The sequence below is a fragment of the Geobacter sp. SVR genome, from assembly GCF_016865365.1.
In the GTDB taxonomy this organism is placed as follows: Bacteria; Desulfobacterota; Desulfuromonadia; order Geobacterales; family Pseudopelobacteraceae; genus Pelotalea.
Window position 1 is genome coordinate 3961256 of sequence record NZ_AP024469.1, and the last position, 756105, is coordinate 4717360.

General features: G+C 58.2%; 676 protein-coding genes, 7 tRNA genes, 2 pseudogenes, 4 riboswitches and 1 other annotated feature (1 of these 690 running past the window's edge). Of the genes and pseudogenes, 263 read left to right on the forward strand and 422 right to left on the reverse strand.

The annotated features are described in order from the left end of the window. Positions 1–1279, forward strand: partial view of a biosynthetic peptidoglycan transglycosylase gene (locus GSVR_RS18565; RefSeq protein WP_173195300.1) — the 3' portion only. Its footprint begins 626 nt before the window's first position; only the last 1279 of its 1905 coding nucleotides appear in the window; its start codon lies off the left edge, out of view; its stop codon occupies positions 1277–1279. A 120-nt stretch (positions 1280–1399) separates the two neighbouring features. On the opposite strand, the gene GSVR_RS18570 is transcribed toward GSVR_RS18565, so the two are convergent. From GSVR_RS18570 to GSVR_RS18640, 15 genes are all read right to left on the reverse strand, one after another. Then, on the reverse strand, positions 1400–2356 hold the full coding sequence (locus tag GSVR_RS18570) for a tRNA-dihydrouridine synthase (RefSeq protein WP_239077384.1): 957 nt from the start codon (positions 2354–2356) through the stop codon (positions 1400–1402). 115 nt (positions 2357–2471) lie between these two features. Further along, a complete protein-coding gene (locus GSVR_RS18575) occupies positions 2472–2807 on the reverse strand; it encodes a toxin (protein ID WP_173195301.1) in 336 nt (111 codons plus the stop codon). A gap of 41 nt (positions 2808–2848) precedes the next feature. Next, positions 2849–3268 (reverse strand): type II toxin-antitoxin system VapC family toxin, encoded by a 420-nt coding sequence (locus GSVR_RS18580; protein ID WP_173195302.1) that lies wholly within the window; start codon positions 3266–3268, stop codon positions 2849–2851. Beyond that, the gene (locus GSVR_RS18585) at positions 3265–3546 is read right to left on the reverse strand and encodes a type II toxin-antitoxin system Phd/YefM family antitoxin (protein ID WP_173195303.1); all 282 of its coding nucleotides are present in this window, start codon (positions 3544–3546) and stop codon (positions 3265–3267) included. Before GSVR_RS18585 ends, GSVR_RS18580 begins: the two co-directional genes overlap by 4 nt. 97 nt (positions 3547–3643) lie before the next feature. After that, complete coding sequence (locus GSVR_RS18590; protein WP_173195304.1) at positions 3644–3952, reverse strand: BrnA antitoxin family protein; 309 nt, start codon at positions 3950–3952, stop codon at positions 3644–3646. Further along, positions 3933–4205 carry a BrnT family toxin gene (locus GSVR_RS18595; RefSeq protein ID WP_173195892.1) on the reverse strand — a complete coding sequence of 91 codons (273 nt, stop codon included), beginning with the start codon at positions 4203–4205 and terminating at the stop codon, positions 3933–3935. The genes GSVR_RS18590 and GSVR_RS18595 overlap by 20 nt, the downstream gene beginning before the upstream one ends. Before the next feature lie 92 nt (positions 4206–4297). Then, positions 4298–5530, reverse strand: a complete 1233-nt coding sequence (locus GSVR_RS18600) for an LL-diaminopimelate aminotransferase (protein WP_173195305.1) — start codon at positions 5528–5530, stop codon at positions 4298–4300. A gap of 46 nt (positions 5531–5576) precedes the next feature. Beyond that, entirely contained in the window at positions 5577–7154 is a 1578-nt protein-coding gene (locus GSVR_RS18605) for a GGDEF domain-containing protein (RefSeq protein WP_173195306.1), read from the reverse strand. Between the two features lie 89 nt (positions 7155–7243). Beyond that, complete coding sequence (locus GSVR_RS18610; protein WP_173195894.1) at positions 7244–8014, reverse strand: MetQ/NlpA family ABC transporter substrate-binding protein; 771 nt, start codon at positions 8012–8014, stop codon at positions 7244–7246. Positions 8015–8065: 51 nt separating this feature from the next. Further along, a complete protein-coding gene (locus GSVR_RS18615) occupies positions 8066–8722 on the reverse strand; it encodes a methionine ABC transporter permease (RefSeq protein ID WP_173195307.1) in 657 nt (218 codons plus the stop codon). Beyond that, on the reverse strand, positions 8715–9725 hold the full coding sequence (locus GSVR_RS18620) for a methionine ABC transporter ATP-binding protein (protein ID WP_173195308.1): 1011 nt from the start codon (positions 9723–9725) through the stop codon (positions 8715–8717). The genes GSVR_RS18615 and GSVR_RS18620 overlap by 8 nt, the downstream gene beginning before the upstream one ends. Before the next feature lie 47 nt (positions 9726–9772). Continuing rightward, entirely contained in the window at positions 9773–10576 is an 804-nt protein-coding gene (gene dapB / locus GSVR_RS18625) for a 4-hydroxy-tetrahydrodipicolinate reductase (RefSeq protein ID WP_173195309.1), read from the reverse strand. A gap of 124 nt (positions 10577–10700) precedes the next feature. After that, the gene (gene dapA, locus GSVR_RS18630; protein ID WP_173195310.1) at positions 10701–11573 is read right to left on the reverse strand and encodes a 4-hydroxy-tetrahydrodipicolinate synthase; all 873 of its coding nucleotides are present in this window, start codon (positions 11571–11573) and stop codon (positions 10701–10703) included. 37 nt (positions 11574–11610) lie between these two features. Beyond that, the gene (locus GSVR_RS18635; protein WP_173195311.1) at positions 11611–12027 is read right to left on the reverse strand and encodes a CAP domain-containing protein; all 417 of its coding nucleotides are present in this window, start codon (positions 12025–12027) and stop codon (positions 11611–11613) included. Positions 12028–12306: 279 nt separating this feature from the next. Then, on the reverse strand, positions 12307–13335 hold the full coding sequence (locus tag GSVR_RS18640; RefSeq protein ID WP_173195312.1) for a TIGR00730 family Rossman fold protein: 1029 nt from the start codon (positions 13333–13335) through the stop codon (positions 12307–12309). Positions 13336–13577: 242 nt separating this feature from the next. On the opposite strand from GSVR_RS18640, the gene GSVR_RS18645 reads away from it, so the two are divergent. From GSVR_RS18645 to GSVR_RS18655, 3 genes are all read left to right on the forward strand, one after another. Continuing rightward, positions 13578–15164: a peptidylprolyl isomerase gene (locus tag GSVR_RS18645; RefSeq protein WP_173195313.1), complete on the forward strand. Its 1587-nt coding sequence runs from the start codon at positions 13578–13580 to the stop codon at positions 15162–15164. A 76-nt stretch (positions 15165–15240) separates the two neighbouring features. Beyond that, positions 15241–16131 (forward strand): phosphoribosylaminoimidazolesuccinocarboxamide synthase, encoded by an 891-nt coding sequence (locus GSVR_RS18650; protein WP_173195314.1) that lies wholly within the window; start codon positions 15241–15243, stop codon positions 16129–16131. Positions 16132–16271: 140 nt separating this feature from the next. Beyond that, on the forward strand, positions 16272–16451 hold the full coding sequence (locus GSVR_RS18655; RefSeq protein WP_173195315.1) for a Rho termination factor N-terminal domain-containing protein: 180 nt from the start codon (positions 16272–16274) through the stop codon (positions 16449–16451). Between the two features lie 25 nt (positions 16452–16476). Here the strand turns inward: GSVR_RS18655 and GSVR_RS18660 are convergent, their stop codons facing one another. From GSVR_RS18660 to GSVR_RS18670, 3 genes are all read right to left on the reverse strand, one after another. Further along, positions 16477–16884 (reverse strand): bacteriohemerythrin, encoded by a 408-nt coding sequence (locus GSVR_RS18660; RefSeq protein WP_173195316.1) that lies wholly within the window; start codon positions 16882–16884, stop codon positions 16477–16479. A gap of 4 nt (positions 16885–16888) precedes the next feature. Next, positions 16889–19345 carry a Lon protease family protein gene (locus GSVR_RS18665; protein ID WP_173195317.1) on the reverse strand — a complete coding sequence of 819 codons (2457 nt, stop codon included), beginning with the start codon at positions 19343–19345 and terminating at the stop codon, positions 16889–16891. Positions 19346–19500: 155 nt separating this feature from the next. Further along, the gene (locus GSVR_RS18670; RefSeq protein WP_173195318.1) at positions 19501–20346 is read right to left on the reverse strand and encodes an HD domain-containing protein; all 846 of its coding nucleotides are present in this window, start codon (positions 20344–20346) and stop codon (positions 19501–19503) included. A gap of 87 nt (positions 20347–20433) precedes the next feature. On the opposite strand from GSVR_RS18670, the gene ligA reads away from it, so the two are divergent. The 4 genes from ligA to GSVR_RS18690 all read left to right on the forward strand — a co-directional run bounded on the left by ligA (position 20434) and on the right by GSVR_RS18690 (position 24358). Beyond that, positions 20434–22488, forward strand: a complete 2055-nt coding sequence (gene ligA, locus GSVR_RS18675) for an NAD-dependent DNA ligase LigA (protein WP_203978724.1) — start codon at positions 20434–20436, stop codon at positions 22486–22488. Between the two features lie 5 nt (positions 22489–22493). Then, positions 22494–23024 (forward strand): metalloprotease family protein, encoded by a 531-nt coding sequence (locus GSVR_RS18680; RefSeq protein ID WP_173195320.1) that lies wholly within the window; start codon positions 22494–22496, stop codon positions 23022–23024. A gap of 78 nt (positions 23025–23102) precedes the next feature. Beyond that, a complete protein-coding gene (locus GSVR_RS18685; RefSeq protein ID WP_173195321.1) occupies positions 23103–23837 on the forward strand; it encodes a DUF1847 domain-containing protein in 735 nt (244 codons plus the stop codon). 74 nt (positions 23838–23911) lie between these two features. Next, on the forward strand, positions 23912–24358 hold the full coding sequence (locus tag GSVR_RS18690) for an Hsp20/alpha crystallin family protein (protein ID WP_173195322.1): 447 nt from the start codon (positions 23912–23914) through the stop codon (positions 24356–24358). A gap of 168 nt (positions 24359–24526) precedes the next feature. On the opposite strand, the gene tatA is transcribed toward GSVR_RS18690, so the two are convergent. Then, positions 24527–24829: a twin-arginine translocase TatA/TatE family subunit gene (gene tatA, locus GSVR_RS18695; RefSeq protein ID WP_173195323.1), complete on the reverse strand. Its 303-nt coding sequence runs from the start codon at positions 24827–24829 to the stop codon at positions 24527–24529. A gap of 231 nt (positions 24830–25060) precedes the next feature. Here tatA and dusB point away from each other — a divergent pair, with 231 nt between their 5' ends. From dusB to GSVR_RS18715, 4 genes are all read left to right on the forward strand, one after another. Next, complete coding sequence (dusB, locus tag GSVR_RS18700) at positions 25061–26035, forward strand: tRNA dihydrouridine synthase DusB (protein ID WP_173195324.1); 975 nt, start codon at positions 25061–25063, stop codon at positions 26033–26035. Then, positions 26032–27144 carry a nitrogen regulation protein NR(II) gene (locus GSVR_RS18705; RefSeq protein WP_173195325.1) on the forward strand — a complete coding sequence of 371 codons (1113 nt, stop codon included), beginning with the start codon at positions 26032–26034 and terminating at the stop codon, positions 27142–27144. The genes dusB and GSVR_RS18705 overlap by 4 nt, the downstream gene beginning before the upstream one ends. A gap of 119 nt (positions 27145–27263) precedes the next feature. After that, a complete protein-coding gene (locus GSVR_RS18710; RefSeq protein WP_173195326.1) occupies positions 27264–28706 on the forward strand; it encodes a sigma-54 dependent transcriptional regulator in 1443 nt (480 codons plus the stop codon). Between the two features lie 29 nt (positions 28707–28735). Next, positions 28736–29302: a hydrolase gene (locus GSVR_RS18715; protein WP_173195327.1), complete on the forward strand. Its 567-nt coding sequence runs from the start codon at positions 28736–28738 to the stop codon at positions 29300–29302. A 110-nt stretch (positions 29303–29412) separates the two neighbouring features. On the opposite strand, the gene GSVR_RS18720 is transcribed toward GSVR_RS18715, so the two are convergent. From GSVR_RS18720 to GSVR_RS18735, 4 genes are read right to left on the reverse strand one after another with little or no spacing between them, the layout of a single operon-like run. Then, positions 29413–29910, reverse strand: coding sequence for a hypothetical protein (locus tag GSVR_RS18720; protein ID WP_173195328.1), 498 nt, complete (start codon positions 29908–29910; stop codon positions 29413–29415). 25 nt (positions 29911–29935) lie between these two features. Next, the gene (locus GSVR_RS18725; protein ID WP_173195329.1) at positions 29936–35290 is read right to left on the reverse strand and encodes a chitobiase/beta-hexosaminidase C-terminal domain-containing protein; all 5355 of its coding nucleotides are present in this window, start codon (positions 35288–35290) and stop codon (positions 29936–29938) included. A gap of 57 nt (positions 35291–35347) precedes the next feature. Next, entirely contained in the window at positions 35348–36226 is an 879-nt protein-coding gene (locus tag GSVR_RS18730; RefSeq protein WP_173195330.1) for a FecR domain-containing protein, read from the reverse strand. Positions 36227–36236: 10 nt separating this feature from the next. After that, on the reverse strand, positions 36237–37754 hold the full coding sequence (locus GSVR_RS18735) for a tol-pal system YbgF family protein (protein ID WP_173195331.1): 1518 nt from the start codon (positions 37752–37754) through the stop codon (positions 36237–36239). Between the two features lie 350 nt (positions 37755–38104). Here GSVR_RS18735 and GSVR_RS18740 point away from each other — a divergent pair, with 350 nt between their 5' ends. Further along, complete coding sequence (locus GSVR_RS18740) at positions 38105–39721, forward strand: ammonia-forming cytochrome c nitrite reductase subunit c552 (RefSeq protein ID WP_173195332.1); 1617 nt, start codon at positions 38105–38107, stop codon at positions 39719–39721. A 45-nt stretch (positions 39722–39766) separates the two neighbouring features. On the opposite strand, the gene GSVR_RS18745 is transcribed toward GSVR_RS18740, so the two are convergent. The 7 genes from GSVR_RS18745 to GSVR_RS18775 form a co-directional block, all read right to left on the reverse strand. Then, a complete protein-coding gene (locus GSVR_RS18745; protein WP_173195333.1) occupies positions 39767–41743 on the reverse strand; it encodes a CHASE2 domain-containing protein in 1977 nt (658 codons plus the stop codon). Positions 41744–41749: 6 nt separating this feature from the next. Further along, positions 41750–42388, reverse strand: coding sequence for an HAD family hydrolase (locus GSVR_RS18750; RefSeq protein ID WP_173195334.1), 639 nt, complete (start codon positions 42386–42388; stop codon positions 41750–41752). Further along, positions 42372–42692 carry an HNH endonuclease gene (locus tag GSVR_RS18755; protein ID WP_173195335.1) on the reverse strand — a complete coding sequence of 107 codons (321 nt, stop codon included), beginning with the start codon at positions 42690–42692 and terminating at the stop codon, positions 42372–42374. The genes GSVR_RS18750 and GSVR_RS18755 overlap by 17 nt, the downstream gene beginning before the upstream one ends. Before the next feature lie 81 nt (positions 42693–42773). Further along, a complete protein-coding gene (locus GSVR_RS18760) occupies positions 42774–45146 on the reverse strand; it encodes an endonuclease MutS2 (protein WP_173195336.1) in 2373 nt (790 codons plus the stop codon). Further along, positions 45143–45496, reverse strand: a complete 354-nt coding sequence (locus GSVR_RS18765) for a peptide chain release factor-like protein (protein WP_173195337.1) — start codon at positions 45494–45496, stop codon at positions 45143–45145. The genes GSVR_RS18760 and GSVR_RS18765 overlap by 4 nt, the downstream gene beginning before the upstream one ends. Before the next feature lie 2 nt (positions 45497–45498). Further along, positions 45499–46731: an EAL and HDOD domain-containing protein gene (locus GSVR_RS18770; RefSeq protein WP_173195338.1), complete on the reverse strand. Its 1233-nt coding sequence runs from the start codon at positions 46729–46731 to the stop codon at positions 45499–45501. Continuing rightward, the gene (locus tag GSVR_RS18775) at positions 46719–47243 is read right to left on the reverse strand and encodes an NUDIX hydrolase (RefSeq protein WP_173195339.1); all 525 of its coding nucleotides are present in this window, start codon (positions 47241–47243) and stop codon (positions 46719–46721) included. The genes GSVR_RS18770 and GSVR_RS18775 overlap by 13 nt, the downstream gene beginning before the upstream one ends. Positions 47244–47395: 152 nt before the next feature. On the opposite strand from GSVR_RS18775, the gene GSVR_RS18780 reads away from it, so the two are divergent. Both GSVR_RS18780 and rnhA read left to right on the forward strand, forming a co-directional pair. Beyond that, a complete protein-coding gene (locus GSVR_RS18780) occupies positions 47396–48049 on the forward strand; it encodes a 1-acyl-sn-glycerol-3-phosphate acyltransferase (protein WP_173195340.1) in 654 nt (217 codons plus the stop codon). Then, on the forward strand, positions 48033–48521 hold the full coding sequence (gene rnhA / locus GSVR_RS18785) for a ribonuclease HI (protein WP_370552049.1): 489 nt from the start codon (positions 48033–48035) through the stop codon (positions 48519–48521). Before GSVR_RS18780 ends, rnhA begins: the two co-directional genes overlap by 17 nt. Positions 48522–48525: 4 nt before the next feature. Here rnhA and GSVR_RS18790 read toward each other — a convergent pair whose 3' ends face one another. From GSVR_RS18790 to GSVR_RS18810, 5 genes are all read right to left on the reverse strand, one after another. Further along, the gene (locus GSVR_RS18790; RefSeq protein WP_239077386.1) at positions 48526–48984 is read right to left on the reverse strand and encodes a DUF2155 domain-containing protein; all 459 of its coding nucleotides are present in this window, start codon (positions 48982–48984) and stop codon (positions 48526–48528) included. Between the two features lie 45 nt (positions 48985–49029). Further along, positions 49030–49122 (reverse strand) — tRNA-Ser (locus GSVR_RS18795). A gap of 100 nt (positions 49123–49222) precedes the next feature. Further along, positions 49223–49555, reverse strand: a complete 333-nt coding sequence (locus GSVR_RS18800; protein ID WP_173195341.1) for a hypothetical protein — start codon at positions 49553–49555, stop codon at positions 49223–49225. A 74-nt stretch (positions 49556–49629) separates the two neighbouring features. Next, entirely contained in the window at positions 49630–50217 is a 588-nt protein-coding gene (locus GSVR_RS18805) for an ATP/GTP-binding protein (protein WP_173195342.1), read from the reverse strand. Between the two features lie 20 nt (positions 50218–50237). Beyond that, positions 50238–50729 (reverse strand): roadblock/LC7 domain-containing protein, encoded by a 492-nt coding sequence (locus tag GSVR_RS18810; protein WP_173195343.1) that lies wholly within the window; start codon positions 50727–50729, stop codon positions 50238–50240. 206 nt (positions 50730–50935) lie between these two features. Between GSVR_RS18810 and GSVR_RS18815 the strand changes: the two genes are divergently transcribed. Next, positions 50936–52024, forward strand: coding sequence for a radical SAM/SPASM domain-containing protein (locus tag GSVR_RS18815; protein WP_173195344.1), 1089 nt, complete (start codon positions 50936–50938; stop codon positions 52022–52024). Between the two features lie 65 nt (positions 52025–52089). Next, positions 52090–52165 (forward strand) — tRNA-Phe (locus GSVR_RS18820). A gap of 175 nt (positions 52166–52340) precedes the next feature. On the opposite strand, the gene GSVR_RS18825 is transcribed toward GSVR_RS18820, so the two are convergent. After that, positions 52341–53000: a flavodoxin family protein gene (locus GSVR_RS18825; RefSeq protein WP_173195345.1), complete on the reverse strand. Its 660-nt coding sequence runs from the start codon at positions 52998–53000 to the stop codon at positions 52341–52343. Positions 53001–53141: 141 nt separating this feature from the next. Here GSVR_RS18825 and GSVR_RS18830 point away from each other — a divergent pair, with 141 nt between their 5' ends. After that, the gene (locus GSVR_RS18830; protein ID WP_239077387.1) at positions 53142–53495 is read left to right on the forward strand and encodes a helix-turn-helix transcriptional regulator; all 354 of its coding nucleotides are present in this window, start codon (positions 53142–53144) and stop codon (positions 53493–53495) included. Positions 53496–53700: 205 nt separating this feature from the next. Here GSVR_RS18830 and GSVR_RS18835 read toward each other — a convergent pair whose 3' ends face one another. The 11 genes from GSVR_RS18835 to GSVR_RS18885 form a co-directional block, all read right to left on the reverse strand. Further along, a complete protein-coding gene (locus GSVR_RS18835; RefSeq protein ID WP_173195346.1) occupies positions 53701–54546 on the reverse strand; it encodes an FAD/NAD(P)-binding protein in 846 nt (281 codons plus the stop codon). 67 nt (positions 54547–54613) lie between these two features. After that, positions 54614–54982 (reverse strand): hypothetical protein, encoded by a 369-nt coding sequence (locus GSVR_RS18840; protein ID WP_173195347.1) that lies wholly within the window; start codon positions 54980–54982, stop codon positions 54614–54616. A 44-nt stretch (positions 54983–55026) separates the two neighbouring features. Then, positions 55027–56037, reverse strand: a complete 1011-nt coding sequence (locus GSVR_RS18845) for a 4Fe-4S dicluster domain-containing protein (RefSeq protein ID WP_173195348.1) — start codon at positions 56035–56037, stop codon at positions 55027–55029. Positions 56038–56202: 165 nt separating this feature from the next. Continuing rightward, positions 56203–57123, reverse strand: coding sequence for a 4Fe-4S dicluster domain-containing protein (locus GSVR_RS18850; protein ID WP_173195349.1), 921 nt, complete (start codon positions 57121–57123; stop codon positions 56203–56205). Positions 57124–57307: 184 nt separating this feature from the next. Then, positions 57308–57808 carry a hydrogenase iron-sulfur subunit gene (locus tag GSVR_RS18855; RefSeq protein ID WP_173195350.1) on the reverse strand — a complete coding sequence of 167 codons (501 nt, stop codon included), beginning with the start codon at positions 57806–57808 and terminating at the stop codon, positions 57308–57310. A gap of 130 nt (positions 57809–57938) precedes the next feature. After that, entirely contained in the window at positions 57939–59936 is a 1998-nt protein-coding gene (locus GSVR_RS18860) for a CoB--CoM heterodisulfide reductase iron-sulfur subunit A family protein (protein WP_173195351.1), read from the reverse strand. 134 nt (positions 59937–60070) lie between these two features. Next, on the reverse strand, positions 60071–60955 hold the full coding sequence (locus GSVR_RS18865; RefSeq protein ID WP_173195352.1) for a CoB--CoM heterodisulfide reductase iron-sulfur subunit B family protein: 885 nt from the start codon (positions 60953–60955) through the stop codon (positions 60071–60073). A 161-nt stretch (positions 60956–61116) separates the two neighbouring features. Beyond that, positions 61117–61701 carry a 4Fe-4S dicluster domain-containing protein gene (locus GSVR_RS18870; protein ID WP_173195353.1) on the reverse strand — a complete coding sequence of 195 codons (585 nt, stop codon included), beginning with the start codon at positions 61699–61701 and terminating at the stop codon, positions 61117–61119. A 276-nt stretch (positions 61702–61977) separates the two neighbouring features. Next, complete coding sequence (locus tag GSVR_RS18875) at positions 61978–62346, reverse strand: response regulator (RefSeq protein WP_173195354.1); 369 nt, start codon at positions 62344–62346, stop codon at positions 61978–61980. Next, the gene (locus GSVR_RS18880; RefSeq protein ID WP_173195355.1) at positions 62343–64340 is read right to left on the reverse strand and encodes a PAS domain S-box protein; all 1998 of its coding nucleotides are present in this window, start codon (positions 64338–64340) and stop codon (positions 62343–62345) included. The genes GSVR_RS18875 and GSVR_RS18880 overlap by 4 nt, the downstream gene beginning before the upstream one ends. A 12-nt stretch (positions 64341–64352) precedes the next feature. Beyond that, complete coding sequence (locus GSVR_RS18885) at positions 64353–65972, reverse strand: response regulator (RefSeq protein WP_173195356.1); 1620 nt, start codon at positions 65970–65972, stop codon at positions 64353–64355. A gap of 413 nt (positions 65973–66385) precedes the next feature. Between GSVR_RS18885 and GSVR_RS18890 the strand changes: the two genes are divergently transcribed. From GSVR_RS18890 to GSVR_RS18900, 3 genes are all read left to right on the forward strand, one after another. Then, the gene (locus GSVR_RS18890) at positions 66386–66736 is read left to right on the forward strand and encodes a hypothetical protein (protein ID WP_173195357.1); all 351 of its coding nucleotides are present in this window, start codon (positions 66386–66388) and stop codon (positions 66734–66736) included. Between the two features lie 29 nt (positions 66737–66765). Continuing rightward, on the forward strand, positions 66766–67683 hold the full coding sequence (locus GSVR_RS18895; protein WP_173195358.1) for a L,D-transpeptidase family protein: 918 nt from the start codon (positions 66766–66768) through the stop codon (positions 67681–67683). 93 nt (positions 67684–67776) lie between these two features. Next, positions 67777–67853: transfer RNA gene (locus GSVR_RS18900), tRNA-Arg, on the forward strand. 59 nt (positions 67854–67912) lie between these two features. Here GSVR_RS18900 and GSVR_RS18905 read toward each other — a convergent pair. The 5 genes from GSVR_RS18905 to GSVR_RS18925 form a co-directional block, all read right to left on the reverse strand. Beyond that, positions 67913–68065 (reverse strand): hypothetical protein, encoded by a 153-nt coding sequence (locus GSVR_RS18905; protein ID WP_173195359.1) that lies wholly within the window; start codon positions 68063–68065, stop codon positions 67913–67915. Positions 68066–68388: 323 nt separating this feature from the next. Next, entirely contained in the window at positions 68389–69156 is a 768-nt protein-coding gene (locus GSVR_RS18910; protein ID WP_203978726.1) for a PEP-CTERM sorting domain-containing protein, read from the reverse strand. Between the two features lie 248 nt (positions 69157–69404). Next, positions 69405–69506 carry a hypothetical protein gene (locus tag GSVR_RS22465; protein ID WP_173195361.1) on the reverse strand — a complete coding sequence of 34 codons (102 nt, stop codon included), beginning with the start codon at positions 69504–69506 and terminating at the stop codon, positions 69405–69407. Beyond that, complete coding sequence (locus GSVR_RS18920; RefSeq protein WP_173195266.1) at positions 69472–69669, reverse strand: hypothetical protein; 198 nt, start codon at positions 69667–69669, stop codon at positions 69472–69474. Before GSVR_RS18920 ends, GSVR_RS22465 begins: the two co-directional genes overlap by 35 nt. A gap of 807 nt (positions 69670–70476) precedes the next feature. Continuing rightward, the gene (locus GSVR_RS18925; RefSeq protein WP_173195362.1) at positions 70477–71709 is read right to left on the reverse strand and encodes an MFS transporter; all 1233 of its coding nucleotides are present in this window, start codon (positions 71707–71709) and stop codon (positions 70477–70479) included. A 140-nt stretch (positions 71710–71849) separates the two neighbouring features. Between GSVR_RS18925 and GSVR_RS18930 the strand changes: the two genes are divergently transcribed. Beyond that, positions 71850–72173: a helix-turn-helix domain-containing protein gene (locus tag GSVR_RS18930; protein WP_173195363.1), complete on the forward strand. Its 324-nt coding sequence runs from the start codon at positions 71850–71852 to the stop codon at positions 72171–72173. Between the two features lie 179 nt (positions 72174–72352). On the opposite strand, the gene GSVR_RS18935 is transcribed toward GSVR_RS18930, so the two are convergent. Further along, on the reverse strand, positions 72353–73960 hold the full coding sequence (locus GSVR_RS18935; RefSeq protein WP_173195364.1) for a glycosyltransferase family 39 protein: 1608 nt from the start codon (positions 73958–73960) through the stop codon (positions 72353–72355). Between the two features lie 20 nt (positions 73961–73980). After that, positions 73981–74664, reverse strand: coding sequence for a glycosyltransferase family 2 protein (locus GSVR_RS18940; protein WP_173195365.1), 684 nt, complete (start codon positions 74662–74664; stop codon positions 73981–73983). A gap of 446 nt (positions 74665–75110) precedes the next feature. On the opposite strand from GSVR_RS18940, the gene GSVR_RS18945 reads away from it, so the two are divergent. The 8 genes from GSVR_RS18945 to GSVR_RS18980 all read left to right on the forward strand — a co-directional run bounded on the left by GSVR_RS18945 (position 75111) and on the right by GSVR_RS18980 (position 85927). Then, complete coding sequence (locus GSVR_RS18945) at positions 75111–77588, forward strand: hypothetical protein (protein WP_173195366.1); 2478 nt, start codon at positions 75111–75113, stop codon at positions 77586–77588. Positions 77589–77647: 59 nt separating this feature from the next. Next, positions 77648–79651 carry a PAS domain S-box protein gene (locus tag GSVR_RS18950; protein ID WP_173195367.1) on the forward strand — a complete coding sequence of 668 codons (2004 nt, stop codon included), beginning with the start codon at positions 77648–77650 and terminating at the stop codon, positions 79649–79651. A 1-nt stretch (position 79652) separates the two neighbouring features. After that, positions 79653–82124, forward strand: a complete 2472-nt coding sequence (locus GSVR_RS18955; protein WP_173195368.1) for an EAL domain-containing protein — start codon at positions 79653–79655, stop codon at positions 82122–82124. A gap of 384 nt (positions 82125–82508) precedes the next feature. Then, positions 82509–83447, forward strand: a complete 939-nt coding sequence (locus GSVR_RS18960) for a Tim44 domain-containing protein (protein ID WP_173195369.1) — start codon at positions 82509–82511, stop codon at positions 83445–83447. 57 nt (positions 83448–83504) lie between these two features. Next, positions 83505–84260, forward strand: a complete 756-nt coding sequence (locus GSVR_RS18965) for a TSUP family transporter (protein WP_173195370.1) — start codon at positions 83505–83507, stop codon at positions 84258–84260. Positions 84261–84322: 62 nt separating this feature from the next. Beyond that, a complete protein-coding gene (locus GSVR_RS18970; RefSeq protein ID WP_173195371.1) occupies positions 84323–84556 on the forward strand; it encodes a hypothetical protein in 234 nt (77 codons plus the stop codon). Continuing rightward, complete coding sequence (locus GSVR_RS18975) at positions 84556–85569, forward strand: glycosyltransferase (RefSeq protein ID WP_173195372.1); 1014 nt, start codon at positions 84556–84558, stop codon at positions 85567–85569. Before GSVR_RS18970 ends, GSVR_RS18975 begins: the two co-directional genes overlap by 1 nt. Positions 85570–85633: 64 nt before the next feature. Next, positions 85634–85927, forward strand: coding sequence for a DUF2288 domain-containing protein (locus GSVR_RS18980; protein ID WP_173195373.1), 294 nt, complete (start codon positions 85634–85636; stop codon positions 85925–85927). A gap of 81 nt (positions 85928–86008) precedes the next feature. Here the strand turns inward: GSVR_RS18980 and GSVR_RS18985 are convergent, their stop codons facing one another. The 14 genes from GSVR_RS18985 to GSVR_RS19050 are packed head-to-tail and all read right to left on the reverse strand — an operon-like array spanning position 86009 to position 101117. Continuing rightward, positions 86009–87466 (reverse strand): NADH-quinone oxidoreductase subunit N, encoded by a 1458-nt coding sequence (locus tag GSVR_RS18985; protein ID WP_173195374.1) that lies wholly within the window; start codon positions 87464–87466, stop codon positions 86009–86011. A gap of 39 nt (positions 87467–87505) precedes the next feature. Further along, positions 87506–89143 (reverse strand): NADH-quinone oxidoreductase subunit M, encoded by a 1638-nt coding sequence (locus GSVR_RS18990; protein ID WP_173195375.1) that lies wholly within the window; start codon positions 89141–89143, stop codon positions 87506–87508. A gap of 38 nt (positions 89144–89181) precedes the next feature. Beyond that, a complete protein-coding gene (nuoL, locus tag GSVR_RS18995) occupies positions 89182–91188 on the reverse strand; it encodes an NADH-quinone oxidoreductase subunit L (protein ID WP_173195376.1) in 2007 nt (668 codons plus the stop codon). 57 nt (positions 91189–91245) lie between these two features. Then, entirely contained in the window at positions 91246–91548 is a 303-nt protein-coding gene (nuoK, locus tag GSVR_RS19000) for an NADH-quinone oxidoreductase subunit NuoK (RefSeq protein ID WP_173195377.1), read from the reverse strand. Positions 91549–91565: 17 nt separating this feature from the next. Continuing rightward, positions 91566–92069, reverse strand: a complete 504-nt coding sequence (locus tag GSVR_RS19005; RefSeq protein ID WP_173195378.1) for an NADH-quinone oxidoreductase subunit J — start codon at positions 92067–92069, stop codon at positions 91566–91568. Between the two features lie 11 nt (positions 92070–92080). Beyond that, complete coding sequence (gene nuoI, locus GSVR_RS19010) at positions 92081–92485, reverse strand: NADH-quinone oxidoreductase subunit NuoI (protein WP_173195379.1); 405 nt, start codon at positions 92483–92485, stop codon at positions 92081–92083. Between the two features lie 36 nt (positions 92486–92521). Then, positions 92522–93577, reverse strand: coding sequence for an NADH-quinone oxidoreductase subunit NuoH (gene nuoH, locus GSVR_RS19015; protein WP_173195380.1), 1056 nt, complete (start codon positions 93575–93577; stop codon positions 92522–92524). Between the two features lie 52 nt (positions 93578–93629). Continuing rightward, positions 93630–96095: a molybdopterin-dependent oxidoreductase gene (locus GSVR_RS19020; protein WP_173195381.1), complete on the reverse strand. Its 2466-nt coding sequence runs from the start codon at positions 96093–96095 to the stop codon at positions 93630–93632. 45 nt (positions 96096–96140) lie between these two features. Then, the gene (gene nuoF, locus GSVR_RS19025; RefSeq protein WP_173195382.1) at positions 96141–97916 is read right to left on the reverse strand and encodes an NADH-quinone oxidoreductase subunit NuoF; all 1776 of its coding nucleotides are present in this window, start codon (positions 97914–97916) and stop codon (positions 96141–96143) included. 36 nt (positions 97917–97952) lie between these two features. Continuing rightward, positions 97953–98465: an NAD(P)H-dependent oxidoreductase subunit E gene (locus tag GSVR_RS19030; RefSeq protein ID WP_173195383.1), complete on the reverse strand. Its 513-nt coding sequence runs from the start codon at positions 98463–98465 to the stop codon at positions 97953–97955. A gap of 30 nt (positions 98466–98495) precedes the next feature. Further along, complete coding sequence (gene nuoD / locus GSVR_RS19035; RefSeq protein ID WP_173195384.1) at positions 98496–99668, reverse strand: NADH dehydrogenase (quinone) subunit D; 1173 nt, start codon at positions 99666–99668, stop codon at positions 98496–98498. A 48-nt stretch (positions 99669–99716) separates the two neighbouring features. Beyond that, a complete protein-coding gene (locus tag GSVR_RS19040; protein WP_173195385.1) occupies positions 99717–100205 on the reverse strand; it encodes an NADH-quinone oxidoreductase subunit C in 489 nt (162 codons plus the stop codon). A 52-nt stretch (positions 100206–100257) separates the two neighbouring features. After that, entirely contained in the window at positions 100258–100770 is a 513-nt protein-coding gene (locus GSVR_RS19045) for an NADH-quinone oxidoreductase subunit B (RefSeq protein WP_173195386.1), read from the reverse strand. Continuing rightward, on the reverse strand, positions 100761–101117 hold the full coding sequence (locus GSVR_RS19050; RefSeq protein ID WP_173195387.1) for an NADH-quinone oxidoreductase subunit A: 357 nt from the start codon (positions 101115–101117) through the stop codon (positions 100761–100763). Before GSVR_RS19050 ends, GSVR_RS19045 begins: the two co-directional genes overlap by 10 nt. Before the next feature lie 261 nt (positions 101118–101378). Here GSVR_RS19050 and hemL point away from each other — a divergent pair, with 261 nt between their 5' ends. The 5 genes from hemL (at position 101379) to atpE (ending at position 104418) form a co-directional block, all read left to right on the forward strand. Beyond that, entirely contained in the window at positions 101379–102665 is a 1287-nt protein-coding gene (gene hemL / locus GSVR_RS19055; RefSeq protein WP_173195388.1) for a glutamate-1-semialdehyde 2,1-aminomutase, read from the forward strand. Between the two features lie 71 nt (positions 102666–102736). After that, positions 102737–102973 (forward strand): AtpZ/AtpI family protein, encoded by a 237-nt coding sequence (locus tag GSVR_RS19060; protein ID WP_173195389.1) that lies wholly within the window; start codon positions 102737–102739, stop codon positions 102971–102973. Further along, entirely contained in the window at positions 102954–103337 is a 384-nt protein-coding gene (locus GSVR_RS19065; RefSeq protein ID WP_173195390.1) for an ATP synthase subunit I, read from the forward strand. The genes GSVR_RS19060 and GSVR_RS19065 overlap by 20 nt, the downstream gene beginning before the upstream one ends. A gap of 5 nt (positions 103338–103342) precedes the next feature. Further along, positions 103343–104032 carry a F0F1 ATP synthase subunit A gene (atpB, locus tag GSVR_RS19070; protein WP_173195391.1) on the forward strand — a complete coding sequence of 230 codons (690 nt, stop codon included), beginning with the start codon at positions 103343–103345 and terminating at the stop codon, positions 104030–104032. A gap of 110 nt (positions 104033–104142) precedes the next feature. Then, positions 104143–104418: an ATP synthase F0 subunit C gene (gene atpE, locus GSVR_RS19075; protein ID WP_173195392.1), complete on the forward strand. Its 276-nt coding sequence runs from the start codon at positions 104143–104145 to the stop codon at positions 104416–104418. 92 nt (positions 104419–104510) lie between these two features. On the opposite strand, the gene GSVR_RS19080 is transcribed toward atpE, so the two are convergent. The 18 genes from GSVR_RS19080 to larB all read right to left on the reverse strand — a co-directional run bounded on the left by GSVR_RS19080 (position 104511) and on the right by larB (position 124707). Then, a complete protein-coding gene (locus GSVR_RS19080; RefSeq protein WP_173195393.1) occupies positions 104511–105269 on the reverse strand; it encodes a hypothetical protein in 759 nt (252 codons plus the stop codon). Between the two features lie 24 nt (positions 105270–105293). Further along, a complete protein-coding gene (locus tag GSVR_RS19085) occupies positions 105294–106052 on the reverse strand; it encodes a hypothetical protein (protein ID WP_173195394.1) in 759 nt (252 codons plus the stop codon). A gap of 10 nt (positions 106053–106062) precedes the next feature. Then, the gene (locus GSVR_RS19090; protein ID WP_173195395.1) at positions 106063–106923 is read right to left on the reverse strand and encodes an ExeA family protein; all 861 of its coding nucleotides are present in this window, start codon (positions 106921–106923) and stop codon (positions 106063–106065) included. A gap of 5 nt (positions 106924–106928) precedes the next feature. Beyond that, entirely contained in the window at positions 106929–108305 is a 1377-nt protein-coding gene (gene argH, locus GSVR_RS19095) for an argininosuccinate lyase (RefSeq protein ID WP_173195396.1), read from the reverse strand. Positions 108306–108355: 50 nt separating this feature from the next. Further along, the gene (locus GSVR_RS19100) at positions 108356–109534 is read right to left on the reverse strand and encodes a hypothetical protein (protein WP_173195397.1); all 1179 of its coding nucleotides are present in this window, start codon (positions 109532–109534) and stop codon (positions 108356–108358) included. Between the two features lie 7 nt (positions 109535–109541). Further along, positions 109542–109988, reverse strand: a complete 447-nt coding sequence (locus GSVR_RS19105; RefSeq protein ID WP_173195398.1) for an NUDIX domain-containing protein — start codon at positions 109986–109988, stop codon at positions 109542–109544. Between the two features lie 64 nt (positions 109989–110052). Then, a complete protein-coding gene (locus GSVR_RS19110; protein WP_173195399.1) occupies positions 110053–111282 on the reverse strand; it encodes an argininosuccinate synthase in 1230 nt (409 codons plus the stop codon). Between the two features lie 275 nt (positions 111283–111557). After that, entirely contained in the window at positions 111558–112469 is a 912-nt protein-coding gene (argF, locus tag GSVR_RS19115; RefSeq protein WP_173195400.1) for an ornithine carbamoyltransferase, read from the reverse strand. A gap of 8 nt (positions 112470–112477) precedes the next feature. After that, complete coding sequence (locus GSVR_RS19120) at positions 112478–113674, reverse strand: acetylornithine transaminase (RefSeq protein WP_173195401.1); 1197 nt, start codon at positions 113672–113674, stop codon at positions 112478–112480. A gap of 87 nt (positions 113675–113761) precedes the next feature. Continuing rightward, on the reverse strand, positions 113762–114640 hold the full coding sequence (gene argB, locus GSVR_RS19125; RefSeq protein ID WP_173195402.1) for an acetylglutamate kinase: 879 nt from the start codon (positions 114638–114640) through the stop codon (positions 113762–113764). An 83-nt stretch (positions 114641–114723) separates the two neighbouring features. Beyond that, positions 114724–115836: a hybrid sensor histidine kinase/response regulator gene (locus tag GSVR_RS19130; protein WP_239077388.1), complete on the reverse strand. Its 1113-nt coding sequence runs from the start codon at positions 115834–115836 to the stop codon at positions 114724–114726. Then, positions 115823–118459: an alanine--tRNA ligase gene (gene alaS / locus GSVR_RS19135; RefSeq protein ID WP_173195403.1), complete on the reverse strand. Its 2637-nt coding sequence runs from the start codon at positions 118457–118459 to the stop codon at positions 115823–115825. Before alaS ends, GSVR_RS19130 begins: the two co-directional genes overlap by 14 nt. A 55-nt stretch (positions 118460–118514) precedes the next feature. Continuing rightward, complete coding sequence (locus GSVR_RS19140) at positions 118515–118994, reverse strand: regulatory protein RecX (RefSeq protein ID WP_173195404.1); 480 nt, start codon at positions 118992–118994, stop codon at positions 118515–118517. After that, the gene (locus GSVR_RS19145; RefSeq protein ID WP_173195405.1) at positions 118975–120129 is read right to left on the reverse strand and encodes a type IV pilus twitching motility protein PilT; all 1155 of its coding nucleotides are present in this window, start codon (positions 120127–120129) and stop codon (positions 118975–118977) included. Before GSVR_RS19145 ends, GSVR_RS19140 begins: the two co-directional genes overlap by 20 nt. Positions 120130–120142: 13 nt before the next feature. Beyond that, positions 120143–121165 (reverse strand): recombinase RecA, encoded by a 1023-nt coding sequence (recA, locus tag GSVR_RS19150; RefSeq protein WP_173195406.1) that lies wholly within the window; start codon positions 121163–121165, stop codon positions 120143–120145. 103 nt (positions 121166–121268) lie between these two features. Continuing rightward, positions 121269–122522, reverse strand: a complete 1254-nt coding sequence (locus GSVR_RS19155) for a CinA family nicotinamide mononucleotide deamidase-related protein (protein ID WP_173195407.1) — start codon at positions 122520–122522, stop codon at positions 121269–121271. Positions 122523–122585: 63 nt separating this feature from the next. Further along, the gene (larC, locus tag GSVR_RS19160) at positions 122586–123788 is read right to left on the reverse strand and encodes a nickel pincer cofactor biosynthesis protein LarC (RefSeq protein WP_173195408.1); all 1203 of its coding nucleotides are present in this window, start codon (positions 123786–123788) and stop codon (positions 122586–122588) included. Between the two features lie 169 nt (positions 123789–123957). Beyond that, positions 123958–124707 carry a nickel pincer cofactor biosynthesis protein LarB gene (gene larB / locus GSVR_RS19165; protein WP_173195409.1) on the reverse strand — a complete coding sequence of 250 codons (750 nt, stop codon included), beginning with the start codon at positions 124705–124707 and terminating at the stop codon, positions 123958–123960. Positions 124708–124894: 187 nt separating this feature from the next. On the opposite strand from larB, the gene GSVR_RS19170 reads away from it, so the two are divergent. The 3 genes from GSVR_RS19170 to GSVR_RS19180 all read left to right on the forward strand — a co-directional run bounded on the left by GSVR_RS19170 (position 124895) and on the right by GSVR_RS19180 (position 127847). Beyond that, on the forward strand, positions 124895–125785 hold the full coding sequence (locus GSVR_RS19170) for a LysR family transcriptional regulator (protein ID WP_173195410.1): 891 nt from the start codon (positions 124895–124897) through the stop codon (positions 125783–125785). A gap of 111 nt (positions 125786–125896) precedes the next feature. Next, the gene (locus tag GSVR_RS19175; protein WP_173195411.1) at positions 125897–127180 is read left to right on the forward strand and encodes a 3-isopropylmalate dehydratase large subunit; all 1284 of its coding nucleotides are present in this window, start codon (positions 125897–125899) and stop codon (positions 127178–127180) included. A gap of 139 nt (positions 127181–127319) precedes the next feature. Beyond that, positions 127320–127847, forward strand: a complete 528-nt coding sequence (locus GSVR_RS19180) for a 3-isopropylmalate dehydratase small subunit 2 (RefSeq protein ID WP_173195412.1) — start codon at positions 127320–127322, stop codon at positions 127845–127847. A 296-nt stretch (positions 127848–128143) separates the two neighbouring features. On the opposite strand, the gene GSVR_RS19185 is transcribed toward GSVR_RS19180, so the two are convergent. Further along, complete coding sequence (locus GSVR_RS19185; RefSeq protein ID WP_173195413.1) at positions 128144–129148, reverse strand: DUF3187 family protein; 1005 nt, start codon at positions 129146–129148, stop codon at positions 128144–128146. Continuing rightward, positions 129141–130838, reverse strand: coding sequence for a methyl-accepting chemotaxis protein (locus tag GSVR_RS19190; protein ID WP_173195414.1), 1698 nt, complete (start codon positions 130836–130838; stop codon positions 129141–129143). Before GSVR_RS19190 ends, GSVR_RS19185 begins: the two co-directional genes overlap by 8 nt. Before the next feature lie 231 nt (positions 130839–131069). Between GSVR_RS19190 and GSVR_RS19195 the strand changes: the two genes are divergently transcribed. Then, positions 131070–131258: a twin-arginine translocase TatA/TatE family subunit gene (locus GSVR_RS19195; protein WP_173195415.1), complete on the forward strand. Its 189-nt coding sequence runs from the start codon at positions 131070–131072 to the stop codon at positions 131256–131258. A gap of 82 nt (positions 131259–131340) precedes the next feature. Here the strand turns inward: GSVR_RS19195 and GSVR_RS19200 are convergent, their stop codons facing one another. The 9 genes from GSVR_RS19200 to serS form a co-directional block, all read right to left on the reverse strand. Next, entirely contained in the window at positions 131341–132645 is a 1305-nt protein-coding gene (locus tag GSVR_RS19200) for a pyridoxal phosphate-dependent aminotransferase (protein WP_173195416.1), read from the reverse strand. Between the two features lie 223 nt (positions 132646–132868). Next, a complete protein-coding gene (locus GSVR_RS19205; protein WP_173195417.1) occupies positions 132869–133480 on the reverse strand; it encodes a hypothetical protein in 612 nt (203 codons plus the stop codon). Between the two features lie 46 nt (positions 133481–133526). After that, entirely contained in the window at positions 133527–133994 is a 468-nt protein-coding gene (locus tag GSVR_RS19210) for a WbuC family cupin fold metalloprotein (protein ID WP_173195418.1), read from the reverse strand. Position 133995: 1 nt separating this feature from the next. Continuing rightward, a complete protein-coding gene (locus tag GSVR_RS19215) occupies positions 133996–134349 on the reverse strand; it encodes a VOC family protein (RefSeq protein ID WP_173195419.1) in 354 nt (117 codons plus the stop codon). Between the two features lie 92 nt (positions 134350–134441). Next, positions 134442–135464: a uroporphyrinogen decarboxylase gene (gene hemE, locus GSVR_RS19220; protein ID WP_173195420.1), complete on the reverse strand. Its 1023-nt coding sequence runs from the start codon at positions 135462–135464 to the stop codon at positions 134442–134444. A 167-nt stretch (positions 135465–135631) separates the two neighbouring features. After that, positions 135632–135844: an RNA-binding S4 domain-containing protein gene (locus GSVR_RS19225; RefSeq protein ID WP_173195421.1), complete on the reverse strand. Its 213-nt coding sequence runs from the start codon at positions 135842–135844 to the stop codon at positions 135632–135634. Between the two features lie 48 nt (positions 135845–135892). Beyond that, positions 135893–136237: a DUF3024 domain-containing protein gene (locus GSVR_RS19230; RefSeq protein ID WP_173195422.1), complete on the reverse strand. Its 345-nt coding sequence runs from the start codon at positions 136235–136237 to the stop codon at positions 135893–135895. A gap of 118 nt (positions 136238–136355) precedes the next feature. Then, positions 136356–136444, reverse strand: a tRNA-Ser gene (locus GSVR_RS19235). 117 nt (positions 136445–136561) lie between these two features. Next, positions 136562–137830 (reverse strand): serine--tRNA ligase, encoded by a 1269-nt coding sequence (gene serS / locus GSVR_RS19240; protein ID WP_173195423.1) that lies wholly within the window; start codon positions 137828–137830, stop codon positions 136562–136564. Between the two features lie 81 nt (positions 137831–137911). On the opposite strand from serS, the gene GSVR_RS19245 reads away from it, so the two are divergent. After that, on the forward strand, positions 137912–138934 hold the full coding sequence (locus GSVR_RS19245; protein ID WP_173195424.1) for a CapA family protein: 1023 nt from the start codon (positions 137912–137914) through the stop codon (positions 138932–138934). Between the two features lie 32 nt (positions 138935–138966). Then, positions 138967–140688 (forward strand): B12-binding domain-containing radical SAM protein, encoded by a 1722-nt coding sequence (locus tag GSVR_RS19250; RefSeq protein ID WP_173195425.1) that lies wholly within the window; start codon positions 138967–138969, stop codon positions 140686–140688. A 187-nt stretch (positions 140689–140875) separates the two neighbouring features. On the opposite strand, the gene GSVR_RS19255 is transcribed toward GSVR_RS19250, so the two are convergent. From GSVR_RS19255 to GSVR_RS19265, 3 genes are read right to left on the reverse strand one after another with little or no spacing between them, the layout of a single operon-like run. Further along, on the reverse strand, positions 140876–142183 hold the full coding sequence (locus GSVR_RS19255; RefSeq protein ID WP_203978728.1) for an exo-beta-N-acetylmuramidase NamZ domain-containing protein: 1308 nt from the start codon (positions 142181–142183) through the stop codon (positions 140876–140878). Then, complete coding sequence (locus GSVR_RS19260; protein WP_173195426.1) at positions 142159–142386, reverse strand: DUF4911 domain-containing protein; 228 nt, start codon at positions 142384–142386, stop codon at positions 142159–142161. The genes GSVR_RS19255 and GSVR_RS19260 overlap by 25 nt, the downstream gene beginning before the upstream one ends. A gap of 7 nt (positions 142387–142393) precedes the next feature. After that, entirely contained in the window at positions 142394–143296 is a 903-nt protein-coding gene (locus GSVR_RS19265) for a polysaccharide deacetylase family protein (RefSeq protein WP_173195427.1), read from the reverse strand. A gap of 211 nt (positions 143297–143507) precedes the next feature. Beyond that, positions 143508–143647, forward strand: a riboswitch (cyclic di-AMP (ydaO/yuaA leader). A 128-nt stretch (positions 143648–143775) separates the two neighbouring features. Here GSVR_RS19265 and GSVR_RS19270 point away from each other — a divergent pair. The 3 genes from GSVR_RS19270 (at position 143776) to GSVR_RS19280 (ending at position 148775) form a co-directional block, all read left to right on the forward strand. Then, the gene (locus GSVR_RS19270) at positions 143776–145596 is read left to right on the forward strand and encodes a KUP/HAK/KT family potassium transporter (protein WP_173195428.1); all 1821 of its coding nucleotides are present in this window, start codon (positions 143776–143778) and stop codon (positions 145594–145596) included. A gap of 260 nt (positions 145597–145856) precedes the next feature. Next, entirely contained in the window at positions 145857–147677 is a 1821-nt protein-coding gene (locus tag GSVR_RS19275) for a KUP/HAK/KT family potassium transporter (RefSeq protein WP_173195429.1), read from the forward strand. Between the two features lie 84 nt (positions 147678–147761). Beyond that, a complete protein-coding gene (locus tag GSVR_RS19280; protein ID WP_173195430.1) occupies positions 147762–148775 on the forward strand; it encodes a sodium:calcium antiporter in 1014 nt (337 codons plus the stop codon). Positions 148776–148817: 42 nt separating this feature from the next. On the opposite strand, the gene GSVR_RS19285 is transcribed toward GSVR_RS19280, so the two are convergent. From GSVR_RS19285 to GSVR_RS19335, 11 genes are all read right to left on the reverse strand, one after another. Beyond that, a complete protein-coding gene (locus tag GSVR_RS19285; protein ID WP_173195431.1) occupies positions 148818–149753 on the reverse strand; it encodes a TIGR01212 family radical SAM protein in 936 nt (311 codons plus the stop codon). A gap of 42 nt (positions 149754–149795) precedes the next feature. Further along, entirely contained in the window at positions 149796–150302 is a 507-nt protein-coding gene (locus tag GSVR_RS19290; RefSeq protein WP_173195432.1) for a hypothetical protein, read from the reverse strand. Between the two features lie 268 nt (positions 150303–150570). Then, entirely contained in the window at positions 150571–150984 is a 414-nt protein-coding gene (locus GSVR_RS19295) for a F0F1 ATP synthase subunit epsilon (RefSeq protein ID WP_173195433.1), read from the reverse strand. Between the two features lie 79 nt (positions 150985–151063). Further along, the gene (atpD, locus tag GSVR_RS19300) at positions 151064–152479 is read right to left on the reverse strand and encodes a F0F1 ATP synthase subunit beta (protein WP_173195434.1); all 1416 of its coding nucleotides are present in this window, start codon (positions 152477–152479) and stop codon (positions 151064–151066) included. A 50-nt stretch (positions 152480–152529) separates the two neighbouring features. Then, positions 152530–153396: an ATP synthase F1 subunit gamma gene (gene atpG / locus GSVR_RS19305; RefSeq protein ID WP_173195435.1), complete on the reverse strand. Its 867-nt coding sequence runs from the start codon at positions 153394–153396 to the stop codon at positions 152530–152532. A 19-nt stretch (positions 153397–153415) separates the two neighbouring features. Then, positions 153416–154924, reverse strand: a complete 1509-nt coding sequence (gene atpA, locus GSVR_RS19310; RefSeq protein ID WP_173195436.1) for a F0F1 ATP synthase subunit alpha — start codon at positions 154922–154924, stop codon at positions 153416–153418. A gap of 8 nt (positions 154925–154932) precedes the next feature. Continuing rightward, a complete protein-coding gene (gene atpH, locus GSVR_RS19315) occupies positions 154933–155475 on the reverse strand; it encodes an ATP synthase F1 subunit delta (protein ID WP_173195437.1) in 543 nt (180 codons plus the stop codon). Beyond that, the gene (locus GSVR_RS19320) at positions 155472–156077 is read right to left on the reverse strand and encodes an ATP synthase F0 subunit B (RefSeq protein ID WP_370552089.1); all 606 of its coding nucleotides are present in this window, start codon (positions 156075–156077) and stop codon (positions 155472–155474) included. The genes atpH and GSVR_RS19320 overlap by 4 nt, the downstream gene beginning before the upstream one ends. An 8-nt stretch (positions 156078–156085) precedes the next feature. Beyond that, on the reverse strand, positions 156086–156511 hold the full coding sequence (locus GSVR_RS19325; RefSeq protein WP_173195439.1) for an ATP synthase F0 subunit B: 426 nt from the start codon (positions 156509–156511) through the stop codon (positions 156086–156088). A gap of 153 nt (positions 156512–156664) precedes the next feature. After that, complete coding sequence (locus GSVR_RS19330; RefSeq protein ID WP_173195440.1) at positions 156665–157519, reverse strand: ParB/RepB/Spo0J family partition protein; 855 nt, start codon at positions 157517–157519, stop codon at positions 156665–156667. After that, positions 157512–158285: a ParA family protein gene (locus GSVR_RS19335; RefSeq protein ID WP_173195441.1), complete on the reverse strand. Its 774-nt coding sequence runs from the start codon at positions 158283–158285 to the stop codon at positions 157512–157514. Before GSVR_RS19335 ends, GSVR_RS19330 begins: the two co-directional genes overlap by 8 nt. 249 nt (positions 158286–158534) lie before the next feature. Between GSVR_RS19335 and GSVR_RS19340 the strand changes: the two genes are divergently transcribed. Further along, positions 158535–158798, forward strand: coding sequence for a cytochrome c3 family protein (locus GSVR_RS19340; protein ID WP_239077389.1), 264 nt, complete (start codon positions 158535–158537; stop codon positions 158796–158798). Here GSVR_RS19340 and GSVR_RS19345 read toward each other — a convergent pair. Further along, the gene (locus GSVR_RS19345) at positions 158783–159673 is read right to left on the reverse strand and encodes an RluA family pseudouridine synthase (protein WP_173195442.1); all 891 of its coding nucleotides are present in this window, start codon (positions 159671–159673) and stop codon (positions 158783–158785) included. The two genes, GSVR_RS19340 and GSVR_RS19345, sit on opposite strands and share 16 nt — an antisense overlap. 83 nt (positions 159674–159756) lie before the next feature. Here GSVR_RS19345 and GSVR_RS19350 point away from each other — a divergent pair, with 83 nt between their 5' ends. The 8 genes from GSVR_RS19350 to GSVR_RS19385 all read left to right on the forward strand — a co-directional run bounded on the left by GSVR_RS19350 (position 159757) and on the right by GSVR_RS19385 (position 166326). Beyond that, the gene (locus GSVR_RS19350) at positions 159757–160347 is read left to right on the forward strand and encodes a class I SAM-dependent methyltransferase (RefSeq protein WP_173195443.1); all 591 of its coding nucleotides are present in this window, start codon (positions 159757–159759) and stop codon (positions 160345–160347) included. 2 nt (positions 160348–160349) lie between these two features. Continuing rightward, positions 160350–161552 (forward strand): bacteriohopanetetrol glucosamine biosynthesis glycosyltransferase HpnI, encoded by a 1203-nt coding sequence (gene hpnI, locus GSVR_RS19355; protein ID WP_173195444.1) that lies wholly within the window; start codon positions 160350–160352, stop codon positions 161550–161552. A 97-nt stretch (positions 161553–161649) separates the two neighbouring features. After that, a complete protein-coding gene (locus GSVR_RS19360) occupies positions 161650–162420 on the forward strand; it encodes an ABC transporter permease (RefSeq protein WP_173195445.1) in 771 nt (256 codons plus the stop codon). Between the two features lie 214 nt (positions 162421–162634). Continuing rightward, positions 162635–163381 carry an ABC transporter ATP-binding protein gene (locus tag GSVR_RS19365; RefSeq protein WP_173195446.1) on the forward strand — a complete coding sequence of 249 codons (747 nt, stop codon included), beginning with the start codon at positions 162635–162637 and terminating at the stop codon, positions 163379–163381. Between the two features lie 69 nt (positions 163382–163450). Beyond that, positions 163451–163903 (forward strand): outer membrane lipid asymmetry maintenance protein MlaD, encoded by a 453-nt coding sequence (gene mlaD / locus GSVR_RS19370; protein WP_173195447.1) that lies wholly within the window; start codon positions 163451–163453, stop codon positions 163901–163903. Positions 163904–163912: 9 nt separating this feature from the next. Further along, complete coding sequence (locus GSVR_RS19375; RefSeq protein WP_173195448.1) at positions 163913–165286, forward strand: TolC family protein; 1374 nt, start codon at positions 163913–163915, stop codon at positions 165284–165286. Between the two features lie 53 nt (positions 165287–165339). Beyond that, entirely contained in the window at positions 165340–165930 is a 591-nt protein-coding gene (locus GSVR_RS19380) for a phospholipid-binding protein MlaC (protein ID WP_173195449.1), read from the forward strand. 192 nt (positions 165931–166122) lie between these two features. Next, positions 166123–166326 carry a cold-shock protein gene (locus GSVR_RS19385; protein WP_173195450.1) on the forward strand — a complete coding sequence of 68 codons (204 nt, stop codon included), beginning with the start codon at positions 166123–166125 and terminating at the stop codon, positions 166324–166326. A 39-nt stretch (positions 166327–166365) separates the two neighbouring features. Here GSVR_RS19385 and GSVR_RS19390 read toward each other — a convergent pair whose 3' ends face one another. Continuing rightward, positions 166366–168264, reverse strand: a complete 1899-nt coding sequence (locus tag GSVR_RS19390; protein ID WP_173195908.1) for a YgiQ family radical SAM protein — start codon at positions 168262–168264, stop codon at positions 166366–166368. Between the two features lie 304 nt (positions 168265–168568). Here GSVR_RS19390 and GSVR_RS19395 point away from each other — a divergent pair, with 304 nt between their 5' ends. Further along, entirely contained in the window at positions 168569–169870 is a 1302-nt protein-coding gene (locus tag GSVR_RS19395) for a B12-binding domain-containing radical SAM protein (RefSeq protein WP_173195451.1), read from the forward strand. A gap of 54 nt (positions 169871–169924) precedes the next feature. Here the strand turns inward: GSVR_RS19395 and argC are convergent, their stop codons facing one another. From argC to rplM, 3 genes are all read right to left on the reverse strand, one after another. After that, positions 169925–170965, reverse strand: coding sequence for an N-acetyl-gamma-glutamyl-phosphate reductase (gene argC, locus GSVR_RS19400; RefSeq protein ID WP_173195452.1), 1041 nt, complete (start codon positions 170963–170965; stop codon positions 169925–169927). 213 nt (positions 170966–171178) lie between these two features. Next, positions 171179–171571 carry a 30S ribosomal protein S9 gene (rpsI, locus tag GSVR_RS19405; protein ID WP_173195453.1) on the reverse strand — a complete coding sequence of 131 codons (393 nt, stop codon included), beginning with the start codon at positions 171569–171571 and terminating at the stop codon, positions 171179–171181. Between the two features lie 20 nt (positions 171572–171591). Next, positions 171592–172020: a 50S ribosomal protein L13 gene (rplM, locus tag GSVR_RS19410; protein ID WP_173195454.1), complete on the reverse strand. Its 429-nt coding sequence runs from the start codon at positions 172018–172020 to the stop codon at positions 171592–171594. Positions 172021–172218: 198 nt separating this feature from the next. On the opposite strand from rplM, the gene gatC reads away from it, so the two are divergent. The 7 genes from gatC to GSVR_RS19445 all read left to right on the forward strand — a co-directional run bounded on the left by gatC (position 172219) and on the right by GSVR_RS19445 (position 179121). Continuing rightward, positions 172219–172506 carry an Asp-tRNA(Asn)/Glu-tRNA(Gln) amidotransferase subunit GatC gene (gene gatC / locus GSVR_RS19415; RefSeq protein WP_173195455.1) on the forward strand — a complete coding sequence of 96 codons (288 nt, stop codon included), beginning with the start codon at positions 172219–172221 and terminating at the stop codon, positions 172504–172506. Positions 172507–172593: 87 nt separating this feature from the next. Next, entirely contained in the window at positions 172594–174051 is a 1458-nt protein-coding gene (gene gatA, locus GSVR_RS19420) for an Asp-tRNA(Asn)/Glu-tRNA(Gln) amidotransferase subunit GatA (RefSeq protein ID WP_173195456.1), read from the forward strand. Between the two features lie 143 nt (positions 174052–174194). Continuing rightward, entirely contained in the window at positions 174195–175637 is a 1443-nt protein-coding gene (gene gatB, locus GSVR_RS19425; RefSeq protein ID WP_173195457.1) for an Asp-tRNA(Asn)/Glu-tRNA(Gln) amidotransferase subunit GatB, read from the forward strand. Between the two features lie 127 nt (positions 175638–175764). Continuing rightward, entirely contained in the window at positions 175765–176559 is a 795-nt protein-coding gene (locus tag GSVR_RS19430) for an outer membrane lipoprotein carrier protein LolA (protein WP_239077390.1), read from the forward strand. 104 nt (positions 176560–176663) lie between these two features. Beyond that, positions 176664–177149, forward strand: coding sequence for a YajQ family cyclic di-GMP-binding protein (locus GSVR_RS19435; RefSeq protein WP_173195458.1), 486 nt, complete (start codon positions 176664–176666; stop codon positions 177147–177149). A 100-nt stretch (positions 177150–177249) separates the two neighbouring features. Beyond that, positions 177250–178566, forward strand: coding sequence for a 30S ribosomal protein S12 methylthiotransferase RimO (rimO, locus tag GSVR_RS19440; RefSeq protein ID WP_173195912.1), 1317 nt, complete (start codon positions 177250–177252; stop codon positions 178564–178566). 117 nt (positions 178567–178683) lie between these two features. Beyond that, positions 178684–179121 carry a TraR/DksA family transcriptional regulator gene (locus GSVR_RS19445; RefSeq protein WP_173195459.1) on the forward strand — a complete coding sequence of 146 codons (438 nt, stop codon included), beginning with the start codon at positions 178684–178686 and terminating at the stop codon, positions 179119–179121. Here the strand turns inward: GSVR_RS19445 and GSVR_RS19450 are convergent. After that, positions 179118–180251 carry a DUF362 domain-containing protein gene (locus GSVR_RS19450; RefSeq protein ID WP_173195460.1) on the reverse strand — a complete coding sequence of 378 codons (1134 nt, stop codon included), beginning with the start codon at positions 180249–180251 and terminating at the stop codon, positions 179118–179120. The two genes, GSVR_RS19445 and GSVR_RS19450, sit on opposite strands and share 4 nt — an antisense overlap. A gap of 262 nt (positions 180252–180513) precedes the next feature. Here GSVR_RS19450 and GSVR_RS19455 point away from each other — a divergent pair. Continuing rightward, positions 180514–180589: transfer RNA gene (locus GSVR_RS19455), tRNA-Lys, on the forward strand. Between the two features lie 134 nt (positions 180590–180723). Here GSVR_RS19455 and GSVR_RS19460 read toward each other — a convergent pair. The 4 genes from GSVR_RS19460 to GSVR_RS19475 form a co-directional block, all read right to left on the reverse strand. After that, a complete protein-coding gene (locus GSVR_RS19460) occupies positions 180724–181929 on the reverse strand; it encodes a site-specific integrase (protein ID WP_173195461.1) in 1206 nt (401 codons plus the stop codon). A gap of 96 nt (positions 181930–182025) precedes the next feature. Next, on the reverse strand, positions 182026–182400 hold the full coding sequence (locus GSVR_RS19465; protein ID WP_173195462.1) for a hypothetical protein: 375 nt from the start codon (positions 182398–182400) through the stop codon (positions 182026–182028). 473 nt (positions 182401–182873) lie between these two features. Beyond that, positions 182874–183125 carry a hypothetical protein gene (locus GSVR_RS19470; RefSeq protein ID WP_173195463.1) on the reverse strand — a complete coding sequence of 84 codons (252 nt, stop codon included), beginning with the start codon at positions 183123–183125 and terminating at the stop codon, positions 182874–182876. Positions 183126–183166: 41 nt separating this feature from the next. Then, the gene (locus GSVR_RS19475; RefSeq protein ID WP_173195464.1) at positions 183167–183538 is read right to left on the reverse strand and encodes a hypothetical protein; all 372 of its coding nucleotides are present in this window, start codon (positions 183536–183538) and stop codon (positions 183167–183169) included. A gap of 305 nt (positions 183539–183843) precedes the next feature. On the opposite strand from GSVR_RS19475, the gene GSVR_RS19480 reads away from it, so the two are divergent. Then, complete coding sequence (locus tag GSVR_RS19480) at positions 183844–184449, forward strand: hypothetical protein (RefSeq protein ID WP_173195465.1); 606 nt, start codon at positions 183844–183846, stop codon at positions 184447–184449. Then, a complete protein-coding gene (locus tag GSVR_RS19485) occupies positions 184449–185576 on the forward strand; it encodes an ImmA/IrrE family metallo-endopeptidase (RefSeq protein ID WP_173195466.1) in 1128 nt (375 codons plus the stop codon). Before GSVR_RS19480 ends, GSVR_RS19485 begins: the two co-directional genes overlap by 1 nt. A 278-nt stretch (positions 185577–185854) precedes the next feature. Here GSVR_RS19485 and GSVR_RS19490 read toward each other — a convergent pair whose 3' ends face one another. From GSVR_RS19490 to GSVR_RS19510, 5 genes are all read right to left on the reverse strand, one after another. Further along, positions 185855–186292: a hypothetical protein gene (locus tag GSVR_RS19490; protein ID WP_173195467.1), complete on the reverse strand. Its 438-nt coding sequence runs from the start codon at positions 186290–186292 to the stop codon at positions 185855–185857. Positions 186293–186396: 104 nt separating this feature from the next. Then, a complete protein-coding gene (locus tag GSVR_RS19495; protein WP_173195468.1) occupies positions 186397–188229 on the reverse strand; it encodes a DUF927 domain-containing protein in 1833 nt (610 codons plus the stop codon). A 256-nt stretch (positions 188230–188485) separates the two neighbouring features. After that, a complete protein-coding gene (locus tag GSVR_RS19500) occupies positions 188486–189355 on the reverse strand; it encodes a hypothetical protein (RefSeq protein ID WP_173195469.1) in 870 nt (289 codons plus the stop codon). 799 nt (positions 189356–190154) lie between these two features. Further along, positions 190155–190583: a hypothetical protein gene (locus GSVR_RS19505; RefSeq protein WP_173195470.1), complete on the reverse strand. Its 429-nt coding sequence runs from the start codon at positions 190581–190583 to the stop codon at positions 190155–190157. Positions 190584–190628: 45 nt separating this feature from the next. Next, on the reverse strand, positions 190629–190961 hold the full coding sequence (locus tag GSVR_RS19510) for a YkvA family protein (RefSeq protein ID WP_173195471.1): 333 nt from the start codon (positions 190959–190961) through the stop codon (positions 190629–190631). Positions 190962–191181: 220 nt separating this feature from the next. Here GSVR_RS19510 and GSVR_RS19515 point away from each other — a divergent pair, with 220 nt between their 5' ends. The 3 genes from GSVR_RS19515 to GSVR_RS19525 all read left to right on the forward strand — a co-directional run bounded on the left by GSVR_RS19515 (position 191182) and on the right by GSVR_RS19525 (position 192611). Beyond that, positions 191182–191502 carry a helix-turn-helix domain-containing protein gene (locus tag GSVR_RS19515; protein WP_173195472.1) on the forward strand — a complete coding sequence of 107 codons (321 nt, stop codon included), beginning with the start codon at positions 191182–191184 and terminating at the stop codon, positions 191500–191502. Between the two features lie 415 nt (positions 191503–191917). Then, positions 191918–192370, forward strand: coding sequence for a tetratricopeptide repeat protein (locus tag GSVR_RS19520; protein ID WP_173195473.1), 453 nt, complete (start codon positions 191918–191920; stop codon positions 192368–192370). Between the two features lie 163 nt (positions 192371–192533). Beyond that, a tRNA-Glu gene (locus tag GSVR_RS19525) sits at positions 192534–192611 on the forward strand. 184 nt (positions 192612–192795) lie between these two features. On the opposite strand, the gene GSVR_RS19530 is transcribed toward GSVR_RS19525, so the two are convergent. After that, on the reverse strand, positions 192796–192993 hold the full coding sequence (locus tag GSVR_RS19530) for a hypothetical protein (RefSeq protein ID WP_173195474.1): 198 nt from the start codon (positions 192991–192993) through the stop codon (positions 192796–192798). 226 nt (positions 192994–193219) lie between these two features. Between GSVR_RS19530 and GSVR_RS19535 the strand changes: the two genes are divergently transcribed. From GSVR_RS19535 to GSVR_RS19550, 4 genes are all read left to right on the forward strand, one after another. Continuing rightward, on the forward strand, positions 193220–195964 hold the full coding sequence (locus GSVR_RS19535) for an EAL domain-containing protein (protein WP_173195475.1): 2745 nt from the start codon (positions 193220–193222) through the stop codon (positions 195962–195964). A 135-nt stretch (positions 195965–196099) separates the two neighbouring features. Then, positions 196100–197407 (forward strand): diguanylate cyclase domain-containing protein, encoded by a 1308-nt coding sequence (locus tag GSVR_RS19540; RefSeq protein ID WP_173195476.1) that lies wholly within the window; start codon positions 196100–196102, stop codon positions 197405–197407. Then, the gene (locus tag GSVR_RS19545; protein ID WP_173195477.1) at positions 197404–200607 is read left to right on the forward strand and encodes an ATP-binding protein; all 3204 of its coding nucleotides are present in this window, start codon (positions 197404–197406) and stop codon (positions 200605–200607) included. Before GSVR_RS19540 ends, GSVR_RS19545 begins: the two co-directional genes overlap by 4 nt. Positions 200608–200877: 270 nt before the next feature. Continuing rightward, on the forward strand, positions 200878–201135 hold the full coding sequence (locus GSVR_RS19550; RefSeq protein ID WP_173195478.1) for a GlsB/YeaQ/YmgE family stress response membrane protein: 258 nt from the start codon (positions 200878–200880) through the stop codon (positions 201133–201135). A 296-nt stretch (positions 201136–201431) separates the two neighbouring features. On the opposite strand, the gene GSVR_RS19555 is transcribed toward GSVR_RS19550, so the two are convergent. After that, on the reverse strand, positions 201432–202844 hold the full coding sequence (locus tag GSVR_RS19555; RefSeq protein WP_173195479.1) for an alginate export family protein: 1413 nt from the start codon (positions 202842–202844) through the stop codon (positions 201432–201434). Positions 202845–202933: 89 nt separating this feature from the next. Beyond that, positions 202934–204484: an MFS transporter gene (locus tag GSVR_RS19560; protein WP_173195480.1), complete on the reverse strand. Its 1551-nt coding sequence runs from the start codon at positions 204482–204484 to the stop codon at positions 202934–202936. Between the two features lie 398 nt (positions 204485–204882). On the opposite strand from GSVR_RS19560, the gene GSVR_RS19565 reads away from it, so the two are divergent. Further along, positions 204883–205539, forward strand: coding sequence for a hemolysin III family protein (locus GSVR_RS19565; protein ID WP_173195481.1), 657 nt, complete (start codon positions 204883–204885; stop codon positions 205537–205539). A 265-nt stretch (positions 205540–205804) separates the two neighbouring features. On the opposite strand, the gene GSVR_RS19570 is transcribed toward GSVR_RS19565, so the two are convergent. From GSVR_RS19570 to GSVR_RS19620, 11 genes are all read right to left on the reverse strand, one after another. Beyond that, on the reverse strand, positions 205805–206359 hold the full coding sequence (locus GSVR_RS19570) for an NADPH-dependent FMN reductase (protein WP_173195482.1): 555 nt from the start codon (positions 206357–206359) through the stop codon (positions 205805–205807). 65 nt (positions 206360–206424) lie between these two features. Continuing rightward, complete coding sequence (locus GSVR_RS19575) at positions 206425–208311, reverse strand: glycoside hydrolase family 15 protein (protein WP_173195483.1); 1887 nt, start codon at positions 208309–208311, stop codon at positions 206425–206427. A 103-nt stretch (positions 208312–208414) separates the two neighbouring features. Further along, the gene (locus GSVR_RS19580; protein ID WP_173195484.1) at positions 208415–208801 is read right to left on the reverse strand and encodes a hypothetical protein; all 387 of its coding nucleotides are present in this window, start codon (positions 208799–208801) and stop codon (positions 208415–208417) included. Between the two features lie 146 nt (positions 208802–208947). After that, positions 208948–209226 carry a ubiquitin carboxyl-terminal hydrolase 14 gene (locus tag GSVR_RS19585; protein WP_173195485.1) on the reverse strand — a complete coding sequence of 93 codons (279 nt, stop codon included), beginning with the start codon at positions 209224–209226 and terminating at the stop codon, positions 208948–208950. Positions 209227–209348: 122 nt separating this feature from the next. Then, entirely contained in the window at positions 209349–210170 is an 822-nt protein-coding gene (locus GSVR_RS19590) for an alpha/beta fold hydrolase (RefSeq protein WP_173195486.1), read from the reverse strand. A 34-nt stretch (positions 210171–210204) separates the two neighbouring features. Beyond that, positions 210205–212010 (reverse strand): amidohydrolase, encoded by a 1806-nt coding sequence (locus tag GSVR_RS19595; RefSeq protein ID WP_173195487.1) that lies wholly within the window; start codon positions 212008–212010, stop codon positions 210205–210207. A gap of 91 nt (positions 212011–212101) precedes the next feature. Then, positions 212102–213241, reverse strand: a complete 1140-nt coding sequence (locus GSVR_RS19600; protein ID WP_173195488.1) for a potassium channel family protein — start codon at positions 213239–213241, stop codon at positions 212102–212104. 65 nt (positions 213242–213306) lie between these two features. After that, a complete protein-coding gene (locus tag GSVR_RS19605; RefSeq protein WP_173195489.1) occupies positions 213307–213882 on the reverse strand; it encodes an antibiotic biosynthesis monooxygenase in 576 nt (191 codons plus the stop codon). 22 nt (positions 213883–213904) lie between these two features. After that, complete coding sequence (locus tag GSVR_RS19610) at positions 213905–214849, reverse strand: alpha/beta fold hydrolase (RefSeq protein WP_173195490.1); 945 nt, start codon at positions 214847–214849, stop codon at positions 213905–213907. Between the two features lie 92 nt (positions 214850–214941). Further along, positions 214942–215622: a hydrolase gene (locus GSVR_RS19615; protein WP_173195491.1), complete on the reverse strand. Its 681-nt coding sequence runs from the start codon at positions 215620–215622 to the stop codon at positions 214942–214944. A 320-nt stretch (positions 215623–215942) separates the two neighbouring features. Next, complete coding sequence (locus GSVR_RS19620) at positions 215943–216650, reverse strand: PilZ domain-containing protein (protein ID WP_173195492.1); 708 nt, start codon at positions 216648–216650, stop codon at positions 215943–215945. Positions 216651–216916: 266 nt separating this feature from the next. Here GSVR_RS19620 and GSVR_RS19625 point away from each other — a divergent pair, with 266 nt between their 5' ends. Further along, positions 216917–217609: a type 1 glutamine amidotransferase domain-containing protein gene (locus GSVR_RS19625; protein WP_173195493.1), complete on the forward strand. Its 693-nt coding sequence runs from the start codon at positions 216917–216919 to the stop codon at positions 217607–217609. A gap of 495 nt (positions 217610–218104) precedes the next feature. Further along, complete coding sequence (locus tag GSVR_RS19630; RefSeq protein WP_173195494.1) at positions 218105–220576, forward strand: ATP-binding protein; 2472 nt, start codon at positions 218105–218107, stop codon at positions 220574–220576. Here the strand turns inward: GSVR_RS19630 and GSVR_RS19635 are convergent. The 3 genes from GSVR_RS19635 to GSVR_RS19645 all read right to left on the reverse strand — a co-directional run bounded on the left by GSVR_RS19635 (position 220565) and on the right by GSVR_RS19645 (position 223207). Continuing rightward, complete coding sequence (locus tag GSVR_RS19635; protein ID WP_173195495.1) at positions 220565–221653, reverse strand: hypothetical protein; 1089 nt, start codon at positions 221651–221653, stop codon at positions 220565–220567. The genes GSVR_RS19630 and GSVR_RS19635 overlap by 12 nt on opposite strands. Before the next feature lie 5 nt (positions 221654–221658). After that, positions 221659–222618 (reverse strand): tyrosine-type recombinase/integrase, encoded by a 960-nt coding sequence (locus GSVR_RS19640; RefSeq protein ID WP_203978730.1) that lies wholly within the window; start codon positions 222616–222618, stop codon positions 221659–221661. A gap of 283 nt (positions 222619–222901) precedes the next feature. Next, positions 222902–223207 (reverse strand): hypothetical protein, encoded by a 306-nt coding sequence (locus tag GSVR_RS19645; protein ID WP_173195496.1) that lies wholly within the window; start codon positions 223205–223207, stop codon positions 222902–222904. A 373-nt stretch (positions 223208–223580) separates the two neighbouring features. On the opposite strand from GSVR_RS19645, the gene GSVR_RS19650 reads away from it, so the two are divergent. Continuing rightward, the gene (locus tag GSVR_RS19650) at positions 223581–224936 is read left to right on the forward strand and encodes a sigma-54 dependent transcriptional regulator (RefSeq protein WP_173195497.1); all 1356 of its coding nucleotides are present in this window, start codon (positions 223581–223583) and stop codon (positions 224934–224936) included. A 40-nt stretch (positions 224937–224976) separates the two neighbouring features. On the opposite strand, the gene GSVR_RS19655 is transcribed toward GSVR_RS19650, so the two are convergent. The 9 genes from GSVR_RS19655 to GSVR_RS19695 all read right to left on the reverse strand — a co-directional run bounded on the left by GSVR_RS19655 (position 224977) and on the right by GSVR_RS19695 (position 233501). Beyond that, positions 224977–225474, reverse strand: a complete 498-nt coding sequence (locus GSVR_RS19655) for a molybdenum cofactor biosynthesis protein B (RefSeq protein WP_173195916.1) — start codon at positions 225472–225474, stop codon at positions 224977–224979. A gap of 5 nt (positions 225475–225479) precedes the next feature. Next, positions 225480–225977, reverse strand: coding sequence for a cyclic pyranopterin monophosphate synthase MoaC (gene moaC, locus GSVR_RS19660; RefSeq protein WP_173195498.1), 498 nt, complete (start codon positions 225975–225977; stop codon positions 225480–225482). A gap of 23 nt (positions 225978–226000) precedes the next feature. Next, a complete protein-coding gene (locus GSVR_RS19665) occupies positions 226001–227089 on the reverse strand; it encodes a type IV pilus twitching motility protein PilT (protein ID WP_173195499.1) in 1089 nt (362 codons plus the stop codon). Between the two features lie 232 nt (positions 227090–227321). Then, a complete protein-coding gene (dnaB, locus tag GSVR_RS19670) occupies positions 227322–228701 on the reverse strand; it encodes a replicative DNA helicase (protein ID WP_173195500.1) in 1380 nt (459 codons plus the stop codon). A 15-nt stretch (positions 228702–228716) separates the two neighbouring features. After that, positions 228717–229880 carry a DegT/DnrJ/EryC1/StrS aminotransferase family protein gene (locus GSVR_RS19675; RefSeq protein ID WP_173195501.1) on the reverse strand — a complete coding sequence of 388 codons (1164 nt, stop codon included), beginning with the start codon at positions 229878–229880 and terminating at the stop codon, positions 228717–228719. 35 nt (positions 229881–229915) lie between these two features. After that, a complete protein-coding gene (locus GSVR_RS19680; protein WP_173195502.1) occupies positions 229916–230212 on the reverse strand; it encodes a type II toxin-antitoxin system RelE/ParE family toxin in 297 nt (98 codons plus the stop codon). Next, positions 230209–230439 carry an addiction module protein gene (locus GSVR_RS19685; protein WP_173195503.1) on the reverse strand — a complete coding sequence of 77 codons (231 nt, stop codon included), beginning with the start codon at positions 230437–230439 and terminating at the stop codon, positions 230209–230211. Before GSVR_RS19685 ends, GSVR_RS19680 begins: the two co-directional genes overlap by 4 nt. Before the next feature lie 108 nt (positions 230440–230547). Continuing rightward, positions 230548–232275 (reverse strand): phospholipid carrier-dependent glycosyltransferase, encoded by a 1728-nt coding sequence (locus tag GSVR_RS19690; RefSeq protein ID WP_173195504.1) that lies wholly within the window; start codon positions 232273–232275, stop codon positions 230548–230550. After that, a complete protein-coding gene (locus GSVR_RS19695) occupies positions 232272–233501 on the reverse strand; it encodes a U32 family peptidase (protein WP_173195505.1) in 1230 nt (409 codons plus the stop codon). The genes GSVR_RS19690 and GSVR_RS19695 overlap by 4 nt, the downstream gene beginning before the upstream one ends. Positions 233502–233640: 139 nt before the next feature. Here GSVR_RS19695 and ybgF point away from each other — a divergent pair, with 139 nt between their 5' ends. The 15 genes from ybgF to GSVR_RS19770 all read left to right on the forward strand — a co-directional run bounded on the left by ybgF (position 233641) and on the right by GSVR_RS19770 (position 256062). After that, positions 233641–234369: a tol-pal system protein YbgF gene (gene ybgF, locus GSVR_RS19700; RefSeq protein WP_173195506.1), complete on the forward strand. Its 729-nt coding sequence runs from the start codon at positions 233641–233643 to the stop codon at positions 234367–234369. Between the two features lie 102 nt (positions 234370–234471). Next, positions 234472–235479 (forward strand): LysM peptidoglycan-binding domain-containing protein, encoded by a 1008-nt coding sequence (locus tag GSVR_RS19705; protein ID WP_173195918.1) that lies wholly within the window; start codon positions 234472–234474, stop codon positions 235477–235479. An 85-nt stretch (positions 235480–235564) separates the two neighbouring features. Continuing rightward, entirely contained in the window at positions 235565–236668 is a 1104-nt protein-coding gene (dprA, locus tag GSVR_RS19710; protein ID WP_173195507.1) for a DNA-processing protein DprA, read from the forward strand. 18 nt (positions 236669–236686) lie between these two features. Continuing rightward, positions 236687–239008, forward strand: coding sequence for a type I DNA topoisomerase (gene topA / locus GSVR_RS19715; protein WP_173195508.1), 2322 nt, complete (start codon positions 236687–236689; stop codon positions 239006–239008). Between the two features lie 56 nt (positions 239009–239064). Further along, positions 239065–240387, forward strand: a complete 1323-nt coding sequence (trmFO, locus tag GSVR_RS19720; RefSeq protein ID WP_239077391.1) for a methylenetetrahydrofolate--tRNA-(uracil(54)-C(5))-methyltransferase (FADH(2)-oxidizing) TrmFO — start codon at positions 239065–239067, stop codon at positions 240385–240387. A gap of 246 nt (positions 240388–240633) precedes the next feature. Then, positions 240634–241923, forward strand: a complete 1290-nt coding sequence (locus GSVR_RS19725) for a (Fe-S)-binding protein (RefSeq protein WP_173195510.1) — start codon at positions 240634–240636, stop codon at positions 241921–241923. A gap of 200 nt (positions 241924–242123) precedes the next feature. Next, complete coding sequence (locus tag GSVR_RS19730; protein WP_173195511.1) at positions 242124–242687, forward strand: helix-turn-helix domain-containing protein; 564 nt, start codon at positions 242124–242126, stop codon at positions 242685–242687. A gap of 132 nt (positions 242688–242819) precedes the next feature. After that, the gene (locus tag GSVR_RS19735; protein ID WP_173195512.1) at positions 242820–244544 is read left to right on the forward strand and encodes an acyl-CoA carboxylase subunit beta; all 1725 of its coding nucleotides are present in this window, start codon (positions 242820–242822) and stop codon (positions 244542–244544) included. Positions 244545–244659: 115 nt separating this feature from the next. Next, positions 244660–247539 (forward strand): biotin carboxylase N-terminal domain-containing protein, encoded by a 2880-nt coding sequence (locus GSVR_RS19740; RefSeq protein ID WP_173195513.1) that lies wholly within the window; start codon positions 244660–244662, stop codon positions 247537–247539. A gap of 135 nt (positions 247540–247674) precedes the next feature. After that, positions 247675–249330: a methylmalonyl-CoA mutase gene (locus tag GSVR_RS19745; RefSeq protein WP_173195514.1), complete on the forward strand. Its 1656-nt coding sequence runs from the start codon at positions 247675–247677 to the stop codon at positions 249328–249330. Positions 249331–249367: 37 nt separating this feature from the next. Then, positions 249368–249775 (forward strand): methylmalonyl-CoA epimerase, encoded by a 408-nt coding sequence (gene mce / locus GSVR_RS19750; RefSeq protein WP_173195515.1) that lies wholly within the window; start codon positions 249368–249370, stop codon positions 249773–249775. Positions 249776–250235: 460 nt separating this feature from the next. Continuing rightward, positions 250236–251789 carry a hypothetical protein gene (locus GSVR_RS19755; protein WP_173195516.1) on the forward strand — a complete coding sequence of 518 codons (1554 nt, stop codon included), beginning with the start codon at positions 250236–250238 and terminating at the stop codon, positions 251787–251789. 110 nt (positions 251790–251899) lie between these two features. Then, positions 251900–253384, forward strand: coding sequence for a VCBS repeat-containing protein (locus tag GSVR_RS19760; protein ID WP_173195517.1), 1485 nt, complete (start codon positions 251900–251902; stop codon positions 253382–253384). Between the two features lie 70 nt (positions 253385–253454). After that, a complete protein-coding gene (locus GSVR_RS19765) occupies positions 253455–254765 on the forward strand; it encodes an ATP phosphoribosyltransferase regulatory subunit (protein ID WP_173195518.1) in 1311 nt (436 codons plus the stop codon). A gap of 4 nt (positions 254766–254769) precedes the next feature. After that, positions 254770–256062: an adenylosuccinate synthase gene (locus GSVR_RS19770; protein ID WP_173195519.1), complete on the forward strand. Its 1293-nt coding sequence runs from the start codon at positions 254770–254772 to the stop codon at positions 256060–256062. Between the two features lie 187 nt (positions 256063–256249). Here the strand turns inward: GSVR_RS19770 and GSVR_RS19775 are convergent, their stop codons facing one another. Further along, on the reverse strand, positions 256250–259786 hold the full coding sequence (locus GSVR_RS19775) for an alpha-amylase family glycosyl hydrolase (protein WP_173195520.1): 3537 nt from the start codon (positions 259784–259786) through the stop codon (positions 256250–256252). 134 nt (positions 259787–259920) lie between these two features. Then, positions 259921–261807, reverse strand: coding sequence for a tetratricopeptide repeat protein (locus GSVR_RS19780; RefSeq protein ID WP_173195521.1), 1887 nt, complete (start codon positions 261805–261807; stop codon positions 259921–259923). Between the two features lie 150 nt (positions 261808–261957). On the opposite strand from GSVR_RS19780, the gene GSVR_RS19785 reads away from it, so the two are divergent. From GSVR_RS19785 to GSVR_RS19825, 9 genes are all read left to right on the forward strand, one after another. Further along, positions 261958–262806 carry an HDOD domain-containing protein gene (locus GSVR_RS19785; RefSeq protein ID WP_173195522.1) on the forward strand — a complete coding sequence of 283 codons (849 nt, stop codon included), beginning with the start codon at positions 261958–261960 and terminating at the stop codon, positions 262804–262806. A gap of 248 nt (positions 262807–263054) precedes the next feature. Continuing rightward, positions 263055–263570, forward strand: coding sequence for a peptide deformylase (gene def / locus GSVR_RS19790; RefSeq protein ID WP_173195523.1), 516 nt, complete (start codon positions 263055–263057; stop codon positions 263568–263570). Further along, positions 263567–264523: a methionyl-tRNA formyltransferase gene (fmt, locus tag GSVR_RS19795; RefSeq protein ID WP_173195524.1), complete on the forward strand. Its 957-nt coding sequence runs from the start codon at positions 263567–263569 to the stop codon at positions 264521–264523. The genes def (GSVR_RS19790) and fmt overlap by 4 nt, the downstream gene beginning before the upstream one ends. A gap of 53 nt (positions 264524–264576) precedes the next feature. Next, complete coding sequence (locus GSVR_RS19800; protein ID WP_173195920.1) at positions 264577–265314, forward strand: DUF116 domain-containing protein; 738 nt, start codon at positions 264577–264579, stop codon at positions 265312–265314. A 72-nt stretch (positions 265315–265386) separates the two neighbouring features. Continuing rightward, positions 265387–266985 (forward strand): response regulator, encoded by a 1599-nt coding sequence (locus tag GSVR_RS19805; protein ID WP_173195525.1) that lies wholly within the window; start codon positions 265387–265389, stop codon positions 266983–266985. Beyond that, positions 266982–268406 carry a sigma-54 dependent transcriptional regulator gene (locus tag GSVR_RS19810; protein ID WP_173195526.1) on the forward strand — a complete coding sequence of 475 codons (1425 nt, stop codon included), beginning with the start codon at positions 266982–266984 and terminating at the stop codon, positions 268404–268406. Before GSVR_RS19805 ends, GSVR_RS19810 begins: the two co-directional genes overlap by 4 nt. A 257-nt stretch (positions 268407–268663) precedes the next feature. Next, positions 268664–270358, forward strand: a complete 1695-nt coding sequence (locus GSVR_RS19815) for a methyl-accepting chemotaxis protein (protein ID WP_239077392.1) — start codon at positions 268664–268666, stop codon at positions 270356–270358. A gap of 5 nt (positions 270359–270363) precedes the next feature. Further along, the gene (locus tag GSVR_RS19820; protein ID WP_173195527.1) at positions 270364–271659 is read left to right on the forward strand and encodes a nitrogen regulation protein NR(II); all 1296 of its coding nucleotides are present in this window, start codon (positions 270364–270366) and stop codon (positions 271657–271659) included. A gap of 61 nt (positions 271660–271720) precedes the next feature. Next, a complete protein-coding gene (locus GSVR_RS19825) occupies positions 271721–273904 on the forward strand; it encodes an EAL domain-containing protein (RefSeq protein WP_173195528.1) in 2184 nt (727 codons plus the stop codon). Between the two features lie 59 nt (positions 273905–273963). Here GSVR_RS19825 and GSVR_RS22265 read toward each other — a convergent pair whose 3' ends face one another. From GSVR_RS22265 to mtnA, 3 genes are all read right to left on the reverse strand, one after another. After that, a complete protein-coding gene (locus GSVR_RS22265) occupies positions 273964–274212 on the reverse strand; it encodes a GSU3128 family (seleno)protein (protein ID WP_305040938.1) in 249 nt (82 codons plus the stop codon). Continuing rightward, complete coding sequence (gene glnE / locus GSVR_RS19835) at positions 274209–277397, reverse strand: bifunctional [glutamate--ammonia ligase]-adenylyl-L-tyrosine phosphorylase/[glutamate--ammonia-ligase] adenylyltransferase (RefSeq protein ID WP_173195529.1); 3189 nt, start codon at positions 277395–277397, stop codon at positions 274209–274211. Before glnE ends, GSVR_RS22265 begins: the two co-directional genes overlap by 4 nt. Before the next feature lie 121 nt (positions 277398–277518). Further along, positions 277519–278559, reverse strand: coding sequence for an S-methyl-5-thioribose-1-phosphate isomerase (mtnA, locus tag GSVR_RS19840; protein ID WP_173195530.1), 1041 nt, complete (start codon positions 278557–278559; stop codon positions 277519–277521). Positions 278560–278875: 316 nt separating this feature from the next. On the opposite strand from mtnA, the gene GSVR_RS19845 reads away from it, so the two are divergent. After that, positions 278876–281413, forward strand: a complete 2538-nt coding sequence (locus GSVR_RS19845; RefSeq protein ID WP_173195531.1) for a helicase C-terminal domain-containing protein — start codon at positions 278876–278878, stop codon at positions 281411–281413. A gap of 153 nt (positions 281414–281566) precedes the next feature. Here GSVR_RS19845 and GSVR_RS19850 read toward each other — a convergent pair whose 3' ends face one another. Then, positions 281567–282055, reverse strand: a complete 489-nt coding sequence (locus GSVR_RS19850; RefSeq protein ID WP_173195532.1) for a hypothetical protein — start codon at positions 282053–282055, stop codon at positions 281567–281569. Between the two features lie 147 nt (positions 282056–282202). On the opposite strand from GSVR_RS19850, the gene GSVR_RS19855 reads away from it, so the two are divergent. From GSVR_RS19855 to GSVR_RS19880, 6 genes are all read left to right on the forward strand, one after another. Further along, positions 282203–283138 (forward strand): sensor histidine kinase KdpD, encoded by a 936-nt coding sequence (locus tag GSVR_RS19855; RefSeq protein WP_173195533.1) that lies wholly within the window; start codon positions 282203–282205, stop codon positions 283136–283138. Positions 283139–283152: 14 nt separating this feature from the next. Continuing rightward, the gene (locus tag GSVR_RS19860; protein WP_173195534.1) at positions 283153–283857 is read left to right on the forward strand and encodes a response regulator transcription factor; all 705 of its coding nucleotides are present in this window, start codon (positions 283153–283155) and stop codon (positions 283855–283857) included. A gap of 44 nt (positions 283858–283901) precedes the next feature. Further along, a complete protein-coding gene (locus tag GSVR_RS19865) occupies positions 283902–284231 on the forward strand; it encodes a hypothetical protein (RefSeq protein WP_173195535.1) in 330 nt (109 codons plus the stop codon). Then, positions 284228–286138, forward strand: coding sequence for a selenocysteine-specific translation elongation factor (gene selB / locus GSVR_RS19870; protein ID WP_173195536.1), 1911 nt, complete (start codon positions 284228–284230; stop codon positions 286136–286138). Before GSVR_RS19865 ends, selB begins: the two co-directional genes overlap by 4 nt. A gap of 67 nt (positions 286139–286205) precedes the next feature. Continuing rightward, positions 286206–286361 carry a hypothetical protein gene (locus GSVR_RS19875; RefSeq protein ID WP_173195537.1) on the forward strand — a complete coding sequence of 52 codons (156 nt, stop codon included), beginning with the start codon at positions 286206–286208 and terminating at the stop codon, positions 286359–286361. Further along, the gene (locus GSVR_RS19880; protein WP_173195538.1) at positions 286361–287641 is read left to right on the forward strand and encodes a glycosyltransferase family 2 protein; all 1281 of its coding nucleotides are present in this window, start codon (positions 286361–286363) and stop codon (positions 287639–287641) included. The genes GSVR_RS19875 and GSVR_RS19880 overlap by 1 nt, the downstream gene beginning before the upstream one ends. Before the next feature lie 5 nt (positions 287642–287646). On the opposite strand, the gene GSVR_RS19885 is transcribed toward GSVR_RS19880, so the two are convergent. Beyond that, on the reverse strand, positions 287647–289659 hold the full coding sequence (locus GSVR_RS19885; protein ID WP_173195539.1) for a molybdopterin-dependent oxidoreductase: 2013 nt from the start codon (positions 289657–289659) through the stop codon (positions 287647–287649). 108 nt (positions 289660–289767) lie between these two features. Here GSVR_RS19885 and GSVR_RS19890 point away from each other — a divergent pair, with 108 nt between their 5' ends. Genes GSVR_RS19890 through GSVR_RS19905 form a run of 4 tightly spaced genes read left to right on the forward strand, consistent with a single transcriptional unit; the run spans position 289768 to position 292661 of the window. Next, positions 289768–290328 (forward strand): glycine cleavage system protein R, encoded by a 561-nt coding sequence (locus GSVR_RS19890; RefSeq protein WP_173195540.1) that lies wholly within the window; start codon positions 289768–289770, stop codon positions 290326–290328. A gap of 3 nt (positions 290329–290331) precedes the next feature. Continuing rightward, entirely contained in the window at positions 290332–290838 is a 507-nt protein-coding gene (def, locus tag GSVR_RS19895; protein WP_173195541.1) for a peptide deformylase, read from the forward strand. A 56-nt stretch (positions 290839–290894) separates the two neighbouring features. Next, positions 290895–291443, forward strand: a complete 549-nt coding sequence (gene amrA / locus GSVR_RS19900; protein WP_173195542.1) for an AmmeMemoRadiSam system protein A — start codon at positions 290895–290897, stop codon at positions 291441–291443. A gap of 45 nt (positions 291444–291488) precedes the next feature. Continuing rightward, on the forward strand, positions 291489–292661 hold the full coding sequence (locus GSVR_RS19905; protein WP_173195543.1) for a methyl-accepting chemotaxis protein: 1173 nt from the start codon (positions 291489–291491) through the stop codon (positions 292659–292661). A gap of 138 nt (positions 292662–292799) precedes the next feature. Here GSVR_RS19905 and ppdK read toward each other — a convergent pair whose 3' ends face one another. Together ppdK and gspG are read right to left on the reverse strand one after the other, a co-directional pair. Then, on the reverse strand, positions 292800–295460 hold the full coding sequence (ppdK, locus tag GSVR_RS19910) for a pyruvate, phosphate dikinase (RefSeq protein ID WP_173195544.1): 2661 nt from the start codon (positions 295458–295460) through the stop codon (positions 292800–292802). A gap of 244 nt (positions 295461–295704) precedes the next feature. Continuing rightward, a complete protein-coding gene (gene gspG / locus GSVR_RS19915; protein WP_173195545.1) occupies positions 295705–296145 on the reverse strand; it encodes a type II secretion system major pseudopilin GspG in 441 nt (146 codons plus the stop codon). Positions 296146–296448: 303 nt separating this feature from the next. On the opposite strand from gspG, the gene GSVR_RS19920 reads away from it, so the two are divergent. Then, the gene (locus GSVR_RS19920; RefSeq protein WP_173195546.1) at positions 296449–296721 is read left to right on the forward strand and encodes a cytochrome c7; all 273 of its coding nucleotides are present in this window, start codon (positions 296449–296451) and stop codon (positions 296719–296721) included. A gap of 55 nt (positions 296722–296776) precedes the next feature. Here GSVR_RS19920 and GSVR_RS19925 read toward each other — a convergent pair whose 3' ends face one another. From GSVR_RS19925 to thiS, 7 genes are all read right to left on the reverse strand, one after another. Beyond that, entirely contained in the window at positions 296777–297652 is an 876-nt protein-coding gene (locus tag GSVR_RS19925; RefSeq protein WP_173195548.1) for an A/G-specific adenine glycosylase, read from the reverse strand. A gap of 75 nt (positions 297653–297727) precedes the next feature. Next, positions 297728–299758 (reverse strand): excinuclease ABC subunit UvrB, encoded by a 2031-nt coding sequence (uvrB, locus tag GSVR_RS19930; protein WP_173195550.1) that lies wholly within the window; start codon positions 299756–299758, stop codon positions 297728–297730. Positions 299759–299980: 222 nt separating this feature from the next. After that, positions 299981–301384, reverse strand: a complete 1404-nt coding sequence (gene gltX / locus GSVR_RS19935; protein ID WP_173195552.1) for a glutamate--tRNA ligase — start codon at positions 301382–301384, stop codon at positions 299981–299983. Positions 301385–301547: 163 nt separating this feature from the next. Continuing rightward, positions 301548–302489: a TIGR01212 family radical SAM protein gene (locus GSVR_RS19940; RefSeq protein WP_173195553.1), complete on the reverse strand. Its 942-nt coding sequence runs from the start codon at positions 302487–302489 to the stop codon at positions 301548–301550. Beyond that, positions 302470–303114, reverse strand: coding sequence for a thiamine phosphate synthase (thiE, locus tag GSVR_RS19945; protein ID WP_173195555.1), 645 nt, complete (start codon positions 303112–303114; stop codon positions 302470–302472). Before thiE ends, GSVR_RS19940 begins: the two co-directional genes overlap by 20 nt. A gap of 55 nt (positions 303115–303169) precedes the next feature. Beyond that, complete coding sequence (locus tag GSVR_RS19950; protein ID WP_173195557.1) at positions 303170–303952, reverse strand: thiazole synthase; 783 nt, start codon at positions 303950–303952, stop codon at positions 303170–303172. A gap of 67 nt (positions 303953–304019) precedes the next feature. Continuing rightward, on the reverse strand, positions 304020–304223 hold the full coding sequence (gene thiS, locus GSVR_RS19955; protein ID WP_173195559.1) for a sulfur carrier protein ThiS: 204 nt from the start codon (positions 304221–304223) through the stop codon (positions 304020–304022). Between the two features lie 47 nt (positions 304224–304270). Then, positions 304271–304370: riboswitch (TPP riboswitch) on the reverse strand. A gap of 265 nt (positions 304371–304635) precedes the next feature. Here thiS and GSVR_RS19960 point away from each other — a divergent pair. The 5 genes from GSVR_RS19960 (at position 304636) to GSVR_RS19980 (ending at position 308119) form a co-directional block, all read left to right on the forward strand. After that, complete coding sequence (locus GSVR_RS19960) at positions 304636–305727, forward strand: AAA family ATPase (RefSeq protein ID WP_173195561.1); 1092 nt, start codon at positions 304636–304638, stop codon at positions 305725–305727. Between the two features lie 87 nt (positions 305728–305814). Beyond that, positions 305815–306138, forward strand: a complete 324-nt coding sequence (locus tag GSVR_RS19965) for a flagellar FlbD family protein (RefSeq protein ID WP_173195563.1) — start codon at positions 305815–305817, stop codon at positions 306136–306138. Positions 306139–306141: 3 nt separating this feature from the next. Next, positions 306142–306891, forward strand: a complete 750-nt coding sequence (locus GSVR_RS19970) for a flagellar motor protein (RefSeq protein ID WP_173195565.1) — start codon at positions 306142–306144, stop codon at positions 306889–306891. 7 nt (positions 306892–306898) lie between these two features. Continuing rightward, positions 306899–307684 (forward strand): OmpA family protein, encoded by a 786-nt coding sequence (locus GSVR_RS19975; protein WP_173195567.1) that lies wholly within the window; start codon positions 306899–306901, stop codon positions 307682–307684. A gap of 243 nt (positions 307685–307927) precedes the next feature. After that, positions 307928–308119, forward strand: coding sequence for a hypothetical protein (locus GSVR_RS19980; RefSeq protein WP_173195569.1), 192 nt, complete (start codon positions 307928–307930; stop codon positions 308117–308119). Here GSVR_RS19980 and ttcA read toward each other — a convergent pair. Then, positions 308069–308845, reverse strand: coding sequence for a tRNA 2-thiocytidine(32) synthetase TtcA (gene ttcA / locus GSVR_RS19985; protein ID WP_173195571.1), 777 nt, complete (start codon positions 308843–308845; stop codon positions 308069–308071). The genes GSVR_RS19980 and ttcA overlap by 51 nt on opposite strands. Before the next feature lie 8 nt (positions 308846–308853). Further along, positions 308854–309969: a homoserine O-acetyltransferase gene (locus GSVR_RS19990; RefSeq protein WP_173195573.1), complete on the reverse strand. Its 1116-nt coding sequence runs from the start codon at positions 309967–309969 to the stop codon at positions 308854–308856. A 58-nt stretch (positions 309970–310027) separates the two neighbouring features. Continuing rightward, a riboswitch (SAM riboswitch) is annotated at positions 310028–310125 on the reverse strand. 164 nt (positions 310126–310289) lie between these two features. Between GSVR_RS19990 and GSVR_RS19995 the strand changes: the two genes are divergently transcribed. Further along, positions 310290–311315 carry a hypothetical protein gene (locus GSVR_RS19995; RefSeq protein ID WP_203978732.1) on the forward strand — a complete coding sequence of 342 codons (1026 nt, stop codon included), beginning with the start codon at positions 310290–310292 and terminating at the stop codon, positions 311313–311315. A gap of 75 nt (positions 311316–311390) precedes the next feature. Here GSVR_RS19995 and cobI read toward each other — a convergent pair whose 3' ends face one another. Then, a complete protein-coding gene (gene cobI / locus GSVR_RS20000; protein ID WP_173195575.1) occupies positions 311391–312095 on the reverse strand; it encodes a precorrin-2 C(20)-methyltransferase in 705 nt (234 codons plus the stop codon). Further along, positions 312096–313313 (reverse strand): precorrin-6y C5,15-methyltransferase (decarboxylating) subunit CbiE, encoded by a 1218-nt coding sequence (gene cbiE, locus GSVR_RS20005; RefSeq protein ID WP_173195577.1) that lies wholly within the window; start codon positions 313311–313313, stop codon positions 312096–312098. A 347-nt stretch (positions 313314–313660) separates the two neighbouring features. On the opposite strand from cbiE, the gene GSVR_RS20010 reads away from it, so the two are divergent. Then, the gene (locus GSVR_RS20010; protein ID WP_173195578.1) at positions 313661–314107 is read left to right on the forward strand and encodes a hypothetical protein; all 447 of its coding nucleotides are present in this window, start codon (positions 313661–313663) and stop codon (positions 314105–314107) included. Between the two features lie 206 nt (positions 314108–314313). Continuing rightward, positions 314314–314390, forward strand: a riboswitch (cyclic di-GMP riboswitch). 429 nt (positions 314391–314819) lie between these two features. On the opposite strand, the gene def (GSVR_RS20015) is transcribed toward GSVR_RS20010, so the two are convergent. The 3 genes from def (GSVR_RS20015) to typA form a co-directional block, all read right to left on the reverse strand. Next, on the reverse strand, positions 314820–315350 hold the full coding sequence (def, locus tag GSVR_RS20015) for a peptide deformylase (RefSeq protein ID WP_173195580.1): 531 nt from the start codon (positions 315348–315350) through the stop codon (positions 314820–314822). A 58-nt stretch (positions 315351–315408) separates the two neighbouring features. Then, positions 315409–316554, reverse strand: coding sequence for a glycosyltransferase family 2 protein (locus GSVR_RS20020; RefSeq protein WP_173195582.1), 1146 nt, complete (start codon positions 316552–316554; stop codon positions 315409–315411). A 197-nt stretch (positions 316555–316751) separates the two neighbouring features. Next, positions 316752–318557 carry a translational GTPase TypA gene (gene typA / locus GSVR_RS20025; protein ID WP_173195584.1) on the reverse strand — a complete coding sequence of 602 codons (1806 nt, stop codon included), beginning with the start codon at positions 318555–318557 and terminating at the stop codon, positions 316752–316754. A gap of 266 nt (positions 318558–318823) precedes the next feature. On the opposite strand from typA, the gene GSVR_RS20030 reads away from it, so the two are divergent. From GSVR_RS20030 to GSVR_RS20045, 4 genes and pseudogenes are all read left to right on the forward strand, one after another. After that, on the forward strand, positions 318824–319027 hold the full coding sequence (locus GSVR_RS20030; RefSeq protein ID WP_173195586.1) for a DUF1059 domain-containing protein: 204 nt from the start codon (positions 318824–318826) through the stop codon (positions 319025–319027). 42 nt (positions 319028–319069) lie between these two features. Beyond that, positions 319070–319702 carry a UdgX family uracil-DNA binding protein gene (locus GSVR_RS20035; protein ID WP_203978734.1) on the forward strand — a complete coding sequence of 211 codons (633 nt, stop codon included), beginning with the start codon at positions 319070–319072 and terminating at the stop codon, positions 319700–319702. 19 nt (positions 319703–319721) lie between these two features. Beyond that, positions 319722–320039, forward strand: coding sequence for a hypothetical protein (locus tag GSVR_RS20040; RefSeq protein ID WP_173195588.1), 318 nt, complete (start codon positions 319722–319724; stop codon positions 320037–320039). Positions 320040–320419: 380 nt separating this feature from the next. Continuing rightward, positions 320420–320717: pseudogene (locus GSVR_RS20045) on the forward strand (integrase core domain-containing protein); the annotation flags it as partial. Positions 320718–320819: 102 nt separating this feature from the next. Here the strand turns inward: GSVR_RS20045 and GSVR_RS20050 are convergent. The 11 genes from GSVR_RS20050 to GSVR_RS20100 form a co-directional block, all read right to left on the reverse strand. Further along, positions 320820–321584: a pentapeptide repeat-containing protein gene (locus GSVR_RS20050; protein WP_173195590.1), complete on the reverse strand. Its 765-nt coding sequence runs from the start codon at positions 321582–321584 to the stop codon at positions 320820–320822. A 20-nt stretch (positions 321585–321604) separates the two neighbouring features. After that, positions 321605–322543, reverse strand: a complete 939-nt coding sequence (locus GSVR_RS20055; protein ID WP_173195592.1) for a M48 family metallopeptidase — start codon at positions 322541–322543, stop codon at positions 321605–321607. Between the two features lie 560 nt (positions 322544–323103). After that, entirely contained in the window at positions 323104–324357 is a 1254-nt protein-coding gene (locus tag GSVR_RS20060) for a uracil-xanthine permease family protein (RefSeq protein ID WP_173195594.1), read from the reverse strand. A gap of 219 nt (positions 324358–324576) precedes the next feature. Beyond that, entirely contained in the window at positions 324577–325203 is a 627-nt protein-coding gene (gene upp / locus GSVR_RS20065; RefSeq protein WP_173195596.1) for a uracil phosphoribosyltransferase, read from the reverse strand. 149 nt (positions 325204–325352) lie between these two features. After that, a complete protein-coding gene (locus tag GSVR_RS20070; RefSeq protein WP_173195598.1) occupies positions 325353–325934 on the reverse strand; it encodes an HD family hydrolase in 582 nt (193 codons plus the stop codon). 133 nt (positions 325935–326067) lie between these two features. Continuing rightward, positions 326068–327324 carry a glutamate-5-semialdehyde dehydrogenase gene (locus tag GSVR_RS20075; protein ID WP_173195600.1) on the reverse strand — a complete coding sequence of 419 codons (1257 nt, stop codon included), beginning with the start codon at positions 327322–327324 and terminating at the stop codon, positions 326068–326070. A 206-nt stretch (positions 327325–327530) separates the two neighbouring features. Continuing rightward, positions 327531–328331 carry an NAD(+)--dinitrogen-reductase ADP-D-ribosyltransferase gene (locus tag GSVR_RS20080; RefSeq protein ID WP_173195601.1) on the reverse strand — a complete coding sequence of 267 codons (801 nt, stop codon included), beginning with the start codon at positions 328329–328331 and terminating at the stop codon, positions 327531–327533. A gap of 66 nt (positions 328332–328397) precedes the next feature. Then, positions 328398–328727, reverse strand: a complete 330-nt coding sequence (locus tag GSVR_RS20085; protein ID WP_173195603.1) for a NifB/NifX family molybdenum-iron cluster-binding protein — start codon at positions 328725–328727, stop codon at positions 328398–328400. Positions 328728–328988: 261 nt separating this feature from the next. Continuing rightward, positions 328989–329252: a ferredoxin III, nif-specific gene (fdxB, locus tag GSVR_RS20090; protein WP_173195605.1), complete on the reverse strand. Its 264-nt coding sequence runs from the start codon at positions 329250–329252 to the stop codon at positions 328989–328991. Between the two features lie 71 nt (positions 329253–329323). Next, positions 329324–329710, reverse strand: a complete 387-nt coding sequence (gene nifX / locus GSVR_RS20095) for a nitrogen fixation protein NifX (protein ID WP_173195607.1) — start codon at positions 329708–329710, stop codon at positions 329324–329326. Between the two features lie 194 nt (positions 329711–329904). Continuing rightward, positions 329905–332691 (reverse strand): bifunctional nitrogenase iron-molybdenum cofactor biosynthesis protein NifEN, encoded by a 2787-nt coding sequence (locus GSVR_RS20100; RefSeq protein WP_173195609.1) that lies wholly within the window; start codon positions 332689–332691, stop codon positions 329905–329907. A gap of 455 nt (positions 332692–333146) precedes the next feature. Between GSVR_RS20100 and GSVR_RS20105 the strand changes: the two genes are divergently transcribed. Both GSVR_RS20105 and GSVR_RS20110 read left to right on the forward strand, forming a co-directional pair. After that, positions 333147–333602: a response regulator gene (locus tag GSVR_RS20105; protein WP_173195611.1), complete on the forward strand. Its 456-nt coding sequence runs from the start codon at positions 333147–333149 to the stop codon at positions 333600–333602. Continuing rightward, positions 333602–335227: a SpoIIE family protein phosphatase gene (locus GSVR_RS20110; protein WP_173195613.1), complete on the forward strand. Its 1626-nt coding sequence runs from the start codon at positions 333602–333604 to the stop codon at positions 335225–335227. The genes GSVR_RS20105 and GSVR_RS20110 overlap by 1 nt, the downstream gene beginning before the upstream one ends. A gap of 3 nt (positions 335228–335230) precedes the next feature. Here the strand turns inward: GSVR_RS20110 and GSVR_RS20115 are convergent, their stop codons facing one another. The 4 genes from GSVR_RS20115 to GSVR_RS20130 form a co-directional block, all read right to left on the reverse strand. Further along, a complete protein-coding gene (locus GSVR_RS20115) occupies positions 335231–336460 on the reverse strand; it encodes an MFS transporter (RefSeq protein ID WP_173195615.1) in 1230 nt (409 codons plus the stop codon). A 291-nt stretch (positions 336461–336751) separates the two neighbouring features. Then, a complete protein-coding gene (locus GSVR_RS20120) occupies positions 336752–337687 on the reverse strand; it encodes a DUF4382 domain-containing protein (RefSeq protein ID WP_239077393.1) in 936 nt (311 codons plus the stop codon). Between the two features lie 106 nt (positions 337688–337793). Continuing rightward, positions 337794–339068: a hypothetical protein gene (locus tag GSVR_RS20125; RefSeq protein ID WP_173195617.1), complete on the reverse strand. Its 1275-nt coding sequence runs from the start codon at positions 339066–339068 to the stop codon at positions 337794–337796. A 52-nt stretch (positions 339069–339120) separates the two neighbouring features. Further along, positions 339121–340086, reverse strand: a complete 966-nt coding sequence (locus GSVR_RS20130) for a rhomboid family intramembrane serine protease (RefSeq protein ID WP_173195626.1) — start codon at positions 340084–340086, stop codon at positions 339121–339123. A gap of 149 nt (positions 340087–340235) precedes the next feature. On the opposite strand from GSVR_RS20130, the gene GSVR_RS20135 reads away from it, so the two are divergent. From GSVR_RS20135 to GSVR_RS20150, 4 genes are all read left to right on the forward strand, one after another. Beyond that, a complete protein-coding gene (locus tag GSVR_RS20135; protein ID WP_173195628.1) occupies positions 340236–340679 on the forward strand; it encodes a Fur family transcriptional regulator in 444 nt (147 codons plus the stop codon). Positions 340680–340830: 151 nt separating this feature from the next. Next, on the forward strand, positions 340831–342285 hold the full coding sequence (locus tag GSVR_RS20140) for a catalase (protein WP_173195630.1): 1455 nt from the start codon (positions 340831–340833) through the stop codon (positions 342283–342285). A gap of 73 nt (positions 342286–342358) precedes the next feature. Beyond that, the gene (locus GSVR_RS20145; protein ID WP_173195632.1) at positions 342359–342859 is read left to right on the forward strand and encodes a rubrerythrin family protein; all 501 of its coding nucleotides are present in this window, start codon (positions 342359–342361) and stop codon (positions 342857–342859) included. A 242-nt stretch (positions 342860–343101) separates the two neighbouring features. Then, on the forward strand, positions 343102–343983 hold the full coding sequence (locus GSVR_RS20150; RefSeq protein WP_239077394.1) for a methyltransferase domain-containing protein: 882 nt from the start codon (positions 343102–343104) through the stop codon (positions 343981–343983). Positions 343984–344342: 359 nt separating this feature from the next. Here GSVR_RS20150 and nifK read toward each other — a convergent pair whose 3' ends face one another. From nifK to nifV, 21 genes are all read right to left on the reverse strand, one after another. After that, positions 344343–345812, reverse strand: coding sequence for a nitrogenase molybdenum-iron protein subunit beta (gene nifK, locus GSVR_RS20155; RefSeq protein ID WP_173195634.1), 1470 nt, complete (start codon positions 345810–345812; stop codon positions 344343–344345). An 82-nt stretch (positions 345813–345894) separates the two neighbouring features. Continuing rightward, positions 345895–347346, reverse strand: coding sequence for a nitrogenase molybdenum-iron protein alpha chain (gene nifD, locus GSVR_RS20160; protein WP_173195636.1), 1452 nt, complete (start codon positions 347344–347346; stop codon positions 345895–345897). 92 nt (positions 347347–347438) lie between these two features. Beyond that, a complete protein-coding gene (nifH, locus tag GSVR_RS20165) occupies positions 347439–348305 on the reverse strand; it encodes a nitrogenase iron protein (RefSeq protein WP_173195638.1) in 867 nt (288 codons plus the stop codon). Between the two features lie 514 nt (positions 348306–348819). Continuing rightward, complete coding sequence (locus GSVR_RS20170; RefSeq protein WP_173195640.1) at positions 348820–349068, reverse strand: hypothetical protein; 249 nt, start codon at positions 349066–349068, stop codon at positions 348820–348822. Between the two features lie 25 nt (positions 349069–349093). After that, entirely contained in the window at positions 349094–349561 is a 468-nt protein-coding gene (locus tag GSVR_RS20175) for a hypothetical protein (protein WP_173195642.1), read from the reverse strand. Positions 349562–349572: 11 nt separating this feature from the next. After that, positions 349573–351378: a hypothetical protein gene (locus GSVR_RS20180; protein ID WP_173195644.1), complete on the reverse strand. Its 1806-nt coding sequence runs from the start codon at positions 351376–351378 to the stop codon at positions 349573–349575. Positions 351379–351596: 218 nt separating this feature from the next. Continuing rightward, on the reverse strand, positions 351597–352331 hold the full coding sequence (locus tag GSVR_RS20185; RefSeq protein WP_173195646.1) for a hypothetical protein: 735 nt from the start codon (positions 352329–352331) through the stop codon (positions 351597–351599). Positions 352332–352339: 8 nt separating this feature from the next. After that, positions 352340–354103, reverse strand: a complete 1764-nt coding sequence (locus GSVR_RS20190) for a fibronectin type III domain-containing protein (RefSeq protein ID WP_173195648.1) — start codon at positions 354101–354103, stop codon at positions 352340–352342. Between the two features lie 159 nt (positions 354104–354262). Continuing rightward, complete coding sequence (locus GSVR_RS20195) at positions 354263–356389, reverse strand: TonB-dependent siderophore receptor (RefSeq protein WP_173195650.1); 2127 nt, start codon at positions 356387–356389, stop codon at positions 354263–354265. 20 nt (positions 356390–356409) lie between these two features. Then, positions 356410–357429 carry an ABC transporter substrate-binding protein gene (locus GSVR_RS20200; RefSeq protein WP_173195652.1) on the reverse strand — a complete coding sequence of 340 codons (1020 nt, stop codon included), beginning with the start codon at positions 357427–357429 and terminating at the stop codon, positions 356410–356412. Between the two features lie 12 nt (positions 357430–357441). After that, positions 357442–357852: a hypothetical protein gene (locus GSVR_RS20205; protein ID WP_173195654.1), complete on the reverse strand. Its 411-nt coding sequence runs from the start codon at positions 357850–357852 to the stop codon at positions 357442–357444. A 1-nt stretch (position 357853) separates the two neighbouring features. Beyond that, complete coding sequence (locus GSVR_RS20210) at positions 357854–359065, reverse strand: hypothetical protein (RefSeq protein ID WP_173195656.1); 1212 nt, start codon at positions 359063–359065, stop codon at positions 357854–357856. A 186-nt stretch (positions 359066–359251) separates the two neighbouring features. After that, positions 359252–367180 (reverse strand): S-layer family protein, encoded by a 7929-nt coding sequence (locus tag GSVR_RS20215; protein ID WP_173195658.1) that lies wholly within the window; start codon positions 367178–367180, stop codon positions 359252–359254. A gap of 82 nt (positions 367181–367262) precedes the next feature. After that, positions 367263–368084 (reverse strand): PEP-CTERM sorting domain-containing protein, encoded by an 822-nt coding sequence (locus GSVR_RS20220; RefSeq protein ID WP_173195660.1) that lies wholly within the window; start codon positions 368082–368084, stop codon positions 367263–367265. A gap of 474 nt (positions 368085–368558) precedes the next feature. Continuing rightward, the gene (locus GSVR_RS20225) at positions 368559–369326 is read right to left on the reverse strand and encodes an energy transducer TonB (protein WP_173195662.1); all 768 of its coding nucleotides are present in this window, start codon (positions 369324–369326) and stop codon (positions 368559–368561) included. A gap of 464 nt (positions 369327–369790) precedes the next feature. Continuing rightward, positions 369791–371068, reverse strand: a complete 1278-nt coding sequence (locus GSVR_RS20230) for a Ni/Fe hydrogenase subunit alpha (protein WP_173195663.1) — start codon at positions 371066–371068, stop codon at positions 369791–369793. Next, on the reverse strand, positions 371052–371807 hold the full coding sequence (locus GSVR_RS20235) for an NADH:ubiquinone oxidoreductase (protein ID WP_173195664.1): 756 nt from the start codon (positions 371805–371807) through the stop codon (positions 371052–371054). The genes GSVR_RS20230 and GSVR_RS20235 overlap by 17 nt, the downstream gene beginning before the upstream one ends. After that, entirely contained in the window at positions 371804–372652 is an 849-nt protein-coding gene (locus tag GSVR_RS20240; RefSeq protein ID WP_173195665.1) for an FAD/NAD(P)-binding protein, read from the reverse strand. The genes GSVR_RS20235 and GSVR_RS20240 overlap by 4 nt, the downstream gene beginning before the upstream one ends. Then, complete coding sequence (locus GSVR_RS20245) at positions 372636–373631, reverse strand: 4Fe-4S dicluster domain-containing protein (RefSeq protein ID WP_173195666.1); 996 nt, start codon at positions 373629–373631, stop codon at positions 372636–372638. The genes GSVR_RS20240 and GSVR_RS20245 overlap by 17 nt, the downstream gene beginning before the upstream one ends. A gap of 266 nt (positions 373632–373897) precedes the next feature. After that, positions 373898–374095, reverse strand: a complete 198-nt coding sequence (locus GSVR_RS20250; protein WP_173195667.1) for an ArsR family transcriptional regulator — start codon at positions 374093–374095, stop codon at positions 373898–373900. Positions 374096–374330: 235 nt separating this feature from the next. After that, a complete protein-coding gene (nifV, locus tag GSVR_RS20255) occupies positions 374331–375473 on the reverse strand; it encodes a homocitrate synthase (protein WP_173195668.1) in 1143 nt (380 codons plus the stop codon). Positions 375474–375952: 479 nt separating this feature from the next. On the opposite strand from nifV, the gene GSVR_RS20260 reads away from it, so the two are divergent. Further along, positions 375953–377122, forward strand: a complete 1170-nt coding sequence (locus tag GSVR_RS20260; protein ID WP_173195669.1) for a HAMP domain-containing sensor histidine kinase — start codon at positions 375953–375955, stop codon at positions 377120–377122. A 34-nt stretch (positions 377123–377156) separates the two neighbouring features. Further along, entirely contained in the window at positions 377157–377810 is a 654-nt protein-coding gene (locus GSVR_RS20265; protein WP_173195671.1) for a chemotaxis protein CheD, read from the forward strand. Here the strand turns inward: GSVR_RS20265 and GSVR_RS20270 are convergent. Together GSVR_RS20270 and GSVR_RS20275 are read right to left on the reverse strand one after the other, a co-directional pair. Further along, entirely contained in the window at positions 377759–378586 is an 828-nt protein-coding gene (locus GSVR_RS20270; RefSeq protein WP_173195673.1) for a GNAT family N-acetyltransferase, read from the reverse strand. The genes GSVR_RS20265 and GSVR_RS20270 overlap by 52 nt on opposite strands. Beyond that, positions 378583–379458, reverse strand: a complete 876-nt coding sequence (locus GSVR_RS20275) for a radical SAM protein (RefSeq protein ID WP_173195675.1) — start codon at positions 379456–379458, stop codon at positions 378583–378585. The genes GSVR_RS20270 and GSVR_RS20275 overlap by 4 nt, the downstream gene beginning before the upstream one ends. Before the next feature lie 368 nt (positions 379459–379826). On the opposite strand from GSVR_RS20275, the gene draG reads away from it, so the two are divergent. After that, entirely contained in the window at positions 379827–380732 is a 906-nt protein-coding gene (draG, locus tag GSVR_RS20280) for an ADP-ribosyl-[dinitrogen reductase] hydrolase (protein WP_173195677.1), read from the forward strand. Positions 380733–380765: 33 nt separating this feature from the next. Here draG and GSVR_RS20285 read toward each other — a convergent pair whose 3' ends face one another. After that, positions 380766–381329: an ANTAR domain-containing response regulator gene (locus tag GSVR_RS20285; protein ID WP_173195679.1), complete on the reverse strand. Its 564-nt coding sequence runs from the start codon at positions 381327–381329 to the stop codon at positions 380766–380768. A gap of 366 nt (positions 381330–381695) precedes the next feature. Between GSVR_RS20285 and GSVR_RS20290 the strand changes: the two genes are divergently transcribed. Beyond that, the gene (locus GSVR_RS20290; protein WP_173195681.1) at positions 381696–384125 is read left to right on the forward strand and encodes an ATP-binding protein; all 2430 of its coding nucleotides are present in this window, start codon (positions 381696–381698) and stop codon (positions 384123–384125) included. A 17-nt stretch (positions 384126–384142) separates the two neighbouring features. Here the strand turns inward: GSVR_RS20290 and GSVR_RS20295 are convergent, their stop codons facing one another. From GSVR_RS20295 to GSVR_RS20305, 3 genes are all read right to left on the reverse strand, one after another. Further along, a complete protein-coding gene (locus GSVR_RS20295) occupies positions 384143–386134 on the reverse strand; it encodes a (Fe-S)-binding protein (protein WP_173195683.1) in 1992 nt (663 codons plus the stop codon). Between the two features lie 70 nt (positions 386135–386204). Beyond that, complete coding sequence (locus GSVR_RS20300) at positions 386205–387533, reverse strand: electron transfer flavoprotein subunit alpha (RefSeq protein WP_173195685.1); 1329 nt, start codon at positions 387531–387533, stop codon at positions 386205–386207. A 109-nt stretch (positions 387534–387642) separates the two neighbouring features. Beyond that, a complete protein-coding gene (locus GSVR_RS20305) occupies positions 387643–388458 on the reverse strand; it encodes an electron transfer flavoprotein subunit beta/FixA family protein (RefSeq protein ID WP_173195687.1) in 816 nt (271 codons plus the stop codon). Here GSVR_RS20305 and GSVR_RS20310 point away from each other — a divergent pair. Next, complete coding sequence (locus GSVR_RS20310) at positions 388451–388645, forward strand: hypothetical protein (RefSeq protein ID WP_173195689.1); 195 nt, start codon at positions 388451–388453, stop codon at positions 388643–388645. The two genes, GSVR_RS20305 and GSVR_RS20310, sit on opposite strands and share 8 nt — an antisense overlap. A gap of 317 nt (positions 388646–388962) precedes the next feature. Next, positions 388963–390309, forward strand: coding sequence for an NADP-specific glutamate dehydrogenase (gene gdhA, locus GSVR_RS20315; RefSeq protein WP_173195691.1), 1347 nt, complete (start codon positions 388963–388965; stop codon positions 390307–390309). Positions 390310–390663: 354 nt separating this feature from the next. Here gdhA and GSVR_RS20320 read toward each other — a convergent pair whose 3' ends face one another. The 11 genes from GSVR_RS20320 to GSVR_RS20370 form a co-directional block, all read right to left on the reverse strand. Then, complete coding sequence (locus tag GSVR_RS20320) at positions 390664–391446, reverse strand: 3-hydroxybutyrate dehydrogenase (protein ID WP_173195693.1); 783 nt, start codon at positions 391444–391446, stop codon at positions 390664–390666. 187 nt (positions 391447–391633) lie between these two features. Further along, on the reverse strand, positions 391634–392818 hold the full coding sequence (locus tag GSVR_RS20325; RefSeq protein ID WP_173195694.1) for an acetyl-CoA C-acetyltransferase: 1185 nt from the start codon (positions 392816–392818) through the stop codon (positions 391634–391636). Positions 392819–392832: 14 nt separating this feature from the next. Then, positions 392833–393474: a CoA transferase subunit B gene (locus GSVR_RS20330; protein ID WP_173195696.1), complete on the reverse strand. Its 642-nt coding sequence runs from the start codon at positions 393472–393474 to the stop codon at positions 392833–392835. Between the two features lie 12 nt (positions 393475–393486). Next, positions 393487–394179: a CoA transferase subunit A gene (locus GSVR_RS20335; RefSeq protein WP_173195698.1), complete on the reverse strand. Its 693-nt coding sequence runs from the start codon at positions 394177–394179 to the stop codon at positions 393487–393489. 45 nt (positions 394180–394224) lie between these two features. After that, the gene (locus GSVR_RS20340) at positions 394225–395166 is read right to left on the reverse strand and encodes a branched-chain amino acid ABC transporter permease (RefSeq protein WP_173195700.1); all 942 of its coding nucleotides are present in this window, start codon (positions 395164–395166) and stop codon (positions 394225–394227) included. 10 nt (positions 395167–395176) lie between these two features. Continuing rightward, positions 395177–396082, reverse strand: a complete 906-nt coding sequence (locus GSVR_RS20345) for a branched-chain amino acid ABC transporter permease (RefSeq protein ID WP_173195702.1) — start codon at positions 396080–396082, stop codon at positions 395177–395179. Between the two features lie 94 nt (positions 396083–396176). Then, on the reverse strand, positions 396177–397394 hold the full coding sequence (locus tag GSVR_RS20350; RefSeq protein ID WP_173195704.1) for an ABC transporter substrate-binding protein: 1218 nt from the start codon (positions 397392–397394) through the stop codon (positions 396177–396179). Positions 397395–397425: 31 nt separating this feature from the next. Beyond that, entirely contained in the window at positions 397426–398157 is a 732-nt protein-coding gene (locus tag GSVR_RS20355; RefSeq protein WP_239077395.1) for an ABC transporter ATP-binding protein, read from the reverse strand. Beyond that, positions 398150–398902 (reverse strand): ABC transporter ATP-binding protein, encoded by a 753-nt coding sequence (locus tag GSVR_RS20360; RefSeq protein WP_173195706.1) that lies wholly within the window; start codon positions 398900–398902, stop codon positions 398150–398152. The genes GSVR_RS20355 and GSVR_RS20360 overlap by 8 nt, the downstream gene beginning before the upstream one ends. Before the next feature lie 208 nt (positions 398903–399110). After that, positions 399111–399905 (reverse strand): universal stress protein, encoded by a 795-nt coding sequence (locus GSVR_RS20365; RefSeq protein WP_173195708.1) that lies wholly within the window; start codon positions 399903–399905, stop codon positions 399111–399113. Between the two features lie 330 nt (positions 399906–400235). Next, positions 400236–401663, reverse strand: a complete 1428-nt coding sequence (locus tag GSVR_RS20370; RefSeq protein ID WP_203978736.1) for a sigma-54-dependent Fis family transcriptional regulator — start codon at positions 401661–401663, stop codon at positions 400236–400238. Positions 401664–401831: 168 nt separating this feature from the next. Between GSVR_RS20370 and pcrA the strand changes: the two genes are divergently transcribed. Continuing rightward, positions 401832–404090 carry a DNA helicase PcrA gene (gene pcrA / locus GSVR_RS20375; protein ID WP_173195934.1) on the forward strand — a complete coding sequence of 753 codons (2259 nt, stop codon included), beginning with the start codon at positions 401832–401834 and terminating at the stop codon, positions 404088–404090. Between the two features lie 10 nt (positions 404091–404100). Here the strand turns inward: pcrA and GSVR_RS20380 are convergent, their stop codons facing one another. The 51 genes from GSVR_RS20380 to dapF form a co-directional block, all read right to left on the reverse strand. Next, positions 404101–405513, reverse strand: a complete 1413-nt coding sequence (locus GSVR_RS20380; RefSeq protein WP_173195710.1) for a sigma-54 dependent transcriptional regulator — start codon at positions 405511–405513, stop codon at positions 404101–404103. An 87-nt stretch (positions 405514–405600) separates the two neighbouring features. Further along, on the reverse strand, positions 405601–405972 hold the full coding sequence (locus GSVR_RS20385) for a response regulator transcription factor (protein WP_173195711.1): 372 nt from the start codon (positions 405970–405972) through the stop codon (positions 405601–405603). A 62-nt stretch (positions 405973–406034) separates the two neighbouring features. Then, complete coding sequence (locus GSVR_RS20390) at positions 406035–406904, reverse strand: cell wall metabolism sensor histidine kinase WalK (RefSeq protein WP_173195713.1); 870 nt, start codon at positions 406902–406904, stop codon at positions 406035–406037. Between the two features lie 168 nt (positions 406905–407072). Next, entirely contained in the window at positions 407073–408419 is a 1347-nt protein-coding gene (locus tag GSVR_RS20395) for an MATE family efflux transporter (RefSeq protein ID WP_173195715.1), read from the reverse strand. A 94-nt stretch (positions 408420–408513) separates the two neighbouring features. After that, entirely contained in the window at positions 408514–409419 is a 906-nt protein-coding gene (gene flgL, locus GSVR_RS20400; protein ID WP_173195717.1) for a flagellar hook-associated protein FlgL, read from the reverse strand. 14 nt (positions 409420–409433) lie between these two features. Further along, positions 409434–410819 (reverse strand): flagellar hook-associated protein FlgK, encoded by a 1386-nt coding sequence (flgK, locus tag GSVR_RS20405; RefSeq protein WP_173195719.1) that lies wholly within the window; start codon positions 410817–410819, stop codon positions 409434–409436. Further along, on the reverse strand, positions 410820–411299 hold the full coding sequence (locus GSVR_RS20410; RefSeq protein WP_173195721.1) for a flagellar protein FlgN: 480 nt from the start codon (positions 411297–411299) through the stop codon (positions 410820–410822). 31 nt (positions 411300–411330) lie between these two features. Continuing rightward, a complete protein-coding gene (locus GSVR_RS20415; protein ID WP_239077396.1) occupies positions 411331–411702 on the reverse strand; it encodes a rod-binding protein in 372 nt (123 codons plus the stop codon). Positions 411703–411783: 81 nt separating this feature from the next. Continuing rightward, positions 411784–412878 (reverse strand): flagellar basal body P-ring protein FlgI, encoded by a 1095-nt coding sequence (locus GSVR_RS20420; protein WP_173195723.1) that lies wholly within the window; start codon positions 412876–412878, stop codon positions 411784–411786. 67 nt (positions 412879–412945) lie between these two features. After that, entirely contained in the window at positions 412946–413623 is a 678-nt protein-coding gene (locus tag GSVR_RS20425; protein ID WP_173195938.1) for a flagellar basal body L-ring protein FlgH, read from the reverse strand. 61 nt (positions 413624–413684) lie between these two features. Beyond that, positions 413685–414395, reverse strand: a complete 711-nt coding sequence (gene flgA / locus GSVR_RS20430) for a flagellar basal body P-ring formation chaperone FlgA (protein ID WP_173195725.1) — start codon at positions 414393–414395, stop codon at positions 413685–413687. A 19-nt stretch (positions 414396–414414) separates the two neighbouring features. Continuing rightward, positions 414415–415203 (reverse strand): flagellar basal-body rod protein FlgG, encoded by a 789-nt coding sequence (flgG, locus tag GSVR_RS20435; protein ID WP_173195727.1) that lies wholly within the window; start codon positions 415201–415203, stop codon positions 414415–414417. 46 nt (positions 415204–415249) lie between these two features. Then, positions 415250–415981, reverse strand: coding sequence for a flagellar basal-body rod protein FlgF (flgF, locus tag GSVR_RS20440; protein ID WP_173195729.1), 732 nt, complete (start codon positions 415979–415981; stop codon positions 415250–415252). An 11-nt stretch (positions 415982–415992) separates the two neighbouring features. Then, on the reverse strand, positions 415993–416724 hold the full coding sequence (locus GSVR_RS20445; protein ID WP_173195731.1) for a sigma-70 family RNA polymerase sigma factor: 732 nt from the start codon (positions 416722–416724) through the stop codon (positions 415993–415995). A 5-nt stretch (positions 416725–416729) separates the two neighbouring features. Next, the gene (locus tag GSVR_RS20450; protein WP_173195733.1) at positions 416730–417653 is read right to left on the reverse strand and encodes a MinD/ParA family protein; all 924 of its coding nucleotides are present in this window, start codon (positions 417651–417653) and stop codon (positions 416730–416732) included. After that, positions 417646–418980: a flagellar biosynthesis protein FlhF gene (gene flhF, locus GSVR_RS20455; RefSeq protein ID WP_173195735.1), complete on the reverse strand. Its 1335-nt coding sequence runs from the start codon at positions 418978–418980 to the stop codon at positions 417646–417648. Before flhF ends, GSVR_RS20450 begins: the two co-directional genes overlap by 8 nt. Further along, the gene (gene flhA, locus GSVR_RS20460) at positions 418970–421057 is read right to left on the reverse strand and encodes a flagellar biosynthesis protein FlhA (RefSeq protein WP_173195737.1); all 2088 of its coding nucleotides are present in this window, start codon (positions 421055–421057) and stop codon (positions 418970–418972) included. Before flhA ends, flhF begins: the two co-directional genes overlap by 11 nt. Before the next feature lie 229 nt (positions 421058–421286). Continuing rightward, positions 421287–422357 carry a flagellar biosynthesis protein FlhB gene (flhB, locus tag GSVR_RS20465; RefSeq protein WP_173195739.1) on the reverse strand — a complete coding sequence of 357 codons (1071 nt, stop codon included), beginning with the start codon at positions 422355–422357 and terminating at the stop codon, positions 421287–421289. Between the two features lie 3 nt (positions 422358–422360). Further along, positions 422361–423155 (reverse strand): flagellar biosynthetic protein FliR, encoded by a 795-nt coding sequence (gene fliR / locus GSVR_RS20470; protein ID WP_173195741.1) that lies wholly within the window; start codon positions 423153–423155, stop codon positions 422361–422363. A gap of 3 nt (positions 423156–423158) precedes the next feature. Next, complete coding sequence (fliQ, locus tag GSVR_RS20475) at positions 423159–423428, reverse strand: flagellar biosynthesis protein FliQ (protein WP_173195743.1); 270 nt, start codon at positions 423426–423428, stop codon at positions 423159–423161. Between the two features lie 21 nt (positions 423429–423449). Further along, positions 423450–424217 carry a flagellar type III secretion system pore protein FliP gene (gene fliP, locus GSVR_RS20480; RefSeq protein ID WP_173195744.1) on the reverse strand — a complete coding sequence of 256 codons (768 nt, stop codon included), beginning with the start codon at positions 424215–424217 and terminating at the stop codon, positions 423450–423452. A gap of 3 nt (positions 424218–424220) precedes the next feature. After that, entirely contained in the window at positions 424221–424640 is a 420-nt protein-coding gene (locus GSVR_RS20485; RefSeq protein ID WP_173195746.1) for a flagellar biosynthetic protein FliO, read from the reverse strand. After that, positions 424637–424936: a flagellar motor switch protein FliN gene (fliN, locus tag GSVR_RS20490; protein ID WP_173195748.1), complete on the reverse strand. Its 300-nt coding sequence runs from the start codon at positions 424934–424936 to the stop codon at positions 424637–424639. The genes GSVR_RS20485 and fliN overlap by 4 nt, the downstream gene beginning before the upstream one ends. Before the next feature lie 2 nt (positions 424937–424938). Continuing rightward, positions 424939–425919 (reverse strand): flagellar motor switch protein FliM, encoded by a 981-nt coding sequence (gene fliM, locus GSVR_RS20495; RefSeq protein ID WP_173195750.1) that lies wholly within the window; start codon positions 425917–425919, stop codon positions 424939–424941. 14 nt (positions 425920–425933) lie between these two features. Continuing rightward, positions 425934–426455, reverse strand: a complete 522-nt coding sequence (gene fliL / locus GSVR_RS20500) for a flagellar basal body-associated protein FliL (protein WP_173195752.1) — start codon at positions 426453–426455, stop codon at positions 425934–425936. 148 nt (positions 426456–426603) lie between these two features. Further along, a complete protein-coding gene (locus tag GSVR_RS20505; RefSeq protein ID WP_173195754.1) occupies positions 426604–427398 on the reverse strand; it encodes a flagellar hook-basal body protein in 795 nt (264 codons plus the stop codon). Positions 427399–427489: 91 nt separating this feature from the next. Beyond that, entirely contained in the window at positions 427490–427879 is a 390-nt protein-coding gene (locus GSVR_RS20510; protein ID WP_173195756.1) for a TIGR02530 family flagellar biosynthesis protein, read from the reverse strand. Between the two features lie 3 nt (positions 427880–427882). After that, positions 427883–428554 (reverse strand): flagellar hook assembly protein FlgD, encoded by a 672-nt coding sequence (locus GSVR_RS20515; RefSeq protein WP_370552054.1) that lies wholly within the window; start codon positions 428552–428554, stop codon positions 427883–427885. A gap of 8 nt (positions 428555–428562) precedes the next feature. Beyond that, positions 428563–430416 (reverse strand): flagellar hook-length control protein FliK, encoded by a 1854-nt coding sequence (locus tag GSVR_RS20520; protein ID WP_173195760.1) that lies wholly within the window; start codon positions 430414–430416, stop codon positions 428563–428565. 70 nt (positions 430417–430486) lie between these two features. Further along, on the reverse strand, positions 430487–430984 hold the full coding sequence (locus GSVR_RS20525; RefSeq protein WP_173195761.1) for a hypothetical protein: 498 nt from the start codon (positions 430982–430984) through the stop codon (positions 430487–430489). A gap of 53 nt (positions 430985–431037) precedes the next feature. Further along, positions 431038–431481, reverse strand: a complete 444-nt coding sequence (fliJ, locus tag GSVR_RS20530) for a flagellar export protein FliJ (protein WP_173195763.1) — start codon at positions 431479–431481, stop codon at positions 431038–431040. A gap of 25 nt (positions 431482–431506) precedes the next feature. Next, positions 431507–432826, reverse strand: a complete 1320-nt coding sequence (fliI, locus tag GSVR_RS20535; protein ID WP_173195765.1) for a flagellar protein export ATPase FliI — start codon at positions 432824–432826, stop codon at positions 431507–431509. A gap of 15 nt (positions 432827–432841) precedes the next feature. Continuing rightward, positions 432842–433600: a FliH/SctL family protein gene (locus GSVR_RS20540; RefSeq protein ID WP_173195767.1), complete on the reverse strand. Its 759-nt coding sequence runs from the start codon at positions 433598–433600 to the stop codon at positions 432842–432844. Beyond that, a complete protein-coding gene (gene fliG, locus GSVR_RS20545) occupies positions 433587–434579 on the reverse strand; it encodes a flagellar motor switch protein FliG (protein WP_173195940.1) in 993 nt (330 codons plus the stop codon). The genes GSVR_RS20540 and fliG overlap by 14 nt, the downstream gene beginning before the upstream one ends. Positions 434580–434646: 67 nt before the next feature. Beyond that, the gene (fliF, locus tag GSVR_RS20550; protein WP_173195942.1) at positions 434647–436227 is read right to left on the reverse strand and encodes a flagellar basal-body MS-ring/collar protein FliF; all 1581 of its coding nucleotides are present in this window, start codon (positions 436225–436227) and stop codon (positions 434647–434649) included. Between the two features lie 70 nt (positions 436228–436297). Continuing rightward, positions 436298–436600 carry a flagellar hook-basal body complex protein FliE gene (fliE, locus tag GSVR_RS20555; protein WP_173195769.1) on the reverse strand — a complete coding sequence of 101 codons (303 nt, stop codon included), beginning with the start codon at positions 436598–436600 and terminating at the stop codon, positions 436298–436300. A 47-nt stretch (positions 436601–436647) separates the two neighbouring features. Next, a complete protein-coding gene (gene flgC, locus GSVR_RS20560) occupies positions 436648–437085 on the reverse strand; it encodes a flagellar basal body rod protein FlgC (protein ID WP_173195771.1) in 438 nt (145 codons plus the stop codon). Then, a complete protein-coding gene (gene flgB / locus GSVR_RS20565) occupies positions 437085–437507 on the reverse strand; it encodes a flagellar basal body rod protein FlgB (RefSeq protein ID WP_173195773.1) in 423 nt (140 codons plus the stop codon). The genes flgC and flgB overlap by 1 nt, the downstream gene beginning before the upstream one ends. A gap of 182 nt (positions 437508–437689) precedes the next feature. Continuing rightward, positions 437690–439804 (reverse strand): tetratricopeptide repeat protein, encoded by a 2115-nt coding sequence (locus GSVR_RS20570; protein WP_173195774.1) that lies wholly within the window; start codon positions 439802–439804, stop codon positions 437690–437692. A gap of 71 nt (positions 439805–439875) precedes the next feature. Then, positions 439876–440895 carry a response regulator gene (locus GSVR_RS20575; RefSeq protein WP_239077399.1) on the reverse strand — a complete coding sequence of 340 codons (1020 nt, stop codon included), beginning with the start codon at positions 440893–440895 and terminating at the stop codon, positions 439876–439878. 121 nt (positions 440896–441016) lie between these two features. Beyond that, positions 441017–441523, reverse strand: a complete 507-nt coding sequence (locus tag GSVR_RS20580; protein WP_173195778.1) for a chemotaxis protein CheX — start codon at positions 441521–441523, stop codon at positions 441017–441019. Then, positions 441520–441885 (reverse strand): response regulator, encoded by a 366-nt coding sequence (locus GSVR_RS20585; protein ID WP_173195780.1) that lies wholly within the window; start codon positions 441883–441885, stop codon positions 441520–441522. Before GSVR_RS20585 ends, GSVR_RS20580 begins: the two co-directional genes overlap by 4 nt. A 166-nt stretch (positions 441886–442051) precedes the next feature. After that, entirely contained in the window at positions 442052–443461 is a 1410-nt protein-coding gene (locus GSVR_RS20590) for a phosphoglucomutase/phosphomannomutase family protein (protein WP_173195782.1), read from the reverse strand. 26 nt (positions 443462–443487) lie between these two features. Beyond that, the gene (locus GSVR_RS20595) at positions 443488–443760 is read right to left on the reverse strand and encodes an EscU/YscU/HrcU family type III secretion system export apparatus switch protein (protein ID WP_173195784.1); all 273 of its coding nucleotides are present in this window, start codon (positions 443758–443760) and stop codon (positions 443488–443490) included. Beyond that, positions 443747–445984, reverse strand: coding sequence for a flagellar hook-length control protein FliK (locus GSVR_RS20600; protein ID WP_173195786.1), 2238 nt, complete (start codon positions 445982–445984; stop codon positions 443747–443749). Before GSVR_RS20600 ends, GSVR_RS20595 begins: the two co-directional genes overlap by 14 nt. 164 nt (positions 445985–446148) lie before the next feature. Further along, entirely contained in the window at positions 446149–448713 is a 2565-nt protein-coding gene (locus GSVR_RS20605; protein ID WP_173195788.1) for a glycosyltransferase family 1 protein, read from the reverse strand. A 67-nt stretch (positions 448714–448780) separates the two neighbouring features. Continuing rightward, entirely contained in the window at positions 448781–449992 is a 1212-nt protein-coding gene (gene gspF, locus GSVR_RS20610) for a type II secretion system inner membrane protein GspF (protein WP_173195790.1), read from the reverse strand. Then, a complete protein-coding gene (gspE, locus tag GSVR_RS20615) occupies positions 449973–451544 on the reverse strand; it encodes a type II secretion system ATPase GspE (protein ID WP_173195792.1) in 1572 nt (523 codons plus the stop codon). Before gspE ends, gspF begins: the two co-directional genes overlap by 20 nt. Beyond that, positions 451541–453523, reverse strand: coding sequence for a type II secretion system secretin GspD (gspD, locus tag GSVR_RS20620; protein ID WP_239077400.1), 1983 nt, complete (start codon positions 453521–453523; stop codon positions 451541–451543). Before gspD ends, gspE begins: the two co-directional genes overlap by 4 nt. Before the next feature lie 113 nt (positions 453524–453636). Beyond that, complete coding sequence (gene gspC / locus GSVR_RS20625) at positions 453637–454518, reverse strand: type II secretion system protein GspC (RefSeq protein WP_173195794.1); 882 nt, start codon at positions 454516–454518, stop codon at positions 453637–453639. A gap of 33 nt (positions 454519–454551) precedes the next feature. Beyond that, the gene (gene dapF, locus GSVR_RS20630) at positions 454552–455388 is read right to left on the reverse strand and encodes a diaminopimelate epimerase (protein ID WP_173195795.1); all 837 of its coding nucleotides are present in this window, start codon (positions 455386–455388) and stop codon (positions 454552–454554) included. Between the two features lie 195 nt (positions 455389–455583). Between dapF and GSVR_RS20635 the strand changes: the two genes are divergently transcribed. The 5 genes from GSVR_RS20635 to GSVR_RS20655 all read left to right on the forward strand — a co-directional run bounded on the left by GSVR_RS20635 (position 455584) and on the right by GSVR_RS20655 (position 460100). Continuing rightward, complete coding sequence (locus GSVR_RS20635) at positions 455584–456123, forward strand: gamma carbonic anhydrase family protein (RefSeq protein WP_173195797.1); 540 nt, start codon at positions 455584–455586, stop codon at positions 456121–456123. A gap of 72 nt (positions 456124–456195) precedes the next feature. Continuing rightward, on the forward strand, positions 456196–457488 hold the full coding sequence (locus GSVR_RS20640; protein ID WP_173195800.1) for an Nramp family divalent metal transporter: 1293 nt from the start codon (positions 456196–456198) through the stop codon (positions 457486–457488). Positions 457489–457492: 4 nt separating this feature from the next. Beyond that, the gene (locus tag GSVR_RS20645; RefSeq protein WP_173195802.1) at positions 457493–458389 is read left to right on the forward strand and encodes a universal stress protein; all 897 of its coding nucleotides are present in this window, start codon (positions 457493–457495) and stop codon (positions 458387–458389) included. Between the two features lie 98 nt (positions 458390–458487). Beyond that, positions 458488–459249: a GPMC system MBL fold metallohydrolase gene (locus GSVR_RS20650; protein ID WP_173195804.1), complete on the forward strand. Its 762-nt coding sequence runs from the start codon at positions 458488–458490 to the stop codon at positions 459247–459249. Next, positions 459246–460100 (forward strand): carotenoid biosynthesis protein, encoded by an 855-nt coding sequence (locus tag GSVR_RS20655; RefSeq protein WP_173195806.1) that lies wholly within the window; start codon positions 459246–459248, stop codon positions 460098–460100. Before GSVR_RS20650 ends, GSVR_RS20655 begins: the two co-directional genes overlap by 4 nt. Before the next feature lie 167 nt (positions 460101–460267). Here GSVR_RS20655 and hemB read toward each other — a convergent pair whose 3' ends face one another. From hemB to GSVR_RS20675, 4 genes are all read right to left on the reverse strand, one after another. Further along, positions 460268–461242: a porphobilinogen synthase gene (gene hemB / locus GSVR_RS20660; protein ID WP_173195808.1), complete on the reverse strand. Its 975-nt coding sequence runs from the start codon at positions 461240–461242 to the stop codon at positions 460268–460270. Positions 461243–461355: 113 nt separating this feature from the next. Next, positions 461356–462615 (reverse strand): nickel-dependent lactate racemase, encoded by a 1260-nt coding sequence (gene larA / locus GSVR_RS20665; RefSeq protein WP_173195810.1) that lies wholly within the window; start codon positions 462613–462615, stop codon positions 461356–461358. Between the two features lie 191 nt (positions 462616–462806). After that, positions 462807–463052 (reverse strand): YtxH domain-containing protein, encoded by a 246-nt coding sequence (locus GSVR_RS20670; RefSeq protein WP_173195812.1) that lies wholly within the window; start codon positions 463050–463052, stop codon positions 462807–462809. 90 nt (positions 463053–463142) lie between these two features. Further along, positions 463143–466166, reverse strand: coding sequence for an NAD-glutamate dehydrogenase domain-containing protein (locus GSVR_RS20675; RefSeq protein WP_173195814.1), 3024 nt, complete (start codon positions 466164–466166; stop codon positions 463143–463145). 406 nt (positions 466167–466572) lie between these two features. Between GSVR_RS20675 and cobO the strand changes: the two genes are divergently transcribed. From cobO to GSVR_RS20735, 12 genes are all read left to right on the forward strand, one after another. Beyond that, a complete protein-coding gene (cobO, locus tag GSVR_RS20680; RefSeq protein ID WP_173195816.1) occupies positions 466573–467100 on the forward strand; it encodes a cob(I)yrinic acid a,c-diamide adenosyltransferase in 528 nt (175 codons plus the stop codon). A 101-nt stretch (positions 467101–467201) separates the two neighbouring features. Beyond that, positions 467202–467606 (forward strand): cobalamin B12-binding domain-containing protein, encoded by a 405-nt coding sequence (locus GSVR_RS20685; protein ID WP_173195818.1) that lies wholly within the window; start codon positions 467202–467204, stop codon positions 467604–467606. Positions 467607–467793: 187 nt separating this feature from the next. Then, on the forward strand, positions 467794–468741 hold the full coding sequence (gene meaB, locus GSVR_RS20690) for a methylmalonyl Co-A mutase-associated GTPase MeaB (RefSeq protein WP_173195820.1): 948 nt from the start codon (positions 467794–467796) through the stop codon (positions 468739–468741). Positions 468742–468798: 57 nt separating this feature from the next. Then, entirely contained in the window at positions 468799–469551 is a 753-nt protein-coding gene (gene cbiQ, locus GSVR_RS20695; RefSeq protein WP_239077401.1) for a cobalt ECF transporter T component CbiQ, read from the forward strand. A gap of 60 nt (positions 469552–469611) precedes the next feature. Continuing rightward, positions 469612–470463 carry an energy-coupling factor ABC transporter ATP-binding protein gene (locus GSVR_RS20700; protein ID WP_173195822.1) on the forward strand — a complete coding sequence of 284 codons (852 nt, stop codon included), beginning with the start codon at positions 469612–469614 and terminating at the stop codon, positions 470461–470463. 101 nt (positions 470464–470564) lie between these two features. After that, positions 470565–470960, forward strand: coding sequence for a DUF948 domain-containing protein (locus GSVR_RS20705; protein ID WP_173195823.1), 396 nt, complete (start codon positions 470565–470567; stop codon positions 470958–470960). A 2-nt stretch (positions 470961–470962) separates the two neighbouring features. Next, positions 470963–471274 (forward strand): YtxH domain-containing protein, encoded by a 312-nt coding sequence (locus GSVR_RS20710; protein ID WP_173195825.1) that lies wholly within the window; start codon positions 470963–470965, stop codon positions 471272–471274. 412 nt (positions 471275–471686) lie between these two features. Then, positions 471687–472577: a YihY/virulence factor BrkB family protein gene (locus tag GSVR_RS20715; RefSeq protein WP_173195827.1), complete on the forward strand. Its 891-nt coding sequence runs from the start codon at positions 471687–471689 to the stop codon at positions 472575–472577. 35 nt (positions 472578–472612) lie between these two features. Continuing rightward, complete coding sequence (locus GSVR_RS20720; RefSeq protein WP_173195829.1) at positions 472613–474100, forward strand: transglycosylase SLT domain-containing protein; 1488 nt, start codon at positions 472613–472615, stop codon at positions 474098–474100. Between the two features lie 74 nt (positions 474101–474174). Continuing rightward, positions 474175–474909, forward strand: coding sequence for a tetratricopeptide repeat protein (locus GSVR_RS20725; protein WP_173195831.1), 735 nt, complete (start codon positions 474175–474177; stop codon positions 474907–474909). Between the two features lie 154 nt (positions 474910–475063). Beyond that, positions 475064–475621, forward strand: coding sequence for a nitroreductase family protein (locus GSVR_RS20730; protein WP_173195833.1), 558 nt, complete (start codon positions 475064–475066; stop codon positions 475619–475621). Beyond that, entirely contained in the window at positions 475609–476394 is a 786-nt protein-coding gene (locus tag GSVR_RS20735) for a zinc-dependent peptidase (RefSeq protein ID WP_173195835.1), read from the forward strand. Before GSVR_RS20730 ends, GSVR_RS20735 begins: the two co-directional genes overlap by 13 nt. A 46-nt stretch (positions 476395–476440) precedes the next feature. Here GSVR_RS20735 and rocF read toward each other — a convergent pair whose 3' ends face one another. The 6 genes from rocF to GSVR_RS20765 all read right to left on the reverse strand — a co-directional run bounded on the left by rocF (position 476441) and on the right by GSVR_RS20765 (position 482879). After that, positions 476441–477331, reverse strand: a complete 891-nt coding sequence (rocF, locus tag GSVR_RS20740; RefSeq protein WP_173195837.1) for an arginase — start codon at positions 477329–477331, stop codon at positions 476441–476443. A 91-nt stretch (positions 477332–477422) separates the two neighbouring features. Next, on the reverse strand, positions 477423–478529 hold the full coding sequence (locus GSVR_RS20745) for a hypothetical protein (RefSeq protein WP_173195839.1): 1107 nt from the start codon (positions 478527–478529) through the stop codon (positions 477423–477425). Positions 478530–478643: 114 nt separating this feature from the next. After that, positions 478644–478937 carry a hypothetical protein gene (locus tag GSVR_RS20750; RefSeq protein ID WP_173195841.1) on the reverse strand — a complete coding sequence of 98 codons (294 nt, stop codon included), beginning with the start codon at positions 478935–478937 and terminating at the stop codon, positions 478644–478646. Further along, positions 478927–480627 (reverse strand): response regulator, encoded by a 1701-nt coding sequence (locus GSVR_RS20755; RefSeq protein ID WP_173195843.1) that lies wholly within the window; start codon positions 480625–480627, stop codon positions 478927–478929. Before GSVR_RS20755 ends, GSVR_RS20750 begins: the two co-directional genes overlap by 11 nt. Positions 480628–480630: 3 nt before the next feature. After that, on the reverse strand, positions 480631–482205 hold the full coding sequence (locus GSVR_RS20760) for a methyl-accepting chemotaxis protein (protein ID WP_173195845.1): 1575 nt from the start codon (positions 482203–482205) through the stop codon (positions 480631–480633). 212 nt (positions 482206–482417) lie between these two features. Beyond that, complete coding sequence (locus tag GSVR_RS20765; RefSeq protein WP_173195847.1) at positions 482418–482879, reverse strand: hypothetical protein; 462 nt, start codon at positions 482877–482879, stop codon at positions 482418–482420. Between the two features lie 329 nt (positions 482880–483208). Between GSVR_RS20765 and GSVR_RS20770 the strand changes: the two genes are divergently transcribed. From GSVR_RS20770 to GSVR_RS20785, 4 genes are all read left to right on the forward strand, one after another. Continuing rightward, positions 483209–485803 carry an ATP-binding protein gene (locus tag GSVR_RS20770; protein WP_173195849.1) on the forward strand — a complete coding sequence of 865 codons (2595 nt, stop codon included), beginning with the start codon at positions 483209–483211 and terminating at the stop codon, positions 485801–485803. Continuing rightward, positions 485767–486228, forward strand: coding sequence for a response regulator (locus tag GSVR_RS20775; protein ID WP_173195851.1), 462 nt, complete (start codon positions 485767–485769; stop codon positions 486226–486228). The genes GSVR_RS20770 and GSVR_RS20775 overlap by 37 nt, the downstream gene beginning before the upstream one ends. A 190-nt stretch (positions 486229–486418) precedes the next feature. Beyond that, on the forward strand, positions 486419–488248 hold the full coding sequence (gene glmS / locus GSVR_RS20780) for a glutamine--fructose-6-phosphate transaminase (isomerizing) (RefSeq protein ID WP_173195852.1): 1830 nt from the start codon (positions 486419–486421) through the stop codon (positions 488246–488248). Positions 488249–488563: 315 nt separating this feature from the next. Next, entirely contained in the window at positions 488564–489889 is a 1326-nt protein-coding gene (locus GSVR_RS20785) for an amidohydrolase family protein (RefSeq protein ID WP_173195859.1), read from the forward strand. Between the two features lie 248 nt (positions 489890–490137). Here the strand turns inward: GSVR_RS20785 and GSVR_RS20790 are convergent, their stop codons facing one another. From GSVR_RS20790 to GSVR_RS20800, 3 genes are all read right to left on the reverse strand, one after another. Beyond that, a complete protein-coding gene (locus GSVR_RS20790) occupies positions 490138–490626 on the reverse strand; it encodes a DUF456 domain-containing protein (RefSeq protein ID WP_173195861.1) in 489 nt (162 codons plus the stop codon). 118 nt (positions 490627–490744) lie between these two features. Continuing rightward, positions 490745–490996 carry a thioredoxin family protein gene (locus GSVR_RS20795; RefSeq protein WP_173195863.1) on the reverse strand — a complete coding sequence of 84 codons (252 nt, stop codon included), beginning with the start codon at positions 490994–490996 and terminating at the stop codon, positions 490745–490747. A gap of 1103 nt (positions 490997–492099) precedes the next feature. After that, positions 492100–492981, reverse strand: coding sequence for a L,D-transpeptidase (locus GSVR_RS20800; protein WP_173195865.1), 882 nt, complete (start codon positions 492979–492981; stop codon positions 492100–492102). 190 nt (positions 492982–493171) lie between these two features. Here GSVR_RS20800 and GSVR_RS20805 point away from each other — a divergent pair, with 190 nt between their 5' ends. From GSVR_RS20805 to pepN, 3 genes are all read left to right on the forward strand, one after another. Next, positions 493172–494242: a low specificity L-threonine aldolase gene (locus GSVR_RS20805; RefSeq protein ID WP_173195867.1), complete on the forward strand. Its 1071-nt coding sequence runs from the start codon at positions 493172–493174 to the stop codon at positions 494240–494242. Between the two features lie 14 nt (positions 494243–494256). Beyond that, the gene (locus GSVR_RS20810; protein WP_173195869.1) at positions 494257–494415 is read left to right on the forward strand and encodes a hypothetical protein; all 159 of its coding nucleotides are present in this window, start codon (positions 494257–494259) and stop codon (positions 494413–494415) included. A gap of 111 nt (positions 494416–494526) precedes the next feature. Next, on the forward strand, positions 494527–497169 hold the full coding sequence (gene pepN / locus GSVR_RS20815; RefSeq protein ID WP_173195871.1) for an aminopeptidase N: 2643 nt from the start codon (positions 494527–494529) through the stop codon (positions 497167–497169). 73 nt (positions 497170–497242) lie between these two features. Here the strand turns inward: pepN and GSVR_RS20820 are convergent. Further along, positions 497243–497329, reverse strand: a tRNA-Leu gene (locus tag GSVR_RS20820). A gap of 132 nt (positions 497330–497461) precedes the next feature. Between GSVR_RS20820 and GSVR_RS20825 the strand changes: the two genes are divergently transcribed. Continuing rightward, complete coding sequence (locus tag GSVR_RS20825) at positions 497462–499936, forward strand: TIGR03960 family B12-binding radical SAM protein (protein ID WP_173195873.1); 2475 nt, start codon at positions 497462–497464, stop codon at positions 499934–499936. Positions 499937–499979: 43 nt separating this feature from the next. Next, entirely contained in the window at positions 499980–501503 is a 1524-nt protein-coding gene (locus GSVR_RS20830) for an Rne/Rng family ribonuclease (protein WP_173195875.1), read from the forward strand. 125 nt (positions 501504–501628) lie between these two features. Here GSVR_RS20830 and GSVR_RS20835 read toward each other — a convergent pair whose 3' ends face one another. Further along, positions 501629–501814 carry a ribbon-helix-helix domain-containing protein gene (locus tag GSVR_RS20835; protein ID WP_173195876.1) on the reverse strand — a complete coding sequence of 62 codons (186 nt, stop codon included), beginning with the start codon at positions 501812–501814 and terminating at the stop codon, positions 501629–501631. A gap of 508 nt (positions 501815–502322) precedes the next feature. On the opposite strand from GSVR_RS20835, the gene GSVR_RS20840 reads away from it, so the two are divergent. Then, positions 502323–505730, forward strand: coding sequence for a PAS domain S-box protein (locus GSVR_RS20840; protein WP_173195878.1), 3408 nt, complete (start codon positions 502323–502325; stop codon positions 505728–505730). Between the two features lies 1 nt (position 505731). Continuing rightward, entirely contained in the window at positions 505732–506997 is a 1266-nt protein-coding gene (locus tag GSVR_RS20845; RefSeq protein ID WP_173195880.1) for a two-component system response regulator, read from the forward strand. 113 nt (positions 506998–507110) lie between these two features. On the opposite strand, the gene nifJ is transcribed toward GSVR_RS20845, so the two are convergent. The 5 genes and pseudogenes from nifJ to GSVR_RS20870 form a co-directional block, all read right to left on the reverse strand. After that, a complete protein-coding gene (gene nifJ, locus GSVR_RS20850) occupies positions 507111–510692 on the reverse strand; it encodes a pyruvate:ferredoxin (flavodoxin) oxidoreductase (RefSeq protein ID WP_173195882.1) in 3582 nt (1193 codons plus the stop codon). 117 nt (positions 510693–510809) lie between these two features. After that, the gene (locus tag GSVR_RS20855; protein ID WP_173195884.1) at positions 510810–510974 is read right to left on the reverse strand and encodes a ribbon-helix-helix protein, CopG family; all 165 of its coding nucleotides are present in this window, start codon (positions 510972–510974) and stop codon (positions 510810–510812) included. A 34-nt stretch (positions 510975–511008) separates the two neighbouring features. After that, positions 511009–511883 (reverse strand): annotated as a pseudogene (gene sucD, locus GSVR_RS20860) (succinate--CoA ligase subunit alpha). After that, a complete protein-coding gene (gene sucC, locus GSVR_RS20865) occupies positions 511883–513052 on the reverse strand; it encodes an ADP-forming succinate--CoA ligase subunit beta (protein ID WP_203978687.1) in 1170 nt (389 codons plus the stop codon). The pseudogene sucD and the gene sucC overlap by 1 nt, the downstream one beginning before the upstream one ends. A gap of 398 nt (positions 513053–513450) precedes the next feature. Next, positions 513451–515733: a sigma 54-interacting transcriptional regulator gene (locus GSVR_RS20870; protein WP_173197498.1), complete on the reverse strand. Its 2283-nt coding sequence runs from the start codon at positions 515731–515733 to the stop codon at positions 513451–513453. A gap of 299 nt (positions 515734–516032) precedes the next feature. On the opposite strand from GSVR_RS20870, the gene GSVR_RS20875 reads away from it, so the two are divergent. The 5 genes from GSVR_RS20875 (at position 516033) to GSVR_RS20895 (ending at position 521132) form a co-directional block, all read left to right on the forward strand. Next, positions 516033–516281 carry a hypothetical protein gene (locus GSVR_RS20875; protein WP_173197499.1) on the forward strand — a complete coding sequence of 83 codons (249 nt, stop codon included), beginning with the start codon at positions 516033–516035 and terminating at the stop codon, positions 516279–516281. Between the two features lie 112 nt (positions 516282–516393). Next, on the forward strand, positions 516394–516702 hold the full coding sequence (gene rplU, locus GSVR_RS20880; RefSeq protein ID WP_173198065.1) for a 50S ribosomal protein L21: 309 nt from the start codon (positions 516394–516396) through the stop codon (positions 516700–516702). 29 nt (positions 516703–516731) lie between these two features. Beyond that, positions 516732–516986, forward strand: a complete 255-nt coding sequence (gene rpmA / locus GSVR_RS20885) for a 50S ribosomal protein L27 (protein ID WP_173197500.1) — start codon at positions 516732–516734, stop codon at positions 516984–516986. 217 nt (positions 516987–517203) lie between these two features. Continuing rightward, complete coding sequence (locus GSVR_RS20890) at positions 517204–519294, forward strand: methyl-accepting chemotaxis protein (RefSeq protein WP_173197501.1); 2091 nt, start codon at positions 517204–517206, stop codon at positions 519292–519294. Positions 519295–519428: 134 nt separating this feature from the next. After that, positions 519429–521132, forward strand: a complete 1704-nt coding sequence (locus GSVR_RS20895) for a SulP family inorganic anion transporter (protein WP_173197502.1) — start codon at positions 519429–519431, stop codon at positions 521130–521132. 281 nt (positions 521133–521413) lie between these two features. On the opposite strand, the gene GSVR_RS20900 is transcribed toward GSVR_RS20895, so the two are convergent. The 5 genes from GSVR_RS20900 to metK all read right to left on the reverse strand — a co-directional run bounded on the left by GSVR_RS20900 (position 521414) and on the right by metK (position 528099). Further along, positions 521414–521941, reverse strand: a complete 528-nt coding sequence (locus GSVR_RS20900; RefSeq protein ID WP_173197503.1) for a thermonuclease family protein — start codon at positions 521939–521941, stop codon at positions 521414–521416. After that, on the reverse strand, positions 521941–524313 hold the full coding sequence (locus GSVR_RS20905) for a U32 family peptidase (protein ID WP_173197504.1): 2373 nt from the start codon (positions 524311–524313) through the stop codon (positions 521941–521943). The genes GSVR_RS20900 and GSVR_RS20905 overlap by 1 nt, the downstream gene beginning before the upstream one ends. A 156-nt stretch (positions 524314–524469) precedes the next feature. Beyond that, on the reverse strand, positions 524470–525570 hold the full coding sequence (gene asd / locus GSVR_RS20910; protein ID WP_173197505.1) for an aspartate-semialdehyde dehydrogenase: 1101 nt from the start codon (positions 525568–525570) through the stop codon (positions 524470–524472). Positions 525571–525689: 119 nt separating this feature from the next. Next, on the reverse strand, positions 525690–526778 hold the full coding sequence (gene leuB, locus GSVR_RS20915) for a 3-isopropylmalate dehydrogenase (RefSeq protein WP_173197506.1): 1089 nt from the start codon (positions 526776–526778) through the stop codon (positions 525690–525692). 154 nt (positions 526779–526932) lie between these two features. Further along, complete coding sequence (gene metK, locus GSVR_RS20920; protein WP_173197507.1) at positions 526933–528099, reverse strand: methionine adenosyltransferase; 1167 nt, start codon at positions 528097–528099, stop codon at positions 526933–526935. A gap of 366 nt (positions 528100–528465) precedes the next feature. Here metK and GSVR_RS20925 point away from each other — a divergent pair, with 366 nt between their 5' ends. Then, the gene (locus GSVR_RS20925; protein WP_173197508.1) at positions 528466–528981 is read left to right on the forward strand and encodes a hypothetical protein; all 516 of its coding nucleotides are present in this window, start codon (positions 528466–528468) and stop codon (positions 528979–528981) included. Beyond that, entirely contained in the window at positions 528981–530780 is a 1800-nt protein-coding gene (locus GSVR_RS20930; protein ID WP_203978738.1) for an MXAN_6640 family putative metalloprotease, read from the forward strand. Before GSVR_RS20925 ends, GSVR_RS20930 begins: the two co-directional genes overlap by 1 nt. A gap of 467 nt (positions 530781–531247) precedes the next feature. On the opposite strand, the gene GSVR_RS20935 is transcribed toward GSVR_RS20930, so the two are convergent. The 4 genes from GSVR_RS20935 to GSVR_RS20950 all read right to left on the reverse strand — a co-directional run bounded on the left by GSVR_RS20935 (position 531248) and on the right by GSVR_RS20950 (position 537829). Beyond that, positions 531248–533521 (reverse strand): hypothetical protein, encoded by a 2274-nt coding sequence (locus GSVR_RS20935; protein ID WP_173197510.1) that lies wholly within the window; start codon positions 533519–533521, stop codon positions 531248–531250. A 74-nt stretch (positions 533522–533595) separates the two neighbouring features. Next, positions 533596–534432: a cytochrome C gene (locus tag GSVR_RS20940; protein WP_173197512.1), complete on the reverse strand. Its 837-nt coding sequence runs from the start codon at positions 534430–534432 to the stop codon at positions 533596–533598. 13 nt (positions 534433–534445) lie between these two features. Next, on the reverse strand, positions 534446–535657 hold the full coding sequence (locus GSVR_RS20945) for a hypothetical protein (protein ID WP_173197513.1): 1212 nt from the start codon (positions 535655–535657) through the stop codon (positions 534446–534448). Positions 535658–536269: 612 nt separating this feature from the next. Then, positions 536270–537829, reverse strand: a complete 1560-nt coding sequence (locus GSVR_RS20950; protein WP_173197515.1) for a 2-isopropylmalate synthase — start codon at positions 537827–537829, stop codon at positions 536270–536272. Positions 537830–537913: 84 nt separating this feature from the next. After that, positions 537914–538173 (reverse strand) — a binding site (T-box leader). Between the two features lie 157 nt (positions 538174–538330). Here GSVR_RS20950 and GSVR_RS20955 point away from each other — a divergent pair. After that, positions 538331–538963 carry an OmpH family outer membrane protein gene (locus GSVR_RS20955; RefSeq protein WP_173197517.1) on the forward strand — a complete coding sequence of 211 codons (633 nt, stop codon included), beginning with the start codon at positions 538331–538333 and terminating at the stop codon, positions 538961–538963. A 38-nt stretch (positions 538964–539001) separates the two neighbouring features. Continuing rightward, positions 539002–539433, forward strand: coding sequence for an FKBP-type peptidyl-prolyl cis-trans isomerase (locus GSVR_RS20960; protein ID WP_173197519.1), 432 nt, complete (start codon positions 539002–539004; stop codon positions 539431–539433). A 76-nt stretch (positions 539434–539509) separates the two neighbouring features. On the opposite strand, the gene GSVR_RS20965 is transcribed toward GSVR_RS20960, so the two are convergent. Then, complete coding sequence (locus GSVR_RS20965) at positions 539510–541402, reverse strand: ATP-binding cassette domain-containing protein (RefSeq protein ID WP_173197529.1); 1893 nt, start codon at positions 541400–541402, stop codon at positions 539510–539512. Between the two features lie 294 nt (positions 541403–541696). On the opposite strand from GSVR_RS20965, the gene GSVR_RS20970 reads away from it, so the two are divergent. Then, complete coding sequence (locus GSVR_RS20970; protein ID WP_173197531.1) at positions 541697–541939, forward strand: hypothetical protein; 243 nt, start codon at positions 541697–541699, stop codon at positions 541937–541939. A 96-nt stretch (positions 541940–542035) separates the two neighbouring features. Here GSVR_RS20970 and GSVR_RS20975 read toward each other — a convergent pair whose 3' ends face one another. The 4 genes from GSVR_RS20975 to GSVR_RS20990 form a co-directional block, all read right to left on the reverse strand. Then, positions 542036–543709 carry a ribonuclease J gene (locus GSVR_RS20975; RefSeq protein WP_173197533.1) on the reverse strand — a complete coding sequence of 558 codons (1674 nt, stop codon included), beginning with the start codon at positions 543707–543709 and terminating at the stop codon, positions 542036–542038. 139 nt (positions 543710–543848) lie between these two features. Beyond that, the gene (locus GSVR_RS20980) at positions 543849–544250 is read right to left on the reverse strand and encodes a tol-pal system YbgF family protein (protein ID WP_173197535.1); all 402 of its coding nucleotides are present in this window, start codon (positions 544248–544250) and stop codon (positions 543849–543851) included. A 38-nt stretch (positions 544251–544288) separates the two neighbouring features. After that, on the reverse strand, positions 544289–544474 hold the full coding sequence (locus GSVR_RS20985) for a hypothetical protein (RefSeq protein WP_173197537.1): 186 nt from the start codon (positions 544472–544474) through the stop codon (positions 544289–544291). Then, on the reverse strand, positions 544474–545178 hold the full coding sequence (locus GSVR_RS20990) for a lysophospholipid acyltransferase family protein (protein WP_173197539.1): 705 nt from the start codon (positions 545176–545178) through the stop codon (positions 544474–544476). The genes GSVR_RS20985 and GSVR_RS20990 overlap by 1 nt, the downstream gene beginning before the upstream one ends. Before the next feature lie 178 nt (positions 545179–545356). Here GSVR_RS20990 and GSVR_RS20995 point away from each other — a divergent pair, with 178 nt between their 5' ends. The 4 genes from GSVR_RS20995 (at position 545357) to GSVR_RS21010 (ending at position 549547) form a co-directional block, all read left to right on the forward strand. Continuing rightward, positions 545357–545842: a ferritin family protein gene (locus GSVR_RS20995; RefSeq protein ID WP_173197541.1), complete on the forward strand. Its 486-nt coding sequence runs from the start codon at positions 545357–545359 to the stop codon at positions 545840–545842. Between the two features lie 82 nt (positions 545843–545924). After that, the gene (gene pdhA / locus GSVR_RS21000) at positions 545925–546902 is read left to right on the forward strand and encodes a pyruvate dehydrogenase (acetyl-transferring) E1 component subunit alpha (protein WP_173197543.1); all 978 of its coding nucleotides are present in this window, start codon (positions 545925–545927) and stop codon (positions 546900–546902) included. Positions 546903–547160: 258 nt separating this feature from the next. Next, a complete protein-coding gene (locus tag GSVR_RS21005) occupies positions 547161–548147 on the forward strand; it encodes an alpha-ketoacid dehydrogenase subunit beta (RefSeq protein ID WP_173197545.1) in 987 nt (328 codons plus the stop codon). Between the two features lie 122 nt (positions 548148–548269). Further along, entirely contained in the window at positions 548270–549547 is a 1278-nt protein-coding gene (locus GSVR_RS21010; RefSeq protein ID WP_173197547.1) for a dihydrolipoamide acetyltransferase family protein, read from the forward strand. Between the two features lie 194 nt (positions 549548–549741). Here GSVR_RS21010 and GSVR_RS21015 read toward each other — a convergent pair whose 3' ends face one another. Beyond that, entirely contained in the window at positions 549742–550701 is a 960-nt protein-coding gene (locus tag GSVR_RS21015; protein ID WP_173197549.1) for an EF-hand domain-containing protein, read from the reverse strand. Positions 550702–550920: 219 nt separating this feature from the next. On the opposite strand from GSVR_RS21015, the gene GSVR_RS21020 reads away from it, so the two are divergent. Then, the gene (locus tag GSVR_RS21020) at positions 550921–552366 is read left to right on the forward strand and encodes an ATP-binding protein (protein WP_173197551.1); all 1446 of its coding nucleotides are present in this window, start codon (positions 550921–550923) and stop codon (positions 552364–552366) included. Between the two features lie 2 nt (positions 552367–552368). Continuing rightward, positions 552369–553052: a response regulator gene (locus tag GSVR_RS21025; RefSeq protein WP_173197553.1), complete on the forward strand. Its 684-nt coding sequence runs from the start codon at positions 552369–552371 to the stop codon at positions 553050–553052. Between the two features lie 25 nt (positions 553053–553077). Here the strand turns inward: GSVR_RS21025 and phoU are convergent, their stop codons facing one another. The 7 genes from phoU to GSVR_RS21060 all read right to left on the reverse strand — a co-directional run bounded on the left by phoU (position 553078) and on the right by GSVR_RS21060 (position 562243). Next, positions 553078–553749, reverse strand: a complete 672-nt coding sequence (phoU, locus tag GSVR_RS21030; RefSeq protein ID WP_173197555.1) for a phosphate signaling complex protein PhoU — start codon at positions 553747–553749, stop codon at positions 553078–553080. Then, positions 553749–554531 carry a phosphate ABC transporter ATP-binding protein PstB gene (gene pstB, locus GSVR_RS21035; RefSeq protein WP_173197557.1) on the reverse strand — a complete coding sequence of 261 codons (783 nt, stop codon included), beginning with the start codon at positions 554529–554531 and terminating at the stop codon, positions 553749–553751. The genes phoU and pstB overlap by 1 nt, the downstream gene beginning before the upstream one ends. Before the next feature lie 34 nt (positions 554532–554565). Continuing rightward, positions 554566–556164 carry a phosphate ABC transporter permease PstA gene (gene pstA, locus GSVR_RS21040; RefSeq protein WP_173197559.1) on the reverse strand — a complete coding sequence of 533 codons (1599 nt, stop codon included), beginning with the start codon at positions 556162–556164 and terminating at the stop codon, positions 554566–554568. Positions 556165–556427: 263 nt separating this feature from the next. Further along, positions 556428–558653 (reverse strand): ABC transporter permease subunit, encoded by a 2226-nt coding sequence (locus tag GSVR_RS21045; RefSeq protein WP_173197561.1) that lies wholly within the window; start codon positions 558651–558653, stop codon positions 556428–556430. A gap of 69 nt (positions 558654–558722) precedes the next feature. Beyond that, positions 558723–559688 (reverse strand): PstS family phosphate ABC transporter substrate-binding protein, encoded by a 966-nt coding sequence (locus tag GSVR_RS21050; RefSeq protein ID WP_173197563.1) that lies wholly within the window; start codon positions 559686–559688, stop codon positions 558723–558725. Positions 559689–559814: 126 nt separating this feature from the next. Beyond that, entirely contained in the window at positions 559815–561560 is a 1746-nt protein-coding gene (locus GSVR_RS21055; RefSeq protein ID WP_173197565.1) for an ATP-binding protein, read from the reverse strand. Positions 561561–561562: 2 nt separating this feature from the next. Then, positions 561563–562243, reverse strand: coding sequence for a response regulator transcription factor (locus tag GSVR_RS21060; RefSeq protein WP_173197567.1), 681 nt, complete (start codon positions 562241–562243; stop codon positions 561563–561565). A 225-nt stretch (positions 562244–562468) separates the two neighbouring features. Here GSVR_RS21060 and GSVR_RS21065 point away from each other — a divergent pair, with 225 nt between their 5' ends. Beyond that, the gene (locus GSVR_RS21065; protein ID WP_173197569.1) at positions 562469–562672 is read left to right on the forward strand and encodes a hypothetical protein; all 204 of its coding nucleotides are present in this window, start codon (positions 562469–562471) and stop codon (positions 562670–562672) included. A gap of 151 nt (positions 562673–562823) precedes the next feature. Here GSVR_RS21065 and GSVR_RS21070 read toward each other — a convergent pair whose 3' ends face one another. From GSVR_RS21070 to GSVR_RS21085, 4 genes are all read right to left on the reverse strand, one after another. Next, complete coding sequence (locus GSVR_RS21070) at positions 562824–562994, reverse strand: twin-arginine translocase TatA/TatE family subunit (protein ID WP_173197571.1); 171 nt, start codon at positions 562992–562994, stop codon at positions 562824–562826. A 21-nt stretch (positions 562995–563015) separates the two neighbouring features. Beyond that, positions 563016–564947, reverse strand: a complete 1932-nt coding sequence (locus tag GSVR_RS21075; RefSeq protein WP_173197573.1) for a metallophosphoesterase — start codon at positions 564945–564947, stop codon at positions 563016–563018. A 423-nt stretch (positions 564948–565370) separates the two neighbouring features. Next, entirely contained in the window at positions 565371–565580 is a 210-nt protein-coding gene (locus GSVR_RS21080; RefSeq protein ID WP_173197575.1) for a hypothetical protein, read from the reverse strand. Positions 565581–565711: 131 nt separating this feature from the next. Next, the gene (locus GSVR_RS21085; protein WP_173197577.1) at positions 565712–567970 is read right to left on the reverse strand and encodes a methyl-accepting chemotaxis protein; all 2259 of its coding nucleotides are present in this window, start codon (positions 567968–567970) and stop codon (positions 565712–565714) included. 361 nt (positions 567971–568331) lie between these two features. Here GSVR_RS21085 and GSVR_RS22225 point away from each other — a divergent pair, with 361 nt between their 5' ends. Beyond that, entirely contained in the window at positions 568332–568466 is a 135-nt protein-coding gene (locus GSVR_RS22225) for a hypothetical protein (RefSeq protein ID WP_255569635.1), read from the forward strand. Positions 568467–568584: 118 nt separating this feature from the next. Here GSVR_RS22225 and GSVR_RS21090 read toward each other — a convergent pair whose 3' ends face one another. Together GSVR_RS21090 and GSVR_RS21095 are read right to left on the reverse strand one after the other, a co-directional pair. Next, a complete protein-coding gene (locus tag GSVR_RS21090) occupies positions 568585–568824 on the reverse strand; it encodes a hypothetical protein (protein WP_173197579.1) in 240 nt (79 codons plus the stop codon). Between the two features lie 257 nt (positions 568825–569081). Continuing rightward, complete coding sequence (locus GSVR_RS21095; protein ID WP_173197581.1) at positions 569082–569990, reverse strand: M28 family peptidase; 909 nt, start codon at positions 569988–569990, stop codon at positions 569082–569084. A 287-nt stretch (positions 569991–570277) separates the two neighbouring features. On the opposite strand from GSVR_RS21095, the gene GSVR_RS21100 reads away from it, so the two are divergent. From GSVR_RS21100 to GSVR_RS21115, 4 genes are read left to right on the forward strand one after another with little or no spacing between them, the layout of a single operon-like run. After that, on the forward strand, positions 570278–571471 hold the full coding sequence (locus GSVR_RS21100) for a PP2C family protein-serine/threonine phosphatase (RefSeq protein ID WP_173197583.1): 1194 nt from the start codon (positions 570278–570280) through the stop codon (positions 571469–571471). A gap of 23 nt (positions 571472–571494) precedes the next feature. Next, positions 571495–572070, forward strand: coding sequence for a hypothetical protein (locus GSVR_RS21105; protein ID WP_173197584.1), 576 nt, complete (start codon positions 571495–571497; stop codon positions 572068–572070). A gap of 23 nt (positions 572071–572093) precedes the next feature. After that, positions 572094–572417: an STAS domain-containing protein gene (locus GSVR_RS21110; RefSeq protein WP_173197586.1), complete on the forward strand. Its 324-nt coding sequence runs from the start codon at positions 572094–572096 to the stop codon at positions 572415–572417. 9 nt (positions 572418–572426) lie between these two features. Continuing rightward, entirely contained in the window at positions 572427–572576 is a 150-nt protein-coding gene (locus GSVR_RS21115) for a hypothetical protein (protein WP_173197588.1), read from the forward strand. Here GSVR_RS21115 and GSVR_RS21120 read toward each other — a convergent pair. The 7 genes from GSVR_RS21120 to sixA form a co-directional block, all read right to left on the reverse strand. Then, on the reverse strand, positions 572573–575266 hold the full coding sequence (locus GSVR_RS21120) for an EAL domain-containing protein (RefSeq protein WP_173197590.1): 2694 nt from the start codon (positions 575264–575266) through the stop codon (positions 572573–572575). The two genes, GSVR_RS21115 and GSVR_RS21120, sit on opposite strands and share 4 nt — an antisense overlap. Before the next feature lie 148 nt (positions 575267–575414). Next, on the reverse strand, positions 575415–576944 hold the full coding sequence (locus GSVR_RS21125) for a Ppx/GppA phosphatase family protein (RefSeq protein ID WP_173197592.1): 1530 nt from the start codon (positions 576942–576944) through the stop codon (positions 575415–575417). An 8-nt stretch (positions 576945–576952) separates the two neighbouring features. Continuing rightward, positions 576953–577822 (reverse strand): CHAD domain-containing protein, encoded by an 870-nt coding sequence (locus GSVR_RS21130; RefSeq protein ID WP_173197594.1) that lies wholly within the window; start codon positions 577820–577822, stop codon positions 576953–576955. Continuing rightward, the gene (locus GSVR_RS21135; protein WP_173197596.1) at positions 577791–578342 is read right to left on the reverse strand and encodes a histidine phosphatase family protein; all 552 of its coding nucleotides are present in this window, start codon (positions 578340–578342) and stop codon (positions 577791–577793) included. Before GSVR_RS21135 ends, GSVR_RS21130 begins: the two co-directional genes overlap by 32 nt. A gap of 145 nt (positions 578343–578487) precedes the next feature. Next, positions 578488–580098, reverse strand: coding sequence for a GH3 auxin-responsive promoter family protein (locus tag GSVR_RS21140; protein ID WP_173197598.1), 1611 nt, complete (start codon positions 580096–580098; stop codon positions 578488–578490). Further along, entirely contained in the window at positions 580099–581175 is a 1077-nt protein-coding gene (locus GSVR_RS21145) for an alpha/beta hydrolase (protein WP_173197600.1), read from the reverse strand. A gap of 91 nt (positions 581176–581266) precedes the next feature. Beyond that, the gene (gene sixA / locus GSVR_RS21150; protein WP_173197602.1) at positions 581267–581779 is read right to left on the reverse strand and encodes a phosphohistidine phosphatase SixA; all 513 of its coding nucleotides are present in this window, start codon (positions 581777–581779) and stop codon (positions 581267–581269) included. 281 nt (positions 581780–582060) lie between these two features. On the opposite strand from sixA, the gene GSVR_RS21155 reads away from it, so the two are divergent. The 4 genes from GSVR_RS21155 (at position 582061) to GSVR_RS21170 (ending at position 585985) form a co-directional block, all read left to right on the forward strand. After that, positions 582061–582480 (forward strand): single-stranded DNA-binding protein, encoded by a 420-nt coding sequence (locus GSVR_RS21155; RefSeq protein ID WP_173197604.1) that lies wholly within the window; start codon positions 582061–582063, stop codon positions 582478–582480. Between the two features lie 285 nt (positions 582481–582765). Next, positions 582766–583701 carry a glycine zipper family protein gene (locus GSVR_RS21160; protein WP_173197606.1) on the forward strand — a complete coding sequence of 312 codons (936 nt, stop codon included), beginning with the start codon at positions 582766–582768 and terminating at the stop codon, positions 583699–583701. A gap of 69 nt (positions 583702–583770) precedes the next feature. Next, a complete protein-coding gene (locus GSVR_RS21165) occupies positions 583771–584109 on the forward strand; it encodes a hypothetical protein (protein WP_173197608.1) in 339 nt (112 codons plus the stop codon). Positions 584110–584281: 172 nt separating this feature from the next. Then, positions 584282–585985, forward strand: coding sequence for an ABC transporter ATP-binding protein (locus GSVR_RS21170; protein ID WP_305040958.1), 1704 nt, complete (start codon positions 584282–584284; stop codon positions 585983–585985). A gap of 100 nt (positions 585986–586085) precedes the next feature. Here GSVR_RS21170 and GSVR_RS21175 read toward each other — a convergent pair whose 3' ends face one another. Next, complete coding sequence (locus GSVR_RS21175; RefSeq protein WP_305040939.1) at positions 586086–587264, reverse strand: BamA/TamA family outer membrane protein; 1179 nt, start codon at positions 587262–587264, stop codon at positions 586086–586088. A gap of 378 nt (positions 587265–587642) precedes the next feature. On the opposite strand from GSVR_RS21175, the gene GSVR_RS21180 reads away from it, so the two are divergent. From GSVR_RS21180 to GSVR_RS21305, 26 genes are all read left to right on the forward strand, one after another. Beyond that, on the forward strand, positions 587643–589061 hold the full coding sequence (locus GSVR_RS21180) for an ATP-binding protein (RefSeq protein ID WP_173197612.1): 1419 nt from the start codon (positions 587643–587645) through the stop codon (positions 589059–589061). Positions 589062–589076: 15 nt separating this feature from the next. Next, a complete protein-coding gene (locus GSVR_RS21185; protein ID WP_173197614.1) occupies positions 589077–590471 on the forward strand; it encodes a sigma-54 dependent transcriptional regulator in 1395 nt (464 codons plus the stop codon). A gap of 3 nt (positions 590472–590474) precedes the next feature. Then, positions 590475–591863 (forward strand): tetratricopeptide repeat protein, encoded by a 1389-nt coding sequence (locus GSVR_RS21190; protein ID WP_173197616.1) that lies wholly within the window; start codon positions 590475–590477, stop codon positions 591861–591863. Between the two features lie 186 nt (positions 591864–592049). Continuing rightward, positions 592050–595292 carry an FkbM family methyltransferase gene (locus GSVR_RS21195; RefSeq protein ID WP_203978740.1) on the forward strand — a complete coding sequence of 1081 codons (3243 nt, stop codon included), beginning with the start codon at positions 592050–592052 and terminating at the stop codon, positions 595290–595292. An 18-nt stretch (positions 595293–595310) separates the two neighbouring features. Beyond that, the gene (locus GSVR_RS21200) at positions 595311–595715 is read left to right on the forward strand and encodes a hypothetical protein (protein WP_173197618.1); all 405 of its coding nucleotides are present in this window, start codon (positions 595311–595313) and stop codon (positions 595713–595715) included. Then, on the forward strand, positions 595715–596821 hold the full coding sequence (locus tag GSVR_RS21205; RefSeq protein ID WP_173197620.1) for a DegT/DnrJ/EryC1/StrS aminotransferase family protein: 1107 nt from the start codon (positions 595715–595717) through the stop codon (positions 596819–596821). Before GSVR_RS21200 ends, GSVR_RS21205 begins: the two co-directional genes overlap by 1 nt. Further along, positions 596818–597594, forward strand: a complete 777-nt coding sequence (locus GSVR_RS21210) for a class I SAM-dependent methyltransferase (RefSeq protein ID WP_173197622.1) — start codon at positions 596818–596820, stop codon at positions 597592–597594. Before GSVR_RS21205 ends, GSVR_RS21210 begins: the two co-directional genes overlap by 4 nt. Further along, positions 597591–599087: a glycosyltransferase family 1 protein gene (locus GSVR_RS21215; RefSeq protein WP_173197624.1), complete on the forward strand. Its 1497-nt coding sequence runs from the start codon at positions 597591–597593 to the stop codon at positions 599085–599087. The genes GSVR_RS21210 and GSVR_RS21215 overlap by 4 nt, the downstream gene beginning before the upstream one ends. 10 nt (positions 599088–599097) lie before the next feature. Further along, positions 599098–600435 carry a glycosyltransferase family 2 protein gene (locus tag GSVR_RS21220; protein WP_173197626.1) on the forward strand — a complete coding sequence of 446 codons (1338 nt, stop codon included), beginning with the start codon at positions 599098–599100 and terminating at the stop codon, positions 600433–600435. A 331-nt stretch (positions 600436–600766) separates the two neighbouring features. Beyond that, positions 600767–601723 (forward strand): lipopolysaccharide assembly protein LapB, encoded by a 957-nt coding sequence (locus tag GSVR_RS21225; RefSeq protein ID WP_173197628.1) that lies wholly within the window; start codon positions 600767–600769, stop codon positions 601721–601723. Positions 601724–601775: 52 nt separating this feature from the next. After that, positions 601776–602552: a glucose-1-phosphate cytidylyltransferase gene (rfbF, locus tag GSVR_RS21230; RefSeq protein ID WP_173197630.1), complete on the forward strand. Its 777-nt coding sequence runs from the start codon at positions 601776–601778 to the stop codon at positions 602550–602552. Next, positions 602516–603643 carry a CDP-glucose 4,6-dehydratase gene (rfbG, locus tag GSVR_RS21235; protein WP_239077403.1) on the forward strand — a complete coding sequence of 376 codons (1128 nt, stop codon included), beginning with the start codon at positions 602516–602518 and terminating at the stop codon, positions 603641–603643. Before rfbF ends, rfbG begins: the two co-directional genes overlap by 37 nt. Positions 603644–603657: 14 nt before the next feature. Beyond that, a complete protein-coding gene (gene rfbH, locus GSVR_RS21240; RefSeq protein ID WP_173197632.1) occupies positions 603658–605025 on the forward strand; it encodes a lipopolysaccharide biosynthesis protein RfbH in 1368 nt (455 codons plus the stop codon). After that, entirely contained in the window at positions 605022–606530 is a 1509-nt protein-coding gene (locus GSVR_RS21245; RefSeq protein ID WP_173197634.1) for an N-acetylneuraminate synthase family protein, read from the forward strand. Before rfbH ends, GSVR_RS21245 begins: the two co-directional genes overlap by 4 nt. Further along, positions 606527–608353 carry a thiamine pyrophosphate-binding protein gene (locus GSVR_RS21250; protein WP_173197636.1) on the forward strand — a complete coding sequence of 609 codons (1827 nt, stop codon included), beginning with the start codon at positions 606527–606529 and terminating at the stop codon, positions 608351–608353. The genes GSVR_RS21245 and GSVR_RS21250 overlap by 4 nt, the downstream gene beginning before the upstream one ends. Further along, a complete protein-coding gene (locus tag GSVR_RS21255) occupies positions 608350–609036 on the forward strand; it encodes an HAD family hydrolase (protein ID WP_173197637.1) in 687 nt (228 codons plus the stop codon). The genes GSVR_RS21250 and GSVR_RS21255 overlap by 4 nt, the downstream gene beginning before the upstream one ends. Before the next feature lie 44 nt (positions 609037–609080). Then, a complete protein-coding gene (locus GSVR_RS21260; RefSeq protein ID WP_173197639.1) occupies positions 609081–610166 on the forward strand; it encodes a radical SAM/SPASM domain-containing protein in 1086 nt (361 codons plus the stop codon). Between the two features lie 2 nt (positions 610167–610168). Continuing rightward, positions 610169–611818: a B12-binding domain-containing radical SAM protein gene (locus GSVR_RS21265; protein WP_173197641.1), complete on the forward strand. Its 1650-nt coding sequence runs from the start codon at positions 610169–610171 to the stop codon at positions 611816–611818. Between the two features lie 10 nt (positions 611819–611828). After that, positions 611829–612323 carry an NUDIX domain-containing protein gene (locus GSVR_RS21270; protein WP_173197643.1) on the forward strand — a complete coding sequence of 165 codons (495 nt, stop codon included), beginning with the start codon at positions 611829–611831 and terminating at the stop codon, positions 612321–612323. After that, positions 612323–613372: a radical SAM/SPASM domain-containing protein gene (locus GSVR_RS21275; protein ID WP_173197644.1), complete on the forward strand. Its 1050-nt coding sequence runs from the start codon at positions 612323–612325 to the stop codon at positions 613370–613372. Before GSVR_RS21270 ends, GSVR_RS21275 begins: the two co-directional genes overlap by 1 nt. Beyond that, a complete protein-coding gene (locus GSVR_RS21280; RefSeq protein WP_173197646.1) occupies positions 613369–614538 on the forward strand; it encodes a class I SAM-dependent methyltransferase in 1170 nt (389 codons plus the stop codon). The genes GSVR_RS21275 and GSVR_RS21280 overlap by 4 nt, the downstream gene beginning before the upstream one ends. A gap of 51 nt (positions 614539–614589) precedes the next feature. Then, a complete protein-coding gene (locus GSVR_RS21285; RefSeq protein WP_239077565.1) occupies positions 614590–615603 on the forward strand; it encodes a glycosyltransferase in 1014 nt (337 codons plus the stop codon). Beyond that, the gene (locus GSVR_RS21290) at positions 615600–616661 is read left to right on the forward strand and encodes a glycosyltransferase family A protein (protein ID WP_173197650.1); all 1062 of its coding nucleotides are present in this window, start codon (positions 615600–615602) and stop codon (positions 616659–616661) included. Before GSVR_RS21285 ends, GSVR_RS21290 begins: the two co-directional genes overlap by 4 nt. Positions 616662–616852: 191 nt before the next feature. Further along, entirely contained in the window at positions 616853–617608 is a 756-nt protein-coding gene (locus tag GSVR_RS21295) for an NAD-dependent epimerase/dehydratase family protein (protein WP_203978742.1), read from the forward strand. After that, positions 617609–619399 carry a B12-binding domain-containing radical SAM protein gene (locus GSVR_RS21300; protein WP_173197654.1) on the forward strand — a complete coding sequence of 597 codons (1791 nt, stop codon included), beginning with the start codon at positions 617609–617611 and terminating at the stop codon, positions 619397–619399. It abuts the gene before it with no gap. Positions 619400–620114: 715 nt separating this feature from the next. After that, positions 620115–622778 carry a glycosyltransferase gene (locus tag GSVR_RS21305; RefSeq protein WP_173197656.1) on the forward strand — a complete coding sequence of 888 codons (2664 nt, stop codon included), beginning with the start codon at positions 620115–620117 and terminating at the stop codon, positions 622776–622778. Here the strand turns inward: GSVR_RS21305 and GSVR_RS21310 are convergent. The 3 genes from GSVR_RS21310 to GSVR_RS21320 all read right to left on the reverse strand — a co-directional run bounded on the left by GSVR_RS21310 (position 622775) and on the right by GSVR_RS21320 (position 624743). After that, positions 622775–623179: a flagellar biosynthesis repressor FlbT gene (locus tag GSVR_RS21310; protein ID WP_173197658.1), complete on the reverse strand. Its 405-nt coding sequence runs from the start codon at positions 623177–623179 to the stop codon at positions 622775–622777. The two genes, GSVR_RS21305 and GSVR_RS21310, sit on opposite strands and share 4 nt — an antisense overlap. Before the next feature lie 4 nt (positions 623180–623183). Then, entirely contained in the window at positions 623184–623816 is a 633-nt protein-coding gene (locus GSVR_RS21315) for a hypothetical protein (protein ID WP_173197660.1), read from the reverse strand. A gap of 105 nt (positions 623817–623921) precedes the next feature. After that, positions 623922–624743, reverse strand: coding sequence for a flagellin (locus GSVR_RS21320; protein ID WP_173197661.1), 822 nt, complete (start codon positions 624741–624743; stop codon positions 623922–623924). 119 nt (positions 624744–624862) lie between these two features. Between GSVR_RS21320 and GSVR_RS21325 the strand changes: the two genes are divergently transcribed. Then, positions 624863–626809, forward strand: coding sequence for a tetratricopeptide repeat protein (locus tag GSVR_RS21325; RefSeq protein ID WP_173197663.1), 1947 nt, complete (start codon positions 624863–624865; stop codon positions 626807–626809). Then, positions 626806–628491, forward strand: a complete 1686-nt coding sequence (locus GSVR_RS21330; RefSeq protein WP_173197665.1) for a tetratricopeptide repeat protein — start codon at positions 626806–626808, stop codon at positions 628489–628491. The genes GSVR_RS21325 and GSVR_RS21330 overlap by 4 nt, the downstream gene beginning before the upstream one ends. A 90-nt stretch (positions 628492–628581) precedes the next feature. On the opposite strand, the gene GSVR_RS21335 is transcribed toward GSVR_RS21330, so the two are convergent. The 10 genes from GSVR_RS21335 to GSVR_RS21380 form a co-directional block, all read right to left on the reverse strand. Continuing rightward, on the reverse strand, positions 628582–629628 hold the full coding sequence (locus GSVR_RS21335) for a glycosyltransferase family 4 protein (protein ID WP_173197667.1): 1047 nt from the start codon (positions 629626–629628) through the stop codon (positions 628582–628584). A 241-nt stretch (positions 629629–629869) separates the two neighbouring features. Beyond that, positions 629870–630571 carry a bifunctional 2-polyprenyl-6-hydroxyphenol methylase/3-demethylubiquinol 3-O-methyltransferase UbiG gene (locus GSVR_RS21340; protein WP_173197669.1) on the reverse strand — a complete coding sequence of 234 codons (702 nt, stop codon included), beginning with the start codon at positions 630569–630571 and terminating at the stop codon, positions 629870–629872. A 128-nt stretch (positions 630572–630699) separates the two neighbouring features. Next, positions 630700–631527: a glycosyltransferase family 2 protein gene (locus tag GSVR_RS21345; RefSeq protein WP_173197671.1), complete on the reverse strand. Its 828-nt coding sequence runs from the start codon at positions 631525–631527 to the stop codon at positions 630700–630702. Between the two features lie 74 nt (positions 631528–631601). After that, entirely contained in the window at positions 631602–633875 is a 2274-nt protein-coding gene (locus GSVR_RS21350) for a glycosyltransferase family 41 protein (RefSeq protein WP_173197673.1), read from the reverse strand. Next, positions 633876–635744: a glycosyltransferase gene (locus tag GSVR_RS21355; protein ID WP_173197675.1), complete on the reverse strand. Its 1869-nt coding sequence runs from the start codon at positions 635742–635744 to the stop codon at positions 633876–633878. Between the two features lie 79 nt (positions 635745–635823). Then, positions 635824–637866, reverse strand: a complete 2043-nt coding sequence (locus GSVR_RS21360) for a glycosyltransferase (RefSeq protein ID WP_173197677.1) — start codon at positions 637864–637866, stop codon at positions 635824–635826. Between the two features lie 116 nt (positions 637867–637982). After that, positions 637983–638618 (reverse strand): class I SAM-dependent methyltransferase, encoded by a 636-nt coding sequence (locus tag GSVR_RS21365; protein ID WP_173197679.1) that lies wholly within the window; start codon positions 638616–638618, stop codon positions 637983–637985. A gap of 23 nt (positions 638619–638641) precedes the next feature. Then, entirely contained in the window at positions 638642–639472 is an 831-nt protein-coding gene (locus GSVR_RS21370; RefSeq protein ID WP_173197681.1) for a class I SAM-dependent methyltransferase, read from the reverse strand. Continuing rightward, a complete protein-coding gene (locus GSVR_RS21375; protein ID WP_173197683.1) occupies positions 639469–640305 on the reverse strand; it encodes a hypothetical protein in 837 nt (278 codons plus the stop codon). Before GSVR_RS21375 ends, GSVR_RS21370 begins: the two co-directional genes overlap by 4 nt. Positions 640306–640328: 23 nt before the next feature. Beyond that, a complete protein-coding gene (locus tag GSVR_RS21380) occupies positions 640329–645557 on the reverse strand; it encodes a tetratricopeptide repeat protein (RefSeq protein WP_173197685.1) in 5229 nt (1742 codons plus the stop codon). 113 nt (positions 645558–645670) lie between these two features. Here GSVR_RS21380 and GSVR_RS21385 point away from each other — a divergent pair, with 113 nt between their 5' ends. Further along, positions 645671–646951: a tetratricopeptide repeat protein gene (locus GSVR_RS21385; protein ID WP_173197687.1), complete on the forward strand. Its 1281-nt coding sequence runs from the start codon at positions 645671–645673 to the stop codon at positions 646949–646951. 90 nt (positions 646952–647041) lie between these two features. Then, positions 647042–647419, forward strand: coding sequence for a flagellar biosynthesis regulator FlaF (gene flaF / locus GSVR_RS21390; protein ID WP_173197689.1), 378 nt, complete (start codon positions 647042–647044; stop codon positions 647417–647419). 6 nt (positions 647420–647425) lie between these two features. Here flaF and ilvA read toward each other — a convergent pair whose 3' ends face one another. Continuing rightward, the gene (gene ilvA / locus GSVR_RS21395) at positions 647426–648631 is read right to left on the reverse strand and encodes a threonine ammonia-lyase (RefSeq protein WP_173197691.1); all 1206 of its coding nucleotides are present in this window, start codon (positions 648629–648631) and stop codon (positions 647426–647428) included. Between the two features lie 134 nt (positions 648632–648765). On the opposite strand from ilvA, the gene trxB reads away from it, so the two are divergent. Continuing rightward, positions 648766–649719: a thioredoxin-disulfide reductase gene (gene trxB, locus GSVR_RS21400; RefSeq protein ID WP_173197693.1), complete on the forward strand. Its 954-nt coding sequence runs from the start codon at positions 648766–648768 to the stop codon at positions 649717–649719. 11 nt (positions 649720–649730) lie between these two features. Further along, on the forward strand, positions 649731–649904 hold the full coding sequence (locus GSVR_RS21405) for a hypothetical protein (RefSeq protein WP_173197695.1): 174 nt from the start codon (positions 649731–649733) through the stop codon (positions 649902–649904). Between the two features lie 152 nt (positions 649905–650056). Here the strand turns inward: GSVR_RS21405 and GSVR_RS21410 are convergent, their stop codons facing one another. Further along, entirely contained in the window at positions 650057–651577 is a 1521-nt protein-coding gene (locus GSVR_RS21410) for a NapC/NirT family cytochrome c (protein ID WP_173197697.1), read from the reverse strand. Between the two features lie 410 nt (positions 651578–651987). Between GSVR_RS21410 and GSVR_RS21415 the strand changes: the two genes are divergently transcribed. From GSVR_RS21415 to GSVR_RS21430, 4 genes are all read left to right on the forward strand, one after another. Beyond that, positions 651988–652476, forward strand: a complete 489-nt coding sequence (locus GSVR_RS21415) for a cytochrome c3 family protein (RefSeq protein ID WP_173197699.1) — start codon at positions 651988–651990, stop codon at positions 652474–652476. After that, positions 652473–653258 carry a 4Fe-4S dicluster domain-containing protein gene (locus GSVR_RS21420; protein WP_173197701.1) on the forward strand — a complete coding sequence of 262 codons (786 nt, stop codon included), beginning with the start codon at positions 652473–652475 and terminating at the stop codon, positions 653256–653258. Before GSVR_RS21415 ends, GSVR_RS21420 begins: the two co-directional genes overlap by 4 nt. A gap of 1 nt (position 653259) precedes the next feature. Then, positions 653260–654519 (forward strand): NrfD/PsrC family molybdoenzyme membrane anchor subunit, encoded by a 1260-nt coding sequence (nrfD, locus tag GSVR_RS21425; RefSeq protein ID WP_173197703.1) that lies wholly within the window; start codon positions 653260–653262, stop codon positions 654517–654519. A gap of 110 nt (positions 654520–654629) precedes the next feature. Next, on the forward strand, positions 654630–656489 hold the full coding sequence (locus GSVR_RS21430; protein ID WP_173197705.1) for a DUF2339 domain-containing protein: 1860 nt from the start codon (positions 654630–654632) through the stop codon (positions 656487–656489). Between the two features lie 136 nt (positions 656490–656625). Here GSVR_RS21430 and GSVR_RS21435 read toward each other — a convergent pair whose 3' ends face one another. Further along, positions 656626–658482 carry a cytochrome c3 family protein gene (locus GSVR_RS21435; RefSeq protein WP_173197707.1) on the reverse strand — a complete coding sequence of 619 codons (1857 nt, stop codon included), beginning with the start codon at positions 658480–658482 and terminating at the stop codon, positions 656626–656628. A 310-nt stretch (positions 658483–658792) separates the two neighbouring features. Here GSVR_RS21435 and GSVR_RS21440 point away from each other — a divergent pair, with 310 nt between their 5' ends. Further along, positions 658793–659866 carry an alanine--glyoxylate aminotransferase family protein gene (locus GSVR_RS21440; RefSeq protein WP_173197709.1) on the forward strand — a complete coding sequence of 358 codons (1074 nt, stop codon included), beginning with the start codon at positions 658793–658795 and terminating at the stop codon, positions 659864–659866. Between the two features lie 41 nt (positions 659867–659907). After that, positions 659908–660087, forward strand: a complete 180-nt coding sequence (locus GSVR_RS21445; RefSeq protein WP_173197711.1) for a hypothetical protein — start codon at positions 659908–659910, stop codon at positions 660085–660087. A gap of 51 nt (positions 660088–660138) precedes the next feature. Here the strand turns inward: GSVR_RS21445 and rd are convergent, their stop codons facing one another. Together rd and GSVR_RS21455 are read right to left on the reverse strand one after the other, a co-directional pair. Next, a complete protein-coding gene (gene rd / locus GSVR_RS21450) occupies positions 660139–660297 on the reverse strand; it encodes a rubredoxin (RefSeq protein WP_173197713.1) in 159 nt (52 codons plus the stop codon). Positions 660298–660314: 17 nt separating this feature from the next. After that, positions 660315–660506, reverse strand: coding sequence for a ferredoxin (locus GSVR_RS21455; RefSeq protein ID WP_173197715.1), 192 nt, complete (start codon positions 660504–660506; stop codon positions 660315–660317). Positions 660507–660603: 97 nt separating this feature from the next. On the opposite strand from GSVR_RS21455, the gene GSVR_RS21460 reads away from it, so the two are divergent. Both GSVR_RS21460 and coaBC read left to right on the forward strand, forming a co-directional pair. Beyond that, positions 660604–661227 carry an MBL fold metallo-hydrolase gene (locus GSVR_RS21460; RefSeq protein ID WP_173197716.1) on the forward strand — a complete coding sequence of 208 codons (624 nt, stop codon included), beginning with the start codon at positions 660604–660606 and terminating at the stop codon, positions 661225–661227. 54 nt (positions 661228–661281) lie between these two features. Further along, positions 661282–662472, forward strand: coding sequence for a bifunctional phosphopantothenoylcysteine decarboxylase/phosphopantothenate--cysteine ligase CoaBC (gene coaBC, locus GSVR_RS21465; RefSeq protein WP_173197719.1), 1191 nt, complete (start codon positions 661282–661284; stop codon positions 662470–662472). Between the two features lie 50 nt (positions 662473–662522). Here the strand turns inward: coaBC and GSVR_RS21470 are convergent, their stop codons facing one another. Then, a complete protein-coding gene (locus GSVR_RS21470) occupies positions 662523–663476 on the reverse strand; it encodes a zinc dependent phospholipase C family protein (protein WP_308936460.1) in 954 nt (317 codons plus the stop codon). Between the two features lie 75 nt (positions 663477–663551). On the opposite strand from GSVR_RS21470, the gene GSVR_RS21475 reads away from it, so the two are divergent. Further along, positions 663552–664319 (forward strand): uracil-DNA glycosylase, encoded by a 768-nt coding sequence (locus tag GSVR_RS21475; RefSeq protein ID WP_173198073.1) that lies wholly within the window; start codon positions 663552–663554, stop codon positions 664317–664319. 54 nt (positions 664320–664373) lie between these two features. Here GSVR_RS21475 and GSVR_RS21480 read toward each other — a convergent pair whose 3' ends face one another. Both GSVR_RS21480 and GSVR_RS21485 read right to left on the reverse strand, forming a co-directional pair. Next, a complete protein-coding gene (locus tag GSVR_RS21480) occupies positions 664374–665261 on the reverse strand; it encodes an NlpC/P60 family protein (protein WP_173197721.1) in 888 nt (295 codons plus the stop codon). 172 nt (positions 665262–665433) lie between these two features. Then, entirely contained in the window at positions 665434–666441 is a 1008-nt protein-coding gene (locus GSVR_RS21485) for an MBL fold metallo-hydrolase (protein WP_173198075.1), read from the reverse strand. A 194-nt stretch (positions 666442–666635) separates the two neighbouring features. Here GSVR_RS21485 and GSVR_RS21490 point away from each other — a divergent pair, with 194 nt between their 5' ends. Further along, positions 666636–667511, forward strand: a complete 876-nt coding sequence (locus GSVR_RS21490; RefSeq protein WP_173197723.1) for a GGDEF domain-containing protein — start codon at positions 666636–666638, stop codon at positions 667509–667511. A gap of 31 nt (positions 667512–667542) precedes the next feature. Here GSVR_RS21490 and GSVR_RS21495 read toward each other — a convergent pair whose 3' ends face one another. Both GSVR_RS21495 and GSVR_RS21500 read right to left on the reverse strand, forming a co-directional pair. Next, a complete protein-coding gene (locus tag GSVR_RS21495) occupies positions 667543–667848 on the reverse strand; it encodes a panthothenate synthetase (protein ID WP_173197725.1) in 306 nt (101 codons plus the stop codon). Between the two features lie 134 nt (positions 667849–667982). Then, on the reverse strand, positions 667983–668372 hold the full coding sequence (locus tag GSVR_RS21500; protein WP_173197727.1) for a DUF4124 domain-containing protein: 390 nt from the start codon (positions 668370–668372) through the stop codon (positions 667983–667985). Positions 668373–668555: 183 nt separating this feature from the next. Here GSVR_RS21500 and GSVR_RS21505 point away from each other — a divergent pair, with 183 nt between their 5' ends. Further along, a complete protein-coding gene (locus tag GSVR_RS21505) occupies positions 668556–668729 on the forward strand; it encodes a hypothetical protein (protein WP_173197729.1) in 174 nt (57 codons plus the stop codon). 96 nt (positions 668730–668825) lie between these two features. Here GSVR_RS21505 and GSVR_RS21510 read toward each other — a convergent pair whose 3' ends face one another. Further along, positions 668826–669044 (reverse strand): dodecin, encoded by a 219-nt coding sequence (locus GSVR_RS21510; RefSeq protein WP_173197731.1) that lies wholly within the window; start codon positions 669042–669044, stop codon positions 668826–668828. Between the two features lie 358 nt (positions 669045–669402). On the opposite strand from GSVR_RS21510, the gene GSVR_RS21515 reads away from it, so the two are divergent. The 8 genes from GSVR_RS21515 (at position 669403) to GSVR_RS21550 (ending at position 678181) form a co-directional block, all read left to right on the forward strand. Further along, entirely contained in the window at positions 669403–670605 is a 1203-nt protein-coding gene (locus GSVR_RS21515) for a class I SAM-dependent rRNA methyltransferase (protein WP_173198077.1), read from the forward strand. After that, positions 670602–671060: a YaiI/YqxD family protein gene (locus tag GSVR_RS21520; protein ID WP_173197733.1), complete on the forward strand. Its 459-nt coding sequence runs from the start codon at positions 670602–670604 to the stop codon at positions 671058–671060. The genes GSVR_RS21515 and GSVR_RS21520 overlap by 4 nt, the downstream gene beginning before the upstream one ends. Positions 671061–671103: 43 nt before the next feature. Next, positions 671104–671427: a peptide chain release factor-like protein gene (locus tag GSVR_RS21525; protein WP_173197735.1), complete on the forward strand. Its 324-nt coding sequence runs from the start codon at positions 671104–671106 to the stop codon at positions 671425–671427. Positions 671428–671524: 97 nt separating this feature from the next. After that, on the forward strand, positions 671525–671968 hold the full coding sequence (locus GSVR_RS21530; RefSeq protein WP_173197737.1) for a hypothetical protein: 444 nt from the start codon (positions 671525–671527) through the stop codon (positions 671966–671968). A gap of 141 nt (positions 671969–672109) precedes the next feature. Further along, positions 672110–672478 (forward strand): hypothetical protein, encoded by a 369-nt coding sequence (locus tag GSVR_RS21535; RefSeq protein ID WP_173197739.1) that lies wholly within the window; start codon positions 672110–672112, stop codon positions 672476–672478. A gap of 42 nt (positions 672479–672520) precedes the next feature. Further along, a complete protein-coding gene (locus tag GSVR_RS21540) occupies positions 672521–675028 on the forward strand; it encodes a glycogen/starch/alpha-glucan phosphorylase (RefSeq protein WP_173197741.1) in 2508 nt (835 codons plus the stop codon). 105 nt (positions 675029–675133) lie between these two features. Continuing rightward, on the forward strand, positions 675134–676312 hold the full coding sequence (locus GSVR_RS21545) for a methyl-accepting chemotaxis protein (protein ID WP_173197743.1): 1179 nt from the start codon (positions 675134–675136) through the stop codon (positions 676310–676312). Positions 676313–676543: 231 nt separating this feature from the next. After that, positions 676544–678181, forward strand: coding sequence for an ABC-F family ATP-binding cassette domain-containing protein (locus GSVR_RS21550; RefSeq protein WP_173197752.1), 1638 nt, complete (start codon positions 676544–676546; stop codon positions 678179–678181). Between the two features lie 78 nt (positions 678182–678259). Here the strand turns inward: GSVR_RS21550 and greB are convergent, their stop codons facing one another. Together greB and GSVR_RS21560 are read right to left on the reverse strand one after the other, a co-directional pair. Then, entirely contained in the window at positions 678260–678736 is a 477-nt protein-coding gene (gene greB / locus GSVR_RS21555; protein WP_173197754.1) for a transcription elongation factor GreB, read from the reverse strand. 88 nt (positions 678737–678824) lie between these two features. Continuing rightward, complete coding sequence (locus tag GSVR_RS21560) at positions 678825–679610, reverse strand: IclR family transcriptional regulator (protein WP_173197756.1); 786 nt, start codon at positions 679608–679610, stop codon at positions 678825–678827. A gap of 305 nt (positions 679611–679915) precedes the next feature. On the opposite strand from GSVR_RS21560, the gene GSVR_RS21565 reads away from it, so the two are divergent. Both GSVR_RS21565 and GSVR_RS21570 read left to right on the forward strand, forming a co-directional pair. Next, entirely contained in the window at positions 679916–680095 is a 180-nt protein-coding gene (locus GSVR_RS21565; RefSeq protein ID WP_173197758.1) for a ribbon-helix-helix protein, CopG family, read from the forward strand. A 47-nt stretch (positions 680096–680142) separates the two neighbouring features. Further along, a complete protein-coding gene (locus tag GSVR_RS21570; protein ID WP_173197760.1) occupies positions 680143–680499 on the forward strand; it encodes a helix-turn-helix domain-containing protein in 357 nt (118 codons plus the stop codon). Between the two features lie 34 nt (positions 680500–680533). Here the strand turns inward: GSVR_RS21570 and GSVR_RS21575 are convergent, their stop codons facing one another. The 13 genes from GSVR_RS21575 to GSVR_RS21635 all read right to left on the reverse strand — a co-directional run bounded on the left by GSVR_RS21575 (position 680534) and on the right by GSVR_RS21635 (position 694130). Then, positions 680534–681073 (reverse strand): YaeQ family protein, encoded by a 540-nt coding sequence (locus tag GSVR_RS21575; RefSeq protein ID WP_173197762.1) that lies wholly within the window; start codon positions 681071–681073, stop codon positions 680534–680536. An 87-nt stretch (positions 681074–681160) separates the two neighbouring features. Beyond that, positions 681161–681361: a cold-shock protein gene (locus GSVR_RS21580; RefSeq protein WP_173197764.1), complete on the reverse strand. Its 201-nt coding sequence runs from the start codon at positions 681359–681361 to the stop codon at positions 681161–681163. Positions 681362–681484: 123 nt separating this feature from the next. Next, positions 681485–683110 carry an ABC-F family ATP-binding cassette domain-containing protein gene (locus tag GSVR_RS21585; protein ID WP_173197766.1) on the reverse strand — a complete coding sequence of 542 codons (1626 nt, stop codon included), beginning with the start codon at positions 683108–683110 and terminating at the stop codon, positions 681485–681487. Between the two features lie 4 nt (positions 683111–683114). After that, complete coding sequence (tyrS, locus tag GSVR_RS21590) at positions 683115–684326, reverse strand: tyrosine--tRNA ligase (protein WP_173197768.1); 1212 nt, start codon at positions 684324–684326, stop codon at positions 683115–683117. 169 nt (positions 684327–684495) lie between these two features. Next, a complete protein-coding gene (locus tag GSVR_RS21595) occupies positions 684496–685281 on the reverse strand; it encodes a TIGR00282 family metallophosphoesterase (RefSeq protein ID WP_173197770.1) in 786 nt (261 codons plus the stop codon). Positions 685282–685356: 75 nt separating this feature from the next. Further along, a complete protein-coding gene (gene rny / locus GSVR_RS21600) occupies positions 685357–686919 on the reverse strand; it encodes a ribonuclease Y (protein ID WP_173197772.1) in 1563 nt (520 codons plus the stop codon). 61 nt (positions 686920–686980) lie between these two features. Then, a complete protein-coding gene (locus GSVR_RS21605) occupies positions 686981–687583 on the reverse strand; it encodes a 5-formyltetrahydrofolate cyclo-ligase (RefSeq protein WP_173197774.1) in 603 nt (200 codons plus the stop codon). A 412-nt stretch (positions 687584–687995) separates the two neighbouring features. Continuing rightward, entirely contained in the window at positions 687996–688268 is a 273-nt protein-coding gene (locus GSVR_RS21610; protein WP_173197776.1) for a cell division protein ZapA, read from the reverse strand. 74 nt (positions 688269–688342) lie between these two features. Continuing rightward, the gene (gene zapB, locus GSVR_RS21615; protein WP_173197778.1) at positions 688343–688519 is read right to left on the reverse strand and encodes a cell division protein ZapB; all 177 of its coding nucleotides are present in this window, start codon (positions 688517–688519) and stop codon (positions 688343–688345) included. Positions 688520–688637: 118 nt separating this feature from the next. Next, positions 688638–689729, reverse strand: a complete 1092-nt coding sequence (gene ftsY / locus GSVR_RS21620; RefSeq protein WP_239077405.1) for a signal recognition particle-docking protein FtsY — start codon at positions 689727–689729, stop codon at positions 688638–688640. Continuing rightward, entirely contained in the window at positions 689726–690076 is a 351-nt protein-coding gene (locus tag GSVR_RS21625) for a hypothetical protein (RefSeq protein ID WP_173197779.1), read from the reverse strand. Before GSVR_RS21625 ends, ftsY begins: the two co-directional genes overlap by 4 nt. 87 nt (positions 690077–690163) lie before the next feature. Further along, on the reverse strand, positions 690164–693694 hold the full coding sequence (gene smc, locus GSVR_RS21630) for a chromosome segregation protein SMC (RefSeq protein ID WP_173197787.1): 3531 nt from the start codon (positions 693692–693694) through the stop codon (positions 690164–690166). Between the two features lie 139 nt (positions 693695–693833). Next, positions 693834–694130, reverse strand: coding sequence for an MTH1187 family thiamine-binding protein (locus GSVR_RS21635; protein ID WP_173197789.1), 297 nt, complete (start codon positions 694128–694130; stop codon positions 693834–693836). A 220-nt stretch (positions 694131–694350) separates the two neighbouring features. On the opposite strand from GSVR_RS21635, the gene GSVR_RS21640 reads away from it, so the two are divergent. Continuing rightward, positions 694351–694848 carry a hypothetical protein gene (locus GSVR_RS21640; RefSeq protein ID WP_173197791.1) on the forward strand — a complete coding sequence of 166 codons (498 nt, stop codon included), beginning with the start codon at positions 694351–694353 and terminating at the stop codon, positions 694846–694848. A 103-nt stretch (positions 694849–694951) separates the two neighbouring features. Here the strand turns inward: GSVR_RS21640 and GSVR_RS21645 are convergent, their stop codons facing one another. The 5 genes from GSVR_RS21645 to GSVR_RS21660 all read right to left on the reverse strand — a co-directional run bounded on the left by GSVR_RS21645 (position 694952) and on the right by GSVR_RS21660 (position 699141). Next, positions 694952–695959, reverse strand: coding sequence for a queuosine salvage family protein (locus tag GSVR_RS21645; protein WP_173197793.1), 1008 nt, complete (start codon positions 695957–695959; stop codon positions 694952–694954). Between the two features lie 25 nt (positions 695960–695984). After that, positions 695985–696107 carry a hypothetical protein gene (locus GSVR_RS22230; RefSeq protein ID WP_255569636.1) on the reverse strand — a complete coding sequence of 41 codons (123 nt, stop codon included), beginning with the start codon at positions 696105–696107 and terminating at the stop codon, positions 695985–695987. A 188-nt stretch (positions 696108–696295) separates the two neighbouring features. Next, positions 696296–696517: a NifU family protein gene (locus tag GSVR_RS21650; protein WP_173197795.1), complete on the reverse strand. Its 222-nt coding sequence runs from the start codon at positions 696515–696517 to the stop codon at positions 696296–696298. A gap of 71 nt (positions 696518–696588) precedes the next feature. Then, complete coding sequence (locus GSVR_RS21655; RefSeq protein WP_173197797.1) at positions 696589–697989, reverse strand: aspartate ammonia-lyase; 1401 nt, start codon at positions 697987–697989, stop codon at positions 696589–696591. A 363-nt stretch (positions 697990–698352) separates the two neighbouring features. Continuing rightward, the gene (locus GSVR_RS21660; protein WP_173197799.1) at positions 698353–699141 is read right to left on the reverse strand and encodes a DNA-formamidopyrimidine glycosylase family protein; all 789 of its coding nucleotides are present in this window, start codon (positions 699139–699141) and stop codon (positions 698353–698355) included. 137 nt (positions 699142–699278) lie between these two features. Here GSVR_RS21660 and GSVR_RS21665 point away from each other — a divergent pair, with 137 nt between their 5' ends. The 3 genes from GSVR_RS21665 (at position 699279) to GSVR_RS21675 (ending at position 700953) form a co-directional block, all read left to right on the forward strand. Next, positions 699279–699710, forward strand: coding sequence for an FKBP-type peptidyl-prolyl cis-trans isomerase (locus GSVR_RS21665; protein ID WP_173197801.1), 432 nt, complete (start codon positions 699279–699281; stop codon positions 699708–699710). Between the two features lie 30 nt (positions 699711–699740). Next, the gene (locus tag GSVR_RS21670) at positions 699741–700382 is read left to right on the forward strand and encodes a haloacid dehalogenase type II (RefSeq protein ID WP_173197803.1); all 642 of its coding nucleotides are present in this window, start codon (positions 699741–699743) and stop codon (positions 700380–700382) included. A gap of 121 nt (positions 700383–700503) precedes the next feature. Beyond that, positions 700504–700953: a YbhB/YbcL family Raf kinase inhibitor-like protein gene (locus GSVR_RS21675; RefSeq protein ID WP_173197805.1), complete on the forward strand. Its 450-nt coding sequence runs from the start codon at positions 700504–700506 to the stop codon at positions 700951–700953. A gap of 70 nt (positions 700954–701023) precedes the next feature. Here GSVR_RS21675 and GSVR_RS21680 read toward each other — a convergent pair whose 3' ends face one another. Then, positions 701024–701293: a DUF2795 domain-containing protein gene (locus GSVR_RS21680; RefSeq protein ID WP_203978747.1), complete on the reverse strand. Its 270-nt coding sequence runs from the start codon at positions 701291–701293 to the stop codon at positions 701024–701026. 207 nt (positions 701294–701500) lie between these two features. On the opposite strand from GSVR_RS21680, the gene GSVR_RS21685 reads away from it, so the two are divergent. Continuing rightward, positions 701501–702718, forward strand: coding sequence for a zinc-dependent alcohol dehydrogenase (locus GSVR_RS21685; RefSeq protein WP_173197807.1), 1218 nt, complete (start codon positions 701501–701503; stop codon positions 702716–702718). Positions 702719–702877: 159 nt separating this feature from the next. Here the strand turns inward: GSVR_RS21685 and GSVR_RS21690 are convergent, their stop codons facing one another. From GSVR_RS21690 to GSVR_RS21705, 4 genes are all read right to left on the reverse strand, one after another. Further along, the gene (locus GSVR_RS21690; RefSeq protein WP_203978748.1) at positions 702878–703897 is read right to left on the reverse strand and encodes an SDR family oxidoreductase; all 1020 of its coding nucleotides are present in this window, start codon (positions 703895–703897) and stop codon (positions 702878–702880) included. A gap of 196 nt (positions 703898–704093) precedes the next feature. After that, the gene (locus GSVR_RS21695) at positions 704094–704897 is read right to left on the reverse strand and encodes a M23 family metallopeptidase (RefSeq protein WP_173197809.1); all 804 of its coding nucleotides are present in this window, start codon (positions 704895–704897) and stop codon (positions 704094–704096) included. A gap of 216 nt (positions 704898–705113) precedes the next feature. Further along, positions 705114–706358 carry a S1C family serine protease gene (locus tag GSVR_RS22270; RefSeq protein ID WP_173197811.1) on the reverse strand — a complete coding sequence of 415 codons (1245 nt, stop codon included), beginning with the start codon at positions 706356–706358 and terminating at the stop codon, positions 705114–705116. Between the two features lie 167 nt (positions 706359–706525). Continuing rightward, positions 706526–707011, reverse strand: a complete 486-nt coding sequence (locus GSVR_RS21705) for an Lrp/AsnC family transcriptional regulator (protein ID WP_173197813.1) — start codon at positions 707009–707011, stop codon at positions 706526–706528. A 204-nt stretch (positions 707012–707215) separates the two neighbouring features. On the opposite strand from GSVR_RS21705, the gene ald reads away from it, so the two are divergent. Beyond that, a complete protein-coding gene (gene ald, locus GSVR_RS21710) occupies positions 707216–708331 on the forward strand; it encodes an alanine dehydrogenase (RefSeq protein ID WP_173197815.1) in 1116 nt (371 codons plus the stop codon). Positions 708332–708479: 148 nt separating this feature from the next. Here ald and GSVR_RS21715 read toward each other — a convergent pair whose 3' ends face one another. From GSVR_RS21715 to GSVR_RS21725, 3 genes are all read right to left on the reverse strand, one after another. After that, positions 708480–709127: a hydrolase gene (locus GSVR_RS21715; RefSeq protein WP_173197816.1), complete on the reverse strand. Its 648-nt coding sequence runs from the start codon at positions 709125–709127 to the stop codon at positions 708480–708482. A gap of 267 nt (positions 709128–709394) precedes the next feature. Beyond that, positions 709395–711371 carry an ABC-F family ATP-binding cassette domain-containing protein gene (locus tag GSVR_RS21720; RefSeq protein WP_173197819.1) on the reverse strand — a complete coding sequence of 659 codons (1977 nt, stop codon included), beginning with the start codon at positions 711369–711371 and terminating at the stop codon, positions 709395–709397. A gap of 82 nt (positions 711372–711453) precedes the next feature. Continuing rightward, positions 711454–711978 carry an O-acetyl-ADP-ribose deacetylase gene (locus tag GSVR_RS21725; protein WP_173197835.1) on the reverse strand — a complete coding sequence of 175 codons (525 nt, stop codon included), beginning with the start codon at positions 711976–711978 and terminating at the stop codon, positions 711454–711456. A 264-nt stretch (positions 711979–712242) separates the two neighbouring features. Here GSVR_RS21725 and GSVR_RS21730 point away from each other — a divergent pair, with 264 nt between their 5' ends. Further along, a complete protein-coding gene (locus GSVR_RS21730; protein WP_173197837.1) occupies positions 712243–712638 on the forward strand; it encodes a YkgJ family cysteine cluster protein in 396 nt (131 codons plus the stop codon). Here the strand turns inward: GSVR_RS21730 and GSVR_RS21735 are convergent. From GSVR_RS21735 to GSVR_RS21745, 3 genes are all read right to left on the reverse strand, one after another. Further along, positions 712617–713369 carry an ATP-binding protein gene (locus GSVR_RS21735; RefSeq protein WP_173197838.1) on the reverse strand — a complete coding sequence of 251 codons (753 nt, stop codon included), beginning with the start codon at positions 713367–713369 and terminating at the stop codon, positions 712617–712619. The genes GSVR_RS21730 and GSVR_RS21735 overlap by 22 nt on opposite strands. Positions 713370–713449: 80 nt before the next feature. Next, on the reverse strand, positions 713450–713806 hold the full coding sequence (locus tag GSVR_RS21740; RefSeq protein WP_239077406.1) for a nitrous oxide-stimulated promoter family protein: 357 nt from the start codon (positions 713804–713806) through the stop codon (positions 713450–713452). A gap of 170 nt (positions 713807–713976) precedes the next feature. Then, the gene (locus tag GSVR_RS21745; protein WP_173197840.1) at positions 713977–714504 is read right to left on the reverse strand and encodes a TlpA disulfide reductase family protein; all 528 of its coding nucleotides are present in this window, start codon (positions 714502–714504) and stop codon (positions 713977–713979) included. Between the two features lie 356 nt (positions 714505–714860). Here GSVR_RS21745 and GSVR_RS21750 point away from each other — a divergent pair, with 356 nt between their 5' ends. From GSVR_RS21750 to pal, 8 genes are all read left to right on the forward strand, one after another. Then, complete coding sequence (locus GSVR_RS21750) at positions 714861–715289, forward strand: MOSC domain-containing protein (protein ID WP_173197842.1); 429 nt, start codon at positions 714861–714863, stop codon at positions 715287–715289. Between the two features lie 242 nt (positions 715290–715531). Beyond that, positions 715532–717877 (forward strand): DNA translocase FtsK, encoded by a 2346-nt coding sequence (locus GSVR_RS21755; RefSeq protein ID WP_173197850.1) that lies wholly within the window; start codon positions 715532–715534, stop codon positions 717875–717877. Positions 717878–717888: 11 nt separating this feature from the next. Further along, positions 717889–718665: a carbon-nitrogen family hydrolase gene (locus tag GSVR_RS21760; RefSeq protein WP_173197852.1), complete on the forward strand. Its 777-nt coding sequence runs from the start codon at positions 717889–717891 to the stop codon at positions 718663–718665. Between the two features lie 85 nt (positions 718666–718750). Then, positions 718751–719425, forward strand: a complete 675-nt coding sequence (tolQ, locus tag GSVR_RS21765; protein WP_173197854.1) for a protein TolQ — start codon at positions 718751–718753, stop codon at positions 719423–719425. A 2-nt stretch (positions 719426–719427) separates the two neighbouring features. Beyond that, complete coding sequence (gene tolR, locus GSVR_RS21770) at positions 719428–719841, forward strand: protein TolR (RefSeq protein ID WP_173197855.1); 414 nt, start codon at positions 719428–719430, stop codon at positions 719839–719841. 1 nt (position 719842) lies between these two features. Next, positions 719843–720640, forward strand: coding sequence for a cell envelope integrity protein TolA (locus tag GSVR_RS21775; RefSeq protein ID WP_173197857.1), 798 nt, complete (start codon positions 719843–719845; stop codon positions 720638–720640). Then, the gene (gene tolB / locus GSVR_RS21780) at positions 720637–721911 is read left to right on the forward strand and encodes a Tol-Pal system beta propeller repeat protein TolB (RefSeq protein ID WP_173197859.1); all 1275 of its coding nucleotides are present in this window, start codon (positions 720637–720639) and stop codon (positions 721909–721911) included. The genes GSVR_RS21775 and tolB overlap by 4 nt, the downstream gene beginning before the upstream one ends. 131 nt (positions 721912–722042) lie before the next feature. Then, positions 722043–722621, forward strand: a complete 579-nt coding sequence (gene pal, locus GSVR_RS21785) for a peptidoglycan-associated lipoprotein Pal (RefSeq protein ID WP_173197861.1) — start codon at positions 722043–722045, stop codon at positions 722619–722621. A gap of 116 nt (positions 722622–722737) precedes the next feature. On the opposite strand, the gene GSVR_RS21790 is transcribed toward pal, so the two are convergent. Continuing rightward, positions 722738–723010 carry a cytochrome c7 gene (locus tag GSVR_RS21790; protein ID WP_173197863.1) on the reverse strand — a complete coding sequence of 91 codons (273 nt, stop codon included), beginning with the start codon at positions 723008–723010 and terminating at the stop codon, positions 722738–722740. Between the two features lie 170 nt (positions 723011–723180). Continuing rightward, the gene (locus GSVR_RS21795) at positions 723181–724350 is read right to left on the reverse strand and encodes an IS4 family transposase (RefSeq protein WP_173202480.1); all 1170 of its coding nucleotides are present in this window, start codon (positions 724348–724350) and stop codon (positions 723181–723183) included. 147 nt (positions 724351–724497) lie between these two features. Between GSVR_RS21795 and GSVR_RS21800 the strand changes: the two genes are divergently transcribed. The 4 genes from GSVR_RS21800 (at position 724498) to pckA (ending at position 729850) form a co-directional block, all read left to right on the forward strand. Beyond that, positions 724498–724923 (forward strand): C-GCAxxG-C-C family protein, encoded by a 426-nt coding sequence (locus GSVR_RS21800; protein WP_173197865.1) that lies wholly within the window; start codon positions 724498–724500, stop codon positions 724921–724923. Positions 724924–724982: 59 nt separating this feature from the next. Beyond that, positions 724983–725816 (forward strand): MBL fold metallo-hydrolase, encoded by an 834-nt coding sequence (locus GSVR_RS21805; protein WP_173197867.1) that lies wholly within the window; start codon positions 724983–724985, stop codon positions 725814–725816. 412 nt (positions 725817–726228) lie between these two features. Beyond that, a complete protein-coding gene (locus tag GSVR_RS21810) occupies positions 726229–728082 on the forward strand; it encodes a phosphoenolpyruvate carboxykinase (GTP) (RefSeq protein ID WP_173197869.1) in 1854 nt (617 codons plus the stop codon). 175 nt (positions 728083–728257) lie between these two features. After that, positions 728258–729850 (forward strand): phosphoenolpyruvate carboxykinase (ATP), encoded by a 1593-nt coding sequence (gene pckA / locus GSVR_RS21815; protein WP_173197870.1) that lies wholly within the window; start codon positions 728258–728260, stop codon positions 729848–729850. A 94-nt stretch (positions 729851–729944) separates the two neighbouring features. Here pckA and GSVR_RS21820 read toward each other — a convergent pair whose 3' ends face one another. From GSVR_RS21820 to GSVR_RS21835, 4 genes are all read right to left on the reverse strand, one after another. Beyond that, the gene (locus GSVR_RS21820) at positions 729945–730277 is read right to left on the reverse strand and encodes a hydrogenase maturation nickel metallochaperone HypA (RefSeq protein ID WP_173197872.1); all 333 of its coding nucleotides are present in this window, start codon (positions 730275–730277) and stop codon (positions 729945–729947) included. Between the two features lie 85 nt (positions 730278–730362). Further along, entirely contained in the window at positions 730363–730563 is a 201-nt protein-coding gene (locus GSVR_RS21825) for a hypothetical protein (RefSeq protein WP_173197874.1), read from the reverse strand. 163 nt (positions 730564–730726) lie between these two features. After that, positions 730727–731056, reverse strand: a complete 330-nt coding sequence (locus GSVR_RS21830) for a cytochrome C (RefSeq protein ID WP_173197876.1) — start codon at positions 731054–731056, stop codon at positions 730727–730729. A gap of 61 nt (positions 731057–731117) precedes the next feature. Continuing rightward, positions 731118–731891 (reverse strand): TatD family hydrolase, encoded by a 774-nt coding sequence (locus GSVR_RS21835; protein WP_239077407.1) that lies wholly within the window; start codon positions 731889–731891, stop codon positions 731118–731120. A 68-nt stretch (positions 731892–731959) separates the two neighbouring features. Here GSVR_RS21835 and GSVR_RS21840 point away from each other — a divergent pair, with 68 nt between their 5' ends. Continuing rightward, positions 731960–733039, forward strand: a complete 1080-nt coding sequence (locus GSVR_RS21840; RefSeq protein WP_173197880.1) for a TIGR04283 family arsenosugar biosynthesis glycosyltransferase — start codon at positions 731960–731962, stop codon at positions 733037–733039. Here GSVR_RS21840 and GSVR_RS21845 read toward each other — a convergent pair. The 19 genes from GSVR_RS21845 to GSVR_RS21935 form a co-directional block, all read right to left on the reverse strand. Beyond that, complete coding sequence (locus GSVR_RS21845; RefSeq protein WP_239077408.1) at positions 733023–734222, reverse strand: phosphatidylserine/phosphatidylglycerophosphate/cardiolipin synthase family protein; 1200 nt, start codon at positions 734220–734222, stop codon at positions 733023–733025. The genes GSVR_RS21840 and GSVR_RS21845 overlap by 17 nt on opposite strands. Before the next feature lie 138 nt (positions 734223–734360). Continuing rightward, positions 734361–735023, reverse strand: a complete 663-nt coding sequence (locus tag GSVR_RS21850; protein ID WP_173197883.1) for a fumarylacetoacetate hydrolase family protein — start codon at positions 735021–735023, stop codon at positions 734361–734363. Further along, complete coding sequence (gene gpmI / locus GSVR_RS21855; RefSeq protein WP_173197885.1) at positions 735020–736555, reverse strand: 2,3-bisphosphoglycerate-independent phosphoglycerate mutase; 1536 nt, start codon at positions 736553–736555, stop codon at positions 735020–735022. Before gpmI ends, GSVR_RS21850 begins: the two co-directional genes overlap by 4 nt. Positions 736556–736658: 103 nt before the next feature. Then, the gene (locus GSVR_RS21860; RefSeq protein ID WP_173197887.1) at positions 736659–737117 is read right to left on the reverse strand and encodes a 23S rRNA (pseudouridine(1915)-N(3))-methyltransferase RlmH; all 459 of its coding nucleotides are present in this window, start codon (positions 737115–737117) and stop codon (positions 736659–736661) included. 26 nt (positions 737118–737143) lie between these two features. After that, positions 737144–737551 carry a ribosome silencing factor gene (gene rsfS / locus GSVR_RS21865; protein ID WP_173197895.1) on the reverse strand — a complete coding sequence of 136 codons (408 nt, stop codon included), beginning with the start codon at positions 737549–737551 and terminating at the stop codon, positions 737144–737146. Further along, a complete protein-coding gene (gene nadD, locus GSVR_RS21870; RefSeq protein WP_173197897.1) occupies positions 737548–738198 on the reverse strand; it encodes a nicotinate-nucleotide adenylyltransferase in 651 nt (216 codons plus the stop codon). Before nadD ends, rsfS begins: the two co-directional genes overlap by 4 nt. A 1-nt stretch (position 738199) precedes the next feature. Next, the gene (gene gspN, locus GSVR_RS21875) at positions 738200–739042 is read right to left on the reverse strand and encodes a type II secretion system protein GspN (protein ID WP_173197899.1); all 843 of its coding nucleotides are present in this window, start codon (positions 739040–739042) and stop codon (positions 738200–738202) included. Next, positions 739039–739587: a general secretion pathway protein GspM gene (locus GSVR_RS21880; RefSeq protein WP_173197901.1), complete on the reverse strand. Its 549-nt coding sequence runs from the start codon at positions 739585–739587 to the stop codon at positions 739039–739041. Before GSVR_RS21880 ends, gspN begins: the two co-directional genes overlap by 4 nt. Then, positions 739584–740897: a type II secretion system protein GspL gene (gspL, locus tag GSVR_RS21885; protein WP_173197903.1), complete on the reverse strand. Its 1314-nt coding sequence runs from the start codon at positions 740895–740897 to the stop codon at positions 739584–739586. Before gspL ends, GSVR_RS21880 begins: the two co-directional genes overlap by 4 nt. Positions 740898–740930: 33 nt before the next feature. Beyond that, on the reverse strand, positions 740931–741857 hold the full coding sequence (gene gspK, locus GSVR_RS21890; RefSeq protein ID WP_173197905.1) for a type II secretion system minor pseudopilin GspK: 927 nt from the start codon (positions 741855–741857) through the stop codon (positions 740931–740933). Continuing rightward, the gene (locus GSVR_RS21895; protein ID WP_173197907.1) at positions 741854–742480 is read right to left on the reverse strand and encodes a type II secretion system protein GspJ; all 627 of its coding nucleotides are present in this window, start codon (positions 742478–742480) and stop codon (positions 741854–741856) included. Before GSVR_RS21895 ends, gspK begins: the two co-directional genes overlap by 4 nt. Further along, complete coding sequence (locus tag GSVR_RS21900; protein WP_239077409.1) at positions 742455–742805, reverse strand: prepilin-type N-terminal cleavage/methylation domain-containing protein; 351 nt, start codon at positions 742803–742805, stop codon at positions 742455–742457. The genes GSVR_RS21895 and GSVR_RS21900 overlap by 26 nt, the downstream gene beginning before the upstream one ends. Next, positions 742802–743305, reverse strand: coding sequence for a Tfp pilus assembly protein FimT/FimU (locus GSVR_RS21905; protein WP_173197909.1), 504 nt, complete (start codon positions 743303–743305; stop codon positions 742802–742804). The genes GSVR_RS21900 and GSVR_RS21905 overlap by 4 nt, the downstream gene beginning before the upstream one ends. An 83-nt stretch (positions 743306–743388) precedes the next feature. Beyond that, on the reverse strand, positions 743389–744429 hold the full coding sequence (locus tag GSVR_RS21910; RefSeq protein WP_203978749.1) for a bifunctional UDP-4-keto-pentose/UDP-xylose synthase: 1041 nt from the start codon (positions 744427–744429) through the stop codon (positions 743389–743391). A gap of 105 nt (positions 744430–744534) precedes the next feature. Beyond that, complete coding sequence (locus GSVR_RS21915) at positions 744535–745446, reverse strand: formyltransferase (protein ID WP_203978750.1); 912 nt, start codon at positions 745444–745446, stop codon at positions 744535–744537. 66 nt (positions 745447–745512) lie between these two features. Then, a complete protein-coding gene (locus tag GSVR_RS21920; protein WP_173197911.1) occupies positions 745513–746448 on the reverse strand; it encodes a glycosyltransferase in 936 nt (311 codons plus the stop codon). A gap of 14 nt (positions 746449–746462) precedes the next feature. Continuing rightward, a complete protein-coding gene (locus GSVR_RS21925) occupies positions 746463–747626 on the reverse strand; it encodes a ribonuclease D (RefSeq protein WP_239077410.1) in 1164 nt (387 codons plus the stop codon). A gap of 2 nt (positions 747627–747628) precedes the next feature. Beyond that, the gene (gene mqnC / locus GSVR_RS21930) at positions 747629–748696 is read right to left on the reverse strand and encodes a cyclic dehypoxanthinyl futalosine synthase (protein WP_173197913.1); all 1068 of its coding nucleotides are present in this window, start codon (positions 748694–748696) and stop codon (positions 747629–747631) included. A gap of 15 nt (positions 748697–748711) precedes the next feature. Beyond that, positions 748712–749122 carry a YbgC/FadM family acyl-CoA thioesterase gene (locus GSVR_RS21935; RefSeq protein ID WP_173197915.1) on the reverse strand — a complete coding sequence of 137 codons (411 nt, stop codon included), beginning with the start codon at positions 749120–749122 and terminating at the stop codon, positions 748712–748714. Positions 749123–749154: 32 nt separating this feature from the next. On the opposite strand from GSVR_RS21935, the gene GSVR_RS21940 reads away from it, so the two are divergent. Next, entirely contained in the window at positions 749155–749355 is a 201-nt protein-coding gene (locus tag GSVR_RS21940; protein ID WP_173197917.1) for a hypothetical protein, read from the forward strand. 204 nt (positions 749356–749559) lie between these two features. Here GSVR_RS21940 and rsmG read toward each other — a convergent pair whose 3' ends face one another. From rsmG to rpmH, 7 genes are read right to left on the reverse strand one after another with little or no spacing between them, the layout of a single operon-like run. After that, positions 749560–750201: a 16S rRNA (guanine(527)-N(7))-methyltransferase RsmG gene (gene rsmG, locus GSVR_RS21945; RefSeq protein ID WP_173198098.1), complete on the reverse strand. Its 642-nt coding sequence runs from the start codon at positions 750199–750201 to the stop codon at positions 749560–749562. 8 nt (positions 750202–750209) lie between these two features. Further along, entirely contained in the window at positions 750210–752105 is a 1896-nt protein-coding gene (mnmG, locus tag GSVR_RS21950) for a tRNA uridine-5-carboxymethylaminomethyl(34) synthesis enzyme MnmG (protein WP_173197919.1), read from the reverse strand. Between the two features lie 31 nt (positions 752106–752136). After that, a complete protein-coding gene (gene mnmE, locus GSVR_RS21955) occupies positions 752137–753504 on the reverse strand; it encodes a tRNA uridine-5-carboxymethylaminomethyl(34) synthesis GTPase MnmE (RefSeq protein WP_173197921.1) in 1368 nt (455 codons plus the stop codon). Positions 753505–753526: 22 nt separating this feature from the next. Then, positions 753527–755107: a membrane protein insertase YidC gene (yidC, locus tag GSVR_RS21960; RefSeq protein ID WP_173197923.1), complete on the reverse strand. Its 1581-nt coding sequence runs from the start codon at positions 755105–755107 to the stop codon at positions 753527–753529. 23 nt (positions 755108–755130) lie between these two features. After that, a complete protein-coding gene (gene yidD / locus GSVR_RS21965) occupies positions 755131–755343 on the reverse strand; it encodes a membrane protein insertion efficiency factor YidD (RefSeq protein ID WP_173197925.1) in 213 nt (70 codons plus the stop codon). Continuing rightward, a complete protein-coding gene (rnpA, locus tag GSVR_RS21970; RefSeq protein ID WP_173197927.1) occupies positions 755316–755690 on the reverse strand; it encodes a ribonuclease P protein component in 375 nt (124 codons plus the stop codon). The genes yidD and rnpA overlap by 28 nt, the downstream gene beginning before the upstream one ends. A 14-nt stretch (positions 755691–755704) precedes the next feature. Further along, a complete protein-coding gene (gene rpmH, locus GSVR_RS21975) occupies positions 755705–755854 on the reverse strand; it encodes a 50S ribosomal protein L34 (protein WP_173197929.1) in 150 nt (49 codons plus the stop codon). Positions 755855–756105: the final 251 nt, after the last annotated feature.

Consider the following 756105-nt stretch of genomic DNA (forward strand, 5'->3'; position numbering starts at 1 on the left):
CGCACTACAGGCGGAGAACTTCTCGATGGCTCTCCTTGCGCCGGTGTCGTCGTTCCCTCTCCCCTTTGCAAACCTGACGCTAAACGGCATCTTGGGAGCGACCACAAGTGACGATCAGAACTTCGCCGTCCAAGGGAACGGCAGGCTAACGACACAAGGTCTCTGCAGCCGGGTGATATCTTCCAGAACGTTAGAGAGCTTCAGTCTGCCCTTTGCCCTGCAGGCCGTTCTTAACCGTTCCGGAATTGAAAACATGATCGCAAAGATCAGCCTGGCAGGTGAAACTGCCACCATTCAGGGGGATGTGAAGGGCTGGGAAAAGCCAGTCATAGATCTGAAAATGAACTTTTCCGGTTTCGCCTATGACGGCGCGATCTCCGCATTACCCCCGTCACTTCATCCCAGCCTGCCCGATATCAGGCTCTCCGGCAGCATGACCGGGACGTTCAGTTTGCATTTGGAAATGGAGAACCCCGACAGCCTGGATTACAGCTACACTGGCCACACGGATTCGGTGGAGATCCTGGACCTGGGACGGAAGATGGATATCAATCGTCTCAAGGGCCCTTTTCTCCACAAGGTAAAGATGGATCCGGAGAAGGACATCTCGGTACTGCTCAGCCCGGACAACCCCGATTTCACACCCTACCGAAAAATACCCTTTTCGCTCATAAGTGCAGTGATGGTGGCAGAGGATCTCGGTTTCTTCTCGCACAGGGGGTTCAGCAAAACAGGCATCAGGGACTCGTTGATCGAAAACCTGAAAGCTGGCAAGGTGGTGCGGGGGGCCAGCACCATCTCGATGCAACTGGCAAAGAATCTTTTCCTGTCGCCTGAAAGGACGTTAAGTCGGAAACTGGAGGAGGCGCTGATCACCGTCGCCATCGAGCAGAGCCTCGACAAGCGGCGGATACTGGAGATCTACCTGAATATTATCGAGTGGGGGAACGGCATTTACGGCATAGGCCCGGCTGCACGGTACTATTTCGGCAAAAGCCCCCAACAGCTATCACCGCGAGAGTCGGCCTTCCTGGCATCCATAATCGCCCGCCCGAAAGACTGGCGCCCCGATCCGTTTTCGAGGCTGGGCCAGGGGTGGCAGGAATACCTGCGGGTCATTCTCTGCAGGATGTATCGGATGGGTGCGGCCGACGTTGAAGATCTGCTTATCGCGGGTGTCTCTGGGGAGAGGATTGACAGTCTGACGGAAAAAGGAAGCGGGGAAGAGGATCGTGCGGATCCTCCCCCTCCAGTTCCCGATCCAGGGCGGGCTTTCTGACAGAACCTGAAAGGCCAACGGATTCAGCCCGTTGGCTGTTGCGGGAACAACAAAGGCGGCCGATTGGTCGCCTTTGATCTGACGAATGGGGTTTCCCCGGCTATTTCTCCGGTCCGCTTTTCAGCACAACCCGTCCAGGGCCGCTTCGAATGCCCGCAAGGTTTTAGCCCGCCTCAACTCCTTGAGCGGCTTTGCCAGTTCCGGATTATCCAAGTAGGCGATGATTTCCTTGATTTTATTCAGCACCTGTATATCGCCACAAAACAGCTGGCCATAACGGCTCAGCATCTCCCGCAAATAGCGGTCAAGCTCCGTGCTCCGTTCGTCCAGGCCGGGCTCGGGGCTCGCCTCACCTCGCAGGCGTCGAAACAGCAGCGGATCGGTAATCGCTCCCCGCCCCAGCATCAAACCGGCGACGCCGGTCTCCGCCAGCACCCGTTTGCCATCGGCAGTGGTGAGAATATCGCCGTTGGCAATCACCGGCAGCCGCGTCTCCCTCACCACCCGTGCGGTCACCCGATGATCGGCCTGTGCGTCATACTTCTGCACCACGGTGCGGGGATGCAGCACCAGGAAGTCCACGCCACTCGCCTCGAACAGCGGCAGCAGCGACAGGATCTGATCAGGATCGTCGTAGCCCGAACGGATCTTAACGGAGAATGAACCGCGGATCGCCTCCCGCAGGGCGGGGATGATCTCCGCTAGGTCGTCGGGGGAGCGCAGCATGCCCCCGCCGGTCAGGCCGCCACCCATGCGGCCATAGGGGCACCCCATGTTGAGGTTGATATGGCGGGCGCCGGCCTCCTGCGCGGTGCGGGCCGCCGCGACCAGCAGATCCCGGCCATGCCCCACCAGTTGCACCACCAGCGGCACGCCATCCTGCTCCGGGGAGATGTCCCGCACATCTGCCGGCAGGAGCGGACTTACCGCCCCAGCCTTGACCCGCATGAACTCGGTAAAGATGACGTCGGGCCGGACCTGTTCGATGAAATAGCCGCGCAGGGCGCGGTTGGTAAGGCCCTGCATCGGTGCCAGCATCAGCGGGGTCGTGCCGGGCTGCCAGGGGAGCATGGTCATGCCAGCACCCTGATCGCCGTCTCCAGCGTTTTCTCCTGGCAGGTTTCGGAGCAGCTGATGTCGGTCAATGGGGTCTTCGCTTGGTAGATAGTTGAGAGGAGGGGCATATGGAGGGTCAGAGCCGGTTGGCCTCGTTCTTGTGATACACGTCAAAGAAGATGACGCTGTTGTCCGCCACTTGGTCGCAGAAGCCGCAGGCGTTGACCAGCTTCCGCCCTTCCTTGCGGCACAGCGAGCACCAGTGATAAATCAGTCGGTAATCACGGCGGCCGACGTACTTCTTCAGCCGGCCATGGTATTCACCGTGCATCCAGCCGTCGGCATCGGACGGGTTGTCCAGAAGCCGGCCGATGACCTCGAGAATCCGGTCATGCCCGGGCGGATCGTGCTTTTCGATCTTGTGCAGCTTGCCGCTGAAATGCGGTGTGGGGAAATAGCAGAATTGGGACATGAATTACCTGCGCATAGGTAGTTTAAATCAAGGCTGTATCATTACTCCCACGGATTCCACACGCGTGCACCGCAACGTTCCATATCACTGACATTGCGCGTCACCACCACCAGGCCATGGGCTGCAGCCGTGGCAGCAATCAGTGCGTCCATGACCGGCAGCTTTTCGCCGTTTCGTTCCGCTTCCCCCTGCTGTCGTCCCCAGCATAGCGCTGTCGCCAGGTCGAGGTCCAGGATCCGCCCGGTAAAACGCTCCACCAAGTCGAGCGTGACCCATGCCTGCAGCTCATCCTTCTTGGCACCGTTCGGAAGTTTGCTGATACCCTTCTGCAACTCCCCCACGTTCAGCACACTCAGAAAGAGCTTTTGTTCGTCCTGCTCGTCCAGCCACCTGACTACCGACGGGTTTGGCTCTTTTTTTACCAGTTCTGAAATCAGACAGGTATCGAGCAGATATTTCACAGCTCAACCTCCCTGGAGAGGTCGGCGCTGCGGCTGACATCCAGCTCTACATCGTGCAAAGGGGATTGGCGGAAGAATTGCGACAGGCCCGTGTGCGGCCTGGTCAGGTTGCGGTACTCATCAAAAGAAAGCAGAACGGCTGCCGGTTTGCCCCGCAAGGTAATTGTCTGCGGACCATCATGTAGCGCCTGATCGACCACCTGGCTCAGACGATTTTTAGCTTCCTGGAGCTGCCATTCCCGGTCATGCGACGAACGGTCCTTTTTATTTGTTTTCATGGGCGACCCCCATCTAGCTAGACTGTCTAGCTATAAAAATAACATGACCGGGTAGCGCTGCAAACATAAATAATTCCGGTGGAGTTTAATTATTTGCTCACGCCGCCTTGCGATTTTTTTCCATCTCCCGCCGAAGGATGGCGTTGAGCCGCGTTTGATACCCCTTGCCACCACGCTTGAGCCAGCTGACAACATCCGCATCCAGCCTGACAGTAACCGACTCCTTGACAGGGCGGTAGAACTTGCCCACCTCAAAACCGCTGAAGTCGGTGATTTCCGGAATGTCTGAATAATCAATTTCATCGTCCGGGCGCTCGGCGAGCCTCTTCAGGTTTTCACACTGTGCCTCCGTCAATTTTGGGATACCTTTGACCCTGACAATATTTTCAGAAACTCCCTTTTTCATAGTGCTCCCTTTCCTGCCTGCTGGCCCTTCTCGCGGATATGATCCTGACAACGACTTCGTCTGCTTCATGGTAGGTGTGCGCCACAAACAGCAACAGTATGCGGCCCTCGGAATATCCTATGGACTGCCATCGACCATCTGCGTCAACCCGACTCTGCATCAACGGATCGTCAAAAACCGTGATTGCCGATTCAAAGTCGATTCCGTGCTTTGCCCTGTTGCTTCGGTTCTTGTTCTCATCCCACTCGAAGATCGTGGCATACCCACATTATGTACATACAATTGTGTAAATACAATACAAATTTCCGGCACGAAAAAGGGCGCCCTCACGGGCGCCCTTAGTGTTTACTTGAGGTTTTTCTTGATCCTCTCGACAGCCTCTATCACATTCTCGCGATGCCCGAAGGCCGACAAGCGGAAGAACCCTTCCCCGCTGGGGCCGAAGCCGCTACCGGGGGTGCCGACCACGTTGCATTCGGTCAGGAGCTTGTCGAAGAAGTCCCAGGAGCTCATGCCCCCCGGCGTCTTGAGCCAGATGTAGGGGGCGTCAACGCCGCCGTAGACCGTCAGACCGGCTTCCTTCAAGCCTTCGCGAATAATGCGGGCGTTCTCCATGTAGTAGTCGATGATCTCCCTGGTTTCCTTCCACCCCTCCTCCGAGTACACGGCAGCGGCAGCGCGCTGGACCGGGTAAGAGGCGCCGTTGAACTTGGTGGTGGTGCGGCGCAACCAGAGCTTATTGAAGCTGTAGCGCTCGCCCGTACTGGTGGTGCCCATCACCTCTTCCGGTACGACCACCAAGCCGCAGCGCACGCCGGTGAAGCCGGCGGTCTTGGAGAAGGAGCGGAACTCGATGGCGCACTTCTTGGCCCCTTCGATCTCGTAGATCGAATGCGGGATTTCCGGGTTGGTGATGAAGGCCTCGTAGGCGGCATCGAAGAAGATCACGGCGTCGTTGGCCAGGGCGTAGTCGACCCACTTCTTCAGCTCGGCTTTGGAAGCCACGGTGCCAGTGGGGTTGTTGGGGAAGCAGAGGTAGATGATGTCCACCTTCTGCGTGGGCAGCGACGGGATAAAGCCGTTGGCCTCATTGCAGGGCAGGTAGACGATGTTCTGGTAGTAGCCCTTCTCGTCCGCCTCGCCGGTGCGGCCGATCATCACGTTGGTGTCGTTGTAGACCGGGTAGACCGGGTCGCCGATGGCCACCACGTTGTCCATGGCAAAAATGTCCAGGATGTTGGCGCAGTCGCACTTGGAGCCGTCGGAGATGAACATCTCCTCGGTCTTGAGATCCACACCCAGCGGCTTGTAGGACTTCTCGATAATGGCGTTGATCAGCCAGTCATAGCCCTGCTCCGGGCCGTAGCCGGCAAATTTGTCGGTGGTGGCCAGGTCGTCCACGGCGGCGTGGAAGGCCTTCAGCACGGCCGGAGCCAGGGGGCGGGTCACGTCGCCGATGCCCAGGCGGATCACCTTGGCGCTGGGGTTGGCCTCGGCAAAGGCGCGCACGCGGCGGCCGATTTCGGGAAAGAGGTAGCCTGCTTTCAGTTTCAGGTAGTTGTCGTTGATCTTTGCCATGGTGCGGTGAATCCTCCTTGAATGGTCGTAGTGGTATTCGAAACAGCTAAAGCTGTGCTTCCTTTTCGGTCATCTTGCGGCTGACCTTGTCCAGGTACATCTGCTGGTCCGCATGCCGGATGGTCGCTTCCAGGTCGTCCGGGTTTTCGGCGGTGGAGCAGCCGAGCGAGATGGAGATGGGAAAGTCCTGCTCCTGGGAGTCGCAGCGGTCGGCAATGCTCCTGACTCGCTTCATGGCGATCTCCGCCTGGGCGGCATCCAGTCCCGGCAGGAGCACCGCGAATTCGTCGCCGCCGATGCGGGCCACCACATCCTCGGCCCGAAAGGCTTCCAGCAGTATCCAGGCGGTGGCCTTGATCAGTTTGTCCCCCACGGAATGACCGTGGGTGTCGTTGAACATCTTGAGATCGTCGATATCAGCCAGCACCACCGACACCGGCGCCATGCGCCCCGCGGAGAGCCGCTTCACTTCTGCATCGAAAAAACCGCGGTTGTAAAGCCCCGAAAGGGCGTCATGGGTGCTGAAATGCAGGAGCTGTTCACTCTTCCTGTCGTACTCCTGGATCATGCTGTTGAAGGTCTTGGCCAGCAACCCGATCTCGTCGCGGCTGTCCAGCCGGAAAAGCCGGTCCGCGCCATTCTTGAGAGAGATCTCCTTCACGTGCCGGGCAAACTGCACCAAGGCCTCGGTAAAGCTGCCCATCATCAGGCGGATCACCAGAATGCTCAGCAGGGCGCTGGTCAGGACCGCCCCGATGCAGTATTTCTCGGCACGGTAGATCGGCTGGTAGACCTCGGAGAGCGGGATGTTGGCCCCCAGCACCCAGTCGGTCGTCTTCAGTTTCTTGAAAAACGACAGAGCATGCATGCCGCGGGAGTTGACATTCTCTTCCCCTCCCTCAAACCCCTTCAACGCCCGGTCCAGCAGCTTGTTGGCGCCGGGGGGCACCTTGTCCGCCATGATCCGTGTCTGGTCCGGGTGCATGATCACGAAGCGCTCGGGGGAAAAGAGGAAAAGGTAGCCGCTGGTTCCGATGCGGGTGGTTGCCAGTTCACCGAGGAAATTGGGGCGCAGAAGGCTCACCCCGCCGCTCAGCACTGCCACCAGCCTGCCGCTTTTGTCACGCACCGGAGCGGTAAAGGCCACTACCGGCACATTGGGGGCCACCACCGGCAGAAAGGGAGACGAGATCACCGGCTTGCCGGTCTCGAGGGTCCGCCTGAAGTACTCCCGGAAGGAGAGATCCCTGCCGAGCAGGTCGAACCTGCCCACGGACTGGGCCAGAACACGCCCCTGGGGGGAAAGGAGGTACAGCCCGTTGTCGAACAGGGTCTCGATGCCCTGCAGGCGTTTGAAATCCGCATCCGGTGTCAGGGGGGTGTTGATCCGTGCGGCAGCGGCCACAATGGCCTGTTGGGTGTTGATCAGCTTGTCGTCCACATCCTGGGCAACCAGCCGCATCAGAGTCATCTGCTGGGTGGAAATGGTCTGCTTGAGTTCCCGCTTGAAGTAGAGCATGAAGAGCATCGCCAGAAGCGACAAAAGCAGGATGACAAAGGCGCAGACAGCCATTGTCATCCTGAAGGTGATGCTGTGTCGCCTGAGTGGAACGATGCTATTCATGCCCTGGTACATTTCTCGATCGAGGTAGGGGACGTTGCCCGAGGACAACGTCCCTGCCGATGGAAGTAGACCGTGTTGCGCGCCGAATGTCAGAAAACCGGTATTACGGAGCCTTTGTATTTGTCTTCGATAAACTTCTTAACCGCATCGCTCTTCAAGGCTTCAATCAGCGCTTTGATCTCAGGGCGGTTTTCATCGCCGGTCCGCACAGCGATGATGTTGGCAAAGGTGGATGCGGCCAGGGATTCTTTTTCTTCCTTTGCCAGGGCATTGGCGGCAACGCTCAGGTTGGCCAGCAGGGCGTAGTTGCCGTTGATTACCGCAAAATCGACATCAGGCAACGAACGGGTAAGCTGCGCTGCTTCCAGTTCCTTTATCTGGATATGCTTCGGATTCTCGACGATATCTGCTGCCGTGGCCTTGAGGCCCGCATCGGGCTTCAGCTTGATCAGTTTCAGGGTTTCCAGCAGCAGCAGGGCGCGGGCCTCGTTCGTCGTGTCGTTCGGCACGGCAATGACCGCCCCATCCTTCATGTCAGCCAGTGCTTTTGTTTTACCGGGGTAGATGCCCAGCGGCTCATAGTGGATCGCTGCAGCCGATGCGAGGCTGGTCTTGTTGTTTTTGTTGAAGTCGTCCAGATAGGGCTTATGCTGGAAATAGTTGGCATCCAGCTCCTTGTTCTGCAGCGCCAGATTGGGCTGGACATAATCGGTAAACTCTTTTATTTCCAGCTGGTATCCTTTTTCCTTAAGCGCCTTGCCGGCCACGCCGAGAATTTCGGCATGCGGTGCCGGAGAGGCTCCGACCACTATCTTCCCGGCGCTCTTCTGCTTGCATCCGGTCAAAACTACGAACGACATCAAAGAAATCAACACTACCGTCGCTACTTTTGTCACCTGTTTGTCTCCTTTTTATCTTCTTCTATCCTGCTTCCGGGAAATTTTCATCCCCATGTCCTGAAAAATCTGCACGACCACGATCAGCAAGACGACCGTGGCGATCATGATGTCGTTCTGATAGCGGTAATATCCGTACCGTATGGCAATGTCCCCAAGTCCTCCTCCACCGACAATACCTGCCATGGCGGAATAGCCGAGAATCGTTGTCGTGGCGATGGCGCCCCCCAGTATCAGCGACGGTTTCGCTTCGGGTATCATCACCTTGGTAATGATCTCGAAAGGGGTTGCGCCCATGGATAAGGCCGCCTCGATAATGCCCTTATCCACCTCTTTTATGGACGATTCCACCAGCCTGGCCACGAACGGAGCAGCCGCAATTATCAGCGGAACCACGGTGGCTGTCGAACCGATGGTCGTCCCGGTTATGAATCTGGTTATCGGCAGCACCGCGATCAGCAAAATCAGAAAGGGAACGGATCTGGTCAAATTTACCAGTATATTCAGGATCTTGTTCAGGACGGGACGGGGCAGAATGCTTCCTTCTGCCGAAACGACCAGGATTATGCCCAGCGGCAGGCCGAGGAGATATGCCGCACTTGTCGAAAACACCGTCATATAGAGTGTTTCCAGCAGGCCCTTGGCTATCATTGCGACAGTAGCACTATCCATCCAATTCCTCGACAAAGAGATTGTGGGTACGGAAATAACCGACAACCTTGCTGGCCAGGGTTCTGTCCTCCGGCAGTTGCAGGACAAGTTCCCCGAAGGCCACGCCATCGATGTCCTTCATGTCGGCGTACATGATATTGACCGGCGCCTTGCATTCCAGGATCATGCTGGCAACCGTGGGGGAATAGGAAGAACTGCCGTCGAAAACGATGCGGCAGCAACGTTTTCCTATGAAGCGCTCCATCATCTTGGCATCGGGGTAGACAAGCCGCTGTGCAGCCTGGGTCTTGGGGTGGGCGAAAATCTCCTGTACCTTGCCGACCTCTGCGATTTTGCTCTTATCGATGATGGCGACGTGCTGGCAGATCTCTTCGATGACGCTCATTTCATGGGTCACGACGACGATGGTTATGCCCAGGCGCTTGTTGATGTCTTTCAGCAGAGCCAATATGGAGCGGGTAGTGGCGGGGTCAAGGGCAGACGTGGCCTCGTCGCACAAGATCACCTTGGGATTGACGGCCAACGCCCTGGCAATGGCCACGCGCTGCTTCTGGCCGCCTGAGAGCTGCGACGGGTAATTGTCCGCCTTGTCCGACAGTCCCACAAGCTCCAACAGCTCTCTGGCCCGCGCCTTGGCCTCCTGTTTGGCAACCCCGGCGATTTCGAGAGGAAAGAGGATATTTTTTTCGGCCGTCCGCTGCATCAACAGATTGAACTGCTGAAATATCATGCAGATACCGCGCCTGGCGTCCCGCAACTGCTTTTCCGAAAGCTTCGACAGGTCCTGGCCGTCTACGATAATCCTGCCGCTGGTCGGCTTTTCGAGATAGTTCATGCAGCGCACCAATGTGCTTTTGCCTGCGCCGCTTTCGCCGATGATGCCGAAAATATCGCCTTTGCCGATCTCGAGATTGATATCGTCAAGGACCGTGATCGTTTCGCCGTTGAGAGAAAAGGTCTTGTGGAAGTGTTCTATTGTAATGATCGGGCTTGTTTCGTCCATGGCCTGGCTTGGGTGGTATTCCTGAATCTGAATGCTGGCATTTTTCCCTATTTCAGTCCCAGCACGTCTTGCATATCGTACAGCCCGGGCTGCTGCGACACCACCCATTTGGCGGCGCGGACAGAACCGCGGGAAAACATGTCGCGAGTCATGGCGCGGTGGGAGAGTTCGATGCGCTCACCCATGCCGATGAAGTAAACCGTGTGCTCGCCGATGATGTCGCCGCCGCGAATGGTCTGCATGCCGATCTCTTCCCTGGTGCGCTCGCCGGTGATCCCTTCGCGGTGGCAGTTGGCAACCGTGTTGTAGTCGCGCCCCAGGGCCTCGGCCACTACTTCCCCCATCCGCACGGCAGTGCCGGAGGGGGCATCCTTTTTCAGCCGATGATGGGCCTCGACGATCTCCACGTCGAAATCGTCTCCCAAAGTTTTGGCGATGTCTTTGAGGATCTTGAAGCAGACGTTGACCCCCACCGACATGTTGGGAGCCAGCACCACCGGGATATCCTTGGCCAGTTCCGCCGCCAGGGCCCGCTCCTCGGGGGTGAAACCGGTGGAGCCGATCACGATCGACTTCTTCTGCAGGCCGCAGGCCTCCAGGTTTTTGAGCGACACCTTGGGAGCGGTGAAGTCGATCATCACGTCGCAGCCGGCAATGACGGCATTCAGGTCGTCGGAGATGTTGACCCCCAGCGGACCGCAGCCGGCCACCAGCCCCACATCCTGTCCGGCCAGGGGATGGCCGGGGCGCTCCAGAGCGCCGGAGAGCTCGGCCCCTTCGGCCTCTATCACGGAATTGATGATGCGTTGTCCCATGCGGCCGGCAGCACCGCAAACGGCTATTTTTACCATTGCGAACCTCTTTAAATTCGATTTACCGCAGAGGACACGGAGGAAAAACCAGGAGAACTGTCTATTGGAGCCCAAAACGATTTCCTCTGTGTACCTCCGGGTCCTCCGTGGTGAGCTTTCAGTTTTAGATCAGCTTGTACTCTTTCATGATTGAAATGAGCTTGGCCTTGTTGGCTTCGCCCATTGGACACAGCGGCAGGCGCAGCTCGTCAGAGCACTTGCCCATCAGCCCCAGGGCGGTCTTGACCGGGATCGGGTTGGACTCGATGAACATGGCGTTGCCGATCTTGAGGGTCTGCAGGTGCAGTTCGCGGGCCTTTTCCATGTCTCCGGCAAAGAAGGCGTCGGTCAGGTCACCCACGGTTTTGGGCATGATGTTGGCCAGCACCGAGATGACCCCCTTGGCGCCGCAGGCCATCATGGGGAAGGTAATGAAGTCGTCGCCGGAAAGCACGTCGATCTTGTCGCCGGCCATGGCCAGGATCTCGGAAGCCTGCTGCAGCGAGCCGGTGGCCTCCTTGATGGCGACGATGTTGGCATGCTCTGCCAGACGGGCCACCGTTTCAGGCAGCATGTTGACGCCGGTGCGGCCGGGAACGTTGTACAGGATCTGCGGGATGGCCACCGCATCGGCCACCGCCTTGTAATGGCGATAAAGCCCCTCCTGGGTGGGCTTGTTGTAATAGGGGGTCACCAGCAGACAACCGTCCGCGCCCAACTCCTTGGCGTGCCGGGTGATCTCGATCGCCTCGCGGGTGGAATTGGAGCCGGTACCGGCAATGACCGGCACGCGCTTGTTGACCTGCTGGATCACGATCTCGATCACCCGATCGTGCTCTTCGTAATCTAGGGTGGAGGACTCGCCGGTGGTGCCGCAGGGGACGATCGCATCGGTGCCGTTCTCGATCTGGAATTCGACCAGCTGGCGCAGCTTCTCCTCGTCCACCCCCCCGTTTGCGAACGGCGTCACGATGGCGACAATGCTTCCCTTGAACATGGTACTACCTCCTTCAAAGCGTTTGGTATGTGAAGGTCTAGTTGCAGGCGAAAAAGGTGACGTAGGGACCTGTCTTGCCGATCCCGGCCCGGAGCAGGCCGGCTGCCAGCAGGTTCCTGTTGTGGCCGGGAGACTCCTTCCAGCCGTTGAACTGGGACAGCGGGGTCTGGTGGTTCCAGCCGACGTTTTCGACGCAGGAGGTGGCGCGGGCCCGCGCAAAACGCTGCTTGAAGCCGTCATGGCTCAACTGGTTCGCCTGCCGCATGGCCTGGCTGTGCTCGGCAGCCAGCCGGTCATAGTTCCGGGATGCGCCCAGGGGCGCAAGGCCGTTTTCCACCCGGTACTGGTTGATCTGGATCAGCAGATCCTCCTCGAAGGGGGCTGCCGTCACTATCACCGGCGTCAGCATCAGCAGCAACCCCGCGCCGAGCGCGGCGATGGTCCGTACTCCCATGGCTGTTCCTCCTGCCGCCGGAGACCGGTGCGAGCGGGAAACGCTGCAGAAACGAGGCGATGCAGGTAGCGGCGTCTCTTCAAAGTTATATTGTATGCCGAGGCCGCCGCCGATGTCGAAGCATTTCGGGCCGTGATCATCTCGCGAGCGCCGCGAGCACCATCCGGCAAACTGGGAAAAAAGTGCGCATTTATAGCATAGCAGGGGGGCAAAGTCAAAATGTATGAGGGGCCGGAAAACGGCAGGAGTCCCGGGGTTTGCCGGCCCCGGGACTCGCGCTCAGAAGGTGTTGATGCGGTGGATGAAGGCCAGCAGCAGGCCATAGTGGTGATGGTCGAAATGCAGGGAGAGACGCGGCAGGTGCGCCAGATCCGGTTCGTCGATCTCTTCGGGAAAGGCGTTGCAGGGGAAAATGCGCTCCCCTTCCCTTATCAGTTCGGGAAACTCCTCCTCCAGCGTAACGATCTGTTCCGGCAAAAGCTCCTTGTTCAAGCGGATGACCAGGCGGTGGTCGATGAAGCGCAGCGAGTGGTACACCCGGTAGAAGGTCTCGATCACTTCGGCCGCCTCCTGCTCGTCCTTGGTGATGGTGAAGATCGAGAAATCCTCGCCGGAGATGAAGCCCTTCACCAGCAGGCTCTGCTTGACGAACTCGAAGAAGCGCTCCCAGTAGCCTTCCTGGTCGTCCACCAGGATCAGCGGCTTTGGAGAGGTCTTACCGGTCTGCACCAGGGTGAAGACCTCCATGGCCTCATCCAGGGTGCCGAAGCCACCGGGGAAGACGGCCACGGCATCGGCCTCCTTGACGAAGGCCACCTTGCGGTTGAAAAAGTACTTGTAGGTGATCAGGCGCGGATTGCGCAGCATGACCGGATTAGGCGCCTGCTCGAAGGGAAGACGGATATTGACGGCAAAGGACTCCTCGCAGCCGGCCCCCTCGTTGCCGGCCTGCATGATGCCCGGGCCGCCGCCGGTGATGATCATGTACCCTTTCTCCACCAGCATCCGGCTGAAGCGGACGCACTTCTGGTACATCTCCTCATCCGGCGCAGTGCGGGCCGAACCGAAAATGGTGACCTTCTTCTTGTGGCGGTATGGCCCGAAAACCTTGGCGGTATAGCGCATCTCGCGCAAGGTGCGGTTGACCAGCTTGAGATCGGCCAGGTAGTCAATCTCCTGCCCCAGCTTGAGCGAGGAAAGCACCATCTCGCGAATGATCTTGGGATGATGGATACCACCTGTCAGCTCGAACAATCTGTCGATCAACCGGTCGATCTCTTCGTTCGGCCGGGAAAAACTCACTTCCATCGGGTTAACCTCTTTCCGTGCAGCAGTTTAGTGGAGCCCGTAGCCTAGCATAGGTCGCCACGGAAAGTAAATCGGGTTGGGATCCCCCCGGGAGCCGCTCCGGAACCGCCCGGACCCTGCGGATTCAGAGAAAACAACAGCTTGCAATCAATTGGGACGTGTTGTAATATTGCCCTTTTCGCGGGCTGCCCCCGGGGGCGGCTCATCAAGACAAAAACCACTCACCAAGGAGCACCTCGCCCATGCTGGACATCATGCGCAGGAAAAAGGAATCTATCGTCATCAAGAGCGTTTTTGTCGTGATCGTCCTTTCATTCATCGGCACGATGTTCCTGGTATGGGGCAAAGGCAGCGACGGGGCCGGCAGGTCGCTCGGCTACGCCGCCAAGGTGGACGGCAGCAGGATCAGCCTTGAGGAATACCAGGGGGCCTATCAGCGCATCAGGGACATCTACCAGCAGATCTACGGCCAGGCCTTCAACAGCGAGATGGAAAAAGTGCTGGGGCTCAAAAAGGCGGCCCTGGACAATCTGATCGACAACCGCCTGATCCTCAAGGAGGCCGGCAGCCTGGGAGTAAAGGTCACCAAGGACGAGGTCGCCAGCTCTATCGCGGCCATGCCGACCTTCCAGAAAGATGGCGCCTTCAGTTTCGATCTGTACCAGCAGATCCTTAAAAGCAGCCGCATGACCCCCAAAGATTTCGAGGCGGCCCAGAAAAATGACCTGACCCTCCAGAAGGCACGCCAGGCAATCATGAACAAGGCCGTTGTCAGCGATGAAGAGGCCCTGGCACAGTACCGGAAGGAACACGACAAGGTCGATCTGGAGTATGTCGCCTATGCTCCCGCCGATGTGGCCGGCGAGGTGAAGCTGACCGAGGCCGACCTGAACGACTATCTGCAGAAGCATGCCGATGAATTCAAGACCCCTGAAAAGGTGGCACTCTCCTACGCCGTGCTCGATCCGACCAGCCAGGCAGCCAAGCTGACCGTCAGCGACGATGAGATTCAGACCTACTACCAGAAGAACATCGACCGCTGGCAGGGCAAGGACGGCATTCTGCCGCTGCAGGAGGTCAAGGACAAGGTCAGGGCCGAGGCGCTCAGGCAGAAGGCCTCCAAGCAGGCCTTTGAACTGGCCGCCGACACCCTTTACAAGAACATCAAGTCCGGGGATCTCAACCAGATTGCCAGCCAGTTGCATCTCAAGGTTCAGGACACCCCCCTGTTCTCCGCCACTGCGCCTGCCGCAGCACTGGCCAACGAAGCTGCCGTGGTCAAAAAGGGCCTTGAGCTCAAACAGGGCGAGCTGGGAGGGCCGGTAGAAACCCCGAAGGGCATCTACATCATCAAGGCCAAGGAGCGCAAGCCAGCGGCAGTACCGCCGCTGGCCGAAATACGGGCAGCGGTGGAACAGAAGGCCAAGGCGGCCAAGGCGGCCGAACTGGCCAAAACCAAGGCCGAAGAAGCTGCTAAACAGCTTGCCGCAAAGACTCCCCTCAAAACCGCGACCACCGGCGTGTTCGGCTACTCGGCCAAAGGCGATGTTCCGGTCATCGGCGCTTCGCCCGACCTGATGGATGCGGCCTTCAAGCTGACAACTGCCGCCCCGGCCGCCGCCACCCCCTTCAAAGTGGGTAACCGCTGGTATGCCGTCCGCCTGAAGAGCCGGGCCGAGGCCCCGCGTGCCGATTTCGACAAGACCAAGGAGCAGATCAAGAAGGCGATGCTGCCCAAAAAGCAGGAAGAGGCCCTGGCAACCTGGATCAAGGAGCAGAGAGCCAAGACGAAGATCGAGCTGAACCAGACGCTGGTTGCCGAAAAATAGACCCCAAAAGCAATCCGGAAAGCCACAAACCTCGCTTCCGGCTCGTGAAACAGCTATATAACAAAGGAGTCCTGCTATGTCACAACCCGTAATGCAGACCGATTTTCCCGGCCTCAAGCTCTTGACCCGCGGCAAGGTGAGGGACATCTACGACCTGGGAGAAACCCTGCTGTTGGTCACTTCCGACAGGATTTCGGCCTTCGACGTGATCATGAACGAGCCGATCCCGGACAAGGGTTTCGTGCTGACGCAGATATCCGCCTTCTGGTTCCGCCAGATGGAGGATATCGTCAAGAATCACATCATCTCCACCGATGTGGCCGACTTCCCGGCCGAATGCCAGCCCTATGCAGAGGTGCTCAAGGGTCGTTCGATGCTGGTGAAGAAAGCCAAGCCGCTGCCGGCCGAATGCATTGTGCGTGGGTATGTGTCGGGGTCGGGCTGGAAGGACTACAAGGCGACCGGCGCCATCTGCGGCATCACCCTGCCGGCCGGACTGAAGGAATCGGACCGCCTGGCGGAACCGATCTTCACCCCTTCCACCAAAGCCGAGCTGGGAACCCACGACGAGAACATTTCGTTCGAAACGATGGCCGAGCTGTGCGGCCGGGAACTGGCCGAACAGGCACGCGACTACACCATCCGCATCTACAGCCGGGCCCGGGAACTGGCTGCCCAGAAAGGGATCATCATCGCCGACACCAAGTTCGAGTTCGGGGTGTTCGACGGAGAGCTGATCATCATCGACGAGTGCATGACTCCCGATTCAAGCCGGTTCTGGCCGAAGGACCAGTATGCACCGGGAGGGCCTCAGCCCAGCTTCGACAAGCAATTCCTACGCGACTACCTTGAGACGCTCGACTGGGGCAAGACCGCACCGGCTCCCTCGCTGCCGGCCGAGATCGTGGAAAAGACCGCGGAAAAATACCGCGAGGCGCTGTTCAGGATTGCCGGCATCCGCCTTTAGCGATCAAGCGCGACATGTCAGTAAAAAGGCAGGCCCCTCTTTTGGGGTCTGCCTTTTTTTGTCGCCTCCGGTTGAAGCCCGCCCTATTGACGGTATACTTTTCACACTGTCCCATCAACCACCGCTCGACGAGGCAACGCATGAGAATAGAGGAAATCAAGGAAATAGCGAAGCAGTACGGCATCAAGGCAGGCAGGATGAAAAAGGCCGACCTGGTGCGGTCCATTCAGGCGGCTGAAGGCAACAACACCTGTTTCGGAACGGGCCAGTCCGGCTGCTGCGGACAGGCGGACTGCCTGTGGCGCGAGGACTGCGACTGATACTCCGGGCCGGGCTGAAGCCCTTTCAGAGTTCGCTTTCCTGCAGAAATCTGCCCATTTTCTTGTCAACAACGGTGATATGGTTCAGGAGCCACTTCAGCAGCAGGCTGTTGGTTTCGATGATATTATGGACCGAAACCCCCTGAGTGCTGATTTCGCTCTCCAACTCGCCGATCTTTTTAATGAACGACTGGTGTTCGCTGCGGTGCGCTTCGTAGTCGGGATATCCCCGCACCTGCTGGAGCGACTCCTCGAAGTTGAAATGGGTGACGACATAGTCGTTCAGAAACTTCAGCAGCTTCTGCAGTTCGCTGGCCCCCTGGCCATCCTTGCATGCCGTCAGCATGCGGTCGAAATGCCGCAAAAGCTCCTTGTGCTGCTCGTCGATCTCCTCATTGCCGGTGGCCAGAGACTCTCTCCATTCGATTGCCATACCGCTAACTCTCCTCGTGTAGTGTAATTGCAGCAGGCACTGGCGGCGTGCTCCGCTGCTTACGCCGGGACCTGTCGGACTGCTTCAGCTTCAGCTCCATGGAACTCAGACGCTCCTCCACCAGACGGTACAGCGTGCCTTTGGGGAAACGCCGGTTCCTGCCCCTTGTGCCGGCGGCCATGCCGGTCAGTATCTCGATGCCCTGCTCGATGCTCTCGACGCTCCAGATGTGAAACATGCCGGCCGCAATGGCCGCTACGATCTCATCGCCCAGCATCAGGTGCTGCTCATTGGTCTTCGGAATCATGACACCCTGCCGGCCGGTCAGCCCCTGGGACTTGCAGACTGCATAGAATCCTTCGATTTTATAGTTGACCCCTCCGATCGGCTGGATCACTCCCCGCTGGTTGACGCTGCCGGTCACCGCGATGGACTGGCTGATCGGGACCCCGGCCAGGGCCGACAGCAGGGCATACAGTTCCGTGGACGAGGCGCTGTCTCCTTCGATGCCGTCGTAGGACTGCTCGAAACAGATCGAAGCAGACAGGGACAAGGGCTGATCAATGGCAAAGGTGCCCCCCAGATAGCCGGTCAGGATCAGCATCCCCTTATCGTGGATCGGGCCGGAAAGCTTGGCTTCGCGCTCGATATTGACCATGCCGGCCCGGCCGGTGTAGACCCGGGCGGTGATGCGCGAAGGCCGGCCGAAGGTATGGTCCCCCAGCCCGATCACCGACAGCCCGTTGATCTGACCGATCACCGCGCCGTCCGTATCCACCATGATCGTGCCTTCCTCGTACAGCTCGTGCAGGCGCTCCTCGATGCGGTCCACACGGTACAGCTTCTCGCGGGCCGCCCGCTGCACATCGTCGCCGCTGACCAGTGACTTGCCGTCCTTGCGGGCCCAGTAGCTTGCTTCTCGGATGAAGTCGGCGATCTCCATGAACTGGGCCGAGAGACGGTGCTGATCCTCCACCATCCGGGCGGTAAACTCCAAAAGTCGCGCGATGCCGCTGCGATCGAAGTGCAACAGATTTTCGTTGCGGCAATGGGTGGCGACGAACAGGGCGTAATCGCGCATGACTTCGGGGGTGCGTGGCACGCGGCTGTCGAATTCCGCCTTGACCTTGAAAAACTTGCGGTAATCGGGGTCCAGGTAGAACAACAGGTAATAGATCCAGGGGGTCCCGATCATGATGATCTTGGTCTGAAGCTGAACCGGTTCGGGCTTGAGCGTGACCATGGTCATGAAACGGTACTGCTCCAGCACATCCTCAATCCTGATCTCGCCGGTACGGATGCAGCGTTTGAGCGAATCCCACACGAACGGGTTGATCAGCACCTCGCGGGCATCGATCACCAAGTAGCCGCCATTGGCCCGATGCAATGCGCCCGGCCGGATCATGGTGAAATTGGTCACCGCCACGCCGCCGTACTGCATGACATGCTCGATGCGCCCGAACAGGTTATTGTACGTGGGATTTGCTTCGAACACAACCGGCGCGCCACAGGTATCTGCATTGTCAACCAGCACGTTGACGTCGTAGCGCTCGAAGGTCGGTTCCTGGCGGGGGATCCTGATGCCCGGGATCTGCGGCTGGGGTGCCTGGGGCTTGAAGTCGTCCAGGTTGATCAGGATATCCTCCTGAACCGCTTCCAGATAGGCCAGCACCTTTTCCAGGCCGGCATATTTCTCCCGCAGGGGATCGAGGCTGTGCCCGAGACAGGACATGCCCAGGTCCCGGTCAGCCTGCTGCAGGGCATCCTTGGTAGCCTTCTCGCTTTCCCGCACCTGGCGCAGCACATCGTTGAGCCTTTCGGTCAGCTCCTTACCGATCCGCTCCAGCCGCTCGCGTTCCTCATCGGCCAGCGCATCGTATTCTTCCTGGGTATAGTTGCGCCCCTCCTTCTGGGGCACGATCACCAGACCGGATACGGTGCGCTGCAGTGCGAAGCCATGCTCTTCGGTGCCCTTTTCCAGCTCCTGGAAGAGCTCGCTGTTGGCATGCTGATACTTCTCCAGGATCTCGGACCGGCGGAATTCGTACTCCTTGCTCTCCAGCGCCTTGGGAATGGCGTCCCGGACCGATTCCACCAACTCCTTCATGTCGGCGGCCAGTTCCCGGCCCCGGCCGGCAGGGAGCGACAGCGAAACGGCCGAGTCGCTGTCCTTGAAATTATTGACGTAGACCCAGTCCTGCGGTTTCGGCTCGTTTTTGGCGCGCCTGCGCAGGATGCTGCGAATGGTGGAATTCCGGCTGGTGCCGGTTTCGCCCGCAACATAGAGATTAAAACCGGCAGCCTCCATGCCCAGGCCGAATTCGATCGAGCGCAAGGCACGTTTCTGACCGATGGCGTCATCCAGATCAGGCAGTTCGGCGGTGGTTTCGAAATCGAAAAGAGCCGGATCGCAGCTCCAACGGAGACGATCGGCAGGTATCCGGCAGTCGTTTTGAGTCATGTCTGCTCCGGAATTGAATAGGATGGGAAGGACGGACCGGATCGGGGATCCCCGACCACAGGGCGAATGGGCGACCTTCGGCTGTGCCCCGCTCCGAAGTGCGGCTACCGCCACACTGCACCTGCCGGCCTCGTGATGCCGCGCATTCGGATTATTTAATAATGGGGCCGTTGGTGAAGGCTGTCAAGACATTCAGGATTCCCGTCTTTGCGGACAAGCTCCGGCTCAACTCTCAGGTGCACTTCGGCCACCGCCCGTGCCACCGCCTCGTGGACCCCTTCGACCGGGGGGAGCGTTTCCGCCAGCTGTTCGAGATATCCGCGCTCCTGCAGCAGCCGGAACGAGGTCGTAAAATTGAGGTCGAATGCCCACGATATCTGCAGCAGTTTGAAGTCGTTCAATGTTCGGGCCGTGTCCAGACGGACGATCTGACCGGCTGCCAGGGCAGCGACACAGGCCGGCGAAACCTCGGGCAGATCCGCAAAGCCGAGGCCGGCGGCCGAGGCCCGCTGGTTGGGGGGCTGTTGAAAGAACTCCAGGAACACCCGCCAGATATCAAGCTTGTCTGCGTCCCGAATGAGCCGGGCAAAAAGAGTGTCGGATTCCGAGCCGCGGGGCAGCTCCAGCAGGTTGTGAAAGCGCACCGCCTCTTCGATCAGCAGCGCCTCGGCCTGCGGTAACCCTTCCAGCAGGCGCTCCTCGCGCATCACCTCCACCGAGAGGCGGGCGTGATTATCGGAATCGCTGTCCCGGAACGTGCGCCAGCGGCGGTACTGCGGGAAACGCCCGACATCGTGCAGCAGTGCCACGGCAGCGGCGATACGGGCCTCTTCAGGCGCCAGCCCCTCGCCCGCGGCAAGAAGCTCCATAATTCCGCATACCCTGCGGGTATGTTCCACCTTGAGTCTGATATTCCTGAGGCCGTCGGGATCGGTGTCGCAGAAGGCCTGGACATAGCTGTCGAACCAGTGCTGCAGGGCATCCAGCCGGGATTGATCCATATCTAACTTTCCAAAAGCGGTTCGTTGAAATTACGACGATAATACTGTAGTCTGTTTTGATGTCAATCAGATCCGATGAGGAACCCGATGCAGCTGCCGTTACTTGATACCGCGGACCCCCGCGAAAATGCCCGGAAGAGGATCGAGGAGTTGCGCCGCCTGCTGGAGCACCACAACCGGCTGTATTACGTGCTCGATGCCCCTGTCATCACCGATGCCGAATACGACGAACTCTTCCGCGAACTGCAGCACCTGGAAAAGCAGTTTCCCGACCTGATCACCCCGGATTCCCCAACCCAGAGAGTCGGCGGAGCGCCCCTGGCCAAATTCTCGGCCATGGTCCACCGCCTGCCCATGCTCTCTTTGGAAAACGCCATCACCGAAGCGGACATCACCGACTTCGACCTGCGCATCAAACGGATGCTCGGCATCCCTCCCGGACATCCTATCGGCTACTTCTGCGAACCCAAAATGGATGGGGTGGCGGTCGAACTGGTCTACACCGACGGCCTGCTGACGGCAGCCTCCACCCGCGGAGACGGTTTCACCGGCGAAGAGGTGACCGAGAATGTCCGCACGATCCGCAGCCTGCCCCTGCGCCTGACCGGTGACAACATTCCGCGCCTGCTGGAGGTACGGGGCGAGGTGTTCCTGTCGCTGGAAGCCTTCCAGCGCATCAACCGCGAGAAAGAGGAAAACGGCGAGCCCCCCTTTGCCAATCCCCGTAACGCCGCCGCCGGATCGCTGCGACAGCTGGACCCGCGCATCACGGCCCGGCGCCCGCTTTCCATCTTCTGCTATGGTCCCGGCGTGATCGAAGGGACCGGATTCGATTCCCAGCAGGCCTTCTTCAGTGCCATCTCCGGCTGGGGCTTGCCGGTGAATCCCCTGGTGCGCGGCGAAACCGGCATTGAGGGGGCAGTGGATTTCTACCGCGAGATCCTGGCCCAGCGCGAATCGCTCCCCTACGAAATCGACGGCGCCGTGCTCAAGGTGGACAGCTTCGAATTGCAGCGCGAGTTGGGGGTCAAGAGCCGCTCACCACGCTGGGCCCTGGCCTGCAAGTTTCCGCCGCGCCAGGCCGTCACCCTGCTGGAGGACATCCAGTTGTCGGTGGGAAGGACCGGCGTGATCACCCCGGTGGCGCAGCTCAGGCCGGTGGAGGTTTCCGGCGTGACGGTCTCCCGCGCCACGCTGCACAACTGGGACGAGATCGCCCTGAAGGACATCCGTATCGGAGACCATGTCCTGGTCGAGCGGGCCGGCGACGTGATTCCAGCCGTGGTCAAGGTGCTCACTGAGAAACGGACCGGCCAGGAGCGGCAGTTGGATCCGCCCGAGAGCTGCCCGGAATGCGGGTCCGCCATCGTGAGAATTGCGGAGGAGGTGGCGGTACGCTGCCTGGGACTCTCCTGCCCCCCCCAGATCCGCGAGTCGATCCTGCATTTCGCTTCCCGCAATGCCATGGATATCGAAGGTCTGGGGGAAAAGTTCGTCGAACAGCTGCTGGCCCTGGGACTCGTGCAGAGCGTGGCCGACCTGTACACGCTCACGGTGCAGGATTTCATGCGCTTCGAGCGCATGGGGACCAAACTGGCCACCAAGCTGGTGGATGCGATCGAGCGGAGCAAACACCAGGAGCTGGGGCGCTTCATCTATGCACTCGGCATCCGCCACGTGGGAGAACGGACAGCCAAAACCCTGGCGCAGTCCTTCGGCAGCCTGGAACACCTCGAAGAGGCCACCCTGGAGGAGCTCACCAGCATCCGCGACATCGGCCTGACCGTGGCCCAGAGCATCCGGACCTTTTTCGACAACCGGAACAACCTCGACATCATTCGCCGCATGCTGCAGGCCGGCGTGACTCCCGCCATGGAACGCAAGCGGGTCGGGGGGCGCTTTACCGGCAAGAGCTTCGTCTTTACCGGGGCGCTGACACGGTTTACCCGTGACGAGGCCCGCCAGATGGTGGAGAATCAAGGGGGGCACGCCGTGGGTTCGGTATCGAAGAAAACCGATTACGTGGTTGCCGGCGCGGATGCCGGCAGCAAGCTGACCAAGGCCCGCGAGTTGAATGTCACGGTCCTGAGCGAGGATGAGTTCCTGGCGCTCCTGGAAACGCAGGGGGAAACCGAAGGGTGACAGGCATGCTGCGCCTGCTCCTTTCCTATGCCACCTTCCCGGGGGTAATTGCCCACGAGTTTTCCCATGCGTGGGTCTGCCGACGCCTCGGTATCCCCGTGGAGCGGGTATGCTACCTGCGCCTCGGCAACCCCATGGGGTACGTACTGCATGCCCGCCCCTCCTCGGCGATCCTGCACATCATGGTGGCCATGGCCCCCTTTTACGTTTCCACATTTCTGGCAGCGGCATTGGCCCTGGCCGCCAGCCTCATCGGCCGATACCTCTCCTTCTCGGGCCAGGATGCGGCAATCCTGCTGACCGTCTGGTGCAGCTTCTCCCTGGCGCTGCATGCATTTCCCAGCGAAGGGGATGCCCACTCTCTGTGGAACGATGTCAGGAATCCGGAGGTGGGCTGGCTGTCGAAAGGGCTGCTTGTGCCGGCCGTAGCCCTGATCCGCCTGGTCCGGCTGGGTGCCCGCTGCTGGCTGGATGTGCTGTTCGCCCTTGGCGTGGTGGCCTTGCCGCCGGCAGCGCTGCTGGTCCTGACCGGTTGAAGGTTTCTCTATCATCACTCTCCTTCGGAAAATTACTCGTAACATTGGTAGTTTGCAATCATTATCAAGGAGGCGAACATGTCCGACGAAACCCCGGTTTCCTGTTCCAAGTGCAGCGCAGTCTGGCACCAGCGCGGCACGACCAACTGCTGGAGCAACGATCCCCAGGCCGCCCCTCCCCGTCCCGGCAATTGCCCTTCGGGCAGTTATCGGGATATCGTGGACGAAACCGTCAGTGAATACCGCGGCGACAGCGAGGATGCCCGCATCGCCTTTGTGGCGGCCAGGGTGGAAGGACTCTGCTACCAGCCGGTCCCGGGCAGCGATGCGGTCAATGCCCGCTGGACAAGGGTGGAGGATACCATCGCCTTTGCCGGGCTGATGGGGTACAAAAAGATCGGCATAGCCACCTGCATCGGGCTGCTGGAGGAAACGGAACGGCTGTCGGCGATCCTGCGGGCCCAAGGGCTGGAACCGCTGAGCGTCTGCTGCAAGGCCGGCAGCATCGACAAGCTTGAACTGGGGCTGGCGGAGAGCAACAAGGTCAGGCCCGGCACCTTCGAACCGGCCTGCAACCCGATTGCTCAGGCCGAAATATGCAACCGCCTGGAAACCGATATGAACATCATCGTAGGCCTGTGCGTCGGCCATGACATGCTGTTCAACAAGCATTCCCGGGCACCGGTCACCACGCTGGTGGTCAAGGACCGCGTAACCGGCCACAATCCGGCGGCGGTGCTGTACGGACAGAATTTCTATTACAAGCGTCTGCAGAAGCAGCGTGTGTTGAAAGGGGACGAACAATCCCCTTGACAGGCGGGCATTCGGCATTATCTTTTGGAGGGGTGACAGGCCCCGGCATTCAAGACGCAAGGAGGAACATGATCATGGCACTCGTCAAATACAATCCTCTCAGGGAACTGCGCGGCATGCAGGAGCAGATGAACCGGCTTCTGAATCTCTCCTGGAATCACGAATTGACTAGTGAGGATCTGAAGGAAGGCATCTGGCAGCCGGCAGTCGATATTTACGAGACTGCCGATTCGATCGTGATCAAGGCCGAGCTTCCGGAGGTGGACCAGAAGGATATCGAGGTGCGCATCGAGGACAATACCCTGTTGCTCAAGGGTGAGCGCAGACATTCGGGCGAAGTGAAAAAGGAAAACTATCACCGCATCGAGCGGTACTTCGGGGCTTTTCAGCGCAGCTTCAGCCTGCCGGCCATGATCCAGCAGGAGAAGGTCAGCGCGACCTGCGACCGCGGCGTGCTTACCATAACGCTTCCCAAAAGGGAGGACGCCACGCCGAAGCAGATCAAGGTGGAAGTCAAGTAAACGACCGATAACGGCCCTGCTGTGCCGACGGCCCGGTTCCGGAGCGGTTCAGGCACGCGCAGGCATGGCATGCCAGCGGATCGACGCTCCGCACGGGCAGCAGGAAACGAAAAAGAGCCGGGGAATACCCGGCTCTTCTCGTTTCCTGCTGCCCCTTGCCCGAAAATCTCAAGCAGATTGCTGGCCACCCTCTTTTTTTTCGGCCGGCTCGGCCGGCTCGGCAGGCTTGGGTTGTCCCGGGACCTCCACGGCAGGCTGTTCGACACGGGCAGCCACCTGCTGCGGCGCAGGCGGTTCCGCCTCCTTGCGGCTCTCCTCATGCATGCTGCGCTGGAAATCATCGGATGCCTTCTTGAATTCCGCCAGCCCTTTCCCCAGAGACCTGGCCAGATCGGGCAGTTTATGCGGCCCGATCACGAGCAAAGCGATCACGAGAATGATAATGAGCTCCGGCATACCGATTCCAAACATTGTAACCTCACCTGAATAGTAATGTGTGTTGTTGGGTGTGTTCGCCGACACCGCGATACTATATTAAAACCTCAAACCGTCCGGTTGGCAACAACATTTTTCTGCATTTTCCGCTTGCCATTTTCAGTCTCCATTGATACCATGCACAAAAATTAGGCAACAGATCATCCCTTTTAGAGCCCCGGATGAGAAACCTTTTAACTACCCTCCCATCATTCATCCGTGTACATCATGCTGAAACCGCTTGAAATAGGAAGCCTGACCCTGCCGCACAACGTGCTGCTTGCGCCTCTGGCCGGGATCACCAATCTTCCCTTCCGGGTCGTCTGCCGGCGCCAGGGCGCCGCACTGGCATTCACCGAAATGGTCAGCGTCAACGGCTTGGTACGTGATGGCGCCAACACCCTGGCCCTGCTGAAAAGCAGCCCCGAGGACCAGCCCCTCGGCATCCAGCTCTTCGGCGACTCCCCTGGGGACCTGGCCGAAGCGGCCCGCCGGGTGGCTGGACACGGTCACCTGATCGACATCAACATGGGCTGCCCCGTACGCAAGGTTGTCGGCACCGGCGCCGGCAGCGCCCTGCTGCGGGAACCGCTCAAGGTAGCTGCCATCATCCGGGCGGTACGAAAGGCCACCGACCTGCCGCTGACGGTCAAGATACGTTCCGGCTGGCACTGCGGCGACGACAACTTCCCGGAGATCGCCGCCATAGCCCAGGAAGAGGGCTGCGACGCCATTACCCTGCACCCGCGCAGCCGCAGCCAGATGTTTGCCGGGCAGTCCGACTGGAACCATCTGCGGGAGTTGAAGTCCCGGTTGACCATTCCGGTCATAGGCAGCGGCGACCTGTTCACTGCCGAAGACTGCCTGCGGATGCTCGATGAAACCGGCTGCGACGGCATCATGGTGGCGCGCGGCTCGCTCGGCGCCCCCTGGATCTTCCGCCAGATCCTGGAACTGGTTCAAGGGGGATGCGCGGTTCCTGTCACCAACCGGGAGCGGGCGGAAACCATCCGGCAGCACCTGGCACTGTTCATCCGGGAACAGGGGGAGAGCGTGGCGGTGCGCGAGATGAAAAAACATATCGGCTGGTATGCCAAGGGTTTTCCCGGTGCGGCCGATATCCGCCGGGATGCCAACCAGGCCCGTTCACGGGCCGACCTCGATGCCATTACGGAAAGGATCGGCGTATTGCCCGATGCATGACCATGCCCTCTGATTCGTCCGAACAGATCCAGAACAGCCTGGGAGACTATTATGCCACGGTCATCGACAGTGTCGGCGACGGGGTAATAGTTGTCGGCCATGATGGCGTCATCACCCTGTTCAACCCGGCTGCCGAGGAGATCACCGGCTTTTCGCGGCGCCAGACAGTGGGAGCCTCGTTCGACAAGCTGTTTGCGAATGAAACGGCGCTGCTGGAGATCGTCACCAAGACCCTCCGCACCGGCATCACCATCTCCGACCACGAAAACGTGATGGTACGCTCCGCCGGCAGGATCGTCCCGGTGGCGGTCACCTGCTATCCGCTGGTACTGCCGAATGGCGAGCATATCGGCGCGATCCTAACCCTCAAGGACATCACCTATATCCGTGAATTGGAAGCGGCCGTACGCCAGGCGGATCGGCTTTCCACCCTGGGCACCCTGGCGGCCGGACTGGCCCACGAGGTCAAAAACCCGCTGGGGGGCATCAAGGGGGCCGCACAACTGCTTGAACGCGAGCTCGGTCAGGATGACGAGCAGCTCGAATACACCCGGGTCGTGATCCGCGAGTCGGAACGCATCGACCACATCATACGTGAGCTCCTGGAATTGGCGTCCCCGCGCGGCCTCAAGCTCTCTCCGGTCAACCTGCACGAGGTCCTGGGGCATATTCTACAGCTCCAGAAGCATGCTGTGGCAGATAAGGAAATAACCTTCACCGCCCAGTTCGATCCGAGCATTCCGGCTATCATGGCCGATGCCGAGATGCTGACGCGACTGTTCCTCAACCTGATACTGAATGCCATCGATGCCATGGGAGATGCCGGACGTCTGACAGTCACCAGCCGGGTGCTGTCGGATTATCGCATGTCCCAGAACGAACGCAGCTCACGGATGGTCGTGGTGGAGGTCAGCGACGACGGTCCGGGCATCCCGCGCGAAGATCTCGAAAATATCTGGTCCCCCTTTTTCAGTACCAAATCCGGGGGCACCGGTCTGGGGCTCACGATCTGCCACAAGATTGTGGCCGAGCACCGCGGTATGATCAAGGCGGACTCCCATCCCGGTCACGGCACCAAGTTCACGGTCCTGTTGCCGCTGATACAGTAAGGCAGTTCGATGAGTTGGTGAGTTCAGGAGTTCGAGTTAAAGACCCACCAACTCGATACCCGCACCCCCGCCAGCTCCAAAATTTCCATATATTCAATTAACTCGCAACCGAGGTTTTTATGCCGCTTACGCGAATACTGGTAGCCGATGACGAAGAGAGCATGCGCTGGGTCCTTTCCAAGGCGCTCAAACGCAAGGGATTCATGGTCGACCTGGCGGTTGACGGCCGTCAGGCCCTGACCATGATCCAGGAAGGCAATTACGACCTTGCCATCCTCGACATCAAGATGCCGGGCATCAATGGGCTTGATCTGCTTGACCGCATCCGCGAGATGAAGACCGATCTGCTGGTGGTGATCATGACCGCCGAAGCCAGCATGAAAAACGCCGTGGAGGCCATGAAACGGGGGGCCTACGACTATATTACCAAGCCTTTTGACCTGGATGTGATCGATGCGATCATCGAAAAGGTCGAGCGGGCGCGGGAAGTGGCAGGCCAGGTCACGATGCTCAAGCAGGAACTGAAGGACCGCTACCAGGTCGAAAAGAACATCATCGGCAATTCCGCCGCCATGCAGTACGTCTACAAGACGATCGGCAAGGTGGCCGGCAGCGATGTCACCATCCTGATCCAGGGGGAATCGGGCACCGGCAAGGAGCTGGTGGCGCGCGCCGTCCACTTCAACTCCAAACGGCTCGGAAAGCCCTTTGTGGCCATCAACTGCGCCGCCATTCCCCGCGATCTGCTGGAAAGCGAGCTGTTCGGCTCCGAAAAAGGGGCGTTCACCGGGGCCACCGAACGGAAACAGGGCAAATTCGAGCAGGCCCACCACGGCACCATCTTCCTGGACGAGATCGGCGACATGCCGCTCGACCTGCAGGCCAAGATCCTGCGCGTGCTGCAGGAGCAGGAGGTGACCAGGATCGGCAGCACCCAGAACATTGCGGTGGATGTCCGCATCGTGGCAGCCACCAACCAGGATCTGATGGAGCGGGTCCGCCGGAAGGAGTTTCGCGAGGACCTGTACTACCGGCTGAACGTGGTGCCGATCACCCTGGTGCCGCTCAGGGAACGGCGCGAGGACATCCCGGCCCTGGCACACTATTTCCTGGAGCGGATCGCCAATGAACTGTCGCTGCCACCCAAGCAGATTCCGGCCGAGGCCATGGCGGTACTGGCTGCCCATTCCTGGCCGGGCAACGTTCGCGAGCTGGAAAACACGATCAAGCGCGCCGTGATACTCTCCAATGACCCGCTGCTGACCCCGGCCGACTTCGACGGCCTGCTGCCCCAGACCGCGGGAACCGTTACCGCCAGCCAGGAGGCATCCCTCGAATCCCTGGTTGATGCGAAGCTGCGCACCTGTTTCCACGGCATCGAAAAGCTCGACAAGGGGGACATCCATGCCATGGTGCTGGAACAGGTCGAACGGCCGCTGATCCGCCACATCCTGGAAAAGACACGCTGGAACCAGGTCAAGGCGGCCGATATCCTGGGAATCAACCGCAACACCCTGCGCAAGAAGATCAGCGAATTGGGGATCGAATTGAAGCGGGGATAAAGACAGTTCATCTTAATGGAGGTTTCATCATGTCGGTACGAGACAGGTTTTTTCTGGAGCGTGACAAGGCTGTACTGGTGGTGATCGACGTGCAGGAGAAGCTGTGCGTGGCCATGGACCACAAGGTGCTGAGCAAACTGACGAAAAATATCGGGATCCTGCTGGAAAGTGCCGTGGAGCTGGGGGTGCCGGTGGCGTTCACCGAGCAGTACGTCAAAGGGCTCGGCCCCACCCTGCCGGAGTTGAAGAGCAAAGCGGCCGGGGCCGCCTGCTACGAGAAGATGGCCTTCAGTTGTTGCGGCAGCGCCGAATTCCTCACCTGGCTCAAGGCCACCGGCCGCACCCAGGTCATCATCACCGGCATGGAGACCCATGTATGCGTGCTCCAGACCGTGATCGAACTGCGCGATGCCGGCTTTGAGGCGCATCTGGCAAAGGATGCGGTCATGAGCCGTGACAAGCGCAACTGGGAGACCGCCATTGAGGCTATGACACTGACCGGCGCGGTCCCCACCTGCACCGAATCGGTCCTGTTTCAGCTTCTGAAGGTGGCCGGTACGGAGGAATTCAAGAAGCTCTCCAAGCTGGTGAGATAGCCTTTATTCGTGTTTGCACGAAGAGAGGGGCGAAATCCGACGATTTCGCCCCTCTCTTTTTTTGAGGATCATCCCCCCGCTGCTGACCTTCCCGCCTGCGGCGATCCCGGTTACCGCACCACCGCTGTCACGGTCGCCCCCGATGACTGGCTTGTTATATCGTTGCCACTGGTGTCCCACACCTTCAGGTCGGTATAGGTGAACTGGCCCGGGGAAGGAACCGGCTTCCCGGCCTCGACCACACAGGGAATGCTCAGGAAATCCCCCTCAATGAAGGGGGCGTCACCCCTGATGACGACGATTTTTATCCTGCCGCCGGCTGCACCCGATGCAGGGGTATAGGCAACATAGAGCAGACCGTTGCTACTGGTGACGTTGTTTGGAGAGAGCGCCGTCACCTTCGGGTTTCCCGTGGAGGGATCCATTTCCGGGGTGACCGTGGCGGGAAGAATCAACGTGATCTCAATCGATTTGACACCAGGGGCAGGTCCTGTCAGGGTGGTCTTCGCCACAACGGCACCACCGGCCTGCTCCCCACCGCCACATCCTCCCAGCAGTACCAGCACCACCAGCGCCAGTGAACACGTGAAACAGTTGAATATTCTCATCCTCGATCTCCTTATTCTTTTTCCGTTACCAGCTGTACGAACCCACCACTTTCTGCAGTATCACGAGTGCATCTCCGACATTGATGGTCCCGTTGGGAGCAGGTATGCCGTTTTCAAGAGGCGCGACGTCGCCGGCAAGCAGCTGCGCAGCGGTGGCCGGCTTCATTCCCACCGCAATCTGCAGTGCCAGGAGCGCATCAACAATATCCACGGTACCGTTGCCGTCGATATCGCCGGTCGGGCTGGTGACCGCCAGTGTCACGGCAACGGTCCGGCTGCTGTAGTTGACGTTGTCGGTGGGGGTGAACGTGACGGACAGGCTCTGGTTGCCCGGCTTGGGGACAGTTCCGGCAGCCGGCGTGTATGCAAAGGTGCCGGGAATATCAGCCGTGGCATTCAGCTGGGTCCCGGAGAGCGCCGTGCCGTAGGCAATGGTTATCGGCGCCGGCCAGGTGACTACCGGCACACCTCGGGCTATATCGACCGTAAATGCCCGGGTGGCGGACTGTGAAGCTGCCGCCGAGTCGGCCACCTGCACGGTGAAGGAGTATGATCCGGCCCGGGTGGGAATACCGCTTATTGCCCCATCGCTGGTGAGGTTCACTCCTGGCGGCAGGCTGCCGGAAGACACGCTCCAGACATAGGCTCCGGTGCCGCCGGTCGCCTGGAGCTGCCGGTTCCAGGGACTGCCGTAGATCCCCGGGCTGAGCTCCGTAGTCGCAATGGAGATTGTCCCGCTGGTTGGAGTCAGCACTATCCTTCCATCGCTCACTGCATCGCCATGGGTGAGGAACGTTCGGGACGCATTGTTCCAGCCCAGCTTGGCCGCAATCACCGTCACCGTGTCCCCCTCCTCCACGTTGCGGACCATGAATATGCCGTTGTCGTACGTGGCACTGCCGCCATAGCTGGTTCCATCGTAATAGACCACCTCGTAGGGGGTGCCGGGATGGTTCTGGCTCGTGGCGGTTATCACGACCCCTCCCAGGTAGCCGGTCGTTTGATTGGAGCTGTCCACCACCCTGCTCCTGATCGCCCCCTTGCCGGCCATGATCCCCCAGCCCGCCGCATCTGCCGGGGTATATAAGACGTAAGGGAATAGGGCGATGACATCGGAGGTCGATCTGAAGCTGTGGGTATACGTAGGCAGATACCCGCTCAGGCTGATCTCCAGGGTAAAGGGGCTCTCCGTCGGCAGCCCTGCCAGGGAAAACGTGCCGTTGGCATCCGAGAGGGTCGTCAGGGAGTGATTGCCGACCATTGCTATCGTGGCACCAGGTAGGGCAAAGCCGGACTGATCGACGATTGCCCCGCTGTAGGCGATGCCGGTCTGGTTACTCCGCGTAAAGGTGGCGTTGACCGTGCAGGCGGCGGTAATGGTGCCGGTGGTGTAGGTGGAACCGGTCAAGGTGCCGCCGCAGCCCGACACGCTGCCGATGGCGTGACCGCTGTCCGCTGCAATGGTAAAGGTGGTGGTCCCGTTCAGGGCAACATCGGCCGATGCCGGCGCAATACTGCCCCCGGTCCCGGCAATGGCGTTGACCGCAAAGGTGGTTGTTGTGACGGTCACCGCTGCCGTATCGCTGGACGTGCGGTTCGCCGTGAGAGTTACGTGTCCCGCAGAGGCGCCGGAAGCCGGAACAATGAAGATGACATTCACCTGCTGGGACAGGCCCGCTGCAAAGGTGATGGAGTTCGACCCCGGTGAAGGAGTCCATCCGGCCTGATCGCTTGAGGCGGCAAGCGAGATGGTCTGGATTGTGTTTCCGGTGTTGGTGACCCTGAAATTGAGATTGCAGGGGACGCCGGCGGCGCAGCTGGCGGTAACCGGGGCATTGACCGAAACGCCGCCGGTAATGGCGATATCGGAAAATTTCTCGGAGGCCAGGATGGTCCAGGTGGCGCCGGGGGCAAGATTGGCACCGGTCCAGCCGGTGAGATTCTTATACGGGGGATCCCCCGATCCCAGGCGCCATTCGAGGGCATACCCGTTGTCCGTGCCTTCAGCGGGATCAATGGCATCGGTCAGTGCGAACGCCTCCCCGTGGCTGCTCACCGAGGAGTAATACTGGCTTTCATAGGCAAAGGGCTGGGTCACCCCCTGGAGGTACATGCGCCTCAGAGACGAGCTGTAAGTCCTCTGGACGCCGACGGTGTTATTAAAGTTGTCCCAGAAACCGCCACCACGGTCGTTGCCGTCGAAGTAACTGTCCTGACCGTGAAAAAACCGCAGATCCACAAGCTCGGCCGGCCCGCTGTTGAGGATGTCCCACTGCAGCCTGTAGTACTGGTCCGCAGGCTGATAGGTGACGGTCTGGGTAACGGTCAGGGCCGGAGTGGTCCAGACACTGACATGACTCGTTCTGTCGCTGTTCATACCTGACCTGCTCTGGTCAAAGATCGGGATGGTCGAGCCGCCGAAATAGCCCAGGTTGATGCTGTCACTGCTCGAATGAAGCATGGAACCTTTGTTGTTCCAGCTATACACCTGGTTTATCCAGGCCCCTGAACTGAAACGCCGGATCCCGATTCTGCCGTCGTTTTCCAGGGTGATGCTGAGATTCCCCTCATTGGGTACCCCACCCAGTGTGTTGTTGTTGACGAACCCCGCATACGCCGGGGTACCGTCAGCCACATAGCTGCAGGTATCCCCGGTGGTGCCGGAGCAAGCTCCGCCCCACCCCGCCAGGAGGCTTCCGTTTCCGGGGATGGCCTTGACCGCCACGGTTGCCCCGTAGGTCAGCCCGGTTGTGCAGGAACCGCCATTGCAGGTCATGGTTCCGCTGTTTCCGGTGCTGCTGGTCGCGCTCACGTTCACATACGTATCGAACCTGCCGCTGATGCTGGTTGACGGCACGACCGTCATCGTGCAGGGATTGGTGGTGCCGGTGCAGGCGCCGGACCACCCGCTGAAAACGCTTCCGGCAGAGGGGGTGGCCAGAATGCTGACCTGCGTTCCCGCGGGATAGCTGGACAAGCACGAAACGCTGTTGCAGGTGAAGCTTCCGCTGCCGGAGCTGCCGGAGGTGGTCGATACCTGGAAACTTTCGTTGACCGAGAAGGTCCAGGTGTAGTCGCTGCCCATGGCATTACCCGCCAGGTCCTTGAGGGTACCGGGTATGGTCACCGTGTAGGTGCCGGAGACCAGGCCGCAGGTGCCGGTGTCGGAAAGGGTCACGCCGGTCGTGTTCTGATAGGTACTGTCTGAAAACGAGACGTACAGGTTACTCAGGGGTACACCGTCCTTAGTGACGGAAAAGCCCGCGGTGCCGATGGCGGTATGCTCGATCAGTTCGCTGAATTCGACGGATATCGTCGGGCAGCTACCCGCCACGAGAGTGGAATTGCTGGCCGGCAGGACGGTGGAGGGCTGGACCGCAGGGGGAGCGGTATCGGCGATGACGTAAGATGCCGTAACAACCGCAGAGGCATTGCCGACGGAATCAACGGCGTAGAACTTCACGTCGGTTGTCGTCTTCACCAGCAGGGGGGTGTAATAGTTGAATGCCTGGCGGGTGCCGCTGGGAACGGTCGGGTCGCTTCCGTCGGTGGTATACCATATCTTGTCCACGGAACTCCCCGAATCGGAGGCTGAAAGCGTCACGTACCGCGCCGAGGAGTAGCTGCCGCCGGCAGGGCTGGCTGAGACTGTCGGCGGTGTGTTGTCGAGATAATACGAAAGCCGTGTGCGGGTCTCGGCACTGTTGCCGTTGGAATCGACACTGACAACGCTCCAGGCGTAGGTATCGTTTGCCAGAATAGTTCCCGCCCTTGTCGCCAGGTTGTACGACAGCGTGTTCGGGGCAAGGCCGGTCACATCGATCGAGAATTGTGAGTACATGCTGCTGATATGGAAATCGACCGTATTCGTGCCGGTACCCGGCAGTGCCCAGGTAAAGGTGGGCAAGGCCGCCAGGTATAGCGTATTGGCAGGAGCAAGGTTGGCGGGCAGGCCGGCAACGAAGCCCGATATCGCGACCGGAATGGTCTCGGAAGTACCATCGGTGTAGGTAACGAGCACGCTATAGGCATCGGAAACGGCCGGAGCCAGCGGAACGGCAAAGGAGCCGCTCACGCCATTCCCCCCTTCCTGCACGATCGCAATGTTTCCTCCCGAGGTGAGCTGGGGCCCGGAAATTGCGGCGCTGGCAGGGATTTTTTGCATGCCGTGCAGCGCGAAATTGAGTTGGTAGCCCTGGCTTCCGTTATACAGATCCGACCAGTTGAGCGTGGTCAGATTGGCCTGGGACCCGTTCTGATAGCCGGTAAGGTCGATGGTGCAGCCGGCGCTGCAGGTCGCCGTCCCGCCGGCAACCGTGACCGGCAGGGTCCGCCATGGCGGCAGGTGGATATCCCCCTGGTCCAGCCTGTTGCTGTTGTTCTGGTCGATAAGAGCGAGGAGGCGGTACTGGCCGTCAGGCACACCGGCAAGGGCAAAGGGGATCGGATTCGGGGCGGTGGAGGATGCGAAAAATGAGACGGGATGACCGGTGACCGGATCCAACAGCACCACGTAGGCTGGCCGGCTGAGGGCGCCGGGTGGGGGGGTGACGAGGGTGCCCCCCACTGTTCCGTTGCCGCCGGCAACTGCCGGAGTGGCGCTTCTGATGCCCCCCGTGGGAGATATCCATGTTGTCGAGGTATCGGCGTACACGATCGCTTCCACGGCGAAATAATAGCTGGTACCGTTCGTGAGTCCCTGCACTATGTAATTGTTGTTGCCGTTGGCAGGCAGTTCCGGCGAATAGGTAACGCCGGTGCTGAAGCTGGGATCCGTTGTCCATCCCACCCGGAAGGCATCCGGGATCTCGACGCCGGCGGTGTTGCGTTGGCTGTCCCATGAGAGCAGCACGGCCCGGTCCCCGGCAACGACCGTCGGTGCGGCCGGAGCGGCCGGATGGGGAGGCGAATAAGCAATGATGTTCAGGTTGGCGGTATTTGCGCCGGAATATGCGTAGTAGGCCAGTTGCGGGGTGGAGGGATCGCTGAGATGGCGGTAGGCGGTACCGAGCCGGTCAACGAATGCCTCCAGCATGTAGGGGGAATAATAGCCCCCCGGGTTGATGCCGTTGATGGTGTACGGCACGCTCCGTCCGGGACCGGGACAGACAATGCTCGTTCCGGCTACCGTCTCGTCCCATTGGTTCCGGGCCGAAAGGTAGATCCGCATCCCGGAATAGTTGCCGAACGAGGGTGCGGTCACCGTGCCGGTGAAGGATGAGGTGCTAACAGAGGCTGCCTGGACCGGAGCGGGTAAGCATATTCCGATGGAGAGCGCAATGGTCACGGCCAGGAATACCACGGCAGCGGTCCCGCGATGATGTGCCGGGAGGCACCTGTCTATTGCAGCAGCAACAGCTGATTCAAACAGTGACCTCATCGATTTTTCCCTCCCGCGTTGCAAACCACGATGCGGCTACTCTGGCTGAAAGCCGTATCAGAATTTCACGTTAACATTCACATTAATGTTCGTCGACTGTGGTGGTGGCGGTGGTGGTGGTAGATAAGCAGGTTTTAACTCAGGTGGTTTTAAAGGCAGTGGATCAAAATGAGGTAATACACTTATCGGAGAGTATTTTCCTTCAGTTACTGGGTTGCCACCGGCTGCGGAGGTGCCGGAACTATTACTTTCACCTGTATCGCTCTGTTGCCCTCCTCCCGCTGGTCTCGTCATCCCCTGCTCCATCCGCTGGACCTCGTTTCCATGTGCCGGGCGCGGCCTGGATGGTGCGGCATTGCCCAGGATGGTGGTGACCATTCCGGAAGCGAGAGTAACGACCTGATTCGGCAATCTTGGGTTGAAGCTGTAGACCGAACCGGCTCGCACCAGTATGCCGGTGACTCCCTGCTGGTGGCTGACGATGAAATCCGTGCCCCGGACACCGGCAATGGCATTGGGAGTGCGTATTTCGAACTTCTTCGCTCCAGCGGCTCCCGGGGCCTTGGAAAGATCGACGATCGCCTGTACCTTGCCCCTGGCCAGCTTCACCTCGCTGCCGCTCTGATTGCTGCCCGAAAAATGCTCGCCGATATCGATTCTGGTGCGCGGCGCCACTTTCAGGACCGTACCGTCGTGATAGACAACTTCTGCAAAGGCGTTGCTTTTGGTTCTGACCAGGTCGCCGGAGGAGACCTGATCTCCCTCTTTGGCCGGAACGGCCGGAAGCGCCCCACCCCGCATGATGTCAACGGCACCGGTAACCCCGCGCAGCGTCGCAATGGAAGCGGCATGGCAGGCGAACCCCGGAAGCGGGACCGACATCAACGGCAGCACCAGCAGGCATGTTACCAACAACGTGCGCAGAAAGAATCTCATACCCGCCTCCTTAGAACCGTGCTTCGAAACCGGCCGAGACCAGGTTCCTCTGATTGTCGTAGACGCTGATGTTCGAGAACTGGCGCATGCAGGAGTACTGCAGATTCAGGTAGACCCGGGTCGTCAGCATCTGGTTCAGCGTGACGGTGGTGTTGAGGGTGGTGTCACGGCGTTTTGTCCCGTAAAGACTATTTTCGTATTCATAATTCTGGAAGAAAGCCTCGGAGGAGACAATCAGCCGGGTACGCTCCGCGAGCGGAAGAAGCAGGTCGGCCCCCAGCCGTTCCCCCAGGTTGACCCAGTTTTTGCCATGGGTGTCCTCGTAGACGACCTCCCCGCGCAGGTTGAACATGCCGGTCCCTCCCGAGAAAAGGCGGATGTACCCCATATGCACGCCAAACAGATTGCCGTCCCTGTTTTCCTCACTGATGGGTTCATCCTGGAACATCTGGCGGTTTGCATAGGAAACGCCCCCCTGGAGCAGGTTTTCCTGATTAAGGATGACGGTATCCGTGGGACGGAGGGCGGTCTGAACGGAGTAGTTTCTGTAGTTGAGGCTGGTGGTGCTCAAGGGTGTGGTGGTATCGAGATTGGTGGAGGCGATACTGAGCGGCAGGGTGATGACGTGATTGCCCCTGCGGTAGCCGGGTGTAATGGACAAACTCTGGGAAATCACCGATTTGCTGACCAACCTGAGATAATTGGTGTTGCTTATGGAATACTGGGCATTCAGTGACCACGGTTCCGATAGCAGCGCATCGTACTCGACCCGCAGACCTTCCGAAATGCCGCTGTCGGCCTGCTTGCCGGTATTGACACCGGCTACGTTGTCATCATACAGATAGTTGGCTCCGAGAAAAAAACTCCATCGTTTGGATGGCTTGGCCGTGCTCAATTTCTGGTCGTATTCCCTGGCAAAATTGGCTGCATCGCTGCTGGGGTTTCGGCTGATTACCGTCTGCAACGCCTCCCGCGCCTCCTCGTACCGATTACCCTGCACATAAGCCGAAGCGATCTGCAGTCCCACCTGCTGATCCATCTCTTGGTCATCACTTTTGACGGCTGTGAAGGCGACGATGGCTTCATCGTATCTCTTCTCCCGCACCAGCAGACGCCCTTTCAGGTACGCGATTTCTCCGGGACTTACTCCCTGCTGTTCTGACCACAGCACCCACTGCATGGCCTCTTGAAAACGCTCCAGGTTATAGAGCGAATTGACCAGGACCGCTGCCGCCTGGCTGAAGGGGGGCGTGCCGGTCAGAGCGGCCGTTAAATCGGCTACTGCTCCCGAATCATCGCCGGTTTCTTTCCTGCTCAATCCGGCGTAATAGCTGTTTATGGTGGAAGGCCCCTCCATGGTGCGAGCAGCCAGGAGCAGTTGCAGTGCCTCCTCGTAGTTTTCGCGGTTGTATTCCTCGATAGCCCGGCTTGTCGTGGCCGGAGCTTCCAGGGCAAAAGCGGCAGGTGTGAAGGGAATGGATAACAGGAGAACCGCGGAAGGCATCAGGAGAAGATTGAACCATTTCATTTTCGCCTCCAACTCATGACCATACCGGCCAAAAGCGGGAGACAACAATAACATCGTTATACAAAAATGTCTCGTGATAATATCTTACAAGCTATTGATTTACAGAGAAAAGAATTGATCTACCCGCCTACACTGAATCCGCACACATCCTCAACAATTCCAGTCTATGAATATCCATTTTTACAAAACAGGCCGCGTTGCGCCTGCTGCCTGTCTGCGTGCTCCGGCACGGGACGCCCTGGAGATGGAAACTTCTCCCCCAGGCGTGACTAATCGCATTTTAATAGTATTTTTTAAGTATCGAATACACGACAGGGCGTAAAACTACGGACAACGGAAAGGAGGAGACGATGATTCTCAGGAAACTGGCGTATGGTGCAACTATCGGTGGAGCGATAGCGGCTTTATCCCTGCCGCTGTTCACCGATGCTGCCAAGGCAAAACCGACAAAACCGGCCAAAGCTGCCAAGACGGAGAACAAGGAATCCTGCTACGGCTGTCACGCAGAAATCAAGGACCTCCACCAGGGCTCCAAGCACGCCGGACTGGCCTGCAGCACCTGCCATCAAAAACTTGATGAACATCTGGCCAATCCCGATACCAAACCGGTCACGATCATCGACCAGGCCTTGTGCGGTTCCTGCCACAAGGATGAATATGCCGGCTCAATGAAGGTGAATTACGAGTCTCAGGCCCACCGCGAGAAGGGCATTCCCGGCGGCCGCTCGCCGATGATGGACAAGCTGCTGGAACCTTACGGCTTCACCATCGAACACAATGAGCCGCGCGGCCATCCCTTCATGGTGATCGACCAGTTCGTGGTGGACCGCTTCGCCGGGGGGCGCTTTCAGCACAAACAGCGCTGGCTGGGAACCGATACGACCGGCAAGACCTGGGATGTGCTCGAGGACAGGGGACCGGACTTCAAGATGCCGGATACCGCCAAGGCAGGCAACCCGACCTGCATCCAATGCAAGACGTCGGACCATATCCTGAAATGGAAGTTCCTGGGGGACAAGGATCCCCGGGCCACCTGGGACCGCACCTCGGATGTGATAGCCGTGGCAAAGGACACCAATAACACGGTCGGGTGCATCCATTGCCATGATCCGCATGGAACGCAGCCGCGCGTCGTGCGCGACGAATTGATTCACCGTATCGAATCGGGAGCCACGATGTTCGCCGGCAAGGATGGCAAAACCGACCTGCAGGTGATCTCGTTCCGCGATGGTTTCCGCAAGATCGGCATCATGAAGAAGGCCGATTCCCGAATAATGTGCGCCCAATGCCATGTCGAGTACGCCTGCGGCAAGGGGTACGAGTTCGACAGCGGCAAGCCGATCGGCTTCGACGACCAGCGCACCAACCATATGCCGCTGACGCAGGTCAAGGAACTGCTCGCCCACTACCGGCAGCTCAATTTCTATGATTTCAAACACGCAGTGACCGGCGCGCGGCTGGTCAAGCTGCAGCACCCCGAGGCAGAGACCTTCTCCGGCAGCGCGCATGAGCGGGCCGGCGTGACCTGCGCCGATTGTCACATGCCGCAGATGAAGAACGCCCAGGGCAAGACCTACCGGTCGCACATGATGCTCAGGCCGCGCAATCATGTCAAGGAGGCCTGCTCGCGCTGCCATCCGCAATGGACGACCGAACAACAGCTCTACCAGATGGATGCGATCCAGAATTACATCCGGGGCAAGATCCGCAAGTCGGAATTCTGGCTGAGCCAGTTGATCGATACCTATGCCGTGGCAAAACGCCTGGGGGTGGACGAGGCGACCCTGGCCAAGGCCCGTGAAAAGCACGAAGAGGCGCATGTGCTGTGGGAGTGGTGGACTGCAGAGAACAGCGACGGTTTCCACAATCCCGACCTGGCCCGGGAGAGCCTGGGGATGTCTATTACCATCTCAAAGGAAGGAGTTGCTCTGCTCAACAAGGCCCTGAACGAACGCGGCAAAAAATAGGCGGGGTAACACCGGGGAGGACGCGGGGTGAAGGGATGGTTGTTCCTACTTCTCCGTCATCCTGATCACCTCCCCCTCGGGCACCTCCGTAAAGATGCAGTTTTCCGAAGGGGAGTCGGTGGGTTTCACCGTGTACAGGCCCACCGGCTCCTCCTTGCCCTTGACGATGACACGGCTGACCCCCCTGATCTCAAACCCTTTCAGCTCCTCCGCTTCGATGGCGGGTAGCAACTTCGAGATCGTGCCCTGGGTGACCAGCAGATCCGCATCGAACCTGCGGGTGAGAGATTCCACCCGGGCACCCAGGTTGACATGGTCTCCGATGACGGTGTAGTCCATCTTCTTGCCGTCAGCGCCAATGTTGCCCACTACCACCTCTCCGGTATTGATACCGATGCCGCACGAAAGCGGGGGTTTTCCTTCCCGCTGCCATTTACGGTGCAACTCTCCGAGCCGTACCTGCATCTCCAGGGCACAGCGCAGGGCGTATTCGGCGTGATTCTCCCGCGGCAGGGGCGCGTTCCAGAAGACCACGATGGCGTCGCCGACGAATTTGTCCAGCGTCCCTTCCCATTTAAGGATCACGTCAGTCATGGCCCCGAGATATTCGTTCAGGATGGCAACGACCTCTTCGGGCGAATGCTTTTCGGAAAAGGTGGTGAAGCCGCGCACATCGGAAAAGAGAACCGTTACCTCCCTTTTTTCTCCGCCGAGCCTGGCCATGTCCGGATTTTTGATGAGTTCGTTGACGATGGTCTGGGTGACGTAGCTGGAGAACATGGCCCTGATCCGGCGGGCATGGCGCTCCTCAAAGGCGTAGTTCCAGGCGGTGATCGATGTGAAGGAGAAGAAGATGGTGCCGAGCGGGGCCGCCAGATTTATCCATAGCCCCAATTGGGTAAAGAGCAGGTAGCCGGCCAGCCAGACCACTGCCAGACCTGCCAGCGATGCGGCAGTCCCCCATGCCAGCCTCAGCCGGCTCAGCGCCAATGCCATGGCCAGTCCGGGAATCAGAAGAAAGATCAGGTTTCCGGTTTGCGAAGCCTCTGTTATGAACCGTTTTTCAAGAATGGAGGCCGCCACGGAGGCATGCTTTTCGACTCCCGGCATTACGGTCGTGTAGGGGGTTACCCTGAGGTCGTAGATTCCGATGGCGGTCGGCCCGACAAAGACGATGCGGTTCTCCAATTCGGCGCGCCCGACGGTACCATCCAGAATGTCCGCAATGGAGATGTGGCGGAAGGTGCGGCCGGGACCGTAATAGTTGATCGGCATGCGGCCGTAGTGATCGGTGGGGATGAAAGTTTTGCCGACTCTGATCCCCCGCGTGGCGGATACGGTCAGCTTCTCGGGTGAGATCCCCAGGAAGGCGGCGGCACAGCGCAACCCCAGGGAGGGATACAGGGCATTATCGTACACCAGCAGCAGGTGTTCCCATCTCAGGGTACCGTCGAAGTCGTCGGGAAACATATTGATGTTGCCCAGCGCCATGGCGCTTTCTTCCAGGTGCCGCACCGGAACCGTAAGCACCCCTCCCGACATGATCGGCGGATGCTTCCTGAATAGCTCCTGGTCCTCCACGGACACTATGGCAGATTTCTCCAGGATCGCATCGGAGAGAGGAATGGCCTGCTGTTCGAAGTCGAGCGCCATGGGAAGCACCACGTTGCCGGCTTCCCTGATGGCACGGGCGAAATCGGGATCGTTCCTTTCCGATTCGGGAAAGATGACGTCATAGGCAATCACGGCCGCTTCGGCCCGGGCCAATTTTTCCACCAGCCGGGCATGCACATCCCTGCTCCAGGGCCAGCGGCCCAGCTTTGCCAGGCTTTTTTCGTCGATTGTGGCGATTATTACCGAATCGGGGGGAGTGAGAGGGCCGCGGGCCTTGAAACGGGCATCAAGGAGCTTTGCTTCCAGCATCGCGAAAAGGGTGGGATTCCAAACCAGGATCAAACAGAAACACAGCGTCACACCGGTACCGATCAAAAACCGCGCAACCCTGGTGTTCACTGTTTTCATGACCCGCTACCCCCCGAATACATGCGACAGGATCTCCCCATGCCGCTCTATGCGATGCGACGACGGAAGCCGGGACTTGTAGGCCACAAAAGGCACGCCCGCCCCCCGCGCCGACATCATGTCCACCTCGCCGTCGCCGACAAACAGCGCCTCTCCCGCTTCAATACCGAAATGGTCGAGGATCTTGAGCAACGGCTCCGGATGCGGTTTGGGATTGGTAACCTTGGCGGCAGTCATGACATATTCGAAATAGCCGCTCAGCCCGAAATCATCGATGATCATATCCATCGAGATGGCCCGGTTGGTGCAGACCGCCAGGGAAACCCTTCCCTTCAGGCGGTCGAGAGTTTCGATCAACCCATCCTCGATGCTCATGAACGGTGCCAGGTCCCGGTAATGGATCGTCTTTGCAAACGACCAGGCGCTATCGCGGCAGGGGTCGTTGCCGAAAAAATATTCCATGACATTCTCGAAAGAATAGGTATGAAGCACGGTGCGTGCCTTGAGGTCGGAACGGTCCAGAGGGGGCCTGCCAAGATGCTCCATTACGCGATTGTAGAAGATGTAATTCGACTCGAGAGTATCGAGCATGACCCCGTCGCAGTCATAGATCAAAAGCTTGCAGCGCTTATTCGTCTGTTTCATGCGGTGATTCCGCCTTCTCGAATTGGTTCAGGTAGTCCTGCCATTCCATCGGCAGCAGATACTTTTTCTTGGTGTTGCACTCTTTGCAGGCAGGCACCACGTTGTTGCGGGAGGCTTTGCCCCCCCGGGCGATGGGGATGACATGGTCCATGGTCAGTTCAGTCGGCGGGAATATGCCTCCGCACCAATGGCAGCGTCCCTGGGCGATGCGGTTCTGCCACCAGCGGCTCCGGCGCAATTCCCGGGACTTGTCCCGCTCGCGCCGGATCTCCTGCTCGCTTATTTCGATGATGAAAGGGTCCATTTATACTTTCCTGAATCGGTGACGACGTAACACCCACGTACCGTACGAAGACTTACGCCGCTCGACGAAACAAATCAGTTCCTAGCGGCGCAGCGTGACAACCGTTGCTCCGTCCCTGCCCTCGTGCGCTCCGCCGGGACGGTGTTCCTCCACCAGCGGATGACGGGCCAGATACTCGCGCACCGCGTCACGCAGGCGTCCGGTGCCGACGCCGTGAACGATGCGCACCTCCCGCAACCCGTCCAGCGCGGCACGATCGAGGAATGGCTCCAGCAAGCCCAGCGCTTCCTCAACCCGCATGCCGATCAGTTTCAGCTCATGTTCGCCGGCCTCTTGGGGCGCCTCGACGGTCCATCCCCCCGGGGACTTCCGGCCGGCTTTTTCCCTGTCCTTCTTCGCGGAAGAAACCAGATCGCTGACAGCAACATCCATCTCCATGCTGCCGGCCCTGACCCTGGCCTTGCCGTGCCGTTCGTCGCAACTGATCACCACTCCGTCGAATCCCAGCGAACGGATACGGACCGGATCTCCGACCCGTACCCGATCAAGGGGGGCCTGGCCGGCTTCATCCGTATCGTGCGGTTCGAGCTGTCCGCTCAATTCCGCTTCGCTTTTCCGCAGCTTCTCGGCAACATCGCTGCGCTTCTCGCGCTTGTACTCGTCCAGGAGTTCGTTCATGCGGCGACGGCTGGAGGAGATCAATTCGCGGGCCTCGACCCAGGCCTTGTCGCGTACCTCCCTGCGGGCCTGCTCGATGCCGGCGGCGCGCTCCTTCAACTGCTGCTGCGTCAGGCGAACCTGGGCCTGCTGCCGCTCCAGCTCTCTGGTGGCCTCGGCCAACTCCTCGCGCTTGCGGTGCAGTTCAGCCAGCAGCGAGGTAAATTCGGCGCCGGCGTGGCCCAGCATCTGGCGCGCAAATTCGATCACCCGCTCCGGCATCCCGAAACGCCGGGCTACTTCGATGGCATGCGAATGTCCCGGCTCACCGCTGATCAGCCGGTAAAGAGGGGTAAACTTTTCGGCATCGAACTCCATGCCGGCATTGATCATGCCCGGCGTCCGATGAACATAGCCGATGATCTCCGACAGATGGGTGGTGGCGATCACTGCGGCGCCCGCTTCCTGGAGGACTCTCAGCACGCCGCAAGCAATGGCCGCCCCCTGCTGCGGCTCGGTACCGGCCCCCAGTTCATCCAGCAATACCAGGGCTCGGGGCCCGGCTTGGTCGAGCATGGCAGCGATACGGGCCACATGGGCGGAAAAGGTCGAAAGGCTTTCCTCGATCGACTGGTCGTCACCGATATCAACCAGCAGCGTATCCAGCAGGGGAAAGGTGGAGCGGGCGCCGTCAACCGGCACCGGCAGGCCGCACAGGGCCATAAGCATCAGAATGCCGGCCGTTTTGAGGGCAATGGTCTTGCCGCCGGCATTGGGTCCGGTGATGACCATCACACGGCCTTCGTTCCCCAGTTCAAGGTCAAGCGCCTCCACCCGGGAGAGCCCCCCCTGGCGCTCCAGCATCAGCAGCAGCGGATGGCGCGCGCCGGCCAACCTCAAGGTCCCCTCGCCGTTGAACCGGGGCTCTTCCAGGCGGTAGGCATCGGCAAAACGCGCGATGGCATTCAGTTCATCCAGGGTCAGCAGGGTTTCGAAGCAGCCCCGTATATCAGCCGCATCCTCCCGGATCCAGGCCGAGAGTTGCCGCAGGATGCGGATCTCCTCGGCCTTTTCTTCGGCAGTCAGATTCTCCAGTTCGTTGACGAAGGGAATGATCTCCAGCGGCTCCATGAAGGCGGTTTCGCCCGAAGATGAGACGTCGTGCACGACCCCCTTGACCATGCCCTTGGAATCCATGCGTACCGGTATCACCCACCGCCCGGAGCGCTGGGTGATGAAGTCGTCCTGCAGGAAGATCTCGATATCGTTGTCCCTGACGATCTCTTCCATCTTCTTGCGTATGCGGGCGATCAGCGATCGTTTGGTGCGTCGGATCTCCCGCAATTGGGACGAGGCGCTGTCCATGATGCTGCCGTCGTGATCGATCGAGGCGGCCAGCGGTTCGAGAATATCGGAGAAAGGTCTCAAGGCAGGCGCCAGGGACATCAGCAGGGGGATATCGCTGCGCGGCGCGAATTGGCGGGCGATCTCCCCGAAAATCCGCAGGACCGGGATGAACAGCAGCAGCTCTCCGGGGGGGAGAAAAGCACCGGCAGGACGCACGGTTTCCAGCTGAGGCCGGATATCGCCGAAATTGGCGAGGCGGAGGGTGATGCTCAGGGAAGCCAGTGCGCGGATCTCCCGGACCCGCCCGGAAATGGCGCCGATTACCTCTGCGTCTGGCTGCGGCACCGTTTCCAGCAGCCTCTGACGCGTTACATCGCTGTGCACCTGGGTGGAAATTTCGGAAAGGATTTTGTCGAATTCGAGACGTTTCAGAGTTTCCCGCAGTATCATGGCACCTTCTTGGCAGTCCGCCGCCGTCGGCGGTCCTTCTGTTTGCGAAGTCGTTCGATGCGCTTTGCCTCCGGCGTCTGCAGCCCGCTGGAGGCTTCGATGCGCTCCAGCAGCTCCCTCCGGGCCAGAAAGCGGTTGATGGACTGGCTGCGCTCGCGGGAGACGCTCACGCTGATGCCGCTGGGAATATGCCGCAGTTGCACGCAGGTGGAGGTCTTGTTGACATGCTGGCCGCCGCTGCCAGAAGAACGGACGAACGTCTCCTCCAGGTCTTCCTCCCGCACCGCCAGTTCAGCCATCTTCATACGCAGCCAGCGGTTCTTCTCATCGCTTACGGCAAAGACGGACATGGTCAGTTCAACCCGCTGCGCCAGTTGTAGGCTCTCACCTGCGCCGCCAACAATTCCTCATGGGAAATCCCCATCGCCTCCAGCCGGTCGAAGGCCGCTTCGAAATGCATCCCTTCGATCATTTCAGCCAGATCCAACAGCTTTCCCAGCAGGCCGCTCCGCAGCGTCAAGGCTGCTCCGATCTCCTCGGAAAGATTGAGATTGGCAATCACTTCGTCCATCGAGATGCTGTAAATTGTTTCGAGCAGCGAGAGTATCCCAACCATGAAGGCCTTGTCGGCAGCTTCGCGGAATTCTTTCAGCTCCGGATGGCAACGGGCCAGCTGTTCCATCAGAGCAGCACGCACTGCCGCCATGTCCACCAGCGGATCTCTTTCAATCCCGCGGTTGTCGTCCGAGGCGAACAGGGCCAGTTGCGCCCAGCGCTTGATCTGCTGTCGTCCCAGGATCGCCACTGCGTGCTGTACCGTCCGGATCTTTTCGCGCAACCCCAGCGAGACCGAATTGACCAGCAAAAGCAGTTTGTAGGTCATACCGGGGCTGCTGCGGAAGGTCTGCACGATCTCGTCGATATCGGCATCGTCCTCCACCAGGCGCACCAGTTTCAACAGGTTGGCGCCGGCCTCATCGAAATGCCTCTTCTCGATGATCGAGGGAGTCGCAAAATAAAAACCCTGAAAATATTCGAAACCGAGGGCCAGGCATTGGCGGAATTCCTCGCGTGTCTCCACTTTTTCCGCCAGCAGTTTTACCGGGAACGGCTGCAAGTGCCGGACCATTTCAGCCAGACTCTCGACCGGCGTCTGCAGCAGGTCGATCTTGACGATCTCGACGATCCGGTACAGCTCCTCGTACTCGGCATCAAAGATATGGTCGTCCAGTGCCAGCACAAAACCGGCCTCTTTGAGAGCAAGGCAACGCTCAATCAATTCGGGCGTCACCCGCAGGTTTTCCAGCAGCTCCAGCACGACCCGTTCTCTGGGCAGCAGCTCGAGCGAGTCGCTCATCAACAACTCGAGATCCAGATTTATGAATCCTCTGTAGGCCCCCAGGATCCTTTCCAGACCGAACCCCGAGAGTGTGCCGATAATGACGCTGGCAGTTGCGTAGGAGGCGTCCCTGAAGCTGGCGGAGTTGTGGGAGCCGCTGGAACGAAACAGCAGTTCGTAGCCGACCACTTCTTCATTGCGGTTCAGGATCGGCTGGCGGCCGATCAGGTAGCTCATGTCCGGCATAACAGTTCCCAGCGCAGCAGTGCCGCCAATGTCTTGGCATCGCTGATGCGTCCATCCGCCGCCATCTTCAGTGCCTCGTCAAACGGCAGACGCAGCACCTCTATTTCCTCGTCGGCTTCGGGGCAGGCCGCACCGTCCGTAATGCCGGTGGCGGCAAACAGGTGAATGGCCTCGTCAAAAACTCCGGGAGAAGAATATATCATTCCAAGTGAAATCAGCGTTCCGCCGACCAGGCCGGTTTCCTCACGCAGTTCCCGGCTGGCGCATCGTATGGGAGGCTCAGAAGGATCAAGCCGGCCGGCCGGAATTTCCAGTTGGGCCGTCTCCACCGCGGGACGCACCTGCCTGATCAGGGAGATGGTTCCGTCGTCATGCACCGGCAACACCCCCGCCCCGCCGGGGTGACGCACAACCTGATAGATATGGCGGCCGCAGGCGCCGATCTCCACTTCCATCTGCTCTATGTCGATGATCAAACCGTTGAAGAGGATTTGACGATTGTGAATGATCATGGATGCTCCACAGGTGTCCAAAGGCAGGCTTCGGTTAACTATAGCAATACTCGCAGGAGTTTTCCATTTGAATTCTCGCGGCCGGAAATGCTATACACAGTGGCTGCATCAGGGGAATCAGCCGCTTCGGCGGTACGTCAGGACGGCACAACGTGAAGACATCATTTCTGCGGCGGCTATGGGTAACCTTCTCCGCCTTTGTCGTGGGATTCTACTCCTCGACCCTCAACCGCTTCGCATTCAAGGGGGCTGAACACATCCCCCGTTCCGGCGGCGTTCTGATAGTTTCCAACCACATCTCGGCCTACGAAACCATTTTCCTGCCATGGGCAATCATTCGGCACCACCCCCTCCAGATGGTATGGGCACCCGCCAAAGAGGAACTGTTCGAAAAACCGTTCCAGCGCCTGCTCTATTCGACCTGGGGTGCCTTTCCGGTCAAACGCCGGCGTGACATCAAGGCAGCGGTGGTACTCGAGGAACTGCTGCAGGACCAGAAGGTCATGCTTTTCCCCGAAGGAACCCGGCATCGCGACGGCAGACTGGGAAAAGGCAACCGCGGCGTCGGCAAGATCATTTACGATACCCGTCCGACGGTCATTCCGACCGCCTTGACCGGCTTCAATCGCTGGAAATTTCCCGGTTTCGGTCAGGATGCCACGGCAATTTTCGGCGCTCCGCTCGATTTTTCCGATCTTTATGCACTCGACAACTGCAAAGAAACCCATGTGTTGATCGTGGAGCGCGTCATGAACGCGATTGGCGAGCTTCTGAAGCGGGAGGGAGCCTATGTCGGCGAAGCGTGAAATCGCTGCGGGCGAAAACAGCGCCTCCGATGTGGGAAAAACCGTGGAAATTTTCTGCGACGGCGCCTGCAGCGGCAATCCCGGGCCCGGCGGCTACGGCGCCATACTGCGCTATAACGGACACGAAAAAGAGATCAGTGGCGGCGAGAGCCTGACCACCAATAACAGAATGGAGTTGACCGCCGCCATCGAGGCTCTCGCAAGACTTACCCGTCCCTGCCGGGTGATCGTCACCACCGATTCGCAGTATCTGGTAAAGGGCATCACCGAATGGATAAAGGGCTGGCAGAGCAAGGGATGGCAAAACAGCAAGAAGGAGCCTGTTGTCAACCGGGATCTATGGGAACGCCTGCTGGAACTCACCCGCCAACACACCATCACCTGGAAGTGGGTACGCGGACACAACGGCCATGACGAAAACGAACGCTGCGACGTGCTGGCGCGAGAGGCGATTTTGCGGCTGAAAAAGTAGCTAGCTACCGGACCGGAACAACATCGACGAGGGCGAAACCATAGCGGGGATGCATAAAGGCGTGAGTGTTGGGAAACTTCGAGAAGAGCCATCCGTCGAAGACAAGGTTATTGCCCTCACGAATTTTGACCTTCGCTCCCGGATTCTTCAACTCATTGGAGGCAGAGGTCATAACGGAGCCTTCCATGACAAAGGCCGGGAGAAAAGCTTCGACTTCTATGGTCATGGAGGATGAAGGGAGGTGGATTTTACCGCCGATGGGGATGGTGTGAACGATTTTCTTGACGCTTGCTTTGTCGGTAACGCATATCCTGACAGCCTTCCATTTGCTTCTGACGGCTTCAGGCACAGCCAGCGTCATGATCTTCTTTTCGTGCGAACGTGCGCTTTCTACCGGGGATGAAGCTTGCTGTTCCGTGCCTTGACAGCCTGCCAGCAGCATAATCGGCAGAACGAGCAGCACTGTGTATACACGCACTGGAGATACCTGCTACATCGATAATTTGAGTGGCGGAGAGAGAGGGATTCGAACCCTCGATACCGGTTTCCCAGTATACTCGCTTAGCAGGCGAGCGCCTTCGACCTACTCGGCCATCTCTCCTAAAAACCGGCCTACGTCCCTGAGGCACAGGAACTTTTATAGTTAACACGCTGTCCGCAAAAAATCAAGCTCTAAAGACTGCAGTCGTCAGGCCGGCAGTTCAGTAATCCTGCTTCCCCCAGCGATCGCTCATTTTCTTGCGGTGTATTGCATTTTCGCTTTCGACTTCGCTGATGATGCGTTCAGCCTCTTCCGGTGTCAGCCCGATGCTCGGCCGAACCCCCATCCAGTGCGAGTGCTGCTCCGAGGGAGTATCGAGCTCGTGAGGAATCGGCGGGCCCGGCTTGAACTTGTCGTTCAAAAACAGAGCCGCTTCGTACTGGCCGTTGTTGAGCACCAGAAACACCTCGGCAAAAAATCCGCTCTGCAACCGTTTGACAACGACGGATTTAATCACTTTCATCCCACGAGGGACATCGATAAGGTCTGCCATTTCATAAACCCCTTTACCGCACATGATAATGCCGACGGGAAGCACCCCTCGACTGGCAAAACAAGGACAATGTACTACCTGCTCTTTTTCAGATCCATCAGAATCAGCTTGGCTATTGCTTTGAGCGTTTCGAAGACCCCCTCGCCGGTAATGGCGGAAGCTTCGAGATCAAGGACATTCCCGGGATTCAGCTCACGGCGCAACTCTTCCACGGGAACGACATCCGGCAAATCGCGCTTATTGTACTGCACCACGAACGGAATCTTCTCCAGGTCATATCCCTGTTCACTGAGATTGATCCGCAGATTTTCCAGAGATTCGGCGTTGGCATCCATGCGCTCTTCCTGGGAGTCCGCCACAAACACCACGCCGTCGACCCCCTTCAGGATCAGTTTGCGCGAAGCATCGTAAAACACCTGACCAGGAACCGTATAGAGATGAAAACGCGTCTTGAACCCGCGTATTTCCCCCAGCGCCAGAGGTAAAAAATCAAAAAAAAGCGTCCGCTCTGTTTCCGTTGCCAGACTGATCATCTTGCCTTTGGCATCCGGCGCAGTCTTGTCGTAAATGTACTGAAGATTGGTGGTTTTACCGCAGAGTCCCGGACCATAATAAACTATTTTACAGTTTATTTCCCGCGAGGCGTAGTTGATGAAGGACATTCCGGCTTACCTCGCTACAGCTAACGAAACAGGTTGTCGATGTCATCATCGGTAATCTCCGCAAAAGGAAAACCGGAGCATCCCTGCCGTTCTTTTTCCTCCGCCTTCTTAAGCAATCTGCAGAAGATGACGGCAAGCTCATCCGATGCCTTCTTTACCCGCAGGCGGACAAGCCCCAGTGTAGAACGATTATCGTACAGCACCACCAGAATGACACGGCCACCGACGATGGAAATATGGAGATTGTCCTTTTCCCCTTCGTGGCACAGAACCGAAAATTCCTTTTCACCGATCAGCTTTGCAAGCCCACCCGTTGCCGCAATGTTTCCGGCAGCCAGTGAAGCCAGCGAGGTGGTGTCGAATCCATCCGTCTCACCGACGCCCGAAATCATCTGGCCATTTTTGTCGACCAGGAAGACAACCTTGGCATTCGCCTCCCTCAGCAGGCGTTCAATGACCTGATTGATCTCCCGAAATTCTTCGTCGTACATGACCATCTGCTGAGCAGACATGTGCCTCTCTCCTGCCTGCCGGCTGATAACTTCCAAGGAGAAACAAGAATCAAATTCTCGGTTTCTATAGCAGAAATACCCTGCCGTTTCAAGCTTATTACAATGCGGATTGCGCCGGCATGTGGGGAAATCACCTTGAGTTTATAGGGTATTTCCGGTATTATTTTTAAATATCTTTTATTCGCACTTCATCTGACGGGAGCACTATGCAACAGGAATTCGTCCCCAAATGGGTCGCGTGGGAAACCACACAGAAATGCAATCTGCGCTGCGTGCACTGCCGCTGCTCTTCCGATCTCACCTCATCCTCCGGCGATTTTACGACCGAAGAAGGCAAGAAACTGCTCAAAGAGATTGCCGACTTCTCCAAACCGGTCGTAGTTCTTTCCGGTGGTGAACCACTGCTGCGTCCGGATATTTTCGAACTGGCCCAATTCGGCACATCACTTGGGCTGCGCATGTGCATGGCCACCAATGGCGCCTTGGTGACCGATGAGATTTGCCAGAAGATGAAGCAGGCGGATATAAAGATGGTTTCCCTGTCGCTTGATGGCAGCAGCGCCGAGGTTCACGACAATTTTCGGCAATGCCCCGGCTCCTTCGAAGGGGTTGTCCGCGCGGCTGAGATATTCCGGCGCAACGGACAGAAGTTCCTGATCAACTCGTCATTTACGAAGCGCAACCAGCACGATATTGCCAACACCTTCAAAGTCGCAAAATCGCTGGGCGCCACTGCCTGGTACATGTTCATGATCGTCCCGACCGGCCGCGGCGAAGAGATCATGAGCGAACTGATTTCCAAAGAGGATTACGAAGAGATCCTCGACTGGCATTACCAGCAGGAAAAGCTGGAAGACGAGATCCTGATGCGTCCTACCTGTGCCCCGCACTACTATCGCATCGTGCCGCAGAAGGCCAAGGCCGAAGGTGTCAACTTCGAGCGCCGTTCCCTCACCTTCTCGACCGGCGGCGGCAAGGGCTGTATCGCTGCCCAGACGATCTGCCTGATCGACTGCTTCGGCAATGTCAAGCCCTGCTCATACTTCCACCGCACGGCCGGCAATGTCAAACAGGTTCCCTTCAAGGAGATATGGGAGAACTCGGACATTTTCCGCAGCCTGCGGGATTTCAAATCGTACAAGGGCAAATGCGGTCAATGCGAGTACCTGAACATCTGCGGAGGCTGCCGGGCCAGGGCCGATGCAGTCTATGGAGACTACCTGGAGGAGGAACCCTTCTGCAATTACGTCCCGATTCGTGTTCAGCGCCAGGAGGCTGCCGGGGACAACAAATAATCTGTTGCTGAGACAATTATCTATTGACAGTGCCTGATTCCTGAAGTATAAGGTTAGTTCCTTTCGCCCAGGTAGCTCAGTCGGTAGAGCAGAGGACTGAAAATCCTCGTGTCGGCGGTTCGATTCCGTCCCTGGGCACCACTTAATCGCATAAAAAGGCACTTACGAAAGCAATTCGTAAGTGCCTTTTTTGTTGACGCAGATATCGACGCAAGTAAGGCACATGAGCCTTGAGCCTCATTTTCTTGCCTCTGAGCAACCACGAATAGAAAGGCGAGGTAGCACTACCCCGCCTTTGACACACCGACCGCACACCTTATGCTGCAATACTTTCGGCTCCGGCCAATCGTTGTCCCAGTTCGAAAGCGCGACGGCACTCCAACGGCAATGCCTCCGCACGACGCCGGGCCTTGTGAACCGGATCGAAACTTTCGATCACCACCTTCGAATAGTCATCCACCTGGCAGGTATCATACGCGCACAATGATTCGGCTGCCCCAAGGAGCAACTGAACATAGCGCTCATTGGTCCTGAAGACCTGTTCATACCCGAATTCCTTGCTCCGTTCTTCCGGGACATTCATGGTGTATATGAAACCGGTCTTGATGTGCCTGGGAAACAGCGTGCCATACGGCACCGTGTACGTGAGGTACGGAAATAGCAGGCGCTCCAGAAAGCTGCGCGTCTCGCCGGTGACCGTGCCGAAGTAGATCGGCGAACCGATGACAAGCGCGTCGGCTGCCGCGATCTTTTCCAGCACCGGTGCCAGATCGTCGCTCAGAACGCATTTCCCGTAACTCTTCCCCCCTCTGGTCTTGCAGGCCAGACAACTCTTGCATCCCTTGAAATCGAGGTCATAGAGATGAACAAGCTCCGTCTCAGCCCCTTGCGCTGCGGCCCCTTCCAGCGCTTTGGACACCAGCGTGGCCGTGTTCCACTGTTTGCGCGGACTACCGTTGACTCCGATGACGACCATGATCGTTCCTCCTTGTATGACTGTTGGAATCCCTTGCCCCTTGTTCCTCAACATGCAAAGCAAGGGCTGTTCGAATAATATCGAACCAACTATTTCGAAAATAATCGAACAGCATTGCATTGTCAACTTCATTCCAGTATCATGAAGAAAAAAGCGAGCCAGGCCATGACCAGGAATAGCGAAATACAACAACCCTTGCGGGATGAAATTACTTTACCCAAAGTCCTTCACGCACTCAGCGACCCCATACGCATGGAAATCGTGCTCAAAATTGCCAGAGCGGGTCAGGTTGCCTGTGGAGCATTCGATATACCGATGCCCAAGTCCACGTTATCGCATCACTTCAAAGTCCTGAGGGAATCGGGGGTAGTCGCCAGCAGGCGGGAGGGTAACGAGCTGATAAACTCTTTGCGGACTGAAGATCTGGAAGCACGCTTTCCGGGAGTCATTGCGGCCATAATTGCTGCAGGAACAGCTGACAAAGGAAAAGCCTGACTCCGGCAGTCTCTCGCCCGTCCCCCCGATGGAAGTCGCCCCAGAAATTACGTTGCCAGGCTGCATTTCATACCATCGTTGCCAACAGAAAAGGCGTCCACATAAGCGAACGCCTTTTTCACCCCCCAGCTAACGGGTTTATCCTTCCTTAGTGGCACCCCGAACGCCGCCCACACTCTTGGGCGCTAAGGCATGCTCACCCCAATCAAAATTCTGCCGGCATGGCCTTGACCTGCTCCGCAGTGAAGACCGGCCCATCCTTGCAGACATAGACATTGCCGACATTGCAGCGGCCGCACTTACCCAGGCCGCACTTCATGCGGTTCTCCAAGGTAGTGTAGACCTGTTCGTCCGTAAAGCCCAGCTTCTCCAGCACCGGCAGGGTGAACTTGATCATGATCGGCGGGCCGCAGACCAGGGCAATGGTGTTGTCGGCCGCAGGAGCAGCCTCTTCCAGGATGGCCGGGACAAAGCCGACCTTGCCATCCCACGCAGGGCCATTGCCCCCCGGATCGACCGTCTTGACCAGCCGCACGTCACCGCGCTTTTCCCACTCCTCCAATTCGCGTTTGTAGACCAGGTCCGCCTCCGTGCGGGCGCCGTAGACGATGGTGATCTCCCCGAATTTATCACGCAGATCAAGGCAGTTCCAGATCAAGGTCCTGAGCGGCGGCAAGGCGATGCCGCCGGCAACGAAGACCAGGTTCCTGCCATAGAAGTCTTCAATGGGAAAGGAGTTGCCGTACGGGCCGCGCACCCCCATGCTGTCGCCGACCTCCAGCCTGCGCAGGGCCTCGGTCACCCGGCCCACTGACCGGAAACAGCATTCGATGTAGCCCTTCCTGGTAGGAGAGGAAGCGATGCAGAAGGTGGACTCCCCGGCCCCGAAAGCGGAATATTCGGCGAACTGGCCAGCCCGGAAGACGAAGCTGTCACGGACCTGCTCATCCTGAAAAACCAGGCGCAGGGTACGGACATCCGGGGTCTCGTCGATGACCTCCTCGACAGTGGCCAAGTAAGGGAGATAGATGTTCTTGTTATGATCGCACATGTAAACCTCAGGTTAAGGTTAAGGCCAAGGTTAAGCTTTTACTCAACCCTAACCTCAAGCTGCTTTTCTACTGCTCAATCAGTTTTGCCGCCAGCTCTCGAAACGCCGGGGCCTTGACTTTCAATTCGACCGCCCGGTTGTTGTCCCCGAATCCGATGGTGATCACGCCCCCCACCAGTTCATGCTCCATTTCGGCAAACAGCACAGCCCGGGGATTCACCAGCAGGTTGCCGGACTGCACGAAACCGCGGGACAGCAACTCCTGGATGAAGGCTTCCTGATCGGCCTTGGCAACCTTCTTGAAAAGCTGCTTTCTGACCACAGTAGCGCCGAACCAGACATCCATCATGCGGGTAGTGTCCGATACCAGCGGATTGTCTTCCGGGGTGGTCATCTGGGCCGCCACCACCAGCTCTCTATTGATGAACCGTTCCATGTGACACCTCAGGTTAAGATTGAGCTTGAGGTCAAGGAACTGCTTTATTCAACCTTGGCCTCAACCTGCTGTAATATCGCTGCAATGTCGATCCCCACCGGACAGAGCCGGATGCATCTGCCGCAGCCGGTGCAGAGCGTCTGGCCGAACTTGTCATCATAATACTTGAACTTGTGCATGATACGGTTGCGGTAGCGCTTGGGCTGCTGGTCGCGGGGATTATGGCCCGAGGCGTGGTGGGTGAATTTCCAGAAACCGCAGGCATCCCAGTTTTTGCGGCGCTTGCCCTTCTTCTCGGTTCCCTCGTCCACGATATCGAAGCAGTGGCAGGCCGGGCAGACAAAGGCACAGGCCCCGCACCCCACGCAGCGGGTGGCGATGGTATCCCAGGATGGATCTTCGAAGTGCTCGTCCAGCCACTGCTTGACCTTTTTCAGATCGAACGCGTCAGTCTGGGGCTCGGCCAGGGGCAGTGCTTTGGCGCCGTTGGGCTCAGCGAACAGCTCATGGTGGGCGCCGACCAGCGTTTCTCCTTTCTCGCTGAAGGCTTCGCAGGCATATCCGCCCCCCTCCAGCGGGGTCAGAAACAGGTCGGCCCCTTTGGGATCGCCGGGGGAGAGTCCCACTGCCGAGCAGAAGCAGGCATCATCCGCTTGTGTACAGGCCAGTCCAATGATGGTGGTCTTCCTGCGGCGCTCCAGGAAGAATTCATCCTTATAGTCCCAGGAAAAGACTGTATCCAATACCGGGATGGCTGCGGCATCGCAGGGGCGCACCCCCACCAGCACCGTTTCCGGAAAACGGACCGGATCGATATCCTGCAGTTCGACCCTTTGTCCCTCCTTCTCGTAGGACATGATGTCCTCGCACAGAGGAAAGAAGGCCTCCTTGCCGGAGCGGCGCGGCAATCGGTCAATGACCAGTTCAGCAGCGCTGGCGAGCGGCTCGTAGAGCGGCGTGCCGGCGTTCAGGCGAGGTGCCACCACTCGTTTGCCTTCGGCGATCAGCTTATCCAGGAGGGCGTTCAGGTTCTGTTCCGAGATGTATTTCTGCATGTATAAAACCTTTTTTTCACCACAGAGGATACGGAGGAAAGGCGGAGGAGAGACAAAATCAAAAACTAAAGATTCGGGGTTAAACAAAAAACAATGCTTTTGCTTTTCCTCGGTTTTTCTCCGTGTACCTTCGTGTTCTCCGTGGTGAATGCTTTTAATCGGTTCCTATTTGATAAACGACTGATCATCCTTTTCAGTGAACGTCGCCAGCGGCCCCTTCTCGTTGACCTCGAAGCCCGCCTCGTGGTCGAACAGTTCCTTCAGTTCCTTGGCCATCTTGCGGTTCAGGAGGTTGAGCGGGATGTCCATGGGGCAGACCCGTTCGCACTCGGCACAGCCGGCGCAGCGCCCGGCCAGGTGCATGGCCCGGACGATGTGCCAGGCAACATTACCGGCCGGCCGGGGGGTGCTCTCCACCATTTGCGGCTTGTTGCGGTCACACAGGCATTGCTCGCAGAAGCAGAACGGGCAGACCTGACGGCAGGCGTAGCATTTGATACATTTGGAAGACTGTTCCTTCCAATAGCTCCAGCGTTCGGCCGGGGTCAATGCCTCCAGCCGGGCGATCTCCGCCGCGTACTTTTTCTCCAGCTCGGGAGTTACCGGCTTCTGGGCCGGTACGTAATCGCAGCCTGCAGGCAGGTGAGCATCGCATTCCCGGCATTTGGGGGCGATGCTCTCGGAGGTCAGCTCCGTGTCGGGCTGCACCACCGAGGCCAGCACGCCGACGCAGGGAACACCAATCAGATAGAGCCGTTCGCGGGTCAGTTGCGATTCGCCCATCAAGCCCACCAGGGCTTTCAGGTCGCATCCCTTGACCACGACGCCGATCCTGCCTGCCTTGGGGACCTCTTTCTTGGCCTTAGTCAGGTAGACAGCCAGATTGTTGACGCAGGCAGGGGTAAAGATCAGTTTCGCCGCATCCTCGATTCTGGATACGACGATCGGCTGAGCCGAACCTCTTCTGCGGGCGGCGGTATAGCCGATAACCGCGCTGACGGTGCCATCGGAGAGTATGCGGGACGCCTCGTTTCTGATAGCGTCGGTAACAGCGGCGTAGAGAGATGTGTCGATTGCCTGGGTCATGAAAGAACCTTTATAGTCGAAAGCATCGTTATAAAATCCATCATGGTAATGGAACACGGATGACGCGGATTTAATGGTTTACGCGAATTTGGAGATTGGGGATGAACCTGAGATCTCCGGTTTTGGCGTATCCGCGCTAATCCGTCCAAATCCGGGTCTTTTCCGCGTTCCATTGTCTTTTATTTTAAATTTGTTTGAATGCCTCTTTCAGCTCCGGCGAAGCAAGAGCACCGGACCACTGTTCCTCCAGGGCCAGTTCCTTGAACTCACGCATCGGCCCCATGGCCCGCACCCGCTCGGTCAGGTCGGTGACAACCTCGACCCATTTGCCCCCTTCGGCAGCCGAGACCCAGGAGAACTGCAGACGATCGAGATGAACCCCCACGAACTCCAGCAGCTTGCGGAAGGCGGCGAAGCGGCGTCGGGCGTGGAAGTTGCCGGCGATGTAGTGACAATCGCCAGGATGGCAACCCGAAACCAGCACCCCGTCGGCCCCCTGCTGGAAAGCCTTGAGAATGAAGACGGGATCGATGCGGCCGGTGCAGGGAAACTTGAGCACCCGCACGTTGGCCGGGTACTGCATGCGCGAGGTCCCGGCCAGGTCGGCCCCGGCATAGGTGCACCAGGTGCAGACAAAGGCGATTATCTTCGGTTCGAAGTCGTGTTTCTGCTTTTCAGCGTGCATTGGAAAACCTTTGAAAGCGGATTGAAAGCATGGAACACGGAAAAATCGGAAAAGGCAGATAAAAACGGATCTTACTTCTGTTTAATCTGATGTTATCTGAAGTTTCCGCTTGTACCGTGTTCTATAGTGATTATAACGCCTCTATCATTGCCACGATCTGTTCATCGGTGTACCCATCAAGCTCCACCGACTTGGACGGGCAGGTGGCCTGGCAGGTACCGCAGCCGCCGCAGACTCCGGGGTTGACGTAGGCCACCACCTTGACCAGGTTGCCCTGGCGGTCGCGCATCTCCTTCTCCTCCACCGCGCCGTAAGGGCAAACCTTTTTGCAGTAAAAGCAGCCCACGCAGCCGGCATCCTTCACCTTTGCAACCACCGGTTCCCGCTCCAGCTTGTCCTTGGCAAACAGGGTCATCACCTTGGCGGCGGCGGCACTGGCCTGGCTGACGGTGTCGGGGATGTCCTTGGGCCCCTGGCAGGCGCCGGCCAGGTAGATGCCGGCCGTGGCGCATTCAACCGGCCTCAGCTTGGCGTGGGCTTCGGAGTAGAAGTTGTATTTGTCGTAGGAGATGCCCAGTTTCTGGGCCAGCAACTCCGCGCCGGCCTGGGGCTGGACAGCCGTGGCCAGCACAACCATGTCGGCCTCGATCTCCACTTGGACACCGACCGAAATGTCGCTACCCATGACCACGATCTTGTCATCTTTCTGATAGAGGCGCGAGACCATGCCGCGGATGTAGACCGCCTCCTCTTCCTCGATGGAGCGGCGCCAGAATTCGTCGTAGTTCTTGCCCGGCGTACGGGCATCCATGAAGAAGACATAGGCCTGGCCATCGTGGACCTTGTGGTGGTAGAGCATGGTATGCTTGGCAGTGTACATGCAGCAGATCTTGGAACAGTAGGAAATCCCTTTTTCCCTGGCCCTGCTGCCGACGCACTGGATGAAGACGATTTGTTTCGGTTCCTTGCCGTCCGAAGGGCGCAGGATCTTGCCACCAGTGGGGCCGGAAGCCGATGCCAGGCGCTCGAAGGTCATACCGTCGATGACATCCGGCAGCTTGCCGTGGCCGAATTCGCCGTAGCCCTTGATGGGGGAGCCCTTGGGTTTCTCGGCGATGGAGTAGAGGTCAAAGCCGGTGGCAACCACAATGGCGCCGACCGGTTCCACGATCAGCTGGTCTTCCTGCTCGTAGTCAACGGCGCCGGGGCCGCACACCTTCTGGCACAGGCCGCATTTACCGGTCCTGAATTTGGTGCAGTGTTCCCGGTCGATGACCGGGGTATTGGGTACCGCCTGGGGAAAGGGGACGTAGATGGCCGGGCGCATCCCCCGATTGCAATCGAATTTGTTGGGGATCTTTTTGATGGGACACTTTTCCATGCAGACGCCGCAGCCGGTGCACCTGTCCTCATCCACCGAACGGGCCTTCTTGCGGACCGTGACCTGAAAGTTACCGATATACCCCTCGACATGTTCTATTTCGGCGTAGGTGTAGAGCTTGATCTTGGGGTGGTTGGCGACATCGACCATTTTGGGGGTCATGATGCATTGGGAGCAGTCGAGGGTGGGAAACGTTTCGGAAAGTTGGGCCATGTGGCCGCCGATGGAGGGTTCCCGCTCCACCAGCACGACCTCGTGGCCCGCATCGGCAATGTCCAGGGCGGCCTGAATACCGGCGATGCCGCCGCCGATGACCAGCGAGCGCTTGGTGACCGGTACGGTGATGGTGGGCAGCACGCGGTTCTTCTTGACCCGCTCCACCATCATGCCGACAATCTCGATAGCCTTTTCCGTGGCCTCCTGCTTGTCTTCGTGGACCCAGGAGCAGTGTTCGCGGATATTTGCCATTTCGCACAGAAAGGGGTTCAGGCCGGCCGCCTCCACTGCCTTGCGGAAGGTTTTCTCGTGCATTCGGGGAGAGCAGGCCGCCACCACCACGTGGGAAAGCCGCTGCTCCTGGATGGCCCGCTTCAGCAGGGTCTGGCCGGGATCGGAGCACATGTACTTGTAGTCCGTCGAAAAGGCCACCCCCGGAAGCATTCCGACCTGGGCAGCCACCCGCTCCACATCCACCGTCCTCGATATGTTTTCGCCGCAGTGACAGACAAATACGCCGATTCTTGACATCTATTTATTCCTTTTCGTCACAGAGGTCACAGAGAAAAACCAGAGTCTTTTGAAACATAATCCTTTGGGGGTTAAATCCGAGCCTTGACCCATTGCATTTTTGAATTCCTCTGTGCTCTCTGTGTCCTCTGTGGCTACAGCAGTTGTTTTTCCTTCAGCAACGGCAGGGGATTGACGATCAACGCGTCCAGGCCCAGTTTTTCGGCCGGCAAGCCGGCTGCCAGCCCCACCAGCTGGGTCAGATAGAAGACCGGCAGACCGTAGCTGGTCTTGTAGACCCCTTCGATCTCTTTCTGACGGATATCGAGATTGCCGTGACAGAGGGGGCAGCCGACCATGATGCAATCGGCGCCGGCCGCCTTGGCCGATTCGAGGATGGCATTGCTGAGCTGGATCACCACGCCGGGGCGCGAGAGGGTGAAATTGGCGCCACAGCACTCCAGGCGATGGGTCCAGGCAACACTTTCCGCGCCCGTCGCTTCGATCACCCGCTCCATGATGGTCGGGGCCTCGGTGCAATCCAGGTTGGGCACTTCTGGGGGGCGGGTCAGGAGACAGCCGTAGTAGCAGGCCACCTTGAGCCCCTTGAGCGGTTTTTTGATCGACCGGGCCAGTTGCTCCAGCCCCAGGTCTTTTGCCAGGATCTCCAGCAGGTGCTTGACCTGCCCATCCAGTCTGACCGGCGCATCGATGGCCTTTTCCACCTGTTTGCGCTTGGTGTCGCTCTCTTCCAGGGTATGCTGAGTGAACTTGAGCCGCGAAAAGCAGGCGGCGCAGGCCACGGCCAGATCCCCCTCGACCTGCTCGGCCAGTTCCAGGTTTTTGGCGCACAGCGAGAGCGAGAGCAGTTCATCCACATTGTGGGCCGGAGTGGCGCCGCAGCAGAACCAGTCCGGCACCTCGGTCAGGCCGATGTTCAGTGCCTTGAACAGCTCACGGGTGGAAAGATCGTACTCGCCGGCCGAGGCATGCAGCGAACAGCCGGGGTAGTAGGCGTAGGAGAGTTTTGAATCAGTCATTGGTCACCATCAAACCAAAATCGATTATGGAACACGGAAAAATCGGTACCAGCGGATAAAGGCGGAAAGAGTAGGTTTAAATAAAAGCGCATTTAAGACTTTATCCGGATTTATCCGTCTTTTCCGCCGGTACCGCGCTCTATTGCCCTTAAATTTACTCTTTACAGCGCTTCGCCTTTTTTCCGCATCTCTTCGATCCGGGTGAAGATCTTTTCGATCTCATGCATGTTTTTGTTTTTGCTGTGGAACATCTTCAGCTTGCCCTTGCTGAGCAGCTTGGGGCCGAGCATCAAATCTTTCAGAAATTGCCCGCTCTTGACGTTAAAAACAGCGGCCAGGCGCATCTCGTACTGCCTGCCATAGGCACGGATGTTCTGCAGAAACAGTTTGTTGGCCAACTGGACGTAGCTCTCCTTGGAGGGGCCTTCCGCATCCCATGACAGCTTGCGCAGGGCGTCCATGATCGATGCCAGGTGCACCTTGTTGGGGCAGCGGGTCGAACAGGTTTCGCAGGAGGCGCAGTACCAGATCGAACGTCCTGCCAGGATACGCTGCCACTGGCCCAGCTGCAGAAGCCGCATCACCCGGTTGGGGGGATGCTCCATGAAGGTGGCCATCGGGCAGCCGGCCGAACATTTGCCGCACTGGAAACAGCGGCGCACCGAGGTGCCGGACAAGGCCTCGACCTTGCGGACGAAGTCAAGATCCATCGTCTCGGTAGAGATGATCATCTTTTTCTTTTTCACTGGAGCACCTTTTTACTAAGACTAAAACAAAGGCATGGCCCGCCTTATTATCGGACGGGTGATCGGGTGAGGAGTCACCGGTCGCAAGTAGCGCGGTTATACTACTGAGGTTTAAGTATATTTTTTACACAACGGGACTTGAAAAAGCAAGTTAAAAAGCCGCCATAGGGGCTTTCTCGATTTAGTTAAAATGAATTTGTATACTTTTTCAGGTTTCTGAAACAAGCAAGATGACGTTTGTTTGATGCAGGAGACTGGTGGTGTAGACGCACTCGATCATGCCCCCTTGATCACCGCTTCGATCTTCTCGACAATGGTAAGAGGATCGATAGGCTTTTCGAAATAGCCATTGCAGCCGGCCGATAAAATTCTTTCCATATCGCCGGCCATGGCATAGGCAGTGATTGCAATGATCGGCAGGCCGGCGCCGGCCGAGGCCTTCCTGACGCGCCTGGCAGCTTCCAACCCGTCTATTCCGGGCAGGTTGATATCGATAATCACAACATCGGGATGTTCTGCCAGCGCCAGATGTACCCCCTCTTCGCCTGTTTCGGCCGCGATCACCTCATACTCGGCGCGTTTCAGCGCATAGATCATAAGCCGGATGCTATCCCTGTTGTCCTCGATGATCAGGGCTTTTTTCATACGATCCTCACAGGGATCCTGATGCCGAAGGTACTCCCTCGGCCATAGCGGCTGCTGCAGCGCACATCGCCTTTCAGGACCTCCTTGACGAGCCGTGCCGTCAGGTAAAGACCGAGGCCGGTACCGGAAACCGCCGTTACATCCGGAGAAACAACCCGTACGAAGGGCTGAAAAAGCTTCGCCTGGTCTTCCGGCCGAATGCCGATACCGGTATCTTCAATTGAAATCTCCACTGTCTCGGGCGTCGGTACCGGACCTGAAAGCGGGAAAGCATCCTCGGTACATCGGCTCACGGTAATGAAAACGCCCCCCCTTTCCGTAAATTTTACCGCATTTGTCAGCAGATTGGCCAGACACTGCAGAAGCCTGCGCCTGTCGGTTCGCATGGTCAGGCGGATAGCTTTCACCGCGAGTTCAAGCCCCTTTTCCCGGGCCTCGACAGCCACCAGGTCCACCGCCTCATCAACCAGAGTGCCGATGTCGAACTCCTCGATTAACGGCTCCACCTTTCCCGACTCTATTCTGGACAGATCAATGACGTCGTTCAATAACGACATCAGGTGTTTTCCCGCGCGCAGAATGGCCGCCAGATTTTCCTTCTGCTCCGCATTGACCGGCCCCAACCATTCGTTCAGCAGGATGCTGGCGAATCCGATCACCGAGTTGAGCGGAGTTCGAATTTCATGGCTCATGGACGCTATGAACATCGATTTCAGCCGATCCATCTCCAGAAGCTTCTGATTGGCCTCTGCCAAAGCCTTCGTCCTTTCGGCGACCTTCTGCTCCAGCTCATTATGGGCCTTCCGCAACGCTTCTTCCGCCTCCCTGCTTGCGGTGACGTCACGACAGACTACCAGGACATTCGGGGAACCGTTCAGGTCGTATATGGCCTGCGCCAGTTCTTCCACCCACAACAGGCCGCCATCCTTGCGGATCTTGCGTAACTGCCAGTGATAGACTCGCCCCGGCTCCCGCAGGCATTTGCGTAACTGTTCGGCCACGGAACCTCTGTCTTCCCGATGAAAAATCTCCAGTACCGACGCCCCCTCCAACTCGTCGATAGCGTAGCCCAACTGGCTCGCTCCATAGGGATTGACCGAAAGGATCGTACCCGTGAGATCGAGTGTAAAGATCATGGTCGGAATCTCGTCATGCAGATTCCGGTAGCGCGCTTCGCTGTATCGCAAGGCTTCCTCTGCCCGTCTCCGCTCGGTTATATCGACCACAGCCCCGATGATCGCGGGACTTCCCTGATAGATGGTCCGTGAGTTGTAGGCCTCCAGACAGAGCACGACCCCATCCTTCCTGATGCCGCTGAAGGTGTAATGTCCATACTGCTCGTCCCCTTCCAGCCGCTTTTGCAGATGCTCATCCAGACGAGACAGATCCTCCGGCAGCACCAGCTCCCGGTAACCTCTGCTCACCAGTTCCCCGGCGGAATAACCGAAAATTTCAGCAAAAAAAGGATTGGCATAACAGAAGACACCATCGCGCATGAGGTAGAATCCTACCCGGGAATTTTCAGCCAAGTCTTTGAATTTATGTTCCGATTCCTGTAACTCCCTCTCGGTCCGCTGACGCTCCGAAATTTCCCTCACCAGAAACTCATTCGCCTCGGACAGCTCCCTGGTGCGCTCTTCCACGCGCCGCTCCAGGTCCCTGTACGACCGGGCAAGGTTTTCCTGGGCCTCCCTGCGCCTTTTGGTCATGTACGCCAGGCACCACAGCATGGCTATTCCCATGCCCCGGTTGACTATGGCAATCTTCTGTTCAAAGTTTTGGTGGGGAGACAGGAAAAAACCGAGCGCCGTGAGCAGTGATCCGGCAGCGGGAAGCCATGCAATGCTGGCAATAGGCACGACATTGGCGGCAATAAGCAGCGGGATGGCATAGAGCAGCCATTCGCCGTACGCGAGGGGCGTGAGCACATCGAGTACGAATATGGTAGCGGTCAAAGCCAGCGCAAACAGGATATGGATGGCACGAGTGGTCACACGATTCGCCCGTTACGGTTCCAGGGTAAAGTAAAAGGCCGCGCCTTTTCCCAGTTCCCCTTCGGCCCACACTTTTCCACCATGACGCTTGATGATTCGCTGCACGGTTGCCAACCCGATACCGACTCCCCCTCCCCCACCGATTCCGGCAGTTTCCTGTAGGCGCTCAAAGGGAATGAAAATCCTCTCGGCGTCCGCCATGCCGAAACCAGGGCCGTTATCCCTGACGAACAAGACCCCCCTGCCCTGAATGTGCACCAGTCCGAATTCGATGATCCCTTCCTCCCGCAGAGCAGTAAACTTCCAGGCGTTGCCAAAGAGATTGTCGATGACGACCCGCAGCAGACTGGAATCCCCGTTCACCACCACCCCCGGAGCTATGTGGAAAACGACCCGCCGCTCCGGCTCGCTCTTTTTTAGTTCCGCAGCTATCTCCCATGCAATAGCCGATATGTCGACCATCTCCCGCACCGGCTCCCGGCGCCCCAACTGGGAGAAATTGAGCAGTGCTTCGATCAGCTGGTTCATGCGAAGGGTTCCGTTATATACCTCCTGCAGATACCCGACGCACTCATTTCCCAGCTGATTACCGCAGATTTCGATCACAGCCTGGCAGTAACCGCTGATCACCGTGAGCGGCTTGCGCAGGTCGTGAGCAACAGTATAACCATATGTTTCCAGCTCTCGATTGGCCTCTTCCTGTTCGGCAGCGCGCGCGATCAGGCTGGCGTTGAGCGTCTCGACCTCCTGCTCCAACAGCTTCCGCTCGGTGATGTCCTGAACCATGGCCAGCATGTATTTTTCACCGCCGAATTCTATCAGTTCCGCTGACATCAGCCCCACAAAACGTGCACCCGACTTGCCTTTGAAGGTCAGCTCAAGGTCGCGGATGCCCCCCTGCTGCTGCAGGGTCCGAACCACCATGTCCCGATCGGCCGGATTGGCCCACAGCCCCAACTCCAGGGCTGTTCTTCCGATCACCTCGTGGCGTTCATATCCTGCGATCTTCAGAAAGCTTTCGTTTACCTCGACCAGCCTGCCGTCGGCCAGAACCGAGATGCCCAGTGAAGCGGGCACCGCCTTGAAGATGGTGATGAACTTCGCTTCGGACTCCCGCAGGGCCGCCTCGGCGCGCTCGCGTTCCTTCTGGCTCTCCTCCAGTTGCCTGACCTTTTCCTCGAGCTTGATCGCCACGATTTCGCAGTACCGCTCCAGGTGTTCTTCCTCTTCATCCGCCAAGCGCTCCGAGGAAATCTGTCCTGAGCGGTATTTTTCGAGGATGCTTTCCACCTCCTGCCAGATATTCACCGGGTCCTTGGGCTTGACAATATAACCTGCCGCCCCCAGCGAAAGACCGAGGTGCACATCCTTCTCTTCGGAGTAAGTGGCAGAGTAGAAGATGAACGGAATCATCCGGAATTGGACTTCTTTTTCGAGATTTCTCAATAGCTGGAACCCATCCATTACCGGCATCAACGTATCCGATATGATCAGATCGGGTCGGGAGAACTTCGCCAGCGTCAGCGCCTCCAGTCCGTTCTTGGCTTCAACCACCCGATGCCCGTGCTGTTCGGCAATGTAGCGGAGAAGCCTCCGGCTGTCGCTGCTGTCATCGACGATCAGTATCTTCACGCAAAGGCCTCCTGAGCTGCTGCTGTCGCCGTCGAGGATTCGGGTGCCATATAAGAAGTATAGCCCAAGTTACGGTTGAGGCTGCGCGAGCGGGAACGCCGGCATCCGATTTTGCGGATGGACACCCAAACGCGGGGATGGAAAAAGACCGTACTGCCCTGCTGCGCCGAGTGCCTGTTACTATATTTGCATCCCGGCAAAATATTCACCTGCCCCCACAATCCTCGTGATGCCGGCTACTTAGGATCATTTCTGACGATTTATCCGCCAAAAATTGCTATTGTCCCCGCCGGGGAACCCTTTTTACAACTACCTAACATGCTGGTGTTACTGAACAATTCTACTCCTTCCATCTGGCACAGTACCTGCTATTTTCAAGAAATGGCCGGCTACTCTCGGACAAGGGGAATGCCATGAAACCAATCAAAATAGCCGTAGCGATCGCCCTGTTGCCTCTGATGGCCGGCTGCGCCACCGAGGGATTCGTCAATCGACAGATCGATCCTCTGGCCGACAGACTGGGCAAAATTGAAGCGAAGCTTTCGGCGCTTGAAAAACAGGCCGCAGCAGCCAAGGCGGGGGCCAATGAACTATCCCCTGCAGATCAGGCTGCACTCAAGGAAGCCCGGGATCTTTCCAAGATGGCTTACGAGAAAGCCTGCCGACTGGAAGAACAGGTAAAACGGGCCGAGGAAGCCGCAGTTGATGCATCCAATTCCGCCCGTAAAAACCAGAAGATGTTCGAGCTACAGCAAAAGAAATAGTGCGTTTCGGACATCACGAGGCTGACACCGTGGCATCCCTGTGGTGCTGCCGAAATTACGGTTGGCTCAGCAGCGTATGCAGACTCCTGCTAATCATATGCTGCGGCGGCTGCCTGTCGGGACATTGCCCTGCCCCTGCCGGTGCGGCACAGTACAGCTATGCGACCGGCTTCAGCGGTAAGATCCGGGACTACACGATTCAGATGGGGGAATCGCTGTTCGAAATCGCCCGGCGTTTCGATCTCGGTATCAATTCGATTCATCGCGCCAATCCGGGCGCCGATCTATTCATCCCCGCAGCAGGCACCCGGATCATACTGCCCACCGCCTGGATCCTGCCCGATGTGCCGGAATACGAAGGAATCGTCATCAATCTCCCGGAACTGCGACTGTACCTTTTTTCCCGTGACGACTACAGGAGCTTTGCGACCTTTCCCCTCGGTGTCGGCGACCTGGGATACAACACTCCCGTCGGAGCTTTCACCATAATCGAAAAAATAACCGCCCCTGCCTGGTACGTACCGGCTTCGATCCGCCGGGAAGATCCGTCATTGCCCGCCGTGGTCCCCCCTGGACCGGACAATCCCCTAGGCAGTCACGCCCTGCGACTTTCGCTGCCTTCAGTCCTGATCCACGGCACGAACAGTCCCTGGGGTATCGGCATGCGGTCGAGCCATGGCTGCCTGCGTCTGTATCCGGAGGATATTCTTCAGCTCTACCGTCTCGTGCGTCCCGGAACCCGCGTCACCATCGTGCAGCAGGCGGTCAAAGCCTCGATGCGGGGGGGCAGGGTATTCATTCAGGTACACCAGTATGACGGAGTCGATTACCTGCGGGAGGCGCGCCGCGTACTCACCGGCAGAGACCTGTTTTGGCGTGTCGACTCGTCCAAGCTGAAGCTGGCCCTGCAGGAAAGGAGCGGGCTCCCGGTCGACATTACCAGGTAAAAAGCATGTTTTTCGGATCAAAAGAGGCTGTGGAAAAAATTTTTGTTGTATTTCGGACGAAATTTGGATATAAAAAACGTTCGATTCATCCAAGCGCTCGTAGCTCAGCTGGATAGAGCAACGGACTACGAATCCGTAGGTCGGGAGTTCGAATCTCTCCGAGCGCGCCAAAATTCAAGCCCTTACTTGCGTAAGGGCTTTTTCTTTTTGGTGTATCGTGGTGCACTCCCTAATGCACCATTACCGCGATCTCCGCCCGGCCATCCTCCAGGATTCTCCGCACACGCCCGACCGCTCGGCGATATTGCTCGAACGTCGGGGCTGCCACCGCAACGCCTTTGATCTCCTCACCGTCCTGCTCAGCGATGATGTCGTCGCCCACAGATGCCCCATAAACATTGCACGGGACTTTGCCCGTGTAGGCTATCCGCCCCCCCTACCCCGATTCCTGAGCCGTTTTACCAGAAGCACGTATTGGGAAGGTACAGACGACTAGATAGAGAGGATGGCATGGGACAACATTCATGTGCAAAAATAACCATCCATCCAGGGCGCGCCACATTTTTTGATGTCGTTAAGTGGCGATTGCCTATCAAGCAGCAGCATCTTCGTCCCCATGCGAGTCTGGATCGCCGCCGGGTGATCATTGAAATTCCGCAGCGGTCTGAAGGGACTCCGTTAACGCCCTCAAGCCGCTGCTACCATTCAGACAGGCTTACGTCCCAGACGCTTTCTCTTAGCATAAGCCCCAAGGCCCGCCAAGCCGCTGGCAAGCAGCAGACAGGAGGCCGGTTCGGGCACCGGGGCGGGTACGGGTACCGGAAGCAAGCCATTTTCGCCGCCGGTATACCATAGGTCAAACACCACGTCGTCGATCCCGACAATGGCGTCAAAGGCGTTGTTCGTGTTGTGAAAATCGAACTCCAGCGTGTACTTGGCGAAATCCGTACCCAAATTCTGGAAGTAGTCGGCCGGCAGGGTGATATGCCCCGTAGTGATCTCGGACTTCGGTCCCGTGGATGTTGTGGACCACTGTATATCCTTCTCCGCCAGCAACTTGCCATCCCCTCTCAACAGGGCCGAAACATAGCCGATGTCGCCCGTGTTGCCGCTCGGATTAACCAGCGTCCACGCAATACCGTAGTTGAATGACAGCGAGAAGGGTGTGGATCTAGACAATGGATTCATCTCATACGTCGTCATGGCCCCCACCATCTGACTGTCATGGTTCATCTGTGCAAGAGCGATGCCGCCGGTCAAACTCCTACCCCAGGATGACAGGTCGTACCGCCCCTGTTGGGCCTGGATAACCGAACTCACGGAGATGCCGACAGTATTCACGTTGCCCGTAGTGGTCCAGTTACTTGTAGGCGTTGAAAAACTGTCGACAAACAACACGAGGGCATGGGCCTGCCCCACCAGGACGCCGAACAACACCGCCAGAACTACCGTGAAACGCATGCCATGTCTCATAGCGCAGCCCTCCTTTTAGGTGATAAGAAGGTACTAGCAAGAGGCATTCCGTGCTGGTAACCGATTAAAAAACAAGCCATACAGCCGGATTTCTGTGAACATCGAAAAATACTTTGTAAAGAATTCCGACACTTCGTTGCTTTTTTTCGCCACAATCACGAATTGGGCCGGTGTAGCTCCTTACAGGCGCTAGGCATTATCGAAATCGTCTTCCCGGCCATACGCCGTTACCGCCCTTCAAGCCGCTGCTACCATTCAGGCAGACCGATGTCCCAGCCACTCCTTTCTACCCACGCCCCCAGGCCCGCCAATCCGCTAACAAGCAGGAGGCAGGTGGCCGGTTCGGGCACCGGGGCCGGTCCCGATCCGCCGGTCGGGGGTTACGTCAAACGGTACGCTATCGATCCCCACGATGTTGTCAAACGCGCCGCTCCCGCTGTGAAACAGGAATTTCAAGGAGTAGCTGTCAAAGTCCGCGGCGTACGTGAAGTAGCTGGCCGGCAAGGGTGACATGCCCAGTAAACATTCCCCGGGTCTCGTAGACACATTATTTCTTTATCCGCTAGAAAGTAGCTTGATCTCTGGCCATCCATATAGCCGTTCATCCTTACTGCGAAAGAGGCATCATCCCCGGGCCCCCGCTCGGATTGATCAGTTGCCACGCCACCGCATAATCGAACGACAGCGAGAGCGGAGCCGCCCCCCTGTGGGCATCCGTATCCTGGTGATCATTTGTCCTCCGCCCTGTACCAGGGCGAAATCCCCATCCACGACGCTGTTCCGGGAAGAAAGATCCCATCCTCCTTGAATGCGGGCGGACAGGTTGCCTCGACACTTAAATTTCCCATGGTGTTCAAGGTGCCAAAGCCAGATGTAAAATCGCTGTTGAGCACCGAGAGGGCATGGGCCTTGCCCCAGAACACTGAACAGCACCGTCAGAACCACCGGCGACGTTGATCGAGCAGACGAACAAAAGCTCCATTGCAATCCAGCCCAAACTCACTCAAATAGGGAATTGCCGAGGCACAGGTGATCTTCCGCCCGTTTCCGAGCGGAAGCCCCTAAATGCCAAAGAAAGGCCTGTTCAAAGCCTAAACCTCATTACTTCGATCACTACTCTTGCCGATTCTTGCCTCGCCTCCGACCTTCTCGACAAATTCAATCTCCTCCATCTTAAGAGCGGAAGATCCCGTCCTCGACATGCCCCCCCAATCTTCGCTCCTTGCGTAACATCTATCAACATCTTCGCACCTCCTGCCTGACTGGTATTTCGTCGTTCTGTAGGTAATCCAATCAGTTCAGTCGGCTTGCCTCCGTGTATCATGCATTTTGCTCGGATGCCGCATGCTCCACGTTCGCCAGTCGGCAGGTAGCAGTTTCACCCTCCTGCTCCCTGAGCAGCACGATGCAAAGCACCAGGGCAACGACCAATCCCGTGCCGTAGATCGCAAAAACCGAATCCATGCCGTACCCGGCAATCAACCGCCCGCCGATGGCGGTACCGATGCCGCCGCTCCCCATGAAGCAGAAGGCTACCAGCGACATCGCGGTCCCCCTTGCCTTTTCGGCAAAGCCGGTCGCCCTGGTCACCAGGGTGGAATGGGTAAAGATGAAGCCCAGCCCCAGGAAGGCGATGCCGATCATGAAGAGCGCGATGTTTGTCCCTTGTAGGTAGATAATCAAATCCCCCATGGCAGCGAACAGCAAACCACTCCTGAGCACCTTCAAGGAGCCAATGGCGTTGGCGAGCTTACCGCACACCCGGCCACCGAGCACCGACATGATACCGAAGCCTGTCATAACCAGGCCGATCTGCAGCGGGTTATAGTGATGGACGGTGGAGAGATATGAGCCGCCGTAAGAGAAACTGCCGATAATGAAGGTTCCCTCCAGCACTATGGCCATGTAGGTGAAGAGACACTCCGGGTTCGAGAGCAGCTTAAGATATGGCGCGATGATCGTGCTGTCGGGATTTTTCCGGGAGGGAATCCGCCGATAATTCTTGATCAGCATCGCGGTCGGCACTAACGACACTACGGCGTACACCAGGAACACCCCGCGCCAGTTGAAGAAATAGGAGATAATGCCCCCCATCGCCATGCTGAGCCCCTGCCCCAGGAAGGAGATGCCGATGAACGTGCCCAAGGCCTGTTGCCGCTCCTGCATCGGGAAGGAATCACCGATCAGCGCGAACGAGATCGGCATCACCGAGGCGGCAAAGACGCCGGTCAGCGCCCGGAACATCCCCACGCTGGCGAGTCCGGTACCGAAGGCACACAGGCCGGTCGCCACGGTGAACATGATCATGGAGAAGGTAATCACCTGTTTTTTGCCGTACCGGTCGGCAAGTGGCCCGAATATGATCTGGAAAATCCCGAATGGGATCATATAGGCCGTGATCAGAAGCCCGGCGGTCGGGATGCTGATATGCAGGCTCGCGGCAATGGACGGCAAGATGGGCGATACCACCCAGTTGTCCGCCACGACCATAAACCCGGCGAGGCCGAGAAGAAGAATGAGAGTGCTTCTGCCGACGTGTTGCTGTTCCACCATACATACCTCCGTGCGAAAATGGGACTTGCCAAATCCCTTACCTTGAGGAGACAATACAGCCGGCTACGGAAGTTTTGCAAGTAAGCACTATAAAGTTATATACTTACCAGAAAGTAACTATTGGTTAAAAACAGGGAGTTATGATGATCTGTCCGATCGAGGTAACCGTAAACCTGCTGGGTGACAAATGGAAGGTGCTGATCATGAGGAATCTGCTGTTGAGAGGCACTCAGCGCTTCGGGGAACTCAGCAGGGGGATCAACGGCGTGAGCCAGAAGATGCTGACGCAGCAGCTTCGCCAACTGGAAAAGGACGATCTCGTCACCCGGAAGGTTTACCCGGAAGTTCCGCCGCGCGTCGAGTACTCGCTCACTGATTTCGGTCGAAGCCTGAAGCCGATCTTTGAAGCCATGAACAGTTGGGGCACAAACTACCTCGGGTTGAAGGGGGAATACCCCCTATAAATCCGACCCAGCTGCAGTTCCTGAGTCAGATCTCTCCGGGTGCTCCAACTAAACAAACAGGCAGCTACAGTACTCACTGTAACTGCCTGTTTGTTTTTGTACGTCGGTAGAACCCTGCAAACGGACTCGGAGATGTGAAAGCCCTGGAGGCTCTGTCCTGATCCTGACCGGAGAAAACCTTACAGAATCTCGTACACCGCTACACCGACGCTCGCCGGATCCTTGTACAACAGCACCAGTCGCACCCCCGGGGGGAGATTCGGGACAGGCGGAAATGGCCCGGTAGACATCACTTTATCCTGCTGGATGAGCAGTGGAACGAGAAAGGGCTCCAGTTGCGGCCGCGCGCCGAACAGGGTTCCGTCGGCAACGAGATAACGCGCTTTGCCCGCTCTGGCGGCTTCCATGATTTCCGGAAGGGATGCCTGCGGGATGTCAACGTGCTGGAACTCACCGTAAAAGGCAATACGCCCTGATTTCACCATGACTCTGGATTGAGGCGGCAGACGGTCTCTCAGCATCAAACCGATGAGCTTGTGGTCATAGCGTGCACCATCCTGGCTGAAATCGTAGGAAGTAGTGCGATCAGCCAAGAGCGCAGGGGCAATCGCGAAGACGGCCGCAGCAACAGCGATCGCGGAAGCCCAGGAGAGGCTTTTGCCCCCCCTGGACAGAAACGGAAAGATCCTGCCGGCGGCCCTTTCCAGGGAGTCCAGTCCCCCTGCCGCGAGAATCAGCACGATCGGAATGTACGGGGAGAAGTAATGTGAATCTATCCAGAAGAAGACAATGATGACGCTCAATGGAAGAAGCGCCGCGGCAACCAACAGCATCGTGCGCCAGTTGCGGGCATAGGCGAGGCCGGAGAAACCGAGGCCTGCCAGCAGCCACAGATAGGTGGGCAGCTCTGCCCATGCCACAGGCAGATTTTTCGCGCTGTTTTTCCAGAGGAAATCAGGGTAGCGCCTCACCACATCGAGATAGGAGAGGCCGGCGAAACCATACTCGCGCTTCAAATCCGGACGGTTCAGATACCACCCCAGAGAATCCGCCAGGGTGACGCTCGACTTCCCGGTCAATTGCCACCCCCCATACACGCGGTGCAGCAGGAACATGTACGGCAGCGCCATCAGAACAAACCCGCCACACCCCGCCAGGATCAGAATACCATTGTCCTTTCTGCTGACGCCATCAGAACGCAGACAGAAGAACGCTGCAGACATTCCGGCGAACACGATGACCGCCTCGGGCCTGGTAAGATAAGAGGCGCCGAACAGGAGACCACCACCAAAGGCCAGAATTCTGGATTTCTCGGCAAACCCCTTCCAGTAGAGTAGAAGTGCTGTCACTAGCAAGGTGATGTACGTGGCTTGGCTGAGCACGATCCCGCTTATGGCGATGAGCGGCGGAGAAAGGGCAGCCAGAAGGGCGCCCACATAGCCGACCTTTTTGGAGAAAAGCTCCTTTCCCAACAGGTACAGGGGTATCACCAGGATGCTCCCCATGACGGCTGATGCTACTTTGCCGGCCATTTCGTCAGAGGGAGTCACATATTTGAACAGGCCGATCAGAATCGGGTACAACGGGGGAAAATGGGTGGCAGAGGTAAAATCAAAGGTACGAAAGATTTCTCGCGCTATGGTGACATACGATATTCCATCGGCAGCGATGACTTTGTCCTGCCAAAAAAGAATTATCCTCACCGTGACAGCAATACCCAACACTGCTGCCAGCGGCAGGAACCGAGAGAGCGACCTCGGCGGCACTGCTGAAGTTGTGGGTTCCACGAAGCCTCCTATGCGGGAGATCAGTTGAAGAGGTTGTACTTGAGGATGCATTTGATGGCTGAGATCCCATCCCTCCATCCTATTTTCTTTCCTTCCGCGTAGGTCCTGCCGTAATAGGAGATCCCCACTTCATAGACCCGGCAGTTGAGTTTCGCAATTTTTGCGGTGATCTCCGGCTCGAATCCGAAACGGTCTTCCCGGATTTCTATGGATTGGATGATTTCGCGACGGAAGGCCTTGTAACAGGTTTCCATATCGGTGAGGTTGAGATTGGTCATCATGTTGGAGAGCAAGGTAAGAAAGCCGTTGCCGATCCGATGCCAGAAATAGAGAACCCGGTGGGCCTCGCCCCCCATGAAGCGCGAGCCGTACACTACGTCGGCCTTGCCGGCAATGATGGGCTCGATCATTCGGGGATATTCCTTCGGATCATACTCCAGATCCGCATCCTGCACGATCACCACGTCGCCCGTGGCGTACAGAAAACCACTTCTCAGCGCAGCGCCCTTGCCCATGTTCCTGTCGTGGAACACCACTCGCGTGGAGCGGTCGGTGAATCCCGCGAGAATCTCTCGCGTACCGTCGGTCGAGAAATCATCAACCAGTATGATTTCCTTGTCGAGATCCACCGCCTTGACACTCTGATAGAGTTCCTCGATGGTCTCCCTCTCGTTGTATACCGGGATTACTACCGTCAATTTCACGCATTCTTCTCCATATAGATGACAATCATCTTGGAAGACCGGCCGAATACCAGTCATCTCCCAAGATTAACGCCGTGCATTATCATTGGATCACCCGGTATTGTCAACAAATGGAAGCTTGCCGGTATTTTCGACAGGCGCCCTGATTCCTGGTTTGACTGGTCCGGCACAACCTGGAGCTTTTACTCCTATTGCCGGCCCTGAACGTGATAACGCCCGGAATCGTCGTGTCCCGACCACCATATCTGTCAGGCCCCCTGGCCCGGTTGCCCTTCATCGGTTTTATGCTAACGTAATATTCATGCCCTGGGGCAAGAACAGAGCGGCATCTTGCCTGAGAAGGCGTACCTGGAAGATATCGCGCCCCATCACGGCGGATCGGCCGGGTAAGATGCTCCGCCTGCGCCTGCCTGCATCTCGCGCCATTTTCTCGCCACGAGGCGTCGATGGAACTGAGAGACCGGATCACCAGCTTCCTTCAGCTGTCGAACATCTTAGTCGATCCCTTTACCCTCCTCGAGGAACCGATCCGCTACGAAGTTTTCAGCGCAGACCGCCTGGAGCGGCATGCGCGCGAACTTGCCGCAAGACAGCATGTCGCGGTCCCGTCCCGCAAAAGGTGCCGGATACTGTCGCGCCTGCACGAGAATGAACGGGTGCTGCTGGCGTCGTACCATGCGATGTCGGCCTCGGTCGGGGCTGGACGCCCCCTTACCCCGGCCGCTGAATGGCTGTTCGACAACTTTGAGGTGGTTGCCCGGTATCTGCGGCATCTGCGTGATCATCCACCTTCAGGCTGCTACCGGACGCTCCCGATTCTCTCGGAAGGCGCTTTCAAAGCATTCCCGCGGATCTATCAGCTGATGTGGACGTATGTCGCCCACACCGACAGCAGGTACGAGCCGGAGACGCTGAGCCGCTTCATCGACGCCTATCGAAATGTACGGCAGCTTGACAGCGGCGAGCTGCAGGCGACGCCCATCAGCCTGCTGATCGTGCTGATCGAGAACCTCCGGCGCAGCGCGGTACGGATCGTCAGGGCGCAACTCCTGCGGGCCGATGCCGATCGTCTGGCCGATCACCTGCAGAATGCCGGTCCGGAAAAACTGCGGGGAATTGTCGACAGTCCGCCGCAGGTGGCGTTCATGGTACGGCTCATCCAGCGCCTGCGTGCCCAGGGGGGCGATCAGGCCGATGCCGTCGAATGGCTCCGGCAGCACCTGGCGACCCACGGCACCTCTCCGTACGAACTGGTACAGATGGAGCATGGCCTGCAGTCGCTGGCCCATACGACGATGCTTAACATCATAGCCAGCATCAGCCTGATCTCGGCACTGAATCCGTGGCTCTGCCCGCCGGTTGCGCAGAGGAATATCCGGGAAGGCAAGACCGGCAAGATCCGGCAGGAGGAGCAGCCGGCATTGCTGCGCTTTCATGCCATCAATCATGGATATCCCGCCGCTCACCTGCTTTCCAATGGGCGCTACGCCGTAACCATCACTGCCGATGGCTCAGGCAGCAGCCGCTGGCGTCAGTTTGCCGTCACCCGCGGTCACGGGAATGCCTCCGGAGAACGGTGTGGCAGTTATATCTTCCTGCGAGACAGGAGGAGCGGGGCACCATGGTCGGCCACCCCCTGTCCGGCCGGAACCGATGCAGGGTACCAAGACTCGATTTTTACCGAGGAGGGAGTCCGCATTGCCCAGAAGGGGCATGCCATTTCCACGGTTCTGGAGGTCGTCCTGTCGCCGGTGGATGATGTCGAGCTCCGCCGTATTTGCCTTTCGAATCACGGTTCCACCATGCGGGACATAGAAATCACCTCCTACTCCGAACTGGCACTGGTGCCACTGAATGCGGCGGACAGCCCAAATGCCCCGATCCGGGCCGAATATCGTCCCGAAATCAGGGGACTGGTGGCCGGCCGTCGGCCGCGCTCGGCCGGAGACTCTCCGGTATGGGCCGCCCATGTGGTCGCGGGCCAGGGGATCGCTGCCGGCGATATCGAGTATGAAACCGACCGCACTCGCTTCCCCGGCCGGAGGCAAGGAATCCGGCACCTTGCATCGGTCATGGAGGGGAGCCCCTTGTCCAACGAGGATGGGCTCGTGCTCGAGCCGGTCTTCTGCCTGAGGGTCAGGGTCCGGGTGGCTCCCGGTGCGGACGTTACCATCACCTTTTCCACCATGGCAGGTGCTTCGCGCAACGAGGTGGTCATGCTGGCAGGCAAATATGCCGATCCGGCCGCATTCGAACACACCTCCGCCATTGCCCGGACCTATGCCAGGGTCATGCTTGACCATCTCGGCATGGAGTCGGGCGAAGCCGCCCTGGCACGCCATCTGGCCAACCGCCTCGTGTACGCTTCCAAGCGCCCGGTATCGGGGGATCCTGGCTTCGGCGACCTGCAGGGGGACACGCTCCTGAGACATGGCATATCCGAAGATAACCCGATCATACTGATGCGGATCGGAGAGCCCGGTCACCAGGACATGCTCAGGCAACTGCTTCGCGCCCACGCTTACTGGCGCATGAAGCTGCTGGATGTTGACCTGGTCATCCTCAATGAAACCGTAACATTCCAGGCCCGGGCTCTGCAGAACTCTCTTGAAAGAGCGGTGGCGGCCCATCTCGCATTGGGAAGCACCTTGCCCCAAGGTGGAGGCAGGATCCTGGTGTTGCAGGCCGACCTGCTTTCGGCAGCCGAGATCAACCAATTGCAGCATGCAGCGGGTGTCGTACTGAATGCGTTCGATGGAAGTCTGGCTGATCAGATCACGAGAATCCGGCGCCGTGAACTGTGCATATCTTCACGATACGCCTCATCCGGGACAGCATCCTTACCCCGGGAGAGTGTCGGGATCATCAGGAAGAAGACGGTGAAACACGCGGCCGACATCCTCATGGCTCATCATTCACCATGAGACCGGGGCTGACACGAAAAACTTTCACCGTACCTTTATGTGAAAAAGGGTCGGCAACCATGGCCAAGGCGAAGAGGGATGTTCAAGGTGCGTGCACGCCGCCCATCGGCAGCGATCGGGAAATCCTGGAGCAACGGCTGCGGGAGAGCGAGGAGCGTTATCATGCCTTGGTGGATATGGCGCCGGAACCGGTCATCGTCCAACGCGACGGCAATTTTCTCTACACCAATTGCCTGGCACTGGGGATCTATGGCGCCGCCGAATTCGACCAGCTCCGCAACCGGGACTTCTTTGACCTGACCCATCCCGAAGACCGGGAGATCATACGGACCCTCTTCGGCCAGATGCTGCGTGGCGGGACTGTAACTTCGCAGGAATTCAGGTGGTTGAGACTGGATGGGCAGACCGTCTTTGTCGAAGTATCCGGCATCGCGGTCGATTATCAGGGCGCTCCCGCTATCCAGATGATTGCCCGTAATGTTTCGGAACGCAAGGAAGCCGAGCGTGAACGCGAAATGCTGCACCGGCAGTTGGAGGAGGAACGGCTGCGATTTGAAGGCGTCCTGAGGCAGATGCCGGTCGGCGTAATCATGATCGGAGCGGCTTCAGGCCGCCTGTTGTACCAGAATGAGGCTTCGACCCAGATTTTCCGGAGGCGGTTCGCTCCGAACGAGATGGTAGCTGCCTGCACCAACTGGAAGATACTGCTGCCGGACGGCTCGCAGATGGTCCCTGAGAAATGCCCCTTTGCCAGAGCGCTGACCAAGGGTGAAATTCTGATGGGAGAGAAGTACGCTGTCGAACGGGGCGACGGCAGCACCGGTTTTGTGAGCGTCAATGCCGCTCCGATCTACGATGCCTCAGGTCAGCTTGCCGCCGGCGTTGTCGCCTTCTCCGACATCACCGAGCGGCAGCTGGCCGAGGAAGCACTCAGGGACAGCACTGCCAGCTTGAAGCTGGCTGTCCTTTCCACCGGACTGGGCACCTTTGAATTCTACCCGTTGACCGGCAAACTGGATTGGTCTGACGCGGCCAAACGTCATTATGGCCTTTCGCCGCAGGTACCGGGTGACTATCAGCTGTTCCTGTCAGGGTTGCATCCGGACGATCGCGAGCGGGTCGAACAGACGCTCTACCGGGCGTTTCAGCCGGAAAGCGGAGGGGAGTTCAGCACCGAGTACCGCACGATCGGCATCGAGGATGGCAAGGAGCGCTGGCTTGCCGCACGAGGACAAGCCTTTTTTGATGAAAAGGGAAGGGCTGTACGGCTGATTGGCGTCTGCCTCGATATCACCGAAAGCCTGAAAGCGGAGCAGTCTCTCAAGGAAGAGGCCACCATGCGACTGGTGGCCGTAGAGGAGTTGCGGCGGCAGGAGCAACTCCTGATCCAGCAGGCCAGGTTGGCTGCCATGGGGGAGATGATAGGCAATATCGCACACCAGTGGAGACAGCCGCTCAACACACTCGGGTTGATCCTTCAGGAATTGCCGCTGTGCTACGAACAGAACATGCTCACCAGGGAGTATCTGGACGGTAGCGTTTCCAAGGCCATGCAACTGATCTATCATATGTCCCAAACCATTGACGGGTTCCGCAACTTCTTCAAACCCGACAAGCAGCAGAAGGTTTTCAGAATTCAGGAGGTCCTGGAAAAGACGATTTCCATTATCGAGGCAAGCCTGACAGCCCTGAAGATCAAGATTGAGACGATTGTGGAAGAGGATGCCGTTGTCGACGGTTCTCCCAACGAATTTTCCCAGGTTATCCTCAACATCCTGATCAATGCGAGGGATGCCTTTATTGCCCGCAAAGTTGAACAACCGAGGGTAATGGCGAAGATATTCAGGACCGAGGGCAGGTCGGTTCTCACCATCAGTGACAATGCCGGAGGAATACCCGAAAACATCATCGAGAAAATCTTCGATCCTTATTTCACCACCAAGGGACCCGATAAGGGAACCGGACTGGGGCTTTTCATGTCCAAAAACATCATGTCCAACATGAACGGTTCCCTGAGCGTGCGCAACAGCGGCGATGGCGCCGAGTTCCGCCTCGAGGCGTGATATGAACCATCAACCATACGAGCTGGGGGGAGTCTCGCTGCTCCTGGTGGAGGACGAAAACGACGCACGCCAGATGCTCACCAGGATGCTGGCGATGCGATATCCTGAGCTCAGGCTGCTCATGGCGGTGAACGGTGCCGAAGGGGTTGCCTTTTTCAGTGAGCATCGGCCGGATATAGTTCTGGCGGACATGAACATGCCGATCATGAACGGCATCCAGATGGCCCGCGAGATCAAGTCACTCAGCCCGGACACGACCATCATCGCCGTGACAGCCTATAACGACCCCTCCTATCTGATGGACGCAATCGAGATCGGCATCCGCCATTACGTGCTGAAGCCGGTAAATGGCCACGAGCTTTTTGCGGTCATCGACAAATCCATTGAAGAGATTACGCTGAAACGGCTGGTAAGGGAGCAGGACCGGAAAATCCGTCTGAACGAACGCCAGCTTTCCGAGGCCCAGAAGATAACGCACCTCGGGAGCTGGGAATGGGACATCACAAGCGGCAGAAACTGGTGGTCGGATGAAATGTATCGGATCCTCGGGGTCGAACCGGGGGCGATTCCGGCTGCGCTCGCAGAGTTCATGAAGATGCTTCACCCGGATGACCGGGAGGCGGTCGAAGACCTGTTCAAGCATTCCCTGAAAGAGCGCCAGTCCTTCAGCAATCATTACTGCCGCGTGGTATGGCCGGACGGTGCGGTGCGGATACTGCTCGTCAATGGAGAACTGACCCTGGACGCCGATGGCCGGCCGGCTGCTATGATCGGCACGGCCCTTGACGTTACCGAACGCAGATTGGCCGAAGAGGAGCGCATGCGGCTCGCCTCCATCGTCGAATCTTCCAATGATGCCATCCTCGGCCTGGACCTCAACGGCACCATAACCAGCTGGAACAGAGGCGCCGAAACCGTCTACGGTTATTCGGCAAAAGAGGCCACCGGCCGGCATGTCTCGATGATCATCCCTGTGGAGCACCAGGGCGAAATCGAGCAGATCCGCGAAACGATAGTCAATGGCAGGGATGTCATGCATTTCGAGACGGTCCGCATCAGGAAGGACGGCCGGCGGATCTACGTCTCGCTTACCGCTTCGCCAACCAGGGGGCTGAATGGCAGCGTAACCGGCATTTCCGCCATTGCCCGCGACGTGACCGAACGCCGGGAAATGGAAGAGCTCATAAACTACCGTGCCTACCACGACACCCTTACGGATCTGCCAAACCGGCAGCTTTTCATGGATTTCCTGACCCTGGAACTGGCCCAGGCACGGCGCAATGGCAAGAAACTGGCGCTGCTGTTTCTGGATCTGAATGATTTCAAACAGATCAACGACACACTCGGCCATGATGCCGGTGACCAGCTGCTGCAGGAAGTTGCCCGGCGGTTGCGTGCCTGCATCCGCGAATCCGATACGGTGTCCCGCCTGGGAGGCGACGAATTCACGGTCCTGATGCCGGACCTGGGGCAGACCAATGACGTGGGGATCGTGATCCGGAAGATACTCAGCGTGTTCATGGATCCTTTCATGCTGAACGATATCGCCACCGCCTCTTCCACCAGTATCGGCATCAGCATGTTTCCGGATGACGGCGACAGCGCCGAGGAACTGATCAAGAAGGCGGATATCGCCATGTACGAGGCAAAGGAACGGGGCAACAATGCCTACCAGTTCTTCAATGCCGAGATCAATGCGCGCACTCTCCAGCGGCAGGAACTGGAAAGTTTTCTGAGGCAGGCGGTCGAGAGGGGGGAGTTCGAACTTCTCTTTCAGCCCATGGTGCAGAGTGGCACGAGGCGCATCATGGGGGCTGAGATGCTCCTGCGGTGGCGGCATCCGCACAAAGGACTGCTGCTTCCCGAACAATTCCTGAGTGTGGCCGAAGACACCGGTGCGATCGTGCCGATCGGTGAATGGGCATTGCACTCCGCCTGCAGCCAGATGAATGTCTGGAATCGGAAAGGGTACCCCTTGTGCCTTTCGGTCAATCTCACCAGGCGCCAGTTCCACCAGCCCAATCTGGTGGAGAAGACCGCCCGCATCCTGTCGGAAACGGGCCTGAAGCCACAGTTGCTGGAGTTCGAGATCACCGAAGGCACCATTATGGGTGACATAGATTTTTCACTACGCTGCATGCAGCAACTGACCGACATGGGAATCAATTTGGCCATTGACAACTTCGGTACCGGTTCCTCCTCGCTTCGCTGGATAAAGAAGATGCCGATTAGTGCGGTCAAAATCGACAGAAGTTTCATAAAAAACATGCTGTCGGCACCCGACGATCTGGCGGTTGTCAATGCCGCCATTGCCATGTCCCATTGTCTGAGGATGAAGGTGGTGGTAAACGGGGTAGAAACGGAAAGTCAGCTCGCGGCCATTCGCACGAGCGGGTACGACGAAATTCAAGGCTACCTGATCAGCGAACCGCTGTTTCCCGGCCAGTTCGAGAGGCTGGTGGCCAGGGCATAAGGGGCTGCGGATATGCTGCCCGAAGTCCGACAGGCTGGTGATGCTTTCCTGCCTCGTCCTCCTGAATACTCCCGTTGGCTTTGGCGGCTGAAACTGTTTCTGCAGGTTCCGCAGGGTATCTGCAGAGGGGCGTCATTCGCAGCCAAAGGTGCCGTTCCCGTTTCTACCGTGGCATTCTCCGCCGTCCTGAGCCCCTGCCCCACCACCTGTCATTGCAGCCGCTTTCCCCAAACCTTTTTCAGGTACGCTTCAGCGTCCGTCCCGCAGCATCCCGTCCATGGCATCCGGCCTGCTGCACAAAAAATGCTTTGCCCAAAAAAAACTCCGATGGTACCCTTACCATTTATCTCAATGCTTGACCTCGTCACAGGGGAGGAATCGAAAATGAAAACACGATTTACCGGGATGATGGTGATGTTCCTGATCGCTTCAATGATTGGCATGACGACCATGGTCGCAAAAGCCGAGGCGCGTGCCGGAAGCAGCCGTTCAAGCGGAAGCCGGGGCTCCCGCAGCTATGCCCCTCCCCGCGCCCCTCAGCAGGCTGTTCCAAACCAGTCTCAGCGTCAGTACACGCCGCCCCCCCAAGTGCCGCAGCAAGCTCCTGGCGGCGGTTTCCTGCGCAGTATGGCAGGAGGCATCGCCGGAGGTCTGCTGGGTGGCATGCTGTTCCGCAGCCTGGGGTTCGGCGGAGGGTATGGCAGCGGTGGAGGCATTGGCCTGTTCGAAATCATCCTGCTCGGCGGTATTGCCTATCTGATCTACCGGATGGTCAAAAAAAGACGTGAGGAGGCCGCTCCCCAACGATCCGAATACACACCGGTCGATACCGCCTCCTACCAGCAGCCGGCTCAACCTTATGCGTTGCCGCAGGGTGACGTCGATACCGGGTTGACCCACATCCGCCAGATGGATCCTTATTTTGACGAGCAGCGCTTTAACGACGGCATGATGGACCTGTTCTTCAAGATTCAAGGGGCCTGGATGAATCGCGACCTGGGACCGGTGGCCGCCCTGCTGACTCCACAGATGCGGCAGGTATTCCAGGCCGATATCGACCGTTTGCTGCGCGAACGGCGTACCAACCGCCTGGAGAATATCGCTGTCCGGAATGTCGAGATTGTCGAGGTGTGGCAGGAGTCGGGCCAGGACTACATCACCACCCTGATCTATGCCAATCTGCTGGACTACACCACTGATGATGCATCCGGACAGGTTGTGGAGGGGAGTAAAACCGAACCGGTAAAATTCGAGGAGTACTGGACCGTTACCAGACCGGTGGGGAACAACCCCTGGCAGCTTTCCGCCATTGATCAGAAATAGTATGATCTTTCCGCCTGCAGATCGCTCTGGACAGCCGGAGAGGAGTTACGCCACGCCATGATTGCACCACTTGTTTTGCCGCTGCTCTTCATGGCCGGGCTGCTCGCCGGGCTGATCGATTCCATTGCCGGCGGAGGCGGACTGATCACCGTTCCGGTCCTGCTCGGAGTGGGCTTGCCGCCCCAGGTCGCGCTTGGTACCAACAAGCTTCAGGCCAGCTTCGGCTCGGGCAGTGCCATGCTGACCTTCATCCGTTCGGGCACGGTCAGCCTCGGCGACTGCCGCACCGGCATCCTTTTCACGGCAGTGGGTGCCATTCTTGGTACGGTAACCGTGCAGCTTCTGGATCCGGCACTCCTGCGCCTGGTCATCCCCTGGCTGCTGATGGGGATCGTCCTTTACACGGTGCTGACCCCCAGAATGGGCTTCGATGACATTCACCCCCGCATGTCGCGCGGCCCCTTCTTTCTGCTTGCCGGGCTGATCCTGGGCTTCTATGACGGCTTTCTGGGGCCAGGGACCGGTTCTTTCTGGGTCATATCCCTTATCTTCGCTCTCGGCTTCAACCTGATCAAGGCTACCGGGTACACCAAGGTGATGAATTTCACCAGCAATATCACCTCGCTGATCATGTTCATCCTGGGGGGCTCGGTATTGTGGCGCGAGGGCCTGATCATGGGGGTGGGCCAGTTCATCGGCGCACGCATAGGCGCCCGGCTGGTGGTTTTGCGCGGCGCGAGCTTCATCCGTCCCATTTTCATCACCATGGTGGTGGCCATAACGGCCCGCCTGATCTGGCAGAATTTCAAGTAGCTCTCCTGCGTGGACTGCCTCTCCCTTTTGCAGGATATCTCCTCAATCAAGGAGCCCCGGACATGAAAAAGCTCGCAGTCCTCATGGCATGCGCCGCCCTCACCCTGCTCTCTGCCGGCTGCTCCGGCGAAAAGAAGGCTGCCGAATTGCTGGATACGGCCCGCTTTGAAGAGAAGCAGAATAACCGGGAACATGCAGCTAAGCTCTATGAGGAGATCATACGGAAGTATCCCGGCTCTCCATCCGCCACTGCTGCCGTGCAACGCCTGGATGCTATGAGATCGACCAAACCGTAATGCCCGCACCGCCGCTTGTCTCGATCCTGATGCCGGTGCGCAATGAAGCCCGGTACCTGCAGGCCGCCTTATCCTCCCTGTTCAGGCAAACTCTTCCCCAATGGGAATTGATCGCTATCGATGACGGTTCCACCGACGCCACTCCCGAGATTCTGGCCGAAGCTGCCAGTGCCGACCCCCGGGTACGGGTGCTGCGGCTGCCGGGCAATGGCCTTGTGACCGCCCTCAATGCCGGCCTGGAAGTATGCCGGGCCACGCTGGTGGCCCGCATGGACGGTGACGACATCTGCCATCCTCAGCGTCTTGCGAGACAGATAGCCTTTCTTGATGCACATCCGGATGTCGGCCTGGTTGCCTGCGGGTTCCGCCACTTTCCCCGCTCGACTCTGAAACAGGGTATGATCGGGTATGAAACCTGGCAAAATGGTCTTGCCGATCATGATCTGATCATGCGCGACCGCTTCGTCGAGTCCCCCTTCGTTCACCCCAGTGTCATGATCCGCCGATCCCTGCTGGTACAGGCCGGCGGATACCGCGCTTCGGGCTGGGCTGAAGACTACGACCTCTGGCTGCGGCTGGCTGAAATGGGCACGCGCTTCGCCCGTCTGCACCTGCCGCTGTTTTTCTGGCGCGATCACCCCGAACGTGCTACCCGCACCCTCGACGACTATTCGGTATCCGCCTTCAGATCATGCAAAGCCCATTATCTGTTGCGTAGCTACCTTTCCGGCAGCGACAGCGTCATCATTGCCGGGGCCGGCCTGGAGGGACGGGCCTGGCAGCGCCTGCTGGAGATGCATGGCGTCCGGACCTCCTGCTGGCTGGATGTCGATCCCCGCAAGGTGGGACGGACGTTGCACGGTGCTCCAGTGGTGTCCCCCCATGACATGCCCAGGACAAACGGCCTTAGGATGATCGTAGCCATCGGCGTGCGTGGTGCCAGAGAGCAGTTCCGTGCACTCGGCGCGACTCTGGGACTGCGTGAAGGACTGGATTTTGTCTGCGTGGCCTGACGAGAGAGGCCTATGGAAATGAACGGAAACGTGGCGATAACAACTGATCCGGAGAGGGAACAACGTGACAACCAAAGAAGAGATATTGCAGACTATCGATGAGGCGGAATGGTCCTGGCTGCGTGCGCACCTTGAACGCGGCGGTCTGATCGCCGTGGATGGTTCGCTCGAACTGGCCGAGGTGGCGCTAAAAATCGCCGGGGACGATGCCGGAATCATCGGCAGGTGGATTGATGGAGGTCTGATCGGCAAACCGTCTGCAGCGCAGATCGAGGCGTGGGACACCGAAACGACAAAGCGTTTCGACGCAGTGATTGTCAGCCCTTATGTGCTGATTCAGGAGCGTAAGGTTTCATAGTGCAACGGGGTAATCATGAAAAAGGGGCGGTCTCCACGAGACCGCCCCTTTTTCATTACTGTGGACTGTAGTGTCCGGGCGTCAGATGAGTTTCGCGGCCTCTTGGGCAAACTGCAGCACCACCGAGGGAACGATGCCGGGGATCAGCGTGCCGGCAACGGAGATGATCAGACACAGGGCAATGGGAGTGGTAACATTGACCCAGCTGAACTCTTCGGTCGACTCCTTCATGTACATGTACACCATTACGCGAAGGTAGTAGTAAACCGATGCGGCGCTATTGAGAACACCGATCACGGCCAGCCAGATGTACCCCTTCTGGATGGCACCGGAGAACAGGTAGAACTTGCCGATGAAACCCGCGGTGGGCGGCATGCCGGCCAGCGAGAACAGGAAGATGGTCATGACCAGTGCAAGAATGGGGTGTTTGAAGCCAAGCCCGGCAAAATCCTGGACATTGCCGTTGGCCTCGCCTTTTTTGCCGATCAGTACCAGAACGGCGAAGGCGCCGATGTTCATGAAGGTGTAGGACAGCATGTAGAACAGAATGCCTGCAGTGGCGGTACCGTTGGCAGCAGTGAAACCGACCAGGGCGTAACCGGCGTGGGCAATCGAAGAGTAGGCCAGCATGCGCTTGATGTTGTCCTGGCGCAAGGCGGTAATGTTACCGACCGTCATGGTCAGTACGGCCAGAATCCAGAGCAGCTGGCTCCAGTCGGCCTGCATGGTGGGGAACGCGACCAGCAGGATTCTCAGGGCAGCCGCGAAACCGGCGGCCTTGGGTCCGGCAGACATGAAAGCGGTCATCGGTGTCGGCGCCCCTTCGTACACATCAGGGGTCCACATGTGAAACGGTGCAGCAGCTATTTTGAAGGCGAATCCGGTCAGCATCAGCAGCATGCCGGCCAGCAGCATGATGTTGGAGGAAGAAATGCCGATCTGTGCCGCCTTGGAGGCGATCACCGCAATACGGGTACTGCCGGTGGCACCGTAGGTGAGAGCCATGCCGTAGAGCAGGAATCCGGTCGAAAAGGCACCGAGCAGGAAGTATTTGAGACCGGCCTCGTTGGATTTGACATTGGCGCGGTTGAAACCGGCCAGTACGTACAGGGAGACCGACATGACCTCCAGGCCGAGGAAAATGGTCATCAGATCGGTGCCGGCAGCCATCAGCATCATACCGACTACCGTAAAGAGAATCAGCGGGTAAAGTTCCCCGTGATTGCAGTCTTCACGCTCCATGTACTGGTCGGCGATCAGGATGGCCAGGCCTGCGGCCAGCAGGAAAATCATCTTGAAAAAGGAGGCGAAGTTGTCCTGGACAACCGAGCCGTTGAAGCTCTCGACATGTCCGTTCCACCCTGCACCTACCAGCACGGCCGTAACAACGACGCCGACGAAGCTGATGTAACCCAGGTAGGACTTCTTGCCGCTGGGAGCAAACACATTGATCAGCAGCAGGGCCATGGCCAGCACGGAGAGCAGGATCTCCGGCAGGATCGGCGTCATGTTGACGGCTGGAATTGAAATCATGTCCATCTAAAATATCCTCCGGTCGGGGTAGACTCGTGTATTGATTTACTTCGCTTCGTGCGGGTTGGCAGCGGCAGGCGCTGCTGCACCATGGGGTTCGACTGGTGCTGCCGTCCCGGAATTACCCTCGGGCTGTTGTACGTTCACCTGGACGGCAGGTACGGCCGGCATGGCGGCTGCAGCATTCTGTGCCGTCATGGAAGCCGGGCGGATCTGGCTGACCAGCTTTTTAACTGCCGGATCCATCGTATCGATGAACGGTTTGGGGTAGAGCCCCATCACGAAGATCAGGACGATCAGAGGTACCATGATCGCGATCTCACGACCGTTGAGATCGGTCAGCTTCTGATTTTTGGGATTATCGAGCTCGCCGAACATGACGCGCTGGAACATCCACAGCATGTACACCGCGGAAAGGATCACACCGCTGGTAGCAATGATGGTCCACCAACGCAGCTCGCTCTCAAAGGCGCCGATCAGCACCAGGAACTCCCCGACGAATCCGTTGGTGCCGGGCAGGCCGACGGAGGAGAAGGTTACGATCATGAAGATGGTGGCGAAAATCGGCATCTGTTTCGAAAGACCGCCAAAGTCGGTAATGAGCCTGGTGTGCCGACGTTCGTAAATGAAGCCGACGATAAGGAACAATGCGCCGGTGGATACGCCGTGGTTCAGCATCTGCAGCATACCGCCGGTAATGCCCTGCTGATTGAAGGCGAATATTCCCAGCATGACGAAGCCCAAGTGAGCCACCGAGGAATAGGCAACCAGTTTTTTGACATCTTCCTGGACCATCGCCACCAGCGCGGCATAGATGATGCCGATCACGGCCAGAGTGGCAATGAGGGGCGCAAACTTGTGGGCTGCTTCAGGAAAAAGCGGGATGGCGAAGCGTACGTAACCATAGGTACCCATCTTCAGCAGGATGGCGGCCAGGATGACCGAGCCTGCGGTCGGTGCCTCGGTGTGTGCGTCGGGCAACCAGGTGTGCAGAGGGAACATCGGAACCTTGATGGCAAAAGCGAACGCAAAAGCCAGGAACAACCAGACCTGAGTTGCAAGGTCCAGGCGCAGATCAAAGAAGCGCAGCAGACTGAAATCGGTGAGGCCGGCCTGCTGTCCCTTGAAGTAAAGGAAGACCAGGGCTACCAGCATCAGCAGCGAACCTACCATGGTGAAGATGAAGAACTTGACCGCAGCGTAAATTCTGTTCTTGCCACCCCAGATGCCGATCATGAAGTACATCGGGATCAGCATGACTTCCCAGAAGATGTAGAACAGGAACAGATCCAGGGCGATGAAAGCGCCGAGCATGCCGGTTTCGAGCAGGAGCAGGCAGATCATGTATTCCTTGACCTTCTCTTCCACGGCCGTGTAGGTGGAAAGCACGGCCAGCGGCATGATGAAGGTGGTCAGGATGACCAGCCAGAGGCTGATACCGTCGATGCCGACATTGTAGCGCATGACGAAGGGGCCGGCCGCAATCCAGGGTACATTTTCGGTAAACTGGTATTCAGCGTTGGGCTGGAAGCCGAAGAGTACCGGCAACGAGACCAGGAAGGTCACGATGGTCACCCCGAGGGCAACGCCACGCAAGACCGACTTGCTGTCCTTGGGGATGAACAGCAGCAGCAGGACACCCAGTATCGGCAGGAATGTCGTCAGGCTCAGTAGGTTACTCATGAATTCATGCTCCTTTATTGCAAATTGCGTATGTCAGTTTACTTGAAAACGTAATAACCCAGGATCACCACCACGCCGAAAGCCATAGACCAGGCATAGTTGTAGATCAGACCGGACTGCATGTAGCGGAACACTCCACTGAATCCCATCACGACATTGGCAACACCGTTCACGATGCCGTCCACGATGACCACATCGAATCCCTTCCAGAGAAAGCGGCCCAGGGCCTTGCAGGGATTGACGAATACGAAGTCGTACAGTTCGTCGATATACCACTTGTTGTACACTGCGCGGTGAAGTGCAGGGAACGTGGAGGTGAACTTCTTGGGAAGTTCGGTGTTCTTGACGTACATCGTGAAGGCAATCGTAATGCCGATCAGAGCGATGACCACGGAACCGGCCATCAGGGCCCACTCGAGCGAGTGGCTGTGATGCGCCCCTTCGTGAGCATATTTGGCGCCGTAGTGGTTGGCCTGCTCGAAAACCGGCTCAAGCCAGTGTTCGAAATAGTTGGGAATTCCGCCGAACAGCTCGCCGATCAGCTTGGGCAGACCGATGTAGCCGCCGACAACTGCGAGGAATCCGAGTACCATCAGGGGGATGGTGATGACCAGCGGCGACTCGTGCAGGTGGCTCTTGACCTTGGGATTGATGCGGCACTCACCGTAGAAGGTCATGAAAACAAGGCGGAACATGTAGAATGCGGTAAAGCAGGCCGCAATGGCACCGATACCCCAGAGAATGGCATTGGTGGTCCCGTGGTACGGGTTGGAAAATGCCTGCCACAGGATTTCGTCCTTGGAAAAGAAGCCGGAGAAACCGGGGATGCCGGCGATGGCGATAGTCGAGACCAGGAAGGTCAGGAAGGTAATCGGCATCGGCTTTCTCAGGCCCCCCATGTTACGCATATCCTGGGCATCGTCGTGCAGATGACCGTGATGCAAGGCGTGGTGCATGGCGTGGATAACGGAACCGGAACCGAGGAACAGACAAGCTTTGAAGAAGGCATGCGTCATCAGATGGAAGATGCCGGCAGTGAAGGCGCCGACCCCCATGGCCAGGAACATGAAACCAAGCTGAGAAACAGTTGAGTAGGCCAGAACGCGCTTGATATCATTCTGGGCAGTACCGATAGTTGCAGCAAAGATAGCCGTGGCGGCACCGATCACAGCAATTACCAGCATGGTTTCCGGGGATTTGATGAACACGAAGCTCATACGACCGATCATGTAGACACCTGCGGTAACCATGGTAGCCGCGTGGATCAGGGCCGAAACAGGAGTCGGACCTTCCATGGCATCAGGCAACCAAGTGTAGAGCGGGATCTGTGCAGATTTACCGGTAGCCCCCAGGAAGAAGCACAGCCCGGCAACGGTAACGACGCCGCCGTAAGGAAGCAGATTAGAAGCTGCCTTGATCTCGGTGAAATTGATGGTCCAAACGTTGTGGTTGCTGCCGAGCCACCAGTAGAGGGTGAACAGGCCGATCAGGAAGCCGAAGTCACCGACGCGGTTCATGACGAAAGCCTTTTTGGCGGCGTCACCGGCCGATTTCTTATGGAAGTAGTAGCCGATCAGCAGGTAGGAGCACAGACCGACACCCTCCCAACCGATGAACATGACGAGCAGGTTGTTGCCCAGTACGAGCAGCAGCATGGACATGCAGAACAGGTTCAGATAGGCGAAGAACCGGTAGAAGCCCTCCTCGCCGTGCATGTAGCCAATCGAGTAGAGATGGATCAAAGAACCGACGCCGGTAACGACCATGATCATGATGCAGGAGAGCGGATCCAGCAGGAAGGCCATATCAGCCTTGAAATTGCCGGAGTGAATCCACGGAAAGACTACCTTCTCGAACACGCGCTGTTCGGGGGGCAGGCCGATCATTTGCATGAGGATCCCGCACGACACCAGGAACGACAGGAAAATCGCGAGGGTACCGATGCCACCGATGACCGCTTCATTCTTGATCTTTTTCCCGAAGAAACCGTTGATCAGGAATCCAACCAGCGGGAACAGCGGGATCAGCCATACGTAGTCAAACATGAAAGACTCCTTTATTGAATCGTTAAACGTAGTCTCTGAGCAGGTGCTGCCGAGCCTTTACCACTTCATCAAGCTGATGTCTTCAACGTCGATGGACTCCCTGTTGTTGAAGAAGGCGATCATCAGGGCCAGACCGACGGCAGCCTCTGCTGCCGCAACCGTCATGACGAAGAAGACGAAGATCTGTCCGTCCAGATTGCCGAGATAGCGGGAAAGTGCAACAAACGTAAGGTTAACGGCATTCAGCATCAGTTCGATGCACATGAAGATTACAATGGCATTTTTCCGGGTAAGGACACCGATGGTCCCGATAGAGAACAAAATCGCACTGACGAGGAGATAACTATTCAGGTTTTCCATTAGGCGTTCCTCTGTGTTTATAATTTTTTCTTGGCCAAGATGACGGCACCGATAATGGCAACCAGCAGCAGGATCGAAGTGATCTCGAACGGTAGCAGGAAGTTGGTGAACATCTCCTTGCCAATCAGTTCGGTGTGGCCGGTAGCCTTGATCACCTCGGCGCTATAAACCCCGGTGGGCGTGGCGGCACGACTCTTCAGGAGCAGAAAGACCGTATTGAGCAGCGTGAAGAAACCGATGATTGAGCCGAGCACGACCTTGTGCGAATGCTTCTTGGTGGCATCCACCCGGATATTAAGCAGCATGATGGTGAACACGATCAGCACCATGATGGCGCCGGCGTAAACCATCACCTGCACAGCGGCCATGAACGGTGCATCCAGCATGACATAGTACGTGGCAAGGCAGAAAAAGGTCATTACCAGAGACAACGCGCTGTTGATCGGGTTCTTGCAGGTGATCACCATGATCGCCGATATGATCGCCACCAGCGTGATGAATGCGAAGAAGAGGGTTTCCATGCACTGCTCCTTTATTTCTTTTCTAAAAGTCTTTCCTTGCCGAAGACGAAATCCTCGCGGCGGTAATTGGCCAGTTCGAATGTGGTCGTCATCCTAACGGCATCAACCGGGCAGGCTTCGACGCAGTAGCCGCAGAAAATGCAGCGCAGCATGTCGATTTCATACTTTGCGGCATATTTGTCGTGATTGGCATCCTCTGCTGCTTCAACAGTAATGCATTTGGCAGGACAAACCGTAGGGCAGAGGTAACAGGCCACACATTTGGCCTTGTTGTGGGAAACGTTCAGTGCATGCAGTCCTCTGAAGCGGGAAGCTACTTTGGGCCGTTCATCCGGATACTGCAGGGTGATCGGCTTCTTGAACATATGGCTCAGAGTGATCTTCAAACCATTTATTATCGGTGTAATCGGATTCATATTCCATCTCCGTCCTTGAAGTGCGTGTTGTTGAGCTTATTTAACGAAGTAACCGATGACGCCGGTGATCACGATGTTTACAAGAGACAACGGCAGCAGTACTTTCCAACCCAGATGCATGAGCTGGTCATAACGGTAGCGAGGCAGAGTGGCACGAATCCACATGCACACGAAGATCAGCGCGTAGACTTTCGCGATGAAATATACGGGTCCAAGCAGCGGAAAGGCTCCGACCAGCGGCCCCTGCCAACCGCCCAGGAACAGCGTGGCAGTCAGGGCGCAGACGGTGACCATGTTGGCATATTCAGCCATGAAGAACATGGCGTACTTCATACTCGAATACTCGGTACAGAAACCGGATACAAGCTCAGTTTCAGCTTCGGGAAGGTCGAAGGGCGTACGGTTGATCTCTGCCAGAGAGCAGATGAAGAACAGGAAGAACGCCAGCGGCTGTTTGAAGACGTACCACAGGCCTGCCTGCTGATTGACGATCTGGTTCAGCGAAAGGGTGCCGGACAGCATGAATACCGACACGATCGCCAGACCGGCGGAGAGTTCGTAGGAGATCATCTGGGCCGAGGCTCGCAGCCCCCCCATCAACGAGTATTTACTGTTGGAGGCCCAGCCAGCAAGGACGATGCCGTAAACGCCCAGGGAAGACATGGCAAGAATATACAGCGCGCCGACGTTGAGGTCATAAACCCTGCCGGTGGCCGTATCGATGTAGCTGGCAATCTGGAGCGGAATCGGGTAACCGGCGACTTCAATGACTCCGCCGAAGGGGATGACCGCAAAGGTGATGAAGGCCGGGATCAGCGCGATCAGTGGAGCCACCAGAAAGGCAAAGGTGCTGGAACTGGTCGGAATGATCTCTTCCTTGAAGAACAGCTTCACCCCATCGGCAATCGGCTGCAGCAAGCCGTGCCAGCCTACGCGCATGGGTCCCAGGCGTACCTGCATGTGACCTATGATCTTACGCTCGGCATAGGTGGCATAGGCCACTGTCAGCAGCACGAAGACAAATGCCACCAGCACCTTGGCAACCATTGCGATGTAGTACATCATCGGTAATCCTAAAATCTCGATTCCCATCTGACCCTCTTTCCTTGGATTATGAAATAGTCCGAGAACGTTTGGTTATTAGCTATTTGCCCACTGTGACCCAGGTAACGGCTGCGCCGCTCCAGATTGTGTTCACTTGTGCCGCTTCAAAGTGGTAAGGGGCAAAGACCACGCCAGCCGGCAGGCGCGGAGAAATTCTTGCTTTGAGCTGCGTGCTGCCGGTAGAAGAGGTCACCGTCAGCAGATCGCCTTCGGAAACCTTGTGCGCTGCAGCGTCAGCCCGCGAGATTTCGACATACCCTTCGGGGCAGACGTACATTGGGCCTTCGCCGTACTGGGACAATGTACCGCAGTGGTACAGTACGCTGCCCACCAGCAGAGCCAGTTTCCCTTGCTCGACAGTGGGGCGGACGACAGCGGGTGCCACCAGGGCAGGCTTGACGTCAACCGGTGCGAAAGCGCCCTCTTCTCCCAATTTCGCGTAGGACATGCCTGCGTAGCCGGGGGCGGAGGCAGCAATATCAGCGAATGCGGCTGCAGGAGATGCGGGGGCCTGTCCTCCGAGCAGATTAATCAATACGCTGAAGATTTCGAAGTCGGATTTGCTGAGACCAACCTTTTTAATGGCCGGCTTGAAATACTGGACGCGGCGATCCACGGAAGTGAAGGTACCTTCCTTTTCGGCGAACGAGCAGGCCGGCAGCACAACATCGGCCATGGCAGCGGTTTCGCTCAGGAACAGGTCAGAAACGATCAGGCAATCGACCTTGTCCAGGGCTGCGGAAACCTTGCTGCGGTCAGGATAGGACACCAGCGGATTTTCGCCGGCCACGAAGAGGGTCTTGACCGATCCCGACGCGCAATCCTCCAGGATCTGGCCTGCGTCCTTGCCGCCGTTGGCGGGATAGAAGCCCATATCGACAGCACCCTGGCTGTTGTTCTTCTCGGCCATGCAGAGCACGCCGCTGCCTTCCGTACCGAGCTTGCCGGTCAGGATGGCGAGGTTCGCAGCGGCACTTGCCAAGTCAGCATTGTGGCCGGGATAGGCCAAACCGGTCGGGAATATGATCAGCGCCTTTTCGGCAGAGGCATAGTCACGGGCAAACTGAACGATGCTGGCAGCATCGATCCCGGTCTGTCCTGCAACGGCTTCGGGAGTGAAATCGGACAGTGCTCGCTCGAGCTCTGCAAAACCGGCGACCGAGGCAGCGGTTCCGGCGGTGAGCTTCTCATCGAGAATGACCTTTGTGATGGCGTTCAGCAGGGCAATTTCAGTGCCGGGCGCGTGCACGAGGGTCTTTGCACCGGGAAGCTTGCCGAGCTTGCCGCGCTTGTCGGACAGGATACTGAGCTTAACCCCCTTGTTCTTGACAGCCTGGTTGATTTCGAAACCGACGACCGGGTGAGTTTCATAGGCATCGGTTTTGATCACCAGCAACAGGTCGCTTTTCTGGATGTCGAGGATGGTCGCGGTTGAGGCGGCTACCCCGAAGCTCCTGGAAAGACCTTTCGTCAGGGCCGAATGGGCGTAACCGGCGGAATGGTCGTAGCTGGCAGACCCGGCAAGTTTCATCAGGTCCTTGAACAGGACGAACTCTTCGTTGGTCAGACGGGCCGTGGAGAGTGCCGCCACATTGCCCCCCTTGAGCCGGCCGGCTACGAACTGCAGAGCTTCGTCCCAGCTGGCTTCCCTCAGGGCGCCGTCTTTGCGGACCATCGGTTTGGTCAGCCGCTTGTCGTTGTTGATGAACTGATAGCCGAAGCGGCCGCGTGCGCACAGCAATCCTTTGTGGAATCCCTGTTCGGCGTCGTAGATAGTGGTCAGGACCTTGTTGTCCTGAACGCCGAGAGTCAGATTGCAGCCGGTGCCGCAGTAACCGCAGACTGATTTCTGCTTGGTGAGCGCCCAGAAGCGGGCCTTGAATTTGAACGGGCGTGCCAGAAGGGACCCCACCGGGCAGACGGAAACGCAGGAACCGCAGAACTCACAGTTGAGAGCGCCTTCGAACTCGCAGCCGATCTTGGTTTCGATGCCGCGGTCGATGAAGGTCAGTGCACCGAAGGAAACCACCTCGTCGCAGATGCGGGCGCATTTGCCGCACAGGACACAGCGGTTCATGTCGCGCTCTATGAGCGGATTGTTGTAGTCGATTTCGTGCTGGAATTTCTCGTCGGTAAATCGATTGGCGCTGACCTGATACTCGTAGGTCAGGTTCTGCAGATCGCAGTCGCCGCCTTTGTCGCATACCGGACAGTCGATCGGATGGTTGAGCAGCAAAAGCTCCAGCACCATCTTGCGGGCCTTGACGATATCAGGGGTCGAGGTGCGGATGATCATGCCCTCGGTCACCGGGGTGGTACAGGCCGGAATCTGGCGTCCCTTCATCTGCTCGACTTCAACCAGGCACATGCGGCATGCGCCGAACGGCTTGAGTTTGCTATCATGGCACAGGATCGGGATGTTGATCCCGTTCAATTTGGCCGCTTCATAAATGGTCGCGGTTTTGGGCGCTGTGACCTGTTTGTCGTCTATCGTAAGATTTACCATCTCAACCCTCTTCCGTGAGTTTGACTGTTCGTTCGAGTATTCAGGCTATTCAATTGCCATGAACCGGCAGGCATCGTAGCAGGATTTGCACTTGGTGCATTTTTCCTTGTCAAGCCAGGCCAGCTGGCCTTTTTCCCATACGATGGCATCCACAGGGCAGGCCTTCTTGCAGGCACCGCACTTGACGCACTTGTCTTCCACTACCTGCCACAGCAGCAGTTCCTTGCAGCAGTTGGAGGGACAACGCTTGTTATTGATGTGCGCCTCGTATTCGTCGCGGAAATAATTGATGGTGGACAGAATCGGGTTCGGAGCCGTCTGGCCGAGTCCGCAGAGAGAGGCCTTTTTGATGGAGGCCCCCAGATCGAGCAGTGTGTCGATGTCACTCGGCTCGCCGCGCCCCTCGGTGATACGCTCGAGAATGTCGAGCATGACCTTGAGGCCGATCCTGCAGGGAACACACTTGCCGCAGGACTCCATCCTGGTGAAGGTAAGGAAGAAGCGAGACACGTCCACCATGCAGGTGGTCTCGTCCATGACGACCAGACCGCCGGAACCCATCATGGCGCCGGCTTTGATCAGGGAGTCGTAGTCGACCGGCGTGTCCAGGATCTCACCCGGAATACAGCCGCCGGAAGGGCCACCGGCCTGGACGGCCTTGAATTTGCGGTTGTTGAGGATACCGCCGCAGACGTCATAGATAACCGAACGGACAGTCATGCCTGCCGGAACCTCGACCAGACCGGTATGCTTGACCTTGCCGGTAACGGCGAAAATCTTGGTCCCCTTGGTGGTCTCTGTGCCCAGCGAAGCGTACCACTCGGCGCCCTTGTTGATGATGTGCCGAACGTTGCCGAAGGTCTCGACGTTATTGATGTTGGTCGGCTTGCCCCACAGGCCGCGTACGGCCGGGAACGGCGGGCGGGGACGGCTCATGCCGCGATGACCTTCGATGGAGGCCATCAGCGCGGTTTCCTCACCGCAGACGAAAGCGCCGGCACCCATCTTGATGCGCATGTCGAAATCGAAGCCCCAACCCTGGATGTTCTTGCCCAGATAGCCCTTTTCGTAGCAGACGTCAATGGCGTGCTGCAGACGCTGCACTGCCAGGGGGTATTCGGCGCGGACATAGACATAGCCGAAATCGCAGCCGATGGCGTAGGCGGCGATCATCATGCCTTCGATAATGCAGTAGGGGTCCCCTTCCAGCAGGGAGCGGTCCATGAACGCGCCCGGGTCGCCCTCGTCGGCGTTGCAGATCAGGTATTTGTGGTCACCGGGCGAGGCCTTGCAGAAGGACCACTTCATGCCGGTGGGAAAGCCACCGCCCCCACGGCCGCGAAGACCGGATTTCTTGACCTCTTCGATGACCTCTTCCGGCTTCATGGACTTGATGCATTTCTCGATCGCCTTGAAACCTTCTTCTTCTTTATAAGCCTCGATGCTGTCGGGGTTGATCTGACCGCAACCGGTCATGACCACGCGCATCTGGGCATCGACGAAAGTGTTGTAGTACGGCTTGGCCTTGCGTTTTTCAATGGTCGTCTTGGCGACGATATGCTCGTCGACGAGTTTCTCCACCTCTTCGGGCTGGACGAAGTCGTAGGTGATCCGCCCCTGTTCCTCGGTGATGATATCCACCAGAACGTCATTGGCGCACAGACCACGGCAACCGGTATGTATGACCTCGCACCGCTTGCCAACTACTGCGTCAACGCCCTTTTCCTGAAGCACCCGCCGGAACTCGGCCTCAACCTTTTTCGCCCCGGCCGAAATGCCGCCGGTTCCTTGACATATCAGAATCTTTATTGCTTCGCCCATAACGCTCTGTCCTCTGCTGGAGTGGTTGAGTCGGTCCTATTTCATCGGCCGCTGGTTGTATTCGGCAATTATCTCGTCAACCTTCTGGACCGTCATCTTGCCGAAGGTATCGTCGTTGACCATGGCCAGCGGCGCCATGCCGCAGGCACCCAGACAGGCGACCTTTTCAAAGGTATAGCGAAGGTCGGGGGTGGTTTCGGCATGACCGATGCCAAGCTTGTCAAAAAAGGTCTCAACGATGCGCGGAGCGCCCGAAACGTGACAGGCGGTTCCGACGCATACGCGAATGATGAAACGCCCTCTCGGCTTGAGGTGAAACTGGGCGTAAAAAGTAAGCACGCCATAGATCTGGCTGGGGTAAACATTCAGCCGCTCGGCAATATGGTCTGCCACCACGTGCGGAATATACCCGTATTCATCCTGTACACCTTGAAGAACCGGCATCAGGTTGCCAGGAATATCTATGTATTTATCGATTACCGCGTCGGCGATGGAAAGATCAATCTCCGGTTCCTGCTGTTCAGTCTGTTGCGCTACCGCGTCACTCATGCGCGCCATCTCCTTTGAATCGTACGGAAATTATCTGTCGATTTCGCCCAGAACGATGTCCAGGGTACCAATCACGGCCACCAAGTCTGCAACCATGGCTCCGGTAGACATCTGCTCCAGCGCCTGAAGATTTACGAATGAAGGTGGACGGATTCTCAGGCGGTACGGTCTGTTGCCACCTTCGCTGACGATGTAGTAGCCGAGTTCGCCCTTGGGAGCCTCAATTCCCTGGTAGACCTCTCCTTCCGGCACCGGATACCCTTCAGAAGCGATCTTGAAGTGGTGGATCAGGCCTTCGATGCTGTTGTAGACATTTTCCTTGGGCGGATAGCACACGTGGGGGCAGTCAGCCAGCACGGGACCGGGCTTGAGACGGTCGAGGGCCTGCTGGATGATCTTGCAGGATTCGCGCATTTCAACCAGACGCACCTTGTAACGGTCAAAAGTGTCACAGTTCTGGCCAACCGGCACCTTGAACTGGTAGGTTTCGTAACCACTGTAGGAGTTGTCGCGGCGCATATCCCAGTCAACGCCGGAACCCCTCAGTGCGGGACCGGTAAGGCCGATATCAATTGCGTTCTCGGCGGAAATGACGCCATTACCCACGGTACGCTTCAGCCAGATGGGGTTGGTAGTCAGCAGGCCTTCGTAGGTATCGAGGTTCGCCGGCATTTCGTTGACAAACGCGCGCACCTTGGCCTCGAATTCCGGCGGAACATCCATGGAAAGCCCACCGGCGCGGAAGAAGTTGGAGGTCATGCGAGCCCCGGAGATCAGCTCGTAGGTCTCCATGACAACTTCGCGCTCGCGGAAACAGTAGAGAAAGACCGTCATGGCGCCGATATCGAGGGCGTGGCAGGCCAGCCAGACCAGATGCGACTTGAGACGTGTCATTTCGGCCATGATCACCCGGATTGTCTGAGCACGTTCGGGCACCTGGATATCAAGCAGTTTTTCCACTGCCAGAATGTATCCGAGGTTGTTGCTCATGGGTGCCAGGTAGTCCAGGCGGTCGGTCAGCGGCAGAACCTGATGATAGGTCCGGTTTTCCGACAGTTTTTCCACGCCACGGTGCAGGTAACCGATATCAGGGGTTACCTTGGTGATCACCTCGCCATCCAGCTCGAGTACCAGCCTCAGAACCCCGTGGGTACTGGGATGCTGCGGGCCCATGTTCAATGTCATTTTTTCCGTAGTAGCCATTATCGCCTCTTCTTAAGTTCGAAATCCAAAAACGGAATTATTTCAACGCTACGACAGGCGCCCTTTGTACGGCTCACGGTCAGGCCCCTGGAGCGGATAATCCTTGCGCAGGGGGTATCCCTCCCAATCAGGCGTCATCAGGATGCGGGTCAGATTGGGATGATTTTCGAAGACGATGCCGAACAGGTCAAAGACTTCGCGTTCGAGCCAGTTGGCAGTCCCCCAAACCTGGGTAGCGCTCTGGATGCGCCCGTCGGCCTCGGCCACCGGTGCCTTGATGCGCAGCCGATCCTTGTTGGCTATGGAAAAGAGCTGGTAAACCAGCATAAAACGTTCATCCTTCTTTCCCAGGTAGTCAACCGCAGTCACGTCAGTGAGCATGTTGTACTGGAGAGACTGCTTGAGAAACGAGAGGATGGGCAGGATATCATCCTTCTTGACGGTGACAGTGACCTCGTCACGAAATTTTCTCACTTCGAGAATCGAGGAAGCGAACTGCTCCTTCAGCTTGATTACTGCGCGATTGTTTTCTGCCATGATTCCAACCCTTTTCTGGGATTTGATTTTATTCAACTACCACATGGATCAATCAGGCGGCGGAGGTGATCCTCTGCCCCAGACCGAGCGCGGATCCGAACGAGTTCTTCTCTTTCATGATCTTGTCCTGCAGCTTCATGATGCCGAACAGCAGCGCCTCGGGACGTGGCGGACAACCCGGAATGTAAACATCGACCGGCAGCGCCTCGTCGATACCCTGAACAACGCTATAGGTGTCAAACACACCACCGGAGCAGGCACAGGCCCCCATGGCGATCACCCACTTGGGCTCGGGCATCTGCTCGTACACGGTCTTGATTACCGGCAACATTTTCTTGGTAACCGTACCGGCAATGATGATGCAGTCGGCCTGACGCGGTGAGGCACGGAAAATGATACCGAAACGATCAAGGTCATGGGAGGATGCGCCGGTAGCCATCATCTCGATGGCACAGCACGCCAGACCAAAGGTCATCGGCCAGATGGACGACTTCCTCGACCAGTTCACCAGCGCATCAAGCGACGTGGTTATGATATTCTCGCCGAGCGGATTCTCTACTCCCATTCCAGTGCTCCTTTTTTCCAGACATAAATATAACCGACAAAGAGAATGACAATAAAGAGACCCATCTCTACCAAGCCGAACACACCGAGCTTCTTGTAAAGAATCGCCCAGGGATAGAGAAACACAGCCTCAATGTCGAACAGAATGAAAAGCATCGCAATCAGGTAGAACTTGATCGAGAAGCGCTCCCGCGCCGTTCCCACCGGCTCGCATCCGCACTCGTATGGAGCTTGCTTAATGGCAGAAAACTTCTTCGGTCCGATGATCGACGACATGACCAACGAGACAAGCCCGAAAGATATCGCCACGATCACAAGCAGAAGTATGGGTAAATAGGCACCAAGCATGAAAAATTCCTCCTCACGGCGTTACGGTATACTGTATACAAAACAGTTGAGAAAATAGGGTAATCAGGGTTCTTTGTCAAGATTATTTTTCCGGCGGGAAACGTACTGATAAACAGGCGCTGACGGCTCGGCTCGGCAAAGTTTTTTTGAATGAAATTGGCTCATTACCCTTGACACAGCTGCATACAGTATGCTACGCATTTCTGCTGGTCAGCATATTCCACGGCATCTGGTCCTTGCCGACAGAAGGGGATTAACGACATGAATCACCACCGTTCCAGCGTGCTTTTTCAACAGGCAAAAGCATCCATCCCCGGCGGCGTCAACAGTCCGGTACGGGCATTCAAATCGGTCGGAGCCGACCCCCTTTTCATAACCAGGGCGGCCGGCTGCACGATCAGCGACGAAGACGGCAATTCTTACACTGACTATGTAGGCTCCTGGGGACCCATGATCCTGGGGCACTGCCACCCGCAGGTGGTGGATGCCGTGAAATCCGCCCTAGAAAAGGGCGCGAGCTTCGGCGCACCGACGAAGCTCGAGATTACCCTGGCCGAAATGGTTATCGATGCGGTTCCCTCCATCGAAATGGTCCGCATGGTCAGCTCCGGCACCGAGGCGACCATGAGTGCCATACGCCTTGCCCGCGGCTTCACCGGACGCGACAAGATTCTCAAGTTTTCCGGATGCTACCACGGCCATGCCGACTCACTGCTCGTCAAGGCCGGGTCCGGCGCCGCAACGTTCGGCGTACCCGATTCGCCCGGTGTGCCTGCCGATTTTGCCAAACACACCCTCACCGGAGAATACAACTCCCTCGCCTCGGTAAAAACACTGGTCGCGGAAAATCCCGGGCAGATTGCCTGCATCATCGTGGAACCCGTAGCCGGCAATATGGGAACCGTGCCTCCCCGGGAAGGCTTTCTGGAAGGACTGCGTGAGATCTGCACCAACGAAGGGATCGTTCTGATCTTTGACGAAGTGATGTCCGGATTCCGCGTCGCCTACGGCGGTGCCCAGGAACTCTATGGAATCACCCCCGACATGACCACCCTGGGCAAAATCATCGGCGGCGGACTCCCGGTGGGCGCCTTCGGCGGTAAACGCGAGATCATGGAAAAACTGTCTCCCAACGGGGGCGTGTATCAGGCCGGCACCCTTTCCGGCAACCCGCTCGCCATGAGCGCCGGCATCGCCACGCTTTCGCTGCTGAAACAACCGGGCTTTTATTCGGCACTCGAGGAGAAGAGCCGGGCCGTTGCCGACGGGATCTCCGCCGCTGCCAAACAGGCAGGCTACCCCATTTATTCCACCCGGGTAGGCAGCATGTTCTGCGCCTTCTTTACGCCGGGCGAAGTATATGACTGGTCCACCGCTGCCGCTTGCGACACCAAGGCATTCTCCCGCTATTTTCTGGGCATGCTGGAGGAAGGCATCTATCTGGCACCGTCACAGTTTGAAACCGCCTTCGTCTCGGCTGCCCATACCGACGCGGACATCGAACGCACCATTGCTGCGGCAGCCAAATGCTTTAAAGCGCTCCGGTAAAGCCTTATTAATTTGACATGGTGATAGCCGCCGTGCTATTGAATACCGGTTTTAGTGTCGGATAAATACGCATGAACCGTGATAAAAAGGATATCTTCCGCAGCTTGGCGCTGGTATCCAGTATGGGGATATCGGTTGTACTCGCGATCGGCATCGGCGTCTGGTTCGGTCTGACTCTGGACCGTTGGCTTGGGACAAAACCCTGGTTCTTTTATATCTTTCTTTTTATCGGAATCGCGGCCGGCTTCAAAAACATCTACGTAATAGCCGGCAGGGAGATCCGCAGGAATGATGACGGCGATAAATGAGGAAAACCTCTTCGCGGTCATCCTCAAAGGAAGCGTTGGCCTCCTTCTGGTTCTGACCATCGGTGGATTCGTTTTCTTTTCCGTAAAAACCGGCTTGGGTATTCTGACGGGCGGGATAATTGCCCTGGTCAACTTCGTCTGGATGCGCAACGTTCTTCAGCGCATCCTGGGACTGCTGCCCTCCAGACCGGGCCTCTATGCCCAACTGAGGTTTGTCGCCCGTATTGTAGTTACCGGACTGATACTCTATTTTCTGATCGTGTCGGGCTGGGTTTCTTTGGCTGGACTTCTGACAGGATTGTCGGTCATCGTCGCAAACATCATCGCACTTTCAATATATCGTGCCGTGCGCACAGGAGGTTAGGTCTCATGGTTCACCCGTTACTGTTTCTCGAGTTCTTCCGCTCACTCTTGGCCCCGCTGCACATCAGCGAAGCCAGCGCCGATGCCATTGCCTATACCTGGCTGATCATCATACTGCTGCTGGTGCTGTCGGTGCTGGCAACCTCCGCCCTGAAGACGATTCCGAGCGGCCTGCAGAATTTCATGGAAGTGGTTGTCGGCGGCATCGAGAACATGATCGTCGAGACCATGGGCGAACATGGCCGTCCCTTTTTCCCGTTGATCGCCACCCTGGCCATTTTCGTGCTCGTTTCCAACCTGATCGGCCTGGTTCCCGGCTTCTTTCCGCCGACCGCCAACATCAATACGACTGCTGCCTGCGCCATCATCGTCTTTCTTTCAACCCACGTGGTGGGGATCAAGCACCATGGTTTCCACTATTTCAAGCACTTCTGCGGGCCGATCGCCTGGCTGGCTCCGATCATGTTCTTCATCGAAGTTATCGGCCACCTGAGCCGTCCTGTGTCGCTGACCCTGCGTCTCTTCGGCAACATGAACGGCCATGAGTTGGTGCTGATGATCTTCTTCGGCCTGGCTCCCTTCCTGGTTCCGCTGCCGATGATGCTGATGGGCGTACTGGTTTCCTTCATCCAGGCCTTCGTGTTCATGCTGCTGGCAATGATCTACATCCAGGGCTCCCTGGAAGAGGCACACTAACAATCTGGTAGAGGTTAAGGTTCAGCAATACCTTTCCTCAACCTTGACCTTAATCTGTTTTTCCAATCCTATACCATTTAGGATAATCACACCCCGAGAGGAGAAGTAAGATGAGCTTTTTCACGATGTGCGTTCTGGCAGCAGGTATTGGTATGGCACTGGGCACCGTCGGCACCGGCATTGGCCAGGGTCTGGCAGTCAAAAGCGCCGTAGAAGGCGTTTCCCGCAACCCCGGCGCTTCCGGCAAGATCCTGACCACCATGATGATCGGTCTGGCCATGATCGAGTCTCTGGCAATTTACGCCCTGGTTGTCTGCCTGATCATCCTGTTCGCCAACCCCTACAAGGATATCGCTGTCAAGCTGGCCGAGACCGTTGCCAAGTAATTCAAGAGTACCTGAAACAAGCAGAACAAAAAAGGCGCCCCCCGAGGGGCGCCTTTTTTGTTATTACATATTTAACAATGCAATCCGTCTTGTCACTCATCGAGCAATTGCACACTCACCTCGGCCGAAGCATCGCTTTCGACCAGCGCCCCCGACGGAAGCTTTAGCACCGTTCTTGCCACATAGCTGTAGATGACCCGCCGCTCCAGACCGACATCCACAAAGGTATCACCCGTGAGCAGTTCCTTGTTGTGCGGGAGGTAGGACATCGGCTCGCCCTTGACGACACGGTACAGATTGTGGCCGATGACGATACCCTGGCGGGGGGGGCGGGCCGTGAATTTCAACCGTATTTCCGTTGGTTCGGCGGTAGCGGTCAGCGCGGGGGACTCCGGTGCCGGCACCATGCTCACCGTCACCGGAGCCGCCGGTTCGCCGTCATGATCGTCCCCATTGTAGGCGACAACGATGTAACTGTAGTCGGAGCCGATTCTGACATCGGTGTCGAGCAGCATCATCAGGCTGCCGTAGCGCCGCACCGCTTGGTCGGGAAGATCCATGTAAAGCTTGTGAAAAAGGGCAAAGTCTGCGACGCAGGCGCTGCAGCTGTCACTCTGGCCGGTGATGGCCTCCCGCCGGAGCACCTTGATGCCTACCAGATCCCTCAGACTACGGCCGGCACGGTCCCGCTGCGGCGCAACGAACGAGAGTTTCACGATTGTGCCGGTCTGCTGTGTGCTGACGGCTGATGGTGCAGCCGGCACCAGCATCTCGGGATAGATCAGGGCACCCTTTTTTCCGCACGCGGCGAGAAACAGGGGAATGGTGAGCAGGCAGACAAGGACACGCATCAAAACCTCTGAGTGTGGATGGGATTACTTTCCGGCAGCCGAAGCCCCGGAAGCGACCAGGGGAACATCGAAGGATCTTCCGGACAGGGAAAACCGCACCCGATCCGGAAGGATTTCGGTAATCTTCGCCCCGGAGACGACATTCCCCTCCTGCAGGAGAAAGCCGTTGATGACGGCCCTGCTGGCACTGCGCGTGTCCTGCCAGGCGATCCCGGACACTCGGAGGTCGACCGGAGGGGGCGTTGGCTGCAGTTCCACCTGACCAGGTACAGCCGTTGCCATCTGATCCTTCGACGGCTCCGAGCGTTCCCTGACCGGCACTGCCGGCTTCCTGCGGGCTGTCCTGACCGGAACAGGCACGGCGGCCTTTTCAACCGGAGCCACGGTAGCTGCAGCTGTCGCTGTCACGGGGGCTGCCGTAGAGATAGGTGCGGGAACGGACACAGGAGGCTGTACCGGGGCAGAGGCTGAATGCGGCGCAGCAGCCAGCTGTGAGGGTACGGCAACGGGGGCGGGTTGGGATACTGCCGGGGCCGCAACGGACGGAGGCTTTACGTCCCGCTTAGGTGCCGGCCCATCGCCCCGGAGCAGAAACCATGTGGCGCCGAAGGTTGCCAGCGAGGCTACAGCCACAACAACAGCCACTTTCCATACGCCGCCACCACCGGTAGGACGGTGCTCATCCGCGAACAGCTCCCCAGAGATACAGGACATGCCTGTTCCCCGCTTTTTCCTGGCCTTCTCGTGTTCAAGCTTCTTCAGTGCATCGAGAATGTAACTCATGCGCGCAATCTCACTTTCCTGTCAGCCATGTTCTCAGTCGCGCAAAAACCCGGCTGCGTTTAGAAACGGGCATAACTCCGGCAATCACCTGGCTGGCCATCAGGGGAGTGACCGACAGGCTTTCCCTCGTCCAGGCCAGCACGAGGGCCTGTTCACAGACGATATTGATCAGCCGGGGAATACCGCCCGAAAAACGGTATATGCGCCTGATGGCGCCGCGGGAAAAGAGCCCCGGAATACGGCACCCGGACACCCGCAAGCGGTGATCGATATAATCGCCCGTGTCGGCCTGTCCCATCGGTACCAACCGGCAACGCACGGTAATGCGCTGGCGGAGTTGGCGAAGATCATGCCGCCCCAAGACATCGTCAAGCTCGGGCTGACCTGCCAGAATGATCTGGACCAGTTTGTCGCGCTCGGTCTCAAGGTTGGAAATCATGCGCACATGTTCCAGCACATCCGGCGCCAGGTTCTGGGCCTCGTCGATCACCAGCACAACGGTGCGCCCTTCGCGATGCTGGTCCAGCAGAAACTTGCCCAGGGCATCCAGATAGCCGGAATGGTTTTCCTGTGCCGCTTGGATTCCGAATTCGCGGCAAATGGCTGACAACAGCTGTTCGCCCGACAGGCAGGGATTGAAGATCAGTGCCGAGCGGTATTGCTCGTGGCTCAGTTCGGAGAGCAGGGTGCGCAGCAATGTGGTCTTGCCGGTACCAACCTCACCGGTCATGGCGATGAAACCGGCGTGGTTGTCGATGCCGTACACCAGGTGGGCAAAAGCCTCACGATGATTGCGGCTCAGAAAGATGAACTGCGGATTCGGCGTGATGGTAAACGGTTTTTCCTTGAAGCCGAAAAAGTCGCAGTACATTGGAGCTACTTGCCTTCCCTGCAGCGCATGATTTCACCCCACACCTGCTCCCGTGCGGTTCCGCCGGGAACGTTGCGCGCATCGGTGCTCGCTTCCACCGTGATGGCCGCAAAGATATCATCCGCGAAGTGGAGTGAAAACAGCTGCCATTCGGCCAGTGACAGTTCGTCCAGCTCCATCTCGTTTTCGATACAGTATTTGACCGCATTGCCGACCGCCTCGTGGGCATCCCGGAACGGCAGCCCCTTGCGCACCAGGTAATCGGCAACATCGGTGGCAGTGGAGAAGCCGTCTCCGGCTGCCTTGCGCATGTTGCCGGCATTGATGCGCATTTCCCTGATCATGTCGGCAAAGATCTTCAGGCTGCCCTTGACGGTGTCGATGGTATCGAACAACGGCTCTTTGTCCTCCTGCATGTCTTTGTTATAGGCCAGCGGCAGGGACTTCATCACCGTCAGAAGCGCCATCAGGTTGCCGTACACCCGCCCGGTTTTACCTCGCACCAGTTCGGGAACATCGGGATTTTTCTTCTGGGGCATGATCGAGGAGCCGGTGCAGAAACCATCCGACAGCTCGATGAACCGGAAGGAGCTGGTGGACCACAGGATCAACTCTTCGGAAAAGCGCGAGAGGTGCATCATCAGAATCGACCCGGCCGCCAGGAATTCCAGGGCGAAATCGCGGTCCGAAACGGCATCCAGGGAGTTGCGTGTGATTGCCGGGAAATCGAGCTGCTCGGCCACATACCCGCGGTCGATGGGGAAGGTCGTACCGGCCAGGGCGCCGGCCCCCAGGGGCAGCACGTTGACGCGCTTGAGGCAGTCTTCCAGACGGGCCCTGTCCCGCTTGAACATCTCGACGTAAGCCATCAGGTGGTGGGCGAACAGGATCGGCTGGGCGGTCTGCAGGTGGGTGAAACCGGGCATGACCACATCCAGGTTCTCTTCGGCCTGGGTCAGCAGCGCATCGATCAGCAGGTCGATGTAGGTAACGATTGCGGCGATTTCATCGCGCAGGTACAGGCGAATGTCCAGTGCCACCTGATCGTTGCGGGAACGGCCGGTATGAAGGCGCTTGCCCGCCTCTCCGATGCTGGCAGACAGGCGTGCCTCGATGTTCATGTGGATGTCTTCCAGGCTGATCGAGAAGTCGAAGGTGCCGGCTTCGATCTGCTGCAGGATCTGCTGCAGGCCATGGACGATGGCCTGCACGTCCTCCAGCGGAATGATGCCCTGCTGGCCCAACATGCGGGCGTGGGCAATCGAGCCGCGGATATCCTGATGATACAGACGCTTGTCGAATTCGATCGAAGCGGTGAACTCTTCAACGAACTTGTCGGTGGGCTGGGTGAAGCGGCCGCCCCACAGTTTGTCTTTTGACATGTACGTTCTCCCGGTCCCGATTCACGGGCCAAAATTTGAATACTGCGATGTTATTGCACTGCATCGGCTGTCTGCGCGATTTCATACCCGGCAAAAGCCTGTTCTTCAATCGGGACTTTCCGCCAGCCCCCTGTCCCGTCACTGCTCATGATGGCGTGCACCTTCAAGGGAACCCGCGTGGTCCGCGGATCGATCTCATGGTGCAGCGGCAGATTGAAATAGAGCAGGCGCGTACTCTGTCCGAACCGTAGCCGGCAGACCGGCGCCCCTCCGAAATCGTCGGTGGAAAATTCCGAGAACAGGACCCGGGCCAGTCGGTGATGTCGGTTGATCACCACCGAAGAATTGCCGAAACCATCTCCTTCGGGATGGTCATCGATCCTGGTCTCATCGGATGCATTGCCGAAAACCGTTACCGTTTCCCGCACACCCGGCGTGTCTTCCAGGTATTCCCCGTAGAAGCCGCTGATCACGTCCCGGTAGGCCGGATGCTCCGGCTTCGGGTTGCACTGGATCACGAACAGGGCGTCCAGTCCCTGGCGGGTCGAGAAGAACAGGCGATTGGCATGATCGACGATCTGCCGGATATTGGAGCTGTACAGGTCGCGGTACAGATAATCGAGGCAGATGATGGCCATGAAGTTGAAGCAGGACGGCCTGCTGCGGAAAAGGTAGAAGTGCCTGCCCCGGTAAAGGTCGTGGAAGGCGTCGATGTACTCCTCGCCGTGGAAGGGATGGCTCTTGGCTTCCAGGAAGACCCGCAGCCGGCCGTCGGCCTCCTTGATGGCGATGCAACACCAGTTGACCGGCATGTCCAGCACATCACCCGAATCAATATCCCGGTCCACCAGACCGATCGCTTCGGGATTATCGGACCGGAAGCGTTCCAGCAGGTCACGGTACTGCCGCAGACGGATGTGCTCAATGCCGAAAACGGTAATAGTGTTGGGGCGGAAACGTCGCTCGATCACCGCCAGCAGGTCATCGAACCGGGAGGCGGGCAAGCACGATTCCGGAAAGATCAGGAACTGCAGTTTCTTCAGATTTCCCTCGCCGGCGGCAACCAATTCCAGTACCGACCGGACCATGCGCCACTTCTCATCCGGGTCGACCAGACCGAAGCCCGCCGCCGCCCGCCTGAGGCGGTTGGGGATCTGGGCTACCATACAGTGCAGATGGTGCCCCAGAGCGAATTCCAGGTTTACCCTTTTGTCGATGATCTCTGGCATGGCCGTTTCACCGCGTATCACAGGAACAAAGCGCCGGAAAGAGTTGGGCCAGTATGTAGCGTGCACCGGTTGCCATGGCATAGCCGGAAAGCTCAGCGTTGGGGACCCATGCCGCCTCGGCCACTTCCAGCTCGTTGCGCACGATATCGCAATAGACCGGCCGGCAGCGGTAATACAGGATCACGAAATGGCAGTTTTCATCCCCCGGCGTAAGGTGTTCGAAGACATCGATCAGACCTTGGATCTCGATCTCCAGCCCCACCTCTTCGTGTACCTCCCGCTTCAAGGCCTCCCGGATCGACTCGCCCAGATCGATCTTCCCCCCCGGCATGACCCACTGATCGTTGAAAGGGGGCACACAGCGGCGGGTCAGCAGCACCCGCTGATCGTCGTCCACGATCACCGCCACCACCGAGGTGACGATATGTTCTTTCTTAAAACGTTTATTGGTCATGCAGGGCAACTTCATGATGTCTGCCACGGAAGATCATGGCGATCTCCGTGGCAGACGGCACAGGCTACTTCTTCCGGGCGGACTGCATCAGTGACCTGATCCGCAGCCGCAGCGAATTGATTTTGATGAATCCCTCGGCATCAGCCTGGTTGTAGACCTGATCCTTCTCGAAAGTGGCGAAGTCCAGATTGAAGAGGGAATCGGTTTCGGACTTGCGGCCGACAGTTCGGCAGAGCCCCTTGTACAGCTTGACGCGGGCCACGCCGTTGACGCACTTCTGCGACTCGTCGATCAGGGTCTGCAGCATCTGGCGCTCCGGGGAGAACCAGTAGCCGGCATAGACCTGCTTGGCGTACTCGGGGATCAGGCTGTCGCGGATACGCATCACCTCGCGGTCCATGGTGATCTGCTCCACGGCCGAGTGGGCTTCGCGCAGGATCGTGCCGCCCGGGGTCTCGTACACCCCGCGGGACTTCATCCCGACCGAGCGGTTCTCCAGCAGGTCGACCCGACCGACGCCATGCAGCCCCCCCAGTTCGTTCAGGTGGGCCAGCAGTTGGGCCGGGCTCATGGCAACGCCGTCCACGGCCACTGCATTGCCGTTTTTGAACTCGATCTCCACGTACTGCGGCTTGTTGGGTGCCTTCTCAGGGGACTTGGTCAGCACGTACATCTCTTCAGGTGCTTCGGCCCAGGTGTCCTCCAGAATGCCCCCTTCGAAGGAGATGTGCAACAGGTTGCGGTCCGAGGACCAAGGGCGCTTCTTGGTGACCGGGATAGGAATGCCGTTCTTCTTGGCGTACTCGATCAGCGCCTGGCGGCTGTTCAGGTCCCACTCACGCCAGGGGGCCACCACCTTGATGGCGGGATCGAAATGATAGTAGGCCAGCTCGAAGCGTACCTGGTCGTTGCCCTTGCCGGTGGCGCCGTGGGAAACGGCATCGCATTTCTCCCTGGCGGCGATCTCCATCTGCCGCTTGGCGATCAGCGGCCGTGCGATGGAGGTACCCAGCAGGTAGTGCCCCTCGTAGATGGCGTTGGCGCGGAACATAGGAAATACGAAGTCACGGACGAATTCCTCGCGCAGATCATCGATGTAGACCTTGTCCGCCCCGGTGGCCAGAGCCTTCTCACGAATCGGCGCCAGTTCGTCCCCCTGCCCCAGGTCGGCCGAAAAGGCGACCACCTTGCAGCCGTACTCGTTCTTCAGCCATTTGAGGATGATCGAGGTGTCCAACCCGCCGGAGTAGGCCAGCACGATCTTTTTGATTTCCTGCTTCTTGCCTGGTGCCATGGATATTCTCCTTTAACAAATTGGTATGACTATTAGGTTGTTGAAAAACAGCCATCTCGCCGCCGTCCTCGAAACTCACTTTGTGCGGCGTAGCGCTGTTTATGCCCTTGGGTACTACGCCTCCGCAGGGCTTTCTGCGGATGCGACGATCTGACAATTTTTGAACAACCTGAGTTTTCAACAGTCTGCTATACCAAGAAACGACACTTTTCGCCAGGCCGGGATGCCCGAGGGAACCCGTAGAGCAACGCCGGGATGGCGGAAAAGCGGCGCTTCTATTTCATCATGGTGGCCATGATGGCCTTTTGTATATGCAGCCGGTTTTCGGCCTCGTCCCAGACCACCGAGTGTTTTCCCTCGATCACGCTGTCGCTGATCTCCTCCCCGCGGTGGGCCGGCAGACAGTGCAACACGATGCAATCTGGTTTGGCCAGCGAGATCAGGGCGTCATCCAGGCAATACCCGGCAAAGGCCTGTTCGCGCTGTTTCTGTTCCGATTCCTGCCCCATGCTGGCCCAGACATCGGTGTTGAGCACATCGGCGTCCCTGACCGCCACCTGCGGATCCTTGGTCAGGGTGATCCGGCCGGGGGCCTGCAACTGTGCCCACGACATCACCCCCGCATCCGGCTCGTATCCCGCGGGACAGGCCAGGGCCAGGTCGAAACCGAAAATCGCGGCCGCCTCGATCCAGGTGTTGGCCATGTTGTTGCCGTCTCCCACCCAGGCGAACTTCAGTCCGTCATAGCCCCCCTTGTGCTCGATGACGGTCTGCAGGTCGGCCATGATCTGACAGGGGTGGTACAGGTCGGTCAGACCATTTATGACCGGCACCGAACAGTAGCGGGCGAACTCGTCGACAATTTCCTGGCCAAAGGTGCGGATCATGACGCCGTCACAGTAGCGCGCCATTACGCGGGCAGTATCCTTGATCGGCTCGCCCCGCCCCATCTGGGAATCCTTGTTGGAGATGAACAGTCCATGCCCCCCCAGCTGAAAGATCCCCACCTCGAAGGAGATGCGGGTGCGGGTTGAGGATTTCTCGAAGATCATCGCCAGGGTCTTGCCCTTGAGCAGATGATGCCCAACGCCCTGCCGCTGTTTTTCCTTCAGCTCCCGCGCCAGGCTCAGCAGTCCGTCCAGCTCGGTCTTGGTATAATCCCGCAATGCCAGAAAATGTCGCGCCATCTCTCCTCCTACGCTACCACTTCGGCAAAGATGCCGTCCAGGGTTGCGATCATCGTATCAATTTCCTGCTTGGTCACCACCAGAGGGGGCACGAAACGCAGCACCGTGTCGTGGGTCACATTGAGCAGCAAGCCCCGCTCATGGCCCTTCTTGACGATCTCCGCGCCGGGAATGTTCAGGCTCATGCCGATCATCAGGCCGATGCCGCGCACCTCGGTTACGAAAGGATATTTTTTCCCCAGTGTTTCCAGCTCTCCCAGAAGATACTCGCCGATCTCCTCCGTCCGGTTGAGGATGCCCTCCTCCAGGATGGTCCGTATTGTGGCGATGGCTGCCGCACAGACCAACGGGTTGCCGCCGAAGGTGGAACCGTGGGTGCCGGGGGTGAAGGCGGATGCGAATTCCTCACGGGCCAGCATGGTGCCGATCGGGGCGCCGCCGGCCAGGGCCTTTGCCAGGGTCATGATGTCGGGCACCACGCCGAAATGTTCGTAGGCGAACAGCGTGCCGGTGCGTCCCATGCCGACCTGCACTTCGTCGAAGATCAACAGCAGGCCGTGCTGGTCGCAGATACGCCGCACCTCCTGGAAATAGCCGGTTGAAGGGATGTTGACCCCCCCCTCCCCCTGGATCGGCTCCAGCATGATCGCGCAGGTATTGGGAGTGACAGCCGCTGCCAGGGCAGCCGCATCGTTGAAGGGCACGTGGGTGAAGCCATGCAGCAGCGGGTCGAAAAAGCGCTGCACCTTTTCCTGGCCGGTGGCGGATACGGTGGCCATGGTGCGGCCGTGGAACGACTCGGCCGCGGTAATGATCTCGTAACGCTGGGGGCCGAACTTGTCCCGGCTGTACTTGCGCGCCAGTTTGATGGCCGCCTCGTTTGCCTCGGCCCCGCTGTTGCAGAAAAAGGCCCTGTCGGCAAAGGAGTGGCTGCACAACAGCTCGGCCAGCTCGATCTGCTGGGGAACCTGATAGTAATTGGAGCAGTGGATCAGCTCGGCCGCCTGGTGCTGCAGGGCCGCAACCACCCGGGGATGGCAGTGTCCCAGGTTGTTGACCGCCACCCCTCCCAGGAAATCGAGGTATTCCCTGCCGTCCGCGTCCCACAGGCGGCAGCCCGCCCCTCTGACCGGCACGATCGGATAGCGGCCATAGGTTTTCATGATGTACTTGTCCGACTTTTCGATCCACTGCTGAGAATTCATAGGTATCTCCAAACTCGATTGGAACGTGTATTTTCCCGGGTCAAGGAGGCTCGCAGGCCAACGCCGAGATTGGGAGAATTCGCTCCGCTACTGTACTATTTCAGTGCCTATGCCGATGTCGGTAAATATCTCCAACAGCACCGCGTGCTCTACCCGGCCGTCGATGATATGGGCCTTCTTGACCCCGTCGCGGATGGCATCCGCGCAGCAGACCACCTTGGGAATCATACCGCCGGTGATGGCCTCCTCCTGGATCAAGCGGTGCATGTCAGCCACGGCAATGGTAGACAGGAGCGCCCCGGACTTGTCCTTGACCCCTTCGATGTCTGTCAGCAGGATCAGTTTCTCGGCATCCAACGCCGCCGCCACCCGGCCGGCCACCAGGTCGGCGTTGATGTTGTAGCTCTCCCCTTCCGGCCCGACACCTACCGGAGCGATCACCGGCAGATAGCTGCCCTGCTCGAGGGTTCTGATCAGATCGGTATTCACCTTGACCACGTCCCCCACGTAGCCGATGTCCACCTGCTCCACCCGGCCATCCTCACCCGGCACATCCTGGAGCAGTTTTTTGGACAACAGCAGCGTGCCATCCTTGCCCGACAACCCGACAGCCCGGCCGCCATGCTGGTTGAGATAGCCCACGACCTCCTTGTTGACCTGCCCCACCAGCACCATCTCCACCACCGACATGGTTTCCGCGTCGGTTACCCGCATACCCTTCACAAATTGGGAAACGATGCCGTAGCGCTTGAGGGTTTCGTTGATCTGCGGACCGCCGCCGTGGACGATGACGGCATTGATGCCCAGCGACCTGAGCATGATCACGTCCAGCGCGAAAGATTCCTTGAGTCGCTCGTCCGCCATGGCATGGCCGCCGTACTTGATCACAAAGGTCTTTCCCGAAAAACGGCGGATGTACGGCAGTGCTTCCATCAGCGTATTGGCTTTGTCGATCAGGTGTTTCATACCGGGTTCCCTCGATTTGAAAATAAAAATGCCAGCCGTGAAAGGTGGCAGCTCGGCACCCTGTAAACCGGGGTGTAACGGATTCAGCGTGCCGGCAGCATCATGGTGACGGTCGTTCCGCGCCCCGGCTCGCTGGCGATGGTGAGCGTGCCATCATGCTGACGGACGAATTCCCGCGCGTAGAACAGTCCCAGGCCGAAACCGCGCACCTGTCCGGTACAGTCCGGATCCACCTGGTAGAACTTCTCGAACACCTTCTCGGACGCCTCCCGCGGGATACCGATTCCTGAATCGCTCACCGTGATCGTGATCGAGCCATCGTTCTCGGCAGCACTGATGACCACCCGACCGGTGTCGTACGAGAACTTGTAGGCGTTCTCAACGATCTGCTGAAGCGCAAAGACGATTTTGGTACGATCAAGCTGCATGTCCGGCAGCGGCGACTCGTTGAATTCCGTTTCCACCCCCGGCTTGCCCTGTGCCTCCCGCGAACATTGCAAGACTTCGGATATGAGCAGGTTCAGATCGCAGGCCTCGAGGTCCAGCCCTCTGCCCCCTTCCATCACCTGGCTGAAGATCAGCAGGTCGTTCACCATGCGATCCAGATAGACCGTTTCCTCATGGGCAAGGGTAACATTCCGGCAAAGCCACTCGTCACTGTTTTCCCGTGCGCTGCGCTGGATGTTCTGGAGAAACAGCGAAATAGCGGTGATCGGCGTACGCAGCTTGTGAGAGATGAGCGAGAGGAAATGGCTTTTGAGCCGGTCGAGCTGTTTGAGGTTGGCCAGTTCCTCCTTGAGGTATTTCCGGCCAAGGGCCTTTGCCACAGCAGTCCTGAGCTGCAACAGGTTCAGCGGCTTGCTGATGAAGTCGTCGGCCCCCTCCCTGAGGGCTTTCAGCAGGACCTCCTTATGGGTAAAACCGGTCATGATGATGACTGCGGCAGTCGGATCGATCTCCTTGATCCGCCGGAGCAGGTCAATGCCATCCTCGCCCGGCATCATGACATCCGCAAGAACCAGGTCGTGGCGCTCCTTTTCGTACGCCTTGAGCGCTTCGTGACAGTTCCCGGCCTGCGCTACGCGGTATTCTCCCAGCGCGCGTGTGCAAAAATCACGAATGATCTTTTCATCATCGACAACCAGGACCGCCGCGTTGACGGCCGATGCCCCCGGTCCGGCGCTAGCCAACCGCAAGTACCTCTGCCGCCTTGGCCAGTGCCGTTTCCAGGTGTTCGGGCTGCGATCCCCCGGCTTGCGCCAGTTCCGGTTTTCCGCCGCCGCTGCCCCCCACCACCGGTGCCAGAGCTTTGATCACGTCGCCGGCCTTGACCCGTGCACTGAGCTCTTTGGTAACCGCCACCAGCAGGTTGGCCTTGCCGCCAATGGCTGCGCCGAGCACGATCACCCCTTCGCCGATCCTGTCCTTGAGCGTGTCCGAAAGATCACGCAGGGCCTTGACATCCTCGACCTGCACCTTGACAGCCAGCAGTTTGATGCCGTTGACCTCGCTGGCCTGTGCCAGCAGATCTCCGGAAGCGGCCGCGTTGAGCTTGCCCTGCAAGGATTCGATTTCGCGCTGCAGTTCCTTCTGACGGTTCAGCACCTTTTCCAGGCGATCCAGGGGATTGCCACCCTCGGCCTTGAGCAGAGAAGCCATGGCCCGCTGCTCATCCTCCATCTGCCTGATGGATGCCAGAGCTCCCGTGCCGGTCAGCGCCTCGATGCGCCGCACCCCGGCGGCGATACCAGCTTCGGATACGATCTTGAACAGACCGATGTCGCCGGCGGCGCGCACGTGGGTACCGCCGCACAGCTCCATGCTGACATCTCCCACCCGGACGACACGCACCGAATCCCCGTATTTTTCGTCGAACAGTGCCGTGGCTCCCGCCTCCATTGCCTCGTTGATCCCCATCTCTGACACGCTTACCGGGTCGTTTTCCATGACATAGGTGTTGACCAGGTCCTCCACCCGGCGGAGCTCTTCCGGGCTCATGGCGGAGAAATGGGTAAAGTCGAAGCGCAGGCGGTCGCTGGAGACCAGGGAGCCCGCCTGTTTGACGTGGTCTCCCAGCACCTTGCGCAAGGCGGTCTGCAGCAGATGGGTGGCGGTATGGTTCCTGGCGGTGGCATTCCGTTCCGGGCGCGCAACCTTCAGATCGGCGGCGTCCCCCTTTCTGAGCGTCCCTTCCTTGACCAGGGCGTGATGCACGATCAGATCGGGATAGGGACGGCTGGTGGAAAGCACCTCCAGGTGCGCGTTTCCGGTGGAGATGGTGCCGCAGTCCCCTTTCTGTCCGCCGGATTCGCCGTAAAAGGGGGTTGCTTCGGTCACCACCTCGACACTGTCGCCAGCCTGGGCACTTTCGACCTCCGCACTCTCCCGCACGATCGCCACGACAGCGGCATAGGTCGACATCTCCTCGTAGCCCGTGAAAGCTGTCCGCAGGCCGCGATTGTGGAGTTCCTTGTAGATCTGGGCGATGCCTTCCTCCCCCGACCCTTTCCAATGCTCGCGCGCCTGTTCGCGCTGCCGTTCCATGCAGCTCTCGAATCCGGCCTCGTCGATGCTGAAGCCTTCGCTCTCCACGATATCGGCGGTCAGGTCGGTCGGAAATCCGAAGGTGTCGTAGAGCCTGAAAAGCACATCACCGGGAATCTGGCGTTCCCCGGCCGCACGCAGGCGCGCCACTTCGTCATTGAGGATCGCCAGCCCCCGGTCGAGCGTTTCGGCAAAGCGCTGTTCCTCGGCCAGGATCACCTTCTTGATGTATGCCTCACGCTCCAGCAGTTCGGGATAGGCTTCGGCCATCATGTCGCGCACCGCATCCACGGTGTGATAGAGCATCGGCTCGGCAAAGCCGAGCATCTTGGCGTGGCGGGCCGCGCGGCGCATGATGCGGCGCAGGACATAACCGCGCCCTTCATTGCTGGGCAAGGCCCCGTCGCAGATCAGGAAGGTCGCGGCACGGGCATGGTCGGCGATGACCCGCATGGAGACATCGTCCTTGTCGACGGCTCCGTAACGCTTGCCGGAGAGCCGTTCCACATGGCGGATGATGCCCTGCAGCAGGTCCGTATCGTAATTGGAGAGGACCCCCTGCATGACCGCCGAAATGCGCTCCAGACCCATGCCGGTATCAACCGAGGGCTTGGGCAGCGGGGTCAGTACGCCGTCCGGGGAGCGGTCGAACTGCATGAACACGTTGTTCCAGATCTCCATGTAGCGGTCGCAGTCGCACCCCACGGTACAGTCCGGGCTGTTGCAACCAGCCTCGGGTCCCTGGTCGTAGAAGATTTCGGAGCAGGGGCCGCAGGGGCCGGTGTCGCCCATGGACCAGAAGTTGTCCTTCTCGCCGAAGCGGAAGATGCGCTCGCGCGGCACCCCTTCCTGCAGGTGCCAGATGTCGGCGGCCTCGTCGTCGTCCGTGTACACCGACACGTACAGGCGGTTTTTGTCCAGCCCCATATCCTTGGTCAGGAATTCCCAGGCATAGGCGATGGCTTCCTTTTTGAAATAATCGCCAAAGGAGAAGTTGCCGAGCATTTCGAAAAAGGTATGATGGCGAGCAGTGCGCCCCACGTTCTCCAGGTCGTTATGCTTGCCACCAGCCCGTACGCACTTCTGGGAGCTGCAGGCGCGGGTGTAGTCCCGTTTCTCCAGGCCGAGAAAGCAATCCTTGAACTGGTTCATGCCGGCATTCGCAAACATCAGGGTCGGATCGTTCTTGGGAATGATCCCCGAGCTGGACACAATCGTATGCCCCCGGTCGGCAAAAAATTTGAGAAAACGTGCGCGAATATCTTTTCCTGTCATTGGTATCCTCATGATTATAGTAGCGAAACCGGCAGCTTGTTTCCCAGCCTCGGCACTATCGCTCTTTCAAGACCCGCAGTATTGTCGCAATTCCGAATCCGCGCCGCTGCAGGAACCCTACTACCCTACGCTTTTCCCGGTCATCGGCCGAGGCGTTGGAAAAGGAGGGAAACCGTTTTTCCAGTGTGCACCGCACTTCGTCCGACTCGTCATGTTCCCCGGCGATACGCGCCGATACTTCGTCGATCATGTCAGCCGGCACGCCACACCGGCGCATTTCCAGCCTAAGACGCGGACCGAAGAAGCGCCCCGCAGAAACTGCCGACTCAGCGAAACGCTCGGCAAAACGGTGGTCGCTGATCAGCTTTTCGTTCTCCAGGCGATGAAGCGCCGCCTCGGCATCTTCTTCCGGAAAGCCCCTGACCAACAATTTCTCGTACAGTTTGGCCCTGGTATAGTCCCGTGCTGCCAGAAGCCTCAGCGCGTACTGCCAGGCCCGCTCGGGGGACGGGTTTTCAATACTTTTCGATCTCAAATGCTTCAGGCTCCGCCTGCTCCGCTTCCTTTTCCTCGAAACCGTCCCAGGAAGAATCGGAGGTGGACGAGATACCGGATACCTTCAGGGCGAAATCGTCCGGATTGGAACTCTGGCGCAGGGCCTCCTCGTAGGTGATCAGCTTGGAACTGAACAGCTTCATCAGGGATTGGTCGAAGGTCTGCATCCCGTACGTGATCGAGCCCTGAGCAATGGCATCGTTGATCTGCTTGGTCTTGTCCTTGTCGTCGATGCACTCGCGGATACGGGCAGTGCCCAGCATGACCTCAACTGCCGGTACGCGCCCCTTGCCGTCCGCCCGGGGAACCAGGCGCTGCGAAATGACCCCCTTGATGACCCCGGCCAGCTGAATCCGGACCTGGCGCTGGTGATAGGGGGGAAACACGCTGATGATGCGGTTGATGGTCTCGGCGGCATCCATGGTATGCAGCGTGGACATGACCAGATGTCCTGTTTCGGCGGCGGTCATGGCGGTTTCTATAGTTTCGAAATCGCGCATTTCCCCTACCAGGATCACGTCCGGGTCCTGACGCAGGGCCCCTTTCAGGGCGCCGGCAAAGGTAGGGGTATCGGACCCGACCTCGCGCTGGCTGATGATGCTCTTGTTGTCGCGGTGCAGAAACTCGACCGGGTCCTCGATGGTAATGATGTTGCAGGTACGGGTGTTGTTGATCTGGTCGATCATCGCCGCCAGCGTACTGGACTTGCCCGACCCGGTGGTGCCGGTCACCAGGATCAGGCCCCGCTCCTCCTGGCACATTTTCTTGATGATCGGTGGAAGGTTGAGCCCCTCCAGCGATGGTATCGCAATGGATATGGCGCGGAAAACCATCGCAATGGTTCCGCGCTGACGGTAGACGCTGGCACGGAATCGCCCCAGCCCCGGCACGGCATAGGCCAGATCGACCTCTGAATTTTCTTCGAAGATCCGCCGCTGGCGGTCGTTCATGATGGAATGCGCCATAGTGCCGACGATGTCGGGCGACAGGCGCTGTGCATTGGGGATCGGGTGCAGCCTGCCATCGATACGGACGATGGGAGGCAATCCGGTCTTGATATGGATGTCGGAACCCTTTGCCTTGACCGCTATGGCCAAAATTTCCTTCAGCTCCATCTGACGACTCCGATTAAGCCCTGCCTGCCACGGATGTTTTGAGCAGATCCATCAGCCTGCCTTCGATTTCGCCCAGGGTATCCGGGTGCTCGGACAGCCAGGTACGGGAATTCTCACGCCCCTGGCCGATACGCTCCTTGCCGTAGGAATACCAGGCCCCGCTCTTCTCGATGATGCCCTTTTCCACCGCCAGATCGAGCACGTCTCCGGTACGGGAGATGCCCTCGCCATAGAGAATGTCGAACTCCACTTCGCGGAAGGGGGGAGCCACCTTGTTCTTGACCACCTTGACGCGGGTGCGGGAGCCGATCACGGCATCCCCCTGCTTGAGCGTGGCGATCTTGCGGATGTCCATGCGGACCGAGGCGTAGAATTTGAGCGCGTTACCCCCCGTGGTGGTTTCCGGGTTGCCGAACATGACGCCGATCTTCATGCGGATCTGGTTGATGAAGATCACGCAGCAGTTGGACTTGGAGATGATCCCGGTCAGCTTGCGCAGCGCCTGGGACATGAGCCGGGCCTGCAGACCCATGTGCGAGTCACCCATCTCACCTTCGATTTCGGCCTTGGGCACCAGGGCCGCCACGGAGTCCACCACCAGCACGTCAATGGCGCCGCTGCGCACCAGCGTCTCGGCGATCTCCAGGGCCTGTTCGCCGGTATCGGGCTGCGACACCAGCAGATCGTCGGTCTTTACCCCCAGCTTGCGGGCATAGCCGATATCCAGGGCATGCTCGGCGTCGACGAATGCCGCAATGCCCCCCAGCTTCTGGGCCTCGGCCACGACGTGCAGCGCCAGCGTAGTCTTACCGGAGGATTCCGGCCCGTATATCTCCACGATCCTGCCGCGGGGCACTCCCCCCACCCCCAGCGCCATATCGAGGGAAATCGAACCGGTGGAAACCGCCTCCACGCCGGGCAGCACCTCATCGTTGCCCAGCCGCATGATGGCGCCCTTGCCGAACTGTTTCTCGATCTGGCTCAGGGCAAGGTCAATGGCCTTGTTTCTTTCTGGCGAGGTGTTTTTCTCCGACATGATATCTGCTCTCCTGAAGGTGTGATGTAGGAATAAAAAGGGATTCAAAGTAACATATCTTCCGGTTTTCCCGCAAGGTTTTATGCTTGAAAACGCCTTCCGGTCAAGGCTTCGCCTTATCCCCCAGATGCCGCCACAGCCAGTCCAGGGCGGTCCAGGCCGTGAGGGTGCGGATCTCGCCGCGGCCGCCGCCGAAAAGGAAACGTTCGGTCCGGCAGCCACCCGGACCGGCCAGGGAAATGTAGACCGTGCCTACCGGCTTGTCCGGCGTACCCCCCTCCGGGCCGGCAATGCCAGTCACCGCCAGCCCCAGATCGCTGTTAGCCGCGCTGCGCACGCCGCTCGCCATGGCAGCGGCGACCTCGGCGCTGACGGCACCCTTTTCCATCAGGAGCGCTGACGGCACCCCCAGCAGCCGTTCCTTGGCGGCATTGCTGTAGGTCACTACCCCCTCCAGAAAATAGGCCGAACTCCCGCCCACGTCGGTGATTCTCTTGGCGATCAGGCCACCGGTACAGGATTCGGCCAGGGCCAGGGTGAGCCCCTGCTGCCGGAACAGGGCTGCAACCGCCTCGTCCAGAGAGACCTCCCCTTCTGAAAATACATACTCTCCCAGCCGCTGGCCGACCAGGGCGGTCCCTTCCGCCAGGCAGGCCCGGGCCGCGCCTTCCGTCTCCGCCTCGGCCCTGAGGGTGACCCTGACCCATGGAAAGGTGACGCAAACGCTCATCTGCAGCCCGGGGCACAGGTCGGTGACGCCGTGCAGCAGGGTGTCGGTCTCCGGTTCGGATAGCCCGAAGACGTTCAGGAACGAGCAGAGGACGTATCTTCTTTCCTCCACCTGCTCCACGAGCACGGGAAGCACCGTCTCCCGCACCATGGCATCCATCTCCGCAGGCACACCGGGGAGGAAGAATACCAGGCAGCCGTGGTGACTGAGCCGGAAACCGCAGGCAGTGCCGTTAGGATTCGGAATGAGAGAAGAGTGGGCGGGAATCATGGCCTGCTTGTCTGAGGGGGGCTCACCGGCAAAGCGTCCCCGGGCGGCCAGAAAGGCACGGACATGTTTCCCGGCTTCCTCGTTGACCAGCAGCTCTCGGCCGGTGGCATGGGCAGCGGCCAGGGCGGTCACGTCATCGACAGTCGGCCCCAGTCCGCCGGTCACGATCAGGGCATCACACTTCGGCGCCAGATCGTTCAGGGCGTCGATGATGGCCGCTTCGTCGTCCCCCACCGTCACATGGCGCCGGACGCGCAATCCCTGCTCCAGCAGCAGCGTTGCAATACGGCCGGCATTGGTGTCCACCACCTCGCCGCTGATCAATTCGTCGCCGATACTCAGCGTCGCTATGCGCATGAGCGTCTTGCCTCCCCGTGCCCGTTGCTCCGTTTGAGCCGCAAAACTCCGCAATGCATACGCTCAATCCCCATCGTTACCGCTCAGGTTGCAGTGAACTTCGTTGACGGACATGGTCACAATCCGCATCACCTCCTGCAGGGGGATACCCCGCTCCCGGGCGACGCGGCGGCAGTCCTCGTACTCCGGGGCACAGCGCAGCAGGCGCCCCTCTTCGAAAACCTGCTTGAAGCGCACCGGACCCAGGGGGGTCTTCCGCTCTTCCACGCTCCGCTGCAGGGTTATGCGTGCGGCATGGTGGTACCGCAGGCCGATAGCCGAGGTTTCGGCCAGTGCCAGGTGCGCCAGTCCTTGGAGCTGTTCGGGACGGCACAGGAAGGAGAGCAGTGTGGCAGGCCGGTTTTTCTTCATCTGGATCGGGGTGAAGAACACATCCAGCGCCCCTTCCTCCAGCAGCCGCTCCATGGCGTATCCCAGCACCTCCGGTGTGGCATCGTCGATATTGGTCTCAACCACTACGACCTCATCTCCGGTCCGGCCATGCTCTGCGGTGCCGAGAAAAGCCCGTAGGATATTAGGGCAATCGTCAAAATCCCTGCCCCCTGCCCCGCAACCGATCCGCTCCAGCCGCAGGGGGGGCTGTTTGCCGGTGCCGACGGCCAGGGCCGCCACAATGGCTGCACCGGTGGGCGTGACCCGTTCGCCGCTCGTCAGGTCGCCATGCACCGCCAGCCCCTGCAGCAGCTCCGCCGTGGCCGGAGCCGGGACCGGCAGGCGGCCGTGGGCGGTTTCCACGAATCCGCCCCCCAAGGGCAGCGCCGAGGCATATACCTGATCCACCCTGAGGTAATCGAGACAGATGGCGGTCCCGACAACATCCACAATGGAATCGATTGCCCCTACCTCGTGGAAATGGACCTTCTCGATGGGCACGCCGTGTACCGTGGCCTCGGCCTCGGCCAGACGGCGGAAGATGGTGCGGGCTCGCTCCTTTGCGGAGGCGGAGAGGGTACTTGCGGCGATCATGGCGTCGATGCCGCCGTAGTGCCGGTGGGTGTGGTGGTCGTGCACTCCTACGTCGAACTTGAGCGCAGGGATATGACGGCGCTCGGTACGGCTGGCGGAGAGGATGTAGGAACCGGCCGGCAACCCCAGCTTCGCCAGCTCGGCTTCCAGATATGCCAGCGGCACCCCCAGGTCCAGGAGCGCTCCCACGGTCATGTCGCCGGAGATGCCGGCGTAGCAGTCGAGATAGAGGATATTCATCGGGGTCAGCTTTCGTATGTGTTGATTTGAACTCTAGCAGGAACCAAGAGCACAGAGAGGAAAGGCTTTACCGCAACGACCGCCTGCCGTTGCCTGCCAAGCCGTCACGCCTCCGGCCTCGCCTTGCAGGCCCCTGGCGAAGCCGTCCTGAAAAGTTGCCGGGAGAGGATCATCCCCGGTTGATCAGATTGGCCGCACAGGCTGCGCCGAAGCCGTTGTCGATATTGACTACCGTCACTCCGGCGGCGCAGGAGTTGAGCATGCCCAAAAGGGCGGCTATGCCGCCGAATGCCGCACCGTACCCTATGGAGGTCGGCACCGCGATCACCGGCCTGTTGACCAGCCCGCCGACCACCGACGGCAATGCCCCCTCCATGCCTGCCACCACGATGATCACCGCCGCCGAACAGAGCAGCTCGCGCCGGGCCAGCAGACGGTGAATCCCCGCCACACCCACGTCGTAGACATGGGTGGTTTCGTTGCCCAGAAAGGCAGCCGTTACCAGTGCCTCAGCCGCCACCGGGATATCGGAGGTGCCGGCCGAAACCACCATGACCGTACCGCGGCCGTTGCGCTGGATCGGGTGCTGCTCCAGGGTCAGGCAGCGGGCATCGGCATGGAATACGGCCAGCGGAAAGGCCTCCTGAAGCCGGCTGGCCTTTTCGCCGGTCAGCCGCGTGGCCAGGATGTTGCTCCCCTTGGCTGCCATGGCGGACATAACGCGCTCGGTCTGTTCCACGGTCTTGCCTTCGCCGAAGATCACCTCCGGCATGCCTTGGCGCAACTCCCGGTGATGGTCCACCTGGGCGCACCCCAGGTCCTGGAAAGGAAAATGGCGCAGGTGTTCCAGGGCATCGTCCACCGCGATGGTGCCGTTTCTGACTGAGTTCAGCAGTTCCGTGAGATGGTCGGGCGTCATGGCGTCTCCTCGCATGGGTATCACTGTTTTATACACCAGCCCCTGCACCCTTGCCACTCGAAATTTCGAGATCCAAGGCAATCGGAGATAGTGAGACAGGCATCAAATAACTGTTGCCGGATAGCGGAGGTTCGTGTAGTAGGCTTGAGATGAGAGGACATGACGCATGCAGAGCGTGAGGCCATCAATGATTATCGACCCTTTGTCACTCAAGCTGTTCGTCACGATTGTCGAGGAAGGGACCATCGCAGGAGCGGCCGAGCGGGAGCATATCGCCGCGTCGGCGGTCAGCAAGCGCATCAGCGAGCTGGAGGACAGCTTCGGGACCCAGCTCCTGCGACGCACCAACAAGGGGGTGGCGCCGACCGACGCCGGCATTACCCTGCTGCAATTGGCGCGCGGCATTCTGCACGACATGAACAATCTTTACGTGCAGATCAGCGAATATTCCAGCGGCGTGCGGGGCCATGTGCGGCTCTCCGCCAATATTTCCGCCATCAACCAGTTCCTGCCGACCGAGATCAGGGCGTTCGTGGACCAACACCCCCAGATCCACGTACACCTGGAAGGCACCATCAGCGAGTCCATCATGAATGCCGTGGCCGAAGGGGCGTCGGACGTGGGGATCATCACCATGGGTACGTTCCGTCCGGACCTGGAGTATTTCCCCTACCACACCGACCAGTTGATCGTCATCACCCCCAAGGGGCATCCCCTGGCGCGAAAAAAGACGGTTTCCTTCCAGGAAACCCTTGATTTCGACTTTGTGGGCCTGCCGGTGGGCAGCATGCTGCACAATCAGATACTGCGCACGGCCCAGGACCTGGGCAGGACCCTGAAGCTGCGCATTCAGGTGAACAGCTTCGATGCCCTCTGTCTGATGGTGGAAGCGGGGCTCGGCATCGGCATCGTTCCCAAGGGAGCCGCCAAGGCCTACTTCAAGGGGCTCCGCATCCGTCCGGTCATGCTGGACGAGCCCTGGGCCCACCGGGAACTGCAGATCTGCGTCCGCTCCTACGGTGCTCTGCATGCCGCGGCCCGGCTGCTGGTGGATCATCTCAGAAAACCAGGGGCATAGCAGTTTCTTGCCATCTCCATTCGCGATGGCAACCTCACCACATACTGCTTTTGTTGGTGCCGTGAATGGTGTATACGAAGATCAATATCGTTACTGAGCGAGGTATACAACATGGGCAAAACCACCGCGGAAAAGATTTTTGAGGCGCACCTGGTAGACGAGCCGTTCCCCGGCACCAAGGTGCTGAAACTGGACGCCGTCCTCTGTCACGAGATCACTACCCCGATCGCCATCGACGACTTGATCCGGCGCAACAAGGACAGGGTCTTCGATGCCAGCAAGATCAAGGCGGTGATCGATCACGTCACTCCCAGCAAGGATACCAAGACCGCCACCCAGGCCAAGATCCTGCGCGACTGGGCCCGGCGCCACGGCATCAAGGATTTCTTCGATGTCGGCGCCAACGGTGTCTGCCATGCCCTGTTTCCCGAGAAAGGCTTCATCCGCCCCGGCTACACGGTCATCATGGGCGACTCCCACACCTGTACCCACGGCGCTTTCGGCGCCTTTGCAGCCGGCATCGGCACCACCGACCTCGAAGTCGGCATCCTCAAGGGGGTCTGCGCTTTTCGCCAGCCCAAGACGATCAGATTCAACGTCAACGGCCAGCTGCCGGCCGGGGTCTACGCCAAAGACGTGATCCTGCACATCATCGGTAAGATCGGCGTCAACGGCGCCACCGACCGTGTCATGGAATTCCATGGTTCGACCATCGAAGCCATGAGCATGGAATCCCGCATGACGCTGTGCAACATGGCCATTGAGGCAGGGGGCACATCGGGCATCTGCCAGCCGGACATGACCACGGTCGAATACCTCTGGCCCTTCATCCAGGGTGAATTCGCCTCCAAGGAAGCGGCCCTGGCGGAGTACTCGCAATGGCGGGCCGATGTTGACGCGGAATACGAGCAGGTGATCGAGATCGACGTCACCGCGCTCCAGCCGGTTTCCACCTTCGGCTATAAGCCTGATCAGGTGAAATTCGTCAGCGAACTGCCCGACACGCCGGTGGACCAGATCTACCTTGGCTCCTGCACCAACGGCCGCTTGGAGGACCTGCGCATCGCCGCCCAGATCCTGAAGGGGCGCAAGCTGGCTCCCACCGTGCGCGGCATCCTTTCTCCCGCCACTCCGAAAATTCAGCAGGAAGCCACCCGCGAGGGGCTGATCGATATCTTCATGGAAGCCGGCTTCTGCGTGACCAATCCGACCTGCGGCGCCTGTCTCGGCATGAGCAACGGCGTGCTGGCCGAGGGAGAGGTCTGCGCCTCGACCACCAACCGTAACTTCATGGGGCGGATGGGCAAGGGGGGTATGGTACACCTGATGTCGCCGGCCACGGCGGCAGCCAGCGCCATTGAGGGCAAGATCGCCGATCCGCGCAAGTACCTCTAAGACCAACATCTGCCACAGAGACACGGAGACACAGAGGTTTCACAGAGAAGAGCCGTTAATTTCATCTATCTCACCTTTCCTCTGTGTCTCTGTGGCAGGTTTTCAGCTTCTAAACTTCAATATTTCAAGGAGTTGCCATATGAAAACCTTCGGAGGACCGGTCCTCTTCCTGGACCGCAGCGACATCAATACCGACGAGATCATTCCGGCCAAGTACCTGACCGAGATCACCAAGGAAGATCTCAAGCCTTATATCCTGGAAGACCTGAAGCTGCCAGGCTTCGAGGCCAAGGGGCCGAAGACGAAAAACGCCCGGGTGATCGTCACCCGGGCCAATTTCGGATGCGGTTCGTCCCGCGAGCATGCCCCCTGGGTGTTCGAGGTCAACGGCATCACCGCCGTGATCGCCGAGTCCTTTGCCCGCATTTTCCGCCAGAACATGTTCAATTGCGGCATGGCTGCCATTGAACTGCCCAAGGAGGATCTGGACCTGATCTTCTCCCATGCCGGTGACGACGATGCCGCCATGAGCATCGATATCGAAACGGGCGTGCTCACCATGAGCGGCGGCGGCAAACAGAAGAGCTTCAATTTTCACATCTCTCCCTTCGACAAGGCGCTGGTACTGGCCGGCGGCTGGGTGGACTACGCCGACCAGAAGTACTGACATACAACCGGAACACAAACACCAAAAGGGGCAACCATACACATGGTTGCCCCTTTTGGTGTTTCGTTCAGCAGTCAGCTTCCCGGTGAAACTCAGGTTGCTCAAAAATAGTCAGATCGTCGCCCCCGCAGAAAGCCTTGCGGAGGCGTGGTACCCAAGGGTGTAAACAGCGCTACTCCGCACAATTTCACGTGTGAAATTGGACCGCGGAGGCGCCCTAAGGGTGAGGCCGCAGGCCGAAGTCACAAGAGGGCTTTCGAGGACGGCGGCGAGATGGCTGTTTTTTAGCAACCTGCCTAGAACTGTTTGCTCAGCCCGAGATGAAAGGCAACATCCGGGGCAGTGGCCACGGCCACATCCTCGGAGACGCCGATGTCCAGCAGGTAATTGCCGGGCAGTTTCAGCGCGCCGCCACTCACGAGCATCAGTGAGCTGGTGGAAAGCTCCCTGAGGTCGCTGCCGTGATACATCGGCGTATGGGCGTTGAGCTGGAATTTGAAGGATATCCACTCCGTCGGACCCCAGCCGAGGCCGGCTGTGCCGAAGGCGACCAGGCTGTTTTGCTGGTCAGGCAGCACATCTCCTCTGGTCATGACCATCCCCCCCACTGATCCGAATACCCCCAGGCTGCCCCATTCCGTGAAGTTATTCATGCTGCCGCACAGGGCCACGTTAAAATCGGTGCTGCCGCTGCCCCGCAGGGAGCCGCTGTTGCCGGAAGGAAGCTTGATGCCCCCTCGCAGCGCCAGGTCATCCCGCGATTGGACATCGTCCGCATGGTACAGCTGATAGCCGCCAGTCAGCGAGATATCCCCAATGCCGGAGCCGGACCGATCCATCAGGAGTTTCTGCACCCCGTCCTTGGTATAGCTGTATTTGAGCTTATTCCTGGGTGCCGTGTCCCGCCCTCCCTGGGGGAGGCCGAAAGCATTGTGCCAGTCGACAATGAAGCCATCCAGGAAGCCGCCGCCATACAGAACGTAGGGGATCTCGGCCCCCACTTCGAAGCGCTCGGCAATACCGTGACGCACCGCCAGCGTCCATCGATAGGATTCCCCATCCAGAGTGATCCGCTCACGAGCGTTGGAGTTGACCGCAAAATCGCTGGCAACATCCTGGGTGAGGCTGACGGTGGTCCGGCCGGCCAGGGTTATGGTTGCCGACGATTCGGACGGCAGGCCGAAGATCTGCACCACAGGACTCTGATTGACGGTTCGAAAGGGGGTGATCGCCATATCCTCGGCCAGACAGGGGGCTGCCCAACACACAAGGGCCGCCAGCAGACCGCAGACCTTATTCATAATTGAGCTCCTCGAACTCCTGCGGTTCAACCACGGTGCCGGTCCGGTAGTGATCGATCAAACTGGTCAGGAACTTGACCTCCTGCAGGATTTTCCTGCTGTCCGCAGCATTGGAAGCGATCAGTTCGTTGACCTTGCGTACCGCCTCGACCGCCTGACCGACGATGGCAATCTGGCGCGTCGCCTCCTCCTTGAGTTCGCGCGTGCGCTGATTGTCCTCCATGACGCTTTTCAGATAGAGGCGGTTGCCTTTGGCCTGATCCTGGGCCGAGGCATTGATACGGTGGGCCAGATCGCGCATGTGCTCCAGGTTCTTCACCATCAGGGCTGTGCCCTCCTGCTGGTGCTCGGTGGCCAGTGTAATCTGCCGCACCCGCTCCAGATTGAGTTCGGCTTCCTGGGTTATGCGCTGGATCCCGACCGCCTGCTCGGTGGTTTCGGTGGCAATATGAACAACCATCTGCGACGCCTCTTCGGCACTGTTTTCGATCGTCACCAGCGCTTCGTTGGCAATGGCGGAGATCTTGACCCCCTCCTTGACCTTGTCCTTGCCCTGGGAGACCGACCTCTGCACGGCAGCGGTTTCCTTCTGGATATTGCGGACCAGGTCCTCGATTTCCTTGGTCGAGGCCGATGTACGATGAGCCAGTGAACGCACCTCTTCAGCCACCACGGCAAAGGCCCTGCCGCGATCTCCGGCCTGGGCGGCGATTATGGAGGCATTCAGCGACAGCAGGTTGGTCTGCTCGACCACCTCCTGAATGACGTTCAGGAATTCCCCCACCCGGGCCGAGTGCCGCGAAAGCCGGTTGATGGACTCGAAGGACTCATCGCTGGCCTTCACGATCTCCTGCATGGCCTTCATGGTGGCAGCCATGCTCCGCAGCCCCTGCTGGGCATGATCCCGCACGTTGCCCGAAGCAGTGGCGCCCCGCTCGGCATTTTCGCGCACCGCGGACTGGGAGGCGCTGATCTGGTTGATGGCCGATACGGTCTGTTCCGTTGAGGTAGCCAGGCCTCGGATATTGTCGGCAGTTTCCTTGGTGGCCCGGGCCATTTCCTCGATCGAGCTCGAGGTATCCAGCACAAAGGAAGAATACTGGTTGATGCTGGCGGCGATGGCATCGGTATTGGCACTCATCTCGGCCGAAATGGCTGCACGGTCCTCGGTGCGGCCCGACAGCTCGTCTATCTCGGTGATGACCCTGGCAAAGGCCCTGTTCATGCTTTCCATGGCAGTCACCGCATCCCGCACGTGCGCGACCTCCTGGTCGTCGCTGGTGATCAGGTTGTGGATGATCAGCTTGAGCTGGTCTTCCGCAGCGATGATCTGCTCCAGCAGGTGCTGGCGCTCCTTGCGCCTGCTCTCCACCACCTCGATGATAATCCGGTCAAAGGCATAAATCGCCCTGAGATCGTCCCGCTCGGCCTGGAGGGAGGATAAGTCTTCGGTCATTCGGAGACTGGCAACCACCTGGGCCTGGTCGGCACGAATGCCGGCAATGGCCCTGGTCATGTAAAACGAGCAGACAAGCCAGCAGAACAGCGCCGTGGAGGCCACTCCGATCACGGCTGCAGGGCCATTGCCGGCAGCAACGAGAATAGCGCCGGCCAGCACTGCGGCAACCAGCGAAAAAAGCGCCATCCGGTTCCGGATGGCTCTCATGTCTGCATGTTGAATATCGGACATTGATCGCCCCTGTGCATGAAATAGTCTCTGCTTGTATCATGGCGCCCGGATAGTGTCAACGAAACTGCCGGCAAAAGCGCCGATGCATCCATGCCTTAGAGCATTTCAGGTGTAGAACCCTGCGGTCGGCGTGCAGCTGCCATCTCACGAGCATACCGATTACCTCGCACTTGATTTTTTCAGGAGTCGATGAGATACTTCTTTGAACAAACGCTTTACAGGAGGGCTGAGATGTTTGGATTTGGAGTACCCGAGCTGCTGATCATACTTGCTATCGTCCTGGTGGTTTTCGGCGCAGGCAAATTGCCCGAAATCGGCGGCGCACTGGGTAAGAGCATCCGCAATTTCAAAAAGGCTGCTGATGGCAAGGATGAAATCGAAATCAAGCCCAAAAGGGAAGAGAGCGACAAGAAAGACTGATTCGGGGCGCATGCTTGCGAAATGAAAAAAGGGGGAATGGCCGAGCCATTCCCCCTTTTTCAGTTGCCGGAGTCCCGTTCCGTCAGGATGCCAGGTACTCTCCGATCTTCTCGGCCAGCGTGCCGTAGATCCGGCGGCATTCCGCTTCGTCCTTTTCAAGCAGAGTCACGCGGAAGCCCTGCAACGGCGTGGAGAACGAGGAGAGCGGCACGACGCAGATGCCGGTAGCTGCCAGTATGTGGTAGACAAAGCGCTTGTCCGGAGAAACGCCCGGTGCGCTGACCAAATCTTCCACCAATTCCTTCACCTCGGTATTGGCGATGGCAATCGACTGACGGCTGTTCAGGAGACCGTCCTTGAAGGCCACTGCCATGTAAAAGGCACCGTTGGTGCGATTGACCATCAATTCAGGCACCTGGCTCAGATAGTCGTAGGTGATGTTGCTCATCCGTTCGTAGCTGGCAATGCGCTCTGCCAGGTATCCCGCATATTCCGGATGCTGCACGATTGCCGGAATGACGGTCTGGGGCAGGGTGGTCGAACAGACCTCGTTCATCTTGCTGGTCAGGATCAGGTTGATGTACTTGCGGAACTGTTCGTCGGCATGGCCGTTGTAGACCTCGATCCAGCCGCAGCGCGAACCGGGCCAGGGAAATTCCTTCGAGATCCCCTTCAGGGAGATGGCCGGCACATCGCCGATCACGTCACTGATCGGCACCGCTGTCTCACCATTGTAGACGATGTTGGTGTAAACCTCGTCGGCGATGATGAAGAGATCGTTTTCCCGGGCAACCTGAACGATCTCTTCCAGCATCTCCCGCGTATAGACCATGCCGGTAGGGTTGTCCGGATTGATGATCATGATGGCGCAGATATTGGGATTGTAGCGGACATGCGTGCGCAGGTCGTCCATGTCCGGATACCACTTGTCTTCCGGCTTGAGCCGGAACAGGGAGGGAGCCGAATGGGCGTGCCCTATCTCCCCCAGGGTATGGGTGGTGTAGGAAGGGGACGGCATCAGCACCCGTGCCTCGGAACGCAGGCAGCCGTAAATCTTGGCGATGGCGTCGCCGAGACCGTTGAAGAAGATGATGTCGTCCGGTGTGATCTGAACACCGCCGCGACCATTGGTGCTGTCGCAGATGAACTCGCGGGTTTCCAGCACGCCGCGGGTATGGCAGTAACCCCAGCTGTGATTGTCCATGACCGCCTTGGCCACGATCTCCTTCATCCACTCCGGGATGAATTCACCCTTGACGATCGGGTCGCCGATGTTCTCCCAGTTGATCTTGACTCCGTGTTTCTGCAGCTTTTCGGCCACATTGACGATATTGCGGATCTCGTAGGTCAGCTCCCCAGCCCCCGGTGGCACCAGTGCGATTCTCATTGCTTTGCTCCTCCGTATGAAAATAATTATAGATTGGCCTGTGCAGATATAAAAAAAGCCGTGGGTATGCTTACCCACGGCTTCTGTTTCAACTTTTTAGAACGACCTCAGCGGGCAGCCGGCAAACGTGCGGCATTACGCGCCGCGGCGATGATAGCTCGTGCTGCAATGGCAAAGGTCGTGATTTCCATGGATATTTCCATAACACACCCCTGTACGTCCGTCAATGGTTTTGTGCTGCCCTGTCGAGCCCCACCAGCAGCCTGCCGTCCTCATCCCGCCAGCGTAACCATCCCGGGTTATTCTGATCCGTTATCACCTGCGCCCAGTCATCCTCGATCCTGATGATCCGGAAACCCGATTTCCCGGTAAGAGCGGCACCGCCTCCCCCACCCGGCTGCCGGAAAATCTGGTAGAACTGCTTGCGCAGTCCCGGCAGCAGACGGGCTGCCTGCCCTTTGAGGAACTCGTCCCAGGGGCGATAGCCTTTCCGGCTGGGCGCCATCAGCCACGCCTCGCGCCCTGCATCGTCATACACCACCCGCAGCCAGTTTCCCCGCCGTGCCGTAACGATCAACGGATAGGCTACCTCGGCAGAACCGAAAATCCATTCGTGGTCAGGGACCCGGCTGAAGTCCACCTCCCCCTGGCGCAGAATGGCCGGCTCCTGATAGAGACGCTGAGAAATACTCTCCGTGTCGCCGGGCTCGGATGCGGGAGAGAGCATCAGGATGCCGATTCCGGCGTATGGACGCATCGGCAAAGGCGCGGCTGCTGCGGCAGAAACGGATGACAGAAATGCCAGGATTATGAAGATGGCTGTAAGGGGTTTCATTTGATTCTATTGTAGGACAGGGGTGTCGGCAACGGTTGAGAACAGATTATTCGAACAGTTTCCTCAGACATGCCAGGTAGGGAGCTGCCGCAGCGTCGTCGTCGGCGGGAGCCCAGGACGCCTTTTCCTCTTCGGACAACGGCAGGTAGGGGCCGGCCTTTGCTTCATAGAAAACGGTGCCCGGTTCGAGGCTTACGGCGGTATGGTAGACCCCGTGAGGGATGTCGGCAGCCAAGTTGCCGTTTTCCCTGGACAGAACCACGAACTCCTCCACGGTGCCGTCAGCGGCGAACTGGATGACACCCAGCCGGCCGCTCATCAGTATGAAGGCCTCATCCTTTTCAGGATCGAGATGCCGGTGAGGGCGGATGTAAGAATCCGGCTCAATGGCGTTGAGCAGCCGATGGCAGCGGGAACCGTCGGAGGGATGGATGTTACGGTTCTTACGCAGACGCGGCGAAACGCGGGCCTCTGCCGTTACCTGGCGCAGCAGTTCGTCGGTAACCAGCTTCATGTCAACGGTCCACCAAGGCAAATTGATTGCCGTCGAAATCGGCCACTACCGCCATCTTGCCCCAGGGACTCGCCTCCAGATGCTCGATGAACCGCACCCCGCCGGCCTTCAGGTTTTCGCACAGCTGCTCGATCTTCTCGACCTTGAGGGTGATCCCGGTATGGCGCCCCACCAGCTTGCGGGCCTCATCCTGCAGAGCCAGCGCAACCCCCAGGGTGGTGGCTGCACCGGGGAGGAATTCGATCATCATCTCGGTCTGGCCGGCCACCGGCAATCCCAGCAGATCGGCATAAAAAGTCTTGGCCTTTGCAAGATCGGTAACGAATACCACGATATTTTTCATCGAAATAGACATGAGGACCTCAGAGGGACCAGGGATCAGGGACCGGTGACCAGGAGTTCTTCCCGACTTTACCGGCCCCTGATCCCTGGTCCCTGATCACCGATTTATTTCTGCGACAGACGGTGGACGCATTCCACCATGAATTTGGCGTTCTCGGGCGGTACCGTCGGCAGGATTCCATGCCCCAGGTTGAAGATGTGGCCGGGACGGCCGGCGTTCTCATCCAGCACCCGTTTGACCTCGCGTTCGATCACCGTCTGCGGCGCGAACAGAACCGTGGGGTCCAGGTTGCCCTGCACCGCCATCTGCGGCCCCAGCACATCCCGGGCCGTGCCAAGATTTACGTGCCAGTCGAGCCCCATCACGTCGCCACCCGCCTGCTGGACCGTCTCCAGCATGCACCCGGCGCCTTTGACAAAGTGAATCACCGGCGTTTCCATGCGGTTGAGGCCATTGATCAGCTTGGTGGTATAGGGCAGAACGTAGCTGGCATAATCGGCCGGCGACAGGATGCCGCCCCAGGTGTCGAAAATCTGGATGGCCTGGGCACCGGCTGCAATCTGCGCATTCAGGTACTCCATGTCCATCATGGTGATCTTTTCCATCAGTGCCGCGTAGACCTCGGGGGCGGTGTACATCATCTGCTTGATGCGGGCAAAATCCTTGGAGCCCTTGCCCTCGACCATGTAGCAGGCCAGCGTGAAGGGGGCCCCGCCGAACCCGATCAGCGGCACCTTGCTGGCCAATTCCCGGCGAAGGATGCGGATCGTTTCCAACACATAGGGCACATCCTGCTCCATCTGGGGAATACGCAGCTTTTCCACATCCGCCATGGTCCTGATCGGGTTTTCGAAAACCGGACCCGGTACGAAGTCCAGTTTCATTCCCATCGGCTCGACCGGCGTAAGAATGTCGGAAAAGAGGATTGCGGCATCCACCCCCAGGATATCGACAGGCTGGATGGTGACCTCGGCAGCCAGCTCCGGAGTCTTGCACAGTTCAAGAAAGGTGCACTTGGAACGAACCGCCATGTATTCGGGCAGATAGCGTCCCGCCTGTCGCATCAACCAGACCGGCGTGCGATCGACCGGTTTTCCCCAGCAGGCATCCAGAAATCTTGTATTCATAGCTTCCCTCCCCAATCAGAACCGGAATTCCGCGCGACCGCTGGTGCAGTGCGTGATTCCCGGTAAAAGTTATATGAGACGGCGCAACGTACACCAACAGGCGCACACATTGCGCCCAGAGCCCTTCCCGCCATCCGGAACCCATGGCCCATAAGGCGCTCGCCGCCTCAGGCGCCGCGTTCCACTACGATCTCGTACCCCTCCAGTACGACCCGGTCGCCGGGGTAGAGTTTGCGCCCCCGGCGCTGCTCGGTCTGGCCATTCACCTGTACCAGCCCGTCGGCAATAATGACTTTTGCTTCGCCGCCCGAGCCGACCATGTTGGCTCCCTTCAGGAGGCTGTCCAGCTTGATATGTTCGGTGGTGATCTCGAAAACCAATCAAAACTCTCCGTCAGGCTGCCGGCACGCGACAGACCGGATGAGGACCTACTCCCAGAAGATGCCGGTGGGATCCTTGCTTACCTCTGATATCAGCTTGTCGAGCAGGTCCCTGTTTCTTCCGGTCGGATAGGGCTGACGCCTGTTTTTGCGATCGTACCAGTACAGGGTCCAGACTTCCAGCACCGGATTGTATTCGAACTGCGCAACTTTAACGTGATTCCACTCCCGCGGATCGACGAAAAAGGGGCGCGACTCAATCAAGGTCACCTTGTTTCCGCTGACGGCATAGGTAAAGGATACCTGCTCGCCCTCATGCTGCGCCGCCTTCTGCTCGCACAACCGGCCAAGCAGCGTATCGGCCCTCTGCTTTTCCTCATCTGGCAATGCCATGCCCACCGACCGATCAGCTGGTACCTGGATAGAGCGATAAATACAAAGCCTTGATCCGGAAGCAAATGCGCTGAAGGAGTCAAGGCTCGTTACGTTGATTCATCAACGGGAATAATTCTGGCGGAAGAGGTGAGATTCGAACTCACGGAGGCTATTAACCTCGGCGGTTTTCAAGACCGCTGCCTTAAACCACTCGGCCACCCTTCCAGACAATCCTGGTTTATATACCACAATTTTTCTCAAAGTCCAAAGATTACCACCGCCCTTGACGTATCAAAGGCGAGCGACAATCCCTGACAAGACGTCACTGCATCCGGGAGGCACTCAGGCAATCCGCTCTAAACCACCCATATAGGGGCGCAAGGCGGCCGGCACGACAACCGAGCCATCCTCCTGCTGGTAGTTTTCGAGGATTGCCACCAGCGTCCGCCCCACGGCCAGACCGGAGCCGTTCAGGGTGTGCACGAATTCGGGCTTGGACTTGTCGTCCTCACGAAAACGGATACCGGACCGCCGCGCCTGGAAATCACCGAAGGTGCTGCAGGAGGAAATCTCGCGGAAACAGCTCTGGCCGGGCAGCCATACTTCGATATCATAGGTCTTGGCTGCGGAGAAGCCGATATCGCCGCTGCACAATGCCACCACCCGGTAGGGCAGTTCCAGCAGTTGCAGAACAGCTTCGGCATCCTGCGTCAACGCTTCCAGCTCCTGCTCCGATTCGCCGGGATGAACGAACTTGACCAGTTCCACCTTGTTGAACTGGTGCTGTCTGATCAGCCCGCGGGTATCCTTGCCGTAGGAGCCGGCTTCACGCCGGAAGCAGGGGGTATAGGCGGTATATCTGATCGGCAGGTCGCCGCGTTTGAGGATTTCGCCGCGATGTATATTGGTCACCGGCACTTCGGCGGTCGGAATCAGGAAATATTCCGGATCCACCAGCTTGAAGAGGTCTTCCTCGAACTTGGGGAGTTGCCCCGTGGCGGTCATGCTCTCGCGGTTGACCAGAAAGGGTGGCAGCACCTCCTGATAACCGTGCTTTTCGGTATGCAGGTCAAGCATGAAGTTGATCAGGGCACGTTCCAGCCTGGCGCCGGCACCACGATACAGCGTGAAGCGCGCTCCGGCGAGCTTGGCACCGCATTCGAAGTCGAGTATGCCCAGCTGCTCGCCGATTTCCCAGTGGGGCTTGGCGGTGAAGCTGAAGGAAGGGGGGCTGCCCCAACTCCTGAGTTCGACATTATCCTGCTCGGACGCCCCCACCGGCGTGGCGGGATCGGGCAGATTGGGTACCATCAGCAGGAGGCGGTTGAGCTCTTCATCCACCTGCGTCAGATCCTCGTCCATGGCCTTGATCCGCTGCGAAACCTCGCGCATTTCCAGAATCTTTCCCTGGGCCTGGCTCTTGTCCTTGATGCGCGCAATTTCTTCGGACACGGCATTGCGCAGCGCCTTGAGCGATTCGCTCTCCCGGAGCAGAGCCCGCCGTCGCTCATCCAGCTCCCGGAAGCCGTCCAGGTAGGAATCGCCGCCCCGGGTCCGCAGCCGCCGTTCCGCCTCGTCAAGGTTTTCGCGGATAAATCTCATGTCGAGCATCTGAAAACACCTTTATTTTTTATGATTAAGAGTGTATCTATTACCACCTGAACCCAGCTTCGTCAATCCAAAAGAGCCCCTATGAAACCCGTGGCAGCCTTGATCATAACCATTGCGCTGCACCTGTGTACTCCGGGACTTCCGGCAGCCGGAGAGCTTGTCGTCAACGCGGTTGGCGACATCATGCTGGCAGGGCGCTGGACTCCGGTCCTGAAACAGAAGGGATTCGACTATCCGTTTGGGGATACCCTGGCGGAACTGGCCACGGGGGACATAAATCTGGCCAACCTGGAAGCGCCCATTGCCTGCGGTGGCAGGGAATTCACCTCGAAGAAGTACCGTTTCCGGGCTGATCCGGATCTGGCCCCGGCGCTGCGGAAGGCCGGCTTTCACCTGGTCACCCTGTCCAACAATCACAGCATGGACTTTGGCGCTGAAGCGCTGCTGGAAACCATGCAGCACCTGGGAAAGGCCGGCATGGACTGGATCGGGGCGGGAAAAAACCTCTCCGAGGCCCGCACTGCTGTTATCTACACCGTGCACGGCAAACGGATCGCTTTCCTCGGGTACTCCCTGACCCAGCCCGCAGAATTCTTTGCCGGTCCGCAGCGCCCCGGCACCGCCCCCGGCCTGGAGCGCTTCTATGCCGCAGATATCGCCCGAGTCCGCAATCAAGCCGATTTCGTGATCGTGACCTTTCACTGGGGTACCGAAGGGAGCCCTCGTGCCCGCCCCCACCAGCGCGCGGCGGCACACAGGGCCATCGATGCCGGCGCCGATGCGGTAATCGGCCACCACCCTCACGTGCTCCAGGGCATCGAACGCTACAGGAAGGGTATCATCTTTTACAGCCTGGGCAACTTCGCCTTTGCCAGCGCCAGCAGGACCGCCCGATTCGGCGCTCTGGTACGGCTGCACCTGAATGACGCCGGCCGCCAGGCTGAAATCGTACCGCTGGATGTGCTGTTTTCCAGGGTACGCTTCCGCCCGCGGGTACTGAGTGGAGACCGGGCGGAAAGCGTGGTAAAAACTCTGAACGACCTTTCAAAACCCTTCGAAACCGTCATCCAAAACCAGGGGGGGCGCTATCTGATAGATTTTTAGCTGTCACGCCCCCGCCCGATAAAGATCCCGATATGAAAATCCTGCTGACCACACTCCATGCCAAGTACTCTCACGCCTCACTGGCCCTGCCGTGCCTGGCTGCCTACAGCCGGGACATGCCCGGCATTGAAACGGTAATCCGGGAATGGTCGGTCAACGACCCCCATGACCAGCTTCTGCGACAGATTATGTCGGAAAGAGCCGGCCTGGTCGGCTTTTCCTGCTATATCTGGAATATAGACCGCACTCTGCAGCTCATTTCCGACCTGCGCAAAATCGCTCCTGAAACGGTCATCGTTCTGGGGGGGCCGGAAGTATCCTTCGGGATCTTTGAGCTGATGTCCGAAAATCCTGCCATAGACTTTGTCGTCAAAGGAGAAGGAGAGATCCCCGTCCGACGGCTGCTTGAGGCCCTGTTGAAACATGGCGCCCCCCTTTCCGGCCATTTCTCTGCAGACCCCGGCGTGCTGGCCGAAATTCCCTGCCTGTTCTTCCGCGACTGCGAAGGCATCACATCCGGACCGGCCGCACCAGCCGTCCTGCCGCTGGACGACATCCCCTCCCCCTTTCCCTCTGGCCTGGTGGACCTGCGCCGTTCGTTGACCTACTATGAAACATCCCGCGGCTGCCCCTTCTCCTGTGCCTTCTGCCTCTCCTCGGTGGAGGGGCGCGTGCGTTCGTTTTCGCCCCGGCGCATCGAGAGCGACCTGGAATGGCTGATGCGCAGGAAAGTATCGCAGATCAAGCTGGTTGATCGAACGTTCAACTACGATGCCCGGAGAGCAAACCGCATCTGGGAGTTTATTCTGGAGCACAACCGCGGCAGCCACTTCCACTTCGAAATTGCGGCCGACCTGCTGACCGAGGAGAACCTGCGCCTGTTGCGCCGGGTCCCGCCGGATACGTTCCGATTCGAGATCGGCGTGCAATCCACATCGCAGGATACGCTGGAGCGGGTGAACCGCACGGCGGATCTGTCGGGTATCTTCGCACGTGTGCGCCGGCTGCGGGAGGAGACCGCGATCGAACTTCATCTCGACTTGGTGGCCGGCCTGCCGGGAGAGGATTACGCGGGTCTGCTGAATTCCCTGCAGCAGGTTTTCGAACTCGGCCCGGACGTGATACAGATCGAGCCGCTCAAGGTGCTCAAGGGATCCCCCATGCGTGAAATCGCCCACCGTGAAGGGTACCGCTTCAGCGACACCCCTCCCTACACCATTCTGCACACCCCCTGGCTCTCCTTCGAAGACATCGGAAGGATCGCGATCATCGGGCGCCTGCTGGACCTTTTCCATAATCAGGGGGGCTTCGGCACGGCGCTACGGTTCATGCTGCAGAGATCGACCCCGGCCGCGCTCTTCGATCGGATGGCCCGCCGGGCCGGAGAAGAGAGCCTTGCCGGCCATGCCACCCGGCGGCTCTACGAGCTGTTCGCGCGGCTGGCAGGCCCCCTGCTGAACAAAGCCGAACTGCACCTGCTGCACGATGCGCTGTTCTTCGACTATTGCCGGCGCGAGATGCCGCTGATGGGCAAACTACCCGGCTTTATGGCAGCACGGCAGCAATGGTGCGCCTGGCCCAGCCGCCGGGAGATCCCCGATGGGCTGAACCTGCCGGAGAATTGCCGGGTCAAGGTTTTCCGATATACCTTCGAGAGGGATTATCGCACTGATGAATGGCAGGAAGGGCCGGCGACGATCACGTTCGTCTATGCATCCGGCGCCGGGCAGGGGTTGCGGGTACTGGTAGCCTGAACAGGCATTCCGGTCGGTGACGGTGTAACTGCCGGGAGACATGAAAGAGCTGGGGCCAGAACGTCGCCGGGATGCGGCGCCCACCAGATCCGCTGGCTCTCCTCCGAAATGCCCCGCGCCGCAACCTGCAAAGGAAGAGGCCTTTCAGGTGCGCAGGCCGGGAGACGTTGGCGATCCGGGATACCCGTCAGTACAACAGATACCGCTCCCGCATCTTCCTGAAGCGCTCGATGCCCTCCCGCCAGCGCACCGCGACCTCTTCGGGCGTCTTGCCCTCCTGGGTCAGCATTTTCCAGGCTTCGCTGTCCCCCACTTCTATGGCAAATCCCTCTTTCGACCTGAGCTGTCCCGGCTGAGCCTGATAAAAGGCCTGCACCAGGTGCAGGCCGGCCACGACCGGGTCGAGGAGCTTGCGATCGATGGCAGTGATGCCGATGCCGTGACAGGTCTTGCCGCGGTAGGGATGGCCTACCGCAGTGGGCACGAAGTCGCAGACAGCGAAGCTGATGCCGGGTATTGCGCGGGCCGCCAGATTTCGGGCCACGGCCTGCGCATCCACCCAGGGAGCGCCGTACACCTCGAAAGGGCGTGCCGTGCCGCGACCCACCGAAAGGTTGGCGGTTTCCAGGGTTCCCAGGCCGGGGTACAGCAGGGCCGCATCGAGACTCTTCATGTTGGGGGAGGGATTGATCCAGGCCAGACCGGTTTCGTCATAGAACATGCCGCGCTGCCAGCCCTGCATCGGGATAACGGTCAGGTCGCAGTTGATCCCGAACTCCACGTTGAACAGCCGCGCCAGTTCTCCGATGGTCATCCCGTGGCGGGTGGGAATCGGATGGATGCTGGTCAGGGAGCTGCAATCGTTTTGCCCTCCGGATCCGGCAACCGGCACGGGTACGGCACCCGCGACCTCAACGCCGCCAATCGGATTGGGACGGTCGAGCACAGCGAAGGAAATGCCGGCCTCCCGCGCTGCGTGCATCGCCAGCGAAAGGGTGCCGATGTAGGTGTAGAAGCGGGTGCCGATATCCTGAATATCGAACACCAGCATGTCGATCCCCTGCAGCATGGCTGCTGTTGGCCGGCAACCGGCACCGTACAGGCTGTACACCGGCAGGCCGGTGATGCGGTCGACCGATGAGCCAACTTTTTGATCGAACTCCCCGCCGATGCCGTGCTCCGGGCTGAAGAGCGCCACCAGCCGCACCCCCGGCGCACTCGCGAGAACATCGATGGTGCTGGTCCCGGAGGCGCTGCGCCCGGTGTGGTTGGTTATCAGTCCGACCCGGCGTCCCTTGAGAATATCGAAATCATGCGCCGAAAGAACATCGATGCCAGGCAGGACGGCAGCGAAAACGGGCGTCACGGCCAGCAGCGCCAGCAGGCCGAGCACGCACACGAGGACCGGCTTCAGCGATGCCGCCGGAGACACCATGACGCACACCCGCCGCACAATGCACCTGATAGTGGTCATGGTGCCCCGGAACCATGCCACACGACAGGCTCCATGCCCACCCGGGTACCCAACTCGGCCAGCAGTGCATCCATGTCGCGTTCAAATCCGGGCATGATGGCAACGCGGATTATGCCGTTCGCATTATCGACGGTGCTCATGATATTCATCCCCTCGTAGGCCTCCAGGATGAATTTGAGGTACACCATGTCGCGGCGGTTTACGCGAAAAAAACGTTCAATCATCTCGACCTCACCCTACAACCTCTCCCTGAATGGCCACCCTGCCCGCTCGCCCCGGGATCTCTCCCATGTACAAGCGGCAGTCCGGGGCCGAAACAATGCCGGCAGCCACTTCACCCAGCGTCACGCAACGGACGCCTGCCGCGGCGAAGCGCTCCAGCAGCCGTACGAACGAGGCCCGGATCGCTCCCCCCTCGAGTTCGGCATGAATGGTCAGCACGTTGAGCCCTTGCTTGAGGCTATCGAGATAGTAGGAATCGATCGAATCGGCGGTGATGCCGTTTTCGCCCAGGATTTCGTCGGCGGTCGGCAAGGTGGTGGGGATCTGCAGGGTTCTGAAGCGGCGCCCCTCCATGACCGGGTAAAAGGGGCCACTGCCGCGGCCGTCGCTACAATAGGCCAGTCCCAGGGCATCCTGCACCTCCAGGGAATCGGGGGAGACTGTCCAGCCGGGCGCTGCGGTGGTGGCGGAGCGGTGACCGAGTATCTCTTCGAACAGCCCGGCGGCGCTTCCCATTTCCAGGGCCGTCAGGTGCTTGGGGAGCCAGGGGAGGTAATCGTGCCACTTGACATGGTCCCAGCAGTGGATACCGACTTCGTGCCCGCGGCGCTCGGTTTCGCGCAGCACCTCCGGGAACGAGGAGGCGATCATCGGCGCAGGGAGCAGCGTGCCGTACAGCATGGTCTTGAGGCCGTAGGCTGATGGAGCCTTGGTGCGCAACATCTTTTTGAGAAAGCCCTTGCGGGTGAAGATGCGCCGGATGGCCTTCCCGGAATTGTCCGGCCCCATAGAAAAATAAAAGGTGGCCTTGACGCCAAAGCGCTCCATGTCGGCCAGCAGGGCAGGCACTCCGTCCCGCGTTCCTGCGTACGTATCGACATCGACCTTCAGCGCAACCGTAATTTCGTCCATTTCCCTATCCTCGGCGGGATTCGAAAGCCGGATCTTAGCAGCTTTACCCCAAGAATCAAACATCAATTCCGACAGGCCGGAAAGGAGCCGACCATCCTTTCCGCAAACGGCGGTCCGCCCGGAAATTCCGTGGTGGCCACCGCTGCGGCAACGCCATTCACCGCCCGCACGACAGGGATTGCTTGACAAGATTAACAAGTGGAGTACCATGCCTGAAAAGCAGCCGAGATCCGTTCATCGTGGAACGGATGCGGGGGACCCGATCAACAGGGGCGAACTCCGGACTACCGGAGGGAGAACTTCCTATCTCCAGCCCGTCAGCTAACCTCGTAGGCACCAGGAAGAGCATCGAGCGTACAAACAGAGTCGCGGTTTCTTCCGGCGATTTTTTTGTCTGTTTCAGCTTCGTGTGTGCCCGGCCTTTGAAAACAATCTGGAACTGTCATGGATCTGGAATCAAAATGTTTTCCGGAGGTTGTATGAAACAGGGCGCGACCGGCTCGTACTGGGGCGGCATCGTCAAGTCAATGGGGCTGGTGTTCGGCGACATCGGCACCAGTCCGATCTATACCCTCACCGTCATAGTCACCCTTACCAAACCATCGCAACAGAGCATCTACGGCATCATCTCCCTGATCATCTGGACCTTGATCCTGCTGGTCATGGTGGAGTATGCCTGGCTGGCCATGAGCCTGGGACGCAAGGGAGAAGGGGGCACGATCGTTCTGCGGGAAATCTTGGTGCGAATGCTCAAACCGGGACGGCAGTTGGCATTCGTGACCTTTCTTTCCTACATCGGCATATGCCTGCTGATCGGTGACGGTGTCATCACCCCGGCCATCTCGATCCTCTCGGCCGTTGAAGGCCTGGAGTTGATACCCGGCCTGGAGCACACCCCCCAGGTGGTGCTGATCCTGATCGCCGCCACCATTGCCATAGCCCTGTTCTTTTTTCAGAACAAGGGCACCGACCGGATGGCCGGCGCCTTTGGCCCGATCATGGTGGTCTGGTTCGTGGCGCTGACCGGTTCCGGTCTCGTATCGATCAGCGATCATCCGGCGGTGCTCAAAGCGATCAACCCTTCGTATGCGGTCACCTTCCTCGTCCAGAACGGCCTTTCCGGGTTTTTCGTCCTCTCCGAGGTCATTCTGTGCGCTACCGGCGGCGAAGCGCTGTACGCAGACATGGGGCACCTTGGGCGCAAACCGATCGTGCGTGCCTGGTACTTTGTCTTTGCCGCCCTGGTAATCAACTACCTCGGCCAGGGGGCCTATATCATCTCCCATCCCGAGGCCACCAACATTCTCTTCGGCATGGTTCGCCACGAAGCCGGCGTGCTGTACATCCCATTCCTGATCCTGACCGTCATTGCCACCGTAATCGCCTCCCAGGCCCTGATCAGCGGGGTTTACTCCATCGTCTACCAGGGGATCACGACCCGCATCCTGCCGCTTTTGAAGGTGGACTACACCTCGACGCACCTGAAGTCTCAGATCTACATCAGTTCGGTCAACTGGCTGCTGATGATACTGGTGATCCTGATCATGCTGGTGTTCAGGAAATCCGAAAATCTCGCAGCAGCCTATGGCCTGGCCGTTACCGGCACCATGACCATTACCGGCATCATGATGACCATGATATTCGCCCATACCACCAAAAAGTGGAAGGTGCCGATCGCCTTGCTGGTGACGCTGGCCGACCTGGCCTTCCTGATCGCCAATCTGAACAAATTCCCCCATGGCGGCTATTGGTCGCTGATTCTGGCCTCGGTGCCGTTCATTACCATCATGGTCTGGACCAAGGGGCAACGGGCACTCTACCGGGCACTCAAGCCGCTCGATTTCGAAACCTTCGAACTGGCGTACGAACAGATCTATGCCAAGGGGCGCAACATCCCCGGCACCGGCCTGTTCTTCGTCAAGGAGTGGAGCGTCATCCCCCCCTATCTGGTGCACTGCATCATCCGCAGCAACATCATTTACGAACGCAACGTGCTGATCTCCATCCTGCGCACCGATGAGCCGTACGGACTTGAATCCCACCTGCAAAAGCACCTGGCCACCGGTCTCGATGCCATCGAGATACGTGCCGGTTACATGGTGATCCTGGACATAGAACAACTTTTAAAGGAAAACGGTATTTCCGAAAAAGTCATCTTCTACGGGATCGAGGACATATCAACCGCCAATCCGGTCTGGAAGCTGTTCTCCACCATCAAACGCCAGACTCCCAACTTCGTTCAGTTCAACAAGCTGCCCGCAGCCAAGCTTCAAGGGGTAGTGACGCGGGTGGAGATGTAGGCTCGCGCTCAACGGTGGCAAACAGAAGGGAAATAGTATATAAACTCCGAGCGGCAGAAATGCCGCTCTTTTCTTGCACGCACCATTCCTGCATCACTGATCCGTAAAGTCACATTGCCCGGAAGAACCAGGGCTGCAGTGCCGCATCAGGCCGTTCTTTACCGGGTTCTTTAGTAAGGGGCAGTCCGTCTTAAGACCGAGACAGCGACCGCTTTCGTGCGGAAAGCCATCAGACATCATGACGGAACAACGGGAGTTTCATGATTCGCAAACATGGGGATTCGTTCTGGGGGGGTATCGTCAAGGCCCTGGGACTTGTATTCGGTGACATCGGTACAAGTCCGATCTATACCCTGACCGTGGTCTTCACCCTGACCAAACCGACCACCGCCAATGTGTATGGCATCCTGTCCCTGGTTTTCTGGACCATGACCATTTTGGTGACGGCCGAGTACGCCTGGCTGGCCATGAGTCTGGGCAGAAAGGGCCAGGGGGGCGAGATCGTTCTGCGGGAAATCATCATCAAACTCTTCAAAAAGGGGCGGATGCTGGCATTTGCCGGCTTCCTCTCGTTTCTCGGGGTGTCGCTGCTGCTTGGTGACGGAGTCATTACTCCGGCCATCTCGATCCTCTCGGCTGTGGAGGGCCTGCTGCTGATACCGGGCCTGGAGACGACCCCCCAGAGTATCCTCGTGTGTATCGCAGCGATGATCGCCTTTACCCTCTTCTTCTTTCAGTCCCGCGGCACCGACAAGATGGCCGGCGTGTTCGGCCCCGTCATGATCCTGTACTTCCTCTCGCTACTGATATCGGGGGTGGTCTCGGTCGCAGAGACTCCCGACATTGTCACCGCCGTCAATCCCTGGCATGCCTTCGAATTCTTCCGGAACAACGGCATTGCCGGGTACTTCGTCCTTTCAGAGGTAATCCTCTGCTCCACCGGTGGGGAAGCCCTTTATGCCGACATGGGGCACCTGGGCAAAAAGCCGATCATCCGGGCCTGGTACTTTGTTTTCGCAGCCCTGTACATGAACTACCTCGGGCAGGGGGCCTTCCTGCTGCGCCATCCCGACACCCAGAACATCCTGTTCGGCATGATCAAGGGGCAGGCACCGCTATTGTACATCCCCTTCCTGCTCATAACGATCCTGGCCACCATCATCGCCTCCCAGTCCATTATCAGCGGCGTGTTCTCCATAGTCTACCAAGGCATCACCACCCGACTGATGCCCCTCTTCAAGGTCGATTACACCTCCAGCCAGATTCAGTCCCAGATCTATATCGGGGCTGTCAACTGGACCCTGATGGTGGCGGTCATCTTCGTGATGTTCTTTTTCCAGAAATCGGGCCACCTTGCGGCTGCCTACGGCATGGCGGTCACCGGTTCCATGACCATCACCGCCATCATGATGATCATGGTCTTTTCCAAGACCACCAAACGCTGGAAAGTGCCGATCGTGGTGGTGATCGCCCTGATCGACATCGTCTATTTCACCTCGACCTTCTCCAAGTTCCCGCACGGAGCCTACTGGTCCATCATCCTGGCCTCCATTCCCTTCTCAACCATACTGCTCTGGACCAATGGACAGAAGGCCCTCTACCGGGCCCTGCGCCCTCTGGAGATGGACATTTTCATGCTCTCTTACGAGCAGATCTATGCCAAAGGCAAGAATATCCCCGGCACCGGCCTCTTTTTTCTCAAGGGGCTGGACGTAATTCCCCCCTATATCGTCCATTGCGTCATCCGCTCCAACATCATCTATGAACGCAACATCTTTATCTCCATCGTGCGGACCGACGAACCGTTCGGCACATCCGTGTTCCACAAGCGGGATGTCGGCCCTGGGCTGGAGTTCTTCGAGATCAACGCCGGTTATATGGTCGTGCTTGATATCGAGGGGACTCTCAAGGAGCACGGTATCCAGGAAAAAGTCATTTTCTATGGCATCGAGGACATTGAAACCAGGAACCCCCTCTGGAAGCTGTTTGCGCTGCTCAAGAAACTGACTCCCAACTTCGTGCAATTCAACAAGCTGCCCGCTGCAAAATTGCAGGGGGTTGTCACCCGGGTGGAGATGTAGGGAGACTGTTAAAGTTAAGGTCAAGGTTGAGGGAAGGCAGGCATCTGATTTTCGAACACGCCTTGCCTGGAAAGCGAATCGTATATGACACATTGGATTCTGTTGCTGGTTTCGCTGGGGATCATCCTGCTGGGTGCCACGGTTTTCACCAATGGCCTGGAATGGTTCGGTAAGAAGATGAACCTGTCGGACGGCGCTGTCGGCAGCATTTTCGCCGCCGTGGGCACCGCCTTGCCGGAAACGCTGGTGCCGATTGTGGCAATCATGTTCGGATCTCCCGAGGCGGGCCACAAGATCGGCGTGGGCGCCATCATAGGCGCCCCCTTTATGCTGGGGACCCTGGCTCTGTTCATCAGCGGCATCGCTGTTGTACTCAACCGCAGAAAAAGGGAAGACTATCCCATCATGCGTGTCGATACGGCTGTCATGCGGCGCGATATGGAATATTTCCTGGTACTGTACGCAGTAGCCATCCTGGCTTCGTTTCTTAACGGACATCCGGTCATCAAGACCTTCTGCGGGCTGGCACTTTTCCTGACCTACGGCGGCTACGTGCTCAAGACGCTCCGCTGCGAGAACGATGCATGTCACACCGTCGAGGAGTCCGATCTGGATCCCTGCTACTTCGCACCCAAGTCCCATGATCCGCATATGAGCATCATCGGACTCCAGGTTTTCGGTTCGCTGCTGCTGATTGTGTGGGGTTCCTACATCTTCGTGGAAAAGGTCCAGATCCTTTCGCTGCAGATGGGCATTTCCCCCTTCATTCTGGCCATGATCATCGCGCCCATTGCAACCGAGCTGCCGGAAAAGTTCAACAGTGTGATCTGGATCAACAAGGGCAAGGATACTCTGGCAATCGGCAACATCACCGGCGCCATGGTCTTCCAAGGCTCGGTGATCACCGCGCTGGGCATCATGATGACCGAGTGGCAGCTGAATCCGGCCGCACTGCTGACCGTTGCCCTGACATTCGCTTCGGTCGGCATGGCATACGTTCAGATACGCTGGAAAAAGCACCTGACCCCCGGGACGCTGCTGGTGGGGGGGGGATTCTACCTGGCATTTGTGGTACTGGTTCTGCTGGGAAAAATCTGACGGAGAGGTTTTCCGTCTGAAAAGGAGAGAGATGAGGGGCGGTTATGAAGGGGACCGAAGAGTGGAGAGCAGGTCCCCTTGGCGCGTCCCCCGCCGCTCGAGTTCGGCATCGATCAGGTTGAGCACTTCGAACTTCTTCAACGACCAGAGTGGCGCCACGAGATTGTCATGCCCCCCGTCGCCGGTCAGGCGGTGGATCAGGATGGCCGGATCAAGCCGTTCCAGCACGTCGCAGACTAACCCGGCATACCCGTCCCTGTCGAGCAGTTCGACCCGGCCCTGCCCGTGCATCTCCGCCAGCCGCGTACCCTTCATGACATGCAGCAGGTGCAGCTTCACACCATCCACTCCCAGGCGATTCATCTCCGCAACGGACGCCAGAATATCTTCCCGCGTTTCCCCCGGCACCCCCAGGATCAGGTGAGCACAGACCCGCAGGCCCCGTTGCCTGGCGCGCTCAATCGCAGCTGCGGAACAGGCATGATCATGCCCCCGGTTGATCCTGGCCAGGCTGCCGTCATGCATGGTCTGAACCCCGAGCTCGAGCCACAGGTAGCAGCGCCGGTTCAATTCTCCAAGATAGTCCAGGACATCATCCGAAAGGCAGTCAGGTCTGGTCGCAATGATCAGGCCCACGACATCGGGCACTGCCAGGGCTTGCTCAAAGAGCGACCGCAGATGCGCGACAGGCGCGTAGGTGTTGGAGAAGGCTTGGAAGTAGGCCAGGAACCGTGCTGCCCGGTACTTGCGGATCATGACCTCCTTGCCGTCTTCAAGCTGGTCGGCAATTCCCAGGCCACGTTTGATGCCGTGGGACCCCGAGCCATGCCCGCCGCAAAAGATGCAGCCGTTCCTGCCGAGGGTGCCGTCCCGATTGGGGCAGGTAAAGCCCGCATCGACGGAGATGCGCTGGACCTTGCAGCCGAAGACGCGTTTCAGCTCGTCCGAGAAGGGATTATAACGCTTGGGAGATGACATGTGTTTGGAGTCGAGGGCACCCGCTGAACTGGTTCATGCAGGCTAATACTTTTTCTCGGGGCGCTCCAGCCAGCACTGTGCTGTGGCAAGAAACCGCAGGAACTCGGCGGCGAACAAAAACTTGGTCAGTGGTGTCGGCACGCTGATGAAGTCCTTGCCCCGCCCTACCGTCAACGCATATCCGCTTTTACCACCCCGCTCCCATTTTTCGACCGACAGAGTCGTGACCGTCTCCTCGCCCTGCGCGCCGGTGGAAAACTTGTGCGGGCTCAGCTTTTCCTTGCAGGGTACCGAGGAACCCGCGACCTGATCGATCATCAGTGCCAGACCAAAAGCCTCGTCCGGTTCGCAGATGAATCGGATCTGGGTCACCTCCTCAGGCTTGGAGCGGGGAGTGAGCTTGAAGAACCGGAGGCTGATGCGACCGGCTCGCTCCGTAGTCCGCCCCTGCTCCTCATGCACCTTGACGGCGGTTCCGATCTCCACTCCCGTGGACTGTGAAAATATCTGGTAGCAATGGTTGCGTTTCAGATCATCGGGCTGGGGCATACTGTCCTCCTTGTCCGTGAAAGCGACCGTCAGGGCAATGGTTCGAACCGTACTCTATAAGTACCACAGCACTGCAGTGCAACAAAACGATATCTTCCTCCGTTCATCCGGCTGTTATTGTTCCGGGAATCACGAGAGCGGGAAAGGTGCCCACAACGGCGAGCGATAGCGGGCGCGGCCAAAGCGGCGGCAGGAGGGGGGAAACCTGTCAATAAAAAAGGAGCGGCATGGCTGCCGCTCCTTTGATGATCTTTATAATGCGGTAGAATTATTTTCTGGCTCTACCGGCGACCTGTACCCTGATCATGGCCCGTTCAAGCGCCGCTTCGTAGATCTTGAACTGTTTGTCCTCGGGGCTCAGCTTCTTGAGAGCCTCCTCGGCCCTGCCCAAGGCGGCCTTGGCGCGTTCGACGTCGATTTCCTCAGCATATTCGGCAGTTTCCACCAGAACGATGATCTTGTCGTCCTTGACCTCGAAATATCCCCAGTTGAGCGCCATACAGACTCCGACGCCATCGTTCTTGTAGCACAGCTCACCGATGCTGAGGGAAGTCAGAAATGGAGCGTGACCAGGCAGAATGCCGAATTCGCCTACTTTACCCGTAGCAGTGACCTCATCCACCTCGGTGTCGACCACCTTCTTGTAAGGGGTGACTATTTCCAACTTCATCTTTTCAGCCATTATATGGTCCTTGCAGGGGGCAGATCAGGCATCTGCCCTGTCTCGGGCACCCGCAACGGGATGCCCCTACATGAAATTATTAGACAGCGGCCAGCTTGGCGGCCTTCTCGATGGCCTCTTCAATGGAACCGACCATGTAGAATGCCTGTTCCGGCAGACTGTCGTGCTTGCCGGCTACGATTTCCTGGAAACCCTTGATGGTGTCCTTCAGCTCGACGTACTTGCCGGGGGAGCCGGTGAAGGCTTCGGCAACGTGGAACGGCTGCGACAGGAAGCGCTGGATCTTGCGGGCACGGGCAACTACCTGTTTGTCTTCCTCTGAGAGTTCGTCCATACCCAGGATGGCGATGATGTCCTGCAGGTCCTTGTACTTCTGCAGCACGTATTGGACCGAACGGGCCACGGCGTAGTGCTCCTCACCGATGACCTGCGGATCGAGAATACGGGAAGTGGAGTCCAGCGGGTCAACGGCCGGGTAGATGCCGAGTTCGGCGATCTGACGGGAGAGAACCGTGGTGGCGTCCAAGTGGGCGAAGGCGGTGGCCGGTGCCGGGTCAGTCAAGTCGTCGGCCGGAACGTAGATGGCCTGAACCGAAGTAATGGAGCCCTTCTTGGTGGAGGTAATGCGCTCCTGCAGCTCACCCATCTCAGTTGCCAGCGTAGGCTGGTAACCGACGGCGGAAGGAATACGGCCGAGAAGTGCCGAAACCTCGGAGCCGGCCTGGGTGAAGCGGAATATGTTGTCGACGAACAGCAGAACGTCCTGGCCTTCTTCGTCACGGAAGTATTCGGCAACGGAAAGCGCGGTCAGGGCGACGCGGGCGCGGGCGCCGGGGGGCTCGTTCATCTGGCCGTAGACCAGGGCGGCCTTGTCGAGAACGCCGGACTCCTTCATTTCTTCCCACAGGTCGTTACCTTCGCGGGTACGCTCACCGACGCCGGCGAAAACGGAGAAACCGCCGTGCTGCTTGGCGATGTTGTTGATCAGTTCCATGATCAGAACGGTCTTGCCGACGCCGGCGCCGCCGAACAGGCCGATCTTGCCGCCGCGGGCGTAAGGGGCGAGGAGGTCAACGACCTTGATGCCGGTGGTGAAGGCCTCGACCTTGGTGGACTGGTCTTCGAAAGCCGGCGCCTCACGGTGGATGCCGTACTCTTTTTCGTTGCCGATCGGGCCCATCTCGTCAACCGGCTCGCCGATGACGTTCATGATGCGTCCCAGGGTCTTGTGACCGACCGGAGCACAGATCTGCTTGCCGGTATCGATAACAGCCTGGCCGCGCTTGAGACCATCGGTGGAGTCCATGGCGATGGTGCGAACCGAGTTCTCACCCAGGTGCTGGGCAACTTCCAGCACCAGATTGTTCTCGCGCTCATCAATGGCCGGATTGGTGACCCGGAGTGCGTGGTAGATCTCCGGCAGTTTGCCGGGTTCGAATTCGACGTCGACGACAGCGCCGATGACCTGCGATATTTTACCGATGTTCTGACTCATGGAACGGTGTCCTCCTGCGGCCGTGCGGCCTATATAGTGATTCGTTTCTGTTAGCCTTTGATAGATTCGGCGCCGGAGATGATTTCCATCAGCTCGGTCGTGATGGCAGCCTGGCGTGCACGGTTGTACTGCAGCGTCAGCTTGCCGATCATCTCGTTGGCGTTTTTGGATGCGCTGTCCATGGCGGTCATGCGGGCGCCGTGTTCGGCAGCCACCGACTCCAGCATGGCCTTGAAGATCTGCACTTCGATGTTCTTGGGCAGTATCTCGGCCAGAAGCTCGCTGACGGAAGGTTCGTAGATGTATTCAACGGGATTCTCTTCGGTAGCGGCCTGCTCTTCCTGCACCACCGGCAGCAGCTGCTGGAAGGTGATGTCCTGTGACATGACGGTACGGAAGGCGTTGAACAGCAGGACGACCTGATCGTACTCCTCGGCAAGGTACCCGTCGATCACCTCGTGTGCCAGCATGGCCGCGGTCTGGTAGCTCGGCTTGGCCAGGACGTTGGGGAAATTCTTGGCAACGCTGTGACGGTTTTTGAGGGTTTCGTACCCCTTGCGGCCGACGGTCATCAGGGAAATCTGATCGAATTCGCCCTGCTTTTCCTTTATGAAGCGTTCGGCGGCTTTGCAGAGGTTAGTGTTGAAACCGCCGCACAGACCACGGTCGGAGGTGACCGCAACCAGCAGAAGCTTCCTGCCCTCGCGCTTTTCCAGCAACGGGTGCAGATCGCCTTCAAGGTTGCCTGCCAGAGACTGCAGCACCTCGGCCAGCTTGCCGGCGTAAGGACGGGCAGCGACGACCGCCTCCTGGGCGCGGCGCAGCTTGGCGGCCGAGACCATTTTCATGGCCTTGGTGATCTGGCGCGTATTTTTAACGGATACAATCCGCTTCTTTATGCTTTTAAGGCTTGCCATGTGTCAAACCGTCCTTAGTCTAAGCGGTGAATTCTTTCTTGAACTGATCCAGGCTGGCGACCAGCTTGGCCTTGAGTTCGTCGTCGATCTGCTTCTTCTCGCGCAGTTCGGCCAGCACGTCGGCTTTGCGGTTTTCGAAGAAAGCCATCAGTTCGGATTCATATTTCTTGAGGGCCGAAACCGGATAGTCGTCCACATAGCCGTTGTTGGCGGCAAAGATAACGACAACCTGCTTTTCAAAGCCCAGCGGACGGTACTGGGGCTGCTTGAGGATTTCGACCAGACGCTCACCGCGTGCAAGCTGCATCTGGGTGGCCTTGTCCAGGTCGGAACCGAACTGGGCAAAGGCGGCCATTTCGCGGTACTGGGCCAGGTTGAGGCGCAGCGTACCGGCAACCTGCTTCATGGCCTTGGTCTGGGCGGCGCCACCGACGCGGGAAACCGAGAGACCGACGTTGATGGCCGGACGGACGCCGGAGTAGAACAGGTCGGACTCCAGATAGATCTGGCCGTCGGTGATGGAAATAACGTTGGTCGGGATATAGGCGGACACGTCGCCTGCCTGGGTTTCGATGACCGGCAGAGCGGTGAGCGAACCGGCGCCGCAGGCGTCGGACAGCTTGCACGCACGCTCCAGCAGACGGCTGTGGAGGTAGAAAACGTCGCCCGGGTATGCTTCACGTCCTGGCGGACGACGGAGCAGCAGGGAGAGCTGGCGATAGGCAACGGCCTGCTTGGAAAGGTCGTCGTAGATGATCAGGCCATGCTTGCCGCTGTCGCGGAAAAATTCGCCCATGGTAACGCCGGTGTAGGGGGCAATGAACTGCAGCGGAGCCGACTCGGAAGCGGTGGCGGCAACAACGATGGTGTAATCCATGGCGCCGTGTTCCTGCAGCTTGGAAACGACCTGGGCCACGGTGGAACGCTTCTGGCCGATCGCGACGTAGATACAGATAACATCGCCACCCTTCTGGTTGATGATGGTGTCGATGGCAACGGCGGTCTTGCCGGTCTGACGGTCGCCGATGATCAGCTCGCGCTGACCGCGCCCGATCGGAACCATGGAGTCGATCGCCTTGAGACCGGTGGCCATCGGCTGATGAACCGACTTACGGGCTACGATGCCGGGGGCCTTGATCTCGACCTTGCTGAAGGTATCGCTGTTGATCGGACCCTTGCCGTCGATGGGCTGGCCGATGGCGTTGACCACGCGGCCGACCAGGGCCGGACCGACCGGAACCTCGACGATGCGGCCGGTGCGCTTGACGGTGTCACCTTCCTTGATCTCGGAGAACTCACCGAGAATGGCGGCACCGACGTTGTCTTCTTCAAGGTTGAGAACCATGCCGCTCACGCCGCCGGGGAACTCCAGCAGCTCGCCGGCCATGGCGCCTGCCAGGCCGTGGATACGGGCAATACCGTCACCAAGGGAGATGATCGTGCCGGTCTCCGACACTTCAACTTCCTTGCCATACTCCTTGATTTGCTTTCTGATGATCTCGCTGATCTCTTCGGCTCTGATTTCCATAGAAGCTCCTACCCCTTCTGTAATATATCCTGAATCCGTTTTAACTGAGTCTTGACGCTGTTGTCGTAGGCAATGTCGCCGATCTGTGTCACTACCCCACCCAGCAGCGATGTATCCACTGCCACCTGCGGGACGACCTTCTTGCCGGTTTTCTTCTCCAAAGCCCCCTGAATCGAGGCCACCTGGCCGTCTTCCAGCGGGAAAGCGGTGGTGATGACCGGGCGGATCACGCCGGAGAAGTCATCAGCCAGTTTCTCGTAGGTTTGAACGATCTGCCCTAGAAAGGCGATACGATTCTTGTCCACCAGGAGCAGCAGGAAGTTGCCCACCAGCTCGGAACAACCGGCCTTGGCAACCAGTTCTTTCATGATGGCGCTCTTCTGCTCGAGAGTCAGCGCCGGATCGGCAAAGGCGGCCCGCAGTTCGGCATTTGCAGCGAACAGGCGGTCAACGGCGGCCAGCTCCTCGCGGAAGCGGTCGACCAGCCCCCCTTCGGCGCCAAGCTGCACCAGCGCCTTGGCATATCTTCTCGCAATCGTGTTGTTGATCACTGGATCTGTACCACCTTGTCAAGATATTCACCGACAAATCGGTCGTGGTCATTCTTCTGGATGGCGCCGGCCAGCTTGCCGCTGGCGATTTCAACGGCCAGACGGGCCGCTTCCGCCCGCAACTCGTTGCGCGCCTTGAGCGTTTCCTGCTCAGCCGACAGGGCAGCCTGGGCCACGATTTTCTCTGCAGCACTCCTGGCCTCGGCAATGATGCGGGCCTTTTCCTGCTCACCCTCACGAACAATGGCGGCATGCAGCTCATCAATCTCTTTGGAGGCCTGATCAAGCTTGCCGCTGTATTCGGCCAGCTTTGCTTCAGCAGCCTCGCGGGCGGCCCGGGCATCCTTGAGGTCCTTTTCGATCTGAGCCTGGCGATCGTTCAGCGAACCTTTGACATTGGCCTTCTTGAGCGCCCACACCAGGATCCCGACCAGCACGGCAAAGTTCAGCACACGCCAGCCAAAGTCTTTCATCTGGGCGGCCTTGTCAACGTGATGGGCACCTTCGCCCCCCTCGCTGGCAAAACCGGCTGTTGCAGCCAGGGCAACAACGGCAACACAGACCAGGGAGAACAGGATTTTCTTGCTGCGTTCGGAAAGCATCGGCATGACTACAGACTCCTCCCCAGGATTTTCTCACAGATATCGCCGGACAGGGCCTCGGCCTGCTTCTTCAGCAGTTCGCGCGCCTGGGCAGCCTCGGAAGCCACCCGGGTACGAATGGACGCAAGCGAATCGGAAGCTTCCTTGCGAGCCTTTTCCAATACAGCGGTTTCTTCGATCTGGGCCTGTTTGAGCGCCTCTGCACGCTGGTTGCCGGCTTCCAGCTTCGCTTCGTGCAAACGGGCTTCGTAACGGGCCATCTTTTCCTGAACCTCCGCATCGACCGCAACCGTTTTCTCGCGAGCCGACTCGACCACCTGACGCCGCTCCGCCAGCACCTTGCGGATCGGCTTGTACAGAAACAGGTTGAGAATCAGAACGAGGATGCCGAAGTTAACCATCTGAATGACAAATGCCAAATTTAATTCAATCACGACCTACCCCTTGCAGGTATCCTGAGTTGTATACTGTATCCCAGACAATCTGAGCCTAAAACAGAGGTTAGCTATCATACTTGTCGTTACTGTGTCAAGAAAATTAGAACCGGACACTTGCCAGACGCGAGATCCGTGGTAAGGCCCGAGGCCTCAGACATCCAGCAGATCTATGATGCGGGTCAGCTCGTCGGAGTCGCTGAAATGGATCTCCAGCCGCCCCCCCTTCGAGCCTGTTCTGCGGATTGCAACACGGGACTGGAAGCGCTTCTGCAGCTGCTCTTCCAGCGAACTCATCAGCAGGTCCGGTTGCTGCGGACGCTTGCTGACAGCCGGATGGGGATTGATCTTCAGACGCCGCACCAGGTCTTCGGTCGAACGGACGCTGAGCTGGCGCTGCAGAATCTCGCGGCGGGCCTTTTCGATCAGTTCTTCAGCTTCCAGGGCAAGCAGGGCGCGGGCATGTCCCATGCTCAGGCGCTCCTCGACGATATCCCGCTGCACCTCGTCCGGCAGCCGCAGCAACCGCAGTGAATTGGTGACGGTCGTACGGTTCTTGCCCACCCGCCTGGCAACATCCTCCTGCGAGATAGCCAGATGCTCGACCAGAGAGCGATAGGCCTGGGCCTCTTCGATTGCATTCAGGTCCTGACGCTGAATGTTCTCGATCAGCGCCAGCTCCAGCACAGCCTCTTCGCTGGCTTCGCGAATGACAACCGGCACCTCGCGCAGGCCGGCCTTTTGGGCCGCCCGCCAGCGGCGTTCACCGGCGATGATTTCGTAGAAACCGTTCTTCTGGGTCACCACCAGGGGCTGGATGATGCCCTGTTCTCGTATCGAGGCAGCCAGCTCTTCGAGCTTTTCGGGCGAAAAGTTCTTGCGGGGCTGATTCTTGTTGGGACGGATCTGCTCGATCGGGCAGATAAAATATGCCGCCTGATCGGCAACTGCATCGGAAGCCTGCAGCAGCGCAGCCATTCCCTTGCCGAGGCCACCTTTTTTAAGCACCTGGCGCCTCCCTCTGGATGATTTCACGGGCGAGCTGCAGATAGCTGGCTGCTCCGCGTGAACTGATATCGTAATAGATGACCGGTTTCCCGTGGCTGGGCGCCTCTGCCAGACGCACGTTGCGGGGAATGATAGACTCAAACACCTGGCCCGGGAAATGGGTGCGGATCTCCTCCGCCACTTCCTTGCTGAGGTTGCCGCGCCCATCGTACATGGTCAGCAGGACTCCTTCGATCTTCAGCGCGGGATTGATCATTTTCCGGATCAGCTTGATTGTATGCAATATCTGCGAGAACCCCTCCATGGCGAAAAATTCGCACTGCAGCGGAATTAGAACCGACTCAGCAGCGGTCATGGCATTGATGGTCAGAAGATTCAGCGACGGGGGGCAATCAATAATGATGTAACGATACTGTTCGACCAGCGGAGACAACACGAATTTGAGCTTATGCTCGCGGCCGATCTCCGACGCCAGTTCCAGTTCGGCACCGGCCAGATCGGCATTGGCCGGCATGAGATGCAGAAAGGGATGGCCGGTGTCGACAATCAGACCGCTTGGATCCGCCTCATTGATCAGAGCGTCGTAGATGGTTTGTTTCAGCCCAGCCTTATCCACCCCGACGCCACTGGTGGCATTGCCCTGCGGATCGATGTCCACGAGCAACGTCGGGCGTTCGGCAGCAGCCAGCGAGGCTGCCAGATTGACGGCAGTGGTAGTTTTGCCCACGCCCCCTTTCTGATTGGCGATGCAGATAATTCTGGACATGTGTGTGCTGGTTTCCCGCCTGGTGCGTTTGATGTTATACGTAGTTCAGATGCGCGGCGTGTCGGGGAAACGGGAAATTACCACACATCAACCGGTTTGAAAACGATTTTTTAAATGGCCGTCGGGACAGCACTTCGGGAAAGGGAGTCAAAGACAGTACGATCAGAATGGCTGTTTTTTGACTCAGGTCAAAGTCGCCGGACGGGAAACGCTTTAATAGTGAAGGCGACTCTATCCCAGGAGAAATCGATGAGATTCACGCACACGACGCTGCTGGGCAGCCTGCTCGCCCTGCTCACGATCCAGCCCGCATCCGCCTTCGAATGCAAGGTCTGCCACAGTAAAAACCCCAAAATGGTGGCAATGCACAAGGCGCTTCAGGGGCAGAATTGCTTCGGTTGTCACCGGCCGGGCGAAAAGCTGATGGGCAAAGGAACCCCGAAAGACAGGGAGAGTCTGCTGAAACGGCGGATAACTGCGGCGGAGTGCCTGCCGTGTCACGGCAAGCGGTAATCGAGGCCATACTCTTTCATCATGGCGGCGAAGAGCCCGTCCGGCAGGGCTGTCAGGCGTATCTCCGTCCCTTTCTCATTCCGGAACGCGAGCGCTGCACAATGCAGCATCATCCTTTCACCCGGTTCGCCTTCGTAGGTCTTGTCCCCCACAATCGGCAGCCCACAGGATGCCAGGTGGACCCGGATCTGGTGGGTGCGCCCGGTCAAGGGGCGTGCATTCACCAGTGAATGCCCGCCGGACGCCCCAACCAGACGGAACTCCGTAACAGCCGATCGCCCCTGGGACATGATACCGTAACGGGCGGACCCGATCTTGCCGATGGCCCCATCCACACGCCAGACTTCCTGCTGAGGCTGGCCGCTGACCAACGCCAGATAAAGCTTCTCCACCTGCCCGTCGTGAAAGCGCTTTGAAAGCCAGGCAGCGGCTTGACGGTGCTTCGGAAACACCATAACGCCGGAGGTGCCGCGATCGAGGCGATGAATAATCCGGGCTGGTTCCTTGCTCCCCTGTTGGCGGAAATATTCCGCCACCCAGTATTCCAGGGTGCCCTTAAGCTGATAAGGGGTACGCTGGGTATTGACGCCGGCTGGCTTGTTGAGCGCCACCAGATCGCGATCCTCATACAGCAGCGCCTCCTGGGGCAGCACCAGTTCGCGGAAGCGTCCCGGCTCCATTACTCCCACTTCGATGACATCGCCGACCACGACGGTGCGGGATGCAACCCGCACCATGCTGTTGTTGACGGCACAGCCCCCGCGGTCGATGATGCGACGGGCCTCGGATTTGCTGAGGCCGACGAAGAGCGCCGGGATGACGTCGTCCAAACGCCGCCCGCCGGTGGCCTCATTGACAGTTTCTCTGCGGATCATGCATTTGTACTACCCCGTTTCCGGACCTTAATGCAAACAATTTCAGGTGACGAACCAGTGCCACTCTGTTATTTTGTCCCGCTATGATTTTCGATACCGATGCCGATATCGTGGCGCTGCGCGGGCCGGTACCGCTGTCGCATCTGTTCCTCCGGCGCTTTGTGGGGCCGGGAAGCAACGCTGTCGACGCCACCTGCGGCAACGGCCACGACACCCGCCTGCTGGCCGAGCTGACGGGAGCGTCCGGCCGGGTATGGGCTTTCGACATTCAGGAAGAAGCGATCCGTGCGACAGGCGACCGTCTCGCCCAGGCAGGCTTGAGCGGAAGGGTCAGCCTGATCCAGGGCGGACACGAAACCATGGCCGAGCATGTCCCGGCCACCCAGACCGCGATCGTCTTCAACCTCGGCTATCGCCCGGGAGGAAACCGCAGTATCGTCACCCTCCCGGAAACGACCCTGGCCGCCTTTCGACAGGCGCTGCAACTGCTGCTGCCTGCCGGCATCCTGGCGGCAACCGTCTACCCCGGACATGCGTCGGGGGCACGGGAGCACGACATGATCGAGACCTGGGCCGGCCAACTGGAGCCACAGGCATTCCACGTCTGGCGCATGGGACAATTGAACGCCGCCACCGGCGCGCCCTATTTCATCCTGATTCAGAAGGCAGGCTGAACATGATCCGCTCACTGCTTCCCTTCATAGCTATCCTTCCGGCGCTGGTCTACAGCGTACTTTCATTGTTCTGCGCCCGACGGTTTTTCAAGAACCAGGGATCGGGGACCAGGAACCGGGAACCGGGAACGGCCACTGCAAAAACCGATTCTTCCCTGGTCCCTGGTCCCCGGTCCCCGATCCCCGGTGTCACCATTCTCAAACCGGTCAAGGGAATGGATGCAGAGAGTTTCGAGAACTTCAGCTCCTTCTGCCGCCAAGATTACCATGGCGAGTTGCAGCTGCTGTTTGCCGTGGCATCCGCCGACGACCCGGTCGTTCCGGTCATCCGGCAACTGATCGAGGCCTTTCCCGGGCACTCCATCTCCCTGGCCGTCAATCCGGCCATCCATGGCCCCAATTATAAGGTCTCCAATCTGATCAACGCCTATCCCAAGGCGTGCCACGACATCATCATTGTCTGCGACAGCGATATTCGTGTCGCGCCGGACTGGCTCTCCCGCGTGACCGCGCATTTCGACGACCCCCAGGTAGGCCTGGTGACGTCCCTCTACCGGACCTCGCGGGTACACGGCATCGCTACTGCAATCGAAGCCACCGGATTCACCACGGAGATGATCCCTAATGTGATGGTGGCGCTGCAACTGGAGGGGCTGTCGTTTGCACTCGGGGCATCGATGGCGGTCCGCCGTCAGGCACTGGCCGGCATCGGCGGCTTTCAGGCGCTGGCCGATTATCTGGCTGACGATTACCAGTTGGGCAACAAGCTGCACCGGGCTGGCTGGCGCATCGCCCTGGATGACTGCTTCGTCGAAAGCATGATGAAGACCGAGGATCTACCGGCAGTCCTGGCCAGACAGCTGCGCTGGGCACGCACCATGCGGGTCAGCCGTCCCGGTGGCTACCTGGCTTCGGGCATCACCCTGCCATTCCCCGCCGTTCTGCTGGCGGTATTCACTGCCGGCAGCGCCTCCACTGCCGTTGCGGCAGTCGGGCTGCTGTATGCCGTACGCATGGCCATCAGCCTCCACTTCAGCCGTTGCCTGGTCCGGGACTGCCTGCTCCCCCACTGGCTCTGGCTGATCCCGCTGCGTGACATGCTCTCCTTCTGCTCGTGGTTGCTTTCGTTCCTGGGCAACCGCGTCGAATGGCGCGGCAACCGCTTTCGCCTCAGGCCGGGGGGCAAGCTGGAGGAGCTGGTTTGAGCGCCAGTCAGCATTCGCACCGTGCTGTATACCGAATGTTCCTCCTTTACTTTTTCGATTAAAATATTGTATAAGTGACTTTTTTTCGAGGTGCTTGGTGTCAGCTCTGGTTCAGACCATAGGACAATGGACCATCGGTTCGGTACGCGAACTCGGCAGGATGGGATGGTTCATGATCTACTCCCTCTATGCCATCTTCCGCCGGCCGGGCCGGCCGGTGCAGATCCTCAAGCAGATCAGCTTCATCGGCGCAAAGTCCCTGTTCGTCATCTGCCTGACTGCGGCTTTTACCGGCATGGTACTGGGACTGCAGGGCTATTACACGCTGGCCAAGTTCGGATCGGAAGGCATGCTCGGTACCGCGGTGGCACTTTCGCTGATCCGGGAGTTGGGACCCGTCCTGACGGCCCTGATGGTCACCGGCCGGGCCGGCAGCGCCATTACCGCCGAAATCGGCATCATGCGCATCAGCGAACAGATCGACGCCCTTGAAACCATGGCGCTCGATCCCTTCAAGTACCTGATCACTCCCAAGTTCATCGCCGCCTTGATCGCCCTGCCCCTGTTGTGCGCCATCTTCGATGTCGTCGGCATTTACGGCGGTTGGCTGGTGGGGGTCAAGCTGCTGGGCGTCAACCCCGGAGCCTATTTTTACGAAATGGAAAAGTCGATTGTCTGGCGGGATATCTATTCCGGCATAGTCAAGTCGATATCATTCGGTCTTCTGATCGCCTGGGTGGGCTGTTACAAAGGCTATTATGCCGGGCACGGGGCCGAAGGAGTTTCCCGTGCCACCACCGAATCGGTCGTATTGACCTCGGTGCTGGTGCTGGTCTGGGACTACTTCCTGACATCGGTGCTGTTATGACGGCACAGCAAAAGGTCCATCTACGGCGTTGCAAAGCGCCTTCGTCACTGCGGCGTACGACCCTCATCCTATCCTTCTCCCAGCGGGAGAAGGCATACCATTACCCTCTCCCGCTGGGAGAGGGTGGCCAACGGCCGGGTGAGGGGCCTCATTCCTCAGTCGCTTCGCGCCTTGTATCTGGGGCCTTTTGCTGTGCCGTGGAGATAAATGCCACATGATCCGGCTGTACGACGTACATAAATCGTTCGGCGACCAGAAGGTGCTCAGGGGGCTGAACCTGGAGATTCCTGCCGGGCAGATCACCGCCATCATCGGCCCCAGCGGCGAAGGCAAGAGCGTGCTGATCAAGCATATGATCGGACTGCTGGAGCCTGACCGCGGGCGGATCGAAGTGGAAGGCGAAAGCATCCTGGGTGTCCGCCGCTCGACGCTGAACCGGATCCGCGAAAAATTCGGGATGCTTTTCCAGAATGCCGCGCTGTTCGACTCGATGACCGTCTTCGAGAACGTGGCTTTTCCCCTGCAGGAGAAGACCTCCCTGTCCAGGGACGAGATCAGCGCACGGGTATATTCCGCCCTGGAAGACGTGGGGCTGAAGAACGTCGGGCAGAAATACGCCGACGAATTGTCAGGGGGCATGAAGAAGCGGGTCGGGCTGGCCCGGGCGCTGCTGCTGAATCCGAAGATTATTCTGTTCGACGAGCCGACCACCGGCCTCGACCCGATCATCAAGCGCGCCATTCATCAGCTGATCAAGGAGACCCACGAGAAGTTCGGCTTTACGGCCGTAATCGTCTCCCACGAAATACCCGATATCTTCGATATCGCCCAGAACGTGGCCATGCTGTACCAGGGCACCATACTTCAGAACGGCAGTGCCGCCGAGATCATGAAGTCCGACCACCCGGTGGTGAAACAATTCATCAGCGGCAGCCTGGACGGACCGATCCGGTTGATATAGTCCCCGCACCGGCAGGCCATCCTGCCGTTGCCCGCTGATGCAGTACAACTTTGAAACAGGTGTGACGCTATGAACACGGCAAAACTTGAAACAACCGTCGGCATCTTCATGTTGGCCGGCATTCTCTGCCTCGGGTATATCTCCATCAAGCTCGGCAAGATGGAGCTGCTCGGCGGTGATTATTACAAACTGACCGCCGGTTTCGATTCGGTTTCGGGTTTGAAGGCGGGAGCGCGGGTCGAGCTGGCAGGGGTGGAAGTAGGGACCGTCGACCGGATCGCACTCGACCCGAAAGGCAATGACCGCGCGCTTGCCCAGCTGAAGATCAGAAGCGGCGTAAAGATTACCGACGACGTGATTGCCTCCATCAAAACCAGCGGCATCATCGGCGATAAGTTCATCATGCTCAAACCGGGGGGATCGGACCGTTTCCTGAAGGATAATGGCAAAATACAGGAGACGGAATCCGCGATCGATATCGAAGACCTGGTCAGCAAATTCATACACGGCAAGGTGGAATAGCAGGAAACTATGAAAGCGCTCGTTTTAACCGTTGTCAGCATCGGGATATGTTTGGCCCTTCCCTACGCCGGCCGAGCTGCCGATGCCCCCCCCGCGAACAAGCTGGTCCTCAGTGTCGAGGATTGCGTTCGCCTGGCTCTGAAGACCGCACCTGAGCTGGCAGAAGCCCAGGCCGACATCGAGCAGACCTCCAGCAAACTGGATGAGGCCAAATCCTACCGGTTTCCCCGCATAGAGGCGCTGGCGCTGCTCGGTCCCGCACCGCAGGCCAATAAATCGGACCTGTTCGGGCCGGACAGGCGCTTCAAGTTCGATGAGCTGACTTGGTTCACCAGTGCCGATGCCACCATCATCCAGCCGCTCTATACTTTCGGGAAGATCTCCGAAAACATGAAGGCAGCCACCCACGGCATCGAAGTGGACCGCGCCCGCAAACAGCAGCGCGCCAACGAGGTTGTGCTCAAAGTCAAAGAGTACTTCTACGGACTGCTGTTGGCCCGGGAAATGAAGGAGCTGGTGCAGGAGGTCAAGGAGAGCCTGGACAAGGCCCGCGACAAGGCCACCATGCTGATCGAGCAAGGTTCCGACAGCGCTGACCAAAGCGACATCTACAAGCTGGACGCGTTTTCCGGAGAGGTGGACAAGTACAAGGAAGAGGCGCTCAAGGGGGAGGCGCTGGCATTGGCGGCGATCAGGACGCGATTGGGTCTGTCACCTGACGCGGCTATCGATATCGATGTCGAGCGGCTGCTGCCTCCTGAAGAGGAAATCCCCCCTCTGGAGACTTTCATTGAACAGGCCCGCAACCGGCGCCCGGAATACCGTCAGATCTCGGAGGGGCTCCAGGCCCGTGCTGCCCTGGTCGAGGCCGCCAAGGCAGAGTATTATCCCGACATTTTCCTGGGAGGACTGCTTTCGTGGGCCTATGCCGATGAACGGGACCGCATCTACAACCCCTACATCACCGACCCCTTCCAGCATTTCAACGGCGGTATCGCACTGGGGGCGCGCTGGAAGCTTGATTTCGGCATAACCGGCGCAAAGGTAGCGGGAGAGCGAGCCCAATACAACCGCCTGCTCGGCACCAAGGAATACGCTGACGCCAATATTCCGCTCCAGATAAAGAAATACTATCTGGAGTTGAAAGAGGCCGAGAAGAGTACCACCGCCACCAGGCAGGCCTACTCCAATGCCAAGAAATGGGCGGTAACCGCCCTGGCCAATTTCGATTTCGGCGTCGGCCCTGCCAAGGACATCTTCGAAGCGTTGCAGGCCTATGCCCGCATGCGGGCCTCCTACTTCCAGTCAATCTACAACTACCGCATTGCCCAGGCGAACCTGGACTATGCCACCGGTCAGCAGCCGGCCATTCCCGCACGATAACAGACAACGGCTGCCGCTGAACATGCGGCATGCCATTCCGGAGGAACCGACTCATGTTGAAGAGAATCATCACCCTTGCAATGACCGGCGTTTTCCTTGCGTCCTACGCCTTTGCGACCCCCACCGATGATGTGAAGAAGACTGTGGACGAGGTAGTCCGCATCGTCGCCGACAAGGATATGAAGAAACAGGAGCAGAAGCGCCGCCAGGCGCTGAAGAAGTCCATCAGCCAGATCTTCGACTACGGCGAAATGGCCAAGCGTTCCCTGGGCAAGCATTGGAACCAGCGTACGCCGGCCGAGCGGAAACAATTTGTGGAGCTGTTCGCCTCGCTGCTGGAGAACTCCTATGCCGGCAAGATCGAATCCTACAACAACGAGAAGATCGCCTATATCAAGGAAACCACCGAAGACGACCACGCCGAAGTCAAATCAAAGGTCATCACCGCCAAACGTGACGAGTTCACTCTCGACTACCGCCTGCTCAAGGAAAACGGCAAGTGGATGGTCTATGACGTGGTGATCGAGGGGGTCAGCCTGGTATCAAACTACCGCAGCCAGTTCAACAGGATCATCACCTCCAACGGCTACAGCGAGCTTATTAAAAAACTGCAGACAAAAACCGAGGAATTGAAGGCTCCATAGCTCCATTAAATTCTTGACACACGCTTCAGGCCTGTGATAAACGACTTTTTCAGCAAGTTTCGGAAGTTCCTGCAGAACGTGGAAGAACCATGAGTTACCAGGCTTTGCGGTTTTCCTGCATCAGACTCCGGAAACTTAAGGCGGTATCCCACATGTCCGGCACAGGACCGGAGAAAAAAAGGAGGTAGGAAAATGGCACAGGGCAAGGTTAAATGGTTCAACGACACCAAAGGTTTCGGCTTCATCGAGCAGGAAGGCGGCGAAGATGTTTTCGTTCACTTCTCGGCGATTCAGTCTGAGGGCTTCAAATCCCTCGCTGAAGGCGACTCCGTGACCTTCGATATTACCCAGGGTCCTAAAGGCCTCCAGGCTTCCAACGTCATCAAGACGAAGTAATCCGGGTCCTATCCGTTACACCTGAAACCCGCTGAGCGATCAGCGGGTTTTTTTATGGCCGTTCCTGCCCCGGACGGGGGGCGCCTTCCGCGGTCCCCGCTCCGTCACCTTCCCTGCAGCAGGGGTCCGGGCGTGCGGAGAGTGTTGGGGGCGCCCCCCCGGCGACAGCACCTCACCCAGATCCTCACGTCCCAGCTCCCGCAGCGCTTCCTGCACCCGTCGGCGCTCATCCGATACATGCCACAGCAGCAACGACTTCTGCAGTCCCTTTTCCCGATCACTGCGCGCAACATATACAGCCTGTCCGCTGTCAGGGTCGATGCCGGTGTGATACATGCACGTGGCCAGCGTCCCGGGGGTGGGGGTGAAATCCTGCACCTGTTCCACCCGCAGCCCGAGCTCCCTGAGGGTTAAGGCGAGCTCCAGCATGTCCTCCAGCCGGCATCCTGGATGGCCTGATATCAGGTATGGCACGATCGCCTGGCGCCTGCCGAGGCGGCTGTTCTCTTCACGAAAGCGTTTCAGGAATCGTTCGAAAGACTTTTTGCCCGGCTTGCGCATGAGCTGCGTGACATGTTCGACCAGATGCTCAGGCGCCACCTTCAGAAGCCCGCTGACGTGCTGCCCGATCAATTCCCCGAAATACTCTGACTGGCGCTCCATCAGGTCGTAACGCACTCCGGAAGAGACCGCCACGTGCCGGATGCCGCGCCGGGCACGGGCTGCACGGAGCAGGCTGACGGCGCGTCTGTCGCTGGTGGTCAGGTGGGCACAAGGCTGCGGGAATAGACAGCTCGGACGCCGACAGGAGCGCCCTGCCTGTTCGTTGCCGCAAGCCAGTCCGTACATATTGGCGGTCGGACCGCCGATATCACTGATGCTGCCGCGAAACCAGGGTTTGGCAGCCAGGGCGTCTACCTCGGCCAGTACCGATCCCTGGCTGCGCGACTGGATCAGTTTGCCCTGGTGCATGGCGATCGAGCAGAAGGCACAGCCCCCGAAACAGCCGCGGTGGCTGGTGACCGAGGTTTTGATCTGCTCCCAGGCCGGAATCGGTTCCCGATAGCCGGGATGGGGCGACTTCACGAACGGCAGGGCGTAGATCGCGTCCATCTCGCGCTCGGAGAGCGGCAGGGCCGGCGGGTTGCAGACCAGCACACGCTGACCGTGGTACTGGATCAGAGGCCGTGCGCAGAAAGGATTCTGCTCCCGTGCCGCCAGCCGGAATGCCTCGGCAAACTTACTTTTGTCGCTGGAAACCTCCTCGAAAGAAGGGATTTCCAGGGGAGGATTCTTCTCATCCTCAAGGAGAGGGCCGGAATGAGGGAGATTGCCCATGATCCGACAGGTGCCCCGCAGGTCGCGGATATCGGCCATCCGTTCGCCATCCTGCATCCGCTGGGCCAGTTCCAGCAGCGGCCGCTCGGCCATCCCGTAGATCAAGAGATCAGCCTTGGCATCGAACAGCAGCGACCGGCGGACCTTGTTCTCCCAATAGTCGTAATGGACAAAGCGGCGGAGGCTGGCCTCGATGCCCCCAATCACCACCGGTACGTCTCGGTACGCCTCTTTCAGCCGGGATGTGTAAATGATGGTGGCGCGATTGGGACGGGCTCCATGGCGGTTGCCGGGTGTGTAGGCGTCATCGTGGCGCAGTTTGCGCGCCGGAGTGTAATGGGCCACCATGGAGTCCATGGCCCCGGCCGAGACGGCAAAGAACAGCCGCGGGCGCCCCAGGGACATGAAGGCCTCCTTGGAACGCCAGTCCGGCTGGGCCAGAATGCCGACCCGAAAGCCGTGCGCCTCCAGCCAGCGCGCCAGCAGCGGTACGCCGAAGGCGGGGTGGTCGATGTAGGCATCGCCGGATACGAATACCACGTCCAGCTCGGACCAGCCACGCTGAACAACTTCTGCTCGGGTTGTCGGTATGAATGTCATGGTGTCATAGTAGTCGGACGAAGGGGAATATGTCAACGCACAGCCCCCTGCCCCGCCCTCGAAGAAACCCGCTGCAGCCTTGGTCTGCGATCTCTCCTGCCTGACGATTCAGAGCGCCGTCTCTTCCACCCGTCGGCAGCCATCCTTTACCCCATGCACCATGAAAGCAGAGCACGCGGTTTTGAGGGGCAGAACCTTCCTTATTGAAAAAATGAGCTATACTTAATTCACTGTTGATCGGGGAAGAGGCCCCGGTCTCTTCGGCACCACACACCCTACTACAGAAACCAGGAGGTACCGGAACATGAAGCTCCTCATCATCCAACCCACTACGAGCTTTCAGGACGGAACCCCCTACCGGACCAAACGGCGCTGGATCATGGGACTGACCCTGCCCTACCTGGCGGGACTGACGCCGCCGTGGGTACAGGTGAGACTGCAGGACGACCGCTACATGGATATCGACTACGGCGGCGGCTACGACTTGGTGGCGCTCACCACCACCATTGCCACCGCGGCCAGAGCCTACGATATTGCAGCCGAGTTCCGCAAACGGGGAACGCCGGTTGTGATGGGGGGCTTCCACGCCTCCCTGCTTCCGGAGGAGTGCCTGGAGCACTGCGACGCGGTGGTGGAGGGGGAGGCCGAATACTCCTGGCCGGAGCTTCTGGAGGACTTCCGTGCCGGAAAAATGAAGCGGCGCTACAAGGCTGCCGAGTTGCACGACCTGAAGGGGCTTCCGGCACCGCGCTGGGACCTGCTCGACCGGCGAAAATACCTAGCCCCCTTTCTCCCGGTAATGACCACCCGCGGCTGCCCTTTCCGCTGCAGCTTCTGTGAAGTGCCGGTGGTGTACGGCACACGGTACCGGCATCGGCCAGTCGACGAGGTGATCGGAGACATGCGCCGGATTCCGACCCGCAAGATCCAGATCGTGGACGACAACATCGCCGCCAGCCGCGACTACGCCAAGGAACTCTTCAGCGCAATGATCCCGCTCGGCGTCCGCTGGAGCTGCCTGTGGACCATCAACACCTCCCGCGATACCGAATTGCTCGACCTGGCGGTAAAGGCTGGGGTATCCCATGTCAACATCGGGATCGAGTCGGTCTCGCAGTCAAGCCTCTCCAGCATCAACAAACGGCAGAACAAGGTCGGCGAGTACGTACAGATGCTGAAGGAGCTGGAAAGGCGGGGGATCTTCTACTCCCTCAACTTCATGTTCGGGCTGGATGAAGACATGCCCGGAATCTTCGCCGAGACAATGGATTTTTTAAAGCGGGTGAACGCCCCCATGGCATTCTTCAACACCGTGACCCCCCGTGAGGGTACGGTGATGCGTTCGCAGCTCATCGAGGAGGGAAGGATCGTCAACCCGCTGGGCGACCGTTACCTGGGCATGCAGTGTCTCTTTACGCCGAAAAACATGACTCCCCAGGCGGTGGAGGAAGGGGTCTGGCGCTGTTTCCGCGAGTTCTACTCCCTGCCGAAGATCGTGAAGCGTTTTCTGTTCCCCCCCAACTCGTACATCGGCCAGGGGCTCCCCTCCAATCTCATCTTCGCCTGGGCGGTACGTCGACGCCGCGACCCAGTCGATTTCTACTGATGCACGAAAAAAAGCCTGCCGAAGCAGGCTTTTTACCATAATCCCGAACGACTATTACGGAAATAGCGCCAGCCCTTCCAGCGCCATGGTTTCGGGCAGTCCGCAGGCGATGTTCATGTTTTGCACCGCCTGCCCCGAGGCCCCCTTGACCAGATTGTCGATGGCGGAGATGACGATGATGCGGCCGGTCCTGGCATCCACCAGCGGTGCAATGTCACAGAAGTTCGAGCCGCGCACGAAGGCTGTCGAGGGGAGGCTGCCCTGGGGCAACACCCGCACGAATGGCTCGCCCGAATAAAAGCGCTCGTACAGCTCGACCAGGTCGGCGGTTTTCATCTCATTTTTGGGCGCAGCATACACGGTGGAGAGGATGCCACGGTCCATCGGCACCAGGTGCGGCGTAAACGTGACGGTCACCTTCTCATCCGCCAGCAGCGACAGCTCCTGCTCGATCTCCGGGGTATGACGGTGAACGCCCCCCACGCCATAGGCCTTGAATCCTTCGTTGACTTCGCAGTACAGCGATTCAACCTTGGCCGAGCGGCCTGCTCCGGTGACCCCGGAGGCTGAGTCGGCAATAATGCTCTGCGGATGAATCAATGCCTCTTTCAGCAGCGGGGCCATGGCCAGAATGATGCTGGTGGGATAGCAGCCGGGGTTGGCCACCAGCTTGGCACCTTCGATCTTGCTCCGTCTGATTTCCGGCAGACCGTAGACCGCCTTTTTCAGATTGCCCGGGTTGAGATGCGGTTCGTACCAGGCCCCGTACACCTCCGGGTCGCTCAGACGGTAGTCGGCCGACAGATCGATCACCAGCTTGCCGAGTTCGAGGAATGTCGGCACCACCTCCATGGCAGCCTTGTGTGGCAGCGCCGTAAAGATGACGTCAGCCTTTTCTGCCACCCGCACCGGTTCCAGGTTTTCCAGCACCAGATCGCAGCGCCCTCTCAAGGTGGAGAAGACATCGGAAATACGCCTGCCAGCGCTCTGTTCGGAGGTCAGGCAGGTAACCGCCGCCTCGGGGTGACTATAGAGAATCCGGATCAATTCCAGCCCTGTATATCCGCTGGCTCCGACAATGGCAACCTTTAGCATACTTACCTCCTGATAGCGGCATTCTTCAACATGGAGAAACCAAAACCCATGGGGGTTACACCCGCAACGACCGTCTGAACCCGTACCGGTCATTGCCCAGTTTTAAACCTTCTGCGTCTCCTGTCTTGCAACGGATGGGCAGTGTAATATTAAAAAAGGGGAAACCCGTACGGATTTCCCCTTGAAGCAAGCTGCGGTGCGACAGTCCAGCGATTAACGCTTGGAGAACTGGAACCGGGCGCGTGCAGACTTGCGGCCGTACTTCTTACGCTCTTTCACGCGCGAATCGCGGGTGATGAAACCGGCCTTCTTGAGGGAACCGCGCAGTTCCGGATCCGTTTCGAGCAGCGCCTTGGTGATGCCGTGGCGGATGGCGCCGGCCTGTCCGGAGTCGCCGCCTCCCTGGACCGTAACATAGATGTCGAACTTGCCAACCGTTTCAGTCAGTTCGAGCGACTGACGAACGACCATTTTGGAGGTCTCGCGGCCGAAGTAGTCATCCAGTGATTTATTGTTGATCGTGATTGCGCCTGCACCCGGCTTGAGCCATACCCTGGCGACCGAACTCTTGCGCTTGCCTGTTCCGTAAAAGCTAACTGCTGCCATATCGTGCTCTCCTCAGAGTATTAAAGTGCCAGGTTCTTGGGCTGCTGTGCATCGTGGGGATGGCTTGCACCAGCATAGACCTTGAGCTTCTTGATCATGTGACGGGAAAGCTTGTTCTTGGGCAGCATGCCTTTGACAGCCTTCTTGATGACGTCAACTGGATTGATTTCCAGAAGCTTGCCAGCGGAAACTTCCTTGAGCCCACCGGGAAAACCGGAATGGCTGTAGTACACTTTGTCCGCCAGCTTGCGGCCGGTCAGCGCGATCTTGTCGGCATTAACCACGACAACGAAATCGCCGGTATCGACACTGGGCGTAAAGATCGCCTTGTTTTTGCCACGCAGCACCTTGGCCACCTCGGAGGCGAGCCTGCCGAGCACCATATCCTGTGCATCGACCAGGTACCAATCCCTCTTCACGTTTTCAGCTTTTGCGACTTCCGTTTTCATAGCATCCTCGCAGTATACTCAACCCGACGTATCAGGCCCTTTGTCTTTTCAAAGAGGTGTAAATTACTTCACTCAATAGATTCATGTCAAGAAAAAAATCTTGCTCCAATTTTGACAGGGGGAACACGGTTGTCAAGCACATCCGTTTCATGCTACAAATCCCCCTCGCACCCGCACCGCTTTCAAGGAGTTTACGCCATGAAGATCACCGTCGCCGAGGTAGAATATGTCGCCCGGCTGGCCCGCCTGGACCTGAGCGAAGAAGAGAAAGGCCTTTTTGCTGGACAGATGGATGCCATTCTAGGCTACGTGGAAAAACTCGGGGAACTCGACACCGACGGCATCCAGCCCACCTCGCACGCCGTGCCCATGGAAAATGCCTTCCGTCAGGATCGGGCCGAGCCGTCGATCGGGGTCGAAAAGGCTCTGGCCAACGCACCCAACCGGCTGGAGAGCTTCTACCGGGTACCCAAAGTCATAGAATAGAAAAAGAGGTCGAGGTTGAGGTTACGGTTGAGCATGCAGGCCTATTCTCAACCTTAGCCTCAACCTTAAGCCTTGGTCGGAGACCATATGGAACTTTTTGAATTAACCATACATGAATTGCATGAGAAACTGAAAGCGAAAGAGGTCTCCTCCGTCGAGGTGACCCGGGCCATGCTGACCCGGATCGAGGCGGTGGAACCGAAGATCGGATCGTTCATCACCGTTACGGCAGACCGGGCGCTCTCCGACGCAGCCGAGGCGGACCGCCGCATCGCCGCTGGAGAGATGGAACTGCTGACCGGTATTCCTCTGGCGCTCAAGGACATTTTCCTGACGGAAGGGATCAAAACCACCTGCGGATCGCGCATCCTGCACAACTTCGTGCCCCCTTACAGCGCCACCGCCTATGAGAAGCTGAAGCAGCAGGGGGTGGTGCTGCTCGGCAAGCTGAACCAGGACGAGTTTGCCATGGGGTCGTCCAATGAGTCCAGCGCCTACGGCAGCGTCCGCAATCCGTGGGATACCAGCCGTATTCCGGGGGGATCCTCCGGCGGCTCTGCCACGGCCATTGCCGCACGCCAGGCCGTCGCCACCCTTGGCACGGATACCGGCGGTTCCATCCGTCAGCCCGCCTCGCACTGCGGCTGTGTTGGACTGAAGCCTACTTACGGCCGCGTGTCGCGCTACGGAGTGATCGCCTATGCATCCTCCCTCGATCAGGTCGGACCAATGACCCGCGATGCCACGGACTGCGCGGTCATGCTGTCTGCGGTGGCAGGACACGATCCCAAGGACTCCACCAGCGTCGACACGCCGGTGCCCGACTACCGCGCAGGCCTGACCGGCGACATCAGGGGCATCCGCATCGGCTTGCCGCGTGAGTACTTCATTGCGGGGCTCGACCCGGACGTCAAGGCGAGCATGGATGCCGCCATCCAGACCTACCGCGCCCTGGGTGCCGAATTTGTCGATATCTCGCTGCCCCACACCGACTATGCCGTGGCAACCTACTATCTGATCGCCACTGCCGAGGCCAGCTCCAACCTGGCCCGTTACGACGGGGTCCGCTTCGGCCATCGCGCCGGTGGCGCCGAAAACCTGCTCGAAATGTATGTCAAAAGCCGCAGCGAGGGCTTCGGAGCCGAGGTCAAGCGTCGTATCATGCTCGGTACCTATGCGCTTTCGTCCGGTTATTACGATGCCTATTATGTAAAGGCTCAAAAAGTGCGTACCCTGATCATGAACGACTTCATCCAGGCGTTCCGGAATGTCGACGTGATGCTGACCCCGGTTGCCCCCACCCCTGCCTTCCGCCTGGGGGAGAAGCTCAACGATCCGCTTCAGATGTACCTGTCGGACATTTTCACCATTCCGGTCAACTTGGCCGGTACCTGTGCCATCTCGATACCGGCCGGCCTGAGCAGCGAGCGGCTGCCGATCGGCCTGCAGCTGATCGGCCGGCCATTCGGAGAAGAAACCATCCTGCGGGTGGCCCATGCCTTTGAGCAGGCTACCGAATGGCATACACAGAAGGCAGACATATAAAATCTGTCACAGAGACACCGAGAACTTCGAAATCTGATTTGATGATCTTTTGGTGAACCCGAACAGTTTTTATTCTCCTGCCTTTCCTCTGTGTCTCTGTGGCAGATTTATTGCTTTCAGCCTATTTCCCGGAGTCCACAACCATGAAATTTCAACCTGTCATCGGCCTCGAAGTCCATGTCCAGCTCAAGACCGATTCTAAAATATTCTGCGGATGCTCCACCGCTTTCGGTTCTGCCCCCAACTCCCAGACCTGCCCGGTCTGCCTTGGATTGCCGGGCGCGCTGCCGGTACTGAACGAAAAGGTGGTGGAATTCGCCATCAAGGCCGGCCTCTCCACCAACTGCACGATAGCTCCCCGCAACATCTTTGCCCGCAAGAACTATTTCTATCCCGATCTGCCCAAGGGATATCAGATCAGTCAGTTCGAGGAGCCTATCTGTCAGCGCGGCTGGCTCGATATTCAGGTCGAGGGACAGGAGCCCAAGCGGATCGGCATCACCCGCATCCACATGGAGGAGGACGCTGGCAAGCTGGTGCACGGCGAAATCCCGGGCCTAGAGGAAGGCTCCGGCGTGGATCTCAACCGGGCCTGCACACCGCTCCTGGAGGTGGTGTCCGAACCCGACCTGCGTTCGGCCGACGAGGCAGTCTCCTACCTGAAGCAGCTCCACCAGATCGTCACCTGGCTCGGCATCTGCGACGGCAACATGGAGGAGGGGAGCTTCCGCTGCGATGCCAATGTCTCGGTCATGCCGGTCGGGTCGTCCACCTTTGGCACGCGTGCTGAAATAAAGAACGTCAACTCCTTCCGTTTCGTGAAACAGGCCATCGAGTACGAAATCCAGCGCCAGATCGATCTGATCGAGGACGGTGGCAGGGTGGTCCAGGAAACGCGGCTGTTCGATCCGACCAGCGGCAAGACCCGCTCCATGCGCGGCAAGGAAGAGGCACACGACTACCGCTACTTCCCCGATCCCGACCTGGTGCCGCTGGTGATCGATGATGCCTGGGTGGACCGGGTTCGCTCCGAACTGCCGGAACTGCCGGACCGGATGCGGCAGCGCTTCCTCAGCGACTACGCTCTCCCGCCTTACGATGTCGAGGTGCTGACCGCCAATCGTGCCTTGGCCAGCTTCTTTGAGTCGTCCGTCGAACTGCACGGCAATCCCAAAGCGGTTTCAAACTGGGTCATGGGTGAGATCACCCGCGGCTTGAACGATTCCGGTATTCCGATCGAGCAGTGCCCGATTACGCCCCGCCTGCTGGCGGAACTGCTCAAACTGATCGACAACGGCACCATCTCCGGCAAGATCGCCAAGACGGTTTTCGACGAAATGTGGCAAAGCGGCAAAGAGCCACAGGTAATCGTCGAGGAAAAGGGGCTGGTTCAGGTTTCCGACAGCGGTGCCATCGAAGCGATCATCGACGAGATTCTCAACCGTGAAGCGGGGCAGGTAGCAGAGTACCGCAGCGGCAAGGACAAGCTGTTCGGCTTTTTCGTGGGACAGATAATGAAAGCCAGCAAAGGCAAGGCAAATCCCGCGGTGGTCAATGAACTGCTGCTGAAAAAGCTGAAGGGTTAGGCAAACTCTCCCGATCCATCGCAAACGATGCAGTGGCGGGGCTTGGCAAAAGCGGTTGCGGCCATGCCACTCTTGTGGCAAAATTTCAACTCGTTCGCGAAAACCTCTTCTGAACAAAAGGAGACTCATGAAGGTGCATACCACCCCTCTCAGGATGGTGATAAATCGATGCGTCCCTGGAGGACGCAGTTCCCTTCGGCCGATAATCCTGTTTTCCGCCCGTTTGCTGCTATGCATGATGCTGCTGTTGCCGGGATTCGCCGCCCGGGCGGCCGACAAACCGGCCGGACTGCAGGATGTCGTATCCGCCCTGGAAAGCAGTTATACCACCCTGCAGGATGTCCAGGCCGCGTTCAGCCAGAAGACCGTCATTGCCGCCGTCAAGAAGGAGCAACGCGGAAACGGCGAAGTGCTGCTGAAGCGCCCCGCCTCCTCCACGGCCATGTTCAGGTTCAATTACACCAAGCCGAACCAGCAGATCATTTCCAACGGCAAACAGGTCTGGTTCTACCTTCCCGAGAACAAGCAGGTCATGGTCTCCTCGGTATCGTCCATGTTCAAGGGGGGCAACGCCATCGCCCTCTCCTACCTGACCGGCCTGGGACACGTCTCGCGCGATTTCACGGTCAGTTTCGCCAGAGAGGCGCGCGACAGGGATGGCAACTACCAGCTCGAACTGGTGCCCAAAGCAGCGTCGCCCATGCTCTCCAAACTGCAACTGACCGTTGCGGCCGAGGCCGTTGACATCTACCTCCGGAAGGGCAGCGTCAAGGACATCTTTCCGATCGTTGCGTCGGTCGTCTTTGACGCGGGGGGCAACCAGACCCGCATCGACTATAGCCGCCCCAGGGTGAACAAAGGCATAGACAGCGCCCGATTCAACTTCAAAGTGCCGGAAGGTATCCAAGTCATCAAGCAATAGAATTAAGGTTAAGGCCGAGGTTAAGGATGGGGAACGCCATTGCACATGTTTTTCCTTAACCTTGACCTCGGCCTTAACCTGATTTTTTATCCGGAGGTTCCATCATGCCGTCGTTCGACATCGTATCAAAGGTAGATCTGCAGGAAGTCGACAATGCCGTCAACCAGGCCATCAAGGAGATCGGCCAGCGTTACGACTTCAAAGGGTCCAAAAGCGAGATCACCCAGGAGAAGGACGCCGTCAAGGTGCTGGCTGATGACGATTACAAGCTGAAGGCTGTGATCGACGTGCTGCAGTCGAAATTCCTCAAGCGCAACATCTCCATCAAAGCGCTGCAGTACGGCAAGGCCGAACCGGCCTCCGGCGGCATGGTGCGCCAGATCATCACTATCCAGCAGGGCATCTCCAAGGAGAAGGGCAAGGAAATCATTGCCGTTGTCAAGGAGTCCAAACTCAAGGTCCAGGCCCAGATTCAGGACGACCAAGTGCGGGTGACCGGCAAAAACCGCGACGATCTGCAGGATACCATCCAACTGCTGAAGGGGAAGGACCTGGACATCGAGATGCAGTTCACCAATTTCAGGGATTAAAAACTTGTACGGTGCGTTTTTCCGGTAACCGCACCGCTGCTGTACATCGAAAACCGGCGGGAGATCAATTTTGAACGAGCAGGTAAAACAGAAAGTCAGCATGGTCAGCCTGGGCTGTCCCAAAAATCTGGTCGATGCCGAGGTGATGCTCGGTGTAATGGCCCGGCAGAACTACGAGATCACCACCGATGAAAAAGAGGCCGACGTGATCATCGTCAACACCTGCTCCTTCATCAAGGAGGCCAAGCAGGAGAGTATCGACGCCATCCTCGACCTGGCCGAACGCAAACACGACGGCCGCTGTCACACCCTGATCGTGTCGGGCTGCCTGCCTCAGCGTTACCAAGAGGAACTGGCCCGGGAACTGCCGGAGGTCGACATATTCATCGGCACCGGCGACTATCCGCGCATAGCGGAGATTCTGGCGGAAAAGGGTGCAACCGACGAACAGTTGCGCTATGTGGGGGATCCCGACTACATCTACGACGAGTCCCTGCCGCGTCTGAACTCTTCTCCGGCCTGGTACTCCTACCTCAAGATCGGGGAAGGCTGCTCCAACTGCTGCTCCTACTGCATCATCCCGCAATTGCGGGGCGCCTACCGTTCCCGCCCTCTGGAAGCGCTGGTGGCCGAAGCGGAGGCCCTGGCCGCCCGTGGCGTCAAGGAACTGAACATCATCTCCCAGGATATCACCCGCTACGGCAGCGATCTTGAGGAGGAGATCACCCTGGAGACCCTGCTGCGCCGTCTGGTTGCCATTGACGGCATCCGGTGGGTACGGCTCCTCTACGCCTACCCCGACGGCATCGACGAGGGCCTTATCGCTCTTATCCGCGATGAGCCCAAAATCTGCAAATATCTGGACATCCCGATCCAGCACATCAGCGATCCGGTCCTGCAGCGCATGAAGCGCCGCAGCAGCGAGCAGCAGATCAGAGACCTGATTACCACGCTACGCAGGGAGATTCCGGGAATAGCCCTGCGTACCTCGCTGATCGTGGGCTTTCCCGGGGAGGCGATCGAAGATTTCAACAGCCTGATGGAATTCGTCGAGCAGACCCAGTTCGATCGCCTGGGGGTTTTCTGTTACTCCCGGGAAGAGGGCACCCCTGCTGCCCTGATGCCCAACCAGGTTTCGGAACGGATCAAGCGCGAACGCTACCGCAAGCTGATGCGGACGCAGGCCCGCCTCTCCTTCCGCCGCAACCGCGCCCTCATCGGCCGGACAGAACAGGTCATCGTGGAAGGCTACAGCGAGGAAACCGAACTGCTCCTCAAGGGACGCTCATCCCGGCAGGCCCCCGACATCGACGGGCAGGTCTACATCACTGCCGGCAATGCCGAGGTGGGGGACATCGTCACCCTGAAAATCACCGATTCCTCCGACTACGACCTGATCGGAGAGATCGTGGACTAACGAAAAATGGGGCGGTTCCGCCGCACATGGACACCCCCCTTTACGCTTGACAAGCGATATTTTTTACGTATTATCTTGCCGCCTGAGAAGGGCCACTGAACCTATACTGGAGTCGACATGGCAAACAAGCCGAAAAAAAAATGGAAAGAAATCAGGGACATCCTGCAGCAAATGAAGGAAGACACCCTGCGTGAAATACAGAAAACGCTGAAAAGCGGCACCGAAACCCCGGCCATCGGCGAACCGAGCGGCGATATCTATGACCAGGCCTCATCGGAGCGGGACCGCGAACTGGGACTCTTGCTGGGTGACCGTGATCGCGAGAAACTGCACGCCATTGACGAGGCGCTGCTGCGCATCGACGAGGACGAGTACGGGATCTGCGAAGAATGCGAGGAAGAGATTCCGCTCGGCCGCCTGAAGGCGATGCCCTTTGCCCGCCACTGCGTCAAGTGCAAATCGGACCTGGAAAAACTGCAGGCGCAGACCCGTCGCTTCGAAGAAGACCGCACGTATCGGGAAATCCCTCTCGGCTCCGAAGAGGAAGATGCCTAGCGTTTCACCTTGGAAATCAGCTTCAGCAGCAGTCCCCGCCTGACCTGCATTGCGTCGTAGGGGCACAGCTCGCGGCAGCACCAACAGCGAATACAGCGCCCCGTATCAATCGACAGGGCGCTGTTTTTCATGGTGATAACCCCTGGCGGACAGACATCCCGGCAGATGCCGCACAACCTGCAACGCTCACGATCGGCCTGCGGCCGGGCGGTCAGGTATCGGCGCAACCCCTTCTTCAGGAAAGAGGGCAGACCGAACTGCACGTCCATGCCGGCAGGCAGGCGAAAAGGCCGGATAGTCCAGGTTTCGAGGGGCTCCCCCGCAAACTCCAGCTCCTCCGGACAGACACCGGGCAGCCCCATCCGCTCCGCCTCGCGTTCCACGTGCAGCAGCTCCGGCGCTATACCGGCCAAACGCCCCGCCACCACGTCCACCGCCACGGGGTTCACGCCGGCGATCAGCGCATTCAGGGCGATCGGATCGCCATTGCCCGGCCCGTCCCCCTCCATGGCCATGATTCCATCCACTATGTTCAGCGCAGGCTTTTTCAACAGGTAGATCTCCAACAGCAACCGGGCGAACTGCTGCCGCGATACCCCCGCCTTGAGATGCCAGCCCGCCTTCTCCATGCCGACCACAGCGCCGAACAGATTCTTGACGGCGCAGGTCATGGTCATCATCTCATGGGTCTTGAGCTTGGGAAGATTGATGATCAGGTCCGCTTCCCAGTAAGCCCGCGCCAGACTGATCCGCCTGAAGGTGCCATCCCCCTTCACGTCTACGGTCTGATCGAAATGCACCAAGCCGGCGCCGCTCTCCCTGGCGGCCCGGGCAATACCGGTGCGCTCGGCGACCCGATCAAGCCCGCCGATACCGGGACTGTCGCCGATCAACACCTCTGCGCCAGATTCCCTTACCAAGTCCGCCACGACCTTCACCAGGGCCGGGTGCGTCGTTACCGCCGCTTCCGGCGCCTTGGCCGCCAGCATGTTCGGCTTGAGCAGCACCCGCTTGCCCGGCCCCGCAAAAGACTTCATCCCACCCAGCGGCTCCAGCAGAGCCGTCACCACGCCCCGCAAACGTCCGCTGTCGTAGGTATCACAATACGCCAGGCTGATCCTGTCCTTCATGCCGTCCTTCCTGCCTGCACACACCGGGCCCCAACGGGTTGTGACTCGACAATGCTGAGATAGAATAGTATAAAACGATACATACTCCATTCATGCCCGGAGTTCAACATCGCTCCCTGCCGAAGGGCCGGACGGTGGTGCACGAGGAGGCCGGTCAGTGTCTTTTTGCATGACGTTGCTCGATGGGATTCAAAAAAAACAGAGGCCTCCCAAAAAAATGTTGACTCTTCGTTCACTCGGTTGTATAAAGTATTTCTTCTTCGAGCCGCTAGCTCAGTCGGTAGAGCACCTGACTTTTAATCAGGTGGTCGTTGGTTCGACCCCAACGCGGCTCACCAAACATTACAGGGCGTTACGAGCAGATCGTAACGCCCTTTTTGTTGTCTTCTTTACCACGGCGGGCCAACGGCGGTCCACTGAATTATTCGGTCCGCCTTGACCCGTTTGCTGGCCGATTGCCACGGTTCCCAGTTCAAGCAGCCTTTTTCCAGGCATCTTCCACTGTTTTACCAACCACTTCACTTGCAGTCCTCAATGTATCTTGCTGTAGGTGGGCGTAAGCGCGTTGCGTCACTGCCACACTCGAATGTCCCAACAGGTCTTTGACTTGGTAGATATCAACTCCAGCGTTAACAGCAAGTGACGCAAACGACCGGCGGAGGTCATGCGGTCTGAGGTCGTTGAGTTCTGCCCTTGCCATCGCCCGCGCCAGAGGCTTGCGCACATCAACGAGATGACCGTTTCCTACACGAGCAGGAAAAACCCACGGACAACCGGGCACAGCTTCTGCGTGGATCTTTTTCAGCAATTCGTGTGCAACGCTATTGAGCGATACCATGCGTGAGCGCCCGTTCTTTGTGTACAGCAATCGGATACTCCCCTGATCGAGATCCACTTCCGACCAGGGAAGGCTGAACAACTCCATCTTGCGTACCCCTGTAAGCAGAAGGAGCTTCAGGGCATTCGCTGTAGTCTTGCCTGCCTCAACATCAAGAGCTTCCAAGAAGCGGGTTAACTCTTCTCCGGTGAGGTATCGGTGGCGAGGGTCGGCTTCTTTGTACTTTTTGACACCCTTGACAGGGTTTCGCTCCAAATACCCCCACTGAATCGCCAGAGAGAAAAGCCGGGACAGGAGAGCCAAGTACCGATTGGCCGTTGACGCCGAAAGCTTTTTGTTGATCGCCGCGTGCAGCTGCATCACGTCACGGGTTGTAATCTCGGGAAGAGGAATCTTTCCCATCGCCGCACCGATCTCGCGCCTCAGCTTTGACTCGTCGTCCTGCCAAGAGCGCTTGTGCTGCTGGGCATAGGGTAAGTAGTGCTCCTTGGCGAATTCGCCCAATGTGGGGACGCTACGCACTCGCTTGCGCTCGTCAGCCGGATTCTGGTCATGGGCAAGTTGGCGCTTGTTTTCGTGAACCATCTGCCGAGCATCTGCCACACTGAGACTTGGATATTCACCAAGCTTCATCATCCGCTTGACGCCGCGAAAGCGATAACGATGGTAAAAGTACTTGCGGCCCGACTTGCCGACCGCCAACTTGAGCCCAACAACCTCTGTATCGCTGTATTCCATAGTAGTAGAAGCCGCTCCCTGATCAAGTGGCGGGAGCGCATCAATCTGTCTATGCGAAAATCTGAACTGCCTGACTATGAGGTCTTTCTCCTCGTGCTGCATCCTATGTTTCCTCCTTCGTTGGGACAAAAATGGGCGGAGGTTCCCCTCCGCCCGGACGTGCACATTTAACGGTGGGGTTCCCCACACCGCTGGTTCTCAGTATATCGTGCCAATAAATTCTACATACCAGCCACGGTCCTCCAGACGGACTAACTGTGCACGGTAGAACACTGGCATACCTGTTGAGCACAGATCGTACTCAAACACTCCGTCCTCTAACAGATCAAGAATGCCGTCTTCGGGCATGCCATGGCGTTCAAACTGGCTCCGATCAAGGATAAAACTGCAGTTTCCTTTGAGAGCCTCAAAACATGATACAGATTGAATCAGCTCGAATACCGAATCACCGCACTCGGGGCATATACCAACAACTTTAGCCATACGGTATCGGGGATGCTCTACCTCTGATTCGCTACTTGCTAGGTTGCCAACCAGATTCTCGTTTGTTACTACTTCCTCGTTATTCTGCATTTTGTGTCTCCTTTTTTGTACGCCGCGATGGCGGAATGTGGATGGCTGCCTACACCCGTAAGCCCAATTTTCCGGACACCGGTCGTGTAGAAATGTGGTCAAACTGATTTGTGCCAGGTCCCATAAGGACTTGATCGTAGAATGCAGAAACTACGGTCCGTTGGCGGTCCTCTTGCGAGTTTTGAACTCAAAAACGAGCCCAAAACCACTTTATTGCCGACGAGTAAAAATTGTCTTGCCGGTCCATTTTTCAACGACCACTCCCCCTGTGCTGTGATATGTGACTCCAGCTACAAGCGGCCTGCACAGCAATGACGGGCAGGACTTACTCACAGCGTAGGGGTACTATTTCACAGATATTCAGAGGTCGATTGTCGTCAGCTTGTCGTCGTAAGCAGTGTCAGAATTGTGGATGGTGCCTTGCTGACAAACCGGAATGCTGGAGTGGGCAAATCGCGGAGTTGGTGCAGGTGCTAGAGGCTTCGGATTAGATCCCATTGGTCGAGAGCGAGATCGAACAACTCACGCTCGTCTAGGTAGTGGCCGAAGGTGGCGCGCAATTCATCGCGAGCCAGGAGCAGGTCGTCAGTGGTCAGTTGCAGGGACTCCTCCCGTAGCCTGCGGGCGATTGCTGCCAGGAGGTCACGCATGGTAACGGCGTAGACGACTTCGGTAGGATCGAGGAGCTTGCGGGATAACGTAGTAACAATTTCGTCAGGTGCCATGAAAGTCCTCCGAATAATGGTTATGAAACTTGGCATACCGGTCACGAGGCATCGCGCCTCCCTAACTCGTCAAGGAGCAAAGCGCGAAAGGCAGGGTCAAGCCATACCTCATTCGGCACGAGGAAAGTCAGGCCATATTGGTTGTTGGCCAGCCAGACTGTGAAAAAGCAGTTGGTTTCCCTGTCGAATGACACACCCTCCAAGCGGGCTTCCGCCCATGGCCGCCCCATCAGCTTCAGGGCGTCGGCATCGGTAGTGTGCTGGTTCAGAAGGACTACAAAACCACAGTCGTCGGGGTTGTAGTTGTTGCCGTACGCATCGAGAAGACTGCGCATGGCACGGGTGACGGCACGGCGGTGTTTCGGGGTGAGCTGAGCCTGCTCAACTTCGGTGAGAGAGCGGAAAGTAAGCATGGTTCCTCCTTTGGCGAGTGGTAGTAGCTACTGAGGAAGAATGTCTGCTTGAGATGGTGAGCAGATTCGGTTTTTTGGTACTCGTGAGCCCCAGTTGCCTTTTTGGTGGGGCGGGGTGGGATGTGGGGTCAGGCGGACATGGTTTTTTTTCACCTGTACCAAACCGGAATAGGGGTGGGCGGGAACCAGTTGTATCATTGAGGACAAATCACATGTAAGGCGACAAACTATTTTTTAGTTGACAAACATCGATTAAAATTGTTACTTTCCCTCTCAAGAACACCCTGATCTCCAAGGAGGGGAATATGCACGACTGTAAGCCCTGGGAAACTCACAATGAACTGCAAGAGGACCGCCTGGTCATCCTTGCCAACATGATTGCGCAAGTTCGTCACGAAGCAGTTCTTATGCATGAACCTTCAAAGGGCGACACAAATTGGGGGTTAGGCTGCCGCGCGCACGAAAGAACGTGCCACGCAATCAAAGAGGCCTCTGATTATCATCCGTGGCTTGATGTAATAGATCCCAGTCTGCATTTCGTTTTTTCCATAGGCGGAGTTCCCATAAGGTTCTACAAGGGCGAAGCAGAATCCCCTAATCCTCGTCATCTTAGCCGCAGGTATCCAGAGATAGAAGCACAGCAAACCGCTTTCGCGTTTTTTCATGAGGGCAAAGAATGGTTATGGCGGATGGCCATTGAAACAGACATTGACGGTGAGGTCATGCGCATAGTCATGGTTCAGGTATCCGAAAGTGGTGATATCAAGAGCACGTGGACGATCCCAATGTCTGGAAACGTGTCCATTATTACTCCAATCCATCAGAGGCAACGCGAAGGCGTCGATCTTGAGCCGCCTGTCATTGTTCCTCGCCGTGTAGACACAACAGAAACAAATGCAGGGAATGAATAATGAAACCAGACATGCCCTTTCAGGGCGCACGCTTACGCCTGGCAAGATTGTTCAGCGGATTTACTCTTGCCGATCTAGGAGATAAAGTCTCCGCAACACGTCAGTACATACAACGTCTTGAGGTCACGGCGGATCAGGCACCGAGTTCCGACCTTCTGGCCGCTTTGGCAGAGGTTTTACATGTAGATAGGGAGTTCTTCTTTCTGCCCCTTGTCGATGAGGTCAAAGAAGATCAGGGGCACTTCCGTAAGCTGCAAACGACGCCACAGAATGTTCGACATCGTGTGCTTTCCTATGGGACGATGTTCAATATGATTGTCAGCTATCTGGATACGGTCCTAACTCTTCCTGAAGTAAATATTCCGTCAATATCAGTAGATACTGCCGATGATATCGAGAAGGCTGCTGAAGCATGCCGCGAAAAATGGGGATTATACCTTGATGCACCTATAACTAATCTAACTCGCACGCTCGAACGAGCAGGAGTCGTGGTGACAACTTTCGAAGGAGTGTCAGAGAAAGTAGATGCATTCTCTCTTGTGCGCGGTCGGCCCGTAATTGTAAGAAACATGGACAAAGACAGTACCTCACGAGCCAGATTCGATCTGGCTCACGAGTGCGGCCACTTTGTTATGCATGAAGGCATCGAAACTGGCGATCCTGAGACCGAAACGCAAGCACATCGATTTGCCAGTGCATTCTTGCTCCCACGAGGCGCATTCTACCGGGAATTTCCAAGAACAAGCCAGATCGACTGGCGGGCAATGTTCAAGCTCAAGGAACGATGGGGCGTCAGCGTTCAAGCGATCGTGCGTCGTGCCTACGACTTGGGTATGATAACTGCCGTTCAATACAGGAATGCAAATGTCTACATAAGTAGAAAAGGCTGGAAACGAGGAGAGCCCTGCGAACCCAAGCCGGAATTTCCCGAGATCATTCCGTTAGCGATTCAAGCTCTCAAGGATACTCAAGGAATATCATGTGCCAACATGGCAAAACAGCTGTACATCAGTAAAGAAGTGCTATCGGTGTTTGGCATTGAGTGCTGCGATGAGCCAACTCAGCAACAGAACGTAATATCTCTTGCTGCTCGACGTGCAGCACGTAACGCGTCAACTGCTCACTAAGAGATTTCCCAAAACGATTGTCCAACAACATGATAAAAAACAACGGGCAAGAGCCGTTCAGCTCCTGCCCGTTGTTTTGCATCTGGTGTACAGTGGGGTACACCGGTCTAATCTTTTTCGTATGCTTCAGACATTATCTTCTCCAATTCGAGGTCGTCGGGGCATTCCGCCCCGACTTCTGATTGATTGAGCCCCTAGAGCTGGCATCCGCCAGCCCCAGGGAACCCGACACCGGATCAGGATAGCTCGGCCCGGATACATCTTTCCTACTTACTCTGTCAGATTTCAATTTTATCAAGAATGAGTTCGACGCAGTTGTTGTATTGATGCAGCGCAACACCAAAGCCAAACGCATAAACTTCGTATTCGTAATCTGACATTCCTTCTTTCTTCATTGGAACTATCACACGCCTATTCCCTTCAGCGCTGAGATATTCATTTTGGTAAGCCTCATCGATAATCTGAAGCCACATTTCAGTTTGAACTGATAAGTATGATTGCTTCAAGGCATCCCTTATCCCTTGGCAATAATGCTTATTGTAATTTTTCAGGAAGCCTGCCAGTATAGCCCTCCGCTTTTGCAAACCTTTAGCGGAGCTGTCGAAAACTTCCCCGTTTTTCCTTGCGGTATACTCCTCTTGTATATGCCGCATCATGATGCGCGAAGTGAATACCTTCGTGTCTTTGACGCTTATCATGCCCTTTTTGTTTTTCATTGATGACTCCTTGTTTTCTTTTGATGTTGGTTTAAGTTAGCCCAGTTCAATAAAAACGGAATTGGGACTGCGAGTTTGTCCAAGGGAGCCCCCGACGCAGAAGCTTACTCATTGAAAAAATCGTCTTCGGTAGAGTCAGCTTCAGTTTCCTCAGAAGAAGGTGGAATTGAGCTCGCATCCCCAGTTTCCTGAGACGATCTGGTTGCTTCTGTTTCCTCACCGTCAAGGTCAGCGTTAAGGATGTTGCCATTGACGCCATAAAATCTGACCCATTGATCGCCAGCCGATGCCAGCTTCTGCTTGATCTTCAAACGGCCAGCCTCATGAACGATGAGCAGCCTTTTGCTCCGCAGCTCTTTGACAACATCCTTGATGTTGCTGCCGCCGGTTGCAGCCATCAGTTGATCGTCAGTGAATAGAAACCAGTTGTTTTGCGGGTTTCTGAAGGCCCGTGCGTTGCTGATTCTGGCGTCAGTGTCTCGGATAGAAGGGAAAGACGAGTGATTACGGATCAGGAAGCTTTGCAGTTTAAGAAGTGCCCGGTCGGCGTCACCGATACTTTGGTTTTCGCGCAGCCAGAGGTCGCGGAAGTGGATAACGGCATCTTTAATGTCATCCACTTCAAATGACAGGACGCCAAACTCAATGGCCAGTTCACCTGCAATACGTAGTGCGGCGAAGCGCCTGAACGCCCTGGCTTGCTCTGGCCTGGCGTTTTCCGGAGTAAGTTCCTTTGCGTACTTCTCCAGATCGGCACGGAGTGATTCGATGTTTTCCTCAGGGTAGTCTGCTAAGGCTGCAACAAGGCCCTCCATAAATGCTGGGCCAGCAGTGCCGTAGTACGTCGAGCACATATGTTTCAGATGATTGGCAAACTCTGCTGTCGTCATGCCTTCGGGTGGGGAAGGGAAGATGTCATCTATACGGATGTCGATGATTCTTAGCATCTGTCCGGCTTTGACAGTGCGACCACCCTCCTCGATGGCCTGCCGCATCGACTTTTCGCCATTCGACAAAATGTTACCCCGCCAAGTTCGAACTTGACGGATCTTCCTGTTGGACGTCAGCGTTGACTTTCCTTGACCACCGGCAACGGTGTAGACATCAACACCCAAATCTGTGCCATTGTATGTCCCCAACTCATCGAGTGCGGTCAGCAGATCGGAATGCACGGCAGCGATTGCCTCCAGAGCGTTTGCTGTAGAGTTCCAACGTTGAGCGAAGGAGTTGACAGAATCAATCGCCGGGTCACTTCCGCAACCCCACACTGAAGCTGCAACCTGAAGAGCCGTAGTCTTTCCGCGTGAAGAATGACCATAGATGTGGAAACCACCGCCATCAAGGCCAAGGATCTTGAGCAGAGGCCCGGTCAATGCCAGCAGAATGCAGTTGAGAAGAATACTGTTGCCCTTGGTGTGTGCAGCGATATTCTCCTGCCATTCTTCAAGTGCCCCCTGGCGGGTGATGCTCCGCACGGTTTTGCTGTTCTGCTCGGGTTCATAAGCGATAGTTTCGCCGAGTGTCTTCCCGAAAACCTGACTGGGCAGAACAAACACGTGCATGCTGTCAACCCAGCCACTGTTTACAACGCGCAACAGCCTTGTTACCGGATGGCAACATTGCAGATACTTGACTAGCGATTTCTCCATTCCTGGGCACAGGCCCAGGCCGTTGTCAACCAGTTGCCTGACTGCGGTCAAGCCGCCGCCCAGCAACTCAGAGCTCGGGATGTTGATCTTGTGCGTCCGCCCGTCGCGGTCTTCGAACTTCACTACAAGGTTCCAGCTTGAGTTGTCAGCTGTGCGGGAAAAGGCTGTGACAATGATTGGTGTTGTTGTCACCTTGGCAGTCCCTCCCTCCTTGTCTGGGCCGATAAGGCATTCGCCATCAAAGCCGAAATCCTCCGGCATCGTGTAATCATCTTCTAAGATCGTCATTTCATCGCTCCTTTAGTGATTCTGATTGAGACTTGCTGCCGGTGGCTGATGACTCCATCTATGCGTCACCTCCTTTCTTATCATTCAGTCACATAGGCGGGCTTGTCGTGTACGGTCACTCTTTCACAGCGGGAGAGAGAGGGATTGTCGCCAGCTTGATTTTTTAAGAAGCGTCAGAAACAGAAGAGGGGTACCAATTTCTCGGTACCCCTCTCATCCCACCTTTACGGTGTAGTCTGCTACCTGTACTCTGATTTTAGAGCAACTCAGCCTCTGGTCCATTTACTCGACCCAAAAAGTTCTGCAAGTCCCGTTTCCTCAGCCAGCGATAGATAGTTTCTTGCGTCAGTGTGTCCGATTTCATGCGGTCTTCTTCAGTCTTTTCTGCTTTCTTGATTAGGCCAATCTCAACGCCAAAGTTGAAGAGCTCAGAATGAATCAATCCTGCGGCAGTAAAGTATCCTACCTGCACTTCACTCCTGCTTACAAGCCTGTCGTAAAGTTGAAAAGCTTTCTCGCGTAGCGGTTGGTATTTTGAGCTGTTACCAGCCCCACCCTTTGTCGCTCGAACCTGGAGATTTTCCCTTCTCCGTTCTTCGTGCTCTTCAGCAGTGAAGAATTCATGTGTACGCTTGAACTCAGCATAGCCGACAACCAGCGATTCAGCTGCCTCGATTGTCGCGTCGGAAGCCAGTGCGGTCGCAGCGACCTCCACTGAGCCGAATTTTTCCAGGTGTGCTGTTGTAATATTCCGTCCGGCCAGGAATTCAAAGGCATAGGAGGCCTTCGACGCAGCAAATGCAGCGAAGACCTGCAAGACGTCAAGGTCTTCTGGAACGATGTAACTCTCGAAGCTCGATTCGTCGGAGAACAATCTCATCGAATTGTAGATTCCTTTGAAAATATCCAGAGATGAATCCTTGCCGTATTCAGGCTTGATATTGACCAACGAGGAAAAAAAATCGATCCTTTCTTCGATCATGATGATCAAGTCAAAGACCTGGTCTTCATTCAGTCGTGCCAGCAGATCCCAGGCATGCTTGTTGATGGAGATTATTTTTTTAGCCAGAGCGCTTGCAGTAGGCTCAGGGGCCATCCAGTGGAATTTCAGTGAGGACGGTATCATTGCAGCTCCTTTCAGTTCTGTTTCATTGCTGTAGCCTTGGCCAAGGTCATCAGTGTCAGAACAGTAACAGTAGCAACACCGCCCGTCAATACAAAAAGTGCAATAAAAACAATAGCATAAGCATAAATCTCGGGGCGTTCCCCGATTTGTGCCCGCGCAGTGCCCAGTGCTCGGGGCTAAAAAAATCACCCCCATGAGTACGCAGCAATCTTGTTCATGACCTGATTGCAGACTGGTGTTGGTGGTGTTCGTGGCCGGACCAGCTGTAGCAAGCAAACACGCGTTCCCGGTCACGTTCCCGAAAGTTTGTAGTGGGATACGGTGTCGGGTGCGGGTGTCCTCGCCATCTCTTTCATCCTGGATGCCCCGGTTCCCAGTGGGAGAGAGCGTCTATTCCCGTTTCTGCGAGACGAACGCCTCCGTGACGCATAGCCCTTGGTCGCGAGAAAGCCGTTCCCGGCGCATTCCCGCTGCCATGTCCCTCTGTCACTGGGGTCGAAAACGGGGTTGGCAGGGGTGAGCTTACCCCGTTTTCCCGACAGCCCCGCTTACAATCGGAATCTCTCTGCGGGGATATTCCGGGGAGACAGTAAGACAATTCATTCGCCTAATATTGACAATGTCGTTTCTGGTGTCCCGAGGAACAGTGTGGTAGGCACACGCCGTAAAGGTGAGATCGGAGATGGAAAGGAAACACAGAGAGGAGATGCTGACGTTTGTGCTGGTGGTCTCGCTTCTTTGACAACATGAAGTCCTAATAATAAGAAACGAGGGAGTCTCGGAAGACCCCCTCTGTCGGTTACTCGAAGTCAGGACTGCAAGCGACTTCTGCAAGTGAACTCTCAATGCTGCCGGGTTTGTAACTGACGTAGTTCTCTTTGAGTTTGCCTTCGCTGATGTCTTTCTTGGCTGCAACGTGCTTTGCCCAGACAGTTTTCATTTTGCTGGAATTGCACTTGACGTGGGCGGTCGTGTGTGACAGCACGGGACGGTCTGCCTTCTTCATGTGACCGAACGCGGCCTTGCTCCCCGCCTCGCTGTACTGGATGAGAGCGTCAAATCCGATGCTGCCGTCTGCGTTGGTTGTCTTCGACTCCTTGACGACGTACAGTGTTACCTTGTCGTTACCACCTGCCGGGATGAGTTGGCTCTTGTTGAAAGATATCCCACCTGCATTTGCTGCTGTTGCGATCGTCAATAGTGCAATGGTGATGATTGTATGTCTCATTTTCTTCCTCCTTCGGGTATTGTGAGCAACTAATGAGTAATAAGATTAGAACCACTCAGAAATCTTGTTCTGAGCTTTACGTTTATGCTCGGAAGTAATGCAAGCTCCTACTGTAGCTATGGCCCCAGCCAATACAGTAAGATCATCAGTGAATCCGACAATCGGTACAACATCAGGAATTGCATCGACAGGAGATACAAAGTACCCGAGAGCCCCGACGATGACTGTTTTAGCCCATAATGGTGTCTCAGGGTCTTGCAACGTGTAGAACAGAATCAAGGCCTTCTCGATGAGTTCCTTGCCCGCCTTCTTGGCAAAGTTCCCAATCTTCTCCCAGAAACTACCCTCGTCATAACTTACAGAATAATCAGCTCCCATCGGCCAAACCTCCTCGATTAATTTGAATGTCAGCAATTACAACTGACAAACATCAAAAACTTGATCCCAAAAACAATCTCACAATGTGACTTTAAGCTATAAATCAATCTTATTGTCGGGCCAATCTATCTAATTGTGTGATTTTGTCAATATAATAGAAACCGCGTTTCGTTCTAATCCCTCTCAAAGAAGCTGATTATGAAGCCTTTAGGGAGGCGTCATGAAAACGACTCGGGAACTCCTTGGCGCACGAATCAAGGAACTGCGCAAGCGAAGAGGGCTTACGCAGGAACAGCTTGCGGAGAAAGTTGACTTAGCGACAAGGTATATCAGCTTGATAGAAGTGGGCCGCAGCTCTCCATCATTGGAAACCATCGAAAACATCGCCAATACGTTGGAAGTGGAGTTGAAGGATTTGTTCGACTACATGCACCTTGATCCGGAAAGGGTTGCACCGGTAGAACTGGGGAAGAGCTTGGATGAAATTGACGAGCCTAGCCGCAAGCTGCTCTACAGAATTGCACGACTGATGGCAAGGTAACGCACTGGTCAAAAACGAGGTCAAGCCCGAACGTCGGTCCATCGGCGGGCCAAGTGCGGTGGCTGGAAAGCGGAGACAAAAGGTAATTTGATGATTTTACAGAGGATTTCCACTCGTGCAAGCTGCAACGGCGGGAGGGCGTGAAACTCCTTGCTATTTAACGTTTTTGACGTTATTGTATCGAAAAACTGACTCAAGCAGAAACTGGCAACTACCAAAGATTACTAGTGTTTTGTACAGCAGGCAGGAATAGCGATGGCTTTTGTTCCTGGAACTTTTAATCAGGTGGTCGTTGGTTCGACCCCAACGCGGCTCACCAAGCATTCAAGGATCTGACAGTCACTGTCAGATCCTTTTTTGTTATCAGCTTTGCCCGCACCCAGCCCGGGCGGACGAAGCTGGACAGGAGGTGCAGATGGACCCACATACGGGCGTGATGGCCGAAAGGGATTTTGTCCGAGCCCTGAAGGAGCTCGATGACAGAAACGTCCTGACGGCATTGGCCTGCCTGGAACGCGCACTGGCGGTTCGCGACGATCCCCATTGGTATTCCCGCCTCGGCTTCTGCATCGCCAAGGAACGCGGCCATGTGACCCGGGGGATTGAACTGTGCAATGCAGCACTGGAACATGAACCGGAAGATGCGGTACACCACCTTTATCTTGGCAAGATCCACCTGCTGGCAGGACAAAAAAACGAGGCCCTTCAAGTTTTCAGGCAGGGAATGGCCGTGGGAGGCAACCCCGAGATAGAGGCGGCACTCAAGGCCATCGGCACCAGGAAGCGGCCGGTGATTTCCTTCCTGCCGCGCGACAACCCGCTAAACAAGCACCTGGGAATACTGCTGGCACGCCTTGGAATACGATAGTGCACAGGGGCGGCAGAAGCCTCCCTCTCTGCCCTCTCGAAAAAAACAACACCTCCAAAAAAAAGTGTTGACTCCGCCGCCAGCTTCCGGTATAAGTTGAGGTCTGTCGTGCCTGATTGGGCCCGGACCGCTTTAGCGGAACAGGTGCGATAATCAAAGAAACGTCCCCTTCGTCTAGCCCGGCCCAGGACACCGCCCTTTCACGGCGGCGACACCGGTTCAAATCCGGTAGGGGACGCCAACTTCAAGAAGGCCGCTTTTCATACGAGAAGCGGCCTTTTTTTTGATATCCGACATTTGATTCTGCAATGACATCAAGAGGCCAGCCCCCCCAGAATGGGTTCGAGTACAGCTTTTTGCGGTGTCGAGATATCCCTCTGCTTTACCCTCTCAGATGTTCCATCCTGACCTCCAGGTCCGTCAGCTCAGAACGGAGCGTATTGCTCATCCTCACTGATGGCCCCATCGAGCTTGTCATCCGCTCCTACCAGACCTCCAGGCGCTGCTTCTGTTGGACCAAGGCATTGACGCTGCTTCCTCTCTTCTGCTGTTGCCTGGCTCAAAACCTCCACGATCCATTCAACGACCTCGTTGTTGATCGTCAATTGTTTCAATGACTGCATGAGCTGATCATGGATCTTTTCTCTCTCGCACTTGTCCGGGAATATTTGCTGTTGTGTGGGCCTTTACGCTGATTCGCAAATGGCTTTCGCGTGGACTATCTAAAAAAGCGATGCAACGAATAACAACAGTGCGTGACGGGCGTGATTGATTTTGTGAAATGGGTTTCGTCGTGGTAAAATTTGCCGCAATCTTCATTAAGCTGATAAGACGTACCCGGAGACCCGATTGACTGAGAAACGGCGAAAACTGATCTACACCCTATCTCCCACGATTTTTCTGACACGCCTTGCGGGCACCGTAATCCTGGTGAATTCATTTGTAGTCCTGATCGTTGCCCTGTCTGCGCATCAGTCCAAAATTCACTATCAGGAGCAGGCTCGCATAGCGACCCGGAACATCTCGAGTGCGCTTGAACAAACCATTATCAGCAATTTCGAAAAAACCGACCTGGCGCTTACCTCATTGGTGGACGACATCGTTGGAATGAAATCCGCTTCGAGAATCGATGAACGAAGAATCAACAACCATTTGAAGAAGATGCATGTGCGCATGCCGTTTATCGATACCCTCAGATATGTGAACAGTAAGGGTGACGCCCTGTTGGACAGCCCCGATTCTACGGTGAATATCGGCGATCGCGATTATTTCGTCGAGTTGCGGGACAATCCCACTGCGCAGATGGTTATATCCAAACCGGTCAAAGGGCTGATCACCGGAAAATGGACCATCCATCTGGCCAGGCGCATCAATTTTCCGGACGGTACCTTCGGCGGCATCATAAGCGCCGGAATTTTTCTGGATTCCTACTACGCATTGTTCTCGACGATAACTCTGGGCGATCGTGGCGTCATATCCCTGCGGGACAAGGATAGAGGCATCGTTGCACACTATCCCACCCTGCCGGGCGGAGTCAGTGAGGTAGGCAGAACATCCATATCGAGCGAATTGAGGCGTCTCATGGATGCGGGGCAGACGGCGGCCGCCTATACCGCGATCGCAGGCACCGACCATCTGGAGCGAACCTACTATTACAGGAAGTTGTCGAAATATCCGTTCCATCTCCTCGTAGGATTGTCTACCGATGATTATCTGCTCGGCTGGAGGCACGCCCAGGTCAAGCATGGCTTGATCGTCGCGGTGTTCTTTCTTTTTACCCTGTATGCCTCGCGATTGATCTATCGCGACTGGAAAACCGGTAAAATGAACATGGCTGCGCTGGAGAATTCGAACACGATGCTCCTCAAGCAGCAGAACGAACTGGAGCTGGCCGCCCAGGTATTTGAGCAGAGCAGGCAGTGCATGGTGATAACTGATCCGGAAGGTGTCATTCTGAGGGTCAACAGATATTTCACCGAAGTAACCGGGTACACCCCTGAAGAGGCTATTGGCAAGACTCCGCGCGTGCTCAAATCCAACAGGCATGATGCTGCCTTCTACGAGTCTCTCTGGAAGAGGCTGATAGAAGAAGGCGAATGGATGGGAGAAATCTGGAACCGGAAGAAGAACGGCGACGGTTTCGCCTGTCTTCTGAACATATCCTCGGTTCGCAACACTGCAGGCACGATTGTGAATTACATCGGCATAAACGAGGATATAACCGAACAGAAGCTGTCATCGGAACGGATCTACAATCTCGCGCATTACGACATCCTGACCGGCCTGCCCAATCGCCGTCTGTTCAACGATCGTTTTTCCCATGCCATCCAGCAGGCCGACAGGCATAAACGGCAGCTCGCAATCCTGCTGCTCGATATCGACAATTTCAAAAACATCAACGACACGCTCGGGCATCAGGCGGGAGATCTCCTGTTGCAGATCGTGGCGGACCGGATAAAGGATTGTCTGCGCAATCTCGATACCGTTGCGCGGCTTGGGGGGGACGAGTTCGTCATACTGCTTGAGGAGATCAGCGGAGCACTCGGAGTGAAGCGGGTCGCCTGGAAGATTATCAATGCCGTATCGGAGCCGATCATGCTCCAGGGCTCGCGGGTCCACGTAGGGGTGAGCATCGGGGCGTGTACCTATCCCGATGACGGCCAAGATGCCGCCATCCTGTTCAAGAATGCCGATACGGCCATGTACCGCGCCAAGGCCGCCGGCAAGAATAATTGCCAGTTCTTTGACGCCGAGATGGCCCAGCAGGCGCTGAAGCGTCTCTCCGTGGAATCGGATCTCCGCATGGCCATTCCGAACGAGTTGTTCCTGCTGTACCAGCCGCAAGCGGAGATCGGCAGCGACAGGATCGTCGGGGTCGAAGCGCTTGTCCGATGGCGCCATCCGCAGAGGGGAATCATCGGACCGAACGAATTCATCCCGATTGCCGAAGAGATCAGCATGATCAATCAACTGGGAGAATGGGTGCTGCTCACGGCCTGCCGTCAGGCGGCTCGATGGTATCACGAAGAGTGCCTGTCGTTGCGCGTCGCGGTCAATATTTCAGCCCATCAGTTGATGCGGGACAATTTTGTGAGCATGCTCGAGAGCATTCTCTACGAATGCTGCCTGCCTCCATCGCTGCTGGAACTGGAACTTACCGAATCAGTGCTGATGTCGAATGTCGAGGGAATCATCGTCCTGCTGCAACGCCTGAAAAAATTGGGGCTCAGTATTGCGCTGGATGACTTTGGCACCGGCTATTCGTCACTTGCGTACCTGAAAAGGCTGCCGATCGATCGCCTCAAGATCGATCGTTCCTTTATTCAGGATCTCCCCGGGGACAAGGATGACGTTGCGATTACCCGTACGATCATTGCAATGGCGCGCAGCCTCAATCTCGGAGTAATCGCCGAAGGTGTCGAGCATGTATCCCAATTCGATTTCCTGAAAAAGGAGGGCTGCGAGGAGTTTCAGGGATATGCCCTGGCCAAACCGCTGCCTCCGGAAGACGTAGCACACCTGATCAAACAGACCCGGGCGGCCGGAGTGATGCGCGCATTGGAATACAATGCTCATGGAGCTGTCTTGTTGTGATTGTGAACCGGCTTGAAAATCCGTTTTCCGGGTTTCACCACGTTGCACGTGATCCGTATGAATTGGTGCATGAATGAAGTTCCACGTTGCTTTATGTGACAATTATCCCCTCCCTGCGAGCCCGCCACGAGCGACATGATGCATACTCAATTAACCGATAAACCCCTGATCCTGTTGGTCGATGATATCCCCTCCAACCTGCATGTCCTGATTGCCGGGCTGAAAGATGAATACCGCATCAAGACGGCGGTCAACGGACCAGCCGCTCTGGAGCTTGCCTCCCGGGCGGACAGGCCCGACCTGATCCTGCTCGACATGATGATGCCGGGCATGAGTGGCATCGAGGTGCTACAGCGGTTGCGCCGTCAGCCGGAAACATCATCGATTCCAGTAGTGTTCGTCACCGCCGACAGTTCCGAACAGAGCCAACTGGATGTGCTTGAATTGGGAGCCGACGACTACCTTACCAAGCCGGTGGTGACCAAGGTGCTGCTGGCCAAGGTTCGCAACATACTGCAACGCAAACGGGTTGAGCGCGAATTGCGGCTTGCCAGCCACGTCTTCAACTACAGCGGCGAGGCGATCATCATTACCGATCACGACAACCGGATCATCGAGGTGAATCCCTCCTTCATCCGCCTTACCGGCTATACGTTGGAAGAGGTACGGGGCAAAGATCCGGGCATGCTCTCCTCCGGCCGCACCAAGGCCGAGGAATATCGGACGATGTGGAAGAGCATCAATGAGCAGGACTTCTGGCAGGGAGAATTGTGGGACCGCCGCAAGGATGGCCATGTGTATCCCAAACTGCTGACAATCTCGGTGGTCCGCAATGCCCGGGGCGAGATCGACTTCTATATCGGGAGCTTTACCGACATCTCCAAGCAGAAGGCGGTGGAGGCGGAGGTGCGCTACATCGCCAATCACGATCACCTGACCGGCCTCCCCAACCGTCTGTACGTGCAGGCTGCCCTGGAGCGTGCCCTGGCGCTCGCACAACGCGAGCGGAGTGAAATCGCGGTGATGTTTATCGATCTCGACCGCTTCAAAAGTGTCAACGACACCCTGGGACACGCCGGTGGAGACGCCCTGTTGATGCAGGTGGCGGAACGCCTGCGAGGCAGCGTGCGGGCAAGCGACCTGGTGGCGCGGCTGGGGGGGGACGAGTTCATAGTGATCATGACCGACGTCAGGCTGCGCGCTGGCGCGGCCACCGTTGCCGAAAAGATCCTGGCCAGCCTCTCGGAGCCCTATCTGATCAACGAGCATACCCTTGAAAACAGGGCCAGTATAGGCATCAGCCTGTACCCGCATGATGGCGACAGCGTCGAGGACCTGATGAAATACGCCGACCGCGCCATGTACCGCGCCAAGGAGGCCGGCCGGGGGCGGTTCCGCTTCCATGACACCCCGGCTGCAATCGCGGAGGAGGACTCCGGATGAAAATCAACAGAAGACATCCGCTGTTTCATCAGTGGGTCATCCTCGGCATTGGCATGCTGCTTCTGGGATGCGGCATTGCGTTCAGCATCTATCTGGGTCATGTGAGGACAACCCGGATGGAGCAGGAACGTCTGCTCTCCCAGGCCAGGATCGTTCAGGAAAACCTGGCCTGGAACCTCGATGCCCTGAACAAGTCCCTGGTCAGCCTGCAACAGGATCGTTCCCTGCTGACCTTCAGCCCTGCCTATAACCAGCGCCTCAGGGACCTGACCGATGCCATGCCGGGAGTTCGCACCATGCTGGTCATGGATGCCGAGGGCACCATCCGCCTTGCCAACCACCCCGAACTGATCGGAAGAAACCTGAAGGAGCGCGACTATTTCAGGGCAGCTCAGCAGCATGCCGACACTGCCGTTCTCCATGTTTCGTCCCCCTACAAGTCGGTGCTGGGCACCTACGTCATCAGTGTGAGCCGCGCGCTGAAGAGAACAGACGGCACATTTGCCGGTATCGTGGCCGCTTCGCTGGACCCGGAGTACTTTTCGACACTGCTCTCATCGGTGCAGTATGAAAAGGATATGTGGACCTATCTCAGCCATGACAATGGAAAGCTGTTCCTGATCGTCCCGCATCGCGAGGGAGTGGTGGGCAAAAAGCTTTCCCACCCCGACAGCATGCTGCAGCGGCATCTTGCCAGTGGTGCGGGTGCCAACGTATTCACCGGGGAGGTCCAGGCCACCGGCGAGCAGCAGCGCATGATAGCGCTGCGCACCATCAAACCGTCAAATCTGAATATGGACAGGGCATTGGTTGTGGCTGCCAGCCGGGACCTTTCCGCCATTTACGCCATCTGGAGAGAAGATGCGTTCGTGTATAGCACTCTGTTCGCGGTCCTTGCTACCATCGCGTCGCTGGTGCTGTATCTGTACCAGGGGCGGCTTCTGGAGGCCGAGCGCCAGAAAGCCCTGGCAGCCGACAACATCAAGGCCTTGAACGAAGAGCTTGACCGTTTTTTCAGCATGTCTCTCGATTTGCTCTGCATTACCGACATGGAGGGCCATTTCAGGCGTTTGAACGCCTCCTGGGAAGGGGCGCTCGGTTATCTGCGAAGCGAACTGATCGGCAAGGCATTCATCGATTTCGTTCATGACGACGACCGCGCGGCAACTCTGGCAGTCATGGCCGACCTGAGTGCCGACAGGCCGATCATGAATTTCGTCAACCGTTACCGTTGCAAGGATGGTTCCCATCGCTGGCTGGAATGGTGCTCCACTCCGTACCAGAACCGGCTGATCTATGCCGTGGCCCGGGACATCACCGAACTGAAGCAAAACCAGCACGAACTGGCGCAGCGGACCGCCGAAGCCGAGGCGGCCAACCGCGCCAAATCTGAGTTCCTGGCCAACATGAGCCATGAAATCCGCACGCCGATGAACGCCATTCTGGGGCTTACCCGCCTGGTACTGGAGAGCGAGCTTGCTCCGCGCCAGAAGGAACTGCTGGGCAAGGTCCACAGCTCGTCCGGCGCATTGATGGGAATCCTGAACGATATTCTGGACTATTCCAAGATCGAGGCAGGCAGGCTCGATATCGAGCACCTGCCGATGGACATCGGGGAGATCGTGAAGGACTCTGCCGAACTTTTCAGAGTGCGGATCGATGAAAAGGGGCTCGGGGTCCTGATCGAGATAGACCCGGAACTGCCGGAGATGGTGCTGGGCGATCCGCTGCGCCTGGCCCAGGTATTCAACAACCTGATCGGTAATGCCGTTAAATTCACCGAACAGGGAGAGATCCATATCAAAGTCGAGCAGGCGCGGGTCGAGGGGGGGGCGGTCACCGTACGGTGTGCTGTTCGCGATACCGGCATCGGACTATGCAAGGAGCAGTCGGATCGTCTGTTCCAGGCTTTCACCCAGGCCGACGGGACCATCACCCGCAAATACGGCGGCACCGGGTTGGGGCTGGCCATCTGCCGTGACCTGGTACGGTTGATGGGGGGTGAGATCCAGGTTTCGAGCATCGAGGGGCAGGGGGCGACCTTTACCTTTGAAATTCAGGTGGAAAAGGTGCCGCCTGGTCCCCGGACATCAGGACGTCACCTGCCGGCGGCACGCGGGCAGATTTCCGCAGGCTCCGTGGCGGCTCCCGACGGCGCCGGCGCAGCGGAGTTACGCGGTATCAGAATCCTGCTGGTGGAGAACAATCGCATAAACCAGGAAGTGGCGGCGGAATTCCTGAAACGGCGCGGAGCGGCGGTGACGCTGGCGGAGCACGGCGCCGAGGCGTTGGAGCTGATCCGGACCCACGATTTCGACGGTGTGCTCATGGACCTCCATATGCCGATCATGGACGGCCTGGAGGCCACCCGCAGAATCCGGGCGCTACGCGGGGACGCCGCTCCACCCATCATTGCCATGACTGCCGCTGTGATGCAGGATGATCGCGAGCGTTGCGCCATGGCCGGCCTGGTGGATTTTGTCGCCAAACCGATCAATCCGGACGAGCTGATGGCAGTTTTGAAGAAATGGCTGAAACAGGCCGGCACTGCTGCCGCTGTTCACACCCCGGAACCGTTGCAGGACCAGGAACACGAAGAAGCGCCGCACAGCCTGCCCGATTTCGATCTGGCCGCCGCCCTCCGCCGCCTGGATGGCAACTCGCAATTGCTGTACAGCCTGCTTTCCCGATTTGCCGGGGATGATCTGCAGGTGGCTCACCTGAAGTCATTCCTGTGCGAGGGGAAGGTGAATGAGGCGCTGAACCTGGTGCATACCGTCAAGGGAATGGCCGCCACTCTGGGAGCTGTCGCGCTGGCCGAAAGCGCCGCAGCACTGGAGCGTGAGCTCCGTGCCGGTGCGGGGCTTCCGGGTATGGAGCGTTTCGAACGGGAATGGGCGGCGGCGGTATCCGCCATTATGACCATCCCTGCTCGGCCAACGAAACCGACGATCAGTGCCGGTCAGCCGGTCGTGGAAGCCGGGTCCATCGGAGAACTGCTGGCGGAATTGACGATCTACCTTCAGGAGCAGGAACTCGTTCCTGACGACCTGATGCAAAAGCTGCGGCGCCGGGCCGACAGCCCCCATTGTGAACGGGACGCCGCGCTGTTGAAGACCTTGTTGAAGCAGATGGATCTCTTTGACCACGCAGGGGCGCTGGATACCGTACGGCGCCTGAACGACGGCCACGCAGACTGATTTCGGGGCCACAGAGTGAGTGACATGCGGCCGTTCCGGAAAGACAGCCCCAATCTCCTGCCCCCCGTAATCCATTGACTGATCAGACAAACTCCTCTGACAAAGGCGCTGCATCCGTATCGCCGATCCACACTCCATCTGTACGTGCTGAGGCACCGTTTGCATGGAACCCGCCCCGGAGGTACACTAAAGATATGATGTACAAAGGCCACGACGACCGGCTGCCCCCGGCCCACGAACAGTGGAAATAATCGTGCATGGAGGTTGGTCATGGGAATTCTGTCATGGATAATAATGGGACTGATTGTCGGCGTGATTGCAAAATTGTTGATGCCCGGCAGGGACCCGGGCGGATTCATCATAACTATTCTGCTGGGGATAGCGGGCGCCATCGTAGGCGGATTTATCGCGTCCCTGGTCGGGTTGGGAAGCGTTACAGGGTTTAATTTTTCCAGCTTCCTGATAGCTATCGGAGGTGCCGCTCTTTTATTGATACTGTACCGGATGGTAAAACGAGAGAGAGCGTAACGGCACGGCATTAAAAGAAACCGGGGGCGTCAGCGGTTAGCACGAAAGGAATGGGCGGAAAACGGACAGAGGAAACAGCACTCCACCCGGACCGGTTGATTGAAAGGCACGGCATTACCTGAAAAAACTCGCAGGGTGTCCGCTTACGGACGCCACATTCAAGAAGGCTGCTTTTCGTGAGAAAAGCGGCCTTCTTCGCAGGTGCACACCCTGGAACGATCGGCCCCTCCGCCAGCCCATCACCTCCCCGGGACTTCGGGGGCCGTTCCTGAAGCAAAACACGCTGCACTGTCGTTTCAGAACTTGTAGGTCAGCCAACTGGTCACGTAGTCCACATCCTGCCCCGGTCCGGATTCACGGAGAAAAGGCCCGGCAAAGAAATGGGCGTAGATGAGGACATAGGTGACATGACGATCGATATTCCACTCCAGCTGTGCCTGGGGCTGACTGCCGATAAAGCGGGCAGTGCTGTTCCTGCCCGATCTGACCAGGGCCACCGCATTGTTGTAGATTCCGTCGTGCAGGCTCTCACGCCAGAAGAAGTCCCAATTGGCCGTGATGGTCAGCGCCCTGTGGAAATGCAGCTCGACGGACGGATTGACATTGATGAAGTTGGCAGGGCCGATCAGACCGTTTTCGCTGAAATATGCCCCCTTGGGAAAGAGGGGGTTAAAGGTCTGCAGATCGGGATTGGCCGGATCTTCGTCGCCACTGGCGATATCGGCCCTGAAGCCGATGCGCGGACGAAGCGGCATGCTTCCCACGGTGTATCCCGTGTCCGAGGCGACCGTCCAGGCACGGATGGCACCGTTTCCGAACCGTCCCCACTGGTACAGAAACTCGAAATTGTAATCGAGCGGCTTTTCCGTGCGCCATAACCGCGCTCCGATGGAATGGCGCGTTTCACGCTCTTTGCCCTGGTCAAACTGGGCCTGGCGGCGCAGCAGGCCCAGGTAGTAAAGGTCTGCGTGCGCTTCAGGCATCAGCGGCAGCGGCACCACGGAATACACGCCCCACAGTTTCGTATTGTGGTCGGAGCCGTCATCGAAGACGTACCGCTTGGTTTCGCTCGGCTGCGTGGCAAATCCGTCGATACTGACATCGCCCGTACGGTACATCGCCCGGACGCCGTCGAAACTCTGCCGCACGTTCGGTCCCTCCCGGACGGAGATGAGGCGCTGCGAGCCGTAAGCCAGCTCCTGGCGCCCGGTCCGCAGAGTAAAGGAGGAGTCCCCGCTCGGAGCGAACTTCAGATCCAGGAAAGCCTGATGCAGATCCAGTTCGTCCTTGTCGGTGGGGCGGGGGCCGCCGGTGCGGCCGTTTTCCAGGCTGCTCTGGAACTGGGAAAAGAGGCGGACAGCATCTCCGAAATGCAGGTCACCATGCAGAAAGTAGCGCTGGAGAAAATAGCCGTCCGGGTCCTGCGGACCGGCTCCCCAGTTGAAATGATTGAAATACTCGTACCGCTCCCGCGCCTCCCCCCCCAGCGAAAAAAAACGGTCGCCGGTCTCGTTCAGAGGCACATATTTGATCCCGTCCCACAGATCCGTCCGATTCGCCTCATCCCGTAGATAGCGATAGTCTTCGTCCGCCCGGTTGAGCTGGTACGCCGGAGAGGCCGGCTCCGTTTCAAGGCAGTATGCCGCCCGACCGGACAGCAAAACGAGGATCAAAACGAGCACGACACCAGCAGCATGAAATCTTTTCACCGTTCCCTCCGCTACCGACGAGGTAATCGAATTGAGCCACGGCCCTGCCTCTCACACAAAGCATAGCACCATTTACGAAACGGGCGCTGTCACCGGATCAGGAGCCAGGCGCAGACTGCACTGAGCATCGCAAGGATGGCCGATACGATCATGATTGTTCTGAATCCGGAGACATAGGCTTCCGCAACGGCGTGCCTGAACGGCTCGACCGCCTGCGCCGGCATGAGCGCAGGGATCTCGATGGCAGCCAGCTTCGTCCTCTGCGCCTCGATGGCATGGAGGACCGGAGGCTGAAGCCCGAGAGCCGGCAGGCTGCGGTCAAGACGCGCGCTGAAGACATGCACCAGTATGATGCCGAATGCCGCTACGGCCAGGAGCCCTGCCAGACGTGACACGGCATTGTTGACACCCGAGGCGGTGCCGGCCTGCCCTTGCGGCACAGCATTCATGACCGTCGTTGTCAGGGGCGCCACGCTGACCGCCATGCCGAAGCCGAGCACCACGACCCCCGGGAAAAAGGTAGTCCAATAACTGCCGCCAATACCAGCCCTGCCCAAAAGGACGTACCCGAGAGCGGCCAACAGCGGTCCGATCATCAGCGGCGTTTTTGCCCCGTGGCGCACGACCAGTCCGCCTGCCCAGCGTGACAGCAAAAACATGATCAGAATGAAGGGGAGCAGCGACGCGCCCGCTGCTGTCGGCGTATATCCCTGGACCTGGATCATATTGAAGGGGAGAAAGAACAGCGCGCCGCTCAACGCCGCATAGAGGAACAGCGTCAGCAGGTTGGCACCGCTGAAGGTGCGGGAACGGAAGAGCCGCAGCGGCAGCATCGGGTGCCTGGCGCACATCTCGACCAGCAGGAAGGCTGCCAGCAGGAGCAGGCCGGAAACTACCGCCCCGGTCACCCTGAGCCCCCAACCGCTGACGGACGATTCGATCAGGCCGTAGACAACACCGCCAAAGCCAAAGGCAGCCAACACCGCGCCCCCCCAGTCCAGAGCTGCTCCGCCCCCTTCACCGCGGTCCACCGGCACCCATCGCGTCACCAGCCCCACCACAATGAACACGATGGGTATGTTGATCCAGAAGATCGCGCGCCAGGAGACATGTTCGACCAGCCAGCCCCCCAGCACCGGACCGATGGCGGTCGTTATGGCGGTAAAGCCCGACCAAGTCCCGATGGCCCGGCCGCGCTCATGCTCGTTGAACGACGCACTGATGATGGCCAGACTGCCCGGTACGAGCAGTGCCGCCCCCACCCCCTGGATGGCCCGCGCCAGGACCAGCATCCGGATATCCGTTGCCAGGCCACAGCAGACCGAAGCCAGGGCAAAGATCGCGATGCCGGTCAGATACACGCGCCGGCGGCCGAAATGATCGCCGGCAGCGCCCCCCACCAGGAGCAACGACGAAAGCAACAGTGCGTATGACTCGACGATCCATTGGGCGTCGGCCACGGTGCCATGAAAGGCGTCCTGTAATACCGGGAGAGCGACCGTAACTACGGTTCCGTCGATAAAGGCCAGGCTCGATCCGAGGATTGTCGCCGTCAGTATCCACGGCCGGGCCCTCTTCGGGCACTCGCCCGCTGGAGGGGCCGCCAGCACCATGGTTTCGTCGCATGGCTGCCTGAACATCACTCACCTGCCTATTAATCGGTATTATGTTTCCCGAATTTTCTCATAGTCTTTCCTGAAAAACGGAAATGTGCTTATTCAAAGCTTACCAGATGCTGGCAGTCAGTCGATTCTGGCTTCAGCCTCTTTGTGTTGAGTGCTGCTACGCCAGGTCTTTGTGGGCCGGGGCTATCTGCAGTAGACTAAAGGAAAGGAGATGAGCAGCACAAGGAAGAGAGACCATGGCAACGTCACGTGGCAGTCTGTTGGCTCAAGAGAGATCCGGCAGAAAGTAGCAGCCCTGAAACAGGTATGCCCAGGAGTGGACGAGGACCTGGCTTCGCGCACTCCGACGGACAGGTGGTCACTCAAGCAGAAAACTTGTATTTCATGACCTGACGCCAAAGACTTTTAGGACCATGCCCATATCGCCTCCAGTACCAGAACGTGAACAGTCGCGAGGGGAAGAAATCGCCAACAGCATCAGCCATGGTGTCGGACTGGTGGCGGCACTCGTGGCCACCCCTATCCTTATCATGCAGGCCGCACGACAGGGATCTCCTGGATTCATCTTCGGCGCGACGCTTTTTGCTGGCACCATGGTGCTGCTTTACCTGGCGTCCACCATCTATCACGCCCTCCCGGCAGGCAAAGCCAAGCGGATGTTCAAGGTAATCGAGCATTCGGCGATTTTTCTCCTCATAGCCGGTACCTACACCCCTTTCACGCTCGGTGTACTTCGTGGCGTGTGGGGTTGGACGCTACTTGCACTGGTATGGACTATTGCCATAGCCGGGGTGGCGCTTAAGGTGTCCAACAGGATGTGCCATCCCTTTCTTTCCACCAGCCTCTATCTGGCCATGGGATGGCTCGTTCTGATCGCCATCAACCCATTAAGAGCCCACGTGGCGGCAACCGGCGTGATCTGGATTTTCGCGGGGGGCGGGGCTTACACGGCAGGCGTGTTTTTTTTCGCGGCCGGCTGCCGCTTCAGATATGCCCACTTCATCTGGCATCTGTTCGTTATGGCGGGGACGGCGTGCCATTACTACGCAGTGCTCCGGTATGCGGCCTGAAAGGCAATAAGAAGACAGGCCGCGAGATTCGCCGATCGGATCAGGCATGCCCATCTCCACGACAACAATGGGGAAGCGCCGACCTCCATCTCCCGCTCGGTGCCGGAACCATCGATGTGGCGAGCCACCTGCGGGGGCAAGCATGCCGACTACGACGGCACCATAACCCTGGAAGTCTTCACCCCCCATCCTTCCCTACCTCACCTTAAGCGTCGAGAAGCTGCGGGCCATGTGGGATTCAATCTGACTGCTGCACCGCAACCCTCTATTTCAGCCGCCGCGCCCAGACGATCAGCGCCTGGAGCAATTCCGCGATCTTATCCCTGGTCTTCGGGTCGGTCAGTCGGCCGTTGCCATCCACTTTCTCCTGTGCAACGGCCACCATCACCTCCGGAGAGTTCAAGGGGTACATATTCAAAAAGACGCAGCTCTGACGCAGATGATACTGGGCCCGCGCCGTACCGAGCATGCCCATGGAAGCACCCATGATCGCCACCGGTTTCCCGTCCAAGGCGTTGTCGCCGTAAGGCCGGGAAGCGCTATCCAGGGCATTCTTCAACACCCCGGGCATCGAGTAGTTGTATTCGGGGGTGGCGATCAACAGGGCATCGGCGGCGCGAATAGCCGCTTTGAACTCCTTAACCTTCTCTGCCGGCTCATTTTCCAGGTCCTGGTTGAACGGGGGAATCCCCGCCAGATCGAAGATCTTCAGTTCCGCCCCGGAGGGAACCATTTCCTGCGCAGCCCTCAAGATGATCCGGTTGTAAGAACCCTGGCGAAGGCTGCCGGCAAAGCCGAGGATAGACAGCTTCGTATCCATGATTTCTCCTTTATGCCTTGGTATGAGATCGTGAACCTTTGCGGCGTGTCTCGATCGCACTCGCCTCATCTGCCTCGCAGCGAGCCGAGTGCCCGGTCCAGATTGAAAGCGGCGCTAATCAGGGCCAGGTGCGTAAACGCCTGGGGGAAGTTGCCCAGGGCCTCACCGCTATTGCCGGTTTGCTCGGAGTAGAGGCCTAAGTGGTTTGCGTAGCCGAGCATTTGCTCGAAGAGCAGACGTGCGTCGTCAAGGCGCGCGCGATCGGTGTGACCGGCGCGGGTCAGCGCCTCGACAAGCCAGAAAGAGCACATGTTGAACGTCCCCTCGCGACCCGGCAGGCCGTCCGGGGTCACGGCGGGATTGTAACGGCGGACCAGGCCGTCGGCGGCCAGGCCGCCCGCGGTCATGGGTCGGCGGATCGCATCCACCGTGCTCACCATGCGCGGGTCAGCCGGCGCCATGAAGAACACCAGCGGCATCAGCAGGTTGGCTGCATCGAGAGCCTCGGAACCGTAGGCCTGGATAAAGGCGCCGCGGCGCTCATGCCAGCCCTTGGCCATGACCTCTTCGTAAATTTGATCGCGAACCTTGAACCAGTGTGCCCGGTCCGCAGGCAAGGAACGCTTGTCGGCCAACCGCAGACTGCGGTCCAGGGCGACCCAGCACATGAGTTTCGAGTAGACAAAGTGCTGCCGGCCGCCGCGCACCTCCCAGACCCCCTCATCCGGCTGTTTCCAGTTGTCGCACAGCCAGTCAACCAGCCCCCGCAGGTGCACCCAGTCATGATAGGAGACCGGCTCGACGTATTTATTGTGCAGGTAGACCGCATCCATCAACTCGCCGTAGATGTCGAGTTGCAGTTGCCGATGGGCGGCATTGCCGATCCGCACCGGACGCGAGCCCCGGTACCCCTCCAGATGGTCGAGTGTTTCCTCGGGAAGTTCGGTGCGGCCGTCAATGCCGTACATCAGCTGCAACGGGCCGTTATCTTTTCGGGACGGGGACCATCCCGTCTCGCCATGGACCTTCCAACGATGCTCCAGCCAGTCTCGGAAGCGGGCTGCCTCCTCGGTGAACCCGATGCGGAGCAGGCCGTACACCGTAAAAGCTGCGTCGCGGATCCAGGTATAGCGGTAGTCCCAATTGCGCTCTCCGCCGATCGCTTCGGGCAGGCTACAGGTCGGAGCCGCGACGATCGCCCCCGATGGTTCGAACGACAGCAGCTTGAGCGTGATGGCGGAACGAAGCACGACCTCGCGCCAGCGGCCGGCGTAGGTGCATTTGGCGGTCCAGCGCTGCCAGTAGGACACGGTTTCGCGGAACAAGTCTTCCGCTTCGCCCGTGCCGGGGCAGGGCCGCTGCCGATCATCAGGACGGAGGCGCCGCAACATGAAGGTGACCTTCTCCCCCTCGCCGAGCGTGAAGTCGGCGACCACCCCGGCTCCATCCCGGTGCGAGGCGGATGAAAGCTGGAGCGGCACGGGAGAGGCCAGAGCGAGGCTCAGCCCCGGCCCGTCGAAGCGGGCGCCATGCTCGCCTATGTGGGTTTGATGTCCGGCGCGGGCGTAGTCGAAGGCTGGTCGGCACTCCACATGAAAAGGGACGCGGCCGCGGACCACGCGGACACGCCGGATCACTTCCTCCCGCACGGCGCCAGCGCCGCCGACCGGCATGTAATCCTCGATTTCTCCCACCCCCTCATCGTGCAGAAAACGCGTGACAAGGATGGCGGTGTCCGGCCAGTAGAACTGCTTGTGCCGGAAATTATCCCCGGCCGGGGCAATCCAAAAGCGCCCCCCCTTGCGATGGTCGAGGATGGCGGCGAATACGCTCGGAGAATCGAAGTGCGGCAAACACAGCCAGTCAATGGAGCCATTCATTCCGACCAGCGCCGCGGTGCGCATGTTGCCGATCACTCCGTAATTCTCGATGGGTTGGTAGTGTGATGGCATGGGACGGTCCTCCGGCCTTCGTTCAAGGTGCGGAAAAGGCACGCAGTTCGTTAAGATTGGCTTCTTCGTGGGCCACAGAGGCGACCACGCCGGACAAGGGGCCTCACAGCCAGCGCAGTACCGCCTCGGCCGTATCGCCCGGTTTTGTGTTGAAGCACAGCTTGGCCTGGGGAGCATGCTCGTGCACCACGTTGATCAACGTCTCAAACAGCCTGAAGTTGCCGGGAATGGTTCTGATGCCTGCGGCAATGAGGACGCAGTCGAAGCGTTTCTGCTCGAGCCGGCTTTGCACAACTGTCGCCGCAGTTGCCCCGAAATCGGTCAAACACGTGTGCACACTGTAGCCGAGCCGGGTCAGTTCATCTTCGGATGCCCTGAGACCGGCCAGCACCTTTGCTGCATCCATACCGGTGGCCGCATATTCCGGGAGTGTGAAATCGATCAGTGTCGGGTCCAGGCCGATCACCAGCACGCTTTTCCCGTCTGTCATAGGGCCTCCTTGGATCTAACAGACTGTAGAAATTCCAAGGTTGTTCAAAAATGGGCAGATCATCGCACCCACAGGAAGCCCCGCGCGCTACGCCGCACAAAGGGCTTTCGAGGACGGCGGTGAGATACCCGTTTTTCAACAACCTTTTAACTTTCATCGGACTCCGGTTCCACCACCTGTTCGTCGATATAACAATACCGCCAGGTCTCGCCCGGCTGAAAAGATCTGATCACCGGGTGCTGCGTGGCGTGAAAGTGCCGGGTGGCATGTTTGTTCTTCGAACTGTCGCAGCACCCCACATGTCCGCAGGTTTCGCAGAGGCGCAGATGCACCCAGGTCTCGCCTGTCTTGAGACACTCTTCGCAGCCGCTGGTTCTCGGTTGAGGTCTTTTTACCTCTTCAAGATGTGAGCATTGTCCGGCCATACTTTTCCTCCTTTCCCAACCCACATAACCGTGCCAGCCTTGGGCCTTCACCCTCTCTCTTTCCTCTAGGTCCGTTCCAGGGGTTATGCTCCTGTCCGGCACAGCCTGTGAGACTTGAGCGCCTACGCCCTGCAGAACTCGAGCAGATCAGCGGTAACCCGTTCCTTGTGAGTCGAACAGAGACCGTGGGGGGCACCCGGGTAAATCTTCAGCACGGCCCCCTCAATGAGTTTGGACGAAAGTAGTGCAGACGCTTTGATCGGCACGATCTGGTCATCATCACCGTGAATGATCAGGGTCCGCAGGTGGAACCTCCTGAGATCCTGAGTGAAGTCGGTCTCGGAAAAGGCCTTGATACAGTCGTAGACCCCCTTGAAACCGGCCTGCATCCCCTGGAGCCAGAACGAGTCCCGCAGACCCTGCGAAACTGTGGCTCCCGCTCTGTTGGCTCCATAGAAAGGCGCGGAGAGATCTTTGAAAAACTGGGACCGGTCAGCCAGGACACCGGCACGGATCTGATCGAAGGCTTCCATCGGCAGCCCGCCGGGATTGGCCGGGGTCTGAAGCATCAGCGGCGGCACCGCGCTGATCAGAACGGCCCCTGCCATGCGTCTCGTGCCATGGCGACCGATATACCGGGCAACTTCGCCGCCCCCCGTGGAGTGGCCGACATGCACCGCGTTCGTGAGGTCAAGGGCCTCCACCAGTTGTGCGAGGTCGTCGGCGTAGGTGTCCATGTCATTGCCGTCCCATGGCTGGCTCGACCGGCCATGGCCGCGGCGGTCATGGGCAATGCAGCGATAGCCGCTGGCGGCGAGAAGCAGCATCTGGTCTTCCCAGGCATCCGCCGAGAGGGGCCAGCCATGGCTGAAGACCACCGGTTGCCCGCTCCCCCAATCCTTGTAATAAATCTGAGTGCCGTCTTTGGTCGTTAGAATCGGCATTGGATGCTCCTTTTACTGGTTGGGTTAAAACGTCTCAGAAGGCGAAGCAGTCGCAGCCGATTCCCCACAGCCGCGGCTCCTTCGGCGAACGAATCGTACGATGTCTGTGGCAGTTGCATGCACTGTGCGCCAGCGAGGCCGCGCCGGCTCGGTGGTAGCCGCCATAGCGCCCCACCGGCGACCAAGCCGGGCTGACCGGCACGGGAGGGGGGGCCAGACTGCCGAAAGTACCCGCTCCATGAACGACCTTACCGCCCACAACGGTAAGCAGTGCTTCGATACCCCTGATTTCCTCTTCCGGAACGGTCAGGTAATCGGCCGACAGTACTGCCAGATCGGCCAGCTGCCCTGGGACGAGCATGCCTTTCTTCCCCTCCTCGCCCGAGAACCAGGCGCTTCCGGCGGTGTACAGGCGCAGTGCCTCCAACCGGTCCAGCCGGTTGCTCTCGGGATAGAGCTGTAAGCCGCCGACGGTCCGGCCGGTTACGAGCCAGTACAGCGATATCCACGGATTGTAGCTGGCGACCCTGGTTGCATCGGTGCCGGCACCGACCGGTATCCCCATCCCGAGCATGCGCCTGAAGGGGGGAGACTGCTCGGTGGCCTGCCTGCCGTACCGTTCGCGGAAGTATTCCCCCTGGAAGGCCATTCGGTCCTGGATGGCGATGCCGCCCCCCAGCGCCTTCACCCGCTCCAGGTTTGCCGGGGTGATCGTCTCGGCATGGTCGAAAAACCAGCGCAGGCCATTGAAGGGAATCTCGCGGTTCACCGCTTCGAAGACATCCAAGAAACGGGAGATGGATTCGTTGTAAGTGGCATGGAGACGGAAAGGCCAACGGTGCTCTACCAGCAGGCCTATCACCCGGGACAACTCCTCCTCCATCACCGGCAGCAGGTCGGGCCGCGGTTCCAGGAAATCCTCGAAATCCGCCGCAGAGAACACCAGCATCTCGCCCGCGCCGTTCAGGCGATAGTAGTCGTCCCCCTTGCCCGGCGAGGTCATCTGCACCCACCTGGTGAAATCCTCATGCTCCCCTTTGGGATGCTGCGTGAACAGGTTGTAGGCCAGACGCAGGGACAACTCCCCCTTGGCTGCCAGCTCCTCGATCACCCGGTAATCCTCGGGGTAGTTCTGGAAGCCCCCTCCCGCATCGATGGCGCTGGTAAGCCCCAGCCGGTTCAGCTCGCGCATGAACAGGCGGCTGGAATTGAGCTGGTCCTCGTAGGAAAGCTTGGGCCCTTTGGCCAGGCTGGCATAGAGGAGCATGGCGTTCGGCTTGGCTATCAGCAGGCCGGTGGGATTCCCGCTCTTGTCCCGTTGAATCTCGCCCACCGGTGGATCGGGTGTCTGGCGGTCGTAGCCCAGGACCCGCAAAGCTGCGCGGTTCACGATGGCCCGGTCATAGAGATGCAGCACGAACACCGGCGTTTCCGGCGCAGCCTGGTTGATCTCCTCCAGGGTCGGCATCCGGCGCTCGGCGAACTGGAATTCGGTCCAGCCGCCGATTACCCGTACCCATTGGGGGGGCGGCGTGTGCCGTGCCTGCTCGCGCAGCATGGTCAGCGCGTCGGACAGCGAGGGTACACCGTCCCAGCGCAGCTCCATGTTAAAGTTGAGTCCTCCGCGAATGACATGGATATGCGAATCGTTGAGCCCAGGAATGACCCGGTGCCCTTTGAGATCGATCGTGCGGGTCTTTTCATTGCCGCCGGTTATAAGCTCTTCCCCCCCGATCGCCGCGATGCGCCCATCGGTGATGGTCAGGGCGGTGACTTCGGGATTGGCAGAGTCGAGCGTCGTGATCTTTCCGTTATGTATGATCAGGTCAGGTATGTTCATTTTTTCCTCCCCGAGCTCACCGGCAGCGTACTGATTTTTCCTTGTGACAGTCTTCTGGTGAGCCCGTGACGGTCCAAAGTCGTCTCTGCATCTAAAAATGCATCCCCTTGTTTGCTTCGGACGATACCGCACCGGGGGCGCCCATTGTCCAGGTGCTCGCCCGCCAGTTGTCCACCTTGCCTTCCTCGCCGATCCAGGGGGGAACGGGTATGCGGAAGTAGCCGGCCAGGGCCTCCACATACGGTTCATACAGCCAGCGTAGTTCGGTCAGTTTCAGATCGGAAGCCTCCTCCCCTTCAAGCCTGATTCCGGCAGTTGACAGGATGTCCCGCAAAACCACCAGCCTCTCGGGGGACAGGCGGTTCTCTTTCGGCTCGCGTGGCTTCGTCTTGAAGACCAGCGAGAGGTCCACCAAGGCGTGGCGGGCAATGGCGAAGGTGAGCTGCGCTTGCCGTTCGCAGGCCCCCTGCACGCCGGCCATGAGCAGAGCACAGGTGTCGAGGATGGCGGTCAGAGCCGCCAGCCACGATTGGTTATCGTGTTGGGAACGGAAATAGGCCAGGACCGGATATGACAGATGGCCCTCCAGAAATTCCGCCGACCATTGTTCCCACTCGTGGAGGAGCTGCCGCAGCGCATCCATCCCCTGCGCGTAGCTGTGACGCCGGAGCATTTCGGAGGCAGTGGGAGGGGAACCGGCGCGGGCATCCAGGAGCGAGACGCTTATCTCGCGGCTGGAGAAGGACTGGTTCAGGGCCGGCAGGTAACTTATGACGAGCGCGAGGAAAGCAAAGCCCATCCCCGATTCGATCACCACGAGCAAACGTGCCGTGGTACTCCCGGGAACGACATCCCCCAGTCCGAGGGTGAAGAACGTTGTACCGCTCAGGTAGAAATCGGTCAGGAGCCCGGTGCTGCCGCTGCCGTGGATGGGGACTGCCGAACCGGCTCCCCAGTGCAGGAGGGCAAAGCCGGTGATGAGCGCTGCCGCCCAGATACTGAGCAGCAGCAGGAGCGAGAGCGGTCCGAAGACGCTCAGCCAGGTTTCCTGCCGCCGGGCAGGGATGCACCTGCCGACCATGACGACCCAGGGGATCCAGGTGCTCCGGTAGAAAAGCCGCGTGAGACGGAACCGGCGGGTAATCCGCCGCGGAAGTATGATAGTTTCGAATACTTCCCACAGAACCACCATGATCAGAGCGATTCCGCTTAGGGTTGCAATAATCGCCACAATCGCACCTCCGCAACCTCGAGGTTGCCGGCCAGGGACCTGCCCCCCACGGATTCAGGTCCTATTCAAGGCGCACGCTGCAGCCACGGCCTCAGAAGCCTGGCCAGCAACGGCATGACGACCCACGTCAGCACAACCACTATGCCCACTGCTATCAAAAGGGCCTGAAGCCCGGGGTGGAGGCTTCCGACCACCGGCTGCAGCAGCCAGGACACAACCATGCTCACCGGCCAGACCCCCAGCACGGTCACCAAGGCCATTTTCCAGCGCGGTGGCGGTACTACTGACCGCTGACCGGGGAGCATGAACCAGGTTTCGAGTCCTGACAGATTCTGTCGTACCGGTCCCCCTTCGGTCAGTGGCTCTACCACCTGCTCCCATTCACTGAACAGCTTTGAGCTGTAAAATGCATCCCGCACCGCAGGGTCCGTAAATCTGCGTACGATGCCGTATTCCCGCGATCCACTCCCGAGCGCCGGACGGATCACGTGCACCCCCAGCTGCCCCTCGGCCAAAAAAGAGGCCGAGATGAAATCATGCAGGGCCGCCTCGAAGCGTCCCTCGCTCCCCCGTTTTACGGTGCGCAGCGTCAGGACCGCCACTGGTTCCGACGGTTTGTTCAGCGAATCACGATTGTCCATCGCTGCGTGTCCCTTACGCACATCATCCGACGAAATCCACGATCGTCGGTATCACGGTCGCCGGCGCCTCTTCCATCAGCCAGTGGCCGGAATCCGGTATGATCTGGCCGCGGACCTCGGAGGCAACTAGCCTGGTTTGCTCGATGAGGAAGCTGCCGCTGGCCTTCCCGCCGGTCAGGACCAGCACCGGCATGGGCAGGCGGGTCGCGCTCATCTGGGCAAAGTCCTGTGCATCACGCTCGAAGCTCCGGAAGTATTCAAAACCAGCGCGCATGCCTCCGGGCTGTGCGTAGGCCCTGGCATAGATTCGGCGATCTGGCTCGGGAACGGAATGATTTCGATCTGCGGCGAAATCGTTCCAGAAATGCTCCAGATAGATGCGCTCGCGTCCCTTAACCAGCGCCAGCGGCACCTCACCATAAAAATGGAAATGCCACAGGTCGCGCATCAGCCAGACCTCCTTCCAGTTACCGACGCCGGGCAGAAAGGCATCCATAAGCACCACGCGCTCGACAGCCTGCGGGAACTGCGCGGCATAGGCGTAGGCTACCATCAAACCGATGTCGTGGCCGACGATGCTCACCCGCTCAAAGCCCAGAAAAGTGGGCAGTTCGTGGATGTCCACAGCCATACTCTTCTTGTCGTAGCCTGATTCAGGCTTGCCCGATCCGCCGGCGCCCCGCAGGTCGGGAACTATGACCGTGTGACGCCGGGCGAGCGGCTGCATGAGGGGATGCCACATGTGACCGGTCTGGGCATAGCCGTGCAAGAGGATGACAGGGCTCCCCTTGCCACCGATAAGGTAGCGCAGCCGAACGCCGTTGACCTCGGCAAAACACTCTGCAAAACCGGCGGGGACCGTGTCCGTTGTCGCCTTGAGTCGGGAAATAGCCAGCAGCGACGTGGCGCCAAGGATTGCGGTGCCGGCAAGGAGGTTACGTCTGGATGGTTTTGATCTGTTGGTCATGCGGTCTCCTCTCAGACGCCATGATTTTCCCCCGTAGCAAAAAAGGGGCGTTGTTGCCATCGCCCCCCTTGCATCGGCCCTTGATATACGAGTTATTTCCCCAGTTCCCTCTGTGCCTCGCTGGCATGTTCCCCCAGCATCGACTTGGCATAGTTTATACCCAGGCCGTATCCGCCGGCATGCTCCTTAGCCACATTCATGACGGCATTGTAAGTCTCCTGGCGGGCCCAGTCGCGCTGCCATTCGAGCAGCACCTGTAGCCAGGTCACCGGCACAGCCCCGGCCTGGATCATCCTCTGGATCGCCATCTCGTGGGCCTCGGCCGTAACACCGGCCGAAGCATCGGTCACAATGTACACCTCGAAGCCGGCATCCAAGGCAGAAAGTGAGGCGGTCGCCAGGCAGACCTCGGTCCAGAGAGCAGCCATTACCAGCTTTTTCCTGTCTGTTTGCTTCACCGCTTCGACCAGTTTCTGATCTTCCCAGGAATTCATGGTTGTGCGGTCGATGGGCTCCTTGTCCGGAAAGACTTCCTGCACAGTGGCAAAAAGCGGTCCGCTGAAGCTTTTGGCGGCAACGGTGGTGAAAACGACCGGCACATTGAATATCTTCGCCGATTTTGCCAGGCCGGTGACATTGTTGATCAGGAGCTGGACATCGATGGAATGCGATGCAAAGGCCATCTGAGGCTGGTGGTCGATCAGAAGCAGCATCGAGTTCTGCGGAGTCAACAGGCGAGGACTCGGCTCGCCTTTTCCCGTGAAAGCGGCCATTGGTTCGTCTCCTTTCGGTTCTGTCCGCTGCCGCCGGTTCCTTTCAGTCCCGTATTTTCCGGCAGCTTCCTTATAAGTATATCCCTATCCATGAGCTTTTCCGTCCATGGGGACGAAATCACTATAGCGCCTGTAAGCACATGCAGGTCATCATGCGAGAGTCGCGGCCGGAAACACAGGCATAATGTGTGGAGTGACGATACGTGTCTCAGGGCGGGTTCTTAAATGGAAGGTTTTGCTTTGAAGGTTTTCTTTTCCGGGAATTTCTTTGCGGCTTACAGGAGTGATCTTCATTTTATCCCGAAATTGTCAAACAGTCCCTATTTTTGGGTCTTCAGCTCCCGGATGATTTCCAACTGGCGCTGGTAGATAAACATGGACAGGACCTTTTCGGTTTCAGCGGTATGCACAAACTGCAGGGCGCAGAAGAAAGGCGATCCACCCTCGACGCGCAGGGCATTGGCCGGGATATCCGCCTGCATGACCTGGTTGTTGTGAAGCAGCTTGAGGTGCAAGGTGATATTCCTTGCCCGCTCGAACGGCAAGCCGAGCGGCGTTGCGACACGGCAGCCGCCCAGGGAGATGTCATGGATCACCCCTGAGATCTTGTTGCCGTCCACGTTGAGGTTCACGTTCACCGGGATCTTCAGGCGTACGCGTACCGCGTTGCGTTTGTCGAAGTGGACATCTGCGTAGGAGAAACCCCGCAACGACACTATGTGATGCTGATAGTCGAGAGCGACCAGCTTTCCGATGATGCTCGCATTGAGGAGCGGTGCCTGGATGATTGTTTCAGCGCAGTGATTGATCGCTGAAAGCTGAGTTTGACAGGTCTTGAATTTCACATGGTTATGCTTGATGTCGATAAGTCTGCCTTCATTACTGACGGGAAGTTCCTTGTAGATGTTTATGAACATGAAATCCGTGTCGGGCACGTTCGTCATGATGTCGCTGAAGATACTCAGAATCGACGCCTCGTCGTCAGCCGGAGACGAAATGATCCGTTCGTGGTAGGCCTTGGCCCTCACAGGTGCTCCTCCTTGAAAATATCAATGCCAGACCTTTGGTCTTTGTCTCTACCACATGTTTTTGTAATTTGAGTTAACCCCGTGCAATGATTGCGTTACGTTAGTGATGCGTGGTTCCATGGCTTTTCCGTTTATAGGGACAAAATCGTCATCGCACGTGCAAGCAAACATGCGGTACATCACTCGAGAATCACGCTCGGATGAATGAGATGTGGAGTGGCGGTATACTTGTTTCAAGTGGGTTCTTACACGGAAGGAGGTTGGCTATGAAGATCCTGATGGTTCTTACGTCGCATGACCGGCTCGGCGATACTGGAAGGAAGACCGGCTTCTGGCTGGAAGAGTTTGCTGCTCCCTATTACCTGCTGAAGGACGCCGGAGCGGAAGTCGCGCTGGCCTCGCCCAAAGGGGGCCAACCACCGCTCGATCCGAAGAGCGAAGACCCCGATTTCCAGACCGAGGCAACCAAACGCTTTCGCACGGACAGCGCGGCTCAGGCAGAGCTTGCCGCCACGAGAAAGCTAGCCGACGCCTCCGCCGAAGATTTCGACGCGATCTTCTACCCCGGCGGACATGGCCCGATGTGGGACATGCCGGACAATGCGGCATCCATCGCGCTGATCGAAGCCTTTGTGAAAGCCGGCAAGCCGGTGGGTGCGGTATGTCACGCGCCTGTGGCGTTGGTCAATGTGCGCGGAAAGGATGGCGCGTACCTGATCAAAGGCAAGCGGGTGACCGGGTTCACCAACACGGAAGAAGAAGCAGTGGGCTTGACGACAGTCGTGCCTTTCCTGCTGGAAAACCGGCTCAAGGAGCGGGGCGGCGTTTTCAGCAAGGCTGCCGACTGGGCCCCCTATGTCCAGGTGGACGGGAAGCTTGTGACCGGCCAGAACCCGGCTTCTTCGGGGCCTGCGGCGGTGGAGTTGCTGAAGTTGTTGCGGTCTGTTGAGCCGATGTGAATGAAGGCAGATGATGGTTTAGTTCGTGGGTAGAGTTGCCGCGACACCGGGCGGAATTCCTTCAAATCCCAGCTTCTGTTCCAGCAGATAGGTTCATCTGCACGTCCAACATGGCTGGTCAGCAGGTGCAGTTTATTTTTGGCTATCCTGATTTCTTTCCACCGGCAGTTTCAGGGGAGTCAGTAGGGGGCAATTTGATAATTTGAAAATGGGAGGCACTGAGATGTTGCTTGTTATCTGTTGCTCGCCGATGCCCTGATTGCTGCCACTGCCCTGGCCACACGCGCGGCGGACATGCGTATTAAGAAGAGTGTATGAAAATGCTTTGAAATTGGTGTGTTCTCAAGTGTATAAGTGATGCATAGTTGGTTGTGATTGAATAGTCGAGGCAGGGAACTCTCATGCTACGGCTGGTTTCGTGCGACGAGGGCTTGGAACGAGCCGCGTTGGTTTGGGAGAGTTGAACATCTTAGGAACGAAGGATAACTAAAGATTATGTTGCAAGCTCTGCTGCCATGCCAGGCTCCCATTGCAGATGATATGCTGGCGCATTTAAAGGCATCTGACAAAAAAGTTGCGGTACTGAAAGGTTCTTCGGGAACTGGCAAGTCCTTTATAGCCAAGATGATAAGCGAGTACTGGACCAGGAACGGTAACAATTGCTGCCTGTACTTTACCGGCAACGTGATGTGCTCGACACGACCATTCGGGCTACTGGAAGATGTACTAAACTTCGAAATCAAAAACATGCAGACGATTGCTGAGGAAGGCGTTGTAGAAGCGGCAAAGGATGCTCCTTTTATAGGAAACACACTCTCGTTCCTTCTCAAAAAACGTGCTGAACAAGCTGGCGCGCAGTTTCCCACTGCCACAGGCTGCCCTGAGGCAGATATTGCAAGAAAAATGGCGTTCTTCATAGGACGGAAGAATCCACTTATAATCTTAGACAATTTTCATTGGACAGATCGCAGCACCATGGATTTCTTCGCGACTCTGGTTCGTATTGGTTTCACAGAAGGAGGACTTTCCCTCCAGCATGCTAAAATCATGATCGTTGCTACGCCCGCGCAGTCCGATGAGTTTGCCACAGATGCACTGCATGCTATTTCGTCCTATCCATCAGCTCAAACGTTTACCACCAATGATGTCGGTATCGCTGATTTTAACCTCGCACTACGACACTTTGGTATTGCCGCCATCCCTGATAACACAGCAAACGCGCTGTACGCCATTACATCAGGCCATTTAGAGATACTTAAGATGTTAGGCGAATATCTAAAAAACGGAGGACGTATAGAGCCTGCGGGATCAAAAAAGAACAGCTTCCTGGAATTTATGCTAAAGGAGCGTTTGAGGCGGGAAGGAGTCCCGGGGAGCTATGTCTACGAGGTGTTGAAGACCGCTTCGGTAATTGGACTCTCTTTCGACTATGCGGAGATAGATTGCCTCACGAGGAAAAAAGATTTCTCCCTGTCACCTATTATTAAAAAAGCAAATGACCTTTCACTGATAAAGGAGGAATCAGGGCGGTATTATTTCGCCCATGAAATCATCAAAGAAGTCTTCCAATGTAAGGCAGAAGGGAAAAGACATGAACTGATGCTGAGCTTCGTTAATTGCTTGCGCCTGTTGAAACCTGCAGACCTGCCACGACGTGCGGATTTTGCCTTTGAAGCCGGGGCCGATCGTGATGCGCTGCATTACTATATCCTCAGTTGTCTTCAACTGCTAAGGGATGGCAAGTCGATGTCACCCTTGGCGTCGAACCGGCTTTTGAGCTTGATAGAGCTTTACCCTGACGAGGCACTTTATTACCACTCGATGCGAAAGGGATACGAGCTGTTTATAAGGAAGGACTATCCTAGCGCAATGAGCGCAATAGCTGCAATTGAAGAGGTGTACAGTGGAGCATTGAACGCCGAGAAGGACTACCTCTTCGCCCTATGCTCCTCAAAGTCCGCTGAGCGATCCAAAAAGATTGAGTCCATTCAGTTGCTTGAGTATTGGAATCTCTCCTCGTTTCAGGAGAGCGAGGGAGAGTTATGGAGTAGGCTCGCTGCTACCTTGCTGTCACTCTACGTCCACGTCGGTGACAATACAAAAGCAAGGCTCATCGAGAAGCAGATCATGCATTTCCTATCGAAGAGGCTAAAGTTCGACACCAATGCCGAAGTACAGATAAATATCATCCGAAGGAAGGCTAATGCAATTCACTCCCCTGAGGTTGCAACGTCAAGGACGGAGAAGAGCGTCGCCTTCTTTAGCAAACGCAACACGGTGGGGATACCTTTGTATCCCGTTCAACTTTACATGTCTCTTTCGAATCATTCTGGCAATCTCACGACTCTCGGGCAGTTTACGGCAGCTTTTGAGACCGCAGGTAGAGCTTTGTCTCTTCTCACTACCATCCCGGAGGCAAACTTCCCGAGGGATGAGATTCCGGCGAATAATTACGCTGTTGCTGGTTTCTATAGCGGGTTACTGGGCGCTAAAGAAGGAACCCTCATTTTGAAGCAAACGCTTCATTCATGCAACTTTTGCGACAACTTCATTCTTCGCAACAATCTGGGGGTGCTTTTGGCACTTCAGGGGCAGTTGAAAGAGGCTAAGGACGAGCTTACGGCTGCTTATCAAGATCTCTGTTCGACTGATGGCGATGATTTTTTCGCGTATTACCTACTCAGTAATCTTGTCGGAGTAGAGGCAATAGGCGGAGATAAGATTTCTGCAAGAAAATATTTTCTCTCTCTGCAGAATTTGCAGCCGGGCATCCTGTCTTGGGAACTGCCCCATCTGGAACTCAGATGCAGGCTGCTGGACTGGGCCATCGATAACGTGGAACCAAAGACCGGGCAGGAATGGATGCATGCCCTTTTTGCCATTGATGAGGATGGTCTCGGTCCCTCGTGGAAGTATCTAGGCTTGGGATTTATTATGTCAGATCTCCAATTTTGGTCAGAGTCCTAGGATTCCGGCAGATGAAGCGGATAGTGCCAGCCACGTTCCCAAAAGATCTGCGTGGCGCAACGACAACTGACTAAAGAGGAAGGAACAGGAGCTAAAGGTTGTGAGATGGGGATTGGTGGACACATCAGTAATGTAACTATCTCCGCCTTCTGTAATTCTGAAATCGATGCGTCCTATTGCAGTAATGCCAAGTATTTTGGCAGCATCGACTGCTGTAGAAATGACAGTTTCAGCGGCTGGGCCCTCATATTTGTAGAACTCGTAACTGTCGTTATAGACCCTGTCGTAGGTGAGTATCTTCTCGCCCAGGAGAGGGTTGCCGTCCAGCTGTATTCCGACTGGGAAAAAGGACAAGTAGTTCCTGTGGCAAAAGACAGGCACCTCCACTTCAAACCCTTCAATAAACTGCTGGACGGTGACAGGCTGCTGAAAGAGACTGCTCAGTGACTTGATCTGGCTATCCAGGTCACGGCTATACTCGACTATAGAGGTCTCAGTGATCCCTATGCTGGCTGATTCATACGTTGGTTTTACTATGACCTTCATTCCTTCCCGAGGGGGGCTGGCGCCAGCCCAACCAGAGGTTTCGGAATAAAGCCAGCTTCCTGCAACTGAAAGGCCTAAAGCAGCGAGAATCTTGTTGTAGTGATACTTATGGCGGCAGAGGCTGACTACATACGGATTGGAGCCGGTGACTGAGATTCTATGGAGATTGCAGAAGGCCGGGATTAGTGACTTTCTTCCTGGACCAACCCCATTCTGAGCTGTGGTGTAGACAAGGTTAAATTTTTTCGCCTTGGACTTGAATCTTCCTGTTATGACGTCCATGATGAACTTGTCTTCATCGAGATATAGATCGGCGTAGATGCCCAAACTTCGTATAGCGTACAGAATTTCCTCGATCTCTCCTTCGGAGAAAAACTCGGTGTCGATGGAATGGGCGGCGTAATCGACGCCTTTCTCTGTCCCACTTTTGGTATTTGCTACAACAGCTACCCTGAGGTCGGAGCTTATATTCTGTAGTTCTCTTAGATACCGTCTTATCACCTCTGAACCTGCAGGCACGGAATCATCCATAATCTTTAGTTATCCACCATTCGCTCCCTCCCGAACCCCCTCCTCGGATGCCTGCTCTGCAAAGCCTGGCGCTGAAACTCCTCCGTCACCTGGGCATAGATCTGCGTGGTCGTGATTGAGCTATGGCCGAGAAAGGTCTGGATATAACGGATATCCACCCCGTTCTCCAGAAGCTGTGTAGCCACGGAATGGCGAAACATGTGGGGCGTGATCCTCTCCGGTATCTCTGCGTCCAGCACGTATTTCCTGAGCATGAACCTGACCGACTGTTCCGAGAAGCGTCGGCCGTCACGGTTGATGAAGAACCACCCCGCCGTTTCGATTTCCCGGCGGTACAGGCCCGCATAGCAGGTCAAGGCACTCACGGTTTCTTCGCTGCACAGGGGAATGATCCGCTCACGCGTCCCTTTACCCATGATCCGGACACTACCCCTCTGGAGATCGACGTCTTCTCCGCGCAGGCAGCATAGCTCAGCCACCCGCACCCCTGCTGAGAATAGCAGTTCGAGCACGGCGATATCACGCGCCAGGGTCCGTCTGTTGGGAACTCCAATTTTCAGGGTCTCATCTTGCAACGCATACATGGAGTCGAAGAGGTGGGCAATGTCGTGACGGGGTATGGTCCGGGGGAGGTGCTTGCCTTCCTTGATCCGGATCCGGATCTTGCGGAAGGGGTTGACGAGGATGATATCCTCAAATTCAAGCTGGTTGAAAAATGCCTTGAGGGTGGCGAGTTTGCGCTTGATGGTCTTGGGTTTGTTGCCGGTGGAGACGTGCTTGATGTAATCCCGCAGAATATGCTTGTCAATCAAGTCGATGCGGATGCCGGGGTATTCGCGGCCGAGGAATTCGGCGAACTGCCTGAGGTCGATCCGGTACGCCTTGATGGTCTTGTGATTCAGGTTCTTCTCGTATTGGCAGTGAAAGATGAACCCGTCAATATGCTCCTTCATGATATGCGTCACTCGCTCCTCCTGTCCAATGTGGTGAGACAAAGGAGCGAGTATATGCAGAAACGGTTGTTCCCTGCACCGCAGAAAGGACAGCGGTCAGATAATGTTAGCCCTTACTGTATAGAGACGACATAAGAACTCGAACACACGATACATGACAAAAAAACAAAGGCCGCTTCGCGTCAGAAGCAGCCTTGTTTTTCTGCAGCTCTTATTGTGAATCAAACAGAAATCATAGCCCTCCACAGAAAGATCAGAATCAGGCCTTAGAAGAGAATCCCCAGCTCTGGAGCCATTAGCTCCGGCTGCACGCAGGAATGCCGAACTTATCTGCCGATGATTCGATGGTATCTTTCAGTTCCTTGATTTCAGCCTCCAGCGCACTGATCTTCTGCATATCCGGCCTGTCGTAGCCATACAGATTCCTCACTTGAATGTCCTTCTCCCTGATGGCGGTAGCAAGTGGAGACACCTCCTGCCTGAACTGCTGCATCACCTGATTCTCGACACACTTGTCGCACGCCTCGGCGGCGGTTGCCGAAAATGCACCAAATGCCAACAACCCCATTGCCAGTGTTCCAACGATCATTTTCCTTTTCATTGTATTTCCTCCTGTCTGATCTTGAGCTTCTATGCATGCTCTTGCTGTTTGAATATCAACTCCTGTGCCAATCCGCATATCGCAGCACAAACACCCGAAATAATTGGCCTTTAAGAGCAACATCCATTTTCGCAGGCATGGATCATTACAGAAAATCCCACAACAGATCCTGAAGCGTTGCCCAATATGCTTCAATGCTGAATATCCTTCACATCCGACGAATATTCTCCACCCGACCTCCCCTTCCCGCATTCCCCTATCCCTCTTTGCGTGTAGAAACAAGAGGATACCATTTGGCATGTTTGTTGATGAAACAGGTCAACGTCTGGGTAACCGGAGACGAGTCATGGCGACGCCATAAAGCGGAGAAGAGATGAAACATAAGATCCTGATAATCGACGACGATTCTTCATTGCGGCGGGTGCTGGAGTACAACCTCCAGGAGGAGGGGTATGAGGTGCAGTCGGCCTCATCGGGTGAGGAGGGTCTTTACTGGCTGGGCCAATGCCAACCCGACCTCGTCATTACCGACATGAAAATGACCGGCATGGATGGGCTGATGGTGCTCAAGTCGATCAAGGAACGTTGGCCGGAGACATTGGTGATCATCATAACCGCCTTCGGGACGATCGATGTGGCGGTGGCAGCCATGAAAGCCGGTGCATTCGACTACATCACCAAACCCTTCAACAGAGACGAACTGAGGTTGACGGTCCAAAGAGCCCTTCAGTTCAACGGACTGGCTGAGGAAAACCGGCGGCTGAAACACGAACTGTCGGATAAGGCAGATCTTCGCAGCATGATCGGCTCATCGCGGGCAATGGAGAAGGTGTTCGAACTTATCCGCAAAGTGGCCGACACGGAGGCATCGATCCTGATTACCGGCGAATCCGGCACGGGGAAAGAACTGGTGGCGCGCTCCATTCATGCCAGCAGTTCCCGCAGGGATGCACCGTTCATCGCCGTCAATTGCGCTGCGATTCCCCACAATTTGCTGGAAAGCGAACTTTTCGGCCATACAAAGGGGGCATTCACCGGTGCGGTCAAGAACAAGCCCGGCAAGTTTCAGTTGGCAGAGGGGGGCACGCTTTTCCTGGATGAGGTGGGAGAACTACCGCTCGAACTGCAGCCAAAACTGCTCAGGGCGCTGCAGGAAAAGGAGGTAGAGCCGATCGGGGGTACACAGGTACAAAAAGTCGATGTCCGCGTGGTATCAGCCACAAACCTGGACACCGAGAAAGCCTTGATCGAAGGGACATTCCGCGAGGATCTCTATTATCGCTTATCCGTTATTCCCGTCAGCCTGCCGGCGCTCCGCGAACGGCGCAACGACATCCCGCTGCTGATCAGGCATTTCTGTCACAAGCTGGGGGGCCAAAAGGTCACCTTCGACAAAGAGGCCCTTGACGTATTATGCGCCTATGCATGGCCCGGTAACGTGCGTGAGCTGGAAAATACGGTCGAGCGGCTACTGATCATGCGAAACGAGGACAGGATCGAGCGTGCGGATCTGCCGGAAAAGTTCCATCAGAACGTTGCTGCCGGCGGTGCAGTCTTGACCCTGCCCGATGAGGGATATTCGCTCGAACAACTGGAGCGGGAAATCGTTGTTTCGGCCCTAGAACGGAACTCTTGGAACCAGTCGTCCGCAGCCCGTTTTTTACGGATCCCGCGGCATACCCTTATTTACCGGATCGAAAAGTACGGCATTGCCCTGCCGGGCAGATAGCGGAGGGTATTTGATGCGCCGTGTCCTTTGCCGTACCCTCTCAGCGGTCGAATCGTCCCCCGCAATCCCGTTGGTCGCCGCGGATCTTCTCCACCCCATGCCCGATTACCGGCCAGACCGCCTCCAGGTTTTCGACCGCCCCCTTGGGGCTGCCCGGCAGGTTGATGATCAAGGACTGGTTGCGGATGCCGGCCACGGCCCGCGACAGCGATGCCATCGGTGTTTTTTCCAGGCTCCGCAGACGCATCAACTCACCAAGACCAGGTACCAGCCTGCTGCAGACCTGCATGGTCGCCTCGGGAGTCACGTCACGCGGCGAGACGCCGGTGCCGCCGGTGGTCAGGATCAGGTCGGCGATGCCCCGGTCGGCCCAATCGCTCAGCACCTCCACGACCCGGTCATACTCGTCCGGGATGATATCTGTCTGCACCGTCTGCACTCCCCGCTCGGCCATCCAGGCGGCCAGCGCCGGTCCACTGGTATCCACCCGCTCCCCGCGCGACCCCTTATCCGATAGCGTCAAAATGGCTGCTCTGATCTCGCTCAAGGTTGATCCTCCCGCTTGTCTGCTTCCCGGCGATAAATGCCGCTCTTGCCCCCCTCTTTGTACAACAGCCTGATATGGCCAATGGCGATCGACTTGTCGCTCCCCTTGCACATATCGTAGATAGTCAGGGCCGCCAGGCTGGCGCCTGTCATGGCCTCCATCTCCACTCCGGTCCGCTCGAAAGCCCGCACCGTGCACTTCACCATGATGCGACCGGAGGCCGCATTCGGCTCGAAATCGACAAAAACGGCATGCAGGGCCAGCGGATGGGAAAGCGGGATCAGCTCCGGCGTGCGTTTGGCAGCCTGGATGCCTGCCAGCCGCGCCACGCCCAGCACATCCCCCTTGGCAACGCCCCCGGCCTGGATGGCGGCAACCAACTCCGAGCTCATCTGCACCAGTGCTTCGGCAACGGCGGTGCGCATGGTCGGCTGCTTGGCCGATACATCCACCATCACCGCATTGCCCCGCTCATCGAAATGATTGAAGTTCATATCGTTACCTCGTCGGATCGAAATCAATGCCCGCCTGCTGCCGGAGCAGCCGCTTCATGGGGCAGGAACTGTTCGAACTGCTTCTTGTCGATGGCACAGCGGTAGGCCTCTTCGGGATTGACTCGCTGGGCCTTGAGCAGTTCCATCAGGTGCGTGTCCATCAGCTGCATGCCCTCCTTCTTGCCAGTCTGCATGATGGAGGGGATCTGGAAGGTCTTGGCCTCCCGAATCAGGTTGGCGATGGCCGGTGTACCGAGCATAATCTCCAGGGCCGCTACCCGTCCCCTGCCGTCGGCGGTCTTGAGCAACTGCTGGCATACCACCCCTTTCAGCGACTCGGACAGCATGGCGCGCACCTGTTCCTGCTGATCGGTGGGGAAGACATCGATGATACGGTCGATGGTCTTGGCGGCCGTGTTGGTGTGCAGGGTGCCGAACACCAGATGGCCGGTCTCGGCGGCGCTCATGGCTAATTGGATGGTGGTCAGGTCGCGCATTTCCCCCACCATGATCACATCCGGGTCCTCACGCAGGGCCGCCCGCAGGGCCGAGGCGAAGCTCTCGGTGTGCTCGCCGATCTGGCGCTGGTTCACGAGCGAGAGCTTGTTCTCATGTATGAACTCCAGCGGGTCTTCCAGGGTCAGGATGTGTTCCTTGCGGGTGGAATTGATCAGGTCCACCATGGCCGCCAGGGTGGTGGACTTGCCCGAACCGGTCGGCCCGGTCACCACCACCAGTCCCTTCTTGAACCTGGTCATGCGCAGCACCCCTTCCGGAAGTGCCAGCTGCTCCGCCGACAGGATTTTGCTGGGGATCATACGGAAAACCGCGGCAATGCCACGGTGCTGCATGAGGATGTTGCCGCGGAAACGGGCCAGCCCCTCCACGGAATAGGCAAAGTCGAGATCCTTGCTGGCCTCGAACTGTGCGCGCTGCTTCTCTGACAGGATCTCGAACAGGATGGCCTTCAGATCCTCATGTCCCAGCGACTTGAAGTTGAGGCGCACCATTTCCCCATGCAGGCGGAAGATCGGAGGATTGCCGGTGGAGAGGTGCAGGTCCGAGGCACCCTCGTCCTTCATCATCTTGAACAACGCATCGATACGCGCCATAGGTTCTCCTGTTGGATTTCGTACTAGTACAGTCTGAATTCGTGACGCCGGACTACCGGAGTACCTGAAAGAGCCGGGGCCCCAACGTCGCCCGGATGCGGCTTTCGTTGTATCGGCAGGCCCTCCGCAGAAACGTTCCATACCATCACGCTGCAAAGGCAGAGGCCTTTCAGGCACTCCGGCAGGGAGGCGTTGCGGATTCAGGAATATATACAGCCACCGCTCGAGACTCCTACACGTCGCTGCGCTCGCTCAGGTTCTCGAAGCGGGTATGCTCGCCGTAGAAGGCCAGCGGTACCGTTCCCAAGGCGCCGTTCCTCTGCTTGCCGATGATCACCTCGGCATTGCGGTCGTGGTTCTGGGTGCAGGAGCCGTCCCGCTTGCGGCAACTGTCGCAGTAGACCGCCTCGCGGTACACGAACATGATCACGTCCGCATCCTGCTCGATGGCGCCCGATTCGCGCAAATCGCTCATCATTGGGCGCTTGTCGGCGCGCTTCTCCAGTTCGCGGTTGAGCTGGGACAGGGCAATCACCGGCACGTTCAGCTCTTTGGCAAGTGCCTTGAGCGAACGGGAGATGTCCGAGATCTCCTGCTGCCGCGATTCCACATTGGCGCCGCCGCGCATCAGCTGCAGGTAGTCGACGATGATCATGCCGATGTCGTGCTCGCTCTTCAGCCGGCGCGCCTTGGAACGCAGCTCCAGCACGGTGATGGCCGGCGTGTCGTCGATGAAGATCTTGGCATCGTGCAGGATACCGGCCGCCCGCGTCAGGCGGGGCCAGTCCGAATCCTGGAAATGGCCCGTGCGCATCTTGCCGAAGTCGATCCGGGCCAGGGAGGCGAACAGACGCATGACCAGCTGTTCCTTGCCCATCTCCAGCGAGAAGACCACCGACGGCACCCGGTTCTTGTTGCGCGGATCGGCGCTGGCATACTCGGCGATGTTGAGGGCCAGGGTGGTCTTGCCCATGGAGGGACGGGCCGCGATGATGATCAGGTCGCCCGGCTGGAAACCGGCGGTCATCAGGTCCAGGTCCACATATCCAGTCGGTGTACCGGTAACCAGTTCCTTCTTGGAGTGCAGGGTCTGCAGGATCTTGAAAGTTTCCTTAATGATCTCCTTGACCTGCACGTACTGGGGACGCATCTTGTTCTCGGAGATCTCGTAGATCTGCTTCTGGGCGATATCCAGCAGCTCATTGACGTCGGCCTGCTCCTCGTAGCCGCGGGTGGCGATCTCGGTGGCCACGCTGATCAGCCGCCGGTTGATCGACTTTTCCTTCACGAGCTTACAGTAATAGGAGATGTTGGCCGCAGTGGGAACGTAATCCACCAAAGTGGCCAGATAGGCCGCTCCCCCCACCTCCTCCAACTCTCCCTTTTTCTTCAGCGTGGCGCTCAGAGTGATCAGGTCGCACGGCTCACGCTGGTCCGAGAGCAGCATCATGGCCAGGAAGATCTTGCGGTGACTTTCGCGGTAGAAGTCATCCTGGGTCAGCACTTCCAGCACCCGGTTGATGGCATCGTTATCGATCAGAATGCCCCCCAGGATGGACATCTCGGCTTCCAGGCTCTGGGGGGGCAGTTTATGCAGTTCAGCGGTACTCATTGGTCATACTCCGGTTTATCGTCTATGTGCTGCAATGGCTTCCCTGACCGCCTCAACTACATCCGCGGCGTCCTGATCGGTCATCCGGGGAAAGAGGGGCAGGGAGAGAATGCGCTGCGAGGCGTAACTGGCATTAGGCAGTTCACTGTCCGGGACCGGCATGTTCTCGCGGTACCAGGCGTGATGATGGATGGCTTTGTAGTGCAGGCCGGTGCCGATATTGCGTTTTTTCAGCTCATCCATGAAACGGTCGCGGTCGATGGTCAAATGCTCGATCCTGACCAGCGGTGTATAGAGGTGCCAGGCATGGCGCTGCAGATAGGGGGCATAGGCGGGCAGGGCCAATTCCTCCAGACCGGCGAACTCCCGGTTGTAGTATTCGGCGATCTCCCGGCGGCGGTCGATGAATCCGTCCAGTTTCGGCAGCTGATGGATGCCGAGGGCGGCCTGGATGTCCATCATGTTGTATTTGTAGCCCGGCAGCAGAATATCGTAGTTGGGTGTGCCGCTGGCGGCAAAGCGTTTCCAGGCCTCGCGGCTCATACCGTGGAACTTGAGCAGCGAAATTTCCTCCGCCAGGCCCTCGTCGGCAGTGCAGACCATGCCCCCTTCGCCGGTAGTGATGTTCTTGTTGGGGTGAAAGGAGAAGATCGAGAGTGTGTCGAGGGAGCCGATCTTTCTGCCCTTGTACTCCGTGCCGGCCGCGTGGGCCGCGTCCTCGATCAGGGTCAGATCGTGTTCCCGCGCCAGCTCCAGGAGCGGGTCCATGTCGCAGGACTGACCGGCAAAGTGCACCGGAATGATGGCCCGGGTACGGGGGGTAATCTTTTTACGGATCTCTTCCACATCGATATTGAGGGTGCCGGGCTCGATATCGGCCAGGACCGGTGTCCCGCCACAGAGGATGATCAGACTGACGGTGGAGGCAAAGGTCATGGGAGTGGTAATGATCTCATCCCCCTCCGAGATCTTCAGTGCCAGCAGCGTCAGATGCAGGCCGGCTGTGGCAGAGCTGAGCGGCACGGCGAACGGGGCGCCCACATAGGCCTTGAACTCTTCTTCGAAGCGCTTGACCTTGGGGCCGGTGGTGATCCAGCCCGATCTGAGGGAATCCACCACTTCGTTGATTTCGGCGTCGTCGATGGTGGGGGTTGAAAAGGGAAGGAAGGTTTCGCGCATGGAGGTTAAAATTCCTTTCAATCAGTCTAGAACCTTCATTTTCTCAGCCTGCGTTTCCAATAGGTCGGACGGCGCTTTTGATGGGCAACCGCCACAATTACGAGTATTTCGCTTTCAACGGAATAGAGCACATTGAAGGGGAAACGGGGAAGCACCCACTTACGAATACTTTTTCGTACGGTTTGAGCTGCCAGCGGGTTATCAAGAATGGCTAAAATGGCCTTATGCAGTTCGACAACGAATGCGATTCCAACTCCCGGGGCTTCGCTTTCGTAATAGCGAGCAGCCTCCCGAAGCTCTTTTTCCGCTTCCGGCAGAAATTCCGCCTTCATGTCAATTCGGCGATTGTTCGACGGAACACGGACTCTGCAGGAATTCCGCGTACCTTTCCTTGACGGTACCCGCAAAGCCGACGTTCTGCCTCGTCAAGCCATAGCCGCTCAAGTTCGGAATCGGAAGGGGTATCCAGGCTCAGAAGGAGTCTTCCGGCCAGCTTTGCCCGTGCTTCAATTTCCAGCTCCATGACTGCCGCCTCGATCTGTTTCATGGCCTTTGGCATAGATTCTTCCTTTTTCAAAGTAGCTGATAGCGATCTGGGGTCCCTGCTCTATCTATACCTCAACTCACTCCTACGGCAAAGCGGCAAGAAAGCGCGTTAAATTAAACCCTAGCGGTTGCTGATCAACAGCCGCCTGCCCGACTCCCGCACGATCCGGGGAGGGGGGCTGAGCTGCGGCAGCAGTTCGTCCAGCTCCCTCTTTTTGAGAAACACCAGCAGCGGATCAGTGCCGCTCCACAGCTTCAGAAGGGCATTCCGATCGGGAAACCAGGCGGACTGGTCGCCCTGCTTGCTGCCGAACTCCAGTTCGTCCGGCTTTCCGGTAACCAGCACCCGCTGGCCGGTATACCACGAAATACCCTGCATGGGCCCAACGGTGACCATGCGGGTCTGCGGCGTGATCAGGGGCTTGGCGGCCTGCGCCAGCTCACGCGGCGATTCCGCTCCGGCAATGTACGGCATGATCAGCCGCGGCGCGAGGATATCCAGCAGAAAGCCCCCCAGGCACAACGCCAGCAGCATCCGCCCCGGTTTTCGGTCGCCGGAAACAAGGCTTACCACCCCCTGGAGCAGGAAGAGTATCCCGATCGCCAGGCAGGCATGGCTTGAAATCTGCGGTGCATGCCGGACAAACTGGTTCAGCGAGTCTGCCAGGCGGGGCGCGTACCCGCCCAGCAGGGAAGCCACCTCCGGCAGGTTTGCATAGCACAGGGCCGCGATTCCCAGCAGGCTCAGCGTACAGCCGAGCGCCAGGGCGGCCAGCCGCATGCCCCGGCCGCGCCCCTCCGGCAGCCCGCTGAAACGGTGTGCGATCAGGATGGCCAGGGGCGGGAATATCGGCAGAATGTAGGGAATCAGTTTCGAGTTGGACTTGGAGAAGAACAGGAAAATCACTGCTATCCAGATCAGCAGGTACAGACCGGCCCCGCCCCCCTGGTGGCCGCGCTCGCGCCAGGCCTTGGCCAGCGATCCCGGGATAAAGAAGGACCAGGGCAGCATGGTGGCTGCCAGCACCGGCACGAAAAACCAGAAGGGCTGATAGCGCCCATGTACGGCGCTGGTGAAACGCTCGAAATGTTCATGGATGAAAAAGAAATGGGCGAACTCGGGGTTGCGCAGCGAGACCGCAACGAACCAGGGGGCAGACACCGCCAGAAACAGCAGCAGGCCGCTGGCCAGGCGCATGCGCCCCAGCAGATGCAGGCGCCGGCCCAGCAGCAGATAGAGGAAAACGATACCGGCCGGAAAGACGATGCCGATCAATCCCTTGGACAGTACCGCCAGGGCGCAGAACAGGTAGAACAGATACCACAGCAAAGGGCTCGTACGCCTGGTTTCGCGCTGGGCCGCCAGGATGAAGGCGCCTAAAGCGGCGGTCAGACAGAAGGTCAGCAGCATGTCGGTCAGGATGATGCGCGACTGCAGCACGAAACCGGCCGAGGTGCCCAGCAGGACGCCCGCCAGCAGCGCCGTGCGGCGGTCGTAAAGCTTGCGGGCCACCAGATAGCAGGTCAGCACCGTAAAGAGCCCGCACAGGGCCGAGGGAAGGCGTGCGGCAAACTCGTTCAGGCCGAACAGCTTGAGCGAAGCGGTGTTGAGCCAGTATAACAGCGGAGGCTTTTCGAAATATTTGACGTAGTTGAGGGTCGGAGTGATCAGGTCGCCCCGCTCCAGCATCTCGCGCGGAATTTCGGCATAGCGCCCCTCGTCAGGATCGATCAGTGGCAATCCCCCCAGGAACTGCAGAAAGGGGATACCGAAAACCACTGCCAGGAGCAGCAGGTCGCGCAGCCAACCATCCCCCGCGCTGCGGGCATAACGCTTGAAATCTTTCATGGGTTCTTTTCGCGCCGGATCAGGTCAAAGGGCTCGACTTCGAAAGGGGGGCGCATCATGATGCGCTGATTGGGGTTGGCCGCCTCCGCCTCCACGGCGTCTCCCAGCGGGTCAAGCACCGTCAGGCTGTCGATGCGCAGGCGGGACGACCGCAGGCCGGGTCCGATGAACTCCAGTTCGTCCCCCACCTGGATGCGGTTGCGCACACCGATGACGGCAGCACCGTCGGAAAGCACCTCCTCCACCCGCCCCACGAATACATGGCTGCGAATATAGGCCGAGTGGTACTCCTGCCCCACGTTGCGGGGCGCCCCGAATAGAAAGCCGGTGGTGTAGCCGCGATGACTGAGCTTGGCCAGTTCCTCCAGCCACTCCGGCCGGCAGCGGTAGCCTTCCGGGTCGGCCCAGTACTCGTCCAGGGCCTGGCGATAGACCCGCAGCACCGAAGCGACGTAGTTGATGCCCTTCATGCGCCCTTCGATCTTGAGGGAAGCCGCTCCGCTGGCGACGATCTCGGGCAGGTGTTCCAACAGGCAGAGATCGCGGGAGTTGAAGATGAAGGTGCCGCTGTCGTTCTCCATGACCGGGTAATACTCGCCCGGCCGCTTTTCTTCCACCAGGCGATAGTTCCAGCGGCAGGGGTGGGCGCACTCCCCCTGGTTGGCATCGCGCCCGGCCATGACGCTGGAGAGCAGGCAACGGCCGGAATAGGAGATGCACAGGGCGCCGTGCACGAACACCTCGAACTCCATGTCAGGGCAGCGCGCCACGGTTTCGGTGATGGCCTCCAGGGTGGTCTCGCGGGCCAGGTTGACCCTGCTGACCCCCTGATTTCCCCAGAAACGGGCGCTACGCCAGTTGATGGTGTTGGCCTGGGTGGAGAGATGCAATTCGCGCTGCGGCGATATCTCGCGCACCAGGTCGATCACTCCCGGATCGGCCACAATATAGGCGTCGAACGGGAGCCGGGACACTTCGGCCAGATACCGCTCCAGCTCCTGCAGGGCCGCATTGTGGGGATAGCTGTTAACGGTCAGATAGGCCTTGACCCCGCGACTGTGGCAATAGTCCAGTGCAACTGCCATCTCAGCCACACTGAAATTGTCCGCCAGGTTGCGCAGACCAAAGGCGGTCCCTCCCAGGTACACGGCATCGGCGCCGTAATGAATGGCGGTTTCAAGCTTTTCCATATTGCCGGCCGGCGCCAGCAGTTCGGGTTTTCGCATCAGGAAGGTTCCGGTTCTGAAATCAAGAGTTTGCGGGGTAGAGATGGTACCATATTCACCCCCTATTTAAAAGCTTTCGCTTGACAAACCCCGGAGGAATGCTTTTACTATTTTGAAACATCCGTCATATGGAGGGATTATGCCATCAGGTACCAGATGGAGCACCTGCGTCGTTATCTGTCTCACGCTCGCCGGCTGCGCTGCAGATGAGCTGGTGATCAAGCGCCAGGCAGAGGCGGAGGCGAAGCTCGAGTACCTGATTCAGGCCGACAAGAAGAGCGGGCAACGCCTTAACGAGCTCTCCGGCCAGATTCTGTCCCTGGAGGATCAGCTCAAGGGGTCGTCGGAACAGATCAGGCAGCTCCAGAGCACCATCCTGGAAGTGCGCGGCGGGCAGGACGAATTGAAGGCCCGGGTTGTCCTGCTTGCTCAACAGGCGGCTCCCAAGGTTGCAGTGGTCAACCAGGCCACAGCGCACAAAACAAAAGACAACGGTCCCCCCGGCGAATACGTCAAAGCATTCGGCCTCTACAGCACCAACCACTTCACCGCCGCCATCGAGGCCTTCGAGGCGTTTCTCAAGAACTCTCCCGACAGCGAATACGCCGCCAATGCCTCTTACTGGATCGGCGAATGCTACTACAGTATGTCGGAATTGACCAAGGCGGCAGCAGCCTTCCAGAAAACGGTCGACGCATACCCTAAAAGTTCCAAGGCACCCGATGCCCTGCTGAAACTGGGCTACACACTGACTACCCTCAAAGAGGGGGACAAGGCCACTGCCGCGCTGGAAAGCCTGATCAAGGGCTACCCCGGCAGCCCCGCTGCCGACAAGGCCCGGCAAAGACTGACCGCTCCTGAGCGGTGACGCCGCCCCACGGTAGAAACGGGAACATGGCAGCGGAAGTAAACGCCATGCCGGGGCTGGCCCAAACGCGATGATTCAAGAGGAGTAACCGAAGTGCATACCATGACAAACAGGTTGATCGCACGGTGTCTGACTGCACTGCTTCTTGCTCTGCCCTGCCTTGCGGTGGGGGCTGACCAGGAGGAGCCGGCTGTCTACGTAATCAAAAAAGGGGACACGCTCTGGGGGCTTTCGGACCGGTTCATCAAAGATCCCGGCTATTGGCCTGAACTGTGGTCGAAAAACGGACAGATCACCAATCCGCACCGCGTCTATCCCGGCCAAAAGGTACGCGTCTTTCCCGACCGGCTCGAATTCGTGCAGGAAGGAGATCAGAAGTCAGTGGCCGCTGCCAGGCCCGAGGATGCCGTTCAGAACGTGACTGAAGAACAGCGATTCGCGATTCGCGGAAGCGAAGGCTATTTGATGGAAACCGGCATGAAGCCGTTCGGCTCCATCATCGGCGGCCATCATGACCGGATCATCATCGGCATGGATGACATCGTTTATACCGATATCGGCGCGGTCAACGGCGTCAAAGGGGGCGAAAAGTTCTCCATCTTCCGCGAGGAAGGGGCCATCAGCCACCCGGTGACCAACGAAATCATGGGCAGGAAGATCGTGCCTCTGGGCACGCTGCAACTGACCGATATCGAACAGACCGCCTCCCGGGCCATCATCACCAAGACCTTCAAGGAGATATCGCCGGGAGCCTATCTGCTCCCGTACCGCGATGAGCGGCGCCGGGAGGTGTCCCTCAAGATGCCGTCCCGCCAGTTGAAAGGCAATATCGTCGAGAGCTACAGCGGCACCACCACCATCGCCGCCGGTGATATCGTCTTTATCGACCTCGGCAGCGTCAATCTGGCGGAGCCGGGCAACATGCTCTACATCGTGCGGGATGTCGATCTTGACCGGCGCTATACCGAAGGACGCGGGGCCACCCTGCCCCAGGAACTGCTGGGGGCCCTGGTGATCCTGGAAACCGGGCGAAAAACCGCCACTGCTCTGGTCATCAAAAGCATCGACGCCATCTACAAGGGCGACAAGATCGTCAGCCACACGAAATAATACGTCCCAAGACAGCATCGACCGGCCTTACAGGGCCGGTCTTTTTTTTCAATCATCCGTTCGGCATCAGAAAGGCTTGCACCCCATGCCTTTATTCGACGAACACCCGGAAGCATTCTACTGGATCGGCCTCAAGGCGGTCGCCGGGGTTGGCAATGTGACGTTCCGGCGCCTGCTGGAGCGTTTCGACACCCCCCGGAATGCCCTGTACGCAAGCCGGGACGCTCTGACGGCGGTCAAGGGAGTGACCGACAGCGTGGCGGATGCGATCAGGGGCGACGCATGGCAACGGTTTGCCGAGCAGGAATGCCGGCAGCTCGCCACCAGCGGTGCACGCCTGCTGACCTTCACCTGCGGCGAATATCCGAAATCGCTGTTCGAGATTCCCGACCCGCCCCCGTTTCTGTACGTACGGGGCACCCTTCCGGCCGGCAAGCCCTGTATCGCCATGGTCGGTTCGCGCAGGGCCAGCACCTATGGCCTGCTGGCTACCGGCCGTCTGGCCGAGGCGCTTGCACAGCATGGTGTCGCAGTTGTCTCGGGCATGGCCCGCGGAGTCGACACCGCCGCACACAAAGGAGCCCTTTTGGCGGGTGGCAGTACGATAGGGGTGCTTGGCTGCGGCATCGACAGGATTTATCCCCCCGAGAACAATGCACTGTTCGGGGAGATGGCCGAAAAGGGCTGCCTGCTGTCCGAGTTCCCTCTTGGCTCGCTGCCGCTGGCCGAGAACTTTCCCCGCCGCAACCGGATCATCAGCGGGCTGTCGCAGGGGGTGCTGGTGGTCGAGGCGACCGAGAACAGCGGTTCGCTGATCACCGCCCGGTATGCCCTTGAGCAGGGCCGCGATGTCTTTGCCGTGCCGGGCAACATCAATACCGTCACCAGCCGCGGCAGCAACCGCTTGATCAAGGAAGGGGCCAAACTGGTGGACTGCGTTGAGGACATTCTGGAGGAGCTGCCCGGCTACAACACGCTATCCGGCGAAACATCCCCGGCGCCGCGCAGTTTCGCACTGACACCGCGCGAGGCAGCCATCTATGAAATACTGGCCCGTTCGCCGTTGCATATCGACGATATCATCAGCCAATCTGAATTGACAGCCGGGGACGTTTCCTCTATGTTACTTCACCTTGAACTCAAGGGCGCGGTAATTCCGCTGCCCGGCGCACATTACGCCATTTCCTGAATTAAGGATCATCACCTCATGTCCAAAAACCTCGTCATCGTCGAATCGCCCGCCAAGGCCAAAACCATCGAGAAGTTTCTCGGCCCCGATTACAAGGTGCTGGCCTCCTTCGGGCACGTCCGGGCGCTTCCCAGTAAACAGGGTTCGGTGGATATAGAAAACAATTTCGAGCCCAAGTACCACGTCCTGCCCGAAAGCAAGAAGCATATCGACGCCATCAAGAAGTCCCTCAAGGAGTCCGACCGGCTGCTCCTGGCAACTGACCCCGACCGCGAGGGAGAGGCGATTTCGTGGCACCTGCTGGCAGCCTTGGGCCTGGACAAGAAGAAACCGGCCGTGGACATCCAACGGGTGGTGTTCCATGAAATCACCAAGGATGCCATCATCCACGCCATTCAGAACCCGCGCTCCATTGCCGGCGAACTGGTCGATGCGCAGCAGGCCCGTTCGGTGCTTGATTACCTGGTCGGCTTCAATCTCTCCCCGTTCCTGTGGAAGAAGATCCGCTACGGCTTGTCGGCCGGCCGGGTCCAGTCGGTGGCTCTGCGCCTGATCTGCGAACGGGAAAAGGAGATCCAGGCCTTCAAGGAGCAGGAATACTGGACCATTGCCGCACGACTGGGGGTATCGCCGGGACAGGAATTCAAGGCCGGTCTGGTGGAGGTTGGCGGCAAAAAGCTCGGCAAATTCGACATCCCGGGCCAGGAGGTCGCGGAGGGCCTGAAGACGGCGCTCCAGTCCGGCAGCTATCAGGTGGCGAAGATCACCCGGACCGACCGAAAACGCAACCCTGCCCCCCCGTTCACCACCTCGACCCTGCAGCAGGAGGCCTCGCGCAAGCTCGGCTTCTCGGCCAAGAAGACCATGTCGACCGCCCAGAAGCTGTACGAAGGTATCGATATTGGCGAAGGGGGCACCGTCGGCCTGATCACCTATATGCGTACCGACAGCGTCAACCTCTCGGCCCAGGCGCTGGCCGAGGCCCGCGATGTCATTGCGGCCGCCTATGGTCAAGAGTATGCCCTGGCCAAGCCGCGCATCTTTAAAACCAAGACCAAAAACGCCCAGGAGGCCCACGAGGCCATCCGGCCGACCTATATCGCCAAAACTCCGGCGGAGCTGAAGCGGTTTCTGACCCCGGACCTGCATAAACTGTACGAACTGATCTGGAAACGCACCGTGGCTTGCCAGATGGCCGAGGCACAGCTGGAACAGACCTCGGTCGATATCGCGGCAGACCTGGCCGGAGCGATTCCGGACGGACCGTTTGCTGGTGCACGGGCCTGCGGCTTGCGGGCCGCCGGCACGGTCATCCGTTTTCCCGGTTTCATGAAGCTCTACATTGAAGGGCTGGACGATCAGGACGAGGAAAAGGAAGGACTGCTGCCCGCCATGAACGAGGGTGCCGCGCTCAAGCTGCACGAACTGCTGCCCGAGCAGCACTTTACCCAGCCCCCCCCCCGTTACACCGAAGCCACCCTGGTGAAGACCCTGGAAGAGTTCGGTATCGGCCGCCCCTCCACCTATGCCTCGATCATGAACACTCTGTTGGAACGCAAATACGCCCGGCTTGACAAGAAGCGCTTCTTCCCCGAGGACGTGGGTATGGTGGTCAACGACCTGCTGGTGGCCCATTTCTCGCGCTACGTGGACTACAACTTCACTGCCGGATTGGAAGAGGAACTGGACCAGGTATCGCGCGGCGAGAAACAGTGGAAGCCGTTGCTGCGTGAATTCTGGGACCCCTTCATGACGCTGCTCAAGCAGAAGGAGGGAGAAGTCCAGAAGTCGGACCTGACCACCGAAGCCACCGACGAGGCCTGCCCCGAGTGCGGCAAACCGCTGGTGGTCAAACTGGGCAAGCGCGGCAAGTTCATTGCCTGTTCCGGGTTCAAGGAGGGCTGTAAGTATACCCGCAACCTGGACGGCGACAAGGGAGCCGAGTCCGAGGAACCGGTGGTCTCGGAGGAAAAGTGCGACAAATGCGGCTCCCCCATGCTGGTCAAGGATGGTCGTTACGGCAAGTACCTGGCCTGCTCCGGCTATCCGGCCTGCAAGAATATCCAGCCCCTGGTGAAGCCGCGCGGCACCGGCGTGACCTGCCCGGAATGCAAGCAGGGGGAGCTGACCGAGAAGAAATCGCGCTATGGCAAGATGTTCTACTCCTGCAACCGCTACCCGCAGTGCAAGTTCGCCCTGTGGGACCTGCCGGTGGAGCGTCCCTGCCCTAAATGCGGATTTCCGCTGCTGGTCAAAAAGGTCTACAAGCGCGAGGGTGAATTCCTGAAATGTCCTAAGGAGGGCTGCGACTTCAAGGAGGGGGGTAACCCCAAGAAGTAGCACCGTGCAGACGACGCACACATCACCACCCACCAATCCAATCAAAGATGGTCCACGTGAATCCAGAAGCTCATTCCACACTTACTATCATAGGCGCCGGCCTGGCCGGCTGTGAGGCGGCCTGGCAGGCCGCCCAACGCGGCGTATCGGTCACGCTGCACGAAATGAAGCCGGAGAAATTCTCCCCTGCCCATCACCTGCCCGGCCTGGCCGAGCTGGTCTGCTCCAACTCCCTGCGCGGCGACTCGCTCGACAACGCGGTGGGGCTGCTCAAGGAGGAGTTGCGCCGCTGCGATTCGCTGATCATGAAGGCGGCCGAAGCCACCCGCGTGCCAGCCGGCGGAGCCCTGGCCGTTGACCGGCAACTGTTCTCGGCCTACGTGACCGGGAAGATCAACAGCCATCCCCTGATTCGCCTGGAACAGGGCGAGGTCACTGCGCTGCCCGCAACCGGTATGGTCATCATCGCCTCGGGACCTTTGACCAGCGACAGCCTGGCTGAGACCATCACCGGCCTGACCGGTGACCGGCTGTATTTCTACGATGCCATCGCCCCGATCGTGGCGGCCTCTTCGCTGGACATGACCAAGGTTTTCGCCGCCTCCCGCTATGGCAAAGGGGATGGCGACGATTACCTCAACTGTCCGCTCGACGAAGAGAAGTATCGCCGGTTGGTGGATGAGCTGCTGGCGGCAGACAAGGTCCCGTCCCGCGATTTCGAAAAGATCATCCATTTCGAAGGCTGCATGCCGGTAGAGGAGATGGCGGCACGGGGGGTGGAGACACTGCGCTTCGGTCCGCTGAAGCCGGTGGGGCTGTGCGACCCGCGCACCGGCACCGAGCCGCATGCCGTGATCCAACTGCGGGCCGAGAATCGCGAACGGACCATGTTCAACCTGGTCGGATTCCAGACCAAGCTGACCTGGCCGGAACAGCGCCGCGTCTTCAGAATGATCCCGGGGCTGGAGCAGGCCGAGTTCGTCCGGCTCGGTTCGATGCACCGCAACACATTCATCAATGCCCCGGCCCTGCTGCTGCCGACCCAGCAGCTCACGACGGATCCGCGCATCTTCTTTGCCGGACAGATCACCGGTGTGGAAGGATATGTCGAGTCCGCCGCCAGCGGTTTCCTGGCCGGACTTACGGCCGCGCGCCTGCTGCAGGACCAGCCGTCGCTGGTACCGCCCCCCGAAACGGCGCTGGGCGCCCTGATGGCGCACATCACCAATGCCGACGTGCGGCACTTCCAGCCGATGAACGTCAACTACGGGCTCTTTCTCGAACTGCCGGGGCGCATCAAAAAGAAGGAGCGGCGCCAGAAGCTGGCGGAACGGGCCCTGGTGGCGCTGGAGGAATGGCGGGCAAAGGTGGCTGCATAATGCCGAGAGAAGCAACACCTGCCCTTGTGATTGGCGCTCCAATTGTATAGTATTAAGCTTGAATCTGTAACCCCACCTGTCCTCCCCTTAATCTAAGGGGAGGAACGCTTCGGAGCGGCTGTAATGGTAGTTTCGCCTGCAATTCTGACCATGCGTTCCCCCTCTTAGGATAAGAGGCCCCATCGAGCCTAAAGGGGACAGGGGGGAGTTACGAAGAGTTGTTGTATTGTAAGAAAGGTTTTCCAAGTGGAAGAGCAAACACCCGACCCGATCAAACGGGTTGAAGACAAGTTGAAAAAATGCGTCAAATGTGGCGCCTGCCGGGCCAACTGCCCCGCCTTCACCGCCTTCGGACGCGAGCCGGCCGTGGCGCGGGGCAAGGTCGCCCTTGCCCAGCATCTGCTGAAAGACAACCTGGAACTGGACGACCAGACCTACCAGGCCATGTCCAAATGCCTGCTGTGCGGCAGCTGTGTCGAGAAATGCCCCAACGAAGTACCCACCGACGAGATCGTCATCGCAGCCCGCGAGGCCCTGGCGAAAAAACGTGGTCTGACCACCTTTCATCAGGCGGTCGGCCAGGTCATCAAGAACCGTACCCGGATGAAAATGGGGGCCAGGATGGCATCGCTGCTCGGCCCTCTCTTTTTCAAGAAAGTACCCGAAACCTCCGGTCTGCGGCTGCGCTTCCCGCTGCCCTTCGTGGGTAACCGGCGGCACATCCCGGCCATTGCCGCACAGCCCTTCATGGATCGTCACCCCGAAGTGATCCCCGGCGAGCCGGGAAAACCGCGTATCGTCTTTTTTGTCGGCTGCATGACCAATTTTGTCTATACCGAGGTAGGGGAAGCGGCCTTGGCGCTCTTCCGGCACCTGGGCTGCACGATCATCATCCCCAAGGGCCAGCAGTGCTGCGGCCTGCCCGGCATGTCCGGCGGTGACCTGAATACCGTGCGGGAACTGGCTGAAAAAAACCTGACCGAGATGGAGCGCTACGAGGCCGACTATGTCATGAGCGCCTGCGCTACCTGCGGAGGGGCCCTGCATCGGCTCTACCCGCTGGTAATCGGCAAACGAAATCCCGCACTGCGGACGCGCTTGGACGCACTGGCCGCTAAGACCGTGGATGCGGCGCAGCTGCTGCACAAGCTCGGTCTCGATCCGCAGCAGACCGGTGCGGGCGGGGACATCCGCATCACCTACCACGATCCCTGCCACCTGCGCACGCGCGGCATTACCAAACAGCCCCGCGAACTGCTGCGGGGAACACCCGGCACCGACCTGGCCGAGATGGAAGGGGCCGATCGCTGCTGTGGCTTGGGGGGCACCTTCAACGTCTATCACTACGGCTCCTCCATGACCATCAACGAAGCCAAAAGCCGTGCAATTATCGCCACCTCTTCCCAGGCGGTGGTCACCGGATGTCCGGGCTGCATGATGCAGCTCTCCGACGGCCTTAAACAGCACGGTTCTTCCATCGAGGTACTGCATACCCTGCAAATCCTGGCACGCAGGCTGACTGATTCCAAACATTGATGCGCCGGCCCCAGGTCTGAAACCCGGGGCTTTTTTCTTTTCCCCTCCCCTGCTCCAACCCCCTTTTTTATCTAAAATAAACTTTTTTTCGGGGCCTGTTTTGGCCTTTTTTATTCCCAATAAAATTATATTGACAACACCGGGCAAATTGTATACAAACGCCGCAATCAAAACTGGTTATATTCCAGACAGGTGGCGGCATGACGGATTTTAACATCGGGGCGAAAATCAAAAAACTCCGCTTGGCAAAGAAGCTTACCCTGCAGGCTGTCGCCAAGGAGACCGGTTTTTCCCCGGCTTTGATCTCCCAGATCGAAAACAACAACGTCTCTCCCCCCATTGCCACGCTTTCGAAAATCGCCAAATTCTTCGATGTAAAAATCGGTATGTTTTTCGCCGAGGATGAAGAGGAATGCCGCTTTGAAGTAGTGCGCGCCAACGAGCGCAAGGCCATTCCCCGGGTTATTTCCCGGGCCGGCACCAGCCAGGGCTATTCCTACGAATCCCTCTCCTTTCACAAGCAGAACAAAAAGATGGAGCCTTTTCTGCTGACGGTCGCGGAAAAGGTTTCGGAAGAAAACACATACAGCCACGACGGCGAGGAATTCCTTTTCATCATGAAGGGCACTGCGGAGCTGCTGCTGGATGACCGGCGCATCACCCTCGACGAAGGGGATTGCGTCTACTTCGACTCTGCCCTCAGGCACCGCCTGCTTTCCAAGGACGGCGAAGAGGTCAAGGTATTGGCAGTGGTTGCACGATAAGCTTCAGGCCCTCCCGCGGTTACCGGTCACTAATCCATCAAAAGAGCGCCTGCCTGGATGAAGTGGGCAGACTCGAAATATCCCGACAATCAGTGCAGTTGCAAAAATCCACGTAGCGGAAGGATGGCAGGCATGTCTCAAAAAGCGATTAAACCGTCATTGAAGAATCCTTTTGATCCCCCCGAACAGGTCGAGTTCACCATTCCCGGAGAAATCCCCGGCAAGAAGGGTGGCTATGAAGAGGCCATGAAAGAGGGCCACGAGCTGATCCAGCGTCCGATCAAGTCGGTCAAGATCGAGCAGATAGAAAAGCAGCACTTCAAGAAACGCATGACCGTGTGGGAACGCCTGCGGGTGCTCTCGGACAAGGCCCCCAATGTCCTGTACCAGAACTGGGGCAAGAACCTTGACGGCGCTTCGCTCGTCACTGCCATTCTCAACATCGGCGGCCGCGACGTGGCTGTTTACGGCCATGACTTCACCGTACGCGCCGGATCGATCGACGCCACCAATGGCAGCAAGCTGGCCAAGCTTTTCAACATGGCCGGCGAAAAAGGCATCCCGCTGATCGGCATGAACGATTCGGCCGGCGCCTTTGTACCGGCCGGCGTGGGGGGCCTGGACGGCTACGCCGAAGCCTTTACAGCCCTGCGCAAGATCAGCGGCGTGGTTCCCTCCATCATGTGCATGTTCGGCTTCAACGCCGGCGGCGGCAGCTATCTGCCGCGCCAGGGCAGCTTCGTCATCCAGCCCAACGAGACCTTCTTTGGCCTGACCGGCCCGGGGGTCGTAAAGTCTGTCCTGGGTGAAGACATCACTCCGGAAGAGCTGGGTGGCCCCAAGGTGCACGGCAGGTCCGGCGTGGCCGACCTGACTGTTACCGACGAAGTGGCTGCCTTGCGGACCGCCGTGCGGCTGCTCTCCTACATCCCGGACAACAACAGCATCGGAGCACCGTTCCAGGAGACCAGCGATCCGCTGGACCGCAAGACCTGGGAGATCAACACCCTGCTGAAAAAGGCCTTCAATTCACCCACCGGTTTCAATACGCCGTTCGATGTCTCCATCATTATTCAGCAGATCTGCGATCATGGCGATTATTTCGAACTGCAGCCAGAGCGTGCCAAGGAAGTCGTCACCGCCTTCGGGCGTCTGGGTGGCCAGGTGGTCGGTTTCGTGGCCAACAACTCCGCCGTGGCTTCGGGCCAGATCGACTGCGATTCAGCCGTCAAGATCGCCCGCTTCGTCCGTTTCTGCAATATATACAATATTCCGATCATCTTCATGGAAGACACCACCGGCTTTCTGCCGGGACGCGAGCAGGAATCGCGCGGGATCGTCCAGGCCGGACGTTCCATGCTCGACTCGATCGTGGACGTGCGCACCCCGCGCATCCTGCTGATCCTGCGCAATGCCTACGGTGGAGCCTATGCCTCCTATAACAACTATCCCACCGGTGCCGATCTGGTGCTGGCGCTTCCGACGACCCGTCTGGCAGTCATGGGGCCGGCCGGCAAGGAATTCGTTTACAAGGACGAATTGCGCAAGGTGCGCACTACGGCAGCCGAAATGATCAAGAGCGGTACCAACGAGCGCATCAAGGCCGGCATGGAGGGTGATTCAGCCAAACGGGACGCCGAGAAGGAAGCCGCGGAGTGGCTGAAAGCACAGGAAGGGGCCCTCAACCAGCGCTACGAAAAGGAGCTGATGAACCCCAAGGAGGGTCTGGCTCTGGGATCGATCTCCTCTATCGTCATGCCGACCGATCTGCGCAAGGTGCTGGGAGAGAACATGTCTTTCCTGATGCGCCACTACAAGCCGGGGCCGATGATGGGGCCACAGCGGGAGTTCCACTAAGTCAGACGGTAAGTCCCCTTTTGCAAATTGGGGATTCAGGGATTCCCTTCTGTTCGGACATCGGAAATCCCCCTGGAATGTGATTCAACTTCGAATGAATTGGAGATAAAGACCAATGAATGATCTTTACATGAACAACCCCCTGATTCACCGTGACCGCCGCCTCGGGAGATCCGCATCCGAGTGGGTCCGCTCCTTTGCCTGCGAAGATCTGAAACCTCTGATCGTCTGCCGCGGCCCGATCCGCAAGGAAGCCATGGATGTCTTCGAAGAAATGGGCATCGGGCACTACGGCATCCTGCTTTCGGAAAAGGATTCGATCGTATATGCGAATGCACTGGCCCCGGAACTGCGCCAGTTGACTGATTCCAACCGGGTTCACCGCGTACCCGATTACACCGGAGCCAGCAAGGAGGAGCGCGTCGAGCGCATCGGACAGATCATCCAGATCGCCAAGGACAACGGCTACGACTCCATCTTCGCCGGATACGGCTTCATGGCCGAGGACGAAGAGTTCGTGGCCGCCATCGAGAAGGCAGGGCTCAGCTTCATCGGCCCCAACTCGCGTACCCAGGCCGACGCGGGCAAGAAGGACGAAGCCAAGCGGACCGCACTGCAGGTCGGTGTCAGCGTCACCCCCGGCATCAACAACGTCACAGCCCGCACACTGGTTAAAAAATACGGCACTCGCGAGAAACTGCTTGGGCTGGTCAAAACGCATGATCTGGCGGTCGACGCCAAGGTGCTGAACGACAAGAAACTCGCGCTGGAGGACCTGGCGGACGAGATCCTGTATGTTTCCTATGAAAAGGGGCTTGATCTCTATACAATCGAGGAACTGTGCACCCAGGTGGAGGCCGAGGTGGTCGCCATGTTCAAGGAGTATCCGGGCAGCCGCATCCGCCTCAAAGCCATTGGCGGCGGCGGTGGTAAAGGGCAGCGCATCCTGGGTGGCGCACTGCTCACCCTGAAAAATCCGACCGACAGGCAGATCAAGGATGCAGCCGCCGAAACCCCGACGCTGGTGCGCGAGGTGCTTAACGAGGTCAAGGCCAATGGTGTGGGCGACAACAAGAACGTTCTGGTAGAGCTGAACATCGAGCAGACGCGCCACAACGAGATCCAGCTGCTGGGCAACGGCGAGTGGTGCGTTTCCTTGGGGGGGCGTGACTGTTCCTTGCAGATGCACGAGCAGAAGCTGCTGGAGATTTCGGTTACCCAGGAGAGTTTGGCTCTGGCGATCGATAAGGCCAAGAAAGCCGGGCGCAAAGCGGAAGTCAAGGCCCTGGAGAGCGACCTGAAAGTGCTCAAGCGGATGGAAGAGGATTCCACCAAGTTCGGCGTGGCCGTGGGACTCGATTCTGCCTCTACCTTCGAATGCATTGTCGACCGCGACCGCTATTACTTTATGGAGGTGAATACCCGTATTCAGGTTGAGCACCGCGTTTCCGAACTGTGCTACAGCCTGAAATTCACCAATCCCAAGGACAAAAACGACTTCTTCATTGTCGAATCATTGGTGGAGGCCATGGCCCTCCTGGCCCGCCACAAGAAGCGTCTCCCCAAGCCGGAGCGCATCGCACGCTTCGGCGCCGGCGCCGAGGCGCGTCTCAACGCTACCGACTGTTCGCTTTCACCCCATGCCGGCGGCATGATCCGCTACTGGTCAAAACCGATCGAAGGTGAAATCCGCGACGACCAGGGTATCAGTCTGGTCAACCCCGATACCGGCATGTTCATGCGCTACAAGGTGGCCGGCGCCTACGACTCGAACATCGCGCTGCTGCTCACCAAGGGTGAAGACCGCCTGGAAAGCTACCGCCACCTTTCCCGGGTCCTTGGCAAGACCACCCTGCGCGGCACCGACCTTGCCACCAACCTTGAATTTCACTACGGCCTGGTCAACTGGTTCCTCGGGCAGAACGTCATGGCCAAGCCGACCACACGCTTCGTGGTTCCCTACCTGACCCTGGTGGGGCAGCTCAAAGAGGAAGCCAACAAGATCGATACCGTTTCCGCCTTCTTTCAGATGAAAAAGGCCTATGCCAAGCGGATGGCCGTGCAGTTCCCGGACGATCCGGCCGCCGGCAAGGCCATGTCGCAGATTCTCGATCGCAAGGGCACTCTGGTGACCCGGCCGATGGACAAACTGCTGAACGATCCCCACCTGCTTTCCGGGTGGCTCTCGATCAATCGTTCCAACTTCAGTATCGTGAAGCACAAGGTCGTCTGGCACGACAATCCCTTCGTAATCCTGGCCGACACCTACGACTATCTCAACATGGCTTATGATTCCAAGGCCCCGGCCGCGGAAGTAATCTGGGATCACGACAACGACCTGCTGCAGAAAGGGCTGCGTTTCTACGGCACGCTGTCGGAGCGCTTCAAACTCGGCATGCACGAGTTCGACAAGCTTTCCGCCCTGCTGGCAAAGGACAAGCCGCAGGGAGGTTTCAGCGTCGAAGAGTGGGACCTGATCCGCTCCTCGCATGTCGGCTACGAAGCAGGCCTGGAACTGCTCGGTATGCTGTTCCTGATCGCCGAGAACGTCAAATTCTGGGACTTCAAGGTTGAGGACGATCTGGAAGTCACCATTCCGGCCTCCCTGCATGATACGGAACTTCAGGCGCGCATGAAGAAGGTCCTGGTGCCCCCTCCCGCTACCAAGGCCGACGAGATCGTGGCTGTCTGTGGCGGGATGTATTACGGCCAGGAGGCTCCGGGGCTGCCTACGTTCGTATCGGAGGGCATGCATTTCGAGAAGGGCCAGGCGCTCTACATCATCGAGGTCATGAAGATGTTCAACACCGTGCGCGCCAGCTTCTCCGGCACCATCGACAAGATCATCATGCAGGGCAGCGACGGCACCATCGTTCAGAAAGGGCAGCCGCTGTTCAAAATCACGCCTGACGAGAAGTTCATCGAAGTAGATCCGAAGATCGTTGAAAAGGAAAAACGCGAACGAACAGCCAAGTACCTCGAGGCGGTGCTGTAGCAGGCTGTGATGAGGGGCTCCGCGGCATGCGCCCGCGGGGCCCGATCGCAAAGCATCCCCAGGGATGCTTTTTTTTCATCTTCAGGAGGAGACGCAAATCCCTCCCGCATATGAGTCAAAAAAACGGAGGTTGTGATGAGCATTACAGACAAGACCAAAGAGTGGAACGAGACGGTCGTGGCCAAAAATATCGTGCGTTCTCCTGAGCGCAGGGAGAACTTCAGAACGACCTCGGACATCGAACTGGAGCGCTGCTTCACCCCTGATTTCGAGTACCCTGGTTACGAAGAAGACCTCGGTTTTCCCGGTGCCTATCCCTTCACCCGAGGCGTTCAGCCCACCATGTACCGCGGACGTTTCTGGACCATGCGCCAGTATGCCGGTTTCGGCACCGCCAAAGAATCCAACGAACGCTATAAATACCTGCTGTCAGCCGGGCAGACCGGTCTTTCGGTGGCCTTCGACCTGCCGACCCAGATGGGCTACGATTCCGATGCCGCCATGAGCCAAGGGGAAGTCGGCAAGGTAGGCGTTGCCATCGACTCCCTTGCGGACATGGAGATCCTGTTTGACGGCATCCCCCTCGATACTGTCTCGACCTCCATGACCATCAACTCCACCGCGGCCATCCTGCTCTGCATGTACATCGCCGTGGCCGAAAAACAGGGCGTTTCCGCCGACAAGATCTCCGGAACGATCCAGAACGACATCCTCAAGGAGTACATGGCGCGCGGCACCTACATCTATCCGCCCAAGGAGTCGATGCGCATCATCACCGACATCTTTGCCTACTGCAAGGACCACGTACCCAAGTGGAACACGATCTCCATCTCCGGTTACCACATCCGTGAGGCCGGCTCCAGCGCCGTACAGGAAGTGGCCTTCACCCTGGCCGACGGCATCGCTTATGTTGAAGCCGCCATCAAGGCGGGCTTGGCGGTGGATGAATTCGCTCCGCGCCTGGCCTTCTTCTTCAACGCCCACAACAACCTGTTCGAGGAGGTGGCCAAATTCCGCGCCGCCCGCCGCATCTGGGCCCGTATCATGAAGGAGCGCTTCGGCGCCAAGGATCCCAAATCCCAGATGCTGCGCTTCCATACACAGACTGCTGGCTGCACGCTGACAGCGCAGCAGCCGGACAACAACATCATGCGCGTCACCATCCAGGCCCTGGCCGCCGTACTGGGGGGTACCCAGTCGCTGCATACCAACTCCCGTGACGAGGCTCTGGCATTGCCCACGGAAGACTCGGTCCGCATCGCCCTGCGCACCCAGCAGGTCATCGCCTACGAGTCGGGAGCAGCCGATAGCATCGACCCCCTGGCAGGCTCGTTCCTGGTGGAGTCCCTCACCGATCAGATAGAAAAAGCCGCCCTGGAGTATATCGAGAAGATCGACCAACTGGGGGGTGCCGTGGAGGCCATCTCCCGCGGGTATCAGCAGAAAGAGATCCAGGATTCTGCCTATGCCTATCAGAAGGCCATCGAAAACAACGACATGGTCATCGTCGGCGTCAACAAATTCGCGGTCAAGGAGCCCGCCCCTTCCGGCCTGCTCAAGGTCAAGGAAGAGGTCGAAATTTCGCAGAAGACATCTCTGGCCCAGATGAAGGCAGGGCGGGACAACGCTGCGGTGGCGGCTGCTCTGACACAGCTCGAAAGTACTGCCAAAGGTACCGACAATCTGATGCCGCATATTCTGGCAGCGGTTAAAACCTACGCCACCTTGGGTGAGATCGCCGATGTGTTCAGGAAGGTGTTCGGAAAACATACCGAGACGGTGGTGTTGTAGACCGGGCAACTACGCTTTATCCAGAAAGGGCTCTCCCATGAAGCTTACGAAAGTCAATCATATCGGCATCGCGGTGAAATCTCTCGCGGAAGCGCTCCCCTTTTACCGGGACAACCTGCGGATGGCCCTGCAGGGCATCGAGGAAGTTGTGGAGCAAAAGGTCAAAGTGGCCATGCTGGAAATCGGTGAGTCAAAAATCGAGCTGCTCGAACCGATCACCCCGGACAGTCCCATCGCAAAGTTTCTGGAGAAGAATGGCACCGGCATTCACCATCTGGCCTATGAGGTGGAGGACATTGAAGCCGCCATTGCCGTGCTCAAGGCCGAAGGTTCACGAATGATCGATGAGACTCCGCGGAATGGTGCACACGGCACCCGCATCGCCTTTATCCACCCCAAAAGCAGTAACGGAGTATTAACCGAGCTCTGCCAGTGTTCTCATTAGCGGTGTTCTTTCGCCTAGATACCACACAAACAATGTTTCATATTTTAATTCAATCTTTCCGGAGAGTTATGATTTTAATGTATTTTTTCCGCTTGACAAACGTTTGATTTACTATATAGTGCGCATAACTTTTTAGAACAGACCCTGAAACAAACGACCCTAGCGAGTAGCTAACCCATTGTTACATAGGCATTTTTTATGCCGCCCCTGGGAGCGAAGTAACTGTGAAAGGTTTCAGAATGACACTGAAAGTTATCTGCACGTTTATACCCTTTGGCAGCCTTGATACATAAGGCTGCCAAAGGGTATTTGTGTTTTGGGCACCGCATTATCGGAAGTCGTCATAATCTGTGCGAGGCAGAATCTACAGGAAAGGTGGTGGGAAAAAAGAAATATATTTTTTTGAAGCTGTCCCGTTAGCCGAATATGCAAGCATCTTATACAATTGAAGGAGGCACACATGAAGTTGAAGAAAACAGTTGCAATCGCAGCAGCAGCCAGCGCCCTGGCAGCAGTTTCCGTCCCGGCCATGGCCTTTGAGAATGAGTTCCACGGCACCTCCCGTCTTCGCTACTTCCTGTCGAACTATGAAAACGCCAATAAAGGGGGCGTTCTGTTGCCGTTGACCTCCGGAGCAATCAGAGGTCCGAATACCTCCGACACCACCGAAAACCTGAAGATGAACAACTACTTCGAGCAGCGTACCCGTATTTTCTACACCGCTAAAGCCAGCGACGATCTCAAGCTGGTAACCGGTTTCGAGATCGACTCGGTGTTCGGCGACAAGGCGCAGGGTGCGACCACAGCTGCGGGTTCTACAGTAAACGGTTCCACAGTAGTCGGTACCGGCAGGAATCAAGGTGGCGCCCTCGAGTCCGACACCGTTAACCTGGAGACCAAGTGGGTCTACCTCGATTTCAAAATCCCTTCCACTCCGGTACAGGTCAAAGCAGGTATCCAGCCTATCAAGGACCAGCTCAAAGGTGTCTTCTTTGATGCCGATATCGCCGGTATCCTGACCACCTCCAAAATCGGCGCTGCCACCGTCAATGCCGGCTACTTCCGCGGCTATGACCAGTCCTTCTTCGGTACCAATCGTCCTTACGGCATGGACAACCTGAACCTCGGCCTCTTGGAAGGCAAGTTCGCCCTCTCCAAAGACCTGAATGTGGGTGCCGTCTACTACCTGTACGACGATTCCCGCGGTAGCGTAACTGGTGTTGCTGATGCTAACGGTACCAACACCAACCTTGGCAACGACTTCCAAGTGCACGTATTCGGTGTGAACGGCGACGCCAAGCTGGGCAAACTCTCCTTGAGCGGCTTTGCCGCCTATCAGTACGGCATCATAAAACAGTCCAATGCCAACAGCGCTCACCTGAACGCCTATGCCGCCAACGTGGCAGCCAAGGCTCCGATCGGCCCCGGTACCCTCAGAACCGCCCTGCTCGTGACCTCGGGCAATGGCCAGAGCGACACCCCTGCCAACGGCCACCTGAAAGGCTGGGTCAGCATCGATCAGAACCAGAATAATTCTTGGGCCGGCAATGCCAGCGCCGTCAACACCTACAACGAGTCCGGCATGCTCCTGCTCAACCGTAATGCCGCCGCCAGCACCGGCACGACCGATACTTCCATCGTTTACAACACCGGCAACGGCACCAATCCGCTCAACGCACAGGGCGTCTACCTGGCCACTGTGGGCTACGATCTCAACATCACCCCCAAGTTCTACACCAACTTCAATGCCGGTGCAGCTTGGGCTGCCCACACCAACAGCCTCAAGCCTGTTGACAAGGCAACTACCATGCAGAATGCCACCAACTACATGGCTACCGAGATCAATCTCGAGACCGGCTACAAGATGTACGACAACCTGACTGCTAGCCTGCAGGCAGCCTACGTATTCCTGGGCGGTTACTACAAGAACTCTTCCTTCTACGGGACCCAAGCATCTCCCAAAGATCCGGAGAACCCCTACACCATCCGTACCAGCCTGATCTACAACTTCTAATCCGATATTCATCGGATGCCTTGAGGGCGGGAGCAATCCCGCCCTTTTTTTTTGACATGTTCTGCTGTTTTTGCCATAATCCGCGGGCATTTTCCATTTCCGGAGGAACAATGTCCAGACTGACCGCCCTATCTGTCCTGCTGCCCGCCATATTGGCGGCGCAAATTTCGCACGCCGCCCCATTGCGGGTGTTTGTCGCCGAAATAAACGCGGTTGGCGTACAAAATCGCGATGAGATGAAGGCCACCCTGCAGACGCTACTGGCCTCGCGCCTGAACGGCGAGCACATCGCTGCAGTCGGCAGTGCTTCGGAGGCGGATGCTGTCGTTACCGGCACGTATGTTACCATCGGCAAAGTTTTCAGTATCGATGCAACTGCAAAAGCCGCTAACGGCAAAATACTCACCCGCTCGTTCATCCAAGGGGAAAGCCAGGACGAGCTCATCCCGTCAATCGGTAAACTGGCAGAGAAACTGTCCGGCGAGCTGGTAAAGACTGCCGCCCCTTCTCCAACCGCATGGGCCCCATCGGCGGCTCCCTCATCAACCTCGGCTGCTTTTATAAAAAGCGATCAGCAGGCAGTCCGTGTCTCCGGCGGGGACTTCATAAAACCGCAGGATACCGTCCAAAATACCGGTGGCTGGACCAGCAAGCGCCTGAATGGCGCTGCCAATCTGGTCGCGGTCGGTAGATCCCTGGCTGATGGCGGCCGGGAGTTGTTCCTGGCCGAAGAGCGCCGTCTCGGTTTCTACCGGCAGGGGGCCGACATAAAGCTGGTTACCGAGGTGGAGTTCTCCAATGCAGAGAAGATCATCTCCCTAGACACTATGGAAGGTAACGATGGTGCCACGGAAATCTACCTCACCGTCATCCGCGCCGATGAACCGGCTTCCAAAGTTTTTCGGCTTCAGGGAGACAAGCTGGTTCAGGTGGCAGAGAATCTGCCCTACTACTTCCGTGCCTTCAGTCCGGCCGGTGGCCAAAAGAAGCTTTATGCCCAGTCCGCCGGCCGTGACGACGATTTTTATGGCAGGGTTTACGAAGCAAAGCGTGCCGGTTCATCCGTTACGCTCACCAATCCTGTTTCAATGCCGCGCTACGGCACCATCTATACCTTCAACCAGTTTCGCGACAAGGATGGCAAGCTTTACTGCGTGGTCATCAATCCCGATAACTACCTCGTTGTTTACGACGAGCAGGGTACCGAACTGTGGCGCAGCAGCGATAAATTCGGCGGATCAGAGCTTTATTTCCAAAAGGATGATCCCGCCAATGTCCGCGTTACCGGCGACCGGCGCTGGATTTTCATGAATCAGCGTATCCAGGTTACCGCCGCCGGTGACGTACTTGTCGGCAAGAACGACGGCTTCTGGGTGCTTGGCAATGCCCGCTCCTACAAAAAAGGCTCCGTCTATTGCATGACATGGAATGGGTCGACTCTTGAAGAAAAGTGGCGGACCCGCGATACCCAGAATTACATGCCCGACTATTTCCTGGACGAAGGCCGCAATGAGCTGATGATCCTGCAGACCGTGCAGCGCTCCGGCATATCTACCCGCGGTGCATCATCCCTTGCCATCAGGAAGGTCGAATAAAAATCGCCTCCTGTCCAACAAGATCTCTTCTGAACTCAATCAACGCAATTTCTGTCCAGCCTGGGATTCCATGACTGACACAACTCCTGACATATCCCTGCCCCGCGGCGTAAGTGACCTTTTACCGGACACTGCGGCCAAGATCGGGTACATCGAAAGCAAAATCCGGAATGTATTCGAATTGTGGGGCTTTCGCCGGATCATCACCCCGAAACTCGAGTACGAGGATGTCATTGCCATCGGCATGGGCGAGGAACTAAAAGGAAAGACCTTTCGCTTCGATGATCGGCAGACCGGACGCCTGCTGGCTTTTCCGCCCGACATTACCCCGCAGATCGCCCGTATCGTCGCAACGCGCCTCAAGAGCTACCCATTGCCGCATCGCATCAGTTACAGCGGACGCGTCTTACGGCAGACCGAAATGCAGACCGGACGCAGTCGCGAAATCTTCCAATCGGGTGTAGAATTAATCGGACTGGATTCGCCCGAGGCGGATGCCGAGATGATTGCAATGGCCGTGGCTGCGCTGCAGGGATTGGGCTTTGCCAACTTCAAAATTGATCTGGGCCAGGTAGAGTTCTGCCGAGGCGTGATGGCCGCTTCCGGGTTGGGTCGGCCCGCAATATTGGAACTGCAGCAGGCAATAGCCCGCAAGGACACCTCTGCGGTGGCGCGCATCCTGGCTGCCAACCCGGTTCCGGAAGAATGCCGAAAAGAGATCTGTGCCCTGCCGCGCCTGTTTGGCGGCCGCGAAGTCCTTGATCAGGCCCGGGATATCGTAGTCAATGATCGGTCGCGGGCCGCGCTTGAAAATCTTCGCCAGGTACTCGAAATTCTGGATATTCACGGCGTCAGTGACTTTCTCACCATCGATCTGGGGGAGACCCGCGGACTCGATTATCACACCGGCATCACCTTCGAGGGCTTTGTCAGTGGCCTGGGTGAACCTGTCTGTGGCGGCGGACGATACGACAACCTGACTGCCCGCTACGGTTTCCATGCACCAGCTACCGGCTTTACGTTCAACGTGTTGAGCCTGTTACAGGCCCTGGAACGCAGCCCCGAGTTGGAGGCCAGTACCGCTCTGGATTTCCTGCTGTTCAACTGCCGCGAGGACCGACGCGAGGTTCTGGAGGTTGCACGGCATCTGAGATCATGCGGTTACACAGCCGCCCGTGACATCATCCGCCGTGAATATGACGCATCCCTCGCCTACGCCCGACGCATGAACATACGCTGTATGCTCGTGATCGGCGACGAGGCCGAAAGGGGAGACTATCGCGCAGTTCGCGTCCGTGACGGTGAGACGCTTCGCATAGATCGTAACCTGCTCCAATGCGAAGCATTGATGGAATTTATCGACCAAACTCAGGGAGAATGACGATATGTCAAACGTAGTGGTAGTAGGCGCTCAATGGGGCGATGAAGGCAAAGGCAAGGTGGTTGACATCTACACCGAGTATGCCGACGATATCGTCCGTTACCAGGGTGGCAACAATGCCGGCCATACCCTTGTCGTCGGCGACGAAAAGGTGGTACTGCACCTGATCCCTTCCGGCATACTGCACGAAGGCAAGCGCTGCATTATCGGCAATGGCGTGGTGCTGGATCCGGAAGTATTCATCAGGGAAATCACTAAACTGAAGGAGTCGGGGCGCCTTCAAGACGACGACTGCCTGCTGCTGTCCGAATCGCTGCACGTGATCATGCCGTACCACAAGAGGATCGACATCGCCCGCGAAACCAAAAGCGGCGACAAAAAGATCGGCACCACCGGCCGCGGAATCGGCCCCTGCTATGAGGATAAGATCGGCCGCCGCGGAATCCGGCTGATGGATTTGATCAATGAGGAAGCCTTTTCGCGCAAGCTGCAAGAGTTTCTGACGGAGAAGAATTTTCTGCTGGAGAACCTGCTGGGCGAGAAGCCCTGCAGTTTCGACGAAATTCTGAACGAATACCGCGGCTACGCGGAGATATTGCGCCGATACATCGCAGACACGTCGCTGGTGCTGAGCAAGGATCTGAAAGCGGGTAAAAAGGTGCTCTTCGAGGGAGCCCAAGGCACTCTGCTCGACGTCGATCACGGCACCTATCCCTATGTCACGTCGTCTTCGACCTGTGCCGGCGGCGCCTGTACCGGTTCCGGCGTCAGCCCCCGGGATATCCACGAGATCATCGGCATCTCCAAGGCCTATGTCACCAGGGTCGGAAGCGGCCCGTTCCCGACCGAGCTCCTGGACGCCACCGGCGAACAGCTGCGCCAGACGGGAGGGGAATTCGGGGCTACCACCGGGCGCCCGCGGCGCTGCGGCTGGTTCGACAGCATGGTCATCAGGTATGCGGTGCGGGTCAACGGCCTGACCGGCATTGCCCTGACAAAACTCGACGTGCTCTCCGATTTCGACAGCATCAAGATCTGTACCGGCTATAGCTATCAGGGCGAACAGTTGGAAACCCTGCCGGCCGCACTGGAGATCTTCGAAAACTGTCAGCCGGTTTACGAGGAGATGCCCGGCTGGAAATCGGATATCACCGGGATCAGAAGGTTTGAGGACCTGCCCGAGAACGCTCAAGCCTATGTACGGAGACTTGAGGAACTGGCCGGCTGCCCGATCGTGATGGTTTCCGTCGGCCCCCGCCGCGATCAGACAATAATCCTGAAAAACCCCTTCAACTGAAGCACAGATATCAGATCCTGCCACGCAAAAAGCCCCCTCCGGAGATACCCGGAGGGGGCTTTTTTTCTTTTGCACCGCAGGAAAAAAATCATGAATTGGTGACATACGATCTTCTGCGACTCGGTGGATAGGCAGGCAGATGCACTAGCCGCAACATCGCACGATGGGGTCCGGCTCCTCCAACAGTCTATGTTTTTGTCGTTTTCGTCCGAGTAGCCCGTTTGACAGGTACTGCCTTTGCCGCCGGCTCGTTTACTTTCGGACCGCGTCCTGATCGCTTGCCTTTCCGGGGCGGCGCCACAAGTTGAAGAAACAGGGTGCCCCGGTATCCCGCATGACCGGCCTGTTCCGTAAGACGCTGCTCTTCACGGCATGCCGTGCCGAGCCGCACGGCAATTGTGCGCGGCGCCGGCTGTTCGCTAGAGCGGTCCACGAGGCGTACAATCAAAAGCCACTGCAGGAACTGTTCGAAGCGTTCCTTGTTGAACCACACCACTCCGCCGCTCTCGTGCACCACCAGGTATTCCCGGCAGGCGGGCGTGCTGAAGGCGGATTTGAGTACCACGGCGATTGAGCTCCGGATATCGTCGCCGCAGGCCAGCAGGGCGCGCAGGAGTTGCACCGTATCGCTGGCAGCCGGAATCTCCTCCTGCACCAGCAGCTGCTCGATAGAGTGATCCAGGCCGAAGTGATCCAGCGTATCGGGTCGAGCGTCATGCAGCAGCAACCAGCCGATCAGCAGCCGCATGCCGGCGGCAGAGTCAACCTGCTCCCGTGTGAGAGCTTGCCAGTGCCGAACATCCACAGCCTTGAACGACATGGCAAACAGGCTGTCAAGAAAGGCAAGTACATGCCGGATGCGTTCCAGTTTTGCCGCAATCCCGGACGCCGTACTACCGGTCTGGGCCGTAAGAATTGACAGGAAGCGCTGGGCCGAGTGAATCAGGGCCTGCTCAGCCGCCGAATCCGGGGGAGCACCAGCCGCCGCTACCCGTTCCAGCACCTCCTTGAACGCGGCGTTGAGCGACGCATAACGCACTTGTCGGCGTTCGACTTCGAGATTTGCAGCGCCACGTCCTGCCAGCGCCGCGCACAACCCGCTCCAGGTGCCCTCGCCGTCGTCGTGGATCTCCCGGAAGTCGACGAAGACAAAGAACTGGTACTCTCCCAGTTCGGCGTACAATCCCTTTTCCGCCAGTTCGGCTCCCGAACGCAGATATTCCAACCCGGTGGCAACATCCCTGAAGGAATAATACACAGCCGGGCCCGGGGAAATTCCCAAAGCCCCGGCCAGGGTAGTGCTTCGCAGTTCCGTATCGCCACCGGTCCCTTTGGCGGCAAATGAAACCGATTCTCTGATCCATCCTGCCGTTGTATCGTAGCGATTGTGGTACAGCACCAGGGCGCGGTGATCGCCTGCCCGATTGCTGTAGGCGAAGACATTCTCATCCACGTCGCTCCCAGCGCGGAAATCATAAAGCACGAAATCGGCCGAACCCGAAAAAAGCCAGCGCCGGCGCAGCAAGGGAAAGATCCACATCTCATGCCCGCGCACCAGCCCCTGGTCGACCGGCTCATCCCAGTAGGCTCGCTTGTATTCCATGCCATATTTTTCGTGCAATCCCTCCACCTGACCATGGCCGAACATCGGCAGCCCCGGCATGGTGACCATCATTACGCACGCGCCAAAGTATTTCCCCTGGGTACCGAATTGCTCGACAGCGGTCCTCTCGTCCGGGTTGTTCATGAAATTGACGAAGCGCTTGAGGACCTCGTGATTGAATTCGAGCACATTCCTGATTGTCTGGCGGTACTTGGCGTTTTCCTCCATCTTCAGCATGTTCATGAAAGCGCTGTTATAGACGCGATGCATACCCAGCGTCCTGACGAAGTAGCCCTCCATCATCCAGAAGGCTTCGGCTAGGAGCAACGTTCCGGGGGCCTCACGAGCCACACGGTCGACGACCTCGCGCCAGAACTCTACCGGAAAGAGCGCATCGAACTCTTCACGGCTCATGCCATGCTCGGAACGGGAGGGAATCCCCCCTCCCAGGCCCCGCACCGGGAACCAGAGGCGCTGGTAATGCTTTTTGGCCAGGGTCATGGCTGCATCGAAACGGATGATCGGAAAGTTGCGGGCCACGTGCAGGATGGTCTGAATGGTGGCCTCGCGCACCTCCGGCAGCAGATAGTTGAGCTGGGCCGTATCGTTCCAGGGAATACTGGTGCCGTCGTTGCCGTGATACATGTAGCGGATCCGTCCGGTACTCCGCTCGATATACCGGAATACCACGGCAGCCTCGGTTTTGGTCCAGTAGCCATCCTCAATCTGGATACAGATTTCGGGGGAGCGGGACAGGTCCTCGCCATCAAACTGATAGGTGGGAAAGGGGGGATAGTCGGTCTGAACGAACCAGTCGGGATGCTGGAGCATCCAGCGCGAGTAGATGCCGGTATGGTTGGGGACCATGTCGCTGGCCAGGCGGATACCGTGCCGGGCGGCGCGTTCCCGCAGGTTGGCGAGCGCCTCCCAGCCCCCCAGATCAGCGGCGATTTCGTAGTCGTACAGGGAGTAGGCCGAAGCAAGCGCATCGGGGTTGCCGCACAACTGCTTGATCCGCTGCGAGGCGGGTGAACGCTCCCATATGCCTATCAGCCACAGTCCGCTGAAGCCGGCGGCTTGCAGCCGCTCGAGTTCGGCCTCCGGTATCTGGTCAAGTCGGTCGATGGGATAGCCGTAGCGGCGGCTGAGCTGATCCAGCCAGACATACACCATCTTGGCCAGCAGAACCACATTGGACATCCAGTCCGCGTCCGCGGAAAACTGCTCATATTCCAGGTAGTCATAGCCGCCGAAGATCGAACTGCCGTCAACGCCCCCTCCGCGGGCCGTGCCGCCTTTCCCGAATTCCAGAACAGGGGGGGGGCCGGGAGGGCCACCCCAGGCCCGTTCCCGTTCTTCCTCCAGCAGCAGGTCAAAGGCACCGGTCAGTTCTTCCAGCATTTCCGCAGGCAGCAGCGAGCTCCAGTGAGAGCGGATGAACTCCAATTGCCCGGCAAGCGAGCCGGGTGAAGCCTTGACCGGCGCCCACAAGGCCTCGGCCAGGGTGAGCCCCAGCTTGCTCAACACGGGACCGTTGGCCAGAGTCGCGGTGAGGCCGTCCACCAGGAGTGGATAGCCTGAGTCGGCGGCAATCAGACCGCTGTCATCGAGTATCTCCCGGAAACTGTCGACGGCCTGATTGTGTGCAGCAATCCGGATCAACAGCAGCTCCCGCAGAACCGAGCGTTTTCGATCCGCGGCAATCGTGCCGTGATTGAGCCAGCCCCCGGGGTCGATCATCCCCGACAAGACCTCTCCGGGAGGGAACAGGTGCACAAAACTTCCGGCTACCCCCTCAAGTGCGGCAGCATCGATTCCGCTCCGCCCGAGCGCGTCCGTCAGCAGGCCGGGCGACTCTTCCTCGGCAATCACATCGATTACGTAGCGCTGGATTTTCTGGAGGGTTGCAAACAGATTGAGATGGGAGGCGTGCACCGGCGCCGGGGCATCGGGGCGCTGCCGGTTCAATTTCAGGGCAAGCTGGCGATAGAAGATGATGGCCGGAAGCCCTCGTTCGACGATCGAACGGGAAACAGCTCCCAGCTCAAGCGAGCGCCAATGCCGGGCAGATATCTGGATGACGTGGAGAAAGTACGGCAACGTACTGTGCTGTCGAGTCATTGGTGATCCACCCGTGGCGTGTGTTCAGCAGGATGTTGAAACTGGCGGGGGCTTGTCCGCTGTGTCCGGACCCTCATGCCCCCTGAACTCATTCATGCGGTGAATGGACGGTGGGTATTTACAGTGTCATAAGACTATTGCTGCTTCGCGGCGCCGCTCTTGGCGGCCTTGGCCTTGGAGGCTCCCGACTTGGCCTTCTTCTTGCCGCTTTTGCCCTTCTTGGAGCGCGAGGATTTCAGCTTCTTGCTGACTTTTCGCGGTTCAGGATTGAATTCGTCGCGGATGTTGTTCAGCAGGACAGTGGCTTCCTCGAGATTGGGATCTGCCTTCCTGGCAGCCTCCAGGGCCTCCTTGGCCTCACTGATGCGGCCGGTCTTCATGTACAGCCGCCCCAGGGCATTCAGGGAACGGGCATGGTCGGGCCTGATCTCGGTAGCCTTTTTATAACTGGTTATGGCACTTTCGTAATCTTTCCTGAATTCATAGATCAGGCCCAGCTTGTAATGATTGTTGGGGTCGTCCGGGAACAGTTCTACCGCCCCTTTGAGCAGATCGGTGATTTCATCGTACTGCTTGTTCTTGACATAGATCGATACCAGCGCGTTGCGGGCTTCCACATCGTCCTTCTGCTGAGCCAGCACCTTTTTGTAGTGCTCCTCAGCCTTGTCGTTCATACCCTTGGATCGGTACAGCGGGGCTATTTCCCGGTGGACGTCGATATTGTCGGGCGAATTTTTGAGCACCGCATTGTAGGCATCGATGGCGAGGTTGACTTCCTTGTTCTTTGCGAATATCCGCGCCAGCTTAAGCTGGATGTCGGGGCTGTCGGGCTTGAGCCGAAGAAACTCGCTGTACTGCTCCACGGCCTCCTGGTAAAAACCGCGGGTGTTCCAGATATCGGCTAGCCTCAGGTGCGCATCGGCATTGTCCGGCTTGACCTGGATAGCCTGTTTGTAGGATACGACCGCTTCATCGAGCTTGCCGTTCTTCTCGTACAGTATACCAAGGTTCTGATAAACGTCACTGCTGGTACTGTTGCGGTAGGCCGCTTCCCTGTAGGCGGCAATGGCTTCGTCGTTCTTTCCGGAAAGGCGGTAGAGATTTCCGATCTTCTCGTAAATTTCGGCGGCCTTTTCAGGCGAGTCTTTTAGCGAGGCCTTGAGGGACTCGATGGCGGCATCGGAATCCTGCGGATCATTGCCGCGCGTCTGAACCGAGGCTATCACCGCCGACTTACCCTTGCCCTTGCCTCCCAGCAGATACTGGTATTCAGCCTGCTTTGCATCGCCTTTCTTTTCGTAAATGCCGGCCATCATCAGGTGGGTTTCACGGTTCTGAGGATTAACGGCCTCGGCTTTTTTGAGCTCGTCGAGAGCCCTGTCAAGATCATCACGGCCGGAAAAGATCGCGGCCATGCCGATCCGCGCCTTTTCCTGGTTCGGGTCGGCCGTTACGGCCCGCTGGTATTCTTCCAGCGCCTTGTCCGTAAGCCCGGTGGTCAGGTAGATCTCCGCCAGGCTCACGAAGATGTCGGCCTCATTGGGCAATTGGCGTCCTGCCTCGCCCAAGTGGTAAACTGCCAGGGAATATACCTTGCGGTCTGCCAGAATACGTCCCATGGCCTTATGGTAGCGGGGATTGGAGACGGAGGAGAGGCCGCGGGCCAACTGGACCGATGCTTCATCCTGCATTCCCTTCTGCGCATACAGTAATCCCAGATTGCCGCTTGCCAGGGGAAATGAGGGCTGTTGCTGCAGCGCCTTACGATACAGATTGATGGCACCATCCACATTCCCTACCCGTTCGAGCTGCAATGCCGCCACGTACAGCCCCGGAGCACCGTCGGGACACAGCGAAAGAACTTCGGCCTCCTTCTGGCGCGGCCCATTCTCGCTCGAATTCTCCATCTGTCTGACCGTTTCCATCGCGTCCTTGCAGGCATTTCCACCAAACCCCCACTTGAAACCGCATAAAAACAGGACAGCGCTCAACACCAGGCAATATGAAAGAATTTTTCGCATGAGTGCTTCCTCGAAAGGTTCTGTAGTGGCGGGTGAGTATACATGCGTTCTGACATAAATTCAATGATCTAGGCTAATATGCTTTGTTTATTGGTACGTTTAGGCTAGAATGCGGGGAAGTTTACGGATTCGATCCATCAGGAGCAGGGCATGAAACAGGACCTTGAGCAGCTTATCATGAACGCCAGTGATCTGCCGACCATACCGGTAGTGGCAACCAAGGTGCTGCAACTTATCGAGAATGAAGAAACGAGCACCGAGGAACTGGCCAGGGTGGTGGAATCGGACCCTGCCGTAGCCGCCCGCGTGTTGAAGATATCCAATTCATCCTTCTATGGCTGCCAACGCCAGATTCATACCCTTTCCCACGCAATCACCATGCTCGGCTACAACACGCTGAAAAGCCTGGTCGTGGCGGCTTCGGTGAAGCAGGTTTACAAACCCTACGGCCTGACCGAAAAAATGCTGTGGGAACACTCATCCGGGGCGGGACTGGCCGCACGGATCATTGCCAATGCCAACAGCCTGATCAATGAAGAGGAGGCTTTTCTGGGGGGCCTGTTTCACGACATCGGCAAGATCATCATGAACATCATGTATAATCAGCAATTTCAGATGGTCATGCAAATAACTTATAACGAGGGAATTTCCTTCGAGGATGCTGAACAGCAGGTATTTTCCTATGCCCATGCCGATGTGGGCGCCCTGGTGATCAAGAAATGGAATTTCCCCGAGATACTGATGAATACCGTGCGCCTGCATCATACGTTCGACTTCAACGAGAACGAAGATCCGTACTTGGTCAAGCTTACCTGCGTGGTGGGACTGGCGGATCTTTTCTGCAAGAAGATCGGCATCGGTCTGCGGCACCCGGACAGCGCTCTCGTACTGCACGAGTCGCTGCCTGCCCGGCTGCTGAAACTGGACGAGACCCGTCTCGACTCCATGCTGGCCACGTTCGAGCATGTCTACGCCCTGGACAAAACCTTCTACAGCTGACGCCCTTTAATCCTCTGCCCACATGGGCACCAATCAGGTTCGAGCCTCTCCCGCAGTCTCCAAATCACGTTACAGGAATGCCCTTTCCCTTTTTTCCCGGACGACGCTCTTGTCGACCACACTGCGGAAACGCGCCCCATCCCGCGTTCAAACCAGGGAACACTGCCAGCCCAAATCAAGATGTAAATTGATTTTTTAAACCCGCAAATATATAATCACTCTTTAAATCAGTCCCGAGGAAGTCCATTATGATTCGCAAAATTCTTACATATCCGAATCCTGAGTTGAAAAAAAAATCGAGTCCCGTGACCATTATCACCGAAGCTGTCCGCGAACTGGCCAGGGACATGGCGGAAACCATGTATGATGCGCCCGGTATCGGCCTGGCCGCCCCCCAGATAGGCGTTCATCAGCGGGTAATCGTGATCGACACCGCTGAAAAGGATCAGGCCGAGGGGCTGATCACCGCCATAAACCCCGTCATAGTCCATGCAGAAGGAGAGGCCTACGAAGAGGAAGGGTGCCTGTCGGTCCCCAAGTATGCCGCCAATGTAAGGCGCCACGCCAAAGTGGTGGTCAAGGGACTCGACCTGGAAGGCAACGAGCAGACCTGGCGGGCCGAAGGGCTGTTGGCGATAGCTTTTCAGCACGAAATCGATCATCTCGACGGCATTCTTTTCGTTGACCATCTCTCGCCGCTCAAACGCGATCTGTTTCAGCGCAAGGCCCGCAAGATGATGGAAGACGCCGGGGAGGAACGATGACCGGCTGGCGAATTATCTTCATGGGCACTCCCGATTTTGCCTGCCCCACGCTGCAGACCCTGATCGAACGCAAGGAGAATCTGGTGGCAGTGGTCACCCAGCCCGACCGCCCCAAGGGGCGTGGTCAGAAACTGATGCCGCCGCCGGTCAAATCGCTGGCGCTGCAGCACGGCATCCCGGTTCACCAGCCGCTCAAGGTGCGCGACCCCGCCTTTATCGAACTCGTGCGAGAGCTACGGCCCGACCTGGTGGTAGTGGTGGCTTTCGGCCAGATTCTCCCCAAGGCATTCCTGGATATCCCGCCCCAAGGCTGCGTCAATGTACACGCATCCCTGCTGCCGGGCTACCGCGGTGCAGCCCCTCTCAACTGGTGCATTATCAACGGCGAGAGCCAGACCGGCGTCACCACCATGCTGATGGATCCCGGGCTTGACACCGGACCGATGCTGCTCAAAAGCGCCACCCCCATCGACGAAAACGAAGACATCCTCCAACTGCACGACCGCATGGCCGTCATGGGGGCCGACCTCCTAGCGGAAACGCTGGACAGTCTCCGGGCAGGAGCAGTGACTCCCGAAATCCAGGATGAAAGCCTTACCTGCTACGCTCCGCTGCTCAAGAAGGAGGATGGACTGATCAACTGGTGCCGGGATGCACGCTCCATCCACAACCAGGTCCGCGGCCTGGCTGCCTGGCCGGTGGCCCATACCTACCTGGAGGGCCAGCCGCTCAAAATCTACCGGACCCGTGTCGCAAACGGCTCCGGTCTGCCCGGCACGGTTCTCACGGCAGCACGCGGAGTGCTCGAGGTGGCCTGCCTCTCCGGCAGCCTGAAAATAGAAGAGCTCCAGCTGGCCGGCAAAAAACGCCTGGACAGCATCAGTTTCCTGGCCGGCTGTCCGGTCATGGAGGGTTCGGTGCTGGGAAGCATGACGGAGACCGATCCATCGTGACACACAAGACCGATATCACCACACCGCCGCGCAAACGGCTGTTCATATCCCTGATGGGCTTCACCTGCCTGATTTTGGTGGGCATCATCTTTCTGGCCTGGTGGATTCCCAACCGCGGCCTGGCCAACATTCATCCCAATCTGCCCCATATCGTCGGCATCATCGTGGCAGCTCTTTCGGGGGTGGCGATCTTCGGCACCGGACTGCTGGTTCTGACCACTGCTCTGGGCAAGGACATCCTGTTCACACGCTTCATGCGCCTGATCGTGATCAAGTTCCTGCTGCCGATGATAGAGGCGGTCGGCCGCTGCCTCGGATTGAACAAGGATGCCATTCGCCAGTCCTTCATCGCCATGAACAACAGTCTGGTCATTTCACAACGCCAGAAAGTCAGCCCGGACCGGATTCTGGTACTGCTGCCCCACTGCATCCAGCTGTTCGACTGCGAGATCAAGGTGACCGGAGACATCAACAAGTGCGTGCAATGCGGGCGCTGCGACATCAAAGGGCTGGTGGACATCGGCGCCAAGTACAAGATCGACATCTCTGTCGCCACCGGCGGCACCCTGGCCCGCAAAGTGATCGTGGAAAAGCGCCCCAAGCTCGTCCTGGCCGTGGCCTGCGAGCGGGACCTTACCTCGGGCATCAAGGATTGCTACCCACTGCCGGTAATCGGTATCCTCAACGACCGCCCGTTCGGCCCCTGCTTCAACACGAGTGTTGATGCCGCCAAAATCGACGCCGCCCTGAGTCAGATCATCACGCCTGGCAAGAGCGGTGAGTTTCCATAAAGCGCCATGCCCCCCCTCACAGTCCCTTCCTCCCCCGCCCCCTGCCCGAGCCATCTCTGAGGACATCCCGGAATGAACGGCACCCGCGTACTTATTATCGACGACGAGCCGATGGTCAGAAGCTCACTGGCGATATTCCTGGAAGATATCGGTTGCCATGTACTGCAGGCGGGCCATGGCAGCCAGGGGCTTGATATTTTCTTTCGAGACCGGCCGGACCTGGTCCTCACGGACCTGCGCATGCCCATACTGGATGGCTTCGGCGTAGTCGAGCGGTTGGCGGCCGAGGCGCCCGAAATTCCGGTGATTGTCGTTTCCGGTATCGGAAACATCCGCGAGGCGATTCATGCCATGCACCTCGGGGCATGGGACTATATCAGCAAACCGCTGGAAGAACTGGAAGAGCTTGAAATCACGGCCCGGCGCGTGCTGGAACGCGCCCGACTGCTGAAGGAGAACAGCGACTATCGCCTGCGTCTGGAGGATCTGGTCAGCCAACGCACCCGGCAGCTTGCCGAGAGCGAGCAGCGCTTCCACCAACTGTTTCTGCAACATGACGACGCCATTTTATTGTGCCGCGGCGGCAAGCTGGAGATCTTCGAGATGAACCGGGCGGCATGCACCCTGTTCGGCTACACCGGCCGAGAATTGATACAGGGCGGGCTTCCGCTCGTTATCGCTCCCGAGGAACTGCCGATGGTTTCGGCGGGATTGGCGGGGCTTTCGGACGGCGATATTTTCCTGCGCGAACAGATATCTGCCATAACAAAGGACGGTTCCCGGCTGACAGTTTCCATCAAGGGCTGGCGGGTCGTTTACGATGGCACGGTGATGCATTACTGCTCCATGCGGGACATGGGCGCAAAGATACGGGCCCAGCAGGAAGCCCGCCTGGCGCATTCCCGGCTGATTCAGGCCAACAAGATGTCATCCCTGGGGCTGCTTGTCTCAGGCATGGCCCACGAGATCAACAACCCCAACAATTTTATCGGGGTAAATGCCGCTCTCTTGCAGGACATCTGGGGCGATATGCGCCCGTTGCTGACGGAACAGGGCCGCGATCAGGGCATCACCCTGGGGGGGCTTGCCCTGGATGATGCGGCAGAAACGGGCGCCGGCCTGATAGCCGGCATCATACGCGGGTCGGAGCGGATCGCTGCGGTGGTTAAGGGGCTGAAAGATTTTTCCCGCAAAGATCCTGCCGGCCTTGAAGGGGTGATCGACATCAGGCGCGTGATCAGCGATGCCCGCACCATTCTTGACCACCATATCCAGGCCCGCACCGATCATTTTGAGATCGACTGTTCCGATGATCTCCCCAGCGTGCGCGGCAGTCAGCAGCAGATCGAGCAGGTGCTGATCAACCTTCTGATCAATGCCCTGCAGGCCCTTCCCGACAGGAGCCGCGGCGTGCGTGTCTCGGCGAGCCACGATGAACCGGCATCCGAAGTACTGCTGGCGGTCAACGATCAGGGCTGCGGCATGGAAGCGGATACCCTTTCCAAACTGACGGAGCCCTTCTTCTCCACCCGCATCAGTGAAGGGGGCACCGGCCTCGGACTCACCATCAGCTCCACCATCATCCGCGACCATGGCGGTACCCTTTCGTTCCTTTCCGAACCGGGCACAGGGACGGTTGCAACCGTGCGCCTGCCTGCGGAGCGCCCATGAGCGAGCAGACCGGATCAAGCGGTGCAGCTTCCCCATTCAGCGTCCTCCTGGTGGATGACGAGCAGGATGCGCTCTACGGCTATTCGGCCATGTTCCGCGGGGCCGGATTCACCCATGTTCTGACTGAAACCGACAGCAGGAGAGTGCTTGCGCTCATGGAAGCGCAGCCGGTTGATCTGGTGGTGCTCGACCTGCAAATGCCCCATCTGGGCGGATTCGAGCTGCTTACCCGCATCCGGGAGAGACATCCCCAGGTTCCGGTCATCATCGTCACCGCCGCCAATGAGCTCGACATGGCGGTGGCCTGCATGAAAGCCGGGGCTACCGACTATTTCGTCAAGCCGGTGGAGAAGAGTCGCCTTGTCGGCAGTGCCCGGCGCACGTTGGAAACGCACGACCTGCGCACGCAGCTCGACCGCCTGAGAAGCAGCTTGCTCGAGGAAGACGCCTGCCAACTGGACGCCTTTAACGGGATAGTCACCCGTTCCGAACGCATGCGGCGCATATTCCAGTATCTCAATGCCGTGGCCTGCAGCCCGCAGCCAGTGATGGTCACCGGTGAAACCGGCACCGGCAAGGAGTTGGCAGCCCGGGCCGTCCATGTCGCCAGCCGGCGCAGCGGCGCCTTTGTTGCCGTCAATCTGGCCGGCCTGGATGATCAGATATTCAGCGACACGCTCTTCGGGCACCTGAAGGGCGCCTTCACCGGTGCCGACCACAAGCGCGACGGGCTTATCGCGCGAGCCGCAGGAGGCACGCTCTTCCTGGACGAAATCGGCGACCTGCAACCCGGTTCCCAGGTAAAACTGCTGCGGCTGCTTCAGGATGGCGACTATTTTCCGCTCGGTTCCGATATCCCCCACCGCTGCGATGCCCGAATCGTCGCTGCAAGCCACCACGACCTGAACGGGCTCCAACGGGAGCACAGATTCCGCCCGGACCTGTATTACCGGCTGTGCACCCACAAGGTCCATCTGCCGAATCTTGCGGAGCGGAGCGAGGACATTCCCCTGCTGCTGGCCCATTTCCTGACGGAAGCCGCCCGCGATATGAATCGGAAGGTGCCCACCCCCCCGCCCGAACTTGTCCGCTACCTGCAGTCCTACGCCTTTCCGGGCAATGTCCGCGAACTGCGCTCCATGGTTTACGACGCAGTTGCGCAGCATTCCCGCGGCATGCTGTCGATGGAAAGCTTTCTGAGCTCCATCGCGAGCGCTACCGAAGCCGCCGCTTCGCCCCAGGGGGACCGGGATAACGTCCTGCGTTTTCCAAATAGCGCCCTGCCGACACTGAAGGAGGCGGAAGAAGCTTTAATCGCCCAGGCCATGCGGCTTGCCGAGGGCAATCAGGGACTGGCGGCCCGCTACCTGGGCATCACCCGCCAGGGACTCAACAAGCGGCTTAATCGACCGAAGAGCTGATCACCTTCTTCCGCAGCGCACCCCTGCAACGACGGTTGCCTCCCGACATCCGGCTGCACCCGCGCCACGCCCCGCACGCACGTCCCTGGCGCCGCATCCCTATCCGAACCGCGCAACAAACGTCGCACCCCTCCAGACCGCCCGAATCGTGCAAGCAACTGTAACTGCTCCGCTTATGCATTCGGCACGCCTTCTGCTTTGTTCCTTGCCACATCTAATGACGTGCCGGATACACACCCTGGAGGAGAGTACCCATTATGACCAGCCGGAAAGACACCTTGAGCTTTGGAAAAAAGATCCTGATCCTGGTCCTCGCAAGCAGCTTCGGGCTGGCTGCTGCAACCAGCGGCATTGCAATGAAGCAGTTCTTCAGCGCCTACCGGGAATTCTCGCAGTCGTACCGAAAATCGCTCTTCTCCGACTTCGATATACAGGCCAGACAGCAGGTTGAGCTTGCCGTGAGCATGCTACAACGGATTTACGAGCGGCATCAAAAAGGGGAAATGTCGCTGGAAGAGGCCAAGACCTTGGGGGCTGACGTCATCCGCAATCTGAGGTACGGCAAGAATGGGTATATCTGGGCCGACACTACCGAAGGGGTGAATGTGGCCATGCTCGGCAAGGCGGTGGAAGGCACCAACCGCCTCGACACGCAGGACGCCAAAGGCAAATACCTGATACGGGAGATCATCAAGGTCGCACAACAGGGGGGAGGCTACACCGATTACTGGTTTCCCCGGCCGGGAGGCACGAGCGCCCTGCCCAAGCGATCCTACTCACAGCTCTTCCAGCCTTTCGGATGGGTGCTCGGTACCGGCAACTACGTCGACGACCTCGAGGCGCTGGCCGCGAAGGCGGAAGAGGCGAACCGCAAGCAGTTATGGCACGGTTTGTACCAGATCCTCGTGGTGATGGCGGTCCTTTTGATCGGCCTCTCGGCCCTGTCGTACTTTGCGACGCGGCGCCTGTTGCTCCATATCGGTACCGATCCCGAAGAACTGGCGGAGATCACGCGCCAGGTTGCTGCCGGCGACCTGACCATGAAATTCGAGCAGGGCAAGACCGGTATTTACGAGGCCATGCGCCTGATGGTGCTGCAGTTGCGCCAAGTGATGGAAAATGTCAACCGTTCTTCCGGCGAAGTCTCGACAGCCTCCCTGCAGTTGCATGCCACATCAAAACAGATGGCAGCCGGCACCGAAGAGGTGGCCAGCCAGGTTGCAACCGTGTCCACCGCCGGAGAAGAAATGGCCGCGACCTCGCACGATATTGCCAACAATTGCATCGCTGCCGCGGACACCTCCCGCAATGCCGGCGAACTTGCCGCCACTGGCTCCGCCATCGTGCACCAGACGGTGGAGGGGATGAACCGTATTGCCGAGCGGGTCAAGCAGACCGCCCGACAGGTGGAAGGACTCGGAAAACGCTCGGACGAGATCGGTGCGATCATCGGCACCATCGAGGATATTGCCGACCAGACCAATCTGCTGGCGCTGAATGCGGCCATCGAGGCGGCCAGGGCCGGCGAGCAGGGGCGCGGCTTTGCAGTGGTTGCCGATGAAGTCCGGGCCCTTGCGGAGCGCACAACCCGCGCCACCCAGGAGATCGCCGGGATGATCAAGGCCATCCAGGGCGAAACCCGCCAGACCGTGGCTTCCATGGAAGAAGGGGTCAGCGAGGTCGAGGCCGGCACTGTCGAAGCCTCGGAATCGGGTAATGCGCTGCAGCAGATTCTGGACCAGATCAACAACGTTACCGGCCAGATCAATCAAATCGCCACGGCAGCCGAACAGCAGAGCAGCACCAGTCGGGAGATCAGCAACAACGTGCACCAGATCACCGACATCATTCAGCAGACGGCCAAATCGACTCAGGAAACAACTGAAGCAGCCAACGTTCTATCGCGACTGGCCAGCGACCTTGAGGAAATGGTCCGCCATTTCAAGCTGTAACCAACGTGCAAAAGGCCTCAAAGAGCGAGGCGCCGTACCGGTGCGCACATCGTGGATCACCCTCCGGCCGACGGGATGGTTGCCTGGAAAACTCGGCCCTCGATTTCGAATACGGACAGGACGCGGAACCGGTGGAGGAGATCAAGCGGCTCAAGGCTACCCTGGCCGATATCATCGACTCGCTCCCCTCCATCATCCTGGTGGTGGACCGAGAGGGGCGGGTCAACCTGTGGAACGGTAAGGCCGAGAAATTTTCAGGTATTCCTTCGATCGATGCCTGCGGCCGGCTGGCGGAAGCGCTGCTGCCGCAATTCTCTCCTCATCTCCGGCATGTTCCCGAAGTGATCGACCGGGAACAAACGACCTGGCATGAAAAATCCCTGCTGTACCTCGGCAATGACCGCCGTTTCTATGACGTCCAGATCTGCGCCATGCTTTCCGAGGGGGCCGGGCGGGCCGTGGTGCGCATCGATGACGTCACGGAGCAGGCCCGTATCGAGGAGATCATGATTCAGACCGAAAAGATGGCGATGGTCGGCGGGCTGGCAGCGGGCATGGCCCACGAGATCAACAACCCCTTGGGCGCCATCATGCAGCAGGCCCAGAATATCGAACGCCGCATCTCCCCCACCCTCCCGGCCAATCTGGAAGCGGCGCGCCAGGTGGGCGTCAGCCTGGATGCCGTCCGTGCCTACCTGGAAAAACGGGGCATTACCGGCTTCATCAGCCAGATCAGGGAGGCAGGTTCACGCACATCCAGGATCATCACCAACATGCTGCATTTCAGCCGCAAAAGCGACGTCTTGACCGAATCGATCGACCTGGCTGCGATTGTGGATCAGACCCTGGAGCTGGCGGCCAACGATTACGATCTCAAGAAAAGCTACGACTTCAGGCACATTGAGATAGTGCGGGAGTATCATCCGGACATGCCGTCGGTGGTGGTGGCAGTGCTCGAGATCAAGCAGGTCGTCCTGAACATCATCAAGAATGCCGCCCAGGCCATGGCGGAATATGGACCGGAGGAGCCGCGGATTACCGTGCGGCTGCGCAGGGAAGCGGAATCCGCGGTGATCGAAATCGAGGATAACGGCCCTGGCATGGAAAAGGCCATCCAGCATCGCATCTTCGAACCGTTTTTCACGACCAAACCGGTCGGCGCAGGTACCGGGCTGGGACTGTCGGTTTCTTACGCCATCATCACCAATCGACACAAGGGTCAGATCGAGGTCTGCTCACACCCCGGCCGGGGTTCCCGCTTCACCGTAAAGCTGCCCATCAGCAGAAAGATGGCATGCTGAACCGGCTCTTGACCCCGACCTGATGCACGACACCGGCCCCCGGCAAAAAGGAGAATCAGCCATGACCATGGCTTCCAAGCCGCTTCTCTTGGCAATCGACGATGAAGAGTCGATTCGAGGCAGTCTCTCGGCCTTTTTCGAGGATTGCGGCTTCAGTGTACTGGAGGCAAGCGACGGCTGCCAGGGATTGCAGATGGTCCGGGAACAGCGTCCCGACCTGGTTATCACCGACCTGCGCATGCCTCACCTGGACGGGTTGGAAGTCATCGATGCCGTTCGCAGGCTGGACGATAATCTGCCGGTAATCGTGCTCTCCGGTACGGGAGTGCTGACGGACGCCATTCAGGCACTGCGCAGGGGCGCCTGGGACTACCTGGCCAAACCTATTCACGACATGGTGGAGCTGGAACTGATCGTCAAGCGGTGCCTTGAGCAAGCCCGCCTGGTGCGCGACAACCGCACCTGCCGCGATAATCTCGAACAGCTGGTGGCCGAACGGACTGCGGAACTCCGCAAGCTCTTTACCGCAGTGGAGCAAAGCGCCAACAGCGTCGTCATCACCGATGCAGACGGCGTCATAGAGTACGTCAATCCCAAGTTTGCCGAAACCAGCGGCTATTCCTTCGCAGAGGCCAAAGGGCGCAATCCGCGCATTCTCAATACCGGCATGCATCCCCCTTCATACTACCGGGAACTGTGGGGCACGCTCCTGGCCGGTCACGAATGGCGGGGTGAATTCTTCAACAGGCGCAAGAACGGCGAGCATTACTGGGAAAGATGCGGCATCGCCCCCATCCGGGACGAGACCGGCACTATCACCCATTTCGTTGCCATAAAGGAGGACATAACCGAGCGCAAGGAATATGAGGAAAAACTCTTTCAACAGGCCACCCATGACTCCCTGACCGGTCTGCCCAACCGTTATCACCTGCAGTCGCACCTGGAACTGCTGGTGAACTCCATCGACCGGGAGAAGGACCGCCTCAGCCTGGTGCTGCTGGATATCGACAACCTGAAATTCATCAACGACACCTTTGGCCACGAATTCGGCGACAATCTGCTGCGGGAGGTCGCCCGGCGGCTTCTGAAGGCCTGCGGAGACCACTGCTTCGTAGCTCGTTTCATGGGGGACGAATTCGTAGTGGTGCCGCCCCTGACGAGCGGCAAAGGCAGTGCGCAGGAGCAGGTGGAGCGGGCAAGAAAAGCCATGGACAGGGTATTCGTGATCAACGGGAAAGAGGTGACAACAACCATCAGTATCGGCATCGCGAGCTATCCCGAAGACGGCGAATGCGTGGCAAGCCTCCTGAAAAATGCCGAATCGGCCATGTTCCAGGCCAAGAAAGGGGGCAAGAACTCGGTCGTTTGCTATACCCGCGAGCTCAACCACCGCCTGATGGAACGCTTCGACCTGGAGAACAGGCTGCACCGTGCACTGGAAAATGATGAATTCAGCCTGCACTACCAGCCCCAGATCAGCCTGCCGACCGGCAGGATCGTCGGCATGGAGGCGCTTTTGCGCTGGACCCCCGAAGGCCGCGGTCCGGTATCACCGGCGGTATTCATCCCGTTGTTGGAGGAGAGCGGACTGATCGTGGCGGTGGGAGAATGGGTATTGTGGCAGGCCTGCAGACAGTGCGTCCAGTGGCAACGGGCCGGGCTGCCGCTACGGCTCTCGGTGAATATTTCGGCACTGCAGTTCATTCGCAGCGACCTGGGGCGGACCATCCGGAAGGTTCTGGCGGAAACCGGCCTCGATCCCCGGCTGCTCTGCCTGGAACTGACCGAGAGCATGGTCATGATCGACAATGACCAGGCCATTGCCACGATGGAATCGCTGACCGCTACCGGAGCAGTGCTGTCGCTGGACGATTTCGGCACCGGATATTCATCCCTGGCCTATTTGGGCCGGCTTCCGATCAACGAGCTCAAGATCGACCAGTCTTTCATAAAAAAGATGCTGACCAGCAGAACCGCAGCCACCGTGGTCAACACCATCATCGCCATGGGCCAGGAACTTGACATGGAGCTGGTTGCGGAGGGGGTCGAGACGGATGAACAGTTGACGTATCTGCTCGACCGGAACTGCACCGTGATGCAGGGCTACCTGTTCAGCCGACCGCTGTCAGCGGAGCAGTGCGCATCTTTCGTGCAGGAGTGGGAGCTGCCGGCTCCACTGACCGGCATCGCGCCCGGTCGTTTCAACTACCCGGTTGAAAGGACCGTGCCCCGGTACGCGGTCTGAATTCGCGTACTTTTGCTGCGCAAGAAGCCTTTCAGGCAGGAAGCGGAGGCGGGGATGACTTACTCAACCTCGTCCAGCATGTTCAACGCAAAATTCTTGGCCCGGCCGGATGGTGCGATGATGCCGTAGGCGATCGCCTCACGCAGTTCCTCCCTGGTGGCCCCTGCTTCCTTCGCGACCGCGAAGTGCTTCTTCAGTCAGGTGGGGCAACCGACGGCAATGGCGCAGGCCACCCGGATCAGTTCACGCGTCCTTACATCCAGGACCTCTTCGTACTCATAATCGAGTATCTTCTTGCGCAGTTTCATTCCGCCCTCCCTTTGTCCAACCGTGCGCCCATCACCCTGTCGTAACAGTCGCGTATTCTGCCGGTGATCTCCTCGTAGTCGCTGATCAGCGCGGAACCGGGATTCTTCAGGCGGGGATCGTACCCCAGCCGGAGGGCCAGCTTGTTCAGGTAGCCTGCCGGACCCGACAAATCGCTGACCGAGTAGTCGTGAATGATGCGCAGCCGGTTCTCCAGTTTGCGCAGGAACTTGTATCCGGAAACCAGCATGGCGGCATCCCCTTCCGGCAGCAACCCCAGGGTGCCGGCCTCCTTGAGCGCCACGACCGTGCTGGTGGTGCGTACTTCCGGGTAATGCCAGCCATGGCGGAGCTGCAGGTACTGGGAGATGAATTCCACATCCACCATGCCGCCGCGGCCTGTCTTGATATTATAGCTGTCAGCCGTTTCTTTGGCCAGTTCGTGCTCCATGCGCATGCGCAGGCGATGGATTTCGCTGCGCCCCTCTTCCTTGATGGACAGGCCGTACACGGTCTGGCGGATGATATCCTGCAGCTGACCTGCCAGCACTTCGTCGCCGAGTACCACGCGCGCCTTGGTCAGGGCCTGGCGTTCCCATATCTGGGCCTCCTTGCGATGATACTCCAGAAACGAATCCAGGGAGGTCACCAGGGGCCCGGCATTGCCTGACGGTCGCAGGCGCGTGTCGATCTTGTAGACGTATCCTTCGCGGGTCTGCATGGTCAGGATCGAGATCATCTTCTGGGCCAGCTTGGCGAAATACTCGTGATTGGTGATCTGCTTTTCGCCATCGGTACAGCCTTGATGATCGTAGACAAAGATGATGTCCAGATCGGAGTGGTAGTTGAGATCGCCTCCCCCCATCTTGCCCATGCCGACGACCGCCAGATTCGCCCCCAACACGTCCCCGTCAGCCCGATAGGTGGGCTGACCGAAGCGCTTCAGCTCCTGAACTCCCAACCGGTAGGCGCTTTCCAGGCACGCTTCGCTCAGCAGGGTCAGCTGACTGGTGGTCTCGCTCTGTCCCAGCCGCCCCTGGATATCGTTCAGGCCGATCCGCAGGAATTCCTCGTTCCGGTAACGCCGCAGCACGTCAAGCTGTTCCTCGAAATGCTCGGCCTGTTCCAGCAGCCCCGTCAGTTCCTCCGACAGTTCTGCGCGGCTCTTGACCGTAGCGGCGTACCCGCGGGTCACCAGGCTGTCCAGCAGCTCCGGGTGCCCGATCAGGATCTTTGAGAGGAAGGCCGACATGCCGAACAGCGACACCAGCAGTTTCAGCGTCTCGCGGTTCTCGGCCAACAGCGCATAGTAGGACGAACGGGTGCCGATGACTGCCAGGAAGCGCTCCAGGTTGGCCAGGGCCATGTCCGGGTCTGGGGACTCGAACAGCTCCTGCACCAGCAACGGCGAGATCTTTTCCAGCAGGCGGCGGTTGCGCTCGGTCAGGTTGCCCTTGGCAGGGCCGTTGCGCAGGGAAAGCAGGTTGGCATAGGCACGATCCACATCCTCGAACCGCCGCTCGGCCAGCATGTCCTTGACCAGGTCGGGATCGGCATTGTGATCGAGAAAAAACATCACTTCGGGGTTCAGGTCCTGCTGCAGCTTCTCGTCACGGGCGTGGAACAGGGTGCCGTAGATGGAGGAGACATTGCGGCGATGCTCCTCCAGCACCTCACGGAAGCGGTCCAGTCCGTTCGGCCTCAGAAAGCCGCTGCGCCGAGCCAGGGCCAGCAGTTCGTCCGGTTTGCCCGGCAGATTGTGGGTCTGCCGTTCCTGCACCACCTGGATGCGGTGCTCCACCGTGCGCAGAAAGCGGTAGGCGCCGGAGAGCTTGCGGTGGTCGTCCTCTGAAATCAGGCGGGCTTCCAGCAATGTATCCAGCGCCTTGAGAGAATTGCGCTCGCGCAGTTTCGGGTTCTTGCCGGCATAGACCAGCTGCAGCGCCTGGATGAAAAATTCGATCTCGCGGATGCCTCCCCGCCCCAGCTTGAGATTGGTCTCCCCTTCCCGCGAGCGGGTCAACGAAGCATCGATCTTCTGCTTCATGGTCTTCATATCCTCGATCAGATTGTAATCGAGGTATTTGCGGTATATGAAGGGATGCAGGGTCCGCAGCAACTGTTCTCCCAGCTCCAGCGAGCCGGCAACGGGCCGCCCCTTGAGCATGGCGGTGCGTTCCCAGGATTGTCCCCAGGACTCGTAATAGATCTCGGCCGAGCGCAGGGAAACCGCCATATCCCCGGACTTCCCCTCGGGGCGCAGCCCCACATCCACCCGAAAGACAAAGCCGTCCTCGGTTACCTGGGAGAGCGCCTTGCTGATCATCTCCCCCAGCTTGTTGAAAAACTTGTGCAGGGAGATCACTCCTTTGGGAGTGCCGGAGCCGTTGGCAATGCCGCTGGTCTCTCCCCGGTCCGACTCGTAGAAATAGATCAGGTCTATGTCCGAAGAGAAATTCAGCTCATTGCCGCCGAACTTGCCCATGGCTATGACGGTCATTTCCGCCTCGTGCGGCCCGTGTTCGGCCTGCACCAGCGGCACCCCGAATTCGCGCACCAGGCAGCGGCGGCACGATTCATAGGCAACCTGCAAGGCGGCGGCCGCCAGACTGGAAAGCTCGCCGGTCACCTCCTCCAGGGGCGCCAGACCACACAGGTCGCGGGCCGCGATACGCAGAATCTCGGCCCGTTTGAAACAACGCAGAAGCTTCATCAGCGCGGCGAAATCGGCCTGATCGTCCATCTGGCTGCGCAGAACAGCCAGCATCTCGTCTGGCATGCGGGAGATATCGATCCCGTTCTCGAGATAGAGCCAGTGGAAAGCGGTGGGGTCTTTGAAGATCAGATTGACCAGGAAGGGGGAGGACCCGCACAGCAGCACGAACTGGGCGAGCCGCTTGCGGCGGTTGGCCACTGCGGCCAGATCTTCAGGCGGAATGACCCCGGCCAGACGCTCGAAGGCATTCAGCGCCATGTCCGGCGAAGGGGTCAGCAGCGCATTGACGACAATGCGGTGGAGGGTTTCGGTGGAGAAATACTGCCAGGTCAGCGCGATATTAGCGGCCGAACGGGCGCCGTACTGAAAACCGTGCGCCTCCAGGAATACGGCCAGTTCCCGTTCGCGCGCCTCAGCCTCGCTGACAGCCATTATGCGGTGAAATTCCTGCGAGAAGCGTTCGACGTGCATGACCGTTCCATGAGGTAGAGTGTCGAGCAACGACTGTGGCAATTACACAGAGGGGCGAGCAGCCGGACACCTCTGCTTCCTCGTTTCACCAATCCGGATACCGGCTTATCCAGGAATCAGCTCAGCGCCCCGCAATTTTGCGCAAACCGGCGCAGTAATCGCCGCTGACGATCCCGTTTTCGGTGATGATGGCGGAGATATAGCGCGCCGGAGTCACGTCGAAGGAGGGGTTGCGCACCTTTATGTTTTCAGGGGCTATATTGGCGCCGCGGATATGGGTAACTTCAGAGGCCGGGCGCTCCTCGATCGGAATCCGGCTGCCGTCGCTCAGCGATAGGTCGAGGGTCGAGACCGGTGCGGCCACGTAAAAGGGGATATTGTTTTCCCTGGCAAGCACGGCCACCGAATAGGTGCCGATCTTGTTGGCCGTGTCGCCGTTGGCGGCGATACGGTCTGCCCCGACCACGCAGCAGGTGATCTCTCCGCGCTGCATGAAGAATCCGGCCATGTTGTCCGAAATCAATGTGGTGGGAATGCCTTCCTTCATCAGTTCCCAGGCGGTCAGCCGGGCCCCCTGCAGCCAGGGGCGCGTCTCGTCCGCAAAGACCTGGATGTTTTTGCCCGCTTCATGGGCAGCCCGGATCACCCCCAGCGCCGTACCGTAACCAGCCGTGGCCAGGCCGCCGGCATTGCAGTGGGTCAGGACCGTGGCCCCGGCCGGAATCAGGGTGGCCCCCCACTTGCCGATGTTGCGGCAGATGGTCTGATCCTCTTCTTCGATGCGGATGGCCTCATTTTTGAGAATCTCGCGGATCTGGTCCAGCTTCTTGTCCCGGTTGGCCTCGGCCACCCGCTTCATGCGCTCGATCCCCCAGAACAGGTTGACGGCCGTGGGGCGGGTGCGGGCCATCACATCGCAGACATTTTCCAACTGGCGGAAAAAGGATTCATGCGTATCGGCGATGATCTCGCGGGCTCCCAGGGCGATCCCCATGGCCGCAGCCACGCCGATGGCCGGGGCGCCGCGGATGACCATGCCACGGATGGCTTCGGCCACATCCTTGTAATCGGCATAGGTATTGTAGATCTCCTCGCCCGGCAGACGGGTCTGGTCGATCATGATCACGGTGTTGTCGCGCCATTCGATGGTGCGGAAGGACATGGCTGGCTCCTTTGAATCGATTGCTGCGGTTGCATCGGGTCTTTATTTGTAGCACGGAGCCGTTGTCGCAAGCAATCTTTTCTCCCTCCATCCGGTTGACCGAAGGCGCAATTCAGCTGTGATTACCGGAGGTTGCAGCACAGCCGGCCACCCGTCGTTTTTGCTTGCCGGTTCGCGTCCGGCACTGCTATAACGGGAACATGAGTACAAGCGGTAGCATTTCTGAAACAAATGCACGTTCGATTGACATTACCCCCGAGAAACAGTTGCCATCCCCGTTTCCTCCCTTGTCTCGTCTGTGGAACATGAACAACCCATGAATCGATATTTTACCAATGACGCCCTGCTGCTGATGCGCCACGAGATAGAACTGGCCGGCGGCAACGAAGTCTTCTTCATCGGCCGCACCAATCTGGACGGGATTGTCTGCGAAGTAGAGACCATTGCCCGCGGCAGCAAAAATGCGGTTCCGGCCATATTGTCCCGCGCCGTTGGCGGAGACGTGGTGATTCACAATCATCCCTCCGGCGACCTGACCCCTTCGGCAGCCGATATGGATATCGCCTCTGTGGCCGGCAATCAGGGCATCGGCTGCTCCATCGTGGATAACGGCTGCACGCGCTGCTACCAGGTGGTGACCCCTTTTATGGAGAAGAAGGGAGAGCTGCTTTCACTGGACGAGATCAGCCGGATCTTCGGTGCCGAGGGGGTACTGGCTGTCAATCTGAAGGGTTTCGAACAGCGCGACGAACAGATGCGCATGGCCTTTGCCGTGTGCGAAGCCTTCAACCGCAACCGCGCCATACTGGTTGAGGCCGGCACCGGTACCGGCAAATCCCTGGCCTACCTGATCCCGTCGATCCTCTGGGCAGTCCGCAACAACGAACGGGTGGTAATCTCCACCAACACCATCAATCTCCAGGAACAGCTGATCCGCAAGGACCTGCCCTTCCTGTCCCGCCACGCACAGGTCGAGTTCAAGGCGGCCCTGATCAAAGGGCGCAGCAATTACGCCTGCCTGCGCAAGCTCGAAAATGCCGAGGCCGAGCCGAGCCTGTTCCCGGATGAGTCCGCCTCGGAGCTGACCGCCATCATCGAGTGGAGCAAGAGTGCCGGAGACGGCTGCCGCAGCGACCTGACCTTCATCCCCCATGCCGGGACCTGGGAGGAGGTCTGTTGCGAAGCCGACCAGTGCGGGCGTTCACGCTGCAAACACTTCAACCGCTGCTTCTTCTACCGGGCACGGCGCGAAGCCTCGGCCGCCCGGATACTGGTCGTCAATCACGCCCTGCTGCTGTCGGACATCGTGCTGCGCAGCGAAACCGGCTACGACGCCACCGCCATCCTGCCACCCTTCACGCGCCTGATCTTCGACGAGGGACATCACCTGGAGGATGTAGCCACCAGCCATCTGTCGCAGGTGATCTCGCGCGGCGGCATCCTCAAGCAGTTGCACCGCTTGGTGCCGGCCAAGGCTGCCCGGGCCGGACTGCTGACGATCGTATCCAACCGCCTGGCGCGCGACCTGCCCGAGGCGCAGGAGGCACTTTATATCGAGCTTTCGGGGCTGTTGGAAACCCATCTGTTGCCCAAGGCACATGACCTGGCTGCCAGGACCGATGCGACCATGGACTGGCTGGCGCTGGCGGTCGAACAGGAAACCGGCAGCGCCGCGGGGAGGGAACAGAAGCTGCGCATCACGCCAGCGGTGGAAGGGAAAGCATTCTGGCAGGAATGCCGCCAGCGCCTGCACAGCCTCTCCGACGCCGTCGCGGATTACACCTCGGCCCTGCGCAGCCTGTTGCGGCGCTGCGAAGCACTTCCGGAAAAGCTGCGCGAACGCCTGTCCGACCAGCTCGTGGATATCGCCGGAATCGAACAGCGTCTGCAGGCCGTGGTGGAAGGGTTTCTATTTTATACCGCAGGGGCCGAAGGGTTTTGCCGCTGGATCGAAGTCAAGCGCGGCTCGCGCGGCCTGCAGGCAAGGCTGTGCGCTGCACCGCTGGACATCTCCGGACAGGTCAAGCAGACGATCCTGGACCGGCTCAAGACCATTGTTGTCACCTCGGCCACTCTGACGGTAGGGGGGCAATTCGAATACCTGAAAAAACGGACAGGTTTCGGACTTTTGGAAACCGCCCGCCTGGATGAGCTGCAGCTGGCCTCTCCCTTCGACTACGGCTCACAGGTGTTCGTGGCGGTGCCGGACGACATGCCCGAGCCGACCGCTCCCGGCTTCAGGGAGGCGCTGGAGCGGCGGGTTCTGCAGGCGGTGACCATTTCACGGGGGGGCGCCTTTATCCTGTTCACCTCTTATGACCTGCTGAACAAGGTCTATACGGCCCTGGCACCGGAACTGGCCCGGCTGGGGCTGACGGCGCTGAAGCAGGGTGAAACCGGTCGCCATGCGCTGCTGGCACGCTTCCGCAAGGAGCACAATGCAGTACTGTTCGGTACCGATTCGTTCTGGGAGGGTGTGGATGTGAAGGGGGATGCCCTGCGGCTGGTGATCATCGCCCGCCTGCCGTTCCAGGTGCCGACCGAGCCGGTCCAGCAGGCGCGGGCCGAGCAGATCCAGTCATTAGGAGGCGATCCCTTCCGGGACTTCTCGATACCCCAGGCAGTGATCAAATTCCGTCAGGGATTCGGCCGGCTGATCCGCAGCCGGGACGACCGGGGTGCGGTCCTGATTCTGGACCGGCGGGTGACCACCAAGGGCTATGGCAGGACTTTTCTGCGATCTCTGCCCGATACGGAGCTGGTCAGGGGTGAGTCCGGGGAGGTGTTCAGGCGGATGGAGGGGTTTTTCAACCAGAAATCGTGTGCCACAGAGGACACAGAGAAAGGCAGGTAGTCAACAGGCAGGCCTGTCGGTTCGCAACTCCTCCTGTCCCCTTTAGGTCCTATGGGTCCTCTTATCCCAAGAAAGGGAACGTCCTATCAGGGTTTTTGCCGGAAGTTCTGCCATCGTCACTCCGGAGCGTCCTCCCCTCAGATTAAGGGGAGGTCAGGTGGGGTTACTATTCTTCATGCGCTTTTTTGCGCTGAAATTGAAGCACTGGAAATAGGTCAAGCACATCAGCAGGAATGAGAACAGGGTGACGGCCAGCACCTGGGTGGCGCCCGGCGCCTTTTTGGCATCCGGGATCATGGTGACAAAAATCAGGAAAAAGACCACTGCGCTGAACTTCCACAGATCTCCCAGCAGACGCTTCTTCCTCAGGGCCGCCACTGTTTCCGAAGTGATGCCGGTGGCGCAGCCCTCGATCTCGATGCCGGCATCGCGCCAGGCCAGCCGGTAGATCGGATAGATCGTAAGCAACTGGATCACAATGGTGGCGATGATGCTAGACATGAACTTTTCGGGCTTGCCCAGGAGCGCAAAGTTGTTCTGGAAGATGAATGCCACGTACACCAGCAGACATGCCAGCAAGGCCTGGACGACGCGGTAGATCAGCATGGTGCGGTTCAATTTTTTGAAGTCGAAACTGGACATTGTGTTCATTCTCCGGTGCACTCTCTGATTGCGCTGCAAACGCCCAGCGGTTATAACAGAACATCCGGGCGCTGCGCAAGCACTCAAAAGGCTGCCGGCCCATTCCTGTCCCTGCCGTTGCTGAAGCGGCAGCCCCCTGGGAGATCAATGAAGCTGCTGCGGAAAATAATCCATCCGGTCATGGCGCTGATCGCCATCCAGTTGGTCTGGATCACCCTGGTGATTTTCTGGATCTACTGGTTCGTCGGCAAACACCACGAATTCCGTGAACTGGCCGAAAAATACCATCCCGAGCTGGTGGGCAGGAGCTTCAATTGGCTGGTGATGGTCGAAGGGCTGGTCATGCTGGCGGTCATCCTGGCCGGCGTCTATATCATCTTCGTTTATTGGAACCGTCAGTCCAATCTCTATGCCCAGCAACGCACCTTCATCTCCCAGGTCACCCATGAGCTGAAATCCCCGCTGGCTTCGATCCAACTGCACCTGGAAACCATCCGGCTGCGCCACCCTGCCGAGGAAAAGCTGGATGCCTTTGTCTCCACCATGCTGGCTGACACCGAACGTCTGCACTACCTGATCAACAATCTGCTGATGGCCGCCCGCCTCGAGCAGCGCCGCAAACCGGCCGAGCGGCGCCTGACCGACATCAGCACCCTGGTAAAGGAACATGTCGAACGGGAGCGGTTGAATCTGCCGCTGGGGGGCAGTATTCTGATGGAAGCAGAGAGCGGTCTCAAGGCCATGGTCGACCCGGAGGAAATCGGCATGGTACTGCGCAACCTGTTCGAGAATGCCGTGCTGTACTCCCCGGAAAGCCCCGACATCATGGTGCGGCTGGTACGGAGCGGCAAATCCCTGAACCTGGCTGTCCAGGACAAGGGGCGCGGTCTTGAGGAAAAAGAATTGAAGAAGGTCTTCGAGATGTTCTACCGCGTGCATCAGCCGGGTGAAAACGTGCGCGGGACCGGCCTGGGACTGTACATCATCGATACCATCATCCGCGGCTACGGCGGAACGGTCACCGTTGCCAGCAACGGGCCCGGCACGGGCAGCACCTTTACGATCACGCTCCCTGCAGTGTAACGGAAAGGGAAAGTATGGACACCGACAAGCCGCACATCATGCTGGTCGAGGACGAGATCCATCTGGCGCGGGGCATCTGTTTCAACCTCGAAGAAGAAGGCTGCCGCGTCAGTCATTTCGAGAGCGGCGAAAAGGCGCTGGACGCCCTCGAAATGGAGCACTTCGACCTGGTCATCCTGGATGTGATGCTGCCCGGCAAGGATGGCTTCGAAGTTTGCAAGGCCGTGCGCAGCCTGGATGCACGCGTGCCGATCCTGATGCTGACCGCGCGCTCCGAAGATGCCGACCGGGTCAGCGGCCTGGAAAGCGGTGCCGACGACTATCTCACCAAACCCTTCAACCTGATGGAGTTCCTGCTGAGGGTTAAAGGCATGCTGCGCCGCTCCTCCTGGTACCGCCCCGATCCGGTGGAAGAGGGCTACAGCTTCGGCGACAACGAAGTCTACCTGCTCTCCTACCGCGCCAGGACCGCGCAGGGGGAGATCGACCTGACCGAGATGGAGGTGCGTGTCCTGTCGTTGTTTTTCCGCAAGGAGGGGGAAATCGTTCCCCGCAGCGAACTGCTGGAATCGGTCTGGGGGTACAGCTCCGACACCGAAACGCGTACCCTTGACAATTTCGTCATGCGCCTGCGGCGCTATTTCGAGCCCGACCCGGGCAAGCCGGTTCACTTCCAGACCGTGCGCGGCGTCGGCTACCGCTTCAATCGCAAGCGTTAGCTCCTCCGGGCTGGCCTTCTCAAATCACATCCGAAGGATCTTACATGGATCAATTTCATCTGCCGCTGTTCCTGCTGAACACTCTGCTGGTGCTGTTGGACGCCTCTCTCGGCTTTTTCCTGGCTCCGCGCCTTTTATCGCTCTTCAATCCCGATGATCCCGAGGCCGGCGCGAGCGTGGCACGTTCCACCCGCCGTCTCCTGCCGGCCATCGTGGCGCTGTACATGTTCTTCAACTGCCTCGGATACTTTCAGGCCCGCCCGGCCTACCTGCTGACAGTCTGCGGTCTGATCCTGACCGATCTGGCACTGCAGTTGCTGTTGCGCCGCAAGGCGCGCAGATTCGAGACGGATCAGGGGGACGAGCACCAGTGAAACACCTGATCCTCGGCACGGCCGGACATATCGACCACGGCAAGACCTCTCTGGTCAAAGCCCTGACCGGCACCGACACCGACCGTCTCAAGGAGGAGAAGGCGCGCGGCATAACCATCGAGCTGGGGTTTGCCCATTTGCAGCTGCCGGGGGGTGTCCGTTTCGGGATCGTGGACGTGCCGGGGCACGAAAAGTTCGTGCGCACCATGGTAGCCGGCGTGGGTGGCATGGACCTGGTCATGCTGGTGATCGCGGCTGACGAGGGCATCATGCCCCAGACCCGCGAACATCTCGATATCCTGCGGCTCCTGGGGGTCAAAAGCGGATTGGTGGCATTGACCAAGCGCGACATGGTCGACAACGACTGGCTGGAACTGGTGACCGAAGAGGTGCGCGAATTCGTGGCCGGAACCTTTCTGGAGCAGGCCCCCATCTGCGCGGTCTCTTCGAAGACCGGCGAAGGACTGGACTGGCTCAGGGAAGAACTGGAGCGCCTGGCCGGCGAGGTGGCCGAAAAGCGCCGCGAAGGGCACTTCCGCCTGCCGGTCGACCGGGTCTTCACCATGCCCGGTTTCGGCACGGTCGTGACCGGTACGCTGCTGGCCGGCGAGATAACAGTGGGAGATGAACTGGAATTGCTGCCCGGGGAACGCCAGGGCAGAGTGCGCGGCATCCAGGCTCATGGCACCAGTACCGACAAGGGGCTGGCCGGCCAGCGCCTGGCCGTCAATCTGCAGGGCATCGACCTGTCCGAGGCCCACCGCGGCGATGTGGTGGTGCCCCGGGAGACCTTCCGGGCCACCCGGGCGGTGGATGTGCGCCTGGACTACCTTTCCTCGGCTCCGCGGCCGCTGAAGCACCGTTCCACGGTACGTCTGCACTCGGCCACCTACGAGGTGCCGGCCCAGGTGATCCTGCTGGACCGCGACGCCCTGCAGCCGGGAGAGAGCGCCTACGCCCAGCTGCGCCTGAAGGAACCCGCGCTGCTGCTCTCCGGCGACAGTTACATTCTGCGGGCCTTTTCGCCCCAGGTAACCGTTGGGGGGGGCATTACCCTCGATCCGTTCCCTCCGCACCGCCGCAGGCGGAGCGCCGATGCGCTGGCCCTGCTCGAAGCGCTGGATACTGCAGAACACCAGCGCACCCTCGGGCTGATCATCGGCCAGAGCCTGTTGTCCGGCATCGGCCACGACGAGCTGCTGCTGCGTGCCGGTATTTCCCGCAAGGTGGCCGAAGCGGCCCTGTCGGCGCTGCTCGGCTCGGGCGAGGCCATCCAGGTGATACGCGAACCGCGGATTTTTCTGGCACGAGAGGCGTTCGACACTCTGAAAAAAGGCCTGCTGGAGGAAGTGGCGGCATTCCTGTCCGCAAATCCGCTCAAGGCAGGCATGGGCAAGGAGGAGCTCAAGACCCGTCTGCCCAGACGGAGCGACCCGCGTTTCTTCACGCCGCTGCTGGCTGCCCTGGAGCGGGATGGGACGGTGGTGTCCGACCGGGAGATCGTCAAACCGGCCGGCCGGACCATTGGTGCCGCCATTGCGACCGACGGCCTGGCCGCCAGAATCGCTGCCTTTCTGCAGGAAAAAGGGATCGAGCCCCCCACCATCAAGGAGATCATGGAGCGCTTCCGCTGCGACGAAAAGAGTGTGCGCGACAACCTGGCCCTGCTGACCAGGAACAACGACGCGGTACGCATCTCCGGCGATCTGTTTTATGCCACGGCTGCCTTGGATGGCCTGCGGGAGAAACTGGTGGCGCTCCTGAAGGACAAGGGTGAAATCACCCCTCCCGAGTACCGCGATGTGACCGGCCTGTCGCGCAAGTTCCTGATCCCGCTCCTGGAACATTTCGACGGCGAGAAGGTGACCATCCGGGTGGGTGACAAGCGGATGCTGCGGAAGCGGTGAAACAAGCGTGCCGCCGACCGATCGAGGGGCAGATTTCGAATAAATGCGACTTGCAAGGAACACATAAATGACTACATTATCCTTGCGACCACCCGACGACCTGAAGCACGAGATTGAGGTCAGGCTTCGTCGACAGCGGTTCATGGAGGCCAGCCTCAGGGTGCGCGGCGAGAGCACGCGGATAAACGCCGAATTCGAAGCCATCGAGGACGCCCCGCAGTAATGGAACCTTCCGGTAATCCTTTTATTCCCACAGCCATCGCCGCCTACTTCGCCAAGCGCGCCGTATCCGCCCCCTGGCACATCACCGAACCCCCAGCCGGAATATTTCACGGCGCTGTGGTCATCCCCAGCCTGGCGGAATTGCAAAACCTGCCCCGCACCCTGCATTCGCTGGCTCAAAACCCGCCCGACCTGCTGGAGCGCTTCCTGATCCTGGTAGTGGTCAACCAGCGCGGCGACGCCTCTCTGGAAGAACAGGCCGACAACCAAACCACGCTGACCACGCTGCCGCAGTGGCGACAGCGGTACGGCCTGACAAACCTGTGCTGGGTCGATGCCGCCTCCCCCAGCTGCGAACTGCCCTTAAAGCAGGGGGTGGGGCTGGCACGCAAGATCGGGCTCGATCTGGCCCTGTCGCACCTGGACTATCGCGATCACGATCCGCTGCTGGTCTGCCTGGATGCCGACACGCTGGTGCAGCCCGACTATCTGGAGGCTATTGTCCACCACTTTGCCGTTGCAACTGCCGGCGGAGCCTGCCTTCCCTTTCGGCATCAACCGGCCGCAACGCCGCAGGGGCAGGCTGCCATCGACCGCTATGAGCTGTTCTTGCGGGTCTATGTGCAGGGACTGGAGCTGGCCGGCTCCCCCTATGCCTTTCATACCGTGGGGAGCGCCATGGCGTGCCGGGCTTCGGCTTATGCCGCAAGCGGCGGGATGAACCGGCGGCTGGCGGGTGAGGACTTCTACTTTCTGCAGCAGGTGCACAAGACCGCCGGTGTAGCCCCGCTCTCCGGCACGGTCGTGCACCCCTCGCCGCGCTCCTCGCACCGGGTCCCTTTCGGCACCGGCCGCGCGGTGGGGGACATGCTGGCCAAGGGCAATGAGCAGATGCTGTTCTATCGACCGGAGCTGTTCGGCATACTGGAGGAATGGCTTGGATTGGCTCGAGACTATGCGGATGAGGATGGCGGGGGGATAACGCAACGGGCGGGCCGGGTGGCGCCGCACCTGGGCAGTTTCCTGGAGCAGGCCGGTTTCGGCGCGGCCTGGGACAATATGAAGCGGAACGCTCCCAGTCGCGACAGGCTTCTGAATGCCTTTCACGGCTGGTTCGACGCTTTCCGTACCATGCGGTTGATGCATCACCTGACCGACTGCGGCAGCCCCCGCATCGCGCCCGAGCAGGCCGTGGCACCACTGCTGGCGCGGGCCGGACATGGAGATCCGGGAACCGTAGCCGGTCAGTTGGAACTGCTGCGTTCGGTGCAGGGGCGATAGAAGCGCTAGGCTGCTCTCACATCCACTGCCACGTCGTACAGGGTACTGCCCCGCCCGCCGTCGGTCAGGCGCTGGGAGGTCAGGGCATTGACTCCCCGCTCGCCGGGGATGAATTCCCGCCACCAGACCCCTTCGGTGACCACTGTTCCTGCGGGAACGCGCTCGGTAACCTTCAGGGAGAACTCCACCTCCCCCAATCCGTTGAATGCGACGACCGCAGCACCATCGGCAAATTCCCGCTGCTCGGCATCCAGCGGATGCATCATCAGCTGCATGCATTCCTGCCGGTCCCGCAGGCCCTCCTGCTCGTAAAAGGAGGAGTTAAGAGCAAAGGGGGTGGTAGCCGGCTGAAGGCGCAGCGGCAGCCGGTCCCCTTCGGCATGGGTCGGCAGCAGACGCGGCAGATGCTCCTTCTCGCGCGGGTTGAGGATTTCGATTCTGCCGGAGGGGGTCCGCCAGCCCCGCTTCGGGTCCGATAATGGCGTCAACTGCACCGGTTCGCCCCGGCGCAGACGCTCGTTGTCGGCAGCAGTCCGCCAGGTGTTGACCTCGTCCACCAGCAGTTCGATCACTTCCTCCGCAGACAACTGAAAGAACGGCTCATCCCAGCCCATGCTCCGGGCCAGCAGTCCGAACACCTCCCAATTGCTTTTGGCCTCCCCCACCGCAGGAATTACTGCCCGGCAGCTCTGGGCGTGGTACCCGCCGTAGCAGCGGTACAGGTCGGGGTGCTCCAGCGACGAGGTGGCAGGCAGCACGATGTCGGCGTAGCGGGCGGTATCGGTCATGAAACGTTCGTGCACCACGGTGAACAGGTCCTCGCGGGACAGCCCGCGGATGACGGCATTCTGGTCCGGGGCAATGGCTGCCGGATTGGAGTGGTACACGTACAGCGACATGATCCGCGGATCGTCCAGATCGTTGAGCGCTGCTCCCAGCTGATTCATGCTGACCATGCGCGCGGGCTCCTTCTGGAAATCCTCCCGTGTGACAAGATACAGCGGAAAGGCTCCGCCGGTGGAGGTACTGCAGAAAATGCCCCCACCCGGCCGCTGCCAGGCACCGGTCACAGCCGGCAGGCAGGAAATGGTGCGCACGGTCATGGCGCCGTTGGCATAGCGAGTCAGGCCGCTCCCCAGCCGGATGAAGGGGGCCGCGGCAGCGGTATATTCCCGTGCCAGGCGCTCGATGGTTTCGGGCGCAAGCCCGCAGACGGCCGACATCCGCTCAGGGGTGCACTCCCGCAGAACTTCCGCCTCGAAGGTCTCGAAGCCGAGTACGTTTGCGTCGATGAACTGGTGGTCCGCCCACCCCTCGCGCACGATGACGTGCATCATCCCCAACGCCAACGCCCCGTCACAACCGGGCCGGACGAGAAAAGCCTCGTCCGCGGCATCGGCGGTGGGTGTGCGGTAGGTGTCGATCACCCACAGCCGGGCGCCTTTATGACGTGCTTTCTGCGCGTCCCGCATGGCATGGATGCTGGTGGCAGCGGCGTTGATGCCCCACAGGATCACCAGGTCGCTGTGTGCCATCTCGGTCGGATCCATGGCGGGCGTATCACCCATGATCTGTTTCCAGCCCGCATCCTTGGCCGGGGAGCAAATGGTGCGCTCCAGCCGCGAGGCGCCCAGCTTGTGAAAAAAGGCATGGCCGCTGTTGCGCTGCACCAATCCCATCGTACCGGCGTAAGAGTATGGTAGAACGCATTCGCCACCGAAGGCTCCGAGCAACTCCTGCCAGCGCGTGCCGATGCGCTCGATGGCCTCGTCCCAGCCGATCGGCGTGAAACGTCCTTCACCCTTGGTTCCGGTTCTGAGCAGTGGAGTGGTCAGACGACGGGGCGAGTGCACGGTCTGCTGGTAGTTGTTCATCTTGGGGCAGAGCAGGCCGCGGGTCATGGGGTGATCAGGATCTCCGCTCACCCGTACCGCCCGACCATTGTTCACTTCTACCAACATCCCGCAGGTATCGGGGCAGTCATAGGGGCAAACGGAGCGTGTAATGGTTGTTTTCATGGCGTTTTCCTTTATAATAGGGCGGCAGTATACCTGATATAAAAAACATTTGCAGATGAAATCGTTTAGTGTTAAGCAACCCTGTATACAATTTCATCGGGGGCTCCAATGATGCAACACCTTGAAACCGCTCACTATGCTGTTTCAGTAGTTGGCAAGGATCGGCCCGGCATTGTGGCTGCCATTGCCGAAGTGCTCTTTCGACTGGGCTGCAACATCGCCGATTCCAGCTGCACCATGCTGGCCGGTGAGTTCGCGATGATTCTGATCGTCTCCCACCCCAAGCCGTTCAGTAAAACACGCCTGTTCGAAGAAATCAAACCTGTCTGCGATGGTCTCGGCATGTCCCTGGCGGTACGCACGCTGCATGCCGATGAAATCGTGCGCCAGGAGGCTGCCGGCGAGATCTGCCTGGTGTCGGTCTACGGGGCCGACCGGCCCGGCATCGTGTACCGCGTCACCCACGAACTTGCCCAGCGCAACGTCAATATCATGGATCTTTCCACCAAACTGGTCGGCTCCCCGGCCGAACCTGTCTACGTAATGATGTTGGAGGCAGCCGTTCCTTCGGGCCAGACGCCGGAAGATGTGGAAGGGCTGCTGGAGAGCCTCAAAAAGGAGCTGAACGTGGAGATCGGCGTACGGACCATCACGCCGGTCACCCTCTGATATATGCCGATCCAAACCATCCTCTGCTATCCCCACCCGGTGCTGAAAAAGATCTGCCATGAGGTGGGCACCATTGACCGCGACATTCACACTCTGGTCGAGGACCTGTTGGACACCATGCACGCCGGCCCCGGTTCGGTCGGAGTGGCCGCACCGCAGATTGGGGTGACCCTTCGCGTCTGCGTGGTGGATGTCTCCGGCAGCCGCCAGGGGCGTGAAAACAATCACGGCCTGCTCCGCATGATCAATCCGGTCATCCTTTCCCGGCAGGGCGCAGCCGTCATGCGCGAAGGCTGCATGAGCATCCCCGATTACACCGGCGACGTCGAGCGGGCCACCGAGATCACCGTGCGTTTCACCGAGCCGGATGGAACGGTGCGGGAAGTCACCGCGACCGGTTTCGAAGCGGTGGCGATCCAGCACGAGATGGACCATCTGGACGGAATGCTGTTCCTGGACAGGATCGTAAGCGTGAAGACCGGGCTGTTCCGCAGAAAGCATTATCGCTAGGTGAGCCCGGCAGGATAGCCAGACAGTTTTGAACCCGCTGTGAAGAGGGAGATTGCATGGCCGAACTTCTCACGAAAACGGAACAGAAGGAACTGCTGAAAATTGCCCGGGATACGATCAATGGTTTTGTCATGACCGGCGAGGCGCCCCCCGTGGATGCAAATTCCCCCGGCATGTGCGCCGAGAACGGCTGTTTCGTCACCATCAAGCAGCATGGCCGCCTGCGGGGATGCATCGGCAACTTCATGTCGGACAAGCCGCTTTTCCGCCTGGTTCAGGAAATGGCCATCTCAGCCGCCACACAGGACCCCCGCTTCTACCGCATGAAACCCCAGGATCTCGAAAATTTCGACCTTGAAATATCGGTACTCTCCCCCCTCAAAAAAATTTCCGCCCCCGAAGAGATCCAGGTCGGTAAACATGGGCTTTATATTGTCAAAAACACCTATCGCGGTGTTTTGCTGCCCCAGGTCGCGACCGAGTATGGATGGGACCGGGAAACGTTCCTGAAACACATCTGCCTCAAGGCGGGCCTGCCGGAGAACGCCTGGAAGAAGCAGTGCGACATCTATGTTTTCACGGCGCTGGTGTTTGCCGAAGAGTGATCCGGCCGTTTTTCAGACTGTTGCACATCATCAAAGGGGGTGAATATGTTTTTGTGGGAATGGTACCGCGGGCTGCAGATCAAGACACGCCTGTGGGTATTCTGCATCTGCTACAGCTTTTGTCTGGTGGCGGTCGGTGTTGCCGCCCAATTCGGCTTTCTCGTCATGTATGCCACCATCGCCCTTTCGATAGTGCTCGGTGCCGTTTTCTGCTTCGTCAACATCATGTCGATCATTGAACCCATCAACAGGGCCATCGGACACCTTCATGAAATGGCCGGCGGAAACCTCTCCCAGCAGATAGTCATCAAGCGCAGGACGGAGTTGAGCAGGATACTGGCCTCCATCATCGAACTGCAGAAGGCCATGCAGCACATGATCTCCGGAATGCAGTCATCTTCCAGCCAGATTTCGGATGCATCCGACCTTCTGCGCAGTTCTTCGTCGCGTATTTCTTCGGGCACCGTGGAAGCCTCGCAGCAGTCCAGCTCAGTCAGCCTCGCGGCTGAAGAACTGGCCTCCGTCAGCAGTTCCATATCCAAGAGCTGCCACGTGATGGCATCCAAAGCCTCGGAAACTGATACTGCAACCCGTGACGGTGAAAAGGTCATTTCCAGCATGACCACCATGATGGGAGAGATCGAGCGGATGGTAATCGGAACGACCGAGGCGGTCAAGGCACTCGGTACCAACTCGGAGCGCATCGGGGACATCGTTGTGGCCATCGGCGACATTGCCGATCAAACCAATCTGCTGGCCTTGAATGCTGCCATCGAGGCGGCCAGGGCCGGGGACCAGGGGCGTGGTTTTGCGGTTGTGGCGGACGAGGTGCGCAGCCTGGCGGAGAGAACGACCAAGGCCACCCAGGAAATACAGGGCATCATCGGCAGCCTGCAGAGCGATGTTAAAAATGTCGTGACTTCCATGGAGCAGAGTTCCGGCAGCGTACGCAACGGGACCAGGGATGTGCAGCTCTCCAGCCAGGCGATCGGCACGATCAAAAGCCACATCGGCCCGTTGATCGAATGCGTTTCCCAGGTGGCAACGGCCGCGGAACAGCAGTCAGCGACCGCATCAGGTATCTCCGAAAGCATCCACCACATTTCGGAGGTGGTGAATGCTTCCGCTGAGAGCGCGCAGCAGACCGAAGCCGCAGCTTCCGAACTGTCACGCACTGCCGTCGAATTGCGATCGATCGTGAGCCGCTTCAGGGTTTGAAAAATCAGGACTGGTTGAATCCGTATAAATCGCCGGACATACCGGGGTCACCGTAAACTCGGGAGATGGGCAAAACAAAAGGGGATGGATCGCATGATCCATCCCCTTTTTGTGCTATCAGCGGAACGATGAAGAAAATCAGGAACTTAATGCAGCATGAGCGGCGGCCAGGCGGGCGATGGGCACTCGGAATGGCGAACAGGAGACGTAGTCCAGACCGATTTCGTGGCAGAACATGACCGAGGCCGGATCGCCGCCATGCTCGCCGCAGATGCCCAGCTTAATGTCCGAGCGGGTGGTGCGTCCCTGCTGGCAAGCCAGCTTCACCAGCTTGCCCACCCCGGACTGATCCAGCGACACGAACGGATCTTCCGGCAGTATGCCGCTATCGACGTAAAAAGGCAGAAATTTACCGGCATCGTCGCGGGACAGACCAAAGGTCGTCTGGGTCAGGTCGTTGGTGCCGAAGGAAAAGAATTCGGCCTCAACCGCAATCTCGTCGGCCGTCAGGGCGGCACGGGGCAGTTCGATCATAGTGCCGATCAGGTACTCCAGCTTGACCCCGTACTGCGCAATGACCTCCTCGCAGACAGCCGCGGCATTCTGCTTCAGCACCTGCAGCTCCTTTACGGTAGCGATCAGCGGGATCATGATCTCGGGCACGATGGTGAAGCCCTCATCCCTGACGAGTTCGCAGGCCGCCTCCATGATGGCGCGCACCTGCATGTCGTAAATTTCGGGAAAGGTGATGCCGAGTCGGCAGCCGCGATGTCCCAGCATCGGGTTGAATTCGTGCAGGAACTCGATCTTGTGCTTGATGGCACCGACCGAAACCCCCATGGTTTTGGCCAGGTCCTCGATGTCCCTGTCTTCCTGGGGCAGGAATTCATGCAGCGGCGGGTCGAGCAGACGGATGGTGACCGGCAGCCCCTTCATCTCACGGAAAATGCCGATGAAGTCCCCCTTCTGCATCGGCATGATTTTGGCCAGGGCCCTTTCACGCCCTTCCAACTCGTCGGACAGGATCATTTCGCGCACCGCCGCAATGCGCTCGGCATCGAAGAACATGTGTTCGGTGCGGCACAGGCCGATCCCTTCAGCCCCGAAGTCGCGGGCAACTTTGGAGTCGTGGGGGGTGTCGGAATTGGCGCGGACCTTCATGGTGCGGAAGCCGTCAACCCACCCCATCAGGGTGCCGAAATCGCCGGTCAGCTGCACCGGAATGGTCGGCACGGCCCCCAGCATGACCTCTCCGCTGGAGCCGTTCAGGGTGATCAGATCCCCCCGCTTCACTACCACGCCGTTTTTGGCGGTAAATGTCTCCGTCACATAATCGACTTTGATATCTCCGCAGCCGGCCACGCAGCATTTACCCATGCCGCGGGCAACCACTGCGGCGTGGGAGGTCATGCCCCCGCGGGCAGTGAGGATGCCTTGGGCCGCATGCATGCCGTGAATATCTTCGGGGGACGTTTCGATCCTGACCAGGATCACCTTGCGGCCGGTCTTGGCTTCGGCCTCGGCTTCATCGGCGGTGAACACCACTTCGCCGGATACGGCGCCGGGCGAGGCAGGCAGCCCCTTGGCAATCACCAGCTTCTCGGCTTTAGGGTCGAGGCAGGGGTGTAGCAACTGGTCGAGTTGGTTGGGCGCCACGCGCAGAACGGCGGTCTTCTCGTCGATCAGCCCTTCCCTTACCATTTCGACCGCGATCTTGATGGCCGCAGGCGCGGTGCGTTTGCCGTTGCGGGTCTGCAGCATGTAAAGGATGCCTTTTTCGATGGTAAACTCGATATCCTGCATGTCCTTGTAATGCTTCTCGAGAATGCCGCGGATCTGGACCAGTTGCTGGTAGCAGTCCGGCATGACCTCCTCCATGGAAGGCAACTTACCGTCCTTGTCCTTTACGCGGTTGATCGGCTGCGGGGTGCGTATGCCGGCCACCACGTCCTCTCCCTGGGCATTGACCAGGAATTCACCGAAAAAGTAATTCTCCCCGGTGGAGGGATCGCGGGTAAAGGCCACGCCGGTGGCACAATCATTGCCCATGTTGCCGAATACCATTGACTGTACGTTGACGGCAGTACCCCAGTCGGCCGGGATGTTGTTGAGCTTGCGATAGGTGATGGCGCGCTGGTTCATCCAGGACCCGAACACGGCACCGATGGCACCCCATAACTGTGCCTGGGGATCATCGGGAAATTCCGTGCCCAGCTCCTTTTTTATGGTTGCCTTGAAAACCCCCACCAGTTCCTTCCAGTCAGCAGCGGTCAGATCGGTGTCGAGATGTACGCCGCGCTGTTCCTTTTTCTGCTCCAACAGGTGATCGAGGATTTCCTTTTCCATTCCCATCACCACGTCGGCATACATCTGCACGAAACGGCGGTAGGCATCGTAGGCGAAACGCTCGTCGCCACTCTGGGCAATGATGCCCTGCACGGTGGTGTCGTTCAACCCCAGATTCAGGACGGTGTCCATCATGCCCGGCATGGAGGCCCGGGCGCCGGAGCGGACCGAGACCAGCAGAGGATTGGCTGGATCACCGAATTTTCTGCCCATCAGCTCCTCCACCCGCCTCAGGGCGGCTACCACCTCTGCAGCCAAGGCGGGTGGGTAATTGCGATCGTTCTTGTAGAATTCGGTGCAGACTTCGGTGGAAATGGTGAAGCCGGGAGGAACCGGCAGACCGATGCTGGTCATTTCGGCCAGATTGGCCCCCTTGCCACCCAGCAGGTTTTTCATGTCGGAGCGGCCCTCGGCTTGGCCGTCACCAAAAAAATAAACATACTTCTGGGTCATGTTTCTCATCCTCCTCGCAAATGTCAGCTACCATTTAAAAAAGCTAAAAACTTTTATTTTTAATAAAAATAATAGGTTAGCAGAATGGGACTATAGCGCAGAATGGTAAAAAAACAACTGAATTATACAAATTTAATCACCACAAAGTCTCTTGAGAGGGGCTTGCAGACACAAAAAAAGGGATTGAGATCATGCGCACAGGCATGATTTCAATCCCTTGGGTTCATCAACGATATCAAGCGCCTTACTTTACATCTGCACTGCTGATATCGGCATTCTTGCCCTCTCCCCCTTTTGCACCGTCGGCACCATAGGACAGAAGATCATAGTCACCCTGCTCACCGGGTGATATGTAGATGTAATCGTTGCCCCAGGGGTCCTTGGGAACCTTCTTGCTTTCCAGATAGCCTTCGCTCTTGTAATTATTGGGAATCGTTCCGACTGTTGGCTTGGTCACCAGTGCCGAAAGCCCCTGCTCAGTGGAAGGGAATGTACCGTTGTCCAACTTGTACAGTTTCAGGGCTGTCTCGATATTCTTGATCTGAACCTTGGCATCGGTAATCTTGGCGTCATCGGTGCGGCCCATCAGCCGGGGGCCGACCAGAGCTGCCAGCAGAGCCAGGATGACAATTACCACCATGATCTCGATCAGGGTAAAGCCGCGTCGGTTGTCAAGCTGTTTCATCTGAATGCTTCCTCCTCGTATTGGTTGTAACCTGATAATTTTTACACAGTCCTGCCTGGCAAGGCAAGATTTTATGCTTGCAGCCGGTAATAAGCCAGAAGAGAACGTACCCCATTTGCGGTAACAAGAACCCCGAGGGGGGTTAGAACTGTCCAAAAAAGCCGGTAAATTCCCCACCCCAAGGCGTTGGGGCCGAGTTATTGAAAGGGCGGGCGAGGCCGGGTATCTTTCGTCTCACCGTTGGCACGACAAGTGAATAATCTGTCACAACGGTTTTCAAATCCCCAAAAATGGAGTCGTCCCATGAAAAAGACACTGATCGCCCTGCTTGCCCTCACCGCATTCGCCGGAACCGCCCTTGCTGCAGACGTCATCGAACTGCCGGCATCCATGGGAAAAGTGACATTCCCGCACAAGAAGCACCAGGAGATGCTGAAGGACTGCTCGAAGTGCCATGCCAAGGGCCCCGGCAAGATCGCCGAGCTCAACAAGGACTGGGCCCACAAAACCTGCAAGGGCTGCCACGTGGAAATGAAGCAGGGCCCCACCGGCTGCAAGGACTGCCACAAGAAGTAATACGAGCCAACAGCGTATCAACGGGGGCTGGCCTGATGGCCGGCCCTTTTCTATTTCATGGCGACGACGACTGCCCGGCCACCATCAAGGTGGAACCGACCCGAATAAGAAAACCCTCGCGTTGCAGGTCGCACAGGTTTTTCTCCAGCAGCTCAGCTTCAACCTCAAGACAACTTTTCAGCTGGGACGCCGACAGGCCCGATTCCGCCAGAACCGCTCCGAGAATCCTGCTGCGCAACTCGCGGTTGGAGCCTTTGAAGGGGGACTGACGGATATGATGGGCACTCCGACGGCCGGGATTGGGATGTGCCTGCTTCAGCATCACACCGTAATCCATCAGGGCATAGTACCATTCCCGGGGATTGCTGCGGTCCAATGTGGCCGATACCAGCGGCATGATGTCACGGTCGGCAACCTGCTCCCGGCCTGCAAAGAAGAGATGCAGAAAGACCGTCCGGATGTTGGTTTCGATCAAGGGGGCGGCAATGCAAAAGGCAAAGGCAGCCACGGCGCGGGCGGTATAGAAGCCGATGCCGGGCAGCGTTTCCAGCGTTTCGATCTCTCCGGGCACCTTGCCGTTAAAGCGGGTCATGATGGCCGTACAGCAGCGCTGCAAGGCAATGGCGCGGCGGTTGTAACCCAGCCCCTGCCAGACCCGCAACACCTCGGCCAATGATGCCGCGGCCAATGCAGCAGGGGTGGGGAAGGCATCCAGAAACTCGACGTATTTTTTCCTGACCCGTTCCACCTGGGTCTGCTGCAGCATGATCTCCGATACCAGAATCGCATAGGGATCGTCTGTTTCACGCCACGGCATCGGACGGGGATGGGAACGGTGATGCCCGTAGATCAGCTCACGGAACGAGCCGATCTCCTCCGCGGTCAGCACGTTCCTCTGATCCGGGTTCGCCGGAACGCTTTGAAAACTCATGCAGCCTCTCTCGAAATTCAGTAATGCCCCTGCCGGTTCTTCAAAAATGGCTTGGTCGGGAATAGGGCCGAAAATCTATCTCAGCGCCAGTTCCTGTTCCTCCAACTGCTTGACCTTGTCCCGCAGTTCCGCCGCCCGTTCGAAATCCAGCTCCTTGGCGGCTGCCAGCATTTCTTTACGCAGTTTCTTGACCAGCTTGGGAATATCCTTGGGGGCCACGTCGTATCCGGCGGATGGTTCAGCGACATTGCCGCCCGGCGTGAAGTAATCGCGCTCCTCGATCGTGCCGAGGATGGTGCGCATGCTCTTCCTGACCGTCTCGGGGGTGATGCCGTATTCGCGGTTATAGGCCAGCTGCTTGCTGCGGCGACGCTCGGTTTCGTCGATACACTCCTGCATGGAGCGGGTAATGCCGTCGGCGTACATCAACACACGCCCGTGGACGTTGCGTGCGGCCCGGCCGCAGGTCTGGATCAGGGAGCGGCTGGAACGCAGGAAGCCCTCCTTATCGGCATCCAGAATCGCCACCAGCGAGACCTCCGGCAGATCCAGCCCCTCGCGCAGCAGGTTGATGCCCACCAGCACGTCGAATTCCCCCAACCGCAGATCGCGCAGGATCTGCATCCGCTCGATGGTGTCGATATCCGAATGCAGGTACCTGACCCGCACCCCCAGCTCGCGGTAGTAGTTGGTCAATTCCTCGGCCATACGCTTGGTCAGGGTCGTTACCAGCACCCGCTCGCCGCGGGCCACGGTTTCGCGCACCTCGTGCAGCAGGTCGTCGACCTGCCCGACGCCCCCCGTCCCGGCCGTTACCGGCCGCACTTCGATCTGCGGATCCACCAGGCCGGTGGGGCGAATAACCTGTTCCACGAAAACACCGCCGCTCTTCTCCAGCTCGTAATCGGCCGGCGTGGCCGAAACATAGACTGCCTGGTTTACGCGCGTCTCGAACTCACCAAAGTTGAGCGGCCGGTTGTCCAGCGCGGCCGGCAGTCGGAAACCGTATGTCACCAGGGTATCCTTGCGGCTGCGGTCGCCGCGGAACATGCCACCCACCTGCGGGATACTGATATGCGACTCGTCCACGAACAGCACGAAGTCCTTAGGGAAATAGTCGATCAGGGTATAGGGGGGCTCACCAGGCTGGCGGCCATCGAAATAACGCGAGTAGTTTTCGATCCCCTGGCAGAAGCCCATCTCCTCCATCATCTCGATATCGAAGAAGGTGCGCTGTTCGATGCGCTGGGCCTCCAGCAGCATGTTCTCGGTGCGGAAGTGGCGGATCCGCTCCCCCAGGTCGACGCGGATCTGCTCCACAGCCCGCTCCAGGGTCTCGCGGCTCGAAACGTAGTGGGAAGCGGGATATATGGCGCATTTGGAAAGCCGGTGCAGCACCACTCCCCGCAACGGATCGATCTCGCTGATGCTCTCGATCTCGTCGCCAAAGAACTCGATCCGCAGGGCCTTCTCGTCGTCATAGGCCGGAAAGACCTCGATTACATCCCCCCGGACCCGGAAGGTGCCGCGGTGGAAATCGGTGTCGTTGCGCTCGTACTGTATCTCGACCAGTTTTCGCAGCAGGGTGTCCCGGCCGTAGTCCTCCCCCTGGTGGAAGAAGATGTGCATGCTGGCATAGGCCTCGGGCGAACCGATCCCGTAAATGCAGGAAACCGAAGCCACGATGATCACATCCCGGCGGGTCAGCAGACTGCGGGTAGCCGAGTGGCGCATCTTGTCGATCTCGTCGTTGATGGCGGAATCTTTTTCGATGAAGGTGTCGCTGGTGGGGATATATGCTTCAGGCTGGTAATAATCGTAGTAGGAAACGAAAAACTCGACGGCGTTCTCGGGGAAGAGCTCCTTGAACTCGCCGTAGAGCTGGGCCGCCAGAGTCTTGTTGGGGGCCAGCACCAGCGCTGGCTTGCCGACGGTGGCAATGACATTGGCCACCGTGTAGGTCTTGCCCGAGCCGGTAACCCCCAGCAGCACCTGATGGCGGTCCCCCGCCTCGATGCCGGCCACCAGTTCGGCGATGGCCTGGGGCTGGTCGCCGCGGGGGACATAATCGCTGACGATCTTGAAAGGGGAAGCGTTCGTGTTCATGTGTCCATCATATGCCCAGGCCGCAACACTGTCCAGCAGCATCCTGGGAAACGTCCGTTACCGGGGCATCCGTGCGGCACTATTTGCCAATCCATGCGCGGTAAAAGCGGGTATCCCAATGCCCAGCTGTGCCACAACCGAGGCCGGAAGCGCGTCACGCACCGGGGACTGTCCATCTCAGCCAAACATCGGATAACTGCGGTAAGCGGAGAGCTTTCCAGCTCACTCCGAAACAGCCTGCCGCGCCCGTTCGATCCGGCGGACGACCTCCGCTGTTCCAAGAGTAACGATCATTTCACCGATACCGGGCGCCTGGGTACCACCGGAAAGGGCGATCCGGACCGGCTGGCCCACCTGGGGCATCTTCCAGCCGTTTTCCGTGCAGATCTCCTTGAAAAGCGCATCGAATTCCGCCGCCGTGGTAGCCGTGGCTGCTGCCAATTTTTCCGCCACAACGCCGTAAACCGCCATCAGGTGCGCTTTCTCGAATTTAGCCAGGGCGGCCTGATCATAGGCCTCGGGCGCCCGGTAATAAAACAGGACCGCATCTGCCATTTCGAGCATAGTGCGGGCCCGCTCCTGCAGCGTGGTGACGGCAGCCGCCAGGTCGGGGCCTCCTGCTGCAGGGTCGATGCCTCGCTCTGCCAGAAAGGGGAGCAGCAGTCGCGACAGCCGCTGAGGATCTCCGCTTTTGATGTAATGGGCATTCAGCCAGAGCAGCTTATCGGAGTTGAATACGCTGGCAGAACGGCCGACACTGCCGATATCGAACTTGGCCACCATCTCGTCGCGGCTGAAGATTTCGTCGTCGCCGTGGCTCCAGCCGAGCCGCACCAGGTAGTTGTTCAGTGCTTCGGGCAGGAATCCCATGTCACGGTAAGCGATCACACTGGTGGCGCCGTGGCGCTTGGAGAGGCGCGCCTTGTCGCTGCCGAGGATCATCGGCACATGGGCGAACTGCGGCACCGGAAATCCGAGCGCCTGGTAGAGCTGGATCTGGCGCGGCGTATTGTTGACGTGGTCGTCGCCCCTGATGACAGTGGTTATGCGCATGCTGGCATCGTCGATCACTACGCAGAAGTTGTAAGTCGGCGTACCGTCGCTGCGCTGGATAATGAGATCGTCCAACTCCTCATTGGGAAAGGAGATTGTGCCCTTGATCAGGTCGTCGAAGGAAGTGCTGCCCTCCTGCGGCGCGAGAAAACGTACCACGGACGGTTTATCTGCCGGAGCGTCCTTTAAGTTGCGACACCTTCCGTCATACTTTGGCTTGCGCCCCTCGCGCATGGCCTGTTCCCGACGGGCTTCCAGCTCTTCGGGCGAACAATAGCAGCGGTAGGCCTTACCCTCGTCCAGTAACTGCTGCACATGCTGCTTGTAGAGCGGAAAGTTCTCCGACTGATAGAAGGGCCCCTCGTCCCAATCCAACCCGAGCCATTCCATCCCCTGCAGAATCGCATCGACCGACTCCTTGGTTGAGCGCTCCACGTCGGTATCCTCGATGCGCAGAATGAATGTTCCCCCCTGCTTGCGGGCCAACAGCCAGTTGAACAAAGCGGTACGGGCTCCACCCACGTGGAGGTACCCGGTTGGGCTGGGTGCGAAACGGACTCGTAGATCGGACATATGCTGACTCCTTCTAGAGATTTTGCGTACGGTGCATTTTGAAACAAATACGTAAAACTATATACAGCCGAGCCTCCGCAGAAACGCTCCATGCGATCCAACCGTAGTGGCTCTTAAATCCGGTGGAGGCGGAAGACGTCACACTTTCAGAGCGGTTGAAATTTCAGTCCAGACGGCATCCTTGCCATGAACCGCGCCGGACCAGTTCGTTGACCACCGCGTACCACATCTGGTTGTTCTTCAGCCCCCACCGCGGCGCCACGCCGATAGCCAGTGGCGCCGACCCGTACAGGCGCTGGACCGTGACCCGCGCTGGAAGCCGTTCCAGGAAGTCGGCGACTGTGGCTACATATTCCTGAAACTCGAGCGGCCTGAATTCGCCCCGGCGATACAGCTCGGCCAGTTCGGTCCCCTCCACGGCATGCAACTGGTGCAGTTTGACCGAATCGATCGGCAGCCCTGCAATCAGCTCGGCGGTCCTGAGAAACTCGGCAGCGGACTCGCCGGGAAAGCCATGGATCAGATGGGCACAGATGTCAAAATTCCGTCTGGCAGCGCGTTGCACTGCCTGCACAAAATCGTCCAGCGTATGACCGCGGTTGATGCGGGCCAGGATGGCATCGTCCATGGACTGCAGGCCCAGCTCCAGACAGACATAGTGCGTGCGGGCAATTTCGGTCAGAAGCTCCAGCGCACCGTCCGAGAGCGAATCGGGACGAGTCCCGACCGAGATGCCGATCACCGAGGGCATGGCCAAGGCGCGGCGGTACAGCTCGGCCAGCATCTCTACCGAACCGTACGTATTGGTGTATTTCTGGAAATAGACGATAAATTTTTCGGAACCGAGCCGCTGCCGGTGATACGCCACGCCGTGGGCAACCTGTTCTTCAAGCGGGATCGCTGCCAGGGTGTCCTTGGGAGAAAACGAGACGTTATTGCAGTAGATGCAACCACCGGTGCCCTTGCTGCCGTCGCGGTTGGGGCAGGTGAATCCTGCGTCCACGTTGACCTTGCTGATCCGGCAACCGAAGCGGCGTCGCAGGTAATGCCCGTAAGAGTGGATTCGGAGCTCGGGATGTATGCGTTCATCGGGAGGATTGAACATGTTTCTCGATCGTTTGAAGCAGTGATACGGCCGCTTGACGCGGATCTGACGAGGCCATGATGGCGGAAATCAAAGCAATGCCGCCGGCGCCGGCTGCCAGAACCTCACTTATTGACGTAATTTTGACACCACCGAGGGCAAATACGGGGATATTGACACGGGAGCAGACCATTTTCAGCGCCCCCACTCCGAACGGCGGTCCGAATGATGCCTTGGAAGGGGTATGGTAGACCGGACCGAAGGTGATGAAATCGGCGCCGTCAGCCTCGGCTTGGCAAGCTTCGTCGCAAGCATGGGCAGAGTAGCCGATCAGAAAGCGTGGCCCGGCCAGTCTGCGCGCCTCCCTTATCGGCAGGCTGGCGGCTCCGAGATGAACCCCGTCGGCACCGACCGCCAGTGCGACATCCAGGCGGTCGTTGATGAACAGGCGCGCGCCAAAGGCTGAGGTAATGCTGCGCAATTCCATTGCCAGCGCGAAGCAGTCGCGGCCCCCAAGATCCTTTTCCCGAAGCTGGACCGCCCGAACGCCCCCCTCCAGCGCCGCCCTGACAACGCCCGACAGTGAGCCCCCGGGAGATTGTGCCCGGTCCGTAATGAAATAGAGGCTGAAATCAGCAGCAGACATCGCAACTGTCACTGGAAGCAGGGACGTGCCGTCCGGGCTGGCGGGTCATCCTGAGCTAAAGGAACATGCCATCCAGCGGACTGGAGGCGTTGGCATACAGCTTGCGCGGTATTCTTCCCGACCGGTAGGAGAGGCGGCCAGCCAGCACTGCCAGTTTCATGGCTTCCGCCATGGCGATCGGGTCGCTGGCGCCGGCAATGGCGGTGTTCATCAAGACCCCGTCACACCCGAGTTCCATTGCGATGGCCGCATCCGAAGCCGAGCCGACGCCGGCGTCCACAATCACCGGCACCTTGACCGTCTCCAGGATGATGCGGATATTGTAGGGGTTGCGGATGCCGAGTCCGCTGCCGATCGGTGCCCCCAGCGGCATGACGGCCGCGCAGCCGATATCCTCCAGCTTGCGGCACATGATGACGTCGTCGCTGGTATACGGCAGAACGGTAAAGCCCTCTTTAACCAGTATGCGGGCCGCCTTGAGCAGCTCTTCGTTGTCCGGGAAGAGCGTCTTCTCGTCACCCAGCACCTCCAGCTTGACGAAATCCGACAGACCGGCTTCGCGGGCCAGCAGGCAGGTTCTGACGGCATCGTCTGCCGTGTAGCAGCCGGCAGTGTTCGGCAGCAGGGTATACTTATTCGGGTCAATGTAGTCCAGCAACGATTCCTGGTTTCGGTCGGAGATATTGACCCTGCGCACGGCTACGGTGATGATCTCAGCCCCTGAAATCTCAAGCGCCTGCACCATCTGTTGAAAACTGGCGTACTTCCCGGTGCCGACCATCAGTCGCGACCCGAATTCACGCCCTGCTATGACCAGTTTATCGTTTTCGAGTGACATATATTTTATTCCTCCGATAGATCAGGCACATAGAGCGAACAAAAAACTGACTCACTCAATCTCAGCCTTAACACCCGCCCCCGACGAACTGCACAATCTCGATCCTGTCCCCTGCCGACACTATGCGAGCACCATAGGTGGCTTTGGGAACGATGTCGAGGTTCACTTCGACTGCAACCCGTTCAGGCTTGATGTGCAGGTGGGCCAGCAGTGCCGCGATATTGACACTATCCTCGACTTCCATGGGTTCACCATTGACCAAAACCTGCATGTTTTTTTCTCCTAAAACGGAAAAAACCGCAGAAGCGGCTTGTGGATACTGATTTCGTTGCGCTTCCCTACGCCGGCATTACCCGGATCAGGTACTAAGGGTCACGGCCCAAGGCCGCTCTCAGTCGAAACTCCCCCAGCGATATTACGAATAAACTAGATGATTGGCCTCGGGCTGTCAACGTAATTTATCCGCTCAAAACGCACAGCCTGCCCCTTCTGTTTCCTGCCGTTGCCGTTAAAATAACTACCGGCAATTCGATTTTTGTGGTACTGTTGCGCGACTCTTTACACGCTTCTTGCATAAAACGAACAATATCGATACGCAGGCCCCGCGAGTCAATCCCGCATCCAAACCTGCAGGTCACCAGACGGCTGACCAACAACACACCTCACACGAGGGTCCCCGAAACATGTGCAAAAAGATATTCATCGCCGCCACCGGCCAGCACTGCGGTAAAACCACCATCAGCCTTTCCCTGATGCACCTGGCACGCAAAAAATATCAGCGGGTTGGATTCATCAAGCCCATCGGCCCCAAATGCATTCAATTCCGCGGAATGACCATGGACATGGATGCCGCCATGATTGCCGGTGTGTACGACCTGCAGGAAGATGCACACCTCATGTCTCCGATGACCCTGACCTCCGGCTCCACCCGCCAGTTCCTGGACGGCGAAATTGCCCCCGACTACCCTCGCGAGGTGATTCTCAAGGCGGTCGAGGAGCTGGAAAAGAAGTATGATTTTCTGGTCATCGAAGGCGCCGGTCATGGCGGAGTCGGCTCGGTTGTCGGCATGAACAACGCCCACATTGCCCATCTGACCCAGGCACCGGTGCTGATGGTAACCGGGGGGGGCATCGGCAGCGTCATCGATGCCGTCGAGCTCAACCTGGCCCTCTACAAGGAAGCTCAGGCTGATGTCCGCATGATCATGGTAAACAAGCTGGTGCCGGAAAAAAAGGAGCGCTCGCTGATCTATCTGCGCAAGGCCTTCGAACCGCGCGGCATCACGGTGACCAGCGCCTTCAATTTTTCCCCGGTGCTGGCCCACCCGACCCTGCAGCATGTTGCCCACCTGCTGGAGCGGCCGCTGAAAGGGGACCCCAACGAGCGCAGTCGCATCTGCCATACCATCCAACTGGGTGCCGCCTCGTCACAGGTCGTGATCGATCATCTCAATGAGGCCACGCTGCTGATCGTCACCAGTTCGCGCGACGAACTGATCGTGACCGCGTCCTCCCTGCACCATATGCCCGACTTCAAGCGGCGCCTGACCGGCCTGATCATCAGCGGCCACGCCCCCATGTCCCGCATAACGCAACAGATCCTGGAAGACAGCCAAATCCCTTACATCCGCATCGATGAGACATCATCCGAGGTGTATTACCGCCTGCGGGAACATGTCTCGAAAATCGGCCCAGACGACAGGGAGAAAATCGAGCTGATCAACTCCACCGCTGAACGTTTTATAGATTTCGAGGCAATCGATGCGCTGCTGTGAAAGCCGGGCTGCCCGCGGCAAATAATTCTTGACCTCGCATGGTTTTTCCTATTTATAAAGTAAAGACTTAATAAAGACGGTACCGACATGATATTTTTGACCCGCATGGACAAGCAGCACACCTTCCTCAACCCTGACCACATTGTCAGTATCGAGGAGACGCCCGATACGGTCATCACCCTGTTCAATGGCCACCACCTCATCGTCTGCGAAAGCGCCTCGGTCATCATCGACAGGATCGTCGCCTTCCGCGCCAGAATCCTGCGGCGGGCACAAACCGGTACCGACAGAAAGTACCTCGGCCGAGCCCGCAAGAAACTCTTCCGCAGCCTTACGCTGAACCGCAAAAACGTGATCCCGCTCGACAAGAGCAAACAGGTTTCGACACCACTCCACACTCAGGATTTCTAGCGTATGGATTTAGCATCATTAATCGGTCTGCTGATGGGATTCGGCGCGGTCTTCGGGGGCGCCTTCCTGGAAGGTCTGCACCTCAAAGCACTCATCCAGCCTACCGCCGCCCTGATCGTACTGGGTGGCACCTTTGGCGCCACGTTTGTCTGCTTCCCCCTGCCCGCCATCATCCAGGCCTTCAAGGACGTCAAGATCGCCTTTCTGCCCCCAAAGGTCGACCACGAGTCGGTTGTCAGGGATATCATCAGCTACGCCACCAAGGCCCGCCGCAACGGCCTGATCTCGCTGGAACAGGAAGCGCAGTCCGCCAAGGACGGGTTCATCAAGAAGGGCATTTCGCTGGTCGTTGACGGCATTGACCCCCAGAAACTGCGGGAAACGCTGGAAGCGGACATCACGGCCTATGAGGACCATGCCAAGCATAGCGTCGAGTTCTACGAAGCAGCCGGTGGCTTCGCCCCGACCATCGGTATCATCGGCGCCGTGCTGGGCCTTATCCACGTCATGAGCAACCTCTCCGACACCTCCAAGCTGGGCGCCGGCATCGCTGTAGCCTTTGTGGCCACCATTTACGGCCTGATGACGGCCAACATCATCTGCCTCCCCCTTGGGACCAAATTGAAAATCCGCATGAAGGAAGAGGTGCTGCGCCGGGTAATGATCCTGGAAGGGCTGATTGCCATCCAGAACGGCGAGAATCCGCATTTCATCGAACAGAAGCTGAAAGCCTACGTGGGGGGCGGTCACTGATCCAGCCATGGCATTAAAAAAAGAGCCTGAAAAACATGTCAACCACGAGCGCTGGCTCGTATCCTACGCCGATTTCATCACGCTGCTGTTTGCCGTGTTCGTGACCCTCTACGCCATGTCGCAGAGTGACAAAAAGAAGACCGAAGAAGTAATCAAATCGATTCAGCAGTCCTTCGGCATGGTTCAGGCCGGCACCCCCTCTCCCAAGATGAACATTCTTCCCTCGAAGCAGATGACCGTCATACCGGCCATCAAGCCGGAGATCTCGATCGTGCCCGGCGTTCGCACCGTGCACGGCCAGACCAGAACCCGCGCCGAGGAAAAGGATTTCCGGCAGATCAAGTCTTCCATCGAAGCCTATCTGGTCAAGCAGGGAGCCCAGTCCAAGGTCGGCCTGACGATCAGCCGGCGCGGGCTGATCGTCAGTCTCAAGGAAGCCGGTTTCTTCGACTCCGGGCAGGCGCAGATCAAACCGTCCGCCTATGAGCTGCTCAACACGATTGCCGAAGCCATGCTGCAATACAACAACCCGTTCAGGATCGAAGGGCATACTGACAACGCCCCCATCAGCACCCCCCAGTTCCCCTCCAACTGGGAACTTTCCACTGCGCGTGCCACCAATGTTCTGAAGTATCTCATCAAGAACTACGATGCCGAGCCGGAAAAGATTTCAGCTACCGGCTACGGCGAATTCCGTCCTATGGCGGACAATGCCACCGCCGAGGGCCGCACCAAGAACCGGCGCGTCGATCTGGTTATGCTTTCGGGCGACGGCGAACGCGGCGAGCCATAACCCTCTCTTTTGGATCTGGCCCTCCTGCTTATCCTCCTCTATACCACTGTGCCCCCTTTTGAGACAGGGCCCATTCCCCACGAAAATCCTCACTTGAAGTACCTGAGATCCGCACAGCCAATTCGACGGTGCAGCTAAAAGTCGCGGAACAGCTAAAAACTTCTGCATTGTATTTGCATGTGACATATTTTGTCCTACCATAATGATATGCTCCTCCCATTGAAACGATCGGAGGGCAAGAATATGGAGGCGGTAACGATTGCGGGACTGGCAGTGGTGGCAGTGGGCGGGTTTTATTCGCTGAAGGACATGCTGAGCGATCTGGGAATCAGAATCGATCTGGCCCGCTTGGAGAAGAGCGCCGCAAAATGCACGCGGCGCAGTTTATCCGTTCCGCAGAGACGAATCGAGAAGATGGCGGGGATGCACGTTTGAGAGTGCCCTGAGCAAACTGCTCTTGATGTGGGGGATATCTTTTTCCAGTTCTGTCAGCAAGGTCTTCATCCGCTTGCGCTGTACGTCGGCGGTGCCACAAACGGGACAGCAGCAGCAGACCACCGGCAAAGCAGCCTCCCGCGCAAAGGTGCGGATATCCGCTTCGCTTACATATACCAACGGCCGGATCACGGTAGTCTCGCCGTTATCGGCCAGCATGCGGGCGGACATGGCCTTGAGCGACCCGACGAAAAACTGGTTTAACAGCAGGGTCTCGATGAAATCGTCACTGTGGTGCCCCAGAGCAAGCTTATTGCATCCGAACCTGTCGGCCAGGCCGTACAGGACTCCGCGCTTGAGCCGGGCGCAAAATGAGCAGTACGAGGAACCTTCCCGTCGTTTTTCGGATATGATTTCGAAATGATTGGTTTTTTCGATGTGGCAACGAATGCCGAGCGACGTGACGAATGACTCGATAATATCGGTGCGAAAGCCGCGATAGCCCGAATCGACCGTCAGCGCGACAATTTCGAAATCGACCGGAGCCCGCCTCCGAAGCTCGTCCAAAAGCAGCAGCAGCGTGTAGGAATCCTTTCCGCCGGACACTGCCACCGCCACCCGGTCACCCTCTTCGATCAATGAAAAATCAGCTACTGCCCGGCCCACTTCGTGCCGAAATTTTCTAAATAGCCGGTTTTCCTTCAGATTGTCGCGTACAAAAGCCATCGTGTGATCTACTTCCTTTTCGTCTCGGAAGCCTGCTGCAGGAACGAACGAACCAGGGGAGCAAAGGTCTCGTGTTCCAGCAGAAAGGCATCATGCCCGTAGGCAGAAGATATGAGGTGATATTCGACCGGCTTGCCAAGATTTTGCAGGCAGGTGACCATCTCCTCGGTCTGGTAGGGGGGATAGAGCCAGTCGGAGGTGAAGGCGAAGAACTGCAAGGGCGCCGTGACCGTGCCGAAGGCCTCGGCCATTGACTCGCAGCCCCAAGCCACATCGTAGAGATCCAGTGCCTTGGCCAGATAGAGAAACGAATTGGCATCGAATCGGTCGACGAAGCTATAGCCGTTGTAGCTCAGGTAACGCTCCACCTCGAACTGTCCGAAAAAGTCGAACTGACCGTCCTTGGCGGAGAATCGCCGGCCGAATTTGGCATGCATCGACTCGTCGGACAGAAACGTGATGTGCCCAACGCCACGGGCCAGCGCCAACCCATCCTTGGGATTGTGCTTGTACTCCCCCTTGCGCCAGGTGGGATCGTTGAAAATGGCCCAACGCGACACGGCGTTGAGGGCAATCGCCTGTGGCGATGGATGCGGGGTAGCGGCCAGCACGACGGCCGAGGCGATCCTGTCGGGATACTGGGTCGCCCACTCCAGTGCCTGCATCCCTCCCATGCTGCCCCCCATCACGCACAGGAGCCGCTCAATCCCCAGCGCATCGATCAGCAGAGTCTGGGCCCGCACCATGTCGCGCACCGTAACCACAGGAAAACCGAGATTGTAGCGTTTCGAGGTTTTGGGATTGATCGAAGTGGGACCGGTGGAGCCGTAACAGGAGCCGATCACGTTGGAGCAGATCACAAAGTAGCGGTCAGTGTCCAGCAGCCGCCCCGGACCGACGATAGCGTCCCACCAGCCCGGCTTGGCATCTTCGGGCCTGTGTTTGCCTGCCAGATGGGCGTTGCCGGTCCAGGCATGCTCCACCAGAATAGCGTTGGAGGCGGTCGCATTGAGCGTACCGTAGGTTTCGTAGGCCAGGGTGATGGGGGCCAGGATACGTCCGCTGTCCAGCTTGATGCCGTTTTCAAAAGTGGCTGAGAGTTCCTCGACAATGCCTACGGACATAAAAAAGCCCCTTCTTGTAGGGAAGAAAGGGGCTGAACGTGACCTGGTTACAGCGCACCTCTCATCTTTGCCTTTCGGCAGGAATTAGCACCTGACGCCATATGGCCGGTTGCTGTGGCTTCACAGGGCCTTTCCCTCCACCACTCTCGATAAGCAGGTTTTGTGGCGAAACTATACGAAAGGACACCTTTTTTGTCAATATAATACCGTCAGCCCCGGGCGGCTTGGTTGTTCTCAAATTGTCTGGCAAACCACCCTGCCATCTGCTATAACGTCTCTGAAAAAAACTCTGTCCCGACGCTCATTTGAAGGAGATCGACATGAAAAAACTGCTGTTCCTGCTGCCGTTTCTGCTCCTGGCCTTCGGCTGTGCCCGCAATCATCTCAACGTTCCGGCCGACAGCTTCACGGAAAAGGTAAAAGTGCTGGGTGTGGTACCGATCATCGTGGATACCGGATCGGACATCAGACATCCGCAGAAGGATCAGTTGATCTCCCTCGTCACGGAGATGAACCGCAGATACGAGCAGCAGTTCGTCCGCAGGCTGAAAACCACCGGCAACTTCTACACGGTTGCACTGATGGACGGCAATGCCCAGGAGATTTTCAGCAATCTCCTGTTCCGGCGGGAAAAACGGGATGACGCTGCCATCCAATACAACAAGTATTTCTGGAAAAACGAAGAGCTGCGGAATTATCTCCGCAAGAACAGCCTGGACGCGGTCATGATAATCATCATCAGCGGCTTGGCTAAAAACGACAAGATTTATTCCAACACGCTGATGTCCTCGCTGACGGGCGAATACAATTACCTGGTCATGACGGCGCAAATATTGGATGGCGCCGGTACGATCCTGTGGGAATATCCCAATTTCCGCGGCCACATTCTCAGCTATGAACCGATGATCGGACTGCAGTATCCCGATTTCAGCGAGGCCGAGGCAAACCTCTCCACCAAGGCGGAAATCAAGTTCAAGACGCTGGATGGGCTGCGGCGCAAGCTTGAGGAGAGACGTAAAGATTACCTGCTGCGGGAAACCAACGAGACCACCGTTTATGGCAAGCAGTTCGACGAAATGCTCTCTTTTTTGCATTTTGATCCCGAAAAGGAGCAAAAGGAGTCGGCCCGGGCATTGCCCACCCCTCCGGCGGAGCGGCCGAAGGTCGAATCACAGACGCCTGTCGCCCCTGCGGCGGTTGAGAAGCCACTGGCGCCGGTTTCGGCCGTCCCTGTCGTTGCTCCTGCCGTGGCGCCAGCAGCTCCCCTCCCCGGCAAGACGCAGGGATTCGAAACCATTAAGCCGAGCTCGGAAGAAATCGTGCCCGCATCCGGTAAGGTCTATTAAGAAAAACCGTGCAGAGCGCAAAAAAAGACGCCCTCCCTTCCGGGGGGGCGTCTTTTTCTGTTGTGAGCTCGTGATTCAGGGGCGCCGGACGATCATCAGCGAAAGATAGTCCGGGGAATGGGCCGCCATTTCGGAGATGTCACGGATTACCTTCTGACGTTTGCCGCCAGCACGTTCGATGAACACCGTACTGCCGGAACGGCCGGTCTGCCTCAGCAGCTCCAGGATCTCGGCAAAGAGCGGCCTGACCTTCAGCAACACCACAGTCTCGTACTTTGCCATCGCCTCGCAGATGGCTTCCACCCCAGCCGTGGCAGGCACGATGGCCAACCGTTCGTCCCCCTCGGCCAGAGGCACGGCAGCCACGGCAGCGGCGGTCATGATGCTGGATATGCCCGGCACGATTTCGACGGGAAGCTGCGGATAGTGCTCGCGAACGATGCGCAGCAGATAGATAAAGGTCGAATAGAGCAGCGGATCCCCTATCGTAATGAAGGCCACGTCCCTGCCTGCTGCCACCTGTTCGGCGATCCGGACTGCGGCCGCCTGCCAGGCCGGGATCAGTTGCTCCGGGTCGGAGGTCATGGGAAACTGGTGAATCACTATTTCCTGGCGCTGCTCATCCAGAAACCCACGGACCGTCTCCAGGGCCACGCTGCTTTCGCCCGGCCTGGAAACCGGCGCCAGCACCACGTCAGCCTGGCGCAGGATGCGTTCCGCCTTTCTGGTCACAAGTTCAGGATCGCCGGGTCCGACACCGACAGCGTAAAACGTCGGCATCTATACGTTCTCCTTCCAGGCGGCAATCACGTAGACCGGATTCTGGGCCTCGAACAGCTTGTATTCGGTCAAACGGCGCGTCTTGGCAATGTTGACGCAGGTGGCTTCCACCGTGTAGCCGTGATCCTCAAGGAACTCCACCGCCTTGGTAAGGGTATCCAGGGTCACGGCGTTGAGCACGATGATGCCGTCCTGCTTGAGGCGTTTGTCCACCGCGTCTATGATCTCTTCCAATTGGCCGCCTGCTCCACCGATGAAGACACGGTCGGGATCCGGCAGATCCTCCAGCCCTTCCGGCGCCTGGGCCTCGATCAGCTTCACGTTGCGGGCACAGAACTTCTTCAGATTCTCGTTGATGAAGCCGACACACTGCTGATTGCGCTCCACGGCAAAAATGCGGCCATTGGGCATCAGATTGGAGGCCTCGATAGAAACCGAGCAGCTGCCGGCACCGATATCCCATAGAATCAGATCGTCCTGCAACTGAAGCTTGGCCAGGGTCACCGCGCGCACCTCCTGCTTGGTGATCAGCTTCTTGGAGGTCTGGAATTCCTCGTCGTCGATACCGATCAGGGGGTACTGGATCAGGTTCGGTTCGTATGTCTTGATCAGGATCAGGATGTTCAGATCGGAAGGCTTCGATTCCAACAAACCACGCAAATCGCTGCGGGTGAACTTCTCGGCCGGCATGCCCAGGTCCTCGCACAGCCATGCTTCATAGCCCTCGGCGCCGCGTTCGATCAGTTCGGCCGCGATGGCAGCCGGCGTATTGACCTTGTCGGTGAGCACGCAGGCCTTCTCGGCCGCGACGATCTTGTCCACCGCCGCATGCATGCCCCGTCCATGCACCGACACGAAAATCGCATCATCCCAGGGTTCCTTGATACGCGAAAAAGCATACTGCATGCTGGTGACATTGGTGAATATCTCGATGCGGTCTTTCGGAAGATTACGCAGCAGGAACCGGGAAATCCCGAAAAAGGTAGGATCGCCCGAAGACAGGATCACTACCCGTTGATCGGTCTTCTGAAGAAAGTCCAGCAGCTCCGATAGGTCGCCCAGCACCATCTTGGTACCGCCGAAATCAGGGAAGATATCAAGGTGCCGCTGATGTCCGATCATCACCGCCGCCTTGCCGATGATCTCAAGCGTCTTGGCGCTGAAGCCTTCCCAGCCCGCCATGCCGGCCCCGACCAGATAAATCTTCTGCTGTGTCATGTCACCTCTCCCCAATGGGAATCCCTGTTGCTGCAAGGTGGCGACTATACCACCCCACCGGTGAAAAATCATCTGGTTTATCTGTTGCGGCCCCGGCTGAAACCGGCGGCTGGATTGTGACGTTGGTCACTCCCTGCCCACTTTCCAACCACTTCAACCGAAAACCGCCCCTATTTGCCTGGACAAGCCTGAAAACCATCCTTTATAGTAACTCGAGCTGCCACGGGACCGGCCGCCGGAACTGACTCCGGATCCCGGAAATTCCCAGCGACCGTGGCTACCAAAGCTCCCGACATTGTCTCGCCAGATAGATCTTTGAGCATGTCAGGAAACAAGGAGACGTTCTATTGCGTAATACCCGAAAAAACCGCGTCATTTCCATCATTAAACGATTCGCCCCTTCCCTCGCACTGATCCTGGCCCTGGCCCCTTCGTCAGCCCGCGCCGGGGCCATTCAGGCCCTGCATTTCACCTTGGAAAACTCCCTCGACAGCACCGCCACCCCCCATGCACCCGTTTCTCCTCCCTCTCCCGGGGCCAAGCCCAAGCCCGAGGCAAAGACGGACAGCAAAGATCCCTCGAAAGCCCCGGAAAAGCCGGTAACCGTCGGACTGAACGGCAATGGGGACATGGCGGTCAAGCGTGGTGATCTTTCGGTATCCATGGGCTACTGTGCGCCCGAAGACAATCTTGAGCCCAAAGAGCAAAAGGGGCAGGTGCAGGTGGCCCAGCAGTTCCAGAAAGAACCACCTTCCATCAACGGCATCAGCCTGAAACTCACCTTTCTTTTCTAGCAATGTAACTGGCTGTACCGGTTAACCGGGCCGTGCCGGAAAGTCCCAAAAAACGTCACCTCAACCGACACTTTCCGGCCATAAGACGGAGTTACACGGGGCGCGGGTTTCGGTCCCGTTTTCTGAAGCGCGGTGGATAGTGGCCCAGCACTGCCTCAACGTATTGGGCACGATTCATGCTGCTTAACATGAAAACCGAATAGAGATAACGAAAATACTAAACCATCCGCGAGGGTGGGACGGAAAGCCTTCAGGATCTCTCCGAGACAGCCGGGTCGCCGAAAATATCTCCCATGATATTGGCGACCCGGCTTTTGTTTTGTCTGACAAGCGCAACGGGCGCAATTCCCCTCGGAGGAGGACGGCGAATGTCAGGCTGCAAACGCAGAGCGAATGATTCAAGTTTGAGGCATATACCCCTCCTCGTAATCTTTCTCGCGCTCCTGGCTCCATCCTTAAGCCGGGGGGAGACATTCTTTCTGCTCAACGATCCGTCTTACCCTTTGCCGGCGTCTGAAGCCCCCCGTCAGGCCATGAAAGTGGGGCTCAATGAAAACGGCAATTTGACCATCAGGCATAACGATGTTGTTTCTCTGACTGTAGCATATCCTCCCCCCGAACCGGCCGAATCACAGGAGCGGATCAGAACCCTCCAGCAAACCATCCCCTTCATCGGCGGCATCATTTTCAGGGTTTCATTTCTCTTTTAGCGTTATCGGGCAGCCATCAGGCGCACATACTCACGCTCGCTCACCAGGTCGCGGTTGCTCGCAACCCGATCGAGAAACACCAAGCCACTGATGTGGTCAAACTCGTGCTGGAACACCCGGGCGAGAAAACCCGACAGTTCCTCTTCGCGACGCCCTCCCCCGTGTTCCTGATACCCCACCCGGATCCGCTCGCTGCGCGGCACCAGTCCGCGGATGCCCGGCACACTCAGGCACCCTTCCCAGCCCATCACGGTTTCCGGCGACTGCCACAGGAGTTCGGGATTCAGCATGACCGTCGGCTGCATGGACGGGGCATCGGGATAGCGAGGGTTGGGGCGCGACGCAACGATGAACAGCCGCAGCGGCTCATACACCTGGGGGGCGGCGATTCCCACCCCGTCAGCCTCGGCCACGGTCGCCAGCATATCCTCGATCAGGGTCTGCAGCGAGGCATCGCGGAGATTGTCGACCGGCAACGCCAGTTGACGAAGTACGGGATTTCCCAGTTGGGCGATATGACGGATGACAGGCATTGCTTCTCCTTTCGCGGCAGCAGGTGTGGCCGCCAGCCGGCAACGGGCCTTCCGGGATCTATACCCGGTTACCCTTCAGCTCCTTGAGCGGATAGAAGGTGCCGCGCCAGCGAATGCCCCGCCGGACAAGATTGAGCACTGTTGTGCGCAGCAGGATGTAGACGAACAAGAGGGTGGTCAGGGGGTATGCTATGGCATGCCAGCGCCGTGCGCCGTGGAAGCCGGCGCTGTCGGCGAACAGCAGGGTTATCAGCGTCACGATTGTGCAATACACGAGGCGGGTGGTTCCGTGGGTGACAATCACGGCCAGATAGGGCCAGACACCGGCCAGCAGATGAAAGACAGCCCCGGATAGCACCAGCCAGACGCGGTAGTCGGTACCGGCAAAAGCATTCTTCTCCAGTCCCAGGATCACCTCCCCCACCGATGCATACCATTCCACGGCCAGAAACTCAGGAGCATAGACCACATCCTGGCGAAAGCCCCTTTTCTTGATGATCTTGCCCAGCTTGAGGTCGTCGTCCGGACGCAGCCGGATGGCTTCGTGTCCGCCGACGCTGCGGTACACGGCCGTGCGCACCAGGTTGAAGGCACCGATGCCGATATGGCAGCTGCTTGTGGGAGATTTGGCCTTCCAGGGTCGGGCGAACAGCGAGAAAAAGAGGATAAAGGAGGCTCCGAACATGGCCAGGAAGAGATTCGGCATTCGCATCGAGGGTGTGGCTGCCAAGTGGTCCAGCTTGCAGGCACGCAGGTGATTCACTGCCCGGCTCAGGGCGTCGGGCTGCATGACGATGTCTGCATCGGTGAACAGCAGCAGTTCACCGGTTGCCCGCCGGCTACCGAGCCACAGGGCGTGATTCTTGCCGAGCCAGCCAGCCGGCAGTTCACTGACGTGCAGCACCCGCAAGTGCGGGCTGGCGGTGGCCATTTTGTCGAGGATTTCGGCGGTACCGTCGCTGGAGCGGTCATCCACCACGATCAGCTCAAGGTTGGGATAGTCCAGCTGCAGGAGCGACTGTAGCGCCTCGCGGATGTTACGGGCCTCATCGCGCGCTGCTACGGCAACCGACACCCGCGGCGGCTCCGCCGGCAGTTGGGGGGAACTTTCCCGTAGTGCGCGGATCGAACGGTTTCCGATCAGCATGTCGAGCCCGGCCAGACTGTATAACAGCAGGATTGCGATGCCGAGCCACAAGAGCAAAAACCGCCTCCTTACTTCAAGATAAGGTGAATTTACAGCGGCAGAATTGTTTGTCAAGCAGACCGCAGAAGCCGGAAAACGGGGCATGCAACGGGAAACGGCGGTGACGGCAGAACGGGCGATCTCCTGTCCTCTCTGCGGTTGGGCGCAAAAAAAGCCGGGACACATGTCCCGGCTTCCGATTCAACCGAAGGCGATCAGGCTTTGGCGGCCCGCTTGCGCTTGGTGGGGTCCAGCTCCTTCTTGCGCAGGCGGATCGACTGGGGAGTGACCTCCACCAGTTCGTCGTCGTCGATGAACTCCAGCGCCTGCTCCAGGGTCATGACTCGCGGCGGGGTCAGCTTGATGGCATCGTCCGAGCCCGAGGCGCGCACGTTAGTCAGCTTCTTGCCCTTGCAGGGATTGACGTCCAGATCATTGTCCTTGGCGTGCTGTCCGATGATCATGCCGCCATAGACCTCGACTCCGGCGCCGATGAAGAGTATCCCGCGCGGCTGGAGTGCATCCAGCGAATAGGCGGTGGTCTCGCCATGCTCCATGGCCATCAGCACGCCGTTCTTGCGTCCCGGGATGTCGCCGCGATAGGGGGCATACTCGTGGAAAGTGTGGGTCATGACCGCCGTACCGCGGGTGTCGGTCAGCACCTCGCCGCGCAGACCGATCAGGCCGCGCGCCGGTATCACGAACTCGAGCCGGACCATCTCACCCATGGGATGCATGGCAACCATCTCACCCTTGCGCGGTCCCATCTTCTCGATGATCGCCCCCTGGAACTCGGAGGCCACATCCACCACCAGATACTCCATCGGCTCCATCTTGGCCCCGTCCTGCACCCGGATGATGACCTCCGGTTTGGACACGGCCAGCTCGAACCCCTCGCGGCGCATGTTCTCGATCAGAATGGACAGGTGCAGCTCACCGCGGCCGGAGACCTTGAAGGTATCGGCACTGTCGGTATCCTCGACCCGCAGCGACACGTTGGTGCGCAGCTCCTTGGTCAGACGCTCGCGGATGTTGCGGGAGGTGACCCACTTGCCTTCCCGGCCGGCAAAGGGGGAGGTATTGACGATGAAATTCATGGACAGGGTCGGCTCGTCGATCGAGACATAGGGCACCGCAATCGGATTTTCGGCCGACGCCAGGGTCTCGCCGATGCTGACATCCTCGAAACCGGCCACGGTCACGATGTCACCGGTGCCGGCCTCCTCGATCTCCACCTGCTTGAGCCCTTCGTAGCCCAGGAGCTTGGTGATGCGTCCCCGGGTAATGGCTCCGTCGCTCTTGATCATGGCCACGGTTTCGCCCGACTTGACCTTGCCGTTGAAGATACGGCCGGTGGCCATGCGGCCGATGTAATCGTTGTAATCAATATTGGCGATCAGCATCTGGAAGGGCGCCTTGGAATCACCCTTGGGGGGGCGCACATTAGATTCCACCACCGCGAAGAGCGGCTCCATGGTGGTGGACTTGGCGTTGATATCCAGCATGGCATAGCCCATCTTGGCGCTGGTGTAGACCACCGGAAAGTCGAGCTGTTCGTCGGAAGCTTCCAGTTCGCAGAACAGGTCGAAGACCATGTTGAGCACTTCGTCCGGCCGCGAGCCGGGACGGTCGATCTTGTTGATCACCACGATCGGCTTGAGCCCCAGGTCGAGGGACTTTTTCAGCACGAAGCGGGTCTGGGGCATGGGACCGTCCAGGGCGTCCACCAGCAGCAGCACCGAGTCGACCATCTTCAGGACGCGCTCCACCTCGCCGCCGAAATCGGCGTGGCCGGGAGTGTCGACGATGTTGATCTTGTACTGGCCGTGGTGAATCGAAAGATTCTTGGCCAGGATGGTGATGCCGCGTTCCTTTTCCAGATCGTTTGAGTCCATCACGCGCTCGGTGATGTTCTCGTTCTCCCGATAAACGCCCGCATGTTTCAACATGGCATCCACCAGAGTGGTCTTGCCGTGATCGACGTGGGCGATGATGGCGATATTACGGATTCTCTCCTGCATGTGACAAGGCTCCTCGATTTCTCTCAAAATAAAAAGACGGGCAGAAGCCCGTCCGGAAGTATCTGTACTATGGCATCTTTTATCCAATAAGACAAGAGAATAACGTGTTACGCCCACGCGACCAGCCGCTCGGAACACTTCTTCGATATCATGGGGCGGTAACCGGGCATTCAGCCTCCTGAAGCACGGTGCTTGCCCCGGTCCCTTGGGCACCACCGGAAAAACGGGCTATACTTGTAGCAACGGTTCGCCGCCAGGAGGCTGCCATGACCGTTCTATCGGGCGAAGCACGCAAATCGATCGATTGCCGGCTCTATCCCAGCGAGAACAACTGCTCCCTCAAGATTTCCGGCACCGAACAGGAGGTGCTGGAGGCCGCCGCGTACCATGCCGTGTCAGTACATAGCCATCAGGACACGCCCCAGCTTCGCCAGCAGATCCGGGAACTGCTGCAGGACGAGCATGAGTGATCGGAATCGGCAGCGACTGCGGACAACCGGGTGATGGTGCGCATGCGCAGAGAGAATACCGCCGCTCCCCTGATTCCCGGGCGGTGCACGCTGCCCGAGCTGAAACGGGCGGCAGCCGCATGCCGCGCCTGTCCGCTCTGGGAACGGGGCATCCAGACCGTCTTCGGCGAAGGAAGTCTCGATTCGCGGCTGATCCTGGTGGGGGAGCAGCCGGGGGATTACGAGGACCGTCAGGGGCTGCCGTTCGTCGGCCCGGCCGGACGGGTACTGGACCAAGCGCTGGCACAGGCCGGCATCGACCGCTCCGCGGCCTATGTCACCAACGTGGTCAAGCACTTCAAGTGGGTCTCACAGGGCAGGCGGCGCCTGCACACCAAGCCGAACGCACGGGAGATCGGCGCCTGTATGCCGTGGCTGGACGCCGAGATCGAACTGATCCGCCCGCGGGTGCTGGTGGCTCTGGGCAGTACCGCTGCTCAGGCGCTGTTCGGCAAACAGGTGCTGGTGACCCGGGACCACGGGCGCCCGTTGCCCAGCGACCGCGCCCCCTATGCCATCGCGACCAGCCATCCCTCGGCCATTCTCCGGACCGAAACTGACGAACAGCGGCAGCAGGCCATGGAGGGCCTGGTGGAGGATCTGCGGATAGTGGCGGATCTTGTGCGAAAGCCATGATGCACGACATCTTACAGGGATGTTCCAGATCAGCCACCAGTGGCACCCCCAGGCGGGCCGCCGCCTCCCGGTGGCACAGTTGCGCGTTCGGGCCGTGCTGACGGACCAGCAGGAAACCCGGTCGATCGCCGGCAAAGGCGCCGCTATTCTTCAACCGCTCGATCACGGCGGGGTCGTCGCTCAGGGCAAACAAGCCCTGGCTGTACCGGGTTACCAGCGGCAGCGGATCGCCATTCAGCCCCCATTCCACTCCCTGGCCGGGGATTGCGCCGCGCCTGCGGCTGACAATGCGGCACAGGCTGCGGTAACCGCCGGCATCCGCAGCCAGCAGCACTAACCGTCCGGATCTGCTTCCCGGACTGCGGCCATCGAAGCCGGGGCGCGGTTCCAGGTCGGTCAGGGCCAGGGCAGGTATCCCAGCACCGCCGCCCGATCGACCAGCTCATCGACCGAGGCGGTTCTCAACCCGAGCAAGTAGTCGCTTTTGACGTGCAGAGGGATGAACATGATCCTTGCGCCACCGCTTCCGAAACCTTCTGCGGAGCATGCCCCGCTTCAGGAGTTCTCAAAGCATGTCATACATTTATTCAAGCCCATTTACCGGTGAAGTCAATATGTGTGTAGAGATGGTATTCGCCTGATTTTAAGAGGTGGCCATACCGCCCTTGAGGATTAAAGATGAAGTTGCTCAGACAACATCTTTCCATCAAGGAGGAACGGTATGACCATCATCCCTACGAACTGTTCTTGCAGCTCGAGGAAATTGAGCACCGGACTACCAAGGTCAGAAGGCCCCAGAGCAGCGGTTTCGTGGAGCGACTGCACAAAACCCTGCTGGATGAACACTTCCACGTTATGGGACGCACCACGTGGTACGAGTGAATTGATGAGATGCAGGCCGACTTGGAAGACTACTTCAGGCACTACAACTACGACCGGTCTCATCAAGCAGGAACATGAAGGTAGGACGCTTTACGTGGCTTTCATAGGGGCTTGCCAAAGGACGCTGAACTGAAGACTTGAAACTGGCAGCATAAATCCCGATCCCATTCAAGGACGACTGTCAGGTGATTACTATCTGTACACCAGAAGCATAAATTCCGTGAAAGAGCCTTAATCACTTTATACATACAGTGGTATCATCAACTATAGCCCCTGATTTTTTTAGCTCTTCACATGTATAAGACAAATCCATTATCTCATATTGTCGTGTTGAGACATTAAAGCCCCTTCCAGTTTTGAATACAGCATTGCTTATGTTGGCATTCCTAAAATCAGCACCATTTAAATTTGAATTTTTGAAATTTGTATGATCCAGTTCCGATTTTTTAAATACTACACCATTTAATGTCGAATCAGTAAAGTCTACATAATTTAGTTTTGCATACGACATATTTACGTTATTCATTTTAACAGATATAAATCGTGAATCGTTTAATTTTGCATTTTCAAAATTAGTATTTGATATAATTGAATTATTAAATCTACTTTTACTACCATCAATTGAATTCATATCAGTATTATCTATATTTGAATAAGTAAATCTTGCATTATCTAAATAAGCATCTTTAAAACTACTATTTGATATATTAGTTCTGTTCATAAGGACTTCATCTAAGTTTGCCCTATCGAAATATGCTCCTTTAATATTCGAATGATAAAAATCACATTGACCACATTCATTATGTTTTGTATTTGTCAAATTTGAATACCTGAATATAGCCTCATTCAAATCTATTTTCGTAAAATCATTTCCTGTATATTCAGAATTAGACAAATCACATTCCTTGCACTCACCGCCAGTTTTTAGTTTATCTATGTCGATTGCATACGATATATTTACATTTAAAATTAAAATAAATATCAAAAAAATAGTTTTCATAAACTGTCCTTTCGCTTTTGTTAGAATTTATAATCACACGCTTGTTCTAATCCCAATTCACAAGCTTTACGTAAATCACCAAAAGCAGCAGATGATTGGCTGTTTTTGTAGTATGTTTTTGCCCTTTCAAAATATATTTGGGGCTGATTAGGACTAATTTGTAAGGCCATAGCATAATCTTTTAGAGATTGTTGAATATTTCCATTGATTCTATTAACTATACCCCTTAATTTCAGCCCTTCAGAATCATTTGCATTTGCTTTCAGAATGAAATTTATATCATCTAAGGCAGGTGCGGTTTTACCTTTATAAATGTGCGCATTTGCTCTCAATACACGTGATTCATAGTGATCCGGCACATTAGTAATAATCTCAGTTGTGTAATATATGATAGCGTTTGGATCATTCCTGAATTTGCGACATTTAGCAATGTTGCGTTCTATCAATCTATTTTTTCTGCCATCAATGGTATCAGGATACAACTTTATTAAAACTGTGTTGTTTCCGACATCAACACCACTGCCGTTAGTAGTGTCAATTGCGCTAAATAATAAGCCTGCGGGTAATAAAAATGCACCAACAACGGCATTGCCAGCAATTGCGGCTTTATGTGATTCTGCGTAGATTGGCACAACTTCATTTACATATCCCGGTTTTGTTATATAAAGTTCATATGCTATTGCCCTGCGACCTTCATAAAGGCCATCTCCATGTGTATAATAGTTCAGATTATAAAGACCTTTTTTCCAATCGCTTACTTTAGCGAATTGTGCCTCAAAAGGCGTAATGCCACTCGATGCAATTTCTTTTTCTCTGAAGTTAAATACATCTACATATGCTCCGGCAGGTTCTGTAGATATTTTTACATTTTGCGGTTCTGGACTAGATGTCATAGTAGCACAGCCTGAAAAACAAATAATTATTGAAACAAAGGAACAAAATATCAGTGCCTTAGTCATACTGCCTCCAATTCATAGTTAATTTATATTGCTGATTAGCCAGATGATTTCCAGAAGGAAAGAAGCCGTGACAGGCCACCACCCCAGAAATACATCCCTCATTATCACAGGCTACTCTAATTTTAAAGATAATTTTAATCTAGCACGTGACCGTCCGGCCACATGAAAAGGCCAGCCTGTGACCTGAACGGCATGGTTTCGCTGTCGGTCTGCGTGACAAGACTCCGCAGCTGACGAAGGTATTTGAGCAATACCGCTTTATGCCGCGGTGCAGAATATGAAAGAGATCTTCCTGTAGTGGACCGGGACGAGTTATTGCGCTTTTTGCGCCTCCATGGTCTGTTTAAGGCGCAATTAGAGTTCTTCAAAACATCAGAGACCGACTGTTGCAGTTAATATGACCCACGAACAAATCACTGTTCCAAATCATTCTCAGCTGAAAAAACGAAAACCCGGCCTGAAAAGGCGGGGTTTGTCATTAGTCTGAAACGCTCCGGGGAGCGTCTTTCGCTTGTTATTTTTGATTCCGGAACACGAGGCAAGGCGGCACCTGAGCCCGCTCAGGGAAAGGCCGCAGGCTCGATATCCTTTTCCGTTTCTCCCGGAGGGAGGATCAGGTTGAGCAGCACTGCCAGCACGCCGCAGAGGCTGATCCCCTGCAGACTGAAGCTGCCGATGGTCACTCCCAGGCCGCCGATACCGGTGACCAGGGTGACGGAGATCAGGCAGAGGTTGCGCGGTTTCATCAGGTCCACCTTGCCGTCCATGATCGTCTTCAGACCGATACCGGCGATGGAGCCGAAGAGCAGGATCATGATCCCTCCCATGACCGGCATGGGGATGGTCTGCAGCAGGGCGCCGAACTTGCCGACAAAGGCCATCAGGATGGCGAAACCGGCGGCCCAGGTCATGATGGCCGGGTTGTAGTGGCGGGTGAGCATGACCGCACCGGTCACCTCGCCGTAGGTCGTGACCGGCGGACCACCGAACAGGCCGACGATGTTGACCGCCAGGCCGTCCCCCAACAGGGTGCGGTGCAGGCCGGGCTGCTCGGTGTAATCGCGCCCCACCACCGAGCCGATGGCCAGAATGCCCCCCACGTGCTCCACGATCGGGGCAATGGCCACCGGGATCATGAAGAGGACCGCCGCCAGGTTGAACTGAGGGTGGCCGAACTCCGGAACTGCCAGCCAGGGTGCGTTGATGACCTTGCTGAAATCCACCAGCCCCAGGAAGAGCGAGGTCACGTAGCCGACCGCCACGCCTACCAGGATCGGCACCAGCTTGAGCAGTCCACGGGCATGGATGGCGGTCAGCATGGTAGCGACCAGGGAGACGGTAGCCACGCCCAGGGCGGTGCCGTAGGGGACCACCTGGGTATCGCCGGCCTTGCCGGTGGCCATGTTGATGGCCACCTGGGCCAGTCCGAGGCCGATGACCATCACCACCGGTCCGATCACCACCGGCGGCAGGAGGCGCTGGATCAGGCCGACTCCCCGCCACTTGACCAGGGCGGCGGCCAGGTAATAGAAGAGACTGGCCGATGCCAGGGCGCCGAGAGTGGCGGGCATGCCCCAGGTTTTGACCGAGTAGATCACCGGAGCGATGAAGGCAAAGGAGGAGCCGAGGTAGATCGGCACCTGACGTTTGGTGCAGGCCTGAAAAACCAGGGTGCCGATGCCGGCCCCCAGCAGGGCCAGGCTCGGGTTGAGCCCGGTCAAAAGCGGAACAAGGACCGTAGCACCAAAGGCGACGAAAAGGATCTGGGCGCCGGAGAGGGCGGTACGCCAGACCGGTTCGGGTGATGTGGACATGATTCTCTTCTCCCCTAAAAAAACAGGCTATTGAAAAACCCAGGTTGTTCAAAAACAGTCAGATCGTCACAACCGCAGAGAGACCCACGGAGGCCAGTCCCTCTCTCTATCTCTCCCCCAGAGGGGGAGAGCATGCCTTGCCCTCTCCCTCTGGGAGAGGGATTGGGTGAGGGTAGCAGCGCTACGCCGCACACGAGATGGCCGTTTTTCAACGACCTGCTATTTGGTGCCGAAGATCTTGTCCCCGGCATCGCCCAGCCCGGGAAGGATGTAGCCCTGTTCATTGAGGCGCTCGTCGATGGAAGCCACGTAGATCTCCACATCGGGGTGGGCCGTGGTGACCCGCTCGATTCCCTCGGGCACGGCCACCAGAAAGAGCCCTTTGATCCGTCGGCAGCCGGTTGCCTTCAGCATCTCGATGGTGGCCACCAGCGAACCGCCCGTGGCCAGCATGGGATCGATGATAAGGGCAGTGCGCTCCTCCATGTCGCTGGTGAATTTCTCGTAATACGCCACCGGCTCCAGCGTTTCCTCGTTGCGATAAAGCCCCACCACACTCACCCTTGCGCTGGGGATCATGTCGAGCACTCCGTTCATCATGCCCAACCCGGCACGCAGGATCGGTACCACCGTGATCTTCTTTCCCTTGATCTGCCGAACGGAAACCGGGCCGGCCCAGCCGTCGACGGTGATGGTTTCTGTTTCCAGGTCCTTGGTGGCTTCGTAGGTCAGCAGGCGCGCCACCTCCGAGGCCAGTTCGCGGAACTGCTTCGTGCTCAGCTCGGCTTTGCGCATCAGGCCGAGTTTGTGCTGGATCAGGGGATGCTTGACTTCGTAGATCGCCACGTCCGGACTCCTTACAACCAAGGGTTTGATAAAACGGAACAACCATACAGCTCTGTCGGAGACAGGTCAAGCATCCGGATGTTCCGGGACAAGCTGCGGGCCGAATACGCGAACCTGCACGGCACACCGTGGTACAGTATCGAAAACCTTCACTCGATGCCGAACCACCCCGTGCGATGTTCCTCGGCGAGTCGCGCTTCCAGATAGATCCACAAGGCAGGACAGCCGGCCTTGATCGGCGGACCGATGCGCTGCACGACCCGTTCGTGGCTGATGCCGTTCTCCCGCCAGCTTTGCCCGTTGTTGGCGAGATTGAGCAAGGCAGGAATGGCCCTGTCCACAGCATGTGCAAAACGGGCTTCCGGGGTCTCGGCCTGCTCGAATTCAAGCCACAATGCCATGAATTCGGCACGCCGCGGCTCCGGCAGCATTCCGAAAATCCTCGTCACCGCCGCCAGTTCGGCGGCTTTCCGCTCTTCCCAGCCCTCCACCGCGAACACGATGGTATCCCCGGTGTCGATTTCACCGATATCGTGAACCAGCAGCATGGCGATTACCCGGTGGATGTCGATCAGTGTTTCGGCATACTGCACCAGAGAATACGCCAGAAGCGCTATCTGCCAGCTGTGTTCTGCAGAATTCTCATAACGGTCCAGCCCCAGCGGGCGGTTCTTGCGCGTTACCCCTTTGAGCTTGTCCAGTTCCAGAATGAAATCAACGATCTGCTGCATTATGTTTGCTCCGATCACACATATCGCTCTTTGAGTTCCCTGCGGAGAACCATTGCGACGAAAAAAAAGACGGGCACGCGGCCCGTCCATGAACTATGGCGAGGAAGGTTTTGCCGAACCACCACGGCAGGAATTACTCCCGCACCTGCCCATCCCCATAGACGATGAATTTGGTGGTAGTCAGGTCTTCCAGCCCCATGGGACCGAAGGAGTGTAACTTGGTGGTGGAGATACCGATTTCGGCTCCCAGCCCCAGCTGATTGCCGTCGTTGAAGCGGGTCGAGGCATTGATCAGCACGCAGGAGGAGTTGACCTCGCGGATGAAGCGCTGGGCATTGCCGTAGTCGGCGGTAATGATCGCCTCGCTGTGCAACGAGCCATAGCGGTTGATATGGTCGATGGCGGCATCCATATTGTCCACTACCCGGCAGGCCAGGATCAACTCCAGGTATTCGGCGGCCCAGTCCTCTTCCGTGGCAGGTTGTGCCGTGGGCGCGTAGCGGCGGAACTCCTCGTCGCCGCGCAGTTCCACCCCGAGCCCCTGCAACCTGGCGGCGATGCGGGGGATAAAGGCAGCGGCAACATCCTTGTGGATCAGCAGGGTCTCCAGGGCATTGCACACGCCGGGGCGCTGGACCTTGGCATTGACAACGATCGCCTCGGCCTTGTCGAAATCGGCCGCAGCATCCACGTACACATGGCAGACCCCTTTGTAGTGCTTGATGACCGGTATGCGCGAGTTCTCCACTACGAAGCGGATCAGGCTCTCCCCGCCGCGGGGGATGATCAGGTCGATGGTCTCCTCCTGCTTGAGCATCTCCAGCACCCCTTCCCGCTCGGTGAAGGGGATCAGCGACAGAGCTGCGGCCGGAATGCCCATGCCGCTCATGACCCCCTGCAGGATGCCGGCAATGGCGCAGTTGGAGTGGATCGCTTCGGAACCGCCGCGCAGGATCACGGCGTTGCCCGCCTTGAGACACAGGGCCGCCGCATCGGCGGTGACGTTGGGGCGCGCCTCGTAGATGATGCCGATCACCCCCAGCGGGATGCGCATTTTGCCCACCAGCAGGTCATTGGGACGCTTCCACATTTTGGTGACTTCCCCCACCGGATCGGGCAGGGCAGCCACCTCGCGCAGGGCGGCAGCCACTCCGGCGATGCGCTTTTCATCCAGCATCAGGCGGTCGAGCATGGCAGCGGAGAGCCCTTTGGCCCTGCCCGCTTCCAGGTCTTTGGCGTTCTCGGCCATCAGCAGGCCGGACCGCGCCTCCAGGGCAGCTGCCATGGCGGACAGCATCCGGTTTTTAGCCGCCGTGCCGAGCCGGGCCAGGGCGAGGGACGCCTGGCGGGCTTCTGCGGCAATCTGTGCAACTTGTGCGGCAATGGTCATGGGAATGAATCCTCCACGCGAAATTTCTTACAGAGCAATTCTGCGAATGTGCAAGTGTAGGACATAACCGGGGACCCTTCAAGCGAATTGATTATACGAGGGGAAGGGAGAGCGGAAGGATTGCAGTAATCCGGATTGCAGACAGGACGAAGCGAGGCAAGGCGTGCGGGTAGCCGAAGGCGCTTCGATCGGGGAATGGGAGAGGGTTACACTGTGCACATCACCTGCCGCACCAGGTACTCGCCGCCGATCACCAGGTACTCCCCCTCACCTTTCATGATGCTGCCCGGCAGCAGGTCGTTGTAAAAAAAGACCTTGCTGAGCGGCACGCACACATCCCAGACGGTCGAGCCGAACTCCCAGGCACGCTCCTCGTCCGAGGTGAACGAAACCAGGTTGTTCAGCCGCACGATCTGCTCGCGCCGGCTCACCTGCTCCAGCACCTGATGCTCGCCCGCATCGTAGGTGCCCCGGTAGAGTGTGATGGTGGCGGTGGGGTTTGCCGTTTCGGGGGAAATTTTGCGGAACAGCTCGTACTGGCAGTATTCGTAGAGCAGGTCGAGCTGCGACTGGATGGCATTGGTCCGGGCGCTGCCCTTCATCACATCCACGGAAAACTGGAAATAGGCTTCGCTGTGGATACCGGACACCGGTGCGCGGTGAAAGGTGGGGGGGATGCCCATGCGGCTTTCCACCCAGCGTTTGAGCACCGCCCCCTCGATCGAGTTGGAGTCCATCATCCAGCCGCGCAAAAAGCGCAGGTAGCTGTTCCTGATGCTTTTGCGGGCGGTCTCGGTCTGTTCCTGCCAGTGATGCAGCTGGAATTTCACCGACATGTAGTCGTTGAAAACGACCGCCCGCGCCTCCTGCGAATCGATGGTAGCGAGCTTTTCGAACAGAAAGCGGTTGGCCTCCTTGACCCCCTGGATCTCGAGCCGCTGGGGATGCCGGTTGAAGTGGCGCGAGGCGATCACCCAAGGGGGCTGATTGCAGTAGTTGAAGGACATGCTCGCTCCGCTCGCAGGTGGAGGTTGAGGTTAAGGTTGAGGATTTTTACTTAACCTTAACCTGCCTTACAAAATCTTCGCCAGCTCCATCAGCGTCATCTTGATCGGCCCGCTGGCCACGAACGGCTCGATTCCCATCCGCTCCAGTTCGCCACGGGGATGCTCCCCCATCTGGGCCGTTACCACCGCGCGGCAGCCGGCCAGGGCATCGACGATCCCCCTCAGCAGGTCTCCGCGCAGCGGGCTTTCCGGATCGAAGCTGCAGTAGCGCTCCACCTTCTTTTCGTCGACCAGGGCCGCCCGCTCCGCATCCACATCGTAGATCAGAAAACGCTCGGCATGACCGAAATGCTGGTCGATCTCCCTGCCGTCTTTGGAAGCAACCGCAATCAGCATACTCTTCCTCCTTTTACGACCGCGGCTTTTTGGCAACAGCTGTAGTGGCCTTCGCTCTTCGCATCACAGCTCGGCCATATGTCTCTTGTTGAAAAATCCGCAGCCGTTCAGGTCCTTACCACCGAAGTGACACGTTTCGGATTCTGGGAAGGTTTTGCAAAGCACCCGGCGGAGGCGTAGTACCCAACGGATATAAACAACGCTACGCCGCACAACGAGGAGCTCAAGCAAGGCCTTTCCAGGTTCCGGAAATTGCCGCTTCTACAAAACGACCGGTTCGAAGGTGAAGCACTTCTTCGAACAGGTCCTCCCGCACGCCTGGCAGCCGATGCAGTTGCCCGGGTTGGCAACCTTCATGAACATCTTGGCTGAATCGTCCTCATCCAGTTCCTCAAAGGCCAGCACGTCGTGGGCACAAACCTTGTAGCAGCGAGCGCATCCGATGCAGGTCTCCTCGTCGATCGACACGATGAACTCCGGGGTGTACTCGTTCTTGTTCCTTCTCATTCCGGTAATGTAAGCCATGTGCAGCTCCTCCGTTTTTATAGGTTGGAATAACGTTAAAGATTGTTGTCAACTCTGCCCAGTCCCTGTCCTCAGTCTTCCAGAAACGATGTGGCCTGCTCCTTGAGCATCGCTTTTCTCAGCCATGGGGGCGGATTGCCGCGCAGAACTTCCTGAAAGCGTTCCACTGTCTCTCTCAGGCTGACCTCGGTATTGGTCTTCATGGGGTGGATCTTCAGGGCCACCAGCTTGGCCGCGGCCGGTCCTCCGATTTGCATGGTGTAGACGATGGCGCACTCGGACAGCAGGTTGGCGCGGGCGGCGATCCGGTCCTCCTCATCCCCCCCGTGCTCGTCCACACTGACCGTCTTCAGAAAACGGGCTTCATCCGGTCCGACTTCCCAGATGTGAAAACTCCCGCTCTGACCAAAATGCATGTCAATCGTCTCACCGTTGCTGGTTGTAAAGGCAATTTTCATTGTTTCACCATCCTTTCCCGAACAAAAAAAAGACGCAGCCATTACTTCCGATGGCGGCGCCTTTGCCGTACGCTAGTATGTTACCCAATTCAAAGCATATCGCATGCCAACCTTCAAACCATCGTTTTGGCGGCATTTTGACATGAACCGGCCACCTAGCTGCTTACAAATTGTGCAGAAGCCGGGGAAACATCTCAATTATGCGCCAGTTTCTGCCCTTCTCTGGCATTGGCCTGGAACAGGTTGGCCACCTCGAATACCAGGTTCATGGTCCCACGGTACCCGACCCACATCTTCTGGTGAGCCCCCAGGCGGTCGAAGACCGGCAAGCCGGCCCGCAGATGAGCGCCAATGCCGAGTTTGGAGGCAGCTTGCCGGCCATTGCTGTTGGCCACCAGCAGGTCGGCGTCGACTGCAGCATTTTCCAGATCCTCCAGATCACCGACGAATACGTTTTCAGACGGCAGATCGTCCAATCCGCGGGTGCGTGTGGCGGAAAGAGCCGCCTGAATTTCGCAGCCCATGCCGTCCAGGAAACGGGTCAGGGTCTTGAGGTTGTCCGACTCCAGGGCCAGCGCTACCCGCTTGGTTCCGAACTGGTAGTGGCTGTCCACCATGGCGTCCGTCAGCCGGCTGCGCCAGCGGCGGTGTTTCTCGGGGATCGGCCGGCCGGAAATGGCAGCGAGCGTCTCCATGAAACGATCGGTTTCGGCCAGGCCGGTCAGCGAGCTGAAACCGTAGGCCGGGATGCCGAACCGATCCTTCAGCCTGAGCGCCGCCCGGGCCAGGGAATCGCCGACGTAGAGCGTTGCGGCACTGCGTCCCGCCCCCCGGATGGCATCCACCGGAATGCCGCCGGTAGAGAGCGGCGAGACCGACTCGTCGATGTGCCCGTCCATGGCATTGGAGAGATCGGGAATGGTCAGCACCGTCAAGCCGAATGATTCGACCAGTTCCTTCAACTCCTCCACATCGGCCGGGGTCAGGTGACTGCCGGGCAGCAGGTTGACCTGGCCGGGAACGGTCCATGCTTCGGAAGGGTCATGCTGCAGGGCGTCCCGATCGGCAGGGAGGCTTTCCAGGATTGCCTCCACAGCCGCGGCGTAGCCCTCCTGCAGCGAGCCGCAGTAATCGGGAGTAGAGGCGTGCACGATCGGAATCGCATCGAATTCCGGGTTCTCCTGGCGGAAGTGCACGATCGCGCTGCGGACGTCATCTCCCATGGTTTCGGTCAGGCCGGAGGTCATCACCCCCACCACGGCCGGCCGGAACTTCTCGATTACCCGCCGAATACCCTTTTTCAGGTTCTCCCAGCCGCCGAAGATGGCGGTGTCCTCGCTCATGGCAGTGGAGTTGAGGGGAATCGACTCTTTGTAGTGCCGGGAGAGCTGCAGGCGGATGAAGGTCGAGCAGCCCTGGGCGCCGTGCAGCAGCCCGAGCATGTTGTCTATGCCAAGGTAGGCCATGGTGGCCCCCAGGGCGGGCGAGTTCTTCTGCGGGTTGACCGTGGCACATTTGGAGGGAACCTTGACCCGTGAAAGCGAGATGTCCTCGGCCAGAAAGGTCTCGGCATGCCCGGCCGCGGCCGTCACATCCGCAGCCAGCTCAGCCTCCCCCTTTTCCCAGGGAGCCGGGGCGTTCAGCACCGGCCAGATCGGGTTGTTAACCGTCATGTCGAGCTGCTTGGCAAAGGTGACCATGCCTTCGTAGCCGGCATAGGGATGGGAGCGGCCATGGTTGATGTCAAGAAAGGGGGTGCGGGTCTTGAGGGCCAGAAACTTGGTCTTGCCTCCGGCCACGATCAGGTCGGGCAGTTTCTCGGCCATGACCGCCAGCAGTCCGGCCGTGGAGGTATCCTCGATGATCCTGGCATCCTTGTGCATCAGCCCCTTCATGCGGTAGAAGTCCTCCAGGGTCGAGTTCTGCGTGCCGGCCGCCAGGATCTCAACCCCCAGTTCCCGCAGGGAGTTGACCATGGACCAGGTCTTGACGCCGCCGGTGAACAACACTGCCGACTTGCCTTCCAGCCGCGCCCTGTAGGGGGCGATCCGCGCGCGGCAGGCCTCCTCCTCCTCTTCCAGCAGCCGTTCCACCCGGTCCTGCATGACCCGCTTCTCCAAGCCGCCCACGGCATCGTCCAGCTCCCGGGCGATGTCGCGCAGGGCCTTGGCCGTATCGGTCATGCCGTAGAAGGACTCCTCCAGGTAGGGCATGCCGAAGTTCTTTTGCATCTTCTTGGCCAGGTTGGTCAGGCTCTTGGAGCAGATGATGATGTTCAGCTTGGCGCGATGGGCGTAGCGCAGGTCGTCGAATTTTGCGTCGCCGCTGAAACAGGACAGGATCTGGATGCCGAGGCGATCGAAGAGCGGTTGCATGCCCCACAGGTCTCCGGCGATGTTGTACTCACCGATCAGATTGATGGGGTATTCCCCCAGCACCGGTGGTTCTGCCGTGCCGATCACGTACTTGAACAGGATTTCGCCTGCCAGACGGTTGCCGATGTTCTTGTCGCCGATGAAACCGGGGGTATTGACCGGTATGACCGGCATTGCAACCTTCTGCGCAGCGGCCAGGCAGACCGCCTCGACATCGTCGCCGGTCATGGCGGTCACGCAGGTGGCATAGACGAAGATCGCCCTGGCCTGGGAATAGCGCCCGGCCAGGTCGAGGATCGCCTTGTACAGCTTCTTCTCGCCGCCGAAGATCACGTCGTTTTCGAGCATCTCGGTGGTGAAACCGCGCCGGTAGAGCTGGGAGCCGCTGGAGCGGGCTCCACGGTTATCCCAGGAATTGCCGGCGCAGGCGATGGGGCCGTGCACCAGGTGGATCACATCGGTGATCGGCATCAACACCACCCGGGCGCCGTCATAGGCGCAGGAACGTTCGGCCCCTTCACCCGGTTCGGATTTCTTGCAGAATTTTGGAGCACCTTTTTCGTGGGTGGTACAGTCGCTTGCGTCGTAGTAGTCCGGTTTTGCCATAATGCACCTCAGCGGTTTCGTGCGATGAGTTTTCCCGGATGAAAAACAAAGGGCACCCCGTGCGTAGCATGGTTGGCGCCCTTGCCAATCTATTCGCGAAAACCGACCGTCAGTCGGATATTGCCTGCCGAAAGCTTCAGCATTTCGCGTGCCAAGTCAGCTGACACCTAAATCAGTCCTGATTTCAACTACCTGCACAAATAGCACTGTACAGGAGCAGCAAAGGTGCCTGCTTGTTGTGCAGATTCCGGAGCGTCGGCATGACCGGAACGATTCCGTGAGGAGGCGGCCCCTGCCGATCCCGGGCCGGCTGGATATCGAAGCGGTTTTGATATATGATTTTTAGGTACCGTTCGTACCAAAAGCCGTGCGTATCCGGCAATGCGGGGAACTGCGACAGTTTTTCCGCCGGGTCGCCTGCCGCCTTCACGCGAAGGGAGAGGAGGAACCGAGGGATGGCTCAATCGAAACGTATCCTGCTGGTGGAAGACAATCCCCATGATGCCGAACTGGCCATGGAGGCACTCGCCAGGCATGGCCTGGCAAATACCGTCGATCACGTGAAAAGCGGTGAAGATGCCCTGGATTATCTCTACCGGCGCGGCAGCTACGCTGGCGGCGACATCAGGAACCTGGCGGTGGTCATGCTCGATCTCAACCTGCCCCGGATGGGGGGCCTGGAAGTGCTGCGCACCATCAAGTCCGACCAGCACCTGAAGGGTATTCCAGTGGTGGTGCTGACCTCCTCGCGGGAAGAACGGGATATGGTTGAAAGCTACCGGCTGGGGGTCAACAGCTACGTGGTGAAGCCGGCATCTTTCCAGGATTTCGCCAACGCCGTCAAGGAACTGGGGATATTCTGGGCCGTTACCAACGAACCGCCTCCGGTGCACAGGAAAGACCGGCCATAATGAAACAGCCTCTACGGATTCTCCACCTGGAAGACAACCCGGTCGATGCAGAACTGGTGCAGGTCACACTGACCCGGGAAGGGATTGCCTGCGAAATGCTGGTGGTGGAGACCCGTGCCGATTTCCTGGCCGCCCTGGGACGGGCGGAAATCGATCTGATCCTGGCCGACTTGACCCTGCCCTCCTTTGACGGCATGAGCGCTCTGGCCATTGTCAGGCAACACTATCCAGAACTGCCGTTCGTATTCGTCTCCGGCAGCCTAGGGGAAGAGGCTGCCATAGAAACGCTCAAAAGCGGCGCCCGGGATTATGTCCTCAAAAGCCGGCTCGCCCGGCTTGCTCCCGCGGTACGCCGCGCCCTGAGCGAGGCCGAGGAGCGTACCGAACGCAGGAGGACCCAGGAAAAACTGGCGCAGGCTTATGCCGAAATCCATCAGCGTGCCGAAAGCTACCAGAGCCTGTTCAACAGCATCCGCGACGTGATCGTGGTGACCGACAACCAGCGCAGGATCGTTCAGGTCAACCAGCCGGCACTGCGGGAGGTTTTCGGCTACGAGTCCGACGAGGTGGTAGGCCGGGGCACGGAGTTGCTCTACGCCGACCCGCAGGAATACCAGCTGACCGGTCAGGAGGTATTCGACCTGCACAATCCTGCCAGGGGCAGGATCATGGAGCTCCGCTTCAGACGCAGGAACGGTGAGACCTTCATTGGCGAGATGTATGCGCTGAAACGCCTGGACAGCTCTGGCGCCGCGACCGGCAACATCGGCATGATCAGGGATATCAATGAACGCAGGAAGGCAGAAGAGGCGTTGCGCGAAAGCGAGATGCGACGCTATCAGCTCCAGGTGGAGCTGCACTATGCGGCTGAGATCCAGGCCAAACTTCTGCCGCGCAACGGCCCCGACATCCCCGGTTTCGATGTGGCAGCGCGTTGCCTGCCGGCCAAGCAGGTGGGGGGCGATTTTTTCGACTGGCAGGAGGTATGCGAGGGGGTCTGGGCCCTGACCCTGGGGGACGTGATGGGCAAGGGCATGGCGGCGGCCATGCTGATGGCGACAGTCAGGGCAGCGGTCCGCTCGGTCAGCCACAACCATCCTTCCCGAGCCCTGCAGCTGGCCGAAGCTGCTCTCCAGCACGATCTGGACAATTCCGAGAGCTTCGTGACGCTCTTCATGGGACAGCTCCACGCGGCCAGGCGCCGGCTGCTCTACGTGGACTGCGGCCACGGCTTCGCCTTTGTGCGGCGCCGGGACGGAACGGTCAGACGTCTGTTGCCGCGCGGCCTGCCATTGGGGGTGCCGGGAAGCAAAGCCTATCGCGAAGGCAGCGTGACCCTGGAAAAGGGGGATACCCTGGTGCTTTACAGCGATGGCCTGATCGATGCCCGCCCGGAACTGAAGCTGGACAGCCACCTGCTGGCGCGGCAACTGGAGGGAGCCGCCAGTGCCGCCGAGATGCTGGAGCGGCTGATCGGACTGACCGAACAACAGGGGCCCCAACCGGATGATGTCACCGTACTGGTGGCCCATTGTACTGCTGAACAGAGCCCGGTCCCTGAATGCATGGCTTCCGGTTCCTGCGGCAGCCACAACGAACCCATGCCGGGAACCGGAAACGAATAAGTATCATTCCCCTGTCGTTACCGGTCGCGGCAGGGTGCCGGCATACAACCCCGCACAGGCGGTCACCAGAGCTGACAGCAGATAGGCGCCGGAGAAGCTGCCGGCTGTGCCCGCCATCAGGCCGGCGCCGGCCGGGCCGATGGTCTGGCCCAGGGCAAAGAAGACCGTCACCGTGGCAAAGGCGGCGGCAGCCCGGGACGGACCGAGATAATCCCCCACGGCAGCCGCCATGATGGCCGGTATCGCGAACACCGCCAGACCGTACAGGGAGATCGAAACAGCCAGTCCGGCTCCGCCGAGCCTGAGTCCGGCCAGGAGGTAGGCGGCGGTCTGTACCGCAAACACCAATGCCAGACCCCGTTTACGCCCGATCCTGTCCGAGAGGGACCCGAACCCCACCCCGGAAAATACGCTGAACACCCCCACCCACGACCAGTACAGACCGGCGCGCGCCTCGCTGAAACCGTACTCCTTCACCATGGTGGCGACGATAAAGGTGCCGTACACCATGAAGGTGGCACCGAATGCCAGGTATAGCAGCCCCAGACGCGGCAGAATGCCGCGGGTGTTGCCCTCCCCGCACGGTACGGTCGGTTCATGGGGTGGCTGACGGCCGACCGGCTCCAGTCCCATTTCGGAAGGGTGATTACGCAGAGTCAAACCGGCGCACACAGCCGCTGCCATCGTAATCAGCCCCAGCAGCAGCCAGCCGCTGCGCCAGCCCTCGACACCCTGGCTGCGGTTGAGCAGCGGGATCAGATATCCGGCACAGACGATGGCAGCGCCGTTTCCGCCGATCACCAGCCCGGCTGCCTTGCCGCGCTGTTCACTGTGGAACCAATAGGTCACCAGTGCCATCATCGGGATATTGGCGAATCCTCCCCCAAAGCCGACCAGCATGTAGAGGAAAGCAATGGCACGGAAACCATGGCTGCGGCTGATGACCAGCATGCAGACCGCAATCAGGAGCAGTCCCGCTGAGATCATGACACGGGGGCGGAAACGGTGGATCAGGGGTGGGGCCAGCAGAACCGCCAATAGATAACCGGTGAAGTTGGCGGTTCCGATGAAGCCCATCTGCCTGTAGGCCAGACCCAGCCCCGCCTGCATGCCGGGCAGCAGCATGGTGTAGGCGTAACGGGCCAGCCCGAGACAGGAAAAAAGCACCAGCGTGCCGGTGGCTGCGATGATCCAGCCGTAATGGATGCGCCCCTTGCAGGGAACGGGTTTCATGGTGCGCTCGCGGAAACTGTGGGAGTCGAAAGCACCTCAGGGTATCCCCTCTATCCCAGCCGGTCAAGGCCATTTCCTGGGACGGGAACAGTGCTGCCGCGGCCGCTCTGAACGTTGCAGACCGGACGTCGCGGCACGGCAGGCGTCCGGACTGCGCCAGTATGTGTTTCGTCGTTCCCGGGGGCCGATAGAATGGGGTATGAGGTCGGATGGACCGGTGCCGGCAAGGGTGGCCGCCACATGTGGCCGGATTTGATCTGTTCGGGGAAACGGCTGAGAGTACGTCCGCGGTCAGTGGGAAGGTATCAGCAGCAGGTCCCCCACGGGCGTTTCCACACCCGACACCACCGTGAGGGGCGGCGTCGAATAGGGGGCGAAGCGGCTGGCCCGTACATGGACCCGATAGATGCCGCTGGAGGCGAACATGCTGAAGGGGCCGACCCAGCGGTTGCCGGAGAGGTTGCTGAAAATCGCGCCGGTGGCCGAGGCACTGGCGCTGTCCTGCGGAACCACCGATACGATTGCGCTGGACCAGTCGCGGAAGCTGGCCACCACCCGCCCCGACAGAGACCCGAACGAGGTGAGAGGGACCGCGGTCTGGACAATGCGGATACCGGCGGGATCGAGACTGAGAGCGCCGTTGCTGTGGGGCACAATGGCCGTGGTTGGATCGAAATCGATCAGAATGGAATTTCCGAGTCCTGCCTGCACGCGAAACTCCCCCGCTACCCTGAGCCCTGCCTGCTGCCCGCCCGGGAGATTGAGCGGGATCCTTACTGTGGGCGACGCTTTCGCAACGGCAAAATTTTGCAGGGGCAGCGTCTGCCCGCTGGGGTTCGGCTCCAGGATCAGGCGGATCTGGCTGTAGGTTCCGGCCGGGAGGATAACGGAATTGAGTATTTCCTGCTGCAGATGCAGGGCAACCAGATCGACCGCGTGGGGCGCTCCGTAGCTGACGAGCACCTGAAGGCGGGGGTCGTTGTCCGCGGCGTCCTCGGCTCCGGCCGGAACCAGGCGCACCTCCCTGATCGACACCACCACCTGCTGAAATTGGCTGCTCTGCTTGTCGGTCAGGCCGACCTGCAGCGATCCGGTGGTGGCCGGAACTCCGCTGCCGCCGCCGTCGCAGCCCGGCAACAGGAACAGCGCCACAGTCACTGCGACCGCCGCTGACCAGTGGCTTACCCGTTCGAAGATCCCGATTCCGGTTGACGCATGCCTTGACATGGATTCCCCCCGTCCGGTGTTCCTCCATCGCAACGATACAAGTATGCCGTGGCATCACACGCTGTCAACGGCATCGCTCCCGGGCGTCGGGCGGTATGAGCGGCCATCATCCGAAACGGTAGATCAGCCTGCCGTCCTGGTACAGATCTATCGGCCCATCCTGGGATACCTTGATTACCTTGCCGAAAAACGAGGCGGCACTGGCGGCGGTGGTACGCCCGCCGCCGGTGATGCCCTCGCGGGCATGGGAGGTATCGATGATGAAACCGGTTTCCAGCAGCTTGCCGCTGCGGCTGAAGATGGTCATGCCGTCGGCGGACAGGATCCGCAGCAGGGTGCCGGTGCGCTTCAGGTCCGCAACGCTCCTGCCCATGACCCGGCCGATCAGCAACCGGCTGATCTGGTCTTCCCCCCCCACCGAGCCCTTCTTCAGGGTCTGCAACTGCCGCGGCCGGCGATCGTAGATCAGGATGACCGTGCCGTGGCGAATCTTGGAAAGGGCATAGACCGTCCAGAGCAGCTCGTCGATCGACTCCTCATCCATGTTGCCGGCCAAAAACGAGCGGAAGATGTCCGGGTCGAAGATCGCCCAGTGCCCCTTGCGCCGCACCAGCAGCCGGGCCGGGCTGACCAGGATCTCGATTTCCGAGGCCTCGTTGACCGTCACGGCAAAGGCTCCGCGGCCGGCCCGGCGCACCAGTGAAAAGATCTCACGCTGGGTCAGGCGTTCGATGTCGCTGTGGAGCGCCTGCGGCGAAGTGCGGATGATGCCGCCGACCTGCATCTGGATGTTGGCCAGGAAGAACAGGTTGACGCCGTCGATAAAGCGGTAGGTCAGAGGATTGTCGAAAAAGGTGGGGGAGATATCCACATGGGGCTGCAGCGGGAGCAGCGTGTGCTTGCGTTCGTCGATCAGCGTGCGCAGAGCCGGAGCGGTGGTGCGGTGAACGATAAAGCCGGTGGTGGCCGGCTTGCCCTCATAACGCTGATAGGAGAGATTCTTGAGGAGCTGGATCAGTTGCTGGATCGGCCAGAAGCCCTTGCGGTGATCACCCCTGAGGGAGCGGGCCACGGTGATATCCATGATCGAAGCCAGCAGTGCGGTGCGAAAATGCGCGGCATAGCCCTCCTGACGAAACCCGCTGTACAGAGCGGAAAATGCGGTCAGCAGTTCGCGACAGAAGGCCTCCTCATTGCGGGTGAAGGGCAGGATATCCCGCCGGGCGGTGAACTGGTAGGAGCGTTCATCGATCGTCAGTACCTCGTGGAGGACATGCTCTCCCCCCTGTTCCGCCGCATCGCCGGCAACCAGGTCCACCTCGGCTCCCCCGAGGAACGAGCGGATATTCCCTCTGATTGCATCGAAAACGGTGATCGGCATGATATGTTTTTCCTCCTGACCACTGAATTTGTAGAAAAACCGGCCGGGATGGCTAACCCGGCGTTCCTGCCGTCGACAGGGCAAGCCACCAGGCCGTCAACATGATTGCGGTACTGGACAACCCCAGCAGAATATTCGAAATCCGGCCCGGCCGGCCGAATTTTTCAAGCAGCCATTCCGCCGGATACCCCCACGCGATTCCGGCCACAAAACCGAACAGATGCGCCCCCAGGTCGGTGTTCCTGCCCTCGGTCCCCAAAAGCGCCAGGAGCGCCAGGGCCGCGGCCACCGGCACCAGCCTGCGGCGCTGCACCAGTCTGCGGTAGCGCACCAGATTGAGCGCGGCCAGGATGCCGACCGCCGCAAACACTGCGGTGGAAGCCCCCACGGAATCGTGGCCCGGCGGCTGCAGCCAGGCGTTGGCCAGATTGCCGAAAGCCCCGGCAACGACCAGCAGGCTCCAGGACAGGCCCGAGCCGAGTTCGCGGCTGAGAAAGGTTATGAACATGCCGCCGATGGCCAGATTTCCGGCAAGGTGCAGCCAGTCGGCATGCAGGGTCAGTGCCGTAACTGCCCGCCACCACTCCCCCTGGCGGATCAGGGCTGCCCGGGCGCTTCCGAGGGCCATCCAGTCGGCCTGCAGGCCCGGCAGCGGCAGGTCCAGCCGGATCAGGTTATGGAAGATGGCCACCAGTAGCAGCACCGAGAACGTTGTCAGGGTATTCTCCATCAGCGGAGGGACCTGCGGAGTCTGGGGCGGCCAGTCGCGGTTCTCCTCCTCGAAGCGGCTGAGTTCCAGACAGCAAGCATCTAGCTGCTCCGATGGCACCATGATGCGCCAGCCCCCCTCGCCCGGCTCCAGGTGGCAGGGAAAACCGCGCGCTTCGAGCACCAGCTGCCACAGCCCGGCCTGCCCGTTCTTCAGAGGGGTCAGCGTCCCCCGTATGCGCCACGGCGGAATTTCGACCCAATGACAATGAAGATCCTGCCCTGCAATGTGGGAGTCGGACGGTTGCATCTACTTACTATAGCCATGCCGGAGACGCTTTGCCACCTCTGGGGTCGAAGAGAATGATTTTTTCGCTGCCGCTTCGATTGTATGTTGACTCTGATTGATACTCCTTTACAATACTACGTAGGAATTATTCCGAAAAACATGGAGAGCTCATGCCTCCAACAGCGGAAAGCATAGAAAAGCGTCTGGCCGCTTTCGAACAGGCCTGCAGAGCAGCAGGGCTACGGCTTACGCATCAACGGCTGGAGATATACCGGCAACTGGCCTTGTCGCGCAACCACCCTACGGCAGAAGCCCTCTACTTGGAATTGCGCAAGAAGATCCCCACCGTTTCACTGGATACCGTCTATCGTACCCTGACCACCTTTGCCAGCCATGGCCTGATCAACAAGGTCGAAACGATCGAGAGTCAGGCCCACTTCGAAGTAACGCACGAGCAGCATCATCATCTGATCTGCAGCAGATGCAAAGAGATTATTGATTTTGAATGGCGCACTGTCGACGATGCCGACCTGCCGGAAGCAGTCGCTTCCTGGGGACGCATCGATACCAGAAGCGTCGTAGTCTCCGGCATCTGCCGCAAGTGCCTGCCGTAGGCAATCCGATCCACCATCATAATTTTTATTTAATACATTGACAGGAATGATTCCTATCTAGTAAAAGTAAGCAGCATTGTCCATGTCACATTTCCACGTCATTACTGGCAGTCCACCACAGTGTCACACACACAAAAAGGAGGAAGGAACCATGGCAAAAGATAAACTCACCACCAATGCAGGCGCTCCAGTCGTTGACAACCAGAACATCATGACCGCCGGACCGCGGGGGCCGGTGCTCCTTCAGGACGTCTGGTTCCTGGAAAAACTGGCCCACTTCGACCGTGAAGTGATTCCCGAACGGCGCATGCACGCCAAGGGTTCCGGAGCCTACGGCACCTTCACCGTCACCCACGACATCACCCGCTACACCAAAGCCAAGATCTTTTCCCAGGTGGGCAAAAAGACCGAACTGTTCACCCGTTTTTCAACGGTGGCCGGTGAACGCGGGGCAGCCGATGCCGAGCGGGACATCCGCGGCTTTGCCACGAAGTTTTACACCGAAGAGGGCAACTGGGACCTGGTGGGCAACAACACCCCGGTTTTCTTTCTGCGCGATCCGCTCAAGTTTCCGGACCTCAACCACGCCGTCAAGCGCGACCCTCGCAGCAACCTGCGCAGTGCCCGCAACAACTGGGACTTCTGGACATCGCTGCCCGAAGCACTGCACCAGGTCACCATCGTGATGAGCGACCGCGGCACTCCCGCCACCTACCGCCACATGCACGGCTTCGGCAGCCATACCTTCAGTTTCATCAATGCCCAGAATGAACGGCACTGGGTAAAATTCCACCTGCGTACCCAGCAGGGCATCAAGAATCTGAGCGACGAAGAGGCTGCAGCCCTGGTGGGCGGGGACCGGGAAAGCCATCAGCGGGACCTGCTGGAAAGCATCGATCGCGGCGAATTCCCCCGCTGGACGATGTATATCCAGGTCATGCCCGAAAAAGAGGCAGCCACCTGCCCCTACAACCCCTTTGACCTCACCAAGGTCTGGTTCCACAAGGACTATCCGCTGATCGAGGTGGGGGTACTGGAATTGAACCGCAATCCGGAAAACTATTTTGCCGAAGTGGAACAGTCGGCCTTCAATCCGGCCAACGTGGTGCCGGGCATCGGCTTTTCTCCCGACAAGATGCTGCAGGGACGGCTGTTCTCCTATGGCGATGCACAGCGCTACCGCCTGGGGGTCAATCACCATCTGATTCCGGTCAATGCCGCCCGCTGTCCTTTCCACAGCTACCACCGCGACGGCGCCATGCGCGTAGACGGCAACCACGGTGCCACCCTCGGCTATGAGCCGAACAGCTACGGCGAATGGCAGCAGCAGCCGGACTTCGCCGAACCGCCCTTGAGCCTGGAGGGAGCTGCCGACCACTGGAACCATCGCGAGGATGACGACTACTACTCCCAGCCCGGTGCCCTGTTCCGCCTGCTCACCGCGGACAAGAAGGCGCTCTTGTTTGCCAATACCGCCCGGGCAATCGGCGGAGCACCCAAGGAAATACAGATCCGCCATATCTCAAACTGTATGAAGGCCGATCCCGCCTATGGCCGCGGTGTTGCCGAGGCCCTCAGGATACCGCTCGAAGAAGTGCCTGCGTAAACCGATGCGTGCCCTGTCCGCTGACGAAGGGGGCAGGGCATCAGCTGTACCATACCATTCCAGGAGGTAACACATGGCAACAAAAGAGAATCTGGCCGATGCATTTGCCGGAGAAAGTCAGGCCAACCGCAAGTACCTGGCCTTTGCCAAACAGGCCGAGGTAGAGGGCTACCCCCAGATCGCCCGGCTGTTCCGGGCGGCTGCCCACGCCGAGACCATCCACGCCCACGCCCATCTGAGGGCAATGGGCGGCATCAAGAAGACCGCCGAAAACCTGGTGGCCGCCATTGAGGGCGAAGGTTTCGAATTCCAGCAGATGTACCCCCCCTATCTCAAGCAGGCCCAGGAGGAAGGGGACAAACTGGCCGAGATATCCTTCAGTAATGCCCTGGCAGTGGAAGAGGTCCATCACGACCTCTACAGCAAGGCGCAGCACTCCCTTCAGGCCGGAGGCGATCTGCCGGCCCGCGCCATCTATGTCTGTGAGGTATGCGGCAATACCGTCTACGACCACGCCCCTGACCGGTGCGAAGTCTGCGGCGTACCCAAGGAGCGCTTCAGCGAAATAGCCTGACGCCCCTTGTTCCGACGCAAAAAAAGGCCGCCTCCTTTCGGAGTGCGGCCTTTTTGCGTATAATCACCTCCCGTGCAGGTACGGAAAAGACTGTCCGCAGGCCGATGAAGTTATATTCAGCTGGTGGCGTTAGCGACGAAAAGGTCGCATCAGCGATGACCCTGGCAGGGGGCGATCCTGCCTACAAAGAAGGCGCCTAGGCCCGGATCGGCGCCGGACATCGCCATTCGGAGAAATCAACCATGAAACTTGCATTGCAATCATTGCTCATCTGCCCATCATGCCTTCCCAAGGAACTCCCTCTGACAGCAACCATCGACTGGGAAATCGACGGCGACATCATTTCGGGTTTGCTGACCTGCAAGAAGTGTAACCGCCGATATCCGATCCGGGATGGCGTCGCCTATCTGCTTGCCGATCCGGATGGAATGCCTTCAGCGGGTCAAAGACGCTATGAAGAAGCAGACATGACTGCACGCTACCTGTGGAGCCATTACGGAGATCTGCTCGATATTCCCGATTTCGGTGATGCCAATGTCCATTGGGCGGAACTTCTCGGCACTATTAGCGGTCATGCCTTTGATGCCGGGTGCTCGGTCGGCAGGATCACGTTTGAAATGGCTTCGCGGTGTGAGCTTGCAGTGGGGTGCGATCTTTCGCACGGATTTATCAAAACGGCACGAAAACTGGCACAAGAGCAGAGCCTGACCTTTTCGCTGCCCCTCGAAGGCAATCTGAAGGAGAGCTTCAGGATTTCTCTGCCCGATTCCTGGTGCACCGACAAGGTCGAATTCATCGTGGCAGACGCACTGCGAATACCGTTTGCCGCCAACACCTTCAGCCACATATCCTCGATGAATCTGCTGGATCGCGTCAGTTACCCGCTTGCCCATCTGTACGAGATGAACCGGATAGTCCGGGACAAGGAAGCATCGTTCCTGTTTGCCGACCCGTTTTCCTGGTCGCCATCTTCGACTCCTGAAGAGGCATGGCTGGGAGGGGTATCAACCGGACCGTATCAGGGAAGGGGTGTCGATAATGTACGGGCGCTGCTGGAGGGCAAAGGAAATGTATTGACGCCCCGTGGCAGATTACCCGCGCAGGCTCAGTGGCGTGGCAGATGAGGACACATATCAACCATTACGAGATCATCAAAAGTCAATATTTCTTATCAGCGAGGCATTGACCGGATGACCATGTGGTTTCCGTATGGCTATGAGCAGCTGGCGGGCTTCAGGCGGCCGACATGCTGCTGCTCACCACTATGGTGATGAAAAAAGGGGCTCACGCGAGCCCCTTGTAAGTACTGCATACATTTTAATCAGAACATTGCAACCAGAACTGCCAACTCCTGAGATCGCACTGCCGGCACACCCGCACGTACATCGCCGGGCGCACCGCATGTGGAGGTGAAGGTCAATGACGGCATCCCGCGACTTATCTTTTCGGGATGCCGTCACTGATCCTCGACAGACTTTTCCCGTTAGCGCATCATCTCGAAGTGACGATCATCGCAGGTCTCGTCGGTGATATCGATGAACTTGTTGCAGATCTCGGTGACCATGTTGATCATCCCCTGGTAGCCGATGATCGGATAGCGGTGCTTGTTGACCCGGTCGAAGACCGGGAAGCCGAAGCGGAACAGCGGGATCTTGGCGTCCCGGGCGATGAACTTGCCGTGGGTGTCGCCGATGATGGCGTCCACCGGATCGGTCATCAGCAGGCTGCGCAGGTGCCACAGGTCCTTGCCCATATAGATCGTACCCTGTTTGCCGAACGGTGAAGAGTCCAGCAGGGCCCGCAGTTCCTTCTCCACCCGCTTGCTTCCTTTGCTGCAGAGGACGTGATAGGGGACCGCCCCCATCTCCAGCAGGAAGGAGACATAGCCGATCAACTGGTCCGGGTCGCCGTAGAGGGCAAACTTCTTGCCGTGGATATACTGGTGTGAATCGGTGATGGCGTCCACGGCACGGCCGCGATCGGCCTTGAGGGATTCGGGCACCGGCTTGCCGGTCAGTTCGGCGATCTTCATCAGGAAGGCGTCGGTTTTGGCGATACCCAGCGGCATCGGCAGGCTGGCGTGCTTGCCGGAGTAATTCTCCTTGACCCAGGCGTAGGTCTTGGTGGCCGAGAAGGGGCCAAGGTTGATGGTGATCTTGCCATTGATGGAGTCGCCGGCGTCGTCCAGCTTGGTGCCGCCGGGATAGGTGCGATAGGTGCCGTCCAGGGGGGAGTCGAACACCTCGGAGATATCCCCCAGGATGACGTAGGGCACGCCGAAGGCCTCGAAGATGCGCTTGTATTCCCGGAAGTTGCCGGTATTGGCGTCGAAACCGGGGATCAGATTGATCTTGCCGGTACAGCGTCCTTCTACCTTCTTCCCTTCGGTGAGGGACTGGAGGATGGAAAGGAGCATGGCATCGTAGCCGTGGATGTGCGACCCGTTGAAGCTGGGAGTGTTGGCATAGGGGGTCGGCATGTCCGCCGGTACGATCCCCTTGTTGCGGGCGTTCTTCAGGAAGGCGGTCAGGTCGTCGCCGATGATCTCCGGCATGCAGGAGGTGAAGATCGGGACCATTTTCGGCTTGTACAGTGCAATGGCGTTCTCCAGACCTTCGTGCAGGTTGTTCTGCCCCCCGAACACCGCGCCGTCCTCGGTCATGGCGTCGGATACGGCCGGCGCCGGTTCGCGGAAATGGCGGTTCAGGGTGGAACGGTAATAGGAGGCGCATCCTTGGGAGCCGTGAACGAACGGCAGCGACCCTTCGAAGGCATGGGCCACCAGCTCGGCCCCCAGGGGCTGACAGGCGTGGGGGGGCATGACCACCAGGGCCTCGCGCTTGAAGTTGAGTTCCTTGTATTCTTCGGTATTGATCCAGTTCGCGACCCGCTCGATCTCCTCCACGGGGGTGTCGGTAACCGGTTTGACTGCAATGCCAAGGTTGTTAGCCATGATATATCTCCTCTCCATGGGACTCATCCGTCCCAATGGCAGATTTTTTTATGAAGCCCTCTTTTTCAAAGGGGGGAGTGGATTAGAACGGCGACTTCACCAACTGCCATGTCGGTGAATTGATCGCCATGTCGATGTCCCGGGCAAAGATCGGGAAGCCCTTGTAGCCGTGGTACGGGCCGGAGTAGTCCCAGCTGTGCATCTGGCGGAACGGCAACCCCATCTTCTGGAACAGGTACTTCTCCTTGATGCCGGAGGCCACCAGATCGGGCTTGATGACATGGGCGAACTGCTCCAGCTCGAACTCGGAGGCGTCGTCGAACACCACGGTGGCGTCGGGCATCTCCGGCGCGGTGCGGTCATAGTCGTCGGTATGGGCGAATTCGTAGCCGGAACCGACGCAGACCATCCCCAGGTCCTCGTAGGCGCCGATGGTGTGGCGCGGACGGAGACCGCCGACGTAGATCATGACCTTCTTCCCATCCAGACGCGGCTTGACGTCGTCGATGATGGCCTGGCAGACCGGGTCGTACTTGGCAATGACCGCTTCGACCTTCTCCTTGATGCTGTCGTCGAACAGTTCGGCCAGCTTGCGCAGCGATTCCTTGATCTTGGTGGGGCCGAAGAAGTTCAGTTCGATCCAGGGAATGCCGTATTTCTCCTCCATGACCTTGCACATGTAGTTCATGGAGCGGTAGCAATGGATCACGTTCAGCTTCACCTGGTGGGTGGCGGCGATCCTGTCCATCTCGCCGTCGCCGGTCCAGACCGCCTTGACATTGAAGCCGCACTCCTCCAGCAGCGGCTTGGTGGACCAGGCATCGCCGCCGATGTTGTATTCGCCGATCAGGGCGATGTCATAGGGGCCAATGGGCTCGCTGAACTCGCGGGTTTCGATGATGTAGTCCCGGATGGTGTCGTTCGAGATATGGTGCCCCAGAGACTGGGAAACCCCGCGGAATCCCTCGCAGTTGCAGGGGATGATCGGAATGTCCAGCTCCTTGGCCGAAGTCTTGGCCACGGCGTTGATGTCGTCGCCGATCAGCCCCACCGGACATTCCGAGAGGACCGAGATCCCCTTGGCCAGGGGGAAGAGTTCCTTGGCCTCGACCAGGAGCTGCTTCAGCTTCTTGTCCCCGCCGTAGACGATGTCCTTTTCCTGGAAATCCGAGGTGAACTGCATGCCGAACTGATCGACCCCCAATTGGCCGGTCATCAGATTGCGACGGGTGCCCCAGGAGTACCAGCCGCAGCCGACCGGGCCGTGGGACACGTGCACCATATCGCGGATCGGGCCCCAGACGACCCCCTTGGCACCGGCATAGGCACAGCCGCGGGCGCTCATGACGCCGGGCACGGTCTTCTTGTTGGACTTGACGCAGGCACTGCCGGAGGCCTGGTCGTTGGGCGCCAGATGAGGGGCGCGTTTCTTGCGCCCCTTCTCGGGATAGGCTTCCAGGGCATGGTCGATCATCTCCTGGGTTGATTCTTTGGTGATGCCTTCTACCGTCTTTATCTCTATGGTGTGTGACATGGGTCAGCTCCTTATAATCATTAGATTAAGGTTAAGATTGAGGTTAAGATTCAGGACATGTGAGCGTTCTTAACCTTGACCTCAAGCTGTTCTTAAGCCGTAGCTTCCGCCACGCCAACGATGGTCTCATCCTCGACTTCCATGATGCCGAATTCCATCAACAGCTCTTCCAGCTCTTCCATCTCCAGCGGAGTCGGGATAACCAACATCTTGTTCTCGAAGATCTTTTTGGCCAGGGTGCGGTACTCCTCGGCCTGCTTGTGTTCGGGAGAGTATTCGATGACCGTCATGCGGCGCAGCTCGGCGCGCTGAACCTGGTTGTCGCGCGGAACAAAGTGGATCATCTGAGTGCCGAGACGTTTTGCCAGGGCTTCGATCAGGTCTGCCTCGCGGTCGGTGTTGCGGGAGTTACAGATCAGCCCCCCCAGGCGGACCTTGCCGGAGGAAGCGTATTTGAGGATACCCTTGGCGATGTTGTTGGCCGCATACATGGCCATCATCTCGCCGGAGCAGACGATGTAGATCTCCTCGGCCTTGTTCTCGCGGATCGGCATGGCGAACCCGCCGCACACAACATCGCCGAGAACGTCGTAGAAGACGAAATCCAGGTCAGGGGTATAAGCGCCGTTCTCCTCCAGAAAGTTGATGGCGGTGATGACACCGCGGCCGGCGCAACCGACCCCCGGCTCCGGACCACCGGACTCGACGCATTTGACGTCACCGTAGCCGACCTTCAGTACGTCCTCCAGTTCCAGATCCTCGACCGTGCCGAGTTCGCGCACCAGATCCATAACGGTGGCCTGGGCCTTGGCATGCAGGATCAGACGAGTGGAGTCGGCCTTGGGGTCGCAGCCGACGATCATGACCTTCTTGCCGAGCGAGGCGAGGCCCGCCACGGTGTTCTGGGTCGTTGTCGATTTGCCGATGCCGCCTTTGCCGTAGATCGCGATCTGTCTCATTGTGAAGCTCCTTTCGCTCACCAATCCGTGAGCCTTGGGTAAATGTGGGGGCAGAAAAAAAGGCGCCCCATTGCTGTGAATGGCGGCGCCTTTGCCGGAACTCGTTGTTTGAGTACTTCATTGTTACCTGCAGTTCTGCATCGCCCATGCCAAAAACATAATATGCTGACAAATAGCGCACTTAACAACAAGACCGACAAGAAGAGCTACCGGGACACCGGAAGGATGCCGTAAAAATAGGCAGCAATGCCCGGCTGCATCCCGCACCAACTCCGCGATAATGAGTATTTCCGCAGCAATCCGGTCCGAGGCGGTCTCAGGCAGCTCTGCGCCAAGCAGAGCTGCCATTTCGGCTGAAGTGGCCAGCCCTGGCACGCTGGCTGAAAACTGCCTTCAGAATGGCTTTTTTTATTCGGTTGTGAGGTGGGTATGATACTGATCGAAATAGTGGCAGATATCCCAGACGGTATCGCCGATGGCTGCATATGCCACCCGTAGCTAAAGGAAGCGCTTCTCAGGGAGCGGCCGAGTGATCCGGCCCGTCCGAAAGACGGCCCCTGGTGCATGAAAAGCCGTCCGCGAGCCACCGGCGGTAACGGCAGGTGAAACAGCTCCGCTCGCTGTCGCAGCAGTCCTCGTCGTCATCGTCGATAGAGTAGTCGGGACACTTTCCGGCGAGCAGCGCTGCGGCAAGGAGATCGCCGGCATTCGCGACGTCGCCGCGAAAAGAGATGCCGTCGCCGTTGTTCACCACATGCAGCATGGACGTGTCCTCGAAAACAAGAGCACTACTGAAGCGTGACGCTCAGGATGACCACGCTGAGACCGGGAACCGCTGCACCATGGATATCGACCACGCTCGCGCCGTCGGCAATGCCGAAGGTGCCGGCCGGCACGGAGGTCCCGGAGACGACATGGTAATTCAGCGTGGCGAACTCACCGGCCTGGATGCCGGTAGCGTTGATCAGGCCCAGGGACACGTCGGCTGCATCATCGACATTCGGCACCAGGGTGGAGCCGGCCCCGGCACCTGTTACCGCGACCTCGTCGGTGGCGAGTGAAAGTCCACTCGACGGGTTCGCAAGCACATGGGCGAATACCCCGCCGATTCTAGTGTCAGCCGGGAGGGTCCCGCTGGTTGCCACCTTGACCACTGCCGTGGTGACTCCCCCTGCACCGCTCCCTCCCCCCCCGCAGCCGGAGATGATTGCAGCCCACAGGCACAGCACCAGTGCTGAAACGTTGAGTGTTTTCATATGGCTTCTCCTTACCATTTCTGCAGCCCCACCACCTTCTTCAGGATCGCCAATGCGTCGCTGATGTCGATAACACCGTCCGGAGCCGGCACACCGTTCACCAGAGGAGCCACGTCGGCATTCAGCAAATGGACGGAAGTGACCTCCTCCAGACCGACGGCAATCCGCAGGGCCAGGAGGGGATCGCCGATGTCCAGCGTGCCGTCGCCGTTACAGTCACCGCTCGGGTAGGGGGTCGTGCTCCTGATAATGTTGCGCTGCACCGTGGCCTTGTTGCCCCTCTGGTCCGTGGCGGTGACGCTGACGGCATAGGTCTTGTTCGCGGGCAGGGCGATATCCTGGCTGAAACTGCCGTCAGCGGCGAGTGTCGGCGAATACGTCCGGCCCTCGATCGCAACTACTACGGTTGCGCTGGTAGTGGCGTTGGTGACGGTTCCCCTGATGACGATATTGTCCGCGGTTGTCCTGATGTCCTGGGCCGGCTCCGTCACCGACAGGGTCGGCACAACGGTATCGGCGAAGATGCTCCGCTTGACGCTGGTGCTGTTGCCGGCCTGATCAACGGCGGAGATCTCGATGGTATTCAGGCCGGGGGCCAGATTGACCGTCACTTCGAAGTCCGTGCCGCTGATGTGGGCGTTGGCGGTCGGCCCGTTGTTGACCGAAGCGGTGACGAGCACGGCCAGGGTGTCGGCCACGCTGCCGGTGATTTTTACGGAATTCGTATTGACGATGCTGTTGTCGGCCGGAAGGGCGATGGTCAGCGCCGGCGCCGTCTGGTCCAGGGTGATGGTCCGCGTGTCGCTGGTCTGGCTGCCGTCCATGCCGGTTGCCACGGTCTGTATGGTGTTTGCGCCGGCAGCGAGCGTCAGCGCATGGCTGAAGGTCCCGTCGGAATTGACAGCCACGCCGGCGCCGTTGATCGTGAGGCTGGCGACCCCGGAGCCGTCCGTAACCGTGCCCGTTACATTGAGGGTCGGGTTGTTGGTGATGGCCCCGTTGGAGAGGGTGGAAAGGGTCAGAACCGGTCCGGCCGGAGGTGCGAGCGCCTCGGCGGTGATCATGAGATAGGGAGGCGTGCCTTTGGTGTTGGTGTTGAACAGGTAGCCGACATCATTGTCCGCGGCACGGCCGAGCAGCGTCACCTTGCCGGCTTTTATGGCGTTCACGAGCTCCGGCGTCACGTTCAGGTGATAGGTGACGTACTGATTCTGAAGATCGGCGGTTGCTGGCCAGTAAAAGGTCCCCACCGGGGTGTAACTGGTGGAACCGAGAAAGGTCTGCAACCCGTTCCAGGTCAGGGAGGGGATGGCCGGGTTGGCGGCAAGCACGTTGAACGTGAAATATCCGGGGGCAACCGTGTTGAAGTCCGGGTTGTTGGGCTGCACCCCCGTGGTGGCGTAATTGGAACTCAGGCTGATGCCGACCGAGGTGATGGCCCAATTATCGGTGCCGTACTGCGCGTCGAAGGCCGCCACGACATTGATGCCGTTGACGAGGCCGTTCTGGCCGTTCGTGGAATCCGCTGCCGTAGCGAAGCTGAAAACGGTCTCCATGGTGCGGGCGCTCTTGCCCACACCCGGGTCATCCCGAAAGACCGAAATCATCATGCCCCCCTTGGGATAGAAAGCGGTATCGGCATAGGGAGTGCCCAACTGATTCGAGTTGGCCTGGGTGCCGGACACGACATAGGTATCAAAGTCCGTTGCCAGGGGACCAAGAGTAGTGGCTGCAGAGGCCGGACCGATCACCCCCGGCAGCAGGAGCAGGGCGAGTACAACGGTCCCCATGGTTCTAAAAAACGAAACTGGTTTCATGGTACCCTTTCTTAACGGAACGAACGGTCTCCACAAGGGAATCGGCCATTACATGCCGCCCCGGCAGATACAAGCTGCGCTTTGAAGTCCCTCTTTGGAAAAAGGGCCCAAAGGGCCTAAAGGGGGATTTGTCGTTGGGGCGGCACCGGAAATCCCCCCCTGCCCCCCTTTTTCAAAGGGGGGAGAGAGCGTGTGCGGCGTGGTATGAACCGCATGATTCAATAGTCCTTGAAGATCTTCCGGTCGCACGCCTTCCAGGCCGCACCAGGTCCGGTGGCGGGAACCACCAGCAGGACGGCCCTGCCACCTGTCAGCACCGGCTTCACCCACTCTCCCACGCAGACTGTCTCGTCATCGGCCAATACCGCTCCCTCAATAGTCTGGACACCATCGATTCCGGTGGCGCATATCTCCCTGACCGTTGCCGTGCCGTTGTCGGAGGGGATACGGAACTTCCCCTTGAACCTGCCGTCGTTGCCGGAAAGGCGGAGACCGGCGCCGGCCAGAGCGCCGATCACCCCCTGACCGGTGCCGCCATGCTCGGACAGGTGCACGCCCAGGGCGGCCGCGGTCCCATAGGCCTCGTCCTTGGAGATGACCGTGGTCTTTGCCTTGTAGCCGTACGTAATGAGCAGGTCGGGCCGGGCCAGCCGTTCCGGGAGCAGGATGCACAGTCCCGGGTCGGAACCGGCCGCACTTTCCGTGGCCAACATCAAACAGCAGTAGCCCGTAACCGTAGCCAGCATCTCCTCAACGATCTCGGCCGGGAAACACATGGCACTGTTGTGGGAGGTATAGGGGATGTCCGGGTGGAGGAGCAGTTGGTGCCTGGTTACCGCTCCGCAGTTCCCCCAGCCGCGCGCAGCGATTCCGGCAGCGATCAGTTCGGCGATTTCTCCGGTTCCCCGGCTGTCGATGTTGTCGGTGTCGTCGATGGAGATGAGAATGTGCATGGCGTGCCTCACTTCAACCCGATGATCATGCTGTGCCCGAAGGAGTCGGTCCTGGTCATCACCACCAGGTCCCGGTTGTAGGACAGGGTGGCATGCTCGTTGTAGTATGACGTGCTCATGGGGGTCAGGGACGAGGTCAGGTTCCACCAGGTATAGACGGAGAAGTACGGCTGACCATTGGCGTCGAAGTAACGGGAATGGGCGTCCACCGGGCCGGTATCGGGAGAGACGAAGTTGGCGAAGGTGGTCCAGGTATGGGCGTCGCTGCCCACGTCCGGGTAGTAGGCCAGGGTGAAGGCATCCGCGCTGGCGGCTGCCCCGGTGCTGTCGCGGTATTCGGGGAACGTGGTCGCCCCGGAGTTCGTGATGCTCATCTTTCCGTAGGCCCACGCGGCCCGGGAAACGCCGCCGGTGTCCTTCGCGGCCCCGAGCTTGTGAAACAGGTAGGTTCCGGCCAAGTCGTCCAGGGTATAGATGGGCATGGCCTGGTCGGTGGGTTTGAAATTGAACTGCAGAACCCTGAGGTAGTACTGATCCGGGGTAATTGTACCGCTTTTCACCTCTTTCTTCGTTGCAACCCCTACAATGACCGTTTTGTCGTCGGTCATTCTGCCGGTGAAGATCACATTCCGTTTCGCGTCTTTTCTGGCGGCAGGCTCGGCGTAACTGTCGTATTCCTTCACCAGTCCGTCCGGCTGCACCCCGAAACAGGTCACTTTCCACATCAGATCCCACATAGGGGTCATCTTGTAGGTCGGTGTACTGTAGTCCCAGTAGATGATGTCCTTGATACTGCCGATGCCGTCGGGAAAGAGATTGCCCGGCCCGGTGAGCGATGCATCGGGAGTCCAGAACTGGGCCTGTTGTCCTACCCGGGCGTTGCTGTATTCCCATTCCAGGCTGGCACCGCTGTTCAGGGCGTGCCAGGCATACCGGGTCGGCCCGTTGCCGGCCAGTTCGGGATAGTGGGGATTCTGGTTGCCGGTGCCGCTCACGTCCCAGACGTCGTAGTCGTCGGTATCCCTTTTTTTCTGGAAGATGGTGATGGCCCGGGAGCCGTCCACGGCATAGGTCCAACTGGCGAGCAGCATGTTCTTCCTCGACCCCATGATGCCATGGAAGTCTACCCAGGCACCGGCACCGGACATGGTCAGGCTTTTATCCTGCCGCATGGCCATGGTCACGTTGTCTGGTGGCGTCATGGCGGTTGCGGTGTCGTCCGCGGAGTTGTAATGATCGCTGTCCAGGAATTCGCCGAAGGTAACCGCACCGTCGACGTCGATGGCCACAGTGCCCCGCTCCCATTTGGCGGTCGGGCCGGAGACCAGGGTGTGGAAATACCAGGTGCCGGTCAGGTCTGCCTGGGATCTCGGTCTCGGTGTAGCAACCACCTGGATCGATGCTTCGCTCTCTCCGTTGCGGTTCAGCGCGGTGACCATGAAATAGTAGGGGACACCGTTGGTCAGCCCGTTAATGACATACGAGCTCCGGTCGACATTGATTTTGGTCGAATTGGTTTTGGTTATTGCGCTGGTATTGGTCGCCGCCACGTAATAGACGTTGTAGTTGGTAGCAACATAGCTGCCATCGGGAGTTTTCCAGGACAAGGTGACCAGCCCGTCCCCCTGCGTTGCCGTCAGCGAGGCGACTTTTCCCGGTATGCCCGGGTCATAGCGCCAGGCATCTCCGCCGGCCGCCGAGCAGCCGCACAGGAAGGAACCGACGATAATCAGCACGAAGGAGAGCAGGTATGTATGGACGCGTGGCAACAACGACAGTTCCTCCTATGATGTAAAGGTTATTGCCCCCCGGGTTGCTCAAAAATAGTCAGATCGGCGCACCCGCAGAGAGCCCTGCGGAGGCGTAGCAGCGCTACACCGCACAAGGGGCGAACGAGGACGGCGTCGAGATGGCTGTTTTTCAGCAACCCGTCACAACCCGAAGCGGTACTCGAACCCACCGTAGACGAACCTGCCCGGCCTCGGAATGCCGTAGGTATCTTCGTAATCCTTGTCCAGGATGTTATCGGCGCCGATGTACACGGTAGCCCTGTCCTTGAACAGCTTCTGGCTCAATTTGACGTTCGCCACGGCATAATCACCCATATACGTCTTCCAGAAAACCTGCTCAGGTAACTGGGTGTTGCCCGACGGTTTCGTATAGACGGCCGAGTGGGCGACATACACGACCGATACGAAGGGGGTCAGACCGAAATCGAAGTCGTATTTGCCGGTCAACACCAGCTTGTGCAGCGGGACATACTGCACGTCATCCCGGGATGAGAGAGAAGAATCCTTTGACACGTTCAGCGTATAGTTCAGCTTCATCTGCACATTCTTCAGGAAAGCGGTTTCCAATGAGGTCTCGAAGCCGTAAAAGCTGTACAGGGAAAAGTTCACGTTATATGGCACGAACCCTTCGGCTTGAGTCAGCCCGGATTGTTTCAACCCGATGAAATTGTGGAGATCGCTGTAAAAGCCGTTGATCTTGAAGAAACTCTTCCCGGGAAGCTTCTGCTCGACGCCGAGCTGATAGTGATAGACAATCTCGGGGTCCAGGGTCGGGTTGTTGGTGGGGCGCATGTACAATTCGCTCATGGTTGGAAAACGGACGTTCCTCATGAAAGCAGCCTTGAGCCTGGTGTCACGATACAGATCATAGTACAGGCTGCCGGAAAGACTGAATTCTTCGAGTGTCTTGTCTTCCCGTATCTGCCAGTGATGGCCGTATCCGACCGCGAAACCGATGTTCTTTCCCAGAGGCACCTCGTATTCGAGGGTTACCGAGCAGAGGAAAACGTCGTGTTCGTCCGCAACCGGGAACAGCTTGTACGGGGGGCTTCCGGCGCCCGAGCCCGGAGTATTCTGATAGACATAACCGCCCGGTTTTTTTTCGCCGGAGGCGGTCCAGGTATCCCACCCTCCCAAAAGCCCCACAGTGACAGTCCCCGCCGCGCCGAAATCGTATTTGGGCTGCAGGGATACCCCCCTCTTCTCGCCGGTGTTTCTCAGGCGGTAGGAACCGGCAACATCCTCATGATCGAAGGAATTGTAGTTTTCATCGTCATAGCGGTTGTTGTCCTGGGCGATCCGGTTGTAATAGATGCGCGACGGGATATCCAGAACGGCGCTGGGGGCATAATCCGCGGCAAGTTGCAACAGAAATCCCTGGTAATTGTCGACCCGTGCGTATTGTGGCGTGGGGGCGTAGGGATCGAAGGTGTTATTGATTGCGCTGGCCGGTTTTCCGTATCCCCCTTCGACAAAGTTGCCGGTCAGGGCAAAATGCAGATCGCTGTGCGGGGTGTACCCGAGGTTCAGGAAGACGTTGTTTCTGGTGTTGTCGCTGTTCTTGCGGTATCCGGAGTTTTCCAGGGATTCTACCGTATGGGTTTTACTGTTGTACTCCGTGCGGGTAGTCACTGGTCTGGCCAAGGGAAAGTTGTCCCGGTGATAGGCGCTGCCGCTCAGAAAAAAGTCGAATTTCCCGTCTCTGCCGGAAAGGCTGGTCCTGGCCAGGTAGGGGGCACCGTCACCGGACTCGAAGCCGACGGTCCCGTTCAACCCCGGCTTGCCCTTTTTCGTGATGATGTTGATGACACCGCCGAGCCCGCCCGTACCGTAGAGAACCGAACTCGCCCCAGTGGTCACCTTGATTTTTTCTATGCTGTCCACCGGAATGCTCGATGGATCGAACTGTTGGTCAAAGGCCGAGTTAATCGGCACGCCATCCAGCAGCACCAGTATATCCCGCGCCTTGAAGCCCCTGATTTCGACACGGGGTACGCCGTCGGCGCCCAGCTTGACATTGACGTCCGACAACAGCACCAGGGCCTCGTCCACGGTTCGGGCGCTGGAATTCCTGATCTGTTCGGCGCTGATCACATGCACGGTTTCGCCGGCCTCGATGGGAGTCATGGACGGGGCCGTCACGCTGACCTCCCCCAGGCTGAAGATATCCTCGCTCTGATCTTCGTGGGTTCCCATGGCAAAGAGCGGCGATGCCATGAGCGATAGAACCAGCAATAGCTGCGCGGAAAAAAGTATCGTGTATTTCATTGCGACTCCGCTCGATTAGCTCACTTGTTCAGGATCGCGCGGAGTTCGGCATCGCTCGGGTTGACGTCAAAGAACAGGCGATAAAACGCCCTGGTTTCGGCCGCGATGGCAGTGGCGGATTGGGGATAGAGGACCCCGGCCAGCCATTTGGCCCCCAGCAGCCGCAGGAATGAGGGGGGGCGGTCCATCCAGTCGAAAGGGGTGTCCGGTATCAGGTAGACCCGGTGGTTGCGTACCGCCCGGACCCCGGCCCAGCGGGGGTCCTTGTAGATATTGGCGAAAAACGAGTCGTCCTGGGCGATGATTACTTCCGGGTCGTAGGCAATGACCTGCTCCAGGGAGACCTTGTCTTTCCCTTGCCGGTTATCGGACTCCTTGCGGTGCACGTTCCTGCCCCCTGCCAGAACTACCGCTTCCCCATGGACCGAATTGGATGAAACCGTGGTCAGCCCGTCGATCTCTTCCGCGAAATACACGGAAACCCGCTTGTTCTCGGGAATCCTGGCGGCAGCGGTTTCCAGTTTCTTCAGCTCGCTCCTGAAATATGCAGCAAGCTTTTTCCCCCGCTCCTCCTTGCCCAGCAACGTGCCCAGAAATTCGTAGGCAGCAGGATAATCGGACATCTTGTCCAGCTTCACGTAAGCGCTGGGAATCCCGGCCGAGGCGAGTATCTGCTCGACGCGCGGATTTAAGGCCCCTGAACGCGGCGGCCAAGCTATGGCGACATCCGGCCTGACCATCATGAGGGTTTCCGGGCTGAAGTTCCTGCCCGGCCCCCCAAAGCCGCCGACTACCGGAAGCTTCATGGTTCCGGGTCGCAGGAACTTCTGCAATTTTCCGTCAGGTGGGGTATTCAGTCCCGCCAGCAGCGAAGGGTCAATGGTGTACACCATCCAGGTAACCGGCGGGGATGCGCCCACCACCTTGGCAACGCGGCCGGGGAGCGAAACGCTGCGCCCGTACATGTCGGTGACCTGCGCCGCCTCGGCGTTGGTCAGGAACAACAGCGCCGATAATAAAATAACTACAAACCGCTGCATGATTTCCTCCTCTTAATCGACTCTACGCCCATGCAGGATGGACCAATGGCGGAGTGAACCGGGCATGTTGCTGCCGATCCCCCCCAGTGCCAGTATGACGGTGAGCAGCGGCGCCGCCAGTTCCTGCCTGGCATGGAGCACGCCGATCAGGGCGACATGGACCGCCGCCATCAGGCCGCGTCCCTGGTAGGGCCAGTGCCGGGACTGGTACACTCCGAGGAGGATCAGGGCAATGCCGGAGGCGATGGCCCAATTGTGCCAGGTCATGAAATTCGGCACCGGAACCGCCAGAACCGCTCCGCCGAACAGTATGGCCGTGATCCCGATATGGCAGGTCCGTACCAGGGCGCCCGCTGCCTTGGCATACCCGGAACGCCGCTTGGTTTCGTCCCGTTTTTCAGTGTCCCCCTCCTTGTGTCCCATCTTATTGCGTCACCACCGCACTGATCGTTACCCCCGGAACAACGGTACCGGATTCGTCAACAGCCTTGAGATTCGAGAAGGCATCAGGCGTGAACGAGACGCTGCTGATGGTCACGCCCGGCGCAACGTTGCAGATGATGGTGGCGAACTCCCCGGCGGGAAAGCCCGCCACGCTGACCAGGGCCAGGGCGAGCCGGGCAGTGGCGGTGTCGGTCGGGGCGTCATACCGGGCCGCCAGGGTGGAGCCGGCAGGGACCACGCCCGTGGCGCTGACCAGGCCCGCCAAGGGTGTCAGACCGGAGGAGCCGTCGGAGCTTGCGGCCCTGACCGTGACACCGGCCGGAAGAGCCAGGGTCACCTGGATGCCGTTCAATGCGGTTGCGCTCCCCTGGGTACTCAGCCTGACGGTTGCCGTGGTGGCCCCCACACCGGCGAGACCCGTGGATGACGCATCGGTGACGCCGGTCTTGTTCTTCTCCGTGTCGGACACGAAGGTCTGCAATGCCGCTTGAAAGCCGGCAGCAGTCGAGCCTTCCAGCCAGGCGCCGCTGCCGGAACCGGTAATGGCACCTGACACCTGGCTTACCACCGTTGCCAGGTCCTGGCCGTTGTCCTTCATCATCTGGGATACGGCAGCCAGGGCCAGGGAGTACTCCTTCTGTGCAGTGGAGGCCGTGGCCGAGGCGGTGCTGGTCACATCCACCGGCCTGGTGGCCACGATGTCCGCAACATGGAAGACAGTGGCCACCAGCGCATTGGAGGCCCCGATCGAGGCGACGGTGATTTTGCTGGTTGCCGTATCCGTGGCCTTCCTGACGGCGATCTCCGTCAGGGGGGTGATGGCGACCTGCACGTTGCCCGAGGCGTTTTGTACCGCGGCTCGCAAGGGAGCGTTCTCCGACACCTGCATGGCCGTACCGGTCGCCTCGTCGGTGTAACTGCCGCTCGCCTCGGTGAGGACCGGACCGGCATAGCCTCCGATGGCGGCGGTATAGCTGCCGTCCGCATTGATGCTCACGGTATTCAGCAGGGTCCCTTTGCTACCGTCGCTGTTCAGGGCATATACCTTGACCGTGCCGCCGGTAAAGATCCCCTTGGAGGCCACGCCGCTCACGGTCGTTGTGCCGCCGCTGCCATTGCTGCCGCCGCCGCAGCCGGAGAGGGCCAACAGGCCCAGCGACAAAATGAAGGTCAAGAGATATCCGGTTTTCATCGTGTTTCTCCTTTTGGAATCAGTGGAGTCCGTTAGTTTTTATTTGCTTCCCCAAAACCCATTTCCCTAACCGAGAGGTGTCGGGGGACGCTCCGCCCCCGCCCCCTTCCCTTAGGCCATCCAGACCCGTCGAGGAGGGGAACCGCTGGGTTGGAATTGTCCTGTTGTCGCGGCATCCGACTCGTACTACCAGCTCGCCAGCCCCACGACCCTGCGGAGCAGGGCGATCGCGTCGCTGATGTCGATGACGCCGTCCGCGTGCGGTGCACCGTTCACCAACGGCCCCACGTCCAGTGCATCATCGTCCGGGGTCCGGGCCACGAGCCCCACGGCGATCTGCAGGGCGCGCAGGGGATCGGTAATGGAGAGCGGCCTGAAGATGATGTTGCGCTGGACCGTGGAGGTATTACCGGCAAAATCGGTGGCAGTAACGGTAATGGCGTATGTCTTGCCGGCCGTGAAGGTCAAGGTCTGCTGGAAGGCGCCGTTGACGACGCTTGGAGATGGGGACACGGACACGCCGTCTATCTTGATATCGACGGATGTTATGCCCGTGTCCTGGTCGGACACGGTCCCGCTCAACAGGTATCCGCTCACGGCGGTGGTTATGTCGCCGGACGGATCGGTGATGGCCAGCGACGGGGCGGTACTGTCGAAGATTACCGTGCGCGTGATCGTAGAGCTGTTTTTTGTGCCGTCATTTACAAGGTCGGTTGCCTTGACCTCTATCGTGTTCAGGCCAGGCACGAGGATGGCCTGATAACTGAAGGTCGCGCTGTTGCCGCTCATGATTGCCGCTTGGAATTCACCGTTCCCTATCCTTATTTCCACGGTGCCGGGTTCGCTGAGCGTGCCGGCTATGGTGACGGTCTGCTGAGAGGTATAGCTCCCTCCGGCAGGTGTCGGATCGCTGAGGGTGATTATCGGCGCCGCCTGGTCGTAGATGGTGCTTCTGCTGTCTGTTGTCTGATTTCCGGCCGAATCGGTTGCAATCACGGTGATAGTGTTGGCGCCGGAGGTAAGGGGCACAGCGGTATTGAAGGCACCGCTGACCGCATCCGGTGTGACTGCCGACCCGTTTACCGTCAGGCTCTGGATGCCGTTGGCATCGCTGGCGGTACCGGTGATGGTGAGGGTGTTGTTGCTGGTGATCGTGCCGTCGGCCAGAGTGGTTACCGTCAGGGTTGGCGCGATGTTGTCCACCGTAAATGGTGCACTGGCCGCTGACGGCTGCGCAGTTATCGCGCCGCCGCCGGCTGTGGCGGTTCCTGCGGCAATGGTGATGCCGAGGGTACCGTCTCCGGTAATGTTGCCGATGGATATCGTGCGGCTGGTCGTTCCGCTGCCACTGACCGCTACCTGGCCGTTGGCCGTGCCGCTCTTGATAAGGGTGATATTGTTGGCAGCCAACGTGATGTTTTCTGCCCCGCCATAGCTCACACTATAGGTTACCGTAGTGTCTGATTTCACCGTGGTCGCGGATGGTACCCCAATGACCGGTGTCAGCAACCAAGGCGTGACGCTGTTTGATGCGGCCGAAGCGGCGCCGCTGCCAGCCGCGTTGGCTGCAACAACGGTGAAGGTGTAGGCGGTGCCGTTGGTCAGGCCGGTGACGGTAATCGGGCTGGCTGTTCCGCTGGCGGTTATAGCGCCGGGAGAGGATGTCACCGTATAGCCGGTGATGACGCTGCCGCCGTTGGAAGCCGGAACCGTGAAGGTCACGGTCGCTTGGCTGTTGCCCGGAACAGCGGTAACGCCTGTCGGTGTGCCGGGGGTTGTAAAAGCAACGGGGATGACGCTGTTCGACGCGACGGACGCAGCTCCGCTGCCGACTGTGTTGGCGGCGGTAACGGTGAAGGTATAGGCGGTGCCGTTGGTCAGGCCGGTAATGGTATGAGTGGTGCCCGTGGTCCCGGCAGCGCTGTCTACGCCACCTGCCGGGTTGGAGGTGACGGTGTAGCCGGTGATGGTGCTGCCGCCGTTGGATACCGGCGGCATGAAGGTCACAGCCGCCTGGCCGTTGCTCGCCACGGCGGTAACGCCGGTCGGCGCACCGGGGGCGGAAATGGCGTTGGCGGTGATGGCGATTTGCGGAGCAAGCCTGTTGGAGGTATTAAAGACGTAGCCGACCTTGTCATCCGCCGCGACGCCCAGCAGCGTCAGCTTGCCGGAAAGGAGTGCGGCGGTGAGGGTGTCATTGACCGTCAGGTTGTAGGACGTCTGCGGCTCTGCACTGGTATTGTTGGTGCCGGGCCCGGTCGCATTCCACTGGAACGTCCCTACGGGTGTGGCGGTGGTCGTGGGGAGGTATGCCTGAAGCGTGTTCCAGGTTGTCGTGGAGATATCCGGGTTGCCGCCCAACAGTTTGAACGTGAACTGCCCGGAAGCGACCTTGTTGAAATCCGGATTGTTGGGCTGAATGCCTTCTTCGGTCCAGTTGGAGGCCAGGGCAATGCTGGCTGAGGAAATATACCAGTTGCCCGCGCCATACTTGCTGTTGAAGGCTACTTTGATATCGGCGCCGATTATATCGGTACTGCCGTTGGCGGGTGCATAGGTGCCTCCCCTGCCTGTTTTATCAGTGGCCGTATTGAAGCTGAACAATGAATCCATAGTGCGCGGGTTCGAGTAGTACGTAGTAGCTGCCGGCGCCGAAATCATCATGGCGCCTTTGCTGTAAAAGCTCGTATCGGCATAGCTGGAGCCCGTTGTGTTCGAAGGTCCGTCGCTGCCTGATATCACGTAGGTTTGATAATCCGAAAAAAGAGTGACCGTTGTCGGTGTTGCAGGGACAGCGGGGATGACGCTGTTGGACGGGTCGGAAGCGGCGCCGGGGCCTGCCGCGTTGGCGGCGGTGACGGTGAAGGTATAGGCGGTGCCGTTGGTCAGGCCGGTGATGGTACGGGTAGTGGCGGTGGATCCAGGGTTGCTGTCTATGCCGCCTACTGGATTGGAGACCACGGTATAGCCGGTAATGGCGCTGCCTCCGTTGGAGGAGGGAGCGGTGAAGCTCACCGTAGCCTGTGTGTAGCCGGGAATGGCGGTGACCCCCGTGGGTGCACCGGGTACGGTATGAGGAGTCACGTTGTTCGACGCGGTAGAGGCAGCCCCGCTGCCGCCGGAGTTGGTGGCGGTGACGGTGAAGGTGTAGGGGGTGCCGTTGGTCAGGCCGGTGACGGTAATCGGGCTGGTAGTGCCGCTGGCGGTTATGGTGCCCGGAGTGGAAACTGCCGTATAGCCGGTGATGGCGCTGCCGCCGTTATTTGCGGGCGCCGTGAAGCTCACGGTGGCCTGGCTGTTGCCCGCCACGGCGGTAACCCCTGTGGGCGCACCGGGGCCGGAGCCCGGAATGACGCTGTTGGATGCGGCGGAAGCGGCACCGCTACCGACCACGTTAGCGGCGGTGACGGTGAAGGTATAGGCCTGGCCGTTGGTCAGGCCGGTGATGGTGATAGGGCTGGCCGTGCCGCTGGCTGTCTTGTTGCCCGGAGAGGATGTCACCGTGTAGCCGGTGATGGCGCTGTTGCCGTTGGAGACCGGTGCGCTGAAGGTCACGGTCGCCTGGGAGTCGCCGAACGTGGCGGTGACGCCGGTCGGGGCACTGGGTACGAAGAGAGGCAGGGTGGGGGTAACGCTGTTGGATGTTGCGGCGGTACCGGTCCCGGTCGCATTGGTGGCGGTGACGGTAAAGATGTAGGCGGTGCCGTTGGTCAGGCCGGTGATGGTATGGTACAGGCTGGTGGAGCCGGCGGCGATGTCCACCCCGCCCGCCGGACTGGAGGTGACGGTGTAGCCGGTGATGGAGCTGCCGCCGTTGGAGGAGGGAGCCGTGAAGGTCACGGTCGCCTGGCCGTTGCCCGCCACGGCGGTGACGCCGGCGGGTGCGCCGGGCACAGTGAAGGACGCGGCGGGCGTGACAAGGTTTGACTGGGCGGATGTGGCGCTGGTCCCGAGCGCATTGGTGGCGGTGACGGTAAAGGTATAGCCGGTGCCGTTGGTCAGACCGGTAACGGTATGGGTGGTGGCGGTGGAGCCGGCATTACTGTCGGTAGTACCGGTCGAGGGAGACGCGATGACCGTATAGCCGACAATGCCGCCGCCGTCGGATGCGGGCGGCGTGAAGGTTACAGTTGCCTGGCCGTTGCCGGCCACGGCGGTCACCCCGCTGGGGGCGCCGGGAATCGTGACTGCGCCGCTGACCGCGTAGGTGCCGAGGTCGCTAACGGTGAAACTGGCATAGGTGCCGTCATAGACCAGATCATTGGCCGCGTACCGCGACCAGGTTGAGGTTGTGCCGTTATACTTCCAGACCGTAAGATCTGACTGGCTGCGGCCTGAGCCGACGGAGAGCGAAAGATAGACCGGGTCGCCGGGGGTATAACCGCTGCTGGTGAAGTCCCAGCCGCTGAGCACCGGTTTGCTGATGATATTTTGCAGCGCGGTCTGTTCCGTCCCGCTGATGGCAGTCGCGCCAAAGGTCAGGTTGGTGGCGGATGCTGCGGCCTGGAAGGCCGCGCCGACCGACGTGCCGCTGACCGCATCGCTGACCAGCACGCGCTGGGTCTGCGCCAGATCGAAGGTCGTGGCGATGCCTGCATCAGTCGTTGCTGCCGAGGATACGGTTACGCTGTGGGCGGTGGAGTCATACTTCCCCCCCAGGGCCTGAAATGTGCCGGTATGTGTCACATTAGGCGTGACCGTGGTGTAGGTGATGGTCGTGTTCCAGGTGGTGGCGGAGATGGGGGTGTAGGCGCCGTTGGCCGCTGCCGGGCCTGCAACCATGCGGATAACGCCGTAATTGGTCATTGCGCCGGTGCCGCCGCCAACGGTGAGCGTGCCGGCTACGTCGGTGGTCAGGACCGAGGTGCTGTTGATGGTGACGGGCGTTGCTGCCGTGACAGTCCCGCCGTTGCCGATGGTGAGCCTGCCGATGCCATTCACCGACTTGTTGCTGTTCTGGATGGAGCCGAGGGAGAGGGTACCGCTGTTTTCCCACTTCGAGCCGGCGCCGGCAACAGTGACGATATTCTTGTCGTTGTTGTTACTGGAGCCGACAGTGCCGGCACCGGTATTCTTGACGTATCCGCCGTTGGTGATGCTGAGCGAGCCGGCGCCGTACAGGCCGCCGACGGCGAGGGTGCCGTTGCTGAGCCACTGCGAGGGCGTTGTTATGCCATTGACGATGGATGCGCCATCGACAGAGGCCGCACCGGAGTTGTTGATAGTTGCGTTGGTATTGCTGACATACCCGCCGTTGCTGATCTTGAGTGCCCCATTGAACGTCCCGGTAGCACTGCTACTGCTGCCGATGGCAAGGGTACTGCTGTTCTCCCACTTCGAACCGGCGCCGTTGACGCTGACGCTGCCGGCGGAGCCGTTGCTGTTGCTGATGACCGCTGTGGTGTTTTTGACGTACCCGCCGTTGGTGACGGTGAGCGTTCCGTTGCCGGACGAGCCGATGGTGAGGGCGCCGCTGCTCTCCCACGTGGAGGGGGTTGTTGTGCCGTTGACGGTGGCTGTCCCGTCGACGGTGACACTGCCGGTGGAGCCGGCGCTGCTGGCGACAATGCCGGAGGTGGTGCTTTTGACGTATCCGCCGTTCGTGATGCTGAGTGCGCCGGTACCGGAACTGCCTGTGTTCAGGGTAGTGTTGGTCCAGCGCGAATTTGCCCCGTCAACGGTTGCCGTGCCGTTTGATCCGGCATTGTAGCCGAGATAGCCGGTGGAAGACGCAATGGTGGCGCCGCCCGAGATGTTCAGGGTGCCTGCACCGAGGTAGCCGACACCGAGTTCTTTGGTGCTGCTCTGGGTCAGGTTTGTTGTAACGCCGTTCATTGCAAAGGTTTGATTGGCGCCGTGGGAGGCATCGAAGACAAGATTCGTATCGGCGACGATACCGGAGGTATTGATCGTGCCGCTGCCGGACAGTTGCGACGAAGAAGCAAAGAGTGATCCGGTGGTGAGCGTGCCGCCGCCGGTGAAGTCGACGGTGCTGTTGCTTAGAATGGTCGTTGCGCCCGTGACGGACACCAGCCCGCCGTTGGTGATGTTGAGTTTTCCGCCTCCTAAATAGTTGCCGACGCTGAGGCTGGTGCTGTTGACCCACTGCGAGGGGGTTGTTGTACCGTTGGCGGTGGATGATCCGTCCACGGTGACTGTGCCTTTGGAGCCGATAGTGCCGACCGTGTTGCTGACGTATCCGCCGTTCAGTATGCCGAGCGAACCGGTACCGATGGTGCCGACGTTCAGGGTGCCGCTATTGGTCCACTTGGAATTTGCGCCGGTAACGGTTGCCATACCGGTGCTGCTGGTATTGTTGCTGCCGAGAATGCCGCTGGCGGATGCAACGGTGACGCCGCCCGAGATGTTCAGGGTACCCGTGCCGAGATACCCGACGCCAAGCGGGTTGGTGGCGGACTGGTTCAGATTGTAGACTATGCCGTTTTGCGCAAAGGCTTGACTGACGCCGTGAGAGGCGTCGAAGGCGAGATTCACATCGCCGATGATACCGGAAGTATTGATGGTACCGCTACCCGACACCTGCGACGGTGTGGCATAGAGCATCGCGGTGGTGAGGGTGCCGCCGTTGGTGCCGAAATTGATCCTGCCGTAGGTGCCGACGGTCGTTGCCCCTGTGACGGTGACCGCCGAGCCGTTGGTTATGTTCAGTGTGCCGGTGCCGGAAGTAGCGCCGATGTTGAGAGTGCCGCTGGTATTCCATGCCGAGCCGGAACCGTCGACGGTGACCGTGCCACTGGAACCGGCCATGTAGCCGATCGTGGCGTTGGTATTGCTGACGGATGCACCGTTGGCGATGCTGAGCGTCCCGGCACCGTAATTCCCCACGTTCAGGACGCTGCTGTTGGCCCAGCTCGAGCCGGTGCCGTTGACGGTCATGGTCCCGGTGGAACCGGCGTTGTAGCCGAGATAGCCGTAGGAGGCGGTGCTGACCTTGCCTCCGTTGGTAATGGCGAGCGACCCGGCTCCATTATATCCCACGTATAATTCGGCGCTGTCGGTCCACGTCGAGCCGGCACCGCTGACGGTCGCCGTGCCGTTGGAGCCGGCCAGGTAGCCGAGGTAGCCAATCTTGGATGTAGCGGTGGCGCCCCCTGCAATGTTCAGGTTTCCCGTACCGAGGTATCCGGCACCGAGCGGGTTGGTGGCGAGCAGACTCAGGTTATAGGCGACATTGTTTTTCGTAATCGTTTGCGTGGCGCCGTGGGAGGCGTCAAAAGTCAAGTCCAGGTCACTGACGATGCCGCTGGCATTGATCGTGCCGGTACCCGATATTAGTGACGGTGAAGCATACAGTGTACCGGTGGTGAGGCTGCCGCCGTTGGTACCGAAATCTATCTTGCCGGTGGCGTAGACGGTCGTTGTTCCCGTGCCGGTGGCGACCGTCGAGCCGTTGGTTATGTTCAGCGTTCCGGTACTCCCCCCTGCACTGCCTATGTTCAGGGCATTGCTGGTGCTGGTAAGAGTCCAGGCCGAGCCTGAGCCGTCTACGGTAATGGTGCCGCTGGAACCGGCAGCGTTGCCAAGGGTGGAATTTGTACTCGTAACGGCTGCGCTGTTGGTGATTGCGAGCATCCCGGTGCCGGAACTGCCTACGGTAAGGCCGCCTGAGGTCCATTTCGAACTGCTGCCGTCAACGCTGACCATGCCGCTGGAACCTGCAGCGCTGCCAAGGGTGGAGCTTGTGCCGGTAACGGCTGCACCGTTGGTGATTGTGAGCGTCCCGGTGCCGGAATTGCCTACGGTAAGGCTGCTGTTGGTCCACTTCGAACCGGTGCCGTCAACGGTGACGGTTCCTGTTTTACCGGCCGAGACCCCGAGAGAAGCTGAACTATTTGTAACGGCGCTTCCTCCGTTGATACTCAAGGAGCCATCGCCCGTGTTGTACCCGATGAAAACGCTTTGACCGGTCCAGGTGCTTGGGTCGGTGGCGGGGGAGATGTCGCCGCTATAGGGTGTGGCCGCCTGGGCGGCGGGCGCACAAGAGAGCGCCACCGCCGCAAGCGGCAGCATGGCGGCCCCGATATGCCTCGACAATCCGGCCATGAACCGGCTCATCAGGCTTTGCCTGCTATGGTGCGAGCTTCTTGTCGACATCTTTTAAGCCCCCTGATTTATAAGTTTCATTTTGCATGTTTCTGCAGTTTGTTAACCAGACGCTACTCCGGTTCATTGATTGTTACGGTGTGCTGTAGACATCAAAGCTCAGGGTCGGAAGGGTAGTTCCGCCCCCCGTAAAGATGGTCAATCCGAGGCTTGAGTTAGTGGGATCGGCCGCCATCAGATAGAGCGAGACGTTATCATTGGCTCCCCCGTTCGTAGCGCCGGTAATATCGCTCACGAAGCTGGAAGCCAGGTCAAGGTCGTAGCTGATGACCGCCTGCTTGTACCCGGTTTTGTCGGTGACCCAGGCGGGAGTGCTACAGTCGCTGTAGGTGCCTGTATAACCGCTGCCGCCATATATGTAGTGGGTATCCCAGGGGTAGGTGATCGCACTGCTGGTGAGCAGGTCATAGCTGGCCCAGCCGCTGAACCCCGATGTCGATGACGCGTAGACCGGAGCGGGAGTGGTTTGTGTCCAGGCGTCGTTGCTGACCCAGTAAATATTGAAATCGCCGGTGCCCCCATTAAAGCGGGTATTGTTGGCGTAGAGGGTGTACTGGAAGGTCAGTTTCGGGTTCTGGATAGTCCAGTTGCCGGCTCCGTAAGTGCTGTTCAGCGCAGCCACCGTCGAGCCGACGTTGAATTTGAGGGTGACGTTGGCGGCCAAAGCCTGGTTGTGGTTCATGTTGTAACCGTCCTCACCCTGGAGCCCCGACGCGCCGCCCGACCAGGTGGACGTATCGCTCATGATCATGCAGGTGGTTGAGGTGCCTGAGTGATTGCCACCCGCGCTGACTGCAAAACTTTCCGACGTCAGGTATGTGCCGCCATATGCAATCGAGGCCATGGAAACGACAACGGCAGACATTGCTGCAAACAGCAAAAAGCGTTTTCTCATTGGTAGTATCCTTTCATTGCGGACATTTTTTTTGATTCGTGCTCTGTAGCGTCTGGTTAGTAAAGTGCAGAAACCGAGGACTCTAAGATTGAATCGTGTGCATACAGTTGAGCGCGACCCCTTCCGTAGGCTTGGCATGGTGCCACACGGCGGACGCCTGGTTATATATCCACATATATAACGATAGATACGTGACAGCCGACCTATAACCGGCGCTATAAACCACCAAAGAATCAAGATGGATCGATATATAGTTTTATATATAACGATGGGCGCATTATGTCGCACCTGACGTATAATGTACCGATGGGTTAAAGAGTTCCGTTCTGCTCCCGGAGGTGCCCATCCAGGCTGCCCGGGCCAGAGCGCTGCGCCGGTGACCCGTCCCAGAAACGTGACGCGGCCTGTACCGCAAACCCTGAAGCGGCCACCCTGAAACAGGCTCCGTACAACACCTCCAGCAGGCCTGCGGGATTACTCCAGGACATAATCCACCGGGATCATGAGCCGCGCACTTACCGGCGGTGGGGGAAACGGCGCGGCCCGGCCCACGGTTTCCAATGCATCGCTGTCCAGCAGGGGGCGCATGCTGCTGCGGGCCACCCGCAGTTCGGAGATGCTGCCGTCCGGCAGCACCTGGAACGACACGACCACCCTCCCGCTCCACCCCATGCGGAGCGCCTGACGGGGGTAGCGCAGTTCCCTGGCGACCAAATCCCGGATGTAGGCAAAATGCTCCTTCAGGTAGTGTCTCTGCAGAGTTTCCGCCGTTTTAGTTCCGCCGGCCCCGTTACCCACGAATTGAACCGTTGCCGTTGGCGAGGCCGCATTGCCCCGCTCAGACGCAGCAGTTCCGGCTTGAACGGCCGGTCCGAGCGCTCCGCCGGCCACCGGCTGAGACGGTGACGGCGGAACCGCAACTGGAGATGGAGACGGAACCGGGGCTGCCGGCGATGGCGGCGTTACTGTGGCGGCCGGTCCAATCGTTCCCGCTGTCCGCGATTCCGAGCGAAACACCCTCGGGTTCGACCCTGATGGCGGTGGAGCCTGTCGTTGCCCGGTTCCTCCCATTGCCCCGGGGGCCAGGGTCAGATCAATTACCGGCAGCTGCCGGGTTTCAGGCCGCTGGAGCATCAGCCCTGCCGCTATCCCTGCCGCGGCACAATGGATCAGCAGCGAGCCGCACAGCGCTCCGGCACCGTGCGTGGCTTCAGTCCTGCGACTTTTAGGACGGATGCGCATCGATGCTCACTTCCCGCCACGGGCTTCTTTCTTCTGCCGCACCGTCTCACTCCCACTCGTGCGACTGCTTGTCATGGAGCCGTCGACTGGGGTTCTTCCTTCATATCTCTTTTATGCGGCCTTTTCAGGCAACCCGTGGCCGCAGCAGGGTCAACCGGGTCCGGGGTGAATGGGTATCCCATCCCGCCGAGTGGCCAGGACAACAAAAAAAGCGCCCCCATGGCTGTGAATGGCGGCGCCTTTGCCAGAACTCTCTGGAGAGTATCTATAGTATCGCCAGCATAATGCATTGGCCATGCCAAATGCATAAAACAGCCGAAATCAGGCTCTTGGATGCCGTAGAAAGGCAGATCGCGGATCTTACGTGCAGCATCTGCCCATATTCTGTGCAACGAGTTCCGTTAGAGATGGCATGGCAGAAAAGTCATGAAGGGAGGAGGAGACAGGAAGAAGGGGGAGAATATCTAAAGCCTGACCAGGTGTACTGCGCAGGATATGCACGGGTCATAGGCACGCACCAACTGTTCGAGGGAGGCTGTTAATTCCCGCCCATCCGCACCCTCCATCTGGCAGGCCAGGGCGAGCAGGTCCCGTTCCATGGCAGCCTGATTGATGGCGGTGGGAGTGATGACATCGGCTTCGGTGCAGATCCCCCTGCTGTCGAATCCGTAGCTGTGGATCAGAACTCCGCGCGGCGCTTCTATGGCGGCACTTCCCTGCCCCCTGCCGATGGCGAATGTGGCCGGTTCCTCGCGGCTGAAGCCGGCTTCCAGCAGGGTGTCGACAACCTCAAGGGAACGCTCCACCGCCAGGATCAGCTCAAGAGCCTGGGCCAGGTTGTTGGCGCGGATATCGCCGCCGGACAGCACGGGGCGGAACTCGCTGAAGGCGGCGGCAGCCGTGGTCGAAAGGCGCAGGCCGAGATTGAGCCGGGCCAGTGCCCCCACGGTGGGGGCTTCACCGTCGATCAGCACCGTCTTGGCATTGCCGCTTTCCGGCAACCGTTCCGACAGGGCCGTCCTATAGGAATCGGCCGGGATCCTGCGCCCGTTCCCCATGACCAACCCCTCGCCAAAGAAAGGTACAGTATCCGGCTTAAGGGCGAGATAGCGCGGAGCCGGAAGTACGCCCCCCCCTGCCTGGGGAAGGGCCGCGAACAGCCTCAAGGCCGCATGCGCCTCGGGCAGTGCGGATTGCAGCGCCTCTTTCAACATCAACAGCCCTTCCCGGTTCACCGGTTTTCCCATACCCCCCGGGATCAGGGTTACCGGATGGATCAGCCTGCCACCCACCGTTTCCTGGATCAGGTTGCCGACCCTCTTGATCCGCAGCCCCATTTTCAGTTCCTCCGGGGCCTTGTCCGCCAGGCCGGAGAGGCCGGCAACCCTGAAACAGTCGGGGAGCACCAGGCAGAAGAGATGCATGGCATGGCTCTGGATGTGCCCGCCATACAGAATCAGTTCCCGGAAGAGCCTGGTCTGCTCGCTTGTCGGGGCATTCATGGACTTTTCGATGGCCTGCAGGGCGCAGATGCGGTGTACGGTGGAGCAGAGGGAGCAGATGCGGCAGATGATCTCCGGCACCTCGACATGGCTTTTGCCGGTGAGCAGCGACTCGAAGAAACGGGGGGATTCGAAGAGCGAGAGACTGACCCGGCTCACCTTCCCGCCGTCCAGGGAAACCGTGATGCGGCCGTGCCCTTCCACGCGGGTGATCGGTTTTATCTCAACTGCGCTGCTCATAATTCCACTCCGGGTAAAAGCGTTGCATGCGGCTGACAATTTCATCCCTGCCAAAGCCCTTTTCCAGCAGCAGTTCTACCTGGGCAGCAACATTGGCCTCGACCACCGGTCCGCGGCACCCCTCGCACGAGATCCCCACCGTCGGGCAGCGGGCATTGCAACCGGCCTGAATCAACGGCCCCAGGCACATCTCGTCACGCTCGATCAGCAAACAGAGGTTTTCCCGGATGCGGCACTCGGTGCAAACCGGGCAGGAAGGGAATACCGGGAAGGTTCCCCGCCTGAGGGAGGCCAGGGTCGCCACAAGCTCCCCTTTTTCAGGGGGGCAGCCGGTAATGGCGAAATCGACTTTGACAAAATGGTGGAAAGGCTGCGGATTGAACGTTTTCAGGGCATCTCCCGCTGGGCCGTAAACCGCCGCGGCCAGGTCCCGCCTCGACTCGTGGTTCTTCATGGCTGCGATGCCCCCCCATAGGGCGCAGGTGCCGAAGGCCACCAGGAGGCGGCTGCAGTTGCGCAAACGGATCAGCGTTTCCAGATCTTCGGGAGTGGAAACGGCCCCTTCCACGAAGGCCACGTCGATCGGACCGGCAATCGTGCGCTCCGTATGTCCTATGGGAAAGTACTCGATGCTGAAATGCCGCACGATCTCCAGCAACTCCTCTTCGCAGTTCAGAAGCGTCAGCTGGCATCCGGAGCAGGCGGTCAGCCCGGCTATGGCGATGGCCGGTTTGCTCATAGAGCCCCCTTGATCCCTGCGAGGTCGCTGTAGCGGAAAACCGGCCCGTCGCTGCAGCAGAAGAGGTCCCCCACAGCGCAATGGCAGCAGAGCCCCACACCGCACTTCATTCTGCGCTCCAGCGAAAGAAAGATGCGCTCGGCCGGGATGCCCAGCCCCTGCAGCTCATCGATCAGGCAGCGGTAGAGCGGCGGGGGACCGCACACGGCGGCAACGGTGCCTGCCGCAGCGAAATTGATCCCCTTCAGCAGGGTCGGCAGAAGCCCCGTATTGCAGATCAGGCCCTCGGGGGGCTGATCGCTGGCAAAATCCACCGTCAGAAAGAGATGCATGTCCCGCCGTCCGGACAGTTCGGCCAGTTCCTCCTTGAACAGGATTGCCGCCGGTTCCCGGGCGCCGTACATCAGGGCGATTTCGCCGAATTCCCCCCGGCGTACGAGGATGGTGTGCAGCAGCGAACGCAGTGGAGCGATGCCGAGACCGCCGGCCAGCAGCAGGATATTCCGCCCCCCCCACTCGGACAGCGGGAAGCCGTTGCCGTACGGTCCACGGATACCCACCCGTTCGCCGGGTACGAGACGATGCAGCATGGTGGTCACATGTCCCACCCCCCTGACGCATACCTCCAGCATGCCGTCGCCTCGCTGGGCCCCGGCCAGGGAAATAGGGGCTTCACCTGCACCAGGAACCGAGAGCTGGACAAACTGCCCCGGATTGAAGCGAAAACGGGCATGGTCATCGTTCTCCGGACGCAGGCGGTAAAAGACGGTGTCCGGCGACAGCGGACGCCGTTCGTCGATGACGGCCGGGAAAGGGACTATGTCGGCATCAGCTCTCTGTTGCATTCTCTGATTCCCCGAACAGTTCCAGAAGATCGATCTTCACCGGACACACCTCGCGGCAGCGCCCGCAGCCGACGCAGGAGAGCATCCCCCGTGTGGGCCCGAACCCCAGATATTTGTGGCGGTAACGATAATGGAAGCGCTCCAGGCGGCTCTTGCGGAAATTGACGCCGCCTGCTACCTCGCCGTGGGTCTTGAAGAGGCAGTTGTCCCATTCGCGTATTCTCCGGGCGGTTTTTCCATCCAGGGCGCCCTGCTCGCGGATATCGAAGCAGTAACAGGTCGGACAGCAGAGGGAGCAGGCGCCGCAGGAGAGGCAGAGGCCGGCGAACTTTTCCCACAGCGGGCTTTTTTCAAACATTTCGCCGCGGGCCGTGGCCTGACGGATGGTTTCCGCCGCACCGCAGGTTCGCTCCGCCGCCGGGAGAGCGTCGCCTTTTGTCAGACAGGGGGCCAGCTTATCCAGGATGGCCCGTCCTTTGGGGCTCCAGGCCCGCACGTCGAATCCGGCGGCACCGGAATGCATGAACAGATCGCAGCCCCGTATCCCGTCTGCTGCCGGCTCGCCGCAAAAGCAATATTCGTCCGGTTCGCAGGAAAGACCGATCAGCGTCAGTGCCTGACGCCTGGCCCGGTACAGGGGGTCGGCCGCATATCCCAGAAAGACCCGGTCAAGATAGGCGATCCCCTGCAAGTCACAGGGGTGCAGCCCCAGTAGCACGATTTCGGGACAGGCTGGTGAAGGCGATTCGAATCCGCGCTCCGGATCGAAGATAAGAATGGTTTCGCGTGGGGGAAGCAGGTACTTTTTAGGGGGGATCAGGGTGCGGCGATAATAAAGACGCAGGTCCGTGACAGTAGTGATCGTTCCGAAGGCCGGCACTCTGCTGTCAGTCAGGAGCGGACCATGCACCTGGCCAAAGGAGGCGAGAATTTCCAGGAACTCAGGCAGCAGATCGTGCTTGAGAAAATTCGTTTCCATCGGTTCCTCCGCATGAAGGCCGATCAATCATAGCAGGAAGAACGATCTACGCAAAGCATTGGCGCTCTCCCGGGTATGAATTTCTCAATCAATCTTCCATGAAAGAGGGCCGGCGGATCGAGAAGCGACCCTGGCCGGCCCATTCCGAAAGATCAGCTGAATCCCGCCTCTTTCCAGGCATCTATTCCCCCTTCCAGTGCCGAAACATTGCGATAACCTTTTCCCGCGAATTCCTCTGCCCGACCGGCAGACGTGTGTTCCTGCGGTCATTTGCAGTAGAAGATCAGCTCCTGGTCTTTGGATATGCCGGGAAGCCTGGCAGTGAGTTCGCCCAGAGTGAGGGCGCCTTCCAAACGCATCCGTTCGCACATGTCTTCGCTGTCGTAGGCACAGATGAAGAGCGCCTGGCCTGCCTGCACCCTGTTCTGCGCTTCCTGTGGTTTTATCCTTCTGGCCTCGGCCATCCTCTTCTCCTTTCGCTCCGTTTTCGGCCTGCTCGCGCCTGAATCCGCGACAGGCACTGCCGGAATCTCCGGCAGAACCGGAGCCGCTGCTCTTTCCATAGGCAGCGGTTTTTCTTCGCGAAAGTCCCCCTGCCGCGAATGTCACGGATGGGGTTACGGAATGCGGCAGGGGGGGTACAGGTTCAGGTATACGTAAAGAGTAACAGAGATATGGGAGGGCGCCAGTGCAGAGGGATCAGGCTGCTTTCTTCGTATCGTACAACTTGAGCAGCTGGCTGTTGTTGAGCGGACGGCGGGTCTGCTGGGCGATCCGTCTGACCTTATCCATCAGGCTGACCGCTTCGGCGCGGCTGATGGCGATGCCGATCTCCTTATAGCGGCTGATCAGTCCGCTGGCCCCGGAGTGTTTGCCCACCACGATCTGACGGGTCAGTCCCACCTCGGCCGGATCGAACCCCTCGTAGTTCTTCGGGTCCTTGATGACCCCGTCGGCATGCAGCCCCGATTCATGGGCGAACACCCGCTCCCCTACCACCGCTTTCCAGGCCGGCAGCGGGCGGTGTGAGGCCTTGGCCACCAGCAGGGACAGCTCGCGGAAGCGATGCGTATCAATGCCGGTATCGATACCGCTGGCATATTTGAGCCCCATAACCACCTCTTCCAGAGCGGCATTACCGGCCCGCTCCCCCAGGCCGTTGACCGTGGTGTTGACAAAGGACGCTCCGGCGCGGATTCCGGCGATAGCATTGGCAGTGGCCATGCCCAGATCATTATGGGTATGCACCTCGATCGGCAGCTCGGGTACCGTCTCTCGCAGGGCCGCCACCTTTTCGTAGGTGATGAAGGGGTCAAGGATGCCGAGGGTATCGCAGAAACGGAAACGGTCCCCCCCCATGGAGGCGGTGATCCGCATCAGCTCCACCAGAAACGGCAGATCTGCCCGGCTGGCATCCTCCCCCCCCACCGAGACGTACAGTCCGTGATCCTTGGCAAAACCGAGAGCGGTCTTGAGCTGCTCCATGACCCAGGCGCGCGACTTGTGGAGCTTGTTCCGGATCATGATATCCGAGACCGACAGCGAGATATCCACAGCTGTGACGCCGCTGCCGATGCTGGCCCGGATATCCTCGATCGTGGCGCGGTTCCAGGTGATCAGGCGCGCGTTCAGCCCGAGATCCACCAGGTCCTTGACGCTCTCCTGCTCCTCTCTGCCCATGGCCGGGATGCCACATTCCAACTCCTGCACTCCGATCGCGTCCAGCATTCGCGCAATGGCACGCTTGTCGCGCCGCGAAAAAACCACTCCAGCGGTCTGCTCGCCATCCCGCAGGGTGGTGTCGTCGATGATGATACCGCTTCCGACATGCTGTTCTTTCATGCTGACCTCCAAAGAAAAAGGCGCTGCCTTCGCGTGCGAATGGCGGCGCCTTTGCCGGTTCCTGAAGCCTTGCTCTTGCACGCTGCGTACCGAGTCAGCATTGGCAGTGTTTTCAGATAGTTACGCAAGAGACCTGAACGGACAACAATACAGCTGGTTAAAAAATAGGCGTTTTGTCCGGTACAGAAGAAAACGAATGACAGGGGGATGGTTATTGAATGAAATGGTGTGATGTCGCTGGACAGACGGTTGATCAATGTCCAACAAGTAAAATCATTGTTTCTCGGGCCATTAGCTGCTAGATTGAGCCGCCGAAGACTAAACCGACCATTTTATCGGCGAAATCCCCGACACCATGATGCAGATCACCGGGTAGTGCCCTGGTGATAACCAGTCCGCACAGCTGCGTTGTAACACGCGAGGAACTGCAGCAGCCGGCCCGCAGTTCAGATTGCAGGCTCAGGATTTCCGGAGCAGCCATGGCACACGCATATGCACCACTGAAGAGGGCCCGTTCCACCGGGTATGACCTTCACCACGAATACCGGCTGATCGATCAGATCGGGTACGTGACCACACTGATGGATGCAATTCCCTCATCGGCCATGATCCTGAACGAACACCGGCAGATCCTGGCCGTCAACCGGTACCTGCTTCGGGCATTCGACATTGGCGACCCCGCCGCACTCCTCGGTCGCCGCCCAGGTGAGGCACTGGACTGCATCTACCACAAGGATGGCCCGGACGGCTGCGGAACAGGCCGGAACTGTTGCGTCTGCGGCACCCTGCTGACTATTCTTTCCCGCCAGGAGACCGACCAGCAGGCATCCGGCGAATGCAGACTGACGCTGGGTAACGACCGCGGCACCGCCCTCGATCTGGAAGCCACCGCCAGCCCCTTGAGGGTAGAGGGAAGAAACTTCACCATCATAATTTTGAGGGATATCAGCGTTGAAAAGCGGCAGCAGGTCATGGAACGGATCTTTTTCCACGATATCATCAACACCGCCGGTGGTATTCGCGGGCTGGCGGCGCTGCTGCTGGAAGAGCAGGAGATAAAAGGCGAAATCACCCCTGACTATCCGGCGCTGATGGTCTCTCTCACGGACAATCTGATCGACGAAATCAAGCACCAGCGCAGGCTTCTCGCTGCTGAACGGGGGGATTTCAAACCGGTTCAGGAAGGGGTCGAGCTGGGAGAACTGTTGCGGGAGGTATGCACACTGTACGCATACCATGAGCGTGTGCCCGGCAGGATAATCGATCTCAAGGAATGCCCCCCCTGCAGGGTGCGGACCGATCCCACCGTGCTGCGGCGCATCGTGGGCAACATGCTTTTGAATGCGCTGGAGGCGAGCGACAGGGGCATGACCGTGGAAGTCGCGTTCGAACAGAACGGCACGACCGTCAGGATTGCCGTGACCAATCCGGGAGAGATTCCTGTACAGGTGCAACTGCAGATTTTCCAGCGTTCTTTCAGCAGCAAAGGCACGCCAGGGCGGGGAATCGGCACCTACAGCATGAAACTGTTCGGCGAGCGCTATCTGGGAGGACAGGTCGGTTTCACCTCCCGCAACGGATTGACGACCTTCTTTATCGTCCTACCGACCGGCAACGGCAACGCCGCATCCTTATCCCCCTCATTCTGAACGGACCGCAGAACCGCTCCCGCACGGCCATCACATGAGAATCGAAACCTATCAACAGTGTGAACGCGTGACCATCGAACCCGGCGAGTACTACTCCACCGGAAACATGGGGGTCATCTCCACCCTGCTCGGCTCATGCATAGCGGCATGCCTGTACGACCCGAGAAACAGGCTGATCGGCATGAATCACTTCATGCTCAGCCACAGCCGCTATTCCCGGAGTTTGCCGATCCATGTTTCCGAGGCCGGCCGATACGGCATACATGCCATGGACCTCCTGATCAACGACATGATGACCAAAGGAACCAGCCGCCGCTTCCTGCGCGCCAAAATTTTCGGCGGTGCGACGATCATGCAGCGCCAAGTAGAAAGCAGCAACTTTTTTTGCGTAGGCCAGGTCAATTGCGATTTTATCCGTGCCTATCTGGACAATGAAAAAATCCCCATCGATGCCGAAGACCTGGGTGGGGACTTCGGTCGGGTAATCCACTTCTCCAACGGAGATTTTGCCGTTCACCGGCGAAAAATAGGAAGGGCGCCCAGCATCAAACTCGCCCGGCGCGACCGGGAATGCTGGCAGGAGGCGATCGAGAGGCAACAGCATGAGGTACCGCTGATAGATATCTGGCAACCGGATCAGCCGCAACTGCCCAAGGTGGCCAATCCGTACAGCATCTCCGGCCGGTAGTCCGGCATCTGTCCCGCGAACATCAATTCGTTGGTTCCGGTGACCCCCATGCCCGTACTGCCGAAGATGCGCTTTGCCGCGCGGTTGGAGGCCGGGGCGTCCAAATAGACCTTCTGCCCCCCGGGTATCGCATGCAGGCCCTGCTCCAGGAGACTTTCCGCAGCAGCATCGTTCAGGGCGGCGAATGGCCCGCACTGAACGGCAGGGCCACAGGGCTGCAACACCGCAAATCCCGATGGATTCCGAATCAGCCTGCCGCGCCCGATCGTGGCCTGCAACAGCCCGCACCGCTGATCTCCCCACACTCCTGAATCGATACTGCCCACCTCGGCCGGCACGTGAACCTCGCCCACGGCTTCCACGTCGGCGCCGCTCCCCTGCCGGCCGCTTCCGTCCCAGCGGACGATGGTGTCGATCGCCCTGAATCCATGCTTCTCATACATCGGTTTGCCCATATTCGAGGCAGTCAGCCAGATCGTCCCGACGCCGGCTTTCTTCAGAGCCTCCATGGCAGCCACAAACAGGGTCCTGCCGACTCCGCGGCCGCGGCAGCTGCTGTCCACGATCAGATTGCCGATCCAGCCGCTGCTCTGATGCCTGAGGGTCGTAACGAAACCGCAGGCGGCACCCGATGCATCGCGGGCGGAGAAGCAGCCTGCCGGGGAGGCGGACAGCAGAAAATCCACTTCCCATGCCTCGGCCACCCATCGTTCGACAGCGGCCAACTCCAGGAAGCGCTCGCCATCCTCCTTGCGGAACGGCTCGATGGTCGTCATCGCGTGCCGTCCGGCACTGCGCAGGCCGACTCTCCCACCGTCACATCCTGGCCGATCAGCCCGATCGCATCGGCGCGGCACTGTTTGCAGTGGGCGAACTGGCCGATGATCCCTTCGTTGGCCTTTCTGACCTCCGCCAGGCGTGCCTCGGAAGGGGGCACGATGTGGGACAGCTCCGCTTGGGGGATGAGCGGCATGATGTTCATCACAAAGGCCCCCAGTTCCTTGACCCGCGCGGCTATCAAGGGGATCTGGGCGTCGTTGACGCCGGGCACCAGCACGGTGTTGACCTTGATGGTCAGCCCCAGTTCTCCGGCCCGCCTGAGCCCCTCGAACTGATTGTCGATCAGTATCCGGGCGCCTTCCACGCCGCGGTACTGTCGGCCGTGATAACTGATGTGCCGGTAGATCTGCGCCCCCACTTCCGGATCCACGGCATTGATGGTGACAGTCAGGCTGTGCAGCCCCAGCTCAAACAGCCGGTCGATCGATTCCGGCAGCAGCAGGCCGTTGGTGCTCATGCACAGCATCAGGTGCGGGAATTCCTCCTTCACCAGCCGAAACGTCTCGAAGGTCTCTTCGTTGGCCAAGGGATCGCCGGGGCCGGCAATGCCGACCACTTTGATGATCGGCCCTACTACAGGGCTGGCCATCACCTCGCGCACCTTTACGATCGCTTCCTGCGGCGTCAGCAGACGGCTGGTCACGCCGGGGCGCGACTCGTTGGCGCAGTCGTGCTTGCGGGTGCAGTAACCGCACTTGATGTTGCAACGCGGCGCCACTGCCAGATGCATGCGGCCGTTCTTGTGGTGGTTGCCGCCAAAGCAGGGATGCCCCTGGATCTTACTCTTCATTTCACATGCCGTTGCCATGATATTCGCTCCCTTCTTCAAACGAAAAACGCCCGCGGAATGATTCCGCGGGCGCCGTTGCCGTGCAAACGATCAGATTGTGCATGTACTGGTCCTGCTCCTGGAATTCTGTAAGGCACAGACCGTGCCAGCCTTGACATGTGCCCGTCAAAGCCCCGAATCATCGGCATTCGCGGCCGGCGCTGCCGGGCTTCGGAGGTAGCGGTGCCCTTTGCCGTGACCAATTCTGCATATTTTCTTTGCATATCGCCTGATGCCGCCGCCCGGCTGCAGGACAAAGCCCTGCATCGGACACATGCCGGGACAACTGGATTGCATCTTGCAACCAAGGGTTCCGCTGCAGTTTTTTACTGGGGGAGACCCAAGACATGTTCAACCACTACAACCGCGACGACCTGTTCAGTCACGCCCGCGCCGCCTTCATCGGCATGGCTGTCGGCGATGCGCTGGGCGCTACCGTAGAGTTCATGACAGCTCCGGAAATCCGGGCCAAATATGGAGTATTCAAAGAGATCACCGGCGGCGGATGGCTGCGGCTGAAACCGGGCCAGGTAACCGACGACACCGAGATGGCGCTCTGCATCGCCCGTGCGATCGTGCGCAATCAGTGCTGGTCGCTGGAAACCATTGCCGGCAACTTTGCCTCATGGCTCAAATCGCGTCCTGTCGATTGCGGCGACACCTGCCGCAAGGGCATTCGCTCCTTTATGCTGAACGGCACGCTGGAGGTGCCGCCCAACGAATGGGACGCCGGCAACGGGGCTGCCATGCGCCTGCTGCCGACAGCCCTGTTCTCGCTGCCCGACGAGCAGCTGCTCAAAAAGTACGCATTGGAACAGGCGCATATCACCCACAACAATGTCGTTTCGGATGCGGCCTGCATCTGCCTCGGAAAAATGCTGCACATGGCGCTGTGCGGAGCGACCAAAAACCAGCTGCGGCGAGAAGTCGGCGGCTTTGTGGCGCGTTTCCCCACCTTCGAATTCGAGCCATACCGCGGCTTGGCCACAGGCTATGTAGTGGATACCTTACAGACGGTCTTCCACTGGTTTTTCAAGGGAAGCGATTTCGAGGAATGCCTGGTGGGAACGGTAAATCAGGGGGGGGATGCCGATACGACCGGCGCCATATGCGGCATGTTGGCCGGCGCCTACTACGGCATGGAAAGCATTCCGCGGCGCTGGTTGAAACGGATGGACAAGCAGGTGATCGCCGAGATCGAGACACTCACCGAACATCTGGTTTCAGCCAGCCCCGCGGGGCAAGCAGGGTAAGGTTCAGGTTGAGATTTTTTCTCAACCTGAACCTCAACCTGCCTTTAAAATGCCGTCTGCTACCTGCCTCAGGCTTTTGCGCTTGTCCATGGCCATCTTCTGCATGACCCGGTACGCTTCCGATTCCGACAGGCTCTCCGCATGCATCAATGCTCCCTTTGCCTTTTCGATGACCTTGCGGTTTTCAATGGTTTCCTTGAGATCCTCGATTTTTTCCTTGAGCCCTTCCACCTGTTCCGTATGGGCCACAGCGATTTCGATTGCAGGCAGCAGGTCCTGCTGGCGTATCGGTTTGGTTAAAAAAGCGGCAATTCCGTTCTCAGCCGCCCGCTTTACGCTCTGGGGATCATAGCAGTTGGTCAGGAGCAGTACAGGGACCTTCAGTTTTTTGCGGATCTCGGCTGCAGCAGTTATGCCGTCCATTTTCGGCATGGCGACATCCAGCACCACCATGTCAGGAAAGGCTGCCAGGGCCATTTCCACGCAGCTTTGACCATCTCCGCACTCCAGCACTTCGTCGAATCCCATCTCAGTCAGCATGGCCTTCAGGTTCATCCTGATAACAGGCTCATCGTCACAGATCAGTATCGTTTTCATAGACTCCCCTTCTTGCTTGGTGTGATCAGGTTCAAGCATCAGACATGCCAAACCGTCCCCAAAAGGCCTAACCTCAAAAAAATTTGCCCTGGCCGAGTTGCGCACACAAAAAAGTTAATTATAATTTATGAGATATTTGGCGGCCAACCGAATCGAGGTGTGTAAATGCCAGAGATGCTTTCCGCTTCAGAAACGGCTTCTTCCCCTGAATTGACCGACTTCGCAGAGTACGGCAGGATCCCAAACCGGTCGAAAAGACGTTTTCCGACACTGCAACACTGTGCCGCACTTCCTGCATCCGACCGGGAAACCGCCCAATTGAAGCTTGATTTTTGTGCAGCGCCTGCGCCTCCGCGGGAAGCGTCTGTGGACGAATCGATATTCCGTGCCATCTTCGACCACTGCGGGGATGCAAACTTCCTCCTCGACCTCAGCGGCAATGTCCTGGAGGTGAACCGGGAGAGCTGCAACCGTTACGGCTATCCCCGCGACGAATTCCTGCGCATGACCATTCATCAGATCGATTCACTGGACGAGGGGGTGGACATCCCCCTGAAGCTGGCCCTGCTGATGCAGCAAGGGCAGGCGCTCTTCGACACCGTACACCTTGCCAGCAACGGCAGGAGGATTCCCACCGAAGTGAATGCCCGGCTGATCGTGCTGGGCTCCCGGCAATTCATCGCCTGCACCTGCCATGACCTCTCCAAACGCAGCAGAGCCTCCAGAAAACTCTCCATCTCGCACGGCCGTTACCGCCAGATTGCCAACCTGAGCTCGGACTATTTCTACTCCTGCATCCGCAAGAAAGACCACCCCTACCGTATCGAATGGATCGGCGGCGCCGTGGAAACCATCACCGCCTATGCAAAAAGGGAGCTGTTCGCGAAAGGTTCATGGCTGACACTGGTTCATGAGGAGGACGCGGGGCGGGTCACGGATCTCCTGCACGGCATGGCTGCGGGGGACAGCCAGAGCATGGAGTACCGCCTGGTGACAAAATCGGGCAGCATACGCTGGATCAGCAGCACCTGCCGCTGCGAAGTCGGCGACGCGTCCGGGGAACTGCGGCTTTTCGGCACTTCACAGGATATTACCCTCTACAAAAAGATCGCCGCGAAGAGGCACATGCAGCAGAGGTGGCAGGATGCCCTGCTCAAGCTCTATCGCCTGACCGAAGAAACCTGCGAGGCCATTCTTGATTTCGGTCTGGAGGAAGCGCTCAGCCTGACCGGAAGCGAGATCGGCTACATCTGCTTTTACGACGAGGAATGCGAGCTCTTTACCCTCCACTCCTGGTCCTCGTCCGTCATGCAGCAATGCGCGATCCAGGAAAAGCTGACCACCTATCCCCTGGACCATACCGGTCTGTGGGGAGAGGCGGTCCGGCAGCGCCGGGCAATGATCACCAACGACTACTCCTCCAGCCCCTGCAAAAAAGGGTTTCCCCAGGGGCATGTGCCGCTGGTGCGGCATATGAACCTGCCGATTTTCCGTGGCAACCGGATCGTGGCGGTGATCGGAGTCGCCAACAAAGCAGAGGATTATGGCGAAGACGAGGTTAAACAGCTCGGGCTGTTCATGGACGGCATCTGGAACGTGATCGAACGGCACCGGGCCGAGGAACAGCTGGCCCGCGCCAAAGAGGCTGCCGAAGCCGCCAACCTGGCCAAGACCGAATTTTTGACCGTCATGAGCCATGAAATCCGTACTCCCATGAACGGCATCATCGGCCTGACCCAGCTGTTAAGCAGCACCAATCCCAGCGATGAGCAGAAGGAATACCTGCAGGACATCAAGACCTCCACCGACAGTCTTCTGCAGATCATCAACGACATGCTCGATCTTTCTCGGATCGAGGCGGGCCGGTTCGAACTGGATCGCACCGAATTTCCGCTGAAGATCATGCTGAATGAGGCTCTCAAGCCTCTGCTGGTGCGGATCCAGTCCAAGGGGCTGACCTTCTCGCTGGACATCGGCGACGACGTGCCCGAACATGTGTCAGGGGACCAGTTGCGCCTGAAGCAGATCATCATCAACCTGGTCGGCAATGCCCTCAAGTTCACCGAATGCGGAGGCATCGCCCTGGAGGTCCGCCTCGAATCCCGTGACAAGCACCAGGCACTGCTTCATTTCGCGGTCACCGACACCGGCATCGGCATTCCGCCGGAGGCTCATGACAGGGTCTTTGCCCCCTTCACCCAGGCCGATCCGTCCACCACCAGAAAATACGGCGGCACCGGTCTCGGGCTGAGTATTTCGCGGCGGCTTGTCGAACACATGGGGGGCAGGATCTGGGTGGAGAGCGAGCCGGGCAATGGCAGCGCCTTCCATTTCACGGCACAGTTCGGGCTGGTGATCAGAAAGGCCGAGAAAAAACCGCGGCCGGTGGCCGAGCAGAGGAGTCTGCTGACGTGGGAGGGGCGTTCGCTGCACATCCTGCTGGCAGAGGATCACGATATCAACCGTAACCTGACCGTGGCTATTCTGAAAAGGCTGGGGCATTCGGTGACGGCGGCGGAAAACGGCAGGATTGCACTGGAAAACTGGGGGCAGGAACGTTTCGATATCATCCTGATGGATGTGGAAATGCCGGAGATGGATGGGTGGCAGACAACCAACCGGATCAGGGAGACGGAAAAACCGGGGGAGGCCCATGTGCCGATCATTGCCCTTACCGCCCACGCCATCAAAGGCAATCGGGAGAGCCTGCTGCAATCGGGCTTTGACGGATATGTCTCGAAACCGATCAATTTCGAGGAGCTGTGCACCGAGATCAAGCGGCTGGTAGCCGCCTGATCCCGGTCCGGCACACGTCAGCGCAATACCGCCTCCGCCAGCACTTCGGCCACATCGCGCACCCGTACTCCTTCTCCCTTCACATCCTTGAGGCCATCTTCGAACATGGTCATGCAGTAAGGGCATGACACGCAGATGGTGTCCGGCTTCTCCTGCAGCGCTTCACGCACCCGCGTCAGGTTGATGCGTTCCCCGCTGTGTTCTTCCATCCACATCCGTCCACCGCCGGCTCCGCAGCAGAAGGCCTTGTTGCGATTGCGCTCCATTTCGGCGGGGGCGGAGCCGGTGGCTGCCTCGATCACCTCCCGGGGGGCATCGTAAACGTCGTTGTGCCGTCCCAAGTAGCAGGAATCGTGGAACACGGTGGTGCCGAACTCGGCCGTAGCCTTGTCCAGCTTCAGCCTGCCCTCCTGCACCAGACTGCCCAGCAGTTGGGAGTGGTGCACCACCTCCAACTCCAGTCCGTACTGGCGGTAATCGTTCTTGAGGGTTGAAAAGCAGTGCGGACACTGCACGATGACCTTCTTGACGCCGCGCTCCCTGAACAGGGCCACGTTCTCCCTGGCCATCCGGTCGAACACGTATTCATTGCCCAATCGTCTCAGACTGTCACCGCAGCATTTCTCGTCCTTGCCCAGAATGCCCCAGGAGATCCCGGCCTTGTCCAGCAGCTGCGCCAGCGCCACGGTGACATGCTTGTTGCGGGAATCGAAGGAGCCGGCACAGCCGACGTAGAACAGGTACTCGCAGTCCTTGTCAAAGGTTTTGACATCCATCTGCGCGCACCACTTGGTGCGCTCCGAGGGGGCGATGCCCCAGGGATTGCTGCGTCCTTCCATGTTTTCGAACAGGTTGAGCAGCTCTTCCGGAAACTGCGCTTCGGTCTGCACCAGATAACGCCGCATTTCGACGATTTTGGGCATCTGCTCGATAAAGACCGGACAGGCTTCCATGCAGGCGCCGCAGGTGGTGCAGGCCCAGATGGCTTCCTCGCAGCAGTGTTCCTCACCCCCCTCGCCGATCAGCGTCTGACGGGGCTTCTGCCCCTGCTTCAGCAGCGGTCCGTTTTCCAGCAGGTTGTTCTTGATGTCGTGGATAATGCCGCGCGGATTAAGCGGTTTGCCGGTCAGGCCGGCCGGGCAGACATTCTGGCACCGTCCGCACTCGGTGCAGGCAAACGTATCCAGCAGGTCTTTCCAGGTAAAGCGGTCGACCCGGTCGATCCCGAAACTGTTGCCCAACGCGAATTCCTCGCGCGGCTGCGTGTTTGGCCTGTCCAGCCGCCGGAAAAAGCAGTTGGGGATGGCGGTGAGGATATGCATGTGCTTGCTGTTGGGCAGGTAGCTGATGAAGATAAGCAAAGCCAGGGCATGCAGCCACCAGGCAGCACCGTGGATCGGCTCAAGCAGCGTCTGCGGCAGCAGGCCGGCCACCAGGGCCGAAACAGGCATGACCTTTCCTGCGCCGGCAATGAAGGCAGCCGGATCGGTGGAACGGTACATGACCGCAGCCAGTTCCGAGCCGTTCATGAGGAAGTAGGCGCACATCAGCAGGGCGATCAGGGTCAGGATCACGAAGGCTTCCGCAGTACGCGCCTGAGGAAAGGGGGGCGACATGACCCGGCGTATGGCCGCGATCACGACAGCGGTCAGGGCCAGCGCGGAAGCGATATCGATCATGAAGGCCAGCGGCACGTACAGTGCGTACGGCAGCCTGATCAGCTTGATGCTGTGGGGGAAAAGGCCGTTCAGGATGAACTCGCCATTGGCGACGAGCAGGATCAGAAACGACCAGAAAATGACGACATGATTGATGCCGAAGGGCTTGGCAAGCACCCGCTTCTGGCCAAAGGCATACACCAGCATTTCACGCACGCGCTGACCGACGTTGTCGAAACGTGCTTCGGGCCGGCCGAGGGCGAGCAGGCTGAACCGGCGCCAGCATCCCCAGGCAAAGATGGAAAGTGAGGCTGCAAGGAGTAGTGCGAATATGATTGGGCTGGGTATCATGGAAACCTCATGTAATGTACCGGGAGAGCTCAGGACGAAAGTTTCTCTGGGCCCTCCGTGACCTCGATGGTTACGGTGTCTTCTGCTGTTGTTTCAGTGCTCGGATGTGTGCAGTAATGGCCGGCACCACCTGGAACAGGTCGCCGACGATACCATAGGTGGCGACCTCGAAGATCGGCGCCTGACGGTCGCGGTTGATGGCGATCACCATATCCGAATCCTGCATGCCCACCAGGTGCTGGATGGCACCGGAGATGCCGCAGGCAATGTAGATTTTGGGGCGCACCGTTTTTCCGGTCTGTCCCACCTGGCGGTCGGTCGGCATCCAGCCGGCATCCACCGCACTGCGCGAGGCCCCTACCACCCCGCCGAGCTCGTCGGCCAGCTCCTGCAGAATCGAGAAGTTCTCCGGGGACATCATGCCGCGCCCCCCTGAAACAATGAACTCCGCTCCGGTGATATCCACCTGGCTCTTGCCGTGGCTGTCGCGGATGATGTCGATCACCTTGGCGAGTACGCTCTCCTCCGGAACGGTGAACGATTCGCGGACAATGGTTCCCTCGGCCCCCTCCTTGCGCTCCGGCATGGGCATGACGTTCGGCCGCACGGTTGCCATCTGCGGACGGAACTTGTCGCACATGATGGTAGCCATGATGTTGCCGCCAAAGGCGGGCCGGGTTTGCATCAGATTGCGTTTTGTATCGATGGAGAGGCCGGTGCAGTCGGCGGTCAGCCCGGTCGCAACCTTGGTGGCCACGGCTCCGGCCAGATCGCGCCCCATGCCGGTTGCCCCCATCAGGATCACTTCGGGCTTGTGTTTCTCGATCAGGTGGCAGCAGGCCTCCAGATAGGCATCGGTACGGTAGTGCCGATAGACCGGCGCATCCAGCAGATAGGCCTTGGTCGCACCATGACAGAATGACTCCCGGCAGAGATGCTCCACATTTTCGCCGATCACCATTGCGGAGAGTTCGACGCCCAATTTGTCAGCCAGTTCCCGGCCGACTCCGAGCAGTTCCCAGGAGACTTTTGCCGGCTCTCCCTCGGTCTGCTCGATGAAGACCCATACGCCGCGATACAGGGCCAGCTTGGCTGCCAGGGCAACAGCTTCCGGATCGGGCTCCTCCTCAACCGGCGCTGCCGAGGCAGACAATTCAGCCAGAATCTTCTGCTCCTCGGGGGTAAAGTACATCTCCAGTGCGGTCGCCGGGCAGATCTTGACGCATTTCTGGCATCCGATGCATTTGGAGGCATCGATGATCGGCTCGCCCGCATCGTTCATTTCCACGCAGTTGACGGGACAGACACTCTGGCAGCGGGCCCCGCAGGCGATACAGGCCCCGGCGATCAGTTGCGCCACGCCGCGCGGTTTTTTGGGCTTTGTTTTAAGATCGGTCATGGAACGTCCTTCAGGTTAAGGTTGAGATTAAGGTTGAATCCGGGCTGAAGCAGAAAATTTTTCTCCACCTCAACCGGCGAGCGCAGCGAACGAAAACCTTAACCTGCTTTCACAACGGCAGCATATCCTTGGCCAGCAGCTTTTCGATCAGGAGCCGGGCGGTCCCCTGCGGGTCGGCATACCCGTCCCCCAGGATCTCTCCCTGCACCCGTTCGGGAGAAAAGATCTTGGAAACCCAGGTGGGAGAGCCTTTCAGGCCGATCTTCTGCTCATCCAGTTTGAGCACCTGGTTATTCCAGACCTCCACTTGGGCTTCGGCTGCCATCAGCCGCATCGGTACCTTGGGGTAGCGCGGCCGGTTCAGCTCGCGCACAACGGTCAACATGGCCGGCAAGGGAGCCTCGACTATTTCGTGGCGCCCTTCTAGCTTGCGGCTGACGCGGATCTTTTTGTTGACCGGGTCGAGCATTTCGATGCGGTCCACCAGGGTGAGCTGCTGATAGTTGAGCCGACTGGCAATGCCGGGGCCGACCTGGGCAGTATCGCCATCGATGGTCTGCTTCCCGCACAGCACCAGGCCTACCTCATCCATCTCCGCGTTCAGCTTGCCGATGGCAGCGGCCAGCACATTGCTGGTGGCCAGGGTGTCAGCTCCCCCGAAAACCCGGTCGGACAGCAGGATCGCTTTATCGACCCCCAGAGCCAGGGCCTTCTTCAAGGTGGCCTCGGCATTGGGGGGCCCCATGGAAATGGCTACCACGCCGCATCCGAAACGATCCTTGAGCCGCAGCGCCTCTTCCAGGGCGTGGGTATCATATGGGTTGACGATAAAGGGAATCCCCTCCCGTACCAGGGTGTTGGTAACCGGGTCGATCTGGACCTGGGTGGTATCGGGCACTTGTTTGATGCAGGCAACAATGAGCATGAAGAACCTCGCAGACGGAATCCGTCTGAAATTTACTCAAAAAAAGATTTATGTTGGGATGACCACAGACCAGCTTCGTCAAAAGCATGGGATAATTATGGGAAAACAGATTGTGCCGGTGATCAGCCGGATACGAGAAAGCCGGTTCGCGGTTCGCGACCGGCTTCATTGCCGAACCATTGCTTGACGTACGGTGACCCCGCTGGGCACCAAGCATGATATATGCCACAGCCGAGGGGTTGTTCGTATACGGCGTCAGGTCGGCAGAGAAGCTGCGCGAATTTTATTTATACCCATACGTGTAACTATTCTACTCAACACCAACAACACAGAAGGCCCTATTATGCATAAATTTTGTTCAGCCTTCAATCATAAACGCCTAAAATAACGGCAAGATGCGTATTTTTTATTCATATTTAAGCAAAATGGCACAAAGCATGCTGTAATTTTAGTTTTCATAAAAAAAGCATGCACATTTATTGTGCTCACACAAGGAGGTTTCACATGTCCAAGCTTGACGAAAAGATTGCCGGCATCTATCAGGAGGTTCTCCATCGCAATCCCGGAGAAACCGAGTTCCACCAAGCGGTCCTGGAAGTTCTGGAGTCTCTCGGACCGGTTGTCAGCAAACACCCTGAATACCTGGAACGCAAGATCATCGAACGCATTTGCGAACCGGAACGCCAGATCATCTTCCGGGTACCCTGGCAGGACGACAAGGGACAGGTCCACATCAACCGCGGCTTCCGGGTCGAGTTCAACAGCGCCCTCGGCCCCTACAAGGGGGGCCTCCGCTTTCACCCGTCGGTCTACCTGGGCATCATCAAGTTCCTCGGTTTCGAACAGATCTTCAAGAACTCCCTGACCGGCATGCCGATCGGCGGCGGCAAAGGGGGCTCCGACTTCGATCCCAAGGGCAGGTCCGATGATGAGATCATGCGTTTCTGCCAGAGCTTCATGACCGAGCTCTACCGCCACATCGGAGAGCACACCGATGTCCCGGCTGGCGATATCGGCGTGGGGGGACGCGAGATCGGCTACATGTTCGGCCAGTACAAGCGCATCACCAACCGCTGGGAGGCCGGCGTTCTGACCGGCAAAGGGCTCAAGTTCGGCGGCTCGCTCGTTCGTCCGGAAGCTACGGGTTATGGCGCCACCTACTTCATCAACGAGGCGCTGAAGGTCCGCAAAGAGTCCTTTGACGGCAAGACCTGCCTCGTCTCAGGCTCCGGCAACGTGGCTATCTACACCATCGAAAAGATCCACCAGCTCGGCGGCACATGCATCGCCTGCTCCGACTCCAACGGCGTGATCATCGACGAGAAAGGGCTCGACGTCGAACTGATCAAACAACTGAAAGAGGTGGAGCGCCGCCGCATCCAGGATTACGCGACCTACCACAAGCATGCCAAATACATCGCCAATGGCAACATCTGGGACATCCCCTGTCAGGTGGCCATGCCGTCCGCAACCCAGAACGAAATCAACGGCAAGGATGCCGCCACGCTGGTCAAAAACGGCTGCATCGCCGTCGGTGAAGGGGCCAACATGCCCACCACACCGGAAGGGGTCAAAGTCTTCCTGGATGCCAAGATCGCCTATGGTCCCGGCAAGGCCGCCAATGCCGGCGGCGTGGCCACCTCGGCCCTCGAGATGCAGCAGAACGCCCAGCGGGACTCCTGGTCCTTCGAGGAAACCGAGAAGAAGCTGGAGCATATCATGGTCAACATCCACCGGCTCTGCTACGAGACCTCGGAAGAGTACGGCACACCGGGTAACTACGTGCTTGGCGCCAACATCGCCGGTTTCGTGAAGGTGGCGGACGCCATGGTGGCTCACGGCCTCGTGTAAGCTGCAACCATTTCGCCTGTCGAAAGCCCGGCTTTGGCCGGGCTTTTTTATGCCCGGCCGCATCTTTCCGTTCATTCCGCCATGCTGCGACACTATCCTACCATGGACATAGACCTGCCTTATTGACCGAAGTCAAATACCTCGCGCATCCGCTCTCCACTCAGCCGCACCAACCGGTTCCGGCGCCGTCGAATGCCGCAAATTGCATCACTCTGCTGCATCCGTATGCAGCAATCGTTGATGAGCGCACCATCGTGTCAGGGGTGGTCAAGCTGGAGAGGTGCGCGACCGGACGCGGGCGTACGGTCGCTTCTGTGGCAGGAGACCGGCAGCCCCTACGGGCTGCCGACAGGGTTACTGGGCAGTCCAGCCGCCGTCGATGGGCATTGCCGCACCGGTTATCTGGTCGGCAGCCGGGGAGCAGAGAAAGAGTGCCAGCTGCCCCAATTGCTCGATGGAGACAAACTGCCGCGAAGGCTGTTTTTCAGCCAGGAGATCGCGCCCCCCGGCCTCGATATCCACACCCAGAGTTTCGGCCCGGGCAATGATCTGGGGCTCGATCAGCTCCGTCCTGGTCCAGCCGGGACAGATGGCATTGCTGGTGATGCCGGAACCGGCGGTTTCCAGGGCAACCACCTTGGTAAGACCGACCAGGCCATGCTTGGCCGAGACATAGGCCGCCTTGTTGGCAGATGCCACCAGGCCGTGCACCGAGGCGATGTTGATGATGCGCCCCCAGCCGTTGCGCTGCATGTACGGTATGGCATGGTGAATGGTGTAAAAGCTGGAGGAGAGGTTGATGGCGATGATGGCGGCCCAGCGTTCCGGGGGAAACTTCTCGACCGGCGCGGTATGCTGCACGCCGGCACAGTTCACGAGGATGTCGACGCTGCCGAAGGCGGCCGCGGCACTCTCCACCAGAGCGGCGATCTGGTCGGGACAGGTCATGTCGGCCCCGTGAAAGCGGGTTTCCGTTCCGTATTCGGATTCGATCTCCGAGCGCAGGACTTTGATCCGTTCCGGATCCCCCAGTCCGTTCAGCATGATCCGGCAGCCCTGGCCCGCCATGGCACGGGCAATGCCCAGCCCGATCCCGCTGGTGGAGCCGGTAATGAGTGCGGTTTTGCCCTTCAGCATCCCGTTCCTCCTTCTTGCATTCTCACATTCTGATATCCCGGAGCTGTGGCGCCGTACTGCCGGAGTGACTGAAAGAGCCGGGGCCCCAACGTCGCCGAAATGCAGTCACTGTTGTATCGGTCGGCCCTCCGCCGAAATGCTCCAAACCGCCGGAAAAGCCTTTCAGGCGCTTCGGCTCCGGGATGTATCACACATCCCGCTCCACGACCATGGCAATGCCCTGCCCGCCGCCGATGCAGAGCGCCGCCAGACCGCGCCTCTGGCCGCTGCGCTCCATTTCGTGCAGCAGCGTTACCAGCACCCGTGCGCCGCTGGCCCCCACCGGATGCCCGAGCGCAATGGCACCGCCATTCACGTTCACCTTGCGGCTGTCCAGCCGCAACTCGCGGATTACCGCCAAAGACTGCACCGCAAACGCCTCATTGAGCTCCACCAGATCGACATCCTCAAGCGTCAGCCCGCTCTTGTTCAGCGCCCGGCGAATCGCCTCCACCGGCCCCATCCCCATGACCTGCGGATCCACCCCGGCCGTACCCCACCCGAGCACCCTGGCCAGGGGCCTGAACCCGGCACGCTGGGCAGCCCCGCGCCCCATCAGCAGGACAGCAGCGGCGCCATCGTTGATGCCCGATGAATTTCCGGCGGTAACGACGCCTTCCTCCCTGAAGGCCGGCCGCAATCCGGCCAGGGTTTCCATAGTGGTATCGCGGCGAGGATATTCATCCTCGGCCACCAGCACCGTCTCGCCGCGCTTTCCGGCGTGGGGCACCGGAACGATTTCACGGCGAAATATCCCTTCCTCAAGAGCCTTGGCCGCTTTCTGCTGGGACTGCAGTGAAAAGGCGTCGGCCTCTTCGCGCGAGATACGGTACCTGTCGGCAATGTTTTCCGCAGTGGTCCCCATGTGGATTCCATGGAAGGCATCCGTCAGTGCATCCTTGAGCAGCGTATCCTCAAGGACGCCGTTCCCCAGGCGATATCCGCTGCGCGCCTTTTCGAGCAGATAGGGGGCCCGGCTCATGCTCTCCATGCCGCCGGCCACGATCGTATCGGCCTCACCGGCGGCTATGGCCAATGCTCCCAGGGCAATGCTTTTCAGGCCGGAACCGCACAACTTGTTAACGGTGTAGGAGGGAACGTATTCGGGGATGCCGGCCCCGATTGCCGCCTGCCGGGCCGGATTCTGTCCGCACCCCGCCTGCAGTATCTGCCCCATGATCACCTCGTCGACCTGTTCCGCAGCGATGCCTCCCCGGCGGATCACCTCGGCAATGACGACCCGGCCGAGCTGGGAAGCCGGCACCGGGGCCAGCGAACCACCGAAAGAGCCGATTGGAGTGCGGGCTGCAGCAGCGATGACGACCTGACGCATGGGAACACCCCCTTTCAGAGTGCGGCCGGCATGATCAGCTTCGGTTCGGTGCAGGCCTGGATATCGGCCGGGGTGTAGCCGGGGGCCACCTCAACCAGGCGCAGTCCTTCGGGGGTGACGTCCAGTACGGCCCGGTCGGTTATGATCCGGTCGATCACCCCTCTGCCGGTCAGCGGCAGGCTGCAGCGGTTGAGAATCTTGGTTTCACCCTGCTTGTTGCAGTGCTCCATCAGCACCACGATCCGCTTGGCGCCGTGCACCAGATCCATGGCTCCCCCCATCCCTTTGACCATCTTGCCCGGGATCACCCAGTTGGCCAGGTCGCCCGACACGGAGGCCTCCATGCCCCCCAGTATGGCCAGGTCGATGTGGCCGCCGCGGATCATGGCGAACGACTCGGCACTGCTGAAGGTGCAGGAGCCGGTGATCATGGTGATGGTTTCCTTGCCGGCGTTGATCAGGTCGGGGTCCAGCTCTTCTTCGCTCGGATAGGGGCCAATGCCGAGCAGGCCGTTTTCCGACTGGAGCACCACCCGCTTGCCCGACGGGATGTAGTTGGCGACCAGGGTTGGCATGCCGATGCCAAGGTTGACGTAATAGCCATCCTCTATCTCTTGAGCAGCCCGCTGGGCCATCTCCTCACGCGTCAAAGCCATGGCTGTTCCTCCCTATTTTCTGACCGTCCGTCGCTCGATCCGTTTTTCGTAGCCGCTGCAGGCGATGATACGCTGGACATAGACGCTGGGAGTATGCACCTGGTCCGGATCGATCTCCCCCGCTTCCACCAGTTCCTCCACCTCGGCGATCGTGATCCGCCCTGCGGAGGCCATCATGGGATTGAAGTTCCTGGCGGTCTTGCGGAACACCAGATTGCCGAACCGATCACCTTTCCAGGCCTTGATCAGGGCGAAGTCGGCCGTCAGTCCCAGCTCCAGCAGATACTCCTTGTCGCCGAAAATGCGGGTTTCGCGCCCCTCGGCGATGGGGGTGCCGACACCGGCCGGCGTATAGAAGGCCGGGATGCCGGCGCCGCCGGCCCGTATCCGTTCCGCCAGGGTGCCCTGGGGCACCAGTTCGACCTCCAGCTCCCCGGCCAGGTACTGGCGCTCGAACTCCTTATTCTCCCCGACATAGGAAGAGACCATTTTCCTGATCTGCCGGTTCTGCAGCAGAATACCGAGTCCCCACTCGTCCACGCCGCAGTTGTTGGAAATGACCGTCAGCTCGCGAGTCCCCTTCTCCCGGAGCCCCTGGATCAACTTTTCCGGAATGCCGACCAGGCCGAAGCCCCCTGCCATGATGCTGGCGCCATCATGGATACCCTCCAGCGCCTCCTGGATGCTTGCGCAGACGACTGCCACGTTCTACCTCCTGTGATTGTCCGTTACCCGCCCGTAATGCTCCGGTCACAACGACCGCTTCAGCAGCCTTCCCAATTCTCCGACAACACCCCTCCGGAATGAGAGCACGCAGACAACGAAGATGATGCCGATCACCACCATCACCCACGAACCGAGCGAGCTCAACTGAGAATGCAGTGCGACAACCGTAAAGGCACCCACCAACGGCCCGAACACCGTCCCCAGCCCTCCCAGCAGGGTCATCAGCACCACCTCGCCGGAAGTATGCCAATTGACGTCGGTCAGGGACGCCAATTGAAAGACTAGTCCTTTGGCAGCGCCGGCCATGCCCGCCAGGGCAGCCGAGATCACGAAGGCCAGCAGCTTGAAGCGTTCAACGCGATAGCCGAGTGAAACCGCCCGCGGCTCGTTTTCGCGGATCGCCTTCAGAACCTGGCCGAACGGGGAATGGATGGCGCGATAGACCACCCAGAAGCCGAAACAGAACAGGCCGAAGATAAAGTAGTACAGATTCAGTTCCAGCGTTTTTCCGCCGATGCTGTAGCCGTGGTTCAGGTCGATCAGGCCGAGCAGCATGCCGCGCGGAATGTCCTGCAGGCCATCCTCGCCGCCGGTAAAGGGTGACTTGACCGCGACGAAATAGATGATCTGGGCCAGGGCCAGGGTGATCATGGCGAAATAGATCCCCTGGCGGCGAATGGCCAGGCTGCCGAAAAGGAAACCGAGCAGCGCGGCGAAAAGCGTCCCGATCAGGATACCGACCTCCGGGGTGACCCCGGCATATTTGACCAGGTAACCGGTGACATAGGCCGCGCCGCCGAAAAAGGCGGCGTGGCCGAAGGACAGCAGCCCGGCATAGCCGATCAGCAGGTTGAAGGCACAGGCAAAGAGCGCAAAGCACAGCAGTTTCATCAGAAAGATCGGATAGACGATAAAAGGGGCCACCAGGCCGAGGGCCACCAGCACTGACCAGAGTGTCTTGTTCATTTCGCGCCCCTCACTGCTCCCGGCCGAACAGGCCGGACGGTTTTACCAGCAATACTACCACCATCATGATAAAGATCACCGTGCTGGATGCCGGGGGATAGATCACCTTGGTCAAGCCTTCCACCATGCCGAGCATCAGGCCGGTGAGAATCGAACCCATGATCGATCCCATGCCGCCGATCACCACCACCGCAAACACGGTAATGATCATCTCGGCTCCCATTACCGGCGAAACGGAATAGATTGGCGCAGCCACGACTCCGGCCAGGGCGGCAATGGCCACTCCGTAGCCGTAGGTCAGGGTAATCATCAGGGGCACATTGATGCCGAAGGCCTGCACCAGCCGGGGATTCTCCGTACCGGCCCGCAGCCAGGAGCCGAGCTTGGTCCGCTCGATCACCAGCCAGGTGCTGAAGCAGACCACCAGCGCCACTGCAATGGACCAGAGCCGATAGGTGGGAAACATCATGAATCCCAGGTTGACCGCGCCGTTCAGGATCTCCGGTTTGCCCTCGTAAGGGGTCCCGGCCACGTTGTAGTAGTTGGTGAAGACCCCTTGCAGGATGAGCGCCACACCGAAAGTCAACAGCAGTCCATACAGGTGGTCGACCTTGTAGAGCCGACTGAGCATGGTCTTTTCGATCAGCATGCCCAGCAGGCCGACCACCAGGGGTGCCACCACCAGTGCGGCCCAGTAGTTGAGGTGGAAATCCGGCATACCCATGAGCGTGCCCCATTCCGCATATCCCGACAGGGCCACGAAGGCTCCCAGCATGTACAATGCGCCATGGGCGAAGTTGATGATGTTCAGCAGGCCGAAGATGACCGCCAGCCCCAGGCTGAGCACGGCATAGAAGGCACCGTTGTTCAGGCCGAGCATCAGTTGCGACATAACGGTTTGGAAGGATATCTCCATGGTGATTCCTTATCCTTGAATCTGTGCTGCGTTCGGCCATGCAGGGGCGACCCCGTGACGATCGCCCCTGCTGCGGTTCATGCGGATGCCAGGCTTACTTCTTCACCTGCGAGCAGGTACTTTCGGAAAGCGGCATGAAGGCCTTGTCCCCCGGCACCGTCTTGACGATCCTGAGGATGTCCCAATCGGCCTTGGACTCGGACGGCTTCTTGACCTCCATCAGGTACATGTCGTGCACCATGCGGCCATCGGCCCGGATCTTGCCGTTCACGGCAAAAAAGTCGCTGATGTTGGTCGATTTGAGCTTGGCCATGACCGCATCGGGATCGTCGGTACCGGCCGCCTTGATCGCCTTGAGGTAGTTCATGGTGGCCGAGTAGGCACCGGCTTGATCCATGGTGGGCATGGCCTTATGCTTTTTGAAGAAACGCTGCGACCATTCTCGGGTGGCCTTGTCGCGGTCCCAGTAGAAGCCGGAGGCGAACTGCATGCCCTGGGCCGTTTTCAGCCCCAGGCTCTTGACGTCGGTGTCGAACACCAGCATCCCCACCACGGTCTGTCCTTTCTGGACGATGCCGAACTCGCCAGCCTGCTTGACGGCATTGGTGAAATCCCCCCCTGCATTGGCCAGCCCGATCACCTTGGCCCCTGAAGCCTGGGCCTGCAGCAGGTAGGAGGAGAAGTCCGAAGTGGAAAGCGGATGGCGCACTGAGCCGACCACCTTGCCTCCCAGCTTGTTCACGAAGCTGGTGGTGTTCTTCTCCAGGGAATGGCCGAAGGCATAATCGGCCGTGATGAAGAACCAGCTCTTCCCACCATGATTGACGACCTCACTTCCGGCCACATTGCCCAGGGCATAGTTGTCGTAGGCATAGTGGATGCCATAAGGGGTGCAATCCTTGTTGGTCAGGTCGGTGGAACCGGCGCCGGTGTTCATCGTAATGCGTTTCTTGTCCGCTCCGACCTTCTGCACCGCCAGTGCGCAGGCCGAGTTCAACAGCCCGGTCACCATGTCGACCTTGCCGGTGTCGAACCACTCGCGGGCTTTGGTGGAAGCGATGTCAGCCTTGTTCTGGTGGTCAGCGGAGATCACTTCGATCGGTTTGCCCAGCACTTTGCCGCCGAAGTCGGCCACTGCCATTTCAACCGCCACCAGGGTCCCTTTGCCGCCGATGGCCGAATACACGCCCGACATGTCGGTCAATACGCCGATCTTGACCACCCCGTCTGAAATTCCCTTGCCGGCCGCCCCGGCCGATGCCGCCATGCCAAGTATTGCCGCACATGCTGTTGCCCTGATGCACCATTTCATAGCCTCTCCCCCTTCCGATTATGTGGTCTGCTTACACGCCGAGATACCTGTTGAGCCTGTCCCTGCTGCCTGCCAGTTCTTCCCTGGATATCACGTCGGCGATCGCGCCGTGCTCGATGATATAGTGCCGGTCCGCCAGATCGGCGGCGAAATGAAAATTCTGCTCCACCAGAATGATCGTAAAACCGCGCTCTTTCAGCTGCCGCACCGTCCGCCCGATGGCCTGCACGATAACCGGTGCCAGCCCTTCGGTCACCTCGTCCAGAAGCAGCAGGTCCGCCCCGGTACGCAGAATCCTGGCCAAGGCAAGCATCTGCTGTTCGCCGCCGGAAAGGCGGGTGCCGATGCTTTTTCTGCGTTCCAGCAGATTGGGGAACATGTCGTAAATCTCGTCCATGCTCATGCCCCCCTGCTTGATGACCGGCGGCAGCAGCAGGTTTTCCTCCACATTCAGACTCGAAAAGATTCCGCGCTCCTCGGGGCAATAGCCGATGCCGAGGCGCGCGATGCGGTGGGTCTGCATTTTGATGGTCTCGTGCCCCTGTTTCATGATCGAACCGCTGCGGCGCCCGACCAGCCCCATGATCGATTTCAGAATCGAGGTCTTGCCCGCACCATTGCGCCCCAGAAGCGTGACCAGTTCACCCCGTTTGACCGAGAGCGAGGCACCGTGCAGGATGTGCGATTCACCGTACCAGGCGTGCAGATCGGAAACCGCCAGCAATTCGTTCATGCCGGAACCACCCACGGCAATTTCACTCATGGCCGACCCCCATATAGGCTTCCATGACCCGGGAATCGGCGGAAACCTCGGCATAGGTGCCCTCTGCCAGAATGGAGCCGCGCTGCAGGACCGTGATGCGGTCAGCCAGGCTGGCCACCACCTGCAGGTTGTGTTCGACCATCAGGATGGTCCGGCCGACCGCTACCCGTCGCACCAGTTCCGTAATGCGGCCCACATCTTCCCCTCCCATGCCCTGGGTCGGCTCATCCAGCAGCATCAGCTCCGGCTCCAGCGCCAGAGTGGTCGCTATTTCCAATGCCCGCTTGCGGCCATAGGACAACTCCACGGCCGGCTCGTCGGCCGAGTTCTGGAGGCCGACCGCTTCCAGCAGCTCCATGGCCCGCTCGTTCAGATGATTCAGGCGGACGGACGATTTCCAGAAGTGGTAGGAGGTGCCCAGGCTGCGTTGCAGGGCAACCTTCACGTTCTCACGGGGAGTCAGGTTGGGAAAAACCGCCGATATCTGGAAAGAACGCACGATGCCCCGCACAGCAATATCAGCCGGTTTCTCGCTCGTAATGTCGTTGCCATTGAAATGTATGCTGCCCGAGGTGGGGGTAATGAACTTGGTCAGCAGGTTGAACACGGTAGTCTTGCCGGCTCCGTTCGGTCCGATCAGGGCATGGATGTGGCCGCGCCCGATCTGCAGGTTGACCGCGGAAACAGCGCTGAACCCCTTGAATTCCTTGGAGAGGCTTCTGGTGGTGAGAATGCAGTCCGTCATGCACCGTACTCCTGAACCGGCCCAGGCCGGAGGCATGAATCAAGAGAATGTCTTGATCGCTTCATCTAAGAGATGTTGAAATTCTCAGGTTGTTCAAAAATGGGTAGATCGTCGCACCCGCAGGAAGCCCCGCGGAGGCGTAGCAGCGCTACGCCGCACAAGGTGACTGACGAGGACGGCGGCGAGATACCCATTTTTCAACAACCCTCTAATGCGACATCAGAACGGGAACGGTCATCTCCCGCAGGATCTGGCCCGCCACCTGCCCCAACCCGGATCCCCGGCGTGCTCCCGGAGAGTAGGCACCCATAACGAGCAGATCATAGCCACCTTCAGAGACCCGGTTCAGAAGGGTATCTGCCAGGGTGGCGGAGGTAACCGGGAACAGCTCGGTCCGGGCCTGGAGAGTATGCTGCCCGAGGTGTTCGCGGATATTTTCTCCATAGTGCTGGTGCGATTCTTCCTCCGATGCGATGGTCAACAGCGTCACCTGCTCTGCCTGCCGCAGGATCGGCAAGGCGTCGTGCAGTGCACGGGCAGCTTCCCGACCGTTCTTCCAGGCCACCAGTACCCGCCGGCCGATCGTAGGGAAGGAGCCTGCCACAGGAACGATCAGTACCGGCCGGCCGCTCCGCACCACAAGCGGCTCCACGATAGCCGCGGTGCGAGCGACGCGAGGCGATTCCTGACTGACAATCACTACATCGCTGCAGTGAGCCCCTTTGATCATCAGCTCTGATTTCCCCACCCCCACCGCGCTGGATTCGATCCTGCGGCAGCCGCAGGGCACCGCGGCATTCCGAGCCTTTGCCATCAACAGCGCTGCGGCAGCCGCCACTTTTTCTTCGGCACGCAGATACCGGGGCTGGTAATAGCCATGGGTCACAATCGACAGACCATTCACCCGCGCCCCCTGTGCCTGTGCCACACTCAGGGCGACATCGATCCTGCGTTCACAGTGCGGCGAATCATCCAGATAGAGAAGAATGTCCTTAAAGCTCATTGTCCCCTCAAAAATAAAACAAGTTTATACAATTCAAGCAACTGTTATGCCACCATACGTAACAAACAATTACAGACCACATTAAGTTTGTTTTTTTATTGATTTATTTAAGATTGAAATAGCAAAACACAGTAATGCTTAGTTCAGGTCAGGCGTATATTTTCCATAAAATTGGAAAGATTGATGGCAACTGCATTTGATTGGCACTGCCGGAGGGGAATTGGATGGAAGCTAACTATCTGTTTGAACGTTTAAAAAAGAGGCAGGCATTACTTTTCCCAAATATTGGAAAAAATTCCTATTTTTTGGAAAAGGCGGGAGAAATCTTGACTACAGACGGATATCGTACTGATCAACCTTGGCATAGAGAGATGACTTGCTGATACCCAGCCGGAGGGCGGCTGCCTGCTTATCCCCTTTTTCCTCGCGGATAGCGGCCCGGATAGCCTCCTCTTCGGCCTGCCGGACAGCGGCCTTAAGGCTGCGCCCGGCTTCCGGCGTCGATAGGGTTGCCCCCTTGGACAACGCAGCAGGGAGATCGTTGCGGGTGATCGTCGTGCCGAGCTTGACGTACAGTGCTTGTTCGAGAATGTTCCGCAGCTCACGTACGTTGCCCGGCCAGTCGTATCGCTTGAGTACTTCAGCCACATCCGGCTCGACCCCTTCGACCGGGATGCCGGTTTCGCGCTCCAACTGGCGCAGGTGAAAGTGTATCAGCAGCGGAATGTCCTCGCGGCGGCTGCGCAAGGGGGGAATCTCCAGCATGACCACGTTGAGACGGTAGTACAGATCATGGCGGAACATGCCGCTTTTAACCAGCGTCTCCAGGTCGCGATTGGAGGCGGCGATGATGCGCACATCCACGGCCTCGGCCCCCTCCGCACCGACCGGCTCGATCTCCTTTTCCTGGAGAACCCGCAGCAACTTGACCTGCATGGTCAGCGGCAGCTCGCTGATTTCGTCCAGAAAGATCGTGCCCTTGTCGGCCAGGGCAAATTTGCCCTTTTTCCCCTTTTTCTGCGCCCCGGTAAATGCCCCTTCACGGTAACCGAACAGCTCCGATTCGAAGAGCGTATCGGGAATGGCCGCGCAGTTGACTTTGATGAACGGCCCGAGCTTGCGGTGGCTTTCGTTGTGGATGGCGTGCGCAAACAGCTCTTTTCCGGTTCCGCTCTCCCCCTTCAGCAGGACGGTGGTGTTGCTGGCAGCCACCTTTCTGCCGAGCTCCTTGACCCATTCGAGTTCTTTGCTGCTGCCGACGATGTGGCCAAACGAATATTTTGCGCTGAGATGTTTGCTGAGTTCTCGTTTGTAGAACTCCAGCTCGGTTTTGAGCTTCTTGAAGTTCTCGGTGAAACTGAACAGGTCTTCGATGTTCTGGAACATGACCTTGCCGACCACTGCCACCACGTTTCCGTTTTCGAAGATCGGTATCCGGCTGCAGATCATCTCGTGCCCCCTGATCTTCTGGAGCTGTGCGATCTCGGCTACGCCGCTCTTTGCCACCAGGTGCATGCGGGTATTCTCGATCACCTCGGTGACATGCCTGCCCACCAATTTATCCGTGGTGGTCTGCAGAAAACGGGCATAAGCCTCGTTGACCTTCAGAATACAGCCTTCGGCATCGGTGATGAGCAGCCCTTCGTAGGCATGCCCAAGGGCTTCTTCCAGCATGATCTGGGCTTTTTCGGCCGCTTCCGCGCGGTGGGCAAGCGCACGCAGCAACGTGTGAATCCAGCCCTGTTTGCGTATGATCATCAGCTACCCCGTCTGCTGCCTGATTATGTCCTCGGTGGAATGGAGTATCTTGTACAGCCTCGCCCCGCCGAATGCAACTGATTAGGTGGCATTCCGGCCATGCCGCAGGAAGAAAACGGAGAGCCGTTTCCGCTTGACGGTCGCGTTTCTACGGGCTACAACAACCCAATGGACCTGCTAAAACACTTGAACCCGCCCCAGAAAGAGGCGGTACTGTACGGCGAAGGGCCGCTGTTGATCCTGGCCGGCGCCGGCTCCGGCAAGACGCGCGTCATCACCAACCGTATCGCCCACCTGATCCTCGAGCGCGGGGTACGCCCCTGGAATATCCTGGCTGTTACCTTTACCAACAAGGCTGCCAAAGAGATGGCCGAACGCGTCAGGAAACTGTCCAGCCATGGCGACCTGCCGCTGATAGCCACCTTCCACTCCGCCTGCGGCCGCATCCTGCGCAGGGAAATCCATCACCTGGGCTTTGATTCATCCTTTGCCATTTACGACGACCGCGACTCGGAACGCCTGCTCAAGGATATCCTCAGGGAACTGGACCTGGACGAGAAGCGCTTCTCTCCCACTGCCGTCGGCGCGCGCATCGACGACTACAAGAATCGCGGCCTGTTCCCCGAAGAGATCGATCCGGTGGCGGCCGGCGACATTTACAATGCAAAGATCATCCAGATCTATGCTGCCTACCAGGAGCGCCTGAGAAAGTGCAATGCACTGGATTTCGGGGACCTCCTGATCCAGACAGTACGGCTGCTGTCGGAATTCCCGGAGGTGCGCCGGTACTATCAGGAACGCTTCCAATGGATCCTGGTGGATGAGTATCAGGATACCAACCCGGTGCAGTACCACCTGATCCGCCTGCTGGCAGGGGAACGCCGGAACCTGTGCGTGGTAGGTGACGACGATCAGTCGATCTATTCCTGGCGAGGGGCCGATATTCGCAATATCCTGGAATTCGAAAAAGACTTTCCCGGGGTGAAGATCGTACGGCTCGAACAGAACTACCGTTCCACCGCCACAATTCTCAAGGCCGCCGGCGAGGTGGTCAAACAGAACTATGGCCGCAAAGGCAAAACCCTCTGGACCGACAATCCGCAGGGAGATCCGGTCTGCTATCGGCGGGTCGAATCGGACCGGGAGGAGGCCCGCTTCGTCTGCCGTGAGATCGACCGACTGAGATCCCGCGGCATTCCGTTGGAGGAGATGGCGGTCTTCTACCGCACCAACGCCCAATCCCGCCAGATCGAGGAAGCCCTGGTTTCGGAGGCGTTGCCCTACCACATCGTCGGCGGTGTCCGCTTCTATGCCAGGATGGAGATCAAGGATATCCTGGCCTATCTGCGTGTTCTGAACAATCCGGCGGACGAGGTGTCGCTGAAGCGGATCATCAATGTACCGGCCCGCGGCATAGGCGCCACAACGATCGATCGGATCGCCTACCAGGCCGCCGCCAATGGGAAGAGCTTCTATCAGGCCCTGCACGACGAGGACCTGGTCGGCCTGCTGGGATCTGTCCCGCGAAACAAGGTGACTACCTTTGCGGATATGATCGAACGCTTTCGCGCCATGCTTGACACGCACAGCCTGCCGGAACTGGCCCAGACGGTGATGGCGGAGAGCGGCTATCTGGCCCGGCTGAAAGAGAGTCGTGACGAGGAGAGCGCCGAGCGGCTGGAAAACCTGGAGCAGTTGCTGACCGCCATGGAGGAATTCAGCGAGAAGAACCCCGAGGGGGGGCTGTCGGAATTTCTCGAGCAGGTAGCGCTGGTGTCGGACCTGGAACAGGGGGAACAGGGCAAGCCGTCGGTGACGTTGATGACCCTGCATGCTGCCAAAGGGCTGGAATTCAAGGCGGTGTTCATGATCGGAATGGAAGAGCGGCTCTTTCCCCATGTCCGGACGCTGGATGATCTGGACGGCATGGAAGAGGAGCGCCGCCTCTGTTACGTTGGAATGACCCGTGCCAGGGAGCGCCTTTATCTCTTGAACGCCCGCCGGCGCTACCTGTTCGGCCAGGAGCAGTCCAACCCGCCGTCGCGTTTTCTGAGGGATATCCCGGCCGAATTACTGGATGAGGAGGACAGCGGGCTTCGAACCTACTCCGCTGCCACTCGCGTGCCCGGCGGCCGCCTGCAGACCGCATCCGCAGGGCAGCGCAACGAAAACCGTCAGAATGACGGGATGCATAATCTGGCGGCGGCAGCCGCCTTCTCCGGCTCACGCGAGATAGAGGTGGTGCCCGAGCCCCCCGAGGAACAGGGGGGAGTCTACATCGGCATGCGGGTACGTCACGGCAAATTCGGACTCGGTACGGTCCGCAAGATCGAGGGGAGCGGCGACGCTCAAAAGGTCATCGTGTGGTTCAATTCGGCCGGGCCGAAAAAGCTCATGCTGCGCTTTGCCGGACTGGAGCGGGCATAACGCGCTTACCTCAGTTTCCGAGCGATTTGAGCCGGTTGCTGATGGTCTGGCGGGTTACTCCCAGCATGGAGGCTGCCACCGCCTGACTGCCTCCGGAAACCTTCATGGCCTCCGTGATCAGGTAATTTTCGATCTCACGGAAGGTTGGGAGGCGTCCGAAGATGTTGTAGATCCCATTGCCGTCAGCGGGGAGCACGACCGTCGAAGACCGTGCGGGAGCAGCGTTGGTAATGCCGGGGAAACTCTCCAGTGAGAGCATGCCGTCATTATGACGCGCCACCGCGTCGAAGACACGTGCATGCAGTTCCCGGACATTGCCGGGAAAAGCGTATCCAACCAGAGCCGAGATCAGTTCGGGCGACGGAGTGGGTTTGCGCTTGTTGAAATGTCTCGCCGCCACTTCTATGAAGGTCGCCAGCAACAGGGGGATGTCCTCCGGCCGCTCGCGGAGCGCGGGAATATGGATCTGGTGGGTGCACAGACGATAGTAAAGATCGCGCCGGAAGCGCCCTTCCTTGATGCGGGCCTCCAGGTCGATGTTGGTGGCCAGCACGATTCTGGCGGTGCTGGTTTTGAGCGTATCGGCGCCGACCGGGTAATACTCCCGTTCCTGCAAAAGCCGCAACAGCTTGACCTGTGACAGTTCGTTCAGGTCGCCGATCTCGTCCAGAAACAGCGTTCCTCCCCCTGCCTTGCTGACCAGCCCGTCCCGGAACTGGTCCGCGCCGGTGAAGGCTCCCTTTTTGTGTCCGAAGAGCGTATCCGAGAACATGGCGTCATCCAGCCCGGCCACGTTGACACTGACGAACTCCCCCCGTACCCCGCTGATGCGGTGGATCGAGCGTGCAAAAAGTTCCTTGCCCACGCCGGTCTCACCGGTGATCAGGACCGGTTGCGGCGAGCTGGCAACCACCTCCGCATATTGAAAGATCGACCGCATCTTCCTGCTGGTGGTCTTGATCTCCGCAAATGCCTCGGCATGCTCCAGGCGGTCGTTCAGAAGATAGTTCTTGAGCGAGGAGACCTCATGCAGAAGGTCGTCGAAATTGAGCGCATTTTTGACCGCAGTGACCAGACGGTCCGGTTCGACCGGTTTCACGAGATAATCTATGGCCCCCGATTTCATGCACCTGACAGCGGTTTCCACCTCGCTGGCAGCGGTTTCCACGATTACGGGGATATGGGGATAGTCCCTGTGAATCAACGGCAGCAGTTCGGCGCCATTGACATGAGGCATCATCAGATCGAGCACGACCAGTGAAATGTCATGCTGTTCGAGGAAGGGGAGCGTGGCACGGCTGTCCGAAAGAGTCAGCACCATACCGATGCCGGCATTCAGGAGCAGCATCCTGTTGAGTTCCAGCGCATGCGGATCGTCATCGATCAACAGCACGGAAAATTGGCCGTCAGGTGACACCTGCATCAACACATCCTTGTCGTCGGCCGGCAGTACCGCCGTGACGCCGGAAAAATTTCAACTGTTAGTAGTGTACTGTCGTTCGGGATTATTTCAAGCAGCGGCAATCTCACGCAGCATGCCGATCAGCCCTGTCACCTCGACCGGCTTGGTGATATGTCGAGTCAGCCCGACATCCTTGAGCTGTTCCGCAAGCCAGGCATCATCATGGGCGCTCATGAAGATGACGGAGGTCTCGGGCTGCTGGGCACGGATATCCCGCACCATCTCACCGCCATCCATCACCGGCATGGAAAAATCGGTAACCACTACGTCGGGCTGATGGCGACGGTACATTTCCAGCCCCTCCTGGCCGTCATGGGCCAGGTGCAGCTCCCTGACGTACAACCGCATCAGGTTTGCCATAATGGTACACGCCTGCAGATCATCGTCCACATACAACACCGAAATATCAAGCCTGTTCACTTCACCAACCCCTCACAGAAATAAAAATTCGTCAAGTACATCATGAGTTGTTCTTATCGGTTTCATCGGTACGGCAGTCTGATTACAGCGGTGCTCCCCTGCCCGGGTTCGGACGACAGCGTCAGGGTCCCGCTGTTCCTTTGAATGATGAGACGGGAGACGAACAGGCCCAGACCGGCACGGCCATTTTCCCGGTTGATGCTATAAAAGGGTTCGAAGACCCGGCCCAAGTGATACGGTGCAATCCCGCACCCCTGGTCCTCCACCCTGATCGCTATGTGCCCGGACGCTTCATCCCTGAAAGAGCTGACCATCACCATCCGCTCCCTGGCCGGCAGGGATTGCAGGGCATTGCAGACCAGGTTCGTGACGACCTGGTGCAACAATCGACAATCAATGGCGAGCAGGGACAGGTTCTCGGACAACTCCAGCCTGAACTGCCGGGTATGCCGGGCAATTGTGCCTTTGAGCGCTTCTGCCACCGCCTTGATGACAGCATTCGGATCGCATCCGCCGGAATCCTTGACCACAGCGGCGGCATCGGACTTCAACTGGGTGGTGATACGACTGATACGGCCGACATCTTCCGCAATCATCGCAATGATTTTCGGCATGCTGTCGAGGATACCTGCCAGCGGTACACCGGCACAACAGGCATCCGGGTGCTGTCCCTGATACTCCGACAGGAGCGGAGCGAGCCCCTTCCAGTAATCACCCAGCAGACGGGATGCGAGCAGAATATTATTGTTGGGATTATTGATTTCGTGGATGCATCCGGAGAGCATGGCGCTGATCAGCCCCTGGCGATTGCAGCATATCAGCCCATCGCCGGCTCCTTCGGTCTCCAGATCCCATGAGCTGGCATCTTCACACCCCATTTCACTACCTGCAATACCAGGTACCGGACCGTTCGAACCCCAGGCTTCTCCCATGGACTGCCTCCTCCTCCGGATACTGGGAAGATGCGGCCTTCCCATCACAGACTCGGCGTTGTTTAATAATCTACTAACTATATCGCAGTCTGACTGCTTTGCAAGGAGCGGCGATAAAAAAGTCGAGCCGATCCTTGTCCGGAAACAGATGGGCCTATCAAGACGGCATCAGTAGATGACATTGTGCAGATCGCGCCGCCGGTAGCGCCAGGCAAAGGCTGCAGCACGAGCATACCAGTCCACCAGGAAGACTCCCCACACGACATACAGGGATAGATGCAGCCAGCCGGCTGCCACCCACGCGAGGGCGACCCGGATACCCCACATGGCTGCCAGTGTGACAATGAAGACATAGAAGGTATCGCCGGTGCCCCGCAGGCTACCGGCATAGACAAAGGAGACCGCCAGCGGTATCTGCGCAAAGGCCACCAGCCGCAGAAACACGCTCCCTTTCTCGATCACGGCAGGGTCATGGGTAAAGAGCGAGATCAGGAAGTGCGGTCCGCAGAGGAACACCAGTGCCATGATCGACATGACCACTACGGCAAGACGCAGGGCTTCAGCATGGCTGATGCGGGCCCGCCTGATCTTGCCTGCCCCGAGCGACTGCCCCATCAGGGTTGCGGCGGCGATGCCCATGCCGGCGCCCGGCATGAATGAAAGTGACTCGATGGAAAGTCCGATCTGATGCGCTGCGTAGGCGCTCGTGCCATAGCCGATAATGAAACTTGAGTAGAATATTTGCCCGCTCTGCTGGGCGATTCGCTCCAAGGCCACGGGCCAGCCAATGCGCCAGATCCTGGCGAATTGCTGAACGTCGGGGGAGCCAAGCACCAGGTAGCTTTTACGAAACGCCTGGATCAGCAGGTAGCTGCAGCCGACAAACTCCGAGCTGTTGATAGCGATAGCCGCCCCTTTGACCCCCATGGCCGGAATCCCTAATGCACCGTATATCAGGGGCCAGGCCATGGCTACGTGCAGAATGTTGACCAGGATGATGGCCTCCATCGGGGTGCGGGTGTCACCGGCACCATGCATGATGGCAGAAAGGATATTGAGTCCGGTTGTCCAGATCAGCCACAAAAACACCAGGCGGATGTAATCGGAGGCAAAGGCCTGAACATCAGGCGCAGCCCCCATCAAACGGGCGATGTCGCCTCCCCATACCGCTCCTCCAGCCGAGCAGGCCGCGGTCATCGCCAAGCAGGCCAGGCATGCGACAAACGCAGCGCGGCGGGCTTCCTCTTGCTTTCCGGCACCCCGCAGATGGGCGATTACCACCGTTGTACCGGTGGAGAGCCCCCAGAAAATCGTCATGGTGACGAACATCAGCAGCTGTCCGAGCCCCGTGGCTGCGATGGCCGCTGCTCCCAGACCGCCGGTGAGGAATATGTCGACGATCGAAACCAGGCGCTGGAACAGGGAAGAAAGCAACACCGGCAGAGAGAGGAGCAAAACGTCGCGCCGGATCGAAACCGGCTTGCGACGGCGATTTTTGGAGAAGGGAAACGGCATGGGCTTGTATAAAGACAGAGGAAAGAAGTACGGGTGAGACTGGGACAGAGCGAAACCGTGCACCGGCCTCGCTCTGTGTAAAAGCAGGAATTTGCTAACTCAGATAATCAAGCAGCGAAAGCTGGGAAAGCTTCGCCGTAGCCGACAGGGAAGCATTGAATGCTGTCTGCTGCTGGCTCAGTTCAACGGCCAGTTTGGCGTAGTCCACATTCTGAGTGTTGCTGTATATGGTGCTCAGAGTGTTTTTGTTGTTCTCATTCAGCGTGGACATGCTGTCGAGCCGCTGTACACGCGCAGCCACGTCAGTCTGAGCGTTGGTAACCTGCTGGGCACCGGCCTCCAGGGCCTTGGCCCCCGCCTGAATGGCGTCCACATCATTGCTGCCGATGGCAGCGATCAGATCGTCGAAGGCCTTGAGAATATTGGTGCTGCCATAGGGTTTCGAGGTTGCCGAGTCGGCAGTGAGGAGCTGATTTCCCGGAATGTTCATCTGCTGGATGCTGGAGGGAGCAATTTCTATTTTAAGAGCAGTCTCGTCACCCGAATAATAGGGCGCTGTGGAATTGAAAGGCGCTGTGGTACTTACGGCGCCGCCAAAGATATACTGACCGTTTATCTCCGTGTTGCCCATGTCGATCAGTTGCTGCTTCAGTGTCTTCAGCTGATCGATGGCTGTCTGGCGCGTAGTCTCGTCGCTTGTACCATTCGCTACATTGGAGACCTGCTTCTGGGCCAATTGTATGGTGCTGGACATGCCGTTCAGGGCCGTGCTGGTGACCTGCTGCCAGATGTTGGACTTCGTTATGTTGCTTTGGTACTGGTCACCCGCTTTGACTTTGTCACCAATGTCCAAGAGCAGTGCGGTATTGACCGGATCGTCACTGGGGCGGTTGATGTTGTATCCGGTGCCTATCAGTTCATTGAGCTTGTCCAGCTTGGCCCTACCCTGCTGGATGTTGTACAGCGAATTCTGCGAGGTTATGTTGGCAGTGATGCGCATGGTGTCCTCTCCTGTTACCGTATCATGGCAATGACCGTGTCCATCATCTCGGTCGCGGTGGTGATCAGCTTGGCCGAAGCCTGATAGGAACGCTGATATTTGACCAGATTGGTCAACTCCTCGTCCAACGAAACGCCGGAGTTTGATTCGCGCAACGTCATCAGTTGATTTGTGAAGGTGGTGTCCTGCGCTACGGTATTCTTGCTCGACTGTACGTCAAGCCCAATTTGGCTGACCAGTCCATTGAAATAGCTACCGAACGTGGCAGTGCTTCCGGACATGATGTTCTTGTTCTGCAACTGTGCCAGGGCAAGGGCATTGCTGTTGTCGCCCGGCAGGGTGGCGCTGCCCGATGCCGCGATCTTGTCGACACCGGTGATGTCGGCAGTGTTCAGTGTAATGGTTGCGGCTGTAGTGCCGGTAAAGAAATCCTTTCCTGCATCGCCGTTCAGATCGTATCCGCTGTTGTGAGCTGCATTGACCTGTGTGGCGATTGCGTTTGCCAGCGCATCAACCTTGGCTTGATAGCCGGGAATAATCGTATCGCGCAACGTCAGGGTCGCCCCCAACTGTCCGGTTGTCGGCGAAACCAGCGTAGCCGCTCCTCCCGGAGGGGTCACATTCACATCGTAAAGTCCCGTACTCGAATTGGTCGTCAATGAAAACGACCCGGCGGTGCCTCCCGTTACCAGCGCTGCGCCACCGTCCTTATAGTTTATATCGGTGGTTCCGTCGCTGTTTTCCGTATAGGTGATGCCGATCTGCTGCGACAGGTCCCGTATCAACTGATCCCGCTGATCGCGCATCTCATTGGCATTACCGCTCACCAGTTCGGTGGTCTTTATCTGTTGATTGAGCTGGGCGATGTTCTTAAGAGTAGCGTTGATGCTGTCCGTCAACGGAACCAGCGAGTCGTTCTGGGTGGTAACGGCATTCGCCAGGGTCGTGTTGACCGCGTGGAAGTTGTCGGTCAGGATTTGAGCTCGGCTCATCACGTTCGTGCGCTCGGCGGATCCGGTAGGATTGAGGGTCAGGTCCTGCCAGGCCGAGAAAAAATTGGTAATAGCCGCACCCAATCCGTCATTGGTGACTTCATTGAAAGTCGGCTCGATTTGCTGCAAGACATTCGATTTTGTCGTATCGTAACCAAGGGTGGTCTGGGCATTGACGAGCTGTTGCTGCAGGAGTCCGTCGTAATAGCGTTCCACCGTGGAAATTTTTACCCCCGTGCCCAAGGGAAAACCATTGGACGTAGTGGGGGGAGCGTTCTCCAGAATCACCCGCTGGCGGGAATAACCGGGCGTATTGACATTGGCGATGTTCTCGCCGGTCACCTCGGTGGCGATTTGATAGATTTTGAGACCGTTCTTGCCGATCTCCATGGCTGCACTAAGTCCCATTCAGGCCTCCCTGTTGATCATCACCGACCCGGTCGGCCGCTGCTGATAGCCGCCGGAAGCGCCGTAGATATTTGATTGATTGATCACGCGGGACAGAAGGTCCAGCGAATTTTTTACCGATGCTGCAAAACGCTCCGCGATTTCTCCGTTCATTGCCAAACGTTGCCTGATCCGTTCTGCCACCTGGTTCAGATCACGGTGCAGTCGCGGGATATCCTGGTTGCTCTTGACTGCTGCTGCAACCGCTCCCAACGTGGCGGTGGCGGATAGCCCTTCCCGGGCCGCAGCACTGCTGATTGCCTGGCGCAGTGAGACAGCGTGCTCTTTTATGCGCTGAGACAGTTCTTCCTTCAGGTCGTTTATCTCTGCCATGGCGTCCAGTTTCATATCGGCAAGCTCACGGCTTTCCCGCTCCAACAGCTCATGCAACTCCCGCAGGAGCCCCAAATGCACGGAAAGTTCCTCTGCCAGCTTTTTCATTACCATAGATATCCCCACCAAATCCCTGCTGCTATTCCTTTGTATCGATGGTTCGCGGAATGCGCCGACTCTCCTGCCGGATAATTTCCTTTTCGATCTGTTTCGCCAGTCCCAATCCCCCGCGCTTGACGGCTGCCGCGGCATACTCCTGATCCAGAAGCGAACGGTAGGCATCTTCCCCATGACCGCCTCCGGTCAGCTTGTCCTGTGCAACCGTCTCGCGCATGGATTTCATCATCATACCGATGAAAAGCGCTTCGAAATCCTGGCCAACCTTTTTGGCCTGCAGCCGCTGCTTTTCACTCAGCCCGGCCGCATCGGTCTGCTGCCGCTGCAGCTGGCGCGCCTTGTCTGCGGCCTCATCCCCTGCCAGGGGCATGTACTGTGGCAAACCGATATCCATTGGCATTACCTTCTTATCGCCCAATCGGGCAGCTTCTTGAGGATAAACGTAGTACCACCGTGCGTGTTCATCGTTACCGTGCTAAATAATCGTCAGTTCGGCCTGCAGCGCTCCGGCTGCCTTGATGGCCTGAAGAATGCCGATCAGATCCCGCGGTGTAACCCCCAGGGTATTGAGTGCCCGCACGACATCGCCGATGGTGGCACCCTCGGATAAAACCGACAGGCGACGCGACTCCTCCTCGACCTTCAGCTCGGTGCGCGGCACCACCTTGGTTTCACCGGTGGTGCTGAGCGGAGCCGGCTGGGAAACCCGGGGAGTTTCCTTGATCACCAGGGAGAGGTTGCCGTGGGACACGGCCACCGTCGAAATCCTGACCTGTTCCCCCATCACGATGGTTCCGGTGCGCTCGTTGAGTACAACCTTGGCGATGGTATCGGGCCGGACATCGAGCGTCTCCACTACCGAGATGAAATCGATCATCCGGCCGGCATAGGCCTCCGGGATCTGAATTGCCACTGCCCCGGGATCGGCTGTGGACGCAATGGCGGTGCCGAATTTCTCATTGATGGTGCCCGCCATCCGTGATGCAGTGGTGAAATCGGCCTGGGCCAGGTTCAAACGCAGCTGCGATTTGCCTGCCAGGGTATTGGGCAGTTCACGTTCCACCAGGGCTCCGGCAGGGATTCTCCCGGCAGTGGGGTGATTTTTCTGAGCGCTGGCAGCCTGTCCGCCAAAAGCGAACGAGTTGGTGAGCACCGAACCTTGGGCCACGGCATACACCTGGCTGTCGGCGCCCTTGAGCGGCGACATGATCAGTGTGCCACCGGCGATGCTCTTGGCGTCTCCCAAAGAGGAAACCAGTACATCCAGCCGATTACCCTGTTTTGCAAAAGGGGGCAGTGTGGCAGTGACCATCACGGCTGCCACATTCTTGACCTTGATCAGGTTGGGATTGATGCTGACTCCCATCCGTTCCAGCATGGCCGAGATGGACTGCAGCTGGATTCGTGCCTGGTCGCTGTCGCCGGTGCCGTTCAGCCCGACCACCAGGCCGTAGCCAACCAACTGGTTCTCACGCGCGCCTTCAAATGAAGCCAAATCCTTGATGCGCACTGCGTGGGCGCTGGAAGCCAGAACCAAAGCCATCAGTATGGAGGTGACAATTATCTTCATGCGAATTCCAATCTCCGGAAACGGTTTCCATCACACGTCTGTTCACTGATGCGATGACGTTTCCTCTTTAAAAAGGCCAGATCTTGTCGAGGAAGTTCATCAGCCAGCCCGGTCTCTGGCGGTCGGAGATGATGCCCTTGCCGGCATAACTGATACGGGCATCGGCAATGTAGATCGAATTGACGACGTTGTCCGGCCCGATATCGGTCGGACGAACCGTCCCTTCAATGACGATGATCTGGTCCTCGTCATTGACCTTGACATTGCGGCGCCCCTCGATCAACAGGTTCCCGTTGGGGGTCACATCCACCACTTTGGCGGTAACCGTGGCCTTCAGAGTCTCCTGTCGGGAGGTATTTCCGGACCCGGCGTATTTGGAGCTGACACTGGCATTGATAAGCTTGCTGAGATCCATGACATTCTTGATGCCGGTTGTCTCAAGACCCAAAAGGTTAGGGATGCCGGCATTAACCGCCGACTCGCGCGACGTATCGGTCTTGGCCTCCTTGGAGGCGCTGGCCGATTCGGATATCACAATGGTGACGATATCACCCCTGCGACGCGCCTTGAAGTCATCGGTCAGGCCGGCCGAGCTTGCCTGCCAGATGGAGCCGCTGGAATAATCCGCCTGCTGCCGGGGGAGCTGCTGATCAAAGGCGGCTGTTTTGACGTCAGTCGTCTGGGTCACACATCCGCATAACACTACGCTTGCCAGTACAATCAGATTTGCTGCCTGTCTCATGATTCCGACCTCGTTCACACCATTTCCTCGTGCCGCATCCCGTCCCGACGGACGGGCTCCGGCGTTAGAACACCACCAGTACCGTGCCGGCATCGATGATACGGGCAGATAGTTCTTTCAGAGAGTTGAGATTCTGCACGACGATGGTGTCCCCTTCGGCTCCGCTGCCTCTGGCCTTGCCCGTCACCGTGATACGCATGGTCGGGCTCTCTGCGACGATGGTAACCATCTGTCCCGATTTCACCAGCGGCACCTTTTCCAGCTGATCGTTCCTGAGCGTGCTGTTGGGTTTCAAGGTAGTGCGTGCCACCTTGCCGACGGCATCCTCGATCCTTTTCAGGTAACGCCCCTGGGACGCAGCGACGTCCTGCCTGCGCACGGCGAGATCTGCTGCGGACAGAACCTGTCCCCGATCGATCTGGCGTACGGTTACAACCATATCAGCCAGGGCCTCGACCTCGACCCTGACCGCGATGTTCCGCACGATCCGGTCCTTTTGCCGGGCAATCACCGCAATGCTGACAGATCCCCATCCTTCCCACTGCTGGGGGGCAACGACCTCATACTCCAGCGTTCCCTCCGGCAGGAGAGGATTGCCACTGATGGAGAGACGCCGGATGCTGGTTTCACAACCGAGGTTTGCCGTTTTCTGCTGTACAAAAGCGGACACTGCGTTCCGGATCTCGGTTTCGCGAAGCGGCGACAGGGCCGGTTCTGCCTTGAGCGGCTTCCAAAGCAGAAAAAGGCATAGCATGATAATCGTCAGTATTCTCATCTCAGCTGTACCGAAACCGCTACCTTCTCAGGTTGTTAGCCGTCTGGAGCATCTCGTCAGCAGCCTGCACCGCCTTGGAGTTGATCTCGTAGGCACGCTGTCCCACGATCATGTTGACCATCTCTTCAGCTACATTGACGTTGCTCATCTCCAGCATCCCTTGTGCAATCGTCCCCAGTCCGTTCTGCCCAGCAGTGCCGGTCGTTGCGGCTCCCGAAGCGTCGGTCGGCTGATAGATGTTCCTTCCGAGACTTGTGAGACCGGAAGGATTGGAAAAGGAGGCCAGCTGAATGGTCCCGACATTGGTAGGGGTGGTCTGGCCGGCCTGCATCACGGAAACTGTCCCGTCACTGCCGATATTGATCTTGGTGGCATTGTTGGGTATCACGATCTCCGGCAGCAGCGGGTTCCCATCAGGAGTCACCACGCGTCCCTGGCTGTCCCTCTTGAAGGCGCCGGCCCGGGAATAACCGGTGGTACCGTCCGGCTGCTGTATCTGGAAAAAGCCATCCCCTTCGATGGCAATGTCAAGTTCATTGCCGGTCTGGGAGAAATCGCCGGCGGTAAAGATTTTCGAAACCGAGGCAAGACGGGTTCCCAGGCCGATCTGAATACCGTTTGGTACCTGAGTCGCATTGGTCGAAGGCGCTCCGCTTGATTTCAGGTTCTGATACATCAGGTCCTGGAAATCGGCACGACTTCTCTTGAAACCGGTGGTGTTGACGTTGGCCAGGTTGTTGGCCACCACGTCTATGTTCTTTTGCTGCGCCTCCATACCCGAGGCTGCTGTCCAAAGTGCTCGTATCATGCTTCAGCTCCTTTTTTGTCCATTGTTGAAAGTCACTGCATAACCGTTACAGACGGCCCAGATCATTGGTCGCCTTGGTTGCCATATCGTCATACCCCTTGATCACCTTTGAACACGCCTCAAAATACCGGGTGGTTTCGATCATCTGCACCATCTCGCTGATGGTGTCCACATTGGAACCCTCCAGTTGTCCCTGCAGAATCGCGCTCTGCGCCGCCTGCGGGTTTGCCTGGGCACCGGGAACGAATAAGGCCTTGCCAACTTTGGTCAGATTATAAGGTTTGGGAAAATCGACAATGCTGATCGTACCGGCAGGAGTACCGTCGACGCTCACCACTCCTTTGGCATCAATTTCGACCTTGCCCCCCTGAACCTGGATCGCGCCCCCCTGGCCAAGGACCGTATGACCGTCACTGGTCACCAGAGTTCCATCGGCTGCGAGCCGGAAGTTGCCCTGCCTGGTATAGGCCTGACCATCGGGAGTATTGACCACGAAGAAACCGTCGCCGTCAATGGACACGTCCAGCGGATTTCCGGTCTGCGCTATCGGCCCGGCACTGTAGTCGATGTAAACGTTTTCCTTCTGAAGAATCGGATCGGCCGTACTCCCCTGAGGAACAGCCGGTGGATTGACTGAACCTGCCAGCATGCTTTCAAACGTCATCTTTTCCTTTTTGTAGCCGGGAGTATTGACGTTGGCAAGATTGTTACTGATGATGTCCAGCCGTTTCATGGCTGCAATATTGCCGGAAAGAGCAGAGTACATGCCGCTATTCATCGAGTTCTCCTTTACGCTTTGTACAGCTTCAGTTTGCCCCTCAACCTGACCATGGCCTGGCTGAGTATCTGCGAAATGCGGGATTCGCTGACCCCCAGTGTTTCACCGATTTCCTTCAAATTGAGATCTTCGTTGTAATATAAAGTAACCGCGAGCCGTTCCTTCTCTGGCAGGGTGTCAATCGCCTGCCCCAGGGCCTCGGTCAGTTGCATCATGATAACCTGTTGTTGAGGGCTCTTGGCGTCACTTTTCAACACGTCCGCCAGACAGAGCGTATTGCCCTCCTCATCGTCCCAACTGTCGTCCAGGCTGATGAACGAGATTACATGCACATCTTCAAGCAGATCGTAATATTCATCCAGCCCGACCCCCAGAGACTGCGCCACCTCTTCACCGGTCGGGTTACGGCCCAGCTGATGCTCCAGAATCATCACCTGTCGCTCGAGCCGCTTATACTTGTCGCGCATGGATCGACTCAATACGTCGTATGAACGAAGCTCGTCGATGATCGCTCCGCGAATATGCTGCTCAGCGAAGGTTTTGAACAGCACGCCGCGGTTGACATCGAAACGATCGGCTGCATTTATCAGGCCAACCACCGCAGCGCCGGTCAAGTCCTGCAGGTCAAGATGAGGAGGCAACTGGGGGACGATCCGGGCCACGAGGTAACGAACCAGGGGCATGTGTTCCAGAATCAGCTCGTCTCTGACCGTATCACCGTGTATGGACTGTGCTGAGGGCATGACCGCTACCCCGAGGGATTTTCCAGAAATCGCCTGAAGAAAAACTGGATATTTCCCTTAAGGCGGGCTTGCCGGGTATTTTCCGTCACCCGCTTCGCCAATGTGGTAAAACAGCCGGCTGCTTCGGAATCGGGATAAAGCTCACAGACTGCCCGCTGCCGCTTGACAGCCTCGACCACCTTCTCATCCTTGACCACACAACCGAGATAGTCGAGCGAGATGTCCAGGAAACGGCCAGCCACATTGGCAAGCTTGCGGAACACCTCCAGGGCGTCCTCGCTGTCCTTGGCCATATTTACCAGTACCTTGAAATGGTGCTCGGAGTAACGGGTGGCCAGCAATTTGATCAGGGCGTACACATCGGTTATAGAGGTCGGTTCCGGAGTTACTACCACGATGATCTCCTGGGCGGCTACCGTAAAATACGTGACGTTTTCGGAGATGCCGGCCTCGGTGTCAACAATCATGATATCGAACTGTTCTTCCAGCATGTCCAGTTCATCCAGAAGCTTGAGCTTCTCGTGCTGGCCGAGACTGGTAAGTTCCTGCACACCTGATCCCGCCGGGATGATCTTGATGCCGGCCGGTCCGTCAATCAGAATATCGGAGAGGTTTTTTTCACCGTTCAGGACATGGTTCAAATTGTAGACCGGTGAAAGCCCCAGGAGCACGTCCAGATTACCGAGCCCCAGATCGGCGTCAATCAGCAGCACCTTCTTGCCTTGCATTGAAAGTGCAATAGCAAGGTTCGATACCACATTGCTTTTGCCGACCCCTCCTTTACCGCTCGTCACCGAAATTACGCGGATACCTTTCTGGATCGAGACGTCCCCCTGCGGGGCTGCATCTGACTTCTGCTTCTTTCGGGCGCTACGAGCCATTTCCCGAAGCGTGTCGGCCTGATCGCCCATTCCGATTACATCACTCATTTGGTGCTCCCCGCAGAATCAATTCAGCCAGTTTTGCCGAGGTAGCCACTTCAATATCCTCAGGAACGCGTTGTCCGGTGGTGAAGTATGCAATTTGCAGATTATCCTTCATCAGCAGGTTGATCATATTTCCCAGGCTCTCGCTTTCATCGATTTTTGTGAAGACCACTTTGCTGATCTGGAAAATGCTGAATCGGCTCAGAATTTCTTCCAGTTCCCGGTCTTTGGTAGTAGCTGACAGACAGAGATAGACCTCGATCGGTATCTTGTTGTCGAGGAAATTCTTCATTTCATCCAGCTTTTCCTTATCCTTGTGGCTGCGGCCGGCGGTATCGACAAAAATCAGATCGCAGGCAGCATGCTTTTCAACCGCCTTTTCCAGTTCCTTGGGTGTGGAGGCAACTTCCAGAGGAATTCCCATGATGCGGGAGTACGTTTTGAGCTGTTCGACTGCACCCACGCGGAAGATATCCATGGTGATCAGTGCTACCTTGTTACCGCGGTTAAGGGCGTACATGGCAGCCAGTTTGGCGGTGGTGGTGGTCTTGCCGACGCCGGTCGGGCCGACCAATGCGATGATACGCGGCGAATTCTTGCGCAGCTTCAATGTCCCGGCAAACTTGATCAGGCGTCCGAAGGTTTCGCCCAGCCGGCTCCTGACCGTCTGGCTGCCCCCTTCTACCGGCAGCGTTGCAAGGGTATCGAGGATTTTTCTGATCAAGTCGGTGGAGATACCGTTTCTACTCAGTTCCTGGGCCAACGGCGAGTCTTCCGGAAGAATCTCCGCGCCGGTCTGCCCTTCGGCGGCAGACTGCTCGGCATTGGGCCACTGAATCGTCCTGGCGCCACCCCCCTCCTGGCTCTTGGCGAGGGTGTTGAGCAGCAACTTCTTTATTTCCTCCAGATCTCCGCGCGGAATATTGTTGAGGCTGATGCCGGCCTCCTGAGCAGCCGCCATCTGCGGTAATCCCGTCTCCGGCTCCTGCCTGGCGGGCTCCTCGCGGCGGGAAAGCGCCTCAACCCTTTCGCGCAGCTCCCTGAGTTCTCTGGCCAAAGGGGCCAGCATCGAGTTTTCCAGGTCCTCCTTGGCAGTTCTCTCACGCACCTGCTGCTCCCGATACGCGGGAGGGACAGGAGCGGAGGGCGCCGGTTTACGGACCGGGTCTATGGCCGCTGTCACGCGATAAACCTGTTTGCTGAAAAAACCGAAGAGGCCGCCGGTCTTTTCCTTTTTAGTCGACAGAATCATCGCATCTGGACCAAGCTCGGCCTTGACCATGCGCAGGGCCTCGGCCATGCTCGCGGCTTGAAAAGTCTTAACCAACATTTACGCTCACCACTCCCAGTGATTGTATTTTGATGTTCTGCGGGATTTCATTGTGTGACAGTACCGCCATGTGCGGGACAAAGCGCTCAATCAGCTTTCTCACGTGCCGACGGATGGATGGAGATGCCAGCAAGACCGGCTGGGCACCGCTCATACCGAAACGCTCTGACATCGCACGGATGCCGGTGATGATCGCCTGGGCGGCATTCGGCTCAATGGCCAGGAAGCTGCCCTGATCGGAGGGCTGGATCGCTTCGGCAATGGTATCCTCGATCTCACGGCTGAGGGTGACCAGGCAGAGGGTGTCATCCTCCAGCTTGTACTGATCGACGATAAAACGTCCCAAGCCTTGGCGGACGAACTCGGTCAGCACCTCGGGGTCCTTGGTGAGCGAGGCGTAATCGGCCAGCGTCTCCAAGATGGTGCGCAGATCGCGGATTGAGACGCCTTCCCTGAGCAGTCCCTTCACCACCCGCAATACGGTGCCAAGATTGAGCTGGTTGGGGATCAGCTCCTCCACTACCTTTGGAGCGGTAAGAGCCACATTGTCAAGCAGTTGCTGCATTTCCTGGCGGCCGACCAGTTCATGGCTATGCCGTTTGATGATCTCGCTGATGTGGGTCGCCACTACGGTGGTGCTATCCACCACGGTATACCCCTTGATCTGGGCCTCATCACGTCCGTCAGAGTTGATCCAGAACGATGGCAGACCAAAAACCGGTTCTTTGGTGCCGACACCGTTCAAGCTACCGGTCACCGCGCCCGAATCCATGGCCAGGTACTGGCCGGTCAGTTCACTCCCCCCCACGCGGGCACCACGGATCAGCAGATTATACTCGTAAGGCTTGAGCTGCAGGTTGTCGTGAATATGAATGGGCGGCACGACAAAACCGAGCTTCTGGGCGTACTGGCGGCGGATCGAGCGGATCCGTTCGAGCAATTCGCCATCCTGTGAAGCATCGACCATCGGCACGAGCCCATAGCCCACCTCCAGCTCCAGCACGTCCAGCGGGCGAATAGCCGCGGCCTGGTCCGCCGACTCGTCTCCGGCGCCGGCCTCCGGCAGAGCTGCCAGATCCTCGACAACCTGGGCCTTTTCCCGGGACATTTTGCCGAGCAGAAAGGTTACCCCGGAGAGCAGCAGAAAGGCGAAATGGGGCAGTCCGGGGATCAGCGCGAACAGGAACAAAACCCCGGAGGAGACGTAAAACGCCTTGGGGTAATTCATGAACTGGCCGGTGATCTCGCTGCCGAAATTGTCCTCATCCGCCGAGCGGGTGACGATGATACCGGCGGCCGTGGAGATGATCAGTGCCGGGATCTGGGCTACCAGCCCCTCGCCGATCGTGAGCAGGGTATAGTTGGTCAGTGCCGCCGTGATGGGCATTCCCTGCTGAAAAACACCGACGATCAGCCCCCCGAAGATGTTGACCATCACGATCAGAATCCCGGCCACCGCGTCACCGCGGACGAACTTGCTGGCGCCGTCCATGGAGCCGTAGAAATCTGCTTCTCGTGCAATCTTCACCCGTCGGGCGCGGGCCTCTTTCTCCGTGATCATACCGGCCGAAAGGTCGGCATCGATGGCCATCTGCTTGCCGGGCATCGCATCCAGGGTAAAACGGGCTGTAACCTCGGCAACGCGGCCGGCACCCTTGGTAATGACCACAAAGTTAATGATTACAAGAATCAGGAATATGACGGCGCCGACGACATAATTGCCGCCGACCACGAATTGCCCGAAGGCCTTGATGACGGCACCGGCGGCCTCAACCCCTTCGCTGCCATGCAGAAGAATCAGACGCGTTGAAGCGATGTTCAGCGCCAACCGAAAGAGCGTGGTAACCAGAAGGACGGAGGGAAAAACAGAGAAATCCAAGGGGTGCTGAGTATAAAGACAAACCAGCAGAATGCAGAGCGCTATGGTGATGTTGGCCGCCAGAAAGAGGTCCAGCAACATCGACGGCAACGGGATGATCATCAGCGACAGGACCCCGATCAGGGCGACTGCCACATAAATATCGGAATTCTTGCGAAAGCCTTTTAACTCTATAGCCTGAACCGTACCGTTTGCCATTGTATTCCCAGTGTATTTTCTGCCCCAAAATGCCGCAAAAAGCACATTTGATTTGCATTTTTCATGCCGCTACCGGCTCTTCCGTTTTTGAACAGGCACGGCTAGTTTGTATCAAAAACAGATAGTTATCTTTCAACGCCCGTCCACTTCCGTGGAAGCACCACGTCAAAGTATTGAAAATGTCATAAAATTGACACCCGCTCACAACCGGCCCCCTACAAGCCGCACCTCATACCTTGCCTTTTATCCGGTAGACATAGGCCAGAATTTCGGCGACAGCGGCATACAGCGATTCCGGTATGGCCTCGTTCTCATCGACCTGATCATACAGTTCGCGGGCCAGGAACCTGTTTTCGACCAGGGTGATCTTGTGCTCCTGAGCGATTTTCTTGATGGCCTGGGCCATTACGTCGACCCCTTTGGCGATCACCACCGGCGCTATCATTCGTGCACGATCGTATTTGAGCGCAATTGCATAATGCGTCGGGTTGGTAATGACCACATCGGCGGTCGGTATGATCTTGGTCATGCGGCGATGCGCCATCTGGAACTGCATCTTCTTGATGCGTCCCTTGATCTCCGGGTTTTCATAGTCCTTCTGCTCATCCTTGACCTCCTGCTTGGTCATCTTGAGCTTCTGGATATAATCCCACTTGACATACATCAGATCCAGGACCGCGATGATCAACATGATGCCGCAGGTGTGGATGACGATCTTGAAAGCGACATGCCCCATGTAATCCGCGATTGAGGCAATATCGGCCTCAGCCATGAAGGTGATGTTCTGCACCTCGTCGCGCAGCACCCGGTAAGCAATGAATCCGATCACGGCCAGTTTCAGGAATGACTTGACCACCTCCAGCAGGGCATTCTTATTGAAAAGGCGGCCGAATCCGGTAAGCGGATTGAGCTTGTCGATCTTGAACCCAACCCGCGTCCACCTGACTTCCAATCTGCCGCCGTCCTGGACCGCATGAGAGGTGATCGAGGTGAGCAGAATCGTGACTATGAGCGGAGCCAGCACCATCACGATCAGCAGAAACAGCCTGAGAACAAGATTGTACAGATTCTGTTCGGTCATCTGGAAACTGCTGATCGAACTGAGGATTTCCACGCTCTTTTCCGAGATGCTCGCAAACATGAAATTGCCGAACAGATACAGGCAGATCATCCCGGTCAGCAGCGTGAAGGTGGAAGTCATCAGGATGCTGGTGGGAGGCGTCCCTTCTTCCCGAGCCTTTTCCAGCCGCTTTGAAGTCGGTTGTTCGGTCTTGGAATGCTTGTCTACATCATCGGCCAAAAATCATCCCCCCTTTGCCATCAGCCTGAAGAGGGTCGTAATCTGCTGGTTGACAGTTGCGAAGGAAACTTCGAGCACATGGAAGAAGATCGTGAGCGTCAGACCGAGAACTATCAGGCCTATGCCGATATTCATTGGCATGCTGACCATGAAAATGTTCATCTGGGGGAAGGCGCGGGCCATTATGCCCAGCGTTACGCTGGTAAGCAGCAGGGCTACCATTACCGGGGCTGCCAGTCTGATTCCGAGCACCAGGATTTCGGAGGTGCTCCGGATCAGAAAGGCGATGATCTCGCCGTTCAAATGCCAGCCACCGAGGGGCACGATGCGGAAGCTGTCCACAATGGTACGGATGAACAGGTGGTGGATGTTTGTAGCCAGGAACATCAGTGTGGCAAGCAGGGTCTGCATGACTGACATGATCTGCGTCTGATGACCCTGAGAAGGATCGATTACCGAAGACATGGTAAAGCCCATCTGCAGGCCGATAATCTGTCCGCTGAACTCCACAGCGGAAAAGATCACCTTGGTTATGAAGGACATGGTTACGCCGATCATGATCTCCCGTCCTACCAGGAGGGCCAGGGTGAATGCGTCAGATGGCATCTCGGGAGCGGTCGGGCTCAAGGGGGGAAAACAGACCAGGGTGATCATGACCACAATGATGACCTTGATGCGCATGGGCACCGCCTGCCCTCCGAACACCGGCAATGCGGCGAAGATGCCGGCTACGCGGCTCAACACCAGGCCAAACAGGATCACCTCCCGCGGAGTTGGGAAGGGGAGCAGGGGAAACATCGGTCAGCGCCTCATGGTGGCGATAAGGGAATAGATCTCCCTGGTGAAGTCCCCCATGTAGGTCATCATCCAGGGGAAAAAGATGATCATGGCAATCATCACGGCGACAATCTTTGGGGCGAACGCCAAGGTCGCCTCGTTGATCGAGGTTACAGCCTGGAAGATACTGATAAGCAGCCCCACCACAAGGCTGAACAGCAGCAAGGGGGCCGACAGCATCAGGGCGGCCTCGAAGCTGCGTCGTGCAAGTTGGACAACCAGTTCAGGCGTCATAGCAAGTCCTCTTCGGATACATCAACTGAAACTCTTCACCAGTGAACCGATCACCAGCCCCCAGCCATCCACCAAGACAAAAAGCAGGATCTTGAACGGAAGCGAGATCATCACCGGGGGCAGCATCATCATGCCCATCGACATCAGCACCGACGCCACCACCATGTCGACAACAATGAAAGGGATATAGATCAGAAAGCCGATCTGGAAGGCGGTTCGCAATTCCGAGATCATAAAGGCGGGGATAATGGTCAGCGTTGGTATCTCGTCTGCGTTTTTGGGCCTCGGCAACTTTGAGAGACTGACAAACAGGGCCAGATCTTTCTCTCTGGTCTGGGACAGCATGAATTTTCGGACCGGCTGGACGGCGCGGTCTATGGCCAGATCCTGGGAGATCTGCTGGGCCTTCCAGGGCTGATATGCCTCACGGTTGATCTGTTGCCAGACCGGATTCATCACGAAAAAAGTCAGAAACATGGCCAAAGCCAGGATGACCTGATTGGAGGGAGCCTGCTGCGTCCCCATGGCTGTGCGCAAAAAGGAAAGCACCACCACGATGCGGGTGAAGGAGGTGGTCATGATCAGCAGACCCGGCGCAAGAGTCAGAATGGTCAGCAGAAAGAAGATCTGAATAGTCGTGGCAACTTCGCCCGGTTTGGTTGCCGTACCCACGCCGATATTCAGGGACGGCAGGGGCAGCGATTCCGCCAGGACTGCACCTGCGGAAAGAGTGATCAACAGGGCCACAACCCCGGCTATCGGCCATCTGAAACGTGTTTCGGCAATCATGCTTTACCCTTTTCGCCTGGTTGCGGCCTTGCGGAACAAACTGAGCATATCGGACCTGACATTGTGGGCCTCTTCGAGTACCTCGATCTCTTCGATCAGATTCACCTGCTTGATCAAGGAGAGCCCATCCTCCGTACTGGACAGCAGCAGATACTCTCCACCGACCTCTATCAGCAGCAGGGCCTTTTTGGGTGAAATGTACCGCGTTTCCAGTACCCGGATATGTTTTGAAGTGAACTGGGCCGCTCCACCGCCGAGTTTTGCGGTAAAGTGCCTCGTCAGCAGAATGAGTCCGACTACAATGGAAAGTGCGGCGACCATCTGGATCAAACTGGAAAAAAAACTGAACCCCTGGCTGGCAGGACTTTCGGCGCGGGCTAATGTTGGCAGGATGAGGAGCAGTGCGGTGACCGCTCCCTTCACAGGATTTTCTCCACCCGTTCATTCGGACTGACGATGTCGACCAGGCGCACACCGAATTTTTCGTTTACCACGACAGCCTCACCACGGGCGACCAGCTTCGAGTTCACGAAGATGTCGAGTGGTTCGCCAGCCAATTTGGTGAGTTCTACGACAGCCCCCTGATTCAGCTGGAGAACGTCCTTGACCAGCAGTTTTGTCCTGCCAAGTTCTACAGTTACCTGCAACGGTATGTCCAGGATGAAGTCCAGATTCTTCCTGTCCTGCTCGGCATCCTTCACTTCGGTTTTTTCACTCACGTCTATCCCCCGTTGACGATATCTATCGCGCTGATCTGTACTGCCTTGTTTCCGTGCCGAATTCCGGGAATGCCGAGATATTTGGGCACACCTTCGACCTTGATCTGCAACTCGCTGGAGCATGGCTTGTCCAGCATGATCGTATCTCCCGGCGCCAGCTCCAGCAGCTCCCGCAGGGTAATGCCGGCGTTGCCCATTTCAACGGAAAGCTCGAGCGGCGCCTCGAGAAGACCGGATGACAACCGGAACGACCATTGAGGATCGATGGCCATCAGGTCGAATTGCATGCCGGCCTTCAGTTTGTCCCGGATCGGATCGATCGTCATGTAAGGAACGGCAAAGACCATATTGCCGGAGATGTCCTCAATCTGAATCTTAAGCGACATGGTAACGATCTGGTACTCAGGCGGAACGATGTTTACCAGTCGAGGGTTCATTTCCATGCGTAACAGATTCATGTGCGTACTGTAAAGCGGAGCCCAGGCCTTCTCGAGATCGAGCAGAATATCTCTGGCGATTTTCTCCATCAAACGCAATTCAATCGAGGTAAACAGGCGATTCTGAGTGGAGACTTTCGTGGTGCCGGTGCCTCCCAGCAAGCTGTCCACCAGTGACAGGACCAGGGTGCTGTCCAACGACAAAAGGGCAGCGCCTTTAAGGGGCTCAATCTTGAAAATTGCCATACAGACCGGCGATGGCAGTGTCTGCAGAAAATCGTCGAATTTATACGAGCGTGCCCCCACCTTCTTTATCTCGACCACTTTGCGAAGCCGATTCGAAAGATTGACGCGGTTATACCGTATGAAGCTGTCGTAGATGATGTCCAGGTTGGGGACAAAACCTTTGTGAGCCTCGGTATTGAAGAGATCGTAAGTGACGGCGCTCCCTTCAGACTTTGCCAGTTCTCGCTCGGGCTCTATCCGGCCATCGAAAACGGCGTTGAGGAGTGCCTCAATCTCAGCTTTGGTAAGAATTTTTTCCATAACAGCCAGGGGCCCTACTGGACAACGAAATCGGTAAAGTACACTTTGGCGACTTTGCCGGGCGGTATCAGTTTATTGACGGTAAGCAGAATTTCTTCCTTGAGCTGGTTCTTGCCTTGAGCATCCTGTATATCATGCAATGTCTTGGCACTCAGCAGAACAAGAATGCCATCCCTGATGGGGGCCAGGCGCTCGTCTATTTCGGTCTTGGCCATAGGAGCCGCCATCTCCATCTCTACCTTGACTTTCAGGTAGCGCAGCTCCTGTCCATCGTAAATGTTGACAATGAAAGGCTCAAGAGCAAGCATCCGGGATGCGCCTCCACCCTCACCGGCACTAGCGGTGCCATGTCCCCCTTCAGCTTTCGCCTCGGTTTTGGCCCCTTCCTTGCCAGCCTCCTTCTTGTCGCCCTTACCCATTACCATGAAGGCCACGATACCGAGAATGACGACTGCAGCCACGGCAGCGCCGATAATGATGAACGTTTTCTTCTTGCCGCCACCTTCCGTTTCGGCGACCTGCTCGTCTCTGGCCATTTCACTCCTCCTGCAAAAAATGCGACGTATGTGAATCTTAAGGTATCTTGGAAATTTAAAACGAACGAGATGTTTTTGCAATACTTACGGCGACGGAAGCGCGCACGGCTTTTATGCAGCGCGCGCTTCCGTCTTTGAAACTTTCAAATTACCGCTTCAAATTAAGCACTTCCTGCGTCATTTCATCTGCCGTAGTGATGGTCTTGGAGTTGGCCGAGTACGCCCTCTGGGTCAGGATCATCTTGACGAACTGTCCGGCCATGTCCACGTTGCTTATCTCCAGGGAGTTGGAAAAGATCTTGTCGTTAGTCGTAGGCGCGGCCGTAGTCACAGTCCCCGACTGGGCGGTTGCCGCGTAAAGGGTGCCGCCTCTTTTTTCGAGTCCGCCGGGATTCGGCACGGTCGCTATACCGAGCTTTGTGGCGTACTGCTTCGTAGTACCGTCAGACATAAGAGCGGTAATTGTTCCGTCAGCATCCACGCTGCTCACCTTGGTGAAATTAACGGCGGGAGGTCCAGCAACGTTCAGCGTCGAAAGATCAATGGGAGCGCCGGCACTGTCAAGGACCTTGAGGCCATCGGGATTAACCAGATACTTGTTCTGGGAATCCATGCGGAATGCTCCGGCACGACTGTACAGGGCATTGCCCGAAGCATCCTGGAGAGCAAAAAAGCCGTCCCCCTGGATAGCGAGGTCGGTTACCAGTTCAGTGGTTTCGAAGGTGCTCTGGCTAAAGACATCATCGACCTTCTGAATCTGGGTGCCGCGCCCGATCTGCGAGCCATTGCCGATGTTGGCGGATAGCATGTCGGAAAACAGCATGCGGCTGCTTTTGAAACCAACGGTATTGACGTTGGAAAGGTTGTTGCCGATCACGTTGATGCCTTCTGCGTTGGCCAAGAGACCGGATACGCCGGTAAACATTGCGGATGTGATACTCATTGTTGCCTCCTAAATCGTTTGAGGTTGGAAAGCGCGTCAGTCGGTCGGCGCTTCCTGGGCTTCCTCTCGGAGGGCCAGCCCTGGTTGAGTCTTAGATGATCACTGCTGAATCGATATTCGTGAAAACGTTTCCCTGCATTTGCGTACGGTCCATGGCTGTCACGACCGTGCGGTTCTTGATGCTCACCACCAACGCCGCATCCCCCATCATGACGAGCGATTCTTTGCCACCTTTCCGGGCAACGCTGTCGACAGCCCCTTCGAGATTGGCCAAATCGCTGGCAGAAAGGTTGATATTACGGGCTTTCAAACGCTCCTGCGCATGCTGGGAGAACTTAACACCCTGTGCAGGGAGTTTCGCATCCAGCACCGAGGCGAACGAAGACCCCGATGCCGTCCCGGAGGCAGGTGTCTGACGTGATTGAGGCCGATCCTGCCGTACCGGCTGAACCGGATTCGGAAAAAACACCTGATCGACCATTCACTACGCTCCTTTTACGCTGATGACATCGGACAGAGCGACAGAAATCCCACCGACAGTCAGCATCGGTGTACCATTGGCAAAAGATACGCCGTCGACAATCCCGGTCGTATAAGTAGTGGCTGCCACAGCTGTTCCATTGGCTGCCGTACCGTTGACGGCAAAATGATACGTACCGGCCGGCAGCAGGTTGCCGTTATTGTCGCGACCATCCCAGCTGTAGCTGGCATCACCGGCTGCCGATGCATCCAACGTGGCGGTCCTGACGGTGTTTCCGGCACTGTCTTTGATCGAAACCACTGCCGACGATGTCGCCACCGGCAGATTGAACTGCAATGAAGCCGCCGAGGTGCCGTCAAACGCAACTGCGTCGCCATTCGCTTTCAGATTGCCGCCAACAAAGGATACGGCGTTGATGGAATTGGCATTGTTCTGGGCAGTCAGCAGGCTCTGCAGTGTTGTATTGCTGTTGTACGACTGTTCCAGCATGGACAGTTGCGAGAGCTGGTTCAGCATGGCACTGGGGTCCTGCGGCTGCAGGGGGTCCTGGTACTGCAACTGGGCGATGAAAAGTTTCAGAAAATCGTCCTTATCCATGCCGATGGACTTTTTCATTGCGGCGGCAGCCGCGCTTGCATCAGTTGTTGAAGTTACACTGTCTACCACGTTAATCACCCCCTCTTTCAAAAATGAAGATCAAGCATCGACTGGTCCGTCCTGGCAAAATATACCGGCTGTGCTGAAGCAATTTCCGCCGTCGGGATACGATAGCCGCCCGAAGCAAGCCACTGCTGTGCCTGCCTGTTTCTGGCAAGCTCGCGCCAGTCTCCCTGGGTACCGCCATGCTGGCTGCCGGCCTCACTACCGCCGGACGTCACACTGAACTTATCCATGGTGATGTTCTGGCGCGATAACGACTCCTTCAGCGAATCAACATGCTGAAGCAGGCTTTCTCTGGCCATTTTGTTCTCCGCAACAATCTCGACTCTCAGGTGCTGATCTTCGAGTCTGAGATGCACCTTGACATCGCCAAGCTGCTCGGGGGAAAGCTTGAGCACTACCTGCTCGCTTCCTGATTTCAGCTCATGCGTGCCGAGACGATCTCGTACCTGTCCGGCGATGTCCTCGCGGACATTGACATGGACCTGTTCCGCTTGCAGCGTCGAAGATGATGCCGCGTCAACCGAAACAGACTGATGCCCAACCACCGTGTGCGGGAGCACCGTATGGGGCACTTCCGGTGACTGTTGCGTAAAACCTGGGGCCCCCTGTTCCATTGAATCCGAAGTGGAACCTTTGAAACTCGAGGATACTTCTTTTTCCAACTGCTGTACTGTCTCTGTCACAATTTTGTTTTGCCCGGCACTCTTTTCAGGAGTACGAACATTTACTTCCTGACCATTGCCAAGTGCCACTTCAACAGCCGCCGAGCGGGAGAATCTGAACCCGGAAGGCTGAACCGGCAACACTCTCTTTGCAGGGCCGACCTCTTCCCTGGCGCTTCCGTCAGGCAGCACGGAAGTGTTTTCTGCGACAACCATTTCTGCTACGTCCATCCGCGGGGGAACCTGCTGCGACACACTTTTCCCGGGGGTGGTTGCCTGTACGGCGTCGATGGTGACCGTTGCGGTTTTTGCAGCGGTTACGTCTGCTACCTCTTTCGTTCCATCGGAGCCATCTGCTGTCTTTGCTTCAGACGATCGACTGCTTTCAGCACGAGCAGGTGTCGTTGCGGCAGCCACTGGCATGTCCTGTGTAGCTGCAGCTTTAACTGGAATTGCCGCAGATTGCATCTGACGGGTTTCCAATGGTATTGCCGGATCACTGTGCAGTGTAACATCCACCGGTACTTCAGGGTGGTCCGGCACCGGCACCGACACCCGACTCATCGATTGTTCTGAGGTAGTTCCGGGAACAACGGACGGCGGACTATCCACATGCACGGCAACCTGCTCAGGTGTTACCAACTGGGCTGTCAACTGAGTTGTCTGCGGGCCTGTCGGGAATACTGCACCGGTTTTGGCTGCCGATTGAACCGAAACGACGGCGACTTCGGAGCCTTTCTCGGCATCCTCTTCACGGCTCGGTTGCAGAGTATTCAGGTCCGGCATTCTGCCGTTCAATTGCGAGGTCAGCATCGCTCCTGCCGCGCTTTCCGCCAAGTTCTGCGGTTCCCAGATATCTGCTTCCGTTTTTTTCGGTTCTTCCACCTTCATGTCCATTACCGGTTCAGTGTGCTGCACCGATTTGCCCCCTCCATCCGGTTGAACATCGCTGAGGAGTGACATTAAGACTTCCCCAGAGGGATCAACCGGCAATGCCGGTTGGCCTGCTACGTCTTCAGCAGTTACTGCCGGGGAAACAGCCTTTGTTGCACCTGCTGCAATCGGAAACGAATGCGACAGGCCAGGGGCCATCTCCTTCAACATTCCTGCAAATACACTTGCCGCTCCTTCCAGTGCCGGTGAGGGTGCTGTCGTGGCGGCAGGCACGGTAACGCCAAGTGCCAAGTCTGCTACGATCTGTCCTGTATTCATTTTTTCTCACCTCCCTTCCTTCAGATTTTCAGGGAATGGACAGAGTTGCTACCCTGAAGTGAAATGATATCTAGACGCCTTTGAGATTATCGTTGATCCATTTAAAAACTCGTGGCTGATTGAGATAAGGCATCAACTTCAGAACGGTCTTGGCATCCATCTGGTCAAGCATGGAAATGACCATACCCTCATCCATTTTATCCATGTATTTGCCAGCTTGCTCCGGACGCATTTTTTTGATCAACGCCATCATTTTCTTGCGTTTCTCGTCCTGAACCTTTTTCTGGGCCTTCAACGAATCGTCCAGCCGCTTCTTGCTCTCTTCCAGTGCCTTGACCTGAGACTCAAGCCGGGCAGCCAACTTTTTCAGTTCCTGCTCCTTGGCCGCAACAGCCGCTTCTCGTTCAGCCAATTGCTGACGGCGGGCGTCCTGGATTGCCTTTTCCTCACGAGCGGCACGAGACGCACTCAGAGACGGCGGCTCTGCGGCCGCACCGGATTCCTTTGCCGGTTCCCCGGCAGACTTCTGTATCGTTGCACCTTCGGCTGCCGACAGTGCGAACGGCATCCACAGGCAGCAGATCAGGACCGCCGCCTTTATCGAAAAAAAAGGGGGCCTCATCAATCGGTTGCCCCGTTTCTTTGAATGGCAATCTCATCCATAAAGGATTGTTCGAGCCTTTCCATTGCCTGTCTGAATTCCTGCGCTTTCTTTTCCTTCAACGATTCCAGCACCTTTTTATCCTTGGTAGCATCGACGAGAACGCCTCTTCGCTCATGCAGGACGCTCCCGAGCCAGTGAACACGCTCCTTCTGCTTACTGATGTCATTCTTCTTGCGGGTAAGGAAATCGACATACCGCCGCAATTCGTCGATGCTCTCCAGCTCCCTCTGACGCTGGCTGAATTCACGGGCAAGGTCATGCACATATGCTTCTTGCTGCTGCAATTGTTCATGGGCCTGTTCCAAATCACGCTTTGCAGAGGCGAATTCATGCTTGCGCAAACGTTCGATCTCCAGGCGGTACTTCAACACCTGTTCCAGTTCGAATACTTTGCTTGCCACTGGGGCTCTCTCCTCTCGTGTCTGCTCAATCCTCAAAGATCATTTTCAATTCTTGAACCGACTCATTCAACGTTACCGAGTCATGAATTGACTGCTTCATATAGCTGGTCATCCTGTCAATCCTCGAAATTGCATAATCTATACCGGGATTGCTGCCAGCCTTGTAGGCACCGATATTTATCAGATCCTCCGACTGGGCGTAGGTCGCCATGGCCTCTTTGAATCTGCCGACCAGCGCCAGATGCTCGGAGGTCGTAACGTCATTCATCACCCTGCTGGCACTGGCCAGCACATCGATGGGCGGATAGATGTTACGGGCGGCAAGGCTCCTCGACAGTACGATGTGGCCATCGAGAATGCTACGCATGGCGTCGGAAATCGGTTCGTTGAAATCGTCACCTTCAACGAGAACGGTGTACAGCCCGGTAATGCTTCCTTCAGAAAAATTTCCGGTTCTTTCGAGGAGTTTAGGCAGGGCGGCAAATACCGAGGGTGTGTATCCTTTGGTGGTCGGCGGTTCCCCTATGGCCAATCCCACTTCGCGCATGGCCATGGCAAAACGGGTGGCCGAGTCCATCATCAGCAGCACCTTTTTGCCCTGCTTCTGAAAATATTCGGCTATGGTCGTAGCGATATAGGCACCACGCATGCGAACCAACGGCGGCTGATCGGAGGTAGCCACCACCACTACCGACTTCTTGAGCCCCTCCTCCTGGAGATCCTTTTCAATAAACTCCCGTAGTTCACGGCCTCGCTCCCCAATCAGGGCGATCACATTGACATCCGCTTCGGTATAGCGTGCGATCATGCCCAATAGTGTCGATTTTCCGACACCGGAACCAGCCATAATTCCGACACGCTGCCCCTGACCACAGGTCAGCAAACCGTTCAGACTTCTGATTCCCAAATCCAGAGGCTTACGGATGGGGGGACGGGTCATCGGATTGACCGGCGCAGCGTAAATCGGATATTCTTCTTCGGTTCGTAACGCTCCTCTACCGTCGATAGGATTTCCCAGCCCATCAATGACACGTCCGAGCAAAAGCGGTCCAACCCCCATCGAGGCCTTGTCCCGCCTGACGGAGATCAGGCTGTCCAGCCCGACCCCCCTGATCTCTCCCAACGGCATCAGCAGGGTTTTATTATTGCGGAAACCGACCACCTCTGCCGGGATCGGCTCCCCCTCCTGAGGACGGACCTCACAGATTGCACCGACCGACGTGTCGGGGCAATAGCCCTCGATCACCAGGCCTACCACTTGCGTCACCTTGCCATGCAGCCGGACCGTTTTTGCGGATTCCACGGCGGCACGGTACTTTGACAGGTCAATGAACGTATCCGGCACGAGATCTCCTGGCGTCTACGCGCCAGCACCTGCCGAAAGGTTGCGTTCTTCCAGCAGATGCCGGTATATCTCTTCCAATTGAGCATCTATGCTGGCATCAAGGGTGCCCAACTCCGAATCGATCTGGCACCCGCCCACCAATATGGTGGGATCAGGTTTGATACGCATCCTGTCAGTAATCAGCTCTTTCCTGAAATGGTCCTCATGATCGGTTGTCACCACGGTATAGTCATCCGGATTCAGGCGGATGGTGAGTTCATCACGATCGGAAAGAGCCCCGATTCCAGCCTGAACCATGTTGAACATAATTCCCCGATCCTGGGCCACCTCCCTCAGGATCACTTTGCGTGCCACCATCATGACCAATTCGACCAACTCGTCCTCGGATTCGCGCATGACCTTTTCGCGCAGATCCTGTACAGCCTCTGCGGCCGACCGCAGCGCCCTGAACACGTTCAATAGTCCACGCTCGGCCAGATTCTTGCCTTCCAGCACTCCATTCTGAAATGACTCGTGAAGCCTGTGCTGCAAATCTTCCTCGGTCAGGAAAATGCCCTCGGGCTCAACAGCCGGCTCATGCTCCTCCAGGAGATTATCAGCGGCCTGATGCAGCTCGGATGTGTCAAACAGCCCCATGGGAACGAAGCCCGCCGTGGCTTCGTCCGTGATCTGACCACTGGCAGCAGCAACAGCCTGGGCTATAGGTCTGAAAACCACATCCACCACGGCAGAGGGATCCTGCGTCACCGATTTGATGATTCTAGACGAGGACATCGTCTCCACCGCGACCGGCCAGGACGACCTTGCCCTCCTCTTCCATCTTGCGTACGACCTTGATGATTTCTCCTTGTGCCTTCTCCACATCCGAAAGGCGCACCGGCCCCATCACTTCGAGGTCCTCCTTGATCATCTCGGCGGCGCGACTCGAAATATTCCTGAAAATCTTTTCCTTGACCTCGTCCGTGGAGGTTTTCATGGCCAGGGTCAGGGTATCGTTGCTTACCTCGCGCATGATGGACTGGATGCTGCGGTCATCGAGCTGGAAGACATCTTCGAACGTAAACAGGTGCTTGCGGATGATCTCAGACAGCGGTGGACTCAACACATCCAGCTTGTCAAGGATCTGCTTCTCCTTGCTGCGGTCGAAATGATTGAACATATCGACAACCTTCTCGATCCCCCCCACCTTGTAACGCTGGGTGCCCCCCATTGATTTGATCTCTTTTTTCATCACCTCGTCGATTTCATGCAGAATCTCGGGCGAAACCTGCTCGACATCGGCAATGCGCAGCACCACTTCGGCCTGCAGTTCATGGGGCAGCAGGCTGATAATCTCACTGGTCTGCTTGGATTTGAGCTTGGCAAGGATCACGGCAATGGTTTGCGGATGCTCCTGGCACAGGAAATTGGCAATGCTTTTCGAATCCATGTTGGCGAGGATATCGACCAGATCGCCGTAACTCGAGGCCTGCAGCTCTTCCATCAGCATGTCGGCCTTGGCCGGCCCGAGTGCCTTTTCCAGTATCTTGCGGACGAATTCTTCGCCCTGTGAAAAAATGCCGGATTCAGGATTCGTGACCGAGGCGAAGTCCTCGACCACTTCCATAATCGTGGAACGGGAAATATGACCAAGCTTGGCCATGCTTTTGCTTATTTTCTTGATTTCATCATCATCCATGTGCTCGAACACCTTGCCGGTAACCTCGTTACCCAGGTAGAGCAGCAGGATGGCTGCCTTGTCAGCGCCTGTCAAAGTAGATGCCATAAGTTACAGATCCGATAGTAGAAATTGAAGAGAAGATCCTGCAAGGCGGTTGGTATTACTTATCCTCTCCCATCCAGTTCTGAAGCACTTGCGCGACCTGGTAGGGGTCCTTCTTGGCCATCTCGATCATGTTGTGCTGCTCTGCCATCTGCATCGCAATCTGAGCGCGCTCTGCCGATGACAATTTTTCCACGCCGTCATGCACCGCCTCGAACGATTCCAGCACAGGCGGGCGCACCACCCTCAAGGATGCCAGGAGCGGGCGGATTACGAAAAGAATCAGCGCAAGGAATCCGAGGCCTATCAACAGGTTCTTCATCAGCGACATGAAGAACGGAGAGGTCCACCACTTCGGCGTTTCTGCAACGCCGGCATCGCCGGTATCCTGGAAAGGCACGTTCTGGACGGTCAGTTGGTCACCCCGTTCAGCATTGAATCCCACCGCACTTTTGACCAGAGCTTCGATCTTCTGCAGTTCGTCAGGGGAACGGGGAATGTACTTGGGCTTGGCCGTCGCCCCTTCCTTGACCGCTGCCGGCACTTCATACTTGCCGTCCACCAGCACGGCTACCGAAATCTTGCTGAGAGCGCCCACCGGTTCAATGATTTTAGCCGTGGAACGGCTGACCTCATAATTCAAAGTCTCGTCGTTTTTGGAACCGCCTCCGGTGGAGCTGGCTGCCCCCGGTGCGCGGCCGAGATTGGTCTGGACGCCGGGCACACCGGCATTGGTGGTAGTCGATGCCCCTTTTTCCTCTGTACGTTGCTCACTCCGGACAGCGATGCTCTCCGGATCGAATTTTTCCTCAACCCGCTCGACCTGCTTGAAATCGAAGGTGGCAGATACGCGTGCAACAGACTTGCCCGATCCGACAATCCGGTCCAGCAGCGACTGAAGGCGTTCCTCCGTGCTCTTCTCGTAGCCGCGCTGTGTTTCCTGCATGGCGGTGGTTGCCTTGGAGGTGACATCAGAGGTGCCGTTACCCTTGCTCAGGATCTTGCCGCGGCCGTCGAGAATCGTGACGTGTTCCGGATCCATCCCCTCGATGGACGACGAAACCAGATGCACGATGCCTTGCACCTCGCTATCGCGCAAAGAACGATTGCCCTTCATTTTCAGGACGATCGATGCGGTCGCCGGTTTTTCATTTTCCTTGAAAAGGGTCTTTTCGGGAATTACGAGGTGTATACGGGCCTGTTCGACGCCGCTTATCTGGGAAATGGTGCGGGAGAGTTCTCCCTGGAGAGCCCGCTGATAGTTCAGCTTCTGGACGAACTCCGTCATCCCGAAGTTTTTACGGTCAAAAATTTCGAATCCGATCCCCCCCCCTTGCGGCAATCCTTCGGAAGCGAGGGAAAGGCGCAACTCGTATACCTTGTCGGCCGGGACCAGAATACCTTTGCCGTCGGCTGTTATCTGGTACGGAGTCTTCGTATCCTTCATTTTTTTGACAATCTCGCCCGCATCCTCGCTGGAGAGATTGGTAAACAGCGGCTTATAGTCTGTCCGGTTGGCGATAAAGATGAGCAGTGCGAAAGCAGCTACCGACAGGAGTGCCACGCCTGCAACCAGCATGCGCTTGCCCGGTGAGAGCGCTGTAAATGGCTCGATGAGTCTTTGTAATCCCTCTGGCATGCGCGACCGGTCAATCCTTTCCACGTGTTGTTTTCATGTTCGAAACCTTGCGACAAAAAACCAGCCGGTTTTAAACCTGCATGCGCATGACTTCCTGGTAGGCCTCAATGGCCTTGTTGCGCACCTGAGACATGAAAAGGAAGGAAACACTGGCCTTCTCCATCGAGATCATCACTTCGTGAAGATTCTTGTTCTCGCCGCTGGCAAGCCCTTGAATCGCCTGGTCGGATTGAGTCTGGAGATCATTCACCTTTGAAACCAGTTCGCTGAAGAATTTACCGGCGCCTTCCACCGGTGACGATGACGAAGCGCTGCCGGCAGAAGAGAATGCCTTGTTGATGCCGAATCCACTTTCAATACCCTTTATATCCATTTCAGAAGCTCCCGTACTGAACCCTGCCGTCTTACCGGACAATCAGATTATTTGCCTATATCGAGCGTTTTGAGGGCCATACTCTTGGCCGCCTGTACTGCCGTCACATTTGCCTCATAAGCCCTCGTCGCGCTGATCATGTCAGCCATCTCTTCGACCACATTGACATTGGGCAAAGCCACATACCCTTCCGGATTTGCATCCGGATGAGTGGGATCATACTGCATGCGCGGCGGATTCTGGTCCTCGATCACCTGCATGACCTCCACCTGGTGAAGCTCCTTGCCGGCAGCGCCATCCAAAGCCCTGGCAAAACGGTCCGCAACCGGAGTGGCTGCAAATACGGCATCCTTGCGCTTGTACGGTCCCCCTTCAGGGGTCCGGGTAGCACCAGCATTGGCAAGATTGCTGGAAATGAGATTCATTCTCGTACGTTCGGCTGACAATGCCGAAGAGCTAACGTTCATCGAGGTGAAGAAATCCATTATTTACTCTCTTTCAGTGCATTCCGCAATCCGTTGAACTTTTGCGATAAAAGTTGCACGGAAGCATTGTACATGATCTGGTTCTCCGCCATCTTGCTCATTTCATTTTCGAGCTCCACTGCATTACCATCCTTGCCCGGAGTCTTAGCCGGCGTCTCCACAATTCTGCCAGTTACTGCCTGAATACTGCTGGCAGCGGTTTTCAACGGTATATGACGGCTGTGGGCCGGTGTACGTGCCCCCTTTGCGCCGCTCTTCAGTGCGCCTTGCAGCTCTGACTCGAACGAAAGTGCTTTGGGCACGTAATTCGGCGTCTCAGCATTGGCAATGTTCGATGAGATCAGGTTCTGGTTCTTGGCACGCAGATCAATTCCTTTGCTCAGAACCTGTATGGTCGTACCGAAAAGACTGTCTACCGACATACCTACCTCCTTCATGCGGTTGACTTTTTGCAATTTATATACCACGCACAGCCTAACAGGGTGCAATGGTTCAATTCATGGGCTTCACATGTCCAGCAACAATGCACAGGTCACATGACGCGGGAAAACTGCTGTCGGCATTTTGACAGGGACGGTTTTATGACAGGTGGAATTATTCGGGTCTAGCGGGGAGCACTCGCTCCGGTGTTTGTGTCAAGAGATTGAACAGCCTGTTGGGCGAGCCTTTTCCAGTCGGGATCGCTCCCTTTTTGCGCAACTTGCTCAAAATATCCCCTGGCGACCTGTCTCTTTCCTCCGCCCAGATTCAGTTCGCCAGCCTTATAGAGCAATTCATCGCGGCGCTCGTTGGACGGCAACTTGAGTCCTGTTTCGAGAAGTCGCAGCGCCCCCTTGCGATCGCCGGTCGCTTCGCGGGCCGAGGCGGCGACCAGATAGGCATCCGGCAGCAATTGCGACGAGCGCGCCCCCTCCTGCCTGGTTTCCGCAGCCAGATAGAGATCCATTGCGCGAATGGACTGGGCTGGCTGACGCAGCGTCCACAGCGATCGGCCCAGATAATAATAGCTTTCCGGCAAGGACGCCCGCTCCCCTTTGTTGAGAAGCCACAAGAGGGTATCGCTGACCGCCTGGTATTTCGACTGCCCGAAATACAGCCCTCCCAGCTGTTCCATTACCATCCTGGCATGGGCATGGGTGGGGAACTTGCGCAGGAAGGCGCGCCGCATCTTTTCGGCCATGACACTGTCGCCCAACAGTTCGGCATTATCCGCAATCACTTCATGCATGAAGGGCGCTTCCGCCGCAGCCCACTGCCGCTGAAGCAGTGAATCGAACAGCTTGATCAGTTCGATGGGGCGGCCAGCGCCTTCGTAAGCCTGTACCACATTCGCCATAAACCCCGGTTGCTCGATACAGCCGGCAAGGTAGTCGTTATGCTCCTCCACGAAACGGATCAGGTTGGCCTGTGAAGTCCCGCTTTCGACAGAAGCGGCAGGAAGCGCCCCCCACATTTCACGGTACACCTGAGCAACCAGCACCTCGCGCATGGTACGGCACACTGTGGCGTAGATACCCCGCGGAAAACGCTTCTGAAATTCCATCACCTGGCGGAGCGCCTCGGCAGATTCGCCATGAAGGGATTCCAACAGCACATATTTGAAAAAGGCTTCCTCACGCAGGTCCACATCCCCGCTTTGCCGGGAGATGTCCAGATATGCATCCCCCAGGAGATGGTAACTCCATGAGGTCATCCGGAAGAAATCACGGTCGCGCAGCCGGAGAAGCGCCATCAGGTGCGCCTTGTTACCCGCGAAACTATCCGCTACCGTACGGTAGATGCCCAGCGCCTCCTGTTCATGCCCCTGCCTGACCAAAATATCTGCCAGACGCACCAGCAGTACCGGTGCGAATTTTTTGTCTGCCAGCCTGGATATCAGGCCGGACAGGAGGCTACGGGCCGCAGTCAGATCACCGCCCCGGGCGATGCTGTCGCCGTAATAAAATGTAACTCCCGGGTTGTGGTTGAGAAAGGCAGGCCACCACCGCTCTGCCTCGCGGAATGCTTCCAATGCCTGAGGGTATTTTTGCAGTTTGTAGTACGTTTCGCCAAGCCGGTACAGCGCCAATGATTTGATCGGAGCCTGCTGGGCGGCGAAGTGGACAAAAATTTCTTCCGCCTCCGACAATCGCCCCTTATAGAGAGATCCTTCTGCATCCATGAAGGCCTGCATATCGCTCTCGGTGAGAAGGCTCTTGAGAACCTGCTGATCAGTAGGGAGAAAGGGAATTTCCGGTTTTAACGGAGGATCGAAATCGCGGACGAGCTTTTCGCTGCCGCTCCATATTTTTTCACGCCCAGCCGTAACAGGGTGAAGGGGGGGGAGGGCAAATGCCTTGCCCACATCCAGATTCAGGGCGTTCACGCCGTCGAGGCTGATATCGCGCCACCCGCTGCCGGGAGCGACCTGGAAGGTGATCAGCAGATCCTGCCCGCGGCGCCGGAAATCCAGGCCGCCGATACGCGCATCGGAATAGCGTCGGAACTTCTTGAAAAGGGGGCCGCCGGTATCGGTCAAAACCAACCGCACACGATTGCCGGCCAGCGTGGCAAGAGTATACTTGGGTGGGCTCTCCAGATTGATGGCGATTCGTGTAAAATCTTTCCTTGGCCTGATCTCGACGCGGTAGAGCCGGTTATGGGCCGAAGCCTCCAGTGGTATCGCCAGCAGCGCGGAAATACATGCTAACAGCACCATCAGTAACCGAGGAGGGATCATACGGACTTCCAGGATGAGCGGTGCCGAGGCATGTGGCAGATCGCCATCTCCCGAGGAACAAAAGAAGCGTGTCAGTCTGACTGCTTGCAATACCGTTTCACCTTTGCCGCCAGCTCTTCGGGGCCGCACGGCGTCATCATTATGTCCCTGGCTCCATATTTCAGAGCCTTCAACACGGCCGTGCGGGTCCAGCGCTGGGCGCTCATGATGACGGGCGGCGGCGCATCCTGCCGTATCGCATTAACCTTGATGCAGACCGCCAGCTCGCGCTCATCGGCGTCCCGAGATCCGATGATGACCAACTGAACCTTGCAGCCGGTGAACAGCTCCCTGATATCGTCATCCAGAGTCCCCTCGACCACCTGAAACCCAGTAGACGCAACGACATTCGCCATCGAGCGTCGCTCTTCCTCGTCATCCAGCAGCAGCACGATGCTGTTGACACCTTCCTGGCCCGGGACGGAGGCACCGGAAACAACCGCTTTCACCTCGCCTGCAGCCGGATTACCCTCGGATTCCGCATCATCCTGCAGAGGCTCCTGCTGTTCCTCTTGCGGCGCTTCCTCTTCCTCGGCCACAACTGCAGGAGGATCGAACTGATCCGCCAACGGTACAGGGATCAAAACGTCGAGGTGGTTCAGTTCCTGGCCGTCCATTTCCAGCTTGGAGCGGAACATGAGGTACTCCCCTACCGGGAGCGGCTCCTCATCTGACAGCTGGTCTATCTCCGGGATAAACTTCTTCGCGGCGAGCAGTTTCAGGTGGACTTTGTTCGGCAGCGTCCCCTGAAAAACGGTGTTGAACGAACCGTTGATCATGTTGGCGATTTCCGAAAACGCATCGATATCGTCGTTTTCAATGATCGCCAGCCGCTTCTTCTCCTGGATCCTGGCAGGGGGGATGCCCAGCAGGATACTGCTCAGCACTATTGCGTCGCGCAGTGAAAATACGAGATAGAACTGCCCTTGGTAGAACTCGCGCGAATCAACCCCCAGAACGAAGCAGGCATCTTCGAGATCTCCAAAAAAGGCGGTTTTGCTGGTTTTGAGTGAATCAGACAAAGAGATGGCAAGGTCCTGCCCGAGCAGCATACCACTCTCTTCGCCAGCCTGCTTGAGGGCAGACCCCAGCATCTCATGTAATATTGTATAACCATCCATCAGGGACGACTTTCGGTTTTCGGATTTCTGCGCTTAAAGCGGCAGAGAGGGGTTAGTCTTCCTTTTTGAGGGTCAGTCCGACCAGGAATTTGTCGTCATCGATTACAAACGGTATGATGACACAGTCGATATCGGAGAGCGAATTCACTGTATATTCCTCACCCGAGATTACGGTGGGGATGGAAAGCTTGACATCAAGCCCCCCTTTGGAGAGCACCTGTTTGACACCCCCGCCCAGCATATTGGCTATCTCCCCGATGGCATCGCTCAGGTCCTCGTTAACCTCTTCGCAATCCATTCCGAGCATGCTGGAGGTGATTTTGAGAGCCAGACTGACCGGGCAATGGATCGAGATCACTCCCGAATAAATGCCGGCAAATCCGACCATGCCGGTGATGCTGCACTTGAAACGATGCACCGGTTCCTTGAGCGGGTAGTCGTCGGTCGGTTCCATCATCACCATCGTGGAAAACACTTCACGAGTGGCATCGGTGATATATTTGGCCAACTGTTCCTCGCTGAACTTGGTGGAACTGGAGATGACCGCATTCAAGCTCATAGGAGCCCCCCCAGCTTCTCCTGAAGCTGGTCCGGTGTAAAAGGTTTCTTGATGCTGTCACTGGCGCCGCTGCTCATGGCTTCCTTGATTATTTCCTCGCCCCCTTCGGTCGTGATCATCACGATCGGAACCGTACCGCCGTTGGCGCGAACCGCTTTGATGAATTCCAGGCCGTCCATGTTGGGCATGTTGATATCGGAAAGGATCAGATCGATCTTTTTGCCGGAGCCGAGCACACTCAGACCCTCGATCCCGTCGCCAGCTTCGAAAACCTCGTCAACCGGCAATCCTGCCTGCCTGAGCGACCGTGAAATAATTTTCCGCATGGTGGATGAATCATCAACGATGAGAATGTTTGCCATATCAAAATCCTCCTGTTCTATATAACGAGCAAGGGCAGATAAACCCCGCCGAATTGGCGATTACTATCATAAAAAACCAGAAAGTTCACCCTTTTTTTACTGACGGTGGGTTAGCGCACCACACTGCGACAACCCGACCGCAAAAAGCATTGCACGATTCATACCTTCATATACCTGCCAGCATCCCGGCTGCCCGGAGCAGCCTGTCGACCTGCTCCGGCGCACTGGCCTCGCTGTACAGCCGCAACACCGGTTCCGTGCCTGAAGGGCGGATCAGAAGCCAGTCGCCATTTTCGAAAATGAACTTGAACCCGTCGCTGAAATTGAACGAGACCACCTCGCGGCCATCGAAATCCGCGGGGGGCTGCAGCTTCAACCGCGCAATCAGCCGCTCCTTTTCGGAACTGTCAATTTTCCGGTCAATTCGGCGATAGTGGAAATGACCGATCTCATCCATTGTCTCGTCAAGCATTTGACGTAACCCCTTGCCGCTGGTCGCCATTGCCTCCAGAAGCAGCAATCCAAGCAGGATGCCATCCCGCTCGGGAATATGACCCTTGACGCCCAGACCGCCCGATTCCTCGCCACCCATCAGGATATCCTCGGTCAGCATCAGCTCACAGATATGCTTGAAACCGATCGGCGTCTCGTGCAGGGGCAGGCCGTACTTCTCTGCCAGCAGATCGATCATTCTGGTGGTTGAAACGGTCTTGACCACTCCCCCCCGCAACTGTTTCCGCTCAATCAGATGCCGCAAAATGACAGTAAAGATGCAGTGCGACGAGAAAAAGGCACCATGCTCGTCCACCGCCCCAATCCGGTCCGCATCGCCATCCAGCGCCAGCCCTACCCGGTACTTGCCGCTTGCCACCAGAGCGGAGAGTTCTTTCAGGTGTTCCTCGATCGGTTCGGGGGGCTGTCCGCCAAATGAGGGATTATGCTCGTTATGAATCTCCGTCACCCCATGCAGCAACCGCGGGATGAATCCGCTGCCTGCACCGTACATGGGGTCTACCGCCACCGCAATGCCGGACGTGGCAATCAGATCCAGATCGACGTAGCGTCCGATCTGGCGGAAATAACCTTCACAGGGATCGAACAGCTCCACCATCCCCTTGCGCTGGGCCTCTTCAAAGGGGCAATGCACCACTCGCCGTTCATTGGCCACGTTGAAGGCGACTATTTCTTCGAGAATGGCGGTTGTCGCAGGACGGGCCGATCCGCCGAACGATTCCTTGACTTTGAATCCGTTATATTCCGGCGGATTGTGGCTGGCGGTAATCATCACGCCGGCGCCGGCGTTCAAGGATTTGACAGCCCATGAAATGGCCGGAGTCGGGGCATAGCTGTCGCTCATATGCACCCGGATACCGTTGCCGACTGCAATTTCAGCCACCCGGCACGCAAAGTCGCGCGACAGGAAACGCCGGTCGTATCCGATAACCAGCCCTCTGTCCCCCAGGCCGTCCCGGTTGAGATAGTCCATGGTTGCCTGGGCCACAAGGGACAGGTTGTCGAAGGTAAATTCACGGGCAATTACCCCCCGCCAGCCGTCGGTACCGAATTTGATCTGCATCTAACCCCCTCCGTAAATCATGGTTTTTAATTGTCTTCGCGTTCCATCCGATACAGCCACACCAGCAGTTCCGCCACAGCCCGGTAGAGCTCGGGCGGAATAAACTGATCGGCATCGACCTGCATCAACAGGTTGACCAGTTCAGGCGATTCATGTACGTAGACTCCCGCCTCGTGGGCACAGGCAATGATCGCCTCTGCCGTGGCGCCGCTTCCTCTGGCGACTACCACCGGAGCGTAATAACCCTGCTTGTAGGAGAGTGCCGCGGCCTTGCGCTCTTCTCTTTCAGTCCGAGTCATACCTGATCCCTATCTCGTCCGGCGCAAGCCCGGCCGCCTGCAACTGTTCGGCAAGCTCCGGACGGGCGCGATCGAGCCTCGCGGCCGTCTCTGCAGCACCGGTGCGAAGATCGATGCTGACGCGATGGCCATCCATCACCAGGCGCGCCTTGACGAGGCCCAAGTGCGGAAGATCCAGCCGTAGCGTTGTTTCCCACGTACGCTCCCGCTCGCCGTCAGAATTGCGCCTCGCTTCGCGCTCCTGCACTGTCCACTCCATCGGCTGCCCCGGGAAAAGCTCTCCGCTGAATGCTACCTGGCCATTCTGCAAGGCTGCCAACTGCTCGCGCACAACCGGCAGCATCCCCCGGTCGGCGATGAAATCGCGCTCAGACAAGGCTCCGGCCTTCCTGAACATTGTCTCCGCTACCTCCGCCCTCATCGGCGCGGTTCCCGTCGTTTCGGCATCCTCCGGACGATCACTGCCAGAGTTCCCCATGACGGCCGGCTGATGGAGGTGTGACAGGCGCCCCTGAGGTTCCCGCAGTATGTCCGCCAGTGGATAGTCTCCGCCAAACCAGCGCGACAGATGGGATTCATAGAACAGGCCGCTCTCCTGCACCCCCTGCTGGAGCATTTTCCCCACCAGTGGCGCATCGGTTGGCGGCGCATCCATTAGTGCTCGCAGAAGCCCCAGAGTGGTCCGGACAGGTGCCTTCTCCGCAGTCGCCGCCAGAAAACCGCTCAACCATCGGCCGGTATCGCTGACACGGGAGTCTTCCGGCTTTCCGAAGCGCGTCAGCAAAAAGGTTGGCCGCGGATCGTCGGTGATGAAAAACAGCGTTGCCAGGCTTCCGGTTCTGGTCCCCTTCGGCATAACGAATTCAAAAGCCTGTCCGGCCACCTGTACCATGAAGCGGCCGCCTCCGAGGGTTGCCAGCACTTCCGCCTTGAATTGCTGCCCCGGTACAAGGCCGGCGCTCATGGGCTGCTGATTGAGCGCCTCCAGCAGGGCCAGGCGATTGCCCCTGATCAGGGCCTGGAGCAGCTTGATCATCTCGTCGCTGAGCGTCAGTCCGCTGCCGGGCTGCGGCAATGCCTGTCCCGGCGTGATGGCCGCTGAAACGGCCGCTGCTGCCTGTTCATCGGAAACAGATCTTCCCCCGGACAGGAGAAGCGGCTGGTAGGTGACAGCCTCATCCCGGATCGCCGCAAAAGCGGGGGAATCGGCGGGGAGGCTTTTCAGCACCGTATTGAGCCGTTCCAGTACATACATCTGCTGGCCCGAAACCCCTGTGTCGCTGTGTTCCAATGCGCTCAGCCAACGCCCAGCCTCGCTGAGCTCACCTGAAGTGCTTCCCGGTGTACTGCGCGGAACGGCGAAAAGCGGCTTCGGTTCAGCTGAAATAAAGGTCAGCCGGAGGATCTCCCCCTGCTTGGCCGCCCGCGGCAACACCAGCTCCAGTTCGGCGCCGGCCACCTGGATAAAGGTCCGGCCGCCGGGGAGGCTGCCTTGAACGACTGCATCCACCTCCTGGCCCGACATGAGCGGTAGGGGCACGACCGGTGCGTTGACCGCTTCACTGAGCACAAAACGAGAGTTGCGCGCAATCTGCTGCAATACCTGGGAAGCATTGGCCTCAAAGAGCGCCAGACGGGATTGCTCGCTCGGAGGGGCATTGCCCGGTGGCTGGGCTGACGCATCGGCCGAACCAGGCGGGGACTGACGGTCAAGGAGGCTGGGACGAGGCATACCAGCATCCCGTACGCTGCCATAGGTGAGAGCTTCGTCCATCAGATTGGCCAGCACGCCGGCCTCTCCCGGCGCTTGTCGCAGCAGATCGCCAACGCTTTGCAGCGATGAGCGCAGTTGTGGATCGTCGAGCTGTTCGTTGCCGACAAGCAGTCCCAGAAGTCGCGAGGCATCCGAAAGGGTCACCGCAGGTGCCGTGTCCGCCGGGCGGGCAATGGCAAATGTCGCCCGCGGCGTATCGGCCACATAGGTCATTTCCAGGACCTGCCCGGCGCGCACCGCCATGGGCAGATCCAGATTGAGGCGTTCATTGCCGATCTGCACCTGAACGAGCTGGTTCGGCAGCGTCGTCAACACCTCGGCCATCACCGGCTGGCCCGGTCTGAGGCCGAGAACGCCTTCGATCTCACTATCGGCGGAAACGAATGAGAGTGTGGATGCGCGGGAAAGAAGATCGAAGACCTGCTGCCGGACATCTGCGGTTAAAGCCATGAGAGTTCCATCAAGTTACTGCATCTGCTTTTAATTCGGCAGCAGACGTGATGATCAGGATGAACGTTCAGAAACATTACAACGGGACAATGGACTATGAAGCCTACGCCGCACCGCAGCGTACCGAAGAGCAACGCCGTAGATGGACAACAGACGCAGCCGGCCTACCCCCAGACCAGGTAGCCCGGCTCGTAGATATTTCCCAACAACGTGTGCCGCGGCATGACCCGCAGCATGAATCCATGGCGGCCGCAGAAGCGGCATTCGAATTCACCGGCGTACTGATGCAGCCCATCTCCCAGGTCACCGGCATGGTCGAGGACGATCGTCTCCCCCCCCTGTATATTGCCGGTGGAATCCAGCACACCGAAATAACCCTCCACCGCGACATCATCCACCGACAAGCCGCCGAGCATGATCCTCGCCCGCACCGGAATAGTGCTGCCCACTGCCACGGCATCGGAACTTTCGGCCTCAGCCTGTTCGATCCGCACCTGGAACCAGGCAGTGAAGACCCGCTCTTTCCAGTTGGCCAGATCCAGGGCCAGAGCCATGTCGTCAGCCACCAGCCGGCTCCATTGCCGATAGGCGGGGATATAGGCATGCAGTGCATACTCCTGCACCATCCGATCGGTGGAAAATACCGGACACAGGCTCTGCAGGGAGGCCTTCATCATGGAAACCCAGGCCCTGGGTACCCCATCGCTGCTGCGGTCGTAAAACTGGGGCACGACTTCCTTTTCCAGCAGGTCATAGGTTGCACGGCTTTCCACCTGGTTCTGGTACTCGGTATCCTCGTATACCTCCCCCCTGCCGATCGCCCAACCGTTGTTGCCCTGGTAACCTTCGCACCACCAGCCATCCAGCACGCTCATGTTGAGTCCGCCGTTGAAGGCCGCCTTCATGCCGCTGGTACCACTGGCCTCCATCGGACGCAGCGGGGTGTTGAGCCAGACATCGACCCCCTGCACAAGATGGCGGGCCACCTCCATATCGTAATCCTCGATAAACACGATCCGGTGGCGGAAACGTTCCTGATGCGAGACCTGCACGATCTGGCGGATCAGTTCCTTCCCTTCCTGATCCTGGGGATGTGCCTTGCCCGCGAAGATAATCTGTACCGGTCTTTCGGGATTGTTGAGTATCAGGGAGAGGCGGTCCAGATCGCGCATCAGCAGCGTTCCGCGTTTATAGGTCGCAAAGCGCCGGGCAAAACCGATCGTCAGCACCTCCGGGTCAAGCACTTCCTCGGAAGTTGAGATTTCCTTGGTGGTGGCGCCGACCTTGATCAGCTGTTCCTTGAGGCGTCTGCGGGCAAAATCCACCAGCTTCTCGCGGCAACTCTGCTGGGTGCGCCACAGCTCGGCATCCGGAATTCTGGCGATCCGGCGCCAGACGCTGTGGTTGGTGGGATCGTCAATCCAGCGGGTGCCCAGGTACCGCACCAGCAGACTTGCCATCTGGTTGGACATCCAGGTGCGGGTATGAACACCGTTGGTGATCGAATTCAGGGGCTGCTGCTCTTCCGGCAGTTCCGGCCACATGTTGCGCCACATCCTGCGGGAGACTTCACCATGCAGCTGGCTGACGCCATTGGCGTGGTTGGCCAGTCTCAATGCCAGCACCGCCATGCAGAAATTCTCGAGTACATTGTGCGGATTCTGGCGCCCCAGGCCGAGAAAATCATCGCGTGTCAGACCAAGGGACCGGTAATAGCGGCCAAAGTATTTTTCCAGCAGTTCCGCCGGAAAATGGTCGATGCCGGCCTCCACCGGCGTGTGGGTGGTAAAGATATTGCCGGCGTTGACAACTTCCCGGGCTGCCTTGAATTCGAGCCCCTGGTGCTCCATCAGCAGACGGATCCGCTCCAGGGCCAGGAACGCGGCATGACCTTCGTTCATGTGACAGACATTGGGAACGATGCCCAGCGCTCGCAAGGCACGAATGCCGCCGATACCCAGCAGAATTTCCTGCAGGATGCGCATCTCCTGGTCGCCGCCGTAAAGCTGGGCCGTAATCAGGCGATCCTCGCGACTGTTTTCCTCGAGGTTGGTATCAAGCAGGTAAAATGGCACCCGGCCGACCTGCGCACGCCAGATATGAACCCGGAAGGCCCGGGGGCCGAATTCCATCTCCAGGGAAAGCGGTACTCCGGCTTCATCGCGCTCCAGAACCAGCGGCAGGTTGTAGAAGTCGTTCTCGGGGTAGATCTCCTGCTGCCAGCCCTCGTTGTTGAGATACTGGCGGAAATAGCCCTGACGGTAGAGCAGGCCGACTCCCACCAGGGGAAGTCCGAGATCGCTGGCTGATTTCAGGTGATCGCCGGCCAGAATGCCCAGCCCGCCGGAATAGATCGGCAACGACTCATGCAGGCCGAACTCCATTGAGAAGTAGGCTATCTGCATACGCGAGTCGCCGTTGCAGTTCTTGTGGAACCAGGTGCCGGCCTGGAGGTATTCCGTCAGCTTTTCGTCCACCATGCGCAGGTGGGCCATGAAGCCTTCGTCGTTTTTGAGTACCTCCAGCGTTGTCTGCTGGAGGATGCCCAGCATCTCGACCGGGTTGTGCCGCGTTGCCTGCCACAAATCGGCATCCATGCGCCGGAACAGATTGATGGCATCCGGTTCCCAGCACCACCATAAATTGTAGGCAATCCGCTGCAGCGCGGCCAGTTCGCCGGTCAGAGACGGCACGACGGTAAACTTGTGCAGGATTTTGGTGAAATCCATGGGACGCTCCCTTACGGCGAGGTCTGTGCGGAGAAAACACCTGAACCCGTGCGGCGGGACAGTCGCTCTACTTGATCAGCTGGTTCATTTCGAAGATCGGCAGAAGGACGGCAACAACGACAATGCCGACTGCCAATCCCATCGCCAGCACCAGCAGAGGCTCCATCAGCCCCATCAGGCGGGTAAGCCGGGCACTGAACTCGCGCTCATAGGCGAGTCCGGCCTTCATCAGCATCGTTTCCAACGTTCCCCCCTTTTCGCCCACAGCAGTGAGGTGAACCAACAGTGGCGGGAAAAGAGAGCTTTTACGCAGACTGCCGGAAAGACTGGCGCCCTGGGCCACTTCCTCCATCACCTCCCTCAGGAAGGTGCGATAGACCCGGTTGACCAGCACTTCCGAAGTGATTTCCAGGGCGCGGATGATCGGCACCCCGCTGGCGAGCAGCAGACCCAGCACCCTGGCAAATCGCGACAGTACGAGCTGTTTCTGCATGTTTCCGGCCAGGGGTAGCTTCAGCAGCAGGGTATCGCGCCTGAAGCGCCAGTGTTCCCGCAGCATTGCCTTGCGGTAAAGCGGCACGCTGGCAACGGCCAGACCGACCGGAATCCACCACCAGCCGCGCAGAAAATGGCTGAGCTTGATCAGGACCACCGTTATCAGCGGCAGAGCCGCCTTGCTGTTCTCGAAAATCACCACGATCTTGGGGATGACCACGGTCAGCAAGAACATCATCACCCCGCTGCCCACGATGACCATCAGGATCGGGTACGACATGGCCGAGGTCACCCGGCTGCGCACCTGGTCCTGTTCTTCCAGAAAATCTGCCAGACGCTCCAGAACCGCCTCGAGTGCTCCGCCGGCCTCGCCGGCGGCCACCATACTGACATAGCTCTCACCAAAGACCTTCGGTTCAGCGGCCAGGGCACGCGACAGGGACGCCCCTTCGGCGATCCTGGCACTCACTCTGGCAAGCACCTGTTTGAGCGACGGATTTTCCTCCTGTTCGTACAGGGACCCCATTGCTTCGTACAGCGGCACGGCAGAAGCCACCAGTGTCGCCAGCCGGCGGGTGAAGAGCGAGAGGTCGGCAACCGAAATCCCGCGCCGAAACGAAAAAGAAGTTGCAACAGCATCTGTCGCACCTTCTTCACGAACCTCGCGCGGCAACAACCCCTTGCCTTTGAGCTGTACCAGCGCCTGCCGTTCGGACTCGGCCTCGATCAGACCGGAGACGGTTGCACCGGCGGAATTGTATGCCTTATACCGGTACGTCGACATAATCTTCCTGGGTCACGCGCAAAACCTCTTCGATGGTGGTGATGCCAGCCACGGCCCTGGCCATGCCGTCTTCACGCAAGGTCTTCATGCCCCGCGAAATGGCATATTCTTTGATTTCACCGGAATGTGAACGCCGGATTATCATGGAGCACATCTCCTGATCCACCGGCATGATCTCATAGATGGCGGTGCGCCCCACCATCCCCATGCCGAAGCATTTGTCGCAGCCACGCCCGCGGTACAGGCGCTCCGGCAGCCGGACTCCGGGATAGCGTTCGGACGGCTGATACTCTTCCCGGCAATGGGGGCAGATCACCCGCACCAGTCGCTGGGCCACCACCGCGGAGAGGGATGAAGCGATCATGAAGGGCTCGATGCCCATGTCTACCAGCCGCGTAACCGCAGTTGCCGCATCGTTGGTGTGCAGGGTAGATAACACCAGGTGGCCGGTCATACTGGCCTGGATGGCGATTTCGGCCGTTTCGGCGTCGCGGATCTCGCCTACCATGATGATATCCGGGTCCTGGCGCAGAATTGAGCGCAAACCGCTGGCAAAGGTCAGTTCGATGCGCGGATTGACCTGGATCTGGCCGATGCCTTTGATCTGATATTCGATCGGATCTTCAATGGTGATGATGTTTTTTTCGCTGGAATTGAGGCGGCTGAGCGCGGCGTACAGGGTGGTCGACTTGCCGCTGCCGGTGGGGCCGGTGACGAGAATGATGCCGTTGGAACGGCCCAGCATACGCTCCAGGGTGGCCACGCCGGCCTCGCCCAAACCGATATCCGCCAGCGACAGCACCCCCTTTTTCTTGTCCAGAAGACGCAGAACCGCCCGTTCACCATAGAAGGTCGGAATGGTGGAGACGCGGATATCAACGTCCCGTCCGGCCACCAGCACCCTGATGCGGCCGTCCTGGGGCAGGCGCTTCTCGGCGATGTTGAGCCCCGACATGATCTTGATCCTGGAAACCAGCGCCTCCTGAATGATTTTCGGGGGGGAGAGTTTCTCATACATCAGTCCGTCGACCCGAAAACGGACCATCAGATCGCGCTCGTACGGCTCGACATGAATATCGCTGGCCCGCTCCTTGACCGCCTCGGACAGGATCGAGTTCAGCAGGCGGATGACCGGGGCCTCATCTGCCAGGTCCAGCAGGTCCCGCGGATCGCTGAACTCGGTCGCTACAGTGGAGAGATCCTCCCCTTCCAGTTCCTGCAGAACTTCGCGGGCCGTACCGGAAGCGCTGGCATAGACATGGTTGATGGCGTCGGTCAGGACGCTGGTCGGCACCAGCACCGCCTCGACCGGCTTGCCCAGGGTCAGGCGCAGCTCATCCAGGGCCAGCAGCGTGGCAGGACTGCCGATGGCAACCCGGACATGCCCGTCCCTCTCCCTGAGCGGCAACACGACATTGGCGCGGGCAAAGGTCAGTGGAACCCTGGCCAGATAGGCGTCATCGACGTCGGCGGCGCCAATCTCGGCCTGCCAGGCAATCCCCAGCCGCCTCGCTACAGCCTGCAGGTCTTCCGGGGATATCGGCGCGGTCATTGAGCGTTGATCTCCCTCTGCACATCAACCGGTGAGGTCTTTTTGGCGGCATCGCCGAAAGACACGCGCTGGTCGGCAGAAACCGCGGCCAGATCGGCAGCATCCTTGACGATGTGCGGCGTCAGCAGGATCATCAGATTGGTCTTCTGCCTGGACTTGGACTTGGTCTTGAACAGCCACCCCAAAGCAGGAATGTCCCCCAGGAACGGAATCTTCTGGACGACTTCCTCTTCCCGATCCTGGATCAGACCGCCGATGACGATGGTTTCATTGTCCTTCACCACAACGCTGGTCTTGGCCTGGCGTTTGGTGAGTACCAGGTCGATGGCCTGGCCGCGGTCGTTCTTGACGGCGGAAATTTCCTGGCTGAGATCCATACGGATGTAGTCCCCCTCGCTGATCTGGGGCTTGATCTTGAGATTGATGCCCACATCCTTGCGGTCCACCGAGGTGACGGTGCTGATGGTGCTCTGGGTGGTGGCGCCCTGGAAGGGAACGTTCTCGCCGACGTTTATCTCGGCCTCCTTGTTGTCGGTGGTCAGCAGGTTAGGTGTGGAGAGGATATTCAGCAGGTCGTTTTCATCGAGCGCCTTCAGCACGGCGGTCACTGTTACCGGACGCGTCTGGAGGGCGTTGGTGAGCGCGGAGGTTACCACACCACCGGCCGTGGTGCCGCTGAGGCTGCTCAGAACCGTGCTGAAGGTACCCAGCGGGTCATAAATGCCGGCCATTTGCAGGTACTTGTTGATAACCCCGGCGCCGAGCACCCCGCTCTGCAGTCCCAGGTCCCGGGACTTGTTCAGCGAAACCTCGGCGATCATCACCTGTACGAAGACCTGCTTGCTGCGACGATCCAGCTTTTTGATCACCTGCTGAAGGTTGTTGTAATCGTTGGGAGAGGCCATGATGACCAGCGAGTTGGTGGCCTTGTCGGCAGTGATGGTGATCTTTCCGCTTTCGAAGGGGGATCCCTGTGCTGCTGGTGCGCCCGGGGCAGCCGGGACCGCCATTCCCTTGACGATGCCGTCCAGCACCTTGGCCAACTCGGTCGCATCGGTGTTTTCCAGATAATACACATTAACCTTGCTGCTGGCTTCGGGGGGAGCGATATCCAGCTTGGCCACCATTTCCCGCACCGCGCTTTTTATACTGTCGTTACCGAACACCAACAAGGCGTTCAGGCGCAGGTCCGGCAGTATGGAGCCGGCGCCGATGCCGGCTGTGCCGGTCGGAGCCTGCTGTCCGGCAGGCCTGCTTTCCGCTCCCGCAAGCCATTGGCGGATGGTAGTGGCGGCATTTTCGGCGGAGGCATTTTTCAGGAAGATGATTTCGAGCCCTTCGCGGGTCCGCTCGGTATCGATGGTCTGCAGGATACCATGCAGCTTGCGAAGATTGATGGCCGAATCGACGATCAGGAGCATGTTGCCCGGCCCGAAGGCGGAAATGTGTCCATCCTTGGATACCATCGGCTGCAGAAAGGTCAGCGCTTCGTGGGCGGTAATGTTGTCCAGCTTGATTACCTGTGCCAGGTAGTTTTCATTGACCGGCACCTGGGCGCCGGGGGGCAGTACGGTGAAGCCGGACTGCTTGACGGCGGCGGTCGGCACGATCTTGGCCACCTTGCCGCTCTGCACTACGGTGAATCCTTTCAGCTCCAGAACGGAAACAAAGACGTTGTAAGCCTCTTCGGTGGAGAGCTTGGAAGGAGAAAAAACGGAAACCTTGCCCTTGACCCGGTCATCCAGAACGAAATTCCTGCCGGTCAGATCGCTGATGAACTTTACCATGGTGGAAATATCCACCTCGTTAAAGTTGAGTACGACCCCTTTGCCGGCCGCCTGGGCAGGGAAGCTGAAAAGGGTTCCCGCCAGCAGCAGGATGCAGAGGGTACGTACCAGAAAGCGGAATACCGGGTTTGGCCTTCCTGCGGAATGAAATTCCGCCGGTCTCCCTTTGTCAGGGGTCAGGTATCGTATCACAGGTGCGCCTCCACGTAATTTTATCGAAAATCATGCAACCAAACGGACTGCCGGACCTCATGCATGCCTGGCATTCAGGCCTTGCCGGCTCCTGCGGCCCGAAACAAGTGTTCCTAGCGTATATCGTAATTAAATGTGGCCGGTTGTCCGTCCCGGATCAGATCAAGTTTGAGCTTGCTCTGCCCTTTGAGTGCCATGAAGGACTGCAGTGCCTTGTCAGGCGAGTCGATCGGGAAATCGTTCAGACGCAGCAACACATCTCCGTTACGGATCCCGATCATGGCAAAAACTCCGTTGGGCTTGACCTCCGATGCACGGAAGCCTTCCACCTTGCCGTCCTTCTGGCTGGGAAGCAGCCGGGCATCGGTCATGGCCTGGCCGATGTTATCCAGGGCAGCATTAAGGGCGCGCTGATCGATGACAAAACTTCCGGCCCCGGTGCTGGTTACGCCCCCCCCCGAAGGAGCCGGTGATGCGGGCTGGCCTGCCGGTGCAGCGGAAGGAGGAGTCATGGGGGTCAGCAGTTCCACCTTCTTACCGTTGATCACGATGAAGGCCTGATCCTTCTTCACTTCTGCCAGCCGGCCGGCGTCGAACACCATATCGCCCAGACGGAAGACCCGTTCTTCCTGTTTGGTAGAGTGGCGCACCAGAGCGAAGGTCTCACGGAAGGAGCCGGTGGCCGTACCGAGCAACAACAGTTCCGACGGTGCCGTAACCGGAGCGGCCTGTGCCGCAGCCGTCGTGGCCACGATCGGCGAAAGCTGCCCCTGCATTGCCTTGCCGAACAGCCCATTGGACAGAATAGGAGCATAAAAGCTCAGGTCCTCTGTTTTGGCAGCCGGCGGCGCAGGCGTTCCGGCTGCCGGGCCGGCAGCTTTCTTGGGCAACACCGTACCGAGGCGGTTGGACAGCCGTTCAGCTGCAATGAACGCCAACATGGTGATGATCGCAATGCCCAGCAGGATATTTATGGCGTTGATGGCGCGTAGCATGGGAATGTTCCTCCCCCTTTCATCAGGGGGGATTTACAGCTTGATTTCGCCTGAAAAAACTTCCACCGCCGGACCGGTCATGTAGATGCTGCCATCCTCGGCCCACTCCATTTCCAGATCCCCACCCGAAAGATGGTTAAGGATTTTCCTGTCAGTCAGTCCATTCAGAACGCAGGCCGCCGTAACCGCGCTGGCGCCGGTACCGCAGGCCAGAGTTTCGCCTGCCCCCCGTTCCCAGGTGCGCTGACGGACTTCACTGCGCGAAAAGACCTGGACAAATTCCACGTTGGTCCTGCGGGGGAACAACTCATGGTTCTCGATCAGCGGTCCATAGGTGGCAACCGGGAAGTTTTCTACATCCTCCACGAAGATCACGCAGTGGGGATTACCCATCGAGGCACAGGTGATCTGAAAGGTGCGATCCAGGATTGTCAGCGGCTCAGCGATCACTTTGGCGGCGGCGTCACCGGTCATCGGGATCTCGCCCCGGGGCAGCCTGGGTGCCCCCATGTTCACCCGCACCTTTTCGATCTTTCCGTCACTGCCGGCAACCAAGCGCAGCGTGAGGTTCCCGGCTCCGGTCTCGGCCGTAATCTCGTCCCTGGTCACGATACCATGGTCATAGGCATACTTGGCGACACAGCGGATGCCGTTGCCGCACATTTCCGATTCCGAACCGTCGGAGTTGAACATGCGCATGCGCACGTCGGCAACATCCGACGGCATGATCAGGATCAGCCCGTCCGAGCCGATGCCGAAGTTGCGGTTTGAAAGGCGGATTGCCAGCTGTTGTGGATGCTCGACCATTTCCTCGAAGCAGTTTACATAGACATAATCATTGCCGGCACCCTGCATTTTGGTAAATTTCATTGTATTCTCAGCCCTCTTTCGAAAAATATGCGATTGTGGAACATAACAAAAAAGCGCTGCCACAACAAGCAAATAAAATCGGCAAAATCAATCTTAACCCGCCTTGGGAGGGCATTTGCGCTGAAGGATTGCCAAAGGCGCACCGACTGCTGTATATTTGAAAAAATCTAACTTTCAGCAAGGGGCACGCACCCTATGATCCGCTCATTTCAGGGCATCCAGCCACGGCTGGACCCGACCGCCTTCATAGCCGAAACCGCAGTCGTCATCGGCGATGTGGAGATCGGCCCCGGGAGCAGCGTATGGTACAACTGTGTGATCCGCGGGGACGTAAACTTCATCCGCATCGGCGCCCGCAGCAACGTACAGGACTTGTGCATGCTGCATGTCACCCACAGGAAAGAGGACTCGGCCGGAGCACCGCTGATCATCGGCAATGACGTCACCATCGGCCACAGCGTCACCTTGCACGGCTGCACCCTGCATGACGGTTGTTTCATCGGCATGCAGGCGGTGGTCATGGACTCGGCCGTTGTGGGAAAGGGCGCCCTGGTTGGAGCGCGGTCGCTGGTGACGGAAGGTACCGTGATCGAGCCGCATACCCTGTGGATGGGAGCCCCGGCCCGGTACAAACGCCACCTGACCCGGGAGGAGATGCTCCGACTGGAGGTATCGGCCGAGAACTACGTGAAATACTCCCTACAGTATATCAATGAAATCAAAGATGACGACTGACAAATCTTCACTCGCCGCAACCATGCCATCCCTCTGCGGCTGCCACGGCCATCTGCTGCCCGGGTGCCCCCTATGACCGAAGACAACCTGCTCTCATCGGACTCCAGAACAGTGCAATCCGCACTGGACGTGCTCGGCAGCCCCCGCAAACGGGCCAGCCTTGCGAGGCTGATGCCCTTTTTGGGACCAGCCTTCATTGCCAGCGTAGCCTACGTTGACCCCGGAAATTTTGCGACCAACATACAAGGGGGCGCCCAGTTCGGCTACATGCTGGTCTGGGTAATCGTCGCCAGCAACCTGATGGCGATGCTTATCCAGACCCTGTCCGCCAAGCTCGGGATCGCCACCGGCATGAACCTGGCCGAGCACTGCCGGACCCACTTCCCCAAGCCGGTCTCTTTCCTGATGTGGGTCCTGATGGAATTGGTCGCCATTGCGACAGATCTGGCGGAATTTCTGGGAGCAGCCCTGGGATTCCAGCTCCTGCTGGGGGTGCCGCTTTTTGTTGGGGCCGTTCTGACCGCTGTGGTGACGCTGCTGATCCTGGGACTCGAGCGGTACGGCTTCCGCCCCCTTGAGGCGGTCATCGGGTCGATGGCAGGGGCCATAGCGCTGTGCTACCTGGTGGAGACATTCATTGACAAACCCGACTGGGGCAAGGTGCTGTATCATGCGGTGGTGCCCCAGTTTTCCGGCCCTGAAAGCGTGCTTCTGGCCTCCGGCATCCTGGGCGCCACAGTCATGCCCCATGCCATCTTTCTTCACTCTGCGCTGATGCAGGGGCGCATCGTGGTCAGGGACAAGTCGCGCCTGCAGCGCCTGTATCGTTTCGAGATCGCTGACGTGGTGATCGCCATGGGCATAGCGAGCTTCGTCAATGCGGCCATGCTGATCATGGCCGCAGCGACCTTCTACAAGACCGGTAACACCCATGTCGCCACCCTGGAAGAGGCCCATCGCACGCTGGAGCCTCTGCTGGGTCCCTCCGCAAAATGGATCTTCGGGCTGTCGCTGCTGATTTCAGGCCTCTCCTCCTCGACCGTCGGGACCAGTGCAGGGCAAGTGATCATGCAGGGTTTTCTGCAACGGCACATCCCGGTCTGGATCAGGCGTCTGGTAACCATGGCCCCGGCGCTGACGGTGATCTGGCTCGGGCTGGACCCAACCCGTACCCTGGTGCTCAGCCAGGTGGTGCTCAGCTTCGGATTGCCGTTCGCCATCATCCCGTTGGTGATGTTCACCAGCCGGACCGACATCATGGGCGATCTGGTCAACCGCAGAGCAACCACCCTGCTTGCCGCCCTGGTCGCGACCATTATCGTCGTATTGAACATCTACCTGCTGTACAAAACCTTTACCGGGTGACGTCATGTTCAGACATTTCCTGATACCCCTGGATGGATCCAGAATGGCGGAAGCCGCCCTGCCCGCCGCTGCCAGCCTGGCTGAAAAACTTGCTGCGCGCGTCACTCTGATGCATGTGATCGAACGGAATGCCCCCAGCGAAGTGCACGGCCAATCCCACCTGAAGAATGCCGATGCAGCGCACGTTTACCTGGAACAGGTTTCGCGCTGGTTTCCGGCAGCGATACAGGTCGATTTTCATGTGCACGAGGCGGAAGTGGACGATGTTGCCGGCAGCATTGTGGCGCATGCGGACGAACTGGAGCACGACCTGGTGGTCATGTGCTCCCATGGACGCGGCAGGGCACTGCATCTGTTTCTCGGCAGCATTGCCCAAAAGGTGATCGGCATGGGCACCCGCCCGGTTCTGATCACGCATCCCGACGAAAAGGGAGAGCCTCCAGGCTTCGATTGCCGTCATATTCTCGTTCCGCTGGACGGCGACCCCGGTCACGACCTGGCACTGCCGGTTTCACTGGATCTGGCGCGGGCCTGTACAGCCTCCCTGCACCTGGCCACGGTCATCCCCCATTTCACCAGCCTGCCGGGAGAGATGGCCACCACCAGCCGAATGCTGCCCGGAACGACCACCAGGATGCTCGAAATGGCCACCTTGGAGGCGGAGGAGTATCTTCAGAACCTGCTGCATTCCCTGCAGGACCAGGGCTTCGATGCCAGCGCGCATGTGCTGAGGGGAGATCCGGCCAGGCTGATTGTCGACGCCGCCACCCAGGCCCGGGTTGACCTCATCGTCCTTGCCACGCACGGTAAGACCGGAATGAAGGCTTTCTGGGCCGGCAGCGTGGCTCACAGGATCTGCGGGTTCAGCCGGATACCCTTGCTCCTGATTCCGATAGAATAAGAGCGGTACCCCCCTCTCTCACCTTTCGGGATCTCCGCTACCTTGCCTCGGCGCTCTATTTCTGTTATTTTCCCTCCCATGAATCGAAGGAAACAGCCATGAAGGTCACCATACTGGGCAGCGGAACATCGACCGGCGTGCCGATGGTCGGCTGCACATGCCGGGTCTGCTCTTCGGACGATCCCCGAGACAACCGTACGCGGGCTTCGCTCCTGATCAGACACGACAGCCGGACGATCCTGATCGACACGTCAACCGACTTTCGCCGGCAGGCCCTGCGGGAGCGGCTGGCATCCATCGATGCGGTATTGTTCACCCACTCCCATGCCGACCATGTCAATGGCATCGACGACCTGCGCGGCTTTCACTTCGCCCATCGCCGGATCGTCCCCTGTTTCGCATCGAGCACCGCCTCCGAAATCCTGCTGACGGCTTTTCCCTATATCTTCAACGAGATTGAGGGTTCCGGCTATACACCGATCATGCATCTGAACGAAATCAGGGGGCCCTTCGACCTTTTCGGCCTGAACGTCACCCCCATTCCACTGGTGCACGGTCTGACAACAACCATGGGCTACCGCATCGGATCATTCGCCTACTTGACCGACTGCAACGCCATTCCCGCCGCATCGCTGTCCCTGCTGCAGGGGCTCGATGTCCTGGTGATCGACGGGCTTCGCTGGAAGCCTCATCCGTTTCATTTTCACATCGAAGCCGCCATCGCTGCGGCGGAACAGCTGAATCCGCGCCGCACGATTCTTACCCACCTGTCCCATGACGTGCTGCATGCCGACAGTGGTAAATTACCGCAAGGAGTCGAATTCGCCTACGACGGCCTGAAATTCACCAGCATACCATGACCCATTTCCTCGATATCGTCATCGGCACATTCACCATGCGCCCCTATGTATTCGCCTTTTTCGCCGCCTTTCTGCTGATCTGCGTGCCCCACGTCGGCTGGCGGCGAACCCTCACCTTCACGGCTGCCGGCTACCTGATCGCCTTTGCCTCGGAATGGCTCTCGATCAATACCGGCTTCCCCTACGGCTGGTATTACTATATAGAAACCACCCGCCATCAGGAACTGTGGATCGCCGGAGTGCCGTTCTTCGACTCGCTCTCCTACGTTTTCCTGACCTACTGCAGCTATGCCACGGCCTTGTTCATCCTGTCGCCGCTCAAAACCCGGAGGTGGGATCTGGTGACCCTGGAAACCCGCGCCATCCGGCGCTCCCTGTCAGCCCTGATTCTGGGGGCCTGCCTGCAGACCTTCCTGGATATTGTCATCGATCCGGTAGCTCTGCAGGGACGACGCTGGTTTCTGGGGCAGATCTACGGCTACCGCGAGAACGGTCTGCACTTCGGGGTGCCGCTTTCCAACTACTGCGGCTGGCTGCTGACCAGCCTGCTGCTGGTGGGGGCCTTCCAACTGATCGACCGCCGCCGCCAGGCAAAGCCGGCCAGGGGCATCTTCACACTCCCGTTCCGCTCGCTGCTCGGGCCGGTGCTGTACCTGTCGGTGCTGCTCTTCAACTGGGGGGTAACGATCTGGATCGGCGAGTATTTCATGGCCATGACCGGCATCCTGATGTACAGCCTGCCGATTCTGATGGTGATCGTGCTGGCGCTGCGACGGGTCAACCGCTATACCCGTGAGGAGATGGGGGAACATGTTCGCGACTATCCCTGGTCGCCGATCAAATCGGACTGAGGCAGATCAGTCGATCGTGTAGAAGGGGAGATCGTGTTGTGAGGTCACTGCCTGGAAGCCCCGGAATAGGTTTTTCAGGCAGCGGTCAGTGGGCGGGTAAAACTTAAATAGTCATCAACGACAAAGGGGAAGCTGCAGCAGCTTCCCCTTTGTCGTTTTTGTCGCGGCTATTTCTGCAGCCAGTGGGCGATATCCTTGGCATGGTAGGTGATGATGATATCGGCGCCGGCCCGCTTGAAGGCCAGCATGGTCTCCATCACCACACGTTCTTCGTCGATCCAGCCGTTGGCCGCGGCCCCCTTGATCATGCTGTATTCGCCCGACACGTTGTACACCGCCAGGGGCAGGCTGTATTCGTTGCGCAGGTCGCGCACGATGTCCAGATAGGGCAGGCCCGGCTTGACCATGATGATGTCCGCTCCCTCCTCGATATCCTGGGCCGCCTCCCGCAAGGCCTCGAGCCGGTTGGCCGGATCCATCTGGTAGGTGCGGCGGTCGCCGAACTGAGGGGTGGACTCGGCTGCCTCACGGAAGGGGCCGTAATAGCCCGAGGCGTACTTGACGGCATAGCTCATGACCGGAACGGCATCGAAACCATTCTCGTCCAGCGCATCGCGGATGGCTGCCACCCGGCCGTCCATCATGTCCGAGGGAGCCACCATGTCGGCTCCTGCCCTGGCATGGGAGACCGCTTCCTTTGCCAGCAACTCCAGAGTAGCGTCGTTGTCCACATCCCCTTGGACGATCAGGCCGCAATGACCGTGATCGGTATATTCACACAGGCAGACATCGGTGATCACCGCCAGGCCGGGAACCTCGCGCTTGATGGCTCGAATGGTCTCCTGGATGATACCGGTATCCGAGTAGGCATCGCTGCCTACGGCATCCTTGGTTTCAGGGATGCCGAACAGCAGCACGGCCGGAATGCCGAGATCCCTGACCTCTTTGGCTTCTGCCACGATATGCTCGATCGATTGCTGATAGATGCCGGGCATCGAGGAAACTTCTTTCCTGATACCGCTCCCGAAGGCCGAAAACATCGGGTAGATCAGATCGTTGACCGACAGGCTGGTCTCGCGCACCATCCGCCGGAAAATTTCACTGCCGCGGATCCGGCGTGCCCTGTATTGCGGAAAAAACATGACTTCCTCCTCGTGCCGAAACATGAACTGACCGTGAAAGAGTAATGCAAGCGCTGCTCAAAATGCAAGTGCGGAGTGCCCTGGGGGGCAGCAGAAAACCGCCGCAGTTGAAGTCAATCCATCACGACCGGCAGCACGCTGCCCCCTTCCGGCATGACCAGGGCCTGCCAGTCCGCTGGCAGCAGCTCTTCGGCCATGGCCAGCGCCTGTTCCAGCGAAGAGGCCGGCAGCATGCCCATCGCCTCCACCTGGTGTGCCGTAAAGCTGGATACCAGGATGATCCGGAAACGCTGAGCCTTCATCAGCATCGAGAAGGCCGTCTGGCCGTTGATCTCGTAATGGCTCCGCAAGGCGGACTCGAACTCATCCAGCCGCTTGTGACGGAACCAGTTGAAGAAGGTGTCATGGCCGAAGCCGTCGCGGCATTCGGCCAGCAGGATCATCACCCCACCCTCTGCCAGCGCCTGGGAGGCGTATTCCATGGATTTGTGGGCCTGGATCAGGTTGATGTCCTTGGGATGCCCCCCACAGGAGACGATCACCATGTCGGCTTTACGGCGCAGCGGATAGCTGAAACGCTCGCGGTAGAAACGGCACCCCTCGTCGTGGGCTTCACGCCAATGGCCAGCATAGGCGGCAATGATGCGCTTGTCCAACGACAGCACCGTATTGAAAAGCAGATCCGGTTCTGCCATGGCACAGGCCTCCAGCATGGCCTGATGCACGGGATTGCCCTCCAGGCTGCCGGTGGTGGCCAGCGGATTCTTGCCGCTGCCGGGATGGGGATTGAGCACGGCGAAGTGGCTGGACATGCAGGCTTGCCGGCTGGCGATTCCGGGCAATACCGCTTTGCGCCCGCCGCCGAAACCGGCGAAGTAGTGAAAGCCGATCACGCCGGTCAGAATCAGTCGGTCCGCCTCCACGGCGCGGCGGTTGATGCTGACCTCGATGCCGCCGCTGGTCCTGCCGAGGAAGACCAGACCGGCAGGATCGTCGCAATTGTGGTCTGTCACCGCGATACGGCCATACAGCGGCCCCAGGATCTTCCGGTGCTCGTGTTCGGTCTGTGCACGGTGGATGCCGAGGGCGATCAGGATCTGGATATCGCGGTCGGGAATGCCCTGGCGGTTGAGCCGCTCGACCAGCTGCGGCAGATACAATTCGCTGCCGGTGTAGCGGGTAATGTCGGAGGTAACGATGACCACCTTTTCGCCGGGAGAAAAACGGGCCAATTCTTGGCAGGTATCCAGGGCGCGTGCGATGATCTCTTCCGGAGATGTGACGGCAGGGGCCATGGCCGGCTCGATCGTCCCGCCCAGGCGACCAGGGGGAAGATCGAGTTGAAACGAGGTGGAGCCGTATTTGAGGTTCAAGGGCCGTGACCTCCCGAATGATTGCATGGCCGGCAGCAGGGCCGGTTTAGAATTGTACCACGAAGAGCCGACAGTCAAGGGGGCATGAGAGGAAAAACTGTATCGCTTCTCCGCCCTTAAAACGCAAACAGGGATGCGCGGGGTTCAATAACCTCGGGCATCCCTGTCAAGACCGGGTACTTGGTCACTGGTCAGATCCAGGCGTCTCCACCGTCGTAATGGAAATCGCCGGCCGGCGTCTTGGCCGAGGCCTTGAATTTCGCCTCACGGGCCAGGTTGCGAACCTTGCCTGCTGCAGATTCTCCCAGGTCCGAGAGCTTCTCCCGGACTTCCCGGCCCGGCTTGGGGGTCAGGAGCAGGGCGGCGGCACCGGCGATGATCGCACCGGAAACAAAAGCTATGACAGCAGCGGCGGCATTGTCGTTACGGGATGACATGGCAGACTCCTTTTTGGGAACGTGCTGTAAGAATCGGGAAAACGGAACACGAATTTAACACAGCCCGAAGGTGGAATAAAGGCAATTTTTTTACCGGTCCGCCCGCTGTGGCTGGGGTTCGGGACTGTCCCCCGGACGCCTGAAGATGCGCGCCAGGTGCCGCGTTATCATCTCCTCGAAGTCCTCGTCCCGGTTGCCGGTATAGATCAGGGACGAACCGATTTCCGCCGCCAGGATGGCGCACAGATACTTGGTGGGCAGCGTGCTGATGCGTCGTCTGAAGGCCGGCGTCTTCCGGAGCAAAAGCGGCAGATGGTTGATCACCGCCTGGCGGAAAGGCATTTGCAGACAGAGCGCGGGCCGGTTCGAAAAGAATTCGAACAGACGGGTATAGTAGGCGTTGATGTTCTGGCTGATGGTGTCCGAAATCTCGGTATAAAGCTGGGTTCCGCCTGCCTCGCGCCACCGCCGCAGGATCAGCCGCGCCTCATCGGCCGCCCGTTTCTCCAGAATGGACAGCACATCACCGACGTACTCCTCCTTGTGCTCCAGGAACTCCCGCTCCGACAGCAGCAGGTTGGCGATGATCTCGTAGGAGGAGGAGATCACCCCGCACTTGTTGGCCGAAGCGTCGCGCATGATGACCGCTCCGCTCTTCTGGAGCTGCACCCGCGCCTCGGGGGTCAGGAAGGAGTTGGCTCCCTCCACGATCACCCTGGCCGAAGGCTTGCCCTGTTCGTCCAGGAATTGCCGCCAGTTGTGACCTTCAATGGTTTCGGGCCGGCCGCCGGCCGGAATGAAGAGATCGGCCGGCACCGAAAAGACCAGGCTGTTGTACTGGTGGTAGAAATCGTCGATATCCAGCCATTCCTCCACCATGCCTGTCACTGATCGGCTGACCTTGCGGTGGGTCTCCTTGAGCCCCTCCATGCGTCGGCCGGTGCGGTAGATGATGAAGCCTCCGGGATTGAGCCGCTCCGGATCGAAACTGTCCAGGTCGTGCTTCAAAACCATCCGTTCCAGCTCCTGGCGATGGAGGCCGCCGGGATCGTAGACGGCTGCCGTGCCATCCAGAATCAGGCGCACCTGCAACCCGGGGCAGCGGGCCAGCATGATGCGCAGACAGTTGCCGGCCACATCGCCGTTGGGACCTCCGGTCATTTTGAGCGAAAAGGTGTCGCGGTCGATATCGACGCCGAGCGACTCGGCCATGGTGATCCGGGCAAAGGTGACCACGCCGGTGGAGGTGACGCCGTACTCCTTGTGATTGATCCCGACGCGCTTGCTGGACATGATGCCGGTGCCGAGGATATAGCCGCGTCTCCTGGACAGGCTGGCAATCGCCTCGATCATGCTGTCGTGCATGTTCTCGTCCGGACCGATTTCGATCGGTTCGTCGTCGCCATAGTAGTCCACCACCCGCTGATCCCTGGCGCGGCCGTCGGCCGTGACGAAGATGTCCAGGAAGGCATTAGCTATACTATACTGCAACTTGTACAACCTGCAGTTTTCCTCGTCCCCTCCCGCTTCGCTGAGGTCGGAAGCATCCAGCACCAGCGTCAGCTTCGAGCCCCCCTCATAGATATCCTTATTCTTCAGGTGCTGGGTGTTGGCCAGTACGTAGACTTCGCGGAACAGGGTGTTGGCGGCGGTGATGAAGTCATCGGCGCTGCGGGCGATGACCGTGCGCCAGCCGCCACGGGCGATATCCGAAAAGCCGATATGGTAGCCGGCTCCGTAACGGCTGAAAAAGAAAGTCACCCGGAAGGGAAGCGCCTCGGGCAGATCCGCGATGAATTCGGAGCCGAGTTTTCGCAGATAGGCCGGGTCCAGCCGGAAGGCCAGAGCCTGCTTCTCGACCACGAAAAAGTTGGTCTTCAGGCAATGGGTGATCAGCAGCAGACAGCAGCGGTACACCGAACGGCGGATGTCGTCCAGCCAGCGGTGGCCGGTATTGTAGCCTTCGACCGCTTCCTGCGTTTCGGCCAGCATGGCATCGTACAGAGCTTCCCGGTCAGTCAGCTCGGGATTGAAGCGGGCCCTGAACAGGCGGATCAGCAGCTGCCCCATTTCGGGATGGTCGTAGAAGGCGCGCTGGACATCTTCCAGCCCGAAACGGTCGGGCTGGTTGTGGGCCAGGCTGGTGTGGCAGAAAGCGATAAAGGCATTGGTCAGGGCGGCATCCTCGCCGGAAAGCAATCCCGTGGTAACGAAGTCGCGGTAGGCCGGGGATACGGTCGAGACGATCTGGGTGGTGCAGAGCTCGCGTCTCAGGTAGGCGGCCAGGGGGCTGCCGGGGGAAAGATCGGCGCCGGTGCGGCTCTGGACATAGAAAGCCCCCAGGAAATAGGGGTGGATGCCGTTGGAAATGGTCTGGCAATAGGCCCGGCGGATACCGATTTCCAGGCGGTTGAAAACCTCCAGTACCTGTCTCAGGAACTCCTCCTGCGGCGGGTTGCCCACGGCGAACAGCACCCGGATCTCCGGGCGCCCCTCCCGGACCACCTCGGCGATATCCAGGAACAATCCGCCGGCCTCGTTGCTCCGTTCGAACAGCCACAGCAGGTAGGCGGTCCGCGAGGGGGGAGACATACGAACGTAATTCTGATTGTTGAGCCAGAAGATCTTCAGCAGCCGATCGAATTTTTTCAGGTCAAAACCGGGGAATGACGTCCGCAGCTCGGATCTGATCCTGCCTGCCAGTGCAGAAGGTATGTCGATCGGCCGGTTCAGGTCGATTTCGTGGTTCTGGCGGCGGTCGAATTCGAAACGCTGCACCTCCAGTTCCTCCTCCATGTCCGGCATGGAGGAAAAGGAGTGGGAGAACATGGCGTAGGATATCTCCCGCTCCCCGATCCGGCGCAGAGTATCGTAGAGGGTGCCGCGCCGGCTGACGCAGGCCACTACCAGCAGTTTCGCACGGTCCACCAGGATCACGCGCTGATTGATGCGCAAGCGGGGCATGTCTCTGGCCAGCCAGGCCAGCGCATCCTGCTCGTCGGCCATGGCTTCGAAGAAGAAGGGACTCATGTTCTGTTGGAGCCAGGCTGCGGTTTCTACGGCTCTGGCGCTTTCCGCCCGGGCGGAGCGCCTGATGACGGCGGGCAGGTTCATGGGACCTCCTGATTCGGTAATGTGGTGCATCTGCATAGCAAAAGAGGCAGCGCCGTAATTATTGCACCTGACGCACTGCAAGGCAACAGATAGATGGTGTATAATGCCATCTGAAGCGGGTCAACTTTCGGGCGCGCCGCAGCCCAGGCGGTTTTAGTCCGGCTAAAGGTTTGCTTGACCGGGCCATGAAAAATTTGCTATAAACTCGCTGTTTTATTTCCTTGTAATCGCAAACGCCGCTATGGCCCCCGCTTGCCGGCCCGCCTGCCGCTCGCAATGCTTCTCCAGTACCAGTTCTGCAGGATTTTACGGGCCTGTGACAGGCCCTTCATTGTTCGCAAACCCTGTTTTCAGTGTAACGTGCGGTCCGGAGGGAGCGCAGCCCCCCTGGTCCGGGAGAATAGCAATGAGCTTGGAACGCGGATGCATACAGGTATACACCGGTAACGGCAAGGGCAAGACCACCGCCTCGCTTGGCCTGGCGGTACGCGCGGTCGGACGCGGTCTGCGCGCCTGCGTCTTCCAGTTCATCAAGGGGGGCGGCCCCTATGGAGAGCACCTGATTGCCGAAAAACTGGGACCGCTCTTCACGATCATCCAGTCCGGCCGGCCGGGCTGGGTCAACAAAAGCGACATCAGCGAAGACCGCCGTATCGCACAGGAAGCCCTGGAGCGGGTCACCCGTTTGCTGGTCTCCGGCGACTATGACCTGGTGATTATGGACGAAATTCTGGGAGCCATCGGGTTCGGCCTGATCGATACGGAGCAGGTACTGGAGCTGATGCGCCAGAAGCCGCCAACGGTGGAGCTGGTATTGACCGGCCGCAACGCACCCGAGGAGATAATCGCCGCCGCCGACCTGGTGACCGAGATGCGGGAGATAAAGCATTACTACAAGGCGGGGGTGCCGGCCAGAACCGGCATTGAAATGTAATCCGGCGATACGTTTTTCATTGCTGCGGGCCGGGCATATCCTCTGCACCGGCAACTGTACAAAACCATAGAGGTTATTCCATCCCTTGGAGGTAATTGACAATGGCTGAGAGAACTTTACGCGTCCTGGTCGGCAAGCCGGGGCTTGACGGACATGACCGGGGGGCAAAGATCATTGCCCGCGCTTTCCGCGACGCCGGCTTCGAAGTGATCTACACCGGTCTGCACCAGACTCCGGAACAGATCGTTTCCAGCGCGATTCAGGAGGATGTGGACTGCATCGGCCTGTCGATCCTGTCCGGCGCCCACAACACCCTTCTACCCCGCGTCTGCCAGTTGCTGAAGGAAAAACAGGCCGACGACATCAAGGTATTCGGCGGCGGCGTGATTCCCGAGGACGACATCCCGGGGCTGAAGCAGGCCGGCATCAGCGAGGTCTTCACTCCCGGCACCTCCACCGACGACATCGTCAAGTGGATCGGAACCAATATCAAACCCCGCGCCTGACCTGCCCTGCCTGCCAAGCGTTTCCTGAATCCGAATCCGCAACTCTCTCCGCAAAACTGTACCGCGAAAAGACTCCGACAGGAATCTTTTCCGAGCGGCAGCATCAGGATTCAGGGAACACTCCGGCAACCGGCCGATCGACCTGTCGGGGCCCCATGCGCGGCCCTGGCGTATCCGAGGAACTCCCATGTCTCTTTCCGAAAAGGTCCTGAAGGGCGACATCCGCTCCGCGGCACGCCTGATGCGGGATATCGACGATGCCCGCCCCTCCGCAATCGACGACCTGAAAAAACTCTACGCCCGCACCGGCAATGCCTATCTGATCGGCATTACCGGACCTCCCGGCGCCGGTAAGTCCACCCTGGTCGACCAGTTGACCGCCTCTTTCCGCAGCAGAGGCAAAAAGGTGGGTGTGGTGGCCATCGATCCCACCAGTCCTTTTACCGGCGGCGCGATCCTGGGCGACCGGATCCGCATGAACCGGCACGCCACCGACGATGGTGTTTTCATTCGCAGTCTGGCAACCCGGGGAGCCCTCGGCGGCATTTCCCGCTCGACATCGGATGTGGCCCTCGTCATGGACGCCCTTGGCATGGATGTCGTGATCATCGAAACCGTCGGGGTGGGACAGGATGAGGTCGATATCGTCAAGGCCGCCCACACCACCTGCGTGGTGATGGTGCCGGGCCTGGGAGACGACATTCAGGCCATCAAAGCCGGCATCCTGGAAATTGGCGATGTGTTCGTGGTGAACAAGGCCGATCGGGAGGGTGCGGACCGCACCGCCCGGGAGCTTTCTAACATGCTGGACATGCGCCCGGTGCTCGAGGGGGGCTGGAAGCCACAGGTGCTGAAGACCGAGGCCCAGCGCAGTGCGGGCATCGACGAACTGGTGGGAGAAATGCTGGCCCATCGCGATTTTTTGTTCTGCAGCGGCCGGATCTCCAACTTCCTGCGGGAACGTAACAAACGGCACTTCATTGACATCCTGCGGGACAGCCTCTATAAACAAGCCATGGAGTACATCGAGCGGAACGGAACGCTCGACAAGGTGCTTGACGATATCGCATCCGCTGCCATCGACCCGTATTCCGCGGTGGAGGATGTAGTTGCAGGCATGCTGAAAAGGGGATAGCATTTCCTCCGGCGCACCTGCCGCTCCTCCGGCGACCGACACTGCCCCGGGATCCCCGTGAGACATCTTCTTCATCACCATAACCATGCGGCAACAGCCATTGATCCGCGCATCCGCCTCCTGGCGGCCGGACTGCTGCTCGCGTTGGTGGTCAGTTCCGGCAGCAGCACGTTTCCCTGGCTGGTGGCGGCATTGTGCCTACCGGCCGCCGTATGCCTCGGCATGCCGCTGCGCGTGCTGTGCCTGCGTCTTGTGCATCCCCTCTTTATCGCGGCGGTCATTCTGGCACTGAAGGTATTCATCGGCAGCGGCCCCTCCAGCGTCTTTTTCAGGTCCGGCTGGTTCACGCTGATGATGCACCGTGAAGGGCTGCACGAAGGGCTGCTTGCCGTTTCGAGAATTCTCGGAGCGGTTTCCGTGGCGGTTCTGTTCAGCCAGGCGACGACCTTCACCGAGACCATGGCCGCCCTGGCCTGGCTGCGGGTGCCGCGCAGCCTGGTGGAGGTCTCCCTCTTTGCCTGGCGGACGCTGTTCATGCTTTACGATGATGCGGGGGTGGTCTACATGGCACAGAAAAATCGCCTGGGCTACTGCGGCCTGCGCCGTGGCCTGCGTTCTTTCGGCGCCCTGGCCGGCATGCTGACCATCCGCGCTTTCGACGGCAGCCACGCCATGACGGTTGCCATGACCCAGCGTGGTTACGATGGAAACCTGCCGCTGCTGCGCAGCGCACCCCCCAGCATGTTCCAGATCGCCGGACTGGTCCTCTTTGCACTGACCGCAGCCATTGCCTGGAAATTGCAAAACTAGCCGGAAACCGTTCACAACAACCAGCTCGAAGGCTCTTTTTCCTCTTTAGGATCGACTCACATGACACGCCCCCGCCTCTCAGCCCGCATCAATTCCTACCGGTATCCCGACGGTACCGTTGCCCTGTCCGATATCAGCCTGGATCTTCGGCAGGGGGAGTTCTGCGGCATCCTCGGCTCCAACGGCTCCGGGAAAACCACACTGTTGAAGATCCTGGACGGAATCGTCAGGGAATTCTCCGGCTCGGTTCTGCTGGATGGAGCCGATATAGGGCGGCTCTCACCGCGCGAGATCTACGGCAAGGTCGGACTCGTGTTTCAGAATCCGGATGACCAGCTTTTCGCGCACTCGGTCTTTGAGGATGTCGCCTTCGGACCACGCAATATGGGCTTCGGCGAAGCCGAGGTGGCCCGCCGGGTGGGCCAGGCGCTGGAGGCGGTCGAGATGGCCGATCTGGCTGCCAAGGATATCCACAACCTCAGTTACGGACAGAAGAAACGCATCTGCATCGCGGGGCTGCTTGCCATGGGGCACGAGATCCTGCTGCTGGACGAGCCGACCGCCGGTCTCGACCCAATGGGCGAGTACCGTATGATGGAGTTCCTGACCCACTTGAATCGTGAAACAGGGGTGACCATCCTGATGGCCACTCACAGCGTGGACCTGGTACCGGTCTTTCTCAGCCGGCTGCATATTCTCAGCCGCGGCAGGCTGGTGCGGAGCGGCACGCCGGAGGAGGTCTTCAATGCGGCCGGGGATCTCGAAAGCGTCAAGCTGCGCCTGCCCTACATCGCCGAATTGATCCATCGCCTGAAGACCGGCGACGATCTGCCGTTCAAACGGCTCCCGCTTACTGTCGGCGAAGCCCGTCGTGAGATTCTGGAGGCCTTTGGCAGGGGGGACAAGCCGTGACGGAGGCCAAGCCACAAGGTTAATTCGATTGAATTTTCTAACCGATGTAACTATACTTGATGGGACATGAATGCCCATAGCCACGTCGATTGGAGAATAAAATGACCGTTGCAGGTATTGCCCTGATCATTATTGCCGCAGCGATAGGAATCCTGGTCCTGATGCTGATTCCGACCCTGCTGACGCTCAAGCGTGCAGCTGCTTCGGTGGGCTCGCTGGCCGACATGGTCCAGCAGGAACTGCGCCCGACGCTGCAGGAGCTGCCCCTTGTACTGGCCGAACTCAAAGCCGTCGGCGGCGGTGTGGCTGAACATACCGAAGATGTCAAATGCTTCATGTCCGCCTTGGGGGCCACCGGTGAGAATCTGCACAGCATCAACCGTTCGGTCGGAGTGGTAACCAGTGTGCTGCACAGCACGTCTGCCTGGGCCACCGGAGCCAAAGTGGCGGGAAAATACATACTTGAGCGTTATCTCAAGAAAAGGGGAGGAAGGTAACCATGTCCGAAGAGAAAGGAATCTGTGCCGGTACGGTACTGTTGTCATTTTTGGCCGGAGCTGCCGCAGGCGCTGGGCTGGCGCTGCTGTACGCTCCCAAAAGCGGGTCCGAAATGAGGGAAACCATCGCGGATCTGGCCGAGGATGCGGTCGACAAGATCAAGGAGTACACCCGCGAAGCCCAGGAAAAAATAAAGACAGCCATTGAGGACGGTAAGGAAACCATTGTCGAAAAGAAATCCATTCTGGCATCGGCCATCGAGGCGGGCCGCGATGCGATGCAGAAGGAAAAGGAACGTTCCGCCGGGGTGTAAAACATTACGGTGAACTTCCGGCGTATTGAAGCCCACATCTTTGTGGGCTTTTTACGTTACGCGCCGCACGCCATCTATCGATTATGCAGCAACGACATCCATTTACAGCGTTATGCCGATTGAGCTACCATTAAGTAAAAGGGGGGAGAAAGCAGAGAGGTAATGCATATGTTCACCCTGGCACTCGCCATTCTGGCAGGATTGTCCATCGCAGCCGCAGCCGCACTGGCAGCCGAGATTGTCGCCTACAAACGGCATCTCAGGCACCACTGATGCACTCCCTTCCCGAAGCGGAAGGTCACGCTTCTCGGGGCGCGGCATATGGCGCGGGCAGTACAACTGCGGACATCTGTTCTTCTGTTAATCTCCAACTGCACTTCGGTCTGCCGCCGAACGTCTCTTGAGGTGTGGCATGTCATTTGCGGAACAGCACACAATAGTCGCAGCAATCCGGAAATTGCTGCAAAAGTTTCGCGACGACCGCTGCACGACGTATGCAGCGGCCCTTTCGTTTTCAAGCATGCTCTCCATCGTGCCGTTCCTGGCGATCATGTTTGCCATTCTGAAGGCGCTGGAAGTTCACACTACACTGGCTTCGGTCATTCTCTCCAATGTTTCGGCCGGGTCCCAGCAGATCATCACCCGAATCCTGCATTACGTCAACAATACCCGGGTGGGTTCGCTGGGGGCGGTCGGTGTGGTGATGCTGCTCCTCTCGGTTCTGGCCACGCTCGATACGGTCGAGGAAGCCTTCAACCAGATCTGCGGACTTGAGCGGGGCAAGCGCTACCATCACAAGCTGCGGGACTACCTGATCGTCATTTTCGGCACGCCGCTGCTGATCGGCGTGGCCGTTGCGGTCACCACCGGTCTCCAGCACCAGAGCGTGGTGCAGTGGTTCTTCCATCTGCCGGTCTTCGGCCGCATGCTGCTGGCGCTCTTCCGCCTGACTCCCTACCTGAGCGTCTGGATAGCCCTGGTGTGCCTGTACCTGTTCATTCCGAACACCAAGGTGAGGCTGCGCCACGCGCTGACTGCCGGGCTGGTGGCGGGCACTGCCTGCCAACTGGCCCAGTGGGCTTTCATCCACTTCCAGATCGGGCTTTCCCGTTCCAATGCTATCTATGGCACGCTGTCGCTGCTGCCGGTCTTCATGATCTGGATCTATACCGGCTGGCTGGTCGTACTGGCAGGCATGCAACTCATCTGTCACCTGCAATCGGAAGCCGCTCCCCGGCAACCGGTACTTGACGATGGCAAAACCCCGCAAGGACCTGTTCCGCAAGGAATTACCCGCGATTGACATTCCCCCCGATCTTCTTTATAATTTGACGACTTATGCCTGCCAAGTCATTACTTACATCGCTCATCGTTCCGGCTGCCTTGCTCCTGTGCGTCGTGCCGGTGAGAGCGGTCGAGCCGACCCAGGCGCTGCTCGGCGAACTGACCCGTCCGACTGCCCCGATGCAGGCGCAAACACCGGAGCTGGTTGCCCTGGACGATCCCCAGGGAGAGGAGGAACAGTCCGCCGGCATTTCGGACTTTTTCACCCTCGAGGAACTCAAGGGTAAACCCGGCCAGAGTGGCGACCTGATGTTGCCCGATCTCGATCTGCCGCTGTCCGATATCCCTCTGACACTCAACAACAAGGTCGAATACTTTCTCTATTACTTCCAGACCAAAGGCAAACCTTCCTTTTCACGCTGGCTTTCCCGCTCCTCCCGTTACATCCCGATGATGAAGGAGATCCTCAAACGCCAGGGCATGCCCGAAGATCTGGTGTACGTGGCCATGATCGAAAGCGGCTTTCATCTACATGCCCGCTCGTGGGCCAATGCCGTCGGTCCCTGGCAGTTCGTCTCCGATACGGGGCGGCGTTATTCCCTGCGGATAGACCAATGGGTGGATGAGCGCAAAGACCCGGTCAAGGCGACCAGCGCGGCCGCGCTCTATCTGAAGGAACTCTACGAGATGTTCAACGGCGACTGGTATCTGGCCGCTGCCGGCTACAACGCCGGTGAAAACAAAATTCTGCGCGCCATCGGCATGTACAATACCAGCGATTTCTGGGAGATCTCCCGCGGTTCCTACCTTAAGCGAGAAACCAAGGAATACGTGCCCAAGCTGCTGGCTGCCGCCATCATCGCCAAGGAACCGGCACGCTACGGCTTCTCCGATATCGCCTATCTGCCGCCGATCGAGTTCGAAACCGTTACCATCCCCACCCGGACCGACCTGGAACTGGTGGCGAAACTGGCGGGCACCACCTATGATGCCATCCGTGATCTCAATCCCGATCTGCGTCACTGGTGCACGCCGCCCAATTATCCCGATTATCAGCTGAAACTGCCCAAGGGGACCAGACAGCGCTTCGAAACGGAATATGGCAAGGTGCCTGCCGAGCAGCGCTTTAGCGAAAAAACGCTGTACACCCGTTATCAGGCCCGCAAGAAGGACTCCCTGAAATCCGTTGCCCGCCGGTTCGGTATCACCCCTGAGACCCTGTCGGAACTGAACGGGCTCTCCAAGAAGAGCCGTATTGCCGGCAGGTCACTGATCGTTCCGGTCAAGCAGACCGTCGATTTCGGCCACGAAGGGCGGTCAGCGGGCTCGAAGTCGGGCAAGGGAACCTTTGCCAAGTACTATGTCGTCAAGAAAGGCGACACACTTGCTTCCCTTTCCAAGCAGTTCAACGTTTCCACCAAACTTCTCTCGGCCTGGAACAACCTGAAGGGCAAGATCGCCCTCAAGCCGGGCCGCCGCATCATCATTGCCCGTTTCACCGAAAAAAACGGGCAGATGGTCCCTGCCGGTTCCAGGAGCTGAAAACCCGCCGGACATGACTGCCGTGATCGCTTACTCGCTCAAATAGCCAATGACCCCCATGAAAGGATGCATCGATGTATAATCTGCTTATTTCCGCAGGAGCAGCCGTGGCCGTGCTGCTGATCCTGATCTTCGGCTTCAAGCTCGTCTGGTGGGGCTCGCTGCTGATCGCCCTGGCAGTGTTTGCCGGTATCTTCCTGCTCTTTTCGCGCATCATCATGAAGAAGGTAATGGCTGCCATGGAGACTGCCGGCAAGGACCTCCAGGGACAACGTTTCGAAAAGGCGATCCGGGACCTGAAAGATGCCCTGCAGTATGGCAAATGGCAGATCTATGTCGAAGGACAGCTCCACTCCCAGATCGGCATGATCTACTACATGAAGCGGGACTTCTCGAATGCCTTTCCCCACCTGGAGAAATCATTCTTCAAAAACTGGGTTGCCATGGCAATGCTGGCCATCTGCTACATGAAACGCCAGAAAAAGGACAAGATGATCGCCACCTTCGATAAGGCGGTACAATGGAGTCCGAAGGAGTCGCTCCTCTGGAATCTCTATGCCTATTGTCTGCTGGAAAACGGCGAGCAGACCAAGGCCAAGGAGACCCTCGAAAAAGGGCTCAAGAAACTGCCCGGCGACGAACACATCAAGGAAAATCTCGAGAACCTCGGTCAGGGGAAGAAGATGAAGATGCGCGCCTACGGCGACATGTGGTTCCAGTTCCACCTGGAAAGCGTGTCAGCCCTGCAGAAACACCAGATGGCCTCCATGGGGGGACGCATGCAGCGTCGCATGGTGGTCAGGAAGTAAAAGTTTCCGCATATGCAGCAGGTGAAAAGCCGTCCCAGCGACGGCTTTTCCTTTTGGAGCAGCGGCTTTTCCCTGTGCCCGTGCCGGGAGAGTGTGCTAAAATTAGTGTGGCACAGGGGTTTCGGCGATCAGGGATAACGTCAAGGAGCCACATATGGAAACCTTGGAGGCGATCAGGACCAGACATAGTGTCCGCAGTTTTTCCGAGCGGCTGGTAGAGCCGGAAAAACTCCGGGCCGTACTGGAGGCTGCGCGATGCGCCCCTTCCTGGGCCAATCTGCAATGCTGCCGCTTCGTGGTGGTGCGCGATCCTGCCGTGAAACGCAGGATCAGTGAACTATCCTCCGTGGATACCTTCTTTGCAGCCAAGGGGTATAAGACCAATCCCTCCCAGATGGCCCTGGCCGAGGCGCCGGTGGTGATCGTGATCTGCGCCCTGCCCAACCTGTCCGGGGACATGCGCCACCAGCAGTTCTATATGACGGACGCGGGACTGGCAGCCCAGAATCTGATGCTGGCAGCCCACGACCTGGGACTGGGCAGCGTGTTCGTCAGTATCTTCGAAGACCAGCCCCTGGCCGAGATGCTGGGCATTCCCGCTTATGTCAGCATTGTCGGCCTGCTTCCGCTGGGATACCCGCAGGAGGAACCGGCGGCTCCACCGCGCAAACCACTCGACGAACTGGTCTTCAACGAGAGGTGGCAAAGCTGAAGTCCCTGTTCTCATTCTTCGAGCGCCGTTCAAAAGGGCGGGATGCCGACGGTTTCCCTGATGCATGGCTGGATACCCTGGCAGAGCTGCCCCTGTGGCATCGCCTGCCGGAGGCCGACCAAAAGGAACTGCAGGGGCATGTACTGGCGTTCCTGGAGAAAAAACGGGTTGAAGGCGCCAACGGCATGGTGGTGGACGATGCGGTGCGTGTCACCATTGCAGCGCAGGCCTGCCTCTTGCTTCTGCACCGCAGCACCGGATACTTCCCCGCGATTTCCTCGATTGTCGTCTATCCCGGCGAGTATGTCGCCTGCTGGCAGGAAACGGACGAAAGCGGCATCGTGACCGAAAGCGAGGACTGCCGCTCCGGGGAGTTTGCCGGAAACGGCGCTCTGGTGCTGTCGTGGGAGGATGTGGGGCTGGCAGGGGTGGATGACGAGGGCTCCTACAATGTCATCATCCATGAATTCGCCCACCTGCTGGACGAGGAATATCGGCTCAGCAGTTCAACAGGCACCGGGGAAAACGGTCGCGGGTCTTCCCCGTGGGAGGTCATCTTCGAGCACGAATATCATCGGCTGCAGCATGCCGCTGCCCACTGCAGGCCATCCCTCTTCGATCATTACGGAGCCGAGAATCCGGCCGAGTTTTTCGCCGTACTGACCGAAACCTTCTTCGAAAACCCCTGCCCCTTCAAACTGCGCCATCCCGAGCTGTACGCCGCCATGGAGGAGCTCTTTCGACAGGACCCGGCCAGTTGGCCGGGATGGTAGAACTCTCCCCTACTCTGTTGTTCCCAACTCGCCGCTCTACGGTACATTAACGAATGCGCTTGCCAAAGGCCGAGGCCGCCAGCTCGACCGCCAGGGAAGCGGTCTGGTTGTAGCGATCGAGGATCGGGTTGATTTCCACGATGTCCATTGACGAAAGCCTGCCGCAATCGGCGATGATCTCCATCATCAATTGCCCCTCCCGGTAGGTCAATCCCCCCGGCGACGTGGTTCCGACACCGGGTGCCGCCTGAGGATCGAGCACATCCATATCCAGGCTCACATGCAGCCGGGCCCTGTACTCCAGCCGCTCGACCGCTTCGCGGGTAACGGCACTGATACCCCGTTCGTCGATTTCGCGCATGGTGTAGATCGTGATGCCGCTCTTCCGCAACCGCTCCCGCTCCTCCGGATCGAGGTCGCGAATGCCGATCATGATGACCTCCCCGGGTCTGAGCGTGGGGCCGGGGCGTCCAATACCCACCAGTTCGGGATAGCCCTCTCCCAGGAGCACCGCCAGGGTCATGCCGTGAGTATTACCGCTGATGGTAGTTTCAGGGGTGTTGAAATCGCCGTGGGCGTCGATCCAGATTACTCCCGCCGGTTCCTGATGGCTTATCCCGCCGATGCTGCCGATGGCCAGGGAGTGGTCGCCACCGACGAAGAGCGGTATGCAGCCATCCTCCAGTGCCCGGCGCCCCGCCTCATAGGCATCCGCACAGACCCGGCTGACGGAGGGGAGGTAATGCTTGTCCCGCTCGTCCGCCAGGGTCTCGCGCACCGGCACCGCCAGGTTGCCGGCATCCTCGACCGTATACCCCAATGCGGAAAGATGCGCCGCCAGTCCGGCATGGCGGATCGCCGCAGGCCCCATGTCAACCCCGCGCTTATCCTGCCCCAGGTCGATCGGCACGCCGATGATGCGGATTGTCCTGCTCATGCAGCCTCTCCTTTCCGGGCGGAAACGGTTCACCCGACACACGTGATCGCGACATCCAGGCCCCTGCGCCCCATCTTCAAGGTCTCAGTCACTACGATATCGCAGCTCCAGGGCGAAGATTATGCCAGAGATTCACCACAAAATCCTGGGCATTGGTAAGGATCGCCCGGGCCTGTGCCGAACCGCGGTTGGCCAGCTTGTCGGCGCTGAATTCCGACATATCCACAATGTAGAAGAACACCGGGCGCACCGAGCCGTCCGCCATGATCCGATAACTGGGCACCATGTTGCCGAAGGCAATGGCATGCAGCTGGGTGGCCAGCGCAATGACCGTAGTGGCCCGGCGGGCATGCTCCCGCATGGCATCCTGGGCTTGGCGGACATCGGTGATCACCTCCGGCAGCGGTCCGTCGTCGCGGATGGAACCTGCCAGCACATAGGGAACGCCGCAGCGTTCGCAGGCGTAGATGATGCCGTCCGAAAGCTCCAGCTCGGCAATGGTCCGGCGGATCGAGCCGCGCAGGCGCACCTCGTTGATCACGTCCAGATGGTTGCAATGTCCGAAGGGCTGGAGGGCCTGGGTATAGATATCCTGTCCGAGGCCGGTCCGGAAACGGGCCGCCTCCAGGTCATGAGTGGCCAGGGCATTGCCAGCCAGCAGGGCCTGGCAATAGCCGCTCTCTATCAGTCCCTGCATCGCCTGCCGGCTGTCCTTGTCAAAGGCCACCGCAGGGCCCACGACCCAGACGATGTACCCCTCCTCGCGGTCATGGCGCAGGATGCGGTATAGTTCGTCGTAGGATCGGGAAAAGGGGGTCTCGCGCGTGCCGCGGGTGCGGAAGGCGAACTTTTCGGCCTCGTCACAGGCACGGTCGCCGAAGCCGTCGCAGTATACCAGGATGCCCTCTTCGCCATTCTCGCTGCGTCCGAGCACCACCTGATCCCCTTTTTTCACCCGGCGCTGCTCGACCACCTCCACACCCTCACCCTTCAGTACCAGCAGGGCATCCATGCGGCTTTCAGGCGCCAGCACCCAGCGTCCTCCCCCCAGGTGCACATATTCGGGATGATTGGAAGTGGCGTGAAAGCCGCTCGGGGCCACGCCATCTGCCGGAGCTGGTCCGCTCCGCACTGCCGGCGCGGCGGCCAGATGCGGGGCACTGAAATCGGGGGGTTGGAATGCGGGAATCGGGATCATGACAGTCCTCCCTGGTAAGAATCCATAGTTCCATTAACCTCTTACCACGGTATTTTGTCAATCATGCGGCAGGGAACATACTGCGGGAACCGACCGGGCCAGCGGCGGCTGGCATCACGTCATGCGCGCATTGAAAGCTTTCACCAGGTTCAGCTCGTCCAGCAGCTCATAGAGCCTTTGGTCGCCGATCGCAATCGACAACTGGATCTTGTCGTGGTGGACCAGCTTCATCAAATTCCCGATCACCGTTGATGTCATCGAAAAGGAATCGGGGATCTGCAGATGCAGGCTCCTGCCTCCTGCATTGCACAGTGTACCGATGGCCTCCTTGATCTGGATGCTGTCTTCGATGGACTTGATGTTGCCGGTAATGGTCAGTTCCGTGCTGCCGGTGCGCTCAATCTGCATGATGACTGTCTCCTTCGATGGTTTTCAAAATTGTCAGGCAGCCTCCCGGGCCGGCAGCGAAGAAGCCGTCGCTGTAGCGGCTGATCATGCGGAGGCCGCGGCCGCTGACCCCATTGACGGCGGGCGTGCTGAAGAAATCCGCCGGCAGGCCGGGACCGCTGTCCCGCACCTCCAGGATCAGAAGTGGTGACGCCGCTCCCCGCCACAGCGAGAGCGACAGTTCGATGCTGCTGTCAGGGGCCGCGCTCCGCCCTTTCAGCAGGTCGTCATACTCTCCCGCCAGGATGGCCTTGCTTTTTTCTTCCCTGCCGATTTCGAGACAGCCGTGCTCAAAGGCATTGATCAGCGCCTCGGTCAGGAGCAGTTCCAACTCGTCGCGGTCCCTGTCGTTCAGCATCACCTCCAGGGCCAGCCGGTCGAGCGCCTTGACGGCCGTCTCGGCCAGGGCGCCAAGAGCGAGCGCCGGTTTGCAGGCCCATTGCCAGGAAACCGGCAGGTCGAGCCGGCGCACATGCAGCATGGTCCGGTCGTCATTCTTTTCCTCCGGCGAAATCCGGCCCAGGAATCTTCGCTGGAGGGCTGCCAGCGTCGGGGATTCACGAAAATCGTCCTGCATGTGCTCACGGTATAAACAATGTGCATCGGCCGCAGCATCGGTGACCCCGTCGGTCACCATCAGCAGATCCGCCACCCTGGCCAGGGAAAGCCTGGTTATTGAGGTCTCTCCGCTGTACCGGCACAGGGGGGGATTGGCACTGCGAACATGGTGCACGGAACCGTCCAGTTCCCGCACCAGCAGAGGGGGCAGCGCAAAGAGGGCCGCCTCGATCTCGGATGCCTTCAGATCCATCAGGAGCAGACCGCAGGAAATCACCTCGTCATCCAGCAGCATTTCCGAGACATACCTCATGAACATGTCCAGTATCTTGCCGAAAACGAGGCCGCAGCACTGAAACAGGTGTTCGACGACGAAATTGCAGAATGAGGTGGCCAGCAGGGTGGTCAGGGAGGCGGAAAGGCCGGAGCCCATCGAATCGATGAGAAAGACGAGCACCCTGCCGTCGGGAAGGTACCGTACGCTGTAACCGTCGCCGCACATGATATCCCGGGGGGTATGAGCCACCTCCACACCCCAGCGGACGTTGTCGGGGGCGGAGATGGCCAGGTGGCGCAGGTCATGGCGCACCACGTGGAGCTCCTTGCGGAGTGCGGCTTCCTGCTGCATCGAGTTGTAACGGTCGCGATACCGCAGCAACTCGATCTCCTGCTGGCGGTGCCGCTCCAACAACAGGTCGTCGGCGATCTTCAGGACAACGTCATCAAGAGCTTGCAACAGCAGTTCGGCTTTATAGGGTTTGGGGACGAAACGTGCAATCCCGAGGTTTATCGCTTCCACCATCATCTGGTGATCAATGTTGCCGGTCATCAGAATAATCGGCGTTCTGCGGTCGCTTTCCCGGATTCTCCGGACCATTTCCAGACCGGAAAAACCGGGCATATTCTGGTCCGTCAGCACGATATCCGGCCTGCACTCGCTGAAACGCCACAGACCTTCGAAACCGTCGCCGGCCACAACCATGTTCTTGAAATGTTCGGAAAGCTGCATTACGGCCAGTTTTCGGCAGAACTCGTTGTCCTCTACCAGCAGGAGAGTCAGTTCGGAGGATTGTGGCGGCAGGGCAACGGACATGGGTCAGGTTCTGAAGTGGGACAGCGCCGTCCGCAACTCATCCGACTTCCGGGCCAGGGTGGCGGAAACCCCGTTCACTTCGCCGGCTACGGCGCGGTTCTGGTCGGTCAGGGCCATGATCTGCATCATCAGCTCGATCATCTGCTTGGTGCGGGTGGCTATGTAGGTGCATTTTTTCGTAAGATCGGAAGAGATGTCCTCGGCATCCTTCAGTTGCTCGCTCGTCTCTCCGATGCTGTCGATCAGACGCCGCGTCGACCCCGATATTTCGCGCATCCTTTGGGCACTTACCTCGTTAGCCGAACAGACATGCTCGACTCCGCTCACCACAGCCTTGACGCTGGTATTGATCAGGGCGAGAGAGCTCTGGGTCTTGGAGGCGAGCTGGCGCACCTCGTCCGCCACCACGGCGAATCCGCGTCCCATTTCGCCGGCCCGGGCCGCTTCTATGGAGGCATTCAGCGCCAGCAGATTGGTTTGATCGGCAATGTCGGAAATGATTTCCAGCACCGACCGTATATCGCCGGCCTTGCCGGCCAGCTCCTGGGTCTGAGCCGCCAGGGCCACCTGTTTCTCCGATTCGCTTATGATTACTTGTCCGGCCTGGTTCAGGTTCTCCACGAAACTGCTCAGGGCTCCCCTGGTTGATTCCACCGTCTCGGTCGTGGAGATGGCCATCTCCTCGGTGGCATCCAGATTTTCCGCCACATTCTGGGTCAGCTTGTCGCACTCCACGATCAGGTTGGCCTGTTGATTCACCGCCGTGGACAGATTGGCAGCGATGTTGGAGAGTTCCCGACTGCCACTGGCCACGTTGTCGGCCGCCAGCTTATCATCGGCTATTATGCCCCTGAACTTCTGAATGAGCTGGTTGATGCACGAAGACAGGGTGCCTATTTCATCGCTGCTCTTATGGTCGATGCTGACCGTGAGGTTGCCGTTCGCCATTTCGACGACGTTGTCAGCTATAAGGACCACGTGCTGAATGATCACCTTTTTGAAGAAGAAATAAATGACGCCCAGCAGGGTGAAGAAAAAGAAAATGCCCGGAACGATCATCTTCATGGCAAAGGCGAGGATGTTGTCGTACCCGTCTTGGATGGAAGTGGTCACCAGCACGCTGCCCCTGAGCTTGGAGCCGGCGTCATGGCACTGGTGGCAGCGCTCCTCGTTGATCAACGGCGCAGCAATGCTCAAGGTGTGCATGCCGCCATCAACGGCTGTGTAGGAGACGTTTTTGCCGCTCTGCAATGCCTGCATGACATGGGGATCGGACGCCGACGAGCCGGTAGCACCGGTTTCCTTCCCCTCGGTGTTGTAAATCCTCAGATCACGGACGAACCGGTTCTTTTTCGCCTCGGCAGCATACCGGCCGATTTCCCTGGCATCCCCCTTCATCATGTAATCCTGTATGTCCTTGATGATTATGGCGGTTACATTGCTGGCGTTCTTCGTCTGCAGATCCATGGTGGATCTGTACTGCAGCCACATCGTAACCACCCCCATCGTAACAAGGGCGCAGGACAGGAATATTCCGAGGACTCCCAATACCTTGAATGTCAGCGTATTCTTGTTCATGGCAGCTCCTGTCAACAGCCTGGCGATCAGGCATTCTCACGGCGAGAGTCTCTTGCGCCTGACCGCATGCTCGGGCGGCCGGCCACTTTGCATAAAGACGATTTATTAAAGACCTGAGATTAACGTGCGCACTATGCAATGTCAACGGTAATCAAATCGTGAGAAAAAGCCGCCCGGCCCTTACTTTGGCAGCGACACCGGGGCGCTGCGGATTAAAACTTGATCCCCAGGCCTCCGCCGAGAAAATCGAGCTTGTCATCGAACTGGCGGCGGTATTCTACGTTGAGGAACAGTGGACTGGTGCTGATGTTCAGGTCGGTTCCCGCGACGATTACAGGAGTTCCCTTGACGCCGCGATTCTCATGAAAAACTACTGCCGCCCCCAGTCCGGCGTAGGGCTGAAAAAACGGCAGCGGCGGACGCACCTTGAACAGGGCCGTAATCGGTACGGAGGTGTCGCGCCGTATGGAACCAGCATCATTGTGGTCAAGCATGACATACGCCGCAGTGGCGCCGATCGATACCAGCCTGTTCAGATACAGATCTGCAAAGCCTTCCGCATAGTAACTGCTGCGGCTGGTGGCGCCTCCCCCCCGCACGCCGAAGCCGATCGATTCGGCACAGGCGCTGCCGGCAAGCGAGACGAAGATGAGAGCAATAAGAATACGTTTCATTGATGTGGTTCTCCTTTTAATATCACCGTATCACAGATGTCTTTTCCGACCGGCCGGGGTGCCGCTGTGCTTCCCGCTGGCTACGCGGATTCCCCGACCGCGGGATCATCGGCATCATACGCACAAACGGGTTCAGGTTCAATCGCGACGTTGTCCAGGCATGCCGCGGCATTACCTCCTTATCAAGTCCGGCAAAGTATGCTAGCATAAGGCCTTTCAGCAGAAAGCACCCGGAATCCAGGCCATGAAGACTACCTTCCGACATCCGTGCTCCGCCCCCTGCCGTGCGCCGTTGACGTACCGCTCCGGCACCTTTTCGAGGCCCCTCCATGGATAGAGGGGTGCCATATAATTGCCGCCGTACCGTGCTGCTGGCTTTGCTGATCTGCGCCGGTCTGGTCGGCAATATGGCTTCCGTGCCGCTCTTTGCGGGCTTCAAATACCTGTTCGGCAGCATAGCCGTCTTCATGGTCGTCAGCCTTTACGGTATCCGCTGGGGCGTGCTGGCGGGACTGGTCGCATCAGCCTGGACGATCCGGCTCTTCGGTCATCCCTATGCGATGGTCTGGCTTACCTGCGAACCGCTCTTCGTGGGGCTCCTACTCCGGAGGGGACGCTCCAGGAATCTCGTCCTTTATGCAGCCCTGTACTGGCCGCTGCTTGGTGCTCCCCTGGCATGGCTGTTCTTCCTGGTGGTGATGAAAGCGCCCTTGATCGGCACCGTGGCGGGCATCCTGATGTACTGGACGATCGGCATCACCAATGCGCTGATCGCCAGCCTGCTCCTGAACTACGTCCCTTCGATCGCGGCTTTGTGGCGTTCACCCGAAGAGCGCCATTCCATCCCCATTCATCAGTTGTTGTTCAACCTGCTGATGTCGTTGGTGCTCATTCCGGCGGTCATCGTGATGGTGCTGCACGGCAGGCTTGTTGAAGAAAAATATCTCAATGAACTCGGCAATGACCTCAGGATCAGTTCGGACGTGGCGCTCTACGAACTGCGTCTGAAGCTCCGGAGCAACATGCTGGTGTTATCGCAACTGGTCAACGAGGCGGATCATCTGCCACTCAACGACAGCAACGCCGATTTCTCGCGGCTGCAACTCGCCACGCAGCTCCTGCACGCAGCAAATCCGAATTTCGCCGTGCTGTACACCGGCAATGCAGCGGGACATTCGGTCACCTTCTCGCCGGTGCACGGTCCCGATGATCCCCTGATCGGCATGGATTTCAGCGACCGGGTCTATTACCACCAGCTCCGGGACACCGGCAAGGGGGTGGTCACCGGCATTTTCAGGCCGCGTACCGACGATCCGGCCCCCATCGTTGCCATGGGGCTGCCGGTTTTCAAGGAAAAACGCTTTTCCGGTTACGTCGTTGCCGGGCTCAATCTGCAGCCGCTCAGCGAAACTATCAATTCCGCCCGGCACAAACCGTATCATGACATCACCCTGATCGACAGCGACCAGCGCGTCATTGCCGGCACCAGACCCGATCTGGGTCTCATGGCCCCCTTCACTCCGCAGGTCCGCGGCACTTCTCACCGGACGAAATGGAGCAATGTCACCCAATTCCTGCCGGGCACATCGGAAAGTCCGATACCCGTGTGGCAGCAGTCCGGCCGTTCGATCTACCTCGGCAGGGTGGCGCTGGGCGCCGATGCGCCTTGGAGCCTTCTGGTGGAAAGTCCCTGGGCACCCTACCAGCACAAGATCTTCCGTGAACACATCCGGGCGCTCTCCATCCTGCTGATGGTCAACCTGCTGGCTCTGACCGCTTCGCTTTACGTTTCCCGCCGGCTGGCAGCCCCCTTGCTGCACCTTTCGCAACTGACCACCGACCTGCCCGCGCGGCTGTCGCGGGAAACGGTGTCTGCCTGGCCGCAGAGCATGGTGGCGGAGATCGACCGGTTGAGCCTGAATTTCAGGGAGATGGCCGCAGCCCTGTCCCAGAGATTTCAGGAGATCATCCACGCCAACGAGACATTGGAGCAACGGGTGGAGGAACGGACCAGGAGTCTTTCCAACGCCAACCGTGAACTGCACAACGAGATCGCCGAACGGAAACGGACCGAACAGCAGCGCGACCGCCTGTTGCGGGAACTTCAGCAGAAGAACAAGGAGCTGGAGGGCATCATCTACGTGGCATCGCACGATCTGCGTTCGCCGCTGGTAAATGTGCAGGGATTCAGCCGCAGGCTGCTCAAAAGCTGCACCGAGCTGGACCTGCTGACAGCGGCGGCTGAATTGCCGGAGGATGCGCGCCAGGGCCTGGACCGCCAGCTGCGGGAAGACATCCCCAAGTCGCTCGGGTTCATCACCGGCAGTGTCGAAAAGATGGACGGACTGCTGAACGGCCTGCTGCGCCTCTCCCGACTGGGGCGTGCGGCGATTTGCTTTGAGACGCTTGACATGCGTATAATTCTGGAGAAAATAGTTTCATCCATGGCGTACCAGATCGAGGCTGCCGGGGCACGGGTGGAAATAGGCACCTACCAGCCCTGCATGGCCGATGGCGTACAGGTTACCCAGATTTTCAGCAACCTGCTGGACAATGCCCTCAAATATCGAGCCCATGACCGTCCGCTGGTGGTCACGATTTCCGGAGTGCCGGTTCCGGACGGTGTCCGCTACTGCGTGGAAGATAACGGACTGGGTATTCCCTTTGCCGACCAGGAGAAAATCTGGAATATCTTCCAACGGCTCCATCCCGAGCAAGGACCGGGCGAAGGCCTCGGCCTGACCATTGCCAGGCGGATGGCGGACCGGCTGGGGGGATCGATCTGGGTGGAATCGGAACACGAGGTCGGAAGCCGATTTTATGTTGTACTGCCCCGTTCCCCGGAGGCGGTCGACGTTTTGGATCTCTCTGAAAGGCAGGAGGCGGCATGGATCACGGACTGGACCAGGAACTCGTCATCCTGATCGCGGAGGATGACGACGGGCACGCCGAACTGATCAAGGAAAACCTGCAGGAGGCGGGGGTCAGAAACCGGATCCTCCGGTTCCGCAACGGGCAGGAAGCAATGGATTTCTTTCATTCCCCGCCTGAAACTGCCGCGCTTCGCCACGTTTACGGCCAGACATACCTGCTGCTGCTTGACATCAACATGCCCCGGATGGGCGGCATCGAGGTGCTCCGGCGGATCAAAAACGATCCCGAGCTGAAGAAACTGCCGGTAATGATGCTGACCACCACCGACGATCCCAACGAAATCAGCACCTGTTACTCCCTGGGATGCAGCTGTTATGTCACCAAGCCGGTGGATTACCGGAAATTCACGGAAGTGTTGCACCGTCTCGGACTGTTCATACCGATGCTGAAGATGCCGCGTCTCGGTACGGCCTGAATTCGCAGCATCCTGTTCTCCGCCGCCTGACGAGGCCTCTGCGTAGGCTTATTGAGCGGCGCACCGTGTTTCCGCGGGGACCATCAGAAAAATGACCGCTGCGGGCCCGGTTTTTCCGGGTATTCCCGCATTACGATGTCACAAACCAGCATTACCCTTGTACCTAAATCACCAACCGGAGGAATATTGAATGTGCGGTATCGTTGGCTATATCGGCGGGCAGGAAGCTACCCCCATCATCCTTGAAGGGCTTAAGAAACTTGAATACCGCGGTTATGACTCGGCCGGCATCGCCACGCTGACAACCGGCGAAGCCGGCATCCGGCGCAGCGAAGGCAAACTGATCAACCTGGAGGGACTCCTGCGGGATCAGCCGCTGCGCGGCTCCATAGGCATCGGCCATACCCGCTGGGCCACCCATGGCCGCCCGTCGGAGATCAATGCCCACCCCCACAAAGCCGGGCCGATCATCGTCGTCCACAACGGCATCATCGAAAACTACCTGCAACTGCGCGAGCAACTCCGTCAGAACGGTCACACTTTCAAGAGCGAAACCGATACCGAGGTGATTGCCCATCTAGTCGAGGAAAAACTTGCCTCGGAGCCGGATTTTGAAAAGGCGGTGCGGCAGGCACTGCTGGCACTGCAGGGAGCGTATGCGGTCTGCGTCGTCAACGAACGCGACCCGGACACGCTGATCGCCGCCAAGCTCGGCTCGCCGATGGTCGTCGGCCTGGGTGCAGCCGAATTCTTCGTCGCATCGGACATCCCCGCCATCCTGGCCTACACCCGGGAGATGGTCTTCATGGAGGATGGCGAGATGGCGGTCTTCCACAACGGCGTGGCGCGCTTTTCCACCATTACGGGATCGCCGCTGGACAAGAAGTCGCGCCATATCGACTGGTCGCCGCTGATGGCCGAAAAGGGGGGCTATAAACACTTCATGCTCAAGGAGATCCACGAGCAGCCCCGGGCGGTACGCGATACCATTGCAGGGAGACTGCTGGAGAGCGAGGGGGATGTTTACCTGGAGGACCTGAGCTTCAGTGATCGGCAGTTGGCAGCCATAAAGCGGATCACGATCGTAGCCTGCGGCACCTCCTGGCATTCCGCGCTGCTGGGCAAATTCTACATCGAAGGGCATTGCCGCATTCCGGTCGAGGTGGATATCGCCTCGGAATTCCGCTACCGCAACCCGGTGGTCGACGAGCATACCCTGGTGATTGTCATCTCCCAGTCCGGCGAGACCGCCGATACCCTGGCCGCCCTGCGCGAAGCCAAATCGCGCGGCGCAATGAACATCGCCATCTGCAACGTGGTGGATTCCTCGATTGCGCGTGAATCGTCCGGCGTGATCTATACCCATGCCGGCCCCGAAATCGGCGTGGCCTCCACCAAGGCCTTCGTCACCCAGCTGATTGCCCTGTACCTGTTCACCATCCGCCTCGGCCGGGCCACCTGCGTCATAGACTCAGCCACGGGCCAACGGATGATCGCGGCTCTCAAACGGGTCCCGGCCCTGCTGGAGGAAGTGCTGACCCTGGACACCCAGACCGAGCGGATTGCACGCAAGTACATGAACGCCAGGGATTTCCTCTACCTGGGGCGCGGCAAGAACTTCCCGATTGCGCTGGAGGGGGCTCTCAAACTGAAGGAGATATCCTATATCCATGCCGAGGGTTATCCGGCCGGCGAGATGAAACACGGCCCCATTGCCCTGATCGACGAAGAGGTGCCGGTGGTCATGCTGGTGCCGAGCAACAGCAGCTTTGAGAAAACGCTCTCCAACATGGAGGAGGTCAATGCCCGCGGCGGCCGGGTGATCGCACTCTGTTCGACCGGGTGTGAGATCATCGCGGAGCGGACCGAGGATGTGATCGAGATCCCGCTCCTGGACGAGGACCTGGATCCGCTGCTGCTCTCGGTGCCGCTGCAACTACTGGCCTACCATGTGGCGGTTCTCAAGGGAACCGATGTGGACCAGCCCAGGAACCTCGCCAAAAGCGTCACGGTGGAATAAGTCGGAAGCAGCGGTCCACACATGTATGCGACAAATAACGTTATGAACTAATTACTGTTGTGAACTGCAAAAGGGACCTCATATGAAGGTCCCTTTTGCGTCACTGTTATCTTGGTTCAAGTCCGAATCGTGCGGTACGCTCAGCAAAAATTTTTCCGGCACCATTTCGCATTCATGATGGCGCCGCTGAATAGATTTTGTCGAAACTTTTGAGTAATAACGATGGGCCTTTGATATCTTGTCTCAGCTACCGTGGTATAGTGAATTAAAGCAACGTTCAAAGAGCCGGAATGCTCCACCGGGAGTTCAGTGCATATGATCCAGCAAACCAGAAAAAATGATGCTTTTATCGCAGCAGCATCATGGCTGATTTCTCCCACCTACCCAATTGTTCCCGGTGGAGCGATTCTCGTACAGGATGGAATAGTTGGGGCTCTGGGGAAACGTGACGATCTGAAGAAGCTTTATGATGTCCCGGTAATAGAGTATCCGGGATGCGCGATTCTACCCGGACTGATAAACGCCCATACCCACCTCGAGCTGACCCATTTCCCGTCTTGGCTCCTGCGAACGCACGTGGAATACAGTCCCCGTCGTTTCGTAGACTGGGTGATCCAACTCATCAAAATCAAGCGTGGACTTGAGAACATCGATTTCCGGAAATCGCTGGCCGAAGGCGTCAGAATTTGTCTGGAATCAGGCACGACTGCAGTCGGGGAGATCGTGAGTGATTTTTCGATGGCCCCTGCTTACCGTGCCACACCTCTTGGTGGCAGATTGTATTTTGAACTGCTCGGCCACGATCCCGTACGATTCCAGCATCTGCTTGAGGATGCAGTAACCGCCTGCCAGAGCGACGGCCCACGCTACATCACGAGTGGCTTGTCTCCCCACAGCGTATATACCATAGGGGAGGAACATCTACATACGATTCGAAGGACAGCCCATGCAAAGCAGTTGCCTTTGGTGATCCATCTTTCAGAGTCAAAGTCGGAGGCTGACTTTGTATTTGATAGTGCTGGTCCCTTGGCTCAAGAACTTTACCCATTTGTAGGCTGGGAACGATATCTGACGGCCCCGAGACGATGCAGTTCGACTGAATTGCTGGAACGTGCCGGTCTGTTGACAGCTGACACGTTAGCCGTACACTGCGTTCATCTAACGCTGGGAGACGCGAAAATACTCAAGCAGCACGGCGTGAAGGTGGTGATCTGCCCACGCAGCAACGAGCTGCTCGATGTGGGACATGCCCCGGTGGCTCTTTTTAAGAGTCTTGGTATTCCGTTGGCTTTAGGCACAGATTCCCTAGCCAGTAATAACACCCTCTCCCTTTGGGACGAGATCCGCTTTACCCTGAACTCCTTCAGCAAGGAACTGTCTCCAACGGATGTTTTCCATATGGCCACGGTTGGGGGTGCAACTGCCTTGGGAATCGAAAAAGCCCACGGCTCCCTTGAGCCAGGAAAATATGCGAACTTCCAGATACTCCGTCTCCCCGGAAAAGCGCCGGCATCAGGTAAACTTCTGGAGAATATCATTTATGAAGGTGTTGTGGATGACGTCTTTGTGATGGGTAGGCAGTATGCAAGCAGCAAAACGGATATCATTGATATGGCGGCCTCGACGGAGGCGCTCCCATAGGTGGTAGTCCTTCGGAAGTTTCCCGTAGACATATCGACTAGGACGAACGTGGCTGCATTGTCGCCTCGACCGCAATACCGCTGAAGGGAACCGTATGCTGCGGTGCTTCCCCCCACCCCGTACAATGATGTCGGAGTCGATCAGATCCGTCGCCTGATCCGCCCATAAAGCAAAACCCCATCACCGGACCAGGCAGAGAAACTGCGCGAACCCCTGAATCCTCGGATGACATTTTCGGCATAGTGATGTCAGATGAAACGCTTCAGGATGAACAGACCGATCATGGCGATACCTATGGCGAATTTACCGGCCAGCCCGATTGCCAGGCCGACTACAGTGCCGAAACCCGCCCGGCTCGCCTCATCCAGACTGCGCTGCAAGGATAGCTCCCCGATAACCGCCCCGACAAAAGGGCCAAACAGGACACCGGGGATTCCCAGGAATAGCCCTACGATGCCACCCACAGCGGCACCTGCCATGGCCCGTTTTGAACCGCCATATCTCTTCGCCCCCAGCACGGAGGCAGCGAACTCAACCACATAGGTAAGCACAGCCAGGGCTGCCAGAACCAGAAGCGTCCAGAGCCCGATGTACTGAAAGTCTTCCGCCCACGCCCCAAGCAGCAATCCCAGGAACAATACCGGTGCTCCCGGCACTACCGGCAGCAGGAGTCCGGACAACCCGGTGACCGTAAGAATAGCCCCGATGAGCCAGAGTATCATTGACTGGTCAGACATGACGTGCACCATTTCTCGTTGCCACCTGAACCTCACCTTCAGCTACCATAGGTGGATCCTTCCGCGCCTTGAAGCTCGCAGCCGCACTTCTTGCAGGCGTTGTCCCAATCCGGGCGGCTTAAGTAAAAGGCGGTATATGCTGCTGCAACAGCTTCGCAATTTCCTCTGGCGGCAATAACCTCCCGGCCATCATAACGGCTCCGTTGATAATGAGAGCCGGGGTGGATTTTACGCCGTACTTCAAGATGGTCTGGATGTCGTTAACCAATATGACTTTACCGTTCATGCCGCATGCTTTAACCGCTTCCAGTACATTGACAAACAAGGCTTTATACGTCGAGCCTTTGGATTCAATTACCTCAATTTTCATAGAAATTCCCTCTTAAAGTACGAAGCGTCTGAAATCACGTTAAAGACCCCTTATCGCTTGGAGCCTTTAGCATGGACGAAATTTCAATAGGTAGATAGTCCACCCGTTACAGGAATAACAGTATCAGCCAACTCAGGTTTTACAAGGGGGGCGCCCAGAGGTAACACAGTCTTTACATAAGACAGGAATGGACAGAAAAAGTTACAGTGAAATTTGGGAAAACAAAGAGGACTCGACAAAATCGTCCCGTTTCACGATTTCTGTTAACTGGGGATGGTTTTATTTTCCGACAACCAGCACCTCAAAGCTGTTTTGCACCATCTCCGATCGTGGTGGTTAGACCTTATTCCCCAGAAGCTTTCGGTGGGGTAAACTGTGCCGTGGGTGGATAGGTGTTATGAGTTATCGGTTCAACGGCCATTGTCCGTCCGTAAACCGCGCTGTGTTTTGACCGTTTGCATTACTCGAATGTGCCAGGAGAGGCCTCATGCGCCACGGTCGGGTATTACGACGACAAGGAAGCGGTCAGGCGAGCGGCACTTACACGTGATTTTTTATGTAACCAAAACAAAGACATTTTTGTCTTAATAATTATGCCTCCTACTTGCCCCCGTAGCTTTCCCTTCCTTGCTACGGGGGATTTTTTCAGCCAGCCAGACAGTTTCGGAAAGATTAAACCTTCAGTTACCAACTTTATTGTCTGGAACCATGATTCGTTGGAACGGGCCGTGCTGATTTCAAGTAATCGGGCATGTGGGCGATCAGGAACGGGAGGAGCGTATTGTGCATCAGGGGATGGTGGAGGATGTCTATCAGGCAGGGGAACGCAGCGGGATCTTCCCTTCATCGTTGTGTCGGGGATTAAAGCGTTTATCGTGACGCAGCCCGGTACATGCCTCCGGGCTCGTTATATCGGCCCGTGCAGCAGCCGGTGCGCTTTTCTGCAGCGGGCAGGCTCTCGAAAGGTATTGCACATTTCTTGTGTATTCTGATGAGCCCTTCTCCCTTGCCTTCCGTCGAGGAAGCATCTGACTCCTGCTTCAACGGAACGGGCAGGGATGCCCCCTCATGATCTCCGACTTCAGCCGCCGTGCTTCAGGGAATCAGTTTCGTGCGAGCGCCTGAGACAGGTAACGCGGCAGTTCTCCGCGCACCTGGACCACCGGACCGTCCTCCAGTTCGTCCAGTTCACCGTAGTCCTCGCCGTAGTCCGTCTCGCCCGCGGCCCATTCATACAGCTTCTGCGAATCGGTCAACTGCGGCCGCGAGGGGTTGCCGAAAACCCGGTTCTGCATCTCCTCGTCGTACAACCCGATGCAGCCGTGGGAGGCGGGACGGCCGGGCAGGTCGCGGGCGTGCAGCCAGTAGGAGACATTGTCCGAACCGATGTGGAACCGCAGGGCGTTGTCCATCGGGTATTGCTCCTCATCATTGGCGGTCTTGTAGAGCGACGAGGTGTGGGTCAGGTGGCGGGCATCGATCCGGAACATGCCGACAGGGGTTTCGGTACCCTTTTTCCCCGTGGCGGCCGGCACCGAAAAAACCAGTTTGCCATATTCGTAGGCCGCCAGCCATTGTTCGCCAATATCCACCAGGATGTATTTTTCCTGGCGCCGGGCAGGCTCGTAAAAACGCGGCAGGGGGGTATAGTTGCGGATTTCCGCCACATCCTCCGGAACCTTGATGGTCATGCCGGGATATACGTGCCGCCGGTCGATACGGTTGAAGCGCGCCACCCAGACCCAATCCGATCCGAATAACGATTCCAGCGATTCGTTCGGCCTGATGAAATGGGCGTGCCAGCGGATATTCTTCAGGCTGGGATATTCGACCCGGGAAAGATCCTCCATTGCCTTGTCCAGGGGAGAGGCGGCAGGCTCGGAGATCAGGGAGGGAACCCTCAGTACGGTAGCGCCAAAGAACAGACCGGTGAACAGTCCCACCAGCACGATTTTGTGTGATAACCGCATCCGACTGTAGCGCATGAAACCATCCCTCGTGATCAAACATATTGCAAAATTGATGCATTTTAGGCCGGAATCCGCCGATGTTCAAGCACAACCTCGGCTGTACGTTTTTAAGCTGTGGCGAATCAAGCTGTTACATGCTAAATTTGCCCCTGAGACGGGCCTGCCCGACAACCGCATCCAACGGCGGCCCAAAACAGGAGGCAGCATGGGTTCCACCACCACAATCAAATCACCGGCCGAGCCGGTCTTCAACCAATTTGCCAGCGACAATTATGCCGGGATCTGTCCCCAGGCCTGGGAAGCGATGGAAAGGGCAAACCACGGTTTTTCAACGTCCTATGGCGACGATTGCTGGACGGAGCGCGCCTGCGAGTGCATCCGTGAGCTGTTCGAAACCGATTGCCAGGTCTTTTTCGTGTTCAACGGTACCGCCGCCAATTCCCTGGCACTGGCCTCCCTGTGCCGCTCCTATCACAGTGTCCTGTGCCACGATCTGGCCCATGTGGAAACCGACGAGTGCGGGGCGCCCGAGTTCTTTTCCAACGGCACCAAGATCCTGCATATCCCCGGAGCCGACGGCAAGCTCGACCTGGAGGCGGTCGAACATGCCATTACCCGGCGCAGCGACATCCACTATCCGAAACCGCGGGTGCTGAGTCTGACCCAATCGACCGAGGTAGGTACCGTCTATTCCCGGGAAGAGATCGGGCGGGCCGCTGAACTCGCCCACCGCTACGGCCTGCGCGTTCAGATGGACGGCGCCCGGTTCACCAACGCGGTCGCCTCCCTGGGAGTCGCGCCTGCGGAAATCACCTGGAAGGCGGGGGTGGATGTGCTCTGTCTGGGAGGGGCCAAGAACGGTATGGCCGTGGGCGAGGCGGTGGTCTTTTTCAACGGCGCCCTGGCCGAGGAGTTTGAGTACCGCTGCAAGCAGGCCGGACAACTGGCTTCCAAGATGCGCTTCATCTCGGCCCCCTGGATCGGCCTGCTGGAGAGCGGCGCCTGGCTGGGCAACGCCGAACATGCCAACCGGCACGCCCGGCTGCTGGCAGACAAGCTGGCCGATATCCCCGGCATCAGCCTGATGCATCCCTGCCAGGCCAATTCGGTCTTCGTGGAGATGCCGCCTGCGACCGCCGCTGCCCTGCGCGACGCCGGCTGGCGCTTCTATTCGTTCATCGGCTCGGGAGGCGCCCGCTTCATGTGTTCATGGCAGACAACGGAAGATGATGTGAACCACCTGGTGGCTGCGATCCGCCAGGCAACAGGACGCTAAAGGGGGTACTGCAGATGATCAAGACCGCGACGTTCGAGGCGCTTCTGGCCGATGCGGAACCGGATGGAGAAGGGGGCTACATCTTCCGTCTGGAGGGCAAGACCTACCGCATCAAGGACACCCTGGAGATCTCCCGGATCGCTCAGGAGCACGATTACATCGTGATCTACTGATTTTCGTCCCGGTGCCGCCGCTCCGGGACGCCCCCGCCATTGGGTACCCGCCGATACCGCGTCAACAGTTTATGGTATAGTTGCTATATCTCCATTCCAGGACCAGCCCTCATGACGACACGTCAGCATACCACCATTCACCGAAGCGACTATACCCCCTATGACTTCCTGGTCGACAGCATCCGGCTGCGTTTCGAACTGGGCGAGGAAACCACGCTGGTGACCTCCCGGCTCGAACTGCGGGCAAAAGGGGAGCAGGCCGTACCGCTTGTCCTGGACGGCCACCGCTTCAAACTGCGCAGCATTGCCATAGACGACGGACTGCTGGGTTCCGGCGATTACCAGGTGACCGAGGAAACGGTCACCATCCCGCAGGTGCCCTCACGCTTCACGCTCGAAACGGTCACCGAACTGAAACCCCAGGACAACACCTTCCTGGAAGGGCTCTACCGCTCGGCCGGCATGTTCTGCACCCAGTGCGAGGCCGAGGGTTTCCGCTCGATCACCCCCTACCCCGATCATCCGGATGTGCTTTCGGTCTTCACGACCACCATCGTGGCGGACCGGGAACGTTATCCGGTGCTGCTCTCCAACGGCAATCTGGTCGATGCCGGCCAGCTGCCCGACGGGCGCCATTTCGCCACCTGGCACGACCCCTTCCCCAAACCGAGCTATCTCTTCGCGCTGGTGGCCGGCGATCTGGTCCGCCTGAAGGAGCGCTTTACGACCTGCTCCGGCAGGGAGGTGTCGCTCGAGCTCTACCTGCAGGAGGCCAACCGCCATAAGGGGGAACATGCCCTGCATTCGCTCGCAAAAGCCATGCGCTGGGACGAGCAGGTATTCGGCCGGGAATACGACCTCGACAGCTATATGATCGTAGCGGCGGATGATTTCAACATGGGGGCCATGGAGAACAAGGGGCTGAACATCTTCAACTCGCGCTACGTGCTGGCAACGCCGGAATCGGCGACCGACGAGGACTTCCACGCCATCGAAGAGGTCATCGGCCACGAATATTTCCACAACTGGAGCGGCAACCGCGTCACCTGCCGCGATTGGTTCCAGCTCTCCCTCAAGGAGGGGCTGACCGTGTTCCGTGACCAGGAGTTCTCGGCCGACATGCAGTCCCGCGGAGTCAAGCGCATCAACGATGTGCGCTACCTGCGCACCACCCAGTTCCCGGAAGATGGCGGCCCCATGGCGCATCCGGTCCGCCCCGATTCCTACATCGAAATCAATAACTTCTACACCCACACCGTTTACAGCAAGGGGGCAGAGGTAATCCGCATGCTGCGCATCCTGTTGGGGGAGAAGTGCTTCCGCCAGGGACTGGACCTCTATTTCGAACGCCACGACGGACAGGCAGTCACGATTGAGGACTTCGTGCGGGCCATGGCCGATGCGGGACAGCGTGATCTCGAACAGTTTACCCGCTGGTACAGCCAGGCCGGAACGCCGCAGTTGACCATTTCGAGCGGCTACGAGCCCTCGACCGGCACGTTCACCCTGACGGTGCGCCAATCCTGCCCACCCACTCCGGGCCAACCCGACAAACTGCCCTTTCATCTGCCGCTGGTGATGGGACTGCTTGACCGCGCCACGGGACAGGAACTGCCGGTGACGCTGGAGGGGGAGGAGCCTCCTGGTCCGGGCTCGCGGCTGCTGGAACTGAACGAGCAGGAACAGGTCTTCCGCTTCACCGGCCTGCAGGAGGAACCGCTACCAGCCCTGCTGCGTGGCTTCTCCGCTCCGGTCAAGCTCGACTATCCCTACCGGCACGACGACTTGGTACTGCTGGCCGGTCATGAGCGCGATCCCTTCTGCCGCTGGGAGGCGGGGCAGCGCCTGGCCGGGGAGATCATTCTCGATCTGGCCGGCGCATGGCAGGCGGGACAGGCGCTGGAACTCGATGAGGCCTTTATCGAGGCCTATCGCCTCACCCTGACCAGCGACGAAAGCGATCGGGCATTCCTGGCCGAAGCGTTGACGCTGCCTTCGGAAAAGTATCTGGCCGAGCTGATGCCGGTGGCAGACCCGGATGCAATCCATGGCGCACGCCAGTTCGTGGTCCGCACGCTGGCCTCCCGGCTGCGGGAGGATTTTCTCTTGGTCAGGGAACGCTGCCGGAGAGCGGAACCCTATGCTGTCGAAGACGGGCGCGCCGGAGAACGGCGGCTGGCCAACCTGTGCCTGGCCTACCTGATGAGCCTGGCGGAGCAGCCGCTGATCGAGCTGTGCCGCGACCAGTACTATGGCTCGGACAACATGACCGACTCCATCGGCGCACTGACGCCGCTGGTCTCATGCGACTGCCCGGAACGCCGGGAAATACTGTCGACGTTCTATGACTGCTGGCAGCATGACCGCAACGTGATCGACAAGTGGTTTACCCTCCAGGCCATGTCGCACCTGCCCGACACGGTCGAAGAGGTATGCCGGCTCCTGGAGCATCCTGCCTTCGAGCTGGCCAATCCCAACCGTTTCCGCTCGCTGGTTGCCTCATTCAGCCAGAACCAGGTCCGTTTCCACGCCGCCGACGGCAGCGGCTACCGCCTGCTGACCGACCAGTTGATCCGGCTGATCCCGATCAACCCGCAGGTATCGGCCCGGCTGCTGGCTCCGCTGACCACCTGGCGCCGTTACGACAGCACACGCCAGGAATTGATGCGGGCCGAATTGCAGCGCATCCAGGCGCTGGAGAATCTTCCGCGGGATGTTTTCGAAGTGGTTGATAAAAGCCTGCGGGAAAACTGAGGGCGGGTTACGGTGATTGAGTGATGGAAATAAAAAAGGCTCTGCAGCAGTTGCAGAGCCTTTTCTTTTTAAATGGTGCCCAGGACTGGAATCGAACCAGCACTCCCTTGCGAGAACTAGAACCTGAATCTAGCGCGTCTACCAATTCCGCCACCTGGGCAATGGAATTGATCTTATACCACCACTCCCTCATCGAATGCAAGAAAAAAATTTGGTATTACCCTTCCATTATCCGCTCCGATTTGTTACATTTAAAAATCTACCATTTTTATAAAGGATGGCCAGTATATAGATGAATTTGCTTGCTGTTGAAAAGCCTGCCCGCTACATGGGGGGCGAAATGGGTTCGGTCCGCAAGGAGCAGGCCGAATTGCGCATTGCCCTCGCCTTTCCCGATGTTTACGAGGTAGGGATGAGCCACCTCGGCCTGCGTGTCCTCTACCGCGTGCTCAACCAGGTGGAGGGCATTGCCGCCGAACGGGTTTTCGCACCCTGGCCAGACAGGGAGCGCCAGATGCTGTCGGACGGTGAGGGCCTGGCCACGCTGGAAACCGCCACCCCCCTGGCCGCCTGCGACGTGATCGGCTTCACCCTGCAGTACGAACTCTCCTACACCAATATCCTGAACATGCTGAAACTGGCCGGACTACCGCTTTTCTCCACCGAGCGTGGTACCGGCCATCCGCTGGTAATCGCGGGCGGTCCCTGCGCCTACAATCCGGAACCGCTGGCCCCCTTCTTCGATGCAATCCTGCTGGGAGACGGAGAGGAGGCGGTTCTCGAAATCACCGAGGCGGTTCGGCAGTCGAAGGCACTGGGGGAAGAGCGTCCGGCACTGCTGGAGCGGCTGGCGGCCATAGAAGGGGTATATGTGCCGGGAATGTTCGAACCGCGATACCACGCCGACGGCACTGTGACTGAGATAGTCCCGCTGAGTCCGGACCGCAAAACAGTGCGCCGCCGCTTCTTGAGCAATCTCGACTCCGCGCCTTACCCGAGTGAGCCGGTGATACCGTTCATGAAAACCGTGCATGACCGCGTGGCGGTTGAGATTGCCCGCGGCTGCACCCGCGGCTGCCGCTTCTGCCAGGCAGGCTACATCTATCGCCCGCTGCGGGAGCGCTCCCCTGCCACGGTCCTGGAGCTGGTCCAAAAATCACTGCAGTCCACCGGCTATGACGAGATTTCGCTCTTGTCCCTCTCTACCGGCGACTACTCCTGTGTTTCGCCGCTGCTGTCCGAACTGATGGCCCGCTACGCCCATGACCGGATCGCGGTATCGTTGCCGTCTCTGCGGGTCGGCACCCTGACCGAAGGGCTGATCGAGGAGATCCGCAGGGTGCGCAAGACCGGCTTTACGCTGGCGCCCGAGGCGGGCAGCGAGCGGATGCGCCGGGTAATAAACAAGGGCATCACCGAGCAGGACCTGCTGGAAACCGCCTTCAACGTTTATGGCGCCGGCTGGCGCACCATCAAGCTCTACTTCATGATCGGCCTGCCGGGCGAGACTGCCGAGGACATCACGCAGATCGCCAGCCTGTCGCGACAGGTCAAGGATCAGGGCAAACGCTCGGGCAATCCCGGTGAGGTCAACGTCTCGGTCGGCACCTTTGTTCCCAAGGCGCACACCCCCTTTCAGTGGGAACCCCAGATCTCCGTCGACGAAACCCTGGAGCGCCAGTACCAGCTGCATACCGAGTTGAAGCAGCGCAAGCTGCGCTTCAAATGGCAGGACGCGCCGCTCTCGTTCCTGGAGGGAGTCTTTGCCCGCGGCGACCGCCGCTTGGCTGCGGTGCTGGTGCGGGCCGTGGAACTGGGCTGCCGTTTCGATGGCTGGCGGGAGCATTTTTCACTGGAACGCTGGCAGCAGGCTTTCCGGGAGTGCGGCATCCAGCCGGAGTGGTACCTGCGCCGCAGGGAACTGGACGAAGTACTCCCCTGGGATCACCTGGATTGCGGCGTGACGCGGGAATTCCTGCTCCAGGAGCGCGAGCGCGCCCTGAGCGAAGCGGCGACCGTCGATTGCCGCCACGGCCAGTGCAGCGCCTGCGGCGTCTGCAACTTCGACACGATTGCCAACCGCCTGTCCCACGATTCCGCCCTGCCGGCCCGACTGCAAACCACAGCGCCGGGCGATGATCAGGCCCGGGTGCGCCTGCGGTTTTCCAAGACCGGCGCCATGCGCTATCTGAGCCATCTGGAGCTGCTGACGGTTTTCACCCGCGCCGTCAGCCGCGGAGCCGTACCGATCCTTTTTTCCCAAGGGTTCCATCCCCATCCGCGCTTCTCCTTTGCCACCGCCACGTCGGTGGGGGTCGAATCCCATGCGGAGTACATGGACATGATCGTGGCCGCCGGCATATCGGCTGCAGAGATCCAGCGCCGCCTGAACTCGGCACTGCCGGCAGGCATAAAGGTTCTGGCAGCGGAGATGATCGACCTGAAAGCCCCGGCCCTCTCGGTGCTGATAGACAAAACCCGCTACGCCATAACCTTTGACTCCGCCTGTTCCGATAGCCTGGCCGAACAATGTGTGCAATTCTTGGCACATGATCGCTTTACAGTTCAGAGGAAAAAGAAGGGGGGCGAAACGCAGACCATCGATCTGCGTGCCGAATGCTTTTCCCTGAACGCCTCCGGCGCCACGCTCGACCTGGTCGCCGGTCGCGGCAAACCGCTGGAATTCGCGCGGGCCGTCAGCGGCAATCCCGAGCTCCAGGCGGATGACGTGCGTATCGAGAAGCGCGAGGCCATCTTCAGGGACTGAAATATTGACTGTTTTTTATTTAATCATATAAGAGGTTTCCGCCATGGGCACAGAACTGGTTATCAACGCCACCTCGCATGAGACGCGTATCGCCCTCATCGAAAACGGAGGCATCGCCGAGCTGTACATCGAACGCACGCGGGAGAAGGGCATCGTCGGCAACATCTACAAGGGACGCGTGATCCGGGTATTGCCCGGCATGCAGGCGGCCTTTGTCGACATCGGACTGGAGAAAGCCGCTTTCCTGTATGTGGCCGATGTTTTCGATGCCATCGAGGAATACGAGTCGCTCCTGTACGACGGCAAAAAAGACCACGAGGCGGGCCGGGATCAACCGCCGGGCGCACACCCCGATTTCAGGCCGCTGCACCCGATCGAGGAACTACTCCAGGAGGGACAGGAGCTGCTGGTGCAGATTTCCAAGGAGCCGATCGGCACCAAGGGAGCCCGCATCACCTCCCACATATCACTGCCGGGACGCCACCTGGTCTACATGCCGACCGTCGATCATGTCGGCATATCGCGCCGCATCGAAGACGAAGCCGAGCGGGAGCGCCTGCGCGAGGCGGTGGAGCGCCTCAAGCAACCCGGCTCCGGCTACATCGTCAGGACCGTGTCGGAAGGCAAATCCGATGAGGACCTGCTCTCGGACATGCAGTATCTCTCGACCCTGTGGAGCGAAATCGTCAAGCGCAAGGAAAAGGCTTCGGTCCCCTCCCTGGTGCATTCGGACCTGGACGTGATCCAGAAGGTGGTGCGCGACATCGTTACCGAGCAGGTCGACAAGATCATCGTCGACTCCAAGCCGGACCACGACCGGATTGTGCAGTTCATCACCACCTTCATGCCCAAGATGAAGTACTCGATCGAGCTGTACGACGAGGAAGAGCCGATTTTCGACCATTTCGGCCTGGAGGTCGAGATCAGCCGCGCCCTGGGGCGCAAGGTGTGGCTCAAATCGGGTGGGTACATCATCATCGAGCAGACCGAGGCCTTGACCGCCATCGACGTCAACACCGGCCGCTTTGTGGGCAAGCACAACCTGGAAGACACCATCCTCAAAACCAACCTGGAGGCGGTCAAAGAGATCGCCTACCAGCTGCGGCTGCGCAACATCGGCGGGATCATCATCATCGATTTCATCGACATGGAGAAAGAGGTCAACCGGGAGAAGGTCTTCGCCGCCCTGGAAGAGGCTCTCAAGAGCGATAAGTCCAAGACCAACATTCTGAAAATTTCGGAGCTGGGGCTGGTGGAAATGACCCGCAAGCGGGTCAGGGAGAGCATCGGACGCATGATGTGCGAGCCCTGCCCTTACTGCGAAGGGCGCGGTTACATCAAGTCCAAGACCACCGTCTGCCACGAGATCTTTCGTGAGCTGCGGCGGGAGATGCTCGACATCCGCGGCACCAAGGCCATGGTTTCGGTACACCCCCAGGTGGCGGACCTGCTGTACGACGAGGAACGTCGAGGTCTGGAGGAGCTGGAGAAGAAATTCAAAAAGCGCATTACCGTGCGCGCCAAGCCGGGTTTCCACCAGGAACAGTTCGAAATTCTGATCAACTGATGGCAGACTGAAATTGCCGGAGGCGAGGCAGCTACCGCTGCCTTCCCCGGCATCGGCAAAGGAAAAAGGCGAGGAATATTCCTCGCCTTTTCGTTTTCCTGCCTTTAACGCACTCCTGCAACCTGTCAGGCAGCCTTGCTGTGGGTTTCGATCCGCTCGTAGTTGGCGGTGAAATATTCCATCGCCTCGCGCATGATGTCAGAGATGCTCAGGCGAGTCTTCTCCATGATATTTTCCAGGTGCTCACGCTCTTCGTCGCTGATTCTCATCGAAATAACATTGTAACGCGGATTTTCTCTCATTCTACCCATGACTATTTTCCTCCCGGATCTATATGTGTCGTTCGGCTCTAATGTCGATACCTCCCTTTTTATAGCCATTTCCATGCCAGAAAATAAACAATCTTGATAACCCTGTAATTACAGCAAGTTGAACGCAAAAAAATGTGTAAACAGACCGCGTATACGCAAAAAGTGTGCTCTACATGACACACAATTGGCAATAGTGAGACTTTTTTTCGACATGATGTCACGACGGTTTCAGAGTTCGACACTTCTTGAAGCATTATTCATAAGCCTTGCCCAACCTTTCTCTTGTTGCCGCGCCTGCTCTGGCGTACAATGTGCCGCCACACCGGTGCGGGGCGCACAATGACCATGCTTGTCGGCGTTTCGCGGAAGCATTTCAGCAGCGCCTTTGCGATCCTTCTCCACGGCGGCGACATCGATGCTCGCGGGCACGGGGGTCTTCGCAATGCTGCAGCGTCGATAACAGAAGAGATATAAAAACCGCACCACGGGGATGCGGAAGGAGCGGTGGATGAGCAAAACAGGAGAACAGCCCGGAGCATCGCAGGTTCCTGGCGCCCGGGACTCGGATGAAAGCGCGGTACAGCTCAGGACGATTCTCGATACGGTTATAGACAGCATCATCACGATCGACGATTCAGGCATCATCTCCATGCTGAATCCGGCGGCGGTCAAACTGTTCGGGTACCATCCGGAAGAACTGATCGGCAGAAATGTCAGCATGCTCATGCCGGAGCCGTTCCGCAGCGAACACGACGGCTACCTGAAACGATATGCGGAGACCGGACATGCGCACATCATCAATATTGGCCGGGAGGCGGTCGGGGTTCGCAAGGACGGGACAACCTTCCCCCTCGACCTGGCGGTAAACGAATACTTCATCGCCGGCCGGCGATATTATACCGGTGTCGTTCGCGACATTACCGAACGTAAATCAGCGGAAGAGAAGATCCGAAGACTGGCTTTGGTGGCACAGGTGGCTGAAAACATGGTCGTGATCACCGATGCCTCCGGCGTTATCGAATGGGTGAACCCGGCCTTCACACGGGTAACGGGATACGGTCTCGAAGAGGCCGAGGGCCAAAGGCCGGGACGATTGCTGCAAGGTCCTGAAACTGATCTCGACGCAGTGAACCGGATCCGCACCCGGATCGCGGAGCACGGCGGAATCCGGGCTGAAGTTCTCAACTACGCCAAATCTGGCCGGAAGTATTGGGTTGAACTGAACATACAGCCGGTGTTCGGCGATAACGGGCAACTGGAGAGATTCATCTCCGTTGAACAGGACATAACGGAGCGCAAGGCCACTGATATCCATCTCAGGAAGCTGTCGCGGGTTGTGGACCAGAGTCCGGTGGCCGTAGTGATCACCGATTGCCAGGGACGGATCGAGTACGTAAATCCCCGTTTCTGCCTGCTCACCGGGTACAACGACGAAGAGAGCATCGGCGGCAACCTGCGGATACTCAAATCGGGATTCCACCCACCCGAGTTCTATCAGGAGTTGTGGAGCGCCATTCTCGCAGGGAACGAATGGCGGGGCGAATTCTGCAACAAAAAAAAGGATGGCAGCCTTTACTGGGAAAGCGCACTGATTTCTCCGGTAAGAAACGAACATGGAGAGCTCACGCATTTCGTGGCGGTGAAAGAGGATACCACCGAACAAAAACGCATGATCAAGGAGCTCGAAGAGGCGAAGCTGGCAGCGGATGCCGGCAGTCGGGCCAAAAGCGAGTTCGTCGCCACGGTGAGCCACGAGATCCGTACACCGCTCAACGCGATAATCGGCTTGTCCGACCTGGCCCTCAGAACCGAACTGACGCCGCAGCAGCACGATTACGTCAGGAAAGTCCATACTGCCGGCAAGGCCCTGCTGACAATCATCAACGACATCCTCGATTTTTCCAAGATCGAAGCAGGCAAGCTGGAGATGGAAACGATCGAGTTCGACCTGGAAGAAGTGCTGCTGAATGTCAAGGCGGTCGTGGAGACCTCCGTGTACGACAAGGGCCTGGATCTGCTGCTGGACGTGGCACCCGAACTGCCCGTCAGATTCATGGGGGATCCGGTCCGGCTCGGACAGATCCTGGTCAACCTGGTCAGCAATGCGGTGAAATTCACCGACAAAGGTGAAGTCGGCCTTTCTGTACGGCTTATGGAGAAGAATGCCGAGGGACTGCACCTGCAGTTTTCCGTGCGAGACACCGGCATCGGCATGACTCCGGAACAGACCGAGAAGCTTTTCCAACCGTTCGTACAGGCGGACAGCACCATGACCCGGCGCTACGGAGGCACCGGGCTGGGACTCTCCATCTGCAAACGGCTGGTGGACATGATGAAAGGACGCATGTGGGTGGAAAGCAGCCAGGGTAACGGCAGCACGTTTTCCTTTACCGTCTGCCTGGGTCCCCCCTCTTCTCCGGAGACGCCGAGAGTGATACCGGAACGCCTCAAGGGGCTGCGGACGCTGGTCGTCGAACGCAATCCCGTCACCCGGGCCGCTCTGATACTGATGCTGGAGAGCCTCCAGATGACCGCTGATGCGGCTGATGGTTGCCACGAGGCCTTCGAGTATTTCCCCGGCAAAGCGTATGACCTGGTGATAACAGAGCTGCAGTTGCCGGTGACCGAAGGGATTGAGCATCTGCACCGCTTCAAGGAGGTGGCCGATCCACCCGTCGTCATAGCCCTCACCTCGCTTCGCCGGGAAGAAGACTGGGCTGCCGCGGGCAAGGCGGGCGCCGACCAGGTACTGCTCAAACCGCTGACCATATCGATCCTGTTCCAGGCCATACTGCGAATCTTTTGTCCCGACTGTATGGCCGACCCGGGAAAATCCCACCATGTGGACCGATCTGCCCGGCAACTGAACGACGTGCGCATCCTCGTTGTCGAAGATAACGAGATCAATCAGCAGATCGCACGGGAGCTTTTGACCGCAGCGGGCGCCACGGTACAGATCGCCGGCAACGGTCGCGAGGCGGTCGACCTGGTGGTGTCGGGAAAAGACACCTACGATGCGGTGCTGATGGACATACAGATGCCGGAAATGGACGGATACGAAGCGACGCGGATCATCAGAGGGGATGGCCGTTTCCGCGACCTCCCCGTGATTGCCATGACCGCCCATGCCCTGGCTGAAGAACGGCACATGATCCTCGAGTCGGGCATGAACGATCTTCTTACGAAACCGGTGGACCCGAAAACCATGATCGATGTGCTTGTGCGCTATACCGGGGCCGACACCACCGGAATCGAAGTACCGGCCGTTCATGCCCCGGCAGCGGCGGACCCGGAAGTTCCCGAACTTCCGGGGGTCGACGTGGCCGGCGGACTGCTGCGGGTTGCCGGCAACCGGAAACTGTACCTGCAACTGCTACGTGCGTTCATCGAAAAACAGAGCGACGCCGCGGAAGCCATAGAAAAGGCCTTGCAGGACGGCGATCAACTCCTGGCTCGCCAAGTAGCCCACACGGTCAAGGGTGTGGCCGGCAATATCGGAGCCACGTCTGTTCACTCCTCGGCTGCCGATCTGGAAAAGGCGGTCGGCACCAACGCTTCCCCGGCAGAGGTGCTGCCTGTTTTACACGGCTTCAAGGAGTCACTGGGACATTTTGTCCTGACCTGCAAAAATGCCCTGGCACAGTACGCTGAGCAAGCACCGGAACGTGTGCCGCAACCGGAACCTGAAATCATGGAGAACATCATGGTGCCATTGCGGCAAATGATCTCCGACAACGACAGCGAAGCAAAGGAATACCTGGAAACACATCGGAGGGAATTTTACGCGGCATTTCCGGAACGGCTCATGGACGACCTGAAGCGATGTCTTGCCGTGTACGATTTCGATGGTGCCGGCGAGACCTTTGCAACGCTTACCGCAACCCTGCAGCCGGACAGACACGATCAGGAGATATAGCATGGACGGAAAACATACCGAGCGAAAGACAATCCTGGTAGTCGACGACACTCCCGAAAATATCGATATACTGCGGGAGCTGCTCAAGGTTGACTATACCGTGAAGGCGGCAACAAAAGGGGAGAAAGCAGTCGAGATAGCCCGTACCTCGGCCGTGGATCTCATCCTGCTCGACATCATGATGCCCGGAATGAACGGATACGAAGTCTGCAAGCTCCTGAAGCAGGACAGCCTTACCCGTGAAATACCGGTCATCTTCGTTACTGCGCTCCAGGAAGTCCACAATGAAGCTGAAGGTTTTGCGGCCGGTGCTGTCGATTACATCACCAAACCGATCAGCGCTCCGATCGTATTGGCCCGGGTCAAAACCCATCTGGCGCTGAAGGATGCGCAGGAACGGCTGCATGAGTGGAACAGCAATCTCAAGAAGCGCCTGCTGCAAAGCGTCGCAACTATCCGTGAAAAAAGCCTGGCGCTGGTTTCGACCGAAGAGAAGAGCCCCGGACTGTATGGGTATACGCAGATCGTGGAGATTGTTTCGGGGATATTCGAACGCATGGGCGACCGCCACGGCATCCATGCCCGCACCGTCAGCGAACTTGCCGGTGATGCCGCCAGAAAGCTGAACCTGGGTGCCGAGATGGTTGCCAAGGTCCGACTGGCGGGACTGCTGCACGATGTCGGCAAGATCGGTGCCGAAATCCATGACCAGCCCCACGAAATGTCTTCCGCTGAAGAGGCTGAGTACCGGCAGCATCCGGCCCGGGGGCAGGACATCCTCAAACCTCTGGAGGAAATGCACGATGTCGGCTTGATGATCCGGGGGCACCACGAGGCCTTCAACGGAAGCGGCTATCCCGATGGGCTCAGGGGGGAGGAAATCCCCCTGGGCGCCCGCCTGGTGGCCATGGCCGACTTCATCGAACAGGCAGCCAACTCGGTCAGTGAGCTGCGCGCCGAATATGCCATGACCAAAGTCCGTCTTCATGCCGGTACACTGCTGGATCCGCAGCTGATACCGTATTTTCAGAGCATCACGCGCATTGTCTATTTCGAAAAGGCGACCGTACGGCCGACGGCGGAAGTCCGGGTACCTTACTCAAAGCTGATAGCCGGACTGGCGCTTTCCCGGGACCTCGTCAATACCAGCGGGGTGTTGCTGCTCAAGAAAGGGGACGAGCTCGATCAGGCGGGAATCGGTCTGATCAGACAGAACTTCCAGATGAAACTCCTGCAGGGCGATATCTGGGTGTACGTCGACCAGTAATACCCCCCCTCGCCCGCCCCCGTCGTACAGATCTTCCTGAAATTGAAAAGCCGCACTGTCATTCGACAGTGCGGCTTTTTTCGTGCTTGTGATTACACCGGAACGATGCTGCTTCAGCTCCCTTCGGTTTCGTAGGTCAGCGCTGCCAGTTTCTGATAATAGGCGAAACGGTTGGCGCTCCAGGCGGCAGCCTTCTTCATCAGCTGCTCGGCTGCCTCGGGATTGACCTTTTTCAACACCTTGTAGCGGTTTTCGCCGTAGGCATACTCCTCGAAGCTGGTCGTAGGTGCTTTGCTGTCCAACTGGAGCGGGTTCCTGCCTTGTTCGGCCAGGGTCGGGTTGTAGCGATACAAAGGCCAGTAGCCGGAGGAAACCGCCTTTTTCTGTTCGTCCACGGCGGTGGTCATGTTGATGCCGTGGGCGATGCAGTGCGAGTAGGCGATGATCAGGGAGGGACCGTCGTACGCCTCGGCCTCCATGAAGGCTTTGACCACCTGGCCCGGGTTGGACAGCGAGACGCTGGCCACGTAGACATGACCGTAGGACATGGCGATCAGCCCCAGATCCTTCTTGGCCATGGTCTTGCCGCCGGCGGCAAACTGCGCCACGGCACCGATCGGGGTGGACTTGGAGGCCTGTCCGCCGGTGTTGGAGTAGACCTCGGTGTCAAGCACCAGCAGATTGATGTTCTTGCCGGAAGCGATGACATGGTCGAGACCGCCGTAGCCGATGTCATAGGCCCAGCCGTCGCCCCCTACGCACCAGACCGATTTCTTGACCAGATAGTCGGCCAGTGGCAGCAGTTGCACCGCCGCCTGCTCCGTGCAGCCCACCAGGGCCTGCGTCAGGTCGGCGACTCGTTTGCGCTGGGCTTCGATGCCGGACTGATTCGACTGATCGGCAGCGATGATTTCCTGCATCAGCGGCCGCACCGGCACACAGGCGGCACAGTCGCAGGTGGTCAGCTCTTTCAGCAGCTCCAGAGCCGCCTCGTTGAACTTATCCACTGCCAGGCGCATGCCGTAGCCGAACTCGGCATTGTCCTCGAACAGCGAGTTGGACCAGGCCGGACCGCGGCCGTCGGCGCGCTGGGCCCACGGGGTGGTGGGCAGGTTGCCGCCGTAGATCGAGGTGCAACCGGTGGCGTTGGCGATCATGGCCCGGTCGCCGAACAGTTGGGAGAGCAGTTTCAGGTAAGGAGTCTCGCCGCAGCCGGCGCAGGCGCCGGAGAACTCGAAGATCGGCCGCACCAGCTGGCTGCCGCGCAGGGTATCCAGTTTGAGCAGGGCGGGATCGATGTCCGGCAGCGACAGGAAGAAATCGAAGTTGGCAGCTTCCTGGGCCCGCAGCGGCGGTTGGAAGTGCATGTCCAGCGCCTTGTGATCGGGATTGGCCTTGTCCTTGGCCGGGCAGTTGTAGACGCAGGCCCCGCAGCCGGTGCAGTCTTCCGGGGCCACCTGGATGGTGTATTTCATCCCCTTCAGCTCCGGGAGTTTGCAGTCGGTGGACTTGAAGGTTTTGGGCGCTGCTTCGAGCAATTTCTCGTCATAGGCCTTCATGCGGATGGTGGCGTGCGGACAGACAAAGGAGCAGATGCCGCACTGGATGCAGAGTTGTTCGTCCCAGACCGGGATGTCAACGGCAATGTTGCGCTTCTCGTATTGGGAGGTGGCGGTCGGGAAGGTACCGTCGGTCGGCATGGCCGATACCGGCAGGCTATCCCCCTGGCCGGCGATGATCCGGGCGGTGACGTTCTGGACGAATTCCGGGGCGTTCCCGGAGACAGCCGGCGGCATCCGTAGCGTGCTGGTGGCTGCGGCCGGAACCGCGACTTCGTGGATGTTCTTGAGGGCCTCGTCCACGGCGGCGTTGTTCATGGCAACGACCTTGTCGCCTGCTTTGCCGTAGCTCTTCTTGATGGCGCCCTTGATCTCGGCGATGGCCTGCTCCAGCGGAATGATATTGGAGATTTTGAAGAAGGCGGTCTGCATGATCACGTTGATGCGGGCGCCCAGGCCAAGCTGTTCGGCCAGGCTGATGGCATTGATGACGTAGAATTTCAGCCGCTTGTCGATGATCTGCTGCTGCACTTCCGCCGGCATCTTGTCCCACACCTCGCCGTGCTCGAAAGGGGAGCAGAGCAGGAAGGTGCCGCCCGGCTTGGCCTTGGAAAGCATGTCGTACTTCTCCAGGAAGGTGAAGTTGTGGCAGGCGATGAAGTCGGCGTTATCGATCAGATAGGGGGCATTGATCGCATTTTTGCCGAAGCGCAGGTGCGAAATGGTGATGGTACCGGCCTTTTTGGAGTCATAGACGAAGTAGGCCTGGGCGGAATTGTCGGTGGTCTCGCCGATGATCTTGATGGTGTTCTTGTTGGCGCCCACCGTGCCGTCCGAGCCAAGACCGTAGAACATGGCCTCATAGGTGCCTTCCATGGCGGTGCGGAAGGCGGGATCGTAATCGAGGCTGCAGTTGGTGGTGTCCTCGTTGATGCCCACCACGAAATTCTTCATCGGCTTGGCCTGGTTCAGGTTGTCGAAGACCGCCTTGACCATGGCCGGGGTAAACTCCTTCGAACCGAGCCCGTAACGGCCGCCGACGATCACCGGATAGCCGTCCAACTGGCAGATGCCTTCGGACATGCCCTCGCCGATGGCGGTACGCACATCCAGGTAGAGCGGTTCACCCAAGGAGCCGGGCTCCTTGGTGCGGTCCAGCACCGCGATCTTTTTCACCGTTGCAGGCAGTGCCGCGATGAAGGCCTCCAGCGGGAAGGGACGGTAGAGGCGGATCTTGACCACGCCGATCTTCTCACCCTGTTTGACCAGCGTATCGACGGTTTCCGTGACCGTGTCGGCCCCGGAGCCCATGATGACGATCACCCGCTCGGCATCCGCGGCGCCGTGATATTCCACCAGCTTGTAGGCCCGGCCGGTCAGCTTGGCGAACTTGTCCATCTCCTGCTGTACGATGCCGATGCAGGGGGCATAATACTGGTTGACCGTTTCGCGCCCCTGGAAGTAGACATCCGGGTTCTGGGCCGTGCCGCGCATGACGGGGCGGTCCGGGGAAAGGCCGCGCAGGCGGTGGGCGTTGACCAGTTCGTCGCTGATCATGGCGCGCATATCGTCGAAGGACAGCTCCTCGACCTTCTGAACCTCGTGAGAGGTGCGGAAGCCGTCGAAGAAGTGCAGGAACGGTACCCGCGACCGCAGGGTAGCTGCCTGCGCAATCAGGGCGAAGTCCATCACCTCCTGGACATTGTTGGAGCAGAGCATGGCCCAGCCTGTGGCGCGGCATGACATCACGTCGGAATGGTCGCCGAAGATCGAGAGTGCCTGGGCGGCAATGGCGCGGGCCGAAACGTGAAAAACCGTCGAGGTGAGCTCGCCGGCGATCTTGTACATGTTGGGGATCATCAGCAGCAGCCCCTGGCTGGCGGTGAAGGTGGTGGTCAGGGCGCCGGACTGCAGCGCACCGTGCACGGTCCCTGCGGCGCCCCCTTCGGATTGCAGTTCCGACACCAGCGGTACGGTACCCCAGATATTCTTTTCACCTGCGGCGCTCTTGGCGTCCGATATCTCGCCCATCACCGAGGAGGGGGTGATCGGGTAAATGGCAATGACCTCGTTGGTGGCATGGGCCACGTGGGCGGCGGCGGTATTGCCGTCGATGGTTACAAGTCTGCGAGCCATGATTTCCTCCATCATGCGAATTGACGCAAATCTGCGTTGAATGCGGGAAACCCGCAGCAACGGCAGGATGCCGGCTGCGGGTGCTGTGACTGATACCGTTGCGGGACGGTCTACCCCTCAGGCCCCTTGTTCTGCGGGGTGAAACTGCCGAAGGGCTTCTCTCATCAAGTCGGAGATCTTCCTGTTTGTAGCCTGGGACAGCTCTTCAAGTTTTTCCCGTTCTTTGAGACTGATCCTCAGAGATACCACGTTGTATTTCGGATTTTCCTTGTATCTGCCCATGTCGTTCTTCTCCGCTCCCTATGGTTCGCCCAGTCTAGCCAGGCGTATACACCTTCAGCAGTGCCTGTGCCATATCGGCCGGGCTGGCTGCCACACTGATGCCGCATTCCTCCAAGACCGCCACCTTTTCAGCTGCAGTGCCCTTGCCGCCCGAGATGATCGCGCCGGCATGGCCCATGCGCTTGCCCGGAGGGGCAGTGCGGCCGGCGATGAAGGCGGCTACCGGTTTGGTCATGTGTTCTTTGACGAAACGCGCTGCTTCCTCTTCGGCGTTGCCGCCGATTTCGCCGATCATGATGACCGCTTCGGTGTTGGGGTCTTCTTCGAACATGCGCAGGCAGTCGATGTGGCTGGTGCCGTTGACCGGGTCACCCCCGATGCCGACGCAGGTGGATTGGCCGATGCCCAGGCTGGTGAGCTGCCAGACAGCTTCGTAGGTGAGGGTGCCGGAGCGAGAGACAACGCCCACTTTGCCCGGTTTGTGGATGTAGCCGGGCATGATGCCGATTTTGCATTCGCCGGGGGTGATGATGCCGGGGCAGTTGGGACCGATCAGGCGGGTCCCTTTGCCGGCCATGTAGTGTTTGACTTTGACCATGTCCAGGACCGGGATGCCTTCCGTGATGCAGCAGACCAGTTCGATGCCGGCGTCGACCGCTTCCATGATGGCGTCGGCGGCGTAGGGGGGCGGGACGTAGATGACCGAGGCGGTGGCGCCGGCTTTGTCGACCGCTTCTTTGACGGTGTCGAAGACCGGGAAGCCGTCGATGCTGGTGCCCCCTTTGCCGGGGGTGACGCCCCTACCATCTGCGTGCCGTATTCGCGAGCCCCTTGGGCGTGGAACAGACCGGTGGCGCCGGTGATGCCCTGGGTGATGACTCTGGTGTGTTTGTCGACGAGGATGCTCATCAGTTGGCTCCTTTCACGGCTGCGACGATTTTCTGAGCCGCGTCGGCCATGCCGTCGGCGGTGACTATGTTGAGGCCGCTTTCGGCCAGCATCTGTTTGCCCAGGGCGACGTTGGTGCCTTCCAGGCGGACCACCAGCGGGACTTTGATGCCGACCTGTTTGGCCGCTTCGACGACGCCGGTGGCGATGACGTCGCATTTCATGATGCCGCCGAAGATGTTGACCAGGATGCCTTTGACGTTGGCGTCCGAGAGGATGATTTTGAAGGCTTCGGTGACCCGTTCGATGGTGGCTCCGCCGCCGACGTCCAGAAAGTTGGCCGGGTCGCCGCCGTAGTGTTTGATGATGTCCATGGTGGCCATGGCCAGGCCTGCGCCGTTGACCAGGCAGCCGATGTTGCCGGTAAGCGAGATGTAGGAGAGGTCGTATTGGGAGGCTTCGATTTCGTTGTGGTCTTCTTCGTCGTAGTCGCGCAGGTCGGCGATTTTGGGATGGCGGAAGAGGGCGTTGTCGTCAAAGCCGAATTTGGCGTCCAGGGCCAGGAGGTTGTTTTCGGCGGTGACCACCAGGGGGTTGATTTCTAAAAGCGAGCAGTCGCAGGCGATGAAGGTGGTGTAGAGCCCTTCCAGCAGTTTGACCGCTTTGTTGATCAGTTTGCCGTCCAGGCCGAGGCTGAAGGCGATTTTGCGGCACTGGAAGGGGGTCAGGCCCACCAGGGGGTCAACCGCTTCCATGAAGATTTTCTCGGGAGTTTTGGCAGCCACTTCCTCGATGTCCATGCCCCCTTCGGTGGAGGCCATGACCGTGACTTTGGAGGTGGCGCGGTCCACCAGCAGGCTGACGTAGAGTTCGTTGGCGATGTTGCAGCCTTCTTCCACCAGGACCCGTTTGACCAGTTTGCCTTCCGGTCCGGTCTGGTGGGTGACCAGGGTCATGCCGAGCATCTCGCGGGCCAGGTCGCGCACTTCGTTGGGGGTGCGGGCCAGTTTGACTCCGCCACCTTTGCCGCGGCCGCCGGCATGGATCTGGGCCTTGACCACCCAGGGGCCTTCTCCCAGGCGCTTGGACCATTCACGCGCGCTGGCGCTGTTGTAGATGACATGGCCGTCGGGAACGGGCACGCCGAAACTCCTCAATATCCCTTTCGCCTGATACTCGTGAATATTCATGCTTCCTCCCCGGGTAAAGTGGTTATTCCCTGTGCTAAATCAGGAATGTATGCCTTATGGACCTCGACCACATCGAGTGCAATGCATCTGCGCTGGAACATCCTCATACTGATCCTACCCGTCGCAGCGCACCCTACAGTAATGGTAATACCAATTATCCTTTTTCTAAAAAACTGTCAACAGAATTTTAAAACTGTGTGTAAATCACAAAATCAGCAAGTTAGGCGATAATATGGCATGAAAATAGTAATTGGTAATACAATTTGATATCGGGAACAAAAAGGTGGAGGGGAAGGACTTTCGTGCGGTATCGGCGAAGACATTTAGATGCTGTAAAAAACGAAAAAGCCGCCCCGGAGACGGGCGGCTTTCAGAGATGGAGAATCGGACAGTGCCACTTATTCATGCAGCTTGTCGCGCTCGCGCAGCACTTCGATGCCGTACTTGTTCAGCAGACGGTAAAATGAGCGGCGGGGTATGTTGGCCATGCGGGCGGCTTTGGCCACATTACCTCCGCTCTCCTCGAGATAACGGGAAATGATGTTTTTTTCGGTGCGGCTGACGTGCAGCTCGCGTTCAGCCTTGAACGAAACCCGCCGGCGACTGACCTCGCTGTCTCCGCACCGCTCATAGGTATCGGCAAAAACGGTGGGAAGGTTCTCGAGCCTGATTATCCCGTCCTTGGCCAGCACCGACGAGCGCTCGATGATGTTCTGCATCTCGCGGATGTTGCCGGGCCAGGCATAATGCTGCATGGCCTTTACCGCACGCTCTTCGATACCGACGATATTCTTGTTGAGCTTCTTGCGCGCCTTATCCAGAAAATGCTGGGCCAGGGTCGGTATCGACTCCACCCGGTCGCGCAATGGCGGCAGGGTGATGTTGAACACGTTCAGGCGATAGTAGAGATCTTCACGAAACCATCCCTCGCGCACCCCCTGCTCCAGGTCCTTGTTGGTAGCCGTGATCAGGCGTACGTCCACCTTCCTGGCCTTCGTGCCACCCACCGGACGCACCTCCCCCAAATCCAGCAGGCGCAGCAGTTCCGCCTGCAACTTGGGGGTGATGTCACCGATCTCATCCAGAAAAATCGTACCACCGTCGGCAGCCTCGAAAAGCCCTTTCTTATCGCCGACGGCACCAGTAAAAGCGCCTTTCTTATGGCCGAACAACTCGCTTTCCAACAGCGAATCGGTGATGGTCGTGCAGTTGACGGTGACCAGCGGTTTGTCGTTGCGCAGGCTCAAGCGCTGGATTGCGCGTGCTGTCAACTCCTTGCCGGTGCCGGTCTCACCTCGGATCAGGACCGTGGTCGGCGTCGGGCCGACCTGGCGAATCAGTTCCAACACCTCCTGAATCCCGGAATCGTCCCCTACGATCGGATCTTCCCCCATCTGCCGGTCCAACTCGCGTCGGATCAATTCGTAGTGCAGCATCAGGCGGCCGCGGTCCTCCACGGTCTGCTGAAGATTATGGGGCAGACACATTTCGATATCGGCCAACCCCTGGAAAACCGCCACGGCATGCTCGCGGCAGGAGTTGTAGCCGCAGGCGCGGCAGTTGAGCTCGTCCCCCTGGGTGAACTTGTTGGTTGAATGCAAAATGCGCTTGATCTCGTCCTTGCCGGGGCTGGCCAGCTTGCGCGACTTGTCGGCATAGGAGCGCCGCAGGTCCGGCAAAGCATCTGCAGAACGGTAATGTTCCGTAGCCTGATACGGGAGCGCATTGGTGCTGTAGTTGACGATCAGCTTGCGTTTGTAAAAATGGTTGAGCTTCCTGTCGCGGGCCGGGCCATCCATGCAGCCGCCATCGCAGAAGCGAAGATCCACGAAGGAGGGCGCAATCCGTCCCGCTGCCAGATCCCGAATGATGTCGAGCGTATGGGATTCCCCTTCGGAACAGACGATTTCCGTATCCAGAAAATCGGTTTCAAGCCCGAAAACCTTTGGCGATCCGCCGGTCAGGGTGAAGAGTCGCCCCGCGCCGGGGTCCAGGCCGTCGAAACTCGCCTCGCCCAGGGTGGCCGGATTGATGCCGCGGCTTTTGAAGAGCTTGTTGATCTCCTGATAGGTCAACACCACGTCGATGGCTCCGGCAGATTCTCCCGACTGGATCTCGAACTTGGCCGCAATACAGGTGCTGGCATACACCACCTTGGTATCGGGACCAAGCACATGCTTGATGAAGCGCCCCATGGCGATCATCGGGGATACGATGTCGGCCAGGTTCGGCAAAAGCTGCGGATAGTGGCGCTCGATCAGGTCCACCACCGCCGGACAGTGGGACGAGATCAACGGGCGACGAGCACTGTTCAGCGCTTCGCGGTAGCTGGCAGCGATCATGCCGGCCCCGTAGGCCCCCTCGTGCACCTCACGGAAACCGAGGCTTTTCATGCCTGCCACAAGCTGTCCTGGTGTCATGGTATGAAAGAATGCCGGAAACGAGCAGCCAAGCACCGCGACCACCGGGGCGCCGGAAGCCAGCAGCTCCTGGGTCATGACCATCCTGTCGACAATCATCTTGGCATTCTGCGGGCAACTCAGACACTTGCCGCAGCCGATGCAGCGGTCGTAGATGATCTGCGCAAAGTCCCGGTCGACCTTGATGGCCTTTACCGGACAGGTGCGCACGCAGGAGTAACAGCGGCGGCAGCGTTCCTTATGGGTGACAATCGGCTCCATGCACGTTTTTCGCTTTCAAGGATGGAATGCCCGGAATTGTGCCACATATGACACAGCAGGGTAAAGATAAAAAACAGGGCCCAAGACCCGCCCATCGATGGCGGCCGGAAACATGGAATCCTTATTGAATGACGCCGTAAATTACCTTGGCAGGCCCGACAACATTCGGTTCCGCAGCCTGAGCCGGATCAGTCCCACCCGAAATACTCGGCAGCGAACAGGAGGCGGTAAACCAGGCCGGCATACTCACCAGCAGCGGCCAGCTTCACGCGCTGCTCGACTTGAAGCGGCCTGACGTAATGATGGCGTTATTTGGCCCACTAACAGCCTCATTGGCCTTGATGGTAAATTCCGGTATCCAGCGAATATGGGGAATCGTTGCCGCCGACAGAACAATCGGCAACAGCGCCGGTATCCATATTGACGCATCTGCCGGGAATGCCGTTCAGATTGCCGAGGCCGTTATACTGGAGAAAAAAGCAGCATTGTCTGTTTTTTCATTGAATTCCCGCCTCACGACTAGCACCACGAAACTCCCGAATCCGTGATATACTTACTGCCATGCGAAATTATGTGCGGATAAAATTTTATGCTTGACATGGCGAACATGCTTCACTATAGTTCATAACTCTTTTAAAAATGATGCACATGGAGATTGCTATGTACGCGGTTATTAAAACGGGTGGCAAACAATACAAGGTCAGTGAAGGCGAGTTCCTTAAGGTCGAAAAGCTCGACGGCGAAATCGGCGACAGCATTGAGTTCGCAGAAGTCCTGATGATCGGCGGCGAAAAGACCGTTGTTGGTGCACCTCATGTGGCCGGCGCCACAGTCACGGCCAAAATTGCCCTGCAGGGCAAAGACAAGAAGATTCTGGTGTTCAAGTCCAAGCGTCGCAAAGGCACACGGAAACTGCGCGGACACCGTCAGCACCGAACCGTTCTCAAAATCGAAAAAATCAGCGCTTAATATAATTATCTTTCCGAGGAGTCAGGGAAATGGCACATAAGAAAGCGGGCGGCAGCTCACGAAACGGCAGGGATTCCAAAGGCCAGCGCCTTGGATGCAAGAAATTCGGCGGCGAAACCGTCAAAGCCGGCAACATCATCTATCGCCAGCGCGGCACTCAGGTGCACCCCGGCAACAACGTCGGTTGCGGCAAGGACTACACCCTGTTCGCACTGATCGAGGGGATCGTCAAGTTTGAACGCTTGGGTCGGGATCGCAAGAAGGTATCGGTCTACCCCAACTAATACAACACCAGAGCAGTTTCGACCCGGAAGATCCATTCTTCCGGGTTTTTTTATGCGTTTTAGCGTCTACGACTTTATAGAACATTGTTCTTATTATCTTGCAGTCGCACTGTTTTTGTTGCATAATAACGCGAAATTTTTATGTTTTATTTAATGTGATGATTTGATTTGAAGTTGGAATTTTCTTACTTAATCCATTCAAAAAGAAAGTCTCCCCATGTTTAAATCGAAGCTCACCCGCAAGATACTGGCCATCATCGCCCTCACCCTCTTCACCGGATTCGCCTGCATGGGGGTCACCACCATATACCTGCAGTACCGCTCCACCATGGAGCTGCAGCGACAACACGCACGTACCCTGGCCGGCGCCGTCACTCACGATATGCTCAACCTGATGATGAAGGGGGATATGAAGGAATTCGACTCCTACATCGACAACCTCAACAAGAATACCGACGGGGTTGCCATTCAGGTTTTCGATACATCAGGAAAAGAACGGCGGGGTAGAGCCGTCAACAACGAGATGCTCGCCGCCCTGAACTCGGGCATGAAAGAGGAATCCACCGGCGTGGTCAACGACAGGCACGTGCTCAACCTGATTGTGCCTTTGAACAACGAAGAGCGGTGCCGTTCCTGCCATAGTGCCGATAAGAAGTATCTGGGGGGGGTCATCCTGACCACCTCGACCGAGGCGGGCTTTAAAAGTGCAGTCCGCCTCATATCCGGCATGTCCGCCGTGGGCGTTTTTACCTTCTTCGCAATACTGCTCGCGCTCTACTTCTTTTTTCAACGCACCATCATCCGCCAGATTTCCGCGCTTTACCAGCAGCTGAGCGATCTTGCCGGAAGCGAGGGGGACCTGACCCGAACCTTGAATGTCCGCTCGGACGACGAGATCGGCCAGCTTGGCACTGAAGTGAATCGGCTCACGTCCAAGATCCGCGGGATCATATCCACCCTCTACCAGCAGGCCGGCCTGATCGGGGCCAACGTGTGCGAACTGTCGGACGATACCAATCGCACCCTCCAAATGTCCCAGGACCAGAAGGACAAAGCCACCGCCGTGGCCGTGGCCTCGGAAGAGATGTCCATGACGATCAGCGATGTGGCGGCCAACACGCATCGTGCCGCAACGCTCTCGTCGGACGTAGATTCTGCCGCTGAATCCGGCAGGGAGGTGGTAGCAGAAACCTGCCAGTGCATGCAGCAGATCAGCACCAGCGTGGCTGAAACGCTGCTGACCATTCGGGAGCTCGAAGCATCCTCCACCAGGATTGGCGAGATGGTGGTCCTGATCGAAGATATCGCCGATCAGACCAACCTGCTGGCGCTGAACGCTTCGATCGAGGCTGCCCGCGCCGGCGACGCCGGTAAGGGTTTTGCCGTGGTTGCCAGTGAAGTCAAAAACCTGGCTGAAAAAACAACCATATCGACCCGAGAAATCGAACGGGTGGTTGCCAGCATACAGCAGGCCAGCCGCAGGGCAGCCGATATGATCACCGCAGAAAATACGCTCGTCCTCACGGGCCTGTCCAAATCGGAAGAAGGACGCCAGCGCCTGGACAATATCAGAAGCCATGCGGTTGAATCGAGGATGATGATCGAACAGATTGCCACCGCTTCCGAAGAGCAGAGTGTCACCACTCACGATATCTCGGAGAAGATTCATTCCGTGTCGATGTCGGCTAACCAGACCTACCAGCTGATGCAGGCCACTGCGGCCACCTTCGAGAAATTTTCCGAGGTGGTCGAACGGATCTACGGTACGGTGGGCAAATTCACTGTTGGCAACTATCATGATACGATCAAGGGGTATGCCCGGGAACTCGACGACCAAGTTCAGAATGCCATTGCCGAAGCTCTCGCCAACCGGACCCTGACCATGGAAGCCCTGTTCGACCGTAACTATCTCCCGGTTCCCAATACCGATCCACAGAAATACACCACCAAATTCGACAGTTTCTTCGATCGGGCCATCTCCCCTTTTCAAGAGAGCATCATCGCCCGCGACAACAACCTGCTCTTCGCGATCTGCGTCGACAACAACGGGTACGCCCCCTGCCACAACCTGCGCTACTCCAAACCGCTCACCGGCAACCCTGAACAGGACAGGAACAACAATCGCACGAAGCGCATTTTCAACGACAGGACCGGTCTCCGCTGCGCCCGCAACACGGAAGGTTTCCTGCTTCAGACCTATCGCCGCGACACCGGCGAGATCCTGAACGACATCTCCCTGCCGATCATCATCAACAACCGACACTGGGGAGCTGTTCGCATCGGTTATATGGTGCCGGGCAACAAATAGGTGTATAATTCCCGGACAGGTCGGGCCGTTTCAGATTCATGGCCTGCCGTCAGGGTCAAAATATGTCCCTGAGCCCGCATTAAGCCGGCCAGGCCGGCCGGCAGCGCGATTTTCTCCGAGAGAAAGCACCCGCCATGTCCCGTTGGACTCCCAAATCGGTTCAAGCAATCAAAGGCTACACCCGTGCCAGTCTGGCAGCGGATTTCACCGCCGGCATAACGGTTGGCCTGGTGGCGTTGCCGCTCGCCATGGCCTTCGGTATCTCCTCCGGCGTCACCCCCCAGGCCGGCATCTACACGGCAGTGGTCGCCGGTTTCCTGATCTCGGCGCTGGGGGGCTCCCGCACCCAGATAGGGGGTCCCACCGGAGCCTTTGTTGTCGTAATCGCCGCCATCATCGCCAGGCACGGCCTTTCCGGATTGCTGATGGTGACCATGATGTCGGGAGTAATCTTGCTGTTTCTGGGATTTACCGGTCTCGGCAACGCCGTCAAGTTCATTCCACGTCCGGTGGTCATCGGTTTTACCAACGGCATTGCGGTGTTGATCGCCTCGACCCAGATCAAGGATTTTCTCGGCCTTCGGACCGCGGACAGGGTTCCCAGCGAATTCATCGAGCGGATGCGGTTCATCGGCGACCACATCACCTCCGTGAATGCCGTTACGGTTATCCTGGCCGTGGCCTCACTGGCCATTATTCTGTTGATGCCGCGCATTACCCGCCGCATCCCCGGCTCAATCGCGGCTTTGATCGGCGCCACCGTCTGTGTCGCGTTATTCGATATTCCGGTCGAAACGATCGGCAGCAAATTCGGCGGAATCCCCACCGGACTGCCCCAGATCCAGCTGCCTCAGTTACGCATCGACCTGATTCTGCCCCTTTTACCCTCGGCCGTAACCGTCGCCTTGCTGGCGGCCATAGAGAGCCTGCTTTCGGCAGTTGTGGCGGATTCCATGAGCGGCGATCGGCACAACTCCAATGTGGAACTGGTGGCACAGGGAGTGGCCAACCTGACCGTGCCGCTGTTCGGCGGCATACCGGTGACCGGCGCCATTGCCCGGACCGCCACCAACATCCGCTCCGGTGCCCGCACGCCCCTGGCCGGCATGATCCACGCCCTGACCCTGCTCTGCATACTGCTGTTCGCCGCGCCGCTGGCCAAATACATTCCGCTGGGCACACTGGCGGCGGTGCTGTTCGTCGTTGCCTACAACATGGGGGAATGGCGCGAAATTCCGTTCATCCTGCGGCTTGACCGCAAGGACATTGCGGTCTGGCTCATCACCTTCGTCCTTACCGTAGTGGCCGATCTGACCATTGCCGTAGAGATCGGCATGATGCTGGCCGCTCTGCTCTACATCTACCAGGTATCGCGCACCACGGTGGTTGCGCCGCTCACGGCCGAGGCCATCGGCGCAGCCAAAAGCCATATCGTCCAGGACCGCGTAATTCCCAACTACGTGAGCATGTTCCACGTCCAGGGGCCATTGTTGTTCGGAGCCGCAGAAAAGCTCAAGGAACTGGCCTACCACCTCGACGGTCTCCAGCCGATCGTGATTTTGCGTCTGCGATACATGACCGCCATCGACGCCACCGGGCTGTATGCCATCGAGCAGTTTCACGAGAAGCTGCACGCCTCGGGTCGGGTCCTGCTCCTATGCGGGGTGCGTGGACAACCCAAGAGACTGATTTACACCTCGAATCTGCCGCGCCTCATCGGGGCGCGCAACATATTGCCTCATATCGGCTCGGCCCTGCATCGTGCCCAGGATATTCACGATAATTTCGGCGGGATCGGCGAAGAAACCGCCATCGTTCTCGCAGAGGCGCCGGTCTGACGGAACGTGCGCAGGGGGGAGAAGCGAGAAAACCGGATCGGCAGTCGCCGGTCCGGTTTTTTAGTTCTGCACGTCAGAAGATATGGGAAGGATGGAACAGCGCAGGCAAGATTTGATGGGGCCGTCCGCAGGCGTTCGCGGGTTGGCCAGAGGCCGAAACAACCGCTGGGTGATGATGCAGCATCCTGAGAGTGGGAGGGTTCTGACCGTCACGCAGCAGGAGTATGGATCATAGGGCTGCAGCAGCGGCGGACCTTACGGCCGGTAACGCTGGCGGAAGATCAATGCCTGGCGCCATGCCGCCTGCCCCCCTTCAGGGCCTGCCTGAATTCCCAGGGAGGCAGGGGGTTCGGATCCCGCCACAGCCCCTTGTGCCGCGCCCGGGCGCTCTCCTCGGAGCTGAGATATTCCGAAGCATACGGTCCTTGCAGGAACTGCCGGTAGGCCCAGGCCATCCCCTCCGCAACCATCTCGCGGTTGATGTCCCTGCCCGCATAGCGAATGACCGCCACTGCGCGGTTGTACTGATCGGTATCCACAATCTCCGCAGAGACCTGACGCCCCATTATCTTGTACATCAGAGTGCGCTTGGCGACCGCTCCGAATGGCTGTGCCGGCTGATCGGGCTTGGCGGTTTCCGGTGCATCGATGCCGTACAACCGCACCTTCAAACGACTCTGCTCACGGGTGGCCAGCAAGACGGTATCGCCGTCGTACACTGCCCGCACCATCCCCACGATGATCCTGCCCGCACAGGCATCGCCGGCCAGCAGCAGGATCAAACCCAAGGCAACCGCAACCACTCTCATTAAACCAGCTCCGCAGGGTAATTGAATTCCGTAGTGCCGGGTATCTCACGGCCGGCTTTGAAGGAGGCGATAATGTCACCCCAGGCATTGCGCCTGGCTTGGCGCAGGTCGATCACAAAGGATGTGCCCCCTCTCTGGCGCAGTTCGCTGTGACGGGCGGTCAGGGAAAAGGGCAGGGCCGCGGTGACGGTCTGCAGGCCGTCACGCGTTGTGACGCTGTATTCTTCTCCCCGGTCCGAATGAAGCGGGATATTGCTGTGCACATCCTTGATACGGATTTTGGTGGTCATGACCGGCAGCGGAGCATAGGCTATCACCCGCCGCTCGATGGCGACATCCGCCGAGAGCAGCTTGGCAAGATTGGCGGCATCGTCTTCGATATACAGGGTGGCGGTCTCGGCCCCCAGCTCCTGCCAGGCTCGCAGGGCTTGACTGTTCAACGAGAAGCAGCGGTGCCAGGTCGAGATGCGCAGTCCCTCCAGCCCCTGTAAAAGCAGGAAATGAGAGATGCTGGAGACTTCGAAACGCCGGAAACCGGCTTCTCTGAGCTGTCGAACGAGCGTGCGATACAGCGGGATATCGCGATCGAAGATGATGAACGGCAATTGCCAGACGACCTGCTCCTCGGCGCCCCGCATACGTGGCAGGCAGGAGGGCAGTTGATGGATGACCGCCTTGGTGAGTGGCAGCATGGTGCTGTCCGCGCCGTGCTGGAGCGGGAAACGCCACTCCCGCGGCTGGTCTATCACCACCACCAGTGATTCTCGACCAGCATGCGAAGGGGGGGCAACAGAACCAGAGTCTATCTCTGCGAGAGCGGCCTTACGTGCTGTTACAATGCGGCTACTGGCCGTCCTGGTGACTTTCTCGCTTAACTGGCTGTACAGCTGGCGGCGGATTTCCTTGAAGACAGCCGCCGGAATAAGCACCGGCGGGAAAGCAGGGGCTTCCAGGCTTTCCAGGCGAAAAGGGGCATCTCCCGTTTTGGCCAGCTGCCCTTCCAGAAACGAATGCATGTTTGTATTGCGGGCTGGCTCCAGCTCACCGAGCGCAAATTTGAAAGGATGCCGGTCACCTGCAACCTCAGCCTCGATGCACAGGTTCCCCTCCTCCAGAGAGACCCGCATCCGGCACGGCTGCTTGTCTCTTTTCACCGCATCCAGCCGGCGCAGGCAGGCATTTTCGCTCAGGGAGAACGCTTCGCGGGAGGAGACCTTGTAGACCGCATCGCCGACCGCGAAACGGAAAGGAGTTTCCACCTCCACCAGACTGCCGGACCGGGCTTCCATCACTTTTTTGCCATTGCAGAAAAGCTCACGCACGGTCCAGGCCTGACCGGCCATATCGCTCTTCGGTTGAGCGCGCAGGCGGTCTCCCACGTGCAGCGCATCCCGGGTTTCAAAGCACAGGCGCTTGCCCTTGAGGGACTTGATCTGCCCCACAAAGCGGCCCGTGCCCCCCTTCTGCCAGGGATTGGCGATGTCGTCCGGCTGTTGGGATGTCAGAAACCCCTTGGTCGGGGTCCTGCCGAACGAGTATTTCAGGATTTCCTTGGCACTTTTCAGGGTTTCTTTGCGAATGTTTTCCGGAGCATCCAGCACCATGCGGTACGCTTCCACCACACTGGCCACATATTCGGCCGACTTCATCCGCCCTTCGATCTTCAGCGATTTCACCCCGGCATTGACCAGTTCCGGGACCATATCGATGGCAGACAGGTCGCTGGTGGAAAAGAAATGCCCCTGCTTGCCCCGGTGGGTGTACAAACGGCGGCAGGGCTGGGCGCAGCGCCCGCGGTTGCCACTATGCCCACCGAGGTAAGAGGAAAAGAAGCACTGCCCGGAAATCGAGAAACAGAGTGCGCCATGGACGAAGACCTCGATCTCCACCGGCGTTGCTGCGGCAATGGCCGCCACCTCGTCCAGCGCCAGCTCCCGCGCCAGGACTACCCGCTCAAATCCGAGACCGGCCAGCATCTGTACACCGGCGGTATTGTGAATCGTCATCTGTGTCGAAGCGTGCAGCGGGATGGAAGGAAAATGATTGCGCACCAGCCGCGCCACAGCCAGGTCCTGGACAATCACGCCATCAATCCTCATGGCGGCCAGAACGGCCAAAGTCTCGACCAGTTGGGGCAGTTCCTGTTCCTTGACCAGCGTGTTGAGGGTGATATAGATCCGCCGGCCATGGGCGTGGGCATAGCCCAGCATGCGCTCCATCTGGGACAGACTGAAGTTCCTGGCGCGGGCCCGGGCGGAGAATTCATGCAGGCCGGCATATACGGCATCAGCCCCCTTTTCCATGGCTGCGAAAAAGGATTCCAGCGAGCCGGCCGGAGCCAGCAGTTCAGGTTTTTGCAATGAAATGGCCATCGATTTCCTTAAACAAAAGCGCCCCGGGAAGGGGCGCTCTGCCTTTACCTACAGAACATGATTTTTGTGCAAGCCCAAGGTCGTCAAGAATTCCTGCGAAGGCATGGCAGCACTACGCTGCAGGCGTGAAGCCGCAGAGCACGTGCGCTCGTGTTCTCACTTCTCGACCAAAATTCTGAGCATCCTTCTGAGCGGCTCGGCCGCCCCCCACAGCAGCTGATCGCCGCAGGTGAAGGCTTGCAGATACTGCGGCCCCATCTTCATCTTGCGGACCCGGCCGATGGGCACGGTCAGGGTGCCGGAGATGGCTGCCGGAGTCAGCTGCGCCAGGGTATCGGCCTTGTTGTTGGGCACCAGCTTGACCCATTCGTTATCGTTGGCGATCAGGCTTTCGATCTCAGCCAGCGGCAGGTCCTTGGTGAGCTTGATGGTCAGGGCCTGGCTGTGGCAGCGCATGGCGCCGACCCGCACGCAGATGCCGTCCACCGGGATCGGTGAGGTTGCGCCGAGGATCTTGTTGGTCTCGGCAAAACCCTTCCACTCCTCGCGGCTCTGGCCATCCTCCACCTCGCGGTCGATCCAGGGCAGCACATTACCTGCCAGAGGGAAGCCGAATTCCTTGACCGGCAGGGAGCCGTTGCGCAGCGTCTCGGTCACCTTCCGGTCGATCTCCAGAATGGCAGAACTGGGGTTCTTCAGTTCTTCGGCCACCACGCCGCTCAGCACCCCCATCTGGGACAGCAGTTCGCGCATGTTGGGAGCGCCGGCCCCGGACGCTGCCTGATAGGTCATGGAGGAGAGCCATTCCACCAGGCCGGCCTTGAACAGCCCACCCAGCGCCATCAGCATCAAGCTGACGGTGCAGTTCCCGCCGATGAAATCTTTCTGCCCCTTGGCCAGGGCCGCATCGATCACGTTGCGGTTGACCGGGTCGAGAATGATGACGGCATTGTCCTCCATACGCAGGGTGGAGGCGGCATCGATCCAGTAGCCGTTCCAGCCCTGCTTACGCAGCTCGGGATGAATCGCCTTGGTGTAGTCGCCCCCCTGACAGGTCAGGATGACATCCAGTTTTTTCAGTTCCGCGATATCGTCGGCGCTTTTCAGGGTGCCGGCATTCATGGGTGCCGGCTGCCCGGCCTGGGACGTTGAGAAGAAGACCGGCTCGATGCCGATGTTGAAATCACCTTCCTCCTGCATACGCTGCATGAGGACCGAACCAACCATACCGCGCCAACCGACGATACCGACTTTCATGGGCATACTCCCTTTCTATTGAAAAATGCTGCGGATATCCAATTCACTGATTTACTTTTTATTAAAAAGGCTGCGATTTTCGTAAGATCTAGACTGACCTATTAAGGAAAAGGTGCAGCCTACAGCGCCGCGATTATGGCGTCGCCCATCGCTTTCGTGTTGACCAGCTTCTCGCCCGGCTTGTTCTGGAAGATATCGCGGGTACGGATGCCCTGATCCAGCACCTTGGCCACGGCGTTATCGATGGCGTCGGCTGCTTCGACCAGTCCGAAGGAAAACTTAAGCATCATGCCCATGGAGAGGATCTGCGCGATCGGATTGGCGATGCCTTGGCCGGCGATGTCAGGAGCCGAACCGCCGGAGGGCTCGTACATGCCGAAGGTGCCCTCGGCCAGCGAGGCAGAGGGGAGCATGCCCAGCGAACCGGTCAGCATGGCGGCCTCATCGGAGAGGATGTCGCCGAACATGTTCTCGCACAGGATCACGTCGAACTGCTTGGGCCAGCGCACCAGCTGCATGGCGGCGTTGTCCACGTACATATGGGACAGCTCGACATCGGGGTATTCCTTGGCAATGCCGGTCACCACCTCGCGCCACAGCACCGACGAAGAGAGCACGTTGGCCTTGTCGATGGAGCAGACCTTCTTGCCCCGCTTACGGGCAGCCTGGAAAGCGACATGGGTGATGCGCTCGATTTCGGGAACGCTGTAACGCATGGTGTCGAAGCCGACCCGCTCGCGCCCCTGCCCCTCGATTCCCTTGGGCTGGGCGAAATAGATGCCGCCGGTCAGTTCGCGGATTACCAGTACGTTGAAGCCACCGCTGATGACCTCCTCCTTGAGGGATGAGGCGCCGGTCAGAGAGGGGAAGATGATGGCCGGACGCAGGTTGGCGTACAGCCCGAAGATCTTGCGCAGCGGCAGCAACGCGCCGCGCTCCGGCTGCTCGTCGGGAGGCAGGCTTTCCCATTTGGGGCCGCCGACCGAGCCGAACAGGATGGCATCGCTGGCTTTGCAGATATCGATGGTCGTCTGGGGCAGGGCCTTGCCCTCGTTGTCGATGCCGGCGCCCCCCACATTGGCATGGGTACGCTCGAAGGTTACCCCGAATTTGCCCTCCACGGCGTCCAGCACGCGCAACGCCTCGGCCATCACCTCCGGCCCGATGCCGTCACCCGGCAGAACCGCTATTTTATTGATCTTAGCCATATTTCCCCCACCATGAAATAGTATACGAAAGACTTTAATAGTACCGGTGGCTGCAGCATTTTGTCAACGAGAATAACAAGATAGAAAATGACAAGGCCGGAGCGTCTGAACACGCTCCGGCCTTGAGAAAACTGCCCGTCAACGCTGCTGTAGCTTACAGACCCGCCTTCTCCTTGAGGATGGCGGCCTTGTCGGTCCGCTCCCAGGTGAATTCCGGCAATTCGCGGCCGAAATGACCATATGCGGCGGTCTTGCGGTAGATCGGACGCATCAGGTCCAACTGCTCGGTAATGGCACGGGGACGCATGTCGAATACTTCGCGCACCAGCTCTGCCAGGCGGTCTTCGGAAACCTTGCCGGTACCGAAGGTGTGCACCATGATCGAAACCGGCTGGGCCACGCCGATGGCATAGGCCACCTGCACCTCGCACCGCTCCGCCAGACCTGCCGCCACCAGATTCTTGGCCACATAGCGCCCCATGTAGGCGGCCGAGCGATCGACCTTGGAAGGATCCTTGCCCGAGAAGGCGCCGCCGCCGTGACGGCCCATGCCGCCGTAGGTATCCACGATGATCTTGCGGCCGGTCAGGCCGCAATCCCCCATGGGGCCGCCAACCACGAACCGACCGGTTGGGTTGATGAAGTAACGCGTTTCGGCGTCCAGCAGCTCGGCCGGAATGACCTGCTTGACCACCTCTGCGATCACCCCGTCTTCGATCTGCTTGTGGGTCACATCCGGGGTGTGCTGGGTCGAAATCACGACGGTGTCAATGCGGCTCGGCTTTCCATTGACATATTCCACCGAAACCTGGGACTTGGAATCGGGGCGCAGAAACGGCAGCTTGCCCGATTTGCGGACTTCGGCCAGCTTGGCCACCAGCTCGTGCGCCAGCTGGATCGGCATCGGCATCAGTTCCGGGGTTTCGTTGCAGGCATAGCCGAACATAAGCCCCTGGTCGCCGGCCCCCTGCTCCTTGTGCAGCCCGTCGCCTTCATTGACTCCCTGGGCGATGTCCGGGGACTGTTTGTCGACTGAAACCAGCACGGCGCACGTTTCGGCATCAAAACCCATTTCCGAATCCGTGTAGCCGATCTCCTTGATAGTGGCACGGGCGATTTCGGAATAGTTGATCACGGCATTGGTGGTGATCTCTCCGGCGATGACCGCCATGCCGGTGGTCACCAGGGTTTCGCAGGCAACGCGGGCCTTCGGGTCCTGGGCCAGAATGGCATCCAGGATCGCATCGGAAACCTGATCGGCTACCTTGTCCGGATGTCCTTCGGATACCGACTCGGAGGTAAAAATGAATTTTTCGGCCATGGTGCGTGACTCCTCTCGATTCTATGCTAGATTAAAATGTACGAATATGGCAGGCATACGAATTACTTCCGTAAAGGTCGTCAAATTTATATCCAGGTATCTGTTTTGTCAAGCAAAGATAGCCGCCGTACATTTCTGTTTGACTTCACCACAATAAGTTCTGCACAATCATTAAAATCCGAATACCTGAATGCCGTAATGCCGGAATAACTAAAAGTACCGGGACTGCAACGCCATTTCACTGCAGTCGTTATTTCAGCAGATCCTCCGCAGGAACACATTATCGCCGGAAAGCCCGAGGCAGTAGCCTTTGAGGCAAACCTGCGACTGGAGTTCGGGACAGATCGTCCTTGAAAGGGGCTTTGCATGACTACCGCCAATATCCTTCTTCTGACGGGACTTTTGCTTGCGATAACCTTCGGAACAGCCTCAGCGGCTGCAAAACGACAGGGCACAGCCTGGAACTATTATCATTTCAACGGCCGTGCTTTCGTGGCCGGTCAGCCGGCAGATGTCCGGCCTTTTGTCGCCGTGCGGGAACGGTCGCTGCCGGTAGTGTTGACGCAGCCGGGGCCGGTCCAGCCTGCTCCTTTGGCAGCAGGCAAAGGGGCGGTTGTCGGCATCTGCTATATTCAGACCTCGGGCGGCAAGCTGGCGTCCTCCGGCACCGGCTATCAGCCCTGCCCCCGCCTGTCTCTACCAATATTTTCCGGCGCTTCGACAGTGACAACTGTTGAGACCGACCAAAACGGCTATTTTACGGCTGTACTCGATGCAGGCACCTACCGGATCGGCACCCCACCCATCTCGGCCGAGGTAACTGTTGAGGATGGCACAACTAAGCTTGTTCATCTTATGGCGGGCAAAAGGATGGTGGATTGATGCGGAAATTTTATATTTGGATGATGCTTGCGGTTATCGCCCTGGTGGCTCTGTGCCTACCGGCCTTTGCAGGAGTGCTGGACGACTACTACCTGCAGCAGTTCGGACACCCTACTAGTTATGGCCTGCAAAAGGCAGTGCTGGGGACGACTGAAGTGACGCAAGCTCGCTGCGGCACTCCGCTCAAGCGGGATCTGCAGCGCGACTGGAAATACCTCGAACCGGCAACCCAGAAGGTGCTGGCTTACGTGATATCCCCTCCGACGCTGAGCGATGTGTTGCCCTCCACTTCCGGTCGGTTTCTGATTCATTACACAACCACTGGTGCGAATGCGCCGGACATTGCTCTCATAAACCAATATACCAACCTCAATCTGCCCGACATAACAGCTTGGATACGATTGGTGGCCGACACCTTCGACAACGTGGCTGCAACCTACGCAGCCCGCGGCTGGAACTTGGCGCCCACAACGAATGATGCCCCCTATGACGTTTACCTGGTAAATCTCGCCCCCAATGGGATCTATGGTGACACTTACGGGGATGTTCCGACGTCTGGAGTCAGCGCACCGACCTACATAAGGATCGACAAGGATTTCGTTGGGAGTGTCTTCATGCCGCTCACATACACTCCCTTGCAGAGCCTTCAGGTAACTGCAGCCCACGAATACCATCATGCCATTCAGTACGGCTACAACTTCTTCTTTGATCGATGGTATGCAGAGGCAACTGCAACCTGGAACGAGGACGAACTCTACGACAGTGTCAATCAGCTCTACACCTACGTCCCCCCCTGGTTCAACAACAGCCGGCTTTCGCTGGATATCGTAACCAGCACCGCAACTGGCGGCGGCTACGGCCGCTGGATCTTCAACCGTTTCCTGGCGGAACGGTTCGACTCCGGTAACTCAGATATTATAAGGAAAATTTGGGAGACACTGCACGACCAGGGGCGACCACCCAACGCACAGGATTCCACCATAATTCCAATGACTCAGGTGCTCGACAGCGCGCTCACGTCGCAAAACAGTTCCTTGGCTGCGGAGTTTTTCGGGTTTACCAAGCGTGTCTACGACCGCAACTGGAGTTCGCATACCACCGATATCAGCCTCATCCCCTCCTATACTCCGGTCAGCACCTATGTCTCCTATCCGGTGAATGCCACCAGCTCTCCCGCGCCTGCGGTTACGCTGCCGCACTACTCTTTTGCCTTTTACAAGTTCGCTCCATCCGCTGCGGTTACCGATCTGACCATTACGGTCACCAAAGGCAGCGGTATTCAGGCTGCGGTCTTTAAAAAGGCCGCCGGAAGCATCAGCGAAGTAGCTGCCAATACCGGCGACACCTCCTTCACCATCCACGGTTTCGGCAGCCTGGATTCCACCTCGGACGAAGTCGTGCTGCTGCTCGTCAATACCACCACTGCCGACAACCAGACCGCCAGCTTCAGCACCGATGGCAGTGTCGCTTCGACCGGCGGAGGTGGTGGCGGAGGCGGTGGGGGCTGCTTTATCGCCACAGCCGCCTACGGCAGTTATCTGCATCCCCAGGTTCAGGTGTTACGCAATTTCCGTGACAATTATCTGCTGACCAATGCACCGGGACGGGCCTTCGTTGCGCTCTATTACCGCCTCAGCCCTCCGGCGGCCGATTTCATCGCCCGGCACGACATGCTGCGGCTGCTGGTGCGCCTGCTGTTGACGCCGCTGATCTTCACCATAGCCCACGCTGGCATGGTCGCCCTTGCCTCCGCCACCTGCCTGACAGGCTGGCTGTTCAGAAAAGCCTGCCTGCGATGAGTCCTCAGGGCCCCGCATCCTGCGGGGCCCTTTTCAGGATATTCACAAGTCCATCCCCACGCTTGATCAGAAGATTTCAGAAAGCCTTACTGACGGTAAGGCTCTTTCTCATCCGCGGTAATAAAAATCCCCCGTAACAGTTGCCCCCTGCTTCCTCGAACATGTTTTGCCTGTATGAGCGGGACGTCATGGGCAGCAGTAGGATCGCTCCTATCCCGCAGAGGCATCGCATGACAATATCACCCCACTGTTCTCGCTGCCGATCGAATCCGCCCGGACCATTGCTTGCTTTCCCCACAACCCGAAGTCGTATCATTGCTCATCTGCCAAGCCAGCTCTGTCATGGATCGGATCAGCCCTCGTTGGAAGCTTCCCGATTGATGCTCCGACAAAAAAATTGCCCCGGAATGCTCCGGGGCAATTTTTGACGGTGACTTCAAGAAGCACTTTTTGATCTTGAAGAAAGTCTACTGTCTGGCGTCGTATGTACCGCCGTACGTAGCAGGAGAACCTTTTACAAATGCACCGTAGTTGACCGATTGGCGCGTGCCGGCCGGACGGTTGGCAAGTAGCGTCGCCGGTGCCGGCAGAGTCAGCGGCGTCGGTCCGGCATTGATCATATTCTGGGCAGCAGTGATCTCCCCGGCGGTTGAATTATTGTAGAGATCCTCGTACGAATCCATCAGCAGCTGGATGACATACTTGTAGTTATGCACTGCCGCCGACTTGTTGGGCACCAGCGTGATGGAGGTGGTCGGCACCCGCACTCCCGCACCATTAAGCACGTATGTGGTGGAGCTTGGGGCAGACGGGTTGGCCTTGGCGGCTATGGCCAGGTTGAAGGCGGCCTTGTAGACAGGCAAAGTCCAGGCCGTGAAGGTGTTGCTGCTGCCGTGGTTGTCGGCCGTACCGTCGGGTGAGGTCAGCGCTACATTGAAGTAATAGGGATTGACCGTATCGTCGTAGAAAACCCCTTTGACGGCCAGGAGCGCCAACAGGTAATTCTGCAGGTCCTGTATCTGCGAACCGATCGAGACGCTGGCTGGGTTGCCACTGAAGTTGGTGGTATTGCCGGTTGCTCGGCCGCCTGCCAAGAAACCCTCACCCGGCTCAAGGGAGAGGCTGGTTGCCGCGGTGATGGCCGAGTGGCAGGGGTTGCAACTGGCTCCGTTCGGCCTCCAGGTATGGCCGCCGAGATTGACCGGCTCGGTGGCATTGGCCATGTGGCAGCCGGTGCAGTTTGTATTCTGATGTGGAACGTTGGCCGTGTAGGATTTGTTTGCGTATTCGTAGGCATTGGCGCCCCACAGCATGGCGGCCGTGCCGAGATAGTGGTTGTTCTTGAAATTGCCGGTAATGGTCCTGCCGGCGGCGAGCTTGTCCTTGAAGAGGCTGAGTCCGCTCTCCCTGCCCTGATGGCAGAAGATGCAGATCGATGCATTTCCTGCGTTGGTGGGCAGCGGCTGGGTATCCAGGAACACGTTGCCGAACACAATACCCAACCCGGCGCCGGAATAGTTGGTCATCACCGCAGGAGTGCGCACGTTCTTGGTATGACCTGCGCCATCGGCATGCGGGTCGTGGCAGGTGACGCAGACAGCGGTCGACTGGTTCCATACGATCGTCGGCTCGGCTGGGCGACGGGTGGTGGGATCGGGATTCATCATGGCCGGCGACGAGATGCCGTTGTGGCATTTCAGGCAGGTACCGGGGGCGGTGGTGCCCGGCAGGAACAGGTTGAGCGGATAGCTGCTGATGGCAATCTCGTTCCAGGGCACGCCCACCTTGTCGTTATGGGCCGAGCTCGACCACTGGCTATAGGTGTTCTCCTGATGAGTGGGGGTCTTAGCGTACTTGTAGAGCCCCTTTGTGTGGCACGCTGCGCAGATCAGGGCCGTGGTATTGAAGCGTGCCGGCACAACGGTCGAGGAGGACATGACTCTGAGCGTAGGGGCATTCCAGGGACCGGCACCGGCTATCTGCGACTTGCGGAAGACCGGCACATTGATGGTCGTGGCTCCTGCTGTTGCCGGATGTCCTACTTCGTGGCCATCATGGCAGGAGGCACAGGGAACCACCGGATTCGGCAGGTCATTTCTGTTCTCATTGCCTATACTTATAATCGCGCCGCTGAACGTGTTGAAGCTGTTGATCAGATTGCCGGCGGAGTCGTACCTGAACTGCTGATTCGAGTTGTGGCATACCGAACACTGCTCGATGTGCTGATTCTTGGTGACCGGCGTTGTTGTGCCGGCAACCACTTCAGGCACACCATGGTCCGAGGCCTGGCTGGTGCCGGTGGAACCCTGGAAGAAGAACCTGTCCGGGATCTGATCGGCATTGGCATGGGCCGTGGTATTGAATGCACTGAAGTCGCTATGGCATTGCTCGCAACGCTTGTGATCAGGCACCGGATAGGGCATGGGACCTATGCCCCAGTGCAGGCTGCCGCCACCGTGACAGTCCTCGCACCCGACGATCTCCGTATTGGTGGCCTGGTTGAAATGTACCGAACTTTTCCAGGCGCTCACGATGGTCCTGCCGTCGTTCGCTCCGCGCATCGTAACATCCTGCGTAAGAGCATGACAATTGTTGGTACAGGTATCCGATCCCACCTTCTGGGCATTCTGGACTGTCGTGGACTCGGCCTCCGTGCCCTCCTTCTTGCTTGACCCGCAGCCACCGAGCAGGAATGCCATCGCAAGCAGTGGCACTACGTTTACAAGAATCTTTTTCCGCATCGATGTACCTCCTCATGGGTTTTCGAGCTGGCTGACCAGCAGTTTCTCATCCGGAGTTCCCGACGTGAAGCGAACTAGAACCTGCCGGCGTCATGGCATTGGATGCAGCTTCTGCCGTTACCTCTGTCTTTCAGGTTGCCCTTGATGGAGCCCCAATTGCGTGGATGGGGGCTGACCTTGAGGCCCGTGCGGGCGCTGTGGCACTTGATGCAGACATTGCCGTCCTCATGGCAGCTCTGGCAGGACTGCAGATTGCGGCGGGCCTCTCGGGCGTGATCGCTGGACCATTGATGGGCCGGAACGACACTGTTGGGATGGCAGGTCGGACATTGCGACGGCTGGAAGTTTGCATGGGTGGGACCGTCGGGCTTCAGCTTGATATCGCTGAACTGGTGGCTGGTTATGTTGAATTTCAGCCTGTTGCCCGGGAACCTCGCGTGGCATTCATTGCAGTATCTCTGATCGTGGCAGCGGTAGCAATTTTGCGGGTTGTCCAGCGCCTTGATCGGATGGAGGACGCGGAAATCGCTGCGGTGGGTTTTCGGTTTGTAATCACGGCCGAAGTTCAACGTCGCGGGATTTTCCCCTGATCCGCCCCCCTGGTGGCAATCGAGGCAATAGGCTTGGTCATGGCACTGGCTGCAGTTGTTGCCGGGGTTGTCGGCCAAGACCCGGTGACCTCTGAAGAAATCGGCATCGTGGTTTGGCGCTACTCCTTCATCCTTATGACAGGCGTTGCAGTCTTTGATTTCAAGGTTGGCAATATTTGCATATTCCCGGTGATTCTCTTTTCTGTAGGACCCATTCTTGGAAGCCCCCTGCTTGTCGGCTTCCTTTTCAGCGTACGACTGCTGCTGGAGATACACCAGGACGAACCCCAGAAGCATGATAAAGAAAAAAATCCTTTTCACTGGTGACCCTCCTCTAAAAATCGTAGTTGAAGACTACCCGTCCCTGCCAGTCCGACGAAAAGTTGATATTGACGTTATCCTCCACCCGGACGGTGGTGGACATCCTGTTGTTAATGCGATACTTGCCACCGAACCAGTACTTCCTGGCATAATCTTCGTTGGTCAGCGAATCCCTCTTGATGACGTCGTACTGGATGCCACCCGCCAGCTCAAGAGAGTTGACAGGATAATAGAAAATCTCCGCAGTTCCGCCGTTCAGATTGCCGCCGTAACCGTTGCGTTTGTCGTAGCTGAGATTGATGGTCAGCTTTTTGTTCGGCTTGATGCTCGTCCCGATTTCGTACACGTCAGCGCTGGCTCCCTCGCTGTATTCTTGCCGGTTATAACCCCCACTGACCGAAATGTACTCGTTGATGCTATAGTCCGCGCGGAGAACCCCTTCCTGGTAGCGGTCCACAGCGAACACCGAGTAGATGGAGGTCGTGTCGAAGGTCGGATAACTCTGGAACCACTCACCCGTCAGGATCAGATCCGCTGTGGGGTAATATTTCACTCCGGCCAGCACCTCGTTGAAGACCTCGCTGGCCAAGTCGAACCGGGCATTGGCATATAGTTTAATGTTTTTGAAGAGGTACTGCTCAAAGGTTCCGCCTATAACATCCCGGGCCACATCCCCCTCGTCCAGTTTGCGGAACCAGGACAGTTCGGCATTGGTGTTCTTGAAGCCGGCCAGATGGGCGGCAAGGCCGTAAGCATAATCCCCTTCGTGACCGCTTTCGCTGTTCAGGCTGAACACCACATTTCGCCCACCCATGGCAGAAAATTCGATTGGCCCGATATTCCTCAAATCAATCCTGCCACCGTCGATCAGTGCAGTACCGGCGGCATAATTGACCCACTGCCGGCCGACCCTTATATCGACTTTGTCATAGAGCCCCCTGTAATCACCGTACAAGTAGTAGAGCCGCCCGCTCAAGCCTTCGCCGTTGCGCACGTCCTGACTTACGCGGCCGTACCCTTCGATTGAGAACTTACCGGCCTTGTCGATATTCGTTATCGACATGTTCAGATACTCGGCAAACTCAGCCTGCTTGTTCCCATCGAAGAAATTGTTGAACCACAAAAACTGGGTGGAGCTTCTGCCGTGCACATCCGCCGACCAAGCCGTCGATGCAGCCAGGAACGGTGCGCAGACAAGCAACCGGACAATCCATAGTCTGCCCATCAAGTCGACCTCCTTTCCAGTTGATTCTTCCTGACAAACAGTTGCAGCGGGAATGATGAACTCAAAAGCGAGAGGCGCCGATAGCGGCGGACATTATATGGATTGTACGTAAACAATCAGGCACATAGACATGAGAGGGATCCAGTCCACACCATTAGTATTCATTTATTATGCCTAATGTTTTTTGCTGAAATAACGTGAGGTTATGCCGAGCAGGAAAGAATGCAGGTGTAAAGATGTGTAAGGGACGGATCGGACAAACTTGTAATATGCTTTATTTTCAACAACTTACTATCAGATTAATTTTTTGTGCATAGTTAATAAATCCGACAGAGGGCCGTTGCCCTGTCAGGTATGGCGACAGGTGCACTCGCTTGTAGCAGTCCTCTGCCTACGGATTACTTCTCGCGGCGGGATCATGGTTGTTCCGGTCCGATCTCCGGATGATCTACACTGTGCAGGCCTGAGATGGAGAATGTGAAACCTCTCTGGATGATAAAAAGAAGGCCCCTGCAGCTTTATCTGCAGAGGCCTTTTACACGTGCATAATTTCAACAAGGTTTCATCTTACTGCTTTCGTTTCATACCTATAGTATCCGACGGGTTCCGTGGTCACACCCCTTCCGGCATCCGTTTCTGCTTGTAGTTCAGCCTATTGAGAGCATGAATATAGGCCTTGGCAGAGGCTTCGATGATGTCGGTGGAAGAGCCTTTGCCCACCACGACATGCTGGCCTTCGGCAACACGTACCGTGACCTCACCCTGGGCATCGGTGCCGCCGGTGATGGAGCCGACGTTGTACTGCATCAGACTGGCTTTGGTCTTGGACAGTTTCCTGATCGCCTTGAGGGTGGCGTCCACCGGACCGTCCCCCAATTCGGCGGTACGCACAGCATTGCCCTCGATCTCCATCTGCACGGTGGCGGTGGCCACGGCAAAGGAACCGCAGGTAACGGTGATGTGGCCAAGCTTGTATTTCTCCTCTTCCCGCGCCTCATCAGCCACAATGGCGTCCAGATCCTCGTCGAAAACCTCTTTCTTCAGGTCGGCCAGGGCCTTGAAGCGCTCGAAGGCGCGATTGAGCTTTTCGCCGTCCAGATCATGACCGAGTTCCTCCAGGCGCTTCTTGAAGGCATGGCGGCCGGAGTGCTTGCCCAGCACCAGCGCGCTGGCGGAAAGTCCCACTGATTCGGGTGTCATGATTTCGTAGGTCGACTTCTCCATCAGCATGCCGTGCTGGTGGATTCCGGATTCGTGGGCAAAGGCATTGGCGCCGACCACCGCCTTGTTGGGCTGCACCGCTATGCCGGTGATGTTGGAGAGCAGACGGCTGGAAGGGGTCAACTGCTCCGTCGCGATATTACAGGCGAAGGGGAGAATGTCGCCGCGTGTCTTGAGGATCATGACGAACTCTTCCAGGGAGCAGTTGCCGGCCCGTTCACCGATGCCGTTCAGCGTGCACTCGACCTGGCGCGCTCCGGCCTGGACCGCGGCAACCGAGTTGGCCACAGACAGGCCCAGGTCATTGTGACAGTGGACCGAGATGATAGCCTTGTCGATGTTGGGCACGTTGTCCTTCAAGTACTTGATGATGTTGAAGTATTCGAAGGGGATCGTATAACCGACCGTATCGGGAATGTTGACCGTGGTAGCACCGGCAGCGATCACCGCCTCGACCACTTCGGCCAGGAACGGCAGCCTGGTGCGCACGGCATCCTCGCAAGAGAACTCGACGTTGGGAGTATAGCCGGCTGCCCGCTTGACCGCCTTGACCGCCGACTCCAGCACCCTGCCCGGCTCCATCTTCAGCTTGTATTTCATGTGGATGTCGGAGGTGGCGATGAAGGTGTGGATGCGCCCCTTTTCGCCGGCATACTTGAGCGCCTCCCAGGCGCGGTCGATGTCCTTGTCGTTGGATCGGCACAGACCGGCAATCTGGGGACCCTTGATCATCTGGGCCACCTTTTTGACCGCCTCGAAATCCCCCTCCGATGCAATCGGGAAGCCGGCTTCAATTACGTCCACGTTGAGCTTCTGCAGCTGCTTGGCAATCCGCAGCTTTTCCTCGATATTCATGCTGTTGCCGGGCGACTGTTCGCCGTCCCGCAGGGTGGTATCGAAAATCCTGATGATCTGCCTGTCGTCCTGTTTCTTTGCCGGTGCCTTTGCCATGCGTGCGCTCCTTTCTTTGTTTCCGGGCCCTGTTACGTGATGCCTGTCTTGTCGGCGATCTGAAAATAAAAATGCCTCCGCCCCACAAGGGGCGAAGGCATGAGCTTTCGCGGTACCACCCTAATTCGCCTGACAATCGTGCCGTCAGACCTTCGTACACCCTTTACGCGGGAGAACGGTTCCTTCTACTTGCCCACAAATGCCGGTGCAAAAGCTCTTGATCGGCACTTCGGTTTCAAAGAAACGGCTCGGAGGCGAGTTCGTCATCTGCGCTTACCGGTTCGCACCACCCACCGGCTCTCTGGAAAGCTTCAACGACTACTACTCCTCTTCACTGCCTTTACGTATTTGTGCATGATAGAGAAAAGAATCCGACAAAGTCAAGGTCTTTTGTGCCGCTGAAACGGGGCCCGCAGGAGAATTCTTTAAAAACCAGGTTGTCTACTCCACCAAAAGGCACTATGCTTTGAAACTTACAAATCCATCTGCGCGAGGAAAACGATGATCTCACCTGCCATGCGACTGCTGCTTGCCCTGCTGGTCTGCGCACTGCCTGCCCAAGGCTTTTCCGCAGAAACCACCGCCGCCGAACCCAAACCCTCAACCACGCAACAGGCTGCTTCTCCGGCTGACCCTGTACCTGCGCCGAAACCAGCCACGGCCGCCGGTACGCCCCAGCCGTTACGGCTCGGCTATGTGGAATTGACCAGAATGGGGACCGACTCCGAACTGGGCAAGGCCTCCCGTGCCAAGGCCCAGGAAAAACAGCAAAAGCTGGAGGCCCAGCTCGAGTCCAAACGGAAGCAGCTCGACAAGCAGAAAACGGCCCTGGAAGCGAAAATCGCCACCATGACGCCTGCCCAGAAACAGACGAAAGCGAAGGAATTCCAGAAAAAGGTCGAGGAGTTTCAGGCTACGGTGCTCAAAGCGGAAAAGGAACTGCAGAGCCTGCAGATGGACCTGGAGAACACCCTTTCCAAGGCGGTCGAACAGGCCGCGACGGAATACGGCAAGACCAACGGTCTGGCGCTGGTGGTCGTCAAACGCGAACTGCTCTACGTGGATTCGGGCGTCGCTGCCGAGGACGTTACCGACGGCATCTTGAAACTGATGGATGCCAAATACAAAAAGTAGTGAATCTGCATCATATTTTATAATTTGGGAGGACCTGAATGAGATTTCTGATCAGAATGATGGTATGCCTGACTTTGGCGGCGCTGCCGGCTGCGACTGCCCTTGCCGCGGAGTCCAAAACCGGGAAAACCGTTACCACCCCGTCCGGCCTCAAGTACACCGACGTGGTGGTCGGCAAGGGCGCCTCTCCGGTGGCTGGCAAACGGGTTACGGTGCATTACACCGGCACGCTGGAAAACGGCAAGAAGTTTGACAGCTCCGTTGACCGCAAGGAGCCGTTCACCTTCGTGATCGGCGTGGGACAGGTCATTCCCGGCTGGGACGAGGGGGTCATGACCATGAAGGTGGGTGGCAAGCGCAAACTGGTCATCCCGGCCAAACTCGGCTACGGCAAACGGGGCGCCGGCGGGGTGATCCCCCCCAATGCCACATTGCTGTTCGATGTGGAACTGCTCGACGTAGAGAAATAGCTCTTTCGATTATCATCAAACAAAAGCCCGCTGATGCGGGCTTTTGTTTGATGGTGATAGCGGGCGGTGATCCTCCCTATCCTTTCAGTTCCTCCAGTTCCTCCCAACGCTGATAAACACGCACCAGCTCTTCCTCCAGCTCCGACAAACGCGTATTGACTGTCACAATCTCTCCCCCCGCCGATTTGTAGAAATCGGGGTCGGACAAACGGACATGCAGCCCCTGCTGTTCCTCTTCCAGTGCGGCGATCCTCTCCGGTAGAGCCTCCAGTTCGCGCTCCTCCTTGAAACTCAGCTTGCGGGGGCGCTCCTTCTGGGGACGGGCACGTTCTGCAGCCGTGCGGGAGGTCGGTGCAACCGCAGGCGCAGTCTCGGAAGCGGCCTGGCGCTGCCAGTCATCATAGCCCCCCACGTATTCCCGCACCTCTCCTCCGCTCCCCACCGCCAGGGTACTGGTCACGACGTTGTTCAGGAAATCACGGTCATGGCTGACCAGGAGCAGCGTACCGGGGTAGTCCAGCAGCAGGTCCTCCAGCAGCCCCAGGGTTTCCGCGTCCAGATCGTTGGTCGGCTCGTCCATGACCAGTACGTTGGAGGGCTTGGTGAACAGCTTGGCCAGCAGCAGCCGGTTGCGCTCGCCGCCGGAGAGGATGCGGACCGGGCTGCGGGCCCGTTCCGGTGAAAACAGGAAATCCTGCAGATACCCTATGATGTGGCGGCTGGCTCCGTTGATGAGCAGGGTATCGTTGCCGTCACCGACATTGTCCTGCACGCTTTTGTTCAGGTCCAGCTGTTCGCGCATCTGGTCGAAGTAGAGCACTTCACGCCGGGTACCGAGCCTGATGGTGCCCTGCTGCGGTGCCAGCTCCCCCAGAAGCAGCCGCAGCAGCGTAGTCTTGCCCGAGCCGTTGGGGCCGATGATCCCGATCCGGTCGCCGCGCATGATCGTGGTGGAGAAGGCCTGGATGACCGGCCGGCCGTCATAGCTGAAAGCAACCTTATCGGCCTCGGCCACCAACGCGCCGGAACGATCGGCCTCCTGCAACTGGATCCTGGCCGTGCCGACCCGTTCGCGCCGCTGGCGGCGCTCATCGCGCATCTTCTGCAGCGCCCTGACGCGCCCTTCGTTCCTGGTCCGGCGCGCCTTGATCCCCTGGCGGATCCAGGCTTCCTCCTGAGCCAGTTTCTTGTCGAACTGTGCCTGGCGGATGATCTCCGCCGCCAGCAAATCCTCGCGGCGTTCGACAAAGGCATCGTAACCACAGGCAAAGGCATAGACCCGGCCGCGGTCCAGTTCAGCCACCCGGTTCGACAATCGCCGCGCAAAAGCACGGTCATGGGTCACGAACAGCACGGTCCTGACCTCGCGCAGCAGGAAGTCCTCCAGCCAGAGCACCGTATCGATATCGAGGTGGTTGGTCGGTTCGTCCAGAAGCAGGATATCGGGCGCGGACACCAGGGCATGGGCCAGCAGGGCCCGGCGTTTGGTGCCGCCGGAGAGCAGGGAAAAATCGGCATCCGGGTCAAGCTGCAAACGATCCAGGACCTGGTTCACCGTCTGATGCAGATGCCAGCCACCGCACTCTTCCAGCGCGTGCTGCAGCGCATTCAGCCGGTCCAGCAGCGTCTCGTCCCCTTCCAGCGACAACTGATGCGCCACATGGTGGTATTCGGCCAGCAGCTGGGCCGCATTGCCCATGCCGGAAGCGACCACATCGAACACGCTGCCGGATAATCCCGGAGGAGGCTCCTGGGAGACCAGTGAAACCCGCAGCCCCTGCTGGCGGATGACCTCCCCCTGTTCGACCGCCAGTTCTCCGGCAATGAGTTTCAAAAGTGTCGATTTGCCGGTGCCGTTGCGCCCCAGCAGGCACAGCCGGTCCCCCGGTTCGATCTGCAGAGTGAGATCGTCGAAGAGCGGCGGTCCGCCAAATGCCAGTCCGATATTGCGAAGCGTGAGAAGTGCCACGATAACTCCGGGAAATGATTGATGCGGCTCCGGGAACCAGTGCCGGAAGCAAATGTTTCTTATCTTCATCTTTTTGTTCTCACCCGTCAACCGGGTTGATGGTGAGGGATGCCATACCGCATTTCCTCTGGAGAGGCACCGAATACCTCGTTTGCGGTATAAGCTCGAGAGGCCGGTACATGCCTTAAGATGCAATCGGCTATATTTCAACTACTTACAAATAAATCTAAACCTGGCACAGCTTCTGCAATTATTCGGTCATAATCTACACCACTCTTTTTGGAGGCATCACCAATGAAAAAGATCGTATCCAGCATCATCGCCACCCTCGTAGCCGTTTCCTTCTCCGCCGTTGTTTTCGCTGCTGACGCTGCCAAGCCGGCTGCTCCGGCTGCTACCGAAGCTCCTGCTGCTGGCGAAGTGAAAAAAGAAGAGAAGAAACCGGCTAAGAAGAAAAAAGCCAAAAAAGCTAAGAAAGCTGCTGAGCCGAAGAAAGAAGAAGCTCCTGCTGCAACTGCTGCTCCTGCTGCTAAGTAATTTTTTCTTCACCGGTTACAGAAAAGGCCGCATCTTCGGATGCGGCCTTTTTGTTTTGCGCTCTGAAAACCGGCACGATGGCCGGGCAACGAAGGGCTACATCTCCATGATCACCGGCAGGATCACCGGACGGCGCTCGATGGTCTTCTTGAAAAAACGCCGCAGCGCCTGGCGTACCGCCTGTTTGACCTCTTCACAATCGCAGCGCATCTCCTCGTTCAACTCATCCAGGCTGGCGGTCACGACCGCCCGGGCCTCCTCCAGATAGTCCCGGCTCTCGTCCTCGAAAACGAACCCGCGCGAAACGATGTCCGGTCCATGGATGATGGCGCCGCTGGTCTGGTTGATGCCGATAATGACCACCACCATGCCGTCCTCTGAAAGATGCTTGCGATCCTTCAGCACGATGGCGCCCACATCGCCGATCCCCTTGCCGTCCACGAATACCCGTCCCGACTCGACCTTTTCGACGATCGCTGCCGTTTCGGCATAAAAGGAAACTACATCGCCGTTGGTGGCCAGCAGGCAGCGCTCTTCGGGAATGCCGACCCGCTGGGCCAGCTGGATATGCTTGATCAGATGGCGGTATTCGCCGTGGATCGGAATGAAAAAGCGCGGCTGAACGGTGTTGAGCATCAGCTTGAGCTCTTCCTGGCTGGCATGCCCGGAAACGTGTACCTCCGATACCCGTTCATGGTAGACCTCGGCCCCGCGCCGGTAGAGGTGATTGATCAGCTCCGAGATGGTGCGCTCGTTGCCGGGGATCACGCGGGAGGAGAGGATCACCGTGTCACCCTTGGCCAGCTTGATCTGCTTGTGGTCGTCCATGGCGATGCGGATGAGCGACGACATCGGCTCTCCCTGGCTGCCGGTGGAGATGATGCAGACCTGTTCCGGCGGCAGGTGTTCGAGCTCCCGCAGGTCCATCAGCGCTTCGTCCGGAATCGTCAGATAGCCCAGTTCCCGGGCGATGCGCACGTTGGCGACCATGGAGCGGCCGTTCAGCAGAATCCGGCGGCCATTGCGGATGGCCACGTCCGCCACCTGCTGCACGCGATGAATGCTGCTGGAAAAGGCGGCCACGATCACGCGCCCCCGGCACTTGGGGAAGATCTCGGCCAACGCCTCGCCGACATACTTCTCCGAAAGGGTGAAGCCCTCGCGTTCCACATTGGTGGAGTCGGACAAGAGCGCCAAAACCCCCTCTTCGCCATAGCGGGAGAGACGCGCCAGGTCGGTCAGCTGGCCGTCCACGGGGGTGTGATCGATCTTGAAGTCGCCCGTGTGGATCACTACCCCTTCCGGGGTCGTGATGGCCAGGGCGCAGCCGTCCACGATCGAGTGCGCCACCCGCAGGAACTCCACCCGGAAACATCCCAGCTCGACCGTTTCGCGCGGCCGGACGGTGACCAGCTCGACGGCGCCATCCAGTTTGTATTCCCGCAGTTTTTCATTGACGAAGCCCAGGGTCAGGGCCGAGCCGTAGACCGGGACGTTCAGTTCCTGCAGGACAAAAGGCAGCGCACCGATATGGTCCTCATGGCCATGGGTCAGACAGATGGCGCGGACCTTGTCGCTGCGCTCCCTGAGCCAGGTTATGTCCGGGATGACGTAGTCGATCCCCAGCATGTCCGGTTCCGGAAACATCAGGCCGCAGTCGACGATGACGATGTCGTCTCCGCATTCGTAGGCCATGATGTTCATGCCGATCTCGCCCAGTCCCCCCAGGGGGATGATGTTGAGAGCGGCTGTCGCTGTCGATTCAGTCATGGGAATTCTTTCAGGTTGCAGTTGATGGGCCAAGCTGTTGGAAAACGTGACGAGGACTCAAGGATGCACGGTACAACGAACAAGGGAGCGGGAAACTGCTGTTCTTCGTTGAGCCCCGTAGCGGTTTTCCAGCTGTCTGCTAACGTTCCCGCAGCAGCGGCACCAGGGCGCGGATCTTCTCGTCGCAACGTTCGATCCAGTCCTGCCCCGGTGTTTTCAGCCAATGGGCGGCATAAAAGGAGCTACGCAGGGCGCGGTAGGCGATCAGCGCCCGGGCGATGTCTCCCTGGCGCTCGCTCTGCTCGCCAAGGCTCCAGAGCTGTCGGGCGGCCTGTTCGATGGTGGGATCAAAGGGAACGAACATATGGATGGCTGATTCGTAACCAGCCACCGCACCGGTGAAATCGCCCCTTTGCAGAGCAGCCTCCCCCAGGGCGAACTGTTGGTGCAGCCGCCACCAAGTGGTAGCCGTGAACAGCAGGCCGCACAGGACTACGATCACAACCCCGTTCAGCAGTATATATCTGACACGCTCTGTCATAAAACCTTCTCGACCTCTGGTACGACCCTCAAGCGGCCTCAGCCGAAAAAGTGCGGTACGCACACAAGCAGGATGCCGATCGCCGTTACTATCACGCCGGCCAGCACTGCGCAGGCGGCCAGGATATCCTTGGGAGGGCTCAGGCGATGGGCCGCCGGCAGGCCCCATACCACCGCGGCCAGACCGCAGATAATCAGGGGAATGTATTTGATGCCTGCGTACATCAGACCTCCAGTGCCGAACCGATGGCAGTCCGGACCTGTTCCATCAACCGGTTTTCAGCCTCGGACCGTGATGCGGCGGACGCAGGCATTACCGCCGGATGGAGCGTGATGGTGATTGCACCGCGGTAAATCCTGGTTCGTCCGGCCGGATTGACCCTGCCGCTGCCGTTGATCGTAACGGGAATCACCGGCACGCCGGCCTTGAGTGCCAACAGGAAACCACCCCGCTTGAAGGGCAGCAACCGGCAGTCGAGCGAACGGGTTCCTTCGGGAAACATGACCACGCTCTTGCCGGACCGGATCACAGCGGCGGCGCTGTCCATGCTCTTCAGGGCCTGGCGGCCGTCGCTGCGATCCAGGGGTATATAGCCCCCCCGTCTCATGGAAGCCCCGAACACCGGGATATCAAACAGCTCCTTCTTGGCGATCAGGTTGATCTGGCGCGGCATTGAGGCCAAGAGTGCCAGGATGTCAAAATTGCTCTGGTGATTGCTCATGAAAATCACCGGTCCGTCCGGCAAATTCCGGGCGCCCCGCACGACCACCGGAACATGAACCAGCCCGAGGGAAAGACGCGCCCACCAGCGCGCGTGAAAGGCATAGGCCCGACCGCTGGCATCCACGAGGCTGCACAGCAGCGCGCTGGCCGCAAACAGAAAGGTAAGAGGGATGAACAGCGACAGAAACAGGTATGCGCGTACCATGCGGAAGCTCCAAGATTAACCTGTGTAACTTACTTGGTTCACCGTCATGAGTCAACAAAATGTGATTGCCCGGTTCCGCGCCTTTGTGAGGCCGCTTTTGTTAACAAACCCGATCATGGTATCATTATTCAGACACAGCGCCGTTTGAGGCCCCGGCCCCAGACGGAAAGGAGGATGTATGAACATCATCGAATGCACCATCGCCATGAAGCAAGGGACTCACGCGCATTACCGGCGATTGGCTGAGGCAGTAGGAGACACGGAACTGCAACGCCTGTTCTCGTTGCTGGCGGATGAGGAACAGAAACACATCGGTCTGCTGCAGAAAATCAACAGCAGAGTGCGGCCGACCAGCGACGAACTGACCGCCCTTGAGGCGAGCGTATGTGCTTACCGGCCAATGCTGAACGAAGCCGACCTGAACGCCGAACTGGACCGTGACCCTGACGCCTTTCGTCATGTGGTCAAAGATGAAGAGGAAACCATCGAGTTTTTCGACCTTCTGGCCAGGGAGTGCCAGGATGCCAGGATGAAGAAACTCTGTCTGCTGCTGGCCAGACAGGAGCGCAAGCACCTGGCAACCGTCGAAAACATCTACGACTTTGTGGAAGAACCGAGGACGTACCTGGAGTGGGGCGAATTCAGCAACCTGCATAAACTGTAGCGCCAGTGGGCCGTGCCCCGGTGAACTTGCGAAGCCTTTGTAACATGGGATAATAGGGAAAGCCGTTCGCCGGGGAGGGATCATGGAAACGACATTGCGCCGGGTCCTGCCGGACCAGGAGTTGATCAGGCTCTACGAGCAGATGTTCCTTTCGCGCGAATTCGAGGAGCGGTGTGCCGAGCAGTACTCCAAAGGGCACATCACCGGATTCCTGCATCTCTACAGCGGTCAGGAGGCGGTGGCGGTCGGGGCTACGGCGGGATTGCACCGGGATGATTACATCCTCTCCGCCTACCGCGAGCATGCCCAGGCCATCGTACGCGGAGCGGAGCCGCGACGGGTGATGGCCGAACTGTTCGGCAAGGCTACCGGCATCTGCAAGGGCAAGGGGGGCTCCATGCACCTCTTCGATCCCTCGCTGAACTTCATGGGGGGCTACGCCATCGTGGGGGGGCAATTTCCGATCTCGGTCGGCCTGGCATTCGCCTCTCGCTATCGGGGTGAGGACCGCATCGCAGCCTGTTTCTTCGGCGACGGCGCCGTCAATCAGGGCACCTTCCACGAATCCCTCAACTGGGCCCAGCTGTGGCAACTACCGGTGCTGTTCATCTGCGAGAACAACTTCTACGGCATCGGCACCGAACTTCACCGTTCCTCTGCCCTCGCCTCGATCCACCGCCGCACCTGCGGCTATGATATCCCCTCCGAAAAAGTGGATGGCATGGACGTGATCGCCATGTACAAGGCGGTCAGGCATGCCGCCGAAAAAGTCCGCGAAACCGGCCGCCCTCATTTCATCGAAGCCACCACCTACCGTTTCCGGGGACATTCCATGTCCGATCCCGGCAAGTACCGCTCGGCAGCCGAACATGAACTATGGAAGACCCGAGACCCTTTGCCCAATTATGCCCGCCGCCTGATCCAGGAAGATATTGCCACGCGGGAGGCGCTGGATGCCATCGAGGCCCGCTGCAAGACGATCATAGACGAGGCGGTCGCCTTTGCGGAGCAATCCCCCTGGCCGGAGGATGCGGAGGTCTTTAACGATATTTACGTGTGAATTTTAAAATCTAACATCTGCACAGAGACGCAGAGACACAGGGGTGTTGCATATATGTCGGATTCGTAACTCCCCCTGTCCCCCTCTTATCCTAAGAGGGGGAACGTGCTGTCAGGGCACTGCTGAAATTCCACCGGCAGTCCGCCGAAGCGTCCTCCCCTTAGACTAAGGGGACCCACAGGGCCTAAAGAGGACAGGAGGGGTTACCGATTTTCTCCGTGTCTCCGTGGCAGACGTCCGGTTGTATGGAGGGTGGTCATGTCCGTTTTAACATACCGTGATGCGCTCAATCTGGCGCTGAAGGAAGAGATGCGCCGCGACCCGTCGATGGTGGTCTGGGGGGAGGATGTGGCCTTGTACGAAGGCTCCTTCAAGGTCACCCGCGGACTGCTGGCCGAATTCGGCGAAGAACGGGTCAAGGATACCCCCATCTCCGAGAACACCATTGTCGGCGTGGCGGTGGGGGCAGCCATGGGGGGCCTGCGGCCGGTCATCGAGCTGATGACGGTCAATTTCGCTCTTTTGGCCATGGACCAGATCATCAACCACATGGCCAAGATCCGTTCCATGTTCGGCGGCCAGACCTTCCTGCCGATGACCATCCGCATGCCCGGCGGCGGGGGCAGCCAGCTGGCGGCCCAGCACTCCCAGAGCCTGGAGACCTACTTCATGCACTGTCCCGGCCTGCGGGTGCTCTATCCGGCCACACCATCCGATGCCAAGGGGCTGCTCAAGACCGCCATCCGTGACAATAACCCGGTCATCTTCCTGGAACACGAACTGCTCTACAACAGCAAGGGGGAAGTGCCGGAAGATCCAGAGTTCCTGATACCGGCAGGCCAGGCCGAAATCAAACGGCCGGGCGAGCATGTCACCATCGTGGCCTATGCCCGCATGACGATTCTGGCCCTGCAGGCAGCGGAGGAGTTGGAGCGGGATGGGATCTCCTGCGAGGTGGTGGATCTGCGCAGCCTGGCGCCGCTGGACGAAGAGACCGTCATCGCCTCGGCCACCAGGACCGGCCGGGCCGTGGTGGTGGATGAATGCTGGCGCACCTGCGGCCTGGGGGCCGAGATCGCCAGCCGCATCTTCGAGCGCTGTTTCGATCGGCTGCAGGCGCCGGTCAAACGCGTATCGGGGCTGGATGTGCCGATGCCCTATTCGCGCAAGATCGAGCGGATCTGCATTCCTCAGACGGAGACGATCGTTCAGGCAGTCAAAGATGTAATGTCCGGCCGCTACTAGATAGGCTGAAAAACAGGTTGCTCAAAAATAGTCAGATCGTCGCACCCGCACAAGAGGGCTTTTGAGGACGGCGGCGAGATGGCTGTTTTTCAGCAACCTCAAGCATTGAGGAGGGGAAAGCGATGGCCGTCGAGATCAGGATGCCCAAGCTGTCGGACACCATGACCGAGGGAAGTTTCATCGGCTGGCGCAAGAACGTGGGAGAACGGATCGAACGGGGGGACGTGATCGCCGAGGTGGAGACCGATAAGGCGGTCATGGAACTGGAAGCCTTCGCCTCCGGAGTCTTGCTGAAAACCATGGCCAAAGGAGGGGAGAACGTACCGGTCGGGACGGTGCTGGGGCTGATCGGCGAACCGGGGGAGCAGGTGCCGGATGCCGGACAACCGGCGCAGCCGACCGCAGCAGCGCCTTCTCCCGCAGAACCGCCGGCGGAACCTTCCCCGACGGCTGCACCCAAGCCGGTCCACCCGGACGAACCACTGGTGGAGACGCCCCCCGTACAACCGGCCAGCACACCCCTTTCAATCCCGGAAAGCGAGAATATCAAGGCATCGCCGATGGTGCGCCATATGGCCCTGGAGCGGGGCATCAACCTGGCCGATATCCGTGGCAGCGGCCCGGACGGCCGGATTCTGCAGGAAGACCTGCTAGCCGCGACCGTCGGCAGGCCGGAGCACCGGCAGGTACCGGCGCCAGCGCCGGAGCAGCCCATTGCCGAGCCTGCCACGGCCACTGCAGCTCCCGTCACCCCTGCTTCAGGCATGCGCCAGGCCATAGCAGCCACGGTGATCCGCTCCTGGCAGGAAATTCCGCAGTTCAGCGTTACCGTTGAAATCGGCATGGAGGCCTGCCGGGAGATCGTCACGGAGCTGAAGAAGGGGGACAAGCGGGTGGGATACCAGTCCCTGGTGCTCAAAGCATGCTGTGTGGCGCTGCGGGAGTTCCCCCTGCTGCTGCCGGGAGTGGCCGGGGACGCGCCGATCAACATCGGGTTTGCCGTGGCGCTGCCGGACGAGGGCCTGCTGGTGCCGGTCATCCGGGACTGCCAGCGCCGCTCCCCGGCCGAAATCGAAGCCGAGGCGGTGCGCCTGGCCGAGCGTTCGCGCGCAGGACGACTGACTGCCGACGAGTTCAGCGGCGGACACTTTTCGATCTCCAACCTGGGTATGTTCGGGGTGGAGCATTTCAACGCCCTGATCGTGCCGGGCCAGATGGGGGTCCTGGCGCTGGGGAGCGTGGCTGAACGGCCGGTGGCGCGCGCGAACCAATTGTCGGTAGCGGTCACCATGCGGGCCACGCTGTGCGCCGACCACCGCGCCGTGGATGGCGCCTATGCTGCCCGTTTTCTGGGACGGTTGCGCGAGATCCTGGAACAGCCGTTGACGCTGCTGGTGTAACGGAGGGAAATTGCTTTCGGAATCGGTCAGAAAACGTTCAGCCTCCGGCAACGATGTGCCGGAGGCTGAACACTGAAAACTGCCCTGCATTTCTCAGCGGAACGCCGCGGTTTCCTGCCGTGGCATGAATGTCTCCGTCGCTCGACATTCTGGAGAGGCTCCCTGCAAGAGGACCGGCCCGTAATGGCCGCCGTTCATGCCGTGGCAGACAGGATGCTGCTCACCGAACCGGAGGAAGAGTAGCCGGTGGAACTTTGCTGCATGTAGCTGCCCAGCGCGGCGGTGAGTATGCTTTTCAGGGTATCACTGGTGCTGGAATCCGACGTTGCGGATGACGATGTGCCCATGGCGTCGAGCATGGCCTGCAATGTCGCGGCAGCGGCATCATCCTGCGCGCTATCCTGTGTACCGTCCTGCTGGGCATGCCTGTGTTCGCCCCCATGTGCCGGCCGCGAGGACATCTTTTCCTGAATGCCGGCAAAGACGCTGTTGGCCTCCGAAACGTTGCCCGAGTCCAGGGCATCGGACAGGCTCTGCAGATCCTTGCTGAACGGATCGTCGCTCCGGCCGCCATTGTGGGCCGACACATCCTTCTGCAAAGCGGCCAGCGCGTCCTTGGCACCGGACAGATCCCCCGATTGCAAGGCCGTGCCGAGGTCATCCATCAGCGATTTCGGGTTGGAGGATGTCGTGGTTGTGGTCGAACTCGTCTGCGACGCATTATCGAGCGCTGCCGCCAGTTCTGCCGGGCTGACCGTTCCATCCTTGTTGGTGTCCAGGGCATCGAAGATCGTGTCGGCATCGCTCTGGGACGAATCAGACGACGATTGGCCTTCCTCGGACGGCGGGGGACCGGGAGGCGGCCCCGAAGGGCGCATTCCCTGTGATTGCATCTGTTGTCCGGCCTTGGCAATGGCCGCGTCGGATTCAAGCCTGCTCACGGCTCCATCGCCGTCGGAATCGAGCTGCGAGAACATTTCGTCGACACTCGGTCCTCCCTGCTGATTGTCGCCCGATTTCGCCACCTGGCTCAACTCGTCCTTGGAAATGGAACCGTCATTGTTGCGGTCCGCCCGTTTGAACATCTCTTCCTGCATCTGCTTCAGCGCGGAGGCGCTCATTCCTCCTCCGACTCCGCTTACCGATCCCGTCATCTCATAGCTCCTTTCGTTCTCAAAGTGGCGGTCGCCGCATTCAATCCTGCCCGCCCCACCTCCCCTCTCCTGCAGCCGGCAACCGTTTTCAGTAGCTCTTATCGGGTACAAATGAGGAAGAAATGTGCAAGAAATGAGGAAATTTTGGCGCTGCTGCGATCTGCGCATTTCAGGAGGACTCACCTGTGATAAGAATATCGTGTCCGGGAGGGATACCCAATGCATGTCGGCGTACGCTACAAGCTGTTTCTGGCCATTTTGACGGCAGCCAGTCTGGCGGTCGTGAGCTCGGCCCTGATCACGAAATGGAGCATCGACAGGGGCTTTCTCAAGTTTATCAACGCCATGGACCAGTCCGGTCTGACCCGCCTGGCAGGTATGCTGGAAGAACGCTACCGCAGCGAACAAAGCTGGGACTTTCTGCGGAACGATCCGACACAGTGGCAGGCATTGATCGTCCGGTCCCTCCCGGAAGGAGCGCCCCTCCCCGCACTGCCTTTTGTGGAAGGGGCTGCTGCTCCGTCCCACAATAAAATGCCCCCCCCTTTCATGCGCCAGAAACCGCCGCACGCGTCCCACCACTTTGAGGCGCGCCTGTTTCTGCTTGATGCGGAACGGAGAACGGTGGCCGGCACCGCCTCCGTACCGGCCGGCAATCCGGCGATACCGATCATGCATCAGGGGCGGGTGGCGGGCTATCTGGGGCTTCTGCCGCGCAGCAATCTGGCGGAGATGCCGCATCAGCGGTTTCTGAAAGAGCAGAAGCAGGGGCTTGCGCTCCAGGCCGCCGTGATTACGCTGCTTTCGGCCCTGTTGTCGCTGTTCATGGCGAAACGGCTGGTACGGCCGCTGAATGAACTGGCACAGGCCACGCACCAGCTGGCGGCCGGTAGATTCGCGGTACGGGTGCCGGTCGGATCGCACGACGAGTTCGGCCAGCTGGCCATGGATTTCAATTCACTGGCCCTGTCGCTGGAGCAGAGCGAGCGATCGCGGCAGCAGTGGGTGGCCGACATCTCCCACGAGCTGAGAACGCCGCTCGCCATCCTACGGGGCGAAATCGAGGCGCTCCAGGACGGTATCCGTCACCCTGACCGGGAGACGATCAGGTCCCTGCACAGCGAGGTGCTGCGCTTGGGCCGGCTGGTGGACGACCTGTATCAGTTGTCCCTGTCGGATGTGGGAGCACTTACCTACCGGAAACAGCATCTGAATCTGGTATCGTTGCTGGAGGAGGCCGTGGCGGCGTATCGGGCCGGATTTCACGCAAAGGAAGTGGAGATCGGGACGGAATTTTCCGCAGGGGGGGAGGTCATTTTCGGCGACCGGGAACGGCTGAGGCAACTGTTTTCGAACCTGCTCGACAATTCGCTCAAATACACCGACAGCGGCGGCAGTGTGCGCATGACGCTGCAGCGGCACGAAGACCGGATCGTGATCGAACTGGCTGATTCCGCTCCCGGCGTGCCGCAGTCTGAACTGGAACGGCTGTTCGATCGTCTTTACCGGGTCGAATCGTCACGCAGCCGTGCCACCGGGGGGGCCGGGCTGGGGCTGGCCATCTGCCGCAACATCGTGCAGGCGCACGGCGGCGAAATTATTGCCCAGGCATCGCCGCTCGGCGGCGTGTCGATCCGCATCGAACTTCCGAGGGCATGGGAATGAGCATGGGCGACATGATTCTGATTGTCGAAGATGAAGAGAAACTGGCCGGCCTGATGGCGGATTATCTCAGGCAGGATGGCTTCAGGACCGCCAGCCTGAATAACGGTGCGGAGGTAACGGATTGGGTGCGGGAGCACAAACCTGCGCTTGTGCTGCTGGATGTGATGCTGCCGGGCAAGAGCGGCTTCGACGTCTGCCGGGAGCTGCGCTCTTTTTCCGACGTACCCGTGATCATGACCACCGCCAGGATCGAAGAAATCGACCGCCTGCTCGGCCTGGGGCTGGGGGCGGATGATTATATCTGCAAACCGTTCAGTCCCCGTGAAGTGGTGGCGCGGGTCAAGGCCGTGCTGAGACGGCTCGGCGGGGGCAAGGCCGTGCCGGCCCAAGGGCTTCAACTCGACGAAGCACGCCACCTGGCGGTGCTTGACGGACAGATTCTCGATCTGACCTTTGTCGAGTTCAAGCTGCTGCACTTTCTGGCTACGCACCAGGGCAGGATTTACGGACGGCAGCAATTGATGGATCACATCTATCCCGACGAACGGGTCGTGGCCGACCGGACCATTGACAGCCATATCAAGAAACTGCGCAAGAAACTGGCTGCGGCCAGCCCGGAGACCGAGTTCATCCAGTCGGTGTACGGCGTCGGCTACAAATTTGAAAAAGGGCACCGCTCAGGGTGAGCCGATGCCCGGGATGCGGCAATTGTCAGGCGATGGTGTGGCGGATATCCTTGCCCTTGACCATGAAGATCACCATTTCGGCGATATTGGTGGCATGATCGGCGATCCGCTCCAGATACTTGGAGATGTGGGTCAGCTTGATGGCGCGCGAGATGGTCTGGGGGTCCTCGATCATGAAGGTCAGGAGTTCGCGCTGGATCTGCAGATTGAGTTCGTCCACACACTGGTCATCCTGACAGACCTTGACCGCCAGCTCGGCATCACCCCGCACAAAGGCGTCCAACGCCTCTTTCAGCATGATCTCTGCGTAGCGTGCCATGCGGGGGATATCGATATAGGGTTTCAGCGGCGGGTCCACATTCAGCTCGCGGGCTCGTTTGGCGATGTTGGCGCACTGGTCGCCGATCCGCTCCAAGTCGGTCACGATCTTGAGCGCCAGGGTGATGAAGCGCAGGTCCCGGGCTGCGGGCTGGCGCAGTGCCAGAAGCTCCAGGCACTTCTCGTCAATGCCCACCTCCAGCGTGTTGACCTCGTGGTCGGAAGCGATCACCTGCTCGGCCAGCGTGGTATCGCGGTCCACCAGGGATTTCACGGATGATGCGATCATCATCTCGACCTTGCCCCCCATTGCCAGAATCCTGGTGCGCAGTTCGTTCAGTTCCGCATCGTACGATGCGCTGATGTGTACACGTTCCATTAGCCGAATCTCCCTGTAATGTAATCCTCGGTCTGCTTTTTCTCCGGGTTGGTGAATATCTTCCTGGTTGGTCCCACCTCGATCAGTTCTCCCAGATAGAAGAAGCCGGTTACATCCGAGACGCGGGCCGCCTGCTGCATGTTATGGGTGACGATGATGATGGTGTATTTTTCCTTCAGCTCCTCGATCAGCTCCTCGATCTTGAGGGTCGAGATCGGGTCGAGCGCCGAGCAGGGCTCGTCCATCAGGATGATCTCGGGATTCACGGCAATGGCGCGGGCGATACAGATGCGCTGGGCCTGGCCGCCTGAAAGCCCCAGGGCCGAATCGTGCAGGCGGTCCTTGACCTCGTTCCAGATGGCGGCTGCCCGCAGGCTCCGCTCGACCGTCTCGTCCAGTTCGGCCTTGTTGTTGTTGCCGGCAATGCGCAGCCCGTAGACGATGTTTTCGTAGATCGACTTCGGAAACGGATTGGATTGCTGGAATACCATCCCGATCCGGCGGCGCAGGCTGATCACGTCGGTGGCCGGATCATTGATCTCTTCGCCATCGAGGCGGATGCTCCCCTCGATCCTGACCGTGTCGATCAGGTCGTTCATGCGGTTGAAGCAGCGCAGCAGGGTCGATTTTCCGCAGCCCGAGGGGCCGATGAAAGCGGTCACCTGGTTGCGGTGGGTATCAATGTTGATGTTCCTGAGCGCCTGTTTTTCCCCGTAAAACAGATTGAGATCGCGAACCGAGATGATGGGCGGTTTTGCTGCGTTGTCGGTCTGTTCTGTCATAATGCTGGTATCCTCGAAAAGCGTGTTAATGCCGTCAGAAGCTGGCTGTGGTGTATTTCTTGCGCATCCGGTTGCGCAGTGTGATGGCGGTGCTGCAGGCGACGATCACGATGGCAAGCAGCAGAAGCGTGGTGATGTAAACCATCGGCTTGGCTGCCTCCACATTCGGTGACTGGAATCCCACGTCATAGATGTGGAAGCCCAGGTGCATGAATTTGCGGTCCATGTGGAAAAAGGGGAAATTGCCGTCAAAGGGGAGCGACGGCGCCAGTTTGACCACCCCCACCACCATCAACGGCGCCACCTCTCCGGCGGCGCGCGCCATGGCCAGGATCAGGCCGGTCATGATGCCGGGAGTTGCCATGGGCAGCAGGATCTTGGTGAGAGTCTGGAAGCGGGTGGCGCCCAGGGCCAGGGAACCCTCGCGGATGCCGCGCGGTATGGAGGCCAGCGACTCCTCGGTGGCCACGATCACCACCGGCACGGTCAACAGCGCCAGGGTCAGGCTCGACCAGAGGATGCCGCCGGTTCCAAAAGTGGGGGTGGGCAGCCGTTCAGGGAAAAACAGCCGATCAATGCCGCCGCCGACGCCGTAGACGAAGAAGCCGAGACCGAACACGCCGTACACGATGGAGGGCACGCCGGCCAGGTTATTGACCGCAATCCGCACCATGCGGGTCATGAAGCCGTCGTGGGCGTACTCCCGCAGATAGATGGCCGCAACCACACCGAAGGGAAGCGAGAACACGCTCATCAGCAACACCATCATTACCGTGCCGAAGATGGCCGGGAAAAGCCCCCCTTCGGTATTGGATTCCCGCGGGTCGTCCAGGAGCAGTTCCCTGACCTTGCCGACATAGGCGGCTGCCTTGCCGATGACGGACATGCTGTTGGGAAACTGGAAGCGGACGATGTCCACCAGGGGAATCTCCTTGACCGCACCGGCGGCATCCTTCATCTGGACCGTATTGCGGGCGGTGTCGGCGTGTCGGGCGCCGAGCTGGTCGTTCTGGGTATTGAATTCCGCCAGCAGTTTCTCGCGCTCGCCGGTCAGTTCGGCGATTTCGCCGGCCTGCTGCTCCCGCCCCTTGTATTCCAGCCTGAGAACCTTCAGCCGCAAGCGTTCGGCCCGCTCGTTGAGGCTGTTCATCCGCGAACGCAGGCCCTCTTCGGCCGCCAATTTTTCCTTCACCTGTGCAAGGGCCTTTTCGACCGCGCGGGGCAGATCCTTGTCGCTGCCCGCATTCATTCCCTCAGCGGAAAGCCCGGCCACGAAACCGACGAAGTTTCCATGCTCCCTGCGTTCCAGCAGCACCGCGTCGGCAGGAACGCTGCGGGCAACGATATCCTGCTGATCGATCCAGCGGAAGTCCTGTCCGTACAGGTCACGGTTCGAGACCTTGAGCTGCAGGCGATGGGCGCCGTTGACCGGGTTGCGGTCCTTGGCCATGACCTGTCCCAGCAGCACGCTGCCGTCCTTCAGCTCGAAGCGTACCAGGTCCCGGGGCCAGAAGAAGCCGAGCCCGTTGAAGAACACCACCCCGATCAGAGTGAGGGTCATGACCAGTATCACCGCCAGTGAGGCACCTGTAAACAGCACATAGGGCTCACCGGTTTTCCAGAATTTCGTCATTGCATATCCTCGTATGCGAAGTTGTTGAATAGAAGCACTGCCTGCAGCCATTGCGCCATTGAGTCTGAATCCGCGTCGCCGGACGGCCTGTGCGCCTGAAAGAAGCCGGGGCCCGCCGTCACCGTACTGTTACAGTCGCTGGAGCGGCCGGCCCGTCGCCGGAATGTCTCGAACCGCCGGAATGCAGGGGCAGAGGCCTTTCAGGCGTACAGGACGGGAGGTGGCGTGGATTCAGACGTTCCCGGACTCAGCCGCCGCACGGCTCAATATCGGCCGTACTTCTTGCGGAAGCGCTGACGCAGCGCCTCGGCAGCCGTGTTGATGATAAAGGTGAAGACGAACAGCAGCACCGCAGACAGAAACAAGGTCCGATAGAGCGAGCTGTTCAGCGGCGCCTCGGGTATCTCCACCGCGATATTGGCCGAAAGCGAACGCAGTCCGTTGAATACGCTCCAGCTCATGATCGGGGTGTTGCCGGTGGCCATCAGTACGATCATGGTTTCGCCCACGGCGCGGCCGAAGCCGATCATGACGGCCGAAAACACCCCCGGCAGGGCCGAAGGGAGCACCACCCGCCAGGCGGTCTGCCAGCGGCTGGCGCCCAGGGCCAGGGAGGCGGCCGAAAGATTGCGCGGCACATTGGAGAGCGCATCTTCGGCAATGGTGAAGATGATCGGGATCACGGCAAAACCGAGAGCGATGGCGATGATCATGCTGTTGCGCTGGTCGTAGCGGATGCCCATGGTGCTGAACAGCCACTGTTTGAAATCCCCGCCAAAGCAGTACGTCTCCACCACCCCTCCCAGCAGGTAGGAGAGGCAGATGCCGATCAGCACCACCGGCACCAGCAGGGCGAATTCGTTGCCGCGCAGCATCCGTCCCAGCTTGGAATAGGGCTTGATCTGACGCCAGAAGATGATCGTCACCAACAGCATCAGCGGGATCAGCACGATGCTGGTGAAGAAGGCCAGTACCACCTGGTCGATCAGCGGAGCCAGCCAGAGTCCTGCCAGGAAGCCGACCACCACCGACGGGATGGCGGCCATGATCTCGACCACCGGTTTGACCCGCCCCTTAAGGGTCGGCGACATGAACTGGCTGGTGTAGAGCGCGCCGAACAGCGCCAGCGGCACGGCAAACAGCATGGCGAACAATGTCGCTTTGATCGTGCCGAATACCAGCGGCACCAGGCTCATCTTCGGCTCGTAATCGTCGGTGGCTGCCGAGGACTGCCAGACAAACTCGGGCCGCTCATAGCCCTCGTACCACACCTTGCGGAACAGGGTGCCGAACGACACATCGGGATGCGGGATGTCCAGCTTCCACACGTGCAGCTTTCCCGCCTTGTCCAGCACGCACAGGGCATGCCCCTGGGGAGAGAGCGCCATCATTGCCGCCGACTGGGCAACGCGCAACGTCAACAGGCTTCGTTCAGCGGTGGTATGGTCGATATGGATCGTGCCGCGGTCATCGGCAGACACCAGTGATTTGTCCCGGGGTGAAGCGATGATTCCGGTTATCGCTGCGGCATGCGGTCGCAAGGGATGGATGCGGGTCAGGCTCTTGTCGTCCCCTGAGCCGGAAGTCCTGACCGGGAACCACGTTGAGACGGCTCCGCTGCTGTCGCCGATGGCGACCGAGATGCCCCCCTGTACCAGGGTCAGCGCCGTGACCGGCCGTTTGTCCGCGGTTACATTGACGGTTTCGACCAGCCGGGCCTGCCCCGCTTCGGCGATGTCCCAGCGCAGCAGCTCGCCCCGCTCGGTGCCAGCGTACAGGTAATGTCCCTTCTGGTCCACTGCTGCGGCCGAAATGGGCGCCGGTGCGGCGTCCTTGAGTTCAACCCTGCTGTTGTTCACCTTCTCGTTGCCGAGAAAATCCTTCTCCACCACACGATGCGTCACCAGCACCCCGTGAGGGGTCAGATCGACGCGTACGACCCCCTTGCCTTCGATGGCACGCACAAAGGAGCGTTGCGGAACAGGAGTCTGCGGCGGAAAGGACATCTCCGTATTTTCGGCAATCGTGTGGGAAACCGCGGTGGAATGGTCCCCTTTCCGTTCGTACCCGAACGAAACGGCCAGCGACGTCACTGCGCCGTTGTCCCACAGCAGATTACAGGTACTGCTGCCGTTCCGGTCGATGGAAACGACCTTATGCCCCGGCGCAGGGGCTCCCGGAACCCTCATGCTCTCCACGACCGCACCGGTGGCAGTGTCGATTATGTGAAGGGTCCCCTCCTGGTCGATCGTGAATACCCGTTGCCGAGTTTCGTCGATGCCGAGGGCCAGCGGCTGGCCGGTCTGGGACGCAAGCTGCGGAGCGGCCACCGCGGTTGCTCCGGGGGGGAAGAAGAGCGGCAGGGCGACCTGGGCGATCATCACCAGGATCCAGACAACCGACACGATCACCAGCACTCCGCCGATTTTGATCAGCCATTCGGCAATACGGTCACGACGGCGCGAAGCTAGGGTAAAGTTTTTTTTCATTATGACAGGTCCGGGCAAAAAAATTCCCCTCCCTGGCGGGAGGGGATCGTACGGTTTGCGATGCGATGCTTATTTCAGGTGCTTGAGCTGGTCTGCGGCCAGGTTGGCGGTCAGGGGATCATAACCGTCCTTCACGACGATCTCCTGGCCTTCCTTGGACAGCACATACTTCAGGAACTCTTCCACCACTTTGGGCAACGGTTCGCCCGGCTTCTTGGCCACGTAGATGTAGAGCATGCGGCTCATGGGATATTTGCCGGCAAGTACGTTCTGGTAGGTTGCTTCGGCCACGGGGCCACCCTTCTTGTCGGAAAGGGGTACGGCGCGTACGCCCGAGGTGGCATAGCCGATACCGGAATAGCCAATGCCGCCCAGGTCCCTGGCAACTCCTTCAACAACCGAAGCAGAACCGGGCTGTTCCTTTACCGTGGGCTTATAGTCGCCATTCTTGAGGGCGTGCTCCTTGAAATAACCATAGGTACCCGAGGCGGAGTTGCGGCCATAGAGGCTGATCGGCATGGCTGCCAGCTTCCCGGTCACCCCGAGCTGGCCCCAGGTAGTGGCTTCGGGCAGTCCGCGTTTGTGGGTCTTGGAGAAAATCGCATCCACTTCGTCCAGCGACAGGCTCTTGATCGGGTTGTCCTTGTTGACGAACACGGCCAGCGAGTCCAGTGCCACGCCGATCTTGGTCGGCTTGTAGCCGAATTTCTTCTCGAACTGCTCGATTTCGGAGCTCTTCATCTCGCGGGACATGGGGCCGAGCTGGGAGGTGCCGGCGATCAGGGCCGGTGGCGCGGTACCGGAGCCCTTGCCCTCGATCTGGATGTTGACGCTCGGGTATTTCTTCTTGAAACCTTCGGCCCAGTAGGTCATCAGGTTATTGAGGGTGTCCGAGCCGACGCTGTTCAGGTTGCCGGACACACCGGCCGTGCTTTTGTAGGTCGGGATCTTGGCATCGACCTTCACTTTTTCGGCATGTGCCGCCGCTACCGTTGAAAGCAGCAGCAGAGCGGTTGCAACTGTCTTCTTCAACATAAACTGTTCCTCCTTGTGGTGTGTTACAAATTATACACGCACCATAGCAGATTACTGTTACAGCGATGTTACGGCCTTGGAAATAGTAGGTAAAATCAGCACTCCCGCGCCCGCACCGAACGGCCGTTACGGGACATCCGCTTTTCTGACGGTGCAGGAAAAGACCGAGCCTTTGCCCTGCTCGCTGCTGACCGAAACTTCTCCCCCGTGGAGCTGAACGATATGCTTGACAATGGCCAGCCCCAGGCCGGTGCCCCCCTGTTCCCGGCTGCGGGCCTCGTCCACCCGGTAGAAACGTTCGAATATGCGGGGGATGTCCTTGAAGGGGATGCCGATACCGGTATCGGCCACGGAGATGCGGACGAATTCCCCCTCATCCTCCGTGAACAGCCGGATGGTCCCTCCTGAGGGGGTATACTTGACCGCATTCTCCAGCAGGTTGATCAGTACCTGTTCCAGACGCCCCTGGTCCGCCATGACGCGCGACTGCCGCTGCATCGCTTCGTTGATGATGGTGACCCCCTTGCTGCGCGCCGCCTCTTCCAGCAGCATGCAGGCCTTGGCCATCGTTCCCCCCACATCCATCGGAAAAAGTTCCAATGCGGCCTGGTTCGACTCCAGGTGCGAGAGGGTCAGGATATCGTTGATCAGGGATGCCAGACGTTCGGAATGGTGCTGGATGATCTCGACGAAGCGGGCCGCCCGCTGCGGGTCCGACTCCATCAGTCCGTCCAGCAGCGTCTCGGCATAGCCCTTGATGACCGAGACAGGTGTGCGCAGCTCATGGGATACATTGGCCACGAAATCCCGCCGCATGTTCTCGACCCTCTTCATGTCTGAGATGTCGTGAAATACTGCCACCACCCCCTGATTGCCGCCGCTGATCATCAGCGGGACCCAGTGCGTCAGCAGGGTGGTCCCACCGGCCGGCAGGACGATTTCCCGCACAAGCTCTCCCTGCGTCCTCCGCACGTCGTCAAAGGCCGCCAGCAGATCGGGGTGACGCGAAATCTCCACCAGGCGCTGCCCTTCCACGTCCCCCGCAAGGCCGAACATATTCCGGAAAGGGGGATTGACCAGCGAAATGGTGCCATCCACTGAAGCCACCATGACCCCTTCCCCCATGCCGCGCAGGATGGTTGCCAGACGCTGTTTTTCGGCGGAAAGGCTCTTGACCTGGCTGTCGATGCGGCTGGCCATCTCGTTCAACACCTGGGCCAGTTCCCCCACCTCGTCGCTGGTGGCGGCGTCGATGGTTACCGGCTCACCGCGCCCGATGCGTGCGGCAGCGGCGGCTATGTCGCGCAAGGGGCGCGAGGTCAGGTTGGACAGGAAATAGCTCACCACCAGTGCCGCCAGGATCGTCAGCAGCGCCACCCCTCCCAGCACCCCGTGCAGCGTTGATGTCGCCTCATCCAGATACTCGAGCGGCAGCGCCAGGCGCAGATAGCCGTGGCCGCTGGCCAGAGCGACGTAGAGCATGTTGCGGCGCAGGGTCTCGGAATAGCGCACCGCGCTGCCCCTGCCCGTTTTCCTGGCCTCCTGCACCTCCGGGCGATTCAGGTGGTTCTGCAGCTCCGCCAGATTGGCCTGTCCCACATCGGAATCGCCGATGACCGTTCCGTCAGGAGCGATCAGCGTCACACGCGCCCTAATGGCGTTCCCCACCCGCTCGGCCAGTTGCTGCGGCTTGTGGGACTGCGCCTCCTGTTCGGTCAGCAGGCGTGCCAGCATGGCCTGATTGATCAGGCTGGCGCGGCTCTCCTCGATCATTGCCGTGGTCAGGCTGTGCTTGAAATACAGGTAATAAGCCCCGGACACCATCACCACGAACAGGATGTAGGAAAGCATCAACTTGGTTCTGAAGCGCATCGTCAGTTCTCCTCCATCTTGTAGCCGAAACCGCGCACGGTTTTGATCAGGTCGCCCGGCGCGCCGAGTTTGCCTCTCAGACGGGTGATATGCGTATCAACAGTGCGGGTGTCGCCGGCATTGTTGTAACTCCAGACATCCTGAAGCAGCCTTTCCCGGCTGATGACCCGCCCGATGCGCTCGGCCAGGTACAGCAGCAGCTTGTACTCGGTACTGGTCAATTCCACCTCCTGCCCTGCACTCATTACCAGGTGCCGTTGTTTATCGATGGCGATGGCACCCACGGACAGCAGGTCCCGGACCGGCTCCTCCACTTCCAGGCGCCGCATGACCGCCTTGATGCGCAGGGTCAGCTCCCGCATGGAAAAAGGTTTGACGATATAATCGTCGGCACCCACCTCGAAACCGACCACCCGATCGATCTCATCCCCCTTGGCGGTCAGCATCAGGACCGGAGTGTGCATGGTGCGCCGGTCCCGGCGGAGTGCCCTGCACACCTCGGTGCCGAGCATGCCGGGCAGCATCAGGTCCAGCAGGATCAGGTCGGGCTTTTCGGCCAGGGCCTTTTCCAGGCCGGTGGTTCCCTCATGGGCCAGAGAGACCTGGAAGCCCTCCTTTTCCATGTTGTAGGCCAGCAGTTCGGCCAAGTCCTTTTCGTCCTCGATAACCAAAACGCGCTTCATGGGTGACTCCTTGCAGATATGACCGGATATGTGGCGGGTCGGTAATCCGTTTGTAACATGATTGTGTTACAAACGTGTGTCGAAATCACTAATATTGTGTGGAAAAATAGAAATATCGCCGAGGGAGCGTCTGATTCGGCAGATGTTGCACAACGTTTATCCGGTTTCCACGGGATTGTAATAATTGAAGTATATACTTTCCGGTAAAACGGGAGGTATGGACTCATGAAAATAAGACTTTACGAAGACTACTATCACTGGTGCTGCGACTGGTGCGACAGCGAAAACAGCGTGCTGTGGGCAAAGATACAGGAACCGGTCTATTGCGGTGCCTGTCATCGCGTAATGCACTTGGGGGGCGATCATCCGGCCCACCGGGAAACCTGGATCTCGGCAGGACTGTGCCACACGGCACCGGCGTCGGGGTAAGGCAGCGGCGCTTCCCATCGGGATATCCATCCGGGATGGGCCGGACGGATATCCCGATCCCGTGGATAGCCCTGTGAAATTTCGCCGCATAGAGCGGAAAAAAACGGCCTGCGAACGCAGGCCGTTTTTTCGTCGATCAGATCAGAAAGCGTCACGCTTCCCTGGATTTCATCTCAATCTCGTCCTTGCCTTCCGAGGCCTTGCGGAAGTTGCGGATGGTCTTGCCCAGCGCGCCTCCCAGCTCAGGCAGGCGGCCTACCCCGAAGATCAGGGCGACGATGACCAGGATGATGCTGAGTTCAGGCAAACCAAATCCGAACATGGTGCTGTCTCCTTCCCGGCCTTATATGCCGGTGATAGCGGCGAAGTAGCCGTTGTAGTTGAGGACCGCCCAGACAACGCCGTTGGTCGTATCGACGCCGTAGGTGCCCAAGGCGGCGCCCGCCGTGTAGGGGCCACTGACGAGTTTCTTGGCGTTGCTGCCGATATTTTGGTCCACGGCGTTCACCCAGGTGCCGTTATAGTCCGGAGTGGCCAGGACCGGCGTGCCCTTGGACTTGTCATAGCTCAATTGAAGCACGTACTGGTCGGTCTGGTCGCTCCCCAGGGTGTACGCCATGCCCCACAGGGCGAGGATGTCGCTGGCGGTGCCGTTGGCGTCCCACCAACTCGTGGTCACAGCGTTGGAGTATTTGCGGCCGCTCGGATCCACGATCGGGTTGCCGTTGGTCCCGGCCAGAATCTTGATGGTGGTGGCCTTGTAGGTGTCCGTGACCGCGGTTAAGGGATCGCCGTTGCTCAGCACGAATTCCTTGCCCGCCTTGCTCAGGCCGAAGGTCTCCCGTTTGGTGAAGTTGAGAGTGGCCGGGGTGGTGAGCATCAGGGATTCGGTGTTGTCGCCGTAAATAACGGGGATCGGGGCTGAGTAATAATCGATCTGCACGTTCGGCCCGTCCACCGTGACGATGTAGTAGCCGACGGTGTACAGCTCCTGGCTCAACTGGGTTTGCCGCTTGTTGCCGCAGAAGTACTCGTCATTGGATTTGAGCGCCGACGGTCCCGCCGCTCCGCGTCCGGTGGGATTGTTCTCGTTGGGGGTGTAAAACTTGGAGCTGTTGGACTGGCAGAGGATATGATGGACCTGGCCCGACCCGTTGCCGTCGATGGTTTTCACGATGCTGCGGTTGTGGATGTGGTCGTGGCCGCAGAAGTAGAAGTCAACCTTGTTGGTGTCAAGGACCCGGATGAAATCGTCCATGCCGGGGGCATTTGCGGTGGAGGGGTCGGTACCGAAGAGCACGTCCACATGCTGCTGGGTGATCAGCCCCTTGTGGGCAAAGACGAAAGCGTGGGGAGTAATGCTCGCGTCCCTGCCCGAGAGAGTGGTGTTTACCCATGCCGTCTGTTTTCTGGCCGTTGTTCCCAGCGCGTAGGCCGCGCCGTCCGGGTCTTTCCCGTCAAGCGTGGTGAACTGGTCGATGAGCACGAACCGGGCGTTATTGTAGTCGAAGCCGTAGGAAAGTCCTTTCAGATTGGCGCTGGGGCTGCCTATGGTGCTGAAGTTCTTGCCCATGGTGAAACTGCTTCCCGTTTTGCTGGGGCTCGGCTGCTTGGCGCTGTCCGGGTTGATTAGGCTCAGCACATTGGCCGGAGAAGCGTTCATGGAGCCGTCCTGGGTCTGGGGGAAGATGGTCTGGAACTCCTGGGCGGTTACCGCGGTGTCGTCGTGGTTGCCCCGTACCGGGAAAAAACCGATGCCGGCGTTGTACAGCTTTTGGGCAAAGAGCGCCCTGGTATCCTCGGCCACCTGGCCGTTGGCCATGACATAGGCGGCGGTGCCGTCCGCTTTGGCGATATTCCGGTTGTTGCCCGGAGCATCATAGCCCGCATCCGCGAAGTCACCCACCTGCACCACGAAATTTACTCCATGGGCGATGAAGCGGTCGTTGAGTTTCTGGACGATGTCGATGGCGGAGGTGTTCGGGTTTTTGCCGTCGTCATAATAGGAATTGCCATCGGCCCATTTCATATTGAGCCACTGAGTGTCGGCCATGACCCCGAATTTCCAGGCGGTTTTATTGGTTGTGGAGTTCGGACCGACCGACGCAGCCAGCGACCTGGGACTTGACGAATTGTCCGATCCGCACCCGCCGACAACCATGGTGGTGGCCACGGCGCCGACGCCGACCGCCGCGCGTTTCATGAATTCTCGCCGGTCTATGCCTTTCACCGCGATCTCACCCGTTTCATTGTTCTTGTCATCATGTTGCGACATGCTCTTGTCCCTCCTTCGTAGAGTAATAGTGACGCAGGAAACAGTGCTGCAACCGGGCTTCGTTACCGTCGCCCCCGTGGCGTAAACCGCGGGGACATGTCGGTGGATTGGGTCTTCGAACAGGAAACAGCGTGACGAAAGGAGACTCAGGCGCGAAGGCGGGGTCTGCCTTCAGTTGGGGCGGCATGCTGTCAGGATCTTTCCTATCAAATCAATATTGCAGCGCAATGGAGGGTTTGAAACGTTTATGTGATAAATCGTCAACCGGTCGTGCGGCGGCAACGGCTCTGCCGTGGCGCCTGCTCAGGCGATTCCGGTGGAGTCCGGGTGAAGCGGAGAATAAAGGGAAGGAAGTATGGATATCCAGACAGGGAGGGCAGTACGTGAAGGAAACGGATCGAAAGGGGAAGGGAACGACCGGGATCAGAACAGGTGATAGGAACTGAACCCCGGGTCTTTTTTCCGGACCGCCTCAATTTCCCGATCGATCAAATCGCGGAACTGCGGATCGTCCATCCGGCTCAGCCGCACCAGCAGCTCTTCCCATTCATGGCAGACGAACGGCTTTTCCTGGTAGGACGCCAGTACCGACAGCGCGGCCCTGGCCTTCGATGCATATTCTTCGCTGGTCATTTTCTCCTCCATGGCAGCATGTGTTCCTGCTGCCACTATACCGCAGCCGGCGGCCGGGCGGTGTTACAGTATGGCAACGATTCGCGCCGGCCGGTCCGCCCACCGCCGACCGGCCGTCTGCGTGGAAAGCGTCAGGCCGAGATCAGCTTCATCGGCGAGACCGGAGGAGACAGCTGGCCAGGCTGGGTACCGCTGCCGCCGGCAATGGGCTGCCAACGCTGCGCGGTGCCCTGCCGCAGGACCGGTTCCACGGTCAAGCTCCCCTCGGGGCAGGTGTACCGGCTGATTTCCTCCCTGAGGTCCACGGCCAGCCGGGATAGGTTGTCCGATTCCGTGGCGATGTAGGCCGCGGCCTGGACGGTCTCTGCAGACGATCGCTCGATGGCGACGATGTCCGCGCTGATCTCGTCGGAGGATTCGGCCAACTGCCCGGTGGCGGTGGAGATCTCAGAGGTCATTTCCTGCAGCAGTGACACGCTCCCCACGATCTGGCGGAGAGAATCGCCGGCCTGGGCCGAGTGAGCCACGCCGCGCTCCACCTTTTCCAGGCATTTCTGCATGGCCTTTACCGCGGACTGGGTATCGTCCTGGATCGCCTTGATGCGACGAGTGATATCCACGGTCGCATCGGCGGTGCTGGTGGCCAGCTTGCGCACCTCGTCGGCCACAACCGCGAACCCCCGGCCGTGCTCTCCGGCCCGGGCCGCCTCGATGGCGGCATTCAGGGCCAGCAGGTTGGTCTGGTCCGTGATCTCCACGATCAGATCGACGATCTCACCCACCTGCTGGGAGTGGTCGTGCAACGAGTGCATGGTTGCGGTGGATTCCTCCACTGCAGCGGCGATTTCCTGGACTTCGCGGCCGGTCCTGGCGACGATCTCGGCGCCCTGCGCGGCGATCGCGCCGGCATCCTGAGCGGATCCGGCAATGCGGGCCGTATTGGTGGATATCAGGGTGACGGTCTGGGCCATTTCCATGGAGGCCGCCGCCACCTGGCTGATGCTGGCGGACTGACTGCCGATGGCGGCGTGGATCTCCTGGGCCGCGCCGGTCAGGCCGTGGGAGCTGTGGGAGAGCTTCGACGAGGAGCCCGAAACCGCCGAAATGATGCGGGTGAAGGATTCTATCAGCTTGTTGAAGGCCTGACTGGTGACGCCGAACTCGTCATTGCGCTTGATGGCCACGGACTGCGTGAAATCTCCGGTTTCCGCGATGGAGGTGAAGGCCTGGGTCATCCTGCTGAGCGAGCGGTTGATGCACACCATGGTGGTGATGCCGATCAGGAGCGCTGCCGCGACAACTGCCAGAGAAACGCCGATCAACAGTTTCTTGAACAGGTCGACCCGCTCTCCGACGACGGTGACGAACTTCTGCTGTTCCTGGGCCGTGGACTGGACATTGGCCTCGCTTTTGAGTCCCTGCTCAAGTGCAACTGCCTTGACCTTTTTCACCGAATTGTCGACCAGCGCCATATTTTCGAGGACCTTCCGCTGGGAGGCGCTGATGGTCCGCAGGGAGCCACCCGCGCTGGCGACTGCGCCGTTGATGGTGGCGACCATGTCGTCGACGAAACCGGAGTTCTTGATCTCCTTGATCCCCTTGCCGGCCTGGTTGACGTTGCGGATGATGCGCGCCTGGATGGCCTGCACCTCGGCGCTGGCCCTGTCCAGGTCGGCCGGCGTCTCGCTGAGCATGATCATGCGGGCCTTGGCGTCCAGCAGCTTTGCATCGACGCCGATGGCATAGACGATGTCATTGAGCGAGTTGATCCGCTTGTGCATGACCAGGTCGTTGTCCACCTCGTTGCGGTAATCCTGGACACTTTCCAGGATCTCGGGGCTGGTATTTTTCTCCTTCAGCCGCGTCTCCAAGGTCTGGGTGGCGGTGGCGGCACGCCTGCTGGTTGCCAGCACCAGCGTGCCGACGATCTCCTTGAGGCTGACCAGAGACTTGTCCACGCGCGCCATGGCGCCGTTCACCTTGGAGGCTTCCTCCTTGAACACCGCCATACTTTTGAACTTCTCATCCGTGGCTTTGAGCACCTGGGCGTGCAGGTCGCTGAAGATCGCGGTTTCCATCGGATTTTTCCTGAGACTGTTGAGCTCCGCGTTGATCCTGTCCAGGTTCTCCCGTTCACGGGTTATGGCGGCGGAGATCTGTTTGACATCCTGCAGGTCGTTGGACAGGCCGAGCTGCAGCAGATCGGCCGAAAGTTTCTCCACTGCCTGCTGAAACTGCACGGTCTTCACCTGAAGCGGCGTCGACTGGGAGGTCAGCACCGTGATCTTGTCCTTGACCATCAGGATCGTGACCAGACTGAAGGCGGCAATGCCAATAATGCCGGCAATGCTGATGAACGTACTGAGATAGAGACGGGTTTTGATCTTCATGCGCGATTTCCGACGGTGCTGCGATTGACGCTGCTGTGCATTTAATTTCCTCCGCGAAATGATTCCAATGAAGGGAAATGTAGCAAAGCCACGTTACAGCGGTGTGCCGGGTTGTTAAAATGTCTGTCACAAAAGCCGGGGGCAGAAAAGCGCGTTTCACGTCACGCACCTTTTCACAAGATGGCACACCACTGTAACCCGCCCTCCATTAGTATCCGCATCACAGTGCGGCACGCGTTCGCAGCGACGTGGCAACGGAGTGGCGGATGGCGGGTCCGATCATTCGAGGAACAAGGAGGTCGGCGACATGACATGCCCGAAGTGCAAAGCAAAGATTGGAGTCATGAGGCAGGTGATTTTCATGGATACCGGTACTGTCGACAGCAGCCGATGCATCATCTGCGGCTACCTGGCATCGAAGGATCATCTCAAACAACACAAGAAGCCTTCGAAACGAAAGCAGAAGGGCACCGACCGGCCGGACATGGCCGCTTGAGCCGATACGCCGGAGACAATGGACTTTTGCAGTGCGGCCGCAAGAAAGGGGCTCCCCCCACGGGAGCCCCTTTCTTCGATACATGCCGGCCTGCGATCGGATCGGCGGGGGGGACCGATCAGGGAGTCCCGGCTTCCATGTCTGCCAGGAACCGTTTTGCCATGGAAAGATATTCGGTCCGCCTGGATATTTTCAGGTCGTTGTACAGCTTGTTGCGGTCCACCGGGGACCTTTCCAGGGAAAAATCCTTATGCCGGGGATGCTCGCACAGGTAGCTGAAACCGAAACGAACGGCAAATCCGCAGGAAGGGTTCTCAACCAGACAGCCGGAAAACTCCGTCAACAGGGGCTTCGTCATGCACTCGCTCATGTCTTTCGCCTTTCGCATATAAGATCCGGATCAGAGGCCCCAGGGAAGGGGTGGTTGCGATACTACACCGGATACTTATCGGAATCGTGAAGATCAGGATAAAAGTAGGTGAATTTTCCTACTCTGAGCGGAGGTATATGGCCGGTTCGTTGTGGAAAGTGATGCAGGAGGTATTGAAGGTGCAATGCGGCTGACCGAATGGACAGCCGCCCCCCGAGAGAAACGCGGAAACAGCGGCAATTCGTTCAGGCCGAGAGCCGCGCCAGATCAAGGACCGCGCCGGACGTGGCACAGCAGACCTGTGCCGCGAAATCGAGGTTCAGGGTATCCAGGGTGTCGGTCGGCCGATGGTAGTGGGGATTGCGGAAGTTGGTGGTGTCGGTCAGCATGAGCGCCTTGAAGCCAGCATCCCAGAAGGGGGCGTGATCCGAGCGCCGGGTATCCGGGAGCAGCTCCCCGTTGCCCGGAACCGCCAGAGCGATATGGGGCAGATCGGCGCGATACCGCTCCAGTGACTGCACAAACCCCTCCAGCAGACCCTGTGAATGCGCGTTCCCCACCACCGCAATGAAATCGCCCTGCTGCGGCACCGGAATCGGGACCCCTGGCGGAAGGCTCTGCACGGCCTTATCCCCGGCGTATGCCACCGATTCCAGTACGAACACCCCCTCCAGGTCCCAGCCGTTTTCTCGGGCATGGGCTGCCAGGGCGCCGCTCCCCCGCGTCCCGGAGCAGGGGTCGTGGTCGCTGCGGTTTTCCTCCAGATTGACCCCGATAAAATGGACCGTCCGCTCGAAGTGGAACCGTGACAGGACCCGGGCCGCTTCGAGCAGCACCGCCACCCCGCTGGCATTGTCGTCGGCGCCCGGCGTTCCCGCGACAGTGTCGTAATGGGCCAGGACGGCAACGCACCGATCGGGAGAAACAAGGCCGCGGCGAGTGGCAATGATGTTGCGGAACGGATGACCGTTATCCCGAAAGTGATGATCGGACATCTCGTAGCCGAGGGCAGCCAGCGATTCGGCGATGTAACCGGCGGCACGCTCCAGGCCCTCGGGCGCTGTCGTTGGATGCCGCTCCCCTTCCAGGGCCCGGATATGGCTGCGAATGCGGTCGATGGAGACCGCCTCTCTGAAGAATTCTGCAGAAATCATAGCTCACTCCTCAAAAGAACACTCATGCGGCATGCCGCAATTCTAGCACAGAGCAGGAGGAAACCGAACGGCAATGGACCCAAGGGTCTGAAGAACACGGAAACGGCGGTAACGGCGGATAAAGTCAGATCTTGGAAAACAACCATTCTGATTTGGCAACTAATCCGCCTTTTCCTGTTTTTTCCGCTTCTTCCACGTTCCATTGAAAGCTTTCCTCTGTGAGATTATTTACCGCACTATCACCTGCGCGCCACGTATCCGTAACATCCGCATGCTAGATTGTTCCCATGGAAAAGGGTATCCGGGAAAATCTCCCTTCTCTGGCCGAAGTGACCAGAAACGTGCCGGCCATTCCCGCGACCACACAGGTCAAGGATGTCGTGGCCATGTTCCAGGGAGACGGCAACCTGCTTATGCTGCCGGTCTGCGGAACATCCGGAATGGAGGGGGTCATCAGCCGCCGCGAGCTGTTCTCGACCCATCTGGCCAGAAATTACGCTCTGGAGCTGTACCGCAGGAAGCCGATCAGCATGCTGATGGACGAGTCCCCCCTGACAATGTCGCCGCATCTCGACATCAATCAGGCCCTGTCCCGCCTGCTGGATCATGACCCTGACCTGGTGACCGATTCTTTTCCGGTCTTGGAGGGCGACCGCTACATCGGAGTGGTCCACGTAGCCGAGATGATCATGTCCATCTCGCGGGCCCAGGCGGCCCTGCTGGACACCCTGGAACTGCTGAGCGCCCGGATACGCTCCGAGGTGGAGCAGGCCCGCCAGGTCCAGCAACGGCTGCTGCCCCCGGTCCCTTTCAGACATGCAGGCCTGCTGCTTGATGCGGTGCTGATCAACTCCACCGAAATCAGCGGCGACTTCTATGACTACTTCGCCATCGACCAGAACCGCCTGGGAGTGCTGGTAGCCGATGTGAGCGGCCACGGGGTGCAATCGGGCATGGTGGCCACCGCTGCCAAGGCCGGGCTGCAGATGCTGCTCGACAGAGGCGTGCATGCCGCCGGCGAGTTGCTGGCAGGTATCAACTCAGCCGTCCTGGCCACGTCATCCAACGCCATGATGATGACCGCCGTGGTTGCGGTTTTCGATCGCTCCACCCATGCCGTGTCACTGGCCAATGCCGGGCACCCCTATCCCTATCGCTATTGCGCCGCGGATGGCGGTGTCTCCATGCTGGAGGGGGTCGGGGGGTTTCCGCTGGGATTCGACAGCGACAGCGAGTATGTGGAGCTGACCGTTGATTTCCGATGCGGCGACCGCCTGCTGCTGTTCAGTGACGGCATTGTCGAGGCGCTCAACGAAGCGGGCGAAGAGTTCGGTTATGCACGCTTCGAAGCGGCCATCGAACAGGGAATTTCCGGCGGGCCAGGAGAGTTCCGGCAGGGGCTGGTGCGGGCGGCGCTGCAATTCGGCAATGCGGACGGCTTTGACGATGATGTCACCATCGTGGTGGTGGCCGGCGAATGACGGAAAAAACAGGAGTCTTACACGTGAGCAATGCCCCCCGCCCGGTCAATTCCTTTGCGATTGCCCGCACCGGAGAAGTCGTCTGCCTGACGCAAACCAAGACGCTGTTGAGGGACAGCCCCTGCCGCCACCGTTGGGAGCTTTCCTCGTCGCAGGAAAAGGAATGGGTGATCTCCCAGCTGGAACAGTCCCTGCCGGGGGATGGTGAGGCGCATGTTTTTTTACGGCAGAGGGCCGCGCTGATGGCCGATGAAATGCTGGAAAACGCCCTTTTCGCCGCCCCGCGTGACTCCCACGGCAAACCGATCTACCGCAAGGGGGAGAAGAGAGTCCTGCTGCCGGGGGAATGCATCACATTCTGCTCGCTGTACGATGGCCATACCCTGGCCCTGGAGGTGACCGACACCTGGGGCAGGCTCACCTCGGAAACGGTGCGGGCCTTCCTCGATATGAACCTGGCCGGAGAAGACACGAAAGAACACCGCTCAGGACGGGGGCTGTATTTCATGTGGTGCTTCCTGAAGGACTTCTACCTGAGCGTTGTCCCGGGTGTGGAAACCACGATAGGCGGTCTGCTTCAGCTGAATACCGCACGTTGAAAAAATCAAAGGAGCATACGGTAATGGAAGAATCGTTCAAAATCGAAGTCAGAAGAAATGCCAACGGTGAAACGGTGGAGTTTTACGGCACCATCGACGCCCGGGCCGAGCAGCAGTTCGACGACCTGTTTTGCAGGCTTTCAGCCTCCAGGCTGGTCTTTGATTTCAGCCGCGCCGGCAGGATCAACTCCATGGGCATTGCCTTCCTGCTGCGTTCCATCAAACGGATCAAGGTCGAAAAAAATGCCGCTGTTTCCGTCAGCGGCCTGAACCAGGTCAATGCCATGCTTTTCAAAATGACCGGCATTTTCATGCTGGCACCGGAAGTCAAATCCGCCAACAGTTAGGAGGAGATCATGCGACTGCTCGGCAGGTTGTGGAGGCTGTTCGACTATTCGGACATCGACGCCCAGATTGAGAAGTTCCGGCAACTGGCGAACGAATACAAGGAAAGCAACCGCGCCTATTACGGAGAATACCTTTCCAGCATCCTCTTCAACGATTAAGCCCCCAGCAGGCACACATCCGGATAGGTCTCATCCAGCCTGCGGTTGATCACCACCGACGATCCCGGCAGTTTCTTGGCGGCCCGCTTGACCTCCGTAGAAATCGAGGCCAGTTGGGCATAGGAGCTGACCGGCGTCAAGCGGGTGTTGACGATGCCGATCGAGATCGACAGCAGCCTGAATGTTTCCAGCTCCCCCTTGCGGTTGATCGCGCTGTAGCACGCTTCTGAAAAATCCTTTTCGCCGTGAAACAGGGGCAAACGTTCTTCAAGCGCTGCAATGATCTGCGACGCGATCTGCTCGGCCTGGTGCGGGCCGGTTATGACGATGAAGTCGTCTCCGCCGATATGCCCGCAAAAGCAGCGCAACGGGTCCCCTGTGCACGCCGCGGCGGAGATGATCTCGCCGATGGCCTTGATGACCACATCCCCCTTCTGAAACCCGTAGTAGTCGTTGAACGGCTTGAAATTGTCGATGTCTATGTAGGCGATGTCGAAATCCTCTCCTGCCAGAAGCCGGTCGTTGATCTCGCGCTGGATGCTCTCGTTGCCCGGCAGCCCGGTCAAGGGATTGGCCCCTTTGGCAAGCGTCAGATTGATGTCGGTTATGGCGCTGATGAAGCGGTTGACATCCACCACCCCGTGATAGGCGCCGTTGCGGGTAACGCAGATGTTGTCCACCCGCACGTCGATCCCCCGGCACTGGATCGTCCGGGCAGCATCCCTGATGGTGACGCGGGCCTCGAATTCCAGCCTCAGCGGCTGCATCAGGTCGCGCATTTTCTTGGCATGGTTGATATGGAAGGCAAAGCCGTTCATGCCGATCACATGATCTTCCAGAAAGGTGGAACGGTTGATGATGCCGACCGTATGGCCGTCATCGACCACCGGCAGCACCTGCAGGCCGGAGTCGCCCTGAAAGCGCTTCAGAACCGTGGCCAGATTGTCTCCGGGATGTGCCGGCAGGACCTGGTTGGCGATATCGCCGATGCATTCGGCATTGACGACGGCAGCCGGGCCGCAGCCGACCGCGTTTTCCGGGGTGACGCCCCTGACAGGGGCCGGTTCCGGGGCACCCCCGGCGGGAGATACGTCGGGCGTCGACACCGACAGGTCTCCGGCTGGCATGCCCTGGGCCAGGAAGGCCTCGAATTGCAAGGGGTCGAGCGGCCTGGCGAAATAATAGCCCTGGGCCTGCTGGCATTTGCGCTGCTGCAGAAATTCAAGCTGATCGCGCGTTTCCACCCCCTCGGCTATCACGTTCAGTTTGAGCGAGTGGGCCATGGCAACGATGGCGTCCACAATGGCGGCGTCATCGGGATCATTGACGATGTCGCGCACAAAGGAACGGTCCACCTTGATCGTATCGATCGGCAGATGCTTGAGATAGGAGAGCGAGGAATAGCCGGTGCCGAAGTCATCCACTGAAATGCTGATGCCGGCCTCCTTCAGGCGCAGCAGTTTGCAGACCGTATCCCCCGCATCCCCCATCAAAGCGCTTTCGGTCAGCTCCAGCTCGAGGTAGCACGGTTCCAGTCCGGTTTCTTCGAGAATCTGCAGCACCAGCGGTACAAAGGAATGATCGCGCAATTGCCGGGCTGAGAGATTGACCGCCACCCGCAGTTTCGGCAGCCCGGCGTCCTGCCAGGCCTTGTTCTGCCGGCAGGCCTCCTTCAGCACATAGGTGCCCAGCCGCATGATCAGGCCGTTCTCCTCCGCCACCGGAATGAAACTGTCGGGCGGAATGCCCCCCTGGCCGGGCCGCTGCCAGCGTACAAGCGCCTCCATGCCGGTGATGTCCCTGCCGTTGATATCCATCTTGGGCTGGTAATTGAGATGGAATTCCCCCTCCTCCAGGGCCCGCAGGAGCCCGGTCTCGATACTGAGGCGCTCCACCGCCTTCTGATTGAGCGCCTCGGAATAATACTGGAAGACTGCGCCGTGCTGTCGCGCCTGGTTCATGGCGATGTGGGCGTTTTGCAGCAGCAGTTCACTGGTCATGCCGTCGGCGGGAAAACAGGCTACTCCGAAGCAGGCCTGGATGACCGCCTCATCCGTGCCCAGTCTGAGCGGTTCGGCAAAGACGGCCTGCAGTTTGTTCAGGATCAGGGCGATATCCCCCTCCAGGACAGTGCCCCCCAGCACGAGTACGAATTCGTCGCGATGGATGCGGGCAACCGTATCGTACTGGCGCAGGGTGGAAACCAGCCGCTCGGCGATGGCGCAGACCGCCTGGCCCCCGCCGCTGTGTCCGCAGGCATCGACCACCGCCTTGAAACCGGTCAGGCTGATGTAGATCACCGCCGTATTTTTCCGCTTGCGGCTGTTGAAGGCGATCACCTGGTTCAAGCGGTCCAGCAGCAGGTTGTGATTGGGCAAGCCGGTTTCCCGGTCGTAGTAGGCCAGCTTTTGGATCTCGTTCTCGGCCAGATGGAAGGTTTCCCTGGAATAGCGCAGCTGCCGGACGTAATGGCTGATCAGCAGGTACAGCAGAACAGCGGTGGCAATGACGAAGAAGACCCCTTTGAGAATGGCAACATTCTGAAGCTGGTCAGGATTCGTGACAAACGCAGCCAGGACGGCATCGGAGAACAGGATCCACATGATACCGACACCGGTATACAGCAGCACGATCCTGGTCGGGGAAAGATTGTTGTCAGGGGGCAGCATGCCTCTGTCTGGTGGCTGCATGCCTCAACCTCCTTTGTTTGCGGAACGGGTAACGGGCGGACAGGAGTTCCGATCACAACCGGATTCTATACTGCTTCGAGGGACAGGGGGCGTTACAAGTGGGTAAAGAGATCGTGACGGCTCGACGAACCTGCCGGAAAGGATGGCGTCATGACGTTGCAAAGACGACTGTGCTGCCGAAGGCCTTTTCGAACAGGTCCTTCTTGGCATTGGCGCCGAAAATCTCCACTGAAATATCCTCTGCGGCAGACAGCTCCATCGTGATGGTCGTGCCGCCGAACAGGCAGGAAACATCGCGGATCAGGGCGCTCCTGCGGCGATCGAGCCCGTCCGCCAGGCGCAGAATGCCCCCCAGGCGGGTCACAGTGATCTGATCGCTTTCTTTCAGCTTCTGGAAAGGCGCATGCTTCCGTTTGGGGAGAGATTTGCGGTGGTAGCGTGCAATCTGTGCGACCAGTTCCCGCTCGCGCGGGCTGAACCCGAACAGTTCCGCATGCCGGATCAGATGGTATGAATGTTTGTGATGACTGCCGTAGCTGATGAAATAACCGCAATCGTGCAGCATGGCAGCCGCTTCGAGCAGCTTTCTCTCCGACTCCGTCAGCCGGAAGGGAACTGCCAGCGCATCGAACATCGCCAAGGCCAGAGCTGCCACATGGGCGGCATGCGGCTCGTCGACCTGACAGGAGCGCGCCAACTCGCCGACGGCATCCCTCCAGGTAGGCGGAGTGCTGCCAGCAGTTCCCAGCCCGAGCTTTTTCAGGGCTTTGAGAAGCAGGCCTTCGCGAATGCCACGTTCGTTGACCACCACCCGGTTGGTGCCGAGAAAGCGCATCAGCTCGTCGACCACCACCACACCGGCCACGATGATGTCGGCCCGGTCCTGGTTGAGCCCCGGCACGGTACGGCGCCCTTTCAGGTCCTTGCGGCTCAGCATGGCCAGCAGGTGGACCACTTCGGAACGCAGCACCTCGTAGCCATGTACGGACACGTAATTGTCGTTGCGCATCTGCATGGCCATGCAGCCGAGTGCCGTCAGTGTGCCCCCCGACCCGATCAGGGTGTCGATCGCCGTTATCCTATCGGTGAAGGCCCGCTTGAAGCTGCCGCGAATGTGGCGCCGCAGCTTCCGCACTTCCTGTTCGTTGATCGGGTCGCTCTTCAGGAAAAGATCGGTCATGACGACCGCACCCAGGTCAAGGGAATGGAATTCTTCCACATGGTTACCGCAAGCGGTCACTATTTCGACGCTTCCCCCGCCGATATCGACCATGGCGTAGCGCTTCCCGTTCATGTCGAAGTTGGAGATGGCAGAGGCGGCTGTCAGCTCCGCTTCCTCCTCACCCGAGATAACGCTGATCTCGTGCCCCAGTGCTTCGGAAAGCCGCGCAACCAGGTGCCGGCCATTGTCCGCAGTCCTGACGGCGCTGGTAGCTACCGCCTCCACCGCCTGCACCTTCAGCCCGTTGAGAAGTTTCCGAAAACGCTCGATCACCTCCACCGCCCGCTCCGCAGCGGCGTCCGAGATCATTCCGGTGGTTGCCAGCCCTTCTCCCAGCCGCACGGTTGCCTTCTCATCATCCAGAATCCTGAATTTGCCCTCTCCGCAGGCTTCTGCGATGAGGCAGCGGATGGAATTGGTGCCGATATCGATGACGGCAATGCGCGTCCGTTTCATGTGACCTCTTATATCAGAAAGGTATAGGCAAGCGGCCTTTGCTCCACAAGCTCGGTGAAGCCCGCCATCAAGCGGGCCTCCTCCGCCGCGAGCGTCGCTGCCGCATACTCTTTTGCCTCGTTGGACAATGCCTGTTTGCGGAGCAGCACCCCGAATTCGGCCATATCGTTCATACGCCCCAGCAGGGCCTGGTATTCCTTCAACAGGCCCAGAACCGGCGCATAATCACGGTCCAGAACCGGTTGGACAAGCTCCAGGAAATAGCGCCACTTTTTGACCGCGATCCGCAGGGCATGCCGGGATGTGCGGCTTTCGGGGGCATGGCAGACCGATAGCAGCTGGTGTATCGGCAGATAGCGCCTAATAGAGACATCGGAGAGATAAGCCAGCAGAGAGAATCGGTTGCGGTGTGCGATGAAATCGTCATTCAGGCTTGCCGCGGTTTCGCGCACGATCCGTTCGAGACTGCGGTGGTCGAATGCCTTGAGGGTCTTGCGAACGTGCTTCAATTCTGCGGGGCGCAGTTGTTCAAGCAGTGTGCACAGCCCGGCCGCCACGGCATCGCAATCGGCCTGCTGCCGGAAAAACACCAGCGCCTCATCGATGTTGCGCAGGTCGCCCAGAATATGGGTCAACCTGCGGATATCCTTTTTCAGCTCCGTTTTAGCGCCCGGCGGCGCCAGCGGATAGTACAGCTCGAAGGCAGCCCTGAAACGGCGCGATGCGACCCGCAGGTCATGGATATCCTCCAGGTCGGAAGTCTTCAATACGGCGAGCCTGAGACGGAGCACCTCCTGCCACCGGGCGAAGATCACTCCCCGCGACCGCTCCAGGATGGTTGCCGAATCAGGGGGCAGTCGTTCCGGCTTGCGAGTCATGTGGGTCGGGGCGCTTATCGGCAAAGGCCTTTTTAAGGGAGGTGATCAACTTCTTGCCCGGTGCCAGATACCAGAGAAAGCCGGCCGGCTTGTCCCTGTCCGGATCGAACTCCAAAGCAATGCACGCCCCTTTTTTGGGTGAAATGACCCTTTCCCTGCGATCGAGCAGCGCGGCCACCAGCAAACCGAGCTGGGGTTCGTGGCCCACCAGCATGACCCGTTTGGCCTGACACTCCTTGAGGTGCGCGATCAGTTCGTTGATGTCGGCTCCGGGAGCAAGCAGTTCGCTGGCAACGATCACATTTCTGCGGCAGGCCTTTTCAGCCGCGATCTCGGCCGTCTGTACCGCACGGGTGAGCGGACTGGTGATGGTCAGCCGTGGCTTGGGCCCCAGCTTGGCGATTGCCGCGCTCATCTTCCCCGCCACGGAACGCCCCTTTTCTGTCAGGTAGCGCCATTCGTCCCGCAACGTTTCGCTTTCTTCCACTGCTTCGGCATGCCTCACAACGTACAGGACCATGGTTCCACCTCCCGAGACCGTTAATGTGCGCCGCAGTATAATCCCGATTACGGTTATTGCAATACCTGCCGGAATTGTTAACAGAATTGTAACATTCGGGTGGTTTTTCGCACGGGCGCTCGGCCATCTGATACCGCCAGAGGCGTCAGCGGAGCGGCTGGCTGCTGTGCGTGTCCGCCTGCAGATGGAAATTGCACAGGCTGGCGATCATGGAGGAGTCGGGGGTCGGATCGATGTGCGGTATCTTGGTCTGCCCTCCCAGCTTGCCCCGTTCCACCCGGGACCAGCGGTAAATGCCGTCTTCGGGGGTCAGCAGCACCTCCGGCGCCTGAATGCGCCCCTGGCTTCTGAAGGTGGCGTAATCGGCGTTCAGGCCGCACAGGGTCCCGTCCAGGATGCGGATGGCGGCATCGATCCCCTCCCGGTCCCGATTCCGAACCGCCAGGACCCACTGGTGCCGGCGGTTTGGCACATCCGCACCCACCATGAATTCTCCCACCTGCCAGTCGGTTTCCCGGTTGAGCCGGGCAATGGCCTGTTCGACCTCTCCCTGGGTGACCTTTTCCTCAAGCTTGTCCAGAAAGCGGTCCCGGCCGGTGAACTCGATGAAGTGCGGCGACAGGGAGGTGAAGCGGATCGTATCGCCGATATGATAGCGCCACAGCCCCGAGCAGGTACTGAGGATGACCGCGTAGCGCTGTCCGAGCTCCACCTGTTCCAGGGGCACCGCCTCGGCATGGGGAGCGGGCCGGCCCTGAGCGTCCAAGTCCTCGAAGCGGACGAACTCGAAGAAAGTGCCGTAGTAAGGCGCCAACCGCATGCGCTCCTCACCGGGCTGCTGAAAGGCCATGAAAGCCTCGGAAGATGGCAGCAGCTCCAGCAGGTGCGGCAGGTCGCCGCCGAACAGCTGCTCGAATTCGTGCCGGTAGGGGGCGAGGCTGGTGCCGCCGTGGATGATCAGTTCGAGATTCGGCAGCAGTTCCCGCAGGGGCTTACCGCCAATCTCGGCGCAGTGTTTGAACAGGAGAATCATCCAGGGGGGCACTCCCGAGATGACCCGGATGCGGTCGTCAGCCAGCAGCAGTTCCGCCATGGCCTCCAGCTTCGCCTCCCAGGGGAGGGCCGAGACGGCCGGAGGCGGTTCCACGAAGGACGTCAGGTACCAGGGACGGAAACGGAGCGTCAGGGCGCTCATGTCGCCGGACCAGGTTCCGCGCTCCACTTCGGTCAAGCTGGTGGACCCGGACATGTAGAGGATCTTCCCGGACAGGATCCGCGACCGGGGGTGGGCAGCCAGATAGCACGAGATCAGGTCAAGGGCGGCGCAACGATTGGCAGCGAACATCTCCTCCGAAAAGGGGATGAATTTGGTGGGCGCCGTTGTGCCGGATGTCTCGCAGAACATCCTGATGGTGCCGGGCCAGGTAACATTGTCCAGGCCCGGTGCCGAGAGGCCGGCACCAGAGGCGGGGCGGCCGCGATAAAAGTAATCGCGCGCGAACTCCCCGTACGATCGGATCGGCACCTGCTTCCGGTAGAGCCGGTACGCAACGTCGAAGGGCAGATAGTGCAAAGCGCCGAAGTCATGGTCGCTGCCGAAGCGGGTGGCTGCCGCCGTTTCCAGCAGCGTGCGAAAGATTCGACGCTGCGCTTCCAGCGGATCCAGGCGGTTGAAACGATCGGCCCGCCGTGTGGCCTGTTCCCGCAACAGCTTCTGCAGCCAGGCGCTGTCCTGAATTCTTGTGACCAATGACATCTATACCGCCAGGTGCAGCCGCGGATAGAGCAGTTTGTCGCACCAGCTCTCCAGCAGTCTGTTATAGGCTTCATGGTGGAAAATCAACGATGCGTGGGCGACACTGTCACCTTCAACAGGCGATTTTACCGTTTTTACCCGGCAGTAGGGGAATATGCGGGTGAAAAGCGCCGCCTCGCTGAATAGCTGCAAAGTTGGCGACGACGGCACCAGGATATCTGATTCGTTCTGCGCCATGAGCACCAGCACCGGGCCGGAAAAGAGCGTGCTTGTCAGGAGCGGAAAGCGGAAATCCCGCAATGCCGCCACCCTTTCGAATCCGCCCCGCGCCGTCGTATATTCGATCACGTCGTTGATCTTCTTCCTGATTGCAAGGTGACGGACGCTGAGGGTGCGGTTCTCGGCCCCGGCGTTGAACAGCGCCTGGAAGCAGCGCCGCGAACGCTCGATATGTCTGTCCACGTCGCTCCCGTTAGCCGGATCGGCTGCTACGATCTTCTTGAGGTTGCTTTCCAGCATCCTCACGCCGTCGTGCTTCCGGTCACCCGGCCTGATCAGGTCAGCGGTGGTGATCACCGGGCTCACCAGGATCAGGCCGCGGATGCTTCCATGCACCTGCTCGTCGGCCTGCCGCAGAAAGTTGGAGAGCAGACCGCAGCCGAAACTGACTGCCATGATCAGCGGCTTCTGTCCTTTGTGTGCCAATTCCTCGATCAGATCGGTGAGCTGCGCGGTGAACATCTCCAGGCAGAATCCGTTGCGGGAATAGTTCAGGTAGTAGATCGATCCGTGCTGCCGCAGCAATTTGCGCTGGAACTCGACGGTTTCGGTTGCATCCGGTACGAATCCCCCCAGTACGATGGTCGGCACGCTACCGGCGCCCTTTTCACGGAACAGCTGGCAGCGCGTGCGGTGGGCATCCTGATTTCGAGCAAGCTCCGCAAACTCGCGCCGGCGATTTCCGGGTGCAAACGGTTTGATCGAGATGCCGCGCATGAAACCTGCAGCAGCCGTAAACGCGGATACCACCGGACGAATGTCCTTCACAGCCCCAAGCTTTGCCCCCCTGCCGCCCATATGCCCTCCCATCCTGGTTTGGAAGGCAGCCTAGCACGGCAGGGCTACAGTCATATTGCAGCCAGGTGAAAGCTGTGAAAATTATGCCGCATCATGCAGTTGCCATAAAAGCCTTCTTGACCGATTTCAGCGGCTTCTTTCCGGGGGTGACGTAGGAGTAAAAAGCAGCCGGATTTTCTGGTCTGGTCTGGTTGACCTCCAGCACGACACAACCGGCCTTTTTGAGCTGGATCTCCTCGTGCTGCAGCAGCCGGGCCACAAGTGCGCTGAGCTGCGGCTCGTGCCCCACTACCATGATGCTTCTGGTGCCGCTGCCGCGCTCCAGCAGGAACCGGACCAGTTGCTCGACGGCGGCATTCGGCAGCAGCAGCCCACTGATTTCCAGCGAGCATTTGCGCCCGCACTTTTCCGCCACGATCTGGGCCGTCTGTACCGCCCGTACCAGGGGACTGCTGATGATGGTGCAGGACTTGCCGCTTTCGGGCAGTCGCCTGGCCACCCCCTCGATCGTCTCTCTCCCCTTGTCGGTCAAGTAACGCCATTCCTCGGGCAAGGTCGCGCTCGCCTCGACCGCTTCGGCATGCCTGATGATATATAACACCATCGCATCCTCCATTTGCGCCGTAATGTGCTGATACCAGGCCCTCTGCCGCCCGCCCTGGAATGATTGCCCTTTCCCGGTTCGGCATCTGCGGCAGATTATTCAAAGTATAACGCATCTGCGGCAGCATGCAGGAAAGCGCCGCATGACACATGTGCCACTGCGGTGGGCGTAAAAAATTATCTTGTTTGAGTCTGAAAATGATTTGAGGTATCATGCCTCTCCAATCGATCCGCACCCATCAGACAGCACCTGATGTGCACCATAAAAAAGGAGTTCACCCTATGGCAAGTCTTAACAAAGTCATGTTGATCGGAAATCTCGGCAAGGATCCGGAAGTGCGCTACACCGCCTCGGGACAAGCCGTAGCAGGTTTTTCACTCGCCACCAGCGAGAAGTTCAAAAGCAAGTCAGGTGACTGGGAGGAGCGCACCGAGTGGCACAACATCACTCTGTGGGGCAAACTGGCGGAGATTGCCGGCGAATATCTCTCCAAGGGCAAGACGGTCTACATCGAGGGGCGCCTGCAGACCCGCAAGTGGCAGGACAAAAGCGGCAACGACCGCTACACGACCGAGATCGTCGGCGACAAGATGCAGATGCTCTCCGGCAAAGGGGAACGGCGCAGCGAGACCTCTTCCGCTCCTTCAGCCGGCGGCAGTTACGACGAGCCCCCCTTCCAGGACGACGACATCCCGTTCTAGGGACCGGTGGAACAGACAAAGGATTGATCCATAATTTCGGCCGCAAATCTCAGGGTTTACGGCCATTTTTTCTGTCCTTACTCGGCAGAAGCCGGCATGCCGTCCCCGCGGCACCTATGAGTACGCCGGCAAACAATTATTTTTTACCAATCATTGTAACCTTTTGTGCCGCAGCACCGTTTTTCATGCAGAAAGCCACCTGTTCGGCCGACACCGGCAGAACCGCCACGGCGCCCAAATCGGGGAACAACTCCGGTTTTTGACAGTAGATGGGGGGATAAGAACATGAGATACACCTATAAATTGACGCCATTTTTCATGCTGTTGGCACTGAATGGTTGCGCAACCCTTCCGACGGGTCCGAGCGTAAACGTTCTGCCTACCAGCGGAAAATCGTTCGATGTATTCCGGGCTGAAGACGCGACCTGCAGACAATGGGCGGACCAGCAGATTGGCGGGCCGGCCCAGCAGACCTATGAAAAGAATGTCGCTACCGGAGCCGTCGCAGGTACCGCCATCGGAACGGGACTGGGGGCGGCCATAGGTTCAGGCTCCGGTCACACCGGCGCAGGTGCCCTGATCGGAGCTGCCAGCGGTCTTCTGGTCGGATCGGCTGTCGGTTCCGATTCGGGCCGTGTTTATGGCATGGAAGCCCAGCGGCGGTACGACAACAGCTACATCCAGTGCATGTACTCCTATGGGAATCAGGTACCCGGCTACCGGCCCACTGTCGTCGTTCATCAGCCCGCTGTCATCGCTCCTCCCCCTCCGCCTCCTGCGCCCGTTGCCGTCACTCCTCCGCCTCCTCCCCCCACGGTCGTGACGCAGGCCACCATACCTCCCGTTGAAACCCCGCTTCCACCTCCCCCCGAAGTGCTGCCGGATCCGCAACTGTATCCGCCTGCACCGGAGATCTACGTCGAACGTGCGCCGCAGTTCATCTACTCCCCTGCATTGGGGCTGTACGTGGCGGTCGGGGTGCCGTACGACCTGGTCTATACCGGAGCCGAGTACTTTTATTTCTACGGTGGGCGCTGGTATCGGGGCCCTTATTACAACGGTCCCTGGGTGCTTGCCGTCCGGAGATACTACCCGCCGGTCCTGCTCCGGTATAATATCGGCAGAATCCACCATTTCCGCGATCTGGAATTCAGGCGTTACGAACACGACAAAGCCCATTATGACGGGCGGTTCCACTACCCCGAATTTCGGCGCAGATAGTAGGTCGTCACCATCGATGCGGAACCGGGCAGCATCCGAGCACCTATTTTTCAGGGGGGATGGCCATACATGCGAGATTCCGGAACGTACCGCAGGTCCTATTTTATAAAGGCGCTGATACTTACCACGATCATCGTTTCGATCTTGGGATACGTCGACTTCATCACCGGTGAGATCTCGATAGACATACTGTACATATTCTGTCTGTGCGCAGTTACCTGGTATACAAACAGACTGATAGGCATGATCTGCATCCTGGAATTCATTTTGGCCAAAACAACGGCCGATTATTACGATCAGGTAAAAATCGGCTCTCACCTTTATGAATGGAACACCTTCAACTACGTTGTCATGTACGTCGTAATCTGCCTGTGCGTCGGAAAACTGAAAAAATCCCTTTACCGATAGCCTGAGTCCCGCCCGCCGCGATCTCGGAAGCGGCGGGCATTCGGAGGCTCGGAATCTGTTGCAGGCCTGCGACTCCCTGGTGTAAGATTCCAGTCATACCGCGTTCGCGGTTGAAATCCACACGTCCCGGTCGAGGTTCCGTATCAAAGATCTTTCCCGGCTGATCGCCTACATCCGGTCACTCGCCTGGCGCTATGCAGGCGGAGCCCTCTTCCTTCTCGCCACCAACGCCTTCAGTCTGCTGATCCCCTGGTTCATGAAGCTGGCAGTGGAAGCGCTGCAGAACCCGGCCAAGGCTCCCTACTCACCGACCGCATGCGCCATGATCATCGTGGCCCTGGCTACTGTTCACTGCATCACCCGCATCTTCTCCCGTACATTGATCCTGAACGCCGCCCGGATCATCGAATTCAGGATCCGCGACGACCTGTTCCGGCGGCTGCTGCTCCTGGACCAGCATTTCTTCTCGGGCAGCAGGACCGGCGACATCCTCTCCCGCTTTTCGAACGACCTGACCAACGTGCGCATGCTGACCGGCTTCGGCGTGATGAGCACGGTCAATACACTGATCCTGTACCTGGCTGCCGTTACGCTGATGGCCCGCATCCATCCCTGGCTGACCGTCTGCGCCATTGCCCCCTTTCCGGTGGTGGTGCTGGTGGTCAAAAAGGTAAGCCACCACATGTTCAGGCGTTCGCTACAATCCCAGGAGGAACTGGCCCGGCTGACTAGCATGGCGGAAGAGTCGATTTCATCGGTACGGCTGATCAGATCCTACTGCCGGGAAGAGCATTTCGAAGGGCTGTTCGGCGAACTCGGCAACCGATATCTGGCCCACAACCTCGGCATCGCCCGTCTGCGCGGGCTGGTCATCCCGATCATGGCCCTGGGCACCGGGGCCGGCACTTTGGTGGTGCTCTTCATGGGGGGGCGCCTTGTCATCGACGGCGCAATTACACTGGGCGACTTCGTGGCCTTCAGCGGATATCTGGCGATGCTGGTCTGGCCCACCGTCATGATGGGCTGGATTCTGACCCTGGTGCAGCGTGGAGCTGCCTCGATGTCGCGCCTGGCTACGATCATGGAGGCCGATCCGGCCGTGGCCGATGCTCCCGGGGCGATCGAGGTGCCGGAGATCCGGGGAGCCATCGAGCTGCGCAGCCTCAGCTTCGCCTACGGCGACACCCGGGTCCTGGACGGCATCTCCTGTTCCATTGCAGCAGGGGAGCGCATCGGCATCACCGGTGCGGTGGGCAGCGGCAAGTCCACCCTGCTCAGGCTGATTCCGCGCCTGCTGCAGGTTGAAAACGGCATGATCCTGATCGACGGACACGATATCAACCAGGTCAGCCTGATGAGCCTGCGCGGCCAGATAGGCTATGTGCCGCAGGAAAGCTTCCTGTTCTCACGTAGCATCCGCGATAATATCACCTATGGTTACGAGGGAACGGGCGATGTCGAGCAGGTGGCCCGCACGGCAGGCCTGATGGAGGATCTGGAGAAATTCAGGGAGGGGCTGGACACGCTCGTGGGAGAAAAAGGGGTTGCCCTGTCAGGCGGGCAGAAGCAGCGGCTGTCGATCGCCCGGGCCCTTTTGCCCGACCCGCGCATCCTGCTTCTGGACGATCCGCTCTCTGCCGTGGATGCCGGACGGGAAGAGGAGATCCTCGCTGAATTGGGACGTTTTTACAGCAACCGCACCGTGCTGATCGTCTCTCAGCGGGTCTCGGCCTTTAGAGATTGCGACCGGGTGCTGGTGCTGAAAAACGGCAGGATTGCCGAGCAGGGGAGTCCGGCCCACCTGCTGTCCCTGGGGGGGATATATGCCGATATGCACCGCATGCAGCGGCTGGAAGAAGAGCTGGGAAGCGGGTAGAACCAGGGATCGGGGACCGGTGATCAGGGACCGGTGAAACCTTCACCTGTCACTGGTTTCCGGTTTTCCCGATCCCTGATCACCGGTCCCTGGTCCCTGATTAAAACGGATAACCGAGCCCGACGAACAGCGCCGGGCCGCTCTGCCCGATGCCCAGGTCCACCCGGCCGACGATGTTGGGACGGACAATGGCGCGGAAGCCGATACCGGGATTGAATTCGAAATTGCTCAGAGATGCCTTGTCCAGGGATTCCATCACTGCCCCCACGTCCATGAAAGGGGCCACTTCCCAGTCGGCGGTCACGTTGAAGATCTCCCAGCGGAACAGGCGGATACGCTGCTCCAGGTTGAGCAGCATGAAACTGTTGTCGATGAAGCGGTTGCGCCCGTAACCACGCAAGGTGTTCTCCCCCCCCAGGATACTCTGTTCGAGAAAGGGGACGTTATTGCCCAGGGTCTGGTTGTACATCAGCCGGAACACGCTGATATAGCGGGCCTTGTCGAACGGGATGAAGCCTTTCATCTCAGCTTCGTAATGGCGGTAATCACCCGCCCCACCCAGGGCCGAAATCGTCGGCTCAAAGGTGACACGGGCATACCCGCCGTAGGTGGGAGTATCCTGTTGGTCAAGGGTACTGTAGACCAGCGACAGGCGCAGGGCATGGGTCTGGAAACCGTTCAGTCCCGGCACTTCGGATACCGAGAAGACATCCGTGGTGGCGGGAACCTTGGTGACCGCCCCGCGCCCGATGGTGACGTCACGGAAACGGTCCCCCACCACGACCTGGAAGTGCCGGGAGATGGGATAGCCGACCGACAGGTTATAGCCGATCTCTTGGTCGGTGTAGTTGGTTTCCATCTGCTGCGAGCTCTTGGCGTTGAATCCGTAGAAGCGGGCCGATCCGTCGGCCAAGGCAAATCCGAACAGGTTCAGATCCAGTTTTTGGTCCAACAGCGTCGAATCCTTCAGCCTTACCTCGTAGTCGTAGTTGATCTTGGTCGACTGGGACAGGTTGAATTCGATATTGCGGCGGGGAGCTGGGTAGACGGAGCCGTACAGGGACGCGGTAACACCGAAATTCTCATTGTGGTTCACCTGGGGGGCCAACAGGGTGGCGATATCGTCGTTTCGGTCATGGATCAGGAAAGCGGTCAGTGCGCCTGCGGTGATGCCTTCGTTGGGGCTGGAGGCGATAACCGGCAAGGGGATGGATACCACCTTGACCGTCTCGTCGCAATTGTCGCATTCCAGGAGCACCGGAAAGGCGTCCCGCTTCACATGGCTGGTGCACCCGCCAAGCAGGCCGGCCAGCCCCAGGAGGCACAGACCCAGACGTAACAGGTACCGGATTCGGTTGATATTTTCAGGAGGCGGACACATAGTCGCAGTTATGTAACATTGACCCCGCCGGGTGTCAACAGCGCACTTGCGGGGGGCGAACCGCCGCCTGATAGTGCTTGTTTCCCCTATTTCCCTGGTCTATAATCCGATACCTGACTCCGTAAAAGCGTGGAAAACCGAAGGGGCGCCCTGCCAGGGCTCGCTCCGTTTCGCACCCGCGGCGTTCCGTGCCGGAGATATACGAGCGGAGGCACGGCATGGACCCAGGTGAAATTCTCAAATGCCGCACTGTCATTTCCTGCCGATAAGGTCGCCATGAAGCTTAATGCCAAGTTGGTCATCATCATGGTCTCGCTTTTGGTCCTGGCCATGCTGACCCTCTTCATCCTCAACCAGTACGCCCAAAACGATCTGGTCACCGAGATACAGGAGAGCTCCCAGGAAATCTCCAAGGCGGTCCAGATGAGCATCGCCGACCTTACCTCCGAAACCGAGACCTCAAGGCTGACCGAGTATCTCCACAGCGCCCGCGAAAAGGGCATCAACGAGATCAACATCATAGACAACGAAGGGGAGATCGTCGATTCTTCCGATCCGGAGAAGATCGGCAAGCGGCGCGAGCTGAAGAAGCTGGAGAAAGGCATTCACCAAGCCGCTCCCCGATCCGGCGGTGCCACGATTCTCTCCCAGAAGCCGTACGAGGTGCTGGTGCCGGTGATCGTGGGTGACGAACACCTGGGCTACGTCCAGATCAACATGCTGCTGGACAATATCCGCGACCTGCAGCATGCCAACTTCATCCGCCGCCTGTTCGCCACCTGCATGGTCTTCACGGTCGGCATTGCCTTGACCATTTTTCTCGCCCGGCGCTATACCGAACCGATCCACAACCTGGTGGACCATTTCAAGCGGGTTTCGGCCGGAGATCTTTCGGTCACGCTTCCGGTGGAGAGCGAGGACGAGATCGGCGAGCTCTCGGCGGGCTTCAACAACATGGTCGAAAAACTGCGCGAACGCGAGGCCCTGGAGAAGCGCCTTTACGAAGCGGAGCATCTCTCGCGGGTAGGCCAGCTGGCATCGGGGATCGCCCACGAGATTCGCAACCCGCTCAACTACATCAGCCTGGCGATCGATCACCTGAGGACCGAAATGCTGCCCACCTGCGGCGACAGGTCCGGCGAATTGAAGGAATTGACCGACAACATCAAGGAAGAACTCCGTCGCGCCAATTACATGGTCGTGAATTTCATGAACTATGGCCGTCCGCTCAAGCTCCGCCGGGCACGGGTATCCTATGACGACATTCTCGCCAAGGTACTGCCGCTCATGGAGGCGCGATTTTCCGAGCAGCGCATCCGGGTCGAGCTGGCCATGCAGGAAGATCTTCCCCCCCTGTGGGTGGACCAGGAACTGCTGAGAAACTGCATTCTCAACTTCATCACCAATGCCGGCCAGGCCATGCCCGATGGTGGCACGATCACCCTGGGCGCAACTGTCGATCAGGACAGGCCGCTGGCGATACTGACCTTTCAGGATCAAGGAATCGGCATCCGTGAGGAAGACATCGCCAAGATCTTCCAGCCATACTTCACCACCAAGGATGTCGGGATCGGCCTGGGCCTGGCGATCACCGAGCGGATCATCAAGGAGCATGGCGGCGAAATCAAAGTCGCGAGTGCTCCGGATCAAGGCACCACCTTTACCGTGCTGCTGCCACTCAAAGAACAAGGCTAAGGTTGAGGGAATATCATGGACCAGATAAAAAACAGAGGCAGCATCCTCATCGTTGACGACGAGAAGGGGCAACGCGACATCCTCAAGGTCATTCTCAAAAAGGAGGGCTATGATGTCGTCGATGTGCCGGGTGTGCGCGAAGCCTTGGAGCAGCTCGGACGGCAGGAATTCGATCTTATCTTGACCGACCTGAAGATGCAGGGACAGAGCGGACTGGATCTGCTCGAAACGGTGCTCGGCGACGACCCTCATCAGTGCATTATCCTGATGACCGCCCACGGTTCGGTCGATTCTGCCGTGGAGGCCATGAAAAAGGGGGCTTTCGACTACCTGGAAAAGCCTCTGGAGCGCGATAATCTCATTCTGACGCTCAGGCGGGCCTTCGAACGCATCAACCTGATGCACGAAAACCGGGTGCTGCAGAAACGGGTAGCCTCGACACAAACCATCCCAAACATGCTGGGAGAGCATCCCAAGATGAGGGAGGTTGCCCGGGTTGTCGCCAAGATCGCTGCCACGACATCCACCGTGCTGATCGTGGGCGAATCCGGTACCGGCAAGGAGCTGGTGGCTCGTGCCATCCACGAGGGAAGTCAACGCCGCGACAAGCCTTTCATGGCGATCAACTGCGCGGCCATTCCGGATACGCTGATCGAAAGCGAGCTGTTCGGGCATGAAAAGGGGAGCTTCACCGGGGCGAATGCCCGTGAAATGGGCATTTTCGAAGCGGCCAACGGCGGCACTGTTTTCCTGGACGAGATCGGTGAAATGAATGTATCGATGCAGGCCAAGCTGCTGCGGGCCATCCAGGAAAAGGAAATCCGCCGGGTAGGAGGTAAGGTCAACATCTCCCTGGACGTTCGCATCATCTCGGCCACCAACAAGGAACTCGAACAGGAGATCAAGCGCGGCAGCTTCCGCGAGGACCTGTTCTATCGCCTCAATGTGATCCGCATCAATCTGCCCCCCCTGCGGGAGCGCGGCAATGATGTCAAAACTTTGGCAGAATTCTTCGTCAAAAAATACAGCCAGGCCGCCGGCATCGCCATGGACGGCATCTCCAAATTGGCATTGAAATTGCTAATGAATTACACCTGGCCCGGCAATGTGCGTCAGCTGGAATCGGTCATCGAGCGCTCAGTACTGATGGCCGAGAGCAACTACATAGAGCCGGGAGATTTGCCCGGCGAAATCACGGCCACCTCCCTGCTGGCCGGCGGCGTTCCCTTCGATCTGCCACCGGAAGGAATCAACATCGAGGAACTGGAAAAGCGACTGATAGTCAAAGCCATGGAACGGGCAGATTGGGTCATCGGAAGGGCTGCCCCTCTCCTGGGAATGAGCTACAAAACGCTGCAATACCGGCTGGAGAAGTTTGAAATCGAGCGGCCGGAAAAACGGACCAGATAAAACGTGCAACCTGCCGATGTAAACACCCCTGTTGTACCCCCTCCCGGAGTCAGGAGTGAAATAGCCCGGGAGCTCTATGAGCTCGGTCTGGGTCTGTTGCAAGCGGATAACCTCAAGGCGGCGCGCCTGCAGTTCCACAAGGCGCGGACCATGGCCCCCGATTTCCATGATGCCTCCCTGGCCCTCGGTCATTGCCTGCACGAATTGGGGGAGTACAAACAGGCCCTTGCTGTTTACGACCAGGTGCTGATAGACATGCCGCAGCTCTACGCCGGCTGGAACAACCGGGGCAACACCCTGCTGGCGTTATGCCGCCACGATGAGGCGGCCGTCAGCTATGCCCGCGCCCTGGAGCTGGCCCCCAAGCTGCACGATGCGCGGGTGGCGCTGGCAACCTGCCATCAGGCAATGGGCAGGATCAAGGAGGCGCTGGCTGCCTGCGAAGAAGTGCTCGCTGCTGCTCCGGAGCATGCCGAAGCCCACTGGAACAGGAGCTTGTTGCTCCTCCTGACGGGCGAGTACCGGGAGGGATGGCGGGAGTACGAATGGCGCTGGAAAAAAAGGGGCTTTACTTCTCCGCGACGGGACTTCCTCCAGCCGCGCTGGCACGGTGAACCGGCCTCTGGCAAGACAATCCTGATCCATGCGGAACAGGGCTTCGGCGACACGCTGCAGTTCTGCCGGTATGTCCAGCTGGTGGCAGCCCGGGGGCTGCGGGTCATTTTTGAATGCCACCCGCCGCTGGTGACGCTGATGGAGAGCTTGGCCGGCGGGAAGGTAAGCGTGGTTGCCATGGGTGAGCCGCTGCCCTCCTTCTTCGACCTGCAGGTGCCGCTCATGAGCCTGCCGCTGATCTTTGATACGACATTGGAAACCATTCCCGAAACAGTTCCGTATCTTACTCCTTCTCGGGAGCGTTTACCGCACTGGCAGTGTCAAATTCCTGAGAAAGATAGTCTCAAGATCGGGCTCTGCTGGGCTGGGAAGTCATATCCCGATCCGGGGAGGAGTTGTCCTGTCGAACTTCTGGCGCCGCTGGCAGAAACGAGAGGGGTCTCGTGGTATTCCCTGCAGACCGGATGGAAAGATGCACTGCCCTTTCCGATGATCGATCTGACCTGCCATATTCGGGATTTTGGCGACACGGCCGCCCTGATATCTCAACTTGATCTGGTCATCACGGTAGACACGGCCGTGGCGCATTTGGCCGGAGCACTGGGCAAGCCGGCCTGCCTCATGCTACCTTATGCGCCGGACTGGCGCTGGATGCTGGAGCGCGAGGATTCTCCCTGGTATCCGACAATGCGGCTGTTCCGGCAACAGAAGGCGGGGGACTGGGAGAGCGTTATACAACGAATTGCAGGCTTCCTACAGCCGAAAATACTAATGTGAAGGCAGTTTACACTCCCCCAGGACTAACCGAAGGGGAACCACTGCACTAACGAGCCGTGAAACCAGGCAGCTTCCCCGCCAGGACAAAGTACAAAAACTCGATCTTCAGGGTGACATGATGCGGAAAAGGCGAGAGTCAAACTGACTCCCCCTGCTGTTAGACGTATATATGAGGATTCTTTTTCTATGAGTCACGCGAGAAACCAGCTTTTAGACATCACTGGAGAATCAAGGGTAATTGAACGCTTCATCAGATCACATGACATTGTGTTCGACGTCGGCGCCAACACAGGCGACTGGACGCGGCAGGTACTTGAAACGCATTCCGATGTTAGCACCCATCTTTTCGAACCAGTACCAACTCTCATTGAAAGCCTCAAGAACCACTTGGCCGGCCATAGCGGCTCTGGCAAGATATTCCCCAATTGCTGCAGCATCGATCAGCAGGAGGGGTCCCGCCTGTTTTTCCATTACCCTGACGCTCCTTCCTTGAGCGCCTTCCACAGGAGAGTTGATCTGGAAGCCCAGAACGGACTCCAGGAGCCCCGGCAGGGAATCGTTTCTGCCACCACCCTCGATGCTTATTGCCTCACAAAGCAAATCAAGAGAATAAATTTCCTGAAGATAGATACCGAGGGGAGCGAGCTGGACGTGCTCAAGGGATCACATCAACTCCTGCAGCATGGCCACATCGACTATATCCAGTTCAAATATGGCGGGACATACAAAGATGCAGGGATTACTCTGGGTGAAGTTTACACCTTGCTCGAATCGTACCGTTACGGAATCTTCAGGATTACTCCGGAAGGGCTGGAATACCTGCCGGTGTTTGGCCCACATCAGGAGACATATGCGTTCAGTAATTTTCTGGCGGTGAATGAACGGTTTCTATCGACCGTACTCGGGCTCCCGCCGCGGATGCTCAACCTGCGGCAGCAATGCGTGAAGCACCGCATAACTCCCCGTGGTGTGATTCATATCGGCGCGCATGAAGGCTCCGAACTGAAAACCTACCTCGATATGGGCATCCAACAGGTAGTATTCATCGAAGCCAACCCGGATATATACCAGAAGCTTTCGGCAAACGTGAAGGAAGTTCCCGGTGTAATCGCCGTACACTGCGCCATCAGTGATCAAAACGGCACCGTTGACCTTCGTGTCACCTCCATGGATCAGAGCAGTTCCATCCTTCCGTTAAAAGATCACCAGAAGATATACCCGGGTATCCATGAAGTCCGATTGGTGACGGTACCTTCGAGAACCATCGATAGCCTCCTTGCCGAGTTGGATCTCGATCCGGCCGGCTATAACCTGATGAACATCGACATTCAGGGGGCCGAACTGCTGGCACTTAAAGGCGCCACCAACACCTTGAAACACATCGATGCCATCAATACCGAAGTAAACTATGAGGAACTGTACGAAGGGTGCGTTTTCATCGATGAGCTTGACAGGTATCTCGACACCTTCGGCTTTGAGAGAAAAGCAACCACAACCCCCCACCATCCCTCATGGGGTGATGCCCTCTTTGTCAAACGGCCGCTTATTACCATGTCGACACTTGGCTCCAATGGACGTTTCGGAAACCAGGTGTTTCAGTATGCCTTCCTGCGGATTTTTGCACGGCAGCACGGCTACGAACTGGAAACCTCCGACTGGATCGGCCAATGGCTCTTCGATCATCACGATCCAGCGGTCACACGACAGTTGCCATTGGTGAAGGAGAAAAGCAATATTCTTTCCGAAGCACTCATTCCCGCTTCGCAAGAGTCGTTCAGGTATTCGGATTTTGTGGGGTTTTTCCAGTACCATACCAGCTATTACGCCCCGCATCGCGACTTTTTTCACTCTCTGTTCCGGCCGGCTCCCGCCTTGGAAACGACCATGAATGCTGCCGTTCAAAAGCTTCGTGCTCTGGGCAAAACCGTCGTCGGGCTCCATTTGAGGCGCGGAGATTACGGCTACGACTACTTCTTCGTCACCCCGAATCAATGGTATCTTGACTGGTTGCAGAAAATCTGGCCTACGCTGGAGGAGCCTGTTCTCTTTATCGCCAGTGACGAACCGGACAAGGTTTTGGCCGATTTTGCAGACTATCGGCCGATCACATCACAGAGCCTGGGAATCACGCTGGCGGGGGCCGATTATTTTCCTGACTTCTACCTGCTTTCCAGATGCGATCTCGTCGCCATCTCCAACAGCTCGTTTTCATTTGCGGCAAGCATGCTGAATGCCGAAGGGAGACTCTTTTTACGCCCGGACCTCACTCAAAAGAAGCTCATAGAATTTGATCCCTGGAATGACGAAGTAATCCTGCGAAACGCTGTCGTCGAAACCAGTCACAACATTGAAGCAGCTGATACGCGGCGTGCCATTGTATTTGTGAACAATTACTATCCAGCTTTTCTGCACTACCTCTATGAGAAAAAATTCCCTCGGTTTGCTGAGCAGCCCTACGCGGTCCAGCATCAGCACCTGATTGATGAACTTTTTGGCGATAGTGATTTTTATTCCCACAATATACGTGGCGCCGGATGGAGAGCGCACGACATCGTTATGAATGCGGCCCCTGCCCAAATGGCGTGGGCACGGGACCGCGGCCTTTCAGGGCAGATGTGGGACATTCTCTTCGAGCAGATCGCTCAACTTAAAGCCGACGTGCTCTACATACAGGACATGCATGCTTTTCCGGCGGATTTCCTGAAACGGATCAGGAGCGTGGTACGGCGGATCGTGGGGCAGATTGCATCCCCGATCGCTCCCGGTACACCACTGGAACTGTATGATCTGATCATCAGCTCTTTCCCGCATTTTGTGGATCGTTTCAGCACTATGGGGATCAGATCGGTGTATCAGCTTTTGTCGTTCGAGCCGCGTGTCCTGTCGCACATACCCCGCTGTGAATACTCGGAACGCCCCATTCCGTGCTCGTTTGTAGGGGGTATTTCCCCGCTTCACCACAAAGGCAATCAGATGCTGGAGGCACTGATCGCGAGCAGTCCATTGCAAATCTGGGGTTACGGTCGACAGAGCCTCCCCCTTGACTCTCCCATACATGGGCGGCATCACGGCGAAGCGTGGGGCCGGTCAATGTACGAAATCATGGCTTCTTCCCGAATAACCATCAACCGGCACATCGATGTCGCCGAGAACTATGCCAACAACCTGCGACTGTATGAAGCGACCGGCTGCGGGGCTTTGCTGATTACCGATTACCGGGACAATCTCAACGATTTGTTCGAGATCGGCAAGGAGATCGTAGCGTATCGATCGGCCGAAGAATGTGCCGAGCTGATCGACCATTACATCAATCATCCTGCCGAGGCCGAAACGATCGCGGCGGCAGGCCAGCGGCGAACTCTGCGCGATCACACGTATGCGCACCGGATGCACAGACTAGGTTCGTTGTTGGAACTGTATCTTCAATAAACTCCCGCGAGGACATACATGGATTCATTGATCGAACACATCACTTGGAACGAGCAGCATATTGCCACCATAATTCGGCGCGATTTCATGCCCGAATCCACCGTATTCATCTCTCCGGACAGTTACTACCAGCAGCTCGGCTTCGTGTGCTATCCAGCCGGCGGAGAAGTTCCCCGCCACTCCCACCTGCCTCTGCAGCGGCATCTGGTCGGGACCCCGGAAACACTGCTTATCAGGAAGGGAAGTGCCTTTGTCGAACTGTATGCTCTGGACAAGAGCCCACTCGGCACCTGGTTGCTCGAACAGGGAGATATCATTCAGCTGGTTTCAGGCGGCCATTGCTTCAAGTGCCAGGAAGATACCATCTTTTTGGAGATTAAGCAGGGGCCCTATACCGGACTGATCGAAAAGGAGCGTTTCTGATGATTCCCGTAGCCGAGCCCTACCTGAGCGAGCATGACATCGCGCTGGTCAACGAGGCGCTCCGGTCCGGCTGGATATCGTCGGCCGGAAAATTTCTCGACCTGTTCGAAGAGCGCTGGTCGGCATATTGCGACATGCCGTTCGGCATTGCAGTCAGCAACGGATCGGTGGCATTGGATGTGGCGGTCGGCTTGCTGGACCTGCAGCCGGGAGATGAAGTGATCATGCCGACCTTCACGATTATTTCACCGGCCCAGTCCATTGTCAGGGCCGGAGGGGTACCGGTTCTCGTCGACAGCGATCCCTCTAACTTACAGATGGATGTTACTCAGATTGAAGGCAAAATTACCGGGAGAACCAAGGCTATACTGGTAGTGCATATCTATGGCCATCCGGCCGATATGGATCCGATTCTTGAAATTGCCCGAAAATATGGCCTGAAGATCATCGAAGACGCCGCTGAAGTACATGGGGCAGAATACAAAGGGAAACGCTGCGGTAGTTTTGGCGACATCAGTACATTCAGTTTTTACGCCAACAAGCTGGTAACCACCGGCGAGGGGGGCATGGTGCTGGTACGCACGCCTGAACTCGCCGAACGCGCCCGGTCACTGCGCAATCTCTGTTTCCAAAAACAACAGCGCTTTCTGCACGACGAACTGGGCTTCAACTTCCGGCTCACCAATGTCCAAGCCGCCATGGGGGTGGGCCAGATTGAACGGATCGAAGAAATTGTGGCACGAAAGCGGGCTATTGCCGCTGCTTACCATACACTGCTGGGAGGCCTCCCCACAATCACCCTGCAGCGAGAGGAGACCTGGGCCAAAAACGTGTACTGGGTCTATGCGTTGCTGATCGAAGAATCAACAGGTTTGACCGCAGCGCAGCTGTCATCCAGGCTGAGAGAGCATGGGATCGAGACGCGCCCGTTCTTTCTGGGCATGCATCAGCAACCCGCATTCCATCGCATGGGGCTCTTTCACGGCGAGTCGTATCCCGTTGCCGAACGTTTGGCCCTTCAGGGGCTCTACATTCCCAGCGGGCTCACTCTCAGTGATAGCCAGATCACCCAAGTGGCCGATGCGGTAAAGGTGTGCCTGTCATGAAAGTTTTCGATCATTATGCCCGCTATTACGATTTGCTGTATCGCGATAAAGATTATGAGAGTGAAACCGAGTACATTCATGCGCTGATCCAGAACCTGGTCCCCGGTGCCCGCACCGTTCTAAATCTTGGATGCGGCTCCGGCCGTCACGATCGTTTGCTTGCCAAGCATGGATATACCGTTACCGGTGTGGATCTGTCTGCGGAGATGCTTTCTCTCGCAACTGCTTCTGCCATCGATGACGGTGCATTGGAGTATATCCGGGGAGATGTGCGCACCATCACCTTGGGCAGGCAGTTCGATGTCGTAGTGTCGCTTTTTCATGTCATGAGCTATCAAACGGCGAATGAAGATCTATTAGCGGCGTTCACAACGGCATATAAACATGTAAAGCCCGCTGGCGGCTTCATATTTGACTGCTGGTATGGGCCGGGAGTGCTGACGGACCGGCCAGCGGTCCGGGTAAAGAAGCTCGAGGATGCCGACCTTGATGTTACTCGCATTGCAAGCCCAATGATGCATCCACAGAACAATTTGGTCGATGTTGACTACCTGATCTTTATCAGGAACAAGATCAACGGAAGAGCGAATGAGATCAGGGAAACACATCATATGCGCTATCTGTTCGAACCGGAACTGCGACTGATGCTTAAAGCAGCAGGGTTCGATACGCTGCATTTTGCGGAATGGATGACGAATGCGGAACTGGACTTCAATAGCTGGAACGCGGTTGTCACCGCAAAAGCCTCTTCAATTCAGGAGCAACGTACGTGATTACTGGAATACATGTGGCATCTCCAAGCAAACAGATCGGAGGGGGCTATGTCTACCAGAAATGCCTCCTGCAAAGCATCATGAATCAGTACCTGGCTGCGAATTCAGCACAAAAGATAATTTTTTTTCATTCCGGGGATAACCTACTGATTCAAGAGCTGCAGATTCCCTCAGTTGACTATGGAAACTATCAGGGCGGCCTTAACGAGGCAGTCTTGCGTCATGGTGTGGATATTCTGTGGTTTCTCTCGATCTTCTATGAACAGGTGGATATCCCTTACATTGTCCCTGTATGGGATCTGCAACACCGCCTTCAGCCTTTCTTCCCGGAGGTAAGTGCAGGCCAGGAGCACAATGTCAGAGAGCATATATACAGTCATGTATTACCACGGGCGACATTCATACTGACCGGCACGGAAACGGGTAAGCAGGAAATCTCTTTTTTCTACAGAGTCCCGCCCGAGAGGATCATCGTTAACCCAATGCCATTGCCCCAGTACATCTCAGATGAGCGTATCGAACAACCCAGTGAGTTGTTGGACAGTGGCCTGGAAAGCGGCAAGTTTATTTTTTATCCCGCCCAGTTCTGGCCACACAAGAACCAGATTGTGCTCCTTAAGGCGCTAAAAATCCTGATCGAGCAGAACCTTGGGTTCAGGCTGGTCCTGACAGGTTCTGACCAGGGAAACCTGGATTATATAAAGGAGACAATTTCGGCGATGGGCCTTGATCAGGAGGTCCTGCTGCTGGGATTCGTTTCCGATCAGGCTCTCCTTTGGCTCTACCAGAATGCGGCTGCCTTGACGTATGCCAGCTTTTTCGGACCAGATAACATACCGCCTCTTGAGGCATTCTCGGCAGGATGCCCGGTCATTGCGGCAAATGCAGCTGGCATCTACGAGCAACTTGGCGATGCCGCGATTCTTGTTGACCCTCGGGATGAGCGGGCCTTCGCAACGGCAGTCATGGAACTGAGCGATAACACTGCTTTAAGGCATTCATTGATCGCCAAGGGGCGTACGCTCGTTAAAACAAGAACAGCAGACCACTATGTTCAGAGGGTACTCGCGCTTATTGATGAATTTGCGACAATCCGCAGGTGCTGGGGATCTTCCTGTCTGTCAAAATACACTCCCTCCTTGATTGAATGGTGTGAAAAATACATCACAAAAAAAGAGATCTACGCATTAATCACACTGCTTTCCGTGTGTCAGGATGCACACTTGAAGAAGATGTACGATGAGCTATTGCCGCTATTTAACAACATCACAGACCTGAACAGCAGGGCCGAAGCCGAACTGGCCGCAAACCGTCATCATATGGCCCAGGAACTGCTGAACAATGCACTTGATCTATGCGTCGATTATCCACCGATTTACCTCAATCTTGCCAAAGCCTCTTATAAGTGTTCTGAAATTGACGGGGCAACCGAATTTATTGATAAAGCCCGTTATTACGAAAAAAGATCACTGAAGCCACTCGATCATCATTGAGCCTCCAAGCATGCATCCTCCAACCATTTCCATCGTCACCCCTTCCTATAATCAAGCCCAATATCTGGAAGAGTGCATAGAGTCGGTGCTTGGCCAGGGATATCCAAACCTGGAATACGTCATTATGGATGGCGGCAGCACCGATGGCTCGGTCGAGATCATCAGGAAATATGAAAAACACCTGACCTATTGGCAGTCACAGCCGGACGGTGGCCAATACCAAGCCATCACCGAGGGTTTTCGCCATACCACGGGCGAAATCATGGCCTGGCTCAATTCGGACGACAAATACCATCCGCTGGCCCTTGCCAAGGCGGCCTGCATCTTTTCCAACCATCCCCATATACGCTGGTTGACAGGGCGCATGAGCTACTGGGATGCCGACGGCAATCTGGACAGCATCTCCGCCAACCTGCCGATCTTCTCCCGTTCGAAAAACCTGGAGGGCAATTTCAACAAGCCATATGTCCAGCAGGAGAGCACCTTCTGGCACCGCTCTCTTTGGGAGCAGTCAAGAGGCGGACTATCGACCTCCTTTGACCTTGCCGGCGACTTTGAATTGTGGATGCGCTTCTTCCGTCATGATTCACTCTTTACCGCCGATACCTTGCTCGGCGGTTATCGCTACCATGGCGATCAGCGCGGAATTGCGCACGCAGATGCCTACCAGCAGGAGGCCCGGAATATCGTCGTACGGGAACTGGAAGTCCGTGAGGGACAAATTCTTCCCTTGCCACCTGCCCCTGTTTCCCTCAGCCGCGGTCGCCTAGCAGCGTTCATCGCGGAAAACGGTATTGCTCCCGAGATGCCTTCCCTTCGCTCCTGCTGGCGCCATTATACCGAAAACCTGATCGGCCTCACCAATGTCCAGGCCCGAGAGAAGCGGCTTGAGCTTGAGCAGTTTTTTCAGAACGAAATCATGCTGTTCGGACTGGTCAAGCCGAGCGCCATTGCACTTATGGCGGACCGGTTGGAGGAGCTGAAAGAGCTTTCCCGGCGGATCGACGAAATGAATCGCCAGGGCGAGGAGTATGCCGCTCAGGGCTGCTACGAGGGGGCGCTGGTCCTCTTCCGGAAAGCCTTCGAAATAGCCCCCTCATGCCCCCGAACCGCCGTGAACCTCGTGACGTGCCTTTGGCGGTATGGAGAACGGGAGGCCGCATTGAATCAACTGGTGCCTCTACTTGCCGCGCACTCCCACGACCGGGGCGCAGTGCTGGCAGCCGCCGAGATTCTCCAATGCTGCCACGCCCGCCAACAGGCACTAATGGTTTGTGAAGAATATCTGACTATCAATCCTCACGATGACGACGTCCGGAGCATATGGGCCAGGCTTGCGGAGAGATGAAGGCCGGGAATCTCAAGCCATTGTGACCACATTGTTTCCGAAATATTCAGCGAATACCTGGATGACCGGGGGAAGGCAGGCAATCACCGATCAGTTGGAGATTGTGGATTTGTCCTATCCCCCGAATGGGAGCTATTATTGAAATTCCGGCAATGCCACGACAATATCACCTGCATTCGTACCCTGAATGGACCGGCGAGTACTATTGTGGCGTATGGCGAAAATAGCCCGTTCAGATCACGTAAAAAATTGCGCGAGCCGTTAAAACGATTGCATATTATGACGATATGAGTAACTATTGACCGTATTAATTTCTCAGGAGCACTGTAATATGAGTACATCACTTGCCCCCTATAACATGTACGAGGCCCAGAACGCCTATCAGCGTTTGCAGGCCACGCTGTCCGGCGATTCGGTCGAGGCCGCCATCGCTGAAATAAAGACATTCCTGAAGATGTTCCCCGATGTAGCGCTGGCCCATAATGATCTGGGAGTGCTGTTCAGCAAGGCGGAGAACTCTCTGCTCGCACTGGCCCATTATGAAAAGGCCAACCGCCTTCAACCCAATAACCCTACCATCATAAAAAACATCGCCGAGTTTTATTTTGTTGTGCTGGGATGGGTGGATGATGCCATTGACTTATTGACGGGGCTTCTGAATACCTATCCACAGGACTTCGAAGTTCTGACAGCCTTGGCAAACATAAGTTCAAAGGTGGGCCGGCCCGAGGAGGCGCGCATCTTCTATCGCAGGGCCCTGCAGATTGACCCGGACAACCAGGAACTCAGGGAACTGCTTGCCCATCTGGAAGGACCGGTTTCAGCCGCTGAGTATCGTTCCGCCAGCACAATGCCACTGACCGTCTCTTACGATGCCGCACCAGTGGTCGAAGAAGACGAAACTGCCGCTTCTCTCCTGAAATTGATTGAACGAAATCCTCAAGATGCCGTGGCGCACAATAACCTGGGGATCGTCCGCTTCCGTCAGGGATGTTTGAATGAGGCCGCTGGCCATTACCAGAAGGCAGTTGATAGTGACCCTACCAATCCAATCTACCGAAAGAATTTGGCAGACCTCTGGTACACGCATCTGGGACGCACCGACGATGCTATCGAGCTGTATACTTCGCTTTTGAAAGAATATCCCAAGGATATCGAAGTATTGACAGCGCTGGCCATCGTTTCCAAGGCAAACCAGCTCAAGGAGCAAGCCCGCACCTTCATCCAAAAAGTGCTGGAACTGGAGCCGTGGAACAATGAAGCAAGAGACTTTCTTGCTGCTTTGTGATCATTTTTAAGACGTCGTTGTCAGACAGACAGATTGGGGCTCCTGAAAAAGTATGAAAGCGGTTATTTTCGCCGGGGGGTTGGGGACACGCATATCTGAAGAATCGTATCTCAAACCAAAACCGATGATTGAGGTTGGAGAGAGGCCCATTCTGTGGCATCTGATGAAAATCTTTGAGGCACAGGGCATCACTGACTTCATTATCTGCCTCGGTTATAAGGGCCACGTCATAAAGGAGTATTTTTTAAATTACTATGTCTACAACTCCGATGTAACCATCAACTTGCAGACCAACAGCTTCGAAGTCCATCGCACAAATTCCGAAAATTTCAGGGTAACCCTCGTTGATACCGGTCTGCACACCTGCACCTCCGGTCGCCTCAGAAGAATCCAGCATTACATCGGCAACGAAGAGTTCATGTTGACGTATGGGGACGGGCTATCCGATGTCCCGATCGCTGAGTTGATCAGTTATCACAGGGCGCACGGAAAGATTGCCACAGTGACGGCGGTACAACCTGCAGGGCGTTTTGGCCTGATGGGATTGGAGCACGATGATCTGGTCTCCAGCTTTCAGGAAAAGCCGGTTGGTGACGGAGGGTGGATCAATGGTGGATTCTTTGTCCTGAAACCGGAGGTATTTTCTTATCTGCCGGAGAATGCTGATGCTGTCATGTGGGAAGAATATCCGCTAAAAGCCCTGTCGCACGAGGGGCAGCTTATTGCATACAAGCATCACGGTTTTTGGAAGTGCATGGATGCAATGCGCGACAAGGACGAACTGGAGACCCTGTGGAGGAACGGGCAGGCGAAGTGGAAGGTATGGTAGATCACTCCAAGACCCTGTCTTGGCCTAAAAGAAATTTTTGGAAGGGAAAGTCGGTGCTTCTTACCGGCCATACCGGCTTCAAGGGGGCATGGCTGGCAATTTGGCTTCATGCAATGGGTGCCCGCGTCTTTGGATATGCTCTCGATCCTCCAACTACACCTAACCTATTCCAGGCGGCAACCGTAGAAAACAGGGTAACCTCTTACCGTAATGACATAAGGGATGCTCAACGGCTGCAGCAGGCTGTTGAGTGTATAGAGCCTGAGATTGTCATGCATCTGGCCGCCCAGTCCTTGGTGCGGGAATCGTACAACTCCCCCGTCGATACCTATACAACGAATGTGATCGGTACAGTTAACCTGCTGGAAGCCCTCCGTTACAGCCGCTCGGTCAGAGCAGTTGTCATTGTGACCACTGATAAATGTTACGCAAACAGAGAGCATGGTACGCCTTTTACGGAAAATGAACCGCTGGGAGGGCAGGACCCGTATTCGAGCAGCAAAGCCTGCGCCGAGTTAGCGACTGCCGCTTGGCGTGCATCTTATTTTGATACTGGGCAACAGCGGGTGGCAGTAGCGACTGCTCGGGCCGGAAATGTGATCGGCGGGGGGGATTGGGCCGCTGACCGTCTTATTCCCGATTTTTTCAGGTCCTTATCGGCGGGAATGCCCATTCGCCTTAGGAACCCCCATGCCGTTCGTCCTTGGCAGCATGTCCTGGAGCCGCTCTCCGGCTATCTGCTTCTCGCCCAACTCCTCTTTGAGGACGGCTGTCAGTACGCTGAAGCATGGAACTTCGGCCCTGCCGAGGAGGATGCGGTGACGGTAGCCCGTGTCGCGCATCTTCTCTGCGAGAAATGGGGCAATGGTGCCCGTTACGAGCAGGAAACGGCTAACCATCCCCATGAGGCGGGCATTCTGATGCTCGATAGCGACAAGTCCAGATCCCGCTTGGGGTGGCGACCACGATGGGGACTCGATAAAGCGCTTGATACCACGGTGACATGGATGCAAGCTTTCCAAGCCGGTGAAAATCTTTTGGAGTTGACCTTGCAACAAATCGCCGACTACGAGGCAACGGAACTCCCGTAAGATAGGGTTGCTCAATGCACACAAGTAGTGAACAATTGCTGCGGCAGCAGGTCATGGATGCCGTTATCGCTTACTATCAGGCATGTCATGTCCCATCAGGGCAGTTCGCACCTGGTGACCGTATTCCCTATGCCGGCAGGGTATTTGACGAGCGGGAGGTGTCGGCACTGGTCGATGCCTCCCTTGATTTCTGGCTGACCAGCGGACGGTATGCCGAACGGTTTGAGCGGGAGTTCGCCGCGCTTCTGGATATACGTCACTGCTCTCTGGCCAATTCCGGCTCATCCGCCAATCTGCTTGCCTTTATGGCCCTCACCGCGCCTACCTTGGGAGAGCGTCGCATCCGGCGGGGCGATGAGGTTATCACAGTGGCTGCCGGCTTTCCCACTACCGTAGCCCCTCTCGTCCAGTACGGAGCAATTCCCGTTTTCGTTGATGTGGAACTGCCATCATACAATATCGATTGCCGCTACCTCGAAGAGGCGCTGTCGCCCCGCACCAAGGCGGTAATGCTTGCACATACCCTGGGCAATCCCTTCGATCTGGCACAGGTGAAAGATTTTTGCAACCGTCATGAGCTGTGGCTGATCGAGGATAACTGCGACGCACTCGGCTCCCGCTACCGTCTGAACGGCACGTGGCGTTCCACCGGCACCATCGGACACATGGGGACCGCCAGTTTTTATCCGCCGCACCATATCACCATGGGTGAGGGGGGCGCTGTCCTTACCAACGATACGCAGCTCAAACGGCTTGTCGAGTCTTTCCGTGACTGGGGACGGGACTGTTGGTGTCCTTCTGGGCATGACAACAGCTGTGGCCGGCGCTTCGAGCAGCAGTTCGGCCAGCTTCCTCCCGGTTATGATCATAAGTACGTTTACTCCCATTTCGGTTACAACCTGAAAGTCACCGATATGCAGGCGGCTGTCGGGTGTGCACAATTGGAAAAACTTCCCGGTTTCATCGAGGCACGCAAGCGGAACTGGCGCAGACTACGCGATGGTCTGGCCGGGCAGGAAGAGTTCTTTATCCTGCCCGAGTCAGGGCCGGACAGCGACCCATCCTGGTTCGGGTTTTTGCTGACCGTACACCGGGGAGCGGGGATCACCCGGGATCGGATCGTTGCCCACCTTGAGGGGCGCGGCATCCAGACCCGCATGTTGTTTGCCGGCAACCTGATCAAGCACCCCTGTTTTGACGAGTTTCGGCAGGCAGACACCGGCTACCGTGTTGTCGGGGCGCTGGAACAGACCGACAGGATCATGCACGACACCTTCTGGGTCGGTGTCTATCCCGGCATGACCGATGCCATGCTGGACTATGTGATAGAGAGCCTGCTGGATGCCACCAGAGGCAGCAATCGGAAAGGTCGTACCCTATGACGCAGAAGATTCCGCAGCCGCTGTTCGTGCTGGAAATGGCCAATAACCATATGGGTGACCTTCAGCATGGTCTTGAGGTCATCCGGCGCTTTGGCCAGGTGTGCAGGAGCCATCCCCGGTTCAGTTTTGCCTTCAAGTTGCAGTACCGGGATCTGGACACCTTCATCCATCCCTCGAAGCAGGGGCGGGACGACATCAAGTACATCAAGCGATTTTCGGAAACACGCCTCAGCCGCGAGCAGTTCGACCTGTTGATCGCCGAGATGCGCAGCAATGGCTTCATCACCATGGCAACACCATTCGACGAGCCGTCCGTTGACGTGATCACCTCGCAGCAGTTGGACATCATCAAGATTGCCAGCTGTTCCTTCACAGACTGGCCCTTGTTGGAGAAAATCGCCGGCACCTGCCTGCCGATCGTGGCCTCGACCGCAGGAGCCGGCCTTGATGAGATAGACAAGGTAATCAGTTTCTTTGTGCACAGGAACAAGGAGTTCGCCATCATGCACTGCGTCGGGGAGTATCCGACCCCGGATGAGCATCTGCACCTGTCGCAGCTCGATTTCCTCAGAACCCGCTACCCAGGCGTTCGCATCGGGTTTTCCACCCACGAAAACCCTGATCACACCGATATCGTCAAGTTGGCCATCGCCAAAGGGGCATCCATCTTCGAGAAACATGTCGGTGTTGCCACGGAGCGTTGGCCTCTCAATGCCTACTCCGCGTCGCCTGAACAGGTCGACAAGTGGCTTGCGGCGGCAGAACAGACCTATGCGTTGTGCGGTATCGGCGAAGAACGCCTTCCGGAAAATCCTGTCGAAATTGCCAGTCTTCGTTCACTGCGGCGCGGGGTTTTTGCCAGAAGGGATATTGCCGCCAGTGAGCAGATCAGGACGGAGGACGTTTACTTTGCCTTCCCGCCCGAAGAGGGACAGATTACGGCCAATGAATGGTCGAAATATTGTCAATGCACCGCCCGGCAGAAGATAGGGACCGATGGCGCCATAACCGGCACGAATGCCGATCTGGTGGACCAGCAGAAGAAAGTGCTGCACATTGTGCAACACGTGAGAAAACTTCTGCGTGACAGCGGCATCACCTTCCCGGGATGCTCCGATCTGGAGATCTCCCACCATTACGGCATAGATCGCTTTTGGGAATGCGGCCTGACCATGCTGACCGTCGTTAACCGATCCTATTGCAAGAAATTGCTGATCGTCATGCCAGGGCAGCGGCACCCGGAGCAGCACCACACCCAGAAGGAAGAAACGTTCCATGTGCTCTACGGCACGATTGAACTGGAACTCGACGGTTCGGTGCAGATCTGCCGGCCCGGGGACGTTGCTACGGTCAGTCCCGGCGTCCGCCATGCCTTCAGCTCGCCGGACGGTGCGATTATCGAGGAAATATCCAGTACCCATTACCAGGATGACTCTTTCTACACGGACCCGTTGATCAGCCAGAATAAAGGTCGCAAAACCATGATCAGTTTCTGGATGGAATGATGGACACCTATCGCATTTCCGACTACATCGCCGATTTTGTGGCAGATCTCGGGGTCAGCCACGTCTTTTTATTGCCAGGCGGCGGAGCCATGCATCTGGTGGATGCAATGGGGAAATGCCCCCGCCTCACGGCCGTCCCCTGCTTGCATGAACAGGCCTGCGCCATTGCCGCCGAGGCCTATTCCCGCATCAACGAGCACATTGGCGTAGCGGTCGTGACAACCGGCCCTGGCGCAACCAATGCCATCACCGGTGTTGCGGGCGCATGGATCGAATCCGTGCCGATGCTGGTGATCTCGGGACAGGTCAAGCGGTCCGACATGCTGGATGGTGCTCCTCTCCGCCAGAAAGGTGTGCAAGAGGTCGACATCATCAGCATGGTCAGGCCCATCACCAAGTACGCCGTCACCATCCGGCATCCTGAAGATATCCGCAGGGAGCTGGAAACGGCGGTGCATTGCGCGACCACCGGGAGAAAGGGGCCGGTCTGGATTGATGTGCCCCTGGATATCCAGGGGGCGCCGGTTGTGCCGACGACCCTGCCTAAGTGTGCAGAACCGTTGCCGAAAGCGCCCTTCTCCCCCACCGGTGAGATCATCGACAAGACCCTTTCATTGCTCGCCCGGGCGGAGCGGCCGCTCATTCTGGCCGGTCACGGCATCCGGCTTGCCGGCGCTGCCGGGCAGTTCCGGGAACTGGTCGAGAGACTGGGAGTTCCGGTCGTAACCACCTGGAATGCCCTTGACCTCCTCCCTTACGATCATCCCCTGCTGGTGGGGAGGCCCGGCGTTGTCGCCTTACGCGCACCGAACTTTGCGGTACAGAATTGTGATCTGCTGCTCTCCATCGGCAGCCGGCTTGACAACATCATTACCGCATACAATCCCCGGGGGTTTGCCCGCGCCGCTAAAAAGATCGTGGTAGATGCGGACATTCACGAGATTCAAAAGCTGGACATGAATGTGGAGTTGCCGATCGTGGCAGATGCAGCCATCTTTCTCCGTGAGCTCGACGCCCAAACGGCCGGCCACTCCTCGCTTGCCGTCTCTGACTGGCGTGACCGCTGCAAGGGCTGGAAACTGCGCTATGGAATCGAGGAAGAGGTGAGCTTTGCCGCGGAAGGGGAAATCACCCATTTCCAGGCCATGGATGCCTTGTCCGAAGCCATCCCGGCAGACACTCTGGTCAGCACCGGCAGTTCCGGCTTGGCGGTGGAGGTCTTCTACACCATCTTCCGCAATAAACCGGGGCAGCGGGTTTTTCTTACCTCCGGGCTCGGTTCGATGGGGTACGGCCTGCCGGCCGCCATCGGCGCCTGCTTTGCCAACGGTTGCCGGCCCATGGTCGCCATAGAAAGCGACGGCAGCCTCCAACTCAACATTCAGGAGCTGGCCACCCTGCGGGCCTTTAATCTCCCTATCTGCCTGATCGTCCTGAACAATGCCGGCTATGCCTCCATCCGCAACACCATGCGCAACTACTTTGACGGCCGCTACGTCGGCACCGGCCCCGAGGCCGGTCTGTGGCTGCCCGACCTTGAAGCGCTGGCCCGAACCTACGACATTCCCTTCCGTCGCATCAGCGATGCAGCGGAACTGGGCGCGCTGCACGAACTGATGGCCCTGCCCCGCCCGCTGCTGATTGACCTGCGACTTGTCTCCAACGAGGTCCTGGCGCCCAAGGTCGCCGCCCTGCCGCAGCCTGACGGTTCCATGCTCTCCATGCCGCTGGAGGATATGAGCCCGCTGCTGTCGCTCGACGTGCTCACGTCCGAGATGCTCATCCCCCTGAGCGAAGCCTCGTTGCGCTGTTCCCGCCGATGATGCACTCCGGCTCCCCATATCAAGCGGTAATCTTCGATCTGGACGGCACCCTGATCGACTCTTCCCCCAGCATTCTGAAATGCTTTGGCCGGACGCTTGCCGCGGCAGGATTGCAGCCACTGGTTCCGCTCAGCGATTCGCTCATCGGCCCACCGCTGCGTCAAACATTGATAAACCTGACGGGATTGGCCGACACTGCCCACCTGGACCGGCTGGTTGACGATTTCAAGCAATGCTACGATACGGAAGGCTACAAAGCGACGCGAGTGTATGACGGCATCGGGGAATTGCTCTCGCAGATGCACGCACTCCATATCCCCCTGGCTATCGCCACCAACAAGCGCCGCATCCCGACCATGAAGATTCTCGAACATCTCGGTTGGCGCGACTACTTCCATATTGTGGGCACCCTCGATACGCCCACTCCTCCTCACGCAAATAAAGCTACGCTTATTAGCTACTTGCTAAAGGAACTGGGGGTTTATGCCGAAAAGTCGTTGTATGTGGGAGACAAATGGGAGGACGGCGAGGCCGCTGCTGCCAACGGCATGCGTTTCTGTGCCGCAGGATGGGGGTATGGGGCGTGGGATAGGGATAGAATGCCGCAGGACTGGCTCTTCATCCCCGATGCCGGGGAATTGGGGTGTAGATCAAGCACCCTGACGGTAGCACAGAGGGATTGATCGAAGTATAGAGCCGGAACACATTCAAAAGGAGCATCAGAGCCATGCCTGATACGCAGTTGAACCCCCAGGAAACAAACAACAGGAATAAGCTCAAGGCCGAGAAACCGTATGTCTATGAGAAGATCATCAGGTTCGACGAGAAATACAGGCGGGGCGAAAGCATCGCCATTATCCAGTTTCAATACAACTATACCTGTAACTTCACCTGCGAACACTGCTCGATCAAACGCTTCCAGGGCAAGGAAGACAAGCGTTCCTTCACCATTCCGGATGTCAGGGAACTCTTCCGCCAAGCCGATGAACTGGGCTTGGCACGGGTCACCATCACCGGCGGAGAGCCCTTGGTATTCAAGGACTTTGACGATCTGGTCGCCGCTATCGACCCGCAGAAATTCTATATCAATTGCGATACAAACGGCTGGCTGCTGGATGACAGCCGCGCACGGCATCTGAAGGAAATCGGCGTCGACCGGATTCAGTTGAGCATCGACAGCCTCAATGCCGAGGAGCACGACAGATTCCGCCAGGTAAAAGGTTCCTTTGACCGGGCCATCAAATCAATTGATTCCGCCATTGGAGCGGGATTGGCCATTTTCGTCCAAACGGTTGTTACCAAGCAGCGGCTGCACTCAAAAGAATTTCTGGAGTTTCTCGAATATTTCAATGGCAGGGGGATCGGTGTGTTTGTTACCTATGCCAAGCCGGTTGGAGCCTGGGAGGGGAACTTCGATTCGATGGTCGACCGTGCTGACATGGAGTACATGAAAGAACTGGAAAAAAAACACAACGTTTTTACGCACCTGACTCCGGCCTACGGGCTTGACATGGGATGCATCGCCGTCAAGGGGATGTTCTCGGTCACCCAGTACGGCGATGTCCTGCCATGCCCCTATATTCATGCATCCATAGGCAACGTTTTTAAAGAGCCGTTAAAAGATATCCTAAAGCGGGGTATGAGTATCAAATACTTCGGGGAACACGTAGACACATGCATGATTGCCGAAGACCGCGAGTTCATAGATAAATATGTCGTGAACCGAATTTATGGCAAACCACTACCTGTATCCTGCTCAGAGGTTTTTAACGACGAGGATGAAACAATCAAACCATTCCACCAGGAGATATAGGATTGGATACTATTCTCTTCATAGTGCCACCCAATATCAGTTTTAACAGTTTCATGCATCCGGCCGCGAATGAACGGGTGGTAGCTAAAAAATCAGGGAATTATGGTAGCATCGTTAACGAGATACCGATCGGATTGCTTGCCCTCAGTGCCTTCATAAAAGAAAAAATAGAGGTTCGAGCGAAGCTTATCGATTTCAATATCATTATTAACAAGTTAGATGAATTCGTCTGGGATTCCTTCGCCTCATTATTCCATGAGGTTCTCTCCTCCAAAGAAGTAACTGATTTTGCGCCAACTCTCATAGGAATTTCCGCACTGTTTACACCTTCATATCAAAGCATGCTGGACATCGCCCAATGCAGCAAAGAACTGTATCCGCACGCTCTTGTTGTTGCGGGTGGCGGCGTACCGACGAATATGTACGATGCCATTTTCAAAGACAGTCCATACTTCGATGCATTATGCTACGGCGAAGGCGAATTGCCGATGCTGGGACTGTTGCAGTCAGATGACAGGCACCGATACCTGGGTGAGAGCCCATCATGGATCACACGGGAAAAGGTGGCAGCTACTAGTAAGTTCACCCTTGATCTTATTGAAGATATTGACGATATACCGTTTCTTGATTTCGGTCTCCTCCGGATAGATGATTATATATCGAACTCCATCAATGCGCTCTTTCCCCTCGCGCAGAAGCAATTGAAGAATATCGGATACATGACTTCCAGGGGATGTGTGCACAGATGCTGTTTCTGCTCGTCGCATACCGTGCATGGCAGAAAAATGCGTTACCATAGTGTGCAAAGGGTGCAGGCCGAGCTTGAACACCTGAAAAATACCTACGGAATCGGAAATATTATCTTCTACGATGATCACTTCATGGCAGACAAGCAACGTGTTCTGAATATCATCGAGATCATGAAGTCGCAGAGTCTGACAGCCTTTTTTCCGAACTCGCTGGCTCTGTATGCTCTTGACAAAAATATCCTTGAGGCGCTCAAGGGCATTGGCGTCGATCACCTTGTACTGTCTGTTGAATCCGGCAGTGGTCGTGTCTTGAAGGAGATCATGCACAAGCCGCTCAACCCCGCCATCATAAAACGGGTAGTCGATGATTGCCGCGATCTCGGCATCGCCACGGATCTCTCCATCCTGATCGGACTTCCAGGAGAGACGAAACAGGATATTGAAGATGCGAGAATATTTTTGCGGTCACTCATGCCGAACTGGTTCAGAATCAGCATTGCAACGCCATTGGCAGGAAGTGAAATGCTGGATATATGTCTCAAAAATGATTATCTACGGGGAGATTACCTCAGTTGTGACTTTAAAAAGGCCATCATTGAAACCGATGATTTTACCCCTGAATATATCGTCGAAAAGGCCTACGAACTGAATCTTGAGCTCAATTTTGTCGCTAACAGCGATTTCAGGCTGGGTCAATACTCTGTCGCGCTAAAAGGATTTGAAAACACTATCCGCGTAAAAAACGACCACGCCCTTGCCCATTATTATGCCGCGCAATGTTGCAAGCAGCTTCATATGGATAGCGAATATCAGAATCATAGAGAAATATATTATCAGATAATTAGTGCATCGGAATACTGGGCCAGCTACGTTCACCACTTCAAGTTGGCAGATTTGGAGTGATCTGAATCCAATGAACCTTTTCCAGGCACTCGAGTGTCTCGAACAGCATATACCAGCCCCCTCAGAGGGCTTGCCCGACGACGTCTTCTACTTCATCAGCAGGATGACACCGCTCGTGAATGTGGATTTGCTGCTCAAGGATGAACAGGGACGGACCTTGCTCGCATGGCGTGACGACCCGTATGCAGGACAGGGATGGCACATACCGGGCGGGATCGTCAGATTCAAGGAAACCTTCGCGGAGAGAATCTGTAAAGTGGCCCAATCGGAGCTGGGATGCACCATTGAATTCGACCCCGAGCCAGTTGCCATTAATCAGCTTATTCACAAGGAGCGAGATACCAGAGGGCATTTCATATCCCTGCTCTACCGGTGCCGCATCCCTGCCGCTTATATCCCGCAGAACGCACAATACCTGCCCGGTGAGCGCGGCTACCTCCAGTGGCATGATACCTGCCCTGACAATCTGATCGTGTACCACGAGATATATCGGGATTACATCTAATGGAAACTGTTCCGGCCAGAGCTAAGATCATCAGCGGTACAGCTCCGGGGGGAGTGCGAACCAGACTTGCCGATGCCCTCCCCCTGGACACTCCGTTCGTTGTGCAGATATTCCCGGTCTATGCCTGCAACTTCAAGTGCGGCTACTGCATCTTTCCGGTGCCGGCTGAAAAGCGCGGTTTCATATCAGACCGGACAGTCATGGATTCCGGACTCTTTGCCCGCTGCATGGAGGATCTCACCAGGTTCCCCCGAAAGGTCAAGGTGCTGCGCTTCGTCGGGATCGGCGAGCCGCTGCTCCACCGAGACATTGCAGACATGGTGCGTTGCGCCGTTTCAAACGACATAGCCGACGTTATTGAAATCCTCACCAATGGCGCCCTACTCACCCCGGCCATGTCCGACGCGCTCATCGCCGCAGGCCTTACAAGACTGGTGGTGTCTCTCCAAGGCACCTCCCGGAAAAAGTACCGTCAGGTGTGCGGGACCGATATCGATTTCGAGCAGTTCCGCGCCAACCTGAAGTATTTCCATGACCACAAAGGCAGTGCGCAGATGTATGTCAAGATAATCGACTGCGCCCTGGACGGAGAAGATGACCGGCAGCGGTTCTACGACCTGTTCGGCGACCGATGCGATACCATGGCCATCGAACATGCCGTTCCCATCCATTCTGGCGTCGATTACGACCATCTGCCGGGAGTCAAGGAACAGGAAGTCACCCAATTCGGCCTGCCGGTGTCGAACGTCAAAGTATGTCCGCAACCCTTCTTCACCATGCAGATCAACCCGGATGGCAAGGTTGTTCCCTGTTATTCGTTTGAGTATCCCGGCATCATGGGTGATTGCAATACCAATTCGGTTTGCGATATCTGGAACGGTGAAACCTTTCGGAAGTTCCGACGCAAGATGCTGGAAGGTATCAACGGGGCGGGTGAACCGTGTGAAACTTGCAGTATTATCAAGTACAGATTGTTTCCCGAAGATGATTTGAAAGATTCCGTGGAAAAATTAAAACCGTTCTACGATCCTTATACAGGTGAGAAATGACCCGATTCTGCCCGATTTGTTTCAGCAGATATTCCAGGCATATGTTTACGCAACGTTTCGGTAAGAACAGCGCCATTTCTGTCATGGAGTCTTATGATGTTGTCGTCTGCTGCACGTGTGGGTTTGTATATGCCGATAACATTCCGTCACAGGAAGAGTTCAGCGCCTACTATGCTCTGATGTCCAAGTATGAATTCGAGTACAAGGATGGCATTGTCGCACAGGACTACATGACGCAATATGCGAAGATCGTCGACTTCATTATTCCACACGTGGGTACTAGGGAGGCGAGAATACTCGATATCGGCTGTTCGACTGGCGCCCTGCTGTCCATCTTTGAGAAGAGAGGCTACCATCATCTGTTGGGGTTGGATCCATCACCAAACTGTACGCACGTGGCGGAAAAAATTTATGGTATTCGCGCGATTACGGGAGATATTTCGTCCCTCAATGACGTGGGGAAATTCGATGCCATCATATTGTCTGCCGTGCTTGAACATCTCGTGGATTTCGAGTATTCCATGAACAAAATCAAAGCGCTCCTATCCGACGGGGGGTTACTGTTTATAGAAGTTCCCGATGCGGAGAGATTTCATGAATTCATCTTTGCACCATTTCAACAATTCAGCGTTGAACATATTAACTATTTTTCCAGAACCTCCATATTGAATTTATTGTCTGCCTACTCTTTCAAGATACTGGAAATGAAACAGAATGAAAGTAGTCTTAATTTAACTGTAGATCCAGACCTATTCGTTTTATCGGTAAAAACAGCTATTCCAGAAGAGCCTGAGATCGTTCCCGATGTAGTAAGCGAACCGACGCTCCTCAAATATATCCATGATTGTAGCGGGATTGATCAGAAAATACGAACTATTATTAGTGAGAAGCTACTAGAACTTGATAGATTTATTGTCTGGGGAGCGGGCACGCATACACAACGACTTATAGGCGCAGGCCTGGATACTTCAAAAATATTATATATAGTTGATTCGAACAAAAGATATGCGGGCAAGAAACTTGATCACATCGACATCAGACTGCCGCAAGAAATTTCCGATGATGTCCCAATCCTGATATCAACATATTCATACCAGTCAGAGATAATGAACATGATCAGAAATAACCTGCGTCTCAGTAATGAAATAGTGGCATTATATGAATAGGTTACCTATATGAGAGATTACATGAGAACCGTAAAGCCTTTGGTTAGCATTATGATTCCCAATAGGAACCACTCAAAATTTCTGGGAACATGTATCGAAAGTGCCTTGAATCAAACATACCCGAACTTGGAAATAGTTGTTCTCGACAATTGCTCCGATGACAACTCTTTGAAAGTCGCTTCAAGATATGTCAACAGAGGTGTGAGAGTCTGTAAGAACCCTATAAATATTGGAAATAAGAACTTTAATCTGTTGACAGTGCTCACAGAAGGCGAATACATGATTCTGCTGTGCGCCGATGATGTGATACAGCCGACTTTTATCGAAAAAAGTGTAGCTATCATGGAACAAAACCCTAACGTAGGATATGTCCATTGTGAGAGAGATTATATTGATGGAGATGATGTCATCACCGAACTTGATCCCTTCTACAACTGTAATTTTATCTGTCCTGGTGAATCAGTACTGCCCATATACATGCTTACTGATGTCGCGCAGCCATCGCAATGCGTCATACGGAGAAGTATATTCCAGAAAGTTCTTGGCTATAATACGGAATTCGATCACAGCAATGCGGATAAGGCGTTGTGGTTTAGACTTTCGCTTGTCTCTGATTATGCATATATTCGGGAAAAATTAGCTCTTATTAGAGTCCACAGTGCACGAGAAACTGTGATCGCATTCAGAAGTTTTTATCATTCAATAGCACTCTATCTGACACTAATGAATCAGGTAGAACTTGGTGGACAACTAAAAGGACATCGTAATGTGTATGAGAAACTTCCCGCCGCCTTTAGAAAGCTTGCTGATGAAACATTGCAAATTGCTCTATTTTGTATCCATGAAGACAATTTAAAACTAGCTAAACAGTATTTAGTTTTTGCAAAAATAATGGATAATTCAATCGTCGAAAGTGAAAATTATATCTTAATAAGTAATATTTATGACAGCTTACAATGTAAAAACGATTCTGAAAAAGAAAAAATAGAACTTTCAATGTTTGGAAAGCGTACTAGAAATTACGAACCACCAGAGAATTATATCAAAATTGAGATAAAACCATGACACTTGATAATTTTAATATTATAGTGCTAATACCAACAGAAGATTGCATCAATTACATTGATGCAAGCATTAATAGTGTTCTTATTCAGACTTACAATAGGAATAATATAAAAATTGTTGCTATTGATAATTGTTCAACGGATGGCACTTATGAAAAATTGTTGAATTATTCGATTAATCACGGAATATCTGTCTATAGGTTAAAAGAAAAATGTTCCCGAGCAATGTTACTGTATGAATCAATTTCGTATATAGAGCCTGTCAATTATAAATATATTACCGTTTTATCCCCTGGTGATATATTTTATTCTAATTTTATAGAAGATTCTGTTAAAGTTATGGAAAAATATTCAAACGCAAAGAGGAGAATGCTCATTTGCGAGGTTAGTATTATCGACAGCAATGCCAGAATATCGTCACAATTACCGATTTTTACTGACAGCTGTATTCTAAAAAGTAGCTGGAGTTTATTACAATTTTTTACATTCGGTTTTGATCATAGAGTGCAGTGGATTTGCCTTAAAGATACTCTTCCGTCTGATTTAGCAGATTTAGTATTCTGCGTCGACAACACAGATTGGTTCAACAAGGCATTATTCTCATTTAATTCAGAAATTATCTATCTAGATAAACCGCTTGCGTCTGCCGTATTATCGTATCCCGATGACAGATTATATAAACTAATGTTAAAGCTGTCTCTGGTAACAAGATTTAAGTTGATACGCGGAACTATGGATAACAAAAATTTTGAAGACTTAGATGAGCTTGAAGATCAAAAACTATCTAATTATAAATTATCATTATTAGCACTTAAATACGCTTATGATGATTTAATCGAAATTAAAATAGATTCTGCACGTAAAATTTTACTATTTGCAGAAATGGTCTTCTCTGATATAGTCGAAACTGAGTTGTATTCAACTATTTGCAATTTAATAGAAAAACCAGAGTATTGTTCGGTAGTGCTGGATCAGCATTTTGATTTTTTATTAAGGCCATCAAACCCACCAACTAATTCAATTTCAATGAATTTGATAGCAACTGATATCCAGGTATGAGCACAGTAAATATTACAATATTAGGCGCGTGTTCCCATATTGCAAAAGGTCTTATATATAATTTAAAGCCATCGGCAAAATCCAAACTCCATCTTTACACAACATCTCCACAACAATCCTACATCTTTGCCCACGACATTTGTAGATTGCCAGAACATGCTTATTCTATCAATGAGGGATATCATAGCTTCATGTCGAAAAAACATGATGTAATTATAAATTGCATTGGTGTTGGCACTCAGAGAAAAATACGCGGTGATTATACTAAATATTTCATTGTAGGTGAAAAATTTGACAACATGATTATTGAATACCTACAAAATTATTCACCAGAGACGTTATATATAAATATTAGTAGCGGTGCCGTATATGGCCGTTCATTTACAGGGCCAGTGTCAGAATGGAGTGAAAATGCTCTCACCGTGAATCATATAATGCAAGAAGATTATTATTCTATTTGCAAATTGAATTCAGAAGCGAAACACCGCGCCTTTAGTCATTTAAAAATAGTTGATCTAAGATTGTTTTCATATTTCAGTAGATTCGCAGATATATCAGATGGATATTTTATTACCGATATCATTGACAGTATAAAAAGCAATAAAAAGCTTAAGACAAATACCACTAATATTATTAGAGATTATGTACATCCGGTAGATCTGTGTTCAATTGTTCATATATGTATCCAAATAAATAATATAAACGATGCATATGATGTAATGAGTACAAAACCTGTAAACAAAACGGAAATATTAGACTATTTTTCAAAAAATTATGGCCTAAAATATTCAATAGATAGTTCTATTGTTGAACAGACTCCGACAGGGGTGAAGGATATATATTATTCTAAATACTTTAAAATTGCAAAAATAGGCTATATCCCGTCGTATAGTTCTCTGGACACTGTGATACAAGAAGCAAGTTATTTATTAGAGGATAAAAAGTAAATGAATTTGCTGTTTGTCCAACCAAAAGCTCGCGATATTGCTGGTATTGCAACTGGTATCTGTTATGTTGCTACAGCCACTAAAGAGGCTGGATACAACATATTCGGGGTGAATCTTAATTACTTTAGTTCATCAGGGTATCGAGACATACTTGCAAGTGCTATCAATACGAATAACATCGATGTGGTATTTATTGGTGGTACTTCCGGTGATTTTAACGAAATTAAAAGAATAATCTCAATTTTGAAAGGCCTTAATAATGAGTTGGTTTTAGTACTTGGTGGCTATTTAGTTTCGACAGAGCCAGAATTAGTTATTAGAAATACAGGCGCTGATTTTGGGGTAATTGGACTGGGCGAAACAGCGTCTGTAGAATTGTTAAATCTGTTGAGTCAAAAATGCGCTAAATCATCGTATTCCACGATTTCTGGATTGGTTTATATTGATGATAATAATGATCTTGTAATAACGTCTAACAGAAAGGCATGCTCATTCAATTTTAATAGGATACCGGCTCTTGACCTTTTATTTGATGATTATATAAGAAACAATAAGCACATTGACCTTGTAGGAAGTATTGGTTGCCCGTTCAGTTGTACCTTTTGTTCACGTCCTGTTGGAACAAAAAAGTACGATCAACGCCCTTTGGATTCTCTTTTTTATGAATTAGATTATTGGCTAACTGTCTATGATATAAAAACTATTGGTATTAATGACGAATTGTTTTCGTTGGATGAAGAGCGCGTTCGTGAATTTTGCTCTCGTATTCGAAAATATCAAATCGGTTTTGGACTTCAAGGTAGAGTAGATACTATTACTGAAGAAATACTTACCATGCTTAAAGATGCGGGATGCTATTCTATCAGTTATGGTCTTGAAAGTGCTAATAATTCAATTCTGGCAAGTATGAAAAAGGGGATTACAATAGAACAAATTGAAAAGGCACTGTCTGCAACACGTCAACATGGAATATCCATTATTGGGAACTTCATTTTTGGAGATATTCAAGAAACTTATGAAACAGCAAACGACACCTTGAATTGGTGGACTAACCACATGTCAGAGTATGACATACATTTAACCATGATCGTGCCATTTCCGGGCTCATATATCTATGATTATGCTGTGCAGAAGGGGATGATATCAGATAAGCTTAAATTTCTAAATGATGGCTGCCCTCCGGTAAACTGTTCAAAGATGTCAGAAAGCGAGATATTACGGTTAAAGCGAAGAATAAACAGCTTATTACAAATTAAATCCAGGGCATCAACTATATCAATAAAATATATCCATCCAGACAATACCATTGATCTAACGTTGGAGTGCGGGCACTGTTTTAAAAAGTTTAACGTATTTAAAAAAGATCTGGCAAATGACTCACGATGGTCGTTCGACCGCTGTCCCTCATGCGGTGGACATAACTCCCTTTCCCCCACTGATATATTCAAACCTTCCTTGTACAAACAAGTGCTTGACCATATGTCCGAACAATATTTCAAAACATTTCAGATGAAAAATAAGAAAATTGTAATGTGGGGCGCTAAAGAACGTGGTCAACTTTTGATTGCTTCATCGGAAAATTTGCGGAAATGCCTTGTTAAAGTAGTTGATAGTGCCCATGAAGAATATCACGACAAACTACTGCTCGGTATTATTAGAGTTGATCCACCTGAAACACTTAAAGATCTGGATTTTGATTATTTAATAATAGCTTCTACCAACTATAGGGACGAGATTAAATCTATCATTAGAGATAAATTCCAATTAAATATTGAAATATTAGACATTTAATTTCATCTCCAGATGGCTTGAGGAGAGATGATTTATCAGTTGAGATACTATGAGATATGTGATTATAGCACCTACTTATAACGAGCGATCAGCTGGAATAAGAGTACTTCAGGAACTCCAGAAGTGGCTTATTCGATTTGGTAAAGAGGCAATTATTCCAAACATCGACGTAAATGCACCTTATCGTATTGAAGATGACGATATCGTTGTATACCCGGAAATCATTAAGGGTAATCCTCTCAAGGCGAAAAGGGTCGTCAGATATATTCTTAATGATCCTGGCAAATTAGGTGGTGACAGAGAATACGATAGAAATGAAATTTTGTTCGCCTACGATGGTGAGCTCAGTCGTTATTGCAAGAGCTCGAATAATGTGCTGCGTCTACCATGCACAGAAGATTTTTTTACCAACACTGGTAGGTCGCGCGCAGTTGATTGCTTTTGGATCGGCAAAGGCCGGTTCACTCCACATCCAGCTATCAGAAACGCCCTCGAGATAAGCTATACATGGCCGGCAAAACGTAAGGAGCTCGCTGAACTCCTGAATCGGACAAAAACGTTTTATACGTATGACGACCGTACGGCCCTCACACTAGAGGCTTCTCTCTGTGGTTGCGAGATCAAGGAAATAAGGAATGGCGAAATAATCGACATCCGCCCAATGCTTTCCGTTGACCAAGAAAGTCTTAATATTCAACTTAACAACTTCATTCAGATGACCTGGTATCCGGAAATGGATGCCGACGCCAAGGCAACCGAATACATCGAGTCGATAGTTTCGAACCACACCACCGAGCTTGCCACCAAAGATCTGACCTCAATCATCATCCTCACCTGGAACCAGTTGCACTGCACCCGGGAGTGTCTGGCGTCCATCGCGGCGCATACGCTCGAACCATACGAACTCATCGTCGTAGATAACGGCTCCACTGACGGCACCGTGGCGTGGTTGCACGAGCAGACGTGCCGGGATGATCGTATCCGGCTCATCGAGAACCCATCCAACCACGGTTTCGCCGCCGGCTGCAACCAGGGGTTGTCAGTTGCCCGGGGCAATTATCTGGTGCTGCTGAACAACGACGTAGTGGTCACGCCCGAATGGCTTTCCGGATTGCTGGAGTGCCACCGACTGGATCCCTTTGCCGGGATTGTGGGACCAATGACCAATAACGCCAGCGGCATCCAGGGGCTGGGCAACCCAATATACGACCCCGGCGGTCTTGACGGCTTCGCCCGCCAGTTCCGTGACCGCAACCGGCATCGCCGCGTCGCCAGCCGACGACTGGTGGGGTTCTGCATGCTGCTCACCCGGCAGTTGTATGTCGAAATCGGCGGGCTGGACGAGCGGTTCGGCAGCGGGAACTTCGAAGACGATGATTTCTGTCTGCGAGCTGCCATTGTCGGTCGCCGCAACATGATCGCTGCTGACGTCTACGTGCACCACTATGGAGGGGCTTCCTTCGCCGCTGGCGGTATCGATTACCGTGCTGCTATTGGCGGCAACTGGGCCTTGTTCCGTGACAAATGGAGCGCTCCCGTGGCTATGCCTGCAGAGGCGGAACTGATTGCACGCTGCCGTCTCAGGGAGGAACTGGAACGGCTGATCATGGAGGAACGCCCTGTTGAAGCGCTGCAGCGGCTGGCCCAGGCGGGAGGGGTGATGGAGCGCGACCCGCTGGTTACGGAACTGCGGGCCCAGGCCCTCTGGTCCATGGGACGTGAGCAGGAGGCAGCCTCGCTGCTTGGAAGTGACAGTACGTTCCAGTCCATTTTAGAGGGTCGACTCGCTCTGGAGTCGGGCGATCTGGAAACAGCCGGTATCCAGTTTCAGACCGCCCGTTCCCGCCTTCCGGGGTGTGGTCTCCCGTATCTCCATCTTGCGCTCTTGGCCCGGCAGCAAGGAGAAATGGGCCGCGCCGTGGCCCTGCTGTTGAAGGGGATTAATCTCTCGCCAACCATGCCCGGATACGAACCGCTACTGGACACGCTCATTGCAACGGACCAGTGTGGCGAATTGGTGCGCATCCTTAAGGAAGCGGCACATCTCTATCCGGACAGTCGCCAGGTCGGCCGCCTGCTGGTTGCGTGGGCGAATCGGGCAGGACAGTGCGAGGAGGTCGTGGCCGCTGCAGAACGCTTCTGCATACGTTTCGGACCTGATGAACAGGTACTTGCATTCGGCTTGTCAGCTCGCCGTCGTCTGGGTGAATACCGTTCAGCTGCTCCTCAGGGAAGGCGGATATCGCTCTGTATGATCGTCAGAGACGAGGAACTGCATATCGCACGCTGCCTGACCTCCTGCCGGCCGCTGGTACATGAGATGGTCGTAGTGGATACCGGCTCCAATGACAGAACTCCCGAGCTGGCGGAATTGCTGGGGGCACGCCTGATCCGCCATCAGTGGCGGGATGACTTCTCCGAGGCGCGCAATGCCTCCTTGGAAGCCGCCACTGGCGACTGGCTTCTGGTAATGGATGGAGACGAGGCTCTTTCACCGCGGGATTATTCCGCTTTCCAGAAAGCCCTGGAAGGAGCTGCCTGTCCTGCCGCCTTCACCATCCTCACCCGTAACTACACCAATGTGGCCACACTTGATGGCTTCACCCCGCTGGATAGCTCCTATCCTGAGGAGGAGGCAGGCTCCGGTTGGACCCCCAGCGTCAAGGTCCGTCTCTTTCCCAATCATTGCGGGATTCATTTTGAGGGAGTAGTACACGAAATGGTGGAAGGGACGATCGCCCAAGCCGGCTTGCCTCTACGAGAGCACCCGGTACCGATCCACCACTATGGAGGGTTGGAGAACCAGCGCCTGAACCGTAAGCGGACTCTCTACTATACCTTGGGGCAACAAAAATTACAGGTGGGAAACCGGGACCCGAAAGCCCTATACGAACTGGCGGTCCAGGCGGCTGAGCTTGAACGCTTTATCGAGGCGGAGGAGTTGTGGCTGACCTTGCTGGAGCAGGAGCCAGAATTTTCCGTTGCCTGGTTCAACCTCGGCTACATCTATCTGAAAATAAACCGTCTGAGGGAGGCCATGGCAGCTACCGAACGCGCCCTGGTGCTTGATCCGGGCTACAAGGCCGCTCTGCTCAACCTGACGTTGTGCCGCTTCTGCCTGTTACCGGCGCCGGAAGCTCTTGCAGCCGTAGACGGGGTAGCCGCGCTCCATCCTGAAGATCGCAGCATCCGCATCCTCCGTCATGTTGCGCTATGCCTCAGCGGACGCCTGCAGGAGGGGATTGAAGGGCTGCGCATGTTGGCTGCCGACGGATGCGGTATGACAGACTTTCTGAAATCCGTCGCGAGACTGTTGTACGCGGTTGAAAGGCCCGAGGAGGGAAAGATTCTGGAGGCGTTGTCGGGTGTGTTTGCTTAGCCTTCTGTGGGATCAGGTATCCGGGATACCAGGCACTTCTCATATTCCATGAGCCTGCGGGCAGCCTTGAGGGCGTGGTAGTAATCCTGCTCGAGAATGAGCGAGCTGATCTCCTCCAGGTACTGACGGGTACTGGCGGCCGCCGAGACTATTTGCTTCACCTGCTCCCAGTAGGTGTGGTGGTATTTTACAAGATTATCCCCGTCGATATACATCAGCTGGATGAGGAAATAGAGCCGTTCTCCCGGCGTGGAGGCATCTTCCTCCTTCATGATGTCCTTTTCGCGCAGGATGGCTATCTTGTTTTCGATGTGGAACTCACTCGTCTTATCGCCGTTGCGCAGAACTGCGTGCCCGATGAGTACCTTTTCGTGAGGCTTCAGACGGATCTTGAGAGACATATGGCTATCGCTGGAGCAACATCTGAGTGATGTCGGAACTGAGGCTTGCCAGCGTTTCTCCAGTACTGTCAAGCTGTGTTGCAGCGGCCTTCACATGACTGTCGGGGCTGGCTGGGCCGAGATCGGGGACGGAGTCATTCAGCATCTGACCGCTGGTATCGAACAGGGATGACCAAGTACTTTTTACCTTCTCATAGACAGGCTGCGGAGGAGCTGGAACAGTCATTTTAAGGATTTCTTTTCTGATGGAGGCGTAGCTCATCAGGATTTCCTTCCGCCTCTCGCTATCTGCCGAGAAGGGGGGGAAATTCTTGACAATGGCCGTCACTGCCGACGTCATGTCGCTCACTTGATCCGCGAACCGCCCCAGTTCCTCGTTGGTTTTCCGGACGCCCTTAGCCAATTGGTTCAGCCTGGCGTGTTCCTGCTCGATGGCGCTCACCATATCCAGGTTTTTCCGGATAACAGGAGAAGTTGCCAAGCGCACCTGATCGGTAACCTTCGTCCTCCCCTGGCTGTCGGCATCCGGAGGAGTCGGGTTCTGTTCGTTTCCGGTCGCGTTTGACTGACTGGTGAACTGTTGTTGTAATGTGAAATATGCAGTGGACGCGATTGCGTTTATTTTATCGACTTCCATTGCCGGTCCCCCGTCGGGTTAACTAGGTCGAAGCGGGTAAAATAATGGGGAGATGGTAACCCATCTCCCCATTATCACATCTGTTCGCTAGAAGCGAAATCCCTCTTAGAACAGTCTCAGAACTGCCTGGGCAGCCTGGGAGGCCATGCTCAGAGAGGAGATGCCCAGATTCTGACGGGTCTGCAGCATCAGCATGTTGGCACCTTCCTGGTTCATATCGGCCAGTGTCAGGTTGTCCGCACCAGTGGTCAGTGTGCTGATCATGGAATCGGTGAAGTCCTGACGGGTGGTAACAACGCTCAGGTTGGAGGAAAGCGCTGCAGACTGAGTACGCAGTGTGCTGAGGGCCGATTCAAGCTGGCCACTGGCGGTGCTGATCTGAGCGGTGCTGGTCCAGTCCGTGGAGCTGACGGTGCCCAGCGAGAGACCGGATGAGGTAGCGTCGAAACCGGTTACCTGCAGGGTAGCGGCGTTGGTACGCTGACCGAATTCAACGGTCTGAGAGCCGTTGGTCAGGAAGTTGGTCCCTTTGTAGCCGGAATCACTGGCCAGCTGGGAGATCTGCGACAACAGGGTCGAGTAGGTGGCAGAGTAGGCGGAACGCTCGACCGTGTCGGCGGTGCCCAGTGCGGCGGCAGCAACACCTTGTGCAGACTGGATCAGGGAGGTGATGCCTTTGATGCCGGCGGTGGCTGCGCTCAGCATCTGGACAGCCTCGGACATGCCGTCTTTGCGGGTGTCGAGATCGTTGGCGCGTGCAACGGCGTTCTGGGCGGCAAAATAGTTGGTCGGATTGTCCAACGGGGTGTTGACCTTTTTGCCTGTGGAAAGACGATTTTGCGTCGTGGTGATGCCCTTTGATGTCTGGGACAGGGAGAGCAGGTTGTTTCTCATACCTGCCGTAAGGGAGATGTCGCTGAGTGCCATGGTTAAGCTCCTTTCTGGATTAAGGCGTGCGGGCTTCTGCCGCACTTTGTATTGTTACTATCTTTTTCGGCTGGAATGGTGGTAACTTTAGAAAAAAAAAAACAGAGGTGCTTTTATACATGCATGGCGCATCCAAGCTCGCACTGGAGCACGCCGAACAGCTTTGCACAGAAGGGCGGGACCTAGAGGCGGCAGCGCTGTGCCGGGACCTGCTGTCACGTGATCCCGAAAATCTTGAAGCCCACTTTCTTCTCGGCAACATGGCCTTTCGCGCCAGAGACTGGAAAATTGCAATTTTCCACTTCCGCGAGGCCTGCTGTTTGGGCGGCGAAAATCCCGTGCTATTCAACAACCTGGGACTGGCCCTGTTGGAAGGAGCTCAAAATAGCGCCCCCGTTGCCGACGCCTCGCTGGAGGAGGCCCGCCATGTGCTGAAAAAGGCTTTGGCCATTCGACCGGACTATGTGGCTGCCTGGAAAAACCTTGGCCTCCTTCTGCGTGAACAAGGAGACACTGCCGGGGCCCATCACTGCTTTGACCAAGCCCTCGCCATCGCCCCTGATGATTTTTCCCTCTGGCTGCACAAGGGGGCGCTTTATACTTCAAGTTACCATTTCGACCTGGCGGTTGGATGTTACCAACGGGTACTTGCACTCAGTCCCGATGATCCGGCCGAAATGCTGAACCGGTTGGCTACGCTGCGCTGCTATCTGGGTGAAATTGCCGATGCGGTCGTTACCTTTGAGCAGGCCATCTCGCACGCCCCCATCAGAGAACAACAGATATGCTATGCCAGCAATCGGCTCTTCACATTACACTATGTGCCGGATATGCCTCCCCCTGAAATTGCCCGCGCGCACCGCGAGTGGGGAACGACATATTTCCCTGTTGCCCCTCCTCCTCGCTTTGCAAACAGTCTTGATCCACATCGCCGGCTCCGGGTGGGCTACGTTTCTCCTGATCTGCGCATGAATGCCGTATCATTTTTCATCCAACCGGTACTGGCAGCCCATGACCCTGCCCAGGTGGAAGTGTTCTGTTACGCCAACGTGAAAAAACCGGACATAGTGACTGCACAGTTGCAGGAGGGATGCCGGGTGATCTGGCGCGACATCGTCAGCCTGAGCGACGACGAGACACTACGCCTGATCCGTAACGACCGCATCGATATCCTGGTGGACTTGACCGGTCATGGGGGAGAAAATCGACTGCCCCTTTTCGGGCTATGCCCCGCTCCGGTGCAGGTCACCTGGATCGGATATCCCGATACGACCGGTCTGCCTGCCATGGACTACCGTATCACCGATGCCAAAGCCGATCCGCCGGGCATGACCGAGCACCTGCATACCGAGGAACTGGTTCGCCTCCCCCACTCCTTCCTCTGCTATAGTCCCGGTGGCGACTTTCCCCCCGAGGGACCCTTGCCGCTCTTGACAAACCGGTACGTGACCTTCGGCACCATGAGCAATTTCAGTAAGATCAATGCACCACTCATGGACATCTGGTGCAACATTCTGGCACAGGTGCCCTTCTCACGGCTGGTACTGCGCTATCGCGGCCAGGAACGGGACCGGATCTACGGAGAGCTGAGCAGGCATCTGGCCAACAGGGGAATCGAACCGGGGCGGCTTCTGCTTCTGGGGCACGCCCGTTCGGTGGTGGAGCAGATGCGGGCATACCACCTGCTGGATGTCAGTCTGGACACCTTCCCCTACAATGGGACCACCACCACCTGCGAGGCGCTGTATATGGGGGTGCCGGTCATTACTCTGGCTGGCCGTTCGCATATGGCACGTGTCGGGGCGAGCCTGCTGGAAACCGTCGGGCTGGAGGATCTGGTGGCCGAATCAGCCGAAGAATATGTCGAAAAAGCCGTCAGATTGGCAGGAGATCTGAGGCGGCTTCTGGAACTGCGCAAAGGACTGCGCGGGATGCTGATGGCCAGCCCTTTGACGGACAGGGTCACATTTACGGCTCAGGTGGAGCAGGCCTATCGCCGGATGTGGCACCGCTGGTGCCGGATACATGGTAACGGTGACATCTGCCGAGAGAAGACCCACCCATGACTAGGCAATGCGTGCCGGAACACGGCCACCAGGGAAATGATTTCTCCTCATTCCTGATTGGTGAAGCAACTTCCTGCATCACGCAGCACCGCCACGTCCAGGCCTTGATGCTCCTGACCAAAGCATTTCTCACGGATCCGTCCTCACCGCAAGGGTTCGCCCCTTTAGCGGGAGTCTGCCAATTCCTGCGGCGCTGGGACGACCTGGAGCGTTTCTGCCGCCTGCGTCTGTCCCACTGTCCAGATGACGATCACGCCTGGTATCATCTGGCCGGAGCCGAACTCTCCCGCCGGCGTTTTCTGGCAGGGGTGTGGGCGCTCCGCGAGGCGGTAACGCGCAATCCGCGGCATGTGGATGCCTGGATCGATCTCGGATGTGCCTGGAAAAAGCTACGTGAAATCCAGCAGGCCATCGACTGCTTCCAGCGGGCAGTAGACCTGAATCCCCAGTCATGCATCGCCCATGACAACCTGATTTTCACCATGCTGTTCAGCGACCGCATCTCTCCGGACGAGATATTCGCAGCGCATAAGAATTGGGGTATCCTGCATGACGTGGCGCCTCTTCCGCATCCACCGGCACCGCTCCGCACAGGACGGCTGCGCATTGGCTACCTGTCCCCCGATTTCCGGGAGCACTCGGTGGCATCGTTCATCGAGCCGGTACTGGCCTCCCATGACCGTTCCCGATTCGAGATCTTCTGTTATCACTGCCATCAAGACCATGACCGCGTCACTGCCCGCATTCAGACACTGACCGATGGCTGGCGCGAACTGAACGATGTGAGCGATGATGTGGCAGCAGAGCTCATCCGCAACGATGGCATTCATATCCTAGTGGAACTGGCTGGCCACACCGCCTTCAACAGATTGCCTCTTCTGGCCCGGCGCCCGGCCCCGATCCAGGTCACCTGGCTCGGTTATCCCCACTCTACGGGGTTACCGGCCATCGACTACCGTCTTACCGATGCCGTCGCCGACCCCCCCGGCATAAGCGAACAGTGGCACAGCGAACGCCCTGTCCGCCTGCCCGGGCCGTTTCTCTGTTTCCACCCCCCCGAAGCTCCCGATCCTCCCGAAGCCCTTCCCTGCAGCAAAAACGGGTTCATTACCCTGGCCTCCTTCAACAATCTGGCCAAGGCAAGCCCGACCATTTTGCGGTGCTGGCGGCACATTCTGGCTGCCATACCCGACGCCAGACTTTTGATCAAGTCGGAGATTTTCAGCGACCGGGAGTCGTCCGATTGGGCGGCAGAACGGCTCCAACTTCCCACTGACAGGCTTCTGTTCCTGGGCAAGACCCCGGACCGCACGTCGCATCTCGCCTTGTACAGCCAGGCAGACCTTGCCCTGGACACATTCCCCTACAACGGCACCACCACTACCTGCGAGTCACTGTACATGGGGGTACCGGTAGTCTCGCTGGCAGGACGGCGCCATGCGTCGCGGGTGGGTGCTACGATTCTCGAGGCTGTGGGACTTGGTGACCTGGTGACCTGGACGGAGGAGCAGTACGTTGCAACTGCTGTAAAGCTGGCTAAGGACTTGCCGCGCCTGTCCAGCCTGAGACGCAATCTGCGCGGCATGATGGCGGCATCTCCCCTGATGGATCGGCAGCGGTTTACCGACGGCCTGGAGGCGGAGTACCGGCTGATGTGGGAGCGATTCGCCTCTTCCAGGTAGCCTGCGAGAAGAATACAGCCGCAAATCCGACGGAAAAAGATTTACAGATCCGCTCCCCTTTGGGTTAGTAAAAAAGGTGGCGGGCTGTCACTACAATGTGGAAACTGGATGGGGACGGCTTACAAGCGCCCGGCCGATGGCATGGAATCGCCGGGCCGCCTCCCGCCAGGATAGACGCGCCATGTCCGTCACGGCCCGCAGCCCCTTCAGGCGCAGTTCGCGTCGATGACGGTAGGCATGTTCAAGCAGTTCGATAACCTCCGCCACATCCGGCTCGAACCAGATCCCTTCGGCATAATGCCGGTAGTGGTGCGGAGCATACCGAGTGAGGGGCAGCGCATTGTCCGCCGTGATGACATCGGCATGACCCGTCAGGTTCGAGGCAATCACGGTTCTGCCGCAGGCCATGTACTCACACATCACCATATTGTTGCCTCCTTCGCATCGATTGGGAAAGAGGCCGATGTCGGTGTTGACGTAGACCTGGCGCATCAGGCTGTTGTCCATGGGAGGGTACAGCACCACACGCTCCAGAGGAATTGAGTTATTGGCAAGAGTCTCTGCCAGGAGGTTCTGGCACGGCAGTTCATGATATTTAAAGGTCACATGCGGGGACATCTCCATAGTGGTCAGGGAAAACGGCCACTGGTTATGCCATGCGCAGGCGAGAATCGCATCCTCGTGCCGGGCCATGAATGTCTTCATGGCAGCGATCACCACGTCCTGGCCTTTCCGGATCTCGAACTTTCCCCCTGAAAATACGACGAACTCCTCCTGATGGGCGTTTTTTGCGCCAGGGTAGAACTGATCAGGATCCACTCCCTGCAGAATGGTGGTGCAATTGCGGACGCCGCCGATACGCAGCTGATATTCACACCAGCGGGAACCAGTCACGATCATGTCCCAGCGCCGGCCCGCTGCGGCGGCATGCTCGAGCACCGAAATGGCATCCTCGAAGAAGCAGTAGCCGATATTGACGCGATCCCAGTGAGCCGGCTCGAAAGGCTGCAGATCGTTGCCGCGCATACAGTGCAAGGTCACCCCCTCAATGGGGGGGAGGAGGGCGATCTCCCGGCTGAGGTATTCACCGGCTATCCCCCAGCCATGGGCCCGCCCCCGGGGCATTGAAACATTCATCGCAATCCTCGTCTATGGTTTCCGTATCCGGCTGCAATCGCAACCGGCCGATTCCTGTTGGTGTTGTACGGCTTCGGAAATTTCTCTTTATACCACATGGTCAGATCCAGCCTTATAGGTCAATTGCACCCCTAGTACTGTACAACATTCCTTCTCCTGGTGGAAAAGGGCTGTTACTAACTCCTGGTACCACCGCCCCGAATCCCATCAAGCGATGAACTAGATGAGGGCAGGTAGGCTATCAGAGCGTTGGCATTTCTGCCGGGTGCGCCCGGACAAAGAATTGAAGGGCGATCAGCTCGAGAATATCGATGGCAGTCAGGCCATTCAGTTGCAAAGGACCGGCCTCAAGGGCGTTGATGGTGTTAATATCTTTGCCTTGATAAACGGCGGACAGTTGAGGGTCCGGATTGATGCGGATCTCATCCACAATCCAGCCGGTCTGAGTGAACATATCGATGATTTGGGCCCGGGTAAAAAATCGAAGGTGGCTTATATCCAAAATCCCCGCCCCTTCATAAAGCCATTTCCCTTCGGCAAGTCCCTGCAGCACGCGCAGATTACGCACATTGGGGATACTGGCATAGATTGCCCCGCCCGGCATGAGCAGCTGTCCGAGCCGCTCCAGGGACGCCCAGGGGTTAACCATATGTTCGAGTACGTCAGCTGCAATGATGGTGTCGAAACGTCCCTGATCGATACCCTCCCCCTTGAAGTCGATCTGCTCCAAAGGTTTATTGATGATCCGCTCATAGATTACGGCCGCTTGTTCGGCGGCAGCAGACAGCGGCTCGATTCCCACCACCTCGCAACCGGCGTATTTCATTTTGAGCCAACGGCCGCTACCGCCGCAGAAGCAACCCACATCGAGCACGCGGCAAGGATGACCCTGGATCATCTCAAGCAGACCGACAGGAGCGTACTCATGATTGAGGGTATGCATGTGAAGGTCAGCATCCAGCAAGCGCCAAACAGGGGGTGGGTGCATAAATTTCATTCTTCCTTTTTGGACGTACCGTTATCCGCCATGTCCTTAAAACATCCTACGCAGCAGGCCGAGCGAGGCTTGGGTCACGGCATCCTAATCATTCGGGCGCCTCGGCGCGCCATTTCTATGTCATGCGCCACATTGGCAGGCAAGGCTTCAAGGCTCCAGCTTGTCGCCCCCGGCAGCGTATGAGCACGGTAATACTCCAACTCAGTACTCGGATGGTCGGAATCAATATACCAGTCAAGGTGGCGCGCCAGATACGGTGCGCCAGTGCGGACGGCATTATGTTTTGCGGCCTCGAACGTCGGCTGGTCCCAGATGATGTTGCCGCCCCGGTAAAGCGCGAATGTGGTATCTATCGGCGCTAAATACTCGTCAGTGGCAACCCGGATGTCCCAGAACTGCTTTTCCCATGCCTGTACTTCATTCCTGAAACGATAACAGTCGGGCAGGTCATCGATGATCAGTCCGAATCCTGCTTTCATTATTGTCGGATGCCGACCCAGAATGGTCGCAAACCTGCCGATGAAATCCTTCGGACAATTGTCGTCGGGCAGCACGTCCGGGTCGGTATAGACGTACGGTTGAGACCAGTTGAGACGATGCAGGATGCCGCATGCCCACAATGATACATGACCGAAGTTCAGCGGAAGCCGCACCACCGTCACACGGGGCTCACTGCCCAACTCTTCGTAATAGCGCAATAACGGCGGATAGGTGGAGACATTATCGAGTAATACGATCCGCTGCTGGCCGGCGTGGAGCAGCCAATCGACCAAACGCCGCAACGGAGTCACCCGGTTGAAACAGTTGATGAAGATCGGGGTCGACATCGCGGTGAGCGGCTCTGTGGCCGCCGCAACGGCATTGAACCGCGCGATCAATGCCGGATCTTCAAGGTTGATCATAATTGCCTCTAAAGTGGAACGATCCTATTTCCAGGACCGTTATCGATCTGCCCGTTTCAAAGGATTTTGTCCTGCTATTTGGCCACATGGCCTGCTGTGAAGCCCGAACCCACCTTACGCTCAATCAAAGCGTTCATGACAATTGCTTCAAAGGTCCGTACCACACGTATGTCCCCGTCTGCCTGCGAAACGGCTCCCGGCAGATGGGCACGTAACGCTTTCCGACATTCGGGGTCATTGGCAAGAGCAGCCGCCTTATTCACATATCCTGCCACATCGGCGGCGATGGTCTCTGTAAAACCGATCCTGCGCAACAGCCCCGCCGCCAGCCGCTGGCGCATGAATCTTCCCTCGAGCGTCACGACCGGCAATCCCCGGTGCAGTGCCTGCCATGCGGTAGTATACCCGGAGAAGGCAGGGGTATCGAGGTAAATATCCATCATGTCGAGGAGGCCCCAAAACTGATCGCCAGGCAGCCAGTCGATAAACCGCACGTAATCCGCCGGATCAAACCCGCCCGCCTGGAAAGCGGCTTTGATTCGCCTCTCGACAACTGTCGTTGCCCAGGGGTACTTTGCATCCCTCACGAACCAAAACCGGCACGGACCAGCCGCACTGGCAATACGCGGATATATCTCGTCAAAGGCCGGGTCAAACTTCAGCGCCTGCTGACAGACCAGGAAGCGGGTAATGTTTCGATCCCCAGGCACATTGATTATGGCAGGATAAGGCGCAACCGCCTCGACCCCCATGAGAATGGTGCATGCCCCCGTACCGGGAAGCCGTACCAGCTGTTCGCAATAATCGGCGTCAGCATCCTCCCGCTCTATCAGCTCACCCGAGACGTAAAGGTCGATGGTCGGCAGGCCGGTCGTGACGGGATGCCCCCAGCAGGCTACCTGCAGCGGCGCCAGGCGCAGCGTGGCCAGCTTGAGAGTGGCCGGATCCATGGCGATCTCCGGATAGAAGATGATATCAGGCATATCGGCTTGGACCTGCTCAAGCCAGTCCACATTCCCCTGCACCAGGCGATCCACCAGCGTCCGGGCGTAATCAGCCTCAACGCTTGGTCTGGCGCCGGTATGATAGAGAATCACTTCGAAACGACTGCGGTCCAGGTGGCGCAGCAAGCCGTGCAGGATAACATTCCACACCGAGTGCTGACTCACCTGCCCGGAAACGATCACCATCCGCACGCGGTCTCTCGCAGGTATCACAGTGGCAGGAACACAGTAACGACTCGCCTTCATCCATGCCGCGCGGGCGCGACAGATAATGGCGCCGTAGCGGGCAAGTGAAGCGGTATGACTTCCCAGGCGATAGGCGAGGTTGAAGGGTTGGGCAACTCCCACCACCGCCCCCAGGCCGGGCCAGCCGGCAAAGCCCGTCCCCTGCTCCAAAGTGTCGAGGGCGCGACCGAAGGAGAGCAAGACCTCGTCCCCCTGCCGGGTGGATTCCACCACTGCCGGGAGCAGCGTGGCCAGCTTCAGACGGCATTCGTGCAAGTCGGGTTTGAGGGACAATGCCTGAAGGTAGGCCCGCTCCGCCTCTCCAAGCAGCCCCAACTCCTTCAAGGCAGTACCAAGGCCGCTGTATGTCGGAGCGGATCCGGGGGCAAGTTCGATCGCCCGCCGGTATGCCGCCACAGCCTCCTCAAGCCGTCCCTGCTCCTTCAGCGCAATGCCCAGGTTGCATTGGGCAGATGCAAAGCCAGGATTAAGCATGATGGCCTGACGGCAGGCCTGTTCCGCCTCGTGCGATCGTCCCAGATCGTTGAGCGCCACGCCGAGATTGCTGTAGGCTGCCGCAAAATCGGGCTTGAGCGTGATGGCCCGCTGACAGGACAGTACTGACTCCTCAAGCCTGCCGAGGCTTTGGAGCGCATTCCCCAGGTTGCCATGGGCCTCGGCAAAGTCCGGCTTGATGGCCAGAGCGCGCCGATAGGCCTGTTCCGCTTCTGCGGCGCGCCCGAGGTCGTCGAGCATGATGCCGAGATTGTTGTATGCCTCGGCGTAATCCGGTTTGAGGGCAATGGCCCGTTGGTAGCACTGTTCCGCATCACCGAACCGCTGAAGCGCCCGCAGTGCCTCTCCCAGGTTGATGAAGGCTGCCGGGGAAGCGGCATTTTTCTGCACCGCCGTGCCGATCAACTCCACTGCCACGTCATGTTTTCCGACCTGATGTGCCAGGACCCCCAGCAGATGCAGTGCATCGAAGTTTTCAGGATCGATGTCCAGGATACGACGGTAGATCGCCTCGGCCTCCTGGAGCTGTCCGGACTGGTGGTGCTTAATGGCGACGGCCACTGCCTGGGTGGAGGAAATTCCCGATGCTATGGAAGGTTTCATTCAGAGGGCCTTTTTTATTGCCGGACTTCGGGACGGCTGCAGCAACAGATATCGACAGACGACTCCTAAAAAGTACCTCGCGCGGGCAGTTGTCGTGTGATATTTCAAATAGTGGTCATAGCCATTCGATGCAATCTGCGCCGCCTCGTCCGGCCGCCTTGCGTAGTAATCCAGCTTGGCTTCCATCTCGGCAAGATCTTCGAAGAAGACAGCCGATACGTTATCTGTAAAATTGTTGGGAATATGGATAGGAGGTCGCTCTGCCAGCAGCATGACGCCATTGGCGGGTAACTCCCAATAGCGGACCGTGTCGAAGCCCACGCCGAAAAAGCTGAGTCCGATCAGACTGCAGCGAAGTTTTTGTTGATACTCGGCCTGGCTAAAACGAACGCTCAGCGAATGACCGGTGATTTTTTCCAAACTGCGTACATAGAGCGGCCTTAAACCGAACTCGTTTCGGCCCGCCCAGAAGGGCACGCGGCTTTTATGCTCTCTATGACGCGTGGCGGTGCAGCTGAAGGTTTCCGGGTAACCGAACGGCAACGGATGGGTGTGTTCATCGTACTCGACACCTTCCAGCATTTCACGTTTGAAGACAAGCTCTGCCCTTGGCCGGTCGATATATTTCAATATCTTGCCCATCGGAGTGTAACAATCGTCCCAGGGATCGTACACCACTACCGGCAGTTGTGGTACGGCGTTTACCAGGCGCCGTACATCCTCCCGGTGTGCCATGCCTATTACGTCGGCATACACGATAACATCAAAACGACCCGCCCGTAACTGGGTCACCAGATCATCGGCAGTCGCAGGTGCACCAGGATAATTGAACACGCAGGGATAGTTATTGGCAGACTCGACATCGCAGCCGTGCAAGGTGGGCTTCCAGGGATACTCGACGACATTGTCCTTTCCCAGGAGCGTGCACAGTCCATGGTAGAGGGTATCCTGGCCGTAATCGCTACCGCCGTGGGTGATGAACAAAATCCGTAGGAGTGGCCATCCATCCTGCCATTCGACACTTTCCTGCCCAGTAGTGCCTGATATGTCCGCTTTATCATCCTTGTGCTGGAGTATCTGCAACATATGCCGGGTTGAGGCGTCCGGGCATATATGTTCAATGGATCGCAAAGTACGCAGTGCCATGTCATTCCGGCCGATATGCGACCAGAATCGGCTATGGATGCGATAGCTTTCCGCTACATCAGGGCAGATTGACGTGACCTGGGCAAATTCGCGTCGTTCTTTACTGAAATATGAATGAGCAGGCACGCGCCCGTGCAGTATTTGCTGCCATTTCAAATAGTGCCGCTGCTTTTCCACAGCCAATCTGGCCACAGCGGCTTCGGTAGCAACCAGTTGTTCGGGAATTTCGTTCAAAATCGAGATTGAGCAATCAGGTCTGCCGAGATCGGCGAGCGCTTGAGCATGACGAACAGGATTGTACATCTGCCGGACGATAACGATTCCCCATGCTGACGACGCTTCGCTGGCGGAATGTACTATCCCGGAATGATATCGAATATAACCGCACCCTGACAGAAAGAGATCCCATTGCTCATCCGCCCAGGGTGATTGTTCAGTGCCTTGGAAGATAAGGGCGATTCGAGCGTTGGCATCCAATACCAGTTGAAGATGCTCGAGCGAGGTTTTAAGCCGCGAAAATTCCCATATGGTTGGCGCAAATACCGCTCCATCGAATCTTTCCTCAGCGTTCCCCGGGGGTGACAGTACTTCGGCATCCTGCGAACACCATGTTTGTACGCCCCCCTCATGGCACGCAGCATGGATTGATGGCGGTATTACGCCAAACAGCGCCAGCCGCTGGACAAAGAGGGGTACGATCCGCCGTGTTTCAAGGAATGTCATTGCCGGTACACCTCGGTAATGGGGACGACTATATGCCTTTGGATTGGTGGTTATTGATGGCTTTCATCGAAGGACATGTTCAGGACCGCATCTCTTCCAACTCAACCACAAGCCCGTTCACTAACCCTTCTACATCGAACGAACCATCCAGCCGCACTGTCTGCTTGAGATATGGAAGCGCCTCCACTGCCCGCCCGAGATGCCCCAGGACAAAACCTGCCATTCCCTGGAGATCTGCCCGGTAAGGGGCGGCCGCGGCAAGGTTCAGGATGGCCTGTTCAGCCTCTGTCCCCCGCCCCGATTGCAGCAGCTTCAGGATCAGTTGCCGGCCGTAGTGCCCGATGCCGCTCTCCAGCAGCAGATCGGTTCCCTCTCCCCGGCCTATTTCACGCCACTTTGCCAGAAACAGGAGCCTGTTTCGCCCCAGAATCTCCTGGGGAGTCTCGCTGCGTCCCATGCAGGCGATTTCGCGCCTGGCGGCGATCGAACCGCTCCAGTGATGCGTGTAGGCACTGGTCGGGACAACGTAGCTCTTGAGGCCCGCGCGTCTGATCTGCAATCCCAGGTCCCATTCTTCGAAATAACAAGGAGTATAGGCATCTTCGAAACGAAGGCCGGCCGGACCAAAATGTTCGCGCTTGACGGCAAACAGGAACCCGGAGACCGCATCCACCTCCACCGGTGCATCGAATTCACCCTGCCCGAAGTAGAGGTAGTCCCTGGTCAGACGAAGGTTGACGAACGATCCCTGAGGACCGACACAGGCCGCCCGCTCCAGGGTGCGCAGTCCCTGCTCCATCACCTCGACCGCTTCACGCTCCACATGCAGATCGGCATTGAGGATGAAGACAAAGGGGGTCGCCGCCATCTCGATCCCTACGTTCCAGGCCCTGGCCACGCCGATATTTTCGGTCATGACTGCAGCGCGTGTAATGCGGGGATGCCCCTTAAGCTCGGCTGCGACCGCTTCATCGTTGAAAACCACCAGCACGTCGCCGGGTATGTTTTCCAGATCCTTTAAGAGGGTAGTTATATTGAACTCACTGGCCGGCGAGTAGTCCAGTACCGGGATGACGAAACTCCGACTCTGGCCGCTGAAATCGATCCGGGGAGTGACAGCGGTGCCGAAAAGCGTACCCAGACCGCCAGTGGAACGTTCACGCAACTCGCCGGCGGAGCAGGTCGTCGGTTTGCTCCCTTGGGCCACGGCCACGAGATCGGCAACGCGATGATCATAGGTGTGGGCCTTCAGCACCACCTCTCTCCCCCGTGCGGCAACCAGCTCCCTCAATTCAGGATTGTTCAGATAGAACCGGACCACATCCTCCACCTCGGCATCACAACGGTAGAGGGCAAGTTCCTCTCCATCCCGGAACAGTTCCTCAAGACCGCTTTGCCGTGCCCTGTCGGTAAGCAGCAGGGTACCGGTCGCCATGACCTCGAAAACCCGCATGTTGAGATCATGGTTGACGGCGTTGTTGAAGACGATCCGGGAGGCGGAAAAAACACGGGCCATTTCATCCCAGAAGCATCGTTCGTAGTGGAGTTGTACCTTTTCTTCAAGGCTCTGCAGCAACTGCTGCCGGCGCGGATTAAGAACAAGACTCCCGACAAAGCCGACATCATGACATTTGGGCAGATCGAGTTTTGCATGAATTCCGGGATCGCACGCCAGGGGCAGCCAATGGACATTGGGGTGTACCTGCCTGAAGCGGGGGAGGTACTCGCGTTGGGCGATGAAAACGCAGTCGAAGCGTTGCGCCCATTCCAGGTGCCATGAGATGTTGTCCAGGTGGGAGTCGATCAGGTAACAGGCCCGGGGGCAGGGAAGCGCCTCCAGATTTGTAGGGTAATGCCCTCCCACCGATTCTATCCAGAGGTAGAGGTCAGGTTGCTCCCCTGCCGGAATTGAAGCCAGAACAGCCCCCATGTCCGGGGTGAAGTCCGTGGGGATATCGTGGTCGGTCAGCGCCAGCTTCATATTCTGGAGTTGCCAACGATCGATCAGCTCATGGGGAAAGCGCGGGCCGATGGTGGTGACCCGGTATTGTCGCCGCAGCGCCCGCTCAAAATAAACGGCAGTGGTGATCGGATAGTTGACGTAGGAAAGCCAGATATTCATGAAATACCTCGGAAAGCCTATTTTCTAAATTTTCATTGCCAGAGAAAACATCCAATTCACGGGATGGATCTCATGTCACCATGCATCTCACCCGGAATTCGCAGACGTTTCGGTTTTCATTGCCGCTCCGCTTCCGGATTAAGACAGAAAAAACCCCAATATTCGTCAGCCATGCCATCGGCGACCTTCAGGAAGTAGCTCATCCTCTCCCTGACACTGAAGCCACTGCGTTCCAGTAACGCCAGCCACATTTCCTGACCAAGCACACTGTAGTGGTTCCGGTTGTGCTCGTGCTTGACGGCGGTGACTCCCGGAACCTCAAGGTACAAAAAGCCACCGGGCCGCAGAACGCGCCGGAACTCCACGAGTGTGTAATAAGGCATGATACTGTGCTCCACCACGTGCCGTGCCCATACCACATCAAAGGAGCCGTCCCCGAACTCCAGGAAAGATTGGTCCATCTTACGGACATCGAACCCCTGTGCACGGCAAGCCGCCAGATCGGTATCATTGAGGGTCACGCCCGTTGCAATGCATCCCCGCTGCCGAAAGGGGATCAACGCAACCCCCTGACCACAGCCCACGTCTAGAACTCGGGCGCGGGGAGGAATGGCGCAGGTGGCAAAAAGATGCTCCATTGCCTGTTTGCTGACGTTCTCGTGTAAAGGAGATGGCGCTTCGGCGTACGTCTCTCCTTCGAGGCTATCCAGGAAATTCAGAAAACGGCTCAGTGAACGGAGTGAAAAGTCCATGGGGTCTCCCGACGCCAAATGGGCTAGTGGTGCTCGGTTTTATACAACTCCAATTTCAAATTGGAAATTATATTCGGCAGCTCATCGTTTTTGTATGCGGTATTGGCTTTCAGTGCGACCTGTAAAGCCCCGGATATGTCACCGGAGTCATGGAGACTGTAAATTTCAGCTATCATATGTTCATACTGTGGCTCGTCAATTACCGCAAACCACAGAGTGGTTTCCTTTATGCAACCTTTAATGGGTATGGTTTCTGCGGATACAATAACTTTATTCACCGCTTCTCGGACACCATGTCCCATGTTGTGGTAATCGTGTCCACACAGGAATCCGCCCGGCTTCAAAGCAGAGAAGGCAATTCTGATATCTTTTGCCACCGATTCATAATCATGGGCTCCGTCTATAAAAATAAAATCGAACATTTGCCCTTTGAGCATCTGTTCAAAATCTTTGGATTCCCCCCGTAACATGCGAAGCTGCTTATCAATAAACAGGGTATTGGCGATAAAGTTTCTCATTATCTTCATATCGTCAGCAATACGCTCTCGCCCGAAATCCTGAAAATCCTTCTGCTGGAGATAATCTGCCCATTTATCAATGCAGAATATATTCGTATTTTTGCCCAGAATGGCATGTCCCAAGGCAACCGTGGAAGCGCCCTGGAATGACCCTATCTCCAGCAGTTGCGCAGGCTCCGAGAGTCTTCTGCAAAGCCTGAACAGCGCAAGCGCTTCTTTCGGTTGAATCAGACTGTCAATGCGGGCCAGCCGGTCAAGCATCTGCCGTTCTTCAGGATTGGCAGGAGCTGATGTTATGGCGATGATGTCATCCAATTCCAGATCTATTGTTCTCATAATCCACTCCTTGTCGCCGCTGCTTCATGCTCCAGGACCTTCAACAGTTCGGCAAGTCTCGATAGCCCATCACTTCCCACCTCTGTCTTGATCCGGTACATGGCGGCATCGAACTCCAAATAAGCCAGGATCGATTCCAGCAGTGCCTGATTATGGTCCCGGTGCCTCAGGTACAGTTCGTAGCCCGGTGGTATCTGCTTCAGGACCATCCCTTCATCCATGAGCACATAGCTGAAGAGCCGCTCGCAGACTTCTCCGGCCTTATAGTCATTCGTATGAGTATGCGGTACGCCATCGCGCTGCAGAAGTCTCCTGATCGCCCTTCCCCGGTATATCCCTGCCATTCCCTGCAGGAAATGGGGAAACATCTCTGCAGAATACCTGCTGTCATTCATGATGACCCTGCAGAACTGCTCGAACGACGACTCGAACGATCCCGAGCCATAGGGACAGGTGGTTATCAGGTTGCCATAGGCATCGACGGAATCGTCCTCATCCAGCAGCCGGATCAGGTAATCGAGCCAGTGTGGTACATGAAACCAGTGATCGTCATGCAGGACAAGGTAATACTCGTACTGCGGGAGCGTTTTCAAGGCAAAATCCAAAGCTGCCGGGTCTCGCCCCACATTCGGACGCTGGAGCAGATATTCGGGGTCCAGCAGGGCCGCTTGCGAAAGAGATATACTGACATTGCCATTGAAAACGATGCACAGATCCACTCTGTCCCGGCTGGCACGGAAATGTCCGTTGAAACAGTACCGAGCCAGGTTGTGCCAAGTGCGTTCCGAGGTAATGACAACCACGACGACGTTATTGTGTGTTTTTCGATCCATTGATACCCTGAATTCGTGAAATGCTATGGTGTCTCCCTGCCGTCGTGCGAAACTACGGCATGCGACGCAGCATATGCGAGTTCACGCCGCACTCTTTCCAGGACAGGGGGCCATTCTTGTGACCGATCCTGCCGGAAGAGGCGCATGGAAGGATACCAGGGGGTGTCCTCACGGTCCCGCATCCAGCGCCATTCGGGAGGATCGTATGCCAGGACCCATACCGGTTTTCCCAACGCTCCCGCCAGATGTGCGGTAGCCGTATCGACCGATATGACCAGGTCTAGATTGGCAATAAACGCGGCAGTATCGCTGAAATCATGGATATACGGGGTCAAATCCGTAATGGAATTGCCGCTGATCCGGGCACCTTCGGGGGTGAGGGCATCGGGACCGATCTGGAGGCTGAAGAAGGTAACTCCCTGGACATCCAGGAGTGCACCGAACTGCCGGAAAGGAATCGAACGCTTCTTATCGGCTTTCAATGTCCTGCTGCCCGCCCAGACCAGGCCGATCTTAAGGCCCCGGTAGGATTCCAGGCGTTCCCGCCAGCGATCTGACTTTTCCTCATCCGGTGTGCAGTAGGATGCCGAGGGGATGGTTTCCGACACAGTGCCGAAGACGTGCGCCAAGCTTATCATCGGTATCTGAAAATCTGTTGCCGGGCAAGACTCGCCCCGGATAATCACTCGCTCCACGCCACGCACGCTGTTAGCCAGCCCCCTCAGACGCTCGTCCTGCACCTCGACGGAGACCCGGGTGCCCCGCTCTGCCAGGAGCGGCACATAACGGAGGAACTGGATGGTATCGCCATAGCCCTGCTCGGCATGAACCAGCAAAGTTTTTCCGCGGATATCCTCCCCATTCCAGCAGGGCAGATCGGCATGACGCAGGGAGATGGGATCGGTCTTGCGGAACCTCGCCTCGATATTTTTGAAGCCCTCACGGTATTCCCCCAGCAGCAATTGCAGCAGGCCCAGATTCCAGAGAGCCGTGTCATAACCGGGTCGCAAGCTCAGGGCGCGGCGGAAGCAGATGTAGGCTTCGGCCAGTTCCCCGAGGGCTTGGTGCAAGAGCCCCAGGTTCTGGTAGGCCTCCGGGTAGGCAGGATCAAGCGCCACAGCCCGTTTCAGGGCGTCCCGTCCCTCGGCGGTCCGGCCTTCGGCATCCAGATAAATCCCCAGGTTGAGCCATGCCGCGGCCGAAGGGTCGGGAACGGCAGCCGCCTCCTGGAACAGTTCGATGGCCTCCTGTCGGCGTCCCTGGCTCCCCAGCTCATTGCCGCGCCGGATAAGAATTTCCGGCTTCAAGGCAGCGCAGAGATCTGACACAACCCCGCCCCATTCGCCAGGGGCTGCCTGACGGAAGAGACGCAGCGAGGGATACCATCCGCTTTGTTTCCGGTCGAACGGATGCCAGCGCCAGTCCGGAGCGTGGAGCAGCGCTACCCAGCAGGCCCGGCCCAGCGCTCCGGCCAGATGGGCAACGGCGGTGTCAATGGTGATCACGAGGTCGAGATTGGCGATCAGAGCCGCGGTATCGGCGAAATCGCCGAGGTACGGGGAACAGTCGCAGATGGTGCCATAAGCGGCGGCTTCGGCCGAGCTCCCCGGCAGCAGGGTGACGAAGGAACAGCCCGGCATGGCCAGCAGGGGAGCCAGTTGTTCCAGCGAAAGGGAGCGGCGATAACCGCTCTTGTTCATGTCGCGTCCCTGCCAGGCCAGGCCGATTCTCACGCCTTCCAGCCCTTCCAGCCGGCATCGCCACTCCTCCACCATCTGCGGTTCGGCAGCAAGATACGGTACGTCGGTCGCCTCCGGTTGGGCAACTGCGGCCATCAGATGGGGCAGGCTCATCAACAGCGTTTGGAAGTCCGTGGCAGGCAGATGCTCTCCGTGGGGGACGATCAGCTCTATTCCGGCGCAGGAGTGGAACAACCGCACAAGCTCCTGCGGCACGGAGAGGACGACCCGGCCACCCAACCCGGCCAGCAACGGAACATAGCGTACAAACTGCAGCATGTCACCGAAGCCCTGCTCCATATGCACGAGAATGGTAGCCCCTTCCAGGCGTTCTCCCGGCTTGAGCGGGGGAAGTTCCGGGATGGAGGGAATGGAGCCGCCGATGTAGCGCCTGCGCCATTCGAACTCCTCCCACCCCTCGCGCAGGCAGCCGGTAGCCAGATGGGCGATGGCCAAGTTGACATGGGCATCGGCCTCTTCAGGGGCCAGTTCGATGGCCCGTTGCAAATGCACCTTGGCTTCGGCATGGCGGTTGAGAAAAATCAGCGAGGCGCCTGCGCGGAGGCAGGCCAGCCAATCCAGCGGATCCCGGGCCAGAGCCAGAAGGTACCACCGGTGCGCCTCTTCCCAGGCCTCCTCCTGCCGGCAGGAGTCGCCCCGTTCCAGGCAAACCGCGACCTCGGGGTTTCCTCGGCGCGCTGCGATCATCTCCAGCTCCCGTGACAACCGATCAATGACCTGCTCCCAGCCACCGTCCACTTCCTGGCGCAGCAGGCGCATGGTCGGATACCAAGGGGAATCCTCCCGTCCGGTCAGCCAGCGCCAGTCGGCCGCCACCGGCAGCAGCACGATGACCGGTTTGCCCATGGCACCGGCCAGATGGGCCACCGAGGTGTCGATCGTGACGATCAGGTCCAGACGTTCCATGATGGCCGCCGTATCGGCGAAATCGGCGATATGCGGGGTCAGGTCCCGCAAGGCCATTCCAGGCGGGGGTGTGGCTGCCTCCACGGCCTGGTCCCCCACCTGAAGGCTGTACCAGGTAATGCCGGCCAGTCTTCCCAAGGGGGCAAAATCGTCCAGGCGGCAGCTACGGCGCCGGTTGCGCAGAGTCTGACGCCCCCCCCAGACCAGCCCTGCCCGGAAATGTTCCCCCGCCGGGATCAGGTTTGCCCACCGCCTGCGCCGCCCCTCCGGTGTACCCAGATAAGGGATCGATGACGGGAGCGTTTCCAGGGTTATTCCCAGCAGGCGAGGCAACGAAAGCAGAGGAGCCTGGCAGTCCACGTCAGGCAACGGTTCTCCGCGGGCAATCACCGCCCCGGCTCCGACGGCGGATTCGAGCAGAAGAGTCAATGCAGAAGACTGACATTCGATGACGACGCGCTCCGCCTGCTTCGCCACCAGCGAGACGAAACGGATAAACTGGATGGTGTCCCCGAATCCCTGTTCGGCCCAAAGCAGGATGGTGCGGCCGGCAAGAGGGGAGCCGTCCCAGAGGGGGATGTGTCGGTGCCGCTCCTGGATGGGACTGTGCTTGCGCCAGCGCCATTCGTATTCCCCCCACCCTTCCCGGTAGCGGCCGCAAGCCAGCAGACAGCAGGACAGGTTCCAGTGACCATCGGCATAATCGGGCGTCAGCGCCACAAGCCGCTGCAGATGTTCGATCCCTTCCTCCGGCCGCCCCAGGGAAAGGCAGACCGCCCCCAGGTTGTTGAGGGCGTGCAGGTGGTCAGGATCGTGCTCCAGCGCCTGACGGTAACAGATCTCTGCCTCACGGTCATGCTCCGCGCTTTGATAGACGATGCCGAGAGAATTCCAGGTCCTGGCCCCCCGGGGATTGATCCGTAATGCAGCCTGAAAGGCCTCAACCGCCTCCTCGAACCGTTCCTCCGCCTGCAGCAGCTCTCCCCGGGTGTGAAGAGCATCGGAAAAGCGGGGGCGCAGTTCCAGAGCCAGATCGATCCGACGGTGCGCCTTCTGCAGCTCGCCCAGCTCTTGATGAATGATCGCCAGATTGTGATGCGCCTCCGGTATGCGGGGATCCAGCTCCAGCGCGCGCTCGTAGGCGTGCTGGGCCTGGTCGATGTGCTTCAGGTTCTTGAGTGTGTTGCCCATGTTGTAATGGGCTATTGCCATGTCCCCGTCGCGGGCGATGGCCGCCTGATAGCAGGCCAGGGCTTCCTCGTGGCGACCACGGTTGTCCAGAGCCGCCCCCAGATTTATGAGAGCCTGGACAGCCTGGGGGAGGCGCCCGGCCAATTCCCGCCCCACTTCGGAGAGCGGCGTTTCCCAGTCCCCCGCGTGGGGCTGACGCAACAGACGCATGGATGGATACCAGGGAGAATCTTCGCACTCCAGCAACCAGCGCCAGTCCGGCACAAAGGGGAGCAACAGCCAGGTCGGCTTCCCCAGGGTACCAGCCAGGTGGGCGACAGCGGTATCGATGGTCACCACCAGATCGAGATTGGCAATCAGAGCGGCGGTATGGTGGAAATCATGGAGTTCCCCCTCCAGATTGAGCAGCCGGGGATCCACCAAGCTGAATTGCTCGGGAGTTTCCTGATGCAGACTCACAAAGGTGATGTCCGGAATGTCCAGGAGCGTGGCGATCAGAGGAGCGGGACAGCTCCTCTTGCGGTTGACGGGCAGATCGAGCCGGCCCGCCCAGGCCAAGCCCACCCGCAGAGCGCCCCCCGCCGGCAGCAACTCCGCCATGCGGTCCACCAGTTCCTCGTCTGGCTCAAGCTGCGGCAAGGGAGGAATTGTCTCCAGGGTGGTCCTCATGAGTCCCGGCAGGCTCATGATAGGGACCTGGGCATCCACCGGCGGCAGGGGCACTCCGCGCAGCAGGCAGCCCTCCAGGCCCGGAAGCCGCTCCAGCAGGGGAGCGAGCGGGGTGCTGGTTTCCAGCCAGATACGCAGACCGGCGCGTGTGAGCAGTGGCAGATAGCGGATCATCTGCAGGGCATCGCCGTATCCCTGTTCGGTGTGCACCAGCAACCGCAGACCCGGACAGATGATGCCGTCCCAGCGGGGGATGGCGGCATGGCGATTCATAACTGGCTGTTGGGTGAAAAAACGGAGTTCGTAGTCACTCCATCCGCCCGGCAACTCTCCGTTCAAGAGACGCAGGCAGGCCAAGTTGAAGCGCGGATCAGGAAGTTCAGGATGCTGGCGGACCAATTCACCGCAAGCGGCGATAGATTCACTGATCCTGCCCTGTTCCTGCAGGCAGAAGGCCTGATTCAGCGCTGCCTCGACAAGGTCCGGTTCCGCAGCCAGAGCTTTGCAAAACCATTCCTCCGCCTCAGCGTATTGTTCCTGATCCTTGAGGATATTTCCCAAGTTATAGGCGGTACGGGAGAGGCGGGGATTTTCGGCCAGGATAGCCCGATAAAGGCTGGCGGCGCGCAGATGGTCTCCGGCGGCGTGGAAACTCTCTGCCTCCCTCAGGATATTCTCCAGGGTTCGCGCCTCCCTCTCGTCGGGGAATTGTGGAATTGACTTCAACTATTGCTCCAGGAACCGATAGATAACTCAGGAGTAAAAAATGTACCATTTCACCCCGGACTATGGCAATATTTTGCGATCGATATCCGGCAGGCAATCAGGAGGTTAATACCATGGCAACCGGCTGGACAACTGGCGGAACCGATGCGTTCACTGCACTCTCGCTCCAGGAAAGCGTCCGTGAGGGTGTTGCCAATTCCGCCCTTTCCGCAGGCATCACTTACTACTCTCAGAAAAAGTACGCTCTGGCCGAACGGGCCTTCAAACAGGCGTCGGCCTTGAATCCTGCTATGCCGCAGGCCTACACCTATCTTGGATATGCCCAGAGAGAGCAGGGAAAACGGCAGGATGCAGTAAAGTCCCTGACCCTGTCGCTCAAGGTCGATAAAACACAGGATCAGGTTTACACCGATCTTGCCAATCTCTACATCGATTTGAAGAAGCCCGCGGACGCAGAAAAAACCCTGCAGAACGCCGTAAAGGAAAATGACCAGCATACTCCGGCATACTATATCCTGGGGCAGTTACAGGCACAACGGAAGGACTACGTTGATGCCGAAAAACAATTCCGCAAGGTCATCAAGCTCGAGCCTAAGGACGGCAACGGTTACTATGCCTTGGGAATGGCATTGAACGGCCAGGGACGCTCCAGCGATGCGATCAGTGTTCTGAAAAAGGCAATTTCACTGAAAAAAAATTTTGTCCCCGCACTTTCCGAGTTGGGAATGGCCTATGCCGCAACCGGGGATACGACAAATGCCAAGAAACAGGTCGATCTGCTGAACAAGATCAGCACCTCCGATGCCCGGCTTGCTGCCATGAATCTTACCAATACACTTACGAAACCGGGCATTTCCTATATCAATCAATCGGGCACCACATTGCCGATGGCATTACCCACCATGTCCCTTGCCCTTCTTGATGCGACAAAATTGAACATGGCCGGCACAAGCATGGACTTTTCGGTGAAGATTGCATTCAACAGCGACATGGATGCCGATTCTGTGAAAAATATAGCCAATTGGGTAATTTCAAAGGCTTCTGGAGGGACGGGAGGGCTGTACAACAACGGCATTTACAGGTCTACCGACGTTGCAATCCCCGTCCTGCCCAAGATGGTTACGTACGATCCGGTCAACAGAGAAGCTCGCTTGGTATTCACACTGAACCAGCATTCCTCGATCCTTACCAATGATACGGTCTACAACAGGGCCGTCTTTGTGAACGGTCAGCCCGTTGCGGCCGGAACAACCATTCCGGCGGGAACCACTGTGGTCGACGGAACCATTGACCCTTCTCATCTTGTGTTCAAGTTCAACGGCACGGATGCTAATGGCGATGCAATGGATCCGGATGCCGATGAGATCAACGGCTTTAGCGGAAGCCCATTCTGATGCCATCATAAAATGGTCTTGCTTTTCTTGCCGAAGACGTTACTATGGTTGGCGAAATTTGTATTTCGTGCTTAAGGAGCACCAAAGGTTATGCAACAACACGCTCTGAATACCTACAATACCATGCAGAAAGAGAACTTGTCCGGCCGCGAGTTGGAGGCCTCGGTTCTGAGCCGCGCCGGCCTGATGCTGAAGCAGGTACAGGACAATTGGGATGCACCCGATATGCATCAAAAATTGATGGAAGCCATCAAATTCAACCAGAAGGTCTGGAGCTTTTTCCAGGCTGAATTGTCCGATCCGGAGAACCCCCTCCCCAGGAACATCAGGCAAGACATCCTCAATCTCAGCATCTTCATCGACAAGCGACTCTTCGAGGTCATGGCTGTTCCTGACCGCGAAAAGCTGTCCATCGTCGTAGACATCAATTTCAATCTCGCCGCAGGCCTGCGAACCAAACCGGAATAACGAAATTCACTCGACCTTAAGGCTGTACCCCTTCCTCTCCAGTTCCTGCACTATTTCGCGGATGTGCTCGTAGCCCCGTGTCTCCAATTCCAGTGACACATCCGTCCTGCCCAGGGGGAGAGATTTCGACCTGCGGTCATGGTTGATCAGGAAGATATTGGCCCGCGTGGCGGCGATATCAGCCGACAGCGTGGCCAGCGCTCCGGGAAGGTCGTCCAGCTCTATCGACAGCTTCAAGTAGCGACCGGCGGCCAGCAGACCACGCTCAACGACCAGGGCAATGGTCTTGACATCGATATTGCCGCCGGACAACAGGCACACCGTCTTGCCGGACAATCCCTGAATCCGGTCATGCAGAACGGCTGCCAGCGGCACCGCGCCAGCCCCCTCCACCAGGAGTTTCGTCTTTTCCAGCAAAGAAACAATCGCCTGCGCTATCTCCTCTTCTTCAACCAGCACAATCTCATCTACCGATCCTCGTATCACCGGAACAGTCAACGCTCCCGGTCGCTTTACCGCAATGCCGTCGGCCAATGTCACGCTGACCGGAGTTTCGCATGGCTTTCCGGCCTTAAATGAAGCCGACATGGATGGCGCTGCCATCGACTCGACACCTATTATCCGCACATGAGGCGCAATGACTCGCACCGCTGCAGCGATGCCGGCAATCAGCCCGCCGCCGCCTACCGGAACAATCAGGTTCTTGAGATCGGGCAGGTCTTCCAGAATCTCCAGGGCAATCGTACCTTGTCCGGCCATTACAAGCGGGTCGTCGAAAGGGTGTACGAACAGGGCACCAGTCGAATGTTGGGCCTGCAAGGCTGCCTGGCAGGCCTCGTCGAAATTCCTGCCGGTCAACACGACTTCGGCCCCGTAGTCTCTGGTCGATTGCACCTTTTGCGGTGGGGTGATCTCAGGCATGTAGATGCTCGCCTTCACCCCCAGCAGGTCCGCCGAGAATGCCACCCCTTGGGCATGATTTCCCGCAGAAGCGGTAATTACGCCATGCTTCAAGGCCTCCCTGGACTGGGCAGTCATGAAATTAAGGGCGCCCCTGATCTTGAAGGAGCCGGTTCGCTGCAGGTTTTCACACTTGAAAAGCAGAGGCGCTCCCAGTTTCTCACTGTAGTAGTGGGAATGGATCAGCTCCGTGCGACGGATGCGTTTTTTAAGGCGTTCATGGGCCTCCAGGATTAGTTCGTACAGTTGCATGTCAGCTCCGCTCCTTGTGAAGATGCCCGCCATACTACCAAAGTGGCCTGTGCAGGTCAAATGGGAGCACCATAACGACTTGGCAACCGGCACGTTTGCTGCTACATTCGGGCATTATTCGAGCGGAGGATTACATGGAACCAGTACATCACAGGCTAATCATCATGGGTGCCGGACCAGCCGGCTATACGGCCGCCATCTATGCTGCGCGGGCCAATCTGAACCCCGTTGTCATCACCGGTCTGCAGCCAGGGGGACAACTGACCACCACCACCGAGGTAGACAATTGGCCGGGTGACCATGCCGGCGTTCTCGGGCCAGACCTGATGGAACGCATGCGGCTGCATGCCGAGCGCTTCGACACGCAGATGATCCATGATTCCATTAAGGCCGTGGACCTGAATCGCCGCCCTTTCCTGCTGGAAGGCGATTCCTCATCCTACAGCTGCGACGCATTGATTATCGCTACCGGGGCCTCGGCCAAATATCTGGGGCTGCCTTCCGAACATGCCTTCAAGGGCAAGGGCGTTTCGGCCTGCGCCACCTGCGACGGCTTCTTCTATCGCGGCAAGGAAGTGGCTGTCATAGGAGGGGGCAGTACCGCCGTTGAGGAAGCACTCTACCTTTCCAATATTGCCAGCCATGTCACGGTGGTCCATCGCCGCAACCAGTTCCGTTCCGAAAAGATCCTGTCCGACCGTCTCATCGAGCGGACAAAAAAAGGCAACGTGAGCATCGAGTGGCTCCATGTTCTCGATGAAGTGATCGGCGACGCCAACGGCGTTACCGGTATCCGCATCCGTCATACCAGCGGATCGACCAAGGAAATTCCGGTACACGGCGTGTTCATTGCCATCGGCCACACTCCCAACACGACCATGTTCGAGGGCCAGCTTGATATGGAAAACGGTTACATCCGAACCCGCTGCGGTGGCGAGGAGGACAGCGCTACCGCCACCAGTGTGCCGGGAGTATTCGCTGCCGGTGACGTACAGGATTTCATGTACCGCCAGGCGATCACCTCTGCCGGGACGGGATGCATGGCGGCATTGGACGCCGAGCGCTACCTCGAATCGCTGCTTCCGTAAAGGAGCGTGGCATGACGGCCGTCACCGACGATCTCGAGAAACTGCTTGCCGAAGTGCGTAGTACCATCCGGGACAACGAAAAATTTCTGAAGTCTCTTGGTGACGACAGCGCTGATCCTGATGATCCGGCAGAGGAAGCCGAAGAGGAAAAGGCCCTGGAGGAGGGGGATTTCGAGGAGCTATAAAACCGGCGTCCATATACCCGGACGCCGGGGCAGAGCCCAGCGCGCGAAATTCTTTTCAGACAAGCGCGGTAGCAACCGATTTCAGACATATAAAACAAGAGCCCCCGGAGATTTCTCCGGGGGCTCTTTTACTTCAGCCACACAGGTGGGACTTAGTGCTTGCCCCCGCCCGCCACGTCGTGCCCACCGGCAGAGTGGCACTCACTGCAGTTCGTCTTGAACAATTCATCGCCAATGTCGACCGGATGGACGAAATCGGTCACCTTCTGTCCTGCCGGAATGTTTTCCTGGGTCTGTTTCAGGACATCGTGGCAAAGCTTGCAGTCCTTGGAAATGACCCTGCCTTCCGGAGACTTGTGTTTGCCGTCATGGCAACGGAAGCAACCAGGCGTGTAGAAGTGGCCGATATGGTTGGGATAGGTGTTCCATTTCACCTTCATCTTCGGGAAGTAATTGCGCTTGTAGATCGCCTGGATACGCTCCGAGGCCTGAGCGATGGCATCAGCCTTTTTAGAGGCTACCTCAGGATAATTCTTGGCGTAATAATCCTTGATACCGGCATCGATGGCCTTTACCGCTTCCTCGGTCGAGGTGTAGGGCTTCTCAAGCAACTCCACCGCTACCTTCTTCACAAAGGGGAGACTGCGGTCGATGGTATTGGATGCGAAATTCCGGTCCATTTCCTCGCCCGGCGAATAATAGATATGGGTCGGCTTGTTGTGGCAATCGGTACAGTCCATCAGCCGCTTTTCAGCCTTGCCGATCTCCTCGCGGGTCAACGGCTTGCTCGAATCCATATACTCGGTAATTTTTCCATCTGCGCCTTTGACGGCAACATAAGGGATGGTAAGCCGCTGCTTATCGCCGGCAATGAAATGTACCTCACGCCCGATGTGCCAGTGAATTCCCATGGCATTCGGGGTCTTCGGCGTCCCGCCGATCTTGATCAGCATGTCGATTTCACGCGGGGTATTGGTCTCGTTGGGTGCGTAGTGATAGAAGATCTTCTGCCGTCCGGCATAGAATTTCTGCGGCCAGTGACAGTGTTCGCAGGTGCCGCGGGACGGGCGCAGGTTCTCGATCGGGGTGTGGATCGGGGTCGGCCATGAGTGGGTGGCGACGGCCCAGAGTTGGCGCATACCGGAGATCTTGGCTTTGACATACCAGGCGGCGCCGGGACCAACGTGGCATTCGACGCACTTGACATTGGCGTGGGGAGAATTCTTCCAGGCGGTGTATTCCGGCTGCATCACCGTATGGCACAGTTCGCCGCAGAAGGTCGGAGATTCGGTGAACTCAAACCCCTTGATGGAAGCGACACCGATAACGGCGAAAAATACCACCGTTGCAAAGGCAAAGAAAACGGTAAGGCGCAGTTTCTGGGGGTCGTTAAAGTCCAAACGGGGCAGCGGAGGCAGCTCCACGTCCGGATGCATGCGCTCCTGCTTGCGCACCCGCCAGGCTCCCAGATACGTCAGCACGCCGCCCAAAATAATGCCGCCGGGCAGCGCCAGATAGGTAAACATTTCAAGGTACGGGTTCTCCACACCCATGAAAGCCTGCAGGGCCAGCACAAGAACGATCACCAGGGCCGAAACCGCGGAAATCAGCATGCCGATCAGACTGATCGGATTCATGTAATACTTGAAAATACCTCTCTTCGCCTTACTCATTGCTCCTCCAAACCATACCGATTATTTTGCACGAGGGAACCGACGCTTAAGCTCCCCATCTCCCTTTTGCAAACGAAGTCTTTTATCATGCCATAGGGCCTTTTGCAACCCAAATTAAACCGCATAGCTCAGGGAAAATTTCGACATTTAATTGAGGCTTTGGAATCCCAACCCTCAATTGCTCCAACCTCCGACCCACTCTACCTAATTCCCATATAACTCCTTTCTACAAAACAGCTTATTAAATATACACAAGGACAACAGGCCTGAATTATTGTATAAATAAGTGAGTACCTCTGAATTTTTAATTGACAAACCAACATCGTCACTATTAATTTAACATTGTTTTATTTATCAAATCATTGCTTGCAGCACCGGTGGCGAATCAACCTGTTAAGGGGGTGGGGAGATTGAAAAATCATGTTTTGCGTCCGTTGTACGTTGCCCTGGCCTTGGTGGGGTTCATCCTTTTTGTGAGGAAGCTGTTGGTCCCTGTTGATTTCGGCATCTACGAGCGGGGATACATGTACGGCTGGCACCGCAAGTCCAATGAGGCAGAGTGGAAAGGGGTCAGGATCAAGTACAAGACTGACAAGGGGTGCCGTGACTGTCATCGGGACAAGTACGAGGAAATCTCGAAATCGGGCCACAGCATCATCAGCTGCGAAAACTGCCACGGCCCCAGATATGAGCACCCCAAAGATCCGCCGGGCCTGACTGTCGACCGCAGCAGAGGGCTGTGTGTCCGCTGCCACGCCCACATCCCGTACATGACCGGCGGCAGGGGTGATATTCCGGGGATCGACCCGGAGAAACACTACCCCCAGGCGGAATGCGTCATGTGCCACTTGTCCCATAATCCAAAACCGATGAATCAGAAGCGGGAGGCCAGATCATGATCAATCGCCGCCAATTCTGCAAACGTGCCATCATCGCCGTCGGAGGGCTGATGCTGCCGCTGGCCGCTCTGGAGATATTCGATCCCCGCACCCTTCAGGCCGAGAAAGAGACAGGCAACAAAACTCGCTGGGGTTTTCTGGTGGACACCCGCAAGTGCGTCGGATGCGGCTTCTGCGTCAAGGCCTGCAAGATCGAAAACGAAGTTCCGTACGATGCCAATGTCACTAGAACCTGGGTGGAGCGCTACGTCGTCACCCGGGACGGCAAGACCTACATCGACTCCCCCAAGGGAGCCCGCGACGGCTTCACGTCCCCGAAGATCGACCAGAACCATCACGGTATGCATGAAATCCCCCCCCAGGAGGTAACCAAGGCTTTTTTTGTCCCCAAGTTGTGCAACCAGTGTGAAAATCCCCCCTGCGTGCAGGTCTGCCCGGTGGGGGCCACGTACCAGACCGAGGATGGTGTGGTTCTGATCGACCGTACGTGGTGCATCGGCTGTGGCTACTGCATCATGGGGTGCCCCTACAGCGTCCGCTTCTTTCACCCGGTCCACCACGTGGCCGAGAAGTGCAACTTTTGCTACCACCGCATCTCACAGGGGATGAAAACCGCCTGCGTCGACGCCTGCCCATTCGGCGCCCGCAGCGTTGGCAACTTGAAGGACCCGGATGATCCGGTCACAAGGATCATAATGACCGAACGGGTCAGCGTGCTCAAAGAGGAGTACGGCACCAAGCCACAGGTGTTCTACCTGGGATTATCCAAGGAGGTGAAATAGCATGGGACACGGCGAGGTCTGGACCCTGAAGGAATTTTTCGTCTACCCCAACGAGTATATCTACTGGTCGATCCAGATCGTGATGTACCCGTTTATGACCGGTCTCGTGGCCGGTGCGTTCGTGCTCTCTTCTCTCTACCACGTCTTCGGCCTGAAGCAGCTAAAGGACATCGCACGCTTCTCGCTGGTCTTTTCGCTGGCGCTGCTGCCGGTGGCGATGATGCCGCTCATGCTGCACCTGCAGCAGCCCCTGCGGGGCATCAACGTCATGATGACCCCGCATTTCACCTCCGCCATCGCTGCCTTCGGCATTGTCTTCACCACCTATGGCCTGATCGTGGCCTCGGAGATCTGGTTTGTCTACCGGCGGTTCATCGTGGAAAGCGTTCTGGAATTGCGTGCCAAGGGCGAAAAGACATCGGCCGAATGGCTGAAGTTGACCATCTATTCGGTCCTGTCCATGGGGGCCATGGACCTGAGCCCCGAAGCCCTGAACAAGGATGAGCGTGCAGTGACCATACTGGCTGGCGTGGGAATCCCGGTGGCCTGCTTCCTTCATGGTTATGCGGGCTTCATCTTCGGGTCGGTCAAGGCCAATGCCCTTTGGATGACACCGCTGATGCCGGTCATCTTCATCTGCTCCGCCGTGGTCTCCGGCATTGCCTTATGCCTGCTGACCTACATCCTGACCATGGAAATTCGCAAGCTGATCGCCGCCTACAATCGCAAGACCTACCCCAAGGAGCAACATCCCTCTCCCGAAGAATTGGGGAGTGTTGAACTGCACGTGGTGAAGACAACCGCAAAGTACCTGGTCATGTTCCTGGTGCTGGCGATTACGCTGGAGCTGCTGGATCTGATCTTCAGGGGCTATACGGCAGTCAGGTCGTGGGACATCCTGCGGCGGGTGATTTATGAAAAGGACTTCGTCAAGATCTTCGTACTTCAGTACGGCATGGGCAACCTGATCCCCTTCCTCCTCTTCCTCGTACCGGGGCTCACGGTCAGGCGGGCCGCTGTCGGCTGCGCCCTCTGTCTGGTCGGCATCTTCATGATGCGCTGGAACGTGGTCATCGGAGGCCAGGCATTTTCGGGGTCTTTTGCCGGATTCATGGAGTACAAACTGCCGCTGTGGCCCGATGACCTGGAGACCTTCAAAGAGGGGCTGATGGGCGCACTGATGGTGGCCGCGACCCCCTTTGTACTATTTTACACGATCACCAGAATCCTGCCGGTATTCGGTGTAAAGGATTCCCACTGATGGATCCTCGGGAGAAATCCAAATATCCAGGACTGGAGTGTCATCAGATGACCTGAGTCACAATCGAGCTGCAGGCCCGTCCTTGCGGGCCTGTCCGCCGGGAGGTGCGCATGTCTCATACAGCGGAAACCCCTGAAGAAAAGGTCGACGAACTTTCCGCCCGGATACGGGCTCTGGAACGCCAGCTGGAGGCCATGACCGAGCGGACAGGATCGGGTGAGGCGGCCAAAACCGCGTCACCGGATTCTCACCCCCCGGCGACGACCAGCACACTACATTCCGACGAAGAGTCACCCGATTTTTCGGAGGAGGTTCTGTCATGGGTTCGTCGCGCTGCTCTTCTGCCGCGCCTCTCAACCCTGTGCTTCATGCTGGTGGTGGCACTCATCCTGCGCACCATCACCGACAGCGGCCTGATCGCCAGATCGGCCGGGGTCAGCCTCGGCATGTTCTATGCCGCCGGACTGATCGCCTTCGGCTACTACAAGTATGGCAGAAGCAGTCCCCTGGCGCCGGTACTCACCGCCTGCGGCGCACTGCTGATGCCGGTCATCGTGGTCGAGACCCACACGCATTTCCAGTCGCTTCCACTGGTGCCTGCCTATCTGGCCCTGATCGGCACCGGCATCGGCACGGCATACATCAGCCGGCGGTTCAACGTCTTCACCCCCATTTCGGTCGGCATTCTCGGCATGGCCCTGGGAGGGGCCGCCATAGACTACCCCCACCCCTATTTCCCGTATCTCTGCATGGTACTCATCACTGCAAATGTCATGGGGTATTATGCCGCCGGCCTGAAGCAATGTTCATGGCTGCGCTGGACCACGCTCGTGGTCACCATGCTCATGCTCCTGCTCTGGGGATTACGGCTTGGTCAGGGATTGAGTCAGGGGGAGACTCCTACACCGGATCTGGCAGTCGCCTGGTTCCTCCCGGTTCTGACCGTCTTTGCCCTGACCTTCCCGGTTCTCGGCCTGCTCGGCATCATTCGCAGCAAATCGTCAAAGACCTCGCGATTCGACCTCATGCTTCCTATACTCAACGCCGCCTGGGCATTTACCGTGGCATACCATGCGATCGAGGCGCCTGGAAAACGAATAGTCGGGATAATCGGAATCATTGCGGCCATCGCTCATCTGGCCCTATCCTTCTGGCTGGCGCGACGAAATGTTATGGGTGCTCCGGGAACCGGTTCCTTCGCCTTTGCCGGCGGAATACTGTTGGCACTGGCACTTCCGGCCGCCACGGGCATGTTTACCCTTTCGCTGGCAGCCATCTCACTCGTAGCCATTTTCCTGGCGGTCATGTCACGTGTATGGAAAAACGGCGGGGTCAGGCTGTGCACCTACCTGTTTCATATCTACAGCTGCACCGCACTCGTGATAATGCTCCGCGGCGAAGGTGCCGCCGCGACCGATCTCATCAACATACTTCCAGCCGGTTTGCTCGCCATCGTCATCCTGTACCAGTACCAGTGGTGCCGCCGGAATCCTCCGCCCGCCGGTCATATATTCTTTTCCAGTATTGACGACAAGGACCGCAGTGCCGCGCTGCTCCTCGTTGCTGCATTGCTGTGCGGTTATTATGCCATGCGAATCGGCATGTATCACGGCGTGCACCTGCTCGCAGCAGACGCGCGACACGAGGCCTTCCGGTGCGGGGAGTCAGTACTGATCAATCTTTCGGCGGCGGGATTGATGCTGTTCGCCTACCTGCGGGCTAACCGGGAGATCCGGAACATCGCCGTTCTGGTCACCATTACAGGGGGGCTCAAGGTCTTCCTGTCCGACCTTATCGGTGCCCATGGACTCCCGCTGGTGCTGAGCGTGTTCTCATTCGGACTGACTGCGGCCATCGAATCGGTTGCCCTGGGCAAATGGCCGAAACATGCGGTAGAAAGAGAAGAGGAACCGGAGCTGCCGTCCCAGGCAGCGGTCCCTCTGGTGTCATCTTCGGAAGGGATGGGTTGAGTATGCAATTCCATGCATCAAAAAGAAGGCAAACGCCGTAACAAGACAAGCCACTTTCAATCGTTATATTCCCGAAATTCCACAAAAAAAAGGGGGGGCTCACAAGCCCCCCCAAGGTTTTCACTGCTGTGGATTGTCAGTGCCCGCCGCCGCTCAGGAAGGCCATGATCATCAGAGCCAGCAGCCCCAGGCCGATCGCTACGGCCGTGAAGCCGAAGCCCTTCAGGAAGAAGTCATAGATGACCCCGCTGGTTTTACGGCAGGCGAACTGCTCGGTGATGCCGGCCTCTTCATAACGCTTCCACTGATCGCCACGCTCCTCGATCATCTCTTCCTTGCCGATCTGGCCGTTGAAGATGACGAAATCCATCGGGAACTTCTCGGGCCTTCCATGGGTGTTGAAGAAATGGACCGAGAATATGAACCCTGTCGCCAGAAGCGCTTCGTCCGAGTGGATGATGGTGGCCACGTTAAAGGCCCAGCCAGGCAGGAAGAGGCCGAAGAATTCGGGGAACCAGAGCATCAGGCCGGATCCTCCGATGGCAAACATACCCCAGAAGACCGCGATGAAGTCGAATTTCTCCCAATAGGTCCAGCGCTCGAAGGTCGGTTTCGGTCCTTTGAAGAGGAACCACTTGACCATGCCGATCACGTCCTTGATATCGCGGAGGTTCGGACAGAGTGAATCAGGGCCGAACAGCCGCTGCAGGAAGTTGCCCGGGATGTCTTTCCTGATGAAGAGGAAGTGAATGCTCATGGCCAGCGCAGAACCGAAATAGACGAAGGTAATTCCGGCGCAGATACGGTGGATCAGGCCGGCATTGGCCGAACCGCCATACATCTTCATCATGGCCACCGCCCATGGCTGTCCGGCGAATTTGAGCGGCAGACCGGTCAGCGAGAGTCCCAGGAAACTGGTGATCACCAGGAAGTGCAGGAAGATGTGGATCCGGTTGAAACGGCGGTACTGCTTATGGGCATCGGGCATGACATGATGATGTTCGCCCCTTTGCAGGAGTGCTGCTTTCTCCCTGTTCTCCACGAAACCGCGGAACATCCACAACAGGGTGTGGACCCAGAAAACGGCGAAGGTACTGACCAGCAGCCCGGTCATGCTGATAAAGGTGTAGTACAGGATCGGGTATTTTTCCCGGTCGGTCATTTCGCCGTGGGCGTAGAACTTGGTGAACAGCCCGCTCGCATTGGCGTGACAGCGGCCGCAGACCTTGGTCAGATTATTCGGATTGACGCTGGACTGGGGGTCTGCTTTGGGAAGCACCGAATGGGCCGTGTGGCAGTCAGCGCATCCGGCCACCTTCTCAGGGAAACCGAGGCGATAGTTCTTGCCGTGGTAGCTTTCCATGTAGGATTTGACCGCCACGGTGGTGACCTTGTTCTTGGCCATCAGCTTCTCGTCGCTGTGGCACTTCATGCACACCTTGGTATGAAACTCGCGGTTGGCGCGGCTGTTTGGATCGCCCAGCGGCTTGATATCGTGCAGGTTGTGGCAGTCATGGCAGGCTGCCGAATCCATGTTGCCCGCGGCAACACCTTTGCCATGAACCGATTTCCGATATACCGATTCCTTGTCGTGGCACTGGATACATTTGGCAACCGCAATGCGTTTGTCGTTTTTCCAGTAGGTGTGAGTATGGATGTCGGTGTGGCACTGCGCGCAGGTGACCCCTTTTTCGGCGTGGATGCTGGCGAAGTGTTCGGAGTTCTGCTTCTTGTGACAGCGCTCGCACTGCACTTTCTCGACCTTGATCTCCTTCTTCATGTGCTTGAGGAGATCGGTGATGTCCACATGACAGCTGGTGCAGGCGTTCTTGCCATGAACAGAGGAGGCAAAGGCCTGAACGGAGATCTTGTCAGAATGACAACCAAGGCAGGTGGCGGGGTCGATGGCCATGCCCTGTTCGGAACGGGCCGGGCCGGCCCAGAGGACAACGAGGAACAAAAGCGGCAGGGTGCGACGGAATAACACAAACATAAACCTACTCCCTCCTTGAAAGAAAGATTAACAGATCATGTGTGCATGCGATCGATACGTACTAACTACACAAGAGAGAGTGGAAATGCAATGTAAAACTGAATACAGCATACAGATTTAACGACGTTTTATTCCTGTGTTTTTGATGACTTATAAAGCTGTCCCTGCCCCAAACCAGAAAACATTCCGCCAGCTTGGAGCATTCAGGGAGTCTATCTTGACTTTAGATAGCCCTTTTGCTAGCTTTTAACACTGATTGAGAAACACTATCAACGGCAGTAAGTTAAGAGCCCGAGCCGCAGGAGCAGGTATGTCGAAAAGATTGTTCATTCCCGGTCCCGTCCCTGTCCACCCCGAGATACTCGCAGCCATGGCCACCCCCATGATCGGGCACCGCATGAAGGAATACGCTCAGTTGCACGAGCGGGTCACTACCGGCCTTAAAAAGGTGCTCTTCACCAGCGACAGGGTTTTCCTGGCCACCTCCAGCGCCTTCGGGGTCATGGAAGGTGCCGTCCGCAACTTGGTCGGGACCCGCTGCGCCAACTTCTGCAATGGCGCCTTCTCCGACAAATGGCATGACGTTACAGTGCGTTGCGGTAAACAGGCAGACGCCTTCCGGTTCGACTGGGGCACGCCGGTTACGCCCGAAGCTGTCGAAAAGGCGCTCTCCACCGGCAAATACGACAGCATGACTCTGATCCACAATGAAACATCCACCGGCGTCATGTCCCCCTTGCCAGAGATCGCCGCCGTGATGCGCACGTTCCCGGAGGTCATGTTCATTGTCGATACGGTTTCATCCATGAGCGCCCTCAAACTCCCCGTGGATGAACTGGGGATCGACTGCTGCATTTTTGGCGTCCAGAAAGCCTTTGCGCTTCCGCCGGGCCTGACCGTATTCACTGCCAGCGACAAGGCGCTGCAACGTGCCGCTGCCATTGAAGGACGCGGATATTACTTCGACTTCCTCGAATTTGCCGCCAATGACGATAAACACAATACCCCCTCGACCCCCTGCATTTCGCAGATTTATGCCATGGACCGCCAACTGGAGCGGATGTTCGAGGAAGGGCTGGAACAGCGCTGGGCACGGCACCGCGACCTGGCGGCTTACGTGCGCGACTGGCTGACCTCCCGCGGATTCGAGCTGTTTCCCCAGGCTGGCGCACAGTCCCTCACCCTGACCTGTGCACGCAACACTCGCGGCGTAGACCTGGCCTCACTCAAGAAACAATTGGGAGAGGCGGGTTTCGCTTTTGACGATGGTTATGGCAAGATCAAAGGGCAGACTTTCAGGATCGCTCACATGGGTGATATGACCCGTTCCGATCTGGACGAGCTGTTTGCGGCGATGGTTGCCATCATGCCAGAACTGGCCTGACTCCACATCAGAGAAGATTCACCTCAACAAGGAGTAACATTATGAAATGCCCAAACTGTGGAGACAGGACATCAGTGGATCTTGACATGCATTCCAACGGCTTTACCTCCGAAGAATCGCCGGTCAAGGAGTGCGGTTCCTGCGGCCTGGTCTGGCGGGTCAAGATCGAAGCCGGCCACCCCAGAATCGATATCATCAAGGCCGCCGATACCAAAAAATAAAGAAGCCCCTGCAGTGTGCAGGGGCTTCTGGATCCTTCGAAGGTTCTCGGATCACTCCTTCTCGAACATGTCCTTGCCGACGCCGCACAATGGGCAGCGCCAGTCATCCGGCAACGATTCGAAGGAAGTACCGGCCGGAATACCATGTTCCGGATCACCTTCGGCAGGGTCGTAAACGTACTGGCAGATGGTGCAGATCCAACGTTCCATTTTTCATCTCCTTTGTTTCAGTCGTTTTCCCAGATGATACACTGCACGGGACAGCCGTCGATGGCGGCCTGAATATCCTGTTCCGGAGCCCCGGCGGGATCATGGCACTCGGATTTTCCTGCATCGTTGAAGCGAAAAACACCGGGACAGGTCGCAATACAGAGACCGCAGCTGATGCAGCTTTCCTGATCGACCCATGGCTTTTTCATGTGTTCCCCTCTTTGCGAATTTGCAGAAAAATGTATACCAGCCAAAACCTTCTGTCAACAGAGCCTGTTGTAATTGTTTTCAAGGGAGTGATTGTCGATGATATTTGAAATAGTTGTTGTGGGCCCCTTGGCTGTCAACTGTTACCTCCTGGGATGCGAAGAGACCGGTGAAGGGTTGATCGTGGATGCCGGAGGCGATGCCGACCGAATCATCGCCGCAGTGAACAAACATGGCCTGCGCATCGGCCAGATCATCAACACCCACGGCCACTTCGACCATGTCGGTGCCAATCGTGCGCTCCTGGATCACTTCGGCGCCCGCCTGCTGATTCATGGCGCCGATGCCCCGATGCTTGACCGTGCCGCCGATGTTGCCCGCGCCTATGGCATGTCAGGAGAAAACTCGCCCAAACCGGACGCGCTGCTGGAGGATGGCCTGCAGCTTGCCTTCGGTAATTGCCGTCTGACGGTGCTGCACACCCCCGGACATACCCAGGGGGGCTGCTGCCTTTACTTGGCGGACCAGAAAAAGGTCATCACCGGGGATACGCTCTTCGCCGATTCCATCGGCCGCACCGACCTGCCCGGCGGTTCCCATGCCATGCTGCTGGAATCGATCCGCAGCAAGCTTTTCACTCTGCCGGACGATGTCGACGCCTATCCCGGACACGGCCCCGCCACCACCATCGGACACGAAAAGCAGCACAACCCCTATTTCTAACAAAACATCATACCGGCGGCATCGGCACGGTAATCGGGCAAGGAGAGCGGCAGCATGCTACGAGACAAGCGGATCATCCTGGGGGTCACCGGCGGCATCGCCGCCTACAAGGCGGTGGAACTGCTGCGGCTCCTGACAAAGGCAGACGCCGAGGTGCACGTCATCATGACCCGCGCTGCCCAGGAATTCGTCACCCCGCTCACCTTTCAGACCCTCTCCTGCAATCCGGTGCATACCGAACTGTTCAATCTGATCTCCGAACAGGAGATCGGCCACATCTCGCTGGCGGATCGCGCCGATCTCTTTGTCATTGCCCCGGCTACCGCCAACTTTGTCGGCAAGATAGCCAACGGCATTGCCGACGACATGCTGACCACTACGGTGATGGCCACCAAGGCGCCGGTGCTGATCTCCCCGGCCATGAACGTCAACATGTACACCAACCCCGTCTATAAGGAGAACGAGGCAAAGCTGCGCGCTCTCGGCTATGCCTTTGTGGCCCCTGAAAAGGGACTCCTGGCCTGCGGTTGGGAGGGAGACGGCAAGCTGGCGGCTCCGGAAACGATCTTCGAAGCGGTGGTGGCGGCGCTCACGCCGCAGGATTTGAAAGGGCAGACCATTCTGGTGACGGCCGGCCCGACCCGGGAGGAGATCGACCCGGTACGCTACGTCAGCAACCACTCCTCCGGCAAGATGGGATATGCCCTGGCACGGACGGCCAGCCGCCGTGGGGCGCGGGTGATCCTGGTCAGCGGCCCGGTCCGGCTTGCCGCGCCGGCCGGCGTCGAACTGGTACCGGTCGAGAGCGCCCGGGAGATGCGCGAGGCGGTCCTGGCGCGGGTTCCGGAATGCACGGCCATCATCAAGGCCGCAGCGGTGGCCGATTACCGCCCGGCAGAGCGCCGTGATGTAAAAATCAAAAAGAAAGCCGAGACACTCTCGCTCGATCTGGTCAAAAACCCGGATATCCTGGCTGAACTGGGCGCGCTGAAAAAACGGCCGTTTCTGGTGGGATTCGCTGCCGAAACCGGCAATCTGAAGGAGTTCGCCGCAAAGAAGCTGCGCGAGAAGCAGGCCGATCTGATCGTGGCCAATGACGTCAGCCAGGCGGACGCCGGCTTCAACGTGGAAACCAACCGGGCATTGCTGCTGTTCCGGGATGGCCGTGAGATGGAGTGCCCGCTGATGTCGAAGGACGAACTGGCAGGGGTGATCCTGAATCAGATGGCGGCACACCTGCCATAATCAGCCCTTTGTGAGGCCCTTCTGCCTGACAGGGACCGCCCCGGTGTTCCTCACCCGTTCAACAATTCCCCCAGCAGTTCCGGCTTGAACAGTGCCTGCCGCAGTTTCACCCGCAGCACCTCCACCTGCTCCAGCCCCTCTGCCTTGGTCATCCTGCCGCTCTTGTACAGCAGGCGCATGTTCCGGCGCACTGCGGCGGCCACGGCCAAGGCCCGCTCGCCGGTCGGGTCGGCCTTTTGCAAACGCGACTCATCCTGATGGCAGAGAAAATCGAACACGGCCTCCTGGGTCAGCTCGAAAAATTCGTCCCGGTCCTCTTCAGCCAGCTCATAGCGGGAATTGTCCGACAGGGTCTGCATGACGCGCTGCCATTTGTCCAGCCGGGAAAGCAGCATGATCGAGTTGAAGATGCGCTTGTTGGTACCGAAGGAGAACAGGGTCGGGGCCACCACGCTGCGCAACAGGGCGTCGTTGGCACGCTGGTCGGTGGTGCAGACCTCCCGGGCCCGTTCCCAGACCTCCCTGCCGATGAAGGTTTCGAAGCGCATTTCCCAGTAGGTGTGCTTCATCGTGATCGTGGCAAAGGAACGCATGATCTTGTAGGGCACATAGTAGTTATGCGCAATGGCATCGGCCGCCAGATGGGAGAGATAGCCATAGGCACAGGCGCGCTCTCCGTCACTGTGGGCCGTTTGCAGCACTTTTCGGCCAATGCCCCAGCGATGGCAATGGAGTAGATAGTGGGTGTATTTTTTTCCCAGGATTATATCGGCCGCAATGCAGCCGTACAGGTAATCCAATGGGTGGGCGGCCAGCACCGCGCTGACACCGGCAGGCAGTGCCGCCAGATTGCCGAGCACGTTCAACCCGATCTGGAGGTGCATGCCCCCTCCCCAGGCCAAGACCTGCTGAGGTATGACCAGCGCTGCCAGAACGGCAAGGATGATGATCATCGTGGTCCACTCTTTTTTTGACAGTGACGGGAACTTGCTGCTAGACTTCATGTTTCACTGTACTCCAGTTCACGCAACGACACAACAGGAGCCTGTTTCGTGAGGCAACCCGCCACCTCGCAACTGATGATCGCCGCATCCCTCGAAGCCTACCTGCAGTCACTGCAGGAGAGCGGCCTGGACGGCATCCCTGCCGGCCTGGCCGGAGAGATCGCCATTGCCCCATCGCCGGCGGCCACACAGACGGCAGTCAGGCCCGAACCCGGGCCGGAGCCGGAGACGAGTGCTGCTGCAATCGTTGAGCGGGAAACCCTGGAAACTGTTGGCAAGGATCTGGGGAACTGCCTGCGCTGCGGTCTGGGGCAGACCAGGAAGAATCTCGTTTTCGGCATGGGCAACCCACAGGCGCGGCTGGTTTTTGTCGGGGAGGGCCCGGGAGCTGACGAGGATCTTCAGGGGCAGCCCTTCGTGGGGGAGGCGGGGCAGGTGCTCAACCGCATCATTTCTGCCATGGGATTGAAACGGGAAGAGGTCTACATCTGCAATGTGGTCAAGTGCCGCCCACCCGGCAACCGCGACCCGCTGCCGGATGAGATCGCGGCTTGCTCGCCGTTCCTGCTGCGGCAGTTGCAGTCGATCCGGCCGGAGGCGGTCGTGGCACTGGGCAAGTTCGCCGCCCAGACACTGCTGGAGACGAAAGAACCGATCTCGCGGATACGCGGGCGGTTTCGCGATTATCATGGTATTCCGCTGATGCCGACCTACCACCCTTCGTTTCTCATGCGCCGTCAGAAGGAGGGCAGCCTGGATGCCTTCTGGGAGGTCTGGGACGACATGGCCCAGGTACTGCGGCTTCTGAAACTGCCGGTGCCGGAGAAGAGCAGGAAACGCTGACAACCCGGATGGTCATGCTGTCCATCCCGAGTACCGGCAATAAATATCCCGCCGTCAGCTATTCCCGAACCAGCGCCGTACCACGAACATTCCCCGCTGTTTCCCCTCCGGCCAGGCATCGGCAGGCCGACGGTTGCGCATGATCTCCTGAATCCGCTGTTTGAGCGGCGTCGCCACCACACCGCCGTTGCCGGGCCGGCCGCATTCCAGCCTGCTCTCGATGACGGTCTCGCTGTCCAGCACGATCACCACATGTCCGTTCCATACGATCAGGTCCAGCGGCTGCAGCATGGCCGCCAGTTCCGCCGCCCCCCTGCCCGCAACGGCCACACCTCGGCCGAATGCGACCAGGTCGGAGGTATTGCGGGGGGTCCAGCCATTGGTAGCCCAATACAACAATCCCGAACAATCGAGTCCGGCCAAGGCCAGACGCTCCCGCTCCTGCTCCGGGAATTGTCCGCGGTAGTACAGCCCCAGCATCCCGGGCACCCCCTGGGGCAGGTTGCCACCCCAGACATAGGGGCTGCCGAGGGCCGTCTTCATGGTCACGATGATCTCCTCCCGTGCCGGCAAATGACGGGGCCGCGGCGGGGGTGGGGTACTCGACCGCTCGATCAGGCGGCTGTCCACATACAGCGCCGTGCCCGCAGGCACGGGGTAATCGTCGGTTTCGACACGGTATACCCTGTTTTCTCCCCGCTTCACCTCTGCCAACAGTCTGAAAGGGGTACCGGGCAGGGCAATGAATTCCAGCGCACGCACCTGGCCGCAACGGTCGGTCTGCAGGCTCCTGCCGTCCCGGCTGCCGAACACGGCATCGATCTCCGGCGTATTCAGCACCGGTGCGGCACTGCGGGCAGTGCCATAGCCTGCGGCGCCTTCGGCCGTGAATGGACGCGCGCAGCTCAGGGCAACAATCAGAATGATCAAGTACTTTATCATGCGGTTTTCCTGACAATCCTTGGGGAATGCGGCCGATCCCAGCCCAACCGCCCAACCCAAATACGTCTTTCATCCTACCACCTGTCCTCGGCTAATTCCATACGGAAAGCAGCCATGATCCCGATGCCTACGGCGATCCAGACGATTGAGAGCCATGGGGCTCTCCGCAATTCTACCTTCCCAGCCAGGCCTGCTCCAGCTCCTGCCGCAGTTCATGCTCCTGTCCCATGTAGCGGGGTGAAAAGTGAAACGGTATCATCCTGGCGACACCGGCCGCACGGCCCAGTTCGCCGGCCTGCCGCGCGGTCAGGTGGTGCCGCTCGGCAGCCCGCACCACATCCCGATGCAGGAAAGGGGTTTCGATGAAGAGGTAGTCAGCCCCCCTGGCCAGGGCCACGATCCTGGCCGCATTGTCGGGAGTGAAACCGGCGTCGGTGACATAGCAGATCTTCTGCCCGGCCGCTACCCTGACCGCCTGTTCCCGCACTTCGCCCAGGGGTATGACCGTTACCCTCTCCTGTCCGCCTGCTGTCAGCGCGGCAATGGGGGTCTCATCCGGCTCGCCGCGCTGAATTGCCGACTTGAGCTCCTTGAGCCACGGTCCGACCGCCAGCCCCAGCGCTTCCAGCCGGTTTTTCATGATGTTGACATGCCGCTTTTCTTCCAGGCAGTAGGCCAGGCTGGTGATCTGGTGGTCCAGGGGCGCGGCCCGGACCAGGAGGTTCTCCTCGCTGTGTACGACACCGTCGTCGAAGCGGCAGTCTTCGATCCCTTCCGGCTGAAAGCGGCGCAGACAATGATATTCGCAGGTGCAACCGCTGCCGTCGGAGGCGATCTCAGTTACGACCAGGGTGAAGTCGGTCCCGTAGCTGGAGACCAGGTTCCAGGTGTAGGCGGCCAGACGATGTCCGACCTGGCTCGCAAATCCGGGAGGCCCGTACAGATGGAGCCGGATGTCCCGCCCGAGACAGAGCCGGACGAGATGGTCAAAGCCGATGAAATGGTCGATGTGGGTATGGGAGACAAAGACATGGCTGATGCGGAGCAGCTTGCGCGCCGGAAGACGCTCAAGCCGGCCCAGGTCGAACAGGATCGCCCTTCGGCTGAACAGGAAATCCACAAACAGCCCGGGATCCTCGAAGGGGGGGTTGATCAGGAACGGATGGAATATGGGGGTCACCGGCACCTCCCTGCCTTCATACACCGCAAAGCGCGCCGGAACCCCGCGCCGGCGCTGCACTGGCAGCGGTTGCACCCCTATGGTAGAATAACGGTAGTTTGCCATCGAGGGTGCCATCACAGGGAATGTTGTACCCTCCCTTTTCGGGAGGAATGGCAGAGGCCGGATATGAGCCTTTGAGACCGGGGTAATCCGTGATAATCGCGAAGCTTGCAGCGCTGGTAGAAAAGATGAGAAGTCTGAAAGACCTCGGCAACAATCTCGGCTGCCTGCTGCTGATGGGGCTTGTTTTCTATGTCGATCTGAAATTGCCGTCCGGCGTTTCCTTCGGCTCCCTGTATATCGTGGCAGTTCTCTTCGCCTTCTGGTCTCAGCGCACCCGCTTCGTCCTGGTGGTGGCCATCATTTCCTCGGTACTGGTCGTAGCCGCCTTTTTGTACAAGCCTCCCGTGGAAACCATGTGGAAGGTATATTTCAACCGCAGCTTGTCACTCTTTATCATCTGGGTGACTGCACTGTTATGCCTCAGAATCAAAATGGCCGCCCTGGAACTGACCCGCATCGCCAGCCATGATTTCCTGACCGGCCTGCTCAACCGGCGCGAGATCTTCAAACGGCTCCACATCGAGATGTGCCGGGTGGACCGCATCGACAAACCGTTTTCAGTGATCATGCTGGACATCGATCATTTCAAGGTCGTCAACGACACCTACGGCCACCAGACCGGCGACCTGCTCCTCAAGGAAACGGCCCGCATCCTGAGGGAGCACCTGCGGGAATATGACTACATTTGCCGCTACGGCGGAGAAGAGTTTCTGGTGGTAGCGCCGGAAACCCCGCTGCAGGTCGCGCAGGAACTGGCCGAACGCCTGCGGCGGATTCTGATGGAAACGCACTTCAGTTTTCCGGCATTGCCGTCGATCACGGTCACGGTCAGTGCCGGCGTTGCCCAGCGCATAAAGGGGGAGACCATCGGAGCGCTCATCTCCCGCGCCGATGCCGCCCTGTATCAGGCCAAGAACTCGGGGCGCAACCGCGTGGCAGTTTCAGGGCCGTCTGATTTACAGTAATACCCATAGACCAAGCCTCTGATACCCGGAATCAAGACCACTCCCTTCCCAGGGCATCAAGCTCGGACCGGCGCAGCTCGTCGGGCGTCATTGCGATACTGAATCTCACTTCCGCATTGAACGTCAAGAACCACGGTTCCGCCAGGGCCGGTATCTGGGCAGGATTTTCCAGATTGACAATCATGATCGCGCTCCGCCGCCCGTCCTGTTCGGTAAAATATACCGCTTCCGGCCTGAGCTGTTCCAGGATACGCTCAAGTTTCCTGCCGGCGGTGCCGTCCTTGACTGCCACATTGAAGTGTGCCGTTGGAAGTTCGACCGTCATCAGCATGCGCATGGGTTGACTCCTTTCGTCACTTGCGAGTTTTCATCCCTGAACAATCACTGGCTGTTGCAGAAGCGCGGGAACAGTGCGAAACCCTTTCTTCTCATCGCACGTCTCCGCATCCCGGCCCTCTCTCCGGCAGACATTCACTCGATCTGACGGCGCTCGATGTTCTCCCTGATCCGCTCGCTCTTGGAACGGCCGGGAGGCGTCTCACCCGGAACAGGGGCCGGACGTTCGAACTGTGGGGGCGTCGGAGTGGGGGGTGCCACATTCGGAGATGGCTGGATGCGGGGCGAATTCAGTTCATCCTGCCGCGCTCTGCGCTCCTGCTCCAGCAGCTCCTGGCGAACCTTTGGATCGCGGGTGGTGATGTCATCCCGCTTTTTCACTGTGCTGCGATATTTGCTGGGTACCGAATTGAGGTCGTCGGTGTAGTTGATCACCCCTTTGTCGTCGGTCCACTGGTAGGTTGCACCAACGGCCGTTGTAACGCCACACAGGATCAGGTATAGCACGACCGTTGTCCGCTTCATGATGCACCTCCGCTCCCGGGAAAGGGCAGCTCCGCCTCTGCGGGCCGCGATATTTCCAGTATATCCCGGCGCCGTCCCTCCGCAACCGCCGCATCCACTGCCTCCGGCTTGCGCAAAAGCAAGTGGTTGCTATCCTTTAAAGGAACCCCGGCATCATCAAATCGGATCCAGAGGGAGGAAATCATGGCGTGCGATCTGGAAGCCCACAAAAAGCACATGTGCACTCTCAAGGCAGAAGACAACAAGGAATGCATCGCCAGTCTGTCCGACAATCCAACCGTGGAATGCACCATCTGCGGCGCCAAGGCTAACGATTCGAAGAACCTGTGCGCTCCTGAACCGCTCCCGGTCGTATAGCACAGGGGCAGTAGTTTCAGAGCTCTCAGAGCCCCGGGGTATGACCGCACCGGTCCTCTACCGAAGACCGACTGCGGCCATGTCCCCGGCCATTTGTCAGCCTTTGACCTCGAAGGCCACCTTGATCACGACCTGGTATTCCGCAATGGAGCCATCAGCTCCGATATGCCCCCGGACACTTTCGACCTCGAACCATGACAGCCCTTCCAGAGTAGACTGCGCCTTGGACACGGCCGCCTGTATGGCAGCCTCGACCCCTTTGCCGGAAACCCCGATTATCTCAACTTTCTTGTAAATCCGGTCGACTCCGTACATGCGTGTCTCCTTTCGAATCAGGCATGGAATCCTGCATCAACCATAGCATGCCTTCACCCCGGCGCAAGCCGTCCGTCCGGGCACTACCAGGAGCACCCCGACGGGCCGCACCCTGCCGTTCTTGTCCCGGTTGTCTCTTGTCCTAACCTTCCATCTCTGATAGGCTCGATACTCCTGCTGCGATCACCGATCAGTGACGGGCTCGGCACAGGACGCATATGCGAGCAAAGATTAACAGTCTGTTGAACTTCCAAGGTTGTTCAAAAATGGGCAGATCGTCGCTCCCGCACAAAGGGCTTTCGCGGAGAACGGCGAGATGCCCGTTGTTCAACAACCTTCCAAAGAGGTGTATATCAAGATGCCGCCGGGACACCGGGTCATCGGACCCGAAACGATACGGATGCTGGAACTGGGGCATCCCTGGATCATCGCCGATAGCCACACCAAGCGCTGGCCCGCCGGCCGGCCTGGCCAAGTGGTCGATCTGACGGACAGCCGCGGGGTTTTCGTGGCCACTGCCCTGCTGGATCCGTCGGAACGGGTCGTGGCCCGGGTGCTGTCGCGGGAACGAATCACGCTGGGAACAGCCTGGCTGAAGCAGCGCTTGCAGACCGCCATCAGCCTGCGTCACGAGCATACCGACCTGGGCGACACCACGGCGTATCGCCTGGTGAACGCCGAAGGGGATGGTCTGCCCGGCCTGACGGTCGACCGCTACGGCGATTACCTGATGGTGCAGCTCTACTGCACCGGCTGGCAACCTCACCTGAAACTGGTCGTCCAGGCGCTGCAGGAGTTGCTCCGACCAGCCGGTATTTACGAAAAGAGCCGCCCCCGGAACACCCGCGAGTTGGAGACCTGTGCCGACAAACACTACGGCCGTCTGCTGGCAGGCTCCGCCGCGCCGCGGCTGCTGGAAGTGCGCGAAAACGGACTGACCTTCCTGGTCAGCCTGGAACATGGCCTGGACACCGGCCTGTTCCTGGACCAGCGCAAAAACCGGCGCGATCTGATGACGCGCGTGTCAGGCAAACGGGTGCTGAATCTGTTCGCCTATACCGGGGCCTTCTCCGTCGCGGCCGCCGCGGCCCAGGCCGAGCGAGTCACCGGCGTCGACATCTCCAGCCCTTACACCGATTGGGCCCGGGCCAACTTCGGCGTCAACCGCTTGAATCCGAAACGGCACGAATTCATCGTCGGCGACTGCCTGCAGGTACTGACCGGTCTCGGCCAGCAGGGGCGACAGTTCGACGTGGCCCTGATGGACCCACCCTCCTTCTCCACCACCGCCAAAAGCCGCTTCACCACCCGCGGCGGCACATCGGACCTGGTGGCGGCCATCCTGCCGCTCCTGCCTCCCGGGGGACTCCTGATCGCCTCCTCCAACCACCAGAAACTGGATCTGGCCGACTATCTCAAGGAGTTGCGGCGCGGCGCCCTGCAGGCGGGCAGCGATCTGCAGGTAATTTCCCTGTCCGGCCAGCCGGAGGATTTTCCCTATCCGGTCACCTTTCCGGAAGGGCGCTATCTCAAGTACGTATTGTGTGTGAAGGCGTCATGAAGATCTGGATCGATGCCGATGCCTGTCCGCGGGTAATCAAGGAGATCGTATTCCGGGCCTCGGAGCGGCTTGAGCTGCCGGTCTGCCTGGTGGCCAATACCTCACTTGCCAAGCACCACTCCCGGCTGATAACTTCAGTAGTGGTGGCTGACGGCTTTGACGCGGCCGATGACTTCATTGCCCAGCATGCCACGGATCAGGACGTGGTCATCACGGCCGACATCCCCTTGGCGGCCCGGATCGTCGCCAAGGGCGCAACCGGGCTTGACCCGCGCGGCGAACTCTATACCGAGGAGAATGTGGGCGAGCGGCTGTCAATGCGTGATCTGCTGCAGGAACTGCGCGAGACAGGCATGATCCAGGGAGGCCCCGCCCAGTTCGGGCACACCGACCGGCAGCGTTTCGCCTCTTCGCTGGACAGTCTGCTGACCCGCCTGATCAGGGGAAAACGGTAAGCATGGCGGCCGAACTTACGGCGCCAGACGAGGATCATGGGCGATGACAGTCGAGATCAGGGAAGCCGATATCAGGATCGAGTTCTATCGCGGTTCCGGGCCCGGGGGCCAGCACCGCAACACCACCGACTCGGCCGTACGTATCCGCCATCTGCCCACCGGCATTGTGGCCCAAGCCTCGGAGAGCCGGTCGCAACTGCAGAATCGCGAGATGGCCATGATCCGCCTTCAGGCTGCGCTGGAAAAACGTGAACGCATCGTCAGGAAGCGCATTGCCACCAAGGTGCCGAAAAAAGCGCGGGAAAAGCGTCTGACCGAGAAAAAGATCGTCTCCCAACGCAAGAAACTGCGCTCCTCGCTGGAGTGACGCCTCACCTCAGGCAGCAGTCCCGCCCCTTTCGAGGGTGCGAGCCTGTTTCCTATCACATCCGGCATACCCCATGCCATCCGAGGAGCGCAAAACGGTGAAATCGACCTCCCGTCTCTGTATCACCTGGGTCAGACCCGAACTGGAGGGGGAACACTGGGAATTTTTCCACCATCCGGCCAAGCAGGATTTCTACCGTCGTAACGGCATCGCCTGGGACAACCTTGTGTGCGTCTTCGAGAACGGCCGGCTGGAACCTTACCCCCGCGACGGCCATCTCGGCGGTGTAACGGTGGAACTCAGCTACCACCGCTATGAGGATTACTCGCGATTTCTGGCCCGCTCCAAACGCGGCTACCGACTGCCGTACACCCGGATGGAAACCGCCCTGCAGCAGGAGGGGCACCTGACCCTGCCGGCCCCCATCATCCTGCAGTGCAGCGATCGGGCGCTGCTGTTTTCCGGCTACCGGCGGCTCTGCCTGGCCTGGAATTACGGCATGGTCCCGGCCGTCTGGCTGGTGACGGTAGCCTCCCTCTGATGCCAAAACCCGGCAAATATCCGTCCGGTCCCCTACTATATTCCGTGATGCGTGTCACACCTGTTTTCCGGCTGTTGTCCTATCATCCTGCTCTGTGCTGTTCGCTTGGTTCGAAAACGGTTTTATGATACTTTGAAAACCATGCCCACACCGCCCCCCCACAGCAGGCTCGAACTCCTGCTGCTGCGTTTCGCCACCGCAGCCAGAGCGCATCACGAGGCGCTCGAGGAAATGGATGCCGGGCACGCCAATGCCCATGCCCGCGTAATTGCCGGACTGCACGCAGCCCTGCTGCGCGAGGGGCAAGCCGGGCGTGACGGGCTGCTGGCGCTGACCGATGCCGATTCGCCGGCAGTGGCCGGCATGGCTGCGGTATATGCCATCAGGCTCGACCCGCCGCGCTGTCTGGCCGCACTGCACCGGGTAGCGGCAGAACCGGGCCTGCTCGGCTTCAGGGCCAGCGTGGCCATCCAACGCTGGGAAACGGGCGAGTGGGAAGATCCTGCCTGAGAATTTCTCCCGGACCAGCGGACATCAGAAAGGGACATACTTATGTCACTCAAGAAGAAGCATATGATATACAGCCCCGGTCTGACCGAACTCCCGCCGCTCCCGAACGACATTGCCAGCCTGACCAGTGAATTCCGCCATTACTATACCCACAACCTCGGGCGCGACAAATATTGCCGCTCGCTGCACTACGCCTACAAGGCACTGGCCCTGACCGTCCGCGACCGCCTGATGGAGCGCTGGAAACAGACCCGCTACGCCTACCTCGATTCCGACTGCAAGCAGACCTATTATCTGTCGCTGGAGTTCCTGATGGGACGTGCCCTCGGCAATGCCATGCTCAACCTCGGCATCACCGACCATGTCTCCCAGGCCCTGCTCGATCTGGGACTTCAGCTGGAAGATCTGGTGGAGGCTGAGATCGATGCCGGGCTGGGCAACGGCGGCCTGGGGCGCCTGGCGGCCTGTTTCCTCGACAGCTGTGCCACGCTGCAACTGCCGGTGATGGGGTATGGCATCCGCTACGAATACGGCATGTTCCGGCAACGCATCGTTGACGGCAGGCAGGTGGAGGAGCCGGACCACTGGCTCAGGGAGGGGCACCCGTGGGAAGTGGAACGGCCCGAATATACCCAGCGCATCCGCTTCGGCGGCAAGAGCGAATTCTTCCGGACAGCCGCAGGAGAACTGGCCGGCCGCTGGGTCGATACCAGCGATGTCCTGGCAGTGCCCTATGATATCCCCATACCGGGCTATAAAAACGGTACGGTCAATACCCTGAGGCTCTGGAAGGCAGCTGCCACGGACGAGTTCAACCTGGGCGAGTTCAATGCCGGCAGCTACACCGAATCGGTGGCAGCCAAGAACGCCGCCGAAAATATCACCATGGTGCTCTACCCCAATGACGCCAGCGAAAACGGCAAGGAGTTGCGCCTGCGCCAGCAGTACTTCCTCGCCTCCGCCAGTCTGCAGGACATCATCGCCCGCTGGCGGGCCCTCTATAAAGGGGATTTCGGAACCTTTGCCGACAAGAACTGTTTTCAGCTCAACGATACCCACCCTAGTTGCGCAGTCCCCGAGTTGATGCGGCTCCTGATGGACGAACAGGGCATGGCCTGGGACCAGGCCTGGGACATCACCACCCGCACCATGGCCTACACCAACCACACGCTCCTACCCGAGGCGCTGGAGAAATGGCCCGTGCAGCTGTTCCGGAATCTGCTGCCCCGCATCCTGGACATCATCTTCGAAATCAATGCCCGCTTCCTGAAACTGGTCGCCGACCGCTGGCCCGGCGACAGCGAGCGTCTGCGGCGGATGTCGCTGATCGAGGAGGGGGCGGTGCCCCAGGTGCGGATGGCATACCTGGCGATCGTTGCCTCCTTTTCCGTGAACGGTGTGGCGGAACTTCATTCGCAATTACTGGTCCAGGGACTGTTCCGCGACTTCTTCGAACTCTGGCCGCACAAGTTCAATAACAAGACCAACGGCGTAACCCCCCGCCGCTGGATCGCCTGGTGCAACCCCGCCATGAGCCGGCTGATCAGCGAAGCGATCGGCGACGGCTGGACCTCCGACCTACAGCAGATCCGGCAACTCGTCCCCCTGGCCGAGGACCCCGCCTTTCGCGAGCGCTGGCACGCGGTCAAACTGATCAACAAACAGCGCATGGCCGACATGGTGGAAGCCCAGTGCGGCGTGACCTTCGACCCGAACGGGCTGTTCGATGTCCAGGTCAAGCGCATCCACGAATACAAACGCCAACTGCTCAACCTGCTGCACGTGATCCATCTGTACAACCGCATCAAGCGCGGCGACACCGCCACCTGGACCAACCGCTGCGTACTGATCGGCGGCAAGGCCGCGCCGGGCTATTACATGGCCAAGCTGACCATTAAACTGATCAACAATGTAGCCCAGGTGATCAATAATGACCCGCTGGTCGGCGACTTGCTTAAAGTGGCTTTTCTCCCCAACTACCGGGTCACCGCCATGGAGGTGGTCTGCCCGGGCACCGATCTGTCCGAGCAGATATCCACTGCCGGCAAGGAGGCTTCCGGAACCGGCAATATGAAGTTCATGATGAACGGCGCCGTGACGATCGGTACCCTGGACGGTGCCAATATCGAAATCCGCCAGGAGGTAGGCGACGACAATTTCTTCATGTTCGGGCTGACCGCCGAAGAGGTGGAGGCACTCCGGCCGCAGTACGATCCGGCAGCGATCATCGATGCGGATCCCGACCTGAACCGGGTCATGCAACTGCTTTACAGCGGTCACTTCAACATGTTCGAGCCGGGCATCTTTGATCCGGTCATCAATGCCATTACCAGCCCCACCGATCCCTGGATGGTGGCCGCCGATTTCCGGAGCTTCGTGGATGCGCAGGCCCGGGTGGCCGAGGCCTACCGGGACCGCGAGCGCTGGACACGCATGAGCATCATCAACAGTGCCCTGAGCACCAAGTTCTCCACCGACCGCACCATCCTGGACTATAATCGGGAGATATGGAACCTGCAGCCGGTACGGCTCGATATGAAGCAGGGGTAAACGCTGCCTCAAAACGCAATTTTAATTAATGCTTGAAAAATCACCACCTATGGCACACAATAGCTGTCGCAGACATACCATGCCCTGAAGAAAGGGAAAGCATCCATGCAGACGCTCCAACACTTCTATTTCAGCCTCTCCATCAAAACCAGAATCGGCCTGCTCTGTTTCTGCTACAGCCTGTGCATCCTTGCCACCACCATTCTCGGGAGATCCGCGTCCGCAACGATCAGCTACTGCACCATGGGGCTCTTCATCCTGCTGGGCGCCTTCTTCGGCTGGATCAACATATGGGGCATCGGATCTTCCATCAGGCGCGTGCTGGCCACGTTGCAGACCATGGCCCAAGGAGACCTGAGCCAGGAGATCGCTGTCCGGAACAAGAACGAGATCAGCGCCGTGCTGATCTCGATCAGAGAAGTACAAACCTCCATGCGCTCCATCATTTCCGGCATGCAGGCCACATCCAGCGACCTGACCGCCGCCGCCGGCACCCTCAAACAGACCTCGGAACGCATGGCCGCCGGCGCCGAACAAGCCGTTGGGCAAACCGGTTCCGCCGTACAGGCTGTTGAGGAGCTTTCCTCGGTCAGCTCCGACATCTCCAGGAACTGCCAGTTGATGGCCGACAAGGCTTCCGAGACCCGGCAGGCGACCAGCGCAGGTGAGCGCACCATCGCGGATATGTCACACCTGATGGGCGAAATCGGACGACTGGTCAGCGATACCACACTGGCCGTGCAATCGCTCGGCAACAATTCCAGCGAGATCGGGGAGATCGTCGGCACCATCGAGGATATCGCCGACCAGACCAACCTGCTGGCCCTGAACGCCGCCATTGAGGCTGCCCGGGCCGGCGAGCAGGGGCGCGGGTTCGCGGTGGTGGCGGACGAGGTCAGGAGCCTGGCCGAGCGGACCACGCAGGCCACTCGGGAGATCCAGAAGATCATTGGTACGCTGCAGGGAGATGTCAAGAACGTGATCGGTTCCATGGAACAGAGCGCCGCGAGCGTCGAGAATGGTGCCCGCGGAGTTCAGCTTTCCAATCAGGCCATCTCCGAGATCAAGTCCCATATCGAAGTGCTGACCGACAGCGTCGCCCAGGTGGCGACCGCCATCGAACAGCAGACCGCCACCACAGCCGGGGTGATGAACAACATCCACGCCATCACTGCCATCATCGAAGACGTATCCCGCGGCACCCACCAGACCGACACAGCGGCTGCCAATCTCAGCGGTTCCGCTGGAGAGCTGATGTCCACCACCCGGCGGTTCAGGGTCTAGAAGGTTATTGAAAACGGACATCTCGCCGCCGTCCTCGTCAGCCCTCTTGTGACTTCGGCCTGCAGCCTCACAACCTGGGAATTTCAACAGCCTGCTAGGCATGCCGTCAGGCTTCCGTTGTTGAATTAAGGATTGCCGCCCGGTCACCGTAAGTGCTATAGTCGAGATTGTCTGAACCACAGGGGCCGCATCCCTGTGGTTTTTATTTTGTCGCACAGGAGTTTTGAACACATGATTTCCGCCAGTAATGTCACCTTGTCCTTTGGCAAGCGCGTCCTCTTCAAGGACGTCAACATCAAATTCACTCCGGGCAACTGCTACGGCCTGATCGGCGCCAACGGTGCCGGCAAATCCACCTTTCTGAAGATTCTCTCCGGCGAGATCGAACCCGACAAAGGAGAGATCAGCCTCGGCGCGCGGGAGCGCATTGCCGTGCTACGGCAGGACCATTTCGCCTTTGACGAAGAGACGGTTTTTAACACCGTGATCATGGGGCATAAGCGTCTGTTCGAGATCATGGCCGAACGCGAGGCGATTTACGCCAAGGCCGATTTCAGCGAGGAGGACGGCGTCCGCTCGGCTGAACTGGAGGGTGAGTTCGCCGAAATGAACGGTTACGAGGCGGAGTCCGAGGCGGCTGTGCTTCTGAACGGCCTCGGCATCCCCGAGGAACTGCGCGGCAGGAAGATGAAGGAACTGGAAGGGGGGGACAAGGTGCGGGTGCTGCTGGCACAGGCACTGTTCGGCAATCCGGACGTGCTGCTCCTAGACGAACCGACCAACAACCTGGACCTCAAATCGATCTCCTGGCTGGAGGAGTTCCTCTATCGCTTCCCCAACACGGTCATCGTGGTATCCCATGACCGCCATTTCCTGAATCAGGTCTGCACGCATACGGCAGACATCGACTTCGGCCGGATCCAGGTCTATGTGGGCAACTACGACTTCTGGTACCATGCCAGCCAGCTGAACCTGAAGCAGCGCCAGAACGAGAACCGCAAGATCACCGAAAAGGCCGAAGAGTTGAAGGCATTTATCCAGCGCTTCAGCTCCAACGCCTCCAAGGCCAAGCAGGCCACTTCGCGTAAGAAACTGCTCGACAAGCTCACCCTGGAGGACATGCCGGTCTCGTCGCGCAAGTATCCGCATGTGGCATTCAAGCCGGAGCGCCCCTGCGGCGACATCATCCTCGAAATCAAGGGCCTGTCGAAGACCATCGACGGGGTACCGGTGCTGAACAACTTCGATCTGATAGTATCCAAGGGTGACAAGATCGCCTTTGTGGGGGGCAACGGTCTGGCCAAGACCACCCTGTTCCAGATTCTGGCTGGTGAACTGGAGCCGGACAGCGGCAGTTTCCGTTGGGGAGTGACCATTACCAGCACGTACTTCCCCAAGGAGAACAGTGCGTACTTCGAGAACGACCTGACCCTGGTGGACTGGCTCGGACAGTACTCACCGCCGACGGAGGGGGAAACCTTTGCCCGCGGTTTCCTCGGCCGCATGCTCTTTTCCGGCGAGGAGGCCATGAAACGGACCGGCGTCCTCTCCGGCGGCGAGCGGGTCCGCTGCATGCTGGCGCGCATGATGCTCACCGGTGCCAATGCGCTGATCCTGGATGAACCGACCAACCACCTGGATCTGGAGTCGATCACCGCCCTGAACGACGGGCTGATCGCCTTCCCGGAGGTGATCCTGTTCGCCTCCCATGACCACGAGTTCGTTTCCACCATTGCCAACCGGATTGTCGAAATTACCTCCGGAGGAGTCATCGATCGCGTGATGGGCTTTGAGGAGTATCTGGAAAATGCGGACGTGGCGCGGGAGCGTGACGAGCTGTACCACGGCCACGCGGAGTTCTCGCTGTAGCCGCCGGTCTCACGTACTCCATTGCCGCTGCAAAAAGCGAAGCGCCGTTCTCCCTCGGGAGAACGGCGCTTTTTCATGTCATGGCTGGGCTGAGCTTATGCCGGTGATGTAGACTGTCAGATCTCCGGTCGGTCGCCGGATGACCACCTCGTCGTCGATCCTTTTGCCCAGGAGCGCCTGGCCCACTGGCGAATCGATACTGATCCGGCCGGAGGACACATCGAACTCATCCGGTCCCACCAGTTGGTAGCAGCGCGCAGCGCCATCCTCATCCTCGTAGGACACCCAGCAGCCAAAGCTCACCGATTGCGGGTTCGCCGGTACCGAGGCCACCTTCAGCACTTTCAGGCGGCTGCCGAGATGCTTCAGCTTGCGGTCGATCTCCCGCAGGCGCTTCTTGCCGTAGATGTATTCCGCGTTCTCGGAACGATCCCCCTCCGCCGCCGCATCGGCAACCCCCTGCACAACCTTGGGACGCTCCACACGCCACAGATAATGGTATTCATCCTCCAGTTTCTTCATGCCTGCAGCGGTAATCAGGTTTGTCATAATCATCCATTGAAGTTGAGGTTGGTCGAGGGGGCAGTCGTCCTGTGTGCGCCCGGGGGAGGATACTGCTGTGGTTGGAAACCGGGGAAAGGGATCAGACCTGGCGGTCCATGATCTCCTTGACGTTGGTGACAAGATTGAGCAGCCGCGGACCGATATCGTCCTCCAGCATATGTCGCCGCAGCTGAAAGGCTGCTCCTGCGCAGCTGAAGACAAGGACACGGGAACCGTCGGACGGTATCAGGGGAGCGGCAACGGCATGCACATCCTTTTTCCAGTCCCCCAGCGAAAGGCAGAAGCCGCGCTCGGCATAGTCCTGCAGCGATTGGTCGATGCCGGCCTTGATCCGTGGCCATTCCCCCTCGTTGCGCGTCTTGACCTGATCGAGAATCGCCTCACGTTCCGCATCGGACAGGGCGCACAAAAGCGCCCGCCCCATCGAGGTGGTGGCGATGGGGATCTGGGAGCCGACATCCAGCGTCAGGGTGACCGTTGCGCTGCTGCGATAGGCCTCGATGTACAGCATGCTGAGCCGGTCCTGCACCCCCAGGGCGACCGAAGCCTGGGCATATTCGGCCAAGTCCCTCATCAGGGGGCGGGCGATGCGGCGCACGTCCATGTTGACCAGAAAAGAGTATCCGAGAGCCAGGACAGCAGAATCGAGATGATATTTGCCGAACTTCTCCGAATAGGCCAGGTATCCCAGCCGGGTCAAGGTATGGGTCAGACGGGAGATGGTCGGTTTGGGCAAGCCGGTACGCTGGGCAAGCTCCTGGTTGCCAAGGAACCGGTCTCCCGGCTTGAAACTGCGCAGGACCTCAAGTCCTCGCTCCAGAGCGCGCACCGATTGGCGGTCGTTGTCCTTTTCCGTCTCGATCATAGATCCCTTGCCTTGATTCAGACTGCAAGCTGTTCCGTTGTGCGAAACTACCATAGCCCGCGGTTCACGTCAATGGCATAAAAATGTAAAATATTGTTCTGCAGAATGAAATCAAACGCCTGATCGGTATTTTCTGGAAGGTGTGAACGCGGCAGACACTGGTTGCTTCTTTAGTGCTGCAATGCCCGCTAACACAAACATCGTATTGAAAATTTATGTTTACATCGAAATATGTTTACGCTAAGTTAAAACAATAAAAAGAAACATGATTTCACTGTGCGAAACCACAAAGGGAGTATGGAACGATGGGATCCTTGAAGGCACATCCGCGTTATCATGTTGTCAGTCTGCGTATCAGCGATGAAGAACGCGCAGCGCTGGATGCGTTTGCACGGCGCACCAGCCGGAGCGTTTCTTCGGTAATGCGCGAGGCCATGGGCATCTGCCTCGATTCCCGCTGGAAGAGCCTGATCAAGCCCGACTGACTGGCGCACCGCGCCCCGCACCACTACACTGATTTACGGAGACGAGAATGCTTAAGGGAAAGAGCCTGGATGCGGTTCAGGCCATGGAAAAGACACTGGAACTGCTGGAACTTCTTGCAAACTGCAAAGAACGCCTGAGCATTTGCGAAATTGCCGATAAATTGTGTCTGAATCGCAGAGAGGTGCTGTTCATGCTGGTAACGCTGGAAACCCGCGAACTGGTACGCTGGGACGATGTGGCAAGAGTATATCGCCCCGGGCAGACGGCACTGGAATTTGCAAAGAGCTTCCGACGTCCGGCACCGTCACTGCCGGCCAAAGGGGCCGGTCGGACCCGCTCGGCCCTCCCCGGCAAGCACACCCCTCGCCCGGACCGCCGCCTCGCTACCGGGGCAATGGCCTGAGCCTCTGTGCAGAGAGTTCGGAAACGCACCTCATTCAGGGAGAAACCTGTCTCAGCAGGGACGACTCGATAGTCTCTCCGTTTTGCTCAAGATAGAGGGTATCCTCGGTGATGGTGAGCGACCAGTTGATCGATTTCTGCAGACCGGCTGCCAGATGCGTCAGCAGGTGCTGCTCCAAGATGAAAATCTCGATATTGGCAATACCGCTCAATTTTGGCAGCTGCTGACGCTCCCAGGCGGACCGCGACCCACCGCAGGCGAACAGAATGACTCGCTCCGCATGGCGACCAGCCTTGATCAGCCGCTCCGCATCCGGCAGACCCACTTCGATCCACAGCCGCACCCGTCCATCCGGGCCAAGCACCCACAGATCCGGTTCGTCTCCTGCGGCGATGCCCTTGGTGAAAAGAAGTTCCTCTTCATAACGGATGGCATAGGCTAAAAGCCGGGCCACCAGGCGTTCCGCGGTTTCCGAGGGATGTTGTGCAACCGTGACGTTCAGTGTCCGGTAGATGGTGCGACCGATGTCGGACAGCTCGATGGCGGCACGATAAATAGTTGATGGAAGAGCCATATCTCTCCTGACGATTTCTCTCGCATGTCATTGACAAAAAAAAGCCCCGGATTGCTCCGGGGCTTTTTTAATCCAGATTCTATGTGACTACTGTTTGGTCACATTGGCGGCCTGCAGACCTTTGGGGCCTTTGACCAGTTCGAATGTCACGCTATCGCCTTCAGCAAGTGATTTGAAGCCTTCACCGTTGATAGCGGAGAAATGAACGAATACATCTTCGCCGTTCTCCTGCTCCAGAAAACCAAACCCTTTGCTGTCGTTGAACCATTTTACTGTTCCGTTTACCATTTGCTTACCTTCTCCTGATACTACCTTTTAATGTTCCGGGATAACCCGGATATCAGTTAGTAACAGCTTGTGTGCGTGATGTCAATCATTTAAATGGCAGGAGCGTTTTCGCACACGACAGCGTCAGCACTGTCCGTGGTGCACCTTGCTCAGGTAATATTCGTAATTGCCCTCATAAACCCGCATTTCACCATGGTCCAGCTCGAAAACCCTGTCCACCAGCTGGCGCAGGAAATGCCGGTCATGGCTGACCAGCATGACCGTGCCGCTGAAATTTTGGAGCGCATCCAACAGGATCTCCCGGGATCGAATATCGAGGTGGTTGGTCGGCTCGTCCAGCACCAGGAAATTCACCGGCCGCGCCAGGAGCGTGGCCAGCACCACCCGACTCTTTTCACCGCCGGAGAGATTTTCGATGCGCTTGTCGATGGCATCGCCCGAGAACAGGAACGCACCCAGCAGATTGCGGATCACACCGATGGTGGCCTGCGGCATGGCGTCCTGCAGCGTTTCGAAAATGGTTTTGCCCGGATCGAGCAGTTCCATGGCATGCTGGCTGAAATAGCCCAGCTCCACATTGGCCCCCAGATTGAAGCTGCCTGCGCTGGCTTCGGTCTCTCCGGCCAGCACCTTGAGCAGCGACGACTTGCCGGCCCCGTTGACCCCCACCACAGCAATCTTGTTCTGGCGGCGGATCACCCCCGAAACGCCGCTGAACACCTTGTGTTCACCGCCGTGGGTCTGCCAAGCCTTTGCCAGATCCGTCATGACCACCACATCGTCGCCGCTGCGGGGGGGCTCGCTGAACTCGAACCGTACAGTCCGCTCTTCGGGCGGAATCTCGATCCGCTCGATCTTGTCGATCTTTTTGACCCGCGACTGCACCTGGGCCGCATGGGAGGCGCGGGCGGCAAAGCGGGCAATGAATTCCTCCTCCTTGGCCAGCATCTCCTGCTGGCGCTTGTAACTGGCCAGGAGCTGTTCGCGGCGGATTTCCCGTTCCCGCTCGTAAAAATCATAGTTGCCGCCATAGGTGGTGACGGTCTTGTTGGCCACCTCGATGATGCGGGTCACAATGCGGTTCATGAAATCGCGGTCATGGCTGGTCATCAGCAGGGCACCGTCGAACTCATTGGCCAGCCACTCTTCCAGCCAGACGATCGATTCCACATCCAGATGGTTGGTCGGCTCGTCCAGCAGGAGCACATCGGGTTTCAGGGTCAGAATCTTGGCCAGGGCGATGCGCATCTTCCAACCGCCGCTGAAGGACTCCACCGGGTGATGGAAGCGGTCCGGTCCGATACCGAGTCCGGTCAGCACCGTCTGGGCGCGGGTATCGAGATCATAGCCGCCGCGATGTTCGAATTCCTCCTGCGCAGAGCCGTAGCGCTCCAGCAGTGCCGTCATGGCATCGTCCGACTGCGGCTCGCACATGGCCGCTTCCATCTCCTTCAGCTCGGCCGCCAGCCGCACCGTTTCGGCCGAGCCGGCCATGACCTCTTCAAGGGCCGAACGTCCGGCCATGTCGCCCACGTCCTGCGAAAAGTAGCCGATGGAGGTCTTGCGGGCGCAGGTGATTTCGCCGGCGTCAACCTCCTCTTCGCCGATGATGATCCGGAAAATGGAAGTTTTCCCGGCACCGTTGGGGCCGACCAGGCCGCTGCGGGTGCCGGGCAGGATCTGGAAGCTGGCCTCTCGGAACAGTATCTGCGAGCCGTGTTGCTTGGTGATATTGGAGAGATGGATCACGGTATCAGGCCACCACGATGCGGGCGAAGCGCCGCTTGCCGATCTGCACGACATACTCGCCGGCCGCGGCCAGCTCCAGGTTGGTGTCGCTGACCTTCTCGCCGTTCAGCTTGACCCCGCCGCCGTCGATGGAGCGGCGCCCCTCGCCGTTGGACTTGGTCAATCCCGCCTCGGTCATGGCCTTTGCCAAAAGAACGCTGCCGTCTGCCAGACGGTAACTGACCTGCGGCATCTCATCGGGGATCTCGTTTTCCTTGAAGCGTTTGACGAAATTCTCCTCGGCCGCCTCCCCGGCACCCGCTCCGTGAAAGCGGGAGACGATCTCGCGTCCCAAGGCCTTTTTGGCCGCCATGGGGTGCAGGGACTTGTCCTTCAGGCCGGCCTTGAGCCTGTCCAGTTCGGCCAGCGGCATGTCCGAGAGCAGTTCGTAGTAGCGCACCATCAACTCGTCCGAGATCGACATGATCTTGCCGAAGATATCGTCCGGTGCCTCAGTAATCCCGATGTAGTTGCCCAGGGATTTGGACATCTTGTTGACCCCGTCCAGCCCCTCCAGAAGCGGCATGGTCAGGATGCACTGGGGAGCTTGGCCCCACTCGCGCTGCAATTCGCGCCCCATCAGCAGGTTGAATTTCTGGTCGGTGCCCCCCAGCTCCACGTCGGATTTGAGCGCCACGGAATCGTAGCCCTGAACCAGCGGGTACAGGAACTCATGGATGGCAATCGGCTGCTGGCTGTTGAAGCGTTTGTGGAAGTCGTCACGCTCCAGCATGCGCGCCACGGTGTACTTGGAAGCCAGGGCGATCATGCCGCCCGAACCGAGCTCGTTCAGCCAGGTGGAGTTGAACACCACCTTGGTCTTCTCCGGATCGAGGATCTTGAACACCTGCTGCTTGTAGGTTTCGGCGTTTCTGAGCACATCCTCGCGGGTCAGTACCTTGCGGGTCTCGGACTTGCCGGTCGGGTCGCCGATCATGCCGGTGAAATCGCCGATCAGGAAATTGATCTCGTGCCCCAGCTGCTGAAACTGCCGCAGCTTGTGGATCAGCACGGTGTGTCCCAGGTGCAGGTCAGGCGCGGTCGGATCGAAACCGGCCTTGATCTTCAACGGGACCCCGGTCTTGAGCGAGTTGGCCAGTTTCTCCTCCAACTCCTTCTCGATCAGTACCTCAACGGCGCCGCGCTTGATAACGGCCATCTGTTCGGCAACGGACATGTTCAACTCCTAACATCAAGATTTGGCCATAAAGGGCACAGAGTTCACAGAGGAAACTGGCTGGGCAGGATGGAGGTAAAGCGGGATCAATGCGCTTGAGGGACCTGCTTATCGTAAACCATGATGTTCTCTGTGACCGCAGTGACCTCTGTGGCAAATATTTTTGTGATTAACAGCTCACGGCGATACGCTCGATGCCGAGCGCCCGGCCGCTTTCCTCGTCGACCGATACCACCACGCCGTTGATGCGGATATCCTTCTTGGGTATTTCGAATTTGACCGGCAACTGGGTCAGGAACTTGTGGATGGCCTCTTCCTTGCCGATCCCGATTACCGAGTCGAAGCTGCCGGTCATGCCGGCGTCGGACAGGTAGGCCGTACCGCGGGTCAAAATACGCTCGTCCGCGGTCTGCACATGGGTATGGGTGCCGACCACGGCGCTGACTCTGCCGTCCAGGTACCAGCCCAGGGCAGATTTTTCGGAAGTGGCCTCGGCATGAAAATCGACGAAAATCACCGGCGTCTCCTGCCGCAGAAGCTCGATCTCACGATCGGCCGTGCGGAAGGGGCACTCCAGATTCTTCATGTAGACGCGCCCTTCCAGATTGAGCACTCCTACCTTGATCCCTCCCGGGGTAGTCAGGATCATACCCCCCCGGCCAGTGGTCCCTTCGGGGTAGTTGGCAGGACGGACAATGCGCGGATTGGCCAGCACCAGCGCTACCTGTTCCTTTTTGTCCCAGATATGGTTACCGCTGGTGATGCCGTGCACCCCCAGGTCGAACAGTTCTTTGGCGGTTTCGGTTGTCAGGCCGAAGCCTCCCGAAGCGTTTTCGCCATTGACCAGGACCAGATCGACGCGATGCCGGTCCACCAGGCGATCCAGCTCCCGGGAAAGTGCCTGGCGACCGGGCTTGCCGATGATGTCACCTATGAAAAGAATTTTGACGGGCATCTGATAGTCAGTTTCTAACCTCCCCCGTCCCCCTCCTAAATCAGGAGGGGTGCCGAAGGCGGGGGTGGTATGATTTTATCGCGCGTACTCTACGGCGCGGGTTTCGCGGATGACGTTGACTTTGATCTGGCCGGGGTAGGTCATCTCCGCCTCGATCTTTTTGGCGATGTCACGGGCCATGATCACCGACTGTTCGTCCGTGATCTGGTCGCTGGACACCATTACGCGGATCTCGCGGCCGGCCTGAATGGCAAAGGAGTTGGTCACGCCGCCAAAGGAGGTGGCGATACGCTCCAGGTCTTCCAGCCGTTTGACGTAGGTTTCCATCATTTCGCGCCGCGCACCGGGGCGGGCGCCGGAAAGGGCATCGGCCGCCTGTACCAGTACTGCCAGCACGGTCGACGGTTTTTCATCCTCGTGATGGGCCATGATAGCATGCACGATTTTGGGGGATTCGCCATACTTGCGGGCCAGTTCGGCGCCGATCACCGCGTGGGAACCCTCCACCTCGTGATCGACCGCCTTGCCCAGGTCATGAAGCAGCCCGGCGCGTTTGGCCTGTTTGACGTTGATGCCCAGCTCGGCAGCCATGATGCCGCACAGGAAGGCCACCTCCAGCGAATGCTGGTACACGTTCTGGGTATAGGAGGTACGGTATTTGAGACGCCCGATCAGCTTGAGCACCTCCGGGTGGATGCCGTGAACACCCAGGTCGAAGGCAGCCTGTTCCCCGGCCTCCTTGATGGTTTGATCGACCTCCTCGGTGGACTTGGCCACCACCTCCTCGATCCGGCCGGGATGGATGCGGCCGTCGCTGATCAGCTTCTCCAGCGAAAGCCGGGCCACTTCGCGGCGGACCGGGTTGAAACCGGACAGAATAACCGCCTCCGGGGTGTCGTCGATGATCAGATCGATGCCGGTGGCAGCTTCCAGAGCGCGGATATTGCGCCCTTCGCGGCCGATGATGCGCCCCTTCATCTCATCGGAGGGAAGCGGCACGACCGAAACGGTCTTTTCCGCCACATACTCCCCTGCATAACGCTGAACAGCCAGGGAGATGATCTCTTTGGCCTTCTTGTCGGCTGTTTCGCGGGCCTCTTCCTCGATGACCTTGATCAGTTTGGCGGCATCGTGCTTGGCCTCGTCCTCCATGGCGTCCATCAGTTCTTTTTTGGCTTCCGAGGCAGACATGCCGGAAATCGTTTCTAGCTTGGCCCGTTGAACATCAGTCGCCTTTTTCAACTCTTCGTCACGCAGTGAAAGCGCCTGCTCCTTCTGGGTCAGGACCTGTTCCTTCTTGAGGATGTCCAGCTCCTTCTGGTCGAACAGAGACACCTTCTTGTCGAGATTTTCCTCTTTCTGCTGCAACCGCTTCTCAAGATTCTGGAGATCCTTCTTTTTCTCCGACATCTCCCGCTCGTGCCCGGTCTTAGCCTCAAGAGCCGCATCCTTGGCCTTGAGTTCAGCCTCCTTGGTGATGGTCTCCGCCTCCCGGCGGGCATCATCGATCACCTTGCTGGCCAATTCCTCGGCCTGCCTGACGATGGAAGTCGAGTCCTTCTTGTTCGACCTGCTGCCTGCCAGATAGGCGCCCGCGGCAACAGCAATTGCGATCACTATCACAATCAGCATTTCCATTATGAACAACCTCCTCTATATAAATCCGGGCCGGAACGGCACCGGTTACCTCCACTCCCGTTTAGCGGGATGTTTGATCGACTTGTTCGATGACTCCGCGATCCTTCGACCGGATCATGCGTCGGTCGGTGACAATGATCTCCATTTGGATATCGTGACCATCTGCCGGTATGTCGCCGTCAATCAACTGGAAATCGTGGCAGAGCCCGACCAGATGTGCCGTGCGGCCGGGATGCCGAAGAAAGCGATCGTAAAACCCTTTGCCGTAACCGATGCGATGCCCGCGACGATCGAATACCACCCCCGGAACAACGAACAGATCGGCTTGATCGGCCAGATGATCCTCGCCGGTCGGGCAGGGTTCGAGAATACCGAAGCAGCCCCGCTGGAGGCATTCCAGCCCCGTGACATGACGGAGCACCATCTCCTGGCCGCAGACGGCCGGGTACAGTACCTTTTTACCTGCCGCAAAGGCATCTGCCAGGATCAGGGCCGTGTCAATCTCGTTATGGGCCGGGGCATACAGGGCGATGCAGCCTGCCCGGGCATATTCCGCAAGGGTGAGGAGCTGCAGCTGGGCCGACCGGCTGGCCTCCTGCCATTCCTCGTGGCTGATGGCCCGGCGCCGTGCCAGCATCTGCTGGCGGAGCGATCGCTTCGGCATGACATCCTCTTGCCTCCCCGCAGACGCCTTGACAGCCCGGAAACGGGGCCTTTCAAGCCGGCAAAGACTGCGGGTGTTACGGATTCTGGGGCTATGGTATGCGCGCAACAGTGATGATGCCAAGTGGATTGGCGAAGGGTCGATCAGGGGAGGGAAAGGAGGGGGAATGGCTCACAGTGCCGTGGAATGAGGTAGTTGCTCTGGTTCCTTTGCTTCGAGGAGCGATTCCTTCCTTTCGTTTCGAGGATATATTCTGGTATCAGCAAAACAGGTGAGGACGTCTGGCACCTGCCGGGACTGATGGATGCATTGCGAATATATAATCAAGTCTCCCTGAGAGACCTTGCTCTCCGGCTGCGCCGGAGCCAATCGTCATAGGGGGCCGGTTCCTGCTACCGCTGCCATACCGTTTTCAGGCCGATTCCAGCTTTGCCAGGAGCCCCTGCAGCCTGTTCTCCAGAAGCACATCAGCCTCCCGATCGGACCGCAGATCAAGCAGTTCCTCAGCCGTGTTGAGCAGTGCCAGCATCAGTATCAGCGATGCGTCGCCGCTCTTCAAGGCGGATCCTATGTCATGCAGCCTTTCGTTGACAAAGGCCTCGACCGCCTGGACCTTTTCTGCAGGGGCCGAACTCCTGACCGAGAGTTCGCGGCCGAGCACCGTGACCAGGTGGGTGGTTTTCATGCAAACTTCCCTTTATGCACAAAGGTCGCTGCCCCCCACCCTGCTGCCACGGCAAGAGGCGCCCGAATACTCCGCTAAAGTCCTTCCAACTTGCCGAGAATCGCGTCGACACGGGCTGTCAGCCCCTCGCGCTCGGACAGCAGGCGCTGATTTTCTTCAGCCAGACGTGCGTTTTCCTCTTTCAGCGACGCGTATTTTTCAACCAGCTCCGTGATTCTGCTATCGAGTCTTTCGAAAAGTTCCTGATTCATTCCTCTATCTTCCTTTCGGGGAGCCTGACTATAACCGTCAGAAGGGCGGAAGTCAAGTCCTAATTGTCTGAAATCGCTGGATTCAGTAGCTTGACAGCCCCCTTCCGGAACGGTTTTGTCAGGCCTGGAAGAGGGCATCCGTAAACTCCTGCGGATCGAAGTCGCGCAGGTCTTCCACCGTCTCGCCCACACCGATGTATCGGACCGGCAGGGCGAACTCGTGGCTGACCGCCACTACGATGCCCCCCTTGGCCGTACCATCCAGTTTCGTCAGGGCCAGGCCGGTGACACCGGCCGCCTCCTTGAAAAGCCGTGCCTGGGAAACGGCATTCTGGCCGGTGGCGGCATCCACCACCAGCAGCGTTTCATGGGGCGCCCCGGGTATCTCCCGCTCGATCACCCGGCGGATCTTTTTCATTTCCTCCATCAGATTGACCTTGGTATGCAAACGCCCGGCCGTATCGATGATCAGCAGATCGACTCCGCGGGCAACGGCTGCCTTGCAGGCATCGAACACCACGGCTGAGGGATCGGCACCTTCCTTGTGGCGGACCACATCCACGCCGCACCGTTCGCCCCACATGGTCAGCTGCTCGGCTGCAGCCGCCCGGAAGGTATCGGCCGCAGCCAGAAGCACCCGCCGCCCCTCGCCGGTAAAGCGCGCAGCCAGCTTGCCGATGGTGGTGGTCTTGCCGACGCCGTTCACGCCGATCACCAGCAGCACAAAGGGCGTGCGGCTGGAGATGTCCAAACGCGCATGATGGGCGGTCAGGCGCTGCAGGATCTCTTCTTTGAGCGCTGCCCGCAGGGCCTCGCCGTCTTTCAGTTCATTGCGCCCCAGACGCTGTTCCAGGGTGCGGACCAGTTCGACGGTCGTCTTGACGCCAATGTCGGAGGTGATCAGGATTTCCTCGAGTTCCTCCAGGGTTTCGGCATCGATCTCCTTCTTGCCCAGTACCAGGGCATCGATACGCCCTACCAGTCCCTCTTTGGTCTTTTGCAGACCGTCTCTCAGTTTTTTATAGGCGTCAACAACGCCGAACGGATTGAGAGCCGGGGCAGCCTCGCCCCCTTCCTCTTTCGGCTCGGCCTCCTTGCGGGATGGGAAGACCTCCATATTGGCAACGGTGATGATCTTGTCCATCCACCCGCGCAAGCCTTTTTTCTCCTGTTGCTGCTCCTTTTCCTGCTTTTCCTGCTGCTCCATCATATCTCCTTCCCGAGCTCCTCGATCGCGATGCGAAAATGATGCAGGGCCAGCCCCATCGGACAGGAACGGCCGACATTCATCGCCAGTGCGTATTCCTGATCGATGCATCCGATGATCAGGCGCTCCGTGGTGGTGGTTATCACCAGATCCTCGACCATTCCCTGGCTGGCATGCATGGCCTTGAAACGGGAGAGGATTATGCCCTGGTGTGCGGCGGTGAAACGCATTTGGTACGGCTCACAGTGACAGTACTCCTGAACCGCCTCACCCTCCCAGTCTACCATAATGGCACCGATGGCATCCGGTGTACTGGCCACAAGTTTCTTCAGAATGCTTTGATAGGGCATAAGAACTCCTCAGGGACCAGGGACCGGGGACCGGTAAAACCCGAGACATCAAAAGACGTTACCGGTCCCAGATCCCCGGTCCCCGCCTTAATGCAACCGCACCGACACCACCCGGGAGGCGCCCGGCGATTCCATAGTGATGCCGTAGAGCGTGTCGGCCACCTGCATGGTGGCCTTGTTGTGGGTAATGATGATGAACTGGGAAATGGCGCTCATCTCCCGCACCATGTCGTTAAAGCGGCCGATGTTGGCGTCGTCCAGCGGCGCGTCCACCTCGTCCAGCAGACAGAAGGGGGTCGGCTTGATCAGGAAGATGGCAAAGATCAGCGCCACCGCGGTCAGCGCCTTTTCACCCCCGGAGAGCAGGGTCACGTTCTGGAGTTTCTTGCCCGGCGGCTGCACGATGATGTCGATGCCGGTCTCCAGCAGATCCTCCTCGTTGGTCAGGCGCAGCTCGGCCCGGCCACCGCAGAACAGCCGCGGAAAGACCTCCTGGAACTTGGCATTGACCAGATTGTAGGTTTCGAGAAAACGCTGGCGGGTGGTACGGTTGATGCGCTGGATAGCCTGTTGCAGCCCGCGCAGCGACTCCTCGAGGTCCTCTTTCTGGGAGGTGAGGAAGGTGAAGCGCTCCTCCATGCCGGCGCATTCCTCGATAGCCATCAGGTTGACCTCGCCGATCTCGTCCAGCAGGCGCTGCAGCTCCACCTGACGCCCCCGCCGGGCCGCCTCGTCAAACTCGACCTCCGCCAGCCTGGCCAGGGCCTCATCCATGGTGATGCGGCTCTTTTCCAGCAGTCCGCGCTCCAGGTGTTCGGCCTGCATGTTCAGAGTCGAGAAGCGCAGGTTCAGATCGGCCTGGGTCTGGCGCACCCCGTCGCTGTCCTCGCGGGCCTGCTTTACCCGGGCCTCGGTAGCGGCCATTGCCGCACCGGCGGTCTCATAGTCCGCCCGAACCACCTCGAGCTGCCGGGCAGCCTTGGACTGGCGCAGGATCAGCTCTTCCACCCGCTCGGTCCCCGCGGCGATGGCGGCCTCGAGCTGCGTCCTTTCTCCGGCGCCGCGCGCGATTTCTTCCCGGTCACCGGTCATGCGGCGGGTCAGTTCCTGGGTCTGTCGCTCCAAGTCGGCAATGCCGCGCTGATGCGCCTCGTGCTGCTCCCTGAGCGTCGCCACCCGTACCCGCAGGGCCGAGACCTGTTCCCGACCGGCTGCCAGCTGGCTGCGCCCCACATCCAAGGCCTCCTTGAGCCGCGCCACCTCCTGCTCCAGCTCCTGGGAAAAACCACCGGTTTCCTCCAGCCGGGCCAGACACAGTTTCCGCTCGACCTCCAGGGCATCGCGCTCCTCATGCAGGGTTTCCGTCTCCATGGCCTGCACGGCCAGGCGCTCCTCGATGCGGCTGATCTCGTCGGTCGCCTGCTGGCGGTCCTTGGCCAACCCGGCCAGCCTGAGCTCCCCCTGGTGCACCTGTTTGCCGATCTCCTTCAGGTGCTCGGCAACCTCCTGAGCCTGGCGGCGCACCTGCTCGCGTTCGCTCCCCAGGGAGGAAACCTCCTGCTCCAGCACTGCCACCCGTTCTTCCAGTTCCCTGATCTCGCGTTTCTTGTGGATCAGACCCTGCTGCACCTGATCGGCCGAGCCGCCGCTGATAACCCCACCCTGGGAAACCAGATCCCCCTCGCGGGTGACAAAAGAGAATTCAGGATGGCGGCGGGCCAGCGCAATGGCCTGTGCAATGCCGTCCACCAGCAGGACGGACGCCAGCATGCGCCGGATCAGCCCTTGGTGGGGGCCGGACACCTGCACCAGTCCCTCCAGAGCATGCGCACCATCCGGAGGGGCAACCGGCGGTGCTGCGAATTCCAGAGGCAAGGCCAATCCGACCCGGCCGCCGCTGCTTCGCTTGAGGAATTCCAGGGCAGCCATGGCATCGTCGTCGCCGTCACACAGCACGCACTGCAGCCGGTCCGCCAGAGCCGCTTCCAGCGGCGCTTCCAGTTCGGCCGGCGCAACCACCGCATCGGCCAGAAAGCCCCGGAAGCGCGGCTTGAGCTCGGCCGATTTCATCAGGTTCTTGACCCCCTGGCCATAACCGGCCAACTTGGCCTCCAGCTCGCGCAGCGAGTGCAGGCGCGAAGCGCTGCGGTTCAACTCGTCCCGGCGGGTCTGCCACTCCTTCTCCACCACCGGCAGGCGGGCTTTCAACTCTTCCTCACGCTTCAGCAGGGCGGCCTGTTCGACCCTGAGCTCCTCCTGCTCCTGCCGGACCTGCTCCAAATTCCGGTCCACATCAACTGCCCGACGGCGGGCATCCTCCAGACGTTCCGCCTGTTGGATCCCTTCGCGGCTATGGCGTTCCAGGCGCTCGGACAGGCTGGCCAAACGTTTGACCGCCTGCTCGTAACGGCTCTTGAACTGAGCCGATTCGGACATGGCCGCGAACAGCTCCTTGCGGCGCCCCTCCAGCAGACGGTTCGACTCCTCCTCGGCCTGCTGCTGGCCGGCCAGCGCTTCCTCCGCCTGCCGCAATTCAGCCTGCAGCCCGGCACTCTCGGTGGTCGAGGCATCCCGGCGCACTTCCAGCAAGTTGCGCTGCTCGATGCACTCTGCCAGACGCGCGTCGAGTTCGCCCGCCTCGGCCTCAAGCCGTACCAGACGCCCGGTCAGTCCTGTCAGTTCCTTGCACTGGAACTCCAGGCCGCTTTCCGCTGTGCTGAACTCGCTCTTGATGCGGTAGATATCCTCCTGAGCCGCGTTCAAGCGCTTCTCGGCCTCCACCAGGGCCAGCCGCCCCTCCTCCAACTGCGACTCTCCCACGGCCGAGGCGACAAACACCTCGCGTATGCGCTGGTTGAGCGCGGACAGTTCCCGTTCGGCCTCAGCACGCATACGCTGAGTCTCCCGGTATTCCCGGGCAGTGAACAGCAGCTCGATCTCACGCAGCTCATCCCGGTATTCCCGAAACTTCTCGGCCTTCCGGGCCTGGCGCTGCAGCGAGCCCAACTGCCGGCGGATCTCCCCCAGCACATCCGCCAACCGGGCCAGGTTGAGACGGGTGGCCTCGATCTTCTTCAGTGCCAGATGCTTGCGGGACTTGAACTTGGTGACCCCGGCCGCCTCCTCGATCAGGAAGCGCCGTTCCTCGGGACGGGAATGCAGGATCTGGCCGATCTTGCCCTGCTCGATGATCGAATAGGCGCGGGTGCCGACCCCGGTATCCATGAACAGCTCGGTGATGTCCATCAGCCGGCAGGGGGTCTTGTTGATCAGGTAATCGCTCTCGCCGTCGCGGTACAGACGGCGGGTCAGCTGGATCTCGGCATACTCCAGGTATTTGGCAGGTGCCCGGCCATCCTCGGTGGAAAAGACCAGCGACACCTCGGCCATGCCGAGCGCCTTGCGCGTCTCGCTGCCGGCAAAGATCACATCCTCCATTGCCTTGCCACGCAGGTTTTTGGCGGACTGCTCCCCCATGCACCAGCGGATGGCGTCCACAATGTTGGACTTGCCACAGCCATTGGGGCCGACCACGCCGGTCACTCCCTGCTGGAAATCAAGCACGATCTTGTCGGCAAAGGATTTAAAGCCTGATATTTCGAGACGTTTGATTTTCATGGAGTTGCGTACTGTATCAGAGGGTGGGAAGCGCTGTCCAGCGGGATTTCGGCAGAAGCCGGAGGAGAGGGAGAGCTTCTGCGCCGGAAGCGATGGCCGGTTTAACCTGCGCAGAAGTGGTCTGCTGGTGGGGGTTATTTTAAAGCTTCTCCTTGACGCTCCTTACCTTGTCCTCCATCGTCTGCTCGCGGTCGGTCCGGGTGCCCAGCTTGATGGTGGTGGTGATGCGCGGCGCCCCCATCTCATGTACCACCTCGTGGCATCGCCTGACCGCAGCAAACACGGCGTCCCATTCCCCCTCTATGTTGGTGCCGTAGGAATGCAAAGCGGTCTTCAGCCCCGCCTCGGTCAGCACCTTTTCACAGGCCGCAATGTACGGGGAAAGCGACACCCCCACGCCGAGCGGCACAATGCATAAATCTATCAGGACTTTCATGCTGTCCTCCTTTCATAATTGCTGTCTGCACTCCAGGACGTGCAATTGTAACGTTCACCGCCGATATTGCAAGCGGTCAAGCAACACAAGCGGCCAAAGCCGCCTTTACTGCTGCAGGGCATCCCCCGAAGCCACTTCCACATCACGCGGCAGGGCCTGGACTTGCCTCTTCGGGGTTGTACAATTTTTATAGGAACAACTCCAATCAAGGGGGTTCGCCATGAAGGGACGCACGGTGATCAAACGGGTGGCTTCGGGCATAGTGGCCGGGCTGGCCGGGACTGCAGTGATCCAGGCCATGCAGGCAGCGGGACAGAAGGCGGTGCCTGAGGAGATGCCGCCGATAAAGCAGCATCCGGGAGAATTTATGGTCGAGCAGGCGGAAGAGCTTCTGTCGCCCCAAACGCGGGAAAGGATCCCGCAGACCCTGGAAAAAGCCTCGGCTCAGGTGCTCGGTTTCGGATATGGGCTCACCTTCGCTGTATTGTACGAGTTGCTGCACCGCAAGGAGACCAACCTGATCATGGAAGGAACGGCACTTGGACTGGCCACCTGGGCCGCCGGGTATCTGGGATGGCTGCCGGCGACCGGGTTGATGCCGCGCGTTACCCGGCAAAAACCGGGACAGGTAGCCGGGGCCATCCTGAGCCCACTTGGTCTATGGCCTGTCCACGGCCAGCACCCTCAGAATGCTGCGCGCAGATCTCAGGCCGGCTAGCGGCCTAAGCCTGAACCGATCAGATCTGACCGCGCACGTAGTCGATCCGTGCTCCGCTGCCGTTGATTGCGCTCAAAGTCGCGACTGTTGTGGTCCTAAAAGATCAATAAAAAGTAGTCCGCGTCAGGTGCCGGGGACGGGCGCGGTAGGCTGTTCCCTGCCCCCGGTGCCAGAGGAAGTTGTCGAGCGTCATGGCATTGACCCGCACCCCCCGCCGTTGCAGCGCCTCGACCAGCAGCTCTCCCGCATACACGCTGCAGGTGCGGATCTCCACCTCCTCGGGCGAGCCCGCAGCCAGCGGTTCTCCCCGGTCGATCCGTTCCGCCAGATCGTCCCGGTAACGCAGAATCCCATCCTGGCGCAACACATGCGGCACGAGATTGTCGGCGCAGATCGTCAGCCGGTCGATGTCATCGAAACGCCCCACCCCCTGTCCGGCAAAAGCGATGCATAGATCGGCCGCGTTCAGTTGGGCCCGTTTGTAAAAGGGCACCGTCATCCCACGGTAGTGCGCCCGGTCATCCAGCAGCGGCATGGAGGCCAGCAGCTGCACCAGCCGCTCCACCGACCGGCCGGCCGCTTCCACCACACCGGAGAAATCACCATCGAAGCGGTCGCAGACAAAGCCGCCCAGGTCGTTCAGCGCACGGGTGTAGAGCTTCATCAATTCCTGGACGGCGTGGTTGGTGAATTTCAGGCGGAAGAGCCGGGTGCAGTCGGCCAGGGACATGCGCCGCAGATTTTCTGGAGGTATCGGGCCATAGCCGGCGAAGTGCCGCGTGAGCGCCGCGGCAATCAGGCGATACCCGGATTTGCGGTGATTGGTCAGGATCTCGGGGAAATAGCCGGAACCGAAATTGACCGCACCGAGCGTGAAATAATAGGCCACCGTCTCACGGCCGTGCCACAGGTAATGGACAGCGGGTTCCATCTCCGGCTGGAGCAGCCGGTCCGGCGGAAGGGCAGCGGCATAGCTGTCAATGGCCGCAGTATCTATTTCGACCGAGTCCGCCTGCTCGGCCACCTGCCGGCAGGCCCGGCGCACTTCTTCCAGAAGAGGCAGCTTCAACGTTCCTCGGGACAGATTCGTCGTTCCTTGGGACTGGGGCATTGTTCCTCCTTTTCCGGTCACCGGTTCACACCAGTTCCTTATCCTCCGGCAGAGGCTTCAGCGGATGTTTTCGCCGGTCCAGCTTCAGGTCATGGAAGATGTCGGCAGAGGCTTCGGTCGCATGCTCGGCATGCAGCGTTATGTCCAACTACCGGGAAGGGTCCCGCAGCAAATTTCAGCAGCCTGCTAAAAGTGTAACGTGGCGAAAGGGCAAGTCAACGCGAGGGGAATGGGGACAGGGCAACCGCCGGGCTGCGGAATCACGCAGCCGGCAGGATAAAAAAAGGCCCCTTGGATCGTCTCCAAGGGGCCTTCATGCTCGTGGGTAGTTCTGGATCAGACCTGAACCACTTCCTTGACGCCCGGAACCTGCTCCTTCATGGCGCGCTCGATACCCATCTTGAGGGTCATGGTGGACATGGGGCAGCTGCCGCAGGCACCTTTCAGCCGCACCTTGACGACGCCATCCTCCGTCACCTCCACCAGTTCGACATCGCCGCCGTCGGCCTGCAGGCCGGGGCGCACCATTTCCAATACCCTTTCGACTTCCGCTTTCATCTCGTTCTCCTTTAAAAACAGTATGGTGTCAAAGAATCAAAGAATTCCTTCCCTGCTTCTTTGAGTGAAGCTTATTTCTCCAGCGGCAGTCCCGGTTCGGTCAGGTATTCCGGCCGCATGGCCTCTTCCAGATCCGCTTCCGGCATCAGACCGCGGCTCAGCACGATTTCGCGGATCGAGCGCCCGCTGGCGATCGATTCCTTGGCCACTTCGGCTGCTGCGTTGTAGCCGATATACGGCGCCAGCACCGTCACCAGCCCCAGCGAATCCTCCAGGTAGCGCCGGCAGCGCTCCTGATTTGCTACGATTCCGATGATACATGATTGGGTGAATTTCTGCACGCAGTTCCTGAGAATCTCCAGCGAGAAGGTCAGGTTGTAGGCGATCAGCGGCATCATCACGTTCAATTCCAGTTGGCCGGCCTGGGCTGCCTGCATGACCGCCTGATCGCAGCCGATCACCTGGAAGCAGACCATGTTGGCCATCTCGGCCATGGATGGGTTGATCTTGCCCGGCATGATCGACGAGCCGGGCTGCACCGCCGGCAGGCGAATCTCGTCCAGACCGGTACGCGGGCCGGACGACAGGAGCCGCAGGTCGTTGGCGATGCGCCCCAGGGTGACCGCAGTGCGGCGCAGGGCCGAAGAGAGCGCCAGGAAAGGATCCATGTTCTGCATGGCCTCGAACAGGTCGGCGCTGGCCACCAGCGGGAAACCGGTTGCCAGGGCCAGTTCTTCCACGATCTTCCCTATGAATGCCGGCTCGGCGTTCAGTCCGGTGCCGACCGCGGTGCCGCCGATGCCGAGTTCCAGCAGGGCCGGGATGCAGGCCTCCAGCCCCTCGCGGTTCTTGCGGATCGCCATGCCATAGGCGCCGAACTCCTGCCCCAGCCGGATCGGGACCGCATCCTGCAGATGGGTCCGCCCCGATTTGAGGATGCCGTCGAACTCGCGCCCCTTGTCCGCCAGCGCCTGCTCCAGTTCCTCCAGCACCTCCAGCAGGGGATCGAGCAGTTCCAGGGCAGCCAGCCTGATGGCGGTCGGAATGACGTCGTTGGTGGACTGGGCCATGTTGACGTGATCATTGGGGTGCAGGGCCGAGAAATCCCCCCGCTGGCGGCCGAGCAGTTCCAGGGCGCGGTTGGCCAGCACCTCATTGACGTTCATATTATGGGAAGTACCAGCGCCGGCCTGGAAGGGGTCCACTACGAATTGGTCGTTCAGCCGGCCCGCCAGCACTTCGTCAGCCGCCGCCACGATCGCCCCTCCCAGTTCCGCCGGAAGCCGGCCGGTGGCCATGTTGGCCATTGCCGCGCATTTCTTGATGATTACCGTGGCCCACACAAAGGAGGGGTGCGGTTTCAGCCCGGAAATGGGAAAGTTGCGAACTGCCCGTGCGGTCTGGGCTCCATAGTAGGCCTGGGCAGGGACTGCCATCTCTCCCAGGGTATCCTTTTCGATACGTGTGCTCATCGCCGTTCCTCTCAGAAACATGAAATTAACGCATGTACACCATAAAACAGGATCGTACCGGTGTCAAACCCAAGCTCAAGGCAATTTAAACACCGTAGATATGGATCACGCAGCAAAAAAAACTATTCTCTGAAACCTGAATCCGTGAAGCCTGGAAGCCGAAATGAGCGCCATGCCGGGGCTCGATCGTCGCTGGCTCCGCTTCATATCGGCAATACCGCCTCACCTACGAGGAAATGCTTCTGATACCGGAAACGCAAGAGCAGAGGCATGGGTAGCGAATGAAGGCTGGAAGGCTTCACGGATTCATATTTTCGGAATGACATTACCGAGGGTAGCCCTATTTCCGTATCATTTCGGCATTTACGAGTAAAGCACCTGCTCATCGGTGAAGTAGGTCTTCTTCGACGAAACCGTCTCCACCCGGATCGACCGTCCTCCGGGAGATTCCCTGCGGTCGGGATTGTGCACGGCCAGGAATTCCCGGAACTCGCCGGCGATCATATCGGGATGCCGTTTCCGCAGCTGCTGCGCGGCATCCAGCAGCACCGAGCTGATCGCGGCTGCCAGCGCCTCCACCGCCTCATCCGGCAGCTTGCCCGCTGACGAGCGGGGTGAGATGCGGGCTTGCCACAGGATCTCGTCGGCATAGGCGTTGCCGATACCCCGGATGATCTTCTGGTCGATCAGCAGCGCTTTGATCAGTGTCCGCGGCTTGCCGGCGATCAGCCGCTTCAGCAGTCCGGCATCCACATCCAGGGCGTCCGGCACTCCCTGGTCCCGTGGGGGATCCAACGATACCGTTGCCAGCCCTTTGGGATCGTGCAGACTCAGGCAGACCCCTTGCTCGAAGTCGATGCTGATGATGGCATCCCCGGCAGAGCGCTGGAGCGGCTGGGCTGCAAGACGGAAGCCGCCATTCAGCATCAGGTGGATGTACAGCAGCCGGCCGTTGCCGATCCGGAAACAAAGCTCCTTGCCGGCCCGCTCGACCCGCTCGATGGTGGCGCCGCTCAGGGCGCGGGACAGCTCTGCGGGGGACACGTTCAGCCGTCCGCCGCTGCCGTGCCTATGCACTGCGGTAATGCGGCCGCCGGCCAGGCGGCGGTGGAGATTTTCAGCGAATACCGTCAGGTCGGGCAGTTCCGGCATGGGTTCCTCCTTGTGGCCCGTTATCGGCACATGGCCGTTTGTTCGCGTCAGGCGCGTCTTGACACCGTTATCAACCATTATATCATTTAACTAGTTTCCGCCCGGAAAGGCTGCTTTTCCAGGCGGGGGGAGGAACCATGGAAGCCGACGAGGGCAAGAAGGTTACCATCCGCTTCATCTGCCGGTACGAAGACGACACCATCTACGATTATGCCGAGCGGGACCAGCTCGAATTCATCATCGGCGAGGGGTACACCATCCCCAGCCTGGAAAAGGGAGTGATCGGGATGCATCCCGGAGACTTCCGCACCATCAGGATCACGGCGGCCGAACTGGCCGAATACCCTTTTGAACTGGACGAGGCCCCCACCGGGCCGGGATATGCGGCCGGCATGGCCGGAGACGGATATGCGGACGAACCCGGAGCAGGTCAGGACGACGAGATCGTATTCCAGAACGACCTGCCGGTCAAGCCGGTGGGCCAGGCTCCCGAACCCGGAGCAGACCTGTTTTTCGAAGTCGAGATGATCGATGTGGAAGATACGGAGGTCGAGCTGGGAGAGCCGTGATTCCCTCGTGCCTTACCAAAGGAGGCGTCCATGGCGGTGGTGATTTTCGATCTGGTGGGAACCCTGCTCTCGATCGACCCGATCACGGAGCGGCTGGAAAAAGAAGGGCTCCGGGGCGACTGCTGGTTTCATGAGATTCTGACAGCAACCATGGCGGCGACATTGGCTGAACGGTATCTTCCGTTCCGGGATGCGGCGGAACTCTCGCTGACCAATCTGACTGAAATTCAGGCCCTGAACGATGTTTCGATCCCCGCGCTGCTGGAACTCCTCAAGCAGTTGCCCCCCATGGAGGATGCCCGGGCATGCCTTAAAAAACTGGCCTCCAAAGGGGTGCGCCTGGCGGTCCTGACCAACAGCGCCCGACCGGCTGCCATGTCCCTGCTCCAGCGCGCCGAGCTGTCCGACTTCTTCGAGGCGGTCATTTCCGCGGATGAAGTCGAAAAATGCAAGCCGCACCCCGCACCCTACCGCTATACCCTCGACCGCCTCCACATCGAGCCGGAAGAGGCCTGGATGGTTGCCTGCCACAGCTGGGATATCTGCGGCGCCTCTGCCGCCGGTCTGCACACCGTCTGGGTGATGAGGCGCGACCGGCTCTGGCCTTTTGCCGGACTGCTACCCGAGAACGTGGTTTCCTCCCTGCAGGAAATTCCGGCGCTCTTCAACTGAACGCGGAGATTACCAATCTGCACACCCTCCATCCACCGTGCCGCGGACTTGCGGCGCTACCACCCCGCACTATACTTGAAGGCAGATGCACCGCACCACAGGGATCCGAGGAGGTAGTGCGATGGAAGCCATGAAAATTTCCAGCCCGGCCTTTGCCCACAATCAACAGATCCCGTCCCGCTATACCTGCGACGGAGACGACATCAACCCGCCGCTGCACATCGAGAACATCCCGGCCGGCACCAAATCGCTTGCCCTGATCGTCGAAGACCCCGATGCTCCCTCCGGGTTGTGGGTGCACTGGCTACTGTGGAACATCGCTCCTCATCAGGCTGAAATCGGGGAGAATTCCTCCCCCAAAGAAGCGATGGCAGGGAGAAACGATTTCCGTAGGACCGCTTACGGCGGCCCCTGCCCACCGTCAGGAAGCCACCGCTATATCTTCAGGCTGTTTGCACTGGACCGGCTGCTGCCGCTGGCGGGGGGATCGTCCAAACAGCAGCTCGAAGCGGCCATGGAAGGGCACGTTCTCGGAAGTGCCCAGCTGATTGGACTGTACAGCCGGCAGTAACGCACTTTACACGGAATCATCGGGCACGAATAAAGGGGCCGGATCGCATGATCGGCCCCCTTTCTTTGTGTCAGTGCTTTCCGGAATGCGTCGAAGAACTCCTGCCTTTACCCGCTTCCCGCTGTTCCTTGCCATACCCTTTCATCACATCGGTGATGCTTTGGTATTCGCGATCCTCCAGGTTCTGCAGCTTGCTCATGACCACCGATTCGGCCTTCTCGTGCTGGGCATGCTGGATCAGATCCTTCTTGCTGGCGGGGAAATGCATCCCTTTCAGGTTCTTGGTAACGTTGGCCGGGGATTCGCCGGTACCACGCCCACCACCACGTGAAATCGCCATAATCTGCCTCCCGTGTTGCAAAATAGTCGCTATCACGACTTATGTAAATACTATCACCCATTTATCGATTAACAACACACAAGTGGCACTTTAATTATGCTATTAATCAACAAATACGTTTTAATGTGCAAATTGCAATAGCAACTTGTGCTGTTACACTTATTGTAAGTAGCTTGACCTCATCACATAAGTATTTGGAGGTACTTCATGAAAGCAGTCGTATGGCAGGGAGTGGGCGATATCAGAATCGAAGATGTGGCTGAGCCCATGATCGAAGCGCCGGGTGATGCCATTGTAAGACTTACGGCCAGCGCCATCTGCGGGACCGATCTCCACATGGTGCGCGGCACCATGAGCGGCATGAAACCGGGCACGATCCTGGGGCATGAAGGGGTGGGAGTGGTGGAACAGGTGGGTCCGGAGGTGCGCAATCTGAAAGCGGGGGACCGGGTGCTGATTCCTTCGACCGTGGCCTGCGGCTACTGCTCATACTGTCGGGCAGGCTACTATGCCCAATGCGACAATGCCAACCCCAACGGGCCGCAAGCCGGCACCTGCTTTTTCGGCGGCCCGGAAAAATCGGGGGGACTGCACGGCCTGCAGGCCGAGAAGGCTCGCATTCCCTTTGCCAGCGTCGGACTGGTCAAGATCCCCGAGGGGGTCAGCGACGACCAGGCCATCCTGGTCTCGGATATCTTTCCCACCGGTTATATGGCGGCGGAGCTGGCGGAAATCAAGCCGGGCAATACCGTGGCCATATTCGGCTGCGGTCCGGTGGGGCAGTTTGCCATTGCCAGTGCGCAACTCTTTCAGGCCGGGCGCATCTTTGCCGTCGACTGCATCCCGTCGCGGCTGGAAGCGGCCCAGCAGCAGGGGGCCGAGGTAATCGATTTTTCGAAGGAAGATCCGGTGCAGATGATAAAGCAGCTCACCGGCGGAATCGGCTGCGACCGGGCCATCGACGCGGTGGGGGTCGATGCCGAGGCGCCCCGTTCCGGGCCGGGCGCGGCCCAGTTCCGGGAGCACGAGCAGGAGTTCCAGCAGGAGCTGGCCCAGGTGGCGCCACAAACGCATTTCGAGGGTGACAACTGGCATCCCGGGACCGCCCCCTCCATGGCACTGATGTGGGGGGTGGAAGCCCTGGCCAAGGCGGGAACCTTTTCCATCGTCGGCGTATATCCGGAATCGGTGCATCTCTTCCCCATCGGACAGGCCATGGGCAAGAACCTGACTCTCAAGATGGGCAACTGCAACCACCGCAAATACATTCCCTTCCTGCTGGACCTGATTGCCGGCGGCACCATCGATCCGCTCAAGATCCTCTCCCGGCGCGAGTCGCTCAATGCAGCCATCGACGCCTACCGCGCCTTTGATCTGCGCCAGTCCGGCTGGCTCAAGGTCGAGCTGAAGGCGACGGTGCACTGAGGCGCTGCGGCTTCTGAATGTTTCGGCCCGGAGGCTGTTCCTGTCGCCTCCGGGCATGCCCTTTCCCCGCCTGACCACGAACCGTCAACCGGTCTTCCCCTTCTGCCCAAAGAATCTCAACCGTTTCCAGGATAGCGACCTCACAGCATGGCCGGTTCGTCACACCTCGTTGTTGCGTCGGCTGGCCAGATCCCCCAGACGGGTCAGGATGGAGGGTGAAACCGCCGAGGTGCTTTCCAGCCCACTGTGCAGCCTGTTTCCACCGGCAGCCGGTCCCGGCATGACCCTGGCCGCCAGACGTGCACCGCTGGCGAACAGGCCGGGCAGGGCCGCGTTGGTCAGGTTGAGCAGCTTGGCCGGCAGCGATATGATCAGGCGCGATTTCCCGTAGCGGCAGGCCGCGACGATTTCGCGCGCCGCCCGCCGGGAGTTGGCCGAGAAGAGCGGATTGGTTCCGGAGAGGGAGAACCAGCCGAATTCCTTCCGGTATTGCCCCTTGAAATCGGCCCGCACGTGCGATCCGGTACGCATCAGTCCCGGCGCCACGGTGGTGACCCGGATGCCGTAGCGGGCCAGTTCGGCCCGCATGCCGTCCGAGAGGGCGGTCAGGGCGAACTTGCTCATGCAGTAGGGCAGGAGGTGCGGCACCGATACGAGCCCTCCGATGGAGGAGATGTTGACGATCCGCCCGCCCCGCTGCCGTTTCATGTGGGGGGTAACGGCCAGGATCGTGTACAGCGGCCCCCAGGTATGGATCTTCATGGCGGCGTCATAATCATTCAGGTCCATGTTTTCGGCCGGGGCCACCTGGATGATGCCGGCATTGTTGACCAGCACGTCGATCCGCCCGCGCGCCGCAGCAATCGCCGCCACTGTCTGTTCCACCTCCCGGCGATCGGCCACGTCGCAGCGATAGACCTGCACGTCCGCCCCCTGCTGTTCCAGCTCCAGTCCGGCCCGCTCCAGTTCGTCCACATCCCGGGCCAGCAGGGACAATTTGGCTCCTTCCGCGGCAAACAGCCGGGCCAGCTCCAGCCCCAGTCCGCGCGAGCCGCCGGTGATGACCACCGAAGCGCCCTTGAAATCCATCCGCCGCATCTGGCGGGAGATCCCGGCAGCCACCAGTGCCGCTCCAGCCAGACCACAACCGATCGTGCAGAATTTCAACCTCTTCATCATGTGACCTCGTTTCCCGCGGCTCGGCGCCCTGCATCGAAAGAGAACCGAGCTTGTGGAGTTATCGCAGTAGTTATCTAAAGTATAGCAGGTGGGGATGAGGTATGTGGGAAGGCGCGGCGCGAGCGGAAAATTGAAAAGGCGACTATCTGGCCGCCTTAAAAATCAAGCATAACGTTTCCTCGGAATCCCAGCCGCATCAGTTCGCTGGTGTTTTTGAGTAGCTTTCGGCCGCCATACCGTCCGACTTTCCGGGGGAGGCGGCATTCGGATATAACAGTTTGACGAGCATATCCGTCGGGTCCAACAGATTATCGGGCTGTTTCCCGTACCATTGCAGCCAATCGGTGGTGCCTTTCGTATAGAGTTCAAAATGAAGTTGCCTGGTGCCGCTTACCCTGCCGATTGCCTCCCCTTGCTTGATAGCCGCTGAAACCGTGATCTCGGGTTTCTCAAGCTCGGCATAATTGGCGACAAAATCGGCATGATCCACCAGCACCCCGTAGGTAACTTCACCGTTTGCCCGGGTATAGAAGGGGGCGATTTTGAGTATGACCCCGTCGGCCAGGGCCTTGACCGGCGAACCGGCGCCTCCCGCAGGGTATATGTCTACTCCGGCATGATTACGGGTGTTGCGGGACCGTGGAGCGCCAAAATAAGGATAATCCTGGGAATTTTTATCCCAGTGGCCACAGGCTATCGATTCCGTCCTGGTCAGGGGGTATTGCGGCCGGCCATCCACTGGTGCTACAAGTGCTGTTATGGGAGTTACAAGCGGTTCAGCTACAGCAGACAACGGACTCAGGGCGATGCCTGAAATGAGGCAAGTATGGAATATTCTATTGAGGAAGTGCATCATGTGCGGTAATCCGATGAGTGGAAACAGGAATTGTGGAACCAGTTTAGCCGCTAATCCTATCGGTTCCACAAGCGCCAGAATCCAAGCCGGCATTAAAGGGTAACGAGGTGCACCAGCGTAACGAAGCCCGTCGGTCTCTTTCATAATTAGGTGCCCGCCCCTTTATTGCTCTTCATGGCATCCCACGATCGCACACCCAGACCCGATTTTCGCTCCTCGCGCAGATAGAGAACATGTCCCGGCAGATATTCCGGGACATGTTTTATCTCCAGAACTATTCTTCAGTGGCGTTTCTCTGTCACATAAGCCTGCATGGCGATCCAAGAGAGTCAAGCGAATCGAGTAACAGTGAGCCCTCTCTCACCTTGGCAATGAATTAACTATTTTAGCTACCTCCTTGGAGCTGACAGCAAAATTTAGCCCTTGAGCTTGCTGGTTACGAAAAAGAGTAAATGCATTTACTCCAAGTACTTTACCGCTGCTTAAAGAAATAAGCGGTCCCCCTGAGTTACCAGCATTAATGGCAGCATCGGTCTGGACGACATTTATGCCACGCACCTCTTTTCGGTTTGCACTTACGATACCTTTGGTTACTGTCCATTCAAGTCCCTTTGGCGTACCGATTGTAATAACATCTGTACCCACAGGAGCTTCATCGGCATCTTCAATCATTAACCAAGTAAAACCGCTCCCTTTAACCTTAACGATAGCTAAGTCGAAAGCTTCTGTACGCCTAACTACGTCTCCTAATAACGTCCGACCATCCCGGAGCTTCACCGATACATTACCATTATTACCAACGACATGAGCGTTAGTAACAATAAGACCATCTTTGGAAATAAAAAATCCAGAGCCAAATCCACTACTTGTTCGGATAATTGTAACTGCATCCATAAGATCATCATATTTTGAGGAAACATGCTGGCTGGCAGAATCCGGGGTATTGTTACTCCAGTTCTTTACAGAGAATTCTTTAAGAGATGGCTCGAGTACCACCTTCTCACCGATTTGTGAAATTTGTCTTTTTAATGTTTCTTCTAAAACCTGCTCAGCATGTTCTCCTATTACATTTGTTATTGCTGGTATAGTGATTGGCGATAGGGCGAACAATGTGAACCCGGTTATAAAGCCCAATGCATGAACCGAACCCGGTGTGTTATACATAGCGGTATCTGTTGCAACAAAATTATGAATTGTTGTATTTTTTGCATCTGTAAAATTTACCTTCAATGCCGTATCAAAAGTAAGGTTACCACTCGTAGTATTTATTAAAGTATTTTTCCATATAGATTCATAAGTTACATTAAGGTCACAAAAACTACATCTTTTACCATCTGTCAGTATAACTTTTTCAAATATGGTAGAAAGTTCTGATTGTAATCCATTTGCTATAGCTCCAAGTTTAATATCGACTGAATAGCCGCCACCACCGAAAATAAAAGCCTTATTTTTGTTCTTTGAGGTGTCGACAACCCCAACTGTCAAATTAATCTTCGCACTCTCTTTTTGAGTGGCGGCATAGAAATCATCTCTAATGGCGCCCGTGTAAGTACAACCGGTGATCAAAAAAATCATGACAATCAATGATAAAAACATAATCCTCATTTTATCCCCCACACAGAGCAATAATCAGTTAATGCCGAGCAGAATCTATATTACAAAATTCAAAGTAATGTAAACACAATCTACTCTGAGATAAATATCCACCCTAGCTCAGCATGCTTCTCGCGCGCAACGCCTGGTCGCTGCCTCAAGGTTTTCCGATAATCGTCTCAGCCAGCCGTTTCAAGCGGCAGCTCTGTCTTGCTCAAAACCGTCCGCAGCGCAAAGGACGACTGTACCCGTAATACCCCCGGCAGACCAGTGAGCTTGTTGTGCAGGCGGACGTAATCGTCGGTATCCCGCACAATGACCCGCAGCAGGTAATCCACGTCTCCGGACATCAGGTAGCATTCCATCACCTCGGGAACCGTGCAGATAGCCTCTTCGAAGGTACTCAGCTTCTCCCGCTGCTGGCCGTCCAGGGTCACCCTGACGAATACATTGCCAGCTTTCCCTATGGCGCTCTGGTTCACCAGCATGACATAGCGGTCAATGATGCCGCTCTGCTCCAGCATGCGAACCCTGCGCAGGCAGGCCGACTCCGACAGCCCGACCATCTCCGCAAGCTGCACGTTTGACAGACGTCCGTCCTTTTGCAGTACCGACAGAATGGTTCGATCGATCCTGTCGATGCCCGTAATATCAAGATTCTGCATCAAAACGCCTTTCTTGCGAAATATTCCGTGAAATATTACTTACTTTAAAATGCATTCACAAGAAAATACCACTCACTTTCTGATAAACTGCGAAGCGCAGATTCTTCTGGAAAGCGGCCGGCCCCCGACTCTGCCATGCCTGGCAGAAAGCGAGAATCCCGTAGCGAGCCCGGAAAAGAGCAATCAACCAGAAAGGAAGCCACAATGATCGTAGGGATTCTGAAGGAAATCAAAATCGAGGAGAACCGGGTCTCCATGACGCCGGCCGGCGTGGAGGTCATGAAGAGCAACGGGCACACCGTGCTGGTGGAGAAGTCCGCCGGTACCGGCAGCGGATTCAGCGACGAGGCCTACGAGCAGGCCGGTGCCGTCATGGTGGAGACCCCGGCGGAAATTTACGGCAGCGCCGATATGGTCATGCACGTCAAGGAGCCGCAACCCTCCGAATATGACCTGATCCGCCCGGGTCAGATACTGTTTACCTACTTCCATTTTGCCGCAGACGAAGCGCTCACCCGGGCGATCATCAAGAGCAAGGCTATTGCCGTGGCCTATGAAACCATCACCGGCCCGGGCAATTCCCTGCCGCTCCTGACCCCGATGAGCGAGGTGGCAGGCAGGATGGCTGCCCAGCAGGCCGCCAAATATGCGGAACGGGCCCAGGGGGGACGCGGCATCCTGCTGGGCGGGGTCCCCGGGGTACTGCCGGCCACCGTGCTGGTGCTGGGGGGCGGGGTGGTCGGCACCCACGCGGCCCAGATGGCCTGCGGACTGGGGGCCAAGGTCTACCTCCTCGATAGCAGCCTGGAGCGGCTGCGCCATCTCTCCGAAACCATGCCCAAGAACTGTTTCCCGGTCATGTCGTCGCCCGCCACGATCCGCGAACTGGTACAGGAGGCCGATGCCGTCATCGGTGCGGTACTGGTGGCAGGCGCCAAGGCTCCCAAACTGGTAACCCGCGAGATGCTCAAGACCATGAAGCCCGGTTCGGTCATGGTGGATGTCGCCATCGACCAGGGTGGATGCTTCGAAACATCCCGCCCCACGACGCACACGGAGCCGACCTACCAGGTGGACGGCATCCTGCACTACTGCGTCGCCAACATGCCCGGCGCAGTGCCCCTGACCTCCACGGTGGCGCTCACCAACGCGACGTTACCCTATGCGGTGGCGTTGGCGAACAAGGGATGGCAGGGGGTGGCTCGTGAGAATCCGGCGATCAAGGCGGGTATCAACATAGCCAACGGCAAGGTGACCTATTGCGGGGTGGCCGAGGCCTTTGGCCTGGAGTGCACGCCAGTGGACTCGATCCTTTCATAACAGGCAAACTATCCGGGGTCGGGCCTACACATGTCCATTGTGTAGATCCGACCCCTCGAGGTCTCTCCCAACCTTTTCTACGTCAACTACCCCACCTCAAGTGCCGATTTGCTGCCGCTCATGGCTCAACTCAGCGCAACGAAGACTGTTATTTCTTTTTCCGGTGCGTTTCGAGATTGAAGAACCAACCTGCCCGCCCGTGCTCAATGAATGTCTGGATAAAGCCCGGCACGGTTTCGATGCGATTCCAATCACGCTGCAACTCGCAGTGAACCGAGTTCCACGTTGTCGGTCGTGCTCCCGCTTGAACCATGCGCTCCAGGGCGGCGCGGTGTGCTTCGGGTGACGTACCGCCGACCGCATCGGTCACGGGATATACTTCAAAGCCTTCATTCAGTGCATCAAGGGTGGGGAATAAGAGACACGCCTCCGTCCAGAGTGCGCACATAATGAGCTTTTTACGGCCGGTGGCTTTCACCGCGTCCACAAACTCCTGGTCTTCCCACGAATTGATGCTCGTGCGGTCAATAGGCTCCACCCCCTGAAGCACTTCAGCCAGCTGTGGAATCGTGTCTTCGTTCACGCCGTTGCTGACGTTGACCGTCGAAAGGATAATGGGGAGCTTATACAACTGTGCGGTCTTGGCAAGCGCCACAACGTTGTTGATGAGCATCAACCTGTCCATTGACTCAACGGTAGAAACTTGCGGCGGTTGATAGTCGATCAGGATCAGAGCTGCGTTTCCCGGCGAGAGCATGATATCGTTTTCAGGTTTTCTGATAGGTGTGCTTTTCATGACGCATCCTCCTTTCTTATAAATACTAACGTAGTATTAGGTCTCAGCAATGCATGGTGATTTGCGCGGTCTGGTTTATGAATTAGTATTATTAAAAGGTTACCCAACCAATCTGTGTCAGGTATTCGATGCCTCATTAATGACAATCTTGAGCCGTAAGCGATGAGTCAGTAGAAGAATAATTGTCAGGCATCAAAAAAGGACCTATGGCCACTGCCATAGATCCTCTCGTCATATCCTGCAAAATGCACCGCGGCTGGGTTAATACTACCCCGACAACTCCTCCCACTCACCATACAACGCTTCCAGGCGCAGGTTCAGCTCGGCATGCTGCTCCCCGGCTACGGCACCGCGCTCGGGGTCGTCGAAGAAACCGGGGGCATTCATCTCTTCTTCCAGTTTTGCAACAGCCTTCTCGGTGCGGGCAATCTCCTGTTCGACCTCTCCCAGCCGTTTCTGACGCTTGTCGTCCTCGCGCTTGCGGCGCTTCTGCTCCTCGCGGTCGCGCAGGCGCTCCTCCTTCGTGACCGGCGGCAGCGGGGCCGGGTCGGCGGAGCGGGCTACCGTTTTGGCTATCTCGGCCTGAGGTGACTCAGAGACGGACGACCGCAGCGGCCGGGCCCCGGCCGCCGGTTCGCCGGCTGTCTGGGCCTTTTTCTCCAGATAGTACTCGTAATCACCGTAGTAATCGGTCAACCCGCCCCCCTCCACCTCGATGATGCGGGTAGCCAGGCCATTGACGAAATAGCGGTCGTGAGACACGAACACAACCGTGCCGTCGAAGGAGCGCAGGGCATCCAGCAGCACCTCCTTGCTGAACAGGTCCAGGTGGTTGGTCGGTTCGTCCATCAGCAGCAGGTTGGAGGGGCGCAGAAGCATCTTGGCCAGGGCCAGGCGGTTGCGCTCGCCCCCGGACAGCACGCCCACCCGCTTGTGGATGTCGTCTCCGGCGAACAGGAAGGCGGCCAGGATGTCCCGCAGCCGGGGCACCATCTCGTAGGGGGCGTCAGCGTAGATCTCGTCCCACACACTGCGCTCGAAGTCGAGCACGTTGGCCTGATCCTGGGCGAAATAGTCCATATGGACGTTGTGGCCCGGCAACCGCTCCCCACCCTGGAACGGGGCGCCTGCCAGCACCGACATCAGGGTCGATTTGCCGGCCCCGTTATGGCCGACCAGGGCGACCCGCTCACCCTTCTCGATCACCAGGTCGACGCCGTTGAGCACAATTTTAGTGTCGTAGCCCTTGGTCAGGCGTTTCAGCTCCATCACGACCTTGCCGCTCTTGGGGGCGTCCGGGAACTGGAAACGGATGCGCTTGCGCTCGGGCGGGATCACGATGCGCTCGACCTTTTCCAACTGCTTGATGCGCGACTGGACCAGGGAAGCCTTGTTGGCCTGGTAGCGGAAGCGGCGGATGAAATCCTCGGTCTTCTGCACCTCTTCATCCTGGAGGCGCTTGGCTTCGCGCAAGGCTGCCACGCGCTCCTCGCGCTGGTTCAGATAGCGGGTATAGCTGCAGTGGTAATCGGTGATGGTGTTGTTCCAGATCTCGGCGATGCGGCTGCAGACCTGGTCCATGAAGAAGCGGTCGTGTGAGACCAGGATCACCGAGCCGGGATAGCTGCAGAGATACTCTTCCAGCCAGTTGCGGGCCTCAATGTCCAGGTGGTTGGTCGGCTCGTCCAAGAGCAGCACGTCCGGCCGCTGCAGGAGCAGCCGGGCCAGGGCGATCCGCATCTGCCAGCCGCCGGAGAACTCGCCGCAATCGCGGTACCAGTCCTCCTGGGCAAACCCGAGCCCTTTCAGCACTGTGCCGATCTCGGCCTCCATGGTGTAGCCGCCGCGATGACGAAACTGCTCCTGCAGCTCGCCGTAGCGGTGGAGCGTCTGTTCGTGCTCGACCGAATCGTGGGGCTGCCGTTCCAGCTCCTGGCCCAGTCGGTGCAGTTCCTCTTCCATGGCCAGCAGCTCCCCGAAGGCGGAGCGCGCCTCGTGGAACAGCATTACGCCCGAGGTGACGATGCCGTCCTGGGGCAGGTACGAGGCCCGCGCACCGCGGGCGAATTGGATCTCACCGCTGGAAGGTTCCGACTGGCCTGCGATAATCTTCATCAGGGTCGATTTGCCGGCGCCGTTTTCCCCTACCAGGGCGACCCGCTCGCCCTTTTTGAGGTGCCAGGAGATTTCGGTGAAAAGGGGGTTACCGGCGAAGTCTTTTGAAAGTTGTTTGAGATGGAGCATAGGGGTTCTTGTATCATCGGCGGGAAATGGCGGCAAGCAGAAGATGGCGGTTCCAGGAAGCACATCATGGCAGGGATTGATCTCAGGCCACCGCGATTCCCATTTCATCCGCCACTTCGCGGTAGATTCTGAGCGCCTCGGCATTGAAGGGCACGAAGATGATCCGCTCCAGATAATCCGCTTCGGCTTCCGCGCGCGCCACCGACAGGGCGATGCGGGTGGCCTTCAGCAGGGGATAGCCGTACACGCCGCAGCTGATGGCAGGGAAGGCGATGCTCTTCAGGTCGTTGACGCGCGCCAGCAGGAACGAGTTCAGGTAACAGGAGCGCAACAGTTCCGACTCACACCGGGTGCCGTCATGCCAGACCGGCCCCACGGTATGGATCACGTACCGGGCCGGCAGGCGGTAGCCCTTGGTGATCTTGGCATCGCCGGTCTCGCAGCCGTGCAGGGTGCGGCACTCGGCCAGCAGTTCCGGCCCGGCCGCCCAATGGATGGCCCCGTCCACACCGCTACCCCCCAGTAGCGACGTATTGGCGGCATTGACGATGGCATCCACTCGGAAGGTGGTGATGTCGCCGTGTGTGATGCTGATCCGTGCGCCCATGGTGGTACCTCCGGCTCGATATGCTCTCTGAATCCGCCTTCATCTATCCAGCCGAAAACCGTCTGCGGGCCTTTCCGCCGCAGAACGTTCAGCGGTTCAAGACCAATTCTGGCACATTTTTGCCGGAATGCATACGTGCGGTTGGGAATATCTTGCACTTTACCGGTGGAATGCTACTATTCGGTCATCCTCGCGCCACCTTCCACCCCCACTGCATTCCGGCTTCCGTTGCAGACTGCCGCCCTGCGGCACCAGGAGGGCATCATGCCCTTTCCCCGCCGAAAAACCAAGCTTCACGGGATACTGCTCGAACACCCGTCCGACGGCGACGAGCGCTGCCAGGCCTGTGGCGGCGCCTGCTGCCGCTCCTTTTCGGATGTAGAGGTCACCTGGGAGGAATTCCAGCGTCTCCGCAGCCTCGGCGCCAGAGGTCTGCAGCTTTCCCTGTCCGGCCCCCACCGCCTGATTATCGACTACAACTGCGAATTCCTGATCGAAGGGCGCTGCTCGATCTACGCCGCCCGGCCCGAAATCTGCCGTCGCTTTACCTGCGCCGAGGCCTCCGGAACGGCAAAGGCCCATCAGAACGAATCCGATGGGCCTTCGACAGGTTCACCATACCGGCCGGCAGTGATCGATCAGCCTTTGATCGCCCCCTGAATGCCGATGGTCACCTCGTTGTAGGGAATCTGCTTGCCGCTGGCTGCCAGGGCCTGGCGGGCAGCCATGGCAATGCCGCCACAGCAGGGCACTTCCATCTTCAGGACCGTAATGCTTTTGATGTCCGACTTGGTGAAAAGCTCGGTCAGTTTCTGCACATAGAAGTTGTTATCGTCCAGTTTGGGACAGCCCATTACGACCGCCTTCCCCTTCAGGAAGTCCTCGTGGTAGCCGGCATAGGCCACCGGGACGCAGTCGGCGGTGATCAGCAGGTCGGCCCCCTGGAAGTAAGGTGCGGTCGTCGGCACCAGGTGCAGCTGCACCGGCCACTGGGCCAGCTGGCTCTGGCGGCTGCCGGCGGGCTGATCGGCCGGGGCCTGCTGCGGCCGGGCAAAGCTCATGGCGCGGGAACCGGGACAACCGCCACCGCCGTGGTGATGCGGGGCCGGGGCAGCGGGTGCCGGCTGGTGATGCACCGAGGCGGGTTTACCCTGCGCAGCCAGATGCTGTTCCACCGCGGCCTCGTCAAAGGCATCGGCCTCGCGCTCCTCAACGGTGATCGCATCCTGGGGGCATTCCCCCAGACAGGCGCCCAGACCGTCGCAGAGATTGTCCGCTGCCAGCACCGCTTTGCCATTGACGATCGTAATAGCCCCTTCGGCGCAGGACGGCACGCACAGTCCGCACCCGTCGCATTTTTCCTGATCGATTTTTACGATTTTCCTCAACATTAATTCGTTCTCCTCTTCTTTTTTATAATTAAGCTGAAACTTTTTCTCTGTGTTTCTCTGTGGCAGATGTTCTTTCGTTTTCAGAAAAAGTAATGCCAGACGTAATCCAGCCGGCCCCGCAGCATCAGCTTCATGCCGGAATAGGCCATGATCTCCTTGACCTTCGCCAAGTTGGCCTTGTTGTAGCAATGGGTCTTGCAGTGCTTGCAGGTCGGTTTGTTGGCTTCCAGGGGGCATTTGATCCGCCTGGTGACGGCGTACTGCATGAAGGTGGAGCATTCGGGGCAGAGGCGACGCTCCCCCAGACCTGCCGGCAGGCTGAACGGAGCCCGTTCGACCACACCATGTTTGCCCTTGCAGTAAACCTCGACAAACTTACCGATCAGCTTGATATCCTTTTTTTGAAGCTTCGTGAGCGTTTCCATGGTTGTGATCATGCCCGGTTTCCCGGAAATCTTACATGACTCAGGTCAAAAACCAGTTTTTTCATCTGGGGTGGGGGCTTGGAATGAAATAAAGAAGGTATCGGACACACAGCATGCGATGATATGAGCGACGGCCTATTTGTCTGCCCGACAATTTACAGCGAGAGGGAGAACAGCGGCAGTTAGCGAGAATGGATTGTTTCGTAGGATTCCCCGGCCTTCTTCTGCATGTCGATTTGTCGCAGGATTATTTTTTCCAGTTGGACAACGGAGAGATGTCCCAATATTTTATCCCGGATGACGCCATGCGCATCGATGACATAAATGGTCGGGAAACCCCGAACCCGATATCGCTCAAGCAGTGCCGCCTGCTCGTCCGCAACCATGGGGAAGGTCAGCCCGTTACTTCGGGCATAAGCGCCGGCAACCTCTTTGCTATCGCCACAATTTACAGCCAACACCTCTAGTTTTTTGTCGTATGCACGGTATAACGGTTCGACGAGTTTCAGGCTGTCTCCGCAACAGGAATTCGTCCAGAAATAGAGGATCGTTATTTTTCCTTTGTTCCGGCTGAGACTGATTGGCCTCCCGGAGAGGTCGGAGACGGAGAACTCGGGAGCGGCATCGCCCTTTTGTAAAGCCTGTTTAGAATTGCAACCGCCAAAAAACAGGACACAAAAAACTATCAACACTATCGTACTATATCGCATCCAATTGACTCTCCTGAGGGACTTTGCGCGGGCTCCCGGGAAATGCACGTATTTTGACAACGACTACGTTATAGGATGGAGCATGCGCCGTCAAGGAAGTCCCTTGCCCGCCAAAAACGGCTAAAGCTATCAATTCCAGCCTTCAGTGGATCAACCCACAGCGCCCCATTGGCCTTCGTTTTCCACATCATATGTTGACAGGAAGCCGGGATTAATGCTGCAATTGAAACGCGGCCGATGTCGGTGGAGGACGCCCATTACCAGACACACTTCTGCAGCAACAGCAACCGCGTCACCCTCAACCGCGCACAGGGCAATATCGAAAAATTTAATCATTTCACAGCAGGAGAACGAAGATGGCTCAGGTAGTGGCGGTCTGCATCAGCGAGAAAAAAGGGGAACGCAAAAAGCCGGTCAAATCGGTGGAACTGCGTGAAAATCACGGCATCGTCGGCGATGCCCATGCCGGCGAATGGCACCGCCAGGTTAGCCTGCTTGCCCAGGAGAGCATCGACAAGATGCGTGCGCTCGGCCTGGATGTGGATGCCGGTGATTTCGCCGAAAACATCACCACACAGGGTATCGAGCTGGTTTCACTGCCGATCGGCGCGCGGCTGGAGGTGGGTGGGACACTGCTGGAGGTTACCCAGATCGGCAAGGAATGCCATACCCGCTGCGCGATCTACTACCAGGCCGGCGACTGCGTCATGCCCAAGGAGGGCATCTTTGCCCGGGTGATCACCGGCGGGATTATTCGGCCGGGAGATCAGGTGCAGGCTGCGTAAATTCCTGAGTCCGGATACCGGAGCAGCTCCGCGGTTCGGGAACATGCGGCCCGGCAGACGACGAAATCATTCGAAAGCCGAATTTTCGAGACCCCTTAACTGTAAGGACGGCCGGCCATCTTCCGAGCAGTCTGCAAGAGAACCTCTGATCATATCGTAACATTTTTTCCTTTGCCTCCCCTCTTCCTTTACGGGTAAGATAGCGACATTTATCCGCCTGCCGAGGAACACCAAAACCTATTATGACCGCCAAAGAACAGCAGAAAGAAAAACTCACCAAGGAACTGCAGGGCATGGGGCTCACGACCGTCGGCGCCTTTATCCTGCTGTCGTTTTTGACCTTCAATGCCGCGGACGTTTCCTGGAACAGTTACTCCAACGAAGGGGGCATCCATAACCTGGGGGGACGCCTGGGCGCCCAGGTGGCGGATCTGTTCTTCATCTGCTTCGGTCTGGCTTCCTACCTGATCCCACTGGCGCTGCTGTACATGGCTTACACCCTGTTCCGCTTCAAGGAGATCCGCTTGCGGCGCTACAAGCTCCTGGCCTTTGCCGGGTTGACCTTCTGTCTCTGCACCCTGTTCGCCTTCTTCCGCGGCACCACCGAATTCCTGGGCCAGCAGGTGGCCACCGGAGGTGCGGTGGGCGTTATCACCGCACGGGCCCTGAAAGGGGCGGTCGGCACCACCGGCGCCATGCTGCTGCTGTTGCCGCTTCTGGCCGCATCGATCATGATCCTGTCCAAGTTCTCCTTTGTGCTGTTCGCCGGCTGGTGGTGGGAAAACCTGAAGCACAAGTGGGCGGCCTGGCGGGAGCGTCGGGAGCTGAATCAGCAGGAGCAGCAGCGTGAAAAGGCCAAACAGGAGGGCATGCCGACGCCGAACCTCGCGGCCGGCCCCGTGATCAAGCCGGCCTCCCCGCCGCCGGCACGGCCCAATGTTTTCAAGAAGGAAAAGGAGAAGAAAAAGGAAGCCGTCAAGACTGCCGCCGTGCAGGAAACCTTCGAATTTCTCAAGGCCGACGGCGATTTCCGCACCCCACCATTCTCGCTGCTGGATTTGCCTCCCGCCACCGAGAAGAAGCTCGACCGCGACGCCCTGACCATGAATGCCCGCCTGCTGGAGAAGAAGCTCAAGGATTACGGCATCGACGGCGAGGTGGTCGAGATCTGCCCCGGTCCGGTCATCACCATGTACGAGTTCTCGCCGGCGCCCGGTATCAAGATCAGCCGCATTGCCGGCCTGTCCGACGACCTGACCATGGCCCTGCAGGCCATGTCGATCCGCATCGTGGCCCCCATTCCCGGTAAAGGGGTGGTGGGGATCGAGGTCCCCAACCGCGACCGCGAGATGGTCTTTTTGAACGAAATCTTCAACTGCGACGAGTTCCATCACAACCGGATGAAACTGCCGCTGGCCCTGGGCAAGGACATTGCCGGTGTTCCGGTGGTGACCGACCTGGCCAAGGCGCCGCACCTGCTGGTGGCCGGCTCTACCGGCTCCGGCAAGTCGGTCTCGATCAACACCATGATCCTCTCCCTGCTCTACACCGCCACCCCCAACGATGTGCGCATGATCATGGTCGATCCCAAGATGCTGGAGTTCTCGATGTACGAGGGCATCCCCCATCTGCTGCTGCCGGTGGTGACCGAGCCCAAGAAGGCCTCCCTGGCCCTGAAATGGGCGGTCAACGAGATGGAACGGCGCTACAAGCTGATGTCGGACAAGGGTGTCCGCAACATCGAGTCCTACAACAAGAAACTGGCCGGCGAGGCCCTGGAAGTGTTGAACAGCACGCCGGACGATGAGATTATCGAGGAGTTGGAGGAGATCGTCGAAGGGGAAGGGGAACCCCAGGCAGATTCGATCCCGTTCGTGGTGGACGAGGGGGAGGCGCTCGAACACACCCATCTGCCTTACATCGTGGTGGTGGTGGACGAGTTGGCCGATCTGATGATGGTGGCCGGCCGCGAGGTGGAAGAGCATATTGCCCGCCTGGCCCAAAAGGCCCGCGCCTCCGGGATTCACCTGATCCTGGCTACCCAGCGCCCCTCGGTAGATGTCATCACCGGTCTGATCAAGGCCAACCTGCCGTCGCGCATCTCGTTCCAGGTCACCTCCAAGGTGGATTCGCGCACCATTCTCGATACCAACGGCGCCGAGGCGCTGCTCGGCGCGGGGGACATGCTCTACATGCCGCCGGGCACCTCCCGTCTGAACCGCATCCACGGCGCCTTTGTCTCGGATGCCGAAGTGCAGCGGGTGGTCGATTTCCTCAAGAAACAGGGCAAGCCGGTCTACGACAAATCCATCATGGAGATGAAGGACGCCGACGAACGCGGCAGCGATGGAGAGCAGGAAGAGTTGGACGAGCGCTGGGAAGATGCCCTGCGTCTGGTGGCTGACACACGCCAGGCCAGCATTTCCATGGTCCAGCGCCGCCTGAGGATCGGCTACAACCGCGCCGCCCGGATCGTGGAGATGATGGAGCAGGAAGGAATGATCGCCCCCAGCGACGGCACCAGCAAACCGCGCGAGATCTACCTCGACATCATCAATGCCTATCTGAATTCGCAGCTGACCCGCTGAGGAGAGAACCGATGGACGTGATCAAGGCCGCTGCCATACAGTTCAACGTCAAGCAGGGAGAAGTGGATGCCAACCTGGCCTACGTCCGCGAGGCCCTGAAGCGTGTCGCGGATCAGGGGGCACAGCTGGCCGTGCTGCCCGAGATGTGGTCCACCGGCTTTGCCTACCGGAATCTCAATGAACTGGCCCTGCGAACCGAGAGCATCATCGAGGAGTTGCTGACACTCTCCGCGACGCTTAAGCTGGTGATCGTCGGCAGCATGCCGGAGCCCAACGGCGACAAGGTCTTCAATACGGTTTACGTGGCTGACAACGGCCGGCTGGCCGGGGTTTACCGTAAAATCCATCTTTTCTCGCTGCTGGGAGAGAACAAGGCCTTCAGCGGCGGCGACAGCCGGCTCCTGGCCGACACCTCGCTTGGACCGATCGGCGTGATTATCTGCTACGACCTGCGCTTCCCGGAACTCTCCCGCCGACTGGCAGTGGAAGGGGCGCGGGTGATCTGTGTTCCGGCCCAATGGCCCAGGCCGCGCGAAGAGCACTGGCGAACCCTGCTCAGGGCGCGCGCTATCGAAAACCAGCTCTTCGTGGTCTCGGCCAATGCCTGCGGGCCGATCGGCAAACTGGACTTCTTTGGTATGAGCATGGTGATCGACCCGAAGGGGGAGGTGCTGGCCGATGCCGGGGACCAAGACAACGAAGCGTATGCTACCCTCGACATGCAGGCCATGGCCGACTGGCGCGCCAGTATCCCCTGTTTCAACGACCGCCGTCCGGAATGTTACTAACCCAAGCTGTTATTTTTTCAGCTTGACTTGATGGCATCTTGGGTCTAGCTTTTTACACTGAACCAAATTTCTGGAGGTGCCCTGCGTGGCTTTGTTACTCAATGCCGGCATTGTTGTCAAACTGGTCCTGATCCTGCTGGGATTTTTTTCGGTTGTTTCGTGGGCCATTATTCTTTTCAAGTTCGTCCAGGTGCAGCGCGCCAACAGCGAGTCCGACCGTTTCATGGATCTGTTCTGGAAATCCAAACGCTTCGACGCCATCGCCTCCCAAGTGGACCGTTTCGTCAATTCCCCCTTGTCCGTTCTCTTCAATGAAGCCTACGCCGAGCTGAAAAAGGTGGTCGAAGGCAACGGCAAGAGCGCTGAAGGGGGGATGCTCAGCACCGATCTCGGAGGGGTCGAGAATGTCTCCCGTGCCCTGCGCCGCGCCACCAACTCCGAGATCACCCGCCTGGAACGCTACCTGACCTTTCTGGCCACTACCGGCTCCACCTCGCCGTTCATCGGGCTGTTCGGTACGGTCTGGGGCATTATGACCGCCTTCGAGGGTATCGGCAAGACCGGCTCTGCCTCGCTGGCCGTCGTGGCTCCGGGGATCGCCGAGGCGCTGATCGCCACTGCCATCGGCTTGGTGGCCGCTATCCCGGCGGTTATGGCCTACAATCACTTCCAGCACAAAATCCGCGTGCTGAGCAATGAAATGGACAGCTTCTCGACCGAATTCCTGAACATCGTGCAGCGCAACATCGCGGGGAAATGACCATGGCCATGGGAGGACGTAACGATAACAGGCGCGTCATGGCCGACATCAACGTCACACCCCTGGTGGACGTCATGCTGGTGTTGCTGGTGATCTTCATGGTAACCGCCCCGATGATGCAGCAGGGGGTGCAGGTCAATCTGCCCAAGGCCGAAACCAAGGCCATTACCCAGGCAGAGGAAACCGTAGTCGTCACGGTCGACAAGACCGGCAAGGTATTCATCAACAAGGATGAAATTCCCGCCGATGCCCTGCGGGACAAGCTGACCACGATGTTCGCCGGCCGCAGCAAGAAAGAGGTGTTTCTGAAGGCCGACGCTGGGGTGCCCTACGGCGAGGTCGTCAGAACCATGGCCGACATCAAAAGCGCCGGCATCGAACGACTCGGCATGGTAACGGAGCCGGCCCGGAAGTAAAATGACAGTCTGGAAGCCCCAAAAAACCGGCACCGCCCTGAGTGTCGCCCTGATCGTTTCGACCGTCACGCATCTGGCGGTTTTTTTATTGGTGTTCTGGTGGTCCAGCCTGTTCCCGCTGCGGCTGAAAGAGCAGCAGACGTACTTTGTCGAACTCAGCGATCTGCCGGTAGCTGCGCCTCGCTCCGGCCATCCTGTGCAGCAGCAGGAGCAGGTCGCCCACGAGCCTCCGGCACCCCCCAAGGCACCTCCGGCCATGCCCCTGCCACCGCTCGCCAAACCGGCTACCAAGCGTGCCGCAATCGCGACCAAACCGCTGACGATCCCGAAAGCCGCTCCGAAAGCGTCACCCAGGAGCACTGCAGCCGCGCCCGACTCATCGGCTGAATTCGAGGAACGCCTGAACAAGATCCGCAGCAGGAATGAGGCAGAACAGCAGGAAGCAAAGCTGGAGGAATTGCGCCGCAAGGTGACGACAGCGAATGCCCGGTCCGGCATGCCCTCTGCCACGGGCAGCGAAGCCGGCAGCGATTATCTTAATTACATCGCCTCGCGTCTGGCCGAGGTATTCAGCGAACCCCCCAACACCGGCAAGGACCTGTTTGCGCTGATCAAGATCAGGATCACCGGAAAGGGGAGGGTGGAGCTGGTAAAAATCATGAAAAGTTCTGGTAATATTGCTTTTGACAATTATGCGGTCCGCTCGGTGTACGAGGCTGAGAAAAAGTTTCCTCCACCACCGGGCGGAAACTTCGAGTTCATCTTCAAATTCAGGCCGCAGGGGATCACGTCCAGATGAGACTTTTGTTTGTGCTGCTTGTCATCCTGGGGGCCTCACCGGCCCTGGCCGAAGATGGTCGCTATGCCGATGTGATTGCCCGCGGCACCCGCCTGCCGAAACTGGCGGTTGAGGCACCCCACCGCCTCGGTCCTGCAGCGCCCCCTGAGATCGCCAAAGAGCTGAGTGACGTGGCGGTTTTCGACATGAATATGGCCGGCTTGGTCACCGCCGAAGGCAATGACCAGCCTGCCCGTTCAGCAGGGATATCCATGGCGGAGACCGACTTCCTGCCCTGGATGAACTATGATTTCCTGCTGCGCACCGCTTACGACAGTACCGGAGAGGATTTGACGGTCGAGTTCCGGCTGTACGACGTGGTCAACCGCACGCTGATGACCGCCAAGCGCTATCTCGGCAAAAAGAGGGACCTGCGCCGCTTTTCTCATGCCTTTGCCGACGAGATCATGCTGACCATGACCGGTGAGAAAGGCTGTTTCACCACCAGGATCGCCTTCGTCTCTACCCAGACCCGCAACAAGGAAATCGCCATCATGGACTGGGACGGCCACAACCCGCTGCCGCTCACCAGAAACGGCTCAATCAATCTCAATCCTGATTTTTCTCCCGATGGCCGCGAGATTATCTTCACGACCTACAGGAACAACAATCCGGATCTCTACAAACGGGCGCTTTCCAGTACGGGTGAAGTACCGGTCTCCCGGCGTCCGGGGCTCAATGCTACCGGCGCCTGGTCACCGGATGGTGCCAGGATCGCCCTGGTACTGAGCAAGGACGGCAATTCGGAAATCTATACCATTGCCCGGGACGGCGGCGATCCGATTCGCCTTACCACCAATCAGGCCATCGAAGTTTCTCCTGCCTGGTCACCGGATGGCAGCCATATCGCCTTCGTGTCGGACCGACTGGGCAAGCCGCAGATATTCGTCACTGCCGCAAACGGCGGAAGCGTACGGCGCCTGACAACTGCCGGAAATTACAACGTGACCCCGCGCTGGTCTCCCAAGGGGGGGCGCATCGCGTATGCCCGCATGGTCGGCAACGGCTTCCAGATTTTCACCATCAACGCGGACGGCAGCGGAGACACGCAGCTGACCGATACCGGCAGCAATGAAAATCCCGCCTGGTCACCTGACGGGCGTTTCATAGCCTTCAGCTCCAAGCGAAACGGAAGTCAGTCGATCTACGTGATGCGGGCCGATGGGAGCGGGCAGACCAGGGTCGGTCAGGTAAGCGGAAATTCGAGCCAGCCGGCATGGTCGCCGCGCTGACAGCCGTCGAATTTTTTGCGGCGGGAGATGGATTAGCCATTGCATAATGGCCTGTAAAAAGTATAATTTAGTGACTTTTCAGCACATGAGGCTGCAGGGCCTTAAATCCGCGACAACAGAAGGAGATTGCGATGAGACGAGGGACACTGGCAGTACTGGCAGCGCTCGGCATGACGGCTCTGATGGCCGGCGGCTGCGCGAACAAGGAACAGGTCAGATCGGAAGAGCCGGTCGTGAAGACCGATACCACCCGCACCGAAACAGCCAAACCCGAGGCGCAGAAACCGGTGGAAACCGCTCCGGTGGCACCACAGCCTGTCGCTGAAGCGCCGAAACCGGCCGAAAGCGAAGTCGCCGGCAAGCCAGCTGCCGAGGCTGCACTCGAGACCATTTATTTCGATTTCGATAAATCCGATCTCAGCCAGAGCGCCCGCGACACCCTCGGCAGGAATGCCGAAGTCCTGCTGAAGTCCAAACCCAATGCAAAGGCCAGGATCGAAGGGCACTGCGACGAACGTGGATCGGCTGAGTACAACCTTGCTCTGGGTGAGCGCCGCGCCAAATCATCCATGCAGTATCTGGTGACCCTCGGCGTACAGCCCGAGCGGCTCTCGGTAATCAGCTACGGCAAGGAGAAACCTGCTGTGGAAGGTCACGATGACACGGCCTGGGCCAAGAACAGACGAGTCGAGTTCATCATCGTAAAATAGTTTACACAGTTGCCACATCGAGCCGGAACGTGCCCCATCGCGTTCCGGCTTTTCATTTTCAGACTGCACTTCGGACACCGGCAGGGGGGCTATAATGCCCCCCTGAAAGTATCTGGTTAACTGCTCTTGTGGCAGTCCTTGCAACTGGTCGGTCCCTTTTTCATCTCGGTGTGGCAGCCCTTGCAGTTCTTATGTGCCCATTCCTTGCCAAATCCCTCGATTTTTCCGGGACCTTTTTCATGGCATTTCTTGCAGTCTCCGACGGTCGCCATATGGGCCTTGTGATTGAAGGTGACGTCCTTTTTCATCTTGATCGTCTCCGGCGCAGCGGCAAATGCCGTTCCTGCAAAGGCAAGCAGCACAAACATGGCACTGATGGTCTTTTTCATGACAGGACTCCTTTTCTGCATTAAGTAAAATACGTTGTCAAAATCTTAACGGATTTCGATACCGTGTCAAATTACAGGCGCTCTCCGGTCAGCACGTGGTGGAAGCAATGACTGCGCATGCGGGGCTGCGAATCCGGCAGTACGAAATGGGGAATCACACTACTGTCCGGTTAATAATTGAATAAGTTCAACTGGTTATAGTCGAGAGTGCCAGCTTTCTGCTTGAGACCCTCTGTAACCAGTGATGAAATGGGCTTTTTCTCGAATAAGTTGACCTCAAGAATCTGTAGAAAAGTGTATAGCGAGCACGGAATACCGAGTCGTTTTTTGGCGATAGCCACGAGCAGGTACATGCAGAGCCCGACCCATATCTGGCTTTTAACAGCATTTTCGGATGTTCCGTAAAACTTCTTGAATCGCAGGTGCTGCTTGATCCACTTGAAGAACAGCTCCACCTGCCACCTCTGCTTGTAGACGTCAGCAACTGTCTTTGCCGGGATGTCAAAGTTGTTGGTTAGAAATACCAGACGTTTGTTTCGCTCTTTGTCAACATAGCTGACCCGGCGTAGCCGTTCTGGATATCCCTTCTTCGATTTTATCGTTACCAAGGTGATAACCTGGTCGGCCCGTATACCTGTTTCCTTATCTTTTGGTGCAGAGTAGAGGCGCTTGAATTTCAGGTTGTCTTTGGCCCTTATGACGAAGAATGCGCCCTGCTTATGAATTGCGAACAAGCGTGCATAATCAACATAGCCGCGATCCATGGTATAGATGGCATCTTCTTGAACCGGCATTCTGTCCAGCAACTTTACATCATTCACTTTGCCGGTGGTAATTGCTACGAATGTCGGGATTATTCCACGCAGGTCAATCAGCGTGTGCATCTTGACCGCTGCCTTGGTTTTCCGGAATTCGGCCCACGGAAACAACGTCAGGCAGAGATCAATAGTCGTAGAGTCAAAAGCAAATAGTGGTTGCTTCAATTCGATGGCAAGCGGATCACCCTTGTAAAGCTCTTGGGCAAGACCGATCAGGATCTGGCCAAAATCCTGAAAGATCCGCCAATCCCTGCGCTCGTTCGCATCGGCAAGCGTCGTGCGGGAGACATCACCACGAAATCCAATGTGGTAGAGTTTCTCCTGATGAGAGTTCAGACAGGTTTCAATGTCCCGCAAACTCTCACGCCCGGTCATCTGGGCATACGCCAGACAAAGAAACTGGTCGAATGTGGAAAAACTCTTGGCCCAGTACTCACCGCGATATCGGTGAACGCAGACATTGAACTCATGTCGTGGAAGATACTGAAGCAGTTGCCGAAAGACGGTATGGCCAGAGTTCATTGGTACCCTCCTGAGCTGTCAGGAAGGTACCACCCGGAGCCCCGGGATGAATTCAAATCGAAAAAAGAACAATCGTGTCAAAGAACATTAATAATCAGGTGGTTAAGCCAGTACATTCGAAATTAACCGGACAGTAGTGGGGGAATCATGTTTTTCAGGAAAGGGAAACCCGCACCGGAAGATCCTGGACCGGCCGAGCAGTGCCGGACCGAAGCCGAGGCACTGTACAGCTCGGGAAAGTACCATTGCGCCGAAGCCGTCCTGGAGACGGTACGCAGGCGGTTTTCACCGCAGACGCCCGAGACGGTGGTGGGAACCGTTTCCGGCTTCGGCGGGGGGTCAGGCTCTGGCTGCATCTGCGGCGCCATCTCGGGCGGCACCGTGGCGATCGGGCTGGTGTTGCAGAACAAAAAGCAGACCGCCGATATGACCCGTCAATTGCACGACTGGTTCAGGGAGCAGTACGGCGTGACATGCTGCAAGACGATCCGCGCCAACAACGATAAGGGCATCTGCCTGAAACTGACCGGAGAGGTAGCCGGAAAGATAGCGGAAATGCTCTCAACAGTCTGAATACGCCACCCTGCCGCGCCTGACGGAATCGGCCGGCATACCCGCCCCGGAGGGTACCTATGACAACCCGCATCACCATCCTGTGCGACAACGGCGTCGGCTCTCTCTCCGGTACACTCGGGGAGCACGGCTTCTCTGCACTGATCGAGCCGCTGGCCGGGGAGCCGCTCCTGTTCGATACCGGCCAGGGACAGACCCTGTTGCACAACGCACAGCGCATGCACAGGGATTTGACGAAGGTGCGCCGGGTCGTGCTGTCTCATGGGCATTACGACCATATCGGCGGGCTGGCGCCGTTACTGCGGGACGCGGGACCGAAGGAGATCCTTGCCCATCCGGACGTCTTTGTTGCACGTTACCGCCTGAAGGACAACGGCGAGCGCATTCCGATAGGCAGTCCTCTCTCCCGGGGGGAGTACGAAGCACGAGGGGGGACGTTCGTTCTGGATGCCTCCTTTCGCGAAATTGCTCCCGGTGTCTATCTGACAGGCGCGGTGCCGCGCCGGAACGACTTTGAAGCGGGGGATGCCGGAATCTTTTGCGATACGACCCACTGCGCTGCCGATCTGGTGCCCGACGACCAGTCCCTGGTGCTGCGGGGCAGACATGGGCTTGTGCTGTTGCTCGGCTGCTGCCACGCCGGTATCATCAATACCATGGAACATGTGGCCGACTCGCTGGGGGAACGTGACTTCCATGCCGTTGTCGGAGGCATGCATCTCGGCTTTTGCGGCCAACCCCAGATCGAAGCGACCATTCGCTCGCTGAAGAACTTCGGCATCCGGAAAATCGCCGTCAGCCACTGTACCGGGTTTGCGGCTGCAGTCCGGCTGGCCCGGGCACTGCCCGGAGAGGTCCATTCTGCACAGGTGGGTTACACGCTTGAAATCTGAGGTGCACCCCGGCGGTTCATTCGTATCAAACTGCGGACAGGCTGTGCCGGAATGTTACAGAGTGGTGTACCGGCAGCTGATATGCCTGCTCAGGCCGAAATGGACTTCAGGCCGATGTTTTATTCTTGCTAAACATGGCGGACCGAAAGCCGTACGTATGATCGACCGGCCGCTGGTCTGCGACCGTGCATAGCCTGTATATTGGATTAATAATTACCCAAAATTGGATAAAAAATTTTGCAAATGCCGTTTCCTGTGGTATTTAAATTAGGATAAATTTTCAAAACTTTTCCTCCCGCAGAGTACAACTCTTCTACGTTCCAAGAATCCAGTTGCACATATCTGCGTAATACATCTGTAACCCGATTCTTTTCGGTATAGTCACAAAAACGACAAGGGGAAGGAGTGGAGCATGAGTTACGAAGTGCCGAACAATGAGCGACTGTTGAAATGGGTGGAGGAGGTTTCGACTCTGTGCGAGCCGGAAAGGATCCATTGGTGCGACGGTTCACAAGAGGAGTACGATGAACTCTGCAATCTGTTGGTGAAGAGCGGCACGTTCAAGAAACTGAACCCGGAGAAACGCCCCAACAGTTACCTCGCCTGGTCCGATCCCATCGATGTGGCCCGCGTCGAGGACCGTACCTTCATTTGCAGCCTCTCCAAGGATGATGCAGGTCCTACCAACAACTGGATGGCTCCGAAGGAAATGAAGGAGAAACTGAACGGGCTGTTCAAGGGCTGCATGAAGGGACGTACCATGTACGTCATCCCCTTCAGCATGGGACCGCTCGGCTCCCCCATCGCCAAGATCGGCGTGGAAATCTCTGACTCCCCCTATGTAGCCGTCAATATGCGCATCATGACCCGCATGGGTAAACAGGTGCTGGATGTCCTTGGGGACGGCGAATTCATCCCCTGCGTCCACTCGGTCGGTGCGCCGCTTCAGCCGGGCCAGCAGGATGTACCCTGGCCCTGCAACGCCGAAAAGTACATCGTCCACTATCCCGAAGAGCGGGCCATCTGGTCCTTCGGCAGCGGCTACGGCGGCAATGCCCTGCTGGGCAAGAAGTGCCTTGCGCTGCGTATCGCCTCCAAACAGGGGAAAGATGAGGGCTGGCTGGCCGAGCACATGCTCATCCTCGGAGTCGAATCGCCGTCTGGCGAGAAGACCTACGTGGGCGCCGCCTTCCCCAGTGCCTGCGGCAAGACCAACTTCGCCATGCTGATCCCGCCCAAGTCCTTCCAGGAAAAGGGGTGGAAGGTGACCACCATCGGCGACGACATCGCCTGGATCAAGCCGGGCTGCGATGGCCAGGTCTATGCCATCAACCCCGAGTACGGTTATTTCGGCGTTGCTCCCGGCACCAACTACAAGACCAACCCCAACGCCATGATTTCCTGCGAGAAGAACTCCATCTTCACCAACGTGGCCCTGACCGAAGACGGCGACGTCTGGTGGGAAGGCATGGACGGCGAACTGCCCGCCAAGCTGACCGATTGGCAGGGGAACGCATGGACCCCCGGCTGCGGCCGTCCGGCGGCCCATCCCAATGCCCGCTTCACCGCCCCCGCGTCCCAGTGCCCCTGCATTGATCCTGATTGGGAAAACCCCAAAGGGGTGCCGATCAGCGCCTTCATCTTCGGCGGTCGCCGCAAGGATACCGTCCCCCTGGTCTACCAGGCCTTCAACTGGAACTACGGGGTCTATCTCGCCTCCACTCTCGGGTCGGAAACCACCGCCGCCGCTGTGGGCGCCACCGGCAACGTCCGCCGCGACCCGTTCGCCATGCTTCCCTTCTGCGGCTACCACATGGCTGACTACTTCAGCCACTGGCTGCAATTCGGCCGCAACGTTCCCCGTCCGCCGCGCATCTTCAGCGTCAACTGGTTCCGCAAGGATGCCGACGGCAAGTTCATCTGGCCCGGCTACGGCGACAACATGCGGGTACTGAAGTGGATCGTAGAACGGGTTCAGGGGCATGCCGCCGCCGTGGAAAGTCCGCTGGGCTGGATGCCGCGCTACGAGGACATGGACTGGGAAGGGCTGGACATGACCCGGGAGAAGTTCAACGAGCTCATGTCCGTGGATCGTGGCGTATGGCAGAACGAGGTCATTTCGCACGAGGAACTCTTCGTCAAGATGTACGATCGTCTCCCCAAGGAGTTCCTGCACATCCGCGAGCTGATCCTCTCCGCGCTCTGGCGCGCGCCGGAGCATTGGGAACAGATCGGTGAGGTGCACCCCGAGGGGTGGAACGAGTAATCCCTCAAGCGTTGAATCCCCGGAGGGCACCGTCATGGCGGTGCCCTCTTTTTTTCGCCACCGGACCGATCGCAGGTCAGAATACGTCAGCCCTCAATCGACAAGGCACGGTTGGCTGGTATCATATTCATTATCATTTCACGGTCAGAGATTCCCGATCAGGGAGGCCGAAACCATGCGTTTCAACGACGTCACCCGCGGTACCGGGCTCGAAGAGCACGGCATCACCAATGCCAACCTGATCTACTGGACCGCACCGACCGCCGTGCTGTACGAACATATCGTCAAACGCGGCGAAGGGCTGGTAACCCATCTGGGAGCCATTGCCGTCAAGACGGGTCATTACACCGGGCGCGCGGCCAATGAGAAATTCATCGTCGACGAGCCCGGCTCCAGCAACAGCATCGCGTGGGGCACGATCAACAAGCCTTTTTCCCCGGAACAGTTCGATCTCCTCTATAATCGCATGCTGGCGTATATCCACGGCAAAGACCTGTTCGTGCAGGACTGTTTTGCAGGAGCGAACCATGAGCACCGCCTCCCCATCCGCATCATAACCGAAAAGGCCTGGCACTCCCTGTTCGCCCGCAACATGTTCGTTCAGGCCAAGCCGCAGGAGCTGGAGCAGCACCGATTCCAGTTCACCGTCATCGACCTCCCCAATTTTCACGCCATCCCTTCCCAGGATGGCACCCACTCGGAAGCCTTCATCATCATCAATTTCGCCCGGCGGATGGTCATCATCGGAGGTACCAGCTATGCCGGAGAAATCAAAAAATCGATCTTTACGGTACTCAACTACCTGCTGCCGATCAACAGGCAGATCCTCCCGATGCACTGTTCGGCCAATGTTGGGGCGCAGGGCGACACCGCCCTTTTCTTCGGATTGTCCGGTACCGGCAAAACAACCCTTTCAGCCGATCCATCGCGCGCCCTGGTCGGCGACGATGAGCATGGCTGGGATGACAACGGCATCTTCAACTTCGAAGGGGGCTGCTACGCCAAGATCATCCGCTTGTCCAAAGAGGCTGAGCCGGAAATTTACGAAACGACCCGCAAGTTCGGCACGATCCTGGAGAACGTAGCCATCGATACCCATACCCGCCGGGTGAATCTGAATGATGATTCCTTCACCGAAAACACCCGGGCCTCCTATCCCCTGACCCATATTCCCCGCATCATGTGTGGGGGCTGCGCCGGCCACCCCGCCAGCATCGTCATGCTGACCTGCGATGCCTACGGGGTTCTGCCCCCCATTGCGCGGTTGTCAAAAGAGCAGGCCATGTACCACTTCCTGTCCGGTTATACCGCCCGGGTGGCTGGTACCGAAACAGGAATCAGCGAACCCTCAACCACCTTCTCACCCTGTTTCGGCGGTCCCTTCATGCCTTTGCATCCCGCCGTTTACGGCGAGCTGCTCAGAGACAGGATCGCCAGGCACGGAGCAACCTGCTGGCTGATCAACACCGGTTGGACCGGAGGGCCCCACGGCACCGGAAGCCGCATTCCGATCGCCTTTTCGCGTGCACTGGTGAAGTCTGCCCTGGATGGCACCCTCAGCGCCGGCGCCTTCGAAACGGAACCGTTTTTCGGCTTGGAGATTCCGACTGCCTGTCCGGGTGTTCCGCCGGAATTGCTCAATCCCCGCCGCACCTGGAGCGACACGGGAAGCTACGACGAGACTGTGCGGAAACTGGTCGGCATGTTCAAAGCAAACTTCCGGCAGTACGAGCAGCATGTGGAAGCCAGGATAAGCAGCGTCATGTGACCTCCGAACCTTGTCCGTGCCGTAAAACGTAAAAAGAAAAGGCGCAGCCTGATGGCAGCGCCTTTCTTTGTTTGAACCGACCTTCATGGTCCCTTCATTCCACATCGATGGTCCTGACCCGCATCTCCTCGCCCGACAGGACTTGGACTCCGAAGCCGCCACAGGCCTGGCAGGGCTCGAAAAGAGCCGCAAGGGGCGTAATAGCGTGGCACTCCAGGCAACGTCCGCTTCCCGGGACGCGAATGATGTCCAGTCGGGCTCCCTCCAGCAACGTGTCCTTACTGCAGGCTTCGAAGCAAAATTCGACCGCTTCGGGGACCACGCCGCTCAATGCCCCTATCTCGACCTCGAGGGACAGCACCCGCCTACCCGAGGCATGCTGCTCGCAGATCTCGATGATACCCGTTGTAATCGACATTTCATGCATGGATGTCCCCCTGCCGGCGGTTGCGGATACGAAAAAAGCCTGCGGGATTTCCCGCAGGCTTTTTGGAACCAAAAATGGTTCGGAATTACTTCTTCGGAGCTTCCGGAGCCTTCGGAGCTTCAGCAGGAGCTGCGCCGGGCTTAGCGGACATCGGAGCCTGAACGGGCTTCGGAGCCTCAACGGCCGGAGCCGGGGTAGCAACCGGAGCTTCTTCTTTTTTCTTGCAGCCGGCGGTAAAAGCAGCAGCAAGAGCCAGTACGAGTGCCAGAGAAATCAGCTTTTTCATGTTCGTCACCTCTTTTTTTGAATTTCACCATTAAAACGCAAAGCGCATGGTTTTAAAAACAGTATGCTAGTATACTCGCGTTCATTTTGCTGTCAAGCTATTTTTAATTACATGTTTAAGCATTAATCATGACTGCAGCACGCTGACCCCGAAGTCCCCCTTCTTAGTGGTGAAACCGGCCTTTCCGCTCCAGATGAGGCGGTGACGGCGACTTGTGGCATTCGAAACAGCGGAGTTCCTCCACCTTCTTTGTCTCAACCGGAGATTCCTGCCGTCCCATGACCGGCATGTTGTATTCGGGGGTCTGGAAGGCTTGCCTGGTGCGCTCGTCGGCCACCGTGGCAGCTTTATAAGTGACCTGCCAGTTGCTGCTGATCGCCACGGTATGGCACTGATCGCATCCTCCCGGCGGCGGGATGCTTTTCCAGGCGCTAAACATGGTACATCCTTCCAGAACGGCAACGGCAATCACCATCAGCATGGCATACTTCATGATTTCTCTCCAACTCTAGCAGAAGTGTCAGCGGTGTCAAATTAGCATAGGCATTAACTTTTCACAATGCCATCCTGGAGAGAATTCGTCGCGTATTAGCCACGGATGCATGTGCCACCTCTGTTACCAGCGTACCACGAATGTCTGCAACCGCAATCATCACGTCCCGAAGCCAGGCCGGCTGATTCGGCTGTCCCCGAAAGGGGTGAGGCGTCAGATCCGGGGCATCGGTCTCAAGCACCAGACTGTCTGAAGGAATTTCCCGCGCCAGACGCACCGGGCGCACTGCCCGGTCCCACGTCACCGTCCCGGACAATGAGATCGCAAACCCCAGCCGGATGAATTCCCGCGCCATTTCGGGAGATCCGGAAAAGGCATGCATGATCCCCCCCACATGACCGGTCTTTTCCTCCCGAAGAATCTGCAGGGTACGCGAGAACGACCGCCTGCAATGCACCAGCACCGGCAATCCCAAGGCGACCGCCAGGCGCACCTGTTCCCGGAAGGCCTGTTCCTGTATCCGCTCATCAATGCCGTAGGCCGGATCCAGGCCGATCTCCCCTATGGCGATTCCTCTGGCCGACAGCTCGGAAAGACGCATCAACACTGCATCGTTCACTGCCGCCGCATGCATGGGATGGATGCCGAAAGCCGGAAATATCTTCATTCCGGCCCGTTCCGGCGCCAAAGCCGATACCCTGCCCCAATCGCTGGGATGCACCCCGGGCACGACGCATGCGATCACTCCTGCCTGGCACGCGCTCGTCAGCGCCTCATCCAGGTGTGAACGCAGCGGTTCACAATCCAGGTGGCAGTGGGTGTCGATCAAAGACAACCGATCTTCGGCTTGCAAAAGGTTTCGGTTCGGATACACTGGGTGCCATTCTCCCCGGAGCGACCACCATGTCTGTCGAGCATTGCCTCGAACTCTCCATTATCGTACCGGTTCTCAACGAGGCTGGGCGCCTGCCATGCCTGTTCGAAAACCTGAGCCGCCAGACAGGCATCCGATTCGAAGTTATCATCGGCGATGGAGGTTCACGCGATGGAACCTGCGAATCGTTGGAAGCGGCCGGAAAACTGCCCTTTGATCTGCAGCTCGTGCGGTCCACCTCGGGACGGGGACGCCAGATGAATGCTGCTGCCGCCCAGGCACGAAGCGACCTGCTGCTGTTCCTGCATGCCGACTCGCTTTTTCCCGATCCTGCTGCACTCGCCAGGGCAGTCGGAGCCTTCAGAGCCTGCAGTGATGCCGGCACAGCCGTGGCAGGCCGCTTTGCACTCCGTTTCCGCCGCAGCCGGACAGCCCCCTCCCTGGCCTACTTTTTCTATGAGGCAAAGGCTCGCCTGGATTGCTTTGACTGCATCCGCGGAGACCAGGGCTTCATGCTGTCCCGCATGCTATTCCAGCGGCTGGAGGGCTTTGACGAGAGCCTGCCCTTTCTGGAGGATCTCCGCCTGGCAGCCTCAGTTGCGAAACAGGGGGATTGGATGCTGCTGCCGGCCGAGATCAGCACTTCGGCTCGCAGGTTCGAAACCGAAGGTCTGTGGGAACGGCAGGTTCTGAACGCCATCATAGTCAACGCGCACCAGACCGGTTGGAGCGAGTTCTTTACGGCCTTGCCGGGGTTGTACCGCTGCCATGCCGAAACCGGCCGCCTGCTGCTCGTTCCGCTGCTGGACAGTATCCGCACGTTGCTGGCCAGCCATCCTCCACGCTGGCGGAGTAACTTCTGGCTGTCCACCGGCCGGCATGTCGCCGCCAACAGCTGGCAACTGTTTTTCTGGCTGGATGCGCGCCGGGCCTTCCTGTCCGGACTTCAGCCCGCTGAGGTCGCTACCCGCTGGACTCTCTTCTATCGAAAGCGCCTGGCGCGCGCGGTCGGCCTGCTGCCGGTGCAGGTCCTAGCTGCCGCCCTGGTCTGGATCTGGCATCGGTCCATGCTCCTCACCCTGCGCATGCTTCCTAAAGAAACCAGCTGAACAGGTTGACCACCCGTTCCAGTATCCGCGGAACCATGCCCCGCCGCTCATGGTCCTCCAGGATTATCTGCCGCGATCCGCGGATGAACTCGCGGAACAGCCGGCTGATCTGGTGCCCGAACGTCCTGCTGTCGATGACCGCGTTGATCTCGAAATTGCGATGGAAGCTGCGCTGGTCGAGGTTCGCCGACCCGATCACCGTCCGTTCGGCATCGATCAGCATTACTTTGGCGTGCAGGATCTCCCGCTCCATCTCGTAGATCTCGATCCCCTTCCGCAGCAGCGCGCTGTAAAAACTACGCCCCAGCAACCGCACCAGCGGCACGTCGCTGCGAGCCGGCAGGAGCAGTCTCACCCGGACCCCCCGCCGGGAGGCACGCAACAGGGAACGCATGATGCGCGGGCCCGGCACGAAATAAGGGGTGGAAATAAGGATCTCTTTCGAGGCGGTTGCAATGCTGAAGAGAAAGGCGCTGCGGATGTAGGAGCTGCGGAGATGGGGGCCGCCGCTGATGATCGATATGCTGGCCTGGCCGCGGCACCGGATGCTGCCTCTGGCGGCGGGCACGGGGGGCAGCAGCGGCATATGGCCCCGCTCCATGAACCAGGTCTCGCGGAAGATATGAATCAGCTCCGTTACGGCGCTGCCAGCCATGCTGAATCCGACGTCGCTGAAGCGGCGCGGACGCGGTATCACACCGGCGTACTCGTCACCGATGTTGCATCCTCCCAAAAATGCCAGCGAGCCGTCAATTACGGTCATCTTGCGGTGGTCGCGGCGGTCGAACCAGACCACGCCGCGCCGGAAAGATGGCACATTGAACTGCACCAGTTCGATTCCGCGCTGGGCCAGGGATTTGAAAAACGAGGAAGGAGTATCCACGCAGCCGATGTAATCGTAGATCAACAGTACCCGCACACCGCGGCCGACAGCCTCTGCCAGCTCCGCTGCCAGGGCTCTGCCGGTGCGGTCGTCACGGATCAGGTAGTATTCCAGCAGGACAAAATGCTTCGCAGCCCGGATGGCTGCCAGCAGCGCACTGAAAAACTGCTGTCCGTCCGGGAACAGCACCACCCGGTTGCGGCGGTGGGTGACCGGCAGGGTGGCCGGGCGAACACGCTTCAGCAGGGCTATCACCCGCGCCAGCCGCTTTTTCTGCCTGGAATGCCTTGCCTGTGCCATAGCAACCACCGTCGTGGCCCTGCCTGATGCTCCTGGATGTGAAAGGGGCAGAAACGTGACCGCCTGCCCCTGCTGCTTCATTCCGATTACGGAACCGTTACGACAACGATCCTTAATGTACCACGGCCTTGTGCCGCTTCACCCCTGGCGCACTGCGATCGACAGCCGGCCCACCCCCGCGATTTCCGCTTCCATCGTGTCGCCGGACTCCACCCTACCTACGCCGGCCGGGGTGCCGGTGAGGATCACATCGCCCGGTTCCAGCGTAAAGATGCCGGAGACATGGGCAATGATCTGCGGTACGCGGTGGATCATGTCGGCGGAGCTGCCGTCCTGGCGCACGTCGCCATTGACGCGCAGCTTCAAGGACAGGGCATGGGGATCGGGCACCGTGGCCGCCGGCACGAAGGTGGACAGCGGACAGGAGGTATCGAAGCCTTTGGCCGTTTCCCAAGGCAAGCCCTTGGCCTTGAGCTGGTTCTGCACGTCCCTGAGGGTCATGTCAATGGCAACCCCATATCCGGCGACGCACTCCATGGCTTCTGCGGCAGCTACATTACGTGCCCGCTTTCCGATCAGCACCGCCAGTTCGACCTCGTAGTGGCACTCCCGGGAAAAGGCGGGGATCTGCACCGCCTCGCCGTCGTCGATCACCGAGGATGAAGGCTTCATGAACAGCACCGGCGCTGCCGGGGTTTCGTTGCCCAGTTCCCGGGCATGTTCGGCGTAGTTGCGGGCCAGGCATACGATCTTGCCGATCGGGAACTGCTCTCCCGTGGCGGTTATTATTGCAGTCTTCATAGCAAGCTCTCTCCTGTCATTTCCTTGGGCTGCTCCAGCCCGAGCATCTTCAGCATGGTCGGGGCGATGTCAGCCAGCTTGCCCCCTTCCCGCAAAACGGCGCCTTTGCGGTTGTCGTCCATCACCACCAGCCAGACCGGGTTGGAGGTGTGGGCCGTAAAAGGTTCGCCCGCCTCTCCCCGCATCTGTTCGGCATTGCCGTGGTCGGCAGTGATCAGGGCTGCCCCCCCTTTTTCACGTACCTTGGCCAGGATCCGCCCCGCGCAGGCGTCCACCGCCTCAACCGCCTTGATGGCCGCCGGCAGGATACCGGTATGGCCGACCATGTCACAATTGGCGAAGTTCAGCACGATCACGTCGTAGAGATCCTGATCGAGGCGACGAATCAGCTCCTCTGTGACCTGAAAGGCGCTCATTTCCGGTTTCTGATCATAGGTGGCCACCTCCTTGGGGGAGGGTATCAGGCAGCGATCCTCGCCCGGAAAGGGCACTTCACTGCCGCCGTTGAAAAAGAAGGTCACATGGGCGTATTTTTCGGTTTCCGCTATCCTCAGCTGCTTCAATCCCGCCGTGGAGAGCACCCCGCCCAGGATATTGGTCAATTCCTGCTGCCGGAAGGCGATCGGCAATCCGAAGGTGGCATCGTACTCCGTCATGCAGACATAGTCCGCCACGTGCGGATGGCGGCTGCGCGCGAAACCGTCGAACTGCTCCAGCGCCAGGGCCCTGGTAATCTCGCGGGCGCGGTCCGAACGGAAATTGAAAAATATGAAGCCGTCGCCATCCCTGACCGGGCCGACCGCCCCACCTCCGGCCGAGATCACTGAAGGCAGCACGAACTCGTCGGTCACGCCCGCGGCGTAGCTGCCTTTAATCGCTTCGGCAGCCGAGGAATACTGCTGCTCCCCTTCGCCGCTGACAATGGCGTTGTAGGCCTTCTCCACCCGTTCCCATCTGTTGTCGCGATCCATGGCGTAGTAGCGCCCGATCACCGTGGCGATCCGGCCGCAGCCGATCCGGGCGATCTCCGCTTCCAACTGGGCCAGATAGTCGGCCCCGCTTTGGGGGGGTGTATCCCGGCCATCCATCAGGCAGTGGATGAATACTTCGGTGAGTCCTTCACGTTTGGCCAGTTCCAGGAGCGCGTAGAGGTGAGAATTGTGTGAATGCACCCCCCCGTCGGACACCAGACCAGCCAGGTGCAGCCGTCCGCCGCTCGCCTTGGTCCTGGCGATGCAATCCAGGAGCATCGGATTGGTGTAGAAATCACCGTCCTGGATAGACTTGGTGATGCGGGTCAGGTCCTGATAGACGATCCGCCCGGCGCCGATGTTGAGGTGGCCTACCTCGGAATTGCCCATCTGTCCATCGGGGAGGCCCACCGCCATGCCCGAAGCGCTCATCATGACATGGGGATACTCGGCCAGCAGGCGGTCCAGATTGGGGGTATCGGCCTGGGCCACGGCATTGTACTCGGGATTGGGATTGATCCCCCAGCCGTCGAGGATCATCAGCAGGAGCGGTTTTTTCATGGATTTTCCCCTTGCATTGATTGTCGATCAGATACTGCCGCAGAGGCGCAGATTTTTCGATAAGCTCCAGGCCGACGAGATTATGGAAAAGCTGCGCTCTCCATCAGTGATGGTACGGCTCGTTGTTGAGAATAGTACAGGCCCGGTAAATCTGCTCCAGCAGGAAAACCCGCACCATCTGGTGAGTGAAGGTCATCCGGGAAAGTGAAAGCAACCTTCCCCGTCGGCGGAATTCCTCTGAAAAGCCGTAGGCACCGCCAATGGCGAACACCATGTCACCGACCGCCGCATCGCGCTGTTTGCCGATAAAACCGGCCAAGCCGGGGGAGTCGAGCTGATCGCCGCGCTCATCCATGAGCACCAGCGTCGCCCCCGGCGGCACCTGCTTCTCCAGCCGCTCGCACTCACGGCGGCGCATCTCCTCAGCCAGAGCCCCCTTTTCGTCGCGTACCTCGCACAATTCCAGGGGCAGATAACGCCGGATGCGGCCGCCGTAATCGGCAACCGCCTCCTTTACCCACGCCTCGCGGCTTTTGCCTACCCACAGGACACGCAGCTTCATTGCTTATCGGCCCTTACCCTGAAGGATCAAAAGAAGCTGTCCTTGCGTGCCTCGCGGATCGCCTTGGGCAGTTCCACCTCCGACGCGAGCTGCCACAGGCCATCCAGGTCGTAATAGCTGCGGAGCGGATCGTGGAAGATGTGCACCAGCACGTCGCCGTAGTCCATTACGATCCACTTGCCCTCGGCTTCCCCTTCAATGTCATTGACCTTGCCGTACTTCTTGAGTCCGGTGCGGATACTGTCGGCAATGGCCTGGACCTGCCGGTCGGAACTGCCCGAGATGATCACCAGGTAATCGGCAATGGTCGAAACCCTGGTTATATCCAGGGCGCGGATGTCGTAGGCCTTCTTGTCGAAGGCCAGCTCTGCGCATTTCAGGGCCCGTTCCGGGGCGCTCAGGGTCGGTTTTGCTGCTGTTTTATTCACGGTCATTCTTGATAAATCCTTTGCTCCTTGATGTACTCCCCCACCTGGGGAGGGACGAGATAGGTAATGGAACGTCCTGCTGCCGCCAAGCGGCGGATCTCGCTCGATGAGATGGCCAGGGGACAGCCGGTGACGAACTGCACCGATGTTCCGGAGCGATGCTCCAGCAGCCGGGCGGTTTCGCTATAGCTGAGTTCGGCACGGATGGCGGCCGGCAGGCTCGCGGAGGGGTCGCTGACGGGGCATCCCGGACGTTCGACTACGATCAGACTGCAGGATCGGAAGATCTCGGCGAAACGATGCCACAATCCTATCTCCAGAAACGAATCGCTGCCGATGATGAAGAACAGCTGGTCATCGGGGTTTGCCAGACGAAAGGCGGCAATGGTATCGATCGAATAGGATTTCCCGGCACGCTGTCCCTCTATCTCCGAAAGCTCGAAGGCGGGGTTTCCGGCAATTGCGCGCCGCACCATCTCGCAGCGCTGCGTAAAGGGCACCTCGCCGGCCAGCGGTTTATGGGGAGGATCTCCGGCCGGAATGAATATAACCCGGTCCAGCCCGCACATATCACGGGCCTCCTCGGCAATCCGCAAATGGGCAAGGTGCACCGGATTGAAGGTGCCCCCCATCAGGCCGATCCTGGACGACATATCAGAAAATCTCCGGTTTCAACAGTGTACCACGAATCGGAACCCGGTATACGCCGGGTGAAACCTGGAACTTGGCCAGCAGCAGGAAGGTCAGTTTCTGTCGTTCCAAAAACTCGGGCTTGGGCATGATCTCCAGGACCAGATCCAAGGGGGCGTTGGCAGTCTTGGCTCCGCCGGGCAGATTCCCGGAAAGCCGCATGTAGATCCCCTCCCCTTGGAGCGTGAAGCTTTCCAGGCGGACCTGGCTGTCCGTAATCCGGACCATGCCCTGGCTGCGCAGGTTCGACGCGTCCGGGAGCGGGAAGGCACCCATCTTTACCCCGGCGTAGGCCAACTGCTTCACTTCCAGCTTCAGCTCCCCGTTCAGCCCCTTCGCTGACCGGGTAACCTCCCCTTCGCTCCAGAAATTGCCGCTGGCAGTCGCTCCCAGCACTGTTTTGAAAATGGGTATATCCGTCAGATTGATGCCGTCCGTATGCAGTGCGAAGGCTTCCCGTCCGGTAACTCCGTAGAACAGGTCCAACTGCCCTTTTCCGATGTCCGCTGCGGCACGGACACCCACCCTGCCCATCAGCAGGGGCAGCAGTTGCAGCCGCACCCGCAGCCGGTCGAAGTGCGCGACTCCTCCCTGTTCGGAGGAAAGCAGCGCATCATTCCATCTCAGGCCGGGCAGAAGGGTCTTGTGGGCCCCGGGAGCCAATGAAAGCCCCTGTTCCGCCAACACCTGAGCGATGAGCGCATCGATCCGGCTGGTGGGAATGAACAGGTAGGTCAGAACGACGAACAGGAATGCCCCACCGGCGCCGAGCGCTATAGTGCGCAGCAACCGTTGTCCTTTTGTCATTTGGCAGATCCGGGGGCCGGCTTGAGCAGGGCTACGGTCATGGATAGGTCGAAACGGGAGGGATCATCGAAGCGCACCCGCAGGTTGCTCTTCTTGAGCAGCAGCGGCCGTCCCCCCTTCTCCAGGCGATAGATCAGGTTGATGGCCTCATTGGCGGTCAGGCCTTCGATACTCACGTCAGCGGCATCCTCCTGGATGTTCCCGCGCCGCTCTCCCTTGACCGGGGCAATCTTGACCCCTTTGCCCCTGATGCCGATCTCTTCGATCACTTTGGCCGGCGAATCTTCGGGACGTACCGCCGCCAGACGGCCTGCCATGGTGTCGGACGACAGCTTGGCCGAACGATAGGCTACCCGCAGCGGCATCAATTCCTTCAGTACCGCCTCCCGGGCCTTGCGCTTGCGCTCCAGTTGCGCATTCTTTCCGGCCAGGGCCGACCATCCCAGCACGACCGCCAGCACGGCTATCAGTGCGCAGCCGGCCCACAGCCGCATCCGGCTGTCCAGGTTGCGCCAGAAATCGAGGACCCGATCGAAGAACCTCATTGCTTCACCTCCTTCACGGTTCCGCTCAGACTGAAGCTGACCGTACCGTCGGGGCGCCCTTTGACCTCGCCCAGTTCCACGGTCGCCATGATAGGGGCCAGGGCCGCCTTGAACTCGTTGGCCGCCTGGGCCGAGCGGGCATCCCCCTTGACCCGCAGGGTGCGACCGTCCAGTTCGGCCTCATAGAGGCCGGTAATACCGGCCCCTTTGGCTTCGGCTATCGGTTTGAGCACATCCAGGAAGCTGGCCGACATGTCGCCGCCGGCCATTTTTTTGATCTCACTTTTGATTTCGGCCACCTCGTCCACCGCCTTGGTCCGATTGGGGAAAACATCGCGGTAGATGCCCGAAATGGAGGTGTTCAGCGAATCCAGGTCAGTGCGCAACGCCCGGTACTGCAGCCACTGGGACACGAACAGCAAGCCCGCCAGCAGAGAGGCCAGCACGGCGGTTACGATCATCCTTTTCCGCAGCCGCACATCTCCGGCGGTCCAGGCCAGGTCACCCCGCCGGAAGTCGGCCAGCCCCCCCTGCATGGCGGCTCTGACCACGGCAAAGGCGCCTGCCACCTGCTGGAACGTTTCATCGGTCCTGAGCTGCACCGCCAGATCATCCGGCAGTTCCAGCCGTTGCACCGCCAGCGGCAGCTCTTCCACCGCCGCAAGGGCTTCGGCCTGCTCGCCGAATACAAACAAGCGCGGCGGCAGCACCATCTCTGACAGTTCCAGCGCCGTCAGGGTGGCCCGTAATTCCTGAAGGGAATCGCTGCCGCTGAAAGCGCGCATGAAGGCCACGTTGCCTCCGGCGATCACCGCCAGGGCACGTCCGTCGGTTACGGCGCAATCGGCGGTAATACCGGGCAAATGCCCCCAGGCCAACGGCTGTGTGGTGACGTATTGCGGGTCAATGCCCGCTTCATTGAAGATGGCAATTTCCCGGGCGATATCGCTGCGCCGGGCCCACACGGCCATGAACCGGCCGTCGACCGACGGCAGTGCTTCAAAGACCGCCTCTTCGGCCGGCAGGGCGATCTCCCCCTGCATATGGACCGGCAACACTTCGCGCACCTTGCGCAGATCGGTGAGCGGCAGTTCCACGGTGCGCAGGGCAAACAGCGTCGGCGGCAGGCACAGCACCACATGCACGCCGGCGGAAACCCCTTCGGCAATCCGGCGGGCCACCGCCGGCAGGTCCTGTTCGTGCCCCAGCTCAAACGCCGCCGCACCGGCCATGGTGGCCGCCCGTCCGGAGACCCGGAAGCGGACTGCGGTCACCCGCTGCTCCTCGACCTGGATTATCAGATAGTCCATAATGCTCCTGTCTGCCTCCGTGTTATCAGCCTGCTAATACTCTTGCCACGATAAAATTTTATTACTACCTACGTCGACCACAGCCTCCACCGTTCGGGCCGTTTCCTTGACCCGTGCTACGGAAATGATTCTGAAAATAGTGCCCGCAAACCCCAAATACGCCTGTTTACCCATAAGTGCCCCGCTTCCAGAGACCCTTGAATTTACGTCACCAATGTTTTCGAACGGCTTCAAACGGCGTTGTTCATCGACCTTACTTGCCACGCTGTCATCTATGGAATCGTCCAAAGCCACGATGACCTCTTTGGGGGCAGTATTGATATTTATCTTTGATATGGCCCCTTTTAAGCCATACACAGTCACAAAAGGTCGCAGGGCTATCAAATACTGCGGCAGGAAGCCTTTGACCAGCGACAGTTCTGTAAAAGTGGTGAGAGGTTGGTTGGCAGCGCGGTAGGGGGGCTTCTGGGTTAAATAATAGGTATCCTCAGCTCCCCCGGCCCTCGTTTCGCCATTAGTGTCAATCCAGTCGGCCAAAGCGCCCCAATTGTCCTCCGGCACCTGTAACCGTTTGCCCAGCCGTTTGAGCTGAGCTAATCTGGTTTGCTCAAAGTTTCCGTCTGCGGTTATTACATCATTCAAATTGATCTTGCCGCTCTCTTCCGTCACCGCGATTTCGATCGAACCGATCTCGTCTTCCAGCTTTATCGGCTGGTTCCAATCGGTCAGCGAAGTATAGTTCGGATGGATTGCCAGGGCGGTCTGCACCAGCTTGATGCCCCCCTCGATACCCGATTCGGCCAGAATCGAGGCCTGCTGCCCGTCACGGAAGGCCCGGGTAAGCGAGGTATCCACATAGACCTGATGGACCAGCTCCACTGCCACCGCCACCATCAGGGCAGTCACCACCAGGGTCAGGACCAGGGCGAAGCCCCTTCTACCGCAGATCAGCCCCTTCATTGCGTCACCCGGGGAGTGGCGTATACCGAAAATTCGACCGGCTTGCCGGCCTCCTCAACCTGAATGGTGATGCGCACCTGCCTCGGCAGGGAGTTGTTCAGGGAGGTGGCGGTGTCCCAGCTTCTAACCCACTTGGAACCGTCATAGCATTCCACCAGAAAGGCGCTGATGGTTTCCATCTGCGGATACACCGGCACCGTGTCCGGTTTGAGCAGCACATCCTGCTCCCTGCGCGTTAAAATCCAGTGTTTGTTCTGTTCAAGCAAGCGGTACTGCACATTGATCACGCCCGATTCCTTGCGTCCCGCCGCGGGGGGAGCGAAGCTGGTCAGCTCCAGCGTCGAGGCCGGTTTGCCGAAGTTGTCCCGGTCCTCCACCACGAACCGCCAGCGCTTTTGCGTGTCGGTGCGATCAAACTTGGCCGATGAGATTTCGCGGCGCAGCAGATCGAGTGTCGCACCCAGTTCACGGCGTGTCTCCATGCTCTCGGTGGCGCTGTCCCGCGCCCTGAGAACCGTGAAATAACTGGCGTAGAGCGCTCCCGCCAACAGCCCCAGCAGCACGATGGCTATCAGCACCTCCAGGAGCGTGAAGCCCCTATTTCGGGACGATGTAGCGCTCAAGCACCACCTCCCGTTTGTCGCTGGTCCGTTGGACTCGCAGCACCAGTTTCTGCAGGGCGGGGAGCTGGGTCGGCTGCAGCTCGGACTGCCACGTCAATTCAGGATGCTGCGGGGCCAGGGTCCCCTCGCCCTTCTGCTGAAGTGGTTCCTGCAACAGCTCGGTGAGCTTGGCGCGCGCCAGGATGGAGAGCGCGGTTTCGTCCTTTTCACGGGCCACGATGGTCAGGTGATAATTGACCGAACTCAGCACCGTCAGGATGACCCCCGCCATGACCGCCAGGGCCACCATCACCTCCAGCAGGGTAAAACCGTGTGCGGTCTTCACAGCGGCTCCTCCTGGTATCCCTGGTACACCTTGACTTTTCCTCCGGCGGGAAAGGCCATGACGGTCCAGAAACTGTCGTTGGCAGCGCGCAGGTGAATGATGATGAAATCCCTCAAGCCTCCCATGCCGATGTCGAGCCTGAACTGGCCGTCGGTGACCTTGCCCAGGCGCGGCACGACCACATCTGCCACCTGGATGCCTTTCTCGATCGGCCGTTTCTGCAGCAACGGGTCTTCCGGCTCCTTCTCGCTCCCGTCGGCAGCAGCCTCGGAAATTCTGAGCGTATCGGTACCCGGCTCAAAATTGAGATAATAGGTTGTCCTGTTGGTGGCGGCGCGGTCCTGCATGTAGCGCAGGGTGGCGGCAAGCGTGCGGGCCGAGTTCTTCAGGTCCTCGCTCTCCGTGGAAGGGAGACGCGGTATTACCAGCATCATCACCAGGGAGATCAGCGCCAGTACCACGACCAGCTCGATCAGCGTGAAACCGCGACGACTGAGCACTTAAAGAACACCTGCCTTCGAGTTTTTCACCACGATATTGTCGCTCACTGTTTTCCCGCGTTTCTGAAGCAGCGCTCCTCGATTCAGAGGAATTCCGACAGTTTTTCCCGCTCATCCACCAGATAGAACTCCAAGGTCTTGCGCAGGGCATCCTCGATGGTGGTCACCGGCTCCCATCCCAGGCTCTCCTTGGCGCGCCGCACCGACGGCACGCGGGTCAGCATGTCCTGATAGCCCTTGCCGTAGAAGCTGTCCGAGGTGACCTCCTCGATCACGCACTTTTCGGCCTTCTCGCGGTAAAGCGGGAACTCGGCCACCATGTCGCGCAGCTTATGGGCCAGTTCCTTGACCGACAGGTCGTTGGAGGGATTGCCGATGTTGAAGATTTTACCGTCGGCGCAGCCGTTCTCGTTGGCGATGATCCGCATCAGGCAGTCAATGCCGTCCTCGATGTAGGTAAAGGAGCGGCGCTGGTTGCCGCCATCCACCAACTGGATCGGCTCACCGGCCAGGATGTTGTAGAGAAACTGCGTCAGGACCCGGGAGCTCCCCTCTTTGGCTGTGTGGATGCTGTCCAGTTTGGGCCCGATCCAGTTGAAGGGGCGGAACAGGGTGAATTTCAGCCCCTCATGCATGCCGTAGGCATAGATCACGCGGTCCAGCATCTGCTTGGCGCAGGAGTAGATCCAGCGCTCCTTGGCGATCGGCCCCAGCATCAGCGGAGAGTTGTCCTCGTCGAATTCCCGGTCCGGCGACATGCCGTAGACCTCGGAGGTGGACGGGAAGATCACCCGTTTCTTGTACTTGTGGCACAGACGGATGATCTTGAGGTTTTCCTCGAAGTCCAGCTCGAAAACCCTGAGCGGATCCCTGACATAGGTCACCGGCGTGGCGATGGCCACCAGCGGCAACACCACGTCGCACTTCTTGATATTATACTCGATCCATTCCTTATTGATGGTGATATCCCCTTCCAGGAAATGGAAACGGGCATCGCCCAAAGAGCGCTCCAGCTTGTCACACGCCATGTCCAGACCGAACACTTCCCAGTCGGTGGTGGTGAGGATACGGTGAGTGAGAGCATTGCCGATGAAGCCGTTGACGCCCAGTATGAGTACTTTCATTACATCTCCTTTGTTTGTGCGGATCCGAAGACGGGCCCTCTGCGTTCTGCCGCGGTCCGTGGGACATGCAGCGCCGCTGTGCCGCCCATTCCTCCGATCCGCCGATTAATCGAAATGCGCGGTATTTGCCAGCTCTATTCTGTTCCCTGCCAGTTCCTCTTCCCCCTCGACCTGAAGGGAACGCAGCTCCAGCAACCCTTTTCCGGTGCCGACCACCAGCGGATCAAGCGACATGATACATCCCGGCTCACCATTCCCCTCCATTGGCCGGGCGGACCAGACGGTAACTTTTCTGCCGTCGAGATGGGCAAAGGCCCCCGGATAGGGATGGGTTACGCCACGGACCAGATTGTAGATCTCAACGGCGCTTCTGCTCCAATCGATACGGCCATCCGCCGGTTTGCGGCCGCCGAAGTAACTGCCGGCAGAAAGATCCATCGGCACTCTGGCAGCCTTCTCCTCGCGCAGAAGCGGCCAGGAACGGGAAAGCACCTCCACAGCCGCATCGGTGACCTTGTGAAAGACATCCTGGGCCGTGTCGGTGAACAGTATCGGCACCCTTTCCTGGTCCACGATTTCGCCGGCATCGGGCTTCTCCACCATGTAGTGCAGGGTGGCGCCCGTTTCGGTCTCGCCGTTGATCACCGCCCAATTGACCGGCACCCGGCCACGGTATTTCGGCAGATAGGACCCGTGCAGGTTGAGCGCCCCTTTGCGGGGTATCTCCAGCACCTCGGGCTTGATCATGGAGCGGTAATAGAACGAAAACAGGAAATCGGGAGCGAGCTCCCGGACCCGCTCCACGTTCTCCGGCGCATTGATCTCGGAGGTCAGGCAGGGTATGCCGTGACGTCCGGCCAGTTCACGTACCGACTCGAACCAGATCTGTTCTCCGGCCGAATCCTCGTGGCTGAAGATCAGCGCTATCTCCGCACCCTGGCGCAGAAGTTCGGTAATGCAGCGATAGCCTACGTTGTGATAGGCGCAGACTATTATTTTATCAGATGTTGTGGCCATGATGTGCCTGCTGTGCCAATTCCTTTTATTGTCGGGATTGCGAGTGCGAAGCACTTCGCCCCACCGTTATCCTTCGAAACCGTATGTTTTCCTGACCACGAAGCGCGGGCGCTTGCGCACCTCCTGGTAGATCCGGCCCACGTATTCGCCAACGATTCCGATCCCCATGATAATGATGCCGATGAAGAAGAACAGGATCGCAAACAGCGTAAAAACCCCTTCCACCTCGGCGCCGACTATGAAACGCCGGATCAGCAGGAACAGGCCGAAGGCCAGAGCGAGCACCGACGTAAGGATGCCGAACAGTGCGAACAGTTGCAGCGGCACCACCGAGAACCCAGTCATCAGATCGAAATTCAACCGGACCAGCCGGTAGAGTGAATACTTGCTTTCGCCGGCGGCCCGCTCGGCATGGGCAACCTCGATTTCGGAAGGGTTGGAAGCGAAGGTCTGTGCCAGGGCCGGAATAAAGGTGGTCGACTCGCCGCAGCGGTTGATGTTCTCGATGACATCGCGGCTGTAGGCCCGTAGCATGCAGCCGTAATCGTTCATCTGCATGCCGGTCATCTTGTTAGTGGTGATGTTGACGATCCGCGAGGCGACCCTGCGGAAAGCGGTGTCCTGACGCTTCTGGCGGATGGTGCCGACCACGTCGTGCCCACTCTCGATGGCAGCCACCAAGCGGGGAATCTCTTCCGGGGGATTCTGCAGATCAGCGTCCAGGGTGATCACGATCTGGCCGCTGGACATCTCGAAGGCGGCCAGGATGGCCATATGCTGGCCGAAGTTGCCGTTGAATTCTATGACCCGGACACCGGGATACCGCTGCACCATCGTGCGCAGGATATCCAGCGAGCGGTCGCGGGAGCCGTCATTGGTAAAGATGATCTCGAAGCTTCGTCCGGTGCTCCTGGCAGCCGGATAAAGCCGCTCCATCAAAGGCTCCAGATTGGACTCCTCGTTGTACACCGGTACCACGATGCTCAGGTAGGGATATTCCATGTACTGCTCCTGTTCTATTCCGGCACCGGTTCCGCTGAGGCCAGTTCCGCCAGCAGCTCCTTGCCGAATAACCCTTTTTGCCACTCCCGCATGCCGGCGATGCCTTCAAAGTCCTCCCCGCAGGCCGGATTGGCCTCGGCAATCGACTCCAGCAGCCAGTTGGGAGCCACGACGCCAGGTTCCAGCTCCAGCAGACGGCTCTTTTCCTGACGCCAGGACTTGAGGCGTTTGAGACGCTCTTTGCTGCTCTCGCTGGGTTCCTCGCGCCGCTGCCGCGGAAAGCGGGGCAGATCCTGCTCGGGCAGTGCCAGGGCAGCCGAAACCGCCGCCAGAATTCTCTCCCCGTAACGGTGAACCTGTCCGGAGGTCATTCCTTTGATTGCAGCCAGGTCGCCGAAGGTGCGGGGTCTTTTATCGGCGATTTCCTGAAGCGTTTCTGCCGAGATCACCTTGAAAGGGGGACGGTCGAGCTCCCGGGCCTGACTGTCGCGCATCTGCAGCAGGGCCTCCAGGATGGCCAGGCCGCGCCCTTTGAATTTGCCGGCTCCTTTGCTGGACAGAAAAAGAGGTCCTTCCTTTTCGGTGACCCGCGCCCCACATACCAGCCGGCACTCCTCTTCCTGCCAGGAGAGGCGTCCTTTTTCCACCAGTTCCGCACGCAGCTGGTCGTACAACGGAAGCAGATCAGCCGTGTCAGCAGTGGCATAGGCACACATCTCAGGGCTGAGCGGCCGCTTGCTCCAATCGGCCTTCTGGTATTTTTTGTTCAGCTCGATTCCAAAACGGGCCTTCAGCAGGGCGGCCAGGCCGAATTCCGTAATACCCAGAAAACGGGAGGCGATCATCGTGTCGAACAGATTGCCGACCTCGATGCCAAAATCCCGGTGCAGTGACCTGATGTCGTAATCGGCACCATGCATTACCGTCAGGATGTCCGGATTGCTCAAGGGTACGGCCAGCGGCGACAGATCTTTCAGCGCCAGCGGATCGATTAGCCAGCTTTCGGTACGGGTGGATATCTGAATCAGGCAAACCTTTTCACGGTAATGGTGAAGCGAGTCCATCTCCAGATCCACAGCTACTTCTGTTCCGCGGCTAATGATTGCCGCCACTTCGGCCAGCCTCTCCGGCCGGATTATCATCTCACACGTGCCGCTTTGCGGCGTTGATAAGGTCAAACCTAAAACTCCCTGAGTATCTGGTATGTAGTTGTGCGTTGGGCAGCCCGAAAACCGGCCTGTTGAATCAGGGAGATCATCTCTTCCCGGGACATGCGGAAGCTGCACCCGGCGGCGGCCACGACATTCTCTTCCAGCATGGTCCCGCCGAGGTCGTTGGCACCGAAAAATAGTGCTACCTGGGCCATCTTGTCCCCCTGTGTGACCCAGCTGGCCTGGATATTGGCAACATTATCCAGCACGATGCGGGATAGCGCCAGTACCTTGAGATACTCGACTCCGGTGGCGGTGACGCCCCCCAATTCGGTATTTCCCGGCTGATAGGTCCAGGGAATGAAAGCGGTGAACGATCCGCCGGCGTCCTGCAGCTCCCGGATCCGGAACAGGTGCTCGACGATATCCTGGGGACGTTCGCTGCTGCCGAACATCATGGTAGCGGTGGTCGGCATGCCGAGCCCGGCCGCCTTGAGCATCACCTCGCCCCACTTTCGCCAGCCGATCTTGTTGGGGGAGATACTACCGCGCACCTCATCCACCAGGATCTCGGCACCCCCTCCGGGGACGGAATCCAGGCCCGCCTTCTTGAGGCGCACCAGCGTCTCGTCCAGCGACAGTTCCGAAGCAGTGGCAATGCAGGTAATCTCGGCCGGCGAAAGAGAATGGTTCTGGATGCCGGGAAACGATCTCTTTATCTCCCGGAACATCTCTTCGAAGAAACCGATCTTGAGGGCGGGATTAAGGCCCCCCTGCATCAGCAGCTGGGTTCCCCCCTGGTCGACCAGTTCGGCGATCTTGGTGAGAATCGTATCCTGTGACAGTACATAGGCGTCATCTGCGGACTGATCGCGATAAAAGGCGCAGAACGAACACTTGGACTCGCAGATATTGGTGTAATTGACGTTGCGGTCCACGACGAACGACACCAGATTCTCAGGATGAAGCCGGCTCCGTATCCGATCCGCGGCCCTGCCCAGGGAGAGCAACTCGCCGGCGAGCAGAAGGGCCAGCGCCTCCTCCCGGCCAATGCGCTCACCCCCCTCGACGGCATCAAGTATTTTCCGTTCTTGCATGAATGTCTTTCCGCGTTAGACCGGCCCGCCGGCTGCAGTCAATTCTTGATCCAGTACCTGGCGGACCTCTTCGGGTATGCGCTTGGCACGCAGGTTCTCTCCAATGCAGGCCAGGGTGATCAGGGAATCGACCAGGAGCCTGCCATCAAGCTTGCGCAGGATCTGCTGACAAAGCGTGAAAGAGCTTTTACCGCATCGAACCGGTCGGGTCACCACCACCAGGAGATCATCGTGCCGAGCCGGCGCTTTCAGGTCTATTTCCATTCTGATGACCGGAAACACCTGCCCTTTTGCAGCCAGCTCCGACACCGAGAGTCCTCGCTCACGAAGATATTCGGTACGCGCGCGCTCGAAAAACCGCAGGTAGTTGGCATGGTAGACAATCCCTGCTGCATCGGTATCTTCATAGTAAACGCGAATATCCATTCAACCCCGCTTTGATCATGTCCGGAGACGTAATGGCAGTCTTCTCCACGCTGTTAAAACAAATGTCTCGGCCCTGCCATCAATCCGGCAGCATCCCGTATGTCCCGATAGGAGGCTTGATGCGGCTTGAACGAACGGATCTGGTTTCATGGGTAGCACAGGCGGAGAAACGAACAGCGATGGCCGGCATGCAGAAGCATCCCTTTCATGGCATCTCCCCCGCCGGAAACTGAAGTGTATCCTAGCCACTTTAGTGCAGAACGGGCTCATCTGCAACTTCAATTTGAGAAAAATAGGGGCTTTTAGGACAAACAGCGCCTCAGCGCTTCAAATTTGCCTCAAAACAGCATAAGGGAACAAAACCATACCGGACTATAACCAAGAAGCCGAAAACAGTCTCAGGGGCGATTTTATAAAAGCCTGCGCAAATGCCCGTTTCATGGGGATTTGAAGGGTGTGATTACTATCAGACAGCGTTTTCCGCTCCCAAACGGCAGTTCGTAGTTGTGCTCCGCGCTAATTTGATAGCCGAGTTGCTGCAGACGGTCTCCCTCACTGGACAACTCCTCGGCGGCAGCCGCTCCCTTCATGGCAACCATGCGACCATTATCTGCCAGTAATGGTCCTGCCAGGGAAACGAAGGTCGTCAGACTGGAAAACGCCCGTGAGATGATGACATCAAAAGCACCGGGGCGCGTTGCATGAAGCGTCTCGACCCGCGCATGCAGCGCCTCGAATTGTTTGAATTGCAGCAGGCGGGCCATGTGCCGCTGAAAGTGGATTTTCTTGCCCACCGCATCCACAGAAACAACCCGCAATCCAGGCAGCACAATTTTCAAGGGTATTGCCGGCATTCCCGCTCCGGAGCCGATATCCAACAACCTCTCTGCACCATCGAGCAGTTGCGCCGGATAAAGGGAATCCATGAAATGTTTTACCGCGATATCCTCATCGCGGGTAATGGCCGTGAGATTGATCTTGCGATTCCAGGTCTTCAGCTCGGTCGCAAACAATTCGAATGATGCAACCATTGCTTCACTGAGCTCCACTCCTGAATCCCGGCTGCCTTGTCTGAGCATCCTGGCGATCAAACGTGTGCCTCCTCTATGTCTTGCTTATGATACGCCTTTAGGGCGATCGACAGCACCGAGATGGCCGCCGGCGTAATCCCCGGGATGCGAGAGGCCTGCCCCAGTGTATCGGGCCGATTCTTGGCCAGCTTTTCACGGACCTCGGTCGTCAACCCTCCCATACTCAAGTAGTCGATATCCTCCGGCAGGCGAGTCTCCTCAAAACGGCGTGCCCGCTCGATCTGATCCAGTTGCCGTTCGATATATCCCTGATATTTGATTTGAATTTCCACCTGTTCCCGCACTGCCGGTGATGTTTCACGTGAAACATCGTCAAATTCGGCTATATCCGCATAGGTAATTTCCGGACGGCGCATTAACTGCTCCAGGGAAGTCCCCTTCTGGATATCGGAAAGGCCGCGCTGTTCGAGAAAACTTTCCTGCCGCGTATCCATGACCAGTCGGGTGGTCCGCATACGCTCATGCTCGGCAAGGATCTGTTCCCGCTTCTGAAGGAAGCGTGCATACTCCTCTTCCGGCACCAATCCGATTGCATGTCCCTTTTCGCGCAGCCGCAGGTCGGCGTTGTCCTCCCGCAACAGTAGACGGTATTCCGCCCGGGACGTGAACATCCGGTACGGCTCTTTAGTTCCCATGGTCACGAGATCGTCGATCATGACCCCGATATAGGATTCGCTTCGGGACAGGAGCAGCGGTTCCTTACCCTTAACACGCAAGGCCGCGTTTATGCCGGCCATGATGCCCTGGGCGGCGGCCTCTTCATAGCCCGAGGTGCCGTTGATCTGGCCGGCATGATACAGATTGCGGCAGCGCTTTGTTTCCAGCGAGGCATGCAGCTGGATCGGATCGATGTAATCATATTCGATGGCATAGGCGGGACGCATGATCTCAACCCGCTCCAGCCCCAGCATGGAGCGATAAAAGGCGATCTGGACATCGATCGGGAGTGATGTCGACATGCCGCTGGGGTACACCTCGACGGTGTCCAGTCCTTCTGGCTCTATAAAGGTCTGGTGACGATCCTTGTCGGGGAATCGCATCACCTTGTCCTCGATCGAAGGACAGTAGCGCGGCCCAATACCCTCTATGATTCCGGCGTACAGGGGTGAGCGGTCGAGCCCGGAGCGAATGATCTCATGCGAGCGGGGATTGGTATAGGCGATGTGGCAGGGCACCTGGGGCATCGTTATGGCCCCGGTCGAGAAGGAAAAAGGCATCGGCGGATCGTCGCCATACTGTGCCTCAAGCCGGCTAAAATCAATGGTGCGCTTGTCCAGGCGTGCCGGCGTGCCGGTCTTCAGACGACCCACTTCGAATCCGATGTTTTTCAATTGCTCGGATAGACCGATGGAGGGGAGATCGCCGGCTCTACCCCCCGGGTAATTGGTCAACCCGATGTGAATCAGACCCCGCATGAAGGTACCGGTGGTAAGAATCACGGTAGTTGCCAAAAAGCGGATTCCTGAACGCGTGTCCACTCCCCTCAACTCGTCCCCCTCGAAATGGAGGGCCGTTACTTCGGCCTGCTTTACGTGCAGATTTTCCTGTTCCTCCAACACACGCTTCATTCGTAGCCGGTACAACTGCTTGTCGGCTTGCGCCCGAGAGGCGCGCACAGCCTGCCCTTTCCGGGTGTTCAGAATGCGGAACTGTATGCCGGTGGCATCGATGTTCCTGGCCATTTCCCCCCCTAGGGCATCGATCTCTTTTACCAGGTGACCTTTGGCAAGGCCGCCGATGGCCGGGTTGCAGGACATCAAAGCAATGGCATCCAGGTTGATGGTCAGCAGCAAGGTCATGCACCCCATACGCGCAGCTGCCAGGGCAGCTTCACAACCGGCGTGTCCAGCGCCGACTACCACCACATCATAATGCAGGTCGTAATTGATCATTCTTGATCCTTATGTTTCACGTGAAACATCTCTATTTGCCGATACAAAAGGAAGAAAAGACAACATCCAGCACATCATCGTTGGTTACGTGGCCGGTGACGGAACCAACAGCCGTTAATGCCTCACGCAGATCGACGGCCGCCAGTTCCAGTTCCACACCCATGGCAAACCCTGTAAGTACGCTTTGCAGAGTTCTACTGGCGGACACCAGCGCATCACGGTGACGAGCCCGGGAAATGGCAATGAATTCGCGGTTGTCAACGGAACTGCGCAGAAACGAGGACCTTACCAGTTCCCTAAGTGCGTCCACCCCTTCGCCGGTCCGGGAAGAAATGGCTACGTGTTCCCCGGCGGCGAGATCAGCAGGCAGTACCATCTGTGACGGCAGATCGGATTTATTGAGCACCACCACGGTTCGCGCGTCCGCCAGTGCTTCCCTGATCAACTGGTCTTCAGGCCCGAAAGAATCGGATGCATCGAGTACAAAAAGCACAAGGTCGGCCTGGGGGATCTTTTCCAGGGCGCGGGCGATACCCTCCTGCTCCACCAGACAGTCGGTATGGCGGATGCCGGCGGTATCCAGAAGGCGTACCGGTAATCCGCCGAGGTTGATGGATTCTTCGATGATATCACGAGTCGTGCCGGGCAGATGCGTCACAATGGCGCGGTTTTCGTTGAGCAGGCGGTTAAGCAGGCTGGATTTACCGGCGTTCGGTTTCCCAATGATCAATACCGCAATGCCTTCACGCAACCTGCGGCCTTCGTCAAACCCGGACAGCAAAGTGTCCACAAGTGAAGCGGCATGGGAGACCTCCGCGGTAATGCCGTTAAGATCGGTATCGCCCAGGTCATCTTCGGGAAAATCGATATAGGCTTCAACAAGCGCCAGAGCCTTGAGAAGGTGGCTCCGAACGTCCTCGATTCGCTGCGAAAGCAGCCCCTCCCGCTGACGCTGGGCTTGCTGCAGGGCAGCCTCAGTCTGCGAACCGATAATGTCCATGACCGCTTCAGCCTGCGCCAGATCGATTCTTCCATTGAGAAAGGCACGCCGGGTAAACTCACCCGGTTCGGCCAGGCGCGCCCCGTGCTGCAGACAGAGCGACAGGACCTGCTCGACCACGAGAACACCGCCGTGGCAATGCAGTTCAAGGACATCCTCGCAGGTATACGATCGGGGGGCCTTCATCAGGACGGCCATGGCCTCGTCGACCGTTTCCCCGGACCAAGGATCACGAATGGTCCCAAAAGAAAAACGGTGGCTGATCAGGCCACCGTTATTCGCTCGTTTGAAGATCTTTTCGCCGATAACAGCGGCTTCGGGACCGCTCACGCGGACTATGCCGATCCCCCCGTTTCCCGGGGGGGTGGCGACGGCCGCTATCGTATCGCGGATATACATTGCACTGCTCCGTGGATGCCGATCAATCCTTGACCAGCTTGTTGATATACATCTGCTGGCCAATGGTGAGCACGTTGTTCACCAGCCAGTACAGCACCAGTCCGGACGGGAAATTCAAAAACATGAAGGTGAAAACGACCGGCAGTGCCAGCATCATCTTCTGCTGCACCGGATCCATCTGAGACGGCGTCATCTTCTGCTGTACGAACATGGTGATTCCCATGATGATGGGAGTGACATAGTACGGGTCTTTGTCGGCCAAGTCGGTGACCCACAGCACAAAGGGCGCGTGGCGCAACTCGATGGAAAACATGAGCGCCTTGTAGAGCGCGAAGAAAACCGGAATCTGTACGATCATAGGCAAACATCCCCCCATGGGGTTTACCTTGTTGTCACGGTACAGCTCCATGACAGCCTTGTTCATTCCATCGCGATCATTCTTGTATTTTTCCTTGATGGCCGCCATTTTGGGCTGCAGTTTCTGCATGTCCTTCATGGACTTGTAACTCTTGTGCGTCAACGGAAAGAACAGCACCTTCAGGATTACGGTGATAATGATAATGGCAACGCCGTAGTTGCCGACAAAGCGATAAAAGAATTTAAGGGTATAGAGCAGCGGTTTTGCAATGACCGTAAACCATCCCAAATCAAGAGATTGCTCCAGGGAGTTACCCATGCTCTTGAGTATGTCGATATCTTTGGGACCGGCGAAAAGCCGCTGTTCGACAGCCACTGACTGTCCCGGCGCAACGGTGAATTGTGGTGAGGAAACTACCGATTCCAGGTATCCCGATGCGTTTTTCTTCAGCTCCACTGAGGCAATGCTGTTCTTCTCGGATAAGAGCGCAGTCAGGAAGTATTTGTCGGCAAAACCGGCCCACTGGATGCCTTTGTCATAGCGCTTGGAGCTGCCAGTCAAGTCCTTGGTCTTGTCGCTCTTGAGGCTGTCGTCGGCAAACAGGTAGGAACCGGCCGTATCGAAGCGGTTGTCCTTGACCTTATGAACGGCAGGGTATGTCAGCACCTGTTGGAAGGCACCCACCAAGGGTGCGGCGGAATTGTTGAAGAGCTGGGTTTCCACCTTGATGCCATAGGAGTTGCCGGTAAAGGTATACACCTTGCGAACGGTAAAACCCTGGCCGGAAACATGATTGAACACCAGTTGTCCGGTCTGGTTGTCCGCCACCTGCACCGAATCGGTATCCGTGGTAAAGACGGTGTTGTCAGGAAGATTGAAACCGGTGGCACGGGTCGAGAGGTTGTAAAGCTGTGGGTCGGCATCATTGCCGAGCACGACCGGCTTGCCTTTGAGGGTTTCGTGGTATTTCTTCAAGGTGATGCTTTTCAGGGCACCGCCACGGTTTGAAAAGACCGCCGTATAAAAAGCGGTATCAACCGTAACATCCTTCTCGGCAACAGCCGGCGATGGGGTTGCCGTGGGAGAAGCGAGCGGCGCTGCAGCCGGAGCCGGTTGCGGAGTCACTGCAGCGGGACCGGCGACCTGACCGGGAGCGGCCGGCTTTTTTTCAGGTCCCAGAAAGAATGAAAACAGATAAAAAACCGCTATCGATAATATCACTGCCAAAAACGCACGCTTTTCCATGAAGGCTCCAGTTGTGATCTCGGTTATGGTACAGGATCATAGCCGCCGGGATGAAAGGGATGGCACTTGCAGAGTCTCAGCAGGCTGAGCCGGACACCCCTGGTAAATCCGTAACGGTGAATCGATTCTCGGGAATACTCGGAACAGGAGGGATAAAAACGGCAGGCTGCCGGCAGAAGCGGGGAAAGTGACTTCTGATACAGCCTGATTAAGAGGAGCGAAGTGCTCTTGAGCATGAGGGTACGCCGATATGCCTGAAGGATCTCTCGAGTTCCGGCTTCACACGGCTGAAATCCATCAGTGCCGACTCACGCCGTGCGATGACGTTGATATCCACAGGCGGAAGCGCTTGCCTGCAGCATCTGAAGATTTCCCGGGCATAACGCTTGATCCTGTTGCGGATTACGGCGTTGCCAACCTTTTTGCTGACCGTGATCCCGAGACGGGCCTCAGCCAGATCATTCGGTTGCCAGACAACAAGGAAGCCCTTGGCATTGAATTTGTGTGGAGCGTCAAAAAGCCTGACAAAGTCCGCACGCTTCCGAAGCCGTGATGATTTCGGAAACGTGCAGCTATCAGGCATGCCGTCCACGAAAACTATTTCGTGGCGATGCGAACCGAAAGGTTCTTGCGCCCTTTGGCCCTTCTGCGCTTGATAACAAGCCGGCCGTTCTTTGTGGACATTCTTACCAGAAAACCATGGGTCCGCTTACGGGACGTATTGCTCGGTTGGAAGGTTCTTTTCATGATATATCACCCCAGACAAAAATTTTTCAGGAAATGAGTCTTTAACCATAACGACAGCTTGTTGTCAAGATTTTTGTTGCAACCACTACAAAAGTGCTGGGAGGATTTGCCTTGAAAAATGGGGCATCCTCTGATAACCTGCTGCTTCCCTAAATCCCCCTGACTGTCAATTATTTCACGTAACTATCAGTAATTGCTTGATATAAAGTTTTCAACAGTTGTTGACAATTATGTGGATAACCGGTCTCTTT

Excerpts from the sequence above, each read along its gene's own strand:
- GSVR_RS18570 (WP_239077384.1), bottom strand. The coding sequence starts at position 2,356 with ATGACCATGCTCCCCTGGCAGCCCGGCACGACCCCGCTGATGCTGGCA.
- GSVR_RS18575 (WP_173195301.1), bottom strand. The coding sequence starts at position 2,807 with ATGTCCCAATTCTGCTATTTCCCCACACCGCATTTCAGCGGCAAGCTG.
- GSVR_RS18585 (WP_173195303.1), bottom strand. The coding sequence starts at position 3,546 with ATGAAAACAAATAAAAAGGACCGTTCGTCGCATGACCGGGAATGGCAG.
- GSVR_RS18590 (WP_173195304.1), bottom strand. The coding sequence starts at position 3,952 with ATGAAAAAGGGAGTTTCTGAAAATATTGTCAGGGTCAAAGGTATCCCA.
- GSVR_RS18600 (WP_173195305.1), bottom strand. The coding sequence starts at position 5,530 with ATGGCAAAGATCAACGACAACTACCTGAAACTGAAAGCAGGCTACCTC.
- GSVR_RS18605 (WP_173195306.1), bottom strand. The coding sequence starts at position 7,154 with ATGAATAGCATCGTTCCACTCAGGCGACACAGCATCACCTTCAGGATG.
- GSVR_RS18610 (WP_173195894.1), bottom strand. The coding sequence starts at position 8,014 with ATGTCGTTCGTAGTTTTGACCGGATGCAAGCAGAAGAGCGCCGGGAAG.
- GSVR_RS18615 (WP_173195307.1), bottom strand. The coding sequence starts at position 8,722 with ATGGATAGTGCTACTGTCGCAATGATAGCCAAGGGCCTGCTGGAAACA.
- GSVR_RS18620 (WP_173195308.1), bottom strand. The coding sequence starts at position 9,725 with ATGGACGAAACAAGCCCGATCATTACAATAGAACACTTCCACAAGACC.
- dapB (WP_173195309.1), bottom strand. The coding sequence starts at position 10,576 with ATGGTAAAAATAGCCGTTTGCGGTGCTGCCGGCCGCATGGGACAACGC.
- dapA (WP_173195310.1), bottom strand. The coding sequence starts at position 11,573 with ATGTTCAAGGGAAGCATTGTCGCCATCGTGACGCCGTTCGCAAACGGG.
- GSVR_RS18635 (WP_173195311.1), bottom strand. The coding sequence starts at position 12,027 with ATGGGAGTACGGACCATCGCCGCGCTCGGCGCGGGGTTGCTGCTGATG.
- GSVR_RS18640 (WP_173195312.1), bottom strand. The coding sequence starts at position 13,335 with ATGGAAGTGAGTTTTTCCCGGCCGAACGAAGAGATCGACCGGTTGATC.
- GSVR_RS18645 (WP_173195313.1), top strand. The coding sequence starts at position 13,578 with ATGCTGGACATCATGCGCAGGAAAAAGGAATCTATCGTCATCAAGAGC.
- GSVR_RS18650 (WP_173195314.1), top strand. The coding sequence starts at position 15,241 with ATGTCACAACCCGTAATGCAGACCGATTTTCCCGGCCTCAAGCTCTTG.
- GSVR_RS18655 (WP_173195315.1), top strand. The coding sequence starts at position 16,272 with ATGAGAATAGAGGAAATCAAGGAAATAGCGAAGCAGTACGGCATCAAG.
- GSVR_RS18660 (WP_173195316.1), bottom strand. The coding sequence starts at position 16,884 with ATGGCAATCGAATGGAGAGAGTCTCTGGCCACCGGCAATGAGGAGATC.
- GSVR_RS18665 (WP_173195317.1), bottom strand. The coding sequence starts at position 19,345 with ATGACTCAAAACGACTGCCGGATACCTGCCGATCGTCTCCGTTGGAGC.
- GSVR_RS18670 (WP_173195318.1), bottom strand. The coding sequence starts at position 20,346 with ATGGATCAATCCCGGCTGGATGCCCTGCAGCACTGGTTCGACAGCTAT.
- ligA (WP_203978724.1), top strand. The coding sequence starts at position 20,434 with ATGCAGCTGCCGTTACTTGATACCGCGGACCCCCGCGAAAATGCCCGG.
- GSVR_RS18680 (WP_173195320.1), top strand. The coding sequence starts at position 22,494 with ATGCTGCGCCTGCTCCTTTCCTATGCCACCTTCCCGGGGGTAATTGCC.
- GSVR_RS18685 (WP_173195321.1), top strand. The coding sequence starts at position 23,103 with ATGTCCGACGAAACCCCGGTTTCCTGTTCCAAGTGCAGCGCAGTCTGG.
- GSVR_RS18690 (WP_173195322.1), top strand. The coding sequence starts at position 23,912 with ATGGCACTCGTCAAATACAATCCTCTCAGGGAACTGCGCGGCATGCAG.
- tatA (WP_173195323.1), bottom strand. The coding sequence starts at position 24,829 with ATGTTTGGAATCGGTATGCCGGAGCTCATTATCATTCTCGTGATCGCT.
- dusB (WP_173195324.1), top strand. The coding sequence starts at position 25,061 with ATGCTGAAACCGCTTGAAATAGGAAGCCTGACCCTGCCGCACAACGTG.
- GSVR_RS18705 (WP_173195325.1), top strand. The coding sequence starts at position 26,032 with ATGACCATGCCCTCTGATTCGTCCGAACAGATCCAGAACAGCCTGGGA.
- GSVR_RS18710 (WP_173195326.1), top strand. The coding sequence starts at position 27,264 with ATGCCGCTTACGCGAATACTGGTAGCCGATGACGAAGAGAGCATGCGC.
- GSVR_RS18715 (WP_173195327.1), top strand. The coding sequence starts at position 28,736 with ATGTCGGTACGAGACAGGTTTTTTCTGGAGCGTGACAAGGCTGTACTG.
- GSVR_RS18720 (WP_173195328.1), bottom strand. The coding sequence starts at position 29,910 with ATGAGAATATTCAACTGTTTCACGTGTTCACTGGCGCTGGTGGTGCTG.
- GSVR_RS18725 (WP_173195329.1), bottom strand. The coding sequence starts at position 35,290 with ATGAGGTCACTGTTTGAATCAGCTGTTGCTGCTGCAATAGACAGGTGC.
- GSVR_RS18730 (WP_173195330.1), bottom strand. The coding sequence starts at position 36,226 with ATGAGATTCTTTCTGCGCACGTTGTTGGTAACATGCCTGCTGGTGCTG.
- GSVR_RS18735 (WP_173195331.1), bottom strand. The coding sequence starts at position 37,754 with ATGAAATGGTTCAATCTTCTCCTGATGCCTTCCGCGGTTCTCCTGTTA.
- GSVR_RS18740 (WP_173195332.1), top strand. The coding sequence starts at position 38,105 with ATGATTCTCAGGAAACTGGCGTATGGTGCAACTATCGGTGGAGCGATA.
- GSVR_RS18745 (WP_173195333.1), bottom strand. The coding sequence starts at position 41,743 with ATGAAAACAGTGAACACCAGGGTTGCGCGGTTTTTGATCGGTACCGGT.
- GSVR_RS18750 (WP_173195334.1), bottom strand. The coding sequence starts at position 42,388 with ATGAAACAGACGAATAAGCGCTGCAAGCTTTTGATCTATGACTGCGAC.
- GSVR_RS18755 (WP_173195335.1), bottom strand. The coding sequence starts at position 42,692 with ATGGACCCTTTCATCATCGAAATAAGCGAGCAGGAGATCCGGCGCGAG.
- GSVR_RS18760 (WP_173195336.1), bottom strand. The coding sequence starts at position 45,146 with ATGATACTGCGGGAAACTCTGAAACGTCTCGAATTCGACAAAATCCTT.
- GSVR_RS18765 (WP_173195337.1), bottom strand. The coding sequence starts at position 45,496 with ATGTCCGTCTTTGCCGTAAGCGATGAGAAGAACCGCTGGCTGCGTATG.
- GSVR_RS18770 (WP_173195338.1), bottom strand. The coding sequence starts at position 46,731 with ATGCCGGACATGAGCTACCTGATCGGCCGCCAGCCGATCCTGAACCGC.
- GSVR_RS18775 (WP_173195339.1), bottom strand. The coding sequence starts at position 47,243 with ATGATCATTCACAATCGTCAAATCCTCTTCAACGGTTTGATCATCGAC.
- rnhA (WP_370552049.1), top strand. The coding sequence starts at position 48,033 with ATGTCGGCGAAGCGTGAAATCGCTGCGGGCGAAAACAGCGCCTCCGAT.
- GSVR_RS18800 (WP_173195341.1), bottom strand. The coding sequence starts at position 49,555 with ATGGCAGACCTTATCGATGTCCCTCGTGGGATGAAAGTGATTAAATCC.
- GSVR_RS18805 (WP_173195342.1), bottom strand. The coding sequence starts at position 50,217 with ATGTCCTTCATCAACTACGCCTCGCGGGAAATAAACTGTAAAATAGTT.
- GSVR_RS18810 (WP_173195343.1), bottom strand. The coding sequence starts at position 50,729 with ATGTCTGCTCAGCAGATGGTCATGTACGACGAAGAATTTCGGGAGATC.
- GSVR_RS18815 (WP_173195344.1), top strand. The coding sequence starts at position 50,936 with ATGCAACAGGAATTCGTCCCCAAATGGGTCGCGTGGGAAACCACACAG.
- GSVR_RS18825 (WP_173195345.1), bottom strand. The coding sequence starts at position 53,000 with ATGGTCGTCATCGGAGTCAACGGTAGTCCGCGCAAACAGTGGAACACG.
- GSVR_RS18830 (WP_239077387.1), top strand. The coding sequence starts at position 53,142 with ATGAAGAAAAAAGCGAGCCAGGCCATGACCAGGAATAGCGAAATACAA.
- GSVR_RS18835 (WP_173195346.1), bottom strand. The coding sequence starts at position 54,546 with ATGTGCGATCATAACAAGAACATCTATCTCCCTTACTTGGCCACTGTC.
- GSVR_RS18840 (WP_173195347.1), bottom strand. The coding sequence starts at position 54,982 with ATGGAACGGTTCATCAATAGAGAGCTGGTGGTGGCGGCCCAGATGACC.
- GSVR_RS18845 (WP_173195348.1), bottom strand. The coding sequence starts at position 56,037 with ATGCAGAAATACATCTCGGAACAGAACCTGAACGCCCTCCTGGATAAG.
- GSVR_RS18850 (WP_173195349.1), bottom strand. The coding sequence starts at position 57,123 with ATGACCCAGGCAATCGACACATCTCTCTACGCCGCTGTTACCGACGCT.
- GSVR_RS18855 (WP_173195350.1), bottom strand. The coding sequence starts at position 57,808 with ATGCACGCTGAAAAGCAGAAACACGACTTCGAACCGAAGATAATCGCC.
- GSVR_RS18860 (WP_173195351.1), bottom strand. The coding sequence starts at position 59,936 with ATGTCAAGAATCGGCGTATTTGTCTGTCACTGCGGCGAAAACATATCG.
- GSVR_RS18865 (WP_173195352.1), bottom strand. The coding sequence starts at position 60,955 with ATGACTGATTCAAAACTCTCCTACGCCTACTACCCCGGCTGTTCGCTG.
- GSVR_RS18875 (WP_173195354.1), bottom strand. The coding sequence starts at position 62,346 with ATGAAAAAAGCCCTGATCATCGAGGACAACAGGGATAGCATCCGGCTT.
- GSVR_RS18890 (WP_173195357.1), top strand. The coding sequence starts at position 66,386 with ATGAAACCAATCAAAATAGCCGTAGCGATCGCCCTGTTGCCTCTGATG.
- GSVR_RS18910 (WP_203978726.1), bottom strand. The coding sequence starts at position 69,156 with ATGAGACATGGCATGCGTTTCACGGTAGTTCTGGCGGTGTTGTTCGGC.
- GSVR_RS18920 (WP_173195266.1), bottom strand. The coding sequence starts at position 69,669 with ATGTCACCCTTGCCGGCCAGCTACTTCACGTACGCCGCGGACTTTGAC.
- GSVR_RS18925 (WP_173195362.1), bottom strand. The coding sequence starts at position 71,709 with ATGGTGGAACAGCAACACGTCGGCAGAAGCACTCTCATTCTTCTTCTC.
- GSVR_RS18930 (WP_173195363.1), top strand. The coding sequence starts at position 71,850 with ATGATGATCTGTCCGATCGAGGTAACCGTAAACCTGCTGGGTGACAAA.
- GSVR_RS18945 (WP_173195366.1), top strand. The coding sequence starts at position 75,111 with ATGGAACTGAGAGACCGGATCACCAGCTTCCTTCAGCTGTCGAACATC.
- GSVR_RS18950 (WP_173195367.1), top strand. The coding sequence starts at position 77,648 with ATGGCCAAGGCGAAGAGGGATGTTCAAGGTGCGTGCACGCCGCCCATC.
- GSVR_RS18955 (WP_173195368.1), top strand. The coding sequence starts at position 79,653 with ATGAACCATCAACCATACGAGCTGGGGGGAGTCTCGCTGCTCCTGGTG.
- GSVR_RS18960 (WP_173195369.1), top strand. The coding sequence starts at position 82,509 with ATGAAAACACGATTTACCGGGATGATGGTGATGTTCCTGATCGCTTCA.
- GSVR_RS18965 (WP_173195370.1), top strand. The coding sequence starts at position 83,505 with ATGATTGCACCACTTGTTTTGCCGCTGCTCTTCATGGCCGGGCTGCTC.
- GSVR_RS18970 (WP_173195371.1), top strand. The coding sequence starts at position 84,323 with ATGAAAAAGCTCGCAGTCCTCATGGCATGCGCCGCCCTCACCCTGCTC.
- GSVR_RS18975 (WP_173195372.1), top strand. The coding sequence starts at position 84,556 with ATGCCCGCACCGCCGCTTGTCTCGATCCTGATGCCGGTGCGCAATGAA.
- GSVR_RS18985 (WP_173195374.1), bottom strand. The coding sequence starts at position 87,466 with ATGGACATGATTTCAATTCCAGCCGTCAACATGACGCCGATCCTGCCG.
- GSVR_RS18990 (WP_173195375.1), bottom strand. The coding sequence starts at position 89,143 with ATGAGTAACCTACTGAGCCTGACGACATTCCTGCCGATACTGGGTGTC.
- nuoL (WP_173195376.1), bottom strand. The coding sequence starts at position 91,188 with ATGTTTGACTACGTATGGCTGATCCCGCTGTTCCCGCTGGTTGGATTC.
- nuoK (WP_173195377.1), bottom strand. The coding sequence starts at position 91,548 with ATGGAAAACCTGAATAGTTATCTCCTCGTCAGTGCGATTTTGTTCTCT.
- GSVR_RS19005 (WP_173195378.1), bottom strand. The coding sequence starts at position 92,069 with ATGGAAACCCTCTTCTTCGCATTCATCACGCTGGTGGCGATCATATCG.
- nuoI (WP_173195379.1), bottom strand. The coding sequence starts at position 92,485 with ATGAATCCGATTACACCGATAATAAATGGTTTGAAGATCACTCTGAGC.
- nuoH (WP_173195380.1), bottom strand. The coding sequence starts at position 93,577 with ATGGGAATCGAGATTTTAGGATTACCGATGATGTACTACATCGCAATG.
- GSVR_RS19020 (WP_173195381.1), bottom strand. The coding sequence starts at position 96,095 with ATGGTAAATCTTACGATAGACGACAAACAGGTCACAGCGCCCAAAACC.
- nuoF (WP_173195382.1), bottom strand. The coding sequence starts at position 97,916 with ATGGGCGAAGCAATAAAGATTCTGATATGTCAAGGAACCGGCGGCATT.
- GSVR_RS19030 (WP_173195383.1), bottom strand. The coding sequence starts at position 98,465 with ATGAGTGACGCGGTAGCGCAACAGACTGAACAGCAGGAACCGGAGATT.
- nuoD (WP_173195384.1), bottom strand. The coding sequence starts at position 99,668 with ATGGCTACTACGGAAAAAATGACATTGAACATGGGCCCGCAGCATCCC.
- GSVR_RS19040 (WP_173195385.1), bottom strand. The coding sequence starts at position 100,205 with ATGGCAGAAAACAATCGCGCAGTAATCAAGCTGAAGGAGCAGTTCGCT.
- GSVR_RS19045 (WP_173195386.1), bottom strand. The coding sequence starts at position 100,770 with ATGGGAGTAGAGAATCCGCTCGGCGAGAATATCATAACCACGTCGCTT.
- GSVR_RS19050 (WP_173195387.1), bottom strand. The coding sequence starts at position 101,117 with ATGCTTGGTGCCTATTTACCCATACTTCTGCTTGTGATCGTGGCGATA.
- hemL (WP_173195388.1), top strand. The coding sequence starts at position 101,379 with ATGAATCACCACCGTTCCAGCGTGCTTTTTCAACAGGCAAAAGCATCC.
- GSVR_RS19060 (WP_173195389.1), top strand. The coding sequence starts at position 102,737 with ATGAACCGTGATAAAAAGGATATCTTCCGCAGCTTGGCGCTGGTATCC.
- GSVR_RS19065 (WP_173195390.1), top strand. The coding sequence starts at position 102,954 with ATGATGACGGCGATAAATGAGGAAAACCTCTTCGCGGTCATCCTCAAA.
- atpB (WP_173195391.1), top strand. The coding sequence starts at position 103,343 with ATGGTTCACCCGTTACTGTTTCTCGAGTTCTTCCGCTCACTCTTGGCC.
- atpE (WP_173195392.1), top strand. The coding sequence starts at position 104,143 with ATGAGCTTTTTCACGATGTGCGTTCTGGCAGCAGGTATTGGTATGGCA.
- GSVR_RS19080 (WP_173195393.1), bottom strand. The coding sequence starts at position 105,269 with ATGCGTGTCCTTGTCTGCCTGCTCACCATTCCCCTGTTTCTCGCCGCG.
- GSVR_RS19085 (WP_173195394.1), bottom strand. The coding sequence starts at position 106,052 with ATGAGTTACATTCTCGATGCACTGAAGAAGCTTGAACACGAGAAGGCC.
- GSVR_RS19090 (WP_173195395.1), bottom strand. The coding sequence starts at position 106,923 with ATGTACTGCGACTTTTTCGGCTTCAAGGAAAAACCGTTTACCATCACG.
- argH (WP_173195396.1), bottom strand. The coding sequence starts at position 108,305 with ATGTCAAAAGACAAACTGTGGGGCGGCCGCTTCACCCAGCCCACCGAC.
- GSVR_RS19100 (WP_173195397.1), bottom strand. The coding sequence starts at position 109,534 with ATGCCAGAGATCATCGACAAAAGGGTAAACCTGGAATTCGCTCTGGGG.
- GSVR_RS19105 (WP_173195398.1), bottom strand. The coding sequence starts at position 109,988 with ATGACCAATAAACGTTTTAAGAAAGAACATATCGTCACCTCGGTGGTG.
- GSVR_RS19110 (WP_173195399.1), bottom strand. The coding sequence starts at position 111,282 with ATGGCACCAGGCAAGAAGCAGGAAATCAAAAAGATCGTGCTGGCCTAC.
- argF (WP_173195400.1), bottom strand. The coding sequence starts at position 112,469 with ATGGCGCGACATTTTCTGGCATTGCGGGATTATACCAAGACCGAGCTG.
- GSVR_RS19120 (WP_173195401.1), bottom strand. The coding sequence starts at position 113,674 with ATGAATTCTCAGCAGTGGATCGAAAAGTCGGACAAGTACATCATGAAA.
- argB (WP_173195402.1), bottom strand. The coding sequence starts at position 114,640 with ATGAAACACCTGATCGACAAAGCCAATACGCTGATGGAAGCACTGCCG.
- alaS (WP_173195403.1), bottom strand. The coding sequence starts at position 118,459 with ATGACAGGAAAAGATATTCGCGCACGTTTTCTCAAATTTTTTGCCGAC.
- GSVR_RS19145 (WP_173195405.1), bottom strand. The coding sequence starts at position 120,129 with ATGGAGCTGAAGGAAATTTTGGCCATAGCGGTCAAGGCAAAGGGTTCC.
- recA (WP_173195406.1), bottom strand. The coding sequence starts at position 121,165 with ATGTCGGAGAAAAACACCTCGCCAGAAAGAAACAAGGCCATTGACCTT.
- GSVR_RS19155 (WP_173195407.1), bottom strand. The coding sequence starts at position 122,522 with ATGCGCATAGCGACGCTGAGTATCGGCGACGAATTGATCAGCGGCGAG.
- larC (WP_173195408.1), bottom strand. The coding sequence starts at position 123,788 with ATGAATATCCTCTATCTCGACTGCTACGCCGGCATCTCCGGCGACATG.
- larB (WP_173195409.1), bottom strand. The coding sequence starts at position 124,707 with ATGACGCCCGACCATCTCACGGAACTGCTGAACTCAGTCAGAAACGGC.
- GSVR_RS19170 (WP_173195410.1), top strand. The coding sequence starts at position 124,895 with ATGATTATCGACCCTTTGTCACTCAAGCTGTTCGTCACGATTGTCGAG.
- GSVR_RS19175 (WP_173195411.1), top strand. The coding sequence starts at position 125,897 with ATGGGCAAAACCACCGCGGAAAAGATTTTTGAGGCGCACCTGGTAGAC.
- GSVR_RS19180 (WP_173195412.1), top strand. The coding sequence starts at position 127,320 with ATGAAAACCTTCGGAGGACCGGTCCTCTTCCTGGACCGCAGCGACATC.
- GSVR_RS19185 (WP_173195413.1), bottom strand. The coding sequence starts at position 129,148 with ATGAATAAGGTCTGCGGTCTGCTGGCGGCCCTTGTGTGTTGGGCAGCC.
- GSVR_RS19190 (WP_173195414.1), bottom strand. The coding sequence starts at position 130,838 with ATGTCCGATATTCAACATGCAGACATGAGAGCCATCCGGAACCGGATG.
- GSVR_RS19195 (WP_173195415.1), top strand. The coding sequence starts at position 131,070 with ATGTTTGGATTTGGAGTACCCGAGCTGCTGATCATACTTGCTATCGTC.
- GSVR_RS19200 (WP_173195416.1), bottom strand. The coding sequence starts at position 132,645 with ATGAGAATCGCACTGGTGCCACCGGGGGCTGGGGAGCTGACCTACGAG.
- GSVR_RS19205 (WP_173195417.1), bottom strand. The coding sequence starts at position 133,480 with ATGAAACCCCTTACAGCCATCTTCATAATCCTGGCATTTCTGTCATCC.
- GSVR_RS19210 (WP_173195418.1), bottom strand. The coding sequence starts at position 133,994 with ATGAAGCTGGTTACCGACGAACTGCTGCGCCAGGTAACGGCAGAGGCC.
- GSVR_RS19215 (WP_173195419.1), bottom strand. The coding sequence starts at position 134,349 with ATGTCTATTTCGATGAAAAATATCGTGGTATTCGTTACCGATCTTGCA.
- hemE (WP_173195420.1), bottom strand. The coding sequence starts at position 135,464 with ATGAATACAAGATTTCTGGATGCCTGCTGGGGAAAACCGGTCGATCGC.
- GSVR_RS19230 (WP_173195422.1), bottom strand. The coding sequence starts at position 136,237 with ATGGCATTGCCAGATGAGGAAAAGCAGAGGGCCGATACGCTGCTTGGC.
- serS (WP_173195423.1), bottom strand. The coding sequence starts at position 137,830 with ATGCTCGACATGAGATTTATCCGCGAAAACCTTGACGAGGCGGAACGG.
- GSVR_RS19245 (WP_173195424.1), top strand. The coding sequence starts at position 137,912 with ATGAAACCCGTGGCAGCCTTGATCATAACCATTGCGCTGCACCTGTGT.
- GSVR_RS19250 (WP_173195425.1), top strand. The coding sequence starts at position 138,967 with ATGAAAATCCTGCTGACCACACTCCATGCCAAGTACTCTCACGCCTCA.
- GSVR_RS19260 (WP_173195426.1), bottom strand. The coding sequence starts at position 142,386 with ATGATTGAACGTTTTTTTCGCGTAAACCGCCGCGACATGGTGTACCTC.
- GSVR_RS19265 (WP_173195427.1), bottom strand. The coding sequence starts at position 143,296 with ATGGACGAAATTACGGTTGCGCTGAAGGTCGATGTCGATACGTACGCA.
- GSVR_RS19270 (WP_173195428.1), top strand. The coding sequence starts at position 143,776 with ATGAAACAGGGCGCGACCGGCTCGTACTGGGGCGGCATCGTCAAGTCA.
- GSVR_RS19275 (WP_173195429.1), top strand. The coding sequence starts at position 145,857 with ATGATTCGCAAACATGGGGATTCGTTCTGGGGGGGTATCGTCAAGGCC.
- GSVR_RS19280 (WP_173195430.1), top strand. The coding sequence starts at position 147,762 with ATGACACATTGGATTCTGTTGCTGGTTTCGCTGGGGATCATCCTGCTG.
- GSVR_RS19285 (WP_173195431.1), bottom strand. The coding sequence starts at position 149,753 with ATGTCATCTCCCAAGCGTTATAATCCCTTCTCGGACGAGCTGAAACGC.
- GSVR_RS19290 (WP_173195432.1), bottom strand. The coding sequence starts at position 150,302 with ATGCCCCAGCCCGATGATCTGAAACGCAACCATTGCTACCAGATATTT.
- GSVR_RS19295 (WP_173195433.1), bottom strand. The coding sequence starts at position 150,984 with ATGGCTGAAAAGATGAAGTTGGAAATAGTCACCCCTTACAAGAAGGTG.
- atpD (WP_173195434.1), bottom strand. The coding sequence starts at position 152,479 with ATGAGTCAGAACATCGGTAAAATATCGCAGGTCATCGGCGCTGTCGTC.
- atpG (WP_173195435.1), bottom strand. The coding sequence starts at position 153,396 with ATGGCAAGCCTTAAAAGCATAAAGAAGCGGATTGTATCCGTTAAAAAT.
- atpA (WP_173195436.1), bottom strand. The coding sequence starts at position 154,924 with ATGGAAATCAGAGCCGAAGAGATCAGCGAGATCATCAGAAAGCAAATC.
- GSVR_RS19320 (WP_370552089.1), bottom strand. The coding sequence starts at position 156,077 with ATGCTTTCCGAACGCAGCAAGAAAATCCTGTTCTCCCTGGTCTGTGTT.
- GSVR_RS19335 (WP_173195441.1), bottom strand. The coding sequence starts at position 158,285 with ATGTCCAGAATTATCTGCATCGCCAATCAGAAAGGGGGCGTGGGCAAA.
- GSVR_RS19340 (WP_239077389.1), top strand. The coding sequence starts at position 158,535 with ATGAGATTCACGCACACGACGCTGCTGGGCAGCCTGCTCGCCCTGCTC.
- GSVR_RS19345 (WP_173195442.1), bottom strand. The coding sequence starts at position 159,673 with ATGATCCGCAGAGAAACTGTCAATGAGGCCACCGGCGGGCGGCGTTTG.
- GSVR_RS19350 (WP_173195443.1), top strand. The coding sequence starts at position 159,757 with ATGATTTTCGATACCGATGCCGATATCGTGGCGCTGCGCGGGCCGGTA.
- hpnI (WP_173195444.1), top strand. The coding sequence starts at position 160,350 with ATGATCCGCTCACTGCTTCCCTTCATAGCTATCCTTCCGGCGCTGGTC.
- GSVR_RS19365 (WP_173195446.1), top strand. The coding sequence starts at position 162,635 with ATGATCCGGCTGTACGACGTACATAAATCGTTCGGCGACCAGAAGGTG.
- mlaD (WP_173195447.1), top strand. The coding sequence starts at position 163,451 with ATGAACACGGCAAAACTTGAAACAACCGTCGGCATCTTCATGTTGGCC.
- GSVR_RS19375 (WP_173195448.1), top strand. The coding sequence starts at position 163,913 with ATGAAAGCGCTCGTTTTAACCGTTGTCAGCATCGGGATATGTTTGGCC.
- GSVR_RS19380 (WP_173195449.1), top strand. The coding sequence starts at position 165,340 with ATGTTGAAGAGAATCATCACCCTTGCAATGACCGGCGTTTTCCTTGCG.
- GSVR_RS19385 (WP_173195450.1), top strand. The coding sequence starts at position 166,123 with ATGGCACAGGGCAAGGTTAAATGGTTCAACGACACCAAAGGTTTCGGC.
- GSVR_RS19390 (WP_173195908.1), bottom strand. The coding sequence starts at position 168,264 with ATGACATTCATACCGACAACCCGAGCAGAAGTTGTTCAGCGTGGCTGG.
- GSVR_RS19395 (WP_173195451.1), top strand. The coding sequence starts at position 168,569 with ATGAAGCTCCTCATCATCCAACCCACTACGAGCTTTCAGGACGGAACC.
- argC (WP_173195452.1), bottom strand. The coding sequence starts at position 170,965 with ATGCTAAAGGTTGCCATTGTCGGAGCCAGCGGATATACAGGGCTGGAA.
- rpsI (WP_173195453.1), bottom strand. The coding sequence starts at position 171,571 with ATGGCAGCAGTTAGCTTTTACGGAACAGGCAAGCGCAAGAGTTCGGTC.
- rplM (WP_173195454.1), bottom strand. The coding sequence starts at position 172,020 with ATGAAAACGGAAGTCGCAAAAGCTGAAAACGTGAAGAGGGATTGGTAC.
- gatC (WP_173195455.1), top strand. The coding sequence starts at position 172,219 with ATGAAGATCACCGTCGCCGAGGTAGAATATGTCGCCCGGCTGGCCCGC.
- gatA (WP_173195456.1), top strand. The coding sequence starts at position 172,594 with ATGGAACTTTTTGAATTAACCATACATGAATTGCATGAGAAACTGAAA.
- gatB (WP_173195457.1), top strand. The coding sequence starts at position 174,195 with ATGAAATTTCAACCTGTCATCGGCCTCGAAGTCCATGTCCAGCTCAAG.
- GSVR_RS19430 (WP_239077390.1), top strand. The coding sequence starts at position 175,765 with ATGAAGGTGCATACCACCCCTCTCAGGATGGTGATAAATCGATGCGTC.
- GSVR_RS19435 (WP_173195458.1), top strand. The coding sequence starts at position 176,664 with ATGCCGTCGTTCGACATCGTATCAAAGGTAGATCTGCAGGAAGTCGAC.
- rimO (WP_173195912.1), top strand. The coding sequence starts at position 177,250 with ATGGTCAGCCTGGGCTGTCCCAAAAATCTGGTCGATGCCGAGGTGATG.
- GSVR_RS19445 (WP_173195459.1), top strand. The coding sequence starts at position 178,684 with ATGGCAAACAAGCCGAAAAAAAAATGGAAAGAAATCAGGGACATCCTG.
- GSVR_RS19450 (WP_173195460.1), bottom strand. The coding sequence starts at position 180,251 with ATGAAGGACAGGATCAGCCTGGCGTATTGTGATACCTACGACAGCGGA.
- GSVR_RS19460 (WP_173195461.1), bottom strand. The coding sequence starts at position 181,929 with ATGCAGCACGAGGAGAAAGACCTCATAGTCAGGCAGTTCAGATTTTCG.
- GSVR_RS19465 (WP_173195462.1), bottom strand. The coding sequence starts at position 182,400 with ATGCAGAATAACGAGGAAGTAGTAACAAACGAGAATCTGGTTGGCAAC.
- GSVR_RS19470 (WP_173195463.1), bottom strand. The coding sequence starts at position 183,125 with ATGGCACCTGACGAAATTGTTACTACGTTATCCCGCAAGCTCCTCGAT.
- GSVR_RS19475 (WP_173195464.1), bottom strand. The coding sequence starts at position 183,538 with ATGCTTACTTTCCGCTCTCTCACCGAAGTTGAGCAGGCTCAGCTCACC.
- GSVR_RS19480 (WP_173195465.1), top strand. The coding sequence starts at position 183,844 with ATGCACGACTGTAAGCCCTGGGAAACTCACAATGAACTGCAAGAGGAC.
- GSVR_RS19485 (WP_173195466.1), top strand. The coding sequence starts at position 184,449 with ATGAAACCAGACATGCCCTTTCAGGGCGCACGCTTACGCCTGGCAAGA.
- GSVR_RS19490 (WP_173195467.1), bottom strand. The coding sequence starts at position 186,292 with ATGAAAAACAAAAAGGGCATGATAAGCGTCAAAGACACGAAGGTATTC.
- GSVR_RS19495 (WP_173195468.1), bottom strand. The coding sequence starts at position 188,229 with ATGACGATCTTAGAAGATGATTACACGATGCCGGAGGATTTCGGCTTT.
- GSVR_RS19500 (WP_173195469.1), bottom strand. The coding sequence starts at position 189,355 with ATGATACCGTCCTCACTGAAATTCCACTGGATGGCCCCTGAGCCTACT.
- GSVR_RS19505 (WP_173195470.1), bottom strand. The coding sequence starts at position 190,583 with ATGAGACATACAATCATCACCATTGCACTATTGACGATCGCAACAGCA.
- GSVR_RS19510 (WP_173195471.1), bottom strand. The coding sequence starts at position 190,961 with ATGGGAGCTGATTATTCTGTAAGTTATGACGAGGGTAGTTTCTGGGAG.
- GSVR_RS19515 (WP_173195472.1), top strand. The coding sequence starts at position 191,182 with ATGAAAACGACTCGGGAACTCCTTGGCGCACGAATCAAGGAACTGCGC.
- GSVR_RS19520 (WP_173195473.1), top strand. The coding sequence starts at position 191,918 with ATGGACCCACATACGGGCGTGATGGCCGAAAGGGATTTTGTCCGAGCC.
- GSVR_RS19530 (WP_173195474.1), bottom strand. The coding sequence starts at position 192,993 with ATGCAGTCATTGAAACAATTGACGATCAACAACGAGGTCGTTGAATGG.
- GSVR_RS19540 (WP_173195476.1), top strand. The coding sequence starts at position 196,100 with ATGATGCATACTCAATTAACCGATAAACCCCTGATCCTGTTGGTCGAT.
- GSVR_RS19545 (WP_173195477.1), top strand. The coding sequence starts at position 197,404 with ATGAAAATCAACAGAAGACATCCGCTGTTTCATCAGTGGGTCATCCTC.
- GSVR_RS19550 (WP_173195478.1), top strand. The coding sequence starts at position 200,878 with ATGGGAATTCTGTCATGGATAATAATGGGACTGATTGTCGGCGTGATT.
- GSVR_RS19560 (WP_173195480.1), bottom strand. The coding sequence starts at position 204,484 with ATGTTCAGGCAGCCATGCGACGAAACCATGGTGCTGGCGGCCCCTCCA.
- GSVR_RS19565 (WP_173195481.1), top strand. The coding sequence starts at position 204,883 with ATGCCCATATCGCCTCCAGTACCAGAACGTGAACAGTCGCGAGGGGAA.
- GSVR_RS19570 (WP_173195482.1), bottom strand. The coding sequence starts at position 206,359 with ATGGATACGAAGCTGTCTATCCTCGGCTTTGCCGGCAGCCTTCGCCAG.
- GSVR_RS19575 (WP_173195483.1), bottom strand. The coding sequence starts at position 208,311 with ATGCCATCACACTACCAACCCATCGAGAATTACGGAGTGATCGGCAAC.
- GSVR_RS19580 (WP_173195484.1), bottom strand. The coding sequence starts at position 208,801 with ATGACAGACGGGAAAAGCGTGCTGGTGATCGGCCTGGACCCGACACTG.
- GSVR_RS19585 (WP_173195485.1), bottom strand. The coding sequence starts at position 209,226 with ATGGCCGGACAATGCTCACATCTTGAAGAGGTAAAAAGACCTCAACCG.
- GSVR_RS19590 (WP_173195486.1), bottom strand. The coding sequence starts at position 210,170 with ATGCCGATTCTAACGACCAAAGACGGCACTCAGATTTATTACAAGGAT.
- GSVR_RS19595 (WP_173195487.1), bottom strand. The coding sequence starts at position 212,010 with ATGAACATACCTGACCTGATCATACATAACGGAAAGATCACGACGCTC.
- GSVR_RS19605 (WP_173195489.1), bottom strand. The coding sequence starts at position 213,882 with ATGGACAATCGTGATTCGCTGAACAAACCGTCGGAACCAGTGGCGGTC.
- GSVR_RS19610 (WP_173195490.1), bottom strand. The coding sequence starts at position 214,849 with ATGACCAACAGATCAAAACCATCCAGACGTAACCTCCTTGCCGGCACC.
- GSVR_RS19615 (WP_173195491.1), bottom strand. The coding sequence starts at position 215,622 with ATGGCCGCTTTCACGGGAAAAGGCGAGCCGAGTCCTCGCCTGTTGACT.
- GSVR_RS19625 (WP_173195493.1), top strand. The coding sequence starts at position 216,917 with ATGAAGATCCTGATGGTTCTTACGTCGCATGACCGGCTCGGCGATACT.
- GSVR_RS19630 (WP_173195494.1), top strand. The coding sequence starts at position 218,105 with ATGTTGCAAGCTCTGCTGCCATGCCAGGCTCCCATTGCAGATGATATG.
- GSVR_RS19635 (WP_173195495.1), bottom strand. The coding sequence starts at position 221,653 with ATGGATGATTCCGTGCCTGCAGGTTCAGAGGTGATAAGACGGTATCTA.
- GSVR_RS19645 (WP_173195496.1), bottom strand. The coding sequence starts at position 223,207 with ATGAAAAGGAAAATGATCGTTGGAACACTGGCAATGGGGTTGTTGGCA.
- GSVR_RS19650 (WP_173195497.1), top strand. The coding sequence starts at position 223,581 with ATGAAACATAAGATCCTGATAATCGACGACGATTCTTCATTGCGGCGG.
- moaC (WP_173195498.1), bottom strand. The coding sequence starts at position 225,977 with ATGAACTTCAATCATTTCGATGAGCGGGGCAATGCGGTGATGGTGGAT.
- GSVR_RS19665 (WP_173195499.1), bottom strand. The coding sequence starts at position 227,089 with ATGGCGCGTATCGATGCGTTGTTCAAGATGATGAAGGACGAGGGTGCC.
- dnaB (WP_173195500.1), bottom strand. The coding sequence starts at position 228,701 with ATGAGTACCGCTGAACTGCATAAACTGCCCCCCCAGAGCCTGGAAGCC.
- GSVR_RS19675 (WP_173195501.1), bottom strand. The coding sequence starts at position 229,880 with ATGCGCGAAACCTTCCTTCCCTTTTCAACCCCCACCATCGACGACGCC.
- GSVR_RS19680 (WP_173195502.1), bottom strand. The coding sequence starts at position 230,212 with ATGAAGGCGGAATTTCTGCCGGAAGCGGAAAAAGAGCTTCGGGAGGCT.
- GSVR_RS19685 (WP_173195503.1), bottom strand. The coding sequence starts at position 230,439 with ATGCCAAAGGCCATGAAACAGATCGAGGCGGCAGTCATGGAGCTGGAA.
- GSVR_RS19690 (WP_173195504.1), bottom strand. The coding sequence starts at position 232,275 with ATGAAAGATTTCAAGCGTTATGCCCGCAGCGCGGGGGATGGTTGGCTG.
- GSVR_RS19695 (WP_173195505.1), bottom strand. The coding sequence starts at position 233,501 with ATGCGAAAACCCGAACTGCTGGCGCCGGCCGGCAATATGGAAAAGCTT.
- ybgF (WP_173195506.1), top strand. The coding sequence starts at position 233,641 with ATGCCATCAGGTACCAGATGGAGCACCTGCGTCGTTATCTGTCTCACG.
- GSVR_RS19705 (WP_173195918.1), top strand. The coding sequence starts at position 234,472 with ATGACAAACAGGTTGATCGCACGGTGTCTGACTGCACTGCTTCTTGCT.
- dprA (WP_173195507.1), top strand. The coding sequence starts at position 235,565 with ATGCCTTTATTCGACGAACACCCGGAAGCATTCTACTGGATCGGCCTC.
- topA (WP_173195508.1), top strand. The coding sequence starts at position 236,687 with ATGTCCAAAAACCTCGTCATCGTCGAATCGCCCGCCAAGGCCAAAACC.
- GSVR_RS19730 (WP_173195511.1), top strand. The coding sequence starts at position 242,124 with ATGACGGATTTTAACATCGGGGCGAAAATCAAAAAACTCCGCTTGGCA.
- GSVR_RS19735 (WP_173195512.1), top strand. The coding sequence starts at position 242,820 with ATGTCTCAAAAAGCGATTAAACCGTCATTGAAGAATCCTTTTGATCCC.
- GSVR_RS19740 (WP_173195513.1), top strand. The coding sequence starts at position 244,660 with ATGAATGATCTTTACATGAACAACCCCCTGATTCACCGTGACCGCCGC.
- GSVR_RS19745 (WP_173195514.1), top strand. The coding sequence starts at position 247,675 with ATGAGCATTACAGACAAGACCAAAGAGTGGAACGAGACGGTCGTGGCC.
- mce (WP_173195515.1), top strand. The coding sequence starts at position 249,368 with ATGAAGCTTACGAAAGTCAATCATATCGGCATCGCGGTGAAATCTCTC.
- GSVR_RS19755 (WP_173195516.1), top strand. The coding sequence starts at position 250,236 with ATGAAGTTGAAGAAAACAGTTGCAATCGCAGCAGCAGCCAGCGCCCTG.
- GSVR_RS19760 (WP_173195517.1), top strand. The coding sequence starts at position 251,900 with ATGTCCAGACTGACCGCCCTATCTGTCCTGCTGCCCGCCATATTGGCG.
- GSVR_RS19765 (WP_173195518.1), top strand. The coding sequence starts at position 253,455 with ATGACTGACACAACTCCTGACATATCCCTGCCCCGCGGCGTAAGTGAC.
- GSVR_RS19770 (WP_173195519.1), top strand. The coding sequence starts at position 254,770 with ATGTCAAACGTAGTGGTAGTAGGCGCTCAATGGGGCGATGAAGGCAAA.
- GSVR_RS19775 (WP_173195520.1), bottom strand. The coding sequence starts at position 259,786 with ATGACTCGACAGCACAGTACGTTGCCGTACTTTCTCCACGTCATCCAG.
- GSVR_RS19780 (WP_173195521.1), bottom strand. The coding sequence starts at position 261,807 with ATGCGAAAAATTCTTTCATATTGCCTGGTGTTGAGCGCTGTCCTGTTT.
- GSVR_RS19785 (WP_173195522.1), top strand. The coding sequence starts at position 261,958 with ATGAAACAGGACCTTGAGCAGCTTATCATGAACGCCAGTGATCTGCCG.
- def (WP_173195523.1), top strand. The coding sequence starts at position 263,055 with ATGATTCGCAAAATTCTTACATATCCGAATCCTGAGTTGAAAAAAAAA.
- fmt (WP_173195524.1), top strand. The coding sequence starts at position 263,567 with ATGACCGGCTGGCGAATTATCTTCATGGGCACTCCCGATTTTGCCTGC.
- GSVR_RS19800 (WP_173195920.1), top strand. The coding sequence starts at position 264,577 with ATGGGCTTCACCTGCCTGATTTTGGTGGGCATCATCTTTCTGGCCTGG.
- GSVR_RS19805 (WP_173195525.1), top strand. The coding sequence starts at position 265,387 with ATGAACGGCACCCGCGTACTTATTATCGACGACGAGCCGATGGTCAGA.
- GSVR_RS19810 (WP_173195526.1), top strand. The coding sequence starts at position 266,982 with ATGAGCGAGCAGACCGGATCAAGCGGTGCAGCTTCCCCATTCAGCGTC.
- GSVR_RS19815 (WP_239077392.1), top strand. The coding sequence starts at position 268,664 with ATGACCAGCCGGAAAGACACCTTGAGCTTTGGAAAAAAGATCCTGATC.
- GSVR_RS19825 (WP_173195528.1), top strand. The coding sequence starts at position 271,721 with ATGACCATGGCTTCCAAGCCGCTTCTCTTGGCAATCGACGATGAAGAG.
- glnE (WP_173195529.1), bottom strand. The coding sequence starts at position 277,397 with ATGCACGTCGAACGCTTCTCGCAGGAATTTCACCGCATAATGGCTGTC.
- mtnA (WP_173195530.1), bottom strand. The coding sequence starts at position 278,559 with ATGTCCTTCCGCACCATCGAATGGCGCGACAACACCGTGATCATGATC.
- GSVR_RS19845 (WP_173195531.1), top strand. The coding sequence starts at position 278,876 with ATGAATCGATATTTTACCAATGACGCCCTGCTGCTGATGCGCCACGAG.
- GSVR_RS19850 (WP_173195532.1), bottom strand. The coding sequence starts at position 282,055 with ATGTCCAGTTTCGACTTCAAAAAATTGAACCGCACCATGCTGATCTAC.
- GSVR_RS19855 (WP_173195533.1), top strand. The coding sequence starts at position 282,203 with ATGAAGCTGCTGCGGAAAATAATCCATCCGGTCATGGCGCTGATCGCC.
- GSVR_RS19860 (WP_173195534.1), top strand. The coding sequence starts at position 283,153 with ATGGACACCGACAAGCCGCACATCATGCTGGTCGAGGACGAGATCCAT.
- GSVR_RS19865 (WP_173195535.1), top strand. The coding sequence starts at position 283,902 with ATGGATCAATTTCATCTGCCGCTGTTCCTGCTGAACACTCTGCTGGTG.
- GSVR_RS19875 (WP_173195537.1), top strand. The coding sequence starts at position 286,206 with ATGACTACATTATCCTTGCGACCACCCGACGACCTGAAGCACGAGATT.
- GSVR_RS19880 (WP_173195538.1), top strand. The coding sequence starts at position 286,361 with ATGGAACCTTCCGGTAATCCTTTTATTCCCACAGCCATCGCCGCCTAC.
- GSVR_RS19885 (WP_173195539.1), bottom strand. The coding sequence starts at position 289,659 with ATGAAAACAACCATTACACGCTCCGTTTGCCCCTATGACTGCCCCGAT.
- GSVR_RS19890 (WP_173195540.1), top strand. The coding sequence starts at position 289,768 with ATGATGCAACACCTTGAAACCGCTCACTATGCTGTTTCAGTAGTTGGC.
- def (WP_173195541.1), top strand. The coding sequence starts at position 290,332 with ATGCCGATCCAAACCATCCTCTGCTATCCCCACCCGGTGCTGAAAAAG.
- amrA (WP_173195542.1), top strand. The coding sequence starts at position 290,895 with ATGGCCGAACTTCTCACGAAAACGGAACAGAAGGAACTGCTGAAAATT.
- GSVR_RS19905 (WP_173195543.1), top strand. The coding sequence starts at position 291,489 with ATGTTTTTGTGGGAATGGTACCGCGGGCTGCAGATCAAGACACGCCTG.
- ppdK (WP_173195544.1), bottom strand. The coding sequence starts at position 295,460 with ATGACCCAGAAGTATGTTTATTTTTTTGGTGACGGCCAAGCCGAGGGC.
- gspG (WP_173195545.1), bottom strand. The coding sequence starts at position 296,145 with ATGAAACAGCTTGACAACCGACGCGGCTTTACCCTGATCGAGATCATG.
- GSVR_RS19920 (WP_173195546.1), top strand. The coding sequence starts at position 296,449 with ATGAAAAAGACACTGATCGCCCTGCTTGCCCTCACCGCATTCGCCGGA.
- GSVR_RS19925 (WP_173195548.1), bottom strand. The coding sequence starts at position 297,652 with ATGAGTTTTCAAAGCGTTCCGGCGAACCCGGATCAGAGGAACGTGCTG.
- uvrB (WP_173195550.1), bottom strand. The coding sequence starts at position 299,758 with ATGAACACGAACGCTTCCCCTTTCAAGATCGTCAGCGATTATGTCCCC.
- gltX (WP_173195552.1), bottom strand. The coding sequence starts at position 301,384 with ATGTCCGATCTACGAGTCCGTTTCGCACCCAGCCCAACCGGGTACCTC.
- GSVR_RS19940 (WP_173195553.1), bottom strand. The coding sequence starts at position 302,489 with ATGTTCAATCCTCCCGATGAACGCATACATCCCGAGCTCCGAATCCAC.
- thiE (WP_173195555.1), bottom strand. The coding sequence starts at position 303,114 with ATGTCTGCTGCTGATTTCAGCCTCTATTTCATTACGGACCGGGCACAA.
- GSVR_RS19950 (WP_173195557.1), bottom strand. The coding sequence starts at position 303,952 with ATGTCACTCGAAAACGATAAACTGGTCATAGCAGGGCGTGAATTCGGG.
- thiS (WP_173195559.1), bottom strand. The coding sequence starts at position 304,223 with ATGCAGGTTTTGGTCAATGGTGAACCCATGGAAGTCGAGGATAGTGTC.
- GSVR_RS19960 (WP_173195561.1), top strand. The coding sequence starts at position 304,636 with ATGTGCAAAAAGATATTCATCGCCGCCACCGGCCAGCACTGCGGTAAA.
- GSVR_RS19965 (WP_173195563.1), top strand. The coding sequence starts at position 305,815 with ATGATATTTTTGACCCGCATGGACAAGCAGCACACCTTCCTCAACCCT.
- GSVR_RS19970 (WP_173195565.1), top strand. The coding sequence starts at position 306,142 with ATGGATTTAGCATCATTAATCGGTCTGCTGATGGGATTCGGCGCGGTC.
- GSVR_RS19975 (WP_173195567.1), top strand. The coding sequence starts at position 306,899 with ATGGCATTAAAAAAAGAGCCTGAAAAACATGTCAACCACGAGCGCTGG.
- GSVR_RS19980 (WP_173195569.1), top strand. The coding sequence starts at position 307,928 with ATGGAGGCGGTAACGATTGCGGGACTGGCAGTGGTGGCAGTGGGCGGG.
- ttcA (WP_173195571.1), bottom strand. The coding sequence starts at position 308,845 with ATGGCTTTTGTACGCGACAATCTGAAGGAAAACCGGCTATTTAGAAAA.
- GSVR_RS19990 (WP_173195573.1), bottom strand. The coding sequence starts at position 309,969 with ATGTCCGTAGGCATTGTCGAGGAACTCTCAGCCACTTTTGAAAACGGC.
- GSVR_RS19995 (WP_203978732.1), top strand. The coding sequence starts at position 310,290 with ATGAAAAAACTGCTGTTCCTGCTGCCGTTTCTGCTCCTGGCCTTCGGC.
- cobI (WP_173195575.1), bottom strand. The coding sequence starts at position 312,095 with ATGCCGACGTTTTACGCTGTCGGTGTCGGACCCGGCGATCCTGAACTT.
- cbiE (WP_173195577.1), bottom strand. The coding sequence starts at position 313,313 with ATGACACAGCAGAAGATTTATCTGGTCGGGGCCGGCATGGCGGGCTGG.
- def (WP_173195580.1), bottom strand. The coding sequence starts at position 315,350 with ATGCCTGTCATCCGTCATATCGCCCAACTGGGAAATCCCGTACTTCGT.
- typA (WP_173195584.1), bottom strand. The coding sequence starts at position 318,557 with ATGCAGGAGAGAATCCGTAATATCGCCATCATCGCCCACGTCGATCAC.
- GSVR_RS20030 (WP_173195586.1), top strand. The coding sequence starts at position 318,824 with ATGACCGTTCTATCGGGCGAAGCACGCAAATCGATCGATTGCCGGCTC.
- GSVR_RS20035 (WP_203978734.1), top strand. The coding sequence starts at position 319,070 with ATGCGCAGAGAGAATACCGCCGCTCCCCTGATTCCCGGGCGGTGCACG.
- GSVR_RS20040 (WP_173195588.1), top strand. The coding sequence starts at position 319,722 with ATGTTCCAGATCAGCCACCAGTGGCACCCCCAGGCGGGCCGCCGCCTC.
- GSVR_RS20050 (WP_173195590.1), bottom strand. The coding sequence starts at position 321,584 with ATGAAAACTATTTTTTTGATATTTATTTTAATTTTAAATGTAAATATA.
- GSVR_RS20055 (WP_173195592.1), bottom strand. The coding sequence starts at position 322,543 with ATGACTAAGGCACTGATATTTTGTTCCTTTGTTTCAATAATTATTTGT.
- GSVR_RS20060 (WP_173195594.1), bottom strand. The coding sequence starts at position 324,357 with ATGTCCACATCACCCGAACCGGTCTGGCGTACCGCCCTCTCCGGCGCC.
- GSVR_RS20070 (WP_173195598.1), bottom strand. The coding sequence starts at position 325,934 with ATGCAGCAGATCGTTGATTTCATTCTGGAACTGGACAAGCTCAAAGGG.
- GSVR_RS20075 (WP_173195600.1), bottom strand. The coding sequence starts at position 327,324 with ATGACCATTGCCGCACAAGTTGCACAGATTGCCGCAGAAGCCCGCCAG.
- GSVR_RS20080 (WP_173195601.1), bottom strand. The coding sequence starts at position 328,331 with ATGTCCTTCAACTACTGCAATCAGCCCCCTTGGGTGATCGCCTCGCGC.
- GSVR_RS20085 (WP_173195603.1), bottom strand. The coding sequence starts at position 328,727 with ATGCTGATTGCGGTTGCTTCCAAAGACGGCAGGGAGATCGACCAGCAT.
- fdxB (WP_173195605.1), bottom strand. The coding sequence starts at position 329,252 with ATGGCTTACATTACCGGAATGAGAAGGAACAAGAACGAGTACACCCCG.
- nifX (WP_173195607.1), bottom strand. The coding sequence starts at position 329,710 with ATGAAAATTGCCTTTACAACCAGCAACGGTGAGACGATTGACATGCAT.
- GSVR_RS20100 (WP_173195609.1), bottom strand. The coding sequence starts at position 332,691 with ATGGCAAAACCGGACTACTACGACGCAAGCGACTGTACCACCCACGAA.
- GSVR_RS20105 (WP_173195611.1), top strand. The coding sequence starts at position 333,147 with ATGGCTCAATCGAAACGTATCCTGCTGGTGGAAGACAATCCCCATGAT.
- GSVR_RS20110 (WP_173195613.1), top strand. The coding sequence starts at position 333,602 with ATGAAACAGCCTCTACGGATTCTCCACCTGGAAGACAACCCGGTCGAT.
- GSVR_RS20115 (WP_173195615.1), bottom strand. The coding sequence starts at position 336,460 with ATGAAACCCGTTCCCTGCAAGGGGCGCATCCATTACGGCTGGATCATC.
- GSVR_RS20120 (WP_239077393.1), bottom strand. The coding sequence starts at position 337,687 with ATGTCAAGGCATGCGTCAACCGGAATCGGGATCTTCGAACGGGTAAGC.
- GSVR_RS20125 (WP_173195617.1), bottom strand. The coding sequence starts at position 339,068 with ATGCCGATCACCGTTTTCGATGCAATCAGAGGGAATATCCGCTCGTTC.
- GSVR_RS20130 (WP_173195626.1), bottom strand. The coding sequence starts at position 340,086 with ATGCAACCGTCCGACTCCCACATTGCAGGGCAGGATCTTCATTGTCAT.
- GSVR_RS20135 (WP_173195628.1), top strand. The coding sequence starts at position 340,236 with ATGCCTCCAACAGCGGAAAGCATAGAAAAGCGTCTGGCCGCTTTCGAA.
- GSVR_RS20140 (WP_173195630.1), top strand. The coding sequence starts at position 340,831 with ATGGCAAAAGATAAACTCACCACCAATGCAGGCGCTCCAGTCGTTGAC.
- GSVR_RS20145 (WP_173195632.1), top strand. The coding sequence starts at position 342,359 with ATGGCAACAAAAGAGAATCTGGCCGATGCATTTGCCGGAGAAAGTCAG.
- GSVR_RS20150 (WP_239077394.1), top strand. The coding sequence starts at position 343,102 with ATGAAACTTGCATTGCAATCATTGCTCATCTGCCCATCATGCCTTCCC.
- nifK (WP_173195634.1), bottom strand. The coding sequence starts at position 345,812 with ATGGCTAACAACCTTGGCATTGCAGTCAAACCGGTTACCGACACCCCC.
- nifD (WP_173195636.1), bottom strand. The coding sequence starts at position 347,346 with ATGTCACACACCATAGAGATAAAGACGGTAGAAGGCATCACCAAAGAA.
- nifH (WP_173195638.1), bottom strand. The coding sequence starts at position 348,305 with ATGAGACAGATCGCGATCTACGGCAAAGGCGGCATCGGCAAATCGACA.
- GSVR_RS20170 (WP_173195640.1), bottom strand. The coding sequence starts at position 349,068 with ATGCTGCATGTGGTGAACAACGGCGACGGCATCTCTTTTCGCGGCGAC.
- GSVR_RS20175 (WP_173195642.1), bottom strand. The coding sequence starts at position 349,561 with ATGAAAACACTCAACGTTTCAGCACTGGTGCTGTGCCTGTGGGCTGCA.
- GSVR_RS20180 (WP_173195644.1), bottom strand. The coding sequence starts at position 351,378 with ATGAAACCAGTTTCGTTTTTTAGAACCATGGGGACCGTTGTACTCGCC.
- GSVR_RS20185 (WP_173195646.1), bottom strand. The coding sequence starts at position 352,331 with ATGCACATTCTCATCTCCATCGACGACACCGACAACATCGACAGCCGG.
- GSVR_RS20195 (WP_173195650.1), bottom strand. The coding sequence starts at position 356,389 with ATGAAATACACGATACTTTTTTCCGCGCAGCTATTGCTGGTTCTATCG.
- GSVR_RS20200 (WP_173195652.1), bottom strand. The coding sequence starts at position 357,429 with ATGCAGCGGTTTGTAGTTATTTTATTATCGGCGCTGTTGTTCCTGACC.
- GSVR_RS20205 (WP_173195654.1), bottom strand. The coding sequence starts at position 357,852 with ATGGGACACAAGGAGGGGGACACTGAAAAACGGGACGAAACCAAGCGG.
- GSVR_RS20210 (WP_173195656.1), bottom strand. The coding sequence starts at position 359,065 with ATGAAAACCGGATATCTCTTGACCTTCATTTTGTCGCTGGGCCTGTTG.
- GSVR_RS20215 (WP_173195658.1), bottom strand. The coding sequence starts at position 367,180 with ATGTCGACAAGAAGCTCGCACCATAGCAGGCAAAGCCTGATGAGCCGG.
- GSVR_RS20220 (WP_173195660.1), bottom strand. The coding sequence starts at position 368,084 with ATGAGAAAACGCTTTTTGCTGTTTGCAGCAATGTCTGCCGTTGTCGTT.
- GSVR_RS20225 (WP_173195662.1), bottom strand. The coding sequence starts at position 369,326 with ATGCGCATCCGTCCTAAAAGTCGCAGGACTGAAGCCACGCACGGTGCC.
- GSVR_RS20230 (WP_173195663.1), bottom strand. The coding sequence starts at position 371,068 with ATGAGCAGCGCAGTTGAGATAAAACCGATCACCCGCGTGGAAGGGCAC.
- GSVR_RS20235 (WP_173195664.1), bottom strand. The coding sequence starts at position 371,807 with ATGAGCAAACCGGCCATCGCCATAGCCGGGCTGACCGCCTGCTCCGGA.
- GSVR_RS20240 (WP_173195665.1), bottom strand. The coding sequence starts at position 372,652 with ATGCAACAGAGAGCTGATGCCGACATAGTCCCTTTCCCGGCCGTCATC.
- GSVR_RS20245 (WP_173195666.1), bottom strand. The coding sequence starts at position 373,631 with ATGGAAACGAATTTTCTCAAGCACGATCTGCTGCCTGAGTTCCTGGAA.
- GSVR_RS20250 (WP_173195667.1), bottom strand. The coding sequence starts at position 374,095 with ATGGCCGAGGCCAGAAGGATAAAACCACAGGAAGCGCAGAACAGGGTG.
- nifV (WP_173195668.1), bottom strand. The coding sequence starts at position 375,473 with ATGAAAGAACAGCATGTCGGAAGCGGTATCATCATCGACGACACCACC.
- GSVR_RS20260 (WP_173195669.1), top strand. The coding sequence starts at position 375,953 with ATGGCACACGCATATGCACCACTGAAGAGGGCCCGTTCCACCGGGTAT.
- GSVR_RS20265 (WP_173195671.1), top strand. The coding sequence starts at position 377,157 with ATGAGAATCGAAACCTATCAACAGTGTGAACGCGTGACCATCGAACCC.
- GSVR_RS20270 (WP_173195673.1), bottom strand. The coding sequence starts at position 378,586 with ATGACGACCATCGAGCCGTTCCGCAAGGAGGATGGCGAGCGCTTCCTG.
- GSVR_RS20275 (WP_173195675.1), bottom strand. The coding sequence starts at position 379,458 with ATGGCAACGGCATGTGAAATGAAGAGTAAGATCCAGGGGCATCCCTGC.
- draG (WP_173195677.1), top strand. The coding sequence starts at position 379,827 with ATGTTCAACCACTACAACCGCGACGACCTGTTCAGTCACGCCCGCGCC.
- GSVR_RS20285 (WP_173195679.1), bottom strand. The coding sequence starts at position 381,329 with ATGAAAACGATACTGATCTGTGACGATGAGCCTGTTATCAGGATGAAC.
- GSVR_RS20295 (WP_173195683.1), bottom strand. The coding sequence starts at position 386,134 with ATGATACCCAGCCCAATCATATTCGCACTACTCCTTGCAGCCTCACTT.
- GSVR_RS20300 (WP_173195685.1), bottom strand. The coding sequence starts at position 387,533 with ATGACCGATCTTAAAACAAAGCCCAAAAAACCGCGCGGCGTGGCGCAA.
- GSVR_RS20310 (WP_173195689.1), top strand. The coding sequence starts at position 388,451 with ATGAGCATGAAGAACCTCGCAGACGGAATCCGTCTGAAATTTACTCAA.
- GSVR_RS20305 (WP_173195687.1), bottom strand. The coding sequence starts at position 388,458 with ATGCTCATTGTTGCCTGCATCAAACAAGTGCCCGATACCACCCAGGTC.
- gdhA (WP_173195691.1), top strand. The coding sequence starts at position 388,963 with ATGTCCAAGCTTGACGAAAAGATTGCCGGCATCTATCAGGAGGTTCTC.
- GSVR_RS20320 (WP_173195693.1), bottom strand. The coding sequence starts at position 391,446 with ATGCTGAAGGGCAAAACCGCACTCATTACCGGCTCCACCAGCGGGATC.
- GSVR_RS20325 (WP_173195694.1), bottom strand. The coding sequence starts at position 392,818 with ATGCGTCAGGTCGTCATCGCTGCTGCAGCCCGCACTCCAATCGGCTCT.
- GSVR_RS20330 (WP_173195696.1), bottom strand. The coding sequence starts at position 393,474 with ATGGCTTTGACGCGTGAGGAGATGGCCCAGCGGGCTGCTCAAGAGATA.
- GSVR_RS20340 (WP_173195700.1), bottom strand. The coding sequence starts at position 395,166 with ATGAACAAGACACTCTGGTCAGTGCTGGTGGCCCTCGGCCTGGTGGCC.
- GSVR_RS20345 (WP_173195702.1), bottom strand. The coding sequence starts at position 396,082 with ATGGAGATATCCTTCCAAACCGTTATGTCGCAACTGATGCTCGGCCTG.
- GSVR_RS20350 (WP_173195704.1), bottom strand. The coding sequence starts at position 397,394 with ATGAAATGGTGCATCAGGGCAACAGCATGTGCGGCAATACTTGGCATG.
- GSVR_RS20355 (WP_239077395.1), bottom strand. The coding sequence starts at position 398,157 with ATGAGTGAAATTGCCGTGGGTGGTTCCGGCATGAACGAATTGCTGGCG.
- GSVR_RS20360 (WP_173195706.1), bottom strand. The coding sequence starts at position 398,902 with ATGACGGACTGCATTCTCACCACCAGAAGCCTCTCCAAGGAATTCAAG.
- GSVR_RS20365 (WP_173195708.1), bottom strand. The coding sequence starts at position 399,905 with ATGAGCTTTAAGGACATTCTTCTCTATCTGGATGATTCGCCGCACTGT.
- GSVR_RS20370 (WP_203978736.1), bottom strand. The coding sequence starts at position 401,663 with ATGATCATACGCAAACAGGGCTGGATTCACACGTTGCTGCGTGCGCTT.
- pcrA (WP_173195934.1), top strand. The coding sequence starts at position 401,832 with ATGGACCTGCTAAAACACTTGAACCCGCCCCAGAAAGAGGCGGTACTG.
- GSVR_RS20380 (WP_173195710.1), bottom strand. The coding sequence starts at position 405,513 with ATGCAGGTGTCACCTGACGGCCAATTTTCCGTGCTGTTGATCGATGAC.
- GSVR_RS20390 (WP_173195713.1), bottom strand. The coding sequence starts at position 406,904 with ATGGGAGAAGCCTGGGGTTCGAACGGTCCGGTACCTGGTATTGCAGGT.
- GSVR_RS20395 (WP_173195715.1), bottom strand. The coding sequence starts at position 408,419 with ATGCCGTTTCCCTTCTCCAAAAATCGCCGTCGCAAGCCGGTTTCGATC.
- flgL (WP_173195717.1), bottom strand. The coding sequence starts at position 409,419 with ATGCGCATCACTGCCAACATAACCTCGCAGAATTCGCTGTACAACATC.
- flgK (WP_173195719.1), bottom strand. The coding sequence starts at position 410,819 with ATGGGACTTAGTGCAGCCATGGAGATCGGCAAGAACGGTCTCAAAATC.
- GSVR_RS20410 (WP_173195721.1), bottom strand. The coding sequence starts at position 411,299 with ATGAAAAAGCTGGCAGAGGAACTTTCCGTGCATTTGGGGCTCCTGCGG.
- GSVR_RS20415 (WP_239077396.1), bottom strand. The coding sequence starts at position 411,702 with ATGGATATCGGTTTGCCACAGTACATGCCCCTGGCAGGGGATGAGGCC.
- GSVR_RS20420 (WP_173195723.1), bottom strand. The coding sequence starts at position 412,878 with ATGAAGATAATTGTCACCTCCATACTGATGGCTTTGGTTCTGGCTTCC.
- flgA (WP_173195725.1), bottom strand. The coding sequence starts at position 414,395 with ATGAGAATACTGACGATTATCATGCTATGCCTTTTTCTGCTTTGGAAG.
- flgG (WP_173195727.1), bottom strand. The coding sequence starts at position 415,203 with ATGATACGAGCACTTTGGACAGCAGCCTCGGGTATGGAGGCGCAGCAA.
- flgF (WP_173195729.1), bottom strand. The coding sequence starts at position 415,981 with ATGAATAGCGGCATGTACTCTGCTCTTTCCGGCAATATTGCAGCCATG.
- GSVR_RS20445 (WP_173195731.1), bottom strand. The coding sequence starts at position 416,724 with ATGCCCTCAGCACAGTCCATACACGGTGATACGGTCAGAGACGAGCTG.
- GSVR_RS20450 (WP_173195733.1), bottom strand. The coding sequence starts at position 417,653 with ATGAGTGATGTAATCGGAATGGGCGATCAGGCCGACACGCTTCGGGAA.
- flhF (WP_173195735.1), bottom strand. The coding sequence starts at position 418,980 with ATGTTGGTTAAGACTTTTCAAGCCGCGAGCATGGCCGAGGCCCTGCGC.
- flhA (WP_173195737.1), bottom strand. The coding sequence starts at position 421,057 with ATGGCAAACGGTACGGTTCAGGCTATAGAGTTAAAAGGCTTTCGCAAG.
- fliR (WP_173195741.1), bottom strand. The coding sequence starts at position 423,155 with ATGTTTCCCCTGCTCCCCTTCCCAACTCCGCGGGAGGTGATCCTGTTT.
- fliQ (WP_173195743.1), bottom strand. The coding sequence starts at position 423,428 with ATGACGCCTGAACTGGTTGTCCAACTTGCACGACGCAGCTTCGAGGCC.
- fliP (WP_173195744.1), bottom strand. The coding sequence starts at position 424,217 with ATGATTGCCGAAACACGTTTCAGATGGCCGATAGCCGGGGTTGTGGCC.
- fliM (WP_173195750.1), bottom strand. The coding sequence starts at position 425,919 with ATGGAAAAAATTCTTACCAAAGCTGAGATTGAGGCACTCCTCAACGCC.
- fliL (WP_173195752.1), bottom strand. The coding sequence starts at position 426,455 with ATGGCCAGAGACGAGCAGGTCGCCGAAACGGAAGGTGGCGGCAAGAAG.
- GSVR_RS20505 (WP_173195754.1), bottom strand. The coding sequence starts at position 427,398 with ATGAGTATCACATCCGCAATGTTTACCGGCGTATCCGGTCTCTTGGCC.
- GSVR_RS20510 (WP_173195756.1), bottom strand. The coding sequence starts at position 427,879 with ATGGTCGATCAGGTGTTTTTTCCGAATCCGGTTCAGCCGGTACGGCAG.
- GSVR_RS20520 (WP_173195760.1), bottom strand. The coding sequence starts at position 430,416 with ATGAATACAGGACAGATCGTAGCAGACTTGGCACTTGGCGTTACCGTG.
- GSVR_RS20525 (WP_173195761.1), bottom strand. The coding sequence starts at position 430,984 with ATGCCGTTCGCACTGTCGGCAGCCGAAGGTGCAACGATACAGAAGTCT.
- GSVR_RS20540 (WP_173195767.1), bottom strand. The coding sequence starts at position 433,600 with ATGTCCTCGTCTAGAATCATCAAATCGGTGACGCAGGATCCCTCTGCC.
- fliF (WP_173195942.1), bottom strand. The coding sequence starts at position 436,227 with ATGCCAGAGGGATTACAAAGACTCATCGAGCCATTTACAGCGCTCTCA.
- fliE (WP_173195769.1), bottom strand. The coding sequence starts at position 436,600 with ATGGATATAAAGGGTATTGAAAGTGGATTCGGCATCAACAAGGCATTC.
- flgC (WP_173195771.1), bottom strand. The coding sequence starts at position 437,085 with ATGGATTTCTTCACCTCGATGAACGTTAGCTCTTCGGCATTGTCAGCC.
- flgB (WP_173195773.1), bottom strand. The coding sequence starts at position 437,507 with ATGTCGGTAGACAGTCTTTTCGGTACGACCATACAGGTTCTGAGCAAA.
- GSVR_RS20570 (WP_173195774.1), bottom strand. The coding sequence starts at position 439,804 with ATGATCCCTCCTCGGTTACTGATGGTGCTGTTAGCATGTATTTCCGCG.
- GSVR_RS20575 (WP_239077399.1), bottom strand. The coding sequence starts at position 440,895 with ATGCTGCTCGGGCAGGACCTTGCCATCTCTTTGTCTGATTCACTCAAA.
- GSVR_RS20580 (WP_173195778.1), bottom strand. The coding sequence starts at position 441,523 with ATGAGCTTGAATGCGGTCATCTCCAGTTCCACCAAGTTCAGCGAGGAA.
- GSVR_RS20585 (WP_173195780.1), bottom strand. The coding sequence starts at position 441,885 with ATGGCAAACATTCTCATCGTTGATGATTCATCCACCATGCGGAAAATT.
- GSVR_RS20590 (WP_173195782.1), bottom strand. The coding sequence starts at position 443,461 with ATGCAGATCAAATTCGGTACCGACGGCTGGCGGGGGGTAATTGCCCGT.
- GSVR_RS20595 (WP_173195784.1), bottom strand. The coding sequence starts at position 443,760 with ATGACTCGGACTGAAAGAGAAGAGCGCAAGGCCGCGGCACTCTCCTAC.
- GSVR_RS20600 (WP_173195786.1), bottom strand. The coding sequence starts at position 445,984 with ATGGCTTTAACCGCAGATGTCCGGCAGCAGGTCTTCGATCTTCTTTCC.
- GSVR_RS20605 (WP_173195788.1), bottom strand. The coding sequence starts at position 448,713 with ATGGATTTCACCAAAATCCTGCACAAGTTTACCGTCGTGCCGTCTCTG.
- gspF (WP_173195790.1), bottom strand. The coding sequence starts at position 449,992 with ATGTCGACGTACCGGTATAAGGCATACAATTCCGCCGGTGCAACCGTC.
- gspE (WP_173195792.1), bottom strand. The coding sequence starts at position 451,544 with ATGACCGCGCCGATATCCCCGGAAGACCTGCAGGCTGTAGCGAGGCGG.
- gspC (WP_173195794.1), bottom strand. The coding sequence starts at position 454,518 with ATGCTACGCGCCATCAACGCCATAAATATCCTGCTGGGCATTGCGATC.
- dapF (WP_173195795.1), bottom strand. The coding sequence starts at position 455,388 with ATGAAATTTACCAAAATGCAGGGTGCCGGCAATGATTATGTCTATGTA.
- GSVR_RS20635 (WP_173195797.1), top strand. The coding sequence starts at position 455,584 with ATGATCCGCTCATTTCAGGGCATCCAGCCACGGCTGGACCCGACCGCC.
- GSVR_RS20640 (WP_173195800.1), top strand. The coding sequence starts at position 456,196 with ATGACCGAAGACAACCTGCTCTCATCGGACTCCAGAACAGTGCAATCC.
- GSVR_RS20645 (WP_173195802.1), top strand. The coding sequence starts at position 457,493 with ATGTTCAGACATTTCCTGATACCCCTGGATGGATCCAGAATGGCGGAA.
- GSVR_RS20650 (WP_173195804.1), top strand. The coding sequence starts at position 458,488 with ATGAAGGTCACCATACTGGGCAGCGGAACATCGACCGGCGTGCCGATG.
- GSVR_RS20655 (WP_173195806.1), top strand. The coding sequence starts at position 459,246 with ATGACCCATTTCCTCGATATCGTCATCGGCACATTCACCATGCGCCCC.
- hemB (WP_173195808.1), bottom strand. The coding sequence starts at position 461,242 with ATGTTTTTTCCGCAATACAGGGCACGCCGGATCCGCGGCAGTGAAATT.
- GSVR_RS20670 (WP_173195812.1), bottom strand. The coding sequence starts at position 463,052 with ATGTCATCCCGTAACGACAATGCCGCCGCTGCTGTCATAGCTTTTGTT.
- GSVR_RS20675 (WP_173195814.1), bottom strand. The coding sequence starts at position 466,166 with ATGAACCTGCCCGCCGTCATCAGGCGCTCCGCCCGGGCGGAAAGCGCC.
- cobO (WP_173195816.1), top strand. The coding sequence starts at position 466,573 with ATGAGCTTGGAACGCGGATGCATACAGGTATACACCGGTAACGGCAAG.
- GSVR_RS20685 (WP_173195818.1), top strand. The coding sequence starts at position 467,202 with ATGGCTGAGAGAACTTTACGCGTCCTGGTCGGCAAGCCGGGGCTTGAC.
- meaB (WP_173195820.1), top strand. The coding sequence starts at position 467,794 with ATGTCTCTTTCCGAAAAGGTCCTGAAGGGCGACATCCGCTCCGCGGCA.
- GSVR_RS20700 (WP_173195822.1), top strand. The coding sequence starts at position 469,612 with ATGACACGCCCCCGCCTCTCAGCCCGCATCAATTCCTACCGGTATCCC.
- GSVR_RS20705 (WP_173195823.1), top strand. The coding sequence starts at position 470,565 with ATGACCGTTGCAGGTATTGCCCTGATCATTATTGCCGCAGCGATAGGA.
- GSVR_RS20710 (WP_173195825.1), top strand. The coding sequence starts at position 470,963 with ATGTCCGAAGAGAAAGGAATCTGTGCCGGTACGGTACTGTTGTCATTT.
- GSVR_RS20715 (WP_173195827.1), top strand. The coding sequence starts at position 471,687 with ATGTCATTTGCGGAACAGCACACAATAGTCGCAGCAATCCGGAAATTG.
- GSVR_RS20720 (WP_173195829.1), top strand. The coding sequence starts at position 472,613 with ATGCCTGCCAAGTCATTACTTACATCGCTCATCGTTCCGGCTGCCTTG.
- GSVR_RS20725 (WP_173195831.1), top strand. The coding sequence starts at position 474,175 with ATGTATAATCTGCTTATTTCCGCAGGAGCAGCCGTGGCCGTGCTGCTG.
- GSVR_RS20730 (WP_173195833.1), top strand. The coding sequence starts at position 475,064 with ATGGAAACCTTGGAGGCGATCAGGACCAGACATAGTGTCCGCAGTTTT.
- rocF (WP_173195837.1), bottom strand. The coding sequence starts at position 477,331 with ATGAGCAGGACAATCCGCATCATCGGCGTGCCGATCGACCTGGGGCAG.
- GSVR_RS20745 (WP_173195839.1), bottom strand. The coding sequence starts at position 478,529 with ATGATCCCGATTCCCGCATTCCAACCCCCCGATTTCAGTGCCCCGCAT.
- GSVR_RS20750 (WP_173195841.1), bottom strand. The coding sequence starts at position 478,937 with ATGCAGATTGAGCGCACCGGCAGCACGGAACTGACCATTACCGGCAAC.
- GSVR_RS20755 (WP_173195843.1), bottom strand. The coding sequence starts at position 480,627 with ATGTCCGTTGCCCTGCCGCCACAATCCTCCGAACTGACTCTCCTGCTG.
- GSVR_RS20760 (WP_173195845.1), bottom strand. The coding sequence starts at position 482,205 with ATGAACAAGAATACGCTGACATTCAAGGTATTGGGAGTCCTCGGAATA.
- GSVR_RS20765 (WP_173195847.1), bottom strand. The coding sequence starts at position 482,879 with ATGAAACGTATTCTTATTGCTCTCATCTTCGTCTCGCTTGCCGGCAGC.
- GSVR_RS20770 (WP_173195849.1), top strand. The coding sequence starts at position 483,209 with ATGGATAGAGGGGTGCCATATAATTGCCGCCGTACCGTGCTGCTGGCT.
- GSVR_RS20775 (WP_173195851.1), top strand. The coding sequence starts at position 485,767 with ATGGATCACGGACTGGACCAGGAACTCGTCATCCTGATCGCGGAGGAT.
- glmS (WP_173195852.1), top strand. The coding sequence starts at position 486,419 with ATGTGCGGTATCGTTGGCTATATCGGCGGGCAGGAAGCTACCCCCATC.
- GSVR_RS20785 (WP_173195859.1), top strand. The coding sequence starts at position 488,564 with ATGATCCAGCAAACCAGAAAAAATGATGCTTTTATCGCAGCAGCATCA.
- GSVR_RS20790 (WP_173195861.1), bottom strand. The coding sequence starts at position 490,626 with ATGTCTGACCAGTCAATGATACTCTGGCTCATCGGGGCTATTCTTACG.
- GSVR_RS20795 (WP_173195863.1), bottom strand. The coding sequence starts at position 490,996 with ATGAAAATTGAGGTAATTGAATCCAAAGGCTCGACGTATAAAGCCTTG.
- GSVR_RS20800 (WP_173195865.1), bottom strand. The coding sequence starts at position 492,981 with ATGCGCTACAGTCGGATGCGGTTATCACACAAAATCGTGCTGGTGGGA.
- GSVR_RS20805 (WP_173195867.1), top strand. The coding sequence starts at position 493,172 with ATGGGTTCCACCACCACAATCAAATCACCGGCCGAGCCGGTCTTCAAC.
- GSVR_RS20810 (WP_173195869.1), top strand. The coding sequence starts at position 494,257 with ATGATCAAGACCGCGACGTTCGAGGCGCTTCTGGCCGATGCGGAACCG.
- pepN (WP_173195871.1), top strand. The coding sequence starts at position 494,527 with ATGACGACACGTCAGCATACCACCATTCACCGAAGCGACTATACCCCC.
- GSVR_RS20825 (WP_173195873.1), top strand. The coding sequence starts at position 497,462 with ATGAATTTGCTTGCTGTTGAAAAGCCTGCCCGCTACATGGGGGGCGAA.
- GSVR_RS20830 (WP_173195875.1), top strand. The coding sequence starts at position 499,980 with ATGGGCACAGAACTGGTTATCAACGCCACCTCGCATGAGACGCGTATC.
- GSVR_RS20835 (WP_173195876.1), bottom strand. The coding sequence starts at position 501,814 with ATGGGTAGAATGAGAGAAAATCCGCGTTACAATGTTATTTCGATGAGA.
- GSVR_RS20840 (WP_173195878.1), top strand. The coding sequence starts at position 502,323 with ATGAGCAAAACAGGAGAACAGCCCGGAGCATCGCAGGTTCCTGGCGCC.
- GSVR_RS20845 (WP_173195880.1), top strand. The coding sequence starts at position 505,732 with ATGGACGGAAAACATACCGAGCGAAAGACAATCCTGGTAGTCGACGAC.
- nifJ (WP_173195882.1), bottom strand. The coding sequence starts at position 510,692 with ATGGCTCGCAGACTTGTAACCATCGACGGCAATACCGCCGCCGCCCAC.
- GSVR_RS20855 (WP_173195884.1), bottom strand. The coding sequence starts at position 510,974 with ATGGGCAGATACAAGGAAAATCCGAAATACAACGTGGTATCTCTGAGG.
- sucC (WP_203978687.1), bottom strand. The coding sequence starts at position 513,052 with ATGAATATTCACGAGTATCAGGCGAAAGGGATATTGAGGAGTTTCGGC.
- GSVR_RS20870 (WP_173197498.1), bottom strand. The coding sequence starts at position 515,733 with ATGGAGCCGATTGTCACCCATAAGGAACGCTGCCGCCGCTGTTACTCC.
- GSVR_RS20875 (WP_173197499.1), top strand. The coding sequence starts at position 516,033 with ATGATGGCGTTATTTGGCCCACTAACAGCCTCATTGGCCTTGATGGTA.
- rplU (WP_173198065.1), top strand. The coding sequence starts at position 516,394 with ATGTACGCGGTTATTAAAACGGGTGGCAAACAATACAAGGTCAGTGAA.
- rpmA (WP_173197500.1), top strand. The coding sequence starts at position 516,732 with ATGGCACATAAGAAAGCGGGCGGCAGCTCACGAAACGGCAGGGATTCC.
- GSVR_RS20890 (WP_173197501.1), top strand. The coding sequence starts at position 517,204 with ATGTTTAAATCGAAGCTCACCCGCAAGATACTGGCCATCATCGCCCTC.
- GSVR_RS20895 (WP_173197502.1), top strand. The coding sequence starts at position 519,429 with ATGTCCCGTTGGACTCCCAAATCGGTTCAAGCAATCAAAGGCTACACC.
- GSVR_RS20900 (WP_173197503.1), bottom strand. The coding sequence starts at position 521,941 with ATGAGAGTGGTTGCGGTTGCCTTGGGTTTGATCCTGCTGCTGGCCGGC.
- GSVR_RS20905 (WP_173197504.1), bottom strand. The coding sequence starts at position 524,313 with ATGGCCATTTCATTGCAAAAACCTGAACTGCTGGCTCCGGCCGGCTCG.
- asd (WP_173197505.1), bottom strand. The coding sequence starts at position 525,570 with ATGAAAGTCGGTATCGTCGGTTGGCGCGGTATGGTTGGTTCGGTCCTC.
- leuB (WP_173197506.1), bottom strand. The coding sequence starts at position 526,778 with ATGGCTAAGATCAATAAAATAGCGGTTCTGCCGGGTGACGGCATCGGG.
- metK (WP_173197507.1), bottom strand. The coding sequence starts at position 528,099 with ATGGCCGAAAAATTCATTTTTACCTCCGAGTCGGTATCCGAAGGACAT.
- GSVR_RS20925 (WP_173197508.1), top strand. The coding sequence starts at position 528,466 with ATGACTACCGCCAATATCCTTCTTCTGACGGGACTTTTGCTTGCGATA.
- GSVR_RS20930 (WP_203978738.1), top strand. The coding sequence starts at position 528,981 with ATGCGGAAATTTTATATTTGGATGATGCTTGCGGTTATCGCCCTGGTG.
- GSVR_RS20935 (WP_173197510.1), bottom strand. The coding sequence starts at position 533,521 with ATGCGGAAAAAGATTCTTGTAAACGTAGTGCCACTGCTTGCGATGGCA.
- GSVR_RS20945 (WP_173197513.1), bottom strand. The coding sequence starts at position 535,657 with ATGGGCAGACTATGGATTGTCCGGTTGCTTGTCTGCGCACCGTTCCTG.
- GSVR_RS20950 (WP_173197515.1), bottom strand. The coding sequence starts at position 537,829 with ATGGCAAAGGCACCGGCAAAGAAACAGGACGACAGGCAGATCATCAGG.
- GSVR_RS20955 (WP_173197517.1), top strand. The coding sequence starts at position 538,331 with ATGATCTCACCTGCCATGCGACTGCTGCTTGCCCTGCTGGTCTGCGCA.
- GSVR_RS20960 (WP_173197519.1), top strand. The coding sequence starts at position 539,002 with ATGAGATTTCTGATCAGAATGATGGTATGCCTGACTTTGGCGGCGCTG.
- GSVR_RS20970 (WP_173197531.1), top strand. The coding sequence starts at position 541,697 with ATGAAAAAGATCGTATCCAGCATCATCGCCACCCTCGTAGCCGTTTCC.
- GSVR_RS20975 (WP_173197533.1), bottom strand. The coding sequence starts at position 543,709 with ATGACTGAATCGACAGCGACAGCCGCTCTCAACATCATCCCCCTGGGG.
- GSVR_RS20980 (WP_173197535.1), bottom strand. The coding sequence starts at position 544,250 with ATGACAGAGCGTGTCAGATATATACTGCTGAACGGGGTTGTGATCGTA.
- GSVR_RS20985 (WP_173197537.1), bottom strand. The coding sequence starts at position 544,474 with ATGTACGCAGGCATCAAATACATTCCCCTGATTATCTGCGGTCTGGCC.
- GSVR_RS20990 (WP_173197539.1), bottom strand. The coding sequence starts at position 545,178 with ATGGTACGCGCATACCTGTTTCTGTCGCTGTTCATCCCTCTTACCTTT.
- GSVR_RS20995 (WP_173197541.1), top strand. The coding sequence starts at position 545,357 with ATGAACATCATCGAATGCACCATCGCCATGAAGCAAGGGACTCACGCG.
- pdhA (WP_173197543.1), top strand. The coding sequence starts at position 545,925 with ATGGAAACGACATTGCGCCGGGTCCTGCCGGACCAGGAGTTGATCAGG.
- GSVR_RS21005 (WP_173197545.1), top strand. The coding sequence starts at position 547,161 with ATGTCCGTTTTAACATACCGTGATGCGCTCAATCTGGCGCTGAAGGAA.
- GSVR_RS21010 (WP_173197547.1), top strand. The coding sequence starts at position 548,270 with ATGGCCGTCGAGATCAGGATGCCCAAGCTGTCGGACACCATGACCGAG.
- GSVR_RS21015 (WP_173197549.1), bottom strand. The coding sequence starts at position 550,701 with ATGACGGGATCGGTAAGCGGAGTCGGAGGAGGAATGAGCGCCTCCGCG.
- GSVR_RS21020 (WP_173197551.1), top strand. The coding sequence starts at position 550,921 with ATGCATGTCGGCGTACGCTACAAGCTGTTTCTGGCCATTTTGACGGCA.
- GSVR_RS21025 (WP_173197553.1), top strand. The coding sequence starts at position 552,369 with ATGGGCGACATGATTCTGATTGTCGAAGATGAAGAGAAACTGGCCGGC.
- phoU (WP_173197555.1), bottom strand. The coding sequence starts at position 553,749 with ATGGAACGTGTACACATCAGCGCATCGTACGATGCGGAACTGAACGAA.
- pstB (WP_173197557.1), bottom strand. The coding sequence starts at position 554,531 with ATGACAGAACAGACCGACAACGCAGCAAAACCGCCCATCATCTCGGTT.
- pstA (WP_173197559.1), bottom strand. The coding sequence starts at position 556,164 with ATGACGAAATTCTGGAAAACCGGTGAGCCCTATGTGCTGTTTACAGGT.
- GSVR_RS21045 (WP_173197561.1), bottom strand. The coding sequence starts at position 558,653 with ATGAAAAAAAACTTTACCCTAGCTTCGCGCCGTCGTGACCGTATTGCC.
- GSVR_RS21050 (WP_173197563.1), bottom strand. The coding sequence starts at position 559,688 with ATGTTGAAGAAGACAGTTGCAACCGCTCTGCTGCTGCTTTCAACGGTA.
- GSVR_RS21055 (WP_173197565.1), bottom strand. The coding sequence starts at position 561,560 with ATGCGCTTCAGAACCAAGTTGATGCTTTCCTACATCCTGTTCGTGGTG.
- GSVR_RS21060 (WP_173197567.1), bottom strand. The coding sequence starts at position 562,243 with ATGAAGCGCGTTTTGGTTATCGAGGACGAAAAGGACTTGGCCGAACTG.
- GSVR_RS21065 (WP_173197569.1), top strand. The coding sequence starts at position 562,469 with ATGAAAATAAGACTTTACGAAGACTACTATCACTGGTGCTGCGACTGG.
- GSVR_RS21070 (WP_173197571.1), bottom strand. The coding sequence starts at position 562,994 with ATGTTCGGATTTGGTTTGCCTGAACTCAGCATCATCCTGGTCATCGTC.
- GSVR_RS21075 (WP_173197573.1), bottom strand. The coding sequence starts at position 564,947 with ATGTCGCAACATGATGACAAGAACAATGAAACGGGTGAGATCGCGGTG.
- GSVR_RS21080 (WP_173197575.1), bottom strand. The coding sequence starts at position 565,580 with ATGACCAGCGAAGAATATGCATCGAAGGCCAGGGCCGCGCTGTCGGTA.
- GSVR_RS21085 (WP_173197577.1), bottom strand. The coding sequence starts at position 567,970 with ATGAAGATCAAAACCCGTCTCTATCTCAGTACGTTCATCAGCATTGCC.
- GSVR_RS22225 (WP_255569635.1), top strand. The coding sequence starts at position 568,332 with ATGGATACCGGTACTGTCGACAGCAGCCGATGCATCATCTGCGGCTAC.
- GSVR_RS21090 (WP_173197579.1), bottom strand. The coding sequence starts at position 568,824 with ATGACGAAGCCCCTGTTGACGGAGTTTTCCGGCTGTCTGGTTGAGAAC.
- GSVR_RS21095 (WP_173197581.1), bottom strand. The coding sequence starts at position 569,990 with ATGATTTCTGCAGAATTCTTCAGAGAGGCGGTCTCCATCGACCGCATT.
- GSVR_RS21100 (WP_173197583.1), top strand. The coding sequence starts at position 570,278 with ATGGAAAAGGGTATCCGGGAAAATCTCCCTTCTCTGGCCGAAGTGACC.
- GSVR_RS21110 (WP_173197586.1), top strand. The coding sequence starts at position 572,094 with ATGGAAGAATCGTTCAAAATCGAAGTCAGAAGAAATGCCAACGGTGAA.
- GSVR_RS21115 (WP_173197588.1), top strand. The coding sequence starts at position 572,427 with ATGCGACTGCTCGGCAGGTTGTGGAGGCTGTTCGACTATTCGGACATC.
- GSVR_RS21120 (WP_173197590.1), bottom strand. The coding sequence starts at position 575,266 with ATGCAGCCACCAGACAGAGGCATGCTGCCCCCTGACAACAATCTTTCC.
- GSVR_RS21125 (WP_173197592.1), bottom strand. The coding sequence starts at position 576,944 with ATGAAACGGACGCGCATTGCCGTCATCGATATCGGCACCAATTCCATC.
- GSVR_RS21130 (WP_173197594.1), bottom strand. The coding sequence starts at position 577,822 with ATGACTCGCAAGCCGGAACGACTGCCCCCTGATTCGGCAACCATCCTG.
- GSVR_RS21135 (WP_173197596.1), bottom strand. The coding sequence starts at position 578,342 with ATGGTCCTGTACGTTGTGAGGCATGCCGAAGCAGTGGAAGAAAGCGAA.
- GSVR_RS21140 (WP_173197598.1), bottom strand. The coding sequence starts at position 580,098 with ATGTCATTGGTCACAAGAATTCAGGACAGCGCCTGGCTGCAGAAGCTG.
- GSVR_RS21145 (WP_173197600.1), bottom strand. The coding sequence starts at position 581,175 with ATGGGCGGCAGGGGGGCAAAGCTTGGGGCTGTGAAGGACATTCGTCCG.
- sixA (WP_173197602.1), bottom strand. The coding sequence starts at position 581,779 with ATGGTGTTATATATCATCAGGCATGCCGAAGCGGTCGAGGCGAGCGCG.
- GSVR_RS21155 (WP_173197604.1), top strand. The coding sequence starts at position 582,061 with ATGGCAAGTCTTAACAAAGTCATGTTGATCGGAAATCTCGGCAAGGAT.
- GSVR_RS21160 (WP_173197606.1), top strand. The coding sequence starts at position 582,766 with ATGAGATACACCTATAAATTGACGCCATTTTTCATGCTGTTGGCACTG.
- GSVR_RS21165 (WP_173197608.1), top strand. The coding sequence starts at position 583,771 with ATGCGAGATTCCGGAACGTACCGCAGGTCCTATTTTATAAAGGCGCTG.
- GSVR_RS21180 (WP_173197612.1), top strand. The coding sequence starts at position 587,643 with ATGAAGCTTAATGCCAAGTTGGTCATCATCATGGTCTCGCTTTTGGTC.
- GSVR_RS21185 (WP_173197614.1), top strand. The coding sequence starts at position 589,077 with ATGGACCAGATAAAAAACAGAGGCAGCATCCTCATCGTTGACGACGAG.
- GSVR_RS21195 (WP_203978740.1), top strand. The coding sequence starts at position 592,050 with ATGAGTCACGCGAGAAACCAGCTTTTAGACATCACTGGAGAATCAAGG.
- GSVR_RS21200 (WP_173197618.1), top strand. The coding sequence starts at position 595,311 with ATGGATTCATTGATCGAACACATCACTTGGAACGAGCAGCATATTGCC.
- GSVR_RS21205 (WP_173197620.1), top strand. The coding sequence starts at position 595,715 with ATGATTCCCGTAGCCGAGCCCTACCTGAGCGAGCATGACATCGCGCTG.
- GSVR_RS21210 (WP_173197622.1), top strand. The coding sequence starts at position 596,818 with ATGAAAGTTTTCGATCATTATGCCCGCTATTACGATTTGCTGTATCGC.
- GSVR_RS21220 (WP_173197626.1), top strand. The coding sequence starts at position 599,098 with ATGCATCCTCCAACCATTTCCATCGTCACCCCTTCCTATAATCAAGCC.
- GSVR_RS21225 (WP_173197628.1), top strand. The coding sequence starts at position 600,767 with ATGAGTACATCACTTGCCCCCTATAACATGTACGAGGCCCAGAACGCC.
- rfbF (WP_173197630.1), top strand. The coding sequence starts at position 601,776 with ATGAAAGCGGTTATTTTCGCCGGGGGGTTGGGGACACGCATATCTGAA.
- rfbH (WP_173197632.1), top strand. The coding sequence starts at position 603,658 with ATGCACACAAGTAGTGAACAATTGCTGCGGCAGCAGGTCATGGATGCC.
- GSVR_RS21245 (WP_173197634.1), top strand. The coding sequence starts at position 605,022 with ATGACGCAGAAGATTCCGCAGCCGCTGTTCGTGCTGGAAATGGCCAAT.
- GSVR_RS21250 (WP_173197636.1), top strand. The coding sequence starts at position 606,527 with ATGATGGACACCTATCGCATTTCCGACTACATCGCCGATTTTGTGGCA.
- GSVR_RS21255 (WP_173197637.1), top strand. The coding sequence starts at position 608,350 with ATGATGCACTCCGGCTCCCCATATCAAGCGGTAATCTTCGATCTGGAC.
- GSVR_RS21260 (WP_173197639.1), top strand. The coding sequence starts at position 609,081 with ATGCCTGATACGCAGTTGAACCCCCAGGAAACAAACAACAGGAATAAG.
- GSVR_RS21270 (WP_173197643.1), top strand. The coding sequence starts at position 611,829 with ATGAACCTTTTCCAGGCACTCGAGTGTCTCGAACAGCATATACCAGCC.
- GSVR_RS21275 (WP_173197644.1), top strand. The coding sequence starts at position 612,323 with ATGGAAACTGTTCCGGCCAGAGCTAAGATCATCAGCGGTACAGCTCCG.
- GSVR_RS21280 (WP_173197646.1), top strand. The coding sequence starts at position 613,369 with ATGACCCGATTCTGCCCGATTTGTTTCAGCAGATATTCCAGGCATATG.
- GSVR_RS21285 (WP_239077565.1), top strand. The coding sequence starts at position 614,590 with ATGATTCCCAATAGGAACCACTCAAAATTTCTGGGAACATGTATCGAA.
- GSVR_RS21290 (WP_173197650.1), top strand. The coding sequence starts at position 615,600 with ATGACACTTGATAATTTTAATATTATAGTGCTAATACCAACAGAAGAT.
- GSVR_RS21295 (WP_203978742.1), top strand. The coding sequence starts at position 616,853 with ATGTCGAAAAAACATGATGTAATTATAAATTGCATTGGTGTTGGCACT.
- GSVR_RS21300 (WP_173197654.1), top strand. The coding sequence starts at position 617,609 with ATGAATTTGCTGTTTGTCCAACCAAAAGCTCGCGATATTGCTGGTATT.
- GSVR_RS21305 (WP_173197656.1), top strand. The coding sequence starts at position 620,115 with ATGACCTGGTATCCGGAAATGGATGCCGACGCCAAGGCAACCGAATAC.
- GSVR_RS21310 (WP_173197658.1), bottom strand. The coding sequence starts at position 623,179 with ATGTCTCTCAAGATCCGTCTGAAGCCTCACGAAAAGGTACTCATCGGG.
- GSVR_RS21315 (WP_173197660.1), bottom strand. The coding sequence starts at position 623,816 with ATGGAAGTCGATAAAATAAACGCAATCGCGTCCACTGCATATTTCACA.
- GSVR_RS21320 (WP_173197661.1), bottom strand. The coding sequence starts at position 624,743 with ATGGCACTCAGCGACATCTCCCTTACGGCAGGTATGAGAAACAACCTG.
- GSVR_RS21325 (WP_173197663.1), top strand. The coding sequence starts at position 624,863 with ATGCATGGCGCATCCAAGCTCGCACTGGAGCACGCCGAACAGCTTTGC.
- GSVR_RS21330 (WP_173197665.1), top strand. The coding sequence starts at position 626,806 with ATGACTAGGCAATGCGTGCCGGAACACGGCCACCAGGGAAATGATTTC.
- GSVR_RS21335 (WP_173197667.1), bottom strand. The coding sequence starts at position 629,628 with ATGAATGTTTCAATGCCCCGGGGGCGGGCCCATGGCTGGGGGATAGCC.
- GSVR_RS21340 (WP_173197669.1), bottom strand. The coding sequence starts at position 630,571 with ATGCATACCCTCAATCATGAGTACGCTCCTGTCGGTCTGCTTGAGATG.
- GSVR_RS21345 (WP_173197671.1), bottom strand. The coding sequence starts at position 631,527 with ATGATCAACCTTGAAGATCCGGCATTGATCGCGCGGTTCAATGCCGTT.
- GSVR_RS21350 (WP_173197673.1), bottom strand. The coding sequence starts at position 633,875 with ATGAAACCTTCCATAGCATCGGGAATTTCCTCCACCCAGGCAGTGGCC.
- GSVR_RS21355 (WP_173197675.1), bottom strand. The coding sequence starts at position 635,744 with ATGACATTCCTTGAAACACGGCGGATCGTACCCCTCTTTGTCCAGCGG.
- GSVR_RS21360 (WP_173197677.1), bottom strand. The coding sequence starts at position 637,866 with ATGAATATCTGGCTTTCCTACGTCAACTATCCGATCACCACTGCCGTT.
- GSVR_RS21365 (WP_173197679.1), bottom strand. The coding sequence starts at position 638,618 with ATGGACTTTTCACTCCGTTCACTGAGCCGTTTTCTGAATTTCCTGGAT.
- GSVR_RS21370 (WP_173197681.1), bottom strand. The coding sequence starts at position 639,472 with ATGAGAACAATAGATCTGGAATTGGATGACATCATCGCCATAACATCA.
- GSVR_RS21375 (WP_173197683.1), bottom strand. The coding sequence starts at position 640,305 with ATGGATCGAAAAACACACAATAACGTCGTCGTGGTTGTCATTACCTCG.
- GSVR_RS21385 (WP_173197687.1), top strand. The coding sequence starts at position 645,671 with ATGGCAACCGGCTGGACAACTGGCGGAACCGATGCGTTCACTGCACTC.
- flaF (WP_173197689.1), top strand. The coding sequence starts at position 647,042 with ATGCAACAACACGCTCTGAATACCTACAATACCATGCAGAAAGAGAAC.
- ilvA (WP_173197691.1), bottom strand. The coding sequence starts at position 648,631 with ATGCAACTGTACGAACTAATCCTGGAGGCCCATGAACGCCTTAAAAAA.
- trxB (WP_173197693.1), top strand. The coding sequence starts at position 648,766 with ATGGAACCAGTACATCACAGGCTAATCATCATGGGTGCCGGACCAGCC.
- GSVR_RS21405 (WP_173197695.1), top strand. The coding sequence starts at position 649,731 with ATGACGGCCGTCACCGACGATCTCGAGAAACTGCTTGCCGAAGTGCGT.
- GSVR_RS21410 (WP_173197697.1), bottom strand. The coding sequence starts at position 651,577 with ATGAGTAAGGCGAAGAGAGGTATTTTCAAGTATTACATGAATCCGATC.
- GSVR_RS21420 (WP_173197701.1), top strand. The coding sequence starts at position 652,473 with ATGATCAATCGCCGCCAATTCTGCAAACGTGCCATCATCGCCGTCGGA.
- nrfD (WP_173197703.1), top strand. The coding sequence starts at position 653,260 with ATGGGACACGGCGAGGTCTGGACCCTGAAGGAATTTTTCGTCTACCCC.
- GSVR_RS21430 (WP_173197705.1), top strand. The coding sequence starts at position 654,630 with ATGTCTCATACAGCGGAAACCCCTGAAGAAAAGGTCGACGAACTTTCC.
- GSVR_RS21435 (WP_173197707.1), bottom strand. The coding sequence starts at position 658,482 with ATGTTTGTGTTATTCCGTCGCACCCTGCCGCTTTTGTTCCTCGTTGTC.
- GSVR_RS21440 (WP_173197709.1), top strand. The coding sequence starts at position 658,793 with ATGTCGAAAAGATTGTTCATTCCCGGTCCCGTCCCTGTCCACCCCGAG.
- GSVR_RS21445 (WP_173197711.1), top strand. The coding sequence starts at position 659,908 with ATGAAATGCCCAAACTGTGGAGACAGGACATCAGTGGATCTTGACATG.
- rd (WP_173197713.1), bottom strand. The coding sequence starts at position 660,297 with ATGGAACGTTGGATCTGCACCATCTGCCAGTACGTTTACGACCCTGCC.
- GSVR_RS21455 (WP_173197715.1), bottom strand. The coding sequence starts at position 660,506 with ATGAAAAAGCCATGGGTCGATCAGGAAAGCTGCATCAGCTGCGGTCTC.
- GSVR_RS21460 (WP_173197716.1), top strand. The coding sequence starts at position 660,604 with ATGATATTTGAAATAGTTGTTGTGGGCCCCTTGGCTGTCAACTGTTAC.
- coaBC (WP_173197719.1), top strand. The coding sequence starts at position 661,282 with ATGCTACGAGACAAGCGGATCATCCTGGGGGTCACCGGCGGCATCGCC.
- GSVR_RS21470 (WP_308936460.1), bottom strand. The coding sequence starts at position 663,476 with ATGAAGTCTAGCAGCAAGTTCCCGTCACTGTCAAAAAAAGAGTGGACC.
- GSVR_RS21475 (WP_173198073.1), top strand. The coding sequence starts at position 663,552 with ATGATCGCCGCATCCCTCGAAGCCTACCTGCAGTCACTGCAGGAGAGC.
- GSVR_RS21480 (WP_173197721.1), bottom strand. The coding sequence starts at position 665,261 with ATGATAAAGTACTTGATCATTCTGATTGTTGCCCTGAGCTGCGCGCGT.
- GSVR_RS21495 (WP_173197725.1), bottom strand. The coding sequence starts at position 667,848 with ATGCGCATGCTGATGACGGTCGAACTTCCAACGGCACACTTCAATGTG.
- GSVR_RS21500 (WP_173197727.1), bottom strand. The coding sequence starts at position 668,372 with ATGAAGCGGACAACGGTCGTGCTATACCTGATCCTGTGTGGCGTTACA.
- GSVR_RS21505 (WP_173197729.1), top strand. The coding sequence starts at position 668,556 with ATGGCGTGCGATCTGGAAGCCCACAAAAAGCACATGTGCACTCTCAAG.
- GSVR_RS21510 (WP_173197731.1), bottom strand. The coding sequence starts at position 669,044 with ATGTACGGAGTCGACCGGATTTACAAGAAAGTTGAGATAATCGGGGTT.
- GSVR_RS21515 (WP_173198077.1), top strand. The coding sequence starts at position 669,403 with ATGCCGCCGGGACACCGGGTCATCGGACCCGAAACGATACGGATGCTG.
- GSVR_RS21520 (WP_173197733.1), top strand. The coding sequence starts at position 670,602 with ATGAAGATCTGGATCGATGCCGATGCCTGTCCGCGGGTAATCAAGGAG.
- GSVR_RS21525 (WP_173197735.1), top strand. The coding sequence starts at position 671,104 with ATGACAGTCGAGATCAGGGAAGCCGATATCAGGATCGAGTTCTATCGC.
- GSVR_RS21535 (WP_173197739.1), top strand. The coding sequence starts at position 672,110 with ATGCCCACACCGCCCCCCCACAGCAGGCTCGAACTCCTGCTGCTGCGT.
- GSVR_RS21540 (WP_173197741.1), top strand. The coding sequence starts at position 672,521 with ATGTCACTCAAGAAGAAGCATATGATATACAGCCCCGGTCTGACCGAA.
- GSVR_RS21545 (WP_173197743.1), top strand. The coding sequence starts at position 675,134 with ATGCAGACGCTCCAACACTTCTATTTCAGCCTCTCCATCAAAACCAGA.
- GSVR_RS21550 (WP_173197752.1), top strand. The coding sequence starts at position 676,544 with ATGATTTCCGCCAGTAATGTCACCTTGTCCTTTGGCAAGCGCGTCCTC.
- greB (WP_173197754.1), bottom strand. The coding sequence starts at position 678,736 with ATGATTATGACAAACCTGATTACCGCTGCAGGCATGAAGAAACTGGAG.
- GSVR_RS21560 (WP_173197756.1), bottom strand. The coding sequence starts at position 679,610 with ATGATCGAGACGGAAAAGGACAACGACCGCCAATCGGTGCGCGCTCTG.
- GSVR_RS21565 (WP_173197758.1), top strand. The coding sequence starts at position 679,916 with ATGGGATCCTTGAAGGCACATCCGCGTTATCATGTTGTCAGTCTGCGT.
- GSVR_RS21570 (WP_173197760.1), top strand. The coding sequence starts at position 680,143 with ATGCTTAAGGGAAAGAGCCTGGATGCGGTTCAGGCCATGGAAAAGACA.
- GSVR_RS21575 (WP_173197762.1), bottom strand. The coding sequence starts at position 681,073 with ATGGCTCTTCCATCAACTATTTATCGTGCCGCCATCGAGCTGTCCGAC.
- GSVR_RS21580 (WP_173197764.1), bottom strand. The coding sequence starts at position 681,361 with ATGGTAAACGGAACAGTAAAATGGTTCAACGACAGCAAAGGGTTTGGT.
- tyrS (WP_173197768.1), bottom strand. The coding sequence starts at position 684,326 with ATGTCCGTTGCCGAACAGATGGCCGTTATCAAGCGCGGCGCCGTTGAG.
- GSVR_RS21595 (WP_173197770.1), bottom strand. The coding sequence starts at position 685,281 with ATGCCCGTCAAAATTCTTTTCATAGGTGACATCATCGGCAAGCCCGGT.
- rny (WP_173197772.1), bottom strand. The coding sequence starts at position 686,919 with ATGGAAATGCTGATTGTGATAGTGATCGCAATTGCTGTTGCCGCGGGC.
- GSVR_RS21605 (WP_173197774.1), bottom strand. The coding sequence starts at position 687,583 with ATGCCGAAGCGATCGCTCCGCCAGCAGATGCTGGCACGGCGCCGGGCC.
- GSVR_RS21610 (WP_173197776.1), bottom strand. The coding sequence starts at position 688,268 with ATGAAAACCACCCACCTGGTCACGGTGCTCGGCCGCGAACTCTCGGTC.
- zapB (WP_173197778.1), bottom strand. The coding sequence starts at position 688,519 with ATGAATCAGGAACTTTTCGAAAGACTCGATAGCAGAATCACGGAGCTG.
- ftsY (WP_239077405.1), bottom strand. The coding sequence starts at position 689,729 with ATGATGGAGCAGCAGGAAAAGCAGGAAAAGGAGCAGCAACAGGAGAAA.
- GSVR_RS21625 (WP_173197779.1), bottom strand. The coding sequence starts at position 690,076 with ATGCCCTATCAAAGCATTCTGAAGAAACTTGTGGCCAGTACACCGGAT.
- smc (WP_173197787.1), bottom strand. The coding sequence starts at position 693,694 with ATGAAAATCAAACGTCTCGAAATATCAGGCTTTAAATCCTTTGCCGAC.
- GSVR_RS21635 (WP_173197789.1), bottom strand. The coding sequence starts at position 694,130 with ATGAAAGTCCTGATAGATTTATGCATTGTGCCGCTCGGCGTGGGGGTG.
- GSVR_RS21640 (WP_173197791.1), top strand. The coding sequence starts at position 694,351 with ATGAAGGGACGCACGGTGATCAAACGGGTGGCTTCGGGCATAGTGGCC.
- GSVR_RS21645 (WP_173197793.1), bottom strand. The coding sequence starts at position 695,959 with ATGCCCCAGTCCCAAGGAACGACGAATCTGTCCCGAGGAACGTTGAAG.
- GSVR_RS21650 (WP_173197795.1), bottom strand. The coding sequence starts at position 696,517 with ATGAAAGCGGAAGTCGAAAGGGTATTGGAAATGGTGCGCCCCGGCCTG.
- GSVR_RS21655 (WP_173197797.1), bottom strand. The coding sequence starts at position 697,989 with ATGAGCACACGTATCGAAAAGGATACCCTGGGAGAGATGGCAGTCCCT.
- GSVR_RS21660 (WP_173197799.1), bottom strand. The coding sequence starts at position 699,141 with ATGCCGGAACTGCCCGACCTGACGGTATTCGCTGAAAATCTCCACCGC.
- GSVR_RS21665 (WP_173197801.1), top strand. The coding sequence starts at position 699,279 with ATGGAAGCCGACGAGGGCAAGAAGGTTACCATCCGCTTCATCTGCCGG.
- GSVR_RS21670 (WP_173197803.1), top strand. The coding sequence starts at position 699,741 with ATGGCGGTGGTGATTTTCGATCTGGTGGGAACCCTGCTCTCGATCGAC.
- GSVR_RS21675 (WP_173197805.1), top strand. The coding sequence starts at position 700,504 with ATGGAAGCCATGAAAATTTCCAGCCCGGCCTTTGCCCACAATCAACAG.
- GSVR_RS21680 (WP_203978747.1), bottom strand. The coding sequence starts at position 701,293 with ATGGCGATTTCACGTGGTGGTGGGCGTGGTACCGGCGAATCCCCGGCC.
- GSVR_RS21685 (WP_173197807.1), top strand. The coding sequence starts at position 701,501 with ATGAAAGCAGTCGTATGGCAGGGAGTGGGCGATATCAGAATCGAAGAT.
- GSVR_RS21690 (WP_203978748.1), bottom strand. The coding sequence starts at position 703,897 with ATGATGAAGAGGTTGAAATTCTGCACGATCGGTTGTGGTCTGGCTGGA.
- GSVR_RS21695 (WP_173197809.1), bottom strand. The coding sequence starts at position 704,897 with ATGAAAGAGACCGACGGGCTTCGTTACGCTGGTGCACCTCGTTACCCT.
- GSVR_RS22270 (WP_173197811.1), bottom strand. The coding sequence starts at position 706,358 with ATGAGGATTATGTTTTTATCATTGATTGTCATGATTTTTTTGATCACC.
- GSVR_RS21705 (WP_173197813.1), bottom strand. The coding sequence starts at position 707,011 with ATGCAGAATCTTGATATTACGGGCATCGACAGGATCGATCGAACCATT.
- ald (WP_173197815.1), top strand. The coding sequence starts at position 707,216 with ATGATCGTAGGGATTCTGAAGGAAATCAAAATCGAGGAGAACCGGGTC.
- GSVR_RS21715 (WP_173197816.1), bottom strand. The coding sequence starts at position 709,127 with ATGAAAAGCACACCTATCAGAAAACCTGAAAACGATATCATGCTCTCG.
- GSVR_RS21720 (WP_173197819.1), bottom strand. The coding sequence starts at position 711,371 with ATGCTCCATCTCAAACAACTTTCAAAAGACTTCGCCGGTAACCCCCTT.
- GSVR_RS21725 (WP_173197835.1), bottom strand. The coding sequence starts at position 711,978 with ATGGGCGCACGGATCAGCATCACACACGGCGACATCACCACCTTCCGA.
- GSVR_RS21730 (WP_173197837.1), top strand. The coding sequence starts at position 712,243 with ATGCCCTTTCCCCGCCGAAAAACCAAGCTTCACGGGATACTGCTCGAA.
- GSVR_RS21735 (WP_173197838.1), bottom strand. The coding sequence starts at position 713,369 with ATGTTGAGGAAAATCGTAAAAATCGATCAGGAAAAATGCGACGGGTGC.
- GSVR_RS21740 (WP_239077406.1), bottom strand. The coding sequence starts at position 713,806 with ATGATCACAACCATGGAAACGCTCACGAAGCTTCAAAAAAAGGATATC.
- GSVR_RS21745 (WP_173197840.1), bottom strand. The coding sequence starts at position 714,504 with ATGCGATATAGTACGATAGTGTTGATAGTTTTTTGTGTCCTGTTTTTT.
- GSVR_RS21750 (WP_173197842.1), top strand. The coding sequence starts at position 714,861 with ATGGCTCAGGTAGTGGCGGTCTGCATCAGCGAGAAAAAAGGGGAACGC.
- GSVR_RS21755 (WP_173197850.1), top strand. The coding sequence starts at position 715,532 with ATGACCGCCAAAGAACAGCAGAAAGAAAAACTCACCAAGGAACTGCAG.
- GSVR_RS21760 (WP_173197852.1), top strand. The coding sequence starts at position 717,889 with ATGGACGTGATCAAGGCCGCTGCCATACAGTTCAACGTCAAGCAGGGA.
- tolR (WP_173197855.1), top strand. The coding sequence starts at position 719,428 with ATGGCCATGGGAGGACGTAACGATAACAGGCGCGTCATGGCCGACATC.
- GSVR_RS21775 (WP_173197857.1), top strand. The coding sequence starts at position 719,843 with ATGACAGTCTGGAAGCCCCAAAAAACCGGCACCGCCCTGAGTGTCGCC.
- tolB (WP_173197859.1), top strand. The coding sequence starts at position 720,637 with ATGAGACTTTTGTTTGTGCTGCTTGTCATCCTGGGGGCCTCACCGGCC.
- pal (WP_173197861.1), top strand. The coding sequence starts at position 722,043 with ATGAGACGAGGGACACTGGCAGTACTGGCAGCGCTCGGCATGACGGCT.
- GSVR_RS21790 (WP_173197863.1), bottom strand. The coding sequence starts at position 723,010 with ATGAAAAAGACCATCAGTGCCATGTTTGTGCTGCTTGCCTTTGCAGGA.
- GSVR_RS21795 (WP_173202480.1), bottom strand. The coding sequence starts at position 724,350 with ATGAACTCTGGCCATACCGTCTTTCGGCAACTGCTTCAGTATCTTCCA.
- GSVR_RS21800 (WP_173197865.1), top strand. The coding sequence starts at position 724,498 with ATGTTTTTCAGGAAAGGGAAACCCGCACCGGAAGATCCTGGACCGGCC.
- GSVR_RS21805 (WP_173197867.1), top strand. The coding sequence starts at position 724,983 with ATGACAACCCGCATCACCATCCTGTGCGACAACGGCGTCGGCTCTCTC.
- GSVR_RS21810 (WP_173197869.1), top strand. The coding sequence starts at position 726,229 with ATGAGTTACGAAGTGCCGAACAATGAGCGACTGTTGAAATGGGTGGAG.
- pckA (WP_173197870.1), top strand. The coding sequence starts at position 728,258 with ATGCGTTTCAACGACGTCACCCGCGGTACCGGGCTCGAAGAGCACGGC.
- GSVR_RS21820 (WP_173197872.1), bottom strand. The coding sequence starts at position 730,277 with ATGCATGAAATGTCGATTACAACGGGTATCATCGAGATCTGCGAGCAG.
- GSVR_RS21825 (WP_173197874.1), bottom strand. The coding sequence starts at position 730,563 with ATGAAAAAGCTGATTTCTCTGGCACTCGTACTGGCTCTTGCTGCTGCT.
- GSVR_RS21830 (WP_173197876.1), bottom strand. The coding sequence starts at position 731,056 with ATGAAGTATGCCATGCTGATGGTGATTGCCGTTGCCGTTCTGGAAGGA.
- GSVR_RS21840 (WP_173197880.1), top strand. The coding sequence starts at position 731,960 with ATGTCTGTCGAGCATTGCCTCGAACTCTCCATTATCGTACCGGTTCTC.
- GSVR_RS21845 (WP_239077408.1), bottom strand. The coding sequence starts at position 734,222 with ATGGCACAGGCAAGGCATTCCAGGCAGAAAAAGCGGCTGGCGCGGGTG.
- GSVR_RS21850 (WP_173197883.1), bottom strand. The coding sequence starts at position 735,023 with ATGAAGACTGCAATAATAACCGCCACGGGAGAGCAGTTCCCGATCGGC.
- gpmI (WP_173197885.1), bottom strand. The coding sequence starts at position 736,555 with ATGAAAAAACCGCTCCTGCTGATGATCCTCGACGGCTGGGGGATCAAT.
- GSVR_RS21860 (WP_173197887.1), bottom strand. The coding sequence starts at position 737,117 with ATGAAGCTGCGTGTCCTGTGGGTAGGCAAAAGCCGCGAGGCGTGGGTA.
- rsfS (WP_173197895.1), bottom strand. The coding sequence starts at position 737,551 with ATGACCGTGAATAAAACAGCAGCAAAACCGACCCTGAGCGCCCCGGAA.
- nadD (WP_173197897.1), bottom strand. The coding sequence starts at position 738,198 with ATGTCGTCCAGGATCGGCCTGATGGGGGGCACCTTCAATCCGGTGCAC.
- gspN (WP_173197899.1), bottom strand. The coding sequence starts at position 739,042 with ATGACAAAAGGACAACGGTTGCTGCGCACTATAGCGCTCGGCGCCGGT.
- GSVR_RS21880 (WP_173197901.1), bottom strand. The coding sequence starts at position 739,587 with ATGAGGTTCTTCGATCGGGTCCTCGATTTCTGGCGCAACCTGGACAGC.
- gspL (WP_173197903.1), bottom strand. The coding sequence starts at position 740,897 with ATGGACTATCTGATAATCCAGGTCGAGGAGCAGCGGGTGACCGCAGTC.
- gspK (WP_173197905.1), bottom strand. The coding sequence starts at position 741,857 with ATGAAGGGGCTGATCTGCGGTAGAAGGGGCTTCGCCCTGGTCCTGACC.
- GSVR_RS21910 (WP_203978749.1), bottom strand. The coding sequence starts at position 744,429 with ATGAAAGTACTCATACTGGGCGTCAACGGCTTCATCGGCAATGCTCTC.
- GSVR_RS21915 (WP_203978750.1), bottom strand. The coding sequence starts at position 745,446 with ATGGCCACAACATCTGATAAAATAATAGTCTGCGCCTATCACAACGTA.
- GSVR_RS21920 (WP_173197911.1), bottom strand. The coding sequence starts at position 746,448 with ATGGAATATCCCTACCTGAGCATCGTGGTACCGGTGTACAACGAGGAG.
- mqnC (WP_173197913.1), bottom strand. The coding sequence starts at position 748,696 with ATGCAAGAACGGAAAATACTTGATGCCGTCGAGGGGGGTGAGCGCATT.
- GSVR_RS21935 (WP_173197915.1), bottom strand. The coding sequence starts at position 749,122 with ATGGATATTCGCGTTTACTATGAAGATACCGATGCAGCAGGGATTGTC.
- GSVR_RS21940 (WP_173197917.1), top strand. The coding sequence starts at position 749,155 with ATGGCAGTCTTCTCCACGCTGTTAAAACAAATGTCTCGGCCCTGCCAT.
- rsmG (WP_173198098.1), bottom strand. The coding sequence starts at position 750,201 with ATGCTCAGACAAGGCAGCCGGGATTCAGGAGTGGAGCTCAGTGAAGCA.
- mnmG (WP_173197919.1), bottom strand. The coding sequence starts at position 752,105 with ATGATCAATTACGACCTGCATTATGATGTGGTGGTAGTCGGCGCTGGA.
- mnmE (WP_173197921.1), bottom strand. The coding sequence starts at position 753,504 with ATGTATATCCGCGATACGATAGCGGCCGTCGCCACCCCCCCGGGAAAC.
- yidC (WP_173197923.1), bottom strand. The coding sequence starts at position 755,107 with ATGGAAAAGCGTGCGTTTTTGGCAGTGATATTATCGATAGCGGTTTTT.
- yidD (WP_173197925.1), bottom strand. The coding sequence starts at position 755,343 with ATGCTCAAGAGCACTTCGCTCCTCTTAATCAGGCTGTATCAGAAGTCA.
- rnpA (WP_173197927.1), bottom strand. The coding sequence starts at position 755,690 with ATGCCTGATAGCTGCACGTTTCCGAAATCATCACGGCTTCGGAAGCGT.
- rpmH (WP_173197929.1), bottom strand. The coding sequence starts at position 755,854 with ATGAAAAGAACCTTCCAACCGAGCAATACGTCCCGTAAGCGGACCCAT.